Here is a 922,746-nt window from a genome sequence, read left to right as displayed (position 1 = left end):
ATACTCGGTAAAAGTAGTTGAACCAACGCAGCGTAGTTCTCCATTGGCAAGCGCAGGTTTGATTAAGTTTGATACATCCATATTACTGCTCATTGATGACCCTGCACCAATAATCATATGAATCTCATCGATAAACAAGATAGCGTTCGGCTTTTTCTTTAGAGCATCAAGTAAGGACTTCATGCGTTTTTCAAAGTCGCCGCGGTATTTTGTACCAGCGATTAAGGCACCGATATCTAGACTATAGATAACGCAGCCATTGAGTGGTTTTGGTGCTTTGTCATTGATAATAAGCCACGCTAAACCTTCAGCAATAGAGGTTTTACCAACACCTGGTTCGCCAACCAATAACGGATTATTTTTGCGACGGCGACACAATACTTGTGCCGTACGCTCAATCTCAGAGACACGGCCAATCAAAGGATCGGTTTTACCTTCAGCTGCGCGCTGATTAAGGTTACTAGCAAATTCCACTAAGGGATCCTTACCTGTTTTTTCTGAAGCACTACGACGATCTCCGCTGATAGAAGCACGGGGCTCAGATGGCTCATCTTTATCTTGTCCATGAGACAAATATTGAGTCAATTCTAAACGGCTAATACCTTGCTTTTTGAGCAAGTAAACAGCATAAGTATCGTGCTCAGAGAACATAGAAACTAAAATATCTGAACCTTCAACCAAACGACCACCACCGATGGATTGGACATGAAAAATAGCACGCTGCAGAATACGATCAAAACTTTGGGTAGGTTGCGGCGACTGCTCCATATCAGCATCTATCGTTGGGGTATGCTTATCAATATAAGCTTCGAGCTCGGTACGTAAAGCGGCAACATTTGCATTACAGGCCGTTAGAGTATTGGCAGCATGAGTGTTTTCTAGGAGCGCTAATAACAGGTGCTCGACAGTGAGATACTCATGTGACTTTTGGCGCGCAAGCGTCATTGCTAAACGCAAAGAGACTTCAAGATGACGACTTAACATAAGGGATTCCTACGGTTATACAACTCTTTATAATTTAATAGCTTAGTTAGTAAATCAGGGCGGCAAAGGGATTGTTCAAGGTACGATCATGATTAAAAATCACTGGCTACAATACAATTGCTATCATGTTTATAATAGCGCTTATTCATCTCAACACGATAATAGCTTGTAGTCAATCTATTAAAGCATACTAAAATGTATCAAAGCGTATGCTTAATAAGTCTCACATCCTACTAGAATAATCACTGCTCTATTAGGTAAGTTTATTTGCAATTAGGACACTACACCCAGCCTAATACATAGTAGTTAAGACTAAGTGATAATCAGTGAGTAAAGACGACCTAATGACGGTTATATGTATTAAGTTAACACATAAGTTAAACAATCATAAGAGTAGTCAGCAGAAAAGAGGATAATTGCAAAATTAAATTCGGTAGTAAAAGATTAATAGCAATAGTTAGACGTTAGTGGAAAAAACGAGGATTTATATGAATTAATGAATAAGTGTAGAGACTGTGTTAACTATATATAAGGATGTTTTTGAAAAAAAACAAGTATTTAGTTATTTATGATCTTTTGAACAATAATTTGTCATCGCAAAATCATAGAGTTGTAGGTACGATACAATATAATACTATTCACCCTGAATAATACTATTCACCCTGATGAGGCTCAATTTGAGTAAGTAAGGGATAACCTTCGCGGTGCGCTAGACTATTGACCTTTTTAGCTTTAGTCTCAGCAATATCCTTAGGATAAATACCAGCAATACCTTTACTGTTGTTATGGATATTTAGCATAATTTGAACTGCTGCATCAATATTGTGCCGAAACTCTGACTGCAATACATATACCACAAATTCCATAGGCGTATAATTGTCATTGTACATAACAACAGCATACATAGGTGGTTTTGCTACCTCAGGCTCAGCGACTAAAACATCTGTTTGCGGAGCAGACTCTTTATCAGGGTCGTCGTCTTGGGCGCGTTGATCTACAGGCATACTTGGAAAGTGCCAGTCAAAAACAGTAGGTTCAGTGTGTGTTACTAATTGTTTTATAGTCATAATAAAAGTAGTTTCAATTGGTTTTAGTGATAAAAAAGGTTTTATAAGGGAAGAAAAAATAGTTGCAGGCCAGCTACTAATCAGCAGCTGGATAATAAAGACATCGCTAAAACTGTTAACCTAATAGTTTATCTTCCTTGAGTACTTATGTGAGTTACTTATGTCTGAGTAATAGTGTTGTCGGCTTAAATTCTATTTTAGGGAGTAATAGGGCTTTGATCAATCTCTGGCAAGTCTGATAAAGATAACGGCATACTGTCTACTCGATTACCAAGCTGCCAATCGTAAAGTTGCTCTACTTGCTGATCATCTGCTTCTAAACTAAGTTTAACTTGCAGCGGTTTAAAACCACTAGGCATCATAAAGCGTCCACGAATACGGACGATACCTTTAATATTATAGCTTGCAGGATCCAAAGGTACTTCTACAAAATCGTCTTTATTCTGTAGCGTTAACACCGCTTTTAAACGCTTTGTTTCACCATCTTCACTTAGCATGCCTACATCAAAACCATATTCAAAAGCATGCTCTGGTAGAGGTTCGATTTTGCCACCTAGTACTTGCAAAGGCATACCGCCCTGCTCTGCTATCACCTTTGCGTATAGATTATTGAGCTGCGAGGTTTGTCTATTAGTAACCTGCAAAGCTCTTTGATCACGGCGTAGCTCTTCTAGATTCGCTAGGCTAATATCTAGCTCTTGCTTAGCAGTCTCTACTTGGCTGGTCATCACTTTATGGCTGATGCGCAAATCTTTTAACTCATTAGTAGCCTGCTCATTGTTAATTGCTGCTTGTTCCGTTTCGGTTTTAAACGAATAATAACCCCGCTGATAGCCAAGCTTATGCCCGAACACTATAGCCACGATCGCAGTCACCGTTATAGCAACTACGAATAACGCCAATAGCCATGTCGATGCGCCGCGTTGATTACTAGCGATATCTTGACTATATTCTATGTGATCACTCCTATTCATCGACGACTCTACTGTACTCCTAAAGATAGCTGAGTAAGGTACAAGGGCTAGTTTATGACACGCTGGCTGCGAGCACGAATAAAGAGCAGTCTTAACACGCATCTGGGCAGTATCTCTCAATAGGAAATGCGAAACATTATAACGGACTTTGGTAGCAATACCTAGCACAGCGCTGTAAGTGAGATGACTCAATAGTAAAAATACTGTGACAAATGTGTACTAAATCCTACATCAATTTTCGTCGTTAAAGGTAGATAGTATTGAACCTAAGGTACAATAGGGGCTGCATTTAATCCTAGCGTTTCCTCAAGACCGAACATCACATTCATATTCTGTATCGCTTGTCCCGCTGCCCCTTTGACCAGATTATCCTGTACTACAATTACTGTCAGCTCCGCCCGCTGATTATTTTGATAAACTGAAATACGCAGACGATTACTTGCTCTTACGCTACGAGTGTCTGGATACCTGCCTTGTGGCAGTACATCAATAAAAGCTTCTTGCTGATAACTGTTTTCAAACACGCTTTGCCAATCTATAGCCCTGCCCGCTTCTGTCATCTCTAAATGGATGGAGCTGAGCATACCCCGAATCATAGGTACCAAATGCGGTAAAAAGCGCACACGGTGGATAAACTTCTCGTCTGATAACTGCTCTATTCCTTGCTCAATCTCCGGCAAATGACGATGACCGGTAACGCCATAAGCTTTAAGGTTATCTGTCGTTTCAGCATAATTGAGATCAAGCTTAGCTTGCCTGCCCGCTCCTGATACCCCAGATTTAGCATCAATAACAATACGCGGTTCAACAAGACGAACCGCTTGCTCGTTTTGTTTCTCTATAATGGGCTTTAACCCTAAAATAGCAGTAGTCGGATAGCAGCCCGGATTGCCAACCACTAATGCGCCCGCAAGCTTGTCACGGTTTAGCTCCGGCAAACCATATACTGCGCTTTTAAGCAATCCAGGGCAACTATGAGTTTGCTGATACCAGTGCTCAAAATCTGCTAAGGACTGAAGGCGAAAGTCGGCAGCCAAATCAATTACCTTGACTCCTGCTTGAGTCAATGCTTCAGCCTGCTGCATAGCAACCCCATGCGGCGTGGCAAAGAACACCACATCGCATTTTTGTAGAGCCGATAGCGTATCGTCACCCAAATCACTAAAGACAATATCGGAGATACCGCGCAGACTAGGGAATATCTCATCAGCACGCATGCCCGCCTCACTACGTGAGGTCAATAAGTCGATACTTACCTCAGGATGGGCGGAGAGCAGACGAATAAGCTCAATACCGGTATAGCCTGTACCACCGACGATCGCTACTGAAATCATAAGATATTCCTTTGTTGACCTATTACTATTTACTATTGGATTGCTACTCTGCAGGGTTGCAGCTTATCAAACTATCGCTACTAGACTTACTACCATTAGATCTGATAGTCATGTACCGCATCGACAAAAACCTTAGCGTGGTCAGGATTAACCCATTGAGTAATACCATGACCAAGGTTGGCTACATAGCCTGTTTTATCGCCGCCAGCATAAGCGCTATCCAGCATAGCTTTGACTTCTGCGCGGATAGTTTCAGGCGCACCGTATAAAGTAGCCGGATCTAAATTACCTTGGATGGCTTTACTGTTTTGTAGTTTTTTATGCTTTTTGGTCAAATGGCGCTGGCTTTCGGTTAGCACTTGACGCGCGCGATCGAGCGGCATCGTCCAATCAAGCCCTAACGCATCCGCTTCACTATCCGCTTGGATATCAAGCCAAAGACCACCGCCTTTGGTAAATAATATTATAGGTATGTGGGGATGACGTACTTTTAGATCGGTTACGATACGTTTATTATAATTATGTGAAAAAGTCTCAAACTGACGGTGTGCAAGTGCCCCGCCCCAACTGTCAAATATCTGTATTGCCTGTGCCCCAGCAATAATTTGTGCATCCAAATAATCAGTGACCGCCACTGCCAACTTATCGAGCAGCTGATGCAGTAATTCAGGCTTACTATAGAGCATGCCTTTGGTATAGCGATAGTCTTTTGAGCTACCGCCTTCAATCATATAAGTCGCTAGCGTCCATGGGCTACCAGAAAAGCCAAACAAGGGTACTTGTCCATTAAGCTCTTTACGGATACTGGTAACTGCGCGCATGACATAATCTAACGAATCGTTTACCTCCAGCACCGGTAAGCGCTCAATATCTGATTGCTCACGTATAGTATATTTAAACTTTGGTCCCTCACCCGTTTCAAAATACAAGCCTTGTCCCATAGCATCAGGGATAGTTAGAATATCACTAAATAAAATAGCCGCATCCAAGTCCATACGCCGTAGTGGCTGCATAGTTACCTCTGTGGCGCGAGCGGTGTCTTTACATAGACTCATAAAGTCACCAGCCTCAGCACGCGTGGCTTTATATTCTGGTAGATAGCGCCCAGCTTGGCGCATCATCCATACAGGCGTAGTATCTATAGGCTCAAAACGCAGTGCTCGTAGCAATCTATCGTTTTTTAAAGGAGGGAATTTATGCTTAGATATTTCACTATCGATTGAATCAATATCAACAGGATTGGTAGGGGCGCTCATAGATAACTCTCCAAAGTATTGTAGTATTCATTGTTATCGTTATTGATATAAGGATGAACAGGTCAGATGGTTTAAAAAGTCAAAAAAGTATAGTTATAAGTATGCAGGCAATACAATCAAATACAAGTGATGATTACATAGATAGAGCTAAGTTATCACGGTGCACCATAACCACACGCTCCTCTTTATTACCAAGGATTCTATCAAACTGCTCAGTACGCTCACGAGCCACGCGGCGCGCATCCTGCGATGAAAAATTCATCTGTCCAACGGCCAAACGCTCGCCCGTCTCTTGGTGCACGATTTCAACAACATCACCCTCATCAAAATCACCACGCACCTCTACTACGCCTACTGGCAACAAACTTCTATTGTGTTCAGTCAGCGCTTTGGCCGCGCCAGCATCAATAATAAGCGTACCTGCCATACGTAAATGCGCCGCTAACCACTGTTTGCGAGCAATAATCTTGTCCGCCTCATTCGTAGTCAGTAAGGTGCCGACTGCTTCACCTGATACCACACGAGTAATTACATTATCAATAGCACCGCTGACAATAACGGTTGGGCAACCGCCCATCGCAGCAAGACGGCCAGCACGGATCTTAGTCAACATACCACCGCGTCCAAGCTTACCCCCAGCCCCTGCAATGTCAAACAAATAATCCGCCATAGCCCGCTCTTGACGTATCATTTTAGCCTGAGGGTTATCACGAGGGTTGTCTGTAAATACCCCTTCTTGATCCGTTAAGATAATATACAAATCTGCTTTCACCATCGCAGCTGACATTGCCCCTAAAGTGTCATTGTCACCAAATTTAATCTCATCGACAGTGATGGTATCGTTCTCATTAATGACAGGCAATACACGCCAGTCTAATAACTGCGTCAGCGCGCCTGTAGTATTTAAATAACGGCGTCTATTAGATAGATCATCATGAGTTAATAATAGCTGCGCACTTTGTACGCCGTGCTGAATGAGGGCTGACCACCAGGTCTCAATTAATCCCATTTGTCCGATAGAGGCACAGGCTTGCAAAGCAGCTAGTTTCCTAGGACGCTCATCTAAGTTCATACGTACCACACCTTCAGCTACCGCGCCTGATGATACGAGCAGCACCTCCATCCCTTGGTTATGTAGGTTAGCGATTTGTTTAGCCCATTCATAAATAGCCGTTCGATCCAGACCTCGACCATTATTAGTTAGCAGCGATGAACCAATCTTGACAACAACACGCTGAATATCAAAATTGCGACTTTGCTTAATGAACCGTGCTTCTACGGTTGTTTGTTCAGAGGTGCCTTCTTCAGCACTTTTACTACCACTAACCATAAACATTCCTGTATGTATAAAGTCATTCAAAAGATAAATAAGCGATCTACCTTTAATATTATCAAAATAATGTCATTAAAATCGTATCTACTTTATAAAAAGTAGCTGGTAAAGGTAGCCATAAAACACTTACCGACAAGATTATAACGAGTGTTGGAGCGCAGTGCCAATATAAAACTTTAATACAGCAACACGCTAAAAGTTGGCATTAGGGAACATAAACTACTTCGACACCATCGTCATCATCGTTATCATTATCTATTAGTGCAGCTCCTTCACGCTGGGCTTTACGGGCAGCGCGGTAAGCTTCACGCTGAGCTTCGGTATTAAGACGCACCTCAGCCTCTAAACGCTCAAAGCGCTCTTTTTGCGCCTCAGCAAAAATAGGATCCTCCTCTTCGCGCTCGCGTTCACGCTCAATCTCATTCATTAAGTGGTATTTGACCGCATCTACGCCTTCACCGGTTAAGGTTGAGGTGCGAAACACGATACCGGTCCAACCCAGCTCAGCTACGATATGAGTACATAGCTCATTTAAATCCTCATCCGCTACCTGATCTATTTTGTTCAATACCAAAATCTGTGGTAAGTTAGCTAATTCAGGCGAAAAACGCTCCAGCTCATTTAGGATAATATTTGCATTCTCTACAGGATCACTACCATCAATAGGCTGCACATCGACTAGATGTAGCAAACGACGCGTACGGGCGACGTGCTTTAAGAAACGAATACCAAGACCTGCTCCTTCTGAGGCACCTTCGATCAAACCTGGAATATCAGCCATGACAAAGGAGCGATGACGACCAATATCGACCACACCTAGGTTTGGTACTAACGTGGTAAAAGGATAATCAGCCACTTTCGGTTTAGCTGCTGAAACTTGACGAATAAATGTTGATTTACCAGCATTCGGTAGACCAACTAACCCGACATCAGCGACGACTTTAAGCTCGAATTTCAATACTTTCAATTCACCATCAAAGCCTGATGTGGCCTTTCTTGGAGCTTGATTGGTTGAGCTTTTAAAATGGGTATTACCTAAACCGCCGTCACCGCCTTTGGCAATTAATAAGGTTTGACCTTCCTCGATCATATCACCAAGCACCTCATCAGTTTCGGTATCAATGATGGTGGTACCAATAGGAACGGGCAAAAAAATATCATCAGCACCTTTGCCTGAGCAATTTTTGCTCTGTCCATTCTCGCCCCGTCCAGCATCATAGCGACGGGTATAGCGATAATCGACTAAGGTATTGGTGTTATCGTCGGCAATAACATAAACGTCCCCGCCGCTACCACCGTCGCCTCCATCAGGGCCGCCGCGCGGGACATATTTTTCTCGGCGAAAACTGGCGATTCCATTACCACCGTCACCTGCTTTTACCGTTACGACGGCTTCATCAATAAATCGCATGTTGCGTTCCTTAATTTATAATCTAGGTTTATCATTTAATTTAGTATCAACTATATAATAGTCATTATAATCTTTGTGGTTATACTCTTATTATAAAGGTATTCGATCACTTTTATAGCTCTAGCATAGTGTTTATCTTAATAAAATATAGTAACTAAAACACCCGATAATCAAATAGACTATCGGGTGTCGTCTCGTGAGTCATTAAGGCTGGTATACTTACATCAATAGCTATTACTTAGTCAGATTTTTACTTAATTAGTCTTAATAACTAAGTTGGCCTTAATACCAGTAACTCTCAATGAATTATCCACCTTAATCATACACTTGATAAGACTATCATTACGCTGGTATTTGCGTATAGCTAATGCCACCCATTTGCGTGGCTAGGCGTAATACTTGAGTGCTGTAGCCGACCTCATTGTCATACCAAATATAGACAGTCGCATGGTTATCGGTAACAATCGTCGCTTGGGCGTCTACTATACCTACATGTTTGGTACCAATAAAGTCAGTTGACACCGCCTCTGTCGAATCAGTATAAGCGATTTGTGATTGCCAAGTACTACTATTCGCCATCTGACGCATAAAGTCATTTAAAGCTTCTGTACTCTGTGGCGCTTTTTCTAGATTCAGATTTAAAATCGCTAGACTAACGTTAGGAATAGGTACACGAATAGCATTGCCCGTAAGCTTACCACTAAGCTCTGGTAATGCCTTACCTACCGCTTTAGCAGCGCCAGTGCTGGTGATCACCATATTGAGTGTTGCACTACGGCCACGGCGATCAGACTTATGATAATTATCTACCAAATTTTGATCGTTAGTAAACGCATGAATAGTTTCAACGTGACCGCTTTCAATACCGTATTCATCGTTTAATACTTTAAGCGCCGGAGTAATAGCGTTGGTGGTACAGCTGGCGGCACTAACAATAGTATCGTCACCAACCGTATCATTATTGACACCATAAACGACGTTTTTAATATCGCCACTAGCAGGAGCCGTCAATAAAACTTTTTGCACGCCGTTAGACTGTAGATGCTTACCAAGACCCGCTTCATCTTTCCATTTACCTGTATTGTCAATCACAAGGGCATTATCGATACCATAATCGGTATAGTCAATTTCACTAGGATCATTAGCATAGATAACTTGTACAAAACGGCCATTAATAATAATACCATTATTATCTTCATCTACGCTGACATCACCACTAAAGCTGCCATGAATCGAGTCACGCTCAAGTAATGAAGCGCGCTTAGCCAAATCACCCGCCGCTGCAGGGCGTACTACAATAGCTTTTAGATGAAGGCCTTTAGCACTCGATGCTTGTGAAAGTAGCAGACGCGTCAGGATACGGCCAATACGACCAAAACCATATAATACTACGTCTGTGGCCTCATTGACTGTACCGCCACTAGTATCAATCGCTTGCAAAGCCGTTTGGATATCGGTGTCAGTAGCGATCAGCTGTCCTACATCGACACGTGCTGATTGAACATCACCACTCGCAGCTAGCACTCTAACCATAGCTAATGTATCAGCGATAGCGATAGGTTTGCCGCCTTGCTCACGTATGGCAGCTTTTTGATGCATAGCCAATAGTTGACCCACTGAAGTAGTATCCAGTGTTTCACCAAATAAAGTGACTTGCACGTCCTGCTCGTTGTATAGTTTATTTAACAAGCCAATAAGCTCAATAGCTTGTTGTTCTTGATTATTATAATTATTTAAATGATCTTGATGTAGTTGACGCAAAGTATCAGCTTGGCTCACGAGAAACATCCTTATGGTCAGTTAATGTAGTCAATAAAAATTGTTAACGTATAAAAAGAGATAAAACTACATGAATCACTACTCGTATAAAGTAGCGACTCATTAGAGTATCGTAAAACTATCTAAGTGGTAGTCATCGTTACTGTATTCATTGTTACTAAGGTAATTTGTTGCTGTAGATTCTAGCTCAAAACATGCTATTTTGCTAGTGATAACCATTATTGTTAAGGGTTACTAAGGTTTGACAATGATAATTTGTACTATAAATAAAATCATTAACATTTCAGTGATTAAATCCATTGAACCGTATTAAAATTCATATCTAAGGTACTAAGTTAACCGTCTGGTTATTTTGAGGAGTTAGTTTAAACTCTTTTAAGTTATAGCCTTGTTCTTGAGCGATCTTCCGATATTTGGCGTAAGTCTCTTGGCTAATGTCAGGAGAGCGCGCTAATAACCACAGATACTCATGATCAGGCGTTCCTACCAATGCAGTTTGGTAACCTGGATCACGAGCAAGCACCCAATAATCAGCTTGACCTACGGGCAACCAGCGCATCCACGACGGCAAAAAAGAAACTTTAAGCTTGCTACCCGTATCATCAGCAGGTATGGCAAGCCCTTCTGCAGTTATAGAAGTACCATCAGACTCAAGGCACTGATTAAGCACGTTAATGTTAGAGTCGTCCGTCTTTTGAGTGTAAGTGGCAGTCACATTACTAGCACAATTACGCTGAAAGTACATCGGTAACCGTCCTATCTCATACCACTTGCCCGCATACTTTGAGAGATCGACACTATCTACAGTAGTAGGTTGTTTGGCTGATTCATAAATAATAGCTGCAGGGGCCACAGCCATACTTGCTGTCATATTTTTGTTAGTGGTTTTATCTGTCGTAATTGCAGCTTCGTTTTTAACATCAGTGGACGTCTGCGGTACTGGGGCCGCATAAGCAGAAAACGCTGCTAGTGGTATAATTATCGCTAAAGCAATAGCAGTATGTTTGATCAGACCATTCATAAAAGTCCGCTCTAAGACGTCATCTTTTTGTACAATACGTCTTTGACCACTTTGCTCACTCGTCCGCTGATTACGCATCTGCTGGTTACTTGTTTGAGTGGTATCTCTTTTTGTAGTGGCTACTGATGTATCGCCACTAATATTAGCTGACCATTCATCATTAAATTTTTCTTGACTAGAAGCTTTATAATCTATTAAGGCAAACGAAGTTTTTACTTCATAGCTATAGTTTTCACCATTACTAGCATCGTTGTTATCTTTAGCAATTCGCTTAGTATTAGAGCTTGTTGTTTGCATAGAAGGCCATTCGAATGTCGAAGACTTATTGGTTTTCATATCGATACCGTTAGTTATAGTAATTATTTTATTTGTAAGAAATGTCTGCTAAAAAATAATAGTTCAAAACGAAAAAAGACATAAATAACTGAGTTTGCCTTCCTTAACTATTGAATTCCAACGGCTATCAGATCAATACTCCGATAACCGAAGAACTATTATTTAGATTTAACTGTATTCAGTTTTAGCACACATACTAAAGGTTCTTGGACTATAGAAATAGTGTACCAATGTGTGGAAAAGCAACGGTTTGTAAATAATATTATTTTTGTTATAAATATTATGAGTTTATTAATCAGTCACAGCTAGATAATGGTGATATTCAGCCTTTACTGGTATTAAGTTATTATAGCCATTCAAGAATGGTTTTATTAGCAGCAGGTAGCTGATAATGACCTGCTAACAACGCGGATTTATCTACCCAGAATAAAGCCTGTCCCTCTAGACCATAGTCACAATGCTCATGCTGTTCATACTGTTTAGCCGTCATCTCAATTTTATAAACCTGTAAAGTGACTTGCTTGTCTTTATAGTTATGAGTTAAACATCCTAACTTGTTAAAGGTGTTTTTACTAATATCAATTCCTGTTTCTTCAACAACTTCCCGTATAAGGGCCTCTTTTGCTGATTCATCAGCTTCTATTTTTCCGCCTACAAACTCATAACGATCACCTTGATGCTGCATACTGTTACGAAACCCAAGTAAATAGTGTTGATGATAATGTATGACTGCGATAGCGACATTAATGCTGTCTATATCCTTACCTTTAAAACTTGCCTTTACGTTATCACCCATAACAACAGCCTTTTTCACATAAGTTTACATAATATCTAAGTTTTATTTTATCAATCTGCTTGCAAAAACTTTAATTGTAAATGATAATTATTATCGTTAGCGATGTTTAGTTACTCTTCATTTCCTGTAGCACTATTTATCGTTCAAAACCCAGCCACTACACAAGGATTTTTCTATGAGCATGGTTATCTCTCGTTATTTAAATTGTCGCGACAATCGCTTACCTACTCTGCAATCACAGCACCTATTTGCACTAACTAAAGAAGTACGAATTGAGCATGAAGGTGAAGAATACCGTCTGCGTTTAACTCGTAATAACCGTTTGATCTTAACTAAATAAATATAGAATATAGATAAAAACGCCTTATCAAAAGGCGTTTTTTATTGAGCAGAACTCTTATTGAGTGCTGTTGTTGATTAGGTAGAGTAGTATCTACGATCTATTAGAACTGCCAGCTATAAACTACGTCCGCAGCGTTTTCTGCAGCAGAGGTAGCTTCGATATAAATACGGCGCGTCAGCTGATAACGTATCGACAAGCTATTCTCTGCATTAAAAACACCAACTCCATAGCGTATATATAAATCAGGAGTGACATAACCGGTGACGTTCACGTTAGTATCATCACTGTTGCCCGACGCATCTACCGTAAGGCTTTGTAGTCCAAATGCTTCACCTATTTGATTGGTCAGACTACGGGTGCCGCTTAGTCCAAAATTAAGACCTGCCGCCGCTAAATTATTAGTAACTCTTGATTTAAAACTCTGCTCACTAACTTGCGAGGGACTACTATCATTGAGACGACCAGTAACCAAAGCGTTCATGGCTTGCTGCTGGGACAATCCAGCATTATTAAAGACCACAATGTTTGGATCTTCGGTATCGCCTGTGATCCTGACCCCCACCGTTTTGTTATCAATGATTTTGACCGCTTCAATACTCAAATCAGGCTTCAACACATCGCCATTGAAACGTATTTGCCCATAATTTAGATCTAAGCTTTGACCAAAAGCGTCAATATCAGTACGGCGCGCTACTTGAATAACGCCTTTAGCGCGCATTACCCCTTGACCATTTTGAGTGATATTGAGCGCACCAGCTAAAGGAATGACTGCTCCAAAACCGCGGAAGTTAACATCATCACCTAAATCGATACCAATGTCGGCGTTGATCGACCATGGTTGTGATATGGCTAAAACCTCATCAATATTGCCTATCAAGCGACGATCAATGACCACCGCATCTTCGGTCTGGGTAATAATGTCTTCACTAGCCTCAGGAGGACGAATGGTCGCTGATGGCACGCTAATAGCCCCCTCAATATTAACGTAACGATCACTTGGACGTACGATAATGTCAATATCAGGGTTAATAGTAGCGGTGAGCAGCGGCGGCTGAGTCAATATTAGACGCTCACCGATAATACTAAGTTTGGCTTGTAGCTCTTGCTGCCAGTTGATCGTACCAGTAATCTCACCAGTACCGGTACCACTATTAAAGGTGCCATCGATAGTAGCCTGTGTACCGCGAATCTTGGCATCAGCATTGATTCTAGTCAAATTGACCGGTAAATCAAGCATAGCAACGCGCCCATCAGTAAGCTCTACATTGCCATAAAACTGCGGCTTTTCTAAGGTACCACCGAGGCCACCAGCCATAGTGATATTACCCTCAAGCACTCGCATACCCGGGAAAAAAGGTTTGAAAACGGCTAAGTTAAGCTCGTTCAGCACCAAGGCTCCTGATATGGGTTTTGGGTCATTATAGGGATCAACAACTACCTCAGCATAACCTTGTGCACCGCGTCCGGTATTGATATCAGTACGCAGTTTAAGCCCTTCAGGAACAGACATCGCTATAAGTGATATGCGTTTATACGGTAAGCTAACTGGTGCCACATCACCATCTTGTATCAGACCAATTCTGCCATTATCAGAATATAAAGTAGTATTAATAGTAGGCGGTTTGCCACGTTGCCAGCCAACAATAGCCTTACCATTGATCTTAGCTTGCCAATCGATATCATCTGGTAAAAACAGGGAGAACAACGAGGTATCCAGTGCTTGTATGGCCAAATTGACTTGTCCACTAGCAGCTGAAGCCACTAGATTTTCACGCAAACACAACTTACCCGTCTGATCAGCGGCTTGCCAGCAGTGCGCCGCTAGCTGCACTTTGAAGTCGCTAGTGTTACCATCTTGAGTTTGCGGTAAGTCAACCACTAATTGTGCTGGCTGCACTTGGTTTAAGGTGGCGTATTTAGATTTAACGCGGCCTTTACCTATCACTCCCGACCAGTTAAGCTCGTCGCGGTCAAACCCACCTTTGAGTCGAGCGGAGACATTAAGCTGCTCATTGGCAACTTTGACATCAACAATGTGCGCTTGTTCAGTACCTTTAAAAGATGCATTAACGTTTTTAAAGTTTTGTCCAGCAGCCTCTAAACCCTGAGCACTGATAACCAGCTGGCTTGGACTATTGGCCAAATTAACCAGTTTGCCGCGCACGCGACCTTCACGCAGAATAAATCCTGGTAGTGCGATACGCTCACCTACCAAGTCAACATAGATGGTTGGTAGCGCTTGCCCGTCTGGCTGTGATAACGTTATGCCGCCCGTAACTTCGCCTGCTAGCTTATCTGAGAGCTGATCTAAGCTGGTGATGTTAATTTTAGTCTGTAATTGTTTGGCATTGCCATTTGCAGTGAGATAGTTATCGCCCCAACGTAGTACTAAATTATTGGCATTCAAGCTCTCTATGAGAGCATTGACTTGCTGATACTGAGTCTGAGCATCCTGTCCTTGCAAGCGCTCAAAATAGCTAGCTAGATCTTCAGGTAGATTTAATTTAGCAGACAAGCTACCTTTAGCACTTAATGGTTCCCCTTTTAGCGTCCCCCTTAAGTTGATCTGCTTTAGATTAATAACTTGCTGCGTATCAGTCCAGCGGCCGTCGGTTACGATATTACCAGTAATTGAGCTTGGCATATCTTTTAAAAAATACCCCAAGTTAAAGCGATTCATAACCGCACTAATGTCCCATGCAATACCTTGACGGACATCGACCACCCCTTTGGCATCAATACTGCCTGCCGCGCCCACATGACGAAAACGCTGCACACGAATCAGCTGCGCATCGCCACTAGCGTCAATAGTAAGCTTGCCAGCAGGAAGCTGCTCGGCATCAAGTACCCCATCGAAATTGACAGCAAAACGTTGTAGCTTGCCGCTAGCGTTAGGACGGTTCTCAGGGGCCGTTTGCCACTGTCCTTGGGTAGTCAAATCGCCGCTAAGAATCGCTGGGTTATCAGGCAAAAAATAGCCGACATCAAAGCTATCAAAACGACCACTGACATTCCAGCCGATACCACGGCGTAGATCAATAGCGCCTTTAACTTTGGCAGCACCAGCCTCGCCTGCATAGTCAAGTTTACGAATGCTGATCTGTTTTGGAGTACCAGCTACGTTAATAGATAGGCTACCATCAGGCACGTCTTTGGTGTCAACTTGACCCTCAAAGCGCGCGTCAAAAACTGATAACTCACCATCGATCATATCTACTTGCACCCCGCCATCACCCTTGATGGCAATAGCACGATCATCTTGGCTGGCATCTAGCTGCGCTTGTAAGTCGGTGTTGCTGATACTAATAATATGACGCTGACCTGGCGTACGGTTTTTACTAATATCAACCATACGGCCACGCGCGCTAATTTGTCCGGTTAAACGCTCAAGCGGCAAATCGCTACGATATTCTTTAGGCAGTAAACCGTTAGTACGCGCATCAATCTGCCAAGTGAGTGGTCGCTGCTGGGTGGCTAATTGGATTTGGCCATTGCCCGATAGATCGCCTACTACGCCATCATAGTTTAGGCTATTGATATTAATAATCTCATCAACTTTACGCATACTAACATCGTAATTGCCCTTTGGTGCTGCATTTAGCTCGTTGATGAGCGCATTGGCATCGACTGATAAACGCGCACCGCGCACCATAACCTTGGCTTGTCCACGTGGACTGTCAATATTGCCGATATTAGGTACATCGCGGCGCGTCAGGTTTTGCCACTGGGCATCAACATACCAAGGTGCTTCTTGGTTAGATTTTAATGATACTTTGCCAAGCCTAATATTAGCATTAACATGTTCGCCGTCACGTTGGCGCAAATCAGCATCTATTTGCAAGTTACCGGCACTATTTTGTTGCTGATAATGCAGTGATAATCGACCATTAAGCGTCTCTGGAGCATAGGCTTTATAGTCGTCAAAATCTTCAGGAATCGCTTCACGAATATCGAAATTGCTGCCCGTAGCGCGTATTTTGGCATCAAAGCTATCTTGCCAATCTAAAATACCTTGCAGTATCAGATCGCCTGCGGGCACGTTAGCTTCTAGGCGATCGACACGCAGTTGACTGTTGGCAATGATACCGCGTCCTTGATAATGGCCTGAAGGAATATCTTTAGCACTCAGCTCAGCATTAATACGCAAACGTATCTCAGAGATCACCCCTGAGGCAGTAGCTACGCCGTCTTTTAGACGAATATTCTGATCATCAGCGTAAGGAATGAGGATATCGTCCCACTCAAGTTTAGCCTGAAACGGCGCGTCCTTATCCAGACCTTGTACGATAAACTGTCCTTGCACATCGCTATCATTATAACGACTACGTACCTTACCCACTGTACGTTTCAATGTTCCTGTCGCTGTGACATTGAGCGGATCGACATAAGCTTTTTCTAAGGCGCTAACCTCCACTATAGCCGCCACATCTAGCGGATAATCGCCTTGTAGGTCTATCTCGCCTTGTAGAGCATTGACTTTGACGATATCAGCATAGCGCAAATCACCGCGGCCAACTGTAACTAGGGTATCAACCCACGTCAAATCGCGCGCAGCGATATCATGGACTCGCACCGGCTCTTTGGTCACTTGTCTATAAATGACAGTCTCTATCTTTGCCGTATCGAAGCGCAGATTTACGGGTAGCTGTAGGGTTTTGTAATCAAATGGCTCACCCGTTGGCGGCTTTTTATTAATAATCTCGATTCGTTTGATATTGGCATCACGTAGATGCACTTCTTTTGCAAAGAGTGCGCGCCAGCCTATTTTGACATAAGCACTATCTACCAAAATCTCAAGATCTTCGGTCGCCTCAATATCTATATCAGTAACCCAAAGACCGCTGCGCAAATCCCCTTTACCATATTTAAATTCAATACCAGTCTCAGCAGCGATTTTCTCTAAAATAAACTCAGTTCCTGATTCTGTACCTGCCATATAAAAGAATATTGCCAGCATAATCAGCAGCACAATAACTATCAGTACCAATAGTTTGAGCACAAAAGACACAGGATGCCAACGGCGTAGCGCGCGGGCATCTCTTTGAGCTGGATCTTCATCTTGAGGAGACGGGTTATTATTAGGCAACATGACACTCAATTATATAAAAAAGACAAGCATCGAAAAATCGGATGCAGGGTAGCTATTTGTCAGCTATTTATCTAGGTATGTATTTACCTGCTGGTCTATAACGGCGAGCCGATAAAGAAGTGCAGTCTAATAGGAACACTATCTTCTGTCACGCCAGCAGCGACATCAACGCGTACGACACCTACAGGCGATGCCCAGCGAATACCAACACCGACGCCAACTTTGGTTTCGTTGCCGAAGTTTTTGTCATAAGCGTTACCGACATCAGTAAACACTGCCCCGCGAAAACCAGGCCTAAACTCATAGTTATACTCAGCACTACCGACAGCTAATACTTGCCCACCTGTTAAATTACCATTACTATCTTTTGGTGACAAACTCTCATAATCATAACCACGCAGGCTCTGATCACCGCCAGCAAAGAAACGTAAGTTATAGGGGACATCGTAAAAGTCATCGGCCCAGATATAACCACCATTTAAACCGCCAAGCACTTGATGTTTATCATCTGCTCCAAAGCTATACAGGCCACTAATGCCAGCATGAACAATAGCCATATCCGTATCGCTTAGCACCTTATCTGACCCCACTTCGACACCGTAATACTGACGATAGCCGCGCGTTGGTATGAGCGCATTATCAACATTGGTTTTACTAATACCGTAACCGAGCAATAAGGCTCTTTGCTTAGGGTTACCTGAGGTAAAATCTACAGGTAAATCGGTTATTTCATCGTCATCAAGACCGGTTTCCAATTTATCTAAGCGATAGCGAATAAAGGTGCTACTATCCCAACCACTCTCACGGCGAATATTACGAGCAAGCCTTGCTTCCAACGTCGTCGTAGATAGATCGAAATTACCTTCACCTTGGTCTCGATCTTGTTCTTCATAGGTCAAGCGAGCGTCTAGTTTGTCATTAAGCGGATGCTTCCATGGCCGACTACCATAAATAGTAGCATTTTTCTTAATGCTTGATATCTCAACCTCCGATCCTGCTTGATAACCTTGGCGATTGATAAGGTTATAGTCGATACGTCCAGTCGCACGCACCCCAGTATCCGTACCATAACCCAAACCTACTTGGGCGTCGCGCGGCTTCTCAGACGATACAAAGACATATAGCGGTACTTTTTTACTTTCCTGTACTTGCTCTGGCGCTATACGGCCCTCAAGCGTTGGCGGTACAAAGTCTTCATCGAAAACTGTCTCGTCATCGGGGAATATTTTTTCAGCAACGTTACTAATAGAGTCGCTGATTTTGCCCAAGATACTATCAGCTTTTTCTTGTTCTTGTTCATCGAGCACTCTATCATCAGGCAAAAGCGTTAAACGCTCGGCTTTTTGTTTGATAGCAGCTAGTTTCTCGCTCGTTTGTTCATCGACGGTAAATTCAATAGGAGCGATATCTGTCTCGTCGATGACGTTATCACTGTCACTAATATCAGCAGCATTTATCACCTCGTCGTCACTACTGCTGGCATCAATATCAATCCCATCATTAGCAATTTCATTGTCATTGTCACTATCAACAGCTAGGTCACTGTTGCGCTCACCACTAGCAGACACATCTATCTGTTCATCGGTTTGCGCGTTATCGTTAGTATTACCGCTGCCCTCATTAATATCATCATCTAGGATATCAGCAGCGTCAGTATTTGTGGGCATATTATCAAACGCCAATGTGCCACTCGCACTACTCTCATCGGGTGGCAAGATGGTCTCAACGTTCACAGTATTAAAATAGCGGGTGGCAGATAAATCGTTACTAAATTTAGTAATGGCGGGACGATAAAAAGGCTCTCCTGCTTTAAAGCCAATTAACTGCTCAAGTAGATTCTTCTCAACAGGCAGTTGGTCAGGATCACGGGTTAAAGTGTTGGTCGCCTCATCATAAGTGAAAAACACTACCTCATCAAACTCGTAACGCTCACCAGTATCGTATACTAATGACATATCTGCAGTGTTGTCTGGCAAAATAATATCAACCGATTTATTTAACCAGTACTGGTCAAAGTAACCATAAGTATTACTCAAAGCTTCAAGCGCCGCTTTACTGTTTTTATAAACCCGGTGATTAAAAATATCGCCCTCTTTTGGTAATAAGTCTGCTTCGAGAGACTGAAACTCTTCTTGCTCGCTACCTTCACCGCGAATATCTACAACTCGGCTCTCAACGCGTACCGGTTCACCCAAGCTTTCAATGATCACATCGATAGTATCGGCATTGGGCTGACGTAGCCGTAAAGTAACATCGTAGTAGCCCACCGCACGTGCAGCATCTAAAGCATTCTGACGCAGGCGTGGTAAGGCCGCTGTAAAATCAACGACCGACTGTACTGTGGTGTCATCAAGCGCCGCTTTGATATTGTTAATTGGCTGAATATCTTCATCAGCTTTGATTAGTTGTGGTCGCGCATTGATGTCATTATTGGCCGCAGGTTGCTGTAAATAAACCGTTGTTTCAACGTGAGGTAGTGCCGTAACGCCGCCGTTAAATAAACGGTTGTATATACGCTTAATAAAGCTGCTACTGTTACGAGCTTTTGGTTTGGGCTTAGCTGCCTGTAGCAGACTTTCGTCAACCGCCTCTGTGGCCTGATAATCTGGCAAATAATCATCAGGATTTAAACCCTCTGATTCAGCTTGCTGCATTGCTATATCACTCTCAGTAGCATCGTCGATGGGCAGCTGACCAGTACTGGCTTCGATTTGAGTCTCAGTGATCGTATCCTCAGCACCAGTTGCCTGATCTTGCTGCTGAGCTAGCGTTTGTACTGGGTTTTGCTCATCGTTTTCTATACCATTGCTACTGACAGCATCGCTAACATTGATAGGCCGCTCATCAACAGGTATCGATTGATTATCAAGAGTTTCTACCTCTGTATCTACTGTACTAATACTCTCATTGCTGTCCTGCTCTCGATTAAGCGTATCAAGGTTATTAGGAGATGGTAGTACAGTAGCATCTAGACTAGTATCCAAACCAATGGGAGCTTGAGCACTATCTAAAGTCGAGACAGGATTATCAAAATCGGCGTCAATACTATTATTACTATTGTCAATGTCAGCATTAACTCCCTCAATAGCATTAGCATTGACTGCACTGTCAAAGTCAATATCGCTATTACCGTTTTGAGTATTTAATACATCCACTGTAGCAAGTTCACGCTCAATCTCTTCAGGCGTCATTGCTTGGTAACCTTGCTGCTGAATACTCAAAGCTTCTTGTTCTAGATTTTGGTTAGCTACGTCAGATATGTTAGGTTGATTATCGCCAGCAGCATCATTCACTAGCGAATTGCTGCGCTTTTCATTAGAATCCGGAGTAATTAAACTGGGCTCGATTGGGTTTTTATTGCTATAGTTTTGTTGAGTATAAGCTTCTAATACCGATTGATCGATCACGCCTTGTTCGACCGCTTTTCTCAAACGAAGCGCGTCCAGAGCAGTATCAAGCTGCGACTCATCATCATCTTCAACCGTCATCAAATCATTGTATTTGGCTAGACTCGAAGAGGTGGCAACTGGAGGATCAGCTGGTATATCTTCAGCTGCAAGTGCTGAGGAGGCACTACCAAAGCCTACTAAGGTACTTGCAAGAGCGGTAAAAATCGCTGAGCGGGTAAAGGTTGGACGCGGCAATGTTGTTGGCTTACGCCGCTGCGTTGAGGGTGGCTGATATCTCATGATTACTTATTCCCTGTCACCTCACGCGGCATACTACTACTGACGGTAGTTACCGCCTGCATTTACCCGTGAATATACTTAAAAGCGCTTAATCTCTAGCACTTAACTTTTACTATTTTAATCTTTGCTTGGTTTTCATTGCTTGAATCTGATTTTGGTAACGTTAACAGTTCAGATTAATTTCACTGTATACCGTATAATAAATGAAAATTTGGCCAATTATCTTATAATTTTTACCATTAATCTACTTATTATAGCCACTACCAGATTATAGTCATTCTCAGATAAATAAGAAGGCTGACAAGCAGCACACTACCTAAGAGCTACGAGATGTAGCTTAGTGAATGAGCAAATCATAGCATCTAACCTATGTATTTATACAAAAGCCTTGCTATTATACGGTCTAAAAATAATAAAACCTATCTTATATTTCAATACGTTTTTGATAATATCCAAAATAATAGTATTTCAAAACAATAGTATAAAGACAAAAATACCTCTAGCCACTTATTTATGCATTAGCCGCTGGCTACTTGTAGGAGCCCCCATGGCAAATCAGTTTCAATTATTCAAACGTCGCCGCTTCAACGCTATGTTCTTTACCCAGTTTTTGGGTGCATTTAATGACAATATTTTTAAGCAAGCGCTGATTTTGGTATTGACCTATACCGCTGCCAGTCAGATAGGCGTAGAAGTAAGTATCTTAAATAATTTGGCTGCCATGCTATTTATTTTGCCCTATTTTTTATTTTCTGCATTAGCAGGGCAAATTGCTGATAAGTTCGAAAAGTCCAAGCTTACGCGCTTCGTCAAGCTTCTTGAACTGGTTATCATGAGTGTGGCCGCTGTAGGTTTTGTGTTTGAGTGGTATGTGCTGCTGTTTGTAGCACTGTTTTTGATGGGTACGCATTCTACCTTTTTTGGTCCGATTAAATATGCCTACTTGCCCCAAGCGATGCGCGAAGATGAGTTGGTCGGTGCCAATGGTTTGTTTCAAATGGGCACCTCTTTAGCTATTTTGCTGGGGATGATTATCGCAGGCGTCTTAACGCAGTTGTCGCAGTCTTTATATTGGATCAGTGCTACGGTCATTGCGGTGGCACTACTGGGTTATATGGCGGCGCGATTTATTCCTAATATGCCAGCGATGCAGCCCAACTTAACTATCAACTGGAATATCTTTACCACTAGCATGGCAACCGTGCGTTATTTGTACTCCTTGCCCTTTTTATTCTTTGTTATCTTAGGTAATAGCTGGTTTTGGTTTTATGGGGCGACTTTTTTGACACAGACTCCAGAATTTAGCAAAGTCATCTTACAGGGTGACGAGTCAGTGGTTATTTTTCTGTTAACTTTGTTTTCAGTAGGCGTCTCTATAGGCTCTTTACTGTGTAAGAGTCTGACTAAAAATCAAGTTAGCTTGCGACTATTGCCCTTTGGTATTGCAGGTTTGAGTATCTTTGCTATTGATCTATATTTTTCTTTGTCAGGATTAAATCTTGTTAGCACATCTACAACCCTTTTGGGTATCAGTAATTTGTTTGGTATCGCTGGCACTTGGCGAGTCTTTGTAGATCTATTCTTTTTAGGCTTTAGTGGCGGTCTCTATATTGTACCGTTATATGCTTCTATGCAGGCTTATGCTCCTAAAAGCCATCGGGCGCGCATCGTTGGTGCCAACAATATTTTCAATGCCATCTTTATGGTGACTTCAGCCCTCTTTGCCATCGTAGTGTTAAATGCGTTAAATCTATCTTTACCGCAATTGTTTTTAGTCACGGGCATACTCAATATTATCTTTGGTCTATTTCTATATAACAAACTAAATAAACATATTAAACAGGCGGTTATGCAAACTAACGACAGTGCGCTTGATGAGCCGGTTTGATCAAGGCTATGACTATCAAAGAATTTTCATGCCGGTAACCGTTATAGTTTGCTATAGTAATAGCCACTTGTTACTACTCAACTAAATCACTAAATATAATACCTCTTAGGAGCTAATTATGGCACTGCGTTCCTTATCCAAGGTTGACAATATACTACTTAGCGTCGATAAGGCGCTACGAGCAGTCGTTCCACACTCAAACCCTAGCACCCGTCCGCTACCAGTCAGTGATGACACTATTCCTCAGCTCAGTATTACAGAAACTCGGCATGTGGCGGGACTTATGCGCGTTAACCATACTGGTGAAGTATGCGCGCAAGGGCTATATCATGGTCAAGCCTTTGCTGCAAAAGATGATGGCGTACGCCAAGCCATGCGACAGTCGGCTGAAGAAGAAGTTGATCATCTGGTATGGTGCGAGACACGCCTTGATGAATTGGGCAGCCATCCTAGTGTGTTTACCCCATTATGGTATAGTATGTCATTTGGGCTTGGCGCTATAGCTGGCGCCATATCTAACGAGTTTAGTTTGGGGTTTGTCGCTGAGACCGAGGCTCAAGTTAGTGAACATCTACAAGACCATATCGACAGATTACCACCGCAAGATGTGCGCTCAAGAGAGATACTGGCACAGATGGATACCGAGGAGCTCCATCATCGCGAGCTGGCGCTACAAAGCGGCGGAGCCGCGCTGTCACCGTTGGTACGCCATACTATGCGTAGGCTAGCAGATGGCATGAAAGCTACAGCTTATCATCTATAATTTTGCTTATAACACTCAAAATGCGAACCTGTAGGATTTTTAACAATCCTACTGTTGAGCGTGCCGCTGCTAATTTGCTAGGGTATAAAAACTTTGTATGCGCTTAACCGTTGCATTTTTTATCACCGTTTTTACAACTTTATAAGCCTGTATTCGCTACAATAAGCATTAGTTTTTTCAACAACCCTTTTGCTAGTGACTGCTCGTATATTAACTAAGTAGCATTTATTGCCACCTAACCTTTTTTATTAAAAGTAAATTATCAACAACTGAAACTAAGGTAATTATTGCCATGAGCTCATCCATGAATCCCGCTAAACATCATAAAACAATCACGCTAACTGCCTTAGCTGCCGCTTGTACCATGATGTTTTCAATATCTACTGTAGCTGCAACTCCTGATACAGAAGTAACCAATGACGTAGCGCCTACTACTAGTGCCAGCGTTCCTAGTGCTATTGATTCAAGCAGACGTATTATCCGCCGAGCGCAGCCGAACGCTACTTTAAATAATACTCAGCCAAGTAACATTCAGCCGATAAATAACGCCCAGGCAGTTGATAGCGATCAGCCTATTACTCCTATTCAGCCAGCTACCCCTGTGTTGTCATCAGCAGCGCAAGCGCCTGAACAACCTAACACAGCTACTATCCCAACTCCGTATACTCCTCCTAGGCCTGTAACTCCTCAGCCTACAGGCTCAACGCAAATATTTCAACGCGGCCCTATTACAAGCGATGGTATCGATATCGGTCAGTTAAACAATGTTCCGATACCACAAGTACAAATCACCAATATCAGTTTTGTACCTACTAAGCTTATCCCTCAAACAAAAGACGGTATAGATAAGCTGGATGTCAGTCTACTTGACGACTTTATTGAAGACGTTTCACCTAATGCACGTCATTATCCACCCAACTTCCCTAACCGTACCCAGCGTCACAATACTCGTGAGAAAATCAAAGCTTTTTCTGAATGGATCGAGCCTTTTGCTAGCGCCCCTGATGCCTCTTATGAGGTGCTGATTCGCGCTGCTAAGCTGAACGGTATGGGTCGGAATTTGGATTTAGGCTCAGATGTGGCGGTACGTGCCAGCCAGTATGTCGATCGGGCTATCAAAGCTGATCCTAACAGCGGCGAGGCGAATTTTTTGTACGGTATGATGCTCGCTGAGGGCGGCGGCTTTAAAGAAGGTCAAAAATATTTAGACAAAGCGGTGGATCTTGGCTATACCGAAGCGGAGCAAAGCCTAGCCCAGTCTGATTTGTTAAGTGATCGTCGTGACGAAGCTTTAGATCGTCTGCGCCGCTTGCAGCAGCAAATGCCTAACAATGCCATTATCCCGCAGCAGATCAAACTGATTGAAGATGGCAAGTATTATATCTGGGATCTGCCAGCACCTGACATTGATGTAAAACCCGTTAAAGCAACGACTTAAGTCATCCAGACTTACATCGAGAACTAATTAATTAAGACGTTCAGTCTTAAAAGAGGGCGTGTACTTTGTGTTGATATACTCAATGATAAAGTACACGTTTTTTTATACCTATACGTCATGTCTTCGATCTTCTTCAAGCTTTTTTTGTATTACTAATTGATTCGTATCATAGTCTTATAACTATCACTACCCTGTTTATCTCACAGCTGTCCTAACCGTAGCACTGTTTTGTCTGTACAATTAGCTCATTTGAGTTATGATAACTCTACTCCACATTTGTTAATAGAGAATTATTGAGGCGCTTTATGACGTTTAGACGCTTTGTTTCAGCTGGCTTGTTGCAAGCTTATAAGCCTTTGAGGTTGAGCCTAGCATTGATAACTATATCTACAGTAACTATATCTTCGTTGTCAGCTTGTAATACGGTATCGGTCAGTCAGTTGTCACCTGCCAAAGCTATCAGTAATCAACGCGGCAATATCGTCTCAAGTAATGAGTTAAGCAATAATACGGCTTCAAACTTACTGTCAGCTGGGCTTAATGAAAAAGCTTGCATGCAGTATTTTGAACTATGCCTAGAGCAGCTAAGCGATAGTATATTGGATGGTAAATACCGACCAAGACTGGCAGTCTTTGCCGAACTACATTACGCTAAGGCACGCCAGCTTGCCCGTTCACAAGACTGCCTCAACGCGCTTGCCCGTCCGCCTATTGATCCTTACTATGCCAATGCCCCTTTAAGTAATGAGCAGGCCGCTATCCAACAATCAAAGACAACTACCTGCTTAAACCACTATCAAGACCGTCTCTTTGACGCTATAAAGCTTAGTTATAGCTACCTATTTTATGATCAATTAGCGCATGATTTTGCAGGGGCAGATGATAAGCTTGCCCAGTCCACTAGTTATCACCATATTCCAAACGATCTTGACATTCAAACTCAAGATGTCTATAACGCTGCCAGTAACGATATTATTACTCAGTTGTATCAATCTGAAGGTAACGGGCAGCAGCTTATGGGTAATACCAAAGTAGAGTATCTACCTATTATAAGAGCGGTAACCGATACTACCAAATCTGCAAGTATAGCCAATCGTACGCCGCTGCAAGGTAAGTCGACTGATCAGGTTAAAGTTATGGCTATGCAGGTCAACAACTATGATCTTAATGTCTACTTGCCCAATGAAAATAACTATTTACAAAATGCTCAAGAGCAAAAATCTGCTTTGGCAGATTTAACCTCTACTTATGAGATGCGCCTCACAGGACTGAACTCTATTAGTCAGCGTCCCGGTCTTGGTATCAGAATGGTGGCGTCATTAGATGATCGCTATACCACGACTATTCGCCAATTACTCGCTTCTTCATTGTCAGGCAGATTAACCAAGGATGAGAGCAGCCGCAACATAGAAGGTAATCTGGACGATAGTGATCCGATCTCACGCATCTATCCCACCGGACACTTACTGGTTACTGGACTCATAAAGCCTGCTGGTAGTAGTATTTTAGAAGTATTAGACAGTAATCAGCTTGATATCCATTTATACAATCCCTACCAGAGCAAAACCACTACCATCTTAGGCGATGATTATCCACTAGCGGCTAATTTTTCGGCAGGTTATGGCTTATGGTTAGCAGAAAACCAATTAAGCGGCGTGGGTTACTTAAATCTATTGGCTCGCCGACAAGAAACCAGTTTACCTAAGCTGTTTATGCTAGAGCCTTATGATCCTGACAAAAGGGTCATTATTATGATACATGGCCTAGCTTCTAGTCCTGACACTTGGGTCAATTTAACCAATGATATCTTCAATGACGATACGCTACGCGATAACTATCAAGTCTGGCAAATATTTTATCCCACCAACTTACCCATACTAGAAAACCGCTACGAGATTCAAAAACTACTGTCTACCACTTATCAGCAAACAGACCCTAGCGGACAAAACCGTGCTAGCAAAAACAGTGTGATTATCAGTCACAGTATGGGCGCGGTCATCACACGCATGATGCTCTCTGATAACAATCTAGAAGACGATTTAGAAAGGCTCTATGATCAAGATATGCTATCAAACCACGAAAAAGGACAAATCCTTGATGTACTTAAACAATCCTTTGGTGAGGAGAAGCTAAGCAGCCGCTTGGAGCTACAAACCTTACCGCAGGTAGATACCGCTGTATTTTTGTCCGCACCATTTCGCGGTACTGATTATGCTGATCGCTGGTTTACTCGTGCTTTAAGTCGTATTATCTATTTGCCGGTAGGACTGATAAAGACCGTTACTGATAACTTAGCTACTATCGTCACTCAGGGTAATTTGAAACAAAACCCGCTGGGCGCACTATATCTAGAAAACGGTGCCAGTCAGCTTAGTAATAAATCATCGTTTATTCAGCTGACTAAAGACATTCAGATCAACCAGCGTATCACTTACCACTCCATTATCGCCAGCAATGACTCTGATATCACCAGAGGACTGGCACAAATGCAGCCTGGGGGCGGCAAAATCGATTTATCTGAGGCGCCACTGCAAAAAAGTAATTCGATGCTAGATGAAGAAAAACCTTTAGTGGCTGCTGTTAGAGTTGATGGCAGCGTTAGCCAAACCTTAGTTGAAAGCTTGTCCGATGGCATCGTACCTTATACTAGCGCTCATCTGGATAACGCGGCTTCAGAAACCGTGATTAGCGGCGGTCATAGTATTCAAGAAAGCCCGCAGACTATCTTAACACTAAGAAAAATTTTGCATAAGCAATTAACGACAGATGTTGCTGCAGACTAATGCTTGTTCATTTCTGGCTCAGTTTCGCCAGCATAACATAACAAATAGTTGCAAAAACAAACCTTTAAAAACAGAAAATCATAAACAACGTAATACAATAAAGGATTTAGATTACTAAAAAACACTAACAGTATTATTTACAAAAATTACATGTTGTTGCACTAGCTTTTGATCTCTTCGAGAGTAAATTGATGAGCATGTTCAATGAGACTTAATACTATTAATATTTACTACGTTGCAGTTTTATTTAGTTTGAATTTTTGAAAAGTGTTTTTCGGATTTGATGTTGTTATTTTTCAAGGCTCAGTTAGCGACTACTAATGACTATTAGGTAGCTGTCGGTTTTAGCCCTTGTATTGAATCAGTGGTTGAGGTGGCGCATAATATTAGAACACCGTTTATTGATTGCTTTTTAATTATTTTTTTAGTTAAGTTTTTGATCTTACAACTATTTGCTAATTTATATGGATATAAATTACTTACTTTATCTAAACAATCTTTAGCTATGTTACTTACTTTGTTAAATTACCTTTATTTAGATAATCTAACAAAGTTACCGTCTTATCTGCCACTATTAGGCATAGACAACCATCTGCGCGTATTATGGACACTAGCGCCAGTTAGCTAACAGATAAAGGTAACTGTCTATGTTTGCTGCATTTGTTATTAGTCAACTAGATGCGCTGATGCTCGCGCGAATCCAGTTCGCTTTTGTTATTTCCTTTCACATTGTCTTTCCTGCATTCTCCATTGGTCTTGCTAGTTTTTTGACCGTGACTGAATTTCGTTGGCTTAAAACTGGTAAACCTATCTATGCTGAGGTCTATAAGTACTGGGTAAAAATATTTGCCGTAGTATTCGGTCTTGGTGTGGTATCTGGAGTGGTTATGTCCTACCAGTTCGGGACCAACTGGGCCGTTTTCTCTGATAGAGCCGGTAACGTTTTAGGTCCGCTACTTGCCTATGAGGTTTTGACTGCGTTCTTTTTAGAAGCTTCATTCTTAGGCATTATGTTGTTTGGTTGGGGCCGCGTCAGCAAGCGTATGCATTTTGCGGCAACTGCTATTGTCGCTATCGGTACGCTAATCTCAGGCTTTTGGATTTTATCTGCTAATAGCTTTATGCAGACGCCGCAAGGCTTTATGATGGGCGCTGATGGTTTACTCTATCCGACCAATTGGATTGAGATTATCTTTAACCCCTCGTTCCCCTATCGCTTTGCCCACATGATGACCGCTGCTTTTTTAGCGACTGCTTTTGCTGTTGGCGGTGTCGGCGCTTATTATCTACAATCCAAAAAACACGAAGATCATCGTCAGCACGGTCGTATTATGCTCGGTATGGCAATGATTATGGCTATTTTTGTGGCTCCAGTCCAAGCCCTTTTTGGCGATATGCATGGTCTTAATACGATGGAGCATCAGCCCGCTAAAGTGGCGGCGATGGAAGGTTTATGGGAGGATGAGCGCGGCGCAGCATTGGTTCTTTTTGCTATTGTTGATCAAGAAGCTCAAGAAAATCACTATGAGGTCAAGATCCCTTATTTATCCAGTATTATTCTGACTCACTCGCTAGATGGCGAGATCAAAGGTCTTAAAAACTGGGCTCCTGAAAATCAGCCTTATGTCCCTATTGTATTTTGGTCGTTTCGTATTATGGTAGGCATTGGTATTCTCATGATACTTATGGGGGTCTTTAGCGCTTATAAATACTTTAAAAAGCAGCAATTTGATCCCGACAGTAAGTGGTTCCACCGCGCTTGGATAATGATGATGCCGCTCGGTTTTGTGGCGATATTGGCAGGTTGGTTTGTGACTGAAACCGGACGTCAACCTTGGACAGTATACGGCGTGATACGCACAGCAGAGAGCATGTCGCCGGTCGCCGCTCAACAAGTGGCAACCACACTTATCGGCTTTATCGTGCTGTACACCTTTATCTTTGGTGCAGGTACTTTTTATATTGTAAAACTTATTCTTCAAGGGCCGCAGCCATATGAGGATCCTGCTGAAGATACTTATTATGATAATTCAATAACTGAAGCTCAAGGCCGCGCTTTGAGTGGTGATAGCAGTCCGCAGGAAAACACTAAAGAAAATCCATCGAAAGAGGCAGATAAACCTGCAAACGATAAAGATGACGGAGGGCTACGCTAATGTTTAACTACGGTGATGTATTAGATTTACCTCTAATTTGGGGCGGTTTAATTGCTTTTTCAGTCTTTGTTTATGTGTTACTTGATGGCTTTGTTTTAGGCTGCGGTATTCTGTTTCCCTTTACTGGCTCAGATGAAAAACGTGATCTAATAATGCAGTCTGTAGCGCCTTTTTGGGACGGTAACGAGACTTGGCTGGTATTAGGCGGTGGCGGCTTATTCGCCGCTTTTCCAGTAGCCTACGGTGTTATCATGTCGGGTCTTTACCTACCTGTCATTTTTATGCTGTTTGGTCTTATTATGCGCGGCGTCGCTTTTGAATTACGTTTCAAATCGTCCAAGCATCGTTACGTCTGGAACTTCTTTTTCGCGTTTGGCTCTAATGCTGCCGCCTTTTTTCAAGGCATGATGCTAGGCACCTTGATACATGGATTAGAGGCTAGCAATCGTCTTTATACAGGTGGCCCTTTTGATTGGGTATCACCCTTCTCTATTATGTGTGGTTTTGCCTTAATTATCGGTTATGCTCTGCTTGGTTCTACTTGGCTGATCATCAAAACCGAGCACAAGCTGCAAGTATGGGCACGCAAAGTCACTAATTGGATGCTATCGGCATTAATAGCAGCCATGGTAGCGGTGACCGTGTCTATGTATTTCTCTGATATTAAAGCGCTTGAAGGCTGGTTTAGTTTCCCAGGACTGCTGTATCTGGCACCCATGCCTATTATTGTACTGCTGATATTCTTCTTGCTACGTAAAGATCTTAACACTGAGCGTGAGTATCGTCCTTTTATATTGACAGTAGGGTTGTTTTTGATGGGTTATATTGGCGTTTGTCTTGCTATATTCCCATATATCATCCCTTATCAGATGACGATTTACGAAGCAGCGGCGGCAGATACTACGCTATCATTCCTGCTAATTGGCGCAGGCGTGATGATACCTATTATTTTGAGTTATACCGCTTTTGGTTACTATACCTTTAAAGGTAAAACCAGTTCTGAAGATGGATATTAAGTAGTATAAATAGCGAGGTAAAGATGAAAAAGCTTAGTAAAAAACAATCGCAATGGATATGGTTCATTGGCTTGTATTTAGCAGGTTTTTTGACTATTTTTATCATTGCGCAACTTATTAAATTGGCGATGGGCGTCTAGCCTAGACTGACTCTTTTAGATCAAAACTGCAAAATAAAGACGCCGCACTGATATTGTGATCAATGTAGCGTCTTCATTGATTCTATATCACGTAAGTCTTATAGTTATCAAGCTTTAAGCGCCGCGGTGATTATCCTCGACCTCATCTATTTTATGTTTAACAAACTCATTGACCTGCTCTAAACGCTCAGGCGTACCTACATCTATCCAACTATCGGTAATGACTTCTGCGGTCACTTGAAACTTAAGCATCGCTTGCTTGAGTAGTGGTGCAAGCGGTGCAGGCTGCCCTACCGCTAAGCCATCAACCAAGTGCGGCGAGATGACACTAATCCCTGAAAAGGTATATTTATCGGCATCGCCAATCGGCTGCTCACTGGCAAGACCATTATTGATCGCAAAGTCGCCACCGTTGTTATGCTCGGGATTATCAATCAACAATAAATGCGCTTTTTGATCACTACCTAATTTATAGTCTTGTAGTTGACCAAAATCATAAGTCGTCCAAATATCAGAGTTAACCAAAATAAATGGCGCATCTTGTAATTTACCGCTGTGCAAAGCCTGAAAAATACCGCCCGCGGTTTCAAGTGGTTCATCCTCTACTGACCAGTGCAGATTTACCCCGTAATCTGAACCATCACCTAAAGTATCCATGAGCTTATCGGCAAGCCAAGAAGCATTAATCGTAATATCGGTAATACCGGCTGCTTTTAGAGCTTTAATGTGCCAAACAATCAGCGCTTGACTCCCCACTTCAACTAAAGGCTTAGGGGTTTCAAGGGTTAGCGGACGCAGACGTGTACCTTTGCCAGCGGCTAAAATCATGGCTTGGGTAATTGCGGACATAGCCTTTCCTTATTAAAAATATAAAACTAGAATGAAGCTTGGTAGCAAAACTAAAAAGCTACTCAGCAAATTTATGTTGATAAGCTGGTAGCGCTTTGCTTTTTAGCCACTGATTAAAGCTCGTTAGCGCTTGCTGCAAATCTTTATTACCTTGCTCATCACTTTGCTGGCTGTTTTTCTCAAGCCAATCAAGCTCAAACAATAAGTCGCGCATTACCTTAGGGATATCCGCCAGATAACGATCTTTGCCATCGCGCTCAAATAGACGAATGAAGATACCGAGCACCTTTAGATGACGCTGGACGCCCATCACATTGACGTCGTTTTCAAACTGCTCAGCGCTATCGGCGGCCCTCAACCCTACTTGCTGCTGCATCTGCCAAAAATCATAAATCCACTGTGAGACTTCATGCTCAGGCCATTCTACATAAGCGTCACGCACTAAGGAGACTAAATCATAGCTATAAGCGCCAATGAGCGCATCCTGAAAATCAATGATCCCCAAGCGCGACATATCCACTTGATCTTGCATCAGGTTGCGGCTGTGATAATCCCGATGCACAATCACTTGCGGCTGTACCAAAATCGCCTTTATCAATGCTGACTTTAGATTATCCCAAATGCTCTTATCAAGGCTCACGCCAATAAAGGGCACAAACCACTCACTAAATAGATCCATTTCACGATTGAGCGTCTGAGCATCGTAATCTGGCAGCTGATGGCGCTCTTTTGCTGTCTTAAGTGCTACGCTTTGTAGGGCAATAAGGCTTTGCATAGCCCACTGGTAGTAGTCATCGACTTGTTTAGGTGTAGCGTCGGTCAGTAAATGAGCAAACTCCACTGGCCCAAAGTCTTGTAGTACCAAGAACCCCTGGCTTAAATCTTGCGCGATAAGCTTGGGTACATTAATAGCTGGCGCCATGAGCTTAGTCACATTAACAAACTGCTGCATAGCCTCTTTTTCGTCTTGAGAGTCCATGACGATATACTGCGCTGATGGTTTTTGATCGAGGTTACTATTTGGGCTTTGGCTACTATCAAACAGCTGAATACGGTGATAGCGACGAGCACTGGCATCGCCAGGTAAGCTATTAAGGATAAATGTCTGATTTACGAAAGTCTGTTGTAGCCATCTCTCTAATTGCTCTTGACGACTGTATTTTGTACTGAGGCTTTTAGTCTGTAAGCTGGGCTGTGAGATTGTATTGTTACTCATAAAGGGCATCGCAAGTTGGTGATCACTGGGTTTAAATGGTTTAAAAATTTAATTTAACAAAAATAGTTGCAGTCTAAGGTCATAAATATTAGTCTGCAATCATTAAATGAGTGCTAAAAAAACTAAATACTTGTTAAAATGGCAAACTGTCTTTACCTGTTAAATTTGCTGCACGTTCGCTTTTGGCCTAAAGCTATGGTTAGGTTTTGTAGCTAGCTATTAGTAAAAAACATCTTGCTACCTTATAAAATTTGGTTAATAGTGTAGCTGATTTGGTTTTTTTTGACTATGATAAGTCGTCAATAGTTGTAATATGAGCAGATACTGAGATCTATATTACCGTATAGTGGTTAATGGTATGCTTTTTATCAGTTAAGTTTGAGTAGGCGAAGCCTAGATCGGCTCACAAAGTACTTCTCATTTTCAGCCTTATGTAAACGATGTAAGATTAAAACATATAATCAAACTAAATATCGCAGCCCAGTAGGCTTTGCAATCATAGGTGTGCCCTTGTTATATTCTTCGCTTTACCAAAGCATTCGCATGATTTTGTTTGGTACCTTAGGTCTGACGGTGTGTGCTGCCGCTGTAGCTGATACTCATCCGCAGACGCCAGCGCCGTTAGTTGCTGATAGCCCAAGTATAATAGCTAATCATAGTGGTTCTGCACCTATCATTGCCGAACCTGGGGTTACTCAAACAGATCTTATTCCAAGCAATAACTTGGATGTGAATACCGATTTAGAAACAGGCTCAGCTATAACAAATAACGCTCAGCTCAACAGTACTACTAGTATAAAAAGTATTAATAATAGTGCTATTACTGATATCGATGTACCCATAACTGAAATAGATAACACTGAAATAATTAATGTTGACGAAACCACCAAAAGTCTAAACGCTAGTAGTGATCTATCAGCAAACCACCAAAATACAGAAGCTAGTGCCAATATTAGCTCCGGTACCGTGCAGACTGCTCAAGGTGTAGCGGCAGAAGCGCCGTCTAGCCAAAGCTCATCTGACGATGACCGTCTCGATATCAGTGAAGAAAGTATTCAAGACAGCTTGGTGCGCTTAGCTGAGTTTTACGAATTAAAACCTGAACCTGAAGAGGTAACACCAACACCGCCAAAGCTTCAAAGCCCTACTGCCCAAAATGTAGTCAAGAGCGCTCAAGGCAGAGCATCACCTAGCTTACAACCTATTCGTAAACCTGTACGTCAACTGGGCACAGACTTAAACCTGTTACCTAATATGGTAGATAGTCCCCAGCGCTGTGAAGGTCAATGGGTCAGCCCGCAGCGTAATCCCAATTATCAGCGCGCTGTCAACGAAGCGGATGGAAATATCAATCTTAATAATACGCCAAACAATCAAGCGCCTTTGTTTTCAGAGTCAGATTATGGCTACTACGATAACGTGGACTATGCTGAGTTATCAGGTAATGTGATTATTGACCAAGGTCGTCAACATATTGAAGCGGATCGGGTCGCTATTGATCTGACTCGTAATGTAGCAAGCGCACAAGGTCAAGTCATGTTTACCGATCAAACCGTCGATAACAACAGTAACAACGGTCGATCTGCACTAAACACTCGCCGTGATAGTAGAATGACCATTACTGAGAAAGCCTCCCAAGGTGGTCTGATCGGTGTCGCTGATAGCTTGGCTTATAATACCCAAACTGGCCAAGCAACTGCAAAGGATGTGGCGTTTGCAAGCGTACCTTTACAAGCACATGGCTATGCCAAGCAGCTCAATCGTCCTAATGACAGCCAGTATGAGCTTGATGAAGTTATGTTTACCACTTGTCCACCAACCAATCGTAAGTGGCAGCTTGATGCCAAGAGTATCGACTTAGATACTGAGACGGGGCGTGGTAAAGCTTACGACACCACCTTACGTATCGCTGACGTACCTGTGTTTTATTTGCCTTATTTTAACTTTCCTATTGACTCTCGCCGCAGCAGTGGCTTTTTATTGCCAGGGGCTAGTATTGGAAGCGAGAGTGGGCTTGAGATCGACGTGCCCTATTATTTTAACCTAGCGCCCAATTACGATGCGACATTAAACACTCATCTGTATACCAACCGTAATCCTATGCTCTCCGGAGAATTTCGGTATTTGACTGAGCAATACGGTGAAGGTATTTTTAATGGCTCATACCTACCCAATGATAGAGAATATGACGGTGAAGATCGTAGCAGCTTTTTTTACGATCACTACTGGTCATCAACTGCTATTCCGCGCCTAAGCGGTGATGCCAAATACAGTTACGTGTCTGATGAAGATTACATCAACGACTTCGACACTTTAGGACTATCAAATAACACCTTAAACCTACCAAGACGTGCTCGACTTAACTACTATAATGATTACGTCAACGGCGAGCTAAAAGTTGAAACCTTTCAAACGCTCGACGCTTTTACCAATACTGGAGAGCCGCTAGAGGATAAAGACAAGCCTTATTCGCGCTTGCCGCAGTTGTCTCTTAACTACCGCCTGCCATGGATAGAGAGCCTTGATATCACCGGCGTTCATGATTCCGCTTACTTTAAAAAGTCTATCGATGACGGTTCTGAAGACGAAAAAAGTGGCGTGCGCCTGTACAACAAACTAAGCGCGGCCTATCCGCTTGAGGCAGCATGGGGCTACATAAAACCAGAGCTTAGCCTACAGCATCTATATACCTCCTATGACGAAGATAGTCTAGAAGCCAATGAGCTGAGTGAAGAGGACGGTAGTCAGTCGGTCTTTGTCCCGCAAGCTAGTGTCGATGCTGGATTATACTTTTACCGTGCCGGATCACCATTTGGCGCCTTTGATGATACGATGGGCGGTTATCAGCTGTTAAGTCCGCGTCTAAAATACACCTACTCACCGTTTGAAGATCAAAACGATATTCCCAACTTTAACACTCGTATTGCCTCTATCAACTATGAGCAGCTATTTTCAGACAGCTGGTTCTTAGGACATGATCGCTTGCAAGATTTGCATGCTATTACGCCAGGTATCAATTATCGTTACATCGATGCAACGGGCGTGACACGTTTCGATGGTAGCATTGCAGAGCAGTTCTACTACGGTGATGGACGCGTTACCCTCGAAGATCAGCAGCCAGTATTTAACTCCTCATCTTCTGGTATGGTATGGGATGTGAGCACTCAGCCTTATAATAATGTGTGGGTTGATGTTAGCGGCGCGCTAAATAACAGTTATGATCTCAATTACATTACTACTGAGCTACGTTATCAGCCCTCAGCGAATAGCTTGTTTAATGTAGGTTTTGTCAAACGTCAACGTGATGATAATACGAATCAGCTACCTTTATCTGCATTTACAGCTTCTGCAATCTTCCCAGTTAATAATAGCTGGCGTGTATTGGCACAGGGTCAATACGATCATCGTAGCGACAAAGTGCTTGATGCTCTGGTTGGTGTGGATTATGAGGATTGCTGCTTTGGTTTTGCAGTTTATGGTCGCCGCTACTATAATGATTTAAACCTTGGAGAAAAACCCAATCAAGCCATTATGGCAGAGGTTAGATTTAACGGGCTTGGTAGTGGCAGTAGTCGTTTAAGTCGCCTGCTTGCCGATAAAGTTTTGGGCTTTGAGCCGGTACAAACCGCGTGGAAAGACTAATGGATATTTTGTGATCAGTCATTTGATGCCAACACTAAGCTCTAGCTTTAACGACCTGTGAAAAACTTATGCTTGCTAAGGGTTTGGCAAACAAAAATAGCGAGCTGAGAAAGACAGCAAAAACTACATAATAATATCATGTGCCCTAGGTGCAAGATAATTTAGTATATGATTATTTAAAATACCATCGTGTAAAATATAATCGGTATAATTTACCCTATACTATCCGATGCGATGACATTGATGAGGAGCATCATGAGAGATTTTTCTTTACGTCAGATTAGCAGTGCTGTGCTAACTGCTATTAATACAAGTGTGAATAATATGAGTGTAAAGCGTGTGAACATAAAAAGTATAAGCCTAGGTATAGGTACAAGCTTGCTTATGCTTAGCTTTAACGCTCAAGCTGCTGAACCAGTAGCCAATATGCCAGTAGAGACCAGCACTCAAAATAGCGATGCTCAACTGACCTCTGTCAATAGCACTGATGGTATTATCGCCCTAGTCAATGACAACGTGATACTAAAGAGTGATCTAATTAATGCCGTCAATCAAACTCAAGCACGCGCACAAGCAGCGGGCGAGTCTCTGCCCAACTCAGCTCAGCTCCAGTCTGAGATATTAAACGCTTTAATCTTGCGTGAGTTACAACTCTCATTGATTAATCGTGTTGGGCTTAGGCCTGATGAGGCCGCTATCAATCAGCGTCTGGCACAAATTGCCCAGTCAGAAGGACTAGATAGCATCAGTACGCTACAACAACGTTTGGATGCTAATCAAGCCGGTAGCTATGCTGCCTTGCGCGCCCAGTTAATGGAAGATGCAGCTATCCAAGCTTTACAGCAGCGTCAGATTGCTAACCGCGTACGCATTAGCGAGCAAGATATCGATGCGTTTTTGTCCTCGCCTGAAGCCAAACGTTTGAATCAAAGCGAGTATCAAACCATCCATGTTCGTGTGCCCTATGTAGATGATTACAATCGCCTGTCCGAGGCTCAGCGTGCAGCAGCGCTTGAGATCGCCTTACAATTACGTAATAGTTTACAGGTGCCGAATGTCGAGGTTGCAACGGCTGTTGCTGCTGTACAAGGCGACTATCCGATTCCACTACAAGGTGGTGATATGGGCTTCAATAAAGCCTCTGCACTCCCTACTGAGCTATCTAGTGAAATCACCCAACTTGAGGTTGGTGAGGTAAGCGAGCCACTTATCACTCCTGAAGGTATCGATATCATCAAGCTGGCTGATAAAAAGTCCAGTGATACTATGATTATACCGCAGTGGCATACGCGTCATATCTTAGTCAAAACTGATGAGCTACAAACTGATGCGCTCGCTGAGCAAAAAATAAACGACCTATATAACCAGCTGCGTCAAGGCGCTGATTTTGCCAGCCTAGCATCGACTTATTCAGATGATCCAGGTTCAGCAGGACGTGGTGGTGATCTGGGCTGGGTTAGCGATGGTGATATGGTAGGTTCCTTTGAAACCGTCATGAAAAACACACCAATTGGTGATTATTCTGCACCTTTTAAAACTCAATTTGGTTGGCATATTTTAAAGGTTGATGAGCAGCGCCAACAAGACGTTAGTAGTGAGTATCGACGTAACATGGCAAGACAAGTCTTATATCAGCGCCTAGCACCACAAGCGCAAGAGGACTGGCTGCAAGAATTACGCGCTAGCGCTTACATTCAAATTCTTTAATGAGCTAATTGCAATAGTTTAGTTTGCTAGCAGCAAACTAAACTATTCTGCTACTCAGGGCATATACACATGTATATGCCCTTTTTTATTGATTTTTATTATTACTAATAGCAATACTAAGCGTAACAATTAGCTGACGATTGCTAAATATAATGTCGAAATAATCTACTAGATTAAAGAGCTTTTATTAACATCAATCATCATAGGTATCGTTGTAATATGATAACTATAGATAGTAGAGTTTTATAGATGTACAAAAAGTGATAATGATATCTGAACTATATCATGCGCTCCTTTTGGAATTTAACAGTCATAACTGACATTTAAGGTATATAAGTGTGGACAATAAACTAGTTGGTAGCAATTTGACTAAAGCTATGCTGAAACGTGGCGACAAGCAGATATGGTGTGCTGTAGATGACAATAGCGATGAGCAAGCTATTTCTGAGCAGACTCATAATGATTTTAAAGCTTACATCGTCTCTTATGAAGAAGGTAAGTTTTTCTGTACTGCTGGTATGAGTTGGCTGTGTGCTGTACCTATTAAGATAGTTGCTTTAACATCAGAAGAAGTGGGTTTATAGGGACTATAAGCCTGCAGGTACTATAAAATGGACTAGTCTTCGATGTGAAACTGTCCTGTATGTTTCTAAATAACAGTGTTAAAAAAAACCCGAACTTAGGACAATCGGTTCGGGTTTTTGGTACTTTACTCTCAGTACTTTAAGCGCTTTATATTTTTATTATCTCATCCCTGATAATTTGTTCTAAGTCTTTTAAGCTTTGATTTAGAAACTCCATATACTAAATTTCTATATATTAAATTACAGTGGGCTGAGCTGCAATCATAAGAGTATCCTCTCAAAACTATATGCCTTATTGTGTCCATTCAACACTGCATCCCTGCTTATCCTTGTGTTGATGATCCTATTATATGGCAATCATATAGACCCAGCTAGAAGTCAAAAACCCTATTGATTGTAAGCTTTTGCTTACATATATTCATCAAAGTGAATAAATCTACCAATATTACTTATTCTAGCTCTGATGGTTATTAGCTTGTTTTTCTGAATGTCCTTGTTCTGCTTTTTCTTGTGCATGCTCTTTTGAGACCTTATGCCCTTCCTTCTTACCTTCTTGAATCTTGTTTTCAGCCTCTTCGATATCTTTAGCGTCAGTTGTTGGGGCATTTTGCTCTTGCTTGTTTGCCTCTTCTGGCTCATATTGCAGCGTAGTCAATACTGGAAAATGATCGGAGCCAATCGAAGGTAGGCGTTCTATATCTACTACGGTAAAGCAAGCGCTGTGAAAAATATGATCTAATGCCCAGCGTAAAAATGGATAGTCAACATGGAAGGTATTAATAAAATGTCGTCCAATACGTGGATCCAGTAGCCCTGAGATACGCTGGAAACGACGTGTGGTTTTTGACCAAGCGACATCATTGAGATCTCCTGCCAATATGGCGGTTTGATCGTTCTCCTCAATATGACGTCCCACCATCAGCAGCTCAGCGTCACGAGTAGTAGATTTATCGGCCTCTGTGGGACTTGGCGGCATGGGGTGCAAACAGTATAACCAAATAACTCGACCCCCTTGCAAGCGTAGCTGCGTATGAATAGAGGGAATATCATCAATCATAAGATATTTTACCTCAGGATCTATTAGTTCAAGTTTAGAGTACAGATGCATACCATAGAGGTTATCCAAAGGCACTTTTACCGTATAAGGATAATCGGGCTCTATCGTTTCCAGCGCACGCTCCCATTTTTTATCAGACTCAAGGGTGATCAGGATATCTGGCTGCCTCTTTTTAACCAAATTGACCAAGTCTTGAGTACGATTGTTAGGCGTTAGCACGTTTGAGACCATGATTTTGATCTGATGCGCCTTACCCTCTGGTTTATCTTTTGCCTTTTGTACCTCTTTTTTCCATATTCTGGTGTAAGGCAATACCATACGTAGCTGAAACCCTAACGATACGCTAAGCGCGCCAAACAGCGCCCATTGTTTACGCTGCCATGACGACCACGTTACTAGCAGACCAAGCCACGCGGTCAGACCCAAGACCAAAATTTGAATACGTGGAAATTCAACCACACGTACCCACCAATTATCGATGTGCAGCCAGCCCCAAATTGTGACAAAAACAACCAATCCTGCCAATAATTGCACCGCATAGTATATAAAAAGAAAATCCATAGTGTGTATTGACCATCTATTGAATGAATAATGAAGTCGATAATATTATCTATTATGATCTAAAAGATTAAAGTATATACTTTTGTTTAAAAAGTTATAGTTATTTACTTTAGCATCCCATTAGCCTATCGCCTACTAATAATTATCTATTATAGTGAAACTAACAGAAGACTCTCTAGTTCTGCATTATAACTAGCATTTCTTATTAATACTAACGCCAACTAAGTACAGCACAACTTTCCTATTGTCATCAGAATTATATAGTTGATCTACTATAGAACAGCTACAGATGCTTAATAATAATTAACATAGATAAAATTGTGCAAAACGTCTTGCTTTTTATCGTTATTCACGGCATTGTTATCGGTTAACAGTATTACGAATAATAGTAGCAAAAGAGGATTGGTTTTCATGAGTAACTTAACAGTAGGCTTGGTAGGTTGGCGTGGTATGGTAGGTTCGGTGCTAATAGAGCGCATGACAGCAGAAAATGACTTCGCTGGCATTACACCGGTATTTTTCTCCACCAGTAATGCTGGCGGCGATGCGCCTAATTTTGACGGTATTAAACCGAGTCAACTCCAAGACGCTCACGATATTCAGGCACTAGCAGATTGTGATGTTATTATTACCTGTCAAGGTGGTGATTATACTCAAAAAGTGCATCAACCTCTGCGCGATAGTGGTTGGGACGGTTACTGGATTGACGCTGCTAGTACTTTACGCATGGAAAATAATAGTACTATCATACTCGATCCTGTCAATCGTAAGGTTATTGATGCCGCTCTTAGCGAAGGCAAAAAAGACTTTATTGGCGGTAATTGTACCGTATCTTTGATGTTAATGGCGATTGGTGAACTATTTAATAAGGGCTGGGTTGAATGGGTCAGCGCTATGACCTATCAAGCAGCAAGTGGTTCTGGCGCTAACAACATGCGTGAGCTTATCGAAGGGATGGGTTTGCTTTACAATACGGTAAAAGACGAGCTATCTGATCCTGCTAGCGCCATACTTGAAATTGATAAAAAGATTGCACAGGCTCAGCGCGGGGATGATTTCCCCAAACAGTACTTTGGCGTGCCGCTAGCTGGTAGTTTAATTCCTTATATAGATTCGCAGTTAGAAAACAAACAATCACGCGAAGAGTGGAAAGGCGGTGTTGAAACCAACAAGATCCTCGCCAATAGTGCTGATGATAATATTCCCATCGATGGCATGTGTGTACGCGTAGGCTCTATGCGTTGTCATGCACAGGGCTTAACCATCAAGCTCAAAAAAGATATTCCACTAGAAGAGATTGAAGCGGCGCTTAAAAACAGTGGCAACCAGTGGCTTGATGTGGTCGAAGATACCAAGGAAGCAGCTATGAATCGCTTAACACCAGTAGCGGTTACTGGTACTTTAACGGTAGCGCTCGGACGCTTACGTAAGCTAAATATGGGTGGTGAGTACCTAGGAGCTTTTACCGTTGGTGATCAGCTACTGTGGGGTGCAGCAGAACCCCTACGCCGGATGCTTAATATTATTCGTGAGCAAAAATAGCTAGGCTCTAAATACTAGCTAGGTTCTAAATACTAATAGTATAAAGACAGCCAGCGCTGTCTTTTTTATGGCCAACTTTTTAGTAATTATTAAGACTATTGCTGATAAGCAATCATAACCTCATTACGACGCATAAATGGCAAAGTCCATGGTGGATTGTAGCGAGCAAGCTCTGGCTGGCCCGTTACTATTAAATTTTGCGACGCCATCCAGTTTTGTAGCTCCTTTGTTTTATCCGCTACCTTATCGCTGCCAGCTAGACCTGAGAACTTAACTACGCCGTAAGTTTGCACCGGTATCTCAATAATACTAACCTCAGAATTATTTGGTTTTGGCAGGGTTTGTAGCGTATAGCTACTTGGCATCACAAACCGGACACGCCACTTACCATCAGCTTGTTGCATGTTAACAGGCGCGGTCATAGCAATCTTTTGTGACTCGCTGCTATTGCCATTAGCCGCTTGCGCTTGCGTTTTAACTGGTGTGGTCATGCTGATTTCACTGCTACCGCCACTTGGCGTAGTATTATTACCAAAGATATAGTCTGCTAACGTCTTAAACCCTGTCCGGCTGGCTTCGTTTCGATCGCCTGTCACCCAGGTCTCAGCAACAATTTGCGCATCGTAACGGCGTAACTCAAAATCATCTGCTTGCAATAAAATCGTATAGTCAGGCTCTTCAACGGCCATAGCTGCTCCTGATATAAACAGTAAACTACTCAGTGATAAACAAACTGCGGTTTTCATTTTCTGTCTCCACTACTGGAAACCAGCATTTTATTTCATACGGTACGTATTGGTATGACTTATACTTTAACAGTTGACGACGACTTTTGTCTGTGTCGTATAGGTAATAGGCAATATTCAACCTCGACAATATCTGTGTCCCAATAAATGCTCAGCAAGTGGTATAATTAGCGCCATTTTTAGTGACAAGATAGTGATTATTATATGCAATTTACTCTTCATAAAACCTCCAGTGGTGATACACGTGCCCGCCGCGGTACGGTTCATCTCAATCATGGCGACGTGCAAACGCCTGCTTTTATGCCCGTAGGTACGTATGGTACTGTCAAAGGTATGCTACCACGCGATATCGAGGCGATTGGCGCAGATATCATATTAGGTAATACCTTTCATCTATGGTTACGTCCTGGCACAGAAATCATTGACAAGTTCGGTGGCCTGCATAAGTTCATGCATTGGGACAAGCCTATCCTCACGGATTCAGGCGGCTTTCAGGTATTTAGCCTTGGCGCTATGCGTAAAATTACTGAAGAAGGCGTCCATTTTAAATCACCTATCGATGGCGCAAAGGTGTTTTTATCGCCTGAGAAGTCCATGCAGATTCAGTACAGTCTGAATTCCGACATCGTCATGCAATTCGATGAGTGTACGCCCTATCCTGCCACTCATGACGAGGCCAAAAAATCTTTGGAGCTTTCCTTACGCTGGGGTCAGCGCTGTATTGATGAGCATAAGAACTTAGGCAGTACCAATGCGCTATTTGGTATCATTCAAGGTAGTATGTATTCTGATTTACGTCAGCAGTCACTTGATGGTTTGCTAGAGATTGGCTTTGATGGCTATGCTATTGGGGGCCTATCCGTTGGCGAGCCTAAAGAGGAGATGATAGATGTTTTAGATTATCTGCCTAACGACATGCCAGCGGATAAGCCGCGCTACCTGATGGGCGTAGGTAAGCCTGAAGATCTCGTTGAAGGAGTACGCCGCGGGGTAGATATGTTTGACTGCGTAATGCCTACTCGTAATGCGCGTAATGGCCACTATTTTGTTACAGGTGATGCTGATAACGCTGGTGTCGTACGTATCCGTAATAGTCAGTACCGCGAAGATACTAGCGCTCTTGATCCAGAGTGTGACTGCTACACTTGCCAGAACTTTAGCCGCGCCTACCTTTATCATCTTAATAAGTGTAAAGAGATGCTAGGAGCACAGTTAGCGACTATTCATAATTTGCGCTATTATCAGCGTTTGATGGCAGGTATTAGACAAGCAATTGAACAAGATAACTTTGATGAATTTGTCAATGAGTTCTATGCTAAACGCGGACAAAGTGTGCCTGAATTGACTCTACGTTGATTTAAATATACGTTGGTTCAAATATAAGTTGCATTAAGGGCTTAACTTAAAAAGACCAGTCAATAGTGGTTGACTGGTCTTTTTTTGTGTCTTTAAAGCTTTTTACAATCTAAATAGATCAAACCCAAGGAGATTAATAATGATCATCAGGTACTTGACTCATGGGAATGTCAGGATGTTTTCTCAGATGCAAGATAGCGGCAATAAGACCGCCCCATATCAGCACCATCGAGATAATCATAAAAATAATTGCTGAGGTTGTCATAATAAATTCCTGTTGAAGTTCAAGCGTATTTGCCAACGGTATGTGTTTATTTAGCGTCATCAATGACACGGGCTTCATCATCTTCATCGTCATGCAGACCACGCATACGAGTCAGTATAAACGCCCCTAACCCAAAGAACACGACAACACCCCAACCAAATAATAATAGTATGGTGGTAGAGTAACCTTCATAAGGATTTTGTACCAGCTCGATCAACTTTAGACCCAAAGCAACGGTAAGTACGGTTGGGGTGATAACAGTCAACATAAATACCCAAGCGCCACCAAGCTTAACACTAGATATACGATTGATATGCTCAAGTAGGCCTGGGATTTTGTGGCGATTAAACCAAGTTACCCAAACAATAGACAACAAGCCTCCAGCGACAATACCGATATTATTGGCGAAGTGATCTATTACATCTACCAATACCAGTGAGCTACCAGTAGAGAAGGCAACGATGGATATAGTAGCACAGACGCCGCCTATGACTGCCACTGCTTTTTTACGTGACCAAACAAACTTATCTTGAAAGGCAGAGATAGGTACTTCAAGAATACTTACCAAAGAGCTAATACCTGCTACTACTAAAGAGCCGAAAAATAAGAACCCGACGAAATCACCGCTTGAGCCCATAGTTGAGATGATTTTGGGGAATACAAAGAATGCTAACCCTACACCACCACTAGCAACTTCAGAGACGTCTTGGCCTGTTGACATTGCCATAAAACCGATAGCGGCAAAGATACCAATACCAGCAATTAATTCAAACGAGGAGTTGGCAAAACCAACCACTAAACCTGCACCAGTGAGATTGGTATTCTTTTTTAGGTAGGAGGCATAAGTCACCATAATACCAAAACCTACAGATAGTGAGAAAAACACATGACCATAAGCGGCAAGCCAGACACTAGGATCTTGCATTCTCTCCCAGTTAGGCTCGAAGAAAGCATTTAGGCCAATACTAGCCCCTGGTAAGTTGATGGCTTTGAATACCATAATGCCAAACAATACGATAAGTAGTGGAATGCAGATCTTATTAGCAAGCTCAACCCCTTTACGGATGCCGCCTGCCATGATTAGTATGGCAAGCGCCCAAACAATGACTAACCCTATAAACATCTGCGGTACAAATACTGAGGTCAATTCCCCTGTATGTTGTACAAAGTCGCTGACAAAGAAAGTGGTAGTATCCTCGCCCCACCTTTGCCCAAATGAAAAAACCATATAACTGCCTGCCCAGACAATGACAGCAGCGTAGTAGATAGCAATTACAAAAGATACAAGGGTCTGCCACCAACCTACAAATTGTGCTGATCTTACCATCTTCTTATAAGCACGTGGCGGCGCAGAGCGATATTTATGGCCCACAATATAGTCTAAGAATAATAGCGGAATACCTGCTGTCAATAAAGCGATGAGATAAGGCACCATAAACGCCCCGCCACCATTATCATAAGCTACATAAGGAAAGCGCCATATGTTGCCCAGTCCTACTGCGGAGCCGACAGCGGCTATAATAAACCCGGTCCTACTGGACCAATTCTCTCTTGGTTCTGCCATACACTACTCCTAAAATTATAATAGTAAGCTACTCAAATCTAATAAACCAAGAAATGGCCAAATCAATATAGAGGTTACAAATAAGCAGTTCATTAAAATAGGTTACTACAACCTTACTACATATCCTTAGAAAGTTTCTGCTAATCAATACCAAAAGTCAAGTACTCATAAACACAAAAAAGCCATAATATTTAATTATGGCTTAATAAAATGATAGTTATCTTTTAATATATTAATAGAATTTCTAGCGAACAACGCCGCGCTCACTATGCTGTAATGAGTCTATAAGTAGCTGAATCTTTGGTTCTTTTGGTAGCTCTTCTTGCAACACAGCAAGTGCCTGTGCAGTCGTTAAGCCCGACCTAAAAACAGTAACATAAGCTTGACGTAGCTTATCGATCGTTTGCTGTGTCCAACCTTTGCGGCGCATGCCTTCTATATTTAATCCATGGGCGTGCGCAGGGTTTCCTGAAACCATAGTAAACGCTGCTACATCTTTTAAGATTAAGCTGGCACCGCCTACTAGGCTGTAATCATCAACTTTACAAAATTGATGAATGCCTGAATTACCGCCAATGATAGTGTGGTTACCTATACGTACGTGCCCTGCGATACCTACATTGTTAGCCACCACATTATGATCTCCAATTGAGCAATCATGAGCGACGTGAGTATTTACCATTAGCAAATTATGATTACCAATTTTAGTCAAGCTTTTATCTTGTACCGTACCGCGATGCAAGCTACAAGCTTCTCGGATAGTATTATAGTCACCAATCTCAAGCCAAGTACGCTCACCTGCATATTTTAGATCTTGCGGATCCTCACCGATACTTGCGAACTGATAAATCTGATTATGTTGTCCGATTCGAGTCAGCCTTGCTACCACCACATGTCGATGTAGTACAGTATGTGCGCCAATAGTCACCTCATCACCCACAATACAATATGGTCCGATAACCGCGGTTTCATCAATCGTAGCGGATGAAGCGATAAGCGCTGTGGGATGAATCTGACTCATAATGCAGGCCTTTATATCATTTCATGCAAGTAAATGGTAAAACAAAACATACAACTCTTGGCACTACTGTTCTTGTCGAGCAATCATTATTTGTGCACTAGCAGCAAGTTTATCTTCAACATGAACCGTACAATCAAATTTATAAATACCGTGTTTTTGCATGACTGTTTTAGCTCGAATAACCAGCTGATCACCAGGAATCACTCGGCGTTTAAAACGTACCTTATCAACCCCTGCAAATAAATACAGATAACCATCCTCAGCAGTTAATCCAGCACTAATAAAACCCAAAACTCCAGAAACCTGTGCCATGGACTCAACCATCAGCACACCTGGCATAATCGGCTCATCAGGAAAATGACCGTTAAAAAACTCTTCATTGATAGTCACGTTCTTAATACCAGTAATGCATTCGCCGGGTTTGCAGGCTGTGATCTTATCCACTAACATAAAGGGATAACGATGCGGCAAATAATGTTTGAGCGTATGATACGTGAGCGGTAATGTTAGACCTTGCTCAGATAACGTCTTAATGTCTTCATTGGTTAAATTATCGATGTCATTGGTGCTCATAACTAAGCTTCCTTGCAGTTGTTGCATGCTGTTGATTATCAACTTTTAATATAAATTACTAGACAATAAATAATGCTATAAATAACAGTTCAAATATAACTAGGACTAAGGTAAAACAAGGACTTAAAACCTAGTCGCCTAGCTGGCGAAAGCGCACTGCTGCTCGTCGCCATTTAGCAGTGGGCATAGCTGCGGTTCCAGACGAATAAGAACCCGCCGTTTTTATAGATTTAGTCACCATGGTCATACCTGATAAAGTCACATCATCTGTTATTTCAATATGTCCATTAATGCCAACAGCACCACCAATTATGCAGCGCTTACCAATAGTAGTACTACCAGCGATGCCTGTTTTAGCCGCAATAGCAGTACCAGCACCGATACGGACATTATGTGCAACCTGTACTAAATTGTCGATAATGACATGATTACCTATGACAGTATCTCCAATCGCACCGCGATCAACACAGGTATGACTGCCAATACGTACATAATCACCGATAATGACCCGTCCCAACTGAGCAATGCGCTCCCAGCCACTATGGCTAATATCTGACGTTGGCGCAAACCCAAAACCTTCAGCGCCAATACTGACAGCAGCGTGCAAGCGTACGTGATCACCAATAATGCAGTTATGAGCTATCACTACTTGCGACTTAAGTATACAGCCTTCACCAACAATTGCATGGGCTTCAATCACTACGTGACTATCAAGACGGCTGCCTGTACCAATATGTACATGCTCGCCGATCACACAATAAGGCCCAATACTCACGTCAGCACCAATCACCGCGCTCTTAGCAATAATTGCTGTTGGATGAATACGACTATCTGTCTGAGGCACAAAAATCTGGCTACTACTAGCGTAAGCTAAATAAGGATTGGCAACAACCAAAGCTAGGGCGTGTTTTGGCACCTGATCGCGATACTCTTCAGTGACCAGTACGGCGCCTGCCTGAGTACTTTTTAAACTGTCAGTATAACTTGGGTCTGCTAAAAAGCTCAGCTGTGACTCATTAGCAGTCATCAAATTGCCGATGCTACCCAAAGCTAACTGCAACTGCTCAGGGTTAAGCTCATCTTTATTCAACACTGGCTGACGTTGCTCAATTCTGCAGATAAGTTGATCAATCGTTATCATAATTAATAGTAATATGGATAGTAGAAGTAAAACTGGCGTCAAGCTGGAAGATCAGTTTGAGCGCCAATATAAATTATAGAAACATGGTATCAATAAGCCTATTAACGGTTGGTCTAAAACAGCTCCTCAAGCTTAGAAAGTACTACCAATTTGGAACTGGACTTCTTCAGTTTCATCGTTTTCTTTGTCGCCGATGGGTACTGCGTAACTGAGCGAGATTGGTCCGATAGGCGTATACCATGTAATACCAGCACCCGCGCTAAAGCGTAGATCATTGTCCTGAGTTAGTAGCGGCACTCCTGTATCATCACCACTTACCGGATCAACAAAGGTACGATCTTCTTTATCGGTGGTGTCAAATACTTGCCCACCCTCAGCAAACAGTACCGGACGTACTTGATCGGCCCAGTCACCCTTAAACGGCATTGGCAGGATCAGCTCAGTACCAAAAGTAGCTAGCGCATTACCGCCCACCTCTTCATCTCTGATACGGTTAACGCCTCTAATCGCATCATCGTAAGCTTTTGATCTAGGACCAAGCGTTGATGCTTCATAACCCCGCACCGAACCATAACCGCCAGCGTAGAAATTCTCATAAAATGGCAAGTCGTTACCGTAACCAAGTTTGGTATAACCGCGCGCGATCACGTCTTTATAAACAGGATAATATATATTACCGCGATAAATAGCTTTTTGGTAATTAGAATCACCAAAGCCAAAGGTGGCATCGACAGTATGGCTCATACCTTTAGTTGGAAATACGGGACGATCGAGCGTACTGTAATCCCATCCTAAAAGTAGATTGTAGGTATTATAATCGTTTTTAAAGCCAGTGCGACCAACGAATTCATCGTTGCCCTCAAAGTTTGCCACTGATCCATCATCTTCAATAATCTGATCCACGTTGGAGACCCCAAGATAACGGCCACCGCGCACAGAAGTACTATCGAAGTTTATCCCAGCGCTAACTCTCTTAGTTTCATCAACCGGATAACCATATCTTAGCGTTGCCCCATAAGAGTCAGTGACATAGTTACTTACGTTTCTATCATCGTACTTAGTTTCGCGGTAATAAGCACTAACACCTTGTGAGACGCCATTTTCAGTAAAGTAAGGGTCGGTGTAGCCAAGACTATATGAATCACGAGTCTCTGAGCGTGATAACGCGGCATTAACCCGGTTACCGGTACCCATAAAGTTGTTTTGGGTGAGGTCTAACTGAAAGGTAACCCCGCCACTTTGTGAGTAACCAGCGGCAATGGTCGAGCTACCGGAGGGCTGCTCTTCAACTATGTAATTAACATCGATCTGATCGGGCTGATTGGGAACAGGCTTGACATCGACAGTGACGGTTTTGAAAAAACCAGTTCGCATCAAACGCGTCCGTGATAGCTGAATTTTCTCATTAGAGGCCAAGGCGCTTTCTAACTGGCGCATCTCGCGGCGCAGGACTTCATCTTGCGTCTTAATATTGCCACTAAAGTTGATACGGCGCACATAAATAGGACGCACAGGATCAATATAGTAATCAATATCAACGATTTTAGTGTCATCATTAATACGCGGTACTGGACGCACTTCAGCCAAATAATAGCCTGCATTACCGTAGCGGTTTTTTAGCGCCGCTGTGGTCGCATCAAGCTGAGCTTGTGAGTACTGCTCATTGGGCGCAAAGGTGACTAAATCATTAAGCTCACTGGTATCAAATTTTGGCTCGCCTAAGAAGTTAATCTCACCAAACTGGTACTGATCGCCCTCGCTTAAGCTGACTTCAACAAAGACATTGCGTTTGTCCTCGCTGATATTAAGTACTGCATTATCAACGGCGAAGCGCACATAACCATCATTTTGATATAATGCAGTTAGATTCTCTAAACTGGCCGCTAGCTTCTCTTGTGCATAACGATCGGACTTAGATAAAAACCTTGTCCATGAAGATTCTTTTACCGCAAAGACATCTTTGATCTCTTCATCGCTAAAATGGGTATTGCCAATCACATTAATATCAACCACTTTGGCAGGCTTACCTTCGATAAAACGCACGTCTAATCTGACGCGATTTCCATCAAGTAAGGTCTGATCGACCTCGATATTACTATTATAGTAGCCTTGGCTAATGTATTGCTGCTGCAACTCGTTTGCCACGCCTTGTAGCGTTGCCTGCTTTAGGACATCGCCTTCTGCAAGACCTGCATTACTAAGACCTTGCTCAAGTCCTTCTTCAGGGATTAATTTATTGCCCTCAAAGTTGACCTCAGCGATAATCGGACGTTCAATGACATCAAAACGCAGCTGTCCGCCTTCAACACGACTTTGAATATTAGCAAAATTATCCGTGGCATATAGCGCTTTAATACTCGCTGCAAGGCTAGCATCCGTAACCGTATCCCCTACTGTAATCGGCAAAACCGTATAAAGACTATCAGGGGTTAAGCGTTGTAGACCAGTGAAGCCGATATCAGTGACCACAAACTGAGCCGCTTGGGCCGGCATACTTATCATTGCTACAACTAACGGCAACCCAGCCGCACTCATAAATAAAGGCGTACGCATAAACACTATCCGTCAATAAAAAACTTGCTTAAGTTAAGGTAAAAAGCGTGTTTTGTCCAGTCCAATTACGACCAAGCCCTAGACTCAGGTATGGAATGGCACAAGACACTTTATATAAAATGCCGTATAAAATAAACTAAAAATTGCTATCAGTACAGTAGCACTGATGCAATAGCGACACTAACGCTTGCCAGCGACAAAATCTAATATCCTTACAAACGTTAGTATATCGTGCCTTTCTCAATAAGTCGTCCTACTCACTATTAAAACAGGCGGCTGATGTCATTACCAATCGCTAACACCATGAAACCTAACAGTAAGAGTAAACCGATATTTAATCCGACCACTTGCACGCCTTCTGACAATGGTTTACCGCGTATCAGCTCGATAAGATAATACACAATATGGCCGCCATCCAATACCGGAATAGGCAACAGATTTAGTACGGCAAGACTTAGACTAATCAAAGCTGCTGTAGATAATACCATCTCCCAACTAATATCAAAGCTTTGTTTGGCAACTTTAGCAATGGTAATAGGGCCGGATAGATTATCAAGGCCAATCATACCCGAAATCATTTTGCCCATAGAGCTGACCGTCATAACCGCCAATTGCTCAGTTTTTTCAAACGATTTTATTATTGCTTCACCAGGTCCGTAAACTACTGTGGTTTTATAGGTGTCAGGAATGACAATCTCAGATTGTGCCACCATAGCACCTATTTGGCCATAAGTATTACCTAGATTGTCTTTTTTGCCTTGGGGCATGATCTGGAGCTGTACTGGTTTATCATCGCGCAGTACCGCAAAATTAAGTAGCTGCTCAGGGCTATCACGAATAATACGCGTAGCGCTAATCCAATCATCTACTGGCGTGCCATCAATAGCAGTGATACGATCGCCAATCATTAAACCTTGGCGCACTGCTGCTCCATCAGGTGATAACTCGCCTACAATGGGTTCAATCTGCGGCTGCCAAGGCAGCATACCAAAGCTGGTTAATGCATCCTTACCTTGGTCATTGCCTTGCATAAACTGGTTAACAGGGGCTTGATAAGTTTTTGTAGTATTGGATGGCGCATCGGCTTGCAAAGTAATACTAACACTGTCAGTCTCACCCATCCGTCCTGCCAAACGATAGTTAATACCTTCCCAAGTCTGCACCTCATGACCATCAATCGCTACAATTTTGTCGCCGACTGGGAGCTGTGCCATCGCCGCTGGGGTATCTGGTAGCACTTGTCCAATCTTAGTCGTCAACTGCTCAGATGGGGTTATGAATAGCACCCAAAATAGCGCAATAGCAATCAAAAAATTCATAACCGGACCGGCGGCGACAATAGCGATTTTCTTTATGGGATGCTGACGATTAAAGGCTAGATGCTGCTCATCCTTTGCCACCTCTCCTTCACGCTCATCGAGCATTTTGACATAGCCGCCTAGAGGTAGCATAGAAATACGATAATCAATACCGCTTTTTTTACTCGTCCAACCCGTCAGCTTGGGACCAAAACCAATAGAATACGTCAGTACTTTTACACCGCATAAACGCGCCACAATATAATGACCCCATTCATGCAGTGCAATCAGAGGTCCTAACACGAAAATCGCTGCTAATAGCGTCAGTAAAAACGTCATGATGTTTTCTCGTTTGGATGGCTATCTCGTGCCCATTTACTACTGTTAATATTGCCCATTTATCCTCATGTGCCATAAGCTATTTTGGCGACTAGCGTCTCAGTATAGCGTCGTGCTAAGGCATCAATGGCTAAGATATCATCGATATCTGCATGAGCATCTAGCAGGGGTACTTGTATCTCAGACAACGCCTGCTCGTTAATATCAGCGATGTCAGTCAAACGCACTTGCTCCGCTAAAAATGCCGCAACTGCAATCTCGTTAGCCGCGTTTAGAACAATGGTTGCCTGCGTTCCTGCCTGCATAGCTTGGCGGGCCAGACGCAAACAGGCAAATTTTTGCAAGTCAGGTTTGATAAACTCTAAACCACTTAGTGCATATAAATCTAGTGGCTGCGCGCCACTATCGATACGCGCAGGGTAACTCAAAGCGTGAGCGATTGGCGTTTTCATATCTGGACTACCAAGCTGCGCTAAAAAGCTACCATCTCTATATTCTACCATTGAGTGGATGATACTTTGTGGATGAATAACGACATTTATCATCTCTTCGCTCAAATCAAATAAATGACAAGCTTCTATTAGCTCAAGCCCTTTATTCATCATAGTCGCCGAATCAACAGATATCTTTTGTCCCATCGACCAATTGGGATGTTTGACTGCCTTAGCTACGCTGGCTTGCTGCATCTGTGCAAATGACTCATGTAAAAATGGTCCACCAGAGGCGGTCAGCCAAAGCTTACGTACACCATGGCTGGCAGTATGAATTTGTGTATTGTCTTGCTGTATGGCAAGCGGTAAGCACTGAAAAATAGCGTTATGCTCAGAATCTAACGGCAATAAAGTGGCACTATGCCTCTTTACTGTCTCCATCATGACCTCTCCTGCCATTACCAAGGCTTCTTTATTAGCAAGCAAAATACGCTTACCAGCCTTTGCAGCGTCTAGAGTAGATGGCAATCCTGCGGCCCCAACAATAGCGGCTACCACAGTATCCACTTGCGGATCGGTTGCAATCTCTATAAGGCCACGATCGCCGCCTACAACATCAATACGAAGGCCCGCCTCATTTAGGCGTTGAGCAAAGCTATCTACCTCAGATACAGGTACACAGACACGCGCCGGCTGAAACTGCTGACAAAGTGCAAATAGCTTATCTAAGCGCTGGTAACCGGATAAAGCATAAACTTCGTAATCTTGCGAATGCGCCGCTAAAATAGCTAGCGTACTATCGCCAATAGAACCTGTTGCACCAAGTACCGCAATGCGTTGCGTCATAACTATCAATACCTATAATTAACTATCAGAGCTTATAATAATGTTAAAGCGTACAATACCTATAAAAACCAAACGCTCAGCTTAATCTAAACCACTTATAAAGCTAAGTGGTTTAGCGAAAAAGGTATAAATAGAGGTTAGTTTTAAAATTTAGATAACAGATTTTTTAGAGCATAGTTCTATATAACTGTTAGCAATTAAGCAGTCATCAATTCTAAGTACTGTACGAGCCAAAACCCTAGCGCAAATGTTGGAATGGCGGATAGTAAAGAATCAATACGATCTAGTATACCACCATGACCCGGCAGAAAAGTGCCCGAGTCTTTAACGCCAGCGCGGCGCTTCAGCATAGACTCAAACAAATCGCCTAATACCGATGCCAGTATAGTGACTACCGATAAAGCGACAAAAGCTATTAGTGCTATGCCTGTCAATTGCAATTTAAACACGCTAATTACAATGACGACAACTAAACCAGTTGCCACGCCGCCCGCAAGTCCTTCCATACTCTTATTAGGCGAAACATTCGGTGACATTTTGCGGCGTCCAAATTTACGACCCACAAAGTAAGCACCGCTGTCTGCACACCACACCAGTAAAAATACATATAATAGCCACCACGCCGATAGCTGCCACAGATAAAACATAGCAGTAATCGACGCGGTCAGTATGATGACTCCCATGAGTCCAAGCTTACGGCCATACCAGTTAGTGTGAGTGGGAAATTTGCTAACCCAAGATAAGGCCATAAGCCAAATAATAAGTGAGGCTATCCACCAAAACACCCATGTCACTTTTAACCATAATGATAACAGAGTAATGGCTAATACCATGAGTACAAATACGGGAGGATGACGCCATCTGGGCATCAGTTTCGTCCACTCATGGGCCGCGATGGTGACCCCAATGGCTAACAGAGGTATAAATAATATCGGTGTTTTGCTTGTAAACATCGCAATACCGACGATAATAACCAAAATAACCGCCGTTTTAATCCGTTGCCACATACCAATTAAGCCTTATAATAATAAGAAGCATTTGCTAAGTACTGCATTATAACAGTTAGAATGCGTGAATCACTGTGATGCTTGGATCTTGATCTGCTCACTAGTTTTGCCAAACCGGCGTTGCCGCTGATTAAACTCAGTCACCATCTGTGCAAGCTCTTCTGCTACAAAATCTGGCCACAATGTCTGCGTAAAGAATAGCTCAGCATACGCTGATTGCCAAAGTAAAAAGTTGGAAATACGGTATTCGCCGCCTGTTCTCACTAGCATATCCACATCAGGGGCATCCGCTAGTTGCACATATTGAGCGAGCATTTCTTCATTGATACTTTGGGCTGGTAAGTCGCCTGCTTGTACCTGCAGCGCTAGCTGTTTTGCGGCATGAGTGATATCCCACTGACCGCCATAACTAATAGCAATAACCAAGGTCATTGCTTGAAACTGGGCGGTTTTATCCTCCGCATCACTCATGAGTGTTTGCAAGTCATCGTCAAGCTGACTACGATCTCCAATGAACCGTAACCGAATCTGATACTTATACATACGCGGCATTTGCTCATGAATGGTTGAAGCTAGCAGGCGCATGAGCAGTGCCACCTCACTTGGTGGACGTTGCCAGTTTTCACTTGAAAAAGCAAAAACGGTTAATACCTCAACTCCAATATCAAGGCAGTACTCAACGATAGGATCAAGTGCGTCTTTACCTTTGACGTGACCCTCACCGCTACCGAGCGCATGTGCTTTACCATAACGGTTATTGCCATCCATAATGATAGCGATATGACGGGGAATAATAACGGAGCCCAAAGGGGCAGAAATAGACATGGACTATACTGCTTTTGTTATAAAGGTGAATAATAAAGATAAGCTTTCAAAGATACGAATATAAATACTAACGCTCTTATCATAATAGGTATAACTATACTTAAAAAGCCCAGCACCTGATTTTCACAAACTTATCATAAACAAAAATCAGCACAGTTAACTTACCCTACTAAAGTATAAGAAATCATGAAAAACACAGTACTTAGCATTACTAATAGGCTATATTGACAGATTAAATACCATCACATAACAGTATTTTATATGGCAATAGACAGTCAATAGTGACAAGCTATTGACTGTCTATTGGTAGCAGCTGGTGCATACATAAAAGCTAGTACATAAAAGCTAAGCAAGCTTATACTTCCATCAAGTCGCTCTCTTTTTTGCTCAGTCTGCTATCGATAGTCTCAATATACTTGTCAGTCAATTTTTGAATGTCATCGTTAGCACGGCGCTCATCATCTTCTGAGATCTCTTTTTCTTTGGCAAGCTCTTTGATATCATTCATCATATCACGGCGGATGTTACGAATAGAGACCCGGCTGTTCTCAGCCTCACCACGCGCAAGCTTTTGCATATCGCGGCGAGTTTCTTCTGTCAGCGCTGGCATAGGTACCCGGATAACATCCGCGCTCATAGGATTTAGGCCCAAATCCGCTTCACGAATCGCTTTGTCCACTGCTTGCACCATAGTGCGATCAAACGGCTGGACTAGTAGGGTACGTGAGTCTTCTACGTTAACGCTAGCGACTTGATTCAATGGCGTATCTGCGCCGTAATAGTTAACCATAACGCTTGAGAGCATACCAGGATGCGCACGACCCGTACGTACTTTACTAAAGGTACCCTCAAGCGCCTCCAAGGTCTTTTGCATACGCGCTTCGCCGTCTTTTTTAATCTCTTTAATCATAATATATCCTTAGTTATCTATAACGATAAATCATTCATGGTAGTTAACTACTAGTTATCAACTGCTTGTTATTTTACTATTTTTTCAAGAGCCAACGTTTTTAAGAATCATTGCTTTTTTGAAAAACACTGCAAGACTATCATTAATCTACTATTTAATGATAAACACGCGTGCCTTCGTTCTCGCCCATAACGACATTTAGTAGAGCATTAGGTTTAGTCATATCAAATACTTGCAGCGGTACATCATGCTCGCGGCATAGAGCAATAGCGGTTAGATCCATCACACCAAGCTTTTGCTCAAGCACCTCATCAAAGGTCAGCCCATCATATTTAGTAGCATCAGCATGCAAGCTTGGGTCTTTATCATAAACCCCATCTACCTTAGTGGCTTTGAGAATGAGTCCTGCCTCAATCTCAATCCCGCGCAAACAAGCTGCGGTATCAGTAGTGAAGAACGGATTGCCAGTACCTGCGACAAAGATACAAACCTCGCCATTTTTAAGATAGCGAATCGCGTTACGGCTACTGTAGCTTTCAGTGACTTCACCAATAGGCAGTGCGGACATCAAACGCGTTTTGATATTACGGCGCTCAAGCGCGTCACGCATAGCAAGGCCGTTCATAACGGTCGCTAGCATACCCATCTGATCTCCAGTCACGCGGCCAACCAGCCCCTCTTTTTGCAACTGCGCTCCGCGATACAAATTACCCCCACCAACGACGATACCGACTTGTACGCCAAGGCCCGTTAAGTGCGCAATTGACAAGCTCATCTTATCGAGCACTTCGGTATCGATACCCATGTCCTTGCCGCCAGCTAAGGCTTCACCAGAGAGTTTGAGTAAAATACGCGAAAAACGGGGGTTTTTGTCAGACATGAGAGCACCTTATTATCGTTGAATTATAGTTAAACGGCTGGCATTATAAATTGCGCTAATTGTAGCAAAAACTGCCCACGATGGGGCAACTTTCATACGGAATGTCTGATAAGTTCTTAACCTTTACGGAGTACTTAAAGTAAAATGCATCTAAACATCATTGTATTTTTTACAGAGCGTTGACTGTATAACTGGCAAACAAATCATACTCATTAGCCTCGTCAATAGTAACCGTTAGGAATTGCCCTACCTTTACTGTGCCATCAATATTATCAACATAGACGTGACCATCAATCTCAGGAGCATCAGCGTAGCTACGACAAATAGCAATATTCTCCTCACTATCAATCTCGTCGACCAATACTTTTAAGGTTTTACCTACCTTTTCTTGCAGCTTTTGCGCTGATATCTGTTGTTGTAAGGCCATCAGGCGCTCGTAACGCGACTGTTTAACGTCCTCGGGCACCGGATTGGGCAGATCATTGGCTACTGCGCCCTCAACTTCTGAATAAGTAAAAGCGCCCACACGGTCAAGACGCGCCTCGATTAGCCAATCAAGCAGACACTGAAAATCTTCTTCGGTCTCGCCGGGGAAGCCGACCACAAAGGTTGAGCGAATGACAATCTCAGGACAAATCTCACGCCACTTATGAATGCGCGCCAAGGTATTTTCACTATGCGCCGGACGCTTCATGGCTTTGAGGACGCTATGGCTGGCATGCTGAAATGGAATATCAAGATAAGGCAGCAGTTTGTTCTCGCCCATCAGTTCAACCACTTTATCCACATGCGGATACGGATAGACGTAATGCAGGCGCACCCAAATGCCCAAATCATTTAACGCTTGGCACATATCATAAAACTTGGACTTAAGCGGCATACCATTCCAAAAGCTGGTCTTATATTTTAAATCAAGGCCATAAGCTGAGGTATCTTGCGAGATAATAAGCAGCTCTTTTACGCCTGCATTTTTTAGTGCCAGCGCCTCATTCATCACGCTGTCGATAGGACGCGAGACCAAATCGCCGCGCAAGCTTGGGATAATACAAAAGGTACAACGGTGATTACAGCCCTCTGATATTTTCAGATAAGCGTAATGACTTGGCGTTAGTTTAATACCCGCCTCGTCAATCAAATTAATCTTGGGATCAAAATCAGCATCCAAGCTCTGCTGTGGCCTTGGCACATGCTGAGCCACCGCCGTAATCACTTCATCATAAGCGTGCGCGCCCGTTACCGCCAATACTGCAGGATGCATCTGGCGTATCTTGTCCGCCTCTTTACCCAAGCAGCCTGTGACAATGACCTTACCGTTTTTACTAATGGCCTCGCCAATAGCGTCAAGCGACTCTTGTACTGCTGACTCAATAAAGCCGCAAGTATTGACCACGACTAAATCAGCGCCGTCATAATCGCTGGCAACTTGATAGCCGTCTCGGCTTAATTCTGTAATAATACGCTCGCTATCAACCAGTGCTTTAGGGCAACCTAGCGACACAAAACCTATCTTTGGCGCACTAATTGCTGGCGCACTAGCAGTAGCCGTATCAACAGCTGCCGTACCACTTTGGGTAATACTGCGGTTTTGATTGTGGTTGGCTTTATGATGATAAGGCTGCGTGCTATCTGCCACTTGCGACTGAGCAGGATTAAAGAGCGTCGCCGTATTTTTGAGCGTTGGCGTTGTTGAATGATCGATAGTGTCGTCTAAAAAGGTAACATCGGTTGACTGAGTAGAAATCTTGGACATAGCTGACCTTGCTTGAGATAAATGGGCTGTGCGCATTGTACGTTTTTTTTGTGATAATCGCTAGTTTTGCCGCGCTATCCTGTTGATTTATGGTTAAATAATACTTTGAATAGCACTCTTATCTAGGCTTATTTATGACTGATCCTGCGAGTTTTGTTGTTAGGCCAGATCCGGCTTTTATGGCGCAGCATCTATTTACCGCTATTTTATGGGTAGATAACGAGCTGATTATTAAATGGTTAAACCCGCAAGCTGAACAGTTATTAGCTATTAGCCACAAGCGGCTTCTAAATCAATCTATTTTACTACTGTTGTCAGCGGATAAGAGTGATGCAGCATCCTATGACAAAGATAGCACTATAAAATCAAACAATGACGCTCATCGAGCCTGTTCGCTAACAGAGCGTTTCAGACAAGCTCAGCACTATCAGCAGCCCTTTGTCGACCATGATTGTGCCATTAGTTTGGAGTCTACCGCGATTGACAATAGTAAGACCATAGTCATTGATTATAGTGTCACTCCTGTAACTTATGAGCAGCAGCCTTTCTTTATTATTGAGATGTGGGGCAAAAACCGTCAAAGCCGTATTAGTGAGGAGCAGCGACAACAGCGCCAGTATGAAGTGGCGCGGCAGATGCTGCGCTCAGTGGCTCATGAAGTCAAAAACCCATTAGCTGGTATCCGCGGCGCCGCGCAACTATTGCAGCGCCAATTTAACAAAGCATACCAATCTAATAAAGCTTATAACTATCAAAGTGTGCCACTCAAAGATAAGAACGACGATGACTTAGGCGTGCGCACACTCTCTCAAAAGCTGCTGAGCTATACTGATATTATTACCTCGGAAACGGATCGTTTAACTCAGCTTATAGACCAATTTTTAGGGAATAATCAGCTGCCAAACTGGCAGATGCTCAATATTCATGAACCACTTGAGCATGTGCTAACTTTAATGCACAGTCAGTACCCAGAGGTAATACTACAGCGCGATTATGATTTATCTCTGCCTGAGCTAAGTGCGGATAAAGACCAGCTAATTCAAGTGTTTTTAAACTTGCTTAACAATGCTTGTGAGTCTATGACGGAGTACTTACAAGATCAACAATCTGACTATCGGCCCATGCTGCACATCCAGACTCGGATCGCTTTTCGGCACACTATTGGCAGTCAGCAGCATAAACAGGTGTTGCAAATTAGCGTTACTGATAATGGCGGCGGTATTGAGGCGGCGCTTATTGGCCAGATATTCTTTCCGATGGTGACCCACCGCGCTAATGGGACGGGCTTAGGGCTATCGATTGTGCAAGATATTATCAGTCGCCATCATGGTATGATTGAAGTCAGTTCACAACAAGCGCCGTCTGATAATCAAACCTGCTTTACCGTATATCTACCCTTTACTCAGTCAACTTTTGCCGTTTAGATTTATTTTCAAAAGGCTTATCTATGACCGAATCACGTCAAAAACTTAATCGAAGCTATGAACAAAGAGACACCCAGCCGTTAGATAAAGCCAATAGCATTGCGACTTTGTGGCTTATCGATGATGATGCAGCTCTGCGTTTGATATTAGCAGATACCTTTAGCGACGCTCATTTAAACGTTGTAAGCTTTACGCAAGCAAAAGCTGCTTGGACTCAGCTCAACGATACTTTAGAGCAGCGCGAATCAGCAGTTGAGCTGCCTGATGTTATCTTGACCGATATTCGTATGCCGATGATGGATGGCTTATCCTTTAGCGCTTGGGTACGTCAGCATTTTCCGGCACTGCCTATAGTGATTATGACTGCTCATTCCGACCTCACCTCAGCGATCGACAGCTATCAAACCGGTGCGTTTGATTATTTGCCTAAACCTTTTGATTTGGATGAAGCAGTCGCCACCATTTATAAAGCTATTAATTACCATCCCTCTAGACCTGCTGTTGATGCAAAAACTTCTGGTCAACAGACCAAAGCTAACATTAACACTAATACCAAAGCAGAACACAAAACCGATGGAAAAATAAAACTCACTATCAAAAACCAAATTAAAGATAAAAACAACGTCAAAAAAGCGAATGCTGATAGCAATCCTAGCGGTATTATTGGTCAATCGCAGGCCATGCAAACGGTCTTTCGCGCTATTGGACGCTTGGCACAATCGCCCATTAGCGTCTTGATCACTGGTGAATCAGGAACGGGCAAAGAGCTGGTTGCAAGCGCTCTACATCAACATTCGCCGCGTAGCCAACAACCCTTCATCGCTCTAAATATGGCCGCTATTCCCCATGATTTAATTGAGTCTGAGCTATTTGGTCATGAAAAAGGCGCTTTTACCGGCGCGACTACTCAGCGTCAAGGGCGCTTTGAGCAAGCGGATGGCGGGACGTTATTTCTCGATGAAATTGGCGACATGCCATTTAGTACTCAAACAAGACTGTTAAGAGTGCTTGCCAATGGCGAATTTTATCGAGTTGGCGGGCAAGAACCAATAAAGGTCGATGTGCGTATCATCGCCGCCACGCATCAAAATCTAGAGCATTTAGTGCAGCAAGGTCGCTTTCGTGAAGATCTGTTTTATCGTCTCAACGTTATTCGTTTGCCATTGCCGCCCCTACGCGCGCGCCCGGACGATATCCCAGCTTTGACTGGACACTTTATGCAGCGCGCAGCTAAGCAGATGAATACTGAGGCAAAACAAATTCATCCCAGCGCTATGCAACTTATGCAAAGGTTTGACTGGCGCGGTAATGTGCGCCAGCTAGAGAACGTCTGCCTTTGGCTCACGGTCATGGCAACAGGTGACATGGTCATGAGCGCTGATTTGCCGCCGGAGCTGTTGACTAATCCTCTACATTCTACCGCTCAACCTGATTCTACCTATCAGGATCTAGCACCATTTCAATCTCAACCTACTATAGCAACAACACCTGCGACAATTACTTGGCAACAAGCTTTAGCGATGTGGGCTGAGCAATCTCTACAAGCTGGCGACACCGATATTTTGCAAACGGCAACGCCTGAATTTGAACGCGTACTGTTAAAAGCCGCTCTCGATCATAGTGGCGGCAGAAAAATAGCGGCGGCCAATTTACTTGGTTGGGGACGCAATACCTTAACCCGCAAATTCAAACAACTGGACATAGCAAAGGACAATAAACTATCCAGTGAGAAATCGACAATGCAAAACGAAGAACTTATCAAAGGACAAGAGGCTGAGTAAAATTTTAATAATATCAACTGGCTATCTCGCTCAATATAGAAAATTAAAAATTAATTGTAAAAAGGGCTTGCCAAGATTTTTAAATTCTATATAATAGCCAACCACTGAGACGCACTACTGAATCAGTTATTTATCTAGACGGTGTTTGAATTTAGACATTTTTGATGATAGAGTAACGACAATGGGGCTGTGGCGGAATTGGTAGACGCACCAGATTTAGGTTCTGGCGCCGCAAGGTGTGAGAGTTCGAGTCTCTCCAGCCCCACCATTTTTCGATAGTACTTCTTAGACCAAATATGAAACCTGCTTTTTAGCAGGTTTTTTTGTGTTTGAATTTTGGATATATAAATTTTTTACTATCATAAATTTTTCAAATCCTCCCAAACCTCTTCCATATCTATATACCGCCGCTCCATTCGCTTCGTAAGCGCCTTATCAATAATATTTTGATAACGCTGATACTGATTTGGCAAAGTAGGAATAGGCTGCTGACAATGCTGAATCGCCCACTCTTTTAAAGGGTCATCACTTTGTAAGTTTATCTCAAACGCTCGTTTGCCCATTAATATCTCATACATCATAATGCCAAACGCATAAATATCACTTTGCACCGTAGCGCTGTGCCCCTGCCAGCATTCAGGAGCAAGATATGCAGGCGTGCCAGCATTATTGACACCTTTATTTTCATCAAAATTATCTTTAATAGAGCTATTGATACGCTTTGCTAAAGCATAATCCGTTAGTAATAACGTCAATGGTTTATCATCATTGTTAGCAAAACGATCATCACTGATTAGAATATTGCTTGGTTTGATATCGCCATGGATCCAGCCGCTTTGATGCAAATTAACAATAAGCTGCGCGGCTTGCACAATAAGATTATGCTTTTGGCTAACAGTAAGAGGCTGTTTCAGACACTGCGCTAAGCTCCCTTTTGCATAATAAGGCATAACAAACATGGTGAACTGCTGCAGTTGCTCTAATACCGTTATCCTTATAGTTTTATGATCTAATAATAGCGGAGCAATGGTGTTATTGTGTTTTTCTTGCCACTCATTTAAAGCTATCAACACCGTTATTTCGTATTGTAAATCTGCTGTATTTTGCTCAATTTTTAAGTTCAATTGCCACTTAATTATGACCTGTCCAGAGCGCCTATGCTGCGCGCGTGTTAGACCTTGATAATGGTCAATAACTGCACTATTTTGCTGACTAATACGCTGATGTGTTATTTCTTGGTAGGCAAATTTTGCTAGCGCATTGGTGACTAGAGGTAATAGTTGCTCAGCTTGCGTCTGTAACACTTGTATTTGGCTGTAATTACTGGCACTATTTTTCATAGTTTAAGCAAACCTTGTTCAATATCACTAAATCTTTATCCACTATCTTAAATACTTATAAGTAATAAAATAACTATGTCTGATTTATCCAACTATGCTCTGCCTGCTCCTTTATTAAAGCTACTCCAACAGTATTTGCAGCAGCGAGTAACGCCTGCTATCGAGATTGACCCTGAACAATTGGCTTATCGCTGGGTTGGCGGTCGTACGGGCCACCTAGAGCCATTAGCGGTTAATCTGTTTTTGAGTTTGGATGACCTGCAAGGTATCGATACCCAAAAATCCAAGCTGGTACAAAATACCCGTCAGTTTTTAAAAGGCTATCCAGCCAATCATGTGCTGATGACAGGTACACGTGGTGCGGGTAAATCATCTTTAATTCGAGCGTTATTGCAAGCTTATCATAGTGAGGGATTACGGATTATTGAGATTGCGCGTGATGATTTGGTAGTGCTTGATAAGATTCGCGCAGCTATTAATGAGCTACCCACTGATTGCGCTTGTCGTTACATTGTCTACTGCGATGATTTGGCGTTTAATGGTCAAGATGAGAGTTATCGTACGCTCAAAAGCGTCCTTGATGGGGCGCTTGATTCTGAACAAGATAACATTTTGGTGTACGCTACCAGTAATCGCCGTCATCTATTACCACAGATGATGAAAGATAATATCAGCATTTATGATGGACAAACTGATGAGGTTAATCCTTATGAGACCATCGATGAGACGGTCTCTTTGTCCGATCGTTTTGGTCTCTGGCTATCCTTTCATCCGATGAATCAGCAAACTTATTTGCAAATTGTGCAGCATTACTTAAAGATGCAAATGGCGCAAATGCCAAATAATAATGACGATGGAGCCTTTAGTGTTGATGATTTTGCCTCTAATAAAGAGCTACCTGAGACTATTAGAGCCGAAGCGCTACGCTGGGCTTCAGAGCGTGGCGGCCGTTCAGGGCGTATCGCTTATCAGTTTAGTCGTTATTGGAGCGGTAAAAAGCTGCTGGCAGCTGAAGGTGATGATTTTGATGCAGTGAAGTGACTTTCAGCTCAGCTATACAGTTAATCTTAATGAAGTTGATACGCTTTCTGCCACGTACTTTTTTAGCGTGTCTAAGCTTTCGCTAAACCTAAATATTCCACCTGCTCATCAGCCGCACCATTTACTAAATACTGATCAAAGTCGGCAGCCAGCCACAGATTGCCATGGTAAACGCTTTGAGCATCCATCCGAATATGCCCCATGTTTGCGGTATCGCTATCAGGATTATCAAAGCTTTGGTAGCGAGCGCTAAAGTGAGTTAGGATAAGATTTTGCAAACCATACTCTTGTGCAAACCTACCAACTTGGCGCGCGCTGCTGTGCATCGGATCAAAAGCAGCGGCAGAATCTGCACTTTCTCCATGAATTTTGGCTTGGATAGTGGCTAAAACCTCAGAGGTATAAGTGCCTTCATGAACCAATAAATCCGTGTCTTTTAACGCATTTGCCAAGCAATCCGGGGTATCATTATCGCCAGCGACGACTATACGAGTACCTATCTGCTCATTATGCACATAATTCGCTGAACGCAGGAGTTGACGTCCTTCAGTATCAAAGCCAGTGTCAGTATCATCATCAATATAGACATCTTTACCTTGTTGTAGCTTGCCCCATATTGGACCGGCAGCGATGCCATCTGCTTGTAGTTTATCGGTATCAAGCGTACGGCGACTAATGATCTGCGTAAGTCCAAAACCATAAGAAGGCACACGATGGGATAAGGGATGAATATCAATATCCAGCCTGTGCTGCGCACTTAAGGCAATGGTAAATCTTCTATTAGCTGTATCTTTAGTTGTGCTTTTACCATTGTCTTTATTTATGCCTTTATCTTGAACATCTTTTCGGTTCAATAACGCTTCAATCGCTATAAAATGAATAGCAAAAGGAAAGTACAGCTGAGTCGTAAGCTTGATAGCCTCAAGGAATTTTTCGATAGCTTTTGGCGCAATAATCGTCATCGCCTCACGCCGTCCTGACATCGCGGCACTGGCGAGCAAACCTGGTAGACCATAGCAGTGGTCGCCATGTACATGGGTAATACAGATAGCGCTCAGCTGATGCAAGGACAATTTAGTATGTAATAGCTGCTGCTGTGTGCCCTCGCCGCAGTCAATGAGCAGCCATGGTCGGTGTTTCTTGCTATGCTGCTTGGAGCCTGATAGATAAGGATTTAAGCACTCAACGGCCAGCGCAGTAACGTTGCGCTGTTTGGTCGGAACGCCTGCTGAGGTGCCTAAAAAGGTGAGTTGTAACATAGCTTATGACAAATCGCATAATATGGTTTTGTCACCTTCGATGACTTGCCCACCGCTTGCTACACATTGATTGACCATATTGGACTCATGCGACTTCCAGCCCCCATAAAAGCTTGCCACACAAAGCAGTGCAACCAGCAGCTTTTGTGACCAAGCTTTAATCGATACGGGCTGAGGGTCAGTGCGCTCTTGGTCTACCAGCCTTCTGTTTGTCTCGTTTGAGTCTCTCATTGCCTCACCTTGTTAAAATTGTATCTATCACGGCAGCTATAATTTTTATAGATCATCTTTTTTACTTAAAACTGTAGGCGTCCGCCCTTCTCTTCGCTACGTTTAAAAGCTGGACGCTCTTCACAGCGTTTAAGCCAGTTGAGTAAATTAGCGTAATTACCGCTGCTCAAACCTGCGCGCGCCTTAGCAGCCACCACTACAAAATGCATTTGTATATCAGCGGCACTAAAGGCTTCTCCTGCGAACCAATGGTTGTGCTGGAGTTGTTGCTCCATCATATTTAGCATAGTAGTCAAGTTACTCTCAATCATACTATTCTCAACCTGCTTTTGAATCCCCTTACTAACAGGTCTGATCAGCATAGGTGATCGCTCAACCACTTTGGTAAACACCAAACGCATGACTAGTAACGGCATAACGGAAGCTTCGGCAAAATGTAGCCAAAAAGTATAATCTTCCCATGCGCTTTCATTATCCTCGGTGGGTTTGAACTGATGCTCTTTATCGTAATGCTTAAGCAGATATTCGATAATAAAGCCGGATTCAATCAATGGACGTTCATTTACTTCTAAAATAGGCGCATGACCAAGCGGATGAATCTTTTTGAGATTATCGGGTGCCAAATAAGCCTTAGTTCGCTCATAACAAGTTAATTGATACTCGACTTCTAATTCTTCTAATAACCATATGATACGAAACGAGCGCGAGTTTTCTAAGTGGTGAAGGTGTAGCATAGAGTCATCCTAATAATAAAAGAGTAATAAACGATTTTGGTATAAGGCAAGAAGCATTATACCCTTGTCTGTCTTTGATAATAACGCAGTTAAACGTCCTTTCATACTATATAGGAGTAACTGTTTGATTAAAAAAGTACCTGTACAGTCAGAGTAATAGTCCAGGTTTTTGCGTAAACGTATCTGTTTATAATAGGCTCTTATTTAGAATCAAAAAGCTGAGCATTGCGTCTAATTCTATCCATGCGCTTTTGATAACGACGAATTTTGCGGAATCGGTGCGCTCTTAAAATCCCTTTTATACGGCGATTTTTTAGGCGTTGACGCGGCGGGAAACTGCCTACTTGTGGTTCGTTGTAACCATGCAGACGATCGCTGCGGCGACGTGATAAGTAGCCAAGCGCGCTGTCCATAATCATGACCATAAGAGCGGCAAAGATCATACCATACATAAATAAAGAACCACCTTCATCGACACTTTGACTTAGAATAGTCAAGGAGAATATAAACAAAAATATCGGCTCAAGATAGCATAAGGTACCAAACAACGAGACGGGCAATTTACTACTGGCAACCATCGTCAGCGACATCGCAAGGGCACTAAAAGCCCCTAGTAGCGGTAGTAAATACCAAAACTTACTGGCCTCTATCGCAGCACTAAAGCCGCCACTGACCAGCAGCATGATCAATACTACTGGCGTAAGTAACACCAAATCAGAGAGCAAACCAGTAATCGGCGGTACTGCTAACTTACGCCTTAATAAATAATAAGGCGGATAGCCCAAGCATACAAATAATGTCGCCCATGATATGGTTCCGTATTGGATGATATCGTAGCCAATACCTATAGCTGCCAATAATGCCGCTAGCCACTGTAGCGTGCTCATGTGCTCACGGTAAAAAAAGCGTCCAACCAATATCATCACCAGTGGCAATAAAAAATAACCCAAGGTGACGTCTAGCCCTAGACCATTAACTGGTCCCCACATAAACAACCAGATTTGCCCGCCTAATATGGGCGTTGGCAATATAAATAATAGCCACTCTTTGGCGTTTCTTAGGGTTTTTAGGTAATCAAAAATATGTTGCCATTGTCTAGTTGCACTTACCAAAAAAACCAAGCTCAAAAGCATCATTAGCACGCGCCATGAAGCCACCTGCGTACCCGATAAGGGCTGCATAAACAGTCCAAATAAAAACAGCAGCGAGAATAAAAAGTTTGAAACTACCGCTGCTACGGTTCCTTGAAAGGTTTGATTGGTAGTGAGCATAACAACAGCCTTCAAAATTATGACTTTATTAGTATTTATTAAGAGTTAGTATTTATTAAAAATAAACAAAAACCTCCAACGCTAACGTTAGAGGCTCTTCACTAAAATTTTATCGAGATAATTACTGCGTAAACTATCTATACCAGAAGATTATAACAGACGCTTACTCATCATCAGTGCTGTCTTCTACATTGCCTGCTCGATTATCTAAATTGTCTTCTAACTGGTAATCATTTGCGATATCAATGCTCTCATTAATATCGCTAAGTGCATCACTATCAGTCATGGCGTCCACGTTCTTTTGCTCACCAGTTTCAGGCTCAAAGGTGCCGTCTTCTCTCATCGCATCGATTAAAGCATTATCGCTTTCTTCGTGCTCAACTCGTGCCATTGACACCAGTTTTTCATCTTTTGACAAACGAATCAAGGTAACCCCTTGCGTATTACGACCAGCGCTGGCGACATGTTCGACTGGCGTACGTACTAAAGTGCCTTTATCTGAGATTAGGATAATATCATCTTCAGGCTCAACCTTAGTTGCACGTACTAAAGCACCATTACGTTTGCTGGTTTTGATAGCGATAACGCCGCCGCCACCGCGATTTTGGGTGTTAAATTCCTCAATTAAGGTGCGCTTACCATAACCGTTTTCGCAAGCAATCAAGATTTCTCGTACATCATCTTCAATCACTACTAGTGACTTGATAAACTCATCATCAGCGAGACGCATACCGCGCACGCCTTTAGCAGTACGGCCCATAGAGCGAGCGTCATTTTCATCAAAGCGAATCGCTTTACCACTTGAAGCAAACAGCATCACATCTTGACTACCATCAGTAATATGAGCGCTGATTAGTTTGTCATCGTCCTCTAAACCAATAGCAATCAGACCGTTGGAGCGGATACTAGCGAACTGTTCCAGCTCTACCCGCTTTACGGTGCCGTTGGCTGTGGCAAAGAACACAAAGTGATCTTTGATATCAGCGCTCATTTGCGGTATCGGTAAAATCGTTGTTACCGACTCATCACCGTTGAGGCCAATGAGGTTAACTAGCGGTCGACCACGCGCGCCGCGACTGGCGATAGGTACCTCAAAACCACGTAGACTAAAGACTCGGCCAGTATCGGTAAAACACAGTACTGTTGCATGGGTGGAGGTGACTACCAAATGATCAATCACATCATCCTCTTTCATTGCGGTGGCAGACTTACCCTTACCGCCGCGTTTTTGTGCGACATAATCGTTGATAGGCTGGGTTTTTGCGTAACCGGTACGCGAAACTGTCATTACCACTGTTTGCTCAGGAATTAAATCTTCACGGCTAAAATCGTTGCGCGAATCGATAATATCCGTACGGCGCTCATCACCAAAGTTATCACGAATCTCAATCAGCTCGTTTGAGATAATGGTCATAAGCTTACTAAAATCACCCAAGATTGACTCTAAATTTGCAATTTCACGCAGTAGATCCTGATATTCTTCAGTTAACTTATCTTGCTCAAGGCCAGTCAAACGGTGCAACTGCATCTCTAAAATCGCGTTGACCTGATCAAGTGATAAACGATAGCTTTTCTCGCCTGCAATACCGCTTTCAATCAAACCAAACGGCGCTTGAGGATCTTCGCCTTCTATGTAGTCAGGACGTACCGACTGGCTGCCAGCAGCTTCTAGCATCGCCACCACACTACCTGAACCCCAAGTTGTATTAAGCAGGCTTTCACGCGCCTCACCGCGATTGGCAGACTCTTTAATCGCTGCAATAATCTCATCGATATTGGCTAATGCAACCGTCAAACCTTCAAGCAAATGCCCACGTACACGAGCTTTATTAAGCTCAAAGATAGTACGGCGGGTCACTACTTCTTGACGATGGCGTACAAACGCTGCGATCAGCTGACGCAAGGTCAATAATTTGGGCTGACCATTATCAAGTGCCACCATATTGATACTAAAGCTGGTCTCAAGCGGAGTCTGCAAAAATAGATTGTTAACGATCACTTCTGCCGTTTCACCGCGGCGCAAATCAATAGCGATACGCATACCGTCTTTATCAGACTCGTCACGAATCTCAGTGATACCTTCTATTTTTTTGTCGCGTACCAGCTCTGCAATACGCTCAATAAGCTTAGCTTTGTTGGCCTGATAAGGGACTTCGGTAAACACAATACGCTCACGATCTCGGTTGACACCAGTATCGCTCATTGGCTCAATGATGTAGCGACCGCGCACATGCAAGCGTCCTTTACCAGTACGATAAGCGTCTAAAATCCCGGCACGGCCATAAATAATACCGCCAGTTGGAAAATCGGGGCCTGAGATATACGTCATCAGCTCCTCAGCTGATATCTGCGGGTTTTCAGCGTACGCTAGACAAGCATTAATGACCTCAGTTAGGTTGTGCGGCGCCATATTGGTCGCCATACCGACGGCGATACCCGTCGCACCATTAACCAATAAGTTAGGCACGCGCGCAGGCAATACGCTGGGCATACGCTCAGAACCATCGTAGTTATCTTCCCAATCGACAGTATCTTTGTCCAAATCGGCTAACATCTGATGGGTCAGCTTGGTCATGCGCACTTCGGTATAGCGCATCGCTGCTGGTGGATCATCGTCAATTGAACCAAAGTTACCTTGACCATCAACCATGGGATAACGCAAACTAAAATCCTGCGCCATACGCACAATAGCATCATAAACGGCGCTATCACCGTGCGGATGGTATTTACCGATGACGTCGCCAACCACACGTGCCGATTTTTTATAAGGCTTATTATAATCGTTAGATAACACATGCATGGCGTACATCACCCGGCGGTGTACCGGCTTGAAGCCATCACGGACATCAGGCAGCGCGCGCGAGACAATCACGCTCATCGCATAATCCAAATAGGATTGCTTCAACTCATCTACGATGCCAATAGGACTGACCGACTCGCTCATATACACTCCTTCACTCACATCCGCTTTATTGATTGCTTATGATTTATAACTATTTATCCGCGCCTCTAAATACTAAATATGTTTCATTAGTACTTACATTCATAGCTGCGTTGGGTAAAACGGCACTATAATTCATGAAAAATCTTGGGGGAGATGATGATAGTTTTAATGTTAAATAAAAGACGTTATTTTAACACAATTTTGCTGGTTTAGGGGCATCTGTATGCTATTAAGAGTAAGCAAATCAGCTTACTAGACGTAAATACTATGGGTATTCTTTCTATATTTAATAAGCCAGTTTCTGCAATATTTTAATCTTTATTAACCGGCCGTTTACCCTTATACTTTTGTACGATTTATACCCTATCATACATTAAAAAACTGCACTCAAACGAGTACAGTTTTAGATAAAGCTATCTACTTTCATGCCGATAATTGCTCAACACTTTACTTATTCAAGGCTTTACGACTGAGTAAACTCTTGATCAAAGAACTGACGTGTGGCGTTGGTACAAGCGCTACTTACTAATCCACCATGGTAGCGAGCTAGTATAGTAGCGGCTGCAGCTTGTTGCGCCTGTTCGGAGCTTAGACCTGCGTCAAGAGCTTGTGTATAAGCGGCTGTAGAAATTTGCTGATAGGTATTAGCAAATCTGCTTTGTACGTCAGTCACCACGGTATTGGCATCCCACTGGTTCATTGATGCCCCGCCAATCATGGTGAAGGTCATTTGGTCGGGACGACTCGCTGTATTAGTCGCATCAACATCTAACACGGAAATATTGAGCTTAGCTTGTGGGTTTTGCGCACTCAATTGTTGCAGTATGGCAGACATAGAACCTGTATTTAAGTCATAAAACACGGTTGGATCTTGATTGCCGCCGCACAGAAGCGTTGGCATAGTAGGTACATAGCCGCGTAAATCATTATCTTTTAGTGCTTTACGCAAGTTATTTTTGGGATTAGCAGCGGTCAGTCCATTAGTAATCTCTGGTACCAAACCATCAGGATTTTGCAAGCTATCTGCGACATAAGCGGCGCGAAAATCAGTTCTGATAAGATAGTTTTCATCGTCAAAACCTAAAAATGCAAAGGGCAGCTCACTTATAGGTAAGTTATCAATGACAGAGTTATTGGTGGGCTTTGCTTCGAATAACGCATTATCAGGCAATTGATTGGCTTGCACCAGCTCTGCAAAACTTAGCAAACTTGGCAGCTGAGTATTGGCATAATTTGCAGTAAAAATTTCTGTAGTATTGCGATACAGATTACCGTACTTTTCTTGTAGACCTGTGGCTAATAGCGGTGCAAATCGAGTTGCGCCAATATTTACATTGCCCAAGAATATCGCATCACCAAAGGCCGCTAATGCATAAGGTCCTGATAGCGGTGCTATAGCAGTAACTGATCTATTATCTTGCTCCAATTGTCTGGCGGTTGCCATAGCCACATAACCACCTTGTGAATAACCGCTCAAAAACAGCTCACCTGAGTCGCTGATATCAGTATAATTGGTATTATTAGCGCGTTGCTGCTGATCAATGATTGAGCGCGCGTTGTCTAACGCATCAATCATATCGGTGGATTGTTGGTCAGCGACCAGATAAGGGTGATAATCAAGATTTGAGTCATCGTAGCCTGCGTAGTTAGGCGCAACCACGATATAACCTTGTGCTGCAAAGTTGGCTGCTATTGAAGTGGCCTCACCTGCTGCTGGGTTTTGAGGATTAGCGACTTGACTAAAGTCATAGTCTTTATCGGTAGTGGTGCCGTGAGCATATAGCAATATCGGCCGATCGCCTTGGCAATCAGCGCTATCGCCACTTGGCAGCATAAGGGCGGCTGTGGCATTGGTATTTTCGCCTGCCGCGCCTTTGGTTTGATAACTGACCTTTTCTATGGTGATATCGCACTTGGCGGTAGGAGTTGCGGTGTTTGCAAGACCAAATGCGCTGTCTATTTGGATCTTATTAAAAGCGCTAATAGGCTCAACACTGGTTACATACTCGATGACCGTTGTGCTATCGTTGTCATCGCCGCAGCCTACTAGCAACAAACTACTAGCAACGGCTAACGATAGTAAGCCGCGGGTCATAATGGGTTTGTTAGTAGTAACGGTAAGTTTATTGGTGACGAGTCTATTTTGAGAGGTAGGTTCAGATATGGTCATAATTGCTATCCTTAGCAGTATTTACACAAAAAGTGATATAGACTTCTTAATCGGCAAGATCTAACAAATATTGTGTCTTGCACCCTACTGTTTATACCGTAAAAGGTTATAAAAAGCTACTACATACTTTGTGAGCAACCGTCATATCTATTCGTTGCCTACTCAGTATTTCTTAGATAAATAATTATTACACAGGCAATTATATGGATACCTTTCTTGCTATCATCTGGATATTAGCAATGGTGCTGTACAGCTTTTCAAGCGACTATGCGTACCGCTTCCCCACTCATAATTATCGCTCTCTACCTTTTATTCGCTGGGGTTCGCTGCTAGTAGCTATGGGTTTGTCTGCTTATTTGGCGCAGGCTTATCGAGAACAATTGCTAGATACGGGTATTTGGGTATTTATCGGAGTGGTATTTGTGGTGATTACCATATCTAAATTGATCTTTCAGTGGGTCATTAAACGGCAGCGTTAAGTAACTTTTTTAAATTTGCCACTCGTATCAATATACATAAAGACAGTAGATATAAAAGCAATGATAAACGAAAAAGATCAGACACTAGTAGCGGATAAGCGCAGTGATCGCAGCTTTGATGCCATCGCCGATCACTTTGAAAAAAAGGTTTATGGTGGTCTCAAAGGCGAGATCAGGCTAGCGGTACTGCGCCGTGATATCTTTGAATATACTGAGCAGATGAGCGTAAATCTGGGACGTCCGCTACGTATTTTAGATGTGGGCGCGGGGCTGGCACAGATTGCTATAGCGCTTGCTGAGCAGGGTCATAGTTTGGTGATTAACGATATCTCAGAGAACATGCTTACCAAAGCCAAAAAACAAGCAAAGACGGCGGCAGACCGAGTTGGTACTAGCCTTGATATTACTTGGTACGTCTGTCCTTACCAAGAACTCAAGGACAAGCTGGCTACTGATGAATTTGATTTGATACTGTGTCACGCGCTGCTTGAATGGCTGGCAAAACCTGCAGCAATTATGGATTTTTTTGATCAGTATTTAAGCATTAACGGCGTATTGTCATTGTGTTTTTATAATCCAGCCAGCTTTGATTATCGTAATTTAATTATGGGCAATTTTAACTTACTGGATAAAACCGATTACCAAGCAGATAATAAGAAAAGCCTGACCCCTAATCATCCGGTTGCGCGCTTAGAAGTTGAGTCTTGGTTACAACAGCATGATTATAAAATAGTGCTAGAGAGTGGGCTACGGGTCTTTCATGATTATGCGCCATTGAAGCGCGGCGGTCACAACGATCCTGAAGCGGTCATTCGCATGGAGCTGCGCTATTCGCGCCAAGCGCCTTATAAGTGGCTTGGGCGTTATTTACACATTATGGCAACTTGTAGCGGCTAATCTTTTCTTACCATTCGCTCTTTCTTTAACTATAAGACCGTTTTAAGTAAGAGGCGTATTTAATCGAGAGCTACTAAGCGGTTTATCATATTCTGACCACGTGGTAGCGTTGATGTCTTTTTCATCAAATACCACTACGTGCTCCAGCAAAGGCAAAATACCAATATGACTGCCAATTTCATGATTGTGATGGCTGGCTACTAGCGATAAAACCGTTTGACCATCGTCAAGTTGCAAGCGATACAGATAGTTGGCACCGCGAAAGACGCGTCCGATCACTAACGCAGTCTGGGTACTATCATCATCATGAATAATATCATCGGGGCGTACCAAGACCTTGATCGGGGTGCCGTTAGGGTAATCATATTCGCAGTACTGCGGCTGACCTGAGGCATCATAAACCTCCATACGCCGATAAATATCACCAAGCGCGGTCTCAACATGACCTTCTTTAATGATGCCATCTATCATCGCGCCCTCACCCACAAACTCAGCAACAAAAGGGCTGACAGGTTCGTGGTACAGCTCGCTTGGCGTTGCCCACTGTACTAGCTCGCCTTTATGCATAACGCCAACTTTATCGGCTATAGCAAAAGCTTCGTTTTGATCATGAGTAACTAATATAGCCGTCGTATGGGTGCGTTTTAGAATGTCACGCACGCTCATAGCCAGCGACTCACGCAGTACCACATCAAGGTTTGAAAATGGCTCATCGAGCAATAATAGCTTGGGTTTGGGCGCTAAGGCGCGCGCTAGTGCCACGCGCTGCTGCTGACCTCCTGAAAGCTCAGCTGGACGCTTGTTGGCATGTTTGGTTAAACCAACTAGCGTGAGCATCTCCGCCACTCGCGCCTTTTTATCGGTGGCAGGCCAGCTGTTAAGACCGAAAGCGATGTTTTTGGCGACTGTTAAATGACCAAACAATGCATAATCTTGGAACACCATACCCATACCGCGTTTGGCAGGCGCTACGGCAAAAGAAGTACGCTCGTTTTTCTCCGTTAAGCGCTGATTGTTTAGACTAATAGTACCTTGACGCGTGGGTTCCAATCCTGCAATAGCGCGTAGAGCGGTCGTTTTACCACAGCCACTATAGCCCAAAAAGCAACCAATCTCACCCTGTTGCAAAGTGAGCGACAACCCATCGACGATAGTTATATCATCATAACCCACCACTAAATTGCTAACGTTAAAATAAGGGTTTTCGTCGATTGGGTCTGCTATTTGTTTTTTATAGTCGTGACTATGTTTCGATGACTGATGTTTTGATAATCGGTGTTTCGATGATCGGTGTTTTTGACGGGTATGATGATCCACTATTATTGACGCTGGCACAGACGTTGGTATACTACTAGTGGCTTTAGCACTTTTATCGTTTTGGCTCTCATTGAGCCATGCCTTAGTATCTGCCGTGCTTTGGTCTTTACTACTTGCTTTTTCGTCGATCAAGTCAGTATACATAATTATTACCAGTGAGCTATTAATAATTGGAAAAACATAGTGGTTCTACAGCTATGACGTGAATGCTCTTGATTGGTTAACTAGCCATTTTTGTCACTTTGACGCAGCAATATCCATACAGGAAGCAATCCCACGAGTACGATCAGTAGGCTTGGCAATGCCGCGCGTCCCCACATGCCTTCACTGGTCATCTCGAATACTCGCACCGCCAGCGTATCCCAGCCTTGACGCCGGGTCATAAGGGTGATCGGCATCTCTTTCATTACTTCTACAAAGCCCATCAATAAAGCGGTCAACATACCAGGTTTGAGCACCGGTAACACTACTTGGCGCCAGCGCTGTAAAGCACTGTCACTTAACAATTTTGCCGCCGCTTCTTGATTAACCGTTAAGCGCTGCAGCTGACGATCTATAGGCTGAAAGCTGACCGTCATAAAGCGTGTTGAGAGGGCTAATAGCATAACAATCACGCTACCTGACAACACTTGCTGCGAGGTAAGTCCAATAGCGATCATTTGATTGTCAAGCCAAGCGATAGGAATAAATACACCTACAGCTAAGACGGTACCCGGCACCACATAACCTAAATTGGCCAAAGTGGTCATAATCTTGGTCGATTTGTCAGTATATTGACGCTTAATCCATGCCACAATAATCGCTAAAAAGGCAATCAGTAGCGTGGTCATACTGGCAATCATTAAACTGTTGGTCACAAAATCAATGTAACGCGCATCAAAATCTTGGCGAAAATTCATTGCTGTCCAATAGATCAGCTGCAAAAACGGTACTAAAAAAGCAATCAAAAATACGGTGGTACATAGCAGCGTCATGGCAAGCTTGGCAGGCGTGCTAGTCTCCAAGCGGCGTTTGCTGCCTTGCGCTTCTGGATTACCGCGCCTTGCCTGCCAATACTGCTCGAACAATACCACGATAAAGACCACGCCTATCAATAACGCTGCCAGCTGCGCGGCGGTAGTTAGACTAAAAAACCCAAACCAAGCTTTATAAATGGCAGTGGTAAAAGTATCGACGTTAAATACCGATACCGCACCAAAATCTGCCAAAGCCTCCATACTGGCAAGCAACAAGCCGCCAATGATCCAAGGTAGTGCTTGCGGTAAAGCCAAACGAAACAACACTTGGCTGCGGTTAAGCCCTAGCATCTGGCCAGCTTCAATAGCGCGGCGACCTTGCGACAAAAACGCTTGGCGGGCAAGCAAATAGACATAAGGATAAAAAGCTAATGACAATATAAGCCCTGCGCCCCAGACATTGCGTACAGAAGGGATACCCGTACTAATACCCATATCACGCAGCGCCGTCTGCAAAGGGCCGCTGAAATCAACGATACCAACAGTAACAAAAGCCAGCACATAAGCCGGCATAGCCAGCGGTAGCATCAACGCCCACGCAAAAAACCGCTGCCCGGGGAAACGGTACATGCTCGTCACCCAAGCCAGTAAGGTGCCGATACTACCAGCAATAACGGTGACCATTATCAATAAAATAGCGGTATTTTTGAGCACTTGTGGCAGCACATAATCTGTCATGTGCTCCCAAATGTCAGCGACAGGCTGCGTCCATGATAACAGCACAATCAAAATCGGTATCAGCATAAACAACGAAATCAGCCCTAGGACTGATTTCGAGAGGATACGCTTTTGGATGGTATGATCTTTGCTGACCATATAGATGTCACTGGCAGCATTATGTTGATCGACAGTATTGTCCTTAGTAGTAGGCGCTTTTGTCATTACCATAATAGATCATCACCTTTATCAGACACCTTATCTGACTTCTGACTTCCAAAGCTCACTATGTGTGAGCTTTATTGTACCGTCTAAATAGCTTATTTATAACCAGCTTTATCCATCATTTGGATCGCCTCAGTTTGCAGGGCACCAAATTTTTGTACATTTATATCGTCTTGTTTGAACTGACCCCAAGATCTGAGCATATCTGACTCATCAACGCCCTCTTTTACTGGAAACTCTTTGTCAGAGCTGGCATAAATACCTTGCGCTTCGTCGGATGACAACCATTCCATAAGCTTAAGCGCACCATCTGGATTGTCTGAACTTGCTATTACGCCTGCACCCGATACGTTGACATGAGTGCCTGTAGTATCTTGATTGGCCCAAAATATCTCTACTGGGAAATCAGGATTTTCATCAAGAATACGGCCATAGTAATAGCTATTGGCAACACCTACCTCACACTGACCGGCAGCAATAGCCTCGAGCATACTGGTATCATCACTAAAAACATCCGTAGCTAAGTTATCAACCCAGCCGCGTATGATCTCCTCCGTTCTGTCTGCACCCAAATGCTCAATCATACTAGCAACCAGCGATTGATTATACACCTTTTTTGAGGTACGCAGACACAGCTTACCTTTCCATTTTGGATCGGCAAGATCAGCATAAGTGGACAGCTCGGAGGCATCTACTTTGCTCGGATCATAAAATATCGTCCGCGCACGTAGTGATAGCCCTGTCCAATTGCCATCCGGATCACGGTATTTTGCCGGTACATTGCTCTCTAAAACCTCAGAGGCAACAGGCTGCAATAGACCTTGCTGCGCCGCTTGCCACAGATTACCAGCATCAACTGTCAACAACATATCGGCTGGCGTATTCTGACCTTCAGCTTCCAAACGTGCCATTAAAGGGCCGGTACTATCGGTGACAAGCTCAATATTAACGCCTGTCTCTTCGGTATATTTATCTAATAAAGGCTTGATTAATTGTTCGTTACGGGATGAATAAATGGTCACTGTCTGATTATTTTGATCATTATTGGCAGTAGTCGCATCTGTGCCCTCATTTTGCTCAGTAGTTACGGGCGTATCTGTTGTCTCAGTAGTACTTGAGGTATCATTAGCGTTATTACAACCTGCTAGACCTAGCATCATGCTACATACAGCAACAGATAAACCAGCTTTAATAGAGCGATTAGATAAAGGGTGTGCGGTAGCCATATTTAATGACATGATATTCTCCGTAACCGTGATACAAATAGAGGGATTAGAATACAATAACGACTCATTATTGGATTAAATAATGGCAAGTAAACGTAAACGATATACTAATGCAAATGATATTAATTATCAATCATTTATTGAAACTAACCTTCTAAGTTATTTTAGGAGATTGTCACTGATTTTTATCTCACTTGTGCCTTAGCTTTGCTCATCTGTCATGGCCTTAGTTGCAGTTATGTATTACTGTTTTGACTATGCAGTAGCCATTGCCCAAGCATAACATTGACCGCCGCTTCGGTACGCAGTATTCGAGAGCCGATACTAACTGCCTGACAGCCTTGAGCGGCTAATAAATTGATCTCATAATCAATCCAACCGCCCTCGCTACCAATGCAAACCACGCTTGGTAAGATAGTTTTTACAGAGTCAGCTTTTATAGATGCATTAGATTCTGATGATGACTCTAGCTGCTGTAAATATTGGACAAAGGATAGCTCACTATAAGGATGGGCCACTACCGCACTCTTGCTAATAAGACTGGTGCTAATAAGACTGGCAAGATTATCTTCGACAAAAGGTTTAAAGCGTTTTTGTAGGCTAATAGTAGGCGCTACCGTATCGACTCCTTGTTGTAGCCCCTCTAGTATAAATTCATCCATGCGCGCCAGCATTGGGCTTTGCCAGTAGCTTTTTTGCGTGCGATAGCTGTTTATAAGCACAATATCGCGCACGCCTAACGCCGTCATATCCATTATTAGGCGGCGCAAGACTTTAGGACGCGGCAAGGCTAAGATGACTGTAACCTCTAACTTTGGCGGCGGTGCTATATCAAGTTGAACATCACTTAGCTGAATAGTATCGGCAGCAATTTTATCAATTATGGCGGTACCTAAGTTGCCATCCAGCTGACCTATTTTTAAGACATCACCGACTTTTAGACCCAGTACTTTGATTATATGCTCAATTTGTGCCGGGTTATGGATCTGAGCAGCAGTCTGGGTAAAATTAGCTTTTGGTAATACTATACAATTCATAACGTCTCATCGCTTACAGCTTTTTTGCCGCCAGTTTTTTCAATGGTAGTCTCTATCATAGACAACTGGCGCGTCAATACTAACTGCTGCTGAGTGGTTAGATGTTTGCCTGCCTGCCCCGCTTGCTTTGCTACTTGCAAATGACTAAGCCAAAACTGCAACTGCTGATAAATAAGCTCAGCATCCTGTGAGTCGATATCCTTTGAATGCTGCGACTGCTCCTTGTTTGGTACCGCTTGATTCGCTTGTGGCGGTGAATTACCAAAAGTTTCAATAGCCTGATAGAATTCATTATCGGGCTGATATAACGCTCCCACGCTTGCCAGCTTATCGACCACGCTTTGACACGATTGTGTGTATCTACCCATCAGTACTGGAGTGGCTACGCTAGTCGGTTCTACTGGATTGTGGCCACCAATATCGACTAAAGAGCCACCAACTAACGCCACATTGGCCTGAGCATACCAATGCATCAGCTCCCCCATAGTATCTGCCAAATACACTTGCGTTTGCGCTGTGAGTGCATCTTCTTGACTACGCCGCGCCATCTGTAATCCTGATTGCTCAATGAGGCTTGCCACCTCGTCGAAACGCTCAGGATGACGTGGCACAATAATCAATAACGTCTCCTTAAGCTCTGCTACGGCTAATAATTGCTGTTGCCATATAAGCGCAGTCTCCTCCTCGCCGCTGTGCGTACTGGCCGCTATCCATACTGGACGATTTGCTAGCGTGTTTAGCTCATTAGCTGATGCACTTATTACTTGTTCAGTAGGGTTTTGTTCAACAGGCTGTAGCTCAGCAGGGTTTTTATTATTTGTACTATTCATTTGCGGCATGATAGTTTGTGGTGTATTAATGACCCATTTCAAAGACCCGGCAACGCGTATTTGCGCGCTTTGCGCTCCTAGTTGTCGAAACCGTTTCGCTGAGTCCTCGTCTTGCGCGATAATCAGGGTTAGATTCTGCATCATGCTGGTACTTACCGCGCTAATCTTTTGATAGCGCATAAAGGACGCCTCGGACAACCGGCCATTGACCAAAATACTTGCAATGTTTTTTTGCGATAGGATGGCAAGAATATTGGCCCACAGCTCGGTTTCAACAAATAACGCGGCTATGGGCTGCACATGCGCTAGGAAAGTCTCTATCACCGCTGGGCTATCAACAGGAACATAGCTGTGGCTCATGCGCCCTTGTGCGATCTCATCAGCAAAGCGGCTAGCTCCGCGCGCAAACCCAGTCTGAGTGGTATTGGTCAGCCAAATTCGATAGCCTTTTGCTAGCAGAGCATCTAAAAGCGGCGCGGCAGTATTGGTCTCCCCTAAAGAGACGGCATGACACCAAATGACTTTGTTGTTGATAATATTGTTGTCAGTATTATCGGCAACGTTGTCGACAATGCTAGCTGTAGGACGCGGCGGATAATGTTTACCAAAGCGCTGTGCCACCTCTTGATGATAGTTGTCGCGCTTGTGCGAGCGGCGCCATACCTGTATCCGGTACAAAGGTTTTAAAATAGTGATAATAAACCGATAGTACCAAGGTGGCATAAGCGATAAGCGCGGCAGTTGCTCGGAAGAGGACGTGTGAGAAGATGACATGAAAAAGCTCGGATTAATAGTTTAAGAGATAAAGTACGGATAGATTTTATGAATAATTAATCAAACTTTATACAAAGATCAGTAGCAGCAATGCACCTATGACTATAGCAGCAATGAGCAACTGATAGCGTTTAATACTATGCTGCTCTGCTTGTTTGGTCGTGATCAGCAGCTGTGCTTGTTGGAGTGAAGCGATCACTTGCGCCGCCTCGTCATGACCGTTGGCTGCCGCTTGCTCAAGCCAATACTTGCCACTCTCAATATCTTGCGGCACGCCTATTCCTTGGTAATACATTTTACTCAATAAACGCTGAGCGCGGCTATCTTTACTATCAGCTGCATGGTTAGCTGCTTTTTTGACCCAAACAACGCCTGCCTCCATGTCTACCTGTTTGTCCGTTTCGTCGTAAGCTATAGTACTATCTACCATCAGACCCTCGCCTAATAGCTCATACATCGCTAGACGTAACATTGCACCGGTATGACCATCATTTGCCGCCTGCGTAAGCTTCTTTAGTGCTTGCAGGCGTGCTTGTTCATGCTCTTTAGAAAACATCACTTGCGTGCGCGGTTTTTTCTGCTGCGCAATATGGTCCTCAAACTGATCTAACATTTGACAAGCCTGCCGATAATCCTCATTACCTGCGTTTTGCGGTATTTCAATCTTATCTAACTCTACCAACAACTGATTAAAAATGTCCGGCATCGGTTTTAGCGTCTTATCTTGAGGCGTTTTATCTTGATAAATAGCGCTAGGTGCTGTTTCAGATATTGTGTTGGATGCTAAGTGGGTTGCTAAATCTTCATCATTTCCATTTTGAGACGCAGATTGGTTTTCTATAGGCCGCTTCTTCAAATTTGTAGCTACCGTCTGATCTACGTTTGACTCTATCAAAATAGCAGACTGATTGAAGTTTGGCAGACGCATTTTAACCGCTTGATACAAGCCGCTTGCCACTGTTCCACCTTGTACAGACATAAACTTTCTATCTGCGCTACCAAATAAACGCAGCCCTATAGGCTCTAAAGCAAAAAAAAGCTCGTTATCAGCAAGTTCTTTAGAATCACGATACTTCATTGCCATTTGTTGATAAAAGTCGTCAGCAGCCAGCGGTAGCTTAGGATAATAGTTATGGATCTGAAGCTGATCATACCATTGCGGCTCGCTTTGCCACTGCTTGGCCAGCACTCGCCCAGCATAAAACGCTAAAAATAGTAGCAAGCGACGATAACGCTCATCCGCTACTAGCATATCCTCATGCAAAATGTTTTTCTTCATGCGCTCGCGGCGTATGTGAGTGATGAGCATATCCACGCGCTGTAAACTTATCAGCGTCTCATCTAGTTGGCAGTCTCGTAACTGCGCCTCATAAGCTATGCCGCCTGCCATGGGACGCGCCGCTATAAAATCTTGCCAATAGTTTTCAGCCATAGTGCTTAAAGATGTTTTAGTCATGGCAGGAGCAGAGGTAGCGGACATAAAAGTAGGACATCCTTCAAAAGGTGGATCAAAATAATTATTCATTATATTTGCTAAGTAACTATATTTAATTTATAAGTAATTATATTTATTAAGCGAAACTATAATAAGGGACTAAAAAGACGGATAACATTATCAAATAAGTGCTTATAGCTGGGTCGCTGTTGCCACTCTGCCAATTGTAAATAATGACAGTTCTGTAGATAGCTTTCCTGACACTCTGCAACTTGCGCAACCATTTCAGGTGTATAAATGGCTAGGCTCACTTCCATATTTAGATAAAAGCTGCGCATGTCAATGTTTACTGTTCCAAACAGACAGTAATCATCGTCGATAACCACCGTTTTAGTATGTAGCAGTCCGCCTCGAAATAATGCAATCTTTACGCCAGCCTCAAGCAATTCTTGATAATACGCCTGTGAGGCATGCTGCACTAAGAACGAATCCACTTTCTTAGGAATGATAAGGGTGACTTCAACGCCGCGTCTGGCTGCTGTAGTCAGCGCGCCTGACAATGCCTCATCCGGTACAAAGTAAGGCGTGGTTAATTGGATACGGTGATTGGCGCGGTGGATAATGGTCACTAAAGTGTTATAAATAACATGACCTGTCACCTGCGGCGCTGAAGGAATTAGCTGCGCTACGACGTCTTCAACGACTGGCATTTGTGGTATGGCAATTGAGGTCAGTCCTGTAGACGCAGGCAAACTATAAGTCAAATTGTGCTGAGTATATAGGCGATCACTATGACTATCATCTCTTAGTACTTGCACGCGGCTGTTGATATCATTAATAGTTGGATTGGAGATATAGAGCTTACGCGTATAATTGTTTAGGCGCTGATCTAGCGCATTTAAATTGTCATTATTCTCAGCGCTGATATCCGTTACGATCACTTTAGTCATTGCAGTGGCAATGCTTACTGGTTGCTGGCTGACACTGCGTATCATGATATCAATCCATTGACCGACGGCTTTGTCTTGCTTAAAAAACTTAGGATCAATCAAGTTAAAACTACCCGTATAACCGATATAACCATCGATCACGACAATTTTACGATGATTACGTAGGTCTGATCGTTTAAACAAAGTCTTAAACAATCCCACAGGTAGCGATTGATGGACAAACGCGCCAGCTTGTGCCAGCGCTCGATGCTCGGGACTATTAAAAAAGCTAAAGCTCCCTACACTATCCGCTAATATATGGCACTCAACCCCGCGTCTAGCGGCCGCTTGTAGCGCTTTGAGTACGGCTATTACTTGCCCTTTAGGATAAATAATATAAAACTCTAACAAGATGGTGCGTTTGGCATTATCAATATCACTAATGAGACGATCAAAAATAGTTTGCGGCGCTGTTAATAGCTGCATCTTATGATCAGAAAATATACCAAATCCTGTCTTGTATGTACCGATACGACTGACGCCGCGATAATCTTCAGGAATCAGATCTTGGCCTTGATCAAATATCAAGCGCTCACGCGTGGCCATGTTGTTCATAAGCAGACTAGCTTCGTCGATACGCTGACGGTAGCGGCGTCCAATCATGGGCTCGCCTAATAATATATAAGCTATAAGCCCAACTACAGGTAGGGTATAAAGCACCGCTATCCATGCAATCGACACTCCGATGTTGCGCTGTACCGACACAATGCGCAGCGTCATAACGATCATTAAAACAATATGTAATATCAGACCCAGACTTGCAAAGTCGCCCCACGACCACGATGTCAGCTGCTCAGTAGCTAAAGCGTCTATATTGTCCTCCATCAAACCATACAAAAAAGATATAGGTAGTATAGTAGCTTTTAACGCTCAAACAATAAATAAGCCTCTACTAATGATTATTTGCTATTTTTAGCAAATAGTATTTGACACCTCAATGCAAATGTATATAATACACAGCCACAGAACAGGGCTTTATTCAGTTTTGGGCTGTTAGAAAATTCCCTCTAAGGAATTTTCTCTTGCGAACCTAAAATTGCAGTGCAATTTTTTCACGGTTCTCAGGGTGATTAGCTCAGTTGGTAGAGCGTCTGCCTTACACGCAGAATGTCGGCGGTTCGAATCCGTCATCACCCACCACTTATTAGCAAGTGGGTCCTATTGGTAAGGACAAGATGCTAAAACGACCTAAGCAGCGGTAGTTCAGTTGGTTAGAATACCGGCCTGTCACGCCGGGGGTCGCGGGTTCGAGTCCCGTCCGCTGCGCCATATTTTAAAACTTAGTTTACTTATTAGTAAGTACAAGTTTCGCCTCAAACATCGTATTGTTTGGGGTTTTTTTGCGTCTAAATGATTATTTTAACTGTATCAATGTTCACCTCGTCTATTAAACCTTAAACTTTTCACCTTGTTTTTTATTGTCCTTTAAGTGAGTACGTCCGTAAATGATAGAGCTTTTAAGCGATCCTTCGATATGGCTTGGTTTCTTCACCCTAGTGAGCCTTGAGATTATTTTAGGTATCGATAATCTGGTTTTTATTGCCATTCTTGCCAATAAACTACCTCCACACCAACGCAGTAAAGCCCGTAATCTAGGATTGGGGCTTGCGCTTCTTATGCGCCTAGGACTGCTTTTTGTCATGTCATGGCTGATAACCCTAACGGAGCCAGTAATCAGCTACGCCGCTTTTGATTTGTCTATTCGTGACTTAATTTTGATCGTTGGTGGATTCTTTCTACTGTTTAAAGCTACCCTTGAGCTGCATGAACGCTTAGAGGGCAAGCTTGAGACGCCTAATAAAAGTAAGGTTTATGCTGGGTTTACCGCCGTCGTTGCTCAGATCGTTATTCTCGACGCTGTATTCTCCTTTGATGCGGTCATTACTGCTGTCGGTATGGTGGAGCGCTTAGAGGTTATGATGGCGGCTGTTATTGTCGCTATGGCAGTGATGATCTTGGCGGCTAAAGCTCTAACTGACTTTATTGGCAAGCATCCTACCGTCGTTATCCTGTGTTTGAGCTTTTTATTGATGATTGGCTTTAGCTTGATCGTTGAGGGGCTAGGATTTCATATTCCCAAGGGTTATTTGTATGCGGCAATTGGTTTTTCTATTCTTATCGAAGCCTTTAATCAGTTCATGCAGCGTAACCGTACCAAATATGAGAACATGATTCCCCTGCGCGATAGAGCGGCGGATAATATCTTGACCCTTATGGGCGGCAAAAGTGCTGAAAGTGATCATGATAATACGCTGGTAGAACCCCAAGATTCCACGCAAGCCGTACCTTTTGCTGAAGAAGAGCGCTACATGATAAGCGGGGTGCTGGCGCTTAGCGAGCGTGATGTCGAAACTATTATGACACCGCGCTCAGAGATTTCTTGGGTTAATATTGAAGACACAGTAGATGAGATACGCCAGCAAGTACTGGCAACGCCGCACAGCTTATTGCCAATCTGCCAAGGCAAACTAAATAAGATAGTGGGCGTGGTGCGAGCAAAAGATATTTTATCGGTGCTAGATGGGCAACCTGATAATATCTATACTGCTCTAAAACCTTTAATGACCAAGCAACAACCGGTGTACGTATCCGATACTATTGATAATCTACGTCTGATTAATTTACTAAAAAACGCTAAAGGTAACTTGGCGGTCGTGGTTGATGAATATGGACAGGTAGCAGGGCTAGTCACGCCTTTGGATTTATTTGAAGCGATCGCCGGCGAGTTCCCTGACGAAGATGAGACGCTGGAGATCGTCAAGCAAGAGGATCACTGGATCGCTGAGGGCACGATTAGTTTAGATCAGCTACGCCTTGAGCTCAACGAGCCTAATCTTATTGAAGAGGTAGAGCAGTTGACCATCGGCGGCTACATCAATGACAAGCTAAAAGGTATGGTACAAGTCAACGATCAAGTGCGTGCTGATGGTTATGTTTTTACTATCATGGAAACTTTGTCATCAAGAATTCTTTTGGTAAAAATTGAGAATCAATAACCGATTGATAGTTATATAAGTTTGGCCTCAAACATTAGATTGTTTGGGGTTTTTTTATAGATATTCTCTATATGACATGAACTACAACAACCCGCGCTCAGTCAATACTTTACGCGCAATACGAAAGCACTCTACCCCTTGCGGTACTCCGCAGTAGATAGCAATCGCATGAATAGCCGCGCGAATCTCCTCAAGTGAGCAGCCGTTAGTGATTGCACCGTTTAGATGCAGCTCCCACTCGTGCATTTTGCCCAAAGCGGCAATCATGGTGAGGTTCATAAGTGAGCGGGTTTTGGCATCGATAGCCGCGTCGCCCCAGCCAAAGCCCCAACACCACTCGGTCATCGCCTCTTGGAACGGTAGGTTGAAATCATCAGCCGCCTTTAAGTTGTTCTCGACATACTCAGTGCCCAAAGTTGCTTTACGCTGGCTAAGACCTAATTCAAACCGCTGCTTATCCATAACTACTCCTATTGTTGTTCATTAAGACGCAAGCTGATGCGGCAAACCTCTTCAATATGATTTTGACAGACTTGCACCGCCGCTTCACTGTCACCTTTAGCAATCGCGTTGACAATGTCTTGTAAATTGTTAGGGCCTGCAACAGCTCGTCCTTGCGTCGATAAAGTCATAAAACGCAAGCGACCTATACGGCCATTTAACCTATCTGTAAGCTCCCAAGCGACTGTCATGCCAGCGGTTATAAACAGATATTTATAAAACAGACGTGCATGTTCCAAAGCCCTTACTATATCACCAGCAGACAACTCAACTCGAATTTGATCCAAATCATCTTGCAAAGCCTGTACGATCTTAGGATTTACTTGCTCAGCACAATGACGCACCGCTTCATTCTCAAGCATTCCTCGCAGCTGATAAATTTGGCGGATTTCATCATTATCTAATACCGTGACCATAGGGCCATTGATAGAGACAGTTACTAAATGCTCGCTCTCTAAATGCCGGATACATTCACGCACTACTGTACGACTGACATCTAATTGTTCACCAATGCTACGTTCGACTAGCCTCTCGCCTGGTGCCAGCTGTCCTATCATAATCGCCATGCGCAGTTGTTCTAATGCTGATTCTTTTAGTGTTTTTGGCTTTTCTACTTTCTCTAACATGGGATCTCTACTTATCTTAGTTTAATGAGATTATAACGATTACAAAAAAAAAGATAGTATTTTTTTGAATATCATATTATGGTATACCATAATACATAAGTAATAGTTAATTACTACTTTAGTTGGCTATATCATTTATACCGTTACATGCCCTCTTATAAAAGGAACTTATAATGTCGAAGCCTGAGATGCAAAATCTACAAATTAGAAAAATAGTCTCTTTTGAAGAAGAGACTTTAATAGAAGGTCATAAAACTGCCGATACACCGCTACGTTTGTTTGCAGTGGCAGCGGTGATTACCAATCCATGGGCTGGACGTTATGTAGAAGACCTAAAGCCTGAGATCCAAGCTTTCGGTCCTGTCTTAGGCAAGCTGCTGACCAACAAGATAACGACATTGGCAGGCGGTGCGGACAAAATCCAAGCCTATGGTAAAGCCGCCGTCGTGGGCTTAAACGGCGAGATTGAACATGCCTCAGGACTGATTCATACCCTGCGTTTTGGTAATTTTTATCGTGAAGCCTTATCGGCTAGTAGCTATTTATCCTTTACTAATATACGCGGCGGTGCCAACTCCCCCATCATGGTACCGCTAATGGATAAAGACGATGTTGGTCGCCGCTCCCATTATCTGACCATTCAATTTGCTATTCCGGATGCGCCTCGTGATGATGAAGTGGTCATTGTGCTAGGCGGCGCTACTGGCGGGAGGCCGCATCACCGTATTGGCGATCGCTACCAAGATCTAAAAGACCTCGGTCGTGATTTGGATAATCCGGCAGCAGTTTAAGGAGTCCTCATTGATGAAATGGTTACGTAAAACCTCTGGCGGCATGGCCTATCATTATCAGGCCAATGACCTTGTTAATGACATGACTAATAGCAAGGCCACCCCCATCGTTTTCATTCACGGCGTAGGCCTGCGCGCAGAGAGCTGGTATCAGCAGCTGGCAGTATTTAGTGAGCGTTATCGCTGTTATGCACTTGATATGCCCGGGCATGGAGAAAGCGCTTTATTAGCCAACCCTACTTTGTCTTTAGACGATTTCGCTGACGTGCTAAAAACGTTTATTGATGAGGTTATTGGACAGTCAGCAATCATTGTGGGCCATTCTTTAGGAGCGATGACGGCTTTGCAAACCGCGGTATCTTATCCAAAAGTAGTCCGCGGGGTCGCAGCCCTCAATGCGATCTATGATCGCTCCGATAGTGCGGCTCAAAACGTCCAAGTTCGCGCTGGATCCCTATTAGATAACCTTGATCAAAACGTTAGCGACAAGCCCATTAGCCGCTGGTTTAATGACGATGCAAAATATCTTTACGAGGCTGAGTTATGCCGGACATGGCTAGATAACGGTAATCGCTTAGGATATGCCCGAGCTTATCAGATGTTCGCGCATCTGCGTGGTATCAGCGCGACTGACTTACAAGCCATAACGGTGCCAGCCTTATTTTTGACCGGTGAATTGGATGCCAACTCTACTCCTGACATGTCACTAATAATGGCAGATCTGCTAGCTAACGCGCATGCCGTTATCGTCCCAAAAGCTCGGCATATGGCACAAATGACCCATGCTAGGAGCGTTAATGAGGCCTTGGCGACATTCTTTACCCAGTGCGATGCCTACACTACTAACAACGCTTAACCTAAAACAAGAGGTGACTATGAAACTATTTGACGCAAAAGCTTTACGTAATGCTTTTGGCAGTTATATGACCGGGGTTACAGTTATAACGACCATAACTGATGAGGGCACGCCGATAGGATTTACTGCCAATTCGTTTACGTCAGTATCGCTTGAGCCACCGCTTTTGTCCGTATGTCCGGCCAAATCTTTGTCAAGCTTTGAGGTATTTGCCAACTGTAAGCATTTTGCGGTCAATATTTTAAGCGAAGACCAGCAACATATCTCCAATATCTTTGCCGGCTCAAAAGAGGATCGTTTCAGTCAAATTGATTGGCACACAGACGCACAAGGCAATCCGCTAATTGATGGCGCTTTAACGCATTTTTCTTGTAGAACCGAGCGCAATCTTGAGGCCGGTGACCATCATATTTTGATTGGTGCAGTGCTTGATTTCTCAGCTCGTGAAGGTCGCGGCCTAGGCTACGCTGCAGGTGGTTATTTCAGCTTGGGGCTTGAGCGCGAGGCGGCAGAGATTAGCACTCAAGAAAGGCAAGTCAACGTCGGTGTGATTATAGAACATCAAGACAAAGTGCTACTAGCGCAAAGTGAGGGTAAAGCCACTCTACCCATTACAACGACTGATGACAACACCAGTGCCGTCAATACGATCAAGCAGTTTTTAAGAGACAACGATATTGAGGCTCAACTAGGGGCGGTCTTCTCCATTTATGAAAGTACAAAAAACAATAACAGTTATATTTTTTACCGAGCGTTTGTAGAATCATCCGAAACTAAAGAACTGGGCGAATATGTATCCATTGACAGTCTTGCTAAGCAAAATTATGTAACGCCTGCTATCGCTGAGATGATGACCCGCTATGCAACTGAGAGTAAAAATGGCTTTTATGGCGTATACGTCGGTAAAGAAGACAGTGGTCATGTTCACTAAATTTTAATTTAACTCATTTATTAAGACAAACGATAGAGCAAAGGAGCTGCACTATGAGATTTTCATTATTCTTACACATGGAGCGGATTGATGAGTCCCAAAGCTATCGCCAGCTGTATAACGATTTTATTGAGCTGGCAAAAATGGCCGACGCAGGCGGAATGCACGCTATTTGGACCGGCGAGCACCACGGTATGGATTTTACCATTGCCCCCAATCCATTTTTGAACTTGGTAGATTTATCGCATCACACCAAAAACGTGCGCCTCGGTACAGGCACAATAATTGCACCTTTTTGGCATCCGATCAAACTGGCTGGTGAAGCGGCGATGACCGACATTCTCACCAAAGGTAGGTTGGATTTGGGTATCGCTCGTGGCGCTTATAGTTTTGAATACGAGCGCTTGATGCCTGGCATGGACGCTATGGAGGCGGGCGGGCGCATGCGCGAGCTGGTGCCAGCGGTGCAGCAGCTTTGGCAAGGCGACTACGCGCATGATGGCAAATACTCAAAGTTTCCCTTAACAACTTCAGCCCCAAAACCTATTCAAGAAGGCGGCGTGCCCATGTGGATTGCTGCGCGTGATCCTAATAGTCATAACTTTGCAGTTGAGAACGGTTGCAACGTACAAGTCACACCCTTATGGCTAGGCATGGAGGAGATCGAGACCTTGATGCAGCGCTTTAAAGACGCCAAAGCTGAGCATGGGCAGGATAAAGACCCCAAAATCATGTTATTGCAGCATGCTTACGTTGGCAGTGACGCCGATGACGTGCTTAAAGCTGCTAAATGTATCAGTCGTTTTTATTGCTACTTTGGCTCTTGGTTTAGAAACGAGCGCCCCGTTAAACAAGGTCTTATTGAACCGCTCAGCGATGAAGAGATGGCAAAAATGGAGATGTTCGCACCTGAAAAGATGCTGGAGAACATGCCCATAGGTACGCCCGATCAGGTTATCGAAAAACTTAAACGTTATGAAGCTTTAGGCTATGATGAGTTTTCATTTTGGATTGACTCTAGTATGAGTTTTGCGCAAAAACGTGACTCGCTGCGCCGCCTTATTGACGAGGTTATGCCAGCGTTTGCGTAACTTTTTGGACTTCATCATTTAGCAGATATACGTAAACCATCCAACAAACAATTTGGAGAACCGCGATGACTAAACCCCACTACCAGCTCTATATCAACGGGGAATGGTGCGAAGGCAGTAGCCATCAGCAGATGGATAGCTATAATCCGGCAACAGGCGAGGTATGGGCAACCTTCGCCTGTGCGGCCTCAAGCGACGTCGACCGTGCAGTGCGCGGCGCAAAAGCTGCTTTGAATAACTCAGAATGGAGCAAAATGAGTGCATCCCAGCGCGGTAAATTACTCTACCGTCTCGCTGAACTCATTGAACAAAACGCTGAAAGTCTAGGCGAGATTGAAACTACCGACAGCGGCAAACTGGCGCATGAAACGGTTGCGCAGACGCGTTATGTTGGCGACTATTATCGCTACTATGCTGGTCTTGCCGATAAGATCGAAGGCGCAACGCTGCCCATCGATAAGCCCGACATGCATGTCTTTACGCGCCGTGAGCCGATCGGTGTCGTTGCCGCTGTCGTCCCTTGGAACGCACAGATGTTTTTGACCGCAACCAAGCTTGGACCCGCGCTTGCCGCAGGATGCACCATTATCCTAAAAGCATCTGAGATTGCGCCCTGCCCGATGTTTGCTTTTGCAAAACTTATAGAGCAAGCTGGCTTCCCAAAAGGTGTGGTCTCTGTCATCACCGGCGACGTTGAAAACTGCGCCATTCCCTTAACCAGTCATCCTGATGTCGACAAGATCGCCTTTACGGGCGGGCCCGATGCCGCGCGTCATGTGGTCAGAAACTCGGCCAATAGCTTTGCTGTGACTAGCTTGGAGCTTGGCGGTAAATCGCCGATTATTGTCTTTGAGGATGCTGATCTAGAAAGCGCCGCTAATGGCCTTATTGCTGGTAATTTTGGTGCCTCCGGTCAATCTTGTGTCGCAGGATCGCGCGGCTTTGTACAGCGCTCTATCTTGCCTGAGATTATCAAACTTGTGGAAGAAAAGTCTAAAAGTATCGTGATTGGCAATCCGCTAAATCCTGATACGCATGTAGGGCCGCTGTGTACCAAAGCGCAAGTCGAGCGCATTAAAGACACGCTAGAAAAAGCAGTTACCCAAGGCGCAAGCATTCGTTTTGGTGGTCAGCCGCCGACCGAACCTGATTTGGCAGCAGGCAATTACTTCTCTCCTACCTTGGTAGAATGCCCACATACCGATATTGAAACGCAAAAGATTGAGATGTTTGGCCCAGTCATGTCACTGGTCGCCTTTGATACTGAGGAAGAAGCCATTGCGATGGCAAACGACAGTGTTTACGGATTAGGTTCGGGGGTCTTTACTCAGAACCTTGCCCGCGCGCACCGCGTCTCGCAGCAAATTCGCTCGGGTATTTGTTGGGTCAATACCTACCGCGCCATCTCCCCTATCGCGCCATTTGGCGGCTACAATCAGTCGGGATATGGCCGTGAAGCTGGTAGCGAATCGGTACTAGAATACACACGCACCAAAACCACGTGGATTAATATTTCAGCTAAGCCCATGGCAAATCCATTTATTATGCGTTAACCCGTTTAGCATATGCTTAGCACTTCAAAGGAGATCAATTGGCACTGATATTAGCATTGAGATAGGTACTGATATAAGTACTGAAATTGCTACTGAGATTAGGTTAATAAACAAATAGAACCTTTTATATTGTTTTGCACTATTTATTTTATAGCATTACTGGTTATTTAACGTTTTGAGGAAACTGTGGTTGATAGCGGTTGACAGTGATTATTGGTAGTGGTTAATAACACTTTGTCAAAACCGACTAAAAACCATTCATTAAGATTACATTTATTTTAAATAAAGTATAAAAAGGAATCCCCCATTGGAAAATAATAACGCTCAGCAAAATGAAGCGCGCGACTACGCTATTGATGAGTACGTGCCTATGGACGCCAGATATTATGGCGGCAAAGAGATGATGTCGACTTGGATTTGTGCCAACGCCAATCCGACCACATGGTATATGGGTACTATCATGGGCGCTCTTGGCCTAAGTGGCGTGGTTATTGCCTCTTTGATAGGTAATCCAATCGTCTATTTTATTTTAGCGCTAGTCGGATTTATGGGTTACAAGATCGCCTCAACCAATATGGGGCTGTGCCGCGTTCCCTTTGGTATCAAAGGCAGTAAATTACCTTCGATGCTCAATGCCCTACAGTTTGTCGGTTGGTGCGGGGTCAATACTTATATTGCCGCTACCGCATTATCTACTATTATTACTTCTTTTACTGGCGGCGATATCTACTCCGCAGGTAACATTATTTTGTCTGTTCTTTTAATTATGCTGGTCTCTACAGTTACGGCTGTCTACGGGGCAAGATATATATCCAAAGCACAGGTTATCGCCGTGGTTTGTCTGGTGGCGCTCAGTGTTTGGATATCCTACAAAGTCTTTACCCTAGTCTCTTTTGCAGACTTATGGGGCTGGTCACTGGCTGATAATCCTGAGAACACCAGCTGGTCTTTGACTATGGGCGGCGGCTTAGATATCGTCTTGGCTAATGGCTTTGCTTGGGTCATGTGTATTGCCGATTATACGCGCTATACCACCAGCAAAAGAGCGGCGACGGTTTGGCCGATGTTTGGTGCCGCCTTTGGTATGCTTTGGTTTTTGATCGTTGGCGCGGCTGGTGCCATCGCTGTTGCTGTCATGAATGGCGGACTGTTTGACCCTTATTCTGCAGATTTGGCTTATATCACTGGCACGCTAGGCATGGGCATGGTGGCGAACATCTTGATTGTGATCTCAACCATCGCGGTTAATATGATCAACATCTACTCTGGTGGCTTTTCAACCGCCAATATCAGCGAAAAACTGCCTGCCAAGCTCTCCATGATTGCCGTCGGTACCCTAGCCGCTTTGATTGGTTTATCGCCGCTAATTTTAGGCTCATTTCTGGATACGTTCCAAGTCTTCCTTATTTTCTTAGGGGCATTCTTCCCAGCCTGTATCGCCATTATGTTGGTGGATTTTTATCTGCTGCGTAAGCAAGACTATGACATTACCAAATTCAATGTCAAACATGGTCCTTATTGGTATGGCAATGGTATCAATACCATGGCGATTATTTCATGGTTTGTTGGTGCAGGATCGTATTTTGTGGCGCCAAACCTACCTTTTGTCAGCAGCATAATAGGTAGTGTGTTCTTTAGCTTCTTAGTGACCGCTGTGGTCTACTATGTTTTAGGTAAAAGCGCAGCCACTAAATCCTTAGATGATAGCCGTCTAAAAACTACCGCGTAAATATGATACTTAAATGGGGCTAAAACGGCACCGAAGTAGCATTAAAAAGGATAAAAATTATGTGTTTCTCTGTAATAGCAGGACGTCATACCACTATAGCGGGCGCTGTTATTATGGGTGTGAACAATGACTGGCCCGGCAGTCCGGGTCAAGTTCATCATAAACCCCATAAACGCTACGATAAAGCAGATACCTTTTTGACTGTAAAAGGCATCAAGATACCGCAAGTGCCTGAAACCTATGCTTATACGCACACGGTTTGTGATTATGAGACCGGCACCCGCGCCCTGTCATGGGCTGACGGTATGAATGAGAATCAAGTAGCGGTCGGCATGATGGGAGTTTATACCTTCCATAATGCGCAAGGCGACAATGATCTCTTAGAAGCTGACGATATCTCAATTTTAATTTTAGAGCGAGGTAGAACGGCCAGACAAGCTATCCAAATGATTGGTGAGCTGATCGACGAGTACGGTTATAGCGTGTCGTCTATAGAAGGCGGCGAAGGCGCGGTAACCCTAGCAATATCTGACCCCAAAGAAGGCTTTTTTTTAGAGCTGGTACCTGGCGGTTTATGGGTTGCCAAAAGAGTCGCTGATGATGAAATAGAATGCCGGCCCAATTGCTTTGGGACGCAAGAAGTTGATTTTACAGATAGTGAAAACTTCATGTATTCAGCAAATTTGCGCTCCTACGCTATAGAGCACAACTTGTATGACGGCAGCTTAGATGATGAGAGCAAGCCTTTTAATTTCTCTAAAATTTTTGGCCAAGGGCCTAACATCTCCGAAGCTTTTGGCGGTACAGATAGAGCCGTTAATCAGCTAAGACGATACAACTGCGTCAATAGATTATGTGGCCTTGAGCATGACCCAAGCGCCTATATCTACAAAGGCAAACCTAATAACAAGCTTAGCGTAGCAGATATTATGAGTTTATTAGGCGACACCTTTGAGGGTACGCCATACGATTTGTCCATACAGCAACAAGCAGGACACGGCAAAAACCCGCTATGGATGGAGGTCAGTCATAGTATCGGGCAAGGTGGCACCGTATTTTCTATGGTGTTTGAGTTTTTCAATAATGAAAACCTCAAAGACGCTCCTAAGAACCTGCAAGCCTGTATGTGGATCGCGCTTGCTGCTAGTAAGCTAAGCTGCTATATCCCGTTTTATATTGTTGTCAGCGACATCCCTAAACCTTATCAGCTAGCGCTCACTGGCGACTATGATTTGGATTCTGCTTGGTGGGCATTTCAAGAGGTGGGACAGCTTTGCTACCGTAACTACGAGGCTATCGCTAAAGAGCTTGTAATTCCTAAGTTTAATCAGTTGCAGCATAAGTTTTTTGCTCAGCAGCAAAGTCTCAAGCAACAGCTTGCGACTTTGGACAACGATGAGCGCATTGAGCTATTAACTGAATTTACTCATGATAGCGCTATGCAAGCTTATGAAGAGGCGCTCAGACTGGGAAAATACATAAAAGGTAAATATCTAAGCAACACCATTGTCGAGTGGCTATAAATTAGCAGTTAATTGCATTTAGTTTTAAGGAAAAAACTATGCCTATTCGTCCTCCGATAAAAGAGTTAAATATTAAAACCCAAGATGAAGGATTTTATAAGGGTTTTAATCGTTTTGTGACTGTTACCTCAAAAGTCCTAGTAACCCTAGTGGTTATTTGGATTCTAAGCGATATTGAGCGCTCCGGTGTTATCTTGGACGCTTTGAAAAACTGGTCATATGCCAATCTTAATAGCTACTATACCTATTCTGTCGCCTTTTATGTCCTGGTTTGTCTCACTGTCATTTTGTGGCCCTCATTTGGACGTACTAAACTTGGCACTGACCCCAATGGCAAACCGGAGTTTTCAAACTTTTCTTGGTTTGCCATGATTTTTGGCGCCGGTATCGGCATTGGTGTCTTAACTTATAGCGCCGCTGAACCTATTTGGCACTTGGCAAACAACCCCGATACCATTATGGCAAAAGAGCTGATTATCACCGCTTTGAGCGCAAGTGGTACGCCGGTACCAGAGGGCGCTGATGTCTTTGCTTTTTATCAAGATCAAGTCGCCGCGAGCGCACTAGTGCCAATTGAAGGTCTTGTCATTCCTAAGACCGAGAGTGCTTTAGACGCCGCCTATCGCTATTCTTTTTTGCACTGGGGCATTAGCGCTTGGGCAACTTATAGTTTGGTCGGTATCTGTCTAGCCTTTTTCTGTTATGCACGCGGTCTGCCTTTGACTATGCGCTCTGCTCTCACGCCACTGTTTGGCAAGCATTTAGAAGGAGCACTGGGTAACATCATTGATATCTCAGCGGTAATTGCCACTATATTTGGTATCTCGCAAACCATCGGTATTGGCTTGAGCACTTTTGCTTCCGGCCTTTATAGTATTACCGGTATCGCGTGGTTAGTGACCGACCCTGCTAGCCCTGAACCGACTACAGGCGCTTTATTATTATCGCTATTTGTAGTGATGTGTCTGTCCATAGGCTCAGCTTTATCAGGGGTTGGACGCGGGATAAAATGGCTTAGTAATATTAATATGGTGCTCTCATTCTTACTGTTGGCATTTTTCTTGATCTTTGGCGCGACGATGTTCGCTTTAGAGATGCTGGGCAAAGGGATGCTAAGCTACGTGGTCAATCTGCCAGCTATGGTGGTTACTGTTTGGGATCCTAATACGGAGCTAGGCGCTTGGCAAACCAGCTGGTCAATTTTTTACTGGGCGTGGTGGATTGCCTTTGCGCCATTTGTCGGTATATTCTTAGCGCGTATCTCCAAAAACCGTACCATTCGTGAGTTTGGCCTCATTGGTATTGTCGCCCCTAGTTTTACCTTATTTGTTTGGTTCTCCTTTATTGGCGGCACGGGTATTGATTTAGAGTTGAGCGGGGTGGCCGGCGGCAAAATATTTGATTCAGGATTGACCGCGCAGCTGTTTGAGATTATCAATTTGATGCTTGATTCGACGATGGCAAACTTAATGTCTGCCATGGTGGTTATTCTACTACTGACTTATCTAGTCACCTCTGCGGATTCGGCGTTATTGGTCGTAAATACCGTCAATTCTGCCGGTAAAGCTAAAGTTGAAAATGGCTCAAAACACTTAATCGTTTGGGGCGTGGCATTAACCGCAGTCATTGCCGCTCTACTCCTTGCTGGCGGTCTTGACGCTATAACCTCGGCGATGATCATTGCTGCTATACCCTTCTCGTTCATTATTATTCTAATGGCGATTAGTTTGTTAAAGGCGCTGATTTTAGATGGTATGCGCGCAAAAGAACCTTAGCATTTATTAAGAAAACTTAAATAGTTTTAGCCTCAAACATAATTTCGTTTGAGGTTTTTTTATCTCTATAATTTGCTTAATTACTCAGACATCATTTAACCTTAGTTGCTTTTACCGCTTATAGCTTTATGCTATTAATACCCATTAATTCACTCGATTTAACCTAACTCAATATCACTACGGATAAACCATGATCACTAACAACCTAATAAGTATAAGCAACATGCCCAGACAGTCTCTCGGCTTCTTCCCCACCCCATTAGTTGAGCTTGCCAAATTAAGTGATAAGCTTAACGGCCCGAAAATCTTTATGAAAAGAGATGACAATACGGGGCTAGCACTTGGCGGTAACAAAACCCGTAAGCTTGAATTTATTATGGGTGATGCGCTCAAACAAGGCGCAGATACGGTGATTACTGCGGGAGCGGCGCAGTCGAATCATTGTCGTCAGACGGCAGGGGCGGCCGCGAGCTTGGGGCTTGAGTGTCATTTAGTGTTAGGCGGAGAGGAGCCTGATCAGGTGCAAGGTAATTTGCTGCTAGATCAGATTTTTGGCTGTCATATTCACTGGGCAGGCGCTCATCGTAAGGGCGAAGATATACCTAAAATTGTCGAGCAATTAAAAAAAGACGGTAAAAAACCTTACGTCATACCCTACGGCGGCTCAAACGAGCTTGGTGCTATCGCCTTTGTAGAAGCTTTTCGGGAGATGGAGGCGCAGCGCCAGAGTATAAATACCACATTTACCCATATCGTCTTTGCTTCAAGCTCCGGTGCTACCCACGCCGGTCTTATACTGGGCGATAGAATTTTTGCGTCTGATTGTCAAATAGTCGGCATAAATATCGATAAAGGTGAGATGGATCAAGTGCCCTTTGATGAGCATATTGTGGCGCTGGCTAACAGTACGGCAAGGTTGATAGATATCGATTATCAGTTTTCAGATAGCGATCTGATTCTAAATGATGATTATGTTGGTGAAGGGTATGGCGTAATTGGCCATTTAGAAAACGAAGCCATTGCTACCCTAGCACAAACAGAAGGCATATTATTAGACCCTGTCTACACGGGACGCGCGATGGGCGGGCTATTAGATATGATTCGATCGGGACAAATTAAGCAAACGGATCGCGTGCTATTTTGGCATACGGGCGGCGCGCCAGCTTTATTTGCTTATGCGAATGACTTGAACGTTGCTGAAAAGCGCTAGAAAACATTTCTAGTAATGTGGATAATAGTAGCTATTTCGTAGTCTATTTAGTTTGTACTTGTAAAACATTCATGACTTACTGAGGCTGGTAAGTTGATATCGATTATTGGGATAAAGAGAACTTACTATGCGCGTGGCAGCACTTTTGCAAAAAATGCATGATCGTAGTCCTAAATTGGGTAAAGCAGTGTCGCTGGCTACTGCCACTGGTGTTATTGCTGTAAATAGTTTTGGCGGCGCTATCCCGATATGGCTTATGGGCGCAACTAAAATAATAACCGGCGCCTCTATTGCTGATAAAATGGTGATCAAAATTGCCAATCATTGGATTAACAGTAACAATGCGGTCATAGATTATGTGCTACCCAAAAAAGACTGGCGTATTAGTCTACCTGATGACGTAAATACCGAGGGTAAGTATCTACTGATCAGCAACCATCAATCATGGGTCGATACTAGCATCGTCCAATATATTAGTGAGAACCGTCTACCGCTTACGCGTTTTTTTACTAAGTTTGAGCTGATCTATATCCCTATCGTTGGTCAAACTTTTTATTTTTTAGACTTTCCAATGATGCGCCGACATTCTAAAGAAGCCATTGCCAAAAACCCTGCCCTAAAAGGTAAGGACATCGCTGAGGCCAAACGTGCCTGCGCCCTGCTCAAAGACAAGCCTTTTACTCTACTCAATTACCTAGAAGGGACACGTTTTACTAAAGCTAAGCGCGATAAACAAAACTCGCCATACACGCATTTGCTTAAACCACGTGCAGGCGGTTTGGCACTTGCCGTCAATGCCTTGGGTGAAGATATAGACGGCATCTTGGATATGACGATCGTTTATCCTGACGGCGTACCAGCTTATGGCGACTTATGGAAAGGTAATATTAAGCGCTTGGGCGTTGATGTGCGCTATATTGATATGCCAAAGAGCCTGATGACCGACCTTAAAAACGGCGGCTACGAGAACGATGAAGCGGTTAAAGCGCAAATGTTCGACTGGGTCGAGCAGGCATGGCAACAAAAGGATGAGCGTATTGATGATATGCTGGCTGAATTTGCAGATAGCCCTGCTAAAAGTGTTTAATAAAAAATGTCTATATGATGGTTATATTAATTAATCATTCTTATTTTAATTATAGTTATTTTACTTGAATAATGGCCTCTGTTTGTAGATAAAAGTTAGTATAAATCTAACTATAGTAGTACGATAACTATTTATAGTAATACTAATGCAATAATGAAAAATTCTAGTTAAGGAAGTCCATTTGCAGTAAGACAAGATAACGCGATTGAGCAGACGTTCAAACGTTATCCTCACACAAGGAAGAAAATGTAGCTGTTGACCTTGCTTATTTCGGAGTTCAGTCTCAAATTTTTGGTGGCTATCTAAACGAGTGTTATCAGCATACTCGTTGCTATTTTTGCCAGCTTCCCTATCTTGATTGTTATCTTTCATCCGCATTCATCCTTAAATGCTAGGCAATGAATTTGCAGCTGTCTCTTATTTCTCCATTATATCTTTAATTTTTTATCCGCAGAAACACAGAGACCCTCCTTCCCACTAGTGGAAGAAGGGTTACAAATAGTATTATATTCATATCAATGAATTTTACTCAACCTATAAGTACCAGATTGATGCAAATCTGCTTGCCAATTGGGTTTAATAACGATGGTCGTGGTAGGCTCTTCAATAAGCGCCGGCCCCTTAATCACCGCTCCCGCTCCAAACTGCGTACCGTCATAAATAGGCGTATTAACCCACTCATAACTGTGATCATGTATCATCTCGCGCGCGTCTATCTTAGCGTCTTCTACCGTTCCTGATTGTGCGTCCAGCGTTGGCAAGCTGGGCTTTTCAACCTTACCAATCACTGAGACCTCGACATTGACCAGCTCTACGGCGCTGTCTTTTTCATCATAAGTATATAGCTCTTTATGCCGTTTATGAAAGGCTTGCAAGATATTAGCGGCCGCATCGCTATCAATCTCACCATTGGGCACGATGACATTACATTCATGTACTTGACCGACATAGCGCATCTCCATAGCGCGCTCAATGACTATATCGTCGTCACTAAAGCCATCTTCTTTAAGCTTGGCGATGCCTTCATTCTCTAAGCGTGACAGCGTCGCGTTTAATTTATCCAGATTAGCATCAGGAGACATGATCATAATCTGCGTGGCAAGATAAGAGTATTTGACATCAGATATAATTTGACCAAATGCGCATAAACAAGAAGCAATCTTCGGTACCAGTATGGTATTGATACCCATCTCTTCGGCTAAATCAATAATGTGCATACCTGCCGCGCCGCCTGCGCAAATTAAAGCAAAATCGCGCGGATCATAGCCTTTTTCAATGGTGATACGTCTGATGCCGTTAGCCATATTTTGGTTGACGATGGTGCTGATACCAAAGGCGGCATGGGCAAGATCGATATTTAATGGATCAGCGATATGCTCTTTAATAGCCGCTGCAGCTTTATCCTCATCGAGAGTAACGATACCACCCAATACTGCCCCTGAGCGCAGGTAGCCTAGTACTAAGTTGGCATCAGTAACTGTGGGCTGGGTACCACCTTTACCGTAGCAAGCCGGTCCCGGGGTTGCACCAGCACTTTGTGGCCCGACCTCTAGCATGCCAAAGTTATTAATATGACCAATAGAGCCGCCGCCTGCCCCCAAAGTCTCGACATGAATCATAGGCACGCCGATTCGGTTACGCAAAAAGTCAATATCGCGATTAAGACTGGTTTTACCATCTTTGGCTAAAGTGATATCAAAGGAGGTGCCGCCCATATCGACGGTGATGACGTTGTTGATCCCAAAGGGTTCAGCGACATATAATCCCGCTTGCGGCGCAGAAGCAGGTCCGGAATTAATGGCGTTAACTGCTCGCTCCTTCATCACCTCCCCTAGTGCCAATCCGCCATTTGACTGAAAATAACGTACGGGTTGATCGGCGCCCAATTGCTTAAAGTAATCATCAATTTTGTACACATAAGAGGACATGATCGGGCTTAGATAAGCATTGACTAGGGTCGTTGAGGTGCGTGTATATTCTTTAATTTGCGGATAAACTTCACTGCCACAGCACACAAAAACATCCGGCATATGCTGCTCTACCAGCTCTTTGGCGCGCTGCTCATGCTTGGTGTCGCGAATCGACCAGACAAAGGAGATCGCCACACTTTTGACGTCTTGACGTTTGAGCTCTTCAATGGCTGCTAAAATATCATCTTCGTTTAGCTCCTCACGCTCGCTGCCATCGGCAAGGATACGACCACGTATAGGAAAACGCAGATCACGCGGCGCTATTTGCGGTGCTGGTGGATAGCTGGCGTCATAACGATGACCTTCTTCTTTGTGACCTAAGCGAATCTCGATACTATCCTCGTGACCTTCGGTGCAGAGCAGGCCCACTTTAACGCCTTTCATTTGAATCAAGGCGTTTAGAGCCACCGTTGTACCATTGATACATAGATCACAGGCTTGGATAATATCGGTGATAGGGCGATCAAACTTATCTGAGATTTGTCGTAGTCCATTGGCAATAGCTTTAGTGCCATCCTCTGGGGTCGATGGCGCTTTAAACAAATGGATATCTCCAAGTTGTTCAGCTAATACAAAATCAGTAAAAGTACCACCAGCGTCTACGCCCAAACGAAATTCATAACTCATAAGTTGTCCTTAACTTTTTATACTATAGGTTTTGCAGTGTTTTTAACTAACTATCTGCTTTATTGTTGCTGCAAAATTGCTAGTACCAGTAATCTATTACCAGCATCTTGAGCAAAATAAGTACATCTCTGTACTTATTAGGCCACGTCTTTACGCAGTGCTTCAGTTGCTGCTACATCTAGCTGCAGATCGCTACTGATCACCACGCCATACTCTTTGGCCGCCGACGGTATAGACACGATGCCTTCTATAACATCACGTAATACCGCTTCAGGTTCGCGCTCAAACGAGCTACCAAAACCGCCGCCGCCCGGGTTAGTATTGCGTGCGCGCTCGCCAGATTTTATCTCAATGACAGTATTGTGCAGATGCAGATCAGTGGTACCGCCTGCACGAAACACCTCTAATTTGCCAAGTTTAAGATCGGGCGAGATCTGCTCTGCGCCGCCTGCGCCCATGGTTGGAATATGACGGCCTTCACCAAACGCCACCACCGTCATAGTATGATCAAGGGGTTCTACTTCCCAAACCGTACCACAGCCGCCGCGCAAACGCCCCGCGCCGCCGCTATCTTCGGCAAGGCCATACTTATGAATGACGATAGGATACTGATATTCAAGCAGTTCAATATCGCCAGAGCTTAACGCCCCAAAACAGCACAGCGGCCCGCAGGCATGCCAGCCATCCATTTGCTGCGTCGCCCCTGCCCCTGAGATAATGGACGCGAGCACCATGGTCACATATTGTTCACCCGTTTTTGGATCAATACCAGCGATGTTAACCCCTGACGAATGTCCCCACGATGCCGTTACGCGCTCAGGTGCGGCGTCCTCTAACGCTTTACGAACCGCATCTGTCAGCGTCTCCATCGGCGTGGTAGTACAGTTCACATGAGGTGCAGGCTCTTTGGCATTACATAGTGTGCCATGCTCACCCAAATCGACGGTGACGCAGCGATACAGCCCTTCGTTATAAGGAGGGTCTACTTGGGCGAACATCATCAGCCCCAGCAGTACACCCGACATCGAGTTGCCGGCGTAGGAGTTGATAAAATAAGGCACTTGCGGCGGGCTGTCGATCTTGATATGGACGTCGCTGCCTTTGATGGTGATATCCGCTTTGATGGTCAAATCGCCAAGACCATGACCTGAATCCTCTAAGATAGCCTCACCGTGATAATCACCATCTTTTAGCGATTCGATGAGCGAGCGCATATGTCTATCTGCCATATTTTTTAGCTCATTAATGGCAGCGCGCACGGTTTCTACGCCGTATTTGTCCAGTAAGGCAATCATATTACGCTCACCGACCGCGCAAGCGCCGTACTGGGCGTTTAGATCGCCTTCTTGATTACGTCGTGAACGCATATTGCTATGAATAAGGTTAATCACATCATCACGCCGTACGCCTTTTTCCCATATTTTGATGGGCGGAATACGTAGGCCTTCGGCATAAATCTCTTTAGCATCTGGATTGTAGCCCGCTGGCACAGGACCGCCGATATCGGTGACGTGACCTTTACATACCGTCCAAAATACCAGCTCGCCGTTATAAAATACGGGCTTGTACATACAGCAATCTAAGATATGACTACCCATGACGACAGGATCATTATGATAGATAATATCGCCTTCGTGAATGTTATCGCCATAGAATTCGGCGACCGCTTTCATAGCAGGCATGAGTGAACCTAAATGAATAGGAATATCTTGACCTTGCAAAATCATCTCTGGCAGATGATCAAATAGCGCATTGCTGTAATCGTGGGCAAGGTTAAACACACTGGAGCGCGCTGTCTTCTCTAGTGTCAAGGTCATTTCGCGCTGGGCAGTTTCTAATGCGCCGCGCACAACAGATAAAGTGATAGGATCGAGGGATGTAGTCGAAGCTGTAGTTGAAGTATGGTTGTCTTTATTCATGATTCACTCCTTGTAATCATTGTTGCTCATAATCGTTACTAATTTACTTAAGAACCAAAATTTTAAAAATTGGGCTACCTTTAATATAGCAACGCTTGAATTAAATAAATGGACTTAACGCGTACAGTTTTTGACTGTGAGCGCACTTTTTGAGATTTAATTATTCAGACTCAAAAAGACAATAATTAGTTCGATATTAGTTAATAATTGCTTCTGACGATGCTGTCACGATATGCTGCTGAGTTTTGGGCATCAATACCGCGTATAAGACCATAGCCGTAGCAAACGTTAAGGTGGCATACCAATTAAGCCAGTTGCCGCCTAAGTTCATGAGTACGATGCCGACTAGTGATGCCCCTATCCAAGCGATTAGTCCTGATTTATCAAAAGCTGGTAGACGTTCGGGGTTGATGACTGGAACTGCGCCAAAAATATCTTCTCTTTTAGGGTACAAGATATGAGTTAAAGCAATAGCCACCCACGCTACGACAAATACACCTTGATAAGCCAGTGCTTGCAGTAAGTAAGCAAAAACATCAAGCAGCATCAAAACAAAAATAAAGCTTCCAATCAATAGCGCGCCAACGAATTTAGGCATTTGGATATTAATGGTATCTTTCACAAACGCTTGTAAGTTGGTGGTTGCTAACAGGTAATTAGCCGTGTTGATACGGGTTTGGGTGATGACCACAAAGATAAGACCGAATACGCCCATCAGTTTTACCAATGCAAGCGTAATGGACACTTCAGATAGCGCGCCTTCTAAGGGAATAGTGCTGACTAAATAAATCCCAGCAAGGCCGCTTAAAAAGAAAGCCACCAAGTAAAAGGGAATACCAAAATTGAACCATGATAGGTATTTACTGTCTTTTTGTTTGCCATAACGCGCATAATCAAAGGTATACATCATAAGCACCCAGATGCCCATGTAATAGACAGCGACATTCCACCAGCCAAAGGGCGAGGTTTGTTCAGGCCCTACAGCAAGCCAGGCATTGCTATAACCATACTCGTTGGTTGCCATGACGATCGCTGCGATAAGTCCTATGATATAAAACGGCAATAGCACGCCATTGAGCTTATCTAGCCAGTTTTGCACGCTGCCCATAATCATCGGCACACTATAAGCCACCACGATTAAAGCGGCGATCCAATATGGAATAGAGGGATAAGTTTGGCTAAAGGTAACGGCGATGACAGAGCCTTCAAATACGGCGTAGTACATAGCGGTGGCAAAGAATATCAGCGTCGCTAAAGCCGCGCCTTTGTGTCCGAATAACACACGAGAGAATAGCGCCACCGACATGCCGGTACGAATAGCGTAGCGCGTAATGATACCGTTGATAATACCATAAGCGACACAGCTTATCAGCAGACCGATAATGGCGTTTTTAGTGCCGTAATTCTCCGCCATGGCGATACCAATGACCAAATAGAACATGGCACTACAAACGCCCCACCATGCCATCGTTAATGAGCCTCTAGTAGCACGATCATCAATTGGTACCAATTCTTGATTAGGGTCAGAGGAGGTAGTCGCCGTATCCTGCCCTGTGTTTTTTGGTGGGATTACACCTGCCATATCACACTCCTTATGATCGTTGAATAACTTTTACGTCCTGTAAAAGACTTTTATGTTTGCAGCATTTGTCGCTGTAAAGATAAGAGTAGCTATTCAACTATAAAGAATATTTAGATAAGTAAAATGACTGGCAGTGCAGTATTTTTGACTAAGGATGCAGTTTTATAAAGTTTTTTTATAGACTATCTTGGACGTTGCTTAAATAGTGAATATGAAAATAGCAAAAAGGGCTATGATATCGTTATCGCAGCCCTTCAATTATTAAATGACGGTTTAAAAATAAATAACAGACCCTAGCCCCAACCCAATTTAGTTTTAATAAGCGCGGCATCGGAGCTGACTTGACCGTAATACATTTTTAGGCCAGCACAAAGATAGCTCAGTCCCACCTCGCCATCAGAGGTTTTGATAAAGCGATGTTTTGGACAATCGCCCCAGCACAGCGCTAAAAAATCACAGCTTTTGCAGTAATTAGGTAAGGTGCTTTGCTTTAAGTAGCCAAATTGAGCTTGTTTTTTACTAAAAGCCAGATCGCCTTGATGGGTATGATGAATGTTACCAAGCTTATATTCCGGATAAACAAAGTGATCACAGCAATACAGATCGCCATTGTGCTCTAGCGCTAGCGCCTTACCACAAACGGGAGCAGAGGTACACTTTTGCGCCCCTTTATTAAACACCTGCGAGATGGTGTTTTCAAACTGATCTACAAAAACTTTTCCGATATCTAAAGCGATCCATTCCTGCCAAACGCTGGTCAAAAAATTGCCCCAGCCCTCAGGCGTTACTGACCATGCCGTCACTATTTCACTAGCTGCATTTTCATCAGCTTCGTTTGCATCAGACGCTGCTAACTCATCGATTTGCTTTAATGTATCAGGTTGCCAGTGCAACGGAGCGACCTGCTTAAAATCCAGCGGCTCCACCCCAGCCAAAAACTGGATCATACGCGGCGTAACCTCATCGCGTAAAAACCGATACACCGCTAACGGCTCTTTGGCGTTGGCATCATTGATGACGCATAGCGCATTAAAAGGGATATCGTGCGCTTTTAAGCGTTTAATAGCTTTCATGACCAAATCATGGGTCGGTTTATCATTATTGGTGCGGCGATAACGATCATGCAAATGCTTAGGGCCATCGATAGAGATGCCCACCAAAAAGTTATGTGCAGTTAAAAACTCACACCACTTGTCATCGAGTAATAAACCATTAGTTTGGATATCGTTAAGAATAACCATATCATCAGGTGCATATTGCTGTTGCAGCTCAACGACTCTAGCAAAAAAATCCAGCCCCATCAGCGTCGGCTCGCCGCCTTGCCAAGTAAACACTACTTCTTCAGCACCAAACTGCGCCTCAATATACTGCCTGATATGCTGCTCTACTGCCTGATATGCTGCTCTAAAGTTTCTTCAGGCATACGCGGATGCTTGGGCTGATTGAGCAGATCTTGCTTATGCAGATAAAAGCAATAGTCGCAGTTGATGTTGCAAGCAGAACCGCTTGGCTTTAGCATGGTATGAAACCGATAAGCCACCTGCTCGGTGTCAGGTAGCTTAAGTTTAGGGTATATTGAGCTTCTTTGGCTGTTTGGATTGATAGGTACGGTTGGAATGCGCTGCATAAGGTAGACTCTTTAAAACCTAAGATACTTATATAAAGTACTTATATAAGATACTTTTAAAGATTAACTATAACTGATTAGAGCTTGCTATAACATATTGATTTATCATTTATTATGAAAAAAAACACCTTCAACAATTGAAATAATTATCGTAATCACTAAGCTCTTTTATGTAGCACATTAATTAACTTGCGCAAACTTTACTATCAATAATAAAGTCAACTTATTGGGAAATAATACCTATGAAAGATCAAATAAAAAAGCTGGAGAAACAACGCTTTAACCATTTAATCAACAAGGAGTACGAGCAGTTTGCTGCCATGTGTAACCCAGACCTGCGATATGTGCATAGCAGTGGCGCAATCGATAATCTGTCTTCATATATGGAAAAACTTAATTCAGGCTATTATGACTATCAAGAGATGGACTTGGACATAGCCAAAGTCATCGATATGCAAGATTGTGTCTTAGTAATCGGTGATTTTTATGCCAAAGTACTCGTCGACGGGCAACTTGTTACCTTGCAAAACCGAGCCTTGTCTATCTGGAAGAAATATTCCGATCATCTCAAATTTTTGATGTATCAAGGCACGCCTTTTAACGATTAACATTTTATTATAAATTACAGTCATTCTAAGCAGGCGGCAAGCCAGCATAAGCTTTATCTAATAAAATTTTTAGTTCTTTATAGTTATAATCGCGTGGATTGTAGTAAGGACTGTCACAAACGATCCGCGCGACTTTGGCTGGGCCGTCTTTGGGCAAACCAATATCTTTGAGTGCCAGCTTAATACCTAAAGATTCATTGAGACGATAGATTGCTAACCCAACGTCTTCACGGCTACTAACTTGTAAAACCTCTGCTAAGCGCTGCATAGCTTCATTATCAGCATGACGATTATAATGCACTGAGTACGCAAGAGTAATCGCGTGAGCTTGGGCGTGTGGCAGATTAAAGCTGCCGCCCAAGGTATGACAAATCTTGTGATGAATCGCCATACCGACTGAGCCAAGACAAACTCCGGCAAGCCAAGCCCCATAAGTGGCTTGTTGCCGTGCTTCGATATTAGTTAAGTCCTGGGCAATAGCAGGCAGAGCAGCTTTCAAAGACTTGATAGACTCTACCGCCATCAGACTAATAATAGGATTTTTATTCTCAGCGTATAGCGCTTCTACAGCATGTGCCATAGCATTCATACCCGAGCATGCAGATATTTGCGCAGGCAGAGTTAGATTTAGCTCTGGATCATAAATCACCACTTTAGGCAAAACATGAGTGTCTTTGCCGGTAGTTTTTAGATTATTTTCAGTCATACCGTAGATAGGCGTCATCTCACTACCAGCATAGGTCGTTGGTATAGCAACGATTGGCAGATTTGTCTTTAAAGCGATAGCTTTAGCAAGACCAATGGTAGAGCCGCCGCCCAACGCTAAACAGCAATCTATATCATTATTCTTAGCAAATTCTACCGCTTTGTCCGCGACCTCTACCGGAACATGCATGACGGCATGTGGATACACGCCTACTGATATCTTTCCTAGTTTTTTTGATAGTACTTCCCCAGCCTCTTTCTGACCGGGCGTTGTCAATATTAAAACTTGGCGATAGCCGTATTCTAATAAGATGTCTTGTACTTGAGCCGATTTGCCCTTCCCAAAATAAACGTCGATCGGTAAAGCTTTATAATGAAAATCTTGCATAGTACTATCCTTAGTAGCGCGCATAAATAACTATCCTTAGTAAAATTTATTTAACAGATAGAAAAGTAGCTTTGTTCAAAACATACCATAATTTTAGCTTTAATATTATCGATATACTCAATATACGCATCTAAATCGTTTATTCAGCGCAAAAAAAGTCGACATACCATGTCGACTTTTTACATTTTAAGTTTAATAAACATTGTTTTCGGTTAACGCTGATTAAGCTTATTCACACTGGCAATCAAAGCGACCATCACCATACCTACAATGATAAGAATAGCTGACATAGCATGCGCAGCCTCATAATTGAGCGCTTCTACCTGCTCATAAATGGCGATGGAGACAACTTTAGTTTCACCAGTAATACTGCCGCCTATCATTAATACCACCCCAAACTCGCCAATAGTATGGGCAAAACTGACCAAGCTACCTAAGATAATACCAACACGCGCTTGCGGCAGCGCAACATACATAAAACGCCGCCAACGACTAGGCTCGAGCAAGTATGCCATCTCCATAACACTTCTTGGAATACGTAAGAACTGCGCGTAGACCGGCTGCACATAAAACGGTAAGGAGTAAATAATAGAGCCTATTACTAAGCCTTCAAAGGTGAATATCAGGGGGCTAATATGATGCTCACTTAGCCAATGACCAATGCCAAAGTTGGGACTGAAAAGCAGCAGTAGATAAAAGCCAATAACGGTGGGAGGTAATACTAATGGCATAGCGATGATGCCGAGCAACAAAACTTTTAAACGACTAATAAAAGATCGGCGACTAGGTTTAGCCAACCAATAAGCTAGTGGGGTTGCAAATAATAACAAACATAGCGTCGTTGCCCCAGCAAGCTTGAGGCTTACCCAAAATGGGGTGAGCATGTCCGATATTAGAGGCTCAGCTAACATAAGGTCACTGTTTATTGCATTGATAATGGTTGCAGTCTATACGACAGCCGCTTATTTAGCCACTTTGATTATTCATTCGCTCTGAGGGTTTGTCCAAATAAAATATTTGGCTAAGCATAAGCAAATGATTTGATCCTTAACTATTCAACTACCAAATAGCCCGCTTGCAAAAAATACTGCTGCCCTGAACTTGAGCGCAAATAATCACTAAAATCTACCGCTACTGGTAGCGCATTTATTACAATACCGTCTTGTAAGATAGGTGGATAAGACTCAGGAGCCAAAGTTATAAACTGCTCTGAGGTAGCATTAGTGGCTACAATCTGTGACTGGGCAACCAAACCATAATCGACACTCCCGGTATGCGCATATTGAAAAGCTTGACTGATATTTTCAGCTTGAATCAAACGTTTTTGAGCATTTAATGAATCGTACAGGTTTTGAGATTGAAGATAAGCTTTAGCGGATGCGCCATAAGGAGCCAGCTCAGGATTGGCAATTGTTATGGTAGTATTAGCGTTAGTCTTAAACAACTCGTTTAATGAACCCTGATTGCTATTATCTATAGATTGGCTAACGCTGTATAGCGCAAGCTGACCTTGCGCGTAGGTAAAGGGCGCATAAGTTTGCTCACCTTGATCGCTGTTATCCCTAGCAAGTTTGGCTGGAAAGTCTTGATTGGCGGACAAAAACAGATCATAAGGTGCGCCTGCGACTATTTGCGCATACAACTTACCTGAGGACGCATAGGTAACTTCGATATCTTGATTAGGCAGGTTATTATCTTTTTGATAACCCGCAACGATAGCAGGCAGGACATCTGATAAGTTGGCAGCCGCTGCGATACGTAAGGTTTGAGTTTGCGCTGGAGCATCGTTAGCGACGGACGCTGTATCAGTAGCCTCCTTGGTAGTATTCTCTTTGGTACAGGAAGTTAGAGCCAATACCAAACCTGCTGTTACAGCTAAAGTTTTTTTAGTAGCGATGATCTTAGTCATGGCTATAGACTAACCGCTTTATATTAACCATTATTGCTCAACCATTTAGAAGAATTATCTTCGTAATACTCCTGTTTCCAAACCGGAATATCAGCCTTGATAGTATCTAGTATCCAGCGGCAAGCATCAAACGCAGGATAGCGATGCGCTGAGGCAACTCCAACCCAAACCGCCACATCACCAATCTCTAGTGCCCCGATACGGTGAATAGCAGCAGCTCCGATAATATCAAAGCGCTGTTTTGCCTCTTCAATAATAAGCCGGCCTTGATTGATCGCCAAATCCTCATAACCATAATAAGTCAAGCTGTCGACTTGACTGTCGTTATTATGATTACGTACTCTACCTTCAAAGCTTACAAAGGCGCCGCAACTATCATCGTCAAGCATCGCTTTGAGCCTATCCTCATCGATAGCAACATCTAATAGCGCAAAACCATCACGCTCTACCAATGCATAAACTTCATCTACGCTGCGTTTAATAGTCATCGACTGGCTGTGTACGTTGTCTGTCATAGTTAGCCACCAGCCACTGGCGTAATAAACACTACACTATCGCCGTCTTGTATCTTATCAGTCCACTTAGCAAAGTAATCGTTTACCGCTACGCGCAAATCAGACTGCGGACGACTAAAACGATGCTTCTGGCTTAACTGCGCATACAAATCGGTTAATGACGTTGATGGTGCTATCTTAACTTTTTCTTCATGACAATTGGCTTCATCCGCTAAGCTTGCAAAGTACAAAACGTTGACGTTCATTAAAGTGTCCGCATTACTATTTATATCTATAACGCTCATAGAAATCTCCAGATTTTACAAAGTCTCTCATTCTTTTATGCTAAAACTAAAACCTAGCAAACCAAACCTATTATAAAACCTAAGTATGCTTATAATCTGATTTACCGCCTGTTTTTGCAACCAGATGAATATTATCAATGACAATATCGTGCGATATCGCTTTAGTCATATCGTATATTGTGAGGCAAGCTACGCTTACTGCTGTTAGTGCTTCCATCTCAACGCCAGTTTTGTGCGTCACTTTTACGGTCGCATTGACATCAATACTACTTTGCTCATCGTTATAATCAAAAGTTAAGCCAATTTTGTCTAGAGGTAGTGGGTGGCAGAGCGGGATAAGATCATGAGTACGCTTAGCCGCCATAATACCGGCAATGTGGGCGGTCTGAGTAATACTGCCCTTTTTGGTCATACCATCAGTGGCTTTGATTTGCTTGTAGATCTCACTGGGAAAACGTACTTGTCCCGTAGCACTGGCTTGCCGTGTCGTTGCCGTTTTGCCGGTGACATCCACCATAGTGATGTCGCCCTCACTATCTAGGTGTGATAACGTATTTTCTTTGATATTCATGCTCATAGGTACCGTTTTCTCATTTTATAAGTCAGTCAAAGCGTTACAAGCTCGCTTAAAATCATCCGGCGTATTCATATTAGTCAAAGGTTGCCATTGTTTTGCGACAGCCACCGCCTCGGTCATAGGTTTTATAAATCCCATGACTTCGCGCTTGCCACTATCGATATAGGCTTTTAATTGAGGTTCAATACTTAGATTGTACAGCCCTAATAGCGGATATAAATGCGATTCATCGGTGAGACAAATGACCGATTTGTCATTAGCTTCTGCCGCCGTATGAGGTTCTAGCACCTGCCAAAGGTCATAAGCACTGATTAGGCTATCACAGCTGATAACTATCAACCATGAAGAATCAGCATTTTCTGCCTTCTTTGTTTTAGCTAGCGTTTGCAATGCTGATTCAATAGCGACCAGCGGCCCTTCTGTCTTACTATCCGACGCCATAGATAAGGAATTGTAGTCAGCAATATGACAGATAGAAGTCCTTCTAGAGAGTAACGCTGCATCTACTGTAAAATCGCGCTCATTATCAGCAATCATAATAGGAATATCTATACTAGAGACGCCTAAATCAGAGCCGCTAAGCTTTAGCGCTTGGCGCACATGATAATCGAGCAAACGCTCATTATTAGGTAGAGTCAGACCAGCTTTAGGCGTACCCATACGTCTAGAATTACCACCCGCCAAGATGACTATCCCTGCCAAACTCTCTATAGAGTCGACCTTGTCAGACTGATTTAAACTATCCACAGTGGATCTAATCATGACTAGGATTCGCTCGCATGAAATGCGGTACAAAGTTGCACGGACGCGTACGGTTATCAAACTGCTCTTTTAAGATACCCTCCCAACCCGTACGACAAGCGCCTGAAGAACCAGGCAAGCAAAAAATACCCGTACTGTTTGCCATACCTGCAACGGCGCGCGATTGCACCGTTGACATACCAATCTCGTCTTTGGAGATCAAGCGGAACATCTCGCCAAAGCCATCAATTGCTTTATCGAACAATATCCCTGCCGCCTCTGGCATACTATCACGAATATAAAAACCCGTGCCGCCCGTAGTAATCACTGCATGAACCTCAGGATCAGCTATCCAGCGACTAAGTACTGCTCTGATTTGATAAATGTCATCAGGAATCAATTCGCGATCTGCCAAATGGTGTCCTACTGATTGGAGCTGATCAACTAGATATTGTCCTGAGGTATCCTCTGCCAGCGTCCGACTATCAGAAACGGTCAAAATAGCGATGTTGAGCGGCACAAATTCAGCTGCAGGTTTACTCATGAATTATCCTTAATAAATATAGTCTTTAATAAATAAGATGTTTAATAAATAAGAAGCAGATTAGATAAGTTGCAGATCATAAAAACTTAGCCGCCAATCATTGATAGATTAGCCATCATGCCGCTATTAGACTCGTGTAGATGATGATGCTCAGGCTTAATTGGCATAAAGCCATGCAGCTTTGCAACCAGCCCTTCAACATCATCATGACGTAGATGCTCACGAATATCGTAGTTGCCTTGATCAAATAGGCACAGATGTACTTTACCCTGCGAGCTTACGCGCAGACGGTTACAGCTCTCACAAAAGTGCGCAGCATAAGGGGCAATCATACCAATACGGCCTAGATAATCTGGATGGCTATACTCTACAGCCGGCCCATCGCTACTACCGCGCTCGTGCGGCTGCCAACCATGCTCTAATAAATAGTCAATAATAGTATCGGACTGCGCATGCTGAGCAAAGAACAGATCGCTGTTATCACTGGTCTGCATAAATTCGATAAAACGATAAGTAACAGGCCGATCTTTTACATAGTCAATAGCATTGAGCAGATTTTCAAACGCGGTTTCTGCCATCAAAATACTATTTATTTTAAGCTTAATATCAGTAGTTTCTAGCAATGTATCCATATCAGCCATAAGCTGCGGCAACATGTTAAAACCTGTCATCTTATGAAAGGTAGCGGCATCAAAGCTATCCATACTGATATTGATTTGATTCAGACCCGCGGCATTCCAGTTGGCCAGATGTTTGCCAAGCTTGTAGCCATTACTGGTCATGGCAACGGTTTCGATACCTGGTGTCTGTTTAATGGTCTGCATGATATCGACTACATCACGGCGGATAGAGGGTTCGCCGCCCGTAATTCTAACTTTCTTAGTACCTACTTGTGCAAAAGCACGAATTAAAGTGTCAATCTCAGTTACTGTCAGCTCGCCCTCAGGCGGTTTACCTTGATAGCCATTGGGCAGACAATACTCACAGCGAAAATTACAAAAATCAGTAATAGACAGACGCAAATACGTCAGACGCCGTGCAAAACTATCAGTCAGTAGTTGAGAGGAAGGAGTAGATAAATCAGTAGGCGAAGCTACTACAGAAGGTGTTTGACCATCAAAAATAGCAGGTGCAGCGACAGGCGAATACATCTGAGTACTCCCTGCAATGGAGTTGTGATGTGTCATAGGTTGTTACCATTAGTATTGAATAAGTGGTGTGCTTTAGGCGTTGCCTCAGGTTGTGAATAAGGATTTATAATAAATAACTATTTTCATATTACTTTTATATCATTATAACGCTACGGTGAGCAAAGTCTACTCACCATAAAGTCAATCAACTACTACTTTAGTCGTACTTAGACGCCATAAGACAATGTCAGCTAACCTGCCCGTTAGATAACATAATATTGCAAATTATGGTCACTTACTATGGTTGATAAGTAAGCATCATTAATAAATACTATTATCAATAAACAAAATACTAATTACTAAAGTTATGACCAAGGAAAAGGTTGCACTTGTACGCTCTCGCCTGCTGATACGTTGCCGGAGTCTTGCGCTAAAACGATCAAACAATTGGCATAACTGAGCTGCTTGATTCGGTGCGAATCTTGGGTTGAGAAAGTTTTGACCTGAAAATCGCTATGAGCATCTTGCGATAATACGCCGCGTTGAAAATCTTTGCGTCCTACTGATTTTTTAATATCATCTGTAAGGGTCGCCCATACGCTAAGCGTCATGGGCAAATCATCTTCGCTTACGCCTGACAAACGCCATAGCGCAGGGATAACAAATTGCAAAGTACCTACGACAGTAGATAAAGGATTACCCGGTAGGCCAAAGTACAACACAGGCTTGTCAATATTTTTATTTAATTCGCCAAAAACAAACGGTTTACCCGGCTTCATCGCCACTTTGTAGTGATTTATTTGTCCTAATTGCTCAATGACGGTGGTCAAAAAGTCGTAATCGCCAACCGACACGCCTGCGGTAGATATTAGTACATCACACTCTTGCATGGCTGCCGCGACCGCGTTAGCTGTTTTGTCTAAATGATCGGGGATAATGCCATAATCACGCACCTCGACTGGCAAATCAGACAGCAAGCTTTTGAGCGTTGGCGTATTGGAGTTATAAATTTGTGCCAAGCTATCAAGCGGTTCTCCTATGGCGACCAGCTCGTCTCCTGTGGCTAAAACCCCGACCACGAGCGGCCGATAAACCTCGACTTTATCGAAACCTAAATTGGCAATCAGACTGATATCAGCAGGATTTAGACGCTTGCCAGCTTTTAAGACGATTTCACCTGCTGTGACTTCCTCGCCTTGTTTGCGGATGTTGCGATCAGGTGTGGCTTCTTGGCCAAGCGTAATAGCATAAGACTGCGACTTATCGATACTGTCTTTTATGGCCGCAAAGTTGGTGTTTTCTTGCATGACCACCGTATCACAATCTGCTGGCACTACAGCGCCAGTAAAGATACGCACGCCCTGCTCGCTGTTTAGATTACCAGAAAATGGACTACCCGCTTGTGACTCGCCGACAATCTCGATGGCCGTATCTTTAGTAAGCGTACTGCCTTTGGCGATAGCATAGCCATCCATAGCTGAGATGTTTTGTCTGGGGATCGCAAATGGCGATGCTATGTCTTGCGCCAATATATAGTTTTGACTGCTTAACAGATCACGGCTTTGCGTAGCTCTTTTCGCCAAAGCATAATCGTTTTGATTATAACTACTGACGCGCTGGATGATGGCTTGCTGAAGCTGCTCGACACTAATCATTATATTTATACTCACTTATATACTGGGGCTAAAAGTCATACTAAATCATAAAGACACAGTCTAGCGTTAATTTCTAGTAAAGCTGTTATAAGCAACATGAGTATAAACAAAAACTAACGTAGGCTATACCGCTACTATTAATTATCATTACTCAGTGACAGTAGCTAATCCTTCTCTATCTGCTAAGACGAACTGCTCTGCCAGCGCCGTTAACGCCGGATAAAGATCGCTTATCACTCTGATCTTTTGACAACGAGCGTTGAATTGGGGTAGCCAAGTCAGTAGCGCTTCATCCAAAAAGTCTAACTGTTCTTGAGCACTACTTGTCATATCCAGCTGTTGTTCAATACTACTATCAATCCACAAGCTCATGACCCGAAAGTAAACACTAATATGATCATCAGGCTCGCGAAATTCAGTATTTAAGCTGAGCTGCTGGCTGGCCAAAAACTTACGCATCTGCACTGTCGGTTCACCATAAAGATGTTTGTCTTCACTTAAATAGTAAGAAGCATAAGGCGGAGCGCTATCGTCCCCACTGAGCAAAAAAACTTGCGCAAAGTCGGCAGCAAGCTCGAGCGCCTGCTCTTTTTTTGGCAACTTCTCAAGATTTGCTAAAGCTGTTTTGACCCGAATACTATATGGCTCAAGATCTAAACTAACAAAAGCGTTATGAATACTGTCATAAATTCTCTGGTCTTGCCAGTATTCTAAAGTGGTAGGCGTCAGTTCACGAGCAAAGATATCAGCAAACCAACGATAAAGCGCCGAGCGTGCTGTGTTGGCAGCTTGCCATTCCTCAGCGCTATCCGTTTGTTGGGTATTTATAGGGGTATCTATAGTCATGTTATATCTACTTTTAGAAGGTGAATAAAGCGATACCTCTATAAATCATAGCTGTCATTAATAGTAACATTAATAGCAATTACAACTTATAAAGGTATCTTAGCGTTTAATTAAGGATATCTAAAAGCTATCCGCTAAATAAAGACTTACATGCTGCCTCTTCTCTCAGGGCTACCATCCGGATTGACATAAGTGGGTCCACCAAAAGCGGTGACAGCTGGCGCTTTGCCAACGAATTTTTCTATCTCAACGATACAGGTATTAGCACTGGGTGCTTGTGCCAAACTTGAGGTACCGATATCTAAAGATACGGTATTGGGGTCACCATAAGTATCTAGCGCTCCAATCTCAGGCCCCGTTGGCCCGTACCACGCGCCTTCTTGAATACGAATAATACCCGGCGGAAAATTATCTGATATAATCGCGCCGGCAAGTAGCTGACCTCTGTCGTTAAAGACGCGTACCAGGTCACCGTCCTTGATACCGCGAGCTTCGGCATCTTCAGGCCCAATATAGCAAGGTTCGCGCCCTTGTACGGCATAGCTGGCGCGCCGCGATTCAGATTCGCAAGTTTGTGAATGCAAACGCGTATCAGGATGCACAGATTGTAGCCATAGCGGATATTTATCGGAGCCGGGGCCACCGTGTGAGCGCTCAGCCTTCTCCATCCAAATAGGATGGCTCTTACAATCATCATAACCGTAGCTGCCGATCGTACGACTACTAATTTCAATAAAGCCAGATGGCGTACCCAAAGCATTGACCTCAGGGTCTTCACGGAAGTCAGCATGACGCACCCAGTTTTCACCTTCTGGGAAGAGCACATAACCTTTTTCCCAAAATTCAGCGAATGGTGGCATGTAAAAATCTTTTTTCAGATTATCAGCACGGCAATCCTCGTAGATTTGTTCCACCCACTGCATCTCATTCATCTGCCGACTGTACTCCCAATCACGGGTCATGCGCTTAGCAAACTCACGCCAGATATCAAAGTCTGATCTTGAGTGATAAAGGGGCTCAACCAACTTATGCATAGCGATGACGCCGCGGTTACTATATGATCCATAAGCATCAAGGTCATTGCGCTCATAAGGAGTACACGCCGGTAATACAATATCGGCAAAGCGGCAAGTAGCCGTCCAGTTATAATCAACCGCCACTACCGTCTCCACGTTAAAGTAAGCCTCTTTCATACGGTTACGATCTTGATGGCGATGCCATTGGTTACAGCCTGAGAAAATACCCATCTTATAAGGTGGCAACGTGACTTCTTGACCATTAAAGTTAATCTTTTTGCCAGGCTCAAGTAAGCAGTCTACTGCGCGCGCCACAGGAATAACTGAACTGTAGCCGTTGTAATCATTGTTGTCGTACTTGGGCTTACGTCCAGTATCTAAATTCAGCGGGAAAGCACCCGGCATTGAAGCACCAGAGGCCGGCACGCCAACAGAGCTATAATGGTGCGAGTAGCTGATACCGCCGCCAGGCAGACCAATTTGACCAAGCATAGTCGCGAGAATTGCGCCCATCCAGTAGGGCTGCTCGCCGTGCTGCTGACGCTGAATGGCCCAGCCAAAGATAAGCTGAGTACGATTGCTCGCCATCAAACGGGCAAACTCACGAATACGCTCCGGCGCAACCCCGCAGATGGGCGCAGCCCATTCAGGCGTCTTCTCGACCATATCTTCGGTTTTACCCATCAAATACGGGGTAAATTCATCGAGACCTAGCGCATACATATCGATAAATTCTTTATCGTAGAGATTTTCAGTATAAAGCGTATGAGCAATTGCCAGCATAAAGGCTACGTCAGTCATCGGATTGACATACTGCTGCTCACACTCCAAATAATTCTGAGTTTTGCTCTTGACCGGATCGACAGAGATGACACGAATCTCTTTATTTCTAACCTTATCACGCAGTAGTTCTAAGTACTCATAAGCTTCATGAGTCTCGGTGTTCCAGCCGACCTGCAAGTTTTTGACCGGATCAGAGGACCAAAAAATAACTACTTTTGAATTATCAAGAATAACCGGCCATGAGGTACCTTGTGAGTAGACCTCGGTCGAGCCTAGTATGTAAGGCATAATAACTTGCCCAGCTCCGGTGGAGTAGTCCCCTGCCGTGCCCACGCTATTGCCATGCATAGCCATCGCCCGTAGCATATGGTTACCACAGCTATGAATATTACCCACCGAACGCCAACCCACGTTTGCGGTGTGCAATGCCCATGGCCCGTGATTTCTTTGGATACGTTCAAGCTCTTCATAGAGAGTGTCCAGCGCCTCATCCCAACCGACACGTACAAAACGATTATCGCCGCGCTGCGTGGTATCGCTTTTTTCACGGTTTTTATACCAGTCAAGACGAATCATGGGATAACGTACCCTTGATGGGTTATAGATAACCCCTGGCACCCCTTTTAGAATATCAGTCGGATACTGATCAAATTCAAAAGGCGTAATCGCAATGAGTCTATCCGCCTCAACCTTAGCGCGAAAGGCACCCCAGTGTGCGCCGGATACTTTCCAGCCACTGATATTGACTTTGTCATTTGTGCCAGTAGTAACGATACTATTATCAGCCAGTAGCGGCAGTGGCAATAGGGCGGTACCAGATAAGGCGGCTAGGGATTTTAAAAACCCTCTTCTATTCATGTGTTTCATAATCTTTCTCCAACAGCGATAAGGCGCTGACAATGTTTGGCTTATATCTCAACTAGCTTACAACACCTGGTCTAGCATCTTGGATAGTCTCCTCAATTGGAGTATTTTCTGAGCTTTCACCAAAATCTGATGAATTCAGTTGTAGATACTTAAGAACCAGAGCGCCTGTATCACTATCTAAATTGGTGAACCCTACCATGCCGCTCCATAGTCCCGGCCACTGGTTGGCATCGTGTCCACTAGGGTTTGGCTGGCGATGACAAGTACTACAGTTATCCGCGTAGGTTTGGCTGGCGATATCCCACGCAGGCTCAATACTCTCCATCAAACCGCCGTCAGCCACCCAAAGCTTAGTACTTACTTTTTGCCATTCAAGACCAGTTAGCGGATCTTCTCTAGATTCAGTTACCGTCACTAAATTTTCATCACGGGCCAGCTCTTTATTGATAGTTACATCAGGGATATTAAGACCAAAGTAGGTGTACCAAACGCGGCCAAAGCCTTTGTTTTTGCGCCACATATCAAGCTCAATCTGCGTCATATCACCCTCATGAGCCAAAACCTTGACCGGGGTAGCAATCTCTATAACTCCAGCTTCCTCTTTTTTATCTGCCGTTAGATATAGCGCTTGCGGTACGACATTGTAGTAGGTCTCGCCCTCTGTAATTTTGGTGCTGCTAGCCTCTGATAAAAGTGAGTCAAACGCTGGGTTATGCATACCCTCGGTGTTAGGCAACTCATGCGCAATCCCCTTATGACAATCAACGCAGCTGGCATCACGCTCAGCGGCGCTACGCATGATCATCTGCGAGGTGACACGCATTTTGCTGAAATCCATGCTGTCGTAGTCATGACAAGAGCGACATTCTTTTGAATTATTAGCCTTGAAGCGGCCCCACTCGCGCTGCGCCAGTACGATACGATGGTTTACAAACTTCTCTCTAGTACCGATATCGCCGGTTATTTGCGACAATACCTCGCGTGACGCTTGCATCTTACGCGCCATTTTATCTGTAAAGTCATGCGGCACATGACAATCAGAGCAATAAGCTCGGACTCCAGTCCGGTTTTTAAAGTGCACGGTTTTTTTAAGCTCAGGCAACAAGTTATCTTCCATGGTGTGACAAGACACACAAAACTCTTCGGTATTGGTAGCTTGCATGCCGGCGTTGAATCCGGCCCAGAACCAAACACCGCCGGCAAAACCAATGATCAATAACAGACCAAAGCCAATCTTTGCAGAAGGTTGTAATAAAAGACGACGCAGCCAGCTAAAAAGACGTTTAATGGCGTTCATAACGGTTCCTTACCGATTCTCATCATAGTACGGGCAATTTTTTGGTAAATAATTGATACAAATACTCTCTATCTATAAATATTACATTTATAGATATGGTGTCTAAATATAGTGAAAGTAAAACTATTCTATGTAGAATAATGAGCGCGAATTTTATAGATAGCGTGTTCGTTTATATGCAATACGCTACTAAGTGGGTGGTCCCCAATAGAATATTTGAGCGAACCAGATAATAAAACCGTAAGCACAAACAAATAAGAGAGCTATAAATGGTAGCGCAAGAAAAGACATTACAAATGCAGTGAGCCATTCATGCCGAACGGGTGGTTGTGGTAATTGTTTCTTATGTTGCATGGCGCACCTCTTCTTTAGTAATAATTATAGTAGCGATGTCTTGTAGTAAGCGGTATACAACTTTAGGAGTATATAAATAGTGGATGATAACTTAGTAGTAAAAATAAAAACCTTACCTTTACTAAGGATAATATTTTCATACCTTAATTTATATTCATTGAGTAAGAAATTTTATAAACGCTATTGAAAAAATTCCTTAATTATTATTTATTTAGTCAGATTTTCTCAACGTCATTGCTAAATATAATTTAATTCCTTACTTTTATTAAGGATAACATAATAATCTAGAACTTTGAAGAGATGGATAGTCTTGTTTACTAATATTAATAAAGCGTCTGTCAAAGCCTGTAACTAACAAAGCAGATCAGACCTTGAGGTTTTGGACTAAATTATGCAGCTTCTTGTACCGCTAATTTCAGTTTTAAAAAATGTTGATTCAGACTTTTTGAGCTAAAGCTTCTCCCATTTTTGTTGCTGAAAATTGTCTTAGTATCAATAATAACTCCACTTATCCCATCGACTTTAGCGTTGTTTATTGCTACAGTTATTTTTCTTTGCCAGTCAATGGTAATGGTTAATGCCAGCACTTCATGGACTTAAAATTGTTTTAAATTTGACTTACTTTTTCTACTACCGTTTTAGTACTTATTGATTTTCGAGACCTTTATGATGTTAAAAAAGCAGTACGCTACCCTTCTACCTCTGTTATTTATAGCAGGTTGTGTCAGCCAACAGTCTATTCAAAAGCCCGTACAGCAACCTAATAAACCGCAGCCCCAAGGCAATACTCAGGTTACGCAGACCCAAACCATTAAGGTTAAACCTGCACCAGTCGTCGTTGAACAAAAAACAGTCGTAACACCTAAACCAAGCTATCGAAGCTTTGCCGACTGGAAATCAGACTTCTCCATGCGCGCCATCTCTGCTGGTAATAATCCTGCAGATGTTCAGCGTTTACTTGGCTCCGCCTACTTAAATGAACAAGCCATCTCCCTTGATTCAGGTCAGCCTGAGTTTTCTAAGATGCCTTGGGATTATGCAGACTCAGCTGCCTCGAGCGCGCGCATCGCCAATGGTAAGCGTAAGCTCTCAGAGCAACGCTCGTATTTATCGCGTTTGGAGTCACAATATGGCGTTAATGCCGAGATTATTACTGCGATTTGGGGAATGGAGTCATCTTATGGCGCTGTTACTGGCAGTAGCTATTTACCAAGCTCGCTGTCAAGTTTAGCCTATGACGGTCGCCGTCAAGAGTTTGCTGAGACCCAGCTATTATCATTGCTACAACTTTTACAACGCGGAGATATTTACTGGTCACCACTAGAGGGCTCTTGGGCAGGCGGTATGGGCGAGACGCAGTTTATTCCAGCTACTTGGGTAAAACATGGCGTCGACGGGGATGGCGATGGTCATCGCAATCCGTGGTCAACAGCTGATGCTTTAGCTTCAGCTGCTAACTATCTAAGTAATTCAGGCTGGGTGCGTGGTCTACAGCCTTTCTACGAAGTTACCCTGCCTGCCTCTTTTGATTACTCAGTAGTAAATAGCAAGCAGCCAGCGTATAGATGGGCTGAGCTTGGCGTTGATACCATCGATGATGTCAGTTTGGATGCCAATACGCAAATGGAGCTGTGGTTACCTGCTGGCAAAGATGGTCCAGCCTTACTGCTCAGCCCTAACTTTGATGTTATAAAAGTTTATAACAACTCGTCAAATTATGCGCTAGGCGTCAGTTTACTTAGTAAGGCAATCGCAGGACAAAGCGGTCTGCGTAAATCATGGCCGCGCTATGAGCGTCCACTATCAACTTCACAAGTGACTCGCTTGCAACAGCGCTTGACCAGTGCAGGTTATGATACCAAAGGCGCTGATGGTATTATTGGTACCAATACTCGTAAAGCATTCCAGCGCTGGCAGGGTGATAACGGACAGACGCCTGATGGCTTTATTAGTCAAAGTAGCGCGTCGTCACTAACTACTTGGTGAAGTTACCTTTTCTATATTTTATCGATTGTATATATCAGTATCTGACGACTCAAACTAACAGAGAGTAGCGACACTTATTGTTCGCTACTCTCTGTTAGTTTGAGTCGTAATGTTGTGAATGCTGATGTAAGTACTTAGATTTAGAGTATTTCGTCTATCTTGAATCAATCAGCTATCCATCATAAGTTCATGATCGAATTATGCTTGGTTGAATACTCTTGTAGAAGTGAATGGTGACAAAGAATAGGCTTAGTTAGCTTAGAGCGATAATAAATGTGAGTGATTAAGAAGCAAGCTACGAGAGTGTATAAGTCAAATCATAGTTTGCATGTATTAAGGGATTATGGTGCAGCGTAGAATAGCTATCTTTTATTCACTTAACCCTTAACCTTACAATGCGTTAGTGCTTAGTACGTTAATACTTACAGCCCTGCGTCTTCTTGCGTAAGTGGCGCTATTTTAATAGGTACAGCGTACAACCACGTAGCACCCATTGTACAAATAAAATGACCGTCCTTAAAAGAGACAATACGAGCCGTAAAATCGTTGTTTTCATGATCTGTCATAGCCTGATCATCGCTATCATCATCTACTGCGCACCATATGTTTGTATCACCACGCGCAAGCATGGCTCGAGTTAAATCACTACCGGTTAATTTGTTGTTCATTTTGGGTTCCTTGTCCACTTATTGTATTAAATCTTTAAGCTATTGATCATGCAGGCCGTCAACTCTTTAATAAGTTTCTATATACATTTGTTTATATATCATAACTGTATCAATCTATAGCTGCTCCGTACTTATCCAAGCTTTATACTGATCACCTACTGACTGTAATCCATTGTACTTAAAGCATACTTAAGTACAATGCCATGTGTTTATCAGAGATGATTTCTGTATGAATTGTCGTTAATTTAACAAACTAATGTATTCTTTACTACTACTTATCGCTTGGATGTCATGAATGGTATAAATCTTCTCTTGAATGGTAAAAGATATAAGAACAGCATCAATTATTGCCTCAAATGTAACCTATGAAACATAATGAATGGTAGGGTATTGAGAAGGAAAGTATTGACTTATAACGTCTGAAATGTATTATTTTTATCGTCCACAAAACCTAGTAAATTTACTTTAAAAATGTTATAAACTACAAAACTGAATAATTACTGTGAATATATATGACTTATTCGTTAGACTTTCGTAGACAGGTTTTAAAAAGCTTAAATAATGGGATGACCTATGCTCAAGCAGCGGCTTTTTATAACCTTAGTCCTACAACCATTCAGAAGTGGAAAAAGAATATCCACAATAAGGCCACTAGAAAAACTAAGCTACCTAAGTTAACTGATGCCGCTTTACTGCAAGATATTGAAAGTTATCCAAATAGTTATCATTATGAGCGGGCAAAAAGATTGGGTTGTAGCGCATCGGGAGTATGCTTGGCGATGAAACGTCTTGGTATAAAGCAGAAAAAATCTAAAAACCTTTACAAGTAGAACCAGTAAGATATATTTATGTAGCAGGTTTTTATGCTAATGATTACTTTATAGCGATTCGTATAATCTTTTTATTATAAGAACTATAATTATCTATAACTTTTTTATTTTGAAGCTATTAAATAAAGTCATCAAAGTAAGTCTATCTATTTGAGCTACATAATATATAAATTAATATTAATTTTTTAATGAATATACTGTCTATAAATAACTTTTAAGAATACCTCATAATTTGTAATACCTTCTAAAATAAAGACTCCTAAAAACTATAAAGCGTTAGGTAAAATGACACCTATGACAGATTCTGTAATGTCTGCTCCTCGTAAAATTATTCATCTTGATATGGATGCATTTTATGCCAGTGTTGAACAGCGTGATTTTCCACAGTATCGCGGCAAACCTTTAGTTGTTGGCGGTGATCCAAGCGGTCGCGGTGTGGTGGCGGCTGCCAGTTATGAGGTGCGAAAATTTGGTGTACGTTCAGCAATGTCTTGCTACGAGGCGCGCAGACGTTGTCCAGAGGTGATATTTGTGTTGCCTCGGTTTGAGGTATACCGTGCTGTCAGTGCTCAAATACGCAGTATTATGCTTAGTCTGACCGCACAAGTTGAGCCTTTATCGCTTGATGAGGCTTATCTTGATGTCACAGGACTCAAAGTCCATAGAGGTTCAGCGACATTAATGGCCAATTGGTTACGAGCGCAAATACTAGAACAAACTGGATTGACAGCGTCAGCAGGCGTCTCATTTAATAAAATGCTGGCAAAGATCGCCTCCGATCTAAATAAGCCTAATGGCACCGCGATTATTACACCAAACGAGGCAGAGGCGTTTATTAGCACTTTAGCTATAGAGCGTTTCCACGGGATCGGTAAAGCCACCGCCAAACGCTTACACGCCATGGGTATAAAAACCGGCGCTGACCTACGCGCGGTACCTGCAGCACAGCTGGTTAACGAATTTGGTAAGCGTGGTCAGTTTTATCATGACATCGCTCATGGCCGTGATGAACGACCAGTCAAAGCCAAGCGACAACATAAGTCAGTGGGTTCAGAGACTACTTTTAGAGACAACCTAAATAATGATGAAGCGTTACGGCTACAAATTTATGAGCAAAATGCCGATGCTTTTAGGCAAATGCACAATAAAAACTTAGTGGCTTATACGGTTACTCTTAAAATTAAATATGCCGACTTTACACAAATCACGCGCTCACATACGTTAGCTACTGCTTTTGATTGTGCCCAATCTGCCCATTATTGGCTAGATAAGCTATTTACGGATATACCGCGAACTCTTCCTATCAGACTGGTAGGGGTTACCTACTCCTCTTTGGCACCCGCAACTCAGCTGCTACCGCAATTAAACTTATTTGATTAGGGTGCGTTGATCGCTTGTTGAGTGCCTTTAGTCACTATGAATTTGCCATCTTATTAGCAAGTTTCTGCTAAACTGACGCCAAATTTTTACCTACTAAATGGCCTATTATGACTGACTCTAAATTCAATATTCCTAGTGCCGATAGCGATAGCACCAATATTACCAACATTACCAACATTACCAACATTACCAACATTACCAACATTACCAACATGAATAGTAACGATCGTCCGCTTAGCTATCTAAGCGTTGCCGATTACGACTATGAGCTACCGGACGGTTTGATCGCTCGTTACCCTCTAGCTGAGCGCTCCGCTTCTAAACTACTGCATCTAACTTCTACTGGTCAGATCGATGATCATCTGTTTACTACGCTACCCTCGCTACTCAGTGCTGGCGACTTGGTAGTATTCAACGATACCAAGGTGATGAAAGCGCGACTGTTTGGTAATAAAGACACCGGCGGGCGTGTTGAAGTACTCATCGAGCGTCTGATAGATAGCTCAAATAATCCTAGTATTCATACCAGTACTGATACTGACAATTTTGGGCTTGATGCTAATTTGCTGTCTAGCCATCAAAATATAGCGCTTTGTCATGTTAAAGCCAGTAAAGCTCCCAAGCTTGGGCAACAGTTGTGGTTGGCTGAGGGTCAAATGAGTTGTCAGATGATCGGCCGACAAGACAATTTGTTTATTCTAGCTTTTGATGCGCCTATACTTCCTGATCTAGAGCGTTATGGCGAGCTACCGATCCCGCCTTATTTTGAGCGTCATGCAGACGCCACTGACAACATTCGCTATCAAACGGTGTTTCACAATCCTGCCAAACTTGCCAGCGTAGCTGCGCCTACTGCCAGCCTACATTTTGATGAGAACGTATTAACGGCGTTAACTGACCGCAGCATTAATACCGCTTTTGTCACTTTACACGTGGGCGCAGGTACCTTTGCGCCAGTAAAAACTGATAATCTACTCAACCATACTATGCATAGCGAATACGCGCACCTGCCGCAGTCAACGGCAGATCTTATCAATCAAACTCACGCTCAGGGCAATAAAGTCATTGCTGTTGGCACAACTGTTGCACGTGTATTAGAGACAGCCTATCAAAAAACAGCACATGATGGGCCATTGTCCTTAGCCACTTGGTCAGGGGATACCGATATTTTTATCTATCCTGGGTTTGAATTTGGGGTTATTGATCGCCTGATTACTAACTTTCATCTTCCTAAATCCACCCTGCTGATGCTAGTTTCTGCTTTTGCAGGTAAGACCGCTATTGAGCAAGCTTATCAGCACGCCATCGATAGTCGATATCGTTTTTTCAGCTACGGTGATGCAATGCTGTTAGATAAGAAAACATCTTAATAGCAGTGAGTTTTGACTAGCAGCTTTATCAGGTGGCACTTAGATAGGATTACTTGTGGTTATCAACCGTTACTCCCATACGTCACTATAAAAGGGCTGCGCATGTCTTGGCATTTACCTCATCGATTGACCCGTATTCATCAGGCTGTCTCAATCACCCTACTTTGCTCAGTTGGTTCTACGATATTACTACCTGTTGCACAAGCCGCTACTTTGGGTAAAACGGTGATTACCTCAGCTCAGCATGAACCACTAGCTGCGAGTATTAGCGTCTCTAATATCAATGCTGCAGATTTTGTAGCCAATATTGCCAGCCCCGCAATTTATCAGCAAATGGGACTGACGCCAACTGCCTCTATGTCAGTACGCTTCGTAGCGACTTCTGCAACGACAGGGCAAGTACTTATTAGTACCTCACAGCCCGTATCTATGCCGTTTGCAGATGTGGTTTTGGCTGTCAATGACAATGGCCAACGTAATATGGTACCCAAAACCCTACTTATGCCATTAGGTGGTGATACTACCATTAAACAGTCCAATCGCGTTATTGCAGGCGCGCAGCAACCAAACTTACCGCTAGTAACCGATGTTGTTGCTACCCCTTTAGCTGTCAAAAAGGGCGCACCTCCACCATTGATGAACACAGCGCGTATTCAAGCACCACTACAAATGCAAGCTTTGAATACACCTAAGATTGCAGCTGATAACACATTACCAGCGATGATTGTTACTGCCTCACCATCGTTGAAAATGTCGCCAGCTGCAGACATGCCAAACCTGACGGCTAGTACCAAGCAAGCTGACGCTATAGTTACTGGTAATATTACCAATACTAAGCAAGCGAACCTGGCAAAAGATAACGTAGTAGTATCAGACAGTAGCGCTAGAACTAATAAAGCCTTAAATACTAGTACTACAGATAGACAATTAGATATTTTAAATATTCAAGTGACCCGCCAAATTCAGCTCAACAGCACTCCTCAGAATGCGCCTACCAATCAAACGCCAACGATTATGGCTGCTGATAATGAGCTACAAGACAATATTCTTCAAAACAACATTCCTCAAGAGAATGCAAACGTAGCTGCACAGCCGACAACTCAGCCCTCTACTATACCGTCATCTACCGCACAGCCGATGGTAGCATCGAATCATACTAGCAGCTACACCGTGCAGCGTAACGATAACTTATGGATTATCTCTCAGCAGATTGCTAAGCAAAATAACATTGATGTACAGACAGTTATGGCTCAGATTAAAGCTCAAAATCCAGAAGCTTTTATCTCACAAGACGCTGATCTGTTAAAGGCTGACGCTAAGCTTAATCTACCCAGTTACGAGGTAGTACCTTCACAGCAGAACCTGCAAACCGCTATTGCAGCACAAAGACAATATTACGTACAGTCTAATTCGTCCAAACCTCACAAAAATAAGAAAAAACTACCTGCTCCAAAAGATGCAGAAGATGCTCAAACTGTAGCCTCTAAACCACTATCTGCAGCAGCAAAACCCTTAGCCCAGCGTCGTGACAAGCCAACAAGAACCGTTACCAAGACTTTGCCCCAAGCGCAGTTTTCTGTTATTGCTCCAGGTCGTAATGGTAGTGCCGATGGTACCCAAAGCGAAGCTGGCGCAGCTACTGGCAATGGGCTAAACACTGATATCTTAGCCACACTCAATTCAGCGCGGCAACGTACCGCTGATCAGGCCAAACGAGTAACCACAGCAAGTAGTGCTCTTGGTAAATACACCAAAAGATTACAATTACAAAACCAAAAACTTGCGGATCTGCAAGCTCGTTTAAAAAAACTACGCAACCAATAATTAATAACGGCCTCGCTGTTCAGCATTAGCCGCTGCAAACAGTACTTGTAGGCTTAGGAGGATTTATGAGCAATATTTTATATATCATTATCGGTTTAGTGGTCGTCGTCTTAGTCGTCGTACTGGTGTTACGTAACAGTAAAGCGAAAAACGCGCCCGCCCAGCCTGTTAAGCCCGCTCGTACGGCAGCGGTTGCCAATACGGCTACAAAATCGCAAACTGTAAGTGCCGAGCAAAATGCGACTAAGTTTGATCCGCTAACCGTGGCACAGCGCTTTATAGATCAACAACGCTATGATAAAGCAATTGAGACCCTGGAACGTGGTTTAGAAAAGCAGCCTCAAGACGCCACGCTGCTGCTTAAATTGCTAAATATTTATGCCATCACTGATCAGACTGATGATTTTGATAAGATTTATAGTGCTATCAAAAATAATGGCGATGCTGCAACTATCAATGATGCCGATCAGCTTAAAGCTTTATTAGAGCAAGAACAAACCCACAGCCAACCGGTACAATCTGAGACTGCTACCGACTCTAGTTTTGATGGTCTTGATTTTGATTTATCTACTGCCCAAACTGCGACCGAACATAAGCCAACTCAAACTGAAAATGATTTAGACCACAACCTAGTTGATTTAGAATCAAAAAACACCCCTGCACCGTCAGTACCAGAAGCCAACAACGATTTCGTCATCGACATTAGTGCTGATGACGATTTTGATCTGACTTTAGACGATTTAGAATCTACAGATACAGATGGACAAGTTGACACCTCAACTCCAGTAACCACTACTGATAACAATGATAACGAGCTAAGTTTCGAAGATAATAGCGACGACGAAGCTAAGACTCGCAAAAACTTAAATGTAGACGATGACTTTACACTTAGCTTCGATGATCTGTCTCAAGACTTAGAAGTTCAAGAAGTTCAAGAAGTTCAAGAAGTTCAAGAGACTATCGAACCAGAAAACCATGAGGACTTTGCATTATTACTAGAAGAAGACAGTACAGCGCTTGAAAGTAGTACAGCTGACTTTGATTCTACGTTGATTGACGAAAATGAAGACGATGTTCAATCAGAAGACAATACTCAGTTAAGTGATAGTATTTCGCTAGAGAGTAATACAGCAGATAGCTTTGACAACAATTTATTGTCACTTGATGAGCTAAATGTCGACAATGAGTTAACGATTGAAGACGATACTCAATCAACATTAAATGATGAAGCTTCTAACGTAGCATACCTTGATGAAAATGATGGCGAAAATACTGATACTGTTAGGCCTACAATTGACACCACCGCTGACAATACAATAGCTGAGCATGCGCCAGTAGCTGATGAGTTTGAAACGGATACATCGTTCACTGCATCGACTGCTATCACGACTGTAGACGATGCAGATGATTTCAAATTTATCGATGAAGATCGCAGCGGCTCAAACGATCAGAACGCTAATGATCAAAGTTTAGTGGCGACGCCTACTGAAGATTTTGCCGCACAATTTGCCGCAGACTTTGATTTTGTGAATACTTTAGATGCCAATCAAGTAACTTTAGATTTAGCTGGTCAATATTTAGAGTTAGGAGAGTATGACAGCGCTGCACGTCTACTTAGTGAGGTGATCGCCGAAGGCAGCAGCGAACAACAAGACCAAGCTCAAGAAATGCTGGCGCGTACCGCCTAATATAGAGGCTTAGTTGCAAGCTGAACTAACCAAAAACGATAGCTTAATGTTACCCTCGTCACTTTTATTTTCAACTGACTATAACAAGCATCTTATAAAAATAGGATGCTTGTTTTTATTTTACGTTTCCATTTTATGGTTTATCCTTTATATTACCTCTACTTATTTATCCTTATTACGGTAATGTCATGCCTTCATCTACAGCTCCATTGAATTCTTCATCTCATGGTATTCAGCTTGTCTATGCTGGGGGTACTTTTGGGAGTTATGGTCGTCCTCTAGCGCCTTTAGATGCCGACGTATTTTTGCCGATGATAGAGACGCTACTTACTGAGCAAAAAATAACAGCTCTTTTGCCAGCAATCTCGTGGCTGAGTAATACTTTAATCAAGGATAGCAGCCAGCTAACACCAAAAGACTTCGTGCATTTTTACGATCTATTATTAGAGGCGTATAAACAAGGTCACCGGCAATTTATAGTAATTACTGGAACCGATACCTTGAGTTATTTGGGGGCGTTTTTAGCAGAAGCCTTTGCTGGATCTGATATCTGTATCATCGTCACTGGTAGTATGCGGCCCTTATTAGACAGTGACAATCTGCATACCTACACTGTCGATGACAGTAGCGATGCTTGGGACAATCTAAGCGAGTCGCTACGCCTTGCTGCTGCTGGAGAGTCTGGGGTTAAGATAAGTTTTGGTGGTGAATCATGGCCTGCTCAAACAGTGCAAAAGATACATAGCCACGACTTTATGGCCTTTACTGGTCATTCACGTGCAGGCTACCCTAATAATAGCTACGCAAAATCATTATCTGATACTCGCCGCCAGCATTGGATTGATGATCAACTAACTGTCAAAGATAGTATTCAGCAACGTGCCAAACAGACAAATATTCATGCTATATACTGCCTGCCTAATAACCCTGAGGTACTAGCCATACAGTTGAATGCGCTATTAGAGCAACCGCCTTGCGGAGTGATTTTGTTAGGATTTGGTGCCGGTAACGTCCCCTATTCAACAGCGCTCGTCAAAGCTTTGCAGCAAGCTTACGCACAAGGACATATAGTAGTATGTGCCAGTCAGTGTCCATTCGGCGGCGTTAGTAGTAGCTATGCTGCAGGTAGCTGGCAGTATGACTATCATGTTATCGCAGGCGGGCGCTTAACTGTTTCGGCTATTTATGCACGGCTATTGTGGCTGCTGCTACGCTACGATACCCCAGCGCGAAGGCGGCAACGTTGGACGCATAGCGTCAATCAGCTCGGTACTACGTTAAATAAATAACTAAAAATCATCAATATAAACTATCGAACAAAAGCTAACCATTGTTTCCAGTCATTTTGAGCGTTTTATGAAAGTCGAACAACCAAGTTATACGTTGGCCATTGCGATTGAATTCTTAGGAACACATTACCGCGGCTGGCAACGTCAAAAAGAAGTATTAGGGGTACAAGAAGCTTTAGAGAAAGCTATCAGTAAAGTCGCCGATGAGCCTGTAGAAGTAGTCGCGGCTGGTCGTACCGATGCAGGCGTTCATGCTAGTAATATGATCGCCCACTTTGTGACCCAAGCTTATCGTCCGTCCCTTAACTGGCTACGCGGTATCAATAGCCTGTTGCCTGATGATATTGCTCTGCGCTGGGTGCAGCCTATGCCAGCAGAATTCCATGCACGCTTTAGCGCTATTGCGCGCCGTTATCGTTATATTACCCTAAACCAAACGCCCCGCCCTGCCATATTAAATCATCAAGTGACCCATATTCATAAGCCCTTAGATTTATCAAGTATGCAGCGTGCGGCTACTGATATTGTGGGTACTCATGATTTTAGCAGTTATCGCGCTGCAGCTTGTCAATCTAATCAGCCGATACGTACAGTTAGCCGCGCTGATCTCTTTGCTCATGGATCATTTATCGTTTTTGATATTCAAGCGGACGGTTTTTTGCATCATATGGTGCGTAATTTGATGGGTACTTTGTATGCTATCGGTCATCATGAGCTAGAGCCTGAAGACTTTCTAAATATTTTAGCGCAAAAAGATCGTACTATTGCACCTCCTACTGCCTCAGGCGACGGTTTATACTTTATTAATGCCTATTACCCAAAGGCTTACCAGCAGTTACTACCTAATATGCCATTGACCCCTGTTTGGCTAAATTTACCGGACTAATATAGCGAATCGTCATACACAAACGCTTACACGCTGTCAAGTAAAAACTCGGTTTTGTATTGCTTTAATAGCCAAACTTACGTATAATATGGGCTTATTTTTCATTGATTGATATAAATTATGGCTAAAGACGATATTATTGAATTTGAAGGCGAAGTCATTGACACCCTTCCAAATACTTTATTCAAAGTTCGTTTAGAGAACGGACATGAAATCATTGCTCATATCTCAGGTAAGATGCGTAAGCACTATATTCGTATTTTGACAGGTGATAAAGTAAAGGTAGAGATGACCCCTTATGACTTAAGTAAAGGTCGTATTACTTACCGTGGTAAGACTTAATTGCTAACTCGACTTTTAAGCAGTCTACGTGGCTTAACAGTTATGCAAATCTAAACCATTGAGCCTACTTAGTTAAATAAGTTGCAAGACTGACAATCTTTTTAGATACGATCACCTAAAAAGTAGCTTATGCTAGATCATAATAATAAATAAAAAGCTTAATGACTTATTGATATTTATTTTGTATCTACGATTTGAACGTCATAACGTCTCTTATACCATTACCCTTTTTGTCCCCGTCTCTCTGTATCTACAAAAATACCGCTAATTATCAGCGGTATTTTTGTATTTGGATGCTGGTAATATTTATTGTTAAAAGTTGTCCAATCTATATACAACTTATGCTTTACTAGCAGCGCTTTATACATATCTAAATACTACAAAACAGTTATTTAAATTCTACTGTCGCATCATCTTTGATAGTACCCAATAAAGCTAACGCGTCCCAGTTGGTCAATCGTACGCATCCTGAAGAAGCTTGTCTGCTAATGCGCGCTGGATCTGGTGAACCATGGATACCATACGAAGGTTTACTAAGTCCTATCCACACCACGCCTACTGGATTATTAGGTCCCGTTGGTATAATGAGCTGGTTACCATCATCACCTGTGTAGGTATAATTAGGGTTATGGACTTTGACCTCGACCTTATGAGTGCCTGAAGGCGATGGAGTTGCAGTACTACCTACTGTGGTTGGATAACTAGCAACTAAATTGTTTTTATCATCATAGGCATATAAGGTTTCAGTTGCCTTATCAGCGATTACTCGGCTGACCTGTTTAATATTTGGGTTGCCTGGATTATAGACAGTAATAGTCTCTCCAGCTCTAAATTTAGCGTTTGGGTTGAGCGCTTTTAAGTATTTTTCACTTATGTGAAACTTTTCTGCCAATGCTTCAGGAACGCTTTCATAGTACATACCATCAAGCTTAGATTTGGCTTCTGCACTGGCCGGAATGGTCGTAGTTTTTACGTTTACATCAGCGTCAGTGAGTGTATAGTTGACCAGTACTGGCTGCATCATAAGCTTATTATTTTTGGTCAAAGCTTCCCATGTCTTAGTATTGAGTTGATCCGTAACGCTCAAACCCTGCGCTTTTTGGAAAGCTTGCATCGCTTTACGAGTGTTTTTACCCCAGTACCCATCAACTGGCCCGACGCCGTTGTGATGCCAGTTGAGCAGTGCTTGTAGTTTGGTTCCGGTATTACGATCAATATCGCTACCTTGTGACCAATTAGAGTCATTGACTTTTTGAGCCGTTTTAGAGAGATCCTTAGTATTGTACTCGATGGTTGGTAACAGCTTATTAAGTACGTCTGCTGTCTTGACGTCACGAGTAATTTTTTGACTGACGCCGTTAGTGACGGGACTAACATCTGTAGTATTAGCTGTTGTTGTGCTGGCAGTAGTATTGTTACTAGCCGTATTTTTATTGGTAGAGCTGTTATTAATTGTGTTACTACCATTAGCCGTTTCAGCAATACTAGGGTTCATAAGTAGCGTAACGGATACAGCCATTACTGTCATAGCGGTAGTTGTCTTCATTGATAATGACATATGCTTCCTCAATTTTTAATCAATATATTTTAAATAGGGTTACTTTTCTGTATTTCTCGAACCTACTATTATTTTATTTTCGTGTAACTAACACTAAATAATATTTCTATTTAGTATCTATTATACATCAAAATGTCACAAAAATTTCTTCACTGTAACATATTTATATCAACAGATGACTATTCTCATAACTATATAATAGAACATTAGTCAGCTTTGAATTTCTACTGAGTTATGTTATCGAACTTTAGGACAACCACGAAAAAACCCATAAGCTATATAACAGCTTATGGGTTCATTTTAATTACAATCAAATTATTTAGCTTTATAAAAACGACAAATATCGATAAAAGACTATAATGAATTTAGACTAATTTAGCCAATACCGCTTCACCCATCTGTTTGCAGCCTACTTGTGTAAGGTTAGTTTCGCTACCGTCCTCTTTACTCTCTAGGATATCAAGCGTACGTAGTCCGTCATCAAGTACAGCGCTAACCGCTTGTTCAATCGCTTGCGCTGCTTGCTCTTGTTTAAAGGTATAGCGCAGCATCATCGCTATAGAAAGAATAGTCGCTAGTGGGTTGGCTTTATCCTGCCCTGCAATGTCGGGTGCTGAACCATGACAGGGCTCATACATACCCTTGCCATCTTCATCAAGGCTTGCCGAGGGTAACATACCGATAGAGCCTGTTAGCATAGCTGCCTCATCAGATAAGATATCACCAAACATATTACCTGTTACCATGACGTCAAACTGCTTCGGGTCTTTAATCAGCTGCATACAAGCATTATCAGCATACATATGGGACAGCGCCACATCACTATAATCCGCTTGCTGCATCTCTATTATCGTCTGTTTCCAAAGTTCAGTCACTTCTAAGACATTAGCTTTATCTACCGAACAGACTTTAGCAGCATTACCCGACGCTTGAGCACGAGTGCGTGCTAATTCAAAAGCTACTTTACCAATACGCTTGATCTCACTCGTGCTGTACACCATCGTGTTGTAACCCTGCTGCTCACCATTCTCCAGAGTGCGTATACCGCGCGGTTCGCCAAAATAGATACCACCAGTAAGCTCACGAACAATGAGCAAATCTAAACCTGAGATAATCTCAGACTTAATGCTTGAAGCATTGGCCAGTTGCGGATAGAGCTTTGCCACACGCAGGTTGGCGAACAACCCAAGCTCACTACGAATTTTGAGCAGACCGCGTTCAGGTCGTTTACTGCGCTCAATATTGTCCCATTTAGGACCGCCCACTGCTCCTAATAACACAGCATCAGCAGCCCGAGCACGCTTAAGCGTATCTTCTGGTAGTGGCTCGCCAGTTGCATCGATAGCAGCGCCGCCAATTAAACCCGATTCAAGAGTCAAACTTAAGTTAAATTTCTCGTTAACCGCGTTTAAAATGTCAATAGCTTGAGCCATGATTTCAGGACCAATACCATCACCTGCTAATGTCAATATCGTTGCCATACTTGTCCTTGTAAATGAGATAGGAATGAGTTTTCCGGTTTATACACACTATATTGGCTACTTACCTTTCGATATAGTAGCCAATATCTATATTTAATAACTTTAAATTTGGTGGTATTAAAAGTGAAGCTTTTAAACCTTGTATTTAAGTCTCAACAATTAACTTTCAGTGGCATCTAGTTGATCAGCTAGACTGATTTCTACGAATTCGCCTTGACTCTCTGTACTTATCTGTTTACAAAAGCGGCGTTTAATATCAGAGCCTTGAAGCAGATCAATACATAAAGGGTTGGGCGAAGCGGTTTCTAATAAGCTTGCTGGGTCTTGAGTCGATTTTTGGCGATAAGCTCGTAGTTGATAGATACCAGGTTCCATAAACTCGTGGATAATAGCAAAGCGCTCTACGTAACTAACATTGTTTTCAGGATAAAAGTTCACGTGTACTTCACGTTTTGCAGGTTTGACACGAGCGTAGTAATTAATCATATCAGGCATACCAGAAGCTGATAAAGGTACGACTTTCACAGATTGTTTATTCTTTAAAGGCTCAATTGTCCCATCATCTATATCGATGTCGGTATTTGATATGAATGACAACATAGCAGGATCTGCTGGCATGTGATCTGGGTCTATAACTTGAGTTTGATCAATTTGAGCAATTTCACAGTGATAAGTACCTACACAAGTAATATTTACTTCATCAGCAATAGGATTGACTGCGCCTGCCCACGCTTCAGCATTTTTCGCTATGTCTATTTGATTATAGCCCTTTAGCGCTTGACAACCCGACGATAGTAAACTTATAGCTAAAATCGTACTGGTTAATACAACATAACGTTCTTTATTCATAAGGACGGCTACTATTCATGTCAATAACAAACTACCTCTTATTCTAGCTATTTAGTTACGTTAATACAACGTTGTATTAGCAAATGCTTTACTTTATAACTATTATAACACTAATTATCTAAAAGTTAGGTGTCATCAAATACTTAACTGAGATCAAAATTTATGCACGTACCTCATTAAATATCCAAGGCGTCTTTTGCATCATTCTATGTTCGTACTCTTTGATAGCATCACTTTGTTGCAGGGTTAAACCGATATCATCAAGACCATTTAGTAAACAATGCTTGCGAAAGGCGTCAACTTCAAAAGCGTACTCTTCACCCGAAGGCGTAATCACTACCTGACGTTCAAGATCAGCGCTAAGTTCATAGCCTTCATTGTTTAGCGTCGCACTCATTAGTTTATCAACAATCGCTTCGTCTAACACGATAGGAAGCATACCATTTTTGAAGCAATTATTATAAAAAATATCAGCAAAGCTGGGAGCGATTATCGTACGAAAGCCGTATTCTGATAGTGCCCAAGGCGCATGCTCTCGGCTGGAGCCACAACCGAAGTTTTTACGGGCAAGAAGTATGGTAGCTCCTTGATAGCGCGGTTCATTCAAAACAAAATCTGGATTGATAGGCCGTTTGCTATTATCCTGACCAGGATAACCTTCGTCAAGGTAACGCCATTTATCAAATAAATTCACTCCAAAGCCAGTACGCTTAATAGATTTTAAAAACTGTTTAGGAATAATTTGATCGGTATCAACGTTTGAGCGATCAAGCGGACAGACGATACCAGTTTGGGTATTATAAGCTTGCATAAGTTTTCCTTAAAACTATATTTTTTATCAAAAATAAGGTAATAACCGTTACTAATTAATCACTACCTCTATCATTAATCATTAAAAAGTACGGACATCAACAAAATGACCGGCCAATGCAGCAGCAGCAGCCATTGCAGGACTTACTAAATGCGTGCGCCCACCGGTACCTTGACGACCCTCAAAATTACGATTGGACGTTGAGGCACAGTGCTCCTCAGGCTCAAGCTTATCGGCATTCATGGCCAAACACATAGAACAGCCAGGCTCACGCCACTCAAATCCTGCCTCAGTAAACAAAGAATCCAAACCTTCGGCCTCAGCTTGTAGTTTTACCTGTCCGGAGCCTGCCACGACAATAGCCTCTTTAATGTTTGCAGCTACCTTACGGCCTTTAATAACTGCTGCCGCCTCGCGTAGATCTTCGATGCGCGAATTGGTACAGGACCCAATAAACACCCGATCCAGCTGAATATCAGTAATAGGTTGCCCTGCTTTCAACCCCATATAAGTATAAGCTCGCAGCCAGCCCTCTTGCTGAGTCTCATCATTGGCTTGATCAGGCGTTGGTACCGACTGAGTGATATCGACCACCATCTCAGGCGAGGTACCCCAAGACACTTGCGGCGCGATTTGGCTACCATCAATCTCAATTACGGTATCGAATAGCGCATCATCATCTGAATAAAAGGTGCGCCAATACGTTTCTGCCTGCTTCCATTGCTCGTCGGTTGGCGCGTAAGGACGGCCTTTGACATAATCAATGGTTATATCATCAACGGCGACCATACCCACACGTGCGCCTGCTTCAATAGCCATGTTACAGACGGTCATGCGACCCTCCATACTCATCTCTTCAAATACTTGTCCTGCAAATTCAATGGCATGGCCGGTACCGCCAGCAGTGCCGATCTTGGCAATGATAGCAAGCACTACGTCTTTTGGCGTCACACCAGCTCCAAGCTTACCATTGACCCGAATTTGCATGTTTTTCATTTTTTTGGTGATCAAACACTGAGTTGCCAGCACATGCTCAACCTCAGAGGTACCAATACCATGCGCCAGACAACCAAGTGCTCCGTGCGTTGCGGTATGAGAATCACCGCAAACCACAGTCATACCTGGTAGTACTAAACCTTGTTCTGGACCGACCACATGCACGATACCTTGACGGTTATCATTAATAGTAAACTCTGCAATATCAAACTTTCTACAGTTCTCATCTAAAGTTAAAACCTGCAAGCGTGACACTTTATCCTCAATACCAGCAACGCCTTCTACACGCTCTTTGGTCACTGTGGGTACATTGTGATCTGGGGTTGCGATATTGGCAGACAAACGCCAAGGCTCTCTGTTTGCAAGCTCCAAACCCTCAAAAGCTTGTGGACTCGTTACTTCGTGTAGCAAATGACGGTCGATATAGATCAGGCTTGAGCCATCATCGCGCTTGGTAACTTCATGAGCATTCCAAAGTTTGTCGTATAACGTTTGACCAGTCATGGGACTATCCTTTATTTGTGGCTATCTGCTTAAGGTTTAGGTGTCTGCCTAACGAATAAAAGTTATATAAGCAGAACATCTAGATATCGAAGTATAGCTAATAGTTGATAATATTCTGTAGGTGATAGTGTTTTATTATAAAACTGATTTATTTAGGGGTTACAGAGTGAAAAATAGTAATTAGACGTAATAAAAGTGTTTTGATGTCTTGTGATTATAACAGCCTAATTCTATAATAATAATTGATGATTTTTATTGATCCGCAAACTTTTTTTTCTAATTTATTATGACTAGATATGCCAACTTTTATTTATAGCTGAATTTGTAGCTAAGGACACCAGTTTGAACACAACTAACTTGACCACGTTTGTGACCGTTATGCAGACCGGCAGCATCTCAAGCGCAGCAGAAAAACTATTTATTACTCAGCCTGCGGTCAGCAAACGTATTAAAAACTTAGAAGATGAGTTTAAAATAACGTTATTTGATACGGTAGGCCGCGGCATTGTACCGACTCAAGCAGCAAGTGAGATGCTACCTCATGCTAAGCGCTGGCTTGATGATTATGAAAACTTTAAAATAAATTTGCAACATTCTAAGCAGATCGTCTCAGGCAAACTGGTCATTGGTACCAGTCATCATATCGGTCTACATCACCTTGCACCAGTTCTAAAACACTTTATTCAAAGCTATCCTGCTGTACAGCTAGAAGTACACTTTGTGGACTCAGAAGAGGCACATAAAGCGGTGCTTGATGGCGATCTATCACTAGCGTTTTTGACCCTGCCTCCTGTGTATGACAAACGGCTGACTTATCACACTCTATGGTCAGACCCTCTGTATTTCATGACCGGCACTTTATCGCCCTTGGCTAAAAAGACCAACGTAACGCTCGAGCAACTAGCGCGCTACCCTGCTATTTTGCCGTCAGCTAATACTTTTACCAGTCAAATCACGCTGGCAGAATTTGCCAAACATAACCTTAAGCCTTATGCAACTATGAGTACCAACCCCCTTGAATCCATTCGGATGTTAGTATCTGTAGGACTTGGCTGGTCAGTGCTACCGCAAACTTTAATCAGTCAAGATTTAGAGCGTATTGATATGGCCAATAACGTTGAGCTACAGCGTTATTTAGGCGTGGTTATCAATCCAAAAATGACGCGCTCTAGCAGTGTCGAGGCATTGCTAGATCTACTGGCACCCATTGAATAACTACTTAACCCTAGTATAGATAAGAGTTTACACTAACGTTTTTTATAAAACGTATAATAAGCTTAGTTAGCTATTGTTATTTTCATACGTTATAATAAATGAAACGTTGTTCTATAACATAAATTTACCGTAGTTTACCACAAGTTATATACTGAATGGTGCAGGTAGGGTTATGCTAGTTAGTAAGTGCGATGGTTTTAGACGATTGATTTCAACAATAATCAATAAAGGTAGTGGACAAAACAAGTTTTTTATTTATTGTTTTATTAGTTATCTTTAGAAGTGTATTTTCTTAAATATTATCAATCATGTAGAACTAAGAGCAGATACTAATCATAATTGAAAAGCCATTATATATTAATGGCTTTTTTTGTCTGTAAACAACGTCTATAGATATCATCTATTGAAAATTATTTAACTACAATAGCCAACACTGTTGGATAAGGACAATTATTATGAACGGAGTATCTAGTGGCGTATTAGTATCGCTCGCCGCCTATTTTTTGATCATGATCGGTATTGGTGTTTATGCCTATTTTAAGCAAAATAATGATACCGAAGGCTATATGCTAGGAGGTCGTAGCTTAGGCCCTGCGGTAACAGCATTGTCAGCTGGTGCCTCCGATATGTCAGGTTGGTTATTACTTGGTTTGCCAGGTTATATGTATGCCGATGGGGTCGTTAGTATTTGGATTGCTCTGGGCCTGACCTTGGGTGCCTTATTGAATTATATTATCGTAGCGCCGCGTTTACGTGTCTATACTGAGGTCGCTGGTAATGCTATTACTCTGCCCGATTATTTTGCTAACCGTTTTGAAGACAAATCGCATATGCTACGGGTCATCTCAGCAATAGTTATTATCCTATTTTTTACGGTTTATACTGCAGCCAGCTTAGTTGGCGGTGGTAAGCTCTTTGAGAGTTCACTAAATCTTTCTTATAGTACAGGTCTGTGGGTCACTGCTGGTGTGGTTGTCGCCTATACTTTATTCGGTGGGTTTTTAGCCGTGTCTATGACGGACTTTGTGCAAGGCGTTATCATGCTGTTTGCGTTAGTAATCGTTCCTGTCGTTGCTTTTACCGATCTGGGCGGTGTCTCTGACGTGACTACCGCTGTAAGGAACATTGATCCAAACCTGATGAATATCTTTAGTGGCATGACGTTTATTGGTATCGTCTCACTAATGGCATGGGGTCTTGGCTATTTCGGTCAGCCGCATATCATCGTACGTTTTATGGCTATACGTTCAGTTAAAGACGTTCCTACTGCACGTAATATTGGTATGAGCTGGATGGTCGTCAGTCTGATCGGCTCATTGATGACCGGTTTTGCGGGTCGCGCTTATGTACAAAAGACAGCCATGACTTTGGACGATCCTGAAACTATTTTCTTAGTATTTACGCAGTTCTTATTCACGCCGCTAGTTTCAGGGTTTTTATTAGCCGCTATTTTAGCTGCGATTATGAGTACGATCTCATCACAGCTATTAGTAGTATCAAGCTCACTAACCAAAGATATCTATAAATTGTTTTTAGATAAAGAGGCACCTGAATCTCGCCAAGTATTGGTCGGCCGTGCCTCAGTAATATTAGTTGCAGTAGTAGCCATTTTGCTTGCCTCTGATCCAGACAGCTCAGTGTTAACGCTAGTATCTAATGCTTGGGCAGGCTTCGGTGCTGCCTTTGGGCCTTTGGTTATCTTTAGTTTAGTATGGCGCGGTATGAACCGTAACGGCGCTGTTGCTGGCATGGTTATTGGTGCTTTGACGGTGATTCTTTGGATCTATGGTCCGTTTGAGATGAATGGTGTGGCACTTAATAGCTGGTTATATGCCATCGTTCCAGGCTTTATTTTAAGTACCATTGCCATCTTTGTAGTCAGTAAAATGACAGGTGGTCCAAGACCTTCGGTCTCAGCGAAGTTCAAAGAGATGGAGCTTAACTTAAATCCCTAAAATAAATAGTAACTCTTAAGATAAACAGCTTATTAAATCACAGCTAACCTCTCTACTATCATAAGTAGAGGGGTTTTTTGATGTCTATAGCAGACAATTAAAGACATCTAAGCGTATATTAATAAGCTTTTATAGCTTGTTTTTTTAATCTATCTACAACCTTTTTACTGTACATAAAAAAGCGACCCACTATGGATCGCTTCTCTAATTAATACAAGTCAGATAATTAGGATGTTATTTATCCTGATAAGAGAGCTTCACACCAAAAATATAACCATCATTATCTTCGAAATCAGCGACGATTTTACCACTAGGCAAGCGTCCTTGAGCATCGCCGAACCACAGATATTTACCGCCCGCTGATACTGCCCAGTTTTCGGTCACATCGTATTTGGCACCAAGACCCGCGCTATAGTAGCCTTCGATAGGTCCTAATGAAGTGGTTGGATCACCCGCGCCGCTATCCCAGCCGACAGTGCCACTCACCGCCAGTGCTGGCGCTAAACGCTTGGCAAGACCTAATTCTACCTGCCATTGATCATCGTCATAATCAACCAAGTTTAAACCATCAGGACCAAAACTACGTTGACTCACTTCGTTATATAGTGGCGGCGTGATTTTAAAATCGCCCCAAGGTACCCAGCGTACTCTTGCAGTAGCTAGTGTCGTTGGGTTGATTCCCGTCTGGAAATCAAAGTTTACGGATTCAGGAGTGGTAATCTCCATATTACTGCTTCGATTAGCTGCAGCTGGATCTCCAGCCAAAACACCGGCCAACGGATAGTTTTCAGCGATGTTCATATTATGATCGATCTCAGAGCGATAGGTCAAAGCCGCTTTTAAGGCGATCTCAGGCTTACTATAGGCTAAACCTGCAATCCAACCATAGTCAGTATCAGGGCTGTTACGCGAGGTATAGCCGGTAGCAGGACCATAAGCCAGACCGCGTAACTTCACTTCAGACTCAATACGCTGAGCGACTGGACCACCGTAGACTTGGAAGTTTTTGTTGGGACCAAGCTTCATACCTAAAAGAGCGGTCACGCTATTACTACGCACTTCAACATTGGTACGTTCGCCAGCAGTATCAAACTCTGCTTGCGCAATACCGACTGCTGGCGCTAATCTCGCTAACGCGACTTGTTGTTCTGGTGTCAAAGTACCGCCTTCTCTAAGGATACCTTGAAGGGCATTAACTGTACCCTGTGCTTGAACAAAGCTAGTAACGCCAAGTGGTGATCCTGGACCAATAAGACCACCTGAGACAGCCGTAATAGCTTCATCACGATTGTCTCCATCTCGAGCCACAAAATTATTATCACCCGTATATTCAGCAGCCGCACCGAAAGGCTCATCATATAAAATACCAAAACTAAAAGTATCGTTGATATCAGCTTTTACCCCGTAACGGAAAAAGTCATAAGACTCAGCAATGTCGCCAGTGTCATCACCGTCGACATAAGTATTATCAGTTGGAACACGGTTTGCGCTGTCCTTACCACTAACATCAGCATCAATGTAAGTATAGACGGCTTCAGCATATAGCCCATCTTGGAAGAAGGCTGTGACATCCTGACCGGAACGATCAAGACCAGCAGCATTTGATAGACTAGCTATAGAAAGAGTAGCGATGGCTACGGTGAGCGTTTTTAAGTGAAAGGTAGTAGTGCGCATCTAGTTTCTCCAAACATCCTCATTGTTTTGCCGCTGTAATAACTGGTGATAGTAATAATGCCTATCTGCCAACTATTAAACGGCCTCCTAAGTTGAATAGTAATGACTTTTTCACACTAAAACAACAATTAAAATGCCTTATTTCTTAATTGTGACTGTGCAGTTCTTATATACATTTATACAGGTATAAATGATTTTGCAGCATTATTAGTTATTCAGAATCGATTACAATATCCTTATTGATAAAATTTTTGCTAGCCTTTAGTCGTATCCACAAAAAAGCGACCCAATAAGGATCGCTTTTTATAAATTAAACAACATAAAGGTTATTTAGTACTGCTATATCAAAATATATCTATACTACTGAGCCTGATAAGAGACTTTAACGCCTAAGACATAACCATCATTACTCTCAAAGTCGCTGACGATATTTTGAGTCGGTGTTTTGCCTTTAGCATCACCGAACCACAAGTATTTACCGCCTGCTGATACAGCCCAATTTTCAGTAACGTTATACTTGGCACCAAGACCAGCACTATAGTAGCCTTCGATAGGACCTAGCGAAGTTACTGGATTACCTGCCCCGCTATCCCAGCCGATATTGCCACTGACTGCTAGCGCTGGCGCTAGACGTTTGGCAAGTCCTAGCTCAACCATCCATTGATCATCATCGTAGCTGACTAGAGGTAAACCTTCTGGACGGTAGGCAGGATTAATGGTACTGACTTCATTATATAGTGAAGGTACAATGGCAAAATCGCTCCACGGTACCCAGCGAACTTTAGCTGTTGCTAGTGTGGTTGGATTAATACCCGTCTGAAAGTCAAAGTTCACTGATTCAGGAGTGGTAATATTAATGGTGTCTCCTCTATTGCTTGACAATGCTCCTGCAGAAGCAGCAGAGGCAAGAGGATAACTCTCAAAAGCTTTGGCTTCGTGTTCAATCTCGGAGCGATAAGTTAATGCTGCTTTTAGGGCTATCTCAGGCTTGCTATAAGAGATGCCAGCCAGCCAGCCATAATCTTGATCGGCACTGATATTAGTCGTATAACCCGTCGCTGTACTATAAGCTGAGCCTCGTAGTTTGACATCAGCTCGTACCTGCTGAGCAACTGGCCCACCATAGACTTGAAACTCTTTATTAGCGCCAAATTTCGCGCCAAGAATTCCGGTAATACTTTCAGTACGTACCTCAACTTGGGTAGCCTCGCCTGCCCTATTGGCTAGATTTTGTGCCGCTTGCAATCCAATAAGCTGCGTTTGTGCTTGCTGAAGCTGTTCTGGTGAAAGACCGCCTGGGTTTCCTGGGGTAAGTGCTCCTTGTAATCCTTGTATATTTTGATCAACTAAATCTGCAGTAAGATTAGGATTACCAGTGAAATTCTTTACAATAGCGTCAGCATCACTGTTGGTAATAAAGTTATTCTGACCACTATAGTCAGCGGCAGCTCCAAACGGCTCATCGTATAAGATACCAACACTAAAAGTATCGTTGATATCAGCTTTCACTCCATAACGAAAAAAGTCATAAGGCTCTGCAATATCATCGATATCATTACCTGACGCATCCTTGCCAGTGACATCACCGTTAATATAAGTGTAGACAGCTTCGGTATATAAACCATCTTGCAAAAATGCGGTAATGTCCTGACCAGAGCGATCAAGGCCAGCTGCATTAGCGAAGTTAGCTATAGATAAAGCAGCGACGGCTACCGTAAGTGTTTTTAATCGAAAAGCCAGACCCATTATGTATCTCCAAACATCCTCATTGTTATACTACCCTTACTATAATGACTTTAAAGGCAATACATTAGGTAGAAGATGTTAATGACTTTTAAATACTAAAACAACTACAAATATACAATATTTCTATTTATTGACTATTTGGTCACATAATGTTAAATATATTTTTTTATGAATATATGAGTCTCGCATCCTAATCTAGGATATCTCTCCAATTTAGTACCAACCCTATATCATTCATGCAGTTATAGCTCAGTAATGCGGTGGCCTATCCGCTATGACATCAAAAGGTGCAATAGACTCTTCTGGACTTTGATTCTCTACCTGTTTGTAGACAAGCTGTAATTGACGCTGTAACGTTTGAATGTGGGCATCTTGACGAGTAATTACTTGATTAAGCTGCTCTACTGTCATCTCTAAATGCGCCATACTCATTTGTAGCTCAATCATCTGGTCTTGCAGTTCAGATAGTGCTGCTGGTATCTGATCTTGAGACCGCTTTTGCTCTGATATAGATAGGTTCATAATTTTCATTACTCTTACTATAGTCGTGTGAGGGCATGTTATACTGCTGCCTATTTTGCAACAGCCCTTATCTCACTATTATATAAGCTTAAGATACTCTATGGCACTGATACATCTAAAAGATATTCACCTCGCTTTTGGCGTCGCCCCTGTCCTTGATGGCATTGATTTTTCTATTGAAGCTGGCGAGCGCGTTTGTTTAATCGGCCGTAACGGCGAAGGTAAATCTACTTTATTCAAACTGGTTAATGGCTCACTACAACCTGACAGTGGTGAAGTTATCATCAATGGCAGCACAAGCGTGGCTATGCTGGAGCAAGATGTTCCTGAAACCAGTGGTAAAATATTAGACATCGTTATGGGCGGTAGCCGCCGTACCGCTGATCTTTTAATCAGTTACAACCAACAAACCGATCTATGCGCAGATGGCGATATGGCTGCCTGCGAGCGTATGGCCACGCTACAGCATGATATCGATGCAGTACATGGCTGGGATTTGGAGCGTGAGGCTAGGCGTCTTATTACCACTATGGGACTTGATCCTGAGGATGATTTATCCTCATTGTCTGGCGGCCGTAAGCGGCGGGTGTTGCTCGCGCGCGCTTTGGTTACCCAGCCTGATGTACTCCTACTTGATGAGCCTACCAACCATTTGGATGTCGATAGTATCGAGTGGCTTGAGCGTTTCTTATTGGATTGGCAAGGATTGACTTTGTTATTTGTGACCCATGATAGAGCCTTTGTCGATAAGCTGGCGACTCGTATTGTCGAGCTTGATCGCGGTAAGCTCTCAAGTTATGACGTGACTCAAGGCGCTAAAGGCTACGCGCGCTATCAAGAACTAAAAGAGCAGCAGTTGATAGCTGAGGAGAAGAACAACGCTAACTTCGATAAAAAGCTAGCACAAGAGGAAGTTTGGATTCGCCAAGGGATCAAAGCTCGCCGTACCCGTAACGAGGGCCGTGTTCGTGAGCTAAAGGCTTTACGTGAAGAGCGTAGCGCACGCCGCGAACAAGTCGGTAACGTCAACATTACTATGGGCGAAGGTGAGAAAAGCGGCAAACTGGTCTGTAAAGTCAAAAACCTACATCTTGAATATGATGGTAACGTACTGGTCGATAATTTTAGTACTACGATTATGCGCGGTGATAAGATTGGTATTATTGGTCCCAATGGCGCGGGTAAAACCACCCTTATTAAAGCTTTATTTGATATGTCAGATGACGAAGTTATCAAAACTGGCAGCGTAACTTTGGGTACCAATCTACAAGTTGCCTTTTTTGATCAGCTGCGTGATCAGTTGGATCTTGAAGCGACCGTAGCTCAAAATGTCTCTGAGGGCTCAGACTTCATCGAAGTTGGTGGCCGCAAAACACACATTATGAGCTATCTGCAGGACTTTTTATTCGCTCCAGAGCGCGCACGTACACCGGTTAAAGCATTATCAGGTGGGGAACGTAACCGCGTATTACTTGCCAAGCAATTATTAAAACCTGCCAACATCCTTGTCCTCGATGAGCCCACTAACGATTTGGACATGGCAACGCTTGAATTGCTAGAAGAATCAGTCAGTAGTTTCAATGGGACAATACTACTTATCAGCCATGATCGCTCCTTTATGGACAATGTGGTTACCTCGACGTGGGTATTTGATACCGATGAAGACGGCAAAGGGGTCGTTAAGGAATATGTCGGCGGTTATCAAGAGTACCTAGTACAAAAAAATCGATCACAAGCGGCCAAAACTGCTACCAGTGCCACTAGCAAAAAACCTGTTAACAAATCAGCAGCATCAATAAAGACTAATAAAACTACCAAAAAGCTTAATTTTAATGAGCAGCGCGAACTTGATAATTTGCCAAAAGAGATTGAAGCGCTTGAAGCCGAACAGGCTCAATTGCAAAATAAGCTGGCGGATGGTTCCTGGTTTATTGAAGATTTTGATGCGGCGACGATAGCAAGTGAGCGTTTGCTTACCATTGAAAACGAGATGATGGCCAAGCTTGAGCGCTGGGAGGCGCTTGAGAGTGAGTGATCGGCTTACTCTCAATTATTTACCACCCATTTGTGTTGAGGTTTACAAAAGCTCTCAACTTTTAATAACTGTTTAAAAGAATGGTAAATGTTAGCGCAAACTTATGGAAAGTTGATGAACATTGCCTTGATTTCGAGTATCATTCCTTATATTTATAAAACCTTATTGAGTTTGAGGGAATTGTTACCAAATAGTAATGTAATTCTCTATTTATTTACTAGATGTAGGTTATGAGCTCACTATAAATATTTTCATCATATTCAATAGCAGAATACACCCTGCTAAGGTCGTTTTATTTTGCCAGTGCAATTTATTTTATGACTGAAATAGCTTAGAATAGTAACAATTAGCAAAATTAGGCACAGCCAACCTGGCTTACATATTATAATATGAAATCTCTAAGCCATAACCCAGTGTGGGATAATCCCATTTCATTCACCTGGAGGAAGTATTAATGAGCCAAGCCGAAGGCGTTAATGTACAGCGACGTAGAGTTCTAATAGCCTCAACTGCAGCAATTGGTGCAGCTGGGGTAGCGGCTGTAGCGACACCTTTTGTCCGCTCTTGGACACCAAGCGCCAAAGCAGAAGCTGCAGGGGCCGCGGTTACCCAAGATATCGGTTCTATTGAAGAAGGACAAATGATTGTTGTCAAGTATCGTGGTAAACCCATTTTTGTTGTAAAACGTACAGAAAATATGCTTGAGACCTTGGATGAAGTCAGACCACTATTAGCTGACCCCGATTCTAGCGAATCAATTCAACCTGAGTATTGTGTCAATCCAGAGCGCTCTTTGGAACCTGGCTTATTAGTAGTAGAAGGCGTATGCACACACTTAGGCTGTGCACCAAACTATCGTCCAGATGTGGGCGCTGCTGACTTAGGCGGCAACAGCTGGTATGGTGGGTTTTTCTGCCCTTGCCACGGATCTAAATACGATTTATCGGGACGCGTCTATAGTGGCGTTCCTGCACCGAATAACTTACCCATCCCAGAGTACAGTATGGATGGTACTATCTTGACGGTTGGGGAGGCTTAATATGAGTATGGGCAAAAAGATCATGCACTGGGTGGACGCGCGTTTTCCAGCGACTGAAACCTACGAATACCACATGTCCAAATACTATGCACCAAAAAACTTCAATTTTTGGTATTTTTTTGGCGTGTTGTCAATGATAGTGTTGGTGAACCAGCTGGTTACCGGTATTTGGCTTACTATGATGTATAATCCAAGTGCCGAAGGTGCATTTGCTTCTGTTGAATATATCATGCGTGACGTTAAAGGTGGCTGGCTTATCCGTTATATGCACTCCACCGGCGCATCAGCATTTTTCGTAGTGGTATATTTGCATATGTTTAGAGCGCTATTATACGGCTCATACCAAAAACCACGTGAGCTTATCTGGCTCATCGGTATGGGTATTTATTTAGCACTCATGGCAGAAGGCTTCTTTGGGTATCTACTACCTTGGGGTAACATGTCATTTTGGGGTGCACAGGTTATTCTAAACTTACCTGCAGCACTGCCAATTATTGGTGATGGTCTTGCAGAGTGGGTTCGCGGTGATTATATTATCTCAGGCATTACCCTAAACCGCTTCTTTGCGCTACATGTAGTGGCTATTCCGCTAGTATTAGTAGGTTTAGTATTTATGCATTTAGTCGCCCTGCATCACGTGGGTTCAAACAACCCTGATGGTATCGACATCAAAAAGCTCAAAGATAAGAATGGCGTACCACTTGATGGCATTGAATTCCATCCTTACTATACCGTGCACGATTTGGTTGGTATTGTGGTGTTCTTTATTTTATTTGCAGCAGTAATATTCTTTTTCCCAGAAGGCGGCGGTTATTTCCTTGAGCCACCAAACTTTGAAGCTGCTAACTCATTAAAAACGCCTGAGCATATTGCGCCAGTATGGTACTACACACCATTCTATGCCATCTTACGTGCGGTTCCAAACAAGCTTGGCGGGGTTATCGCTATGGGCGGTGCTATCGCAGTGCTGTTCTTAATCCCTTGGCTCGATAGATCTCCGGTACGTTCAATGCGTTATAAAGGCATTCTATCGAAAATCGCTCTAACTGTGTTTGCGATTAGTTTTGTAGTGTTAGGCTACTTAGGAGCAACACCTGCGACGCCAACAGCGACGATAATGGCGCGTATATTCACTATCTTATATTTCTTATTCTTCTTATTGATGCCCATTTACACTGCTATTGAGAAGTGTAAACAGCCACCAGAACGCGTTACCGGAGGTCACTAATGAACACGCTAACAAAATCCCTAACTGGTTTAGGCTTAGGCGCGGCATTAACCTTGACTGCTGGTACTGCAATGGCTTCAAGTAGTGGCTGTGGTACCTTTGTCAATGCTGAAGGTGTAGAAGAGCATCTAGCCTGTAGTGAAGCCCCTATTGATTTTACTAATAAGGGTTCACTACAAAACGGCGCAAAAATGTTTATGAACTACTGCGCGGGTTGTCACTCAGCCAAATATGTTCGTCACTCTCGTATCGCTAAAGATCTAGAGATACCGCCTGAGCTGGTTGAAAAATATTTGATGGTGACTACTGACCAGATCGGTGATCACATTGATGCTGAGATTGACCCTGAGATTCAAGCGTCATGGTTTGGTGCAGCGCCTCCTGACTTATCACTTGAGACTAGGCTACGCGGTGATGACTGGGTTTATACTTATCTTTTATCGTTCTACGAGGATCCTAGTCGACCATGGGGCGCCAATAACTTAGTGCTAGCAAATGCTGCTATGCCGCATGTACTACACAATTTACAAGAAAGCGTCAGCCAAGAAGAGTTTGAAACCGAGGTTGGCGACTTGGTTAACTTTATGGCGTGGATGGGCGAACCTGTACGCCGCGATCGTCAAGTTATCGGTTTCTTTGTCATATTGTTTTTGCTAATCCTACTTATTCCTGTTTACTTACTTAATAAAGAGTTTTGGAAAGATGTTAAGTAATTAGTTGGCTTATAGCTAAGTTGTAAATTGAGCACTACTTCGGTAGTGCTTTTTTATGACAAAAGCGAGCTTATTTCAAGATCAATATTCGTATTCATCATTTGTCATTCATACATAGATTACGCTTACTCTCTTGATAAACGAGGCTACTTTGTTTACGATGACCTTCTTACTCATTGACTTTAGGCTTTCATGATAGATGCAAGTGACATTCCAAGTAGCCAGCTGATTTTGTATGCTGATAACGGCTACGACAGTCATGTGGTACGCTTATTACTTGAAGAAAAAAGGTTGGCTTATTATTTGTCACGCTTGCATTCAGAGCGTCCAGAAGATTTGACCGAGCTTAATCCTTATCACACTTTACCTGTGCTACAGCAGCGCGAGATTGCGCTATATGAAATCAATGTCATTTTTGAGTATTTAGAAGAGCGTTATCATACCAATAAACTACTGCCTGATACGCCACAAGAGCGCGCGCAGTTTCGACAACTGGCATGGCGAATTCAACATGATTGGCTATTGCTCGGTAAACGTTTACTTATGCATCCTGATAGCTTTAACAAAACCGAAGCTGCTCTAGCTAAGAAACAGCTGACCGACTCTTTAATTACCTTGTCGCCGTTATTTGCCCATAAACCTTATTTTATGGCTGATAATTTTGGCTGGTGTGATGTATTACTTGCCCCATTATTATGGCGTTTGGAAGAGATGGATATTGTTTTGCCACGTGCAATCAGTCGTCCATTACTAAACTATCAAACCCGAGTATTTGAGCGTGATAGCTTTCAAAGAAGTGTTAAATAGTCTGCTACAATTTATTTATGGTTGAGTACAGCACTGCTTCCATTTTAGTATAGGAAATTATAAGATGAGTGAAATCCCTTCTATTACACCCACCCGCCCTTATATGGTTCGCGCTATTTATCAATGGATAGAAGACAATGCGCTTACGCCGTATCTTATGGTTGACGCCACGGCTAAGAATGTACAAATCCCGGTTGAGCATGTCCAAGACGGCCGCATCGTACTTAACATTGCTAGTCGTGCTACTGGTAACATGAGCATGGAAAACGATTACATACATTTTAGCGCCCGTTTTGGCGGGGTTTCGCAAGAGATCTGGGTACCACTGCAGGCAGTGCTAGGTATATATGCTAAAGAAAATTCACAAGGGATGTTCTTTGATCCTAATGAATATGATGATTACGAGCCAGAAGAAACTTCTACTAAACAAGACAAGACTAATTCTGAATCAAAACCTAAACGCGATAATAAAGCGGGTTTAAAAGTCTTGAAATAACGAGCTGACTTTTTGATGTCTTAAGCTGTCTTAAAAAGTAACCATAAAAAAGCTGACCGTATTCGATATGGTCAGCTTTTTATTACTCTGTCAGAATTAAACGCTAACTGCTAGGTTCTGGGTAAAGTCACGCCTTGTTGACCCTGATATTTACCACCGCGATCTTTATAACTAGTTTCGCAAACATCGTCAGCGTCGCTTTGAAAGAACAGCATCTGCGCCACCCCTTCTCCAGCATAAATACGCGCGGGCAAATTAGTAGTATTACTAAACTCTAAAGTGACGTGCCCTTCCCACTCAGGCTCCAAAGGAGTGACATTAACGATAATACCGCAGCGTGCATAAGTTGATTTGCCTAAACAAATAGTCAATACATCACGCGGTATACGAAAATACTCCATAGTTCGCGCTAGCGCAAAGGAGTTGGGCGGAATAATACACTCATCTCCCACGATATCAATAAAGCTTTTTTCATCGAAGTTTTTGGGGTCCACGACCACTGAATGTACATTGGTAAATACTTTAAACTCAGGAGCACAGCGTACGTCATAGCCGTAGCTTGAAGTGCCATAACTAATCAGGCGCTCATTATTATCATTGAAGCGTACTTGACCGGCTTCAAATGGCTCAATCATCCCATGTTCTGCAGCCATTTGACGAATCCAGCGGTCAGATTTAATCGACATTATTATTCCTTAAAACAGTAAATAGTGATGATTATACGGTAGTAAAGGCTGTATTTATAGAGGACACCTTCCTCTCATTTTATAAAGTGTTTGTTTTTAAGATTATAAGGTTTTATTAATATCTTAAAAAATTCGCTTATCGTCAGTAGGCTTAGCAAATTTATCGATGTTAGTTTCAATATTCTTAGCGATACTAAGATAGTACGGCGCAAACTCGTCATCAGCTAACACGCTAGGCTCGCCTTTATCCACTTGCGCACGAATACCGCTAGCGAGTGGCAGCTGACCAAGTAGCGGCACTTGATATTGCTCAGCGATTTGCTCACCACCACCTACGCCAAAGATAGCCTCGGTATGACCACAATTACTACAAGTATGCAGCGCCATGTTCTCAACCACGCCTAGTACTGGAATATTGGTTTTATTAAACATCTCAATACCTTTTTGCGCATCCAGCAGAGCAATATGCTGGGGGGTCGTCACAATAACAGCGCCAGTAACAGGGATGCGCTGTGCCAGCGTCAGCTGAATATCACCAGTACCTGGTGGCATATCGATCACCAGATAATCAAGCTGCGGCCAATTGGTTTGGTTGTACAGTTGCATCAATGCACCTGTAGCTTTGGGTCCGCGCCAAGCGACTGGTGTGTTATCTCCATCGAGTAAGCTGCCAATAGATAACATCGCCATACCGTGCGCTTCAATTGGCACAAATTGCTCATTCTCAAGCTCAGGCTTGATCTTGGCAACACCAAGCATGGTCGGCATACTTGGCCCATAAATATCGGCATCGAGTATGCCTACACGGTTGCCAAGCTTTTGTAGCGCTAAAGCGATGTTTACAGTAGTGGTTGACTTGCCTACCCCGCCTTTACCAGACGCCACTACGATAATATGACGAATTCGTGGATGCGCGCTTAGTGAAGCTTGTGTGGGCGCAGCCTTGGCAATTGGTGGTTCAGCATCAGTCTTAGTACCACTCTTAGTACCACTATCAAGCTTCGATGCTGACTGACTCTGAGTGTCCATAGCATTAATCGTCTTTGGCATCTGTTTTGGCAAAGTTGACCCGGTGCCTTTTGCTGGCGCAGGCAGACGCACATTCATATGGATGGTTTTGATACCGTGCGGGTGCAAAAGTTGCCCAAGCTCTTGTTGGATGGTTTCAGGGTTACTATTTACAGGTAAACGTAAATCCAAAGTCAGCTGGTCGCCATCTCGTTCAAGCCCTGTCACCATAGTCACAATACTCACGTCGCCCACATGATAACCGAGCAATACTTGGTCTACAGCGCTATCACGGGCAGCTTGCTGTTTTGGTGTTTCTGGTTTATCAGTAGTTATTTTTTTTATAAAATTAAACATAGCGGCCTTTGTTTTTATATTTTATATAAGTAGGTTCGATAATAAGAAGCGACTTATAATGGGTTCATAGCAATAGTAGGGTTATTAGTGTAGCCCAATCAGGATTATAAAAAAACCATAGTACCAGTAGGCATAACCCTTATAAGTAATGCTATTTATATGCCGTTTTTTACTATAAAAACAATAGCAATACCAACCGCGGGGTTAAAACTATAACTATAGAGTTAATATCGATAAAAACTACTTTAATAAAGATCAAAGCGGCAAAAACCGTGAAGCAATAAACAAGTAAATCAGCACGCCTGAAGCATCACATACAGAAGTGATCAAAGGCGCACTCGCTGCCGCTGGATCAAAGCCCATTTTGCTTAACACAAAAGGTAAGCTCATACCGATAACACAGCCAATCATGACCACCGACATCATACTCAGCGCAAGTACCATTGAGACCACTGCATCACCACGCACATAACCTATAAGGGCGATAGCAGCGGCCATAGTAGCGCCAAGCATCAAGGCTACTAGTGCCTCTCGTCCAAGCAAAGAGAACCAATCACGCATCACCACGTCGCCTGTAGCCAGCGCCCGTACCATCAAAGTTGCTGACTGGGAGCCGGCATTACCACCGCTATCAACGAGTAAGGGTAAGAAAAACACCAACACTAGGTTGGCGGCAATCACATCCTCAAAGTTTGAGATACTAAAACCCGAGAGTAGATTACCAAAGACTAAAAATACCAACCAAAACACGCGCTTACGATACAATACTCTAAGGCTGGCATCTTTGAGTTTACCAATTGATGTTGAGACACCGCCTGACTTGTGAAAATCATCCGTGGCTTCGTCGCTTGCAACGTCCATCGCATCATCGTGAGTAACGATACCAACTAAAGCCCCATTGTCATCAATAATAGGTAGCGCAATCAAGTCGTAGCGCGCCACAGTCTTAGCGATATCTTCTTGATCGTCATTAACATTACTTGCTATCACATTGCTTAGCATGATATCGCCAATAAACTCATCTGGTGCGGCCAAAATCAACACCCTTAATGACACAACGCCCAGTAGACGACGCTCATCATTAATCACATAAGCATGATAAATGGTTTCGGCATCAGGGGCCTCTAAGCGTAAAGCTTCTAGTGCTTCTTTGACCGTCATCTCAGCGCTCAAAGTAGCATAATCTGAGGTCATAAGCGCTCCTGCGGTACGCTCTTCATAAGCAGCAAGTCTGCGAATATCTTCACGCTTTGCCTGTGCAAGCGCCGGCAGTAAAGCGTCACGCTGCACCTGCGAGAGATGCTTATAAAGGTCAGTACGTTCGTCAGCTGGCATCTCGCTTAGCAAAGCGGCCATACGATCCCGCGGCAGCATACGTGCCATGGCTACTTGAATATCCTCCGACAAATAGGCAAATACAGTAGCTCGATTAGGCAGAAGCTCTAATAATAGCGATCCCAACGTTGGCGTTATCAGTGCTAGTGTATCAGCAATATCAATAGGACGTAGATCTTCAACTTGCTGGATTGCCCGCTCAAACTGCCCACTTTCAATAGCATGCGTTAAGCTTATAGCAAGAGCTTGATGATTCATTATTTTACTCCAAGCTGTCAAAACGTAATGGCAAATAGTTATAAAAATGACAGTCATTAAAAAAGAGCCAATAATAATGGCTCTCAATCCACGTCGCATTCTATCATGACCTTGATAAAACATCTTATAAGCTTACGTTGAATCAGCGGCCTATGGTTGAATATCAAACACACCCTATATCTAATTCCTTTCTTATAGCTTATTTTGTCCTACCTTTAATCGATTAACTGTTAAAATAAACCCCTTGATTGCTTAAGATATGCTATCACTAAACTTGTAAGCTCTTAGCTTAGTAATCACTAGTCTAGTTGCGGCGTTGCACGTTTTATAATAGCTTCACAGTCCACTCCACGCGGCAGATTGCCATAGACCAGTCCGCTACTTTGGGACGTGAGCCGTGAAGCACAAAACCCATCAGCAACCGCCGGATTACCAAATCGTACCAGCAAAGAGCCTTGCAGCGCGAGCGCCATTTTTTCAACGATACTGCGCGCGCGGTATTCGATATCGCTGGTATCTACAAGCTCGCGGCTCAATTGCTTGACATACTGATCTAAGCGTTTATCAGCGCCTGACGCTGCTTGCACTTCGCTCATTAATGTCTCAACTGATCCTGAATGGCGACTCATAGCCCGCAGCATATCCAAACACTGTACGTTACCACTGCCCTCCCAAATGGAGTTGACCGGCGACTCCCGAAATAGCCTTGGCATGATGCTATCTTCCATCACGCCGCTACCACCAATACACTCCATCGCCTCATAGGCATGTTCAGGCGCGCGTTTGCAAATCCAGTATTTGCCCACTGCGGTGCCCATACGTACCATTAGCTGTTCACTTTCACTGTTCGCGCTACGATCCATTGCGCCAGCAATACGCATGGTCAGCGCCAGTGCCGCTTCATGCTCAATCACCAAATCGGCCAATACATTTTGCATCAACGGTTGCTGCGATAATAGCTTACCAAAAGCGGATCGGTGCGCGCAGTGATGAGTAATCTGCGCTACCGCTTGGCGCATGCCTGCTGCTGAGCCAATCATACAATCGATACGTGTCATCGATACCATCTTGATAATTGTTGCTACCCCACGTCCCTCCTCGCCTACCATAATGGCATAAGCGCCGCGCAGCTCGGTCTCACAAGAGGCATTAGCAACATTGCCCATCTTATTTTTGAGACGCTGAATTTGCATAGGATTTTTGCTGCCATCAGGTCGCCAGCGCGGCATGAAAAAGCAGGACAGACCGCCCTCAGACTGCGCTAATACCAAAAAAGCATCGCTCATCGGTGCTGAGACAAAGTATTTGTGCCCAACCAGCTCGTACGCCTGACCAGAGCCGCTATTACCAATAGGATAAGCACGCAAAGTATTAGCGCGCACGTCTGAGCCACCCTGTTTTTCGGTCATTGCCATACCAATCGTGATCGCAGGCTTTTGCTCTAAGGGTACATTGCGATAATCATAATCATAGGCAAGTATTTTTGGCCGTAGCTGTTCTGAGAGCTCAGACTGCTCAAGTAATGCCGGAACCGCCGCTGAGGTCATAGTAATGGGACAGCAATGCGCCGCTTCGACCTGACTTTGCATATAAAACTTAGCCGCGCGTGCCACTTGCGCGCCAGCTTTAGGCTCAAGCCAGTGTGAGGCATGGAGCCCATGCTCTAAAGAGAACTGCATGAGCTGATGATAGGCGGGATGAAAGCGGACTTCATCGATTCGGTTGCCGTACTTGTCGTGGGTATACAAGATAGGCTTATTTTCATTGGCCTGAAAACCAAGCTCAATCATCTCACGTGAGCCGGTCAGCTGACCAAATGCTTCAAGCACTTTATTAGCCCAGCCCGCTTGATTTTGCGCGCTAGTTTCGATTAAGGCTTTATCTTGTAGGTAAAGGTTATAATTCTCTAGGGGCGGCGGCTGATTATGAACCGTGTGTGTCTCTGCTAAAAAACGCTCAGAGGTTATTTGCGAGGTCATCAAATCCATGAAAAAGTCTCCTTGAGTCTGCCCACGCTAGCAAAAAGCTGGCGAACAGAGTGACAAAATTTATTAAGCCCACTTAAAGATAACTTACAGCTGACTTATAGTAAGCGCTACTATTGTTTCTGTTATAGCACTGCCTATATACCCTGTCAATGAACGCACAAGGCACATTTTATCTACTCAAGGAAACTTTTTTATACGTAGGAAACTATTAGCTTATTCATAAATTTACAGCAATAGATTGCCGCTTAAAGCTATTAATTGACAACTTTAATTCATAAACCAGCCATGGCTAGCTACGATAGACTGGCCAGTAAACACATTGGTTGGGAATGCAGCTAAAAATAATGCCAACTGCGCAATATCATCAATGGTGGTAAATTCTTTGTCTACCGTGTTTACCAGCATAATGTCGTTGATCACTTCCTCTTCACTAATACCTTTTTCGGCCGCTTGCTCAGGGATTTGCTTTTCAACTAAAGGTGTCTTTACAAACCCTGGACAGATGACATGCGAGCGTACATTATGCTCAGCACCTTCTTTTGCCAATACTCGGCATAGACCTAAAAGACCGTGTTTTGCTGTCACATAAGGCGCTTTGTACTGCGATGCTTCATGCGAATGCACTGAACCCATATAAATAACCGTGCCGCCTTTATCGCCTTTATACATGTGCTGCACAGCAGCTTTGGTCGTTAGAAACGCCCCATCTAAGTGAATAGCAAGCATCTTTTTCCAATCATCAAATGCCATTTTTTCAATCGGATTGATAATTTGAATACCCGCATTAGAGACTAAAATATCAATACCGCCAAAGCTGTCTACTAGCTTTTGTACTCCGGTGTTTACTGCCTCCTCTGAGGTAACATCCATCTCGATAGCTAAAGCTTGTCCGCCTGCCGCTTTGATCTCATCAACGGTTTGCTGCGCGGCCTCAAGGTTAATATCAGCAATACCGACAGCAGCACCTGCTTTGGCGTAAGTTTCAGCAATGTCACGACCAATGCCGCTAGCAGAACCTGTCACTAGCGCCACTTTACCGCTTAAGTCATGTTGTAATTCGGTTGCCATACATTGATCCTTTATTTATTAAGTAAGTTTGCTAAATCCTATTATACGAAGGCACGATTTATTGAATAATACTAACAGGTGTCTTTTCTTGTAGCTCATCAAAGCTTATGCCGTCTGCAAGTTCAACCAGTTTTAGTCCCTTATCAGTGACATCAAGCACAGCAAGCTCAGTAATAATACGATTCACCACCCGTTTGCCTGTTAAAGGCAGTTGGCACTCAGCCAAAATTTTTGGATCACCATGCTTATTCACCTGCTCCATAAGGACGATAACGCGCTGTACGCCTGCGACCAAATCCATAGCCCCGCCCATACCTTTAACCATTTTTTTTGGAATCATCCAGTTGGCGAGATCACCATTCTCTGAGACTTCCATAGCGCCCAATATTGCAAGATTCACATGACCGCCACGAATCATTGCAAAGGATTCTGAGCTACCAAAATAACTGGCTCCTGGCGCTGCGGTAACGGTTTGCTTGCCAGCATTAATCAGATCAGCGTCAACATTATCTTCGGTTGGAAACTCGCCAATACCCAATAAACCGTTTTCTGACTGTAGCCAAACGTCCATACCCTCAGGGATATAGTTAGCTACTAAAGTGGGCAGGCCAATACCTAAATTAACGTAGTAACCATCTTGCAGCTCTTGCGCTGCACGCTGCGCCATCTGTTCTCTGTTCCATGTCATATCGTTATCCTTATCTTTTAAGTTGCTTTATTATTTATGACTAAATACTTTATAGATCACTCGTTTAAGCATTCTCAGTTGCTTTAGTAGTAATCTTTTCGATACGCTTTTCAGGATTGCTATTTAATACAATGCGCTGTACATATATCCCAGGCAGATGAATCTCATTAGGATCAAGCGCGCCAGTTTCTACAATCTCTTCGACCTCAGCAATAGTGATCTTGCCAGCCGTCGCGCAGTCTGGATTAAAGTTGCGTGCGGTTTTGTTAAAGATAAGATTACCCGCTTTATCAGCTTTTTGTGCTTTGATAAGCGAGACATCAGCTGTCAGTGAGTGCTCAAGAATATAGGTGCGTCCCTCAAAATCGCGAGTTTCTTTACCTTCAGCCACTAACGTGCCAACACCAGTCGCGGTATAAAAAGCGGGGATACCTGCGCCGCCGGCTCGTAGTTTTTCAGCCAGTGTTCCTTGCGGAGTTAGCTCCACTTCAAGCTCTCCTGCCAAATATTGGCGCTCAAATTCTTTATTTTCGCCCACATAAGAGGAGATCATTTTTTTAATTTGCCGCGTTTGTAATAATAACCCTAGCCCAAAATCATCAACGCCAGCATTATTACTGATACAAGTTAAGTCTTTGACTCCGCTATCACGTAGCGCCTCGATTAACGCCTCAGGTATGCCGCACAGTCCAAAACCACCGATGGCAAGCGTTTGTCCATCGCTAATAGTCCCTTCTAACGCTTCCTTGGCACTGCTATATACTTTTGATTGACTCATATTGATCTCCTTTCATTATTTTTTATTACTATTTAATCAGCTGCTTATATTATTCATCTATACCGCTATTTACACTATTACATACTTTTAACTCAATAATATTGAATGCTGTACTTAAACCGCCGTCTACTTTATGTTTGATAAGTACTACGCTACAAAATAAAATACACTCATAATAACTACTCCTGATACACCAAGCACTATCAGACAATAGCCCATAATAGCGCGCGCGTCCAGCCCTGCAATACCCAATAATGGCAGTGCCCAAAAGGGTTGAATCATGTTGGTCCAAGCATCGCCCCATGCAACTGCCATCGCTGTCACCGCTGGATTGACTCCAACCTCAAGCCCTGCTGGTATCATTACCGGTCCTTGTACAGCAAATTGACCGCCGCCTGAGGGTACAAACACATTAACCAGTCCAGCACTTAAAAAAGCAAAAATAGGGAAAGTATCAGGTGACGCTGAATTGACGAAAAATTCAGTGACTTGCGTACTAATAGAGATACCGCTTGCATTAGCGCCGGTCATAATCCCCATAATACCGCCATAAAATGGGAACAAAAGTACAATACCAGTAATACCGCCAATGCCTGATTTGACGGCGCGGTAATAACGCTCCAGTGTGCCATGAGAGAGCAAGCCTATGAATAAGAACAGGCCAATAACTATGTTTAGTCCGAGGTTAAAACCATTGCTACCAAACTCACTAATGTAGTACATCAATGCCAAAGCCAATAGAATAATGGCAATAATACGGCTATCGTCTAGTTTTTGTGCGGGGGTATTACGAGGTGGCGGCGCATAGACTTCGGTTTTGATTAAGTCTGGATCAATAGTAGTAGGATTTTTGGGATGCATAAAGCGATTTAGGATAGGTAGGATAACTATTAATAAACCAACAATTAATAAATTATAACCAGCAAACACAGTCTGTGATAAAGGAATAGCTTCGGTAATAGTGTTACCTGATAGCGTAAGCAAAGTCTCGCCGCCGGAGCTTAGCGTTAGGGGTATCGACCCTGAAAAGCCGCCGTGCCAAATAACAAACCCTGAATAAGCCGCGGCCACCAACAAGGGATAATCGACGTTAGCTACTTTTTTTGCTAATGCTTTAGCGAAGATTGCACCGATGATTAAGCCAAACCCCCAGTTTATCCAGCAACCAATTAAACCAACTAAAGTTGATACTACGATAGCCGTTGTAGGTGAGTGAATTTTACTAGCAAGATTATCTAGTAGGCGCTGAATGAACGGCGCGCTAGCAAGCGCGTATCCTGTGACTAATATCAAAGCCATTTGCATAGCAAAACTATGCAGTGACCACAGACCATTACCCCAATGTCCAGCCATAGCGATAACGTTTTGACCTGTAATAGCAAGACCAACGACAAAAGCAATAAGGGTTAAGATGATTGAAAATACGAAGGGGGATGGGAGGTAGCGATTTACTAGCTGGACGCTAGCGTTAGTCATAGCTTTGAACATATCTACATTCCTTGTAAATTTCGATGCTCATTGTTAAGCGATACAAAAACATTCATTAATCTTATGTACTTATACATCAATTATTATAAATATCAGCTAATAAAATGATTTGATTATAGCTATCAGTACCGCTTGTAATGAGCTAGCATACCTGTGTATTATCAGCCTTGCCTTGCTAACTTAACATATTAATCTTGCAACGACTAGATAATAAAATCAAGCCACTGGTAGACCTATTAGCGGCTAAAAGAAAATTATGCTAATAAAGATTTAAAGTAAAAATGATTTTATCAATATTAAGTTGACTAATTTATTCTTATTGATTGTAATAGGCAAGCAATCCATACTTCATGTCTAATATATGCCAAGGAGAGGCGTCCATGTTCAGTACCCTTGCTATTGTTATTACCTTGTTCTTATTGATGTTTTTCGCTTATCGTGGCTATTCTGTGCTGATTCTAGCACCGATTATGGCGACGCTGGCAGTGTTTTTATCAGGAGACTTTTTAAGTAGTATTCCCACCTATACTGACGTCTTTATGGGTGCTTTAAGCGGATTTTTACTCAAGTTTTTTCCTATATTTTTATTAGGCGCGCTCTTTGGGCGTTTGATGGCGGATTCGGGCGCTGCAACAGCGATTGCCGATACGGTAGTCAAAAAACTTGGCGCCAGCAAGGCTATCTTAGCGGTCATTTTGGTCTGCGCAATTTTAACTTATGGCGGCGTGTCTTTGTTCGTTGTGGCCTTTGCCATTTATCCTATTGCCAAAGACTTATTTAGAGCCGCTGATATTCCTAAGCGTTTAATACCAGCTGCTATCGCACTTGGGTCATTCACCTTTACCATGACTGCCCTACCCGGTACACCAGCTATTCAAAACGCGATTCCTATTCCTTATTACAATACTAACGTCTTCGCCGCTCCTATCTTAGGTATTATTGGCGGCTCTATCATGTTCTTTGGTGGCTGGTTATGGCTACAGTCGCGCGCGCGCAAAGCTAACGCTGCAGGCGAAGGCTACGGTCAGCACGATGATGAAGACGTAGGCGTTGGCGGTATTGATGCCAAAAAAGAACCAACAAGCGATGCTCAAGTTAATGTGGCACAAAGCAATTTAGCCAGCCCAGCTCAAGCACGAAATACTCATCAAACCTCGTTTGTAGTCGCTATGATACCGCTAGTTTTGGTTATTGCGCTAAACGCTCTTCTTACCTATGCCATCTTCCCATCGCTGGACTTTACTGATCTGCAAACTCAGTTTCCCGATCTAAATATTGATGGCTCATTGGGCCTGTGGTCTATTATTATCTCGCTGGTTATCGCTATTTTGGTATTGATTGTACTGCGGATAGGACACTGGAATAACTTACAAAAGACTATTAACCGTGGTACTTATGATTCAATGCTGCCAATTTTTAACACAGCATCAGAAGTAGGTTATGGAGCCGTTATCGCCTCTCTAGCAGGCTTCCTTATTATTCGTGATAGTATCTTAAACCTAAACCCTAACAACCCTTTGATCTCAGAGGCGGTCGCAATGACTACCCTTGCTGGTATTACTGGCTCATCCTCTGGTGGTTTGAGTATCGCGCTTGCAACCCTCGGCGAGGATTATTTGCGTATGGCTGTTGAAGCGGGTATCGATCCGGAGCTTATGCACCGAGTGGCGGTCATGGCAGCAGGTGGTCTTGACACCCTACCGCATAGCGGCGCGGTGATTACCTTATTTGCCATTTGTGGTCTTACTCATAGACAGTCTTATCTCAATCTAGCAGTGGTTACTATGGTTATCCCTTTGATCGCTGTGACAGCAGTTATTACCTTAGGCACTTTGTTTGGTTCGTTTTAAAACTTTCTAAATTCAAAACAGTTAAATTTTTGAAGCCCACTTAGTCTAGCGCTGAGTGGGTTTTGTTCTTTATTTATGACAAATGCAATTGAATTACGCTATCATAGTCACCATTTTTAACATTTAATTCTTTAGCTTTACAACAAAGCTTTATATCAAATAAAGGTGATAAAAGTGCGTGAGATTCTAGTAACCAGTGCGCTGCCCTACGCTAATGGCTATATTCATTTAGGGCATATGTTAGAACATGTTCAAACTGACATTTGGGCGCGTGCAATGAAGGCGCAAGGTCATCAAGTCACTTATGTTTGCGCCGATGATGCCCATGGTACTAGCATTATGCTCAAAGCAGAAGAGAATGGCATCACGCCCGAGGAGCAAATCGCTACTGTCAAAGCTTCGCATGAAGCTGATTTTAATAAATTTTTAATCAATTACGACAACTACTATACTACTCATTCGCCAGAGAATAAGTACTTCTCAGAGCTAATTTATCGCCGTCTTAATAGCGCCGGTCATATCTCCACTCATGACGTTGAGCAGCTTTTTGATCCTGAGAAGAAGCTGTTTTTAGCAGATCGTTTTGTGAAAGGCACTTGTCCTGAATGCGGTTCTCCTGACCAATATGGTGACAACTGCGAAGTTTGTGGTACTACTTATGACGCCACTGATTTGATCGAACCGCGCTCTACCTTATCGGATGCGACCCCTGTATTAAAAGTCTCTAAGCACTATTTTTTCGATCTACCAGAGTTTGAGCAATTTTTAAAGGATTGGACGCGCAGTGAAGATCGTTTGCAGCCTTCGGTCGCTAACAAACTACAAGAATGGTTCGATGCTGGTCTTGCCAGCTGGGATATCTCTAGGGATGCGCCCTACTTTGGTTTTCAGATACCAGATACTCCAAGTGATGAACCAGATAAATACTTTTATGTTTGGCTAGATGCGCCTGTCGGTTATATGGCAAGCTTTAAGAACCTGTGTGAGCAGCTTAAAGGTACTGAAAACGAGCTTGATTTTGATCGTTACTGGACCGAGGAGAATGAGCACAAAACTGAGGTTTATCACTTCATCGGTAAAGATATTGTTTATTTTCATGCGCTATTTTGGCCGGCGATGCTGGCTGGTAGCGAGTTTCGTACGCCAACAGGTGTTTTTGCGCACGGCTTTTTGATGGTAAACGGCGAGAAGATGAGTAAATCGCGCGGTACTTTTATTAAAGCTGAGACCTATGCTGAGCATCTACATCCTGAATACCTACGTTACTACTTCGCCAGCAAGCTCTCTGACAAGGTTGAAGATATTAATCTTGATTTAGAAGACTTTATGCAAAAGGTCAACTCCGACTTGGTTGGAAAAGTGGTCAATATTGCCAGTCGTAGCGCTGGGTTTTTGGTCAAAAAGCACGATGGTATGCTAACCGAGGTTTGCGCTGAGCCGCGCCTGTTAGATGACATCACTAAGACTGGTGACGAGATCGTTGCCGCTTATGAGAATCGTGAGTTTTCGCGTGCTATGCGCCTGATTATGCAGTGTGCGGACAAAGCGAATGAGTATATCGATGAGAAGAAACCATGGGCGCTGGCGAAACTTGAAGGCACTGAACAAGAAGTACAAGATGTGTGCTCAGTGGCTATCAATATTTTCCGTCAATTGATGGTTTATCTCGCACCAGTACTGCCAGAGCTGACTGATAACGCCAAAACGTTTTTAAATATTGATGATTTAAGCTTTCATAGCCGCAATCAGTGGTTACTTGGTCATAAAATAAATAAATTTAAACCTTTGATGCAGCGTATAGATAAAAAGGATATTGATGCTATGGTTGAGGCCTCAAAAGCGTCATTAGGTGAGAGCAAAGACGCTGCACAAGATGTCGCTCCTGCTAATCAAAACGCGCAGAAAAAAGAAGTGGCTGTAAATAACGAAGAACAAATCGATTATATCGGTATTGAAGACTTTGCTAAGGTCGATATGAAAGTAGCTCATGTCATCGCTTGTGATTATGTCGAAGGCGCGGATAAGCTCTTGCAGTTTACCTTGGACGTTGGCGAAGATGCGCCGCGTAATGTATTTAGTGGTATTCGTAAGTTTTATGAGCCTGAGCAATTGATGGGCAAAAAAGTTATTTGTGTGACTAATTTGGCTCCACGCACAATGAAATTTGGCGTATCAGAAGGTATGGTCCTATCGACAGGCGATCCGAAAACGGGGCTAACTGTAGTGACTTTGCCTGATGAGTGTATTATCGGTGATCATTTGGCCTAACAAGCTCCCTAGAAAAGGCAATCAACTCTAAAAAAGATGTCCATAGTGGCATCTTTTTTTTGTTATAACGGCTTTATGACGAATACGCTTTATTTTTTTATTGCGATTAGTTACAGGACTGTCATAATATAGCCATTAACTTTAATGACTAATGCTCATATAACAGCTACCAAACAACATTTAATATTTGGTAATACCTAACAACATTTAGTACTACCTAGCGAAATGTTGATTGAAAGTGTTGATAATAAAGTCTTGATAAATTGTCGGTCTGATCTAAATTTTATAACCTAAGAGTTAAACTAATAATGACTATTGCTACTACTCTACGCTTAAGCTTATATGGCGCAGCTATCAGTGCCATCAGTACGTTTGGCTTGATGGGATGCTCGAATTCATCTACGGAACCCACTCCTGCTACCGATAGTGCTATAGCTACTGACAAGCCTGCTAAAAGCTTAGCCATTACTCAAATTGTCGAACATCCTTCACTTGATGAAATTAGGCGCGGTATCGTAGAGGAGCTAGCCGACAACGGTTATGTTGAAGAAGAAAATTTAACCATCAACTTTCAAAGCGCTCAAGGTAATTTGGGTACGGCTGGACAAATTGCCAAGCAGTTCGCAGGTGACGAGCCTGACGCTATTGTTGCCATCTCAACGCCTTCTGCGCAGTCTGTAGTCGCCTCAACCACCAATATTCCAGTGGTTTATACGGCAATATCTGATCCGTTAGCGGCCAAACTGATCGATGAAAACAATGTACCCATGCAAGATAACGTAACGGGATTATCCAGTCAGTTGCCTATTGAGCCGCAGTTAGATCTGATTCAGCAAATTGCTCCTGATGCTAAGACGATCGGTTATGTTTATAGCCCAGGTGAGGCCAATTCGGTGTCAGTGCTAAACCAGCTTAAAGCCGCCGCTCCTGCTCGTGGACTTGAGATATTAGATTTAACTGCTAATCGTCCTACCGATGTTGCTATGGCGACGCGTAGCCTTGATGGCCGCGCGGATGTTATTTATACCTCTCTTGACAATAACGTTGTATCTGCCTTTGAGGCCATGGCCAATGCTGCTAACGAGCTCAAAATCCCAGTAATTGCCTCTGATGAGTTCAGCGTACGCCGCGGTGCTACAGCAGCGCTTGGTGTCAATGACTACGACTTTGGCCGCGTTACTGGCAAGATGGTTTATCGCGTATTAAATGGTGAAGCGATTAATACGATTGAGCCCCAAGTTATGAACGACTTAACTTTATATGTTAGCCCCAAACACGCGGCAGCACAGGGGATAAATTTGCCAGCTGAAGTAATAGCAAATGCCATTAACGTTGATGAAAAAGGCAGTACTGAGACTGCCAACTAACCACTGGCATTAAGATTATTATTTAGCGTCTTTTTTGTAGGGACACACTATCACTTTTAGGAGCAACATCTATGTTATATCAAAACCGTTTTGCTAAAGCTTTATTATGGGGCGGCGTTTGCACTGCTATATTGACTGGCTGTAACCAGTCGCCAACTGATGATCCAAATACCGTAGATGGCGCAGTAGGCGGTGATACGACAGTACCCGCCAAAACTGTAGCGATCACCGCTATCGTTGAGCATCCAGCACTTGATGATGTGCGTAAAGGAGTAATCGATGAGCTAGCAGATCAAGGTTTTAATGAGGGCGAGAATTTAGAGGTTAACTTCCAAAGTGCGCAAGGTAATACCGCGACTGCCGGACAGATTGCCAAGCAATTTGTCGCCGATGAAGCAGACGTTATCGTCGCTATTGGTACCCCATCAGCGCAGTCGGTTGCTGCTGCAACCAGTACTATTCCTCTGGTCTTCTCAGCGGTTACTGATCCTGTCGCAGCAAAACTCGTACCTAGTCTTGATGGTTCTGGTACCAATGTCACTGGCGGCTCCGACGCTCTGCCTTATGAGCCGCAAATTGAGCTGATGCGCCAAATCATTCCGGGCTTAGAGAATGTAGGTTATGTTTATAGCCCAGGTGAAGTCAACTCAACCATTATTTTGCAAAACCTAAAAGAAAAGCTTACCCCACTTGGTATTAATGTAGTTGAAGCGCCAGCGCAGCGTAGTAATGATATTGCCATGGCGGCGCGTAGCCTTGAAGATAGAGTCGATATGATCTATACCTCAACTGATAATAATGTGGTCTCAGCTTATGAATCCTTGTCGCAGGTCGCCAAAGAGAGCAAAATTCCGCTTATAGCATCTGATACTAGCTCCGTTGAACGTGGCGCTATTGCAGCTCTAGGTGTCGATTACTATAGTCTTGGACGCGAAACTGGCAAAATTGTTGCTCGCATTTTAAACGGCGAAAACGCAGGTGACATCCCTGTATACACGCCGCAAATGTTAAACTTATACGTCAGCCCAAAAAATGCTGCTGATCAAGGCATTACCATACCACAAGCGGTTATTGATCAAGCGGCAGAAGTGGTAGAATAGAGATCTGACATTATTGACAAGCCATAAGAACAACCCAGCTGGCAAGTCATAAGCTGGGCTTGTTTTTTGTAGTCAGTAAATAAGTATCTTATTATTAGCAAAACTATTGGTACGACTATTCGCATAAAGATTAGCAAAACGATAATGTTTTGATGGTTTAATTTGCTTCATCCTAACTGCAGATTGCTTCATCTGTTAAATTCACCGCTTGGTTATGACTTACTGATCCCTTATGTCTCTTATCGCTTTTTTCGGTGCGCTTGAAAGTGGTCTTATCTATGGCCTTGTAGCTCTAGGTGTACTTATCTCATTTCGTACCCTTGATTTTCCTGATTTGACTGCCGACGGTAGCTTTCCTTTGGGCGGCGCAGTCGCAGGCGTTGCTATCATCTCTGGTATTAATCCATGGATTGCTTGTTTATTTGGTATGCTAGCCGGCTCCGTCGCTGGTATTGTCACCGCTTGGCTCCATGTTAAGCTGGGTATATTACAGCTACTTGCTAGTATTTTGGTCATGGTGGCGCTCTATTCGGTTAATCTGCGTATCATGGGCGCGCCGAACCTACCGCTACTTGGTGAAACCACTGTATTTAGTACGCTGGTGAACGATGGCAATGGCTTTTGGATGCGCTGCCTAATCATTGGCGTCGTGGTTATAGTAGCTAAGCTGTTTTTAGATTGGTTTTATAGCACTGAATCTGGCCTATCAATGCGTGCGACTGGCTCTAATCTTAGAATGGCACAAGCCCAAGGTATTAATACCTCAAAGATGACCATTATTGGGATGGCCATCTCTAACGGTTTAATCGCTTTGGCCGGAGCATTATTTGTACAAACTCAAGGTGGCGCGGACATCTCTATCGGTATCGGTACGATTGTCATCGGTTTGGCCGCTGTTATCATCGGTGAAACCATTATTCCTGCCAAGCGTATTTGGCTGATCACCTTTGCCGTTATTATAGGTGCGGTACTTTATAAGCTATTTATCCAGGTCGCTTTATCCAGTGATACACTACGAAGCATCGGCTTTGGCCCGCAGGACTTGAATCTAATTACCGCTTTATTAGTCGTGATTGCTTTGGTACTGCCAAAAGCCAAAACTAAGTTTTTGACTCGTAGAGTCAGAACCTAAAGCTACTGCGCTAATAAGTAAGCATAGGAGAGTATAGTTATGATGCAAGCCAAAGATTTACGCCTGACCTTTAACCCCGGCACCCCTATCGAAAACCCGGCTCTACGCGGTATTGATTTAAATATCGCTAATGGTGAGTTTGTCACGGTTATTGGCACCAATGGTGCGGGCAAATCAACGTTTTTAAACGCCGTTAGCGGTACCACGCGCGTAGATAGTGGCTCAATTTTGCTCAATGAGATCGATGTCACCAAAAAAACTGCGCATCAGCGCGCGCACTGGGTCGCACGCGTGTTTCAAGACCCGATGGCTGGTACTTGTGAAGCGCTCACTATTGAGGAGAACATGGCGCTAGCCTATAAGCGTGGCGGCAAAAGAGGCTTAAGCTTTGCCCTTAATCCAAATAACCGTGACTTGTTCCGCGAAAAGTTATCGGTACTCAAGCTTGGACTTGAGAATCGTCTGACCGACCGTATGGGTCTGTTATCTGGCGGTCAACGGCAAGCCGTAAGCTTGCTGATGGCATCCTTGCAGCCCTCTAAAATCTTATTGCTCGATGAGCATACCGCTGCCCTTGATCCCAAGACCGCTACTTTTGTTTTAGAATTAACTGACAAAATCGTGACTGATAACGATCTTACCACTATGATGGTCACCCACTCTATGCAACAAGCGCTGGCGCATGGTACGCGCACTGTCATGCTCCATCAAGGCCAAGTAGTCTTGGATGTGGCAGGTGACGTTCGTAAAGATATGACCGTCCATGATCTACTTGATATGTTTGAGCAAACTCGCGGTGAAAAGGTTGATGATGATAGTTTGATTTTGAGTTAGATTTTTCAAAAACCAAACCATAAGTTAACCCTCAAAAAATTTAGATTTCTTGAGGGTTTTGTTTATATAAAATAAGGATATTTGTAAAGATATTGATATTATTAAGTTTCTGCTAGCTATTTATAGACTGCATTGGTTATGATTATTTATCGCCAATTATTTATATTATTGCTATCTGTGAGGTCTGTCATGCGCAAAATCCCTATTTATGATCATCCTGCTGCCGGTTGGCCAGCACTAGTTGCCTCTACTCGTAAGCTTATGGACTATAAAGCCTTTACGCGTGGCAGTTTAAGTGTTCTAAAGAGCAACCAGCCCAAAAGTGGTTTTGATTGTCCAGGCTGCGCGTGGCCCGACCACAAGTCTTATAAAGCACTTGATGTGTGTGAGACTGGTATAAAAGTCATCGCTAGTGAAGCTATGTCTACTAAGGCCGATGCCAAATTCTTTAAAAAGTATACGGTTACAGAGTTACAAAAATGGAATGGCTATGAGCTTGAGCACAGCGGACGTTTATCAGAGCCTGTGCGTTATGATGCTAAAGAGGACCGTTATGTCCCTATATCTTGGGAAAATGCTTACAAGATTATCGCTGAAGAGCTAAACAAACTTGGCTCGCCGGATGAGGCATTATTTTATACCTCAGGCCGCGTGACTAATGAGCCAGCCTTTATGTATCAGCTATTTGTACGCTGTTTTGGCACCAATAACTTGCCTGATTGCTCCAACATGTGCCATGAGCCAACCTCCGTTATGCTTGGTAAACAATTGGGCGTCGGTAAAGCCACTGTTATGTTAGAAGATTTTGAAAAAGCCAAACTGCTCTTGTCTTTTGGGCACAATCCTGCAACCAATCATCCGCGTATGCTTGAGATGCTAGCACATGCGCATAAAGAAGGCTGTAGAATCATCTCCATTAATCCTATGCGTGAGCAAGGGTTAAGTGCCTTTAGAAATCCGCAGAAACCAACACACATGGCAGCTGCGCAAAGCGACAAGATGACAGATGAAGTCATTCAAATTCAAATCGGCGGCGATACGGCGTTATTAGCAGGTATGGCAAAATGGCTCGTTGAGAATGATAAAATCAACCATGACTTTATTGCCGAGCATACCTCAGGTTTTGAGTCCTTAAAAGAGTGGCTTGATGAGCAAACTTGGACAGATATTGAACGTGGCAGCGGTATTGTGCAAGCTCAGATTGTTAAACTGGCAAAATTAGTTGCCGAAAGTCCAGCGACCATTTGCACGTGGGGCATGGGCATCACTCAGCATGTTCAAGGCGAGGATAATGTGGCGATGATTACTAATTTACTGCTGCTTATGGGCATGATCGGTATTGATGGCGCTGGCGCCTCACCGATTCGCGGCCACTCTAATGTGCAAGGCGATAGAACCATGGGCATTCATGAGCGTCCTAAAAAAGAGCTATTAGACAGCCTTGAGCGTGTTTTTAAGCGTCCTATGCCACGTGAAGACGGTTATGATGTCGTTGCAGGCGCAAAGGCAATGATTGATGGTAAGCTAAAAGCCTTTATGGGCATGGGTGGTAATTTTGCAGTCGCAGCACCAAATACCAGCGCCATTCAACAAGCTTTGAGCGACAACGAACTAAACGTTTTTGTCGGTACTAAGCTTAATGGTACTATGCTATATCCGGGCGCAAACAATATCATTTTGCCTTGCCTTAGCCGAATTGAAAGTCTGGTCACCACCAAAGGCGAGCAGTTTGCGACTATTGAAGACTCTATGTGCCAGATCGTTGCTACTAAAGGCGCTATAAAACCTGTTAGTGATACCATAAAGTCCGAAACCCAAATAATTGCTGATATGGCGACTCATGTACTAGCCAATAAAACAGATATAGATTGGCAAGCACTGAGTGAGGACTACGACCTTATTCGTGATTATGTCGCACAGGCTATTGATGGTTTTGAAAACTTTAATCAGCGTATCCGCGAGAGCGAGCGTGGTTTTCATCTGTATCATCCAGCGCGTCATCGGGTCTGGAATACCGATAGCGGCAAAGCTCAAATCGAAGTACCGCAGTATCCGATTACTTATGTCGCTCAGCAAATGGCAGAGGAGACCTCAACGACTGATGGCAAAGCTGCTGATAAACAGAGCGCTGAGCAAAATGAGCAAAAGGTCTGGCAGTTTACCAGTGTACGTAGTCATGACCAGTTTAATACTATGATTTTTGGCTATAACGATCGTTATCGTCAAACCAATCGCCGTGATGTACTCTTTATGCATCCAGATGAGATCAGCCGCTTGGGCTGGCAAAAGGGCGATAGCGTGGTAGTGACCCGTAAAGACAGTAGTAATCAAGCACGTACCCTTGGGCCGCTGATTTTGACTGAGATGGATATCGCTTCTAACGCAGTTGCCGCCTACTATCCTGAGTGTAATGATTTATTTGATTTGGATACGCATGCGCCAGAATCACACATTCCGGCTTATAAATCATCGACCGTAATTTTGGAGCGCGTAGCTGCCGATAGTCGCGAGCAAAGTAAAGTCAATAATCGAGTGCAAAACAGTAGCGTAGATGGATTGGTAGCTTCTGCTTAACCTGACGGCTTTAAATATGGCGTAGTTGAATCATCATTGACTACGCTATATTTGTTTCGCTGATGTTAATTTATAAGCACCTCAACTATTAATGATTGGTTGGTAGTGAACAGTCTATAGTAGATAATTAACAATAATAATTAAAACGAGGACTGAAACCTAGGTTAAAAGTAAACTCTATGATAACTGAACACACTCGCGTCTTAGTAAATACCCTACCCCAAACCGATACATCATCTGATTCGGTATCTTATACAACATCTTGCAATATGATTGATAAACCTCAATCACCTGTCTTAACTGATACTCTATTGCCTTCTTCTGTAACACCGCTTGCACGCCCCCATTTGACGCAAAAATATTATTATTTATTGGATAATTATGAAGACAAGCAGTTTAATCAGCCATATGTTGAAAGTAAACCGGTAAGTTTGGCAGTAGAAGCAGCGGTTGCTATCGTTATTAATGGCATTCACTATGCAGTGCTGATGGCAAGCCCAAGCCAGCTAGAGTATTTGGCTATTGGCTTTTTATTCAGTGAAGGATTGATTGAGCACAGTCATGAGCTGCTGGATTGGGAGGTCACTCATCTTACTGATATAGCTAGCTTTCAAAGTTTTACCCCCGCTTCAACCGACGACTCGCTACTGTTTGAGTCCTTGTCTGAGCATCTGCTTGACTATGATACTTATGTAGTTGAGCTGGTTTTAAACCAGCGCTGTCACCAGCGTATTCAAGCCCAAAGGCGACAGCTAGCAGGCCGTACTGGCTGCGGTATGTGCGGTATCACCGGCCTAAACCAAGCCTTACCCGATTTAAACCTTTATAGTCAAAAGATGGTAGACACTCAAAGCGCCAAACCTAGTCTTGATTATCTACTCAACATCCGAACACAGATAAATACAACGCAGCATACTCATCAGCTTACTGGTGCTGTCCATGCCGCTGCGACTATGCAAGCAGAGAAGTTATATTTGTTTGAAGATGTAGGGCGTCATAATGCGCTTGATAAACTTATTGGCTGGCAGCTACGCCATAAGAGAAAGGTTGAATGTGTGGTGATGACTTCGCGGTTATCAATTGAGTTGGTACAAAAATCTATCCGTATACGTCTGCCTTGGCTCGTCGGTATGTCCGCGCCTACCAGTACAGCGGTACGAGTTGCCCAGCGTTATGGATTGGGCTTAGCTGGGTTTTTACGGGATGATAGGGTGACTTATTATTCAGGGATTCAAATGGTTTGAGCATTTAAACTCTGTAAAAGATTGGCAAATTCAAAGACTTGTATTGGCTAAAAATTAAAGCAAGATAGCGACTATGTGACTATCTTGCTTCGTAATTATCTTGCTTTTTTATTTATAAAATTATGGTTTAATTAAATTATTACATGGCTTGACTGTATTTGGCGCAGGAAGCAGGTTGCCAATAAATTTCGGTGGCTTGGAACCGATCGCCACGCAGCTTACCTTCATAGCCATTATCAAAGATAACTTTGTAGCGACAGGTCTCGACATTATTATCCATATCATAGAATTTAAGAATGTAATCCCATTCGCGGGCGTTAAATCCTTCTTGAAAATGCGGCGTACCGATCAGCTGCGCAATCTCTTCTTTTGTAAAACCAACTTTGATCTTGGCAACATCGCTTTGTTCAACGATTTTGCCTTCTTTTTGCCATGCTTGGGCTTGATCAGGAAATACTAGCTCATCAGGATTAACAGAGCCGTATTGTGCTCCTGGGCTTACATGCCAAGTACAGCCAGTTACTGCAAATGTAAGAGCTGTGGTTAGAAGCCCATAGCGGTATATAGATAGATTCATTGTTTTTTCCTTAATGTGTCGTGAGTGATTTACGCAAGTCGTTTGATAATGTCTGCCTACTTGAGCACAGACATTATCCTAATGCATTTTGATTGAGTTAAAAATGGAAGCCTGCACCGACAGCACCGCCAGCATTACCTTGAGTATCTGCTGTACCATTTATTTTCATCACCCAGCGACCGTTGTCAGAGACTCTTGATACCCCAATGGCAACTGCACTCTCGCCGTTATATGAAGCAATACCCCCACCTACCATTGATTTACCGGCAAGATAAGCTTGTGGTAGCGAAGACATCGCCATCGCCGCTGAAATACCGGCATTAGCATCGTCTTCTACGTCATCTACTCGGTATCCCAAATCATTGATATCTCTATCAAGATCTGCGATTTGACCATTAACTTGTCTATCAATACTATTAAGTTGACCTAGGTTAACGGCATCGTTGACATTCACCCCATCGGCTACATTAGTAATAACCGTGTTTGCAGCATCAATACCCTCTGTGGTAACACTTGGACCACCAGTGATAGTCAAGCCGTTGTTATTGATCGTTGTGTTTCCAGCGACAACTCTATCCGTTGTAACACTATCTACGTTAATATTGCCGTTCAGGTTAAATCGGATACTGCTACCTTCAGTTGTAGTAGTGATATTATTATCGCCCACAAAGCTAAGAACGCTACCATCTCCTATCGGTTTATTAATATTATTACCATTATCAGCGCCAAAATTAAGACCACCGTCAAGCCTATTGGTATTGTTGGTAATGTTAGTGGTGTTGGTGGCAATGTTGGTAGTATTGTTAGAAACTGCTTCATTAGTATCTGCCGTGCCTTGCTGAATAGATCCGATAGCGCCATCGATAGTATCTTGACCAGTACCGCCGATATTAGTCGTGGTAATGATACCGCCATTGTTCACAGTATTGCCACCAATTACGCTGGCAATAGAATCTGCTGTACTGTTGAGCTGATCGCCAGTTATAGCATCGCTAGAACCTTGAGCAACTGTCCCATTAGCAACATTGGTAATAGTATTGCCACCATTATCTAGACCATTAGCTGAGATCACTACATCGCCAAAGGTTGCACTATCTAAATTAACGTTTTGGTTTAAATCAAAGCTGACATCGTTGCTATCAGCATCTTTAGATACCGTAATATTGCCATCTTGGTTATTAAAATCAACGCTATCGCCCGGTCTTACTGTACTCGAGTTATCGCCTTGAGCACTAACGTTAAAACCTTGGTTAGCGGAAGTAGCGCTGTCTCGCACTTCGTTTAATTGATCAAAGTTGACCGCGTCCGTGCCTTCAGTGGCTCGAGCTACATTGGTAATTCTATTGCCGCCATTATTTAGACCGTTATTGCTAAGTCTAATGGTTTGGTTGCTACCACCTGTTAGCGTTATACCGTCATTATCAACAAGTGTATTACCAGTAGTAACGCTATTTAGCGCTAAATCTCTATTTAGTTGAACCTGTACCCCGTTAGCCGTAGTTACCGAAGTTAGATTATCATCACCAGTCACAGCGATGGTATCGCCTAATGCAAAGTTGTTATTGGTAGTACCGTTGCCAAAATTAATACCTGCCTCAATGCTGTTGGCATTGTTGGTAATGTTGGTGGTATTGTTGCTGATGCCTTCATTTAGAGTGTCGGCAACTGAAAACAGCTGACTGCCATTAATAGCATCTGTACTGGTTGCTGTTACGTTACCTGCAGCAACGTTTTTGATTTGACGTTCTTGTCCACTTGCGCCAACGGATATTTGATCACCAGCTGCAATATTGGTTGATCCAGCAAAGTTGCCATAAGTATTGCCATTAATAGTAGCACTAGTTACGCTATTGGCATTAGTTGCAGTATTAGAACCGCTACCTAGTGCCACGGCTCCTTCAGTGGTAGCTTGCGCACCGCTACCAAACGCGATAGAGTCTCGAGCAGAAGCTGTGGTTTGATCTACTGGTTGATAATTGGCACCTGCTTGACCGAAGCTTGGCGTAGCGTTTTCGATATCTGCAGCGCCAATAGCAATAGCTCGATAACCTGTTGCAGTCGTAGAGTGACCAATAGCTAATGAACCATCACCAGTAGCCGAGGCTACATTACCCATAGCTTGCGAATAATTACCAGTAGCGACAGACTGACGACCTACAGCAATAGCCGTATTGCCACTAGAGAGCGTGCCCGTACCGATCGCTACACCGGAGAGACCACTAGTAGTTGCATATTGACCTACCGCTAGACCCATCTCAATATCAGCTCTAGAACCTGTACCAATAGCTACTGAACCTACAATTTGATTGTTCGGAGTGAAGGTTGTCCCTGTATAGTTTGGATTTTGTCTATCAGCAATTCTAATCTGAGTAGTTTCAGTACTTGTCGAACAGCCTATAGCTATATTGTAGCTAGCTATAGCGTTAGGATCAGTTTCTGAATTAAGTCCAGAATTAGCATTTTGATTACCGTTGATACAGGCAGAGATAGCAGTACCATCTCCAACACCTCCATTGACACCAACTGCAGCGACAGCCGGTACAGATAGACTAAGTGCTAGACTTGTTAAGCCTGCTGCTACCATGGTTGAGCGCAGCTTACTTAAGCGCAAAACAGATGAGCTTTTGGTAGTAACAATAGACATCATATTGTTAGACGAGCTTATAGCGCTTGAGGTGACAGACGATTTTGATGATTTACCGCAGGCTTTAGCGTGCTCAGCAACTGCAGTAAAACATTTTAGGGCGTCGTTCCAAATGACTTTATAATTGTGATTCATAGTATGTATTCCTGAATAAACCTACTGAGTATGAAAACAAACTAAAATTCGTTATTTAGAGCATTTGAATTACAAAATAGGACGATATCTAGTTTTAACGCATAGACCTTGATAAAAATTACACTTTAGAAAATGTAACCCTTATCAAGGTCTAAGTGACTAGAACGTTTTATACTGTAATACGATTGCTGCCATGTATATTCATGTTTCCGAATCTATATATTCATATTAACGAATTTACGTCTATAGTAACAATACCGTTGGTAAGTTATTTACTACCGCTCGTCAGGTTACTCACTAAATAAACTAAAGTTTATTAGATATAAGTTATATCTTGATAAAATATCTAAACTATTTTTAATGTAGCTCTAGCATTAGCTTGCTTTGTAAATATAAAAAAACCTCAAACCTTAGTAATAAAGGTTTGAGGTTTTTCGTTAAAAATTGATAGTCAACACAGGTAGTGTCAAAAATTTTACTTAATATCGAATAAAAGCTATATCAGTTTTACCATTCATCAACTAAAAATCGATCAATTGTTAATTAATAAGAATTTCAGTATTATTAGCAGTTTAGTATATAAAACATATTTACAACATACATTTATCAGAGTTACAGGTAAAGGTAACGCTTATATGAGTACTATTTTACCTTGCTAGATAAGTAGTCATCTCTTCTATGCCATGTAATGTCATAGGATACATCTGATCATCAACTAATTTTTTGATCTCACCTATAGTTTGAGTAAAAGACCAGTAAGCAGGTTCTTCAGGGTTTAACCAAGCCACCTTATCAAAATGATCTATTACTCGCTTCAACCACACCGCGCCTGCTTCATGATTCATATACTCAACACTGCCGCCTACTGAGAATAGTTCATATGGTGACATTGAAGCGTCACCGACGAATATAACACGATATTCTCGGCCATATTTGTTAAGAAGATCAAAGGTTGGCATAGGGGCGCTGTGGCGACGATTGTTATCCTGCCAAACATAGTCATACAGACAGTTGTGAAAATAGAAAAACTCTAGCGTTTTAAATTCATTTTTAGCAGCAGAGAACAGCTTTTCTAAAGCTTCGACGTGCACATCCATACTACCACCAACATCGAATAACATCAGTACTTTAACGCGGTTGCGACGCTCAGCTTGCATCTGAATATCAAGTAAACCTTTTTTAGCAGTGCGTTTAATGGTCTCATGGATATCTAGCTCATCAGCGCTACCGGTGCGCGCAAACTGACGCAAACTGCGTAGTGCCATTTGAATTTGGCGTGTGCCCAGCAGGTTATCATCGTCAAGATTACGGTATTTGCGCTGCTCCCAGACTTTAACCGCACTGCGCTTGCGCGACTCCCCGCCCACTCGTACTCCCTCAGAGTGCTCACCATAAGCACCAAACGGTGAAGTACCACCGGTACCTACCCATTTACTGCCACCTTGATGACGCTCTTTTTGCTCTTGAAGACGCTCCTCTAAAGCTTTCATCAGCTCCTCAAGAGAGCCATATTTTTTGAGCAGTCGTCGCTGCTCGTCCGTTAAGTTTTTTGGATCAAGCTTTAGATCCAGCCATTCTTTGGGAATATCAGTGAGTTTTGCCATCAACTCATCAATGTCTACACTGTCTACGCCCTCAAAATAATCAGCCATCGCGCGATCAAATTTATCAAAGTGACGCTCATCTTTGACCATACACAGGCGAATAAGCTGATACATATCCTCGCGGCTAGCAAAGGTGTATAAATCCTCATCTTCTGTAGATGAAATAGGCTGCATCATAAGCCCCGCTTCAAGCGCTGCGTTTAAGTCAAGCAGCTCACGAGTGCTGACAGGAACACCATAAGTACGCAAGGTATAAAATAGTTTTATGAACATAAGATACATATCACTTATTAGCTAATGTTTTTAATGGGCATAGCACTATATCAATAGCATCTATATAGCCGCTACTAACGACGCATCATATTGGCAAAACGCTGTAACAAGCTCACATCTGCTTCATTCTTAAGTAGTGCGCCATATAACGGCGGGATAGATTTCTCTCCGCGTAAGTTCTCTTCCAGCTCATCTTGCGCCATATCATCTGCCAACAATAACGTTAACCAGTCGACCAGTTCTGACGTTGATGGTGGTTTTTTAAGTCCTTTGATACCACGTAGTTTATAAAAAATATCGAGCGCGTTATTGACAAGCTTTTCTTGAATGTTAGGAAAATGCACATCAATAATCTGACGCATGGTTTGCTCTTCTGGAAAGTCGATATAATGAAAAAAACAGCGACGCAGAAACGCATCAGGCAGCTCTTTTTCATTATTTGAGGTAATAATCACCACAGGACGCTGCTCTGCGGTAATGGTCTCGCCAGTCTCATAAACATAAAAAGACATTTTATCTAGCTCGTGAAGTAAATCATTTGGGAACTCAATATCTGCTTTATCCACCTCATCAATCAGCAATACACTGCGCTCGTTACTGGTAAAAGCTTCCCACAACTTACCAGGTTTAATATAGTTGCCAATCTCATAAACCTTGTCGTCACCTAATTGAGAGTCACGTAGACGCGATACGGCGTCATACTCATACAAGCCTTGCTCAGCTTTAGTTGTTGATTTGATATGCCAAGTAATGAGTGGCATACCTAAGCTTTCTGCCACTTCTTCGGCAAGTAAAGTCTTACCGGTACCAGGTTCCCCTTTGATCAAGAGTGGTTTTTGTAGCGTCATAGCTGCATTAACAGCCAGTTGTAGATCGTCAGTGGCAATATAGCTATCGGTACCGGTAAAGCTTGGTTTGGTATTATTAGCGGTGGTCATAGTCAAATCTCAATAATGGTTATCAATCGGTGTTTTATAATAAGAAAATATTTTATATAAGAAAGTATTTAAGAACGATTAGCATTTTATGATTATTTAGATTAGCACAGCTAACTTTGATAGCAAAACACTCTTGCGTTTATATCTATGCTAGACTGTAACTGATCTATTACTATCAAAAAGCAGTGGTAGTTCGTAAAAAAAGACACTCAGTAGTGTCTTTTGTGACGTCTAGCAAACAGTGAATACAGAATGCTAATTATCATTTATTACTTTTATTCTCGTTGTCTGTTGTTATAGATTTCTCTATGTCATTATCTTCAGCCGACTTCTTGGCTGTTTTAGCTTTTGCAACAATTTTTTGCGCCACGGAGATTTTAGTCGGTTTTTCAGTAAGCAATCCTCTTTTGGGTTGTTGCGCAGCAGTCGTAGACGTTTTTTTGAGAGTAACGGTCTGTTTATCTTGTTTAGCAGTATGACCTGCCAGATAATTACCAGTCGCCAGCTGCATATTGGCTTGAGTGTCCTCAGCGGTGCGCAAGCGTGCTTTATCCAGACTTGAATCAAAAGCACCACGTATAAGCTGCCAGACAAACCCAATAAACAGTCCCACCACTAAAACAACCAAAATAGGCAAAGCATTGGTAACCGCGGCCGCAAAATCTTTCATCATGACGGCATAGACCACACTGATACTCGCCGGCGCAATCACACCGGGGTCACTGAGCGCAGTCCCGGGTGCTAAAAGAACTGCAAATAGTATCATCCAGCTCATACCACCCAATGGACGTGGCATCATACGGGCGACCAATATCCACAAAAGTAGCACTAAAATAGAGCCACCCAAATAAGCATACATCGGTAGGTCAGCAGGAGGAACGTTTCTTACCAGCTGACTCCACCAGATAACGATCTCACCGAGAATGTCACTAATTTTATCCAGTGGTAAGCTTTGTAAAATATTTTTTAACCAATCCATTCGGGTTTAGATACCTGCAGTTAATCGTAAATATTGTTGTTAATCATAGATATTGTTTTGCGCTTCAAGAGCACGTAATTCTGCTTGACGACGCATCACATCTTGTGGTGGCATCTGCACAAAATAACCTTGTGATTTTAGCTTTGAGAGTACTTCTTCTTTATCGACACGAGCAAGCTTTGGCGTTGTTTCCAAATCTAGGTGTATAACAAACTTACTAACCCCTAAGCTGGCGCGAAAGTCTTTAGGTAATACGCTCAGCCAGTCTTTGATTTCGTCAGTATCATCAGGATAGTCGGGGCGAGCAATATAGACATACATATCGTCGTGCTTGGGAAATTTGTAGACATCACAATGCATAAAAATACCTATTATAATTTTAAGACAAACATAGATTGAAATATCCTAGCATAATTTGCTCTATTACCAACAGTGACTTTAGGTAGTATTCTTATCACCAGCTTTACAAGTTGAGGTTTGTTAAAAGCTTAACTTATACGCATTTTATTCAGTAAATCGTATTTTCTATCAGTTTATTGCTTTTAAAGCGTTTGAAGACTTGTAAAAAGGGTGTGAACCTTTCATAATGAAAGCGTTTTTCAGGAGAGTGTTTTGATAAAAGATTGTGTCTATTATACGCAGTCTAGCTTTATTAATAAACCACCGAAGGCGCATCCACCCTGCCAATCGCTCAGGTAAAAGGACTGAAAAACGCATGCTACTGCTTATCACTTATTAGCTTATCAATAGCGCAGCGGCATAACAAATCTGGAGAGTGGTAAGTATAAATAACTTACCCACCGAAGGGGAGAAAACATGACTAGGTTTTAATATAGCTTTATAGTATCTTTTATATAGCATCTTATCTATAAAAGTTACTAAAACTAAATGCTTAGTTCATGTTGAAAATCTCAGGTCACAGGACAGATAGGGCTTTTGCTTAAACAGACGTTTGGTGTCTGTTTGATCTATAGCTTTTTTAGGCTACTGTTTTTGGGCTACCCTTTTTGCAATAGGCCCCTTTGCCTTATTGCCTCTTACCACTGTTAACACGCTAAACTTTACTTATTCAAATTGTATTTGCAAGTACAAAATATTTGAAAGTATAAATAGCGTAAATACAAGGATTTGTCATGACTGCTACTTCTCAGAACTCCACTACTCAAACCCCTAAACGCACGCCTCTCTACCAGTCTCACGTCGATAGTGAGGGCAAACTGGTGGACTTCTCTGGTTGGGAGCTCCCTATTCATTATGGCTCACAAATCGAAGAGCATGACGCAGTGCGTACTGACGCTGGTATGTTTGATGTCTCACATATGGTCATAGTTGATGTCAAAGGTAGCGACGCCAAAGCTTGGCTACAAAAGCTGCTCGCTAATGATGTCGACAAACTCAAAATTGTGGGCAAAGCGCTATATTCTCCTATGCTAAACGAGCAAGGAGGCGTAATCGACGATCTTATTGTTTACCTTATGAATGAAGAGGCAACCGAGTACCGCATCGTCTCTAACGCGGCCACTCGTGATAAAGATATGGCGCAGTTCCATAAAGTTGCTGAAGGTTTCGAGGTAGATCTTAACGAGCGCGAAGAGCTGGCTATGCTTGCCGTGCAAGGCCCAAATGCGGTCAAAAAGCTGGCACAAGTAAAACCAAGCTGGGCTGATACGCTCTCTGAATTAAAACCGTTCGTTGGTGCCGACTTAAGTGATATTGAAGGCCCAGACTGGTTTGTCGCTCGCACAGGTTATACCGGTGAAGATGGTGTTGAGGTCATTATGCATGGCGATGAAGCGCCAGCCTTTTTTGAGCAGCTAAAAGCCTCGGGTATTAAACCTGCCGGTCTTGGCGCGCGTGATACGCTGCGTATGGAAGCAGGTATGAACCTTTACGGTCACGATATGGATGAGAGTGTTAGTCCATATGAATGTAATATGGGCTGGACACTGGCCTTGAAAGACGATCGTGATTTCGTTGGCCGCAAAGCCTTGGTGAGCAAACGTCAGCAAGCTAAAGATGACAATACTGCTATGAAACAAGTGGGCTTGCTACTCACCTCTCGCGGAGTATTACGTGAAGGTATGGAAGTTACCATCAATCAAGGCTCGGATAATGAGCAAACGGGTATCATTACCAGCGGGACCTTTTCTCCTAGCCTCAAAAACTCTATCGCTATTGCTCGCGTTCCTGCCAGCTTATCAGAAGATGATAAGGTTCAAATTGATCTACGCGGTAAAGGTAAATTCGTTGATGTACGCGTACTAAAACTGCCTTTTGTACGTAATGGTAAAGCGCAATTTGATCAGTAGATTGATTTTAGTGAGGGTCTACCTTTAACAAATGGTATTTGATTGCTAGTTGATCATCACCGATAATTGATTTTTGTACCCTTTAGTTATAGCTATCCTTATAGTTATAATCATCCCTGTGTTTTAAATTTATCCAAAGGAGCATTTTATGAGCAATATTCCAGCTGAACTAAAATATATTGCAAGTCACGAGTGGCTGCGTCTAGAAGATGACGGTACGATCACCGTCGGCATTACCGACCATGCCCAAGATCTGCTTGGTGATGTGGTATTTGTTGAGCTACCTGACGTGGGTGATACTATCGCTGTTGATGATGAGATCTCAGTCGTCGAGTCTGTAAAAGCAGCATCTGACGTCTATGCGCCAATCTCAGGCGAGATCGTTGCTATTAATGAGAGTCTTGAAGATGATCCTGAGATTATTAACTCAGACCCTTATGGTGACGGTTGGTTCTTTAGAATGAAACCTGACAATATAGCAGATTATGAAGCGCTTATGAGTGCTGAAGATTACGAAAACGAGCTGTAATTTTTTTGTTAACCGCTATTTTAGTGTATTGATTAGCCTCCATATAAGATCTTATACCTTGCAGATATTAACACGCTTTAATATCTGCCTCCTTATTTGTTGAATTAAGACTCTATCGCCAGTTGTTTAATCAAGCTGGTATAGACCATTTGTATCAAATTTCTCTACTCTTTTAGTTATATCTGCTATGGAACTATAATGAAACCAGCCGATACTGATAAGAACGCTCATAGAACTGTTAGTGCTACTGATAATAGTATTGTCAGTCGCCGTATTGATAGCGCTGCTACACATGACGCTCAAGATAGGCAGATAGAGGTTAGTAATAATGGTAAAGCTACGCCACATCTGCAAGCGTTCCGGCAAGTAGTCGAATCACGTCGTTCGGTACGCCGTTTTACCGACAAACCGATACCTGATGAAGTGCTTGCAGACTGTCTTCGTTTAGCCATGCTTGCGCCAAACTCTAGCAATTTGCAGCCGTGGGAATTTTATGTGCTTGATAGTAGTGATAAGCGCCAACAAGCTATCAAAATTTGTATGAATCAAAATGCGGCAAAAACGTCAGTAAGGCTCATCGCGGTAGTAGCACGCACCGATAACTGGCACGATCACGCTAAGCAAGTACTGCGTGAATACCCAACTACTCCTGTACCAAAGAAGGTAAAGGATTATTACAATAAAGTAGTGACACTAGATTTTTTGCGTGGACCTGCAAATGCTATATCCGTTGCCAAATGGGGCGCTATCCAAGTGGTTAGACGGGTTAAGGGACCTATTAAATCGCCTTATTATACTTTTGACGATGTTAAAAACTGGGCGACTAATAATACCGCCCTTGCTGCTGAAAACTTAATGCTTGCCTTGCGTGCATATGGGTTTGATAGCTGTCCGATGGGCGGTTTTGATGAGCCAGCGATAAAGAAACTACTAGGTCTGGGTGATGATCACCATGTGGTGATGATGATTGGCGCAGGTGAGCGCGCTGATAATGGTATTTATAGTGCCCAGTTTCGTTTTGATCAAACCCAATTTGTACATTATGTTTAATCTCATACGCTAAACATTAGACACTCTTTATTACTTACGTTTAGCAGACTTACTGCTTGTATTACTAAAGCTTACAAGGATTATTATGACTATCTCTCGAAACCCTAATGACCAAAAGTCTAGCGCTAAAGAAAACGATTCGCAAAAACCTAGCTTTGATACTTTCAAAGATTTGTTCAACGAAGCGGAATTCGTTTATCGCCATTTAGGTTCTAACGATGCCAAGCAAGCCGATTTATTAAGTGCTATTGGTTACAATGATATGGCAAACTTTATTGACGAGACAGTGCCTGAGCCTGTACGTTTGCATAAAGAGCTGGACTTGCCACTGGCAATGAGTGAACACGCTGCCCTAGCTCGACTGCGTGCGATGGCGGACAACATCACCGTTAATAAAAGCTACATCGGTCAAGGTTATTCACCGGTACGCATGCCTGCGGTCATTCAGCGTAACGTGCTTGAGAATCCAGGTTGGTACACTGCCTACACCCCTTATCAGGCTGAGATTGCGCAAGGCCGCTTGGAAGCATTACTTAACTTTCAGCAAGTCTGTATTGATCTAACGGGTCTTGAGATGGCTGGTGCTTCATTACTTGACGAGGCGACAGCTGCGGCTGAAGCGATGGCCATGTCCAAGCGCATGAGTAAGAGCAAGTCAGTCCAGTATTTCGTTGATGAGCGTGTTTACCCGCAAACGCTAGACGTCATCCGTACCCGCGCTACATACTTTGGTTGGGATGTGGTAGTTGGCGACTTTGAATTAGCTAAATCTGGTGACTATTTTGGTGCGTTATTTCAGTACGTTGGTGCCGAGGGTGATGTTAAAGACCTAACTGATGTAATCAGTGCAGTCAAAGCCAATAAAACTTATACCGCAGTTGCAAGCGATATAATGAGCTTAGTACTACTCAAATCGCCAGCCGATATGGGCGCTGATATTGCTTTAGGTAGCACACAGCGTTTTGGTATTCCTATGGGCTTTGGTGGTCCGCACGCTGCCTACTTTGCTTTTTCTGAAAAAGCTAAACGTTCAGCGCCTGGTCGTATCATTGGCGTCTCAAAAGACGCACAAGGCAATACCGCTCTGCGTATGGCGCTACAAACCCGTGAGCAGCATATTCGCCGCGAAAAAGCCAACTCTAACATTTGTACTTCGCAAGTACTGCTTGCCAACCTTGCGGGCATGTATGCCGTTTATCATGGTCCAAGCGGCGTTAAACGCATTGCGACGCGTATTCATGCTTTTGCAACTGCCTTTGCAGACGCCATCAAAAATACCGATGACGACAACAAACTAAGCGTCGTGCATGATCAGTTTTTTGATACGGTAGTGGTTGATTGCGGCTCAGAGAAGCTAGCGACACAAATATTTGAAAACGCTGATAATGTGGGCTATAACTTATGGCGTTTCGGTGAGACCAAACTTGCGGTAGCTTTTAGTGAAATCAGCAATCAAGAAGACTTTAGTGTTTTGACTCAACTGTTTGTCAATAAAGGTCATGATTTACCTGAAGCAGCTACGGTTTCTTTGAGCGATACGCATCTGCGTACGGATGACATCTTAACGCATCCGGTCTTTAACTCGCATCATACTGAACATGAGATGCTGCGCTACCTAAAATCTCTAGAAGACAAAGACTTAGCAATGAATCGTAGTATGATCTCGCTTGGTAGCTGTACGATGAAATTGAACGCTTCTAGCGAGATGCTACCGATCACATGGCCTGAGTTTGCCAATGTCCATCCTTTTGCTCCTCTTGATCAGGTATCGGGCTATCTTGAGATGATTGAGAGCTTACAAGAGCAGCTCAAAGCCATTACTGGTTTTGATGCGGTATCTATGCAGCCAAATTCTGGCGCCTCTGGTGAGTATGCAGGCATTCTTGCTATTCGCCGTTATCATGAATCTTTAGGTCAGCCGAACCGTGATGTTTGCCTCATTCCCCAATCGGCGCATGGTACTAACCCTGCTACTGCTATCATGATGGGAATGCAAGTGGTGGTGGTCAAAACCGATGACAATGGTAACGTTGATATCGAGGACTTAACTGCTAAATGTGAAGAGCATAGCGACAATCTTGGCGCGCTGATGATCACTTATCCCTCAACGCACGGCGTGTTTGAAGAAGGCATTCGTAAGATTTGTGATTTGATCCATAAGCACGGCGGTCAAGTATATATGGACGGCGCTAATATGAACGCCCAGGTTGGCATCATGCAGCCTGCGGATGTGGGCGCGGATGTCCTGCACATGAACTTACATAAAACCTTCTGTATTCCGCATGGCGGCGGTGGTCCAGGTATGGGGCCCATTGGTATGCAAGCGCATTTAGCACCATTTATGGCCAACCACACTCAGGTTCCAGTATTCAATGCACAAAAAGACTGCTCAGCCGTATCAGCAGCACCTTATGGTTCGGCCAGTATTTTACCGATTTCGTGGATGTATATTGCGATGATGGGCCGTGATGGTCTGCTCAAAGCAACTAATCTAGCGCTGTTAAACGCCAACTACGTGGCAGATCAGCTCAAAGATGACTACCCTATTCTTTATGCTGGCAAGAACGGTCGTGTGGCGCACGAATGTATCATCGATATCCGTCCGCTCAAAGAAGAGACTGGTATCACAGAGAGCGATATCGCTAAGCGTTTGATGGATTATGGATTCCATGCGCCAACTATGAGTTTCCCTGTCGCGGGTACCTTGATGATTGAGCCGACCGAGTCTGAATCTAAAGAGGAGATTGATCGCTTTATTAGCGCCCTAAAATCTATCAAAGCTGAAGCCATGAAAGCTAAAGCTGGCGATGAGGGCTGGACACTTGAGGATAATCCCTTGAAAAACGCACCGCATACAGCGGCTGTCATTACCAGCGAGGAATGGACGCATCCATACAGCCGTGAAACCGCAGCCTTCCCGCTACCTTACGTGCATGCCAATAAGTTCTGGCCAAGCGTCGGCCGCGTCGATGACGTTTATGGCGACAAGAACCTAATGTGTTCTTGCCCTAGTATCGAAAACTATATGTAGTTTCTAATTATATAGTTTCCAATATAAGCAGCTTTATTAAGCTTTTAAAATTAGGAAACCTCCAAGTCAGTAGCTGATTTGGAGGTTTTTATTTTGTCCATTACAGATAGTTTTTCAACTATTTAAAGCTATAATAACTCTTATTTATCTACTCGACAAAAATTTAGGAATATAGTATGCCCGACAAAAACCGCGTTATTCTTATTCATGGTCTGCATCAAGGTCCGTTTATGATGCGCCCTATGGCAAAATATCTACAAACGCAAGGCTTTGACACTTACCAATACGGCTACCGTAGTATGCGCGATGATATCAAAACCAATAGCGCACGTCTTCATAGTTGGCTTGAGAGCAATCATAATCCTGATCAGCCAATAGACCTAGTAGCGCACAGCTTAGGCGGCTTGATTATTCGTGATTTTGTGACGCATTATCCGCAGTGGCAAGTCAGACGCTGCGTAACTTTGGGGACACCGCACAACGGCAGCGTTTGTGCTGATTATATTTGGCGACTCATGCCAGCAGTGGTCGGTAAGTCGTATGAACAAGCCCTAGATGGTACGGTTGCACCTTTGCCTGACGAGATAGAACTTGGCGTGATTGCAGGTAGTAAAGCAAAAGGGTTAGGACAACCTTTTTTACAATATCATAATCACAAACTGCGTAAATCTGGCATACCGCTATCTGAGGAGCAGCTGGCGCACGATGGTACGGTTTATGTGTCAGAGACCAAGCTTGCTACTGCTACGGATCATCTGGTCATGCCAGTCACCCATACCGGTATGCTAGTTAATGAAGATGTGGCACAGCAAACGGGATATTTTTTGAGAAATGGCGAGTTTTTGCGAGATGAGCAGTTTAAAAAATAGTAATTAAACGCTAACACCCATGCCCTGCTGTAGTTCAGTCTTATGCGCTTCAATAACCGGTATCAAGGTCTGCGTTACCCACTTATAACGCCAGCCTTGTAGACCCTTTGGCAACTCAGAGAGCGCTTTATCATAAGCGATAACTTCATATAATTGTCCCAGCCATTTTTTGCGCATAAGGACATTGGCAGGGACACCAATAAGCTGAGCGTGCTCATCTATCGCTTGCTGTACCGCTTTTGACAGTACTTTATTTTTGGAGCGATACGGAGCAGGTAGCCTAGTAGGATGCTGCAGCGCTGGTAACTGCTTGGCTTGACTGATAACGCTTAGCAGCTCCTCTCCATATAAGCGCAGAATATTGCGGTGTACGGTGGTTTTTTGCGCAAGCTCGCGCATACTTTTAGGACTTTCTGTAATAATTTCGCGCACTGCTTGTTTTTTGATGATAAAGGTACGCGGCTGATTAGTGGCTCGTGCGAGTTGCTCGCGCCAAGTTGCTACCGCTTGTAGTATCGCCATTTGCTGGGAGTTATAACGATAATCTGCCATCGTTAGATACATGGCTTCATCTTCAACATGCTGCGCCTCATGCAGCTCACGTGCATAGAGTTGGCAATCCTCCCAGACATAAGCGTACAACCCTTGTTTTTTGAGTTCATACTCAAGACTTAAATATAGCGCTGGCAAAAAGCGCACATCATCGATCGCGTATTGCTCTTGCTCATCGGATAACGGACGCTGTAGCCAGTCAGATTGACTTTGCTCTTTATCAATGTGCATATCTAGCTGTTTATCAAGCGCCTGCTGATAGCCTATTTGTAGCTTTCCGGTCAAATAAGATAGCGCAATCTGGGTATCAAAGATATTGGTCAAAGGCGGACAGCCTGATAGCAAATAAAAGATCCCTAAATCCTCGCCGCAAGCATGCCAAATGGCCACATCAACCTCACTAAGTGCTTGCCAAACCTCTTGTAGTTGCAGCTTTGGAGCATCCAACAAATAAATATGATCACCGATATTCATTTGCACCAACGCCAAGCGTGGATAGTAAGTATCACGTTTGATAAACTCAGTATCCAGTGCTACTCGGCCGCAAACCTTTAACGCCTCAATAACTTCATCCAACTGCGACTGTTTGCGTACCCAAGTGATAGCCACCTCATCTGCAGTATCCAATAGCGCATCAATATCAGGCTCAGTAGCTGGCGCTGCTAAAGAGACATCACTGGATTTTAGTGAATCGGACTCCACTACAGTTGAGGTTTTTGAGACAGTAATATCAGCAATAGCAGCATGATTTTGGAGGGTTACAGCGGAAGGAGGGTTTGACACGGGCAGATACCTGCTTAAATAAGAAAAGGGACTAGATACTAAAGACTTAAAATTAGTATCTATTAATGAGTGAAAATAGCGAGCAAAAATTTATAGTAGCAGAAACTGCTAAATTAAAGAACTAAGGGTTAAAAAATAACTGTTTATAAAAAAGAGCGGTTTTGTAGCGCTTGTCCAAGGGTCATGCTATCAAGGTATTCAAGCTCACCGCCCATAGGCACGCCTTGCGCCAAACGCGTAACTTTTTTGACATGACGGCTAACCGCTTCGCTAATAAAGTGCGCGGTCGTTTGTCCTTCAACCGTAGTACCCGTCGCTAGTATCAACTCTTCAATCGGTTCTTGTTTGACACGCCACACCAACTGGTCGATATTTAAGTCATCAGCGCTAATACCATCAAGAGGTGACAGATGACCACCCAATACAAAATAGCGGCCACGGTAACCTGCCGTTTGCTCAATAGCCATCACATCAGCGGCGGTCTCAACCACACATAGCAGTCCATCGTCACGCCTTGGATCTTGGCATAGCGGACAGATATTTTCATCACTAAAGCTATGACAACGCTGGCACTCAACGATATCACGCATCGCCTCATCCAAAGCTTGCGCGAGCGCCATGCCCTGTGGACGTTTTTTAGTAAGTAGGTGCAATGCCATACGCTGGGCACTTTTTTGACCCACACCGGGTAGAATACGTAACTGTTTGACCAGCTGATCGAATTTGGCTGTAAGCAAAGTTATTTCCTTTGAGTATGATACAAGTCAATAAACATCGAAATTTAAAATTATAGAAATTTAGAATCGTAGTTATAAAAATGGGGTCGTATCGTGTCGATAACAACCCCACTTTTGACTGCAACATGCCATATCTAGATCGTATTTAGTCTTAAAATAGACCTTGCATACCTGGTGGCAGGCCCATTCCTGAGGTTGCGCCTGCCATTGTTTCTTCATAAAGCTCATCGGCTTGGCGAACCGCATCATTGATAGCCGCGGCGATCAAGTCCTCAATCATATCCGGCTCATCTTCAAGCAAACTTGGATCGATACTTAAACGCTTTACTACATGACGACCAGTCATGGTCACTTTTACTAGACCACTACCCGCTTCTGCTTGTACTTCTTTGTTTGCCAATTCTTTTTTGGCACTCTCAACGTTGGCCTCTACTTTTTTCTGCATAGTTTGTGCTTGTTGCATAAGTGCTTGAATATTCATAACTGCCTCTTAGTCTTTATAGAATAAAAATAAATCTTAACAATAGTAAGCGATGGTTATTGATCGAATTATTGCTAAATAATCATCACTAACTAATTATCGTTAATTAGTTAGTGATGATTATACCGCTATCTTTACAAGCTGTCTAAGCCGCGAGCCAAATCTTTGATAATATCATCGACATCTTCAAGTCCTACAGATAAACGTATAAGACTATCGTTAACGCCCGCTTCGGCGCGCGCTTCGGGGGACAAACGAAAGTGCGTCGTTGTCGCAGGATGGGTAATCGTGGTTTTGGCATCGCCTAAATTATTAGTGATAGAGATCATTTTTGTTGCATCAATCACCTGCCAAGCAGCAGCTTTGCCATCAAGTGCATCTGTAGCTTTGACCTCAAAACCCATAATCGCCCCAAAGCCGTCTTGCATATGATGCTGTCGTTTAGCAAGATCGTGAGCCGGATGGTCAGACAAGCCAGCAAAATGTACCCTGCTTACCTTGGGATGGTTGACCAAGAACTGTGCAATCTCATTAGCATTAGCGCAGTGCGCTTGCATACGTAGTTTGAGCGTTTCAAGACCTTTAGTAAACACCCAAGCATTAAAAGGACTCATACTAATACCGCCTGAGCGTACTACCGTAAACGCCTCTTGCATGAGCTGATCGCTACCGACAAGTGCGCCGCCAAGTACGCGGCCCTGTCCATCTAAGTATTTAGTCGCCGAATGAATCACCACATCAGCGCCTAGATCCAATGGACGTTGAATAGCGGGAGATGCAAAGCAGTTGTCCACTACGAGTAGAATATCATTGGCTTTTGATAACCGACTTAAAAACTCAATATCGCAAATTTGCGCGAGTGGATTGCTCGGGCTTTCACAATAAATAAGCTTGGTATTAGGCTGCACGGCATTTGCCCAAGCATCGTTATCAAAGCAGTCGACGTAGCTAACTTCAACACCGAATTTTTCCATATAGTTATTGAAAAGGCCAATGGAGGAGCCGAACAGCTGATTGGCGGCTAACAGATGGTCGCCAGCTTTTAGATAAGCTAAGCACATAGTCAAAATAGCGCCCATACCAGAGGCCGTCGCTACCGCGCGTTCGCCATTTTCAAGTGCAGCTAGGCGGCGCTCAAAAGTACGTACGCTAGGATTGGTATGACGCGAATAAACATTGCCCGTCTTAGTGCCATCAAAGTGCGCGGCAGCGTCGCTTGCTGAGGCATATACATAAGAGCTGGTAGTAAATATAGGCTCTGAGTGCTCGCCTTCATCCGTGCGGTGCTGCCCTGCTCGCACGGCTATGGTTTGCATGCCATAATCCAAATCTAAATCTAAGGCATCGGAGCGCCAGTTTGCATCCAAACCTATATTCTGTTGTTCATCTTGCACTTGCGACTGACTCATAAAGGTTCCATTACTAATGTTTGCACTAAAATTATCTTATTTAAAAATACATCTAAATCATAAGTTTAAAAGTTATCTCTACAAAGCACTTTTTACTTCATAGAGTCTCTTCTGCTTAAAGTTATTATAATGAGTTATGCAAAACTGCTAAAATACCTTATTTAGCTTAGTTATTATTTAATCTTAAAACGATAAAAACACCAAAGCTAAAAGCATCTATGTCGGGTTTTATCATAGCATGATCACTTATTACAGACACCTGCTAGGCCAATTTTTTCATTAAAGAACAAAAGACAACTAAACAATAAAGCCATGTTATTGCTTAAAATTAGGTACTTAGTAGAGCTGATATTGTTGACATAAAATTACTAATCATATTTTACTTATAAAAGTTATTTGTAAAAGTGACGCATTTTTTAGTAGGCAGATGCTGCTGTACCTGCTAAGCTTGGCAACCCTTTATACTGCGCTTTTGTTTACTATCTCTTATAGCCAATTTTGTGCAGCATGATTCTAAGTAAAGTTAAGGTAATTCATCTATGGCAATGTCAAACGTAAATCCAAACAGGCTAGCATTGAGTCTTACACTTGGACTATCTTTGAGTTTAAGCGCTTGTCAAACTTTGCCCAAGCAGCCTCATTTGCTCGAAAGTAAAGCACTATCTGCACGTGTTGATGCCTTATATCAACAAAATAGTGATCAAAGTACAGAAACTAGCAACAACAATACTGATTTGGTTGCCGCCATTAGTGAACAAAACGATATTCATCCTGATTTATCAGGTTATCATCCTATTGTCACTGGAGCCAATGCTTTTGCTGCACGCAGTATATTAACTGATATGGCCACCCGCAATATCGATGTACAGTATTATATATGGCATGACGACCAAGCTGGACAGCTGCTACTTAAAGATTTATGGGAAGCGGCTGAGCGCGGCGTTATTGTGCGCTTATTGTTGGATGATTTCAACAGTAATGCTCAGTTAGACCAGCAGTTATTGCGTTTTGCAAGTCATCCTAATATTGCGGTGCGCATTATCAATCCTTTGATGCACCGTAAGTTTCAAGCCCTAAACTTTGTAACGGGTCTGCCGCGTATTAACCGGCGCATGCACAATAAAAGCATGATTTTTGACAAACAAATCACTATCATCGGTGGTCGCAATATAGGTAATGAGTATCTTAGTAATGATCAAAATAGCCAATTTGCCGATTTAGATGTCCTGCTTATTGGTAAAGTGGTCGCTGATATTGACAATAGTTTTGCCAGTTATTGGTCATCACCCCTATCTTTTGATATCCAAACTTTAGTGACTCCTGATAAAAGTACGACAAGTGATTTTTTAATAGGTTTAGACCAGTTAGACCGCGATGAAAAACGGGATGCACGTAGTAGTTTAGCTGTTTATAAAGCTGCGGTTGAGGACTCCTCTATCGATGAAGATCTTGTGAATAAACAAGTCCCTTTTCGCTGGACAGACATGCAATTTTTAAGCGATGATGTTGGCAAATTAGATAAGTCTGTGCCTAGTAATACCAACCTAGTCCAGCAGCTGCGTGTATTACTAGGCACTCCCTCAAAACAGCTGACGATTATCTCTTCGTACTTTGTGCCCACTAAAGATGGGGTCAATACCCTTGTACAATTGGCTGAAGCTGGCGTTGATATCAAAATTTTGACCAACTCTTTTGATGCTACCGATGTAACGGCAGTTCATTCTGGCTATAGTCAATGGCGTCCAAAGCTGCTACGCGCAGGAATTAAGATTTATGAGTTAAAATCTACGGCTAGTGAAGAGCAGCGTGAAAACAAGCTTTGGAAGGCGCGTAGTCAATCATCAACTAGCTTACATGCTAAAACCTTTGCTATCGATGATCATCAAGTTTTTATCGGCTCTTATAATGTTGATCCGCGCTCAGCGAACATCAATACTGAAATGGGCGTCATTATCAATGATGATGAGCTGGCAAGACAATTGCACGAAGCTTTGAGCGACGATTTGTTAAGTCAAGCTTACGAAGTTAAGCTTGTAGGTAATAATCAGCTCCAGTGGCATACCATTGAGGAGGGCGAAAAAGTAGTATATGATACCGAGCCACGTGTCGATTTAACTGATCATGTCTGGTTAACTATTATGTCGTGGTTGCCCATCGACTGGCTATTATAGGGTTAGACTCATCCTTCTTACGATTAAACAATACCTGAGCTTCAAACTAAAGTTCAATAGCTTGACTTGAAATCTTTTCTTGATCTCAATCAGTACAAGCTACTTATTTACCTCATTTATTATGGCTTGTCATCTCAATGATGACCGTCTTAACGACCACCTTTATATGTGGATACGCAATTTATCATGTCTTCTTTTTCCCAATATGAATTGATGTCTTCCAAAGACAAAAATATAGTGTTGTTTATCTGTTTTAGCAGTGCCGTCGTTTTTTTTAATTTTTTGATTTATTTATACATTGTAGACATTATAGCAGTAGCATTTTTTCCAGCTCATAGCAATCCTATTGTCACAAGATTACAGGGGTTGGGACTATTTGCTATCGGTTATTTAGCGCGCCCGCTTGGTGGTATTGTTTTTGGTCGTTATGGTGATATTAAGGGTCGTAAACCAATATTACTTATTAGTATGCTTGTCACAGCAAGTAGCTTATTAGCAATGGCCTGTTTACCAACTTACGCTCAATGGGGCATACTGGCGCCCCTTTTGTTTGTTGTACTTCGGTTCATTCAAGGTATGGCATTTGGTCTCTACGTGCCCTTATCTTGGGTGTTTGTCGCTGAGCATTTACCGCGTCAATATTTATCGTTGGGCTGTAGTTTCGTTACTGCCAGTTTTTTTGTAGGGGTATTATTTTCTAACCTGTTTTTCTTATGGCTCAACAGCGCTATGACTCCTGAGCAGCTGATTACTTACGGTTGGCGTTTACCGTTTTTTGTGGCTGCTATATTGAGCTTTTTGCCTTTATTGGCTTGGCGTTTCATTGATGAGACACCATTTTTCATTGAGATGAAAGCGTCAAGATCCCGTGATTATAGCTTCAAACCTTTTACCTTACTTTTTAAACATTGTAGACACTCCATATTTGTTGCGTTGATGCTGACTCTAGTTATCTCAAGTATCACCACTGTAGTCATACTTTTGTTGCCAGATTTGATTGAGCTGCGTTTTGTGCTAGATCAAGATTTGTTTGGGTTCTCGCACAGTCTTGGTATTATATTTATGATCTTTGGCTGTATCTTTTATGGTATTTTGTCCAATCATCAAAACTTCGGTAAGGTTTTACTGATCGGTTCAGTATTATTAGTCGGTCAAATATTTGCTTTTTACTATCATCTGCAAGCTGGAGGCGAATATATTTTAATTATGTATGCCCTGTTAGGTTTTTTTGCAGGTGTTATTGGTATGGTACCAGCCATTTTAGTACAGCTGTTTCCCACCAATGTACGCCTAACAGGACTAGCGTTCTCTTATAATATAACCTACGGTATTGTAGGCGGATTGGTCCCTTTTGGGCTTGGCTATGCAACGATATTTGTAAGCTTCTCACCAGCTCTCTACATTGCATTTATTGGTTTTATTGGCATGATAATGGGACTTTATTTTTATAGCTTACCCGAATTGAAGAAAATCGATACCGTGGTTTAATCAGCGCTGCATTTAACATCATAGTTTTTAACATCGTAGTTCTTTAATTAGAGTGTTGGCGACACGATATAGATCAATTAAACTTTAAAATTATAGGATACGAAAGTAATGGTTGATATGACCAATAAGCGTTTATCTGTGGCGCCAATGATTGATTGGACTACGACAGATTATCGCTACTATGCGCGGCTATTTAACCCTAAAGTATATCTATATACAGAGATGATCAGTACAGGCGCTTTAATACACGGCAATCGGGCGCGGCACCTGCGTTTTTCTAAGCGTGAGCAGCCTATCGTGTTGCAGCTCGGCGGTGCTGATATTGATGAGATGACCCAGTGCGCTCAGTTTGCGCAGCAGCATGGCTACGATGAAGTCAATATCAATGTAGGTTGCCCATCCGACCGTGTACAACATAATAGAATCGGTGCCTGTTTGATGGCAGAGCCTGATACCGTTGCAGGCTTAGTTAAGCATATGCAAGCCGCTGTTGATATACCAGTAACCGTCAAGCATCGTATCGGTATTGATGAATTTGATAGTTATGAGTTTATGCAGCAGTTCGTACAGACCGTTGCAGAGTCGGGTTGTACTCGTTTTATTGTTCATGCGCGTACGGCTTGGCTACAAGGGCTAAGTCCGAAACAAAACCGTGAGATACCGCCACTACGCTATGATGATGTTTATCGTCTTAAGCAAGATTTTCCACAGCTTGATATTGAGATCAATGGCGGTATTGATAGTCTTGCTGATATACAAACGCATCTGCAGCACATTGATGGCGTCATGATAGGGCGTGCTTTTTACCATAACCCCTACCTTTTGGCAGAAGCGAATAGTTTATGGGGCGGCTCTATTCCTAAACGTGCAGAAATCCTAGATCAGTTATATCCTTATCTTGAGGAGCAGATTGCGCAAGGTGAAGCTCTACCAACGATGGCAAGGCATTACTTAGGTCTGTTTCAAGGCTTAAATGGGGCTCGCAAGTGGCGACAGGCGCTAAGCGGTAAACCTAATCTGACTCTTGATGATATTAAACGCGCTGCAGATGAGGTTTTACAACTAAATCCTGCAGCTTAGATTACAGAGTGATTAGAGTATAGAGTAAATGGTTTTAAGTCATGCTATATTTTAGGCACCATACAACAAATACTGCCCCATCGCGATACCGTTGTTAATAATGTGCAGCACGATAGGCAGTAGCAGCGATCCTGACTTCACGCGCGCATAGCAAAATATCAATGCTAAAATCACGATGGTGCTGATCTCATACAGACCGTACTGTAAATGAATAGTTGCAAAGATAAGACTCGTCACTAAGCTTGCTATGATAGCGCCGCTTTTTCCTAGAGCGGATGAGCTAGAGAATTGCTCAGCGATAGCCGACCACAATATACCGCGAAAAACCAGCTCTTCATAAATGGGCGCGACAATGACCATAGCTAAAACCAGTAACCACACTGAGCTGACTGAGTCATAAAGCGGGTCAACGAAGAGTGAGGGCGATTTTGCTAACCAATAAGTCAAGGCTTGACTGCCCACCATAAATAGCAGCAGTAGCCCAAACATACCCACAAAGACTTTCCATGAAAATGGTGCTAATGCCAAATACTCTTTAACCCTACCGCCTTTTAGGTGTACCACTAACAAAATCAGCGCCGTAATTAGAGCGCAGCTGATAATAATGGAGGCACTGACTACCGTGCCATCACTACTCCCCAAAAAAAATAAATTCCCTATCGATAGCTGATTCCCTGCTGGCAACCATAGCCTACCTGCGATATACATGCCTAGCAATTGACTCATGAAAAATACTATAACCATACCTACGACCAGCAAAAATGTGCCCAAGGGTGAGAACAGTGCTGGACGCTGAGGCGGCGCAGATAAATGATTTACAGAAGAAGCATGGTTTGACATAGCATGAAAACTCAAGATAATGACTTTTAAGCGCTGGTAAAAAGTCTCAAATAAATTGCAAAAATTAAGTAGCAAACAATTAAAGATTATGAAGATGATTGCTGGGCAATGATCGTAAGCACTTGTCTTGACACCGATTCTGGATGCTCAAGCGGAAACATATGTCCTCCTTCATGAGTTTGATAGGGTATGCCAAGTCGTGACTTTATTTGCTGCGGAAAGCGGCGCTTGAGAAATACGCTATCTGTACCGATTATGAGCGTTACTGGCGGCTTTGGGCCTTTATTAGGCATCAACCAATACAAAGAAGGATTAGTACGAAATACCGCAACCTCAGTGGCCTTAGGAATAGCCAACGTGACCTTACCATCTGCACGCTCATGCAGACCGTGCTCGATATAACCTTGAAAGCTACGCTCATCAAAATCTTTAAAAAACCCTTTATGATGCAATTTCTCATAAGCCTGCGCGCGACTATCCCAAACGTCACGGCGGTGCTTGGAGATACCAGAAGGTGAGAGCTTATCCATTAAGCGGTGCTGCATAAGGGGCAGTTTATCAGCGCTTTTTGCTAAGTGCCAAAGCAGGCTGACTTTGCCATAAATCCAAGGCGGATCCATAAGCACCGCTTGGTTAAAGTACTTGGGCGCGCGGTATAGTGCTTGCAGAGTACATAAACCGCCTAATGAATGACCGACAGCTACTACTTGCTCGATACCGTGATGCGCGCAAGTTTGCTTTACGCTATCGATAACTTGTTCGGTTAAACGTTGCCAATGATCATCTACGGGATAATCAGGGTTTGTACCGAGCATTGGAATATACTCAACAGTAAAAAACGCTTTAAGTCCGTCAAAAAAGGCTTCATACACCACACTTGGCATTCCATTGGCATGAGCGAAATGAATGACTGGCTTTTGAGTGAGTTTAGATACTGGTAATGATGCGAAGTTTTGGACGCTAATGTTACTCATGGCAAAATCTCTTCTCACAAGTTTATATAAGTGATCAAAAAAGTAAGGCTGAGCGTCATTATAACGCTCAGCCTTACTGACGACCATTAGATTAAAACCTTATTAACGCATCTTTGTATTGCCGTCTTCTTGCGGCAGGACATTGAGATCAATACTAGCACCAACACCTGTGCCTAATTTGACGGCAAAACGATCCATAAATAAGCTAAACGGATCCATCGGCGTATAGTTAACGACATTGTCAAGCTCAAGCTGCTTCTCAAGACTGGCAATGCTACCTGTTTGATCGGCCAGTCCTAAAGCAATCGACTGCTCTCCTGTCCAAAACAATCCTGAAAACAAATTATTCTCTTCTGGGTTTTTGAGACGATCACCACGACCCTCTTTTACTGCATCAATAAAATGCTTGTGCGTATTGTCCAATACATCTTCAACGTGCTGCTCTTCAAAGTCTGTAAGCGGACGCGATAAGCTTAAAATATCTTTATACTCGCCTGCGGTAATAGTACGATCTGTAACGCCTACTTTATCCATCAGCCCTTCAATATTGTAGCTCGGCATGATCACACCGATAGAGCCAACAAGACTTGATGGATTGACGTAAATCTCATCAGCAGCAGAAGCAATATAATAAGCACCAGAAGCGCCGATATCGCCAATAACGGCATAAAGTTTTTTGTCAGGATACTCTTGACGCAAATCCATCATAGTTTGCCATATCTGATCGGACTGGACGGGTGAGCCGCCAGGAGAATTGATCTCTAACGCCACAGCTTTGGAGTTGCTATTTTCAAAGGCGCGAGTCAAAGCTTTACTTATATCATAAGCATTAGCCAAGTCATCATTACTAATAGTGCCTTGTAGCTCGACCACAGCCAAATGCGGCAGGCTGGTGTCCACGCCCTCAAGCCCCGTTGGCGCTTTAGTACTACAACTACGTCCAATGGTCAAAAATAGCAATAAGATATAGCCAAAAGTTAGCAGTTTAAAGAAGATACCCCAACGCCGTGCTCGGCGCTGCTCTACCACGCTTGCCAGTAAAGTATTTTCGATCAGTCGCCACTCTTGTCCACTGGGCTGATTTTGCTGCTGTTGTGTCGGTGCTGGCTGATTTTCTAAATCATCAGGACGTTTATTGGGATCTGGTGGCCAGTTGGGCATATAGCTTCCTAAGTTAAAAACAATCTAAAACAGTAAAAAAACATAGTATTTTACTTTAAAAAAACCTTACTTCAAAAACATTATGGTCAATGATTTACTAAGTATGGTGCTATTTAAGACGCGATTCAATAGTAACTTATACGATGTCAGCTTATTCTTTCTACTATTAATGCATAATTTATACCATTATCAACTAACCCAACTATTTGGATACTATAGCGTCGTACAAGCAGATAAATATCTCTTTAAAAGTAGGAAACATCGCTTCAAAAATCAGTACTAAGAGTCAAAGCTGTTTTTAAAGGCTGATTATCATAGGTCATTATCTCATCTACTCGCTGGCGACTTATGGCATCAGTAGATGATTGCACAGCGTTATACGTAAGCCAAGTAGTGGTATAACCGGCATCAGGATCAATGGCAAACGGCTGAGCTTTACACAGTAGCGACCATAGCTGCCAGCTGCGCTCATGAGTAGCGGCATCTAAAATGATGCGGGATTGAAGAGACTTATTCTGTAGAGACTCACTATGAATAACATTTTGATGAGGTTCGTCTACAACCGCTAAGCTTGTATCAAATCTTTGTGCAGTTAGACGCGGCGACTGTAATGGATCAGCAGTGTTATATTGTACCACTTGTATCGGCTGGCGACTATCAATGGCTATCGCACAGTCCCAAACCCTACTATCCTCGATTTCACTCCAACCCGTTAATACGTGTAGTACTAAACTGCCATTTGCTAGCTGCCACGTTTTACCTTGTATGCAGCCTTGGGCACTGATCTGTGTGCTTGGGTTCGATGAGCTATCTTCTTGGCTTAGATTTTTTATAGTTGCCCAGCGTTCATGACGCCCTGCTTGCCAATAGTAATTAGTAGGAAACGTATGGCTCATCTTCATGACAGTCATGGGTAGCAGGGCCGCATTGTTATCGCCTGTTTTTTGCTTGCTTGGCAGAGTATCCGTCAGCACAGGTACACTAGTTTGTATTACGATACCTTCTAAACGTTTGATTGATAAGGTTCGCAATTGCTGCTCAAGACTAGCTGAGAGCTTATCAGGGCTTAAAGTGCTTGGAATCTTGCGCTTATCATCAGACCTATGATCGGCTAAAAACAACCAGCTTATACTGTCTTTAATCAATAACGGCTGACTATTACTAGATCCCTTGGCAACAGGGTACTGCAATACTGTAGCGCTTAAATACTGATCTCCAGTAGGCAGCACGTATAAAGTTGGTGTCGTAAGTAAGGTCTGCTGATTGGCATATACGCTCATTACCAGTAAAGTCAGTGGCGGTAATACCAGCCAGCGGCTAAGCAACCCGCGCGGCAACAGCCATGGTGATAGAGCTAATAAAACGATCAGTAATATTGCTGTATTTATTGGCGTATATAGCCATGCATCTGTTAGCACAGGCTGCGAGGTCAAGGCTATTATCAGCTCATGTAAAGCATTTACAATGATGCTGACCAGCGCCCAAATGACATCAGCTACGGCAGGCAACACTAGATAACAAAGCCCTGCTAGTAAATTGAGTGGCACAATTACCCAGCCAAATAAACCAATAGCAAAGAGATTAATAATTAATCCCCATAATGACGCTTTGCCAAATAAAAACAGCGTAATGGGTAATAAAGCGATGAATAGCCAAAATTGTAGTTTAACAATGCGCTTAAACAACGACCACAAGCGTAGAAAAATTAAGTTTGTTGACGAGCGATTAACGACATTTGAGCGCTGTTGCCTGGTAGCTTTGGTAGCCGGTTTTTGCACTGTGTCATCATATTTTAGCAATAATGCTACGGCTATAAATGACAGCCAATAGCCTGCTTGCCACAAAACGTATGGATCGATCCAAGCCATCAATACCGCAAGCGCGAGCAAGACACGCATGGTACTGATGGGCAACAAGGTTAAACGTACCAAACCGATCGCTAGTAGCATCCAAGCGGTGCGGGCAGCGGGGACATCAAAACCCGTAAATAGGGCATAAACAAAGGCGGCGCCAATCATCACCCACCAACGTACTTGCCAACGCGCTACTATACGATATAGTGCAGGGACACGGTCTATTAATAAGGTCGCTGCGCCTGCTAGCATAATGGCCAAAAACAAAACGTGCGTGCCAGATATGGCCAAAAGATGAGAGATGCCAGCCAGCTGATACAAGTCTTTGGTATCACGGCTAATAAGACTGCGATCACCCGTAAGCAGGCTTAGCGTTACCGCTTTTGCTTGCTGCTCTGTGACTGTTTGCAACTCCCAGTTTTGATAAAAATGCTGGCGTAATTGCCAGCGCCATCGGTCGATACTAGTACGTAATCGCTGTAGATAAGAGTCAGAGGTAGACGAGTCAGTAGAGTTTGATATTGATGAATTGTTCATAGTGTTGATTGGCGTTCCAATCGCTATGATATTAGCCATCCCATCAATATGACGCCCCCGTAACCAGCGATAACTATCAAAACCTGACGGGTTATTAGTAGCATCCTTTGGTGATGGTAGCGGCGCAAGTGTGGCTGTTAGCAGTAACTGAGCGCCCGGCTGTAAAGTATTTAAACTTTCTAAATTATCATCGGCGGCTTTAGGATAAGCATTGAGTAGAACCTGATATTCTATTGAGGCAGTCTTATCGCTATGTACAGCGTTCAAAACATTTAATTTATCGTTGTAGTCGGTGACTATCTTATCTAAATCTTCACCACTCATCTCAGAGACTAGCGGCGAGACAACTTGCAGCGTCGCTACTTGGCGATAGCCGCTATTCGTTGCCGGATCATAGACACTATCGCTAATACCTTTAATAGTTACCCATGCTTGAACACGCATAGATTCATTAATTTGCGTTGCTTGTGCGCGCTGGTAGCTCGATAAAGCTTGTAAAGCACTACCAATAATCAACATACTCGCCAGCACAGCCACCAATAAGTAGCGAGCTGCTACGCTAAATGAAATAGGTATAAAAGCACGACCATCAAAAAAAGATCTACCGCTTGCAGCGGATGATAGAGCTTTGCGCGGGGTAAACAGACATAAAAAGACCAGCGCTATCAATAGTAAAGGCCAGATCGAAAAGTACGTCATACTTTCTAATAATGGACTGATGGGCAAGGTTACACTTTCAGCGACATCTAGCGTCCCTACCATAACAGTAATTACTAAAATGCCAACTAACCAATACACCTGCATTCCTTGCTTGATCTTAATGTCTGTTGTTGATTTAAATCTATATATAATGAGAATTATCGATGATAGCATTCCTAGCTAGATTACCCTATACTAATTAAACGAAGTATGTTGGACAATCTACTATCCGTCCCTTCTTTCTTATCGATATTCTCTTTACAATTATTATTTTTTTAAGCAATATCTTTGTAAATACTATTCTTTATTGACTACTTTATTCTTTGTAGACTATGACTATATACCAGTTGCGCGCACTATACGGAGTGAGATGCGCACAATGATTTAAGGCAAGCCTGTGCCCCGAAACCGTCTAAAAAACTTCCTACCCACACCTGAGAAAATATTAGGTAATCGCTCTTTAAAGTTATTTGCGCCGCATTTAGCTGATCCGCGCTTGTGGCATTTTAATCGTCACAGTCTAAATAAAGCCGTTTATATTGGTATATTGAGTGCTTTTTTTCCGCTACCAGGACAGATGCTTTTGGCTTTAATCGGCGCGCTTATTTTTCGCGCTAATGTACCAATGGCGCTAGGTCTGACTTGGATCACCAATCCACTTACTACCTTGCCTATTTTTTATGCAGGCTACTATATAGGCGCCAAGATTTTGGACGAGCCGATGATTAGCCTGCGGATTATTGGCAGGATGATTGCTGATTTTAGCTTGTGGGTACTATCTAACGGCGCTAACCCCTTTGTCACTTATCGCGGCACCGTATCGATTGCCGCTTTTTGTGTGGGTACAGCTATACTAGCCATTGTTACTAGCATTATTTGCGGTCTAACCTTCAAGGCTATTTGGCGCTATAAAACCGTTAGCAGTTGGCAAAAACGCTCACAAATAAAAATAATAAGACGCTCACCGCCATTAAGAAAGAAGTCAGCTGAAGAGTCAAATAAACCGCTATAAAAACCAATTGACGTGCTCATTGGTTTATTTATAGATATCTTAATACTGTTCCCAATGACCATTACGTAGTAATAACTGACGGTCTGCAAGCGCTGCCAAATTGCGATCATGAGTTACCATAAGTAACGCCGTTTGCATGGTGCTTTGTAGCTCTGAGAGTAGACCAAATACGCTTTGAGCATTGTCATAATCGAGGTTACCTGTTGGCTCATCTGCCAAGATAAGCGAAGGCCTAGTCACCAAAGCGCGCGCAATGGCTACACGTTGGCGCTCACCACCAGACAATTCACCTGGCCTGTGATCTAATCGGTGACCAAGACCTACATTCTCTAATAGCTCAATGGCTTGGCGGCGCGCTTCAGTCGTTGAGACCTTTGGACGCATAAGCAGCGGCATAGCGACGTTCTCTACAGCGGTAAATTCTGCTAATAGATGATGGAACTGGTAAATGAAGCCTAAATACTGATTACGCATAGCGCCGCGCTGGGTCTCATTCATATGATTTAAGCACTTACCGTGTAGCCAAACCTCACCACTAGTTGGCGTATCAAGACCTCCTAATAAATGCAGCAAAGTACTCTTACCTGAACCACTAGTACCAACAATAGCAATACGCTCGCCAGCAGCAACCGATAAATCTAGCCCCGTCAGTACTTGCGTACGTACCGCGCCTTCATCATATATCTTACTAATATCGCTTGCTTCCAAAATGTTCGCCATACTACATCCTATATTCATATTTATTATCAACTACTCGCATGCAACATAGTATTGATACGCAGCAGTTATAACTATTCTTGGTATCGTTGCCGCACATTTATGCTAGCAGCTACTCGTAACGTAGCGTTTGCGCAGGCTGAATTCTAGCAGCGCGGCGCGCAGGATAAATAGTAGCCAAAAAGCTCAGCACAAACGAAGCACCGGTAATCAGCACCACGTCAGTCAAACGCAGCTGCGAGGGTAGATAATTGATAAAGTAGGCATCGAACAGATTAAGACCAAAGCTTTGGTTGATCCAGCCTAAGATATCGCTGACACTTAATGCAAACACAACGCCAAGAATAGTACCCGCCACCGTTCCGATCACACCGATCACTACGCCTTGTACCATAAACACTTGCGTAATCAAACGCGGAGAGGCTCCAAACGTTTTGAGGATAGCAATATCAGCTTTTTTATCGGTGACCAGCATAACTAAGCTTGAAACAATGTTGAAAGCCGCTACTAGAATAATCAAAAATAATAGCAAGCCCACCATGGCTTTTTCCATTTGAATAGCACCAAATAGATTACCATGCGTCTGGGTCCAGTCGCTTGAATAGAGCTGTACAGGAGAGATGGCAGCCGCTTGCTGGGCTGCTTGCGGCGCTTTGAAAATATCATTGAGCTTCATGCGAATACCTTGCGCGCCTGCTGGCAAACGCAGCAGTTTGGCTGCATCATTCATCGGAATAAACGCCATCAAGCTATCCACCTCTGGACTGATACTAAACACCCCAGTCAAAGTAAAACGCTTGAAGCGTGGTATCACGCCAGCAGGGGATGGCGAAGCTTCTGGAAGTACTAAAGTGACCTTATCGCCGATATTAAGACCTAAGGACTGCACCATGGCTTCACCCAGCACAATACTAAAGTCGCCATTTTTTAGGGTATCAATACTCCCTTCAGTCATATGCTCATTAATAATAGAGACATTTTTTTCGTACTCAGGCTCAACACCGGTAACCATAATTCCTGCCACTTGACCGTTTGAGGTCAGCATTCCTTGTAGTTGAATAAATGGCGCTACGGCTATGACTTCTGGATCTTCTTCAATACGATCAGCCAGCGCTTGCCAGTCGCCAATGACCTCCGGCGAAGTTACTGTTGCTTGCGGTACCATACCCAAAATGCGAGTTTTGAGCTCGCGATCAAAGCCGTTCATTACTGATAAAACCGTAATCAGTACTGCAACGCCAAGAGTTAAACCTACCATCGATATGAGTGATATAAAGGAGATAAAGCGATTACTGCGCTCTGCTCGAGTATACCGCAGGCCGATAAACAACGCTAAAGGACGAAACATATTCAAACTCTTTATCTTATTTAAGAATGTAGCTACTACATAAACCTGTCAATATAAACGATCATCTCACCAAGCCTATAAATTGAACGAATGGTACAAAAAAACTTACACCATCATCCTCTCAATTTATAATATTAGTCTTAAGCTGGTCGACTGGGACGCTCAAAAAGGGGATAGTTTGACACAATTTAGCCAAAATATGCCAGTCATTGGCAAAAACTGCTCGTATTTTTAATAAAGTATTTTGTAGGATTATTATTTTTTTATTAGGGGCTTGCTATTACTAACCTCTATACCTATATATTATATACTAAAGACAATCATCATTAATCCACCATGGTTATCTGCCGACCCTTTGTATGATTGCTGCGCAAACATAGCACAATAATAGCTACACATATAATATATTATTTAGGTATTGGCTTACTGCGTTAGTAACAAAGACAAGTAGCATCAAGCAGGATACAGGGTCCAGATTGCATCGCTGATTTAAATTTGAGTATTTTCATGACTATCAATTATCAATATAAAAATGTACAGTCTCCTACCAAAATCACCTTAACCGACGAACAAACTGCTGGTCACGCTGACCATTGGCGCATTTTGACTGATAATATGAGTCATGATGTACCAGAATGGCTACAGCAGATGATTAAGCAGGCCGCTATCCCTAAAGGGCTAAATAATAATGTCAGTGCCAAGGACAGCTGTTTATTGCTCTCAGAGAATCAGCCCTGCCATATCAATCAGGTACTGGCAATGAAAGATGGCAAGCCTGAATGCTTTATCAATGCCTACCCTTGTGTCAATGGCCCCTACGGTCTTACCTGTACAATTGAGCGTATGATCGTCAATGAAAATACTCATGATGCGGTGTTACGTCTGCGTAGTACTGATGGCAGTATTATTTATGCTTTTGATCAGCTTTATACGGCGAATCGTCATCTGTATCAACAAAACACTTCTTACTTTGTGAATTTTAGTGCTTGGGCGCATGAGATTACGCTCAGTGAACAAAACGAAGTTATTATGGTTGAGGATGAGGAGGCCATTCGCTATCATCGTGCTTTTAACGACATCGTTGCGGCCAACGATGGACAAGTTCCAACTGATATCCAAGAGCAAATCAAAAACTGGCAGCCCGTAACAGAAGCACAAATGGCACCGGTAGAGATCAATCTAGGACACATGTGCGCTTATCTGTTCGGTGATACTTTAGGACAAGAAGATGAGGCTTGGTGTCAAGGACAGGTTATCGGCAAACAAGAAACAGTATTCAATGACAAAACTATTATTTTGTTCGATTTAGTTATACTGCGTGAACAAGACGCTGATCCATTTGTCGTTCGTGTTGGCGCGCCGCGTACTGACGTTACTAACGCTATTCAAGTAAACGATTATGTTCAGGCAAACATCTGGCTGCAAGCGGCGATTTATAAAGAGAATCAGAACTCTCAAAACTCAAAAGTGCAGTTACAGACCCAAGCCAGCTAAGCACAATACAAGCGACTGTTTATCTAGCTTGCCGTATTATTAATTCACTAAATTGTAATACAAAAAGCCCCTAATTGATATTAGGGGCTTTTTTGGATAAATGAGTTTGATTTAGATCTACCCCATCTGATTACCAAACTCTCTTTCTTATTGAGTTATAGAAATTCTAAGCCATAGTAGTCATGGACTTGATACGTTTGAACAGCTCTTTTTGTTCTGTACTTGGCCGCGCTGTTTGCAATGCCATTAACTGCGACATATCGCCTTCAACACGAATCTTACCGCTCATAAAGGCGCCCATAACTTGATTCATATCGAAATCGGTAATAATAGATTGTAGCGTATCACGATCAAGCAATAGCGTAGTACTAGCGTCATCATTCAAACCCTTATGCAACAGGCCATTAGCATAATTAGCTTCAATATCTTGCTCAGTATCAGAGATTTTTAGATTAATGACCATATTGGCTAAAGCAGGGGGTAAATTGAGTTCACCAGCCTCAGCGCCCAAATTGTCTACTTGTTCAAACCATGCATCCGTTAAAAAAACTGCCATATTGTTGTCCTTTATAAAGTAACGATCAATGTTGTACCGCCTCATTATGGCGCGGTTTTAGAATAAGTAAAACCTAAAATGATTACTATTTGCCAAATTGTAACAAATTCTCATGATTCATATTTTTTTTAGGCTAGACTTGTTGGTCCTGTTTTCGCTACCTATTAACCATTGTTTTTCAATATTTATTGGTCTATTATCATTGGTTGCGACAAACCCTTAAAAAAATTGTTGATATGTAGTTGTAAAAGTAACTAGGAGTCTTGCTTATAGAGGCTATAAATAAGTTACTATTTATATTTGCTACAATTTCTAATAAGTATATGGTCAGTTCGAAATAAAATAGATACGCTAGTATCATCTTGCTACTAGCCCAATTATCAGACTTATTCACACGTAGTTTCATTGCTCTTTTCAAGAAAATTAGTCTTAATAGACTGATTAAAAGAGAGTATCATAAACTAAAACATACTATAATCAATGACTTAGTCAACGATTGTTGCTTATGTGGTAATTTATTAGCTTCGCAATTATATGGTGTTTGAGACATTATACCTGTTTTAATAAGTTCACTATTTTTATTAGTTGTGAGTCATAAATTTGAAGTATTTTTTGTGTTTTTTAGCTAATTTTCAAAATCAATAGCTCTTTAATAAAGGTTATCAGCTAAATTATTTACCAAAGAGTTTGTATTTTGGTACACAGTTCTGATGATATTTTACTTAGATTGCGCTACAATACCTTAAACAAATTCGGGAGTTTTAACTAAACATTACGTAGATATGTTTTTTGTCAGCCGCCGCTAGCATACATCTATGATTTGTATACATAATTAGGTGTTTGATGCTCGAGTATGGCATGTTTCCTTATTAACTTTAATGATGTATTAATCGTCCTAATCTCGCTGAATAATGACTGTAACGTTTTTTAGTGTTCGTTTGCTATCATTACTAGACAATCCCTTGTGAGAGTTTAATCCGGCAGTTAATAAACCATTACGGTAATAAGCGAGTCAGACAGCAGCATGTGCCATGATTGTTATGTTTTTATAGCATATATATTGTGAAGAGTTAGTTAATTCTGTTGATAATTCGGGCTGTAAAGGAATCATCCAATGAGTTTACAAAACACAGCAGTCGCCCCAGTTGACCGTGAATATGAAATCACTATCATAAGATTTTTCACGATTATGGCGGTAGTATGGGGCATCATCGGCATGAGTCTTGGGGTGTTTATCGCCTCCCAGTTGGCATGGCCGGAGCTTAACTTTGACATACCATGGCTAACTTTTAGTCGTCTACGACCGCTACATACTAATGCGGTCATTTTTGCGTTTGGCGGTAGTGCCTTGTTTGCAACGTCTTACTATATCGTACAGCGTACTTGTAAAACTAGGCTATTTGCGCCTTACTTGGCTTGGTTTACCTTTTGGGGTTGGCAAGCAGTTATTATCGCAGCAGTCATTACTCTGCCCTTAGGTTTAACCTCCACTAAGGAATACGCAGAGCTTGAGTGGCCAATTGATATCTTGATAGCTTTGGTGTGGATTTCTTATGCCATCGTTTTCTTCGGTACTCTTATCAAACGTACAACTTCTCATATCTATGTAGCGAACTGGTTCTTCGCTGCTTTTATTATTACTATTGCCCTACTACACATTGTAAATAGCATGGCTATTCCGGTAAGTGCATTTAAGTCTTACTCGCTGTTTGGCGGTGCAACTGACGCTATGGTGCAGTGGTGGTATGGGCATAATGCGGTAGGGTTTTATTTAACGGCAGCCTTCCTTGGTATGATGTACTATTTCGTACCGGTACAGATCGGTCGTCCTATTTACTCCTATCGGTTATCTATCGTTCACTTTTGGGCATTGATTGCTTCTTACATGTGGGCTGGCGGTCATCATTTGCATTATTCGGCGTTGCCAGATTGGACGCAGTCGCTAGCTATGGTGTTTTCAATTATCCTATTTGCACCCTCTTGGGGCGGTATGATTAATGGTGTTTTAACCTTATCAGGTAGCTGGGATAAGCTGCGTACCGATCCAATCATTCGCTTTATGATTGTGGCATTGTCCTTTTATGCGATGTCTACTTTTGAAGGCCCAATGATGTCAATTAAGACGGTCAACGCGCTATCGCATAATACGGACTGGACAGTAGGTCATGTACACTCAGGTGCTTTGGGCTGGGTAGGTATGATTACGATTGGTTCACTATACGTATTATTACCACGTATTTATAACAAACCAAAAATGTATTCTATTAGTCTAATTACCACCCACTTTTGGTTAGCAACAGCTGGTACTATTTTTTATATTGTATCCATGTGGATTTCAGGTATTGGACAGGGCATGATGTGGCTGGCTACTAACCCAGACGGTACTTTAGTCTATAGCTTTGTCGATACCGTTGAATTCTCGCATTTCCCCTATATCGGTCGTGCTTTTGGTGGCTTGTTGTATGTGTCAGGTATGTTTGTTATGGCATATAATGTTTATCAAACGCTTAAAATGCCAGAAGGTAAACCTGTGGATATCGCTGATCCTACTGATCATGAACCTAGTGTTGATGAATCACAGACAGCTAAAATATAAGGAGCGATCATGGCTGGTACACCGCATGAAATTATTGAGAAAAATACAGGCTTATTGGTTATCGGTATCGTTATCGCAATTAGTTTTGCGACATTAGTGGAAATCGTACCGCTAATATATGATCAAAAAGCTCCTGAAGAAGGCGGGGTCAATGCTCCCCTACCTTCTATGGAGCCTTGGACCGCTCTTGAGTTTGAAGGACGTGATGTCTATATTCGTGAAGGTTGTCACGTTTGTCATACTCAGATGGTACGTCCTTTGCGTGCTGAAGTTGAGCGTTATGGCCCTTATTCACGCGCTGCAGAGTCAACGTGGGATCATCCTTTTTTATGGGGATCTAAGCGTACTGGACCTGATTTGGCACGCGTTGGTGAACGTTACTCTGATGACTGGCAAAAGCAACATTTGATTGACCCACGGTCGTTGGTTCCTGAATCAGTTATGCCAGGTTTTCCGTGGCTTGCTGTAAATGAAGTCAACGGTGAGAATGTCCAAACTAAAATGCGTTTATTCCGTGATCGTTTCGGAGTGCCGTATACTGAAGAAGATATCGAAGGTGCGCCAGATGAAGTTCTTGGTGCAACTGAGCTTGATGCTTTAGTTGCCTACCTCCAGCAATTGGGTACTGCGATGGAAGGACAGCGCTAATGGGTATTGGTGAATTACAAACAATTGCGACCGTTTCTGCCTTTATTGCCTTTATAGGCGTTGCATGGTGGGCGTATTCGCCAAAAAACAAAAAACGCTTCGAAGAAGATGCAAAACTTGCGCTCGATGATGAGGATAAAGAAGCCTTATCTAAAGAGCAGCGCAATAAGGATAAACGATGACATTTTTTTGGAGTTCTTGGATTACTATCCTAAGCATCGCTTGCTGGGCTGGTATCCTTGCCGTCTTATTAATGGTATTAAAATATAAACCAGAAGTAGAAGAAGACGGTACTACAGGACATGACTACGATGGTATTCGAGAATATGATAAACCTCTGCCCAAGTGGTGGTTAGTAATATTTTTCGGTTCAATCGTTTGGGGTATTGTTTATTGGGTATTTTTCCCAGCTATTTTTCCTTCAAACTGGAATGGCCTTGCTACCGTTAAAGTTGATGGCGAGACTGTACCGTGGACTTCGCATAACGAGTTATATAGCGAGCTTGAGGAAAACGATAAAATATTCACCAATAACTTTGAGCAAAGTATTTTGGTAAAAGCTAATGCTACCGATGCAACAGAGACTTTAACCACTTTAGCCTCTTTGCAAACTACTTTTCGCCGTAGCGATGAGCCGCCAGCTGATTTGAAAGTACAGATTGATGAGAAGGTTGCACAGCTTGCTCCTGCAGTTGAAAAGCTTTCACAGGATCCAAATGCATTAAAAGTAGGTAGCCGTTTATTTTTACAAAACTGTGCGGTTTGTCATGGCTCAAATGCAAAAGGAGCTTTAGGCTATCCTAACTTAACTGATGGTGCTTGGTTATATGGTGGTGATGCTAGTGACATCCTATTTACACTACATAATGGACGTGTCGGTGGTATGCCAGCTTGGCGTGATCAGATTGGTGAAGATGGTGTACGTGCAGCATCGGAATATGTTTTGTCATTAGCGCCAAACAATGGTCATCCGGACAATGGAGAGCTTGACCAAACGTTGGTGAATCAAGGCAGTGCTATCTTCGCACAGCAGTGCGCTTTATGTCATGGTCCAGAAGGTAAAGGTATGACTTCAGTGGGAGCACCAAACTTGACTGATGGCATCTGGTTATATGGCGGTGAGCGCGAAGTAGTACGTGACACTTTGCGTTATGGCCGTGCAGGCGTCATGCCTGAATGGGAAACTAAGTTAGGTAACGAACGTATCATGTTACTCGCCGCTTATGTTTATTCATTATCAGATAGAACGGGGCAAACTGATACTAATACGAGTTCAAATGTAACCGCAGCAGCCAATACCCCAAAAGTTAGCGACGAAACTGAAACCGTTAGTGCTAACTAAGTAGCTACTGTTTGTTAAGTTTAGCAATTTGGGTACTGGAATTTAAATAAAGGAGAACTGTCATTACAGTTCTCTTTTTTGTTAAAGCTAAGTTAACTACAGCTTAGCTTTGTAGTAATGTTTTCTATCAAATCATAATTGTTTTTTGGAATTTTCGCCCCATTTATAGTAGCAGGCAAACCAAACTATTTATAGATTACGCCAGTAGTATTTATCTTTTATTTATACTAGCCGACAGGTTCTTCTCTAAAGAGGCAAGTTTATGTCAGCATCACAGCCTAACAAAATTCCTGTACAACAGATTGATCTTGATGCCACTAAGCATCGGGTCCATCCACGCTTTGTTAAAGGGTTTTATCAGAATATTCGCGTTGTTTCAATGTATGCGCTTCTAGCAGCATTCTTGTTACTACCATGGCTACGCTATAATGGTAGGCAGGCGCTTTGGTTCGATGTGCCATCGCAGCATTACTATATTTTTGGGCTGACTTTTTTGACCCAAGATTTTTATTTTATTGCCGCGTTCGCTATCATTGCCGCCTTTACGCTATTTATGGTAACCGTTTATGCAGGACGGGTTTGGTGCGGTTACGCTTGTCCGCAGACCATATGGACACATATGTTTCAATATGTTGAGAAAATGGTAATTGGTGATCGTAATAAACGTATCAAGTTTGATAAAGCGCCTATGGGGCCCAAAAAAATCGCTAAGCGGTTACTAGTATATTTTATCTGGTTGGTATTTTCGATTATAACGGCGACAACCTTTGTTAGCTATGTTGCAGGAACGGATTATCTTTATCATAGTTGGCAGATGATAGGATTTATTCCATTACCTGATTGGCCTACTTGGGTCTGGGTCTCAGTATTTATCTTTACCTTTGCCACTTATGCTAATGCTGGTTACATGCGTGAGCAGATGTGTGTGCAGATTTGTCCTTATGGCCGCTTTCAGAGTGTCATGTTTGACAAAGATACGCTGATTGTTTCCTATGACTATGATCGTGGTGAGCCTCGTGGGCCGCGTAAAAAAGGTACTAATCCTGATGATTTAGGCGATTGTATTGAATGTCAGATGTGCGTACAAGTCTGCCCTACTGGCATTGATATTCGTGATGGTCTGCAAGTAGCCTGTATCCAGTGCGCAGCTTGTGTGGATGCTTGTAACGAGATTATGGACAAGGTGGGCTATCCACGGGGACTAATCAGGTATACTACTGAAAGACAACTGGCTGAAAAAGAGCCTAGTCGGGTTTTGCGTCCGCGTCTCTTTGCTTATCTAGCGCTGCTTACCGTATTGTGCGGCGGGGTTGTTTATGCACTGACTGATCGCGTACCGCTGGAGATTGACATAAGTCGTGATCGCAATCAGCTATCCTCTATGAATGCTCAAGGTATGATTGAAAATAGTTATATTGTCAAATTGACTAATAAAACTCAGGATGCACATACTTACAATATCTCTTTAGCACCACAAGACGGCTTAAGCTTGCAGTTGCGTTTTAACGATGTACCACTTGCGCCTGGGGAAAGCTTCAATATGCCTGCTAGTGTTTATGGTGATCCTGCGGTGGTTGAGTCTGGCCAAACGCCGATTACCTTGAACGTAGTCAGTGAAGACGGTAAGTATCAAGTTAGCAAGCAAAACGTTTTTACCACGCAAGGTCAATAAGACTTAAGATCAGTAAATATCTGTAGTATCCAGTATAATTTAAGATTAATAGGTGCTTTATGTCTACATCTTCTCCGACGCCCAGTTTTAAACACCAAGATAGCCAGCCTTGGTATAAAAACTATATGGTGATTATCTTTGTTATTGGTTTGCCAGCTTTTGTAGTAGTGGCTTGTATTTTCTTCGTTTATTATTCTTATCAGATTCGTGATAGCGTAGTACGGGACGATTGGTATATGGATGGTAAAACGTTATATCATGATGTATCGCGCGATAAGCTTACCTATGATTTGGATTTGCAGGGAAAAATGCAGTTTACTCCTAGCGGTGAGATTACTTTTTATCTCGATTATCCGCAGCAAAGTTTGCAAACTGGTAAACTGTTAAATGGTGAAACTTTGACTTATCCTGACCAGCTGGAATTATCTATCTCGCATGCAACTGATATCAAAAAAGATCGTGACGTTGTACTACAGCATCAACAAGGCAATAAATATAGTGCAACAGTAGATATTGATCCGCTAAAAGCTAAATACTATCTACAAGTTAGCAATGATGGTAAAGATGACTGGCGTATGCGTGATGTAGCAAGATTGCCACGCTCAGAGGTTAATTTCTCTCCGTTGCCTGTTTTTGCTAAAAGTTAATCATTATATAGTCAGTATGAAATAAAATTGACACGCTAATATTACCAGAGCTATTGGTATAGATTTTATAGTGATTCAACTATAGTATGATTACTTGGTACCTTCTAAGGCTAAAATATAAAAACCAGCTCATAATGAACTGGTTTTTTTAGGTGTTTTGAACATAATAGATTAAAAGATCGGATTAATCGTCGGAATTTTGCGCTTTGAGTGCTTATTATTTTTATCATTAGTTGCTTGGTTGTTATCTACAATTTTTGTTTCAAACTTCTGTTTTTTTGGTACAGTAGGTAAGCCAATATCAGCAAGACTGCTAGCTTGTCCCACTTGGATATTATTACCTTCAAACAAGCGCTCGCTATTGTCATCGTTATTACGATCCAAACTAAGCTTTTCAAAATCAAACAACTCACGATCAGCTAACTGTGATGGTGCCACGTTTTGCATGGCTTTAAAGATAGAAGCCAAACGCTGCGGATGTGCATCGTCCCACTCGCGTAGCATATCATTAATAACCGCACGCTGTAGATTGGTTTGGCTGCCACACAAATTGCAAGGAATGATAGGGAACTGTTTTAGGTGCGCGTACTCGATGATATCTTTTTCTTCCACGTAAGCTAGCGGGCGAATAAGTATGTTTTGTTTATCGTCACTTAAGAGTTTGGGCGGCATGGATTTGAGCGCGCCACCGTGAAACAGATTTAAGAAAAAGGTTGCTAGCATATCATCGCGATGATGACCTAGAGCGATTTTGGTGGCACCAATCTGTTTAGCAAAACCATACAAAGAACCACGGCGTAGACGAGAGCAAGCTGAACAATAGGTTTTACCTTTTGGTACGACGCTTTTGACAATACTATAAGTGTCTTTTTCTAAAATATAGTGAGCAATGCCTTGTTCATTTAAATAGTTTGGTAATATGTCTTCAGGATAGCCAGGTTGTTTTTGATCCAAATTCACAGCGACAATATCGAAATGTATCGGAGCGGCACTTTTTAATAATAATAAGATGTCTAATAGCGTATAACTGTCCTTACCGCCTGAAACACAGACCATAACAACATCACCCTCTTCGATCATATTGAAATCTTGGATGGCTAACGACACTTGCCGGCGTAATTTTTTTTGTAGTTTTTTAAACTGAGCGGCATTTAGAGCTGATTCAGTATCTACTTTATTATCAATCTTATTATTTAGATGTTTGACAATATCATGTTCAGCAGCATTGTCATTATGGTTGTTAGTTTTGTCGAAAGCAGTACCGGACTGAGGCACGTATAAAGTAGCTGCGGTCATAAATTACTCCCTATCTAAAAAATATTGAATTGGAATAACGTAACTTACAGCGTAAATCTAAGCCTATTTACTTATGGCTAAAGAAAAGACAAAGAGTATTGATATCCAATATAGCGGCGACGATTATAACAAAATTTACTAAGTATTTAAAAAATGACTTTAAAACGAAACGACTTTGAAATATAGTGCCAAATTATAAGCTCTTGTAACGCCAATCGTAGCACTAACTGTGCTACAGATTATAATATTGAAAGCTCATCGTTATCCGTTTGGTAAAGCTGATACTTACGACTATCAAGGTTTTGGCAAGACCATAATTTTGTTAAAATAGTCTTTTTTTATACATATAAATTAAAGTCAATAATTAATAGATCAAAGATACTGTTATGATTAATGTAACACCGCCAGTAAGCTCTCCTACCCCAGTGTCTGATGCTGATACCAACCATACCGTTAGTACAAACGATATAGCAGAGCACAAGCATCAGAACGCAGTCGTGCTCCTATCAGGAGGACTTGATTCGGTTACCTGTCTGTATTGGGCAAAGGCTCGCTATGCTACAGTCACCGCCGTCAGTTTTAACTATGGTCAACGCCATAATAGCGAGCTTATCGCAGCAAAAACTATCGCTGAGACCGCAGCTGTCAATCATCGTATCATCGATATTGATATCGCTCAGCTAGGTGGATCCTCTTTAACTGACCATAATATGATCGTACCCGATGGTGACACTGATAAATTCCCTAATAAAAAGTATGCTGAGATCGATAACGACGCTATTCCTAATACCTATGTGCCTGCGCGTAATACTATTTTCTTATCTTATGCCTTAGCGGTTGCAGAGGTCACTAATGCAAATCATATCGTCATTGGTGTCAGCTCAGTTGATTATTCAGGCTACCCTGACTGCCGCCCTGAATATATAGCGGCTTTTGAGCATATGGCAAATCTGGCAACCAAAGCGGGGGTTACCGGTCATCACTTAAGTATCCAAACGCCACTTCAGCAGCTGTCAAAAGCACAAACCATTGAGCTTGGTTTGACGCTTGATGTCGACTACGCTCAAACTATCTCTTGCTATCAAGCAGATGCCAGCGGACTGGCTTGCGGGGTGTGCGATAGCTGCGTCCTACGCCGTCAAGGATTTGAACAGGCTGGCGTTACTGATCCTACGCCTTATCAAGCACACTATAAGGCTCAGTATCAAAGTAGTACTGAACATGATAAGTTATAAGCAAATATAAGCGTAACATTTAATTGCATCAACACAGCAAGCGCGTAGTTTTTTTTAATAACTATAATTGTTATGGTATGAGTCCTTGCTAGTGCTAATGTTACCTATTTAAATTTAATGTCCATTTTTATTTTATCGACGCTGTATATATCTATAAGAGAATATTTATGAAGTTATTAAAAGTACTACCCCTAGCGCTTGTTGCGTTTGTAGCTATACCGCAAGCAAATGCTGTTGATATCAAACAAAGTAATATTGATCAGTGTGTAAGTGGCGCGGTTAAATATAAAGTTGCAGATAAAAGTACGGCTTCTAAGCTGTGTAAATGTACAATTAATGTGCGCAGTCAAATGACCATCGGTCAGATGTGGGAGGTTGAAAGTTACGCACAAGACAAAAAAGATCCTTCTAGCCTGCCTTATGTGAAAAAGATGCAAAAAGACTTACAACAATGTACCGAAGGACTGGATTTAAAGCAGCCGCAAAAACCTGCTTAATAATCTAAGTTAAGCATTATAATAAAAAACGTGTAGAGCAAAAGACTGGCGATCGTCAGTCTTTTTTTTGTGGGCAAGTAAAGTTTGATACTAATAACTTATTTCTGTTAATCTAGCTCTGATTAGTCCACTAATACTTATAAGGAATTTATCATGGTCAAACCGACTGACGAAGTTATTAATCTACCTAACTTTCCAGTGACAATAGTACGCGAGCTGGACGGCAACTTTATTCATGACAATATAAGCTTAAAAGAGCTGGTCGAGCACACTGATAAAGGGCTTATTTTGTACTTTTATCCCAAAGACGATACTCCAGGCTGCACAGTACAAGCGACCGAATTTACTGAACATTTTAACGATTTTGATGAGCTTGGTTACGATATCATTGGCGTATCTCGCGATAGCATTGAGTCACATAAAAAGTTCATTGAAAAGTACGATTTACAGATTCCACTTATCAGTGATTCAGATGAGCAGTTGTGTCAACACTTTGAGGTTATTAAAGAAAAAAACATGTACGGAAAAACAACCTTGGGTTTGGTACGCTCTGCATTTGTCTTTAATAAAGAAGGCAAGCTTACGCACGCCCAGCGTAATCTACGTGCCAAAGGCTATACTGAACGTCTGCTTAATACTTTAACGTCTTAATAAAAAAAACCTGACTACCCTTTACTGTACTGTATTGAAAAAGGGGTCAGGTTTTTTATTTACCTACTATTTATTTTATGCTAAGCGCTTTTAGGTTCTCATAAACCCTAAGTCTTGCTCGTTGAAGTTATAAAGATTGGGCGTTACAAGTCGCATATCACTATTAGATACGCCAAACCATTTAGCTAGAGTAGCTGCATACTGATCAATTGAAGTCGTTGGTAATAGACGGCCCTGACCTGTATCTTCTGCAGTATCCAGACCAATTTCAGGACTATTGCCATAAAAATCTCTACCATTGACCGCGCCGCCCATAATGATATGATGACTACCCCAACCGTGATCTGAGCCATTGCCATTACTACTAAAGGTACGGCCAAAATCTGAGGCGGTAAAGGTAGTCACGCTTTCAGTCATATTCATCTCTTCAGTCGCCTCATAAAAGCTAGCTAGAGCATCATTAACTAAAGCCATCTGATTACTATGTCTACTTAACAAATCAGCGTGAGTATCAAAACCATCAAGGTTGACGAAAAAGATCTGTCTTTTAAGACCAAAATTGTCACGTGTTTTGATCAGTTTTGCCACCGCTTGTAATTGATCGGCTAACGAATTACCCCTTGGAAATTGAGTGACAAACTCGCCTGCACCTTTTAATGCAGATGATATTGATTGTTCAGCTTCTATTGAACGCCTAGTAACTGAATTAAGATAGTTTTCCATAATGTTATGACGATCTGAGGTAATAAGTTCTCTTAACGCTGCGGCCGCTGTTCGTGAGCCGTAAAGATTGGCATTCTCTTTGGCCGGCTGAATCGGCCTAATACCACTGGGATCAATGTTTAGCGGAATGGCTTTTTCACCTGTCAAAAACAACGAGTTATTGGCAGTACTAATGCAAGAAAACATAGTTTGTGAGTTTTGACTTAAAATTAGATCGCCTATGTGTCCGCCCCACCCCTCTGTAAACGCTTTATTAGGAGTGCTTTGCCATGTTTTTTTCTGTGTTGAATGCGAGAATAACGTATCAGGTAGCGGTACTGTTTGTCTTTTAAACTGATCAATAGACGTTGGTTGAATTAAGGTGCCCACATTTTGTAAGACGGCTAGCTTTTTGAGGTGGAACAAACTATTTAAGCGTCCAAGCTCTGGATGAAAACCCCATTTTAGTCCGCCTGATAAGCTCGACGTAGGTATCAGAGGCAAAACCTTCGATCGGTCTAAGGCTATACTCTGTCGTATGTTTTTATAGCTATTGTAATTATCATTATCGACAGGAATAAGGGTATTAGCATGATCATTCCCTCCTTCAAAAAAGACACAGACTAAGGCTTTATAGTCTGTAGCAGTTTGTGCAGCAGCTTCAGCCATCCCCATAAGGTTAATAGTCATAGGGTTAGCAACCCCTGCCGCCGTTAAGTAGCCCAAACGCTGTAGAAAAGCTCTTCTGGATAATTCATTCATAGTAGTAATTCGCTTATTTTGTGTTAGTTTCTTACTTTTGTACTAGGTAGTCAGGGCTAACCATAGCCATAAAAACAGCCAGATGAATACGATCTTGTTTCCAATCACGAGAGGTTCTTTGGGTTATATCTGTCACAGCTGCATGGATCAGACTTTTTGTCTTAGGAGACATCTGGCCTGCACATAGAATAAGATTCAAATGATCTACCAGCTTTTCCGGTTGGTCATAAAATTTCATCTCTTGACTATAATCAGGTTTTATTTCAGTGAGCGTTTCAATAAAGTTTTGAAAAACCCCTTTTTCAATTACCCTTTTTATATGGTTGATATAACCTACGGTAGCCGTCTCATTGTGCAGCTGTAGCTCTGGCGCTAAGATGTCGTTATCAGTAAAGGCTTTAGTAATAGGTGCGTAGTTAACATCAAAATAGTTAAATACTGAAGGAGACCTAAAAGGACTTTGGTTGAGATATGAAGTTCTATTATCAGTCTTACTAATCATCCATTTACCCGTAACACTTTGTCGATTACTGAAAGTGTATACCCATTGGATGAGCCTGATCATGGGCTCACGCACCTTACCAATAGTAGGATTTCTTCTAATTGGAGGGTTGCGTGCTTCATCATTGGTTAAAATAGCGGTTAAGACAGACTGTAAATTACCACGTCTGCCTTTCTCATCACTATTAAAAACAGTAGCCACGCGTCTGATATATTCAGGACTTGGATTACTAGTAACCAAACGCTGAATAAGCTGTTTACAAATAAAGGGAGCCACATTGGGATGATTAAACAAAGTATCTACTACAATCTCCAGCGCCTGCTCACCACTTGAGCCAGCAGGCACTGTAGCACCAAGAAAAGTGGCGCTACGGGTATCATGTCTACTAGCTACATTAATCATAGGAGCACGCGCAAACTCAGTATGAGTATTTGAGCCAATAACATAAGACCTACCATCTACAGTCCAACCAGTCAAGGCCATAGCAATATTACTCACGGTTTCTTGAGTATACGTTTCTATAGTTTTGCCATTTCTCAGCTTGGGCGTGCCATCAAGATTTAACTCTACCAAACCAATGGTAAAGAGCTGCATGACTTCACGAGCATAATTCTCATCAGGTCGGCGTCCTCTACTATCCGCTTTTCTGCTATGTCTTAAATCCAAATAAGCACCCATACCCAGATTTATAGTAATATCTTTCAATAAATCTCTAAAGTTACCAAAGGCATGTTTATTTAGTAAATCCCAATAGGCACCGACTGCAAAAGCCCGATGAGGAAGTCCTAATTCTAAGGTGGACAATACCAGAATTTCAGACAAGGCTAAGGCCATACGCTTACGCAAGGTATCTTTAGCAGACAACAACTGCTGCCACGCCATCCAGTCTACAGGTCTATCGGAGTAACGATATTCTCTAGTGTTGTAACCTTGTTGATATAGCCAGTCATAGCCCCCAATCCCACTTTTTAAGGAAAACTGTCTATTTAACCATTGGTCTATACCAACGCGTTTAAGGTAGTTAATCTCATCTTTAGTAGATGAGAACTGGGCTTGCTGCAAAAACCGAGCAGCATCGATATCACTTAATACTTTATTATCCATAATATTGTCTACATTTGAGTCAGTTGTATTAGAACCGGTATTACCAGAACTTTCGGTATTAGAACCTCCATTATTGGAGCTGCCTGTATTAGCACTTCCTGTGTTAGAACCTCCTGTGTTAGTACTTTGCGTATTAGTGCTTCTTGTATTAATACCTCCTGCATTAGAATTTCCTGAAGCTATGCTGGGAGCTGCTATACTAGAGTCATCTGCTGAAGAACTACCGCCTCCACAACCTATGAGGAATAAAGTCATAGAAGCTACAGCGGGGTGACGCACCTTAACTGGGTAAAACTTTTGCTTATTACTGAAGTGGTTGAAATGCGTATTTTTTATTAAGGTAGAGTGAGAATTGTTATTTATCTTAAACGAAGGCTTTTCCTTGCTCGGATACTTCATGCGTTTGCCCTAAGTTATAGAATTTAATAAACTTTATTTATAACGATAGTGATAATATTGGATTGACCCTATACATCTTTCTCGAATTCTAGTGTTACTTTCACTAACAGTAATATAGACAAAGATTACATTTATATTACTGAATTTAATTTGCAACTACTGAACGGGTGCAACATGCATACCAAAAATCATTTTTTTTGATGCATTCACATGACTTGTTAGTAATGATTGTTAACAACTTAACTTAATAATTTGTGATAGGCGGTATTTTTCGGCGATGAACGGCTTTATTTGAAGTAAGTATTTGCGAAGAGGTATTCGTAAAATCATTTTTAGTCAAAGTTAGGACGTGTCTGGCTTGTGAGTGTTCAACCAATCCTGATTTTTGTATAACGCTCTTTGACACAACGCTATAAAGTCAAAGTCAGAGGGTAATATCAAAGAGTGATTACAAAATTTTATAATGGTTTGTTACGCATAAATAACTGCATAATATTTAGAAAAACTTTACAATGGCAAAATTTACAATAGAAAATTACTAAGAGTCTTTAATTGCTAAACTGGTATCTAACTACCAACCTTGCATCTAAGCGTTAGAATTGATAACCATTCGATATTAATAAATAGTTGAGAGTAATATGAACACAACATCTGATAGCCTTAATAATAGCTTCAATAGTGGAGTCACTCGTAAAGTAGCCGTTGCTGTTATTGGCGCGGGTACCGCCGGACAAAATGCCTTTCGTCAAGCCCTTAAAACCACTAAAGACATTGTTATTATCAACGACGGGTATTGGACTACTACCTGCGTTACCGTAGGATGCATGCCAAGCAAACTTCTTATTGCTGCCGCTGAGCGCGCGCATGCTGCCAAATATTCTGAAGAATTTGGTATTCATAGTAAGGTGACCATAAAGGGCAATCAGGTCATGGCACGTGTGCAGGCAGAGCGCAGTCATTTTGAGAGTTATATTGAAAAACAAGTAGAGAGCTGGCCTGCGGACAAGAAAATATCGGGACGCGCGCATATCAACGAAGAAGGTCTAATTGAAGTCAATGATGAGCTAATTAAAGCAGATAGGATTATCGTCGCCACTGGTAGCACGCCGTTTATCCCTGATGGCTGGTCCGAGAAACTTGGCGATACACTACTGACTTCTGATAGCGTATTTGAGTTATCCGATTTGCCTGATTCTATGGCGGTTGTCGGTGCTGGTGCGGTTGGATTAGAGCTCGCTCACGCGTTTGCCCGTTTAGGTGTCGCCGTGACTTTATTCAATCGTAAAGAGCGCGTCGGAGGACTAATAGACGAGGATGTTAATGCTAAGGCCATCAGCTGTCTAAGTGAGGGTATGAACTTCTATTTAGGTAGTGAGATCAACGAAGTAAGCACTAAAGTTGACGATAGTGGTCGCCGCGTTGCGACTATTGAGTATACAGATAAGGATAACAAAGATGGCAGCTGGCAAGGTGATTACGTGTTGGTTGCAACGGGGCGCCGTAATACTATCGATAGGCTGGGAGTCGAAAATCTAAGTGTTGAGCTTGATGACAAAAATCGCCCGAAAAATGTAGACAAAAAAACCGGACAGGTTGGTGATCTTGAGGTTTATATCGTTGGTGATGCCAATGTGCACCTGCCATTTTTACATGTAGCAAGCGACGAAGGTTTTAGCGCCGGTAGTATGGTATGTGGAAATGATAATGATGCTTATATCCGTCCCCCTGCCACTCCTTTATCCATTCTATTTACCGATCCACAAATTATGACAGTAGGTAAGTCAAAAACTGAGATTGAAGAAAACCCAGAGCTAGAATACGTCATCGGTGAGGTAAGCTTTGATAATCAAGGACGCAGCCGCATTATGGGTGTCAACTGCGGTCTATTGCATGTTTACGGGTGCAAAAAGACGGATAGAGTGCTAGGCGCTAGTATGGTCGGGCCAGATGCTGAATATATCGCTCATATACTGGCAACGGCCATTACTAACGATATTACTGTAAAACAGCTACTTGATGCGCCTTTTTATCATCCTACTATTTTAGAAGGACTGCGCACAGCACTGCGTGAGGTACAGCACAAAATGGCCATTCCTTATCAGTCGTTTGATACCCAAGAAAGCAACTCTTAGGTCTATATTTAGGTCTACGCTCAGCTATGTTCTCAAATAGTCGCTATACTTGGTACAATGTTTGATATTTTATTGTACTTACTATTGTACTTAGCGGCTTAGCATAATTGAGATTCATTTGCATGGACAAAGAGATGACAGTTAATGGCTTTACTGATTTTTTTCAGGAGATCATTCAAGATTTATATACCAGCTTGTATCTTGCTATTGGCGGCTCTGTAGAAGAAGAGTCGCATGATTGGTCAGCTTATGCCGTAGAATTTGCTAGTACTAGTATCAAGATCCTAATATTGCTTGCTATATTAGGGTTTTTTTATTGGCTGACTATTTATCTTATCAAGCATAATAGAGCTCGCATTCGTCTCAATGATCGTCGTACTAATATTGCCCGCTCGATCCTGCGTTATATTTGGATTGTTGCCAGCCTAATCGCTATTATGAGTCAAATGAATTTTGAGCCAGATACGGTAAAAGCTACGGCAAAAGCTAGTATTTGGGCCGGTATCTATTATGTATTATGGACGTCGTCAGGTCACATTATTCATAGAGTACTCAAGCATTACGGTCTTAATGCCTCCATCGAGCAGCTCCTCAAAAATATCTTATCGGTCCTTATTTGGGTATTGGGTCTTGCCAGCGTCATGGCGCAATTTGGCTTCGATATCGTATCACTGGTAGCGGGTTTGGGTATTGTTGGCTTGGCTGTTGGTTTTGCTGCGCAGTCAACGCTCGCCAATTTTATTGCTGGCATTACTATTTTACTTGAGCAGTCTTTTCAAGTTGGAGACTGGATCAATATGAATGATCAAGAAGGCCGCGTAGTACTGATCTCCTTGCGCACAACGCATATCTTGACCCGTGATAATATTACCGTCATTATTCCTAATTCTAATATGGCTTCCTCCGAGGTCACTAATTTAACCTCCAAAAACTTTATACGCTTTGATATTCGTATGCGTATTGCTTTTGAAGATGATATTGAGAAAGCTCGCGACGAGATACTACAAGTTTTAGCTGATAATGAGGCGATACTAACCCGTCCTGAATCTTCAGCAACCGTAGCGGAGATTGGTGAATATGGGGTGTTTTTTATTGTGCGCTTTTGGGTCAAACCGGCTTCAGTTGCGCGCATGCCTAAAATCAAAGAGAATCTACAAGAAAAAATCAAGCTTGCTTTTGATGCCGCGCAGATCTCAACCCCTTACCCGCATATGCGTTTGCTTATGCCAAAGGATGTAGACTATCCCATAGCGACTAAGCCGTTTGCGACTACCACGCAGCTACTATCAGAGGATAATTTATCAGAACACCATTTATCTAACGACTCTTCGTCAAAAGACGATAAATCAAAAGTCTCTTTAACTAAAGAGGATAAGTAGCAACATGTTCTATAGTTGATCCTAAACAAAACTGACACGTTTTTTTATTATATGCTGCTGGTATAAATTTCACTTGCGTACTGTGCCTTCGCAGACAGAGGCTACGCAAAATTAATCCCGGCAGCACTGTACCGTTTTTAAAATGTTTTAACTATAGCCTCTTTTACTTTGGGTGTTTTAAAATAAAGCTAATATTTTAAACGCTAGCGCTTTAAACGCCGACCAGCAAACTATGATAAAATCAGCGCTTAAATAACGCGATCCTACTGTCTATTTACTCTATATTTGTCTAACCATATCCATTTAGCCCGTATCTGTTTAGCGCATATAAAATACAGACGATCCGCATTAAACATAACAGCCCATAGGTAATCGTATGACCGAACCATCCTCGCCCGTCCTTTCATCACTACCGTCATCAGCATTGCCATCAACGCCATCAACCTTGTCGCTGGATCTTATTGTCACTTGCGCTGATGGGCTAGAAGCACCGCTACAAACTGAGCTTACCAGTTTTGGTATTACCAGCGAGATAAAAAGTACTGGGCGTCTGAGTGTCATAGGAACCCTGCGCGATTTATATACGATTTGTCTTTGGTCACGGGTCGCCTCACGTGTACTTATGCTTATTAAACGTAAAAATATTAATACTGAATACGACGTGGCAGAGCAGCTTTATGGTTTAGCAAAATCGGTAAATTGGACTGAGCAATTTAACCTTGAGCAAACCTTTGCTATTCGATTGTCAGTCGATAAACGCGTAGCGGTCAGTCAGCAGTTTGCCATGCTGCGCATTAAAGATGCTATCGCTGATACCTTTAATGAGGCTTTTGATAGTCGCCCCAATGTCGACAGCAAAAATCCTGACTTTGCTATCTTTGCCACCGTTAATGATAAGCAAGCTGAGCTGTATTTAGATCTGTCTGGTACTAGCTTGCATCGCCGTGGTTACCGCGTAGCGATGACCGAGGCGCCACTGAAAGAAAACTTGGCGGCTGCCCTTCTATACAGCGCGGGCTGGCATCAGAGAAATAAAGATAATACACCCGTTTATAATGCCTTGATTGACCCGATGTGCGGTTCAGGTACCTTTATTATCGAAGCGCTGCTTATGCACTGCGATTATGCCGTTGGTATTGACAAAGCGGCGCATCAATTTGGCTTTTATGCGTGGGGGCACCATGATGAAACGCTTTGGCAAGCGATGATTGATGAGGCACAAACGCGTTTTCGAGAAGCACTAGCGATCGCCGTTGAGCAGCCAGATACCCTACCCCTCATCCTAGGCTTTGATGCTGATCACGGCGCAATTATTGCCACAGAGAAGAATCTAATAGCGGCAGGATTGCAAGATTTATTGCCACTCCTAGATATTGAGACCCGCGCGCTTGATAAGCTGAGCCAAACTTTGCAGTCCATGGTTAAAGACGGCAGATTGAGTAATCCTTTAGTTATCACCAACCCACCTTACGGTGAGCGTCTGGGAGATGAAGATTTTATTCGTCCGCTGTATCAAGCAGTAGGACTGGTCTTACAAGACAGCTTCGCTGGTAGTGGCATTAATCCTATGCTCGGCATCCTTGCCGCCAACGTCGAACAAGTCGATATTCTGCCCATCAAGGAGCCACAAACACTGCGTTGCCACAACGGCGCGATTACCGTTTATTTTCGCTACGGCAGGCTCATTGCTGGACAAACGGACAATTTAGTCAGCCGTTTTGAAAAGCGCGAAATCGACTCTGCTGAAGCGCAAGACTTTATTAATCGCTTGCAAAAGAACCTAACCCGCCTTAGAAAACAAGCTAATAAAGAAAGCGTTAGTAATTTGCGTGTGTACGATGCGGATTTACCTGATTTTAAGGTTGCCATCGATTTATATGGCGACTATGTACACGTGCAAGAATACGCGCCGCCCAAAACCATACCCCCTGAGACGGCCAAGAAACGCTTTAATTTAGCGCTAATGGGTATCCGCGAAGTCCTTGATGTCAATCGCGAGCAAGTGTTTATTAAAACCCGCGCACGTCAGTCCGGTAATGAGCAATATAGCAAGCAAGGCGGCAGTGAGAAACGCGGTAAGTTTTATGTGGCGCGTGAAGATGACGCTTACTTTTATGTCAATTTTACCGATTATTTAGATACGGGTCTGTTTATTGACCATCGCAACATGCGCATGCGCATTAAAGCCAATAGCCGTGGTAAATCGGTACTCAACCTGTTCGCTTATACCTGTACCGCTAGTGTCCATACGGCGCTAGCAGGTGCCAAAAAGGTCACTAGCGTGGATCTATCGCAAAACTATCTAGATTGGGGCAAGCAAAATTTTGTGTTAAACGGTCTTGATATTAATCAGCGCAAATACGAGTTTGTCGCCGCTGACATTTTTGAGTGGATTAAAGACAATACCGAACAGTTTGATATTATCTTTATCGATCCGCCAACTTTTTCCAATTCCAAAAAGTTCCAAGGCACCTTTGATGTGCAGCGCGATCATGCTGCTCTAATTAATCGAGCGATGAATCGTTTGACTACGGATGGGGTACTGTATTTTTCTAATAACTTTACCCGCTTTGAGCTTGATGAGCAATTAACTGAGCGCTATAACGTTACAGATATTACTCATCAAACCATAGGTTTTGACTTTAATGTCAAAAAACCCATTCATCAAAGTTTTGAGATTCGGCATTTATAATGCTTTTAGATGCCAAGATTTAAACTATTAGTAAACCAAAGGTATGCTACAAAAATGCCAGTTAAAATGACCCATCAGCTTTGATTGGGTCATTTTTTGTTGTTATGATAGAGCGTTACTAAGTGAATACTTTTACTTAGCTAGATGATTGTAATAGTTAAAAGACTTTAAAAACGGTACAGTGCTGCTGGAATTAATTTTGCGTAGCCTCTGGCTGCAACGACACAGCACGCAAGTAAAACTTATACCAGCAGCATATGATAAAAAAAGTGTCAGTTTTGTTTAGAATCGACTATGTACTTCTACCTATAACCCTTCTAATAATTCTAATTAACTCTAATAAAGGATAATTTCATGGCTTTATCACTTAACAAAGGCGGTAACTTATCGCTAACCAAAACAGATCCCAATTTAAATAAACTCCTCATTGGTCTTGGCTGGGATGAGCGCGCAACCTCAGGCGCCGAATTTGATCTTGATGCCAGTGTTTTTTTGGTCAATACCGCAGGCAAAGTACGCGGCGATCAGGACTTTATCTTTTATAACCAGCTAAAATCAGATAATGGTGCGGTTGAACATACTGGTGATAACCGTACCGGCGAAGGTGATGGCGACGATGAAGTCATCAAAGTCAATCTGACTCAAGTGCCCTCTGATATTGATAAAATTGTAGTCACGGTGACTATTCATGATGCAGCTGCACGTAGTCAAAACTTTGGTCAAGTTGCCAACGCCTTTATCCGTGTTGTCAACGAAGAGACAGGCACAGAAGTGGTTCGTTTCGATCTTGCAGAGGACTACTCGGTTGAAACTGCCATGGTGTTTGGCGAAGTATATCGTCATAACGGCGAGTGGAAATTTCGCGCGGTAGGTCAAGGCTATTCAGGTGGTTTGCAAGCGATGTGTCACCAGTATGGTGTTGATATTTAATAGGGACTAAATTTAGATTCGATGACGCTAGACTCTTAAAAGTTTAGCGTCATTTTATTGTGCTACCTTTTTTACTATAATAAATCGATTATGTGCTTAGCTGTTATAACCTAGGTGTCAAAACGGTAATTAGTTATACGATAATATCTATAACCCAATTAAAAGCAAACGCTTACACTTTATTTTTGATTACGCGCCACAATATAGATTAAATCAAAACACCCTTTATCGAACGTAAAATATAAATAGCTATGAAATAGTCACAATTATCGATAGCTAAATATCTGATAATGGTTTATGTTTCTTTTAAATTTATGCATAAAAGTGGTTAGCAATAGCCGCTTTTTTATGGTCTAGTCTATATTTAGTATAGACCACCTCTAGCATTGTGCAACCAGACAGGATATGTCATGAGACATTTTTATTTAGACTTTATTTTCACCGCTATTGCCTTAATGGTAGCAGCATGGTGGGGATATTCACATAGTGGTATAAGCGGGATGTTGGCTACGCTATCGATTACGGCTATCTTGGCGGTCATGGAGATCTCATTATCGTTTGATAACGCTGTAGTCAACGCCTCAGTCCTTAAAAGATGGGACGCGTTTTGGAAAATGATTTTCTTAACCATAGGTATTTTGATCGCCGTCTTCGGGATGCGTTTGGTCTTTCCTATTGTTATTGTCGCGGTTACTGCTGATCTTGGCATGATGGAAGTAATCAATTTAGCACTCAATAACCCAACAGAGTACTCAGCAAGACTCCTTGAACATCATGCTGAGATATCAGCCTTTGGTGGTATTTTCTTACTGTTAGTATTCTTAAACTTCGTTTTTGATGATAAAGACGTCCATTGGTTTCACTGGCTTGAGAGTCGTTTAGCCAAGCTTGGCAAAGTGGATGCGATGAGCGTATTTGTTGCGCTTATTGTGTTGATGATTGCTGTGTCATTTGCCAACGAAGTCCAAGCTGGAGCGGTATTAATCGCTGGCATCTGGGGTATTTTAATCTATCTTGGCGTGCAAGTGGTGTCTGGCATGCTCGAGGGTGATTTAGAAGAAGAGCTTGACGAACATGGTAACAGTACGGGCGAGGCCACCAGTGCCATTATGCGCGGCGGTATTATCGGCTTCTTATACTTAGAAGTCCTTGATGCTTCCTTCAGTTTTGATGGGGTAATTGGCGCGTTTGCCATCACCAACGACGTTATCGTTATTATGTTAGGCTTAGCAATCGGTGCGATGTTCGTGCGTTCAATGACTATCTTTTTGGTCGATAAAGGCACGCTTGATGAGTTCATCTACCTTGAGCATGGCGCGCATTATGCCATCGGTGCCTTAGCCGTTATCATGCTGTTGTCGGTGAAATTCCACGTGCCCGAGCTGATTACCGGCCTTATTGGTATCGCCTTTATTGGTTTGGCGCTGTGGGCTTCAATAAGGTATCGTAAGCAAGAAGCCATAGCAGACGATCACGATAATCAAGTCGAGCAACAGCGGTTGTAGATATCATTTACTAGTAAACTTGAACAGGTTATATCATTGGGTATAGCCTGTTTTTTTGTCTGTTTTTCTCCCTGCCAACATCTTTTGCAGCTTTGCCAAAATCACACCATACAGCGGCAAAAAGATAAATATGCCCATCACCATTTTAAATAAATAGTCCATAGCGCCAATTTCAACCCAATGCGTGACCATAAAGGCATCTGGACTTTTATAAAAGGCAATGGCAAAAAAGCAAAAACTATCAATCAAATTACCAATAAACGTCGAGGCAAGAGGCGCAATCCACCAGGTTTTAAGCTGACGTAGTCTATTAAAGACTTGAATATCTAGCAGCTGCCCGACGACATAAGCGCTAAAGCTTGCCAAGACAATGCGAAAGACAAACAGATTGAAATCTAGCAGGTGCTCATGACCGACAAACTGACCATTTGCAAACACTACTGAAAAATAATAAGAGATCGCCAAAGCGGGCAACATAGCAAAGAAGATAATTCGTCTTGCTAAGTGCTGACCAAAGATACGTACAGTCAAATCAGTAATCAGGAAAATAAAGGGAAAAGTAACGGCTCCCCACGTGGTAATAAAGCCAAATAGTCCGACAGGTATTTGCACCAGATAATTGCTGATGGCAATAATAAAGATATGCAGGCCCACCAGCCAGAATAAAGCACGGCTGTAGCGAATAGATTGGATTGGGGTTATCGAAATAGTACTGATGCTCATAAAAGAGTCCTTTTTTTAAATCAGGGTTGAGGGAACCTGAGCACGCACTATTATAAAGCAAAATCGAGGTAGTGGCTAAAATGCTCTACCGCAAAGTACAAATCATTTACTTTTTGATAAAGATACAAGTGTTATACATAGGCACAAAATACGACTTGCTTAGTCAGTAATCGCTTAGTATAGTAAAACTTGAAGATATATAAGGCTTAGAGTATAGTCAGTGTTATAATCATAACTCTCAATATTTTGTATATTCAACAGCGCAGAATGCTGGTTTGTATTTTATAATTTTAATTGATTTAATCAAACAATAAACTCATCTTATTATTTAATAAAAGGACAACTATATGGCTATTAGCTTAACAAAAGGCGGTAATGTAAATTTATCAAAAGAGGCTCCAGGTCTTACTAATATTACAGTCGGCTTGGGCTGGGATCCACGTGCCACTGACGGTCAAGATTTTGACTTAGATGCGATTGGCTTTTTGGTCAATGAAAGCGGTAAAGTGCGTAACGATCAAGACTTTATCTTTTTTAACAATTTAAAATCAGACAATGGCGCGGTTGAGCATACTGGTGATAACCGAACTGGCGAGGGTGACGGCGACGATGAGCAGATCAAAGTTAATCTAGCCAGCATTCCAGCCGATGTCAGCAAAGTGGCGTTATGCGCTATCATCTACGAAGGTCAAGGTCGCAACCAAAACTTCGGTCAAGTTGGTGATGCCTATATCCGCATTGTTAATGACAACGGCGATAGCGAGATTGCTCGTTATGATCTATCAGAAGATGGCAGTACCGAGACGGCAATGATCTTTGGTGAGCTATATCGTCACAACAGCGATTGGAAATTCCGCGCTGTAGGCCAAGGTTTTAGCGGCGGTTTAGGTCCATTAGCCTCTTCTTACGGTGTTAACGTGTAAGATTAGCTTTTTAAAACCCATTGTTTTACTGTAGAAAGCCTTAATCAAATCGTTGATTGAGCAAAAAGCTATCAAGTACGAATGATAAACGTATTTGGTAGCTTTTGAATTTAAGCTTGAACATTTTAGACTACCACTAGACTAAGGATTTGTCCTCTATGGCCGCTACTTTTAGCTTGATCGGTACTATTGAACCTTTTTTACATTGTAACCTTAAAAGGGGTGATTCGATATATTGTGAAGCCAATGCGATGGTCATGATGGAGTCGAACCTTGAGTTAAAAGGCAAACTGCAAGGCGGATTTATGCAGTCGCTGATGCGCCGTTTCGCTAATGATGAATCATTATTTCAGCAGCAAATCGAAGCGGTCCATGGTGAAGGGGATTGTCTGCTTGCGCCGACCCTTGATGGTGACATGCAAATCATCGATGTCGGTACTCAGCAATATACCTTGAGCGATGGCGCTTTTGTGGCCGCACAAACAGGAGTCGATATCAGAGCCAAGATTCAACGTAATCTAGGCGGCGCAGTCTTTGGTGATACAGGCGGCTTTATGGTCATGCAAACTCAAGGCAAAGGTCAAGTGGTGGTTTCAGGCTTTGGTTCATTGTTTGAGATTGAAGTGACTCCTGATAAAGACGTTATTATTGATAATGGTCATGTGGTATGCTGGGACTCAAACCTTGACTATAAGTTATCAGTGTCAACCAGCAAGAAAAAAGGCATTATGAGTAATATTATCAATTCTGTCACTAGCGGTGAAGGTATGGTCTTAAACTTCTCCGGTAGCGGCAAAGTCATAATTTGCTCGCGCAACCGTGACAGTTACCAAGGCTGGTTACAGAGCATATTGGGTACCAGCTCTGGCGGACGCGGGGGTAGTAGCGGCTTTTTAGATAATATTTTATAACCATTAACTTTGGCACGCTGATTCATCATTTATCATTAATATAAGGATTATCACATGGCAGTCAGTTTACAAAAGGGACAAAAGATTTCCTTAAGCAAAGAAGCGGGCGGCAACCTGACTAAGGTTAAGCTAGGTTTGGGTTGGGATGTGGCTCAAGGCCCACAAGCACAAAAAGGCGGCTTTTTAGGTAAGTTATTTGGCGGAGGCAGTGGTGGAGACTCTATTGACTTAGATGCTTCTTGTATCATGTTTGATAACAATAAACAGCCGGTCGATGCCATATGGTTTAGTCAGCTGCAATCAAAAGACGGTAGCGTTCTGCACACCGGAGACAACCGTACTGGTGACGGTGAAGGCGATGATGAAGTCATTAACGTCGACTTATCCAAAGTACCTGCAAACGTAGTATCGCTCGTCTTTACGGTCAATAGCTTTACTGGTCAATCGTTTGAGACTGTCGAGAATGCTTTTTGCCGTATCGTTAACGCCAATGATAATTCTGAAGTCGCGCGTTATAACTTATCAGCGCAGGGCAAACATACAGCGATGATTATGGCCAAAGTCTATCGTCACAACGATGAATGGAAAATGCACGCTATTGGCGAAACCGCGTCTGGACGTACTTTTCATGACTTAATGCCAGCTATTACGCCATATGCGTAGTTTTTGATCTCGTATGAGCTTTCATAGTCTCATAGCCTGGCGCTTTTAGCCCAGTATTAGTTATAAGCCCATCTATTAATAGATGGGCTTGTGTTATGTGTTGTACTACTTAACTTATATATTTATATATAACCTCAAAACTCCCTACTTACGACCCTTCTTCCAACTAAAGCCCCAGTTAAAGGCTTTATCCATCTCTTGATGGCCTTTAAAGTATTGGTTGATGCGCTCAACATTGATACTGCCTTGTTGATTGACCAAACGTGCGATGGCGCACATAGGCGAGCTGTTGGAGCCTTCGGTTAAGCGCGTTTCGATCGGTGGCTGCTCGGGTACATGTATCGTCACTACCCCATCGGTTTGCGCCCAATTGGGTGCGCCCTCATAAATAAAGGCAAAGATAAATACCTCTTCAATTTGTGACCACTGCTGACCATTAATGTCCAACCACTCGCCATCGCGTGCCTGTCCGGTTCTATCATCAGCGCGTAGTAGCACGTAAGGCGCAGACTGCAAATTACCAAAGCGATTGCCTAGTGCTTGAATCAAAGTTTTCTCGCCGTTTTTTAGATGAACCATTGCCCCGACATCCAAGTCAATACCGCCCGATCCTGAACCCAGTTGCTTGAACAAATCGTTCAATAAACCTTTTTTAGGCGTATCTTTATTAGTATCAACGTTAGAACGCTGATTCCAATTCAGATTGATAGAGATTTTACCAAAGTCATCGCGTTTTTTTAGATTGATACTGGACTGGTTTTTAGTCAGCGTGACTTTACTAAGATTAATCGAAGGGCTACTAGGAATAGGCGGCGGCGTACTGGCCTGATTTGATGCATGGCTGCTCGCTTTTTGCGTATTTATAGGCTTTTGGGTATTGATGGGTTGCGCCTGATTTTGAGTCTGGTTTTGCGCTTGGTTCTGACTAGACGCTTGCGTAGGTGCATCGTCGCTAATCTCCACCCCAAAGTGCTCGGATAAAGGCTTAAGCCCGCCTGCAAAACCCTGATCGATAAAGCGAAACTTCCAGCTGCCCTGCCGGCGATAACACTCGGCTAAGATGATCGCTTTTTCATTGCGGCCGGTAGCAACCACTTGGCAAGTCAGTAACACTTGGCTGCCTTGCATAACTTGAATATCGACATTGCCAATTTGCGCTAGGGTCTGATTGCTGGAAAATGCTAAGGCAATCTTATCGATATTGGCAGGCTGAGCAGGCAGGTTAATATCAAAGAACCCGTCGCTATCGTGGCCGCGAAAGCTTACGCTACCATCATCGCTACTCTTTTGACCATAAAATATCATGTCGCCATCGCCGCGAACCTTGCCATCGGTGGTCAAGCGATAAGCGGCGCAGTCAATAGCATTTTGACTTAAGATACGCACACTAATATTCTCATTAGGTAGCGGCGCATTGGCACCTGCAATCAGATTTTGACTCATAGATTATCCTTTAGATTATTCATTTTAATAGGTAAGTTATCTAATTTAGTTAAGTTAGATAGCGCTGTTAGCCTATAGTAGCATGGATGGTATTTATTTTTTAATGGGTACTTTTTAATAGCTACCTTCAAATGTCTATTGCAACTTATAGTTGAGACACTTCAAAAACAGTACATGGCAAAAGATGTACCAGCTCTATTTAGGATTGACTATAAATTCTATATGGCGCAGCATTTGCAAAGCCTATTTATATATAATAGCTCAGCATAAACTATTAAAACTAACCTAACTCAATGATGCTAAAAAATTATGGATGAAAGAAATAGTAGTAACCAAGTCAATTCTATGTCTGTTTGGCTGGGAGAGGGTCAATCCAGCCAGCGTGATATGCTCAAAAGCTTGCAAGCGCTTAAAGCCCAATCTCCTACCCCGTTCACTATCATTGCCTCGCATCGGCAAAATCGTCCTGAGATTCTGGAGATTGCCGATAAAGTTTATTATGAACCCTCGCAGAAATCCACGCCCAGTAACAGTAGCAGCGACGAGCAATCTGCGACTGCACAAGCGTTGCCGCGTTGGCAATTTGTGCTGGAGCACGCCAAGCAAAACAACGTCAAAGTGGTGCTGACGGGGCGTAACGGTATAGATTATGAGGCGCAGCGAGAAGCCTTTAATGATGCTGGTATTCGACTGCTAACAGGTGCCACCAGCGTAGCCGCCCTACAAACCATCGACGATAAGTTTGCTTTTATGCAGCAGTGCCAAGCGCATGATATTCCTGTAGCCACCGCGTGGCGCTTTGATAACACCAATGAGCTTGAAGCGCTGCTTGCTAAACACGGCGATCAGCCGCTATGCGTCAAACCAGTCTCTGGTATATTCGCCCAAGGCTTTTGGCGTCTGGATACGGGCAAAGCCGCTACTGAGCAATACGATAGCTTTGAGCATCTGTACTTTACTGATAATAAGAAAATCAGCACCGCTCAATTTATCAATGCTTATACCAACAGCCAAATGGTCAAAGAGCGCCCTATCCCCATGCTGCTTATGCCCTATCTGGCAGGACAAGAGTATTCTATCGATGTAGTCTGCGAAAATGGCGAGGTGCTTGCGGCGATCACTCGCCATAAAAAAGGTAAAGTCCAGCATATCGGCTACGATAGCGCGGTCATGGAAGTAGTGATACCCCTTATCAAAGCCTTTGGCTGCGACGGTATCGTCAGTGTACAAACTAAAGCCGACAGCGACGGTCAGCACCGCGTGCTTGAGATCAACTCTCGCCCTTCTGGCGGTATTGGCTATACCGCTCATAGCGGAGTGGACTTAACGCAAGTAGGCTTTGGTTACTGGTTGGGTCTAACGGACAAACCGAAACTGGCTGATATTGTTAAGCAGATAACACCTTGTCAGATGCGTGCTGTTACGACGAGTGTGAAGATTGAGGCTGAGGAATAAGCCATCAGCCTAATTTTTATTTTTGACCCTAAAAAAACCCTTTTTTTGACTGCTATAAAAAACTATTATTTATCAACAGCTTATAATGGGTAGAAAAATAAGGGTAAATTTAGGGTTTTTTCCAGCTCTTACCACTACGTATTTTTGAGTTTTATAATTCGTAGGAAAATCATAGCTTTTACCTCTAAAACCGTTTTCAACCCAGCTCAGGAAAGCGTTTCATCATAAAAATCATTAATAGCAGCGCTAAAAAAGCGACAGCTGCGCCCACAAAACCCACGCTAGATAATGAGATATAAGTCACCGCATAACCGCCAATCAAGGCACCAGCACCAATACCGAAGTTGATAATGCCAGAGAACATGGCCATCACCATGTCTTGCGCGTTGATATCGATCTCAATGACTTTTGATTGAATAGTAAGCATCAGTAGTATCATAGCGGTACCCCAAACCAATGTAGTTATGCTAAATAGCCATATTGACGTCACCGTCCATAGCATCATCATCATTGCCACTAATATCAATACCGTAGAGACCAACATCATCATGGTACTGGATCTCTCACTCCAGCGGCTAAATATGTAACTACCGATCAGTCCTGCACCGCCAAATAACAGCAGGATAAAGGTCACTTGATTTTCACTGACTGAGCCGACTCGATTCATAAAAGGTTCAATATAAGTATAAGCGGCGTAGTCAGCAGTAAAAACGATGAAGCAAAACAGATATAGGCAGACCAATAGAGGGTTTTTGAGCAGCTCTGGAATCTTTCTAAAAGAGCCATCAAACATACTTGGCAATAGAGGTAGAAGCTTAACTTGTAAAATAAAGACAATAAAAGCAATGACTCCGATTCCAGCAAAAGTAGCACGCCAGCCCAACCACTGCCCTACTATCCGTCCTATAGGCACGCCTAATACCAGTGCTAATGAGGTGCCCGTAGCCAGTATACTAAGCGCCAACGCCCTTTTGCCCTCCGGTGCCACGCGCAAGGTTATCGCGGCGGTAATGGCCCAAAATATCGCATGGGAGAAAGCGATACCTACGCGGCTGATCAACAATACCTGAAAACTCCACGCAAAAACGGACAGCACGTGACTGGCAATAAATACCACAAACAGTGCTAACAGCAAACGCTTCCGCTCAAATCTACTGGTCAGCAGCATTAGTGGCAACGACATAGCGGCTACCACCCAAGCATAAAGGGTCAACATCAACCCTGTTTCAGCCGTAGTAATAGAGAAGTCTTTGGCAATATCACTAAGCAATGCCACAGGAACGAACTCTGTAGTATTTACCACAAAAGCACTGACTCCCATCAAGATCACTCGAAAATATTGCGTTCGGCGGGTGACGGGATCTGTTATCAGGTTTTGTACCATAAGACCTACCAAAAAAAGAGCCACTACAGACATAAAAAAGGTTTTTAGACATAAGTCTAAAAACCTTTTATTTTACTACTTTTATCACCCACTAGGGTAAGTAAAAATCTAGTAATTATTCACCAAATACCAAATTCGTCTTTTGAGGTACGCTTTGAATAGCTACAACCCATAACAAGCTTAATGTAATCACCGAGCCAAAGAAGATAATAATTGATGAATTAATAGCATTAGAATCTGTATTAGATGCCATAGCCATCATGTCACCTGTATGCGTCATCTCCATAGCCGCCATGCCTGTATAGTGCATACCACAAACAGCTATACCCATAATGAACGCACTACCGAAACGTTGTAATCCACCACGTAAATTAAAGGCTAGCCATAGAGCAGCTGTTGCAGCTACGATAGCGATCACAATTGAAGCAATTAAAAGCGTGGTATTGTACGACATAGTTGCTTCCATCTCCATTGAAGCCATACCAGTATAATGCATGGCTGCAACACCGAGGCCAGCGATCACTCCACCCCCTAGTAATTTGACCATACTTGGCGTGCCACGTCCTACAATGACAATACCAGCAGCAACAAACAATACTGCAAGTAACATCGAGACAATAGTCAAACCTATGTCGTAGCTGACTGGCATCTTCATATCCACTGCCATCATACCAATATAATGCATCGACCAAATAGCACCACCAATTGCGATTGCAGATAAAGCTACCCAAAAGTATAAATCTTTACCTGGTTTGGCTGCTGGTACCCGAATAGCAAGGTTCAAACCAACATAAGAGCCAAATACGGCTATCGCGTATGAAACTATTACCAATATTATGTTGTACTCAACTTCAATCATTTTCTAATCCTCTAAATATAATAAAAACTAAAATAAGGTATTGTCAATTTGGCTAAACTAAGGCGCTTGATACATTGATTATTTTTGTTCACAAAAAAGTGTTTATTCATATATGACTAACTTTTTATCTGATGGCAAACTTACAGATATTAGTACTACCAGAACCGCAGCTGGTCTCCTCAATGTTAACTTTGCCTACCGCAGGATTACTTGTTAAAAAACCATCTATATAACCGGTAACAAAGTGACAGCCTGAATGATTGTGGTTTGATGATCTACAAAAGGGGCATTTGATCAAAGTAACAGAATACTCATCAGCTTTGACCTTAGAAAAAACCTTGAGCGCTGGAACAAGTTCACGACTGATGGCAGCAGGTCTCTTTAAAGGACTGCCAAGGGCGTAATCGCGTTGATAGATACCGCTGCCTACTTTGTGACCCAGCTTATGTAGTGCTGTAGCACGCTCATCGCTCGCCAAACTGTCTTCATAGCGTTTGACAATATCAATGATGTCTGGATACTGAGCACCGATCGCCGCTAGGGTGCTTTTTTCATCTAGCGCCTTTTTGGCTGGAGCAACAACTCCATTGTCAGCTTTCGTATCAGCACCTTCATCCTCAATCTCTAAGCTAAAGAGAGTACAACCCTCAATGGCAGATAAATCATCAATCAAGTCAGCTTGTGTTTTTGAGCCTTTACTTTTGCCAACCACATGTATGATATTCCCACCGTTCTCTGAGGGCTCTTGTCTTTGCGATACGAGCTGATAACCTGCTTTAATAAGTGGTGAGATAACATTCACCAAACGAATGCGTTCGGATGATGTTTCTAATGCACAAGAAAATTTCAAAGATCACTCCTTTTTCTTAAAATATAGCTAAATTTTTCTAGTACAGAATGATTTAAATAAAGACTATAAGTAAAATTATATGCACAAATTATGCCAATATTTATTTGACTAGAAGTAATAAATGATTATTTATTCAGATAGACGTCTAATTAAACATTCTAATTTCAGATTCTGACAAATTGATCTCTACTGCCTTTTATTCGTTAGAGAATGCAAGACTGAAATAAAAAGTTAAGTTGAAGATAAAGCTCAAAATTTCGAATATAAACGCAAAAGTATTTTTTAATATTTTCTGTTATTATCTAATTGCAGTTAAACTTACTAAATAGAATAAATTCTGTATTTATTATTACTTTAGTTATACATTATAGCAATGATTAGCACGAAACTATCCGATGAAAGACTAAATTTGACCGACAAACGCTAGAGGTTGATCTGAGCTTTAATAACCATCTAACGAATTAAAATATTATTAAAAAGACAGTTTGGGGAATAAGCATGCCAGCTCAGCTTAACAATATAGCAGTGCTTATCGATGCTGATAATGCCTCGGCAAAAAATATTGGCCCTATTTTAAAAAAGATAAATAAGCTAGGTCATATTACTTGTAAAAAAATTTATGGTGATTGGGGCAATGCGCATATACAAGGCTGGCAAGAAGCTCTGCGAACACACGTTATTGAACCCATGCAACATTTTGCTTATGTCAAAGGCAAAAACGCGACCGATATCGGTATCGTCATCGAAGCCATGGATTTACTGTATAGCAATGATTATGACGGGTTTTGTCTGATATCTAGTGATAGCGACTTTACTTCATTAGCACTACGTATTCGCAAAAATGGCGTTAAGGTGTTTGGCTTCGGTAAGCGTAATACTGTTGAGGCTTTTGCTCAATCATGTGACGAGTTTTATTACGTTGAAGATTTATTACCTACTGAAAAAAGCGCAAGTCCCACTAATACCAAACCTCAAGAGGTTATCAAAGCTACCAATATATCTGATCCAGCTCCAGTAAAAGTATGGGACAAAAACAGATTAAAATGCGACACTAAACTACTCAACAGCTTACGCGCCTCTATCATCGATCACCCTAAAGCAGATGCTCAGCGCTGGCTGAATCTGGGCTTGGTTGGTCTGGGTATCAAAAAGCATTACCCAGAATTTGATCCGAAAAACTACGGTTATGATAAACTGGCTGGCGTTATAAAAAATATCGATATATTCGAGATAAAGGCGGTAGAAACTTCCTTATATGTACGTGAGAAAAATTCTAAACAAGCAGCTAAAGCACTTACGCCTTCTGCTAATAAAGCGCCTGTACGTTTTACCACTGAGCAATTACAAACCCAAACTCAGCTAATCAACGTTTTAAACAAGCTGATCAAAGCAGACCCAAACGCTGATGAAGGATGGTCAAATATCTCCTATCTTGCCAGCCAAATTAAGCAGCACTATGCTAATATACAGCTCACTAAATATGGCTATAAGAAGTTTTCTGACTTAATTGCCGCTATAGATTTATATGATATGCGTCGTCAGAATAAAGTGATAGCTATTAAACTAAAGTCCCAAAAAACCGCGCCTATATTAACAATGAGCTACAAACCTTTTTTAGAACACATGGAGTACAACTAAGCGATGCCTGATATTGGAAATAACGCTACCTTAACTGATAATAATACTGAAAAACGCACCATCACTCTACCTCGCGGCACGCTTGAGCTCACTTATCAAACTAATATCAGTAATGGTAATAACAATTACGAGCTAGAAGATTTGCTCGGCTTTGCCCAGCGAATCAACCCCAAACGCGCGTTTTTATTCGTCTCTAAAATCTTAGGTCGTCATATTCCAGTATCGCCAAGTACCATGCGCCGCGCCTTTACCGATTTGGCAAACTTGATACCTGATTGTCTGCCTGCGCCTATATTAGTCGTTGGCATGGCAGAAACGGCGGTCGGACTATCAGCAGGCGTCCATCAAGCGCTTCAAACCCGCTACCCGAATGCTTTATTACTAAACTCCACTCGTCACGCCCAACATAACGAACAAAATACAGACGCTTTATTAACCACCTTTAGTGAAGACCACAGCCATGCCAGCCAGCATTTAATTTATCGAAGTGGCGATAAAATCACGCAAGCGCAATTACTCGCTAGTAAAACCTTGATCATGGTCGATGACGAAGCCTCTACCGGTAACACTTGTGTCAATGTGGTAACTGCGCTGCGTGACGCTGGACTGGATCAATTAGAACAAGTGCATTTGACGACGCTAGTTGATTGGTCTTTAGGTCGAAATCAAGGACAAGCTGGCGCAGACGATTCAAATAGCATGTCTAAACGTCTGCCAAACATTGACTTTTATCGCCATCATCTGCTATCTGGCGCGTGGCAATGGACGGATGCGCCCAATCCTAAACCGATTGTTATGCCCTCAGTCGATACTACCGAAGCTGGTAGTCAACCATTAGGTGATACCGGTAATTGGGGGCGCTTGCCGATCCTTGATAGTACAGATGGCTTTGTTAACTATTTAACGCATTTTCAACGAGCATTTGCACGTTTCAAAAGACAAACCAGTTTTGATAAAAGTCGATTACCAAAGCGGATTTTGGTCTTGGGCAGTAATGAGTTTGTGTGGTTGCCGTTTTTACTCGCAGAATGGTTAGAGTCTGAAACTAAAGCTGACGACTCTAAGACGAACACAATCGTTAGATTTAGTGCTTTAACTCGCTCGCCGATTGCGCTTGGCGGCGCGATAAATCGGATACTTAGCTTTAGTGACAATTATGGACTGGGCATGACCAATTTCGTCTACAACGTCGAGCCTAAGGATTGGGATTTGATTGTCTTATGTGTGGAGACGGCGACAAATAGTGTTGATAAACTGTGGCAGGATTTGGATAATGTGCTCGTGGTGGGGGTCGATGCCTGAATCCTTGATTTAGCGTAGGGTGCGGTTAGCGCAGCGTAACCCACCATTTAAACTTGATAAAGTTATAAAGCGGTGGGTTACGTATTATCTTGATTCTCTTCGAGAACTTGATAAAACTAACCGCACCCTACAAACCCACACCACTAATCTAATTAAATCCAGACTTATATCACGGATACCTTATGACCACCGCTTTCTTCGAGTCTCATTCAAATGTAGTAAAACCCTACGCCCTAATGGATTTAGACGACACCCTATTTCAAACCCAACGTAAAATTGATGCTTGGGATTTGCCTACCGCCAATACTGAAAATCTAATTTGTGCCACAGTAAATAAACAGGGTGAGCCGCTTAGTTTTATGACTCAGCGTCAAGCTGCCTTTTTTAATTGGTTACTTACTAGCACCGAGCTGATAGTGGTTACCGCGCGTGATCGGGATGAGATTAAGCGTGTCAAACTGCCCTTTAATAGCTGGCAAGTTTTGACCCATGGCGCAATCATTTTGACATCTGACGGCGAACTATTTGATAAATGGCAACAGCATATCTATAACAAGCTTAAGCCCTTGCAAGATAAATTGAGTCGGCTGAGCGAATTATTCGCTAAACATAGCCAAAATGCCAATAGTCATTTGCGCTTTACTCCACATGTAGACATCTTTAATAATGAAAAGTTAACTATTTACCTTGCTATCAAACATGCGCAAAAAGATCATCAAGCGCTAATCAAATTAGCAGCACAGCTACCGACGTTAATACGTGATTTCGAGCAAGATTTTTATGTGCATGTAAACGCCAATAATCTAGCGATTCTACCGCATGCTATTCATAAACGCCACGCCGTACAGTTTCTATTGGATAACCATTTAGATCATGAGCGGCCAAGCTTTGGTTTTGGCGATAGCTTGGCCGATTTACCTTTTTTACAACTATTAGACTGGTACGGTATGCCCAATCATGGTCAGCTGCATGGACAACTTGATACTAAATAATTTATAGAGTAGTTATGACTAATAAAATGACTCAAGCTTTAGAGAAATTTGGCTCAGGAAGCTATCTGCCCTCCGATGTCACCGTGCTCCTTGATATCGTGGATAAAGACGCGGTCGCTGATGTGCCGGTTAGCCAAAAAGAGGTACTGATTCAAAGCGGTCAGCGCCACTACTCCGATATGCTGACGCTGGAACAAGTACCAACAGCGAAGCATGAGCAGCTGTATCAGCAAGCACTTGAGCAAGGAGCGGATAGAACCGCAAGTGATATTGCTAATTTAGCTTATACGCTGCATGATATCTTCAACGAAGCAATTGACGATAAGCAGCCGCTAGTATTGGTTAGCTTAGTACGAGCAGGTTTACCAATTGGTGTATTGTTACAGCGTGCCTTAACAGATACGAATAGCGCTTATCGTTTGCCAAGTGTGCATTATGGCATCAGCATTATTCGCGATCGCGGTTTAGATACTGTCGCTTTGCAAATGATACTTAGTGCTTATCCAAACAGCCCTATCGTATTCGTTGATGGCTGGACCGGTAAAGGGGCAATTTATCAAGAATTAGCACGCAGTCTTGAGCCGTTTAACGATATGAATCACGCTAACTTTGTCAATATTTTTCATCGAGGCGAAAATGTTATACCACTACTTACTCTTGCTGATCCAGCGGGCGTCGCTTGGCTGGCAGCAAGCATCGATGACTGGCTTATTCCCTCAGGACTGCTCAATAGTACCGTATCAGGACTGATATCACGTACGCTATATACCGAGCCGCAATTGGGGCTACATCGCAGTGTATTTTATGATAACTTAGTAAGTATAGATCACAGTTTGGCATTTATCGATCATATCGATGCTGTACGGCAGCGCCTAACCTTACTACCGCAGCGTCTACCGACCTTTAAACAACCACGCTACCAAACCGCGGCTTTAATCGATGAATTGGCAACGTATTATCGAATTGATAATCGCAACCGTATCAAGCCAACTATTGCAGAAGCGACACGGGCGATACTGCGCCGCGATCCTGAACGTATTTTGCTTGCAAGTGCTGACCACCAAGATACAGTACTGCTACGTCATTTATGTAAGGAGCGCGATATTGCTATTAGTGTGTTAGGTGCTAAAATACTGCCCTACCAAGCCATCACCTTGATCAAACAGCGCATGACAGAGAGTTAGTTATCAGCTATCAATATAAGTGTTTGCTGTTCTTAGCTCTGCATGTTTGACCTTTATACTCATTCTAATCCCTATACTCATTACTATTTAGATAGCCGCTATTATGCCAGATAAACCATCCAGTCTTTATAATTATACTCAGTCCTATGAGCATCTCGTTACTGAGCGTCATGCGATGCTAAGGCCACAGACTCATCACCCGTATCAGCTGGGTGCTAGCCTTTATATGCCTGCCACTCGCGAAGATATTTGGCAAGTGATTAAGCGTGATAGATTGCCGACAATCAATAGTATTATTATTTGTTTAGAAGATGCGGTCAGTCATACTGATGTGGAGCTTGCCATGATACGCTTGCAAGAGCTGCTTGCTACTTGGGCGGCGCATGTCGATAGCATCAATGAGCCTTCAGAACCTACAGATGATCAAGCAAAGCAGCCGACGCGTCCTTTAGTATTCGTACGCGCGCGTAATCCTATAATGCTACAAAAGCTCGCGAACTTTAAGCATATTGAGCTGCTCGATGGTTTTGTATTGCCCAAAGTCGATATGTGTAGCTTGTCTGATTGGCGACTGGCTTGTCAAAATTTGAGCCGAGATCAACTATTGATGCCGACACTTGAGACAGCAGCTCTATTTGACCCCAATCATAATCAGGAACTGGCCATTGGTTTTAAAGAAGCTTTTAACCAGCCTGTCTTTGCGCTACGGATTGGTGGCAACGATTTATTTGCCGCGCTGCGCCTGCGTCGTCCCAAAAACAGTATCGTCTATGACACCCCAATTGGTACGCTTGCCTATCAGCTACTCGGCTGCTTTGTACCGCATGGTTTTTATCTAACAGCGCCCGTGTTTGAGTATTTAGATGAGCCTATGCTATTTATGCAAGAGCTTAATCGTGATGTTAGTTTGGGACTGGTGGGTAAAACGGTTATTCACCCCAGTCAAATTGCGCTAGTTCAACAAGCTTACTGCGTGCCAATGAGCATCTTAGATGAAGCACAAGCGATCCTGCATGAGGAAGCCAAAGCCGTATTTAAATACAACAATACTATGCTCGAGCCTGCCACACATCGGGCTTGGGCAACTGAGATCGTTAATCGCGCGCAAGTATTTGGTACGATTAATGATGGCAATATTGATTATAAACCGCTATAGTAATACCAGTAAATAACGTTATTCACAGGGGCGCCGTAAGGCTGAGACGTACCCTTTGAACCTGATCCAGATCATACTGGCGTAGGGAGTGTATAGCAATCATCATCTCTATCATGATTCTATGTATTTTCCTGCCCATCATTTTAACCATGGAGGGGAAATGCAACCGCAATTGATACATTCTTGTTTTACCTCATTTCGTAATACAGTACCTTTAGTACATAACATCACTAATTTTGTCGCTATGAATACCGCTGCTAATGTTTTATTAGCCGCTGGTTGTTCGCCTGCGATGGTGCATGCTTTCGATGAAGCACCAGAATTTGTGCATTTAGCAAATGCTCTCACCATTAATATTGGTACGCTATCTCCTGAATGGCTAGCCAGTATGCTTGCTACCGTCAAAGTCGCTCATGAATCAAATATCCCTTGGGTTTTAGACCCTGTTGCTGTCGGCGCTACCACTTACCGCCGGCAAAGCTGTGAGCAACTATTAGCATTCAAGCCCGACATTATCCGTGGTAACGCCTCAGAGATTTTGGCGTTAGCGGGTATGGGTAGTCAAAGTAAAGGCCCTGACAGCGGTGATACCGTGGAAGCTGCCAAAATAGCGGCTGAACACCTCACTCAATTTGCCAAAGTAGTCATCGTAACGGGCGAGATTGACTGGGTCACTGATGGCTTACAGCAATGGGCGATTCAGCACGGCGCACCTATGATGACCAATGTGACTGCAATTGGCTGTGCGCTAACAGCTCTTATCGGCGCTTTTGCTGGCGCTAATCGTGATCATTTGGCAGCGGCAGCAATCAGCGCTTTATGCTATTACGGGCAAGCGGGCGAGATCGCTGATACCAATGCTAAAGGGCCAGGCAGCTTTTATGTCGAGTTTTTAGATGCGCTTTATATCTTGGATGCAAAGACAGTTTCTAAAAACGCTAGAGTGACTGAACATAAATAAAAATAGGTGGAATATGACTAAACATACTACTCAAACGCTAAGCAAACCCAGCGATGCATTGAGCTTATATTTGGTGACCGATACTGCCATGTGCAGCCAGCGCGGCCTGATCGATACCGTTTGCGCCGCTATTGAAGGCGGAGTCACTATGGTGCAATTGCGCGACAAACACAGTAGCGATGAGGCGTTATATCGGATAGCTTGTCAGCTTAAAGAAGCGATCGCTGGACGCGTGCCGCTGGTACTCAACGATAGAGTGCATATTGCCAAAAAAGCTAAGCTGGATGGCGTACATTTGGGTCAGGGTGATATGTCCATCACTAAGGCGCGCTCATTGTTAGGCGCAGACGTTTGGCTGGGACTGTCTATTAATACGCTAGAGGAATTAAAAGTCGCCCAATCAAATCATCTTACGCAGCTAGATTATTTTGGTGTGGGTCCTGTGTTTGCCACTCAAACCAAGCGCAATCATGCTACTCCTATTGGTATAGAAGGTCTAGCAAAGTTAGTCGCTGCAAGCCAGCTGCCCACTGTCGCCATTGGCGGTATTGATCAAAGTAATGCGGCGCAAGTCTATGGTTCAGGGTGTAATGGTATCGCTGTGGTATCTGCGATTTGTGCGGCGCAAAACCCTCAAGTCGCTGCTAAAAACTTATTAGGAGAGCAAGTATGATCCCTAACATTTTATCTATCGCTGGTACCGACTGCACGGGCGGCGCGGGTATTCAAGCCGATATCAAAGCCATTAGTGCCAATAGCGGCTATGCGATGAGCGTCATTACTGCGGTAGTGGCACAGAACACCCAAGGCGTGCAGCAGATCCAAATGATGTCCACCGAGATGGTACGCGCGCAGCTTGATTCTGTATTTAATGACGTACGTGTCGATGCGGTCAAAATTGGTATGCTTGGCACAGCGGAGATTATCCGCTGCGTCGCTGACGCTCTAAAAGCCTACCAGCCCAAAAAAGTCGTCCTCGATCCAGTAATGGTCGCCAAAAGTGGTGATCGTTTGCTTGATGCCGATGCGTTATCAGCAATGCGTGAGCTATTACCACAAACAGGGCTTATCACCCCAAATTTGCCAGAAGCAGCTGACTTACTTGGGGTAACAGAAGCTAAAAGCCGCGAGGAGATGATCACCCAAGCCCAGCAATTGGCAGTGCCAACGTTTTTAAAAGGTGGTCATCTGCAGCAGGATGAGTCGCCAGATCTCTTGAGCACTGACGGACAACTGCATTGGTTTGAAAGCGCGCGCATTAATACCAAAAACAGTCATGGTACCGGCTGTACCTTATCAGCAGCGATCGCAACCTACTGGGGGCGCGGCGATGCGCTTGAAGTGGCTTGTGAGAAAGCCAAAACCTATCTCACAGGTGCACTGCGAGGCGCAGATAAGCTCGATGTCGGACAAGGACAAGGTCCTGTGCATCATTTTTATGAGTTTTATTAGAGCATGTTAAACCTTCATAAATAGGCACTACTTATGTCAAAAAAAGGATTGCCCTCTCCCTACGTCATGTTGGTATTAGCACCGCTGTTTTGGGCAACCAGTAATGTCACCGGTAAGTTGGGTAAAGGCTGGCTGACGCCTTATGAGATGACGTTCTTTCGCTGGTTTATCGCGACACTCATTTTATCGTTTTTTGCACGTAAGTTTATCCGTCAAGATTGGCCCGTGATCAAACAGCATTGGCTGTGGCTGCTTATTGTTGGTGGTAGTGGTTTTGCTTTATTTAACATCATACTGTATAGCGCGTTCTCGTTGGGCGCAAGCGTGGTCAATGTCTCTATTATTACGGCACTTATTCCCTTTGGCGTGATTTGCTTTAGTGCTTTTATTTATAAAGACCAGCCTCATTTGTTGCAATGGCTTGGCATAGGCATCGCTTTTATGGGTGTCATTTGGATCCTTACTCAAGGGCAACCACTGGCTTTGGCACAGTATAATTTTGCTTTAGGCGACTCTTTGGCTCTGCTCACTACAGGGATTTATATCGCCTATTCGATTGCACTGCGTCATGCGCCCAATATTCATTGGGCCAGTATGATCTGGGCTATGAGTTTGGCAGGTTTAGTCGTAGCTATACCTTTTTATGGTTATGATTTGACTCAAAATGGTCTACACTTCCCCGATTGGCGCGGCTGGCTGATGCTGCTTTATATTGCCGTGTTTATCTCTATCATATCTAAGCTATTTTATATGGAGAGTGTGATTCAAATTGGTGCCAACCGTGCTGCTCTGGCGATGAATTTACTCCCCGTGTTTGGGGCGGTGATGGGCGTGTTGTTCTTTAAAGATGAGGTGATGACAGTCAATCATATCATTGCTTTGGGACTAGTGATTATCGGTATTGTATGTTCAGAGTATGGAGCCATACTCAGGCGTAGATATCCACTTGAGCAAGCTCCACATTCAGCAAAGACCTAAAACTGCTTTATTGGATTAGCTCCAAAAACTTACTAATAACTGTATTTACCTGTTTAGGCTCTTCCACTGTTGCAGTATGACCAGCGCCTTTAATGACCGCAAGCTTGGAGCCTGTAATCGCAAAATGCATACGTTCAGACTTGGCATAAGGCGTAGCGGCATCTTCATCACCAACTATTATCAAAGTAGGCGTGCTAATTTTATCAAGCTGCTCATAAACGCCTGAGCGTTCAATTACACCCATAGTAGCTTTAACCACGCCCACTTTATGATTACTTTGTATTTGCTCAAGCCATTCTTTGCATTCAGCTTTACGTGATTTATCTTTTAAAAAGGTAGTACCAAACATAATCGGCATTACCTTTTTGCTTATCCGCTTCATCCCAAGCCAGCGAATAGCGCTTACTAGCTTACGATACTTTGGGACGTTGTCAGGATCTTCCGGATCAGCTGACGTTTCAAGGAGCATCAGCGATAAGAGACGCTCAGGATGGTTGATGGCGATACGCTGCGCAATAAAACCACCCATCGATAATCCCACAAAGTGACACTGATCAATATTCAAAGCATCGAGTAGCTCCAGAGTATCTTTGGTCAAGGTGTCCATATCGTAGCCAGACTTGGTAATCTGCGATTGTCCCTGCCCGCGAAAATCAAAAGCAATGCAGCGATAGTCGTCTTGAAAATAGGCTACTTGCTTGTCGTACATTCGAGTACTCCATAGCAGACCATGCGCGAATACTATTACAGGCTTTTGCTGGTCATTAGGCGCGCTATCTTCATAATAAATAGTAGCCTTATTGATCTGAATCTGGGGCATAGTCGTCTCCTTATCTAGTGATGGTTTGGGGAAAACAGTTGTTAGATAAACTTTAGTACTTAACTGCTTTAGCATAGGTCAACTGTTATATATTTCATAGCGATATTTCTGACTCACTATTTAACCAGACTTAAATACGCATTGAAAGTAAGGATTTATTACCTACTCGTGTATCTTTAATATTAATATGGCTTATGCGCTCACAAAACTAGCTTTTATAATCATCCTAGACTGATATAGTAACTATTAATTGCTTGTATCAAATTGAACGTTTATGAGAGTTGAGTCTATGTCAAAAAATCTAGTTGAATACCAAACTGATAGCCACATCGCTATTATCACCATGAACAATCCAAAAACCTTGAACGCCTTTAGTACAAAAATGAAAGTGGCGATGATGGAGGCGCTTAATAAAGCGGATGATGATAAGGAAGTACGAGTAATCGTGTTACAAGGCGCTGCCAACAATTTCTCTAGCGGCGGCGATATCGGTGAGATGCTTGACGGTGGTATGGAAACTGACGTGTTAACAAACAAGATTGATTTTATGTTAAAAGAAATCGCTGAAGTGAGCTTAAAACTGCGTGCTATTCATAAGCCCATCATTGCTAAATTAGAAGGCGCGGTCGCGGGAGCGGCAATGAATCTGGCGCTGACTTGTGATTTTCGTATTGCCGCTGACAATGCAAAATTCGTGCAAGCCTTTGTTAATATCGGTTTAATTCCAGACGCTGGAGGCACTTACTTATTGAATCAATTGATTGGTGCGGCTAAAACCACTGAGCTGATTATGCTTGGCGATAAAATAACAGCAGATGATATGGCACGTTTAAATTTGGTCAATAATGTGGTCAGTAGCGACGAGCTAGATGCAACAGTACAGGCGCTTGCCATGCGATTGAGCAATCTGCCCGGAAAAGCACTGGCATCTATGAAACATATGGTGAACGTTCATGCATTTACTGGACTCAATGAAGCGCTCGATATGGAAGTCGATCAGCAAAACATGATGGCGGTCACCGATGACTTTAAAGAAGGTATTAGCGCGTTTATGGAGAAGCGTAAGCCAGTTTATCAGGGTAAGTAAGTCCTAAAAATACCCTTTATTTTGGCAAAAGTTTATTAATAAAGGGTTTTTGGGTTCTTAATAGTTAAACACTATATTTTGATTTTAAATGATATGTTTTGGCTGTATTTTTAATATTATCTAAAATTAAATAATAATCTCAAGCTTACTTTGCTGGCGGACCCCATTGATTGGTTTCACGCTTGGTATCGCCAGCCATAAACACTAACAATATAATACCGCCTATGAGTGGTACAAACGATATCAAAAACCACCATCCTGAACGACTGGTATCATGTAATCTACGAATACCAACCGCGGTACTAGGCAAAAAAAGACCAAGAGCGATGACTACATAGAAAAGTCCTGTTTCTGAACTAAATATTATGGCATCTACTGTCATTGCAAGGATCGTTAAACCTAAGTGTACTAAGAAAAAATACCAAAATTCTTTACGGCGAGCGCGACCAGAGAAGTTAACATAGTTTCTCAAGCCTTTTTTAAACCAATCAATAATCCCGTAGTTTGCTTCTGCAGCATGATTATTATTGAGAGTATTCTGTGGTAAGGGTGGCGGCGTCGCTTTATCAAGCATATTTTAATTTCCATATTGATAATTTTTAGAACAAAGTTGCTCACTAAAAATAAGCGAACGCTTTTGATTATAATTACTCAATAAAAGTTTGCAAACACTTATTAATATTCTTGAACTATTAAAACAATAAAACCCCGCATTATGACGATACGGGGTTTATTTTTATCTTATTAACTAGCTTTAAAGCAAATATTAAGTCAACTGAGCAACGTTAATCTTATCCGCTTCTTCAGTGTACTCTTCCATACGGTCGAAGTTCATGTACTGATACACTTCTTCGCCCATGCTGTTGAGCATGCCAGCGTATTGCTGGTATTCATCGTTAGTTGGCAATTTACCAAGTACCGCTGCCACTGCTGCAAGCTCTGCAGAAGCAAGATATACATCAGCGCCTTGACCTAGACGGTTCGGGAAGTTACGGGTAGAAGTCGATACCGCAGTAGAGTTCGGTGCGATACGTGCTTGGTTACCCATACATAGTGAACAACCAGGCATTTCAGTACGAGCGCCGGCTTGAGCGTAGATGTTGTAATAACCTTCTTCCATTAATTGACGCGCATCCATCTTAGTAGGTGGCGCAATCCATAGACGAGTTTTGAGGCTACCTGCTGGTACGTCTTGTAGCAGTTTACCTGCAGCACGGAAATGACCGATGTTGGTCATACATGAACCAATAAATACTTCATCAATGGTATCGCCGGCGACGTCAGCCAATGTTTTTGCATCGTCTGGATCATTCGGGCAGCAAAGAATCGGCTCTTTAATCGTGCTCATATCAATAGTCATGTCGATGGCATATTCTGCATCTTCGTCAGCACGCATAAGGCTTGGGTTCGCTAGCCACTCTTGCATTTGCTCGATACGACGGCTGATAGTACGTGCATCGCCATAACCTTCTGAGATCATCCACTTAAGAAGGGTGATGTTTGAGTTTAGGTACTCAGTCACTGAATCTTCAGACAATGTGATGGTACAGCCAGCAGCACTACGCTCAGCTGACGCATCAGATAGTTCAAACGCTTGCTCAGCCGTTAGGTCTTCTAAGCCTTCGATTTCAAGGATACGGCCGTTGAACTCGTTGATTTTGCCTTTCTTATCGACAGTCAAGTAACCTTCTTTAATCGCTTGATAAGGAATCGCGTGGACTAAGTCACGTAGCGTGATACCAGGCTGACGTTCGCCAACGAAGCGGACACGGACAGATTCAGGCATATCAAGTGGCATAACACCAGTCGCTGCTGCGAATGCAACCAGACCAGAACCAGCTGGGAACGAGATACCCATTGGGAAACGAGTATGCGAGTCACCACCAGTACCAACGGTATCTGGAAGTAGCATACGGTTCAACCACGAGTGAATGATGCCATCGCCCGGACGTAAGCTGACGCCGCCGCGGTTCATGATGAAGTCAGGTAGAGTGTGCTGAGTCTCAACGTCAACTGGCTTTGGATAAGCAGCCGTATGACAGAATGACTGCATCACTAGGTCTGCTTGGAAGCCCAAACATGCCAAATCTTTTAGCTCATCACGAGTCATCGGACCAGTAGTATCCTGACTTCCTACAGTCGTCATCTTCGGCTCACAGTACATACCCGGACGTACGCCTTGCAGGCCACAAGCTTTACCAACCATTTTTTGTGCAAGGGTAAAGCCTTTACCAGTATCAGCCGGCTCTTCTGGCTTAGCAAATACGTCTGAATGACCAAGACCCATGTACTCACGAGCACGATTAGTCAAACCACGACCAACGATTAATGGAATACGGCCACCAGCACGAACTTCATCAAGCAATGTTGGTGAATTTAGCTTGAACGTTGACAATACTTCATCAGAGTCATGCTTAGTGATTTTGCCTTCGTACGGATAGATGTCAAACACATCACCCATGTTTAGGTTATCAACCGCTACTTTTTCGATTGGTAATGCGCCAGAATCTTCCATAGTATTGAAGAAGATAGGAGCGATGTTGTTACCTAATACTAAACCGCCACCACGTTTGTTTGGCACGTTAGGAATATCTTCACCCATCAGCCACAGTACTGAGTTGGTCGCAGACTTACGGCTAGAACCCGTGCCAACCACGTCACCAACATAAGCGAGTGGATGGCCTTTTTCTTTTAGCGCTTCGATCTGCTTCATTGGACCGACAACGCCCTCTTCGTCAGCAGTGATACCGTCGCGAGAGTTTTTGTGCATGGCTAATGAATGCAATGGGATATCAGGACGGCTCCACGCATCTTGCGCAGGAGACAAATCATCAGTGTTGGTTTCGCCAGTCACTTTAAACGTCGTGTAAGTGGTCTTTTCTGGTACAGCATCACGGTTTAGGAACCATTCAGCGTCAGCCCAAGACTGCACGACTTCTTTTGCAATGTCATTACCAGCTTCGGCTTTTTCAGTGACGTCATTGAATGCGTCAAATACCAGTAGCGTTTTTTTCAACGCTTCAGCAGCGTCTTGTGCAACATCAGCGTCATCTAGTGCAGCAACCAATGGCTGCACGTTGTAACCACCTTGCATTGTGCCTAGGATTTCAACGGCTTTTTGCTTGCTGATAAGTGGTGATGATGCTTCACCCTTAAGGATAGCGGCTAAAAATGCAGCTTTAACGTAAGCAGCTTGGTCAACGCCAGCAGGAATACGGTTTTCTAGCAGGTTCATCAAGAACTCGTCTTCGCCTGCTGGTGGGTTTTTTAATAGTTCAACCAACTCTGCTACTTGTTTCTCATTTAGTGGTAGCGGTACAGTTCCTAGCTCAGCACGTTCTTCGACATGTTTACGATAAGCTTCTAACACAATAGTCGTCCTCGTCAGTTGGGGGATTAGCACATTACGTGGGTAGTCAGTATGACAGCCTGCGTCTATGTACTAGGTGGAATAATTATCCGTGCAATCATAGCTTAAAACGCTCTAAATGTTAATGGTTCAGCCTTTAAAAGGCTCATAATAGGGCCATATTGGACATTTATTATAAAAATAGTACCATCAATAATATGATTGACTACCTTTGTAGAACCCATATTCAGCTTATAACTCTTGTCAAACACATCTTGATTTATGGTTAAACAAATACCGTGCGACTGCTATACTCTTTTGTAAGATATTATTTTATAAAATATCATCTTGCAAATATTGTTTGGAAAAACATCGCTTAGAAAAATAGCGCTTGAAAAAATAGCTTTTATTAGCCATATACTAAATGAGTAAGTATTAGGGATGACGATATGGACAGTAGTGATATGGAAAACCACGACATAGAAAACAGCAACATTAAAAACAATGAGATGAAGAATAACGCTAATTATCAAAACGGTCTCAAGGTTCGTACTGAAGTCATGGGCGAGGCACATGTCAAACGCTCGCTTGATAACGCAACAGGATTTACCCAACCGTTACAAGATTGGATCATTGAAAACGCTTGGGGCAGTACATGGCAAGATGATTCAGTATTACCGCGCAAATACCGCTCCTTAATCACCATCGCCTTTTTGATTGCGCAAAAAAGCCCAACTGAGCTAAAAGGTCATATCCGAGGTGCCATTAATAACGGTGCCAGTGTCGCTGAGATTCGAGAAGTATTAATGCATAGCTTGCCATACTGCGGTGCACCTGCCACCCAAGAAGCGTTTCGTGCTGCTATAGAAATACTGAATGAGTTGGACATTGACATAGATATTTAAAACTATGGTAATCAGACCAATCGTAGTAGTCTTAATAAGGTCAGTTAGACAGTATTCATTGAAAATTAACGCCTAAATTTCTGCTATAATATCTCAACTCATAAAACATTTTAATAATTCCATAAACCCTTATACTACAAAGGGTTAAGAGATAATTTAATTATGACAACTGCTGTACAAACACATGTGCCTGCTGCTAAGGTCAAACCTAAAAAAGCCATTCAGGGCGAAAAGCTACGCGGCTACGATAAAGTTGCGCGTATCCCAATTAAGGTAATCCCGACAGTCGAGGCCAAGAAAAAGCCAGATTGGATTCGGGTTAAGATGTCATCGCCTAGCGAGGTGGCGCGTATCAAAGCCACCTTGCGTGAGCAAAAGCTCTATACCGTCTGTGAAGAAGCCGCTTGCCCTAACCTGCCGCAGTGCTTCGCTGATGGTACGGCGACCTTTATGATTATGGGTGATATCTGTACCCGTCGCTGTCCGTTCTGCGACGTCGGTCATGGTCGTCCGAATGAGTTGGATAAGGATGAGCCGCGTCATACTGCCGAGACTATTCAAGGCTTAGGTCTTAAATATGCGGTCATCACCTCGGTGGATCGTGACGATCTCAAGGATGGCGGTGCGGCACATTTCGTTGAAGTTTTGAATGAGTCGCGTGCCCTTAGTCCGAACTGTTTGATTGAGATATTAGTGCCAGATTTCCGTGGTCGTATGGATATCGCGCTAGATTTATTGACCGAGACGCCGCCTGACGTCTTTAACCATAATATTGAAACGGTTCCGCGTCTGTACAAAGCCTTCCGTCCCGGCTCTGATTATCAGCACTCGCTAGACTTGCTCAAGCTCTATAAAGAGCGTCGCCCTGATATCGCTACTAAGTGTGGTTTTATGGTTGGCCTTGGTGAGACAGAAGAAGAGATTTATGCCCTGCTCGATGATTTAAAAGCGCATAATGTCGATATGATTACGATCGGCCAGTACTTACAACCTAGCAAAAATCATGCGCCAGTTGATCGTTATGTGCATCCAGACGAGTTTCAGCGTTATATGGATTATGGTAAAAAGATAGGCTTCTTTAGTATTTGGGCCGGTCCCATGGTACGCTCAAGCTACTTTGCTGATCGCCAATACTACGGCGAGGATTGCCCTGCACCTATTCGTAGCAAAAAGGCACTTGAGGCAGAAGGTAAGCTTGGTTGTTAAGTATTTGATAGTGATGAACAAAAAGGAGACCTACTAAGGTCTCTTTTTTTATACTTCTACCGTTTTACTGAATTATACTAGTCAGCTAGTGCTATATTTTACATAGAACTTCGCTTTCAACTATTTAAGATTATTTGCGTAGGCTGTGGCTTTAGCCCAGCACTATAACTCTGCGAAAGAAAATTGCTGGGCTAAAGCCACAGCCTACGATGGTTTATACTAAGTTGAGAGTCAGGCGAATATAATAAACCAATACTTCTCTTACTTCTTATTAAAAAGGATTTACCCATGAGCGACAACTTCACCTCGCAAGAAGGCTCTTGCTCCTGTTATAGCAATACCTATACGATCAACCATACCCCTGTTGCTCGTTTTATCTGCCACTGTACAATTTGTCAGGACTATACGGGAAAAGCTTATAATGATGTGACAGTTTTGCTTAAGTCAGATGTCAGCGAACTCAACATAAATAAAACCCATTTTCGGCGCTGGAAACTGCCGCCAAATATTAGTCGCGGCCTTTGTAAATATTGTCACAAACCTAGTATAGAGATGGCAGTGGCTGGCAACCTTTTATTAATACCGACGGACAACTACCCAGATATCGCCGCCCTACCTGAGCCGACCATGCATCTGTTCTATAATCGCCGCGTAGAAGATATAGAGGATGAGCTGCCTAAGTACGAAGGCTTTGTGCAAAGCCAGACGATGGTAGCCAAAGCGCTCGCTCAAGGGTTGTATAAGAGAGTTACATAAGCGTTAATAGCGCGTTATCAGCTAGGCTTATTTAGCAAGCTACTCTATAAATCAGGTTTACTGAGACTATAGAGCCTTATCCCTTTGGCAAAACCACACACGATTTTAACCTGTTGCTTTTGAACGTGTTATTCTCTAAGCATTCAGCGGCGCGGATGCTTTCTTACTCGTTTTTATGTTCCAAACTGCGACAATCAATACGATAATCCCGCCGATCAATCCTGTGGTCAGCTCTGGATAAATGAGTAGCAGCGCGCCAATCGCTAATATAACGCGAGTTAGCGGGTTCATAGCGCCTCTAAAGAAACCCTCTAGTGCTGCCCCTAAGGCGATAACGCCAGTAATAGAGGTGACTACCACGGTAGCGATATCCATTAGTGGTGGCAAAGGGAAGTCTTTGGCCGTAACCGCTAAACCTACCGGATCTATCATGAGCATGGTCGGATTATAGATAAACATAAAGGGCACGATAAATCCGGCTAAAGCCAATTTCAGCGATAAAAACCCAGTCTTCATTGGATCGCCACCGGATATACCGGCCCCTGCAAAAGCCGCTAAACAGACTGGTGGAGTAATATTAGCAAAGATACCGAAGTAAAAAACAAACATATGCGCTGACAAAATAGGAATATCAAACCCTGCCAAAGCTGGAGCTGCCATGGTTGCGGTAATGATATAAGCAGGGATAGACGGCAGTCCCATACCGAGTACCATAGACGCCAGCATGGTTAAGATTAAGGTTAGGAATAATGACCCTGCTCCTAAAGTCACAATCGATGAAGTCATCACGGTACCAAAGCTGGTCAGACTCACCACCCCAATAATCACGCCGACTACCGCACAAGCGGCCATCACCGCCAGCGACTGCTTCGCACCATCTTCTAAAGCGCCTAGAATATCTTTAACGCCCATACGCGTCTCTTTACGCAGCATACTAATCACCACGGTAAAACCAATAGTATAAGCAGCGGCATAACCTACGGGTACGTTTTGGATTAATAAGTAAATTAAAAATACAATCGGCAATAACATATGACCGCGCGCTTTTAACACCTCTTTGACTTGCGGTAAGCTCTCTTTAGCCATACCTTTTAAGTCGCGACGTCCGGCACGAAAATGCACTTGCGCGATAACGCCAAGATAATAAAGTACTGCTGGCAACAAAGCAGCAAAAGCAATCGTACTATAAGGTAACCCTGTAGTCTCTGCCATAATAAAGGCACTAGCGCCCATGATTGGCGGCAATATTTGCCCGCCAACGGACGCACTGGCCTCTACTGCACCCGCAAAATCTTTGTGGTAGCCAACCTTCTTCATCAACGGAATGGTAAAAGCGCCAGTACTAACCACATTTGATAAGGCAGAGCCATTAATACTACCCATAAAGCCGCTGGAGATAACCGCAACCTTAGCAGGCCCGCCTTTTTTATCCCCTGCCAGCGCTAGTGCTAAATCATTGAATAGCTGTCCCATACCCGAGCGTGCTAAAAACGCCCCAAACAAAATAAACAAAAAGATAAACGTTACCGAGGCCCCAATCGCGACAGAATACAGGCCTTCGGTTTTTAAAAACAGTTGACCAAAAATATCACCCATATCATAAGGCCGCGTTAGCAGCCGATCCGGCATAAAGTCTAGATGACTAACAAAAGGGTAAGCTAAAAATATACCTGCCAATATCGGCAGAATCCAGCCCGTAATCCGTCGACTACCCTCAAGCACACAGACTACAGTAATGATAGAAAATATGATATCCATCTGATTTGCCATACCGCCACGTGAGGTCACGATATCTTGATACTCGTATATCAGATAGCTCATACCAGATAACGACAGCACAAACCAAATCCAATCATACCAAGCTATTTTCTGACGACTGCTTTTTTTACTGGCGGGAAAAATCAAAAATATTAATGCAAATCCAACGCCGACATGTACAGAGCGCTGCAGCAGGGCGGGCATAGGATTAAAGGTGATGTATAAATGAAAAAGGGAGTATAAAATACAAAGCCCAGCGATAAAATATCTGACTGGGCCTTGGGTGATTTGACGAGTAATAGACTCGCGGTCGTATTTTTCTAATATAGCTTGGTTATGAGCTTGCACCTCAAGCTCAGTTTGAACCTCGTCTTCGGCATGATTGTCGGCATGTATAGGCGCGTTAGTACTATTAGGCTTGATCACTTGCGAGCTCATGGCAAAAATCCTTGTTAAATCTATCCAGTAAACTATAAGCTTTGGGCACGATAACCACTTCTGAATAGTCTGGTACCCATCTATGAATCAAAATTCGATAGTCGCCATAGTCAATCTCGCCCTTGGTGAGCCTTGATACTACCCAGTTCAGCTGCGGCAATTTCTCGTTAATCTGATAGCCAACATAGCCCGGTTTTTGAACAGGCGCAAGTACTTCGGTTGATGGCGTACCAGCGCCAAAAGCTTCAAAATAAGTAGTGGTGAGAAGTAATTCATCACCTGCGCGCTGGTACTGCTCCTCCCACCACTGTTTTTCTACCGAATGCATCCAGCGCAGCTGAAAGTTGGCTTCAGTAAAATAACAGACTTTATCACCAACTTTATTAGTTTCAGCGCTAGTAGCAGCGAACCTATCGCCACTATTAATACGTACTTCAATGACAGGTTGGCGAGCAAAGAGTACCCATAATGCTAAAAAAACCAGTGCAGCAAACAATACTAAGCTAGGAAGTGCTACACCAAATCGTTGGCGCAACCTTTATTGAACCACTTGTTCGTCATAGTACTTTTGCGCGCCCGGATGGATAGGCGCTACCATGCCCTCACTGGCAGTCTCTACGCTGATATCATTAGCTGCTTGGTGCGCGGTTTTTAAACCATCTAGGTTTTCAAATAAAGCCTTGGTCAGCTTATAACCATCGTCTTCAGATAAATCAGAGCGGACCAATAACGCATTCATAATAGCGGCGGTTGGAACAGCGGCGTCATTGCCATAAGTACCCGCTGGAATCTCAAAGGTCTTAAAATAAGGTTTGCTAGCAATAATCTCATTCAGCTTGTTTTGATCAATGGCGACCAATTGCAAATCTAAGCCCTGCTCTAATTCCATCAGTGATGAATTAGGCAGACCACTACTAAAGAACGCCGCTTCGATCTTACCCGCTTTCATCGCATCAGCAGCCTCAGCAAAACCCAAATAATCGACATCAATATCATCATAAGTGATGCCAAACCCTTCTAATAGCGTGCGAGCATTAACCTCAGTTCCAGATCCTTGATCACCAACCGCAATACGTTTACCGCGCAGATCTTCGATGTTTTTGATACCAGAATCTTGCGTGGTCACCACTTGCACCACATTAGGATACAGTACGGCAATTTGTTGAATATTACTTATAGGCTGATCAAAGTTGTTTTCACCAGCGACAGCATCAGTGACTACATCGCTAAGCGCCAGCACCATATCCACTTTACCTTGGGTTAGCAGATTTACGTTTTCGACAGATGCGCCGGTGGTTTGGGTTTTTGAATTGACGCCAAAGGTATTGGCATAAACCTCAGACAACGCTGTACCGATGATATTGTAGGGACCAGAGGCACCGCCCGTTGCTATGGTTACAAATTTAGTTTCAAGTTGACCGCTAGAGTTTGGAGTCTCTGTATTGCTCATTGCTTCAGGAGCCGTGGTATCCGCATCAGCCGTCTCTGTCTCTGAGCTTGGAGAAGAACAAGCGCCAAGCGCTAAAATAGTACTTAGCAAGGCTGATAATAATAGAAAAGATTTTGACTGATTAAACTTATTGTGCAACATCTGCTTCATCCTTGAATAATATTGATCTAATTTAACTAAATGGTTTTAGTTGCGCTGCTTCATAGTATAGTAATTCTTTTATCAAATAAATAGAGGCGGTTTAATGTTAAATTTTTTACTTTATTCTTAAAAGCTATCAAGGTATGGAACTTTATTATTTTTTATTTAACTTCCAATCATAGTTTGTATAGTCAATATTTATCTTGCCGTCTTTTAGTGCCGTAGTTTGTGCTTTATTTAGACCTAAGGCTTGGTTATAGTGACCCAAAAACCCTGCGACGTCATTACTGCCGCGCCAGCCTGATGTAAAGTCCTCTGTGTACCATTTAAAAATAGGCGATACGGTAAGCGTATTGCCTTTGAGGCGATTGCGACTACGATCTGCCAAAAAGTTAACGGTAGCCCCCTCAAGCTGATGGTCCAAACCCTTGCCCATAAAGGCGTCATCTAGCAGCGCAGGACAGCCGATGCTAGCGCAGTTGACCGCAAAGTGGATGCGCGGATCGTTGTAGCGCTTGGAGCCGCGAATGAGGTTATGTTCGATATCATCAAGCGACCTTGTTTTGCCCAGTAACGGCACAAACTCTTGCTTCCACGGCGAGCCAAACAGACCACCGATGTCTTTAATTGATTTAACATTGGGGTACTTGGTCAACACCAAATCTACGGTACCAGCGTTATAGACATTAATTAAAAATGCCAATTGCTCATTTTTGCTCCAGCTATTAAATTCTGACTGACTGATTTTACCCGCCGCATTCAAATAACCTTTGAGCTTGGCTTGATCGGTCTGCATGCCTGCATAATCCACTACAGAGGCTTTGCCGCCATTGGTCATGGTGACATGTTTATTCAACAAGCTATCCCAGCTACTATGATTAAAGTCAGCGTACGCGGCGCTCGATAGCAATATAGAGGCGGCAAGTGTCAACCTAACTGATGAGAGACTAAGTGAGATATTGGGTAATGACATTAAATGAATTCCGCCTGAATCAATGGTATGTTTATTTTTGCTCATAAAATACAGCTAAGCCATCATACCTTATTTAAGGCTAACTATTATTAATAATAACAAGGCGTTGGACGACTATTTTATATGACGACTATTTCATATTAAGACGCCTCGACAAAGCGTTTATCAATCTGGCGCTTTAGCTCCCACACCCAGCGGCCTTGCAAACTATACCTGCCCCAGCTACCAATGGCGTATTTATCACCACAGGACAGCAAATATAAAGTACGCTTTTTGGGCTGATAGTCTTGCAGTGGCGCATTATTCAAATAGGCTAATAAATTATCCGCCTCCACCCTACCCCCAAACACCGCATGTACGCCTGAGTGTGCAACAACCTTGTCAACGCGCGTTGAGGTATCACCGACGGCAAATACATTAGGATGTGAGACACTCTGCTGCGCGCTATTTACCGCTATAAAACCATCTTCTACGGTTTTAATATCGGTATCTCTAGTCCAAGCTGCGCCTGTAACACCCGTTGCGGCAATGACCGCGTCGGCGTTTAATGATTGCGCTGTAGTTAGCAGTCGACCTTCAGAGTAACCTTTAGCGCGCGCGTAAATGATTTCGATATTATGCCGATCAAGCTGTTTGATAACGCGGCGCTTAAAATTTTTGTCGAAGTCAGCGAGCAGCTCATCTCCACAAACTAGCGATATCTTATGGTTACTATTGATGCTTTGTAGAGCGAATTTGGCCGCCATGACTAGTTCTGTTGCCGCAGCTCCAGCCCCAACAACAGCAAGTCGATAAGCTTCTGGTTGCTGAGCGTCAATGAGAATTTGCTGCCAGCGCTCGACAAAATGATGTAATGGGCGAATCGGCACTACCGTATCGGTATGATCTACATCGCCATTTAACCACTGCATAGCCGTATCCGCGCCTGTATTGAGAGACAACAGATCATAATCAAAGCTTTGTTTATCAGTGGTTACAAGCTTATTGGCATCTGCTATCACCTGCCCTACACAGGCTGGCACGAAGCGGACTTTAGCTTTTTGGCACAGTGCCTTAATATCAATACTAATCTCAGCTAGATCATAATGCCCTGCCATCCATCCAGGCAGCATGCCAGAGTAAATAGAATAAGGCTGCTCACTAATTAAAGTAATATCCGTACCGGTTTGGCGATTAGTAGGCAGACGCCGTAGTAAACCGATGTGGGCATGACCGCCTCCGGCTAACAGTAGTTTTTTTATAGCTGTTTTTTTCATAGATTTCTTATTTTTTTTAAAATGAGTTTACAGTACTCTAAATACCTAAAAATACTCTAAAGATCTAAAAAATAGTACCGTAGTGAATAGCACTTCTATACATGACACTTCTATACATGGCATCTTATGTGACAAATGAATAAATAATACCCGCAACCATCAATCAGATAGTTTGTTACTATAATCCAACTATACTAATTACTTACAAGGATGAGTTGATGACCATTGACACTTTATTAAAGCCTGCGTTACTGAGCTTTGGAATCATGACTATTATAGGCTGTACTACCAATCAAAATGTTAATCAAAGTGCAGCTGACCCACTAGCACAAACGTCGGCATCTCAAGCGAGGGTTTATTACAATGGCGATATCATCACTATGACAGGCAATCAGCCAGAGATGGTTGAAGCATTAGTTACTCAGGCTGGCAAAATTGCTTACGTTGGTAGTTTGGGCGAGGCACGCTCAAAGTATAGCAATGCAGCAGCTGTGGATCTAAAGAATCAAACCTTGCTACCAAGTTTTATCGATCCGCACAGTCATTTCGGCATGGTATCGAACACCATGGGCCAAGTGGACCTCAACCCGCCGCCTGTCGGTAACGTCGATAGTATTAATAAAATGCTACAAACGCTAAAGAGCTATAAAGAGGATAATAACATCGCTGATGGCGAATGGATATTTGGCTGGGGTTATGATGAGAGTCAGCTGAGTGAGGATCGTCATCCAACCAAAGAAGATATTGATAAAGTACTGCCCAACAATTTAGTTTATCTGCAACATGCCAGCGGTCATATGGGTGTTGCCAACTCAAATGCCCTAGCTGAGCTTGGCGTTAATGCTGACAGCAAAGCACCTGAGGGCGGCAATATCGCTCGCGTCAAAGGGTCTGATGAGCCAACAGGCTTGGTGCAAGAGACCGCCATGTATCCCTTTGTACGGCGCATGCTTGAAGTGCTAGAACCCAAGCAAGCGGAGTTTTTTGAGCAAACTCAAGACTACTATGCCAGTAACGGTGTGACTACCGCGCAAGATGGTTCAACCAGCCGTGATGCTATTAAGTTTTTCCAATCCCAAGCAGATGCTGGCAAGCTAAAGATTGATCTGGTGGCGCTGGCAGGAGTTAGTGATCTAGATGAGAATTTGGCGGATAAAGATTTTAGATGGAGAACTTATCAAAACGGCTTTAAAGTCCAAGGCACTAAGATTATCGCTGATGGCTCACCGCAAGGTAAAACCGCTTATTTTACCGAGCCTTATCTGACACCAGTAGCTGACTGCGAAAGCGACTGCCGCGGTATCCCAAGCCTTAGTCAAGAGACGCTTAACGAGATGTTCGTTAAAGCCTACGCGCGCGACAATCAGCTCTTTATTCATAACAACGGCGATGCGTCAACCGACATGATTATTGAAGCGCACGAGTATGCGGTTGAGCAAACCGGACAAGCCGCTGACAAAGATCGCCGCACCGTGCCAGTACATGCCCAGTTTGCGCGCCCTGATCAGCTAGAGGCGTTTAAAAAGTATAAGATGGTGCCATCATTTTTTACCAATCATGCCTACTTTTGGGGTGATGTACACGTCAAAAACTTAGGCGAGGCGCGCGCTAACTTCTTAAGCCCTATCGCCACCGCCGATGATATGGGTATTATTTATACCAACCATTCAGACGATACAGTAACCCCTTTAGATCCTTTATTTACCATGTGGACAGCGGTCAATCGCACTTCGCGCTCGGGCAAAATCATTGGTAAGGACGAGCGCGCGACCCCTTACCAGGCGCTCAAAGCTATCACCTCTAATGCCGCTTATGAGTATTATGAAGAGGACAGCAAAGGCTCGCTTACGCCTGGTAAACTAGCTGATTTAGTTATTCTCGACGCCAATCCCTTAACGGTCGATCCCGATAAAATCCGTGATATCAAAGTTACGACAACGATCAAAGAAGGCAAGACCATTTACGTGCGTTCCAAGTAATAACTTATAGTCAGGTCAATACAAAAAACATACAGCAAGACTGATGCAGATTTTGTGCAGCCTTTAGCTGCAACGACATAGCACGTAAGTAAAATTTGTACCAGTCTGGCATTATAATCTAGTGTATCCATTTAACTTAGTATCAACTATATTATAATGACTACCTGATTTTCAAATGAGCATAAACTATCGTAGGGTGCATTCGATGCACTATTTAAAATGCAAATTGAATAATAAAATTTTCTCAAATAAGATTTTTTTTGCTTGCCTAATGAAGCAGTGCTTAATCTACGGCTTCATACTTAAAAAGCACTCTACGATTTAAATTATTAAAATCTATACAAGGAAGCGTTTATGAGTACCAACGATGAGAATAATAACAAAACTAACACCGAGCAAATTACCTCCTCTGATAATGCGCATTATCTGCACCATACCTTTTTTGAGCCTATCGATAGTGATACCGACATAAAAGCAACCCTACTCATCGTGCATGGTATGAGCGAGCACAGCGGCCGTTATAGCGATTTTGCTCAGTTTTTGGCCAATCATGGTATTGCCGTCGCCACTTATGACCAGCTCGGTCATGGACAAACCATTAAAACGCCTGACGAATTAGGATTTTTTGGCATTGAGCATCCGATGCAATCCTTACTCAAAGACGTCATCATCATGGCAGATAGCTTAAAATCTCGTCATCCTGATGTGCCGCACTTTATCATGGGTCACTCGATGGGATCATTTATCGTCCGTACCGTTCTAAAACACCATGCACAAAACTTCGCTGGCGCTATTATTATGGGCACCTCAGATGCCAATCCGTTGATCAAACTATTCATGCCTATCAATAAAATACTAGCTAAAGCCGCCCCCAAAAAGCCCAATGCAGTTTTTGCCAAAATCATGAATAAAGTACTTAATAGCAAGCTTAACAATCGTATCTCAGATTCAGAATTTGCTTGGCTAAACGAAGACCCTACAGCGGTTGCCGCTTATGAGGCCGACCCCTTGACCGGCTTTGACTTTACTAATAATGGTTTTTTGACCCTATTTGCATTGATGCAGGCCAGCTTACATAAAGGTTGGGCTAAAACCGTTTCCAAGGATTTTCCTATGCTGTTTGTCAGCGGCGAGGAGGACCCTATCGGTAATATGGGGCGCGGTGTGCGCAAAGTAATTAGTCATTTAGAGAAGCAAGGTTTTAAGCAGGTTAATATACGTCTATACCCTAACATGCGCCATGAACCGCTGCATGAACAGGATAACCGTACTGTATACCGAGATATTTTAAACTGGTTACGCCATTTATCAGTTTAGGCCATGTTTCGTGATTCACAAATAGACTTCTGTCGCCGACTTCGTTTGCTAAAATATGCTAAATTGGCGACAATACGGCTAGTAATTTTATTTGGCTTCCATTAATAAAGCCTATTGTTAAACTCCATTCTTAACCTTTTCATTTTCTAGGATATTTTATGTCACTACAACAAACAATCGAACAAGCTTTTGAAAACCGCAATGAGTATAGTCCAGCGACTATGCCGCAAGACGTACGTGATGCGATTGAGCAAGTGCTTGAACAGCTTGATAATGGTAGTCTGCGCGTCGCTGAAAAAAAGGATGGCGAATGGGTAGTCAATCAGTGGGCCAAAAAAGCGGTACTGCTATCGTTTCGCTTAAACGACAACTATGCTATGCCAGCAGGCGAGCATATCCAGTTTTATGACAAGGTTCCAACCAAGTTTGCTAATTGGACTGAAGCTCAGTTCAAAGAAGCAGGCGTTCGCGTCGTACCGCCAGCTATCGCACGTAAAGGCTCATACATTGCAGCGGGCGCAGTACTTATGCCCTCTTACGTCAATATCGGTGCGTACGTCGATCAAGGCGCGATGGTTGATACGTGGGCGACGGTAGGTTCATGCGCACAAATCGGCAAAAACGTACATTTATCAGGCGGCGTCGGCATTGGTGGCGTCCTTGAGCCTTTACAAGCTAATCCAACCATTATTGAGGACAACTGCTTTATCGGTGCACGTTCTGAGATCGTTGAAGGCGTGATCGTTGAGGAAGGCGCAGTGATCTCTATGGGCGTCTACATCGGTCAATCGACGCGTATTTATGATCGCGAGACCGGCGAGATTCATCGTGGACGCGTGCCTGCAGGCTCGGTTGTCGTACCCGGTAGCCTACCTTCAAAAGATGGCACACATAGTTTATACGCCGCTATTATCGTCAAAAAGGTTGATGCACAGACTCGCGCTAAGACTGCAGTAAATGAGCTGTTGCGTTTAGATTAAGCCTACTACTATAACGAAGCATTATTCTTAACCGGAAAGATGTTGAAGGGCAACTTCAGCATCTTTTTTAACTTACTTCATCTTATTTGATAAGCGCTCAACCGCTTTATCAATGTTTAACTATATTTGAACCTATTATGAGTGAGCTATCGCTACGAAACCCCTCTATTCCGGTCACTGACCCCGAAGCGGGTCTACGCATTACTGAGATTTTTTACTCACTACAAGGTGAAGCGTTGACCTCAGGCTTGCCGACAGTATTTGTACGCCTGACGGGTTGTCCGCTGCGCTGCGTTTACTGTGACACCGAATACGCCTTTACTGGCGGTGAGCGTCTCTCTTTGGACGCCATTATAGAGACTATTAAAAGCTACCCTTGCAAACGTATTTGCGTGACAGGCGGCGAGCCTTTAGCTCAGCCCAATACTATTGAGCTTATGAAACGTTTGCTTAGTGACAATTATGAAATCTCTTTGGAAACTGCAGGCGCGCTCACCGTAGCCAATGTTCCAGTAGCCGTCAGTAAGGTTATGGATCTAAAAACGCCCAGCTCAGGGGAAGTAGATAGAAATCTGTGGACCAATCTAGATTATCTGACCCCGCATGATCAGATTAAACTTGTCATTATGAACCGCAGCGATTATGAGTGGGCAAAGTTGAAACTCAAAGAGTACAACCTTGATAAACGTGTGGATACGGTTTGGTTCTCTCCTATGTTTGATGTGCCAGATAAAGCCGATCAAATAAGTGTAAATACAAGTCCTGATGTACCGCTACTGGCACGCGAATTAGCAGAATGGATATTAGAAGACGCCCTACCCGTACGCTTTCAATTGCAGCTACATAAAATTATTTGGGCCGATGCTAAGGGTAAATAGCAGAAAACATAAAAATGAGATAAACAAAAAACAACTAAGCAAATCGTTTGTGGTTGGATGCAGAGATATAGCTGTTAATAGCAGACAAGGACACAGGGATGGTCAAACTAATCTTATTGAGCTTATTGGCCGCAGCTTTTTTTAGCTCGACGTTTATTCTAAATGAGTTTATGAGCGCTGCTGGTGGACATTGGTTTTGGTCAGCCAGTTTTCGCTATATGTTTATGTTGCTCATACTCACCGGTATCATTACCCTCCAACATGGCTTTGGACGCATCAAAGGTTTAACCGCTATTTTTCATCAGCATTGGCGGTTTTGGTGTCTCACTGGCAGTATTGGTTTTGGGGTATTTTATACTGGCATTTGCTACGCTGCTGACCATGTTGCAGGTTGGGTAGTTGCTGCCACTTTTATGTCGATAGTGGTCACAAGCTTGCTGGTACTCCTTGCGTTTGGGCAGCGTTTTGATAAAAAGTTTATTATCTATGCGTTATTGGTGTTTGCTGGGGTAATACTGGTCAATATCAGCGAAGGCCTGCATGCCACTGCTTCAACACAACTAATCGCCACCCCAATGACCACCGTACTTTTCTTTGGCGCCCTACCAGCATTAATTGCCGCTTTTAGCTACCCTATTGGCAATCAGCTGGTTTGGCAAGCGTCTTATAACGCTAAAAAACAGCATCTTGCAAACTTAGAGCTTGTAGCCGATGAAAACGTTATGCAACCACTAATGAATGAAACACTCGCTATAACACCGGCTTATAGTGATGATATTTATAGTGAATACAATGATGATGCTTATAATCTAGTAGCAAGAAATACCATTGCACCCCATTTACAAGTCAGCTCGTCAATTAACTTTCAAAAAACGCTGCAAACTCTCATTGATCGAATCCCGACTATTCAGACTGAATTACTACACAACGCTTTTAATAAAGTATGGCTTATGACGCTGGGTAGTTTGCCATTTTGGCTAATCTTGGGCATCATAGTGCGTCCTGCAGCACCCAGCGTCTCGCAACTGTTTAATACGCTGCTTGTCGCATTACTATCCGGGGTAGCCGCAACTAGTATTTTTTTATATGCTCGTGAACGCGCGCAAACGTCAAGTGAGCTGGCAGGCGTTGATGCGGCTCAAGCTGGCGAGGTTGTATTTGCTTTGATTGGTGGCATAATTTTGTTAAACAGTCCACCACCCTCAGCGATGGGGTTATTTGGTATCGGCTTGATTATGTTAGGAATAGTATTATTTGCCAAAAATGGCTAAAGAAAAGCATAGTCATTATGGAATTAACCAGATGAGTACATGACCATGGTCGATGATTTGATTTTCCCTGATATCTTATTGTACTTATTAGATATGATTGGGGTGATTGCCTGTGCTATTGCCGGTACGCTGCTGGCTCAGCACAAAGGCTTCGATATTGCTGGCTGCATTTTAGTATCCATGGTCAATGCTATCGGCGGTGGTACCTTGCGTGATTTGGCGCTAGATCGTCATCCCCTGTTTTGGATGACTGACTTAAACTACTTAATAGTCATCACTATTACCTCCCTCATTCTACAGATATTTTTCCATCTTTATCATAAGATCGACAACGCGCTCAAATTGTTCGATGCCATCGGTTTAGCAGCTTTTAGTGTAATTGGTTTCAAGGTGGCGTTAAATCAAGGAATGTCACCCGCCATTGCCGTTATGATGGGCGTTTGGACCGCTATTATCGGCGGTTTACTACGCGATATTATCTGTAATGAGATACCTTTATTGTTGCAGCGCGAGATTTATATCTCTGCTAGCATCGTAGGTTCGGTAACTTACTTGTTACTCAATTCCTTAGGGGTGAATCCTGGACTAAATGAATTTATCATGCTTGGGGTTATCTTTGCCGTGCGCATGTTGGCACTGCGCTTTGATTGGCATCTACCCTCTATTCGCTTGGTTGATTAGGGCTTAACGACAGCCAAATCTCTTACCATCAATTGCAGACTTTGCTTACCATTCCACTCATTGATATCGAGCTCAAACAATAGATGCACTTGCTCAGCGCGGTAATCCCAAGCACTGCTATCATAATTAAAATAAATAGCATCGATAGGATACTGCACGCCAGGGTAACGCAGTGATAATTTAAGATGCTTATCTTTTAATACCTTAAAGCTTAATACCTCAAAGATACCATCAAACATTGGCGGCGCAAAACCATGACCCCAGATACTAGCATTAGCCAAATGCTCGGCGAATGCTAAGCTAAAATCCTGCGCTTGCAAAGGCCCATCAGTGAATTTTTGCTCAGCAAACACCTCATTGTCAAGTTTTGCCATGACCTTATCAAATGCGGTCACAAAGTCATCGAAGTGACTGCGCTTCAAGGTAAGACCTGCCGCCATGGCATGACCACCAAAATGGCTAATAAGATTAGGGTGCTGCTCCGCTACTTGTTCAATAGCATCGCGAATATGCACGCCAGCAATTGAGCGCGCCGAGCCTTTAATCAAGTCATCATCATTAACCTTTTGCGTGTCTGCTGGCGCAAACACAATACTTGGACGATAATGGCTCTCTTTTAAGCGTCCAGCGACGATACCAATGACGCCTTGGTGCCAATCGTCTTGATACAAAACGATGCTACGCTCGCTATGCTCAGACGTTTTTACGGTAGAAGGTTTACGAATGATGATGTCATTGTCGTTATCTTCATCACCATCACTACTATAAACCTCAGACTGCATACTGCTATCAGCACTCAAGGACTGGACGATGCTATCCGCTTGCGCGCGCATCTCGCCTTCAACTTGCCGGCGACTGCGATTTAACAGCTCAAGCTTGTGCGCTAGACGCTGCGCTGTGCCCCAATCATCAGTCAATAAACACTCAATACCGATACGCATATTATCCATACGCCCAGCAGCATTAATCCGTGGCCCGAGTACAAAACCAAAGTCTTGCGCTTGCATCTGCTTAGGATCACGTCCGGCTTGCTCAAGAAGTGCTAATATCCCTATACAGCAACGCCCTTGACGAATAGCGCTGAGTCCATGATGTACAAGGATACGGTTGTTTTTATCGAGTACGCCTACATCGGCGATAGTACCAAGCGCTACCAAGTCCAGATATTGACTAACTTGTACCGTAGACTTGTCGGCCTCGCGGCGCAGTTTCGCCAAACGTCCGAGCACATAAAAAGCCACCCCGACGCCGACTAATGCTTTACTAGAAAAGCTGCAGTCGAGCTGATTGGGATTGACCACGGCCTCGGCAGGCGGTACCGGTTTGGTCGTCAAATGATGGTCGGTAATAATTACTATAATGCCATCGGCTTGCGCACGCGCTACGCCATCGGTGCTTGAGATGCCATTATCTACGGTCACGATCATGTCCGGCTGATAAGTCTCAATGCCCAATTCGACAATCTCAGGAGTCAAACCATAGCCGTACTTGAAACGATCTGGCACTAAAAAATCAACCTTTGCGCCCATAGCAGTTAAAGCCCGCACCATCAGTGCTGTGCTGGTAGCGCCATCACAATCAAAGTCGCCGACGATTAAAATACGCCAGCCCTTATCAATAGCATCGTCTAAAAGCTGTACTGCGGTCGTGATGCCATGCAGATTTTCAGCAGACAATAAACCGGACAACCCAGTCTGAAGCTCTTCAGGATGCACGATACCGCGCCCTGCATATAGTCGAGCAAGCGTAAATGACTGGGTAGCAAGGTCTTGCAAGGCGGTAGGCAACTCGTCGATACAAGTCGCAGAAGATCGGGGAGTTAAATTTAGCATGAGGGTATTCTACTGGCTTTGATGACTGCTCACAATATTAATTTGTGACCTGAATTTATGACCTTCATTTATAATATTAGCGGGTACTGCTAACTTATAAAAGTTATATATGATCGATGACTGGCCAACCGCTCATCACCGTTTACGTCCTATCACCGCCGCTATATAATGCTCTTGTATTGAGTGTTACAAAAACTGTGCATAGTTACGATATTTTCCTGCATTTTGCTACAAAGCTATGATTGTATGCAGCTTGTAAAACCATAAAATAGTATCAAGTTTAAAAAACAGAAAGCTAAAAATCAAAAAGTTAAAAACTAGAAATTCCCTTAAAACTTAATATATTTTTCAACTACTGTATTTTTCAATTACTTACGAGGATGATTTTATGAAAACCACTCCAGCGGCAGAAAAGCTTCCAAACACTATCGACCCAAATCTAGATTTAGATCAAGTTAGAAAAGAATGTAAAGAACTGGTTAAAAAACGCGCTAAATACTCAGCAGGTGTGGCAGTTATACCTGTTCCTTTCTTCGATGTCGCCGTCGATGCTGGGATGCTCACACAGCTTATACCTGAGATTAGCGAGCGTTTTGGATTGATTGAAGATCGCAAATCAGCGATCGATCTAGAATCACGCGAAGTTCATTGGAGCGCTATCAGAGACCGTACGGTAGATTTTGCCGGTTTGATGGCGACGCGCGGTATTGTTAAAAAGACTATTCAAGGTTTTGGTGGTCGTATCGCAGCCAAGCAGGTGACAAAATTCATTCCTCTTGGTGGGCAGTTGGTTGCCGCGACAATGGGTTACACTATCTTCAAAAAAATTGGTAATGATCATGTTGATGATTGTTATAAGCTTGCCAAAGACATTCAGCAAAAAGAAAGTAGCAAGAATGTTTAAGCAAGAACATTAGTAAACGTTAACAAGACCAGCTAGGATGACTTAGCTGGTCTTTTTATCACTAGCTGTCGTTACTTTTAAATACACTTGTTGTATCTTACTAAAAATCATTTGAGGATAAATCATGAAAAAACTTTTAGCTTCAACTGTCATGCTTGCTACATTCGCTTTAGCCGGATGTACGGCAACAGGACCAAATACCACTGCAGGCACCAATACAGGTAGTAACTCAGGTAACAATACAGGCAACGTTATTGGTAGCGCTAATGAGATGGGCATGAATATCTTTAAAGCCGCTATTGATAACCAGTGCCGCAGTCAAATTGAAAAGCAAAACACGTGGCGTATTGCTAGTACGGCAATGACTGAGGCGCAAGAAGAGGCAGTAAAAAGCAAAGTATGCGGCTGCGTGAGTGAGCAAGCGCCGCAGCAAGTCACCCTCGTGGAATTAGGTAACGCAGCCATAGATACCGAATATCGGGCGAAGTTAGTAACTAGAGTTGTCGCCAAATCGCTACAAAGCTGCTACGGTAGTATTATTGGTGCCTAAATGTTACAAGCTCTAAAAACCTAAGTCTTTAAAAACCTAAGCCTTTAAAAATTAAACTCTTTAAAGTCTAAATACTCCAAAAAAATAGGGTACGTCTATGAGATGACGTACCCTATTTCTATTTTAAAAAGTACAAACCTAGTATTTATCGGCTTCGGTAATCACAGCGTTTGAATTGTCTGGCAAAGGGGCCGTTGGAGGTAAAACTTTAGTGCTACGAAAGTATTTAGATTGACCATCTATAATCTCATTAACGCTGTCGATTATATCGTCGATAACATCATCATACAAACCGTGATGCAGTTCGGTTTCAAAATCAGTAAAGGGATGTTTACGGGCAGCAGCTCGTACATCAGTAATACCTTGCTTGCTATAGAAGACGTTAACGCTACCATCGCTATTCAAAATGCAAGTTAAATCCCCTTCGTCAACGATCATATCCATACGCTTAGGCGTAAAAATATAATCTTCAACATCAAGCAGTTGTTTCTCTACACTTTTCTGAAATAATGATTTTACATCCATTATAGTAATATCCTTATGGTTTAAATTTATAAAATTAAACAGCTAATATAGCTTTATAAAGTACCAATTAATACTATAGGAATAACTTAAATTTTTTAAGAGAGAAAATGTAAAACCGCGTTTAATATTAGTAAGAACAAGAGGTTACAGTTGTTGGTAGTTGCAAATCTTAAAGGCTCGTATTAAGTCTATCAAACCCAACCTTGCTTGCGAAACGTCTTCAACACTTTAATAAACACTTCCATCTCATCAGGGGTACCGAGCGTTAAGCGACTAAAGCCTTCGATAGGCGGGAACTCGCGGCCCACTATGATGCCATGCTCACGCATTCTATCCATGTAGGTTTTTACACTGCCTGTCACTTCATGAAATATAAAATTGGCTTGTGAAGGCAAGTAGCGTAAGCCTAGCTCATCTAATGCCGCTTCCACCATTTGCTGTGACTGCATAGTAGTCTTTAAACTCAACTCTAAAAAGTCTCTATCGTCCAAGGTAGCTAACACAGCAACCGCGCCTGACAAATTGGTATTGTCTATAGATATAAATGCTTCGATGTCGGCAATGGTTTGCGTATTGGCAATGGCATAACCTATGCGCATACCTGCCAGCGCACATAGTTTTGAGAAAGTGCGTACTACAATTAGGTTGTCAGATAGCGACTGCTTTACCCATTTCACCGCGCTCTCAAAGCTTGGATCGTTAATATATTCTGAATAAGCTTGATCCAGTAAGAAATAATGATTCGTGGGCGCGTTTTTAACCCAGTCTTTGAGTTTATCCGTTGCTGTGATCGTTGCCGTTGGATTATTAGGATTGCACAGATAAAACAGACTAATACCATCAAACTCATCGGCAACCTTTTGCAAATTTGCAAAATCTAAATCATAGTCATTGGGTGTTAACGGTACTTTAACGACGGGTACGTCGATAGAGATAGCATACAATTCTGCATAAGCAAAAGTAGGATCAGGTACTACCAGTTGCATGCGTTTGCCTTCCTTTAACGCTTTGATTTGTAGCATTTGTACTACCGCACCGATATTTTCGCTTGAGCCATTACCTAATGAGACTTGGTCCTCAGTCACTCCGTTTACCTCAGCGATTTTGCTAATAAGCGTGGCACGCTGATCGTCAGGATAACGAAACCCTACATCTAAAGTATTAATAATAGCTTTTTTGGCAGAGTCTGCCATGCCAAGTGAGTTCTCGTTAGAGTTTAACTCTAGTAAGTTATTAGTATGCACGATGGATAATAAGCCTAGTTGGTGAGTGAATGGGCGTCATATTAAGTGCCATTACCTCTTATTACAAGGGATCTTATAAACAAACATAAGATATTTTTTATGAGAGGCAACTTATGCATCTTACACTTTTGAATATCAGTTAATATTTTTAAACCGATGATTGTTTTAGCTTACCAATCATACCCAACCTTTAGCGCGAAATGATTTTAGCACTTTGATAAATATTGCCATCTCATCAGGTGTGCCAAGCGTTAGGCGATTAAAGTCTGTAATTGGTGAAAATCTGCGACCAACTTTGATTCCATTATCTCGCATTCTGTCGATATACGTTTTCAAATCACCCTTTATTTCATGAAAAATAAAGTTAGTCTGTGATGGTAAGTAGCGAAGTCCAAGATCGTCTAAGGCCTTTTCAATCATCTGCCTTGATTGATTAGTGGTTTGCAAGCTTAGCTCTAAAAATTCTGCATCATTTAACGTCGCAATAGCGGCAACCGCGCCTGATAAGTTGGTATTGTCCATAGACATAAACCCTTCAATGGCAGCGATAGCTTGCGGGTTAGAAATTGCATAGCCTACTCGCATACCCGCTAGAGCACATAACTTTGAGAAAGTGTGAATGACAATAAGATTGTTTGATAATCCTTGTTTTACCCACTCAATCCCACTCTCAAAGCTTAGGTCTGTAACGTATTCTAAATAAGCTTGATCCAGTAAGAAGTAGTGGTCATCAGGTGCACGGCTAACCCAAGCTTTAAGCTTGCTCGTTGAGGTAATGGTTCCGGTGGGATTATTAGGATTGCAAAGGTAAAGCAAACTAATTCCGTCAAACTCGTCAGCAGCTTTTTGTAGATTCTGAAGGTCTAAATCATAATTTTCGGCTGTTACTGGTATCTTGATTACGGATGCGCCAATAGAGTTTGCATACATCTCTGCACAGTCAAACGTTGGCACAGGAATTACCATCTGGAAATCTTTGTCTTCTCTAAATGCTTTATTTTGCAGCATTTGTAAGGTAGCTCGTATATTTTCGGTCGAGCCATTGCCCAATGAGACCTGATTTTCTGCTACACCATGAATGGTAGCAATTTTGCTAATAAGGGCAGCACGTGGATGATCTGGATATCGAAAGCCAACACTCAAAGACTCTGTAATGGCTCGTTTGGCAGAGTCTGACATACCTAGCGAGTTTTCATTTGCATTTAACTCTATCATTTTATTGTTTTGCATGATGGACGATACGCCTAAATGTCAGTGGATTATAAGGTTAAATGTAGTAGCTGATCTCATATTAAGTGTGGTTAGGTTGGATTACAAGCGTCCTAACTGGAGAATAGTAAACGTGCTATAAAAAAGCGAGCCAACCAACAGTTAACTCGCTCTACTCTTTACTTACTATCAAAGTCTTTTAGTGCACCAAATGCGCTTTAAGCTCAAGTACTTTATCACGGGTCTTCGCTGCATCCTCAAACTTTAGATCGCGTGAGAACTGCTTCATGAGCTTCTCAAGGCGATTGATCTCTTTGGCGAGCAAGTCAGGGCTGCGCAATATACTAATATCGACATCGGGCAGATTGCTCTTAACTGGAATCGCTTGATTATCATTGGCATCCAAATCTTCACCGGTATCAATTTTGTCCGTGACATTGCGGCGCGCGCCTTTAGGCGTAATACCGTGCTCAAGATTAAAGGCCACTTGCTTCTCGCGGCGACGATCGGTCTCTTCTATCGCCTTTTGCATGCTTGGCGTAATGCGATCAGCATACAGAATCGCCTTACCATTTAAGTGACGAGCGGCGCGGCCAATCGTCTGAATCAAAGAGCGCTCGGAGCGCAAAAAGCCTTCTTTGTCAGCATCAAAGATAGCAACCAGTGATACCTCAGGCATATCCAAACCTTCACGCAATAGGTTAATACCGACAAGCACATCATGAACGCCCGTACGCAGCTCGTGAATAATTTGCATCCGCTCAACGGTATCGATGTCGGAATGCAAATAGGCAACTTTGATATCATACTCTTTAAGATAGCTGGTCAGATCTTCTGCCATACGCTTAGTCAAAGTAGTAATCAGCACACGCTCATCAAGCTCACGGCGTTTGGTGATCTCCGATAGCACATCATCGACCTGTGTGAGTACCGGACGGATCTCAATCTCAGGGTCGATCAAACCAGTCGGACGCACGACTTGCTCTACCACTTGTTCGCTATGCTCAAGCTCATATTGCGCAGGGGTCGCGCTGACATAAATAGTCTTAGGCTTAATGCGCTCCCATTCTTCAAACTTCATCGGGCGGTTATTCATCGCGCTTGGTAGACGAAAGCCATAGTTCACGAGATTCTCTTTGCGCGATCTATCGCCCTTATACATCGCCCCTACTTGCGAGACCGTCACATGCGACTCATCGATAAACAATAGCGCATCTTCGGGAATATAGTCAAACAATGTTGGCGGCGCCTCACCCCATGGACGACCAGATAGATGCTGCGAGTAGTTCTCGATACCATTACAGTAGCCAAGCTGCTGGATCATTTCCAAATCATACTGCGTACGCTCTTTGAGTCGCTGCGCTTCAATCAGTTTATTATTATCACGAAAATACTCAAGGCGCGGCTCAAGCTCCTCGCGAATGGTATGACTAGCAGCCTCCAAACGGTTACGCGGCGTCACATAATGCGACTTAGGGTAAATAGTAATCCGTGGCACGCTGCGCACCGTTTTACCGGTTAAAGGATCGAACCAAGTGATCTTCTCAACTTCATCATCGAACAGATGCACGCGTATCGCTAATTGTTCAGATTCAGCAGGATAAATATCGAGTAACTCCCCGCGCAAGCGATAGGTACCACGACCAAAGTCCAGCTCATTACGCGTATACTGCATCTCAACCAAACGCTTGATGGTTGCGGTACGATCGATCTTGTCACCGACTACAATGTGCAAGAGCATTTTTAGATAACTCTCAGGGTCGCCCAAACCGTAGATACAAGAAACTGATGCAACGATAATCGCATCTCGGCGCTCAAGTAATGCCCGCGTCGCGGATAAGCGCATCTGATCAATATGATCATTAATAGCACTGTCTTTTTCGATAAAGGTGTCACTGGCAGCAACATAAGCCTCAGGCTGATAGTAGTCATAATAGCTGACAAAATACTCTACCGCGTTATTAGGAAAAAATGCCTTAAACTCACCATATAACTGCGCGGCAAGGGTCTTATTATGCGCCATGATAATGGTTGGGCGTTGGCACTCGGATATCACCTTGGCCATGGTATAAGTTTTACCAGAACCGGTCACACCAAGTAATAACTGCTCATCCATGCCAGCATCAATCCCCTTAACGAGCTTTTCAATCGCTTGCGGCTGATCGCCTGCTGGTTCAAAGTCAGTGACCATCTCAAAGGCGCGACTTGATATTTGCGTCCCAGACGCATTGACGCCAACGATCTCAGCTTCGCCTTGTAGCTGAGTGGCTAATTGATTTAACTGACGCGACGAGCGCGGTTCGGGCATTCGCATATTGGTTTTCTTCCTAATTTTTATAACGAGGTAAGGTTTATAACAATGTGGGGGCTTTATGACTGTTTTTAAAGGTGATTTTTGTTCTTGAGATATCACTACTCGTATTAAAAAAGTGATGAAAATATACAGTAAATGTTTGAGATATTCAGGTATAGTCATTGTCTATACCTATGAAGTATTCGATACAATCAATCAAGGAACGAGAGATGAAAGGTCACTGTTTATGCGGTAACGTCGCTATTGAAGTAGAAGATATTGATACAGTTGAGGCTTGTCACTGCAGTATGTGTAGACGCTGGGGAAGCGGTCCGTTGATGGCCGTTCATAGCAAAGCAAAACCCGATATCAAAGGTCAAAATTCTATAACAGTTTATTCATCCTCAGATTGGGCAGAACGTGCCTTTTGTCATAAATGCGGGACTAATCTTTATTATCACCAGCTGGGTTCTGACGAATACGTGTTGTCTGTAGGCTTGTTTCAAGATATTAATAATTTTGATTTTACTAGTCAGATATTTATTGATAAAAAACCTGATTATTACGAGTTTGCCAATGTAACTGTAGAACTGACCGAACAGCAATTATTTGATAAGTTTGCAAAAAAAGGTATGAACCCTTAAAAGTTGATGATCATTAGATTGCTGATAGAGTAATGATAAGTTAACAGAGTGGTCTTAATTAGTTGCAAAATTTACAAAGATTTTCATGTTTAACAAAGTCATTACATGACCGCTCAATAAAACCTAAAGCTTAAGGCTTTATATTTTGATGCAACCTGTTATTATCGATACTGAATTAGTTGACAAGTTAATAGCATTAGCTGCTTTTAATTTGTCTAGATTTCAAGCCATAATAAAATAACTTAAAATAATGGAGTAATTTATGAGAGAACGTTACGCAAGTGGTATAAATGACGACACTGCTAAGAAAATGATTGATCTATTAAATTCTAACTTAGCCAACCTTATTGATTTGAGTATGGATAGCAAACAGTGCCACTGGAATCTGCAAGGTTCTGGGTTTATCGGTGTGCATCAATTACTTGATGAGACTTATGAGCGTTTAACTGAATCTTTTGATACCGTTGCTGAACGTATTGTTATTTTAGGCGGCAAAGCAAATGGTATCTCTAAACGTGTGGTTGAGGACTCTATATTAGAGACTTATCCAACAGATATCACTGAAGTTGAGCAGCATGTTCGTGAATTGACTAATCGCTATAAAACAATTGCAGCATCGTTGCGTGAAGCGATTGATACAGCTGGTGATGCCGGGGATGAAGATACTGCTGATCTATTGACAGAAGTTAGCCGTACTATCGATAAAGACGCTTGGTTTATCGGTGCTAATGCTCCTAAAAAATAACAGGTGTATGACAGTACATCTATGTTGTTTAAACAAATAGGTAAAAATTATAAATTATTAAAGGGCTGCCATACTGGTGGCCCTTTTTGTATTGAGTCATTGATAGTTAGTTATACCCACTTTATAAAAATGGATTTAATAAAGCATCAATTGTTAAGTTATGATATTATAATAGTTATATCTATGTTAGAAAAACTAATATGATTCTATTTAAATACACTAACAAATAGGGAGAATAACATGGGCTTACTCGTTGATGGCAAATGGCAAGATCAATGGTACGATACCGACGCAAGCGGTGGACGTTTCCAGCGTGAAGAGTCGGGCTTTAGAAACTGGGTAACCAAAGATGGTAGCGCTGGTCCTACAGGTACTGGCGGCTTTAAAGCTGAGCCTAATCGTTACCATTTATATGTGTCGTTGGCTTGTCCTTGGGCGCATCGCACCATGATTTATCGTAAATTAAAAGGGCTTGAAGATATGATATCCCTATCTGCCGTTCATCCCTTTATGCGTGAGCATGGTTGGACGTTTGCAAAGGGTGCAGGCGTGATTCCCGACCCTATCTTTAATGCTGATTACATGCATGAGATCTATACGGCGGCCAGAGCTGATTATACCGGACGCGTGACTGTACCAGTGCTATGGGATAAAAAAACCAATACCATCGTCAGTAACGAGTCCTCTGAAATCATTCGTATGTTTAATTCTGCCTTTGATGACGTTGGCGCTCTACCAGTCGACTTTTTACCCTCAGATCGATTAGATGAGATTGATGAGCTAAATGCCTTTATTTATCCTAAAGTGAACAATGGCGTTTATCGCTCAGGCTTTGCAACTACTCAAGAAGCTTATGAAGAAGCGGTAACCGAGCTGTTTGATGGACTAGATATTTTAGAAGAGCGTTTGGCCGATAAACGCTATCTTACCGGCGATACTATAACCGAGGCCGATTGGCGTCTGTTTACGACGCTAGTACGTTTTGATCCGGTCTATGTTGGTCATTTTAAATGCAACATCCGCCGTATTGTTGACTACCCTAACCTTTGGGGCTATCTGCGCGATCTATATCAAGTGCCAGGGATTGAAGAGACGGTCAATATGGATCATATTAAGACTCACTACTACGCTAGCCACGATAATATTAACCCTACAGAGATTGTACCTGTTGGACCGGATATTGATTTTCATGAACCGCACAACCGTGCGCGCTTATCGTAAAGCCAGTCATCATTCAAAAAGACAGGTTGAAAAAGAGCCGCCTCAAATAATATAAAATTTGAGACGGCTCTTTGTATGTAAGGATGTTTTTATGCGCTGATGTAATAGCAGTTTGGTAACTACTGATAATCCAATAATTGCCCTTAATTCTAAACAGCTTGCTCACTTTCTAAGCTTAAAAGCTCAGCATTAGGCACTGATAAAGTCAAAATAGCCTCTTGAAATAGGGGGTTGTCGCGAAACTGATTTTCGATAGCTTCAAACTTATGCGCGATATCTTGTTCACGAGGATTACCTACAATGTCCACCGCTGCCACCATAAATATCTTCTTAGGGCCTACCCACTCCAAATGCAGATACGAGACGCTATCGATATCAGGATGATCAAGTAGCTCGCCTAGCACGTAACGGTGCATGCTATCAGATACTTTATGCCCGACCAAAAAATCACGGTTACGGCTGATCAAAAATATCGCCACAGCGCCCAATAATAGACCGACAATGATAGAACCCAGCGCGTCCCAAAAAGGCTCTCCAGTATAAGCATGCATTCCCATAGCTGCAGCGGCAATGACTAGGCCAATAACAGCGGCCAAATCTTCAAAAAACACCCCACGCAGCGTCGGATTAGAGGTGTCGACAACATAACCAATCGCACTAACGTTCAGCGCCTCGCCATGCTTTTTGCTTTGCAGATAAGCTTGCACTAATGAAAAACCCTCTAAGACAAACGCCACTGCCAAAATGATGAAACCAATCGTATAATTAGTTTGGGTCTCAGCCGCATTCCACTCCGTGATACCCGTATAAATAGAGACGATAGAGCCTGCCATAAACACACCAAAGGCGGCAATCATCGACCACACATAAGACTCTTTGCCGTAGCCTAAAGGATGGCTTCTGTCTGCAGGTTTAACTGCCTTTTTTTCAGCAACTAATAAAAATATACCATTGCCTGTATCCGCCCAAGAGTGCGCAGCTTCCGCTATCATAGAGGCTGAACCAGTAATAAAAGCGGCAACAGACTTTGCAATAGCAATAAGAAAATTTGCCCCAATAGCAATCAAGACAGTAATCACTGAGCTGGACTTTTTGTCTTCATCAGGCGCAGAGTTATTATTAGAATTTTTTGCTCCGCGAGTTCGAGAGCTTGGGGTTTTTGGCACATCGCTAAGATGTAGTTGCGGATTGGCAATAGAAGGCTTTAGACTCATACTGTACTCGACAAAATGGGTAGCTTTGTTTACGGCGCGTTTAGATTAATGGATAATTCATTAATCTAAAAAACCTAGCCTAAAATAAACGCGCTACCCTATCAGTAACTTTTTAGTGAGTCATTGTTGATATATTTGATTTTGCCAATCAGCTACGAAGCTATTGACAGTTAGTCTTTTTGGTCTCTTATTGAGAATTAAGAGTATTCTCAGCGTTTTTAACAGTATCACCTATCATTTCGTTTAAATCACAACTAGGTCGCTGCGAGCTGTCCATACGTAAGTTTTTACGAGCCAAGGCAGCATCGAAACGGCACTGTTGACTCTCGTTCTTAATATTAAGTGGCGGGATAGGTGTAGGTTTACCATTGTCGTCAATAGCTACCATCGTAAAGTAGCAGCTATTAGTGTGGCGAATAGTACGTGCGCGTACGTCTTCGGCTTCTACCCGAATGCCCACCTCCATTGATGTTTTGCCGACATAATTGACGCTAGCAGCGAAAGTGACCAGCTCGCCGACATAAATAGGCTCGCGGAACATTACTTGATCAACGGAGAGGGTTACGACGTAGCTGCCGCTATAACGACTGGCACAAGCGTAAGCGACTTGATCGAGCATTTTTAACAAATCACCACCATGCACGTTGCCAATGAAGTTTGCCATATCAGGCGTCATGAGTATTGACATGTACAACTCATGATTTAAAGGCGCTTTTTTAGCAGTCGAAGTCGTATTGTATTGCGGCATAGGATTCCTTACTATTTATGTATTTCAGGTCTTATTTATACAGCAAGGTATCGGTTTGCACAAACAAAACTGCCATAAAAAAAGCGATTTAAACTGAGTTAAACCGCTTCTATCTACTATAGCTCAAACATTTAAGCTGAGTTAGCTTTATTCAACCAGCCAAAGCGATATGCTAACCAAGCCATGCCTGCACTAACTGAACCGGTTAAGAAGCCGCCCCAAGTAAAGTCTACCAAGGCAGTGTCAAGCGTATAACCTTTAAATAACGCTAGATTGGTAAAATCATAAGTACCATAGGCCATTAAGCCTAATAAAGCGCCCAATAGAAAAATATGACCAATAGATGCCTCTGCTTTTATTTGCGGATATAAAACAATGATACAAAGCGCTAAAATATAGAACATATAAAACACAGCAGCCGCCATCATATTAGGTTCATCCGCTAAAAGATGACCTATACGCTCTTCATAAAATAACCCTTTCATCGTTGACAGCCAAACGAAGTCAACACCTAAAAACATAGCAACGGCAACAAGATAAACGAATGTATAGCCCATAATAATATCCTTTTATAATAACTAAACACGGATTCCAACCACCTTTGTGCCTAGTATGTTTTATTTGCATAGTCTTTCAGTAGCACCTATGATCTAACACCACTTATGGTAAAAATATTTAGAAAAACTACAACGATCGCTATATTTACTAACCTGTTTCAACAGTACTTCAATATGACGTATTTAGGCTTAGTAATCGTTATAACTTTAGGTGATTAAATTGTAAAGCTTTTATGAACGTTTTAACGTTCGGCATGTCATCTCTAGCCAAATGCTACGGCTCGGCTAGGCGTACTACGCTTGTTAATAACATTATTAGTGGACTTACTTGTCGCATTAGCTACAGGCAAATCGGAGAAATGCAGCGTGTCAATATTATCAGGTTTTACAGCAGTGACTTGCACGACCCCAATGGTACGCTCCAAAAACCCGCCTTCACAGTAACAAAAATAAAACTCCCACAAGCGAATAAAGGCTTCATCGTAGCCGAGCGCTTTAATGTCTTCGCGCCTTCTCAGAAAAGCTTGGCGCCAATCCCGTAAGGTATAAGCATAATCAAAGCCATAATCGTGTAATTGCTTGACCACCATATCAGTCTGCTGGGTGAACTGGGTGTTAAGCTCTTGATTGGAGAGTAGACAGCCGCCAGGAAAGATATGGGTCTGAATAAAATCAACGGACTGTAGATAATCCTCGTAGTTTTGGTCATTAAAGGTAATGGCTTGCAAGACCATAAGCCCCGTTGGCTTAAGTAGGTTATTACATTTAGCAAAAAAGGTCGGCAGATACTCATGTCCTACCGCTTCGATCATCTCAATACTGACCAGCTTGTCGTATTGTCCCGTCAGCTCGCGGTAGTCTTGTTTTAATAGCGTAATTTTGTCAGACAACCCTGCTGCTTTGACGCGGCGCTCGGCCTCTTGATACTGGGCATCAGAGATGGTAGTGGTAGTCACATGACAACCATAATGAGTGGCGGCATAAATAGCAAAGCCGCCCCAGCCGGTGCCAATCTCAATCACATGGTCGTCTGAGCTTAATTGCAAACGCTGACAAATAAGCTCAAGCTTGTGCTGCTGCGCCTGCGTAAGCGAGGTATCAGGCGTCAAATATACGGCTGAGGAGTACATCATAGTGTCGTCTAAAAAAAGCTGATACATAGCATTACCTAAATCGTAATGCGCTAAAATATTGGACTTAGAGCCTGCAGCATCATTACTACGCAAGCGATGATTGGTTTTTTCAAACGCTTTACTGATCCCTGCAAATCGGTTCTCAAGTTTGTTGAGCACCGCCAAATTACGAGCCGCCAAACGAATTAGCCCTGTGAGGTCATTGCAGTCCCACTCGCCTTCAATATAGCTGTCTGCCAACGCAATTGAACCGCCAAATAAAAGCCGGCGATAAACCGCTCTATCATAAATCGTCACCGTTATATGCAATGTATGTCGACCAACTGCTGAGCTGCTAAGCGAGCTATTAGACGCATTGCCAAAGTGATATGTTTTGGAAGATTGCTTACCAAAGTCTTCAACTAGAGTCATGCTGCCAAACTTTAGATAGCCAAGTGCACGAAATACTGCCTTTCTTGCTAAGTAATTGATACTACGGTTGACCGGTTTGAGGACCGCGCTACTACTGACGGTTTTATTCATTTGAGCATTGAGTTTTGCTAATCTTGAGGTGGGCTTGCGGTCGGTTGGGCGGGTGGCCATGCTGCTGGTATCCTTTCGTGATAGCTCTAAAGAAACTTGTTGCCCAGTTTCTGGGAGGAATCTACATAATTACACATTGAATTGGCATACTTCTAAGATTGGTTATTCTTAAGCTCTCAAGATTTGTAGGGGTAACTTCATTGTACGATGACTAGTTTTTATAGATAGGTTTATTTATAGTAATATAACTAATAGTTATCTCAACTATAATAAATATAACTACTTTTTGGAACAGCATAACTTTTTGAACGCCTTTTATTCTTCTTGCTGCTGACTATCTGCTAACTTTTCATCATAGTTAATATAAGGTACTTTTTTGATGACATACAGCTTAAACGCGTGCCAATAAATACGACTTAGTGAAGTGATATTCATCATTGGGTTTTTCTGTAGGCTGTTCTTTATGGATCCTGCAGTCATAGGAGTGCCCGACATTTTGACGCCCGTCTTTAACACTTCACCGCGCTCGTCGCTAATATCGATGGCGATGCGAACTTGCAAAGCGTTATTTGACTGATTTTCGTCTTCATGCTTTGCTTCTGCACTGTTTGTTGCTTCTTGTTTTACTGAAACCTGCCAACGATAGCGCTGATCAATAGGATTAAAGGGCGAGACATGAAAGTCTTTATCGTGACAAAATTCGGTCTCCGCACCATTTAATAAAAATCCATAATAATGACGCTTATTCCACGGGGTATTAGAGACCTCAGCTAATAGATGAGTTGGAGTTTGCGCCTCATCAAAACCTAAATAGAAATTTACCGGGCTAAAATAAATACCCATATTGCGGCAGACCAGCATACCAATCACGTCGCCTGTAGGCGCGCTACCGGTATGGTTGATAAAGGCTTGGGTTAGACGCTGCTTAAGAGCTTGAGCGTCATCGATAGGGTTGGTATTAGCAGACTTGTTAACAGGATTTGTATGAGCTTCCCTATTCTCTTGCAAATAATCATTAGCATAAAACTGCTGCAAAGCTTTGTGCTTGGCAGAAAATAACGGCAAAGCTTTTGCTAATCTCTGATTAAAAGGTAACTTTTTTAGTAATTTACTATTGATACCAGCATTGACTTCTGGCAGCTTATGCCCAGCAGCTAAAGCACTGATGTTGACGCCCCAATAGCGATATAGATAAGCAAATTTATGTACACTTGGCAGTAAACGGCTATGCCAAGTCGTCCCATGAAACACTTGATGCGATATCATGGCAGCTGTTTTAGCTTCTGGATCGTTAGACGATTGCTCTTTGTCGGACATAACGCTCTCTTATTTAAATAACCTGTTGGGTCTTGTCCCTCCACACCCAACAATTTAACCTCATTAACTCTTCACTTTACGGTGTCCGAACCAGCCGCCTTTCTTCTTAACCGATGGAATGCTTGCTTGCAAAGTAGCGATATAATCTACCAGCTCTTGATTGGTAGTCGCTGTGACTATTTGACGTTTATTGAGCTTGCGCAAGTTTTTATCAGCTTTGATAGGCAAGTCTTTATGGCGAAAAGGCGTATGGGCGCTACTAGTATCGGGCAGATGGCTAGAGTCAACGTCATCTTTGATATCAATAGTGCTACCGAGCGCCTGACAAACCCGCAAGCCACTACGCACGCCATCTTCGTGAAAGCCATTAAACCAATAGGCACCGCAAAAATGAGTGTGCAGTCCAGTGCCGGAGATTTTTGCCCAGTCGTGTTGTGCCGCAACTATCTGTTTATCGAAGATGGGATGACTGTAATCAATACTTTTGATAATTTGAGCGTCGTCGATACTGTTGTTTGGCGTAGCTGTGTTCAAAGTAGCTGGATTAAGCGTAACCAGATAGTTATGCGCCTTGGTTAAACGCTGCAGAATATTCATATGATAGGTAAGGACGGGTTTTGCGGTTTGATAAGAGTGTTTAGACTCTGTCTGTCCATTTTTTTGAGCTAACTTTTTATCTAATTTATCATTAATGAGATAGTTCCAGCTGGCCCATGCCAATGGTTTCTTGGGTAGGACGCTAGTATCAGTATGCAATATCGCTGTATTTTTGGTGAATTGAAAATGGCTTAATACCTGAGTCTCATCACTACTAGCGTCTTGTAATAAGGAGAGCGCCGTATCAGCGTGACAAGCAAAAATAACTTCGTCAAAGATTAGCTCTTGCAAATTATCATTGGTTTTATTAGCAACGATCAGGGTTACCTGATTGTCTTCTCGGACAACCGACTGCACTGGACGGCTTACTTGTACTGTCCCGCCAGCTTTGACAAAGCGCGTCATCAGCTTATTGACGTATTGCTTTGAACCGCCTTTAATCGTAAACCACTGCGGGCGATTAACCACATCGAGCAGGCCATGATTGTCAAAGAACTGCGCGAAGAATACTAAGGGGAAATCTTGCACGTCATCAAGGCCAGTTGACCAAATAGCGGACACCATGGGCAATAGATAGTTGTCAGTAAACAGCGGATGGTAGTTTTGGCTTATCAAATAGCTACCTAGAGTTTGCTCAGTGAAGACACTGGTGTCTTTACCGCTAGCGCGTGCTTGCTCAAAGTCTTGACGCAGCTGTTTGATATGCTTATTAAATCGCAAGATATCTTTAATAAATTGCCAAAACTTGGGGTTTAACGCGTTTCTACGCTGTGACAATAGAGTGTTTAGCGTATGACCGTTATATTCAAAGTTGCGCGCGGTATTCTTAACCGAAAAGCTCATGTCGGTGGCTTGAAAAGGCACCTGCAGATCATGCAGTAGACGAAAAAAATTAGGATAAGTGCGCTCGTTAAAGACAATAAAACCGGTATCTATTGCACTTTTCTCTAAGTATTTAGTTTTTGCCTTTTTACCGTCTTGTAGTTCTATATCGATGGTATTGACATGGCCGCCGATATAATCGCCAGCTTCAAATACCGTTACCTCATAGCGCTTGGCCAATTGCGGCTGAGATAAATAATGGGCGCAAGTAAGTCCGGATACCCCTGATCCGATGATCGCAATACGCTTTTTTGTCTGGCGCTTGTGCTGACTTTTAGCATCAGTACTGTATTGTTTTTCTATGGCTGATTTTGACCGTTTAGAGACAGACTGGCGACGAAAAAGCGGCATAAAAAATCCTATCGTTTAAAGAGGGTGAGTTATTTTTTATTAAGCTTTTGACCCACTTGTTGCCAAACCAAATCTGGCAGGGTACCCAAAGCTTTTAATGTTAAGGTGAGTTTTTTGGGGAACTCAATCACATCGTGATCATCTGCAATTCCTTTACGAATAGCGCAGCTGGCCTGCTCGGTGGTTTGCAAAAACGGCATCGGAAAATCGTTTTGTTTGGTCATGGGCGTCTCGACAAACCCGGGCACGACCAAACTTACCGATACATCATGCGGCGCAAGGCTGATCTGTAGCGTTTTCATTAGATAATGAATGGCCGCTTTTGAGCTACCATAAGCCTCGGCGCGGGCAAAAGGCACATAAGCGGACGCCGAACCAATACCCACTAACCGGCCTTTTGAAGCCATTAGCTTTGGTAGTACCCCTTCAATAGCGTGCGATAAAGTGCCCATATTAACGGACATCACTTTCATAAATGTTTCGCTATCAAAATTTGGCATATCTAAATACTCACACATGCCAGCGCCACAAATAGCTAAATCAATTTGGCTGATATCAGTGAAAGCGGCAACCACTTTGTCACGATCCATAAGGTCTAAATCAATTGGCGTTGCACCTAAATCCTTTAACTCGCTCAAGGCATTATTGTCGCGTCCAACGGCGTAAACGTAGTGACCATCTGCTAAATAGTCTTTGGCCAACTGCTTACCGATACCCGAGGTTGCGCCCGTAATCACAATATGGAGCTTTTTAGGAGAGTCTGTCATGATAAATATCCTTATTTATTATGGTAGGAGGTATAACCTAGTGAGGTGGAGCTATAAGACATACAAGCTTTTAATAGAGGCAAGCCAAGATTGAATAACCCTAATTTTGCAGTTATCAGTTAGTGACCAGTTGGCTTCGACGTTAGCATTTATGAACGTTAGTATTTATGGTGGTTTTAAACTGATTGTAACCTACTTTAGTGGAAGTCCAAATAAACTTATGTAAAACATCATAGTATAAGCTGCATAAGCCACCATTATAACTTTGCAAACCAGTTAGCAATTAGTCTTTTTAAGGGGCATCTGTAGGCACAGTTATGAGCTTGAGGACAAAATGTAACGATATATTTTCTATAGGCTACCGCTTAAGACAGTGTGATAGGGGCATGCTACAATGCGATGATTTGTAACTAAACACTCTTTGAAGTAACTGCTTTTGAAGCATGTAAAAAATGAGTTTTAGAATACCTAAATCACTTTTTAGGACATTGCATTTTTGTAGCGCACTTTATCAAGGCGCATCTTAACCCTTACTGGATTATATGAAGGATTTTTCATGAGCGAATTACAGTTATCTGATCGAGTTAATAGCATCAAGCCCTCGCCTACCCTTGCCATCACTAACAAAGCCAAAGAGCTCAAAACGGCTGGTAAAGACATTATTGGCTTGGGCGCAGGCGAGCCTGACTTTGACACCCCAGAACATGTCAAAAAAGCCGCTATTGAGGCGATTAATGATGGCTTTACCAAATATACAGCGGTTGATGGTACCCCAGAGCTAAAAAAAGCCATCATTGAGAAGTTCAAACGCGATAATGACATCAGTTATGAGCCAAACGAGATCTTGGTATCAGTAGGCGGTAAACAGTCGTTCTTTAACCTTGCGCAAGCTTTCATCAATAAAGGTGATGAAGTCATTATTCCAGCACCTTACTGGGTCAGCTATCCGGATATGGTGATTATTGCTGAAGGTAAGCCCGTCATCGTTGAATGTCCAGCTGAGCAGGACTTTAAGATTACCGCGCAACAATTAGAAGATGCTATCACTGACAAGACCAAAATGCTGGTACTGAACAGTCCTTCTAACCCAACAGGTATGATCTATACTTTAGACGAGCTAAAGGCGCTTGCAGAAGTGCTCAAAAAGCATCCACATGTTTATGTGGCCTCTGATGATATGTATGAGCATATTCGCTGGACGGGTGATAAATTCTATAATATCTTGAATGCCGCTCCTGAACTCAAAGAGCGTGCAATTATCTTAAACGGCGTCTCCAAAGCTTATGCCATGACTGGCTGGCGTATCGGTTATGCCGGTGGTCCTGCCAAGCTTATTGGCGCGATGAAAAAAGTACAGTCACAGTCAACCTCATGCCCAACTTCAATTAGCCAAGTCGCTGCTGAGGCTGCTATCAGTGGCGATCAAAGCGTCCTTGCGCCTATGGTCGAAGCATTTGAGAAGCGCTGTGATTTGGTCGTTGATGGCTTAAATGCGATTAAAGGTATTACCTGCTTGCGCCCTGATGGTGCTTTTTATGTCTATCCAGAGATAAAACCCTTAATTAAAGCGGCTGGCCTGTCCTCTTGTACCGAATTCTCAGAATGGCTGCTTGAAAAAGTAGGCGTCGCTGTCGTGCCAGGCGATGCGTTTGGCCTTGGCGGCTTTATGCGTATCTCTTATGCTACTGACGAAGCCACCCTTAAAGACGCATTATCACGTATCGAAAAGGCAGTCGCTGATTTAGACGTTGCTGAGTAAGTAGCTGTTGAATAAGTAATAGCTTTTCAGATTAAAAAAGACGTCCAGCATAGGACGTCTTTTTAGTTTTAGCAGACCACTTGACTCATAATCTTCATCAAACGCATAAAAAAAGCTTGACCTATTTTTTATCTTTGCTAGAATACGCTCCACTTAGCAGCAACTTGTAAAAGTATTCGCTAAGTCTAGTGTGAGAAAGCATTATTACTCACCGCCTATTCCCCAATAGCTCAGTTGGTAGAGCGTCGGACTGTTAATCCGTGTGTCCCTGGTTCGAGCCCAGGTTGGGGAGCCATATTTTAGTAGCTAGTTAATTGATACATTGAATTACTATTTAATTCAATTTGGCATTTGCCAAAACCCTTGTCATGTTGATGAGGGTTTTTTTATGATTATAGTGATCCTCCTTTTATTTAGGATTCACTGTACTTTTCATCTTATAAATTCGTGCTTTTATTTGATGCTTTTTGATAGATAAATTTTTACAATTATTGTCCTTGTAAGGTTGACAGACAATCGTGAGTTGGCTAAAATGTGCCCCACATAACGCGAACACTGTCATTAAGTATTATTTACTACAATACTATTTATAAATGAGTTTGCTGTTATCACAGCTTATTCCTCAATAGCTCAGTTGGTAGAGCGTCGGACTGTTAATCCGTGTGTCCCTGGTTCGAGCCCAGGTTGAGGAGCCATATACTAAGAAGCCTTCACCATTAGCGGTGAAGGCTTTTTTCTGTTATTTCGGTTTTTGATTGTAGTGTTCTTAGTACCTACAGTATTTTTTTAAGCAGTGCCATTGTATGGTAATATATACCTTATCAGAACCATATACCTTTTAAGTAGCATACGGTTCAAAAATCAAACATCATTTTCACAAGCTTATCTCTACTCACTAAAAGTAATGGTTTATTATGATACCTGTACATATTAAAAATAGATTCTCTGATCATCCGCAAAAAATCACGCGTCCGGTCAGCATTCGTCTTTCTGAGGAGATGATCAGTCTACTACAAGCGACCTCAACTGAGCTTGGGTTTAAGCGTATTCAGGGGCTGATTCGTCTGTATATCCGCCAAGGTCTTGATCGTGATCACCAAGACTATACCTTAGCTCACGATGAGTTGTTCATTGAGACTCTGCGCAAAAGCGGTGTTAGCCAACATATTATCGATAAAGCTATCGTAGAGACTCACAATAACAGTATTACCCATCCATTAAATGAGTTACAAAACGAAGATTAGATTTTATCTCTTTTGCTACTTATCCATACTTTTAGCCCGTTATAGTTATTTATAACATCGTGGTTCACAAAGTAGTCATCTATAAAGGCTAAGCGTGCTATACCGCGCTTAGCCTTTACTGTTTTTCTCCCCTCGTTTCTGTATTATTTCTACTAAAAAATACCCAAAGATATGCTTATTTTATAAAATTTATCATAATATTTAATGAGTATTAAACACATAAGTCCATCAAACGCGGTATATTAAAGTATGAGGTCATGATTAGAGTGGCTGGTAATACGAGTTTCCAAGGAGGTGGCAGATGATAGGTTCAACTCAGCGTTTGGGTACAACTTTACTGGTTATAGTCTCTTTAGGGATAGCGCCTGTTATTAGCAGCTGTAGCATGCCGCAAAACGATCCTCATAAACAGACTATCCCTACGGACTCAGATCAGTGGCAAAAAAAGCTTGGCGATACTTTTGAGCAGCTGCCTGCAGCTGATAGACAGCTGCTTAGCCGCTATATGCTACGTATGAAGCTTAGCGGCGCTTATGAGTCAGGAGCCATGACGCGTACGACAATTGGTCAAGCATTAGCTCAGCAGCGCCAATATGAGCGTTTGCATCCTGATAATCCTACAGGTGAGAGCAGCCCTATCGTTGCTGGCAAACCGACTGGAGATATTCATACTATAACGTATCCTATTGCTTTATTGCCTGTTAAGACCAGCAGCGTTGATAGTCTCAATCAAGTTAAACTGCAGTTTATGCTCTCCAATCACGGTACTACTCCTATCGACAGCTTTGAGGGGACTTTAACGATGAGAGATGCAAAATTGGCTGAAGGCAAGCGTTTTGAGATACCGTTAACGCAGTTCTCCCCGCCTATTGTTCCTGAGCAGTCCGGTAAAATAGTCATTGAAAGTAATATTGAAGACATCAATGTTATGCGTGCCATCAAAAACAACCAATATGTGACGACGACGGTTAGTGAGGGCACCATCACGCTTGCTGATGGTGAAAAAATAGAATTTAGCAATTAGAATCTATAGAACATTCATAGTATTTATAGACACACAATTTTATAAACACACAATAAAAGAAGCCCCAATCCGTAATAGACTGAGGCTTCTTTTATTATATTTAACTTTAAAACAATATTTGGCGGAGACGGAGAGATTCGAACTCTCGAAGGGCTATGAACCCTTGCCGGTTTTCAAGACCGGTGCATTCAACCGCTCTGCCACGTCTCCATTGGTGCATCATTATAGCGATATGCGATGAGAATGCAAGAGCCTAAACTAAAAAAATTAAATTATTTTGCTATAAATGCAATTTACTTAACAAACTAGGATTTACTTGATGCTTAAGTTGAGCCTCTTTTGAGCTTAAGTGTAAGCACATATCAAGCAAACGATTGGCATAGCCCCATTCGTTATCGTACCAAGCAAAGACTTTGTATTGATTGCCCACTTGCATTAATTGCTGCCCATCAATAATCAGCGACTCGGTTTGATGAATAAAATCACTTGAAACCAAGGGCTCATCAGTATAAGCCATGATGTCAACGAGATGGCCTAAACTAGCGGATTTAAGCACTTCACTTAGCGCACTGACACTGACATTTACAGTGTCAAACACAAAAGTTACATCAATGGCTGCCACATCTATAGTTGGCACGCGGATAGAATGGCCGTTAATTTTGCCTATCATTGCAGGCAACACCCGTTCGGTTGCAGCAATACTACTCGAGGTCGTTGGGATAATATTATAACCCGAAGCCCGTGCGCGTCTCAGATCACGGTGCGCTTGATCGAGTACGGTTTGATCCGCTGTAACGGCATGAATCTCAGTCATCATCGCTGACTTAACCCCAAAGGCTTTATCAAGCGTATCAATCAGCGGTACTAATGCCTGCGTGGTACAAGACACCCCAGAGATGATCGGTAGCGCTCTTGTCAGATCGTCAGAATTCACGCCCATCACAATACAAGCATCAACATCATCAAAAGGGGCTGCGCCAATGATAACTTGCTGCGCGCCTGCTTTAATATGCAAACTTGCCTGCTCGTAGGAGCGAAAATGTCCCGTACACTCCAGTACCACATCAATATCAAGAGTGCTCCATGGTAAGTTTTTGGGATCATCCCTTGATAATAGGCGAATACAATAGGTTAAATTGTTTTTGGTTAGACACAACTGAATGTCACTTTTTGCCGTAGCAGAGGATTTTTGTTGCTTGTCAGTGATACCGTCTTGGACGATCTCGGCGCTGATCCCAAGCTGGCTCAAACGCCCATGAGTACTATCAAACTTCAATAAATGCAGCAAAGTCTCAGCTGGCGCTAAATCATTGATAGCCACGATATGGATTGAGCGTCCCAGTACCTCAAAACGCTCAAGCAGCGCGCGTAATACATTGCGGCCAATACGTCCAAAACCGTTGATAGCCACGCGCAAAGGCTGAGTACTTTCACCTGTGCTAAAAGACGCTGAGCCAACAGCGTCGCTATTTATGGGACGATAAGTGGCACTAGCAAAATCTGACATAACAGGGTATCACTATAAAGGTTAAGGATTAATAAAAATTAGGGCCAAACGAATAGTATTGTAATCGACTTTTTGTTTCAGATAGTCATAAATAGGTTTGATCTTGATGCTGCCATCATCGCTAAAATCATTGGGATCATTAGCCACTTTGATAGCAACATAGGCGTTGCCAACCGCGGTCATCACCTCATCATCAGGGCGCAGATGATCGCAAGCAAGGCTTGCGTCTTGACGCTTAAGCTCACTAATATGGCGCATGATGGTAGACTGAGCAAGTCCGCGCATTTGCGCAATCTCAGCGATAGATAAGCTTTCTTCTAACAGTAGCCGCGTGGCTGCTAAAGTACTCTCTGATTTATCAGCAACTTGATTGCCAAGTTTTTGTTTTTTATCCTGCTGCGCTTGTGCTTGCTCGCGGCGTCTTTTTTGCAAATTATCATAGGCATCAATAACTGACTTACTCAAGGTGCCGCCTGATTTTAGAATGAATTTTTCATGAGCTTGCGTCATGCTCTTGTCATCAAGCATGGCATAGTTGGCATCGGCTTCATCTGATAACACTAAGAATCTTTTATCGGCACCGCGCGCCAGCGGATCAAGTTGAAGGCTCATCTCATTCATACCGAGCAGCTGCAAACCTGCCAATGACTTGAGCCGTGATAGTGCCACATAGCCTTGACCCAGCTCAAAAGTGCGCGATAAATCAATCTCAGCGGCGTCCAAAGTCATGCCTTGCGATTTATGAATGGTAATCGCCCATGCCAGACATAAGGGCACTTGATTATAACTTGCTAGCACCTCTCCGGTTTCGTCTTCAATGATCCACTCTTCAGGCTCAGCGATCACTTCAAGACCTGAATTTAAACGCACAACGGGCATCTTTTGGGCGGCAGGTTTATCCTTTTTGGCTTTGGATTTATCTTTTTTGCTGGCGCTACTGACATTAGTATTATCGTTGTCATCAGTACTGCCCCTTTCTTCCTCACTGTCTTTAAAGGCATCACTTTGCGCTTTTTCTTTGTCATCAACTTTTACTGCCGCAAAGCCAATCAGCTCGCCCATGGTGCCATTAGAGACCCCAAGCTCGGTATTGTTTTTGATGAACATCACTTTAGCGCCGACTTTGAGGATCAGCTCATCTTGCGTGCGCACAGTTTTCTTGAGCGTCTCCACCAATTTATCATCACCAGTCGCCGTTGATTCGAAGCGCATCATCTCGCCATCTAAGGCGGCAAGTTCTTTATCGTTGATTTTATTGACGTTAAGATTATGGGTATAAAGGCGCGTCCGTTTAACATCAACATCTTGATCAAAGGTATTCTCTAAGGCTGCAATCGCCTCAAAGCTAACTTCTTGGCGGCGAATTTGATTGAGAATATCATCCAAATCAAGACCGCCGTTCGCCGCCTCGCTGACTTGCCGATGCTGCTCAGATAGATAGCAGATGTGAAACCCAGCATCGAGCCACGCCTGCGACATAAAGGCAAACTTGTCGCGATTACTCTCGCCTTTGCTACCAATAGGCGGCAGCTGAAAAAAGTCTCCGGCCACTATGATTTGCATACCGCCAAACGCGCTGTCATTTTTGCGTACATGTTTGAGCACTTGATTGACAGCGTTGAGCTGCTTAGCATGCAGCATGGATATCTCATCAATGATAAGTACCGCGGTATCTTTGAGTCTATCCGCCAAAAACTGTTTACGTGATAGGTTGGTTAAATCGCGCTCACTCAATTCGTCTTTGATACCAATACCCGACCAGCTATGAATAGTGGTACCACTCATATGCGTTGCTGCAATACCAGTACTAGCGGTCACTGCCACAGGTACCCGGCGCGCGCGCAAATAATTAATGTATTTATTGAGGGTATAAGTTTTACCTGACCCTGCTGAACCGGTTAAAAAGACATTTTGACCTGTTTTTAAAATATCAAGAGCAGAAGATTGACGCATATATCCAAACCAATTAGTAGACTACAAAAGGACAGTTTCATTCAAAGAACTAGATTGCGCGGGCAACTATTTGGCAACGATTATAGCAGCTGCAATGGCTTTTGTAGTGTATTTACCTACTCATTTAAGATAGAGGTATCTAATAACTCAAAGTTATGTATGAGTTTGTTAACTATAAATAAATAGAGCTATCAGTTAGCGTAAAAGGTAAGTACGATAGGGTAATAAGCCGATAAGGAAAATCAGGCTCGGGCATTGCCTTGTAGCCATTCTACAACCGTCCATAACAAGGAACCGTTTATGTTATACGCCTATCCCAATACCCAAGACAGCCCAGTAAAATTCCGCGAAAAATACGACAACTTTATCAATGGTGAGTGGACCCCGCCTGCCGATGGTGAGTATTTTGACAATACTAGTCCGATTGATGGTAAAACCATTTGCCAAGTAGCGCGCTCCAAAGAAGCCGATATTGAAAAGGCGCTAGACGCCGCTCACGCGGCTAAAGACGCTTGGAGCAAAACCAGCGTTACCGAGCGCGCCAACTTACTACTCAAAATCGCCGATAAGATGGAAGCCAACTTGGAAGCCATTGCTATCGCTGAATGCTACGAGAACGGCAAGCCGGTGCGCGAAACTCTTGCCGCCGACATTCCCCTTGCCATCGATCACTTTCGTTATTTTGCTAGCGCCATTCGCGCCCAAGAAGGCGGCATTAGCCAGATCGATGACGATACCGTTGCCTATCATTTTCATGAACCGCTCGGCGTCGTTGGGCAGATTATCCCCTGGAACTTTCCTATTCTTATGGGCGTCTGGAAAATAGCCCCTGCACTTGCTGCTGGTAACTGTGTCGTTTTAAAACCTGCTGAGCAAACCCCAGCCTCCCTACTGTTTATGCTCGAGACCATTGGTATCGCTGATATCTTACCAAAAGGTGTGCTCAATATCGTCAATGGTTTTGGTGTGGAAGCGGGTAAACCGCTTGCCTCCAACCCGCGTATCAATAAAGTGGCCTTTACTGGCGAGACGACAACGGGTCGCTTGATTATGCAGTACGCTAGCGAAAATATCATTCCGGTGACCTTGGAGCTTGGTGGTAAAAGTCCCAATATTTTCTTTGCCGATGTCATGGATGAAGATGACGACTTCTTAGATAAAGCGGTCGAGGGTCTAGTTATGTTTGCGCTGAATCAAGGCGAGGTTTGTACCTGTCCTTCACGGGCGCTCGTGCATGAAAGTATTTATGACGATTTTATCAAACGCTGCGTTGAGCGTGTTAAAGCCATCAAAATGGGCAACCCGCTCGATACCGATACCATGATTGGCGCGCAGGCCAGCTCCGATCAGCTTGAGAAGATTCTATCCTACCTTGATATCGGTAAAAAAGAAGGCGCTAAAGTGTTAGTAGGTGGCGAGCAAGCTCAGCATGACGGTGATCTTGGCGATGGCTATTATGTACAGCCCACTATCTTTGAGGGCACCAATGACATGCGCGTATTCCAAGAGGAGATCTTTGGTCCGGTACTCGCGGTGACTACTTTCAAAGATGACGACGAGGCGATGAGGATTGCTAATGATACTCTATATGGCCTTGGAGCTGGGGTTTGGACGCGCAGTGTCAATAAAGCATATCGTTTTGGACGCGGTATTCAAGCGGGACGCGTATGGACCAATTGCTATCACATCTACCCTGCACATGCCGCCTTCGGTGGTTATAAGCAGTCTGGTATTGGTCGCGAAAACCACTTGATGATGCTCGAGCATTATCAACAAATCAAGAGCATGCTGGTATCTTATAATACCAAAGCGATGGGCTTCTTCTAAGTCTATCTGTTGGCATTATATATTGGCACTACTGTGTATAAGCCGCTCTATGAAGGCACTGTAGAGCATATCAGAGATGCTAGATGCGCATCCTAATGTAAAGATAGTGGTTATTAGTCAATAACCACTAATCGCAAGGAGTCATACCATGAGTAATAAAATGAAAGCTGCCGTTCTACATGAATTTAACCAACCACTGCAAATCGAAGAGGTCGATATTCCAACCCCAGGTCCCGGTGAGATCGTAGTAAAAATGCAAGCATCAGGCGTCTGCCACACTGACTTGCATGCTGTTGAGGGTGATTGGCCAGTCAAACCAAGTCCGCCTTTTATCCCTGGACACGAAGGCGTCGGTCTGGTAACGGCCGTTGGCGAAGGGGTGGATAATGTAAAAGAAGGGGATCGTGTCGGTGTGCCTTGGCTTTACACGGCCTGCGGGCATTGTACGCACTGCTTGGGCGGCTGGGAAACCTTATGCCTAAAACAAAAAAACTCTGGTTATTCCGTTAACGGTAGTTTTGCAGAATATGTGCTAGCCGATCCCAATTACGTTGGCCATATCCCTGAAGGCGTCGATTCTGTTGAGATTGCTCCCGTTCTATGCGCAGGAGTCACTGTATATAAAGGTCTTAAAATGACCGAAACCAAACCCGGCGATTGGGTTGTGATCTCAGGTATCGGTGGCCTCGGTCATATGGCAGTACAGTATGCGGTTGCTATGGGTCTCAATGTTGCTGCTGTTGATATTGATGATGAGAAGCTTGAATTTGCCAAAAAATTGGGCGCAAAAGTCACTATTAACGCCAAGGAAAATGATCCTGGTAAGTACTTACAAAAAGAGATCGGCGGCGCTCATGGTGTGCTCGTAACTGCGGTATCCGCTAAAGCGTTTGACCAAGCATTAACTATGTTGAGACGCGGTGGTACTTTGGTCTGTAATGGTCTACCAACAGGCGACTTCCCAGTCTCCATCTTTGATACGGTGCTAAACGGTATTACGATACGCGGCTCCATTGTCGGTACTCGTCTTGACTTACAAGAGTCGCTAGAGATGGCAGCAGCTGGTAAGGTAAAAGCAACGGTTGCCGCTGAGCCACTTGAAAATATCAATGATATTCTCGATCGGATGCGCGATGGTAAAATTGAGGGGCGTATTGTGATCGACTACGCTATGTAACTCATGACAATGTAGTAATGTGACATTTCTATATTGATTTCACGATTACTTTTTTTGATTATTAATAATAGGTCGTATCCTTTCAACCATGCGTTACTAGCAATTTGAGTTGAAGAGATACGACCTTTTTATCTTTAGTTATCCATTTATTTGTCAGCACTTAATAGCAAAAGTTAGCAGTACCCTTGGTTTATTTATAACCTTTATTTAGGGGAACAACATGACAGACACGTCTAACCATCAAAACAGTGCCGTCTCCGGTAGCTCTCAAGTTGAAAAAGATTATTTTGCCAAACGCCAACTCAAAGAAGGCGCGGTTGGCTGGGTTTTATTGATAGGTCTTGGCGTGGCTTACGTCATCTCCGGAGACTTTGCAGGTTGGAACTTTGGTCTAGCGCAGGGTGGTTGGGGCGGTTTGTTTGTTGCTCTGTTAGCGGTAGCGTTGATGTATCTATGTATGTGCCTATCGATGTCAGAGATGTCTACTATGCTGCCAACAGCTGGAGGCGGCTATAGCTTCGCCCGTACAGCTTTTGGCCCTCTAGGAGGCTATCTAACGGGTACCGCGATTTTGATTGAATACGCTATTGCGCCTGCAGCTATTGCGGTGTTCATCGGCTCTTATTGCGAATCACTATTCGGTATCGGTGGCTGGATTATTTATTTGACCTGCTATATCGTCTTTATAGGCATTCACTTAAAAGGCGCAGGCGAAGCCTTAAAGATTATGTTCGGCATTACCGCCGTGGCCTGTATCGCCCTAGTGGTTTTTATCGTATCCATGATTCCGCATTTTAATAGTGATAATTTATTCAACATCGCCGTCGGTACCCAAGCAGGTGCTAGCCCGTTTCTACCCTTTGGCTATATCGGTATTTGGGCGGCCGTCCCCTACGCTATTTGGTTCTTTTTAGCGGTTGAAGGCGTACCTCTTGCCGCCGAGGAAGCCAAAGACCCTGCCAAATCACTACCGCGCGGCTTGATTGGTGCCATGTTAATCTTGGCATCATTTGCGCTGCTTATTCTGTTTTTAGGGCCAGGCGCGGCAGGCGCTGATACGCTAAAAGATTCAGGCGCGCCTTTGGTAGATGCCTTAGTGGCAGTCTATGGCAATAACACGTGGCTGGCAGGCTTTGTAAACTTTGTCGGTCTTGCAGGACTTATCGCCAGCTTCTTCTCCATCATTTACGCTTACTCGCGGCAGATTTTCGCCCTATCACGCGCGGGTTATCTGCCTAAAAAACTCTCGCTAACCAACAGTAATAAAGCGCCTTATTTAGCACTTATTGTCCCCGGCATTATTGGATTCTTATTATCGCTCACTGGTGAGGGCGATTTGCTGATTTTAATGGCAGTATTTGGCGCGACTATCTCCTATGTATTAATGATGGCTTCGCACATCAAACTGCGCTTGTCTCGCCCTGATCTGCCGCGTCCTTATAAGACTCCGGGCGGTATTGTGACTTCAAGTATAGCGCTGGTACTGGCATTGCTCGCCGTCATTGCAGGGCTAATGGTAGATCCAAAAGTTTGGTTTATGGCCGCTGGAATTTATATCGTCTTTATTCTGTATTTTGTCATCTTTAGTCGTCACCATTTGGTTAGCGGTACACCAGAAGAAGAGTTTGCAGAGATTCAAGCGGCATCAGAGGATTTGAGTTAATGGTATTTATAGAAGGGAAAAAAAATGACTTATCACCATACCGTAGGACAACACAACTACCAATTTGACAGTCTAAAAACGTTACTTGCCAAAGCTTCACCGCGCCGATCAGGAGACGAGCTGGCCGGTGTTGCTGCCGCTGATGCTACTGAGCGTGTAGCGGCGCAAATGGCCTTGGCTGATTGCTTATTAATCGACTTTTTGGATGACATTACTATCCCTTATAAAGACGATGAAGTAACGCGGCTGATTATGGCGCAGCACGATAGCCAAGCTTTTGCTAAGATATCTAGCTTTACCGTTGGTGATTTAAGAAACTGGCTATTAGGCGAGTCTGCCACCAAAGATAGCATCACACAATTAAAGTACGCCTTTACCCCCGAGATGGTAGCGGCTGTCAGCAAAATTATGCGCGTTCAAGATTTGATACTAGTTGCCAAAAAATGCAATGTCGTCACCAAATTTCGCAATACGATTGGTCTTGAGGGTCGTTTGTCTACACGTTTGCAGCCCAATCACCCGACCGACGACATGTTAGGCATTTCTGCCAGTATTATCGATGGCCTCATGTATGGCAATGGCGATGCGGTCATCGGTATCAATCCTGCGACCGACAATCTGCAAAACCTAACAGAGCTATTAAAGCTACTCGATCATGTGATATCTGAGTACCAAATTCCTACGCAGTCTTGCGTATTGACGCACATCACCTCTGCCATTCAGCTCATTGAAAAAAAAGTCCCCGTCGACTTGGTCTTTCAATCGATCACAGGCAGCGAGAAAGCCAATACCAGCTTTGGGATAAATTTGGCGCTACTGCGCGAGGGTCAGGAAGCGGGCGTCAGTCTTAATCGCGGAACGGTCGGTCAAAACGTCATGTACTTTGAGACCGGACAAGGCAGCGCATTATCGAGCAACGCCCATTTCGACGTCGATCAGCAAACGCTAGAAGCAAGAGCCTACGCCGTAGCCCGCGAGTTTGATCCGCTGCTGGTGAATACTGTAGTAGGGTTTATCGGTCCTGAATATCTATTTGATGGTAAACAAATCATTCGCGCAGGTCTTGAGGATCATTTCTGTGGCAAATTGCTTGGTGTGCCTATGGGCTGCGATATTTGCTATACCAATCACGCCGATGCCGATCAAGACGATATGGATACTTTATTGACCTTACTGGCAACGGCGGGGATTAACTTTATTATGGGCATCCCAGGCTCCGATGATGTGATGCTTAATTATCAGACCACCTCATTTCATGACGCGCTTTATGCCAGACAACTGCTTGGGCTGACCCCTGCTCCTGAGTTTGCGCATTGGCTCAGTGAAAACGGCATTTATACTCAATCGCAAAACCGTATTCAGTGGTCAGATAAGCCATCAAAGCTGCTCTCTAGCATTATATAAAACTATATATTTATATAAGAACGATTAGAAGAGAGAAATAAGGTATAGCACTACTAAATTATAAAGGAGGATCTAATGTCTAATCATGATTGGCAAACCAAGCCATCGGTTATCGAGGATGGCAACTCTAAAACTGGTCAGCGTGGCGAGTTGGTACATTTAGATCCTTGGCAAAAGCTAAAAGAATACACCGACTCTAGAATCGCGCTTGGCCGCGTGGGCTGTAGCCTGCCGACCAAACCTTTATTAAAGTTTCAGCTCGATCATGCCGAGGCCAAAGACGCAGTATTACAAGACTTAGATGTTGAGGCTTTGATTCAAGATTTAGCTGAAGCTTGTCAAGTTACTTTTAAAGATATGGATGACGAGTCTGGTACAGAAGAAGATTTCGAAAAATCAGATCAGCAAGAAGGAGCATCATCTGATGAGGTTTGGGATCTATTTACAGTCACCAGTCAGACCGAAGATAAGTCTGAGTATCTCAAACGTCCCGATTGGGGCAGACTGTTAAGCGAAGATTCTGCTGAAAAGTTAGAGCAGTTTGCAGAGCGTTCAAATTTAGATAAACCTTACGATGTGCTCATCGTGCTCGGCGATGGGCTATCGGCACGGGCAATAGAAGAAAATGGTCCAAAGCTAGTAGCAGAATTATTGCCGTTATTTAAAGAAGAAGGCTGGAGTATCGCGCCTTTAGTGATTGCTACGGGCAGCCGCGTCGCTTTAGGCGATAAGGTAGCAGAACGACTCAAGGCCAAGATGCTGGTCATGCTCATTGGTGAGCGCCCCGGCCTAAGCTCCCCTGATAGCTTAGGTATTTATTATACGTGGAGTGCGCATAGTGAGAGCCATGATGCGATGCGCAACTGCATCTCCAACGTACGCGCCGCAGGATTGCCTATTAAAATGGCCGCCAGTCGTTTGTTGGCCTTGATGAAGAAATCTGCTGAGCTTAAATTATCAGGGGTTGAGCTTAAAGATGAGCAAGAGCTACCCACCATAGATCAAAGCCAGCCGACCATAAAATTGCTGTAAAATATAGGTTAAGACGAATTAAATGTACAAGGAGTTCATTATGAAAGTCATGGCTACAGAGTCCTGCAAAGCACTTATTGAGTTATTAAAATCTAAGCATGGCGAGCTGATGTTTCATCAGTCCGGTGGCTGCTGCGATGGTAGCTCACCGATGTGCTATCCATTAGGAGAGTTTAAAGTAGGCGGACAAGATGTATTGGTTGGTGATTTGGCGGGTTGTCCTTTTTATATGGGTAAAGCTCAGTATAAACTCTGGCAGCATACCGATCTGACTATTGACGTAGTAGACGGGCGCGGCGCCAGTTTTTCACTGGAGATACCAGAGGGCAAACGCTTTATTGTGCGCTCAGAGATATGTGAGGTATAAACCGATTATAGTCAATACACGTCAAAATAGGTCCAGTGTTGCTAGTATAAAATGTGCTAGTTTTATTTAGGGTTGACTATACAAAGTTGATTCGGTAATTTTTACTCTTCTTTTAAGGCGTATTGGTCGATTGATACGCTTTAGTCATTTTTATTTCTCTATTTTGACGAAATAATAGTTATGGTAATAAGTAACCAATATTTGATTGGCAGGGAAGCAACAAGGAACAGTATATGGAAGTCGATAAAAAATTTGACTATGTTATCGTTGGAGGCGGTTCAGCAGGATGCGTGCTTGCCAGCCGTCTTACTGAAAATCCGGACATCAGCGTTTGTCTATTAGAATATGGTGGCGCTGGCAAAGACTTAGCCGTTCGTGTACCTGCTGGACTGATCTTACTTGTACCCGGTAAACCCCTTAAACTCAATAACTGGTGCTTTCATACTACTCCGCAAACCCATCTGAACAATCGTCGTGGTTTTCAACCGCGCGGGCAATGTTTGGGCGGTTCCTCCGCCATCAACGCTATGATTTATACCCGCGGTAGTGCTCTAGATTATGAGCGCTGGGTCGATGCAGGCTGTACAGGCTGGGGCTTCGATGACGTGCTGCCCTACTTTATCAAGGCTGAAAACAATGTACGTGGTAGCAATGAGCATCACGGTGATAGAGGACCATTACATGTCTCTGATCTACTGAGCCCGCGTGAGATCTCCAAGGCTTTTGTAGAGGCCGGCATCGCCAATGGACTAGATCACAATGACGACTTTAATGGCGATAAGCAAGACGGCGTCGGGCTATACCAGGTCACCCATTTTCATGGTGATAAGCAAGGTCAGCGCTGTTCTGCTGCTGCCGCATACTTGCATCCTGTACAAAGCCGTCCCAATTTAAGCGTCATCACTCACGCCCAGGTCAACCGAGTCATTTTTGAAGACAACAAAGCGGTTGGTGTGATTTATGAAAAACAAGACGGCGAGCTGACCATTAGAGCGCACCATGAGGTCATTTTGTCAGGTGGCGCTTTTGGCTCACCCAAAGTCCTTATGCTGTCGGGTATTGGTCCGGCAGAGCATCTACAAAAGCACGATATCGACGTAGTGGTTGATGCACCTGAAGTCGGCGGTAATCTGCAAGATCATCTTGATGTGGTCTTCGATTATGAAGTCAATACCACTGACGTCTTTGGTATCGGTATGGTGGCAGGCAAAAACTTCTTTAAAGCCATGAAACAGTGGAAAAAAGACGGCACCGGTATCCTCTCAACCAATTATGCTGAAGCAGGAGCTTTTTTTAGCGTAGGTGATGATGCACAAAACTGGCCGAATACTCAGTTGCACTTTGTTATATCGCGAGTGATCAACCATGGCCGCGACCTAAAACGCGGCTACGCGATCTCCTGTCATGCCTGTTATCTACGCCCCGAAAGTCGCGGTACGGTCAGGCTAAATTCTGCAATTCCCTCTGACCCTGTGCTAATTGATCCCAATTATCTAGCGCATCCAAAAGATGTTGAATATATGGTGGCGGGCGCAGAACGTACCCGCGCAATTATGGCCGAGGCACCCATTGCTAAATATATCACCGAGGACTACCCTGCGCCCTATATCGAAAAAGACGGCATGCTCGGTTATATAAAAAATAGATCCGATACCATTTATCATCCGGTAGGCACTTGCCGTATGGGCTCAGATGACAAATCGGTAGTTGATTTAGAACTCAAAGTACGCGGTGTCACCGGTCTGCGCGTGATCGACGCTTCAGTTATGCCGACTTTAATCAGCGCTAATACCAATGCTCCCACGATTATGATCGCTGAGAGGCTAGCGGATATGATTAAAACTGAGCACGGTAAAGTTAAGCGTAACGATACTAAGCATAGTGAGGTTAGCAGTAGTGAGGGACAGCATAGCCCTGCTGAGACCGTTTCAGGTTAAAGTATGGCAAGATGAATAATTTGTCCACCCTGAAAAGTGGATAAGAGTATAGACAAAATAGTTAAACGAAAATTTAATCTTGCGTTACAACCGTTTAACATAGTATATTCGTTTCACTGTTTTGTCCGACTATATTCGGTGCAAGCTTCGTTTAAAACTAAAACGGCGTTATTACTCAATTAGGTTGTTTAATAAATAATTCAAAGGGAATTGAAGGATAGCTGATTGTATTTATAGTTTCAATATGAATACAATCAGCTATCCCTTACCATTTACATAGGATGTAACCATGCAGCACTCACTTTTTAAGCTTACCCTATTAGCAGCAGTTACTTTAGGCCTTAGTGCTTGCGGCGGTAATAATCAAACCGCCGATGAGACAACTGCCAGCTCAGATAGCACTGGGTCAAAGACTTTGCTTTATTGCTCAGAGGGCAGCCCCGCCGGCTTTGATCCTGCGCAGTATACTGCCGGTACTGATTTTGATGCCAGTGCCTACCCTATCTATAACGGTATTGTACAATTTAAGCGCGCTGAGACTGAGATTGAACCTGCGTTAGCCGAGAGTTGGGAGATCAGTGAAGATGGCAAAACCTATACCTTTAATTTGCGTAAAGGGGTAAAGTTTGGTACTACTGACTACTTTACTCCAACGCGTGATTTCAATGCCGATGACTTTATTTTTACCTTAAAGCGCATTACTGATCCTGACTTTGAGTTCAATAAAGCCTATCCCGCTGAATTCCCTTATTCAGTAGGTATGGGATTGCCTGACATCATCTCTGATATCGAAAAGGTTGATGATTATACGGTTAAAGTTACGCTAAGCGAGACCAATGCCCCTTTCTTACAAAACCTAGCTATGCCCTTTGCCTATATCAATTCTGCTGAGTATGCCGACCAGTTATTAGCTTCGGACAACGCTGCTGATATCAACACCAAACCAGTTGGTACCGGACCCTTTGTCTTCACCTCCTACCAAAAAGACGCCCAAATTCGCTATACCAAAAATCCAGACTATTGGAACAAAGACGATATTCATATCGATAATTTAGTCTTCGTCATTACTAAAGACTCAGCCGTGCGCGCGCAAAAAGTACAGGCAGGCGAGTGCCATGTATCGGCCTATCCAAAACCTGCTGAGATCGAATCGGTTAAATCCTCAGGTAAAGCCACGGTACTTGATCAGCCCGGCTTTAACTTGGGCTATGTCGGCTACAATGTCGAGAAACCTAAACTTAGTGACCTCAAAGTCCGTCAAGCCTTAGATATGGCGATCAACAAAGACGCTATCATCAATGCGGTTTATCAAAGCGAAGGCGTAAAAGCGACCAATCCGATGCCGCCGACGCAGTGGGGCTATGATGAGTCACTACAAGATGCGCCTTATGATGTAGAAAAGGCCAAAGCGCTTATTCAAGAAGCCGGAGCTGACGACCTTGAAATTGACTTATGGTATATGCCCGTGCAGCGCCCGTACAATCCTAATGCCAAGCTTATGGCAGAGATGCTACAAGCAGATTGGGCAAAGATTGGTGTTGACGCCAATCTGGTTACTTATGAGTGGGGCGAGTACCTAAACCGCGCCTCTAAAGGTGAGCCGGATGTCATCCTATCAGGCTGGACCGGTGATAATGGTGATCCAGATAACTGGCTGGGTACTTTATTATCATGCGACGCGATCGGCGGTAATAATTACGCACGCTGGTGTAATGAGGACTTTGACACTTTAGTTACCAATGCTCGTCAAATCAATAATCAAGATGAACGTGTCAATGAATACGTGCAAGCTCAGCAAATATTCAAAGAGCAGTTGCCTTGGAGCACCATGGCGCATTCGGTAGTTACCGTATTTACCGCTCCGAACGTTAAAGACTATAAGATTAGCCCGCTTGGCTCCATACGTTTTGATGGGGTCAGTGTTGAGTAGTTTTAGCTGACTAAGTCTGATTCAGCCCAGCTTGCAAAGTATCTCATCAATGCTTGGCTGGATCAGACGCCCTGCTCTAGCCTTATTTTTACAAGCTAAGCTATACAACCAAGCGTTTCGTAATGAAGCATTTTATTACTAATACTATAACTATTGAGCAGCCTTATGCTACTTTATATTCTGCGCCGCATTGCTATCTTAATTCCTGTCTATATTGGCTTAACGTTATCGACATTTACTTTGATCCGTTTAGTTCCTGGTGATGCGGTTCAGATTATGATGGGCGAGCGCATGGTAGATCCGGAGCTGCATGCTCGCGCTTTAGAAAGGCTAGGACTTGATAAACCACTCATTGTCCAGTATTGGAATTATCTGACCGATATATTGCAAGGTGATTTTGGTGAGTCTTTCCGCACTCGTACGCCAATACTGCAAGATTTCTTTTCTCATTTCGTACCCACTTTAGAGCTAGCATTATGCGCTATTGTTATTGCTAGCGTGATCGGGGTTAGCTTGGGTATTTTCGCCGCGCTACGCCGTGGGACTTGGATTGATTACACTTTGATGTCAGGGGCGTTGGCAGGTTATTCTATGCCTATCTATCTGCTAGGGCCTATCTTGACTGGTATATTTGCGCACTATCTAGGTCTGTTGCCAGTCGCTGGGGTGATCTCTGTTGCGCAGTTTTTGGATGTCCAGCCTTTGTATGGCTCTTGGTTATTAGGCTCGCTGACCTCAGGAGAACCAGGCGCTTTTTGGGATGTGGTCAAGCATTTCATCTTGCCCTCTATCGCGTTATCGACTATTCCTTTGGCAATGATTGCGCGGATGACCCGCTCAGCTATGCTCGAGGTATTAGACGAGGACTATGTGCGTACGGCAAGGGCTAAAGGGTTGTCCCCGCGCCGCGTCATATTAATACACGTCATGCGTAACGCTTTGATTACCGTCGTTACTGTGGTTGGCTTACAGATGGCGACCTTGCTTGCCGGCGCCATTATTACTGAGACTATTTTTAGCTGGCCAGGTGTTGGTAATTGGCTGCTGGATGGCTTTTTTACTCGGGATTATCCTATTGTACAAAACGGTATTTTATTGGTCGCGACCGCACTGATTTTGGTGAGTTTATTTATCGATATTTTGTATGGTCTTATTAATCCACGTATCCGGCATACTTCCTAACTTGATAATACTCGATACTCATTTATTGCTCTATTTAAAATTGCTCAAATAGTGACGATTGGCGCTTAAAGGGTTGTAGTAAAGCTCTCTACAAATCCAAAAGCGCTGACCACTACAGGAATTGCTCATGAAGCCTTCTGTTCTTCCCTCTGATATCGATCTTATGGCTGCCAATCCGCCCTCGTCTTGGCAGTTGTTTTTGGCAACGTTTTGCCGCAATAAAGGCGCCGTATTAGGCTTTATCGTGCTGACTTTAATGGTAGTGATTGCCATACTTGCGCCAGCCATTGCGCCGCATGACCCTTATGAATTGTTCACAGGACAAGAACAATTGCCGCCAGCATTCTTAAGCGGCGGTGACAGTATGTTTTGGCTCGGTACTGATGATGCAGGCCGAGACACTCTATCAAGGGTCATGTATGGCGCACGCTATTCGTTATTTATTGGTCTGAGCGCCACCACTTTAGCGATGATCGTGGGGATCTCTTTGGGGCTTAGCGCGGCATTTTGGCCTAAAGTTTGGGGTAAAGCGGTCATGCTGGTCAACGATATCTTGATGTCTTATCCTAGCTTATTATTGGCGATTATTATTGCTGCCATTTTAGGCCCTTCTATGACCAATACCATTATTACCATCGCTCTGGTTTGTACGCCACCCTTTATTCGCTTAACTCGTGCCACAGCGATGGTGGAGCTACAACGCGAGTATTTTACCGCTTCGCAGGTCATGGGTGCAGGTGTGATACGTTTGTTGTTCGTCACCATTTTGCCCAATTGTATGGCGCCGCTTATCGTACAGGCGACAATGATTTTCTCCTCGGCTATTTTGGAAGCAGGTGCCATTGGTTTCTTAGGCTTTGGCGTGCAACCACCAGATGCTGAATGGGGTGCAATGCTGGGCACAGCACGGCAATATATTCAAAGTAATGTTTGGCTAGCCATTTGGCCAGGTGTCGCTATCTTTTTAGCTGCTTTGTCAATTAACCTGACCGGCGATGGTCTACGCGATGCTCTAGATCCCAAATTGAAGCAGGTAACGTAATGAATAATTCCTTAAATAATGCTTCTGCAATGAACACAGCATTTTCAACGACCAAAGATGAATCCTTACTGCTGGATATCGAAAATCTATCGGTCACTTTTGGAGAGGGCGCGCGTGCTTTTCGCGCAGTAGACGATGTGTCGTTGACAATCAAGCATAGCGAAGTTATCGCTGTCGTTGGTGAGTCCGGCTCTGGTAAATCCGTCACCATGATGGCGCTAATGGGACTATTGCCGCCTTCTGCCACAGTGCGTGCCAAGCGGGTGATGTTTGATAATAAAGATATGTTGAGCCTATCTGCCAAAGAAAAACGCAGCATCATTGGCAATGATATCTCTATGATTTTCCAAAACGCTATGTCTTGCTTAAACCCTAGTTTCACTGTTGAGATGCAGCTAGGTGAAGTACTGCGTAAACACCTTGGTCTACGCGGCTCGGCGGTACGCACGCGTATCTTAGAGCTACTAGAGTTGGTCGAGATGCCCGATGCCAAAAACCGTCTCAAGGTTTATCCGCATCAGCTCTCAGGGGGCATGAGTCAGCGCGTGATGATTGCGATGGCGATTGCTTGCGAGCCCAAATTACTTATCGCTGATGAACCCACCACCGCCCTTGATGTCACCGTACAAGCACAAATTATGGATTTGCTTAGTCGTCTACAGCGCGAAAAACAGATGGCGATGGTATTGATCACCCATGATTTAGGTCTTGTGGCTCAAAACTCGCGCGATGTGGCGGTAATGTACGCTGGACAAGTGGTTGAGACCAGTACCGTACCTGAGATTTTCCAAAATCCGGCGCATCCTTATACCGAGGCCCTGCTGCAAGCTATCCCAGAGTTGGCTATTGGACAAGATAGATTAAATAGCCTGCCAGGCGTGGTACCTAGTCAATACGATCGCCCCAAAGGTTGCCTGCTGTCGCCGCGCTGTCCCTATAAAGAGCCTGCCTGCGAAGTGCCGCCGCCGATCTTAACCACACCAAATGGCAAAGTACGCTGTATTCACCCCGACCTCGTTGATTTCAAAGCTACTCTGCCCCCATCTATTGAAGCGCTGGAATCCACTCATGAGTAATAAAGTTGTACTAAAAGCCATTGATTTGCATAAACATTATCCGGTGTCGCAAGGTTTGGGTAAAGCCAAAGCTTATGTGAAAGCACTAAACGGAGTGTCTTTTGAGCTAAAAGCCGGCAAGACGCTGGCGGTAGTTGGCGAATCAGGCTGCGGTAAATCTACGCTTGCCCGCCAATTAACACTCATTGAACAGCCCACTAGCGGTGAGCTATTTATCAATGATGAAGCGACCACCGGTTACAGCCGAAAAGCTTTAAAAGAGTTGCGTACCGAGATTCAGATGGTGTTCCAAAACCCTTATGGTAGCCTCAACCCGCGTCATACCGTCGGTTATCAGTTGACTGAACCGCTAGATATTCATACCAAATTATCAAAAGAAGACAAACGCGATAAAATTAATGAGATGATGCGCAATGTTGGTCTACGTCCCGAACACGCAGGGCGTTATCCGCATATGTTTTCAGGCGGTCAGCGCCAGCGCATTGCCCTTGCCCGCGCTATGATGCTTAATCCAAAAATTGTCGTCGCTGATGAACCCACCTCAGCGCTTGATGTGTCGATTCAAGCTCAAGTGTTAAATCTTTTTATGGATTTGCAGGACGAGTATCATACCGCTTACGTCTTTATCTCACATAACTTATCGGTAGTGCGTCATGTCGCTGATGAGGTGATGGTGATGTACTTAGGTCAGGCGGTTGAGCATGGGCCAAAAGAAGCTATTTATAATGCGCCTAAGCATCCTTATACCATCGCTCTATTGGCCGCAGCGCCAACGGTGGCGGGTCAGAAGAATGATTTAACCCTGCACGGCGAGCTACCTAGCCCGCTAAATCCGCCTAGTGGCTGTGCCTTACATAAACGCTGCCCTTTTGCTAAGCTTAAATGTAGCGAGATAGAGCCAAAACTCAGAGAGTGGGAAGGTCGCTTGGTATCTTGTATACGTTTGGAAGAAATTTATGGTTAGAATGATAGTTATTTGATTCACAAATTATCTTACTGATCTTAACCTTCTATAAATGTCTATCAAGAAAGATCAATTGCGACTTCTACAGTCGCCGTATCTTCAGGTATAAAGCATAAGCAAACCTCGCCGACATCATTTCAAAAACAATAAATCTCATTTTTTTATCATATAGTGGCATAGCCTGCTCATCCTTGCCTATGCAAATGTACGCCAAAAATTGAACAAGCATTTGGATGTTAATCTACGATTGTATATGTTTTCTAATTTAATCTTATACCTTAAAAACATAGGTATTTGCTTAAAACTCCAAATGATTCCGTTCGCTCAGTAGATACAGTGACAAAACGATAGTGCTGACTTTAGTCATCAAAAGTTAAACTTTATTTTTTAATGAGAGTTGTCAATAAAAATACTGTAAATAATAAATAGTAGACAAAAATTTATAAAAAATAAAATCAAAAGTTTATTAAATTAATTTTTATTTTGTATTCAATAGATGTTAAGAATTTATAAATAGAAAAGCCTAACAACTAGTGTTAGGCTTTTTTTATTCTCTTGAAGCCGTTATAGTAAATTGGAAAATGCCGTTTAATCTAGCTTATTTGTTTAAATATTTATTCTTCAATTACTCATAACCGAGTACAACTTTAATTTTTGAGATTAGTATTGGTTGACCACTATCCTTTTAATATATAACATCGTATAAAAAGACTCATTAAATTCTTATTTATAATTATTTATAGTCACTCAAAATATTGTGTTCAGTAATATACAAGTTTCTACCACTTTTTAACTACTTTTACTAAAAAATGGAGAAATAAAAAAGAAAGGTTATGTATTACTATAACTAGTAGTAAGCTAGAGTTGTACTGTTTATAGTCGGTTTAAATAACATTGGAAGTTACCTTAATAGCATTTGTTACCTATGCTGTTAATGGACCACATTATTATAAGGATACGCTATGAATATATACTTTTGGGGGCTGTTAATTAGCATTGCGGTCTACCTACTAGTAGGCAACTATGCCGGGCGCAGGGTACAGGGCATAGAAGACTACTATGTAGCAGGACGAAATGCGCCTACCCTACTAATTGTTGGTACCTTAGTAGCCAGTTTTCTCAGTACCACCGCTTTTCTTGGCGAAACGGGTTTTGCCTATGACGGCTATGCCTTTTTGATGCTGGCATTGACGGCCATTAATACCAGTGGTTATGTGTTGGGAGCACTGTTCTTTGGGCGTTTTATACGACGTAGCAAATCATTGACCGTCCCAGAGTTCTTTGCCAAGCGTTTTGATTCGCGCGCCATTCAGGTGCTAGCTGGGTACACCACTGCGATCGGTCTCACCGCTTATTTATTGGCCGTTACCCAAGGCGCTTCAATCTTGATCGCAGATGTGGTAGGCATACCCTACGGCGCCGCCCTTCTTATGGTTTGGGTAGGCTACATGGGATTCACCCTGTATTCAGGATCCAGCGGGGTGGTGCTGACTGACACTATTATGTTCTTATTATTTACCGCAGTCACCGTCATTGCCCTACCTTATATACTGGTTGAAGGCGGCGGTTGGCACGCTTCACTAAACGCGCTTGCCACCTATGAAGCCAAACCGGGTATTATTGCTTGGCATGGTTTAACCGGAGAAAACGCTATATGGTCTTCTGGAGGGGAGGCGCTTGTTTGGGCAGTCATACTGGGAGTCTCTTGGTCAATCGTTTTAGCTGTCAGCCCTTGGCAAACCAGCCGTTATTTGATGGCGCGAAGTGAGCATGTGGTGGTGCGCTCAGCCTGCGTTGCCGGACTGGTACTTGCGTCAATGTACATAATAATGATGTTCAGCGGCGCTGCGATCAACCTTGCTAACCCAAATATCGAACCCTCCGAGCGCGCTATCATTTGGGCAGGCATAAACATGATGCCAGCCTTTGTTGGCACCCTGCTCATATCAGGTATTATGGCGGCGGCCCTGTCTTCATGCTCAACCTTTTTGTCCTTAATTAGCTTTAGCGTTACCAACGATATCATCGATTCAAGGAAGTGGAGCGATAACAAAACCTTGCGTCTAAGCCGCTATATTATGTTCGCCGCGGCGCTAATTAGCTTGATTTTAGCGTTTCTGCAGCCGCCAGCGGTGATGTGGATCACTTATTTTGCAGGTACTTTGTTTGCGTCTTCTTGGGGTCCTGTGGCCTTTATGAGTATTTGGAGTCGCCGCATCAGTGCGCCTGCCGCTTTCGTTGGCATGTTCGTGGGTTTTGTCGTCAATATCGGCGCCAAACTCATGGACACTGCCGGCATGATCTCGTTATCTGTGTATATGGATCCTTTTATTTTAGGTCTGGTTAGCAGTATCGTTTGTATTCTTGTCATTTCTCGTTTTACCAAGCCAACGAGCGCCGCTCTTGCCTACTATGAAGCTATTCGCCAAACACCAGAGGAAGAGTTTGATCCGGTAAGGGTGAAAAAAACACTGATCTGGCCAGTAATTGTCATGGTCTCAGGGCTGGCTATTTCAGGGTTAATGCTTATGTTCTACGCTGTTCCTTATGCTGCAGCCGTAGGACGTGAGTTCAGTATCTTTAGTGGCGAGAGCTTGCTTGCACTAGGTTATGGCTTGGCGGTATTTAGCGTCGGTTTACTAGCTTTTTGGCAAGTAAAACGGGCTTACGGCCATAAAGCTGCTCGCATTGCAGCCGATAAACAATTAATGGAGACACGTTCATGAGTACTCAGCCGCTCTTCCCTACTCTTTTTTCACCGTTCAAAATCGGTCAGCATACCATACCTAATCGTATTGTGCTGACCGGTCACGATACCTGTCTACCAGAAGATAGCGTTGCTAACGATGCGCTTGTTGCCTATATCGAAAAGCGTGCTCGCTACGGTACTGGCCTGATCGTACTGCAAGTCTCTGGAGTACATGAAACGGCACGCTACACCTCACACTTACTGATGGCTAACCAAGATGGCTGCATTCCAGGATATCGACGCTTGGTTGAAGCGTGTCAGCGTCACGGTACGGTGCTCTTTGCCCAGCTGCTACATCCAGGCCGCGAAATTATGGAGTCCGCCGATGGATTAAAGCCAGTCGCCTACTCAGCCTCCAACTCTCCACAAGAGCGCTTCCACGTCATGCCGCGTGCCCTCAATCAAAGCACAATTCATGACATCGTTACCAGTTTTGGTGATGCAGCCATGCGTATGCAGCAGGCGGGAATTCAAGGCATAGAGATTGTTGCCAGTCATGGCTATCTACCGGCGCAGTTTCTTAGCTCAAAGGTAAACCATCGATCTGATAAATACGGCGGTAGCTTCGCTAACCGGATACGTTTTTTGGAAGAGATCATCGATGAGATTCGTCGTCGGGCTGGAGATGAACTAGCTATAGGACTGCGCATCTCTTGTGATGAGCGCGATGAAGACGGTATGGGCGAAGAAGATGCAATCGAGGCGCTAAAGTATTTAGAAAATAAGCTGGACTATGCTAGTGTTGTCGCGGGAACCTCTGCGACGCTAGGAGGAGCGATACATATCGTGCCGCCCATGATGTATGACAATGCTTACCTCAAGGATGAAGCTTTGGCGCTGCGTGCGGGTTTGTCTCTGCCTTTGATCCTCACTGGGCGTATCAACCAACCGCACGAGGCAGAAGAGGTGTTACGTTCAGGAGCGGCGGATCTATGCGGCATGACTCGAGCACTGATCTGCGATCCGGCTATGCCAAGCAAGGCTAAAAACAACGATGCGGATGGCATTCGTGCTTGTATCGGCTGCAATCAGGCTTGCATTGGCCGCTTCCATCGTGGCCTGCCAATCTCGTGTATACAATATCCCGAATCAGGCCGTGAGCTGCAGTACAATGATATCGGTACTGCGGAACATCCTCGCCGTGTCGCAGTAATTGGCGGTGGTCCAGCTGGCATGAAAGCCGCTGTGATAGCAGCAGCCAGAGGTCATAAGGTAACCCTTTTTGAAGCTAATTCACGCCTAGGAGGCCAAGTCAATCTAGCGCAGCTATTACCGCATCGTGCTGAGTTCGGTGGACTTATCACCAACTTACAAGAGGAGCTTAAGCGTAGTCAGGTCGAGGTATTGACCCAGCAAAACGTCACGCCAGAAAAGCTGCTTGAAGAAGGCTACGAGCAAGTGCTAATGGCAACTGGTGCCAAACCCTACAGCCCACCTTTGGAACGTATGGGCAGCCTACCAGTCAGTCAAGCTATCGATTTGTTAGGTGCGACCACCTTGCCCGGCGGTCACGTGGTGGTCTATGATAGCAAGGGCGACTGGATCGGCGTTGGCGTCGCAGAAATGCTAGCCAAGTCAGGCGCAAAGGTAACGCTTGCCGTCAACGGCTTACATGTAGGCGAGTCACTACAAAGTTATGTCCGCGACCATACCGCAGCAAGACTCCACAACCTTGGTATCAAAATAGTAACCTACGCCCGAGCATTTGGGATCGACGATGACACGGTTTATTTTCATCACACTGCAGGCGGCGAGCCCATGATTCTAGATGACGTTGATCATCTAGTATTGTCCTGTGGAGGGATACCCAACGTCTCCCCCGAAGATGAGGATCGTTGGCTTGATCTACCCGTTACTTTGATCGGTGACTGTCTCGCTCCGCGTACTGCCGAAGAAGCCGTGTACGATGGTCTCAAATCTGCGATCAGTATTTGAATGCAGCCTTTTTAACAAAAACTCTTATTACGATTAAATGCGCCATTAATCAAACTGGTCAGATATTACCTATATCTGACTTTTTATAAACCTTAATCTATTTTAAGGCGAGACTCATATTATCAAAAACTTAATTGAGCTTTTGTTTAATCAACATTCATCACCTCGCGACACTGTCTACGACGCCACGGCATTTAGGAAACTGACTACAACCGTAAAATGTATGACCTTGGCGCGTGCCTTTTTTGGCGACACGCTTTACCATCTCGCTCCGACATTTAGGACAAGTAGGATTTTGGATGAAGGCCGCAGGTATTTTAATTGATTCAGTAGAAGCAGTCTCAATCGTTTTAATATCAGAATCTAAAATATCAAACGGAGTGATATAAACAGTATCGCTAATAGTAGATTGAGCTATCTGTAAATCATCCTGTTCGGTTTTCACTTGACCCGACCATTGGTGTACTTCTCTACTTTTAATCACCGCGGGCATTTTTAGTTCGGGTTTTAGATTGGTCTTAAGCTGAGGTTTTACCATAACAGCTGAATCAACAGTTTGTTTTTTATCTGTATTAGCATGCTTGTCTTTTAAATAGGCTTTATGCTGACTGTTCGTTTTCCAAGATTTGCTAAATCTATTATTTTCAATCTCCTCGACGATAGCTTTGACTTCTTCATCGGTTAATATCTTATCTTGCTTTTTCTTCACATAAGACACCATGCCGCTCGTCAGTACGTGTTCTGGCAGCTCATCACGAGTCTTAAGCTCGCACTCACCGATAAAAGCAATCATCGAATGGAAATAACTCATATCCAATTCTAATAAATCAGCTAGCGTTTTGATATGTAGATAATTTTGCCGTAGTGGATTCTGAAACTTATATTTGCGGCCATTTGGAAAGGCCTGCGTCCACTGCCGTTGCTTCTCATTACCAAATATCCAGCCTTTATAATTCTTGGTTTCGATGACGAAAATGCCATACACAGAGACGATGACATGGTCAATTTGGGTGCTACCGCCATTAGACAGCGGCAAAGTGACATTGTTCAGGCGATGATAAACGTCTTTTTCAAGCTTTAGCCACATGGCTACGTTGATGACCGTCTCGCCTAATATACCTTTGAAGCTGGAGATAAGGGACATTAATGGTTTACTCTATTTTTGATTGATGACATTTTATAACTTACGCTCATATCTTTTCTGGTTTAATGATTATTAGATTAAGTAAGTTTGCAAAAAATATGACAACTTTCTCAATTCTGAGTAGGTGTCACCCCTAATAACATACTGACTTAGATTTGGAGAAAGTATCATGAAAACAATTTTGAAACGATTCACCTTTCTTGCCGCTCTTATCTTTTCAGCAAGTGTAGTACAGGCTGAAACCCGTGTGATTATGCTGGGAACGGGAACGCCTGTGCCTAGCGCCGAACGTGCTGGTTCAGGGCTTGCTGTCATTCATGATGGTGAGGCTTATTTATTCGATGCAGGGCATGGTACTGTACAACGCGCGATCCAAGCTTGGAAAACGATGGATGCGCCTGAATTGAGTCCTCATATGATTAAACATGTATTTTTATCGCATCTACATAGCGATCATACTATGGACTATTCGGAACTGGCTGCCACCTATTGGTGGAGACGTGAGGCGCGATTGAATGCTTATGGCCCAAAAGGTTTGCAAGATATGACCGATGGCTACTATGATATGCAAAAAACAGATATCTCTTTGCGCACTGACGGCATTCAACCAATTAAAGATAAAACGATGTACCGGGTAGCAGTAAATGAAATTCCTAAAGACGGTATTATTTTTGATGAGAATGAGGTTACCATAGAAGCCTTTAGCGTTGACCATGGGGATATAGAGCCTGCTTATGGCTACAAAATAACCACTCCTGATAAGTCCATTATCTTTTCTGGTGATACATCTTATAGTGAAAACCTTATTAAAAAATCAAAAGGCACAGATATTCTGATCCATGAAGTTGTCAGCGAGGAAGGATGGAACGCTTTGCCTGCAGATTGGCAAGCTTATCATGGAGCAGCCCATACCTTGACCAGTGAGCTGGCAAAAGTAGCTAATAAAGCAAAGCCTGATTTATTGGTGTTAACTCACGTGCTGCACTTCGGCGCTCCTATTGAAACGGCTTATTCAGAGGTCAAGGAGCTTTACGACGGAGAGGTGGTATTAGCAGAAGATCTTGATGAATATTAGATATTACGAGTGATTTGAAACCAAGTGGTAGAGTACGCTAAGTGTACTCTACTAAAAACTATAGCTGAAAATAATCACCCAACCGGCACTTCCATCACCAATACCTGCGCATTGCTAATCACGTCCATCGTAAACTTATCAGTCTCGGTAATACCCAATCCATCGCGCGGCTGTAAGACTTTACTATCAATGACCACACTGCCTGAAATTACAAATATGTAAACGCCGTTGCTAGCATCATTTAACGTATAGGTTTTAGTCACGCCTGCATCAAACTCACCGACACTAAACCATGCATTTTGATGCAGCCACACGCCAGCGTCATTCGCGTTTGGTGAGAGTACTTGATTAAACTGATTACGATTTAATAGCTCAACTAAGCTAACCTGCTGATAGCGCGGAGTCACATCTTTTTGATTAGGCTCAATCCAGATTTGTAGCAGCTTAACCGGTGTATCTACGCTAGCGTTCAGCTCAGAATGCGAGACTCCTGTGCCCGCCGACATGACCTGAATGTCACCAGCACTTATCGTGCTTTCGTTGCCCATGTTATCTTTATGCACCAGAGCACCTAACAGCGGGATACTGACGATCTCCATGTTCTTATGGGAGTGTGAACTTAAGCCATGACCACCCTCGATATGATCATCATTAATCACTTTAAGTGCACCAAACCCTACCCGATCTGGGGCATAGTAATCGGCAAAACTAAAGGTATGCTTGCTTTTGAGCCAATCATGATACGAGCCGCCGCGTGTATTTGCTGGATGATGGATGGTTTTCATCATGAGTCCTCGTTTGGTTTGAATTACTAAAAAAAACGATATTCAATATTTTGTCTCATAAAAAAGAGTTGCCAGAATACTCTAACAACTCTTTTATGAAGACGACTAATTAAAAAACTTTCTAAAATGACAGTTTAATTCAATCGCTAATTACCACATACCACGGCGATGATTCTTCACCCAGCGGTGCATACCTAGCGTATTCAAGGTTTTCATGTTGCTAAAGTTGGTCCAGCTTTGTACCTCGGGACTAAACTCAATATTGCGATAGAGCTGATCCCAGCTTTGTCCGGCGCGCTCAAGCATCAGCACTTGTCTATGCAAATCAGTCATATAAGCCCGTAGTTTAACTTGTTCAGCTTTGGTCGCTGGTGTGTAATGACCGATATCGATAATATCGACGTCTTGGGCAATTACCCAATCTAAAGTGTCAATCCAGCCATCATAATAGAAGTCCAAAAAGTCATTATAGGGCATGGTTTCGTTTTGGCAGACATCAGTACATTGCAGCGCTTTTTGGCGCGGGAACAGTACCATGGTCATACTATTTGAGTGACTGGGTGCCACATGATGCAGCTCTACTGTCTCGCCACCTAAAGTGATGGTCATTTTCTCATCAAATACTTTATCAGGAATGGCATAAGGCATTTTTTCGCCAATGACTGGCTCAACAGCGTTCTCGTGAGCGACAATAGTAGCGCCTTGTCTTTGGAAGACTTGGCTACCTGCCATATGATCGGCATGAGCATGAGTCAAGACATTGTATTTAACAGGCACACCAAAACGGCTTTGGATTTCTTTACTTAGCCACTCCGTAGCACAGGTAGCGCCGCCATCAACGACTAGAGCACCTTCATCGGTAATCATCACAATGCCGCTATGAACTGCGAGGCCTGATCCATTAGTATGACGATATAAGTTGTCTTTAAGCTTCGTTAACGTTGGCGCTGCATCATCACACATGCCCACCGTAAAATCAGGCAGCGTTGGACGATTTTTGATGTTTGATTTGTCAACTGCGATACCTGTATCAGTTGCAGCGATAGCAGATACTGAAAGCGCAAAACTAGCGATAGTCAGTAAAGATTTTTTTAATAAATTCATAAAATATCTTCCATAATATTAGGCTGGGATATAAGAATAAACTGAAATGATAAAGTTAAAAAAGTACCAAAGAGATATTGAATTAACAGTTACTATGCAGCAATAATATATAATAATTATGAGCTCGTTTGAAGTTTTGTTTAACAGTTGCAGTACACACTTTAAATTTAATTTACATTTTTATTGAAATATATTGATTTTATTATACAATAAACAAGGCGTAAAATTATTTCTTTGAGAGTTTAAATGCAATAATCATAAGGCTTGTGTGGTTTTTACTACCAACTTTTATACCTTTGTTTTTATATAATTTAGTAGTCAAATTCATATTCCAAAATCTAATGATTTAAGGACACAAAATGACATCATCCACTCATGTTTTAGCAAAGAAGAGTATTTCACGACGCAAAATAATAGGAGCTGCTGGTATTGGTTTAAGCACTCTGCCCTTAATGAGTACGCAAGTGTTTGCAGCTGTTAGTGATAACGCCCGCCCTCAAGCACCCTATCGCGCTAGTACGGCTGAACAAAAACTTGATATTATCAGTCTTGATCGTCTTGCTGTAAAAGCACGCGGCGCTATCCCAAAAGAAGGTTATGCGTTTGTATCGGGCGGCGCTGGGGCTGAATGGACACTGCGAGAAAACCGTCGTGCCTTTAATGATTATCGTATCGCCGCCAAACGCTTAGTAGGCTTAAGTAACGGTGATATCGATATTAGAACCTCTTTACTAGGTTTAGATATGCCATCCCCTATTATGGTAGCTCCTATGGGCGCGCACAGAATGGTACACGAAAAAGGTGAAGTAGATACTGCTCGCGGTGCTGGTCTTGCTAATATTTTGTACTGCTCATCTGGAGCATCTAATGCAACGCTTGAAGAGATCGCTCAAGCCACTACAGGGCCAAAATGGTTTCAACTATACTGGAACAATGATGACAGAGTGACGCGCTCACTACTGACCCGCGCTAAAAAAGCGGGCTATTCAGCCATCGTTTTGACTGCCGACGCTCTAGGTCCAGGTCGTCCTGAAGACTTTATAGCTATGGGCAATCCGTTTCGTCCCGATGCTACCTTTGGTAACCACGATCCTGAAAAAGGCGGTTTCGGTGATTTTGGGGATCAAAAAACAGCTTTGACGGTTAAAGACATTCAGTTCACCAAACAGTTTACCGGACTGCCCGTTATCGTCAAAGGCATATTACGTCCTGACGATGCAGATAGATTCATTCGTGCTGGCGCCGATGCCATTCAAGTCTCAAACCATGGTGGTCGTCAGATCGATGGTGTACCTGCAGGCATTACAGCACTGCCGCCTATCGTTGCGGCTGTTAATAACCGTGTGCCAGTTATCTTAGATGGCGGGGTACGTCGTGGTATCGATATCATTCGTGCTGTCGCTATGGGTGCAGATGCGGTTGCTATTGGTCGTCCGTTTATGTATGGTCTAGGCTTGGGCGGGGCGCAGGGCGTACAATCTGTCGCTGAACATATTAACAATGATTTAAAATCAGCTCTACTGCTGTCAGGGGCTTCTAAATTATCTGATCTAAATCCTGACTTTATCGAGATCGTCGGTCAAAATGAGGAATACAGTACCTTTGACGGCTAGGAGGATTTTGAGATTTTAATCTTTTTGTCAAAACACTAAAAGAGCTGCTAGCGTATTCTGGCAGCTCTTTTAGTTTGGAGTTTTATTGATATAAGTTTTAGGTAGTTGTGTACATATTTTTGTTAAATAACAATAAAAAATCCAACTCTAAACGCCCAGTTTTAAAACTTGGTTTTGACGTCTAGAATTGGATTTTTTAGCAACATGTCAATTAAAGGCGGTTTTGTTTAGCTTTAACATAATCTCTGTAAAGGCTCTACAATTCAAAAACCTTTTCATGTACTAAGATAGCTTCTTAAAAGATTTAATACTGCCATTTCTTATTTTGATTTTTATCGATCTTACCCTTTTTCTTATATATTCTTTTTTGAACCTTAGTATGTATCTTATCCCGTCTTTTTTGAGCCTTTTGATTGATCTCGTCTAGCGTTTTCTGTATTTTTTTGTCTATCTTATCTAATTCTTTTTGACGCTTGTTGTCTATCTTATCTAACTCTTTTTGATGCTTTTTGTCCACTTCATCTTGTTCTTTTCGAATCTTCTTATCGATTTTATCTTGCTCTTTTTGACGTTTCTTCTCTATTTTATCTAATTCTTTTTGACGCTCTTTTTCTACCTTATCTTGCTGCTTTTGTTCCTTCTTATCTAATTGAGTATTATCTATCTCATCGTTGTTAAAAGACTTGTTTGACATGATGTATCCTCTTAATTATATGATTGTGTAGAACATCTCGATATTAGATATTAAGTTAGTATTTGTACCTAGTCAACTTGATACTACAAATATAAACCTCACAGAACTTTTTGTTTAGATTCAATCACAAAGGACAACGTTGATTGATATTATAGAGTACTTGATTGACGTATATGTATGCAATACGAAAGAATCGTAGGGACGTTCCACGCACCGATATGATTTAGCTTAGCCACTTTGAGATCAAAGAAAGCTAGACCATAAAAACAAAAAGATTAGCCTCGAGATTTGAATAATTTAAAAGTGAGGAAATATGCGAATTATGGCTCGGTTTTCTTTAAAGGTTTATTCGCACCTTCATTCAAGCATAGCTTTCGTCTTGTCGGCTGTTTCTAGTTTAGAAGTCGATATTGGAACACTAATTGCATTCTATAACCCAGTCAATAATAGAACCATCAGTTTTAATTTAATAGGTTCTGTTGAATATTTTTAGCTAAAAAGCAAAGGTAGAACATGGTACTTTCATGGCGTGGTTATGGATTGTTGACCCTTGTTTTTTGGGCTTTTTCTTTTTTGATACATTTGTCGTTTTTTGGCTGGGACGCTGATATTGGTTTCACCTACGCTTTTCTACTCATACTATCCGCTGGCGTATTATGGATTATTGGTCATAAACTCAACGGTGATTTAGAATATTATGATGCGCCGCACGTCTTTATGCGCGTTCGTTTACAATACTGCGGCTTATTCTATCTGATAGCTGTGCCTTACTATTTTATGGCTTAGTCTGTAGGTTGGGTGGAGCTTGCGACACCCAACGTTCCGCTTAATAAGTCGTTGGGTCTCGTACTTCGACACCAACCTACCCATCGATTCATTTTTAATGATTTAAAACCAAAAACCAACCAAAAAAAGAGCCACTAGAATCATCCAGTAGCTCTGCTCAATAATGTCATCACTCAACTATAAACCATAGCTAAGTGCTGGGATAAAGCCGCAGCCTACAAATCAGACCAAACTATTCACAGCCTCAACCACCGCTTCAGTAGTGATACCGAACTCTTTATACAAGTCACTTGCAGGTGCTGATTCGCCATAAGTAGTCATACCGATGACTTTACCATCCAAGCCAACGAACTTATGCCAGTAGTCCACATGTGCAGCTTCCACCGCGACGCGGGCGCGGATAGTGGCAGGCAATACCGCTTCACGATAGCTGGCGTCTTGCTCCATGAATATCTCGGCACATGGCATAGAGACGACACGCACACCAACGCCATTTTGGCTAATCGTTTTATGCGCTTCCATAGCTAAGCCAACTTCTGAACCCGTCGCAATGATGATGGCTTTTAGCTCGCCCTGCTCTTTCGCTAAGACATAACCACCTTTGGTAATGTTCACCACTTGTTCACTATCACGCACTTGATGCGGCAAGCTTTGACGACTAAAAATCAGTGCTGATGGATTATTTTCAGACTTAATCGCTTCTACCCAAGCCGTAGCAGATTCAGTCGCATCACAAGGACGCCATGTACGTAGGTTTGGCGTAGTACGCAGGTTAGTCAGTTGCTCAACCGGTTGATGCGTTGGACCATCCTCGCCCAGACCAATAGAATCATGGGTATAGACATGGATGATGCGCTGCTTCATAAGCGCGCCCATACGCACAGCGTTACGCGCGTATTCCATGAACATCAGGAAGGTTGCCACATAAGGGATAAAGCCGCCATGGAGCGCGATACCATTAGCAATTGCCGTCATACCAAACTCGCGCACACCGTAGTAGATATAATTACCGTCAGCGTCAGTCTCGATACCTTTTGCGCCATTAAATAAGGTCAAGTTCGAGCCAGCTAGATCGGCAGAGCCGCCCATCAATTCTGGTAATAATGGCTGCAAAGTATTGATAGCGTTTTGACTGGCTTTACGGCTGGCAACATCACCGCCCTGCTCTTGGGTTTGTTGAATGTAGTCCTTTGCTTGCTTGTCAAAGTCGCTTGGTAATTCGCCATTTAAGCGGCGTAATAACTCAGCAGCTAGTTCTGGATAAGCCTTTTTATACGCTTCAAAGTCCGCTTCCCAGTTCTTTTGTAGCGTGTCGCCTTTAGCTTTACCGTCCCATGCTTCATAGATCTCTTCGTCTAAATCAAATGGGCCATGTTTCCAAGATAAGGCATCACGGGTTAGAGCGATTTCGTCATCACCAAGTGGCGCGCCATGGCTTGAAGCCAGGCCTTGTTTGTTTGGACTTCCGACACCGATGATAGTTTTACAGATAATTAGACTCGGTTTGCTGGTTTCATTGATTGCTTGTTCAGTAGCCTCAGTGATCGCATCGGTATCATGACCGTCAACTTTGAGCACTTGCCAGCCATAAGCTTCAAAGCGTCCTGCGGTATCATCGGTGAACCAGCCTTCGACATTACCATCGATAGAGATGCCGTTATCATCATAGAAGAAGACCAATTTGCCAAGTCCTAACGTACCCGCCAGTGAGCACACTTCATGACTGATGCCTTCCATCAAGCAGCCATCGCCCAAGAACGCATAAGTATGGTGATCGACGATGTTATGGCCGTCACGGTTGAACTGTGCAGCAAGCGTTTTCTCAGCAATAGCAAAGCCTACCGCATTTGCAATACCTTGACCTAGCGGCCCTGTAGTAGTTTCAATACCAGGCGTATAACCTAGCTCAGGATGACCTGGGGTTTTAGAATGCAGCTGACGAAAGTTTTTTAGATCGTGGACGCTGACATCATAACCTGTTAAATGCAGTAATGAATAAATCAGCATTGAGCCGTGACCGTTTGATAATACAAAGCGATCACGGTTGTGCCATTGTGGATCAGTAGGGTTGTGCTTTAAGAACTTGCGCCACAACACTTCAGCAATATCAGCCATTCCCATCGGTGCACCGGGGTGCCCTGAGTTGGCTTTTTGCACCGCATCAAATGAGAGTACACGGATGGCATTGGCAAGTTTACGTTCGTTAATTGGAGTGGGCATAGCGTGTCCTAAGATTGAAGGATAAAAGAAGAGTCAAACAAATAAAGGCGCAATAAAAAATCTTAATAAGTAGAGTTTGAAATCAAATAAGATGTGGAATTTAGATGCAATAGTAACATAGTAGACATAATCCTCGCCAAGAAATGGCATGGCTTATACGTTTATATTTAACAATGACTTATATTGACTTTTTCAAACGGTTCATAAAAAACCATTGCTCATAATTATTATAAACAATGGTTACAGGCTATGACGATAAACCATCTATTTAAGCCGAAATCGTCTCAGCACCGCCCATAAATGGACGTAGGACTTCTGGAATCGTGACACTACCATTCGCGTTTTGATGATTCTCCATCACCGCCAGCAAGGTACGCCCTACTGCTAACCCTGAGCCATTGAGGGTATGGGCAAGAGCCGTCTGCTTGCCCTCTTTTACCCGCGTTCCCATACGCCGCGCTTGGAAGTCACCGCAATTTGAGCAGCTAGAGATCTCACGATAAGTCTCTTGGCTCGGTAGCCAAACCTCGATATCATAGGTCTTTTGCGCGGCGAAGCCCATGTCACCAGTACATAGCTTCATCACTCGATATGGTAATTCGAGCTGCTGTAAGATATATTCAGCTTGTGCGGTCATTGCTTCTAACAAATCGCCTGATTGCTCGGAGGTAGCAATATTGACCATCTCGACCTTTTCAAACTGATGCTGACGGATGAGACCACGAGTATCACGACCGTGCGATCCCGCTTCACTACGAAAACAGGGCGTATGCGCGGTGAATTTAAGCGGCAAATTTTTGGCCTCTAAACGCTCGCCGCGTACCAAATTGGTCATTGGCACCTCAGCAGTTGGAATCAAGTAGAAGTCTGTACCGTCGTTATTGGTATGGTTAGTAAGTTTAAACAGATCATCTTCAAACTTTGGCAGCTGACCGGTACCCATCAAGCTTTCGCTATTAACAATATACGGCACGTAAGTCTCGGTATAGCCGTACTTTAGCGTATGAGTGTTGAGCATAAATTGAATAAGCGCTCGGTGTAGCTGAGCAAGCTGGCCTTTGAGCACACTAAAGCGGCTACCAGTAATTTTGGCAGCGGCTTCAAAGTCAAGCATACCCAAGGTCTCACCGATATAGGTATGGTCTTGGATATCAAAATCAAAGCTACGCGGCTCGCCCCATCTGCGTACCTCTTCGTTGTCTTCTTCTGATTCGCCAACGGGTACATCCGCCTCTGGGATATTAGGGATTTGTAGGGCAGCTTGATTGATACGCTCTTGTAAGCCGCGCAACTCTTCCTCAGCGGCTTTAATCTCGCCACTCACGCTTTGCATTTGCGCAAGCAGCTCACTTGCATCCTCGCCTGATTTTTTCAATGCCCCAACTTGTTTGGCACCTGCATTACGCTGCGACTGCAGTTCTTCGGTCTTGACCTGTAAAGATTTACGCTCGTTTTCAATGGTCTGCCAAAATTCTATATCAAGGCTATAACCACGGGTAGCTAATTGCTGCTGTAGATCGGTTAAGTCGCCGCGTAAAAGTTTAGGGTCTATCATAATAGTGGCCTGTAGCGCTAAGAGTGAAAAAGTCAAAACAATCAAAATTAAATGGCTGCTATGATACCAAGACCTAATGGATTTGACTACGTTTTCGGACGCAGATTATGAGACTATTGCCATATCACCCTGCTTATTGTGTTTCTTTTAAAGGTACTTTTCGGTAAGATAAGCGCATGTTATTTTGCTTAGTACCATCTTGCTTAGCGCTGACTTTGTTATTCTTAACAATAACAGCATGACAGCTGCCACCCACCGTTTCTAATTTAAGTATTTGAGAACCCTTTATGGCCTTGTACCCTTACACCCTACAACCTGTCGCTTTAAATCTGACCGAAGCTGAATTCAAACAAGCGCAGTACGAGCTATTTACTAACGCCAGCCCTTCTTTCGGTCTCAAGAGCCTCAAAACCAAAGAGTGGATCATTATGGCAGTGGTTGTCGTATTAGCGATTGTAGGGCTAATTTTTGTTTCAGGCTATTCGACAATTATTTTTTGGGTGATGTTGATTGCAGTAGCTATTTATCTGCTGATCCGTACGCTTGGCTTTAAATGGTATGTCAAAAAGGAGTTTGAGAAACAAGTAGCAGAGCAAGAGATGCCTAATGAGATGCGCCAGATGAAGCTTGGCGTACAAAAACATGGTCTAGTAATGGCCATGCCTGTCAACCAGCCTGACTTCAGTAGTAATCAGATGCGCGGGATGCAAATGCGTGCCGGCCAAACTCAGCAAGCAGTTATTCCATGGAGCGCAGTCAAAAGCTGGGATGAAACCGATGACTATATCTTTATGATGTTTGAATTAAAAGGGCAACAAGGCAGTCAAATTATACCCAAACGTCTACAAACGCAAAAGTTTCCTATCGATACGGTACGCCAGCATTTGCAAGAAGTAGTACCTATTCGTGGCTTGCAAACGACTACTTTACAAGCTCCGGTTAAATAGTGCTTTATCATGTCACACTTGGCAGCGACAGATAGTCCGTAGTTTTATAAAACCTGTTGTATAGGTTAGTTTATTCAATTTAACTTATTGACGCTACTTTGCTATTATATAAAACATCAAGAAGTGAGGTATAGAAGACATTTTATGGCCCTATTTACAGATACTGTTTAGTAAATGGTTGCCTTTAGAATAGCTACTTTTAAATTGTTATTTTACTAGCCTCAAAAGCTTCGTTATATTAACAAGCATGGCTATAAAACCATTGCCCTGCTACACTTCTACCTTCATATAAAAGCTTATATAGAAAAATTCCACATTCACACTTATATTATAAGGACAATATTATGAGTAATACAGACGTAAATAACAATACTAACCAGATCGGTCTAGAAAAAGCAGACATGAGTGCTGTGGTTGCTAAACTTAATGACTTGTTATCAAGCTATCATATGTTTTATATCAACGTCCGTGGTTACCACTGGAACGTTAAGGGTGAGCACTTTTTCTCACTACACGAGCAATTTGAAGAGCTATATACCAATCTACAAGTAGAGATTGATGAGATTGCTGAACGTATTTTGACCTTGGGTAAAACACCGCTACATGCTTATAGCGACTTTGCTCAACATACTAGTATTGAAGAAGATAAAAACGTCCATGATGGCAACCAGTGTGTTAAAGGAGTCGTTAAAGGACTGCAAGCGCTTATCGAAGAGCAACGCATGGTTTCGGCAACAGCAGCAGAAGCAGAAGACCAAGGTACTGCTGACTTGCTTGATGAGTACGTACAACAGCAAGAAAAACTGGTCTGGATGTACAATGCTTTTTTGGGTAAATAGATCTTTGGATAATTAACATCTTAGTTCAATAAAACAGAACGATAAAGCAAAAACTAAGAATCAAAAAAAGCACCTCTATCGGTGCTTTTTTTGTGTGTAGAGTTTTGCAAAAATTATTATTAACAGAGGTAGGGTAGCTAACAAAGAGAGTTACTGCTGAATCCATTGACGCATTTTTTCACGCTCACTTGGCGTTGCTTGTAGCCAAATCTGCATAAAACTATCTAATGTGTTAGCGGTAGGTTGATTGGTATTTGTAGTAGAAGTCGCAGGCGCTGCGGTATAGGTGGTAGCAGAGACATTGCCAGAGCGAACATTATTCTGCGCAGGAGTAGCAATGGTAGATGGCTGATTCAAGGCTGCTATCGCTCGCTGATTTTGTATCTCAGCATTGTCACCACCAAATATACCCCCTATTGCATTACCTAGCCCTGATAAGATACCACCTTTATTGCCTCCTGAGCTTTGCTGACTGGCTACTATAGTATCTCCTTGCTGTATAGCTAAGGTGGGCTGGTCGGCATATTCTTTAGCCGCCTTGTACTCTTCAGGCTGATTGGGCATAGTGAGACGATAAGTTTGATTGTCTGCTAACTGCGCGGTGACGCTAACATTGCCTGAACGCAGATAGTCATGTTCATCGCGGCGTAATTTGTACAAGCGATCGTATTTAGCAGTGATAGCATGCTGGCCTGGCTGTAGAGTGAACTCTCTAATTAGAGGCTGCAAAAGACTTTGTTCGACCTCTTGACCATTGATCGCTGTAACTTTGATATTGTCATCTACCAATAAGGTGACCGCAGCGTGTGAGAGTATAGATACTGAGCTTGCACCTATCAATAAAGTGCTAATAGTTAGCTTTTTGAGCAAAGAGGTAGAGAGTTTCATAAGTTATCCTATGGGTAATGATGAGAGTGAGCAAAAGGTATGGCGTACCCCACCTCTGTATTGTTGTAAAAACTTATAATCATTAGAGATTATTCAACGTAAATTTCGTATTATTTAAAGATTTAGTGGCTGTTAAAATCTAATGACATAGTATGTTGGTCTTGACTGGCCGCTTGATTATCCAATTGCGTCTCTTGACTAATATCAGCAAGCTCAGCGGCAAGCGTCTGCTCATTGATCGTTCGTAGCGCATCACTTATTACTGCTTTAGATATATTACTACGTCCAAGATTGGAGAACATCGGCTGAATGTAATTTAGCACCTCCATCATCGCTCCGATACGATGAGGCCCCTCTGTTAGCAGATGATCAATGATACGCTCATCAAACTGCCAACCGCGGCGGCGTAAAATAGATTGCAATAAAGCTTGACGATCAGCAAAATCGTGACCATTAGGTACTTTAAAAGTAGGTGCCTGCGCAAGACGAGTTAACAGATCGGTTAACTGAAACGGAAGTTCACTAGCAGGTTTATCAGCTGCAAATAGTAGCTGGCGCTGTCCCTCACGGCTACGATTAATCAGATGAAACAAAGCTTCTTGCCACAAGCTACTGCGTTCGAGTACTTCTAAATCATCGATAGCAATAACATCAAAATTTTCAAGGGACGACAATACATCAACATCAGTATCAATCAGCTCGTTGAGCGACAGGCAGATTGCTGTCTTATTCATCTCAATAAACGATTCACAAATAGCGGACAGCAGATGAGACTTACCAGTAGCAGGGCTGCCAAATAGATACAGCTGACCTATCAGTCCAACATGTAATTGCCGTACTGCATCAATAATGGACATCCAACCTGGACCTGAGAAGTCACTGAGACTTGCATCATGCTTGATGTCTAGATTGAGACTTAGCTGTGCTTGCGCCATAGATCGTCAACTTAGTTTGGGTAGTGCGATAAAACCATATTGAAAAACCACATCTCTTAAAAATTGTGTTATAAACACTGCGCCTATATATACCATATTTATAAAATGACTGACAAGTGCTTTACCCGTTTTAAGGTCTGAGGTAGAAATATTCTTTTTCAAAACACGGTCACTCTTTTTTAAATAGATCTAACTGGACGCGACCTTTATAAAAGTCAGTTGAGCGATAATAAGCATACAGATGCCGGAACAATACATTGAGTACTGCTGATACTGGTAGGGCAATGAGCATACCGACGAAGCCCAATATGCTAGCACCTGCTAATACAGCAAATATCACCCACAGCGGCGATAGTCCAATTTTATCACCTAAAAGCAAAGGCTGTAGTACATAACCCTCTGCCGCCTGTCCTACCAAAAATGCAGCCACAATCAGTGATAAATAAAGCCAGTCAAAGCCAAACTGAAATAGCCCAGCTATAATGGCAGCAATAAAACCCAAACCAAAACCTAAATACGGTACGAAACTTGCGATACCAGCCACCATACCGATAGTTAGCCCCAGCTCTAAACCGATTAGTTGCAGCTGTACTGCATAAATAGCGCCTAATAGCACCATAACTAATAGCTGTCCTTTAATAAACTCCATTAAAGCGCGATCACATTCTTGGGCAATAGCAATTACCTTTTTATTGTACCCTGCTGGAATAGCCATCTTCCAAGTATGAATACGTTGATCCCAGTTAAACAAAAAGTAAAAAGTTAAAATAGGTACCAAGACAATCAGTCCAGCATTATTAACAAAGCGCATACCTGAAGAAAAAATTTGGCTCATCCAAGTGCTAGCATCGGAGACATTATAATGAGTTTGCATGTAACTGACCAAGGTTTCAGAAAAACCTTCAATCTGTAAGGCGGGCATTAATATATTAGTATTGTCGACGACCCAGTCCCGAACCGCACCATTGTACCAGCTAAGAATCCTTGGCAGATATTCCCACGCCGCTTGCAACTGATGCCACAGCGTCGGTATCAACCACCACAGCAATAATGCCATTCCTAAAGTAATAGTCGCATAAACCACAATGATAGCAATCCAGCGTCTGACATACTTTGTTAGTTTTTTTACCAAAGGATTAAACAGATAGGCCAGTATAAAAGCTACGAAAAAAGGTATGATGACTGGTAACATCAGCTTTATTAAAAATAAGGCTACAACAATAACAACGACAATAAATAAACGTCGAAAAAAAGGATCTATGGGCTGGGATATCATTGTTAGTAGTCCTAAAGCTGGGCTAAGTGGAATTAAAATAATAGAATGAGGACAAAACCTAAATACTATTCTCGCAGAGTATACTAAAAAAGAGTCATTTTTTGTTTTTTAATTTTATTTGTATTTTGTCTGCATTCTTGGGTAGATATTAATAAGTTGTTTTGCGAGTAGGCACGACTTTTAGGTATAATGCGTGCATCGTAATTTAAGTAACAATACTCTTTGTACAAAACCCTACTACCTCCTCAACTGTGAGATGACTATGAGTAATAAGCCCTCTTTAAGCTACAAAGATGCAGGCGTTGATATTGATGCAGGCGACGCGCTTGTACAGCGGATTAAGTCTGTGGCCAAAGCCACTACGCGACCTGAAGTGGTAGGCGGGCTTGGTGGTTTTGGTGCCCTATGCCGTATTCCAACCGGTTATACCTCACCCTTATTAGTCTCCGGTACTGACGGTGTTGGTACCAAGCTTAAATTAGCACTGCAGCTTAACCGTCATGATACGATTGGTATAGACTTAGTTGCTATGTGTGTCAATGATCTACTGGTTTGCGGCGCCGAGCCCTTGTTCTTTTTAGACTATTACGCGACCGGTAAGCTTGATGTTGATACGGCAGCGACGGTGGTGACTGGTATAGGCGTAGGTTGCAAATTAGCGAACTGTGCTCTTATTGGTGGTGAGACCGCTGAGATGCCAGGCATGTATCAAGATGACGATTATGATTTAGCTGGGTTTTGTGTAGGTGTGGTTGAGGAAAGCGAGGTCATCACGGGCAAAAACGTCAGCGAGGGTGATGTTCTTATTGCGCTTGCCTCTAGTGGTGCTCACTCCAACGGTTATTCTCTAGTACGCAAAGTTATTGATGTTAGCGGTATCGATGTTACTAGCAGCGACAAGCAACTAGATGGTAAGCCTATCGCTGATGCTTTGATGGCACCGACTCGTATCTATGTCAAAGCCATCAAAGCGCTACAAGATACCCTTGGTAGCTCTGCCCTACACGCTATGTCGCATATCACTGGCGGTGGTCTGACTGATAACCTGCCGCGCGTACTGCCGGATAATTTAGCCGCTAGTATTGATACCAGTAGCTGGCAGTTCTCAGAGCTATTTACGTGGTTACAAGCCGAAGGTAATATTGCTCAAAGCGAGATGTATCGCACCTTTAACTGCGGTGTGGGCTTTGTCATCGTAGTGCCTAAAGATAAAGCAGAAACTGCTATCAAAACTTTGAATGATGCTGGCGAAAATGCTTGGCAGTTAGGCGCAATGGTCAAGCGCAGCACTAATGATCAGGCGGATGCAGTGGTGTACCGTTAATGTCAGACAGCAACGAAAAAGATAATCATAAGCCATTACGCATTGCAGTATTGGTATCAGGCAGTGGTAGCAACTTGCAAGTATTAATTGATGCGATGCAAGCAGGTGCGCTACCCATTGAAATAGTAGGCGTCATTAGCAACCGTGAAGACGCCTATGCTATTACCCGTGCTAAAGATGCCACTATTCCAGTAGCAGTGTTGTCACACGTTGCTAGCGGCAAACGTATGGGGATTAAGACCTTTGAAACTCATGCTAGCGCGCAGCTAACTACATGGCAACCTGATCTGATTGTATTGGCTGGTTTTATGCGGGTATTAAGTGCTGAATTCATTGATAACACGCCAGCGCCGATGATTAATCTGCATCCTGCTTTATTGCCTGCTTATAAAGGCCTAGACACTCATCAGCGGGCCATACAGGCAGGTGAACGTCAGCATGGCTGTAGCATTCATATCGTCACCGCTGAGCTTGATGCAGGCGCTGTCCTGACCCAAGCCCTACTAGAAGTGCATCAAAAAGATACTGCTGACAGTTTGCAAACGCGCGTGCAGAAGCTTGAACATCAGCTGTTACCTTGGACAATTATGCTTATCGCAAAAGGTGTATTATCGTTGAACAACGAACAATTATCAAACCAGCGACACAGCTATATGCCGATATTACCTTTGATGCTATATTTAAACAGTTAAAGTAAGGTCAAAAAGCAAAGAAAAATAGTAATCATTTAAGACTATCGACCACAAAAAAGCCCAGTCACTCAATTTATGAATGACTGGGCTTTTCAGTATCTACTGTTTAAAGCATTTTAACTTTAAAATCTGTACGTGTTCTTAGCTGTTATGAACATGGACACCTTTGATGTTTACAAACTCTTTGATGCCAAAACCACCATGCTCGCGACCATGACCTGAGTTTTTCACGCCACCAAAAGGTAGTGCTGGGTTTGCGAGGCCATAACCATTGATATAGACCATACCGGTATCAAACTGCTCATTAGCTAAACGAATAGCTTTGTCTTCATCTTTAGAGAAGATAGCGCCACCTAAACCATAACGGCTGTCATTAGCGATACGTAAGGCATCATCTTGATCTTTAGCACGTATTAGTGACGCTACAGGACCAAATAGCTCATCATCATAAGCGGGCTGACCTTTTTCGACATTTTCCAAAATAGTCGCTGGGTAGAAGCTGCCTTTACCTTCTGGTAACTTACCACCGACAGATATAGTAGCGCCCTTGCTCACACTCTCTTCTACTTGCTCATGCAATTTTTCTTGCAGATCTTTGCGGGCTAATGGACCAAGATCCGAGCTGTCGTCCATTGGATCGCCTGCTTTTTTGCTTTCGAACTCTTCAACGATACGCTTACGGAACTCATCATATAAACTGTCGACAACGATAAAGCGCTTTGCAGCAACACAAGTTTCGCCATTATTTATCAGACGCGCTAGAGTACAAGTTTGTACTGCAAGCTCTAAGTCAGCATCTTCCAAAACGATAAAGGCGTCATTTGAGCCCAACTCTAAGACTGCTTTTTTGATTTCTTTTGCAGCTTGCTGACCAACGATGCTACCTGCACCATCACTACCAGTAAGCGTCACACCGCGTACTCTATCATGGCCGATCAGTACTTCTGACTGATCATGATCAATTAAGATCGTACGGAATAGATCATTTGGTAGGTCAGACTCATGGAATATCTTTTCGATAAGTAAGCCAGAACCAGTGACATTCGCCGCATGCTTAAGCAGAACGCTATTACCTGCCATTAAATTAGCAATAGTATAACGGAACACTTGATAAGCTGGGAAGTTCCAAGGTTGCATGCCGTAGATAACACCGATAGGCTGATAGGTAACGATACCTTTTTTGAGACCTTCAATGTCACGTTCATCATCGGCAAGTGCAGCAACCCCTTTTTCTGCGGTATAATCACAAATTGCTTTGCAAAGATCAACCTCGCTTAAGCTTTGGCTATAGAGTTTACCACGCTCTTCAGTCATAAGACGAGATAGCTCTTCTTTATACTTCATTAGCGTATCGCCAATGGAATTAATAACCTTTGCACGCTCTTCGTGGCTAGTTTTGCGCCATTCTAGAAACGCTTGATGCGATGCTTCAACAATTTTGTTGACCTCATCATTACTCATATAATTGTATTCTTTAATGTTTTCGCCTGTCGCTGGATTTACTGTAGTAATATCTGCCATAACTGTTATTCCTATTTATTTCTAAGTATCTGATTTATATAAAATGAGTTAAGAGTATAAATTCTCTAAAACTATCTATAATAATATTTATAAGTACATTGTTGATATTTACAGTATCGTATATCTTAACAATAATAGTTTTTCTTATCTTTTCTCTTAACAACGAACAGCATAACAGAAAATTTAGTGTTTAGGTTTACAACATATAAAGAAGTGTTTTGAAGATGTTAACAGTGTGACCACTTTATAAGACGAGGCTTGAAGTAATAAGACAATTGACCTTCTATAATGTTAAATATATTAAGTAACATATTGATTCTATCTTATAGAAGATAATTACTAATCGCTTTTTGGTACAGACTATTCACACAAATGATAAAACTATTAAACCTTAAAACAGACTACTAATCGCTGGTATTTCTTGTTCGGTATTGTCCTCATCAGCGACAACCTGGCGTGCTACATGCATAATAAGCTGACGTAACCAGCGATGCGCAGGGTGATGCTGCAGTAGTGGTGACCAAGCCATCGTCAGCTCAAATTCAGGAATAAAAAATGGTGGCTCTTTCATCACGATACTGTCATTGTTGGCCTGCATCCGTGCCACGCGCGTCGGTAAGGTAGCGATTAAATCTTTATTCGCAGCAAGCATCGCAGGCATCTGATAATGACGAGTAAAGACACTGATTTGTCGTTTTTGTCCAAGGCGCTGCAATGCTTGATCAATAGAGCCAAGACCACCTGACTTTTCTGGATTGACCCCAAAACCTACACCCATACCTGTCTTTGATACCCAGACGTGCTGCGCTTTTAGATAGTTTTTTAGATTGAAGCGATTGGCATAAGGGCTTTCAGAAGATAGCAGACAACTAAAGGTATCGCGCCAAACCAACACCTGATGAAAGCTTTGCGGTATCTCATTAAAGCGATTGATGGCCAGATCAACACGACCCTGCTCCATATCACGATAAGAGACATCTGATGGAGTCAAAAAATCTAAAATGACATTAGGCGCCTCTGCGCGCAATGCTTTGACTAGCCTTGGTACTAACGTTGCCTCAGCATAGTCTGAGGTCATAATGCGAAAGACACGTGACGTGCTATATGGGCGAAACTCCGTACGCGGCTCAAGTACCTGAGTCAGATCAGCGAGTATCTCACGAATGCGTGGTTGTAGCTCTAAAGCTCGTTCGGTCGGTGTCATTCCTTCAGATGAACGCACCAATAGCGGATCATTAAACAGTTTGCGTAAGCGGCGTAGTATATTACTCATAGCAGGCTGAGTGATCCCTAATTGCTCAGCGGCACGTGTAACGTTCTTTTCTCGTAACAATACATCTAAATGTACTAATAAATTCAAATCAACGCGCTGCAAATTCATATATATGTCTCTTTACTTTAGAATAAATGCTACCACAAACGTAGTATTTTTGACCTGTCGTTTATTACAACTCATCTACAACAGCATAATATAAAGATATTTTTGTGTTAATTATTTTGGAATATACTTATTATAACTGAACCTACCTACTATAAACCATTGTTTTATATACATTATAACCCAACGAAATACCCAAGATAATAATCATAAACTAGATAAATCAAGGTAACCTAGCTATAGTGGCTAGCAAGCGCTCATTATGCACTATTCAACATTAGACTGTTACTATGTATTTTAATAGATGAGCTAACAAGTGTATTTTATCGCATTTTCGTGCTGAAATACGGACATAAAATTTATTACCCTGTCTTATGAAAACTTAATTTTTATGCTTATTTTTCTAGGCTTGGATAAATATCTTATATGCTTTAGGATGTTAGTTACTTCATTAGCCAAAAAATCCTTATAAAACAGTCAATTAATTACAAAATAACCGTTCAAAAAGGAAACTAAAAAATAAAAGCTGACCAAATAGACAGGTTTTTAATTGCTTTTATCGAAATTTTCTTATAGTTTAGTAGAGATTGCTCACGCAAGAAGCTTATATTTCAAATTTTTACTTCTGCCAGCATCTTTTTATCTAGGCCAAAATCATCTTAATTATTTTAATTTACTCTTTTATTCACCACCAGGAGACTCTAAATGTCAACTAGCTATAAGTCAGCAATCGATTTAGTACGCGAATTAAAGCAAAAGCACGGTAACTGGCAAAATATCAGTGAAACTGATGCTGCACGTATGATGGTACAAAACCGTTTCAAAACTGGTTTAGATATCGCTAAGTATACTGCAAAAATTATGCGTCAAGATATGGAAGACTATGACAATGACACGTCTCAGTACACCCAATCTTTAGGAGCATGGCATGGTTTTATCGCCCAGCAGACTATGTATGCTAAGAAAAAATACTTTGGTACCACAGCAAAGACTTACATCTACTTATCAGGTTGGATGGTAGCCGCTCTGCGCTCTGAATTCGGTCCCCTTCCCGACCAGTCTATGCACGAGAAAACTTCAGTACCTAAACTAATCGAAGAGATCTATACTTTCCTGCGTCAAGCTGATGCTAAAGTATTGAATGACTACTTCCGTGAGCTAAACGCTGCTGAAGAAGCCGGTCAAGACACTAAAGCTATCTTAGATAAAATCGAAAACTTTGATTCACACGTCGTGCCAATTATCGCTGATATTGATGCCGGCTTCGGTAATGAAGAAGCGACTTACTTGTTAACCAAGCAAATGATTGAAGCTGGTGCCTGTGCTATCCAGATCGAAAACCAAGTATCTGATGCTAAGCAATGTGGTCACCAAGCAGGTAAAGTAACCGTACCGCATGAAGACTTTATCTCAAAACTAAACGCTATTCGTTATGCCTTTTTAGAGCTTGGTGTTGAAGACGGTATCATCGTTGCGCGTACAGATTCTGAAGGCGCGTCACTGACGCAAAAGATTCCAGTATCTGAAGAGCCAGGCGACCTTGCTTCTAAGTACATCGACTTTATCGAGATGGAAGAAGTTACTTTAGAGAATGCTAAAGAGAACGACAGCTTGCTTAAGCACAACGGCAAACTAGTACGTCCGGTTCGTTTAGCGAACGGTTTATACCAGTTCCGTGAAGACACCAATATCGACCGCGTGGTACTTGACTGTGTTACTGCTCTTGAGAACGGTGCTGATCTACTGTGGATTGAGACCCCAACGCCAAACGTTGAACACATCAAAATGATGGTTGATCGTATTAAAGAGCAGCAGCCAAAAGCGAAACTGGTATACAACAACAGCCCATCGTTTAACTGGACGCTAAACTTCCGTAAGCAAGTGATCGCTCAGTGGGAAGAAGAAGGTAAAGACATCTCAGCTTATGATAAGAATAATTTGATGAGCAGCGACTACGACGGTACTGAGCTTGATGAAGCGGCTGACATCGCAGCTAAGAACTTCCAAAAAGATGCGTCACGTGAAGCGGGTGTATTCCATCACTTGATCACCTTACCGACTTATCACACCACTGCTCTTAGCGTTCATGAGTTGGCTAAAGGCTACTTTGGTGAAGAAGGTATGCTTGCTTATGCTGCAGGCGTACAGCGTAAAGAGATTCGTGAAGGCATCTCTTGTGTCAAGCACCAAGCTATGGCAGGTTCTGATCTTGGCGATGATCACAAAGAGATCTTCTCAGGTGACAATGCTCTAAAAGCTGGTGGTGGCAAAAACACCATGAATCAATTCTCGTAGTTGAGTCATATCGAGTAATTAATTATAGGTAACTTTTTATACGTAACCTATAACTAATACAAACTCTCACTGTAAAAGCCGTCCTATCTCAATAGGGCGGCTTTTTTTATAGTTAAGTTTTACTTGTTATTGTCTAGCAGCTTTCATAGGATGGTAGTACTGATACAGTACTGATAAAAATGCTAACTATAAAAATCTCACAAAAAGGGGAGCGTTATGCAAGAGATAGAGCTAAAGTTTTTGGTGCCAAAAGCACGTCTAAAAGGTTTGCTGCGACAGGCGAAGGTTAAGTCCTCAGAAGTGACGCAGATGGCAGCGCATTACTACGATACCTCTGATCAAAAGTTAGCGCAAGCTGGCATCGGCCTTCGTATCCGCCGTGAAGGTGATACTTGGGTGCAAACCATCAAAGCAGGCGGCGATGGTATTGTAGCAAGGCTTGAGCACAATGCCCTATTAGATAATGAACAGGTACAGGCAATGCTGAAGTCTCAGAAGCTTATGCCCGATTTAACGATCTACAAAGACACTTCCATTGAACCTTTACTGGCTGATTTTAAACTCAAGAAACTTACCAAAAAACTAAGCCGTCTCTATGTTACGGACATAGAGCGCATCACGCGCCTGGTAACAGAAGATGATAATGGTGCAAAGAGCAGCATTGAGATCGCTTATGACTACGGTGACATTATCCACGGGGAGGATGACAACCACCGCCAGTCTATACAAGAGATAGAGTTTGAACTGGTATCAGGAGATCTGGACTTTTTATTTACGACAGCAAAGACGTGGTGTAAGCGCTACAAATTATATCTATCGACCGTCACAAAGGCTGAACGCGGCGGCTTACTCCTACATAATCAAGACTACAGTCCAGCAATCAAGGCTAATCTCAAGCAATTAGATGTTGAGGCTGACACCAGTATGCCCGCTTTTATACGAGCGGTTGTACATAATTGTTTATTGCAGATTTTGCCTAATAGCAGTGCTATTGTCGCTGGCAGCCAAGATTACGAGCATGTTTCACAGTTGCATAACGGTATACAGCGTTTACATACCAGTCTTAAAACCCTGCAAAATTTCTCCGATCAGCTCAATCCTGAGTGGCTACCGATATTAGAACAAACGGCAAGCCTGCTTGATGACTATGGTAAACTTAGCTACCTGAGCGATTACGTAGAATATAAGCTTAGACAACAGGGCGCTCCTGCAGTTGATTGGAGCACCGATATTGACGATATTAAAATTACTCCTATCGATACCGTGCGTGCTAACGATTTTCAGCTGACCTTACTTGAGATGATAGCCTTTACTATGAGTGATCCAAGCATTGAGCCGCAAGCCGATAAATTGGCTTTCGATAAAGTAGCAAAAAACCTCTCCAAACAATATGATAAATTGCTCAAAGCCTTGCAAAGCTTTGTCGATAGTAGCGAGAATAAAGCAGATAGTACTGATAAAGATAAGCTAGCACAGCTGTACTATCACCTAACGAGCTTACGCTACCTTAGTGAGTTTGCTGCGCCCTTATATCATAAAAAAGAGTCCAAAAAGACCCTCAAACGCTGGTTAAAAAGAGTAAAAAAAGCCCAAAAGACTCTAAATTGTCATCTCAACAAGGTCTACTACCAGCAGCACTATAAACAAAAAGCAAGTACAGATGCTAATGCACTATATGGTGCTGGCTGGTTGGCAGCAAGCCAAAAACAGAGCGGCAAGCGCTGCCAGAAGCGTTTAGATAAAGTTCAAGATAGCGACAGGTTTTGGTAAGTGCTTTTTTACGACACTTTGGCTAAGCTGCAACAATAGAGACGGGCGTACCCTCAATAACTTGTGTAAATAACTCTATGATATCTTGATTGCGCATACGTATACAGCCATGTGAGTAAGGCATGCCCATAGGTTCGCTATCAGGCGTACCATGGATATAGATATAACGCTCATAAGTATCGCAGCCACCCTGGTCATTGCTCCCTTTGTTAATACCTGTCTCTAAACCTCGTAGCCATAAAATACGGCTAAGTATCCAGTCACGATCAGGGTATTTATCAGCCAAACTAGGGTCATAAATCTCACCGGTAGGCACGCGACCGACAAACACACTATTAATAGGCTGATCTACGCCAATCTTTTGTGCGATAGCATGTTTGCCAAGCGGTGTACAGCCACTGTCTTGCTGACTGCCAATCCCATTTTTGGCCGTAGATATCGTATAACAGCGAATCTTAGTTTGCTGTCGATACAGCGTCAAGGTTTGCTGAGCAATATCAATAATTAGCCGTACGTTTGATTGATCGTTACTTATCATAAATTTTCTCTATAGTTTCATACTATTAATACTAAAATTTATAGAATAATAAAAAATTTCTAATGTTAGGGGATTGTGTCAGGATAACTTGCACCGTACTATAGAGGCACACTTTTTGATGCTAGAAAATTATGACAACTATTTCACCGACGCGCGTGTCGATGTATGATTTTTTATATCAAGATACTCAGCCCATGATATCACTCTTAGCCGACACAGCTAAGCTGTCACTACCCCAAGTCCAGCTTGCGCTTGGCAGTAGCCTACAAGCTATTGTGACTGCCTTACTTGCTTATCAAGAGCGCAATCAAGGTTCAGTAGTCAGCAAAAAGCTCTTTAGTCGTAGTGCAGTTAAAGAGCTACGTAAATATAACTCTATGAATTTTGCCACTATCGATGCGACGTTATATTATCGTAATGATGTTATAGAAACTGTCTTTGGTAACAGCGCTCGTATTACAGAAGCGAGCGAGTACATTGCTACGCAAATACAAGCTACGACGTCGCAAGTACAAACTTTGCTTGCTTGTCTGTGCATTATTGTACTACGCGAGCTTGCCATCTTGGTGGACTATAGCAAACTTGACAACGAAGAGGTGGAGAAATGGTTTGATCTACAACCTCAGTTTTTATCAAAACAGCGTTTTGCAGTTTCCTTACCTGATGATTCTACAGCTTTGGTTACAGACTTGGCTACTACGCCTCCAGTATTCGACCCCTATTGGTACAAGCTAATGAATTTTGAACCAAAGCTTGGAACTCAGACTCAAGATATGCAACAAGCCACGCCCAATTATTTAAAAGCTATTGGTCGCGTAGGCGATACCAGTCCAGAGGGTCAACATGATGATATGCTAGTATTTGCTCAAATGCCAGCTATTGCGTTGCCGCATCAACGCTGGTTATTACAGCTGGCGAAAATCTGTGACATTTATCTAAGTCGCAAACGTCTACGTATTACCTCAGAACCTCTAGAAGCACCGACTCGGCCTTTGGTTAGTTTAGGGTTTATGGATACTAATAAAGACAATACCCCTACTACGACCAGTGAGAAGCCTATCGAATATGATAAACCAAGACCGCTTTGGAAAGATCCTGCGCTCGTACTGACGATTTTGGTAATTGCAGTCTTAGGAGCTTTGGCACTGCTAAAGTACCAAATCAAACAATCTAATAGTGTGGTACCTACGACTGAAGCAGTACTAGAACAAAAAGCGAGTGAACAGCGTGTTCAACAAGATGTCGCTATCGTTAAGATAGATGAGGAAAACAGTGCTACCAACGGGCATTAATAAAACAAAGAACGCCAAACATTAAATCGCTAGAACAATCTTGTCAGCTATTATCTTTTTAAAGAGTAAACCTTATAAACAAGGTGTCATAAAAAACAGAGACATCAAGGTCTCTGTTTTTTATTTACTTAACAAGTTTAACATTACTTAGATAGATCACGGCCACGGCTGGCTTCGATAGCCAGACGCAGACCATTTAAGCGGATAAAACCTTCAGCATCTTTTTGGTCATACGCGCCAGCATCATCTTCAAAAGTAGCGATTTTTTCATCAAATAACGAATCGTCTGACTTGCGGCCTACTACGCTTACGCTACCTTTATACAGTTTTACCCGCACTGTGCCATTAACATACTCTTGCGACTTATCAATCAAAGCTTGTAGCATCATACGTTCAGGGCTAAACCAATAACCATTATAGATAATCTTTGCGTAGCGCGGCATAAGCTCATCTTTAAGATGCGCCGCTTCACGATCCAAGGTTAATGATTCAATACCGCGGTGTGCTTTAAGCATAATCGTCCCTGCTGGAGTTTCATAGCAGCCGCGCGACTTCATACCGACGTAGCGGTTTTCGACAATGTCTAAGCGGCCAACACCGTGCTTACCGCCGATGTCATTGAGCTTAGTCATAATCTCATAAGGCTTTAGCGCTTCGCCATCGATTGCAACAATATCACCCTTCTCATATTCCAACTCTAGATATTGCGGCTCATCCGGAGCTTCTTCTGGACTCACTGACCAGCGCCACATATCTTCTTCTGCCTCAGCATAAGGGTTTTCTAAAATACCGCCTTCGTAGGAGATATGCAGCAAATTGGCATCCATTGAATAAGGAGACTTGGTTTTATTTCCCGCATAATCGATAGCAATGTCATGCTCTTTGGCATACTGCATCAAGCTCTCCCGGCTAGAGAGATCCCATTCACGCCAAGGTGCGATCGTTACCACGTCGGGGGACAGCGCAACAGCGCCCAGCTCGAAACGGACTTGGTCGTTGCCTTTGCCTGTTGCACCATGACTAATAGCATCAGCACCATGCTCCTTAGCTATTTCAACCAAACGTTTGGCAATTAGCGGACGAGCGATAGAGGTACCCAACAGATACTCACCTTCATAAATAGCGTTGGCACGAAACATTGGAAACACATAATCGCGAGCAAACTCTTCACGCAGATCTTCAATATGAATATTCTTGATACCCATTGCTTCAGCTTTAGCGCGAGCAGGCTCGACTTCTTCGCCTTGTCCGATATCAGCGGTAAAGGTAATAACCTCGGCATCATAAGTCTCTTGCAACCATTTGGCGATGATTGAAGTATCTAGCCCGCCTGAATAGGCTAAGACAATTTTGTTGATGTTTTTGGGATCAAGCTGAGCCATATATAACTCCTAATAGGAAAGTTTAATAACAAAAATAAATTGGAGGGGCAAATTGTCCACTCAGTGTACATCATATTCATCAGAGGCAAAAGTGCAAGCGCGCAGCGATTCGATGAATTGTACGTTATTGGTTCAAAGAACGCTTTTCTCTCCCAAATAAGCCACTTATATCTGCGTATATATTCAGTCAGACTCTGAAACCTGTTATCATAGTTACAAGCTAGTTATTATAAATGGACTGCTTAATTGCCTAGCTTACATTATCGTTCACCACTCCTTTTCTCTCGTATTTTAAGACATAGAACCCTATGATTCCTGTTACCAATTCGATTAAAGAGCTAACCTTGCTACAGCCAGATGATTGGCACATTCATCTACGTGATGATCAAGCACTAGCAACGACGGTACCGCATGCTGCCAGTAGCTTCAACCGCGTCATCTGTATGCCAAATTTAGTGCCTCCAGTGAAGAACGTCAACGATGCAAGCGCTTATCGCGAGCGCATCCTGCAGCAGCTACAAAGCAGCGCTGTAGATAGTGATCGCAAAGCAGCTTTTGACCCGCGTATGACCTTATACCTGACCGACAACACTACAGCAAAAGATATTGAAATAGCAGCGCAATCTGGCATCGTGCAAGCGGTGAAGCTTTATCCCGCTGGCGCTACGACTAATTCAGCTGATGGCGTGACAGATATCAATGCCTGCGTTGCTGTGTTTGAAGCTATGGAGAAATACAACCTACCTTTATTGCTCCATGGTGAAGTTACTCATGATCATATTGACATCTTTGATCGCGAAAAACGTTTTTTAGAGGACATACTTGGACAAATCATCGCCAAGTTCCCAGCGCTTAAAATCGTGATGGAGCATATCACTACCAGCGATGCCGCTGACTTTATCTTAGCTCAAGGTAATCAAGTTGCTGCTACTATTACCCCGCAGCACCTAATGTTCAACCGTAACCATCTGCTCTTGGGTGGAATCAAACCGCATTTTTATTGTTTGCCCATCTTAAAGCGCGAAAGTCATCAAAAAGTACTGTTAGACGTCGCTACTAGTGGCAGCCCAAAGTTCTTTTTGGGTACAGATTCAGCGCCGCATGCTACCGATCAAAAAGAAGCAGCTTGCGGCTGCGCAGGCTGTTACAGCTCGTCAATAGCACTACCCTTATATGCCACGGCGTTTGATAGCGTGGGTAAGCTTGATAAATTAGAGGGTTTTACTAGTCGTTTTGGTCCCCAGTTTTATGGTCTACCTGTTAATGAAACTACAGTTACGTTGGTTAATCAGCCCATGCAAGTACCTACAAACTACCCTTATTTTGATGGTTCAACGCTAACACCTTTGATGGCTGGTGAGACCTTGCCTTGGTCGCTCAAACTATAAATCGCTTAAACTATAGATCGTTTAGACTATAGATCGCCTGAATAATAAGGTGCTTAAATTATGGGCGACTCAAGTGATAAATTATTGCCGCCTGCAGTACCCTTCTATTAAGACTGATAACAGTGATTTAACTTATATGACCGTCCCGAATGAAACGATGTTACCCAACGATAGCGCAGCTGCCCCTATAAACAGCGACAATATTATCAATGATAGCATCAGCAATAGTACTGATGAAAGTACTTCAGACATAGCGTCACCAAAGAAACTAAAAGAGCGTTTTCGCAAATTTATGCCTGTTGTGGTCGATGTGGAAACAGCAGGTTTTAACGCTCAAACTGATGCCCTCTTGGAGATTGCCTGTATTCCAATTTTGCTCAATGAACAGGGAATATTTTATCCTGGAGAGGCTCTAAACGCTCATATTGACCCTTTTGAGGGAGCAAATTTAGAGCCGCGTTCATTAGCCTTTACTGGTATTGACCCCAATAATCCGATGCGCAAAGCAATTGCAGAAGAGGAAAAAACTGCGCTGCGACGTATTTTTAAAGGGTTAAAAGAAGTACGCCGCGCTGAGGGCTGTCGTCAGTGCGTGTTGGTAGGTCACAACGCTCACTTTGATTTAGCATTTTTAAATGCAGCAGTACTGCGTACCAATAGCAAAAGCCACAATCCTTTTCACCAGTTCTCAGTATTTGACACGGTGACTTTATCTGCCTTAGCATTCGGTCAAACGGTACTAGCACGCGCTTGCAAAGCAGCTGGACTTGATTTTGATGGCAACGATGCTCATTCGGCGCTCTATGATACGCAAAAAACAGCCGAACTATTTTGTCATATCCTCAATCACTATCCTATGCTGCCCAATGCTTTACATACTGAACAAACCAAGGTAGAGTTAAACGATAGTAATGATGAATAATCGAATATTTTGTTGATTATATTTTATTAGTTACAGTTACTATTATTCTAACTTTGCCGTCTTGATTTTGCGATCAATAGGGATATGATTGAAAAGACATTAAAAGGCTTCATCGTTATTCAGCATACGGTTTGTAGCATTACTTTTGTATAACTACCGACCTACTCGCTGACTATTATGAGGCGATAATATCCTTATAAATGGTATAAGTTACTTTTGCATTCTTTGTATTGCATACATAGCTTATTATTTAAGCTGTTTAAGCGCATAAAAAGGACTTTGCCATGGATCCACAAGTTAAGTTATGGGGCACTATTCTTGGCTATATGGTGCTTGCTATTTCCATTAGTATTTGCACATCTTTATGGATTCGTTATCATTTAAAAAAGAAAGACTTGCATCCAAGAAGAGCGCTTAAAAAAAGATATCTGATGTTAAAAAAACGCCGAAAAAAGCTTGACAGTAAACATCGACGCTATTAGAATACGCACAACTTCAGCATAAACGGTGAAAGCGGCTGAAGCGTTACTAGTCCCCATCGTCTAGAGGCCTAGGACACCGCCCTTTCACGGCGGTAACGGGGGTTCGAATCCCCCTGGGGACGCCATATATTATGGGTCGTCCGACCTAAGTGAAAACCCTCAAAATCTTATAGATTTTGAGGGTTTTTTTATTCCTATTTATATTTAAACATAGACTTTTAGTTGTAGATACTGTTTTTAAGAACTGACCGTTAAGAACTAACGTATCTAGCGGTTACAGGATAAGAGTCCTTCCACTAAAAAGCCAGCAAAATGCTGGCTTTTTAATGAATCTCAGTTTGATAAATACTAGTAGGCTTAAGATTAGAATTTGTCTGACAACATAAACCATAACAGCGTAAGTATAATTAGTGCACCTAGTACCGTTTGAATTAAGAAAAAAGCTTGATGCTGGCCAACAACTTTACCCAAAGTCACTCCTAACGCATTATATTTAATTGGTTGTACATCAGCTTGATCTGTTTTTTCTTGTTCTTTATGATAATTTTGCAAAATTTTCAAAAATTGCCTCCATTTATCTGGTGCCCAATGATAAGGCTTGAATGGCAGAAGTGCTTTAGCTCTAGGATCGCTGATCAGCCAGCGCTCAAGTACAATACTGTGTAACGACCATTCAGCGAAGCAGCGCTTGTTGATGGCAGCAAACTCAAGACACTGCAAATCTTTGTGGCGATCATCCATTAATAGTCGATTTTTTAAATTAGTTAATGCCTGTTCCGACCCTTCTAGATATTGAAAAAAATAACCGTTGCCATAACACAGCACACCGGTAATATGATTTTTACGATTGTTCTGTGAAGCAGTTTTTGCAATATCATTTAAAGTACTAGCACTAGACAATCCAGTAGATGTGATTCTACTTATGTATACAAACTGATAGAGATCTTCAACTTTTAAGTGGTGCATAGTCATAGCATATAACAACTAACTGCCCTTTATAGTTAAATATATATTCGCTCCTAAACTTCATTATGTAGAAAAACTAAGAAGTTTAAATATATGTTCTTTCTATTGCTAATCTTTTATTATTTATTGTATTAACTTAGTTACATAATAAGGCAATTCGGTGAGTAAAGCAAATCATTGTAATCAAGATACGATTATTTATTGTAACTAAAAAGTATTTTATTTTTGAATTATATTCTGCAATGTATATATTTAAAGGGTTACAGCGAAAATAGATATGTTCTACTAAAACGTTTATAGATATTCATCTATAAACGTTTTAGTAGAGCCTCATATTTTGAGTGACTATTACTAGGAAACGAAGTAGAAAATACTGATAATGATTGTTGATGGGGACTATCAAGACAAGAAAGGACTTTATCGAGGGGAGATAGTATTGTCAAAGGGTAATAACAGAGTGAAACGACTAAGACTGCGCATCAAGTATGGCTGTCAATAGTGAAGCATCACTTGGATAGGTCAGTTTGATATTTTGACGGCTACCAGTGACTAAGCGTATAGGCATATCTAAATGCTCAAATGCGCTGGCTTCATCCGTAATAGTAAGTCTGTGCTTAGCCACATAAGCTAATACTTGGCGTAGTTGACCGATTCGAAACACTTGTGGGGTTTGCGCTTGCCATACGGTACTACGATCAATAGTACGTTTGATATACGAAGAATTGCTATCTTCAGAGATAGACTCAGCTGTAGATAAATTATAGGACTCTTTTAAAGTATCAACAGCAGGAGCGGCTAAAATAGCACCGTAAGGCTCTAGTATAGCCGCTTCGATGACTTGATCGATATCAGTACTAGGCACAGCGGGACGTGCTGCATCGTGAATGAGTACTAAATCCTCTTCATTAGCACCAGCATCTGCTATTGCTCTTAAACCTGCATATACTGACTGCCAGCGCTCGTTACCACCGATAGCATAAGAGACGGGAAGCTTAAAATTGAGAGTATGAGCAGTGCGATCATCTGCGGCTATGACTAGCAAACAACTATGAATGTAACGACTACAGCCGAGCCTTGCGACACTATGCTGTAACAAGGTTTGACCTTGCAAAGAAAAATACTGTTTGGGCGTATCGGTACCAAAACGGCTGCCGCGACCAGCCGCTACAATCATAGCGTATATACGAGGTTGCATACTTATATCTTTACCTCACAATATAAAGGTAGCTAAGAATATAGACAGGATCATAGATAAAGAGAAAACGGTTTATAGTATGCCATTGTAATTGACGTCTAATTACGGCTATGAGTAGTTGGTGCGGTTGAAACTTGTACAAAAGTTTCATTAGGTTTTATGAGCCCTAAGTCTAAGCGCGCGTGCTCCTCTACGGCTTCAAGACCGTTTTTTAGATCATGAACATCAGCTCGTAGTAAGTTGTTTGCAGCTACTTGACTATCGTTTAAGCGCTGCTGCTCTTCAATTTGAGTTAGTAATTTATTACGCTCAAATCGACCGTTTTCTCCCCACCAATACTGGTATTGCAGCCCTAATAGCACGGCAACGGCTAAAGCTAGTAGCATAAACTGGCTAAAGTATTTCATAATAAAGCGGCGCCAAACAAGAAAGTAAAGTATAAAAATTAGCATAAAACATAGGCTAGGCAACACTTATAACACGTACAAACAGAACGGTGCTATCTGTTTATGTTACCTAGCGATTATCAGAGCCAGCTGGCAAAATTAAACCAAGGGTTCTAGATACTTTGTCTATCAAAGTTTTTTAACCACGTAGCCCAATAAATTCATCTGCGCCACGATAGCTTGCCCGTACTTGCTGTTCGATACGTAGCAGCTGGTTGTACTTCGCTACGCGGTCAGAGCGGCATAGTGAGCCAGTTTTGATTTGTCCTGCTGCCGTACCAACCGCTAAATCAGCAATGGTGCTATCTTCGGTCTCTCCTGAACGATGCGAGATGATCGTTGCGTAGCCATTTTTCTTTGCCAAATAAATAGCGTCCAAAGTTTCTGATAGTGTGCCGATTTGATTAAACTTGATCAAGATGGCATTGGCAATATGCTTATCAATACCTTCTTGTAGAATAGCCGGATTGGTTACAAACAAATCATCACCGACCAATTGTACTTTATCACCAATCTGCTCAGTCAAGTATTTCCAGCCATCCCAATCAGACTCATCAAGACCATCTTCGATAGAGATGATTGGATATTGACGCGTCAAACCAACCAAATAGTCGGAGAACCCTTGGCTATCAAAAGCCTTATTACCCTCGCCTGCCAAGATATACTGACCTTCTTTGTAAAACTCACTGGCCGCGCAGTCAAGCGCTAAGTGAATATCCTTGCCGGCTTTATAACCTACTTGTTCAATGGCCTGCATAATAACCGTAATGGCTTCTTCATTACTACGTAGGTTCGGTGCAAAACCGCCTTCATCGCCCACAGCAGTATTTAGACCTTGTGATTTTAGTACTGACTTTAGGCTATGGAAAATCTCAGTACCTGCTCGTAGCGCTTCTGAAAAGCTGGTAAAACCAACCGGTTCAATCATAAACTCTTGAATATCGACAGTATTATCAGCATGCTCACCACCATTGAGAATATTCATCATCGGTACAGGCATAGTAAGCGAGGTTTGATCGCGCAGGTCAGCAATATACTGATGTAGAGGCAAACTCTTTGCTTGAGCCGCCGCTTTAGCCGCTGCCAGTGACACGGCAAGCATTGCATTAGCACCTAAATTATCTTTGTTATCAGTACCATCAAGAGCGATCATAGCGTCATCAATGCGCTGCTGCTCAGTGACATCAGTATTTAAAAGCGCACTACGAATCTGGCTATTTACATTGGCAACAGCCTTTTTGACACCCTTACCCATATAGCGGTTTTTGTCGCCATCACGCAACTCTAAAGCTTCGCGTGAGCCTGTTGAGGCACCACTTGGTGCAGCAGCACGGCCAATAATACCATCAGCTAAGATGACATCAGCTTCGATCGTTGGATTGCCGCGCGAATCCAAAATCTCACGGGCACGAATGTCTTTAATTTCAGTGGCGTTTTTTATTTCTTCAGCATACATAATGTCTATTAATTCCTTTGGTCATGCCAGGTTTTTGGGATAAAAAAGGGAAACTAAACTAATAATACTCGGCTATAGTGCATGGCATCATAGCATATATTTTACCAAACATCCCTTATCTTACACCAACTTACGACCAGAAAACTAAGTCGCACCCTGTTGTAGGTTATTATTGTTTCATTTAAATGCATATAATGTGAACAAACCTATTATGCTTGCGTTTTTGCTAGATGGTTAGACTTGGTGTTAGAGACAGATACGGTATTGTCAAGCTCGACCTCCGTCTTAAACTGGGTTAAACGTAGCGCATTCATAAGTACTGAAATTGAGCTTAGCGCCATAGCAGCGGCTGCAATCATAGGATTTAAAAAGCCAAAAGCGGCAAGCGGAATACCAAGGGTGTTGTAAAGAAAAGCAAAGAATAAGTTTTGCTTGATGTTGCGCAACGTGGCATTCGCAATTTTTTGTGCGGCATCAATGTGCATAAGCGACTCACCCATCAGGCGAGCCGATGCACTATGCTGCGCTACATCGGTACCTTCAAACATAGCAAAGCTGGCATCTGCTGTAGCCATGGCCGGGGCGTCATTGACACCGTCTCCTGCCATAGCTACTTTGTGACCTGCCGTTTGCAGTTTAGCGATTTGACTGGCTTTGTCGCGGGGACTCATTTTACCGTAAGCCTCTTTGATACCCAGTTGTCCTGCTACATGATCGACTACGGACTGCTTATCGCCACTCATCAAGACCACATTAATACCAGCTTGTTGTAATGCGTCAATAGCCTCTGGCGTATCCGCTTTTAAGTCATCGGCTAAGGCAAAAGCACCCAAAGGCTCATCATTGATACTGACCGCAACGGTACTGGCAATTTGCCATACTTTTGGCATCAGCTTTGGTAGGGTTAAATTGGCAAACTCTGCTGTGCCAACCTTTACTGTGCCCAGACCTTCAATATTCGCTTGAATGCCAGCGCCTTTAACGACACTGACATCAGTAACCGTTAATAAAGACAGTTTACGCGCTTTTGCAGCGTTGATGACAGCAGTGGCTAAAGGATGACTGGCGTGGGCTTCAACACTGGCCGCGATCTGTAAGACCTCATCATCCGCTATTGACTTGTCAACCATGACCCGATCAACGAGAGTAGGCTTACCTATTGTTAAAGTACCCGTTTTATCAAGTACTACCGTATCTATATTACCAGCCGCCTCTAAGCTTTGCGCGTCTTTAAACCAAACTCCATGACGCGCGGCGACCCCCATGCCCGCCATAATAGCGGCAGGTGTCGCAAGACCAAGTGCGCAAGGGCAAGCAATAACTAGTACCGATACGGCGTGCATTAAGGCGGTATCCACCATACCAGTCAGCCACCATGTCAGCCCAAAGGTAATCAGAGCGATAGTAACGACAACAGGGACAAAAATAGCCGTGACTCTATCGGCAAGGCGAGCCAAATTGGCTTTTGAACCTTGGGCATCACTCAGTGCCTGCACCATATCACCAAGCTTGGTATCACTACCTTTAGCGCGTACACGATACAGCAAACTACCATTTTCGACTAGTGCTCCTGCTAATAGCTCATCGCCCTCTTCTTTTTTGAGCGGTACCGACTCGCCTGTTAAATGACTCTCTACACACCAGCCACTACCGCCAATGACTACACCATCGGTAGCGACGCGGCTGCCTTGCTTGGCACGCAAAATATCATCTATTTGCACATCTTGTAGCGCCACGTTGTGAAAGTCGCCATTAGGCTGCTGCTGCTCGACCTCATCAGGAGTTAAAGATAACAATAAATCGATACTGTTGAGACTATGCTTTTTGGTTCGCTCCTCAAGATATTTACCAGTACGGACAAAGGCGATAACCATGACCCCTGCTTCAAAATATACGCCAGGACCGTGGTGAGCTGCGCCTTGTAGCAAACTATCTAAACTACCATCACCGTGCGTTAGCCATAGATAAGTTGAATAGGCCCAAATAGTTACCGTACCGATGACAACGAGCACATCCATATTAGCAAGACCACCTTTAATAGATGCCCAAGCGCTCTTATAAAAAGGTAGCGCTAAACCGAACTGTACGATAGTCGCTAGGACAAACTGTAGCCAAATCGGTGGCATCCAAGCCATACCAAAACCCGTCAGCATACCTGCCATACCCACTAAAAATGGTACTAAACAAACCCACAGTGCCAGCAGACGCCATGGCCATTTGGTAGCTGTATCTTCGTCAGTCTTGGCAAATAAGTCATCGCCTGCTTGCAAATTAGCAACAAACCCAGTCTTATTGACCCATTCTGTCACCTGTTCAGGTGTGGTCTGCGTAGGATCATAATCTACATTAGCCGTCTCACCTGCAAAGCTTACACTCGCCTTGTAAATCGCAGACTTTTTACCGAGAACTTTTTCAATTCTGGACGCGCAAGCCTGACAGGACATGCCATCAATCGCCAATTGCAGGTGCGCGCGCTCAGGCTCAAGCTGAGTCTGCGACTTAATATCAGTCTCAACATCATAGGATTGATTATCAGCGGTATGGACGGATTCATTCATAAATAAAGCTCGTGATGACGATTGTAAAGACGATTGTAAATAGGCATGATTTATAAGCTATCAAAGCATATAAGTAGGGTACCTAAAAAACTTATACAAAACCGTTTAGTCCCTGTAGTAGCAACATTACTAGGATGCATATTTAAATGTTAAATACTTATTTTTCGTTATATGAAAAAATATAATGATAGCTATTAAATGGTCATGGTTACTGCTAATTCAAGGACTTTAACCTAAACAAGATAATCATCTTATTATTACAGTGAGTCTGTTATTTAACCTACATGAATCAGCAGCAGCTATTTTTCGCTAACAAAAAACCAGCTATAAAAGCTGGTTTAGTATTAAGCTAACGAAAAGCTAAATGAATCAAAATTAGGAATTAGCGACCGTAGCATCGAAGCCCGCTTCGTCAATAGCAGCGGCAATTTTCTCAGCGCTAGTTTTGCTGTCGTCAAAAGTAACCGTTGCTTGATTGTCTTCAAGATCGACACTGATAGTATCTACGCCTTCAATATCACCAGCTGCTTTATGGACACTAGTCACACAGCCGCCGCAGGTCATACCATCAATTTTAATAATACGGGTTTGGTTTGCCATGTTAGGCTCCTTATTGTTATTTATATGAGTTAAAAAATTAAAATTATTACAAATCAAATAATCTAATATTTACGTTAAGCTATATCTACTCTAACATCAAGCCAGTTTAGTAAACACTTTATAATTAGCTTAGTAATTATTGAGGTAAAACGTAACTGTATTCTTTATAGTTAACCGTCACTGTCTATGGTTAATCATGATAGCGAGGATTTTGCGGTGCATCGATAGGATACGGCTGGGTAACATAATCTACCATACTGATAGCAGCAGTAAACGCATGGATACTGGTGTCTGTATCATCATATTTTATCAGAGCCGTGCTACTTGCAGGATCCAGCTCAACTGCAGTGACGCCATTGATGTTTTTTAGCGCAGTCATAACGCTCTCTACCCCTTTAGCATCATCAATATTTTCGATGCTTACTTTGGCCATTTTAATCGTCATAAACTTCTCCTTTTAGTATGCCTGCCCCTCATTAGTGAGTATCTAATACCGCAAATCCTTTTACTAGGTCATCGATCTGCTTTAACTGACGTAAAAATGGCTCTAGCTGGCTTGTGCGTAAGGCACAAGGGCCATCGCATTTAGCGCTTTCAGGATTCGGATGGGCTTCTAAAAATAATCCTGCTAGTCCCGTTGCCATACCTGCTCGTGCCAAAGTAGTAATCTGTTCACGGCGCCCGCCTGCACTATCACTACGCGCGCCTGGTTGTTGCAAGCTATGGGTCACATCAAAAAACACAGGCACATCCATCTGCTTCATGGTATCAAAACCTAGCATGTCAACGACTAAGTTGTTGTAACCAAAGCTACTTCCGCGCTCGCACAGAATAAGCTTATCATTGCCAGCCTCTAAGCATTTATTAATGATATGGCTCATCTCATGCGGCGCTAAAAACTGGGCTTTTTTGATATTAATAATAGCACCGGTCTTGGCCATCGCTTCTACTAGATCGGTTTGGCGTGATAAAAAGGCAGGCAATTGGATAATATCGGCAACCTCGGCTACTGGCTGAGCTTGATATGGCTCATGGACATCAGTAATAATCGGTACTTGGTATCTTTCTTTGATTTGCCCCAGCCAATCTACGCCTTTTTCTAGTCCTGGCCCGCGAAACGAGTGCAAACTTGAGCGATTGGCCTTGTCAAAACTGGCTTTAAACACATAACCAATACCTAAGCGCTGACAGATATCAATATATTGCTCAGCGATCTCGAACGCAAGCTCTTTTGATTCCAGCACATTCATGCCGCCAAATAACACAAAAGGTTGATTATTACCAATGTTGATAATGCTATCGTTGCTACTTTTAAGTTCAATATGCGACTGTGCGGCTACTAAATTATCCATAAACGAATTACCCTCTTTATTGTTGTACGTGTTTTTATCATATTGTAACTGATCGCTGAATAAAAAAAACAGCGCAAGCGTAATTGGATGTCACTGCTAAGAATAAGCGCTATAAAAAAAGACCAATCCGTAGATTAGTCTCTTCATTTTTCATAAAATCTCATTGTTTGAAATATAAATGATTTAGGCTATTATTTAGCTTCGCTATAATTTTTTGCCGCTTTGACAAAGCTATTGAACAGCGGATGACCACCTCTGGGCGAGCTGGTAAATTCAGGATGAAACTGTACTGCGATAAACCAAGGGTGAGAGCCAATCTCAACCGACTCCACCAAATGCTGTTTGGCAGAGTAACCTGAGATGCTCATACCAGCTTGTTCAAGCGGTTCAATATAGCGGTTATTCATCTCGTAACGATGGCGATGACGTTCGGTTATATTGTTAGCGCCATAAATTTGAGCAAGCTTGCTACCAGCAACCAGTTCCGCTTGCTGAGCACCCAAACGCATGGTGCCACCAAGATCTGAGTTATCAGTACGAATTTGCAGCTCGCCGCGCTCGTCTAACCACTCCGTAATCAGACCAATAATAGGCTCGCTACTTTTACGATCAAACTCAGAAGAGTTGGCATCGATACCCAATACATTACGCGCGTATTCAATGACCGCAAGCTGCATACCCAAGCAAATACCTAGGTAGGGAACGTTATTCACACGGGCATAAGTAATCGCTTTAATTTTACCTAGCGTTCCGCGCTCACCAAAGCCGCCCGGTACTAAAACACCATCAGCTTGACTAAGCTGATCAAATAAAGCGTCATCACTCTCTAAATGTTCAGCATCAATATAGTTAATATTGACTGCCACCTTATGAGTGATACCGGCATGTAGCAAAGCTTCGTTAATCGATTTATAAGCATCAGGCAGCTCAACATATTTGCCGACCATGGCCACTGTGAGAGTGGACTCAGGATTGAGCTGCGCTTCTACCACCTTATCCCAGTCGCTCAAATCCGCTTCTGGTAAATCAAGACCAAAACGCTCACAAATAAGATCATCAAGATCCTGCTCATAGAGCGTACGCGGTATCTGATAAATGCTTTGAGCATCTTCACACATGATAACCGCGCGCTCCTCCACATTGGTAAATAAGGCAATCTTGCGGCGGTTGTCAGGTGAGATATGGTGATCTGAGCGACAAATTAAAATATCGGGCTGCAGACCAATTGAGCGCAGCTCTTTGACTGAGTGCTGAGTAGGCTTGGTTTTAGTCTCGCCGGCGCTAGCGATGTAAGGCACTAGAGTTAAATGCATAAGCATGGCTTTATTGCGACCCAGCTCAACCTGCATCTGACGCACTGCTTCCATGAAAGGTAGTGACTCGATATCACCAACAGTACCACCAATCTCAATAATGGCGATATCGTAGCCTTCACCGCTGGCTAATATTTTACTCTTAATCTCATCAGTGATATGTGGAATAACTTGTACGGTACCGCCAAGGTACTCACCACGGCGCTCTTTATTTAAGACGTTTTGATAAATACGGCCACTGGTAAAATTGTTGCTTTTACTCATCTTAGAGCGGCGCAAAAAGCGCTCATAATAGCCCAAATCCAAATCTGTCTCCGCTCCATCTTCGGTGACAAACACCTCTCCATGTTGAAACGGACTCATAGTACCTGGATCAACGTTGATGTACGGATCCATTTTCGTCATAGTCACGCTGACACCGCGTGCTTCTAAAATAGCAGCAAGAGAGGCTGCGGTAATACCTTTTCCTAGTGAGGACACTACCCCACCGGTCACAAATATAAACTTGGTCATAGTACTCTATCGGTAGTTGGTAAAGAAGGATTCTACTAAAAATATGCTATAAAATATAGAGCAAAACCTAAACTTACCTAAATTCTTAGGTCTTAGACGCCGTCTATAAGAGCTTTATTACAGTCATTATTGTCTATAAAAAAGCTTACCCTAAAGGTGAACTGACCCCCTAAACTTGGACAGTTTAAGTTTACATCAAGGACTGAGTTCTGTACTTTACAGGACTCAGTCCTTTTAGTTTAAGTTGAATTCTCTCATGATTATAGTAGTGGATATACTCATGAATCTGTTGCTCTAAATCCTCAATGGTATTCGGTTTCTCAATATAAATCGTCTCACATTTGAGCGTACCAAAGAACCCTTCCATCAATGCATTGTCTAAGCAATTACCCTTACGGCTCATACTTTGGTTAATATGATTCGCTCTAAGCGTACTTGCAAACGGTTTCATTTGATAGTGCCAGCCTTGATCTGAATGCAGGGTGAGCTCCTCTTTGCGCTTTGCAGGTATGTTTTTAACGGCACGCTCAAGCATCTGTTTGACTAAGTTATAGACGGGTCGTCTTGAAAGCTCGTAGCTGATGATCTCATTGTTGTAGCCATCGAGTATGGGTGATAGATACAACTTATCACTACCAACCTTAAATTCAGTAATGTCAGTAAACCATCTGCGATTAGGCGCACCTGCTCTGAACTTACGCTTGACCCTGTTCTTAGCTATAACGCCGCACTGTCCTTTGTAGGATCGATACCTTTGTCGTCTGATTCTGGCAGTCAGCTTAAGCTGTCCCATAAGCCTTGCAACCCGCTTATGGTTGACCTTTAGTCCTTCATTCTTAAGTGTCTGAGTGATTCGACGATAACCATATCGACCTTTATGCTGGTGGTAGATATCACGGATGCGCTGTTTCAAGGGAGCGTATTTGTCTTTATCCCAAAGACTCGCTCTATGATAGTAGAAACTACTCCTTGCAAGCTTTGCTATGGTGAGTAAGTCAGATAACACGTGCTGTTGTCTTAGTCCTTCGATGAGCCTTGCTTTTTGTCTGCTTGTTCCTCCGCTCTGAGCAAGGCATCGAGCTTTTTTAAATACGCATTCTCCGCTCGTAGATACTCGTTCTCACGTTTGAGCTCTGCTAGGGTCTTGTCCTCATCAGGTTTGTCTGTGATAGGAGAGGTCATAGGATTACTACCTTTATATTTAGAGGTGAGTCCAGACATACCGTAGTGTCGATAAGCGTTGTGCCAGTGGCTAATAAGCGCAGGTGAGCTGATAGTAAACCTAAGGGCAGTTTCAGACTGACTTAGTCCTTCTGATAACATCACAGCGAGCACTTTATACTTAAAGTCGCTACTGTATTTAGTCCTATCGACCTTAGGCTTGATAGCGTCTATGCCACCATGTTGATATTGCTCGACCCATTTGCTGACAAACCGCGGATTTACAGAAAACTTCTCACTGGTAGCATGTCCGCTATGTCCTTGCTTGTAGTATGCTATGACTTTGATCTTAAAGTCTAGATCGTAACGCATAAAATAACCCCCATAAATTGTGTCCAACTTATGGGGGGCAGTTCAAAGGATAAGCTTTTTTACATCTCTCTAATACCGCAATCCTTGTTTAAAAAAGATATTCTATACCAGCACCAGCAGCGAACACCTTAATATCGGCGACCGAATTGGTAGGATCAGTGGGGCTAGTATAATCTGCTGAGTTTTGACCAATATAAGCGTGACCGATGATATTATCTTTAAAGTTGTACTCGCCGCCAACTACTATCTGGTCAGAATCATTATTGCCGATACCGTTTAGATTCTCAGTATTATTGTATTGCACATAAATAAACGCTGGACGATTAAGGTTGTTCAAGCCAATCTTACCACTTAGTATTAGACCTTTTTCTTTATCAGAACCTGCAAAATCATAGTCCGCTTGCTGATATACCGCTCCTAAAGTTAAAGGGGTGGCTATGTTTATATATTTATCTACATCGACAGTGACTGCGCCGCGAAAAGCGTCGCCGCCATAGTTTATGCGACCTTCAGCATTGTCGTCAGTAATAAAATCTAAAGTTTCAATGCTACCACTAGCCTCGATATCTTTACTATAAGCAATAGCTGCCGTATAGCCCGTCCCTTGATCTAGCTTTAACGCTGCCCCGTAACCTTCTTCGCCATCCTCATTATCAAAACTTTCATCAGCTGCATACTGTAGTACCAACTGTAAATCTTTATATTCAGGAGCAATCCATAAAGCTGAGTTACTTGAGCGCGTATAATCAAGCATGTTTAGGGCAGAAACTCCACCATTATCATTAAGTGTTCTTTTCCCTAAATTATCCCAGTAAGCTCTATTAAGGATAGGATCGTACAAGTAGCTAAAAATAGAAGAGTTACGCCCAACACGCAGCTCACCATAGTTGTCGTTTTTTAAACCTAAATAAGTATCGCGGCTTTGTAAGGTTCCACTATCATCACCGTCAATATCGATACCGTACTCCAATCGATAAATGACATCAGTATCAGTGGTTATCGCTTCCGAACCTCGTAGGCCTATACGCGAAAAATTTGAGTTTATTTGTAATTCGTCTATATCAGAGTCATTAGGACTCTCAATATTACCTCGATCATCATAATCAGCTTCACCATTGACATAATCACTAGTCAAAAAGGCTTTACCGTATATCTCTGGAGCAGCCTCAGCCACTGGTACCAACAGAGTCATTACTGCTGTGGCTAAAAGTAATTTTTTCATAGTGAATCTCTACTTATGGTTTGGTTTTTTTGTAATTTGATTATCAAACAAGCCATTGTTGACAAATACTAATGGCAAATAATAGGATCAAGAGATCAAAAACTGATCTGTAGCTTTTGTAAAAAATTATCCTATGGATAATATTAGGTGTCTTAACTATAACTACATTACGAAAATCAACATCTGACTCTATAACCTATCAAGCTTGAGTATCGGCTACAAGAATATCAACTTTGAAATATTTTGCAATACTTATTTCAAACTGTCATTTACGGTTTTTTATTAATAGATTAAAACCCTGCTAGCAGGGTTTTATAAATATAAAACAGTTCTTATGATTCTGCTGCCAGAAGTTAATGTCTTAAGGTTTAAAATTTATATTCTAAACCGCCGCCTATGGCAATAACCTCTGACTCGCCATTAGCAGCAATTAACATCTCATTACCGTCTGCATCTCTACTAGATCCCAACACTCCTCGGACATTTTTAGCTTTATTGTAGCCTGCATAAGCATGAGCAATAATGTTGTCTTTAAAATAATACTCACCGCCGATAACGTATTGATCAGATTTAGCATCTCTAATACCCGCCAAGTCATTGCCTCGGTTATACTGTGCGTATACAGCGGCTGGACGAGAAAAGTTATCTAACTTTAGCTTGGCACTAACGATAAAGCCATCTTCAGTTATAGGTTGGTCGTCATAATCAGCTTCTTGGTATAGCAGTCCAAGGGTCACCGGCACGTCGGTTATATTAGCCATATCATAAGTGACAGTACCACGCAGGACTTCTCCTTCTATTTCAAGATTCTTATCAAAAGCAACGCTAGCAACAAGACCATCTTGATCATAAGTCACATAACCACCGTAGCCTTCGCTCTCTTCACTATCAGAGCCATCAAAATCTTCATCAGCCTTGTACATGACAAACATCTCAAGCGGTAGGGTTTCAAACTCAGGAGACGTCCAAAAAGCAGCGTTTGAAATACGTGGTATCGTCTCTGTCATATTAAGCGCCCGCACCTCTCTTTCTTGGTCAGATAGCGCATTTCTACCTAAGTTATCCCAGTAGCCTTTGGTGACAACGACGTTGTTAATCAAGTCAATTGGCGTCCAATACCTACCTAGTCTCAGCGTACCTAAATCCTTGTTACTCAAACCTAGATAGTTACTACGATTGGCTAAAGATACCTGCTCATTACCATCAAGACTTATCGCAAACTGGAGCTGATAGACCACATCGGTGTTCTCAGTTATCGCCTCCGAGCCCCGCATACCGATAAATGATTTATAAGTATTGATGCTATTGGCATCACCATCATAACTGCCATACTGTTCTGGATCTGGATTGTCTGCACTATCAGGTGTAAACTCTCCTTCAGCATAGTCAGCTACGACGAATAAGCGTCCAAAGAAGGTAGGATCAGCAGCAAAAGTTGTTGATGTACATGACATAGCTATCAAGGTCGCCAGTAAACTTTTTCTCATAAGACCAAGCTCCAAATTTTAGATCTTCATTTAGTAAATAATTAAACATTAGTAATGAGGTATCCAAAAAATACTTTGCAGATACGAAGAAGATGAATTAACAAATAAAACTAATATTTTGGTAAAAATAACAATATACAATACTATGAATATAAAATAATATATAAACGAATAAGAAATCAAGATTTAATTAAAAAAAATTCAGATTATATTTATATAATGAAGATAATCTAAATATAGATTTTCACATTTTACATATAATTAGATTATGTATTTTAATAACCTAGCTATTATTCTTTTTCTTAAAATACGTTAATTCAACAAAAAATCTCAACAAAAAAAACTCACCCCGAAGGATGAGTTTTTAGCATGATATCTACACTATGCTTTGAACTAGAATAAGTATTCTAAACCACCACCGATAGCCCATACATCAGCATCAGTAGCACCACGATCAGCTGAGTTGATACCAGCATAGGCATGAGCAATCATGTTGTCTTTGTACGAATATGTACCACCTACCACAACTTGGTCTGAGTCTAGATTGTCAATACCGCCAACGTTTTCAGTATTATCGTATTGAATATAAGCAGTAGCTGGACGAGCAAAATTATTTAATGCCATCTCGCCACTAATCACGAAAGCTTTTTCTTTTTCAGCGTCATTAAAGTCATAGTCTGCTTGCTGATACAGTCCAGCCAATACTACTGGATAAGCGGTGTATTTTCCTAGATCAATACTAGCAGTACCACGAATGATGTCGCCACCTGGTCCAAACTCAAGTTGCTCACCATCAGGGCCTTCAATAGGATCACCAGCAGCGTTTAGAGCACCTCTTACATCATTAAGGCTCATGTCTTTATCATAAGCGATACCGGCTGTGATACCCAAACCTTGGTCAAAAAATAACGAAGCGCCAAAACCACTGTCGCCATCATCGAAGCCCTCATCAGCGCCATACATTAAAGCTAGCTCTAATGGTAGATCTTGATATTTAGGTGCAATCCACACTACTGAATTATTGATACGTGTACCATCAGTTAGAGTAAGTGCTTCAGCAAGAGAGTCGCCTCCACCAAGACTGCTAGCCCCGATATTGTCCCAATAACCTTTGTTACGCGATACGTTATTGATATAGTCAACTACCGAATAGTTACGACCGGCACGGAATTCACCATAGTCTTTATTGACTAATCCTAGATAAGTATCACGAGCATTAAGCGTACCACGATCACCATCAACATCGATACTGTACTCTAACTGATAAATGACATCCGTATTACCAGTTAGTGCTTCAGAACCTTTAAGACCGATCTTTGAACCCGTTGAGTTAATCTCTACCGTGTCTTCGCTTCTATCGTCACGTCTAGTACCATCAGAGTTAACAGCATCACTTGGGTAATCTATTTCGGCGTCAACATAGTCAGCATGGACAAACGCTTTACCGTATAGCGTTGGTGCGGCATTGGCTGCAGATACAGATAGAGCAGCGATTGCTGTAGCCAAAAGTAACTTCTTCATGGGGTATCTCCACTTTACAATTTTAGTAATAAGCGCGCTATTATTAGCTGGTGCTCATAAGGGTATCGTCACAAATCTTCAAAGGTATAACGTGTAACTGGCTACCAAGATTAGTCAGAAACAAGTGTGGCGAGGTGCTATTACCGTAAGATGAAAAAAACCATGACTTACACAACTAAGATCAACGTTGTAACTGTTATGTAAACTTAGGTCTTCATCGCTCTAGTATGTAACATGCGTTACCAAACTCATACTTCGGCTTTAAGCATAACAACTTTGAAATAATTTGCAACATGTTTTTTGAGCTTTAATATAAGTTTTTTAAAAAAGTCAATACAAACAAAAGTTTAACAAATGTTACGTATAATTATAAAAAAACACCAGCAACCTTTGTAAAGGCTACTAGTGCTATTGATAAAAGTAATTAGCAGATTATAAAGTAAAGTTAGTAAAACTAATTAACCAATCTTAATTATCATTCATAACTTTATAAAAAATATTATGACGATAATTTTAGTTTAAAAATCAATGACCATTAAGCTTATGACTAACGCTCACTTATACTCACATAGTAATAAACTACTAATTTGTATGAGTTAAACACCTGCTTTTAGATCAAGGCGTGCTTGATGCAGTAGCGGCTCAGTATAACCACTAGGCTGCTCGCGACCTTTAAAGACTAGGTCACAGGCGGCTTTAAAGGCGTAAGAATGTTCAAAGTCGGTGGACATGGGCTGATAGTCAGGATCATCAGCGTTTTGTTCGTCAACCACTTTTGCCATGCGCTTCATTGCCTCCATGACTTGCTCTTCGCTGACCACATTATGATACAACCAGTTGGTAATATGTTGACTTGAGATACGCAAAGTAGCTCGATCTTCCATCAAGCCAACATCATCGATATCGGGTACTTTAGAGCAACCAACGCCTTGGTTAACCCAGCGTACCACATAGCCTAAGATGCCTTGAGCATTGTTTTCAAGCTCTTGCTGCTTCTCTTCTTCCGTCCAGTTGGTATCTTTGGCTAGGGGAATAGTCAAGATATCATCCAAGCTGGCGCGCTGGCGCGATTTTAGCTCATTTTGGACATCAGGCACGCTTACTTGATGATAGTGCATACTATGCAAGGTTGCACCCGTTGGCGATGGTACCCATGCCGTATTAGCACCTGCCTTGGGATGCGCCGCTTTAGTATCCATCATCTCCTTCATCTCGTCAGGTTTTGCCCACATACCTTTACCAATCTGAGCATGACCTTGCAGACCAGTCTCAAGGCCAATATCAACGTTCCACTGCTCATAGGCGGGTAGCCATGCCTGAGATTTCATCTCGCCTTTTGGCACGAACGCTCCAGCATTCATACTGGTATGCATCTCATCCCCTGTGCGATCTAAGAAGCCAGTATTGATAAAGATAACACGCTCTTTAGCTTGACGAATGGCCTCTTTAAGATTGACCGTCATACGGCGCTCTTCATCCATAATACCTATCTTTAGGGTGTTGCGCTCAAGACCTAATAGATCTTCTGAGGCGTTAAATAGATCATTGGCAAATTTTACTTCATCAGGGCCATGCATCTTGGGCTTAACGATGTACATAGAGCCTTTACGAGAATTTGACAACTCGCTTTTGCCCTTGAGATCGTTAAGAGATAATAGCGGTGTAATGAGCGCATCCATAATACCTTCAAAAATCTCTTCCTGCCCTTCACCTACATCCACTAAAATAGCGGGGTTTTGCATCAAATGACCGACGTTACGCATTAGTAGCAGTGAACGGCCAGGCAGTATAAGCTTACCGCCCTCTGGAGTAGTGTACTCACGATCTGGGTTTTGTTTACGCGTACGCGTTTTGCCGCCCTTCTCAAAAGTCTCTTGTAGATCGCCATTCATAAGGCCAAACCAGTTGCGATAAACCTCAACTTTTTCTGCAGCGTCAACGGCTGCAACAGAGTCTTCACCATCTTGAATAGCGGTGACAGCTGATTCAAGTAGGATATCTTTGATACCAGCAGGATCGTCTTTACCTACTGGATGGTTGCTATCAATTTGAATTTCAGCATGCAGATTGTTGTTTTTTAATAAAACGCCAGAAGGACTCTGTGCATCGCCCACGTAACCCACAAACTTCTCTGTATTTTGCAATTGAGTACTGTTATCACCTTGCACAATCTCAAGCTTGCCATCAACCACTTTAAAGCCAGTAGCATCAGTGTATGAACCAGAAGCTAGTGCAAAGTTATCATCTAAGAACTCTTTAGCATAAGCTACGACCGCAGCACCGCGCGTGGGATTATAGCCGCCCGTCGCTTCTTGACCGTTGTCTTCACTAATGACATCGGTACCATATAAAGCGTCATATAAACTGCCCCAGCGCGCGTTGGTGGCATTTAGGGCGTAGCGCGCATTACGTACGGGTACTACCAATTGTGGTCCTGCAATGTGCGCAATCTCATCATCGACGTTTTGCGTAGTTACTTTGAAATCATCGCCTTCTGGGAGCAAGTAACCGATATCTTTTAAGAACTGCTTGTAAGCAGGATAGTCAATCATGCCCTCTTTGGCAGGATGGTCTAAGTGCCACTGGTCAATCTTGGCTTGCATCTCATCGCGAATAGCTAATAATTTCTTATTACGCGGTGTAAAATCTTTAATGACTTTTTCAAAGCCTGACCAGTAACGACCTGAATCAATACCAACCTTTGGTAGGACTTCATTTTCAATAAAATCATACATCTGCTGGTCAATAGCAAGAATGCCTTTTTGGATGCGATTGGCATGAGAAGCTTGACTCATAGTAGTGTCCTTATTCTGTTTTATTTATGAGGGGTATTAGCGTTTGTCAGTTAAGACAGTACAAAGATAATAATTAAGCAAATAATCAGACGTCAATTAACGCCTAGTAAATAACAATCAATACTAAAACAAACTATTATAAAAGCAAAATCTCATCGTACTATCAAATAATGAAATAAACAAGCAAAGGGTATTTAGTAGAAAAATACTGATGTTATATGAAAGCGATACTCTATAAGATATAGGGTTTAGAGGTCATAATATGCTTGCTTAAAAAGATGACTTAAAAGTAAGATTAAACTGTAAGCAATTATTGCAAGTTAGCTACCGCCTATTATATTGCTGCTATTTATTTAGACTATTGAGTAAAAACGAATGGTATAAGCACTGTTATAATAGTCCTATTAAAAACATTCATCTGATGTCTAATACAATCATAAGTTAATAAAGTTTAATAAATTATGAATACAAATCGGCAGTATGAAACCATTAAAAAGACTACTAAATACAACCAAGAAACCTTAATACAGTATGAGTCTGCTAGTGAAAATAGTCTTGATAAAGCAGACAGCAACGATATGATAGAATTACGAGCGCCTACAGTAGTAGATTTAACCCCTATTTATGAGTTTTTGGGTAGTCGTACCACGCAAGCATGGCTTGACGCTGCCATCAGCAATTTACCGCTTATTATCCAAGATCACGCTAACTGCGAAAAAAAGGCCGCTGGTACCGCCATGAACCTTATGTTTCGCTATGAGTTCTCACACGACTTACAGCGTAAGTTAGCGCAACTAATACGCGAAGAGATGCTACATTACGAACAGGTACTGGGTATCATGGAAGAACGCGGTCAGGAATGGCAGCATTTAGGAGCTGGACGCTATGCTAAAGGTATGCTCAAACACAAACGCACTTACGAGCCAGCTGCAATGATCGACGTACTGATTATAGGCGCTTTTATTGAAGCTCGTTCTTGTGAGCGTTTTGCCGCTCTAGCAGCGATTATAGACGATGAGCGTCTAGCAAAGTACTACCGCTATTTGCTCAAATCAGAGAGCCGTCATTTCGAAGATTATCTGACTTTAGCTCAGTCCTTATCAAAGGACAATATTGATGAGCGAGTAGCCTTCTTTAAACAAGTAGAGTCTGATCTCATAACTGAACCCGATAGTGAGCTACGTTTTCATAGCGGCATACCTGCCTGACCCTCAAACCTATATCATCGATTAACTATATAAACGATGATTTTCGACAAGTAAAGCCCAAAAAGCAACAACCATTTGTCAATACCAAAGATAGTGGCCGTTGCTTTTGCATATCAAACGTCTGTTATATTATAAGTATCTATATACTATTGCTAATTACTTTTTATGTTCAGTCACATTGTTGTCGTACTGTTTGACACTTTTTGCAACATCATGAGGATCATGATCTTCAGTTGCTTCTTCAGCTGCTGCCGGATTAACCTTTTGTAAGGCATCATCGGGAACCAAACCATCATTATTGTCCGCATCTTTTAATTTATAGTTCTCATTATCGTCCATGTCCTTAGGCTTACTCATCAGATCTCCTTATTATTAACATGATAATATTATCACTGTGTTTTAATATTATCCTATTGATTTAATCTTCTTCATCTGGCGTCAATGTACGTGTCTGTGCATTGTTGACCGTAGCATAACGATTTCTATCAGTTATCTCGTCACTTTGCTGCTCTTCACTACCCATAGTTTCTTCATTAACGTTTTCATCAAAAGGTGAGCTACCTTCTTGATCACGACGATCAGGCTGGCGAGCTGGGTTGTCACCATCGTAGACATGTTCTGACTCAACAACGTCTTCTTCAAAAGTGTCTGTACCTTTTTGAACCGTTGTATTCTCTTCAATCTCTTCTCGGCTCTCATGAAAATCATCATCGCTAGTTCGTAACATAGCAGCATCTTCTGTGGTTGTATCAGAGACAGAAGCAGATTTTTCATGTTCAGCTAACGGCTTAGTAGTTTCTTTATTGCCGATATCATTCGTAGTTTTTGTATCTACAACGTCTTTGCGACTCTCATCATCACTAATATGAGTTTTTGTAAGGGCGGGATCTTTAGTTTCCATATGTCAACTCTCCATAAAACCATTGAGCTAGTAATAAGCAAGTATTGTCTTTCTATTCTTCTATTGTACGTTCTTTGATAATCTATGTTCTATAGTCTACAAATAACTTAAAAATGTATATGACTAGATATCATTGCGACCTAAATTATCCACATTTAAATCGCCAACGTTCTTACCACCGGGTGGTAAATTTTCTTCTTTACGTGGATCAGCATAAACTTCATCGGTCTCTTGCGAAGCTTGCTCAGGTCCGTCTATCTCTGGGTCGTACTTACGGCCTTCATAGCTGTCCTTTGGATTCTGTGTTTTCACACCTTTTGGATCATCTACTGGCACGGCTTCTTCAGTGTTGTTATCATTTTGCGTTGTCATAGCTTATCCTTTGCAACGTTAGAGAGTTTATGAAAATAATAATAGCGTTTGAAACTTACTAAATCGTGTACTCTAAGATATGTGCTTTTCCGTTTTAGCTACTTATCAGTACGAGCATTTTCATCAATAAAAGGTGCTCTTTGATCTTCTGTAAGCGTTTCAGGCTGCTCTTCTTGCTGGTTATCTTGCGCATTTTGCAAGTTATCTTCAATTTCTTGTACATTAACTTGGTTTGCTGCTTTTTCAACGTCTGAAGTATGGTTATTATCATTACTCATTACAAAGCTCCTTTATCTATATTATTTATGTGTTTCACCCAATTATAGATATCTTATCAGCAGTTGCACTAGTGGACTGCCGTATCATTATGTGAATATATGTGAGGTTAAAAGGCAGTTTGTAACTCTCTTTTATTCATCCTGACTCTCCAACACGATTAATAGTTTTTAGTAGATAGTCTTGAGCAATATGCGCAGTTTCTCCCTCACTAGGCTGGGTTTGATACCAACGTCCTGTACCCTCTAGCACCCAAGCTTTTACGTTATCTTGTAGATAATTTTGTAGACCGTCTTGATATATTTGCTTAAATAGTCTTTTGTCTTCGATAGGAAAAGCCACTTCAACGCGGTGAAATAAATTGCGATCCATCCAGTCTGCACTACCGCAGTACAACCGCTCATCACCGTCGTTATAGCAATAATAAATACGCGTATGCTCCAAAAATCGTCCAAGTATAGAGCGTACCGTAATATTCTCAGACAGCCCCTGCACTTGGGGTCGCAAACAACAAATTGAGCGTAGGATTAGCTCAATTTTGACGCCCGCTTGTGAGGCATCGTAGAGCTTGTCAATCAAGCGCCGCTCAGTAAGGGCGTTGACTTTAACGATAATATGAGCACGCTTACCTGCCTTGGCATGAGCAATCTCATCATCAATGAAGCTCATCAAAGCATCGTGTAGAGTAAAGGGGGCGTGTAACAGCTTTTTTAGATTGGCAGGTTTGCCCATACCGGTGAGCTGCTGGAAGATTTTATGAACATCTTCTGAGATATCAGGGTCGGCGGTGAACAGTCCGTAGTCAGTATAGGCTTTGGCATTACCAGCATGATAATTACCCGTACCCAAATGCACATAGCGACGAATGCGATCCTCTTCGCGGCGCACGATCAGCATCAGTTTGGCGTGAGTCTTGTAACCAACGATACCATAGACGACTACCGCGCCGGCTTCTTGTAGATAGTTGGCCACCGCGATGTTGGAGGCTTCATCAAAACGCGCGCGCAGCTCGATAATGGCAGTCACCTCTTTGCCATTACGAGCAGCAGCAGCTAGCGCCTTGACGACCTCTGAATTGGTACCTGAGCGATACAAGGTTTGCTTAATCGCTAGTACTTTAGGGTCACTGGCGGCTTGCCACAACAGATTGGTGACTGGTGCAAATGAATGAAACGGATGATGCACTAGTACGTCGCCTTTACGCATAGCGGCAAACATACTGGTAGATTTTTCAGGCTTATCCATATCGCGGCGAAAGGCTTTGGGGATGACGTGCGTGAAGGGCTGATAGCGCAGCGCTGGGATATTAAAATCAAATAGTAGCCGAGTAAGATTAACCGGCCCATTGACGCGGTAAAGCTGGTTGTCATGTAGCTCAAACTCATTGAGTAGATAATCGCTGATCTCGGTTGGGCAATCAGTGGTGACCTCAAGACGCACCTTATCACCAAAGCGGCGGTTTTCAAGCTCACCCTCAAGCGCTTTTGCCAGATCATCGACATCGTCTGCCAGATCTAAATCAGCATTACGCGTCAGTCTAAACTGATGACAACCCGTGACATTCATCCCCGGGAACAGCTCACCAATATGTTCGTGAATAACGGCTGAGAGCATGACGTGATGCTCCTTACCATCAGTCAATTCGTCAGGCAGACGTATCACTCGCGGCAGACTGCGCGGCGCAGGAACAATAGCTAAATTAATATCGCGGCCAAAAGCATCTTTGCCCTCTAAGCTTGCAATAAAGTTCAGGCTTTTATTGACCAGTCTTGGAAACGGGTGCGAGGGATCGATACTAATGGGCGTGAGTACCGGCGAGACTTGTTCGGTAAAATAACGCTGCATCCAAGCTGATTGATCGCTATTTAACTCATCGCGTTTTAGATAACGAATATCCGCTTTGGCAAGCTCAGGCAGCAAATCTTCATTTAAAATCCGGTACTGCTCATCAATAGCATTATGAGCAACCGCTGATATTTCATTTAAAATCTCGCTTGGACGCATGCCATGAGGACTATTTGCCACATCGCCCAGTCTAAGCTTTTGCATGATACCCGCTACTCGAATCTCAAAGAACTCGTCCATGTTCGATGAGAAGATAATCAAAAAGAAGAGACGTTCAAGCAGTGGATGCAGTGGGCTGGCAGCTTGAGCCAATACTCGTTTGTTAAACTCTAATAAAGATAAGTCACGATTGATATAGCTGCTCGGCGAATAACTGCCATCATCAAGACGTTGCCAAGCGATCTGTGTTAAATGATTACTCTCTTTAGTTTTGTTAGATTCAGTTTTAAGGGTTTTCGCTTCATTGTGGTTTTTATTATCTATAACCTCAAAGTTTTCATTATTCTTATTATTTGAATATGCCATGTTATAGCTCCTTAACTTTTCTTAAAAGTTACTTCTTGCCGATCATTCTCCATACTACTGTCATTTATATTAACCTAATTAGTATTAGCCTAGTTATAGTATAATTCAGTTAGGTTAAGTCGGTGCAGGCAATGTCGGTGCAGGCAATACGGCATTGTTCATACGTTTTTTGACAATACGCTGCTTGTTACGTAGACGTCTATCGCCTTGGTTATTTTCGTAATACTTAGGATTGGTCAGCATACTAATCAGGAGTGCTGACTCGTCACGATCAAGATCAGCAGCAGATTTGTCAAAATAATGCTGGGCTGCAGCCTCAATGCCATAAATGCCGTTACCAAACTCTGCCACATTAAGATAAGCAGTCAAAATTCGCGTTTTATCCCACAACGTCTCTATCATCAAGGTAATAATGGCCTCTTCGCCTTTACGAATGTAGGAGCGATGCGAGGTCAAAAATAGATTTTTAGCCAATTGCTGGGTAATAGTAGACCCGCCAGCTGAGGCTTTGCCAGAGGCTTCGTTCTTTTTCATCGCCACCTCAATACCTTCAAGATCAAAACCATTATGCTGATTAAATTTCGAGTCTTCACTGACGATGGCCGCTTGTTTGGCAGACTTAGCAATGTCCTCGTACTCTACCCAAGTTTGCGTCACCTCTCCGCCCGTCAAGCGATGGGTAAGCATAAACATACTGTTATTAATGGGCATTATTTTCCACATCAGTAGCAAAGATGCTACCAACACATGAAAAGCGACTACTAGCAGCATGAACGCTAATAGTATTCGTTTGATAAATTTGCCAAAACTGGTCATCCGCAAGATTCCGAGTGGTTAAATAAGAGACTATAAAGGTATAAAGATAAGAAATAGCCTGTCATCTTACCTAATCTCACAATCTCTGTCATTATTGAGACGATTTCTTTATGATATAAAATTGATAGCCTCTAAAATGCAAGAGTACAGCAATGAGTATAAATATAGACCACTACGAACATACAAACACACGGGTAGATTCATCTGTGAACGAGCTACGTGCCCGTATCGCTACAGCCATACCAAATTTAGATAAACCCCGCCTTGCTACACCAAATGCTCAAAACAGCGCTCAAGATTGGTGGCTGCTTGGCACCTCAGGATGTCACTTATGTGAAGTCGCTGAGCAAATACTAAAACACTTGCAAGCGGTGGAGCCCATTACTTATCGATATGTCGACATTGCAGACTTCGATGAAGCGCTAATGATGGCGTTTGCAACCAATATTCCGGTGATCCTTACCAAAGACCAACGCTTAGATTATCCTTTTTCGGTGCTAGATTTGCAGCAATTGTTATAAATCTTTGCCTACTTTCATCTTAAAGCCTTGTTTCTCAAAATCCTGTTATCAATACTTTACTATTGTAAAATTAAAACTTTTGCTATTTTGACTAATGGTCAATACAGTAAATTGACCAGTTAAGGATCGTTATTATTTGAGCTCATAAACCTGCCCCTATGATCAGTCCAATATCGCTTATGGATCTGAGCATTTATCAATAAGGATTGTTGATAATGTATACCCTTCTGGCTCTTTCTCCGATTTTAGTCGTTCTAGTTTTATTGGTCGTACTGCGTTTGCCCGCCAAAATATCTATGAGCATTGCCTATTTGGTGACCGCTTTGCTAGCTTTATTTGTGTGGCAAGCCAGCGGCGCTCAAGTGGCAGCTGCTACTGTAAATGGAATTATCGTTGCCCTTACCCTCTTATTTATTGTATTTGCCGCTATTTTGTTATTGAACACTTTAAAAGAAGGCGGCGCTATTGTCGCTATTCGTAAAGGCTTTATGGACATATCACCCGATAGGCGGGTTCAGGCGATCATTGTGGCTTGGTTATTTTGCTCAATGGTAGAGGGTTCATCAGGATTTGGTACGCCCTCTGCTATTGGAGCACCGCTGCTTTTAGCGTTAGGTTTCCCTGCCATGGCCTCGGTCATGGCTGTGCTGATTATTCAGTCGACACCGGTATCATTTGGCGCTGTCGGCACCCCTATACTCCTTGGAGTTTGGACAGGTATCGACGATAAGCAAGATATAACCCAGGCCATCGCCCCGCTCTCTCCAGAGAACTATCTATTACAAATCACGGGTAATGTTGGCCTTATTCATGCACTAGTCGGCTTTTTAATTCCGCTCATATTAAGTGCATTCTTAACCCGATTCTTTGGTGAAAAACGCTCCTTTGTAGAAGGGCTTAAAGTATGGCCATTTGCCATCTTTGCAGGTCTTAGCTTTACCGTTCCTTACTTCTTAGTAGCTAAATATTTAGGACCTGAATTTCCCTCTTTAGTCGGTGGTTTTATCGGACTGATGATTGTACTACCTGCTGCTAGGCGTGGATTTTTGATGCCTAAAGATACTTTTACTTTTGCGCCGCGCGCTGATTGGGATAAGGACTGGCTGGGCTCGCTAACAGAAGAGACTTACGATGATACTATTGCCCCAAAGTTCTCTTTGGTTCGTGCATTCTCTCCTTATCTCATCGTTATCGCTCTATTGATTATCACTAGAGTCATCGCCCCTCTCAAAGCGTTTTTAACGGGGGATGTGACTACCATCGAATTTGCTAATCTTTTCGGTACGACTATCTCTAGTAAAGTGCAGCTAGCCTATTCTCCAGGCGCTATTTTAATTATTAGCTCTTTGTTATGTATTTTACTATTTAAGATGAATGGACAGGCGGTCAAACGCAGTTGGAGCAGTTCGGCAAAAACTATGGTTGCCGCCGCACCCGCTTTACTATTTTCAGTACCTATGGTGCAGGTATTTATTCATTCTGGTTCAGCTCTCGACGTCGCTAATGCACTACCAGCCATGCCTATATTGTTGGCTGAAAGCGCGGCTGGGGCATTTCAAAATACTTGGCCGCTCGTTTCTCCATGGATTGGTGCGATGGGCGCCTTCATTGCTGGATCAAATACGGTTAGTAATATGATGTTCTCCTATTTTCAGTGGTCAACGGCCAGTCAAATAGGTCTCGACACCAACCTTGCCGCACAAGTCGTTGCTCTACAAGCGGTGGGCGGTGCTGCTGGTAATATGATTGCTGTGCATAACGTGGTCGCTGCTTGCGCTGTAGTCGGCTTGATGGATAAAGAAGGTTATGTTATCCGCAAAACATTACTGGCAATGACTTATTATGTGGTACAAGCCGGACTCATTGGTATGGGCATTATCTTTGGTGAGATGTGGTGGTGGGCTTTAGCCGTTATCTGGCCTCTAACCTTTTTTGGACTGATGTCTTTTAGCCAAAAACCCGCTACTAAGAAAAGCCATTGACTGCAATGTTGCTGGTAAAGTCAATAGTAATACCAATAGCGATACAAGCTATCGCTATTAATTTATTTTTAATAGCATTAGGTTAAAATGACAGCACGATTATAATAACTATCGCAATAACTATTATATAACTGTGATTGACTATGATAAAAAGTAGAAGATAAAGGATAAACGTTATGACAAAAGACCTAAGCAAAGTGACAGAGATCGAAGATTTGCGCCGTGTGGCTGAGCGCAAAGTACCGCGTATGTTTTATGATTATGTCGATTCAGGGTCATGGACCGAAACCACTTATCGTAACAACGAAACTGACTTTGATCGTATTAAGCTGCGTCAACGGGTACTAGTCAATATGGAAGGGCGCACCCTTAGCACACATATGGCAGGGGACGCATCTTCGATGCCTGTTGCCATTGCGCCAACGGGCTTTACTGGCATGATGTGGGCGGATGGCGAGATTCATGCCGCCCGCGCCGCTGAAAAGTTTGGCGTGCCGTTCTCCCTATCGACGATGAGTATCTGCTCTATCGAAGATGTCGCGGAAAACACCAGCGCGCCGTTTTGGTTTCAGCTCTATGTCATGCGCGATCAGGAATTTATGGCCAATCTGATCCGCCGTGCTAAAGCAGCCAACTGCTCAGCGCTTATTTTGACCGCTGATTTGCAAGTGCTCGGTCAGCGCCATAAAGACATCAAAAACGGTCTATCAGCGCCGCCCAAACCGACACTGGCCAATATCTTAAACCTGATGACTAAGCCTGAATGGTGCCTGAACATGCTGGGTACTAAAAGACGCACTTTTGGTAATATCGTCGGTCATGCCAAAAACGTCGCTGATATGTCTTCACTGTCAGCGTGGACCGCCGAGCAGTTCGATCCGCGCTTGAGCTGGGATGATGTCGCTCGTATCAAAGATCAATGGGGCGGCAAGCTCATCATAAAAGGTATTATGGAGCCTGAGGACGCTATAATGGCGGCGCGTAGCGGCGCGGATGCACTGGTAGTCTCCAATCACGGCGGTCGTCAATTGGACGGTGCCCTCTCCTCTATTGCTGCGCTTAGTGATATCGTGCAAGCGGTACGCGCGGAGAACAGTCAGATTGAAATCTGGCTTGATAGCGGTATTCGCTCGGGTCAAGATGTACTCAAAGCGCTGGCGCTTGGTGCTAACGGTACCATGATTGGCCGCGCCTTTCTTTATGGTCTTGGCGCTTATGGTGAGGATGGCGTGCGCCGCGCGCTTGAGCTGATCTATAAAGAGTGTGATATTAGCATGGCTTTTTGTGGACATACCGATATCAAGCAAGTGACCAGTGATATTTTAGTCAAGGGCACGTATGAGCAGCTTAAAACTGCGCAGCCTTATATTGCTCCTTCCTTGAACGAGCACTGGTATAGTCAATCCTAATTGCAACTGACATAGTCTTTATTGTGTCTATTATTTAAACACTGATAATTTTGTTTATAGCATGCATAGCCTTTATACTCTGCTTATACTATCTGATAGACATTGGGCTTTATGACCATTCAACAATTATTAAAAACCGCCCCTGTAACTGCTGTACTTTTAGCTAGCTTTGTTGGGTTATATATTATGCAGTTTTTGACTGGCGTTGATCCTAATAACCCGTCAACAGAAGCGTTGCTACTTTGGGGCGCTAATGCCCTACCCTTTACTATGGGTAATGAGCCATGGCGGCTGGTCAGTAGTGGTTTTTTGCATATCGGCCTTATGCATTTATTATTTAATGGTTTTGCTATGTACTTTTTTGGGCAAGTGGCAGAGCCAATATTTGGTTCGGCTAAGTTTTTGGCGCTATTTTTGCTCGCGGTTATTGGTGGCAATTTGCTCAATAGCTATATCACATGGCAGTCAATTCTGGATGGAACGGGGCAACCCGGATTATCAGCTGGTGCGTCTGGCGGTATCATGGGCATCGGCGCGGCATTGTTAATAGCAGCGTTATTTAAGATATCTGTCAACGGTATGGTGCTTAATCTTAAAAGCTTGATTTTTATCATGGGCATCAATCTCGTTTATGGTTTTGCCGTACCCGGCATTGATAATGCGGGACATATCGGTGGCGCTATCACAGGATTAATTATTGCGCTAGGTTTTGCTATCGCTTATCGCCAGCACTCACAGGATGCTAATAATGCTTATGTCGATGCCTTCTACCCTGAACCAAAAAAAGCTAAAAAACCCACTATTTTCTGGCAATTGCTGCCATGGATAGTCATACTACTCATAGCCGCTGGCTTTGTCTGGTGGTGGCAAGATATTCACAATCAAATATTGCAAGTATTAAGTGCTGTAGAATAAAACTATTAGCTCGAGCTGTAGAATAAATAGTAGCACCTGATTCCTACTGCTAATAATATTGTAAAAAGGTATGTCAAAAGTAATAAGGTAATACTAAAATACGCTCTAGAACTCCTACACAGCTGTTTTTATTCGCCTACTCGCCTAACCGTTCAAGAGAATTAATTATGTATAAATTACCAACGCTGTCGCAAACCTCTACTCGTCTTTTAATGACCATGCTTACCACTACTGCCTTGTTTGGTACGGTAAGTTTGACTCATGCTGCTCCTTTTAAAAACCTGCCTGCTGATCAAGATGCACAGCTAAGCGTTGGGGTCAATGTGTTGTATGCCAATAACGCTTATGATACGGATGAAGACGTACGAGTATTGCCGGGAGTGTTTTACGATAATAATAGAATTTACGCACGCGGTGCCCAAGCAGGCGTTTATCTCATCAATGATGGCACTAATCAGTTATCAGCTTATGCGCAATTGGCAGGTTCAGAGTTTGATCCCGATGATGCCGAGGGAGCACTGCAAGGTTTAGATAAGCGTAAGTCATCAGCAGCGGCCGGTCTAACCTACTTACGTCGTACCCCAATTGGCGGTTTTCGCCTACAAGCCGCTACTGATATCTTAGATCGTAGCGGCGGCAACATTGCGCGCTTAACGTACCTAGCTCGCATTACCAAAGGGAATTTGACAGTCTATCCGAGCATTGGTTTTGAATATCATGACGAGGACTATAATGAATATTATTATGGGGTGAGTGATGAAGAGTCGGCGGATACCGGCGTTGAGGCTTATTCTTCAAATGCCAGCTTGAACCCTTATATTAATGTTAGTGCTAATTATGATTTCAACGAGAACTGGGCAGGATTTTTTAATCAAAGTTTGAGCTACTTACCTAATGAGCAGTACGATAGCCCGATGGTGGATTCGCGTACTGATTCAACGACGACGCTTGGACTGCTATATAAATTTTAAGGGTTTTTAAAAGAGAAATAGATATTAAAGAAGCTGAGCATTTTGCTTGGCTTTTTTATTGTGTTGATTCGTTGTCATGAAACATTAGCCTATAATATAAACTGCAAATTTGATTTTATATATTTATATAAAGGATAGCCCCATTATGATCCATGCTACCCTCTGGATGATTGGAGCGCTTACCTCGTTTTGTTTGATGGCTATTGGTGCTCGTGAGCTCAATAGTCAAATCGGTGTGTTTCAGATTTTATTCTTTAGAAGTATAGTCGGCCTGCTGGTATTATCGCCCATTATACTGTTATTGAAAAAAGAGCATTTTTCATTTCCTACGCGTATTAAACTACACTTAGTAAGAAATTTATTTCATTTCGCAGGTCAATATGGCTGGTTTTTGGGCATAGGATTACTACCTTTAGCCACTGTTTTTGCTATTGAATTTACCGTACCCTTTTGGACGATAATCATCTCCTATCTGTTTTTGAAAGAACCTATCACAGTAAAAAAAGTGATCGCTGTCCTGTTAGGTATTCTAGGAATCATCGTTATCGTACAGCCACGCTTAGGGGTCGCAAGCTATGGGTCATTAATCGTATTGGGCGCGGCTATTTGTTATGCCTGTGCCCATGTCTCTACAAAATCGCTATCTAATACCGATAGCCCAATAACTATCATTTTTATGATGTGTTTGATTCAAGCGCCTTTAGGGCTGCTTTTATTTACACAAGGCTGGACAACGCCGGTAGGGATTCAGTGGCTGTGGCTCATAATCATAGGCGTGACCGCGCTATCGGCGCATTATTGTATGACCAAAGCCATGCAATACGCGGAGGTGACATTCGTAGTGACTATGGATCTATTTAGATTACCGCTTATCTCTATCGTTGGCGTGCTGTTATATTCAGAGCCTTTTAGTGTGGCTTTGCTAGTTGGTATACTGCTGATCGTCGCTGGTAACGCGATTAATATATATTCTAAGAAAACAGCTAAAAACAATGTCATTCAATAACATATCATTACATGTAATGTGGAATAAAATTCTTGAAATTCTATAGCGCATCTTTATATATGTGATAGGTAAGATACACAATAAACAATCAATGATAAGGAGACTGTTATGAGTAAACTAGTTACACGTAATTCAATCTTTGACAACTTCTTTGATGAGATGGCACCTAGTTTTTTGATGCGTCCACTTCACGGGGATGCTCTTCCTAACGCTAGCCAGATCAAGATTGATGTCAGTGAAAAAGACGATGCGTTCCACGTCAACGCTGAAATACCCGGCGTGGCTAAAGAAGATATTGACCTGTCCATTACCGGAGATATCGTCTCTATTAGTGCTGAGATTGCCCAAAAAGATGAGCAAAAAGACGGTAATAAAGTACTTCGTAGTGAGCGTTACTTTGGTTCAGTATCACGTAGTTTCCAGTTGCCATCTAAGGTAAAGGTCGATGCGGCAGAAGCATCATATGAGAATGGCATTCTTAAACTGGCACTACCAAAAGAGACCAGCTCAGAGCGCAAAAAGCTTGAGATTAAATAAAAACTAAAGAAGCTTCAATAAGAAAGCTAGTTAGACTAAAAGGGGCATATGAGTTAATCATGTGCCCTTTTTATTTGGATCATTGTTATGATCTAAGCATAATCGATAGGCTTAATGTCATCTAAAAAATCAAGGTTGTCTGTCTCGGCTAATCGCAGCTCATAAGTGGATTGTAAGTTTAACCAAAACTGGGCGCTACCGCCAAAATACTTAGCTAAGCGCAACGCAGTATCCGCAGTAACGCCACGCTTCTCACGTATAATCTCGTTAATACGCGCAGGGGTGACGCCAAGCTTATTTGCTAGGCTATTCGCACTCATATCAAGCGGCTCCAAAAAATCCTCTCGTAATACTTCGCCCGGATGAATGGGGCGCATGCCATTATTGGTCATAGGTTTCTGTCTTTAAAGTTAGAATTTATAAACCTGAAAAGTGACGTAGGGTGTCGCCTTGCGCACCGATAATATATAGTGGATGAAATAATAAACTCTGCTCTTGCTTACACCGTAGGGTGGGTTAGTTTTGTCAAGCTCTCGCAGAGAGTGAAGGCTAGACGTAACCCACCGATTTATTTGTCAGGTTTATAGGTTACGCTGTCGCTAATCTATCCTAATAGCTAATCATTCGCTATAATTTTTGAAGTAGTTTAACAGTGAATATTAGTTGTTTTAAACAGACATACTATAGTAAGGTTGTGAATTCAAACTTACCAAAAAAGCTAAGAGTAGGTTATGGATAAAACATCGTTAGTCGCTGCTATATTTTCTACTCGCAAGTTGTGACAATTTTGCAGCTTAACTAATTAGTTTTCTTCTAGCGAGATATTAATCTAAAAGTAAGATCGAGGAAATTATGACAGCACCAGTAGAAAAAGATTTGCTAGATGTTTTCAGTGCTTTCGCTACTTTAGTTACTCCATTCTTGCTATTGGGCTTAGGTGGTATTGGTTGGCTTATTCAAAATAAATTCCAATCCATAGAATCAAAAGAGCAAACACAAAGCGCTAGAATTCGTGAATTAGAAGATAAACTGAGAGATGATCGTTTAAAAACATATAACGCTATTCTTGAGCCTTTCTTCCTACTATTTACTAGCGAACAAGCATTTGCTCAAGATCCAAAGTATAAAACAAAAAACAAAAATGATCTTGCCATGGCAAAAATGCTTTCTGTTGAATACAGAGAGACAGGTTTCAGATTATCTTTAGTAGCAAATGATTCTGTAGTCCGCTCTTACAACAAACTTATGCAATATTTCTACCATGCAGAAAAGGATCTTAGACCTACAGAGGAGAAGGTTTGTGAATGGATTGCTCTTATGGGAGATTTATTATTAGAAATTCGTAAAAGCATGGGAAATGAAACTAGTAATTTAGATCGATGGGAAATGATTGAGTGGTTTATGAAAGATACTTTAGCTTTAAAAGAAAAGTATTATTTTGGAATCAATTCTTAGCATGATTAATCCTAAATTGAACGAAATCAATTTAAGATGCAGGATGCACCCAGCGCACCATTAAAATACAAATCCAAGCTCAGATTTATTTGTAATTCAATAATTGCCTTGAGGCGCGGTTTAGCCCTGATTGCAGCGGTATCCTGCTAGTTTGGGTGAGCTGCGGAAGCTAGGTTTTGAAGTGGCTACGCAGAGCAAGAGACACTACAAACCGTAGTTACCGCCTCAGCAAATTAGCAGATACAAGCGCAAAGCAGGATTAGCTCCAAAAATTTATAACCAAAAAAAACCTTGCCACAATACATGGCAAGATCTTTTTCGTTCAAATGGAATCGGCGGGTTACGCTTTCGCTAACCCACCCTACCGATCAAATCACATTAAGAAGGATGCACCATATCTTCAGGAGTGACCCACTCATCAAACTGCGCTTCGGTCATCAGATCTAGCTCAACCGCAACTTGTTTAAGCGTTTTGTTTTCTTTATAAGCGGTCTTGGCAATCTTCGCGGCATTCTCATAACCAACATGACGGTTCAGCGCCGTGACGAGCATCAATGAGTTATGCAAGAAATCATTGATTTTCTCTTTAACGGGTTCAATACCAACGGCACAGTTGTCATTAAAGCTATTGCACGCATCACCTAGTAATTGGATAGATTGCAATAAATTAAACGCAATCACTGGCTTATAAACGTTGAGCTCAAAATTACCAGACGCGCCCGCCATACTGATCGTAGTGTCGTTACCCATCACCTGTGCCACTACCATGGTCATGGCTTCTGACTGGGTTGGGTTGACTTTACCCGGCATAATTGATGAGCCTGGCTCATTCTCTGGAATGGTTAATTCGCCTAATCCGCAACGAGGTCCTGAAGCAAGCCAGCGTACGTCGTTAGCGATTTTATTTAAGCTACCTGCTAGCGTTTTTAGTGCGCCAGAGGCAAAAACTTCAGCATCACGCGCCGCTAGGGCTTCAAATTTATTTGGTGAGGTCACAAAAGGTAGATCGGTCAGTTTTGATAACTGCTCAGCTGCTTTTACCGCGTAATCAGGATGAGCGTTGAGACCTGTACCGACCGCAGTACCACCTAATGGCAACTCATATAGACCTTGTAGGGCGTTATCGATACGAGTCAATGAGTGATCAAGTTGACTGACATAACCGCTAAATTCTTGTCCTAGCGTTAATGGCGTAGCGTCTTGCAAATGGGTACGACCGATTTTAACGATACTATCGAACTCTTTGGCTTTTTTATCTAGCGTATCACGTAACGCTTTTACCGCTGGGATAAGTAGGCTGTTGATTTGACGAGCTGCAGCCACTCGAATAGCGGTTGGGAAGCTGTCGTTGGTAGACTGGGCGTGATTGACATGATCGTTGGGGTGAATGGGCGAATAGCTACCGCGCTCGCTACCTGCGATCTCATTGGCACGGTTGGCAAGCACTTCGTTCATGTTCATGTTTGACTGCGTACCAGAGCCGGTCTGCCACACCACAAGCGGAAACTGATCAGTAAGACCACCGTTGATGACTTCATCTGCCGCTTGAACAATCAAGTCACGCTTATCTTCGTCAATACGGTCAAGACTAGCATTAGTGATAGCAGCGGCTTTTTTTACCAGTGCCATCGCTTCTATCATCGGACGCGGCAACGTCTCACCGCCAATCTTGAAGTTTTCACGGCTACGCTGAGTTTGCGCGCCCCAATAAGCGTCAGCTGGCACTTCTACGTTGCCCATGGTGTCTTTTTCAGTACGAGTTGCCTGATTCTGTGTCGACATAACGATCCTCTTTGTTTATTTATCCATGAAAAGTGCAACATTTGCTGCACATAAGGGAGAATAGGATGTAAAGCGACATTATGATAGCATGACTAAGACGTGTTGAATATTCACATATGGCAAAGATACAATCATCAGACGCGCTCTTGCACTGACTTCTCAACAACTTTTCTTATTAGTCTTTAGGGTTAAAAATGTCTAATAATCAAGCACCAGTATCAATCCCAACCAATCCACCTAGACGCCAGTTTACACGCCAGCGTCGTCAGCTAACCGCTGGGGAACGTAGACAATTCGCGCAAATGGCAAGTTTGCACCTGATTAAATTACAGCAGTGCTTGCCACCACACGCGCGTATCGCCTTATATTACGACGGCTTTGGCGAGCTGCCGACTCAGCCGATACTAGACTGGTGTCAGCGCCTACAATATCGGGCGTATCTGCCTGTGGTTGGTTCGCTAGGAAGCAACGACAAACGACTGCGCTTTGTGCCCATTTATCACTCTAAACTCACTAATGTACCGACGCGTATCCATCGTTTGGGTATGCCGCAAAATCATAGTCGCAAATTACTTTGGGCAAGGGAATTAGACGTCATTATCTGTCCGCTAGTAGCGGTTGATAAACAGGGCAATCGGATGGGCATGGGCGGCGGATTTTATGATACTACCCTTGGTAAAAACTATAAATCTGGTGCAAAGAAGCCGTTAAAAATAGGCTGGTGTTATGACTTTCAAGAAGTTGAACAGCTTGAGCGTCAACCTTGGGATGTACCTTTAGATGGACTGATTACCCCAAGCGGGATAAGTTGGTTTAAACCAAACAACAGTAAAAAGACTAACGACAGCGCTGAGGAAGAAGTATCTAGCGCTGATACGGTTGATACGTATTTACAGACATTAGGAAATGATGACGCTAGGGAGATGCCCTACTACAGTCAAGAACAATCCTTTAGTTCTGATGAGCTATCAAGAGTGATTAACGAGACGCGTTTAAATGAGTTATTGGCGCAAAGCGATGAGTTTTTGGATGGTTTAAGTGGTGAGATTGAGGATTTTGATGAGTAGTTCTTTATGTAACAATCATTCACACCTTCACACACGGTGTTATTGATACAATTCATATTGTGTGTAATAATACACATACTTAATTAGCAAAAGTTCGAGGTAATCATGAAGAGTAGTAAGCTGATTAAGTTACTGCAAGATGATGGTTGGGTGGTTGATAGAATTAAAGGCAGTCATCATATTCTAAGAAAAGAAGGTATAGATAGTATTATCTCCATTAGCCATCCCGAAAAAGATGTGTCTCGACATCAATTGGCTCAAGCAAGACGCATTTCCGGTTTAGAACTTTAGATAGAACAATTTGTACTGCGCCAAGCCGTACTGATAGTTATCTTAACCTCGTTCTTGGTGCACTGGGCGCACTCTACGCAACTTGCATAGCTATATCTAATTGGTGCTTAGAAAGCACCCTACACAATTAAAAAGGGGGTTATATGCTAAATTATCCCATCGCTATATTCAAAGACGAAAGTATGGAAAACTATGCCGCTATCGTACCCGATATCGATGGCTGCTTCCCTTTAGGAGATACCATCGATGATACTATTCAAGAAGCTGAATCGTTAATTTACGATCATATCGAATATATGTTAGATAAAGGTATGAGTTTTGACTTTTACACTAGTGAAATAGAGACATTGAAAACCAATCCAGATTTCAAAGATATTTTGGTTTGGGCTATCGTCAGTATTGATGATACTAAGTTCTCAACTAAACAGGTACGCTTTAACGTCAGTTGGCCAGAATACTTGCTAAAGCGTGTAGACCGTTATGCTGAAGAACATCATGAGACTCGCTCAGGGTTTTTGGCAAAAGCGGTACAAAAAGCATTGGTATAAAAGAGTATTCATATAAACGAATAGTCGTTTAAAAATAGAAAAGCTACCTATATGGTAGCTTTTTTTTCGGACATTTAAATGCGCTTTATAAATAGTAAAGATGAAAAAGCTGGGTTAAAAACCCAGCCTACGCCGAAAAGTTTTGAGCTTATAGCCTACAACACCATCGCCGCAATCCAGCCAAACGCCAATAATGGAATATTATAGTGCAAAAAGGTCGGCACCACGCTATCTTTAATATGATCGTGCTGCCCATCGACGTTAAGACCAGAGGTTGGTCCCAAAGTCGAATCCGAAGCTGGCGAGCCTGCATCACCCAGCGCTCCCGCTGTGCCGATAATTGCGACTGTTGCCAATGGCGAGAACCCTAACGAGATACACAGCGGCACATAAATCGCGGCTATAATCGGAATGGTCGAGAATGACGAGCCAATACCCATGGTGACGACTAAGCCAATTCCGAGCATGACGAATGCAGCAATGGCTTTATTGCCCGCAAATAAATTAGTCGCGCCATCGATAAGCGGGGCGATCTCTCCTGTCGTTTTCATGACCTCGGCAAAACCCTGCGCGGTAATCATAATAAAGCCAATCATCGCCATCAGCTTAATACCATCATTAAAGACCGTATCAGCATCGCGCCACTTCACCACGCCCGTTGCCATAAACACCCCAAAACCAAACATGGAACCGAGCAGTAGTGAGTCGGTATAGAGCTGTACCACAAAAGCGGTAACGATAGCTGCAAGCGCCACCAAAGTTTTAGTCTTGCTTTGCGCCTCGGCGTTAGACGCGGTTTTGCTCAGATCATCTACTGCTTTATCATCGATAACCGCGTCGCGCGCTTCTTTGTCTATCGCTAGTTGTTGATACTGGCGCGGCTTACGATAGCTGATAAATACGGCAGTCAGCAACCCGATAAACATACCGAGCGCTGGAATAGCCATGGCTTTGGTCACTGAGATATCGCTAATATCAATACCCGCCTCGCCGACGTTTTTCAGCATGATTTGATTCAGATAGATATCGCCAAACCCATAGGGGATAAACATATAAGTAGTGACCAAACCAAAAGTCAGCAAACAAGCAATTAACCGTCTATCAATGTGCATACGGTTAAAAGCGAGCAATAATGGCGGCACCAGTAGCGGAATAAAGGCGATATGAATAGGGATCAAGTTTTGACTAAAGCAGCTCATCATCACCAAGCCTGCAAACAGCATATATTTAATCATAGCGCCTGCCCCTATACCTGCGCCGCTTGCATCAATACGTCTAATCACTGCCCCCGCTAGTGACTGCGGTAACCCTGAATGGGCAATAGCAACGGCAAATGCACCCAATAACGCATATGACAAGGCGATTTGAGCGCCGTTACGAATGCCTTCTTGAAAGGCTTCAAGCGTAGCGGTGATGCCTAATCCTGCGATCAGTCCGCCCGCCAGCGCTCCAATTAGCAAACTAAGTACTACGTGGACGCGTGCTAGTGATAGACCTAGCATGATGATGACTGCCAATAGCACCGCGTTGATGGTCATACTTTTGCCCCTTATCTTCTATTCTCTAGCTTGGCTTTATTGGTTTATTAACTTATCAGATTTTTAACAACCGTCTTTTAATTGAGAGCGTATTAAGACGCGCGTCAGTTTACCTGATTTTGGTTATAAAACCTACGCGTAGAACTTAAGAGATAGCGATCAATAAGTAGTAAACACTTGAAAATTAAAAGATTTGCATACTATTTGTTTGCTCTTTATTAGTAAATCCATACTATTTTCTATATAGGTAAATCATAAGCCTTGCAATTTTTGCTACGGTCACCATTTATTTAACATGAAACACTAACTTGACTTTACAAGTCTGGTGAACGAGGAAAAATATATGAGTGATTATAATATTGATAAAGACAACATTGATATTGATGTGTCAGCAGCAACTGAGACTGATGATGCGAGCGTAACTGATGCATCCAGTAACTATTTGCCATTGCTAGCACTACGTGATGTCGTCGTCTATCCACACATGCAGATTGCCCTGTTTGTTGGCCGTGCGCCCTCGGTAAAAGCGGTGGAGCTGGCTCAAGCTGAATATGGCGATAAAGTATTAGTGGTTGCACAAAAAGACTCGCTAACCGAAGATATTGATCATGATAATTTATATCAATATGGTACGGTATGCCGCATCGTAAGCACCATGCCGCACGACAGCGACGAAGATTGCATCAAGGTGCTAATCGAAGGTCAATATCGCGCGCGTGTTGATACGATAGAAGAGCACGGCGAGGTCTTGATGGCAAGCTTTGAGCGTGCCGATCTCGATGTGCAAATGGATAAAAGCCAGCAAAAAAATACTATCAAAGCTTTAACCAGCTTGTTTGAAACTTACGCTGATGCGCGTCTGCGCAATGCTCGTGAGCTGACACGTGTGGCCAAGCGTATTGATGATCTGCTTGAATTAGTCTATTTCATCTCGACTCGCGTCTCGATGGATTTGGATATTAAGCAATCGTTTTTAGAAGACGATGATCTTAAAAACCATATCAACACCTTGACTGAGTATTTGGTTAAGCAAAGCGCTGAGCAGAATATCGAACAAGATATCCAAGATGCAGTGCGTCAGCAGATGGAAGATAATCAGCGCGAATACTTCTTAAATGAGAAGTTAAAAGCCATTAAAAATGAGCTGTCTGACATGAATGAGGGCGCGTTTGATGGTGAAGACGATGTGGGCGAGCTTGAAAAGCGTCTAGAAGAAGCTGATTTGCCAGAAGATGTGCGCAAAAAAGCGGAACAAGAGTTTAAAAAGCTTAAAATGATGCCACCAGCGTCATCTGAGTCCTCAGTCGTCCGTAACTATATTGAGTGGATACTGGACACGCCATGGAACGCTACGACTAAAGTGTCTATCAATTTAGAAAAAGCGCAAACGGTACTGGATGAAGATCATTACGGTCTAAAAGACGTCAAAGATCGCATCTTAGAATATTTAGCGGTACAGTCGCGAGTGAAAAAACTTCGTGGTCCGATTCTATGTCTCGTAGGGCCTCCGGGTGTCGGTAAAACCTCACTTGGTGAATCTATAGCGCGTGCAACGGGCCGTAAATATGTGCGTATGGCTTTAGGCGGCGTGCGTGATGAAGCTGAGATTCGTGGTCATCGCCGTACTTATATCGGTGCGATGCCGGGCAAAATTGTGCAGTCGCTTGCCAAAGTTGAGGTCAAAAACCCGCTATTCTTATTAGACGAAGTCGATAAGATGGCGCAAGACTTCCGCGGCGATCCGGCGTCAGCTTTGCTTGAGGTGTTAGATCCGTCACAGAACGATACTTTTAACGACCATTATTTAGATATGGACTTGGACTTATCACAAGTGATGTTTATCTGTACTGCCAACAGCATGGATATTCCGCCTGCGCTCCTTGACCGGATGGAAGTTATTCGTCTGCCAGGTTATACCGAAGAAGAAAAGGTCAATATCGCCCAGAAATATCTAGTGCCAAAAGCTATTAAGCAAAATGGTCTCAAAGAAGGCGAGATTGAAATTGTAGAGGCGGCGCTGCATAGCATCGTCCGTAACTATACTCGTGAAGCGGGCGTGCGTAACCTTGAGCGTGAAGTCAATAAAATCTGCCGTAAAGTCGTTCGCGGCTCGGTTGAGTCGCATGGCTCGCGTGCTCCGAAGAAAGATGAGCGTGAATTGGTAGTGATTGATGATAGCAATATCGATGATTACTTGGGCGTACATCAGTACGACTATGGTCTTGCAGAAGAAGAGCCTGAGGTTGGCCGCGTTACAGGCCTTGCTTGGACACAAGTTGGCGGTGAGCTCCTAACTATCGAGGCGATAGCTGTGAAAGGTAAAGGTGAGCTTAACTTTACCGGTTCGCTCGGTGATGTTATGAAAGAGTCTATTCGAGCAGCGATGAGTGTAGTTCGTGCACGCGGTGATAGCTTAGGTATCGACTACGAAACGGTCAAAACTACTGATATTCACGTGCATATGCCAGAGGGCGCTACGCCAAAAGACGGTCCTTCAGCGGGTGGTGCGTTAACTACTGCACTAGTATCAGCGATGACGGGTATTGCGATTCGTCCAGACATTGCGATGACTGGCGAGATTACCCTACGTGGTAAAATCCTACGTATCGGCGGCCTTAAAGAGAAATTGCTAGCGGCACATCGCGGTGGTATCAAGCATGTGTTGATCCCCGCTGCTAATGAGCGCGATCTAGCAGATATCCCTGATAACGTAAAATCTGGCCTGACTATTCAGCCCGTAGCGACAATTGATGAGGTATTAAAAGAAGCCTTGGTCTCTATACCAACGCCGCTTAAACCTGCAAAAGTTACAGTCGATAAAACCTCAGGTAAAGCGTTACACAACTAATCTGAGAGTTATCTAAAGCTTTAACTAGTCGGATTAAGATTTAATGAGAGCCGTTCACTATAGTGAGCGGTTTTTTTTATGCGTTATATTTACGTGCGACTCATTTTATAGATCGCATTAATTAAATAGCTATGCTATATTTTAAACAAATGTTTGTTTAGTAAATAGTTATGAGTTTAAATCGTTTAGTAAGTCCATTTTTAATAATCAGTCTACTGTCTTCAATCGTCTTGCTAGGTTGTCAGTCCACTTCTACTGCAAATTCTCAGCAGTCCACTACTGTCAGTATAATATCTACTAAAGAACAATCTAATACTACTGACGAGACGGCTATAAAAAAAGCGTTGCCTTCACTGCCTATCACTAATGAGCTTTTAGAGCAGTATCATTGGCAACTTGTGAGCGCTGTCAGCAATACTTATGACGACAATGGTCGATTAATTAGAGCATCTGTAGGCAATTTTTACCATCCTGACTACCCTATATCAGTGAATTTTGGAAGTTATCCTGATAACAGTCAGTATGCTTCTTTTAGCTCAGACTGTAACGGTTCTGGTGCGCCCTATCTTTTACTAAAAGATCATACTTTAAAGGTTGGTAGCATTGTCAGTACTGATATGGGCTGTAGTGAAACGAGCAATCGCATTGAGAGCGCTTTATTTAATTTAATGGGCGATAGCAGCAGCAAACTAACCTTAAGTTTGCAACCTTCACAGCTAACATCAGAAACACCAGCTGATTTCCCGCGCTATAACTTATTGCAAACCATGGAGACTGGTGAAACTTTAGTTTGGAAGAATGGAAAAAAGGTAAATCGTTAAAACTCAGCTTCCACTTTTCAAACCCATACGTTATTTACATTTATTAACCGATTGTTGCGCATTTGGTGAATATATATGTCAGATCCTTAGCTATACTAGCTGCAAGTTTGACCAAGGTTATTACAGATCTAGTTGAAAATTTTGTGATAGCTATGACTCAGAGCCTTAAAAATGTTTAATAACAACAGCGAAACGAAAATGGAGATAACAATGAAAAAGATATTACTTGCAAGTGCTTTATTATGTGGTTCAGCTTTGGCAGTAACAGGTTGCCAAACGACCGAGGGCCAGCTACAGACAGGTAACCCGTTTGATCAGCCAGTATTGAAGTCAGCGCTTAAGACTACTGACGGAACCAATCGTGAAGTCGGACAAGTGTATCTACGTCCTGTCGATGGCGGCGTCCAAGTCTATGGTAAGCTTATGAACATGCAGCCAGGTAAAACAGTGGCGCTCCATATCCATGAAACGGGCAGTTGTGCTGATATGGGTAAAGCGGCAGGTGGTCACTTTAATCCAGACAACAATCCGCACTCTAACCCAGATGACATGAATGGTCATGCAGGCGATCTACCAAACTTGACAGCTAACGAGAATGGTGTTGCCACTATTAATTATGTTAATAAGCAAATCTCTGCTGATGTCGCCGGTAAATATAGCGTGCATCGCCGCGCCTTTATCGTTCACTCTGGTGCTGATGACTATACCAGTCAACCATCAGGCGACTCAGGCGACCGCGTAGCTTGTGGTATCATTGAGAGAACCTAATACGGTATAAATTAATAACTATTAAGCAAAAGCTTTATTAGACTTATAGTTTTACTAGAAACAAAAAAACCTCTTAGATAATCTAAGAGGTTTTTCTTTGGTCTATATTCTTAGATACAGGCTAAAAAGTAGCTGCAAAAAGCTTGTTGCAGACTACTCCTCTACCCATTCGCCTTTACGCCAGTACACGCCCCAACGCGTGGCTTTACCGTTTTTCTCAGAGCCAATGTACTGCTCTTTTTTCTTACGTGACCAGCGCAGAATAGTTGGGTTACCATCAGGATCTTCATCTGGACCTTCAAATAGATACTGGAATTTATCTTCCATTTTATCCTTAATAGGACGCAGTTCTGCCAGTTTCGGTGCCCGAGTCTCGCGAACCTTTGGAAACTTAGAGGCTGCTAAGAACATACCAGCCGCTCCTTCCCGCAGGATAAAGTGATCATCATGCTTAGTGGATTTTAGATCCGGCATGTCGATGGGGTCCATACGCGGCGGCGCAGGCTCACCAGTTTTGAGCACTTTACGCGTATTATCACAATTTTGACAAGCAAAGTAAGGACCAAAACGTCCGGTTTTAAGCTCCATCTGTCCATCACATTTATCGCAGTCAATGGTAGGGGTATCGGAGCCGGGGACTTCAAACTTACCTTCTTCTAAGATGTAGCCGTCACAATCTGGATTATTACCACAAACATGTAGTTTAAGACCGCCATCAACGATGTAACCGTTCATAGCCGTACCGCATTTTGGACAGCGCTTTTTCTCCATTAAATCTTTGACTTCAGCGACGTCGTCACCCTCTGCATCATCAAGATTGGCAAAAGCTTCAACGGGCATTAAGTTTTTGGTGCCCTTGCAGCGCTCTTTCGGTGGTAAGTTATAACCGGTACAACCTAAGAACACCCCTGTCGAGCCTGTGCGCAGCTGCATCGGACGAGCGCAAATATCGCAATGTATGTCGGGCACATCGGTGGGATCGTTAGGACGCATACCATCTTTATCTTTGGCATGCTCAAGCTTGGTTTTGAAATCACCATAGAAATTATCAAGCACATCTTTCCAGTTTTGATCACCTGCCGCCACATGATCAAGCTTATCTTCAAGTGCAGCAGTAAAGGTATAATCCATCAAATCTGGGAAGCTGTCTGTCAATCTGTCAGTGACGATATCGCCCATTTTTTCGGCAAACAAGCGCTTATTCTCAAGCTTGACATAGCCGCGATCTTGAATGGTTGAAATGATAGAAGCATAAGTCGAGGGACGGCCGATGCCTTTTTTCTCAAGCTCTTTGACGAGACTGGCCTCGGTGTAGCGCGGCGGCGGCTTGGTAAAATGTTGGCTTGGATCGAGCTTATCTAGTATGAGCTTATCGCCCTTTTTGACATCCGGTAGCAAAGTATCGTCGGTTTTAGCGGGCGGCATCACTTTGGTAAACCCGTCAAAGGTCATAGTGCGTCCGCGCGCTTTAAGCTCAACGTTGCCAGCTTCCACAAACAAATTTACTGATAAATATTTAGCAGGCATCATCTGACAGGCGACAAACTGACGCCAAATCAACTCATAAAGACGAATAGCATCACGCTCAACGCCTTTCAATTGAGTCGATTTCATATTGACATTTGAGGGACGAATGGCCTCGTGCGCCTCTTGCGCGTTTTGTTTATTGCCGTAGAAGTTTGGCTTTTCGGGTACATATTTATCGCCATAACTGTCTTCAATAAATCCGCGCGCCGCATTTAGCGCGTCCCCCGACAAGAATGTCGAGTCGGTACGCATATAAGTAATATGCCCCGCTTCATAGAGGCGCTGCGCTAGAATCATGGTTTTTTTAACCGAAAAACCTAAACGCGTACTCGCCGCTTGCTGCAAAGTCGAGGTAATAAAGGGAGCACTAGGACGCGACTGTGTGGGTTTTTCTTCACGCTCTTTAACGATAAAATCAGCAGGTTTTAGGATGGCTAAAACTTTATCCGTTTGCTCTTTATTGACCAGTTTAAGCGTTTTACCTGCTTGCTTGGTCGCCTCTAGGCGAATACCAATCTGATCTGCGCCTTTTTTCTTATCCTCTATATGCGTATCGGCATGAATTTGCCAGTATTCCTCTGGAATGAAGGCGCGAATCTCGTGCTCACGCTCAACAACTAAGCGCATGGCAACCGACTGTACGCGTCCTGCTGACAAACCGCGTGCGACCTTTTGCCACAGCAGCGGCGATACCATAAAACCGACAACTCTATCTAAAAAGCGCCGAGCTTGCTGCGCGTTAACGCGATCAATATCAAGCTTGGAGGGTTGTTTAAAGGCGTTTTGAATAGCGGACTTAGTAATCTCGTTGAAAACCACGCGCTGATACTTGCTATCAGGACCGCCAATGACCTCTTTTAGATGCCAAGCGATCGCCTCCCCTTCACGGTCCATATCCGTTGCCAGATAGATTTTATCCGCGTCTTTAGCCAAAGATTTAAGCTCTTTGATGACCTTGGTTTTGTTAGGCAGTACTTCATAGACTGCCGCCCAGCCATGCTCAGGATCAACACCCATGCGTCGTACCAGTGCTTGCTGAGTTTTCTCTTCTTTGGTTAGACTGTCATCTTTTTTGGTACTGGTCGATTTTTTGGCGCTTTTACTGGCGCCCACAGGTAGATCGCGTACATGGCCAATACTGGAGCGTACGATAAAATCATTACCCAGATATTTATTAATCGTTTTTGCCTTAGCAGGCGACTCGACGATCACTAAAGACTTACCCTTAGCGTTATCGGACGCAGAAGCTGAGCTTTTTTTGGTTGTGGTTTTACTTGTGGTTTTTGCCATATGTGACGACACCATAATAATCTGATTGAAAGTAGCTAATATAAATAGCTAAATAGTTAGTTGCGTAATTTATTCTAATAGTAGCTTCTAATAAAAATAGTTATAAGATATAAAGGAGCGATAAGGCAAAGTATTCTTTAAAGACGTTACACTGCTAATAGTTGAGCTGTCAACTAGAAATAATTGAGCAATAATATAAAACAAGTCTAGCGCTTAATATTATTTGATATCTAAGCTAACTCAAAAAGCTAATTTGCAGCCTTATTTGGCTTTTAGATAAATAGAAACTTCATTGGACGCTTGGTGATAAATACTTGTCATTATTAAGCAGTGGTAGTCTCAAGTACCTGTTCTAGCCATGCTGCTTTTAGACAAGCCATGGCTACTTGCCTGCATTTGTAGCGCCCACTGTTCAAGGTTTTGTTTTAACGCCAACAAATCCGGTTCAATAGCGCCAGTTTTATAATTTGGATTGGTGATCGGACGCACATAATTAATATCTTCCCAATAAACGATAATGCTATTGGCTTTAACGGCGAGTCCTTTTACAAAGGGTTCAATCGCTGTTGGCAATGCAAGCGGCGTTTTATCTAAGCTAAAGTTGGCGTGAATAGGCTGTTCATTATTATCAATACTCGCATAGGGACGCCACTGTCCGTCTATAACCTGATAACGCGATTGCGGTAGCTTAACATTGTCTATTATCAAACAATACTGGCCGATCATGCCGCGGCCATATTCGTTGTCCTTACCTTTAATCCAATCCGGACAAACCACAAGCTTCGGATTAAGCTGCAAGCGCCGTGCGCTCATACGCAGCTTGTCCAAACGCTGGTCGATACCGTTAGGTTTTAGCGCCATCATACTCCCAAGTACAAACAGTATGATAATAATGGTAATCCAAAATCCCATGATAATCTGACCTTCTAGATGAATCTTCAATAAAACGAAAATAGGGAATACCGATGGATATCCGGTAATCTAATAACCTTGCTACTGACTGTACTATTATATTGTCTTACTCTAAGTTGGTTTCAAGAGGTAGCGTGTAGATTAATATCGCAACCTTATAATTAAAAATCAAGCGTGAGCTTAAGCGCTTTATAATTTGACTTCACATAAAGACTGCTATATCAGCAGCTTAGATAAAAATTATTAATAAAGGAGCATCAATATAATGACAATAAGATAGCAAAATCACTGTTATAAAAAGTGCTATGATAAACTATAAATTTAGAGGCGCGCAGGTTTATTATGAGTTACTTTTTTAAACTAAGATCAACTGCCCATGCAAACAGTACCTTTATTAATAAATCTAGCATTAATAAACTCAGCATGGTGGTATCGGTGTTAGGCGTAGCCCTATTAACGCTATCCGGCTGTGCTACAACCAAACCCAATCTTACCCCGCAGCAGTGTCAAACCAGCAATTGGCAACAACTCGGCTACGTTGATGGGCTAAACGGTCGTTCAGGCGACTATTTTGGTTATTATGCTAATCAGTGCGCAAGCGTAAGTGGTGCGACACCCAATCGCGTGCTTTGGGAGCAGGGTCGACAGCAAGGTCTCAAAGGCTATTGTACGGAGCTGAACGCTTATAAACTTGGACGCGAAGGTTATGATTGGCAGCCTGTTTGTCCACTTGAGGGTATAGAAAAGCTGGAGGAAGCTTACGCGCAAGGCCGCTATTACTATATCCGCCAGCGTGATCTGAACTATCTGCGCTCGCCTTATCCCTTTGGCTATGGGCCGTTTGGCTATAGTCCCTTTTATAGACCTTTTGGTTATGGCTGGTAGAGCGTGATACTGGCAAAATAGAACACTTTAATAAATAAAACCTCGCTCAGTTAACCATTAACTAAAAGCGAGGCTGGAGAAAAGATTATTATTTTAATTGTTCTTCTTATTGTAGTGGCTGTCTTTTTACTGATAAGTTTGCTGGTTTATGTGGCAAGCTTGTTTTTTTAATGGTTTGATAGTTAGGCAATGTTTAAGAATTAGGGGTAATAAACATCATTCATTTACAAAAGCAATCTTAGTCAGTCCTGCAGTGCTGGCAGCTGCCAATACTTGCGCAACATTATCATAGCGACTGTCTTTGTCCGCGCGCAGTTGGATAGAAGGTTCATTGCCAGCAGCGCCCTGCCTTTGCAAGCGTGTCTCTAATTCTTCCATACTAATAGACTCATCATCCCAAAACAATCCTGCGTCTTTATCAATACTGATTTGAATGGGATCGACTGGCAGCTCATTGATCTCAGCACTGGTCTTGGGCAGATTGAGCGGTACGGTTGGATTAAGTACCGTCGCTGTCAACAAGAATATGATCATAAGTACCAGCATGACATCGATGAGCGGGATGAGGTTCATCTCATTCATGCTTTGGGTATCGTCGTCACCTAATTGAAAAGCCATAGTTATTCTCTTAATTGAGTGCTTGTAGTTTTGGATCTTAGCGTTTTAGAACATATAGTTTCAGTGCTTATTTATATCTAGGATTATGCTTTTGACTGCGAAGTAACTGAATTCTGATAACTCTTTTTTTCATGACCTTTTTTTTCATGACCCTCTTTTTCTTTAGGCTGTATTATACTAGTATCGCGTTTTATACTGGTTTGCTTGGTAGCTACAGCATCAGATGCCAAGCTTTGGCCTACCGAGAACTGAGCTGATTGCGCCAATAGATCGTGAGCTTTGTCATTAGCATAGTACATCACGCGGCGATTGATACGAATGGCAAGGTTATAAAATACTACCGCTGGAATGGCAACAGCAATACCGAGACCAGTCATAATAAGTGCCTCGCCTACTGGTCCTGCCACTTGCGCTAGCCCCGCTTGCCCTGTAGTACCAATATTATGCAGTGCATGGAAGATCCCCCACACCGTACCAAACAGTCCAATGAAAGGAGCGATAGCTGCCGTCGTCCCCAAGATTGGCAGACCGCGCTCGCTGGCAAAGCGGTAGCGCCCGATATGCTTAAGAAGTGCTTGTTCCACGACTAGGCGGTGGTTGGCAGCATCGGCTGTCTGTAGCTCAGAGCGTTTGTTTTGGATCTGCTGACTTAAATCGTTAGCAACCGTTCCTGCCAATTTGCGACTTTGAATAATACGAATAATACCTGTCACCCAAGAGAGTACCGATAAGGCTAGCAACAAGAAAAATAAAGTTCTTGTCACCATATCGCTGTATTGCCAGTAGCTTGCAAAGTCCATATCAGATTCCTTAATGTTTGGTTATTTAGTATATTAGTGCTATGCGATAATAGGATAGATTAGCGAGGAACTTGATAAGTAATGGGTAGGGTTACATTGCCTACTACAGCAACCCCATCTTTCATAAAGGGTACGAATCTGCCTGTTCTTACCTGCCGCTGCGCCTCTTGGTCTAAAACTCTATTGCCAGAGGACTGTGCCAAGCTCACATTGTCAACGCCGCCTTGCTTGTTAACTCGCAGGGTCAACAGCACAGTAAAACTATCACCAGGTCTAGCACCGCGTTCAGCACGACTAGGAAAGCTGAGACTAGGCGCTGCTGCCCATCTGGCATCACTTTCATTAAATTTTACTGGCTCATTGCTTGCTGCTTGTGCGGCGGCGGCTTGTTGGGCGGCTTGTTCTGCTGCTTCTCTAGCAGCTTTGGCATCGGCCGCAGCTTTCGCTTCTCTAGCCTCTTGAGCTTGCTTTCTAGCTCTATTCTGGGCAGCAGCTTTTTGTTGCTCGGCCTGCATCCGGCGTTGATCATCAGCGGTGGTACTATTAACCCTAGGCTCTGAGGTGGCTGGCGTATAAGTAGTATCATAAGTAGGCTTTGTAGCACTAGACGCCCGATCGGCATTCGTCTGTACAGTAGTACTTATAACAGACTCCGATACTGGGGCTGGTGTTTCTACAATTTTGGGTTCATGGTCTAGCTCCACTATGGGTTCAAGCATCGGCTCTACCACTGGTTCCGGCTCCACTACTGGCTCAGGTTCTGGCTGTACTTCAGGTTCAGGCTCAGCTTCTGACTCCAAGGTCTTCTCTGCTGCTGCCACTGTCTCTGCTTGATTATTCAAAGTTACCATCTCAATTTCCAGCGGCGCAGTAGCCTGAAACGATTCAGTAATAGGTGTAGGAGGTTTAACCATGATCAAACCTATAGCTGTTAGTACATGCAATACCACTACGATACCGATTGCCATTGAAGTCAGCTTGAGCGATGGTTTGCCTATAGTTATTGAAGCCATAACACCCTAATATCTCATCATAATTAAGACTAATTTAAAGAGAGGAAAAAATTGGCTTAATAATAATATAAATGATAAGCATTATCAATATTGATAACAAACTAGTGATAAATAACCGTTAATATTTATACAATTAGCTTTGTAAATACTGCAATAACCACCTTTTAAAGAGCCAATACTGTAGGCAAGCTAAGCTTAGATGATAAATAATTAATATCACAAATGAAAATCATTATCATTGAAAAAATATTTCATTTACTTTATCATTACGGCTAAATTAGCGACTACCCAACGGTTTGAAAGTTGTCACTTTATAACACATTAATGTCTAGAACTTTACTTTTCAATCAACAAGTAGAGTGCTAGTCCCTTTATAGACTAATGGTGAACAAATTCCTTTCTTTTATTTCTGTGACGGTAGCTTATTATCTACTGCGCACAACCTATGATATACCGAGCTTCTTATGCCTAATAACTCTGCTATTATTGCCAAAAAAACCCCTTTACTCAAACGCTCACTACTGAGCGCTATGACCGCAGCACTAGCTATCAGTGTTAGCTTAACGGGCTGCTCCAACTCAGATAACACTGATATGGACGATACCAAAGCCCAAAACAACACTGCAGATGCGGCATCCAACGTCGCAGATAACGATGCTGTTTCAGTGCCTTCCGTTGAAGTTGATACGGTAAAAGGGCCTGTCGACTTTCCTATGAATCCCTCACCAGTTGTGGTGTATGACATGTCTTTGATGCAGGATCTAGCGGCGCTCAATGTCGCAATTGATGGTGCGCCAAATGGCCTACTGCTAGAAAACCTGCTGCCTGCTGCCCTTCCTGACCCTGAAGAGGTCGGTACTTTGTTTGAGCCTGATCTTGAAGCCTTAAATGAGATGCAGCCCCAAGTGATCTTGATTGGTTCGCGAATGGCAGAAAAATACAATGAGCTATCCAATATCGCACCAACCTTGGACATGAGTATCGACACTGCCAATATCTATGAGTCTAGTAAACGGCGTTTGCTCGATCTAGGGGCACTGTTTGGTCAAAGCGATTTAGCGGCTAGATTGCAACAAGATATCGATGGCATGATCGAACAGACTAAAGCGTCAACCAAAGATAAAGGGAATGGCCTAGTCGTGATGGTGACGGGTAACAAACTCTCTGCCTATGGCGATCAGTCGCGTTTTGGTTTTATTCATAGTGTCCTTGACGTACCTATGGCTGATGAACAGATATCAGAGGGAAGTCATGGTCAGCCCATCTCCTTTGAATATATCCAACAAATGAATCCAGACTGGCTTTTTGTCATCGATCGCGGCGCCGCTATTGGTCAAGAAGGCGCTAGTGCCAAAGCAGTATTAGACAATCCTTTAGTCGCGCAAACTACCGCTTGGGATAAAGACCAAGTGGTGTATCTAAGCCCAGACTCCTACCTTGCTTTTGGAGGTTATCATCAGTGGATGCAGGACTTGGAGACGATTAATTCGGCTTTTAGTAAAGCTCAGTAATAGCAAAACAGAGACTAAATAAACTAGACCTGATAAAAGAGCAGGTCAGTTGTATCGTAAGCTGGTATTAACTATGGCACTATTTTCCAAAACAAAAACGAGCAGTAGTGATATTAAGGCGGTAAATCCTGTATCTACGCTACTGGCGCGATCGTCTTGGCGCTCAAGTTACAGCGCTCATACAGGTTTTAGTGTTCATAATAGCAACCAGCGCCGCGCTGCTATAGCGCCTTGGCTTATTAATAGCGCAAGCCTCATTATCATGGGGCTTTTAGTCTTATTAAGCTTATCAATTGGGGTGGCGGACTTTTCTTGGTCGGGTATCGTGCAAAGCCTTGTACATTGGAGCGCTAATTCGGACAGCTCACTGCTGCTAGTCAGCCGCTTGCCACGTACTGTCGCTATTATTTTGACCGGTATCTCAATGGCAGTTGCTGGAATGATTATCCAAGTAGTGCTCAAAAACCGATTTGTCGAGCCCTCAATGGTCGGCGCTACCCAAAGTGCCGCGTTTGGACTATTGGTCGTCAGCCTCCTGTTCCCTGCCAGCGCCTTGATGGTAAAGATGAGCGTGGCGACTATTGCCGCGCTCCTTGGCATGATGTTGTTCATGCTACTAATTCGCCGCATTCCGCCCACTGATTTTTTGATGATTCCGCTAATCGGTATTGTTTTTGGCGGTATTATCGAAGCCATAACGACCTTTATCGCTTATCAAACCGAAACCTTACAGATGCTCAGCGTCTGGCAATTTGGTGATTTCTCTGGTGTATTGGCTGGTCGCTATGAGCTATTGTGGCTGACAGGCGTACTATGTGTCATCGCTTATGTTATCGCCGATAAGCTTACCATCGTTGGGCTAGGCGACAATATCGCGCTAAATTTAGGTATAAGTAAACGCCAAATCACCTGGATTGGCGTTGGCATGGTAGCGATGATGAGCGCGGTCGTCGTAGTGACCGTAGGCATGATTCCTTTTATTGGTCTGGTCGTGCCTAATATTGTTAGTCGCATTATGGGCGATAAACTGCGGCGCAGCTTGCCTGCGGTCGCGCTACTGGGTGCATCGGCAGTGCTGCTTTGCGATATCATCGGACGCTCTATCCGCTATCCTTTTGAGGTGCCCGTCGCGACGATTTTTGGTGTCGTCGGTACGGCGGTCTTTTTATGGTTGTTATTACGCGCTCCTGCTGAATCATAAGATTTAATAAAGCCTTGTTAACAATGACTTATACCCTACTTTCTTTATTAAGATTCGCGTATGTTTAACTCATCCATCTCTCATACTAAAACTACGTCTAACTACGCTGAATCTACGTCAGATAGCCGCCTATCAAACCAGCAGCTGCCGAGTAGCAGGTGGCTAAAAGGCTGGCAAATGATCACTCGCCACCCATGCTTGTTTGCCACTATTATCTTATTGTTATCAGCCATACTATTTTTGACTATAAATGTGAATGGACACTGGGACTTTACGTTGCTGCTACGTGGTAAAAAACTGCTGGCACTCATGGTGGTCGGCTACGCTATCGGCGTCTCTACCCTGCTGTTTCAAACCCTGACCCATAATCCTATCTTGACACCATCGCTACTGGGTTTTGACTCACTATACGTGCTCTTGCAAAGCTTACTAGTCTTTTCTTTGGGGACGATTAGTTATACCAGTATCAATCCAATGGCGAAGTTTGGGCTGGAGATTGTGTTGATGTTTGGGGCGTCCATGCTGCTGTTTCGGCTGCTGTTTTCTAAAACTAGTCAGGACTTAACGCGGCTGATATTGGTAGGGGTTATCTTTGGAGTATTGTTTCGTAGTCTCTCAGCGCTGGTGGCGCGGCTGATTAATCCCGACGACTTTATAGTAGTGCAGTCTGCCAGTTACGCCCAGTTCAATACGATCAACCCGCAATTGCTTGGTATCAGTATTGCTATTTGTATCGTCAGCGCTATCGTCGTTTGGCGCTGGCGTTATCAGTGCGATGTGCTCATGCTCGGTAAAGCGCAAGCTATCAATTTGGGTATCAATTATCAGCGTTTGGCATTTAGCTTATTGACGCTTATCGCCGTATTGGTCGCCACAGCTACCGCCTTGGTCGGTCCGGTAACCTTTTTTGGATTATTGGTTTGCGCCTTAACCAACTGCTTCTCCAGCAACATGGGTCACAGCCAGCGCTTAGTATTGGTCAGTTTGATTGCCATGATTTGCTTGATCCTTGGTCAAGCCATCTTTGAGCAATTACTAGGCATGGCCGGCATACTATCAGTGGTCATTGAGCTGGCTGGTGGCTTGATATTTTTAATACTGATTTATATGACCCAGCGCCGCTAGATTTGTTTTTCTTAAAATATTAAAAAAGAACTCCTATGATTAAAATAAACCAGCTCTCGCATCAGATTGGTAAGCAGCAAATTTTGCACGATATCACTTTATCTTTACCGCCCGCGCAAGTGATTGCCTTGATTGGTCCCAATGGCGCGGGCAAATCGACTTTGTTTTCGGTTATGGCACGTTTGCAGCCCTTGCAAACGGGGTCGATTAGCTTTTACGTAGCTAATGAGAAGCGTGATATTATCAGCTGTGATGCGCGTACCCTATCAACTACGGTGGCGATGCTCAGCCAAGAAAACCACGTACAAGGTCGTCTGCGCGTGCACGAGCTGCTGATGTTTGGTCGCTACCCTTATCATCAAGGTCGACCAAGCCCTAATGATCAACAAAAAGTTGATGAGATTATCGAGCGCTTTGAATTACAAGCGCTTGCCAATCGCTTCTTATCCACCTTATCAGGTGGTCAACGTCAGCGCGTACTGATTGCCATGATTGTTTGCCAAGATACGCCTTATCTGCTCCTCGATGAGCCACTTAATAATCTTGACATGTATCATGCAGGGCGCTTGATGCGCGAGCTGCGCAGCTTAAGCCATACTGAGCAAAAAACCGTGGTCATCGTCCTACATGACATCAATCAAGCGGCGCAGTTTGCCGATACGGTCGTGACTATGCATGATGGGCAAGTAATGGATGTCGGTAGCCCTGCTGAAGTGCTGACGCAAGAAACCATGAAAGCGCTTTATAACGTTGAAGCTACCGTACTGACGCATGCTGGTCGTCCTGTCATTGTTGATACGGCGTAATTAATAATTATAAGCTCGCTTCTGCGTCTTGACGTTTAATCGCTTCGTGCTCACTCTTACCACTAACAATTCTTTAGTATCAAAAATACTCCCAACACTCCAAATAAATTCCTTTTGCATAAAAAAATCATTGCAATAACCTACCTTTTCGCTATATTCTAGAGACAGCTGACCAAATGGTCAGGTTTTTAATTATGATAGTTAGCAGAAATCGTTGATAACCATTCATCCTTTTTTAATTGGCACAGGGATAAGTGCAACTCTTCATCAAAAGGAATTTGTTATGAGTGACATAAATAAACACATTCAAGGAAATCCAGATTTACTATACGGACTGCATGACCGTCCAGCGCCAGGCAAAGCGTTCTTGGGTGCAGTACAGCATGTTCTTGCCGCTTTTGTCGGGGTGATTACGCCTTCTCTTATTATCGGTGGTGCTCTGGGTTTAGGAGAGCATATTCCTTACCTAATCAGTATGGCTTTGATGGTGTCAGGGGTGGCAACCTTTATCCAGACTCGTAAGTTTGGTCCTGTGGGTTCTGGTCTTATGGCGCTGCAAGGTACCAGTTTTGGTTTCTTAGCTGCCGTCCTTGCTGCAGGGTTTGTGGTCAAAAATCGCGGCGGTAGTCCTGAGGAGATCCTCTCGGTAATCTTTGGTGTCACCTTTTTAGGTGCTTTTGTCGAGATCTTCTTAAGTCAGTTTATTACCAAGCTTAAATCTTTGATGAATCCTATTGTCACAGGCTGCGTCATCGTGACCATTGGTTTGTCACTCACTAAAACTGGTCTTACTGATTTAGCAGGCGGCGTTGGCGCTGAGAACTTTGGGAGTATTCCAAACCTAATGCTTGGCGGCGGCGTACTGATCAGTGTGGTACTCATTAGTATTGTTGATAACAAAGTCATTCGCTCCAGCGCCATCTTTATCGGCTTAATGCTAGGCTTAATTGTGGCGACTTTTATGGGCCGCATTGATTTTTCTTTAGTCAGTGAAGCGCCGTTACTAACCGTACCTGTACCCTTCAAATTCGGTTTTAGTTTTGATTGGCAAGCTTTTATTCCGATTGCTTTTATGTATGTTATTACTAGTATTGAGACCTCAGGGGATTTAACGGCAACCTCAATGATCTCAGGCGAACCTATCAAAGGGCCGCTTTATGAGAAACGTATTAAGGGCGGAGTATTAGCTGATGGCGTCAACTCTGCCATCTCTGGTATTTTTAACAGCTTTCCGGTTACTACCTTTAGTCAAAACAACGGAGTTATTCAGATGACGGGTATCGCCAGTCGATACGTGGGCTTTTATGTCGGTGGTATTTTATTTACCATGGGACTGTTTCCAGTTCTGGGTGCCATCTTTACTCAATTACCAAAGCCGGTGGTTGGCGGAGTGACGCTACTGATGTTTGCAACTGTAGCGACTGCTGGTATTCGTATATTAGCAACGGTCAACTTTACGCATCGTAATGTATTGATTATCGCCACATCGTTAGGTCTTGGTTTGGGTGTCGCTTTCGTTCCTGACGTATTTGCCCAGATGCCGCAGATGTTCCGTAATATCTTCGGATCAGCGGTGACCGTATCAGGTATCGTTGCCATCTTACTTGATAGTATCTTACCGAAGAGCTACGGCGCTGAATTTGATACCGCAGATCAGCACGTTAACGATGGTTTGAAGACCGGAAGTCAAGCACCGTAATGATGATGCACTAGTTATATATTCTAGTCACTTATTCAAGTCCGCAGCCTCTTAAAATAAAAGGCACTAAAAAATCAGCGGCTCGCGTCTGATCCTGTTCATCGTAGGCGTCTTTTTGTAGCAAGCCGACGATTTCAGTTTCAAATTCGGCGTACCGCTGCGTGGTTGCCCAAATCAAAATCAAAAGCTGTAGCGGATCAGCTATACTGATTTTGCCTTGCTCATGCCATGTCTGCATAACCTTAGCTTTATCTAGTGCCCACTCTTTCATCGTTGTCGACATAAATTCCTGCAAATGCGGTGCACCGCCAATGACCTCTAGCGCAAAGAGTTTATGACGATTCGGGTTAGTAAAAGCCTGCTGCAGCTTGGTACGAATAAATTTTTCGATAACCGTTTTCGGGTCACTATCGACTGTCATAGTCACCAGCCCTTCGTTCCACTCTTCAATGATCGAGCGTAGCACTGCCTTGTATAGATTCTTTTTATTTTTAAAATAGTAATGAATATTAGCTTTTGGCAGGCCTGCGCGATCAGCAATGCCTTGCATGGTCGCGCCGCGATAGCTTTGCAGTACAAACTCCTCTTCAGCAGCGCTTAGAATAACCGCTTGATTATACGCGCGAATATCTTGTTGGCTACGATGAGCCGGAATCTCGGTTGCTGATGATATTTTCACTTGAGTAGTTTGAGTCATATATTGAGCCATTAAGGATAAGGGTTAATAAATACTTATATTTCGGTAAATTATTAGAATATACCACTTATAATTTTAATAATAAGTATAAAGAGTAAAAATAATTCATAAAACAGTTGACCAAATGGTCAGGTTTTAGCAAAATAGAATATACAAATCAATTATTATCAATTTCATAGCGACTTGTTGGTTCATGACTAAATTACGGTTATATCATGATCAGCCGCTATAAATGTAAATTTTTTATAAAGAAAAGGACGTCACTGTGAGTTTAACCTTAACCCAATTCAACGAGCTCTCAAAAGCAGATGCTGTAGCAAAACTCTTAACCTGTTGTACCAGTACTGTCTGGGCACAAAAGCTTGCCGGCGCGCGTCCCTTTACCGATATCGACACTCTTCTTACCAGTAGCGATGCAGCTTGGCAGCAAGCGCAAACCAATGAGGCCAATTTGCTTGAGGCCTTTGAGGGTCATCCGCAGATTGGCAATGTAGCGACGCTCAAAGAAAAGTACCGCAATACGCAAGGTAGCGCTGCGCATGAACAATCAGGTGTTAACGATGCTGAAGATGAAGTTTTAGTAGCATTGGCTCAGGGCAATCAAGACTATCTCGATAAGTTTGGCTTTATCTTTATCGTCTTTGCTAGCGGTAAAAGCGCGCAGCAAATGCTTGATTTATTACTTGCACGTCTGCCTAATGATCGTGCAACCGAGCTTGCTAATGCGGCAAGCGAGCAAAATGAAATCACCCGTCTGCGTTTAAACAAGTTATTTGATAATGCTTAAATTATTAAATATTCAGTTATTAAAAATCTAGTTGTTAAATTAGCAGCGCTATTTATTCTATCTCTTCTAAAGGACGTATCATGTCAGTCACCCTCTCCTCACATATTTTGGACACTCATCTTGGCAAACCTGCGACTGATATCGCGGTCACCCTACATCGCATCAACGGTAATGATGAGGCTACTTTATTAGCCAACGGCACGACCAATAACGATGGCCGAGTCACACCAGACAGCTGGCAATTTAATGACATGCTTGATAGTAATGAGCATAAGTTAAGCACGGGACGCTATACCCTAACCTTCGATACGCAATCTTACTTTGACGCACAAAAGCTGACGGCGTTTTATCCGCAAGTGATTATCGACTTTATCGTCAGCGATGAGAGCCACTACCACGTGCCGCTACTGCTTAGCGCCCATGGTTATAGTACCTATCGCGGCTCGTAGATTTATCAAGTTACAATATGGAAAAATACGGAAAAACGTTGGACAAAAGGACACTTGCCACATGGGCGCATATCTTTTCGATTGGTTAGCATTATTCTTCCGCTGGTTTCATGTTATCGCTGGGATAGCTTGGATTGGCGCCTCATTTTATTTCGTATGGCTAGATATGAGCCTGCAAAAACCACCAGAATGGAAATCCAAAAAGGGTATCTCAGGCGACCTATGGGCGGTACATGGTGGTGGTTTTTATGAAATCGCTAAGTACAAGCTTGAACCTGAAGAGATGCCAAAGACTCTGCACTGGTTTAAGTGGGAGGCCTATACCACGTGGTTGACTGGTGCTGCCATGATGGCGATCGTCTACTACGCCAATGCCACCGCGTATCTAATTGACCCCAGCAAAGTCGCCTTTGGTAGTAATATTGGCGCTATCTCTACTAGTGTTTTATTCTTACTTGGTAGCTACTTTATCTATGAAGTTATTGTACGTAGCCGTATCGGCAAAAATAAGTTAGTTTTTAGTATCACTATCTTTGTACTGATGGTTATTGCTACTTGGGGCTCTTATCAGTTATTTAGTGATCGTGCCTCTTTTATCCATGTCGGTGCTATTTTAGGTACTATCATGGCGGGTAACGTATTCTTTGGTATTATGCCTGCCCAGCGCGCGCTAGTAGATTGTGTACGCAGAGGGGTGAAACCAGGTAAAGAAGTAGCCGATTTGGCATTGATGGCTAGAAACCGCTCCGTGATGAACAACTACTTTACCCTACCGCTCATCTTTACCATGATTAGTAATCACTATCCGATGATGTACTCGCATGCTCATGGCTGGCTGGTACTAGTATTCGTTGGTGTCATCACCGCCACGGTTCGCCATTACTTTAACCAAAAGCATTTGGGACATAGTCAACCAAAATTCTTATGGATCCCGGCGCTTGCCACGGTATTATTAATTATCTGGATGCGTCCTGCGCCAATTGCGCCATTGCCTGCCGCAGCAGCACCTGTTGCTGAAGCGACGACTGAAACCGATACGACGACGCCTGCGGTAGCGACTGATGGTGCTGTAACTGACGCTGCTACTGTAGAAGCAGCTCCTGTAACGGCCTCTGCAGACGATGCGATCATAGGTATCGTTCATGAGCGCTGTACCACCTGTCACGCCATGCAACCCACCCAGCAGGGGTTTAATGCGCCTCCTGGAGGAATTATATTGCAAACTACAGAAGATATGAAAATTCATAAGGCAAAAATTATCACTGCCGTCCAAACCGGCTACATGCCACTTGGCAATTTGACTCAATTAACCGATGAAGAGCGCGCACAGATCGTCGCCTACACCTCAGGATTATAGTCTTATGTAGCATGTGGTAACGAGCGCATCGTTATCATGTGATTATTCTCATTCGAAGAGCATTTATTTTAACTGTACTGTTCTTAATTTTGCTGGGTTTTTAATAGACACGCCTATATTTATGAGCATAAATTAAAAAGTTTCTTGACCAAATGATTTGGTATCCCTACAGTGAAGGTAGATTTGATGACACTTATCACGGGCTATAAGGAAGACAGGATGTCTATTATAAATGAAGGGACTGTGCTCTCAAAGCAGCAACTCAAAGCGCAAAACAGCGCACTCTATGATTGCAACACCTTTGATCAAGAACGCAAAAACTCCAGACTCTACAATGATGATTTAGCGCCTTTGCAAGCAGAAGAGCGCAACTGGGGCTGGTTTTCGATATTTAATGTCTGGTCCAATGACATCCAAAGCCTGTTTGGTTATACCCTTGCCGCCTCTCTTTTTTTAAGCTACGGTCTTAGTGGTTGGTGGGTGATGGCCGCTATTATTTGTGCCGGCTTTATTGTTATGTTTATGGTGAATTTAACGGGCAAACCTAGTGTCAAATATGGGGTGCCTTTTCCAGTACTGATACGTGCCAGCATGGGTATAAATGGTGCCAATCTACCTGCTGTACTACGAGCCATTATTGGGATTTTTTGGTACGGGGTGCAGACCTACTTTGCCTCAACGGCGGTAGCTATTTTGTTAGCTGTGTTTATGGGCAGCTCAGATAGCACTTTTTTAGGTCTTAATGGTACTGCGTGGTTGGCCTTTGTCATCGTCTGGGTATTTCAGATTATGCTGTTTTGGGCCGGTATCGAACCGATCAAGCACTTTTTAAACTGGGCGGGGCCGCTGGTGTATGTGGTCATGGTGATTTTGATGGGCATGATATGGTATCAATCAGGCTCAGAATTAATACCAGCGATTAACTCTATCTTTACCAGCGGTAGCGACTATGCAGGTACCTCTATCCAAGCCTTTACCGCTATTGTGGGAACGATGGTCGCTTATTTTGCGGCGGTAGTGATTAACTTTGGCGATTTTTCGCGATTCTTATGTAGCGAGCGTGATATGCGTAAGGGTAACTTGCTAGGTCTGCCTGTCAATATGGTGTTCTTCTCTTTTATAGCACTGATTATTACCGCGGGCACTTTAGTGTTATTTGGCGAAGCACTAACCAATCCATCAGATATCGTTGAGCGCGTCGATTCGCTACCCTTAACTATCGTTGCTGCGCTGACATTTTTTGCCGCAACGGTTGGCATTAATATGGTTGCCAACTTTATACCGCCAGCTTACGACTTGGCCAATCTATTTCCAAGACACATTAACTTTCGCCGCGGCGGTTTAATCACAGCAGTCATTGCCTTTTTTGTCGGCGCGCTTTGGTTATCGGTCATTAGTAAAATCGGTATCGTTGGTTTCGTTAACGTCGTCGGTGCGATCATTGCGCCCTTCTTTGGTATTTTGGTTATTGATTATTACATTATCAGACGCCAAAAAATTAATATGAATGACTTGTTCTCAGCGCAGCCAACAGGTGCTTATTATTATACCAAAGGCTGGAATATTCGCGGTTTGATCGCTTTTGCTATCGGTGCCTTATTTTCTGTAGCGACCGTACTAGTCCCAAGTCTAGCGAAGTTTGAAGGTTATGGTTTCTTATTGGGTGCAGCCTTGGGCGGTATCGTTTATTGGCTACTCATGCATAAATACGGTGTTGAGCTTAATAAAACTTTAGTACAAAAATAGTTAGTTTAACTTTAAAACCTAGCAAATTTATTTTTATACACAGAACAGAAATAACCCAAAACTAAAAAGGTATTTATAAAGGAAAATACTATGACCCAAAAAGTAACCAGCGACTTTGATCTATCGACCTATCCTCGTGACCTAAAAGGTTATGCTGATAATCCGCCAAAAGCTAACTGGCCAGGCGGCGCTAGAATCGCTGTCCAGTTCGTCCTGAATATCGAAGAGGGTGCGGAGAACAGTGTGATGCACGGTGATGGCGAATCAGAACGGTTTTTGTCTGATATCCTAGGCACGCCTTCATTTAGCAATCGTCATCAGTCTATCGAATCCGCTTTTGAATATGGTAGCCGCGTTGGCGTTTGGCGAGTATTGGATGTGTTCAAAGAGTATGGTTTACCTATTACCACCTTCACTTGCGCCGCTGCTGCTGAGAAAACGCCGCATATCATTGAGCGCGTACTAGAAGATGGTCATGAAGTGACAAGTCATGGCCTGCGCTGGATTACTTATCAATATATGTACCGCGAAACAGAGCGCGAACACGTTCGCCGTGCCACCGAAATTTTTGAGCGTATGCTGGGCAAACAGCCACTTGGCTGGTACACCGGACGTGATAGCCCCAATACTCGTGAGCTGGTCGTGGAGCAAGGCGGCTATAGTTATGACTCTGACTCCTATGCTGATGAGCTACCCTACTGGCTAAGCGTCAAAGCAGAGGATGGCGATAAAATATCGCGTAGGCCGCATTTGGTTATTCCTTATACTTTAGAGACTAACGATATGCGTTTTTCATCCAGTCCTGGATTCACTAACGCTGAGCCTTTTTATCAGTATCTCAAAGACAGCTTTGATACGCTTTATGAGGAAGGAGCCAAAGACGGCAAAAACGCGCCCAAGATGCTCACTATAGGCTTGCATTGCCGGATTATCGGCCGTGCTGGGCGCATTGGAGCTCTCAAAAAATTCTTACAATATATCACCAGTAAGCCTGACGTTTGGATCTGTCGCCGTGATGAGATCGCCAAACACTGGTACGAAAATCATCCAGCCACTCACGACAATACCGCCAACTGGATGTAACTTTGGCCATGCTCTCAGACCCAAATTCATCGCGGCACAACACCACTAAGGATTATTAACCATGTCAACAAAAAGTACTTATTACGCACCAACTGGCGGCTTACCGCCGCAAACCCAGCTCCTATCTGATCGTGCTATCTTCACCGAAGCTTATGCCATTATTCCCAAACGTGTCCTAACCGACATTGTCATTAGCTACCTGCCGTTTTGGGAAGGCATGCGCATGTGGGTGATCGCCCGTCCTTTAACCGGTTTTGCAGAAACCTTTTCACAATACATAGTCGAAGTCGCTCCAGATGGTGGCTCTGAGAAACCTGAGCTGGACGCAAAAGCCGAAGGCGTGTTATTTGTTGTTGAAGGTGAGATGGATATCACTATCGAAGGGGATGCGCATCATATGGAAGCGGGTGGCTATGCTTTTTTACCACCCGGATGTCAATGGACATTGAAAAACAATAGCGACAAGCACGTTAAATTCCACTGGATCCGTAAAGCTTATCAATTTGTAGACGGAATTGATGTACCCGAAGCCTTTGTCACCAGCGATCATGAGGTCGAAGCTATTGAGATGCCGGACACCAATGGCGTCTGGAAAACCACCCGTTTTACCGAGCAGTCAGATATGCGTCACGATATGCATGTCAATATCGTCACTTTCCAGCCGGGCGGCGTAATTCCATTTGATGAAACTCATGTGATGGAGCATGGCTTGTATGTCCTAGAAGGTAAAGCGGTATACCACTTAAACGCTGAATGGGTCGAAGTTGAGGCGGGGGATTTTATGTGGCTGCGCGCGTTTTGCCCACAATCTTGCTACGCTGGCGGACCTGGCCCTTTTAGATACTTACTATACAAAGACGTGAATAGACATATGCCGTTTATTCGCCCAGAACGATAAGTAAGAGGAATTTATGAGTACTACGATAGTTGCAAAACCTTTAACCAAAGCGGCGTTCGCGCCCTTTGGCGCGGTTATTGAACCATATGATGAACAAGAGCAAACAGCCGATAACAGCTATGTGATTAATAATGGCTATGCCACGCGCCATCACGCCATCGCTGAATGTGAGCTTGATGGCGGCAATGTCGGCATGAGTATCTTTCGTGCCAAAAAGCGCGATGTCCCTATTGCGCTATCGGTCATGGAATACCACCCGTTCGGCTCGCAAGCGTTCTTTTCGATGAATGGTCAGGACTATGTCGTCGTCGTCGCTCCCAAAGGCGAGCCACCGCAGTCTGCTGCTGATCTAGAAGTATTTTATGCCAAGTCGCATCAAGGCGTGCAGTACGATGCCAACGTTTGGCATCATCCGCTACTGGCGCTTGATCGTGACTCTGACTTTTTGGTGATTGACCGTATCCATGGCGAAGGTAATAACTGCCATGAGCTAGATATTAATGATTGGCAGGTTTTTGTTGAGCTTGAGGGTGAGCAAGCTTAAGCTTAGCTAATGTTATTTAAAACTTATTTTTATTCACGCCAGCTGATCGAGATTAGCTGGCTTTTTGGTATTTGTTATTTTAATAAAGTCGTTTTAAGGGGTCATAAAGTTACTAATATGCGTGGCAAAGTCGTTACGTAGTTGTATGATGTTATCTCAATCTCAACTATTATAAGCAACCACCAGCATGACAAATAATATAGACCCAATAAACCACGTCGCATTGACCGCAATGCCTGAATACCATTTCAGTTTGACCGCTTGATTTTGGTTTGCAAAGGCGGCTTGACGCTCTGCTGTGACAGGTAAAATATTATATGGGTTATTTTGACCATCCCACATGAGTCGACGTTGTACCTCAGGATGCAAAGCAGGATTGGCACTGGATTGATAGATATTGCCCTCGGCTAGGTCTAAAAAGCTAACTGTACAGGCTCGTAGCCAATCACCAAGACGAAACTCGTGAGTAGGGTTTTTGTGGTAGTACTCTTTGGAAGCCTGAGCAATGTCGCTACAGGCGAATAAGGATTGGCTCATATCAGTTGGGCACGCTTGCGCAAATTCAGGGTTCAATGGCAGCTCGTCTGCTGGACGTTCCATATAAGTGCGGATAAACGCCCATTGGTCGTAGGGGTTGAGTCGCATGTCATCAAACTTAATTGAATGCAATAGTTCATCTGTTTGCTTGTCAGTAATATGTAAGTTAAGAGATTCAAGATTAGTACCTTCATTACCTCTGACAGAGGCAATAATATCTTTATAATTGATTAGATGAAAGATAGGTGCTTGCTTTTTGTTGTGCTCATAGTAAGCAATTTGTTGCGTTTGTTTTAGTAGTAGAATCTTGTAGTAGCGAGACTTTTTAGTTTTAAATTGTTTAAAGGTTAAAAAAGGGGCGAAGCCAAGTATTGATAGTAATAATAGCTGCATAACTATGCCTATAAAAAATAAAAAATCTATTCCCTTGCTAAACATAATATCAAAGAAAATTACTAAAAAAATAAAGAAACTTTACCCAAATAACCAAGCTGCACCATAAGACGCCAATAAAGATACATTCTGAATAGAATTAATAGAAGGATGAAACAGCAAATAATCTGGATTTACCTCGTGAACTATATTGCTTAACCTATTAATGCTGTATTCTTTCTCTATAAAACTAGCAATTTCACCTTGATAAGGGTGTCCAATAATCTTGCCAATAGGAAGTTGTTGCGGTACTGGTAGTATCATAATAAACTCAACTTAAATATATTTTGTTATCACTGTCTTAATACTTGTTATTATCCATATAAGCAAAATCATATAGTGGATATACAGGATTTTGAGTAGTATCAGCGATATATTTAATAATGACTCTGCCCTTTTTAATATTATCTGCGCTATAGACACCGTCTTTTATATAGATATCTTTGATTGTGACTACAGTATTTTTATCTTTATTTTCTACAATGACTTGACTACGATCAAAGTGATCACCGTTTCCAGTAGACTGTGGTGAGCGATTGGTAGATGACATAGACATATTGAATATATTACTCAATACTTTGCCATCTTTCGTGACTAGCTCAACTGAAATATGCAACTCACTACTATCAATAAACTGCCCCATAACAACTTGGCTATTGAATTTGATACCATGTAGTTGAGCCGCTGCCCCTCCTAGTATGCCATTCGATCTACCTTGGTTTTTACTTAAGACACTTCTGGCAAAAAATCCTGAACAAGCGGTGATAAAGCCGCTAATATCCTCTGCTAAGCTGCTAAAAGCAGGCTTTGACTGGAACGGATTTATGAGAGAGTAGTCTTGTGTTCGCATGGCTTTATGACCGAAGACACTATTGTCTAGCCAATATTCAATAAGTACGTTTTGCTTATCATCATACTTATAGGCTAGGCGCTGAAAGGTGTAGCTTAGAGACAGACCAATCAACATAATGCCTAGTAGTACGCTACCAGGAATAGCTGCTAAGCCACCTGTTGCTGAACTTACCAATCCATAACCATAAATCCATCCCGCTGCGGCTGAAGCTGATATTGATACACCTGCACCGAAAGTCATACCAAAAGAAAGCTTATTCCCATCATTAAACTTACGATAACCATAAATAGCTAAACTACCGACTTCCAATACCGCCCCAACTACCCCGATCCACCCTGCTCCATAGACCAATTTACTGGCAAAGCTGGCCCTACCAAATACGCTCGCTCCCGCTGCTGTGGTATCCATACTGGCTGTGACAAGGGCTAAGCTGGTACTTACTGTGCCAAGCTGGATCTCTGTTAACAACAGCTTATCACCGGCATAGTGTAATTTGCTTAGCATAGGAAAACTGGTGATAACGGACTTCAATTGAAGAAAAGCTATAAAAGCAGAGACGACTCCAGCACCTGCATTCATTTTTTTGCCATGCCACTCTTTAGCTTCAGCTGCCAATTGTTCGGCATTTAGGGCATCAAGATTGATAGACTGTCCATTGTTTAAAGATTCAAGAGCGCTGACACCTGTACCAGTTCGCGCCGCTTCTTCGAGGTAATGAAGCACGTAGCTTCTAGCTTGAGCAGGTGTATCGATATTAGGTGACCGAATAACTGTACTACCTGACGAAATCTCATAAGCGCTTTTGACCCTTGCTTTTAATTTACGGGCTCGAGCGTTGATAGTATCCTGAACGGTTTTCGGTACGGCAATACCCATAGTATAATTGGCGAAGGCCGCCATGGTATCCATGCTAGCGGTCACGCGTTTTGGTACAACGACTAGCCCATGATGACCGTAGATGCTCGCCTCCAAAGTCACGTGCAAATTCCTAAATGCTTTTGGATCAAAAAAACTAAGCTTAAGTAGATTTTGTGTCATGGTATTGATAAGTGCATTTTTATTTGCAAGCGCACTTCGCTCATTCTTAATCGTGATTCGATTCAGCCCAGTTGCACTAATTTTTTCACTAATATAACCAATACCCGAACCTGTTGCTTCCGATGCTCTATCTTTTTTCTGAAAATCATAGAGTATTTCAATGAACTCTTTATCTAGACCACCAAGCGCCTTAAGTAGCCAGTTCTCATTCATTCCGATGCCGCGACTTAGCTGCGGCAAAAGGGATTGTTTAAACTCTTCATCGGCAGCATCATTGCTCTTAGGAGCCGTCTTGTCAAAGGCATCAAGAATACTTTGCGGGACACCAAGATTACTGTCATCAGCGCCGATACCCGCAACACAGCGGGCGATCATAGCTTCATAACTTTTGGCGGTTTCTTCGTCGTGAGTGTCCTCTATGTCAAAATCATTTTTTAGAACAAACTTAAAGCCGTCACTAGTAATGGCTTTGACAAAAGCATGACGAGCGCTAATAATTTGCTTTTTAAGCTCAATGATTTCTTGAGAAGCTTGTAGATAAGAGCGGTAGTTATGGGTATCAATATGCTTGAATATTAGGTCTTGTGGATCAGTGTCTGAAAAGACTTTATTTAAAACCGTACCTAGAACATCATTATCACCCCAGTTGAATAGTTTTTTTGATACTACTGCCCTACTCGCGTAGCCAGCCAAATGAACAAACCACTACCTACAAACCAAAAAACCATAAGAACAAAAGTAAAAAACGAACCCATAAGTAGCTTATTATGTTTTTGGTACATCTTAAGCGCACTCTTGTCATTAATTAAAGGATACCAAGCCAATTGTGGGATTTTAAATGAACCATATTTTTTATATTTTAGATGGTAGTTCATATAAATGCCTGCCATTGCAATGATAAAAAAATGTATGTCATAGCCGTCCATTTTTTTATCATAATATTTTTTGTTCGAATATAAGATATAAGCAATATCTTTCTTATGTCTCCTAAAATAAATAACGCATAATTGATACGTTATCATCCAGCTGATCATGCCGCCTATGACTATACTTATTGCAAGCCATTTAAATATATTTGGTGCATTAATTATATGTAGACTAACTCCCAATTCGCTTCGCCCACCATATAAAAAAACTACTTCCAATTAACCAAAATAAACCAAGACCTAAAGATGTAACATTTAAAACCAGCCACTTATAATGTTTCTTAACTAATAAAAGTGCATTCTTTTCATCTAAGTTAGCATGTATGATACTAGTGCCGCTGCCGCCCTTAAACATTGGTAAGTATCCTTTTCTTTTGTATACAAAGTGATATTGAATAAAGATAGGAGTTGCGATAAAGGTCATAAAAAACGTTTGGTACATGTTTAACTTACCTTCGTAAAAGTATTCATCCCCATAAAGGTAATAACATAACGATTTTAAGTTTTTTTGTGTATAACGAATGACTAGTTGATGTGAAATCATTGTAATTATGATACCTCCAATGAATGTAACAATAGCGAGCCACTCTATAATATTCTTCCAGTCCATTATATTCTCTTATTAATTAAATCAGCTATTTCATCACCAATTTCACCACCTGCAAGGCCACCAACTGTACCGCCTATTACTGCACCAGCGCCTAATACAACAAAACCTAACCCACCTGTAGTTACACCAAAAGCTACTGCGAAAATTGCTGCTCCTGCAACAGATCCATAGTATCCTCCCCCTATATTGCCACCAAATTTTAGAGTCTCAGTAATAGCTGTTTTAGTTATATGATCACTATCCCCGGTCTTACGAGCATCTTCAATATTAATATAAGCTTGAGCCGCACCTACTCCAATAAGGACATTACCGCCAAGATAAGTAAATCTACTAATCTTACCCATATTTTTAAGGTTATCAGTATAGGCTGGTATTCCACCTTTATAGTTCTTAGATCTTGCAAAAACATCTTTGTTGATCTGTCTTCTCAAATTATTAGTTTGAATACCTGTTTCTAATTTAAAGAATTTTTGTGAAAATGCGTGATCATAATTTTTGAACAATTTTGCATACTTTTTTCTAAATAGCTTATAATTCTTAGGGTTTGCTAATTTAGATCCTTTCGATTTTTCATACTCCAATGCTTTGTAAATCTTTGCATAGTTTTTTTGAACTAATTCATTACTATGCTCATAAAAGGTAACAATACCTTGAGATGTACCTGCTGCTACAGCAGCAAGATTGATATTACCTGATGGTTTATCTAGAGTTTTTATAGGATCTTTAGTCAGAGCTACATAATCTGCTTGCATAAGCATACCTTGTAAAACATCTGCATTATAAGCGAATGATTCATCATCAAATTCATAATCTTCTTTGACTTTGTCAAACTCGAGCTTAGCTTCTCTAGCCTCTTTCTTCATTTTAGCTAGTTCTTTGTTATTACTGTTCGATGTATTAGACAGCACAACAACATCACCAGGTTGCAAAGTAAGCACTGGGGTGCCAGTCAAATGCGGATTATTAGATCGAAATATATTTTCCTCTTTGGAAGTTGGCGTATAGATATATATTCTATTTAAAAAACTTTTGATAGATTCTTGCTTTTTGACCAGATACCAAGCCACTTCGGTGGTGTCGAGCAACACTTTTTTAATAGTATTTGGGTCTTTTCTAGTCCCTGCAATTGTTGTTTTCAGTTCATATTTACGAAACACACCTTTGCTTTTGTTGGGCTTGGCAGAGATGTTTTTGACTAACTGACCGTTAACCTTGATATGATAGTTAATTTTTTGAATGTCACCTTTGGGCAATTGACGCTCGATAGTTTTACCTTGATTGTTAAACTTCTGATCAATGTATCGCTTTGTCTTTGTCCCTGTTGTTCTTTGATAAGTCGCTTCTCCAGATTTATACTGAATCACTAAGTCATAGCGGAATTTTTGTATATCTACGGTAGAAGGCACTGCAAAAATAAGCCCTGTATATTTAGCTACCATAATTACTCTGCCTCCTCTGTGCTATCGTCGTCTAAATCAATTTCTTCATGGACAATGACATGCAATTCATAGTCTTTAGACTCATCATCAACAATCAGATTTAACTTGCCTTCAAAATCAGTAGTATGTATCTCGGTTGAACCATCAGGTTTAATTAGCATACATTTGGTAAGGGAAAGTGGATTATCATCTTGGTCATGTACGATATAGCGAAGATAGTAATCTAAGTTCTCAGGCAGTTTTGCCGTCGGCAGATGCACAGCAGGAGACCCTGTACCACCCCCACTACCCCAACTCACCTTACCCGCCTTATACCCGACTTGCTTCGGCGTAATAAACGTCACCTTACCCCCTGCTATCTCAATACCACTCCCTGCGGCTTTTAGGGTCAGCGTGTCAGGGGCGATGATCTCAATACTATCGCGGCTATGAATACGCAATACCTGCTCGCTATCTAGACGCATCTCATCTTGATGCGCTTGTATCGTTACATCGCCATGGGCGGCGGTGTGAGTTTGCGTTTTGTTTGAGTAGTAGTGAATGTCGCCTGCGACTAATTGGTTCATCTGGGTTTGGCTGTGATGATGGGTGTTGTCTGTGGCGTGACTATGCGTGCTTTGGGTACTGGTGTGCTGGCTGTGCTGTCCGGCAAGCAGGGCCAGATGACGCTGGGAGTCGATCAGCACATGAGGCTGTTGCCATTGTCCGGACTCATTTAAGGTGCTGAAAATGATGGGATGGATGTTAGCGCCGCCGATAAAGTCAATGAGGACGTGTTGACCGTGCCGCAGAGGATGGGTGTGTCCCATGTGGTCGGCAGTGCAAATAGAACTTTTTAGGAATTCTTTCGAGTTAAGCGGTTAAAAAGTTATATTTTTACGTTCATTTATTTAAACGTATTACTGCAATTACTTTAAGCAACTCTTTCACTACAGTTGCTATTAGAAAAACACTTAAGGCAGTACAAACAAGACTCATGACAATGTAAGCTAAAAAATCTTGGTCGCTGTCTAATATGACTCTGGCAGAGATTAAATGATTACCACCGAAAAATCCTATTATAAGTACTGGAACTATTAAAATCAAAAGTATATACATAGATATACCACTACCCAAATTCACAGATGATTTTTTTAGATTCGTAATCCAAATATCAAACGAGAAAAAAGCTTTTTCTTCATTAACATCTACAATAGATTTTTCTATTAGTTGTTGATATACACTAGCTTTGTTTCGGAACTGATATAACTCTATACTAAATATAAAAACGTATATAATTATTGGGATTAGTACTAACATTGGTATAGATATTTTAATGCCTATGCCAATAAAAAAAAGCCAGCCAATATAGTAAAACACTAATGAAGTAGATATAACACCGATAAAGGAGCCAATAAAAAAGCGATGCGTATTTTGCATATACCACTTAGTAGGAATAGCAACATATATAAAAAAAACACAATAGAATAGCTAAGATCCATAACTGACTGATACCAACTAAATAATGAGCTAACGCTAAAAAACCTGACAATAATACTATAAAAAATACAGCCCCTTTTCCTTTAAAATGCGTGTAAAGTTTTTCTGGAAATTTTTCAGGATCAGGTAGTTGACACGGTATGTTTTTCAAAATTAATCTTCTACTTGTATAAATGCAACTATTTTAATCAGCTCTTTAACTGCAAATGGCATTAAAGCGATACTTAAAGCAATTAGTCCAATAAAAATCATAAGACTGACTAATATATCTTCATCATTATTTATTAGAATTTTAGCGGACACCAAAGGACTTCCACCAATAAACCCAACTAAAATAACTGGAATAATTAATGTTAAAAATAAATTCGTAGTAAAGCTATTACTTGCATTTGAATAAGATTTATTTAATCTATTAATTCAGCTTCCAATTGAAAAAAAACTCCTTCATTATGAGTCTTTAAAATAGATAGATTTATCATTTTTTTACATTTACTAACTTTGCTAAGTGACTGATATAATTCAATAGAAAATATAATAAAGTAAACGATGATTGCAACTATCATTAACAATATTTTTGATGAATAAATACCTGATTCAAAAAAGAAAATCCAACCAATATAATAAAATAGCAGTGAAATATACAAAGTTCCGATAAAAGAACCTATAAAAAAACGATAGACATTCTGCATATACCACTTAGTTGGAATAATCCCATATATAAGACAAAAGCCTAAGATAGCTAAAGTCCAAAGCTGATCAATACCTGCTAAGTAGTGAGCAAATGCTAAGAACCACGATGCCATAATTATCACCAATGGAATAGCTGCTTTGCCTCTGAAATGCATATAGAGTTTTTCTGGAAACTCTACTGGATCAGGCAGTTGACACGGTATGTTTTTCAATATCAATCTTCTACTTGTATTAATGCAATTATTTTAAGTAGCTCTTTGACTGCAAAAGACATCATCATGATACCTAAGGCAATTGAGCCAATACTCATTACAAGACTTACCAAAGCATCTTGATTATTATTCAATATAATTCTAGCAGATATTAGAGGGTTGCCACCGAAAAATCCAATTAGAATAATTGGTATAGAAAGGTACAAAGTTATTTTCATTGCAAAACCTAAACCTTCGTTAAATGAAGGCTCCTTCAAATGATTAATCCAATTCCCAATTTGAAAAATATATTCATTATCTTTTTTTATAATAGATTTTTTTATTAATACTTTACATATACTAATTTTACTACCTGAATGATATAGCTCTATTAAAAATACAGTTAAGTATACTATTACTGCGCTTATGACTATTACTTTCATAGACGAATAAATACCTGACTCCATAAAAAAAATCCAACCAATATAATAAAAAAGGAGTGAAGTACATAAAATACCAATAAAAGAACCTATAAAAAACTGATAAACGTTTTGCATATACCATTTAGTAGGAATAATCGCGTACATGAAAAAAAACCCTAATATAACAATCGTCCATAACTGACTAATATTTCTTAAGTAATGACCAAATACTAAGAACCAGGACGCCATTACTACAATTATAGGAATACCAAGCTTACCAGCAAAGTGCATGTAAAGCTTTTCTGGAAAATCTACTGGATCAGGCAGTTGACAAGGCATATTTTTCAAAATACTACTCCAAATTTAATAACCAAGTTCATTTACGTAATCTTTGGCTTTATTGGTTATTTGAAACTTTGTGTCTAACCACTCAAGACCGAATGAAACAGTGATGGCAGTAAAAGCACCTACTGCAATAATGGCAATAGCTGGGGCTGCTGCTGCCGTAGCAGCGATCACCATACCTCCAACAACTAATCCTGCTGCGATAGCAACAACCGCTTTAACGGCACTACTGCCGAGCCCCATCCATAAGTCTGACCAGTTCTCAAACGGTTTATCCATGGTCAGCCACTCTGCTATCTCGAAAGCAGCGACTATACCAAAGCCAAGACCGCCTAAACTTTTACCCGCTGTAACTGCCGTCGTTTTAGCAGCTGCACCTATTCCTACTGATGTTGCCGCTGCATATACGCTAGATGCTGAGGCAATCATACCGACCTTCATATTATCAATTCCGTATCGAGTCCCTGTTAAAACGCTTCTTAATCCAGAATATCCTTTGAATATGATCATGTTGGCACCAGTTTTAGACTTCTTAATATAAAACCTTAATATATCTTGCTTATCTTTACCGACTTTTAGCTTTCTAAAAGCATCATAGATAAAACCTCGGTTATTAGCTCTCAACGCATTTTGTGCTTCTCCGACTGTAGGCAATACAACACCATCAAACGCTATTGAACCAAAGATAGTGTTAGCAATCTTCTTTAGGTCATTGGTAGAGCCTTTACTATTTTCATCAAATTCATAGTACCCCTCTGCTAACTTTTCTTTCGTCTGAAAATGCCACATCATTATCTCTGTATTGTCGATATTACTAGCTGAGACTTTCTGTTTTGGCGCGGGAGTAGACTTATTACTTAAACAAAAAACTATCGGTGCATTATCTTTATTTGGATCTAGAGCGGCAAGTGGAAAATTTGCAATAGTTTTACTGCCTTTTTTAAGTAGTAGTTTGCCATTGTACTTCTTAGGAATATAAATAGTATGCGGTGTACCGTCTTTAAAAACTGATTTTTTCGTTTCCGCTAACTTATTGTCAAAGAATTTTTTATTATCTTCTCGAGTTATTGTATAGGTTGCTCCCGCTGTCATATCAATATCAAGTATGATTGTTCTTCGCTGCTTTTGTTCTTGCAGTTGAACTGTAATTTTTTCGCTATAAACCTTCGTAGTGCTTGGAGTTAGTTGAATCTGAAATTCACGATATTTTTTGTCAGAACCTATAGGAATAACACGTTTGGAGTCAGTAAACCTTTCGCCCGTAATAGGTTCAATAAATATTACTTCAACATTAGGTTGACTACTTACAACCAATTCTTCGAATCTTGCTATTGCTGTATTCTCATGGTTTTTAGCCATTGGCATTTTTTGTGAATCATAAATCTTAGTCTTACCTTCTTCATCTAATGTGCCTTTCAATGTGATTTTCTTATTATTGTCACCTTGAAATACTACCTCATAACGCCATGGTTTTTTAAAATTGACCCATTTGTTAGCCATTAGCTTAGCTTGGAAATAACAGTTAGAAACCAGAACAGTAGCGCTTCGTCCTGATTTAGTTGGTGTGTAACCCATTTTCTTTCGAGGGCTTGCAGACTCCCACGTATTCGTAGATAAGTCTTTCAACTCTATATAGATTGGCTCGCCTTTCTTTATAGTAGCTGATTCAGTCTTTCCATCTTCATTAGTTTTACCAGTTCTTAATACTCGTCCTCTTTTATCTACTATTCTATAATGAGCGTCGACAAAGTCATGTCTACCATTTGAGTTCTTGTATTCAAGTTTAAAAGTACCGCTTACAGTTTGTTCACTCACGTTTAATCTCCCGATCTTGTAACTTCAACACCACTCAATAGTTCAGTAGCAAAATGAACAGCTATTTCTTCTGGATTTTCGGTTTGAAATTGCTGAGTTTCTCCACTAGCATTAGTAGTACCTGATATAACTTCTCCGTCTTCTAAAAACGCTACATACTTTATGTTTGGTTGAGGCTTCTTATCTGAGTCTAATAATTTGAACTGTGTAGTGTATAAAGGGATATCTGATATCTCGGCCTGTGTTAGATGAACTTTGCTTATGGAAGCCCCACCCCCCTTCCTCCAACTCACCTTACCCGCCTTATAGCCCACTTGGTTAGGCGTGATAAACGTCACCTTACCCCCTGATATCTCAATACCGCTCCCTGCGGCTTTTAGGGTCAGCGTGTCAGGCGCGATGATCTCAATACTATCGCGGCTATGAATACGCAATACCTGCTCGCTATCTAGACGCATCTCATCTTGATGCGCTTGTATCGTTACATCGCCATGGGCGGCGGTGTGAGTTTGCGTTTTGTTTGAGTAGTAGTGAATGTCGCCTGCCACCAATTGGTTCATCTGCGTTTGGCTGTGATGATGGGTGTTATCTGTTGCATGACTATGCGTACTTGATGTGCTGGTCTGCTGGCTGTGTTGTCCGGTCAGCAGGGCTAGATGTCGCTGAGAGTCGATGAGCACATGAGGCTGTTGCCATTGTCCTGATTCGCTAAGCGTGCTGTCATTGGTGTCTTGGCTAAACTCGGCAAATGGGGTTTGTGCGTCTTTCTGGTTATTTGCTTTGTTGCTTTGCTTATTATTCGTGCTCTCTATACCGACCGGTTGATGCGCTTCCACCAATTGCGCGTAGGCTTGCTGGTGCTGGTCGGCGGTTTGTAGTTTATTGTGGCTGTCGTGGCTCATATGATTGTTTGACGTACCACTAGCATTGTGGCTACTGATATGTAGTCCGGTGCTACCTTGTACGTTGGCGGCGGCCTGAGTTTCAATACTAATGCCTTGTCCCCGTGCCTGACCGCGGGTGTGGTCGCTGTGCTGATATAGATGACCAAGCGTTAAGCTGGACTGATAGCTGGTGCTATAGAGATTGATTTGTGGACTCTCAGGATGAGCGTCAAACATCAGCTGGTTATAGCCGTTGGTGGCGCTGTCTTTGTTAGCCTCTCCGGTGCGGCTGCTGTCAATACTTTGGGTTTTAATACCGTCGATGGGATACGCATGGCTTTGATTCATAAACCAAGCAGGACTGGTGGCATCAATGAAATCTGTGTCACTGGCAATGCGGTTGTGCTGGGCATCCTCATTGCCTTGCCCGTTATGGGTGCTGCCGATGATGATCGGATGGGTGATGTCGCCGCCAATAAAGTCAATGAGGACATGTTGGCCGTGCCGCAAAGGATGGGTGTGTCCCATGTGATCGGCGACTAAGTGACTGGCGATGGGTACCCAGTGGCTGCTGTCGTCGCTTTGGTCAGTGCTTGCTTCTCCACTGCTGTCACTTTGCCAGTGGTAGCGGATGTGGGCGCGGTGATTGCGGCCGGTATCTACCGCGCTACCACTTGTCGTATCAATGACGCTAGCACTCATAAGTCCGGTAAGACTCGGATGCGGTTGTCCTAGGCGGCTAAGCGCTTTTTGATACGGAATATGGTGATGGTGCGGGAATGGCAGGTAGCAGGCGCTGATATGGTGGACATTGTCGTCATCGCTATCAGCATTATCACTACTACGCTTATAGTTGGGATTAGCTAATAAGGTAATCGGATCAAAGGGCGCATTGCCAAGCCAGTTGGCTGGGATATGATTGTTGATCTGATGATGGATGGAGATAAGACTTAATGGCTCGGTGACATAAGGATTGCCATTGATGTAGTGGGCGCTGGGTAGGTTTAGATGACGGATGTTACCCATGAGACTACCTAAATTAGCGTTCTGTTCTTCACCTTTCTGATAGCGGCTAGCAAGTTTATCCAGTCCATGATCGTTGAAATAGGTCTGACTATGCAAAAAGCGCTTGTGCGTGCTAGGGCTATTTGAGTCAATCGTTCGCTCGCTATGGCTACTACCACTGTATAGTCCCACCAAACGATTGTCATAGCGATTGAACTCGCTTTGCTGGGTGTGATTGGCAACGCGCGGATAGATGGCGGTAATACGATCTTGTCTATCGGCAAGGCTAGCGGGGTTTTGGCTTAAGATGCTATGAATATCGCTACTATCTCGTCGCAGTGCTTCACCATCGTGAGGCAATAAAACTAAGGTATGCTTGTCTGTGTCGTGCCGAAAGTAACCGGTAACGCTAAAGAGAGCTAAGTAATGGGTTAAGTAAGCCAGATCGGTTTGGTTATATTGTACGCTGTGCTGAATGTGGTAGTCGCTGTCATCACTTAAACGCTCGTCTATCTCTACATCTATGCCATAAGGGCTAATGATTTGACTAATCAGCTCGCTAAGAGTTAGATTATGATGACGGCGGTTGTGGCTGCTAAGACGCAGCTGATAAAGGGCGGACTCACAGATGACTTGGTAGGCGGCCAGGCCTTGATTGCTGCCCAAGGATGTGACTTCAGTGATGATGCCATGCCTTATTTGGTTAGGTAGTAACGGATCACCAGTATTCCAGTGAATGGCAAGGTTCTGCCCAAGCCACTCCTCAATGTTGAGACCTGCTTGAGAATGTAGCAAAGTAATCTGCATCCGGTAGCCGCAGTACAGCTCTCGCTGGCGCTCTTGGTAGGATAGGTTACGCTGGTCATGATGGTAGGCGGCAGGATAACGGCTAGGGTCTGGCATAAGGTCATGTGTATCCCAAACGCTGTCCGGTAGTGGTAGACCAAGCAGGCTCTCAACCACGTCGGCTTTTTGAATAAGGCTAGTAGCAAGGTCAGGATGGGCGCTGTTCAGTTGCAGATGACGGTTATTTTGTGTCCATGCCATGATAAGCTCCTTCCCTTAGTCAGTGATAAGCCATTAAAAGATTGGATTAAAGTCAGCTTTGACGGTCATACTATAGCGATTTTATCAATAAATAACTAGGCTTATATCGACTTTTATTCTGTTCGTAAGTTTCGATTTGAAATACTAGGACTAACACTGGTAAGCAAAGAAAAGGAGTGTTAGTAAGCTTTGAATTAATTAGAGAGGCTTACTATAGTCTTTAGAGATAAAGAATCAGACATTATGCTTAACTGACTTGTATTGGTAGTCAATTAACGCTTTAATGACAGATAGTAGATAACATAAAAAAGACAGCCCTCAATTGGGTTGTCTTTTCTTATTTTGGTATGGTATGAAGTATTTGGCTATAAAGTTTGAGCAGCTTATCATTTAAAAATACAGCAACATACGAATAAACAAAGAGAACGATATGGCACACACCAATAGCCTAATGTCAGCGCGGCAATCATGGATAGGAACCATGCAGATTATCACAGCGGCGATCTGTTGGGGTACTTTGGGTATATTTTCCACCTACCTTAACCAGATGGGTTTTAGCGGCTGGCAAATTACTATTTTACGCGTTGTTAGCGCCGCTTTACTTATTCTAGTCATGCTCCCTAAGTTGTGGTCGCAGCTTACCAAGCTGTCTTTAAAACAGTGGTTTGGACTGGCAATACAATCATTAATTGGCGTGCTTGGCATGTCGCTATGCTACTTTTTTGCGGTGATCTATGTGGGTGCAGGTCCCGCGGTAGCCTTGCTCTATACAGCGCCCGTTTTTAGTTTGCTATTCTCAGTAGTTTTACTGGATGAATCTCTCACTCGTCAGTCCGCTTTATTAGCATTGATGGCCGTATTGGGCGTCGGTTTAACCATGTTGGGAGATGAGGCAAAGCTCAATTGGGGCATTGCTTTAGGATTATTAGCAGGGGTTTGTTATTCGCTATATGGCGTCCTTGGCAAACGTGCTATGCACTACGCTCATCCAGCACCATTGGTATTTTTTACCTCCATCGTTATCAGTGCCAGCGTGCTGCTATTATTACCTGAAACTTATCATACTTATGGTAAGTTATTGAGATTACCGCTACTGACTTGGGGTTACGCTTTAGGACTGTCCCTCATTGGCACCGTGGTACCTTTTGCGCTGTATATGAAAGCGCTAGAGAAATTGCCAGCCACACGTGCATCAGTATTTACTATCTTTGAGCCCTTGACTGCTATTGCTCTAGCGGTATTGCTTTTGCATCAGTCGTTGGCTTTGATTCAATACCTTGGCGCCGTACTAATCTTAACAGCAGCACTGTTTAACGCTTTATTAAACGGCACTACAACGCGGGTGCCACGTTGGCTACAAAGGAGAAGAAAAGTTTAGTTGTCGTTATGGTTGTTAGGGCGCATTGTAAATAGCTTTTATTCACTAATCCGCTGCAAAAAAGCCTGCGTGCGCGGATGTTTTGATAGTTCAAACATCTGCTCTGCGCTGCCCTCTTCAACCACCTGACCGTCTTCAATCAGGACAATATGATCGGCAACATCACGGGCAAAGTTGATCTCATGAGTGACGACCACCATCGTCCAGCCCTCACCTGCCAGCTGCTTCATAGTCTCAAGCACATCTTGTACCAATTCCGGATCAAGCGCCGAGGTTGGTTCATCAAACAGTAATAATGACGGCTCAATCGCAAGCGCCCGTGCAATGCCAATACGCTGCTGTTGACCACCTGAGAGCTGAAACGGATACAGATCAGCTTTGTCTGATAGCCCTACTTTTTGGAGTAGTGCTAAAGCTTGCTCACGTGCCTGCGCCTTACTTTGCCCTTGTACCACCGTCGGGCCGAGCATTAAGTTTTCAATCGCTGTTTTATGTGGGAACAGATTATACGACTGAAATACCATACCTGATTTACGCTGTAATGCGAGCAAGGTTTTCTTTTTGGGTTTAGTGGCAAAGTCGACGCTTAAGCTGCCATCATCAAAGGCGATGACGCCTTGATCAGGAATCTCAAGCGCGTTCAGACAACGCAGAAACGTGGTCTTGCCTGACCCTGATGGCCCTAATATCACCACTACCTGACCTTTATCGATAGTCAAATCAATACCTTTTAGCACCTGATTGCTACCGAAAGCTTTGTGAATATTAGTGACTTGGATCATAAAGGCTTCCATTTATAAATTAAAAAAGCTTAGGTATAAAAGATAAACTATTTGGCGATATAGCGATCAAGGCGCGTCTCAAGTTTGCCTTGGATAAAGGTTAAAAATAGACAAATACCCCAATAAATAAACGCCGCTTCGGTATATACCAGCATAAATTCATAATTACGCGCAGTGATGATTTGTGCCTGTTTAAATAGCTCGGTGACCAGCACTAGTGATGCCAAAGAGGTGTCTTTGACGAGGCTAATAAAGGTATTGGATAGTGGCGGAACTGATACTCGCAAAGCTTGCGGCAAGATGACATGGCGAAAGGTTTGCAGATAAGTCAGTCCGACTGTCGAACCGGCCTCCCATTGTCCTTTGGGAATGGATAAAATGGACGCTCGTACCGTCTCTGACGCATACGCACCAATATTTAAAGAGAATGCAATAATGGCTGAGGGAAATGGATCAAGCTTGACGCCAACGCTTGGCAAGCCATAAAAGATAATAAACAGCTGCACCAGCATGGGCGTACCGCGAATAGCAGACACATAGATACGCGCCAGCCGATAAATAATCTCATGCAGCCAGCCTGCGCGCGGCACAATACGAATCAGCGCCACTGTAAGCGCGATAATCATGCCAATACTAAAGGAGATCAGCGCCAGCGGTATCGAATAGTAGATACCGCCTTTGAGCATGGGCCAGAAAGAGTTGATGACAATCTGCGCCCGATCTGGACTCATAAAGGGCAATAGTGCTAGCAGGTCAGCAAGCCATGACACTGATATTATAGACTCTAGCATTACTCTTGCTTACTTATGTCTTCGCCAAAGAACTCTTGACTAATCTGAGTGAGCGTACCATCGGCTTGTAGCTCCGCCATCGCTTCATTTAACTTAGCTACGACCTCATCATCGCCTTTGATCAGTACCAAGCCTGAACCACGCAGCTCACTAGCAGGGGCGACAAGCTTCACCTCAAGATTGCTATCAGGAAAGTTCTTTAGATAATCAAGTATCGCTAAATGGTCATTCATGGTGAAATCAGCACGGTCTTGCTTAACCAGCTGCACCGCTTGCGCCATACCATCCACAGGGACGATCTCAGCACCATAACGCTCGGCCAGCTCGCCATAGTTACTAGATAGCGACTGTGCGGTTCGCAGACCCTTTAACGCCTCCCATGAGCTATAACGATTGTCATCAGTGGGTGCCAGTAGCGCCGCCCCTGACCAACTATAAGCATCTGCTTTATCGTACTTAGCTTTGCGCTCAGGGGTGGTTAAGCTGACTTGATTGGCGACCATATCAAAGCGCCCTGAATCAAGACCTGCGAGCATCGCATCCCACTGAGTCTCTTTAAATTCGACATCTACGCCTAATTTGTCAGCGACCGCGCGGGTCACCTCAACATCATAACCGGTAAGCGCGCCGCTTTGATCATGGTAGGTAAACGGTGGATAAGTGCCTTCGGTGCCAACATTGATAGTGCCGCCATTGTTGATGCGCTGTAGCAGATCAGAGCCACCAGTGGCCGCGTTATCAGTAGCCGTAGTTTCAGTATCAGTAGTAGTCGATTGACCGCAAGCTGCCAGCAAAAGAGTACTCATGGCCAGTGCTAAAAAATTACGACGTTTCATAAGACGTCCTTATTTGAGTGAGTGAGGCAAAACGTTTAATACCTTTAGAAGAATACAAACGCTAATCGCAGTAGTAAATATAACATAGGCAAGGTTATATTTGAGTTTAGCTATCTAATTTAAGGATGTTATTTATATTTTCAATACACCATATTCTTATACGGTCATAATTATTGTTTTATTCAAGTGTAGCTTTAAAGCTTCAGTCTTATTATCAGTATTAATCGATGCTATATTATCGTATTTACATGATGATAGCTGCACCAAAAAAGTAGACAGTTGTAGGATTTATAGCTCTCCGGAGAACTGATAACGATCGCCAGCATGCCACATCTTTACAAAAGTTAATACGCGTCCGGCAGAGTACGTTTGTCGGCATAACGTCAGAGTTGGTGATGATTCAGCAACTTGTAGGGCGTTAGCGATATCTTTGGGGGCGGCAAGTGCTTGAATGGTATAACTACCGCGCTCAAGGGGGCTTTTAGCGATCAGATAATCGCTGGTATTGACTATGCTAAAATCCTGTTCAATAAAGTTAGGTACCTTTTGAGCATCCACCCAGCGCTCTTCGAACTGTATAGGCTGACCATCGGCAATATGAATAATTTTAACCTCATATAGTATAGATTGCTTCTCATTAAAGGTAGCCTGCGCATTACCCTCTGCTATCTTCTCAATACCGAATTTACGCCGTAGATTATCATCAAGCATACTAGCTGTAATGATGCGCTTACTTACCACACGCGCCTCATAGTCACGATTGGCTGATTTTAAATCCTGCGCTATATTACGCACCTCCACAAAGGTATGATTAAACTGCTGCTGTGCGACAAACGTCCCTGAACCTTGACGGCGCTCAAGTACTCGCTCCTCACTTAATTCCTTAAGCGCACGATTGACCGTCATCCTTGAGACGCCAAACTCCTCTGCCAAAGCCATCTCTGTAGAGATCGCCTGCCCCGCTTGCCATTTACCGCTATGAATATTATCTAAAATGGCATTTTTGATACGTTGATAGGCCGGAGTTGTTTTTGACACGCCCATTTTTGATTATCTCTCTTTATTTTTATTACGCTAAATTGATGATCAACCATCGTCTTCGACTACAAAAGCGTGGTTATAATATCATGGCTTTTATTGAAACTGCCATCTGTAGAGCTGGTCTGAACCAATAATTTTAAAAATCTTGCAAATCAGTAAAAAAGTTCTTGCATGAAAAAATAATATTTGATAATTTGTATATACAACTTTAAAGACGTTAATAAATGATCTAACGATCCCCTTTATAAAAGGAATGATTATGACTAAGACTAATGGAATGACTCGCCGTGATGACAGCCGTAATATTGCTGCCCCTACTGGTAGCACTTTGCACTGCAAAAGCTGGCTGACCGAAGCGCCTTATCGCATGCTACAAAACAACTTACATCCTGACGTGGCTGAGAATCCAAAAAGCCTAGTCGTGTATGGCGGTATTGGGCGTGCTGCTCGCAACTGGGAGAGCTATGATCAAATATTAGAATCTTTAAAAGAGTTAGAAGACGACGAGACGTTATTAGTGCAATCAGGTAAACCTGTAGGTGTGTTTCAAACTCATGAAAATGCACCGCGCGTACTCATTGCCAACTCTAACCTAGTGCCGCGCTGGGCGACGTGGGAACACTTTAACGAGCTTGATCGTAAAGATCTATTTATGTACGGCCAGATGACTGCTGGCAGCTGGATATATATTGGCACCCAAGGCATAGTGCAGGGCACTTATGAGACTTTTGTGGAAGCTGGTCGTCAGCATTATGATGGCGACTGGAGTGGGCGCTGGATATTGACTGCGGGTCTTGGCGGTATGGGCGGCGCGCAGCCACTAGCGGCAACCTTTGCTGGTGCCTGCTCCTTAAATATCGAATGCCAACAGTCGAGCATTGATTTTCGTTTGCGTACCGGTTATGTCGATAAGCAAGCCGATGATCTTGACCACGCTTATGAGCTGATTAAGGAGCATACCGATTCTGGTGAAGCAGTATCTATCGCGCTGCTGGGCAACGCCGCTGAGATACTGCCTGAGATGGTCAAGCGCGCTAAAGATGGCGAGATAAAACCTGATTTGGTCACCGATCAGACCTCAGCGCACGATTTGATAAATGGTTATCTGCCTATTGGCTGGACAGTTGAGCAGTGGCGGACGGCGCAAGAAGACCCAAGTCAATACGATAAACTCACCAAAGATGCGGCGCGCTCGTGTGCCATTCATGTTGAGGCGATACTTGAGTTTCAAAAGATGGACATACCAGCTACCGATTATGGCAATAATATCCGTCAGGTGGCTTTTGATGAAGGCGTCGAGCATGCCTTTGATTTCCCAGGCTTTGTGCCCGCCTATATTCGTCCGCTGTTCTGCCAAGGCAAAGGCCCGTTTCGCTGGGTCGCGTTATCGGGCGATCCAGAGGACATCTACAAAACCGATCAAAAGATCAAAGAGCTATTCCCTGAGAACACTCATGTGCATCGTTGGCTCGATATGGCAAAAGAGCGCATTCACTTCCAAGGTCTGCCTGCGCGTATCTGCTGGCTTGGTCTTGGCGAGCGCGATAAAGCGGGTCTGGCCTTTAACGAGATGGTCAAAAACGGCGAGCTCAAAGGCCCTATCGTTATCGGCCGTGACCATTTAGACACCGGTTCGGTTGCCAGCCCCAACCGCGAGACCGAAAGCATGAAAGATGGCACTGACGCCGTATCTGATTGGGCGCTGCTAAACGGCATGCTCAATGTCGCAGGTGGCGCGACTTGGGTGTCCTTGCATCATGGCGGCGGCGTAGGTATGGGTTACTCGCAGCATTCTGGCATGGTCATCGTTGCTGATGGTACAGACGCGGCAGCCAAGCGTTTGGCACGGGTACTGGTCAATGACTGCGGTTCAGGGGTCATGCGTCATGCAGATGCAGGCTACGAGCTGGCGATCAAAACCGCTAAAGAGTATGGTCTTAATTTGCCTATGATTAAGGGTTAGCTATAGTCGTGAATTAACTATCGGTGGGTTACGCTATTGCCCACCCTACGCCAGCTATAAATCAATACCATGAATTAGATATCATAGAAAATTAGCGTTATACAAGTGTGTCATTGATTAAGTAATGAAGATTAGGCTAATCTAAGTAAATCAATGACCCACTTCAACACGTTATCAAGGATGATAATATGTCTGAACGAAATATTTTGCCACCCGGTAGCTCTATTCCTAAAACGCCGCTAGATAGCCCTGCGCCTAATACGCCGCCCCCTGAAAAGCTATTGCCCAAACCAATAGCCCTAGTGCAGCTGATTGTGTTTAGTGCCATTGGTCTAGTGATGTTTTTTGTGCCTTTTACTATTAATGAGAAAAGCACTATTTTATTTGACCATGGGGCGACTTATTTGGTCACCCAGCAGCATACCCTTGCCGTATTTTTATTGTTTTTACTCATGATTTATGGGGTGGGTAAGCCTATCTTTGATGGCTCATGGCGCAAAAATATCACTAATATGATATTAACCGCCTTTAAGGTTATCGGGCTGATACTCGCTATCATGTATATCACCGATATAGCGCCCGCTATCATCATGGAAAAGGACATGATGCCGTTTTTGTTTGAAAAGCTGGCATTGCCAGTGGGCATGATTGTCCCTATTGGCGCGTTAATCCTCGCTTTTTTGCTCGGCTTTGGCCTGCTTGAGATGTTTGGAGTACTAATGCAGCCTATTATGAAACCGATTTGGAAAACGCCCGGCTCATCAGCCATTGATGCGGTCGCCTCTTTTGTAGGTAGCTACTCTATTGGGCTACTTATTACCAATCGCGTTTTTTTGCAAAAGCAGTATTCTGTGCGTGAGGCCGTCGTTATTGCCACAGGGTTCTCCACCGTGTCGGCAGCCTTTATGGTCATCGTCGCCAAGACTTTGGGTATAATGGAATTTTGGAACCTGTTTTTCTGGTCGACGCTGGTTATTACCTTCGTTGTCACCGCTATTACCGCGCGCATTCCGCCCATCAAAGGTTTTGATAACAGCACCAACCGCCCTGACTTGGACAAACAGCAAGGCAATCGTTTGGCAGCAGCGTATCATTTAGGGCTTGAGACTTCACGCCGCGCGACCGATCTTAAGCAGATTATGTGGTCAAACTTTCGCGATGGGTTGGTGATGGCGGCCGCGATTGTGCCCTCTATTATTGCGGTGGGCTTGACTGGTTTATTACTAGCCAAGTATACGCCCGTGTTTGATGCGCTAGGATTACTTTTATATCCCTTTACTTGGATAACGGGTATGCCTGAACCCTTAACTGCGGCCAAAGGCATGTCAGCGGGACTGGCCGAGATGTTTTTGCCTGCTCTGCTGCTCACAGAAGCTGAAGTGTTAACCCGTTATGTCGCAGGTGTGGTATCGATCAGTAGCATTTTGTTCTTCTCAGCGATGATTCCTTGTGTACTGGCAACTGAGATTCCATTATCAGTACCGAAAATGGTCATTATCTGGTTTGAGCGCGTGGTGCTTAGTATCTTAATTGCCGCGCCTTTTGGACATTTAGCGATATATTTAGGCTGGATTAGTTAAAAGAGATTGGGCTGGTTAAAAAATTTAGACAATATAGCCTTTAACGATTTATAGATAACAAACAATACCATTAATATGGCTCATAAAATTAGGACTACTTGCATGACTGATATCAAAAAACTTACCCTACACCCGCGTAAGCTTAGCTTTGCAATGCTGCGTGATATCTATAATCAGCCCGTGTCATTAACCCTGCCTAACAGTGCTTACGAAGCGATAGAAGCTTCACATGAAGATGTCCGCACTATCATTGCACGCGACAAAAGTGCTTATGGTATCAATACCGGTTTTGGCTTGCTTGCGACGACTCGTATTAGCGATGATCAGCTTGAATTATTGCAACGCAACTTGATCGTGTCGCACTCAGTGGGCACTGGGGACGCGCTAACCGATGATGTCGTAAGGCTGATTATGGTGATGAAAGTAGCAAGCCTTGCTCAAGGCGTCTCTGGCGTGCGCCGCGTGGTCGTCGATAGCCTCCTTGGCTTAATTAACAATCAGATTACCCCGCATATTCCAGTTAAAGGCTCGGTTGGCGCCTCCGGTGATTTAGCGCCGCTAGCGCATATGACGCTGGCCATGATGGGTGAAGGACATGTTTATGTCGATGGCGAAAGTGTGCCCGCTGCTGAGGCTTTAGCACAGTATGGCCTTGAGCCCATTACTCTTGCTGCCAAAGAAGGTCTGGCGCTGATTAATGGTACCCAAGTATCGACGGCTCTTGCTTTGCGTGGTTATTTCCACGCCCGTGATTTATTAGAATCAGCCACTATAGTGGGTTCCATGTCCATTGACGCTGCCAAAGGCTCCGATGCGCCATTTGATGCGCGTATCCATGAGGTTCGTGGTCATCACGGCCAAATCCAGATCGCCCAAGCGCACAGAAGTTTGATTAAAGGTAGCGCCATTCGGGCCTCGCATGATGGCGAGCAAGACAACAGAGTACAAGACCCTTACTGCCTGCGCTGTCAGCCGCAGGTGATGGGTGCCTGCCTTGATATTATCAATCAAGTAGGTCAAACCTTACTCATCGAGGCCAATGCGGTGACCGATAATCCCCTTATCTTTAACAATGAAGATGGTCCTGTCGCTATATCGGGCGGTAATTTCCACGCCGAACCGGTCGCCTTTGCCGCCGACATTTTAGCCTTGGCGATTGCTGAGATTGGTTCTATGTCTGAGCGCCGCGTGGCACTGCTTATCGATGCGACTTTGTCAGCAGGACTACCGCCGTTTTTGGTAGAAAATGCTGGGGTCAATTCAGGCTTTATGATTGCTCATGTGACCGCAGCAGCACTGGCTTCAGAGAACAAGTCCATTGCCCATCCCGGTAGTGTCGATAGTATCCCAACCTCTGCCAATCAAGAAGACCATGTATCGATGGCGACTTATAGCGCCCGTCGTCTGCATGAGATGATACAAAATACCGCGACTATTATCGGTATTGAGTTATTAGCGGCCGGGCAAGGCATCGATTTTCGTCATGGTCTCGATACCTCAGCGCCACTACAAACCGCGCATCAACGTCTGCGCGAGCAAGTAAGTTTTTATGATAAAGACCGCTACCTTGCCCCTGATATTGAAGCGGCCAAACAGCTGGTGTTAAGCGGGACGCTGACGACGCATTGGCAAGATTTGCGTGAGGACTGGTATTCGTCTAAATAAGGAGTTTAACCATGACAACCGTTAATCACGTACAAGCTGATATGACGTTATGGAATGGCCGTGTTGAGCCGTTTGAAACTGCGCGCGCTTGCTATTGGTATCAAATCGCTCAGCCTTACGCTTTTGATAGTAGCAGTCAGCATAGCAGCCAGCAAAAAGCGCCGCAAAGTGGCCAGCGTATCGGACTGGTAGGTTTCGCTTGTGACCAAGGAGTGCGCCGCAATCAAGGGCGGATTGGCGCACGCGCCGCCCCGCCAATGCTAAAAAGCACGTTTGCCAGCCTGCCTGTCATTGGTGAGCTGCAAGATAGCTATAATGGCGAGTTGCCAATCTTGTTAGGCGACGCTGGTAATATTGAATGCGAGGATAATGATGCGTTTGCCGAAGCGATTTTAGAGGAGGCGCAGCAGCAATATGCTGATGTCGTGACGAGTATTATCAAACAAGGTCATCTAGCTATCGGTCTTGGCGGTGGTCATGCTATGGCGTATGGGAGTTTTTTAGGATTATGGCAAGCGCTACAAGAGCCAGAAAACCATTCTCAAGACGACTCTACAAGCAAGCCTAGCGGCAATAACAATAATACCGCTACTAACGACAGCATGCCTACTATCGGGGTCATCAATTTTGATGCCCACCTCGATATTCGTCAAGCAGATTTGGCGACTTCTGGTACGCCGTTTCGCCAAATAGCCGAGCACTTAACCGAGCATCAGCAGCCGTTTCACTATTGCTGCATTGGCGTCAGTCGCCTATCAAACACCGCCGCTCTCTTTGATCGCGCCAAAGCTTTGGGCGTGCATATTATCAGCGATGAAGACTGCGCCAATAAAAAATGGAAAAAAATTGCAGCGCAAATAGAAACCTTTATGAGTAGCGTCGATATTATTTATTTAACCATTGATATGGACTGTTTACCCGCAAGCGTGGTACCCGGCGTTAGTGCTCCGGCTGCTTATGGTATTGATTTGGCCTTTGTTGAGCGCGCGGTTAAATTCATCATGGCGTCAAACAAGGTAAAAATGGCAGATATCGCCGAGATTAACCCCACTTATGATGTCGATAACCGCAGTTGTAAAGTCGCGGCGCGTTTGTTGTCTACCATCGTTGAGCGGTATTTACTTGCAACATAATCACCCTATTCACAATTTTTTGACTGAAAAACTACAAACGCACTAGCTTTAAACTAAAATAAGCAGGAGCACATTATGACTGACATTACGAACTCTACTACACAGACACTTGACGATACTAGTATGAAGTCATTTGAGCATGTCATTATCAATGCTAATTTGGCAACATTCTCAGAGCAATACGGCTTTGCTATTCATAAAGATAATCAAGACAGTACGCCTTACGGTCAGCTAGAAAACGCCGCTATCGGTATTAAAAACGGCAAGATTGCTTGGATAGGCCAGCAAGAACAAATAGCAGCGTACCTCGCTGATTATCAAAGCGTGCAAGTTACAGATGCTCATGGCAACTGGCTAACGCCGGGACTTATCGACTGTCACACCCATCTGGTCTATGCGGGCAACCGTAGCAATGAGTTTGAAGCACGCCTGCATGGTGCCAGCTATCAAGATATCGCGGAGCAAGGCGGCGGGATTGTCTCCACCGTGAAATCAACCCGCGAGGCTGATGAAAAAGAGCTTTTCGCGCAAAGTGAAAAACGGCTGCTGGCATTAATGAAGGAAGGCGTTACTAGTATTGAGATTAAATCTGGTTATGGTCTTGATCTTGAGACCGAGCGCAAAATGCTACAAGTTGCCCGCAAGCTTGGCGACAAATACGACATCCATGTCAGCACCACTTATCTGGCCGCGCATGCGCTACCGCCAGAATATAAATCTCACATGCAGGACCGCTCGGATGAGTATATCGAGCAAGTTTGCGCATGGCTGCCTACTTTGCATAATGAAGGCTTGATCGATGCTGTCGATGGCTTTTGTGAAAACATCGCCTTTAGTAGTGAGCAAATCAAGCGCGTCTTTGAGGTTGCACGCGACCTTGATTTGCCTGTCAAACTGCACTCTGAACAGCTCTCCAATATAGGTGCTAGTGCTTTGGTTGCTGACTATCAAGGGTTATCAAGCGATCATCTTGAGCATTTATCTGAGGACGATATTAAGAAAATGGCGGCAAGTGGCACGGTTGCGGTGTTATTGCCAGGCGCGTTTTATACGCTACGCGATACCAAACTGCCACCGATTGAAGCGCTACGTAAACACCAAGTTAATATCGCTATCTCCACCGATTGTAATCCAGGCACCTCTCCGCTAACCTCCTTGCTACTGGCGATGAATATGGGCTGTACTTTATTTTATTTAACGCCCGAAGAAGTACTAGCAGGTGCCACTAACCATGCAGCTAAAGCGTTAGGTTTAGACAAAAAAGGCAAAATAGAAGTCGGCGCTGATGCGGATTTAGCATTATGGGATATCGCACGTCCTGCCGATTTGGCCTATCAGATGGGACTTAACCCCATTAAAGGTACCATGTATCAAGGACAATGGCGTTAGTAGAAGCTTATCTTTTATATCAAAAAAAGCCCCAATCAGTTAACGATTGGGGCTTTGGTATTTATGGAAGCTTGAATCATTATAGTTAAAATTCGGTACTTAAAAACTTGTACGTTAAAACCTGTACTTAAAAGTCTATAAGTTTTGTGTCTAACTTAGTTTTTAACTTTGCGCTCAAATTCTCGGCCGGTATCAGCGTTTATTTTCACCTCAATGACTTGATTGTCTCTGAGCATATCTACTTCATAGTAAGTAGGATGGTCATCATAGTCCCGATCATTTTTAAACTCAATTTCTAGAACACGGCTATCGCCTTGTTTTTCAACAGCATCAATAACGGCCATAACGCCTATTTTTGCGCGGCGTTGAATGTCATAATCATCTTTATCCCCACTGTCTAAACTGTCTGTATCAGAATCTACAATCTGACCTGTCATAGCATCGACTTTAATCTCATATTCGCTCGTACCATCACTAAATTCTAGCTCATAAACAGCGCCGCCTTGAGCATCATCGTCAGCATCATCAAATTCTGCACTAATCAAAGTACCAGAAGCCTGTTTGCTAGCAGTATCAATCGCTTGCTTTAAGCTAATTTTAGCCATTTGTGCTGCTCGTATTTCATCAGCCGTATCCGCTGTAGCAGCGGTGCTGACAGCGCCTATAGTCAGTGCCAAACCAAGACAACCAGCTAATGTGGTCAACTGAAAACGCTTAAATACATTACTCATAACTTATCCTTATAAATATTGTGGAATTATTCTCATGATACGGATACCTAAAAATTAATCTGCGACAAAAAAGTAGCTTAATGTAGCAATAATGTAGCAATAATGTACTACATAACCTTGCTTTGTAATTTCTACTTTTACCATAGATATCATACCTTTAGGTAATGCTATTATAGTGAATATAAGGTATAATATTTCTCCGTTTTTCTATGTTGTTATTCTTTTATTCTTATTAGTTAATATAGGACTATATGCTAAATAACTCTTATTCGATAGACTCACTATACCAAGAGGTTTATCACTCTGTAGCTGACTTTGGTTTTGACACTACTGTAGATGCTTATACTGCATCAGCAGTGGCCTTTGGCAACTTACCCCTGATTATTCAAAACCAGTTGTTGCAGAGTAAACGAGTTGTTTTAATAGCCAATAATCCTTCAATAGATATAGCCAGCCTAGAATCTATGCTGCAGCCGACAGACATGTTAGTACTGTTTAATGACTTTATACATGCTGATATTCTCGCTAGTCATCCGCTGCTACAATCCCTACCAAAACTGCTTTTTTTTCGGCAAAACGGTGACAGTAAATTGCATTTTGGTATGCCGCCTCGTAGCAATAATCTAAATGCTATCGTTAAAATGGCAGAGCACGCGCCGTTGGGACTGCTCTTTAGTAATGTAGGCTATCAGTTCCCTACGCCCGCCGATGATCCAAAACCGGAAGACGATCCGATAACCGCCGATAGGATACTGAAGATTCCAGACGCGCTAAACGAGCTTTTGCATAGTGACGCGCATTGCCGCGTGCTCTTGGAGCAGCACAGTGTCGTCGCTGATTATCCTTATTTTGCTGATATTCATTCCTCCGCACCAACCTCAGGGTTTTTGCTATATCGCTTACTATTGACAGCGCGCTTGCATATGCAGCAGCTCCAACCGGATGCAGCGCTCCTAGAGATACTAATGCTTGGCTTTAACGATGAAGATAAGACCGCGCATTTTTGGGAAGGCCACAATTGGGCGTTTGAGCGTCAAGAGCTGGCCGCGCCGCCGCATAATGTCAATGTCATTCGTCGGTATTAGTACTACTGAAAGCCCAGTAGTTGTTTAGACATAGGGTGCATCAGGATAATAGGCGTCTTCGATTTCAGTGTTACTAGGTTGACGTTTAACACTAATTGGTTTTGATTGCTCGGCGTGCCAGTCAATTATACCCATATCAGCAAACTCTGCTAACCAGCCAGCCATCGACCAATGCTGCCATTTGTCAAAAAATCGGTTGGCATTAATAACAATACTATCTAAATGATTAAGTGGCGGCCGGTAGACGCTGTGCTGCTGATGATAAATGACATCGTTGGTCAAATAAAAATCGATATTCAGTTTACGCGCCATAAAAGCAAAGTCGGTGTCTTCTGCGCCATAACCCACATAACTGGTATCAAAGCCACCAATCTGATCAAACTGATCGCGCATGATAGCAAAGCAAAGGCTCCAAAACGCGCCATAATCTTGAGTTTGCTTGATAGTGTTATCAGTTTTAACCTGATCAATTTCTACAAAATTATCGCGATAAGGATTAAACACCGATAGCTCATCTAAATGATCAGACGGTAGTGTCCCTTGCTGCAACCTAATACTTTCATCGTCCTTTAAGGGACGGGTTAAATAACGCGGCTGACCCATTAGCAGCGCGTCAGAATGTCGTTGCAGTTTAGCAGTTAGCTGTTCAATGAAAGTGGGCGCAATGATGCAATCAACATCTAAAAAGATGAGCGCATCGTAGCTGGCTTTGGCCGCCCCAAGATTGCGATTGCGACCGATATCAAATGAAGCGTTATCTGATAATCCATTCTCAGTCGTTGCAATCTTAATAAGATTTAAATCATATTCTGCTAAACGTTCGGGCTCAGCATCATCATTAACGATAATAACTTCGGCAGGTTGCATACTGCCGTTTGCCAAACTAGACAGCAGATTATATAAATGGCGATTACGTCCGTAGCAAGTGGTAATTACGCTGACAGAAAGGATTTTGAGAGTATTGTTTGCTTCATTCACGGTCATTATTCTTATTTTCCATTTTTTTATATTGGTTATTAAAACTCATATAATGTTAAATACTGGCTAAATCTCAACGTTTATCTTTAGCTGCGGCAATAACCAATCTTTAAACCATGTCTTAACAGAGCCATAATTAACCAAGCTATCCATAAATTTTTGCGCAGTTGGGTTAGATTGGTCACTGGGCAGATCTTGCGTATCTGACGACATTGATAAAAACTTATCTTGATAGCTTTTATCTACATGGCTTTCATCAGCCATCTGGTCTATAAATTGCTGCCAGCCTAGCGCGCGCCCTTCTGCGATCAGCGCCTCTGCCATCACTTCTTGTTCACGATGTGGTCGCGCGTCCGGCAATACCACCAATGGCGTTTGCTCTTGATAAACCTGCGCAATAGCATTGAGACCGCTTGCCATTAGCAGCAAATCACTGTGTGCAATAAAGGGTGTAACATCATCTACGTGCGCGGCAATATCGACAAACGGGCGCGTATTATCATCGATAGGTCCAAGCGATATAATCAGCGCATCAGGTAATAGCTCACGTAGTTTAGGCAGCTTTGCATCAATCGCTTGATGACCGCCGTAGCCTTTGATAACAGTTACTATCGAAGGCCAGTATTTATCATCAGCACCTAAGCTCTTTAGTTGCCCTACAAAATCTAGAAAAGTTAAAGGCTCACTAATTTTATCGGGCAAAAAACCAAGATAAAGCGATTTTTGCTGTACCCAGTCCGGTGTCATCAAAGCCTCAAGCGCTCTTGGATAAGGCACCAATAACCCAAGCGCGCCCGCAAAAGCGCCTAGATGCGGCAAGTCATCGCGCTCGCCTGCCAGTCTGACATACAGATAAGGCACACTTGCTGCGCGGCACAGCATCGCCACCTCAACACTGACATCGATAATCATCAAATCAATTTGGCGCTGACGGATTTCATTAAGCAATTGCCAGCTGCGCATTTGAATGTTTTTATTACCTACTGGTGAGTAATGCAGATGGCTTGGTTGCCAATACTGTCCTGCCCGCCCAGCCAACACATCATCTGGCAGCTCATCTTCAGCATTTAAACGGACAACTTGCTTATCCTTTATCGTAGAAAACTGATAAGCATCGTCAGATAAGCTAGTAAATACAGTCATCTGCTGCTGCAAATTAGCAGGCAATAATGCAGCCAACTTATCTGCTTGTCGGCAGTGCCCTGATCCATGATGATGGGCGTAGTAACCAATACGCATAAAGAGTGTCCTAAACGGGTGGTTAAATAATTGGTATATATGACTTTGGGTCAGTGATTTAGCATAAACGTTTTTGAACAACGGTAGTTTAAACAGATAAAGCTTTAGCCTTGTTACCTTTATCTATGTCTGTATTTTCTAATGCCTGCTCATACAATTTTATATAACCATTAACCATAGCCGCCACCGAACAAAACTGCTCAGCGCGCAAGCGACATGCTTTGCGTGAGATGTCTTTAATACCAGAAAAAGCTTGCACAAAAGCCGCTTTATCCATTTTAGGGACGATAATACCTGTGGTTGATGTAATAATCTCTGCGCTAGCACCGGCATCAAAACCGAGCACAGGTGTGCCGCAAGCCAAGCTCTCAGCCAGCGTAAGACCGTAAGGCTCATCCCAGGTACTAGTAAATAACATCGCTGTCGATTGACATAAATAATCGTTGATCTCTTTTTTATTTAAATGACCTACGTAATCAAATAATGGCGCTCTGTCACGGTTCTCACTGTCTTTAGCCTCTTGCGCTAAGAGCGGCGCTACATACTCATCAAAATACTCAACATTGCTTTTGGGCCCAGCAATCACTAAGCGCTTACCTGCCGCTTTACAGTACTCCATTGCCAAATGGGTACCTTTTTCAATACAAATACGCCCGCACCAAAAATAAACTTCATCTGCAACAGTTTGAGTATTGGCTCTAAACGACTCTACATCAATACCGTTATAGACCACATAAGCGGGGACGAATTCAGCAAACAGTTGCTGCTGATGACCACTTATCGCCGTAAACTGCGTGTGCGTGCCTTGTCTTAGCGTCAGTAGTGCCAAGCGCAGCTGCGGAAATATGGGCGTATGAAAAGTAGTAAAGCAGCGTTTGCCAAACGCTTGACCCATAGTCATTGGAATATGATGCAAGCTGTGATTGTGTACTATATCGATCTCGCCGCGTGCGTCTCGAGCAATAATATCGTGCATGGCTTGTTGATAAACCAGATACTGGTATAACTCTTCACGGCTCATCCCTACTGAATCATGCTCATTGGGATAGACCAGTGCATCGAATTCGGCGCGCGTCATAAACGGTATTAAGGTGGCCTTTGTCTGACTGTCTGCATGGCCATACAACAAAACATCGTGCCCACGTGCCACTAATTCATCACAGATCAGCTGGGTGATCATCTCAAGACCGCCAGCATACGGCTCAGCGATAGGATACAAAGAGTGGGCAATAATGGCGATACGTAGTGCAGGAGTTTGCGGCGCATCAAAGTCTTCATAATCAATAAAGCTTGATCTATTAATAGCAGGGCTTGAGGGCATGATAAATCCGATATAAATGAATGAAGTTTAAAGGTTGAGAAAATTAGAAATTAATGGCACAGATTAGCGTAGGCCAGTTATTTATAGCTGGCTATTTTATTATTATTTGCTACTTTGTCGTCTGCTAAGCTCTTGGATTTTTGTAAATTAGTCTGCTGTAGAACAGTCTTTTGTGAACTAAAACTGGGCTCCTTATAGCTATAATTAGTCATTATCACTTTAGCTGCCCATAGTTTTAATAAACAAACGATAATAGCGCATACGAATAATAGCGGCGAATATAAAGGGGACAATGGCGATACTAACATCGCTGTCAATACGCTTAACCCTAATAGTAGTTTAGGCAGGGCCGATATGTTGGCAATACGCACAGAGCGGCGCGTACGAACATCATCTAGTTTGGGCGTACAAATAAATGGTTTATCACGGCCCCATAATACTGGCCACCATGACAAAGCACCCAGCTCCCAAAAGTTTAAATGCAGCGCCCAAGCCTGCAAACGATGGCCTAGATTTGGCTTGCTCTCGTTTTGAACTTGCTGATTGAGCGGCGCATCATCATGCAAATAAGCCCATAAACGCCGAGCCAAAAACAACCCATAACTCATATAGACTATATAAAGTGGGGTAAGCAGCGTTGCTAGATTAACATTAAGACCTGCCAGCAGCACAGCGCCAATAATGAGCAAAGTGGCGACGTGAAGTAGGATAAAGATACCAGTAAAATTGATCCAAGCACTAAGCTGCGAGAGATGAGCACGCATATAAGCTAGACGCTCTTTGATACTTTGACTTTGTACCGCGTAACTTTGCTTATCAGACAAATGAGGATACTCAGTGGGCTTCGAGCGCATAGAGAAGTAAGTGTTAAGCACTTGCATATTGCCATAGATCCAACGCCGACGCTGAGCCATTAAATCAGATAGCGTCGTCGGTAGTAGTCCTGTTGCAATGACCTCAGGAATAAATTGACTACGTAGCCCTTGGCGATGCATCAGTACGCCCATCTGTGCATCTTCAGTAATAGAGGCTCCCGACCAGCCGCCCAAATTTATCAAGGCATCGCGGCGAATAACAGCATAAGTCCCAGTAGATAGCGCGCGACTACGATTAAACGGCCGATATAAATGATAATTAAAATAATGATTCAATTCGCTATGGACATCCACCCGCCCTGCATCACGATAAAACTGCGGAAACTGCAATAGCGTATGCTTAGGATGATGGCGAATAGCACTGACAATAGCATCTCTTGCCTGCGGCAAAGCTTGGTAATCGCTGTCTACTACCACCAGATGAGTGGCATTGGGATTCATAAGCCCTAAAGCTAAATTAAGAGCGCCAGATTTGAAACCTGCTACGGCATCGATATGATAAAAATGCACATTAAGCTTGGCATCTAGACCATTACAAAATTTTGCTAGAGGCTCGTACAGCTCAGTTTTGGTATGGTTATTATCAACAATCAATATCTCATCGTCAAAAGCTTTAATAGCCAGCAATGACTTGATAGTCTCAATTACCATAGCGACAGGTTCAGCACGAGTCATCAATTGAAAGCTTAAGCGTATTGGCTGGTTGGTCTTTGACTCTGCATTATTGTTTTTATTAGCAAAAACGCTTTGATAATTATACTTTTTATTAATTCTTTCTTGTTGTCTATCGAAGCTATCCGGTTTTTGAGAATAGTCATCAGAGCGTTTACGGTAGCTAATTTTTTGAAACTCACTCTGACTTTCAAACCTTTTTAAATTACGATGAGTTGATACCACTTTGTTTGAGCCAAACCCCGCTTGGTTTACAGACGCTGATGGCTCTACAGAGTAATTCCTTTTATTGATAGTCATATTTCATTCCTATGAGTAGCGCTTAGCTAATATGACAATGAAAGCAGAAAAGACATGCCAGCTCTTATTATTGTATTAATTGGTTTGTCACAAAAAAGCTAATTAACGATTCACAATATTTTCTTTATAACGGCGTCCTACTAAATAAACACATACTCTTAATTAATAATAAATTAAACAAAGTTTTTATCAAAAGTTATAGAAGTTATGTAGGAACTCCATAATAATCAAAGGGATTAGAATTTTTTAGATATAAAGTGTACGTAAATCTCCTATAGTGTAACGCTGCGTAATTAGTGTAGAACTTCTACAAAATTAGTCACTTAGCGTCCAGAAAAACTTATTCATCTTACAGAATATAACCATAGGAAGCACATTTTTGTATGAACTTGACTATTCGATATAAGTTTACAACCTCTACCTAGAAACATTTTATGAATAATGCCAGGTTCATAGTTTTGATAAAAAAAATACCGCCTCTATATGAAATAGACGCGGTATCATCAATCTTGAGATGTGGTTTGCTTTTAAGAGTTATTACTTTTGTAGCTTAAACGTCTTAATATAATGAAAAAGGGTTAGCATAAGGCTCTATGACGATGAACATCAAAAAGAATATAATGCGCTCGCACTTATAGTGTAAACACACTTAAGTATAAACACACTTAGTTACCAAAATAAGTAGTATAAAAGCTTATTAGTTTAGAATGCCATAAGCTACTAGGGCATCAGCGACACGTTTAAAACCAACAATATTGGCTCCTGCCATATAGTCGATATAGCCATTATCCGTCTGTCCGTACTCCTCCGAAGCCGCCGCCGCACTGTCATGAATATTTTTCATAATGTTTTTAAGACGCTCATCGATCTGATCAAAGGTTTTATACTGACGCACTGAGTTTTGTGACATCTCAAGTGCAGATACCGCCACCCCGCCGGCATTAGCTGCTTTGCCTGGCGCGTAGTGCACACGGTTTTCACAAACACGGTCGATAGCTTTAGCAGTCAGTGGCATATTAGCACCTTCAACTACATACTTGACTCCATTTTCAACCATTTTTTGGGCATCTTCTTCATCAACTTCGTTTTGCGTTGCTGATGGGATAGCAATATCTGCTTTTATGTGCCAAGGAGTTTGACCTGCAAGCCACTCACCGCCAAAGACTTCGATATAATCTGTCAAAGGCTTGCCTTGATCCTTTTGCTTTTTGAGCCAATCTATCTTTTCTTGATTCAGTCCTTTTTCATCATACAAAGTACCTTTTGAATCAGAGACAGTAATAGCGATACCGCCGAGCATACAGACTTTTTCTGCTGCATGTAATGAGACGTTACCTGCTCCTGAGATCAGCACCTTTTTACCTTTGATATCATCATTTTGTACTTTGAGCATATTCTCTAAAAAATATACCGCGCCGTAACCTGTCGCCTCAGTACGCATCAGACTACCGCCGAAGCCGACGCCCTTACCGGTCAACACACCGCTATATTCGTGCGTTAGATTCTTATACATAGCATACATATAGCTGACTTCGCGGCTACCCACGCCAATATCGCCTGCGGGTACATCCATATCTTTACTAACATAATGATGGAGCTCGCGCATAAAAGCATAGCAAAAACGGCGAATCTCACTATCTGTCTTGCCTTTGGGATCAAAGTCAGAACCGCCTTTACCACCGCCAATCGGCAGACCTGTTAGCGCATTTTTGAAAATCTGCTCAAAACCTAAGAACTTGAGTACTGATTGATTGACTGTCGGGTGAAAACGCAATCCGCCTTTGTAAGGTCCTAAAGCGTTACTAAATTGCACTCGCCAACCCCGGTTGACCTGTACTTCTCCTTTATCGTTCTCCCAGTTTATCCGAAAAGCGATAATACGATCAGGCTCGACCAAGCGCTCAAATATCTTCATTTTTTGAAATTCAGGGTGAGCGTCATACAAAGGTGCGATGGTGAGGGCAACCTCTTTTACGGCTTGCACAAATTCAGGTTGATGGGCGTAACGGGCTTCAACTTTTTCGATGGCTTGGCGGATACTCATATATGTTCCTCAACTATAGAAGGGGTGATCGTATGCAACGATATCTAGGTCATATCGTATTACGGTAGATGACAGTCTTGTTGATACTAAATTGCAGATATCAATACAAGACTGCTGTCATCTCTATGCGTTTGACGCAAAAACGGAGGAGATTAAAAACCAGTAGATTGGTCGCCGACTGGCGTCTTAGGTCTTGGTATTTGCTCTATCTACTAAGTTAGCATGTATTCAATAGTACTGAACTAAATAGTAGATAGTTTAAGGGCAATTGATGCTCATGGTTCATGATACGCAAATTTACGATCAGAGCGATCAATAGCTTGATGCTGGGTATTTAATTTACCTTGCTGATAAAAAAAGTCAATACTGTATAAGAATATAAATGCTATTAATTATATTCTCTCATATGCAGAAGAACTCAAAGGCTATAATAAACAGTGATTTTATAGTCAATCCCAAATAAAACTGACATATTTGGTCACGTGCTGCTGGTATTAATTTTAATTGCACGCTGTGTCGTTGCAACCAAAGGCTGCGCAAAACTTATCCCAGCAGCACTACACAGTAACACTTTTAAAGTACTCCCCTATCTTAATAGCTCATTTACGCCTTCATTGATATCTATAACCATAGCAGTAATACTAGTATCCTGCAAAGTAACAACACTCTACCCCGCTATCAGGCATACTGTTGTTACTATCGTTCAGTCTCTACGTTTGCGACTACGGCGTTTTCTTCTCCTTTTGATCGCGGCACTTTTTGCCGAACTTTGCATTTTTGCTTATTTTTAGGAGCGTCTATGACTGCGCTGACGACTGTGCGCGTGCGTTACCAAACCATCGAGATTGGCAACACCGATATCCATATCTGTACCCTGCGTGACAATCAACAATTTAGCGATCCTGACAATGAAGCGCTGGATTTGGGCATTTGCTCAGCGTCTTGGCCGATGTTTGGGGTGATATGGCCATCAAGCTTGGTACTGGCCAATCACATGCTCAATTATGATATCGCAGGTAAGCGTATCTTAGAGGTAGGCTGCGGCATGGCGTTATCCAGCTTACTGCTCAATCATCGCCACGCCGATATTACCGCCACTGACTATCATCCGACGGTCGAGTATTTCTTAGATAAAAATACTGCGCTTAACAACAATAAAGAGATTAGCTTCGAGCGCTTGGATTGGAGCGAAGATAATAGTCATCTTGGGCGCTTTGATATCATAATCGGTAGCGACCTGCTTTATGAAGATCAACATATTGATATTTTAGCTGAGTTTATCGAGCGTCACGCTAATCCTCAGTGTGAGGTGATCATCGTTGATCCGGGACGCGGGCGCAAAAATAAGCTAACTTCAAAGATGATTGAGTTTGGCTTTAGCAGTCAACATGTTAAGCCTGAAGATACGACTTATTTAGAATTGCCGTTTAAGGGGCATATTTTGACTTTTTCAAGAAAGGGTTAGACATTTACGTTAAATGTATCAGTAGAGATTTCTCGCCACTGCTGCCGAGTTATTCTATATAAAACATGCTCAGCAAGACGATGATTAGGCGCCAGCATGGGATGATAAAAATTCTGTCGCGAATCGCTCATGCCAATACGCTGCATGATGAGCTGCGAGTGTTTATTAATCACGGCGGTAAAGGCAACGACCTCATTAAGCTCTAACGTTTCAAAAGCATAATGTAAAGATGCTCTTGCCGCCTCGGTAGCGTAACCTTGCCCCCAATACTCCTTATGCAGCCGCCACCCAATCTCCACACTAGGTGCAAAAGGCATATCTGCGTGAGTCTCGTTTAGACCTACCATACCGATAAATTTATCGTCGTTTTCTAGATTATCTTTTAGACTTACTGCCCAAAACCCCCAACCGTTATCTTTAATAAGCTGCTGGCATTTATGAGCTATCGCATCGCTTAGCTTTGGTGATAATAGCTTAGGGAAATATTGCATCACTTCAGGATCTGCGTTCATCTGGGCAAACACTGCTAAGTCGTCAGGTTGCCATTGCCGAAGGATGAGGCGCTGGGTTTCTAACTTTGGTTCTATCATGGAAGTTTGCCTGCATCGTTTTAGCGTTTTATTTGATATATAAAGACAATAAAAAAAAGACTCTATAAACAGGGTCTTTTTTGTTATCGCTTTTGTACTGGGGCAGTAACATCCCTTATCACAACGTTAAAATGCCAATCTAGAAACTATAACTAAACACTTGTCAAGATGTAATATTAAGTATGTCTCTTTTTGTTTTTATGTTTAAGCTATTTTTTACAAAAATATAACAATCATGGAATAAATATTGCAACGTAAGAGCACTTACCAAAAGAACAATTTATCTCAACAGTACATGGTTATTGATGAAATATTTATATTTTGTGTGAGTATAAATCTTCTTTTTATAAATTTTAATTAAGTCTTACAAGCTGTGCTGCTGTTAAGTAGTGTTGTGACTATGACAGGATGTTTACTCTATGAATCGTAACTACAAAGTTATCTGGAACCAATCACTAAACTGCTTTATGGCTGTCGCAGAATATGCTAAAAGCCGCGGTAAATCATCAAGTACTACTGTTACCTCAGACTCATCAAGTACATTCAATGACACGGTAACAGGAGGTGCGCAACTATTGCGTCTCAGTGCACTGTGCATAGGGCTGGCTAGTGCTGGATTTAGTATGCAGGCGGTAGCTGTTGTAGGGCCTAACTCAATAGATACTAACGTTTGTGATGCAACTAGTAATCCTAGTACCGCAGCAAACAAGTCTACCGGTGATATCGCCATAGGCTGTAACAGCGATGCTAGCGGTAGAAACAATATAGCAATAGGCGGTACCGCGACCACTAAGGCAAACGCAGGTGCTACCCAGGGCGCGCAAAGTATCGCTATAGGCTATGATGCTCAAACAAAGGGCGATCAATCTATAGGATTTGGCGCTAATGTACGTGCCAATGGTAGCTCTTCTATTGCGATTGGTGGTGACGATTTAGATTCAGCCTCAAAACGTAATACAGATGGTACTAGTAACGCAGCTTTAAACAGTGGCGATGTCAATCAAGCCTTTAGGAAGTTTGCAGGTCGTGATTTAGTCTATACAGATGCCAACGGTGCAAGTAATCCAAATATTCCAGATGTTAATAGAAGACAGTACATCGGTACCGAAACTGCAGGTCCCGCCTCAGTCGCTGTTGGTGTACAAGCACAGTCTGTTGGCGCCTTATCAACAGCCTTTGGTACTCAGGCCACATCCATTGGTGTGGGTTCTGCTGCTTTTGGCGTATCAGCCACCGCTACAAAAGCAGGTTCAGTTGCTCTAGGTGCTGGAGCCGAGACCGATAAAAATGCTACCTCTGAAAAAACCGTCGTGATAGGCGGTAAAACTTATAATTTTGCTGGTAGTGTACTAGACGGTGCAGGCGGTCCAGTTAAAACAGGTGCACAGGTCTCTGTTGGGGCAACGGGGCTTGAACGTCAGATAAAAAATGTGGCTGGCGGTAGAATTGATTCTAGCAGTACTGATGCTATCAACGGTAGTCAATTAGCAGCCACTAATTCAGCGCTTGAAGACACAAATAACAATGTTACTGCAAATACTGGTCGTATTAATACTAATGCTAACAACATTACTGGTAATACAAATAACATCGCCAACCTAACCAATGGCAGAGCCGGTATCGTCCGTCAAGACAACGGCACGGCACCTATCACCGTCGGCAGCAATACTGGTGGCAACAGTGTCAACTTTACTGGCACCAGTGGCAGACGTACCCTAACCGGCCTGGCCAATGGTAACGTCGCGACGGGTTCTACGGACGCCATTACTGGTGACCAGCTTAGTGCTACCAATATCACGGTTGCTAACGTACAAACAGCAGCCGACAACGCCCAAACCACAGCCAATACTGCCAATACCACTGCTAATAGCGCCCTAACCCAAGCCAATCTAGGCTTCGGTATTGCAGCCGATAATGGCACAGCAAATAACGTGCAGTTGGGCGAAGCCGTAACCTTTACTAATACCGATAATAATCTTGTCGCTACCGTGTCAGACAATGCTATCAATTATGGTTTAGCAGACGATATCAGCGTCAATCAACTCACGGTCGGCGATGCCACTAATGATACTGTCTTAACCAGCACGGCCAACGGCCTAGATGTCGGCGGTGATAAAATTACTAACATCGTCGATGGCACCATTGCTGCTGGATCGACAGAAGCGGTGACTGGCAATCAGCTTAATGCGACTAATACTAACGTTAATACTAACGCGAATAATATTGCAACTAATACTAGCAACATTGCAACCAATACGAGCGACATCATCGACAATCGTAATGTCTCACAAGGCAATGTCACCGCCCTTGGGGGTGGTGCTAGCTATAATGCAGCAACCGATACTTATACCGCGCCCACGTATAGTTTAAACAATGACACTGATAGCTTCAACAATGTCGATGACGCGCTAGGTAATCTTGATACTCGTACCACCGCCAACACTGGAGATATCGCCACCAATGCTGGCAATATTAATACTAACGCCAATAATATTACTGGCAACACTGGCAGCATTGCTGATTTAACCAACGGCAGAGCCGGTATCGTGCGTCAAGACGCTGGTACTGGCGCTATTACTGTTGGTGCAACTACCGGTGGCAACAGTATTGACCTTACTGGTAGCAATGGTGCACGCACTCTAACCGGTCTGGCGAATGGTAACGTTGTAGCAGGATCAACAGATGCGATTACTGGTGATCAGCTTAATACCACTAACACCAATGTTGCGACTGCTCAAACCGCAGCAGACAATGCACAAGGGTCAGCAGACAACGCCCAAACCACAGCCAATACTGCCCTCTCCCGAGCTGATCTAGGCTTTGGTATCGCCGCTGACAATGGTACAGCAAACAATATTCAACCGGGTGAAGTGGTTACCTTTACTAATAATGATGGCAATCTTGTCGCTACCGTATCAGATAATGCGATTAATTACGATTTAGCAGACGATATTAGTGTTACTCAACTAACGGTTGGCGATGGCACTAACAATACCGTATTAACCAGCACAGCTAATGGTTTAGATGTCGGCGGTGCTAAAATCACTAATGTAGCTGATGGTACTATTGCTGCTGGATCGACAGAAGCGGTGACTGGCAATCAGCTTAATGCGACTAATGCCAACGTAACTACCAATGCGAATAACATTGCCACGAATACGGGTAATATCACTACCAATACTAGCAATATCGCAACTAACACTAGCAATATCACCGACAACCGCAATGCATCACAAGGCAATGTCACCGCCCTTGGGGGTGGTGCTAGCTATAATGCAGCAACCGATACTTATACCGCGCCCACGTATACCTTAGACGATGGTACCAATGCGGGAGTCACAACTAACGTCAACAATGTCGGCGACGCGCTTGATAATCTTGATACTCGTACCACAACCAATGCTGGCAATATCAATACTAACGCTAATAACATTGCTGGCAACACCGGAAGCATTGCTGATCTGACAAATGGTAGAACCGGTATCGTGCGTCAAGATACAGGTACAGGCGCTATTAGCGTTGGTGCTCAGACTGGCGGCACTAGCATTGATTTTACTGGCACTGATGGCGTACGCATCCTAACCGGACTCGCTAATGGTAATGTCGCGGCGGATTCTACGGATACGATTACTGGTGATCAGCTTAATACGACTAATATCAATGTGACTACGAACGCTAATAGCATTACTGCCAACATTACTGACATCACTGACAACCGCAATGCGTCACAAGGCAATGTCACCGCGCTCGGTGGCGGTGCTGAATACAATGCCGCAACCGATACTTATACCGCGCCTAAATACACGGTGTTTACCAACCCAGGTGATGCCACTGGTACCAGTAGTACCGTCAACAATGTTGGCGATGCCATCAGTGCTATCAACACCGCGGTGCAAACGCCACTTACCTTTGCAGCGGATAGCGGCACGATTGAGCGTCAACTTGGCGACACCTTTAATATCAGTGGTGATAATGGCAATATCACCACAGCTGCCACGGCAACCGGTATTGAGGTGCAAATGAGCGCTACCCCAACCTTTGATACCGTTACCGTGAATAATGCACCCACCGCTGGCACTGATGTGACCAATAAAGATTATGTTGATGGTTCGCGGACATCAGTCACCTCAAGCAATAGCTCTATTAGTGTCATTGAAACTGCTGATGGTAATGCTCGATCGTTTGATCTTGCCGTTAACGCGCAAGCTTTGAGTGATAGTGCCCAGCTACCAGTGGTTTATACGACTACTGATGGTACAAGATTATATAAACAAGCGGACGGTAGTTTCAATACGGTGGCCAATGGCAGCGGTAGTACGGTTGCGGTCGATAATATTCTAGCGTCTGTGCAAGCAGCGGATGGCAGTACAACCACGCCAACGGTCTTGTCCAATATCGCCGATGGTGAACTGAGTACCACCAGTACGGACGCGATCAATGGCAGCCAGCTTAATGCGACCAATACTAATGTCACCACTAATACTGGCAACATCGCTACCAACACAGGCAACATTACTACCAATACTGGCGACATCGCTAACTTAACCAATGGCAGAACTGGCATCGTCCGTCAAGATGCAGGTACAGGAGCTATCACTATTGGTAATAGTACTAGCGGCACCAGCGTAGACCTTAATGGTACTGATGGCGTACGCACTCTAACTGGTCTAGCTAATGGTAATGTAGCGACTGGTTCTAGTGATGCCATCACCGGCGACCAGCTCAACACCACTAACAATAACGTGACTACTAACGCTAATGATATCACCGACAACCGCAATGCGTCGCAAGGTAATGTTACAGCCCTTGGTGGTAATGCTGGCTACGACGCAGCGACCGATACTTATACCCCGCCAGCTTATACCTTAGACGATGGTACTGGTACTGACACGACAGTCAACAATGTCGGCGATGCGCTTGGTAATCTTAATACTCGTACCGCTGCCAATACTGCTGACATTACAACCAATGCTGGCAATATCAATACTAATGCTAATAACATTGCTGGCAATACTGGCAGCATTGCTGATTTGGCAAACGGCAGAACCGGTATCGTGCGTCAAGATGCCGGTACAGGCGCGATTACCGTTGGCGCTCAGACTGGTGGTACCAGCATCGACATTGCTGGCACTGATGGCGTACGCACCCTAACTGGACTTGCCAATGGTAACGTCGCAGCAGGATCGACAGATGCGATTACTGGTGAGCAGTTAAATGCTAGCGCAGAAGCTCTTAGCACCATTGTTGGTGGCAACGCAGTCAATACTGGCGGCGTCATCACGGCGACCAATATTGGTGGTACTGGTGTTGACAACATTGACGAGGCGATTACATCCGTTAATGACACAGCGATCAAAGCCAAGAGCACGGTGAGCGAAGGCGATAACATTGTCATCGCTACTACTACTAATGCTGATGGCTCTACCAACTATCAAGTCGCCACGGCAAATAATCTCGTCCTCGACAGTTTAACCACTGGCAATACCGTAACTAATAATAGCGGCGTGACGATTAATGATGGCGCAAACGTGACCACATTGAGCAGTGCTGGCAATACGGTAACTGATGGCAGCAATACCAGCAATTATAGTGCAAACGGCTTTACAACTAACGACAATGCTGGCAACAGCGTCATGGTTAACCAAACTGGTCTAAGCTTTAATAACAGCGCTGGAGCGACAGGACCTAGCATTAGCGCTACAGGTATTAACGCTGGTAGCATAAAAATTAGTAATCTAGAAGCGGGCACATTAGCAACGGATGCTGTCAATAAAGGTCAACTAGATGCTATCACTGGCAATATAGCCGCAGGCGGCGTTCAGTATGATCGCAATGCTGATGACACGGTAAACTACGATAACGTTAGTTTTGCTGGTACTCCAGCTATCATCGGTACAGATGAGAATGGTAATAACGTAGTTGTCAGTGGTGGCACTACGCTTACTAATGTCGCAAACGGCGTTAACGCAGCAGATGCGGTCAATAAAGGTCAGCTCGATAGTATTATCGCTAACAACATTACTGATGTTGAAGTTACTGACCAAGATGGCAACGTTATTACTACGGTGAATGTCGCCCAGCAAGTCGTTAACTCTCAACCAGATAATGCCAATACGGACTCTTTATTTTTAACCTATGATGTGGCAGGTCAAGAAGTTACCGATCGTTTGAGTATCGGTCAAACCGTACAAAAGATGAATACTGAAGGTGTCAAGTTTGCCCATACCAATGCAGTGAATGCTACAAGTAATTTGGGTAACACTAATGACTCAAGTGCAGGCGCTGATAATTCTACTGCTATCGGGGTTAACGCCATTGTGGCAGCGGATGCAGAAAGCACTATTGCCCTAGGGCACAACACGCTGGCCTCAGATAATGCGACCAACGCGGTAGTCATCGGTAAAGACTCACAAGTTGGCGGTGCCTCCTCTATCGCCATTGGTAACGGCTCTCAAGCCAACGGTAATCAGTCTATAAGTGTCGGTACTCGAAATATTGTTAATGGTAATAACTCAGGAGCCTTTGGTGACCCAACGATCATCAACGGTGATAATAGCTATCTATTCAGTAGGTAATAACAATGCTATTGATAGCAGCGATACCTTTGTACTGGGTAACAATGTCACCCAAAGCGTCGACGGTTCAGTAGTACTCGGTACCGGCTCGGCGGCTACTACCGGTGCTGGCATTACAGGTTATCGAGCAGATACCAGTGATGCTAATGACGCTATTTTGGCTACTACTAGTAGCACAGGTGCCGTAGCGGTAGGCGATGCTGATAATGACATATATAGACAAGTCACTGGTGTTGCCGCAGGTACAGCAGATTCTGATGCCGTTAACGTCGCTCAGCTAAGAGCGGTTGACACGACTTTGAGTAATCTAGTAACCGGTAATATCGGACTGGTACAGCAAGCAGGCAATCAAAACGTGATTACTATAGGCGCGGCGACCGGTGGTACGTCCATCAACGTTGCAGGCACCGACGGCAATCGTCAAATCGCAGGGGTAGCTGCCGGTACAGCAAACACCGATGCACTGAACGTGGGTCAGCTTGGCTCCGTACTGGGCGGTAACACGACAGTCGCTGATAATGGGCAAATCAATGCCAATCTAAATGTGGGCGGCAATCAGTACAATACCGTACAAGACGCGCTAACAGCCGTGAACACGCAAACAGGACAGCTCAATGATGCCGCTGTGCAGTATGATAGAGATGCTAATGGCTCGGTGAATCAAAACCAGATCACTTTGGGCGGCGGTGCAGAGGGTACCCTCATCACCAACGTACAAAACGGCAATGTTGCAACGGGCAGCAGAGATGCTATTAACGGTGGTCAGCTCAATGACACAGCAGACTCTATTGCCGGAGTTATCGGTGGTAATGCGACCAACACTGGCGGCGTTATTACGGCAACCAATATCGGCGGCACCGGCGCAAGCACCATTGACGGTGCGATCTCCTCCATCCAGCAAAACAATGCCAGCACTAACGCTGCGGTCAGTAATAATACCGCTAATATCGCCAGCAACAGCAGTGATATTCAGGACAATACGGGTAGGCTAAATGCGGGGCTAAACTTTAGTGCCGATAGCGGCGCGACTATTAACCAGCCAATAGGTGACAATAGCGCGATAAGCTTTGTGGGTGGCGATAATATTACCACCACCGCTAGCGATAGTGGTATTCAGTTCGATTTAAACGGCAATATCAATGTCGATACCGTGAGCGCTCAGAGCATTACCACTGGCAATACAACCGTTAATAATAGCGGCGTAACTATCCAAAATGGTCCCAGTATGACCACCAATGGTATCAATGCTGGCGGTAGCGTAGTTACTGGGGTCGCAGATGGTATTGATGCCACAGACGCGGTTAACTTCGGTCAATTAAGCGCCCTTGATAGAAGACTCAATAGTAATGTCAGCGAGCTAGGTTATAAGATCAACGAGGTCGAAGATGAGGCTAACGCCGGTATATCAGCCGCTATGGCGATGTCTTCATTACCGCAAGCCTACATTCCAGGTAAGTCAATGGTCGGCGGCGGTATTGCCTCATACAATGGCGAAAGTGCGGTAGCGGTTGGGGTCTCAAAAGTATCTGACAACGGTCGTTGGGTAATCAAGGCCAATGGCACTGCAGATACGCAGGGCAATGCTGGCGGCGCTATCGGTGCAGGCTTTCATTTCTAAATCAACGCTAACTATTTGTAGCAGCGCCTGCATTCGAACACATTATTTTGGACGAATGCAGGCGTTAGCCGCTGACCTAAAAGCATAACAAGGAATAAATAATGAAATTATTTGGATATCGCCGCACAGTAAATTTACTAGCCGCCACTCTTGTCCTTACCGCTACTGGCTGTAGTTGGTATGTCAGCCCCGGCGCTAATCATGGCGCTGTTAATGCTGACAACCTAGTCTTTCCTGAGCAAGCTGGCGCGTGGCAAAAGTCAGGCAAAATAGTAGATAAAAATGACATCGCTAAAATAAAAGTCGGCAGTAGCAAAGATGAGATCTATCAAGCCATTGGCACCCCGCATTTTAAAGAAGGCTTTAATGCTCGTGAGTGGGATTATATGCTCAAGTTTTATGATGCTAACGATAACTTAGAGACTTGCCAATTTAAAATTATCTTTGACAATAATTACGAAGGTCGACTGCACGGCGGCGAGTTTTATGCCACCCAGCTTTATTGGCAGCCGGCGTTTTGCGCTAAGTATGCTAGCTAGCTTAGCTCTATAAATAAGTCAGGCTGTATTTATAACTAAAGAGCAAGGCATTTAATGTCTTGCTTTTTTTATTGATTTTATTAAAGATACTAACTTTTATCAGCTTCCTTTACCACAGGCATACCAGCCTCAGCCCAGCCCTCATAGCCATCCACTAAAGAGACGACATTTTTATAACCAAGGGTTTGTAGCGTCTGCGCCGCCAACGCTGAGCGTCCCCCTACTTGGCAATAAATTACCATGTCGGTGTCAGCGCCTTTATTAGCGGTTAGCTCATTAATTTTAAATTCTAAAATACCACGCGGCACCAATAGCGCCCCTTCGATATGACCTGCCGCGTATTCCTCAGGCTCGCGCACATCAATAATTAAGTCCGCTTTATCACAAGCTGCTTGCGCTTGCGGCTGTGATACTTCAATAATTTGAGCTTTTGCCGCGCTTACTAAGTCGTGATAGGTTTTCATACCTGTCCTTTTTATGATAGTGAATAGATAATATAGTAAAGCTTGAAACCTTTAGTAACGCTTTAGCAACTTTAGTAATAATTTTACCATCAACGCGGCTGTTAAGGATAAAAATTAAAACAAAGCATGGTCACCTGCTAGCTTACAATACTCGCTCAAAAATTTTAATGTATTGACAAATATATAGAAATCATAATTAAGTCAGTTTAATCAGCCCAACAATTGATAATAAAAACCCTGTAGAAACTGTCTTTATTGTATTTATATCTATATTCGGCTAAACTTATGTATATATTACTTTTACCGAATATAAGGAGTTAAATATTATGATAAGCCCTGGTGACAAGTTGTTGTGTACAACTGGTAATACTTTTTATTCGGCAGGAAACACTTACGTAGTAGGTGACATTGTCAATGATAAATATTTTCAACTGTTTACTGGCTATAATGATGAACATTGGTATGCTTCATTAAACCATGAAAAGATATATGTAAGCTTTAATTCTGCCACGACTGTATACAATGATGCTTGGTTTGACAAACTGAACAATAAAAAGAGCGCTTAGCGATTTTTCATCGTTATATTTGTAAATGTTGCCATGTCATGACTAAAACAGCCGCAGCCAATAACCAACCTAGTGCTCCTAATAATAATGCCTTGTATAAACCGAGATGACTGAAACTAAAAAAAACTATTAGCGTATAAATAAGATGCGGTACAACGCCTAACATACTAAATATTAGCGCCACTTTAAAATCAGCAGCACTACGCTGAGTACTTACCAAAAAGTGACTGATCAAAGTAAACGTTGGAAATAAGGGTGCAAGCGCCGCCAAATAGAAGAATCGGCTTTGCGCAAACAACTGAATTATCAATACCATTAACGCCCCAATAAGCATTTTTAGCCAAATCATAATAGGTTATCTCCTACTAGGGCGCATGATATCTTATGCTGTAATTAAACCAGATGAATGAGAGCTGCAAAACCTATATTTTGAAGCGATTATCTCTTTGACATGGTATTTTTTAAAACGCTAAAAGTGATTACAGTTCTGTAAAGACCATCTCTGCGCTTAAGCGTGATTTAGGCAAGTCTATATTATAACCCTCACCACTACTATAGCCAAGACACACGATGCCTACTGCTGTTAGACCTTTACTATGTAGATCAAATTCCTCATCAATGACCGCAAAATCAGCCCCTTCCATTGGCGTAGCGTCAATCTTGAGCATGGCAGCCCCAAGCAGCAAAGCCCCCATAGTGATATAAACCTGCTCAGCCAACCAATACGGCTCATCTTTCGTACTAAACCGGTGGTTGTTTACTGACTTTTTGCGTTTATTGTCCATCTCCTGTTTGCGCTTAGGCTCAGTAAAACGCCCATCAGCGTCTTCTTTTTCTAACAGCTGTTGCAAGTAGTCATCAGCGGCATAAGCGCGACTACAAAACACGATAACGTGTGAGCACTTTTTGATTTTTGCAGAGTTGGCCTCATGATGCTCATCAGTAGCTTTGGCGATTCGAGCTTTGGCCGTATCATCTTCAGCGATTATAAAATGCCAAGGTTGAATATTAGTTGCTGAAGGGCTGAGACGCAGTACATCTTTTAGATTTTGCAACTCCTCTGCTGAGATCTTTTTGCTAGGGTCATAATCTTTGACGCTATAGCGATTTTCCATAACTTCAGTTATATTTTTCATTAGCTACTCCAAAATTAGTATGATCTTTATGACAAATTATAAAGCTTATAAGTTGTACAGATTATAGAAGCTAGAGCGGACACAACTATAAGCGCTTTTATTTCTTGGTACTTACCCTTCCAATTACAATCTGTATATGCTGATATTGTTTTTATCAGATTATTAATTTTGTAAGTTTAAGTAAACACAGTTGTATGCTTACTAAGCTCAACTGAAATAATGCCAGTATCGTGTTATCAATAGCAATCAGTAAATAAAATTAAGGAGCTAACATGAGTAATTCAAAGAAACCATTACGCATAGATATTGTTTCAGACGTCGTTTGTCCTTGGTGCGTCGTTGGCTATAAACAGCTAGCAAAAGCACTTGAACAAACCAATACTGAGTTTGATATCCACTGGCATCCGTTCGAGCTCAATCCCAACATGCCAAGCGAGGGGCAAAATCTGCGCGAGCATATTATGGAGAAGTATGGCTCCAGCACACAAGAGTCTGACGCCAGCCGCGCAAGAATGATAGAAGCTGGCAGAGAGGTTGGCTTTGAGTTTAACTTTAATGATGATACACGCATGCACAATACCTTCAATTTGCACCAGCTACTACACTGGGCGGATCAGCAAGGACAAAGGCACGATTTAAAGCAAGCGTTATTTACCGCGCACTTTACCGATGGCCGCAATATCTCCAATAAAGAAGTCCTTGCTGATATCGCTTCGGAGATTGGCTTAGATCGTAGTGAGGCGCTAGCGGTGCTAGAAGATCAGCGCTTTGCTAAGGACGTACGAGAAGAGGAGCAACACTGGCAACAGCAAGGCATTCAAAGTGTGCCCGCTATTATTTTTAATGAGCGTCATCTGGTTAGCGGCGCGCAAGGAGTTGATAGTTTTAAGCGCATTTTAGAGCAATTGGCAAATATGTAGGGTTAATTGTATAAGAGACTTAATACATTATTGATTCAAATTATTAACTCAAAATCGCTGGGTGTCGCAAGCTCTACGCCAACCTACTAAGACTTAGCAAAGTGAGTAGCGTGGGTTAGTTCTACCAAACTCTTATAGAGAATGACGGTAAGACGTAACCCACCTTTATATCTCTACAAAAGACTAATAAAAAAAGCTACCCCTTTTATAGGAGCAGCTTTTTATGGTTTTGATTTTATCGTTTTAAAACCTTTAAGGTTTAATAATGAATCACTGAACGAATACTCTCGCCCTTATCCATTAATTCAAAGGCTTTATTGATATCTTCTAAAGGCATAGTATGAGTGATAAAGTCATCTAGTGGAAAGTCGCCTTCCATATAGCTCTCAACATAGCCGGGCAGCTCTGAGCGGCCTTTGACTCCGCCAAATGCTGAACCGCGCCAGACGCGACCTGTCACCAACTGAAACGGACGGGTTGAGATCTCCTCGCCTGCACCAGCAACGCCGATAATAGTAGATTCGCCCCAGCCTTTGTGGCAGCACTCAAGCGCTGAGCGCATGACATCAACGTTACCGATACATTCAAAAGAATAATCCACACCGCCATCGGTCAGCTCGACAATGACCTCCTGAATAGGCTTGTCATAATCTTTAGGGTTGATACAGTCGGTTGCGCCAAGCTTTTTAGCCAGCTCGAATTTATCTTCGTTGAGATCGATACCAATAATACGACTGGCTTTTGCCATCGTTGCGCCGATGACCGCAGCAAGACCAATACCGCCCAAACCAAATATCGCTACCGTAGAGCCTTCTTCGACTTGCGCCGTGTTCATAACCGCGCCGATACCAGTGGTCACGCCGCAGCCTAATAAACAAACTTTTTCTAAAGGTGCGTCTTTGTCGATCTTGGCGATGGAGATCTCAGGCAACACTGTGTATTCAGAGAAAGTTGAGCAGCCCATATAATGATAAATCGGCTCTCCGTCTTTATAAAAGCGCGTAGTACCGTCTGGCATCAAGCCTTTACCTTGCGTCTCACGAATTTGCTGACACAGGTTAGTCTTGTTTGATAAACAATATTCACAAATGCCGCACTCAGGGGTATAAAGCGGAATAACATGATCGCCCACTTGCACGCTGGTCACGCCCTCGCCCACTTGCTCGACGATACCGCCGCCTTCGTGACCTAGGATCGCAGGGAAAACGCCTTCTGGGTCTTTACCAGACAAAGTATAAGCGTCAGTGTGGCAAACGCCGCTAGCTAAAATCTTAACCAAGACTTCACCCTTACGCGGCAACATAACATCCACCTCTTCGATAGACAGTGGCTGCTGTGGCCCCCAAGCAATAGCGGCTCTGGATTTTATAAATTTATCCGACATAATGACTCTCTTTTTTGAAGGTTTTTATTTAATGGTTTTTATTTAGCGAATTGAATAGTTTCCAATTAAATGCAAAGTTATGGTTTATTGAGTTTACTTTCAACATACTAGTATCTAGCTTATCCTGCTTCTTTTATATAGGCAAACTTCAATTGTAATAGCAGAAGAGACATTGCAATAGTGCTCATTTATACGCACAATGTTATTGAACGTTATCCTCTGTCTTTACGATCAACAGCTTATAGGTGAATTTATGCTCAAAATAGTTTCTATTGCAGCGCTTGCTTTGCTAGCTACATCTTGTGCCAGCATCGACAACGCGCTAAACGCTCCTGCTCAATCGTCTGCACAGACTATGAGCGCAAGCTACGCACAAAAAGGTTTGATTACTAAACAAAGTAGTCATTCAGCCAAAAACACAGCGGATAAGCTTGAGTCGCTAATCAAAGATAAAGGGTTGACGTTATTTACTAGAGTCGATCATCAGCGCAATGCTGCCAATGCAGATCTAGAATTAACACCAACGGAGGTGATCATCTTTGGCAACCCAAAAGCTGGCACGCCGCTCATGCAGTGCGCGCCAAGCGTAGCTATTGATTTACCGCAAAAAATGCTGATTAGCCAAGATGCCCAAGGCAGAGTTTGGTTGACCTATAACAGCACCGATTACCTAAAAGAGCGCCATAATATCCAAGGCTGCGATCAAGTACTGAGTAAGATATCAGCGCTACTTGATAATTTAGGTACCGCTGCTACTTCAAAATAGATTATTGGCGGAATATTCAAACGAGCAGATAAGGGGAGTAAAAACGTAACTCGCCTTATGGTTGCTTTTCGCTTAAAACAGAGGGATCATTCTGTTGATCACTCTCACTTCTAACGCTATTAGGAATAGGAAATACTTGGTCATAGACCCAGTTAAAAACGAAAGCATAGACCAGATAAAACGTCGCCATAGCGATGTCCATTTTAAAAGCTTGCCAAAAGGTAATATTCAAATACCACGCAAGAGCTGGCAAGAACAGTAGTAGCAGCCCACCTTCGAATAATAGCGCATGCAACACTCTTATAGGTACGGTTTTTTGTACCGCGCCGCGCCACTTGAGCATAGCGTGGTCAAATAAAAGGTTATAGAAATAATTCCAAACCGTAGCGACAATAGAGCCGGCTAACGCTACTACACCCATCAAGTGCAGCTCGTAGCCAAACACCAAGCTTGCCAGCGGCGCGAAAATAAGCAGGCCTATAATCTCAAAGCCCAAGGCATGCCGAATACGGTCTTTAGTGGTACGCATCAAGCTTCCTAACTATCTATCTATCTATACAAAATTATTCAAAAGCAAATTGGTTGCAAGTGAGTTGGTGAAAAAGTAAAGCTTGAAGGGCTATGGTTTGTTACAGATGGGCTATTTGGCTGTCTGACTATTTAGCTCGACTTTTAGTTTCTTGGCGCATTCAATAATTTTTCTTCTATCAGCGGCGATAGCGCCGTTTGCTAGCGCATCTTCACGCATCTTTAGGGTCACATCGTAATGCGGGTAGCTGGCATTGCGATGAAACAGACGCGGATCGACGTCAATCAGCTCCGCAAACTCATGTAGCTCCTGCAAGCTATCTGCCAGCATATGGCACCATTTGTAGCCCTTAAACTCTATACACATAAAATCTACGTATATCGCCATCCTCTTGCCTCTTCCATAACCCATGTTAAGCATTCTTATCTATATGTGCCATTCATCCGCCTATTTCAAGGTTGTCTCTCTAGGCTTTTTTACTTTCTAGATTTTTCTAAAAAAAAGCTTCACTCCTCATCAATTTAATAACTGCAAAAAACTCTATAGCCTGCCATTCATTATGATCTATTGAACAGACCTTAGTCACCAATCCAGTCCTGCGCTTTAGCGTAATTAAGCTGCGCTGGCGTATCAATATCATAGCTTAACTGCTGATTGTTAATCGTCTTAATTTGATCAGGCGGCAAAGCTCTGATTAGATGGCGCAAACCCTTATCGCCACCAAGTGTCGTTTGCCACTGTTTCAGTAGTGCATAATCGATCACTAAAGGCAGCCCAACGATATTGTTTATGGGGCGCTCTTTTAAACCTTTTTCAGACTTGTCATTATCTAAAAGTCGCCAGCTCCCGTACCCGCTAGCCACAACTGTAGAATTACCGTCTAATAATTGGCATAAATGGGCTAGATCTAATAAAACTTGATCAACGCCCATAATTAGCACTCGCTCAATTAAGTCGCTTCTAGAATCATTACTGTTAGCCAACTGAGTTAACGATTCAATGCCTAAATACAGACTGTGTCCCATACCAATCTCTGGATTTGGATTCGTAACTGTCTTAATTTTTGGCTCTTTAGTAACCCATCTTGCAATGACATCAGCTATTAATAAATTGTCTTTAGGAATTACAACGCTGATCACTTTCGGTTTGGTGGTTAACGCCAATTTAAGCATATGGCTAATGAGCGGCTCATCATTTTTATTAAGTAATTGTTTGGGTTGACCTAAACGCTGACTTAAGCCACTCGCTAAGACAATAACGGCATGGTTTGGCGCGCTCATACTTGGCTTACCGCTTTATCTGTAGCGCCTGATCTAATATCTGACTGGGTTGAACGGGCTTTGCCGTACATGACTGCATTGATCTGCGCTATAATTCCCAATGCCAACGCTTCAGGGCCGTCGCCGCCAAGTTTATAGCCAATAGGATAATGCAGCTTTTCAATACCTGTCTCTAAAACGCTAGGATCAGACTTAGTCGCACTAATCTCATTAATCAAGCGCTCAGTGCGATAGCGCGGGCCCAACTGGCCGATATATCTATAACGATCGGCATGCTCTAACAAGGTAGCGAGGCGAGTACGGTCTTGAGTCAAGCTATGTGACATCAGCGCCACGGCGGCGTTGTCGCTTAGCTCAAGCAGCTCATCTGTGGCATCAAGCGGCAGCTGCATCACTATATCTGCCTGCACAAATCGCAAGCGTGTGGCATATCTGGGGCGACTGTCTATAACGCTAACGTGCCAGTCTTGCAATTTTGCCATCGTTACCAGCGGTATTACGTCGTCCCCTGCTCCGCAAATGAGCAAGCGTATCTGCGGCTGCACGCTTTGTATCAGCCACTGTGTTGATTCGCCATCATGTTCTATAAAGACGTATTCGGTATTTTTGTCCTCTAACGGATACTGTGCTAAGGTTTTGACGGTATTAACAAGCATACTTGTCTTATTATCAGGCCAAGCTTGCGCAGTTTCACTACTGTCACCAAGGCTAGTGATTTTTCCGCTATTCACATAAGCATCTAAATCAAGACGCGTAGCAATTGGTAAATAATCAGCGTTTTTGGTATGGCTGTCGCGCGCACTACCGGCTCGAATCAACGTCGCTATCGTTGCAGGCTGCTGAGTTGTACGTACTTGACGAATAAGGTTTAATACCGACATAGCAGTTTTTAGGCGCTCAAATAACACATGTACGCGTCCATTACAGCCAAGCCCAAAATTTAGCTCATCCGTTTCATAACGCAGGTCATCATACCAATCCTCATTCGCCTCATTTTGACTTGCTTTGGCTTCAGATAAAAGATCATCTTCACTAGCAGGTTTAGCCCTACCGTCATCGGTATAGCCAATATCATCACCCGTTTGGTAAACCTGTACGTTTGCGCCGTCACGAGTGAGCCAAAACGCGCGTTTGGTGATGTGCGGCTCAAGACAGCCGCCACTAATCATACCGACCGTACGCCCATCTTCAAGAATGAGCATCATAGCGCCAGCGCGACGATAAGCCGAACCTTCGGTACGTACCACGGTTGCCAGCACTGCATCGCGGTTTTGCTGCTGCGCCTCATCTGCTAGTTTAAGAATATCCGCAATTTGGGTCATAACAATCCTTATAGAGTTATAAAATAAGGTTATAAAGAGATAGTCGTTTTAAAGAAAGAATAACCCGCTTTAGTCCATCTAAAGCGGGTTCTTAAGATAAAAATAATATTTATTAATAAAGTAAACGATCAACACCCTTTACTCAGGCATCTCATAAAGCAGCTTATCAAGCGTGATCGGAAAGTCATAAACTCGTACGCCGACCGCATTATAGATAGCGTTAGCAATAGCAGCCGCTGATCCTGAGATCGAGGTTTCACCGATCCCTTTTATGTGCATCGGATTGGTATAAGGGTCATCCTCTTCTAACAAGATTACCTCCAACTGCGGTACGTCAGCATTGACGGGAACATGATATTCAGCAAGGTCATGGTTACATAAGCGGCCATCATGTTTGTCATGAATGACCTCTTCCATAAGTGCCGAGCCAATACCAAATATCATACCGCCGTAACACTGCGAGGTGGCGAGCTTATGATTCAGAATACGCCCCGCTGCATACACACCAGTCATACGTTTGACGCGAATCTCCCCGGTGACTCTATGTACCGCAACCTCAGCGAAGTTGGCACCGAACGAGGCCTGACGATGGTTCTTACCATTTTTACCTGGTTTGATCTGACCTTTAGCACTGATCTCTTGTTCGTCGTATTCTGCGATAATATCAGCTAGCGCATAAGACTGAGCATCGCTAAAGTCGTACGACTCATCTGATGAATGAATGTCTGGTAGAGGCATACCTGTTTTTTCTGACACTTTGTCTGCCAAGTTTACGGCTTTATCTACCAAACCCGATACTTTATCCGCTAAGTTTTCACTCATTAGGCCTGCCGCTTTTTCTTTGCCAGCCTCAATAGCTGCTTCGGCTTTGCTAGGTTCGTGCTCACCTGATTTTTTGACCTGACCATTATCTATACGAATGGTATCGGCATGCAAACCTACTTTTTTTGCTAGCATGGCGCGTAGCTGCTCACAAGCCAAATAGACACCACTACCGGCGCTAGCGGCACCAAAGCTACCACCAGAACCCGACGCTGGTGGCAAATCACTATCGCCAAGTTTCATCTCGATGTGATCGATAGGCAGCCCTAATAGATCAGCGGCGACCTGGGTAAATACCGTGTAAGAACCGGTACCGATATCGGTCATATCGGTCTCGATAATGGCTTTGACGCCAAGCTCTTTTGACTCATCGACTTGCAAAATTGCCCGAGCTTCAGAGGGCTGCAGCATGTTACCGCGTGAGGTTCCAGACATACCAGTCCCTATCCACCAATCGCCTTCTAATCGGCTAGCAGGTTTGGGGTTATGCTGATCCCAGCCAAACGCTTCAGCGCCTTTTTCCATACAGGCAACGAGCTGACGAGTGGAGAATGGAATCTCTTCGCTGGGGTCTTCTTCTGGCTCATTACGGCGGCGCAGCTCAATAGGGTCAATCTCAAGCTGATTTGCCAGCTCATCCATCGCACATTCAACGGCAATCATACCAACCGCCTCACCTGGAGCACGCATTGAGCCTGACAATAGCCAATTCATGTCGACCATTTCATAATGGACTCGGCGATTCTCACCGCGATATAGATAGTGAGTCGATAAAGCAGTAGGCTCAAAGAAGGCTTCACCTGGTAAATTACTAGTTGTAGTATCATGAATAAAGGTGTTAATAATGCCTTCTTTGTCACAGCCAATAGCAATGCGTTGACGAGTATTTGAGCGTCTTACCGTCGCCTCCATCACTTGTGGACGCGTCATAGCAATCAGCACCGGACGACCGACTTCTTTTGCAGCGATGGCTGCGGCAATAGATTCTGGCGCAATACCCAGCTTACTGCCAAAACCGCCACCGACATAATAAGAAATCAGTTGTACTTGATCTTTATCTAAATCAAGCGCATCCATGATCTGCTGCTTACAAGAGGCTATCATCTGATTTGAGGAGTACAATACCAGTTTATCATCTTCCCAGTAAGCTATGGTAGCATGCGGCTCCATCGCTGCACTATTCTGACTTGGGGTGTGATACATACGATCAAGGGTTACCTCAGAATCTACAAGCCCTTGCTCAGGATGGCCTTGCTCAGCGTTCTTATCTGAGCCTTTTTTCTCATCAACCTCATGCGCGCTTGGTAACTCTTGAGTAAAGTTTAAAGCAGCTTTATCGGTTTCATCATTATAAGTCACTTTAAGGGCTTGAGCGCCCTCTCTTGCAGCCTCAAAAGTCTCAGCGACGACGACAGCGATAGGCTGGCCATGATAAAAGATCTCATGCGCGCCTTGGGTCGGTGCCTCCGTCTCTGTACCCTGCTGCGGATTACGCAAAAAACGCTTGGCGTCGGTAACGACTTTGATAACGCCTGGGATATCTGCAACCGAGTCGCTATCAATGTTTTTGACTTCACCTTTAGCAATAGTTGCGCCAACTAAAACACCATAAACTTTATTATCTACGTCGATCTCAGCTGAATAATGCGCTTGACCACTCACCTTTAATGAGCCTTCAACGCGGTTAAGCGGCTTGCCCACCAAGTTACTAGCCGTTTTGTCAAACAACGTCTCAACTGGCTTATCCATCTTCTCTTTATTGGTAGGCTCTGACGGTAATACTGAATCTAATAATGACATAATTATGCTCCCTCGCCCGCTAGTGCGCGCTGAATGACTTGTTTGAGTAGACGGCGTGTTAGAGGAATTTTAAAGTCGTTTTGACCACTGCCTTTGGCTTCTTTTAATAATAAATCTGCCGCTTGCTTGATCGTATCGTCGTCACCTTGCGTATCCATTAGTAGGGCTTCAACGTCTTCATTGCGCCATGGCTGGGTGCCAATACCGCCGAACGCTAGGCGTACTGTAGATAGCTTACCATCATCATCAGCGTCTATTACAGCCGCACAAGATACCAGTGCAAACGCATAAGAGGCGCGATCACGTACCTTGTCATAAGTGTGCATACCCTTAATAGGCGCAGGTAATACCACATGGGTAATTAGCTCGCCACTTTCCAACACATTTTCAATATGCGGCGTGTCTTTAGGCAGACAATAAAATTCTTTAACCGGAATCCGACGGGTAGTGCCATCGGCCTTAACTGTCTCGATGGTAGCATCAAGCAGGCGCATAGCAACCGCCATGTCGGAGGGATGCTGGGCTATACAAGACTCGCTAGTACCCAAGATAGCTAGAGGGCGGTTTTCACCATTAATAGCTGGACAGCCCGTACCCGGTTCGCGCTTATTACAGGGGCTATCAGTCTGATAAAAGTAGTAGCAGCGCGTACGCTGTAGAAAGTTACCACCTGTGGTCGCCTTATTACGTAATTGACCCGTCGCTCCAGCTAAGATCGCACGAGACAGTACGGGATAATTTTCAATAATTGTCGGATGTGCTGCCAAGTCACTGTTGCTGACGAGCGTACCGATACGCAAACCGCCGTCTTCAGTATCTTCAACCTGCGTCAGCTCAAGCCGAGTCACATCAACCAATTGAGTAGGCGTCTCTACTTCTAGCTTCATCAGATCGAGGAGATTAGTACCACCGCCGATAAAAAAGGTATCTTTGGGACTAGCTGATGTCGCGGCTTGCTCAGGGGTATTGGCACGAATATAGTCAAAGCGTTTCATGAGCGGCCTCCTGCAGTAGATGTATTCTTATTTGCCTGTTTTCCAAGTTGTGTTTGGCTTGGTGGTGGCGACCAGATACCCGTTACCGCTGAGCCGTTACCTTGCATCGTTGAATGACCAGCGCCAGATTGTCCAGACTGATTGACAACTTCATTCTCAAGCACTTGTGAGATGGCATCAATGATATTAGGATACGCCGAGCAACGACAGATATTACCACTCATCCGCTCAGCAATCTCTTGCACGAGCAGTCCATTAGGGTTTTTTAGATCGCTTGTAACGTAGCTTGGCCAATTTTGCTTAACCTCATTAATAAGGGCAGTAGCAGAACAAATCTGTCCTGGGGTGCAATAACCGCACTGAAAAGCATCGTGATCTTTAAAGGCCTGTTGTAGATCCGATAATGATTCAGGCATACCAATACCTTCGATTGTGGTTATCTCATCACCATCATGCATAACTGCTAAAGTCAGACATGAGTTAATGCGCTCACCGTTAATAAGAATAGTACAGGCCCCGCATTGACCGTGATCACAGCCTTTTTTGGGTCCGGTAATGTGCAAGTGTTGACGGCAAAGATCAAGAATGGTCGTCCGAGTATCGAGATTCTCGAAACGATGTTCTTCACCATTAATCGTTAAAGTTAAAGTAGACATAGACATGCTGGCTTCCCGCTGGCAGTTGATTGTAGTTTTTGATAAATTGATTTTAGTTTGATTAAGGTTAAATAGGTTTAAAGGAGACTTACTCAGTAGCACTAATAGTCAAAGAAGCTACTAACCAATTCATTATGACCTATGACTAAGCTTTACTTTGTTTTTACTTTGTAGTGCTTAGTTGGTAGTTTTTTGATTTAATTGATAAATATAATCGTTAGCATTTACCTTGCCCGTCGACGTTTAATAATCCAACCGATAATGATCACTACAGCCAATATCAAAAACACCTTGGAGTATGGCGCTAGCGTACTTTGTACCACCTCGTAATTTTCACCAAGATAAAAACCTGCAATGGTCAATATAGCGGCCCAGATAGAGGAGCCTAGCGCTGTCAATAATAAAAAACTGAGCATAGGCATGTTGTTCATGCCTGCAGGAATAGAGATTAAGGAGCGAATACCGGGCACCATACGTCCAAAAAACACCGCCTTTTTTCCATGCTTATCAAACCACTCATTAGCAGATTTCACCTCATTAGACTTAATAAAAACGTATTTACCATACTTTTCGGTAAATTTTACTAGGCGCTCTTCATCGAACACCCGACCTAAATAGTATAGAGGTAGCGCCCCAAGCACAGCGCCTAACGTGCCTGCTAATATCGCTAAAAACAGACTTAGATCCCCTTTTGATGCAGCAAAACCGGCAGCAGGCATAATCACCTCAGAAGGTATAGGCGGAAAGACATTTTCGGCAAACATCGCAAAGACAATGCCAAAGTAGCCAAACTTTGCCATAATGCCTAATACCCATTCGCTGATCTGGTTCATATTCAAGACCTATTACAGTACGTTTTTTATCTATCTTATTGAAGACTAAGCACTAGCATGTTTAAAGCTTATGGTGGTTTCGTTGCAAACTATTAACGGTTAGCTTTTAATTTATCCTTATGCTCTTAATTGGTATGGCTCAACCAATCTGAACTAATTTTTAAGATAAATTTATAGTTGACACTTTTACCTACTTGGACAAGTACCCGGCAAATTAGGAACATTATGAGCGACACCACTGAGCCATTTGTATCTCGATCCCACAGCACTTGGCTAACTGCTTTGGCTTGTCTGTTTGGCGGCGGCGCTTTAATTGGACTGACGACCAATATTGCCAAGTATGCTGGAGAGATCGGCTTAAATCCTTTGGCTTTTTTGTTTTGGTCAATCATGGGAGCGTCAATATTACTGTTAGTCTTTACAGTGATGCGCGGTGAGATTCCACCTCTAAACACTCGTAGTTTAGAGTATTATCTAATCGCGGCACTAGTAAGCGTTGCCGGCTCCAACTTGATTTTTTTCTCAGCCATTCCGCATGTTGGCGCAGGTTTTGTGGCGCTAATTATTGCGTTGCCGCCACTGCTTACCTATGTTGGTGCCCTAGCACTACGAATGGAGCAATTTAGTATGCTACGTGCTTTTGGGGTGATAGCAGCCCTTAGCGGCGCCGGAATACTGGCGGCTCATAAGTTCTCTGCGCCAGATGCGAGCGTATTTTGGATTATGATCGCGCTTTGTGGTCCTGTCTTGCTAGCGATTGGTAATCTATATCGTACCTTGCGCTGGCCTAGTAACGCCTCTCCTAGCGCGCTGGCTCCAGGAATGCTTATCGCTGCGGTTATTTTGCTAGGACTGTTTAGCTTGTTGCCAAATTACTCACTGACAGTGTCTGTAGAAAAAACGTTGCCCATTAGCATAATAGTCCTACAAGCTTTTATTTTTGCTGGTCAATTTTTACTATTATTTTTACTACAAAAAACAGGCGGTCCAGTTTTATTAAGCTTATTAGGAGCAGTTGGCGCGGTCGTTGGCGTGCCGATCGCAGTATTTTTGCAAGGAGAAGCGCCGCCGGAAGGGCTTGTTTTTGGAGCATCATTGATCGGTCTTGGGGTAGTATTAGTGACTTGGGGTGGTATAAAAATCAGAAAAGGTACTAAGAAAACTGCTATTTGAAGTAGCAGATTAGAAAAGCTAACTAAAAACGGCCCTTTAAAAATCAACATAAAAAACGACAATACGATAACTTTTTAGACTAGCGTATTGTCGTTTGTTTAAAGCGCTATTATTACTCAAGTACTATTCAGGCGGCGTCCCTTCAGCGTTAGAGACCACAGCTTCAATCTGAATTAAAGCGTCCATAGGTATTGCAGCTACACCGATCACCGTTCTTGCTGGTAAGTCGCTATGGAAATAGCGCTTATAGACCTCATTTACTGTGTCAATATCACTGATATCTTTGAGCTGAATAGTGACTTTTACAATGTCATCCATTTCGTGATCAATACTCTCAATGATGGTTTTGATATTCTCCAAGCACTGCTCGGCTTGCTCGGTGATACCGCCTTTAATAATTTCACCAGTTTTTGGATCAATAGGCAATTGCGCTGAGAGATGATTATAATCAGAGTAAGCTACTGTTTGCGTGGATAAAGGGCTCTTGGGCGCATCATCAGTATTATTCGCTTCGATAACAATGTCATAACCTTTCTCATCTACTGCAGGCGCTGTGCCCGCGCTATGAGATACTACCGCATCAATCTGCACTAAGGCATGCTTGGGCAAATCCGATGCTACTACGATGGTTCGTGCAGGAACGTAGCTTCTATGCGCAGACTTTGGGAAAAAAGAGCGATAAACCTCATCAACCGCTTCAATATCTGCTACATCTTGCAGCGAGATGTTGACTTTAACCACCTCTTCTAAGGGTACATCAATCTCCTCCAAGATCGCTTTTATATTCTCCAAACACTGCTTAGTTTGCTCTTTGATACCGCCTGCTACCAACTCTCCGGTTGTACAGTCTATAGGTAGTTGGGCGGAGATATTATTGTAATGAGAAAAAGCAATGATTTGCGGCGACACGGATGTTTTTGGCGCATTATCAGTGCTATTTTTGATCTTAACCATCTCATCGGTCGCTTGCGGATGAGTGCCCTCAGCGTTGGAGATCACCGCATCCATTTGTACTAAAGCCTCCTCCATGGGCAAAGCGGCTACCGCTATAATCGTTCGCGTCGGTAGATAACCTTGGAAAAAGGAAGCATAAACCGTGTCTATCGCCTTGATATCCTCTTCAATATCACTATCGGTATTGTCTTTTAGATAGATATTAATTTTGATCACATCATTCATGACATGACCAATACTTTCTATAATAGATTTGATGTTTTTTAAACACTGCGTTGCTTGTACTTTTAGGCTGTTTGATACCAAAGCATCGGTAGTGGTATTAATAGGCAGCTGGGCTGAGATATAGTTATAATGCGAAAACGCCACAGTTTGAGTTGATAAAGGGTTTTTTGGGGCGTTGTCCGTATTTTTTGATACCTTTTTAATCGTATTAGTCATGTCATTCATATCAAGATACTCCTTGTCTGATGTTGTGTAAACAGACTCTAGATAGACCATAAACGGGTACTAAGCCGCTATTAATTTAGCAATATTTTGTCTTTTGGACTATTCTATCTTTTGGACACAGGTAACTCACCCTATAATTTAAAAACCGCAAGAACGCCATACAGCTTTTATCGCTCTAACGGTTTATTATTGATCCAAAAGCCTAGTAAAGTTAAGCATTGTCGGTAATCTTGCCGGGACGGCGCTCAGGCAACATGCCTTGTTCTAAAATAAAGCTGATAATCTCCTCTACCCCAACACCATCATACAAGTTGGTAAATATAAAAGGCCGCTCGCCGCGCATCTTTTTAGAATCGCGCTCCATCACGTCAAGTGAGGCATGCACGTATTCAGCGATATCGATTTTATTGATAATCAAGAGATCAGATTTGGTGATACCAGGGCCACCTTTACGCGGTATTTTATCCCCTGCGGCCACGTCGATCACGTATAAAGTCAAATCAGAGAGCTCAGGACTAAAAGTCGCCGCCAGATTATCGCCGCCCGACTCTACCAGTACCAGCTCTAGATCAGGATGGCGCTTTTGTAGCTCGTCAATGGCCGCTAAATTCATAGAAGCATCTTCACGAATAGCGGTATGCGGGCAACCACCGGTTTCTACGCCAAGGATACGATCAGCAGGCAGGGCGTCATGCTTAAGCAGGAAATCAGCATCCTCGCGGGTATAGATGTCATTGGTGACTACGGCGATATTGTAGTGGTCTTTTAGGGCGCTACATAATTGGCGTAATAAAGCAGTTTTGCCCGATCCTACTGGACCACCCACCCCAACGCGTAAACAGTGTTTCATAATGAATTATCCTTATATAAAGTCAAAATATAAAATCAAGGCTTAAAAAAACTAATACCTTACAAAAAATACTTTATTGCTGTTAATACTTCTAGCTTCTAATACCTCTAGCTTCTAAATACTTCTAGCTTCTAAATACTTCTAGCTTCGAAATAATCTTGAATATTGAGTTTCGTGTTGCGCGCTACCCAGCGCAAGGCTTGGTAATATCGGTCCTAACTGCGCATCATTAAGCTCAAGCGCCGTATCAACTGCCGTCACCAAGTGCGGACGTAATTGCTCGTTTAGACGCTGCGCTGCAGTATGTCCTAACGGCAACGCCTTACAAGCTACTGCCAGCTGGTTTTCAAGCCACGCCCAAGCAAAGCCAAGCAAAATTTGGCGCAGCGGAATTCGCCGTTGATGCGCAGTCCAAGCAAAAACAGTGACATAGCCTGGCTCGTCCGGTAAGCTGGCATCGCCCTGGTCAGGCTGGGGTTGTAGACCCAAGCTATCAAGCAGCCGTACTAGTGCCAGTCCCAAACGGATGTCTTCATCACTAAGCTCTGCGCTTTCACGATTGGCATGAATCCAATCATTCCAGTAAGCCACACCTTCACTGTCGCTATGCGCCCAGCAATTTTGCAGGCGCGCCAATACTGGTAATTCGCAGCGGGTCAAGCCATCATCAAGGACCCCTATAAGCCACTCGCCAAGCTCATGCTCATTGTTGACCCAGCCAAGCTCAAAGGCGCTCTCTAAACCTTGCGACCATGCAAAAGCTCCTATCGGCAGTGCTGGACTAATCAGCTGCATCAGTCCAAGTAATGCCAGATCATCAATGACATTTGACGACTGACTAGAGTACTCATTGTATCTATCAGTGAGCGTGGTGGTGTCCATCATTGTCGGAGTGTCCCTCAGTAAGGTTATTATGGCTATGTGAGTGGCTATCATGGCTGTGACCATGCGAATGGTGTTCATGGTTATGGTCGTGCGAATGCTCACGACCCGCCTGCGCATAAGCTCCAGATTCAGGATCAAACGGCGCTTCATGATGAATCAAGGTAGCGCCCAACAATTCGGCCAACTCTTCGAGCACATAATCTGGCGGGAAGCGTACCCAGTAGCGACCATCGTCATCGCTGCCTAAAGCCAAAGTGACATGACGATTACCTAAGTGATAGCATAGTCGCCCCAGCGGTAGACCATTTTCGATATAGGCGGTAGTTACAGGCTCATCAGCCGCGCAAACTTGAATAATCTCACCGCTACTGGCTTTTAGTAGGTCGCCATGGCGCATAACTGGACCGCGATCCAAAAACAAACCAACCGCATGCCCTTTATCCGTGGTCGCTTTCAGACGACCACGAATACGTAGCTCATAAGGTAGCGTTAGAGTATCGTGTATCTCGCCCTCCTTTACTTGATAATCGCTATCTATTCTTGTAGTCAGTTCAAGCATTTTACTATCCTTTTAAAACAAGTGATAAAGCTGGGCGAGTGGCAGCTCTGATGAGGGTTCACAAGTTAAAAGTACACCGTCTGCATGCACCTCATAAGTTTGTGGATCGACTTTTAAATCTGGACAAGCGTCATTGAGCTTCATATCGCTTTTACGCATTTGTCGCACGTTTTTGCAAGCGACCAGTCGGCTCTTTAGACCCAGCTTTTCTTCAAGTCCGGTGTCCATTGCCGCTTGACTAACAAAGGTTATACGAGTCGCTGCTGCCGCGCGTCCAAGTGCGCCAAACATGCGGCGGTAGTGCACCGGCTGCGGGGTAGAAATAGCCGCATTTGGGTCACCCATAGCGGCCCCTGCTATCATACCGCCTTTAAGGATGATGGAAGGTTTGACCCCAAAAAACTTAGGCTTCCATAGTACCAAATCAGCAAACTTGCCCACTTCAACGGAGCCAATCTCGTGCGCCAAACCGTGAGTGATAGCTGGATTAATGGTATATTTGGCGATATAGCGCTTCACCCGAAAATTATCTGCACCGCGCTCCTCATCTTCTGGTAACAGGCCACGTTGCAAGCGCATTTTGTGCGCCGTTTGCCAGGTACGGCATACCACTTCACCGATACGCCCCATAGCCTGTGAGTCAGACGACATCATTGAGATTACGCCCATATCTTGTAAGATATCCTCAGCGGCAATGGTTTCGCGGCGAATGCGCGAATCAGCGAAAGCTACATCTTCTGGGATACTAGGATCTAGGTTATGACACTCCATTAGCATATCGAGATGCTCATCTACCGTATTTACGGTATAAGGACGCGTGGGGTTGGTCGATGAGGGCAAAACATTGGGTAGGCTACAGGCAACAATGATATCGGGCGCATGTCCGCCGCCTGCTCCTTCAGAGTGATAGGTATGGATACAGCGACCTTTGAAAGCCGCTAGTGTATCTTCAACAAACCCTGACTCATTTAAGCTATCAGCATGAATAGCAATTTGGATATCATAGCGATCAGCCACATCGAGCGCATTACTAATTGCAGCTGGGGTTGCACCCCAATCTTCATGAATCTTTAGGCTCATAGCGCCCGCTTTTACTTGCTGCTCAAGCGCTTCGGGTGTACTGGCACTGCCTTTACCCAAAAAGCCAATATTGATCGGTAGATCATCGACTGCCTGCATCATTTTTCCCAAATGCCAAGGTCCTGGGGTTTGGGTGGTTGCAATAGAGCCAGTAGCGGGCCCTGTACCGCCGCCAATCATGGTGGTAAGTCCACTCATGAGCGCCTCATCGACTTGCTGCGGACAAATATAATGCACGTGAGTATCGATACCACCAGCCGTTAGAATTTGACCTTCACCAGCGATAATCTCAGTACCCGGACCGATGACGATATCGACATCCGGCTGGGTATCTGGGTTGCCTGCTTTGCCGATAGCAGCAATTCTGCCCTCTTTTAGCCCCACATCAGCTTTTACAATACCCCACCAATCGATAATAACGGCATTGGTAATCACCGTATCCATAACGGCATCATCACAGCGCTGGCTTTGTCCCATACCATCACGAATCACTTTGCCGCCACCAAACATCACCTCTTCACCGTAGTGAGTGTAGTCCTTTTCTATCTCGATCCATAGCTCCGTATCGCCTAAGCGCACCTTGTCGCCTGTGGTAGGACCGTACATATCTGCATAAGCTTGACGAGAAATTTTCATGATGATGCCCCTAATTCTGATTGTTGAAGTCTGATTGTTGATTCTGATCCTTATTCTGGGCGTCATCCGCGTCTAAAGGCCCCATTACTTCACCATGGAAACCATAAATACGGCGCAGTCCTGAAAAGGGAATCAGGGGCACATCACGATTTTGACCGGGCTCAAATCGTATCGCCGTCCCTGCTGCAATGGCTAGGCGATGACCGTATGCTTGTTTACGGTCGAACTCTAAAGCGCCGTTAGTCTCAGCAAAGTGATAATGAGAGCCGACTTGCACAGGTCGATCACCAGTATTTGAGACGTTTATAGTGATAGCCTCACGATCGGTACACAGCTCAATGTCATCATCCTTAAGATCATATTCACCTGGAATCATAGCGAGTCTCCTTAGACAATAGGGTTATGAACGGTCACCAGCTTGGTACCGTCAGGAAAAGTGGCTTCAACTTGTATGCTTTGAATCATCTCAGCTACGCCATCCATGACATCATCTCGCGTCAGAATCTCACGTCCAGCTCCCATCAAATCAGCCACGGTACGGCCTTCACGTGCGCCTTCCATAATCTCGCAACTGATCAGCGCAATTGATTCAGGATAATTTAGTTTTAGACCTTTTTCTTTACGGCGCTCAGCAAGCAAGCCTGCGGTAAACAATAACAATTTATCTTTATCTCTTGGGGTCAATTCCATCGCTAGCTCCTTGTTATTAGTATGGTGTTATTAGTATGATTTTATGAATTATTCTATTCAAAGCTGACGTCTTTATTAGCTTAGTAGTTAAGCGTTGTAATGGTTTAAGTCAACCAAATTCGCGGTATCACTGCCTTTTGACCAGTTAACCGAGGACGCAGCACCTCACGCGCTTGTTGCAGCAGCTCCCAAGCCTCATTACGCTCCATTCCTAGATAACGCAGCAGTAAAACGTTGCGGCGATAAGTCACTGCCCAATGAGGAGTGGCAGGGATATGCTCGCGTAGCGCGGTAATAGCCTCTGCTGGATCCTCTAACCCAACTGCCCATAAAGTAGCGTAGACTGTAGTGCCGCCCTGCCCCCATTTGCCAGTAAATCGTGGATGGTTTGGATCGACACTCTGACGCTCTATCCATAGCGGGCGACCACTACGGTTGATCTGAAAGCGCTGCTCAAGCTTGCCGCTTTCAAAAGGCAAGTTACTAGCAGGGCGACCAAGACCAAGAATCTCCCAGCCCAAACACTTGGCCTGATCTTCTAGATCGATAATAACGGTTTGCTCGCCGCGAGAACCATCAAAGGCTAGCGTTTCTTGAGGCAGCCATTCAAGCATAGCATTATCGGCGACTTTAAGATGAGTGTATTGACTCCACGCCACGCCGTTGCTATCGGCTTTATAGAGTTTATTAGCAGCAGGAGTGGTCAGTAGTGTATGAGCATTGGCCTCAACAGTGACATCAATATTGAGCGCATCGCCGCTCACAACGCCGCCAGGAGGATGCAGCAGATAAACGTGACAGCAGCCATCACGTCCTTCAGGATAAAAAGGTCTTTGAACTCGCAGTGGGCCGTAGTGACGGGACTTATTCATGTAGGTAATACTACTAGTGCCTGCGATACGTGTGCTAAACCCTAATGTTAAAGAAGCCGCCCAGTGTCGACGACTATCAAAAGAGTGTCCAGAATAGGCAACTTCTTTTTGTGCAGTTGATGTTCCCAGTGTGGGCACAATAATTGTCATCTAACCAATCCCTTTCTTATTAACCCAAACTAGATTTATAGTATGATGCAAACTGTCGAAGGGGTGTATGAGGTTTGTAAGTCATTCTCAATAACTAACGGCACTTTTTAGTTATTCTTATAAGCACTTATAAAATATGCTTCATAGCCAGATATCTTAGTTTGTTTCTATGTTTAATATTACTAAAGTTAGTCGCTAAGTAGCTTTACATTGCTAATAAGTTTCTATAATAATTTTATAATGTGAATATTGTATTTACTAGTATCCCCTTATGTTGAAAATATTATCTTCATTTAATTATTATGGACTGTCTAAACTTATAAATCAGAACCATTTCTAAAAAAATTCGTTTAGATAATTTTAATAAAACAATGAACAAGTTAAGATAATATGTTAAATTATAATTCTAAATTATCAACGGATGAGGCTCAGTCATGAAAAACTTTCTTTTGCTTGCCGGTGCGACAAGTATCTTGACAGCTTGCGCAGTACAAAATCCGCCAGCCAGTGTCAGTACGCCTACGACACTCGCCGCCGATATGATCGTGACCAATGCCAAGGTTGCGGTCATGGATGATGATCGTACCGTCGCTGAAGCTATTGCTATCAAAGATGGCAAGGTATTACGTACGGGTTCGGCTGAAGATGTTTTACGTCTACGTAATGGTGATACTAAGGTTATTGATGCCAATGGTCGTACCCTAATTCCAGGGCTTAATGACTCGCATCTACATATCACACGCGGCGGACGTTTCTATAATAGTGAGCTACGCTGGGACGGGGTCAAATCACTAAAAGAAGCGCTGCGTATGCTCAAAGAGCAAGCGGATAGAACTCCTGAGGGCGAGTGGGTGCGCGTCATAGGTGGTTGGTCGCCGTATCAGTTTGAAGAAAAACGTATGCCCACCATCGAAGAGATCAATGAGGCGACCGGAGATACGCCTGCCTTTGTATTGTATCTATATAGCCGCGGCTGGCTCAACCAGGCAGGTCTTGATGCTTTAGGTATCGATGAAAATACGCAGCCGCCAAACGATGACAGCCGCTATGAGCGTGACGCTAATGGCAAACCAACAGGCGTGCTACTGGCAGAACCAAACGCGATGATCTTGTACCAAGTTATCGGTAAGCTGCCGGCATTATCTGAGCAAGAAAAGATCAACTCCACCAAACACTTCTACCGTGAGCTTAACCGCTTTGGTCTCACCAGCGCCATTGACGCAGGCGGCGGCGGTCATACTTATCCAGAGGATTATGAAGCGTCCAAAGCGCTTGCTAAAGACGGCGATTTATCCATGCGCATCTCTTATTATTTGTTTCCGCAAGAAGCGGGCAAAGAGCAGCAAGCGTTTGCCACATGGATGGCGAACAACAAGATATTTCATAACGACGATGAGAGCTTGACGCACGGTTATGAGCTAGAAGGCGGCGGCGAATACATGACGTGGGCGGCAGGCGACTTTGAGAACTTCTTAGCGCCTAAACCGTTCATTAGCAATAACGAAGGCTGGCGCGAGCAGACCAAAGAAGTCATCCAAATGCATGTCGATGAAGGCTGGCCCTTTAGACAGCACTCCACTTATGGCGAAAATACCAAGCTGATCGTCGATTTAGTCGATGAGATTGACCGCGAAAACAACGGTAAAATCCGCAACGAGATGCGCTGGGCGATTGATCACGCCGAAACCGTAGATGATGCTACTTTGCGTGAGATCAAACGTCTCAATGGCGGCGTCGCTATACAGGATCGTATGGCTTATGCTGGTGAATACTTCGTGGACAGATATGGTAAAGAGGCTGCTAGCACCGCACCGCCCTTTAAAAAGATTTATGATATGGGTATCCCGCTAGGCGCAGGTACTGACGGTACGCGAGTGGCCTCTTACAATCCTTGGGTATCGCTATATTGGCTTACCACAGGCAAAACGGTAGGCGGTACGCAGCTCTACGGCGCTGATAATACGCTAGATCGAGATGACGCGCTAGAAGTCTATACTAGTGGCAGTGCATGGTTCTCACAAGAAGAGGACGTTAAAGGAACGCTTGAGCCGGGCATGTATGCTGACTTTGTGCTGCTATCCGATGATTACTTTACGGTGCCTGAAGAGAAAATCAAAGAGATCGAATCGGTATTGACCGTGGTCGATGGTAATCCAGTGTATGGTACGGGCAAATACAGCACGCTTGCCCCTAAGCTTGCCCCAGTTATTCCAAGCTGGTCACCGGTCAAATACTATGGCGGTTATCATAACGACTAATCATGTCTTAACTTTATAATACTTAGTTTTATAATTTAGTCTCATAATAAAGTAAATCGGTCTGTGCGCAGGCCGATTTTTTTGTTTATAGATTTTAGTTTATAAGTTATAGAAGCTATTTTTCCGAAAAATACGTCTTTAACCAAACCCAGTACGAAACAGCGTACCAACGATGACAAAAGCGACTGAAAACGAAGTAACTAAAGTAATATTTACCGAAAAGGCTTTGAGCGTATCAGCGGACAGCTTAGGGATCATGTAGAATCGGGCGTGCAAAGCGACCAAAAAGGTCAATAACAATAATAAAAGCTTAAGACTAATAAGCACACTCAAATCATTATCAAGAGTAAACCAGCTGCCTATATTAGGTAGTAGTTGATACGCCATCCAAAGGCCGGTGATGATCTGAACCCCTAAAGCGGGCATACCTATCTTTTCAAACGGCTCTTCAAACTGCAATAACACCTCAACATTACGCGATGCTAGGGCTTTGGGCAGTATGACCAATGCCAAAATCAGATGACCGCCTGTCCAAATAGTGGCACCCAATAAGTGCGCGATTAGTATATAGTTAAGCATAGCCCTCCAAAACTTCTATAATTTTCATTTACTTTGACTGGAGTATTCAACGATGAAACGCGCCAATCAACTACAGCCCTTATCGCGCCAGCATCATTTGGGTTTAAATCTATCTCGTCATGCAAAAGAATGTGTTGATGAGCCGCAAGAAATTATCAAACACTGGCACAATCTGACCTCTTATATCGATGATATGCAAAACCATTTTCATATTGAAGACCATCTGATCGGAGCCTCGCTACAACCTTATCAAGACCAACCTGAGGTAGCAGCAGCACTCAACACCCTTGATGAGCAGCATAAATCGTTGCATAAAATCATAACAGAAGCTGAAATTTCTGAGCCGTCTGAAAATAAAAGTGTGACCGCCATACAGGTTAGAGAATTAGGTACTCTACTCTACGATCACATTCGCTTTGAGGAGCGCGAGCTATTTCCTATAGCTGAGAAGTATCTGACAGAAGATGAGCTGGACGCTGTTTATGAAGCCAGCTCAGAGCACGTTAAACGCCCGGATGAGGGGCGTTAGACTACTCATAAAAATATGTGAAGATGCACCTAACCACGATAAATGTTTTCTTGATCAAGGGTCATCTCAATACCTTCTATATCGGCCTCATTCGCTAAGGTAAACAGGTAGTCACAAAGGGACTGATGAAAGGCTTTTTGGCTCAGCTTATTGTGTATCGCTGGGCTAACTTGCTCATAAGTCATCTGAATGCCGGGCTGCTTATCTAACACCTCAACGATATGAAATCCGTAGCGGCTCTCAATGGGACTTGGCGCAAGACCTTGATCTAACTTAAATAAAGTGCTCTCAAATTCAGGAACAGTTTGGCCTTTATTGATAGTGCCTAACTCGCCGCCCTGCTCCCTTGATGGGCAAGCTGAATACTGACGAGCTAACTCAATAAACTCAGCGTCAGAGTTTTTATCACTTTTTATCTGCTCAATAAGCTCATAAGCGGTTTTTTTAAGTTTTAAACGCTCGTCACCATCTTCTGGCAGACAAGCCAATAAAATATGACGGACAGACATAATGGGATCGGTCTTGTAATCACTGATATTCTGCTGATAATAACGCTCACAGGTCTCCATATCAGGGGTGGCCGCTTGTACGTTTTTATCAATCAAAGCGGATATGGCTTGTTCCTCATCTTTCTCCCAAGCGGACTCACCGAGGCTAGGATCATTCAATACTGCCAGTTTCAATAATTCACGCACCACCAGCGCTTGCGTCGCCAGAAATAGCGCGTCCTCTTTGTTCTGTGCTGGATGGTATTGTAGCTCTTGAGCGATAGCGGTTCGATCAATCATCACGCCATTAACGGTGACCGAAGGCAGCTCATCACGGCTTGAAGCAATCAGGTTGCTGTGGTTATTGCGCTCATCCGCCATTGCCCTTTCAATAAACTCCTTATCTGAATGCGGTTTTTTGAGATCCGCGCTTGTTGGCATGATACAGATAATATCTTCATCGCGGCCAGCGCCCATAGCAGCAGTAGCGGCGCGAGTATCCGTATCAATGGGTGTGGTTGGAATATAAGTATTGACCGTCATAGTTAGGCTCCGCTACTGGTGATTAATATTTAACAAGATGATTCAAACTAAGTTTAAGAGGCTTGCAAGCTCATTTTTGGACCAAATGGTTCGTAATGAACATTGTCAGTGCCATGTTTAAGCATTACCAAGCCATCAATCATGCTCTCCATAAACGGCATGGAGCCGCAAACATAAATATCGGCAGGCTTAGGTAAGGTTGCAAGATAAGTGTCGTCTAGTATTTGGTTGTCTTCAAAATAAAAAATACGCTTTTGCACCTGCTCAGCTGACTCTAAAAGCTTATCAACTTGGTCTTTAAAAGCATGATGCTTCTCATTTTGGCAAGCATAAACCCAGATAATAGGTCTTTTTGGATTGCTCGTTACCTGCTCCTCTAACATTGCTAAGATAGGTGTTACCCCGACGCCTGCACTGATAAGCACCAGCGGAACATCGTTTTGTTTGACTAAGTCTTTGTTTAAAGCAAAGTCGCCAGCAGGAGCCGATAATAAAATAGTATCGCCAACTTCAACCTCATCATGCAAATGGTTGGACACTAGACCATAATGCCCGTCACGATTATCACGTCTTACCGCAAACTGAATACCTTTATCGGTATCGGTTGAATTTAAAGAATAATGACGCAGGGCTAAATGATCGCTATCTTCAGGATCGGTTTTGACGGTGATATATTGACCAGCAGTAAGGTTAAGCTGGCTCAAATCGATAGTCTGCTTATCTTCCGACTTATCATTAACCGGAGCGACGGTGAAGGCTGCGATATCTTGCGCGGCAGCCTTTTTTTCTACCACTTTAAAAGGTATAAAACCATCCCACATCGCCTGCTCATACATATCATCCTCTAACTGGATAAAGACGTCAGCGATCTCATCATACGCTTGGGTCCAAGCCTGTATAATGTCATCGTTCGCCGCCTCTCCCAGCACCTCTTTTATCGCGCCAAGTAAGTGCTTGCCAACGATAGGATAATGCTCAGGGAGGATTTGCAAAGCGCGGTGCTTATGGCTAATTTGCGTCACTTCTGGCAATAAAATCGCCAAGTTTTCGAGATGTTTTGCTGCCGCCAAAACCGTAGTTGCAAGGGCAGTTTGTTGACGTCCAAGTTTTTGATTGGTCTCGTTAAAGATATCTAACAGCTCAGGGTGCTCAGCGAACATGTTTTGATAAAACACGGTGGTGATTGCAGTGCCATGCTCTTCAAGTACAGGTACCGTTGCTTTGACAATTTCGATAGTTTTTGGTGAAGCCATTATGTTTTCCTTAGTGATAGTAATTGAGTATTGGTTAAATTTTATCATAAGATTCATTTAAAATGAATCTTATGATATCGCTCTTATAAAACCAATGTTGTATCACTATTGTGACTGTTTCTATTACTGCTATTTCTATTGACTGCATTCTTACTACTGTTACCTCTACTGCGACTGCTTTTGTCTAACAATCTGATAACGGCGACCTAAATACCAAACGGGTGCACTGACAATATGAATGAGTCTCGTAAATGGGAAAATCATAATGAGGGTAATGCCTAGCGCCATATGCAGCTGATAAATCAGATCGGCTTGTTCAATACGAGCAGCAGCTTGAATAGGTCTTAACACGGTAATATCTTGCGCCCAGCCGGCATAGTTGAGCATCGTCAGTCCATCTAAATGCTGAGCTGAGGTAAAGATAGTTATCAAGCCCAAATTAAGCTGAACGAACAGTAATACGAGTACTAGCTTGTCTGAGAAGTTTGAAGTGTTGGAAATACGATCATCGGTAAAGCGTCGCCACAAGAGCATAGCCAACCCAATCCAGCAGAACACCCCAGCAATACCGCCAACGACTACGGCTGCAATCTGTTTGTTACCAGCACTGATAAATCGATCATAAAGAACATGCGGGGTTAATAGCCCAAACAGATGACCAAGAAGCACTATAATGATGCCTACATGAAACAGGTTACTTGCCCAGCGCATGTTTTTGGTTCTGAGCATCTGTGAAGATCCAGACTTCCATGAATACTGCGATAAGTCAAAACGCACCCAAGTACCGACGATTGCGATGGCCAAAGCAATATAAGGATAAACGCCAAAAAGGAATATCTGTAGCCAATTTAGGCTGGCTAAAGCCTCTAAGTTAGGACCTGCAATATCCATGTCTTATCTCCTTAACGTTAATTGACCGATGATTTGTGTTTCGGGCTTTGTTTAAAATCTACCCAGTGCACAGGGGCATCAACCATGGGCGCGGCAGGCTTTCTAACGCCAGCTTTGATGCCTGCCTTAGTCGTTAATTTTTGGGCGGCAAGGTTTTGAGTACTCGTCTGTGAAGGGCAACGCTCTTCTTGCTTGGCATCCATAAAGTCAACGACTTCCTCTTCCCACTCTTTATCTATCGCTTCAAAAGTATCATCACGCTTCTCTTTACTGATCTTTTCTTGGTACTCTTCGATCACATCAAGCGGCTTGCCTGCAATCTGCAACAGCGCGTTAAAGCAGCCTTGATAGATACTGCCCCGATCTATAAGTCTGGCAGCAAGTAGGGCGATAATATGACTGACATCAGCAATATCCATGCGGATCTGAATATCATCATTAATTACTGTAGCTTTATAGGCCAAAAACTCTAAATACATAGGCAAGAAATCAGGCAGCTCTTTAATACCAATCTCAAAGCCTGCTTCTTCATACTGATTCATCAAATCGACCATAGCTTGACCGCGATCACGTGACTCTCCATGCACATGCTCAAATAGCCACAGCGATAAAGAACGACCACGCTCAAAAAGTCCGTCGTAGCGAGCCTGCGCCTCAAGAGATCCGGTATCAATTAAATCTTCAATCAGATCAATAATTTGCTTACGCACCTGTGGGCTAATTAATTCAGATGTCGCTACAATCTCGGCACAGTCTGCTAGTGTGTCCCCAGTAAACAGCTCGTTAGTGGGATAATCAATAAGTAAGCTAAGTACCTTTAGTATTTTTAGCTCCGAGTCTGCAATACTAGGCATCATCATTGGCGCATCAACTATATTGGAATTAAACTGAGACTTATTCATGTTAGGCCTCCCACTTTTGTACGGTATCGATAAAATCACGACGGTTAGTTTTGCGTTGTCCGAACATACTATTGTCAGATTGTCCTGAACAGCCCTCACCAAAGCTAAAGCCGCAGCCATTACGCTCAGCAAAAGCATCACTCAATGCCTCTTCACGATGCGCGGTCGGGATCACAAAGCGGTCCTCATAATTTGCAATAGCAAGGTAGCGGTACATCTCTTCCACTTGATGCTTGGTCAGACCGACATCATCCAAGATGCTTTGTACTTCTTGCTTTTCGACCAGCTGCATACGCTTGTAGCTACGCATAGCCAGCAGACGTTTGAGCGCCAAACGTACCGGTGCTTCATCACCTGCGGTGAGCATATTGGCAAGGTAGCGTAGCGGAGTACGCAGGCTATCGACATCCGGGATGAGACCATCCATGCCTACTTTGCCCGCTTCGGCCGCGTTTTGAATCGGTGATAATGGCGGTACATACCAGACCATGGGCAAAGTGCGATACTCCGGATGTAGCGGTAGTGCCAGTTTCCAATCCATCGCCAGCTTATAAACTGGGGATTTTTGTGCCGAGTCAATAACCGACTGCGGAACACCATCTTTTAGTGCTTGGGCGATAACCACAGGATCGTTAGGATCTAAAAATATATCCAACTGTGCTTGATAAAGATCTTGCTCATTAGGGACGCTAGCAGCAGCAGCGATCTTGTCTGCATCATATAAAAGCACGCCTAGATAGCGGATACGGCCAACACAGGTCTCAGAACAAACCGTTGGCATGCCCGCCTCAATCCGTGGATAGCAAAAGATACATTTTTCTGACTTGCCCGACTTCCAGTTGTAGTAAATCTTTTTGTAAGGACAGCCTGAGATACACATGCGCCAGCCGCGACATTTTTCTTGGTCAATGAGGACGATACCATCTTCTTCACGCTTATAAATCGCGCCGCTAGGACACGCCGCCACGCAAGTAGGATTGAGGCAATGCTCGCACAGACGCGGCAAATACATCATAAAGGTGTTTTCGTACTGTCCATAAATATCGGCTTGAATATTGTCAAAGTTCTTGTCTTTGCGGCGCTTTTCAAACTCCGAGCCCAAGATCTCCTCCCAGTTCGGTCCCCATTCAATCTTTTGCATACGCTTGCCGGTGATGACTGAGCGCGGACGGGCGATGGGTGAGTAATTACCGATGGGCGCGGTATGTAGATGCTGATAATCAAAATCAAACGGCTCATAATAATCATCGATCTCAGGCAAGTCAGGGTTGGCAAAGATATTAGCCAGTACCCTAAACTTACCACCGATGCGCGGGTTTATAGTGCCGTTGGCATTACGAATCCAGCCGCCCCTCCATTTATTTTGATTCTCCCACTCTTTGGGATAACCGATACCGGGCTTGGACTCAACATTATTGAACCAAGCATATTCCATCCCCTCGCGAGTGGTCCAAACGTTTTTGCAAGTGACCGAGCAAGTGTGACAACCGATACATTTATCGAGGTTAAGCACCATGCCGACTTGTGAACGAATTTTCATAAGGTGTGCTCCAAGTACTCATATAAGTACTGATATAGAAAGTATTAATATAAAATGTGCTACTAGCTATCAATCAATAGTCGTTGGTAGTGGACGCGGTAGGGCGTCATCCGGTTTTTCTTCCAACCAGTCGATTTTTGACATCTTGCGAATGACCACAAACTCATCACGATTACAGCCCACGGTGCCGTAATAGTTGAAGCCATAAGACTGCTGCGCGTAGCTACCAATCATATGGGTCGGCTTCAAGATAGTACGAGTGACCGAGTTATGAATACCGCCGCGAATACCCGTTTGCTGCGAGCCTGGTACGTTAACCAGCTTTTCTTGCGCGTGATACATCATCACCATGCCTTCTTTGACGCGCTGACTGACAATAGCGCGAGCAGTAATAGCGCCGTTGGCATTGAAAACCTCAATCCAGTCGTTATCGACGATATCCGCTTTTTGGGCATCCACTTCCGACATCCAAACACAAGGACCACCGCGGCTAAGTGTCAGCATCATTAGGTTTTCAGAGTAAGTACTGTGAATACCCCATTTTTGATGCGGTGTTAAAAAGTTCAGCACAATCTCTTTATTACCATTGGGCTTAGCGTTTTTGATAATTTCTGTAGTTTTGGTATCAATAGGTGGACGATACTGCTGCATTTGCTCGCCAAACGCTTGCATCCAAGGATGGTCTTGATAAAACTGCTGGCGGCCAGTAATGGTGCGCCAAGGAATCAGCTCATGAACGTTGGTATAACCGGCGTTATAGCTCACCTCATCCGACTCGATACCTGACCACGTAGGGCTTGAGATGATTTTGCGCGGCTGGGCAACGATGTTTTTGAAGCGTATCTTTTCATGCTCGCTTGATTTGGCCAGATGCGTATGGTCGCGGCCCGTAAATTCCGACAGCGCCGCCCAGCCTTTAACCGCTACATGTCCATTGGTTTCAGGTGCTAGCATCAAAATCATCTCTGAGGCATCAATAGCGGTATTGATGCGCGGACGGCCTTCAGAGATACCCGGCTCAGTGACGCGGTGATTGAGATCACCCAACTGCTTCACCTCCGTTTTCATATCCCAGTTCAGCCCTTTTGAGCCGTTACCTAATTTTTCTAAGGCAGGCCCCATGGAGGTGAACTTCTTATAAGTGTTGGGATAATCACGCTCAACGATCTTAATCATGGGGCAGTTTTTACCAGGAACGGGTTTCTCGCCCGCTGTTTTCCAGTCGGTACCGCCAAAGGGCTGTGCCAGCTCGCCCGGACTATCATGCTGCATAGGCAGGGTAACCACATCGGTCTCAACCCCTAAGTGACCTTTGGTTAATTCAGAGAAGGTTTTAGCAATGCCTTTGTATATCTCCCAATCAGTTTTGGACTCCCATGCAGGATCTGTCGCCGCTGTTAGTGGATGAATAAAGGGATGCATGTCTGAGGTATTCATGTCATCTTTTTCGTACCATGTAGCTGTTGGTAGAACGATGTCAGAATACAAGCAAGTTGAGGACATGCGAAAGTCCAAGGCAACGACCAAATCAAGCTTACCCGTTGGACCTTTTTCGACCCAGTCGACTTCTTTGGGCTGCAAATGGCCGGTAGGGTTTTCATCATTCAAGAGACCATTTCTTGTGCCTAAGAAATAGTGCAGCATGTATTCATGACCCTTACCTGATGAGCCCAAAAGGTTTGAGCGCCAGATGAACATATTACGCGGGAAGTTGGCTGGATTGTCCGGGGACTCACAGGCAAAGCGTAAGCTGCCTTCTTCCAGAGAGTCCACCACATGTTCTTCAACACCTTTACCTTTTGCCTGCGCTTCGGCGGCAATGGTCAATGGGTTACGATTCAGCTGCGGCGCTGAGGGTAACCAGCCTGCCCGCTCCGCTTGAATGTTGTAATCGAGCATGTGTTCTGGGAAGAATTTTTTATTGGCATTAGGGGATAATATCTCATGCGCGGAGATAGTCTCATGACGCCACTGTGAGCTGTGTGCATAAAAGAAGCTAGTGCCGTTCATATGACGCGGTGGACGCTGCCAGTCAAGGGCAAACGCTAGCGGCAACCAACCGGTTTGCGGGCGCAGTTTTTCTTGCCCCACATAATGCGCCCAGCCGCCACCTGATTTACCGACGCAGCCGCAAAGCATGAGCATATTGATCACACCGCGATAGTTCATATCGAGGTGATACCAGTGGTTCATGCCCGCACCGATGATGATCATCGATTTACCATGCGTTTTATGCGCGTTTTCAGCGAACTCACGCGCCACTTGAATAACGCGCTCACGACTAAGACCAGTAATTACCTCTTGCCATGCGGGCGTACCCGGAACGCTCGCGTCGTTATAGTCGTCAGTAACGTGCTCGCCGCCGACACCATTATCAACGCCAAGGTTGGCAACCATTAAGTCAAATACGGTCGCGACTTTGGCAGTAGTGCCATCAGCCAACTCTATGGTTTTACAAGGAACTACTCTGTGTTGTATTGGCTCGCCGGGTACTGAGGTGAAGTGCGGATGATCGACATGACCGAAATAATCAAAGCCAACTTGGCAGGTCTCATTACTGTCTTTTAGGGTAAGCGTTAGGTCAATCTCTTTACCGGTTGCGCCATTTTTTTGCTCAAGATTCCATCTGCCTTTCTCGCCCCAGCGGTAGCCAACCGAGCCTAAAGGTGATACCAGCTCGCCATCATTGTTAAGACCAATGGTTTTCCACTCTGGATTGTTTTCTTGATCCAAATTGGCAACCAAGTCGGAGGCACGTAGATAGCGGCCCGGACGACGTGCGCCCTCCTCTCCTTCTAGCATGACCAATATTGGCAAATCAGTGTAGCGCTTGGCATAATCTAAGAAATAATCACTTGGCTTCTTGAGATAAAACTCTTTGATAATCACGTGACAAAACGCTTGCGCAACGGCCGCATCCGTACCTTGCTTTGGGTTGAGCCACAAGTCAGTAAGCTTAGCCATTTCAGCATAATCAGGCATGATAGAGACGGTTTTGGTGCCTTTATAACGCACTTCGGTAAAGAAATGCGCGTCCGGCGTCCGCGTTTGCGGTACGTTTGAGCCCCAAGCAATAATATAGTCAGAGTTGTACCAATCGGCAGACTCTGGCACGTCGGTTTGCTCGCCCCAAGTCATAGGAGAAGCTGGCGGCAAATCACAGTACCAGTCATAAAAAGACAAACAAGCCCCGCCAATAAGGGATAAGTAGCGCGTGCCCGCCGCGTAGCTGACCATTGACATCGCCGGAATAGGCGAGAAACCAATAATGCGATCAGGGCCATAAGTTTTGGCAGTATAGACATTACTGGCAGCGATGATCTCGTTGACCTCCGCCCATGTTGAGCGAATAAAACCGCCAAGTCCGCGCTTGGATTTGTACTGCTCAGCTTTGATGGGATCTTCTACGATGCTCTCCCATGCATCGACAGGATCTGGGTACCGAGCTTTGGCTTCACGCCATAATTTAAGTAGCGGCTTACGCACTTTAGGATATTTGACGCGGTTGGCGGAGTACATATACCAGCTATAGCTAGCACCGCGAGGACAACCGCGCGGTTCGTGATTAGGCAGATCAGGACGGGTTTCAGGATAATCGGTCTGCTGAGTCTCCCATGTGACTAGACCATTTTTGACGAATATCTTCCATGAGCAAGAGCCGGTGCAGTTGACACCATGCGTCGAGCGCACGACTTTGTCATATTGCCAGCGGCTACGATAGGTGTTCTCCCAAGCACGCGACTCATCACGCGTCTCACCGTGGGCATCGGAGAACTCACCTTTTTTGCGGGTAAAAAAGCGGAATTGATCGAGTAAATGACTCATGTGTCTATCCTTTATTTTGCAATCTAAGTTTATGTGCTATGAGGTTTGGCCTTAGTACTGATTTATGTGTACTGATTTATGTGTGCTGATTTAGCTCTCATATACTAATTAGGTTCACAGAAGCTAAAAGTGATAAAACTGCTGCTATATCATCATTCTAATGAGATGATAGAGGCCCTACTATTAGCTAATATGAGCAGCGCGCTACTCCTTAAGTGGTAGCCCTTATATAAATTTAGCTATAAAAAAGTCGCAAAAAAACAAGGTGAAAACAAAGATTTAGTCACCCTAAAACCAATTTATTTCAAAAACAAAAAAAAGCTACTTACTCTAAGTCAATAGCGTAAGTAGCAAAACGAATAATAATATTAAGTTGAATACTTTAAAAAGCGCTAGCAAGGTATCTCAGCATTACTGCGACTGTAATACCACCACGTCAGCACAATACAAACAAGGTAGTAGATAATCAAAGCGATAAAAGTACCAAACACGCCCAGCCCTGAGCCAAACATCTTGGGTACAAAAAAAGCACCATAAGCGGCAATAGCAGCGGTGAAACCGACGACGGCAGCAGACTCTTTACGGATCTCAATAAACAGCTCTTCTGTGCCCGCTTTACTAGGCTTGAGCCGCTCTAAAAAAGTTCTAAAAATAACCGGAATCATGGTAAATGTAGAGCCATTACCGATACCCGTGGTAATAAATAGAATCATAAAAGAGATGAAATAACCGACAAAACTGCCCGCTTTGGTCTCGCTAGGTAAAAAGTACATCACCCCAAGCACGGCAATGACCATGACAATATAATTCCAAAAAGTGACCTTGGCGCCGCTAGTTTTATCAGACAACCAACCTCCAAATGGACGAAATACTGCGCCTACAAATGGCCCTAAAAAAGCATATTTGAGTGGATTGATATCAGGAAAAGAGTTTTTGATCAGCATCGGGAACGCCGCTGAAAAGCCAATAAACGAGCCAAAGGTTGCCATATAAAGGATACACATGATCCAGTTGTGTTTGCGCTTAAAGATGACGGACTGATCTTTAAAAGAGGCTTTGGCAGAGGAGATATCATTCATCATAAACCAAGCAGCTATCGCTACAAACAAGATAAAAGGCACCCACACAAAGCCTGCATTTTGTAAATACAATGTCCTACCAGCCTCAGTGATTTGCGGCGCGCCACCTAATGCACCAAAAATGCCTAAACCGATAACGATAGGCACGACAAACTGCATGACAGATACGCCCAAGTTACCAAGTCCCGCATTGAGACCAAGCGCTGTACCCTGCTCAGCTTTGGGGTAGAAAAAAGAGATATTGGACATGGATGAGGAGAAGTTGGCGCCGCCCAAGCCGCAAAGCAGCGCAATGATGGCGAACACGCTAAAAGGCGTATTGGGGTTTTGTACCGCAAAGCCCATCCACAATGCGGGAATCAATAAGGAGGCGGTTGAGATAGCCGTCCAGCGCCGACCGCCAAAGATAGGCACCATAAAGGAGTAAAATATACGCAAGGTTGCCCCGGTCAATCCCGGTAGCGCGGCGAGCCAAAACAGCTGCCCGTCGTCAAAAGCGAAGCCAATCTCGGGCAGATTGACAATAACCGCGCTCCAAACCATCCACACGGCAAAGGCCAGCAGCAGCGCTGGGATCGATATCCATAAATTACGCGTGGCAACTTTTTTGCCCCCGCCTCTCCAAAATTCTTCTACCTCAGGACGCCAGTCGGTGATGAGCTTACCGCCTTTTGTATAGTATTTATTGCTCATGCTATGCCTCACTTAGTATCGTCTACGCTTGTTTTATTAGATTAGCGTTATGTCTCACTACTGCTAAAATCAGTGATGACTTACGGTACTAGGCGGGCGCTATCAATAACATTCATACATGGTAGTAGAGAGATAGCTTAAGGGAGTAAAATCGCTATATCATGTTATCTACTGCTTTAGAGGTATATAAAAGGTCAACGGGTTGGTTATAATTTAATATAAGCGTTTATATGCTTTAATATTTAAGTATTAATCTTAAAGATAGACTCCTCAAAATTTGCTTCCATGATAGGTAAAAACTGACACATTATGCATAGGATATTTCGACACTCCTTACCCGTTCAAGCTTTAGCTTCCGTGTTTGCGATCGCTATATTGTGTTTTATATCGGCTTTAGGAAGTGGCATGTTGGCATGGGTATCAGAGGCGGATGCTCAAGCCATCAATACCGCAGGATCGATACGCATGGCCACCTATCGCATCAACTTCCAAATTGCCACCGACTTTACAGCAGATAGCTCTGCTAACTTAAGTATCGCCACTGAGCAAATTGGTTTACAAAACGCTTTGCAAAGTCCAATAAAAGACGCTGCACTTGCCTCTAATCAGTTAAACCATGATCCCTTGAATGACTCTATAAAAATACCTGTATTGGTTAAAGATATGGAGACTAGACTACAGAGTTTACGTGAGTACCAGCGCGCTTATGCTAATGAACATAAAGTCATCAACGAGCAGCTGGAGCGTATAGAGGCGCAGTGGTTTGATCATCTAAAGCCTATTTTACTGTCGTCAAACAAACCACTGTTTTATACCGCCTCCCCTCAGTACATCCAAGACGTCGATAATTTTGTCAATGAATTACAGTATAGAAACGAGCAAAGACAGACTTGGCAGCAGCTCTTACAAATGGCGTCACTACTATTAACCGTCGTTATTATGATGATTGGTATGCACAAACTGCGGCGCAACGTGTTGATACCCGTCCAGCAACTGATCAATGCTAATAGCCAATTTAAGCGTGGTAAACGCGATACTAGACTCTCCATATCTGGCTACACAGAGTTTAAAAAACTCGGAGACTCTTTTAATGAGATGGCAAGCACGATTGAGGTTTATCAGCAGTCCCTTGAAAGTGAGGTGCAACTAAAGACCCAGCATCTAATCAAGGCCAACCAAGCATTATCCTTGTTTTATGATTTTTCCAAACAGCTCACTACAAGTCCGGTAAGCTTACATAAGCTAGATACTTTAATCACTGAGTTTGGCGATATATTCCCGCATTTAGATTTTACACTTTGTATTCAAAGTAACCTCATAAATGATAAAGACAGCATCGCTTTGCACGATAGTAAAATGCGCGAGCTATGCACCAAGCTTACTTGCGACAACTGCGTTATTAAAGAAAATGAATATATACAAACTTATCCCATCACGCATCAAGATACCGAATTTGGCGATTTAAAAGTCAGACCTAAATCTGTTTTACTCACTAATACTGGGGCATCAAAAGAGAGCAATAAACCATCAGCGCCGACTTCTCGTATTCACATGGTAGAGGCGGACGAGGCTTATCTTGATTATAGAAATAGCGAGCTGATCGTAGCACTTACCAATTTAGTAAGTACCGCCTTATCACTGCGCAAACAAAGACAACAAGAGCATCAGCTTATCTTATTGGAGGAGCGCTCAACCATCGCAAGAGAGCTTCACGACTCTTTAGCGCAGTCCTTGTCTTATTTAAAGATTCAAGTCAGCGTACTTGAGAAGCATTTAAAAAAGCGCACTGCTAACGTCCAACAAGGCGCTAAGCAAAACACTCAAAAAGAAGTAGGAACGGCGCCTGACGATGCCAATAACACCATCGTCTGGCAGCATATTGAGCAAATAAAAACTGGTCTTAGCTCCGCCTATCAAGAACTGCGCGACTTGTTGACTACTTTTCGTCTCACTATTGATAGTGCCAACTTCGACGAAGCCCTATATGAGGCGGCTGACGAGTTTGCGGCCAAAGGTCGTTTTGAGGTCAAAGTAAACAATCAAATCATGTCTTTAAACTTAACGGCAACCGAGCAAGTGCATCTGATTCAGATCATAAGAGAAGCGCTATCTAATGTTAGTCGCCATGCTCATGCTAAAAACGTCGTTATTGATCTAGGCTACGATGATGAAAGCAACTATATCGCTATGCAGGTTATCGACGATGGTATTGGTATGTCAGGTACGGTCAATCAGACCCAGCATCATGGACTGATGATTATGAAAGAGCGCGCTTATAAGCTTGGCGGCGATTTAATAATAAAGAGCAACGAGGCCACAGACACTACAGGTACCAGTGTTATCGTCAGGTTTATACCCAGTTTTTTCAACGACTATATGACTGAGCAAGCAAGCAACATGACTGAACAAGCAGATAACTACAATAACTAAGTATATAAAGCTGAGCATCTAAAGCTAGGCATCTAAAGATTTAACTTTTAGTCCCTGTCCGTTTTTAACTTGTGAGTGTTTTATGGCTACTACCGTTTATACCCCGTCCTCTCCTGCTAAGCTGCTATTAGTAGACGATCACCCTATGCTGCGCCGCGGAATAGCTGAGCTGTTGAGTCTTGAGGACGACGTAGTAGTCGTTGGGGAGGTCAGTAACGGTCAAGAAGCGCTAGAGTTTTTGGCGAACCATGAAGTGGACCTTGTGATACTAGATCACAAGATGCCTGTGCTAACAGGCATTGAGACTCTAAAAGAGATTAGAGCTAGAAACATCGAAGTAAAAGCACTGTTATTCACTGTCTCCGATAGCGGCGAGGACGTACAAGAAGCGCTAAAACTAGGAGTAGATGGTTACCTATTAAAAGATATGGAGCCTGAGCTGATTATTACTGATATCAGAAAAGTGCTACGCGGCGAGCTGGTCATCAGTCCCAATCTGGCTGCAATACTGGCGCAGACCTTACGTAAACCCAGTATTGATGATATAGCTGGTAATCTGACTAGTAGAGAGCTGCAAGTCATTCAAATGATCGCTGAAGGTATGAGCAACAAAATGATTGCCAACAATCTCAATATCGCAGAATCTACAGTAAAGGTGCACGTCAAACATATCCTCAATAAAACTGGTCTGCGAACTCGCGTAGAGGTAGCAGTTTGGACAGTCAATCATTTGTCAAAATAGCTTCTTAATTTACATAAAGCCCAGTCATGCATATCATCAAAAAGCCACCTAGCGTTACGGTTAGGTGGCTTTTTTAATAGGCAAATAGTGATATCAGTACTAGGCCTGCTCAGCTGCAATCTGACGATCCACTGATGACATTTGATACTCATCACCAAAGGCACCTTCAGGTTCTTTTAGCCAAAAGAAACACAATACCCAAGCAATAAAGGCACCGATTGCAATAATAAAGAAGAACTGATTTGGCTCTACAAAGGTAAATATAAACAGATAGAATACCGCGCCCACGTTACCATAAGCGCCCGCCATACCTGAGATCTGTCCGGTTAGGCGGCGTTTGATTGAGGGAATAATACCAAAAGTCGCCCCTTCTGCCCCTTGTACAAATACAGAACACAAAATGGTAAAGACAACAGCGATAAATAATGGCCATTCTGCATTTAGTAGTCCCATGAGCCCAAAGCCGATACCAATGCCGAACATATAAATCAACATAACTAAGCGGCGATTACCGACCTTATCAGAGATATAGCCTCCTAGCGGTCGCGCCCACAAGTTAACAAAAGCAAAGGTTGACGCCACAAGTCCTGCTACCGTAGGATCAAGCTGCCAGGTCGCGGCAAAGAACATGGGCAGCATAGACACTACAGCAAGCTCAGCACCAAAGTTAGCAAAATAGGTGACGTTAAGCGCGGCAACCGAGGTGAACGGGTATTTATCGTCCTCAGGGATACCTGCTTTGATAAGCGGTACGTTGACCCTAATTGCTTTGTAAATCTGATAAATCACAGCGACCGCGATAAGAGCATAAAACCCCCTAGCGCCAGTTTCGCTCAAAAACCCCATGTTTTGTGTACGATAAACCAATACGCCCAAGATGCCATATAAAGGGATAATAAATAGACAGTATAATAAAAGATCCTGCCAGTTTGATACCTCGAGCGCGCCTGCCTTACGCGCTTTTTTGTGGGTATCTTCTGTGGGCCCATCGGTGATTAAAAACCAATACGCCACGCCGTATAAAGCCATAATCAGACCCGATAAGGCAATCGCCCAACGCCAGCCATCATCACCGCCAAAAAACTGCAAGGCCACCGTTGGAATGGTAATCGCAGCAGCCGCTGAGCCAAAGTTGCCCCAGCCTGCATAAAAGCCTTCAGCGAAGCCAATATCTTTGGGTTTAAACCACAGCGCCGTCATATGAATACCAACGACGAAACCAGCCCCAACAATAGACATAAATAGCCGCGCTACAAAGAGCTGCATGGCGGAGCTACCAAAGGCAAAGAACCAAGTCGGTATTGCCATTACCACCATCAGTATGGAAAACACGCGCCTAGGACCAAAGCGATCGAGTGCCATACCGACAATCACCCGCCCCGGAATGGTCAAAGCCACGTTGGCAATCAAAAACAATTTAATGTGATCAGGGGTTAAGTAGCTTTCGGTCGCCAGCATAGAGGTTGCCAGCGGTGCCATATTGAACCAGACATAAAAGGTAAGAAAAAAAGCAATCCACGTATAGTGCAGCGCTCTTATTTCACGGCGCTCCATCTCCAGTAGCTCTTTTGCATGCATAATAAACACTCCATCCTAAATTTAGACAGCTCTGATGGAGATAATTTAGCAACAAGAAGTAGGCTTAACTATTGAGCAAAAGCAGTAGGCGCGCCGCGTTTAGTACTACTAATTAGTAATACTAAATAGGGATTAAGAGGTAGTGCTGATCCTGACCAAATCTATTAAGCTAGTTAAATAGTTGATACCGTATAAACACTCTAATCAATTAAGGAGCTACCATGAACCGTGCGATTATCCCCAGTCACTGGAAAATAAAACGCTCAACACACTTTTTTACTAAGGATAAAGTTCCCAAAGCTTTACTTACGCATCACAATACGGCTGAGGGCGTGTTCGGTCAGATTTGCGTCATGCAAGGAGAAGTCACCTTTTATGGCTTTGCCAATGAAGCGGCTACCGAGCCTGAGCAAACTATAGTGATCAAAGCCGGAGAGTTTGCTGTCAGCCCACCGCAGTATTGGCACCGCGTGGAGTTAAGCGATGATGCGCAGTTCAATATTAACTTTTGGACAGAAAGCGATACTGGCAATAAATCCTTATTTAATAGCTCCACCATTCATAGTAAGCCTATCGACAAATTGTTTGATAAGCCGGAGGAGTAAGAATAGTTTGGAAGATTTCAACATAAAAATCCCCAGTCGATAAACTGAGGATTTTTTTGTTGAACTAAATTTGGTAGGTGTAACTGCTTGCTACTCGCCTCGTTTCACGAAATTGTCTCGCCAATAAGACTATTAGTTTGAAGTTACAACGAGATATGCTGAGCTTTGCCTTTTTCAACGGCAAGTCTGGCAGCGGCAGAGGCGACCGCTAAATCTTGCAAGCCTACGCCAGTGCCATCAAAAAGGGTAATCTCATCTTCATTGCGGCGACCCGGATGCATGCCATTGATGACATCGCCAAGGGTAGTAATGTCACTCTCTTTGATAGTGCCCGATTTAATGGCGTGCTGCGCTTCACCAAGGCTAATAGACTGCGCGATCTCATCGGTAAATACCGTGGCCGAGGCTAGCAGATTGGCATCCACTTCCTGCTTACCGACGGTATCAGTACCCATACAAGCGATATGCGTACCCGGCTTGATCCACTCTTTCATCAGCAGCGGCTCAAAGGCCGAGGTGATGGTAATAATCACATCCGCCTCAGAGCATAACTGCTCACGCTCAACTGATTCAAACGGGATACCCATTTCCTCAGCAACCGCCTGTAAGTTCTTTAAACGATATTTATTGCCATTCCAAGCCACAACTTTTTCAAAACTGCATTGTTCAAGGGCGGCGCGTAGCTGAAAGGTAGACTGATGACCCGCGCCAATCATGCCTATCACTTTGCTGTCTTTACGTGCCAAATGCGCAATCGATACGGCAGAAGCGGCAGCGGTACGTACCGCGGTTAAGTAGTTGCCGCCGACGAGCGCGCGTAGTTTACCATTATCAGGATTGAACAAAAATATCGTTGATTGATGATTGGTCAAGCCTTTGGCTTCATTGCCCGGCCAGTAGCCGCCTGATTTTAGACCAAGCGCCTTGCCCGCCCGATCAAAGCCTGATTTAAAACCGTATAGCGCATCAGCGTAGCCAATGGCTTCACGAATAACGGGGAAGTTATAAGCATCCCCTTTTGACATTGACGCAAATACATTTTCCACCGCGCTAAAGGCAGAATCACGATCGATGACTGACTTACAAGCGGCTTCTGAGACGATTATTAAGCCTTCACTATCATTAACACTGTTGGCATCACTCATTATAAATTCCTTTTTATATTTTTAATTTATACTTCTCATATCTTAAATAAAAAGGGGCTATTGTAGGCTAAAGCTACAACAGCCCCTTTGCTTTACAATCTAAGCTAGCTAAACCAGCTGCTCTTAGTACATTTTACCGCGTGCCGATACCGGCCATACGGTCTCAACTTCACCGTTACGCACGCCTACATAAAAATCGTGCACGTTACAAGTCGGATCACAGTGACCGGGAACTAGCTTAAGCTTTTCATTGATCGCAAGCACGCCGTGCGGATCGCTGACCACGCCGTGCTCATCTGAACATTTAACATATTCTACATCGTCGCGGCCATAGACAAAGGGCAGGCCACTATCGACAGATTGTGCCTTTAGACCGGCATCAACGATGGCTTTATCAGGTTTGGCATGGCTCATCACCGAGGTCAGTAAGAATAAGGCGTTTTCCCACTCGCCGGCATCAATACGGTTGCCATCCTCATCTAAAATCCGGCCGTAATCGGCGTCCATAAAGGCATAAGAGCCGCACTGCAATTCGTTATACACGCCTGAATTACTCTCAAAATAATAACTGCCGGTGCCGCCACCTGAGACAAACTCTGGTTTAAGACCGATCGCCTCAAGTGCATCAACCGCTTCTTGAACCTGATCGATAGCCGCTTGGGTTTTAGCCTTACGATCGCTGTAGCTATCCATATGCTGCATCGCCCCTTGATAGGCCTGAATACCGGTAAAGTTTAGATTGTCAGCGGCGTCAATGGCTTTGGCGATCTCTACCACCGCTTCAGTCGTCGTTACTCCGCAGCGTCCCGCGCCACAATCAATCTCAATATAGCAGTTAAGCTCAGTGCCGTTTTCGCTGGCTGCAGCGGATAATTCAGCGACGTTATCGACGTCATCGACACAAACGGTAATCTTGGAGCCCATTTTGGGTAATTTTGCTAAGCGATCAATTTTGGCCGGATCACGGACTTGGTTGGATACCAGTACGTCTTTGATGCCGCCGCGTACAAACACTTCAGCCTCAGAGACCTTTTGACAGCATACACCCACCGCATCGCCAAGCTCTTGTTGCAGTTTTTGTACATCGACAGATTTGTGCATTTTACCGTGGCTACGGTGGCGCATATTATGCGCTTTAGCATAATCGCCCATCTTTTTGATATTGCGCTCAAGGGCGTCTAAATCTAGGATCAAACACGGGGTTTGAATATCCGCTTCATCCATGCCAACGGCTGCCGGAACGTTGTATCCTACTTCTAATTCAGCTGTAACTGCCATGTTAACTCTCCATTTCTTTATGCATTATATGGGGTGAATAGTACGTCTTTGACTACTAGCAGGGGATTACTAATAGCATAGATTGAACTAACTAGTTAAACTAACTAAAGGTGCGTTGAAATTTGCGCATAACAAGCACTGAATGAACGCTTGATGGGTGCTTAGCTTGTCTATCGCTAAGCTTGGTTTGAAGTTTGTTTATTAATATGTCGTTGCTGCTATTTAGCTGCTGCTTTGCCCTTACTTAAGTTTGCCAGCTGATTTTAATTCCAAGGCAATTTGTCAAGATCGACGTTACCGCCGGTGATAATGACCCCAACCTTTTTCCCAGCAAAGACATCTTTATTCTTTAAAATAACCGCCAGCGGAACCGCGCAGCTTGGCTCAATAATGATTTTCATATGCGTCCATGTCAGCTTCATGGCTTCAACGATTTCATCCTCGGTCGCGGTCAAAATATCCGTGACGTAGTTACTGACAAAGTGCCATGTTAGATCTTTTAGTGGAACTTTTAAGCCATCAGCGATGGTGTCCGGCGCATCATCAGCGATGATATGACCGGCATGTAGTGAGCGTGCAGCATCGTCCGCATTGACAGGCTCTGCGGCATAGATTTTGACGTCTGGCGCTAGGTTTGACAGGGTCAAGCAGGTTCCTGAGATCATACCGCCGCCGCCGATGGGGGCGACCACCATATCAGGCTCAACGCCGATCTCTTGCATTTGCTCCAAAAACTCACGCGAACAGGTCGCTTGTCCAGCAATCACGCGGGGGTCGTTGTAGGGATGGACAAAGTCGCCGCCCGTTTGGGCTTGTACTTTGGCAAACACTTCCTCGCGTGAAGTGGTTGACGGCTGGCATTCTGTGATGATACCACCGTAACCTCGTACCGCCGCTTTTTTGGCCTCCGGCGCGCTATAAGGCATGACCACGTTACAGGGCACGCCGCGCTGACCTGCCGCGTAAGATAAAGACAAGGCATGATTGCCTGAGCTGTGCGTGCAGACGCCGTTTTTGGCCTCTTCATCAGAGAGTCCAAACACCGCGTTAGAGGCACCGCGAACTTTAAATGCGCCAGCTTTTTGGAAGTTTTCACATTTAAAAAACAGCTCACAGCCGGCCATCTCATTTAAAACTCTAGAGGTCAGTACTGGGGTGCGATGAATGTAGGGTTTGATACGCTCATGCGCCTCTAACATATCATCAAGGGTTGGAATGGTTAATCCGTCATCGTTTGTTATCATAAAAACAGTCCTTGTAGGTTGTTATTGATGGCGTGTTATTTAGTGTTTACGGTAATACTCTTGCGCCGCCGCCATACCTTGACCTAAAGTGATGGGATAATCTAAATCCGCCATCGCCATCTCAATCGTTGCAATACCTGATAGAACCATAACCTCGGTAAGTGAACCTAAATGCCCTATTCTAAAGGCACGGCCATCCATCTCCCCTAACCCTACGCCAAAGGAGATGCCGTATTTATTAAAGGCGTGCTCCACCAGCTCGTTGCTATCAAAACCCTCAGGAACCAAGATAGCACTCACCGTATCAGAATATAGATCGGGAGACTTGGCACATAGCTCAAAGCCCCAAGCATCAACGGCTCGGCGTACGCCCTCTGCTAGGCGGTGATGACGCGCGTAGACATTCTCAAGCCCTTCTTCAAAGAGCATGTTAAGACTTTCTCGCAAACCATAAATCAGTTGTAGCGGCGGGGTATAAGGAAAGCCGCCTTTGGCATTGGCCTTGCGCATATCACGAAAGTCAAAATAAGTACGCGGCAGTTTGGCTTGCTCCATGGCCGCCAGCGCTTTTTGGCTAACCGCCAATACCGCCATACCCGTTGCCAGCATAAATCCCTTTTGTGACCCAGCAACCGCAATATCTACGCCCCACTCATCCATTTTAAAGGGCACCGAAGCAATTGAGCTGACCCCGTCGACGAATAAAAGCGCGGGGTGATCGGCGTTATCCATAGCCCGGCGCACCGCACCAATATCACTTAACACACCCGTCGCAGTCTCGTTGTGCGTGACTAGTAGCGCTTTTATTTCATGATTGCTATCCGCACTTAAAACTTCTTGAAACTGATCAGCTGGCGCCCCCTCTCCCCAAGGCCGTTCGATAACCTCTACATCGAGTCCGTGACGCTGACACATATCAATCCAGCGATGCGAGAACATACCGTAGCGGGCGATCAATACTTTATCGCCAGGTGACAAGGTGTTAGTAATAGCCGCCTCCCAGCCGCCAGTGCCGCTAGAGGTAAACAAAATAACTTCGCCATCCTCGGTGCCAAATACTTTTTTGGCATCGGCCAGTACCGGCAAAAAGGTATCAGAGAAATTGGGAGCACGGTGATCTAGGGTCGGCACGCTCATCGCATGACGCAATCTTTCGGGAATATTAGTAGGACCGGGGATAAAAACTGGGTTTTGTAGTGACATAAAGTACATCCTTGTAAGTGTATTAAGGTTACACAAAAATGATATAGGCAGGGGATCAGGCAAATTTTATGCAAGAGTCTTCCTGACTCATACAGTTTTGTATTTGGATTTAGCTGAGTTAAAACTTGACCATGTCAAGAGAACGAAGTTGCAGGTGGTTGTCACTCGAATACTTACTGCGTTCTTTTTATGGCGCTTTTGGCGGTAATACTTTGTAGGAATGATCGATGGAGAGATTGGCGCTAAAAAGCGTAATTTCTCAACAATCGACTAATATCTAACATCAACAGGAAGTTGATATTTTTAAAATACTCTCAAATTTGCCTTTTTACAAGTCTATTTTAAATAATTTTTAAAATAAGCTTACTGAGAGATTGATTAGTCTGGTTTAAAGCTTAGTATGACTGTGCTTATAACTTATCCTGCTGATGTATTACTTTAAGCTTATGATATTTTAAAAACAGCCATACCTTGGCTACCATCCATTTTTCCATCAAACTAACAGAAGGTTAAATAATAATAAAAACAAGAGAGTCAGAACGCTGTAACTTGTCTCAAAGCCATATACTAAAGACGAAAAAAAACCTCAGCTTGATAGCCGAAGTTTTCTTTTGGAACTAAATTTGGTAGGCGTAACTAGATTCGAACTAGCGACCTCCACCATGTCAAGGTGGCGCTCTAACCAACTGAGCTATACGCCTATTTAGGTCAAGCATTTTAGCAAGTTCTTGAGACTTTGCAAGTGTTTTTTAGCGAAAGGCTAACTATTATTTGTATTATTGGTAATTAATTTTAAACCTGTTAAATTTAGCAGTGAAACTTCGTCTAAATTTAATACTCTGCACCATTTATAACCTTTCACTCTTACAATAGCCTACTTACATTATTCTTAAGCTCTTGTAGTACTTGCTGATAGTCAGGATCACTGGTCTCAAACTCACTTAAGCGCCCATAACGTAGCTGACGATAGTCTTGTTTGATTTGCTCAATATACTGCCGAGTCAAGGCCAGATCATCTGTCGCTATCGTATTATTATCGGTAGTAAGATTGCCTGCTAGCCGCTCAAGCCATGCTAGCTGCCCTTCATTATCCTTGCGACCTAGCGTTTCATCATGCTTACCCAAACGTTTAGAGAGTTTAACCAATGGCAGATCTGCCGTATGCCAGAGCTTGCGTCTACGTCTCCAAATAATCAGTACCAATATACTAACCACTACTACCGCGCTTGCCGCCAACCACACCACTTGCTGCATAAATGAGCTGATATTAAGCCATTTAAGTAATGAGTCTGCTTGGCTTTCTTGATCGTAGCCCACGACGTCTTTTTGCCAGTAGTAGCTGGCTTGGTCGGAGAAACGCCGCAAAGCTTGGAGCATCTGATACTGCTGATAGCTAATCTGCGCGCCAGCCCCTTGCCCAAATAGCGCCGCGCCGCGCTCTTGAGTTAGATTATTCATGCCTTGCTCAACACGCTCAGGCGCAACAAAAGCCGTTGGATCAACGCGCCGCCAGCCCTGCCCTTCAAGCCAAACCTCCGTCCACGCGTGAGCGTCCATTTGCCGCACCTCCCACACGTTGCCGCCGCGACTCGGCTCCCCGCCTTGATAGCCGGCAATGACTCTTGCTGGAATACCGGCGGCACGCATCATAAAGGCAAAGCTTGAGGAGTAATGCTCACAAAAACCAGCTTTAGTATCAAACAAGAACTCATCAATACGATTGTCATTAAGTCTTGGCGGCGATAAGGTATAGCGAAAGTCGTCTTGATTGATCCAGCGCTCAAGCGTTTGCATATAACGTATAGGGTCTGAACCTGATTCAGCAAATAACTGTTTGGCAAGGGCGCGTGCTTGCAGGTTGCCCTCGTTAGGTAGTGTTAAATTGATGCGGCGAGTATTATCATCGAGTACTGGATCAATACGCATGGGCGCAAATTGGATCGCCTCATAACGTAGCTGCTGGGTAATGGGCTGATTATTTAACAAGGTAAAATTAGAGGTCAGGCTGACATCTGGGCGCTGAGTAAAAGGATAATCAAGACCGTATAACCAGTTTTGCTGAGTCGGTTCTAAGATAATCTCATAGATACTAGGATTGAGCTTGGCTTCATCAGGTGCAGTCGCTAAAGCATTCTCCAGCCACTTAGGCGTTGGCTGGTTGCTGTCCCATTGCCACTGCTGCTCTTGGCTGCGCTGCCAAGTCACTCCATCAAAGTCGCTAAATACTAGACCGCGCCAGTAAAGCTCGCTTTGGGCTGGGCGTTTATCGCCAAATTCAACGCGAAAAGCCAGCGCAGTTGACTGTCCTAAATTAGCAAAATCACCTGGTGACATACTATCAGAGACGCCAGTTGTCGCTTGTTGTCCGGACAGTTGTACTGACCATAAAGGCGGCAAGCGCGGGAAGAACAAAAACAGTACCACTAGTAGTGGCAGCGCTCCAATACCCAAAACCCCTAAAGTACGCAAACGACCATCGCCGCGACTATTGCCGTCATCGTTAAGCGCAATAAAAGCTAGCAAAATAACGATTGCCCCTATAATGACCTCTAAGGTAGTAATTAACCCCTGATCCATTAAGAATAGCGCAGCGAGTACAAATAGCGATAAATTCAATACCACGTAGGCATCGCGAACCTTATACAACTCCCAAAGCTTACTGATCAAGCATAGCACCAAAAATGCCACGCCCATGTCTAGACCAAAAGTGGTGTTGTAGGTTAGCCACAAGCCTACCAGACCTAATAAGAATCCGGTCATTTGCACAGTTTGATATAGGCGTTTGAGATGGCGCACTTGCTTAAATCTTTGTTTAAGCTTGGCTTTGATATAAGGCAGCTGGGCGATAATAGCGAAGAAAGCAAAACCCATCAGCCACAGCGGCAGATGCGCGGCATGAGGAAAAATTACTAAAACTTGCGTGATCAATAGCCAATAATAAGCGGGTAGCGCCAGCAACTTGCTGTACCATTTACGCTTTGAATTAGCGCTATTATCGGCGGTGTTTTTTGATGCCAAGCTGTCTGCTGTTAAGTTGTCTGCTACTAAGTTACCTAAAGCTAAGTTCTCAAAGCTTGCAGGCGACGTTACGGTCGCAAAAGCTGACGAGGGCGGCAAAGGAATGCTGGAGGTCATATTAGTGACGTTTTTAGAGTCAATCATGGCGCTTTTGCCAAGCGTAGCAAACAGGACTGCACAAAGTCCTCTCCTTGTCCAATCACTGATTCTGCAGGACTCTCATTAGGAAGCTGCATAGTAAAAGGTACTCCACTTCGACCTAGCAGGGTTGCCCCATAAGCTAGCTGCGCAAGTTTTTGTTCATGATGTACAGCGGGCATATCAGCATAATTGAGGCTTTGTTCATGGCCAATAGGGTCAGCGAAGTGTTTGGTCAGCATACCCTGCCCTCTTGCCACGTGTGCCCACGATACCCGCGCCAACGACTCCCCTTCAATATAACTATCAAGGCGCTCAAAATCATCTTGACCTTGGCGGTGTTGAGTGTATTGTAGCGCTGTTGGCATATCCTTCAAGTTGGCCGCAACATGGCGCGTCTGCCGATCAAAAGCTAGAGGCTGCGGATAGACCCAAGCTGTCCGCGCAAAATACACATAAGACCACGCCCGCATAATACCAAGCGGATAAACCGTACTGACTTTTAGTCTAGGCAACTCAAGCTGACCACGCTTATAAGCAACGATAGGCAGACGAATAATTTGTTCACCGTGCAAGCGCGCCAGTAGTACTTGTAGTTTGGGGTCATTACTAAGCCGTTTATGCTTACGTTTACGCTTAAACTTACGATCATGGTCAATTGGTTTATCTAGCTGATGTTGCTCAAAGCCAAGTAGCAGCTGTCGTCTTGGCTGACGACTCTCACTACGCACTTGTAGGGTCACCCAAACTGGAGAGCCTACTTCTGTCATGGTCACCTCCAGCAACTGCACTTGTAGCCCAGATATCTGCAAAAAAGTCACATGAAAGCTGATAAGCCAGACACTAATCAGGTAAAAACACAGCCCTAAAACCAAATTATTGCCATAGTTAATGCCAGCGATAAAGGTGATCATCAATAGTACAGCGAACAGTAGCCCTTCGCGGCAAAAAAAAATATAAACGTTACGCAAATTTAAAGTCGCACTATCGCTTTTGGGCGCGCGCTTGGCAAACCAGCGCGACAATACTCCCGATAATTGCTCCGATACTGCGCTCATAGGCTGAGTTAAGAGGCGAGATAATACAGTCATAACGACCCTATCGTTGTCGGGTTAGATAGCTTTAGTTTAGATATGTTCATTTAGATATAGATCGTACTGATTAAAGCATCAACTTAAACAATCACTGGCACCTCATTTATAATACGCTTGGCAATAGATTGCGATAGTTGAGCGTCGCCAAGATGGGAGGGGATAAAGTGCTGACCTAATCTGTGATCTACCACGGCAGCGAACACTGCTTGAATATCCTCTGGCGTCACTTCTTGTTGGCCTGAGACATAAGCATAAGCTTGCGCTGCGCGCTGTAGTGATAGTACGCCGCGTGGTGATAGCCCATGATACTCTTGGCTTATTCGCGTTTTGGCGACCAAACGCTGCAAATAATCAAGCACCACCTCTGCCACAAAAACTTGCTGAACGCTTCGCTGCGCCAGCAATACCGCGTCGGTATTTAACACAGCAGCTAAGCTTGCCAGTAGCTCACGGCGATCTTGACCTTGTAGTAGCGCGCGCTCAGCGGCAGGGGATGGATAGCCAAGCGATAAACACATCAAGAACCGATCCAATTGTGACTCAGGTAAGGGATATACGCCCGCTTGCTGCATGGGGTTTTGGGTAGCAATCACAAAAAATGGCGATGCCAATGGGTAAGTTTGCCCATCTTGCGTTACTTGCCGCTCCTCCATGGCCTCGAGTAGCGCACTTTGAGTCTTAGGGCTTGAACGGTTAATCTCATCAGCGAGTAACAGCTGAGTAAAGATCGGCCCTCGGCGAAACTCAAAATCCTGCTTGATTTGATCGTAGATACTCATACCCAAGATATCTGCTGGCAACATGTCATTGGTGAACTGCACCCGATTAAAGGACAAACCCAATAGCTGCGCCAAACCTTGCGCAAGTGTGGTCTTGCCCATGCCCGGCAGGTCTTGCAATAACAGATGCCCGCCTGCCAGTACGCAGCTAAGAGCAAGCTTTACCACTTGCTGCTTGTCTAGTACCACGCGATTAAGCTGCGTGAGAAGCTGAGCAACTTTATCTTGGTTTGCAGTATACTCGTCGATAGTATGACTCTCTACCTCAACGTCTGTTTCTGATCGAAACAAGGTATTTGAGTTGGCGGATAAATCATAGGCAGAGCTTTGGCGCATAGTAAACTACCGATTTTATTGTGATGAGAACATTTAACTATTTATAAATAGACTCTGTCAAAGCCATGATTATAAATAATAAAGTGCTTTATTATAAAAAGATAAAAATTTATCAACTACTAAACTAACTATAGTAAAGATAAAGCGTGTTTATGTATTGAGTGCTATAAGTTAAAACTTGAGATTAAAAACTGGCCGCTGGTTTGTTTTCTGCGCCAGGTGCGATCTCAACTGCCTCGTTACTCATCTGCGTATGCTCATTAGTCAAGACGGGTTTGCCATCGCTAGCAACGACTGGAGCTGGCGCGCGCAGAGTAGACAAATAAGCGATAACATCAGCACGCTCACTAGCATCTGGCATCGGATCTGCAAGCATCTTAGATGCTGGCATAGCTTCTTCAACATCGGCGATATAAGGGTCCAAAGTTTTAGCGTCCCATACCCAGCCTGAGGTAGCTAGCCCTTCACTATAATCATAATCAGCCAACGCTGCCGCCTGCGCGCCATAAATGTTCATGAGCTGCGGCCCTTTTTTATTACTACCCGGGGTGAGCTGATGACACTGTCCACAGGCGTCCTCATAGATCAGTGCGCCATTATCAGCGTCTCCTACCATATATACTGGTAAAGTAACCGAATCGCGATAATCGGGCGGCGGACGCTTACAGGCGGTGAGTAGCGTAGATAGCATAAGTATAGTAAATAAAAGCGCTGCAATTAACATACCACTCATTGTGATATTGATCTTAATAGACATATTTTTATGTTCTTTAATAGTTTGTATGTTGGCTAATGAAAAGCACGATTATAAGCTTATAAGAATAATAAGAATAATAAGAGATGAATCACGAAAAGCGAGAAATTAAACAAAAACGCTGCTGTAGAATGGAAGTTTATCTTTGACAAATTAAAATTAAATTAGACGATGACACTTATTTAAAAGCCACTATTGGCACTCAAGCTTCTGTTAGTAGAGGCTTTTATTTATACAGATTCTTGCAAGACCAAACCTACTATAAATAGTTTTATTTAATTTCAAAACTAGCTAATAGCGTAGCAAGAATACCTTTAAACCACCGTTATCGTTTTACTCGGCATCTCTAAGTAATAGCCTTGCAGATAACGCGCGCCCACGCTCCATGATACCGACATAGTCGCCGCCTCTTCAATATAAGGCATTAAGACGTCAACTTGAAGCTCAGTGGTGCGCTTGATAAGGGATTTGATGGCTTCTATGTTGTCCGCCTTATTGATATCTTCCACATAGTTGCGTGCAAGTTTTGTCATATCAGGCTGTACAAATTCAATGATCTCAATTGATTTGGCTGAGGTGCCAAAATTATGGATACCCACCTGACAACCTACCTCACTTAGCGCGGTAAACTGTGACTTGGCAACGGTTAAATGATTGGCAACATCCTGCTCATTAAACTGCAGGGTTAAAGCCTCTGATGCGCCGCCCACCGCCTTAATAAGCTGGCTTGCTACATTGGGTAGTTTTTTATCAATCAAGGAGGCACTAGTTAGCTGTATAAGTAAGCGCGCTTCAGGGTGCGTTTTGCGAGCTTCACTCAATTGTTTGCAGGCGTTAATTAATATCCAGCGATCTATCTTTTCACGTAAATTATGGGCTTTGGCGACACTCATAAATTTATCCGGCGTCAGTACGGTATTGTCGGCATCGGCAAGTGGTAGACGCAAATACACTTCAAAGAAATCACTACGATCTTGATTGATATCATAAATCGGCTGAAAGAACAGCTCAAAACGATTTTGGGTAATAGCGTTTATGAGATATTCTGCCAAAGCATTATCATCACTATTAGCATGCTCACTTGGATCATATAGATGATAAGCATCACCGTGATTTTTGGTCTCAATTCTAATACGGTTAATGGCGTCAAGAGCACGCTCAAGCAGCACTTGGGGTTCAGCGGCGCTGGACTCAATTTTGACAATGCCAATACTGACCGTGGTACTGGTCGTACGTTTGTCCACCTCAATAAGCATCGCGCTAATATTCTGACGAATACGTTCAGCTAAATCAGTAAGCACTTGCGCTGACGACTGCTCGACTAAGATGGTAAAAGCGGTATCACTAAAGCGGCTGATATGGCCTTCAGCTACAGTCTGCTCCAATGTACGTGCTACTTGCTGAATGGTGGCATCGACGCCTTGCAAGCCTAAACTACTACTGATTTTACCAATATTATCGAGCTGGATATATAACAGACCTGCACCAGTTTTATCTTGCACGGCCTGCTGGTATAAAGACTCAAAGTGCTCCTCAAAGCCGCGGCGGTTGTTAAGATTAGTCAAGCTATCTTGGCGTTCAGCCGCTGCTAAGCGTTTGGCAATCTCAGCGCTATTATTGTTGTTTTGTTGAATGATGACCTGAGTGACCGGATCGCCATCTAAAGTCGCCGCTGCTAACTGCAATTTGGCCTCAAAGGTACTGCCATCTAAGCGCTTACTTTGAAAATTAAACTCAACTTGCGCGCGGCTACCTTTATCAAACTGACGCAAAAACTCTTTAAAACCTTTAACATTGTCGCCGCCTGCCATAAAATCAATTACTGGCAGACCGATGATCTCATCCATCGATTCAAAGTTGAACAGTTTTAGATAGGGGTCATTGGCAAAGATATGAATGCCTTGATCGATGTAAGCCACCGCACTTTTAGAGTTTTTAATCAAGATATTAGCGCGCTGCTCAGCTTCAGAGAGTACATGGCGCAAAGTATTGAGTTGGCGCAGACTACGTACGTTAGCGTGTTGTAGGCAGATAGCTATCACCACCTGGCTCTCTTTTTCAGCGAGCAAAGCCTTTACCATAATACCGTCGATCACCGCAGGCAAGCCATCTTCGTTGCGCCCTGTGCTTGCCATCTCATCGCTCATAAGCCCAATGATAGGTAGATCAAGGCTTTGTTCTTGTACGATACCGACGACATCAGTGAAGCTCATATCATAGGCACGTCCAAACACCAGCACGTCCCACTGCTGACGTAGCGACTTTAATAGCTCTTCTTTATCATCTAAAAAACCTAAATTGACCTTATCATAATAAGCAGATAACAAACTTACTAAACGCTCGGCATATAATTGATCTGCATCAATGACTAATAGATTTAAGATAGATTCAGTGCGCATAAAAGACCTTTTTTCGTAATCACAATAAAGCAACAAAACGTAGTATATCAGTCCTGAATTATTAAAGCTGCATCACTTTATACTGATTAAATACTCTACTGTTGATTAAACATTCCTGTAAGCGCAGATTTTCTTGTTTATCATCAATACGTAGCATCACTTTGTCATTAGGTTTGAAATGATAAGGTGGGACAATGATAGTAAATGCAGTTTGTAGCGCTTGATCGCCTGCTACCATCAAGGCGGGGACAAAGTGCTGGCTACGCTGATCTCTATTGTCTAAACGCAAGGCACAAGCGGTTAGGACATGTCCGAGCACTTGCCATTCTACCTCAGTATATCTATGTTCAAAGTTGAGCCAGCGTACCATACCCAGTGACCATTTCAGCTCACTATTATGAGCTGATCGGCATAACAAAAACAGACTCATCAGCGGTAGTGGCGGCGGCGCTGTATTGATATTGTTGTCCATAACCAGCTCATCGCCAAGGCCGGCTTTGAGATCACTATCATCGTTGTCAATATTAGCAAGCGTTGCATCGCTAATTTGCGTATCTGCACATGGTGCGCTTGTCTTATTGTCTGTTGTTTTTTGCGCTGAGGCGTCGGAGGTAGGCAATAGATATAGCGCTCGAAAGGGTGACACTGTATCCGTGCTATCAAAGGTCTCTACGCTCAGAGTATCGATCACACGATTTTTGGGCTGTGTATCTTGACGCGGTAGCTGCGCCGCTGCCAGCTCCTTTGCCGCAATCATACTCATCAGGCCGCGCTTGCCTGCCACCTCATAATGAATATTATTAAAGCCGCTTATGATAGTAGCGCGCTGTTTTGGGCTGTACCTTGTAGGTAAGGTGGTTTGCCGGTCGATATAACGATGCTGAATCGTCATGAATACTTTGCTGATCAGTTGGTACTCAACCGCCTCATCGTGACTATTGAGTAAAGCCTGTTGGCGCTGGTATAGATAGGCAGCTAATGGTTTGAGATCGACAAACAAGCAGCGCTGATGCTCTTCATAAGGGTTAATGGTAGATTGCGCCGACAAATACTCAGGCGGGCCTTTGCTTTGTAAATCCACAAAAATACGGGTACTGGTTTGCAGCTCATAAGTGGCGCTGATATGAATGGACCATAGTGGGAGTAGACGCTGCACTAGTAAGATATCAGATCGATGCATCGCACGCACATTCAGTAAGCTGTGCAAGCAAATTTGTACATACAGTTTGTGAATACTAGGCGCCTGTTTAGTCACCACTTGCATACTTAGGTCGTTATGGGCAACGCCTACCTGACAAGCTAGGTAATAAAGACGGTTAAATGCTGACCACAGATGAAGAGACGGCTGGTAAGATAGATCATACTCGTACAGTAGTTTTTGATAGGCTATAAGCGACTGATAAATAGCAGCGGCTAAAGTAAGAGGCGGCGTTTTCGCTAGCGTAAGTAGGCGCTGCCAACCATGTATGCTCTGCTGCTCTTGTTGAGCATTCAGCGCTAAGCTTGCACGTTGTATGATGCCATCGTGGGCTAATATTATCAGATAATACAACGATTTGGCTTGGTTGATATAAAGTAGCTGTTCGTCATTTAGTGCGCCAAGCTCGTGATTGTAGTGTTTGTGCAGCACGGTGATCAGACGATCCGCTGCGCTCATAACCACACTTAGCAGCTGTAAGCGCTTTTTATCTTCTAGCTCTGCAACTGTCAGTTCTGTTAATATCTGCTCTAGCTGCATTACTTGCTGAGTCTGGGTCTGTGCAGATAAGCTTGCAGCCCATCTAAGCAGCTGCTCTTGTTCGCTTGTAGCATCGTCGTTTATATAGATTGGCGCAGACTGCGAATGCTGTAGCTGTGATAAAGGAGCTTTTTTTGATAAATAATTTTGAAAATCTGCCAACGTAATCATAAACCCTCATCAATAAAACGTTAAATGAGCTATCAATCCCATCATAATAGCGTTACAGATCGTTACTAATGTTTGTTAAAATATAATATCACAGCTTGTCATATTATAGAGATTATCTTTTTGAGTAGATGTCAATAGGCACTTTAAAGGGTTTGTTGGGTAGCTCTCGTACTAGCTTGGGTACCAAATAACCAGGAAGCAGAGCCAATAGTGACCAATATAAGTCGATTGCGAAGCGCTCTTCATGATCAAAGTGCGCCGCTCCTGCCACCTTATCTAGTACATGCAGATAATAAGGCAAAACCCCTGCATCAAATAAACGCTGGCTAAGCGCAGTCTGCGCCTCTAGCGTATCGTTGATACCAGCGAGCAGCACCGCTTGATTCAACAGCGTAACGCCCGCCGCTCGCGTGCGCTGCAAATACTGAGCCGTGTGGGTATCAATCTCATTGGCGTGATTGCAATGTATGACCATTACTATACGGCAACGGCTTTGATTAAGACGCTCTAATAGCTCACCATCTAAGCGCTCAGGTATCACCAATGGCAGGCGCGTATGCAGGCGAATGGTGGTTAATTGCGGGAGGGCTTCTAACCTATCTAGCCAAGCAAACAGGCGGCGATTAGAAACGCTAAGCGGATCACCGCCACTTAAAATAACCTCGTTGATCTCAGAATGCTCAGTAATATAAGTAGTGATTGCTGAATGCGCCGCCGCCGTCGGTAGATTGGCGTTATAATCAAAGTGTTGACGAAAGCAGTAACGGCAATGAATGGCGCACGCGCCCGTCACCGTCAATAGCACACGCGACTGGTACTTATGCAGCAGTCCTTTAATAGGGTTCTGTTGGTTTTCAGCCAACGGGTCAGCGATATAACCTGTAACTGCTATTTGCTCTTGTTGGTCTGGCAGTACTTGTTTTAGTAGCGGATCATTGGCGTCACCCACCGCCATTTTTGCTACAAAAGCACGCGGGACGCGCAGCTTAAAATGCGTAGGCGTATAAATCTGCGTCTTTAAGGCTTCAAGGTCAAGGAGACCAAGTAGCTCATCCACTGAACTAATCGCCTCGGATAATTGTGTTTGCCAGTTTTTTTGTGTGATTAAATGGTTTATCATGACACCCTATTACCTGCGCCTAAAAGTCAGCATTATACGCTGTAAGCTGGCGCGCTATCAAAATATACAGCCCCTACCCTTAGATCAAAATACATAATCCATCACCATTTAGGAGTCTCTTGTGGCAAATTTCTCTACCAATGAATTCAAAGCCGGTCTAAAAGTAATGCTCGATGGCAACCCCTATGCTATCGTTGAAAATGAGTTTGTCAAACCAGGTAAAGGTCAAGCCTTTAATCGCGTCAAGATGCGCAACCTACGTAGCGGCAAGATACTTGAGCAAACCTTTAAATCAGGCGATAGCTTGGAGGCCGCTGACGTCATAGATACCGAGATGAACTATCTGTATAACGATGGTGAGTTTTGGCACTTTATGCATCCTGAAAGCTTTGAGCAGCTCCAAGCTGATAAAACTGCTGTCGGCGATAGCGCTCAATGGCTTCAAGAGAACGGTAATGATCTGTGTACCATTACTCTCTTTAATGGCGTACCGCTATCAGTTACGCCGCCTAATTTTGTAGAATTAAAAATCACTGAGACCGACCCTGGCGTACGCGGTGATACCTCTGGCGGCGGCGGTAAACCGGCTACGCTTGAAACCGGTGCAGTAGTTCGCGTACCGTTATTTGTACAGCAAGGGGAGGTGGTACGAGTCGATACGCGCACAGGCGACTACCAAACCCGCGTTAGCTGATATTAAGTTGAGGTAAAAGTACTGCTGAGAGCTCAATTCTTGTAATAAGGATTGAGCTTTTTTATAGGTATAGCTGTAATAACAAAGGTTGAACCATATACTCTTAGTGTTTACACCCTTTCGTAGTTTATATATTTTTTGCGGCATGCTGCTGCATAAGCCAGTATTGCACCAAGGCATTGAGCTGCTCTTTTTTAAAAGGCTTAGTGCAGTAGTCTTGCATACCCACTTGCAAGTACTTTTCACGCTCTCCGTCCATAGCGTTAGCGGTCAGTGCAATGATGGGCGGCAGCGTTTTTGAGTCATGCATCTCACGTAGTTTAAGCGTTGCCTGAATCCCATCCATAATGGGCATATGATGATCCATCAAAATCACGTCATAGCGCTGTGGGTCGGCAGTGAAATGCTCTATGGCTTTTTGGCCATCGGTGACATGGGTGACAGTGTGACCACTATTGCGTAAGGCTTTTTTAGCAATTATCGCGTTTACACTGTCATCTTCAACCAATAAAATATGGCCAGAATACTGAGCAATAGGTTCAATGTTAGTAGGCTCTGAGCGTTGCCACTCATCATATTGCGCCTGCTCAAGGGTAGGCAGCGGCAAGAGGACTTTAAAGGTAGTACCCTCGCCCACCACGCTGTTTGCCCAGATATACCCGCCCATAAGGTTAACTAAAGATTTACTCACTGATAGCCCAAGACCGGTGCCCCCATACAGCCTATGAGTAGATTTATCTGCTTGATTATAGGCATCAAATATCGCCTCTAGAGATTCAGGTTTGATACCAACGCCAGTATCTGTAATATCAATACATACGGTCATACCACGGCAGATTACTTCGTCGGTCTTAGCACCTAAACTTTTGCAACCTCCAGTCTGACAGCTTGGTGCATGCGTGACATGGATACTAACGCGCCCACCTTCACGAGTAAACTTAATAGCATTGTTGACTAAATTTGCTAGTATTTGCTTCAAGCGTACCGGATCACCCTGCACATAAGGGGATAGCGTTTCAGTATAATGATAATCAAGCGTTAAGCCGTGTTGGCGCGCTTTGACCGCAAACAAGTTTACCACCTCATCACACAGAATCGATAAATTCATCGGCACCGCATCAATAGTCATCTTGCCAGATTCAACCTTTGATAGGTCTAATATACCATCGATGATCGCTAGCAAATGCTCGGTTGAAGTCTTTATATTCTCCACATAATCGGTTTGTTCGCCGCTTAGATCGGTCTCATCTAACATCTCAATCATACCAATAATGCCGTTCATAGGCGTACGAATCTCATGGCTCATATTAGCCAAAAACTCAGACTTCATCTTATTGGCATGTTTGGCAAGATGTTGATTCTTTTGTAGTTGTAGCGCGTCTGCTGCCATCTCTGCAAATTGCGTCAACAGCCTTACTTTATCCTTGTCAAAAGTATAGTTGGGCGCGGTATCAAATAAAGATAGGGATCCTAAACGGTAGCTTTTATTATTCTCACGCACAATAATAGGCGCGCCAGCATAAAAACGTAAATGAGGATTTTGGGTTACTAAAGGATTATTTATAAAACGCTCATCTAGGGTTAAATCTGGTACTACAAAAGCCTCGTCAGATAGCATAGTATAATTACAAATGGCTATCTCGCGTTTAGTAGTACACAAATCACCGAGGCCATGAGGCGACTTTAGATATTGGGTGTGCTCATCCATAAAAGTGATCGTGACCATAGGCACATCGAAAAACAGCTTTACCAGCTCAGTTAAGCGCGAGAATGCCGGCTCGTCATAAGTATTAAGGACTTCATATTCATGAAGCTTAGCGATACGCAGGGGTTCATCTGTCGCTAATGGATAATTATGAGAGGACAAAATAGTCTCCGAATAAGTATAAGGTGAAGAGCTTGGTAGGCGCTTACCTAGCTTATCTTCGTTTATTTGGTCATCATCTTTAGCGCCTCGCTGACCATAATCATTGCCGTTACCGAGGTTACGGCAACTGCAGAGCCATAGCCACCACACTGTAACCCGCCTGCCTGACAGCTTTTGTCTACGTGCGGCGGCTGCGTTGAATACACGCATTTTATGCCAAACTTCTCTTTTAAAGCGCTATTGATGCCCTTTTCGTGTCTAAGTTTACTACGCAAACGTGCAAGTAACGGATCTTGGTAACTGTCTTTTAAATCACTAACTGTGATTTGGCGCGGATCTGTCTTGCCACCTGCGCCGCCAGCACAGATTAGCTTTAATTTATTAAAGCGGCAATGCAGGGCAATAGCTAGCTTGGCACTCATATCATCAGTGCAGTCCAAAATAATAATAGGTCTGCGCTCGGCCGCAGCTTCTTTTGCCTCACTACGACTGGGCAATAATAACTCAACGTTGTCAGCAGTCAAAAAATCATCTATCAGCTGTAAGTTAACTTTAGGATTGATCTCGCGTAACCGTGCACCCATTGCCGCTATTTTACTTTGGCCAAAGGTACTATCGAGCGCGGGCAGTTGGCGATTGACATTGGAGGCTACCAACACATCCAAATCGATCAAGGTAATATGACCTACTGCCGTACGCGCTAATGCTTCAGCAGCCCAAGAACCCACACCACCTATCCCAATAACATAAACATGCGCGGCAGCAAAGATATCAAAGGCGTCTGTACCATATAATCTTTGCGTTCCTTGAAAGCGGCGCTCATATTGGTTATTTGTATCTGCTACATTATGTACTATATTAGAAGATGCACTTACTGTGCCATGTTCCAACAAAGGTGCGGAATCAAGGGCGATATTAGGTTGTAAATATTGAGGTTGTGGGTTCATAACAGATTAAAAGCTCTTATACTTATACAATGAATAGGATTTTATAGCTGGCCGTATGCTATTACTGAGAGTATTCTAATTTGAACATAGTGTTTTGAATTTGAAAAGATGGTAGTTTGAGAAGGTATTAGGCTGGATAAGGCCATGAGGTTTGCAAAGCGTCACAGCTGTTTTGCCATAATTGACGCGCAAGCTTGGCAGGCTCTACATCCAGCATCTCACTCAGACTCATCACTACCCAAGGCAGATTGGCTGGGACATTACGGTTGTGACCCTCAGCGCCTTGCCATTCATCATTTGGACTTTGACCTGTCTCATTTAAGGCAGAGGCATCGTTATGCGAGGTTTGACACATAATAGGCGTCATATCGGGACAATCCGTTTCGATGACCAAACATTCAATACCATAACTATCGACAGCCGCTTTGATAGCGCGGCGCAGCTTTTTGGCATTGGGGTTGGTGATTTGTCCAGTAACGCCAAGCTTAAAACCCAATTTAGCAAACGCCTTGGCTTCTTGTTCGCCGCCACTAAAGCTATGAGCAATACCGCCAAGCTTATGGGCATCGTAATTATGAGCTTTTAGCAGGGCCAGTGCTTCGGCATGGGCTTTACGAATGTGCAGCATTACTGGCAGCTGATGCTCTACTGCCATATCCAGCTGCGCCTCAAAAAACCGCTCCTGTTTGGCAAAAGCCTCAGGCTGTTTCATGGCATCGGTATAGGTATCAAAGCCAATCTCACCAATAGCCAGTGGCCGCTGCTCATTGAGCATTTGTGCCATACTCTCTAGGTGCGCCTCAGTATGCTGCTCAATATAAAAGGGATGTAACCCTAGCGCAATATAAGCTGTTGGATACGCATTAGTCTCACCGCTTTTCGCTACGTCCTTTGCAGCTGGCATCTGCTCAAGTGCTTGCTGGGTGTCATACAAGCGCGAAAAATGCTTATGCAGGTAACCGACCAATACCAAATGATGGACACCACTCTCAAAAGCGCGTTTTGCTTGCTGGCGCCGGTCATTATCAAAGACTGGCGCATCAAAGTGAGTATGGGTATCAATAAGAGGATAGTAAGTAGACAGCTGGGAGTGAGCTAAATTCGAAGATGAGTCTATATCAGTCATAATCTACCTTTATAAATGTCCAATGAATATCTATGTTCTAATGATTGCTGACTCATTTTTAAAGGCTTAAGCCTTACTTATTTACCTTTTCGTCTTTAGTATCTATTTGCTGTGCATTATCTGTCTTAGACCAATCTTTAGTATTGGGCGTCGTTTGCTGACTACTACGTCTGGGTATCAATAACAAAGCACTACCAACAATCCCTAAAGTAAGCCACTTTTTTTTGCTCATTTTAACTCCTAGCACGTTATTAATTATTTATCTTAGCCGACTTATGACACCTAACTATAAAGCTTGAGTATAAAAAACGTGCCCGTGCAGACTAGCCCTTTAATAGATAACTAGCGCTGTAATGGATAAGTAGTGACGCCACCTGTGCTAGAAGTAGCGCTGGGGCTATCGACTCGCGTAAAGCCTTTTGGCGCAGACGTAGAGTTAGATTTGGGCGTTTGATCGACTTTTGGGATCAATGGATTGAGCGGCATCAAGTCATAATCAGGATCGATGTCACCATTCCAGCCCTCAGTACCACTTAGCGGTAGTTGTTTAATAGTACCGTTTTTATCGATAATCAACTGTAAAACCCGCATCTGATTGTATTTACGCTCGGTGACACTGGCTACCGCGCCGCCATCACGTAAAATAGTTGGTTGTAAAAAGATGATTAAATTACTTTTTTGCTGGTTATCGGTGTCAGAGCGAAATAGTCGACCAATAATAGGGACGTTACCTAAACCAGGAACTTTTTGTTGGTTGGTAGTGGAGTTATCGCGCATCAGACCACCTAGAGCAATGGTCTGTTGATCATCGGCCAAAATCGTGGTATTTATCAGACTTTTATTAGTAATCAGGCCGCTGGCGTTACCAAGACTACCAGGCACCACTGAAGACACCTCTTGAGAGACCTCTAGGCGCACTGTACCATTTTCGCCAATATGCGGAATAACATTTAGATTAATACCGATATCTTGACGATCGATGGTCTGAAACGGATTGGTAGAAGAGTTGCCATCCGTGGTAAACGAACCGGTCACAAAAGGTACGTTTTGACCTACTAAAATACTGGCCTTTTCATTATCTAGAGTCAAAATTGAGGGCATAGACAACAGATTGGCACTGGTAGAAGAGTCCAGCGCTTGCAAAATAGCTCCGTAGAACTGCGTATTACCACTGCTGTCTGTACTGCTATCGCCGATACCGACCAAAGCGCCAGCAATTGAGCCGGCAGCTGAGCTGATAGCTGCGCCGCCGCCAGTTAAAGCTGCGGCAGCAAGAGACGCTGCACTAGCACCGACGTTGTTGAAGTTGACAACTCCTAAGCCACTGTTAGCATTACCTAAGGCCCACTGCACGCCGAGCTGGGTCGCATCATCACCTGAAACCTCAACGATGGCCGCTTGAATCAGCACCTGCGCGCGGCGGTTATCAAGCTGAGCGACGGCTTCTTCAATCTCAAACATAAGCTCAGGATCGGCATTTACAATAACTGAGTTTTGGGTTTCGTCAGCAATGATGCTAAAAGGTCTACTGGAGTTTGTATCGGAACCGCTACTATTAGTAATTCCTGCTGAGTTATTATCATTGCTTATCGCTCGGTTGGCCCCGCTGTCAATCGCGGTGCTCGCACCGCTTGAATCAGTAAGTGACGCTGACTCCAAGGTTGAGCTGGGACTGGAGCTGTTGATCGACTTATTGGCTAGCAGTCCACGTAGCATAGCAGCAATGTGCTCAGCGCCTGCGTATTTTAGCCGAAAAACGCGCAAACCACTTAATCGGCGCGAGGGAGTAGTATCAAGCTTGTTGACCATTTCTTGTACTCTAGCGATCATCTCAGGATTGCCTTTGACCAGCAATCTATCGCTGGAGGGATCGGCTATCACTTTAAGCTGACTGCTACCTTGCGCTTGCGCGCCGCCCGTACTTAAAACAAGACCGCTGATTAGATCCATCATGCGCTCAGCATCGACGTGACGTAGCGGTATTACTTGCAAACTATCATTATCGTTATTGTCTAAATCACGAATCAAAGAGGTCAATTGGTTTAGACTCTCAGCGCGATCAGACAATACCAAGGCATTAACCCCAGGTACGGCTGCCGCGTGAGCGGATTGCGGCATTAAAGGCCGAATAACCCCTAATATCTCAGCCGCTTGAGTATTGTTCAGATAAATGACCCGAGTCGCCAATGTCTCTCCCACAGTACTACCGCTCAAGTCGACATCGATACCCGTTTGTTTGGCAACATTGTCGGGTACCAGCTTAATAGTCGTACCCGTATCAACAGCAGCAATACCGTTCACTTGCATTACACTTAAGAATAGCTGATAAATCTCATCGCGCGATAAAGCGCGATTAGAGATAACCGTCACGTTGCCATTGATGCGTGGATCAAGTACAAAGTTTTGATCAGTAATGGTCGCCACTTCATTGATAAAAGCTTTGATATCGGCATCTTGCAGATTAACTTTCCAACTTTCTGCACTAGCCAGTCCGCAGGTTGCTGCCCATAGAGGCAGTGCTAAACATAGTGGTCGGCAGACATACAGTAAACGCTGTAATGAATGGTACAAAGGAGTTACTAAGAATTTACGTAAACTTAACATGGTCATAATTACCCACTGTGGTGTTGCTTATGGTTAGCTAGCACTAGCATTCACAAGATTGTTATTAGATTGAAGTGATTGGTTGGTTAATTTAGAACTGCTGGCGAATGGTAATAACTTGCTCACCACGTTTTACCTCAATTTGCGCCTCACCGGCCTCTTTTACTTGTTGCAATAAACCGGCGTCCTGCGTAGGGTCGCTACCGATGTTTTGACCATTTACCGATAGCACTCGATCACCTGGTTCCAGCCCCAACCGATTACGCATGGCAGCGGGCATGGCTGCTGTAACCTGATAGCCCTCCCCTGCTGCCATGACGCCCATGCGGCTCAAATAGCTGGCCGGATTATCCTTTAATTGTGTTACGGCTTCATCAATAGCCGTATTAGAATTGTCGGCACCGCTTGAATCAGCAGCAACGCTGTTATCGGTCTCACTATTAGCGTCACTAGCAGCTTCAGAGCCATTCATAGCACCCATATCGTCTTCGTCAGATAAAGTCATGGGCTGGGGCGGAGTTAACGATGTAGGATCGTCGTTTGGTAAACGCTGATTACTAACCTCTCCTGCTGCCATATCACTTTGGTCTAGCGGCATGGCATCTGCCATACTAATGACTATCTGTTTGCCAGCAGCATCGCTAATAATAACGGCATTCCAATCAACCGCTACTAGAGTGTAGCCGCTATCTTGCAAACTATCGTTAATGCGATAATTTTTGACCTCACCATTAACATCTAATAAAGCTGAAGAAAAATTTTCTGGTAGCGCTAATAACACCCCTTTGAGGGCGACGTTTGGCGGCGGCTGCACGATCTCCGGCTCCGGCTCCGGATCGGCAAAAATAGCAAACACACTACTGTAGTCAGTGTCAGATGCTTCACTTTGTAGCGACTGTATAGGCAATGCAGGAGCAATAGGCGGCGCTAGAATAAGCCATAGCAAACGAGCCACTGTCCAAGCCAACCAAACTAGCGCTAATAAAAACAGTCCTACTGAAAAACGGTTCAAATTGTCCACTACTGGTTTTAAGCGCGCTGAGAGATTAATCATTTAAAGCGCTCCTTCTGGCAGCAATGGCTGACGGACGCTAACTACTGGCGTATCCTGCGGCGCTTGCCCTTCATATTCCGGCATGTTTTCTAATAGCCGCTGCGTTAGGCTTACATCCAGCATACTGTCATTATCGAGATACAGATCACCCAAACGTTTGTCTTGGTTGTCGAGTAAATTTACATGTAGCAGATGGTTATTATTTTTCTGTTCGCTCTGTAGTTCCGCGCGCATGGCAGGCATATTGATGTAAAATACTTTGCCAGCGCTTGGATAACCAACCTCACCGCCCACCCAAGTCAGCTGGCCATCTGCTTGAGTAAAGCCTGAATTGGTACTGTCTGAACCTGATTTGCGCTGCAAGGAGACAGCATTGACCTGAATAGGCGTATTTGGCAACTGCCAATCCACTATAGTAGAGAGCGTCCCAGGAGCGACTTTACCGCTCATATCGTCAATCTGCCAAGCTTGTCGACCTATCTTGACCTGTCCTTCAAGTCGAGTTTGTCCGCTAACAATGTCGACATCTGCGCCCAGCTTACCTAAAAACAAATGCCATGGTTGCCAAGTCCAATCGACGCTACCTGTTAGCGGCGTTGACGATACGGGTAACTGCCAAATCGCTGAGCCTTGCCATACATTACCTGAAACGTGCTGTACATAAGGTGAATTAGGCGCATACTTTTCAAGAACCCAAGCCGCTGGCATTTGTAGTAGCGCAAATAGCGCAAACAAAAACAGTCCAACTAGCCACCAGAGCTTACGAGGACGTTTATAAGATGAAGCAGAGGCTTGAGGCACAGTTAAACTACTCTTATGATAATCTGATATGAAAAGCTGAGTATTGAATATAAATACTAGGATACGGATATCAGGAACGTGAAAATTTCATTATCATAACAAAAAATTACCTGTAAATGACAGAAAAAAAGCCAGTATCTTCAAATGAAGATACTGGCTTTTAAAGTGCTGGTGGTTAGCAGATAGCCAAACTATGTTACGTAATATGTTACCTAAACTACATTATACATAGGTAACCAAAATATAAGTCACTTAGTCATAGATCAATTAGTTAGTAGTATAGCTGATCGTAATATCATACTGCGAAATCTTCAAGGTTCTTGCCCGCTGCTAGTGCATCAACCAACCATGTAGGTTTACGACCACGACCAGTCCAAGTCTCTTCACTATTATCAGTATTGCGGTATTTGATACTACGCTTCTTCTCTAATTTTTCACCCGCTTTTAAAATCTCATCAATAGTACTATCACTCTCTTCTGCAATGCTTTCAAACTGCATATAAGCATCATATAAACGCTGATGTTGTTTTTTGGCAATTAATTGTTGAGCATTCTCAGTAATCGCACGTAGCTCGTCTACATCTAACTTATCTAAATCAATAGTATTATTATTACTCATAACGGCCTCAATTTTAAAATAAAAAGTAAGATCAACAAATCATATGATCTATTAATCAATAAATAAATGGTTCATCTTGCTATTAATATTTAGTCAATAAAACATGCAAGCTTACCTTTAGTAATGTTGATCTATTGTAGTCGGTAAATACTTAACCTGAGCAAGATCTACATTCTGAACGGTCAGCTTTGGCAACTAAAAGAGATTATCATATTTTATATCTTTTATAAGTAATTAAATATAAATATTATGATTTAAATTTTAAAACTATAGAAGACTACTTGTTAATACCTTATTTGTTTATTAAATATCTTTTTTATTATATCCACTAGCTTTCTATGGTTATACAGTAAATCAGTTTGTCTTATTTAATAAATTCTATTAGTTAATATATCTACAATCTTGTTAACTGACAAAATACTCAGCTTAGCATAAAACTCAAACCTAAAAAAAGAGTCTATAAAAAGACTCTTAATTAGCTCAATGACCACTTATTTATTCATCTTAGTCTTTAATTACTAAACTCTTATAAGATTTAAAAAGGAATGTCATCATCTACAGGACCATCTGGCATGGCTGTTGGTTTTGGCTGCGCTGGGGCTTGCGTAGGCTGATTAAACTGATTAGGGGCGCGCTGGTTATTAAAGCCGCCTTGATTGCCGCCACTCGACTGATTATAGTCACCTTGAGGCTGTTGATTAAAGCCGCCTGCCTGTTGCCCGCCTTGGTTACTGTAACTATTATCTTGAGCTTGCGAGCCGCCAGCGCTATCTAGCATTTGCATCTGATCCGCTCGAATTTCAGTAATATAACGGTCTTGTCCATTTTGATCTTGATATTTACGTGTGCGTAAGCTGCCTTCAATATAAACCTTACTACCTTTACGTAAATACTGCGCAGCAATTTCGCCCAAACGATTGAATAAAGAGATACGGTGCCATTCAGTAGCTTCTCTTTTCTCGCCACTTTGTTTATCTGTCCACTGCTCAGAGGTAGCCACTGAGATATTAGTTACGCTCCCGCCATTATTAAATTGACGTGCTTCAGGATCTGCACCAAGATTACCAATAATAATTACCTTATTAATACCGCGCATAACACTTTCCTCTTTTAGTGAATATTTTTACAATATGGAGCTATTGAATATCTAACGACTCCATCTTAGTGATTTTTGATAAACCAATTGATAGTTCATAGAACACTATTCAATAAGATAGTTTTACTTTATACAAGTTTTAGGTAAATATCTAGTAGCTATCAAACAATATACGACAACTCTTGTCGTGTTTCTACTATGCCGCTCTTTTGATTAAACTTAGTAATCATTACCTACTTTATTGTTATTGTTATTAATTTATTAGCTTCCTAAGCTTATTGATTCTCTCGATATAAGCTTTAAAAAATTATTAAGATATTGGCTATATCCTTCGTCAGCAAGACTAACGGACTCATATTGTTTATTATTTAAACTACTATCTGCATTAAAATGGTAGACACATGTTGATTTGTTTATCAAGGTTGACTTTATAAGTTCTAGCCTTGATTAGTAAAATTCGTTTTGTAGAGAATAGATTATTATCGTTATTTTTAAATATCTAACGGACTTTGTGCTAAGCTCGATAACTGCTGCTTTGAGCTATCTGTCAGCTGAGTTTTATCAAGCTTTAGATAAGCGACTTGTTCCTTGGCCATTACTACCAGCTCATCAACGCCATTGATTGCTAGCATTTGCTGCGACCAGTCTTGGATATCGATATCTTTAGGTATCGTCACTGTGGTGCTGGACAAATACGGCGGCTGCGCGATAGGAAGAATGATTAATAATGCTGCAACCATAATCGCCGCAAGTACACCCCAAGCTAACAGGCTAGATTGAGTCAATAGTAATCCGCCCATCGCTCCGCCGACGAACGCGCCAAAAAACTGACTGGAGGAATTGAGTCCCATAGCCGTCGCTTTGTTCGCGACTGGCGCACGCTTTGATATCCATGATGGAATGGTGGCCTCAAGTAAATTAAAGCCCATAAAATACAGCAATAAACCCAATATAATACCAATGCCAACTTGGCTGCCTAATGCCAATAGCGCTAAGGATACCGCCATTAGGGCTATAGCACCCAAGAACACTTGGCGCATTTTGCGTTTCTTTTCAGCGATAATAATAAAAGGAATCGCGACGGCAAAGCCGATAAATAATAAAGGCAAATACACCAGACCTTGTTGGCGTACTGATAGCCCCATCACCTGTGACAGCTGATGCGGTAAAATCACAAATATAGCGGTGAGAGTTAGATGCAGCGCAAAAATACCGATATGTAAGCGATTTAAATCACCGATTTTTATCACCGTTGCCAGCTGCTCGCTAATCGATTTGTTATCCAAATTATGCTTTAAGACCCGTAGCGGCGTCGGTACCACAAACAGCAATAACATAGCTAAAACAGCAAATCCTGCGGTCAACCAAAATAGTCCCGAGATACCGATAGATCCCACCATTAAGGGGCCAAAGGCAAAAGCGAGCATGATTGAGGTAGCAATAGTTAGGCCCATGGTCGCCATCGCTTTGGTACGCATCTCTTCACGGGTCACGTCTGCTAAAAGCGCCATCAACACCGCCGATACCGCGCCACTACCCGCCAGTGCTCGACCAATGATCACTTGATAAATATCAGTCGCATTAGCCGCGATAATACCGCCAAGGGCGAACAATATAAGACCTAGCATAATGATGGGTTTACGAGGAAACTTATCAGCAGCAAGGCTCATCGGTATCTGAAACACCGCTTGACCAAGGCCATAAATACCTACCGCAAGACCAATCAAAAACGGCGTAGCATGCGCATAATTATCTCCATAAACCGAGAATACTGGCACAATCATAAACAAACCAATCATGCGCAGAGCAAAAATACCGCCAACTCCTAAAATTGCTCTTTTTTCTACGCTGTTCATCGCGGCCTCATTAAATTTCCGTTAGACCATTGCTGCTCATCTTTGATATCGCTATCTTATGGTCAGTTACTATAACAACATCAGGATTTATTAAATATTCTGCTATAACCTGTCAAATAAGCCCCACAGTATAAAACATTCATCACTGAGATGCAGAACCTTTTAGTTTGTGGCTGCTATCATTACTATTTAGTTTTATAAAGCCTATAAATATGTTACCAATTACGTTAAAACTGTACTTACGCCTTGAATAACTCGTTCACCATAACAATAATATAAGTCGTCATAAAATACCTTTGCTGCTAGTTGCGGCTAGTTATTATTAAACTTTTGTTAGTGAATGAATTCAGGTAATTTTATTGAAGTTGGTTTATAAAATTGTTTTACAAAAATAGCATTTATCTAAACCCTATATGAATAACAATTAATAATTAACAAGGGTTTTATAAAGATTTTAAATATAAGTTCGCTCTAACTATTAACTTAGAATCTCTTTATTTTTATATCTATTTATTTAATCAATTTTCACTTCTGTTTTTAATTTATAACCGTATGTTTATATTGGTTTTAACCACCCTTTAGCCCATAGGAAACCTATAACTGATGGCAAATGACCATATCGCAATACGCGGCGCGCGTACCCACAATCTAAAAAATATTGATCTTGATATCCCGCGGGATAAGTTCGTCGTCATTACCGGCTTATCCGGTTCTGGTAAGTCTTCCTTGGCTTTTGATACGCTTTATGCTGAAGGGCAACGGCGCTATGTCGAAAGTCTGTCAGCATACGCGCGTCAGTTTTTATCGCAAATGGAAAAACCTGAGGTAGATAGTATCGAGGGTCTGTCTCCTGCCATTGCTATTGAGCAAAAATCAACCAACCACAACCCGCGCTCAACGGTCGGTACTATTACTGAGATTTACGATTATTTGCGTCTGCTCTATGCGCGTATCGGGACGCCTTATTGTCCAGAGCACGGCGAGCCGATGGTGGCGCAGTCAGTCACCGAAATGGTCGACCAAGTCATGGCACTGCCTGATGAGACCAAGCTTATGATCTTAGCGCCGGTGATTCGTGAGCGTAAAGGCGAGCATACGGTTTTGCTTGAGCAACTGATTGGTCAAGGCTTTGTGCGCGTGCGCGTGGATGGTCATGTCTATGATACTGACGAGCTACCGACGCTCGATAAGAAGAAAAAGCATACTATCGAGGTCGTCGTCGATCGTTTTAAAGTGCGTGATGACTTAGGTAACCGTGTCGCTGAAAGCTTAGAGACCGCGCTGCGTTTAGGTCAAGGTTTGGTGACCTTGCACTTCATGGATGGTAATCCCAAAGAAGGCGGCGACACCAACCAAGTGATGTCGGCTAAACACTCTTGCCCAGTGTGCGATCGGGCGGTGTCTGAGCTTGAGCCACGGATGTTTAGTTTTAACAATCCGTATGGCGCTTGTCCGACTTGTGACGGTTTAGGCAAACGTCAATATTTTGCCGCTGAAAAGCTGATTACTCATCATGAAAAATCCTTAAATCAAGGGGCGATTAACGGCTGGGATAAACGCCATTCTTATTATTTTGGTTTGCTAACTACCGTTTGTAAGCATTTCAATATCGATATGGATATGCCATGGCAAGACCTACCTAAAGCGCAGCAAGAGCTTATTATGCAAGGCTCAGGTAAAGAGAAGCTGACCTTTAACTTCACTGATGAGCGCGGCCGTAAGACTAATAAGACCATTCCCTTTGAGGGCGTGCTACCCTATCTTGAGCGCCGCTATGCCAAAACCCAAAGCAACCTTGTGCGTGATGAGCTTGCAAAATATCTCGCCGATACCACTTGTAATGTCTGTGATGGCGCGCGCCTAAATGAGATCTCACGCAACGTCCGCGTTGATGAACAAACCATTGCAGAGATCGTCAAACTCTCTATCGGCGATGCGGCTGACTATTATAAAAGCCTTAAAATCAGCGGTCATAAAGGCGAAGTCGCGGAGAAAATCTTTAAAGAGATTAATGAGCGTCTCAACTTCTTAGTGAGCGTTGGACTCGACTATTTAACCTTAGCACGCTCTGCTGAAACGCTATCAGGCGGTGAGGCGCAGCGTATCAGACTTGCTAGCCAAATCGGTGCCGGTCTCATGGGCGTGATGTATGTGCTCGATGAGCCGTCTATTGGTCTGCATCAACGCGATAATGATCGTCTGCTTAAAACCCTAACGCGCCTACGTGATCTGGGTAATACGGTACTCGTCGTTGAACATGATGAAGATGCGATTCGCCAAGCCGATCACGTGATTGATATCGGTATTGGTGCAGGTGTACATGGTGGTCATATCATCGCTCAAGGCACGGTAGACGACATCATGGCGACTAAAGAATCGCTCACTGGACAATATATGTCAGGTGAGAAGCGTATCGAGATTCCGACGGTACGCCATAAGGCCAAAACCATAGAGGTCGAGGCGAAAGGTAAAGCCAAACCCAAAAAAGTACCCATGACCATCGAGCTAAAAGGCGCGTCTGGTAACAACTTAAAAGATGTGGACTTAAGTTTGCCAATTGGTATCATGACTTGTATCACTGGAGTTTCAGGTTCTGGTAAATCAACCCTGATTAATCGTACTTTAATGCCTATTGCGGCTACCCAGCTCAATAACGCGTCAACCTTAATCGCGGATAAGCATGACAGCATCAGCGGTCTTGAGCATTTAGATAAAATGGTTGATATTGACCAAAGCCCAATTGGTCGTACGCCGCGCTCCAACCCAGCAACCTATACGGGCGTATTTACTCCTGTGCGTGAAATGTTTGCACAAACGCAAGAAGCGCGCGCGCGTGGTTATAAAGCCGGTCGCTTTAGCTTCAACGTTAAAGGTGGTCGCTGTGAGATGTGCCAAGGTGACGGTCTCATCAAGGTTGAGATGCACTTCTTGCCAGATATGTATGTACCCTGTGATACCTGCGAGGGCAAGCGCTATAACCGTGAGACGCTTGAGATTCACTACAAAGGTAAAACTATCGCTGACGTGCTCGATATGACCGTAGAAGATGCCACTGAATTTTTCTCAGCGATTCCCGCGATTTATCGTCGCTTGCAAGCGTTGATGGATGTGGGACTAAGCTACATTCGCCTTGGTCAATCCGCGCCTACTCTATCGGGCGGTGAAGCCCAGCGGGTAAAACTGGCACGTGAGCTTGCCAAGCGTGATACCGGACAAACGCTGTATATCTTAGATGAGCCAACCACAGGTTTGCATTTCCATGATATTGATAAATTGCTTAATATCCTGCATGCGCTACGTGATAAAGGTAATACCATCGTGGTGATTGAGCATAATTTAGATGTTATCAAAACCGCTGATTGGGTCATTGATCTTGGCCCTGAGGGTGGTAAAGGTGGCGGTATGATTATCGCGGAAGGTACGCCGGAAGAAGTGGCAGAAGTTGAAGGCTCGTTTACGGGTGAGTTTTTAAAGCCGGTTTTAGAGCAGGCTATGTCTGAGGCGAGTTAGTAGGTTGATTGTTTGGTTTTGATTTGAAGGTCACTCTTTTGGGGCGGCCTTTTTTGTTATACAAACTCTACTTGTATTAAATAACTCGTTAAAATTATCACCTGTATCAACACACATATGTCTGACGAAATCAAAAGAAAAATATTTTTCTTGTAAATATAATATAGTTTTAAATTTAAAGGTTTTAAGCAGTACTCCTCAAATGAGTATAAGAAATTTTGAGATTATTTTTTTAAGATATATCCTTTTTCCCATGAGAATAATACAACTGGAACCATAATACCTGACCAAATCCATTGCCAGTTTTTTAGATAGAAAGAGACTATCCTTTGCCAATAGCTTATCTCAACTTTGATATTTCTATCAAAAGATATTACTGGTAATGGCGTTTCTCTATTATTTATTTCAATGTACGCTATTAAAGCTAGATGAATGTTATGATTGCCAGGTTGATGCGGTAATAAGCTCCATTTCCAAGTTGTATCATTATTATTACTTACCGCTTGTATGTCAGTTGTGAGCTCTTTGACTTCAAAGCTTTCTGCAATAAGTGTGGCTTTCATTCTATTTGAAACGATAATTGATTCAACTGATTCTCCATACTTATCAAATATTTCTTTAATTTTTTCTTCATCCACCCCATTTGGATTAATATTAAGCATGATGACCTCTTCTTCACCATAAGTCATTATCTTTGGATGATCAAAATACACATCAGCCTTAGAAAGTTCACTAATAATTTGATCTGTAATTTCTGTTGAATTAGAATTCAAGTCTTTGATGTGAACGTCTTCATGTGCTGTTTCCATATTCATATCGCAGCTAGATAAAGTTAAAATAAAAAGTAGTCCTATCAAAACTATCAAGTAATTTGTAATTGAAATAGAAGTTAAAAATAATTTTTGTATATTCATACTTATTTTACTCCCTCGATAATTTTATGAATACTTTCTTAGAACTAATTTATAAGCACTTCTTAATATTACTTTAATTATTATTAATAGGAAACTCTTAATTCACATTAGGCTTTTCGAAATTTACGATAAAGTCGTTCCACGCACCCAATCATCCCATTCCAAAACACAATCAAAAACCCTCGCGATTACAGCCACTTCCCCAATCACAACACTTTCATTACAATCAGCGCCATGACGACCGATAAAATAGAACCCATCCAAAATTCAAATAATAACTGAAAATATAAGGATGACTCATGACGAAGAATATTTTAATTACTGGCAGCACGGATGGCATTGGTAAACTTGCCGCTTTAAATTTAGCAAAAGCGGGGCATCAAGTGTACTTGCATGGCAGAGATGCTGATAAGCTTGATAGCGTTATTATGGAGGTCAAAGCAGTAGCGACAGACGCAGCAGCAGATAAGATTGACGGGTTTGTGGCTGATTTGTCAGATTTAAATGCGGTGCGTAGCATGGCAGCAGAAGTGAATGACAAACTAGCAAAGCTTGATGTCCTCATCAATAACGCTGGGATTTATACCACCGCATCGCCCGTGACCAAAGACGGATTGGACGTACGTTTCGTCGTCAATTATCTAGCGTCTTACGAGTTGACCAACGCCCTATTACCTCTACTTAAAAAGTCTAATCAAGCGCGCATTGTCAATCTAAGCTCAGCGGCGCAAGCGCCAATATCCTATCAAGCGTTTGCAGGAAACGAGCGTCTTGATGACCAAGCAGCCTACGCGCAAAGCAAACTGGCGCTAACGATGTGGAGTATGGATTTAGCGGACGCCGTTGTAGACGATAATATCAACGTGATTGCTGTTAATCCAGGCTCGCTACTCAATACCAAAATGGTCGATGAGGCTTATGGCAAATACTGGTCATCAGCGGATAAAGGCGCGAATATCCTAACAGAGCTTGCCATATCCGATGAGTTCGCTGATGAGACAGGTAAATACTTTGATAATGACATCAAAGACGGCGCGCAGGGCGAGGCCAGAGGCGAGTTCGGACAACCGCATCAAGATGCTTTGAATAAAAAAACCATTGCCAAGCTTAAACGTCAAACGCAAGATCTATTACAATCACTATAATATTCAACCATAGGACATATTTATGAATACCCAAGAAAAACAAGCCATCACCCTCGTTGCTAATATCACCGCCAAACCTGAGCGCGCCGAGCAACTCAAGTCTGAACTGCTCAAGCTCGCCAAAGCATCACAAGCCGAACAAGGGGCCATTCACTATAATATCCATCAAGATAATGCCAATCCGAATCACTTTATCACTTATGAGGTATGGGAAAATAAGGAGCTTATGGATCAGCATGGACAAAGCGAGCACTTTCAAAACTTTATGAAGGTGACAAAGGATATGATCGATGACTCTAATCTTACGCAAATGACTCGTATTGCGTAAGTTTTATCTAAATAAAAAGGCTAAAAAACCGATAAAACTAACCCAATGACATCGCCGATATTCGGTGATGTCAAAGGCGTTACCCCACTGTTATTTTGGTAGCCGGATTTGATCCGCTGCGTGATGAAGGAATGGCTTATGCTGATAAACTCAAAGATGCAGGCATAAAGATTGAGCTGAAAGTCTATGAGACCCTGCCGCATCTGTTTCCTCTTTTTGCCGGAGAGATAGAGGATGCTAAAGTAGCTTTTGATGAGGCGACGCGGGCGCTTCGAGGGTTGTAGGGTGGTATTAAAATACTAGTAGAGTATAATAAAGTTTTGAGCAATACTATGAAAACTATTGAAGAAATATTTGTAAAAACTTGGTTAGACGAAGTAGACGTCGAAGCAATTAAAGAATGGGCTTATATCTTTATTGACAGGAACGATGATATTCCTCAAGAAGTATTTGAACTATTAGAGGCCAAAAAGTATGACTATGAAAACCTTATACTAAATACTGCATCGGTGTTAAACGAGTATTTTTCACCTCAATCATTAAATAATGAAATTTTGGCAGCTAAATATTTAGTTGCAGTAGCTACTGATTATTTAAATGATGAAACTACTCCTATGGATGTTTGTAGGGTCATTACTAATATTGATACTCATTTTATAGATGCGCCAAGAGATTTACCAGACAATATTGCTTACTATCCTATTTGGCTTGGTAATTTATATAACAGCTGTGACTGGTGTGATGAAACTTGGACGGACAATAGTGCTCCGCATCTGAAGCAAGATATAGAGAGTCAATTACCATTGATTAATGAGTGGATTGAAAACCATAGTCCGTAGGTTATTGTGGAGGTTTTGACACCCGACAAATAGATTTTGAAATTTTCGCTTCTATACTCGACTCTTTAAAACCTCAATCGCTTTTAAAATTTGCGGACGGTTTTTAGCTGCTTTAAGCCATTTAGGTAAACGACTGGCTAATGAACTATTTTGCCAAGTCTCAATATTTGGATTACGTTGTCTATGTTTGGCTGATACAAAGTCCTCTAAATATTCTAAATGACGTCTATTGAACGCCCATAGACTCTCTCCAGCACAGTCTGTTTGTAACCATAAATCTACCCCAAAATAACTATCGGCTGGATTTTCCGCACCCCAATAAAACGTTCTTTGTTCAGCTAGTTTCGCTTGATTATAACCACAACTTGGACAACTCAATCTTACTTCGTCATGGTATAAAATCACAAACGCTTTCGATTGACACTTTGGACAATGAACCAGCGTAGGGTCATTATCGGTAGGCGTACTAATAGATATCCTATCTTCATTATTTTCTTGAAACCGCTTTGCAGTCATAATTTAACCTTATATTATTTTGGAGTTAACAATTAATTGTTAAGTTGGACGAAACTTGCGACCCTGAGATCATAGCGTAAAATAAAATAAAAATATCTACTTGATAGAAGATGCAATTGTTATTAACTACTGAAATATTGTCTTAGAGTTAAATTAAATCAAAAAAACCCTATTAGCTTTATATCAGTACTGATATCATTGCCTAATAATGATAAAGGTACATATGAAAGATATTGAGTTTCTAGGCACATCATTAGAGGACGAAGACTTAAATCACTCATACAGGATTTAAAAAATGACTAAATACACCTCTGCGTTTGATGCTCTATGCGATACCCCTACTCAAAGCGCCAATCTAAAATTGCGTGCTGAGCTTATGCATCATATTACAGATATTATTAAACAAACACCGGGCACTCAAAGCGAGATTGCCAAGCTTTGCGGAATTACGCAACCTCGTCTTAATGACTTATTACAAGGCAAAATCAGCAAGTTTAGTTTAGATGCATTAGTGAACATCAATGCTAACTTAGGCGTTGAAATCAGCCTTGATTTTGCTTGATAGGGTTTTGAATGCTAGGATATAAAAACGCCGCCACCTAAATAAACTCCCGCGCAACATTCATCATCCTTGCATCTACCGTCCGCTCTATCTTCTCCTCTATTTGACTGCATTGCGACTCAACCTCACGTTTAGACAGTCCGACGATGACAAACGTCCACTCGCTGGCATCATGCCGATCCCGCTCGCCGCTCTCACATACGGCGACGCTTGGATTATTGCCAAAGCGCGCATGCAAGCCGCCCATACGTTGGCGTTTTTCTTTTAAAGAGCTACAGCCAGGCAGAGCAAAAGTCAGAGTTAAGATAGCAATATGCATGAATCTTCCTTTTTTTCTTATCAATATAAACGTTATTCAAGCTTCATGGTATCATCAAGCAGGCTTTTTTCGTAGGCGACTACAGCTAAGCATTGCCAAGTATCCGATAACTACTCGAACTATTGATATTGATAACCGATATGCGTATTAACCCATGACTTCTATCAGCTACGTACAGCAACAGCGCATTACTCGATTGTGCGTGCGCTGCGGATTACTCCTTATGCAATATGGTGCCGAGTCTGCCGTGGTGGTTGACCTGTCGAAACGCTTGGGATTCGCTTTAGGAATGAGTAGCGTAGAATGTTCGCTGAATTTTAATGCCATCACCTTGACCACCATCTGTAATGAACGCTGTATCACCACTACTCGCGACACCATTAATCAAAGCATCAATGTCAATTTGTTGGTGCAGATTCAGCAAATTGTCAACAAAACCGAAGCTGCTATAGGCAAGGGTAATTTAGTCGACCTTACCACCCTTGCTTTTGATAAGTTGGATAAGGCCGTTTACCCACCGTGGCTAGTAGGGATATTTGTTGGCGCTTCTTGCGCTGCGTTTGCCAATCTTAATGGCGGCAGTTGGTCGATTACCGCAGTGACTTTTATCGCTGGCATGGTAGCTATGCTCACCCGTATTTATCTGTCCAAACATCATTTTAACCCCTTTATAACGGTTATTGTGACCGCTTTTATTGCCTCTTTGATTGGCGCGACGACCTATTATTTTGACATTGGTAATAACGCCGATATTGCCGTTGCCTCAAGCGTACTGCTACTGGTGCCAAGTTTTCCGTTGATCAATTCTTTCTCAGATATTCTAAAAGGCTATGTCAATATTGGGATTGGACGTGCAGTTTTTACTTATATGTTGACCTTGTCCGCTTGCGTTGGCATTGTGATGGCGCTGGTGTTACTGCAAATACAGCACTGGGGGTTTTGAGATGTGGTTTATCGAAACCGTGATGCTGGCCTGTATCATTACCCTTGGTTGGACGCTGATGTTCACCTTGCCCAAACGCTATATCCTGCCTTGTTTGCTGATGACGGCGTTTGGATTCGGCCTAAAAACGGCGCTGGTCTATCAGCATATCCATATTGTTGTGGCCAGCTTTTTTGGCGCGATGCTTGCCAGCTTTTTGGGGGTTTATTTTTCTAAAAAATATACCCTACCACCCAAAGCATTAATCTCACCAAGTGTTATCTGTATGATGCCGGGCATCGCTGCTTATAAAGCGATGGTCAGTATGGTGCAGATCGGTTATTTTGGCTTCTCGGACGAATTATTTAGCCAAATGATGGTTTATTTGTTTGAGGCGTTATTTGTGACCTCAGGATTGGTGCTGGGCTTGTCTATTCCGGGACTGTTGTTTTATAGACGCCGTGCCATTGTTTAAGTAGGTTTAAATGAAATTATTATGTGTTAGGCTATTTTTGCTCAAATATTTTTATGCATTGATACTAGCTGGCACACCTTCATGATAAAAACCTTGTAAGATTTATTATTATACCCATTACTATAAGGTTGAAATTGTACCAAAACTTAATAAAGAGATATCAACAATGACAAAACATTATGATTATATTTCCATTGGCGGTGGTAGCGGCGGTATTGCCTCGCTTAACCGTGCAGCAAGCTATGGTAAAAAATGTGCCATTATCGAAGCTGAGCAATTGGGCGGCACCTGCGTTAATTGGGGCTGCGTACCCAAAAAAGTGATGTGGTACGGCGCGCAAGTAGCCGAAGCCATTGAAAAGTATGCACCAGACTACGGTTTTGACGTGGAACTAAAAAACTTCGACTATCAAAAGTTAGTGCAAAGCCGTCAACAATATATTGAAAATATTCACCGCGCTTATGACAATAACTTGGCTAAAAACGGCGTTGAGGTAATAAAGGGTTTTGCCAAATTTGTCGATACCAATACCGTAGAGGTCAACGGCGAACAAATTACTGCTGATCATATCTTGATTGCTACTGGCGGTCATCCTATTCTTCCTGATATCGAAGGCGCGGAATACGGTATTGATTCTGATGGCTTTTTTAAGTTGAATCACCTGCCAAAGCGTGTGGCTATCGCAGGTGCTGGATATATCGCTGTTGAAATCGCCGGTGTCCTTAATAGCTTAGGTGCTGAGGTGCATCTATATGTCCGTCAACACTCGCCGCTACGCTCCTTTGACCATACCATCGTTGAGACCTTGCTCATAGAGATGGAGCAAGATGGTATTCAATTGCATACCAACACTACGCTTACCGAAGTTAAAAAGAACGAAGATGATAGTCTAGAGTTGTTCACCAAGGACGGTACTCTTGATACTGTAGATTGCCTGATTTGGGCGATTGGCCGCGCGCCTTCCACTGACAATATTAACTTGGAAGTAACTGGCGTTGAGACAACTGATAGCGGTAAAATCAAAGTCGATAAGTTCCAAAATACCAACGTTGATGGCATTTATGCGGTCGGTGATATTATTGAAGGCAGCATTGATCTAACGCCCGTAGCTATTGCAGCAGGTCGTAGGTTATCTGAGCGCTTGTTTAATGACAAAACCAATGAGCACTTGGTTTATGATTTGGTGCCAACGGTTATCTTTACTCATCCCCCTATTGGTACGATTGGTTTGTCTGAGATTGACGCCGTTGAGCAATACGGTAAAGAAAACATCAAATGCTACCAATCGACCTTTACTTCGATGTATAGCGCGGTGACTCAGCATCGTCAAAAATGCGTGATGAAGCTTGTTTGCTTAGGCGATGATGAAAAAGTCATTGGTCTGCATGGTATTGGCTTTGGTGTTGATGAAATGATTCAAGGCTTTGCGGTGGCGATCAAAATGGGCGCAACGAAGGCAGACTTTGATGATACCGTTGCCATTCATCCGACAGGTTCAGAAGAGTTTGTGACTATGCGTTAATAGGCGATAATTTGATAAATTTTCAGTATCATCAAAAGGCTATTCTGGACGGAATGGCCTTTTTTATGCAACGATTTTTGATTCACTGTTCTGTTTTTTATATATCTAATATCAAATATCTAATACCAGTTTTTCTCCCTTTAAGGGCCTAAACCTGATATCTTCTTAGTAGACTTAGAGAAATGCCGCTCATAGTTACCCTCTTATTTACCAAAAATTTATCACCACTTTACAACCATCTCTACTCAATCAAGGTTTATTATGCAAATTTACGATTTTATTGGGATAGGTTTTGGCCCAGCAAATCTTTCTGTGGCCGTGGCGCTGTCAGAAAAAAACATGTTGAATGATAATGCAAAAATAATGTTCGTGGAGAGCAAAGCTGACTTTGTTTGGCACGGCGGTATGCTTATACCCGAAGCTGAGATGCAGATCTCTTTCTTTAAAGATTTAGTGACGCTGCGAAATCCTACCAGTCCTTTTACTTTTATCAATTACTTAGCAGAAAATGATCGATTAGAGAGTTTTGCCAACCTTAAGCATTTTTTTCCAAGGCGAGTGGAGTACAACGACTATCTAAAATGGGCAGCTAAAAAGTTCAAAAATTACGTCAAATATGGCACCAAAGTAATTAAGATCGAGCCTGTGGTGGCAGAAGGTTCAGACGTCGTTGAATACTTAGCGCTACATTTGCAGAATATTAGCACTCAAGAAAAAGAAATCATCTACGCAAAAGATATCTCGCTTGCGACAGGGATAAGCAAAATAATTCCTGAGTACATGAGGGCTAATCCGGATATCAAAATCAGCCATTCTGATGATTTTTTACGCAGCTTAGAAACTGACTTTACTCAACGAAACTCGGACTATAAATTTGTAGTCGTTGGTTCAGGTCAGAGCGCCGCTGAGATTACATTGCATTTAGCAGATGAATATCCAAACGCTAAGGTAGATCTATATTTTAGAAATTATGCCTTAAAGCCTGCTGATGAAACCGAATTTGTTAACGAGATCTTTGATAGTGACACGGTTGAAACTTTTCTAACTTTTGATGATGACTTTCGAGAAGCGGTGCTTGAAAATCATAGAAACACCAATTATTCAGTCGTCGATCCTAAACTAATCAGCATACTGTACGAACGCCTCTATTATCAAAAGCTGATCGGCAGTGAGCAGATACAGCTGCATCGATTTCATGAGCTGCAAGGTATAGATAGTCATTCCAAAAAGGCAATATTTGAAGAGTTAGTAGATAATAAAACCGTAAGCTTTGAGTTCGATGGCCTGTTTTTAGCGACAGGTTACGAGATCATAGCGACCGATATCGTCAAAAATTTTGAAGAATATCTAGTCTACGATGTAGAGGATCGGTTGGTGCTAGATACAAATTATAGGGTAAAAACCGTTAATGACGATTTTAAACCTAAGATATTTATTCAAGGGGCGAGTGAGCATAGTCATGGAATGAGTGAAACCCTGCTATCGTTACTGGCTTATCGTTCGGGGAAGATAGTGGCTCGGCTAATAGATAGTGCTTAGCATATTTAGCTAGTTAGATTGAATTTCATTCATTACCTTTAATTTTTTATTCTTATTTTTAGTTTATTGCTTTTACTTAAAGCGGAACATAAAGCCACTCACAGACAGCCCAATAGTGATGCTGCTATGATACTGCTAATAGCGACTACTGAGAGATGACTGTGTGGCAAATCTACCTTTATATTTTACCAATTGGTTTGGGCATTATGACCTTGGCAGCAAGCCTATTATGCTTGTTTGCTTATCTGATGTCGGATGACAACGCTACGCGTCTGCCCGCTTTTAACTGGTTTAAGCGTTTACTTATCTTGGCGTTCTTACTACTAAGTGCTGGAGTATTTATGACCTTTAGCCACTTTTGGTTTAACTGAGCCTAGTTTAGCTACAACTGGTCGTCAACGACTTTTTCTAATTCCAATAACATCAAATCTTGCCGCTTGGGATCACCATTATTGCCATCATCCGGAAATGGCATTTTGTTGCCATTTAACTGATAACCACGGCGCTCATAATAAGCCAATAATTCAGGGCGATGACTCAAAATAGACATAGTTAGACGACTCGGTTGTTTGCCAGACTGCGCTTCACTGGAGGATAAATGCCGAATGGCGAAAGTCTCTGCCGCTTGTAGGATCACATGACCCACGCCGCATCCTTGCAAGTCTGGATGGACCGCGAACATACCGATATAAGCATGACGCCCGGAACCAGTATCATCTTTCATCTCAACCGCAATGCAGCCTAGTAGCTCGCCAGTCTCTTGTCCTGTGCGAGTACCGGTAGTGGTTTTAGGATAAACAAAGAAATAATGCTTCGGAGCAGCGATAGTTTGGGTCAGCTCGGTTTGCGTCGTACGGATACCACCGACCAAGTCAGCTTCGTTAGTCCAGCCTTTATCTTGACGATAGCAAATATTCAACAGCTGCTCAATAGCGCTAACATCATCCGCTTTAGCCTGCCGTAAAAACACCTCATTTTTATTTATCTCTTTATTCATGACTTTCTCTCCGCTTTATCTTTGTACAAAATAAAAGACTGTCCTAAATGATCAGGCCAGCCTTTATCATAACTATTATGTGTATAAACTTCTATGATAAAGCGTGCGCCTGAGCAATGATGTCGAAGCCGTTATTAATTTGCGCGCGCGTTGGTGCATGTCCACGGCGCAGCAGCTCACTAAAGGCTGCAAGCTCTTTGTCACGACCAAGCGTACTGGCAGCGCTAGCGCGAGTATCCTCACCTTCATCATCAAAATAATATTCGATGTAATCCAAATCGTTCGGTCTACCTAACAAAATATTGTTATCAGGCGTTGCCGCATGGCCGCTGTAGCGTAGGCTATTACCGTACTGGGCAGTCCAAAAGAAAGGAATACGTTCCTCTAATGAATTAACTTCGTCATCACCCAAGATAGCCCCAGCCGTTACGATGCCATGCTGCAAGGCTACGCGCCAATGCTCAATACGCATGCGTCCCATTTGATTGGTCGCTTTGGCAATATCACCCAAAGCATAAACCCCATCACGCAGTTGTAGATTCTCATCGACTTGCACGCCATCAGGGTCATTGACATCATCAAGGACGTCGGTACGCGGTGCCACTCCTGTGCCTAAAATAACGATATCAGCATCAATGGTACTACCATCAGACAAAGTTACGCCGCTGACAGCGTCATTATCAGTGTTAATGGCATCGACGCCGGCACCAAAAGCAAAACGCACGCCGTTGTCTTCATGCATGTTTATTAAAGCATTGCTGACCGCCTCAGAGACAATGTTACTCATCACTCGAGCGCCGCGAGCAACGACAGTGATAGCAGCACTTTCACCCGCTTGTGATAGCGCCGAGGCCGCTTCCATACCAATAAAACCAGTACCCACTATTACCACATTTTTGCCCGTACTTGCCTCTTTGATAGCTTTGGCATCATCCATACTACGCAAAGTATAGACACCTTTAGCATCCGCACCTTTAAATGGCGGTACTTTTGGCTGTGCTCCTGTTGCTACTACTAAAAAATCAGCAGTGTGGGTCTCACTATTACCACTATCATTTTGGATAACAATGCTGCGCTCATTAGGTAATATTTTGCTGACCGTTTTATTCAGATGTAGGTCAATATTGTTTCTCTTAGCCCACTCTGGACCGCCTAAAATAAGTTTGCTTTCATCCATTTTGCCGGCTAAAAACGCTTTGGATAATAACGGACGATTGTAAGGGGCGGTGTCATCAGCACTAATGATAGTAATTTTACCACCATAACCGGTATGGCGTAGCTGGTTAGCGGTCATAAAACCTGAGCCGCCGCCGCCGACAATAAGAGTATGAGTATCAATCAGTTGGTCATTTTCTACGTGTTTGTCCATCTTTGCTGAGGTATCAACGCTTAAAGTATCACCTTCATCGGTCAGCTTATACTGAGTTAAGCCGCGCATAGCGACTGGTTCTAGTAATGTCCCATCACGGCTATTAAAACTGCCATGATGCCAAGGACAAACGACACGGTCACCACAGCGTATACCATCGCCTAAATCTGCGCCAACGTGAGGACACTTGCCATCAAAGGCAAAAAACTCGTCTTCGTCACGGGTGATTAAGATGATACTATCGTCGTTTTGTTTGTATGATTTCATGCCGCCACTAGGAATGTCAGCTTTATTGATGGTCACTAGGTTTTTGGTAGTGATTTTATTATCGATCTGATTGTTATTTGAGCTCATAGGTTATCTTTAACGGTTGCGGTTGCTGCCTGACTTATCAATTGAATCTATTAGCTGAACCTATTAATAGTACCAAGACCACTAAACTACTGATGTTTTATTGTATATCTGCCTCGTTGCAAAACGTAACTTCTACTCTTATTATGAATTCCTAAATCCATACCTACTTAACTCAAACGCTCAATTTAAAAAAGACTTTTTTATGACCTCAAACCTTCATGACCGCTTTGATGCGACAACGATTGACTTTGCCGACACGACTGATACTGCAAAGCTACCGCAGCCGATCACTCCTCCTATAAAACAAGCGACTTATAAATCAAAGGCAGAGGACTTTGTAGTGAACGAAATACTAGATATCGATTTCACAAACGCGGGAGAGCACTTATGGCTGCATATCCAAAAGTCAGGGATAAATACCGCTTATCTCGCCAAATTATTGTCAGAGTGGGCAGGTATTCCACTGCGCGATGTGGGCTACTCGGGACTTAAAGACCGAAAAGCCCTAACGACGCAGTGGTTTAGCCTACGTCTGCCCAAAAAGCAGTTGCCAACTACTGATTTTGCACCGATTGATATTGGCGATAACGAGTCCATTACTATCCTTGCCACCCAGTGGCATAACAAAAAACTGAATCGCGGTACGCATAGGGCCAACCAGTTTATTATTACGCTACGAGACGTCAAATTTGACCATGATAAATCATCTATAGAAGAGCATTTGCAAGCTATAAGTGCAAGTGGCGTCCCTAACTATTTTGGTTCGCAGCGTTTTGGATTCGGTGGTAACAATATTAAAGAGGCGCTACAACTGTTTGCTCGTCCAGTAGCGAACAAACACTCTAAACCTTCTTCACGGAAAAAAAGTAAGGGTAAAAGCACTCCACGAGAGCAAAACAGTATGGAGCTATCTGCAGCGCGTAGCTTGATATTCAACGAGATATTGGCGGCGCGGGTGCGCAGTGGCAGCTGGAATACTGGGCTTGATGGCGAGGTATTTAATCTAAATGGCTCAGGATCGATATTCGCAACTGAAGCGATAGATGACATACTAAGTGCAAGACTTGGCAGTGGTGATATTCATCCGACAGGGGCACTATGGGGAGTAGGTAATGATAAAACAACTGGTAAGGCTGCACAATTAGAACACAATGTTGTAGAGCAAAATACATTGCTAAGTCAATTGGCAACCGGTTTAGAGCAGCGGCAGGTTAAAGAGCAAAGACGCGCGCTAAGATTGCCTATTGAGGACTTAACTTGGGAATGGGTAGATCAACCAACAGGCGAACGAACGCTAATATTGAGCTTTACTTTGATAACGGGCAGCTTTGCCACCAGTGTATTAGCTAATCTAGTACAGCAGCTACATACAGTTGTATCACTATAAAACTGATACAGTACTGCCGGGATGCTTTTTTTAACATGTAGGTTGCGTAGTCTCTATCAGCAAACAAGTTCAAACGCAAACGACATTAGTAGCTATAGAATGGACTATATCGCTGTCTGTATCTGGCATTTGATTAGCACTTACAACTTGATTGCGTCCTTGAGCTTTTGCTTTATATAGAGCCTTATCTGCAATACTTATTAAACGCTGGCAGGTATCAATAGGTAGTTGGGCGCGAACCATATCACAGCTTCTTGTCATTAACTGGCCTTTTTGGCGTGATTTTGTCCTGCGGCGCTTGATCGGAAGTGTCGTAGCATCCTTTGGTGCAGTCGCTAGATACTCCTGTTTAAGAAACGCACGCGCACAGTGTGTCAGCGTATAAAGACCCAAACTTGCTGTCACCTTAAAATTAGGCCCATTGTCAACTTGAACCACGTATCTTGCGATCTCGGAGCGCAGTTGTTCGGCAATGCTCATCGCTGCATCATGTGGCGTATCAGGTAGAATAATCAAGAACTCTTCACCACCATAACGACTAACACAATTCTTCTCGCCAAGAGTATTCGTCAATACACCAGCGACTTCTTTTAGCACCTGATCGCCTACGTCGTGACCATAATTATCGTTAATGTTTTTGAACAAATCTAAATCAAGCAAAATGACACTGTAGTCTTGGGCGCTGTTTAGAGTGGCTAACATCTGCTTCATTCTTTTTAAGCCATAACGGCGATTCTTAAGACCCGTTAATTCATCATGACTAGCGTACTGCAGTATCTCTTTTCTACTTTTATCTAGTATCAATAGTAGCGTACTAAATACATATACCATAAAGATAGCTTTAGGTAGTGCTAGATATATATGGGTTGAACGCCAGAAAAATATCGATGAGCGCCTGATCTCATTAATGCTATCCCAGCTAAGAGTACCGTCTTGGAAAATGGAGGCCGCAATTGCGTTTTCGATAGAAACCATTTCGCTATAACCTTGATCACTGTAAGCACCAAGTGGTACAGCAGTATTGGTCAACTGACGCATATTAGGTAGATTGATACCCAAATAAGGAGAGATGGTTACCAACAAGATAAGGAAAATTTGAAACAAAAAAGCATACCAAATATAGCGCCGCCGCACGAGCATCATCGCCAACATAGTACCACCAACTAGCGATACACCAGACACAAGGCTACTATGCCCCATCACTAAGACTACGATAGCGATATATAAACTATAAATACCAATGAGTACGATTTGCCAGTGGTGTAGTCTTTTATAGTCGTTTTTTATGTGCGATAAATGACCTACCATCCACCAAAAAAATAACCCTATTATCGTTATGATTAGCCACGATGGATACAACAGCACCATGTCTACATAACCATCAAAAGAGTCTCGCCCTATCCATACAAACAAACACCATAACCAATGCATGGTGATTTCCATGACAATAAATAAAGCCAATAATGATGCTCTATCTGCAGCTTGCCACTCAAAAATAATTTGAGAGAGCTTTTTGTAGCCTAGCTGGTATATAGATACAGACATATATGCGTTACCACGTGCCTATTTATCCTATCGCTACTATTAAATAAAAAATTTTACTAATTATTTATAATGATAGGTTGATAGATGGGTTTGAAGCATCAAAAGTATGATACTTTTATTATTATACCGCTTACTTTATTAATACAATAAAAACTATAATACTACATTAAGTACAACTAATATACTAATTTACAGCAATATTATAGAAACAATAAAATATGAGTTAGTATGAAAAATTACAAAATTAACCATCAATAACCTATATGTACTGTTCATTTTTACATAAGCTCTATACAAGAGCAACAATATATTCTATTTAGTGAATATTATTTTTATTTGTATGAAACCGAATCGTACATAAGTACTATAATCTCAATAGCAAAAGAACAGTTTTGATAGCAAACGAGAAGACTAAATAAGAAGTTTGGCAATTTTTAGATGACATAGCAATAAGATTATTATGGAGGGCATTTATAGACGATATATGGTTTATTGCCATTATATTTGATAGCCCTCATGTCGAAAGAGCTGCCAAACTCCCCGTTGGTCGGCAGTTAATGCAGGTACATCACCGATACGTCGCCACGGCATATTACTACCATGAAAATCACTACCGGTTGACGTTGTTAGTTGATGCTCATTGATACTACGATCAACCATTCGTCGCGTACTTAGTGGTTCACTGTTGCTTGGCAGCTCACAAGCATCGCCGCCAAGCTCTGCAAACTCTTTGATGAGCTTACGTACTCGAGTGGCTGACAGCTGGTAGCGAGTTGGATGCGCAAGTACCGCTTTGCCACCGCAAGCGTGGATCAGCTCAATACCGCGCGCCATGCTAAGCGCATCAATAGCGACATAAGCGGGTTTATTGTCGGCAAGATACTTATCAAAAGCTTGCTGCACGGTTTTGACTTCTCCGCGCTCAAACAATACTTGTCCAATATGAGCGCGTCCAACCGCCTGTGGATTGCCATCTGCCTTGGCGCAAACTTGTTGCCAAAGCTCATCATAATCAATAGCTAGCAGTTCACTGAGCTTTTTAGTAATACGTTGACCACGAGTAGCGCGGCTGTCTTGTAGTTGCTGCAGACTTGCATGCATTTTGGCGCGATCAGTGAAATCCAAACCTACTACATGAATAATTTTATTCGTGGATTTGTTCTTGCCATAGCCCCCACTTAGCGTATGCTCGCAGCTGATCTCTACTCCATTGATAAAGGTCATACCACAGTCTGTCGCAGCAGCGCGTGCCTCATCAATACCTGCCAAAGTATCGTGATCGGTCAATGCTAAAACGTCGACTCCAGCGGCATAAGCACGTCTGACCACCTCTGTCGGCGCATAGGTGCCATCAGAGCAAGTACTGTGGCAATGTAAATCAATTTTCATAAAGCTGGCCTCAATCTATAAATTAAAATATTAGATGTAGATAACGATAATTGTAAAACTAATGGTAAAAATATTGTAAGTCAGTTTTTTAGCAAGTAGCTGCTGCTGAGTGTCCATTAAGCCCGCTAATAAGATATCATTGTTATAGTGGCGTTACCGCGTTGATTGCTTTTTTTTAGCGCAGTAGACGTGTAAACTACCCTATACGTTTTTGTTGGACATCCTCTTTATTATGAAAGCTTTACTAGACTTCATTCCCCTAATCGCCTTTTTTATTGCTGCTCGTCAATACGGCATTTTAGCGGCAGCTGGTGCGCTCTTGATTGCTACTGTAGCTGTCTATGCCATTCACTTTATACGCCAAAAGGGCAAGTTTGATAAGCAGCAATGGATTGTCTTGTTATTAACAATTCTATTTTGCGGCGGTACGTTGCTCCTGCGTGATGATATCTATCTACGCTGGAAGTCGCCAATTATCAATGGTGTGTTTGCTTTGACTTTATTGATCAGCGCCGCTATCAATAAACCTTTAATACAACTGGCGATGAAAGATGTCTTTGCGCTTACTATGAGCGGGTGGAAAAGACTAACCGTCGCTTGGGCGCTGTTTTTTGCTCTTATGGGTGTCTTGCATTATATCACGGCATTCACTATGTCTGATGAGGCATGGATCAACTTTAAAACCTATGGTTGGATTCCGATTATGTTGGTGTTCGTTATTGCTCAGTTTGCCGTACTTAAGAACCATCTAAACCCGGCGATAACGGACAAAGCCACTAAATAAAGTTGTTAGTGCCCTTTTGTAGTCTAACGCCGACTATTTATTGTTTAAATTTACCGTTTATCAAGGAGTTGCAATGCCAGCATTTGTTATTATCGGTCATGACGTCGCAGACAGTAGCGCGCAACGTCAGATCTCGCGTACTGAACATATTGAACGTTTACAAATTCTAGAGCGTGAGCAGCGTCTCATTATCGCAGGTCCCACGCCTATTGAACACGGCTTGGATGCCATGTCAGGCAGCCTTATTATCGCTGACTTTGAGTCTTTTGAAGCGGCGCAAGCTTGGGCAAGTGCTGAGCCCTATTTGCGCGATGGGGTCTACAGTCATGTCGATATTAAACCCTTTATTAAAGTATTGCCTCAAGATACTGACAACGTAAAGGTAGCAAAAGCGTGATTCAACTATGGACAGCAGTATTATTAATAAAACCTTTTAGTAAACAAAGTTTGAAACACAGTTTGATAGGTATCATCCTACTCGCCGCTTTAAGTATATCGATTATAGAGGTACAAGCGGCAGCGGTAGTGAACGCTGATGAGACGTTATCAGAGCAAACGTCAGAACCCAATACTGCCTCTACAGTAGATACGGCTACCACGAATAATCAGACTTTGGCCGCCCAGCTTCAACCTTCTGAGAGTGCTCTTTCAAACGCTAATCAAAAGCTGCTTAGTCAAAACGCACAGTTACAACGGCAAGTCAACGACCTACAAACTCAGGTCAACGTTTTGGTATTTGAGAGCAGAGGTCAGTTGTTTTTATATGGTGCTTTTACCGTTATTATCAGCTTATTGGTCGGTATCTTTATCTCGTGGCTAGTATTTGTACGCCGTGATCGCTGGTAATTTTATTCTTATAAAGAATGTCTTTTATATAAGCCCTTTTTATATTTTGTACTGAGCTTGCATGACTTTTATCGATAATCCTGATCCCAGCGCTAACAACAGTGCTGATAATTATCAGAATACCGAACATCCCAATGTCATTATTCCGGCCAAGATCGACTGGCAAATAGATGATACGGGCAATCAAGTGCCGGTATCAGGTGAGTTTGGTGACGTGTATTTTTCACATGCAGATGGATTGGCAGAGTCGCGTCATGTTTTTCTAGATAACAATTGGCTGCCTGAGCGTTTGGTAAACCTACGCTCTTATCAAAGCTTTACAGTTGCCGAATTGGGGTTTGGCACTGGGCTTAATGTGCTAGCACTGTGGCAGTTATGGCGACAACTTCGTGCTGTGTACTCACACCTAACAACGGCTCGACTGCACATCATCACCACTGAAAAGCACCCGATAACGCTTGCAGATTTAACTCAAATACTAGGGCTATGGAGACAACGCGCTCCTGAATTGGCTGAACTGATTGATAAGCTATTAAGCGCCTATCCTACACTTATCGCAGGCTGTCATCGCCTTTGCTTTAATGAAGATGATTTAATACTTGATATCTGGTTAGGTGATGCAGCTATTAGCTTGGCAAAATTAGAAACGCAAGTTATTAGTGAGCAAACCGCGCATGTCGACGCTTGGTTCTTGGATGGTTTTGCACCTTCTTGTAATGAGTCTTTATGGACGACAGCGATATTTGCACAAATTCAGCGTTTGTCACATACAGGCACCACTGCGGCTACCTATAGCTGTGCCGGTGTGGTCAAACGCGGCTTGCAAGCTGGCGGCTTTAGCATCAAAAAAGTAAAAGGCTTCGGGCGTAAGCGGGAGATGTTAACCGCTGTTATGAAAGATAATTTAGAAACTAAAGACTTAACTTCTATTAAAAGCGATCAAAAAACAACTCCCAAACTGGATCATATTATCGTTATCGGAGCGGGTGTATCCGGTTTGATGGCAGCATGGTCGCTTGCCAATCGTGGTATAAAAGTCACTTTGCTAGATAAAATAGCGCCACTAGCCGGGGCATCTGGTAATCCACGCGCCCTCTTAGCACCAAAAATGACGCCTATCCATCACGCTGATGAGCACTTGCATACTATAGGTTATCTTTATAGCAGTCGACTATATCGACAACTTAACAATATGGCCACTATAAATAATACAGCGCCTATTATAGAGATGACAGGAGCACTGGATTTATTAATGAAGGCCAATGTTACTACCGAACAAATTGCTGATTACCCAGACAGTATGGCAACCACATTATCAAATGATCAGGCGCAGCAAAACAGCGGGTTAAAAGTACAAGATTTATCCGAAAATCTTTATCTGCCTCAGTCGGGCTTGGTCAATCCGCAATCTTTAAAGCAGGTAGTCTTGGCGCATGCTTTGATTAGCTTTTGCCAAATCGCTGTTGACGACATAGAAGAGACTCAGACCCAAATTAGTATCAGTGGTAAAGGTAAAGAACAAAACACGCTAGTCATTGCTGCAGATAATGTCGTCATTTGCGCCGCTTTTGAGAGTCACTATTTAGATAAGCGTATTTTCGATTGTCGCAAAATTCGCGGTCAACTGTCTTGGTTTATTGCAACCGAAGCGCAAATAGCCAGTCTGCCTAAAATACCGCTTAAATATGGCGGTTATTGTACGGCGTTTATGGGCCAAAAAGACGATAGTGATTTGAATAACGTTGAGGAGGCGCAGACGCATTTTTTACTGGGCGCAAGCTTTATACGCAATGATACTGCAACTGATATTCGCGCCAGCGAGCACAAGGTTGGCCGTGAAAAATTGGTGACGGTTATTCCGGAATTAGAAGCTATCGTTCCAGTGGATACGGATAAATGGCAAGCTCGCGCTGGTGTACGCACGCAAACGCCTGATTATCATCCGATGGTCGGTCAATTGGGTAACAGTGCTCGGCTATGGACACTTAGTGCGATGGGCGCTAAAGGCTATGCTTTTGCGCCCATTTGTGCTGAGGCGCTTGCCGATATGATGTTAGGAGACTTTGCGCCGTTGTCCGCTTCGATGCTGTCAAAACTATCGCCCAATCGTAGTAGATTACAAACGCCTTTAGACTCATAGCGAAAGGAGCAAACTATGCCCTATCAGCAAACTACTCTTACCCTACCCGCTTATAATCGCGGTATTCACATTATTACGCCACTCATCGAAAAAGCGGTCCGTGAACTGATCTCCACATCAGCAAACGCAGGCTTAGTGCACTTATTTTTGCAGCATACCTCGGCAAGTTTGGCTGTTAATGAAAACGCTGACCCTGATGTGCGGCTTGACACTGAGGACTGGCTGAATAAAATCGCGCCCGCTGATCAGACTGAATATCGTCATACTTTAGAGGGAAGTGATGATTTGCCAGCGCATTTTAAGAGTATGATACTTGGGGTCAGTCTGACAATACCGCTTGTGAACGGTGCACTTGGCCTTGGGACATGGCAAGGTATTTACTTATGTGAGCACAGAGATTATGGCGGACAGCGCAAACTGATTATTACGATTAGTACATAGAATAGGACTTGAGGATAGGTGGCGCTTAAAGAAGGCAACTTTCTAGTTTCAGATTGCGTTAGCCGAAGCCTGTGGATCTACTAAACACCTCGACCAACCAGCTACCGATGCCCCACAGTCCCCATCCAATCAGAATAATAATGATCAAACCGATGATATCGGGAATATGCAAGTACAGCCAAGCGACGATAGGATTGCGCCACAAGCGGCTATTACGCTGCTTATCTTCTAAGCTTTGATGCAAAAACGGTCTATCCATATGGGTGGTGTCACGAATACCGTACTCTTCTTCAATATGCCGATGCACGATGCTTAACGTCTTACGGCTAGGACGGATAAATATGTCTAGTAAGGTGCCAACGGCTGGGATGATACCTACCACCGTATCGATGAGTGCTAAGCGTACCGCTGGCGTCATCTTGCTAACCGGAACGCCAAGCTTGCAACCCAATACAAAAGCATAGCTGGTTAACGCTAAGCCTGCCAAATCACCCGCTAAAGGAATGGTAGATAACGCCGCATCTGCGCCCATACCTTGTTTGGTAAAAGGAATACGCACCACTGAATCCATAGCATTAGCAAACTTGGCTAACTTGCGCTCAGTGGCAATGACCTGCTCGCGGGTTAAGCCCTGCTCAGCAAGATTAAGCTCATATTTTGTTTGTAGATTTTTATTTAATTTAGCCATTAAAAGTGGTCCATAGACAAGAGAGTGCCACTAAGGCAAAAACATAGCGTCCGACCCAAATATTAGCCAAAAATGCTTGAAAGCAAGCAAGCGCTTGTCGACTACCGCAAGCGCTATTTTGCTTAGCAAACATCATCGCGACCAGCGCTAAGCCAAATACAGGTACGATACTCAAACTAGTCGGTGCAAAATAATGCCACAATACTACGCCCATAATGATCAAAAATAGCGTTTGTAGTATTGAGATTATGACCACATCATAGCGGCCAAACAGTATCGCGGTCGACTTGACGCCAATTTTTAAATCATCATCGCGATCTGCCATCGCGTACTGAGTATCATAAGCGACTGTCCAGCACATATAGGCGGCAAATAATAGCCAGCCCCAAATATCAGGCGCACCCTGTACCGCGACATAAGCCATCGGTATCGCCCAGCCAAAAGCGGCTGCTAAAAACACTTGCGGCAAATGGGTAAAGCGCTTCATAAAGGGATAGATAAAGGCTAAAACCACCGCACCAAGTGCCCAATAAAATACTTGAATGGGTAAAAATAGCAGTAAACTGGCACTAAGGGCGACCAGTACTACAAAAGTTATGACAGCCTCTTTACCAGTTAAACGCCCATCAGCCAGCGGACGACCTTTGGTTCGGCTCACATGACCATCCACTTTACGATCGGCAAAATCATTAATGGCACAGCCGGCCGCGCGCATCAAAATCGCGCCCAAAGCGAAAAGCACAAATACTTTAAGACTGGGCAAACCCGCGCTCACGCCCAGCTTTTGCGCTTGTCCCATTGCCGCTAGCATTACGCCCCAAAGCGTCGGCCATAATAATAGCTCAATGCCGACGGGCTTATCAAAGCGCGTTAGCTGCATATAAGCATATAGCTTGTCTTTAAAGCTGAGAGGTTGGCGGTAACTTGTCATAAACCAGTGCTCTTTAAACTTGCTGCCATAATTTGTTGGCTTCGATCAGTGATATCTCAGGATACTGCTTGCGTAAGGCTTTAATCGCCGCGACTTTATTATTTTGATTTAACTGTGCTTGCTTACGTAGATAGATCAACTGCTCTTGAGGATTACTAAGCTCTCTTAACCTCGCCTCAAGCCTCAGAATTCTGGTACGCAATATAATATTTATCAATAGCAAGCCTGCACCAGCGACCCAGACTATTATAGTTAGCATGGCTTACTCCTAGTTATGTGCTCATAGATAGAGTCATTAAACACGTTTATATAAAATAACCATCAAAACGTACCGCAGCATTATGCCAGCTCTCATCAGGCGACTGTTGTGCAAAAAACGGCGCTTGCTGAGGGCGCTTAACAATCACCCGACCTTGCTGCTGAGCATTGCAACTAATAAGGTCTTGAGCGCTTTGTAGTAGCTGCTGCTCTTCTATCAGCGTTGGCGGATGAGCTATTTGATGCAGCGCTTGCATCTGCTTACCCACCTTTGCGCCTCTACCTGTTTTGCTGTCTTGATAGCTATCTTCTGGAAACATCGGGTCTAGATATATCATATCTACGCTTTTGTGATCGATGTTTTTATTTTTAGTATTTTGCTTATTCGTAAAGTAGCGAAGCGCGTCAATATTTATAATATGCAGACGCGACATGAGTTTTTGCCAATTTGGTTGTAGATTCATGCGCCGCTGTTCATTGAGTAATAATAATGTCATGACAGGCTGCTGCTCAAGCATCGTTACTTGGGCGCCGCTACTCGCTAGTATCAAGCTATCATGACCAAAGCCTGCGGTAGCATCAATAACCACACTATCTGCTGTGATTTTCGCTGCCTGTAATAATAGCTCAGATTTACGTCCCGCGCTGACCACACGGCGCTGCATTTTATCCCATTCAGGAGCGACGCTCAGACCTGCACTTAGCAAAGACAGCTGATTTTTGTCATCTAGCAATAAAACAGCTTGACCATAATCAAGACTTAACTGCTGGCGCCGTTTTTGATTTAGTTTATCTTTTATCAGCTCGGCACTAAGACATAGTGACAACTGGTGCTGACTTGCTAGTGTTTGCAAGTGCGCAACTTGAGACTGCTGGGTCTCGCTAACATATAGCAGTTTACAAGGCTGGAGCGCAATCTGTGTTGTTGCTTCTGACACTTTCTACCCTGCCATCTGATAGCCAAAAACCCATGCGGCTACTAATACAATAATACCGGTAATGATACGTAGCCAAGCAAAGATTTTAAAATCACGGCGACTGACCCAAGCTACAAGCCAGCGAATACAGAGGAGCGCCACAATAAAGGATACCATCGTACCTACGCCTAATACCAACCAGTCCTCGCTAGTAGTCAAAACCTCACGGTGTTTGAGCAAATCAAGTAGACCTGCACCAATGATGACCGGAATACCCAAAAAGAAAGAAAATTCCGCTGACGCCTTACGCGAGACGCCAAGCCATAAGGCACTTATAATCGTCGATCCTGAACGTGAAGTTCCCGGTATCAAAGCTAAGCACTGAAACAGACCAATCATCAGTGCCGTTTTTAGGCTTACATCTTCAGCCTCTTGAGCAATAATAGCTTTGGGACGGTTCTCGACATAAAAGATCAGCAGACCACCGATAATGAGCATGATGGCAACCGTAATAGGGTTAAATAAATACCGCTTGATCTCATCAGCAAAAGTAAAGCCGACGATCATAACCGGAATAGTGGCAACAATTAAGCTCAACCCTAACTGCCTTGGATTATTCATGCCTTCAGCTTTGCCAGTGAGTAACCCCATAAGGGCTTGCCATAATCGTCCCCAGTAGTCATAAATGACCGCTAAGATAGCGCCTAGCTGAATCACCACTACGAATAAATCGACTTTCTCTTTTGTCCAAAATCCCATTATGTCGGCAGATAGAATCAAATAGCCGGTACTAGATATCGGTAAAAATTCAGTGATACCCTCGACGATACCCATGATAACGGCTTGAATTAATAAAAGTATATCCACAATCGCATTCCTAACAAAAGATCTAAAAACAGAATCATCAGCTGTCTTGTCTTTGTTTTTAATAGTTTGTGCACCTTTAGTGCTCGGTATTTAATTTTTTTAAAGTCACACCTAAAGTACAACGCTAATGCTATAAAGCAAGTACTAGGTCTTGCCTTGCTCTTTTAAGGTTTTCCATGCTTGGTTACGCAGATATTTTGGTAATGCCTCTGTAGCGCCCGTACCGCCAAACGCTGCAAACTGTATGACACCCAATTGTCCAATGACAGTAGCATCAGGCCAACTGTCTTCATAAAGCTTCTGGTCTTTATGTAAACTTAGCAAGGCTGCACCGTTACCGACAACGGGAATAGTTAGTTTAGTTTGACTATCGTAATCCAGCAGCTGCTCAGTACTTTCATGACCTTCTAAAACTACAGGTTCCATAGCGAGACTAGTAGGATCTTTAGCTAACTCCTCCATTGGCTGAGTTTGCAATTTATAATGACCAAAATAGACTTGCTGCATGCGCGCATCAAGAGCGCTATATACTTCTGTCAAACCATATTGTTGATAAGCTTTTTGGGCGATAGCTTGCAAGCTTGACACACCGACGCAGGGTAGATCGTGAGCGACGGACAAGGCTTGCACCACTGCAGTATTAATGCGAATACCACTAAAAGCGCCAGGGCCGCGATTAAATATCAGCGCTTGTATATCAGCAAGTTTTAGTTGACTCTCAGACAACGCTATATCAATCATGGGTAGAATCTGCTGGGTTTGCTGCCGTTTACCCTTTTCGGTATGATTAGATATGACCTGACCTGAAGCATCTAATATCGCCACCGAACACTGATCAAATACGGTATCCATAGCTAAAAACATCATGACCTCGATTAAATCTACTGATTTGACAAAATAGCGCTATGATAGCATTTATGTATATAACTTTATTGAGTGCTACGTTTTTCATAACATAAAAGCTTTAGAGGCAATAGCGGCAACAGCCTAGCTGTTATAACAATACAATAGTTATAAAAGTACAATAGTTATAAAAGCACAACCGTTATAAAAAATCCCAAAGCTGATAGCAGTTTTGGGATTTTTATTTTTACGATACACTGATTAAAAACGTGTTTTAAACTTTTTTGGTCCCTGATTTTGCATCTCTTGCATCTGCTTTTGCACCTCGTCTTTGCTTGGCAAGTTGTTGGGATCGAGCCCCATTTGCTTAGCCATTTGTTCAGGGTTCACGTCTTTGACACCGCCTTGCTGGCCGCCGCCAAATAAAGGACCACCGCCGCCCCCAGCTGCGCCGCCGCCCATCAAACCTTGCATAGACTTCATCATTTTACTAATACCCTCAGGTTTTGAGATCATTTTCATCATTTTTGCCATTTGCTTATGCTGCTTGAGCAAACGGTTGACGTCTTGAATCTCTCTGCCAGAACCTGCGGCGATACGGCGTTTACGGCTAGGGTTGATCTTGTCTGGATTTTGACGCTCAAAAGGGGTCATGGAGTTGATCAAAGCCTCCATCTCCTTGACCTTCTCTTCAGGTTTGGCCTCTTCGACCGCTTTTTGCATATCAGAGCCGCCCATACCCGGCATTTTATCTAAAAAGCCTGACATACCGCCCATGTTTTTCATCTGCTGAAACTGGGTTAATAGATCCTCAAGGTCGAAATCTCCGCCCTTTTGCATCTTCTTAGCCATTTTTTCAGCTTTATCGCGATCAATCTTTTGCTCGACCTCTTCAACCAAGCTTAGGACATCACCCATACCAAGGATACGCTGAGCAATACGCTCAGGGTGGAACAATTCAAGCGCGTCTAACTTTTCGCCGCGACCTAAGAACTTAATAGGCTTACCGGTAATCGCCCGCACTGATAATGCCGCGCCGCCGCGTGCATCACCATCCGTTTTGGTTAAAATAACACCAGTCAATGGCAACGCATCGTTAAAGGCTTTAGCGGTATTAGCCGCATCTTGCCCCGTCATCGCATCAACGACAAATAAGGTTTCAGAAGGATTAACCGCTGCGGTCAAGGCTTTGATCTCATCCATCATCATATCGTCGATAGCTAAGCGGCCAGCCGTATCAATAATCAAAATGTCCTGATACTGAATTTTGGCCTCTTCAATCGCCCGGCGCGCAATATCGATTGGGTTCTCATCGACGCTTGAGTTGACAAACTTGGCGTTTACTTGCCCCGCTACTTGCTCAAGCTGTTTGATAGCCGCAGGACGATAAACGTCAGCGGAGACCAGCATGACCTTTTTCTTTTGGCGCTCTTGCAAGTATTTGGCTAATTTGCCCGCAGTCGTAGTTTTACCGGCACCTTGCAAACCTGCCAGTAAATAGACCACTGGCGGCTTACCGGTCATCTCAAGCTGCTGATTGGCGCTGCCCATCATCTCGGTCAGCTCATCGTGAACGATTTTGACAAAGGCTTGTCCGGGCGCTAGCTCTTTGAGCACTTCAGCCCCGAGCGCTTGCTCTTTGACGCGCTTGACGAAATCACGGGTTACTGGCAAGGCGACGTCGGCCTCAAGTAGTGCCATACGCACTTCACGCAAAGTGTCTTTAATATTGTCTTCAGTCAGCTGACCGGTACCGACGATATTGCGCAAACTCGACGATAGACGTTCGGTTAAGGTATCAAACATAATAGCTCTCTGTTAATAATGTATTCAGTTAATGGTTTATTTAATAAATATTTTATTAGTGTATAACGTTAGGTTCTATAGAGTCGTCGTTTATAATGGTACATCTACAGGTTCTAGACTTGCGGTTGCTACTATTTACAGTGACCGCTAATTTTTGGTTTTTACTATTTGGTTGCTGTTATAGGCAACACACGCTGTTAAGTACGCTAATCTCATTCAACCATTCTATAGTTACGCTTAAAATATAACTCTCTTAGCCAACAAATATTTTTTAGTCATAGTATCATGATGAGTAGTATCATTATGATAGTAATGAAGATGATTCTCAATTAGTCTGTATTTTATGATAAATTGAACGCTTATTCTAATCATATCATTTTAGCATCAACTTAAGCGCTCTTAGCTGTAACAGCTACACTATAGCGTCATGATATTCAACGAGGCTTGCCTGTGTTACTTGCATTTATGATAGCTAGTGCGGCCTATATCGCGGTTGGCATCTATATCGCGTGGTCACTAACTGCCAATAGAATGATCCGAAAGGACGTTAATTTGGTCTTATTGTTAATAGGGATGCTGGCACATGCAGCACTGCTATACCCCTACATCTTCACCTTATATGGACTAAATTTTAATCTATTTAATGTCCTTAGTCTAATTAGCTTATTTTTCTTGTTCTTTTACGTACTGTTTTCTTTATATCGTCCTATTGTCAGCTTAGGTATTTTGGCGGCACCAACGGCGTTCGTCGGTATGACCATCGGTTATATCGGCCGCGCGCCTTACCAGCCAATGACTGATGTTAGTGTCGGTCTTGAGGCACATATTATACTATCGTTTGCCGCCTATTGTGTGCTCTTGATGGCAACGGTACAAGCGCTATTTTTGCGACTGCAAATTCGTGAACTTAAGCACAAGACTATGCACCGCTTTTGGGTTAATAAACTGCCTCCGTTACAAAGTATGGAGAGCTTGTTATTCGATATGATATTGGTAGGCTTTATATTGCTTAGTATTGCTCTTGGGCTAGGCTTTATTTATGTAGAGGATTTACTGGCGCAGCACATCGCTCACAAAACCGTATTTAGCGTTTTGTCCTGGCTGCTATTTGGATTGTTATTGCTGGGTAATTGGCGTGCCGGCTGGCGTGGCAAACGCGCGGCCAATATGACCATTTACGCTTTCATTCTACTGGCTATTGGTTTTGTGGGCAGTAAGTTTGTTTTAGAGTTGGTGTTGTAGATTACATTTTAATTAAAGACCACCGTTTTATTACCCGTCACAATTACTCTGTTTTGTACATGCCAGTTTACCGCCCGCGCCAGCACGTTACGCTCAATATCGCGTCCAATCGCTCGCAGCTCTACAACGCTTTGCTTATGGGTCACGCGGTGTACATCCTGCTCAATGATGGGCCCCTGATCAAGATCGGCTGTCACATAGTGCGCTGTCGCCCCGATAAGCTTGACGCCTTTATCGTAAGCCTGACGATACGGATCAGCGCCTACAAAGGCTGGCAAAAATGAGTGATGAATATTGATAATCTGCATCGGCCAGCGCGCAACAAAGTCTGCTGACAATATTTGCATGTAGCGCGCTAATACCAATAAATCATTATCCGCTAGGCGCTCATGAATTCGAGCTTCTGCTTCAGCCTTGTTGTCTTTATTAACGGGCACATGATGAAACGGGATGCCGAAGTTCTCGACCGCTTGGCGCAAGTCTTCATGATTGCTAACCACTGATGTAATCTGACAATCTAGCAGTCCGCGCTGATGCCGCCATAGAAGATCTAGTAGGGCGTGATCAAATTTGGAGACCAATATACCAACCTTGGTTTTGATCATATTATCGTGCAAGCGCCAAGTCATATCGTAGCGTTTGGCAACGGTATGGGAAAAGCTTACCTCAAAATTTTCGATAATGGCGCTTAAACCTGCCAGTACAAACTCCACGCGCATAAAGTATTGCCCGCCTTCATGCGCGGTTGAATACTGATCAAGAGAGATGATATTACCGCTATAACGATGGATAAATTCAGATACCGCTTGCACAATACCAGCCTGATCACGGCATTTTATTAATAGCGTAGCGGTATCGATGGCAGTTTCGTCAGATATAAAGCTAGATGGAATATTAGATAAATTAGTAGTGTCTGACATAGTGCGTCCAATTAAGAAATAAAGCCGAAACTATTTGCCACTAATAAGTCGTAAAGTTGGAAACTTATTGACAATATAGTAAATCGGCTATTTTAGTCGCTTTTGAGTTATTTTGCGAACGAGACTGGACACTATTTAGTACGGACATTAGTACGGATAATGACTGATGTAAAAACCCCTGTAAATTGTATTTAACTTACAGGGGTTGGTTTATTATCACAAGGTTTCTTGTAAAACAGTTACCGCTTATGTATTAATCAACTTTAAGCACTCTTGAGAAACTAAAACCATTATTACTAACATCAATTGTAGACCCTATATCAAATGCTTGATCAAAGTCCACAAAGAAGGATTCAGTACTTGTGCTTGGAGGATTACTAGGCACACCGTTAATAGAAACGGCGTAGCCTGGTTGATAAGGGGATAACGATACGGTGGTTTTATTAGTCTGATCATTAACGCTTACGCTCATACTGTTGACACAAGTAGCTCCGCCAGTACCAAATGGACTGCTACCACCTATCCAAGGATTAAACAAGTTCGATCCTTCAACTCTCAGATCGTCTGCTAGATATGGCAAACCATAGTTAATACTTTGTGTGTTTTCACTACCGTTTAAGAATGTAGAAGCATCAAAGCGTACTTTAACCCAGTTCGAGTAGCGAATAGGATAGCGGATCTGGAAGTCAGCGCGACCTTCTTTATCAGTGACAAACGAATAACCATCATCTGATACTTGACCACCAATAATAGCGACTGGATTGATAGTCTCAAGACGGTCGTTATTGTTAATATCATCATCTTTATCTAAGGTGTAATTGTAATCAGGATCCTCTGTAGGCTTCCAGGTAGACTCAAATATAATCGGTACTTGTTCAGTAAAGGTACTGTTTATAAAACCTAAGTCCGTATAAGAAATATTGCTATCTAACAAACATACTCTGCCTTGTGCGTACTCGATAGCATAAGACTTAATTGATACTTCGGTATCGGTGACTGCACGGCCCGAACCATCCATGACAGAGATCGAGCCTTGTACCGTGTAATAGATATCATCAGAAGACAACTTATTACTGAACGCCAAAGTTGTATAAACGGCTTCTTTTGAAACCGTAATCTTTGCCTCTTTGGTACCAATTCCTGCGTTGTCATTTAATAAGCGGGCATTAATTACTACGCCGCCAATAGGTGAGCTGGCGTTTGCTAGATACATCACACGCGCCTCACCTTTACTATCGGTTACTGCAGTAGCTGCAGATAGACGGCCAGCTGATAAGTCAGCACTGCGACTAAAGACGACCGTTTGACCTTCTACAGGAACATCGTTTTTGTCCTTAACAGTAGCAACAACTTCAGTGCTACCGCCTGGTGTAATGACAGATTTTACCGCTTGAAATAGCATTTTTGCAGGCGTTGTCGCTCTAAAACGAGTATCTACTGTCGTTTGGTACTTCAGCCCGCCACTAGCACCATTATTAAGTATATTTAGCACTCTTGCTTGCAACACAGCCGTACCTGCAAATTGCGACTCTAAAGTAACAGGGACTGTAATAATATTGCCGTTTACATTACTAGCTGTAATATTTTTAGTGGTGATAACAGTATTATTAGCAAACCTACCTAATGTTGTTTGTACCTCTACTGCTTCACCAATAAGAGCTGCCGCTTGCGCTGCGGTATCAGTACGGACTTGAATGCTGACCGTCTGAGGCTCATTTACGTCGTAAAATTCTTTGATATCGACAAAACTGATACCTGCACGTGAGATTTTGACGAGGTCGATACTGTTGGCACTACGCTGCGTAATTAACTGACGCTCACCTACTGCCCTAGCAAAAACTCGCAAATTACCATTATTATCAAAGTTTAAAGCAGTTTCTCGAACGTTAAAGCTGGCTTCTCCATTAGCATCAGTAATAGTAGCATTAGTAATAACTTCTCCGTTACTATTTACCAGCTCCATACTAGCATTGCCAATAGGCAAGCCCGCTCCATCTACTAACGTAGTAGTAATGGTTGTATTACCACCATCTGCAAGCTGAGTTGCTGTCGCGGCAAGCGTAATCTCTGTGCCAACTGCTGATAAGCTTAACGACTTCTCTTCACGCACTTGCATACTGACATTGCCATCCTCGTCATATTGCGGCGTAACGATTTTGGCATTAATAACGACGCTATGATTAAGGCGTGCATTGACATTATTGGCTGTTAGTAATACACCAACATTTATCAAACCGCTAGCATCAGTAGTAACTATGCTTGGCGTAGATAGAGCGGCGCCGCTAGCTTCTAAGTTTTCAATACTTAACTGTACAGGCACCCCTACCAAGATGCCACCACTGCTATCGGTTACGCGGAAAGTAGCGCTAGTTTGATCGCCACCAGTGTTTAAAGTAGGTTTATCAGAAGAAGCTAGGATTTGATAGCTATCAATGCTGGTAGAATCTACAGCTACAATGTAGTTTTGCTCCAACTCAACATTTTCAGCAGTCGTTGTCGTAGCAGTTAAGCGAATACCAGCCTCTAAAGTAGCTTGATTGACATTAGCACCATCTGTGAGTGTAAGATCAAAACTAGCGACGCCATCATTGTTAGTCGTGGCTTTGCCATTAGCAATGCTTACGCCAGTCTTAATGGGGTCATCGACGTTCAAGCGTACTTCACGGCCTACGACACCACCCTTCTTATCAGTCACGCGTACAAAGACTTTAAACGTATCCCCTTGAGTGTTAACTACTTTGTTTGCACCAATGCTTAAGCTCTCTGTAGTACCTGTTGGCGTAACGGTATTGACAGTGACGGTTTGCGTAGCGATATTACCACTAGCATCAGCTGCCGATAATGCCACCACAAAACTATTACTAATAGCCGTTTTTTGCTCAGCGGTTAAGTTGTTGGGCACGGCAATGGTAAATGTTGCTTTGCCTGAATTGTCAGTGGTTTGATTGCCGCCAGAGACCAAGGTAACTCCTTGACGCGCAATAGAGGCTGGCAGAGCAAGGAACACTTTTTGTCCCTCTACAATATTGCCTTTACTGTCTTTAGCAATAACCTCAATCTGGCTCTCACCACCATTTAGGTTAAGTGCTTTTTTCGCACTGGCAAGTAAAGAGATAGCCGCGGTTTTAGACTGTACTTTAACCTTCGCTTGCTGCTGTTTTCCCGTTAATGTTTCTGTCAAGGTAGCGGTAAGCACCTGCTTGTTAAGCGCTTCTTTTTGCTCAGCTGTTAGATTATTTGGAACAACAATACTAAAACTTACCAAACCATTATCATCTGTAGTAGCGGTGATATTTGCTGAGCCAATTTGACCGTTGACAGTTAGCAAACTTGCCAGTGATTTATTATCAAAGGTAAATCTGATCGGTTGATTGGCTACTCGATCGCCAGATGACTGGTTATTAAGCTGACCCTGTATTCTAGTATCACTACCAGCATTATTAAGGATATAGCCGGCTTGATTGTCGATATTATTTGTTGCATTTAAAATATTTAAAGACACGGTAGGAGTAATAATATTAACTTTTTGTACGGCAGAATTATAAGTAATATTCTTTTCAACATAGAATAATTGATAGTTGATTCCTACGCTTTTGAGATCAGCGCGCTGCTTGGCAGTTAGGTTGTCTGGTATCTGAACGACGAAAGTTGCATCACCGTTGAAATCTGTGGTCGCCGTCTCTTGAGCAATAGTGACACCATAAGTTTGTGCTTTAGCACCTAATTGGATATCAACTTTTTGATTTGCAACGGCCTGGGCTTTATTGCCTTTAGCTGTCAGCCTAATATTAATGTTACCGCTACCACCAAGCTCGCTAATCGTTGGAGTGGTAATAGAGGCGAACTCAATGTTGGTGTCTGGTTGTTCAACCTTAATGGCCTGAGTAATTTTGGCTTGAGTACCATCTTCATCAGTTAAGACAGCAGTATAACTGATGCCAGACTTTATCAATTGATCACGCTGAGCGGCTGTCAAGCTTTGGTCAATTTTGACCGTGAATGTCGCTACGCCAGCGTCATTAGTGCTTTGCTGATTACCAACAACAGTCACGCCTGCGCCTTTATTAATGATGAGCTTTACTGAGCGAGCATTTGCAGCGCTACCATCTTTACGTTTACCAGTAACCTGTAGCTTAAACTGCTCATCTAAGACGCTAACGATCGCTGGTACGCTTTTGGCTGTCAAGGTAATATCGCTTTGTCCAATGTCTGAGCCAATTTTAATGCTCTCGCTCTGTACACTACTGGATACACCTGATTCTTCTTTAATACTGGCAACCAGTACGAACGCGACTGCTTTTTCTAGTTGTAATTTTTTCGCTTCAGTTAGGTTTTTAGGTACTCGTACGGTATAGCTTACCTCTCCTTTGCTACCTGTTACTTGCTCCGCGCTACCCTCTAAAGTCAATAATCCTGCTTTAGCTAAATCGCTAGGTAAGGCTGCGGTTACTGTCTGTCCAGCTACAACCCCACCACGACTGTCATTTACCCGAAAGCTAATAACAGCGCTGTCACCTGAGCTGGATAGCTGCTTTTTAGTGCTCTCATCAGCATAGATTTTATATTGCGCAGTTGGAACATATACAGTACTTGTCGATGTTTTTGTAGTGACAGAACGGTTAGGCTCACTTAGCGTTATAGTGTAGCTAATACTGTCTTTTGCAAGTTTTGTGCGCGCTTTGGCATCCAAAGTAGGCGCTACTATTAAAGCGACACTCGCTTGTCCTTTGTCATTTAAAACCAGAGTCTCGCGGCTTAAACTTACGCCATCAGGAGCATTATTGATTTTGACTTTTACTTTAGCATCTTTAATTTGAGTAGGTACTTTACTGCTTTTGGGCGCGGCAATAATTATAAGGTTTTGCGTATCACCGTAGGCACTCATCTGCTTTGAATTACCTGTGATATCTAGATTGTAATCAGAGACAGGAACGGCAACCTTTAGACGATCTGTTACTTTTTTGGTGGCTCCGCTTTTTTCTTTAATACTAATAGCGTAAGTGATACCTTTTAATAATTCTGTGCGAGCAGCAGCGGATAGGTTGTTATCTATCTTGAGGTTGAAGCTTACAGCGCCTTTACCATCGGTGATTTGGCTTGCAGGACTGATAGATACACCATCTAAAGGGTCAATGCCCAAACCTACCATTACGTCTGGGACTAGCGCGCCTCTTTCGTCTTTAACTTCAACGCTGAACACGGCTGTATCGCCATAAGGGTTTAAGACGTTGTTGGAGACAGAGCTGGTACTTATGCTTTGCTTGACACTAAGTTTACTAGCTATAACTTGAGTACCCTCACCGCTGCCTTTTTTGCTGACCGAAACTTTTAGCTCTTGCGGAGCAACAGCTTCACCTGTCGCTTTATTAGCAGTCGCCACTAAAGTAAAGCCGTTTTTTATCAGCTCAGCTTCATTATCAACGGCCTGTGGGTTCAGCTTAAGTGTATATACGGCATTGCCATCGCTATCAGTAGTTTGTACGCTCTTGCCTTCAATAGTAACACCATTGTTCTCAGAATCTTTGACTTGCAAACTGACATCTTTATCAACTACTGCTCCACCAGAATTTTTCTCGACCGCCTTTACAGTGGCTTTAAAGGTAACTTCCTGATCGGATAGCTCGATAATATTAGGAGTAACCGTCACTTTTTGTAAAAAGAAATCAGGTTCGGCATCGGGTAATTGGTTGTCGCCATTGTCATTGCCGCCACCTCCAGTACTACCAGTGCCGCCCGTACCCGGCTGCTGGATACCAAGATCAGGTTTTGGAGCGATAGAGTCAACGGTATCGCCATCACCTCCTCCTCCGCAGCCTGCTAGTGCTAGCGCGCAGGTTAAAGAAGTCAGTTGAAAAAACTTAGCAGTAAAGGGCAATGAGCTATACGACATATCTTGAGCCTCAAATTAACAATAATATATCTGTTTAGATAAGCAAGAATCGTTCCTAATATACAAATGTATAGAAAAAATAATTTTTATTGCTAAAAGGCTTTTTTATAACTGAGATAAATAAGTTGCGCGATAACGAACTTATGATACTAATTAGCGCTGGATCGTAAAAATACCTTTGTAGGTTAGTCAACCAATAACATAATGTTGTAAATTAAAGGTATAATAGGCAACTTAGAAGATGACACTTATCACAAAATAGTTTGAGTATTTGCCTAATTTATGGTATAAATGTCGCCTTTAAAATTTTCTGAATTGGTACGCTTGTCATCTGCCTTTAGTGACAGTTATACCAGCTCAACCTTCATATAGTTTTGTTTGGTGCAAGAGTGTTTGCTGTGTCCATGCCGCAAATTTACACAACTTGTCCAGACTAGTATGAGAAACCCTCATACTTCATAGATTAGGAGTTCCTCATGGCTAGAGTTTGCCAAGTAACAGGAAAGCGCCCTATGGTGGGTAACAATGTTTCGCACGCGAACAACAAAACCCGTCGTCGCTTTTTACCAAACCTTCACAACCATCGCTTTTGGGTGGAGTCTGAAAATAAATTTGTACGCCTACGTGTGTCTACCAAAGGTATGCGCGTTATCGATAAATTAGGTATCGATAAAGTGTTAGCAGATCTGCGCGCACAAGGTCAAAAGATTTAAGTTGCAAGGTAGCTCTTTGATGATAATTATTCAAAGAGCATAACCATTATCAATTGAGTTATTTTAAGACTCAGCAATTTATAACCAAAGACCTATTGTTAAAGACGCCCCTTCTACAGGAAAGCTATTATGAGAGATAAAATTAAGTTGGTATCAACTGCTGGTACTGGTTATTATTACACCACTACCAAAAATAAACGTACTATGCCTGGTAAAATGGAGATCAAAAAGTTTGATCCTAAAGTTCGCCAGCACGTTATTTTTAAAGAAGCAAAAATCAAATAGTACACCTTGCTATTTGATATACATAAAAAAAGGGTCTATCTTAACGGATAGACCCTTTTTTATTATATAGGTTAACTGACTACTTCAGTTAACTATAGTGCGTAGGCTCTTTATCGTAGACATGGGCGTGCCACTGGCTCATCTGTTTTTGCATTATAACTTGGATAGCAGCATGAATCATATGCTGGCCGATTGCTTGGGTATCACTTCCTAATAGTTCTTTGAGCTTATCAGAGAAATCTATGGTCATAAGAGGTTCATCATCTTGTTCAGCATCACGCAGTAACAATGTACCATCGTCTGCCTCCACTAATTCAAGAGTGGTCTCTTTGGCGAAACCTGAAAACCTATCTTGGTTATCATTCTCTACTTCTATTTCATTATCAATGTCATATGGCATCTAGGGTTTTCCTTAATTATACTGGCTTACTATTGCATAAAGCTTACTGTTTTTAGCAACTCTATAACAACGCAAGCAAATGTATTATAGTCATACAATGGACGCTTTGAGCCTAGAATTCAAGGCTGTTAGCATAAGTATTATGAATAAGGATGCGCTGATTAAAATTAATTTACTAAGGAGACAACACCTCAACGCCAATAGCGTAACTTCGCTAGAGTAAATAATAAAGCAACAAACATACCAAGATAATAAGCTAGCTTTAACTCAAAGCTTGGGTCACGATACTTAAATGGTAATGCCACGGCAGCAGTAGCTGTTGGAAGAATAAGGAGCATAAGTAGCCAGCTTTCAATAACGTGAAGCCAACCTTGCCAACCATCGGCGCGGCTTAACGATGCCAGTCCTAACAGTATACAAGCAATAATTAAGGCAATAAATAGACCATTGGGTAAATCTTTTGGAAAAATAATATCAGTAATGGTAGTCGATTCTTTTTGCATGCAAAATTCCAGTCATGACAAGAGAGCATGACTTAGTAATGAAAATGAATAGGTTTAGCTATAAGTGCCCATTATCCACAATAAAGAGACGCAAGAGGTCAGCAGGCCCAAGCTAATGGCATTTCTAGTTTCTATATGCATGCCTTTTACTTTATTTAATACTCGTGAACCCAGCCAAAACAATAAAGGAATACCTAATACAAAGACGGGTACCAAAACTGCAGCATGAAGAATCACCTCTGCTGGCTCATGACCTGCTAATAGACGAAAACCATAACCTGCCAGACTTAAAATAAGGGCAAAGATAGCTAATCCGATGGTAATACCTTTTGGTACTAGGCTAGGTGGTTGGTTTTGATGACTTTTCTGATCAAAATCACCCTCAGGTAGCCGAGTGGATGCAGACTCGGAAAATGAATGTTGTGTATCCATAGCTCACCTCGATTGTGCGTGCAATTAAATTGTCTCTCTATCTTAATGGCGTCATATGTTGATAAAACAACCATTTAACAAACAGCGTACCTCGATACAATAGTTTTGAAGATAAGTTGTGAAGATAAGTTGTGAATATAGCCATTATATTATACATTGCTATTTACTAAGGATAATTGATAACGCATCTCATCAATGGCGGCGCTATAGTCCTCTTGGTTAAAAATGGCAGAGCCGGCGACAAACATGTCAGCACCTGCCGCCGCTATAGCGCGTATATTGCTGGCTTTGATCCCACCATCGACCTCAAGTCTAATATCACGGCCGCTAGCATCAATACGCTTTCGCACTTCTCGCACTTTATCTAACGTACTCTCAATAAACGACTGTCCACCAAAACCAGGGTTTACGCTCATCAGTAGTATCTGGTCGACCTTATCCATAACATAGTCTAAATGATGTAGCGGTGTTGCAGGATTAAGTACGAGACCACATTTTGCGCCGCCATCTTTGATAAGTTGCAGCGAGCGGTCGACATGAGCACTGGCCTCTGGATGAAAGGTAATAACACTAGCACCGGCCTCTAAAAACTGCTCAATCATGCCATCAACAGGCGTTACCATCAAATGTACATCAATAGGCACATCAATGCCGTAGTTGCGCAGAGCCTTGCAAATCATGCTACCAAAGGTGAGGTTAGGCACGTAATGATTGTCCATGACATCGAAATGTATCACATCAGCGCCCGCTTTTAAGACGGTATCGACTTCTTCGCCTAAGCGTGCAAAGTCAGCAGATAAAATAGAGGGCGCAATTAAATAAGGTGTAGAAGGACAAAGCATGGTAGAGCTACCTTTTTATAGTGAGTTATAACGAGTTTTATAGTCATCACTGCATCGGTTTTAAAGTGAATCAACTATAAAACTAGCGCGGCTTGTATTGTGTTTTACAATAAGCACGGCCAACTTCAAAAGAGCGTTTGGCCTGATGTTTGGTATCGCGACCCGTCACACGCTTGCGCCACATGCGAAAAGAGGAAGGTTTTAATTCTTGCCGCATCAGCTTGATAACCTCATCTTCGCTCAGCCCATAACTGTGCTCAATAGCTGAAAAAGGGGTTTTATCTTCCCATGCCATCTCTATCACGCGTGAAATGGCTGCCTCATCGAATATAGTTGTGCTTGCCACGTCTACCTTATCATCTTTACTAAGGTTAAATGAATGTGGTTTCACATCTACTCCCTCAGCTTGCTGCTTGGCTTGCAGGGCTTTTTCCATATCCACTTGCATAGTCGCCAATGATGACTCAGCACTACTCTGCTCTGAGCTATCCACTGATTTTTTTTGAGAATCTGTCATAATGTTTTATACCCTAATCATTGCTACATTTGGCTACTATTTTTTCCGACTGCTAATAAATAATATTAGTTGGACAAGTCTGCCGCTTTACAGTGGTGAAAGATATGATCGTTAATTACCGTTTGAATAAAATAATAGCTGTGATCATGACCTGCCTGATAGCGTAGCGTTAATGGTTGTTTGGCTTTTTGACAAGCCTCTTGTAGTTTAGGAGTTTGTAGCTGCCCTTCTGCCAAGAAGTTATCCGCTGCGCCTTGATCAACCAAAATACTGGCATACTGGCGCCCTACCTTCTCAATCATTTGTGCGGCATCCGCTTGCGCCCATAACGACTTATCCTCGCCAAAGTATTCGGTATAAGCGGCCTCTCCCCAAGCTGACTGGCTCGCAGCACAAACAGGTGATAGTGCTGAGACACTGACGAATTTACTGGGGAATTTGAAGCCTAGTAATAGTGCTCCGTGTCCACCCATTGAGTGGCCCATGATACCGATACTGCTAATAGCAAACTCTGAGCGTAGTAAGTCATACAATTCATCAACGATATAGGTTTGCATATTAAAATGCTCTGACCACGGCTCGCGAGTAGCGTCAACATAGTAGCTGGCCCCTTGACCAACGAAATAACGATCGTCATTAGGCACCTCAAGTCCAGCATCTTCGTCGCTACGAGGTGAGGTATCAGGGGCAATAAAGATCATGCCAAGCTCACTACACTTTTTTTGAAAATGCGCTTTATGGGTGACATTGTCTGCATTACAAGTTAGACCTGACAAGTATAAAATCGCCGGACAGCGCTTACCTGCTAGTGCCTCATCTGGCAAGTAGATACTAAAGGTCATCATTGTTTTAGTGGATGTCGACTGATGACTATAATAATGTTGCTCGCCATCAAAGCAGCGATTGGCACTCTCTTGAGTGAGTTGAGTATTGGCAGATAAGTTGTGATTGTAAGTAGTGTTCATAAATAACCTCTTAATTAATCAAAACAAGTCGTAATTTATAAAAATATAAGGTATGTTTTAATAAGCCTCGTACTCACTATCGGATATTATACAAAGAGTAGCAACATCAATTGGTAACAGGGGTATTATTATCAGTAATGCTCATGGTTGTAGAACCATTTTTATCAAATAAAGCTTGCTCAAAAGCAGGCAACGCGGTTTCCATAAGGCTACCGATAGCCATTTGCGGATCAGAGGACTCAAAGCCCATTGAGTCTTCGCGCTGCCTGACGCGCAAACGAGCATCTTTAAAGGCGGCAGCAAAGCTATTATTCTCACGCAGGCTCTCTGCAAAAAACGCCTGACCGAAATAAGTCATCTCGGCTGTGTTGGTACAGCCAAACGACATTTTATCAGCAGCTGAGGCAGTGATAACTACTGTCGTTGGCGAGGATAGCTCATCGATAAACGAGCCTGAATAACACGCAGAAACCACAATAACCCGCCAGCGAATACCTGAAGCATCTAAAGCCTCACGTAACCATGTGGCATCTAAGTTATCCATCATAAGTGGCGGATTGTACAACTGAATAATATCCTCGTTGCCATGTGAGGATAGAGTGAGCAATAATACGTCCTCATCAGCGTTCATCTGCTCACCGATTTTTTTCAGGCCTTCTAAAATACTAGTTTTGGTCGCTATGGGTTCATCAAGCCAGCTATAAGTATTATTAATCAAAGATAAAGAGTTACCGCTGGTACCAAAGCGTACATCAAACAGCTCGCGTACTTTATTGATCTCAGAGCGAAAGACGTCTTGATCAGAAAACCCGGCCACCCCCATAAAATACCAGTCCGTCTCCCCCAATACGCTTGGGTCGATACTGCTTAGCGCTTGCTGCAATAAACGCGGCTGCTCGTACAGCGCAGCCTCCTCAAGCGTAGCCTCTATTGGGATTTGCTTAAAAATAGGCTGATCGGCGACGTTACGTTGCCAAATGGTCAGTAAAGCTACTGCGCCAATTAAAACAATAATGCGCTCCCACCAGGGGGTGCGCTGCCTTCGCGCAAAAATCCATAACAGAGCTAGCGTTTGCCATAAGAACAATACTAAAAACAGAATAGGTAAAAACGAATAGCTCCACCCAGGTAACCAGCCATGATTGCCTAAAAGCTGCACAATACTTTGCAGTAAAGCCGCTAGGGTATCAGCAACTAGCCACAGTACTACGGGTACAAACACCAGCATCTGATTGCCCGAGCGCCGAGCAAGGATAATACCAGCAAGCAAAATAATTACTGGCCATATCAAATAGCTAACCAGCCCTTGTTCATTAAAAACACTACCGCTCGTAGCCACTAACCATGAAAATAGCACATTACTGCCAAGCGCCAGTGTTGCAAACAGAGCAAACTGGAAAAAGGTAGGTTTTACCCAAGAAAAAGCGCGCGTTGACCCTACTAGCATCCATAGAGTGGCTATAATATTGGCAGCAAAATTCAAGGAGAAGCGCTGAAGGGAGATAGTTTTTGGCGACGAAAGTGACAAAGACTTAGACCTCTATCCGGTCGAGAAAAATAGGTATCGTTATAGATTGACGACTTATAATTTATACCGTTTACGTAGCTTAATAGTTTAGCTAGCTAATATATCGCGATTGTAACGGATTGTCAGCTAAGACGATAAGGCTGATTTGTAAAAACTCACTTTATAAAAACTCGTTAGCATTTATCTAGATGTTATTAGTTTGACCTCATTAGTAATGGAATATTGTAACTATGATAAAAAATCAGCTGATAACTACAAAAAAAGAGGCCTTAATTTTTTAAGACCTCTTTTTAATTAAAAACCTATAGTATCAACGCATCAATAGCTCGTTAACGCGCTTAAGATAAGCTGCAGGATCCTCAAGCTGACCACCGTCTGCCAGCAGCGCTTGATCAAAAATCACTTGCGCCAAATCGTTAAACTGCTCATTACCATCCAGCTTTTTAATTAGTGGATGATCAGGGTTGACTTCTAAGATAGGCTGCGTGTCCGGCACTTCTTGGCCCATTTGCTTGAGCATCTGAATCATTTGCGGCGACAGCTCACCCTCTGGCGTCACGAGTATCGCTGGACTATCGACCAGACGGTTAGATACTCGTACATCTTTGGCACGACCACCAAGTGCAGTTTTAAGCTTATCAACCACCGGTTTCATGGCTTCCTCAGCCTTTGAAGCTTCAGCTTTTTCTTCTTCGTCTTGCAAGTCGCCTAAATCTACCGCACCTTTAGCGATATTTTGTAGCGGCGTACCGTCAAACTGGGTTAAGAAGTTCATGGCCCACTCATCGACACGGCTGGTCATTAGTATAACTTCAATACCCTTCTTTTTGAACAGCTCAAGCTGCGGGCTGTTTTTGGCAGCGGCAAGGTTATCAGCCGTTAGATAGTAAATGGCCTTTTGTCCATCCTGCATCCGGCCTTTATAATCTTCGAAGCTGGTTTCAACCTTATCATTAGTGCTGGTGGCATAGCGCAGCAATTTAGCAATGCGCTCTTGGTTGCCCATGTCCTCGCCAAGACCTTCTTTGATGACATCGCCAAACTCACTATAGAACTGGGCAAATTTGTCTTGCTTGTCGCTATCCTCGCTATTAGCAAGGCTTGCCAGCATAGTTAAAGTACGGCGCGCGTTACCTTCACGGATAGATTTGACATCACGCGATTCTTGCAAGAGCTCACGGCTGACGTTCAATGGCAAATCAGCAGAATCAATCACCCCTTTGACGAATCGCAGATACATTGGCAGTAGCTGCTCAGCGTCATCCATGATAAATACGCGTTTGACATAGAGCTTGAGCCCATGTTGCTGCTCACGGGTGTACAGATCCATCGGCGCTTTTTTAGGAATGTACAACAGCTGGGTATACTGTACGCGTCCTTCTACGCGGTTGTGCGTCCAAGTCAGTGGCTCATCGAAGTCATAAGTGATGTTTTTATAAAAATCAACGTACTCCTCATCGTCAATTTCAGAGGCTGAGCGAGTCCAGAGCGCGCTGGCTTTATTGATAGTTTCCCACTCATCGGTTAGCACCATCTCGCCACTTGGCGCTGCACTGTTTTCAGAATCGTCAGAGTTCTCTTCTTCGTCAACGACGTCTTCTTGCCAAACTTCTTTACGCATCTGAATAGGCAAGCTGATATGGTCTGAGTATTTATTGACCAAACGCTTGATTCTAGCGCGGTCTAAATAGTTATCTTCGCCATCCGTATATTCTTCTTTTAGATGCAAAGTAATGCTGGTACCGCGCGTATCTTTATTAATGGTCTCAACCGTGAAGCTACCACTACCATCAGATACCCAGCGTACGCCTTTATCTTTAGGGTCGCCCGCTTTACGTGATTCAACCGCAATCTTATCTGCAACGATGAATCCTGAGTAAAAACCGACCCCGAACTGACCAATCAGCTGACCGTCTTGTTTTTGTGACTCAGATAATTTATCCAAAAATGCTTTAGTACCAGATTTGGCAATCGTACCCAAATTTTCAATCGCATCGGCTTCATTCATGCCGATACCGTTATCGATAAAGGTAATGGTTTTGGCGTCCTCGTCGACAGCAATGCGAATACGCAGCTCGCCGTCATTCTCATACAGGCTATCGTCATTGGTGGCTTCAAAGCGTAATTTATCACAAGCGTCAGAGGCGTTTGAGACCAGCTCACGCACAAAAATATCAGCATTAGAATATAGTGAGTGGGTCACTAAGTGCAGCAATTGTGCGACTTCAGCTTCAAAACTGTGTTTTTTTACCTCTTTATTCGGGTTTTGGTTATCAACACTTTGTTCGTCAACGCTTTGGCTACCGACGTTTTGATTATCGGCTTGACTGTCTTTGCTCATAAAAAACTCCTTTAATTTATATTAAAATTCATGGTTTAGTATATTGGTGTCCGCTTTAATATTGACCTTAGGTTAGTACTGGACTGTCTATACTAATAGGGTCACTAAGGGATTTTTCAAGCATGAGTAAGTTAAAAACCGTGCTTAAACAAAAAAGCACCGCCCAAGTCTCCTTGAGCGGTGCTTTGATTTTATATTGATTATTAACTACAGACCATCATTAACTACAAACAGCTAGGCAAATCACGAGCAGGATCGGTATCGCGAGCGGCCAGCGCATCTTCAACGCTCAATCCTAGCGCTTTAGCAACCCCTGCGCCGTAAGCCGGATCACACCAATGACAGTTACGAATATGACGATACTTGATAAAGTCTAACGCATCACCCATCGCTCTTGCCGTATTATCAAACAGCGCCTGCTTTTGCTCATCATTCATCAGGTTAAAGAGCGCACGAGGCTGACTAAAGTAGTCATTATCATCTTCACGGAAGTCATAGTGATCAGCATAACCGTCGATCTTGAGGGGCGGCTCAGCGTACTGCGGCTGTTCTTGCCACTGCTCAAAGCTATTTGGCGTATAGTGCGGACGGCCGCCGTAGTTGTCATCAACACGTACCTGACCATCACGGTGGTTACTGGTCACAGGACAAGTGGGTTTATTCACCGGAATCTGCTTATGATTCACCCCGACGCGGTAGCGCTGGGCATCAGCATAGCTGAACAGACGTGCTTGTAGCATTTTATCTGGTGAAGCACTGATGCCTGGCACCAAATTATTTGGTGCAAAGGCCGCTTGCTCAACATCTAAGAAATAGTTTTCCGCGTTTCTATTAAGCTCAAACTCGCCGACTTCGATCAGCGGATAGTCGCCTTTTGGCCACACTTTACTCAAGTCAAACGGATGATAGGGTACTTGATCCGCCTCTTCTTCTGGCATAATCTGTACATACATTTTCCACTTGGGAAAGTCGCCATTATCAATGGCATTGAGCAGATCTTCTTGATGGCTTTCACGATTGCTAGCGATGATCTCAGCCGCTTCAGCATCGGTTAAGTTTTTGATACCTTGCTGGGTAACGAAGTGGAATTTGACCCAAAAACGCTCATTGTCATTATTAATAAAGCTATAAGTGTGCGAGCCAAAGCCGTGCATGTGTCTATAAGAGGCTGGAATACCACGCTCGCTCATAGTGATCGTGACCTGATGCAAGGATTCTGGCAATAACGTCCAAAAGTCCCAGTTATTGGTCGCCGAACGCATATTGGTACGCGGGTCACGCTTAACGGCTTTATTCAAATCAGGGAACTTACGCGGATCACGGACGAAGAATACGGGCGTATTATTACCCACTAAGTCCCAAATACCTTGATTGGTATAGAACTTAAGCGCAAAGCCGCGAATATCACGCTCAGCATCGGCAGCTCCGCGCTCGCCTGCTACGGTACTAAAGCGAGCGAACATCTCAGTCTGCTTACCCACTTCGCTAAAGATATCAGCACGCGTGTATTTCGTGATATCGTTAGTTACGGTAAAGGTACCAAACGCGCCCGAGCCTTTGGCGTGCATACGGCGCTCAGGAATAATCTCGCGGTTAAGATCAGCAAGCTTTTCGTTAAGCCACAAGTCTTCTGCTAGTAGCGGGCCACGCTTGCCAGCGGTTTTACTATTCTCGTTATCAACCACAGGGGCACCATTACTCATGGTAAGCGGGGTGTTATCATAAGGACATTTTTTGTCGCTCATCTCGTTTCTCCTTCAAAAGTGAATGGCAAATAAAACCTTTTAAGCCTTTAATTTAGTGCTTCTCAATTCCATCTCAAATAACTAAGTCCATCACTACAACCTAATCAAATATTAATTCCATACTAAGAATAATGATATCTTATTCAGTATAAATCAGGGTTCTATTAAAAGCTACTATAACCATTACACCTTATTCTTTACCATTAGCATAATAAATTAAACACATACTTTTATTTCATTTTTTAAAATCATAAAACCTTTTATATGGCTTTACCTTAGTTTGGCATAGGACGTATCGTAAGGATCTGCTCACTACGACCAAACGGCCCATGAACGTCGTGCAAGATAGCACTGGTCAGGCCAATACCGTCAGTACCGTATTGCTGCACCGCTTCGATACCAAGCCAGTGCCCTTTTGGTGCACGATGCATGTGAATTTGCAGATCGGTATTGGGAAATACCCATCCTAACTCTGAGACATTGAGTCCGAGTCTGGGCACAACGCCATTAGCGGTATCTACCATACCTAATAAACGTACCACATCGGCGGTAGGAGAGTCTGCGACCATCTCCAAATCGTTGGTGAGCCATACTGTTCCGTGTCCTGGACGCCGGTTAGGATCAGCAACTAAATGCAAGCTCTTAATATAGCCACCAGGCCAGCCTTTCATCTCATCCCAAGCGGGCAGATTCTCAGGATTATGCTGGGCTGGGCTGTCCTCTAAACCAGCAATAGCACTAGTATCTTGGGTCATCAATCGCCAAGCACGCGCAATGATACAATCACGGCCCCGGCTGCTCATCACTGACTCTATTAGCTCAATGGTTCTGCCAGGACGAATACAGCGCGTAGTAATGGTAAAATCATCAAGCGGGATCAGACCTAAAATATCAAGACTAACGCGAGCAATACGCATATTATCTTGCGGCAAATATTGCTCTAATTCGGCCGCTAGTATCCCAGTCGCTGGTGCCATGTGTTGCTCATGCGCATTCCAGGCGCCCTGTGCATGCTCAGTTGACTGATAGTGTGCCACACAAACGCCATCTGCTTGCTGGTCACGTTTTATTAGGTGGTAATAAGCTGCCATAATTATCCTTAATATTTATGATTGTTGGTATTTTTTTGTCGAGCACCTTTTATCGTGGTAGCTATTTTCCTACTTGCGTAACCGGAATTCGCAGAGCTTTGGGCAAACTAAAAGTTACATTTTCTTCGATACCTGAGAGCTCGTTAGGTGTCTGACCGCCCCAATCTTGCAGTTGTTGTAGCACTTCTTGAATCAAAATCTCAGGAGCAGAGGCACCAGCGGTGACACCGACATTCTGTACGCCCTCAAACCACATACGTTTCATCTCGCTAGCATTATCGATCAAGTAAGCTTTGCAGCTCATACGCTCAGCCAATTCGCGTAGACGGTTTGAGTTTGAAGAGTTAGGTGAGCCGACAACTAACACCACCTCACAGCGACCAGCCAAGTCTTTCACCGCGTCTTGACGGTTTTGGGTGGCATAGCAGATATCATCTTTGCGCGGCCCCTGAATACTGGGAAATTTATCTTTGAGCGCATCAATGACGCGTGCGGTATCATCCATTGATAGCGTGGTTTGGGTAACGAATGCTAGGCGATCATCATTCTGCACGCTCAATTTATCGACATCAGTTTCATTTTCGACCAGATGAATTTGCCCGCCATGTTTGCGGTTAAAGCGCCCCATCGTACCTTCAACCTCAGGATGACCAGCATGACCGATTAGTACCGCATCCATACCGTCTTGAGCAAACTTTGCCACCTCGATATGCACTTTCGTCACCAGCGGACAGGTAGCATCAAAAACCGTCAGGTCACGACGTTTGGCCTCATCTTCTACCGCCTTTGAGACTCCGTGCGCGGAGAAGATGACGATAGAGCCATCCGGTACTTCGTGCAGCTCTTCGACGAACACCGCACCGCGATTAGCTAAGTCTGAGACGACAAATTTATTGTGCACGACTTCATGACGTACATAAATGGGAGGTTCAAAACGTGTCAATGCTTCATTGACAATCGCAATGGCGCGGTCCACACCGGCACAAAAACCGCGTGGATTGGCAAGATATATTTGCATAAAGCAGCCTATCATTGGATAATTTGAATATAAAACTTAATGTTAACAGCTTAGGGTTAAATAAATGCCCTACTTTAGCATAATTTGCTTTTATTGCCTTTTAAAATACTATAACTGATATCATTTAGCATAAAACAGATAAGTAAGACTGAAAAAACTTGCAGCCTTATTATTATCTTACATGATGTCGCTTTTTGTTTTTACCAGCCCTCCTTTTTTTACTAGGACACCCTCTTATTAGGACGTAATGTATGACTGGTTCCTTATTTATTATTACTGCTGCCTCTGGCACAGGCAAGACCTCCTTGGTTAAGCAGCTACTTGCCACTACCAACGATTTAACCGTAAGTATCTCTCATACTACTCGTCCGCCGCGTTCCGGTGAGATCGATGGTCAGCATTATCACTTCACAACTATTAACACCTTTAAAGAGGCGATCAATGACGGTAAGTTTTTGGAGTACGCTGAGGTATTTGGTAACTATTATGGCACCTCGGAGCAAAGTGTGCGCACACAGCTGCAAGCAGGCATTGATGTGATACTAGAGATTGACTGGCAAGGTGCTTTGCAGGTCAAAAATATTTTCCCCGATGCCATAATGATTTTTATTTTGCCGCCCAGCATCGCCTCTCTACGTCAACGTCTATCAACCCGCGCGCAAGACAGCACCGACGTCATAGAGCAGCGTTTGGCAGGCTCAGTAACTGAGATATCTCAATACGTGCATGCTGATTATGTGGTTATTAATGATAATTTTGAGGTAGCACTAACTGAGCTAAAAGCCATTATTGTTGCTGATAGGCAGACTTTGCAGCGTCAACAACAGCGTTATAATCGTACGATCAAAAATTTGCTCTCAGGAGAGGCAGACCCTCTTTGAATCAGTTAGCAAAAAAGCTTTATTCAAAACATCAAACCCAGAGCGTGTTTGATAACTCATAAATAGACACTGCGCCACAGGCTAAAAAGTGTTATAATAGCGGGTTAATTTATATTATTTTTAAATAATATTTTTTTATTTTAAATACCAGTTTTTTATTTTAATATTCTTTTTATCATCTAGCGAGTAGTCAAAGTAAGTGATAAAAACAACCGAGGTAGCTATCTATGGCACGAGTAACGATTGAAGATTGTTTGGAAAATGTTGATAATCGCTTTGAGCTGGTTTTGGTTGCTAGCAAACGCGCGCGCCAGTTAGCTAAAGGTATCGCTGAGCCTTTAGTAGATGTCGACAACGACAAACCTACGGTATTGGCACTGCGTGAGATTGCGGCAGGTAAAATCACGCGTGATATTCTTAATCAGCCTGAGCATAATTTTGCAACCAGTTCGCTGGATTTAGCGTTATCAGGTGACCATAGTTTTTAATTTCGTACCAGCCGCTCAAGTAACGACTTCACTATAAGGATAAAGCCTTATCAGCGAAGATTACCAATGAAACCACAGTTTTATACTGTGGTTTTGTCGTCTAAGTCTATCAACAATACTCAAACCATTATTATCAAATTCAGGAGCTGCAACTTCATAGGTGCAACTATTTAAAATATTAAACACAATGTTTTTCTATCCTCTACTATGTTAGTTGTTGACATTGGACGCAATTTGCGATTAATTAGAGGGTGGTCTTGCGTTAATCAAAACTGACCATTACTAATACCATTATGAACAATAGGATTTCTCTTCTATGAGCCAGACCTTAACCAAACTTAGTCACCCTTTGGTTGATGAAGCCCAGTATAACTTGCTGCGCTCGGTTGGATATTTGTCTGCCTCTGAACGCAGTGATATTGTTGATGCTTGTGTGTTTGGTGACATTGCTCATATCAAGGATAAGCGCAAATCAGGTGAGCCTTATATTACCCATCCGATCGCAGTTGCTGAAATATTAGCAGGTTTTCGTTTGGATAGAGATACCATTATCGCCGCGATCTTGCACGATACGGTTGAAGATACTGATGTCACTGATGAGCAGCTAGAAGAGCGCTACGGTAAAGTGGTTGCAAGATTGGTCGATGGGGTTACTAAACTAAAGTCTTCCAATCATAATAAGCAGCAAAACAAAGCCGCTACTTTTCACAAAATCTTGACGGCAACCCTTGCTGATCCGCGCGTACTTATTATCAAGCTTGCCGATCGCTTGCACAATATGTCGACACTAGATGCCGTTAGCCCTGAAAAACAGCGTACCACGGCGCAAGAAACCTTGGACTTTTATGTGCCCTTTGCCCGTCTAATGGGTCTCAACGATATTGCTGATTATATTGAAGTACTGTGCTACCGCAACCTTGACTCTGAGATGTACAATCGTTTATCGGATAAGCTTTTGCAACATGGCCTTGGGCGTAATTTCCAAAGGGAGGCTATTCACCGTTATCTAAGTATTGTACTAAATAACCTAGAGCTTAATGGACACGTCAAAGTGCTTGATAATCGCGTGGCTATTTATCGACAATTTTTCCGTAACCGCGGCGAGATTAATGCACTACTACGGCATTATGCTTTTGAGATTGTCCTTGATAGTATTGAAGCCTGTGACAAGCTAGCCTATTATTTAATCAAAAAATACCAGATCGACGACACTCATATTCAAGATAATATTCGTCGGCCACTACCAGGCGGCAATCAGTCACTTACGCTTATTTATGAGCGTGATAACGATGTTATTAAAGTGACCATTTTGACCAAAAAAATGCAGAATGCAGCCAGATTGGGCGTTATTGGCGCTGAGCACGCCTCTGATGTTAGTCAATCCGTCATTCAAGCGTCTTTACGTAATATGAAAGACTTAGTAGATGAAGAAACGATAGATGAGAACAATCCTGACTTTACGGCCGCAGTATCTACTATTAACGAGCTGATGGATTATCTGCACTCTAGTAAGATTATTTGTTACAGTCCGCAAGGCCGTGCTTATGAGCTACCGCAAGGCGCAACGGCGCTCGACTTTGCTTATGCTGTGGGTCCGATGATCGGCAATGTGGCAGTCGGTGCCAATATTGATAACAAAAAAGCCAAATTAGGTACTGTAGTCAAAAACGGACAACTGGTTGAAATTGAAATCAACAATCATTCTCAACCCAAAGCGGAATGGTTGGGTTTTGTAGTGACCAATAAAGCGCGCGAGGAGATTTTGCGCTGGTTCAAAGATTTAACTGCTGCCGATAAACAACACCACGGTCAACAAGCGCTGGATCGAGCTCTCAAAACCCATCAAAAAAACCTTGATGATTTAAGCGCAAGCGACTGGACTAACCTTCTTGAGTGGCGCGGTTTACCAGAAAAAAGTGCGTTATTTGAGCAGATAAGCTCTGGTACTTTGCTACCGCAGCTGGTAGTATCGCGCCTGTTTAGTGATGAGATGGCCTGTTTAAATGCCGAGTGCTATAGCGATGATGATACTGCGCAGCCGCAGCAGCTCATTGCCAATGTTGCCGGTGTTGAGATTGATTTTGCCAATTGCTGTCATCCTATCTATGGTGATCCTATTGTCGGGCATTTATCACGGCATGGCTTAGTCGTCCATCGTCACAAATGCTTCTCTTTGGATGATATTCGTAAAGACAATCCTTATCAAATCATACAGCTGCGTTGGCGTGACGATAAGGCAACCAACCAAAATGAGTCCGGCGAGCATAGCGGCAAAAACAGCGGAAAAGTTCGTTTTCCCGCTTATCTAAAGCTGTCTATAGCGCTAAGCGATGAGCAAATTAGTGAAGTCATCTATCATCTGCGCCAATTAAATATTGGCGTAGAAAAGGTTGATGTACGTAGTAGTGATACTATCGTTCATGTGATCGTGCGTAGTCGCAATCACTTAGCGCAAGGCATCCGCGATCTACGCTCGTTGTTAGGTTTTCCGAATATCATCCGCCTTTATCAACTATAAAACTTAATCATTATTTTTTATTAATTTATTAAGAAACAAGGACATCACATGACCCGTCAAACCATTCAAACTGATAATGCTCCAGCAGCCGTTGGTACTTACTCGCAAGCTATAAAAGTTGGCAATACCGTTTATATCTCAGGTCAGCTCGGTCTTGATCCTGAAACTATGGAGTTGCAAGATGGCTTTGAGGCGCAGGCCAAGCAAGTATTTGCCAATATCAAAGCCATTTGCGAAGCGGCTGGCGGTAGTATTAATGACGTGGTCAAATTCAACGTATCATTGACCGATTTGAACGACTTTGCTGCGCTCAACGACGTATTTGTAGCCAATTTGAGTGAGCCATATCCGGCGCGCGCAGCCGTGCAAGTTGCAGCGCTTCCCAAAGGCGGTGTCGTAGAAATTGAATCTATTTTATATATTGAATAGGACGTGTCTTTGTTTTGCATCATCCATTATAAGCTTAGCATCGTGCTAAGCTTATTGGTTTCTCCCCCTTTATTTTTGATTCCTATTTTAACTCATAGTAAGGTTGCAAGCGTCTTATGTTGGTACAAGTTGCCCTGCCCGTGCCCCTTTACCGGGTATTTGACTATAGCGTGCCAGCAGAGAAGGCCTCATCAAACGCCGCTTTACCTAAAATCGGCAGCCGAGTTGAAGTACCGTTTGGTCGACAAACCTTAATTGGTATTGTAGTGGCTCATATCTCTCCAGCAGATAGCAATGTACCTGCTAGTAAGCTAAAACCAATTTATAAGTGCTTAGATAGCGAGCCTATTTTGGACGCCAGTATGCTCAAGCTTGCCTATTGGTTGGCACGCTATTATCATTATCCACTTGGCGACGTGCTGGCAGTCATGCTGCCAAGCCTTGTGCGCCAAGGCAAACCATTAGATTTGCTTATTACTCATTGGCGCATTCTACCGCATGTCACTGACGATGACTTTCGTGCCAATGCCAAAAAGCAAAAGCAGCAATTTGACATGCTAAAACTGCATGGCAAGCGCGGTGCTAGCGAAGATGTACTATTACTCGAAGGTATGCAGCGCTCTTTTTTAAAAACGCTTGAAGATAAAGGTCTTATTGAGCGTTTTATTGAACCTAAAATAGCGCCTTTAACGGTCAAACTGGCTAAAATGCCATTGGACTTAAACGAAGAGCAAAAGCTAGCCGTTGACGCTATCGTTAGCGCCCAGCAAGCTGAGGAATATACTGGGTTTTTGCTCAATGGTATTACCGGTAGTGGTAAAACTGAAGTGTACTTGCAGGCTATGCAAGCGGTATTAGAAGCAGGCAAACAGGTGTTAATCCTAGTGCCGGAGATTGGGCTGACCCCGCAAACGCGGGCGCGCTTTGCCAGTCGTTTTGCCGCGCAGATTGTGCTTTTACATTCAGGTATGACCAATACTTATCGCTTGCAAGGTTGGCAAGATTGCCGCACAGGGCACGCGCAAATCATTATCGGTACACGCTCAGCGGTGCTCTATCCGTTCGCTAATTTAGGCTTGATTGTCGTTGATGAGGCGCATGATGCTTCTTATAAGCAACAAGACACCCTACGTTATCACGCAAGCGACGTGGCGCTATACCGCGGCCTACAACAAAAAATACCAGTAATACTAGGTACAGCGACTCCTACCCTTGAACATCTAAAATTGGTTGATGACGCTAAACTGGTTGAGTATCAATTACGTACGCGGCCAGGACTAGCAAACCCTGCCACTATGCAGCTGATAGATGCACGTCTGCAAAGCACCCATCAACAAAGCCAAGACGATGGTGCAAGCTTTGATACGGGTCTGACCGATGCCTTAATTACTGCCATTCGGCAAACACTGGAGGCAGGCGATCAGGTTTTAGTGTTTTTGAACCGGCGCGGTTATGCTCCTGTACTGCTCTGCGAGTCTTGCGGTTGGCAGGCGGACTGTCCGCGCTGTGATGCTCATCTGACGGTGCATTACAGTAGCCAAAACCAGCAAAATTCCTATTTGAAATGTCATCACTGCGATTGGCAAGCTTATATACCGGCGGTTTGTCCTGATTGCGCCAGTCAAAACTTAGATGCAAGAGGTCTTGGTACCACGCGGCTTAGCGAGAATTTGCATGCTCTCTTTGCCAATCCGCAGACCAGTAAAACGCTATACCCTATCATTCAAATCGATCGTGATACTACTAGGCGCAAAGACAGCTGGGAAAATATCTACCAGCGTATTAATCAAGGTAAGCCCGCTATACTCGTTGGCACGCAAATGGTTGCCAAGGGTCACCATTTCCCCAATGTCACGCTGGTTTGTCTGCCCAATGCTGATCGTGGGTTTTTATCAGCAGACTTTCGCTCCCCTGAACATACCGCTCAACTTATGATTCAAGTAGCTGGACGTGCCGGACGTGGCGACAAAGCTGGATGCGTTCTGATTCAAACTTTGCAGCCTGATAACGAGCTATTATTGAAACTAGTAAAAGATGGTTATTTATCATTTGCGCGCCAGCTATTGCAAGAGCGCAAAATGATGGGCTTACCGCCTTATAGTTATGCAGCCTTGATTCGCTGCGAAGGTAAAACCCTTGCTGCAACGACCCAAGCATTAACAGACGCTATTGCAGGTCTGCCAGATGCTCATAATTTAGCGGTGCTTGGTCCCATTGATGCACCCATGAGTAAGAAGAACAGCCGCTATCACTCACAGTTGCTGCTGTTAGCCAAAGAGCGTCCTCAGCTACATCATATATTAGAGCACTGGTGGCCATCGGTACTGACGATGTCAAGTGCCAAATACCTTAAGCTCACTTTGGATATCGATCCTATTGGCTGGTAGTAAAAACCAAACAAAATCACGATCTCTGCGGTTTTGCTTTTAATCGCTTTTTACAGCTTAATGACACTAAATATGTTAAGTTCTTTTTTACTATAATTGTTTTTCGGTGTGGTTATGAGTCCAAAGCATCCCAATCTCAAAAAAAACAATAAGACTAAAAGCTATACTTATGGTGATGAGGGCGGTCATGACCATGATGAGCATTTAGAACAAACTGTCGCTCCGCGTGATACCTCGGGCTACCAGCGCACCTTATTGTTTAGCTTTCTTATCATTACAGGCTACATGCTGATCGAAGCTATCGGTGGACTACTGACCGGGAGCTTGGCTCTATTATCAGATGCCGGTCATATGCTTAGTGATGCTGTTGCTTTAGGCGCTACTTTAATGGCGTTTAGAATTGGCGAAAAAGCCGCTAACCATCAAAAGACTTTTGGCTATAAACGCTTTGAGATTTTAGTCGCTGGGATCAATGGTGCAACGCTTATTATCATTGCGCTAATGATATTTTATGAGGCTATTAAGCGTCTCAACTCACCGCCGGAGATCGCCACTCAAGGCATGCTTATCATTGCTACGATCGGTATGCTAGTCAATATTTTGGTGGCGTGGCTTATGCACCGTGGTAGCAGCAATAGTGGCACTCACGGACACAGTCATGGTGCAGATAGTAACAAATCAGCTGAGGATAAAGAGCCGGTTAACCTCAATATGCAAAGCGCTTATTTGCATGTATTAAGTGATCTTATGGGCTCAGTCGCCGCCATTATCGCCGCCCTGCTTATGATGGGTTTTGGTTGGGTATGGGCCGATGCAGCGGCCTCAGTTATTGTTGCTATTCTCATTATTATCAGCGGCTACCGTGTAGTGCGCGATTCAGTACATATCTTGATGGAGGGTACGCCAGTAGGCGTATCATTGATTGAAATAGAACAACGATTGCTAGCACATTCGCAAGTACAAAAAGTGCATGACTTGCATGTTTGGAGCATTACCAGCGGTCTCAATGCCCTATCCTGTCATATCGTGGTCGATGGTGATATGAGTATCTCGGAGGCAAGCCTCCTTATCGCTGAGCTGGAACAACACTTGCAAGAATTGAGCATTCATCACGCCACTATTCAGGTAGAAAGCTTATCGCATCCACAAACTAAAGCTCACAGTGAGGCACTAGTCTGCAACATATCGGAGCGTCCTATAGGCACCTCAGGTGGTCACTTAGGTCACAATCATTAATTGTTAAAAGTCGTACAGTTATTTGCTACCCCCGTTAAATCAATAAATTTAATCAAATACAGACTAGACTAGCCAAACTATCGCCACTATTCAAATAACCAGTCCAATAGTTAGTAGTTGGTAGCATCACTCTAATGCTCATATCTAGACATCGATCATATACGATAGGCGGATAATTATTTTGCCTATTACTTTGATCAACAAGTTCCACTTCATAATAAACCTACTATCTATACTCTACTGTGATGTAATCCGTAGCAAACAAATTGAATCTATAAGGCGTTATATGGTTATAATAACTATCGATTTATCTTTAACAAATAGCTATTGAATACAGTAGTTAAGCTTAAAATCTTGATTTATTAGCTATTTTTCAACTTTTTTATAATGACGTACTATTATGTCCAGACGTTCTGCGCCTTTTGTCGCCCCTGACTACATTGATGATCCGCTCTCAAAAGACGGTAAAAAACATGCTAAAGCGTTGTTATCGACGCTACAAGAAGATATTGCCAGTTTTCGCAACGAGCAATTTCCCCCTGATATTTTACGTCAAATTCGTGATATGCCCATCTTTGAGGGCAATCTAAAAGAAGTGCAAGCTTATCAGCAGCGCTGGCAAAACCTGCTTGATCGAGCGATGGCTTTTTATCCTGCTGCCTATCTACCGCCTGATTACCTACCGCTACCTGCCAGCCTTGAGATCCCGCAGTTCATTTACCATGTCCAGCGCCTGCATCTGACAAAAACTCGTGCTAAAGAGTCTAAAAGCTTTGGTTCAGTGGGTGCGTTAACGGACAAATGCGGTGACTATAATGCTGAGGAGCTGGAGCGTATGGCAGCGGTATTTGATAACGATGATGAGGCAAGACTAGTAGCGCATCGTGAATTTATTGATCTGCGCGCGTATGTGTTTTGCCGCGACCCCAAAGGTAAGCTGTTAGACCCTGAACGTATTCGTTTTTATCGTACTGGACTGATCGTTCATGCCTTACCAGATTTTAAGATTGTCGATAGTCGGCAAACACCGCGCAAGCGCCGTAACGATGCCTATAGCAACCCACTTGCAGATAATGGTGTGTGGAAAATTTATCACAAAAAATAGCTAAAACAGCACTCTTTTGATAAGTAGGCTGCCCATTAGGTTTTATAATTAAGGCATCCCTACTCTAGTTTTATACTGAAGTTTTATATTGATTGCTAAGGATTTTGTATGTTCGCTGCCGCTGCTGGCTCACCAAACCTGATGTTACAGGCCACGATATTTTTGGGTGCAGCACTGCTGTTCGTCCCTCTAGGCAAACGCTTTGGTATTGCCACGGTTCTTGGTTATCTAATTACCGGATTAATCCTTGGCCCTAGTGCGCTAGATGTGGCAGGCGATGCTGAGAGCTTACTACACTTCTCTGAATTTGGCGTGGTGATGCTACTGTTCATTATTGGCCTTGAGCTACAACCGTCACGTTTGTGGGCGCTGCGCCGCTCTATCTTCGTGCTTGGCGGACTGCAAGTGGGGCTCACTGGTGCGCTATTAATGGCAGTTTTACACCAGTTTTTCTCCTTAAAATTAGATACCGCTTTTATCGTCGGTTTCGGTCTCGCCCTCTCATCGACCGCTTTTGTCCTGCAGATACTTACTGAAAAGCAGCAGCTCTCTAGTACTCATGGACGCGAAGCCTTTACTATTTTACTGTTCCAAGATATCGCTGTAATTCCGTTATTAGCGGTTATTCCTTTTTTGTCAGGGGTGCGCGAACAAAGTTATGATTTGATTTATTTTGCCAAGGTTTTTGCCGTTTTTGGCGGCTTAATCCTTGCCAGCCGCTACGTTGTCCGGCCCTTCTTTAAATTTGTAGCCTCCAGCGGCGCATCAGAGCTATTGACTGCAGTCGCCTTATTTATCGTAATGGGCGTATCGATTTTGATGGGACAAATTGGCCTATCTATGGCTTTAGGTGCATTTTTGACAGGTGTTTTGCTGGCTGACTCTGAATACCGACATGAACTAGAAGCGAGTATTGAACCCTTTAAAGGTCTGCTACTTGGCCTGTTCTTTATGTCAGTGGGGATGCTCACCGATGTCAAACTAATTATGGCGCAGCCTATATTTATTATCAGCTGTGCGATTGCTTTGATGGTTATTAAGTTTGCAGTCGTCACCACTATCGCCAAAGTCTCAGGCAACCGCTGGCCGACCAGTATTCGCTTAGGGGTCACGCTAGCGCAGGGCGGTGAATTTGCCTTTGTACTATTTAGTGTAGCTACTGCGCAAAATGTTCTACGACCTGACTTGGCAAATATGCTCAATTTAATTGTCACCATATCGATGGCTTTAACCCCATTTGCTTTCTTGTTACTAGAAAAAGTCGGCGAACCTATTTTCGAGAAAAGCAAACCTAGCCGTGAGCATGATACTATTCCTAATCATGAACATCCGGTTATTATCGCAGGCTTCGGACGAGTGGGGCAAATTATTGGCCGCGTACTACGTATGCACAATATCGAATTTACCGCTATTGAACGCTCAGCAAATCGTGTGGATTTTGTGCGTAAATTTGGTAACCAAGTCTATTATGGCGACCCCAAAAACCCTGAGATACTACGAGCCGCTGGTATAAAAAAAGCGCGTCTGTTTATCATCGCGGTTGACGATTTAGAGCGCTCTATTACTACCGCTGAGTATTTGCATCACAACTATCCTGATCTGGTGATACTAGCACGCGCGCGTGACCGTCAACACTATTATCGTTTGCGTGAAGTCGGCGTCCGTCATATTTGGCGTGAGACTTACTTGTCATCGCTTGATATGTCGCGCGAATCATTACAACTGCTAGGCGTGTCTCCTGAAACAGCGCGCGAGACCATCCAGACTTTCCGCGACTATGATGATGACTTGATTGAACGTCAGCAAGCTATCTACGATGACGAAGCACGTCTGATTGAATCCGCGCAATCCTCTATGGCCGAGCTTGAGAGCTTATTTGATGAAGATATTGGTAAAGCTAAGAAGATGGATTTAACAAAATTTAGTGAAGCACTCAAAAACCAAGCAACACCAACTGACGACCATATTGTAACCGATACTAAGACCTAAATTTTATCACCTAGTCAGTATTGCAGTTTGGCGGTGCCAGCTCTTTATTTAATGAGCTGATACACTGCCAATTGTCACTACTAGGCTGATGATAAAATACCAGCATATGATCGTTGAGATAGCGGATTGGAAAATGAACATTTTGAATAGTAGCTACTACCGCACAATCGGTCTCTGCGCCAGCTGCTTGCGTAGTGATACGAACACGTACTTGCTGCTCATCAAAGTTTAGTGGCAGATCAGTCGGACACGCTCCTGTCTGCTGGTAACGTAGTGCTACTCTGTTTTGCGTAGTTTTAGCAATATCATACGCGTTAAATAGCACTTCATTCTCTTTTGGTTTGGCGTAGATCGGCAAAAACTGGACATTAATAACCAACAGCGCAAAGACGAAAAACCCAAATCCAAGCCCCAAACCAAATAAGCTCACTCCCCCTTCTCGGCGCAGATGTGCCTTTTGCGCCGCCTCATCGCGTGGATAATCATCGATAACATCCGCAATCTCACGTCGCGCCATACGGTAGTAATAAGCATCGGTCCAACGTGCCACCATAAAGGACCAAAACAGCCAAATAATTGCAGCAATGCCGAAACGTAATGGCATCTGATAAGCATTTGGAATATAGGACATCGCTACAAACTCAACTGTCACTAAAGCGATGACAATATTAAGCTGAATAAATGACCAGCCAGCGACGCTGTATACCAAAGCATCCATGTAGCGTTTACGGTACAGCAGCCATGGTAATGTCACAAAAAAGGCGGCCCAGTGCCATTTTGGTGATAGATACCCTTGCTTATCAAACTGCTCAAAGCGCTTAAGATAACGCTCTTGTGTGCGATGACCAATAAACCACTGATCAAGCTGCGTGCGTTTGGCAGGAGTCAGCTTTTCTCGATAAAACGGCGGCGGTGAATCCGTCTCAATAAACAACATAAAGGTAGACTCTATTGATGAGTAGAAGTAGCTTTACTGATGAAGCTCAATAACGATGCAACAAATAGGCATTGGACTATAATAAAGGCAAAACTGACAGCTAGGCTAGTACGACAACATAGCTATATAACAATATAGTCATATAATAACAATATGACCGATATTAGCCACGTTAAAATAGGTTTGTACGTTCACACTCAAGCGGATTTAACTTATAATGCGCTTATATTCGCCATTTAATTAAGATCTTTTGCTCCTATGAATGAACATTCTAATACCGACAGCTCTGTTAGCGATACGGCTAATACTGACCAGTTTGATAGCAAAACCGTAGCGACTGAGCCAACTACCAATAGCAAACATCAGCGTATCGTCAATACGTTTATGAAGCGCCGCACTCATATGAACAAAAACGCCGAGCAAGCATTAACTGATCCAGAATTTGCGCAGTATTTGGTCAATAATAGCTATGGCGATGGCAAGCTTGATGCCATCTGCAACCTACGAGCATTATTCACTGATACTCATAATGGTAGCGCGGCCCCCCTGACTCTTGAGATTGGCTTTGGGCTTGGTGACTCACTAATAGAGATGGCAGTGGCTGATCCTACCCGTAACTTTGTCGGTGTAGAAGTCCATGAGCCTGGCATTGGCAAATGCGCTTATATGGCAGGCACCCAAAATTTGACTAATATCAAGATTATCAATGGGGATGCCATTCAACTGCTCAAGCAGTTACCTGAAAATCATATCGACCGTATTCAGCTTTACTTCCCTGATCCTTGGCAAAAAAAGCGTCATTATAAACGCCGCTTTGTTAGTCCCGAGCGTATGGCTATTGTGACGCGTTGCCTAAAACAAGGCGGCTGGTTTCATACTGCCACTGATTGGGAACATTACGCTTTTTGGATGCTTGAGGTATTAGACGATATTAATGGACTAACCAATCAAGCAGGGCATGGCAACTTCACTCCGCGCCCAGATTTTCGTCCTATGACTAAATTTGAGCGGCGCGGACTAGAGCGTGGTCATGGTGTTTGGGATTTGATATATATTAAAGACTAACCTATAAAATGTTGTCTTTATTCTTATAACTATGTAGAGCGGCTGATAGATACAGCCGCTTTTTTATCGTATGACATAATTAGATACTAGCGTTTAATTATTAAGAATCGTCGTACTGTCCATTTTTTGCCAACGATAAAGTTAGTTAATCTATATTATTTAAAAAGCTACACTTTATAAAATTTAATTATAATGCGTGAAACATGGTTTGCCAAAACCATTTTTCAGTAGAGTCGAGCTGCTAGATAGACCTTATAAAATAGCCTCGCGTCTATTCACAACTTTTGGTGTCAGCGCAAACATCGGTAGCATAAGGGTCTAGTGAGTTTTCCACATAAACTGTGGATAAGTATGTGGATAACTCTCTACTTGACAGGTTTTTTCCTTGGTACGCTAATGGCTTAGGTAAAATTGGTTACTTTTTATACGTTTTTTATTTGTATTAAAATCAAATACTTACATTGATACAAAAGCAAAATTAACTTTTTAATAATTAATTTAAAATATTTTTTACTCTGGCCTATGTTTCACGAGCTTAATTTCAATCGCTGTAATTTGCTGTGGATAACCTGAACTCACACTTGACAAAATCAATTGACAGTGGTTTAGATAAGTGACTTTTAGTTAGGTTTTCATCACTAAATATGAACCAATATTTCTTTATAGCATACGACATCTATTGTCGTATGGCCTCTCTTAAACTCTGCTATAGCACTTATATTTTGTTATAATAAGCTTATCAAATTACCTTCCTTAATAATAAATTTAAATAATTATCTGCTTACTACACTAAACTTTATTTTAGTTCTATAGCTTATGTGTTTTACTGTATAGTAAAGAGAATGTTTTATTTGAGAAGGTATGAGCAAAGATTGTTTATGATAGCGTTATGAGCGTTAAGGTATATAGGTCACGACCAGTGGTTTGTCTACGGCTTGATAACGGCTACAGATTTTCGATTATTTATAAAAGGACTCCATTATGGACGACAATAAAGCTAAAGCACTCAAAGCGGCATTGGGTCAAATTGAGAAGCAGTTCGGTAAGAACACCATTATGCATTTAGGTGATGACTCAGCTGTACTAGATGCAGAAGTAGTTTCCACAGGCTCCTTAGGCCTAGATATCGCACTCGGTATTGGCGGTCTGCCCAAAGGCCGTATCGTTGAGATATATGGTCCAGAGAGCTCAGGTAAAACGACGATGACCCTACAAGCTATTGCAGAGTGTCAAAAGCAAGGCGGTACTTGTGCCTTTATTGACGCTGAGCATGCCCTAGATCCTGTTTATGCGCGCAAACTTGGTGTCAATACCGATGATCTACTGGTATCTCAGCCTGATAACGGCGAGCAAGCCCTTGAGATTACTGATATGTTAGTGCGCTCAGGCGCTGTCGATATGATTGTTATTGACTCTGTTGCTGCTTTGACGCCTCGCGCTGAGATTGAAGGTGAGATGGGCGACTCGCATATGGGTCTACAAGCACGCTTGATGAGCCAAGCCCTGCGTAAGATCACAGGTAATGCTAAACGCTCCAACTGTATGGTAGTGTTTATTAACCAGATTCGTATGAAAATCGGGGTCATGTTTGGTAGCCCAGAAACTACTACTGGTGGTAATGCACTTAAATTCTACGCCTCTGTTCGTATGGATATTCGCCGCATTGGCGCAGTCAAAAATGGTGATGAAATTATCGGTAACCAAACCCGAGTCAAGGTTATCAAAAACAAGATGGCACCGCCATTTCGTCAAGCAGAATTTGAGATTACTTATGGTGAAGGCACCAATCATTTAGCCGAAGTTATTGATTTAGGGGTCGAGATCGGCGCTGTGAGTAAAGCAGGCTCTTGGTATAGCTATGGCGATGAGAAAATTGGTCAAGGTAAAGCCAATTCGGTGCTTTTCTTAAAAGAGAATCCGCAAATTGCTGAAGAGATCGAAGCTAAGATTCGGGCCGAAAAACTAGGCGTAGCAAGTGATCGCCCAGTGGCAGCAGAAGCTGAGACTGAGACTGACGACGAACCTGCGTTAGAGACAGATACCGCTTCTGTGCAGTAACTCTTATTAATAGTATTTAATGATTAACTGTTATGAAGATTAAAACCTTAGCTGAAATACTGGCTGAATCAGACACTGATTCAGCCAGTACTGCTGATTTTAAACCAACAAAACCCTTGTCTAACACACATTCCTCTAAAAAGTCAGTAACTGATACATCATCAAAATACTCTAATAAAAAACAACTTACTAAAAAATTAAACACAGCTTCTGAGTATTCAAGCAAGAGCAGTGACAGTACTCCTTCTTCTGCTCATCTCTCTGAAAAACCATCCAAATCTAACTCATCCAAGTCCAAAAAACGTAAAAAACGCTTCCATCCTGCGGCGAGCTTTGAGCCTGAGTCGAAAGATATACCTACCTACCAAGCTCCTGAAGCCCAAAGTATTCAAGAGATATTGGCTGAAGTTAAACGTGATGTTCATAATCAGGCTACTAATGACGAACAAACGAATAGCTCTGAGCGGCAAACTGAAACCGACAACTTACCATCAGCGCTCAAAGCCTACTTGCGTACACCTGAGCAAAAACAAGCTGAAATCGATGCTATAAAAGCGGAAAGCCGTTTACGCTGGCTGGCATTTTACTATTTGTCACGCCGTGAATATGGCAAAGCTGAGCTTAAACAAAAGCTTATCGATAAAGAGCAAGACCCAGACAAAATCGATGCTCTGCTTGATGAATTTAGCGATAAAGGCTACCAAAGTGATTACCGAACAACCTTGATGCTTATTCGCGAAAATATCCGTAAAGGACGTGGCCGTGAGCGTATTAAGCAAGAGTTTTATAAGAAAAAAATAGCCATGCCAAGTAACATTGATGAACTCATTGATATGGCAAATAACGAGTCTGATGAATTCAGCGAGTTTGTAGCGGGTGATGAGAACAGCTTAGTCGATGGAGTTGACTGGTTGCGACTGGCAGTTGAGGCTCGCACTAAAAAATATGGCGATAGTATTCCAACCGAACCCAAAGAGAAAGCGCGGCAACTGCGATTTTTGCAATATCGTGGTTTTAAGAGTGATATCTGTTTTGCCGCGCTCAACTATACGCTAGATACATTAGATGAGCGCTTTTAATAGCGCTTCTTTGTGCTTTGGACTTTTCTTTATTTCTGTAGTAATAATAAAACTACTAAAGGCTATGCTATATAGTCATCAGATATCAATAGTAACCCAGCAGCTTCCACCAAAGTAGTCCGGCTCCTATCCAAACAACTAAGTTCACCACACTCATTATCGCACCAATACCCCACCACTCTTTTAGAGTAATATAGTTTGAGTTAAAGATAACCGGTGCCGTACCCGTAGCATAATGAGTCAAAGTCATCATAATATTACCTGCTGCGGCTAGAATTAGAGCATATAACATAGGCGGCGCGCCTAGACTCAAACCTACGGCATAAAAAGAAGCAAACAAGGCAGTAATATGCGCTGTAGTACTGGCAAAGAAGTAATGAATGTAGAGATAAACTAAAGTCAGAATAGCTACTGCGCCCATCCAACCGACACCTGTCGTGCCGATCATAGATTCGATGTTACTAGAGAACCAGCTGATAAGACCCAGCTCGTTTAAAAAAGAGGCCATCATAATCAGAACACCAAACCAAACGATGGTATCCCAAGCAGATTTTTCTTTGAGCACATCATCCCAGGTCAATACGCCAGTGAGTATCAAAGCTGAAAGACCGATAAATGCTGTGGTTGTTGCATCAACACCAAACGCTTCACCAAATATAAGCGCCGGTATATTGGCCCACAGTATGAGTAGTAGCGCAAAGACCCCAAGCATGATTTTTTCTTGAGTATTAACTTTCCCCATCTCCTCCAAGTTATCAATTGCAAAGGTCTTGGCATCGGGCGTAGCTTTTAATTCAGGTGGATAGATCAGGTAAATGACTAACGGCATCAATGCTAAGCACAGGATACCGGGTACAAACATAGCTACCGCCCAAGTGGTCCACGACAGCTGAATGTCGCCACCCGTGGCTTTATTGACTAAATCTACTACTAAAGGGTTGGGCGCAGTCGCGGTAATAAACATCCCTGAGGTAATGGGGTTGGCATGGTAGTTCACCATCGCCAAATAACGACCAATCTTATTTTGCGTGCCCTCCTCTGGAGTGGAGTGAAAGCTTTGTGCGATAGAGAGCATAATAGGATGAATAATACCACCGCCACGAGCGGTATTTGAGGGAGTAATGGGTGCAATCATAAGCTCAGCTGCGGTTAGAGAATAAGCCACCCCAATGGTCTTTTTTCCAAAGATAGAGATAAAATAATAAGCAATACGGCGACCTAGACCAGTTTTGATAAGACCGCGTGAGATCATAACGGCAATACCAATCAGCCAAATGAGCGGACTGGAAAAGCTTGATAAGGCATCGCTTATGGCTCCTGAGGGACTATCGTTAGTTACTCCGGTCAGAGCGACTAAGGTTACAGCGATAATAGCGATAGCACCAATAGGTAAAACCTTACCAATGATAGCCACAATAGTGCCTATAAATAGCGCTAGCATATGCCAAGCATCAGGAGTAACGCCTGCAGGTACAGGAATAACAAACCAAATAACTAAACCAACGATGATCGCAATTGCAGCAGGAATAGGTTTAAACGGCATGACTGATACCTCTTTTTATCTTTATATCATCGAATGCAAATAGCTGGCTTGTGTGGTTATCATAATACGATTAGGTCATCGCTGCCTTTATTTTCACTATTCTTAACAAAACCATAAGTACACTAAGGATTAAAATTATTAACCCATCTGCCTTTAAAAATCCTATTGCTACTAAAGCCTATTTTTTGCGTATACAAGTCTATAAGCACAAAAAAAGAGTACGTTATAAAACGTACTCTTTAATTAAATAACTATTTACTTGCTCATTATTTCAATGATCCCAAACGGCTAGATAATTGACTGACAATTTGATCAATCTCTTGATTGGCCTCATTCTCATTATCCAAATTACCATTGGGCGTCAATTGATTCATAACCTCAGGTAATAATTCAGCTAATCCTTGACGAACTTCTGTATCATTGGCACCCGTTTGTGCAGCTACTTGCTGAATCTCATTTTCATCAAACAAGCGGTTGACCTCATTGGGATCAAGGTTGTCATTATCTTCATTGTTACTCAGCCAAGAGCGAGCTTGATTGTCATAGCCCATACCTGTAATTTTCGATAGCGCGCCACTCAAGCCGCCGTTACGCTGAATCCAGCTTAGTACCATAGGTAGCAGTGCCGCTACAAGCATCCCTTTACCACCGCCAAAGCCGCCTCGGCTACGCTGTCCTCCGCCAAGCACACTACCTAGGATGTCCCCAAGGCCACCAGAGCTAGAGGTCATGCCACCGCGCTGACCTCCACCCGTCAAACCGCCTAGAATATCATCTAAGCCAAAATTATTATCAGTCTGACGCTCATAGCGCTGCGGATTATAATCACGGGCTTGATTACTATTGCCGCCAAGCACACTACCCAAAATGTCACCCAATCCGCCAGTACGGCGCGGAGTCATACGCTGATTGACTGGGTTACGCTGAGCGTCTTCTGGATCCATGGCACTGCGCGCGACTTGTGATACCAAATTCCCTAATAAACTCATAATAGCTTCCTTATATTAATTTTATAACTGATAACGTTTAAAAATATAACTCATGTCAACACTCAATATAACAAACCCTTAAGTTGATATGAATCGCTGTTTTGTTATAGCCTGTAGGACTTCTTTACTTTATTACTGGAATAAATATCTATCTTATCGTCATAAATTTAGTAAAGGTTATTTTAAGTTAGTTTATATGAAGCGTTATTCAAATAAGTTTTGGGCCTATTATATTGGCTAAAATGTTTAGCTGCCGCCACTCTTCAAAGTTTACTTGATCGCGATAGATGATGACGGTTAATCGCCGTATAAAAGGCTCAGAAGTAGTGAATTCAAAAGCTAGTAGCCATTGATAGCGCTGTACTTTATCAAGATTAGCTAACCATAGCTCATCGCCGCGACCTGTACGCATAAGCAGCTGCCATTCTTGATCTATTAGTTTACCCAAGGGCGGCTGACTCAAATGCGACAGCTTTGGTCGTGATAATGCGAGATAAGTAGCTACAGCTAAGCTAATAATTAATACTATTAAATATTGCCATAATAGTAATTCAGCAAGCCATGCTAGTACTCCTATTATCCCGGCCAGTCCAATATATAACAACACGCGCAAGTAGCTAATAGGATCAATAGTTGCATCTATACGTAGCGATGCTTGCATTATATTTTCAGCATTATCAAGCATGTAAGAGTGCCAAATGTTTATAGTTTATCTTTTGCATGACGCCACGTTTTAATTTTATTGACCAAAACCCACATGGCTTCATCTTCTGGACGGTTTTGATTGGTAAAATAATCTAATAGATCTGGATCTTCATAAGTAAGCATTTGCGCAAAGGTTTCTTGCTCAGCGGGCGAAGCTGTCAAATACAGCTCCTTGACATAAGGATCAATATAAAAATCCAGCTCCTTTAGTCCGCGCCGTGCTTGATAAATAATACGACGTTGCTCATTGGTTGGTTCGGGTTGAGTGGTCATAGAGGTCATAAGATAACCTTATTAATGAAAATTAAGTTGTTAAAACTATAAAGCGATAAAAAATTAAAACTACTTCAATATTTATGCATGGTTTTTGTTGTGCTCATAAGCTGACAGCTGGCTCCATAATGCTACTGCCTGCTGCATCATAGCCACGTTATGCGTACGAATAATACTCGCGCCTTGTTGCAATGCAAATAGTCCAGCTGCTGCTCCTATAGCGTCACGCTCAAAAGCTTGCGTAGTAGCCACAGTAGCTACATCGCTTTTAGTTAATACCTCAGCTAAAAAGCGTTTACGCGAAATACCAAACATCAATGGTAGCTTCAATGCCTGCAACTTATCAAGCTGTGTTAACAGCGCGCGGTGATGCTCATAGTTTTTGGCAAAACCAAAACCTGGATCAATAATGATTTTATCATGTTTAACACCAAGCTCTACTACTTCCTCAATACGGGCAGTCAGCTCCTTACTAACCTCACCTATCACATCATCGTATTGAGCCAAACTACTCATTGTAGTAGGCTCACCGCGCATATGCATTAGCATGATTGGTATATCAAGCTTAGCGGCCATCACAGCGGCGCCTGTACGTTTAAGGGCGCGAACGTCGTTCCATATGTCAGCTCCAGCTTCAAAAGCCATTTGCATAACCCTAGGACTGCTAGTATCAATAGATAGCCAAATAGCACTGCCACATTTTTCTCGAATAGCTTTGACAATGGGTACTACGCGCCGGATCTCCTCTTCAGTCGCAACGGTATTCGCATTGGGACGAGTAGATTCGCCACCAATATCAATAATCGTTGCTCCTGCTGCTAACATCTGCTGACAATGCGTAACTGCTTTATCGATACTATTAAACTCTCCTCCATCTGAAAAGGAGTCAGGGGTCACATTCAAGATACCCATGATATGTGGCTGTGATAGATCTAATATTTTGCCGCGACTATTAATAGTGTAAGCAGGTAGAGGGTTAAACAGTGACATACCTTTATCCGTTGTAAAGTATATTGAAAAGTAGAACTAAAGAATGCAGCGGTAGAGTCGAGTTCATCGCTTTACTATCAGCCATAATAACAGTAAAGCTATGCCTTTATAGTGCAGTTAAAATAATAAATATACAGCCATAAAAAAAGTCCTTTATCAAAAAGGACTTTTTAATAACGTATAGCTTATGTCTTTCTTACATCGCTGGTAATGGCGGCGGTGTAGGAGCATTTGGTTTAATATTATCTTTCGATAAGTTAACTTCATTAGGCTGATAGACTCTAGGTGGACGAGGCTCTTCTCCAGCTAAAATATCTTGCAATTGATCACGATCAATCGTTTCCCACTTCATTAAAGCATCAACCATGGCATGCATCTTATCTTGGTTGCCTTCGATAAGCTCGCGAGCGATATCATATTGCTCCTCAAGCATACGGCGCACCTCTTCATCTACCTTTTGCTGCGTGGCCTCCGAGATAGTACGGCCGCCACCACCAAAGTAGCCTTGCTGATCATCATCTTCATAGACCATAATACCAAGCGCATCAGACATACCATACTTGGTCACCATAGCACGTGCCATTTTAGTCGCGCGCTCAAAGTCATTGGACGCACCCGTTGACATCTGATTAATAAAGACCTCTTCAGCAATACGGCCACCGAACAAGATAGCGATGTCATTGAGCATTTTAGACTTGTACATGCTAGTTTGATCATGCTCTGGTAGCTGCCAGGTAACACCAAGGGCAAAGCCGCGTGGCATAATAGTCACTTTATGCACCGGATCCGTACCTGGCAGTAGCTCGGCAACTAGCGCATGGCCTGACTCATGATAAGCTGTCGCACGGCGCTCTTCTTCACGAATAACCATAGATTTGCGTTCAGGACCCATATAGAGCTTATCTTTAGCATCTTCAAAGTCGTTCATATCCACACTACGCTTATTACGACGCGCCGCAAACAACGCTGCCTCGTTAACAAGGTTAGCAAGCTGTGCACCACTGAAACCAGGGGTACCACGAGCAAGGGCATTGGCATCCACGCCGATAGTATTAGGCAGTTTTCTCAAATGCACTTTTAAGATTTGCTCACGACCTTTAATATCTGGCAAGCCAACTTGTACCTGACGGTCAAAACGACCTGGACGCAATAGCGCTTTATCAAGAACGTCAGCACGGTTGGTTGCTGCAATGACGATAACCCCTTCATTACCTTCAAAACCATCCATCTCTACTAGTAATTGGTTAAGCGTCTGCTCGCGCTCATCATTACCGCCGCCCATGCCTGAACCGCGATGACGACCGACCGCATCAATCTCATCAATAAAGATGATACAAGGCGCGCTCTTTTTGGCTTGTTCAAACATATCACGAACGCGTGAGGCACCAACACCAACAAACATCTCAACGAAGTCAGAACCTGATATCGAAAAGAAAGGCACTTTAGCTTCACCAGCAATAGCTCTCGCTAATAGCGTTTTACCAGTACCTGGCGGGCCTACCATCAATATACCGCGTGGAATCATCGCCCCAAGCTTAGTAAATTTGTCAGGATCACGCAAGAATTCAACTACTTCTACAACTTCTTCTTTGGCCTCTTCGCAGCCAGCTACATCTTCAAAGTTTACAGTAATTTGATCTTCGGTAAGCATCTTAGCTTTTGACTTACCAAAGCTCATAGGACCACCACCTTTACCACCAGCACCGCCCTGCATATTACGCATAAAGAATAAAAACAGACCAATAATCAGCAAAATTGGGAAGCTGGCAATCAGTAGTTGCATTAATACACTTTGACGTTTAGGAGCTGTGCCCTCAACATCAACTTGGTTTTCACGCAGTAGCGGCAGTAGCTGTTCGTCAGCCACAGCAGGTCTAATGGTCTCAAACGTTGAACCATTCTTTTTCTCGCCGGTAATTTGCTCACCGTCAATTTCGACACTGGCTACCTGATTTTCCGACACTGCAGTCACAAATTCAGAATAGTTAATGCTATCTGGCTCTGATGATTGATCAAAGCCGCTAAACACCAGCACCAAAACGCCGATTACCACCAGCCACAATAAGGTATTTTTTACCATGTCGCTCACAAGTTTTCCCATCCCTTACTTATTGGTGTGTCAATTCGACACGTGACGCCTATAGATATATGATTTGTCCACTATATAAGTGGCCTACTTCTCATGCTTGCGGCTAAAAATAGTAAAGCTAAAAGCAGAAATAACCATCTACCAACAGACGACTTTGCTTGAAATAAAACAAAGCTAATATATTATGATATGTGGTTTTAACCCGTACAATTCAAGCAAAAGCTGAGTTTATTCAGTTAGCAATTGTAGCGGTTTTTACGTTGCCTCAAGCATGATTCAAGATGTTAGCAGCACTATTTATAATAGGGGCAAGCCATTGAAATAACAACTTATTTTATCGCCACCCAAAACATCTCTTTTGAGCGTGGCCGTGACGCTGCAGGCTTTATACTACGAATCTTACTAAAATCAAGCTGCATCTGTTTACGTAATTCTTGTGTGCCCTCACCTTGAAATACCTTCATAATTAGCGCACCGCCTTTAGGCAAAGTGGCTAAAGCAAAGTCCACAGCAAGCTCACATAAGTACATCATTCGCGGCTGATCAACAGCGCTATTACCTGCAGTATTGGGCGCCATATCAGAGAGTACAACATCTACTTGCTGCGTGCCAACCTGAGTCATAATAGTATCAAAAACCTCAGCCTCACGGAAATCACCTTGAATAAAAATTACATCTGCTAAAGCATCCATAGCTAAAATATCGGATGCGATAATGGTACCATTCTCCCCTACTAACTCACTTGCTACTTGCGACCAACTACCAGGCGCACTACCCAAATCAACTACGGTCATACCTTTAGTGATAAGGTTGGTTTTCTCGTTAATCTCAAGCAATTTATAAGCAGCGCGGGCGCGATAACCGTCTTTTTGCGCCTGTTTTACGTAATAATCGTCGATATGTTCTTTCATCCAAGCACGGCTACTTTTTGATAGTTTCTTATTTTCGATACGTGTGGCCAAAGATTCTGCTCCTATCATTCTATAAATCGCAAATAGATCATAATTCGATGTTCTTAACTGCTAAAATGATAACTGATTTAGCAGCTTTGTGTGCCAGTAGCGTTTATAATGTATAAGACATTCAGTTTAACATTTTCACTGTGCAAAATACTGCTGATTTCATGCAAGACGGCTATAGATTATTTATAATAGATATTAACTTCTTTAATACTATCGTCTTAGGTTTTATAGCCAGTTACTTCTATAGCGGTTACTTATGTGGTAGTGACTAGTTAAAGTAGCACCATCTTTTATTTTTTTATTAGTACTTAGGAACTTTATGCAACTCGATAACGCTACAATCAAACGCTTAAAAGGTATTGGTCATGAGCTCAAACCCATCGTTATGATTGGTAATAACGGGGTCACACCTGCGATTACCGAAGAGATCGACCGCGCTTTAACGGATCATGAATTAATCAAAGTAAAGCTGCCCGCTGGTAGCAAACATGATCGCGATTTGGTCAGTACTGAGCTTGCCACTACAGCTAATGCTAACGTGATTCATACTATTGGTCGTATGGTACTACTGTTACGCCAAAACCCAAATGCTAACCCTAAACTATCAAACTTAGTACGTCACGCTGAATAGATATCATCTGTTCTTAATATCAAACATACTATCAAGCTAAATGAATTTACTAAGATCATAAACCAAGTTGGTCATTTATATAAGCCGCCGTATTTACATACCAGCGGCTTGTATATTTTATGGTTTTAATAATTAGTAGTATCAAAAACTTCAACATAAATGATAAATGGTTTACGAGCCGTTGTTTATCAGTCACTTATTATGAATAATCACTATGGGTCAATACTTCAACCTACAGCTGGCTACTAATACTTTAACGCTAGATGCGCAGCAATTAGATGTAGATCCACAGCAGCTAGAGCAAATTTGTATCAAAGTTCATGCAAAATTGATCCAACATCCCAAGCCGCAGTTATGGCTCACCTTTTATATACAACTACCCAATGCTACTCTAGCTGCACAGCTCAACTGGCCCGCTTGGCAGCAGCAGCAAGTTGTTTTCACTGATTATTTGTGGGAACAAACCTGTCTTGAGTGCTTTATATCTGGTCCTACCGTAAAAAATAATCATACCTCTCAAACAGCTTATATCGAGATCAATGCCAGTCCAAGCGGCAGCTATGCGCTGTATCAGTTTAATGACTATCGTAAGCCTTCTTGCTTGCCGCCTATGCCTTTGATACAGGCTAACACAAAAGAGCAAGCTTATATTAATTGGGCCGATGATTTAATAACACCGTTAATTCTATCAACAGCGCAGCTACGCTCTTATCCTACTTTGTCAGCAGACTCTATTGCCAGATTAGCGCTAATGACTTTTGTACCGTGTTATCTTTATAAACGCAGTTTTGGTATCCCTTTAGACCAACTACCGCCTAACTTATTTATTAAAAACAATAGGCCTTTTAATAGCACTGACATCATTATGCTGCATCCTTGTGCTGTTCTACGGTTTAACGATACTCTCTTGTATTTTGCCCCTAATCACGCTATACCTCCTGACTTTCACCAACGCCAGTACTGGACACATTTTGATCGTAATAAAGTAACTCACTACTAAAAGCATTGCATAACGACATAATATCAAAACATTACTTTTAAAAAGTCGTTTTGCTAATACTTTCACTTTAGAACGCAGACACGCTCATAAAAACAAACAGCAAACACAAAAAACTCAATAACGGTAGTTCAACCATTATTGAGTTAGAAGAGTAGATTGGATTTATAAGAAATGCTTGAGCTCACTATTTACACAAGAGCAGTTATTCTGCCATCGCAAGATAGATACCACGATCAGATGCATCATCAACGTACTGCGAATCACGCCAAGTCGTATAGCTATGAACCCCACTATAAGGACTAATACTGTTTTGACGAAAATCTGAAACCCAAATTGATCCATCAAAAATTTGAATATGACCGTGTGGACGACCTGGTGAGCGATCGTAGACCACTACATCACCGATTTGTGGCGGGGTATCATTACTAATTTTAGTAAATCCTGCATTGGCAAGAGTGCCGCGAGAGGCATACTGGTAAGCTGAAGGGTTAGGTGTAAACTCGTAACCCGCTGCTTGTAGCGCTTTACGCACATAGCGAGCGCAGTAACCAGAGCTTCTAGATAAGGCTGCTTGCGTCGCACGTACAGCAGCGATAGCGGGCGCTGAATAGCGATCTGGAACCTTACTAGCTTGCTGTTGGCGTTCATAAGATAGACGGCTAGTAAGCGTTGCTAACTGATATTCTTTTTGTTTGGCATGAGCGCTTAGGTTGTCAATGGCTTGGCTAATTTCATCGTTACTAGAAACGTATGCACCGCTATTGGTACTATAAATGTTTTTAGTAGAACCATAACTACTGTTGTTAATAGTATTGTTGGTGCTATAAGTATTACTGGTAGAGCCGAAGTTTCTAGATACTGAGATATTTGTGATGGTATGACTCAAGGTATTATTTGGCTGAAAGGTCGTTTCGACAGCACCACTCGTTTGTGCTATGCCCATTCCCAGTACTGACAAAATTAATAAAGCCTGTTTCATAAATTTACTACCCGTTGTTAATACAATATCGCTTGCCATCCATGACAATGCATTAAATAATTTAAGAAAAGATGACTACTAATAAATCGTGATAAAATCTCAATAATATTGGTTTTTCTATCACAGCAGCTGACGTTTTTATCACCTAATTGATGAGTAAACACATTGTCAAAAAAACAGCCCAATCGACTTGCCAAACTTATTGATCATCAAGCTTTTGCTGGTAGCGCTCTACCGCAGACTTTGGCTGACAACATGCATCTATATATAAAAACGACCAACGAAGTAAAAGTACTATTAGTAGACTGCTTACCTGAAGAAATATTAGCTACCTGTTGGGTAGTGGGTTTTACTCCTGAACGTTTGGTGCTGAGTGTAACCTCAACTACAGCAGCCAATCACATCCGCTACTTACAAAACGCTTACCTACAAGTACTAAAAAAACAGTCGATTACATTTCAACAACTCAAGGAAATCCATGTCGTGGTGTCGAGCCTTACTACTAAAAATAACTTATCTAATGATCATTCGACACTGCAACATAGCAATTCGAACAGTCCTCAAGCCAATACAGATAAAGCTCTTAGCCAAAACACAAAGCAGACTATAGCACAGGCTGCAGAACATGTCACCACTGATAAAAACCTCAAAAAAGCACTGTTAAGACTCATTGACAGATAAAAAAAGCCTACATTACAATGTAACATTGTGTAATAAGCAATAGAGAAAATGAATTATTGTCGTATTGTTTATTAAATTTATAAATAAAAAAAATCACCTGATTACTAACTCCATATTATGGATTTAATAACTAGATGATTTTATTGTGGCTCAAAACTTTTACATTCTATAGCCTGTAGCGTATCTACTAAAACGAATAAAAGCTGCACTTATCACTATAGTTAATACTAGTAATCTATAATTCTAGACTTTTGTAACCTTACGTAAATGTTGCCAAGCTTTGTGTATAACTCTGTACTTATCCTTCAACTGTTAGGCCTGTTAGAGGTAAATATTCAATAGGACAAGTTACATTGTCATTAAAAGTTACAATTTCAAAATTACTTTCGTCAGACAATATCTCTCGTACCAACATATTATTCAGAGCATGACCAGATTTATAGGCATTAAAACGACCTAATATAGGATATCCAATCAGATATAAATCACCTAAGGCATCTAATATTTTGTGCCGAACAAACTCATCAGCAAAACGCAATCCTTCTGTATTTATTATACGGGCGTCGTCAATAACAATAGCATTATCCATGCTGCCACCTAAGGCCAAGTTATTGCTGCGTAGCGTCTCAATATCTTTTAAAAATCCAAAAGTCCGCGCTTCACTTAGCTGCTCAATAAAGTTTTGCGTCGAGAAACAAAACTGGGCATGCTGAAAATCTTTATCAAAGGCTGGATGATCAAAGTCAATTTCAAAATTTAGCTCAAACCCTTCATAAGGACGCAACTCTGCCCATTTATCATCAACCTTAACTCGTACTGGTCGTATAACTCGTAAAAACTTCTTTGCAGCTTCTTGTTCACAAAAACCTGCTTGCAGTAATAACCCTACAAAAGGTGCAGCGCTACCATCCATAATGGGGATTTCACTTGCTGATACTCGTACTAGTAAATTATCAATACCAAGACCAGCCACCGCACTTAGTAAATGTTCAACAGTACCTACTCGCGTACCGCCAAAAACCAGATTCGATGACATCATAGTATCTTGCACTAGAAAAGCACTGGCTGGAATAGGTTCACTACCCACAATATCTGAGCGCTCAAAGACTATACCAGTATTAATAGGTTGTGGATGAAACTCCAAATCAACAGGCTGGCCACTATGTAGACCGATACCTGTGATAGCTATCATTTTATCTATAGTTCGTTGATTCATGGTCGCTTCTCACATATTTTGTTACAATTAACGTAGTGTACCATTAGCTGACCTTAATACGCTATAGTTGAGAAGCAGTAAATTATCAATGGCTATGATTTATTTATTTTATCATTAATGATTTTTCGATAAAATATACTTCTTATAACAATTTGTGAAATACAAAATACAACCTTACAAACTATATATTAGAATGCGTTCGTACCATTTTCAGTAGATTCAATTCGTAGTTTGTCAAACATACATAAAAAAACCAGCGCTTTAGCACTGGTCCTTTTGTGTGTGTAGTCAATAAATAATATATCAAAAATATACAGTATATTAATATAAGCGTAACTTAAAAAGCTTTAACTATTTGTTTTGTTGACGCTTTAAGTAATCTTGAATACTGTTAGTTTTAGTTTGCGGCTGATCTTGAGGTGACGTAGAACGTGTCATGCTATCTTGATAAGTCTGTTTTTGTGAGTGTTTTTGACTGCTCAAAGCACTAGTATGTAAATTAGGATCTACAGGCTGAGTACTAGTTACTGACGGGACGGGCTGCTTGGCTTTTGCCTCCTCGCCTGCTTTTTCATCTAAGGTCAAACCGGTAGCAATGACGGTAACATGCAGATCGTCTCCCATCTCCTCGTCCACTACTGAGCCATAGAAAATATTGGCTTCATCAGTATCCGTAATACCCTCGACGATCTCACTTATCTGACTAAATTCGTCCAAAGATAAAGTTTCAGAAGAAATAACGTTGACCAATAGACCTTTAGCGTTTTCTAGACATAGATCATCAAGTAACGGTGATTTAATAGCTTTTTCAGTGGCTTGACGCGCTCTATCATCACCGCTAGCACGGCCAACACCCATCATAGCATGACCTTTTGCAGTCATCGCTGTACGAATGTCATTAAAGTCAATGTTGACAAGACCTGAGCGAGCAATAGTTTCAGCAATGCCTTGCACTGCATGCAGTAGTACATCATCGGCTTTTTTGAAAGCATCTTTCATTGAAATATTACCGTATACACTCATGAGTTTATCATTAGGAATAGTAATAATAGAATCAACGAAATTTGTTAACTGCTCAATACCTGCTTTAGCAGATTTATTACGTTTGCCGCCTTCGAACTTAAATGGTGTAGTTACTACAGCAACTGTAAGTACTTCCATCTCTTTAGCGATGCGCGCAATAACAGGCGCAGCTCCGGTACCAGTACCACCGCCCATCCCAGCTGTAATAAACACCATATCAGAGTTTTCGAGCAAAGTACGAATGGCTTCTTCTTCACTCTCAGCGGCTTCACGACCAACCTCTGGATTAGCGCCTGCACCCAAGCCGCGATTACTTTTGGCACCTAATTGCAATTTATGAGGAACAGTTAAACGATCAAGAGCTTGTCTGTCAGTGTTGGCACAGATGAATGTCACACCTTTAATTCCTTGCTGTACCATATGTTCGACCGCATTACCGCCACCGCCGCCCACCCCAAATACAGTAAAGCGAGCTTGTCCGTTACTCTGAGATTGGTTATCGTCTGGCATGGTATATTTTGACATAAAAAGAATTCTCCAGTTGCAGATAGCGTCATAACTTATACGTGATAACGTACTTATATAAAGAACTATCAACTTACTATATATAAATGTGTAAAAATAAAATAAAGCTTAAATTTATCAAATGGATGTTAATCACTACCTAAATAATTTGCGTTATTTATAACACAATTAGATCATAGAATTAAAAGGTATCTATAATAAAAAGCCTCTGTATAAAAATTAACATAACAAGAAGCTCTATTAAAACATTTGCTAATAGCTATTTTAATGTAGCTTTTATTACAGTATCTTTTTGAGTACATTAGTAAAGCGCTGGCCAACGTTTTGAAAAGTGCCTTTTAAACGGCCATGCTTTAGCGCATCAGGTTCACTTTGCTCACTATGACGAAACTGCTCGCTTTGGCTATATAACAAGGTACCAAACGCGGTATGGTAGGCGCGATCGTTAATCTGTAAATTTAGCTGCTTAAACGACTCTTCATTACCAAAGTGATTATAAGCACTAATAGCAGGATGCATGTTAGACAATACAACCGGCATCTTAAGTAGTCTTTTGGCAAAAGGTATCATACCTTTTATACTACTACCACCACCAGTAAGTACAATACCTCGATCGATATAGCCTAATAGATCGGCATCGTGTAGTTGGCGCACAACTTCAGTGAATATCTGTACATAACGTGCTTCTATGATTCTTGCTAAATTATATAAACTAACATTAATCTCATCAGATGAACCTTGTGGTTTGACAATGAAAAATGAGCTTGGATCCATACTATTGACATCAACGGTACCATGAGATTTTTTGAGCTTCTCAGCTTCTATCATCGAGATACCAATGTCTGCTGAGATATCCATAGTGACTTCATGACTGCCACTAGCAATACAATGAGTAAAGATGAGCTTGTTTTCTTTATAAACACAAATACTTGTCGTACTTGCCCCTATATCTACCAGGCACACTCCTTGTTCGCGCTCTTCACTCATTAAACTGTATTCGGCACTAGTCACCGCATCAAAAACGATATGATCAATACCAACATCACAGCCTTGCAGCAATTTTTGAATATTTTGACGGCTAGAGACCGGCATCATCATCATGTGATACATAACGGTGATGTTTTTTGCAATCATCTCAATAGCATCATCGACCATAGCTTCTTGATCATCGACATAAATACCTTGTTGACAACAATGCATTAAGTAATAATCAGAGGGCAGATCTTGTGATTTAGCATTAGACAATGCTTGTACCATGTCTTTAGCACGTACTGTATCTTCTTCTACTGCGACATTACCAATACTGTTTTTACTTGATAACTCAGGCGTTGCCAAAGTCAACCAAACGCTATGGACACGGCAGTTTGCCGTATCCTCAGCATCTTGAATAGCTTGTCTTATCGCCCCTTGCAAACGTTCACGGTGTTTGATTTGACCTTGGTAAAAGTCACTATTTTTAACTTGTCCAATACCAATAATGCGAATGTCTTTTGCAGAGACAACGCTGCCAATCACGACATAAACTGCAGTGGCACTTAAATGGACAACAACTAGGTTTTCAGTATTTTTCATGGTACCAAACAAATTATCGCTAAACCGGAAACTATATGACGTCCCCATTGAATCATCAAATCAACGTTACTTTGAAATAATTTACTATCTCTTATTATTGTATCGTAGGCTGATTTGCCGCTGGTGTTACTGGTGGCTCTTGCGCTTTCCAAGCAACGGTAAAACCGTTTTTATAACGTAAATCTACCGACTGTATCTCATTACGACGCTCGCTTAACTGGTTGTTTAATAACTGACTCAGATTTAATAGCTTTTGCGCGGTATTCTCGTTATCAACGATAACGCGCAAACCATTATCAAAACGTAACAACCAAGTCATACGTGGCGTCAAAATAATATCCTCAACTTGTATATCAAGAGGAGCATACCAATTATTAATTTGCTGCATCTGCTGCATAATAACTGGCGCTTGAGCGATCTCACCTTGTAAAGTGACAAACTGTGACTGAACTAGCTCTTGACTATCAGCTGGCACGAAAACTGCACCTTTGGCATCAACCAAACGCTCGGTACCAAACTTGGCTACAGCTTGTTTAGGTAGAGCGCTAATAACAATGCCGCGCTGCCAATCACGAGTAACACTAACCTGATCTACCCATGCTAAACCCATTGCAATATCGCGCAGTGCTTGCAAATCGCTGGTAAAAAAGCTACTCACTGGCTGCTGGCTCATAGTTTGCTGTAAAGCTTGAAATTGAGCGCTAGATAAAGCTTGTGCATCAATTTGTATTGCCGCAGGAGGCGCTTCACGTAACGCTTTGCCCCCCATCACCAGTATCAGCAATAATAGCCCGACCACCAAAGCCATAAAGAAATACTTCACTGATGGGGGTAATTGTAAACTAGTTTTCGGACGACGGGCCTCATCACTCATCAAGTCAGTGACTTCATTGACAGTTTGAGCCATAACTGCGTTTGCCCCTATACCTTATTATTTATAAATAAATTAAGTTATTGATATTCTACTAAAAATTATAGATTAAATAAAAGCACTCTAGCGCTGCATAACTACTATTTTTAAACTAAATATATATCGTTAAAGTATGTTAACGTATTTTGTTGGTAAACAATAGCCTAACCCGTAATGTAGATAATGATTTTACACAAGTTTACACGAAGCTGTGTTATAGCAGGTCTGGTGATACAAAATCAGGAGACATTATATCTGCTTTATGCAATATAATGCTAAAACTATTGATTATTAATATTTATAAATCATAGTTAATGCTTTTTTCAAGCTTCTACCATTAAATACAATAGGACTAAAATTGTCTTTTACGATATTAGCGCTCTATCATTTATAGCGTCTGTGCCAATATATGCCAGCATAAAGTATCAAAATCCATACCGCGTGCTTTAGCAGCCATAGGCACTAAGCTATGACTGGTCATACCAGGTACTGTATTAATCTCAAGCAACCAAAAGTTTCCATTGTTGTCTTGCATGGCATCAATACGTCCCCACCCTTTTGCATCAACTGCTCGAAAAGCTGCTAAGCTCAATGCTTGCAGGTGTTTTTCATCACTAGCACTTAAGCCACATGGAATGTAGTAACTGGTATCGTTGCGGTTATATTTGGCATCGAAATCATAGAAGTTAGTAATATCGGCAGGCTCTAGGCGAATAACTGGATAAGCTTCATCATCTATAACAACTATAGTAAATTCGCGCCCTGTAATCCAGCGCTCAGCCATTACTGCATCTCCGCACTGCTCAGCTGTAGCATAGGCTGCTGGCAATTCATCTAAATGATTAACCTTAGTCATACCAAGGCTTGAGCCTTCATGTACGGGTTTTACAATGAGCGGTAAGCCTAACATATTGACTACTTGCTGCCAATCAGTGTCAGCTGTTAGTAATGAGAACGGCGCCGTTGATAAACCGCAGCCTTGCCACAGCTGCTTGGTACGTACTTTGTCCATGCCTAGCGCTGATGCTAGAATGCCTGAACCCGTTTGCGGTATATCAAGCCACTGCAGCACGCCTTGTAACAAACCGTCTTCACCGCCGCGGCCATGCAATACATTGAACACACGATCGTAGTCCCGTATTTCACTAATGTCTTGATCTTTGGGATCAAAATGTGTGGCATCAATGCCTTTATTTTGTAGCGCTTGTAATACAGCAGCGCCGCTATCTAATGAGACACTACGCTCATTACTATTACCACCATAGACTACGGCAACTCTGCCAAATACGCTAGGATCAAGCTTGTCAGTTTGTTTATACTCACTTGGCATTTTAGATTCATTTTGCTGCTCCAAATCTGCAGCCTTTAGTGCAGATTCTGGATTAATAATATTGTTACTGTTCATAAAGCGCATTCCTAATGTTCTTTTGTGGCTTATATTTTTTCAACACTTAGTTAAGGTATAAATTATTGCTAGCTAATTCGATAGCGATCTGACCGATATTGCCAGCCCCTTGGGTGATTAGCATGTCGTTAGCCGCTAACAAACGCTGCATAGTAGGAGCTAAGTTGTTTTTATCTACAACCATAGGCTCAACCATTCCGCGCAGACGAATACTACGGGCAAGTGACTTAGTATCAGCGCCTGTAATCGGTGCCTCTCCCGCTGAATAAACCTCTAATAATAACAACTCATCGACCGATGACAATACCTCGACAAAATCGTCATAACAATCGCGAGTACGGCTGTAGCGGTGCGGCTGAAATAGCATGACTAGACGGCGCTCAGGAAAGCTTTGACGTGCAGCTTTAATAGTCGCGTCGACTTCTTTTGGATGATGACCATAATCGTCAATCAATAATATATCACCATCATCTATGCTCACCGATTCGTGCTGCTCAAAGCGGCGCCCAACACCTGCAAACTTTTGTAGCGCACGTTTGATAGCCTCGTCATCTACACCCTCATCTGTCGCCATAGTAATAGCTGCCAAAGCATTGTAAACATTATGAATACCTGGGATATTTAAGGTTAAACGTAGAGGTTCACGGTCGCGGCGCAGTACCGTAAAGTGAGTTTTAGTACCTTCGCTCACCACATCAACAGCTTGTACATCATTAAATGGCTCAAGACCAAAGGTTAATACGGGACGTCCAATATCGTCAATCATCGCGTATAGCTCAGGATCATCACCACAAACGACTGCTAAACCATAAAATGGCATGTTTTGTAAAAACTGAATATAAGCCGCTTTTAATTTGTCAAAGCTATTTCCATAAGTCTCCATATGGTCTTGATCGATATTAGTCACAATCGCAGCCATAGGATGCAAAGATAAAAAGGAGGCATCAGATTCATCAGCCTCAGCAATCAAATAACGACTACTGCCAAGCGCCGCGTTTTTACCAGAGGCGTTTAGCTTGCCACCAATCACATAAGTGGGATCAAGCTTACCCTCAGCCATCATCGTAGTCAGCAAACTGGTCGTCGTGGTTTTACCATGGGCACCTGCAACCGCAATGCCATGACGATAACGCATCAATTCGCCGAGCATATCAGCACGGCGTACAACGGGCAAACGCGCTTTGAGCGCCGCCTCAATCTCAGGGTTGCTACGATCAATGGCCGATGACACTACAATGACATCAGTATTGGCAATATTTTTGGAGTCGTGACCGATATGAATATCTATACCAATATCCTGCAAACGCTTGGTCACTAGGCTCTCGTTAATATCAGAGCCGCTGACTCTATAACCTTGATTGTGCATTACCTCTGCGATACCGCACATCCCAGAGCCGCCAATACCCACAAAATGCAGGTGCTGAATACGGCGCATCTCTGGTATCTCAATTAGACGTTTCGGTAAGGCTTTAGTGGAGGTAGGCATAAGAGGTTCTCTTAATAGGATGAACAAAGAATTTATAAAGTATTGCTTATTTTGTAAGTACAAAAAACGACATACGCTACAATGCTTGCCAAACAATATCTGCAACTTGTTTATTTACGCCTCGATTGGCAAGAGCGTGACCTTTTTCGGCCATAGCTAAGCAAGTACGTCTATTAAGTTGGCTCAGCTCACAACTTAGACGCTCTGATGTTAGCTCATTTTGTGGCAACAAAATAGCGGCTCCATGATCGGTAAGCGTACGCGCATTGGCGGTTTGATGATCATCGACGGCATGCGGCAATGGCACAAAGATTGCCGCAATACCGACATTTTGAATTTCAGTTACTGTCAAAGCGCCCGCTCGGCAGACAATGACGTCTGCCCAGTCGTAAGCGGCTGCCATATCGTCAATAAAAGGCTGTACTGCAAATTGATGAATGCTCAGATCTTCATTAGCGTAAGCCGCTTTTGTTGCCACCTCATTATTGCGCCCGCACTGATGACGCACCTCAAATGAACTCTCCATGAGAGCTAGAGCTTTAGGAACATTGTCATTGAGTACTTGTGCGCCAAGCGAGCCGCCAACGACCAATAATCGTAACGGTGATTTATCATCCACATCATAGCGCGTAGAGGGTACAGCCACGCCGGTGATGGTATTACGTACTGGATTACCAACCGTTGCAAGTTTGTTACCTACCTGTCCATTAGCAAAGGTATTATCAAACGCTTGCAGAACTTTGGTAGATATTTTGGCTAAATAACGATTACTCATGCCAGCGATAGCATTTTGCTCATGGATGATCAACGGTGTACCAGTCATACGCGCCGCTATACCGCCAGGCGCAGTCACATAGCCGCCAAACCCAACCACTATATCAATCTGATTACTGCGTATAATCTTTACGGCGGCCATAGTTGCTGATAATAAAGTTGCTGGCATTTTAAGCAAACGTCCCACCCCTTTACCGCGTAAACCTTGCATCGCAATCGCATGAAAGGTATAACCTGTAGGCGCAACCAAAGCGTTTTCCATACCACTTGGCGTACCAAGCCAATGAATCACTGCGCCTCGCTTGGCAAGCTCTTCACTAACTGCTAGCGCTGGAAACACATGCCCGCCCGTACCTGCTGCCATCATGAGCACATTGGGCGCTGTAGCAGGGGCTTGAGAAACATTAGTGTTAGCAGAGGGATCGAGCATAGAGTGTCTCCAAAAGATTATACAGACCCTAAATTATACGCACAAAACAAGGCTCAATAATAAGCGCAAAATCATAGCATATATTAAACATATAGGCGATGAAATAAGAATACTGAACGTCTATCTTTAGTTAGGTTTAAAAAGTCACACGGCTGCTATTAAAAAGCATTACCGACAATATAAACATCGACATAATAGCGAGTAGCTGCTTCATAAACTAATATTCATAAGCTAAGAATAATTAAACAAAGAAAAGCCAAGTGGCAATTACGAGCAACTTGGCTTTAGCTATAACTTAATGTCGATCGCCCAAAAGTTTTTTTTATATAAAAGACTATAGGCAGTCTTGAGTAAAATATTTAATCTTATTCAATTAGAGCTAACTAAAAACTTTGAGTCTATCTATAGGGCACTATTTCAAAGACGCTTTAGGATATAAGTTTTTCCGAGTAACGACACACCTTTATAACCTCGTAGTTTGAGGGTATCACCTTCTAGCTGCGCCTTTCCAGAAAAGGTTCGACCTGTTTTTGGATCAATACCTTCACCGCTAATATATTGATTAGGGTTATTATCATCCGGTTCTAAATCCCAAATTACGGTCGCGCCTATTAAAGACTTATTTTGGAATTTACCCTTACAAACCTCACAAGATTCTTTGTTGGCCTTAGGATCTAATATGTCAATAATTTCAGCTGATAATTTACCATTGGCTTCAGTAAACTTGAGCACCGCATTAGGCTCGCCTTTTTTGTTATAGTTTGTCCATTTAGTATTATCTAGTTGATCTGTTGCACTAGCACCAAAGCTAAATATCAATCCAGCAGTAAATAAAAGCGGCTTTACCAATTTATTCATAATGACTCCTTATTCTGAGATTTGTTCAAGGCTTGTCTATTAGATTTTAACTACCAAAATACAGGTGATAAGCAACAAGACTCAACTGCAATAAAAACACAGTTAAAGCTACCCAGCTTGAAACAGCGTTGTTTCGCTGTTTTAAGGTACGACAAAGCGCTGACAAACCGTAGGACAATTACTATCTTATTTTGTAAGAATAAGTAGATCAATTATTACTATCTCTTTGCTATTATCTTGAAACAACTAGTTTTTGCTCGATAGCTACTATAAAATCAGTTGCGATATCGGTACCGCATTGATCGTCAATCTCGCGTACGCAAGTTGGACTGGTCACGTTAATCTCCGTAATACGGCCACCGATCAAATCCAGCCCAACAAACATTAGACCTTTTTCTTTAACGATAGGTGCCACTGCTTCCGCCACCCGCCGCTCGGCATCAGTCAAGGGCATCGCAACCCCACTGCCACCCGCCGCTAGATTGCCACGAGTCTCACCTTTGATTGGAATACGTGCCAAGCTATAGTCTACTATCGCCCCATCAACGATCAACACGCGCTTGTCGCCCTCTTTGATCTCCGGCAAATAGCGCTGTGCCATAATAGGTAAGGTCTCAAGCTCGGTTAATATCTCAAGGGTTACGCCAATATTAGGGCTATCAGCAGTCAAGCGAAAAATACCAGTACCGCCCATACCATCGAGTGGTTTGACAATAACGTCTTGTTGCTCAGCGATAAACTTACGAATATGTACCTGCTTACTGGTCACAATAGTGGGGCTCATATGCTCACTAAACCAAGTGGCATATAGCTTTTCATTGCAGTCGCGAATGGCTTGAGGATCATTGACGACCAATACCCCCGCCGCTTTGGCATGATCTAGCATATAAGTTGCGTACACAAAACGCATATCAAATGGGGGATCTTTACGCATCAAGATCACATCAAAGTCGCTTATCGAGCCTGTGCTCTTATCGCCTAAAGTATAAAAGTCATTGGGATCACGTTTTACGCTAACCGGCTGCGCATCTACCATTAGTTGACCACGGTCTAGCCACAAGTCATGGATTTGACAATAGCCCAAGCTATGTCCGCGATCTTGCGCTGACCACATCATCGCAAGCGTGGTATCCTTTTTATAATTAACCCGCTCTATCGGATCCATGATAACTAGTATGTTTAAAGACTGACTATTTAATGGTTTTTCAGTAGCTGATTGACTCATGATAAGACTCACTCATTTTGTATTATTATTCATGTATAAAAGATAACTATAAAGGTCTGGAAAGCGCTAGGTAAAAAATATGTGGACAATATAGCAGTGTTAAACTCCTCAAAGCAGTAGCTTATACACCGTATTGGCTGCGATAATGCTGCATTTTCGCCAACTGGGCAGGGTCTTTATAATCGCTATTGCTATCTGCTAAATAACCAATCAAGTCATCCATATCAATAAGCGCGCGTACTGGCACTTGTAAACTAGTAGCCAATTCTTGAATAGCTGAATGCTCGTTTTGGCCTTTCTCTTTACGGTCAAGAGCGACGATGATACCGGCCACACTTGCGCCTGCTTGTGCTAAAATATCGACAACTTCGCGCATGGCCGTACCAGCGGTAATCACATCATCAAGTATCCAGACCGCTTTGTCACTAACATCAGCACCGACTAAATTACCACCTTCACCATGGCTCTTGGCTTCTTTACGGTTGTAGCCCCACTCTGCATTGATACCGTGATGTAGCCATAAAGCTTGCGCAGTAGCAGCCACAAACGGAATACCTTTGTAGGCAGCACCAAAGATGACCAGCTCTTTATTAACGCTATCAGCAGACATTTGCTCAGCTAACGATGCAGCATAACCGCGCGCTAGCAGGGACAACATCTCACCTGTGGCAAGCAGGCCTGCATTAAAAAAGTAGGGACTAATACGTCCTGACTTAAGTACAAACTCACCAAATTTGAGCACTTGGTTGTCTAGTGCTAATTGAATAAATTCATGGGATGAAAACAGTGTGTTTGCAGTATTTAAGTCATTTTGAGCGTTGTGCATTAGGCATTCCTGTTTAGGCGTTACTGCTTAGGTTTTACTGTCTAAACATCTGTCTCTCTAGGTATTCTCATTGATACCAAAGTAGCAGTAATAAATGAGCAGCAACAAACTATCAATCAAAAAAATTGGTGGTAAAAAAAGCTGGAAATATAGCAAAAATTGTCACTATTGTACGCATTATTTTTATTATATTCATCATGAGCATTTTATTTGGTTTTAAATACTTATAACTTTTTACTATCACATGATGAGCAAAAGACTCTAGCCTGACCAGCCATTAATATAATAATCTTGCAAATTGGCATAACGCGTCAGTAGGCTACAGCGTGATGAGACATTAAAGTAACAATCACAATCACCATGCACATTATCGCGCACTTGAATATCCCAGCCTAAATAAGCAGCAGCGACAATAATATGTCCCGAAAACAGGCGAATTTGACGATACTGATAGCGCTGAGCTGGCAAAAGACTGACCTGACTTAACAGGTAGCTACGTACATGCTGACAAATCTGCTCAGCACTATAACTATTATTAATACTTTGGCGAGTAGCACATTGCTTCAAAGCATGTATGGCCACGCTACAGGCCATAATATCGGTCGCCAAGCTTCCAACGCCAGTATCGAACTGTTCTGGTTGCAAAATAACCTGCCAATCATCAGCATACAAACTGTTGAGCAACTCGTCAGGATTATGACGCTTGAGCAAGGCGCGCATGGTTGCTGGTTGCTTGTCACCAGCTTTTTTATCATAAGCTTGGTGGTTAACCAAGTCCATCTCTTTAGGTATATTGAATCCATAACGGGTCAGTTTTGGATACTGATTTATAACCGCCTGAATATCTGCTATATCGACCAATGTCATCTGTTCAAGAGGTGAAAGCAAAGCCTGCTTGTTTTGACTAGAGCTGGAGTGAGGGCGATAAAAACTCTCAGGTACAGCGATAAGTTTGGCGGCACTGAGTAAACTTAAATGCTCGGCAAAAGACTCAGAAGCTACCAGCTGCCATTTTGATAAAGTGTCTTCTTTGGGCTGATAAAAACGTGATGATTTACCGTATAAGCGGCGCAGTTGACTGTTAGAGCGACGCGCTGGTTCCGGAATATCGTTAAGCGGGCGCGCAGGATCAAGCGGCGTCTGACTGGGATCAAAATTGGGATGGACGATAGCGGGCTGGGCGCTATCAGGTAAGTGAGAGGAACGCTCAGCACTGCCTTCTATTAGTTTAACTGGGCCCGTACGATCTGCACCAGATAAACGATCATCAGAAGCAAAAGGCTGAGTCATGAAATCTCCATAAAAATAATGTCAAAGGTAAGTGAAATACGCTCAAAACTGTCTTTGATAAAGCTCAGTCTTGTTGATACTGCAAGATGTCGCGATAACCAACCTGCCAGTCAGGATAGTTGAGCCATGCTAACGGAATATTGCTATGTAAGCGCTTACCGGTAACCGATGCTTTTTGCTTATCAACGCTAGGCGCTACGGCTCCTATCTGCTGACTAAGCCAAGTTTCTAATTCAAATGTAGTCACTGGTAAATAATCAGTAGCGATATATATAGGCTTAAGAGAATCGCTGTCATCTATAGTTAGCACGTTAGTAATAATAGTGACCAGATCGCGATCCATAATACGGTTGCTCCAGTGCTGCGCAGCAATTGGTTCTTTATTAGTCTTGCGTGCTTTACGCAGGCGCATCAAACGCTCGCGTCCATAGATACCACTGGGACGGATAATGATAGCTTGGTTATCAAAGCCTTTTCGTAAAACTTGCTCAGCTTGCAATATCACCTTTGAAGCATCACGTTTAGGCGTGATGGGAGGCGTATCTTCATCAATCCATTCGCCATTATCCTGACCATAAATACCAGTCGAGGAAATAAAGACAATACGCTCAAGATTGGACAGCTCATCTGCAAACTGTGCCAAATGCTGGCAAATACCTAAATAGCTATCGTTATAACCTTCAGTTGAGTACTCATCGGGCGTGACAATGATAGCGATGCGCGTGAAGTCTTGCAACTGCTCAGCGCTAAGCTTTAAGGCATCCGCTTGCATAAAATCTGCGTTATCATACAAAGCATAATGACTACGCGCGCTACGGGCAAGTCCGGTAACCGCTAAGTCTTTTTGAGCGAGCGTATTGGTGACTGGCAAGCCGATATCACCTTGACCGATGATCAGGTACTTATTCGTCGTCATCATACTTCCTTGATTTTATTATAGGTCATGTTGTTAATTTTATTATTAAGATGGCGCAGTGTTACTTAAAACTAGGCACTTAAAATTAAGTATAGTCAGTTTTATAGTCATTCAACTATACTCAAAACCTTGGTTAAAAATAACGCATGTAAGACAGTTTAATATCCTCATTAGCATCGACTCGATCCTGCCATTCGTAACTGGCATTGATACGCAGAGCTTGCTTTTTATCAATATCATATTGCAAGCCTAACATAGTAATCGGCTGCCAGTAATGACCTTTAATATCATCTTCACTGCTGCTGCCATGATACCAATACGGTAGTTGCAATTCAGCCTGCGCGCGTAACTGATTGTTAATCTGATACAAGCAGCCGGCATTGACCCCAGCGCCAACGCGAAAGCCGTTGTTGATACCGCGTCCGGCCTGCGCTGCCCCTGTGGCAAAGGTATAACATAGCTGCGGCGGCATCTCGCCACTGTTCGCTTTAGGTTCTCCAAAAGCCCATGATTTACCATATTCAAAGGCGGTGCTACCAACTAAATGAGCGCCGCCCTCTTCTTGCGAGCCGTCATTAACCCGCGTAGCTTCAATACTAGCGCCCCAAGTATCACCTTTTTCAGCGGAGTTTACCGGATTAAAAGAGCGTCCACGGACTAAAGTGAAATTCTGTAGCTCCACGCTTGAGGGCTGATTGTTATCGTTGTCATCATCGGTATCATATAAGCGCCATGTAGCCGATACCCCTTCTAAGTCAAAAAATTGGCGAAACCCTGCTGGACGATCAAGGGTGCTGTGATAACCTGCGCGCAGACCTAGCTCGATATAGCTATTATCACCGCTCTGACCGATACCGACATGACCACGCTGCAAAGGATGGCGATCCAGCGGGTTATTATCTGAAGGAGTTATTAAAGGCGGCTCTAATCTTTGCATGTCTTTTGATATACTTGAGGCCAAATTAATGTCTGCAGACTTAATGTTATACGCTTCTTCTTCAGTTAGCGTAGCATAGCCAAGCTCGCTTGCCTCTTCAGCTTTATTTAATTGGGCTTGGCGCACTGTAGCATCGGACGGTGTATAAACCGTACCCGCTAACAGTTGCTCATCAGCTAGTAGGTTAATCACATCGGAGGGAATAACCACATATGGCAGCTGACCTAACAAGTACTGCTCGGGACGAACCACATCGATAAGCCGTAAAATCTCAGAGGCACAGTTGTCAGTGGCAAAATAATACGGAATATACAAATCTTTAGTTTCCCAGACATGCAGCATCATTTGTCGTACCTCGCTTGGTGTCAAATCCAACTGATACGTCCAAGTATCACGTTCATCTTCTTTTAAATACTTGGCCAATTTTTCAGGATAAGGGTCAATCTCAATGATATTATCATAGCTACCAATCATAGATTTGATAGCATAAACTACAAAGGGATCATCAGGATTGCCATCAACGGTGTCATTGAATGCATAAGCATAATGAATTTGACTGGGGTCTGCTACGCTAGCTGGTGAATCAATACGCAATAAAGTATGGGCAAAAGCGGAGATGGGATTATCTAAGTACTCCTCGCCAAACATGATTGAGAGCTGTTCAGGATTAAGCATGCTCATCCATTCATCAAGCTCTGGGCAGTTGGTTTGCAAATCTGATTGATCAATAGCTAAATGCTCGCTTAGCCACTGTACCCGCGCCGGAAAACGACATTGTACAGAATTACTATTATTCGCCTGAGCGCTTGCTGGCTGCATGATCTCATTCGCTAGCGCTGCCAATGTCGCATCCAGCTCTGCCGCTGAATCTTGATAGCCGCTCGTGCTCAAAAAGAAATCACTATCCTCGACTAAGCTTTTAGTTTTTCCTTTATTAAAAAGCCCTTTTTTATCATCAATAAAATATAATAAGCGTCGCCATGTCGTATGCTGGGCTAGATTTTTTGATTTTGCTTGTACGCGCCAATTAGCTAGCAATTGCTCAGCGCCTGCATTTTGCACGTTTTGCGTATTATCGGCCAAAGCCTGTGTATGATTGGTAGATATTGTATCAATGGGCGTAGAGGTTACTACATTTAGGTTTGCCGTGTCCAAAGGTGTAGGTAATAGCGCCTGCGACGGTATACTAAACAATAAGATTGCAACCGTTAGCGGTACACGAGTATAAAGGCTGGTAACCTGCAATGATTTTGTAAACATGGATCAGAGTCTCTTTTTCAATTGGGGTGCAATAAATACGCGCTTAACCTGCTTGGTATCAATCATACTAGTGATAGCCTTTTTTAGGACTGCTATCTATGCTAACACTTTACGATAAAATTTATTTTGACAATAGAGAACCGTATGCTGTCTTCATCAACAAACTCTTTGCAATCCTTATCATCAACGTCAACGCAGTCGATGATGACTATTAGCGAGGGACGTTTATTAGAAGCCGCTTGGCTACCCTCACCCAATTATAATAATCGTCCTACCAGTAGCGCTGCTGCTAATACCATTAATACTATCGTTATTCATAATATTAGCTTGCCGCCTGATGAATTTGGTGCACAGGGTGCCAATGGGCTGCACTATGTCAAAGCCTTGTTCCTTAATCAACTAGACTGGAATGCGCACCCTTATTTTCAAACTATCGAGGGCGCGCAGGTCTCAGCGCATCTGTTCATAGAGCGCGATGGTAACATAACACAATTTGTTAATTTTGCAGACCGTGCTTGGCATGCTGGCAGGTCAAGCTACCTTGGCCGTCCCGAATGTAATGATTATAGCATTGGTATCGAGCTTGAAGGGTCTGATTTTGTGGACTTTGAGGAAGCTCAGTACCAAGTATTGACTCAAGTTATTATCGCCATTTATCACGCTTATCCTAAGACCCGACGGCATCTAACGGGTCACAGCGATATTGCGCCAAATCGTAAAACCGACCCGGGTGATTGTTTTGATTGGGCAAAACTGCGTAGGCTCGTAGCAGGACAGCTTAGCGAATAGTTAATAGCGCTAAATCAATAGCACTTAGCTTTTACACAACCAATTCATTTATCCTGACGCTGATAATGCTATAATCCGTCAGCTTTTGGTATTGGCACATTTTTAGATAAATTAGCATATAGTTGATACACTTTAAAACCGATACAGTGCTGCTGGAATAGATTTTGCGCAGCCTCTGTCAGCGTAAACACAGCACGCAAGTAAAATTTATCCCAGCAGCACGCTCATATTAGCGTATCGATTTTATTTCGAACTGACTATAGACAATCAGCAAATAGGTTCTCATGGCAAAAAGTCGCTTGTTTCGTTCAACGATGGTAGTCAGCAGCATGACTATGCTGTCGCGCATTTTGGGTTTAGTACGCGATATCGTGTTGCTAGGTGTCTTCGGTGCAGGCGGGCTTATGGACGCCTTTTTAGTTGCTTTTAAAATCCCCAACTTCTTGCGGCGGCTGTTCGCTGAAGGCGCTTTTAGTCAAGCATTTGTACCCGTATTATCAGAATACAAAGAAAAATATAGCCTCCAGCAAGTACAAATATTAGTCAGTCGCACCTCAGGCGCGCTGCTGCTAATACTGTCTATGCTGACGGTAGTAGTGATTTTAATGGCGCCTTGGGTAGTGACTTTATTTGCACCAGGCTTCGCTGATCAACCTGATAAGTTTGCTATTACCGCTGAATTATTACGTCTCACTTTTCCCTATTTGTTGTTTATCTCTATGACCGCCTTCGCCAGCGGTATTTTACAAAGCTACGGCCGCTTTGCCGCACCCGCCTTTGCTCCGGTATTATTAAATTTGTGTATGATTGCCGCCGCGCTTATTTTCGCGCCTATGTTTGCGACCCCAATTATGGCTCTTGGCTACGCGGTCGCTATCGCAGGCTTGTTACAGTTTTTGCTACAAGTGCCGCAGCTTTGGCAACAAAAACTTTTGGTGGCGCCAAAAGTTGACTTCAAACATGAAGGCGTTAAACGCATATTGAACTTAATGCTACCCGCTATTTTTGGGGTTTCTGTGACCCAAATCAATTTACTGCTTAATACAGTCTTTGCCTCGCTTATGATTGGCGGCTCTGTCTCTTGGCTCTATGCCGCTGAGCGCATGAGCGAGCTACCACTTGGTTTGATTGGGGTGGCGATCGGTACGGTTATCTTACCAAGCTTATCAAAGAGCGAAGCGCTAAAAGATGACATTACCTTTAAAAAGACTATTGATTGGGCGGCGCGGCTGATTATTTTAGTAGGCATTCCAGCTTCGGCAGCGCTATTTGTACTCGCTGATGTGCTCATGCAAGCGCTGTTTTTGCGCGGGGAATTCTCCTTTAGGGATGCACAAATGAGTGCTTTGGCACTACGCAGTATGGCAGGTGGTATTTTGGGCTTTATGCTGATTAAAATCTTTGCGCCAGCCTTTTTTGCACGCCAAGACACTCGAACACCGGTTAAGATTGGTATTATTTCCGTATTTGCCAATATGATTTTTAGTGTGATTTTTATTGGTATATTTTACTTTTTGGACATGCCACTGCATGGCGGTTTAGCTTTAGCGACCACAGGAGCAGCTTTTGTAAACGCTGGGCTACTATATTACTTTTTACATAAGCGCGGCATCTTCCGTTTTGGCAGCCATTGGAAAAAACTTTTTACCCAGTTTTTGATATCGGTGATTGCCATGGTAGTAGCGTTATATGTAATGCTACCCTATTTCCCAACGGACTCCTCGCAGTGGCAAAGGATCGCAGCACTTTTAATCATGTGCGTTGTAGGCGCTCTAGTTTATGGGATAGTGCTACTGGTCACAGGATTTCGTCCGCGCCAGTTAAGACACGGATAAATTCAAAATAAATAACTAAAATATAGTTGTAACTATTGCTCGTTCGGTAATTTTTTACTAAACAGACACAAGCTTCAATAAATTACTGACTGTAAATGAGATGAATCGTTGCCATAATTGGTCATAAAATAATTGCTCGTAAAATAACTGATTGCTCATGAAATAAATTGTAAGGCTGGCTATGAAAACTAAACTATTGATATCGAAACCGTTATCTACTCTATTTACTACAGCGTTCTTGGGTACAAGCTTGCTAATAGGTGCTTGTAGTGACAATACTACTAATGACAATGCTACTGATCAAAGTACTGCTACTGAAAACCAGAGCGATGCTACTACTGACGGGACTTTAGCGCCTACAACCAGCGAGCCTACAGTGGCTGATACCAATAGCTTGGTGGAGGATAATCAGGCTGCAGATGAAATAGATATTACTGATGACAGTATCAATCCTGTTACCAATAATGAGCAGCCAAGTCTAGTCACTAATGCAACCGAAGCTGGTACACCTGAGCATACGATCAAGCAAGCGCTTGATACTCTGTATTACGGTGAAGCCAAGGATGCTATAGACTATTATAAAGTCGATATGGCCAACTTTGAAGAAGAGCTTGTCAATACTCAAAGCGCTTTTCAGCAAACGGTCGATAATGTCACTTTACTTGACACTGATTACAATGAAGATAAGACCCGCGCTACGATTAGCGGCGAGCTTATGCTAAAAGGTCAAAGTGAACCTGCGCCTTTGAGTTATAAGCTACAAAAGGTAGACGGCAAATGGAAGATATTAGGATAAAGGGTTTGACTGGTTAATATTTAGCACCTATAGAACCTGTAGCACTTTAAGAGGTGGCGCATCCTAGCATCACTACATCAGCGATAAAACCTTGCATGTCGCACACTTGCGGCATGTAACCCCACTGCTCAAAGCCAAGCTTACGAAACAGTCTTAGACTTGGCTCGTTATGAGCAAAGACAAGCGCCACTACATTGTTTATACCAAGTGCACGCGCCTGCGTCATCATCCAGCTCGTCAATAAACTACCCAGTCCTTGACCGTGATAGTCTTTATGCAAGTAGATACTGATCTCGCTACTAATATGATAGGCACTGCGCGCGTACAGATCACTAAAACTGCCCCATGCGACGATTGTTTCTGAACTCTCTGACAGCTGCGTTTCATCAGTACTGTCAATACTAGCCCCACTAGCGATAACTTTTACCACATAAATGGGACGTTTTGGATTGTCCAGATGCTCATGGAACCAAGCAGCACGCTCCTCTACGGTAACCGGCGCTAAATTGGCGGTTGCTTGCTTGCCAGCGATACTTTGGTTATAAATGGCCAAAATAGTAGGCAATTCATCTAAGCTGGCACGTTGTACCATAAATCTATTGTTAAGCTGCGCGGTACTACTATCGAGTATCTTCATCTCTTTATAACGGTCATCAAGCATAACGTTTCTAATTTACTAGGGTGTTATCTATAGTTTGGGGTGTGAGGTGTACTATTTTACTTTATAATGGCAAGTTTTAAACCCCTTTTAGATACCTATATTCTAAACTAAAAGATATTTTAACTCGCCTCAATAGCTGCAAACTACTTATGAATACCTATTTTCTTGAGCAAATAATTAAGCCGCCATACGCCGAATCTGATGATATAGCAGCTATTAATAGTAAAGTTACCGATCTTGCGCCTTGTGTGCTGACTATCGGTAATTTCGATGGTGTACATTTAGGCCATCAAGCCATGCTTGCTCAAATGTTAGATTTGGCAAAAGCGCAGAATTTGAAAGCGGCGGTAATGATCTTTGAACCTCAGCCACGCGAATTTTTTGCGCCCAAATCTGCTCCTGCTCGCCTTACTAATTTGCAAGAAAAACAGGCATTGCTAGCAGAGTATGGCGTCGAGATTTTAATAGTCGCCGATTTTGATAGCGACTTTCGCGCGCTGTCTGCCAAAGCGTTTGCTGACTTATTGGCGCTACGTTTAAATGTGCAAGCCTTGGTGCTCGGTGATGATTTTCGTTTTGGACATGACCGTACTGGCGACAGTCAGTTTTTGCGCGATTACGGTTTGCAAGTGACCGACCTGCATACTATCACTGACGATACCAGTACTGATGAGCGAATTAGCTCAACACGGGTACGAGACTTGTTGTTAGCTGGTGATATCAAAGCGGCCAATCAGCTGCTAGGACGAGACTATACCATTACAGGCACTGTGGTCGGCGGCGATAAAATTGGTCGTACTATGGACTTTCCGACAGCTAATATTGATCTGGCGCGTATCAAACCTGCCCTGCATGGGATTTTCGCTGTAGATGTGGTACGCCTTGACAGTGCAGGACAAGTTATCTCTAATGGTTTAATTGCTTTGGCGGTTGATAGTCAAACCGGCGTATCCGGCCTGCGTTCTGATAGCTTGTTTGGTACTGCTAGCATTGGCACTAGGCCCTCAGTAAATAGGGGCAAAGAGTGGCGTTTGGAAGTACATTTTCCGCAGTTTAAAGGCGACTTATATGGTGAGACCCTACAAGTGCGCTTTTTACATTTCTTACATGGAGAGCGCCACTATGAGGGCTTAGAGGCGCTGAAAAAAGGCATTCATAATGATGTCGCTGACCTACTGGCGTGGCGAGCACAGCAGCTAGACTAACGGATTCAAATCATTGTTTAAGTTCTGCTATAGTCAATTCTAAATAAAAATAAAACCCACAAACATACCTGTCGTGGGTTTTATTTTGCTAATTTGCTAAGCTAACTACAATTACTCGTTATTAAGCATCGGGATGTAGACGAACATTTAGCTCATCAATAACTTCGACCCACGCCGCGTCCTTTCTCCACTCTTCTTGCAAAAACATACGTTGATTGTCACTCCAAATGTTAGAATCAATCAATGCTTCTTCCTTTGCTAATTTGTTGTTTTCAATAAAGTTATCAATGGCTTCATCTGAGCTGTCTAATCCCAACTGCGCAAATAAATCATTCATTGTATAATCTGGTTCACCCAACATGGTTTTTCCTTAATCATATAAAATTAATAGTATAAAGTGATTTTGGTTTATTATCTGATTTTACGCGACTGTTCTTAACGTACTAGTCTTTTTTGCTTGTTTTGGGCTATTGTAGCAAGCTTTATTCTAAAAGCTGTTAATCAAGGTTTATGCAACATTATCAGTTGTGTTAACAGAATCAAGCTTGCTTTAACGATACTACATAAAAAAGCCTTACTATCACTAGTAAGGCTCCTCTTTATTATTAAGCTATAAGTGTTGCTCAATAATACAATCTAAAGCTTACGGAAGTAGATGCGATACCGCGTCACGCTCTTCATTAAGCTCTTGCTCGGTCGCCGCCATCTTTTCTTTGGAGAAATCTGATGATACATCAACGCCTTCAACGATAGACCAATCCCCATTGCTACAAGTGCATGGGAAAGAGTAGATTAAACCCTCAGAGATACCGTATTCACCGTTTGAGTAGACGCCCATTGAGACCCAATCGTTCTCATCACTGCCAAGGGCCCAAGTACGCATATGAGCGATAGCAGCGTTGGCGGCAGAAGCGGCAGATGATGCTCCACGTGCTTTGATGATAGCAGCTCCGCGCTGTTGTACTTCTGGAATATAGGTGTTTTCGTACCAGTCGCGATCGACCAAATCCAACGCAGGCTTACCATTTACTGTACAAGCGGTTAGATCAGGATACTGAGTGGACGAATGGTTGCCCCAGATGATCATTTTTTTCACGTCATTTACCGTACTGTCTGTCTTTTCAGCCAGCTGAGCGATCGCACGGTTATGATCCAAACGAGTCATTGCGGTAAAGTTGCGCGGGTCTAAATCTGGTGCATTACGCTGAGCGATGACCGCATTAGTATTGGCAGGGTTACCAACTACTAGTACTTTGACATCACGGCTAGCTACATCATTTAACGCTTTGCCTTGCGCTGAGAAAATTGCCGCATTGGCTTCTAGCAAATCTTTGCGTTCCATACCAGGACCACGAGGACGCGCGCCAACCAATAAAGCATAGTCTATATCTTTGAAAGCCACGTTGGCATCATCAGTTTGGACAATATCAGTCAACAAAGGAAAAGCACAGTCTTGTAGTTCCATAACCACACCCTTTAGCGCATCAAGTGCTGGGGTGATTTCAAGCAGTTGTAAAATAACGGGCTGATCTTTACCTAGCATCTCACCAGAGGCAATGCGAAATAGCATTGCATAGCTGATGTTACCAGCAGCACCGGTCACGGCAACACGTACAGGCTGTTTCATAAAATACTCCCTTATTAGCTGTAAATATATTGGTTATTCGCTTTACTTGTATTGAGTGGTTACTATCGTAAACGAGGGCTAGTGTAGCACCTCAAACGGCGAATCGTCTAGTTACAATAGCGTACTTACTTCCGCATATATTGTTACATTTTATACTTACGATAATTTGCTTATATACCAAAAAACGATCTTATAGGTAAGCAATAGAGTTGTAAAAATAAAGCTGGGTAGCAGTTTTTAATTAAAATAATTTTAGGGATAACTGACTTATCAGACACCTGAGCCGCTGCCTAACTGCCACCTGAAATTATAAAATTTGTCCCGCAATTATTTACTGTGTTATAACACCTACCAAACTGGCTACCTTCATAACATATATGCATATCGGTGAGCACAGGCTGACGTCGGTAGTTGTCTTTTTGGCAAATAAGATCGATACTAGCGGCGGACATACCTTCATTAAGACGGGTCATCTGATTGATAAAACGTGATCTTGAAACTGTGTAGCTGTTGCCAGTACTCAGCTCGCTAGGTAGCTTCAATGCACCAGAGTAGTTAATAATTTGACGAAAATAACTGCTGGAGCTGAGCGGACTACAAGCTCCATAATGCTGCCAAGCTTGGCTACGCACCGTAGTATCAGGCATAATGCGATTGACCACTTTTAGCTGTAGTGGCGTAAGACGAGGCGTACTTCCCCGTCCGCAGCGCTGTCCATACCCTAAATCCAAACCCGCTACTGTCAGTGAGTAGCCCTCTAAGCACTGACGCATAAGCGTACGCGTTGGCTGCAAACGACATAGTGCTGGCGTCATCTCGATCATTAGTACTCGTTGCCCAGTGGTGAGTGCGCTAGCGGCTTGTGCAGGTAATACAACAAGACCTTGTAGCAATAGCAAACTTGCGATACTTAGCGGCGTACGAACTATACTAAGCCTATGATTACTATAAGCGTTTTTGTGCTCAAGGGTTTGTAACGTGTTTCTTTTGAAGGCTGTTTGTAATAATGATATCTTTGCGATAAATGCCTTTAAATAGAGTGTACTATCCTGAACAGAATCTTGGGATCTGATTGGCATCTGCACAGGCTGATTTGAAACATTATTCATCATAGTAAAAAAGGCATTTGATAATTATTAGTCATAAATAGCAGCTATCAGTCATAGGTAGCAACGCAATGCTTGAGTCATTTGTTTCAAAATGCTGACTCTAGATTTTAAGTTTAAGAAACTAAAAATTAGCGTTTAACTATCATAATTTGTTATCTTACAACAAACGAAATATTAGACGCTAACTAAAATTTTAGTGGCAAAAAATCATAGTAACAAAATCTTTCTTTTAATCTACAGTAAAAACGTAAACTCGCCAAAAATAGATCAACCCAGCCCCTACCAGAATGTACTTTTTAAGCAGAGTTCAAAAACTATTATTTGAGCTAGAGTGCCGCTGGAATAGTACCCATACGCTGGCTGATTGGTTCTGTACGGCCCAGTAAACTACTATAAACCGTAGCGTTTTCCATGACGTGTTTGACGTAATTACGAGTCTCAGGATAAGCGATCGATTCAACATATTGATCGGCGGCAAGTGAGCCATAAACGGGCTGCCAGCGCTTGGCCTTATTTGGTCCAGCATTGTAACCTGCAGTTGCAAGTACCGGCTGATAGTTTAACTTGGCTAAGATATCATTCATGTACCAAGTACCATAGCGAATATTAGTGTCGCCACTATTGGCGCGGCTAGCACTATAAGACTCCCCTAGATTACGCGCGATATATTTTGCCGTATCGGGCATAATTTGCATAAGGCCACTGGCACCAACGTTAGAACGCGCTGAGGTCACAAAACGGCTCTCTTGACGCATGATGCCATAAGCCCAAGCGGGATCAATGCCGGCAGCTTGACTGTAGCGAACGACAGAGGCTTGATGAGGCATCGGATACGATAATGCCAAACTACTAGTCCCAGCAGTATTATCAGCAGCATAAATCGCACGATCAAGCCAGCCCATATCATGGGCCAGGCGTGCAGCAGCAACGATTAAATTGTCATCGCGATTGTCACGTGCTTGTTTAACCGCCCAGTTCCACTCGCGATTGGCATAGCCACGATTGGCATCAGAGTTATAGAGCGCAAAGGCGCGAGCAAAGTGTGGGTTTTGCATAACACGAGCTTTATCAGCACTGCTGACATTTGGTAGATTACTGCCACCTAAACGCGCCGCATCGAAACGTTGTCCGACTTTGTCTTTTGCAAGCAAGCCATAATAGTCATTACTGCTGGCCAGATGTTGATACATCTTTTTGGCAAGAGCGCGCTTGCTGCTATCGCCTGTTTGTTCATACGCACGCGCAAGCCAATACTGCCATTGGTTTGACTTTTGAGTTTGGGCATCCATATGCGAGATCGCTTCGATCACATCACCCCAGCTGCTAAAGCGGATAGCGGCCTTGGCATAATCTTCTGCTTCTTCAAAATTAAAATCATCATCTAAGCTATTACGAAACCAATTAACCGCTTCGATATTAAAACCATCATCGGTAGTATGGTTCATGCGCTGAACGCCGAGGATACGATAAGCATAACGGCGCGTCTCATCATTTAATAAGCGTACGCTACGTTGATTGTCTTGCTTGATATCGTAATCAAGCTGCAGCGCTGCTGATTGATAAGATTTATCAGCTACACGTCCTATAGCGTATAGATATAAATACTGGTTAATCTGACTATTAGGTTGTCTATTAAAGCTGCTAAAAAAAGCATTAGGATTGAGCTGAATCTCGCTCAGGGCTGAATAAGAGATAGGAGTACCAAGGCGTGAGGACAATGCCATGATATCGCCAGTCTTACCCTTACGTAGCATACGCTTTAGACGAGCGGCGCGATCTTGATTACTGATGAGCGGATTATTATTAAGCTCAGTTGCCAGCTGCTCACATAGCGCTGGCTGCTTAAGCGTGGTTAACCAAACATCCGACTTCTCTGCCAGCGCGCGCATCGTATCACCGCCATTGTTAAACCCAAGCGCTACCGCACAGCGCTCACTGCGATCGCCATTGGTAATGAGATTGGCCACTTGGCGTACAGCGGCGTAATCACCAGCTGCCGCTTTGGTTTCAGCAAAGTCAGCGACCAGCTTTTCAGCCATAACTGTATCAGGATACTGACGTACAAACTGCGCTATGGCAGCTGGGCTTTGTTCCTTTAAGTCCAAATTCATACGCCAGTAAGTAGGATACATGGCGAATAAGCCACCGCTCATCAGCTGCTCATAGTTAAATAGCGCGTTGATATCGTCGCGATTCTCGGCTTCTGCCGCCGCTGTAAAGTAATTTATGCTATTGTCTTGTTGGCTGTTATTTGGCTGATAGCTACTATCTGATTGATAGCCCTCGTCGTTGTAACTTAGCTCAGCACAGGCTACTTGTGACAGTCCAATCATTCCTACCGCTGTTGCAAGACTTAAAGCACCTACCTTGAGGGTATTTGCATTGACACGTTTGCGCTCGCCATGAGGGTTATTGAGATTGTTGCTATGGGTGCGTTTAACAGCGATCGGCTTTATCATACTTGCTCTCTTTTGGTCTTAATACTAATAAAATGTCGATAGTGGCGACAGCTTGCGCGCTTATCATACTATATTGTGTTGACTCTCAACCAGCATCCTTACTATTTATCAATAAATAAGATAGCGGCGGGTAACACAGAAATGATAAAGCAGTGACTATTGATGTCAATCTCATTTATAAGTAATAAGCGCTAAATAATTGATAGTGTTATAAATAATTTGGCATTGCTATCGTAGCTAGTATACGCTAACTTTTCACTTTGGTAGATGGTTGTGATAAAATACGCCACGCATTAATGGCTTGTCGCCACTATATATTATATTGTTTGATAATATTATTGTTTTATAATCATGGACCTTAGCTTATGAGTGTTTCTGTATACCATCCTCGCATCGGTAATGATATCGATAACACAGATACTTTACTTACAACTCAGGCACTCAAAGAGCCAAGTTCTATATACTCAGTGCCTGCAAATTCAGTGCCTAATGCTGATTCATTAACCAAGTCAGTACAAACGGCTGCCAAAAAAGTCTTTATCACCACCCAAGGCTGTCAGATGAACGTTTATGACTCTGACAAGATGCTTGATGTCCTAGGTGACTCGCATGGTATGGAAGTGACTCATGATATTGATGAAGCTGATGTCCTACTCATGAATACTTGCTCTATCCGCGAAAAAGCGCAGGAAAAAGTATTTTCAGAGTTAGGACGCTGGCGTAAGCTCAAAGAAAAACGTCCTGATCTAGTGATTGGTGTCGGCGGCTGTGTGGCCTCGCAAGAAGGCGATAATATCCAAAAGCGCGCGCCTTATGTTGATATGATTTTTGGTCCGCAAACCTTGCATCGTCTGCCAGAGCTGTACGATCAATCTCATCAGCAACGTGATATTTTACCCAAAAACCGCATCGGCACTATCGACGTCTCTTTCCCTAGCATTGAAAAGTTTGATTTTTTGCCAGAGCCACGTGTTGAAGGCTACAAAGCCTTTGTCTCTATTATGGAGGGCTGCTCAAAGTATTGTTCATTTTGCGTGGTGCCTTATACGCGCGGTGAAGAGCTATCACGCCCGCTTGATGATGTGCTTGCAGAAATTGACAGTCTTGCCGAACAAGGCGTACGCGAGATTAACTTGCTTGGTCAAAACGTCAACGGCTATCGCGGCGAAAAAGACGATGGCAGTATTTGCCGCTTCGCTGAGCTGCTACACTACGTCTCGCATGTCGATGGTGTTGAACGTATTCGCTATACCACTAGCCACCCGTTAGAATTTACCGATGATATTATCGACGCTTATGCAAAACTGCCAGAGCTGGTGTCGCATTTACATCTGCCGGTACAAAGTGGCTCAAACGCTATACTTGCTGCGATGAAGCGTAACCATACCATTGACGTTTATATCAATCAGATCAATAAACTCAAAGCGGTGCGCCCCGATATTCATCTATCCAGCGACTTTATTATCGGCTTCCCGGGCGAGACTGATGAAGATTTTCAAGCGACACTCAATCTAGCAAAAGAGTTAAACTTTGATCACTCCTATAGCTTTATTTACTCCAAACGTCCGGGCACGCCGGCCTCAGAGCTGCCTGATGATGTCAGCTTCACTACTAAAAAGGCGCGCTTGGCAGAGTTCCAAAAAGTCATCATCGACTCTACCTTGCAAAAGACTCATGAGATGGTTGGTACTACAGCAAGAGTATTGGTTGAGCAAGTAGCCGATCGTCATCCAGAGTATCTGTTGGGTACCGCAGACAATACTCGTACCGTGATGTTCCCTTACGATGAGGAACAAATGAATGAGCTACTTGGCAAAGTCGTCAGCGTGCGCATTACTGACTTTGTCAGTCCGCATATGGTGAAAGGTGAGCTTATTAAGGTGTTAGCTTAAAAGACAAAGTACCAATACACAATTACGAAGCCTTGCGATTACCATAGGTTGATGTGGAGCTTGCAACACCCAACGATTTTGGCATAAAAGAAAAGCCGTTCGCTATTGATAGTGAACGGCTTTTTGCTCATATTCATAGCATTATCTAAAGACGCCTCTGCGGATAGATAACCTCCTAAGCTATGCCCTGTAGTAGTAATAATAGCGTCTTCGCCTAAGTTTTCTTGTGCTTTTACCTGATCTAAGAACGCTTGCATGGTTTCAATTTGATTTTCAGCTTTGCCCTCTAGACCAAGGCCAGCAATATCTGTATATAAGTCAGCGAGTGAAGAAATAACCTTATCTAAATTTTTAATATCAAATTGGGCTTCTGTACCGCGATTAGCTAGGACATAATTACCCGTCGCTTTTTCTTTAAACATAATGCCATCGTAGCCATCTACTTGAAAAATATCTGTCGGATCTATAGAAGATGGAAATTCGATACTGCCATCGTTATCTAAAGAGGAAGCGACAAAGTCAAAGCGGGACTGGATAAAGTCGGCCATTTCTTCGGACATTTTTGATTGACCATCTTCCCTTGTTAGTCCATCCCAAGATGTATCATTGTTTTTCATGTTTGTGTAGACCGCTCGAGCCAATAGTGCATGATAAAAAATATCTTTCATTGACTGTGACATAGTAATCTTCCTTGGTTTTAAATTTAATTAGTCATTTATTCGCGTGTGTGTTAAATAGTGATTTTTCAGGAGTAAGTAACTCTTCTTCAGTTAAATGCTCTTCACTTTGAACTTTTCCATTACCTTTTTTACCATGCCTATTATTGCCCCAGAACCAAGCATAGCCATCAACATCAATGAGACCATGAAAATTGTTTCCGCTAACAAATTCTTCAACATAAATATTATTCATAATTTCTATAGGATCAGTATAGTAATTCATTGAACTACCATTATTCGAACGGGAGGCATATGCTCCCCAAATAAATAGCTGACCATCCTTTGTGTTTGCTGCGTTATCACTAATAGCAACAATTTTACTTAAACCTTGTATTTTTGTTGGCGCTGTAAAATCCTTACTAGTTGTACCTTGTGCAGTTTCACCATTTATACTGTCTCCCCAACTATAGACAGAACCATCCTCTAGTAATACTATTCTGCCATTACCATCTGCTAAACTAACCACTTTATTCGGAAGCACTACTTTATTAGAAGAATAATAATGCTTCCCCATATCGTTTATCTGTGGTTCTGTACTTAGAATACCGGTTTGAGTCGGCCTTAATCCAATTGTGAATACTTGACCATTCTTATCTAGAGCTAATATTGAACCAATAGTTAAATCAACAGATACGATATTTTTTAGTCCAGCAATTTGAGTTGGCTTATCTAAATATTCAGATGTTTTACCATTGATTAAACCAAAGTTATTGCTACCTAAGGCATAGACATCACCATTTGTTAAAACAAATAGAGAGTTATCAGATCCAGCTACGATAGATGCTACATTACTAATGCCTCTGATCTGTCTCAACTCTTCAATAAACGTATTTTTGTCATCAGGGTCTATTTGACGCTCATTATTACTACCCCATCCCCATACCGTACCGTCTTCTCGCAACAACAACATATGACCACCACCACCTGATACAGCCACCGCATCATTGACGCCTTCAACTTGCCTTGGCGTTGGGTCTTGTCCTGTCTTAGTCTCTCGCAGTAGTCCACTCGTACCCCATGTCCACAGCGTGCCGTCGTCTTTTACTCCTGCACTCCATGAGCTGGTCATGGCGAGGCGCTTGGGTTCGATATTGATCTCAAGGGGCGTCTCTAGAGGTTCATCTGGCATGTTTGCTACAGGGTACTTGTCTTCGGTGATGGCTTTTATCTGTTCGATAGGGCTACTGTCACAGGCGGTGAGCACGGTCAAAGACAAGACTAAAACGGCTGTTGGTAATGTAGGTAGATAGTTACGATTAGTCCTATTATGAGTAAACATAGTTCTTCTTGTTGTTAATTGAATGGATGTTCTATATTTGCATAAGCAGCATGAGTTGACAAATTTTCGTGAAAAATCCTTAACCAGTTTAGAATAATAAGTATTATGATGTTTAAGATATTTTTTTACCAAAATAACCAGTGATCTTTTGCGGGATAATATATACTTCTACTTAATATTTAGCCGTTTTCTAACAAATGAAGTCTGCGATAGCTAACGTTTATAGATCAAAAGAAAAGCCGTTTGCTATTGATAGCGAACGGCTTGTTTATGAATATTATCTTTTAAATCCGTATCCATGCTACCGCAAGGTCTTTTAGCCCTGATTGCAGCGGTATCCTGCTGATGACAATGGCGTTGCAGACTGTGGCTGGGGGTGGTCGCTCGAATGATGGAACGCCGCCAGTCACGCTAGTCTGCACGCCATTGGTGAAGCAGATACAAGCGCAAAGCAGGATTAGCTCCAAACTATTTAGCTATAAATGAACGTTACGTATCTTTTGGAACCCAGCTCGAAAGTTAAATTTATACCACTCGTGTGCCGAGACACATAACCGTTTTATATTTATCTGACTACACAAATGTACGAGTAACCTCAGCCAATAAAGCAGCAGCAATTAATATAAAAATAACGCCACAAATACGGTTCAACCACATTAAACGATCACCAACATCAAGCCAGCCTGCCAATTGCTTTCCGCCAACCGTATACACTATCTGCCAAATGGTCTCACTGACAAACAATCCTAACGTTAATAATATATACTGCGGCCATAGCGGCGCATTAAAGTTAATGAATTTTGGGAAAAAGGCGGCGAAGAACAAAATAGCTTTGGGATTAGATAACGATACCCAGACGCCTGTACGAAATAAGATAAAGTCGCTAGGAATGGCTTTGACAGCGGCGCTCGATAACGTGCGCGGTTGAAGATTTTTTTGTTTAACATGAGGCGGGTTAAGCGTAGCGTAATAGTCTTCAGTGATTTCTGCATCCATAGCCCTAGCATCGTCCACTAAACTGGTCTTGCCAGTATCCCGCCATGATACAACCCCTAGATAAATTAAATATAGTGCTCCAATGGCTTTAATAATATCTAATAGCCAAGGTGACTGACGACTAATGGCATCTAGGCCAAGTAGTGTTGATAGTAAGAGAATAAATAACCCAAGACTTAAACCTGCTAGTGTCCATAGGGTACGCTTGACGCCATAGTTGAGACCATACTGAAAAGCCAGCAGCATATTGGGGCCTGGAGTTGCGGATATAAAAAAGGTACTAACAAAAAATACCGTAAATAAATGCCAAGACATCGACAACCCCTACTCTATTATTCAAAACTTTTTTCAAAAACTAGCTATTCAACGGTAAAACACCGCCATGTAGACGGTGTTTTTTATACTACTCAGCTTCAAGAATAACTGACTTACTCGCCAACTGTACAACTATCCAAAAGCTTCCTTAAGAACCCATCACAGCGCGCAATCTCGCTAAGTGCAACAAACTCATCCGCTTTGTGTGCCTGCTCGATGCTACCTGGGCCACAAATGATAGTTGGAATACCGCTATTGGTAAACTGTCCGCCTTCGGTGGCATAAGCAACTTTGTGGCGCTTGCTGTCACCTGTGAGCGCAGCTATTAACTGCTGCAATTCAGCACTATCACTATCGGTCATGGCAGGAACACTTTCTTCTTGAATCAGCTCAATACCAGTCTCCGGCGCGCGTTTCTGCATCTGCTTGGTTAAATCGGTAATTTTAGCTTTGATCGGCGTTATCACCTCTTCTTGATTCATGTGCGGCAAATTACGATAATCAAAAGTGAATTCGCATAGATTGGGTACAATGTTGGTCGCCGTCCCGCCTTGAATCGTACCGACCGATAGGGTGGAGTACGGCACATCAAACAAGTCGTCGTTATCCTCGCGCTGACTTATCTCTTCCGCTAAGTTATCAACATAACCGACCAAGCGACTAGCATAGCTGATGGCATTGACGCCTTGCTTAGTGAGCGATGAATGCGCCGATTTACCATGAACGCGGCAGCGATAAACAGCGATGCCTTTGTGCGCGACCACCATCGTCATATTGGTGGGCTCACCAACGATGCAATAGTCCGGCGTGATACCACGCGCCTTAATATCTGCTAAAATCAGTGGCGCGCCCAAACAGCCCACCTCTTCATCGAATGAAAAAGCAAGATGTAGCGGACGGTTAAGCTTACCTGCCTTAGATAATTGTACGGCTTTTGGCAGCATTGTCAGCGTACAGGCAATAAAACCTTTCATATCACAAGCACCGCGTCCATATAGTTTATCGCCGCGAATTATCGCGCTAAACGGCTCGGACGACCAGTCTTGGCCATCGACAGGTACCACGTCAGTATGACCTGAGAGTACAAGACCGCCATTTACGGCATCGCTGTTTTTTCCGGCTGGTACCGTGACAAACAGATTGGCTTTGTTTTTCGTCTCGTTAAAGGTCAAATCTACGCTCAAACCTAGCTGCTCACAATACCCTTGCACATCTTCAATAAGTGCCAAGTTTGAATGGCGGCTGACCGTATCAAAACCAATCAAACGTGTCAGCCAATCGATACTTTGCGTAGGATAATGGCTATCAGAGGCGAGCATATTTTCATTACTATTATTAGTATCATTATTGCTGATCGTTATTGTCATGAGATATCCTTAGCCTATCGACTTTAGCTGTTTTTGACTGAACGTTGTTGTAGTGCTTTTACTTCTTGGTCTAAACCCTCTACTGGCCCATCAACAGAGACATTTGGTGCCACTTCTTGAATAGATAAAGCATTAATAGAGAGGGGCGACTCTACGCCCATATCCGCCATCCACTCGCCGAGTTGCTTAGCAGAGCTGACATAAACGATGCGTCCAAGGCCAGCCAAACCATGCGCCGCTGAACACATAGCACAGTGCTCACCTGAAGTATAAACGGTAGCCTTTGCTCGCGCCTCCTCACTCATATTTTTAGCCGCCCAGCGCGCAAGGGCGATCTCGGGATGATAAGTCACCGCCACACTATTAATACGATTGCGGTCTTCATGGAGCACTTTGCCGTCACCTGCAACCAGCACACTACCAAACGGCGCATCGCCTGCTTCTAGCGCCTCGCTTGCCAGCTCCACGCAGCGGCGTAAATGTTTCATATCAGTATCAGTTATCATGGTTACCCTCCTTAACTTAGCATTATTCTTTTAGCATTTCTTAATTACTTTATGATGGATTATTCTGGTTCATTACATCAACCACTGGCGGCATAGGTTTGGACAATTTGCCCTCTTCTTGTCGCTCTTTGGTCGTTTTGGCATCAATGGGTAGGCCCGCTATCAAAGCCAGCTCTTTAATAGATTTGCGCGTACGCGTAGCAAAGCTTACTGGCACCATACGCGCAAATTCATAAATATATAGATATGACTCTTCGCCGCCCTCATAATCTTCATCCTCTTCTAGACGAATCGCGCCGATCTTGGCAAGGTCTGTTAACATCTCATTTTCATCGCTACTTAGGCTACAATCAGTAATACCAAAGCCGGTCATAAAACCGTTCGCCCATTGTTTCAATGCTATTACCCGCTCGTATAAATCATGCTCATCATCGGGCACCAGAGGCGTGTAGGCATAAGCATCATCTTTATCTTTAAGCTGAAACACGGTGTCTTCCGCCTCTTCTGTGAGCAACGTTAATGCTTCATCCGGCAGAGGCGCAAAGCTTAACTCCTCAAGTACCGTCGCCCAGCCTGCCTCATCTGGCGCATGGCAAGCGGTCATAAGTCCGGTCATAAAGCCATGCAGCTCACTGATACTTATATCCGTCCAATCGCTAATGGCAGCAGACCACGTATTCCATCCTGAGATATTGTCATTCATAATAGTTATCCTAATAGTAGTGGGTACTTAAATGGGTACTTAAATAGTTATTGATTGGTAGTCACCTGAGAATATAGTGTTGTAATGGTCACTATAATAGTAAATCCTAAGACAAAAAATAAAAAACAAAGGTCAATTCTTGCAATTACTCTGTTGATATAGCTATTATGCGGTCACCTATGGCATTATTAAACATAATGAAAAAATTCATATTCACCTGCAACCTTTAAGGATAAAAATAAATGATGTACGATCAACTTAAAGTCTTAGAAAAAACGATAATCGATATCAAAAAAAAGTATCAACTGGTAAATGATGAGCTCAATAGCCTTAAACAAAAGCCTAATACTGATCCAAAAGAATTAGCAGCGCTCAAAACTCAGCTTAGTAACTATAGAAATGAGCATGATAGTGCTAAAAAACAACTGGGCGACTTGGATAAGCGCTATCAAAATCTAGCTGAAGCGCATCATATGATCGGTGAGGAACAAGACAAGCTACATAAACAACTGGCTGATTTGCAGCGAAAAAATAGTGAACTACAACAGCATAACGACCAGTTAAAGCAGCAAAACCATGATATCAAGCAACAAAACCATGACTTGCAAGAAAAAAACCAGCTGGCTGCTGAACGAACTCAAGTGGTGTTAAAACGCTTAACCCGTATAGATCAGATGGAAGGCTAAGCTTGGCACACACTCTTTGATTAAGCATGCCTTTACAATACTTCTTGACTGTTAACCACACTATTTAATCATTTTCACGACGTTACCTAGTAGGATTTATTATGACCGACAATAACAGCAGCTCCGCTCAAAACGATAAATCATCGTCAGCGCAAAACCCAAATACAAACATGCCTAAAAGTAAAGATAATACGCAATCAACTACGGTACAAACCATAGCGCCTAGTCGTTCAGTTGATGATGCTGTTAATGTCAGTGCTAGCAATACCGGTAAAAAATCTGCGACCGCTTCTAAGCCGCAAATGAAAAAAGTCGATATTGTTATCGCTGGGGTAACTTATCAGATTTATTGTCCTGTAGATGAAGAGGCAGAGCTGCGCTCGGCGGTCTATTATATCAATAACTTTTTGCTCGATATCAAAAAGGACGCACCAGGCTTGAGCCAAGAGAACCTGCTAGTACTTTGCTGTTTAAACTTATACGAAAAAATTCATACTAACGACAAAACCAATGCTACCAATAAGCAGCAGAGTAAACAGGCAGAAGAGTTACTCAGTAAAATTATGCAAGACGCCAAGTCTATACTGTAACTTGTATTAGTAAAACGTATTAATAATAGCAAATAAGGCGCTGTTACTGATACGTTTTACCAGCGTGAAAATCAGCTTGATGTTCATAGTTACAAAAAAACAGCTCATTGTTGGCAGGTTCTTTGTCGGCAGCAGTATCAATAGAGCGGTTTTCAACGACCCCGCGATACTCAGCCAAATGGTTGCCACAAAAGTTGCATTGGCGCAGGGTAGTTACATCGCCCTCTTTTGGCATCATGCTCTTTGGCGCGCGTGGATACATAAACTTATAAAAGCCCCACATGCAGATCCAAATAATGATGATAGTAACAATAACAGCAAACACAGCTATGCTCCTTTGAATAAAGATTGTCTATCTAGATATACAACACGAAGTTTACTGCAAAATTTACTATGGGCACAGGTATTACTGTATTAATTACCTCTTTATCTAGCTAAATGCAGCTATCTAACTGAATTTTATATACTCAGTATACAATCATATGCGCATCAAAAAACTGGCTATCAAGGCCAGTTTTTTAATTATATTTTGAAAAATGAGGCGTGGTGTTGAACAAAGCTTTATAACTGTAGCTCACTAATATCAGCCACCGTCAGAAACAACGCCCGAACTTGCTTAAGCAGCGCCAAGCGATTAGATTGCAGCGCAGCATCCTCGCTATTGACCATCACACTTTCAAAAAACTGGGTGAGCGGCTCATCTAAGCTTGCCAATGTTTGCAAGACTTGAGTGTAATTAGCTTTTTCAAGTAGCGGTGCAATATCTGATTGAGCCTGACGGACAGCATCATATAACGCTTGCTCAGCTGATTCTGACAACAGCGTCTCATCAACTTTATCTGCAACTTGACCTTCTGATTTGGCTAAAATGTTTGCCACACGCTTATTAGATTCTGCCAGCTTTTGGGCTTGCGGCAGCTCACTAAAAGCTTGTACCGCGCGAATGCGCTGATCAAAATCAAGCGGCATATGCGGATTGATAGCTTGTACTGCTTGAATGGTATCGACATCTACACCTTGCTCGGTATACATGGCTCGATAACGTGAGTTCAAAAACGCCATCACTTGCGTAAAGGTATCGCCCATCTTAGCAATTTTACTACCGCTATCATCGCTGTAGTTTTTGATAGCTTGCTCGACTAGCGCAACCAAATTAATAGGCAGCTGCTTTTCGATCAAAATACGCAAAATACCAATCGCTGAACGGCGCAAACTAAACGGGTCTTTGGAACCTGTTGGTGCTTGATCGATAGCGAAAATACCTACTAACGTATCCAACCGATCCGCTAGCGCTAAGCAAATACCGATTGGTGTTTGCGGCAGTACATCACCGCTAAATTTAGGCAAATACTGCTCTTCTAAGCTAGCAGCAACCGCTTCAGGCTCGCCGTTTAGACGCGCGTAGTAAGTCCCAGCGATACCTTGCAATTCAGGATATTCGCCAACCAGTGAGCTTGCCAAGTCCGCTTTAGAAAGCATAGCGGCACGTACGGTCTCATCAATATCAATCTGCTGGCCTTGCTGCTGCATAAGGGTGGCAATAAAAGCGGCAAGCTTAGCGATACGCTCCGATTTCTCCCAGATGGTACCCAGCTGATCTTGAAACACGCGTGTTTTTAAGCTCTCAGTCAGTGCAGATAAGGGCTGCTTTTGATCATGCAAAAAGAAAAACTCAGCGTCAGCCAGACGCGGACGCACTACCTTCTCATTACCTTCAATAATTTGATTGGGGTCTTTGGACTCAATATTGGTAATAAAAATAAAGTACGGTTGCAGCTTGCCATCTTTATCCGTTAAACAAAAATATTTTTGATCCGCTTGCATGGTTGAGATCAGTGCTTCTTGTGGCACTTGCAAGAATCGCGGCTCAAAGCTTGCGCGCAGAGCAATAGGCAGATCAACTAAGGCGGTCACCTCATCTAGCAAGTCTTGTGGCATGATCTCATCAGCATTAACCTCATCTGCTAAGGCTTTGACTTGGTTTTTGATCAGCATTTGACGCTTATCAAAGTCAGCGATAACTTTGATGTCTTTTAAAAGTGACTCATAACTATCAGCGTGATCAATAGTATGATATTCAGGGCTATGGAAGCGATGTCCGCGCGTCTGCTGACCCGTTTGATGACCTTGGATCGTCGCATCAATCACAGTATCGTCTTGCATCAATACCGCCCACTGGACCGGACGCACGAACTCATCGCGGCTCGTACCTGAACGCATACGTTTGGCAATAGGCAGATTATCAAGTGCCGTCTGAAAGATCTCCGGTAGCAGCTCAATTGTCGCCTGACCATGAATGGTTTGCTCAAAGCCAACATAATCACCTTTATCGGTATTAATGGTGATAAGCTCGCTTGGCTCAATACCTAAACCCTTGGCAAAGCCCATGGCAGCGCGGGTCGGATTACCATCAGCATCAAAGGCCGCTTTGATCGCAGGACCACGTTTTTGTTCACTACGATCAGGCTGCTTATCGCTAATACCTTCAATTTGCAGAGCCAAACGGCGCGGCGCAGCATACGCTTTTATGCTATCAAAGTTGATATCAGCCTCGTTTAGCTGGTCAGTAACGCTTGCTTGCAAGGCATCACGTAACGGTTTTAGACTCTTTGGAGGCAGCTCTTCACACCCCAACTCAAATAAAATAGTACTCATGGGATGCTCCTATTTCTCATTGTTGTTTTTAGTTGACTGGTTTTGACCAGCATGCTCAGTTACCGTCTCATCGTCTTTCGGCAGATACTTATCTAGCGCCGCTTGGCGATGCGCCTCTTCTGCAAGAGGGAAACCTAGTTTGGCACGCGCTTCAACATAACCAAACGCTACTTTGCGCGCTAATGTGCGTACGCGCAAAATAAAGCGCTGGCGTTCAGTAACTGAAATGGCTCCACGAGCATCAAGCAAGTTAAAAGCATGTGAGGCTTTGAGCACCATCTCATAAGCGGGCAATGGCAATCCAGCAGCCACAAGCTTATCTGCCTGCTGTTCATAAAAATCAAACAAATCACCCATCATGGGTACATCAGCGTGCTCAAAATTATAAGTCGACTGCTCGACCTCGTTTTGATGAAACACATCGCCATAAGTGACGCGGCCAAATTCGCCATCCGCCCAAACTAGATCGTAAACACTATCGACGCCTTGCACGTACATGGCTAAACGCTCAAGACCATAAGTAATCTCGCCCGTGACCGGAAAACACTCAATACCGCCTACCTGCTGAAAGTAGGTAAACTGCGTCACCTCCATACCATTAAGCCAAATCTCCCAACCCAGCCCCCATGCGCCAAGCGTCGGCGACTCCCAATTATCTTCAACAAAACGCACATCATGAACTAAAGGATCAATACCAATCGCTTTTAATGAGTCGAGATATAACTCTTGGATATTAGGCGGATTAGGCTTGAGTACCACTTGAAACTGATAGTAATGCTGCAAGCGATTAGGGTTATCACCATAACGTCCATCGGTGGGACGGCGTGAAGGTTGTACATAAGCGGCATTCCAGCGCTCAGGACCTAATGAGCGTAAAAAAGTAGCGGTATGAAAAGTACCTGCCCCTACTTCCATGTCATAAGGTTGCAAGACTACGCAGCCTTTTGATGCCCAATAGTTCTGTAGAGTTAGAATTAAATCTTGAAAAGTCATCGGTTGAGAGCTCATAAAAAAATCACTATAGAATTAAAGGTATTGGATTGAACGTAAACGGTGTTCAAGTTAGCGTCTATACGCGCATTTAACGGCCTATCTATTTGTTTGCTCACCTTACTAAAAAAAGGGGGTTTTAGCTATATTTACCGCAACTAAATTTCTTTTTTCAACAAAACATCTTTATAGACATCTCAATGGTAGATAGCTTGACTGTAAACTTAGGTTTAAAATGGAAGTGAGAATCAAAATCTAGACTCTAATTTTACAAAAAAATACCCAGATGGATTAGCATCTGGGCAGGAGGAAAGGTCTATTCTCAGTATCCTGTTTATACAGGCTTTTTGTTTTCTATGTCTTACTGTTTTAGTTATCTGCTCTACTTATTTGTCGTTACTGGTAGGACTCAGCGGTAGCTTTTGGCATAACTAACCATAATATAATGTAAATAAGAATACCGGGTACAGCTACACTTAATGAAGATATAATGAAAAACAGTATGCGCACCCATGTTGGTGACCATCCTACATATTCAGCAATACCACCCATGACGCCTGCTATAATGCGATGATTCTGCGAGCGATGTAGCTTTGCTAATTTAGCCAAATGTTATACCTCTCTTTTATAATATTTCTAATTAATGTTAAGTTAATTTAAGTAAATACCTTTATCAACTTACATTTATAGCTATTAACTTAATTTATGACCAATTATAGCAAATATACCTTTGTTGTCTGTTGACTGTTTGGATGTACTCTGTGAACTTATGCTACCTGAACTTACCAGAACCTATCGGATTTATAGTGTAACTCCCTGATTTTAAATGAATATTTCAAAATGTTTCAGAATTCATTTTGTTGCTCTTATCTTACAGTTACTCTACGCAGACTTTGCTACCTTTTTTAGTAGAACCATTAAAAAATTATTTTTGAGGAAAATTATGTACGATAACGGACTGATGATCGGACATTTCGAGCCGCTGCATTTAGGACAAATGCGTAGTATTTTAGATGCTTCAGGACAAGCAAAGAGTTTACATATCGTCGTCACTAAGCACCCCAATCCGCATGCTGACTTCTATATTACCTTGCAAGATAAAGCACGCTGGCTACAGATGGCTTGCGCTGAGCTGCCCTTTATTCATATTTATACCACTGACGAGATTGATCTGCCGTTACATGAGAGTTTCGATCATGTTGTTATTGATATTGCTGCTAGTAATGCTAAATTGCAGCAAATATCTACTGAATTAAACCTACCTGCAGATGCGGTACTATTTATAGCTGATAATCATCCTCTAACATCGAGTCAAACGCAAGCAAAGCTAAGCATGGATATTGTCACAACCCCATTGCATCCTGAGTTTGATTCTTATGCGATTGCGCACAATCCAGTGGCACATTGGTCAGCCATTCATCCAGAGGCACGCGGCGACTATACTAAGACTGTCGCTATCGTTGGCGGTGAAAGCTCGGGTAAGACAACTTTGGTACACAAACTAGCCAATTATTATGGCGCAACTTTTGCACTGGAGATGGGACGGCTTTATGTCGGAACAGACTTAGGCGGTAGTGAAATAGGTTTACAATATAGTGATTATGCACCGATTGCGCTTGATCATGCTGAGTCAATGCGCATAGCTACTCTTAATGCGACAGCACCTGTGACTATCATTGATACCGACTTTGTGACTACCCAAGCATTCTGTGAAGAATATGAAGGACGCATACATCCCTTTGTCAGTGCCTGTATTGATGAATTTCGCGCCGACTTTACTATTATGCTTGATAACAATACACCATGGGTTGATGATGGTATGCGCTCGTTGGGCGATCCTGAAGCACGGGGACGTTTTGAGCAGCGCCTGCTGGACATCTTTGCCCGTCACGACATTGAGCCGCACCTAATTGATGAGCCGGACTACGATGCACGCTACAGACAAGCTCTCGCTTTTATTAATAAAAATGTCTATAACCAACAGCCAAACCATACCGAAAAATAAAACTATTGTAAGTTTAAAACTTTAAGGAAAACAGCGTTATGCGCATTCAGCTATTGGATAATATTACCGGCAAATGGTCAATGCAATGGATCGTCATTTGGTTTATTTGCGGGGTAGCAGCCCTAAGTGCCGGTTTTTGGCTGACTACAGAACATAAGGGACTTGATATCTTCTATTTAGGAGTGTCTTTTATTGGTCTAATCTGTGTGGTGTCTTTATCGTTTCGTAAAAACATTATGGGAAATGGCTTTGGTATGGCGGCCACCTCCGGAGAGGTTGTTGTGCAAGCTACGGCAGGCTCGGTTGGTCTGATGCTTGCGCCACTGTTTAACTTTTTTACCCATCTTTATGGTATTTTTTATTGGTCAAAACACACCGATCCTGATGGCGATATGGTGCCCAAGTCAGCCAACAAATGGGTTTGGCTGATCACCCTCACTTTTATGGTCATCGGCTTGGCTTTATTCCCAACCGTCAATGCTTTGCTGGCAGACTATGGCTACGCTGTAGTCGAAGATGATAATAGTAAGTTTTTAGGCTTCATCTCTTTTTTTTGGATTAACGTGATCGCTTTCATATTATCCATTACCGCGCAGGCGGCGATGATTTTGCGTTACTCGTTTAACTGGTGGTTATGGATTATCTCCAACTTTGTCTGGTTGACAGTTAACTTAATGTCCGGTAATTATATTTTTGCTATTCAGACTATGGTCTATCAGGTCAACTCTTTTGTGGGTCTGTATGAGTGGTATCGTAGCGAGCGCAATGCTATAGAAATGCCTGCTCAATAAGCTGATAAATGGACAGCTATGAGTAATAACAATTGCTATTGAAACAATAGCTTATGACTGCATAGTTTACTAGAAAGCATAGTAGATCACTGCAAATAATGCTAAAACTAGTAATAATAATAAACTGTTTTAATCTTACTTTTAATTATTTAACGTTATTAGCGTAGAGTGCTTTTTAAGCATCCGTCGAATTAAAAACTAACAAGGAGGTTAGTATGTCTCGCAATTCTCAACCGCGTCTATCTAAACGTACTCTTGAGCAATGGCTGAGTGAATACTCTGTCAGTCATCAAAACTCAATCAATAAAAAAATTCACTGGCTATGCGTTCCTACTATTTTTGTTAGTATCTTAGGGATGGGCATGTCTTTGTCGGTATGGATTACTCTAGTTTTAAGTGCCTTGGTACTCATCTTTTATATGCAGCTCTCAACGCCACTATTTCTTGCAATGGGCATTTTTATCTTGATTTGTCTTGCTGTTATGGCTGCAATGCCTTGGGGGTTTAAAGCTTGGGCCAGTGTATTTGTCATCGCTTGGATTGGACAATTTATCGGTCATAAGATTGAAGGTAAAAAACCATCGTTTTTTGAAGATCTGCAGTTTTTATTAATTGGTCCTGCTTGGGTGGCTAACAATTTCTTGAGTAATAAAGACAAGCAAGCGGTCGCCTAAATAAGATTGAAAAAACTATTAAGGTTAGAAGAACTAGTTTTCGTCCTTTAGCTTCTAGATAATCGTAATCAACGGCATGAAAAAGCGCCAGCCTATGATCTATAGACTAGCGCTTTTTTGTTATGAGTTTTTGAAACCTATCTGATAAATCTTATTTACCAAATACTTTCATACGCTCATCTACTGGTTTGAATTCTTTGTCGCCTGCTGGCTGCTCAATGCTACCGAATACCATTTGCGCGTTTAATTCCCAATGCTCATCAATGTTCCAAGTGCTAGCCACTTCTTTATCGATGATTGGATTATAATGCTGTAAGTTGGCGCCAATGTCGATACTGGCAAGTGCTGTCCAGATTTCGTACTGGTGCATTGCGCTAGTTTGATGCGCCCAGACTGGGAACTTATCAGCATACAGAGGTGCAGCAGCTTGCATGTCTCTAACTACGCTATGATCTTCAAAGAACATGACCGTACCAGCACCTGCTCTAAAGCCATCAAGCTTTTGTTTGGTTGCTGCAAATTGCTCTTCGTCATTAACGATACTACGTAATTTGTCTTCAGTGATGTCCCATAACTTCTTGTGATCATCGCCAAACAATACCACGATACGAGCTGATTGCGAGTTAAACGCTGATGGTACATGCAATACCGCATGCTCAACAAGTTTTACAATTTCGTCGTTCGATACGGGTAAGTTGCTACCTAAAGCATAAATAGAGCGGCGTTTTTCAACAAGTTTTTTTAGCGTTTGTAGATCTGACATAATTCTTCTCCAAATGATTAATGGTTATAAACGGTAAGGTTTGACTTAAAACAATAAGTCGTACTAATTTATTCCAAGCTAAGTCAATCTGCTCTATTATAAAAAATATAGCTCAGACCAACAGCTTTATTTTGTAATAAAATTTAATTCACATTACTAGCTTTACAAAATTTCTAAACAATACTGTCTGTAAAGATAGTCTTTCGAGCTAACCTTTAAACCCTTCAGGCAACTCCGGCGCAGGTAGACGTTTCATATCAGAGTCCACATTACCAAAGCGTTCATGACCATTATTCCAGTCAATGATAGATTGTTCGATCTCTTCTTTATTATCCGCAACAAAGTTCCACCATAGCAGTACTTGATTGTTTAAGGGCTCACCGCCGATAAACATAACGCGCGTGCCTTTTTTGGCAACCAGCTTGATGCTTTCGTTATTTGCCACATCGCTATCATGAAAGCGCAACAACTGATCTTGTGGACAGACTTTACCTTCAGACTCAATCTCACCTTCTGAAACTAAAATACCGTACTCGAACCCTGGCTCCAAGGTCAGTGTAACCTCGCCATCTTCCTTCCAATACACGTCGATACCAACCATCTTTGAGTATTGAATGGTAGGTGCCTCATATTTTTTACCTGAGACTGTGGTGTAACTGCCTGTAGTCAAGATCATCTCGACATTGTCCTCTTCCCAAGTAGGAAGCTCTGGATAATGATGAAAGCCACGTTCGATTTTCTGATCAGTAGGTAGTGCGATCCACAGCTGTACCATGCTCAGTGCGCGCGCAGCATCAGCTGAGCCGCCTGTATCTGGAAACACGCTTTGTTCAGTATGACTAATACCTTGCTCAAGACCCGTGCCAGCAGTCATTACATTGACTTGATTCTTGGTGATGACCTGCTCGTTACCTAAACTGTCTTTATGCAGTACTTCGCCATTGAGCATCCAGCTAAAGGTTTGCAAATTGGTATGCGGATGACGACCAACTTGCATACCTGACTCACCCTCACCAAATTCGGCAGGACCAGCATGATCCAAAAAGCACCAAGCGCCAATAGGCTTTTTGCCAGTATTTGGCAGCAAACGGGCGATAGGAATACCGCCCACATCAGCTAAACGTGGTTCTAAAATTTCGATAGACATAATTGACCTCTTTTCTATATAAGATGAAGTTTATTAAGTAATATTTATAGTTAAGTGACGACTATTAATAAATTATAGACTAATAAGAACCGGATTTGGGTAATTAAAATTAACTACTATTTATTATTTAAGTAACTATTTAAGTAACTTTTATTTTAAGTCTTTTTCTATTTAATAACCCAAACTCTGGCCTCTTTCAACCTAGCCTATAAGAGCCGATAGATCCAAATAATTACTATAATTTCTTCAGCCTACCCGCCTTTATTGAACCGGTACTTCCATAACCAATACTCTAGTGTCCTCTTCTACATCCATCGTAAAGTTTTTGGTATCGACAATACCTAAACCATCACGGGTATCTAGTGTTTTGCCATTGATCGTCACTTTACCGCTAATAACGAAAACATAAACGCCATTATTAGGATCGTTTAGCTGATAAGTTTGAGTGACGCCTTTGTCAAAATCGCCCATATTGAACCAAGCGTTTTGATGAATCCACACTCCAGCATCATCTGGGTTTGGCGATAGTACTTGATTGAACTCGTTGTGCTTCATATCTTCGTCTATACGTATTTGCTGATAGCGCGGAGTGACACCACCTTTATTGGGTATGACCCAAATCTGCAAAAACTTGACAGGCTCATTGTTATCAGCATTCATCTCGCTATGAGTGATACCTGTACCTGCTGACATCACTTGGATCTCGCCGGTCTCAATAATACCGTTATTACCGATATCATCGCCATGACCAAGCTTACCCGATAGTGGAATACTAATGATTTCCATATCACGGTGCGAGTGCTTACCAAAGCCCTGACCGGCGATCACTTGGTCGTCGTTGATGACGCGCAGAGCACCAAAGCCCATACGTTCAGGATTATGATAATTCGCAAAGCTAAAAGTGTGACGGCTTTTAAGCCAGCCGTGGTTGGCATCGCCGCGAGAATCTGCTGCATGATAAATAGTTTGCATAGTATTTCCTTTATTAATTAGGTTGTCTGAAACAATATAGCTATTATAATTGTTAAGTATGGATAGATAAACCTACCTAATAGTAAATAACTATTCTCTTTTCAAGAACAATACATGAAATAAAAACCCGCTAAAATAATTTTAACGGGTTTGAACTTTATTCATTTTAACTATACATCACATCGATGAAAATTTAAACCGCCCAGCAAGAGCAGCCAAAGGCACCAAAGAAGTCTTTGAAGTTAGAGACTGGTGCTTTGGATGTCCAAGCTTTGGCATGGTTATGCCCGTGCAAAGTACAAGCGCTCGCGCAGCCACAAGCCATCGCGGCTTGATTCATTAGCGGCTCTAAGGAATTTTTGCCAGCACCTTCAGGCTCGCCCCAAGCGCCGTAACCGCCGTATTGATTTACCGGCGACCAGTCTGGCATCGCAGGCGGTAGCGGCGTGTCATAATCAGAGAATTCGCCATCGGCATAAACGACTTTACCGCCAACTACGGTCATGTTGGAAGTCAAATAAGGAATCTCATTTTCAGCCACTTTAAAGAAGTCCTTACTTGGCACGATGAAGTCAGCCAAATGCCCGACTTCAATGCGGCCACGCTCACCGACTTGATTAGAGAACCAAGCGACTTTTTCAGTCCACATCCGTAGCGCTGTTTCGCGATCGACTAAGTTGTTCTGATCATAAAGCTTCATACCACCAACGGTTTTACCAGTGATCAGCCAGGCAAGCGATACCCATGGATTATAAGAGGCGACGCGGGTTGCATCGGTACCGGCTGACACATTGACACCGCTATCGAGCATTTGCTTAACCGGCGGCGTATGAGCGGCCGCAGCAGTACCATAACGCTCAGCAAAATACTCGCCCTGATACGCCATGCGATGCTGCACCGCAATTCCGCCGCCAAGCCCAGCAATACGGTCAATGTTGCGCTGTGAGATGGTTTCTGCATGGTCAAAGAACCAGTTAAGGCCATCAATAGGCATATCTCTATTGACCTTTTCAAACACGTTTAGTGAGCGCTCAATAGTCTCATCATAAGTGGCATGCATACGCCAAGGCCACTTATTTTGTACCAAGATACGGATAACCTCTTCGAGATCACCTTCCATCTCAGGCGGCATCTCGGGACGCGGCTGACGAAAATCTTCAAAGTCAGCGGCAGAGAATACTAGCATTTCACCGGCACCATTATGACGGAAATAATCATCGCCCTGCTTATAGTTGGTAGTTTGCGTCCATCTCAAGAAGTCTTCTTTTTCTTCTTTGGGCTTTTGGGTGAATAAATTATAAGCCATGCGCACGGTCAGCTGGTTATCATCGTTCAGCTTTTGCACTACCTCATAATCATCAGGGAAGTTTTGTGAACCGCCGCCGGCATCAATGATACCAGTCACGCCCAAGCGATTAAGCTCACGCATAAAGTGACGAGTTGAATTGACTTGATAATCAAAAGGCAGCTTTGGCCCTTTGGCTAAAGTGGCATAAAGAATAGTGGCATTCGGCTGAGCGATAAGCAGACCCGTTGGATTGCCATTGACATCGCGCTGAATCTCACCGCCTGGCGGCTCTGGAGTGTCCTTGGTATATCCTACAGTGCGCAGAGCCGCAGCGTTTAATAAGGCGCGATCATATAGGTGCAGAATAAAGACTGGCGTATCAGGTGAGATGGCATTGATCTCATCCAAAGTTGGCAAGCGCTTTTCTACAAACTGATTCTCCGTAAAACCACCAACGACACGTACCCACTGCGGTGAAGGGGTTTTATCCACTTGCGCTTTGAGCATAGCCATAGCATCGGCAAGCGAGCGCACTCCATCCCATCGTAGCTCCATATTATAATTCAAACCACCGCGAATAACATGCGTGTAATTATCAAATAATCCCGGTATTACACTGCGACTATTAAGATTAATCAGCTTCGTGTTTTCGCCTGCTAGCGCGCGGACATCTTTATCATTGCCGACAGCGATGAAACGGTCATCTTTGATAGCAACAGCGCTTGCACTCGGTTTGTTAGGATCAAGGGTAGTCATATTGCCGTTATAATAAATAATATCAGGGCTTGTCATTATTTTATCCTTGTAATGGTAAGGGAGTTTATGCCACAAAAGCGCAGTTGGTTTTTATTTATAAGCCTTTAATATTTATAATTAGCTTATTTATAAACATTATTTAACGACAGGGTTAGGACCAATACTGCCACCAAATGCAGCTCGTGCAGGAGCTTTATGTACCATAGTATAGGCATAATCGACACCCATACCATAAGCACCAGAGTGCTCTCTTACGATATCCATAATTGCATCATAAGTGTCTTTACGCGCCCAATCGCGTTGCCATTCGAGCATGACTTGTTGCCAAGTTACCGGAATGACGCCCACTTGGATCATACGCTCCATTGCATATTGATGCGCCTCTACCGAGGTGCCACCAGAGGCATCGGCAACATTTATCATGCGTTTAGTTATAATGACCGTAATCAAAAACACAGGCAGCGCGCCAAGCTTAACCCATAATCCATCACCGCCTTTAACCAGTCCAGCACCAGCCATCACCAAGTTACCAGTGACGTGGTTGGTAAAGAAGCCTAGTAGACCAATAAAACCAATGGTATCAATAGCACCGCCAACCGTAGTCAACATGACTGGTATCTCGTAGCGCTGCCAAAAGGTCAAATGAGACGAAGGGTCGTTGTTTTGAACCTTATCACTCTTATCTTTTTTACCGTCCACAGCAGCCATTAGGCCTCTCCTATAAAGTCAACAAAACCACTGACGAATTTTTGTAAGAATTTCTGAGTGCCCTCAACGACTTTGCCATCATCATCTAAGCTGTCAGCTGCACGGCTTAGATACACCTCAGGGCTTACCATCATCTTAGCCGATAGCATTTGCATACTCTTACGCACATCAAGACCACTAGCACGGCCGCCGTAAGTGCCAGGAGATGCTGTAACTACTGCTACTTTTTTATCCGTCCATACGCCATCACCATGCGGACGTGAGCCAATATCTATCACATTCTTTAAAGCTGCTGGCATAGTCCGATTGTGTTCTGGAGTTACAATAAGTACTGCATCAGCAGCTTTAAGCTGTTTACGCACTCGCGTATAACTGGAGATATCACGCTCATCATAATCTTGATTGTACAGCGGCAGATCGGCAATATTTACCTCTTCTACTTCGATACTATCTGGTAGCTGTGAGACAATATATTCAGCAAACTTACGATTGATAGACTCCACTCGCAGGCTACCAATGATTAGAGCGACGCGCGCAGGGGTACTCATGATAAGCTCCTAATAATTATTATTTAGTTGTCATGGCTGTAAATGTGATTATTGATTCATTTATCAATAATTAGCATTTGATTCTTGATATATCTGATTCTTAATATTTGGTTAGACATAGCTTCATTGTAATCATTGATAATAAGTAGATAAACCGTGATAAAAACAACTGTATGTTCTCATCCATAGAACAATACTTTGTTACTTATTCATAAACCCAATATGTAAAATGGAATCAAGTAAGGTCTATAGAATAATAAATAGATATAGCATTTCAAGGACTGTAAGCGTTACGAAGTTTTAACCAATATTTTGTAAAAATTCTTCATCGCGTGCTAATACAGATAGATAAAGTACTGGCAGTACAAATAGACCTACGGCCCAATAGCTGAGCTTGACGTAAAGAAGTGCACCTAGTAGGGCGCCAACGACAAAGCTTAAGACCAATGCAGTACTATGACCTAGTTTTTTGGCGTTTTTGGAGGTTCGATTGGCTAGATAATCAGATAAATTGATTCCTAGCTGCGTGGTATTACCAGTCATCAACACCGTTGGACTCATATGTTTAATCACTGTTTTGCTAGCAGTATTACGAATAGCCAAAGCGGTTAGACCCAGACCACCAGTGATCGCCACGGTGATACTGCCAGCATCGGTAAAAGGTTGAAAATACAAACCGGCTATCATAAATGCGGTCAAAAAAACCGCTTCAGCCAATAGTAAGTGACTGAGTACCAGCTGCTGCTTATGACTTTTATCGATATAAATCTTGGTAATCACTACCGTCAAAATAAATAGCGGCACAGATGCCAGCTTGATCCATAATCCATCTTCGCCTTTTACCAAACCGCTACCTGCCAGTACTAAGTTGCCCGTAACGTGTGCGGTAAAAAAGCCGAATAAGGTAATAAAGCCAATAGTATCAATCGCTCCGCCAACAACAGTTAATAGCACAGGCGTTTTATAGCGCTGCCAAAAGCTTGCCTGTGCTGCATCAATACTGTCCATACTGTTATTAGCCATTGAATAAAGCGCTCATTACTTACATAGATGTTTTTATAAATTTTCGGTACGCATTATTATCAGTTGCTACCCTAGTAGCCTTACCACTTAGTGCCTTCTATGGCTATGCGTAGGGCCGTCAACTGAATAAGCACCAGGGCCATGAGCAAAGATCAATAAGAAACCACCAGCCATAGCGATGTTTTTCATAAAGGGGTTCATCTGCGACTCATCGTTCCAAAATTGATGGAAGATTAAAGCTGACATAATATTGAAACCAACGAACAATATAGAGATTAGTCGTGCTTTAAAGCCGATAAGGATAGCGATACCCCCAAGCAGCTCAAGAGCAATTACCAGTGGTAATAATATACTGGGTACACCCATTGATTCCATATAACCAGCCGTTGCTGCATAACCTGTAATTTTGCTAAAGCCTGAAAAAATAAAAATCATTGATAAAAGTAGGCGGCCGATAGGGGCGCTTAGTTCTTGTAACTTATCCATCAGTATTCTCCATTCATAATGTGAATGCTTATTTAAGGGATTTTCTCATAATCAAGTAATGGCATTATTGTAGTTGTTGCTCTTAGATAGATAAACTCCAATAATTACAAAAGTGTGTTCTTTATGATAGAACAATAAACTATAGAGATAATATTAAAATAGCGGTACTATTGTTTGAGTACTTGGTTTGAGTATTTGAATGGTGTATGTACTTGAATGAAGGTTAACTAAATAGCCATGTAGCTAAATGAATACATAGTTAGATACCAAACGTATTGTTATATATGGGCTTTAATTACCAAGAATAATATATCTTGCCAAGTTTAAAAGTTTAGTTATAAAAACATTTATAACAGCAAAAATAATACATAAGACAACGGACATATACACTTTTTGATATTATTTATCATCAAACATAGTAATTTTTTGCTAAACTTAGCACTTTGAAACATAAGCTTTACTTAAAAAGTAAACTTTAAATCTACCTATTCAATAAAAGGATTGTCTATTATGGCTTTAAAACTTTTTAAATTAGTAAACCGTACTATGGCTGTTGCAGCTATCAGTGCCCTTGGCATGCTCAGCACTGTAAGTCATGCAGCTACTTATGAGCTTGACCCTCATCATACTGCGGTACGCTTTTTTGTTGATCACTTTGGTACTACAACTAATGCTGGCGGTTTTTATAATTTATCAGGTAATCTTGAATACGCACCTGAAGCGCAAGAAGGCTTTATAGGCCTTACTATACCTATGGGTAGCTTAAGCACAGGGATCAAAGCTTTTGATGGACATCTAAAATCTGATGATTTTTTCAATGTAGAAAAATACCCAACGGCTTATTTTAAATCCACTGATTGGGTATTTGATGGCAATGAGGTCAAAGCAGTTAAAGGTGATTTAACTCTACTTGATCAAACTCATCCAGTAACACTAACAGCTACTAAGTTTAATTGCTATGATAGCCCTTTGTTAGAGGCAGAAGCTTGTGGTGGCGACTTTGAGACCACTATCGATAGAACCAAATGGGGTATTGATACCTACACTGATGGCGGTATGATGAAAGACATCAAACTGGTCGTTCAGGTAGAAGGCAGCAAAAAATCTGACCTTCAGTAAGGTTCTTACTTTTAACAAGCTAAAAAGTTGCATTATTATTTTAAAGGCTTATTTAGAGGCTGGGCTAAGAGTCTGGTCTCTAAAAGTTTTATTGAGTCTAAAGACTAATAATAAGATATAGCGGAACGAGGATAAAGGATAGCTAGTATGGGTCAACTAGAAGATATGGCTATGTTTATACGTGTGGTTGAAGCTGGTAGCATTACTAAAGCTGCTGAACAGCTAAATATCGCTAAATCAGCGGTCAGCCGCCGTTTAAAAGATTTGGAGACGCGTTTAGGTAGCCAGTTGATCAGCCGTACTACCCGTCAATCCAATTTAACAGAAGCAGGTCAGCACTACTATCAGCGTGCATGCAGTATCTTAAACGAGGTTGACGCGCTCAATGAGCAAACTAGCGGTGCACCTACTCGTATAGAGGGTACTCTAAAACTAACTGCACCGTTGTCATTCGGTCTTATGCATCTGAATGATGTGATTGATGAATACGCCAATCAACATCCTAATCTAAGCTTTGATTTGGATTTTTCTGATCGACACGTTGACTTGATTGAAGAAGGTTTTGAATTAGCTATTCGTATTAGAGAGCTGCAAGACTCAAGCTATCAGGCAAAACGTTTGGCGCTGATTCGTTACGCACTTTGTGCCAGCCCTGAGTATTTACAAAAGATGGGAACGCCTGAAACGCTCGAAGACTTAAATGAACATGAGTTCTTGCAGTATGGCCTTAGTAAAACAAGCAACCTACAACTGACTGATGCGCAAGGAAAAAAGCATAACCATACAATAAACGCAAAAATAAAAGCGACTAATGGTGAGTTCTTAGTAGATTTGGCAGTGAAAAATCACGGTGTTATTTTTATACCAACCTTTATCGCTTACCAAAGATTGGCCAAAGGTGAGCTAGTGCCTATTCTTAAACAGTATCAACTACCCACACTCAACGCCTATGCAGTTTACCCAAAAAACCGCTTCCTATCACAGCGTTGCCGCTATTTGATTGATTTTATTGCAGAGCGTTTTGGTGATGAGCCTTATTGGGATCAATTTTGACAAGAACGGCGTAAAGGTCTTACTAAAAGCTCATCGTTACTCATCAGACCATCATATCTATTTTTAGTCGAACTTGAGAGTACACTAAAGTTGCTACCCATCTTAAAAAGCTATTGCTACTATCAAGGAAGACAGTACTATAGCGACAAAGCTTGATGTACAAAATACCATTAATCATAAGGAGATGACTTATGGATCACAGCGATTTACAAAAGCTTGGTATGAAAGCGATAACCGAGTTTGACTATGCCCGCCAAAGCCCTTTACCGCAAGAGCGTTTACAGGCTGCCCGCGTTCAAGCTGAAGCTTTTAGAGAACGCTTCATAGACGAGCCAGAAGTTGACTATTATCAGAGCGTTAATTTAGTTCGGGTCCCCTACCCAACATGGTACGCCTACAGTGGCGTCTATACGCAAAGCACTTATAAATTTCCTTATCTGCATATCCTAAACCGGCTATTCATCATTCAGTATCATGACTTTTTGGGAGAGCTAAAAACTTTGTTGTTCTCTCCGTCTGACATTGATGCCGATCGTGAGACACCGTTTTTTAAGCGCTTAACCAACAAGATGCCGAGCTGGTCGCCACTTGAGAGTGTGGTTGCTCCTATCTTTCGTGATGTGAATGAGGCTTTAGCTGAGATAGGCCTTGCGCCTGAAGATATTGACTATATCAGCTATGACCATCTGCATACCCAAGATGTACGTCAGTGGCTTGGTTCTACAACGGCTACTACCAACCTGCCTGCCTACTTCCCAAATGCCAAGCTTTTAGTGCATGAAAAGGAGTGGCAAAGCGCTCAAGGTCTACTACCTCTGCAAGCTGAATGGTACTGTCCAAACGGCATTGAAGGCATTGATCTTGATAAGGTCATCACTTTTGACGGTAGTATTCAGCTGGGCAAAGGCTTAGCACTGGTACATACTCCGGGTCATACTGAAGGCAATCACTCCTTGGTTGCTCGCGTAGCGGACGGCATCCGAGTGACCTCAGAGAACGGCGTCGGCGCTGATGCTTATGCGCCTATGAATTCCAAAGTCAATGCTATCCGTCGCTATGCTAAAAAGACGGGCATGGAGGTCATCTTAAACGGTAATACTTTAGAGGACAGCACCGATCAGTATATCTCTATGGTCGTTGAGAAAACCATTGCCGGTCCCTCTAACAACCCTGATTTCCCCAACTGTGCTTCAAGTAGTGAAGCCACTCCTTATTGGCTGATTCCCGGTCATAAGGTCAGTCATTTGATTGGGGAGGCAAAGTTTGGCCGTTTGAATAAAAGCAGTCCAAGTAACGTTTCACAGAAGGAAGGCGCTTAATGAGTTACTTCACTAATAAAACCGTTTATATTACTGGTGCTGCCTCCGGTATCGGTTTTGAGACTGCTAAGCAATTGATTAAACAGGGTGCAAACCTAGTATTGTTCGATGTACAGCCGCTTGATGAGACGCTATCTACGCTACAAAGTCTCAATAAAAAAAGCGCCTCAATTAGCACTTATAAGCTTGATGTCACTGATAGCGAGGCAACTACTAAGCAGTTTGCCATAGCGGCAAACGAGCAGTCTCCGGATATTCTAATGCATTTTGTCGGGATTACTAGCCCTTGGACATTTGATGAGATGAGTCAAGAGCAGTTTGAGCGAGTCATTGATATCATCTTGTTTGGCACGCGCAATGTACTAGCAGCGGTGCGTCCTTTCTTGTCACGTGGCGACCAAGTGATGGTTACCGCCTCAATGTCCTCTTTTACAGGTAGCTACGGCTATAGCTCATATAGCGCTTCAAAGTTTGCCATTTGGGGTATGATGCAGTCGCTAAGCTTTGAGTGGAAGCCATTAGGTATTGATATTACTGTCTTTGCACCGCCGCCAATAGATACGCCGCTGACTCAAGCGGAAGTTGGCGTGATGTCACAAGCAGGCGTCGGTATGAAAAAGCTGGCAGGCAAGCTTAAGATCGAGGACGCGGTTAAGTCCATGCTAAAAGGCGTAGAAAACCGCGAATTCTTAGTAGTGCCCGGCGTCATGGCCAACCTAATTAGATTGCAGTTGCGCTTCTTCCCAATGAAATGGGTGAATTGGATTGGTAATACCAGTGTTAAATTATCTATGAGAAAGTAAGTCATTTTAGACTAGCAACACAAAATCAGCTGAGCATTTTGCTTGGCTTTTTTATGGATAACAATACCTTTCACTATTACATCTACATATTTCCCACCGAATAAAGACAGTAACGGATGGTAGATGTTTTTTCAATACTCTACTCTGTTAAATCGCCAAAACAGTCTTGCAAAACCTACTTTCAAAGAACAATGAGCGATACTACCTAAAATAGGATAATAACAGTGACCAATTTAACAATAAAAAATGCCAGACTAATGGGTTATCAGTACCCTGTCGATATTCACATAAAAGATGGACATATTGCTAGTATAGACGTTGTCAAAGACTATATCACTGATAATGAATCGGACAAAAAGTCTAAAACCTGCAAAAACGTTTACGATGCTAAAGGCAACTTTGTGTGCTCAGGGTTTTTTGAGAGTCACATTCATCTTGATAAAGCCTGCATTTTAGATCGCTGTAGCGTCCAAGAAGGCACACTTCAGGAAGCGGTTGAAGAGACAGGTAAAGCTAAAGAAGGATTTACTGAACAAGACGTATTTGAGCGCGCCTCAAAGGTCATTGAGATGGCAATAAAAAAGGGCACAGTGGGTCTACGTACCTTTGTAGAGACTGATGAGAAGACAGAATTACGTAGCTTTGAGGCGATAAAAAGAGCGCAAGATAAGTACGCTTTTGCTATCGATATTGAGATCTGCGCGTTTGCTCAGTCGGGTCTCACAACCAAACCCAAACCCAAGAGTTATTGCAGCAAGCACTGGAGCAAGGCGCTAATCTGCTAGGAGGCTGCCCATACAAGGACGACAATCCAGACCAGCATATTGAGATGATATTTGATTTAGCTGAGAAGTTTGACGTCGATGTTGATTTTCATCTGGATTTTGATTTAGACCCTGAGGACTCAAGCATTCCAAAAGTCCATAAGGAAACCATTAAGCGTGGCTATCAAGGCCGCGTCTCTATCGGTCATGTCACCAAGCTGTCGGCTATGGATAAGATGAAGCGCGGCGAGATGGCAGGACTGCTCAAACAAGCGGGTATCACCTTGATCGTACTGCCAGCCACCGATGTCTATATCAGTGGTAGCGGTTATGAATCCTTGATACCTAGAGGCATGGTCAATGCCAATCAATTCGCTGAGCTTGGCATCAATACGGCAATCTCTAGCAATAATATCTTAAACGCTTTTACCCCCTACGGTGATGCGTCCTTGGTAAGAATGGCCAATATGTATGCCAATATTGCACAGTTATCCACGGACGATGAGCTTACCGATACCTTTGATATGATCACGAAGAATGCTGCTAAATTGTTAGCGGTTGAGAGCGATATCACTGTTGGCGCGCCAGCAACTTTGGTCATATTAGAAGCTAAAGACGCGGTAGAGGCTATTCGTACTAATGCCCAAGCACTGGCAGGCTTTAAAAACGGCAAACAGACTTTCAATAATCAAGCGGCTGAGATTTACTTTGAATAATGGTAAGAGTACATCTGCAAAATATAGAGAAAACAAGTAAAAGGATTACAAATAATTATAGCGTTAGTTGCCGATTTAATACTCTGTATTGTACAATTATTATTAAATAAATCCCTTTAATAGATCTCTATAATTTAGAATAGCTACATATTGTAGAACAGCTAATGATTTTGGATATGTTATGAGCAATTTTACAGCTAAGAATACAGTGTCTCACGACCAATCCTCGTCTCAAACTATAAACAAGCCCTCTAGCTTTAAGACAAACTGGCTTGCCGTCAGTATGGTGGTGACGGCTGGCATTATAGCGGCGCTACAAGTGGGCAAAGTTATCGTTTCCGTCCCGCTACTGCGCGCAGACCTCGGACTTAGCCTTAGCGCCGCAGGATGGGTATTGTCTATCTTTTCGGTGCTTGGCGTGTTAGGTGGTATTCCTACTGGCGCAGCGGTCAGTCGTTTCGGCGATCGACGTATCCTACTCTTAGGACTTGTTGCTATTGTTATTGGTAGTCTAGCGGGCGGTTTTGCCAGCGCTTACTCGATGCTACTAGTGACTCGAGTCGTTGAAGGTTTAGGGTTTTTACTGATTATCATTGCCGCACCTGACTTACTTAGACGTATTGTTGCGCCCCATGAGCAGGATCGCGCTTTTGCGATATTCAGCTGCTTTATGCCAGCAGGTATGGCACTGGCGCTACTGATTGGCCCTGTGTTTACGGGATGGCGTAGCTTGTGGTTTGCTAATGCGGTGCTAGCGGCGCTCATGATCATCGCCGTCATGCGCTATGTTAGTCAAGGTGTGATCATGCAGGATAAATGGTCGTGGTCTGGTCTTACTCACGATACCATGCAAACACTCAAAGCCGACGGGCCATTACTATTGGCGGCGACCTTTGCACTTTATACGCTACTATTTTTTGCTTTATTCAGCTTTTTACCGGTACTGCTCGAAGAACGTATGGGTGTGTCGGCAGCTTTAGCCAGCGTGCTCACTGCCGCCGCTATCGGTGCGAATATTATTGGTAATTTAGCAGCGGGTGTATTGCGAGAGCGCGGCGTGGCTCAATGGAAGATCATCAGCGTTGCCAGTATTGTGATGGGCGTTATGGGTTTAGGTATTTTTCTACCTATACTGCCAAATTTAGCCGTCTTTGGTGCTTGTGTTGCCTTCTCCGCTTTCGGCGGCTTAATTCCAGCAATAGTAATGGGCGGTATCCCGACGCTCACGCCCAGTGACAAGCTTGCCCCCGTATCATTTGGTCTCGTCATGCAAGGCAATAATTTGGGACAGCTGATCGGTCCGGTCGCCATTGGCGGTGTGGTAGGCGCTATGGGCTGGAACGCTGTTGCCGTCTTTATTGCAGGGGGCGGCGTAGTCGTTGTCCTTTTAGCTCTAGCACTGCGCCGATCATTTCAACGTGCAAAAATGGGTTCAACAGCGTCTTAGTGCATAAATCCAGCCTTGTATTTGAGCCAAGATTTAGATAACGGGATAATTTTCTCGGTTAAAGTTTCGATTGAAAATTGTTATTACTTAGACCTTATTCACAAAACCTAACGTGCGCTACTTGGAAAAGCAGGCAGCAGCTTAATATGTTCCGGCTCATGCTGAATGATCAGCGTCGCTGGAATATTCTTGACAATGCCGTAGAGACGATCCATAGAGGCTAAAGACTGCGCGCGATCGGTGTTAAACGGTGGCACGTTATTATTGGTTACCTGCTCATTAAAATGCACAGTATCACCGCTTAATAACACTGCCCCAGTCTCAGGCAATCGTACCAGCAAAGAGTGACTCCCTGGCGTATGACCCGGCGTGTCAATCATCACAACCGATCCATCACCAAAGACATCATGATCTTTAGAAACCGCTTCTACTGAGCCATTGCCCTCAAGCCAAGGCGATAGTGCGGCAGTATTGATATCAGCAGGAGGCGGCGTCTGCTTGAGTACTTGTAGATCATCTTCGCCGATGAGCAGTTTAGCATTAGGAAAGTCGGTAGCTTGACCGGTGTGATCGAAATGATAATGACTAATACCAACGATATCGATGTCCTCTGGTTGGATGTTGATCTGCTGTAGCTGGTCAACCAAGGTTCGATTCAAACGCGGACTCATAGCGTCTTTAGTGATCTTTGCACCCAGTAGCTCCTTAGACAAGCCAGTATCCCAAAGCATAAGCTCATCGTTGTGACGAATTAAATAACAGCTGTCTGTCAGCGTTTTGCTCTGCCCAGTATATTGAAAAGTATCTGAAAACTGGTTTAATTCATTGACCTGAATGGTACCGCAGTCGAGACGCCAAAGCTCTAAATTAGCTTCATTTTTGGCTATCTCTGTAGCTGCTGCGTGAGCTGAAAAAGACAATGATAGCGCTGCACTTGATACTACTGCTAGTAAGATTCTTTTCATTATTTTTCTCAAATCAATAGCGGATTAAAATGCCTAACTGTTTTGTACTAAGATTTCTAAAATCTACTAAACTAATGAGTTAATATCAAATCATTTTATAGATAACTAACAAAAAAGCACGATCTTTTATAAGACCATGCTTTTTTTGACTTAACAAATTCATTTGAAGTGAGCCGTTCAACATTGCTCATCTTATTTAGCAGCTTAGTCATTATTGATCGAGTGTTTGTACGCCGCCACCATTCACAAATAACGTCTGACCACTTACCCAGCTTGAGATAGGGGAAGCAAAATAAAGCATGGCACCAGCGATATCATCCGCTTCACCCAAACGCTTAATTGGTGTGTGGGCGAGCATCTTTTCTTCAAGCTCAGACGTCAGTACAGTTTCTAAAGAGGCTGTACGAGTCGCTCCGGGACCTACAGCATTGATACGCACCTCAGAGCCAAAGTCATGCGCCAAGTTAGCAACCATATGATTGACCGCGGCTTTTGAGGCGGCATAACCGCTCATGTCTGGGCTTTTATTAACGCTCGACATCGAGGTGGTAATGACAATGGACCCATAGCCTGACTTTTTCATATGCGGTACACATAACTGGCACAGACGCCAAGCGCTAAACACGTTTAATTCAAAGTCGCGGCGAAAATCATCAACGGAGATCTCAAACGGGTTCTCTTGACCGCCACCGCCGCCGCCCGCGTTATTGATCAAAATGTTGATACTGCCAAATGTATCTACCGCTTTATCAACCATAGCGACTAAATCATCGTCTTTTAGGATATTACATTCAACGGCCAAAGCTTTAACTCCAAAGCTTTCAATCTCTTTGGCTGCTGCTTTGGCATCATCCATCTTTAGATCGGCAATAACAATGTTTGCGCCCGCTTGTGCTAAGCGTAGAGCAGAGGCTTTACCAATACCGTTGGCACCGCCAGTGACGATGGCTATTTTGCCTGATAGATCAAATAGCTCATTAAACTCTTTATGCTTATAGTCTTGCATGATTACTCCTTTAATTATTTAATTTTCAGTTATTAATTATTTAGTCATTATTACAAAACAACCTGATAATTATGCGCGGTTTGCTTTAATTTAATGTCATAACCTCATAGTCTTTTGTAATATTTATTTGTAATCGGCACAGAATGGTAACCCAGCTGAATTATGACTTGATCGGATGTCTTCATTGCTCTAACTGAAATTTGCTTTAACACTACTAACTTTATAAAAAGATCTGATAAGTTCTAGGCATAAAAAAAGCCCCACCTCTCTTATTGAGAGGTGAGGCTTTTGCGCTTTTTAAGCTATATTTGGAGCGGGAAAAGAGATTCGAACTCTCGACCCCAACCTTGGCAAGGTTATGCTCTACCACTGAGCTATTCCCGCTTAAATCAAGATGTTGATCTATTGGTCATGTTTTAATAATGACTACGTCTTGATATGCTGGCTATTCTATCAATTATTTTGCTGGTGTCAATCTCTTTTTTTATTTTTATAGAGTAATAATCATTTTGCGCCATAATATAGGCGAACCTTTATCATTTACTATATATTTCTCGATTTTTACTTTACTTACTAAAATACTATTCTTTTGTTTACCCCTTACACTTATACTCTCAATCATACTTTGTGTTTTACTTTACAGGGCAACTTTTCTGTTTTGGTTTTAGAGTTAACATTTATAAAAGGAGATTTTTATGAAAAAATTACTTACCACTACGATAATGACGGCATCTTTATCAGCGCTGAGCTTAAGTGGCTGCTCAAGTACTACCAGTACCGGCGCTGTTGGTGTGGATCGTCAGCAGTTGTTATTGGTATCTAGTGAACAAGTTGAGCAGCTGTCCGCTCAAAGTTACAATAAAAGCATTCAAGAGGCACGTAAGCGCGGAGTTCTTGATACCAATCAAGCGCAGCTTAATCGTTTAAAAAATATCTCAAACCGTTTGATTGCACAAGTCTCAGCCTATCGTCCAGACGCGGCGCGCTGGAATTGGGAAGTACACACTATTAAATCAGAGCAGCTCAACGCTTTCGTTATGCCGGGTGGTAAGATTATGTTTTATACTGGTATTATCGATCGTCTAAACTTAACGGATGATGAGATTGCTGCCATTATGGGTCATGAGATGTCGCACGCGCTACGCGAACATTCACGCGAACGCTTGTCACGCGAGTATGCTACTCAAACGGGCATCGGAGTCGCCGCTAGTCTCTTTGGACTGACAGAAGGCCAAGCAGAGCTTGCCAACCTAGCAGGAGACTTTGGACTGAGTCGTCCACACAGCCGCACCCAAGAATCTGAGGCAGATCAAATTGGTCTTGAGCTGATGGCACGTGCAGGTTATAACCCACAAGCTTCTATTAGTCTGTGGCAAAAGATGCAGCGCGCAAGCCAAGGTGAGCCGCCACAATTTTTGAGCACTCACCCCACCAGTAGCAACCGTATTGCTCAGCTACAAGCGTTAATGCCAAAGGTTATGCCGCTATATCAACAAGCGCGACGCTAACAGTTAAATAGTCAATCAACTGTCGCCTGATTATTTTTTATAAGATTAAGCTATCAAAATATTAAGCAGAGTGCAGATCAAAATCGCACTCTGCTTTATTGTTGTTGCCAGCATTTTGCTCAACTTCCCTTGTCGCAGATTGGGTCTGCTATAATAACTAGCATACTACTATTAACCACCACCCTTTATTAACCGATTGAGGATCGCTATGAGCCTACTTAATTCGACCACTACTCCTACTGCTGACGCTATTAAAAAGGCGCTACAAGACCTAAATCCTCAGTACCTTGATTTGATCAATGAATCGATGAGCCATGCTGGCTACTTTGAAGGCAAGGAGAGTCACTTTAAACTAACTATCGTCAGCGATGACTTCATTGGTAAACGTTTGGTGGCGCGTCATCAGCTGGTTTACACTTTAGTAGCTGAGCTGCTGACTTCGCAAGGCGGCAATGTCCATGCCTTAGCGATTCATGCTTACACACCAGAAGAATGGCAATCTCAAGGCGTAAGTCCTGAAAGCCCCAATTGCGCTGGTCAAAATAAGGTATAGTGCGCCGGATAAAATGTAAAATAACTTTACCCCCTCCCTTTAATACTCAATGTTGAGTTTGTAAACGGCAATCGTAGAAGGAATGCTGGTTCATGAAACATCTACATACGCTTTTAGCAGTACTAGTCATTGGACTGTTTTTGTATCAAAGCTTTTTGGTGCTAAGTAGCAACAGGCGCGCGCCGCGTATGGTTAAAATCTCTACCCATATTCTTTATACCCTAATCATACTCTCAGGAGCTTGGATGCTGATGCAACTGATCATTGTCAATGCACCAGTACAATGGGTATTTGCCAAAATTATTTTGCTTATCGCTGCCATTAGCGCTAGTGTTAAGGCATTCAATCCTAATGCTAACCAGACTCAAAGCCGAGTCGGGATCGCTGTTGCTGGCATTGCTTATCTTGGTATCGTAATTTTGGCTTATGCTAAACCTGCAAACTTTTTTTAGTAAGTTAATAAAACATAGGTTAATTAAACACAATGTTTTACAGTACAATAAGCTAAGCATAGCGTCAAAACATCACCTTCGCCCTATGGAGTCACTATGAAAATCCTTACTACAGCTGCGTTACTAACCTCTGTTGGCATTCTTGGTCTCTCAGGCTGCGCCTCTACTGGTAAAGTTACCCCGCAATATGTGCCGCCAAGTACTTATCAGAACTATGATTGCCAAGCGTTAAGTCAAGAATATGCACGCGTTGAGCGCTACGTAAACGAGGCTCAAAAACAACAATCCACTCTATCAACCTCAGGAGTAGGCGTTGGCGTCTCTGCAGGACGCTGGGGTATCTCGCCTAATATCAGCTTTGGGGTAGGCAAAAGCAATAATACGCGTGCGCGCGACGCCAGATTATCGCGTCTGTATGGTGAAGCTGATGCGATTATTCAGTCGGCGCGCGTCAAACGTTGTAGCTTTGCCAATGGTATTAAGGTTTATGGTGAGTAATTGCCTTGTATTCAAATAAGTGTATGAGACTATATATCTATGGATAACATTCATACCTATTACGATGTCTTGATGGTGTCTAGAAACGCTTCTCAAGACGTCATTCGGGCAGCATTCAAATCATTATGTCAAAAATATCATCCTGATAGAAATATGCATCCAGACGCTGAGCGTATTTTTCAGCAGCTGAATGAAGCTTATAGTGTTTTATCAAATCCTGTTGAACGTAGTAAATACGATAAACAGTTACTAAATTATGAAAAAGAATTTAACAGTAATAATTATGAGGAAAACTATAAGCAATTTAAAAATAAAACTAGTTTATACAGTACTGAGTTAAGAAATAAAATTACTGAGTTAACGAATAAAATTAAGACTTTCTTTGAAAAAGCTGTAGAACTTATATTGCGCATAGGTTTTTTAGTTGTTATAGGCCTTTTGCTATTTGGCATAGTGGATGGTTATCAGTCATATTATGCATCAGAAAACTTAACTTACGCGCAAGAAGAGGTAATGGATGCTGCACAAGAATTAGATGAAGCTACACCGGAATTGGACGACTACGAAGACTATCCTTATATATCGGAAACCGCAGAAAACTTATTTGATAATAATAACGAATTACAACAAGTATCAAATATAGATTCTAGAACTCATGCGCCAAACGGCGAACCCTATCCAGATTCTGCAGGCTATGTAACTGGCTATCCACAACTCAATAATGATGGCGCTTCCATACTTACTATTGATAATAGTCAAAATACAGGGGCTATTTTTGGTAAACTATATTATCTAGATGAGTTACAAGACTCAGCGGTTCGATATTTTTATATTCCGAGTGGTGGCGGGCTTAATCTTCGCGATATTAGCCCTGGATACTATGATGTTCGGTATAGAGACCTTGAAAACGGACATATATCTAAATCTGAATCTATTCTCATTGAAGAATACGAAGACTATGATGGTGTAAGATTTAGTGAAATAACTATGACTTTATATAAAGTTTCCAATGGTAACATGCAGACATACTCTATCCCAGAAAGTGAATTTTAAAACTTCGGGATAATCACTAAAAAAGCCAATACTTATCAAGGTGTTGGCTTTTTGATTAGTAAAGGGCTTTATTTTTAGTTTTGCAAAAGCAGAATGCTGGGCTAAAGCCGCAGCCTACAGTAGTCCATACTAAGTTAGAATTTTCGTTAGATATGAAACTTCGATTTCTCTATATTACTATAATTTTAGAAGCTAATATTACGCTTGGAGGCTTTGTACCCACTGCACGATTTGGTTAGCAGGCAACGCACCGGATTGACGAGCGACTTCTTTACCGCTTCGATACGCTACCATCGTCGGCAGACTACGGATATTATATGGCGCTGCTGCTTGCTCATATTTATCGGTCTGTATTTTGGCAAAAACCACTTGCGGCAACTGACCAGCGGCTTCTTTAAACTGCGGCGCCATCATCAGACAAGGCTGACACCAGCTCGCCCAAAAATCTATGATCGTCAACACATCATTTTTTTGAATGGTTTTATTAATAGTTTGCGCGTTTAACTCACGAGGAGTGCCATTTAGTAGTGGCTGACCGCATTTGCCACAATTAAGCTGTGCACTTAGACGTGCTGCTGGCAGACGGTTGGTCGCTTGGCAGTTTGGACAGACGATATGGAAACTTGCTGCACTCATACGATTTTTCCTGTTCTAATCATTGTATTTTAATAATGGCGATCAGTCTGGCTTTATCAAGACAGTTTATCATTACCGTTTTTTATTTAGCTTAACTGCTTTATATGCTGAGCCACTGTACACATAGCTCATAGGTCGCAGGCCCGATAAATACTCCGCGTTTAGCTCCTCAATGATAAAACCACCAGCTTGCATAAGCGCTGGAATGTCACGATTTAGACGACAGCCGCCCGCTATTGGCTTCCAAAAAGGCGTTAGGCGATGCTGCCACCGCTCAACAGAAGGCTCAGGTGCCAAGCCATGTTCACAGAATAACAGCTTACCATTAGGCTTTAAAACTCGCGCCATCTCTTGAAGCGTCGATATCGGATCGTCAATACTGCATAAGGTAAAAGTCATAACGATAGTATCAAAACGGTCTGTTTCGGCATGGATGCCCTGCACGTCAGCCGCTATCATCTCAACGGAGGTATCGATAGCGGCGGCGCGCTTGCGAGCTAGAGTTTGCATTTGAGCGGCGGGATCAACACCAATGATGGCAGATACCTTTTGAGGATCATAAAACTGCAAGTTGAGACCACTACCGATACCAATCTCCAGCACCTCGCCTACCGCTTGTGGCACAACTTTGGCGCGTGCGCTCATCACCTCACCCATGCCGCAAGCCATATCAATCATTTTTGGCAGTACGTAACGTTCATAAGGATTCATTATTTTCGGCACCAAAGCTTATGTATTTGAGGGAATTGTTCTAATGATAACTTAACGCTTGCAAGTGTTCATCCTAAGCACGGCAAAATTAAACCTTTTATGAAAGTGCATTAAGCGGCACTTTTAGATAACGAACACCATTGTCTTCAGGCGCTGGCAAGTGACCGGCATCAATATTGACTTGCACTGAGGGAATAATGAGCCTTGGCATCTCAAGGGTGGCATCACGGCGCTCACGCATCTGTACAAATTCTGCCTCGTTGATACCATCCTTTACATGGATATTACTAAGCTTTTGTGCCGCTACCGTAGTGCTTGGACAGTGCTTGCGCCCTTGACTGGGATAATCATGACACAGATACATCATTGTATCCTCATCAAGCGCCAATAGTTTTTGGATTGAGCGATACAAGGTTTGAGCATCACCGCCTGGAAAATCACAACGCGCCGTACCCACATCAGGGGCAAATATCGTATCACCGGTAAAGACAGCCTGCTTTTCATTATCAGTCGCCACATAAGCCATATCGGCAGGCGTATGACCTGGTACATGCATAACGGTAATGTTAATACTACCAAGTGTCAAAACCGTCTCTTCATCGGTCAGAATATCAAACTGACTGGCATCGGTACGAAAACTGGTATCAAAGTTATAAATTTGTTTGAATGTTTTTTGTACTTCGGTGATGTACTTACCTATAACCAGCTTGCCGCCCAAGGTTTCTTTGACATGAATAGCCGCTGATAAATGATCGGCATGCGCATGAGTTTCTATAATATAGACCAGCTCCCACTCTTGCTCGCGCACAAACTCAATCACTTCATCCACACTGTTTGTGGCTGTGCTGCCAGCCTTAGGGTCAAAATCTAATACCGGATCAATGATTGCACACAGCTTTTGCTTAGCATCCGCTAATACGTGGGTATAAGTTTCTGTATCGTCATGTAAAAAAGAATGAACTTGCATATTTACCTCTTCATTATCTTTTTGCTGTCTTTAATAATTTTTAGTAATTATTTAGTAATTATTTAGTACAAATCAGCGTTTATAATGATTAACAATATAGCAGTGATTATACACTTTATCAATTTATATAATGTAATTAAGAATATTTTGGTATAATTACGCATATCCTTGCTAATTAGCTATAATTCATTCAATAAAAAATGCGATAATTATGTAACATTTTTACTTAAATAAGGAGCTTATTCTGACAACCTCTATTTTAGCTTCCACTTCAACCACACCAGAAGACTCAGTACCTGCAAACGAGATGGAAAATACTACAGAATCAAACCTGACAGATTTTGCACCGATAGATCTTGCCAAACAAATGCAAGAGGCTTCCTTGCAAGCCAGTCAATTACTAAAATCATTATCACATCCCGATCGTTTGTTATTATTGTGTCAGTTGACCCAAGGCGAATACTGTGTTGGGGAGCTTGAGCGCTTAGTCGGTGTGGGGCAGCCCAGTCTCTCTCAGCAGTTAGGTATCCTGCGTAAAGATGAGCTAGTAGCTACGCGCCGCGAAGGTAAGCAGATTTATTATCGTATTGCTAGTGATGATGCTTTGGCCGTCTTGCAGCTGCTATACCAACGTTTCTGTTCTCAAACTGATTCATAATTAGTTGTGCTGTTTATAGTTACGTGGCTATATTTTTGATTACAACACTTTTATGATGATGTTTTTATGCTGACCTATTAATATGCCGTCTATGATTGCTCGTCTGATTCCCACTTGGCTCAGGCAATACCAGCTTGCTACTCTAGCGACTGATATTATTGCCGGATTGGTAGTCGGTGTACTGGTCATTCCGCAAAGTTTAGGTTACGCGGTGTTAGCAGGGCTACCGCCAGTTTATGGTCTTTATGCAGCGATTGTGCCCGTCGTTGTCTATGCCTGGTTTGGCTCTAGCAACGTACAAGCGGTGGGACCCGTTGCTATTACTGCTATTATGACCGCCAGTAGCTTGCAAGCATACGCTGATAAAGGCGCTGAGCAATATGCTTTAATGGCAAGTCTGCTAGCCTTTATGGTAGGAGCGCTACTTTGGATCGCAGGACAGCTCAAACTTGGCTGGATCATGCAATTTATTAGTCGTGGGGTGTCAGCAGGGTTTGTGAGCGGCGCTGCGGTATTGATTTTTGTAAGTCAGCTCAAATATATAACGGCGATTCCTGTAGCAGGAAGTAGCTTGATTGATTATCTAACCACTATGCAGATGTATGCACGTCAGCTACACCCATTAACACTGCTTATCGGCGTGATCGCTTTTATTCTTTTAACCACGAATCGTTATGCAGGGGTTTGGGTATGGCGCTCTTGGTTGTCCGGTACCTACGCTAAATGGGCTGAGCGCTTATTTCCGCTTATTTTATTAGGTATAGCGATTCTGCTTAGCATGGGGTTACACTGGTCAATCAAAGGCGTGGACACGATTGGCAGTATTCCACAAGGACTACCAAGCTTTACGCTACCGTATGTACCAGAATTTAGCGAAGCGCTAAATCTGCTGCCAACAGCAGGACTCATGGCGCTCATTATCTTTGTTTCTAGTAGCTCAGTTGCCAGTACTTATGCACGCCTTCGCAGCGAGACATTCGATGCCGATCGTGAGCTTACGGGGCTAGGTCTTGCCAATCTGGCGGGCGGTTTGTTTCAAAGCTTTGCTGTAGCAGGCGGATTTTCGCGTACTGCTATCAATGCTGACTCAGGCGCTAAAACGCCGCTGGCTAGTCTGGTCACAGTCATAGTGATGATTGCCGCCTTGATCGCCTTTGGCAATGCTCTCGCTCCCCTGCCCTATGCCATTTTGGGTGCCACGATCATGGCCTCTATTATTAGCCTAATCGATGTCACAACTTTAAGAGAAGCTTGGCGACGTGACCGTTTAGACGCTGCCAGTTTTTTAGCGGCATTTATTGGTGTACTAATATTTGGACTCAACACTGGTTTGGTCATTGGACTTATGGTGTCGTTTGCCAGCTTAATTTTGCAATCAAGCCAGCCGCACGTTGCCATCGTTGGTCAGCTGGCAGGTAGTGGTCACTTTCGTAATATTAATCGCCATAATGTAGTCACTTTTAGCCATTTATTAATACTACGTATTGATGAGAGCTTATTCTTTGGCAATAGCGAATCCGTACATCGCCGCATACTACAAGCGACTAAAGAGTATTCAAAGGCGCATGAGATTATCCTGATTATGGCGGCTGTTAATCATATTGATCTGACCGCGCAAGAGATGCTGATCACGCTAAATAAAGAGCTGGTTTCGCAAAATAAGCGCTTGCATTTTAGTTTTGTTAAAGGCCCTGTCATGGACATCATTGAACATACGCCGCTCATTACTGAATTATCGGGGCAAGTTTATTTAAGTACGATGGATGCTGTCAATGATCTAAAAGATGATTAGTAACGCTCTACCGCTAAAATGCTAAACGGTTATTTTAAATTAGCAACAGCTATTGGCGTCTATTACGAAATACCGTTATGATAGTAAGCTCCTTAAGCTAAAAAGGCTTATAGTGAAAACAACAGCAGTAACAGTATTACCCTATCTTTGTATTTTTTATAGGCTTTAATAAAGCCTACAGGCATTTTTTATGACTGACAATCTAACGATTTATAAGCAGATTTACCCTGTTCAATGTGCCAAGCTTGCTGATTTAGGCTACCGTTCGGTGCTAAACATACGTCCTGATGATGAGCACATCACCCAACCTACGAGCGATGCTTTGGCAACGGCTACTGAGCATGCAAATCTAACCTATCATTACCTGCCATTTGATGATGAACGCTTAAACCTAGCAACCGTTGAGCAGTTTGCTAAGTACTACCATGCCATGCCAAAACCTATATTGGTCTTTTGCGGTACTGGTGCGCGCGCCAAATTGCTTTATCAAAGTGCACTGATGCAAGGTCTGTTATAACTGTTTATAATCTCCACTTCTTTAAAAAACCTTCCTTAACCCCAAAGTATTCTTAGAATAAGAATAATAGTAAATAATAACAGTAGCTAAGGAGCTGCCATGAACCATCAAATCAGTATTACTGGACAAATCACTCCAGCCCAAGTACCTATGATCGCTGAAAATGGCTTTAAAACCATCATCAACAATCGTCCCGATGGTGAAGAGCCTAATCAACCTACCAGCGCTGAGATTGCTGCAGCTGCCGAAAAAGAAGGGCTGGCTTATAAAGAGATATCCTTTGCTGGTAATGAGATGAATCAAAGCCACGTTGAGCGCTTCGCTGAATATTTCAATCAGGCTGAGCAGCCTATTTTAATATATTGCCGTACTGGCAATCGCTCAACAGGTCTCTATGAGACAGCGAAGCAGATGGATTTGTTGGATGACTAGCATAACTAGCAACTAAACAAGTGCTACTGAGGAACTAATATAGTCATCACATACGTTTACTAATTGCGCCCGTCCAAAATTTGGATGGGCGTTTTTTATGGCCGTCTTTACGATTTATTCCATTCATCTCATCAAACTAAACCTCAATAATGGCATAATAAAATACCATTCACAAAGCTCAATAGGCGTATTTTATGCAAAAACCCCTACTTAATATAACGTTTATCTTATACAACAATGTAAACTACAATAAGGTTTAAGATTATATAGATACTACTATTAGATAGGCTAAATAGGACAAGGAGCATGAGCCGTCCGAAAAGTCACGACCTGACGACTTTTAACTCTACAAGGAATGTTTCATGAGTGATATTGCATTTGCTTTACTGCCATTGGCGCTGGCCTACATTATGTTTACCTTGGGAGCGGGGTTAAAACCCAGTGATTTTAAGGTTATCGTTAATTATCCCAAGGCCTTTTTTATAGGTCTAGTCAATCAGGTCATTTTGGTACCTTTGGTTGCTTTAGCGGTGGTACTCATCACCACGCCGCCGCCTGCCATTGCTTTTGGTATTATGCTCATCAGCTTTTGTCCTGGCGGCGTTACTAGTAATATGCTTAGCTTTTATGCCAAAGGTAATGTGGCGCTTTCAATTGCGCTTACCGGCGTCGTCAGTTTGCTATCGGTTATTACCTTACCTATCCTGATTACCTTAGCGTTTGACCACTTTATGCAAGACCAAGCAGGCTCTATTAGCGCGGTAAAAATTGGCGTGGTTATGTTTTTATTAACCGCTTTGCCCGTAAGCCTTGGTATGCTAGCGCGCTATAAGTTCAAAAATTTTATGGAGCGCAAAAGCGGTATTCTTAATGGTCTAGCCAGCGTCTTTTTTGTGTTGATTGTTTTGGCGGCTATTGCTTCTAATTGGGAATTACTAAAATCACAAGCGGCATTAATTGGCTTGGAGCTCGTCTCTATCATTGTAATTTTATTTGCTTTGAGTATGCTGATCTCTAGAGTGTTAAAACTGAGCTGGTTCGATACCAAGACCGTTGCGATAGAGACTAGTATTCAAAACAGTACTACAGCGATCACTTTGGCACCGATTATTATGGGAACAGCGGCAGGTCTGCCTGCTATCGCCCTGCCCGCTGCTTTATACGGCGTACTTATGTATATTATTGCCCTGCCTGTTATTGCTGTGATTCGGAATAAAGAGTGATGCTAGTCTCTTGAGACAATAACTATAAAAAAACACAGTTATAAAAAAAGCCACCCTTTTTTAGGTGGCTTTTCAATCAAAACTAGCTTCAAACTTACTGCATAACTAAATATTCAAAAGCACTCAAAGCCGCTTTAGAACCCTCACCCATCGCAATATTGATCTGCTTAAAGGGCACCGTAGTCACGTCACCACAAGCAAAGATACCTTTGCGGTCAGTACGACATTTCTCATCAATCTCAATCTCGCCAAAGCGGTTGACATCTACAAAGCCTTTGACAAATTCAGTATTGGGCACCAGGCCAATCTGTACAAACACGCCCGCTAGATCACGCTCATGGGTCTCGCCCGTTTTGCGATCTTCAAAGATAATAGAGCTGACTTTACCATCGGTCGCTTTGATCTCTTTGGTCGCAGCGGCTGTGATAAATTCAATGTTACTTTTCTCTTTGGCTTTATTGATTAGCACCTGATCGGCTTTGAGCTCATCTGCGAATTCAAGGACGGTTACATGTTTAACGATACCTGCCAAATCAAGCGCCGCCTCAATTCCTGAGTTACCACCGCCTACGACTGATATCTCTTTATCTTTAAAGAAAGGACCGTCACAGTGCGCACAATATGCCACACCTTTACCAATGTTTTCCTCTTCCCCTGGTACGCCAAGCTTACGCCACTGCGCGCCAGTTGCTAGAATAATACTACGAGTCTCAAACGTCTCACCGGTATTGAGGTGAATACTATAATTCTCCTCTTCAGTCTCGCCAATCTCTTTGACCGTCACATGCTGTTTGAGGGTAATATTATATTCCTGCAAATGCTTTTCAAAGTCTGATGACAGATGCGTACCCGTAGTTAATGGTACTGATATCAAATTCTCAATATCTTGCGTGTCTTTGACCTGCCCACCAATACGGTCGGCAACCATAGTCACTTTTAGACCTTTACGCGCCGTATAAATCGCTGCAGCAACACCTGCAGGACCTGCACCGATGATAGTAACATCTTGCTGCTCTAACTGCTCAGCATCATCGCTACCTTCGCTTAACAAGTCAGGGAATTGCTCTTGCAATTTTGCGATAAGTTTGGCGGTATCAATTAAACCATTGGCAAAAGGTTTACCGTTCAAAAATACTGCTGGTACGCCTTGGATGTTATTAGCTTCTACTTGTTCTTGGAACAGCGCGCCGTCGATCATCTCGTTGCTAATGCCTTCATTTAATAATGAAAACTGGTTTAGCGCTTGTACGACCTCAGGGCAGCTGTGACAAGAGAGTGAAACATAAGTTTGAAACTCTAGGGGCTTTTGAATGCGTTTAACTAAACTTTGAATACCTTCATCAAGCTTTAGCGTATGGCCGCCAGCCTGCAAAATCGCTAGAATAAGTGAGGTAAATTCATGCCCGCCTGGTATACCGCTAAATACTACGCCGTTATCAACTAGGTCGCCATCTATATGGCTACGAACAGCGAAGCTGATCGGGCTTGGTAAGCTACTATCAATAAACCCATCATCGTTTACATCAAAGTTAATTTTATCTGTTGTGCCAGCGATTTTGGTTAGAAAATCTATCAGCTCGCTGCGTTTTTCATGCTCACCGCTACCCAGTATAAAACTGATCGAGCGTGTCATATTTTCACTGTAACTTTTTACGGCATCTAGTAAACTTTGGTCTATCATGTTTGTTCCTCATTATTATCAATAACTATCAAATATGTAATGTTAGCGTCTAGACTGCAACTGTAGATCTGTAAAATTATAGCAATTCAATATCAATTACTAGCTTTTACCAGTCTCCAAAAATATAGTTTTAATTGAGCCTATAACTTTCAATAGCCCTATTATCGGTAGTTTCGAGGTTTTGAGCAAGCGTAAAAACCCAAACTATATAATATATAAAATCAATCATAAGTCATATTTTTTATCTTATTACTAATACACCAATCCAATAATAGTCATGGTGCAAAGGTTATTTTTTCGCTACAATCAATAATAGTTATAAGAATAATTGTTGATTTTTACCTTTGATTAAACCCCCTAATTAAAGGAGCTTTTGATACTGAATCTTATAGCGGTAAGGTCTCACCATCATTAACTGTTTCAACCACCATGCGCCGATGATACTTTACATTGATTCGCCGCTCACTTATAAGGATGAACACATGAGAAAGACTGATACTTGGCAAGATAATAGAGATATTATTAGCGAGCTTAAGCAAAAGGATAGCCATTTTGCGATTATTTTTGATGAGCATACTCAGCTCGATCAACAGATTAACCAGCTCGAAAAAGATAGGATCACCCAAGCCAGCTGTGATGAGGAAATTGAGCAGATGAAACGGCGCAAACTACAGCTCAAAGACGAGATTTATAGAATAATTGATAAAAATAAAATTAAATCTTTTTCATAGTCTAGTTTCGCTTCAATAGTTTTGTTTTAACAAACAAAATTTATATAAACTAATAGCTATATACTCTAATAAACAGTACCGCTACGCGCTTTGTTACTACTAACGACGATCTTGTAGTTAGCAAAAAGTAGCGGTACTTTATTTGCTGCATCTACTGCCAAACGCTAGGCTAACCGCCAACGATCTCTCCACCATTGACATGGATGACTTGACCGGTAACATAACTTGCATCGTCACTCGCCAAATATAAATAGGCAGGTGCAACTTCGTTGGGCTGACCAGCACGTCCCATGGGCGAGTTTTTTCCAAATTCTTCGATCTCATCAGGTTTAAAAGATGCCACAATAAGCGGCGTCCAAATAGGTCCGGGCGCGACTCCATTAACTCGAATGCCTTTATCGTTACTCATTAAGTTATTGGACAGAGCGCGAGTAAAAGACAAGATTGCACCTTTTGTCGATGCGTAGTCAATTAAGTGGTCACTGCCTCGATAGGCGGTAATAGAGGTAGTATTAATAATACTGCTTCCCACTTTCATATACGGCAAGGCGTATTTACTCAACCAAAAATGAGGATAAAAGTTAGTATGAATCGTCTTGTCAAGCTGCTCGGTACTGATGTCGGCCAACGTCTGTTGTTCAACCTGCCTGCCCGCATTGTTAACCAAAATATCAATAGCGCCAAATTCAGTAATTGTTTTGTCTATCAGCTGTTGGCAATTGGCTTCTTGAGATAATTCTGAGGCCACTAGTAAACAGCGGCGGTTATAAGACTCGATATGCTTCTTAGTCACTTGAGCGTCCTCATCTTCGCATAGATAGCTGACTACTACATCCGCGCCTTCTTTGGCAAATAAAATAGCGACAGCCTGCCCGATGCCACTGTCAGCGCCCGTCACGATAGCTACCTTGCCAGCAAGTTTGCCATCTGGATACTCGCGTGGTAAAACCTCAGGACTTGGATGCTGAGCTTGTTGTGAGCCGGGTAAAGACTGTTGTTGTTTAGGAAAGTCTTTATCTGAGTTTTGGTTAGCCATGAGTTTGCTCCTTTACAAAACTGTTTAGTGAAGTTTTTTATACCTTTTAGTATTAATATAAGTTTTATTGTTAGTTTAGAGAGTTTTATTATTGTGGGTATTTTTAGTAGTTTGGTATAGATAGATAGCTTCGATAAAAACTGATGGCAAATTATAGGAAAGATATAAGCATAAAAAAACCTCTATCAACCGTAGCTGATAGAGGCCTGATTTATAGCATTATTTACACAATTTGTTATATAAACTTAGAAGTTATAAATAAAACTATTCTTGATTTGCCGATAAAGCTAATGCTTAGATTTTACCAACTAGATCAAGACTTGGCTTAAGAGTAGCTTGACCTTGTTCCCAAGCTGCTGGGCATACTTCACCGTCGTTATCACGGACATATTGTGCCGCTTTAACTTTACGAACCATGTCTTTTGCGCTACGGCCAATACCTAAGTCATGAATCTCAGCAACTTTGATTAGACCATCTGGATCAACGATGAACGTACCGCGAAGCGCTGCGTTATCTTCTTCGATCATGATGTTGAAGCCACGAGTAATTTTACCAGTACCGTCACCTAACATTGGGAATTTTACTTTGCCGATAGCTTCTGAAGCATCATGCCATGCTTTATGCACAAAATGAGTATCTGTTGATACAGAGTAGACTTCTACGCCAAGCTCTTTTAGCTCATCATAATGATTAGCCATGTCTTCAAGCTCAGTTGGGCATACGAACGTAAAGTCATGGGGGTAGAACATAAAGATCGCCCAGTTGCCTTTTACGTCGTCAGAAGTAATAGTTTTGAATTCACCATTTACAAATGCTTCAGTTGAGAATTCTGGGATTTCTTGATTAATAATAGCTGCCATAATTGGCTCCTTCGTTACGAGTTAATTAAATTAAAAGTAAATTGATTTAGTTTATTCCAGACTTATAGCTCTTATTTTTAACACCGCATTTGCAGCTAAGCGCTTTGCCTGTACTGGATTACCTGAACTACTATACTTGAATCCTATAGTTAATCTAGTTAAAAGTTTTTAATGTGATGTTTTGTTTTATCAAACTTGTTAAACTATTCTATCCACTGTTACCCTTTGAATAATGACACGTAAACCATCTATGCCTAAAACCTGATTCACTATAGAATAATTTTAAAAATAGTTTTATCAATTTGTTTAATATCGTTAGATATATAAAAAGAGAGACTTTATGATTACCTTACGTCAACTTGAATTTGCCCTAGCCGTCGCTAAACATCGCCATTTTAAACGTGCGGCTGAAGATTGCAACATTTCGCAGTCGGCACTAAGCTTAGGTATAGCGGAGCTTGAAAAACAGCTGGATACACAAATCTTTGAGCGCAATAATAAGCAAGTATTGATCACCCCTATTGGGCAAGAGATCTTGACGCGCGCGCAGCGGGTATTTTCTGAGGTGCGTGATTTGACGACGCGCGCGCACAGTCATCAGACTGCGCTGGCTTATCCGATGACGGTTGGCATCATTCCCACTATTGCCCCTTATTTGCTGCCCAAAGTACTGCCTGCTCTCAAAAAACACTACCCAGAATTTCGTATGACTATCGTTGAGCAGCAAACTGAGCGCTTACTTGAGCAGGTGCGCTATGGTCATATCGATACCGCTATTATCGCCCTACCCCATGCAGTAGATGGGCTGCATACGTTTGAGTTTTGGAGTGAGGATTTCTTTGCTGTCTTTCCAAAAGATGATGTTCATGCCAAATTAAAAACTATAAACTCTGATGAGCTGGCGACTGCAAATTTAATGCTCTTAGGTGAAGGGCACTGTCTCACTGACCAAACGCTGTCCGTCTGCCATTTTGACCGTGAACAGATAAAATCAAGCTTCTCTGATGCCAGTCTTAACACTTTAATCCAGATGGCACTTGCCAATATGGGTACGACGCTGGTACCGGAGATGGCACTCAATCAGCTGCACTTACAAAACCAAAATGCAGTGGCTGTGCCTTTAGCCGAAAAAGGTCCGCATCGACATATTGCTTTTGTCACGCGCCTAAACTACGCGCGCGTCGATGACGTTAATCTTTTAGGCGATGTATTTAAAGAGGCGCTTGAGGAAGCAGCGCAGTAAATCTAGTACTAACAAACCTAGTAATAAATAGCGAGAAAACTGAATTAACTATGCCCGATATCTTGCACTCCTCCTCCGATTTATCTAAAGCTTTTAGGCTACACCTAAGTGCTATCAATGGCGCTATTAAGCCTGCTGACAGCAAAGTGCTTTGGCAAGATATCGCGGTTCGTTATAGTGAATCAGCGCGTGCTTATCATACTCTACGTCATTTAGAACAGCTCTTTGCGCAGTTTAAAGTGATTGAGAAGTGGCTTTATGAGCCAAATATTATTGCGCTAGCGTTATATTATCATGACGTCATCTACGATCCTACCCGAGCTGACAATGAGCTTAAGAGTGCTGAATATGCCATAGATAAGTTGAAAGATTATTTAACTCAGACTCAATGCCAGCGTATTTATGAGCTAATTATGATGACGGCTAAGCATCAGCTTGATAATAAAACCGATAGCGATGGCGCTTATCTGCTAGATATGGATTTGAGTATTTTGGGGTCACATGAGTCTGATTATCAGCAGTATGCCGCGGCGGTGCGCCAAGAATATGCGCACGTATCAGCAGCGAATTACCGTACTGGACGTACCGCAATTTTACAAGGTTTACTGGCGCATTCTCGGCTATACATAACGGACTATTATTATCAGCGTTTAGAGGCACTAGCAAGACAGAATATTAAGCGCGAAATCATTTTGCTCGCAGCTTAATAAATAACTCGCTCCCTTGGCGCGCAGGATGCGAGTTATAGCTAGTCTGCATAATTTCGATATCAAAGTAGGGCGCAAAACGCTGCTGATATTCCTCTTTAGTGCCACCAAATGGAGGCCCTTCATGCTCGAAAGCAACGTCAAATAGCAATCCTACCAACTTCCCCTTAGGCTTTAGCAGCGTCGCCATTTGCTGGACGTACTCATCACGGCGCGCAGGATTTATGGCACAAAAAAACGTCTGTTCAAGCGCCCAATCAAACTGATACTTATCAGAAGATAAGGCAAAAAAGTCCGCGCAGATTAAATGATCACTTGGAAAGTCCGGATAACGCTTGGCAAAGTCCTCAATAGGCGCTGGCGCAAAATCAACTAGCGTCACGTTAGTAAAGCCTTGATCATGTAGGTAGCCGACTTCATAAGCGTTGCCCGCGCCCGCAACCAAGATCGCCTCACTCTTCGCTGATGCAGGCAATTGATCAATATAAGCTTTTAGTGGCGGCGACACCTCGCCCATGTCCCACTTTATACTATTTTGCTCATAATGCTGCTGCCAAAACTTGGCTTGATTGACATTGTCCATCGGATATCCTTATTTTTTAAAGCTTCATCTTAGCAGATTATTCTCTTATATCACGATTGTTAAAAACTTAGAGCAACTTTAGTCTAAGCGTCCTGACTTACCTGCCAATCTGTCGTGCCACTGCTGATAATCTGGCATCGCCGTTGCCACTGTTTGCCAAAAAGCTCGGCTATGATTAGCGTGATGCAAATGACACAGTTCGTGAACGATCACGTACTCACAGCATTCAATAGGATAGGCAGGCAAGTAAACGGACAACCAAATGCGGCGTGCGCGTGTATTACAACTGCCCCAGCGCGTGTGCATTTTTTTTAGCCGAACCTCACTAGCAGTAGCGCCAACGATAGGTTGCCATTTGTCGAATAAGGCAGGCAGAACATCAGAGAGCTGCTGACGGTAATAAGCTACTTTTTCATCAGGATTTAGGCTAAGCTTTTGCGGTTTACCCCAAAGCCAAATAGGACTATCAGCACTTGCTGATTCAGATTCAAGGCTTTGTTTGCGCTGATACTGCTCAAGCACTTTTGCATGATTATCTAGCGCCCAAGGGACGCGCCTAGCGATAGCTTCCACCATTTGGGTGGTGTTAATCGACATCGGTACTGAAACGGATAAGCAATAAGGTTTTAGGCGGAAGTTAATGTTTTTGACACGTTTTTTGGTGACATAAAGCTCAATACCTGCTATCGCCAAACGCTGCCTGAGACTGTCCAATGAAGTAGCTTTAGGATTTGCTAAGAATTCAGTTTTAGTCATTGAATACTCTTATTAAAGCGCTTGTAAATGGTTATCAAACGACATTTTATGGGTGTAACTGTCTTTGATAATACGCTCAATTTGCTTAGAGTTGTTCATGACATTCGTCTTTTGCGCTAACGGACTATCACTTATTAATGTTGTCAACTGTCCTTGCCCATCGCTAATGACAAACCCTGATTGGTTAGGATTGATATCGTTATCTTTGATATTATTTTTTAATATCGATGCGCCCGCGCAGTCAGGTAAACTTACGCTGTCTATCAGCGCAAGTGTGTCTAAATCATAGATAGCCGCGCAGCCGCCAATTGGGGTCGTGACACAGAGTAGATTATTCTGGCTATCCACAGCTACACTAGCGATGTATTGATGAAAACGTTGCCATTGATTATTGGGCATCTTAAGTGGGGTAAAATTGGCGTCACCGCGCTTATGAGTCAAAACTAGTGGCACATTAATATGCTTATCGCCCTGAAACTGGATCCCTATCATTACCGTGCCATTATCGTGCATAGCGAGGTGACGGATACTCATCTGATTATGCTCAGGCATAACTTGCTGCAATAAAGCTCCGTTATGACGATTGAGATAAACTAAGGAGGGCTGCATGGTATCTAGGTTCAGCTCTTCTCGTGAAGCCTGTTCGGTTTTGATGCCGCCGTTAGCAATGACCAATGTGTCCCCATCAGGATGCATAATTAGCTCATGAGGACCGATACCATGCGAGTCAAATTCTGCTATCTTTTGGTAGTGGTTTTGCGTGTCATAAATACCGATTTTACCGATTAAATTTACGGTATCATTTTCGGTAACATACAGCTTTGAGCCGTCCAGACTGTAGCAAGCATGACCATAAAAGTGGCGCTTGTGAGCTGCTTTAATAGCGTATTGTACTTGTCCAGTAGCCGTATCTAACACCCAAAAGCTCTCACTTGGTCGTCGTCCCATAACCACGACATCGCGGCTTAGGTTATGGTTTATACTATTGCTTGTGTTAGTGCTTATATTGCTAATAGCGCCTTTATCGTCATTATTAGCAATAGGTTGTACGACGATATCATGGACGCGCTCTGGCATGGTCGTCTGCCAAACGAGTTGTCTATCGGCATCAATCCCAACGACGCCAAAGCCACTTTCACAATCATCATCCGTCAAATAGATATTGTGCGGCATGGATGCTACTCCGCTTACCCAGCAAACAGGACGCGCTAGCATAGTAGTGGTGTGCAGCGCCGCTAAATCAGCAGCAATTTTATCTTCGCTGTTATTTTTGTGTTCATTGTTGTTCTGAACATTCACGTTGACTTGCGGATAGTTTAGATAGGCTTGTTGCCCCGATCTTAGCGCTTGCTGATAAGCAAATTGCAAACGTTTTAACGGCAATGATCTTAGTTGGGATTCAAGCCCTCTTCTATAATCTTGCACACTGGCATCAGCATCTTTTAGTTTACGATAACGATGATGAATACCGACTAAAGCTGAGGTTCCAAACGCTGTTCCAAGTACGACTCTTAGCGTTTTTTTTAAAACGGTCGGCTCTAAATTTTTAGCCATTGTCTAATCACCATCTGTGCTATTAAAGCCCACGCGTATACCTAAAGTCGGAATCAGCTGGCGTTTAATGATACGTGTTATATCGGTTAGCTGATTATAAAGTGCTTGTTGGGCGGCTTTGTCAGCGGCGGCTAAATCCTTAGGCATTTGGGCCAGCAAAGTTGTGGTTTCGGCAAGCGCAGTTGATAAGTTATTACCAACGGTGCTCTCGTTATTGCTGCTAAGTATCGCCGTCAATACTGGATCAGTAAGGGCGTTGTTAAGGATAGCTACCTTAGCGTCAATAATGGCTCGACTCTGCTCAGCAGTAGCTGCTGGTAGATGGCCTTTGACCGTACCTGTTATACCTAAAGGCTGATCTATAGCATTTGATTTCATGGTTTCTACCAATGATAATAAGGAGTTAAACCATTTATTAAGGCCTTGATCGTTATCAGCCGTCTCGTTGATGGCCAATAAGTCAGTGGCATTACTCTGCCAATTGTTCTCAATACCTTGCAAGCGCATACTTAAGGCAGAGCTTGCGCTAATCACGTAGTCACATTGTGCTGCATTTAAGCGATCATTGGCATATAGCACTTCTTCTAGGCCGGGTATACCTTGCACAATAGCACTCTCACCCGCTAATTGCTCAGGTGTTAAGTTTGGGTTGGCGCTAATAAGATCAGCGACGCCGTTATGTACCAAACCGCGCTCGTCCGGATAGTAATTGATATATAAATTGCTCATACTAGCGGTTGCCGGACCAAAATTAATCATCTCTGCTACTGCCCAAGCTTGCGCTAAAGTCAGCCATTGATCACGTAGCTCTTGGAGCTTACTACCGCTTACTGGCGCCTGCTGACAGTGGGCTTGTGCCAACTCATGCAAGATAGTGCTCTGTTCGACTGCGTCTGCATAAGCTGGAATGACAATATCATTAGCCACATGAGTTAGATAAGTTTCTGCGGTATCGGCACTGATATCTACCGGAGTGATAGTGGTATTTTCAGCATTGTTAACAGAAGCTGGTTCAGAAACTACAGTGTCATTTGCAGTTGTCGTACTTTCTTGAGTGATAGCTTGACTATCAAGATTATTTGTCTGATCGTCATCAGCTGGTTTAACGCAGCTGATCAATAGCCCAGCGCTAAGAGCTGAGAGCGCCATGGTTAAAGCGTGGGTAGTTTTCATATTTTTCTCGATAGTTGTATTTGTTAATAGACAAAGATCATCCCAATACGGAGACCTTTGTCTATTGACTATTAATTGTTTTGTCAATGAATAATAAATAAAACAAGATTATAAAGATTCTAAAAAAGCACTAAGCTCAGCACGGCCCTGCTTATCAAGCTTTAGTACTTGCTGCTTTTGCTCTTCAGCCTCACCGCCATGCCATAGCACCGCTTCCATAAGCGTGCGTGCGCGCCCATCATGCAAAAATGTCGCTTGCGGGTCGACCGTTTGTGCCAGACCTATCCCCCAAAGTGCTGGCGTACGCCACTCATAAGAGTTGGCTAAGAATTCAACCTGCACCTCTTTTGCCGGTAGCTTGCCTGCTATGGTTCGATCTGCCAGATCATCACCCATATCATGCAGCAACAGATCCGTATAAGGATAAATGACTTGGCCGTGCTGCTCAAGGTGATCATCGTCAGTTTTTGGCAACTGATAGCGCGGCGTATGACAGCTTTGACAGCCCATATCATAAAAACGCTTTTTGCCAGCGAGCACTTCCTCATTATCAGCATTGCGGCGATGCGGGACTGCCAAATTGCGCGTGTAAAACTCTACAAACTTTGCTACCTCGTCGCTGACTTCAACAGCAGGCTGGCTATCTCCTTGCGCGTCCGCGCCAGTAGGCGCATTAAGGCAAGCGCTTTGCGTAGGAGTACAAGGCTCATTGGGGCGAATGTGTGAAGTTAGCCCCATATCTTCATTAAAGGCGCTTTGATTTTGCGTCAAAAGCTTAGTTTGTCCTGCTTTCCAGCCAAAGCGCCCTAATGCTACTTTGCCAGTTTGCGGATCTAGAGCCAGATTAAACCTGCCGCGAATGCCATCGCCATCTTTATCACTACTATCGGCCTGTTTTTTGATATCAGCATCAGGGATCTGCTCAAGCAAACCAAGACCAATCATTGGCAATGCCACACGCGGCGATACCATAAGCTCATCATCAAACTGACCATAGCCAGGTTTGGTTAAATTAAAAGTAGGTGCGCGTAGCGTTTCGACGTGACCATCAGCAAAGGTTATTGGTTTATCGCGCCACTGCACTGCGATACGTGCCTCAGCTGGCACCCCTTGAATACCGCGATCTTGCAATTGACCACCATAAACGGCATGAGGAATTTTCTCTATCATTGAGTCTTGTAGCTGCTGACGCTCTTTATCAGTAGTCGCTGGCATCGCTAGCCGGATTAGCAAACTATCGGCATCATCATCTGCCGTTAATGGCGCATGGCCACGGCCGTCTTTGACATGACAGGATTGACAGGCCGCGACATTAAATAAAGCACCCAGTCCATCACGGCTATCGGTGCTAGCAGGCGCAACGACCCAAGGCTGCTTAAAAAAAGCATTACCAATAAAAAAGGAGCCTTTGCGCGAAGCGGTCAAATTAGATGACGGTTTAGAGTAACTCTCGCTACTGGTAATAGTGATACCCGTATCACTGCCCTGCTTAATCTCTTGCGGATCAAAGGTTGCAAGCGTCTGCATGGGCACGCCTGCTAACGCCTCTATCGTCTGTATACGCTCATCAGATAGCGCCTGCACTTCTTTATCAGAGACACTATCCGTGGGTTGACAAGCACTAATGCTCAGTAAACCTAGCATACTTAGAATAAATTTAGATGGCATAGCGTTCATAGAGATGGCCTTGGCGCTAACCTATAATCAAAATAAGAACATTAAGACTCATTAAGACTATAGGTTCGACATATCGACATAACAAAAAAAGCACGTTGTCAGCTAAAACTGACAACGTGCATATTATACTTGAATGACGCTATTATGAAAACAATTCTCATTATCTCATAGCGACTAGTCAGCCATTTATCACAATGCTTGACTTACTAATGGTTTAAAGGCCAGTCTATAGCCTTTTATCATCTCTAAATTTTCTTAAAACTGTGAACCGGCATCCGCATCTAGGTTATCAATACCGATCGCTTTTGCAGCATTTTCAATACCGTCAGTTAGCTCTTGTAAGCTATTAATACCTGCCTCAATCCAGCCACGGCGCGTACTTTGCTCTTCGGCAGAAACGCCTTGATTGCCAGCTTGGCCTACGGTTGCTATCATTTGATCAACTTTGATACCATCCTTTTCACCTTTTTCAACGATGGTATTAAAAGCGTCTTCTACTTGTTGAAAATCAGCAGCTAACTTGTCTGCAGCTTCTTTATGTCCCTTATCCGTCAAATAATGCTTTACGCCATAGCCACCTACCGTATCGCCATTCACAGTTTTATAACCACCTGCAAAGACGTTTTGGATACCGCGAGCATTGTTAGCATAGCTCAGATGGGTTAAATCACTAAAGCACTCGTGTTCATCTTCTGTTGACCCGGTGACAAAGGCGACTTGCATACGCTCGGATGCCAGCTCACCAAGAGCTAGGCTACCCATCTGATACATAATCTGACGCAGCGCATTATCACCTGCGCGCACTAATAAGTCGCTACGTAGGGTATTTTCGCTCTCAGGCTGCCACTGAGCTTCCATAGCGCTCAAATCGTCCACTAACAACTGTGTAGCGGCTTTTAGGTAATCACCTCGGCGCTCGCAAATACTAGCATCTTCATTGGTTTTATCGCCGCTAGTACACTGCCCATCTTCAGTCATATAATCGCTGACTGGACGATTGCCTGCGCCCGCGCCTACGCCATTAGTATCTTGACCCCACAATAAAAACTCAATAGCATGATAACCAGTGGTCACATTAGCCTCACTGCCACCGATCTCATTCATCTTAGCCAGTAATTCTGGGGTAATGGTACTGGTGTCTTGCTCCAAACTACCTACGCTGATACTTTCACTGTTGATAATATTATCCTGACTGTTGTACTCGCCCTCGTAGCTATCGCTCACATAATCGATAAGTGCCTCATCCAATGGCCAAGCATTAACCTGCCCCTCCCAGCTATCCACACTACCAATATCACGCTCATCATTAGCAGTTACAAAACCTTCATCAAAGCGGAAAATCTCAGTTTGCGAGTACGGTTGACGAGCCGCTTTGTAAGCCGCTTTTGCCGCATCAAGATTGGCTTTAGTAGGCGTCTCTACATAGGTATTCACTGCAGTTTGTAAAGCCTTTGCAGTGTCTAGTGAGTCTTTATAGGCTGCATGCGCCATATCAGCATAACTGAGCATTAGTCTATCAATATGGGCTTGCTCAGCGGCAGACATTTGGGTGTTCGCCGTCTCAGTAGTTTCTACCGTTTGTGCTTCAGTCGCTACTTCGTCGTCAGTCTGTTTTGTGCAGCCTGATAACGTCATAATGCCTGCGAGCGCTGCCGCTAAGGTCATTGGTAAAAGCTTAAAGCGTGGCGCTGTAGTGATATTCATACCTATCCTTGATAAACCAGCCTTAATAAAACTGGCTAAAGATGACTAAAAAAATAAAAGATTGATCATTATATGCTGGGTAAATACGGGCAAATTATAATGTTATTGATAACTATTATCAACTGAAAATTAATTATTAGTCAGATTTTAGACAAAAAAAGAAGCCAGTGTAATACTGGCTTCTTCTAATTTTGTACATCAGATTAGTTGTCTTATAACTTCAACTAGATCCTAGTTTAAGCTCTGTGGAGAGTTGATAGTAAGCTCAACACGGCGGTTTTGCTGACGACCAGAGTCAGTACCGTTGTCAGCAATAGGACGCGACTCACCGTAGGCAACCACATTAACACGATTTGATGCGACACCCTGAGAAGTTAGATAGTTAGCTACTGAATAAGCACGGTCGCGTGATAATCTTTGGTTGTAAGATGCATCGCCTCTACTGTCAGTGTGACCAGCAATAGTAACCGTAGTTTGGTTGTACTGGTTCATCGTTGAAGCCAGCTTGCTAAGCGTTGGTCTAAATGATGGATTAAGGCTAGCATCATCAAAAGCGAAAGTGATGTTACCTGGCATAACCAGATCAATATTACCGGTCTGCTGATTTTGCTCAACAGTAACGCCAGTACCAGCCATTTGCTGCTCAAGCTGACGAGCTTGACGCTCCATATAGTATCCAACGCCTGTACCTAGTGCAGCACCGATAAGCGCGTCACGGCCTGTTTTGTCTCCGCCAGTAGCCTTTGAAATCGTTGCTCCACCAGCTGCTCCTGCCAAGCCGCCTATGGCTGCCTTATTTAGACGTTGTTGTCCGGTATTAGGATCAGTCACACAACCACTAAGGGCTAAACCTGATGCTACTGCTGCGATCATTAATTGGTTACGCATAATATTTCCTCTTAAGTTAAATTTGTTAATTTTACTCTTTTATATTATAAACTGCTTAATTTAAAACTGTGCTTTTAATACCTTTAGTGTCAAATAAAGGGTGGTTGTGCTAATTTAGCTCATCGCCATCTACGCACCTATACTACATGGGCGTAGCAAACACAGCTCTTTATTTGTCACAAGTGTTTATAGTACTTGCTAGAAGCGTTATAAGCAATTATAAACATTACTAATAAATCTTCAACGTTAAATTCTTTAAAAATTAAACATTAAACGACTTATAAGCTGATATCACACTTGTTATTATTATCGCAATCTTAATTTATCTGTGTGTAATATTTTGTCACATCTATGTATGAAAAGCTTATAATAACTCTGAAGCTCCCTTATTGCTAGCTTTATAAGAAAAAATTATTCAAATGTTCTTGGTAGTGCTATTTTTAGTCACATGATTTGAGACCCACCCATATAAAAAAGCCTCAACTTTAGACAGTATTTTTGTGCAGTAATGAAGATGCTATAAGCTTTTGTACTAAGAGCTCTGTTAACACTCGTACACTGTGAATTTTTTCTGCTAAAATCTATTCAAATTAATAACAATTGCAAGAATATAAACAACTAAAAAGGATTTATTATGCGCCTGACTTCTATAATTCAAAAATTACATAAGCGCGCACCTAGATTAGGCAAGGCTGCTTCACTGGTGACAGCCACGGGCGTTATTACCGTCAATAGTATTGGTGCAAGTGTCCCTATATGGTTTATGGGCGCAGCAAAAGCGCTTACTGGCTCAAAAATTGCAGACGATACCGTTATTAAAGTGACCAATTACTGGATCAATAGCAACAACACCTTAATTGATACTATTTTGCCCAATAAGGATTGGCGTATTAGTCTGCCCAGTGACGTGCATCCCGATGGAAAATATCTACTAATCAGCAATCATCAATCTTGGGTCGATACTAGTATCGTACAGTACATTAGTGAAAGTCGTTTACCGCTGACGCGATTTTTCACTAAGTTTGAGCTGATCTATATCCCTGTTATCGGCCAAGCTTTTTATTTTTTAGACTTTCCAATGATGCGCCGGCATTCAAAAGAAGCTATCGCTAAAAACCCAGCGCTGCAAGGTAAAGATATTGAGGAGGCCAAACGCGCCTGCGCTTTACTGAAAAACAAACCCTTTACCCTACTTAATTATTTAGAGGGTACCCGTTTTAATAAAACCAAACACGATAAGCAGCACTCGCCTTATAAGCATCTTCTTAAACCTCGAGCAGGCGGATTAGCATTGGCTATCAACGCTTTGGGGGAAGATATCGATGGTATCTTAGATATGACTATAGTGTATCCTGATGGTATTCCAACTTATGGTGAGTTGTGGCAAGGTGAGATTAATCGCTTAGGGGTTGATGTGCGTTATATCGAGATGCCTAAAGCCTTATTTGCTAGTATCCAACAAGGCGGCTACGAAAAGGATGAGACTATAAAAGCGCAGATGTTCGACTGGGTGGCTGGGATATGGCAACAAAAAGATAACCTTATCGATAAAATGCTAGCTGATTTCGACGCTAATCTGACATCGTAAGCATCTTACTTAGCTGACTACAAGTTCATATTTTTTTCGTATGTTGGCTTTTTCTGTTTTGTAAGCTCTCTTTTACGTAATTATTAAGTACCCGATAAGAGCTGCAACCTAATAAAAGTATTAACTAATGCTTTTTTTGGTTAATATTTACTAATAAATAACTCACTGACTAAACAAGGTATAATGGTGCCCAATCCTACTACCAGCCCTGCTACAGATACAAAAAAACCATTGCCCAATCAGCTCCAGGATTCATCAAAGTCTCAGCGCTCTAGGCCTCCAGCGCCAAACCGCTTAAAGCTGACTTACGATATTGTCATCTTAATGGCCATAAGTATTGATTTGTTTTTTATCAGTATCGATGCGATTTTGATGAGTAATTTTAGCAATAATGTAGCTAATTGGCTGACTATTAGTGAGCAGTTGAGCTGGTATCAAATCACTCTCCATGATCCACTGCGTACAGCTGGCGGGTTTTTTACCATATTTTTAATTACTGAGCTGCTTGTGCGCTGGGCGATTGCCATTAAAGAGCAGGTCTATTACCGCTGGTTTTTCTTTCCTTTTGTACACTGGTATGAAGTACTTGGCTGTTTTCCGCAGCTACGAGCGCTACGCCTATTTCGAGCGGTAGTTATTGGACGTCGTTTATATCAGCTTGGCTATCAAGTACTGCCGCAGCCATGGATCAGACGTATTAGGTTTTATATTGATTTATTATTAGAAGAGCTATCTGACCGCGTTATTTTGACAACTATCAATAACTATAAGCAACAACTAACCGATCCTGAAATGCGTCAGTCGTTGATTGAATCAACGATTGCGCGTAATCGTGAGGATATCGAAGCGGCAATATTATCGCTATTACGTCAAGAGGTAGCGCCGCAACTGCAAAAGCTTGCTGGTAAATCAAATGCTAGTAGTACTATCGCCAGCGCAGTGGGTCATGCTATTCAAGACGGACTGGCCAATACGCCCGAGCTACGTCGTTATCTGCGTCTGATTCCAATTGCTGGTAGTTTAATTGAGTCACAGCTACAACATATTGGTCATAGTATTGGCGAGAATGTAGTGTATTCTCTTAACGCGCGTCTCTTGGACGATGAACGTATAGATGCGCTAATGATTGCCATTGCTCATGGTATTGCCCATATCAATACCAGTAACGCTGCGCTTGAGACGCTACTTTCAAATATAATCGCAGATAGCTTGAATGAGTTTGAAGCGCAAATAAAAGTACAGCAGTGGAAACATCGAGATATGTTAAACCTTTAGCATAGGCTCAGTATTTAGTCTCCGAGTGACGGCGCTACGGCTAACAAAACTTTAGTTACGATGTATTGTTTTTTATTTTATCAAAGACTTGTTAAGCACTAGCTTCCCTTAGTACACTGCTTAATAATGAATAAACCAATACCCTATCGATAGTAATTGTAGTAACAACTGCTTAAGTAACGACTGCGCCGTGATTGTAGCGACATTAGTACCTTTTAAGGATTTGCATTATGACGATTTCGGATACCGACCATCAAGCACCATCCACCCAACCTACGATAGCTTTTTTTGGCAAGATGCTGACTTTTTCGCGCTTACAACTGGACACAAATGATCTGAGCGCTATTGAAAATCATCTTGCAGATATGCTCAGTAACAAAACCAGTCATATACCGATCATTATCGATAGTAGTGTTGAGCAGGATCTACCTGCTTTGGTCGAGCTCTTATGGTCATGGGGACTGCAGCCCATCGGCGTAGTCACTGGTGTACTTGATACTCAAGCAAAAGCACAAAGACTGGCTATATTCCCAGCTGATGGCAAACGTATCGAGCGCATCGTATCGAGCAAAAAATCAACGATTCAGCTCAGTCAGTCTGATGCCAATAAAACAGTAGATACTCAAACAAAGAGCGATAAAGAATCTAATAGCACAGATCATGTTGTCGCAGAATCCAATCTGAATACTGCTGCAGCTTCCGCCGATACTGTGCTAAGTAGCCAGCATATCACTAGTATGATTTATGACCAGCTGCTACGCTCTGGACAAAGTATTAACCATGTTGGTGGCGATTTAATATTAACCAACAGTGTAAATAGTGGCGCTGAGGCTATTACTGACAATAGCTTACATGTCTATGGCCGTGCTCAAGGACGCTTAGTTGCGGGCGCAACGGGTGATAAAGATGCGCGTATTTTTTGTCAAGTTTTCAACCCTTCTTTGGTATCAGTCGCTGGTACTTATTGCCTGCGAGACAATTTACCTGAGAATACTATTGATAAACCGGTACAAGTACGTTTTGTAGAAGGCGAAGGTTTAGTATTTACGGTGATGGAAAATATGTAGCTTGCAGTTAAGCTACCACTTATCTAGTAAGTTATTGCTCTATTAAAAGTCATACTTATGATAGAGATTCTGACTATCATTATGTTATTCATACTTTAGTAAGTTAATTTAACAAAACTGCGCTACTATAAATCTATAAGTCAGCCACTATTTACCACAGTAGTAGATATTCATACAAAACTATATTTATTTTGTCAGGTTATTAGCATTTGCTATAGACCTGCTATAAATTTTTGTTGATTTGTGCTAGGCTTAGCTCGCAGATAGTGGTCGTAGCGTATTCGCTTAAGTTATTTTATGAGCAATTATTATATTTTTATAAATAGTTGTTATATGCAATTGGTAATACTATATACCATGGTTAATGATGGTCTGATTATACATTAGACCCTATTCTAAACATGACACGTTTATTAAACGATTTTATCTATCAGATATCCCATTGATTTATAGGAGTGTGCCACTGTGGCAAAGATTGTTGTAATCACTTCAGGTAAGGGCGGTGTTGGTAAAACCACAACTAGTGCCTCTTTTGCCGCAGGTTTAGCGTTACGTGGCTATAAAACAGTCGTTATCGATTTCGATGTGGGGCTGCGTAATCTTGATTTGATTATGGGTTGTGAAAACCGCATCGTCTATGACTTTGTTGACGTGATTAGCGGTAACGCACGTCTGTCACAAGCTTTGGTTAAAGACAAGCAGCTAGAGAATTTATATATCCTGCCTGCCAGCCAAACTCGTGATAAAGATGCGCTGACAGACGAGGGTGTCAGCGAAGTTATGGCAGAGCTATCCAAGCAGTTTGACTATATTATTTGCGACTCCCCTGCAGGTATTGAGCGCGGCGCGCAGCTGGCTATGTATCACGCTGACGAAGCTATTATTGTCACCAACCCTGAGATCTCGTCAGTACGCGATTCTGATCGTATCATTGGCATTTTACAAAGCCGTACTAAAAAAGTTGAAGAAGATCAGGGCTCTATACGTGAGCACTTGATTATCACTCGCTACAACGCTGAGCGCGCTGCTGCAAACGAGATGATGGACATCGATACTATCTCTAACGATATCTTAAAAGTGCCCTTACTCGGTGTTATTCCTGAAAGTCATTCAGTACTTGAAGCCTCTAACCATGGTGAGCCGGTTATCCATTATACCGATTCAGTCGCTGGTCAATGTTATGACGATATTGTTGCTCGTTTTTTAGGAGAAGAGCGTCCGCTACGTCATCTTGACGTGAAGAAAAAAGGTCTATTACAGCGCTGGTTTGGGGGTTAATGATGAGTAAGAAAAAAGGGTTTTGGAGTAATCTATTTGGTACTGATACCAATAATAATGCTGGCAGTGCCAACATGGCAACTGAACGTTTAAAAGTTATTGTTGCAAGCGAGAATAGACTCAATAATCGATTGACTGCTGATCGCATTGAAAAGATGAAACGTGAGATATTAGAAGTGGTCAATAAGTACGTTAATGGGGTACAAATTGATGATGTAAATATCAACCATCGCTCTGAGGACAGTCTTGATGTTCTTGAGATGAACATCAGCTTGCCTGAACATAAAAAGTAAGCTTAACTAGCTTTGGGTACCAAAGAAATTTGATGTCGTAAGTATATAAAAGAAGCCCTTAGTATTTAATACTAAGGGCTTCTTTATTTTTTATAAATAGCGAAAGTACGATATAAGGCGTTATTTCATACGTGAGATAAGATTATCTTTTCGAATAAACTGATGATACAAAGCTGCGCTAATATGTACTAAAGTAAAAGCTATTATTAAAGGCCAAATAATATCAGTATGCAAGTCATTATAAAAACGTGCTGCACTACGATCTGGGGTAACAAATACGGGAATTTCAAAAAGTCCAAAGATATCTACCGGGCGGCCACCATAGACTGACATCAGCAGCCCCGCCATTGGCATGGCGATCAGTAAAGCATATAACCCGAAGTGAGACAACTGCGATAATATTTGTTGCCATTTCGGCACAGGTACTGGAGGCGGCGCTCTAGTAATAATACGATTGATGACTCGCGCTATCATCCAACATAGCAGACTTATACCAAAAGCTTTATGTAGATCAATGTATAACCTGCTATCAGAATTAGTATATAAAAACATCATGGCCCAAGTGATCAACAATAAAAGTGCACTGATCCAATGAAACAAGCGACTACTGGCTGACCACTTCTGCACATTTGCATGAACATTATTCATAAACTATCCTCTTCTACATTACCCAACAATGCTATTTTATTGATAATATCTTAAGAACTCTAAATAACACGGCTAAGTGTACCATTAACCATAGTATGGATGAGAAGAAGATAGCATTTTATACCAATACTAAACCAACAGGGTTCAAGCAGAAGCTGACTCTTCATAAATTTTAGTGACTAAAGTGTCTAGTTAGCTATCTAAGTCGACCAATTGGTGCGCAATTTTATCTAAGTCAGGTATCAAATAAATAACGTCATCAATACTAACCGTTTGGAACATATAGGATGTAATGACATCTTCTTTAAAACCTTTACCCGTTGTACTCGCTATCGTATTTTTACTATCGGTACTTGTAGGTTGCTTGGCATCGGCTTTATCGCTGTCCATATTGTCAATTACAACGAGGTCTACATAGCGCTCGGGAAGATCAATATCTTTAACATCTGATATGCGTACTTTCATTTGTTGTAATTCACCTATAGTTTGCAGTGCTAGGCGATGCACAGCAGTATTGCCTTCTAGTACAATAACTTTATCCATAGGATGATCACGAGGCGTCAGATGAAATACAGCTACCTCTTGCTGCGCCCACAAATACGTCCATACATGCTGATCATAGTCATCGATACTTAAGATTAGGCTACTTGGAATCAACCAATCAGGCTGATTAATAGCTGGAATAACAGTCACCTCAAGCATACCATTGCTTGTTGTTAAAAGACTGACGGCTTCAAAAGAGTGTTTTATTATTTGATTCATACATCGCTCGCTATAAGTGAAGGTGAAGAAGGGCTTGCTGCTTCACTGATATAATCATTAAGTTTGTGTGCTAGGGCTTCAGGACTACCAATAAAGTGACAATGACCTGAATCAATGATAGCTTTTGGCTGGCTTGGACAAACACTTAAGCTTGGATCCTGCGCCCATAGCTGGCTGTTGTTGTTCTGGATCAAGTCTACATATTGCGTACCATCATTGCCCATACCAGAGAAGATAATACTTACAAGATCGCTGCCGTAGACGTCACTGGTGTTGCGTAGCAGCTGACCAATAGCTGGCTTGTAGCTGCCCACCCATGCTTGCTCGGTTAATATAACGCGCCCCTCAGAATCACATATAATTTGTCGATCAATAGGAGCAATTAAACAGTGGCCGACCTGCAAGCGCTGTGTAGTGTTAATCACCTGACAGTGCCAATCATTGTGACGACTTAGTATTCGTGGCAACGTCTCTATCATGTCTTGATTAAAGTGATGAGCAAGCAAAATGCAGATGGGCAGCGTTGGTGATAGATTGTCCAAGAAGGTCTTGACGGCATTAGGACCACCCATAGATGCTCCCAGAAATACCACATAACGCCAAGGCGGCTGTTGTCTATCAACAGCTGGACTATCAAGTAGCGTAGGTCTATTTAGTAACTTGGCAAATTTACGCTTGAGTTTGCGTTGCCATTTTGTGTAGTGCTGTATTTCATTAAGATAAGGTGCTTGACTAAAACCTACTAGTACCGCTCGGGACTTAGATTCAATAATAGCAGTAGCGATATTGTCGTCATAATCGCTATCAATTAGCCAAATATCTACCTGTACCTTTTGTGATTTAGGCTTATTTTGTAGCTGCTCTCTTGATATACAGTCGACTAAGGTAAAGCCACAACTGTGTACCGTATCACTAAAAGCCAAACGTTGGTGCTGACTCTCTGCGATAACCAGCACCCTAATAGCTTCATTTTCCTTACTATCAAACATAGGTTAGCCTATATCAACCATCATGGCTTAAGATTAGTTTTTTGCCTAACAAGGTTTGTATTTTGCCAAGTAGCTCATTTTCTTGGAACGGTTTACCCATATAGTCGTTTACACCAATCTCAAGTGCTCGTTCACGGTGCTTTTCACCAGTTCGTGAAGTGATCATAATAATCGGTATATGTCGGAGACGTTTGTTGTGTCGTACTTGGGTCGCCACCTCAAAACCATCCATACGTGGCATCTCAATATCCAATAACATCAAATCAGGTACGGTTTCTTGTAAAATCTCAATAGCATCAATACCGTCTTTGGCAATAGCTACATTAATACCTTGGCGCTCAAGCAAGCGCGAGGTGACTTTTCGAACCGTTACTGAATCATCAACTACAAGTATAGTAATTGGCGTCTCATCGTCGCTTCGCTCAAGGTGCACTGATGGTATTGCCTCTTTTATAGGCGCATTACGCATCAAAGCGATGAGATCTAAAATCAGCATGACCGAGCCATCACCCATAATAGTTGCCGCTGATATACCCGCTAGATGTGAGAGCTGACGACCTAATGGTTTTACCACCACCTCAATACGCGAGCCTGCGATCTGATCGACTTGCAGCGCAAGCTTTTGACCTGAACGGTTTTTGATAATAATGAGCGGCAAGCTGGTATTAGTACTGACCATTAACTCGTTGAGCTTACTGCCTGTCAAAATCTCATTGAGGTAACGGATACGATAGTTATCGTCCTCGATAGACAAGGTAGGTGCGCCTGATTGATAATAATCATAAAGCTTTTCTGGATTGATACGTATAACTCGCTCAATCTGTACTAAAGGAATGGCGTAATAACGATCGGCTGCGCGTACTACTAAAGCGTCTGATATGGCAACGGTTAGCGGTACTCGAATCGTGAATCGTGATCCCTGACCTTCTTTAGAGGTAACAGAGACCACACCGCCTAACTGACGAATCTCACTAATTACCACATCCATCCCAACGCCGCGTCCTGAAATTTGAGTGACTTTTTGAGTGGTGCTCAGACCGGCGTTAAAGATATACTGCATAATATCAAGATCCGTCAAACTCTCATCATTTGCCTCAATTAAACCTTGTGCAATAGCTTTTTCTCGTACGGCATTGACATCGATACCACGGCCGTCATCAACAAGATTGATCACGATCTCACTGCCCTCACGCAGTACTTCTAGGGTGATATGACCACTACGATCTTTACCTGCACTTAGGCGGGTTTGCGTATTTTCGATGCCGTGATCAACTGCGTTACGTAGCATATGCTCAAGGGGTGAAGTAATACGCTCTAAAATCGTTCTATCAATCTCATTGTCAGCATTAATGATATTTAGCTCTACTGATTTGTTGAGCTCATTTGCCGTTTGACGCACAATGCGTTCAAGACGTGGGGTTAGATGCGTAAATGGCACCATCCGTGAGTTCATTAGTCCATCTTGCAGCTCAGTTTGAGTGCGTGATAGCTGTAATAATAAGTTTTCGCTATCACGTGTTTTTTCAAGCAAAGTGTCGTTGATATCAATTAAGTCAGAGGCGGACTCGCTCAAAGATTTGGACAGCTGATTCAATGATGAATACTGATCCATCTCTAACGGATCAAAATCCTCGTTATCAATCAATTCAGCATCATCAATTTGCGATAAAATTTGCGCCTCAAGCTCTATTTCCATCCGCCGCAGCTGATCAGCTAGACGCTGTACAGTAGTTCCCATCTCTTCGATACTGTTGGTTAAGCTGCTCATACCCATATCAATACGTGCACGGTTAATCGCTGACTCCCCTGATAGGTTAATCATATGCTCAATCACACCGCCTGAGATACGAATCATCTCATTACTACTAGCGCTTTGTTCTTGCTCAGCAAAGCTACCTGACATTGAAGGCATCTCGTCTAGATTTTCAACCACATGACCTGTTTGCTGCTTTGCCTTGGCGGCAAGAATCATAGTACGCTGATCTTGTAGCGACTCATTAGGGATCTGCTTTAGATTATCAGGACTTTTACTAAACTGCTGTAGAGCCGCGATTAGTGCTACTGGGGTCAGAGGGTTAGCCTGCTCTTTTAGAATGAACACAGCATCAGCCAACCAGTCATGACAAACAGTCAGCAGCTCGGCCACCATTTTAGTTGCCGGACGTCTGCGTATAGCCAGCTCTTCGTAGACAGTTTCCATCTCGTGCGCAAGATCGGCGATACCATTTGCCCCTACCATACGTGCGCCGCCCTTAATGGTATGTAGATCACGCTGTAACGCTTGTAGAGCAGAGATATCACTAACATTACTCAAAAACAGCTGTAAATATTGGTTACTACTCTCAACAATCTCCTCAGCTTCTTCTAAGAATACCTCGAGAATATCGGGGTCGGGTAGACTACCTGACCATGACTGAGCAATAATCTTATCTAAACTAGCAGTATCTGACTCCTGTTTAGGCTTTGCATAGCTATAGTCTTCGTCGTCTGAGTCGTCTTGTTTATAATCTTGTAGCGCTGGCAAAGTAAGAGTAATAGCTTCTGGTAGCTGCTCGCTACGTTCAAACTGCTGCAACTGCTCGATCAGCTCATAAGCAAAAAAGGTTTCTTGATAACGCACAACATAATCAATCTGCAACGACAAGGTATCTTGTACCATTTGCATAATGGTTAGCCACTGGGCAGTTGGTTGCAGGCGCTCTTCGACGAAGGCTTCATAAATGCTTTCGGCCTCATGGGTCAGATCGCCAATACTACGAATACCTGCCATACGTGCACCACCTTTGATAGTGTGCAGATGGCGTTGTAGAACTTTTAGTGTCGATTTATTAGTCGTATCGCGGCGCCACTTACCAAAAGATTGAACGATGTCACTATCAAGCTCTTGGGCTTCTTCCAAGAAGATCTCTAGTAGCTCAATATCGGTATCAATGACTTCAAGGTGTAGCTTATCAGCTTGTTCGCTTTGCACAGTTGTAGTGGGCCGGCTAGCTGCTATTTTTGTCTCGCTATGATTAGCATTGTCGTCATCGCTGTTGTCAGTATCTTCATAATCAGCAAAGGCGTTGTTATCAGTAAGATCATTGGAGTTGCTCTCAGGATTTGATGCAACGATGGTCTGTAAATCATTAAGAACTTGTTGATTAACTTTTAATGACATGCTACCAGCCAGCGCATCGAATAAGCTGATCAACTGCTGATGTCCTGCTAGTAGCGCAGCCTGCAGCTGTGTATCGCGCGCGGCATCAGGATGACGAGCCACATGATGATAAGCTTCACTTAAAGCATTCAGTACTAAAGAGAATTTAGGTGACTCTTTAGTGTTGGCTGCCAGCTGACTGATTTGTTTGATTTGTTGCTGTACATACTCTTGTACCTGTTCATCACTACTACTGTCTAAAGCTGCATTTATCTCAAGCTCTGCATTTAACAAAGTATCAATACCACTCTCTAACAGGTGCGCGATACTTATTTTATTATCTATCAGTCCGCTGGTATCATCAGATGCTTTTAGCATGGCCTGCAATGATGCTAGATTTTGCTGGTCTTGTGTATCTTCAGCCGGTAGACTTTGTTGTTCTTGGTTTTGTTCATAAGCCCTTAAATATTTTTCGATAAGGGTTACTGACTGGGCCAAAGCCTGTAAATGCTGGGCGCTCATTGGGGTATCGTGTTTTTGTAGTTGCTCTAGGCTATGCTCTATCGTCGCACTGACCTCACTAATAGCAGACAGAGTACTTGTACCAGAAGCCGCCCTTAACGTATGAAAAGCACGTACGATCTCGTCAGTGACTTCAGTATGTGTGTTTCCGTGATGAGTACTAACAAAATCGTTGATATCCTGTAGCAATGCCTGCGCCTCTTCTACAAATATATCATAAAAGGCTTGTTCTTCTTCGGTTTGCAAGGTAGTAACTATAGAGGTTTCTGCCATCTTCTCGTTGATAGAATGCATAGTCTCTAGCATACTATCCATCTTGTTTTGATCCGCAGTATGATCACTGCTATTAGATTGAGCAGCTTGTGGCTTATCTTCGCTGAACCAATGCTCGCGCAAGCTACTATAACTAAATTGATCTCCATACTGCTTACTATAAGCTTGAGCACAGGCTACCCACAATGAGATGACCGCTGGATAATTCTGCTCACAGCTCTCATTATTGGCAAAAGTATTAATTAAGTCTGGGTAGGCAGCTAGGACATCAGCAAGAAGCTGAATAATATCTTCGGACACCGTAATACTATGATCTAATATTCGGTTGAGCATATCTTCTATAGACCATGCCAGCTCAGCGGTATGATAAGCCCCAACCATGCGTCCTGAGCCTTTTAACGTATGAAAACCTCGTCTTATCTCTTTTAGTGCGCTCAAATCAGTAGGAAGCGCACGCCACTGCTCATACTTTGGCAGGATATCAGCCAATACCTCTTCTGCCTCTTCAATAAAGATCTCTTTGATATCCGGATCACTATCTTGATCATCTACTGGTAGTTGTGAGGCTTGTAGCATAAAAGGTTCAAGAACTGCTGGGACATTTAAAACCTCTGCAGATGTAGACAACTCGCCACTACTAGCGTTGTCGCTATTATCAGCACTACCACTAGCATTGTCTTGCGTGTTATCAGCAGACGGTGTTTCTATAGAGTCCGTAGAAGAGACGGAGTTTGGTACCTCAGAGGTATTCATACCAAAAGATAAGGGCTGTCCTGTTAGTAGATTATTGCTTTGCAAGATAGTGATAGCAGGATCAATGCTTGGCATTTGTAGCGCTGTGAAATCTGCTACTAATACTGATAAACGTTCTATGGTTTGCGCTACTAGTGCAACCGTCTGTTCGGTCACAGCTACAGTCTTGTCTAATACTCGGTTAAGTAAGTTTTCAATAGCCCATGCCGCCTCGCTAACACTAAAGGCACCCACCATACGACCCGAGCCTTTTAACGTATGAAAACCGCGGCGCATCTCAGCTAATGGTGATAAATTTTGTGCATCTTGTTGCCATAAAGGTAGAGTGTTTGTTAGATCAGCAAGAACCTCTACTGCTTCTTCAATGAAAATCTCACGAATTTCTTCGTCCATCTCAAAATCATCAGGCTTGGTTTGTGCGCGTGCTACTCGCAACTCCTCACTATCTAGTATCATCGCCTTATCTGTACAAACTACCTCTGTCTTATTGCTGTTATCTTCTATTGACGTACTCTCAGGTACGCTATGATCTGCGGCAATCTCGCCATGATCATCATAACGAACTACATTAGAGGCAACTGGCATAGCAGGCGTATCATTAGTTATGGCATCGGGGGTAGCTAGTGACATGGCTACCAACTTATAAGCTTTTTCAACACGTGCATCTGCTCGCTGTAATAGATGCTGATCAAACACTTGCTGCGCTAAGTAATCTAATAACAGTTCAATGGCAGTTATACTCTCTGCTAAGGCTTGTGTAAGCTGCCAATCAATGCGCTCAATATTGTGGGAAGCCAATTCGGCAAACAGCTCACCGAGCTTATCACTGACATGCCGGATTGCAGATAACCCCATATCATCAAAAGCGTCACCAATCTCAACAAAGGTCTCAGCCGTTGGTAATAAGGAGATCTGCTGGTGCTGTACGTAGTTATTAAAATTATATTTTACGTCTTCAAAAGCAATACGTAGTTGACGTAGGTCGTCATCATTAGCAACTGCGTTGGCAGGCGCTGCAAAAGAAGCGGCTTTGCCAATCTTGTCATCAATAGAGTGTTCAGTATCTTGAATAGCAATATAGAGCTCTTGGAGCTGACATTTAATTTGCCCCTGAATTTGAACGAGCTCTGGCTCTGAATTTATACTGCTTTCAAGATCGGTTAGAATTTGCTCTACCTCAGCCTTATAATTAACCCAGCCGCGACGTTCAAGCTCCTTTTTGAGTTGATATAAAGGTTTAACAATCGTCTGCGGCTGCTCAAGGCCAAAAATTATCGACTCAAGCTTCGCTAAGATACGCGGTAAAAAGCGTAAATTTGACTCCGTCATTTGTGAGAAGTCGTCGAGCATATCCTGTGTTTGCTCATTGACAACTGCTAGACTGCTTATTTGAACATAAATCTCGGCTATTAATTCTTCTATGTCTTTATCAGATAGACTACTGTTATTACTCACATACGTGTGCGTAACGGGTTGGTTGCTGACATTGAGGGCATGATGGTAGCTATGGTTTAAAGCATCATCAAGCTGGCCTAGTAGCGCAGCATAAGAAGCAGGTAGCGGCGCTACGTTACTGGCCAAGTTATCCAACCACAGCGCCGTTAAATACCATAAACGCGGCTGAGCATCGTTATAATTGATTGGATAGGTATGGGTAGTTTGCCACAGGTAGTGACTGACTTTCTCCAGCATAGCAAGCGGTGTTGGTTGATTGCTATTAGCAGATAGTAGCTGCTTAACCTGCTGACGCCATACCAATAATAATTGTCGATATTGTGCAGGCTTTAGAGGCCCTAAAGATAAGGTCGTAAGACTTGAGCTATTAGGAATAGCTACCTCAATCGGTCGCGCTTTTTCGGTAATAGGGGCAGCTACAGGTTTTTTAGCAACATCAATGTTTGCTACCTGAGTATGAGACAAGATTTGGTTGAGCTCATGGATAGTTTTATCTACAAGAGCGCAGTGGTAGGTACCAGCCTGAGCATACTGAGTTAATTCATACTGTAGGAGCTGATGCGCGAACTGGCCTATCCGGCGTTGATTACTATTTAACTCTGTATCCACTAGAACGCTGAGCCTAGCGGCTATAGTCGCTATTTGAGGAAGATTGACCATGATCAAGACGTTGCTGATCTCATGGTAACTCTGCTCTACCCGCTCATTGTGGCAATCTGTGTCTGCTTGCCAGCCGTCAGATATCTGTGATAGTTGTTGATCAAACAGTGGCAACAGCCATTCTAACGTTACCATTTCATTGGGCTGGTTTTTCATAGCATTATCCTAACTCGTTTACGCACTAATTTTCTGCCAAGCGTTGATCTTTGTATGGGCAACGCGGCGCATATTTGAAGGACGCCAAGATAGCGCCTCCCCTGGAGCCAATATAATATAGCCGCCCAGCACACATTGTGCAGTCAGCCGTGCCAAAATATCGCGCTGATCAAACTGGCGAAAATATATCAGCACATTTTGGCACAAGATTACCTGCTGCAAATGTGGGGTTGCCAAGCTTTGGGTAAAAATATTGTGCCAGATGAAACTCACTTGCTCATGTAACTTAGGTTTTACTTGCCAATGAGCTTTGGGCTCTGTTGTAAGTGGCTGCATGAAGCGATGATAAGATGGTGGGATAGACGTTTTTTGCCGCTGGTGATACTGTCCTGCGCGGGCGGTTGCTAAAGCTTGCTTACTGACATCTGTACCCAAAATCGTGTAATTTGATAGATTATTAGCTGCAAGTGTCATCGCCACCGACCACACTTCTTGACCGGTTGCACAGCCTACGCTCCATATACGAAAGGGTTCATCAAGACTATGAGCACTTTTGCCTTGAACACGGTTATCAAAATCAGTTTTTGTATTTTTTTTTGATAATTCAGTAGCGTATTGCCTTGCAATCTCTACGATAAACGCTATTGAAGGCTCATGACGAAAAAAGCGGCTTTCAGGTATAAGTACCGTGTCGAGTAGCTGCTGCTGCAACTGATCGTTTACCTGTACCATCTCCCAAAGCTCTGTCAAGGACAGTTTGTACTTTGCGGCGGTTTGTTCAACGGCATTTAACAACCATTTAGACTGCGCGCTTGGCAACACAAAGCCAATCTTGCGTTCAATATAACGTTGCCACTGTTTCACCATAATAGGTTTATTATCTAAACAAAGTGCTGGTGACTCCCTATTTTGCCGTACCTCGTACTCCAGCTCACCAACCGCCACATTATTAGTTTCAAACTTGCTGAATCCTAACGGACTACTATTCTTGTTTATCAATACGTTTGTCATTGTCAGCACAGTCTTTTGATTGATGTTTACGAATACTCTTCGGTAGCATCAAAATGCTCATCGTCATTTGCTACCTTAAAGCCAGTTACTGACTCTTGTAAGGCGGCAGCCATCTCACTTAGCTCACCCACCGAACGTGCTGTTGCCATCGTTCCTGATGAAGTTTGTGAGGTTATATCTTGAATGGTATTCATGGCGCTGGAGATATGGTTGGCTGATTCAGCCTGTTGCTGCGCAGCGTTTGAGATGTTTTGAATCAGATCGGCAAGGTCGTTAGAGACATTTTGTACCTCTTCTAGCGCTTCTCCTGCATCTTTTGCTAAACGCGCGCCTTTTACCACCTCTGATGTGGTTGATTCCATAGACATGACTGCTTCGTTAGTATCAGCCTGAATGGTTTTAACGAGTGTTTCTATCTGTTTGGTGGCGTTGGCTGAGCGCTCAGCCAAGCGCTGAACCTCATCGGCGACGACCGCGAACCCGCGACCGGCATCCCCTGCCATCGAAGCCTGAATAGCAGCATTTAGAGCCAAGACGTTAGTCTGATCAGCAATGTCGTTAATTAAGCTTACAATATCGCCAATCTCTTGCGACGATTCGCCCAATCGTTTGATACGCTTTGAGGTTTCTTGAATCTGATCACGAATAACGTTCATACCTTCGATGGAGCGCTGCACCACGTCAGCACCGTTATAAGCGATAGCAACTGAGCGCTGCGCAACTGCTGCCGACTCGGTAGCATTCGTCGATACCTGATCGATCGATATAGCCATCTCGTTGATGGCAGCAGACACGTTTGCAATCTCTTGGGTCTGGTGCTCAGAAGCTTCAGCGAGCTCAACGGCGTTCATTTGCGTTTGACTGGCAGACTGCGAGACTCGGTCTGCGGTACTATTGATGACTAGTACCAATTGGCGTAACTGGTCAATTGCAAAATTTACTGAGTCAGCGATGGCGCCGGTGAAATCTTCTGATACTGTAGCGTTAACGGTCAAATTCCCTTCAGCCAAATCGCCTAACTCATCAAGTAGACGCAGAATTGCCATCTGGTTACGCTCGTTTTCTTCTTGGATTTGACGCGCGCGATCAGATTCAACTTCAGCCTCTTGCCGACGGCGTAAAGTTTCTTTTTCAATCAATAAGCGCTCACTACCATCGCGCTGTTTATATGATTTTGATAAAGCATATAAAACACCAAGTATACCCAGCACAAAGATAGTGACTGGCAGTATGATTAGTTGATTAGACTCACTGAAATAGTGGCTGATTGATAACAATGAGACAACCATCCAAACTAAGCCTGCCAAACTGACTAAAACAAAAAGTCCTAATAAAACCTTCCATTTATTATCAGGATCCTTAGCAGCTGGTGTTTTTTGGTCGGCACCAATTGCAGGGTTTGTTATAACATTACTCATCGTGCTCATTCCTTCCAAAAAGTCATTTAAGTCTTAGGGTTATTGACTTTATTATTAATCGGTACATCTTTATTACTGCCAGTGCAGGGTCTGTTTGATCTATATCGCGGCATCAATATAGCGTAAATCTTTTGCTAGTAGGCTTGGCATAAAAATAAACCAATCTTGTTTATCTTTAAAAAACTTACCGTGGTTATAAGGTGCAAACGGTGAGTTGCTATCCATGGCCTCAGCACGATATTGACTACGCGTGAACTGCTCAATGCCTAGTACCCGATCTACCAACAAGCCTGAAAAAACGGCGCTATGATCGATGACTATCACCTTGCGCAGGCTTTTTTGCTGATAGCTAGGAACCTGCAAAAACTGCGCCAAGTCCGTCAGTGGCAGTAAGCGCCCTCGGACGTTGGCGATACCTAGCATCCATGGCTGCACCAGTGGCATACTGGTGTATTCTGGCATAACCAGTACCTCAGACACCTCACCTAATGGGGCAACCAAACGCTGTCCACCGATCTCAAATACCACACCCTGCCAGTCGTAGATTTGTCCACCTTGACGACCACTACCGCGTGCACGTGCCAGATCAGCTAATCGTAATAGCTCGATAAATCCTCTAGAAGCCACAAGTTACTCCGTTACTGTACGGATAGTATTTATAAGCTCAGACTCAACGACCGGTTTGGTCATGTACTCTTTGGCGCCTTGACGCTTACCCCAAACTCGATCGGTTTCTTGATTTTTAGTACTGATCATCACTACAGGAATATGAGCAGTTGTCTTACCACGGGTTATTCTACGCGTGGCTTGAAAACCATTCATCTCAGGCATGACGACATCCATCAATATCACATCTGGTAGATGCTCAGCTGCCATCAGACAACCTTGTTCACCATTGTTAGCTTCTAGTATCTTAAAATTGTTTCTCGTGAGTATGTCACGGAATTTCGCCATCTCAGATGGCGAATCGTCGATGATCAACACAGTGGTCATAGTCATATCCTTTATTTATTATCAATATTATCTGTTAAAGCCTATTCTAAAAGCCAATAGACTTAGTTAGTATGAGGGATTACGCACGATATTTATCAATCGTCTCAAACAGCTCATCTTTACTAAACGGCTTAGTTAAATACTCATCGGAGCCCACAATACGTCCACGCGCTTTATCAAACAAACCATCTTTTGAGGACAGCATAATGACAGGTTTGCCGGCGTAGTCAGGATTATTCTTGATGAGTGCACAGGTCTGATAACCATCAAGACGCGGCATCATAATATCGACAAAAATAATATCAGGGTTGTTATCGACAATCTTTGCCAAGGCATCAAAACCATCAATAGCAGTAAAGACTTCACAACCTGCTTTTTGTAGCAAAGTTTCAGCAGTACGACGAATGGTTTTAGAGTCATCGATAACCATGACCTTTAAGCCTTCAAAATTATTTTCCATTATCATTGTCCTCTAAATGACGGTTTACCTTTAATAGGGGGTTGTTTACTGTATTAAGCCTTTGGCTTTATTACCGTATCTTATACGCTCATCTCATTTATATTATTGATAATTATAATGTAGCAATGACTTGTAGCTATCGCACCATCAACTCTTTGTCTATATAATAAAACGACGTTTGTGAAGGTGATTAACAATGAGTAGTATAAGATTTATTAAGTGCTGCAAGAATGGTGCCGTATTATTAAGTATTTTACTTTTAATCGGTTGTCAGCCGTCACCTAGTGACAATCAGCAAGTAAATGAAGGCGGTAAATCGCTAGAATCTCCTGTGACTATTGGCGCTGATAGCGTGACTATGACCTCAGACTATATTCTGGATGTTAAATCATCACGCTATCAACCAAGTCTTGGTCTACAAGGCGTTATTGAACCAACCAAACAGGCTCGTTTCGTTGCAGCACATGATGCTTTGGTACAAAAAGTTCTAGTCAAACCAGGTCAGTGGATAGAGGAAGGTGCACCTTTATTGGTCGTGCAGCGTTTGAATGGTAATACCAAAACTGACACTACTAGCACAACTGATGCGGCTAAGCCAAAAGTAGATAACGCCATACCAGTAACAGATTTGCCTGTGCGCTTATCGCAAAATGAAGAGGAAAATAGTAATAACAATGAGAATACCTCTGAAAATGCCCTTAAAACGTCTGAAACTGATAATGAGACAGTAGTAGATGATGGCCACAATGAAGAGGGCGATCAAGTAAATAGTAGCGAAGATGAAGGACAAAACCTCGCGCTCACTCAGATATCTGCGCGCCCTACCGTTGTCCGTGCTAGTTTTTCGGGGCGCGTAGATGAGTTATATGTACAAGCAGAAGAGCAAATTGATGCTGGTACACCCTTGCTGCACTTAACGGACGACCAAGATTTACGTTTTACCGCTACGCTACCTCTACAAGCTGAATCTCAGCTATCAGTTGGGCAAACCGTAAATTTTACCGCTGACAATATGTCAGAGAAGTTTACCGGTCAAATCAGCAAACTGGTTTTCGGTGATGAGCCTAACCAGCTCTTGGTTCATGTTCATGTCATCAACAATGAAGTTAGTCGTAACATCCTCAAGCCAGGTATGATGGTGACTGGCCGGGTTGATTATGGACAAATAGAAGTTGGCACTATCGTACCTGTACAAGGTATTCATGATGTCGATCTTTCAGTATTAAAAAAACCGCCTTATCAATCATTAACTCCTCTTGTCGCTAATGTTTGGATTATCAAACAAGATCAGCGCCTAACTCGTCAGCCAGTAGAAGTCATTAAATACGATCCCAGCACCGATCAATACTTGGTAGCTGGTATCAGCAATGATAGTCTCATTTGTTTAGCAGATTTACCGCCAGAATCAGCGGGCAAAAAAGTTATTGTTTCATAGCTTAATTTGATAGCTTGGTTTAACAGCTTAGTTTCATACCCTATAAACCCGTACTCTTCTTTTAATTAAACCTCCTATTTTAATAAGTATCCTGCTCTAGAAAACAGAGTGTATCATAATAGGTAATAAACAAAATTTTATGCTTGAGTATCACTAGCCAAATTTAGTTAGATACGAGCTTTAGATAGTAAAGACTAAGTATTGACTACCGAATATCGGAAGTCTGTTACTAGACAGAGTTACATTGTGTAGAAATATTAACAAAGCATGTCTTGTGTGGTAACGCTTAAGTTAGGCAAAATAGTCTCAGCAACATTTGCATCCATAACATTTACCATACTGATTTTTAACATTTTTTAGTAGTCGACCTTACTTACAATTATATTTATAATGAATGAGTGACCAATATCACTACCAAAACAATGTTTAATTTATTTATTACTGCTAAACAATTATCACTATTCAAGGACCCCTTATGAGTAAGCAGATTTTATTGATTGAAGATGATCCAGATTTGGCTGAGTTGATCAGCGATTATCTAACGATGAATTATTATGATGTTCATCATGCTGGACTTGGTCAAGAAGGCCTTGAGATTTTGGATACCAAAGAGCGTGATATCGATCTAGTAGTACTAGATTTAATGCTACCAGATATGGACGGTATGCAGGTCTGCCAAAAAATACGCGGTAATAAGAACAATATAACCAATAAAGTGCCTATCATTATGTTGACGGCGAAAGGCGATACCACTGATCGGGTATTGGGACTAGAGATGGGAGCTGATGATTATATCGCCAAACCTTTTGAGCCTCGTGAATTATTAGCACGTATCCGTGCGGTTATCCGCCGCCACGAGCAGCCAAATCAAGCTGATAGCCAGTCTGATAGCTTAACTTTTGGACGCTTAAGTGTTTTTCCTGATAGTCACGAAGTGACCATTGATGAACAACCTGTACGTTTGACTACTCATCAGTTTCAGCTTTTACACTACTTCGCTACTCATTCCGGTAAAGTGCTTAATCGTGAGCAGCTCTGGCAAGCTATGCCAAACGATGATAGCTCTGATAATATCGACCGAGCAATTGACGTCCATATTTCACGTCTACGCGCACTTATTGAAGACAATCCACGCCAGCCAAAGCGTATCATTACAGTACGCGGAGTGGGTTATCAATTCGCCACTGATCAGGTTTAATGAAGGCTATGGTTCATGATCGATATGAGTGTTTGATAATAGAGATCACTTAATGCAGCATTTAGGTTTTCGTTCCGTATTTGCCAAGCTATTTGCCAGTGTTATGCTGGCACTTATTCTTTTTGCAGTAGCTATGGTGCTATTGACGCAGCTGGTTCACGACAAAGATGCTGGTATTCGCTCGGAGGTGTTGGCGAACCAAATATTAGGGCAAATTGATCCTTTTTTACATGAACTAAATATCGCTATTAGTAATGATAACCGATTACAGGCACGCTTTATGTTGGCGGTTATCAAAAAAAGCTTTGATATTTTTGATCAGTCTTTACAGGCAAAAATGGGCTTGTACGACAATCAAGGTGTGCTACTTATGCAGACCGATAATAGCGATCTACCGCCAGAGCTGCCGCCAACGCCTTCACTATTAACTTCGTTTCTACCCTCATTTTCAGAAAATCCTGTTACCCCGCAAGCACAAGTCTATAGCAGTACAGGTTATACTCTATTTTATGAATCACGCTTGGTGCCCAAGAAGCGTGCCTTATCTGCCGCTTTAAATCTATTTACCGGTACGCTGCTATTATTAATAATTATGGCAGGAGTGCTATGGTGGATTGCTCGTTCAATGACTTGGCGTATCAATCAGATGAGTCAACAGATGAGCCAACTTGGTGATGGCGACTTTACGGTACGTGTCAATAGCCGTGGTAACGATGAGATTGCTTTACTTGCAAACGGATTTAACCAAGCTGCCCAAAAAATTGAACATCTTATCAATGCTAATAATTTGCTATTAGCTCATGCCTCTCACGAGCTGCGTACCCCTATCACTCGTATCCGTTTGCAGATTGAGATGATGGATATGTTAGCAGGCGCTATGCCAGGCGACGTCAAAAGCAAATTTGATAAACGAGCGCAGGCTATTAACCGTGACCTATCAGGACTAAATGACTTGGTTGAAAGCATATTACTAGTAAGTCGCTTAGATGCAGGTCACGCTATGCAGCAAGTCGAGCGCGTCGATCTTTATGATTTGATTAATCAAGAACGCCAGCATTATCCGGATGCGACCTTGATCGGTGAACATATCGTAATCGACGGTCAGCCGCCAATGTTGACGCACCTAATTCGTAATTTATTAAATAACGCTATATTGCATGGTGTGCCGCCAGTCACTATTTTACTCTATGGCGCTCAAACCATTGCAGAGGCCGATAGCGTCCCTGAATACCTGCTACAGTCGTTAGTATATAGCAGCTTTGCTGATTATAACCGTTCAAATGATAGCAAAAACGATCATGTCATAGAGACTCTAAGACATGGAACAATCAGTAATTTTAGCGACACACTAAGTGAGAAGCATACGTCAAGGGATGCCTACGAGCTGCAAGAAACGCTGCTAGAACCTGAATTTGCACCTACCATCTTTCGAAATGGAGAAACCCTTAACGATTATAATAATAGCGGTAATCGTAAAGCGAATAAAAAAGAAGGGAACAGCAGTGCCTCATCTAATGACGAGAAAACTGATTCAGACAATTATGATAAATACGCTGTGTCCGAGAATGGCTTTAATAAAGCAAACAGTGTTGATAACACAGTAGAATATTTAGCTACTAATAAAAACTTGCCTGACAATAATTTATCTAACAGTAGTTCATCTAACAATAGTGATAGTAAACAAACACTACCTGTGCCCGCCCCTATCATTAGTAGTGATGTGCCAATGCTGTACAATCGTTATAACCCTATCAGCTCCGATTTGTCTCATAAGATCAAACGAGTCATTTGGAATGTCGTACCCGATATACAACAACAAAACTCTAAAAAACAACACTCGGTAAATAGCAACCTAACCAAGGTTCTCAAAAATCATACTACAAGCGATGAATCTACTTGCAAACACAAAACCAGCAAAACCAATAAAAGTAGTAAGATCGGTGCAAGTGATGACAATAGCGAGAGCCCCAATGTACCGCGTAAAGAAAGTCTATTCAAAAAACATCTAAAAAAATCTAAGTCTGAGCCGCAGCGTCCACTGCCTAAATATGCGGTCCTTGCAGTCATAGATGAAGGTAGAGGTATTCCTGAGGACAAGCGTGAAGAGATCTTTAGTCCCTTTGTACGCTTACAGCAAAAGAATAAAGGCTCAGGACTAGGCTTGTCCTTGGTATCGCAAATTGTGGCAGCTCACCAAGGTCACATCATAACTGATACTATTAATGGTCATACTAGATTTTTGGTCGTCATACCAGTGAAGCATAACCCCCATCACGATGATAATCGTAACAATGGTAACAACACTAATAATAGCAATAAAATTAATAATCAGCCTGGAAATCAGTAGATGTTCCTCATCAAGCCATCGATCATCTTTGGCTTTTCAAGTTTAATATCACCTAATGATAAAACACAAAAAGCCTGCTTAGGTATAAACCACTAGACTTACAACTATAGTGCTCGCTAATACGACGCTTATTGCTAATGCTCATTAGTCAATCGTAAATGGTCATATCCAACTTCATGCATAATATGCTATATTACTGCCCCTTATCGACACGGGTTATGGATCGTGCTTTATTTTTGTGATCCTTATCTCTTGTGGGTTCTATTATAGTCACAGTATTGGATGGCTATTGGATATCGAACCACCAACCTATTATTAGATTTTGAGCCTACCATGAGTGATATGATCGTCCTAAATGATGTGACCAAAAGCTTTATGAGTGATCGATCAATAAAAGGTGATGACGGCAAACCGCATTGGTTTACAGCAGTTGAACCTACCTCACTGTCTGTAAAGCAAGGTGAGATTTTTGGTTTAATGGGTTACTCAGGTGCTGGCAAGTCTACCCTATTACGTTTGATCAATATGCTTGAACGTCCTGATAGCGGACAAGTCGTTATTGATGGTACCGACCTGACTACGTTATCTGCAAGCGACTTGCGCGTTGCCCGCCATAATATCGGGATGATTTTTCAGCAGTTCAATTTGATGGCCAATCGCACTGTTTTTGACAACGTGGCTTTTAATTTGACAGTGTCAGGTTACAGCCGCGATATTCGTAAACGCGTTATGGATTGTCTGGAGATTGTCGACTTAAGTGATCGTGTAAACCACTATCCTGCCCAGCTATCAGGCGGTCAAAAGCAGCGCGTTGGTATTGCCCGTGCTATTGCCCCTAGTCCAAAAGTACTGCTCGCTGATGAACCTACTAGTGCTTTAGACCCGGCAACGACTCGCAGCTTATTGACCTGTCTGCGTGATATTAATGAGCAGCTCGGCGTAACCATCGTTATTGTTACTCATGAGATGAGCGTCATTCGCCGCTTGTGTCACCGAGCGGCCTTATTGCATCAAGGTCAATTGTTAGAGGTTGCAGATATTCGTGACGGTCTTATTCAAGCCGCTACCCCAATTGGTCAAGGTTTAGTACAAGAAGACTAGCCAGGAGAGATGTAGATGTTAACTGGCGCTGAATTATCCGCCTCGATAGAAAAACTTTTAGCACTGCGTAGCGAGATTTGGCAGGCAACTTTTGATACCTTTATTATGCTTGGCATCTCGACAACAGCTGCGGTGACTATCGGCGGCCTGTTTGGGATATTTTTATTTTTATCTAGCGATCGGCAGTTTTTACAAAATAAAGGGCTTTATGCGGTATTGGGTGGTATTACCAATTTTATGCGTGCCTTCCCATTTGTCATTTTGATGATTGCGATGAGCCCTTTTACCAAAGCTATCGTGGGTACAGGTATCGGTCCTATCGCCGCCTCTTTAGTGCTCGCCATTGCCGGCTCTTTTTATTTTGCACGTCTGGTCGAACAAAACTTGCGCGAAGTGCCACGCGGCATTATCGAGGCCACCGAGTCTATGGGCGCGCGCCCCTTTACTATTATAAAAGTACTGCTCAATGAAGCACGTTCAGGTCTTGTGTTATCAGTGACCATCCTTTGTATTAGCTTGCTGTCTTATTCGGCAGCAGCTGGTATGATTGGTGGCGGCGGTCTAGGTGATTTGGCCATTCGTTATGGTTACTATCGTTATCAAACCGAGGTCATGATTTTTATTGTGATTATGCTATCGGTGATGGTGATATCTATTCAGGCTTTTGGTAATTGGCTGGCAACACGTTTGGATAAGCGCTGAGCTGTATGAGCGCCTAAACATCACATAAAAAACCCAGTTCCAATTATTTTTAACTATTTTATTATCTACTACTGAGGATACTTATGAAATTAACAGATATCAGCCGTCAGCTGGCTACCGCATTTGCCACCGTTGGCGTATCCGGTATGGTTTTGGTAGGCTGCAACAACTCATCAGCACCAGAGGCTACTAAAGAGGCACCGGCCACTATAGAGACAGCCGCTACCGCAACAGGGGATATCGATCCTGATCATACCAAGATCATTATCGGTACCACCGAGGGCGATTTTGCTGATATGGTACGCAATCAAATCAAGGGCTCACTTGAAGCGCAAGGTTATGAAGTAGAGCTGATTGCATTCACAGATTACGTCCGTCCTAATCTGGCGCTGGCCGAAGGCGATTTAGACATTAACATCTTCCAGCATAAACCTTATCTGGATACTTTTAAGACTGAAAATAATTTAGATTTGGTAGAAGTTTTTCAAGTACCGACCGCTCCTTTAGGTATTTATACCGGTAAAAAATCTAGCCTTGATGAAGCCTATAAAGGTATGAGTGTCTCAGCTCCTAACGATCCTAGCAACTTTGCCCGTGCGTTGGTTATGATGGATGATTTGGGCTGGATCACTCTAAAAGATGACGTTGACCCGCTTACCGCTTCAAAAGCAGACATCGCTGACAATAGCAAATACGATATCAATATAGTTGAGCTAGAAGCGGCGCAGCTACCGCGCGCGCGTGATGAAGTGGACTTTGCAGTTATTAATGGCAACTATGCCACTGATTCTGGTATCGAATTAACCGAAGCGTTGTTCCAAGAACCAAGCTTTGCTTATGTGAACTGGTCAGCGGTTAAATCTGGAGATGTGAGCAAAAAATGGGTTAAAGATGTGACTGCCGCCTATAATTCTGATGAGTTTAAAAAGTATGCTCATGATACTTTCCCCGGTTATAAATATCCCAAAATCTGGAATCCACAACAGCACGCCGACAATGTAGAAGTTACCGCGACTGCTGGTACTGCTACTGCAACTGGTACAGTAGAAGCTGCTGCTCAGTAAATTTTAAACGACTTAATAATTTATAAAAAACGCCCACTACTTAAAGTAATGGGCGTCTTTGTGTTTTGAGTTTTATAAACTTTATTTTTACTTATGACTATTTGGTATCTCGAAATACATCCAGCTCAATCTCATAACTGGGTTCTGGCTTTTTGAACAAATACTTACCGTTACGGATAGAGGCTAAGACGTCAGCGCGTTGACGCACAGCTTCAAACGGGGTTTCAGCGTCCAACACTAAAAAGTTCGCGGCACGGCCGACTTCTAAACCATACTCATCTTCGATATTGAGCGTTTTAGCGCCGTTAAAGGTGATGAAGTCAAGGCAGACATCAAGCTGCGGCAACGACATGGTTTGCGCCAAATGGATACCGTTATCTAGGATGTTCATCATATTGCCATTGCCCGCAGGATACCAAGGATCATTGATAGAGTCCTGACCAAAGGAGATGTTGATACCATTTTCCCAAAACTCTTTGACGCGGGTCAGACCACGGCGCTTAGGATAAGTATCTTGGCGACCTTGCAAATAGGCGTTTTCAGTAGGCAGGGCAATAAAGTTCATACCGGACTGCTCGAACAGCCCCATCATCCGAAACGCATAAGCATCATCCGCTGAACCGAACGAACAGGTATGGCTTGCGGTCGAGCGCGCGCCGATACCTTCGATCATCACCAAAGCATTTAACAGTTGCACGTGACGACTCATCGGATCGTCGGTCTCATCACAGTGCACATCGATAAGCTTATCGTATTTAAGGGCCAATTCTACCGTTTTGCGCACAGAGTCTTGACCGAATTCGTACGCCCATTCAAAGTGCGGGATACCGCCGACACAGTCCGCACCCATCTTAAGCGCCTCCTCCATCAGCTCATCAGCGCCTTTATAGGCGTACATGCCTTCTTGCGGGAAAGCAACAATCTGAATAGTGACGTTGTCTTTGAGCTCCTCGCGCAGCTCTAGCATCGCCTTGAGTCCAGTCAAATCCGGGTCACAGACGTCAATATGAGTACGAATATACTGTACGCCTTTTGACACCTCTTCTTGAATGCCTTTTAGCATGCGCTGTTTGGCATCTGCAAAAGATTGATTCTTTTTGACATCATGCCAGCGGGCAATACCTTCAAACAGCGTACCAGAAGCGTTCTTGGCGTCATCGCCACCGCCCGTGTAGACATAATCCAGATGCAAATGCGAGTCGACATAAGGCGGTACGATTAGACGGCCTTTGAGATCGATCTCTTCCTCTGCGGCAGGCAAACCTTTACCGATCTGCTGAATCACGCCGTCTTTGACTAAGATCTCATTGGCATCGTCATTGCGATAGATAGTTGCGTTAGTAAATTTAATCATAATAAACTCCTATTTGTTATTGACATCTTTTATGAATTGTTTTGTATTCACTATATTTATAAAAATTATCTGTTAAAGACCACTTGTTCAGCGCTATTAACCGGCTTATTGGCATCCAAAGTTTTCTTCGACAAAAAAGTGATAATTATCGCGGGGATGAAACAAAGGATAGACAAATAGACAATTCCAAAGACTCCTGTTTCTGGCATATTTACTAAAATCAAGCCAGCCAGCCAAGTGGCAATCATTATCGAGAAGTTAAAAACACTAGATTGCACGGAGGTAGCAATGGCTTTGGCCTGCGTAACTTGATGGCTGACTGCGGTCTGAAACATTGTGACCAGTGGACCAAAAGCCAGTCCCCATAATAAAAAGGCAAGATGTGCAAAACCGCTAGTGCCTTTAAAAAAGACGAATAGCAGCATGGCTATCACGCCGCCGCCTAACATGCTAACGATGAGACCGCGTAGATGAGTATCGATAATTTTGGCGGACAGTATGACTGAGATGACCGAACCAATACCGAAGATAAGCAGTGCTAAGCTGATACCGCCAGTAAAGGCTATAGTTTCTACCAATAACGTAATATAGGTATAAGTACTATAGTGCGCTACTACAGCTAAAAAGGTCAAAGCTAAAACTATCCAAACTCCAGGTATCTTAAGAACAGCAAGTGGTGAGTTGCTTTGCGTAAGCTTCTCACCCTTCACAGCGGGCAAGAACTTCATTGCCAGTAGCGCAATCAGAGCACCCAGTCCACCAAGTACCAAAAAGGACATACGCCAACCCACATGAGTACCGATAAAGGTCATTATTGGTAGTCCAAGGCTGACTCCGAAAGTATTACCAGCCATAATAATAGTGATAGCCTTGCCATGCATATTCTCAGGTACTAATGCCGTGCCGTATGCGGCAATCATGGGCCACATGATACCGGCACAAATACCACCTAAAATACGCATAGCGACGATGAGATAGTAAGATGAGGTAATACCAACGACGATGTTGGATACTGCAAAACCGGTCAATAAAGCCAGTAGTAGGATTTTTCGATTGACCCAAAGCGTCATACTGATCAAAGGAATAGCAAAAATAGCCGAAGCCAATGCATAGATACCTACCAAAAATCCTACTTGGGTCTGCTCGATACCAAGCCCTACTGTCATTTGCGGCAGAATTCCTGAAGGCATCAGCTCCGATAAAATACCGACAAAGGTAACGCTAGCCATAAGACCAAATACGAACCAAGAAATAGGGCTTTGGTTGAGACCACTATTCTTTGAGATGCTCGACATATCCTCTCCTAACCATTTATTTTCAATAAAACTACTTAGTCTTTATCGATAAAATGATCAACTATAAAAAATAAAATCTGCCAGCCTTATTGGTGAATAAGATAGTAGGTAATAAGAAAAATATATTTAAAACAAAAACTTAGCATCACCATAGGTTAAATCCTTACTAATAGCAAGGATAAGTACAAGACTACTAAGTCTTATAACACTCGTACAGCTGGTCAAGCTGCAGACAAGGTGCTAGGACTAGATACTTGTTATAGTCAAATAAAGAAGATGGCTAGCTAAGAAGGAGGTTTATCTAGAAGACGTCTTTGGGTTATAGCAAACTATTCATAACAACAAATAACGATGTTACAGCCTGTTTGTCCTTTGTAGGGATGCGTCAACTGCCCTTTTACTTTATAGTTTTTCTTTTTATAGTAGTTGGTGATTACATGCCTATTCACTAATAATTTTATTAACTAATAATAAGGATAACAACATGAGTACTAAGACTTATAATATTCGTACGGCGGGTCAAGCCAATATCCCTGTACTTGGACTAGGTACTTGGCAGTCTACTGGACAAGACTGCATTGATGTCGTCAGCCAAGCTCTAAAAATGGGTTATGAGCATATCGATACTGCGCAAGCATATGATAATGAAAAGGAAGTCGGACAAGGTATTAAACAATCAGGGGTATCACGCGACAAGTTCTTTTTGACTACTAAAATATTTCCTGATGATATGAAGTTTGAGCCAGAGAAATTACAAGCGGCTGCTAAGCGCTCGCTTGAGAATCTAGATACTGATTACGTTGATCTACTGCTGCTGCACTGGCCAGATGACCGTGTACCTTTATCTGAAACTATACCAGCTTTGTGTGAGCTACAAAAACAAGGTTTAACTCGCCATATCGGCGTGTCTAATTTTAATATTGCCAATATTACAGAAGCAAAAAAGTATGCTGATGTGCCTATCGTAGTCAATCAAGTTGAGTTTCATCCGTTTATCAAACAAAATACGCTACAGACGTTTTTGAACAATCATCATATTTTGTTAGAAGCCTACTCGCCACTTGCGCGCGGTGATGTGTTTGATAATGAGACCATCAAAGAGATTGCTGAAAAACACAATGTTACACCAGCACAAATTTCACTAGCTTGGATTTTGTCGGATAAAAACCGTGTGGCTATTCCAAAAACGTCCAACCCTGATCACTTGCAAGGTAACTTGGATGCTATGAAAGTCGAGCTGAACGCTGATGAGCTTAAGAAAATTAGTAATCTAGCACGAAGTGATGGTCGTAAGATTGAGCATCCTGACTACTCGCCTGAGTGGGACGACTAAGATCATATAAATCAATAATAGATAAATATAACCAAAAAAGCCACCGTTATAATCGGTGGCTTTTTTTATGCTACTTTATTTTAAAATGGTTTTTGAAATGGCTATGCTAATGACAGTAATACTATTGTATCAACGTCTGCGTTTCACGAATAGGCTCAGCAGGATTGTATTGATTAGATGTAGTGACGCTGCTACGACTATTTTCTTTTAGAGAGTTGGCGACTTCTGTAGGCATATAGTTCTCATCATGCTTAGCCAATACTTCACCAGCCACAAACGTTCCGCCTTGCATCTTACCCGTAGCGACCACGCCTGAGTTTTCAGCGAATAAATCCGGCAAGATACCTTGATAAGTCACAGGAACAGTAGCCTGAAAATCAGTAATATCAAACTCTACGCTTAATGGGTCATTGGGTGCACGCTGCACACTACCAGCAACGACCATACCTCCTGCGCGAATACGTTTGTCTTGCGGCGCCTCACCTTGCGAGATAGCAGTAGGATCAAAATAATAATCCGTTTGTTGACCGATAGCGTAAAGTACTAGGACTACCGCTACAGCAGCACCTGCAAACGTAAACATAACCCACATAAGCTTTTTGCGACGAACAGCGTTCATATCACTACCTCATTACGAGTGATTGCTTTGCAAACCAAATAACCCATTATGGTATTCAACAATTTGCAAAACAGGTAAGTGTATTTCAAAGTATGATAATCATTATTTACATATTTTTATGCTAACTATATGATAGCACTTTTATACAAATCAATAAGCTCAGTATTGGTATAAAGAACTGATAAGTATAAAAAATAGATAATTTTTCAGATATAAAGCGATGATTTTATTATATTTTGTAGCTTGGAGAATTTTATAGTGTAGTCGCTTTGTTAGCCTTTAGTCTTGACACTAACTCTGACATCGCGCTGAGCTTGGCGCGCTTGTTGAATGGTGAGCTGCTTAATAATGGCCTGTCTTTGACGGCGACTATACCAAATAAAAACCAGCATCATACCTACAGTAATAGCCCAGCACGACCATACAAAAACCCCATGCTTACCCATGGCAACGAATTCAGATACGCTATAAAAGTATGGCTGCATGGTATTCTCCTACATATTTTTGTCTTTGCTATTACTCATGACTTAGCGTTTTTATAAGCTACTTTTGTTATTGCGTACAAACTCTTTGACCCAAGCTTTGCTTTGATCACGGTACAAAATAAGCGTATTGGTACGATAAATAGCTAACGTCGCTACCAGTAAATAGCTCCCGATAATCATCAGTAGTAGCGGCATCCACATGTCAGCAGACATCTTTGGAGCTTCGGTTAGCGTAAAAGTGGCGCCTTGATGCAAAGTATTCCACCATTCTACCGAATATTTGATAATCGGTAGATTCACCGCGCCCACAACAGACAATATAGCCGCCGCCTTGCCACGATTGGCGGTATGTTCAAAGGCGGCAAATAATGCCATAACCCCAGCATATAAAAAGGCCAAAATGAGCATGGATGTCAGCCGCGCATCCCAAACCCAATAAGTACCCCACGTAGGTTTGGCCCAAATAGAGCCGGTTAAAAGGCTGATCACACATAATAAAAAGCCTATAGGCGCTAAGGCCTGAGCAACAAGGTTGGCGGTTTTAATTTTCCACACCAAAAAAATCACCCCAAGTACTGCTAAGGCAAAATAGATGGAGATAGCAAGGCTAGCTGCTGGTACGTGAATAAATATAATGCGATAGCTATTGCCTTGCAAATAGTCAGGCGGCGCAAAGGCTAAGCCCCAAACACTACCGATCAACAAGAAAATACTTGCCAATAATGCCAGCCACTTAACCCAAGGCGCAAAAAGACGAAAGAACTGCTTGGTGCCTACAGTGGTCAAAAAGCCTTGCCAAATGCGTTGCCATAGGCTGGGAGATGAGACATTATTCAAATTGGGCATGAGATAAACCTATTACACAGCTTGTCAGTTGAGGCAGATATTTCGCATTTTTTATGGTTTTATCTGCCAACCTGCCGGCATTAAATATTAGCTAAGATTTATAAACGAGTTGAGATCAATATGTCTTTAAAATCTGTCTACTGTTCAAACCTCTATTATAGCAAAGTTGCTCATTTTAACCATGTTATTAATATAGAAGGTTTTAACAGTATGGCTTTATTGACAAATCAAAACCCATACTTTTATGTCTAATTTAACCAAGACATTTTTAACGTCATTGAGATGACCCATGGCATCGCCAGCACTGAGACAATACTACCTGCTAGTAATAACGCTAGTATTGGTAAGCCATTGAGTCCGGTGGCGAACAAATCCACCGCGCCCGTGGCAAAGATCAGCACCGGTAGCTGCATGGGTAAGGCGATCAGTGGTACCAGTACGGCACCGTTTTTCAATGATAACGTCAAACTACTGGCGACTGCTGATAGCATTAGTAACATCGGACTGCCGGTCAATATAGAAGCCATTAGTATACTTGCCTCAAACCAACTAAGACCGAATAAAGGCACAGCAAGCAGGCTTAGTAGCGCGACAAAACCGCTACTAAATAGCCAATGAATCGCTAATCGTATCAGTACCCACAGCGGAAGCGACGCTTTGGCAACCACCAATTGAGCCAGCGTACCGTTATCCAGCGCGGGTTTAAACAAACCATCAACGCCCATTACTAATGACAGCAAAGCGGCAATCCACACCGCCGGTACTCCAAGGCGCTGTAGCATCTGTGGTTCACTACCAACGGCTAGTGGAAATAAGGTAATAATCATCAAAAAAAGCACTAAAGGATATAGCCATTGTACAGCGCCTTGCTGCTTAACTTGCCATTCGCGGCGCCACAATTGGGTGAAACTAATACCGGGTGTTAACGCTACTCTGCTGACACTAGTATCTATCACGAGCTGTTGACTGTCTGTCATTCTCTATCCTTTGTCACCCTTAGATGGCACTTTTTCTATGTATCTACTTGTTAGATGTTGGTCTCATATCGTACTTATACCATGTAATTTGATAAATCAAGCACTTGGTTGGCAACGGCGACTGGCTGGTGGCTGGTCATTAGTATCGCCCCGCCGCTATTGGTAAATGCTCGCAGACGTGCCTCCATTCTTGCTACCATGTCGACGTCAAGAGCAGTAAAGGGCTCATCAAGTAACCATAGCGGCGTCACCTCTGGCGTCAATAAATACAGTCTTGCCAAGGTAATTCGGCGCGTTTGTCCAGCAGATAGATGGTTTGAGCTTAAGGTTTCAAACCCTTGTAAGCCGACCCATGCTAGTGCTGCGTCGATATCGGCCTCACTTGGTGAGATACCATATAAATTGAGTAAAAATGTTAGGTTTTGCGCGACAGTTAGACTTGAATTAATACCCAATTGATGCGAGACATATAAAGGCTGCACTGGTAGCCCCTCTACGCCTTGATAAGCAATCTTGCCTGTCAATATCGGTAGCAAACCTGCCAGCTGCATAAGCAAGGTGGTTTTGCCCGTCCCGTTAGCGCCAATCAAATGACAAATACTACCCGTAAGCAGGTTCAGGGTAACGCCTTCACATAAAGGCAGCTCGCCGCGCTGAATAGTCAGCTCATCAAGGGTCAGCATAGGAGTTAACAACGCAGGCATCAAGATCTCTTTTTATTTATTGAAGCAAGGGCTGGCCTCAGCCATCATTTTTATATTCATTAAACAACATTTACCACAAATCAAAGCAGCGTTCATGTCATAATATAACTTATTGCTCAGCCTAACTTTTCCCAAACAGTATAACAAATTGCCGATCACTATGACCTTAAAAAACACTAAGCAACAAACCTCCATATCCTCTGTCAGTGCAATTAATGATAACCATGTAGACGCATCAGCTCCTATCTTATCCATAGACAGCCTAATTGATGCGCAGGTCAGCTTTGTGCAGCAGTGGCTGTACCAGCAAGCTCAGACACTAGCGCTGGACGCTTGGCGCTGGCTTGGTGAGCAGCCGATGAACAAGTATATAAAAAGCGCAGATTTGCAGCGTTTGATAAATGATTGGTTACTAAGTACGCCGATGAGCGAGGTAATGCGCGCTGATATTCGCGATGTTTTGCATAGCATCATTTATCATCCGATCAATGACAATGTCCCTTTATCAGATCTGATCGATGACATGCAAGTTGCAACCCTTGCCACTTATGTAAGTCGACACGAACAACAGCGCAACGTACTCATCCATACCTTGATTGGTAATGAGACCTTTGCTGATTTGTTAACCCAAACGCTATACCATGCGATTAACGACTTTATGGAAACCACTTTAGATAAAGCTGGCGGCGTTGGCAAACTTATGAAGATGGGTCGCAGCTCGTTTGAGAAGGCAACTAATAGAAACCTTGATGATAAACTACAAGCTTATCTGCATCGTAATATCAAAGACTTAACTCGCCGCGCTGAGGCGAATGCTCAAGCGCATCTGTCCAACGAAGAGGTGGCTCGTTTGCTCACTACTGGTTGGGGGCGTATTAAGGAGCAACCGATAAGCTATATACAAACCTACTTAAATGCCGATACAAAGCCTAGCAGTATTGAACATATTGAGGCAAGTTTACAGCAAAGTTACAACCAGCTACGCATATCACCCTACTTGCACAGTTTAGTCGCAGCTAGTGTTGAGACTTGGTATGCCAATCATCAGACGGACACTTTTGCTACTGTAGCGGCAAGTTTATACATCGATGAGCGCGCTATCATGCAGCTGAGCACAGCGTTACTACCGCTGATACATGACGCTATTGAAAGCCTATGGTTTAGTACTTATATTAAACAGATGCTACAAGCATTTTACGCGCAAGCTAATATACAACAGAGCCTTCAGGACGGATTAGTATTGAACGACGCCTCTATTGAGACTTAGGTCTGTTAACCATCAACATCTAAACCCATTACTAGCCAGCATAATATTTATGAGTCAAAATAATAAACTCAGCTTATGGCAAAAATTCAAGCGAATGCTGACAGCCTCAGCACCGCAGCTTGATGCTCATAAGTCGCTCAAAACTGCTGATACAACGGATATTGGTGGAAGAGATGCCGATGTTTATACTGATGCTCATTCTAAAAGTAGCGAAGCTAAGGCAAAACCTACTGAGGAGAAATCTAGTGAAAGGGCATCCACTGAGAAAAAATCTAAAGTATCTTTGGTTAAAAAGAGTAGCAGTAACACTGATAGCACCCCTATTGTTAGTTATCTAAAACAATACTTCGATAACAAGCAGTGGCATTATACCTATTATCGTCCTCGCAGCAGCGATAGCCAACAATCCCATCATCTATCGCTACGTATGCGTAATAAGCAATTGGACTGCGGTTATCTGTTTCGTGTTCAAGAAAGCAATGCTCTACTTGCGGTCTATGGTATTCTGCCCTTTTTGATACCAGAGAGTCATCAGAGTGCAGCGCTGCTACTAATCACCCAAATCAATTATGATATGCTCATCGGCAATCTAGAGATGGATGTCAATGATGGTGAGATACGCTACAAAAATGCGATCGATGTCGAAGCGGTCGGTATCGACGATGATATTATTGAGCATCTCTTGCAAAGCGTCATCGCCATGACTACTGTCGCTTATGAAGTCTTTAGCGATTTAATTAATACTCAAGACCCGAGTGATGATATGCCCACGCTGCTCAATGAGCTGCGCCAGCAAGCTGATGCGCGCACCTTTTTCCTGCCCACTCAGTTCGTTCAATAATCTTTGTATAAGCCGTCTTTATCTAAATCACATACAAGTACTTATTGCGTTTAAAGACTACCGCTAAAAACCCTCTTTTTAAATCATTCAAATTATAGAAAACCAATCCATAGAAAATTAAAAATTATGCTAAAAATCGCTTACTCTGAAGTTTTTCGTTATTCGGTGCCCGAAAAGCACCGTTTTCCCATGCAAAAATACACCATGATTCCTGAACGTCTACTGCGTGAAGGCACAATCAATCCTGATAACTTTTTTGCCCCCAAGCGCCTCAGTGAAGAGGAGATTTTGACCACGCATACTGAGGATTATTGGCACAAGCTCAAGACCCAGACTCTGCCGCGTAAAGAAGCGCGGCCTATCGGTTTTGAGATGACGCCGGCTTTAGTTGATCGTGGCCGGCACATTGCGCATGGTACTTACGAGTGCGCGCTATACGCTCAGCAATACGGCGTCGCGATGAATGTCGCAGGCGGCACCCATCATGCTTTTGCCGATCATGGTGAAGGGTTTTGTGTCTTCAACGATGTTTGTATTGCTAGCAATTTATTGCTTATGCGCGGAGAAGCCAAAAAGATATTGGTCGTTGATCTAGATGTGCATCAAGGTAATGGCAATGCCAGTATCATGAGGAATGAGCCGCGGGTGTTTATCTTTAGTATGCATGGCGCCAAGAACTATCCGTTTCGTAAAGAAGTCTCTGACCTTGATATTGAGCTGGACAACGATACTGGAGACGAGGAATACCTGCGCATTTTAAAAGAGACTTTGCCACTGCTTATCAGCCAAGTGCGCCCTGATATGATCTTTTATCAATCGGCGGTGGATGTCCTAGCTACCGATAAACTGGGTAAACTTGGTCTCACGAAAGCGGGCTGCAAGGCGCGTGATGTATATGTTCTGAGCCAAGCAAAAGCTGCGAATATACCAGTTGCCATCGTGATGGGCGGCGGTTATTCAGAGAATATCGAAGATGTGGTAGAAGCGCACTGTAATACGTTTCGGGCCGCGCAAGAGATATATTTTAATAAAACCGCTAGCGCTATTGGCTAATCTATAATAAGGCAAAAACTATATGGCAAAGCTACTGATCGGTCTTGGGATAGTGCTGGTTATCGTCGGTATTATTTGGCTGCTGTTTCCGAGCGCTTTCTCTTGGATAGGTAATCTACCAGGAGATGTCAAACACACCTCTGGCAATACGAAAGTCTACTTTCCTATTGTCACTATGATAGTGATCAGTGTTATCGCTACTATAGTGCTAAACTTATTTAGTCGTTAACTAGTTGGTAAAAGGCTGAGAACTGCTAGTTTCAATGGTGCTTAAAAAGCACCCTACACAAATTTATAAAATTGAGTCTATAAAAAAGCCATAATCCCCTGCCAGCCCACTCGCAGTCCAAGTACGGCTAAAATCCCTAAAACCAGCTGACGAAAACGGTGTTGCGATAAGTAACGCCGTAGGCGAATACCGACTAACAGCACGACAACTGATAATATGCTTAATAATGCAATCAGTTGCCACTCGCTAGTACTCAACGTCATGATCGGCTCGCGCAAAACAATAATTTGCGCAATCTTGCCTAAAAAATAGCACATATTGCCGACCTTGGCGATGGTGTTTTTATCGTCGCTAGCAGATAGCAGATACATCATCAAAATCGTCGACATGGCGTTGGTGGCCCCGCCAATGATACCTGCACTTAATCCGATCATAATCAATACCGGCTTGGTATCTGGTAGACGGATTTGCTTGCCAAGTAAGCTGCTGATAACAAAATAAGCAATGACTGCCGCTAATACCAGCAGAATATAGGCACTATCTACCCACAAAAGTAACTGCGCCCCTACTATACTACCGAGTAAGCTCGTCAAAGCAAGTAGCCAATAGCGTTTGCCATAATAAGTAAAGTTTTGCCAAAGTGTGCGCCCGCCGCCTGAGAGCCACGTCATTAAATTTAGCAGTAATGAGGGAAAAATAACCAAGACAATAGCATAAGGCAGTGGATATATACTTGCCAAGGCAGTAGTGGTCACTAGCGTTATACCTAAACCGCTAATACCATGCAGCAAGGAAGCAACCACAAACACCGCTAGTATTATCAGGGTCTGGGTGCTGTCGTTATCTATCACTATAAGAACAAGTTAAAGCTAAGTACTTCATAAAATAGCATCCGATATCCCCTTAAATGACTACTGACTCCGGCGCTTTTGTAGCGCCTCACCAATAATAGCAGTTAGCTGCTCGGCAATTTTATCTTTGCTGGCTTTATCTAAAACCATAGAGTCTTGCTGATAATCTTCGGCGAAAAATACCTGCATAGCATTATCATCGCTAGCAAAGCCAATATCAGCGCGCGAGACATCATTGCAAGCGATCATATCTAAATCTTTGGCTACTAATTTACCGCGCGCATAATGCTCAACATCTTGCGTCTCTGCAGCAAAGCCCACGACGAACAAATCCGGATGAGCAAGTGATATCGTTGCTAGGATATCGGGATTTTTCACCAGCTCAAGGGACATCGCCTCTTGGGTTTTTTTGATCTTTTGCGGAGCAGCTTCCTTAGTGCGGTAATCAGCGACGGCAGCGGTGGCGATAAAAAGGTCAGCATCCAACTTTTGCTTTTCGCTATAAGCGGGCAGCGCTTTGTTAACTTCATTATCGTCATGGCTATCACAGTCGCAATTAGTATGGCTATGTGTATGATAATTTTCATGCTGATTGTGCAACATAGGAGTTAGCGCAGCATGGGTGCCAGCAACGCATTCTTGAGCGGCGCTTAGCATATCCTTGGCAGACAGTACGTCAATACGTGTGACCCCAAGCGGCGTTGGCAGAGCTACTTTGCCACCGACGATCAAAGTCACTTTTGCTCCTGCAGCGGTGCAAGCGCGCGCTAAAGCGAAGCCCATCTTGCCGGATGAGTGATTGGATAAATAGCGTACCGGATCTATCGCCTCGATCGTTGGCCCTGCAGTAATAACGACCCTTTTGCCAGCCAGTAGCTGCGGCGTCTTTTGCTGGGCATAAAATAAAAGCACCTCATCAAGTAATTGCTCAGGCTCAGGCAAGCGCCCTGATCCCACATCGCCACAAGCCTGCTCACCGCTGGCAGGCTCAATAATATAATAATGCATATCGCGCAGGGTCTGCACATTAAGTCCTACCGCTGGGTGCGCCCACATTTGCTGGTTCATCGCAGGTGCCACCATAATTGGCGCAGTAGTTGCAAGACATACGGTTGTCAGCAAATCATCAGCCATACCCATAGCCAGTCTTGCTAAAGTATTGGCTGACGCTGGAGCAATGATTATAAGATCCGCCCACTTTGCAAGCTCAATATGACCCATACCCGCTTCAGCTTGTTCATCAAGTAGTGAGGTATGCACCTCATTACCGGTCAAAGCTTGCAAAGTTAATGGGGTAATAAAGGCTTGAGCCCCTGTGGTCATGATGACGCGCACCTCAAACCCGGCTTTGATCAGCAGACGTGCGAAAATAGCAGATTTATAAGCGGCAATACCACCAGTGATAGCGAGCAGAATTTTTGGCATAAGCGTAGTAGTCACAACAAATAAAGATAGAAGAGATAAAAGATAGAAATGATGCCTATAGTAACAATTATGCGCTAAATTGGGTAAGGTTTTGCGTGTTTTTGTAGGCTGCATCTGTTTATATAACTACAAGGAGTTCTAATGGCCATCAAAGACTGGCATGAAGATGATAGACCACGTGAAAAACTACTAAAATTTGGCGCAGCCAAATTGTCTGATGCTGAGATATTAGCGATATTTTTGCGTACAGGAACGCCCGCGCAATCTGCTATTGAGCTGGCGCGCCATCTAATTGAGCAGTTCGGTAGTCTAGCTGAGCTGCTGGCGGCGCCCAAAGAGACGGTATTAGCTTGTCACGGAATCGGTCCTGCTAAATACGCGCAGATACTAGCTTCGCTTGAGATGGGTACACGCTATTTGGACAGTAAGCTTAAAACTGGTCAAGCACTTGGACGCTCACAGGTGGTCAAAGACTATATCAGTACCCAACTTCGCAGTGAGCCGCGTGAGGTTTTTGCCGTACTGTGCCTAGATAATGCACTGAATTTATTGAACTTTGAGATATTATTCACCGGCGGTATCTCTTCTTGCTCCGTCTGTATCAAACATGTCCTGCGTCATGCTTTGAGTCACGCGGCAAGCCAGCTCATCATCGCCCATAATCATCCGCATACTGACGCGCAGCCTTCAACAGCAGATAATGTACTGACATATGAGCTAAAAAAAGCTTGTGATTTATTAGATTTATCATTAATAGATCATATTATTGTCGGCCGCAATAATACTTTATCTTATGCTGAAAACGGCTTGACACCTTTTAGCTAGACAACTAGCTTAGCGTCGCTAATTTTTTGTTTCATTTTGCTTATTATTTTGTCCTAACTAGCTGTATATTAAAAATAGCGAATATAGTAGGATAATTGATACATATCCTCGACATAGCGTAGCATTTTAACTATTGATAGTTGTCAATAACTATTTCATATTAGTAGATAACTTTATGTCAACGAACTGTAGATAACGTTAAGCATTGTTTCAAGTTATTAGCTTATGCCTCCCAACCGATTTACTATTCAGTAGATGAGTCCAAGAGCCCATAAATAAACATTAGCGCCAATAAATATTTTATAATTTATTGATAACTCATTCTTTACAGTTTTTGCAATTTAACAAAACTTTATCAAGGAGAGAATCATGGCGATTGGCTTATTTATATTGGCAGTAATCATACAGTTAGCCGTCGTCTTGGCCATCTTTTTACTGTCCCTATCGCGTGTCACTGGTAGCATCGTAGCTATAATCACTGTAATAGCGACTGCCTTTTTAAGCCCTTGGTCACTGATCTTGGGCATTCCAATAGCGCTGCTATGCTTAGTGCTTTTAATCGCTCCACTGCGTCAAGCGCTGATTACCAAACCCGTTTATAAGACTTTGGGCGGAGCCATGCCTAGTATGAGCGACACTGAGCGCGAAGCGCTTGATGCGGGTACTAGCTGGTGGGAAAAAGAGCTGTTTATGGGCGCGCCTAATTGGAAAACCTTTGCAGACTACCCCTACCCTGAGCTGTCAGTAGAAGAGCAAAGCTTTATCGACAACGAAGTTGAGCACCTATGTGCGATGATTGATGAGTGGGAAGTGCATACTCAATACAAAGATTTGCCGCCTCATGTCTGGCAGTTTGTGAAAGATAGCGGTATTTTGGGACTTATTATTCCTAAAGAGTATGGCGGCCTTGAGTTCTCATCTTACGCGCAAAGCCGAATTATGAGTAAGATTGCCTCACGCTCATCAACAGCAGCAGTTAGTTGTATGGTACCCAACTCGCTAGGACCTGGTGAGCTACTCATGCACTACGGTACGGACGCGCAAAAGCAGCGCTGGCTGCCCGGCCTAGCAGATGGTAGTGAGATTCCTTGCTTCGGTTTGACTGGCCCTGAGGCGGGTTCTGATGCAGGCGCCATTCCTGATACAGGTGTGGTTTGTTACGGTATTCATGACGGCGATCAAGTGCTTGGCCTACGTATGAATTTCTCCAAACGCTGGATTACTCTTGCTCCTATAGCTACGGTGGTAGGACTTGCCTTTACCTTGCATGATCCAGAAGGTTTACTGGGCGACAAGAGCAAGACTGATTATGGTATTACCTGTGCGCTCATCCCTGCTGATCATGAAGGCGTGGTTATAGGTCCACGTCATTATCCGAGCGGTTCGCCCTTTATGAACGGTACGGTTGATGGTAATGATGTCTTTATTCCTCTAGATTATATTATTGGCGGCGTTGAAAACGCAGGCCGTGGTTGGCGCATGCTGATGGAGTGCTTAGGCGTGGGTCGCGGGATCTCCTTACCGGCCCTATCGACCTCAACTAGTGAGATGACTTACTTATCTGTTGGTGCATTCGCGAAAGTGCGTGAGCAGTTTAAAATATCAGTCGGTAAGTTTGAAGGGGTGCAAGATGCCACTAGCCGAATCGCTAGTCAAACTTATATGCTCGAGGCGTTTCGTCATTTAGTAACTTGTGGTTTGAATCAAGGCGGTACGCCATCGGTTATGACCGCAATGGCCAAGTACTATGCTACAGAGACTATGCGCGATGTGGTCAATGATGGTATGGATGTTGTCGGTGGCCGCGCTATTCAGATGGGACCACGTAACTTTTTAGCGCCTCTTTATCAAGCCATTCCCGTCTCTATTACCGTTGAAGGTGCCAACATCTTAACGCGCTCGCTTATGATCTTTGGTCAAGGCGCAATGCGCTGCCATCCTTATCTGTTTGATGAGCTGCAGCTATTACAAAGCGATGATAAAAAGTCTGCTGTTAAAGAATTTGATAATCTATTCTTCAAGCATTTAGGATATACCTTTAATCGTGGTGCCAAAGCCTTTGTCGCAGGCTACGTAGGCGGCAGCAATAGTGCGCCTGTCTTTGCAGACAAGTTTACTCGTCCTTATTACAAGCATATCAATCGCCTAAGTGCTAGCTTTGCGCTGACCGCTGATATGGCACTAGGACTACTTGCAGGTGATCTAAAACGTAAAGAGATGCTCTCTGGACGCTTGGCTGATATTCATAGTCATTTATTTATTGCCACCGCTATTTTGCAATTTTATGAGCATGGCACTAAATCAGAGGCGGAGCGCCTGCATGCCAAAGTTGCTTTACAAGATAGTCTATACACAATTCAAGAAGCCTTTGTGTCTTTCTTTGCCAACTTCCCAAATCGTATTGCCGCTAATGTAGTTAGTTTTGTCACCTTCCCAAGTGGTCGTATCTTTACGCCAACCAGTGATGAGCTAAAACGTCAATTAGGTGATAGCTTTATGGACGACTTTGAGGCCAATCCTTTTCGTGATTATCTCAAAACGATGGTGTATTACAATACCGATCCTGATGATAGCACTGGGCGTATGGAGAATGCTTATCAGACGCTCCTTGAAGTTGAACCTTTATGGCAAAAGTTCAAAAAGGCTGAACATAAAGACGAGTTTGAAGGCCTAACTTTTGAAGATCATGTGGTGTATGCAAGCCAAAATGGCGACATTACTGAAGCTGAGGCTGAGCAGCTTATTAAGTATAATGCCATACGTTTTGATTCTTTATTGACAGATGTATTCGATGAGCATTTACAAGAAGTGCAAAAGCGCTATAATCCTCATACTTTAGAAAATGCAGTTCATCAGCTTACCGATTACGCTCAGCTGAAAAATGACGCGCACGCTGATGATGAAGAGACGGGTGATGCCAATCCAGACCATGGTTACGATCCTGATGGTGATGTCACTATGGTCAGCGAGCAAGAGACTACTCAAGAAGCTCAGGCGCAGACAGATTTTAATGAGGCGCATCCTGAAGCTGAAGCGCTTAATCATCGTACGCGCGATGCTGAATCCATACTTAACGAGCGTATGGCTTATAACCATCGTCACAAAGCTAAAGGGTCGTCTGAATCTATTGAAGATGATAGTACGTCAGTAGAAGGTTCTAAATGGCAAGATGGTCTGCGCCGTGAAGAGGATGATAAGGCTTAAGTTAAAACCAAAACTTTAACAGTTATCTTTGATCTAACTCCTATAATCTCTAAGTCCTTAGCAGCAAGATTGTTATTAACTAACAATCTTGCTTTTTTTTGTTCTCATATCAAGGTGTTTCTCGTCAACATAAATAAGCTTCAATTGTATTCTACAAATAGCTTTGCTTTGTTATTTGCACTGTCCTATCAAGCTAATTGTCTCTATTTAATCTAAGATTACTAATAAAAAAATATTTCTTATTGTATCCAAACAATTTAGAATAAATAACAACTGCTCTTACGCATGAAACTTATTAGCGCATGTTATGCACACAAGGATACAAACTATGTGGAAAAATATGGGACTGACTGGCAAAATTATTGTTGCCATGGTGCTCGGTATCATACTGGGTTTAGTTATAAATTATTCTGGATTAAATGCAGAAGGCAGTTTTGTTGATACTTATATCACCAATGGTTTTCTCGCTATTATTGGTAAATTATTTGTTAACTCGCTTAAAATGCTGGTCGTACCACTAGTACTAATATCACTGATCTGCGGGGTTTGCGGTATTGGTGATATCCGTCTGCTTGGCCGTATCGGTACCAAGACTTTCTTTATTTATATGATGACGACAGCTCTAGCTATTGCCACTGCTATTGGACTCGGTATTTTATTTGGTATTGGTAAAGGCATGGACGTCGAGACCGAAGCGACTTTTGAGGCCGCATCAGCACCGCCGCTGCTTGATGTTTTCTCAAATATTATCCCATCCAACCCCATCAGCGCCATGGCAAACGGTGATATGCTTTCGATCATCTTCTTTGCCATCTTAATTGGTATTAGTATTTTGATGGTTGGTAAGCCTGCCAAAGGCTTAGTCAAAAGCTTAGAGCTGATCAATGAAGTCATCTTAAAGATGGTGACTATTATTATGAATCTTGCGCCTTATGGTGTATTTGCCCTACTCGCCAAAGCTATGGCCGAGCTTGGCTTGGATCTGATCTGGTCACTACTAGGTTATGTCGCTGTACTGGTAGGCTCACTGGCTTTTCACTTCTTTGTCACTATGATGATTGTGCTCAAACTGTTCTCACGCTTATCCATCAAAACCTTTTTGGCAAAAATGCGTGAAGTACAGATTTTTGCTTTTAGTACCTCAAGCTCGAACGCTACCATTCCTATTACCCTACGTACGGTTACTAAGCGCATGGGGGTTAATAACTCAGTAGCTTCATTTACCGTACCCTTTGGCGCGACCATCAATATGGATGGTACGGCCATCATGCAGGGAACGGCAACTATCTTTATTGCCAATGTCTATGGTATTGATTTGGGGGTTGCTGAATATTTAACCGTTATTTTGATGTCTGTGCTAGCCTCTATTGGGACTGCAGGCGTGCCTGGGGTAGGTTTGATTATGCTATCGATGGTGTTCTCACAAGTGGGTTTACCGATCGAAGGTATTGGGCTTATTCTAGGTGTTGATCGTATCCTTGATATGCTACGAACCGCTGTAAACGTTGGCGGCGATGCAGCGGTCACCGCTATTGTTGCAAAATCAGAGAACAAGATGGATATCGCCATCTACAACGATCCTGATGCGGGTACCAAAGACGTCTTTGATGGTCATATCAGTGAAGACAGCGAACGTGAATTCTCTGCCGTCTTCAGCGATGGTTTGATGGGTAGTGAATACGATGATACTAGTCGCCACAAATAATTAACCTTATGATTTTAATCGTCATAAAAAATCCCAGCTTATTTTGAGCTGGGATTTTTTATGAAAAGTTTTGATACTTGTAGTCAAAATATCAACCAAAGACATATTTGGTTATCATGGCCAAGCATACTAGCACAATCATTGGACGAATAAGCTTACTCCCTCCTTTGACCACCATGTGTGAACCAAAGTATGCACCTATAGTCTGTCCTACCATCATGGCAAGTCCAACTTTCCAAAGTACATTACCGCCTAAAATAAAAAATATTAGCGAGCCTATATTAGTAGATAAATTAAGCACCTTGGCAGCTCCTGTAGCCTCAACAATTCTGCGGCCACGCAAAGCTACATTACCAAGGGCAAAAAACATCCCCGTTCCAGGTCCGATATACCCATCATAAAAGCCAATTAGGGGCGCCACGATTTTTTGCCAACTGCCCTCTGAGATACGCGGCTCATCCTCCACTTCTCCTAGTTTAGGGGCAAATAAGGTATAAATACCAATCGCTGCAATCAAAAACGGAATCAGTTTTTCAAGCAAATCAGGCGGCGACAATTGTACAGCAATAGTACCTATGACTGAGCCCATAAACGCGGCGATAATAGCTACTTTGATATCCTGCGGCCTTACCACTCTTTTTCTAATCATCGTAATGGAGGCTGCCAGCGCTCCAGATGCGGCTTGCAATTTATTGGTGCCCAAAGTCAGGACAGGGGGTATATTAGCAAGTAGCATTGCTGGAATAGTTAGCAGTCCGCCGCCACCTGCCATAGCATCAATGAATCCGGCGAGCGCCGCCACTGCAGTCAGCATTAAAATGACTTCTAGAGATAAAGATAAGTCCATGGGCTGACCTTATAATAAAGCTGATTGCTTCAATAAATCTTTAAGCAAAAAGTAAAATGACTCATTATAGAGACAAAACCACAAAAAATCGAAAATATTCAGCTCAGCGTACTATTATTGTTTACGATAAGACTATTTTTAATCATAACGACAGTATCTCTGGTTATAATGACGATAAAGTCAGCCTTGGTAACTTTTTGATTCCTTCAATCGACATTTTTCTGCTTTTGACAAAGCTAAATGGCAAAATTATAGCTATCGTCTGTTACGCATAGCAGCTTGTATTGATAAGATTAGGAGAGACTTAAGCGCTCTTGCGATTTTTGTTATAAGATATTAAGACGACTTTTTAATTTCACAGTAGACACCTAGGACATGAGGATGATATGGCAATACGAAGAATCAAATCGTTTTTTGAATTAGAAGCAGCAGGCGGTATCGTCCTAGCGTTGGCTGCCATTGCTGCAATGATCGTTGCCAATAGCCCTTTTAGTGTTTGGTACAACGCTTTTATTCATGCACCCGTTGTAGTTCAAGTTGGCAATCTTGAGATTGCCAAAGATGCTCATCACTGGATTAATGACGGTTTAATGGCCGTTTTCTTTTTTTTAGTGGGTCTTGAGCTCAAACGCGAGGTGTTAATCGGTGAGCTCTCTAACGTGAAACAGATCATTTTGCCCGCTGGCGCAGCCATAGGCGGTATGATCGTACCTGCTATCATTTATTTGCTAATCAATTATAACGAGCCTGAATTTTGGAGAGGCTGGGCCATTCCCGCAGCGACTGATATTGCCTTTGCATTAGGTATCTTAAGTCTGCTTGGTAGCCGTGTTCCCAACTCCTTAAAAGTCTTTTTGGTATCTATTGCTATTTTTGATGATATCGGTGCCATTATTATTATTGCTTTGTTTTATACCAGTGATTTATCTTTGGCAGCGCTTGGCGTCGCAGGTTTATGCTTGCCTTTTTTGTATCTACTCAACCGCCGCAACGTTACCAGCATCACTCCTTATTTGCTTATAGGTGTGGTCATGTGGGTAGCGGTACTCAAGTCTGGTGTCCACGCTACTTTAGCCGGTGTGGTGTTGGCATTATTTATCCCCTTGTTTGACCGCACCGATCCTGAGCACTCACCGCTCGAAGAGCTTGAGCATGATCTACAGAACACGGTCTCTTACGGTATTTTACCATTGTTTGCCTTTGCCAACGCTGGTATTTCGCTCAAAGGGGCTGGGTTTGCTGAGCTGTTTCATTCGGTGCCACTTGGCATTGCTGCGGGTTTATTTATCGGTAAGCAAATAGGGGTCATGCTGATGTGCTGGCTGATCTTTAAGCTTGGTATTTCAACCATGCCCAAGAGCATGAACTTCAAACAAATCTATGGCGCAGCATTGTTGTGCGGTGTTGGCTTTACGATGAGTTTATTTATCGGTGGTCTTGCATTTGGCGGGGCAACGCCTCTATTTGATGAGCGTTTGGGCATTATTATGGGTTCGATTGTCTCTGGTATTGCAGGCTATATGATGCTGAAAGCTACGCTCAAAGACAGTGTCAGCGGTACTTCTGTAGATTTAACGAATCAGTAATAAAAAGACAGTCATCAGTTATGGCAGTTATTCATTACCAACAGTTATTGGATACTATGAGTCCCAAAATATAAATTGAGGCTCATAATATACCAACAGTTTATAACATTCATTATGATATTCTACTACCATCAGTATTTATTACGATGGTACATTATCTATATGAAACCAAAAAAATTCTCTAAAGACGACGATCATTCCATTCATGATATGCCTATAAGAAATAAAAAATCTATAGCAAACTACGATATCAACTATCAGCGTCACGGACGGACTACCGCGCTCAACGATCATAGTGATCTACAAGTTCTGCGTCGTATCAGACGCCATTTACTTCCCAAAAACTTTACTATCTCACAGGACTTATTGGCTGAAATAGTAGCTGGTTACGACATTGGCGATCCTATTGCCGATCAGCTGGCTGCTGACAAAGTACGTTTTGCTAAACCTTTGAAAAACGCGGTTATTGATGGTCATATAGACAGCGATTTATCTAATAATCCAGCGTTTATGCAGCTGGTTGAGCAGTTCTCTACTCATCCAAACTGGTATGACGCCAAGCTTGCACAGGTTGGCGCGGTTGCCTACCGTCGTTATCCGCTAATGCTTATCTGGCTACTACGTAATGTGGCTTTGATGGCAGGTTATAGTATCCCTGCCCTATCCTTACCTCTTATTCAAACAGGGGCGCTGATGCACGATGCGCTACCGCGTTTGATGCGCACTTATGCCTATATTTTAGCAGTGTCTGAGCATCCAGAGCTTGAAGCTATAGATGGCATGCAACGTGCGCCTGTTGCTAAGGTACTAGAGATTGGTTCGGAGGGTTGGCAGCAATCTATTAAGGTGCGCCAAGTTCATACTTTGGTACGCCAAAATTTACTCAAAGGTAAACTCAACGCGGCAGCAGGCGTTATACCAGATATCGATCAGCATCATAATCCCGACGGCAGCTGGAATACCGCTTATTGGGGTGTGCCGATTAATCAGACCGATATGATTGCGACGCATTTGCAGTTCTCTTTATTGATTATGCGTGGACTCAGGCTGCTTGGTGCTCGTATTAGTGCCGAGGAAGCTGAAGGTATTTTGCATCTGTGGAATCTTGCCAGTTATTGGATGGGCGTTGATTTACAGCGCCTGCCCAAGACTGAGACTGACTGCTGGGAGTGGCTTTATACTTATCTATCTATTCAGCAGCTTGACTTTAAGATGGGACGACCGCTAGCAAAATCCTTGCACGATTTACCGCGTCAGCTAATGGGTGAGGACAATCGGCGCGGACGTTTTGTGGAGATGGTCAATGCTAGTGTGACCCGTACTTTGGTTGGTGATGATATAGGGGATGGTTTACAGCTGCCTAAATCAAAAATACGCTTTGGCGTACTCTCCTCTGTACCGATTTTATTTGCGCTTGATACAGCACGCCAGCACAACGATAAAGTGGCCCATAAACTAGAAAAATTTCGAGCTAAGCGGCAAGACAATATGAACTGGTGGCTTAAAAGGAACGATGACTACTATAAATAATGGTAAAGACTATAAACGATTATAAATAATAGCTATGATATTAAAGTGCTTACTATTGTCTTTTAATGTCACGGTTTTAACGATCTAGCTCCAAGCCAGACTCTTGCAAGCGATAGTACCACTCAAGCTGGCGATCAAATCCGGTCTCCAGCAAGTTGGCAATGACCCGTCCTGTCAGTCCCCAGACTGTTTCACCATCAACTTGCCAACTTGGCGTTAATAAGGTAGCGGTTTGCTCTAAATGATCTTGCATACGATATTCCACCTTGTACTCAACCGTGGGCTGAGTAATGAGCGCCTCAAAATCTGCCCAAAAAATACGTGCAATCTCTCCAGGCTCAGGCATCAATATTAAATTAGGCTCAATTAAAGCAACGATAGGACGTACACTCATGCCGCTTTTGGAGGTTTGTGGCGGCAATTGTCCAAGTAACTGTACTTTGTTAGGTGGCAGCGCCGTCTCTTCACAGGCTTCACGTAAGGCGGTGACTACGTTATTGCCATCAGCGTACTCATATCTGCCGCCAGCACACGATACCTCACCTGCATGGCTAGTCATATGAGAGGCACGGCGGGTCAATAGTAATTTAGGGTGTCTCTCATGAGTGATAGCGACTAAAATTGAAGCATCAGCAATTTGTGTTTGATGAAGCCTCTGTAAAACCAGCTCGCTTTGATCACTGTTATAAGAACGAGTTATGGTTTGGGACTGTTCGTACTCGTACCCTAGAGTCTCTATTTGTACGCGCTTTGCCAACTGTCTAAGCGCAGGTTGACGAATATGCTCAGGTGAGGCCACTGTCAACCTATCAAAACTTACGGAGTTATTTGGTATAGCCATTAAGGTAGTCCTATTGCTTACTGTTGTTCTTAGCAAAATATTAACTATATTATCATGTCGTAGGATAGACGTTGCTAAATTGATAAATCATACAACTAACTATATTTTGCTCAAAAGTATCACTGGTTTTTATACTCTATTATTTATACTCTATTCTCAGATAACAACTCACAGTGATGCTCGTTTTAATAACACTACTGGTCAGTTTGTTGTTGGCATGTGTGCGGTTACTGTTCTCATCATTTAGCCTAGTATAAATTTGTGTTATCTTAAGATAAGCACTCGTCTAAGATAACTATTCAAGAGGATAGCTTAAGTGAATAGTTATAAAAGCCACAGCAAATAGTCACAAAGCTGAAGTATTTACAAGAGCTAAAAACATCGCAGCGCTATTTTTTACGTTAAAACCTACATTAAAATAAGGTAGTCTCTATGGGTTATTGTTTACAGTGTGGTCATAAAGCGGAATACAAAATACCCGCTACTGATAATATGCCGCGTTTGGTGTGTCCAAATTGCGGATATATTCATTATGAGAACCCAAAAATAATCTGCGGCTCGCTTGTCATTTATGAGGATAGAGTACTGCTTTGTCGCCGTGCCATTGAACCTCAATATGGCCTATGGACGATACCGGCAGGCTTTATGGAGAACGGCGAGACTATCGCTGAGGGCGCTGCGCGCGAAAGCTTTGAGGAAGCCGACGCCGTAGTAATCAATCCGCATTTATACTGTATCTACGATATCCCTGATATTGGGCAGATTTATGTAATTTATTTAGCTGACTTAAAAGATGGGACTTACGGTATAGGATCTGAAAGCCTTGATTCAGCACTGTTTAGTGAAGCTGACATCCCGTGGGATAGTATCGCCTTTGAAGCGGTGCGCCGTACCTTGACCAGCTACTTTGCTGATCGTAAACAGTTTAGCAAGCATGCTGATTTTCCCGTTCATCAAGATTATGTCAGCAAAGATCAAAGTATTAAGCGTTATTAAAGCAAAATCTATTTAGCCCTATGGCTTTAAACCCTTTAATACAAAACGATTAGAAAAAAGCCAAGCACGACGCTTGGCTTTTTAGTAAATCATCACCCTTCTAGCTGTTTATTTTACAAACGCTAAAGCCTAAATTTTTAACCTCATTTTCTTTATCATAAGGCGCTAATACCGCTCGGACATGAGGTTGCCCTTGCAAATACTGCTCAGCGACACGCTTTAAGTCGTCGATGGTGACGCTCAGTATGGCAGCACGCATTTTGCGTTGCCAGTCCGCGCCGCGATGATGCAGATCAGCGAAGCAAGCTTTGATCGCCTCGCCTGCTGGAGAGCCGGGTTTATCCATACCAGAGACAATACCTAAGATGGCCTCCTCTAACTGCTCAGCGGTTTGCGGCTCATTAAGTAGCCACTCGATACTGGCCTCAAAATGCGCAAACGTCTCAGCACAGTAAGGGTCGCGGTAACTAAAGAACTTAAAAGCACAAGCATTGGCATCATAACCTGCGCCGCCGCCATATGCTCCGCCGCGCTCACGTATGGCGCTATGCAAATAACCATTACGCAAATAAGGCGCAAGCACCATAAGCGGCGCAGTATCAGGGTGGTCAGCTGCTGGCACACTGTAAACGCTGGCATTATGGTACACATTGGTTGCCACCAGCCACGCTAAATCTTCAACATCCTTTGCAGCATTGCTTTCGAGAGCTTTGATTGCGTCTTTGTCACCATCTAACGCCGGATCTAACTGCAGTTTAGCAAACTCGCTAGGAACATCAGCCTCGGTATCTATTGACTGGGTATCAACTTGCGCGCCAAGGCTATCTTGCCAGCTCTCTACAATTAGGCGGCTTAAGCGCTCAGTTTGCTCTGCTTCACAAACAATCACCGCGTGTTTGGGCAAGCTAATCAGACGTTGATGCAGCGCCATCAGGCTGCTCGCCAACTGATCCCACAGCGTATCATCGTCGCTGGCATGAGCTAAAAAGTCTTTTAGCGCATTCAGTGCGGGCAGACCACTACGCACGTATTCAAGCTGCGCCTGACGACTCATGCCGCGGCTAGCCGTTTGCATGGCATAAGCATGTCCAGCGCTAGCAAGGCGTGATTGCCAACTGGCCTGACGCTGCTGGAGAATCTCTTTGATACGATCGTGTTCAGTAAAGACGCTATGCTCCATGACCTCTTTGAGCAAATCTATAGCTTCTACTTTACGATTTAGTGCGCGCGTGGCGACGACAAAGTAGCTACTAATCGTTAGGCTATCATCAATACTAGTACGCTGGCTAACCCTCGCGGTCACGCCAGAGGAATGCGCCGCTTGCTTGGCCTGCATCTCGTAGGCGTCCATAGAATCCGTGCCCAATTCTGATAGCAAACTTAAGTAAATTGGCAGGAGCGGATGATTGATGACATCGTTCGCTGGTAACTCATCCGCCTTGGCGCTATTGATAGCATCGGTCAACGGCACGATGACTTGATAATAGTACAGCCCATTGGTACCGGCTTCATACTCAAAAAGCGTGCTGTCTTGACCGCTTAGGCGCACCTGCTGTTGCGACCCTTCCTTAAAGTTGATATCAGTGGGCACGTCTTCTAAGCCCACCTTTGGCAGCAAGCTCAAATCATCCGGTGCTGATTGGCGCGCGGCCAGATCTAACGCTTGCTTATGCAATATATCTTTGTCATCAGCCGTCATATCCATGGCGATCGTATCAAGACGCACTTGCTCAGCGGCAGCAAGACGGGCAGATTTTTCACTATCCGGCGCGAGCGTCACCCGTACGCGGTGATTATTATCAAGCAGATGAGTTTTTATTAAATTAGGTAGCCACTGCTCGTCTTTTACTTGCTCACGCAGCCAAGCCAAATGCTCATCGACCTCCCAAACGTCAAGGGGGTTACCATCATGAATCGCGGTGCTAAACCCTTCAAGCATGAGATTTAAACCATAAGGCATACTATCACCGCCGATATGACGCTGATCGATCTCGATCTGATGCAAAATGGTTTCAATAGCCTCTGCATCAATGGGTTTGCTTGCAACATCAGCAAGCAAGTCTATAATGCCTTGCTCTACCGCCTCAGCATGTTCAGGCTCTGAGCCGCGTAGCCCCGTGTAAAACACCATCTCATAATGACTATCATCAAGGCCTAGCAATGGACTTGGCGCTTTGCCCAGTGGATGACTGTCGAGATACGCTCGTAGTGGCGAGCCGGCGTGCTCAACCAATACACCTTCTAATAGGCGCAGAGCCAAACGCTGTTTGGGATCAATGATCGACGGTAGCAGCCAAGCGACCACGTGATGAGTCTGATTGGGACCTTCGGTATCGGCAGTATAAGTGCCTGTCGCACTAATAGGCTCAGGCAAACGCTGCTCTGGACGCGATACGTGCTTTTTACCCATCGCAAACTGTTTGAGCGCATCTTCGTGGATTTTTGCTTGAGTCTCGGCAACTGGAATATTACCAAAGCTCATAATGACGCTATTTGACGGGTGATAATGGCTTTTATGAAACTCAACTAATTCAGGATGAGTTAAGTCTGGAATATCAGCAGGATCACCGCCAGAGTTATAATGATAAGTCGTCGTTGGGAATAAATGATGCACGACCGTATGATACAGCTGGTCGATCTCATCACTCATCGCCCCTTTCATCTCATTAAAGACAATGCCTTTGAAGTGCGGTTTATCTTCGCTATCTAATTCAACGCGAATACCTTCTTGCGCAAAATCTAGCGGATGAATATTAGGGAAAAAAGCAGCATCAAGATAGACATCAAGCAAGTTAAAATAGTCGTTTTTATTTTGAGTGGCGTAAGGATAAGCTGTCCAATCAGCAGCGGTCATTGCATTCATAAAGGTATTAAGTGAGCGCTTGATCATTGAAAAGAAAGGGTCACGTACCGGAAACTTTCTCGAGCCGCATAGGGCGACGTGCTCTAAAATATGCGCCTCGCCCTTAGAATCCATCGGCTGCGTGCGAAATCCCACCAAAAAAGCGTTTTCATCGCTAGGATGCGCTAAATGGTAATGCATCGCTCCAGTCTTGGCATGCCGACTGATCAGCACATCCATGGATAGCGCCTCGATATGACGATGCTCAAGCAGCTCAAACGCTGGATGCAAGGTCAAGTCAACGCTAAACGCTGCGTCAGTTACTGTATCAGGGTTAGTCGCCATAGCAGTTATAGTCATAGTTATCCTTTTTATTTATAAAATAATATTGATGTTAGATGGGGCTAAAGCTGAGATAAGTCAAGGCAGATGACAATAAACTGGCCTTAGTGTTAAGGCTACAATAACCCTAATAATAATGAGGATTTATACCTTAACAATGACATTGATGAGTGCTACTATGAGGTATCTGCTATAAGGAGAACGTTATGAGCTATCAGCATATATTACTGGTCACTGATTTATTATCCGATGCCGATATAGTCGCTCAAAGAGCCAAGCGTGTCATTGCAGGCTCTCCTGATGCCCATTTGTCGGTATTGCATATCGTTGAAGATGATATGGTGCGCTTTGGCTATGAGCTGGTGCCGGCTTCTAGCCTCTCAGGCAAAAAGGATGGCGAAAACTGGCAAGAAGCACGCATAAAATTGGCAAAATTTTTGGAGCGCAATGATCTTGATGCGGCGAATTCGGAGGTCACCGCTGCTATCTCCAATAGCGCTGGCATCATTAACTATTGCCATAAAAATGATGTGGATTTATTGGTCATTGGCCGTCACGAACGCCGTGGTATCGCCGCTTGGCTAGTAGGTGCAACGGCCGATAGCATACTGCCTAATGTACCCTGCGATAGCCTAGTGATTAAACTTGATAAACCAGTACCTGAATAAAAACTACTTATGTAGTTTATTCAAAAATTTTGCTTGAAGGGCTGTTGACAAGCACACTAATCATACAACGTATTCTTTATAGATTATTATGCATAAATGAGCAAAGATGGTAAGCCGCTACTTAACAGCAGCCTGTAGTAATGCTACTATAAAAGCTCTACATTACGAGGAATACCTCATGAGTTACCAACATATTTTATTGGTCACTGACCTGCTATCCGACGCTGATGTCGTTGCACAAAAGGCCAAACAAATTGTCGATAACCGTCCAGGCTCTAAGCTGTCTGTATTACATATTGTTAAAGATACTATGGTAGGCTTTGGTTATGAGCTAGTACCAGCCTCTAGTCTCTATGATGAGATTGACGATGAGCGCTGCCAAGAGGCGCGAATTAAGCTGGCACAGCTGCTTGAGCGTAACCAATTAGATGCGGTAAACTCACAGGTGACGACTGCTATCTCTAACAGTGAAGGTATTGTCAATTATTGCCATAAAAACGACGTTGATCTACTGGTCATCGGTCGTCATGAGCGCCGCGGTATCGCCGCTTGGATTAGCGGGGCGACTGCAGATAATATTTTGCCCAACGTGCCTTGCGACAGCTTAGTTGTCAGGCTTGACAAACCAGTATCGAAATAAAGCTAGCAAACTTTATAGTTTACAAAAAAGAGCGCATTGTGTTTTCACAGTGCGCTTTTTTGATATTACAAATTCAGTATTACGATTATAAGTACTTAAATAGATATTCAAATAGGTATTTAAACTGCACTCATTGTGGTTCAATCTACTGTAATGATATCAATAAAGCTTTGCCAGATTGGGCTTTGATGACGAGCCTTATGCCAAACCAGCCACCATGTACGTGACAAATCTATACCGACTACTTTAACTTGTACTAGCTCATTAGCTACTAGTTCAGTTTGAATCACGTGCTGCGACAAACAACCTAATCCAATATCGGCACTGACCATATGCTTAATCGCTTCTGATTGTTGGATAGCCATAATGACATCAGCATGAGGCAGATGCTGCAATAATTGTTCATCGATAATTTGCCGTGTACCAGAACCAGTTTCTCGCACCAATAATGGCAAACTTGCTAGCTGTGCAACCGTGAGCTCATAGCAGTTATCGTACTCGTTATAAGACTTTATATCAGCTAGCCATTTGCTATCATTTTTGGCAAACACCATCAAAGTATCAGTGCGCCATGCCCGCTGTTCAATAACTTTACTATCATTTGGGCGCGGCATACCCTCAACCAAAGCAATATCAATATTGAGCTGCTCAACCTCATTTACCACCTCTTGAGTATTAGCAATATATACATCAACATTAGCATCAGGCAGCGTCTCATAGAGTTTGGCAAGCAGCGGTGGTAATACATAATTGCCGATAGTGGTGCTGGCACCGATATGAATCTGTCCGGCTTGATGTTTATGATAATGCTCAAGCGTCAATGACTGCTCTAAAATAGCCTGCGCTTGTACATAAACGGGACGCGCATTGGCATGAGGGTTTAGTCTGCGCCCTACCCGCTCAAACAGTGGCATCTGTAGTCTTGATTCTAATTCGCTAAGGGCGCTGCTAACTGCAGACTGCGATAAATGCAGAACCTCACTTGCTTGGCTGGTACTACCAGTTTGATAGATACTGACGAATACCGCCAGCTGTTTTAGAGTAATCTTCGGTAATGTTTGCGCCGTCTTTATCATTCTTCCTCTAATACTATCTATTGAATACCTTATTAACCCAAAATTTAGATAGGTTATATCTTATTAATCTATTTTTATTATAAGACAACTTCTCTTATAATGTCTGTTCATAAGTTTATGCTTATTTGGATTAACGATATCCATCAAAGCAATATCTATCAAAAACAGCGCCTTTCGATAACAAGGTTAGTAATGAACACTTTTATGCAATCTCTTGCCAGCTACTTCCCAGAAAAACGCCACTTAATAGGGCTTATTGTTGTTCTGATCGGTAGTTTATTTTGTATGTGGCTCGATATCAGCTTAGATATTTGGACAGAGGGGCGTATCGTTGGCTTGTCATCATTAACACTAGCTATTTTGATTGGGATAGTATTGGGTAATACCATTTATCCACGCTTTGCAAGGCGTTTAAATGCAGGCGTTGCTTTCGCTAAAGGTCAAATTTTGCGTTTGGCCATCATGTTTTATGGTTTTAAATTGACCTTTACTCAAGTTGCCAGTGTAGGCATGCCGGCTATTATAAGTGATGCCTTAGTGCTGACCTCCACTTTTTTATTGACTTACTGGATAGGCACCAGATGGCTGAAAGTTGATAAAAAAACAACTTTATTGATAGGGTCAGGCGCTAGTATTTGCGGCGCGGCGGCGGTTATTGCCGCAGAGCCTGTGGTTAAGGCTGAAGCGCATAAGGTCACTATTGCTGTGGCTACTGTTGTCGTATTTGGTACCATCTCTATGCTGCTCTACCCGTTTTTGTATCATTTAGGGTGGCTACAGGTATGGCTTAGCCCGCAAGATTATGGTGTTTATATAGGTTCAACCGTTCATGAAGTAGCGCAAGTGGTGGTCGCAGGCAATGCTATTAGCGATGATGTGGGTGATACGGCAGTAGTTACCAAAATGATTCGAGTCATGATGCTCGCGCCATTTTTACTTGTGTTATCCTTTGCTTTGACCTCCAGCAAAGATAGCAATGTAGAGAATGATAGTGAAGACAAGTCCTCGTTTATGACTCGGGTTAAACAAGTCAAAGTGCCTTGGTTTGCCTTTATTTTTATCCTCATCGTGCTACTACATACTTGGCTACCTATGTCTGATGGCTTTGAGCGTAGTATGGTCAGATTGGACAATGTTCTATTGACTATGGCAATGTTTGCTTTAGGTTTGACTACTCATTTAAGCGCGATTAAGCAAGCAGGTATCAAACCTCTTATCCTAGGTGCTGTTATGTTTGGTTGGTTGATCCTTGGCGGCGGGCTTATTAATATTGGTATTAGTTTTATCTAGAAAATTTAGACAAAAAAAAACGAACCCTTAGGTTCGTTTCTTATACATCCGTATCTAGTTATCTATTAATAGATAAATTAGATAGCAACGATGTTATGAGCTTGTGGGCCTTTTTGACCTTGAGTTACTGTGAACTCAACTTCTTGACCTTCAGCTAAAGTTTTGAAGCCTGAGCCTGAGATTTCGCTGTAATGAGCGAAAACGTCTGCGCCGTTTTCTGGAGCGATGAAACCAAAACCTTTAGCTTCGTTGAACCACTTAACGGTACCTTTTTGAGTATCTGACATACTGATAATCCTACTTTTTAAATTATTGGTGGTCATATGACCGGTTACGCTTGCAAATAGCTACTGACGGTAAATATTAAAACGAAGGATTATAACTAATACTACGAGGTAATGATTTGGTGCAGAACTGCTCTTAAGCTTGGACACAGTATAAGCGTTGAATTACACTCACGCAAGCTTTATCTGCTAAATTCACGTATCCGGATACATAACATAAACATTCCGAGCATAAACGGACGTTTCTAAAGGTTTATTCGGCGTTTGGCAACCGAAATAGGTAAATTGCGACACTAATACAGATGGCAGATACGACCCAAGCCACCCATATTATGTCCTCTGGCAATCGATAAAATAAAAAAGCAGTCGATAATGCCATCATAATACTGGCAAGCCACTTAGCATAGCGCGGTACGGCGTGATTTTCTTCCCAATCACGCACATATTTACCAAAGTATTTGTGATTGATAAGCCAAAAATGAAAACGTCTAGAACTACGCGCCCAGCACCAAGCTGCCAATAACACAAAAGGAGCAGTCGGCATCACTGGCAATAACACCCCTACAATACCGAGTACAAAAGACACCCACCCTAGTATGACAAACGTCCAGCGCATAGTCGCACTTTTGGATTGATTGGTCTTGGGCCTGTGATAGAACGCGTTTTTATTTTTAGTCATAGGCCTTATCAGTAGGAAGGTTAACGATCTTTTTTAAGCTAGAACAATAATAATAATGGCAAAAATTAAAAAATAACCAAAAATGGCAGCAATAGCGTATTTAGTATCAACCTCTTCACCTTTTATTTGCAGTTTTCCTAAAGTTGTACCCAGCTTCACCATCGATATGGTAAAAAAGTAAAAGGCAAGTAGTAATAATACAATACTAATAATAAAAATAGCGATAGGGGCTAAAATACCAAAGAAGGTCACCGTTTCAGGGAATAATAGCCTACCTTTCATCACCAGTACTAACAAAATCGCAGCTAGCCCTGAGGCAGAAGCATGGAAAAAAACGATCTCATGCCACGTGGCATCAGCTCGATAAAAACTGGTTTCCACATCAAAGTTATTGTCGCTAGGCTCTCTTGCGACAGCGTCCCTTTTTAGTACTGCTCTATAGCTATTAATCTTACTTACGCTAATAAGCAGGGTAAAAAATGTCAGGGCAATCCATAAAAAAACATATAAGTTTAAGATAATCATTACTCCGAAAACCAATGGAAAAGTGGCTGAATCACAATATCGATATCGTTCACTCTACATACTAACAAAGTTGAATGACTTATTTTTAGCTTGAATGGCCTTAGCCATCATATGCATGAATGCCTATATATCTTACCAGCTCGGTAGCTTTTGTTTGTAAAAAAGTGCTTAGGTAGATGGTTTTATTGTAGTGATGCATATTAAAAAAACATATTCCTTTAAATCATCTAAAACCTTGCATCACCTTTTAGAAGTCGTTTATGATAACGACTCTATTCAACCGATCCATCTTGTCGGGGTGCTTTGATTTTTGACATTGTAGACATTTTTAACGTTTTAAACTTTGACGTTTTAAAGACAGTCAAAATCATCGCTGAGAAATACCCGTGAACCTGAAGCAGTTAGCACTGACGTAGGAAACAAGCGCGATATATCTATATTAAATCTCTAAGCCAAACGCACGCTTGATTGCGCCTCAGTCTTTGAGATTTTGCTTTTCTTGTTTTACCTTGATGCCTCAGTCTGATTGTTTTCTCTATTAAAAGGAAACAACCATGCAGCCCACTACCAAACTTACACTCACCCTTGAGTGGTTTTTAAACCCCGATCACCTGCCTTTTATAGCGGGCATAGCCACGGGGGCTTATAAACAATCCGGGCTTGATATCACTATCATCGAACCTGATGACCACTACGATGGTTTTGCCGAATTACAGCATCAAAGTATTGATCTCCATATTAATGAGCCGATCCATCTGTTTGAGCATTATGCTCCTAATTTGCGGGCGCTAGGCTGCTTTTTTGAGACCGATGGCGGCATATTAATGCGGCAATCAAGTATGGACAAGCTCAAAAATAACCAGCCTATTCGCATTTGTACGCCTGCTGCCGAGGACAAAACCAACCGTATTGGCTTTGAGATTTTGGCTCGTTATGCCAAGAAAAATAACTTTACTATCCGCCGTGAAAATGTCTCTTTTGTGTCAAAAGACTTTTATCATATAAAAAACTTGCAAGAAGACCCAAGCCTTGATGGCGCATGGTTATGCTTTTATAACTTTGAGGGCATTGAGGCGCTGCATGAAGGCTTGGACTTTGTGTTTATTGATCAACATCTTGCGCCCTATCCTAACTTTTCAGCTTTAGAGATTCTCACTACTGATGAGATTTATACTGAGAAAAAAGAGGCGATAGATACCTTTATCAAAGTAAGCAATGATATGGTAATCTTTTGCCAAAATGAGCCCGCCTCTGCCCGCAGCATATACTACGATTATAGTAAAACTGAGGCAGACGCGCTGATGAACTCTATCATTGCTGATACATTGGGCAGGTTTATTGCACCCATCAAACCTAGTGCGAATAAGTGGCAAGCGTTACGTGAAATGCTAGCGGAGATTGATATTGTGACATTAACCGATGAAGAGTATCAGTCGCTTTGGAGGTTGTAGGCATGGTGGTGTTTTAAACGATAAAAAACCACTACCGTGTTTACGGTGGCGGTCTTTTCGCCCTAGGCAAACTTATGGTTTTTATTTATTTCACCACCAACCCTATCTCACGCGCTTCTTTAAGCCAACTAGGAAACTCTTCTAGCATATTCTCATATAAGGCTTCTTCACTGATAGCGTCTAAATCATCCAGCTCAAAAAAGCTGCAGTTATCAAGCAAGCGTCCAGTCATATTATCTAAGTCTTTTAAAATACCGTAGCTACGCCCGCCCAAACCAACGAATTGCCAAAACATCGGTAGTTTCGCAGCGTTAGTCATAATTTTGGTAATACCGCGTGTATCGCGAACGCCACCATCGCTGATAAATAGTACATAAACCGGAACGTTAAGTCCGTCATTCTGATAAAAATCAGTGACTGCTTTCATCACTCCAGCTTCGTTATTGGTACGTGCGCCCAGCTCCCATTTACGCCAACCGCCTTGGACGGTATTGATAAAGTCAGCGTAGTTATTGAGTCCAACCTCACCTAGATAAGAGCAGTGTTCACCGAATGCCCAACAATCTAACGCTTGGTCATCATCAAAGCTGACGGCTAACGGCAACAAGCGGTTGACCACTTCTTGTACGCGTCCTTCTTTATACTGGCGATTCATCGAACCGGTCGCATCCAACACTAAAGCTACTTTAGCAGTTAATTGCTGTAATTGACGCTTTTCTAAGGATACGGTAGCTTTTTTAGCAAGGTTGACTAGCTTTGGCGCTTTCTCTAGCATAACCTTTTCTAAGGGAACTTTTGAGGTATTGACTTTAGAAGGCTGCGAAGCTGATGAAGCCGTAGTTTCACTTGTATCTTCTGCTACATCGCCACCGAAGTGCTGCACTATCGCCGCTAATCCACCGTTAAACCCTTGCGCGACATTGGCTAAGCGCCATACGCCATTTTTGCGATAAAGCTGCATCAGCATACTGGCTTGCTGCTGTGCAAAATCAGCTGCTTGATAATGCGCTTGGGCTTTTTGAACTTGCTGCCAAACGCCTATCTCTAATGATTGAATTTGATTAAGTGGCGTATCGGCTGATAACACAAAGAATAAGCCATCGACGTTTGCATGCAGTTTAGATAAGTTAATTTTAAACTCGGCTTGAATGCCTTTGTCGATAGTGGGCTGCGAGTCATAATGCGTGAGCTTAATTTGCCTACATGGTGATGTTGGCTGATTATAAAACACCATGTAATCATCATTAATTAGTTTGCCTGCACTATTTAAGGCAAAGCAGCTAATGTCTATCTCTATTGGGCTTTGGCGCGTAAACTTAAGGGTTATTGGCGTGGTGTCATCAATATTAAGATTGCTTAACGATGAGCGTTGTCCGATGGTTAGGTTCATGTTGTCTCAACCTTGAGCAAATAGTATTTCAAGAAATAACTCACTAATAATATCAGTATAATTATTTATTAGGTTAAAAGATAAATTTATGCTCTTGATACTTAATAACCTATATCTAATTCTGTAACTTTTCAATCAACTTATTTGGTTTTACATCGGTATAGTCTGGTAATTTGGGTTTAAGCTTATCTAAAAGATAGTTATGTGAAAGCTCGTGTTCGTCCAGAATTGAGAACCAATCGCGTATATACGTTTTTATCTTTTCATCTTTATTAATTAACCCTTTTTCTTGGTGAATTTCAGCAGACTTGAGTTTACTTTTTATTGACGTATCTTCTTTTGATATTTTTCGACCTACCAGAATCAGCTCAAATCTCATTTTTTCACTGCTAAACGAAGGATGCTTACTTATAATTTCTGCATAATCTTCTACTTGCCTTAAATGTTTTTTGTTTAATGAAATACTTGGTCTTTTAATTTCAACTATTAAACATTTATATATCTTATTATTACTTTCATCGTAACTCATATTTTTACTTGCTAAGAAAAAATCTACTTGTCTTTTAGCGCCTGAAATTTCAATACCTTCATCAATTTCACTAACCTCTATGTCGTCAATACCTTTTACCTGACTTCTAAGATTTTTACTTAATCTATTAAAGTCATCTTCTTCTGCTCCAATGAGCGAATACTGCTCGCCAAATAACCAACTGTTCTTTTCAATGATCATTTGTAAGTCAGGGGTTTCTAGAACTTCATGATACTTATGTTCCATAAGATCTCTTATCATCTTAACAGTGCTGAGCCTTTTAGTTATTTCCTCAACTGTACTTATAATATTTTCTAAACTAGAGTCTTTAATAATTTTAGACAATCTATCTAAACTGTCTGTTTCCAAATCTAAAACACCTTCTAAAACGTCTACTAAAGAGTCATTTTCATTAGAAGTCATTATCTTATCTAACAACCTTATCAGAATTTTGGCAGGTTTTTCTTTCAGATTATTAAATAAGGAAGGGTCATTTATATAGAGCTCTTTGACAACTATTCTTATATTATTATTACGCCATGAATCATACTCCCTATCAACACCTTTAGGCTTTAGGAAGAACCCTTTTTCTTCATAACTTTCTATAACTTCATCAGCTTTACTTTGTAAAAATTCCAAATACATATTTTCTTGTTTATCTACTATTTCAGAATTTAATTGGCTCCAATTAAGCAGTCCAGAGTTCATTGTTATTAAGTCTAAATCATTGTCATCGAAAATATCTGACTTTATTATTGTACTTAGATAAAAATTGGGTTTCTTATTAAAACCGCTAAGCTCTCTTGATTTAACATTATTCTTACTAGTAATGTAATAATCATAAGACTTCTCAGAAGATGGCTTTTTATACCAACGATAAAACTGTGTATAGAAGCTTAAGCCATCAATTTTGAAAGTATATGACAATGTATCGGCTTGTGGAATCTCTATATTTGTTCCATTAAAAGTAATCTCTACATTTTCTTTGATAGCTAGATACCAACCAAATTCTATGGATAAGAACCTAAAAATATCGTCTTCTGAAGGAAGATTTTCCTGTCCATCAAAGCCTATAAGTCTTACTACTGTTCCAGAGTTAAGATTCTGAAGCAGTTCCATTTCATTTTCCTCAAGCTCAATAATATCGAAATCTTCAAGTATCGTACTATCAATAGTAGTTTTATATATTCTTTTATTGTTTTTAGTATGCCATTCAGCTTTGTGAGATATTTTATGGAAACTGAACCTCCCTACCCCATCCTTACCGTGAGTATGTATAGAGTTTTTCTTTTCAGAATCATCATATTTGTTGAAACCACAACTTTCGCTATAAAAATCAATACCACTACCATCATCGAAAATTAAAACCTCTTCTATTCCTTCTAATTCATTCCTTTCAATAGTTATCTCAACTTTAGTTGCTCCTGCATCAAATCCATTCCAAATTAATTCATACAGAGATTCGATAGGTTTAGAGTTCTTAAACTTCTTCTTTATAGAGGGAGTGGTTACTTTTACTGAACTTTTGAGTGTTTTAGTGGCCATATTACTTCCTTGAAAGCCTTAATCTCTATCTAAAATAGTTATGAGTGTTTAAAATAATAAAATGGTCAAGAATATAGTTGTGAGTACATGCTTCAACAGGTTAGAACTTATGATAGTTTGTACAGAAGAATATCATAGTATTTTATAAATATTAGCATACAGATATTGAGTCGTAGCGTATGATTGCAAAGAAATTAATGAATAATAAAATACGCCACCAAAAAATGGTGACTTATTGCACAGCGTATATTTTTTCCGTAAGGGATGAGCGCCGATCGAAGCCTCTAAAGGACTCCAGACCATGACCCGAATACTTTCCCCCTTTTAAAGGACTCCAATGCTGAAACCATGCTCTTTTACTTCTTTCTCTGTTTAGGATCTGCTAATTTAGTTTTTCCAGCCCTAGTAATCGCTTTCAAACTTCTAAATCAACCAAGCCACCTATATATTAACCCAACAACTGACTACTTTCTACTTCTTTTCTTAAACCATCAACCACCACATTGATCTTATTCGACAACTCAATCTCTTCCTTACTATAATCACCTTTTTTAAACAAAGCCTTCGACTTTTTTGCAGCCTTAACATAAGCACTATTTTTATACAGTGCTGCGGTTACTTCCCGATTCATACTAGCTAACCGATTGTGATAGGACTCTAACTCTCTATTATCAGTATTAAGTAGAATAATAGTATTCTCTAGCTTTTCTGAGTTATCTAAAATAGCTTTTATTTTTTCTATTAGTGCCTTATCTTGCTGCTCGAATTTCTTAGCGTTGCTACGAGATTTAAAAGTCGAGAATGCGATGATAGGGATGATCATGATGACTAGAACCAGTAAATAACTCATGAGAGTCGTACCGCTACCACCCAAGGCTAGTAGCAAAAACCAGATGACCATTATCGTTAATAGCCCAGCCATAATCCCAGTAAATATCGTAAATGAGGGAAACCATGTTTTCAGCCTAGCGACTTTAGTAAAGCCAAGTCCGTCGATCATATTGACTTGTTTATCTATTTTATCGGTACTTTTGAGCGCTTCTATCATATCTCTTATAAGTGCCGCGTCTGTGACTAAGCGACTGCTAGTTTTTAACTCTTTTATGGTTAAAGCAATATTTTGCTCTAGCTTAGCGATGCCTACGTTTATTTGCTCTTGTAGCTCAGTGACTTTGTTAAAGATATAACTATATTGCTCATAGGTATTGTCATACGAGTTGCGACTTTTTATCGACGCTTCATGATGATCTAAAGTCGCTAGATACAGCAGCGTACTTTTAAAATCGCTCTCATGATACTCTTGTCTATCGTAGGTAATATTAGAATAGGTCTTGAGCTGTTTATATTTTGGCGAGTCTTTTTTCTTACTTTGATATAGGAAATAGCTAATGATAGCCAGTAGCAAAGCTACGATGACGAGCTTGAGATAAATACTATCCATAAGCGTTTTCCGGTTTTGATAAGGGGTTATGAATAGATTTGATTATAATTTAGATAAAATGATATATAGTAAGTGATATTTTTAAGTTTATAAAAGCAAATTGGTGGGTTACGCTTGAGCTAACCCACCCTACGAAAACTTTATCTATAATAAATAAAGTTACAATGCTTTGAGCTCTTCCATCTGCCCCGCCATAGTCTTAAGCTGCCCCTCTAGCTCAGCAAGCTTCACCTTCTCAGCATCCACTACTTCCGCTGGTGCTTTACTGACAAAGCCTTCATTACCCAGCTTACGCGAGATACCTTCTGCTTGCTTTTGTCATAGGATTTACCGAGACGACTTAGCTCAGCGGTTGGATCGATCAGCCCTTTCATCGGTACAAGGACGCGCAGTTGCCCGACCATACTTGATGACGATAATGGTACGTCATCACCTTCTTTGAGTATCTCTAAGCTCTCGACTTTCGCCAGCGCTTTAAACTGGTTTTTGATCCGGTCTAGGCGCTGTTCTTCCTCAGTCGAGATATTTTGCAGTAGGACTGGCAAGCGTACCGCATTACCCAATTTCATCTCGCCTCTGATATTTCGTACGCTAGCGATAAGGTCTTGTAGCCATGCCATATCTGCCTCAATCTGCTCGCTAATTTCGTCGGGATTGACTGTTGGATAGTCAGCGATGACGATACTGTCGGTGTTTTTGCGACCTAGTAGTGGCGCGATAGTTTGCCAAATCTGCTCAGTGAGATACGGCATGATCGGATGGGTAAAGCGCATTGAAGTCTCAAGCACATGCAAGAGCACGTAGCGAATTTGTGCCTTGCGCGCGTCCGTAACCGAGTCGTCATTGAGGCTAGCTTTGGCAAGCTCAACATACCAATCGCAGTACTCATTCCAGATAAACTCATAGATATCTTGGCTGACCATATCGAGACGATACTGAGCGAAATGCTGATGAATGTCTTTGGCACTAGAGTTTAGACGACTCATAATCCAGCGCTCAGGCAACTCCCAAACATCCACGTTGGCGCTCTGATCAATAGGTAGTGCACTCCCCTCTTTATCAACACAGTTCATCAACACAAAGCGGCTGGCGTTCCAGATTTTATTACAAAAGTTGCGATAGCCCTCAACACGTTTGAGATCAAAGTTGATATCGCGTCCGGTGCTCGCCAAGGACGTAAAGGTAAAGCGCAGCGCATCCGTACCGTAGGCAGCAATGCCTTCGGGGAACTCTTTACGGGTTTGCTTCTCAATTTTGGCCGCGTCTTTGGGGTTCATCATGTTGCTGGTGCGTTTTTCCACCAAGCTCTCTAAATCGATACCGTCGATGATATCGATAGGATCTAAGACATTGCCTTTTGACTTGGACATTTTTTGTCCGTTGCTATCGCGCACTAGCCCATGCACATAAACCGTTTTGAACGGTACTTGTGGGCTGCCATCGTCGTTTTTGACAAAATGCATGGTCAGCATAATCATGCGCGCGACCCAAAAGAAGATAATATCAAAGCCAGTAACCAACACGCTGGTCGGGTGGAAAGTTTCCAGTACGCGCGGATCAGCATTAGGATCTGCCCAGCCCAGCGTACTAAAGGTCCACAGCCCCGAGCTGAACCACGTATCGAGCACATCGTCGTCTTGGCGCAGCTTGACATCGCTGCTTAGATTATATTTAGTGCGCACCTCGCTCTCATCACGCGCCACATAGATCTCGCCTGTCGCGTCGTCATACCACGCTGGAATACGGTGCCCCCACCAGAGCTGACGGCTGATACACCAGTCTTGTAGCCCCTTCATCCATGCCATATACATGTTTTTATATTGGGCTGGGACAAATTCAATCCGGCCATCTTCGACTGCCTCAATCGCCGGGCCTGCCAGCTTATCAACGGCCACATACCACTGATCGGTTAAAAACGGCTCAACGATAGTGCCGCCACGCTCAGCACGCGGGGCTTTAAGCGCGTAGTCCTCGATAGTGTCCAGCCAGCCTTCCTCTTGCGCCTGAGCCACTAAGTGTATACGCGCGCTAAAGCGTTCAAGTCCGGCATAGGGGTTACCTAGATGATCGGATGGCGTGCTCTCAAGTTCAGGCCCACGCGTTTGCAAGTCAGGGTAGACTTCCATCTCGGGCAAAATATTGGCATGCTCATCAAAGATATTGATCAGTGGCAGCTCATGACGGCGACCCAGCTCATAGTCATTAAAGTCATGAGCGGGTGTAATCTTGACGCAGCCGCTACCAAAGTCGCGCTCAACATAATCATCGGCAACGATAGGGACTATCCGGCCTGTGATCGGCAAGGTGATGGTTTTGCCGACCAAGTGCGCGTAACGCTCATCTTTTGGATTGACCGCCACCGCGGTATCTCCAAGCAAGGTTTCAGGACGAGTGGTGGCAACGATTAGATAGTCTTTACCCTCTTGGGTTTTGATATCTTTATCAGTAAAATAATAACGAAAATGCCACAGATTACCTTTTTCATCATGGTTTTCGACCTCTAAGTCCGATAGCGCGGTTTGGAAATTGGGGTCCCAATTGACCAAACGCTTACCGCGATAGATGAGATCTTCATCAAAAAGGCGTACAAACACTTCTTTGACCGCATTGGACAAACCGTCATCCATGGTAAAACGCTCACGTGACCAATCAACCGAGCTACCCAATCGGCGAATCTGACGAGTAATGTTATCGCCCGACTCCTCTTTCCACTCCCACACTTTATCGATAAAGTCTTCGCGGCTCAGGTCGCGGCGCTTGATACCGTCAGCTTCCAGACGACGCTCAACCACCATTTGGGTGGCGATACCGGCGTGATCGGTACCCGGCTGCCATAAAGTATTGTCGCCATCCATACGGTGGTATCGGGTCAGCGCATCCATAATGGCATTATTAAAGCCATGTCCCATGTGCAAGGAGCCAGTGACGTTCGGCGGCGGCAGGGCGATTGAAAACGATTCATCTTTATCAAAAGTTGGGGCAAAATAGCCGCTATCTTCCCAGTTTTGATACATGCCAGTCTCGACCTCACTTGGGTTGTAGGCATTCTCAAGTTGAGTTAGCGCAGATTGGATGGACTCGGTTAGGTTGATTTTAGGATTACTCATAATGGATTATCTTTATTAATAATAAATGGGTTTAAAAGGCGTCAAAAAAGATTAGACAAGTAGATGAAATAATAAATACCGTGATTTTAACGCAGATGACAGGATTTTGTTAGATGTGAAGGTCATTTATCGCGTTTGAACAAACTTGTTTGAACAATTAAAAACATCAATCAGTACTACACTCAATATAATATAGACTACCGTTATGCTGTAGTATAAATGTGATTTATCTACAAACGCACTTCTAACCAACAGCGAGTCTGCCGTGTCCCAAAATAATGATGATCAAAAACCTGACAAGCAAAGCACTGACAAACAAAATATTAACGCTACAGACCAATCTCAAATTGGCTCTAAAGATGAGCAACTGGTCGTTGTACCAGGCAAAATAGACAATGTACACGAAGATGATGATGAGCAAGAAAGCGCTGCAACTGAAAATTTAGATGATGAAGACTTAAAAGAGTTTAGTGAAGAGGACAAAGAGAGCATCAAAAAAGTCGCTAATGATGACAATTTAAGTAAAGCTAAAAGTTACGCTAGCATCTTAGTTGAGCAGTTTATTGATGCCAAAGAGACTTTTCAGCGCTCCTTAGGCTCTTTATTTACTAGCGCTTTTACTGCAGGGCTTGAGCTTGGTATTAGCTTCTTTATGATTTTAGCAGCATTTGCCATACTCAACCAGATTTTGCCAGAGCAGTATGCTATGGTTTTATCGTCCTTGCTGTATCCTATAGGCTTTATCATCGTAGTTATTGGACAGTCACTGTTGTTTACCGAACAAACCTCCTTATTAAGCCTACCAGTACTTAACGGCATAGAGCCTTTATGGAAGCTGCTGCGGCTTTGGGGCATTGTTATCGTCGGTAATATTGCCGGCGGTTGTCTATTTGCCGCCTTAATGATCGGTTTAGGTCTTAATATGCAGCTGTTTACCGTAGCCGATATTGACGCTTATGCTCACCATGTTTTAGGATTTGATTGGTGGGTGATCTTTGGTAGCGCTATACTAGCAGGCTGGATGATGGGGGTTGCAGCTTGGCTTGTCACCTCCGCTCGCGATACCATTAGCCGTATCTTATTGGTGACCCTTATTACTGGCAGTATTGGCTTTTTGGGCTTGCACCACAGTATTGTGGGTAACATTGAGGTATTTGCTGCCTTTATGTATGGCAATAGCGTAGATTTAACAAACTACTTAATATTTTTGGCTGTAGTGTTAGCTGGTAATACCGTTGGCGGTGTGGTATTCGTGGCCGTACTCAAAAACCGCACTTTCTTATTTGATATTGAAAAAGCCAAAGAAGATAATGCTCAGGACAAACGCAACAAAATAGCGCGATTGAATAATTACGAAGCTTAATCGAGCAAGTTTATAATAAAGCCCTAACACATTTTTACTTTTGCCTGTCTTAAGTATTGATGTCTTAGGGTTTTTATTTTATTTCACAACCGCTCATTGAAGCCACGGTTAATGCCAAGTCACTCTCTGCTTTCTGAGCCCTCTTGAATTTTGAGCTGAACACTCTAACCGTAACATTCATGGTTAAGAATATGATTAGCGTATAAGTCGCTGCTGCAAAAAATGTTTAGGATGTGTTGAAGCAAGGATATTAAGACCGGTTTTGAGTACTAATAACGGCGGTACCGTAGGCAATGGCCTCTACCATGCTCCCCAGCTGATTGATGTTGGTAACTTCCAGACGCACACCATAGATATGGTTGTAGCCTTTAGTCTGCGCTTGAATACGCATACGCACGACCGCTTCACGGCGTGCACGATCCAGCAAAGTCTCGTAAGTGGTCAAGTTTTTGCCAAATAAGCTCAGTATACGAGCGATGACCATTTTAAAGTAATCTTGCGCGATAACTACACTGCCCAGCACCAACTCGCCTTCGCTATTGCTAGCAATTTTGGGACGATAAAAGCGTTCGGTTGAGACAATGATATGACCCAATTCTTTTTCTGAGATGACTAACCGCGCTAAATGTTGACGCTCATGACGCGCACCGAAGAACCAGCCCACGACAAATAATATGACGAGCGGCGCGTAGTTAATTAACATCTGAGTAAAAGATTGATTCATGACACGTCTCTGAGCATAAAAAAGCTTGTATCCTACTATTGGAGTCTAAAAAGATCAGTGAAGTCTAAAAAGATTAGGTTTAGCCAAAAGGATTGAAACGTGGCAAATCATCAGTTGGCCCTGAATCAACAGGTGCTTGGTCAGAATGGTTATAAGGATTACTTGGCGGCGTAGCAGGCATAGATTGGTTCTGCTGCCGCACCGCCTTGACAGCCGTGCCATAAACGAACAGCTCGGATGCGCCCTGAGCAATACTAGAGGTTGAAAAACGCAGACCCACTACTGCATCTGCGTTCATAGCCTCAGCTTTGAGCACCATACGATCTATCGCCTCTTGGCGCGACTCTTCTAATAGCTCAGTATAAGCTGTCAGCTCACCGCCTACGATATTTTTGAGGCCAGCGAATAGATCTTTGCCAACGTGCTTTGAGCGTACCGTACTACCATAAACCACATCCAAACGCTCAGTGATTTGATAGCCTGGTAGATGTTCAAGGTTGGAGAGTTGCACGGTCATAGTTTTACCTTATCAGTGAGCTATCGCTTGACACGATACTTATTAAAATCATACTCAAAACCGTCTCTATAGACAGTATTAGTCGTTAGTATGAAATAATAAAAACAGCTCGGTTAGATTGCCTTCAATGCTATTGGTCATTTGCATGAGTTTATCTTGGTCGCTACGCATTTGGGTCAGCTCAGGATCTTCTTCATCAATACCGCTTAGTACGATCATAGGTAGCGTTAGCACAGCGACATCATCGCTAGTGTCTTCATCTTCAAACCAGTCACTAGCCTCATCAGCATACATCGCATCAACAAAACCAATCGACCACGCTACAATGTCGGATTCATCTGAAAAATCAACAGCGGCTTCTTCGTTTCCTGCATCTTCACCAAATGGTAATTCAATAGGCGTCTCGTTTTTGAGCTCAGCTAAAATAGCTTCACGCCAGCGCTGCACACCGTCTACTACGTTTTCTGGAACTTCACTCACATGACCTTCAAATAATGCATCTAGCCAATTTGGCAGCGGACGTCCAACGACGGTAGCTGTCAAAAAACCATGGGTCGCCACACTATCGAGTACGAACTGACTGTCTTGATTGTCTAAAAAATCTAACAATTCGTCAAAGCTTAAGGGATTACTCATGAAATACTTATCCTTGGGTCAATATATCGCGTAATGAATAGCACCATACAGGTTATATACGCAGTAAAACGTTATGAATCGATTCAATATCTGGTAAAAACACTAGCAATGTATAATATTAGCAAGATATAGTATTAGCTTAGCACAGTTAAAGCCTGCTAATCTGTAGTCTCATGTCATATCTATAGCTGAGGCTATGACTATTTTAGAGGTCATTGAACCGCTCGACTCATCTTAGATCTAGACATCATCTTCGTCCCAATCATCGTCCCATTCTGCATTGAAGTCATCATCGTCATCGCCTAGATCATCCAATTCGTCCTTTAATTCCTTGGCTAAACGCTTCTCTTCTAGCAAATTATCAATCAGACGGCGCTTCTCAAGACTACTGAGACGGGTACGAGCACTGGTTTCTGCCTCTTCGACCAGCTTTGCATCATCATCGTCAATAAAATCATCGTCAAAATCATCGTCAATATCACTCATGACAAACTCCTATAATTGGTCAATAAAGCCAAAACATATTAATATAACTATGCCTTATAAAGGCTTAATCGTACCTTGTCAATAGTAGTAACCACTATAATCATTTTATTATTATTTAGACCAATAAATTCGTAGATAATGTTCAGTTATGTAAATAATAAAGCGCTTTGTTGGAGTCCTTATAGCGTCTCTTCATGTCCGGTCATAAGCACTGTATTACGGACTGTGGTTAGCCGCTCTATTATGCTATCACTACCTCCGTCAAATACCGCGCATTCACGCTCGTAAACCGTCGTTGGGCGCTTTAGGCTGTGTACTTGGACGTGGCTTGCAATCTGCTGCAAACCGGCACTGGGTAGTAAGATGAGCATCTGCTCTTTTCTACCGACACTGCTAAGCAGCTGCGTCATAGCATCAGCTTGTGCGTTGTCGCTGACCCCCGCTTTTACCGGTAAAGCAAAACGGGACAGCTCTATATGTTTATCGTGGATAATTTTATTGAGCATTAAGTATAGTTTACCTAGCATCACGCCTGCCAAAGCCACTTTTGCATGACTATTATCAGCTTTGAGTACAGCGGACGCTCCTTTTTCATCAAAACGCGGTTCGTTGATAGCACTCACGCCATAGAGCAAGGGTTGTTTAAGCAGCTCATTTAGAGCCTGATTTAGCAGCTGAGTACATAAAGCCAGATAAGGCATACGCATCTCAGGTGCCAAGCGCTCAAGCATATTGTATTCATCATGAAATTTGATCTGTACACTCACACTATCAAAAGCGCGCTTGGTAGATAATTTTGAGGCACTATTTGAAAACTTGTAGGCACTGGCATCATTAAGGTCGCGCGAAGGAGCAGAAACACTAGTATGAGCAGTAGATTCACTAGCATCGTCCTTTCTTGACTCCAATTCTTGAGAATTGGTACTGGCAGTACTGTCAAGGCTAGCTTGGGGGGTTGCAGGATCAGCACCGGTTTGTTGCGCTTTTAGATAAGCATTGAGCTCATCATGAATAACGGCGGTATCGATTTTGGTTGTCTGACGCGGCGCTTTAGCTTTTACGGTTTTCGGATCCTCACCACTAGTATGAACACTCATATCAGCACTCACACCTTCACCAACACTCTCATCGTCCTTATCTACGTAACTGGTCACATAACTATGCGTAGATCCTCGATCATCGTAGCGATTAGATTGAGAGTACTGCTCACGGTGCAAGTCCTCGATATCGCGGCTTAATGCATTGATCTGCTCTTTAGTAGGCCGCGCAATATAGCCATACAATAACCATAAAAACAGATGCAAAATGAGCGAGCCTATGACAAATGGCCACTGCATAGCAATGATCTCGCCCTTACTTATGTCTTTTAAAGTCAGAGCGACGCTACCAATAACTGCATCGTCTTGTGTAGCAATCTGGCGAATAGTATCACCTTGCTGCATAGGAGCATTGCCCACCGGAACCAAGACCTCGTCATTACCATCTTTTATGACTATCCGTGCGACATCTTGCTCACTGGTATAACGATTAGCGATGACACTTAGGCTGACACGGTCCTTGTTTTCTAAGGATAGGCGCGCCTCATCAATAAGCTGAGCGACCATTTGCTCACCTTTTTGCAAGCGACTTTTGGTCAGTTGCTGATCGGTACTAATGACAAGTAGTAGCGTTTGTAAAAAAAAACTGACCAGAATAATAATGGCAAACAACCCTTGCCGCGGCGCTAAATACATCATGATATGTTAAACTTTTTTGAATAAAGGAAGTTGAAAACGAGACCACTGCTCGCTCTTTGAAAGCGTATACTACGGGACGGCCTGATCTAAACGAACTTGAGTGGACTACACAATAAATAAATAGTCTCACAACAAGAAAAATCAGTCGATATTATGCACTATATCACTATAGCGGTCATTATAGGTTTAGCTATTGGCATAAATTTAATTATCTTTGAGATTTGTTTTGTAAGTCATACCTATTATTATGCAACTGTTACACTTGACGTGTCATGTATAGGCTCTGCGCTCCAAAACTGTTATTATTCCTAATCTTTATCGTGCATACAAGGGACAATTAAGTCATGCCAAAAAATACGCCTTACTCGCTACCCAAAGACAGTCAAGCATGGCAACAAGCCGTCGACTCTGTAGCGTCATTACTACCTGCTAATACTAATTTGCTTGACTTTGACGCTCTACAGTCCCTACCTGTATTTGCACTTATTGTCGTCCTACCCGCACACATCCATGCACTAGATATCCATCAATACGTACAAAATTGGGTCGATGAGCAGCCAAACTGGCACCTTGTTACCGTGGCTGAAGATACTGAAGCGAATTTTATTGAGGTGGCTCTATCTGAGTCAGATACTGATGCCAAACAGTCTTTTGTTCCAGCCCAAGTATTTCGCTATTTATTAGTGCCTGTGACCGAGACTTTAATGCATCCTGCCAAAAAAACGGCTGCTGCTCATATTATCGATGATCAGTTGACAACGCGTCTGCGCCAAGATTTAGAAGAAAACTATCTAATAAAGAATGACACGTCAGAGAGTGAGAAAAATACTAACAGTGACCTACAGCGTCTGGATATTAACTCCTCTGATGTTGTTGACTGTCATATTTTATCTATCGGTCATATGCTGCGCACGCATAAGCTGATCTGCTTTGATATGGATTCTACGTTAATTGAGCAAGAGGTTATCGTTGAGCTGGCTAAAACAGCGGGAGTCGGTGAGCAGGTTGCCGCTATCACCGAAGCTGCGATGCGCGGTGAGATTGACTTTGACGAGTCTTTTGCCCAGCGGGTGTCATTATTAAAGGGTACGCCAACCTCGGTACTTGATGACATAAGCGCGCGTCTAACCTTATCGACAGGAGCGCGTACCACGGTGAGTGCATTTAAAGCTTTGGGTTATCATACGGTACTGGTCTCTGGCGGCTTTACTTATTTTGCTCGTTATATCGCTGAAAAGTTAGGTATTGATGAGGTCCATGCCAACAACTTAGATATTGAAGAGGGCGAGGTCACAGGTCATGTCCAGCTGCCTATCGTCAACGGTGACAAAAAAGCTGCTATTGTGGCGCATATTGCCGAACGCTTGGAGCTTGATTCGACTCAAGTCGTCTGCGTTGGTGACGGCGCGAACGATTTACCCATGATGGCCAATGCAGATTTAGGGGTAGCTTATCACGCTAAACCTATTGTCCAAGCTCGTGCTGATGCGGCTGTCAACGTTACCGGACTTGAAGGCGTCCTTTACGCGTTAGGTTATCCGGCGCTAACCCTTGCCAAATAAAGCAACTAATAAAGTAAATAGCAACCACCACAGCTTTTATATCTATATAGTTTTTATAGCCATTAAGCATTAATAAAGGTTAGATTATTAGTACTAATCTAACCTTTATTAATGCTTACTCTTTAGCACTTATTTTAGTGCATCGTTTAAAAAGGAATGTCCATGACGACATCACAAAGACCGGGGGCAAATACCTCGTCGTCAAGTGTAACTACCGATACCGCGCCAGCATCTGACTTATCTCACAAAGATAGTTCCAAACAGTTATTAGGCGTCTATATCAAAGGTATAGCTATGGGCGCAGCCGATATTGTCCCTGGCGTATCAGGGGGCACCATAGCTCTAATCGCCGGGATTTATGAGCGCCTGATTAATGCTATTAGTAGTATTGGGCCGAGTCTATGGGGCGTATTTCGTCAAGAGGGCGGGATCAAAGGGTTACTCGCTGTTTGGCGTCAAGTCGATGCGACATTTTTACTGTGTCTGCTTTTAGGTATCGTGACCAGTTTTGCTACTTTGGCAGGAATTATCAAAGGCTTATTAGATAATGAACCGCTGCTTATTTGGTCGTTTTTCTTTGGTTTAGTAGTAGCTACCATCGTTATCTTATTAAGTGAGATCAAACGCTGGACTATAGCGCGCGTAGGCTTGTTTGCTTTTGGTCTTGTTGCTGCAGTTGCTATTAGCAGTTTGCCGCTCTTAAATACAGCGCCAAGCCTGCCTTATCTGTTCTTCGCCGGAGCAATAGCGATTTGTGCCATGATACTGCCTGGTATTTCTGGCTCTTTTATTTTATTGCTATTAGGCGCTTATAACGCGGTGTTGGAGGCAGTCGATACCATGAATCTAACCGTCATTTTTACGGTTGTCGCTGGCATGGCAACGGGATTATTGTTGTTTACACGCGTGCTTAAATGGCTACTGTCACGCTACTACCATGCAACCTTGGCGCTACTAACTGGCTTTATTGCCGGCTCGCTGGTCAAAGTATGGCCGTGGAAAATCGATGCTTTGGGCGGGCTGGGTGCAGAGGCGGTCAACAACGTAGCACCGTGGCAGTATCCTACTGGCGCGCACTGGTTTACGACATTATCCTTAATGCTGCTTGGCGCCGTGTTGGTCTCAGCGTTATCCTTATGGGGACGGCGTAGCAACCATATTGATCCTTTATAAACGACAACTGTTGTCGTAATACTGCCTCTACCCTCTTTAGCTTAAGCCGTTTTGCTTTCATAATATTGAGATACTATGAATAGCGAGATAACTCATGTTTTTGACTATTTTTTCTATAATCAATGTAGAGCTATGGGATGGAGCGCTGCTTGGTGGCGCAATATTAGCGATCCTTATTATAACCATCGCTTTATCCTCTCAGCGCTGGTTACTAGGTTACGTTTTAGGCGGCGCAGGGTTTTGGTTGGCAGTTGAAGTCCTCCATAATTTGTTGGTAAGCGGGTTTGGGCTATCAGACTGGAATAGCTATGTTGCTGCAATGGCTATCGGTTGGTTACCACTTGCCGGTTGGGTATTATATCGTGCGCTGCGCTATGAAGATGTCAGCCCGACGCTACAAAAAGAGCGCGAACTGGCAGCAGCGCGTTATGTTGAGCATAGTCCTATTTATGATGATAATTATCAGCCACGCTTTTAGTAGGCCGCTGGTTTTTCCATAATGCTGCGTTTATTATTAATACTTATTGATTCTTTACTTAAGCTTTTTTCTGTTAATTGTTATAGGCTTTATTACTTTTGAATGCGTCCAAGTTTGGCGCATTTTTTGTTATTAGGTTGATAAATTATAAATTTGAATGCTGTAATTGCTAGGCCGTAGTATAGTCAATTTACTGTACAGTTACATAATGCCTAATACCCTCTACGCAATTACTAAAGTACTGAGGTTAGGTTATATCTTATAATTTTACATTACAATTGTAGTGAAAATTTCTACAAAATAAGTTTTTTTATATTGAGACCATATTTTTACCTACACTTTTTATATCTATTTTTAGGAGCTTTATTATGTTTACTATCCCTGTGTTAGATGTTAAGTCTGATCCACTAGATGTTTTATTGGCTGTGGTAGGCTACCGCTTATCTATGCTTGCTAAAAGTAATAACGAAGACGTGAGCAAGCTGCTTGAGGATCGCAAAGTTACTATTGAGATTGCTAGCAAAGAGTCTGACGTGGCTCGCTACTTTAGCTTTGATAATGGTCAGTTTAGCCAACACAGCGGTCATGCTGATGATGCAGATCTGACAATTAATTTCCAAGACTCTATGACTGGTGTTCGTCTATTAACTAAAGGTAGTCTGCCAGCCTTTATGACTGCGGTTCAAGAAGGTAATTTAAGTATAGAGGGTGATTATAGTTTGATGATGTGGTTCAATAAGCTCTCTAAACACATCGTGCCCGCTATTCCAGAAGAGTACAAACCTTATATTCAAAAAGTAAAACCTTATACTTATAAAGCTCAGCAATCTTTTAAATACTGGGTCAATGTGGCCAAGCATAAAATCAGTAAAGAGTAAGCTGTAGTAGTGAACCATTGAAGAGCTAATGTTCGCCTATTTTGGATATTTATTCATATAAAAGCTATTTGATACGTTGTATTTTTCTAAAAAGGTTGCGGTATACTAAGGTTACCCCAACCTTTTTTATTGTCAAAGATTTATTTTAAACTACTACTTTAAAAGGATTTAACTTATGGCAGGATTGCTGTCCATCTCAGAACCTACTGCTAATACTGCAACAACTACCAGTACAGAGCATCTGGCTACTGATCTATCACCCAACAAAACGACATCGGCTATTAAACATAGGCGTGAACAGATTGCGCACTTGTTTGATTTACCGTTAATGGATTTACTTTTGCAAGCGCAGAGCATACATCGTCAGCACTTTAATGCTAATGAGGTGCAGATTAGCACTTTGTTATCTATTAAGACCGGTAACTGCCCTGAGGACTGTGGTTATTGCTCACAATCAGGACATCATCGTGATAAGACCAAGTTACAGGCAGAAAAGCGCTTGGATGTCGATAAGGTCATCGCGGCGGCCAAGCGTGCCAAAGCTGCCGGTTCGTCGCGGTTTTGCATGGGCGCGGCATGGAAGCATCCGAGCCGCAAAGACATGCCTTATGTGGTCGAGCTGATTAAGGAAGTAAAAAACTTAGGGCTTGAAACTTGTATGACTTTAGGTATGCTTGACGCTGATCAAGCTACGCAATTGGCGGAGGCTGGGCTTGACTACTATAATCATAACTTAGACACTTCGCGGCGTTACTATGAGCAGGTAGTCAGTACGCGTAGCTACGATGAGCGTTTAGAGACGCTAACCCATGTACGCCAATCAGGGATCAACGTTTGTAGCGGTAATATCGTGGGTATGGGTGAGAGCCGTGATGATCGTATTGACTGGCTGTATGAGCTACTCAAAATGCCAAAAGCGCCTGAGTCTATTCCTGTCAATCTGCTCGTCCCGATCAAAGGTACCCCCATTGGCGATAAAGTACTGGCCGAAGGTCAGCTGCCAGTGCTGGAGTGGATTCGCACCATTGCAGTAACGCGTATTTGCTGTCCAAATAGTTATGTGCGCTTGTCAGCGGGTCGCGAGAGCTTGTCTGATGCTGAACAAGCTCTCGCTTTTATGGCAGGAGCCAATTCGTTTTTTTATGGTGACAAGCTTTTGACTACGGGTAATGCCAGTCAATCCAATGATAACAGGTTGATGCGGGAGCTGGGCTTGAGAGCACAACTCGCTGCCCCGAAATTACCAACACAAATCCGTGTAGTCGACGCTATGAGTGGTCATCAATCGCAAATGACTTCTCATAAAGATGGACAGTAGTGCCCGTGATCAGATGATTTAAATACTTACGCTATCGTTGTTGGGTACTCAGTTATCTGTTGCACTATTTTAACTTAGCTTGCCAGCGCTGCCACTTGGGTTTAGACTTGCCAGCAGCTATTATTTATAAAAGACAGCGTACTAAGAGAGTAAGCTATGGTAGATTATCTCAACTGGATCAAAGCGGCGCATATCATCGCCATGGTATGCTGGTTTGCAGCAATTTTTTACTTACCGCGCTTGTTTGTTTATCATGCTATGAGTGATGATCTTGTAAGCCAAGAGCGTTTTATCGTCATGGAGCGTAAGCTGTACCGCGGTATTATGACGCCCTCTATGATCGCCACTTGGATATTTGGTTTGTGGATGGTGGCTCTAGGCTGGGAGGTGTATAAAACCCAAGGCTGGCTACACGTCAAGCTGTTTTTAGTAGTGCTGCTCTCAGCCTATCATGGTGCTTGTGGTTTTTATCGCAAAAAACTGGTTCGCGATCCGCATTACAAAAGCCATAAGTTTTGGCGCTGGTTTAATGAGGTGCCCGTTTTTGGTTTAGTTATCATCGTTATTTTGGCCGTAGTTAAGCCGTTCTAACGTTGATTAAAAGACTTATAATTTACAACGTGAAAAGCGCTCGTCACTTCAACAAGTATGAGCGCTTTTTTATGGTTATCATCTAAAGCCTATTACAAAAGCATTAAACAATCTAAATAGTAGGCCGCATGATTTGATAAACGTTGCTCAAATCATAAACTCGATAACGTGCTGGCTCGCGGCGGCTTTCACCAGCATAGCTTAGTATCAGCGCTTGCTTGGCGGACTTGTCAACCCAGCCGACAAACAAACCGCTATGCTCGACACCATTATAACCATGATTGATGTAGTAGAGCCAATCGCCGATCTCAATCTCGTCACTACTAGCGTACGGTCCTTGTCTATACGCGCCTTTATGTACCGTATCACGTGTCACTCCTGCTCGTTTGAATACCGCATCCAAATAGTCCCAGCAGCCGCCTTGAATAATAGTACGCTCGTTAAGTGCCATCTTACGCGCAGTACTGATTACTCCGCGCGCCGCTTGCTGGCTTTGCGCTTCAGCAAGGCTCAAGAGTGGTAAATACTCGCGATCTACATTATCGTAGTTGCCAGATAAAAAGGCAGGTAATACTGATGGCGGTTGCTGCCTACTGTCAGGATAAGAATAGGTAGGATAACTATTGGTAGGATAGCGGTAAGTGACATTAACGGCAGGCGCGCTTGTTGGCGGCTGATAATTATATGCGTTGGAGCTAGGCGTAGTATAAATAGGATTGGCACTAGACCCATAGTTCGTACGTGCGCGCTGAATAGTAGAGCGGGTACTTATTTTGGCACGGGGCGCTGTCAGCTGTGATGAAGCTGACTTTTGGGCAATAAGCGCACTCATGCTATCGGCATAAGCGTAGTTGGTAGCACCTAAAAACAACGTTAGTAACGCTGCAATAGAAGTCTTTTTTATATTTGCACCTATTTTAACAGGGGTACTTGTAGTAGAAGTTGCAGAGGGACTAAATAATATCTTGTAACAGGTAACAACCGACAATGATAATGGCGGCATGACCAGCTCCTTTTAAAACAGCAATAATGTTTGCTAAAACTATAAAATGTTCAGCTTCTAGTTATAAACCATTTAGGCAGGAGGCTGCAAGCTTTATTGTTTAGACAATTTTTAAATAACTACAATAAAAGGTAGACATTTAAAGATAAATGGTAAAATAGAAATGAGTATCTCATTGAATTTCAACACATTCAGACAAATAAAAAACCATCAGTAACGATGGTTTTTTATCAATTAATTATCAGTGGTAGACAATGATTAAACTAGCTCAATCACCGTTCATTTTTATATTAGCATGACGTTTATTGAATGCTGTCCTCTCTAATATTGCTTTAGTCGCTTTTGCTTCTTGCACATTATCAAAACCACTAATATGATACTTACGGTTGTCATTGCTATCAACAATCTGTAGCTGCTCACCAAACAACGTAACTTTGTCGCCGTCATTTAATGTAATAGCGGCACGCTTACCTTGATGATCATGTACCAACTCGCCTGCCCGCACCCATAAAACCCCACTGCTTATAATGCCGCTCATGGACTTTTTGCGCTGTTGCCGTTTTCTATTAAAAATAAAACAACCCACGATTAATAACGCTAGAGCACCGATCGATAAACGCTCGGATAACAAACTCATAGCCATAGCTACAGCTATAGCGCCAATTAATAACGCCGTTCCAAACCAAAACAGACCATTGTCACTCGCTGGTGGCTGGTCTTGTAGCGTTATCTTGGCGCCCTCATCGGTTAACTTAAGCATGTATGACTACCTGTGTTGAACAAGCAAAAGGTAATGATAATACTATCATGCTACATACCACAACCTACCAGCCCAGAGCTGTTTTTTGCATAGCAATTAGATCAGCAATACCTGTTTCAGCTAGCGCTAACATATCGTCAGCTTGCGCACGAGTAAAAGGTTTTTCCTCAGCGGTTCCTTGCAGTTCAATAAATTCGCCCTTTTGCGTCATTACAACGTTGAGGTCGGTATCGCAATTGGCATCTTCTTCGTAGTTCAAATCTAGATAAGCCTCGCCATCTTTCATACCTACAGAAACGGCCGCGACCAAACCAATCAAAGGATCGGCTTTAAGCTTTTTGGTTCTTTGTAGGCTCTCAAGCGCGTCCATTAAAGCGACCGCCGCGCCAGTGATACTTGCCGTACGCGTACCGCCATCAGCTTGCAACACATCACAGTCAAGATAAATAGTGTTCTCACCAAGCTTGCTTAAATCGATCATCGCGCGCAAACTACGACCGATTAGACGCTGGATCTCTTGGGTGCGACCTGACTGCTTACCGCGCGCCGCTTCACGTTGATTACGGGTATTGGTCGCGCGTGGCAACATACCATATTCAGCAGTAATCCAGCCTTTACCTTTGCCCTTAAGCCAGCGCGGTACCCCAGCTTCAATACTGGCAGTACATAGTACCTTGGTATCGCCAAAGCTGATGAGCACTGACCCTTCAGCATGTTTGGTATAGTTACGCTCAAAACTAATCGGGCGAAGTTGATCAAGCTTGCGGTTATCAGTACGCATAAAAATCCTTCGGTTTTGGATAAAGCAGATATCCTAACGTGACAGCCATACAATAGCAAGATAAGTCCCTTACTCTAGGCCTTCCATCTTACGTAGCTCTTTACGTAGGATTTTGCCCACGTTTGATTTAGGCAGCTCATCAACGAACTGGATATGACGCGGACGCTTATAGCCTGTCAGATTTTTCTTGCCATAATCAAGCAGCTCTTGTTCGCTTACCTCGCCCTTTTTAACCACAAATAGCTTAGGATCTTCGCCGCGCTCATCACTAGGTATGCCAATGGCTCCGCATTCTTTAACATTAGGATGCTCGCTCATAACCTCTTCAATCTCATTAGGATAAACGTTGAATCCTGAGACAATAATCATATCTTTTTTACGGTCGACGATTTTGATAAAGCCTTTGTCATCCATGATACCGATATCGCCTGTTTTGAGATAACCTTGCTTAGTAAAGGTTTCGGCCGTTTCATCAGGACGATTTTGGTACCCTATCATCACTTGTGGCCCTTTAACGCAAATCTCGCCGCGCTCGCCGATAGCGACCTCGTTTTCCTCTTCATCAATCAAGATGATATCCGTACTAGAGGCTGGTATACCGATCTTACCCGTAAATTGAGCAATAGTCATCGGATTAAAGGCCACTACGGGCGAGGTTTCGGACAAGCCATAACCCTCTACAATAGGTAGACCGGTGATCTGGTGCCACTCTTTAGCGACGCTTGGCAGTACTGACATACCGCCGCCGATAGCTGCTTTTAGGTTGGAAAAATCAAGCTTGGCAAAACTGTCTTTATTTACCAGACCATTAAACAGAGTGTTTACCGCTGGGATAAAGGCGGGTTTATACTTATCCATCTCTTTAATCAGACCATCCAAGTCGCGCGGGTTCGGAATAAGCAGGCCGGTTAGGCCTTGATACATCGCATACATACCGCAGACCATAAACGAGAACACATGATATAACGGCAATGCGGTCAAAATAACATCGTCGCTATCAATGTCGTCTTCAAAAGCGCTATTAATAAGGACACTAATTTGTAGCATGTTGGCCACTAAGTTACCATGGCTCAGCATAGCGCCTTTGGCAACGCCCGTCGTACCGCCCGTGTATTGCAGCAGAGCTACATCACTTAAGCTTAGATCCGGACGCTTGTATTTACTTGCTGATACGGCATCAAGTGCCTGTTTAAAGCTGGTGCTCTCAGGTAGACTGTAAGCAGGAATCATCTTTTTGACGTGCTTGGCAACCAGATTGACAACGACGCCTTTGACGGAGCCTAGCATATCGCCAATCTTACAGACGATCACATGCTCAATCTGAGCTTTATCTTCCACATCTTGATAGGTTTTGGCAAAGTTTTCGACGATAAAGATAGCTTTAGCTTCACTATCATGCAGCTGATGCGATAACTCACGACTGGTATATAGAGGATTGATATTAACCAGTACCATACCCGCTCTGATAATTCCAAGGGCAACAATAGGATACTGCAAAAGGTTGGGCATCATCACGCCAACTTTGTCGCCTTTTACTAGCCCTAAAGACTGTAGATAGCTGGCAATTTGACGGCTATAAATATCTAGCTGTTTGTAGCTGATAGAAGCACCCATGCAGACATAAGCGGTTTTTTGACCATAACGGCGAAAATTACGCTCAAATACCTCGAGTAAAGAGGTTTCATCATCGGGCATGTCGATATCAGCACTGATGCCATAACGCTCATAAGCATCAAGCCACGGTCTATCATGTGGAATCTTTGGCATAGTAGGAAACGCAGTCATATTCGAAGTTGACTGCTCATGGTCACTACTATCATCTTTGGTGACCTTATTATTAGTACTATCTTTAGATGCACTAGTATCATCAGTGCTATTTTTATCGGCGTTGTCAGTCATAACTTTCCCTAAGCGTTACCATTAACGGTGTAAATAATCTAATAATAAAATAGATGCAGTGAATGTTTGTAAATTATAAGAGGTTTTTTTATCAATATATTAAATCTGTATGCGCAGGCACTATAGCATTTTTGCTAAAAATTCTCTATAAATGTCTATGGACAGCTAATAAAAATAAGCCGAGCGCTACTATTATAGTTAAGACATTTTAAAAGCGGTCAGTGCTGCTGGTATTAAACCCTAAAAAACAATCATAAAAAATGATAAGGCAACCGTTTAGCTGCCTTATCATTTTCTGTGCTACTTCTTAACTGGCGCTACCTTAAAAGATATTAGGCTTTGCTATTTTCTTGCTCTTCAAGCGTGCGTAGATCTTTATGTAGAATCTTACCTACGTTTGATTTTGGTAGCTCATCAATGAACTGGACCTGACGCGGACGTTTATAACCTGTCAAATGCTCTTTAGCATAGGCAAGAACGTCGTCCTTGGTTAGGCTAGAATCTTGACATACTACAAAAATCTTTGGCACCTCACCACTGTTGTCATCTTCAACCCCAATAACTCCACACTCTAAGATCTTCGGATGACCTGCCATGACCTCTTCAACTTCATTAGGATAGACGTTAAACCCTGAGACCAAGATCATGTTCTTTTTGCGATCAACAATAGTGACATAACCTTTTTCGTCCATAATACCAATGTCACCAGTACGAAAGAAACCATCAGGCGTCATGACCTCAGCCGTAGCATCTTCGCGTTGCCAGTAGCCTTTCATAACTTGCGGACCACGCACACTAATCTCGCCGCGCTCGCCAAGCTCCACCTCGTTACCCGCTTCATCCAAGATAGCCACATCAGTCGCTGGCATAGGTACGCCGATATTCCCTGAAAAAGTGGCACTGTTGCTTGGGTTGGCGGTAGCAACAGGCGCTGTTTCAGACAGACCATAGCCTTGTGAGATGATGTTACCTGTAACTTGACGCCATTTTTCAGCCGTAGCACTTACCACAGCCATACCACCGCCCATCGACATCTTAAGCTTGCTATGATCTAGACTTTTAAACTCTTCATTATTTGCTAAAGCATTAAACAAAGTGTTTACCGCAGGGAAGAATGAGGGCGGATTTTCTTTATAGGCTTTTATTAGACTATCGAGGTCGCGTGGATTAGGAACTAATAAACCAATACAGCCGCGGTAAAGACCAAACATACCGCACACCGTAAATGAGAAAATATGGTACAGCGGCAGTGCCGTCATGATAACCGGTTGCTCACCACTATGATCAAATTCATCAAAAGCACTGCCTAAGAAGGTGTTACATTGCACCAAATTGGCAACCAAATTTCTATGCGTGAGCATTGCGCCTTTGGCAACCCCAGTGGTGCCGCCGGTATACTGTAATACTGCGATATCATCAAGACCGATATTCGTTGGACGCTGGTATTTATTAACCGAGACTTTTTTGAGCGCTTTTTTAAAATCAATGCTTTTATCGATCTTATAGTCCGGTACCATTTTTTTGACGTGACGGACGACCGTATTGACCATAAAACCTTTCAGCGTTCCCATAAAATCACCCATACTGGTGATCATCACATGGTCGACGACTTTATGACCGATATCTTGATAAGTTTTAGCAAAGTTTTCGACCAAGATTAATACTTTGGCATCTGAGTCAGTGAGTTGGTGTTCAAGCTCACGGCTAGTATATAAAGGATTGACATTGACTAAAGTTAGGCCCGCTCGTAGCACGCCAATAACGGCAACAGGCAACTGTAAGATATTGGGCATCATAACCGCTACTTTGTCGCCTTTAGTCAAACCTAAAGACTGCAAATAAGCGGCAACTTGTTTGCTATATAAATCTACTTCTTCAAAACTAAGCGTTGAGCCCATACAGACAAAAGCCGTTTTGCCTTTATGTTCAGTAAAACTCTGCTCAAAGATATCAATAAGCGAGGTGTCATCGCTTGGCATATCAATATCATAAGTTAGACCAAGCTCTTCATAAGTTCGTAGCCACACTTTGTCATCACGGCGAGTTAAATTGTCTTGGCCCTGATTGTCCATAATCTTCGTGCTCCTGTGAATAATCGACAATAAATACTGCTTTGTTCTTTAACATACACACTTTGTACAAACTACTCAATATAAAATATTACGCTATGGTTTTTATAAAACACTTGACGTCCTATTTTATCAACTGAATCAATAGTATAACCTAGTTTTATACCTGTTTTCTTATATTATTTCTTTAGCATACATTAACTTTTATCAGTTTTTATTGTTACTATATTGTTTCTTTGTTTACAATAATTATAGTATATCGAACTTAGATTCCAAACGAATTTTTGTCTTATTCACGTTTAATAACTCTAACCAGTAGCGAATGGTTCATTAAACTACCATTGTTTTTGGTATGGCGTAATCTGTCTAAGCCTCTACCATCAGTGATACGTCACACCTTGTCGTCTATTATGCTATAAACCTTTTTAATTGCCGCAATATCCTTTACGATAGCGCTATCCTATTTTCTTATCTAACGACTCATATTTATCAGACTTTATAAGCGAAAATACTTCTATGCCCGATACTATTGATAATGTACTACTATCCGATGATGTAATGGACACGCGCTCCGTTGCTGAGTTCACCGAACAAGCCTACCTTAACTACGCCATGTACGTCATCATGGATCGCGCGCTGCCCAATATTGCCGACGGTCTCAAACCGGTGCAGCGCCGTATCGTCTATGCCATGAGCGAGCTTGGACTGAAATCTACCGCCAAGGCCAAAAAGTCAGCGCGTACCGTCGGTGACGTGCTGGGTAAATACCATCCGCATGGTGACAGCGCTTGCTATGAGGCCATGGTGCTGATGGCGCAGCCGTTTAGTTATCGCTATCCGCTCATCACAGGGCAAGGCAATTGGGGTAGTCCTGATGATCCCAAATCTTTTGCCGCTATGCGCTATACCGAAGCCAAGATGTCCGCCTATGCCAATACCTTGCTAAGCGAACTTGGCCAAGGTACCGTTGATTGGCAGGACAACTTCGATGGCACCATGCAAGAGCCGGTCACTTTGCCGGCGCGTCTGCCTAATATTTTACTCAATGGCACCACAGGTATTGCGGTCGGTATGGCAACCGATATTCCGCCGCATAATCTCAATGAAGTGGTACGCGCCGCTATTCGTTTGCTTAAAAACCCGGATTTATCGGTCAAACAGCTTACGCAGTCGATACCTGCGCCTGATCTGCCGACGCCTGCTGAGATCATCACCAGCAAAAAAGATCTGCAAGCCATCTATGAGACTGGCCGTGGCAGCTATAAAATGCGTGCGACCTTTTATGTTGATCCGAAAGAAAAAAATCTCGTCATTATCAATGCGCTGCCTTATCAAGTCTCCGGTAATAAAATCCAAGAGCAAATCGCCAAGCTGATGATGGACAAAAAACTGCCTTGGATCGTTGATATCCATGACGAATCCGATCACGAAAACGCTTGCCGTATTGTCTTGGAGCTCAAATCAACGCGCGTCGACGTCGAGCGCGTGATGAGTCATTTGTTTGCCAGCACCGATCTTGAGAGCAATTATCGTGTCAATATGAATATGATTGGCCTCAACGGTAAGCCGCAAGTCAAGAACCTCAAAGAGATTTTAGAAGAATGGCTAGTCTGCCGGCGCTCAGTAGTCACCCGCCGCGTCCAGTTCCGCCTCAATAAAATTGATAAGCGCTTGCACATCTTGGCAGGGTTACTGATTGCCTATTTGCACATTGACGAGGTCATTCGTATCATCCGCGAAGAAGACGATCCTAAAGCCACTTTGATGCAGAATTATGACCTTACTGAGATTCAAGCCAATGCTATCTTAGATATTCGCTTGCGCCAACTTGCTAAGCTTGAGGAGATTGAGCTTAAAAGCGAGCAAGACGAATTAGCCACAGAGCGTGCCACCTTACAAGAATATCTGGATAATCCAGAGAGTTTGACCAATCTCATCATTGATGAGCTCAGCGCTGATATGAAGGAGCATGGTAACGAGCGTATGTCGCCATTAGCAGAACGCGAAGAAGCGCAAGCCTTAAAGGAGTCCGATCTTGTCCCCAGCGAACCAATCACGGCAATACTCTCAAAAGCGGGCTGGATACGTGCTGCCAAAGGTCACGATGTCGACGCCCCTGGCATGAGCTATCGATCAGGTGATAGCTATCAAGCCTACGTGCGCGGTAAATCGAATGAAAAAATATACGTGCTTGATAGTACCGGACGCAGCTATAGTATCGATGCGCATAATCTCGCCTCTGCGCGTGGTCAAGGCGATCCATTAACTAGCGTGTTAAAACCGCCAGCAGGTGCTAGCTTTGAGCAGCTATTAACAGGTAATAATGATCAGCGTATTATCCTTGCCAGCTCCAATGGTTATGGCTTTATCAATAGACTGGGCAACCTCGACACCAACCAAAAATCAGGCAAGAATATCATCAACCTTAGCGCTGATAGTAAGCTGCTGCCAGTAGCTCGTATCGACGCCAATACAGATGCCAGTAACGAAGATAACGTGGTAAGAAACAATCCTGATCACGTCGCCGTCGTCACCAATGCAGGCTACTTACTGATATTTGCATTGGATGATTTACCTGAACAAGCGCGCGGTAAAGGCAATAAAATGATTACCTTAAAAGACGATGAGGAAGTATTAGCTATCACCCCGCTAAGCTTGCAAGACAGTTTGGTTATTACCGCGGGCAAACGTCATGTGACCTTAAAGCCGATGGATTTGGCGAATTATAAAGGCAGTCGTGGTAATCGTGGTGGACAGTTGCCGAGGGGCTTTCAAAATGTGACTGGGGTTGCGGTTGGGTAGTTTGGGTTTATTTATTTAATTTTTAGAAAGCTGGGTTAAAAGCCCAGCCTGTGCTTGTTAACTACTTATCTTAGGCTAGACTTATGAGTAAAATTGTTGAACTTGATGACTTTGAAATAACCTCAGATATTTCTGGTATCGAGGTAGAGTACTATGCGGTTTTTTTCTTCTATAGTCAGTTCAAAATAAAATTGTTATGATCAGGGCAAATATCATAAAACAATTTAGATAAATCATTTTCCATCCAGCCTTGGCGTAGAAACTTCACTTGAGCCCATTTGTTCTCGATAGGGTTCAGATCAGGGCTGTATGGTGGTAAAAATAAAAGCTTATGACCGTGCCCATTAAGTAGTCTTTGTACTCGTTTATGAAAGCTAGTAAGCGTAGGCTGGGCTTTTAGCCCAGCAAAACTACGCCAAAAAAATAACTCTCAAATCAACAATCAATCATAATCAATTTCAATCACATCAACACCTACCCCACCCCAATCAAGCGGACAAAACCCTTTTTCTACGCACCTTTGAAACGTTGAATATTGCCAATCGGAAGGACGCGCGACATAACCATGTTTGACCGCGTTGTAATGAATATAATCCATATGGCGCTGATAATCTAACTCGTCTCTAATTCTATGTTCCCAAAACCGCCGCTGCCAAATACCGCGTTCACGCTTTTTGCTTCTAGAATGGCTAATGACTTCATTATTTGATCTTTTTATTTGGCGAGAAAAATGCGTTTTTATACTAGAAATTATGACAGCATAGTTATCGCTATTTTCTGCTAAAGTAATGAGCATATGTACATGATCGGGTAGTAATATCATGGCATGAAGCTCAAAATCGTGGTTTTGTTTGGTCAACTGATATGCGTAGCGAAATTCATTGATGTGCTTTGTAAGCAGCTCACTTTTACGATTTGCTAGATTCATGGTCAGAAAGTAAGTGCCTCCTTTAGTCTTATCTCTGATATAAGATCGCATAGATTATGCCTATAAGATATTTATAGCATTTAAATGCTGGGCTAAAAGCCCAGCCTACGGTCTAGCTAATAAAAAGCTAATTTTTTATAGTAAGCATACTTTTGAATTAAGTTACGATATTTCTAATCGAATAAATGATATTATAAACTTAGTTATTGACATGGATCACAGCACAGCTAAGATTATTGACGAGTTTTGTAATTGGCTTAACGATGACAAAACTAGTAAACATAATAAAGAGAAAAAATCCATATTAGCATCTGTACTTAAAAGTAATAATTCTAGTCAGGAGTCTTTACACTTACTGGATGTTATTCAAGATATCAGAAGTTTGAATAAGTCAATTTACTCACAATATGACTTATATCTTGAAGATTTTAAATACGAAAAATTTGTCAAAAAACTTGAAGAAAATAGTGAAAAATTCATAAGCCGAATCAATGATAGTATGTCAAAAGTACTATCTCAGGTTCTAGCTTTACCCATCGCTGCAGCAATACCAGCCATTCTAAAAAGTAATCAAATCGAAGTCGATAATGGTAGTCAAATTATTATTGCACTTGCACTGATTGCTTACGCTACTATTTGTTATTTTGCCTTAACTGTACAAGATGAGGTTCTTAGTAATATTAAGAAACAAGTTGAGCAGTTTGAAGAGGATGGCAAGATCCCATCTAGTCTAAAAGAACAATGGATTAAAGATAAGAAGCAAATTAATAGCTTAATAGAAAAGCAAAAACATCTTTATTATGTAATGATAGCAGTTGTATTTCTAGTAATTTTTTATGGTAGTACAAAACTAATTTCAGCAATTTTTAGTTAATTTTTTTAGTGTAGTGTGTTCCACACACATCGATAACATTAATCTAATGTATCCTCTACCTTTTTCAAATCATAAACCATTAACCACGACCAATAGTCGCAAGCACATAAGCTTGCCGCTAGCCCCGACTGTAGCGGTATCCTGCTGAGCTGGGCGAGTTGTGAGGGCTAGGTTTTGGGGTGGCTCGCAGAGCAGGAGACACCCCAAACCGTAGCCCTCGCCTCGCGTGGGTGAGCAGATACAAGCGTAAGGCGGGAGAAGCTACTAAGGATAATTTTCACCGCCGAAAACCAAACCCTAACTCTGCCGCAGCCCCAAAATAGGAATCACCAAATCCTCTTCATCAGTGAGATGCTGCTGCAGTAAATCGGTCACCGCGACTAGCGTTTTATGTAGCTCTTCGGCCAGTGCTTTGTCCTCGGTGTCACTTCTTGCCAGCTGATCATTCTGTGCCTGTAAGGTATCAAGCAGCTCGTTAAGATACTCGTGGTCATGCCCTAATATCTCAAAAGCAGGCGCGAGCTTGGGGTACATACTGACAAACTCAGGGAAGAACCCGTCGTCCTCTACCCCGTGGTGCTGATGCAGTTTAAGCACGTGCATATTGATGCGTTTAAGGATTTGCGAGCGGTATTCCGCCCAGTCCATATCACCATTATGATAGGCTTCGCTGATTTGGGTAAGGATACGTTGGCGTTTACGAATATTGGTATGTACCTTAAGCCAGCCTGAAGTCTTATAGGCGTAGTCCGCGCCAAACCATTGCTCAGGTGGCAATTTCTCGTATAAAAACAGCCAATCACTCTCGAGGCGGCTATCAGGATGGCGCGGGGCGACGCTAAAAAGATCGTCATCTAGGTCTTGTTGGCTAGGGTTATTTTGAGCAGAATCGGTCATTGAGACGTCCTAGTTTTTATTGTCAATAACTATAATTCGTTAGTCTAATTTATTAATATTACTAATATATAGTTATTATCTATGTAGTTTATATATAGTCATTCGATTAAAAAACAATCTTATGGTTTTTAGTGACATACTCAACCGCCGTACCGTCTAACAAATAACATGTTTTGTATTATAGTATGCCAACGCCCATGTTCAATACCGGACGATTCACCCTTAAGTAAGGGGTTACGCAGGTACCTGAAATTGGTAAAGAGTACGATATTTCGCTAAACTCACTAGAAGACTTTATCCGCCAGATCAGAGTTTTGACCTTGTTTTTGTGCAAAAAGAGCTCAATAATAGAATATAAAAACTAAAGGACAATTATGTTTACCGAATTTAAGGCGAGCGGCGCATTAACCACAAGCGATATCCCAACGCCAAAAATTATCTTTTTTGATATTGACGATACGCTAAGTCGTAAAGGTATTATCGCTAAGCACAATCAAGCGACGCTTGAAGCACTGGCTAAGACGGATATCAAACTTATCATCTCTACAGGACGCTCAAAAGCGATACTGCCGCCCGATATTTTAGCGCTACTTGAAGCTGATGTGCTGGACGCTATCATCTGTATGAATGGTCAATATAGCTTTAATACCAAGGACAGAATCAGCCACTATCCTTTAACAGAACCACAGACAACGAAGATCGTAGAGCTGTGCCAAACTAGCGAGCTTATTCATAAGTTTGACTCAGCTACCCACATTGCTTGGTCGGGCGAAAATGAGCGTCTGCGAGAGTTTAATGCGCGCACGCCAAACTCCATCGTTGACCCTTACTATTATCAAAGCAATCAAGTCTATCAGTGCTCGGTATTTTTCAACAATCAGATTGATAAAATGCAAAACATTGATTTTGCTAGCTATGCTCTTAAACTGGTACATTGGCATAATACAGGCGCGGACATTTTGCCGATTGATGCCTCAAAAGCGCGTGGTATTCTTGATGTTTGTGAGTACTATGGCGTCGATGCCAAGGAATGTATGGCCTTTGGTGATGGTATGAATGATCTTGAGATGTTTGACTTAGTCGGCTATGCCGTCGCTATGGGAGATGGGCAGCCAGCCCTGATTGAGCGCGCAGATTTTGTAACTGGTACGATTGAAGAGTATGGCATTCAAGCGGTGCTAGATCAGTTGCATGTCGCCTTATAAAAAGCTGTTTTTTTCATCTTGACGCAAGCCCAAAATAGGAATGACTAAATCCTCTTCATCGCTTAAATGACTGGCAAGCACATCGCTGGCGGCAAGCAAAGTATGGTGCAAGTGCTCAGCCAGTGTCCTATCTTCTTCTACGCTCATGGCTAGGGTGTTATTGAGCGTTTGCAACTCATTGAGCAATCCATCTAAACGCTTATGGTCGCGCTCTAGTATCTCGAAGCCAGATTTTAGTTGCGGGTAGGCATCGACGAAACTAGGAAAATATCTTCTATCCTCAATACTATGGTGCTGGTGCAATTTGAAAACATGCTCCTCAATACGCGGTAGTATCTGCACGCGATAGTTTGACCAATTCAGCGCGCCCATTTGATACTCGGCGCTCAGCTGCTCTAAAACCTGTTGACGTCTGCGTATACTGCGATGCACCCCAAGCCAGCTAGCGGTTTTATGAGCATAGTCGGTATCGTACCATTGACTAGAAGGCAACTTTTCATACAAAAATAACCACTCTGGCTTAAGCCGACTCTCTGGATGACGGGGTGCTATCTTAACCAAGTTATTTTCTAAAATATCTTCAATCGCTTCACCGCTATCGTCTTTTATCTTAGCATTGTCTTGCTTAAAGATATTCATATGGCTATCCTTTTTTAAACTTTATCCACCTTTAATAGGTTAAAAATCCTAACTTATACAGACTTAATGTTTAATATATATAAAGATTAAATGATCAAAAGCAACCTCTACCATGATTGCTAACATGATTGCTAATTTATATAGCCTTCTGCCTTTTAGTTTGTTAAATAAGTGATTGTCCTATAGCTTAACTATTGTTATATTGGTCTGATACTGATACAAAACGGAATTTGTCTTAGAACTGACCTATAACTTCAATTGCTTGGATAAGTGATTGACTAAACTTGTGGGTTATCTCTACCTCTTAAATGATAAGGAAATCATATATGAAACGCTTTCAGTCCAACCTCTCTTTTAAGCAAAAACACGCGTCTGACTTCAGTAAGTCAGTTTCTAGTAGTATCGGTAAATCTATCTTGACCACTCTAGCTGGCAGTTTGATGCTTATTTATAGCAGTCAAGCTTTGGCACATGGCGGCAGTGTGGATATGGTTCCGCTTAACGATGCCATGATGACAGCAGGTGCAGACGTTGAATATGACAGCTACGTTGATGTGTATACCATCACCAAAAACTCCACTCGCGTACAGATCAAACCCAATAGCCGCACTGCTATGGTCAATGGTCAAGCACTAGCCATTACTAATCCGCTAGTGGTTAAAGACGGTCAAGCGTTAGTACCTGACACCTTGGCCAATGAGCTTTTGCAATCAAACCTTGATCAAACGTTTAAGATAGAACAAAATCCGCATCCCCTTAATGTTTTAAGCAGTGATGAGATTAAACAAACGGTTGCTATTATCAATAAGGCCAAACCTACTGAAACCAACTTACGCTTCTCTGATATTCGCTTAAAGCAGCCTGATAAAGACAAAGTTTGGAAAAGTGTAACTGAAAAAGCGCCTTATACAGGCGACCGCGTAGCTACTTTTACTATTTTAAAAGGCAATACGGTCGTTGAAGGAGAAGCAAACTTAAACAAAAATACGCTGACTAGCTGGAAGGTACTAGAGAACACCTTTGGTATGGTACTGCTAGACGACTTCATAGCCGTGCAAGAGATTATTCAATCTAGTCCAGAGTACGCTGCAGCCCTAAAAAAACGCGGTGTTAACGATGTGTCAAAAGTCGTCGGCACCCCTTTAACAGTTGGCTATTTTGGTGGAAAAGACAATCTAGATCAGCAGCTACGCGTGCTCAAAATAGTGTCTTATTTAGATGTTGGTGATGGTAACTATTGGGCGCATCCTATCGAAAACTTAGTGGCCGTTGTCGATTTAGATGAGCGCAAAATTATCAAAATAGAGGAAGGTAGCATTATTCCTATACCGATGACCCCGCGCCCGATTGATGGCCGCGATCAAGACATAATTACCAGTAAACCGCTAAGAGTCATTGAACCTGAAGGCAAAAACTACACCATTACCGGCCGCGATGTTGAATGGCACGATTGGAAATTCCATATTGGCCTTGATAGCCGCACCGGCTTGCAGCTGAGCACAGTTACTTTTAATGATAAAGGCGTGGATCGCAAGATCATGTATCAAGGTAACTTAGGCGGTATGGTGGTGCCTTATGGTGATCCTGACATGGGTTGGTACTTTAAGTCTTATCTAGATTCTGGTGAGTATGGCATGGGCACCCTAACCTCGCCACTAGAGAAGAATGTTGATGCGCCGGAGAATGCGGTACTTCTTGATGCCGTGCTGCCAGATTATGAAGGCAATCCCTACACTATCCCTAACGCTATTGCCGTATTTGAGCGTTACGCGGGTCCTGAATTTAAACATCAAGAAATGGGACAAAAAAACGTCAGTACTGAGCGCCGTGAGCTGGTGGTACGCTGGATTAGTACCATAGGTAACTATGATTATATCTTTGACTGGGTATTTGAGCCCAATGGCACGATTGGTATTGACGCCGGTGCCACTGGTATCGAGGCGGCCAAAAGCGTGCTTGCCAAAACCATGCATGATCCGACAGCTAAAGAAGATACACGCTTTGGCACCTTGATTGATCATAATATTGTCGGCCCCACGCACCAGCATATCTACAACTTTCGCTTAGATATGGATGTCGATGGCAAGACCAATCATATTAACCGTATAGACTCGGTAATAGAAGAAAACACGCGCGGTGGTCCACGTACCAGTGCTATGGGCACTCGTGAAACTACGGTCTTGACAGAATCAGCGGCTACAGAAAACTTTGACCCGGCCTCTGTACGTCTCATTAGTAATGCCAGCAAAGAGAATAAAATGGGTAATCCGGTGTCTTATCAAATGATTCCCTTTGCAGGTGGTACCCATCCTATTGCCAAAGGCGCTAATTTTGCTGATGATGAATGGCTATTTAATCGTCTTAACTTTATGGATAAGCAAATTTGGGTAACTAATTACGATCCAAATGAGCTGTACCCAGAAGGCACTTATCCCAACCGCTCAGACAAAGATACGGGACTAGGTACGTTTACAGCCGATAATGAAAATATCCATAACAAGGATTTAGTCGTGTGGTTGACCACAGGAACTACCCATATTGCCCGCGCTGAAGAGTGGCCTATCATGCCAACCGAATGGGTAAATGTGCTGCTAAAACCGTGGAACTTCTTTAATGAGACGCCTTCGTTAAATACGAATCAAAGTGACGATGATAAGTAAAAATGAAAAATAGCCGTAAAAGATAAAGATGAGCCAATAAATAGAAGATAATGCGCTGCTGATGCAGCCATTATCTATCCTCTTTTCACAGAGTTTTAACTATAAGAGTGCCTACTATGGAAGAGTTTAACTTAATGATCAACGGCGAAAGCGTTGCCACTACCGATCACTTTGAGGTGATCAATCCTGCCGATAAATCTGTCATCGCGCGTGCGCCAAAGGCCACTACTGAGCAATTAAACGACGCTGTCGCTGCGGCTAAAGCGGCGTTCCCTGCTTGGTCGGCACTAACTTACGCCCAGCGCCGAGACCTGCTCATGCAGCTTGCTGATGCAGTTGAAGCCAACGGTGAGGAGCTGATGACCCTTTTGACCAAGGAGCAAGGCAAGCCAACAAAAGGCTTCGCTGATTTGGGAGCAGGGTTTGAATTTGGCGGGACATTAGCATGGATTCGTGCTACTGCCAGTATGGAGTTAACGCCTGAAACCATTCAAGATAATGAGACGGCACGAATAGAGCTACATCGTAAGCCACTTGGGGTTGTCGGCTCTATCACGCCGTGGAATTACCCTTTATTGATAGGCATTTGGCACATCATTCCTGCTTTGCTAACAGGCAATACGGTGGTCATGAAGCCCTCTGAGATGACGCCATTGACGGTATTACGCTTTGCTGAAATCGCAAAAGATATTTTGCCCGCTGGTGTGCTAAACGTAGTAACTGGTGAAGGCGATATCGGTGCGGCGATGACATCGCATGAAGATATCGATAAAATTGTATTTACTGGCTCCACGCCCACAGGCAAAGCCATTATGAAAAGCGCGGCTGATAATTTAACCCGCTTGACGCTTGAGCTTGGCGGTAATGACGCGGGTATCGTCTTAGCAGATGCTGATATTGAAGCGTGTGCACCAAAGATATTTGCAACCTCTTTTATTAATAATGGCCAAACTTGCGCCGCTCTAAAACGGCTCTATGTCCATGAGTCTGTGCACGATGAGCTTTGTGACGCTTTAGCTAACATGGCTCGCAGTATGAAGACGGGCAACGGTTTTGATGAAGATACTGACTTTGGCCCTCTACAAAACAAACAACAGCTCGATATCGTAAAAACCCTTGCGCAGGATGCCAAAGAGCGCGGAGCAAACTTCTTATGTGGCGGTGAAGCTACCGATGAGACAGGCTACTTTTATCCCATAACGCTTGTCAACAATATCGATGATGGCGCAAGATTGGTCGATGAAGAGCAGTTTGGCCCTATCCTGCCGATTATTAAATTTACTGATGTCGAGGAAGCCATTGCTAGCGCCAATCGATTGCAAGTGGGTCTTGGTGGCTCGGTATGGTCAAAAGATCTAGAAAAAGCGCAAAGCATTGCCGCGCGTTTGGAATGCGGTACGGTTTGGATCAACAATCATGCGATGATTCAACCGGACGCCCCATTTGGCGGCGTAAAAGACTCAGGGTTTGGGGTAGAGTTTGGCGAGACGGGGCTTAAGGAGTTTACCTCTATTCAAACCATGCAGATTTCTAAATCATAGTAGCTCTGTGGCAGACCAGTAACCTTATTGGATAGTTACTGGTACTACAGCGTATGGTGTTTAAGGCTTTACCTTTATTTATCTGTGTTCATGCTTATTATTTTACTTTGATGATTTACTTATAGTTCGATCGCAATCAATGCTTGCCCAAACGTCTTGGAAAATAGCGTTCATATCATCTAACATGGCGCGGCTAAGCGGCGTTGAAAAGTGCCGAACTCCATGAACGATGATACCGTTCCATTCAATCTTAGTATAATAATCCATCATTTTATCAATGCCTTGCATACAAATAGGCAGCTTTTTAGTCGGTAGTGATCGGCTAGTGTCTTTAAAACCTTGCACGTAGCGAATTAGAAATTCATCAAAAGTACGCCAGCCAATACAGACAATATGTCTAGGATTGATTTGCTTAACAGGTAACTGCGTTAACTGCCTGTGTTCAACCTGCATCTCTTTGGGCAACTGCTTGAGCTGCGCTTTGACTACCCGCTCAGTAGGACTGGCAAAGTAGGATAATAAACTAGTTTCAGCGCAGCTCCTAAGCCGGCTTACCTCGCCATCGCAGACTACATCAATGACCCGCCGAGCAAAGCGATTACCCATAGCCGCCGCAGCGATATACTTGCAGGGCTGCTGCTGATAGAGAACTAGATGCGTATTAGCAAGGCGACCCTCAATATTATCCCAATCACGATGCCCCGGATTGATCCCGATAAATAAGATATCAGGATGATCGGTCTGTCCGGTAATAAAATGACCATCAAAATATAGCGGGTTATCAGTAGGCAATAACGTGTTGGCACGGCGCACAAAATCATTAATACGTTGCTGCTTTTGCGTGAATATATCTATTAATTCTGCCATTACTTTTATTCTATAGCGATTTTGTTTGATAATAATTTATTTGAAAACTAATCCATAAAGCCAGCTACCTAGCTTATAGCAAACTACAATAACCAGAACAAATAACAAGACCGCTAGCAGATAAGCTAACCAATCAGGAACGCCAGTTAACCAGCCAATGGTAAATACTGCGCCCAAATAAGCCTCCACTGGCCAATTGATAACGGACGTAGAGGTACCGGCATTTAACCATACGATTAGGGCTATTAGTCCTATTAAAGCGCTAATAATACCAACGCGCTTACGATTATTCATCTAACCTCTCTTATACAGTTGAATCAAAATTTATTTACAAAATACAAGTCATCAAAGTTTGTTACTATCTGCTATAACTTAATTATGGCATAGTCAACCCACCATCAACGGCAATAGACTGCCCTGTGATTGCTGAGCTCAAATCAGACGCCATCAATAAGACTGCATTGGCAAAATCGGCAACTGAGGTCGTTTGACGTAGTGGTGTGGTAGTCGCAATATAGTCGAAAACTTCATCGGTCGTTAAACTACTGGCGTCAGTCGTTTTTAACAATCCACCTGCCAGCAAATTAACTCGGATACCGTATTGACCAAGCTCCGCTGCTAAATTTCTTGTAAGCCCAATCAATGCAGACTTGGCCGTCGTATAATCGTAATAAGTGACTACCGGATTGTAAACAAGGTTGGTTGAGATATTAATAATCTTGCCCATTTTTTGAGTTTTCATCTGCGGTAGTACGGCTTGTACCGTATTGACTGCACCTTTAACGATGCCATTTAGCTGCTGAGAGAAATGTGTCCACTTGACAGTTGCGATACTGGTATAGTCAGCGCTTGGGTCGAATTGGTAGCTTGGCAGTGCATTATTGACTAAAATATCAATACGTCCATAACGTTTGATCACTTCGCTAGCCATTGATTTCACTTGCTCAAACTCCCTAACGTCAGCTTGATAAGCAAATGCTTGTCCACCAGCAGATTCAATATCATTAACCACTTTTTCAGCAGCATCCTTATTGTTAAAATAATTGACACAAACACTTGCGCCTGCTGCTGCCATCTGCTGAGCGATTTGAGCACCAAGACCGCGACTGGCACCGGTGACAATAGCCACTTTATTAGTGAACAATACTGGGATAACTATATCATTTTGTTCCATTAATACTCATCCTTATAAACCTTACTCAAATGCAATAGCGTCTATGAGCTCTCAATCTAGTCTTAAAGCGAATCAATCATAGCATATCTATTAACAATGGTTGTGAAGCGAGAAAATAGACTACAATGCTAGGTAAACTAAGTAAATCTAAGTCGTTACCCTTTAAATGATCATTGAGAATGACCATAATAGTAACCATACCTATATTATTGTGTCTCAGTTTTTATTTTTGATTTATCTAGGAGAGTAATCTTGCCTTTTTTATCATCTCGCTCGTTTGCCCCAAACTCTATTCATATTTTTCCTAAGGCGCTATTATGTGCAGCTATTGGACTTACGCTTGCTAGCTGTAGTAACTCTGAAAATGCAGCAACTGATAGTGACGTGACCCTAAATTTATATAACTGGTCTGAGTATATGCCGCAAGAGATCTTGGCTGGCTTTGAAGATGAGACGGGCATCAATGTCAACTACACCACTTTTGACTCTAATGAAGCGATGTATGCTAAGCTCAAACTGCTAGATGATTCTAGCCAGTATGATCTTGCCGTGCCCTCAACTTATTATGTAGAAAAGATGGCTAACGAAGGATTACTCCAAGAGTTAGATAAATCAAAACTGAGCAATTTTAGTAATTTAGATACTTCATTTACCAATACCAAAGTCGATCCTGATAATAAGTACTCTATTCCCTATATGTGGGGTAGCACCGGCCTTGCTATCAACGGTGATGTCATCGATCCTGCCACAGTCAATAGCTGGAATGACTTATGGCGTCCTGATTTTGAGAACCAAGTCATGCTGATGAACGATATGCGCGAGGTGTTCGGTATGGCGCTATTAACGCTTGGCTATTCAGGCAATAGCAGTAACCCTGATGAGATCAAAGCGGCTTATGATAAGCTCACTACCATCATGCCTAATGTCAAAACCTTTAATTCGGACGCCACGCGTATCCCTTATATGGAAGGCGAGACTAACGTTGGTATGACGTGGAATGGTGAGGCGGTCATGGCTAACGATGAGGGTCTGACAAGCCTAGTCTATAAGTACCCTACCGAGGGCGCGATTCTCTGGATGGACAACTTTGTTATTCCAAAAAATGCTAAGCAAGTGGACGCTGCGCACCAGTTTATCGACTATATTTTGCGTCCTGAAAATGCCAAGATTATCAGCGAAGAGATTGGTTACGCCTCACCCAATATGGCAGCACGCGAATTGATGGATGAAGAGGTCCGTAATAATCCAGTCATTTATCCTCCGCAAGATGTGCTTGCTAATGCTGAGTTCCAAGAAGATGTTGGTGATGAGGCGCTACAAGTGTATCAGCAGTATTGGGATATGCTCAAAACGGGTCGTTAAAACGAAAATTTATTATTAACGAAAAACGCTAGTAAGTAATGACTAGCGTTTTTTTATGCTTATCTATTATATATGGTCGATTCACTTTAAAACCGATACAGTGCTGCTAGTATTGGCGTAACGTTTTTATTTCGAACTAACTATAGAAGTTATAAATGCAAATCTGTCTCACCGCCGTGCTCTTCAATTCGGCGCTGCTCACGGCGCTGGTAACGAAGACCGGAGGCGGCATACCACTGCGGACTGGTTTTTTATAGTAAATCACTCAAACGCTGCAACTGCGTTTGTAGAGTTTGCGTCAACCAAAAGTAACCTTGCCATTCAAACGCCAAGTACTGCACGCTTGGATACTCTGACACCTCAATACGCGTAATCGGTCGAAACATCTCATCGCTTGGACTACGTAGTACTGCGGCTATATGCTGCATCGCTTGCGTCAACTCATGCTGATAATGCATCAGCAGGATATAATTGTCTTCATCAATCTCAATACTTGCTAATCGCGGCGCTGCGCTCAACAACAAATCAATGGTACCAATGATATTACGATGGGTACGCTGAATAGTCTCAATAGTCTCTTTTTTGATACCTGATTCACTTATCGTTGCGGCCATATGCGGGCGTACTGCCAGTAGCCGTTTATTGATCTCTTTTAGCTCTTTAACCAACGCTTTATCGACTGGCACGTCAGTTATTCGAGTGGTGGTGGTATAAATAATATTAGCAGAGTCATCCTTTTCAATAGGCCCAAACGTTTGATGGCTAAGCGTATCAGCGCCGATATGATCTCCTACTCCAGCATATAAGTTACTGCAAGCTTCAAGGTTACTGGCTAATAAAAAGCGCCACATCAGCGTTGATTTTAGGGGCAAAATTAACGTCACAGCCACTGCTACGCCTGCACCAAGCAGAATGTTAAAAGCCCGATAAAGACCGTCTTGACTGATGTTACTTTGATCAGGACTGGAGACGATCATCAGCATAGTGATACCGGTAAGCAGCCCAATATAACCGAGCTGTTTAACGGCCACATAACCGATGACACCGCTGATCAGGGCAATCAGTATATAGTATAGCCACAGCCAAGCGCCTATATCTTGACTGAGCCAAATAAATGCAAGACCCACCACAACCCCAAGCAGCGTTCCCAATATACGCTCTTTGGCTTTGGTATAAATTGCCCCTTGATACTGCAACAATCCCAATATCACAAACACAGTAATAGTCGTCCATTCTCCATGCGGCAGATGGGTAAGCGCATTGATCAATAATGCGGCTAATACAGCCACCCCCAAACGTATGGCATGCAAAATATCAGCATGTAGGTAGCGAGCATACGGTTCTGTAAGCGGAGCGCTAAAGCGCTGCCACAAGGTCGGTTTCACAAAAAACACTCTTTTTAAATAAAAATAACAGCCTTATAGATTTTTAAATACTTGATAATGACTATCATGTAAATAACACTCAAAGCTATTGTGGGGGCGGCTCATCAAAAATAAACGCTCGATAAAAAATTACGCCTTTTACCTGCTAAGATAAAAGACGTTAAGGAGTATAAAATAGTAATCATGATACACATTTTATAGCAAGCTATACCTCTAAAAAGTCTAGGATACCTTCAGCTGCTTCTCGGCCTTCCCAAATAGCGGTCACTACTAAATCGGAACCGCGTACCATGTCGCCGCCGGCAAATATCTTGGGGTTCTTAGTTTGGAATTTATAGGTTTGCTCCTCCAATGCCAATACCCGCCCTGTAGGATCAAGCGCCACTTGCTGCGTTTCAAACCATTCAGCAGGGCTGGGACGAAAACCAAAAGCCAAGATCACCGCATCGCAAGCAATAATCTCTTCAGAATTAGGGATAGGTTCAGGACGACGGCGACCGCGATTATCGGGCGCACCCAAATGAGTAGTGACCACTTTTACCCCATTCACTTTACCATTGAGACCGATGATCTCAGTCGGTTGACGATTAAACAAAAACTCAACGCCCTCTTCACGAGCGTTAACCACTTCACGGCGCGAGCCTGGCATATTCTCCTCATCACGGCGATAAGCGCAAACCACCTGCTCGGCACCTTGACGAATGCTGGTACGGTTACAATCCATCGCTGTATCGCCGCCGCCAAGTACCACGACGCGTTTGCCTTTTAGATCAATATACTCTTCAGGATTTTTCTCCCAATCGTTGCAGCGATTGACGTTGGCAATCAAAAAGTCCAGTGCATCATGTACACCGTCAAGCTCTTCACCAGCGAAGCCGCCGCGCATATAAGTATAAGTGCCCATACCCATAAACACCGCATCATAATCATCCATCAGCTCATCAATGCTAACATCAGTACCTACTTCGGTCTCAAGGCGAAACTCAATCCCCATCCCTTCAAAGATAATGCGGCGGTTACGCATGACGTCTTTTTCCATTTTAAATTCTGGAATACCAAAGGTAAGCAGACCGCCAATCTCAGGGTGTTTATCAAATACTACTGGCTTGACGCCATTTCTGACCAAGATATCTGCGCAGCCAAGACCGGCAGGTCCCGCGCCAATAATAGCAACCTTTTTATCTGTCCAAACTACCTCTGACATATCAGGACGCCAGCCTAGCGCAAAAGCAGTGTCGTTAATGTATTTCTCAACATTGCCGATCGTTACCGCACCAAAACCGTCATTGAGGGTACAAGCACCCTCACAAAGACGATCTTGTGGACAAACGCGCCCGCAAACCTCAGGCAAAGTATTGGTACGATGACACAGCTCAGCGGCTTGAAAGATTTGCCCCTCGGTTGCAAGCTTTAGCCAATTAGGAATGTAATTATGTACCGGACATTTCCACTCGCAGTAGGGATTACCACACTCAAGACAGCGATGCGACTGCTGAGCTACCGGCTCACTCTCAAGCGGCGTATAGATCTCTACAAATTCTGTTGAACGCGTTGCAATATCTTTTTTGAGCGGCTCAAGTCTCGGTACTTCTAAAAACTGAAAGTTATTTTCTAAACGTTTTGCCATGACCATGGTCTCTTCTATGTTAGGCTTTTTTGTAAGTAGCTGGCAGATAGCAAACGACGTTTTAAATATAAAAACTTGTCATCAATGCCCTGCCAGTTACTTATTTAGAGCCTTTATACGGGTTGAAAACTATTAGCCTATTCTTTATTGCGGGTCAGCCATCGTGGTTTTAAGTAAACTGACAATGCTTGCAGCTTTGGGCTTAACCAAGTAGACCTTACGCACATAGTAATCAAAATCATCTAAAATGGTTTTGCCCCATGTACTACCGGTTTTAGCGACATGATGTTCAATTACTTGTTGTAAATAAATACGATGTCCTTCGGTTTGCTCACTTGAGATACGGTTAAGATCAATGAGTTCATGATTGCAGCGATCAAAAAAGTCGCCCTCCATATCGAGCACATAAGCAAAACCGCCAGTCATACCTGCGCCAAAGTTAAGACCTGTACGCCCAAGAACGGTGACGATGCCGCCAGTCATATACTCGCAGCAGTGATCACCTGTTCCCTCAACGACGGCATGGGCGCCTGAGTTACGTACCCCAAAGCGCTCACCTGCGGTACCAGCCGCGTAGAGTTTACCGCCCGTTGCGCCGTATAAACAGGTATTACCGATAATTGCGGTATCTTGCGACACAAAGTTTGAATCTTTGGGTGGATAGATGACGATCTCGCCGCCTGCCATACCTTTGCCAACATAATCATTGGCATCGCCTTCAAGCTCAATATGCAGCCCGCCTGCGTTCCAAACGCCTAGGCTTTGCCCTGCTGTGCCCGTTAAATGCAGCTTAATGGGCATATCGCTCATGCCTAAGTTGCCCCACTGCGCAGCGATCTCACCGGAGATTCGCGCGCCAATAGAGCGATCACAGTTACCGACGTAGTAGCTATAATCACCACCTGATCCTTTACGGATACTGATCAGCATATCGCTAATCATTTGCTCAGCTAGCAGGCCTTTATCAAACGGCTCGTTACGTGCAACTTGACAGGTCTGTGCCTTGCCGCTACTGGCTGGATGACTAAAGAGTAAGGGTGATAAATCCAGATGACGCTGTTTATCGGTATTACCCTCTAATATCTCTAATAAATCAGTGCGCCCAACCAACTCCTCCATACTACGTACGCCAAGAGCGGCGAGCCACTCGCGGGTTTCAGTGGCGACAAATTTGAAGAAGTTAATCAGCATCTCCGCCTCGCCGATGAAATGCTCATCACGCAGTTGGGCTTTTTGCGTGGCAACGCCGGTCGGACAGTTATTGAGGTGACAGATGCGCAAGTATTTGCAGCCAACGGCGATCATCGGCGTGGTACCAAAGCCAAAGCTTTCTGCGCCCAAAATCGCCGCTTTCACCACATCAAGGCCAGTCTTGAGACCACCATCAGTTTGGATTCGCACTTTATCACGCAGACCGTTGACTCGTAGTGATTGGTGGGTTTCAGCGAGGCCAAGCTCCCATGGCGAGCCAGCGTGATGGATAGAAGATAATGGAGACGCTGCCGTGCCACCGTCATAGCCTGAGATAGTAATCAGGTCAGCATAAGCCTTGGCTACTCCTGTGGCGATCGTGCCCACGCCCGGACGGGAGACCAGCTTGACGGAGACTAAAGCGTCAGGGTTGACTTGTTTGAGATCAAAGATCAGCTGCGCTAAATCCTCGATAGAATAAATATCATGATGCGGCGGCGGCGAGATCAAAGTCACCCCCGGTACTGAGTAACGCAGACGCGCAATGAGTGCATTAACCTTACCGCCTGGCAGCTGACCCCCTTCACCTGGCTTTGCTCCCTGCGCGACTTTTATTTGCATGACCTCAGCTGAGCGCAAATAAGCAGGCGTAACCCCGAAGCGCCCTGAAGCTACCTGCTTGATTTTGGAGTTGCGCAGGGTGCCGTAACGCACTGGATCCTCGCCGCCCTCACCAGAGTTTGAGCGCCCGCCTATAGTATTCATCGCCATCGCTATCGATTCATGAGCTTCAGGCGATAAAGCGCCAAGTGACATGCCAGCTGAGTCAAAGCGCGATAGAATCTCAGAGACATCCTCAACCTGATCGACAGCAATAGGTTTATCAGTTTTAAGCTGCAGCAAATCGCGCAGCGTCGCTACCGGACGACTATTAACTAAATTGGCATAGTGCAAATAATTGTCATAGTCCCCCGTACGTACCGCGGTATGTAGACTGTTGATTACATCAGGATTAAAGGCATGATACTCTTTGTTAAACACAAATTTGAGCAGACCACCTTGATCAAGTGGCGCTCGGCGTTTGAAGGCATTGGCCGCTAGCTGTAATTGATCGGCTGCTAGGTCTGCAAAAGTTGCGCCTTTAATACGGCTTTGCACGCCTTTGAAGCACAAATCAACCACTTCCTCAGATAATCCAACTGCCTCAAATAACTGCGCGCCGCGGTAAGAGACGATGGTTGAGATACCCATTTTTGATAAAATTTTGAGCAAGCCTTTATTTAAGCCCTTACGAAAGTTCACGCGTGCTTGAATAGGGTCACCTAATAGCTCACCGGACGCTACCAAGTCATCGATAACATCGTAGGCTAAATATGGATAAACACAGGTCGCTCCAAAGCCGATCAGTACCGCCACTTGATGCGAGTCGCGCGCCAGACCCGTCTCAATAATTAAATTAGCATTGGTACGGATACCCTCGCTAATTAAATAATGGTGCACCGCGCCCGTTACCATAATAGCATTGGCAGGCACTTTATCAGGATGGATGTCTTTATCCGACAATACAATCAGTGTATCGCCAGCACGAATAGCGCTCGCAACTTGCTCACAAATCACTTTGATCGCCTCACAGAGCTGCATACTAATATCATAATTAAGATCAATGCGCGCCATCTTAAATGCTGGATCATCCAAGGTTTCAAGCTGCTGCATTTTGCTGGCAGACAACACCGGCGACGATAAAATAATCCGGTGGGCGTCCTTGGCAGTGGGTGCAAATAGATTGGTTTGCGCGCCAAGACAGGTTTGCAGCGACATGACAATAGATTCACGTAATGGATCTATCGGCGGATTGGTCACCTGCGCGAACTGTTGACGAAAAAAGTCACCGACATGACGAATCTGCTGCGATAATACCGCCATTGGCGTATCATCGCCCATAGAACCGACAGGCTCTTGAGCATTTTCAGCGTTGGGACGAATGATCTCCGTGCGCTCTTCATTAGTGATGTGATACATCTTTTGTAAGGATTTAAGCTTATCGCCGCGGCACGCCTTTGCCGCAAGCTCTTCTTCTAAGCGCTCATCATCACGAATACGAGTGGCCTCTTCGCGTAGCCACTTACGATACGGATGCGCCTTTTTGAGCAAAGTGCTGATCATTTTTGTATCTAAGATCTGTCCGGTCATGGTATCAACGACCAGCATCTGACCTGGGCCTACGCGGCCTTTGGCTAGTACATCCTTTGGCGTATAATCCCACACACCAATCTCTGATGCCACCGTAATATAACCGTTTTTCGTCGTGACCCAGCGCGACGGGCGCAAACCGTTACGATCAAGCATACAAACGGCGTAGCGCCCATCTTGAATGACCAATCCTGCTGGCCCATCCCACGCCTCCATGTGCTGCGAGTAAAACTCATAAAACGCGCGTAGATCCATATCCATACTATCGACGTTTTGCCACGCTGGCGGTACTAAAATCGACATCGAATGAAACAGACTCATACCACCAGACACTAACACCTCAAGCATGTTATCTAGGCTTGAAGAGTCAGAACCGGTACGATTAACTAATGGTGCAAGTTCATTTAAATTGGGCAATTTATCAGATTTGAGTTTCGGGGTGCGTGCCTCCGACCAGTTACGGTTACCGGTGATGGTATTAAGCTCACCGTTGTGCGCAAGGTAGCGAAACGGCTGCGCAAGCGGCCAGCGCGGCAGCGTATTGGTGGAGAAACGCTGATGAAACACAACAATGTGTGAGGCCAAACGCTCATCTTGCAAATCTAAAAAGAATGCTGGCAAGTCCGATGGCATCACCAAACCTTTGTAAATGATGGTCTGACAGTTTAAGGAGCAGACATAAAACAGCTCATCATGGGTCAGGCGCTGCTCAGCTTTTTTGCGCGCAACAAACAGTTTGCGATTAAAATCGTCGCTACCAAGACTCTCATCAGCACTGACAAATATTTGCTTAAAATCAGGTAGCGTCTCACGGCCAATCTCACCGACGATATCTAGATTGACAGGCACCTTACGCCAGCCTGCAACGACTAAACCTTGAGCGCTAATCTCTTCGTTTAATACTTGCTCACTGTATTGCGCTTTGGCAGCATCTACATTAGTGAAAACCATACCAACGGCAAAGTTATCGCTGATAGACAGTTGCTGCTCTTTAGCAGTAGTTTTAAAAAACTCAGTAGGCGTTGCTAGCAATAAGCCGCAGCCATCACCAGTTTTACCATCAGCGGCGACACCGCCACGATGAGTCATACAGCTAAGACTATGAATAGCGGTTTTGACCAAATCATGACTGGCTTGACCCTCAATATGAGCGATTAAACCAAAGCCACAGTTGTCAGAGAAGTCATCTGGCGTCGCCAAATGGGTTTGAGAGGAAATCATTGACATAGCTAGTCCTTTTAAATGAGCGGGCAGTGTATGTATCCAATGCAGATCATAAACTGTAAGCCGCAAGCAGAACGGGCTGATGATAGATATTCGTATATCTTGTTAAATAGCTACTATAATAAATAGGTTTAGCGTCTTAGAGGTAGTGAAATTATCACGACTCCTTTATCTAAAAAGATATAACCACAAGCAGATGATCGGTCGTCAGTAGTAATGAGCTGGGATAATTCTCAATGTAATACCTACTTACGTCCTTAAATCTAGTAACTTGTTAATGACTATTCATAGGCGTTGTCAACTGGTAGTTTTTATAAAAATACTACCGACTCCGATTAATAATTGACTAAATATCTAATGAAATAACGGTCAATGGAATTTGAATATCAGACACTCTGTATTGCAGCCTCCTAGTAGCGCTAAAAATATATAACCGTATAACTGCAAAAATCTTTGAAAATAAGCTTGGCGCTTATACGGCCAATAATTACCTCTTGAATACAATGGCTATAATAAAAGCTCAGTAGACAAGGATTAAAACACTATGAGTAGGATGAACGACTAAAGGAATAAATAACCGTTTACGATAATCATACAGAGCATCGCCCTTATTCATATTAGTTAATGCTTGTAGAAAAATCCACTGTTTTCTGGCAATTCATTGAAGTTTGACCGTAATAGTCATTTCAATATATCCATACTATTGGCATGGTTTATTAAACATTTTGCTGTATGTTATCGACTATAGTCGCTACTAAATAAAATTAGTAGACCGATACTAATCTGCTATTGATACAAATCTTACTAGCTGTAAGCAATTTTAATGCTGTACAACTTATATCCGAAAACGAAGCCTCTCAGCAGCACTGTACTACTGTTAGGACAACAGCGGCAAAAAAGAGCCCAGTCTTTTTAAGTGAACGTTGACCCACAAAAAAGCTCGCCCTACGTTAAATAGAGCGAGCTAGAAAGTGACAAACATCAAGTATACTTTTAATTACCAAGCCTAGGTTAGGAACACTAAGGCGCTTTTTCTTCTATCAACTCTTTAATACTATCATTATTGTCTTTAGCAGCATCCGTATTTGCACCTCTATTACCCGTACTGGTATTGTTTTGGCCATTAGCGCTATTAGTAGGGCTTTTACTAGTATTGTCAGTAAGACTTGGTGGTTTTGGCGGCGTAGGTACAACGGGTAGTTTTCTAGTCTCAGGCTCCGCTTTATCACTTGTACTGGTAGACGCTGTTCCTGCATTTTCGTTGGCAACAATGCGCTCTTCATTAAGAGTCAGTGTATCATCGGTATTTGTCGACTGCCGAATGCTTGGCGTCCCACTATTAAAGCCATCCTCATAATCAGTCGTTATTTCAGGTTCACGTACTGGCACTTCGCGTTCCGTAGGCTGCAATCTAACTGAGCGTGAGCGTTTAGTACTTAAGTCTTTAATAGGATCAGGGCGCTCATAGTTGTCAATAATACCGACATAGCGACTGATCTCCTCTGGTAATACCCGTACATTGGCAGGCAAACCAAAGTCCACCAACTTAGCTGCCCCTACTGCCTCTTGCGGGCTACTCATAAGCCCATACGTAAGCATGTAACGCAGCTGGTTATTTTCATCACGATAGCGAAAATAGGAGAATTTTTGGCGATCTTCACGGCCATCTAGATAGCTTGCAATCACCTGATTTTCAGCGACATTCATAACTTGAACGGTCCACTTGCCCTTATTGGCTAGCAAGAAACGCTTATCTTTGAACTCATCAGGATAATTGCGCAGATCACGGATAGTGTCTTCAAAGTTAATAGGCTGTACATCATTATCAAGCTCATGCAACGCCTCAACTGACAAAGGTTGTTCAAGCTCAGTGCTGAGAGTTTGCGGCGTTGCTATAGGAGCATTTTCAATTTTGGCACCAATCGCTGGAGTCTGACTAAACATCCAAATGAGCGCCGTTACTACGCCCAGCAGCAAGGTCATCATAAGCCAGATAAGCGCCTGACGACGATGAGATATAGTTTTGGAGCGAATCGTTGAGCTCGATGCTGCCATGAATAGTTCCTTGAAAAATACGATTAAACAGCTGATTGTCTGCTATCTACTATAAGCACTATTGAAGAGCGCGGCACCACAATGTAGGATAAGTTATGACAACACCTCGGTCAGTAATGACGCCTCGAAGTCATCTGTCAATACAGCTTGCCCCAACGATTTTAACAAAATTAGCCGGATTTGTCCTTGTTTTACCTTTTTATCATGACCCATCAAATCAAGAGCCGTATCGACTGCAATTGGCGGCGGCTCAGTTGGTAGGTTGGCGAGCTTCAACACATGCTTGATACGCTCTACATCATCAACACTTAGCCAGCCCATCTTCTGTGATAGCTTGGCGGCCTGTACCATGCCAGCAGCCACGGCCTCACCGTGTAGCCAGTTGCCGTAGCCTTCGTGAGTTTCGATGACATGACCAAAGGTATGACCAAAATTGAGCAATGCTCGCAGACCAGCTTCTCTTTCATCCTGCGCGACAACAGTGGCTTTGTACTCACAGCAGCGCTTTACCGCCTCGCCAAGTATGGCTAAATCTAATGCCATCATCGCTGGTAAATTTTGCTCAAGCCACGTCAAAAACTCGCTGTCCATAATAAGAGCGTATTTGATGACCTCGGCCACTCCAGCTGACAACTCACGCGCGGGCAAAGTTTGCAAAGTGCTCATATCAGCAAGCACCATTTGCGGCTGCCAAAAGGCACCAATCATGTTTTTGCCTTGACGATGATTGATACCCGTTTTACCGCCAACGCTTGAATCGACTTGCGACAACAGCGTGGTTGGAATTTGAATAAAATTCACGCCGCGCATAAAGCTTGCCGCCGCAAATCCTGTCATATCACCTATAACGCCGCCGCCAAGCGCAATCAAAGTGACATCACGATTAAAGTGCTGCGCCATTAATGCGTCATAAATCTGATCGATGCTTGCTTGATTTTTGTATTGCTCACCATCGGGCAATATACAAACCGCGACCGTAAAGCGCTTCGCTAATTGTTCTTGCAAAGGTTGTAGATACAAAGGGGCGACGGTATCATTGCTGACAATCAATACTTGTCGTCCACTGATATAAGGGGTTATTTGTTCAGCAATGGTGCTTTTTGCTCGAATGATGATTGGATAGTCATGGCTTTGAGTATGTACGGTTAAACCGTCGCTAAATAGTGGCATTACCATAAGGTCTTCCTATATTTTATATCTACGCTTAGTATGCTTAGGACTTGTAGCTTATTCATTCGCTGAAGGTTTAAGCGTTGAAGCAGTGTTGGTATCGGTCACGGTATTGCTTATTGTCTCTGTTTGAGTATCCATTATCGATCTTGTATGTTCAGACTCAAAAAAACTCTCAAGTTGCTGCAGTAATTTGTTGACCATATGCCGAGGATACGTATGACCTGTTGGCAAAATAATATGCGCTATCTGTTGATACAACGGGTCACGAATATGATATAGATCTTGTAAGATTTGTTTAGGGTTGGGCTTTTGTAGCAGTGGTCGCGATTTATCTTTAGACGTGCGCGCTATTTGCACCTCAACGGGTGCATTAAGGTAGACGACTATACCGCGCTCGTGCAAGAACTTTCGATTATCAGCAGACATAACTGCGCCGCCGCCAGTTGCCAACACAATCTGCCGACGCTTAGTCAACTCGTCAATAGCCCGCGTCTCACGAGCACGAAACCCCGACTCTCCTTCTTTGGCAAATATCCAAGCAATATCGGCACCGGTTTGCGATTCAATATACCAATCACTATCCACAAACTCGCGTCCCAGCTGCTTAGCAAGCAGTCGGCCTATCGTGGTCTTTCCTGCCCCCATCGGCCCAACTAAGAACACTGATGGCAATTCCTCCCGCATAATACACACTCAGATAAATCAACTATCATACAACGTCATTAATATTCTGGCTAGTAACAAGCTATATTTATTGTGTGTACAGCCATTTTCAAAACCTCTGCACACAAAAAAGCAAGCTCTTAGGCCTGCTTTTTCTATTAAAAACTTTATTAGTCTCTTTAAGTTCAGTCTAATTCAAACGACTAGTGCCATCATTGATCAGCTTTGTGGTAATGAAAATGAGCAATTCTTCTTTTTCGTTACCGCGTACATCTCTACGAAATGCACGGCCAATATAAGGCAGATCACCTAAGAAAGGTACCTTATCAACACCATTTCTAGTGGTATTTTTGAAAACACCGCCCAAAACAATGGTTTGACCGTCTTCTACAACGACATTGGTAGAAATAGAGTCCTCAGCAATAGCTACAATGCCATTACCAAATACTGGCGAGCCGTTGGTAATCTCTAGCTGTAAACCAATCTTGCCATCAGGCGTGATATTTGGAGTGGCCTCTAAGCTCAGAGCCGCTTCTTTAAAGCTGGTAGTAGTGGCACCGCTGGCAGAGGCTTCTTGGTAAGGAATCTGCGTTCCTGAAGATATCTTGGCAGTTTGTTTATCAGCAGTCAAAATCTTAGGTGTTGATATGACCTCGCCGCGATTGTCTGCTTGCATAGCCGAGAGCTCAAGATCAAGCATAAAATCTGATAGACCCAGCAGACCAAAAGCGATACTTCCTGCGGGATTATTCACACCCAAATCTACGTTTAAATTTTGCGGACGGCTGATATCGTAGGATGGATAAGAGACCGTTTGCCCATTAACCGTTGTGGTTTCAACATCGAAGTCTTTGAGATCCCATAATGTCTGATCGCTACCACCCACCAGCAGATTGCGGTTATTAGCCGCGCCATCAGATAAAATACCCCAGCGTACGCCAATCTCTTTACTAAAGCTATCAGAGGCACTAACGATCCGCGCCTCAATCATTACTTGCCGTACAGGAATATCGATTTTGCTGATCAGTTTATGAATATTTTCAATGCTGCCTGCCACATCTTTAACAATAAGCGTATTAGTACGCTCGTCAATGGTGACTGTACCTCGATTAGACAGCAGCGTATTATTATCATCAATGTTGCCGGTATCGGTATTAAGAGCGCTGTTATTACCCGTAGGCCCGCTACCTTGTGAGATAAGATTTAGCACATCTGCCGCTTTAGCGTAACTAAGACGGATATACTCAGTGCGCAGCGGAGCATAGGCTTTGACCGCTTGCTGAGCTGCAAGCTCTTGTGCTTCTTGCTCAGCAAGTTCGGTAGACGGAGCGATGAGTATCACGTTGCCATTCTCACGCTTGCCCAAATTCTTACTTTTTAAGATGATATCGAGCGCTTGATCCCAAGGTACGTTGATTAGACGCAGCGTAATGTTACCACTTACTGAGTCGCTAGCAACGATGTTCATATCAGTGAACTGCGCTAAAATATCAAGAACGCTACGAATCTCGACGTCTTGAAACTCCATAGATAGCGCTTCACCGTTATAGACTTTTTCTTCAAGCGTCGGATCCCGTAAGAGCTCAGGCTTATTGATGCTGATGTTGAGCTGATTGCCTGATTGATAAGCCTGATATTCATAATCACCAGTCATATTGATAGTAATGACACCACTTTGACCTTGGTTTTTAGTATCGACACTATCTACTAAGCCACTGTTGATGTTTAAACGGCGCAACAGGTTTTTAGGTACGGTACTGCCTGTCAATCTTACTACCAGCTTATTGCCTTGACGCTGTACATCGACAGGAATCGCTTCATTAGCAAGCATAATACTGATATCACCGCCGCCATTACTACCTGCTGCAAAATTCAGAGCGCTCAGACCATCATAGCTATATTGTTTACTCACCTGTGAGGAGGCAAGTCTTGGATCCAATAGCGGGTTGACACGTACCACCATAGTATTATCAGCAGGCGCTTTTACTTTGATATTATTAGCACCGGTAATAATAGGAGTAACCCCTGCGCTACTGGTTTCAACAATAGGGGTTATGATCGCAGTCGTTGCTGGCGTAGTCACGGTCTGTGCGGCTAATACACGACTGGGATCGGTGAGAGTAAGCAGTAAATCGTTACCATCAATAGCAGTAGTATAATTGCCGCTTTGTTTTAACCCTACAATTAAGCGCGTGGTACTATCGCTGTTTAGAGTAGTAACATCATTGACCATACCAATATTATAGTCGTTAAAGCGGCTTGCAAGTCCATTTTGTACTTGCTCAAAATCCAAAACCAAACGGCTTGGGTTATCGAGCTGATAAGCAGAAGGTAGTACAGGTGCACTGCTAAATCCGAGACGCATTTGCGTAACAGCAGGTGCTGTCTGTACTACAGAGACGTTATTGATGCGCGGTTCAGCGTAAGCGCTGCTGCTAACAGCAACCATACTGATTGCTAATGCAGATATCGCAAAAGTCGAGGACATACGGTTATTCATCGTCATTATCTTGTTACTGCGTACTGTCATTATTTATTCCTCAAAAAATCTGCCAACTTAACTTATAGGAGAAACCAGCGATTGTGGTCTTTCAATAAACCCTGCGCGGCTGTCTGGCACAATTTCAATCAAATTAATCTGGGTTGGAGTGATCTCAACAATACGACCGTCATTCAATCCAAGATAATCACCTACTTTAACGCTAGTAACTGATCCATCTGGGCGCTGTATTAGTCCATACTGCCGACCTTCAGGCGATATCACCATTCCCCGAAAAGTCAGCTGGGCAATTTCATACTGTTCAAGAGGCTGTTTTGTTCGAGTAATATCAGGACGCACGCCATCAGTAGAGACTGCTGAATCTTGTACATTTACAAGACTGGGTGGCAAAAAGGGACTACGTACTAGGCTTGCACTGTATACAAAATCCTCTACCAGCTCAGCTTGCGGCGGTGGCTCAATAGGCTGTGAAGGTGAATTACGGATATCATCCATCGCCTTTCCTGCAATACCAATGCGATCCGTACAACCAGTTAACCATAAAGTGGTGATGCTTAAGGTGATGAGGACTGGCAGTTGTTTTATATTCATATTAGTTGCCCTCAGCCGTAGCTTCAGTTGCTGGCGTCGTTGCTACCTCTTCAGCCGTTAAGTCTTTTGAGCGATAAGTCTTGGTTTGTAGTACTAAGTTCAGCTCTGGCAGGGTATCCAAAGTTGGCTGCGGATTGCTGACTTCAAAGTCGTGCATCGTGACAATTCGCGGCAGAGCTGCAAGGCCACTAATAAAGCTACCAAACTGATGATACTCACCTAGAGCCGCAATACGAATCGGCTGCTCGATGAAAAACTCATTTTCAATCTCAGGCTCTACTGAGATATCTTGAAAACGAATATTACTGCCAACACCAGTCATATTGATACCCTCTACCAACTCTGAAACCCGAGTATCTTTGGGAAGCTGATCAAGTAAAGTCTTAAACTCGCCTTCCATCTGATTAACCTGAGCTTTATAAGCTTCTAAATGACGGGCCCGTGATTCTTTTTCGCGGTAGCTGTCTAGTAAAGTTTGCTGTTCACTCTCAGCCGCTTTAATAGCGTCAATCTTGCTACTGATCGGCATAGCCCAAGATAAGGCAGCAATGAAGCCGATGATGAAGATAAATACAGTTATCTTGACTGGTAGGGGCCAGCTACCATAGTTTTCACTATCTAACGACTCAAAACTACGGCGAAAGTCATTGAAATTAAATTGTTTTTTAGGAGTTACGGCCGGATTTTTAACTTTTTTAGTTTTCAGCAAACTCTTTTTGCGCGCAAGTTTCACAACTCACCTCCAGACTCAGCACTGTCATCAGGATCGATAGTCTCTAACTGCACTTGCGTTGTCACTACAAACTGTACATAGCTGTCTTCAGGGTATATGGGACGTGCCTGCTGGCCGTCAGTTACCATCTCGTTTAGAGCAGGCGCGGCCTGATAGGCAGTAATGTTTTGCTGGATGTTACGCACAGCAGAACCCCCCATCCATTTAGTATTGTCTAAGTTACGGATCAAACTAGACACCACATTGGGGTTATCAGCAAGTCCGGTCAAAGTGAGCAAGTCACCTTCGCGCTTAAAATTGTTAATATAAAGTGCAGGCGGTATGGCTTTAGCGATGTCATCCCATAAATGCACGGGAACTGGACGCCGCCCTTGTAAATCTTGAATCACTTGCATACGCGAGATAATATCTGCTCGGCGTTGCTCCAAACTATCAATCTCAGTGAGCGCCGTATCTAGACGACTGTTTTCTTGCTCGATAAGCGCATTAGCATCGCGCTGTTCTTCAAGCTCATTATTGAAATAGCTCCAAGAGGCAAAGGCTGACAACAACGCTAATAAAATAACAGCTACAACCAAAGTCATGAACTCTTTGTTGCTGCGTTCGCGCGCTTCTGCTCGCCAAGGTAATAGATTAATACGAGCCATTAGTCAAAGCTCCTAAGCGCAAGGCCACAGGCAGCAAGTAAGCTTGGCGCATCAATAGCCAGCTGCTCACTATCTACATAAGGGTCTACTGTCATATTGATAAAAGGATTAGCTGTAGTGACGGGGACGCCAAGTTTCTGCTGCACCAGCTTAGATAAGCCTGAGATAGCACTACTGCCGCCAGCAAGTACCACGTGATCAATACTATTGTATTGGCTAGAGGAGAAGTAAAATTGTAATGAGCGCGTGATCTGCTGAATAGTACTTTCCATAAACGGCGTTAGGATCTCAGAGTAATAATCATCAGGCAGTGCAATCTCGCGTTTATTAACCGAAGCTTCTTCAAATGATAGGCCGTAGCGATTTTGAATAGCTTCTGTTAACTGCGCGCCGCCAAATAGTTGTTCGCGGCTATAAACGAACTCACCATTTTTGGCGATATACAGCGTAGTCTGGTTGTGACCGATATCCACTAGTGCTACCAGCTCTGGCAAGCTTGGTAAACTATCTACCATCAGCGCAAACGAGCGCTCAATAGCATGCGACTCAATGTCCATGATCTTGGTTTTTAAACCACCAAAAGTCAGCGCATCTACGCGCTGATCAACGTTTTCTGATCGTGAGGCTGCCAGTAGTACTTGTACTAAATTTTCATCAACTAATGAGGGACCTAGTACTTCAAAGTCCAAATTAACTTCTTCTAGCGGATATGGGATGTATTGATCAGCATCTAGGCGAATTTGAGCTTCGCGCTCAACGTCGCTTAACCCTGCATCCATATCGATAATTTTAGTAATGACTGCTGAACCTGTAACTGCGGTAGCAGCATCACTACCTGTAGCTTGACAACGTTTGGCTGCACGCGTAATAGCATCACCTACCGCCTCGGTATCAATGATTAGCTTATCGACCACCGTACCCAACGGTAACTTCTCAATACCATAAGCTTTTAGATGAAATATCCCTTGTTGACGCTGTATATCGACTATTTTTACAGAGGTAGTAGATATATCTACTCCAACTAGATGTCGACCTTTAGAAGAAAGTAGCCTCACAAACGCTTTACCTTATATAATTTTACTTTTTGAAATCATTTAGTAATAAATAGATACAATACGTTACTTAATAGACATATTCAAGTATTTAAAAACACTTTGGGAACAAATTACACTTTTAGCATGACCTGAATGTTTGGTTCGCTGTATAATGGAACATTTGCTACTGATTTTAATAAATAAGTTTGATTATGACCCAGAAAAATGCTACTGCTCGTCTCGTTAAATTTTTGGTGGGACTTGTTATTGCCGGTCTAGCTCTAGTGGTTGTTCTTGCATTAACTGTGCCAATTGGCTTCTATGGTATGGCGATGTATTTGTCGCCAACGCTACCTAGTATTCAAGAAATCAAGACGGCTAGCCTTGAGATGCCGCTTCAAATATATAGTAGTGACGACAAGCTTATTGGTCAATACGGCAACCGTATGTCGTTGCCTGTTACCTTTGAAGATATTCCTGATAATCTAATTAATGCTTTTTTAGCAGCAGAAGACTCTTCGTTTTTTCAACATAGCGGTATCAGCATCAAAGGGCTTGGGCGTGCGGTTACCGAAGCCGTTACTGACGATGAGAGTCAGACCGGTGGTTCTACCATTACTATGCAGGTTGCCAAAAATTACTTTTTGAGCCCTGAGCGTACTTTGAACCGAAAATTAACTGAATTGTTTCTAGCGCGCAAAATGGAAGACGAGCTGAGCAAAAACGACATTCTGACTCTATATGTCAATAAGATATATTTGGGCGAAGGCGCCTACGGTATTCGAGCCGCTGCCAAAAAATACTACAGTAAATCTTTAGATAATCTAACCGTAGCTGAGATGGCTATGCTTGCAGGCCTACCAAAAGCACCTTCAAAGTATAATCCTGTTGCTAATCCTGAGCGCGCGCTTACTCGCCGCAACTGGATCGTTGGCCGTATGTATGAGCTTGGGTACATCGATAAGGCCCAGCACGATGAAGCTATTAACGCACCTATTGGCTTAAAGCTGTACCAAGAAAAACTTGATGTCAATATGCCCTATTTGGCAGAGATGACCCGTTATGCACTAGTTAATCGCTACGGTGAACAAGTCGTCAATGGAGGGTGGCGGGTACGCCTCACTGTTGATAGCGAAGCGCAGCAGGCTGCTGAGGCAGCTGTATTAAAAGGATTGATTGCTTATGATCATCGCCATGGTTGGCGCGGTGCTGAGGCCAACGATGAGCCAATTGAGAATTTCCGTCGTTACGGCGGTATGTTGCCTGCCAAAGTAACCAAGGTCAACTCGCGCAGCTTTGAAGCTACCTTGCCGTCTGGTGATGAGGTTACAGTCAACTGGTCAGGTATGAGCTGGGCGCGCAAGTACTTTTCAGCTGACCGAATTGGCTATTATCCTGGCAACGCGTCACAGATTGTCAGTGAGAATGACATTATTCGTCTTATCTCAACAGCCAATGGCAATTGGCAACTGGCACAAATCCCTGAAGTACAAGGCAGTCTAGTTTCCTTAGATCCAGATACGGGAGCTGTTAATGCGTTAGTTGGTGGTTTTGACTTTAATCACAGTAAATTCAACCGTGCGCTACAAGGATGGCGTCAACCAGGGTCAACGATTAAACCGCTCATTTATACTACTGCTTTAGAAAAAGGTTATCGTCCAGACAGTATTGTCTCAGACCGTCCTATACAAGTGGGCGACTGGGAACCTAAAAACTCTGACTCCCGTTTTTTGGGTGACATTACCTTACGCCGCGGTTTATATCTATCACGCAACCTAGTCTCTATACGATTGTTACAAGCTATTGGCATCTCTGATGCTCGCAACTTATTAGATCAGTTTGGTCTTGATAAAGAGAAGCTGCCAACAACATTGTCATTGGCACTAGGAGCAGGACAAGCAACGCCGTTACAAATGGCAACCGCTTACGCTACCTTCGCTAATGGTGGTCACCGCGTTCAACCTTATTTTATTGAGCAAGTGTATAACTACAACAATAAATTATTGTTTCAGGCCAATCCGCAGCAAGCCTGTGCTTTGTGTTTCAATGAACAAGTCGACGACCTTAATAAACAGCTGATTACAGAGTATGAAGCGTCTGTTGAGGACGATACTGCAGACGACGCTACTAGTGATACTGAGGATGAGCAGACCGCTGATCAGAACCAAAATATAAAAAAGAGCGAAAGTGAGGACGGTGACCAAAATAAAGCAGATAGCAATACAGCTATTGATCTAGATATTTATGATGCCAGTCCAGAGGCGGATCGTTTGCATGCCCCTGTAGTACAATATGTCAATGCGACTCAAGCACCGCGCATCTTACAGCCTAGGGTTGCTTATGAGATGGCTGATATATTGCGTGATGTGGTACAGCGCGGTACGGCTGTAAAAGCTAAAAGCTTAGGTCGCAGCGATATCGGTGGTAAAACAGGAACCACCAATGAAGCCAAAGACGCCTGGTTTGCAGGGTTCCATCCCACTAATGCTACGGTCGTTTGGATGGGTTTTGATCAGCCCTCCACACTAGGACGCCGTGAATACGGCGGGGTGGCAGCACTACCGGTATGGATGGATTTTATGAAATCACAGCTCAGAAATCGGCCTCACCAATGGGTATCCGTTAATAACAAAGCAAAGTCAGAAAAGCAGAAACTACGTGTACTAGAGATGACCGATGATGGAGTCATAGAATCCGATGATGATAAAGACACTAGCAGTGCGCTAAAACCAGTTAAGACTCAAACACAGCAGCGCCCAGTGCCTGCCCCTAGTGTTGAAGAAAGCGCTAATACTGATCGTAGTGCTAATACCAATAATCGGCGTCCAGCATCATCAAGACCGACAACGCCTCCTAGTAGTAGCACCCCGCAAAACCCGCTGACAGTGACGCCCGTAGAAACTATGCCACCTATACCAGAGATAACTGATTAACCCTCTAAAACTCTACCATACCGGCGCGTAGCTGCTCAATAAGCTCTAAAAACTGCTGGCGCCATTCACGGATAGTTGATTCATCGGGCAACCACTGGTTGGACAAAGTCACCACATTAACGATCAAATCTTTTGGCTTGTCTTCTATATGATCAGTACTTTCACTAGCGCTCAACTGATCAGGCAATACAGCATACAGACAACGCTGGTAAGCTCGCTCTATATTAGCCAAAACCCCCTGTTGCTGCAGCTGTTGTAAGCGCTGCACCTCTGGTGATACTTGCGTGCGTGCACTTAATGCTTGCTCGATATCTGCCAAAGTGGGTGCTTTCATATCCAAACTATAGAACTGAGCAAGCTCCTGCATAAAGGCCAAAAAAGTTCCATATAAATGAAAGATAGCGGTCTCACAGTGTGCTTGATACAGCTGTTTATTAATACTACTCCCTGCCGCTTGACAAGAAAGACGACAAAAATAAAGTTTTTGGTTGGTTCTATCCGCTTGATATTTAGCAACTCGGCCTTTGTCCGCCATGCGCTTATCCTCATATAATTAGCCATGAAATAACTACGACCCGTAAAGAAGTCGCCAATAGTAGTGTACTACTTTGTACAGAAACACCAATACTAGTTTTTTACTTTTTTAGGCGTGCAAAAAAGCCAGCAACTGAACTGCCCCCCATAAGTTGGACACAATTTATGGGGGTTATTTTATGCGTTACGATCTAGACTTTAAGATCAAAGTCATAGCATACTACAAGCAAGGACATAGCGGACATGCTACCAGTGAGAAGTTTTCTGTAAATCCGCGGTTTGTCAGCAAATGGGTCGAGCAATATCAACATGGTGGCATAGACGCTATCAAGCCTAAGGTCGATAGGACTAAATACAGTAGCGACTTTAAGTATAAAGTGCTCGCTGTGATGTTATCAGAAGGACTAAGTCAGTCTGAAACTGCCCTTAGGTTTACTATCAGCTCACCTGCGCTTATTAGCCACTGGCACAACGCTTATCGACACTACGGTATGTCTGGACTCACCTCTAAATATAAAGGTAGTAATCCTATGACCTCTCCTATCACAGACAAACCTGATGAGGACAAGACCCTAGCAGAGCTCAAACGTGAGAACGAGTATCTACGAGCGGAGAATGCGTATTTAAAAAAGCTCGATGCCTTGCTCAGAGCGGAGGAACAAGCAGACAAAAAGCAAGGCTCATCGAAGGACTAAGACAACAGCACGTGTTATCTGACTTACTCACCATAGCAAAGCTTGCAAGGAGTAGTTTCTACTATCATAGAGCGAGTCTTTGGGATAAAGACAAATACGCTCCCTTGAAACAGCGCATCCGTGATATCTACCACCAGCATAAAGGTCGATATGGCTATCGTCGAATCACTCAGACACTTAAGAATGAAGGACTAAAGGTCAACCATAAGCGGGTTGCAAGGCTTATGGGACAGCTTAAGCTGACTGCCAGAATCAGACGACAAAGGTATCGATCCTACAAAGGACAGTGCGGCGTTATAGCTAAGAACAGGGTCAAGCGTAAGTTCAGAGCAGGTGCGCCTAATCGCAGATGGTTTACTGACATCACTGAATTTAAGGTCGGCGGTGATAAGTTGTATCTATCACCCATACTCGATGGCTACAACAATGAGATCATCAGTTATACGCTCTCAAGACGACCCGTCTATGATTTAGTCAAACAGATGCTTGAGCGTGCCGTTAAAAACATACCTGCAAAGCGCAAAGAGGAGCTCACCCTGCATTCAGATCAAGGCTGGCACTATCAAATGAAACCGTTTGCAAGTACGCTTAGAGCGAATCATATTAACCAAAGTATGAGCCGTAAGGGTAATTGCTTAGACAATGCATTGATGGAAGGGTTCTTTGGTACGCTCAAATGTGAGACGATTTATATTGAGAAACCGAATACCATTGAGGATTTAGAGCAACAGATTCATGAGTATATCCACTACTATAATCATGAGAGAATTCAACTTAAACTAAAAGGACTGAGTCCTGTAAAGTACAGAACTCAGTCCTTGATGTAAACTTAAACTGTCCAAGTTTAGGGGGTCAGTTCAAACACGGCTGGCTTTTTTACATCTAATTTAATTAATGACTTATTTAAATAATAAGACTAGCTATCTTGATTAAGCTCTTGAGCAAAGGCTTCATCAAAGCTTGCAAAGTCTTTACTATCAGTGTCAGCAGTGATATCAAAAGCAGCATTGATATCATTATCTTTCAGTTTTTGCTCAGTTTTCTCTTTACGAGACTTATGATAAGCCAAACCTGTACCAGCTGGGATCAGGCGGCCAACAACCACGTTCTCCTTCAAACCACGTAGCTCATCAACCTTACCAGTAACCGCAGCAGCAGTTAGTACACGAGTAGTCTCTTGGAAAGACGCCGCTGAGATAAAGCTTTCTGTAGCTAGGCTAGCTTTAGTAATACCAAGCAATTGACGCTCAAACTGTACTGGGAATTTATCTTCCTCAATAAGCTTCTCGTTCAATGCTTTAATATCAGCATATTCAGCCTGATCACCTTTGAACTGATTTGAATCTCCGCCGTCAGTGATCTCAACTTTGCGTAGCATCTGACGAATAATAACTTCAATATGCTTATCGTTGATCTTCACCCCTTGCAAACGATAGACGTCTTGTACTTCGTTAACGATATAGTTTGCTAGTGCCGTCTGACCTTTTAGACGCAAAATATCATGCGGGTTTTGCGGACCATCGGCGATAATTTCACCGCGGGCTACTGTCTCGTTTTCAAAGACGTTGATCTGACGCCATTTTGGAATCAGCTCTTCATGCACCTCGCCATCTTCGTTGGTGATGATAAAACGGTTTTTACCTTTAGTCTCTTTACCGAAGCTGACCACACCGGTCATCTCTGCCATAATCGCATGGTCTTTAGGACGACGCGCTTCAAACAAATCAGCTACCCGTGGTAGACCACCCGTAATATCCTTAGTACCTGAGGTTGCTTGCGGTACGCGGCCAAGGATCGAACCTGCGGCTACTTTTTCGCCATCGCTTACGCGAATGATGGTTTCAGCGGGCAAGAAGTAAACCACTTCTTTGCCTTCGTCCGTATTCAAGATAATAGCCGGACGTAAGTCTTTTGCCGTACTTGAACGATCACGAGTCGCCAAAATCTCAAACGAGCTCATACCAGTTGCATCATCAACTTTAACGGTAGCTGTCATACCATCGGTAATATCACTAAAGCGTGCAGTACCCGCAAATTCAGTAATAATGGGATGCGTATGCGGATCCCACTTAGCGATAGTCTGACCACCTTCAACTTGATCACCATCTTTAACTAAGACGCTTGAACCATAAGGCACTTTATAACGCTCACGCTCACGTCCCAATTCATCCGTCAAAGCGATCTCAGCTGAACGCGAGACGATAACTAAGTGACCATCACTATGCTCAACAGTTTTCATATTCTCAAAGTGTGCTTGACCCGCGTTACGAACTGAGATGCTGTTCTCTACTGATGCTGAGCTTGCCGCCCCGCCCACGTGGAAAGTACGCATTGTTAGCTGAGTACCTGGCTCACCGATAGACTGAGCTGCCATGACACCTACTGACTCGCCAATATTGACTTTGTGACCGCGAGCAAGATCTCGGCCATAGCACTGCGAACAGACGCCATGCGCGATATCACAGGTAATGACTGAGCGTACCCAAATGTCATCAATAGCATTTTCGTCTAATACGTTAACCCAATGCTCATCGATCAAAGTACCCGCTGGTACCAAAATCTTTGAATCATCGTCGTTGTAAGTGACATCACGAGCCGTCACACGGCCAAGTACTAAATCACCAAGCTTTTCAATGATCTCGCCACCTTGAATATGCGGCGTCATCAATAAGCCTTGCTCAGTACCACAATCATCACTAGTGATTACCAAATCTTGTGCCACGTCTACCAAACGACGCGTCAAATAACCTGAGTTAGCGGTTTTCAGCGCGGTATCGGCAAGACCTTTACGTGCACCATGCGTTGAGATAAAGTACTGTAGTACCGTCAAGCCTTCACGGAAGTTGGCCTTAATCGGCGTCTCGATAATAGAGCCATCCGGTTTTGCCATCAATCCACGCATACCAGCGAGCTGACGAATCTGCGCTGCACTACCACGCGCACCTGAATCTGACATGATATAGATTGAGTTAAAAGATTTTTGCTCTTCTTCCTCGCCCTGAGCATTGATGACTTTATCAGTAGCTAGGTTATCCATCATCGCTTTGGCGACTTTGTCGTTAGTACGTGACCAGATATCAACCACTTTGTTATAACGCTCACCTGCAGTCACAAAACCTTGCTCGAACTGATCTTCAATCTCACGAACTTCAGCTTCTGCCACTTCGATAATGTCTTTTTTGTTTGGCGGAATGACCATATCATCTAAGCCAATAGATACGCCAGACAATGTCGCTTGAGCAAACCCTAGATACATCAATTGGTCAGCGAACATAACGCTGTCTTTAACGCCCATTTTACGGTAGCAAGAGTTGATCAAGCGCGAGATATTTTTCTTGGTCATCTCTTGGTTACACTCATCAAACGCCATACCTTTAGGCATGATATTCCAAATAAGCAAACGACCGGCAACCGTGTCCTTGAGACTGGTTGCTTGGGTTTGATTGCCATCTTCATCAATACTGGTTTCAGTGACACGCACTTTGATCTTGGCATTAACATGCAGGTCATTTGAGCCAATAGCACGCAGTGCTTCATTGACGGTAGCAAAGATCATGCCCTCGCCCTGGGCATTTACTGATGAGCGGCTGATATAGTACAAACCAAGTACCACATCTTGTGATGGTACGATAATCGGATCACCGTTTGCTGGTGATAAGATATTGTTGGTTGACATCATTAAAGCGCGCGACTCAAGCTGTGCTTCTAGGGTTAACGGCACGTGTACTGCCATTTGGTCACCATCGAAGTCAGCGTTGAAAGCTGTACAAACCAGCGGATGCAACTGAATCGCTTTACCTTCAATCAATACCGGCTCAAATGCTTGCAAACCCAAACGGTGCAAGGTTGGTGCACGGTTAAGCAGCACAGGATGCTCACGAATAACCATCGCTAGCATATCCCACACTTGTGGCTCTTCACGCTCGACCATCTTTTTGGCCGCTTTAATGGTGGTTGCCATACCGTGCGATAACAGTTTTGCATAAGTAAATGGCTTAAATAACTCAAGTGCCATTTTTTTCGGTAAACCGCACTGATGCAAACGTAGCGTTGGACCGACAACGATAACTGAACGTCCAGAATAATCGACACGCTTACCAAGCAGGTTCTGACGGAATCGACCTTGCTTACCTTTAATCATATCTGCTAAAGACTTAAGAGGACGCTTGTTGCTACCAGTAATCGCACGGCCACGGCGACCGTTATCTAGTAGCGCATCGACTGACTCTTGTAGCATACGTTTCTCGTTACGTACGATGATATCAGGAGCGCTTAGCTCAAGCAGACGCTTTAGACGGTTGTTACGGTTAATAACGCGGCGATAGAGATCGTTTAGATCTGAGGTCGCAAAACGGCCACCTTCTAGTGGTACTAGTGGGCGCAAATCAGGTGGTAGTACTGGCAAGATGGTCATCACCATCCACTCAGGCTTATTATTAGAATCACGGAAGGCTTCTAATAATTTGAGACGCTTAGACATCTTTTTAAGCTTAGTCTCAGAACCAGTTTGCGGAATGGCTTCGCGCAGCTCATCAATCTCAATATCAAGATCAATATCTTTTAATAAGTCTTGTACCGCCTCAGCACCCATCTTGGCAACGAATTCATCACCAAACTCTTCAAGCGCTTTATAATAGTCTTCATCGTCAAGCAATTGATACTTCTCAAGACTGGTAAGACCAGGCTCGGTAACGATGTAGCTTTCAAAATATAAAACACGCTCAATATCACGCAAAGTCATGTCAAGAAGTAGACCAATACGGCTTGGTAATGATTTTAAGAACCAAATATGCGCAACAGGACTGGCCAAATCGATATGGCCCATACGGTCACGGCGCACTTTAGCAGTGGTAACTTCAACACCGCATTTTTCACAAATAACGCCTTGGAATTTGCGGCGTTTATACTTACCGCACAGACATTCAAAGTCTTTTACCGGACCAAAGATTTTGGCGCAGAACAGACCGTCACGCTCAGGCTTGAAGGTACGATAGTTGATGGTTTCAGGCTTTTTAACTTCACCGTGCGACCACGACTTGATTACATCAGGTGATGCTAGGGTAATTTGAATACTATCGAATTCACGATTACCGCTAGCGGTAGGGCTTTGCATAATATCGAGTAAATCTTTCAAGTTGCTTCTCCGTTATCTTTATAATCATCTTGCCCTATAGATAAGTCGACAAGACGAATGAAGGCAATGAATAGGGTTGAGATAAATGACTAAAAGCAGCAGCACAATAATGTACTGCAGCGTACTGCCTTTAGTGGTTCATTAAGTTTAATCAGTCATGCTTGTGAGAAATCTACAAGCATGGACTTATATAAACTTAGTGAGTTTCTTTTAGCTCAATATTAAGACCCAATGATTTGATTTCTTTGGTCAGTACGTTAAATGATTCAGGCATACCTGGATCCATGTACTGTTCACCATCAACGATGTTCTTGTACATACGAGTACGGCCTTCAACATCATCTGACTTCACTGTCAACATCTCTTGCAAGGTGTAAGTTGCGCCATATGCTTCTAATGCCCACACTTCCATCTCACCGAATCTCTGACCACCAAACTGCGCTTTACCGCCTAGTGGCTGCTGTGTGACTAATGAATAAGAGCCTGTTGAACGTGCATGCATCTTATCGTCAACTAAGTGGTTGAGTTTGAGCATATACATATAACCAACGGTCACCTTGCGATCAAATTTCTGGCCGGTACGACCATCATATAAAGTTTGCTGACCATCACGGTCTAAACCTGCAAGCTCTAATAGATCTTTAACTTGGTGCTCATGTGCGCCATCAAATACCGCTGTACCCATAGGCACGCCGCCACGTAAGTTGCTTGCCAATGCCATGATATCGTCATCAGATAAGCTATCGAGATCGACTTGCTCACCGCCAACTTTATTATAGATTTGATCTAAGAAATCACGCAGATCCTTCATAGCCGCTTGTGCTTTGAGCATACCATCGATCTTTTCGCCCAAACCTTTCGCCGCCATGCCTAAATGCGTCTCTAACACCTGACCGATATTCATACGTGATGGCACACCCAATGGGTTTAACACGATGTCAACAGTATTACCGTTCTCATCGTAAGGCATGTCTTCGATCGGCATAATGCGTGAAACCACACCTTTATTACCGTGACGACCCGCCATTTTATCACCAGGCTGAATACGGCGCTTAACCGCTAAATAAACTTTAACGATTTTTTGAACGCCATGCTGCAAATCATCGCCAGCAGTCAATTTACGCTTTTTCTCAGCAAACTTGCTATCGATATCTTTTTGCTTGTCCACCAAGTAATCTGCAATTTGCGTTAAACGCTCAGAGATTTCTTCTTCAACAGGCTGGATATCGAGCAGAGTCTCTAAAGTCATATCTTTCATATCATCGGCTTTCATAACCGTACCGGCTTTTAGTCCCGAACCGCCGCTGATCTTTTGACCATCAAGTAGATTGCTGATACGACCACGTGCTGCCTCTTCAAAAATACGTAGCTCTTCTTTTAAATCTTTACGGTAGCTATCAAGCTGAGATTTTTCAATGGCGCGCGCACGAGCGTCTTTTTCAACGCCATCACGGGTATAGACTTGTACGTCAATAACCGTGCCTTTACTTGATGTTGGTACACGCAGTGAGGTGTCCTTAACATCAGCCGCTTTTTCACCAAAGATGGCCCGTAGTAATTTCTCTTCTGGCGTTAGCTGCGTCTCACCTTTTGGCGTCACTTTACCAACTAAGATGTCACCTGCGTCCACTTCGGCACCAATATAGACAATACCTGCCTCATCAAGACTTGACAGTGCAGCTTCACCAACGTTTGGAATATCAGCAGTAATCTCTTCTGTGCCAAGCTTAGTATCACGCGCCACACAAGTTAATTCTTGAATATGAATGGTAGTAAAACGATCTTCTTTCACTACTTTTTCAGACAGTAAAATCGAATCTTCAAAGTTATAACCATTCCATGGCATAAAGGCGATACGGATGTTCTGACCCAAAGCCAGCTCACCAAGATCCGTTGATGGACCATCGGCTAGAATATCACCAAAGGCAATCTCATCGCCTTGGTTAACGATGATGCGCTGGTTGATACAAGTGTTTTGGTTTGAACGCGTATATTTGATCAAGTTATAAATATCGATACCCGCTTCACCTGCTTGCATCTCATCTTCGTTAACACGAACGACGATACGTGACGCATCAACATCTTCGATCACACCGCCACGCTTAGCAATAACGCAAACACCAGAGTCACGCGCTACATGACGCTCCATACCTGTACCTACTAACGGCTTATCAGCGCGTAGAGTTGGTACCGCTTGACGCTGCATGTTCGAGCCCATCAAAGCACGGTTGGCATCGTCATGTTCTAGGAATGGGATCAGACCTGCTGCTACTGATACTACCTGACTTGGTGAGACGTCCATATGCGTCACTTTGTCAGCAGGCATACGTACAAATTCCCCATAGCTACGCACACTGACCATCTCATCAGCAAGCTCACCTTTGTCGTTCATAGGCGAATCAGCCTGCGCAATCACAGTACCCACCTCTTCAATCGCTGATAGATATTCGATATCATCAGTGACTTTACCATTAACCACACGGCGATAAGGCGTTTCTAAGAAACCAAAGCTATTGGTTTTAGCAAAGGTTGCTAAGGAGTTGATCAAGCCAATGTTTGGACCCTCAGGGGTTTCAATCGGACATACGCGGCCATAGTGAGTATCATGAACGTCACGAACCTCAAAACCAGCACGCTCACGGGTCAAACCACCAGGACCAAGCGCTGAAACGCGGCGCTTATGTGTTACCTCAGATAACGGATTATTTTGATCCATAAACTGGGATAATTGACTTGAACCAAAGAACTCTTTGACCGCAGCTGCAACTGGTTTGGAGTTGATCAAATCTTGCGGCGATAAGTTATCAGATTCAGCTGATGATAAGCGCTCTTTAACCGCACGCTCAACACGCACAAGGCCGACACGGAACTGGTTCTCTGCCATCTCGCCCACTGAGCGAATACGGCGGTTACCTAAATGATCGATATCATCAACATCACCGCGACCGTTACGAATCTCAATCAGCTCTTTTAGTACATTTACAATATCGTCATTAGTTAAGACACTACGCTCGCGCTGGACGTCTGGATCATCGCTGTTCTCAAACTCCAAACCCAAACGACGGTTGAACTTCATACGACCAACGTTTGATAAATCATAACGATCAGGATTAAAAAACATACTCTCAAACAGTTTTTCAGCCGTTTCAACGGTAGGCGGCTCGCCTGGACGCATGACTTTATAGATCTCAATTAAGGCTTCTTCGCGGCTTGAGGTACTATCAGCACGTAGCGTATCAGCAATATAAGTACCTTGATCAATATCATTAGTGAATAAAATTGTAAAATCTTTAACAGAATCACTGGCTTCAAATGCACTTAGCTTAACCAATAGCTCATGATCAATTAGTGTATTGGCACGAGCGACAACTTCATCACCCACTACGATATCTTCGGCTAGAATACGCTCATAAAGATACTCATCAGGCACCGCAATGCGAGTCATTCCCGCTTCTTCAATTTGACGAATACGGCGTGCATTGATACGTTTGCCTTGCTCTACTAATACCTCACCTTCAGGGGAAACGATATCGAACTGTGCCATCTCACCGCGCAGGCGATCAGGAATGATATCGATCTCAAACTGCTCTTCACCTTTATAAACGGTAGATTTCTCAAAAAAGGTTTCTAAGATCTCACTTGTAGTAAGGCCTAGAGCACGTAGGATAATAGATGCCAGTAGTTTACGGCGACGGTCAATACGAGCAAATACTAAATCTTTGGCGTCAAATTCAAAGTCAAGCCAAGAACCACGATAAGGAATGATACGGGCGTTATAAAGTACTTTACCACTGGAGTGTGATTTGCCTTTATCATGATCGAAAAATACGCCAGGAGAGCGGTGCAATTGTGAAACAATAACGCGCTCGGTACCATTGATAATAAAGGTACCGTTGTCAGTCATGAGTGGAATCTCACCCATATACACGCTTTGCTCACGGATATCTTTAATTGCCGCTTTGCTATCTTTGTCTTTGCTATCTTTGTCTTTGATAATTAGACGGATTTTAACCCGCATTGGGGCTGCAAAGGTTGAGCCGCGTAGAATACACTCACGCTCATCAAACTCAGGCGTACCTAAATAATATTCGACAAATTGCAGCTCAGCATTGCCAGAGTGACTTTCGATTGGGAAAATAGAGGAAAACGCAGCTTGCAAACCAGTATTCTCACGAGCTTTTGGTTTTTTATGCTCTTGCAAAAAATGCTCATAAGAATCTACCTGAATAGACAGCAAATAGGGAATGTCCATCACAGTGGGCAATTCAGCAAAACTTTTGCGAATACGCTTTTTTTCAGTATAAGAATATGCCATCGAGAGTCCTTACAGTAGACGTGAAAACAAATGAAAAGCGTAGCTAAAATGCATCAATATTAAACTAGATAATACTGTCTAGAAAATACTGCACAAACTTAGCGACGTGAACGGTATAGAATAAACAATGCAATGTATAATATTAAAAGCTAAAATACTAAAAACCAATTTTGACCCAGCTATATGACTGCTTTTGTTCCTAATTTCAATAGCTCTAAAACTTAATAGCAATAATTATAAAATAACTCAGTATAAATATGCTTTTGAGTCTAATAAAATTCTAAGAGCTGTCAAATTTATAAAATTTACTAGTCATAGGCAACCTACCAAATTTACAAACCCGAATGTGAAAACAAGTATAAGAAAAAATACTATCGTCACTTATATCCACTGTCTATAAGTACAAATGCTGACAGCGAAACCGTTATAAATGAGAGACAAAATGATTGAGATAAACCGCAGTTGAATCAATATAAACCACAATGTTGATAGGAAAGTATGCAGACACGAAAAAATGCCAAACATCTATGGACGTTTAGCTTATATCAACTAATTTTAAAAACTGGCTTGTTTGTGTGCATGTATATCGTCTGTCCTTTTGATGAGTATCCACCGCTTGCGATACGACCGTTGGTAGACACAAAAGGTCAAGCCAGTAATTATAATAAAAAAAAGCCAGTAATGCAAGGCATTACTGGCTTTTTTTCGTACTACATCAAACTTATTTTAGTTCAACAGTAGCGCCAGCTTCTTCAAGCTTTTTCTTTAGCTCTTCAGCTTCATCTTTAGACGCGCCTTCTTTGATTGGTGCTGGAGCACTTTCAACCAAATCTTTCGCTTCTTTTAGACCAAGACCAGTCGCTTCACGTACGGCCTTGATAACGCCGACTTTTTTCTCGCCAAAGCTAGCAAGAATAACGTCAAACTCGTCTTTTTCTTCAGCAGCAGCGCCACCTTCAGCAGCAGCAGCAGGTGCAGCAGCAGCTACAGCAGCAGTTACGCCGAATTTTTCTTCCATATCGCTAATCAACTCAACGATGTCCATTACTGACATTTCGCTGATTGCGTTCAACACATCTTCTTTAGATAGTGCCATGAGTACTCTCCGTTATCTGATAAAAATTAATGAGTTTTAATGTCGTAAAACTGCTTGCTACCTATAAAAGCAGGCAATAATTAACAATCTACGACTTCAAAATTAAGTTAAAACAAGCTATTAAGCTGCTTCTTTTGCGTCTTTAACTGCTGCTACAGTGCGAACAAACTTACTAGGAACAGCGTTCATAGTTTGAACAAGCTTGGTCACTGGTGCGTTCATAGTGGCCATCAAGATAGAGATCGCTTCGTCGCGTGTTGGTAGCTTCGATACGCGCTCTAATTCTTCTGGACCATAAACCACACCACCAACTGATACCAATTTGGTTTCTAAAGCTTTGTTATCTTTACTAAAGTCAAAAACGACTCTAGCGGCAGATCCCAAATCTTCCATAGAAAAAGCCAAAAGTAATGGACCAGTCATACGGTCTGACATGCCCTCAAACTTAGTGCCTTCAAAAGCGCGTTTTGCTAGGGTATTTTTTACCACTTTCAAAACGACACCTTTATCCCGAGCTTGTTCGCGCAGCTGAGTAAGCTTTGCAACACCAATACCGTGATATTCGGCAGCTACTGCTGAGTAAGCATTAGCAGCAACTTCAGACACTTCAGCTACAACTTGTTGTTTTTGCTCTAGCGTTAATGCCATAAGTTGACTCCTTTAATCTTATCAATCAGCTCATCGTTTAAACATTTCAAACCGAAGTTTGCAAGCTTTTAAACAACTGGCTTATATTGACTTGATACGACACGTTGTTAATAGCTTTGATATATATAAAAGCTACTAACAACGACTAATTACGGCACCATTATCAGAATGACATCAAGTAATAGGTTACCCTATCGGCTCTTATCAACAACTGGGTGGGTCACCGTCTGCGTAGGACAATGAGGATTTTCATCGGTCATCGATTAACAACAGCAGCTTATCGATAGTATAATAGTGCTTCAAAGATCACTATTCTATAATCTCCAAACTGCTCTCTACCTACGGTCTTAGACAGCGTAGCAAATGCTACACTGACCTAATTTGAAAATTCTTTGAAATGGTTTATATAATAAACCAGTAATCTTATTTAGCCATACGATAAGGAACAGGATCGATAGTGATACCTGGGCCCATCGTACTAGATAAAGTAATTTTCTTGATGAAAATACCTTTAGAGGTTGCAGGCTTAGCACGCTTTAGATCAGCTAGCAAAGCTTGAGCATTTTGCATAACTTGCTCTGCTGTAAAGCCGACTTGTCCAATTGTCGTATGAATGATACCGGCTTTATCCACACGATACTGTGCTTGACCCGCTTTAGTATTAGCTACAGCTTCAGCAACGTTCGGCGTTACTGTACCTACTTTTGGGTTTGGCATCAGGCCACGTGGACCTAAGATAGTACCTAACTGACCAACAACACGCATAGCATCAGGAGCGGCGATAACCACATCAAAGTCCATGTTACCAGCTTTGATCTGATCAGCTAAGTCATCCATACCAACGATGTCAGCACCAGCTTCCTTGGCTGCTTCCGCAGCAGCGCCTTGAGCAAATACGGCAACGCGTTTGGTTTTACCAGTACCTGCAGGAAGATTAGTAGCTCCGCGCACGACTTGATCAGATTTACGTGGGTCAACGCCTAGATTTACCGCGATATCGATAGACTCTTTGAATTTAAGAGGGGGCAGATCATTTAAGATTTGTACCGCTTCTTCAATAGTGTACTGCTTTTCATTATCGATACGACTATTGATCTCTTTTTGGCGCTTAGTTAACTTTGACATTATACACCCTCCACGGTAATACCCATTGAACGTGCAGTACCAGCAATAGTACGGACAGCGGCATCAAGACCTGCAGCAGTTAAGTCTGCGTCTTTGGTTTTTACGATCTCTTCAAGCTGAGCACGATCCACTTTACCTACTTTTGCAGTGTTTGGCGTACCTGAACCTTTCGCAATACCAGCAGCCTTACGTAGCAAATACGCAGCTGGTGGTGATTTCATGATAAAGGTAAAAGATTTATCGCTATATACAGTGATCTCAGTTGGAATCGGTAGTCCCGGCTCTTGATTTGAAGTCGCAGCGTTGAATTCTTTACAAAACGCCATGATATTCACCCCTTTTTGACCCAATGCTGGACCAATTGGTGGTGAAGGATTTGCTTTACCTGCGGGCACTTGTAGTTTGATGTAACCATCAATCTTCTTAGCCATAACTTTCTCCTATATGGGTACTAACGCCAGTTTTTGAGTAGAATATTAATTAATAACCCACTAGAAAACAGAGGCTCCCCGGTTGATAAAATTTAGTCTAGCTTCTCAACTTTACTAAATTCAAGCTCGACCTGAGTAGGTCGGTTAAATACGTTTACGGTCAAATGTAATTTAGATTTTTCGTAATCTACTTTTTCTACTAGACCTTTAAAATCAGTAAAAGGTCCGTCAATAACTAGTAGCTCTTCGCCTGGCTCAAATAGAGTTTTAGGACGCGGTGTAGTTTCAGTTTGATTCAAACGATTTAAAATACGGTCAGCTTCTGCTTGCGTGATCGGTGCAGGCGTCTCAGGTGTACCACCGATAAAACCCATAATACGTGGGCATTCTTTGACAATATGCCAAGTATTGTCGTTCATCTCCATTTGGATCAACACATATCCTGGAAAAAACTTACGCTCACTTTTACGCTTCTTGCCGTCCTTCATTTCAACGACTTCTTCAGTGGGTACTAGAACATCACCGAAGTTTTCAGCAAAGTCGCTGCGGTTAATACGCTCGATTAATGAGCGTTGTACTTGTTTTTCATATCCTGAAAACGCTTGGACAATATACCAACGCATATGACGCTCCTAATCGTTAAAGTTAATCTCAAGTTAAAAGTTGCTAATACGCTGCTTTTAACCGATAAATATGCCTACAAACCAATTGAAAAAATTATCTAATAACCAAATAAAAAACCCAACAATCGCAATCACGACAATGGTTTGCCATGTGTATTGAAAGGTTTCGTCTTTGCCTGGCCAAGTTACTCGGCGCAGCTCAACCGCTGAATCTTTTAATAATGTTTTAAAAGCGCTACCTTGATTGGTTAATGCTAAGCAAACCAAAGCACTAATAATGAGAACAACAATGATACCAATACGTACCCAAACATCATTAGCAGGTTGCCAGTAGCCTGGTAGATACTGATTTACTAAGGTTGCACCAATTAAAAGTATAGCAGCCAGTAGCCACAAGATCATATCTTTTGCTGAGCCAGTTTTAGCAACTTCAACAGCAGTAGTTTTGTTGCTAGCTGATACATGCTGACCTTTAGTTAGCATTCCACCAGCATCTGCCTTGGCATCAGATAACTTAGAATCAAGGTTATCCTGATTATTGCTCATAAAGGACTCGCTCTGGGGATAAAGGCTACAACAAAGATTTGATAAAAAGATGGCAGGCGATGTAGGACTCGAACCTACAACCCTCGGTTTTGGAGACCGATGCTCTACCAATTGAGCCAATCGCCTATAGGTGTTAAGGCTGATAATTATACCTATCTTTATTAAGAATGCAAGTTTTAAGACGTTATTTAATTACAATAATAGAAAAATAATGTCAAAAGTTATGCGTATAGTCAGTCAAAAGTAAAAATGGTATATAGACTTGGACGGGACACAAAAAATAAATAGGCACGCACAAAAAAAGCCGCTCTCAATCGAGAACGGCTTTTAGTCAGTTTATACTATATAAGAGTAGGCTAAAACATAAACCCTAATAGTATAGATCAACTAGTCTTTAGGTATTAGTTACTAACGCTTGCAACCACACCAGCACCTACCGTACGGCCGCCTTCACGAATCGCGAAACGTAGGCCTTTGTCCATAGCGATTGGGTGGATAAGCTCTACGCCCATCTCAACGTTATCACCAGGCATTACCATTTCAGTACCGTCTTGTAATTGGATTGCGCCAGTTACGTCAGTGGTACGGAAGTAGAACTGTGGACGATAGCCGTTTAGGAATGGCGTGTGACGACCACCTTCTTCTTTTGACAGTACATAGACTTCGGCGTCAAACTTGGTGTGCGGAGTGATTGAACCTGGCTTAGCTAGTACTTGGCCACGTTGTACGTCTTCACGCTTAGTACCACGTAGTAGTACGCCACAGTTCTCACCAGCACGACCTTCGTCTAGAAGCTTACGGAACATCTCAACACCGGTACAGGTGGTTTTTTGGGTCGGACGGATACCAACGATTTCGATCTCGTCGCCGACTTTAACAATGCCTGATTCCACACGGCCAGTTACTACGGTACCACGACCTGAGATTGAAAAGACGTCTTCGATGGGCATAAGGAATGCTTTGTCGATGTCACGCTCAGGCTCTGGGATGTAGGTGTCTAGGATGCCGAGTAGTTCGACGACAGCAGGTTCGCCATAAGGACCGTCAGAGCCTTTTAGGGCTTCTGTTGCTGAGCCTTTGACGATTGGGGTGTCGTCGCCTGGGAAGTCGTAGTCGTTAAGGAGTTCACGAACTTCCATTTCAACGAGTTCTAGTAGCTCTTCGTCGTCAACAAGGTCGCACTTGTTCATGAAGACGATGATGTACGGTACGCCAACCTGACGTGATAGCAAGATGTGCTCACGAGTTTGTGGCATAGGACCATCGGTTGCTGAGACGACTAGGATGGCGCCGTCCATTTGTGCGGCACCGGTAATCATGTTTTTAACGTAGTCAGCGTGGCCTGGGCAATCAACGTGTGCGTAGTGACGAGCTTCGGTGTCATACTCTACGTGTGAGGTGTTGATGGTGATGCCACGTGCTTTTTCTTCAGGGGCGCTATCAATTGACGCGTAGTCTTTGGCTTCGCCGCCTGAGGTTTTAGCGGCTACGGTTGCGATAGCAGCAGTTAGTGTGGTTTTGCCGTGGTCAACGTGTCCGATGGTGCCGACGTTGACGTGGGGCTTGTTGCGTTCAAACTTGGCCTTTGCCATGGGGTTCTTCCTCTTTATTTGGGATTAATTACTTAATAAAGACCTCTTATAGACGCTGTTACCATATCTAAAAAGCGCTTTATCAAGTATATATTAATCGCATTGAGATAATTATTAAGGGTTACACATGCAATGTGCAGATATTATAAGAATATTACAGCCAATAACAAGTGTTTTAACCAATTATTAGTAAATCAAAGCTGACAATACAGAGGTATACTCTGCATTGTCTTAATAAGCTGACTGTTAATTATTCGTCGCCATCTTTAGAGTTGTACTTAGAGATGATATCGGCAGCTACTGATTTTGGAATCTCCGCGTACTTTTGAAATTCCATAGAGTAGGTGGCACGGCCTTGAGACATTGAGCGCATTTGCGTGGCATAACCAAACATCTCTGCTAATGGTACTTCGGCACGGATCTGCTTAGTACCACCAGGCAAATCTTCCATACCTTGCACCATACCGCGGCGACGGTTTAGATCACCCATAATATCACCCATGTAGTCTTCGGGTGTTTCTACTTCAACTTTCATGACCGGCTCTAAAAGAGCAGGGTTGGCTGCTAAGAAACCTTTTCTAAAAGCAATAGAACCTGCCATTTTGAATGACAACTCATCTGAGTCAACATCATGGTAAGAACCATCATATAAAGTTGCTTTTACGCCAACGACCGGGTAACCCGCAAGGACGCCATTTTTCATGCGCTCTTGAATACCTTTATCAACAGCACCGTGGAATTCTTTTGGTACCACACCGCCGACAACTTCTTCAGCGAATTCGTATTCAACATCACCCGCTGGATCAAGCGGCTCAAGACGTAACCAAACGTGACCGAACTTACCACGGCCACCAGTCTGACGTACGAATTTGCCTTCTTGTTCAATAGTCTCACGAATGGTTTCGCGGTAAGCTACTTGCGGTGCACCAATGTTTGCCTCAACGCTGAACTCACGCTTCATACGATCAACCAAAATCTCAAGATGCAGCTCACCCATACCACTGATAATAGTCTGACCAGACTCTTCATCAGTATGCACACGGAACGATGGATCTTCTTTAGCCAGACGGCCCAAAGCAATTGACATTTTTTCTTGGTCAGCTTTAGTCTTAGGCTCAACAGCTAGGCTGATAACTGGTTCTGGGAACTCCATACGCTCAAGAGTAATGACGTTGCTCTCATCGCATAAAGTATCACCAGTACCAACGTCTTTCATACCAACTAAAGCGGCGATATCACCGGTACGAATCTCTTCAAGCTCTTCTTGCGAGTTTGCCATCATCTGTACGATGCGGCCTACACGCTCACGCTTCATCTTAACTGGGTTATAAACACTGCTACCCTGTTTGATAACACCTGAATAAACACGAACGAAGGTTAAGTTACCCACGAACTTGTCATTCATGATTTTAAACGCTAGTGCTGAGAAAGGCGCTTCATCAGACGCTTCACGAGTGCCTTCAGACTCATCTTTATCATCAAGAATACCGCGAATCGCTGGTACATCCATTGGAGCTGGCAAATACTGGATAACGGCATCTAGCATCTTTTGTACGCCTTTGTTTTTAAAGGCAGTACCACAAAGTAGCGGAATAATTTCGTTGTCGATAGTTAGTTGACGAAGCGCAGTATGAATTTGCTCTACTGACAATTCACCATTTTCAAGATACTCATTCATGAGCTCTTCGGTGGCTTCAGCCGCTGTTTCTACTAACATTTCACGATATTCTGCTGCTTTATCCTGTAATTCAGCTGGAATTTCACGCTCTTCAAACTCCATACCCTGAGACGCTTCGTCCCAATATAAAGCTTTCATGGTTACTAGATCAACAACGCCTTCAAAGTCATCTTCTTTACCAATTGGGATAACGATTGGAACGGGCTTACCACCTAGACGAGTTTTAATTTGGTCGATAACGCGATAGAAGTCTGCACCAACACGGTCCATTTTATTGACAAATGCTAAACGTGGTACTTTATATTTATTAGCCTGACGCCAGACAGTCTCAGACTGTGGTTGTACACCGCCTACCGCACAGTAAACCATACACGCGCCATCAAGAACACGCATAGAACGTTCAACTTCAATGGTGAAATCAACGTGACCTGGGGTGTCAATAATATTGATGCGATGTTCATCAAACTGCTTAGCCATACCTGACCAAAAACAAGTAGTTGCTGCTGAGGTAATAGTAATACCACGCTCTTGTTCTTGCTCCATCCAATCCATGGTAGCGGCGCCATCATGAACTTCGCCAAGTTTATGACTAACACCAGTATAGAATAAGACACGCTCTGTAGTGGTGGTCTTACCAGCATCAATGTGTGCTGAGATACCGATATTGCGATAGCGTTTTAGGGGAGTTTTACGAGCCATAGTGTTTTCCTAGGGAAATTCGTGTATAAATTAATGTATTGTGTCTCTACCTTACATATCCTTGGTTAATGCAATAAGCTTTAACCTGTTACTAATCAGTGACGCTAATAGGGACAATAAAGAGTAATGACTAAGAATATAGTGGCATCGAATTTGGGACAAAATCATTAGAGTATAGATAGATACCGCCATATCAACTATCGAATCACTTCAATTCTAATAGCTAAAGACATGATGACGGTAATCAATATAAAAAATAGATCAACGCATTTGACTGCTTAACAGAACTTAATCAAATGCGCTTATAAATCAGCTTAGAAGCGATAATGTGAGAACGCTTTGTTGGCATCAGCCATGCGGTGAACTTCGTCACGCTTTTTCATAGCATTACCCTTACCTTCAGAAGCATCACCTAACTCGCCTGCAAGACGCAGAGCCATTGATTTTTCAGAACGCTTTGCAGCAGCTTCAGCTAACCAACGCATAGCCAAAGCAGTACGACGGGAGGGGCGTACTTCCATGGGTACTTGATAGGTGGCACCACCAACACGGCGAGCTTTCACTTCAACCATTGGGCGTACATTCTCTAATACGTCTTCAAAGAAAGATACTGGATCTTCAATATTACGTTTCTGCGCTACTGTATCAAGAGCACCGTAAACGATACGCTCAGCAGTAGATTTTTTACCATCACTCATAACATGATTGATGAATTTAGCAATAGTTTGGCTACCAAACTTAGGATCCGGTAGGATCTCACGGGTAGCAACGACGCGACGTCTTGGCATAATAAATTTCCTTGTCTTCAGGAGTGTCTAACATTCACAATCTCGAACCACTCTTTAAATATGAGATTATATCGAGTTGTCAGTCAGCCTTACTGCATAGTGGTATATCGATAGCGCTGATAATGCTTTCGATACCAAACCCATGCACAGTTGATAGATGATACAAATAAGCTTGGTTAATAGAACCTGATTAATAAAATCAGATTTTAAACCTTAGGCTTTTTCGCACCGTATTTAGAGCGACCTTGTTTACGGTCTTTTACGCCAGCGCAGTCAAGTGCACCGCGAACCGTATGATAACGTACGCCCGGTAGATCTTTTACACGACCACCGCGGATCAATACTACGCTATGCTCTTGTAGGTTATGACCTTCACCGCCGATATAGCTTGATACTTCATAGCCTGAAGTTAGACGTACACGGCAAACCTTGCGCATTGCTGAGTTTGGCTTTTTTGGTGTAGTCGTATAGACACGAGTACATACGCCGCGGCGCTGTGGGCACGCTTGCAGTGCAGGAACTTTTGACTTTTCCGTAATCGTTTTGCGACCCTTACGGATCAATTGGTTAGTTGTTGCCATAAGGCATCCTTCTCCCGTTTGGTATAAAACAAAAAAATGGGTCGATTCGCCTATTCTTTCATATAGTATGAGAGCAGGCAGTACCCATTTTTAGGACAATGTATTATAAAGAGTTGTTACTGGTATTTCAACTACTTATAAGTAGTTTTGCTTTACAACAATGAATAGATGTGCATCATTTGCAGATGGACTTTAAAACAAATCGAAGCTCATTAAATTAACGCTTAGCCAAGAAGATGTTCTGTTGCTTTAACTTTATGGTGTTAATGATTTATTTTTCAAGTTTACAATAACCATTAAAAAGGACTTAAACCTTTATACTTGTAGGTTTAAGTCCTTATCAAAAAACAGTGAGTAAAAACAGCTCTTTACTAAACTAAGTCCTTTATCAATGAAGCATCTACTAACACTCCATAATAAACTGTAATTTAAAAAGCTGCTTTAGTGCTACTTTAGTATCGCTCTACTTTTTGGTAGTACTATCGTTGGTCATACTCTCCTGTGCCTCTTTATAGTTCTCATCTACTGACTCTTCTGTGTCAGGGTTCATTTTGGTTTTTAGGCTACTTGCCGTTTCATCTTTTTGTTCAGTCTTATTTTCACTAAGATCAGCTTTATCCTGCTCTTTTTTACCCGTACCTTTGTTATCTTGAGCATTATCAGTATTTTTGTCTTCTGTACGGTTATCAGTATTATCGTCCTCGTCTTGTACAGACTTTTTATTGACTGGCGCCTCGCTACTACTATCATCAGTGATAGAGTGTTGAGCAAGCTTCGGTTCTGGAGCAAAAGTTGCTTGCGCGACACCGATAACTTCGTCAATCAAACGACTGTTGTAGTTCATACCGATAGCAACAGCTGTTAATGGCAGAAAGCGGCGTATCCAAGTTAAGTTGATTTGATCTAAATCTAGGCCAACTTGGCTGGCAATACTATCCACTTGCTCAGCATAATAATTCACATTTTTATTTTTAAGGCCTAAGTTTTTAAGCTCGCTATGTAAGCCGCGGTCTTGGGCATTGTCGAGTAGCCCTTTGCCCATACCGATACCAGCTAGCAATGCTTGCTTTTCTTGCATCTTACTTAAATCGGCGTGCGCCAGTAGCTCATAGGCCATTTTTACGCCCTGCTTGCCTGTTAATGGCTGATCGTAGACCGCTGCTAGTTGATATACCGTACGCAAAGATACTAATAATAACCATAGAGTATCAGCCAATAATCCTGGCAAGCCTGCAAGTCCAGTAAGCCCGCCTAAAGTTGCCAGAGCGCGATTCTGATTGGCAATATCAGTAGCTAGCGCATAACGCTCTTCATCATCTAAGGTAGATATATCGGCAAAACGGTGCTCATCAGGCAAATCGACTTGGCTCCAATTGGCCGCAAGTTTGGCAACTTGAGAAAAAGCACCGTCGATAGTGGACTGAAATAGACTGTTTGGTACTACTTTTTTGGCATATTTGCCGTAGGTAGCAAAACGTGCCCCTATAAGCTGCTGAGTAGTTTTTAGAGTTTGCTCACGAAACAAATCTTGCTGATAATCATCATCACCTAAGTTCACCGCTTTATACTGACGCGGTTTACCAGTCTTAGCGTTTACATTATCAATCATTGCGCCCATACGCTCAAGATTGTTGCGCGTAAAATGACCAATAGTATTTATACCTTGAGAAAGAGTGCTACGCTTTGACATAGTTATATCCTTTGCATAATAGTTGAGTGTGATGATTAAAGCCAAATTTAAATCGCTTTCAGCTTTATTCTGCTATAGAGATCGACATTTTAGAGTTAATTGCTGCGTAAGGCTTACACGCTATAAAAGTAGTGATTACTATAACTGGAATTATTATAATGTCCTATAATACATTTGTTAAAGGTTTTTGAAAATTTTCACAAGAATACCTGTGAGTGTTAGTAATTTTTACCGTTATTTTGCACTTGAACCGAGATTTTGACCCTCCGATACGCTATCATAGTGACAACTAGAGTATGATTGTACACTGAGCTAATAATTGCTAGTCAGTCAAAACTAAATCAGTTTAATGACTATCATTTATAACAAAGTATTTTTTAGATAAGTTGGACTTTAGACAAGTAAGTATTTAAAAAGCGTACAACACAACATTTTAACATAAGGAATGAAGTATGCGCCGAGTTGTTATCACTGGAGCAGGGATTGTCTCTTGTATCGGACATGATTTAGCCACTGTCACTGCTGCTCTCAAACAAGGACAGTCTGGTATCACCTTTAATGAAAGTTATGCAGAGCATGGGTTTAAGTCGCAGGTAAGCGGTAGTATCGACAAGTCAGAATTGGACACTTCTGGCATCGATCGTAAGCTTAAGCGCTTTTTTAGTGACGCTAGTCTCTACGCTTATGTTAGCGCTTTAGCAGCTATTGAGCAATCTGGACTATCACTTGATACTATCAGTAAAAATCCACGGGTGGGGGTCGTTGCAGGCTCAGGGGGCGCATCAACTGAGAGTGTGGTTGCAGCTACAGATGCTATGCGCGAAAAAGGTCTGCGCGGGGTCGGCGCTATGGCAGTGCCAAAGACTATGAGTAGTTCGGTATCAGCAGCACTAGCAACTGGTCTTAAGATTCATGGTATCTCCTACTCTGTCTCTTCAGCGTGTGCCACCTCAACTCATTGTATCGGGCACGCCGCTGAGCTAATTCAATTAGGCAAAGCTGACGTTATCATTGCTGGTGGTGGTGAAGCTGAGCACTGGACGCAGTCTTGTATGTTTGATGCTATGGGCGCTATGAGTACTCAGTACAATGACAGTCCTAAGCAGTCTTCGCGGGCATATGATAAAGATCGTGACGGTTTTGTTATTGCCGCAGGCGGGGCTATGGTAGTGGTTGAAAGCTTAGAACACGCGCAGGAGCGCGGCGCTAATATTTTAGCTGAGATCATCGGTTACGGTGCTAGCTCTGATGGCGCTGAGATGGTCGCGCCAAGCGGTGAAGGCGCAGTGCGCTGTATGCAGCAAGCACTAGATCAAGCCGGTCTACAAAGCGTTGACTATATCAACAGTCATGGTACTAGCACGCCGTTAGGTGATATTACTGAGCTTAAAGCCATTGCTAAAGTGTTCGCCTCCGACGACGATGCTGCTTCTGACTCTCAAGCGTCTATACCTCCTATTAGCTCAACCAAATCTATGACGGGACACAGTTTAGGCGCGGTCGGTGCTCAAGAGCTGATTTACTGCCTGCTTATGCTCCAAGAAGGCTTTATCGCTCCTAGTATCAATATTGAGCAGCTAGAAGCAGCAGCAGCAGATTTTGATATCGTCACGGAGCGACGAGACGCTGCTCTTAAAACCCTAATGACCAACAGCTTTGGTTTTGGCGGTACTAATGCAACCTTAATTATTAAAAAGTTTGACGCTTAAATTATGCTCGTACCAAAGGCTTTACCAGATGCATCTCAGCGAAATTCCTCCTCTCAAAAGCCAGCTGATCAAATTAGCTGGCTTTTTGGTGGTTTATCGGCAGCTGAACTGTTACCAAAATTGCAGCAGTATTTGCTGGCGCAAGACGCTACCGCTAACTGGCAATTGGTTTGGCTTAACAATGATGGTAGACCTGTAATTGGACTGTTGCCTAAAGTAGGCTGGTCTGTTTATCCTACTAATAACAGGGAGTCTGACAAGCCACTACCCTATTACAAAGTGGTAAAAAATCTTCGTAATAATGGCAATGCGATAATGACTACTAATATGAGCTATATGGAATGGCAAGATGAGCTTATTAATTATAGTCAAGCTTATGAAAATGATCATAGTACTGCAAAACCAACAAATAAAAAAAACGACCACTCAAGTTACCATCATGGCCTAATGGGCTTTATTGGTTATGATATGGTCGCTTGTGAGCTAAGTCCAGCGGCCAATATAAAACTGGCTGCGCAGCCCTGTGCAGTATTGGGACACTATGATATCTATCTAACTGCGATTGATACGGATACTGAACTATCCAGTTGGTCGTTAAATGTCATCAAAACCAAGCAAACTGGCGACAATGAGCCTAACGAGAAAACCTTAAACCTACTGATCTCTTATTTAAATAAGCTAGATGCTCAGCTATCTGGTAAAGACAAGCCTACAGCTACGCTTGCGCCTTTAACTTTAAGAGCACGCTGGCATAAAGAGGACTACCAATGTGCGTTTGAGAAAACTCAACACTATCTACAACAAGGCGACTGCTACCAAATCAATCTAACCCAAGCTTGGCAAAACCAGTTTACTTATAAAAAAGACCATGAAGCGGTAGCCGCACTTATAGATTACCTACCTGCTCTACAGTACAGCACACAAGCGCCTTTTGCCGGCTACATGAACATTCAAGCTCTAGGTGGCAGCTTTGATAAAAATAGTACTTTTAGCAAATACGGTGAACACTCTAGTTTTGAGTTGTTAAGCTGCTCGCCTGAGCTGTTTTTTACTTTTGTAAGAGACAGTGGAACTGGTAAGCATCATATCCGTACTAAGCCGATTAAGGGTACACGTCCCAGAGGTAACAGCACTGAGCAAGATTTAATCTTAGAGCAAGAGCTTGCGACTAGTAATAAAGACCGCGCTGAAAATGTCATGATCGTGGATCTGCTGCGTAACGACTTAGGTAGATATGCCAAAACTGGTAGCGTGAAAGTACCGCACTTATTCAGTATTGAGAGCTTTAGTAATGTCCATCATATGGTCAGCACGATCACCGCTGAGTTGGCAAAAGATGCCCATCCGCTAGCGGTATTATTTGGTAGTCTACCTGCCGGCTCAATTACTGGTACGCCGAAAAAACGAGCAGTTGAGATTATCTCAGAGTTAGAAGTGGCACCGCGCGGCGCGTACTGCGGTACCATGGGTTATATGAACTTTGATGGTAGTGGGCAATGGAATGTGTTGATCAGAACCTTACAAGCCCAGCATCTAGTAGACGAGTCGAGCAAGACTACTAAAGTAAGCTTGTGGGCGGGCGGCGGTATTACTATAGCATCAAAGTGCAGCGACGAGTACCAAGAAAGCCTCGACAAAGTGAGTAATTTACTTACTATATTAGAAACTATATAAGGTTTAAGCTACCAAGTTTATATAACCTTTATTTAAAGGCAGTCTTGAGAAAATCTTTATTCTAATCAACATAGATAGTTTTAACTTACTGCTGCCGTATGTGCTTTGTGGTTGTGCAACACTGCTAACGCATCAATTAAGCGCTGATGCTGATCAGAAGTACCTACCGTGATACGTAGATATTCACTGATGCGAGGTTTGTCAAAATGGCGCACGATAATACCTTGCTTACGTAATGCTTCAGCTACGCTGCTAGCATCGCCATTAGGAGGACGAGCAAACACAAAGTTTGCCTGTGAGGGCAATATTTGATAGTCAAGCGCGGTTAGCTGCGCTGTCAATGCTTCTCGTAAGTCAACGACCTGCTGACAGGTTTGCTCAAAATACTCGGTATCTAAAACGCTAGCGGTAGCGCCAGCTTGTGCAAGCTTATCTAATGGATAGCTATTAAAGCTATTCTTCATCCGTGTTAACGCTTCAATTAAAGACACATTACCAAATGCCATGCCTACCCTGAGACCGGCAAGCGAGCGCGACTTTGAAAAGGTTTGGGTAACTAAGAGGTTATCAAACTCATCGATTAGGTTAATGGCTGAGACCGCTGCTGTATCACTGTCTGAATCGTTTTCATTGACTTTTGCAAAGTCTATATAGGCTTCGTCAATAACGATAACTGAATTGGTGTGCTCAGTAGCAAGCTTACGAATATCGGCAAGCGATAGTAACAATCCTGTTGGCGCGTTAGGATTGGCTATGATAATGCCGCCACAAGGCTGACGATAAGCATCGGGATCTATACTAAAATCTTCTTCAAGCGCAATTTGCACTAACTCTACACCAAAAGTCTGCGCGTAAACAGGATAAAAGCTATAACTGATATCTGGCGCTAACACCGGACGCTCTTTTATAAAAAAGCTGGCAAACACTAAAGCGAGTACTTCATCTGAGCCGTTACCAACAAATACCTGATTGGTATTAAGATTATAAAGTTTAGCCAATGCAGACCGTAGAGCATCAGATTCAGGATCTGGATAAAAGCGTAGCTCATCGCCTTGTTGTCCGACAACTTTAGCAATTGCTTCCGCTACTTTTGGCGAAGGTGGAAAGGGATTTTCATTGGTGTTTAATTTGCATAAGTTTTCGTGTTTGGGCTGCTCACCTGGAACATAGGGAGATAAGTGTCGTGCTCTGGCAGACCAAAGTCTAGTATCAATTTTCGGTTCACTCATAATTCATCCTATTATACCGATAGCTACATTATTTAAGACCACATTACTAAATGTCGCGAGACTGACTTTAATTCGTTAATACTATAATTAGATGTTATATAGTCCCTACTATAATGCCTATTTATTTCTGACAAAGGGTTCTTTATAGCCGTTATGCTGTCGTTATCTCACTTATTTATAAATTTACTGACTACAACCTTAGGATTGAAAGCCTGCTCAATAAAGACTGTCAGTTACCAAAATATTCACCAATTACAGTTATTTACTGATAACGATAGCGTGCTGAACGTGCATGAGCTTCTAAATCCTCACGCTGGGCTAAGAGGTCCGCTGTCCTTGCCAAAGGTCTACTCCCGCTTTCGCTACAATAGATGATCGATGACTTTTTTTGAAAATCATAAACCCCTAGTGGTGATGAAAATCTTGCCGTACCTGAGGTTGGCAAGACATGATTAGGTCCTGCGCAGTAGTCACCAATCGCCTCTGGAGTATGGCGACCCATAAAAATAGCACCAGCATGGCGGATATCATTGAGTAGTGCATCAGGGTCATCAACGGATAGCTCTAAATGCTCAGGTGCAATGCGATTAATAACCCTCATACCCTCAGCTCGGTCTTTAACTAAGATAAGTGCGCCGCGGTTTTGTAGCGAATCGCGAGCGATATCAGCTTTTGGTATTTGGGCCAAAGCTTTTTCGATCTCAGTGGCAACTGCTGTTAGTTGCTCAGGGCTTGTAGTCACAAAAATCGCTTGGGCAACGCGGTCGTGCTCAGCTTGCGACAATAAATCCATGGCCAGCCAATCAGCACGGTCATTACTTTCACCTTCTGCGTAGACTAGCACCTCGGAGGGTCCAGCGATCATATCGATACCTACCTGACCAAATACTGCTCTTTTGGCCGCCGCAACGTACTTATTACCAGGGCCTGTTATCTTATCAACTTGCGGAATGGTTTGGGTGCCATAAGCCAATGCGGCTACCGCTTGGGCGCCGCCAATAGTAAATACTCGGTCAACCTGCGCTAAGTGCGCCGCTGCCAAAACCAGCGGGTTTAATACCCCTTTTGGGGCTGGCACCACCATAATAACTTCTTCGACACCTGCAACTTTGGCAGGAATAGCATTCATAAGTACTGATGAGGGATAAGAGGCCAGACCTCCTGGGACATAGATACCGACTCGATCAAGGGGGGTGACTTTTTGACCTAAGCGGTTGCCCAGCTCGTCGTTATAGTGCCAGCTCTCTTGAACTTGGCGCTCGTGAAAAGTCTGTACGCGAGAAGCAGCTGTCATCAAAGCCGTCTTTACATCATCTTCTAGACCATCAAAAGCCTCAACCAGAGCCTTTTTTGTTAGCTCAAGCTCACCCATATCTTTAGCTGGATGTTGATCAAACTGCTGGGTTAAAGCCAGCACTACACTATCCCCATCTGCGCGTACCTGAGCAATAATGCCATCTACTGTACTGAGTAAGCTGGCATCATTCACCGTTTCAAAGGCCAGCAATGACGTTAATTGCTGTTCAAAATCACAATCTTGGGTACTTAGCTGACGCATGATCTTATCCTATATTTAGCTTGAGAATAGTAGTAAAAAAATAGGCGCTATAACTTTCAATAATCACCTTTTAGTAGTCACTATTTTAAGACGTTATTTGCAATAATAGTTATCTTTTATGATCTTATACAAAAACAACAAAACCAGTTTAGCACGCTCTATACCTACTGTAAGCGCTAAACTGGTTTCAAAATTTACATAGCTATTTTCTATATTACTCATAGCACCATATCTATTAGTCATATATCTATATCAATAGTATTGTGCAAGCATCTGGTAGTTATCGAGCGATAGCGATACTGTCTTTAAAGCTCTCAAAAATTGGCTCAAGCAGAGCAAACTTGCGCTTGTAACTGACTTGATTGACAATCAAGCGCGAGGACACATCACAAATATGATCGAGGGGTTCAAGACCATTGGCACGCAGCGTGTTACCAGTATCGACCACATCTACAATCAAATCACCTAATCCTACTAGCGGCGCAAGCTCCATCGAACCATAAAGTTTGATGACATCTACCTGCTGACCTTGGCTGGCAAAGTAGGCACGAGCCACATTGACGTATTTAGTAGCAATACGCAAGCGGCGCTTGGGCAATGGAGCACCTTTTATGCCTGCAGTCATAAGCTTGCACTGAGCAATTTGTAAATCCAACAGCTCATAAACATGATTGGCACCGTGTTCTAAAAGCACATCTTTACCCGCGACTCCAAAATCAGCCGCTCCATGTTCTACATAGGTTGGTACATCGCTTGCCCGTAAAATCAGGACACGAACATGTGGGTTTGAAGTGGGAAAAATCAGCTTGCGCGACGCTTCAGGATCTTCAAGTAAATCAACGCCAGCTGCCTGCAGTAAAGGGAGTGTCTCTTCTAAAATACGGCCTTTAGATAACGCCAGCGTCAAGCCATTAAATTCAGTATCCAACTCATTTAATAAACTGTCGGTTGGTAAATTCGCAGTTTGCTCATTTTGCTTAGTCATTGGTATTAACCCGCTTAATGTTGACGCCTAAAGCGCGCAGTTTATTTTCAACATTCTCATAACCGCGATCAATATGATAAATACGGTCTATTAGACTCTCTCCTTCAGCCGCCGCCGCCGCCATAACTAGTGACATCGAAGCCCGCAGATCCGTCGCCATCACAGGAGCGGCTGTAAAATGCTCAACCCCTCTCACAACAGCAGTATGACCATCTACTTGAATAGAGGCGCCTAAACGATTGAGCTCGGGGACGTGCATGTAGCGGTTTTCAAAAATGTTTTCGATAATAGTGCTGGTGCCATCAGCAAGGCAACAAACCGCCATCAATTGCGCCTGCATATCGGTAGGAAAGCCTGGATGCGGCTGGGTACGAATATCAACTGGCTTTGGGCGCGTCGTCATTTGCGCCCGAATCCAATCCTCACCTGTGCTAATCGTAGCGCCCATAGCCTCAAACTTTTCAAGTACAGGATATAGCAAACTGGCATTGGTTTTTTTGGTCAATACATCGCCGCGGGTCATTAGTGCGCCCGCTAAGTAAGAACCGGTCTCGATACGGTCAGGAACCACGGCATACGTACAGCCTTGCAAGCGCTCAACGCCTTCAATAGTCATCGTTGCTGTCCCAATACCGCTAATTTTAGCGCCCATAGCCACTAGCATATTTGCCAAATCAACCACTTCTGGTTCCAGCGCGCAGTTACCTAGCACCGTAGTACCTTTTGCCAATACTGCTGCCATAATGACGTTTTCAGTACCGCCCACAGTGATCATATCAAAAGAAAAATTACAGCCAAGCAGTTTGCCGCCTTTAGGAGCATGGGCTTTGACATAGCCATTTTCTACCGTAATTTCAGCGCCCATTGCCTCAAAGGCTTTAAGATGCTGATCCACAGGCCGTGAACCAATAGCACAGCCACCTGGTAGGGAAACCTCCGCTTCACCGAATCGCGCCAGCAAAGGCCCTAACACTAAAATAGAGGCACGCATGGTCTTAACCAAATCATAAGGCGCATAAAAGTTATCGATACTCTTGGTATCACAAGTGACCGTATCGCCCTGTTTTTGGATATCAATACCCATACCCGAAATCAGTTTAATCAAGGTGCGTACATCTTGTAGCGATGGTACATTATGCAAGGTCATGGGCGTCTCAGCCAATATCATAGCTGCCAATAAAGGCAACGCAGCATTTTTGGCGCCAGAGATGGTTACTTCTCCTGCAATACGACTACTACCGGTGATTAAAAACTGGTCCATAGGGGTAACAACCTAATTGTATGTGAATAATAAGGTGAGTAATGATAAAAGAGTCATGTGAAAATCAGAGCTTTTTGACTTTATGATTGGCCTGTTGATTGGGTTTCCCATTCAGCAGGGGTCAATGCTTGGATATTAAGCGCATGAATATCACCACTAGCAATCTTGTCGTTAACTAAGGCGTAGATAGCCTGTTGGCGCTGCACGGAGCGCTTGCCCTCAAAGCTTGCATCGACGACACGGACATCGAACTTATTGCCCTGATTGGCCGCTTGAATAAAAGCGTCTGGAAAATGCTGCTGCAAAAATGCAATTAAATCATCAGCGTTCATACTCATAAAAATACCTGTTTTAAATGTGAAGAGAATAGCAAAAATTTCAAACTAAAATGTCAGACCAGTTGCCAAAATAGAGACATTATAACAAGAGTTTATGAATCTTACAGTACCGTCTTGTGCTGATAACCTGTGCTAACACATAATCTGGCTATTTTTATTATGAATGATAACTTGATAGCAGATTGTCAGATTAGAACCAGCAGCACATGAAAAAAGAGGTGCCAATTTTATCTAAGATTGGCTTCATGTCATAAGCTTTTATTTAAATAGTTTAATACTTGCGCGCGTACATCATTCAACCAACGCAAAGGAGACGACATTGCCGCGATGCTCGTAGCATGACTGGCACCTTTAATCTCACCCGTCTCAACGGTTGCCCCATAGTCTTTCAAAGCCTGCGTCATCTTAATAGTATTACGATCATGAACCACTTTGTCATTTTCAGCTGTCAATAATAAATACGGCGGCTGCTTGCCCTTAATGTGCCTATCGGGCATGACATCATCTGGCGTTGCATCATCAGCGAAGGCCGTACCACCGCTATATTGACGAAAATCATAACTGTACGGGCCAGCAATACCTATCACAGCACTAATATCATTTGGACTAACGTTATAAGGTGCTAGAAAATCTTCATCTGAGACGGCAGCTACTGCATTAAATGCACCCGCTGAATGACCTATGACCGCAAAACGCTTAGGGTCAGCATGCAGATCGCTTGCGTTATTATAACTCCACGCAATGGCTTGGGCAGTATCTTTGACGTAGTCAGGGTAGACATGTTCAGGCGCTTTTCGGTAATTAATAACAGCAGTAATATAGCCTGCTTGCGCAAGACTTTGGCCTACAAAAGCATACTGCTCCTTGTTGCCGCTCTCCCATGAGCCGCCATGAACAAATACAATCATAGGATAGCTGTCATTGATAATCCCCTTATCGATGCTATTTTGTGATTGCATCGCTTGCGCTAATGGTTTGGGGTAATAAATATCTAAATCTTGTAGCGGCTCCTCACCATACAAGATGTCTTTGGTAACGCCCACTCCGCCATTCGGGGAGAAGGTATTGAGTACAGACAACGCTGAGATCGCCTGTGCTTGCTGAGCGGTAAAAGTCATAACCCCTACAGCTGCTATGCTCGCCCCTGCCAGCTTCAACTTATTTGTTTTTTGGGATAAGTGGCTAGTCATCTCGTCATTGGCTAGGTCAGTAGTATAGGTTTTTGGTCGTGCTTTATTTGGATTTGAATCTTTCATAGCCGCTACCCTTTTTTATTATCTTTCGATAAATGCTTAATTTCTACTTTCTGTCACCTATTGGCCTTATGACCGTCCAGCTTGTTCTTAGTACTACTACTGTTCAAGGTTCTTGTGACTGCCTTTATTGATGGTGACTCTCAATCACTATACAAGTCAACATAAGGACTTGATGAGTTTTGATTGTCTTGGTTGGCAGGCACGCTATCTGTAGTCGGCTCTACTGGTGCTGGGTTTGCTTGCGGCACAGTATTAGGTGCAGGCGCTGGGGCGATATCTCTGAGCACGGGCGCTGCTACGAATGGCTGCGCAGAAGAAGGCTGGATCGATGTAGGATCTACGGCGCTGCTTTCAGACATAATATCCTCTTCATCGATTGGCAAACCTCTGTCATTCACCACTGTCGTCAGTAGCACCAGCTCAGTAATACCTACGGTACTATTAGCAATATCGATCAGACGGCTTTGCTGAGTGGGGGTCAGGCGTCCCATAATATAGACCACGCCATCATTGGTAATGGCCTTTACTTGGGAAGCTCTAACACCATCGTTGGCCGCGGCTTTGGCCATTAGTTTTGAGGTTATATAGCCATCGTGTACGGTTGAGCTATAGCCTTTAGCGACACTCACATTAAGCTCATTATAGACGCGGCGAACATCAGGCATGGAGCTGACTACTTTTTCAATTTGAGTTTTGAGCGCCTCTGTAGGCACCTCACCGCTTAGGAGTACTTCACTATAAAAGCTGTCGATACTGATGCGGCTGTTTTGTTGTAGGTTCTCTTGCAGACCATAAATATTGACCTTGGCAGTATGCTCAATGCTACGATCAAGTAGGCGCTGAGGAATAGTACGCTCAGTTACCGGCACTCCATAAGTTCCTTGCGTACTATTGGTCAAATAGTTGGTGGTACAGCCTGTACTGATGGCGCAGGCCATTAGCAGCGTACTTAGCGTGATATAGCTTTTCGTAGCGCGCGGCTTTGCTAAAACAGTGTTAAATGTATGCAACCTTGTCATCCTCTACCTCATAAAGCACGTTCAATAGTTAAATATCAATAAGGAATATCTATTAAAATTATCTTTTAGTGAATAATATCAGTATTCGACAACACTACCAAGCGCTTGCCATAAAAGCGCCTGTCAGCCATTCTGGTTGATAAGGTGATACCGACTCGCCTGCTTTATTGCTGTTGCTATCATTGCCATGCACCTTACTATGATCGCCGTCCACGCCAGTCTCTACAGTATAAGCCAAGCTGCGAGTAGTATTATAGGCGACCACATCAAACCGGCAATCACAATTGGCATACTCAGGATGTTGCTGCAAAAAACATTTGGCGGCTTTAATAATTTTGCGTTGTTTGGCTTTAGTGACACTGAGTGCTGCATCCCCAAAACCTGAGCGTAGGCGCTGACGCACTTCAACAAACACCAGTGTCGACCATGCTTGATTAGTCTCTAACATCACTAAATCCAGCTCACCCATTTTTGGCTGCTGCCAGTTTTGTGCGATTAAAACCAAGCCTTGACTCATTAAGAACTGACAAGCGTGCGCCTCAAAACGACTGCCTTGGCGCTGCTTAGGAGAGTTTAGGGCCAGCGAATGATTATGAGCTTTCTGCTTAGCCATAACGTTAGCCTTTTGTACTAATATAAAGTTGTCTGTACGATACGGTAAATCATGACAGAATGGTCAATTGTGAATTATCATAGCACAACATGCTAAACTAACCCCATCAAAGCATACAAATCCTATGTTTTCCTGTTATTTTTTTAAGTACTCTTATAAATAATAAATTCTAAATTCTATATCAATAGCCACGCCTAAGAGGTTTTCATGTCCAGCCCTACTACGATGCCCGCTTGTTTGTATATCGTTGCTACACCGATTGGTAATTTAAACGATATGACGCCGCGAGCACTTGAGACGCTAAAGCAAGTGGCTATCATCGCTTGTGAAGATACGCGTACCTCAGGCAAACTGCTGGCGCACTTTGGCATCGATACCAAAACTGATAACAAAAATGCTAGTAACAATACTAGTAATGATGACGCAGACAAGATTGAAGAAAACGTTGACAAACCTCGTGGCTATAATAAACTTTGGGCCTATCATGAACACAATAGCGCCATTCAAACCCCTAAGATTATCGAGATGATTCAACAAGGACATTCGGTTGCTCTGATTAGCGATGCCGGCACGCCTTTGGTTAGTGATCCAGGTTTTCAGTTGGTACAGGCCGCGCATGCCGCTGGGGTAACAGTCTCGCCTATTGTTGGAGCTTCAGCCGCTATTGCTGCCCTGTCAGTTGCAGGTCTGCCCTCCGATCGCTTTAGCTTTATAGGGTTTTTACCAGCAAAGACGCATGGTCGCCAAAAACAACTCGAAACCTTGAAATCACGTACTGAAACGCTTATTTTTTATGAGGCACCTCACCGTATTATCGCAAGCCTTGAGGATATGGCTAAAGTATTTGGCACCGAGCGGCAGGTGGCTTTTTGTCGCGAGCTGACCAAAACCTTTGAAACAGTGTACAACACCTCTCTTGGAGCGCTTAGCGAGTTTGTTAAAGCCGATAGCAATCAGCAACGCGGTGAAATAGTTATCGTCGTTGCAGGTGCTAATACAGCGCACGACGACGATGACGTCAGTATCCACGATAAACTTTTGCAGCGCCTACTCGAGGATCTGTCAGTTAAAAAGGCGGCAGCATTGGCAGCTGATATTACGGGCGTCAAAAAAAATGCGTTATATCAGCGTCTGCTTGAGCTGCAAACTTGATTTTTATTTAAAGACAATAACTTGGTAAATACAGCAATTGGAGAGATAAGCGATGTATGATGTGATGGCAGTAGGTAATGCTTTGGTCGATTACGAATTTGTATTGACCGATGCAGCGTTAGAAGAAACTGAGCTTACCAAAGGTAATATGACGCTGGTTAGTTTAGAAGAGCAGCAGCAGGTTTTAGCATTTTTAAAGCTGGCCAACATCAAACTATCAAAAAAAGCAGGCGGCGGTTCAGCAGCTAATACCATGTTTGCCTTTGCAAGCCTCGGCGGTAAACCTTTTTATGCCTGCCGCGTCGGTGACGATGAACAAGGCTTATTTTATTTAAAAGATTTGAACGAGGCCGGCGTTGCGACCTCAAAGCAGTCTATACACGCAGGCGGAGTCACAGGTTCCTGTGTAGTTGCTGTGACCGAAGACGGTGAGCGTACTATGCAAACCTATCTTGGCACATCGAGCGACATTACTAGCGATAATGTTGATTTTGATGCGTTGACCCAAGCTGATTGGTTATATATAGAAGGCTATTTGGCCATGTCGGAAAGCATTCAACCAGCCATGACTCAGCTGCGCCAACAGGCTGGCATCCATAACGCTAAAATCGCCGTCAGCTTTGCTGACCCTGCGGTAGTAAAATTTGCCAAAGAGGGTCTGCTCAATATGCTGGGTAATAAAGTCGAGGTGATATTTTGCAATAGTGAGGAGGCGCGCCTGTTCACTGAGAAAAAACAAATCAAGGCTGCTGCTCGGGCCTTGCTTGACTACTGTCAGATTGCTGTGGTGACAGATAGTGCGAACCCTACAATCATCGCTTATAAATCAGAACAGACTAAAGAAGTTGGTTTTTATGAGGTGACGACGCCGACTGTAGCTCATGTTACTGATACCAATGGTGCTGGTGACAACTACGCTGGGACTTTTTTATACGCTTTATCTCAGCAATATAGTTTGCCTGAATGTGGTCGCCTAGCTGGTGAGGTCTCAGCGCAAGTGATCCAGCAGTTCGGTCCGCGCCTAAGCTCACAAGATTATAAAGATATTGCACACCGTGTATTGACCGTTTAGTAATTTAGTTGCAGCCTACCAGCACAAAAAAGCCCGTACTGATCATACGGGCTTTTGGTTTATTGGACAAAAAAAATAGATATAGACTCTCAACCTAAGCCTGCGCCAATGCTTGTTCTAAATCAGCTTTAATATCATCAATATGTTCAATACCAATTGACAGCCGTACCATATCCTCACTGACGCCCGCTTGTTCAAGCTCTTGCCCATTGAGCTGACGGTGAGTCGTGGTCGCAGGATGACAGGCTAAGGACTTGGCATCGCCAATATTTACTAGGCGTGTGATCAGTTGCAGGGCGTCGATGAAGCGCGCTCCTGCTGCACGCCCGCCTCCTTCTTCGTCCTCTCTACTACTTTTAACGCCAAAGGTCAAAATCGCTGAAGGCGTGCCTTGCATATATTTTTGTGCCAAATCATGCTCAGGATGATCAGACAAACCGGCGTACTTTACCCAAGCTACTTTGTCATGGTCACGCAAGTATTCAGCAACGGCTTGCGCGTTCTCGACATGGCGCTCCATACGCAGACTCAAAGTCTGCATGCCTTGCAAAATACTAAAAGCATTAAGCGGACTTAATGCCGCGCCAGTATTGCGCAGAGGGGCTACGCGAGCACGGGCAATAAAAGCGGCTTCCCCCACATCTTGGACAAAATTCACCCCATGGTAGCTGGCATCTGGCGTATTGAGTAGAGAGAAGCGCTCAGGATAATCGCCCCAAGGAAATCTACCGCTATCGACGATTGCGCCGCCAATTGAAGTACCGGTCCCGCTCATATATTTGGTCAATGAATGCACCACGATATCAGCGCCAAATTCAAACGGCCGACACAGTGCTGGTGTGGCGACTGTATTATCAATCACTACCGGTACGCCATATTCGTGCGCAATATCGCTTAGTGCCTGAATATCAACGATATTGCCTAATGGATTACCGATGCTCTCAGCAAAAACCATCTTAGTTTTATCATCAATCAAATCATGAATAGCCTCAGGGTTTTTATGATCAAAAAAGCGCACCTCAATTCCTTGACGCGGCAAAGTATGGGCAAATAAATTATACGTACCACCGTACAATGTCGATACCGCGACAATGTTGTCACCCATCTCACAAATGGTCTGCACCGTATAAGTAATCGCTGCCATACCGGAGGCTACGGCCAGCCCGCCAACACCGCCCTCGAGTGCGGCAACGCGCTCCTCCAACACCGCATTAGTGGGGTTCATAATACGAGTATAAATGTTGCCTTGAACTTTTAAATCAAATAAATCCGCCCCGTGCTGGGTATCATCAAACGCATAAGAGCTAGTATGATAAATGGGCACGGCAACCGCTTTAGTGGTCGGCTCGACACTGTAGCCGGCGTGAATCGCTAAAGTTTCTAAACGCTGAGAGTCTAAATTGTTATCGTCTGTTTGCTGGTCACTCATAATCTGCTCCTTGATAGAGGGTAAATACAGCTATAAAAAAAGCTGAGTTAATCATAACTCAGCTTTGGTACGAATAAAACAACAGAAGTAAGCTTTTCCAAGCTCCTAACGACCTTTACTTATAATAAGCGTTTTCTGTACGCGTGTGATCAGTCTCGTCAATCACTTGCGTCAGCTCCGGTATTTGCTGCTTTAGCTGCACCTCTACCCCGTGACGCAAAGTCATATCGACCGCTGAGCAGCCTTGGCAACCACCGCCAAACTTAAGCACCGCCGTCAGCCCAATGCCTTCTTCTTCAATAAGCTCTATCAAATCGACCATACCACCATGAGCTGCTAGACCTGGGTTAATCTCTGATTGCAGTACATAGTTGATACGTTCCTCAACACTGGCATCAGCGCCAACTTTAGGCACTTTAGAATTGGGAGCGCGGAAGGTTAATTGACCACCGAAACGATCTTTATTGTAGTCAATTACCGCATCTTCTAGATATGGTACCGATGACGCTTCGATGAAAGCTGAAAACTCGTCATAACTTAACTGTAAATCAGCACTATCTTCTTCGCCAGGCTGATTATATGCCATACAGCACTCAGCACGCGGTGTACCTGGATGTTCAACAAAGATACGAACACCGATGCCATCGGTATCTTGTTTAGACAATAGATCAGCTAAATAACCTTGAGCAGATTCAGTAATAGTAATATTACTTTTGATCTCAGACTGATCAGTATCTAAAGCTGATTCATAGCCATCAGCTACAGTGTTTGTTGGATTGTGTTCACTCATAAGGCTTCCTATTCGTTGTGACATCAGTACCAGTCTGTTTGCCGCTACGGTGTCGTGAATTTGAGAGGTTTGCAATTATTAACTGTTGCCGTTTTGAATACTTTTGCTCTGACTACGATCAACAATACATGTCTATAAATTTATAGGGTTCATTATAGCGCACTTAAGAGGTAATTCCGACTGCGCTACTGTGTTTTAGCAACAGCTGCTATAAATATAGAGTAATACGCTTACTCAGTACCCTATCTATATTAAGACGACTTAATGGATTATCAAGGATTTTTACACGCAGGATTAAAACTATAGAGGCTATACAAAATAGTAAGACGCTACCTTGTAAAACAGTACTTCTGACTGGGTCATCTTTCGATGATATTTGCCAACCCTCATGCCAATAAGTACACTTCAGCAATCAATACAACAAATGAGCATTGTTGCATGCTAACAGAAACCTTAAAAAAGTTAACCACCAAAGATGGCGCGCAAGTTGCCGTTTGGAAAGTGAGTAATTCTACAGATATAAGACTCAACACAAAGGCAAGCTCTCCTACTCAGCAGGTTGCAAAGAGCCAAAATATCTTTTTGACCCACGGTACCTTCTCAGACAAAAGAGCTTGTTTAAGAATAGCCAGTTATTTGGCTCAGCTGGGACACGACTGCTATATTATGGAATGGCGCGGTCATGGCGCTAGTCCGAAATCAACAAAGAAATTCAATTTTGAAACCGTTGCTACTTACGACTTTGCAGCGGTTTTTCGATATTTATTCGATGATTTAAAGCTAGACAACTTACACTGTGTGACTCATAGCGGCGGCGGTGTTTGTTTGACGATGTTTTTAATACAAAATGAGCAATATATCGATAAAGTAAATAGCATGAGTTTATTTGCCTGCCAAGCGTATGGCGCAATATCAGATGTCAAAAGCTATGCCAAAATTTCTGCAGCAAACATTTTTAACCGTATGTTAGGTTATATTCCTGCTAAGCTGCTCAAACTAGGTCCGGTTAACGAGAGCTACTACATGATGGCACAGTGGTACGACTGGAACTTAAACAAAAACTTTAACAGCAGTTTTACTAAAAAAAATAACAGTAAACACTGCAGCCATTTTGATCAAACTAATAGCGATGAGCGCTTCGATTATCGTCAAGCTATGCCAAAAATTACTATCCCTATCTACGCTATCAGTGCTAAAGGCGATACCTTTATCTCGCCCACTCAGGGCTGCAAACTATTCTTCGATAACTTTAGTCATCCAAGCAATGTATTTTATGAGTTCTCGAAAGCTAACGGCAACTTAAGCGATTATACGCACAGTAGGATTTTGATGAGCCGTGATGCTGCCAAAGAGATTTGGCCAACGGTTGCCGCTTGGATTAATAAGCATACAAAATGAGATTACATCTATTCAAATTAACTTCACATAAGATAACCCAATAAACTCTTATGATTAGTTAAACTTTATAACGTTAATAAAAAATGATAGATAAATAAATAATGATAAAGGAGTAGGCTATGAAGTTATATGTGATTCCAGGTACTTGCGCAGTTGTTCCGCACACCGCCCTTGAGTGGACAGGCGCAGACTATGAGCTTGAGCTTCTAGACCATGATTCTGTCAAATCAGAAGAATATCTAAAAATAAACCCACAAGGCGCCGTACCTTCGATAGTCGATGGCGATACCATTATTACGCAAAATATCGCTACCCAAGTCTATATTGATGCTAACTACCCTGAAACAAACATCTTTGGGGGTAATGAAACACCGGCCGAAAAAGGCGAATTTATGCATTGGCTAGCATTCGTAAATGCTGATCTTCATAAAGCCTTTGCGCCTCTCTTTGGCCCTGATGGCTTTATAGAAGACGAAGCAGCGCAGGAACAATTAAAAGCGAAAGCAAAAGAAAAAATTGCGCACCTGCTTAGATTGCCCAATGAGCAACTGAGTAAGCATGATTATCTAACCGGCACTAAGACTACCGCTGATATCTATCTTTACGTTACCCTAACGTGGGCAAAGAAGTTTGAGATTGACTTGTCTAAATACAATAATTTAAACGACTTTGTTAAGCGTATTGAAGAGGATAAAGGCTTAACTGCTGTTCTTGAACAGCAAGGTTTAGAGAAAATTGGATCGTTATAAGTTATTATGATTACAAAGTGTAATTATAAACCGAATAGTTATGTAAGTAACTACACTTAAATCCCTCTAATTAAATTGGAGGGGTTTTTTATTGCCTATATTTGTTGTCTATTATTTTAATTTGCCTAAAATAAGCTAATACTCAATTATGATATGACCTAAAACATCTTTCTACTTGTCAGCTGTCAAGCGCTTGTGTCAGTATTAGCGCCATTAACAATTTTTGAATAAATAGTAAATGAGTACGTGGTAAGGAGTTGACAGTTATGAGCGAGTTATCAAAACAAAATTCTAATGATAAAAATGATAAGCACTATCAATATTTAGTCTTTATTGGCCGCTTTCAGCCTTTCCATTTTGGGCATAAAGCGGTCGTTGATGAGGCGCTTAAGCGCGCAGATAATGTGATTATGCTTATCGGTTCTGCTAATCTGCCGCGAAGCCTGCGAAATCCTTTTTCGGTAAGCGAGCGTACCGCGATGATTAAAAACGCTTACTCAAAAGAAGACGCCGCGCGTATTCACTGCGTTGGCCTTGACGATGCGTTATACAACGATACGCGCTGGCTAAAATATGTGCAAGCGGGCGTACGCTCGGTGACTAATGACTTAAATGCGGATATCGGCTTGATTGGGCATTCAAAAGATAGCTCTTCTTATTATTTATCGTTATTCCCAAACTGGGCATCAGTCTCAGTACCCAACTATCATAATCTATCAGCTACCCCTATTCGCGACAGTTATTTGATGGGTGCAACGCCAACACCTGAGCGTACGCCTGAATCTACGCGTAAAGTGCTAAATGAGTTTAAAGAGACTGATGAGTATAAAAAGCTGCACCTTGAGGCCGGCTTTATCGATAAATATAAAAAACAGTGGGAATCTGCTCCTTATCCGCCGACCTTTATGACCGCTGATGCGCTAGTGGTGCAGTCAGGACATATCTTACTCGTTGAGCGTCGTAGTATGCCAGGCAAAGGGCTTTGGGCACTGCCAGGGGGGTTTTTAAATCCTAAAGAAACCTTGTTTGATGCCTGTATCCGTGAGCTACGCGAAGAGACCCGCTTAAAGGTTCCTGAACCGGTGCTACGTGGCTCGTTTCATAGTCAGCATACCTTTGATGATCCGTATCGCTCAGCGCGCGGACGCACGATTACTCAAGCATTTTATCTACAGCTCAAAAACGACGCCAAAGGCTTACCCAAAGTCAAAGGTGGTGATGATGCAGCTACCGCATTTTGGCTGCCGCTTGCTGAATTAGATGCCCAGATGATGTTTGAAGATCACTATGCGATTATTACTAAAATGGTAGGGTTGTAAATCTTGGCTCATCAACCATCTAACTTTTGTACTGCAAACTTGTAAACAAAAGTCTATTAATTTAATTATTGTAAGCGTATAATAATTAAAAATTTTCACAACCCAAGCCGATAGACGGTAAGGGTCAATCGCCGCAATAATGCGGTACCTAAAAGCAGAGGAGTTCTGTGATGTACACCAGTAATTTTAATAATTTAATCTTAAATTCTGACAGCTATAAAACCTCGCACTGGCTACAATATCCACCCGGTAGCGAGTATATGTCAAGCTACGTTGAGGCTCGCAGTGGCGACTACGATGTGCTGTTTTTCGGTCTACAAGCTTTTATTAAAGAATACCTACATGCACCGATTACCACGGCTCATATTGATGAAGCCGAAGCGGTTATCACCGCGCATGGTCTGCCTTTTAACCGAGCGGGTTGGCAGCGCCTAGTCGCAAAGCACGGTGGCCGATTACCTATACGTATTCAAGCGGTGCCTGAAGGCAGTATTGTGTCGGTATCAAACGTGGTTTGCCAAGTCGTCAATACCGATCCTGAGTTTTATTGGCTGCCAAGCTACCTTGAGACTACTCTACTGCGCGCTATTTGGTATCCCTCAACTGTCGCCAGTTTATCTTATTATTGCAAAAACGTGATCAAAGCCGCGCTAGAAAAGTCCGCTGATAATAGCGACAGCCTACCTTTTAAATTACATGATTTTGGCGCGCGCGGTGCCTCTAGTATGGAAACCGTAGCTTTGGGCAGCCTTGCTAACTTGGTCAATTTTTCCGGCACTGATAGCATGACAGCTTTGGTTGCCGCTAGCCGCTGGTATGGGATGAATAAAGACATGCCAGCATTCTCCATACCTGCCGCTGAGCACAGTACCATGACCGCTTGGGGACGCGAGCGCGAGACTCAGGCTTATGAGAATATGCTGGATCAGTTCGGCGGCGCAGGCCATACCGTAGCCGTGGTATCGGACAGTTATGACTTATGGAATGCCATTGATAACATCTGGGGCGACGCGCTCAAAGATAAAGTAGAAACTATGAGCGGCACATTAGTAATACGTCCTGACAGTGGCGATCCTGCCAAGGTAGTTCGTGAGGCTTTAGAGCGTTTGGCTGTAAAGTTTGGCACGACAACCAATAGCAAGGGCTATAAAGTCCTGCCTGATTACGTGCGCCTCATTCAAGGCGATGGTATCAATCCGCAAAGCTTAGGCAAGATATTAGACGTCGTTATGGCAGCTGGCTTTAGTGCAGAGAATGTCACCTTTGGGATGGGCGGCGGTCTATTGCAGCAAGTTAACCGCGATACTATGAGCTGGGCGATGAAAGCCAGCGCTATTCAAATTGACGGCGAATGGGTAGATATCTTTAAAGATCCGGTGACCAGCCGCTCCAAACGCTCCAAAAAGGGCCGCTTGGCGCTAGTTAAAGGTCGTAACGGTGACCTTAACACTATCAAAGAAGAGACATTAGAACATCTAGCAGATAACTTACTACAAGACGTGTTTGTCGATGGTCAATTACTGGTTGATGATAATCTTACCACGATCAGAGGACGCACAGGATGGTAACCGCCTCTAATACAAAAAACGCGGTAAGAACAGCAGCTGCGGCTAAAGTTGCGATTGTGGCCAAAGACGTGTTACTCGCGCCTATCTACTTATATCAAGGCCGTAAAGTTAAGCGTGACACCATACGCCTCCCTGAACCTAAAGGCGCACGTTGGGGCAGTGTTAAGCTTGAAAAAACCCGTGCTACTAATGCTAAGCCAACACTTAATCTTATGATTGTTGGCGATTCATCAGCAGCAGGCGTAGGCAGCCAGTCGCAGCAGCAAGCGCTAGCTGGGCGACTGATTCCATCTTTAGTGCAGCAGTCAGTAATTAACTCAAATTTTGCTCAGCTTGACTGGTCACTACAGGCTACTACCGGACATACCAGCTTTGATATTTTGCGCAGGCTTTATGTACTTTCTACGCCTTGTGAGCCTATTGATGTCATGATACTAAGCCTTGGGGTGAATGACGCAACCTCTAATGTCGCAACTAAAACATGGCGACGGCAGCTTGAAGATATTATCGAGGTTGCCAAGCGTAAATTTGGCGTAAAGACGATTGTTTTCTCAAGTCTACCTCCAATGGCAAAAATGCCTGCCCTGCCCGCGCCTTTGAACGAGTTTATCGGAGCCAAAGCGACGAAGCTTGATAATATATTGCAGCAAGTTTGTACTCAGCATGATGGCGTGTACTACATGGGCGCTGATTTTACGCGTATGGCTGAGGAGCACCGCAGTAAAGACAATAATAGTAATGGTGAGCCTATAGATGGCACCGTCATGTTCGCCAGCGACGGTTTTCACCCAAGCTCTATAACGTACGGTTATTGGGCGCAGCAATTGAGCGACTTGATAAGCGCTTTACTAGCTAGAGAAAATACGAATTAACAACCATTTAAAATAAAAAAACCGCTGATCATTCAGCGGTTTTTTCTTGGCTCTACTAGAAGTATTTAGCTCTACTAACTTGATAAACTTACTCAGCAGAAGATTTTTTGCTACGGCCACCAAAAGCACCAAAACGCTTGTTAAAGCTAGCAACACGGCCTTCGGTTGAGCTTTTACGCTGCTCACCCGTATAGAACGGATGCGAAGCACTTGAGATATCAAGTGGATAATATGGGTACTCTTTACCTTCGTATTCGCGAGTCGCTTTAGTATTAACCGTAGAACGGGTTAAGAAAAACACGTCAGCATTCGTGTCGTGGAACAGTACTTCTTGATAATCAGGATGAATATCTTTACGCATAATAAACTCTCTAGGTCCGATGTATGCTTAACCAATCAGTCTTCGATATAAGTTAGATTGTGCACACGTAACTGAGGCACTAAGGACATTTTTCAATCTGGCCATCAAGTCACTGGCTTATTCCAGCACCTAATACCATATTGCTGCTCACTTAGCCTTCCACAGCGGGAAAATTAAACCGCGATTTTAACGGTTTTTGTGGTTTGATGCAAGTTAGCTGTATACCAGAGGCTAAATATTTAAAAGTCGTTAAGGTACATTGTGGTTACTGACTTATGACTGCTTTTCTACTTCAGCTTATGTTCTTCACTCTTTCTTCTGCGTTGTAATTGCAGTATCTCCTTATACATAATATAAACAAGTAAAAGATGTGAGTTAAACTTTATTACACTATTGTAGGTATTAATACCTAGTGTTTTACTGTACATTCATCTATACGTATATATATTATGTAATAAGGGTATTAAAAATATGGATAAGGTATCTGTAAAATTTATAACTATAGACAAGGATTGGGATAAAGAGATTTCAAACTATAGTTTTGATATATACCATCTATCTGGTTGGATTAACGCTTCAGCCGTTATAGACGACGGCAAGCCTCAGGGTATAGTCGCCGAATATAATAATAAAAAAATATATTTGCCTTTAATGATAAGAGAGATTGACGCTAAGTACTGGGATGCCACTTCTACTTATGGGTATGGCGGTCCGCTGGTTGACGACACTGTGACCACTGATGAGCTGGATATCATGTTAAAAGGCCTTCAGGATTTTCTTTATGAAGAAGGCTGTGTCTCTTTGTTTATGCGCCTGCATCCCATCATTAACAAAGAACGAGAGCGCCCCCCAGCTGTTGGTAAAATAATAAAGCATGGCTTAACAGTAGCCTCTGATTTGACTAAATCTGAAGAAGAACACTGGCAAGAAACTCAAAATCAGCACCGCCGTGGCATCAAAAAAGCAATGAAAATGGATGTGACTACTAAGGTTGAAGCGTTGGACGAAGAAAACGCTAAAATCTTTTCAAAGATTTATGAAGAGACGATGGCGAATGTTGGTGCCACTGATTATTATTTTTTTGATGACAATTATTACTATAATTTATCTGAAAACCTACAAGGCAGATTGCTGTTGATAACGGCTTATCAAGAGGATAAGCCTATTGCTTCTTCTTTATACACTGCCTGTGAGGAGTCAGGGATTATGCAGTATCATTTAGGAGGAACGCTCGACGATTATAGAAAACTGCAGCCTGCTAAACTGATTACTCATGTGGCAAGAGACTGGGGGCGGGAAAATAACTATAAATTACTTCACCTTGGCGGTGGCCTTGGTGCTAGCCTCGACTCACTATACAAATATAAAAAAGGCTTTAGCTCCAGCTCTGAGGAGTTTGATTTTAAAACCTATAGACTCATTGTCAACCCAGAAAAATATGCCGAATTGGTAGCCAAGATTGGTCTGAGCGAGGAAGATTTGAATTCTGACTTCTTCCCTTTATATAGAAAAAAGGCAGCACTTGCTTCTGAAGATGAGGCGAACAGACCTGCTTAATAAGGTAGTATTAAAAAGTATTATTGCAGACAGTATCACTATAAAAAAACAGCAGCTATAACTAGTTATAGCTGCTGTTTTTTGTCTCTACAATATATTGGGCTTTATTGAGTTGGAACAATATGCCAAACGCCTTTTACATTATCGCCGTTTGCATCTCCAGCTTTAGTGTCTTTTACAAAGAAGTATAACGGCATGTTATTGGCAGCCCACTGATAAGTACCGTCATCACGCTGAAAAGTCGAGAACTGACCGACGCTTTTGGCATTGTTAGGGGCGGTAAGTGCTGGCCAAGCCGCTAAACAATCACCTGTACAGTTCGACTTATTGGCAGTGTCTTTGTCAAAGGTATATAGCGTCATGTAATTAGTAGAATCAACCAGCATATCGTTTCTACTAGTCACTGGTACGGCGCTGCTACTAACCATCTGGTTATCATTCATTCCTGACATATTAGTGCCAAATACTTTATCCATTGTCGAGCAGCCTGTAAGCGCTAAAACACCACTTAGTGCAGATAACATCATAATACGCTTCATAGTAACTTCCTTATTCTTAGAAAATGATTAGTCAGTTTAAATACTTTGTTTGTTTAAATACTCTGTTTTTTGAATACCCTTTTGTTTCCTAGCATTAAGCTTTTTTAATATAGCACATGCTTTAAAAAAGTTAATTCTACTCTTTAGCTAACTTACAAAACGCAAACCGAAACATACATATAGATGACCACTGGCTATTGAGACTCCTATCATTATTTACTTAGTTGCTACGATACTATTAGCCAGCTCTCATACAATAGTCAGACAAATAAAGTTGATATAAAACGAGTAATGCTACTTAAGTTGATCAATTTAAATTGACTAAAACATAAGTCAAATAAAGAAATAGTTTTGACAACTAAAAGTTTGCCATACTGCTAAACCTGAAATATAACGGTAACAGTAGTGAATAAGTATTGAACTCGCTTATTGGTGCACGCATATAAACTCAGCACAGCTAAAAACTATAACCGCTATTTTTATACGGCTGTATTTACAATCTCTACCGTCAGTTCAATGATTCATAGCTTAGATTCATAGCTTATTTGATGCTTATGACATTCGACTTTAAGGATATTATAACGATAATGACTCAATTTTCTAAAAACACTCAGTCCGCCAGCAGCACTAATACAATCTTAAATTATGCTAAAGATAAACCAGTGAAACGCGTAGGGATTTTGGGCGGCGGTACAGCAGGCTCGACGATAGCTATTCGCCTTGCTGCCTTGGGACTTGAGACTTATTTGTTTGAAAAAAAGACCTCATTGATTGATGGTCCACCAATGTGTCATCTGCATGCAGGGGGCAACTTGTATCGAGAGATTCCAGAAGCCGACTGCGTGGCTCTGCTTAAGCAGTGCATAGATATCCTACGTCTTTATCCTTATACCATGGACGTGCGACCTACGGTTTTTGCCGTGCCAACTCGCGATGAGGGTTTACCAGAAGATTTGTTGCCGCGTCTTGATACGTTGACCGATGCTTATCGCGAGATGGTGGCTAAAGACATCCATAATAAAGTTTTGGGTGAACCTGAAAACTACTATCAGCTCTATAGCCATGAGCAGATGGTGGCGTTATCAGAGCGTGAACAGGTTGCTGTGCCTACGTGTATTGATGAGTGGATGATACCGGTTGCCAAGTATCTTGACCTTAATAAGGTTAAATTTCCACTGATTGTCGTGCAAGAATACGGCTGGAATATTTTTCGTCTCGCCGCCTCAGCTCAGCTGGCGCTCAATGAGTATGAACACGCTCACGTCTTTACTAACACTAGCGTGCAGCAAGTGGCGGCCGTTGACTGCGAGAATTGTACCAACGCCGATCATCATGTGGTCAAATGGCGTGTCGACTATCAGCAAAATGTTGGCAATCAGCAAGACAGCCAACCTGAAACTGAGTCTGTCGAGGTCGACTATCTAATCAATGCTTGCGGCTTTCGTACTGGTATTATCGATGATATGGTGGGCGTTGAAGTGACGCGTATGGTTGAGTTTAAATCCTCGTATATCACGCATTGGGGCGAGGCTGGTGGTCAGATTCCAGAGATCATTATTTATGGCGCGCGCGGGACACCTGAAGGTATGGCGCAGCTTACGCCTTATCCAGATGGCTATTTCCAAATCCACGGTATGAGCAAAGCCATTACTTTATTTGACAACGGTTTGGTGGCATCTAACAAAGACAGTGCGCAGCCCAAATTACCTGCACAATATGTACATTATATTGAAGATGGCTGGGATAAAGCGCCGCTACAAGCGCGCAGCCAGCAAGCGATTGAATATGTGGCGGAGTTTGTACCGACTTTTAATAGTGCTCATACTGTGGGTAATGCGCTATATGGCGGTCAACAGATTCCAGGGCAGGACGATACTCTACGCGTGGCTGACGTTAGCTTGTATTCTAATTTGCATTATGCACGTGCTGAGAATGTCAAAGCCTCTTCCACCTTGATTGCCGCTGACGAGATTGTTGATGAGCTGACAAAGCTGAACATATTACAAAAAGATTTGCCAGCCAATCATAAGCGTTTTACCCATCAGTGGTCGTACTTGGCGCATAATAATGAGACGACAGTTGACTGCTTAGCTAAAGTATTGGCCGAAGAACGCGGCTTTCCACTAGCGATGGCTGGTGTCAATCACAGTATTCGCGAAGTAGCACTAGATAGTGTAACGACTGCTAAGGTATGATCAATTGATAAGCTATGCAAAATAATTTACTAGCAGCAACTGTAAAAAAAAGAGCAGATATTAAATTATCTGCTCTTTTTGGTGTCAGTAGTTATTTATTCAGCTTATAAATCGCTTAATCTTTTAATTACCTACCATTTTATTAGTATCGACCTCATCATCGATAGTCACTATAGTTTGTAATAGATCAATAGCCTCATCAATCGTATTACAGACCACCAAACGCTCAAGGTCTTCAACCTTCATAAAACCTTGTTCAGTCGTATATTTTAAGTGTTCAATCATATGATCATAATAGCCATTGATATTGAGGATAATCATGGGCTTTTCATGTTGATACAGCTGACGCCACGTGGCAATCTCCATAATCTCCTCAAGCGTGCCAAGCCCACCTGGCAACGTAATAAAGGCATCAGCATATTCTGCCATTACTGTTTTGCGCGTGTGCATGGTGTCGGTATAGTGCAGCCGCGTTAGCCCCTCATGAGCGATTTCATGTTTGAGCATAAAGGTCGGAATAACGCCAACCGCTTGTGCGCCATTTATAATGACCTCATCTGCTACCGCGCCCATAAGACCGATGCTAGCACCTCCGTAGACCAATCCTAAACCATTCTTAGCTAGAGCACGACCAAGCTTGCGCGCTGCTTGCTCATAAATCTCATTATTGCCTAAACGTGAGCCACAATAAACTGCAACCAGCGGCATAGTCAAAGTTGATTTATCAATTGCTTTTTCAATATGGGTAATGTCTTGACTGGTTAGTACCTCATAAGTATCGTTATTAATTTTCATTTGCATATAATAGTCCCAATGTTGTTTACATTCTTGTTGTTTAATTCATTTAAGCTTAGTACTCGTTGCAAATAACCTCTACACCTTACCTATTTTGCTCGACATTTATTTTACCATAAGCGGTACTACCACAGGATAGCAACCATTTATTACTAAACGCCAGCGACATTTTCTCAAGCTACCCATTAATTAAAGCGCTTACCAATAAATATCAGGGATTGATAACAGGATTAAGCCTACTGAGGTATAACTATGCATGACCTTCATTTATCACCTCTTCTAAATCAAAAGAGTAACACTATTAACCCTACTATTGCTATTGACAGCTACTCACTATCTATAATGACCGAGCGCAATCAAGTACTAGCAGCTACCGTTTATCGTCCTAAAACTTTAGTCAAGAACGCGGTCATGATCGCTCCTGCAACCGGAATCAAACGCCAGTTTTACCATAAGTTTGCCACCTTTTTAGCCAAAAAGGGCTTTGGGGTGATTACCTTTGACAATGAAGGTATTGGGGAATCGCTTAGCACGGATTTGGCTAAGTGTGATGCTTCACTAATAAGCTGGGGGCGCCATGATATGCCAGCAGTACTTGATGCTCTGCAAGATGAGTTTGTAGAGGCCAACTATCATCTACTTGGTCACAGCGCTGGTGGCCAGCTGATCGGCCTTATGCCCAATTATAAAGCCCTCTCATCAGTATTCAATGTGGCTTGCTCATCAGGACGTATCAAAAACATGGCTATGCCTTATAAGATAAAAGCCATGGGTTTTATGGATGTGTTTATTCCCGTAAGTAATCTAGTATTGGGTTATACGCCTGCTGATAAAATCGCTATGGGTGAACCGCTACCGCGCGGTGTGGCTCGGCAATGGCGCGAGTGGTGTAATGGTGCCGGCTACATAAAGACAGCGCTTGGCAAAAGCATTCATACGCACTTTTATGACGAGATAGATATGCCAGCGTTATGGCTGGGCTTTAGCGATGATGAGATTGCCAACAGTCAAAACATGGACGACATGATAAGAGTATTCCCGCAAATGCCGGTAGATAAGCATTTTTTGCATCCTAAAGACTTTGGGTTAAATAGTATCGGGCATATGCGTTATTTTAGTAGCAAAACGCAGGCAAAAGCGCCTGAGCTTTGGCAAATGGCGGTAGACTGGTTTAATAAGAATCAACCTACCCAGTAGACTACAAATCCTGTGCTCGCTCAGCCTCCAAACGTTTATTCAAAGCAGAATATAGCGACGGCTGCATATTGTGAATGTTCCCCAGCATCCATTTGATATAGCTGATAGGCACGTCTTTTATCAGCTTGCCTTTATGCTTACCAAATGGCATTCTGCTAATGGGATGAGCCGTGTTTGCGATGGCATGCGCTGCCGCCAAATCGGTTGGCTCAATCTCAAGGCGCGCGCAGCACGCTTTATAGAGCAAATAACACATGCGCGCATCTCCTAGCGCGTCGTGAGCGGCGATAGTCATTTGACTGGCCTCAGCCTTGCCCAATAGCTGCTCGATACATTTGGACTGGCCATAATAGCGCCATTCTGGAAAAGCTACGCGCGCCAGCCTTACCGTACAAATAAGCTTGGCAGAGGGCCGACCTATTACTCGCCAGTCAAAACGCACGTTGTGGCCGATAAGGTACTCTGGCAACTCAAATTGTTCTAACTCAAAACGCTCGAGTCCAGCAACATCATCGTCAGTAATACCATGTACTTTGATCACAATGGGCGATATCGGACGGCCGCTATTAAAATATTTCATCCATTCAAAACCAGTAGCCACATCGATTGTGGCTACTTGAATAGGCCGTGGATCACGGCCTTGATCGGTTTCAGTATCTATAATAAGCGCGGTGGCAGGGTTGTTCATAAATCAAAACCGTTATAAGCTGAATGAAGAAGTAGACGCTATAATATATATAGTCGACACAAAATAAAATTGATACTTTAATATCAACTATAAAAGGTATAAAACAACAAACCTATAGTACCACTCAATTATACGCCTCAAAACCATTTGAGAAACAGAGAGACCAATGCCCTCTAACAGACAAAACCAGCCCCAAAAACCATCATTTTTCAGTCGTCTGCTTAGTGTGCTATTCAAATCACTAGTAGTGCTAGCCTTGTTGTTTGTACTTGATAAATTACTCCCCAGTATTAGTCAGCAAACTCAGTCTTTTATAGTCGCAAAATGGCAGCAGCTGAGCCTTATGCAGCAAGAATTGCCTACAGAAAATAGCCTACCCAGTCCATTACCCGGCCAGCATTTAACAGATACTTGGGGCGCGGCGCGAAGCCAAGGTCGCAGTCATGAGGGCATCGATATATTTGCGGATCGTGGCACCCCTATTCAAGCCACCACCCAAGGTATCGTCAGAAAAGTGGGTCATAATAACTTAGGCGGCCGCGTCGTCGTCATCGTCGGGCCTGGCGGTGCGGGGCATTATTATGCGCATTTGGAAGATTATGCTGATATTGATCCCAATGACTGGGTTGATGTGGGTGACACGATCGGCTATGTCGGCGATAGTGGTAATGCCAAAGGCACACCGCCGCACGTGCATTATGGTATTTATATTAACGGGCAAGCGGTCAATCCCTATCCATTACTGATAAAACCTGACAGCTAATAGTTGATTCATAACTTGGCGAAGCAAAAATGGAGCGTGTCAGGTATAGCTAAGTCACTTTAAAAGTGTTACAACTTAGTGCTACTGATATTAATTTTGCGCAGCCTCTGGCTGCAATGACACAGCACGCAAGTAAAATTAATATCAGTAGCACGTGGCTAAATATGTCAGTTTTATTTGGGATTGACTATAGATTTACTTTTAGTCACTTCAAATTTAATCGCTTCACTTTAAAACCGATACAGCGCGATCTTTTTTATTTTGAACGGATGATAGCAGGATCTGGCTTAGTATGAGCAGTTGTATTGTTAGGCATAGAGCGAACATGAGCGCTTGGGAATACGGCACTAAATGTCGAACCTACGCCTTCTACCGATTCAATTTGTAAATTTGCGTTATATTGATACAAGACATGTTTTACAATCGCCAGTCCCAACCCTGTCCCTCCGGTAGCACGGCTACGACCACTATCGACGCGATAAAAACGCTCAGTTAAACGGGTAATATGCTGTTGGGCAATGCCAATCCCATCATCTGTGACTGCAAATCGGCAGCCCTCTAGAGTTTTTGTCCAACTGATGACGATATTGCCGCCTTTAGGGGTATATTTGATCGCATTAACAACCAGATTGGATAATGCGCTATTGAGATACATCTCTGAACCAAATAAACCAGCGTCCGTATCTATCTGCAAGCTAATCGTATGCCCATATTCTTGATTATAAACCTGTGCGTCATTATAGACATGGGTGAGCAGGCTGCTCATATCGATATAATGTAACTCATGGGTCTCTTCGATCTCGATGCGAGATAGCAGCAATAAGTCATTCACCACTCTATTCATCCGTGCGGTCTGCTGGGTCATCAGCTCAAAACCGCGCTGCCAATGCGGAGGCATGTCTGGCTGATCTGAGAAGTTTTCAAGGTAACCCATCAGCACCGTTAGAGGCGTGCGCAGCTCATGAGAGACATTGGCCACAAAGTCGCGGCGCATTTGCTCCAGATGCTGCAAACGGGTCACATCATAAATGATCAGCAGCTTTTCATCCCCAAAATGGGTGAGCTCACACTTTAAATAACGCTTTGGATCTCGCCATGAGGCGATATGCACGCCATCGTTAGGCGACGTTACATTCTGATAATACTTTCGGAATTCAGGTGCTGTAATGAAGTCAAAAATGCACTTACCCTGATCGTCTGGTTGCAATAATAATAGATCCTCGGCCGCCTGATTCCACCACTCCAAACCATCATCATCATTGAGCAAAATCACCGCATCACGTAGTGCTCGTAGCGCGCTTCTGATTTTTGTGAGTTGATCCGTTGTGCTTTGTTGAGAATCTTGGTTTTGCGTATCTTGCGAGTCAGTGTCTCTAGGCGTCATCGTGTTTATCCACCGTCTTTATAAGCAGCTCTAATATTAGAATGTTCAACAGACCCTACTCTTGCTCAACTAAATTAGAGAACCGATAGCCAGTACCACGAACCGTTTGGATCAAGGTATCACAGTCATATGGTCGCAACAGTTTACGTAAACGCCGAATATGGACATCAATCGTGCGATCTTCGATGTAAACATTACCGCCCCAGACCTGATCTAGCAACTGTGCTCGCGTATAAGCACGCTCCGGATGACTCATAAAAAACGCCAGCAATCGATACTCTGTCGGACCGATATTTATGAGCGTACCATCAGCGGTGACGCGCTGACTTTTAGGATCTAGGCTCAGCTTACCTACGTCGATCGTCTTCTCAGTACCAAGCGCACTGCTACGGCGCAATACCGCCTTTATCCGTGAAATCAGCTCACGGGTGGAGAAAGGTTTGGTCATATAGTCATCAGCGCCAGCATCAAGACCGTGAACCTTACTATCTTCCTCGCTTTTGGCGGTCAACATAATGACAGGGATCTCAGAGAGTAGCTCATCGCTTTTGAGCATACGGCAAAAATCAATGCCGCTTTTATCACCGGGTAACATCCAATCGAGCAAAATCAGTGCCGGACGATGATCAACGACTTGCTGATGCGCCTCTAAGACATCAGCCGCCTGCAAACTCTCAAATCCAGCCATCTCTAACGTCATCACCACCATCTCGCGAATCGCTGGCTCATCTTCGACAATTAAAATCTGTTCATTTTGCATATGACAGCCTTTCTTAAGATACAAAAAATAGTTGGCGTTCAAAAAGACGATAAGCACTCGCCAATGTTTGCTCATTAAACCGATTAATTATGACAGTTTGATGACATTTACATTTAAATTATTTCTAATAAAAAGTTCAGTGGTCCATCATTGATACTGGTTACTTGCATATCAGCCCCGAACTGACCGCTGGCAATCTTTGGATATTGCGATTTGGCATAGACTATCATATCAGCGAATAACGCTTGGGCGCTATCTGGCGCCATCGCTCCGCCAAAGTCAGGACGGCGACCTTTATCAGTCTTTGCCATTAACGTAAACTGCGGTATTAACAGTAACCCACCGCCAACTTGCTGGACGTTTTGATCCAATTTACCACGCTTCGCAGGGTCGCTATCATTCTCAAAAATACGATAGGTGAGAATTTTATCAATCATCCGCTGCGTACTTTGCAAGTTATCATCATGCCCCAGCCCAACATACGCCAGTATTCCATATTCAATTGAACCCACACAGTTGTTATCAACTTCCACATTAGCAGTGCTTACTCGCTGTATAAGTGCCTTCATTCACTAACCCTTTATTCATGATATTCGTAGCTTTGATCGATTATGATCACACGGGCAGACGTTGTCCATGATAAAATACAACCTCATATTTTTTCCGTCTTCATAGCCTATTTTCATTCTAAAAATATTTCGGTAGCCCACTATGACCTTATTTACCACCATACAACAATTTGTTCCCCAACAAAAACTAAGCAAAATTGCTGGACGCTTAGCCGCCAGTCGTCACCCTGTCGTCAAGCGCGCCTTTATCCGCAGTTTTGCCAAAGCTTATGGTGTCAGCCTAGACGAATATGAACGTCAGAGCTTTAATGCCTATGAGAGCTTTAATGACTTTTTTACCCGTGAGCTCAAAGACGAGGCACGGGCGATAGACCCAACCGCAAACGGCATTGTTAGTCCCGCTGACGGTATCATATCGCAGCTTGGACAAATTGATGACAGTAAGCTACTACAAGCTAAAGGTCGCCACTACGATATAGGACAACTACTTGCTGATAGCAGCGACGGTCATTATTTCGCTGATGGTAGCTTTGCAACCATCTATCTAGCGCCAAGCAATTATCACCGTGTGCATATGCCTTTTGCCGGTACGCTGACAAAGACTCGTTATGTGCCGGGTACGCTGTTTTCAGTCAACAACACTACCGCTGCCAACGTGCCTGATTTGTTTGCTCGCAACGAGCGTTTGGTTTGTCTGTTTGATACTCAGTATGGCAAAGCGGCGGTGGTCATGGTTGGTGCGATGATTGTCGCCGGTATCCAAAGTGTCGCTACTGGCAAAATTGTACGCACCGATGATATTCAAGAAGACGAGCACAATATGAAGCTCGAGAAAGGCGATGAGCTTGGGCGTTTTTATCTGGGTTCAACCGCTATCGTCATCTTGCCAAAAGAGGCAAAGGCAGATTGGTTAAATGGTTTACACGCAAATAGTGTGGTACAAATGGGTCAATTATTAGGCGTGGCTAAGGTCTAATAAAACTCAAGCATCAATCAGCCAGCCTTGCTTGGTCGCATAATCAATTTGGGTGACCAGCCACTGATGCACTGCAGGAAAAGTATCGGCAATAAACTCATGTGCCCCAGCTACTTGTGAACGTGTGATACCCAGCTCTATCCACGTCCTGCCCTCAGTGTTTAGATTCAACAAAAAAGGCAATAGCCGATCCACTACTTTTAGCAGTTGGGTCTCAGTGCTATTGCCAGTCTCTTGCTCCTCCCAGATTTTACTCAAGTTGCCAATCCCGTTACCCTGCTGGGCTTGCAGTCGTGCTATACCGTCACGCTCTTTGATGTGCGCATCACTGCGGGCGCGAGCATACAAAAACGTGTCACCCGCATCAATCTCTCCTAAATCATGCACCAGTGCCATTTTTAGCAATGTCTCATGATTCACGTCCAGCTCAAATAACTCCGCTATTGACCAGCACGCCATCGCTAAGTGCCATGAATGCTCGGCGGAATTCTCTACTCGCAGCGACTCACTACCGTTTTTAGTAATGTGGTTACGGCGATTGACATGCTTTAGGGCATCAAGCGCTAATAGAAACTCGGTCACCTCATGCATATTAATAGTGTTTGAAAGCGTTGATGAGCGAGCTGACGATATCGCAGACGACGAAGCTGATGACAAGGTTGATGACATAAGGTTCTCATTGCATAAATGATTGAAATAAAGCTCCGTCATTATACTAGGGTCTGTTCTCTTCTATTTAAATACCCTCACTATGATCAATCCTAAATAAAAAATACAGTCACTTTTGACATATTTTTATAAATATTTTTTATGTCATCAAACTGTCATATTTGCTTGTCACAATGGGCTCATTAACCACAGGGCATAGTTGCAGCGTTGTCATTGTTATTTATAAATGCCTGATAAAAAAAACTTTTAGGAGAAATAATGCGTCATTCATTAATAACGGTAGCCGTCGTTAGTGCCTTTACCTTAGCTGCTTGCAATCAAACGACTAGTAGCAACGATAATGAAACCATTGATAGCGCAGTATCAGCTAATACGGCAACGGCTGCTTCTGGTGATGCCAATTCGGCTGAAAACATATCCCTGAACATCACCGGAGCTGGCGCTTCTTTTCCACAGCCTGTCTATGCTAAATGGTCAGATGCCTATAACAAGGCAACAGGCGGTCAAGTGAATTATCAGTCAATCGGCTCATCCGGTGGTATCAAGCAAATCATCGCCAAAACGGTAGACTTTGGTGCATCTGACGCCCCTATGACTCCAGATGAGCTGAGTGAGGCAGGACTGATTCAGTTCCCAACCGTCATCGGCGGCGTCGTCCCTGTCGTCAATATCGAAGGTATTGAACCGGGTCAGTTGCAGCTAGATGGGGAGATGTTAGCAGATATCTACCTTGGCAAGATCAGCAACTGGAATGACCCTACCATCGCTGCTATGAATCCTGAGTTAACCCTTCCTGATGCCGCTATTACCACGGTATTTCGCTCAGACGGTTCGGGTACGACTTTTAATTTCACTGATTATCTGGCTAAAGTCTCCAGCGACTGGAAAGACAATGTTGGCGTGGATAAAACGGTGAAATGGCCAACTTCAGCAACGGGTGCGGGCGGCAAAGGCAACGAGGGCGTTTCAAGCTACGTAACACGTATGAATAACGCTATCGGTTATGTTGAATATGCATATGCCAAACAAAACGGTATGTCACACGTCGCCCTCAAAAACGCGGCAGGTAACGTGGTACAGCCCTCTGCTGAGACCTTCGCCGCCGCTGGTGACATCGATTGGTCACAGCAAGAAGGGTTTTATAAAATTATCACCAACTCCGAGACCGAGCAAGCATGGCCAATCGCTGCGGCTACCTTTATCTTAGTGCATAAGCAGCCTGAAGATGCGCAGCAAATCGCTGGTGTATTTAAATTCTTTGACTGGGCTTATGCTCAAGGGGATGACGACGCTATGGCGCTTGATTATGTACCTTTTTCTGATACTGCTGTGGATTTATTTAAAGCCAAATGGAATGAGGTCGTCGATAGCAAAGGGCAGCCTGTTTATAACCCTTCTTAGTCAGATTAACTAAAGCGCAGTTCTATTAAAACCATAACTTACTAGGCTAATTAGAGTATTGAGGCTTTTATGGCAGATCTAAAATCCCAATTGGCAAAGCATCGAATAGCCAAACAAAGACGCATTGATGCCGTTTTTGTCAATGCGACCAAAGCGTTTGCCATATTGGTTCTATTGGCGCTTGGCGGCATCATGCTCTCGTTAGTTGTGGGTGCATGGCCGAGTATCAGCGAATTTGGTCTTGGGTTTTATACCAGCAATAACTGGGATACAGTAGGCAATCAATACGGGGCACTAGCGCCCATTTACGGTACCCTCGTCACCTCAATGATCGCGATCTGCATTGCGGTACCCGTCAGCTTCGGTATTGCCATCTTCTTAACCGAATTATGCCCTGTTTTTTTGAAAAGGCCATTAGGTATTGCCATTGAGCTTTTGGCCGGCATCCCTTCTATCATTTACGGTATGTGGGGGTTATTTGTATTTGCACCGTTCTTTGGCGATCACATTCAACCTTGGTTTATTGAAAATATTGGGCCGCTACCTATCATCGGCAAGCTGTTTACTGGTGCGCCCATGGGGCTGGGTATGTTTACCGCCTCGTTAGTGCTGGCGATTATGATTATTCCCTTTATTGCCGCCACCATGCGCGATGTGTTCTCTGTAGTGCCTGACTTATTAAAAGAATCAGCTTATGGTATGGGCGCCACCACGTGGGAGGTGATGTTCAAAATTGTCCTTCCATATACCAAAGCAGGCGTGGTCGGTGGGGTGATTTTGGGTCTTGGTCGCGCATTGGGTGAGACTATGGCAGTGACCTTTTTGATTGGCAATGCCTTTAATATCAGCCCAAGTCTCTTTACTTCTGGCGTCACCATTACCTCAGCATTGGCCAATGAGTTTGCCGAGGCATCAAGTGAGTTGCACTTAGCGTCATTGCTGCATTTAGGGCTGATTCTGTTTGTGATTACCTTTATCGTGTTGTCTATCTCTAAATTGATGCTCATGCGTATTGACCAAAAAGCTGGCAATTAAAAATTCAGTAAAGCTTCAGTACGAAGCTGCCCTATCCAAACCAAAAAGGACAAGCCTTTTATGACTTTAGCGCCTGTGATTACTAAGCCCTCTTCAAGCTTTGAGGATCGCTACAGCAAAAGCCTCTATAACAAGCGTCGTTTTATAAACAGACTAGGGCTTGGGTTTGCGATGTCGGCCATGATATTTGGTTTGTTTTGGCTGCTTTGGATTTTGGTTACACTTCTCACCGAAGGCTTTCAAGGTTTAGTCGAGATGCCCGTATTTGTGGCTGATACACCGCCGCCTATGAGTGAGGGTGGTCTGCGTAACGCTATCGTCGGCTCAGCAATGCTGGCTTTTTCGGGTCTAGCGATTGGCGCCCCCATCGGCATGATGGCAGGCATTTACTTAGCGGAATTCTCGCATGGCAGCCTATTAGGTAAGGTCACGCGATTTTTAAACGATATTTTGCTGTCTGCTCCTTCAATCGTTATTGGGCTGTTTGTTTATGCACTGATGGTCAAAGGTCAAAGTTTCTCAGGTTGGGCAGGCGCGATCGCGCTGGCATTGATTGTGATTCCCGTTGTGGTGCGTACCACTGAAAACATGCTCAATCTAGTACCCAATACCCTGCGCGAAGCGGCGTATGCCCTAGGTACACCAAAATGGAAGCTGGTAACGACGGTCACCATTAAAGCGGCAAGAGCTGGCTTGACCACAGGGGTGCTATTGGCGTTTGCTCGTATTACTGGTGAGACCGCGCCGCTGTTGTTTACCGCCTTAAACAACCAGTACTTTAGTACCGACATGACGGGGCCGATGGCCAACTTACCAAACACTATTTACCAATTTGCTATGAGCCCTTATGACAACTGGCATGCGCTAGCTTGGGCAGCGGCACTACTCATTACCACGACGGTATTAACTTTGAATATCCTTGCTCGCTTTATCGGCGGTAAAGATCACAGCCGATAGCTCAAAACAGGAAACACTATGACTAATATTACCTTAATTAATAATACCCTGATTTAACGTAACCATATGCTGATTTAACGTAAATTTAAAAGGGCTGGATACCATTATGACTGACGTCCTAGAGAGAAAAAATGTGAAACAGAAAACGCTTATGCCTATCATCAAAAAAAACCGCTTACCACCCACCTTTAATAAAGGTCAGAGCAAGCAACCCGATAGCACGCGCCTTACTCAGCAAACCGTGGCAGATATCCCTGATAATATGCCCACGGCTAAGATAACCATTCGCGATTTGAATTTTTATTATGGTGATTTTCAAGCCTTAAAAAACATCAACATCGATATACCAGAAAAGATGGTAACTGCTTTTATTGGCCCATCAGGCTGCGGTAAATCAACGCTGCTACGCACCCTTAACCGTATGTACGACTTATACCCTAGTATGCGTGCTGAAGGTCAAATCAGCCTTGATGGCAAAAATATTTTGGGCAAAGAGGTGGATGTGAATCTGCTGCGGGCGCGTGTCGGTATGATGTTCCAAAAGCCAACGCCGTTTCCGATGTCGATCTATGACAATGTCGCCTTTGGGGTACGCTTGTATGAAAAAATGAGCAAATCAGAGATGGAGGAGCGGGTCGAATGGGCGCTAAAAAAGGCGGCATTATGGCCTGAGGTGAAAGACAAGTTAAAGGCGTCTGGACTGTCCTTATCTGGTGGTCAACAGCAGCGTCTGTGTATCGCTCGCAGTGTGGCAACCAAACCTGAAGTATTGCTATTAGATGAGCCAACCTCAGCACTTGATCCCATCTCGACAGGCGCTATCGAAGACTTGATTACTGATCTAAAAAACGACTACACCATTGCTATCGTAACCCACAACATGCAACAAGCCGCGCGTGTCTCCGATTACACCGCTTATATGTATTTGGGCGATATGGTAGAGATGGGCGCAACCGATCAGATATTTACTAGCCCCACGCAAAAAGCGACAGAGGACTATATTACGGGGCGTTATGGCTAAATCTGTCTTGTTTTAGAGCAGTTATTCTATTAAGCATCATTTTATTATAGCTAGGTCACTTTAAAGGTGTTACAACTCAGTGCTGCTGGTATTTGTTTTACGCAGCCTCTGTCAGCGTAGACACAGCACGCAAGTAAAATGAATACCAGCAGCACGTGGCTAAATATGTCAGTTTTATTTGAGATTGACTATATGCAAAACTTTATTACGCAAACCAATACAATATAAGGGAACCGCGATGCCGATGTCTGAAAAGCATTTATCCAAAAGTTTTGATCATGACTTGCGTGCAGTTATCGATTTATTTATGCAGATGGGGCACATGGTAGCAGAGCAAGTGACTATTGCCACCCGGGCCTTGATAGAAGCGGATGAACAGGCAGCCACAAAGGTGGTGGCAGATGATCAGCTGATCAATCAGTTAGAGATTAAAATTGATGAACAAATTATGCTACTGGTCGCAAAAAGGCAGCCAGCAGCGAATGATTTGCGCTTAGTTATGGCGCTGAGCAAAGGCGTGGTTGATCTAGAACGTGTGGGCGATGAAGCCAGTAAGATAGCTCGTATGGCAGGTCAATTGATTGAGGTTGGTGCGTCGCCGCGAGGCTATTTGGAGGTGCAGCATTTATCCAATCAGGTGCGCCTAATGCTGCTTGATGCCCTTGATGCATTCACGCGGATGAATCCTCAGCAGGCATTTGCAGTACTACAAAGCGATGATGCGGTCAACGAGGAGTATCAATCGGCCACGCGATCATTGATGACCTATATTATGGAAGATAGCCGCCATGTATCCAAAGTTATCAATATCTTGTGGGTATTACGAGCACTTGAGCGCGTAGGTGATCATGCGCGTAATATTGCTGAGTTGGTTATTTTTTGCACCAGCGGCAAAGATGTCCGTCATACTGATTTTATGCAAGTCGAGCAAATTGTGCATCAAACTAACCATACTAGCTCTAGTCATGGCTCTAATAAACGTTAAAAGCGCTTTTTATAGCCTTTAAAACCGTACTAATTAAAATAGTATTAAGATTCAAAATTAATACTCAACCTAATAGCGAAAATGTTTACGGATAGGATACTTAAATAAAATATTTTCTTCCCGTGTACCCTCGTCAATATTATGAATAATCAATGGCGTACCATCAGCGGCCTTTTTGTTGGAAACAATACCTATATGCGGCTTATTACCGTCCGTTAATCGCCAAGTCACAATATCTCCTGCCTCAAAACTCTCCTTATCAGTAGTCGACAACGATTGTCCATGACGTTCAAAAAACGTTTCTAGATTAGGTACCCGGCGATGATCGATATTTTTGTCCGGGGATTCTAAATCCCACAGCTTTGGATATACGGCCCAGTTCTCTTGCATATCCACATTAACCAATTGCTGCAAATCTATGTTTTGTAATCGATAAGCGCGAATGATCACATCAGCTGCCCTACCTGTGTTTTTAGGCACATCACCACGTGGAAACTCTATTTTACGATAAGCAGGATCGTAGTTGACTGTTACACCAATCTGTTTTTTGGCGTCTGCTGCTAGCTTGTCACCACTTGTACTAGGCGTGGCAGCAGAGGTTAGCGGTATTATTAGCATTGAAAATACCGCTACTAAGAAATATTTTAAACCGGACTGCTTTACCCTATTCATCATATTACCTTCGTTTGTCTGTTTTAATCACTGACATCATCTCATGAGCGGGCTACTTGATCAAATTACTAATGGTCTTAAATGCTGGGTCTTGGCTACTACGGCACAGCTCAAAAAGAACGGTTTCTACAGTAGTAATGACTCCGCCTGCCCTTCGAATACGGCGAATGGCTTGTTTTTTATCGTAAGGAAAACGTGAACCTACCGCGTCGCCAATGATTACTGGCTGCATACCATTATCAAGCAGATCAAGCGCGGTTTGTAGGACGCAGACATGGGCTTCAGCCCCAACCAGTAAGACTATACTACGGTTTTGTTGAGCAAGATAATGCCAAGAATCATTGTTATCACAAGCACTAAAGGTCACCTTTTCAAAACCTTCAGCGTTACTGCCTTCAAGCACCTCTTTGATCTCAGGTAACGTATCACCCAAACCTTTTTTATATTGTTCGTTAAGCATGATGGGAACATTAAGAGCTTGCAAGCCTTTGATAAGAGTAACGATCTTTTTAACAATCTCTTCATGATCTAATATGTGCGGTGTCAAACGTTCTTGCACATCAATGATCATTGCCTGCGTATCTTCGCGAGCTATTCTATAAGTGCGATCAGAAATCATAGTAGGCATAGTACACTCCTTGTACGACTGCGGCGAATACCACAGTGTGTTTAAAATCAATACTGTTATTAAAATAAATACTGCTAAACTTACCCTTATTTAGTCACAGTTTAGTCGATGCGTCAATAACGATAATTTTTAATAACACTTGATAGCAAAGTAAAAATAAAGTAATTATCTTTGCTGTCAAGTTTTGCTACTACGAAACATAAAGCCCTTAACCAAAATGATTAAGGGCTCTATTAAGACTCATATCAAATAAATATCAATTAAAATGGTACAAATCTAATCTAAATAGTGTCAATATAAGCTTAAACCCGCTCGATAACCGTAGAGATACCTTGACCCAAACCAATACACATGGTGGCAAGGCCAATCTCGGTATCCATTTGCTCCATGGCATTTAGCAAAGTGACGGTAATACGCGAGCCTGAGCAGCCGAGTGGATGACCCAAAGCAATCGCGCCACCGTTGATGTTAACGATATCTTGCTTGTCCTCTAGATCCATATTTTTAAGTACCGATAGGCTTTGCGCGGCAAAGGCTTCATTCAGCTCAATGGTTTGCATGTCACCGATGCTCATGCCAGCACGTTTAAGCGCTTTTTTGGTCGCAGGTACCGGGCCATAACCCATAATAGCAGCATCACAGCCAGCAATCGCCATGCTACGAATACGCGCGCGTGGTTTTAGACCTAAATCTTTGGCTTTTTGCGCACTCATCATAAGCATAGCCGAGGCACCATCAGACAACGCTGATGACGTGGCTGCAGTTACTGTTCCTTTTGGATCAAAGGCTGGGCGTAGGCCTTGCATCTGCTCCATTGTAGCGTCAGGACGGATCACCTCATCGACAGTACACAGCTGCAAACGACCTGCTTCATCATGGCCTTCGATACCGACGATTTCATTATCAAAACGACCCTCGGTAGTTGCAGCCCACGCACGGCGATGCGACTCAAGACCAAAAGCGTCTTGCTCCTCGCGGCTAACGTTGTTCATACGACCAAGCATCTCGGCGGTCAAACCCATCATGTAGGAGGCCTTAGCATAATGCTTAGAGGCTGCAGGGTTGATATCTAAACCATGCATCATACCGACGTGACCCATGTGCTCGACGCCGCCGACGATAAAAATATCGCCTTGACCCGTCATAATCTGCGCCGCTGCGGTATGGATAGCCTGCATGGATGAGCCGCACAGACGGTTGACGGTTTGACCACCAACGGTAGTTGGAATATCAGCTAAAAGCGCCGCATTACGACCGATATTATAAGCCTGTTCTAGGGTTTGCTGTACGCAGCCCCAAATCACGTCTTCGACCTCCTTTGGATCAAAATCATTACGGGCGACCAAAGCGCGCATCAAGTCAGCTGACATGTCATCAGCACGCACGTGACGGAACATACCGTTTTTAGATTTTCCCATCGCTGAGCGCACGCCATCTACGATGACCACATCTGTTGGACTTAAAGTTGTCATATTATCTTCCTTTTTAATTTGTTGTCAGTGCCGCTGCTCAAGCTTTATCAGTTCATAATGGATACATATAAAGCAAGCTTACGGCACCTATCCTAATACGGTAACCCTATAGGTTGGACGGGTTAGGTTATGCTGCTGGATAAAAAGTCTCGCCAGCGGCCGCCATGTCGCGAATCTTTTGCGGCGCTTCATAGGCTTTGCCAAGATGCGCATACTTTTCACACAGTGCTAAGTAGTTCTCTAAACCCATCTGATCGATATAACGGCAAGGGCCACCACGGAATGGCGGGAAACCAACGCCCATAATCATCGCCATATCCGCCTCAGCCGGCGTAGAGACGATGTTGTCCTCTAAGCAGCGTACCGTTTCATTACAAAAGGCTAGCATAGTGCGGTCAATAATCGTTTGATCATCAAACTCTTGCTTGTCGCTATCGGTAGTCGTTTTTAGCAGCTCATAGGTAGCATCGTCAGCGACCTTCTTAGTCTTGCCGCGTTTGTCAGTCTCGTACTTATAGAAACCCACGCCGTTTTTCTGACCCAAACGCTCGTTTTCGTACAGATGTTGAATCGCGCCTTTATAGTCAGGCTTCATGCGATCAGGAAATCCTTCTGCCATAACTTCTGCGCCGTGCACACCGGTATCTAAACCGACCACGTCAATCAAATAAGCCGGACCCATAGGCCAGCCGAATTTTTCCATCACTTTATCGACATGCGTAAAATCAGCACCTTGCTTGAGCAGTAAATCAAACGCGCCAAAGTACGGGAACAATACACGGTTGACTAAAAAGCCTGGGCAATCATTAACCACAACCGGCACTTTGCCCATTTTAGAAGCTAGCGCAACAGTAGTAGCAATGGCTTCTTCTGAGGATTTTTCGCCGCGAATCACCTCAACCAGCGGCATACGATGTACTGGGTTAAAGAAATGCATGCCAACGAAGTTCTCAGGACGCTCAAGTACTTCCGCTAAGTGTGTGATAGAAATCGTTGAGGTGTTAGACGCCAAAATCGCATCTTTTTTCACCAAGCCTTCTACTTCTTTGAGTACCGCATGTTTGACTTTTGGATTCTCAACTACTGCTTCGATCACAATATCGGTATCAGCAAAGTCGCCATAGTTTAGCGTTGGACGGATACGGCTTAAAGTCTCCCCCATTTTTGCTGGGGTCATCTTCTCGCGATCGACCATTTTACTTAGTATCTTACTGGCCTCTTTCATACCCAAATCTAATTGCTCAGATTTGATGTCTTTCATGATAATGGGTAAGCCTTTACTGGCGGCTTGATAAGCAATACCGCCGCCCATGATACCGGCGCCAAGTACAGCAGCTTCATTAATATCGTGCGCTTGCTTGCTGTGTTTTTTAGCCAGTTTTTTAACCAACTGATCGTTTAAGAACAGACCCACTAAGCTCTCTGCTTGCGGAGTTTTCGCCGCTTTAGCAAAGCCTGCAGCCTCCACTTTTATAGCTTCATCGCGCATCAAGTTGACATGCTGCTCAATAGCTTCGATAGCAAGCGCGGGCGCAGGGTATTGTTTTGGATTGGCTTTAGAGAAAATCATCCCTTTAGCACTATTGAAGGCCATTGCTTGTTCAAGCTGGTTTAATTTAACCGGATTGATCTTCTCTTCACGTTTGGCCTGCCAATCAAGCTCCCCTGAGATGCACTTTTTGACCAAATCAATAGCGGCTTCTTGCAAATCATCTGCAGCTACAGTGGCATCAACCAAGCCTAGTTTCAGAGCTTCTAGTGGTTTTTTAGGCTTACCCGTCGCGATAAGCTCAAGTGCGTTATCGATACCGATGACGCGGGTACTACGCACCGTACCCCCAAAGCCTGGGAAGATACCCAGCTGAGTCTCTGGCAGACCAATAGTGGCTTTGTCGCTCATGACACGGTATTCACAAACCAGCGCCATCTCACAACCACCGCCTAATGCGGCGCCATTGATAGCGGCAACTTTTGGAAATGGTAGATCTTCAAAACGATTAAAGTCATCGTTGATATTGATCACCCAATCTTTAATCTCATCTTCTGATTGTTTAAAAGAGGCAACGAATTCAGTGATGTCAGCCCCTGCGATAAACACGCCTTTACCTGAGGTGACGATCAAACCTTTGACGTCACTGGCTTTCTCTAAAGCGCTGACCGCTTCGCCAAATTGCTTGTTGGTCTCATTATCAAATTTGTTTACGCTCTCGTTTTCAGCGTTATAGTGCATATTCGCAATGCCATCATCAATCATGCTGACTGTGATGCGGTTTCCTTGGTATATCATTTGGAACTCCTTTTTATACAATGAAAATGACTTAATAAAAGCTAGGTTTTAACCTAGAATAACTAGCTCACTGCTGTGTTTGAAAAATACGGTTATGGTTTATAAAGATAAGATGGCCTAGTAACGAAATAGTATCGAAATAAAGGGCCGCAATAAAGTATCAGTTGGACAACCCATTTATAAGCCTATTATAGTTAGTTGAAAATAAAACTGTTACATGGATTTAACTGTGTTACTGGTATATTCTTTTTAAAGTCCATCAACTATATTTGGCGTGCTAGATCATTTTGACGCAATTAGTGTAGGGGATTATGCCCTTGACTGTCACAAGCAAATACCAGACTCGCAAGTCATTATTAAAAAGTCGCTGTCAAATTCATAGCAACTAGTAGAGCAATGACTCGCTTGCTTAGTATGTCAGTATCTCAGTATCTCAGTATCTCAGTACTGATGTTTATATATGGATTGATAATTAGCATTATTAAAATACATGATCTTATCAAAACATATTCGACCTGTAAGTTAAATCACCAATACGTAACTATAAAACGCAGCTGTAAAAATTAACGAAAAAAAGTACGCTTCAATAGCAGCTAAAGTGTCAGTATAAGCGCCATCTGCTATCATGCTACACTAGCAGTCTATCTATTTTTATTTATTTTATTAACCTCGTGGTTGGTTGAGTTATGTCACTTTCTTCTATGTCCGCTCTTGTCCCTAGCTTTACTCCTTTCACCGATTTTGAACAGCTCAATAATAGTTTACGCACCCAGTTGACGCAGGATATTGAGGCGTTATTTGCCTATGCTGATTTGCCAAATCCGCTTGGTGAGGCTTGCCGCTATGTCATGACCGGACAAGGCAAGTTGGTACGCCCTTTGTTGGTTGCCAGTGCTTTTGCAAGCATCGATAATACTAATAAAAACACTGCCGATGAGGCGATGAAAACTTTAATAGCGGACAAAATTGAAATAGATAATTTAGATGATCTTCTAAGCAGCGAGGTGCATTTCGATATGTGCAGGCGCGCTGCTTTATCAGTAGAGCTACTGCATACTTATTCCTTGGTACACGATGATTTGCCTTGTATGGACGATGATGAGCTGCGCCGCGGGCAACCGACTTGTCATATTGTCTTTGATGAAGCGACAGCGCTGCTGGCAGGTGACGTCTTGCAAACGCTGGCTTTTGAAGTGCTTAGTGCTGAGATACCCACCTTTGCGCCTTTTGATAACGATATTGCCAGTAAACTATTGGCGATATTTGCACCGCGGGCACGGCGTATGGTCGCCGGACAAATGCTTGATTTAAACGCTGAGGCTAGCACGGGTATTACCCAAGCCGATTTGGAAGCTATCCACCGTGACAAAACCGGCGCTTTGATTGAAGCGGCGATGCTGATGGGCGGTATTTGCGCCGGAGCCACCGCGCAAGAACGTATTGCTTTGCAAGACTGCGCGCAGCATATCGGTCTGGCCTTTCAAGTACAGGATGATATTTTGGATGTCACCACCAGTACCGATGCTTTGGGTAAACCTGCTGGCAGTGATGAAAAGCTCGACAAATCAACCTATGTGAAATTGATGGGCGTGGACGCTGCAAAAGAGTACGCTCAATCATTGTTTGATGAAGGTCGCACGGCAATTGCTCGTGAGCTTGGTGGTAGCAAAGACAATAATGCACTGCTGGCATTAATAGAGTGGCTTTGGGCAAGAAAAAAGTAAGCCTTATTTAAGCAACTATAGTAAATAGATAATGGAGCTTAGTACTCTAAATGAACACTCTTCCCTCCTCGCGCATTTACCTTGGCACTGGTGGCTATAGCGATACTGACCTACTCGGTACGCTATACCCAAAGAGTACTAAAAAATCTGACTTTCTGCGTGAGTACGCCAAGCAGTACGGTGCAGTTGAGATCAACAGTACCTTTTATGCCCCTATCGGTCAAAAAGCTTTTGCAGGTATGGTCAATAAAGCTTATGTACAAGCAGATAGTGAGCTTAAATTTGCGGTCAAGCTGCATCAAGACTTTACTCATGCGAGAAAAGGCACAGCGGAGCACGCGCAAGCTTTTCTTAACGCTTTAACACCACTCATCGAAGCTGACTGCTTGGCACCTTTATTGCTCCAATTCCCGCACGGCTTTGATCGTACCCGTCAGCATCGCCTTTATTTGGCCAATTTGGTCAGCTGGTTTGGCGACTATCCCTTAGCAGTCGAGTTTCGTCATAACGGGTGGCACACCCCGCAAGTGGTCGATAGCTTTACTGAGCAAGGTTTGATTTGGTGTAGCGTTGATTATCCTAAAGTCAGCGGCCTACCACCATCACGGCTAATATTTACCCAGCGTACCGGCTACCTGCGTATGCACGGTAACAATCTGAACTGGTGGGATGCTATGAGTGCTAGTGACCGCCACGATTATCTCTACACTGAGACGGAGATGCAAGACTGGGCGCAAGCGATTGCCAATCAGCGCCAGCATTTTGATACCCTCTATATCTTCTTCCAAAATACAGTTAAGGCCCATGCTTATTATAATATTGCGATGCTGAGAGAGGCTTTGGATAAGTTTGGGTTTGAAGTGTTGTAGGGTGTAGATGTTACTTATTTATCAACTGTTTAAGATCAAAAGTATAGGCTGGGTTTTTAACCCAGCTTTAGAATTTTGCAAAGGTAAAATGCTGGGTTAAAAACCCAGCCTACAAATAGTTCGTGTTAATTTAAGATTCTGGCAGATATTACTAACCTTGAGAAACTTCCTCCTTAATCTTCCAAAAGAGCCAACCAAACCCAATGGATTCACTCAGTCAAATCGTTTTAGGCGCTAGCGTCCAAGGCGCTATTCTTGGTAAATATCAAGGGCGCAAAGCCTATCTTTATGGCGCTATGCTGGGTACACTTCCTGATTTAGATGTGGTTGTCAGCTACGGCGATCCCATTAGCAATATGACCTACCATCGCGGTTTTAGTCATTCGCTAATCGTCCTAACTGCGGTGGGCTTGAGTAGTGCTTGGCTCATTAGCCGCTACCATCGCTGGCGGGATATACCACTGCCCTACTCTTTTAGGCGCTTAGCGCTAGCTATGACCTTGACGCTGACGACTCACCCGATTTTGGACAGTTTTACCGTTTATGGCACGCAGCTGTTATGGCCGTTACATGAAGCCATCAATCTCACCCCTATTAGTATCGCCTCCATCTTTATTATCGATCCGCTTTATACCCTACCGCTGCTTATCGCCATGATTGTTGGATTTATAAAAGGTCGCAAACTTGCTATTTTTAACAAAGGCTGGCTAGCCAATTGTCAGCGCTTCGCGGTTTGGATGCTTGTGGTTAGTAGCAGCTATTTACTCCTGTCAATTGCATTGAAATATTATGCTCAATATCAAGCAAAGCAAGCGCTTAGTGCTGCTGGCATAAACGACATCATACGCAGTAAAACCATGCCCGTACTACCTACTATATTAATGTGGCGTACGCTCGCTGAAGATGAGCAAAATAGATTGATCGAAATACGCGGTAGTGTCTTAGATAAGCGCCTACCTGAATATCGTTATTTGAGTCAATACGACAACTCGCCAGCACTACGTGCAACCGTGCCAAACGCTAGCCAGCCTTACGCCAAGCGGCTGGATTGGTTCTCGAACGATTGGACGGGCTATCGGACACAAATGCTTCCCGCTACCAATGACTATTCCCATACGATAACGGAACAACTGGTAGTTGACGATCTACGTATGATGGCAGGCAATACCGCGTTCTTTAGTTTTGTGCTGGCAAATAAAAGTAAACCTGATTTGCCATGGCAAGCGATTGAACCTATAAATGCGCCTAGAGTGACGATAGGAGAGGAGTCTTCGCGCCTTGAATTGGTTAAGCAGGGTTTTGAGAGAGTATTTGATGAATCAGTTGTGGATGAGGATGGTTGGGTTTTGGTTGAGGATTAGGCAATCGATAGGTGTTGTAGGGTATCGCCTCGCACACCAATAATCTTTGAAATATAAACTTATATATAAAGTTGGCGTAGGGTGCGGTTAGTTTTATCAAATTCTCGTAGAGAATGAAGATAAAGCGTAACCCACCGTTTTGAGATTCTATTAATTTTAAATGGTGGGTTACGCTGCCCTAACCATACCCTATAAAAACTTATATTTTTAAGGAACAAAAATGTCAAACTGGCTTTTGAATAGACTATTTGAGGCTGGTGATCAGCCTGAACCAAGGTTCGCATTTCAAGGAACTGTTAATTGGATGCGAGCTTTAGCTGAAGTTGTTAACAGCGGTGTTTGCGATAAAGAAAATCTCAAGCTTCTCTATAAGGAAGTTCAAAGACGAAATATGAATCCGGAGGCTGATAACTGGGTTTTCGAAAACATGCATATGGCATACAATAACTTAGCAGCTTTAAATACTTTGAATAACGATGCCATAGATAAATATGATGTTTGTAGTTCTGCAATCGTATCGTGGTATTACGTAATCTACTTTGCTAGTAGCGCTATGATTGCCGCATCATCAGGTTCAAAGCAAGAAAACCATACAGCTACTGCAAGAGTATGGCAAGCAGATATAGCAGAAAAAAAACTTATACCTTATCCATTTAGTCTTTATCTAAGTAGCTTAGTTGTTAGTAAAGCAGAAACTGAAATTGCAATCTATCGAGGAAGTAATAAATTTAGTTTAAATGATCGATCTGGAGGGTTAGAAGTCGCTCATGGAGGCATTGTTTCTTACTTAAAGGGTACTCATAAATACAAAAGAGAAGAAGCAGAAAGACGTATTCAAAATTCAAAGGAGTTTAAAGCGCTTAAAGTCGATAACTTTAGAAAGAAAATTGCTAGAGAGCTTAGAGATAAAACTTTAGACAGAGGGCAAGTAAACTTCTTAATTCAAGCTTTTAGATATCGAGGTAAGGCTCATTACAGAGACTCTATATTTTTGTCTTATGGTGATAACCATATAGACTCTATTGGACAATTGATTAAGGATTTAAATACAGTCGCACTTGGTTTCGTACGTGCAGCATCATATTATTGTTCAGTTAGAGTAGAGAGAGGGACTTGGGATTTATTTGTTGATGACATCAACAACAATACACGTTTATCTTTGGATGTTGACGCTATGAAAGTTTAAAACAAACCAAAAAAAAGGACACCAAACGGCGTCCTTTTTTTATTTACTAGTCAAGTCTAAAAAGGCTTACTTACCTTCATTACCTGCATCTTGACCTTTGTATTTTGCGTTCGCGTAGTCCCAGTTCACAAGCTTATCAAGAAACGTGTCGACATAATCAGGACGACGGTTGCGATAATCGATGTAGTACGCATGTTCCCACACATCACAAGTCAATACCGCTACTTTGTCATGAGCTAATGGGTTGTCTGCATCGCTAGTTTTCATGATAGACAATTTGCCACCGACTTTATCAGTAACTAGCCAAGCCCAACCTGAACCAAACTGTGAAGTCGCTGCGTTTTTGAACTCTTCACGGAACTTATCATAGCTACCGAAGTCTTCTTCGATTTTGCCTTTTAGATCACCTGTCGGCTCACCACCGCCATTGTCTGGTGTCATGCAGTTCCAATAGAAAGTATGGTTCCAAACCTGTGCAGCTTGGTTGAACATAGTTTGCTTGCTATCATCTTTCGCAGTCGCTTCGATGATCTCTGGCAATGTTTTGTCTTCCAAACCAGAACCTGGTAGTAAATCTTTTAATTTATTCACATAAGCAGCGTGATGCTTATCATGGTGGTATTCTAGTGTTTCAGCACTGATATGGGGCTCAAGCGCGTCTTTGGCATAAGGGAGATCTGGTAGTTTAATATTTGACATAGTTATTTTATCCTTGCTATTTTTAGCCATTCAAACTTCATATTATTAAACTTTGTTTAACTTAAGTTTTACTATAAAGTACAAATAGGGCTAGATTGGCTGAGTTTATTATTAATGACTATTATCTCTCAAAATTATAAATTCAGAAGTTAATTACTTTTGTACACTCAAGTATTATTCACTCATAAATCAATTTTCAACTTGTAAGTATTATTAACTTCTCATTTACAAGCTATAAGTTGTCATTCACTGTAGCTTGCCAAGCAGTATAACAATAGCGGCAACAAATATCCGTTACCGAATGTTATGGAGCGTATACTTGTCATAAATAAGGCTTCTTTTATTAATATGGTTATGTTTTATGAGCAAAGCAATTTTTCAAAGTAACAATCAACAATACCGACAACATCAGCAGCAAACATTGTTTCAAAATAAATGGATACTTGCCAGCAATAACCAAGGCAAACTGGCAGAGTTTAAACGCTTATTTGCAGAAGCCGATTTAAATGTAACCATCATTCCGCAAGGTGAGCTGAATATCGAAGACGCTATAGAGGACGGTCTTAGCTTCGTCGAAAACGCGATTATCAAAGCGCGTCATGCCAGTCGCATTGGTGGTTTACCCGCTATCGCTGATGATTCCGGTTTGTGTGTGCCTATCCTTGGCAACGCGCCAGGCATCCACTCTGCTCGCTACGCTGGCGAACATGGCAATGATAGCAAAAACAACGCTAAGCTTATCGAAGAGTTGCAGCCTCTACGTATGCAGCAACCAGACCAGTCTATAAAAGGTATGTTTGTTTGCGTACTCGCTATGGTGCGCCACGCCAATGATCCGCTACCGATTATCGCGCAAGGTTTATGGCATGGAGAAATATTGGACGCGCCGCAAGGCGATAATGGCTTTGGTTATGATCCGCTATTTTGGTTACCTGAGCTGCAAACTACCGCCGCTAGCATGGATGCCGCTGACAAAAACCGTATCAGTCATCGCGGCCAAGCTATTGGGCAGTTATTGTCGCAATTGTTATCATAGTTTTGATGTTTGGTACTGTTAGAAAGTCTTTGCTGTTAAAAATAAGGCAGATAATTGTCTTTATAGCCACTATTTGATAGCCACTATTTGCTGGCTTAAAACAGATAATTTTTACTTTGATTAACAGATAGATTATACTGTTCTACTTTTGAAATTTTGTTAAAAATCGCTATTTACTCCTCATGTCTATTAAGAAGCATTTTGAGGATTTATTAGCGCGTTGTTTTTGATGTTTAATAAGAGCTTTTAGTATTGGTGATTGCCAAACGTATTATTGATCGCCTATTTAACATCAGTAACCGTACCAACATACCACATTCATTTCAACGGCAATCGGTGCAGCACAGGTGTTGTAAGACACGATTGCCTATTATTTTAATTCTAAAGGTGTAATTAACATGGCTACAGATTTACAAGTCACAACCAACAAGCTGTCTGAAAAAGAAACTCAGCTGACGGTTAAGGTCCCTGTCGAAAAAATTCAAAACAAAGTGGAAGGCCGTATTCGCCAAGTTGCCAAAACCGCCAAGATTGATGGTTTTCGTAAAGGCAAAGTGCCGATGTCGCATATCCGCTCGCAGTATGGCGCTGGTATTCAACAAGAAGTTATCAATGATGTCATTCGCGATACCGTCTTTGAGGCTATCAAATCAGAGGACATCCGCGCGGTAGGCATGCCTAATATTGATGATGTCAAACTAGAAGACGATTTCTTAGTGTATCAAGCCACCGTGGAGATCTTCCCAGAGATTGACGTACAAGGTATGGATGAGATCGAAGTAGAACGTCATACGGCAACCGTTAATGACGAAGATGTCGATACGATGATCGAAAACCTACAAAAGCAGCGTGAAGAGTTCGTTGAGAAAAAAGGCATGGCGGCCAAGGGTAACCAAGTTACTTTTGACTTTGAAGGCTCAATCGATGGCGAAAAATTCGAAGGCGGCTCATCTGAGGACTTTAAACTGGTTATCGGTAGTGGTCAGATGATCCCAGGCTTTGAAGATGGTATTAAAGGCATGAAAGCTGGCGAAGAGAAAACTATCGATGTGACCTTCCCAGAAGACTATCAAGCTGAGAACTTGGCGGGTAAAGAAGCGCAGTTCAAAATCAATGTTAAATTGGTTGAAAAATCTAAGCTTCCTGAGATTGATGATGAATTTTTAGAGCTATTTGGCGTGACCGAAGGCGGCGTTGATAAACTAAAAGAAGACGTACGCAAAAATATGGAGCGCGAGATCAAAAACGCTGCGCGTAGCCAAGTTAAGCAAGCGACTTTTGATGCACTACTAGAAAAGAACGAATTTGATGTACCAAGTGCTATGCTTGAGCAAGAGATCGATCGTCAGCGTAGTATGATGATGCAGCGTTTCGCGCAGCAGTTCGGCTCAAGTGCGGATAGCTTTGATAAAGACATGCTACCTAACGAGCTTTTTGAAGAGCAAGCGCTACGTGCGGCCCGTCTTGGCATTATTGTCGCGCGCGTTATTGACACCCAAGATATTAAAGTCGATCAAGACCGCGTTGAAGCTTTTATCAAAGAAGCCGCTGAAAACTACGAAGATCCAAGTGAGGTCATCGAGTACTATACTAACGATAAGCAGCAGCGTGCCAATATCGAGTCTGTCGTACTAGAAGATCAAGTGGTAGATTATCTGATCAATCAAGGTAAAGTCACTGATAAAGAAGTCAGTTACCAAGACTTACTGGCCGCGCAGCAACAACAAGCCATGTAAATTAGTATTTAGGATGGTTTATTGTAAATATATGATTAATGCCCTGACGACCTGTTAGGGCATTATCGTTAATGCTGTAAGATACTTCTTTGATAAGTTAAACCTTTGCCCTTGATAAGTGCGGTTGCACCCCTTATTAATAGGAAATAATTTATCATTAGTCACGCAAAATGTGACTAATATAAGCTCAAAAAAACTACTTTAATTGTTTTAGGCCTATTTGTTTTAGAACTACTATTCTTAAGCAACGCAGGCTAACTTGTTTGCAAGCAGATTTAAAAGTAGCCACTATTATCAAAATAATTTTATGTTTTTATCTTATACCTTTATAAATAGGACATCTTTATGACAGATTACGATCGCATTACTGCCAACCCACATTTTGATATGCTGATGAGCGCCCATGACCAAGTACAAAGCTCTCCTCAAGGTGCCCAAGGCGCATTAGTCCCTATGGTCGTTGAGCAGTCGGCACGTGGTGAGCGCTCATTTGATATCTTTTCGCGCCTGCTGCGCGAGCGTGTCATCTTTTTGACCGGCCAAGTTGAAGACAATATGGCCAACTTAATCGTCGCGCAGCTTTTATTCTTAGAGTCTGAGAACCCTGACAAAGATATTCATTTGTATATCAACTCGCCAGGAGGCTCTGTTAGTGCAGGTCTAGCTGTGTTTGATACCATGAACTTTATCAAGCCTGAGGTCTCAACCATTTGTATGGGCGGCGCTTATAGCATGGGTTCTTTTTTGCTGGCAGCGGGTGAGCGCGGCAAGCGTTATGCCCTAGCCAATTCGCGCGTGATGATTCATCAGCCTTCAGGCGGCGCGCAAGGTCAAGCCTCTGATATCGAGATTAATGCTCGCGAGATTCTAAAAACTCGTGATCGCTTGAACCGTATTTTGTCTGAACGTACCGGTCAGCCGTTAGAGAAGATTGAAAAAGATGCTGAGCGTGATTTTTGGTTGGACGCTGAAGAAGCTAAAGAATACGGTTTGGTTGATGAAGTACTAGAGCGTCGTCCTGATACGCTATAAGTGCTGAGCATCTTATTCATCCGCCGTCATAAAAACTGATAGCCAACTTAGCAAACAGACTATATAAGAATTAAATTCTAGGAGTGCCTTTATATGGCAAAAGACAACACCCCGCATTGCTCGTTTTGCGGTAAAGCTAAAAGCGAAGTTAAACAGCTGATTGCGTCTGACGATGCCAATATTTGTAACGAATGCATCGAGCTGTGTACTGATCTAATCGCTGACAGCGCTGCGGATGATGATGACACTAATAGCGATCTTGATACCTCATGGGTCAATAAAAAACTACCGACCCCAAAGGAGCTACGCGCCAAACTTGATGAGTACGTCATCGGACAAGACGCGGCCAAAAAAGCTTTGGCAGTCGCCGTTTACAACCATTACAAGCGTTTAAAGGTCAGCCAAACCTTGGCTAATGACAGCAAAAAAGCTCGAATTGGCGCGGATGATGCGATGGTTGAGCTGGCTAAGAGTAATATCTTGCTAATAGGACCCACTGGTTCTGGGAAGACGTTACTGGCGCAAACTTTAGCGCGTCTGCTCGATGTGCCTTTTGCTATGGCTGATGCCACTACTCTAACAGAAGCCGGTTACGTGGGTGAAGACGTTGAAAACATCGTCCAAAAGCTGCTACAAGCTTCTGATTATGATGTGAGCAAAGCTGAACAAGGCATCATTTACATTGATGAGATTGATAAAATCAGTAAAAAAGGCGATAACCCGTCCATCACTCGTGATGTCTCGGGTGAAGGTGTTCAGCAAGCACTACTTAAACTGATCGAAGGTACGGTTGCTGCTATTCCGCCGCATGGTGGCCGCAAGCATCCGCAGCAAGAGCTCATTCAAGTGGATACCAGCAATATCTTAATCATCGTCGGCGGCGCTTTTGCTGGTCTTGATAAAGTGATTCAGCAGCGTACTGAAAAGACAGGTATCGGTTTTAATGCTGATGTCAGCTCAAAAGATGATAGCCGCCGCAGCTCAGAGCTACTCCAAAAGGTGGAACCTGAGGATTTGATCAAGTTTGGCCTTATCCCTGAGCTTATTGGCCGTTTGCCTGTGATTGCAGCACTGCAAGAGCTGGATGAAGAAGCTTTGATTCAGATATTGACCGAGCCTAAAAATGCACTGGTAAAACAGTACAAGTATCTTTTTGATATGGAGGGTGCTGAGATCAGCTTTACCCAAGAAGCGCTTGATGCCATTGCCAAAAAGGCCATGGAGCGTAAAACAGGGGCGCGTGGTCTACGCTCTATCGTGGAGAACGCACTACTTGAAACCATGTACGAGCTGCCTTCAATGAAAAATGCTAAAACCGTTATGGTGGATGAGCATGTCATTAACGAAGGTAAAACGCCAAAAATTGCTTAATGCATTTTAGAGGCTGTTGTTTAAGCTCACTCATTTTAGCTTTATAGTAAGATTATTACCTGACGGCGTCTGGCTTATTTTATAGCAGACGCCGTTTTTGTGTCTGCTTACTTATACATTCTAGGGAGCTGCTAGCAAGCTTTATAAAGTGACAGCCACGTCTACTGATTATAAATAGAGAGACTAACAAATTATGCTAAGGTAGGTTTTCGGATTTATACCGCTTATCAATAATAAGTTAATATAATAAAACAAAGGACTGTTTATCATGCTTAACAATATTACCGCTATGACGGCCGCGCTGCGTCAACATTCTCCTTTTACTAGTACTTCTACTGTAAATACAGACAATCATAATGACCTTACTGCCTACTACCGCGATCATGTCGCCGCTATCACGGGAGCAGGCTCTGGTATGGGACGCGCCCTTGCCATTCATCTTGCCAAAATGGGTTGCCATGTAGCGTTATCCGATATTAACGCAAAAGAGCTGGCGCAGACTCAAGATTTGCTCGCCGATTACGATGTTAAAGTTACTACCACTGTCCTTGATGTCTCAGACAAAGAGGCCGTCGATGCTTGGGCACAAAGCGTAATGAGCGCTCATGACAAGGTTAACTTTATCTTTAATAATGCTGGTGTGGCGCTGTATTCCAGCGTAGAGGGCAGCAGTATTGACGAGCTTGAATGGGTCATGGACATCAACTTTTGGGGCGTGGTCTACGGCACCAAAGCGTTTTTACCACTGATCAAAAACAGTGTGAAGCTAAGCGAAGTCAATAAAGGCGAGATCAATACAAATGATAATAACGGGCGTCAGTTTAGTGAGCACGGTCATATCATCAACATCTCAAGCTTGTTTGGTTTGACCGCGCAGCCCTCACAGTCCGCTTATAATGCCAGCAAGTTTGCGGTACGCGGCTTTACCGAGAGCCTTCGTCAGGAGCTAGATATTCAGCGTAGCGGCGTCTCAGCGACCTGTGTCCATCCGGGTGGTATCAAGACCAATATTGCTAATAGCGCACGCGGCAATGACAGTATCAGTGATATCGGTATGCGTGCAGGTCCCAAAGCCATTGCCAGCTTCAATAAACTGTTAAAGTTTGATGCTAATGATGCCGCTTGGGTCATTTTGCACGCGGCGGCGACCAATCAGCCGCGTTGCCTAATTGGCAATGATGCCAAGATGATGGATGTCGTTCAGCGTCTTTTTCCAGCAAATTATAGCAGCGTTGTAAATCGTGCTAATAGGCTCTCACGTAAGCTAAAAGGTAAGAAAAGTAGAAAACGCCCAACGACTAAACCCGTCTCGACGCTATAAGTAAGTAACTAAGTAACTAAGTAACAATGTTATAAAAACCAGTCAATAAAAAGCTCAGTTTTGAACTGAGCTTTTTGCTAAGTGATAGTAAAACACAGATTAGCTACTACAATGCCTTAGGGCAATTTCATATCACCTGCTACTAGCCAGCCAAATTTGCGCATAATATAAGCTACTATGCCAGCAATGAGCGCTGGTAGTACAAACATGAGTAAAACAATTGCTGTCCATAACTGAGCACTACTCATAATTTCTGTTGAGGCTTCAAGTACCCCAAAGACGCCCACTAACCCCGCCGTCCCCATACCCGCGCCCGTCGCCGTGCAAGCCAGTCCAAAACCTACGGTGGCAATAGGGCCGACAATGGCACTGGCAATCACTGCTGGCAATAAGACCAAAGGCTTTCTAAGCACATTGGGAATCTGCAGCATGCTAGTCCCCAAACCTTGTGAGATGACGCCGCTAAAACCATTATCCTTAAAGCTTGCAACAGCAAAGCCTATCATATGAGCGGCGCAGCCCACTACTGCCGCACCTCCTGCTACGCCGCCAAGACCAATAGCGATACAAATAGCCGCGCTTGATGTGGGTAGCGTCAATAGTATGCCGACTACAACTGCAATGACCACACCCATTAAAAAGGGCTGCAACTCAGTTGCCGCTTGAATACCTTGTCCAATAGCGTTGATAGCTGCAACGACCGGAGGATTGAGCAGCGCGCAAACTACCAATGCCACCGTACATACCAATAAGGGAATTAATAAAATATCAAGCTTAGTCTTGCCTGCAACTAGCGTACCCGCGCGGTAAGCAAACACTGAGGTCAAGTACGCGCCTATTGGATTGCCCGGTAGCGCCAAAAATGTTGCCGGACCAGCTTCTTGGGGAATAAATAGCGTTCCTGCCATCAGTGCCTCAGAATGCGCCCCCAACATGCCTGCGACCAAACAGCTAAGCATGACCAGTGTCGGCGCTTTGAGATAATAAGCAATACCGACGCCGATACCAGCACCCATAAGGATAGAGGCAAGCTTACCCACAGCTACCAAAGCAGGCAGATGCAACCAGCCGCCAATCTGCGAGATAATAAGTCCTGCAATCAAAGTGACAAATAATCCTAAAGCCATACCAGTAAAGGCGTCAATAAAGTACTTTTGGAAAAATGCTTTGATAGGACTGACAGGCGGTATTACTGAATCAGATACGCTCATTATTAAGCTCTTAATTTAGTTTTGGTTAAAGATTTACACTGAAAATGCTCAATATAAGATAAAAGTTACCGAAAAAAAAGTATAAAAAAAGCGTCATTGGGACGCTTTTAATTTGATAAACCTCTCAACATTGAACCATAAACCTAACGGCGCTGTTCAACGATAATAGAGTCGATACCGTTATTCTGGAGACGCTGCTGCGCACTAGCAACGGCTTGACGACTATTCATTGGTCGCGAGATAACTTGATAAATAGGCAGGCCATTACCCGTGGTATTTTTGATGACCCTAGCATCCACGCCAGCCATAAGCACTTGGGCACGGCGACGATCCGCCTCATCTGCATTGCCGAAGCTATTTATTTGCAAAATATAAGTGGTCGCTGGCGCAGCTTGCTGTACGCTTGCCGTTCCTGAACCTAGATTGTTGGTTCTGTTAGCAGTATTGTTGTTTGTAGATGGTGTGCCATCGTAGGTTGCTTCTTCTTCGACAATCACAATATCATCGTTATTGGCAGCGTTGTTATTAACATTGTTACTAACATCGTTACTGCGGCTAGGTTCAATTACCGTACTCTCAGAGATGCCAAAGTTACCTGAATCCTCATCACGGCCTGCACTATTCTCAGGCTGATTAATGACTACATCAGGCTCAAAATCACTTATATCGTCGGTTTGAGAATTATTTATGTCACCAAAATCCTCATCAGGAATGGTTGCCATCTCTTGATTGGGCAAAATATCATAAAACTCATAATCGCTATTATCGGTATCCGTTTCAACTCGCGGTTGTACTTGACGCTCAGGATTAGTTTCAGCGCTACTGCCAGCAGGGCTAAAGTCAAACAATGGGGAGAGGTATAAAAACACCCCAATCATTAGGGTCAATACTGCCCCTACAAACATCCACAGTAGGCCTGATACGCTACTTGATTTGCGTTTTTCGGTGGCACCCTTAGGTTTTTTGGCTAGCATGGATCTTTCTCCAAACTCAATCTACTAATCATTATCGAATTGTTGGTAATTATCATTGTATCGTCATCTACTAGAGGGTTACATACTAGAGGGCGCGGACAATCCTAATAAGCTCAGACCGTTGGCTAATACTTGGCGTACTGCTTTGGACAATCGCAGACGCGCTTGCATCATATCAAGCTCGTTTTGATTGGGCACCGCGCCTGAAGTCAAGCTCATCGGCAAAATGCGATTACTGTCATACCAACCATGAAATAGCGCCGCCAGCTCTTTTAAATAATTGGTCAATACATGCGGCTCATAACCTGTCGCTGCCCGTAGCAAAGTTGCCGGATACGCGCCAAGTAGTTTAATCAGCTCATCTTCGCTTGATGCGGTAAGCAAATTTTGCTGCTGTTTGCCAACGATGTCATTAACAGCAAGGCCACTGGCCTCCAATTTTTCTAACACTCGGCAAACGCGGGCATGGGCATATTGAATATAATAAACCTGATTATCTTTGCTTTGAGATTTCGCCAGCTCCAGATCAAAATCAACGTGTACCTCAGGCTTACGTGCTACGTAATAAAAGCGCGCAGCGTCATTACCGACTTCTTCGCGCAGCTCACGCAGAGTCACAAACTTACCGGAACGCGATGACATCTGAATTTTCTCATCTCCGCGCCATAGGGCGACAAACTGTACCAGTACGACATCCAGACGATCGGCATCAATACCGAGGGCTAGCAATGCCGCTCTGACGCGAGGCACATAACCATGATGATCAGCCCCTAAAACATCAATGACTTTATCAAAACCGCGATCAAACTTGTTTTTATGATACGCAATATCTGAAGCAAAGTAGGTGGTCTGGCCATTCGCTCGGCGCACTACCCGATCTTTTTCATCGCCAAACTCGGTTGACTTGAACCAAATATTACCGTCTTTTTCATACAGATAACCTTTGTCATCCAATATTTGTAGTGCAGGCTCAATCTCGTCACTAATAGATCTTTCGCTAAACCAGCGCTCATAACGGACACCAAAATCATTGAGATCATCTTTGATATCGGCCAAAATACCGCTTAAAGCTGCATTTAAAAACAGCTCGTAGCCTGCGCCCAATAGCTTTTTACTATTAGCAATCAGCCCATCAATGTGTGCTTCTTTATCACCAGATATCAGCTCTTTTTCACCCGCCTCATTAGTTGAAAATTGCGCGTCTTGTGGCACATCCTGCGCTATTTGCTCAAAGCTATGGACGTAGCTATCGCCATGCTGCATTTTTAAGGTCTCAGCGATATCACGGACATAATCGCCTTGATAAGCGTTGACTGGAAACTGTACTTTTTCACCATTGGCTTCCAAATAACGCAGATAAGCACTGGTCGCCAAAATATCCATCTGCCGACCAGCATCGTTGACGTAGTACTCGCGCGTCACTTCGTAGCCCACTGCTTCTAACAAATTAGCTACACTCATGCCAAAAGCGGCGCCGCGTCCATGACCGACATGTAAGCTTGAGGTTGGATTGGCTGATACAAATTCAACTTGCAGTTTTTGACCTCTAAACTGTTTGCTCAAACCAAAGCGCTCTTGCAAATCAAAGATATCATCGAGTACGGCAAACTTGGCTTCGCTATTTAAAAACACGTTGATAAAACCAGGTCCTGCGATCTCTATTTGGCGAATATCTTGATTGTCAGGAAGTGCCTCGACTATTTTTTCAGCGAGCGCGCGTGGATTGCTTTTAGCCGCTTTTGAAGCCGTCAAAGCGATATTGCTCGCAAAATCACCATGGTTGGCGTCCTTGGTGAGCGTAATTTGACTGTTATTTTGCCAATCAGCAGGCAATACGCCTTGTTGTTTTAGATCCTCAACCGCTTGATTGAATAGTGAGGCTAATGTATCTATTTGGGTTTGTGACATAGGGCTATAAACTCAGATTATAAGTAATAAAATAAACAATAAAAATGGTGCAAAATGAACTAGATATAAGCAGCAAGCGCTTATTACAATAGCGATCAGCATTATAGGGGATAAAATAGTACAAAAGCTAAGTAACCTGTAAATATAACAATCTTTGCCTGTGATTGCATCCTTTACATTAAATTTAGCGGCAAACACATTTTATTTATGGATTACGACGTTATTAGTACTCACGCTTGCTAGGGTTTTAGTAAAAAATCTAGCATTGATTGAGCATTAGTTATAGGCAACAGTATTCACAATTACTCAATACCTCAAACAGATGACAACCTGTGACGGTCTAGTCACGTTGATTGTAGGGTTCCTGTTGTTTGCAGGTTGTAAAGCATTCATACCAATGACATTCCGCGTTATAATATGGCCTCATATAGAACCTAAAAACCCTCTTATCTTTATTATTACTTCTCTATAAATATGCTTATTACTTTAATTTGTATCGTTTAACCGCGATAAAAAAGTTGCCTCACTATAAAACAGACCACAAATAGCTGAATCAGAATAATTATAATCGATAAAGCATATTAATATTTTATATAGGATCACACCATGTTTGCTATTGCTGCAAGTACTATCACTAATTGGGGATTATACGTATTATTGCCCATATTCATCGCTTTCTTATTTTTTATCGTATTTGACATCTCCAAAAAATCCGAAGCAGGACGCGCGGGTACTTTTTGGATTTTCTTAGCTTTAGGGGCAGGTTTTATGGGTTTCTTGCTCAAGTTACTGCTAGAAGTCGCTTTTGAAAAGTGGCTGATCTAATCATATTTTACAACTGAATTAAGCTTACGGCTAACCTGATTTTATTAATAAAAAGCTAGGTAGTAGCTGCTTTTTGGTTAATATATAATGAGCGCTGATACCAATAATCACGCCCCAAAATACAGAGCTTAATCCTAAAAATTGCATGCCTGAAGCGGTTGCCAAAAAGGTAATCAAGGCCGAATCTCTTTGCCGATCATCCTTCATAGCAATACTAATATTGGCCGAGATAGCCCCAATAAGTGCCAAACCTGCTAAAGCTGCAATCAATTCAGTAGGCAATAAGCTGAACACTGCTACAATACTGCCAGCAAATAAACCGCCTAATAAATAAAACAAGCTATTGGCAATGCCAGCTATATAACGCTTTTCTTTATTTTCGTGAGCATCTTTCCCGGTACAAAGCGCCGCAGTGATCGCGCCTAAAGTCAGCGTAATGCCTCCTGTACAAGCGACGGCTAAGGAGGCAATGCCAAAAGCGCTGACAATAGGTTTGGCTGGTACCTCGTAGCCGCTCAATCTTAAGATGGCCATACCGGGCAAAAACTGGCCACTTAAGCTTACTAGGATGAGGGGAATGGCAAGGTTAAATACCGAGCGCCACGTCCATTCTGGCAAGATAAGCTTGGGGATCGTTAGCGTCAGATTAATATCAACAGGATTCATTTTACCAAACCAGACACTCAAAACGATACCGCATGCCAATACCCAAATCATGGTATAGCGCGGCGTGTAGCGTTTAGCAAATAGATAGCACGCCAGCATACTAAAGACGATCACAGGCATAGTATCGGTGGCAACAAACAAGTCTAAGCCGAATTGAAATAAAATACCCGCCATCATGCCTGCAGCAATCCCATTAGGAATCAATCGCAAAAATCTGTCGAAGGAGCCAGTAATACCTACCAAAAATATCACGACAGCAGAGACGATATAAGCGGCAACCGCCTCATTGATACTCATCTGCGGGAATAAAGTGACTAGCAGCGCGGTACCTGGGGCCGACCAACCTGCTACTACAGGCGTTTTATATTTGATAGATAAATAGATGCCGGGGATGACCGCCCCAATAGAGATGCCCCAAATCCAAGAAGCCATCATCGCATCTGACACCTGTGCCGCTTGCGCTGCCTGAAAAAATATCACTAAAGGGCCAGCATAAGCGATAAGTACCGCTAAAAAACCAGCTACCGAGGCGGATAGTGACCAGTCTTTTTTTAAAGTTTGGAGCAAACTTGCCATATTGCTTCCTTGCAACTTAGCATTTAAGGCGCTATAAAAACTAGTTTTGACTATTTTTATTTGGTTAGTTTTAGCAGCTTACTTGCTTGATTACCACTATTTTTTAGCACCATCATTTTTTGGCAATAATGGTCGCCCGCTTCGGTGCTGGATAGCCCTCAATCGTCTGACTGTTATCATCAGGGTTTAAAAAATCTGCTAAGGACTGATAGGTCATCCACTCAGTTTTACGCTGCTCATCTGTGGTTGTGACATCAACATCAACGCAGCGCACTTCAGAAAAACCTACCTTCTTGAGCCAACTGACAAGCGCGTCAACTGATGGTAAGAAATATACATTGTTCATTTGCGCATAACGATTGTGTGGCACCAGTACGGTATTGGCATCGCCTTCAATAACTAAAGTCTCCAGTACCAGCTCGCCGCCTTTTGCTAGCTGACCTTTGAGCTGCTGTAAATGCTCAAATGGTGATTGACGATGATAAAGCACGCCCATACTAAACACCGTATCAAACAGCTGACTGTGCTCCGGTAGGGCTTCGAGTGGCACGGGAATATAATGAGTATTATAGTTGTCAGCAGCTCCGACAAAATGCCTAATCGCCATAAATTGATGATAAAAAAGGCACGACGGATCAACGATAATAACCGTATCCGCGCCCGCCCCTGCCATGCGCCAACCGTGATAGCCTGAACCGCCGCCGACATCAAGCACACGTCTATTTCTCAGCGGACTTAAATGCGGCGCTACCCGCTCCCATTTCCAATCGCTGCGCCATTCGGTGTCTATTTTAATAGCTGATTGCTCATCGCCAATTTGGCTTTCAATCTGAGCACCAATCTGAAAAGGCCCCTTACGCCACGGCATCAATTGCTTGAGTAGCGCGGTGATTTGTTTGCGCTCAGAATCATTAAGCTGAGCTTCAATCGTTATAGCCGGGCTATTTAAATCGACGTTATCCACTGTCAATACAGGCAAATGTCCCACCGCCGCTTGATAAGCTGGTGCATGCGCGTAGCGGCTTTTATCTTTGATGTCATTTAGCCATTTTGGCAGTTGCGCCAACCATTCATGCGCCTTTGGCTGCGTTTGCGCTAAGTCAAATAAAGTCAGATACAGCTCACGTTCGGCATTGGCAATGGTTTGATTGGTCATAAAATTTCAGTTTTTATTAATTCATGATGATGTTTGACGGTATTTTAAGGAGTGAGAGTCATAAAAGCAAAAAGATTGGCCTCAGCATCGCTTGCTTTAATGATGAGGAAATATGCGGGGCATAGCTCGGTGTTCTTTAAAGGTTTATGCGCGCCTCGTCCCTCGGCAAGAGCTTTCGTCTTAGGCTCTGGCAGAGCAGTGCTATACTTGATCCTCGCTCACCCTCGATAAAGGTTTTTGTAGGGTGCGCCCAGCGCACCGTTGCAAAGAGATAACTATTTTAAATAATCAGTTTCAACTCTTCGCTTAAAATTTTCTTTAATTGAGTTAGTTTTTTATAGAGTTATTTTCTCTATTAAATATTAAACAGAATACAATACCATTAAATAGCCCTGATAAAGAATATACATCCCGAAACCAAGAACTAAAATGATCATAGATATCAAGAACAGTAAAACTATCTTGCTATTCTTTTTCATTTTTACTACCTATTACATTTCAGACTCAGTTTTCGTAGGGTGGCGTCAGTCTTGTTGAATTCTCGTAGAGAATACAGGCAAGGCGTAACCTATCATTATACATTTAAATTTTATACTCAGTGGGTTACGCTATCGCTAACCTACCCTACGCTAGCTTCTGCCAATTAATTCAAACTATTCTTAGCATTATTAATAGTGAGTCGGTGCGCTGGGTGCATACTAAGAACTATTATTAGCTCGTAATTGGTAGCATTATATCTAAGATATTTTTCGCCTTGTAATGCTCTATAGTTGGAAGAGACCAATTTATAGCGTTTTCATATCTATTAATTAATACACTGTAAGCCGGGCCTATTTTTTCATAAAGCTCTGGTGGATCAAACTTAAGTCTTAACCTTATATAGGTTCCTCCTTCAAATTCGAATTGCTTTAATCCGAAAGCTTCTCCATTATCGCTCTCCAAAACAAGTGAACAAACTCGATAATCCTTAGTTTCATCATAATCTAAGCCATACATTTTTCTACCTATCAAAGAGGGAAACTGAGCTTCAAATATTGGCCAAGCTTTTTTTTGATTCTCAATATCATTTGGTACTTCTAAGTAAAGAAGTTGCATTTTCTTAACAGTAACCTTTTTAATAACACCAAATTCTGTTTTGATTGTCTCATCCATAAAATTATACTCCTTAATACTTATATTTTCCGTAGGGTGTGCCCAGCGCACCAATAAATTAAGCAAACATATACTATAAAACATTGCGTAAGGCAGCACCCTACAAAAAATATAACTCAAACCACGATAAATACAGCTAAAGAAAGTATTATTGTCGTCAGCCCCTAAAATACAAACTACCTAAAAGCTACAATAGACACAAAGTTCAAAAACTGGAACCACGTCAAATGCCGCTTAAACCCTACGTGGTCTAAACGCTGATGATGCTCGTCCAAGGTATCGGTAATCAGTACGTTTTCTAAAGCATTGCGCTTACCGCTAATCTCCATCTCACTATAACCATTGGCGCGTTTAAAATCGTAATAACGCTCGACCAGCCACGCGTCGTATTGCTCATCAAGTGCATGAGTTTTTTCGGTCAATACCAGTATGCCGCCCTTCTCTAGCGCTGCATAAACCTTATCTAAAACGGCAACCCTATCCTCGACAGGTAAGAACTGTAGCGTTAAATTTAGAATAACCATATCACAGGGTTCAAGCTCGATATCACGGATATCAGCGGTAATTACCTTAATGTCGTGCTTAGAATAATTATCTGCTAAGAGTGTTTTAGCTTCAGTTGTCATCGCAGGAGAGATATCAACCGCTTTGATTTGCAAATCATGCGGCTCAAACTCGCCTGCCAGCGCCATACTCGCACCGCCAAGCGAGCAGCCCAAATCATAGATTCGACTAACCCTTTGACCATTGTCGTTTTGCTGGCGATACTTGCAGTGACGCCGCGCAAATAGTGGCAGCATAGCTAATACCTGACCGTAACCGGGTACGCTACGGCGGATCATATCAGGGAAGCAGGCGACCACTTGCTCATCAAAGGAGAAACGCGCGGCTTTATCCAGTGGGGTGGTGAAAGGCTTATCAAACAAAGTGTCAGGTTTAATAGTATTATTAGAAGAGTTATTTTTTGTAGATTGACTCATGGTACCACTCATAAAAATAGCAAAAGCCCATTATAACATTACTGTTTGTTACTTAGCGTTATATGCCTGCCTGCTAAGCTAAACAAGTATGCAAAGTGTAATAAATCATTGAAAAATAAGCACCTTGCAACTAGATAGAATACTCAGAACACATTCATAATAATAGGAAAAATTATGCAAACTATCGTACTAGGCGGTGGCTGTTTTTGGTGCACCGAGTCCGTATTTTTATCAGTAAAAGGCGTAGAGTCTGTGGTGTCAGGGTACATGGGTGGGGACGCAGCTACTGCCAACTATCGTACGGTTTGTGGCGGTAATAGCGGTCATATCGAAGTGGTCAAAGTGGACTATGACGAGTCTGTCGTACCTTTAGAGGTGATTCTTGATATCTTCTTTGCAACCCATGATCCCACTACTCGCGATCGTCAAGGCAACGATGTCGGTAGTCAATACCGTAGCGCCGTCTTCTATACTGACGAAGACCAAAAGCCAACTGTCGATCGCACTATCAATAAATTGCGTGACATGGGTTTGAACATCGTCACCGAAGTACATCCAGCCGTTGAGTTTTATAAGGCTGAAGAGGAGCATCAGGATTTCTTTAATCGTAATCCTAATCAGGCTTACTGCAACTTCTCCATTCCGCCAAAGCTTGCCAAACTGCGTAAAGAATTTAATAAGTATATGGTGGCTTAGATACCGGCATAAATATTATGTGCTATTAGGCCAAGTGTGCATACGCTTGGCTTTTTTAATAAATTCTGATTTGATAAAGCATAAATCGTTGAGGATAAAGGTTACTTATGACTCCTGAATTTTGGCAATCGCGCTGGCGTGAGGGTCGTATTGGCTTTCATAAATCTGAGGTCAATCCATTACTTACCCAGTACTTTACCGCTTTAGAGTTACCAGTAGGTAGCCGAGTTTTGGTGCCTTTGTCTGGTAAATCTATAGATTTGGCTTGGCTTGCGGCTGAGGGCTACGACGTTGTAGGCATCGAGCTTATCGAATCTGCCGTCCAAGACTTTTTTACTGAACGCGGTATCGTGCCAGCAGTAACTGAATACCCAGAGCTTGAGCACGCGGGTCATCTTGAGCACATCGGTCATAATCCCACTATCAAGCGCTATCAAGGTCAACTAAAAGATCAAACAGCAGGACAGCCTGTCACTATTTGGGCGGCTGACATTTTTAGTTTAACGTCTGATAACATTGGCCCTATAGATGCGGTGTATGATAGAGCGGCCTTAATCGCGCTACCTGCTAATGCGCGGGCCCATTACACAGAGCATCTAATGCGTATAGCGCGCAATGCTGATGGTCACTTAGCACCGCAGCTTGTTGTTACCCTTGACTACGATCAAAGCCAAAAAGAGGGGCCCCCATTTGCGGTCACTGCCGAAGAGGTTAAACAGTACTATAGTTATTATCAGCAAATTACTGAACTGACAAAAGAGTCCACCACGATAGGCTCAGCGCCTGACTTGCAAGTGACCGAACACGTTTGGTTACTGCGTTAAATGGATTGCAATCAAGCTATAATGGAGAGAGGTAATGAAAGTTTTAGTGAGCCTAGTGAGTTTTATTGCTTTACTATTGGTGTTGTTGCCAGGACCTCTTTATAGGTTTGGAATAGCCGAGCTCAGTACCGCATTTATGCTATTTAGATTCGGTCTGTATGCTGGTGTTCTTGCGCTTGTACTATTGCTCATTCAGGTTATCTTTAAGCGTAAAACGATTACCCTCACAAGCGCGCTGACAGCAGTTATCTTCTCCGCCATTGCTATTATTGTTCCGCTTAGCATGATGACTACCGCGCAAAAGGTACCGCCCATTCACGACATCTCAACTGACCTGGATAATCCACCTGAGTTTGTCGCCATTGCTCCCCTACGTGCTGATGCGGCTAATCCGGTAGCCTACGCTGGCGCGGAAACCGCTGAGCAACAACGTCAAGCTTTTCCTGAACTGCAAACTTTAAACTATCCGCAGTCACAAAGCGAGCTAATCGCTGCCGCCGAGCAAGCGGCTAATAATCTTAGCTGGGATATAGTTAATGTCGATGGCAATGTGGGCATTATAGAGGCGACGGATACTACCATGTGGTTTGGCTTTAAGGATGATGTAGTGATACGAGTAACTGATGACGGTAGTGAGCGCTTGCTCGATATTCGTAGTAAATCCCGCGTAGGCAAAAGCGATTTGGGTAAAAATGCCGATCGTATTCGTAGCTTTATTGAGGAGTTGGATGGGGTTTTGGGGGAGTAGTTAGATTTAAAGATAATTATAAATTAGTATTAGAATAGAAAATTGACCCCAAATCTTGTTTGGGGTTTTTTATATCGTTTTTAAAAAACCATACTTAAGTTCATAAAAAATGTAAAAAAGTCATTACCATTCTTACAGGCGACTCGTCCTTTATTGTCGACGGCGGCGATATCACTAGCTGCGGCGCTAAGCTCATTGCTATTCAGCAGTCGTTTGCCGAGTCGGACTTTGAAGTGTTTGGCGTTGAGCAGCCTGAGCCAATGTTTGAACAACCTGCACCTTTACAGTTTCCTAAGTCTGATCCTGACGCGGTGTTTGCTAGTCTTATCAATACTGCTAAAGAAGACTCTAGTAATGAGACGAATGCTTGGGCTGATAATGATGGTGAGTCAGCTTTACAAGACAAAAGTCTCTCAACTAGTTTTAAAGAATACTTATTTATGGATGGTACAAATGACTATCAATTGGTTTATGTTGGACACTTCTATGATGTTGACACAAAGATAAAAGTTGACCCTAAGTTTATTAAAACTATTAACTTTACTTGGGAAAAACTCAAAGATAGCGATAAGGGTATATTAATTAGCAAACATTAATACAAAAAATAAAACGCTTTATCCAACCGCATTTGCATTCTTATCAGCCAGTTTAACAGGCTGCAAAAAAAAGTGATTTATGCTACTCCCCAAATTACCGGTCAGGTGATTGAATTGATAAATCAAGAAAATTTAATATCGATCAGTAAGTCACATCCTTTGGCTTAGCTATATGATTGTCAAAATATTAGTAATAACTGTGATTTGATAGAATATGCTAATGATAAAGCTGTAGCTAGTGAAGAAGATGTGCGCAGTTTCATCTGGTTATCAAGAATTCAAGTTGTGCCATTGGTAAGTAGAGGGTAGTTATGAAACCACTATTATTTGGACTATGTTTACTATCTATCTCATCCACTGCTTGTCAAGCAGAGCCTACTACCGAGTATTACCTAACGCCTATTGTTACTGGGCAAGTATTAGATAAAGATACTAGTGAACCTCTAGATGGGGTAACTATTATTTACACCAGTAGAGAGTTTGTTGAAACAAATAAAGATGGTTTTTTTAGATTACCTGCTATTAAATATGATGTATCTTCTTCACCTGATTACTGGGAATTAAATCAAATAAGTGAAAGCAGCATGGCAGTGCATAGAGAGAACTATAGAAGAAAGTCTTACTGGAACTTCGGTTTCCAAGACTTAAAGTAAGCAGGTCTTTTGAAGTACCAGGATACGTTCATATTGGCAAGATATACCTTGAAAGATTGCCTTCTGGTGTGAGCACTAATGATGTCGAAGACGACTTTATTGAAGATATGACTTTTTGTCAGCCAAATGAGTCACAAAAAGACGTGAATTGCATTCCTGTGCCAGAAGGTAAAACCTATGAGCAAGTCAGTCCGAATCAGCCTATTCAATAAATAGTTTTTAACGAGAATTTGATGGATCTAAAAAGCAGCCAACCAAGGATACGCTGATGCTCAATTTAGTCTCGGTATTATGTATGGAATTGGAGTAGGTATTGATCAGGATTATGAAAAAGCCATGCAATTGTATTTATTAGCAGCTGATAATGGATCTTTTAATGCTCAAAACAATATTGGCACGATGTACTATTTTGGTAGAGGCGTAACACAAAGCTATACTAAAGCTTTTGAGTGGTACAAAAAAGCTGCTGAACAAGACGTGGGTCTCGCACAATTTAATCTTGGTGACCTTTATGAACAAGGTCAAGGCGTGCCACAAGATTACGAAAAAGCATTTGAATGGTATAAAAAAGCCGCCGATCAAGGCAATCAAGAGGCCAGCAATAGAATCAGTAGATTGGTAATGGATAATAAAATCGATGATGAAGGCATCATTATATACAGTACCGAAGATACGGGTCTCACATTAGGTGATATTGAGTAATAGTAGATAAGCTTGGTTAAATTGCGTAGAAGTCAACCATATCTAATACTCATAAGAGATCGGATCGCTCCCACCCTTTGTCTTTAAACCATCACCCTAAAAATAATACTGCAAACCACCACCAATCGCGATAAGCTCCGTATCACCACTACTAAATACAACGTTGTCGCTATCAGTATCATCGATAGCGGTGCCAGAAACGCCTTGAATATTATCGGCTTTGTTGATACCCGCATAAGCGTGGGCGATGATGTTGTCTGTAATATCGTACTGACCACCGATGACAAATTGATCAGAATCAGCATCTTTTCTACCATCTAAGTTGGCAGCATTATTGTATTGTACATAAATAGAGGCAGGACGAGAAAAGTTGTTTAATTGCAGACTAGCACTGATCACAAAGCCTTTTTCTTTGTCCGAGCGGTTGTCGTAATCCGCTTGTTGATATAATGCGCCAAGAGTGACAGGCACATCAGTTATATCGCTCATATCATAAGTGACGGTACCGCGAATAAGATCGCCTATAATATCGATGTCTTTATCATAGGCAAGGCTTGCGACAAGGCCGCTTTGCTCATAGGTGAGATAGCTACCATAACCGTTGTCAGTGTCATTCTCATCACCACTGCCATTAGAAAAATCTTCGCTAGCCGCATACATAAATGCAACTTCGATAGGTAGGTTATCAAACTTAGGTGAGACCCAGCTGACTGAATTAGACACACGCGGCGGCGCATCTGCCATATTTAAAGCTTGTACCGCCCTTGTGTCTTCTGACAATGCCGTCGTGCCTAAATTATCCCAAAACCCTTGAGTTACAGCGACATTGTTTATCATATCTATAGGTGAGAAGTATTTACCCACACGCAGCTCACCATAGTTGTCGTTAGCAAGTCCCAAATAGGTACTACGGCTTTCAAAGGTTCTCGACTCGCCATCGACGCCAATGTCATACTCCAATTCATAAATGACATCGGTCTTAGCAGTTATTGGTTCGGAGCCTTCAAGACCTATGCTTGATTTATGCGATTCAATCTCGAAAGTATCACCATCAAAATCTCCATTTCGCCGTATACCGTTATCATCGTTGGCATTGCTATCTTTAAACTCGCCATCGACATAGTTGCCAATTATAAAGATCCGGCCAGAGAGCGTTGGTTCAGCAAAAGCAGCAGACACTGATAAACAGGTAATAGCTAACGTTGACAGGGTCTTTTTCATCGGGTTAAAATCCATACCGTATAATAGGAAGGTATATTTTAATTAGTAAATATATAAAATGCACCTTTTTAATGTAGTTATTAACCGCAATCTTTTTTTTAAGAATCTACTGTAGTTTAGAGAAGTTACAAAAGCCATTCAACGGGCAGCCTTTTAACTACTGCTAAGATAAAGCTGCGCATAACACTAGAGCCCGGCTCAGAAGTCGTTATCAAACCCGTATTGGCATCGATCCAGACCAGCTTGTTACCGCTTAGTTCAACTCGCCAAGTCAGACCGACCATGCCTTCATCAAATACGGTATGCAGCTGTTGCGCCATTTGCTCACTATCGATCAATAAACCCAATTCAGTATTAAGCTTGGTAGAGCGAGGATCGAAGTTAAATGATCCCACAAATATCCGCTGTCCATCCACAGCGAAGGTTTTGGTATGCAGACTAGCTCCTGTCGAGCCTAATAGTCCTAGACGACTGGCAGCGGCACAAGGTGCGACTTTTTCTCGTAGCTCAAAGAGCGTAACGCCACTTTTGAGCATCTTCTTACGATATTTAGCATAACCGGCATGAACAGGTAGCACATCGGTGGCCTCCATTGAGTTGGTCAGCATTCGCACGGTAACACCTCTTGCTTGTAGGTCGGCAAATGTTTTGACACCAGTGGTACCGGGAACAAGATAGGCTGAAATACCATCAAATCGTTCTTGAATTTCGCCTACTGCTTCTTTTAGGCGATGTACCAATAGATCTTCTTTAGGCACGGCTCCCTGTCCTTTTGCTGGATCATCGCTGACCAACAAGGTTGTCGTCCATTCTAAATCCAGCTCCCCTTTGATGAGCGCCGACACCGTGTTCGAGTCCTCTAAAATAGCTTTGTACTTACCCATTTGCGGATCGGCTCTAAAATTAGCTAAACGCTCACCAATCGGGTCAGTGTCTTTATTTACCCCAACGATCGCCTGCGCCGGATAAGACGATAGCGAAGCCCAGTAACGATCAAAATCAGCTACGACCTCGGCGACAATGGCCCCAACGGTAAGCACATCAAGATCAACAAACAGCGGCGTTGAACCCGTCCCAAAATACTCATCGCCAACGTTTCGACCGCCGAGTACAGTAGCTCTGCCATCTACTGTGAACGATTTGTTATGCATTCTGCGGTTCAATCTAAAAAAATCAAATGCGTACGATAATGTTTTCAAAGTTCTAAGATTAAAAGGATTATACAGTCGCACCTCAATGTTTGGATGAGGCACTAAAGCTGCCATGTCAGCATCTAGTCCGGTGGTACCATTGTCGTCTAACAGCAACCGAACCTGCACACCTCGATCGGCTGCACGAACCAGCGCATCGAGTAATAAGGTGCCCGTCAGATCGGCATGCCACATGTAGTACTGAGCATCAATGCTTGATACAGCAGCGTCAGCGAGAAGGATTCGCGCGGCAAAGGCGTCGGCACCGTTTTGTAGCGGCGCGACTCCTGTAAGACCTTCATGCTGGACTTCAAGCTTAATTAACGCCTCAGCTAGTGGCCCGCTCACGGCTTTTGGCAAGGCTGTGGTATCGATCCGCTCTTCTATTTTTGGCAACGCAAAAACCGATCGGGCGATAACAATAGCGCTTCCTGTCAGGGCAATCGCGGAGACGAGCTTTTTTAGGATCATGTTGAAGTTTTCCATTCGGTACTAAGCTAAACAGATTGTTTAATTATTTTTATAACACAGCCGTATTCAAATCTTTTTGAATGACGTGGTTGTTGAGTACGATGCGATTGAGTATCGTTGAGTTGATAGGTTTAGCGTAACATGGAGGCGGGGTTTTGAGAGGTGGTTTTTTGGTTAATGAGCGTAAGATGTATGCTGGACTGAAAGCCTATGTTACGCGTGTTAAAATCATAGTTTTTATAAAAAAGGACTTCGTGCTGTGAATGCCTCTAAAGAAGACATAAAAGATCTCAGTATTATTTATCAGGAGATAATAAACCTGAGAGATATTTTTAATCAATCTCAAGAATTGTATAGAAAAGAATTTGATAGTGATATTGATCTTATGACAGCTGTATTACAATCACCTCAAAATGCTGGAGAAGCAATTCAAAATCAAGTTCAGTTCTTTCTTTCCTCTAAAGCTCAAAGGAAACTACATGAAATCGCTAAAAGACAGTGTCTATCGCTAGATAACTTGACAGTAGACGAGTGCATCTGTGAAATTAGGAATGAAATATATCTACATTTAAAAAATAATGGAAGTTTTAATACGTCTGACTGCATGAAATTAATATCGAGAGTACGTAAAAATATAGATAGAAAAGCGCAAGATATTACATATTTTTTTCCGTTCAATGCACCTAGTTTCGATCTTGAAAAAGAGATACAAATAGGTAGTGCAAAAATAATTCACAAGGATAGTGTTTATGCGAAAGTCAAAGACGATAGTTACTATGATCTTTTCATAAAAAACAGCAACTTCGATAGTTTCAATTGTCTTATTAGTATTACAATACCAAAATGTTCAAATAGAATAAGTGAAAATAGAGCTCAGAATGTCGCGGAATTTATTTATGGTGTTATTAAGGTTTTTACTACTTCTTATGAGCTCAAAGCTAACCAATTAAATTTGATGAACAATCCAACTAAGAGTAATATCAATCATTATATTGCTCTTAGTGGAGATAAGTATTGGGTTGGTGGCTCATATTCGTTTGGCGAAAATTTACAAGATTTTTGGAACTCTTTTGAAGAAGATTTAGAAACAGATTTAGGATTTATTATTAAAAAACTTACACTACAAGCAGCATCACCCAGTAGTAAAGAGTGTTTAGCAGATCGTCTAATAGATGCTTTTTATTGGTTCGGTGATGCTTCTAGAGACAATAATAGTAGCGCTCAAGTTGTTAAAATAGCTACAGCAATAGAAAGACTAGTAACTGTGAAAGATGAAGAAGAAAATAAAAATATAACGGAGAATTTTTGTCGCAGAGCTTCCTGTTTGATTGCTATATATCATGGAGAAATTGACGAATGGTGTAGTAAATCTAAAAAAATATACAAATTAAGATCAGATCTTGTTCATGGCTCACGAAGCATTTACAAGACCTATGAAACAGAATTGGATTTTGATCCATTCCAGCTTGCATGCCCAATCATACTTTCTGCATGTATACTATTTTATAAGCTGGACTTAGGACTTATAAAATACGAAAAAAAGTTAAAAAATATATATTTTGAACTATCTGAAATGTGTAAAGATGAGAAGTATAGAACAAACCTCTAGAATCAGAATATTTGTAGGGTGCGTTCTACGCACCAATATTAGACATTACCTTGCTTATGGTGCGCTGGGCGCACCCTACTGACTAAACAAAAAAAACGGCAAGATAAGAATCTCACCGCTTTGATAATTAACTTAAAACCCTAAATCCCCACTGCAACCTCAGCTCCCTCACGAATGGCGCGTTTGGCATCCAGCTCTGCGGCAAGCTTAGCTCCGCCAATCAAATGATACTGCGCGTTTGGTGCATCGCCAACATTAGGCATCAGCTCCGTAACCGACTCTTGACCGGCGCAGACGACAACGCTATCAACACGCAATAGCTGGCTTTGTCCTTGTGGATTGGTCACCCAAATGCCTTCGTTGGTGATTTTTTCATACTGCACGCCAGCCACTTGAATGACGCCGTGCGATTTAACATGAGCGCGGTGTACCCAGCCCGTCGTTTTGTTCAAGCCTTTACCTAAGCGGCCTTTAGAGCGCTGCATCAAGTAGACTTGGCGAATGGGTGTGATGCCTTCAGGTTTGAGTAGGCCGCCATCACTTTGATAGTTGGTATCTTCGGTGACGCCCCACTCTTCGCGCCACTCCTCGATCGATTGTGGCTCTGGACGGTAGCTTGGGTCTTTTAGGGTTTCAGGCCCTAACTCATGCAAAGGCTGACCATGACGCGCAGTGAGGTATTCGCTGACGTCGAAACCCACGCCGCCTGCACCGATGACGGCCACGGTATCGCCGACGGCTTTTTCGCCTGAGAGCAATTCAGCATAGCTCATGACTTGCGGCAGATCCGCGCCCTCAAGCTCGAGGCTTCTTGGTACCACGCCGGTTGCGACAATGACATGTTGGAATTTACCATCATCCAACATCGCTTTGTCGACTTTGGTATTAAGTTTAATCTCAACGCCTAGATGATTCAGCTCGTTGATGTAGTAGCGAATAGTCTCAAAGAACTCTTCTTTACCGGGAATGACTTTGGCATAGTTGAACTGACCGCCTAGGATGTCTTTGGCTTCAAATAATGTCACATTATGCCCGCGTAGCGCCGCGACATGCGCCGCTGACATGCCAGCGACACCGCCACCGATGACCGCGACTTTTTGCGGATTTTTAGTTTTCTTATAGACCAGCTCGGTCTCATAACAAGCTCTAGGATTAACCAGACAAGTTGAGCGTTTGTTCTCAAAGGTATGATCAAGGCAAGCTTGGTTACAGGCGATACAGGTATTGATACGGTCGGCTTTACCCTCTTTAGCTTTATTGACCCAGTCAGGGTCAGCGAGGAACGGACGCGCCATTTGAATAAGATCAGCTTGACCACTAGCGACAATCGCTTCAGCGGTATACGGCATATTGATACGGTTGGCCGCCATCATTGGGATATTGATATGCTTTTTGATCTCAGCTGAGAAGTCAACGAAAGCGGCGCGCGGCACGCTGGTCACAATCGTTGGCACCCGTGCTTCATGCCAGCCGATACCGGTGTTCATGATAGTCACGCCAGCGGCTTCTAAGGCTTTAGCGACAGTGATAACCTCATCCATGACGTTGCCATCTTTGACCAGATCGATGACCGATAGGCGAAATACGATAATGAAATCTTCACCTACAGCAGCGCGAACCGCTTTGACTACATCAACGGCGAACTTCATGCGTCCATTGATATCACCGCCGTATTCATCGTCACGTTGATTGACATGATTCGATAAAAACTGATTCAGCAAGTAGCCTTCCGAACCCATGATCTCAACGCCATCGTAGCCTGCTTGTTTGGCAAGCTTGGCACAGCGTGCGTAATCTTCAACTGTCTGCTCGATGTTTTTGGTGCTCATCTTGCGCGGTTTGAAGGGCGTGATTGGCGACTTAATCGGGCTTGAGGAGACGATGAACGGATGATAACCGTAGCGACCACTGTGCAAGATTTGCATGATGATTTTGCTATCGTACTTATGCGCGGCGCGGGTAACGCGCTGGTGGTTGATAACGTCCATCTTGGTGTTCATGGTACCACCAGCAGGTAGCAACCAGCCTTCACGATTGGGCGAGATACCACCGGTAATCATCATAGCGACGCCGCCTTTAGCGCGCTCAGCGAAATACGCGGCAAGCTTGCCATAGTTATAAAAACGGTCTTCGAGTCCGGTATGCATCGAGCCCATCACTAGACGATTTTTGAGCGTCGTAAAGCCTAAATCTAGCGGCTCAAACAGGTGCGGATAGTGCTCATTAGCATTAGCTGTGTTAATAGTCTTGTCAGTGCTGGCATTGCTTTTGGCAGGATTGCTGGCGCTCATGTCATTGTCCTTATGAATGAATCAATAAATTGCGGTTGTAAAATAATATGCAGATAAATAGTGGTTCTATCCTAACACAGGCCCTTATCGTCAGCTATGCAGACAAACGACTGATGAGTGAGCGTTATAGCCAGTTGATTTTGTGATAGATTTATTACTTAACTGCCTTAGTTAAACAAACGCCACAATTCAAGCTTACTTTTAGTCCAGCTTTGTCTATAATGAATAGACGATGGTCTATAACCATCCGTTAAAAAGCTTGAATAAAAACACGATAAAGGACTATCTTTATGACTGACTTTCACACAGGTCTTGGCAAAAATGCTGCTAACTATCAACCGCTTACACCTATTGATTTTATTACTCGCAGCGCACAGGTTTATCCCGATAAAACTGCTATTATCTACGATGATCTTGAGCATAATGATCTGACCCAAACTTGGCAACAAACCTATGATCGTTGCCGTCAGTTGTCCGATGCTCTGCGTAAACTAGGTATTGATAAAAACGATACCGTCGCTGTTATGTTGCCAAACACCCCCGTGATGGTAGAGGCCGCCTTTGGCATACCGATGTCGGGCGGCGTCCTTTGTACTTTAAATACGCGCCTCGATATCAATGCGCTAACTTTTTGTGTGCAACACTCTGAGGCCAAAGTGCTTATTATGGATAGCGAGTTTGCTGATCTTGCTGAGATCATTGATGAGACTTTTCCTAATTTAATCGTAATTCATGCGACAGATGCTGCCGTTAAAGTAGAACGCTTTGGTAAGATGACTTATGAAGAGCTGATTGCCAGCTCAGATCGCTTAGATAATTGGGAGAGGCCGGAGGATGAATGGGAAGCCATTGCACTAAATTATACTTCTGGTACTACCGGCACGCCCAAAGGAGTGGTCTATCACCACCGCGGCGCAACGCTGAATGCTCTCTCTAATATCTTAGATTGGGACATGCCCAAACATCCACTGTACCTATGGACGCTGCCCATGTTCCATTGTAACGGCTGGTGTTTTCCGTGGACTATTGCTGAGCGTGCAGGCGTCAATGTTTGCTTACGTAAGATTGATGGTAATTTGATTTTGCAACTAATTGCCAAACATCGAGTAACGCATTACTGCGCCGCTCCTATCGTTCATAATATGATCGCTGGCGGTGATGCTGATTATAAAGCAGCTATCAATCATACTGTTAAAGGCTGGGTAGCAGGCGCGCCGCCATCTGAAACTATGCTTGCGGCAATGGAGGAGATGGGCTTTCACATCTCTCACGTTTATGGACTCACCGAAGTTTATGGGCCCGTAACTGTATGCGCCGAACAAGCTGAGTGGGATGAGCTGGACGTTAGTGGACGCGCGCAAAAGAAATCCCGTCAAGGCGTAAGATCACATTTAATGACTGGGTTTGAGGTATTAAGACAAGACACAACAGAGCCGGTAGAAGCAGATGGAGAGGAGATGGGCGAGCTGGCCCTGCGCGGCAATATGATCATGAAAGGTTATCTTAAAAGCCGTAAAGCCACCGAAGCGGCGTTTAAAGATGGTTGGTTTCGTACTGGAGATTTAGGGGTTAAATATCCAGATGGCTATATAAAAATCATGGATAGACTCAAAGACATTATTATCTCAGGCGGCGAGAACATCTCTAGTATTGAGGTTGAAAATGTCCTATATCAACTGCCTGCCGTCGTAAGCTGCGCAGTAGTTGCCGCTCCTCATGAAAAATGGGGTGAGGTACCAGTGGCTTTTATCGAGATCCATGACGGCCATACTTTGCAGCGCGATACGGTCACCGCCCATTGCAAGCAGCATTTAGCAGGATTTAAAGTCCCCAAATACATCATCTTCACTGAAATACCCAAGACCAGTACCGGTAAAGTACAAAAATTTGAGCTGCGCCAAGCGGCCAAATCACTCGCGCATGAAACACCAAAAGTAACATCAAGCGCGAAATAAGTTCGTAAAGTATAAAAAAAGGTCAGCTTAATTTATTTAGGCTGACCTTTTTAACGCTTCAAACCTACTTCTAACCAAGCCTAGGTTCAAGCCGCTGAAACACCACCATCCCAACAACCATCGCGGTTACAAAGACATAAGCTTGCCACTGGCCAGTGCCTAGTAGCACAATACCCGGTCCGGGACAAATTCCGACCAGACCCCAGCCAATACCAAATAGCATAGCGCCGATAATAAGCGGTTTGGTGATGACTGTTTTGGTTGGCATGTCGATTTCGCTACCAATCCAACTGGTTTTTTGTCGCTTGGCTATTAATTGCACACCGAGCAGCGCAACGACTAAACCGCCGCCCATAACCAGCGCCAAAGAGATATCCCACGCGCCAAACACATCTAAAAATCCTTGTACTTTAACTGGATCAGTCATACCAGATATAAGCAGTCCAAGACCAAATAGTAATCCTGCCAGTAGTCCAATGATATTTTTTAACATTGTTAATTCTCGCTATCGTTGTTTTTATTGTGTTTATATCAGCCTATAGGGTGCTCTCTAAGCATCCGTCAAACTCAAATCTGTTCAAATCAAACCCAAAACATGGCGACCAATATAGACGGTAAAAATACCAAATCCCATAAAAGTTGCGGTAGCTACCATAGAGCGTGGTGATAAGCGCGCATTACCGCAGATGCCGTGACCACT

The 922,746-nt window shown here is 43.0% G+C and carries 758 protein-coding genes, 10 tRNA genes, 10 pseudogenes and 3 riboswitches (2 of these 781 cut by a window edge); of the genes and pseudogenes, 337 read left to right on the top strand and 441 right to left on the bottom strand.

From position 1 onward, the window contains the following. From ACR63N_RS05115 to ACR63N_RS05070, 10 genes are all read right to left on the bottom strand, one after another. On the bottom strand, positions 1-984 hold the start of the coding sequence (locus tag ACR63N_RS05115) for an AAA family ATPase (RefSeq protein WP_472782546.1). The gene continues 1,581 nt to the left of window position 1, outside the view; the window shows 984 of its 2,565 coding nt (coding positions 1-984); it begins with the start codon at positions 982-984; its stop codon lies off the left edge, out of view. Between the two features lie 653 nt (positions 985-1,637). After that, positions 1,638-2,051 carry an ATP-dependent Clp protease adaptor ClpS gene (locus ACR63N_RS05110; protein WP_367103523.1) on the bottom strand — a complete coding sequence of 138 codons (414 nt, stop codon included), beginning with the start codon at positions 2,049-2,051 and terminating at the stop codon, positions 1,638-1,640. 197 nt (positions 2,052-2,248) lie between these two features. Further along, complete coding sequence (locus ACR63N_RS05105; RefSeq protein ID WP_472782545.1) at positions 2,249-3,025, bottom strand: hypothetical protein; 777 nt, start codon at positions 3,023-3,025, stop codon at positions 2,249-2,251. A gap of 266 nt (positions 3,026-3,291) precedes the next feature. Beyond that, positions 3,292-4,359, bottom strand: coding sequence for an N-acetyl-gamma-glutamyl-phosphate reductase (gene argC, locus ACR63N_RS05100; RefSeq protein ID WP_367103525.1), 1,068 nt, complete (start codon positions 4,357-4,359; stop codon positions 3,292-3,294). 95 nt (positions 4,360-4,454) lie between these two features. Beyond that, positions 4,455-5,615, bottom strand: coding sequence for a uroporphyrinogen decarboxylase (hemE, locus tag ACR63N_RS05095; protein ID WP_367103526.1), 1,161 nt, complete (start codon positions 5,613-5,615; stop codon positions 4,455-4,457). A 133-nt stretch (positions 5,616-5,748) separates the two neighbouring features. After that, complete coding sequence (gene proB, locus ACR63N_RS05090) at positions 5,749-6,945, bottom strand: glutamate 5-kinase (protein WP_367103527.1); 1,197 nt, start codon at positions 6,943-6,945, stop codon at positions 5,749-5,751. 208 nt (positions 6,946-7,153) lie between these two features. Further along, on the bottom strand, positions 7,154-8,359 hold the full coding sequence (gene cgtA / locus ACR63N_RS05085; protein WP_367103528.1) for an Obg family GTPase CgtA: 1,206 nt from the start codon (positions 8,357-8,359) through the stop codon (positions 7,154-7,156). A 342-nt stretch (positions 8,360-8,701) separates the two neighbouring features. Then, positions 8,702-10,147 carry a glyceraldehyde-3-phosphate dehydrogenase gene (locus ACR63N_RS05080; RefSeq protein ID WP_367103529.1) on the bottom strand — a complete coding sequence of 482 codons (1,446 nt, stop codon included), beginning with the start codon at positions 10,145-10,147 and terminating at the stop codon, positions 8,702-8,704. 313 nt (positions 10,148-10,460) lie between these two features. Further along, positions 10,461-11,495, bottom strand: a complete 1,035-nt coding sequence (locus ACR63N_RS05075; RefSeq protein WP_367103530.1) for a lipocalin family protein — start codon at positions 11,493-11,495, stop codon at positions 10,461-10,463. Between the two features lie 346 nt (positions 11,496-11,841). Beyond that, positions 11,842-12,291 carry an NUDIX domain-containing protein gene (locus ACR63N_RS05070; protein WP_367106126.1) on the bottom strand — a complete coding sequence of 150 codons (450 nt, stop codon included), beginning with the start codon at positions 12,289-12,291 and terminating at the stop codon, positions 11,842-11,844. 181 nt (positions 12,292-12,472) lie between these two features. On the opposite strand from ACR63N_RS05070, the gene hemP reads away from it, so the two are divergent. Next, the gene (gene hemP / locus ACR63N_RS05065) at positions 12,473-12,631 is read left to right on the top strand and encodes a hemin uptake protein HemP (RefSeq protein WP_407074417.1); all 159 of its coding nucleotides are present in this window, start codon (positions 12,473-12,475) and stop codon (positions 12,629-12,631) included. Positions 12,632-12,734: 103 nt separating this feature from the next. On the opposite strand, the gene ACR63N_RS05060 is transcribed toward hemP, so the two are convergent. Together ACR63N_RS05060 and ACR63N_RS05055 are read right to left on the bottom strand one after the other, a co-directional pair. Continuing rightward, positions 12,735-17,723 carry a translocation/assembly module TamB domain-containing protein gene (locus ACR63N_RS05060; protein ID WP_472782544.1) on the bottom strand — a complete coding sequence of 1,663 codons (4,989 nt, stop codon included), beginning with the start codon at positions 17,721-17,723 and terminating at the stop codon, positions 12,735-12,737. A gap of 95 nt (positions 17,724-17,818) precedes the next feature. Further along, entirely contained in the window at positions 17,819-21,412 is a 3,594-nt protein-coding gene (locus tag ACR63N_RS05055; RefSeq protein WP_472782543.1) for an autotransporter assembly complex protein TamA, read from the bottom strand. Positions 21,413-21,959: 547 nt separating this feature from the next. Here ACR63N_RS05055 and ACR63N_RS05050 point away from each other — a divergent pair. The 6 genes from ACR63N_RS05050 to cydB all read left to right on the top strand — a co-directional run bounded on the left by ACR63N_RS05050 (position 21,960) and on the right by cydB (position 31,456). Next, positions 21,960-23,300 carry an MFS transporter gene (locus ACR63N_RS05050; protein ID WP_472782542.1) on the top strand — a complete coding sequence of 447 codons (1,341 nt, stop codon included), beginning with the start codon at positions 21,960-21,962 and terminating at the stop codon, positions 23,298-23,300. Positions 23,301-23,424: 124 nt separating this feature from the next. Next, on the top strand, positions 23,425-24,063 hold the full coding sequence (coq7, locus tag ACR63N_RS05045; RefSeq protein WP_472782716.1) for a 2-polyprenyl-3-methyl-6-methoxy-1,4-benzoquinone monooxygenase: 639 nt from the start codon (positions 23,425-23,427) through the stop codon (positions 24,061-24,063). A 304-nt stretch (positions 24,064-24,367) separates the two neighbouring features. Further along, the gene (locus tag ACR63N_RS05040) at positions 24,368-25,501 is read left to right on the top strand and encodes a hypothetical protein (RefSeq protein ID WP_367111055.1); all 1,134 of its coding nucleotides are present in this window, start codon (positions 24,368-24,370) and stop codon (positions 25,499-25,501) included. Between the two features lie 305 nt (positions 25,502-25,806). Continuing rightward, a complete protein-coding gene (locus ACR63N_RS05035) occupies positions 25,807-28,284 on the top strand; it encodes an esterase/lipase family protein (RefSeq protein WP_472782541.1) in 2,478 nt (825 codons plus the stop codon). Between the two features lie 647 nt (positions 28,285-28,931). Further along, positions 28,932-30,440: a cytochrome ubiquinol oxidase subunit I gene (locus tag ACR63N_RS05030; RefSeq protein WP_367103537.1), complete on the top strand. Its 1,509-nt coding sequence runs from the start codon at positions 28,932-28,934 to the stop codon at positions 30,438-30,440. After that, positions 30,440-31,456: a cytochrome d ubiquinol oxidase subunit II gene (gene cydB / locus ACR63N_RS05025; RefSeq protein WP_367103538.1), complete on the top strand. Its 1,017-nt coding sequence runs from the start codon at positions 30,440-30,442 to the stop codon at positions 31,454-31,456. Before ACR63N_RS05030 ends, cydB begins: the two co-directional genes overlap by 1 nt. Before the next feature lie 254 nt (positions 31,457-31,710). Here the strand turns inward: cydB and murU are convergent, their stop codons facing one another. Together murU and ACR63N_RS05015 are read right to left on the bottom strand one after the other, a co-directional pair. Beyond that, positions 31,711-32,445 carry an N-acetylmuramate alpha-1-phosphate uridylyltransferase MurU gene (gene murU / locus ACR63N_RS05020; protein WP_367103539.1) on the bottom strand — a complete coding sequence of 245 codons (735 nt, stop codon included), beginning with the start codon at positions 32,443-32,445 and terminating at the stop codon, positions 31,711-31,713. A 58-nt stretch (positions 32,446-32,503) separates the two neighbouring features. Continuing rightward, positions 32,504-33,670, bottom strand: a complete 1,167-nt coding sequence (locus tag ACR63N_RS05015; protein ID WP_472782540.1) for an aminoglycoside phosphotransferase family protein — start codon at positions 33,668-33,670, stop codon at positions 32,504-32,506. A 501-nt stretch (positions 33,671-34,171) separates the two neighbouring features. Between ACR63N_RS05015 and ACR63N_RS05010 the strand changes: the two genes are divergently transcribed. The 3 genes from ACR63N_RS05010 (at position 34,172) to ACR63N_RS05000 (ending at position 39,594) form a co-directional block, all read left to right on the top strand. Continuing rightward, complete coding sequence (locus tag ACR63N_RS05010; protein WP_367109971.1) at positions 34,172-37,303, top strand: LPS-assembly protein LptD; 3,132 nt, start codon at positions 34,172-34,174, stop codon at positions 37,301-37,303. Positions 37,304-37,558: 255 nt separating this feature from the next. Beyond that, positions 37,559-39,010, top strand: a complete 1,452-nt coding sequence (locus ACR63N_RS05005; RefSeq protein WP_367108635.1) for a peptidylprolyl isomerase — start codon at positions 37,559-37,561, stop codon at positions 39,008-39,010. A gap of 338 nt (positions 39,011-39,348) precedes the next feature. Continuing rightward, the gene (locus ACR63N_RS05000; protein WP_367103543.1) at positions 39,349-39,594 is read left to right on the top strand and encodes a hypothetical protein; all 246 of its coding nucleotides are present in this window, start codon (positions 39,349-39,351) and stop codon (positions 39,592-39,594) included. A gap of 454 nt (positions 39,595-40,048) precedes the next feature. Here ACR63N_RS05000 and ACR63N_RS04995 read toward each other — a convergent pair whose 3' ends face one another. Next, on the bottom strand, positions 40,049-41,212 hold the full coding sequence (locus tag ACR63N_RS04995) for an endonuclease/exonuclease/phosphatase family protein (protein ID WP_367103544.1): 1,164 nt from the start codon (positions 41,210-41,212) through the stop codon (positions 40,049-40,051). Positions 41,213-41,623: 411 nt separating this feature from the next. Between ACR63N_RS04995 and asd (ACR63N_RS04990) the strand changes: the two genes are divergently transcribed. Then, entirely contained in the window at positions 41,624-42,754 is a 1,131-nt protein-coding gene (asd, locus tag ACR63N_RS04990) for an aspartate-semialdehyde dehydrogenase (RefSeq protein ID WP_367103545.1), read from the top strand. 95 nt (positions 42,755-42,849) lie between these two features. Here asd (ACR63N_RS04990) and ACR63N_RS04985 read toward each other — a convergent pair whose 3' ends face one another. Further along, on the bottom strand, positions 42,850-43,500 hold the full coding sequence (locus ACR63N_RS04985) for an SOUL family heme-binding protein (protein ID WP_367103546.1): 651 nt from the start codon (positions 43,498-43,500) through the stop codon (positions 42,850-42,852). A gap of 204 nt (positions 43,501-43,704) precedes the next feature. Here ACR63N_RS04985 and tgt point away from each other — a divergent pair, with 204 nt between their 5' ends. Next, entirely contained in the window at positions 43,705-44,856 is a 1,152-nt protein-coding gene (gene tgt / locus ACR63N_RS04980) for a tRNA guanosine(34) transglycosylase Tgt (RefSeq protein ID WP_472782539.1), read from the top strand. A gap of 133 nt (positions 44,857-44,989) precedes the next feature. On the opposite strand, the gene ACR63N_RS04975 is transcribed toward tgt, so the two are convergent. From ACR63N_RS04975 to rimO, 13 genes are all read right to left on the bottom strand, one after another. Continuing rightward, positions 44,990-45,121: a methionine/alanine import family NSS transporter small subunit gene (locus ACR63N_RS04975; RefSeq protein ID WP_367103548.1), complete on the bottom strand. Its 132-nt coding sequence runs from the start codon at positions 45,119-45,121 to the stop codon at positions 44,990-44,992. Between the two features lie 46 nt (positions 45,122-45,167). After that, positions 45,168-46,685, bottom strand: coding sequence for a sodium-dependent transporter (locus tag ACR63N_RS04970; protein ID WP_367103549.1), 1,518 nt, complete (start codon positions 46,683-46,685; stop codon positions 45,168-45,170). Between the two features lie 244 nt (positions 46,686-46,929). Next, positions 46,930-47,706: an acyl-ACP--UDP-N-acetylglucosamine O-acyltransferase gene (gene lpxA, locus ACR63N_RS04965; RefSeq protein ID WP_367106136.1), complete on the bottom strand. Its 777-nt coding sequence runs from the start codon at positions 47,704-47,706 to the stop codon at positions 46,930-46,932. 63 nt (positions 47,707-47,769) lie between these two features. Beyond that, positions 47,770-48,279, bottom strand: a complete 510-nt coding sequence (fabZ, locus tag ACR63N_RS04960; RefSeq protein ID WP_367103551.1) for a 3-hydroxyacyl-ACP dehydratase FabZ — start codon at positions 48,277-48,279, stop codon at positions 47,770-47,772. A 130-nt stretch (positions 48,280-48,409) separates the two neighbouring features. Continuing rightward, positions 48,410-49,420, bottom strand: coding sequence for a UDP-3-O-(3-hydroxymyristoyl)glucosamine N-acyltransferase (gene lpxD / locus ACR63N_RS04955; RefSeq protein ID WP_367103552.1), 1,011 nt, complete (start codon positions 49,418-49,420; stop codon positions 48,410-48,412). Positions 49,421-49,552: 132 nt separating this feature from the next. Then, positions 49,553-51,973: an outer membrane protein assembly factor BamA gene (bamA, locus tag ACR63N_RS04950; RefSeq protein ID WP_367106137.1), complete on the bottom strand. Its 2,421-nt coding sequence runs from the start codon at positions 51,971-51,973 to the stop codon at positions 49,553-49,555. A gap of 263 nt (positions 51,974-52,236) precedes the next feature. Next, a complete protein-coding gene (rseP, locus tag ACR63N_RS04945; protein WP_367106138.1) occupies positions 52,237-53,610 on the bottom strand; it encodes an RIP metalloprotease RseP in 1,374 nt (457 codons plus the stop codon). A gap of 65 nt (positions 53,611-53,675) precedes the next feature. Next, entirely contained in the window at positions 53,676-54,887 is a 1,212-nt protein-coding gene (ispC, locus tag ACR63N_RS04940) for a 1-deoxy-D-xylulose-5-phosphate reductoisomerase (protein WP_367106139.1), read from the bottom strand. A 197-nt stretch (positions 54,888-55,084) separates the two neighbouring features. Beyond that, positions 55,085-55,894, bottom strand: a complete 810-nt coding sequence (locus tag ACR63N_RS04935; protein WP_367106140.1) for a phosphatidate cytidylyltransferase — start codon at positions 55,892-55,894, stop codon at positions 55,085-55,087. Between the two features lie 69 nt (positions 55,895-55,963). Next, entirely contained in the window at positions 55,964-56,719 is a 756-nt protein-coding gene (gene uppS, locus ACR63N_RS04930) for a polyprenyl diphosphate synthase (RefSeq protein WP_367103557.1), read from the bottom strand. 355 nt (positions 56,720-57,074) lie between these two features. After that, the gene (gene frr, locus ACR63N_RS04925; protein ID WP_367103558.1) at positions 57,075-57,629 is read right to left on the bottom strand and encodes a ribosome recycling factor; all 555 of its coding nucleotides are present in this window, start codon (positions 57,627-57,629) and stop codon (positions 57,075-57,077) included. Between the two features lie 154 nt (positions 57,630-57,783). After that, positions 57,784-58,509 (bottom strand): UMP kinase, encoded by a 726-nt coding sequence (gene pyrH, locus ACR63N_RS04920; protein ID WP_367103559.1) that lies wholly within the window; start codon positions 58,507-58,509, stop codon positions 57,784-57,786. Positions 58,510-58,678: 169 nt separating this feature from the next. Continuing rightward, positions 58,679-60,259: a 30S ribosomal protein S12 methylthiotransferase RimO gene (gene rimO, locus ACR63N_RS04915; RefSeq protein WP_367106142.1), complete on the bottom strand. Its 1,581-nt coding sequence runs from the start codon at positions 60,257-60,259 to the stop codon at positions 58,679-58,681. 134 nt (positions 60,260-60,393) lie between these two features. On the opposite strand from rimO, the gene ACR63N_RS04910 reads away from it, so the two are divergent. From ACR63N_RS04910 to ACR63N_RS04900, 3 genes are all read left to right on the top strand, one after another. Beyond that, complete coding sequence (locus ACR63N_RS04910) at positions 60,394-61,683, top strand: two-component system sensor histidine kinase NtrB (RefSeq protein ID WP_367106143.1); 1,290 nt, start codon at positions 60,394-60,396, stop codon at positions 61,681-61,683. A gap of 23 nt (positions 61,684-61,706) precedes the next feature. After that, complete coding sequence (locus ACR63N_RS04905; RefSeq protein WP_367106144.1) at positions 61,707-63,464, top strand: sigma 54-interacting transcriptional regulator; 1,758 nt, start codon at positions 61,707-61,709, stop codon at positions 63,462-63,464. Positions 63,465-63,647: 183 nt separating this feature from the next. Then, positions 63,648-63,732 (top strand) — tRNA-Leu (locus ACR63N_RS04900). A 91-nt stretch (positions 63,733-63,823) separates the two neighbouring features. Here ACR63N_RS04900 and ACR63N_RS04895 read toward each other — a convergent pair. After that, a complete protein-coding gene (locus ACR63N_RS04895; protein WP_472782538.1) occupies positions 63,824-64,804 on the bottom strand; it encodes a serine/threonine-protein kinase in 981 nt (326 codons plus the stop codon). 75 nt (positions 64,805-64,879) lie between these two features. Here ACR63N_RS04895 and ACR63N_RS04890 point away from each other — a divergent pair, with 75 nt between their 5' ends. Next, positions 64,880-65,845: an ATP-binding protein gene (locus ACR63N_RS04890; RefSeq protein WP_367106146.1), complete on the top strand. Its 966-nt coding sequence runs from the start codon at positions 64,880-64,882 to the stop codon at positions 65,843-65,845. Between the two features lie 71 nt (positions 65,846-65,916). Here the strand turns inward: ACR63N_RS04890 and ACR63N_RS04885 are convergent, their stop codons facing one another. From ACR63N_RS04885 to ACR63N_RS04860, 6 genes are all read right to left on the bottom strand, one after another. After that, entirely contained in the window at positions 65,917-67,104 is a 1,188-nt protein-coding gene (locus tag ACR63N_RS04885) for an MBL fold metallo-hydrolase (RefSeq protein ID WP_367106147.1), read from the bottom strand. A gap of 3 nt (positions 67,105-67,107) precedes the next feature. After that, positions 67,108-67,335, bottom strand: coding sequence for a hypothetical protein (locus ACR63N_RS04880; protein WP_367103566.1), 228 nt, complete (start codon positions 67,333-67,335; stop codon positions 67,108-67,110). Between the two features lie 65 nt (positions 67,336-67,400). Then, complete coding sequence (locus ACR63N_RS04875) at positions 67,401-68,069, bottom strand: glutathione S-transferase (RefSeq protein ID WP_367103567.1); 669 nt, start codon at positions 68,067-68,069, stop codon at positions 67,401-67,403. Between the two features lie 200 nt (positions 68,070-68,269). Continuing rightward, on the bottom strand, positions 68,270-69,340 hold the full coding sequence (rarD, locus tag ACR63N_RS04870; RefSeq protein ID WP_367103568.1) for an EamA family transporter RarD: 1,071 nt from the start codon (positions 69,338-69,340) through the stop codon (positions 68,270-68,272). 163 nt (positions 69,341-69,503) lie between these two features. Further along, the gene (gene gyrA, locus ACR63N_RS04865) at positions 69,504-72,284 is read right to left on the bottom strand and encodes a DNA gyrase subunit A (protein ID WP_367103569.1); all 2,781 of its coding nucleotides are present in this window, start codon (positions 72,282-72,284) and stop codon (positions 69,504-69,506) included. Positions 72,285-72,747: 463 nt separating this feature from the next. Then, positions 72,748-74,454, bottom strand: a complete 1,707-nt coding sequence (locus ACR63N_RS04860) for an alpha/beta hydrolase family protein (RefSeq protein ID WP_367106148.1) — start codon at positions 74,452-74,454, stop codon at positions 72,748-72,750. A 203-nt stretch (positions 74,455-74,657) separates the two neighbouring features. Between ACR63N_RS04860 and ACR63N_RS04855 the strand changes: the two genes are divergently transcribed. Next, on the top strand, positions 74,658-74,933 hold the full coding sequence (locus ACR63N_RS04855) for a hypothetical protein (protein ID WP_367106149.1): 276 nt from the start codon (positions 74,658-74,660) through the stop codon (positions 74,931-74,933). 60 nt (positions 74,934-74,993) lie between these two features. Then, entirely contained in the window at positions 74,994-75,830 is an 837-nt protein-coding gene (locus tag ACR63N_RS04850) for a methyltransferase domain-containing protein (protein WP_367106150.1), read from the top strand. 42 nt (positions 75,831-75,872) lie between these two features. On the opposite strand, the gene ACR63N_RS04845 is transcribed toward ACR63N_RS04850, so the two are convergent. The 7 genes from ACR63N_RS04845 to ACR63N_RS04815 all read right to left on the bottom strand — a co-directional run bounded on the left by ACR63N_RS04845 (position 75,873) and on the right by ACR63N_RS04815 (position 86,161). Next, entirely contained in the window at positions 75,873-77,054 is a 1,182-nt protein-coding gene (locus ACR63N_RS04845) for an ABC transporter ATP-binding protein (protein WP_472782715.1), read from the bottom strand. A 317-nt stretch (positions 77,055-77,371) separates the two neighbouring features. Next, positions 77,372-78,979 (bottom strand): ABC transporter permease, encoded by a 1,608-nt coding sequence (locus tag ACR63N_RS04840; RefSeq protein WP_472782714.1) that lies wholly within the window; start codon positions 78,977-78,979, stop codon positions 77,372-77,374. 161 nt (positions 78,980-79,140) lie between these two features. Then, positions 79,141-80,283 carry an extracellular solute-binding protein gene (locus ACR63N_RS04835; RefSeq protein ID WP_367108644.1) on the bottom strand — a complete coding sequence of 381 codons (1,143 nt, stop codon included), beginning with the start codon at positions 80,281-80,283 and terminating at the stop codon, positions 79,141-79,143. A gap of 224 nt (positions 80,284-80,507) precedes the next feature. Next, the gene (locus tag ACR63N_RS04830; protein WP_367103574.1) at positions 80,508-81,308 is read right to left on the bottom strand and encodes a 16S rRNA (uracil(1498)-N(3))-methyltransferase; all 801 of its coding nucleotides are present in this window, start codon (positions 81,306-81,308) and stop codon (positions 80,508-80,510) included. Further along, complete coding sequence (locus ACR63N_RS04825) at positions 81,305-82,912, bottom strand: 3-deoxy-D-manno-octulosonic acid transferase (RefSeq protein ID WP_472782537.1); 1,608 nt, start codon at positions 82,910-82,912, stop codon at positions 81,305-81,307. The genes ACR63N_RS04830 and ACR63N_RS04825 overlap by 4 nt, the downstream gene beginning before the upstream one ends. Before the next feature lie 67 nt (positions 82,913-82,979). Further along, entirely contained in the window at positions 82,980-84,392 is a 1,413-nt protein-coding gene (locus ACR63N_RS04820) for a tetratricopeptide repeat protein (protein WP_472782536.1), read from the bottom strand. 101 nt (positions 84,393-84,493) lie between these two features. Further along, a complete protein-coding gene (locus ACR63N_RS04815) occupies positions 84,494-86,161 on the bottom strand; it encodes a cardiolipin synthase (protein ID WP_472782535.1) in 1,668 nt (555 codons plus the stop codon). A gap of 239 nt (positions 86,162-86,400) precedes the next feature. Here ACR63N_RS04815 and ACR63N_RS04810 point away from each other — a divergent pair. From ACR63N_RS04810 to ACR63N_RS04800, 3 genes are all read left to right on the top strand, one after another. Then, positions 86,401-86,476: transfer RNA gene (locus ACR63N_RS04810), tRNA-Val, on the top strand. A 52-nt stretch (positions 86,477-86,528) separates the two neighbouring features. After that, positions 86,529-86,605 (top strand) — tRNA-Asp (locus tag ACR63N_RS04805). A 176-nt stretch (positions 86,606-86,781) separates the two neighbouring features. Then, positions 86,782-88,332: a TerC family protein gene (locus ACR63N_RS04800; RefSeq protein WP_472782534.1), complete on the top strand. Its 1,551-nt coding sequence runs from the start codon at positions 86,782-86,784 to the stop codon at positions 88,330-88,332. 81 nt (positions 88,333-88,413) lie between these two features. Here the strand turns inward: ACR63N_RS04800 and ACR63N_RS04795 are convergent, their stop codons facing one another. Continuing rightward, positions 88,414-88,794, bottom strand: coding sequence for a carboxymuconolactone decarboxylase family protein (locus ACR63N_RS04795; protein ID WP_472782533.1), 381 nt, complete (start codon positions 88,792-88,794; stop codon positions 88,414-88,416). 8 nt (positions 88,795-88,802) lie between these two features. After that, complete coding sequence (locus tag ACR63N_RS04790) at positions 88,803-89,459, bottom strand: GntR family transcriptional regulator (RefSeq protein WP_472782532.1); 657 nt, start codon at positions 89,457-89,459, stop codon at positions 88,803-88,805. Between the two features lie 173 nt (positions 89,460-89,632). Here ACR63N_RS04790 and ACR63N_RS04785 point away from each other — a divergent pair, with 173 nt between their 5' ends. The 10 genes from ACR63N_RS04785 to ACR63N_RS04740 all read left to right on the top strand — a co-directional run bounded on the left by ACR63N_RS04785 (position 89,633) and on the right by ACR63N_RS04740 (position 102,005). Further along, positions 89,633-90,250: an amino acid synthesis family protein gene (locus ACR63N_RS04785; protein ID WP_472782531.1), complete on the top strand. Its 618-nt coding sequence runs from the start codon at positions 89,633-89,635 to the stop codon at positions 90,248-90,250. Between the two features lie 13 nt (positions 90,251-90,263). Next, positions 90,264-91,106, top strand: coding sequence for an alpha/beta fold hydrolase (locus tag ACR63N_RS04780; protein WP_472782530.1), 843 nt, complete (start codon positions 90,264-90,266; stop codon positions 91,104-91,106). Positions 91,107-91,125: 19 nt separating this feature from the next. Then, positions 91,126-92,037, top strand: coding sequence for a flavin reductase family protein (locus ACR63N_RS04775; protein WP_472782529.1), 912 nt, complete (start codon positions 91,126-91,128; stop codon positions 92,035-92,037). 53 nt (positions 92,038-92,090) lie between these two features. Next, positions 92,091-93,128, top strand: a complete 1,038-nt coding sequence (locus ACR63N_RS04770) for an LLM class flavin-dependent oxidoreductase (protein WP_472782528.1) — start codon at positions 92,091-92,093, stop codon at positions 93,126-93,128. A 65-nt stretch (positions 93,129-93,193) separates the two neighbouring features. After that, positions 93,194-94,681, top strand: coding sequence for an aldehyde dehydrogenase (locus ACR63N_RS04765; protein ID WP_472782527.1), 1,488 nt, complete (start codon positions 93,194-93,196; stop codon positions 94,679-94,681). A gap of 307 nt (positions 94,682-94,988) precedes the next feature. Beyond that, positions 94,989-96,410, top strand: a complete 1,422-nt coding sequence (locus ACR63N_RS04760; RefSeq protein ID WP_367103585.1) for a purine-cytosine permease family protein — start codon at positions 94,989-94,991, stop codon at positions 96,408-96,410. A gap of 59 nt (positions 96,411-96,469) precedes the next feature. After that, positions 96,470-97,933, top strand: a complete 1,464-nt coding sequence (locus ACR63N_RS04755) for a dipeptidase (protein ID WP_472782526.1) — start codon at positions 96,470-96,472, stop codon at positions 97,931-97,933. A gap of 38 nt (positions 97,934-97,971) precedes the next feature. Then, positions 97,972-99,708: a BCCT family transporter gene (locus ACR63N_RS04750; protein WP_367106162.1), complete on the top strand. Its 1,737-nt coding sequence runs from the start codon at positions 97,972-97,974 to the stop codon at positions 99,706-99,708. A 223-nt stretch (positions 99,709-99,931) separates the two neighbouring features. Beyond that, positions 99,932-100,918: a D-cysteine desulfhydrase family protein gene (locus ACR63N_RS04745; protein WP_472782525.1), complete on the top strand. Its 987-nt coding sequence runs from the start codon at positions 99,932-99,934 to the stop codon at positions 100,916-100,918. Positions 100,919-101,045: 127 nt separating this feature from the next. After that, complete coding sequence (locus tag ACR63N_RS04740) at positions 101,046-102,005, top strand: acyltransferase (RefSeq protein ID WP_472782524.1); 960 nt, start codon at positions 101,046-101,048, stop codon at positions 102,003-102,005. Between the two features lie 515 nt (positions 102,006-102,520). On the opposite strand, the gene capA is transcribed toward ACR63N_RS04740, so the two are convergent. The 5 genes from capA to ACR63N_RS04715 all read right to left on the bottom strand — a co-directional run bounded on the left by capA (position 102,521) and on the right by ACR63N_RS04715 (position 109,730). Then, on the bottom strand, positions 102,521-104,602 hold the full coding sequence (gene capA / locus ACR63N_RS04735) for a caprolactamase subunit alpha (RefSeq protein WP_367109949.1): 2,082 nt from the start codon (positions 104,600-104,602) through the stop codon (positions 102,521-102,523). Between the two features lie 137 nt (positions 104,603-104,739). Continuing rightward, positions 104,740-106,521 carry a caprolactamase subunit beta gene (gene capB / locus ACR63N_RS04730; protein WP_472782523.1) on the bottom strand — a complete coding sequence of 594 codons (1,782 nt, stop codon included), beginning with the start codon at positions 106,519-106,521 and terminating at the stop codon, positions 104,740-104,742. A 196-nt stretch (positions 106,522-106,717) separates the two neighbouring features. Beyond that, positions 106,718-108,103 (bottom strand): purine-cytosine permease family protein, encoded by a 1,386-nt coding sequence (locus tag ACR63N_RS04725; RefSeq protein WP_367108675.1) that lies wholly within the window; start codon positions 108,101-108,103, stop codon positions 106,718-106,720. Positions 108,104-108,396: 293 nt separating this feature from the next. Next, entirely contained in the window at positions 108,397-109,467 is a 1,071-nt protein-coding gene (locus ACR63N_RS04720) for an anaerobic sulfatase maturase (RefSeq protein WP_472782713.1), read from the bottom strand. Between the two features lie 20 nt (positions 109,468-109,487). Further along, positions 109,488-109,730: a hypothetical protein gene (locus ACR63N_RS04715; protein ID WP_472782522.1), complete on the bottom strand. Its 243-nt coding sequence runs from the start codon at positions 109,728-109,730 to the stop codon at positions 109,488-109,490. A 242-nt stretch (positions 109,731-109,972) separates the two neighbouring features. Between ACR63N_RS04715 and ACR63N_RS04710 the strand changes: the two genes are divergently transcribed. Further along, complete coding sequence (locus ACR63N_RS04710) at positions 109,973-110,338, top strand: nuclear transport factor 2 family protein (protein ID WP_472782521.1); 366 nt, start codon at positions 109,973-109,975, stop codon at positions 110,336-110,338. A 25-nt stretch (positions 110,339-110,363) separates the two neighbouring features. Here ACR63N_RS04710 and ACR63N_RS04705 read toward each other — a convergent pair whose 3' ends face one another. The 14 genes from ACR63N_RS04705 to ACR63N_RS04640 form a co-directional block, all read right to left on the bottom strand. Beyond that, positions 110,364-111,431, bottom strand: coding sequence for a maleylacetate reductase (locus ACR63N_RS04705; protein ID WP_472782712.1), 1,068 nt, complete (start codon positions 111,429-111,431; stop codon positions 110,364-110,366). Between the two features lie 212 nt (positions 111,432-111,643). Further along, complete coding sequence (gene modB, locus ACR63N_RS04700) at positions 111,644-112,342, bottom strand: molybdate ABC transporter permease subunit (protein WP_367103600.1); 699 nt, start codon at positions 112,340-112,342, stop codon at positions 111,644-111,646. A gap of 140 nt (positions 112,343-112,482) precedes the next feature. Further along, on the bottom strand, positions 112,483-113,340 hold the full coding sequence (modA, locus tag ACR63N_RS04695) for a molybdate ABC transporter substrate-binding protein (protein ID WP_367108677.1): 858 nt from the start codon (positions 113,338-113,340) through the stop codon (positions 112,483-112,485). A 23-nt stretch (positions 113,341-113,363) separates the two neighbouring features. Further along, positions 113,364-113,828 carry a molybdenum cofactor biosynthesis protein MoaE gene (locus tag ACR63N_RS04690; protein ID WP_367103804.1) on the bottom strand — a complete coding sequence of 155 codons (465 nt, stop codon included), beginning with the start codon at positions 113,826-113,828 and terminating at the stop codon, positions 113,364-113,366. Positions 113,829-113,857: 29 nt separating this feature from the next. Then, positions 113,858-114,139 carry a MoaD/ThiS family protein gene (locus ACR63N_RS04685; RefSeq protein ID WP_367103602.1) on the bottom strand — a complete coding sequence of 94 codons (282 nt, stop codon included), beginning with the start codon at positions 114,137-114,139 and terminating at the stop codon, positions 113,858-113,860. 79 nt (positions 114,140-114,218) lie between these two features. Beyond that, entirely contained in the window at positions 114,219-114,710 is a 492-nt protein-coding gene (moaC, locus tag ACR63N_RS04680; protein ID WP_472782711.1) for a cyclic pyranopterin monophosphate synthase MoaC, read from the bottom strand. 24 nt (positions 114,711-114,734) lie between these two features. Continuing rightward, positions 114,735-115,478 (bottom strand): molybdenum cofactor guanylyltransferase, encoded by a 744-nt coding sequence (gene mobA / locus ACR63N_RS04675; protein ID WP_472782520.1) that lies wholly within the window; start codon positions 115,476-115,478, stop codon positions 114,735-114,737. After that, on the bottom strand, positions 115,471-116,001 hold the full coding sequence (gene moaB, locus ACR63N_RS04670) for a molybdenum cofactor biosynthesis protein B (RefSeq protein WP_472782519.1): 531 nt from the start codon (positions 115,999-116,001) through the stop codon (positions 115,471-115,473). The genes mobA and moaB overlap by 8 nt, the downstream gene beginning before the upstream one ends. 86 nt (positions 116,002-116,087) lie before the next feature. Next, a complete protein-coding gene (gene moaA, locus ACR63N_RS04665) occupies positions 116,088-117,188 on the bottom strand; it encodes a GTP 3',8-cyclase MoaA (RefSeq protein ID WP_472782518.1) in 1,101 nt (366 codons plus the stop codon). Positions 117,189-117,496: 308 nt separating this feature from the next. Further along, complete coding sequence (locus ACR63N_RS04660; protein WP_472782710.1) at positions 117,497-118,786, bottom strand: molybdopterin molybdotransferase MoeA; 1,290 nt, start codon at positions 118,784-118,786, stop codon at positions 117,497-117,499. Between the two features lie 147 nt (positions 118,787-118,933). Further along, positions 118,934-119,632: a molecular chaperone TorD gene (gene torD / locus ACR63N_RS04655; protein ID WP_472782517.1), complete on the bottom strand. Its 699-nt coding sequence runs from the start codon at positions 119,630-119,632 to the stop codon at positions 118,934-118,936. Between the two features lie 146 nt (positions 119,633-119,778). Further along, positions 119,779-122,298, bottom strand: coding sequence for a trimethylamine-N-oxide reductase TorA (torA, locus tag ACR63N_RS04650; RefSeq protein ID WP_472782516.1), 2,520 nt, complete (start codon positions 122,296-122,298; stop codon positions 119,779-119,781). Between the two features lie 52 nt (positions 122,299-122,350). Then, positions 122,351-123,595 carry a pentaheme c-type cytochrome TorC gene (gene torC / locus ACR63N_RS04645; RefSeq protein ID WP_367103610.1) on the bottom strand — a complete coding sequence of 415 codons (1,245 nt, stop codon included), beginning with the start codon at positions 123,593-123,595 and terminating at the stop codon, positions 122,351-122,353. A 189-nt stretch (positions 123,596-123,784) separates the two neighbouring features. Continuing rightward, positions 123,785-123,886: a hypothetical protein gene (locus ACR63N_RS04640; protein ID WP_472782709.1), complete on the bottom strand. Its 102-nt coding sequence runs from the start codon at positions 123,884-123,886 to the stop codon at positions 123,785-123,787. A gap of 729 nt (positions 123,887-124,615) precedes the next feature. Between ACR63N_RS04640 and ACR63N_RS04635 the strand changes: the two genes are divergently transcribed. Further along, positions 124,616-125,935, top strand: a complete 1,320-nt coding sequence (locus ACR63N_RS04635; protein WP_367103613.1) for a lytic murein transglycosylase — start codon at positions 124,616-124,618, stop codon at positions 125,933-125,935. A 422-nt stretch (positions 125,936-126,357) separates the two neighbouring features. On the opposite strand, the gene ACR63N_RS04630 is transcribed toward ACR63N_RS04635, so the two are convergent. Beyond that, entirely contained in the window at positions 126,358-126,603 is a 246-nt protein-coding gene (locus tag ACR63N_RS04630; protein WP_367106178.1) for a hypothetical protein, read from the bottom strand. 512 nt (positions 126,604-127,115) lie between these two features. Here ACR63N_RS04630 and ACR63N_RS04625 point away from each other — a divergent pair. The 8 genes from ACR63N_RS04625 (at position 127,116) to infA (ending at position 136,212) form a co-directional block, all read left to right on the top strand. Continuing rightward, positions 127,116-127,433: an IS630 transposase-related protein gene (locus tag ACR63N_RS04625; protein WP_367106179.1), complete on the top strand. Its 318-nt coding sequence runs from the start codon at positions 127,116-127,118 to the stop codon at positions 127,431-127,433. 294 nt (positions 127,434-127,727) lie between these two features. Then, the gene (dinB, locus tag ACR63N_RS04620; RefSeq protein WP_367106180.1) at positions 127,728-128,813 is read left to right on the top strand and encodes a DNA polymerase IV; all 1,086 of its coding nucleotides are present in this window, start codon (positions 127,728-127,730) and stop codon (positions 128,811-128,813) included. 212 nt (positions 128,814-129,025) lie between these two features. Next, complete coding sequence (queA, locus tag ACR63N_RS04615; protein ID WP_367106219.1) at positions 129,026-130,183, top strand: tRNA preQ1(34) S-adenosylmethionine ribosyltransferase-isomerase QueA; 1,158 nt, start codon at positions 129,026-129,028, stop codon at positions 130,181-130,183. Between the two features lie 102 nt (positions 130,184-130,285). Next, complete coding sequence (locus ACR63N_RS04610; protein WP_367106181.1) at positions 130,286-132,007, top strand: type IV pilus assembly protein FimV; 1,722 nt, start codon at positions 130,286-130,288, stop codon at positions 132,005-132,007. A gap of 65 nt (positions 132,008-132,072) precedes the next feature. Continuing rightward, positions 132,073-133,695: a FimV/HubP family polar landmark protein gene (locus tag ACR63N_RS04605; RefSeq protein WP_367106182.1), complete on the top strand. Its 1,623-nt coding sequence runs from the start codon at positions 132,073-132,075 to the stop codon at positions 133,693-133,695. Between the two features lie 188 nt (positions 133,696-133,883). After that, entirely contained in the window at positions 133,884-134,984 is a 1,101-nt protein-coding gene (locus ACR63N_RS04600) for an asparaginase (protein ID WP_472782515.1), read from the top strand. Between the two features lie 67 nt (positions 134,985-135,051). Further along, entirely contained in the window at positions 135,052-135,870 is an 819-nt protein-coding gene (truA, locus tag ACR63N_RS04595; RefSeq protein WP_367106184.1) for a tRNA pseudouridine(38-40) synthase TruA, read from the top strand. Positions 135,871-135,990: 120 nt separating this feature from the next. Further along, the gene (gene infA, locus ACR63N_RS04590; RefSeq protein WP_227674517.1) at positions 135,991-136,212 is read left to right on the top strand and encodes a translation initiation factor IF-1; all 222 of its coding nucleotides are present in this window, start codon (positions 135,991-135,993) and stop codon (positions 136,210-136,212) included. A gap of 388 nt (positions 136,213-136,600) precedes the next feature. On the opposite strand, the gene ACR63N_RS04585 is transcribed toward infA, so the two are convergent. From ACR63N_RS04585 to leuC, 5 genes are all read right to left on the bottom strand, one after another. Continuing rightward, positions 136,601-137,770, bottom strand: a complete 1,170-nt coding sequence (locus tag ACR63N_RS04585) for a L,D-transpeptidase family protein (RefSeq protein WP_367106185.1) — start codon at positions 137,768-137,770, stop codon at positions 136,601-136,603. A 365-nt stretch (positions 137,771-138,135) separates the two neighbouring features. After that, positions 138,136-139,251, bottom strand: a complete 1,116-nt coding sequence (gene leuB / locus ACR63N_RS04580) for a 3-isopropylmalate dehydrogenase (RefSeq protein WP_367106186.1) — start codon at positions 139,249-139,251, stop codon at positions 138,136-138,138. A gap of 159 nt (positions 139,252-139,410) precedes the next feature. Next, on the bottom strand, positions 139,411-140,100 hold the full coding sequence (locus ACR63N_RS04575) for a hypothetical protein (protein ID WP_367103624.1): 690 nt from the start codon (positions 140,098-140,100) through the stop codon (positions 139,411-139,413). Between the two features lie 160 nt (positions 140,101-140,260). Next, positions 140,261-140,911, bottom strand: coding sequence for a 3-isopropylmalate dehydratase small subunit (gene leuD, locus ACR63N_RS04570; RefSeq protein WP_367106187.1), 651 nt, complete (start codon positions 140,909-140,911; stop codon positions 140,261-140,263). A gap of 81 nt (positions 140,912-140,992) precedes the next feature. Next, entirely contained in the window at positions 140,993-142,411 is a 1,419-nt protein-coding gene (gene leuC / locus ACR63N_RS04565; protein WP_367103626.1) for a 3-isopropylmalate dehydratase large subunit, read from the bottom strand. 342 nt (positions 142,412-142,753) lie between these two features. On the opposite strand from leuC, the gene ACR63N_RS04560 reads away from it, so the two are divergent. Next, the gene (locus ACR63N_RS04560; protein WP_367103627.1) at positions 142,754-143,626 is read left to right on the top strand and encodes a LysR family transcriptional regulator; all 873 of its coding nucleotides are present in this window, start codon (positions 142,754-142,756) and stop codon (positions 143,624-143,626) included. 455 nt (positions 143,627-144,081) lie between these two features. Next, positions 144,082-145,581 carry a sodium/proline symporter PutP gene (putP, locus tag ACR63N_RS04555; protein ID WP_367103628.1) on the top strand — a complete coding sequence of 500 codons (1,500 nt, stop codon included), beginning with the start codon at positions 144,082-144,084 and terminating at the stop codon, positions 145,579-145,581. A 234-nt stretch (positions 145,582-145,815) separates the two neighbouring features. Here putP and ACR63N_RS04550 read toward each other — a convergent pair whose 3' ends face one another. From ACR63N_RS04550 to ACR63N_RS04540, 3 genes are all read right to left on the bottom strand, one after another. Then, positions 145,816-147,255 carry an outer membrane protein transport protein gene (locus tag ACR63N_RS04550; protein ID WP_472782514.1) on the bottom strand — a complete coding sequence of 480 codons (1,440 nt, stop codon included), beginning with the start codon at positions 147,253-147,255 and terminating at the stop codon, positions 145,816-145,818. 360 nt (positions 147,256-147,615) lie between these two features. Beyond that, positions 147,616-149,001, bottom strand: coding sequence for an outer membrane protein transport protein (locus tag ACR63N_RS04545; protein ID WP_367103630.1), 1,386 nt, complete (start codon positions 148,999-149,001; stop codon positions 147,616-147,618). A 249-nt stretch (positions 149,002-149,250) separates the two neighbouring features. Then, complete coding sequence (locus ACR63N_RS04540) at positions 149,251-149,523, bottom strand: SlyX family protein (RefSeq protein WP_367103631.1); 273 nt, start codon at positions 149,521-149,523, stop codon at positions 149,251-149,253. 100 nt (positions 149,524-149,623) lie between these two features. On the opposite strand from ACR63N_RS04540, the gene ACR63N_RS04535 reads away from it, so the two are divergent. The 6 genes from ACR63N_RS04535 (at position 149,624) to ACR63N_RS04510 (ending at position 155,841) form a co-directional block, all read left to right on the top strand. Further along, a complete protein-coding gene (locus tag ACR63N_RS04535; RefSeq protein WP_367109927.1) occupies positions 149,624-151,558 on the top strand; it encodes an ATP-binding cassette domain-containing protein in 1,935 nt (644 codons plus the stop codon). Between the two features lie 454 nt (positions 151,559-152,012). Beyond that, positions 152,013-152,597 carry a ubiquinol-cytochrome c reductase iron-sulfur subunit gene (petA, locus tag ACR63N_RS04530; protein WP_367106192.1) on the top strand — a complete coding sequence of 195 codons (585 nt, stop codon included), beginning with the start codon at positions 152,013-152,015 and terminating at the stop codon, positions 152,595-152,597. Between the two features lie 22 nt (positions 152,598-152,619). Next, positions 152,620-153,825 (top strand): cytochrome b, encoded by a 1,206-nt coding sequence (locus ACR63N_RS04525; protein ID WP_367103805.1) that lies wholly within the window; start codon positions 152,620-152,622, stop codon positions 153,823-153,825. Then, complete coding sequence (locus ACR63N_RS04520) at positions 153,825-154,538, top strand: cytochrome c1 (protein ID WP_367103634.1); 714 nt, start codon at positions 153,825-153,827, stop codon at positions 154,536-154,538. The genes ACR63N_RS04525 and ACR63N_RS04520 overlap by 1 nt, the downstream gene beginning before the upstream one ends. Before the next feature lie 192 nt (positions 154,539-154,730). Further along, a complete protein-coding gene (locus tag ACR63N_RS04515) occupies positions 154,731-155,345 on the top strand; it encodes a glutathione S-transferase N-terminal domain-containing protein (protein ID WP_367103635.1) in 615 nt (204 codons plus the stop codon). 64 nt (positions 155,346-155,409) lie between these two features. Then, positions 155,410-155,841 carry a ClpXP protease specificity-enhancing factor gene (locus tag ACR63N_RS04510; RefSeq protein WP_367103636.1) on the top strand — a complete coding sequence of 144 codons (432 nt, stop codon included), beginning with the start codon at positions 155,410-155,412 and terminating at the stop codon, positions 155,839-155,841. A gap of 110 nt (positions 155,842-155,951) precedes the next feature. On the opposite strand, the gene dcd is transcribed toward ACR63N_RS04510, so the two are convergent. The 8 genes from dcd to ACR63N_RS04470 all read right to left on the bottom strand — a co-directional run bounded on the left by dcd (position 155,952) and on the right by ACR63N_RS04470 (position 165,495). Continuing rightward, positions 155,952-156,527, bottom strand: a complete 576-nt coding sequence (gene dcd / locus ACR63N_RS04505; RefSeq protein ID WP_367103637.1) for a dCTP deaminase — start codon at positions 156,525-156,527, stop codon at positions 155,952-155,954. Between the two features lie 123 nt (positions 156,528-156,650). After that, entirely contained in the window at positions 156,651-157,892 is a 1,242-nt protein-coding gene (apbC, locus tag ACR63N_RS04500) for an iron-sulfur cluster carrier protein ApbC (RefSeq protein WP_367107200.1), read from the bottom strand. Between the two features lie 255 nt (positions 157,893-158,147). After that, positions 158,148-159,485, bottom strand: coding sequence for a magnesium transporter (gene mgtE / locus ACR63N_RS04495; protein ID WP_367107199.1), 1,338 nt, complete (start codon positions 159,483-159,485; stop codon positions 158,148-158,150). Positions 159,486-159,784: 299 nt separating this feature from the next. Beyond that, entirely contained in the window at positions 159,785-161,473 is a 1,689-nt protein-coding gene (locus tag ACR63N_RS04490) for an acyl-CoA dehydrogenase family protein (RefSeq protein WP_367107198.1), read from the bottom strand. 267 nt (positions 161,474-161,740) lie between these two features. Beyond that, positions 161,741-162,541 (bottom strand): 3-hydroxybutyrate dehydrogenase, encoded by an 801-nt coding sequence (locus ACR63N_RS04485; RefSeq protein WP_367107197.1) that lies wholly within the window; start codon positions 162,539-162,541, stop codon positions 161,741-161,743. A 58-nt stretch (positions 162,542-162,599) separates the two neighbouring features. Beyond that, the gene (locus tag ACR63N_RS04480) at positions 162,600-163,229 is read right to left on the bottom strand and encodes a CoA transferase subunit B (RefSeq protein WP_367107196.1); all 630 of its coding nucleotides are present in this window, start codon (positions 163,227-163,229) and stop codon (positions 162,600-162,602) included. A gap of 64 nt (positions 163,230-163,293) precedes the next feature. Then, positions 163,294-164,007 (bottom strand): CoA transferase subunit A, encoded by a 714-nt coding sequence (locus tag ACR63N_RS04475; protein ID WP_367107195.1) that lies wholly within the window; start codon positions 164,005-164,007, stop codon positions 163,294-163,296. A gap of 147 nt (positions 164,008-164,154) precedes the next feature. Continuing rightward, on the bottom strand, positions 164,155-165,495 hold the full coding sequence (locus tag ACR63N_RS04470) for a short-chain fatty acid transporter (protein WP_367103644.1): 1,341 nt from the start codon (positions 165,493-165,495) through the stop codon (positions 164,155-164,157). Between the two features lie 380 nt (positions 165,496-165,875). Between ACR63N_RS04470 and ACR63N_RS04465 the strand changes: the two genes are divergently transcribed. The 8 genes from ACR63N_RS04465 (at position 165,876) to fdhD (ending at position 177,864) form a co-directional block, all read left to right on the top strand. Beyond that, entirely contained in the window at positions 165,876-167,345 is a 1,470-nt protein-coding gene (locus tag ACR63N_RS04465) for a GntP family permease (protein WP_367103645.1), read from the top strand. Positions 167,346-167,519: 174 nt separating this feature from the next. Next, a complete protein-coding gene (metG, locus tag ACR63N_RS04460) occupies positions 167,520-169,613 on the top strand; it encodes a methionine--tRNA ligase (RefSeq protein WP_472782513.1) in 2,094 nt (697 codons plus the stop codon). 308 nt (positions 169,614-169,921) lie between these two features. Beyond that, complete coding sequence (locus ACR63N_RS04455) at positions 169,922-170,980, top strand: ABC transporter substrate-binding protein (RefSeq protein ID WP_367103647.1); 1,059 nt, start codon at positions 169,922-169,924, stop codon at positions 170,978-170,980. Between the two features lie 71 nt (positions 170,981-171,051). After that, positions 171,052-172,080 (top strand): ABC transporter substrate-binding protein, encoded by a 1,029-nt coding sequence (locus ACR63N_RS04450; RefSeq protein ID WP_367103648.1) that lies wholly within the window; start codon positions 171,052-171,054, stop codon positions 172,078-172,080. A 232-nt stretch (positions 172,081-172,312) separates the two neighbouring features. Then, complete coding sequence (locus tag ACR63N_RS04445) at positions 172,313-173,212, top strand: ABC transporter permease (RefSeq protein ID WP_367103649.1); 900 nt, start codon at positions 172,313-172,315, stop codon at positions 173,210-173,212. Between the two features lie 39 nt (positions 173,213-173,251). Beyond that, positions 173,252-174,046, top strand: a complete 795-nt coding sequence (locus ACR63N_RS04440; RefSeq protein WP_472782512.1) for an ABC transporter ATP-binding protein — start codon at positions 173,252-173,254, stop codon at positions 174,044-174,046. A 189-nt stretch (positions 174,047-174,235) separates the two neighbouring features. Then, complete coding sequence (locus ACR63N_RS04435; protein ID WP_367111006.1) at positions 174,236-176,620, top strand: FdhF/YdeP family oxidoreductase; 2,385 nt, start codon at positions 174,236-174,238, stop codon at positions 176,618-176,620. Positions 176,621-176,889: 269 nt separating this feature from the next. Further along, positions 176,890-177,864: a formate dehydrogenase accessory sulfurtransferase FdhD gene (fdhD, locus tag ACR63N_RS04430; RefSeq protein WP_472782708.1), complete on the top strand. Its 975-nt coding sequence runs from the start codon at positions 176,890-176,892 to the stop codon at positions 177,862-177,864. 139 nt (positions 177,865-178,003) lie between these two features. On the opposite strand, the gene ACR63N_RS04425 is transcribed toward fdhD, so the two are convergent. The 6 genes from ACR63N_RS04425 to ACR63N_RS04400 all read right to left on the bottom strand — a co-directional run bounded on the left by ACR63N_RS04425 (position 178,004) and on the right by ACR63N_RS04400 (position 185,374). Continuing rightward, positions 178,004-178,441, bottom strand: coding sequence for an outer membrane protein assembly factor BamE (locus ACR63N_RS04425; protein WP_367103653.1), 438 nt, complete (start codon positions 178,439-178,441; stop codon positions 178,004-178,006). Positions 178,442-178,538: 97 nt separating this feature from the next. Beyond that, entirely contained in the window at positions 178,539-181,220 is a 2,682-nt protein-coding gene (locus ACR63N_RS04420) for a YadA-like family protein (RefSeq protein ID WP_472782511.1), read from the bottom strand. A gap of 647 nt (positions 181,221-181,867) precedes the next feature. Next, positions 181,868-183,097, bottom strand: coding sequence for a vWA domain-containing protein (locus ACR63N_RS04415; protein ID WP_367109918.1), 1,230 nt, complete (start codon positions 183,095-183,097; stop codon positions 181,868-181,870). A gap of 74 nt (positions 183,098-183,171) precedes the next feature. Next, on the bottom strand, positions 183,172-184,035 hold the full coding sequence (locus ACR63N_RS04410; protein ID WP_367103656.1) for an AAA family ATPase: 864 nt from the start codon (positions 184,033-184,035) through the stop codon (positions 183,172-183,174). Positions 184,036-184,297: 262 nt separating this feature from the next. Beyond that, entirely contained in the window at positions 184,298-185,014 is a 717-nt protein-coding gene (locus ACR63N_RS04405) for a hypothetical protein (RefSeq protein ID WP_472782510.1), read from the bottom strand. 39 nt (positions 185,015-185,053) lie between these two features. Continuing rightward, positions 185,054-185,374: a YcgL domain-containing protein gene (locus tag ACR63N_RS04400; protein WP_367103658.1), complete on the bottom strand. Its 321-nt coding sequence runs from the start codon at positions 185,372-185,374 to the stop codon at positions 185,054-185,056. Positions 185,375-185,604: 230 nt separating this feature from the next. Beyond that, a riboswitch (glycine riboswitch) is annotated at positions 185,605-185,731 on the top strand. 41 nt (positions 185,732-185,772) lie between these two features. Then, positions 185,773-185,951, top strand: a riboswitch (glycine riboswitch). A 196-nt stretch (positions 185,952-186,147) separates the two neighbouring features. Here ACR63N_RS04400 and gcvT point away from each other — a divergent pair. From gcvT to ACR63N_RS04375, 5 genes are all read left to right on the top strand, one after another. After that, entirely contained in the window at positions 186,148-187,323 is a 1,176-nt protein-coding gene (gene gcvT / locus ACR63N_RS04395; RefSeq protein WP_472782509.1) for a glycine cleavage system aminomethyltransferase GcvT, read from the top strand. A gap of 148 nt (positions 187,324-187,471) precedes the next feature. After that, positions 187,472-187,852 carry a glycine cleavage system protein GcvH gene (gene gcvH / locus ACR63N_RS04390; RefSeq protein ID WP_367103660.1) on the top strand — a complete coding sequence of 127 codons (381 nt, stop codon included), beginning with the start codon at positions 187,472-187,474 and terminating at the stop codon, positions 187,850-187,852. A gap of 198 nt (positions 187,853-188,050) precedes the next feature. Next, positions 188,051-188,902 carry a nitroreductase family protein gene (locus ACR63N_RS04385; protein WP_472782508.1) on the top strand — a complete coding sequence of 284 codons (852 nt, stop codon included), beginning with the start codon at positions 188,051-188,053 and terminating at the stop codon, positions 188,900-188,902. 85 nt (positions 188,903-188,987) lie between these two features. Continuing rightward, positions 188,988-191,933: an aminomethyl-transferring glycine dehydrogenase gene (gcvP, locus tag ACR63N_RS04380; protein WP_367109303.1), complete on the top strand. Its 2,946-nt coding sequence runs from the start codon at positions 188,988-188,990 to the stop codon at positions 191,931-191,933. Between the two features lie 176 nt (positions 191,934-192,109). Next, positions 192,110-192,802 (top strand): esterase/lipase family protein, encoded by a 693-nt coding sequence (locus ACR63N_RS04375; protein ID WP_367107185.1) that lies wholly within the window; start codon positions 192,110-192,112, stop codon positions 192,800-192,802. 3 nt (positions 192,803-192,805) lie between these two features. Here the strand turns inward: ACR63N_RS04375 and ACR63N_RS04370 are convergent, their stop codons facing one another. The 4 genes from ACR63N_RS04370 to ACR63N_RS04355 all read right to left on the bottom strand — a co-directional run bounded on the left by ACR63N_RS04370 (position 192,806) and on the right by ACR63N_RS04355 (position 196,671). Beyond that, positions 192,806-194,137 carry a ribonuclease D gene (locus ACR63N_RS04370; RefSeq protein ID WP_367107184.1) on the bottom strand — a complete coding sequence of 444 codons (1,332 nt, stop codon included), beginning with the start codon at positions 194,135-194,137 and terminating at the stop codon, positions 192,806-192,808. Between the two features lie 143 nt (positions 194,138-194,280). Continuing rightward, complete coding sequence (gene recR / locus ACR63N_RS04365; protein ID WP_367103665.1) at positions 194,281-194,874, bottom strand: recombination mediator RecR; 594 nt, start codon at positions 194,872-194,874, stop codon at positions 194,281-194,283. 151 nt (positions 194,875-195,025) lie between these two features. Then, the gene (locus ACR63N_RS04360; RefSeq protein WP_367103666.1) at positions 195,026-195,355 is read right to left on the bottom strand and encodes a YbaB/EbfC family nucleoid-associated protein; all 330 of its coding nucleotides are present in this window, start codon (positions 195,353-195,355) and stop codon (positions 195,026-195,028) included. A 134-nt stretch (positions 195,356-195,489) separates the two neighbouring features. Next, positions 195,490-196,671 carry an O-succinylhomoserine sulfhydrylase gene (locus ACR63N_RS04355; protein ID WP_472782707.1) on the bottom strand — a complete coding sequence of 394 codons (1,182 nt, stop codon included), beginning with the start codon at positions 196,669-196,671 and terminating at the stop codon, positions 195,490-195,492. A 638-nt stretch (positions 196,672-197,309) separates the two neighbouring features. Between ACR63N_RS04355 and ACR63N_RS04350 the strand changes: the two genes are divergently transcribed. The 3 genes from ACR63N_RS04350 (at position 197,310) to dusA (ending at position 201,503) form a co-directional block, all read left to right on the top strand. After that, a complete protein-coding gene (locus tag ACR63N_RS04350) occupies positions 197,310-198,935 on the top strand; it encodes a phospholipase D-like domain-containing protein (RefSeq protein ID WP_472782706.1) in 1,626 nt (541 codons plus the stop codon). 186 nt (positions 198,936-199,121) lie between these two features. Further along, on the top strand, positions 199,122-200,423 hold the full coding sequence (locus ACR63N_RS04345) for an MFS transporter (protein WP_472782507.1): 1,302 nt from the start codon (positions 199,122-199,124) through the stop codon (positions 200,421-200,423). A gap of 108 nt (positions 200,424-200,531) precedes the next feature. After that, positions 200,532-201,503, top strand: a complete 972-nt coding sequence (gene dusA, locus ACR63N_RS04340) for a tRNA dihydrouridine(20/20a) synthase DusA (RefSeq protein WP_367107181.1) — start codon at positions 200,532-200,534, stop codon at positions 201,501-201,503. 51 nt (positions 201,504-201,554) lie between these two features. On the opposite strand, the gene ACR63N_RS04335 is transcribed toward dusA, so the two are convergent. The 4 genes from ACR63N_RS04335 to ACR63N_RS04320 form a co-directional block, all read right to left on the bottom strand. Continuing rightward, positions 201,555-202,343, bottom strand: a complete 789-nt coding sequence (locus ACR63N_RS04335; RefSeq protein ID WP_367109305.1) for a CPBP family intramembrane glutamic endopeptidase — start codon at positions 202,341-202,343, stop codon at positions 201,555-201,557. 86 nt (positions 202,344-202,429) lie between these two features. Next, complete coding sequence (locus tag ACR63N_RS04330; RefSeq protein WP_367109334.1) at positions 202,430-203,317, bottom strand: alpha/beta fold hydrolase; 888 nt, start codon at positions 203,315-203,317, stop codon at positions 202,430-202,432. A gap of 102 nt (positions 203,318-203,419) precedes the next feature. Further along, positions 203,420-204,478, bottom strand: a complete 1,059-nt coding sequence (gene sppA / locus ACR63N_RS04325) for a signal peptide peptidase SppA (RefSeq protein ID WP_367103672.1) — start codon at positions 204,476-204,478, stop codon at positions 203,420-203,422. 266 nt (positions 204,479-204,744) lie between these two features. Continuing rightward, on the bottom strand, positions 204,745-207,672 hold the full coding sequence (locus ACR63N_RS04320; protein WP_472782506.1) for a ComEC/Rec2 family competence protein: 2,928 nt from the start codon (positions 207,670-207,672) through the stop codon (positions 204,745-204,747). 292 nt (positions 207,673-207,964) lie between these two features. Between ACR63N_RS04320 and ACR63N_RS04315 the strand changes: the two genes are divergently transcribed. After that, on the top strand, positions 207,965-208,579 hold the full coding sequence (locus ACR63N_RS04315) for a DUF2062 domain-containing protein (protein ID WP_367103674.1): 615 nt from the start codon (positions 207,965-207,967) through the stop codon (positions 208,577-208,579). A 39-nt stretch (positions 208,580-208,618) separates the two neighbouring features. Here ACR63N_RS04315 and lolD read toward each other — a convergent pair whose 3' ends face one another. Together lolD and ACR63N_RS04305 are read right to left on the bottom strand one after the other, a co-directional pair. Next, complete coding sequence (gene lolD / locus ACR63N_RS04310) at positions 208,619-209,299, bottom strand: lipoprotein-releasing ABC transporter ATP-binding protein LolD (protein ID WP_367103675.1); 681 nt, start codon at positions 209,297-209,299, stop codon at positions 208,619-208,621. 109 nt (positions 209,300-209,408) lie between these two features. Continuing rightward, positions 209,409-210,644 (bottom strand): lipoprotein-releasing ABC transporter permease subunit, encoded by a 1,236-nt coding sequence (locus ACR63N_RS04305; protein ID WP_367103676.1) that lies wholly within the window; start codon positions 210,642-210,644, stop codon positions 209,409-209,411. Positions 210,645-211,151: 507 nt separating this feature from the next. On the opposite strand from ACR63N_RS04305, the gene ACR63N_RS04300 reads away from it, so the two are divergent. Beyond that, entirely contained in the window at positions 211,152-212,138 is a 987-nt protein-coding gene (locus ACR63N_RS04300) for a hypothetical protein (protein WP_472782505.1), read from the top strand. Between the two features lie 166 nt (positions 212,139-212,304). Here the strand turns inward: ACR63N_RS04300 and ACR63N_RS04295 are convergent, their stop codons facing one another. Then, on the bottom strand, positions 212,305-212,694 hold the full coding sequence (locus ACR63N_RS04295; RefSeq protein WP_367103678.1) for an SCP2 sterol-binding domain-containing protein: 390 nt from the start codon (positions 212,692-212,694) through the stop codon (positions 212,305-212,307). 1,114 nt (positions 212,695-213,808) lie between these two features. Between ACR63N_RS04295 and ccoN the strand changes: the two genes are divergently transcribed. The 6 genes from ccoN to ACR63N_RS04265 all read left to right on the top strand — a co-directional run bounded on the left by ccoN (position 213,809) and on the right by ACR63N_RS04265 (position 219,599). Continuing rightward, on the top strand, positions 213,809-215,290 hold the full coding sequence (gene ccoN, locus ACR63N_RS04290) for a cytochrome-c oxidase, cbb3-type subunit I (RefSeq protein ID WP_367103679.1): 1,482 nt from the start codon (positions 213,809-213,811) through the stop codon (positions 215,288-215,290). Between the two features lie 9 nt (positions 215,291-215,299). After that, the gene (ccoO, locus tag ACR63N_RS04285) at positions 215,300-215,938 is read left to right on the top strand and encodes a cytochrome-c oxidase, cbb3-type subunit II (protein ID WP_367103680.1); all 639 of its coding nucleotides are present in this window, start codon (positions 215,300-215,302) and stop codon (positions 215,936-215,938) included. After that, complete coding sequence (locus ACR63N_RS04280; RefSeq protein ID WP_367103681.1) at positions 215,938-216,120, top strand: cbb3-type cytochrome oxidase subunit 3; 183 nt, start codon at positions 215,938-215,940, stop codon at positions 216,118-216,120. Before ccoO ends, ACR63N_RS04280 begins: the two co-directional genes overlap by 1 nt. Next, a complete protein-coding gene (locus ACR63N_RS04275) occupies positions 216,117-217,280 on the top strand; it encodes a c-type cytochrome (RefSeq protein ID WP_367103682.1) in 1,164 nt (387 codons plus the stop codon). Before ACR63N_RS04280 ends, ACR63N_RS04275 begins: the two co-directional genes overlap by 4 nt. A gap of 262 nt (positions 217,281-217,542) precedes the next feature. Further along, positions 217,543-218,952 (top strand): cytochrome c oxidase accessory protein CcoG, encoded by a 1,410-nt coding sequence (gene ccoG, locus ACR63N_RS04270; RefSeq protein ID WP_367103683.1) that lies wholly within the window; start codon positions 217,543-217,545, stop codon positions 218,950-218,952. A 59-nt stretch (positions 218,953-219,011) separates the two neighbouring features. Further along, a complete protein-coding gene (locus ACR63N_RS04265; protein ID WP_367103684.1) occupies positions 219,012-219,599 on the top strand; it encodes a FixH family protein in 588 nt (195 codons plus the stop codon). 171 nt (positions 219,600-219,770) lie between these two features. On the opposite strand, the gene ttcA is transcribed toward ACR63N_RS04265, so the two are convergent. After that, on the bottom strand, positions 219,771-220,895 hold the full coding sequence (gene ttcA / locus ACR63N_RS04260) for a tRNA 2-thiocytidine(32) synthetase TtcA (protein WP_472782504.1): 1,125 nt from the start codon (positions 220,893-220,895) through the stop codon (positions 219,771-219,773). Positions 220,896-221,281: 386 nt separating this feature from the next. Here ttcA and queC point away from each other — a divergent pair, with 386 nt between their 5' ends. The 3 genes from queC (at position 221,282) to ACR63N_RS04245 (ending at position 223,278) form a co-directional block, all read left to right on the top strand. Beyond that, positions 221,282-222,130, top strand: coding sequence for a 7-cyano-7-deazaguanine synthase QueC (queC, locus tag ACR63N_RS04255; protein ID WP_367103686.1), 849 nt, complete (start codon positions 221,282-221,284; stop codon positions 222,128-222,130). Positions 222,131-222,297: 167 nt separating this feature from the next. Further along, on the top strand, positions 222,298-222,627 hold the full coding sequence (locus ACR63N_RS04250; protein WP_367103687.1) for a hypothetical protein: 330 nt from the start codon (positions 222,298-222,300) through the stop codon (positions 222,625-222,627). A 153-nt stretch (positions 222,628-222,780) separates the two neighbouring features. Then, positions 222,781-223,278 carry a peroxiredoxin gene (locus tag ACR63N_RS04245; RefSeq protein WP_367103688.1) on the top strand — a complete coding sequence of 166 codons (498 nt, stop codon included), beginning with the start codon at positions 222,781-222,783 and terminating at the stop codon, positions 223,276-223,278. A gap of 90 nt (positions 223,279-223,368) precedes the next feature. Here the strand turns inward: ACR63N_RS04245 and ACR63N_RS04240 are convergent, their stop codons facing one another. Next, positions 223,369-224,742: a DUF1501 domain-containing protein gene (locus ACR63N_RS04240; protein ID WP_367103689.1), complete on the bottom strand. Its 1,374-nt coding sequence runs from the start codon at positions 224,740-224,742 to the stop codon at positions 223,369-223,371. Positions 224,743-224,773: 31 nt separating this feature from the next. Next, positions 224,774-226,603, bottom strand: coding sequence for a DUF1800 family protein (locus ACR63N_RS04235; protein ID WP_367103690.1), 1,830 nt, complete (start codon positions 226,601-226,603; stop codon positions 224,774-224,776). A 782-nt stretch (positions 226,604-227,385) separates the two neighbouring features. Between ACR63N_RS04235 and ACR63N_RS04230 the strand changes: the two genes are divergently transcribed. From ACR63N_RS04230 to ACR63N_RS04210, 5 genes are all read left to right on the top strand, one after another. Beyond that, positions 227,386-228,879, top strand: a complete 1,494-nt coding sequence (locus tag ACR63N_RS04230) for a dihydrolipoyl dehydrogenase (RefSeq protein ID WP_367103691.1) — start codon at positions 227,386-227,388, stop codon at positions 228,877-228,879. Between the two features lie 134 nt (positions 228,880-229,013). Further along, positions 229,014-230,258, top strand: a complete 1,245-nt coding sequence (locus ACR63N_RS04225; RefSeq protein WP_472782503.1) for a mechanosensitive ion channel family protein — start codon at positions 229,014-229,016, stop codon at positions 230,256-230,258. 376 nt (positions 230,259-230,634) lie between these two features. Further along, positions 230,635-232,950, top strand: coding sequence for a bifunctional 23S rRNA (guanine(2069)-N(7))-methyltransferase RlmK/23S rRNA (guanine(2445)-N(2))-methyltransferase RlmL (gene rlmKL, locus ACR63N_RS04220; RefSeq protein ID WP_367107174.1), 2,316 nt, complete (start codon positions 230,635-230,637; stop codon positions 232,948-232,950). A 354-nt stretch (positions 232,951-233,304) separates the two neighbouring features. After that, positions 233,305-233,880 carry a TerD family protein gene (locus ACR63N_RS04215; protein ID WP_367103694.1) on the top strand — a complete coding sequence of 192 codons (576 nt, stop codon included), beginning with the start codon at positions 233,305-233,307 and terminating at the stop codon, positions 233,878-233,880. A gap of 410 nt (positions 233,881-234,290) precedes the next feature. Beyond that, positions 234,291-235,385: a DUF475 domain-containing protein gene (locus tag ACR63N_RS04210; RefSeq protein WP_367103695.1), complete on the top strand. Its 1,095-nt coding sequence runs from the start codon at positions 234,291-234,293 to the stop codon at positions 235,383-235,385. A gap of 33 nt (positions 235,386-235,418) precedes the next feature. Here the strand turns inward: ACR63N_RS04210 and ACR63N_RS04205 are convergent, their stop codons facing one another. Then, positions 235,419-236,108: a 7-cyano-7-deazaguanine/7-aminomethyl-7-deazaguanine transporter gene (locus ACR63N_RS04205; protein ID WP_472782502.1), complete on the bottom strand. Its 690-nt coding sequence runs from the start codon at positions 236,106-236,108 to the stop codon at positions 235,419-235,421. A 347-nt stretch (positions 236,109-236,455) separates the two neighbouring features. Between ACR63N_RS04205 and ACR63N_RS04200 the strand changes: the two genes are divergently transcribed. The 3 genes from ACR63N_RS04200 to ACR63N_RS04190 all read left to right on the top strand — a co-directional run bounded on the left by ACR63N_RS04200 (position 236,456) and on the right by ACR63N_RS04190 (position 238,605). Further along, entirely contained in the window at positions 236,456-237,031 is a 576-nt protein-coding gene (locus ACR63N_RS04200; protein ID WP_367103697.1) for a TerD family protein, read from the top strand. Positions 237,032-237,189: 158 nt separating this feature from the next. Beyond that, positions 237,190-237,942 (top strand): TIGR00266 family protein, encoded by a 753-nt coding sequence (locus tag ACR63N_RS04195; protein WP_367103698.1) that lies wholly within the window; start codon positions 237,190-237,192, stop codon positions 237,940-237,942. A gap of 54 nt (positions 237,943-237,996) precedes the next feature. After that, positions 237,997-238,605: a TerD family protein gene (locus tag ACR63N_RS04190; RefSeq protein WP_367103699.1), complete on the top strand. Its 609-nt coding sequence runs from the start codon at positions 237,997-237,999 to the stop codon at positions 238,603-238,605. Between the two features lie 144 nt (positions 238,606-238,749). Here the strand turns inward: ACR63N_RS04190 and ACR63N_RS04185 are convergent, their stop codons facing one another. Beyond that, positions 238,750-240,048, bottom strand: a complete 1,299-nt coding sequence (locus tag ACR63N_RS04185) for a TerD family protein (protein ID WP_367107172.1) — start codon at positions 240,046-240,048, stop codon at positions 238,750-238,752. Positions 240,049-240,357: 309 nt separating this feature from the next. On the opposite strand from ACR63N_RS04185, the gene ACR63N_RS04180 reads away from it, so the two are divergent. Next, entirely contained in the window at positions 240,358-241,503 is a 1,146-nt protein-coding gene (locus ACR63N_RS04180; protein WP_472782501.1) for an ATP-grasp domain-containing protein, read from the top strand. Between the two features lie 196 nt (positions 241,504-241,699). On the opposite strand, the gene ACR63N_RS04175 is transcribed toward ACR63N_RS04180, so the two are convergent. The 3 genes from ACR63N_RS04175 to ACR63N_RS04165 all read right to left on the bottom strand — a co-directional run bounded on the left by ACR63N_RS04175 (position 241,700) and on the right by ACR63N_RS04165 (position 244,596). Further along, on the bottom strand, positions 241,700-242,887 hold the full coding sequence (locus ACR63N_RS04175) for a sugar transporter (protein WP_367103702.1): 1,188 nt from the start codon (positions 242,885-242,887) through the stop codon (positions 241,700-241,702). Between the two features lie 115 nt (positions 242,888-243,002). Continuing rightward, the gene (locus tag ACR63N_RS04170) at positions 243,003-243,746 is read right to left on the bottom strand and encodes an MHYT domain-containing protein (protein WP_367109898.1); all 744 of its coding nucleotides are present in this window, start codon (positions 243,744-243,746) and stop codon (positions 243,003-243,005) included. A gap of 124 nt (positions 243,747-243,870) precedes the next feature. Further along, a complete protein-coding gene (locus tag ACR63N_RS04165; protein WP_367103704.1) occupies positions 243,871-244,596 on the bottom strand; it encodes a hypothetical protein in 726 nt (241 codons plus the stop codon). Positions 244,597-245,094: 498 nt separating this feature from the next. On the opposite strand from ACR63N_RS04165, the gene ACR63N_RS04160 reads away from it, so the two are divergent. The 9 genes from ACR63N_RS04160 to ACR63N_RS04120 all read left to right on the top strand — a co-directional run bounded on the left by ACR63N_RS04160 (position 245,095) and on the right by ACR63N_RS04120 (position 254,259). After that, positions 245,095-246,234 carry an NYN domain-containing protein gene (locus tag ACR63N_RS04160; RefSeq protein WP_367103705.1) on the top strand — a complete coding sequence of 380 codons (1,140 nt, stop codon included), beginning with the start codon at positions 245,095-245,097 and terminating at the stop codon, positions 246,232-246,234. Between the two features lie 3 nt (positions 246,235-246,237). Further along, positions 246,238-247,536, top strand: coding sequence for a phosphoribosyltransferase domain-containing protein (locus tag ACR63N_RS04155; protein ID WP_367107169.1), 1,299 nt, complete (start codon positions 246,238-246,240; stop codon positions 247,534-247,536). A 182-nt stretch (positions 247,537-247,718) separates the two neighbouring features. Then, positions 247,719-248,528: an HAD hydrolase family protein gene (locus ACR63N_RS04150; protein WP_367107168.1), complete on the top strand. Its 810-nt coding sequence runs from the start codon at positions 247,719-247,721 to the stop codon at positions 248,526-248,528. Between the two features lie 14 nt (positions 248,529-248,542). Continuing rightward, positions 248,543-249,712: a cysteine protease StiP domain-containing protein gene (locus ACR63N_RS04145; protein ID WP_367107167.1), complete on the top strand. Its 1,170-nt coding sequence runs from the start codon at positions 248,543-248,545 to the stop codon at positions 249,710-249,712. 103 nt (positions 249,713-249,815) lie between these two features. Further along, on the top strand, positions 249,816-250,868 hold the full coding sequence (locus tag ACR63N_RS04140) for an HpcH/HpaI aldolase/citrate lyase family protein (protein WP_367103709.1): 1,053 nt from the start codon (positions 249,816-249,818) through the stop codon (positions 250,866-250,868). A gap of 16 nt (positions 250,869-250,884) precedes the next feature. Beyond that, positions 250,885-250,973, top strand: a riboswitch (TPP riboswitch). A gap of 55 nt (positions 250,974-251,028) precedes the next feature. Next, positions 251,029-251,829 carry a hydroxyethylthiazole kinase gene (gene thiM, locus ACR63N_RS04135; protein ID WP_367107166.1) on the top strand — a complete coding sequence of 267 codons (801 nt, stop codon included), beginning with the start codon at positions 251,029-251,031 and terminating at the stop codon, positions 251,827-251,829. Positions 251,830-251,842: 13 nt separating this feature from the next. Then, the gene (gene thiE, locus ACR63N_RS04130; protein WP_367107165.1) at positions 251,843-252,502 is read left to right on the top strand and encodes a thiamine phosphate synthase; all 660 of its coding nucleotides are present in this window, start codon (positions 251,843-251,845) and stop codon (positions 252,500-252,502) included. After that, positions 252,499-253,281: a bifunctional hydroxymethylpyrimidine kinase/phosphomethylpyrimidine kinase gene (gene thiD / locus ACR63N_RS04125; RefSeq protein WP_367103712.1), complete on the top strand. Its 783-nt coding sequence runs from the start codon at positions 252,499-252,501 to the stop codon at positions 253,279-253,281. Before thiE ends, thiD begins: the two co-directional genes overlap by 4 nt. Positions 253,282-253,314: 33 nt before the next feature. Continuing rightward, positions 253,315-254,259 carry a DMT family transporter gene (locus ACR63N_RS04120; protein ID WP_367107164.1) on the top strand — a complete coding sequence of 315 codons (945 nt, stop codon included), beginning with the start codon at positions 253,315-253,317 and terminating at the stop codon, positions 254,257-254,259. Positions 254,260-254,266: 7 nt separating this feature from the next. On the opposite strand, the gene ACR63N_RS04115 is transcribed toward ACR63N_RS04120, so the two are convergent. Then, positions 254,267-255,079 carry an alpha/beta fold hydrolase gene (locus ACR63N_RS04115; RefSeq protein ID WP_367103714.1) on the bottom strand — a complete coding sequence of 271 codons (813 nt, stop codon included), beginning with the start codon at positions 255,077-255,079 and terminating at the stop codon, positions 254,267-254,269. Between the two features lie 289 nt (positions 255,080-255,368). Here ACR63N_RS04115 and ACR63N_RS04110 point away from each other — a divergent pair, with 289 nt between their 5' ends. Further along, a complete protein-coding gene (locus ACR63N_RS04110) occupies positions 255,369-256,166 on the top strand; it encodes an enoyl-CoA hydratase/isomerase family protein (protein WP_367107163.1) in 798 nt (265 codons plus the stop codon). 145 nt (positions 256,167-256,311) lie between these two features. Here ACR63N_RS04110 and ACR63N_RS04105 read toward each other — a convergent pair whose 3' ends face one another. Continuing rightward, entirely contained in the window at positions 256,312-256,740 is a 429-nt protein-coding gene (locus ACR63N_RS04105) for a DUF805 domain-containing protein (protein ID WP_367107162.1), read from the bottom strand. Positions 256,741-256,932: 192 nt separating this feature from the next. Continuing rightward, positions 256,933-259,536, bottom strand: coding sequence for a bifunctional aconitate hydratase 2/2-methylisocitrate dehydratase (gene acnB, locus ACR63N_RS04100; RefSeq protein ID WP_367107161.1), 2,604 nt, complete (start codon positions 259,534-259,536; stop codon positions 256,933-256,935). A 488-nt stretch (positions 259,537-260,024) separates the two neighbouring features. Between acnB and ACR63N_RS04095 the strand changes: the two genes are divergently transcribed. The 3 genes from ACR63N_RS04095 (at position 260,025) to ACR63N_RS04085 (ending at position 262,382) form a co-directional block, all read left to right on the top strand. Further along, a complete protein-coding gene (locus ACR63N_RS04095; RefSeq protein ID WP_367107201.1) occupies positions 260,025-260,420 on the top strand; it encodes a carboxymuconolactone decarboxylase family protein in 396 nt (131 codons plus the stop codon). A 162-nt stretch (positions 260,421-260,582) separates the two neighbouring features. Further along, a complete protein-coding gene (lipA, locus tag ACR63N_RS04090; RefSeq protein WP_367103719.1) occupies positions 260,583-261,626 on the top strand; it encodes a lipoyl synthase in 1,044 nt (347 codons plus the stop codon). A 288-nt stretch (positions 261,627-261,914) separates the two neighbouring features. Beyond that, complete coding sequence (locus tag ACR63N_RS04085) at positions 261,915-262,382, top strand: GFA family protein (protein ID WP_367107160.1); 468 nt, start codon at positions 261,915-261,917, stop codon at positions 262,380-262,382. A 135-nt stretch (positions 262,383-262,517) separates the two neighbouring features. Here ACR63N_RS04085 and ACR63N_RS04080 read toward each other — a convergent pair whose 3' ends face one another. From ACR63N_RS04080 to ACR63N_RS04060, 5 genes are all read right to left on the bottom strand, one after another. Further along, on the bottom strand, positions 262,518-264,578 hold the full coding sequence (locus ACR63N_RS04080; protein WP_367103721.1) for a TRAP transporter permease: 2,061 nt from the start codon (positions 264,576-264,578) through the stop codon (positions 262,518-262,520). After that, positions 264,553-265,113: a DUF1850 domain-containing protein gene (locus ACR63N_RS04075; RefSeq protein WP_367107159.1), complete on the bottom strand. Its 561-nt coding sequence runs from the start codon at positions 265,111-265,113 to the stop codon at positions 264,553-264,555. Before ACR63N_RS04075 ends, ACR63N_RS04080 begins: the two co-directional genes overlap by 26 nt. A gap of 3 nt (positions 265,114-265,116) precedes the next feature. Next, positions 265,117-266,169, bottom strand: a complete 1,053-nt coding sequence (locus tag ACR63N_RS04070) for a TAXI family TRAP transporter solute-binding subunit (RefSeq protein WP_367103723.1) — start codon at positions 266,167-266,169, stop codon at positions 265,117-265,119. A gap of 154 nt (positions 266,170-266,323) precedes the next feature. Further along, on the bottom strand, positions 266,324-267,187 hold the full coding sequence (locus ACR63N_RS04065) for a DUF547 domain-containing protein (protein WP_367107158.1): 864 nt from the start codon (positions 267,185-267,187) through the stop codon (positions 266,324-266,326). A 95-nt stretch (positions 267,188-267,282) separates the two neighbouring features. Continuing rightward, on the bottom strand, positions 267,283-268,398 hold the full coding sequence (locus ACR63N_RS04060) for an FAD-dependent oxidoreductase (RefSeq protein WP_472782500.1): 1,116 nt from the start codon (positions 268,396-268,398) through the stop codon (positions 267,283-267,285). A gap of 218 nt (positions 268,399-268,616) precedes the next feature. On the opposite strand from ACR63N_RS04060, the gene ACR63N_RS04055 reads away from it, so the two are divergent. The 6 genes from ACR63N_RS04055 to ACR63N_RS04030 all read left to right on the top strand — a co-directional run bounded on the left by ACR63N_RS04055 (position 268,617) and on the right by ACR63N_RS04030 (position 275,504). Beyond that, a complete protein-coding gene (locus ACR63N_RS04055; RefSeq protein ID WP_472782499.1) occupies positions 268,617-270,377 on the top strand; it encodes an amidohydrolase in 1,761 nt (586 codons plus the stop codon). Between the two features lie 354 nt (positions 270,378-270,731). Further along, on the top strand, positions 270,732-271,694 hold the full coding sequence (locus ACR63N_RS04050; protein WP_367103727.1) for an alpha/beta fold hydrolase: 963 nt from the start codon (positions 270,732-270,734) through the stop codon (positions 271,692-271,694). A gap of 158 nt (positions 271,695-271,852) precedes the next feature. Next, positions 271,853-272,674 (top strand): 2,3,4,5-tetrahydropyridine-2,6-dicarboxylate N-succinyltransferase, encoded by an 822-nt coding sequence (gene dapD / locus ACR63N_RS04045; RefSeq protein ID WP_367103728.1) that lies wholly within the window; start codon positions 271,853-271,855, stop codon positions 272,672-272,674. Between the two features lie 137 nt (positions 272,675-272,811). Continuing rightward, complete coding sequence (queE, locus tag ACR63N_RS04040; RefSeq protein ID WP_367103729.1) at positions 272,812-273,552, top strand: 7-carboxy-7-deazaguanine synthase QueE; 741 nt, start codon at positions 272,812-272,814, stop codon at positions 273,550-273,552. A gap of 98 nt (positions 273,553-273,650) precedes the next feature. Then, positions 273,651-274,823: a multidrug resistance efflux transporter family protein gene (locus ACR63N_RS04035; RefSeq protein ID WP_367103730.1), complete on the top strand. Its 1,173-nt coding sequence runs from the start codon at positions 273,651-273,653 to the stop codon at positions 274,821-274,823. Positions 274,824-274,868: 45 nt separating this feature from the next. Next, on the top strand, positions 274,869-275,504 hold the full coding sequence (locus ACR63N_RS04030; RefSeq protein WP_367103807.1) for a trimeric intracellular cation channel family protein: 636 nt from the start codon (positions 274,869-274,871) through the stop codon (positions 275,502-275,504). On the opposite strand, the gene recJ is transcribed toward ACR63N_RS04030, so the two are convergent. Continuing rightward, a complete protein-coding gene (gene recJ / locus ACR63N_RS04025; RefSeq protein WP_367103731.1) occupies positions 275,501-277,336 on the bottom strand; it encodes a single-stranded-DNA-specific exonuclease RecJ in 1,836 nt (611 codons plus the stop codon). The two genes, ACR63N_RS04030 and recJ, sit on opposite strands and share 4 nt — an antisense overlap. 388 nt (positions 277,337-277,724) lie before the next feature. Here recJ and ACR63N_RS04020 point away from each other — a divergent pair, with 388 nt between their 5' ends. Both ACR63N_RS04020 and ACR63N_RS04015 read left to right on the top strand, forming a co-directional pair. Further along, positions 277,725-278,240: a hypothetical protein gene (locus tag ACR63N_RS04020; protein ID WP_367103732.1), complete on the top strand. Its 516-nt coding sequence runs from the start codon at positions 277,725-277,727 to the stop codon at positions 278,238-278,240. A 124-nt stretch (positions 278,241-278,364) separates the two neighbouring features. Further along, positions 278,365-278,790, top strand: coding sequence for a hypothetical protein (locus ACR63N_RS04015; protein WP_367107155.1), 426 nt, complete (start codon positions 278,365-278,367; stop codon positions 278,788-278,790). Between the two features lie 138 nt (positions 278,791-278,928). Here the strand turns inward: ACR63N_RS04015 and ACR63N_RS04010 are convergent, their stop codons facing one another. From ACR63N_RS04010 to uvrB, 4 genes are all read right to left on the bottom strand, one after another. Continuing rightward, positions 278,929-279,315: a hypothetical protein gene (locus ACR63N_RS04010; protein WP_367103734.1), complete on the bottom strand. Its 387-nt coding sequence runs from the start codon at positions 279,313-279,315 to the stop codon at positions 278,929-278,931. Between the two features lie 191 nt (positions 279,316-279,506). After that, complete coding sequence (locus ACR63N_RS04005) at positions 279,507-280,559, bottom strand: pyridoxal phosphate-dependent aminotransferase (protein ID WP_367107154.1); 1,053 nt, start codon at positions 280,557-280,559, stop codon at positions 279,507-279,509. Between the two features lie 177 nt (positions 280,560-280,736). Further along, positions 280,737-281,789 (bottom strand): pyridoxal phosphate-dependent aminotransferase, encoded by a 1,053-nt coding sequence (locus ACR63N_RS04000; protein ID WP_472782498.1) that lies wholly within the window; start codon positions 281,787-281,789, stop codon positions 280,737-280,739. 178 nt (positions 281,790-281,967) lie between these two features. Beyond that, entirely contained in the window at positions 281,968-284,082 is a 2,115-nt protein-coding gene (uvrB, locus tag ACR63N_RS03995; RefSeq protein ID WP_367107152.1) for an excinuclease ABC subunit UvrB, read from the bottom strand. A 209-nt stretch (positions 284,083-284,291) separates the two neighbouring features. On the opposite strand from uvrB, the gene ACR63N_RS03990 reads away from it, so the two are divergent. The 3 genes from ACR63N_RS03990 (at position 284,292) to ACR63N_RS03980 (ending at position 286,671) form a co-directional block, all read left to right on the top strand. Continuing rightward, positions 284,292-284,705, top strand: a complete 414-nt coding sequence (locus tag ACR63N_RS03990; RefSeq protein WP_367107151.1) for a GFA family protein — start codon at positions 284,292-284,294, stop codon at positions 284,703-284,705. Between the two features lie 262 nt (positions 284,706-284,967). Then, the gene (gene dps / locus ACR63N_RS03985) at positions 284,968-285,450 is read left to right on the top strand and encodes a DNA starvation/stationary phase protection protein Dps (protein ID WP_367103739.1); all 483 of its coding nucleotides are present in this window, start codon (positions 284,968-284,970) and stop codon (positions 285,448-285,450) included. 240 nt (positions 285,451-285,690) lie between these two features. Beyond that, on the top strand, positions 285,691-286,671 hold the full coding sequence (locus tag ACR63N_RS03980) for a glutathione S-transferase family protein (protein WP_367110983.1): 981 nt from the start codon (positions 285,691-285,693) through the stop codon (positions 286,669-286,671). A gap of 149 nt (positions 286,672-286,820) precedes the next feature. Here the strand turns inward: ACR63N_RS03980 and ACR63N_RS03975 are convergent, their stop codons facing one another. The 7 genes from ACR63N_RS03975 to ACR63N_RS03945 all read right to left on the bottom strand — a co-directional run bounded on the left by ACR63N_RS03975 (position 286,821) and on the right by ACR63N_RS03945 (position 294,759). Beyond that, complete coding sequence (locus ACR63N_RS03975) at positions 286,821-287,885, bottom strand: cation diffusion facilitator family transporter (RefSeq protein ID WP_367107149.1); 1,065 nt, start codon at positions 287,883-287,885, stop codon at positions 286,821-286,823. Positions 287,886-288,072: 187 nt separating this feature from the next. Continuing rightward, positions 288,073-288,633, bottom strand: coding sequence for an acyl-CoA thioesterase (locus tag ACR63N_RS03970; protein ID WP_367103742.1), 561 nt, complete (start codon positions 288,631-288,633; stop codon positions 288,073-288,075). Positions 288,634-288,764: 131 nt separating this feature from the next. Then, positions 288,765-289,190 (bottom strand): DUF2177 family protein, encoded by a 426-nt coding sequence (locus ACR63N_RS03965; protein ID WP_472782497.1) that lies wholly within the window; start codon positions 289,188-289,190, stop codon positions 288,765-288,767. A 263-nt stretch (positions 289,191-289,453) separates the two neighbouring features. After that, complete coding sequence (locus tag ACR63N_RS03960; protein WP_367107148.1) at positions 289,454-290,905, bottom strand: class I SAM-dependent methyltransferase; 1,452 nt, start codon at positions 290,903-290,905, stop codon at positions 289,454-289,456. A 255-nt stretch (positions 290,906-291,160) separates the two neighbouring features. Beyond that, positions 291,161-292,162 carry a DUF1365 domain-containing protein gene (locus tag ACR63N_RS03955; RefSeq protein WP_472782496.1) on the bottom strand — a complete coding sequence of 334 codons (1,002 nt, stop codon included), beginning with the start codon at positions 292,160-292,162 and terminating at the stop codon, positions 291,161-291,163. A 63-nt stretch (positions 292,163-292,225) separates the two neighbouring features. Next, entirely contained in the window at positions 292,226-293,992 is a 1,767-nt protein-coding gene (locus ACR63N_RS03950) for an NAD(P)/FAD-dependent oxidoreductase (RefSeq protein ID WP_472782495.1), read from the bottom strand. 29 nt (positions 293,993-294,021) lie between these two features. After that, positions 294,022-294,759 (bottom strand): SDR family NAD(P)-dependent oxidoreductase, encoded by a 738-nt coding sequence (locus ACR63N_RS03945; protein WP_472782494.1) that lies wholly within the window; start codon positions 294,757-294,759, stop codon positions 294,022-294,024. Between the two features lie 556 nt (positions 294,760-295,315). On the opposite strand from ACR63N_RS03945, the gene ACR63N_RS03940 reads away from it, so the two are divergent. From ACR63N_RS03940 to ACR63N_RS03920, 5 genes are all read left to right on the top strand, one after another. Beyond that, positions 295,316-296,518, top strand: coding sequence for a pyridoxal phosphate-dependent aminotransferase (locus ACR63N_RS03940; RefSeq protein ID WP_367109875.1), 1,203 nt, complete (start codon positions 295,316-295,318; stop codon positions 296,516-296,518). Positions 296,519-296,737: 219 nt separating this feature from the next. Then, positions 296,738-296,813 (top strand) — tRNA-Asn (locus ACR63N_RS03935). Between the two features lie 324 nt (positions 296,814-297,137). After that, positions 297,138-297,213: transfer RNA gene (locus tag ACR63N_RS03930), tRNA-Asn, on the top strand. A 219-nt stretch (positions 297,214-297,432) separates the two neighbouring features. Beyond that, on the top strand, positions 297,433-297,762 hold the full coding sequence (locus ACR63N_RS03925) for a CopG family transcriptional regulator (RefSeq protein WP_367103749.1): 330 nt from the start codon (positions 297,433-297,435) through the stop codon (positions 297,760-297,762). 301 nt (positions 297,763-298,063) lie between these two features. Then, complete coding sequence (locus ACR63N_RS03920) at positions 298,064-298,786, top strand: hypothetical protein (RefSeq protein WP_367107144.1); 723 nt, start codon at positions 298,064-298,066, stop codon at positions 298,784-298,786. Positions 298,787-298,905: 119 nt separating this feature from the next. Here the strand turns inward: ACR63N_RS03920 and ACR63N_RS03915 are convergent. From ACR63N_RS03915 to ACR63N_RS03905, 3 genes are all read right to left on the bottom strand, one after another. Next, a tRNA-Ser gene (locus ACR63N_RS03915) sits at positions 298,906-298,996 on the bottom strand. A 70-nt stretch (positions 298,997-299,066) separates the two neighbouring features. Continuing rightward, entirely contained in the window at positions 299,067-300,293 is a 1,227-nt protein-coding gene (locus tag ACR63N_RS03910) for a type I glyceraldehyde-3-phosphate dehydrogenase (RefSeq protein ID WP_367107143.1), read from the bottom strand. Between the two features lie 21 nt (positions 300,294-300,314). Beyond that, a complete protein-coding gene (locus tag ACR63N_RS03905) occupies positions 300,315-302,246 on the bottom strand; it encodes an AAA family ATPase (RefSeq protein WP_367107142.1) in 1,932 nt (643 codons plus the stop codon). A 300-nt stretch (positions 302,247-302,546) separates the two neighbouring features. On the opposite strand from ACR63N_RS03905, the gene exaC reads away from it, so the two are divergent. From exaC to ACR63N_RS03835, 14 genes are all read left to right on the top strand, one after another. Beyond that, positions 302,547-304,073, top strand: a complete 1,527-nt coding sequence (gene exaC / locus ACR63N_RS03900; protein ID WP_367103753.1) for an acetaldehyde dehydrogenase ExaC — start codon at positions 302,547-302,549, stop codon at positions 304,071-304,073. A gap of 148 nt (positions 304,074-304,221) precedes the next feature. Beyond that, positions 304,222-305,250, top strand: a complete 1,029-nt coding sequence (gene adhP, locus ACR63N_RS03895) for an alcohol dehydrogenase AdhP (protein ID WP_367103754.1) — start codon at positions 304,222-304,224, stop codon at positions 305,248-305,250. A 220-nt stretch (positions 305,251-305,470) separates the two neighbouring features. After that, positions 305,471-306,913, top strand: a complete 1,443-nt coding sequence (gene eat / locus ACR63N_RS03890) for an ethanolamine permease (protein ID WP_367103755.1) — start codon at positions 305,471-305,473, stop codon at positions 306,911-306,913. Between the two features lie 24 nt (positions 306,914-306,937). After that, the gene (locus ACR63N_RS03885; RefSeq protein ID WP_367107141.1) at positions 306,938-308,317 is read left to right on the top strand and encodes an ethanolamine ammonia-lyase subunit EutB; all 1,380 of its coding nucleotides are present in this window, start codon (positions 306,938-306,940) and stop codon (positions 308,315-308,317) included. Between the two features lie 75 nt (positions 308,318-308,392). Then, positions 308,393-309,349 carry an ethanolamine ammonia-lyase subunit EutC gene (gene eutC, locus ACR63N_RS03880; protein WP_367103757.1) on the top strand — a complete coding sequence of 319 codons (957 nt, stop codon included), beginning with the start codon at positions 308,393-308,395 and terminating at the stop codon, positions 309,347-309,349. Between the two features lie 40 nt (positions 309,350-309,389). Beyond that, the gene (locus tag ACR63N_RS03875) at positions 309,390-309,716 is read left to right on the top strand and encodes a DUF779 domain-containing protein (protein WP_367103758.1); all 327 of its coding nucleotides are present in this window, start codon (positions 309,390-309,392) and stop codon (positions 309,714-309,716) included. Positions 309,717-309,949: 233 nt separating this feature from the next. Then, complete coding sequence (locus ACR63N_RS03870) at positions 309,950-311,653, top strand: GMC family oxidoreductase (protein ID WP_472782493.1); 1,704 nt, start codon at positions 309,950-309,952, stop codon at positions 311,651-311,653. Between the two features lie 289 nt (positions 311,654-311,942). After that, a complete protein-coding gene (locus ACR63N_RS03865) occupies positions 311,943-313,583 on the top strand; it encodes an ABC transporter substrate-binding protein (RefSeq protein ID WP_367107139.1) in 1,641 nt (546 codons plus the stop codon). A gap of 165 nt (positions 313,584-313,748) precedes the next feature. Next, a complete protein-coding gene (locus ACR63N_RS03860) occupies positions 313,749-314,765 on the top strand; it encodes an ABC transporter permease (RefSeq protein ID WP_367103761.1) in 1,017 nt (338 codons plus the stop codon). Positions 314,766-314,892: 127 nt separating this feature from the next. Beyond that, complete coding sequence (locus ACR63N_RS03855; protein ID WP_367103762.1) at positions 314,893-315,807, top strand: ABC transporter permease; 915 nt, start codon at positions 314,893-314,895, stop codon at positions 315,805-315,807. Continuing rightward, a complete protein-coding gene (locus ACR63N_RS03850; RefSeq protein ID WP_367103763.1) occupies positions 315,807-316,883 on the top strand; it encodes an ABC transporter ATP-binding protein in 1,077 nt (358 codons plus the stop codon). Before ACR63N_RS03855 ends, ACR63N_RS03850 begins: the two co-directional genes overlap by 1 nt. After that, positions 316,876-317,847 carry a peptide ABC transporter ATP-binding protein gene (locus ACR63N_RS03845; protein WP_367107138.1) on the top strand — a complete coding sequence of 324 codons (972 nt, stop codon included), beginning with the start codon at positions 316,876-316,878 and terminating at the stop codon, positions 317,845-317,847. Before ACR63N_RS03850 ends, ACR63N_RS03845 begins: the two co-directional genes overlap by 8 nt. 962 nt (positions 317,848-318,809) lie before the next feature. Next, entirely contained in the window at positions 318,810-320,573 is a 1,764-nt protein-coding gene (locus ACR63N_RS03840) for a sodium:solute symporter family protein (protein WP_472782492.1), read from the top strand. After that, the gene (locus tag ACR63N_RS03835; RefSeq protein WP_472782491.1) at positions 320,570-322,531 is read left to right on the top strand and encodes an oxidoreductase; all 1,962 of its coding nucleotides are present in this window, start codon (positions 320,570-320,572) and stop codon (positions 322,529-322,531) included. The genes ACR63N_RS03840 and ACR63N_RS03835 overlap by 4 nt, the downstream gene beginning before the upstream one ends. Before the next feature lie 160 nt (positions 322,532-322,691). On the opposite strand, the gene ACR63N_RS03830 is transcribed toward ACR63N_RS03835, so the two are convergent. Then, the gene (locus ACR63N_RS03830) at positions 322,692-323,675 is read right to left on the bottom strand and encodes an NERD domain-containing protein (protein WP_472782490.1); all 984 of its coding nucleotides are present in this window, start codon (positions 323,673-323,675) and stop codon (positions 322,692-322,694) included. 169 nt (positions 323,676-323,844) lie between these two features. Here ACR63N_RS03830 and ACR63N_RS03825 point away from each other — a divergent pair, with 169 nt between their 5' ends. Further along, positions 323,845-324,750 (top strand): MBL fold metallo-hydrolase, encoded by a 906-nt coding sequence (locus ACR63N_RS03825; protein WP_472782489.1) that lies wholly within the window; start codon positions 323,845-323,847, stop codon positions 324,748-324,750. A gap of 74 nt (positions 324,751-324,824) precedes the next feature. On the opposite strand, the gene ACR63N_RS03820 is transcribed toward ACR63N_RS03825, so the two are convergent. Together ACR63N_RS03820 and ACR63N_RS03815 are read right to left on the bottom strand one after the other, a co-directional pair. After that, a complete protein-coding gene (locus ACR63N_RS03820) occupies positions 324,825-325,535 on the bottom strand; it encodes a pirin family protein (RefSeq protein ID WP_472782705.1) in 711 nt (236 codons plus the stop codon). 150 nt (positions 325,536-325,685) lie between these two features. Next, positions 325,686-326,639, bottom strand: a complete 954-nt coding sequence (locus ACR63N_RS03815; RefSeq protein WP_472782488.1) for an MBL fold metallo-hydrolase — start codon at positions 326,637-326,639, stop codon at positions 325,686-325,688. 359 nt (positions 326,640-326,998) lie between these two features. Here ACR63N_RS03815 and ACR63N_RS03810 point away from each other — a divergent pair, with 359 nt between their 5' ends. Beyond that, positions 326,999-328,252: an alpha-hydroxy-acid oxidizing protein gene (locus ACR63N_RS03810; protein ID WP_472782487.1), complete on the top strand. Its 1,254-nt coding sequence runs from the start codon at positions 326,999-327,001 to the stop codon at positions 328,250-328,252. A gap of 304 nt (positions 328,253-328,556) precedes the next feature. On the opposite strand, the gene ACR63N_RS03805 is transcribed toward ACR63N_RS03810, so the two are convergent. Continuing rightward, a complete protein-coding gene (locus ACR63N_RS03805; RefSeq protein WP_367109869.1) occupies positions 328,557-328,946 on the bottom strand; it encodes a hypothetical protein in 390 nt (129 codons plus the stop codon). Positions 328,947-329,459: 513 nt separating this feature from the next. On the opposite strand from ACR63N_RS03805, the gene ACR63N_RS03800 reads away from it, so the two are divergent. Next, positions 329,460-329,732 (top strand): hypothetical protein, encoded by a 273-nt coding sequence (locus tag ACR63N_RS03800; RefSeq protein WP_472782486.1) that lies wholly within the window; start codon positions 329,460-329,462, stop codon positions 329,730-329,732. A gap of 222 nt (positions 329,733-329,954) precedes the next feature. Here the strand turns inward: ACR63N_RS03800 and tkt are convergent, their stop codons facing one another. Both tkt and serS read right to left on the bottom strand, forming a co-directional pair. Then, entirely contained in the window at positions 329,955-331,952 is a 1,998-nt protein-coding gene (tkt, locus tag ACR63N_RS03795; protein WP_472782485.1) for a transketolase, read from the bottom strand. 268 nt (positions 331,953-332,220) lie between these two features. Further along, complete coding sequence (gene serS, locus ACR63N_RS03790) at positions 332,221-333,507, bottom strand: serine--tRNA ligase (protein ID WP_367110969.1); 1,287 nt, start codon at positions 333,505-333,507, stop codon at positions 332,221-332,223. 287 nt (positions 333,508-333,794) lie between these two features. On the opposite strand from serS, the gene ACR63N_RS03785 reads away from it, so the two are divergent. Together ACR63N_RS03785 and ACR63N_RS03780 are read left to right on the top strand one after the other, a co-directional pair. Further along, on the top strand, positions 333,795-334,454 hold the full coding sequence (locus ACR63N_RS03785) for a YcxB family protein (RefSeq protein WP_367105865.1): 660 nt from the start codon (positions 333,795-333,797) through the stop codon (positions 334,452-334,454). A gap of 344 nt (positions 334,455-334,798) precedes the next feature. Further along, positions 334,799-335,293: a Dps family protein gene (locus tag ACR63N_RS03780; RefSeq protein WP_367105866.1), complete on the top strand. Its 495-nt coding sequence runs from the start codon at positions 334,799-334,801 to the stop codon at positions 335,291-335,293. Positions 335,294-335,443: 150 nt separating this feature from the next. Here the strand turns inward: ACR63N_RS03780 and ACR63N_RS03775 are convergent, their stop codons facing one another. From ACR63N_RS03775 to ACR63N_RS03765, 3 genes are all read right to left on the bottom strand, one after another. Beyond that, complete coding sequence (locus ACR63N_RS03775; RefSeq protein WP_367107135.1) at positions 335,444-336,181, bottom strand: DUF2057 family protein; 738 nt, start codon at positions 336,179-336,181, stop codon at positions 335,444-335,446. Between the two features lie 122 nt (positions 336,182-336,303). Next, a complete protein-coding gene (hda, locus tag ACR63N_RS03770; RefSeq protein ID WP_367107134.1) occupies positions 336,304-337,116 on the bottom strand; it encodes a DnaA regulatory inactivator Hda in 813 nt (270 codons plus the stop codon). Between the two features lie 169 nt (positions 337,117-337,285). Further along, the gene (locus ACR63N_RS03765; RefSeq protein ID WP_367105869.1) at positions 337,286-338,392 is read right to left on the bottom strand and encodes an AI-2E family transporter; all 1,107 of its coding nucleotides are present in this window, start codon (positions 338,390-338,392) and stop codon (positions 337,286-337,288) included. A gap of 262 nt (positions 338,393-338,654) precedes the next feature. Between ACR63N_RS03765 and purM the strand changes: the two genes are divergently transcribed. Both purM and purN read left to right on the top strand, forming a co-directional pair. Beyond that, on the top strand, positions 338,655-339,716 hold the full coding sequence (gene purM, locus ACR63N_RS03760; RefSeq protein ID WP_367107133.1) for a phosphoribosylformylglycinamidine cyclo-ligase: 1,062 nt from the start codon (positions 338,655-338,657) through the stop codon (positions 339,714-339,716). Further along, positions 339,716-340,408: a phosphoribosylglycinamide formyltransferase gene (gene purN, locus ACR63N_RS03755; RefSeq protein ID WP_367105871.1), complete on the top strand. Its 693-nt coding sequence runs from the start codon at positions 339,716-339,718 to the stop codon at positions 340,406-340,408. The genes purM and purN overlap by 1 nt, the downstream gene beginning before the upstream one ends. A gap of 141 nt (positions 340,409-340,549) precedes the next feature. On the opposite strand, the gene ACR63N_RS03750 is transcribed toward purN, so the two are convergent. Both ACR63N_RS03750 and ACR63N_RS03745 read right to left on the bottom strand, forming a co-directional pair. Further along, positions 340,550-341,929 carry an NAD-dependent succinate-semialdehyde dehydrogenase gene (locus ACR63N_RS03750; protein WP_472782484.1) on the bottom strand — a complete coding sequence of 460 codons (1,380 nt, stop codon included), beginning with the start codon at positions 341,927-341,929 and terminating at the stop codon, positions 340,550-340,552. Between the two features lie 391 nt (positions 341,930-342,320). After that, positions 342,321-343,310, bottom strand: coding sequence for a LysR family transcriptional regulator (locus tag ACR63N_RS03745; protein WP_367105873.1), 990 nt, complete (start codon positions 343,308-343,310; stop codon positions 342,321-342,323). Positions 343,311-344,012: 702 nt separating this feature from the next. On the opposite strand from ACR63N_RS03745, the gene ACR63N_RS03740 reads away from it, so the two are divergent. Beyond that, positions 344,013-345,602 (top strand): isocitrate lyase, encoded by a 1,590-nt coding sequence (locus ACR63N_RS03740; RefSeq protein WP_367105874.1) that lies wholly within the window; start codon positions 344,013-344,015, stop codon positions 345,600-345,602. 216 nt (positions 345,603-345,818) lie between these two features. Continuing rightward, the gene (locus tag ACR63N_RS03735; RefSeq protein ID WP_367107132.1) at positions 345,819-347,372 is read left to right on the top strand and encodes a CYTH and CHAD domain-containing protein; all 1,554 of its coding nucleotides are present in this window, start codon (positions 345,819-345,821) and stop codon (positions 347,370-347,372) included. Between the two features lie 22 nt (positions 347,373-347,394). Here the strand turns inward: ACR63N_RS03735 and ACR63N_RS03730 are convergent, their stop codons facing one another. Next, a complete protein-coding gene (locus ACR63N_RS03730) occupies positions 347,395-347,910 on the bottom strand; it encodes a L,D-transpeptidase family protein (protein WP_472782483.1) in 516 nt (171 codons plus the stop codon). A 131-nt stretch (positions 347,911-348,041) separates the two neighbouring features. Between ACR63N_RS03730 and ACR63N_RS03725 the strand changes: the two genes are divergently transcribed. Beyond that, positions 348,042-349,202, top strand: a complete 1,161-nt coding sequence (locus ACR63N_RS03725; protein ID WP_472782482.1) for a hypothetical protein — start codon at positions 348,042-348,044, stop codon at positions 349,200-349,202. Between the two features lie 143 nt (positions 349,203-349,345). On the opposite strand, the gene ACR63N_RS03720 is transcribed toward ACR63N_RS03725, so the two are convergent. Further along, entirely contained in the window at positions 349,346-350,584 is a 1,239-nt protein-coding gene (locus tag ACR63N_RS03720) for an argininosuccinate synthase (RefSeq protein ID WP_367105878.1), read from the bottom strand. 308 nt (positions 350,585-350,892) lie between these two features. Between ACR63N_RS03720 and pyrC the strand changes: the two genes are divergently transcribed. The 4 genes from pyrC to ACR63N_RS03700 all read left to right on the top strand — a co-directional run bounded on the left by pyrC (position 350,893) and on the right by ACR63N_RS03700 (position 353,501). Further along, the gene (gene pyrC / locus ACR63N_RS03715) at positions 350,893-351,972 is read left to right on the top strand and encodes a dihydroorotase (protein ID WP_367105879.1); all 1,080 of its coding nucleotides are present in this window, start codon (positions 350,893-350,895) and stop codon (positions 351,970-351,972) included. Between the two features lie 136 nt (positions 351,973-352,108). Next, positions 352,109-352,894 (top strand): ribonuclease T, encoded by a 786-nt coding sequence (gene rnt / locus ACR63N_RS03710; protein ID WP_367105880.1) that lies wholly within the window; start codon positions 352,109-352,111, stop codon positions 352,892-352,894. A 284-nt stretch (positions 352,895-353,178) separates the two neighbouring features. After that, positions 353,179-353,376, top strand: a complete 198-nt coding sequence (locus ACR63N_RS03705) for a hypothetical protein (RefSeq protein WP_367105881.1) — start codon at positions 353,179-353,181, stop codon at positions 353,374-353,376. Between the two features lie 49 nt (positions 353,377-353,425). Further along, a tRNA-Glu gene (locus tag ACR63N_RS03700) sits at positions 353,426-353,501 on the top strand. A 238-nt stretch (positions 353,502-353,739) separates the two neighbouring features. Here ACR63N_RS03700 and ACR63N_RS03695 read toward each other — a convergent pair. The 15 genes and pseudogenes from ACR63N_RS03695 to ACR63N_RS03625 form a co-directional block, all read right to left on the bottom strand. After that, on the bottom strand, positions 353,740-354,342 hold the full coding sequence (locus ACR63N_RS03695; protein ID WP_367109478.1) for a BLUF domain-containing protein: 603 nt from the start codon (positions 354,340-354,342) through the stop codon (positions 353,740-353,742). 466 nt (positions 354,343-354,808) lie between these two features. Then, positions 354,809-355,537 (bottom strand): 2-C-methyl-D-erythritol 4-phosphate cytidylyltransferase, encoded by a 729-nt coding sequence (gene ispD, locus ACR63N_RS03690; protein ID WP_367105357.1) that lies wholly within the window; start codon positions 355,535-355,537, stop codon positions 354,809-354,811. 98 nt (positions 355,538-355,635) lie between these two features. Further along, the gene (locus ACR63N_RS03685) at positions 355,636-355,944 is read right to left on the bottom strand and encodes an FtsB family cell division protein (protein WP_367105356.1); all 309 of its coding nucleotides are present in this window, start codon (positions 355,942-355,944) and stop codon (positions 355,636-355,638) included. A 178-nt stretch (positions 355,945-356,122) separates the two neighbouring features. Continuing rightward, positions 356,123-357,439: a phosphopyruvate hydratase gene (gene eno, locus ACR63N_RS03680; protein ID WP_367105355.1), complete on the bottom strand. Its 1,317-nt coding sequence runs from the start codon at positions 357,437-357,439 to the stop codon at positions 356,123-356,125. Between the two features lie 209 nt (positions 357,440-357,648). Further along, positions 357,649-359,997: a heavy metal translocating P-type ATPase gene (locus ACR63N_RS03675; RefSeq protein ID WP_472782481.1), complete on the bottom strand. Its 2,349-nt coding sequence runs from the start codon at positions 359,995-359,997 to the stop codon at positions 357,649-357,651. A 375-nt stretch (positions 359,998-360,372) separates the two neighbouring features. After that, positions 360,373-360,597: a heavy-metal-associated domain-containing protein gene (locus ACR63N_RS03670; RefSeq protein WP_367105353.1), complete on the bottom strand. Its 225-nt coding sequence runs from the start codon at positions 360,595-360,597 to the stop codon at positions 360,373-360,375. A gap of 190 nt (positions 360,598-360,787) precedes the next feature. Further along, positions 360,788-361,042, bottom strand: coding sequence for a heavy-metal-associated domain-containing protein (locus tag ACR63N_RS03665; protein ID WP_472782480.1), 255 nt, complete (start codon positions 361,040-361,042; stop codon positions 360,788-360,790). Positions 361,043-361,073: 31 nt separating this feature from the next. Beyond that, positions 361,074-361,949, bottom strand: a complete 876-nt coding sequence (gene kdsA / locus ACR63N_RS03660) for a 3-deoxy-8-phosphooctulonate synthase (protein ID WP_472782479.1) — start codon at positions 361,947-361,949, stop codon at positions 361,074-361,076. 191 nt (positions 361,950-362,140) lie between these two features. Beyond that, entirely contained in the window at positions 362,141-363,775 is a 1,635-nt protein-coding gene (locus ACR63N_RS03655) for a CTP synthase (protein WP_472782478.1), read from the bottom strand. 190 nt (positions 363,776-363,965) lie between these two features. Then, a pseudogene (locus ACR63N_RS03650) lies at positions 363,966-364,808 on the bottom strand (IS3 family transposase); the annotation flags it as partial. Further along, positions 364,793-365,308: a transposase gene (locus ACR63N_RS03645; RefSeq protein WP_367105913.1), complete on the bottom strand. Its 516-nt coding sequence runs from the start codon at positions 365,306-365,308 to the stop codon at positions 364,793-364,795. The gene ACR63N_RS03645 and the pseudogene ACR63N_RS03650, both read right to left, overlap by 16 nt. Positions 365,309-365,396: 88 nt before the next feature. Beyond that, a complete protein-coding gene (locus ACR63N_RS03640) occupies positions 365,397-366,530 on the bottom strand; it encodes a porin (RefSeq protein ID WP_472782477.1) in 1,134 nt (377 codons plus the stop codon). Between the two features lie 368 nt (positions 366,531-366,898). Continuing rightward, the gene (locus ACR63N_RS03635) at positions 366,899-368,017 is read right to left on the bottom strand and encodes a porin (protein ID WP_472782476.1); all 1,119 of its coding nucleotides are present in this window, start codon (positions 368,015-368,017) and stop codon (positions 366,899-366,901) included. 393 nt (positions 368,018-368,410) lie between these two features. Beyond that, positions 368,411-369,538: a porin gene (locus ACR63N_RS03630; RefSeq protein ID WP_472782475.1), complete on the bottom strand. Its 1,128-nt coding sequence runs from the start codon at positions 369,536-369,538 to the stop codon at positions 368,411-368,413. Between the two features lie 596 nt (positions 369,539-370,134). Further along, positions 370,135-372,333: a malate synthase G gene (locus ACR63N_RS03625; RefSeq protein ID WP_472782474.1), complete on the bottom strand. Its 2,199-nt coding sequence runs from the start codon at positions 372,331-372,333 to the stop codon at positions 370,135-370,137. 578 nt (positions 372,334-372,911) lie between these two features. Between ACR63N_RS03625 and ACR63N_RS03620 the strand changes: the two genes are divergently transcribed. Then, complete coding sequence (locus tag ACR63N_RS03620) at positions 372,912-373,541, top strand: MiaE family protein (RefSeq protein ID WP_367106441.1); 630 nt, start codon at positions 372,912-372,914, stop codon at positions 373,539-373,541. Positions 373,542-373,697: 156 nt separating this feature from the next. Here the strand turns inward: ACR63N_RS03620 and ACR63N_RS03615 are convergent, their stop codons facing one another. The 6 genes from ACR63N_RS03615 to mtgA form a co-directional block, all read right to left on the bottom strand. After that, a complete protein-coding gene (locus tag ACR63N_RS03615; protein ID WP_367106434.1) occupies positions 373,698-373,898 on the bottom strand; it encodes a hypothetical protein in 201 nt (66 codons plus the stop codon). A gap of 61 nt (positions 373,899-373,959) precedes the next feature. Next, positions 373,960-374,442, bottom strand: a complete 483-nt coding sequence (locus tag ACR63N_RS03610) for a hypothetical protein (RefSeq protein ID WP_367106433.1) — start codon at positions 374,440-374,442, stop codon at positions 373,960-373,962. Positions 374,443-374,565: 123 nt separating this feature from the next. After that, positions 374,566-374,814, bottom strand: a complete 249-nt coding sequence (locus tag ACR63N_RS03605; RefSeq protein WP_367105343.1) for a hypothetical protein — start codon at positions 374,812-374,814, stop codon at positions 374,566-374,568. Between the two features lie 98 nt (positions 374,815-374,912). Further along, positions 374,913-375,092: a hypothetical protein gene (locus ACR63N_RS03600; protein WP_367106432.1), complete on the bottom strand. Its 180-nt coding sequence runs from the start codon at positions 375,090-375,092 to the stop codon at positions 374,913-374,915. Between the two features lie 136 nt (positions 375,093-375,228). Further along, positions 375,229-377,460, bottom strand: coding sequence for a polyphosphate kinase 1 (ppk1, locus tag ACR63N_RS03595; RefSeq protein ID WP_367106431.1), 2,232 nt, complete (start codon positions 377,458-377,460; stop codon positions 375,229-375,231). A 114-nt stretch (positions 377,461-377,574) separates the two neighbouring features. After that, a complete protein-coding gene (gene mtgA / locus ACR63N_RS03590) occupies positions 377,575-378,276 on the bottom strand; it encodes a monofunctional biosynthetic peptidoglycan transglycosylase (RefSeq protein ID WP_367106430.1) in 702 nt (233 codons plus the stop codon). 152 nt (positions 378,277-378,428) lie between these two features. Here mtgA and ACR63N_RS03585 point away from each other — a divergent pair, with 152 nt between their 5' ends. From ACR63N_RS03585 to ACR63N_RS03555, 7 genes are all read left to right on the top strand, one after another. After that, positions 378,429-378,797, top strand: a complete 369-nt coding sequence (locus tag ACR63N_RS03585) for a glutaredoxin family protein (protein ID WP_367110960.1) — start codon at positions 378,429-378,431, stop codon at positions 378,795-378,797. Positions 378,798-379,012: 215 nt separating this feature from the next. Next, positions 379,013-380,779, top strand: a complete 1,767-nt coding sequence (locus tag ACR63N_RS03580; RefSeq protein WP_472782473.1) for an L-lactate permease — start codon at positions 379,013-379,015, stop codon at positions 380,777-380,779. A 176-nt stretch (positions 380,780-380,955) separates the two neighbouring features. Then, the gene (locus tag ACR63N_RS03575; RefSeq protein WP_472782472.1) at positions 380,956-382,188 is read left to right on the top strand and encodes an alpha-hydroxy acid oxidase; all 1,233 of its coding nucleotides are present in this window, start codon (positions 380,956-380,958) and stop codon (positions 382,186-382,188) included. 111 nt (positions 382,189-382,299) lie between these two features. Then, entirely contained in the window at positions 382,300-383,103 is an 804-nt protein-coding gene (locus tag ACR63N_RS03570; RefSeq protein ID WP_472782471.1) for a rhomboid family intramembrane serine protease, read from the top strand. A 167-nt stretch (positions 383,104-383,270) separates the two neighbouring features. Continuing rightward, positions 383,271-384,074: a MipA/OmpV family protein gene (locus ACR63N_RS03565; RefSeq protein WP_472782470.1), complete on the top strand. Its 804-nt coding sequence runs from the start codon at positions 383,271-383,273 to the stop codon at positions 384,072-384,074. Between the two features lie 145 nt (positions 384,075-384,219). Next, positions 384,220-385,080, top strand: coding sequence for a DMT family transporter (locus tag ACR63N_RS03560; protein WP_472782469.1), 861 nt, complete (start codon positions 384,220-384,222; stop codon positions 385,078-385,080). A gap of 108 nt (positions 385,081-385,188) precedes the next feature. Next, complete coding sequence (locus ACR63N_RS03555; protein WP_472782468.1) at positions 385,189-385,617, top strand: Hsp20/alpha crystallin family protein; 429 nt, start codon at positions 385,189-385,191, stop codon at positions 385,615-385,617. A gap of 92 nt (positions 385,618-385,709) precedes the next feature. Here the strand turns inward: ACR63N_RS03555 and ACR63N_RS03550 are convergent, their stop codons facing one another. Further along, on the bottom strand, positions 385,710-386,009 hold the full coding sequence (locus ACR63N_RS03550; RefSeq protein WP_472782467.1) for a HigA family addiction module antitoxin: 300 nt from the start codon (positions 386,007-386,009) through the stop codon (positions 385,710-385,712). Positions 386,010-386,469: 460 nt separating this feature from the next. Here ACR63N_RS03550 and ACR63N_RS03545 point away from each other — a divergent pair, with 460 nt between their 5' ends. Continuing rightward, positions 386,470-387,072: a hypothetical protein gene (locus ACR63N_RS03545; RefSeq protein WP_472782466.1), complete on the top strand. Its 603-nt coding sequence runs from the start codon at positions 386,470-386,472 to the stop codon at positions 387,070-387,072. Between the two features lie 378 nt (positions 387,073-387,450). Here ACR63N_RS03545 and fumC read toward each other — a convergent pair whose 3' ends face one another. Further along, a complete protein-coding gene (gene fumC, locus ACR63N_RS03540; protein WP_472782465.1) occupies positions 387,451-388,854 on the bottom strand; it encodes a class II fumarate hydratase in 1,404 nt (467 codons plus the stop codon). 194 nt (positions 388,855-389,048) lie between these two features. On the opposite strand from fumC, the gene ACR63N_RS03535 reads away from it, so the two are divergent. The 3 genes from ACR63N_RS03535 (at position 389,049) to ACR63N_RS03525 (ending at position 390,760) form a co-directional block, all read left to right on the top strand. After that, entirely contained in the window at positions 389,049-389,921 is an 873-nt protein-coding gene (locus tag ACR63N_RS03535; protein ID WP_472782464.1) for a 5-formyltetrahydrofolate cyclo-ligase, read from the top strand. A 105-nt stretch (positions 389,922-390,026) separates the two neighbouring features. Beyond that, positions 390,027-390,212 carry a type II toxin-antitoxin system HicA family toxin gene (locus ACR63N_RS03530; RefSeq protein ID WP_367105329.1) on the top strand — a complete coding sequence of 62 codons (186 nt, stop codon included), beginning with the start codon at positions 390,027-390,029 and terminating at the stop codon, positions 390,210-390,212. Positions 390,213-390,355: 143 nt separating this feature from the next. After that, positions 390,356-390,760, top strand: coding sequence for a type II toxin-antitoxin system HicB family antitoxin (locus ACR63N_RS03525; protein WP_472782463.1), 405 nt, complete (start codon positions 390,356-390,358; stop codon positions 390,758-390,760). Between the two features lie 155 nt (positions 390,761-390,915). On the opposite strand, the gene ACR63N_RS03520 is transcribed toward ACR63N_RS03525, so the two are convergent. Beyond that, positions 390,916-392,298, bottom strand: a complete 1,383-nt coding sequence (locus ACR63N_RS03520; RefSeq protein WP_472782462.1) for a Na+/H+ antiporter family protein — start codon at positions 392,296-392,298, stop codon at positions 390,916-390,918. 343 nt (positions 392,299-392,641) lie between these two features. Between ACR63N_RS03520 and lon the strand changes: the two genes are divergently transcribed. From lon to ACR63N_RS03505, 3 genes are all read left to right on the top strand, one after another. Further along, complete coding sequence (gene lon / locus ACR63N_RS03515; protein ID WP_472782461.1) at positions 392,642-395,146, top strand: endopeptidase La; 2,505 nt, start codon at positions 392,642-392,644, stop codon at positions 395,144-395,146. Between the two features lie 170 nt (positions 395,147-395,316). Further along, the gene (locus tag ACR63N_RS03510; RefSeq protein WP_472782460.1) at positions 395,317-395,967 is read left to right on the top strand and encodes an META domain-containing protein; all 651 of its coding nucleotides are present in this window, start codon (positions 395,317-395,319) and stop codon (positions 395,965-395,967) included. Between the two features lie 210 nt (positions 395,968-396,177). Further along, positions 396,178-396,735, top strand: coding sequence for a superoxide dismutase family protein (locus ACR63N_RS03505; protein ID WP_472782459.1), 558 nt, complete (start codon positions 396,178-396,180; stop codon positions 396,733-396,735). A 153-nt stretch (positions 396,736-396,888) separates the two neighbouring features. Here the strand turns inward: ACR63N_RS03505 and topA are convergent, their stop codons facing one another. Both topA and ACR63N_RS03495 read right to left on the bottom strand, forming a co-directional pair. Then, positions 396,889-399,552 (bottom strand): type I DNA topoisomerase, encoded by a 2,664-nt coding sequence (topA, locus tag ACR63N_RS03500; RefSeq protein WP_367105321.1) that lies wholly within the window; start codon positions 399,550-399,552, stop codon positions 396,889-396,891. Positions 399,553-399,891: 339 nt separating this feature from the next. Continuing rightward, positions 399,892-400,464, bottom strand: coding sequence for a hypothetical protein (locus tag ACR63N_RS03495; protein ID WP_367105320.1), 573 nt, complete (start codon positions 400,462-400,464; stop codon positions 399,892-399,894). Positions 400,465-400,806: 342 nt separating this feature from the next. Here ACR63N_RS03495 and ACR63N_RS03490 point away from each other — a divergent pair, with 342 nt between their 5' ends. Next, positions 400,807-401,349, top strand: coding sequence for a DUF2799 domain-containing protein (locus tag ACR63N_RS03490; RefSeq protein WP_367106414.1), 543 nt, complete (start codon positions 400,807-400,809; stop codon positions 401,347-401,349). 216 nt (positions 401,350-401,565) lie between these two features. Here the strand turns inward: ACR63N_RS03490 and ACR63N_RS03485 are convergent, their stop codons facing one another. From ACR63N_RS03485 to ACR63N_RS03475, 3 genes are all read right to left on the bottom strand, one after another. Further along, positions 401,566-401,967: an ExbD/TolR family protein gene (locus ACR63N_RS03485; protein WP_367105318.1), complete on the bottom strand. Its 402-nt coding sequence runs from the start codon at positions 401,965-401,967 to the stop codon at positions 401,566-401,568. 83 nt (positions 401,968-402,050) lie between these two features. Continuing rightward, positions 402,051-402,767 (bottom strand): MotA/TolQ/ExbB proton channel family protein, encoded by a 717-nt coding sequence (locus ACR63N_RS03480; protein ID WP_367106413.1) that lies wholly within the window; start codon positions 402,765-402,767, stop codon positions 402,051-402,053. A gap of 59 nt (positions 402,768-402,826) precedes the next feature. Beyond that, entirely contained in the window at positions 402,827-403,780 is a 954-nt protein-coding gene (locus ACR63N_RS03475; protein ID WP_367106412.1) for an energy transducer TonB, read from the bottom strand. Positions 403,781-404,244: 464 nt separating this feature from the next. Here ACR63N_RS03475 and ACR63N_RS03470 point away from each other — a divergent pair, with 464 nt between their 5' ends. The 5 genes from ACR63N_RS03470 to ACR63N_RS03450 all read left to right on the top strand — a co-directional run bounded on the left by ACR63N_RS03470 (position 404,245) and on the right by ACR63N_RS03450 (position 410,122). Further along, entirely contained in the window at positions 404,245-405,291 is a 1,047-nt protein-coding gene (locus tag ACR63N_RS03470) for a siderophore ABC transporter substrate-binding protein (protein ID WP_472782458.1), read from the top strand. Positions 405,292-405,364: 73 nt separating this feature from the next. Continuing rightward, entirely contained in the window at positions 405,365-406,492 is a 1,128-nt protein-coding gene (locus ACR63N_RS03465; RefSeq protein ID WP_367106410.1) for an ABC transporter permease, read from the top strand. A gap of 60 nt (positions 406,493-406,552) precedes the next feature. After that, entirely contained in the window at positions 406,553-407,617 is a 1,065-nt protein-coding gene (locus ACR63N_RS03460) for an iron chelate uptake ABC transporter family permease subunit (RefSeq protein ID WP_367105313.1), read from the top strand. Positions 407,618-407,652: 35 nt separating this feature from the next. Further along, on the top strand, positions 407,653-408,423 hold the full coding sequence (locus ACR63N_RS03455; RefSeq protein WP_367105312.1) for an ATP-binding cassette domain-containing protein: 771 nt from the start codon (positions 407,653-407,655) through the stop codon (positions 408,421-408,423). A gap of 283 nt (positions 408,424-408,706) precedes the next feature. After that, positions 408,707-410,122, top strand: a complete 1,416-nt coding sequence (locus ACR63N_RS03450) for a uracil-xanthine permease family protein (protein ID WP_367105311.1) — start codon at positions 408,707-408,709, stop codon at positions 410,120-410,122. Between the two features lie 31 nt (positions 410,123-410,153). Here the strand turns inward: ACR63N_RS03450 and ACR63N_RS03445 are convergent, their stop codons facing one another. Then, positions 410,154-410,819 carry a TetR/AcrR family transcriptional regulator gene (locus ACR63N_RS03445; RefSeq protein WP_367105310.1) on the bottom strand — a complete coding sequence of 222 codons (666 nt, stop codon included), beginning with the start codon at positions 410,817-410,819 and terminating at the stop codon, positions 410,154-410,156. 265 nt (positions 410,820-411,084) lie between these two features. Between ACR63N_RS03445 and uraD the strand changes: the two genes are divergently transcribed. From uraD to ACR63N_RS03410, 7 genes are all read left to right on the top strand, one after another. Continuing rightward, positions 411,085-411,606 (top strand): 2-oxo-4-hydroxy-4-carboxy-5-ureidoimidazoline decarboxylase, encoded by a 522-nt coding sequence (gene uraD, locus ACR63N_RS03440; protein ID WP_367106409.1) that lies wholly within the window; start codon positions 411,085-411,087, stop codon positions 411,604-411,606. 80 nt (positions 411,607-411,686) lie between these two features. Then, a complete protein-coding gene (uraH, locus tag ACR63N_RS03435) occupies positions 411,687-412,055 on the top strand; it encodes a hydroxyisourate hydrolase (RefSeq protein ID WP_367105308.1) in 369 nt (122 codons plus the stop codon). A gap of 61 nt (positions 412,056-412,116) precedes the next feature. Then, the gene (locus ACR63N_RS03430) at positions 412,117-413,412 is read left to right on the top strand and encodes a urate hydroxylase PuuD (protein ID WP_367106408.1); all 1,296 of its coding nucleotides are present in this window, start codon (positions 412,117-412,119) and stop codon (positions 413,410-413,412) included. Positions 413,413-413,631: 219 nt separating this feature from the next. Further along, the gene (locus tag ACR63N_RS03425; RefSeq protein WP_367106407.1) at positions 413,632-415,158 is read left to right on the top strand and encodes an NCS1 family nucleobase:cation symporter-1; all 1,527 of its coding nucleotides are present in this window, start codon (positions 413,632-413,634) and stop codon (positions 415,156-415,158) included. 90 nt (positions 415,159-415,248) lie between these two features. Further along, on the top strand, positions 415,249-416,241 hold the full coding sequence (puuE, locus tag ACR63N_RS03420) for an allantoinase PuuE (RefSeq protein ID WP_472782457.1): 993 nt from the start codon (positions 415,249-415,251) through the stop codon (positions 416,239-416,241). A gap of 61 nt (positions 416,242-416,302) precedes the next feature. Beyond that, entirely contained in the window at positions 416,303-417,139 is an 837-nt protein-coding gene (locus tag ACR63N_RS03415; protein WP_367105304.1) for a bifunctional allantoicase/(S)-ureidoglycine aminohydrolase, read from the top strand. 13 nt (positions 417,140-417,152) lie between these two features. Beyond that, a complete protein-coding gene (locus tag ACR63N_RS03410; protein ID WP_367106405.1) occupies positions 417,153-417,683 on the top strand; it encodes an ureidoglycolate lyase in 531 nt (176 codons plus the stop codon). A gap of 162 nt (positions 417,684-417,845) precedes the next feature. On the opposite strand, the gene ACR63N_RS03405 is transcribed toward ACR63N_RS03410, so the two are convergent. From ACR63N_RS03405 to ACR63N_RS03355, 11 genes are all read right to left on the bottom strand, one after another. Continuing rightward, positions 417,846-418,613: a hypothetical protein gene (locus tag ACR63N_RS03405; protein WP_367106404.1), complete on the bottom strand. Its 768-nt coding sequence runs from the start codon at positions 418,611-418,613 to the stop codon at positions 417,846-417,848. Between the two features lie 81 nt (positions 418,614-418,694). Next, a complete protein-coding gene (locus ACR63N_RS03400; RefSeq protein WP_367106403.1) occupies positions 418,695-418,916 on the bottom strand; it encodes a hypothetical protein in 222 nt (73 codons plus the stop codon). Between the two features lie 37 nt (positions 418,917-418,953). Further along, the gene (locus ACR63N_RS03395) at positions 418,954-421,236 is read right to left on the bottom strand and encodes a hypothetical protein (RefSeq protein ID WP_367106402.1); all 2,283 of its coding nucleotides are present in this window, start codon (positions 421,234-421,236) and stop codon (positions 418,954-418,956) included. Positions 421,237-421,641: 405 nt separating this feature from the next. Further along, positions 421,642-422,079, bottom strand: a complete 438-nt coding sequence (locus ACR63N_RS03390; RefSeq protein ID WP_367106401.1) for a hypothetical protein — start codon at positions 422,077-422,079, stop codon at positions 421,642-421,644. Then, the gene (locus ACR63N_RS03385) at positions 422,079-423,518 is read right to left on the bottom strand and encodes a hypothetical protein (protein ID WP_367106400.1); all 1,440 of its coding nucleotides are present in this window, start codon (positions 423,516-423,518) and stop codon (positions 422,079-422,081) included. The genes ACR63N_RS03390 and ACR63N_RS03385 overlap by 1 nt, the downstream gene beginning before the upstream one ends. Positions 423,519-423,520: 2 nt before the next feature. After that, complete coding sequence (locus ACR63N_RS03380) at positions 423,521-424,327, bottom strand: DUF2345 domain-containing protein (RefSeq protein WP_472782456.1); 807 nt, start codon at positions 424,325-424,327, stop codon at positions 423,521-423,523. 73 nt (positions 424,328-424,400) lie between these two features. Next, positions 424,401-424,937 carry a hypothetical protein gene (locus ACR63N_RS03375; RefSeq protein WP_472782455.1) on the bottom strand — a complete coding sequence of 179 codons (537 nt, stop codon included), beginning with the start codon at positions 424,935-424,937 and terminating at the stop codon, positions 424,401-424,403. A gap of 464 nt (positions 424,938-425,401) precedes the next feature. Then, positions 425,402-425,899: a hypothetical protein gene (locus tag ACR63N_RS03370; RefSeq protein ID WP_472782454.1), complete on the bottom strand. Its 498-nt coding sequence runs from the start codon at positions 425,897-425,899 to the stop codon at positions 425,402-425,404. Between the two features lie 2 nt (positions 425,900-425,901). Next, positions 425,902-426,648 carry a hypothetical protein gene (locus tag ACR63N_RS03365; protein ID WP_472782453.1) on the bottom strand — a complete coding sequence of 249 codons (747 nt, stop codon included), beginning with the start codon at positions 426,646-426,648 and terminating at the stop codon, positions 425,902-425,904. A 15-nt stretch (positions 426,649-426,663) separates the two neighbouring features. Then, entirely contained in the window at positions 426,664-428,460 is a 1,797-nt protein-coding gene (locus ACR63N_RS03360; protein ID WP_472782452.1) for a hypothetical protein, read from the bottom strand. 2 nt (positions 428,461-428,462) lie between these two features. Next, positions 428,463-431,396: a contractile injection system protein, VgrG/Pvc8 family gene (locus ACR63N_RS03355; RefSeq protein ID WP_472782451.1), complete on the bottom strand. Its 2,934-nt coding sequence runs from the start codon at positions 431,394-431,396 to the stop codon at positions 428,463-428,465. Between the two features lie 430 nt (positions 431,397-431,826). Here ACR63N_RS03355 and ACR63N_RS03350 point away from each other — a divergent pair, with 430 nt between their 5' ends. After that, entirely contained in the window at positions 431,827-432,774 is a 948-nt protein-coding gene (locus ACR63N_RS03350) for a DMT family transporter (protein WP_367105293.1), read from the top strand. 38 nt (positions 432,775-432,812) lie between these two features. Here ACR63N_RS03350 and ACR63N_RS03345 read toward each other — a convergent pair whose 3' ends face one another. The 4 genes from ACR63N_RS03345 to ACR63N_RS03330 form a co-directional block, all read right to left on the bottom strand. Then, positions 432,813-433,556, bottom strand: a complete 744-nt coding sequence (locus ACR63N_RS03345) for an amino acid ABC transporter ATP-binding protein (protein ID WP_367105292.1) — start codon at positions 433,554-433,556, stop codon at positions 432,813-432,815. 47 nt (positions 433,557-433,603) lie between these two features. Further along, positions 433,604-434,347, bottom strand: a complete 744-nt coding sequence (locus tag ACR63N_RS03340) for an amino acid ABC transporter permease (protein WP_367105291.1) — start codon at positions 434,345-434,347, stop codon at positions 433,604-433,606. Beyond that, the gene (locus tag ACR63N_RS03335) at positions 434,347-435,183 is read right to left on the bottom strand and encodes an amino acid ABC transporter substrate-binding protein (protein ID WP_367105290.1); all 837 of its coding nucleotides are present in this window, start codon (positions 435,181-435,183) and stop codon (positions 434,347-434,349) included. The genes ACR63N_RS03340 and ACR63N_RS03335 overlap by 1 nt, the downstream gene beginning before the upstream one ends. Positions 435,184-435,471: 288 nt before the next feature. Continuing rightward, a complete protein-coding gene (locus ACR63N_RS03330) occupies positions 435,472-436,227 on the bottom strand; it encodes a UTRA domain-containing protein (protein WP_367105289.1) in 756 nt (251 codons plus the stop codon). Positions 436,228-436,483: 256 nt separating this feature from the next. On the opposite strand from ACR63N_RS03330, the gene hutU reads away from it, so the two are divergent. The 5 genes from hutU (at position 436,484) to hutI (ending at position 443,954) form a co-directional block, all read left to right on the top strand. Beyond that, a complete protein-coding gene (gene hutU / locus ACR63N_RS03325) occupies positions 436,484-438,187 on the top strand; it encodes a urocanate hydratase (protein ID WP_472782450.1) in 1,704 nt (567 codons plus the stop codon). A 188-nt stretch (positions 438,188-438,375) separates the two neighbouring features. Next, positions 438,376-439,767, top strand: a complete 1,392-nt coding sequence (locus tag ACR63N_RS03320; protein WP_472782449.1) for a YjiH family protein — start codon at positions 438,376-438,378, stop codon at positions 439,765-439,767. Positions 439,768-439,869: 102 nt separating this feature from the next. Next, complete coding sequence (gene hutH / locus ACR63N_RS03315) at positions 439,870-441,432, top strand: histidine ammonia-lyase (protein WP_472782448.1); 1,563 nt, start codon at positions 439,870-439,872, stop codon at positions 441,430-441,432. An 11-nt stretch (positions 441,433-441,443) separates the two neighbouring features. After that, positions 441,444-442,565 carry a formimidoylglutamase gene (locus tag ACR63N_RS03310; protein WP_367106392.1) on the top strand — a complete coding sequence of 374 codons (1,122 nt, stop codon included), beginning with the start codon at positions 441,444-441,446 and terminating at the stop codon, positions 442,563-442,565. A gap of 75 nt (positions 442,566-442,640) precedes the next feature. Further along, positions 442,641-443,954: an imidazolonepropionase gene (gene hutI, locus ACR63N_RS03305; RefSeq protein WP_472782447.1), complete on the top strand. Its 1,314-nt coding sequence runs from the start codon at positions 442,641-442,643 to the stop codon at positions 443,952-443,954. A 155-nt stretch (positions 443,955-444,109) separates the two neighbouring features. Here hutI and ACR63N_RS03300 read toward each other — a convergent pair whose 3' ends face one another. Continuing rightward, a complete protein-coding gene (locus tag ACR63N_RS03300; RefSeq protein WP_367109454.1) occupies positions 444,110-444,685 on the bottom strand; it encodes a PepSY domain-containing protein in 576 nt (191 codons plus the stop codon). Positions 444,686-444,936: 251 nt separating this feature from the next. On the opposite strand from ACR63N_RS03300, the gene ACR63N_RS03295 reads away from it, so the two are divergent. Next, positions 444,937-445,770 carry a hypothetical protein gene (locus ACR63N_RS03295; RefSeq protein ID WP_367105282.1) on the top strand — a complete coding sequence of 278 codons (834 nt, stop codon included), beginning with the start codon at positions 444,937-444,939 and terminating at the stop codon, positions 445,768-445,770. A gap of 24 nt (positions 445,771-445,794) precedes the next feature. On the opposite strand, the gene ACR63N_RS03290 is transcribed toward ACR63N_RS03295, so the two are convergent. The 5 genes from ACR63N_RS03290 to gdhA all read right to left on the bottom strand — a co-directional run bounded on the left by ACR63N_RS03290 (position 445,795) and on the right by gdhA (position 453,199). After that, entirely contained in the window at positions 445,795-446,754 is a 960-nt protein-coding gene (locus ACR63N_RS03290) for a glycosyltransferase family 2 protein (RefSeq protein WP_472782446.1), read from the bottom strand. 60 nt (positions 446,755-446,814) lie between these two features. After that, positions 446,815-447,987 (bottom strand): hypothetical protein, encoded by a 1,173-nt coding sequence (locus tag ACR63N_RS03285; RefSeq protein WP_367105280.1) that lies wholly within the window; start codon positions 447,985-447,987, stop codon positions 446,815-446,817. 88 nt (positions 447,988-448,075) lie between these two features. Continuing rightward, on the bottom strand, positions 448,076-449,308 hold the full coding sequence (locus tag ACR63N_RS03280) for a glycosyltransferase (RefSeq protein ID WP_367105279.1): 1,233 nt from the start codon (positions 449,306-449,308) through the stop codon (positions 448,076-448,078). A 77-nt stretch (positions 449,309-449,385) separates the two neighbouring features. After that, on the bottom strand, positions 449,386-451,155 hold the full coding sequence (locus ACR63N_RS03275; RefSeq protein ID WP_367105278.1) for a glycosyltransferase family 2 protein: 1,770 nt from the start codon (positions 451,153-451,155) through the stop codon (positions 449,386-449,388). A gap of 697 nt (positions 451,156-451,852) precedes the next feature. Next, positions 451,853-453,199, bottom strand: coding sequence for an NADP-specific glutamate dehydrogenase (gene gdhA, locus ACR63N_RS03270; protein ID WP_367105277.1), 1,347 nt, complete (start codon positions 453,197-453,199; stop codon positions 451,853-451,855). A 799-nt stretch (positions 453,200-453,998) separates the two neighbouring features. On the opposite strand from gdhA, the gene ACR63N_RS03265 reads away from it, so the two are divergent. After that, the gene (locus ACR63N_RS03265; protein WP_367105276.1) at positions 453,999-454,664 is read left to right on the top strand and encodes a class I SAM-dependent methyltransferase; all 666 of its coding nucleotides are present in this window, start codon (positions 453,999-454,001) and stop codon (positions 454,662-454,664) included. On the opposite strand, the gene ACR63N_RS03260 is transcribed toward ACR63N_RS03265, so the two are convergent. Then, the gene (locus ACR63N_RS03260; RefSeq protein ID WP_367105275.1) at positions 454,661-455,254 is read right to left on the bottom strand and encodes a GNAT family N-acetyltransferase; all 594 of its coding nucleotides are present in this window, start codon (positions 455,252-455,254) and stop codon (positions 454,661-454,663) included. The genes ACR63N_RS03265 and ACR63N_RS03260 overlap by 4 nt on opposite strands. Positions 455,255-455,673: 419 nt before the next feature. Here ACR63N_RS03260 and ACR63N_RS03255 point away from each other — a divergent pair. From ACR63N_RS03255 to ACR63N_RS03240, 4 genes and pseudogenes are all read left to right on the top strand, one after another. Beyond that, positions 455,674-461,040 (top strand): annotated as a pseudogene (locus ACR63N_RS03255) (ESPR-type extended signal peptide-containing protein); the annotation flags it as partial. Positions 461,041-461,244: 204 nt separating this feature from the next. After that, positions 461,245-462,217: pseudogene (locus ACR63N_RS03250) on the top strand (trimeric autotransporter adhesin AtaA); the annotation flags it as partial. An 81-nt stretch (positions 462,218-462,298) separates the two neighbouring features. Next, positions 462,299-463,447 carry a YadA family autotransporter adhesin gene (locus tag ACR63N_RS03245; RefSeq protein ID WP_472782704.1) on the top strand — a complete coding sequence of 383 codons (1,149 nt, stop codon included), beginning with the start codon at positions 462,299-462,301 and terminating at the stop codon, positions 463,445-463,447. A gap of 101 nt (positions 463,448-463,548) precedes the next feature. Then, the gene (locus ACR63N_RS03240) at positions 463,549-463,986 is read left to right on the top strand and encodes an outer membrane protein assembly factor BamE (RefSeq protein WP_367106373.1); all 438 of its coding nucleotides are present in this window, start codon (positions 463,549-463,551) and stop codon (positions 463,984-463,986) included. 89 nt (positions 463,987-464,075) lie between these two features. On the opposite strand, the gene ACR63N_RS03235 is transcribed toward ACR63N_RS03240, so the two are convergent. Beyond that, positions 464,076-464,450, bottom strand: a complete 375-nt coding sequence (locus ACR63N_RS03235; protein WP_367106372.1) for a rhodanese-like domain-containing protein — start codon at positions 464,448-464,450, stop codon at positions 464,076-464,078. A 326-nt stretch (positions 464,451-464,776) separates the two neighbouring features. On the opposite strand from ACR63N_RS03235, the gene ACR63N_RS03230 reads away from it, so the two are divergent. Next, positions 464,777-465,016: a hypothetical protein gene (locus tag ACR63N_RS03230; protein WP_367106371.1), complete on the top strand. Its 240-nt coding sequence runs from the start codon at positions 464,777-464,779 to the stop codon at positions 465,014-465,016. A 13-nt stretch (positions 465,017-465,029) separates the two neighbouring features. Here ACR63N_RS03230 and ACR63N_RS03225 read toward each other — a convergent pair whose 3' ends face one another. Continuing rightward, on the bottom strand, positions 465,030-465,365 hold the full coding sequence (locus ACR63N_RS03225; protein ID WP_472782445.1) for a GlpM family protein: 336 nt from the start codon (positions 465,363-465,365) through the stop codon (positions 465,030-465,032). A 130-nt stretch (positions 465,366-465,495) separates the two neighbouring features. Continuing rightward, the gene (gene nfsB, locus ACR63N_RS03220) at positions 465,496-466,152 is read right to left on the bottom strand and encodes an oxygen-insensitive NAD(P)H nitroreductase (RefSeq protein ID WP_367106370.1); all 657 of its coding nucleotides are present in this window, start codon (positions 466,150-466,152) and stop codon (positions 465,496-465,498) included. Between the two features lie 272 nt (positions 466,153-466,424). Here nfsB and ACR63N_RS03215 point away from each other — a divergent pair, with 272 nt between their 5' ends. Then, positions 466,425-467,072, top strand: a complete 648-nt coding sequence (locus tag ACR63N_RS03215; RefSeq protein ID WP_367106369.1) for a DsbA family oxidoreductase — start codon at positions 466,425-466,427, stop codon at positions 467,070-467,072. Positions 467,073-467,331: 259 nt separating this feature from the next. Here the strand turns inward: ACR63N_RS03215 and ACR63N_RS03210 are convergent, their stop codons facing one another. Continuing rightward, positions 467,332-468,456 carry an S-(hydroxymethyl)glutathione dehydrogenase/class III alcohol dehydrogenase gene (locus ACR63N_RS03210; RefSeq protein ID WP_367105267.1) on the bottom strand — a complete coding sequence of 375 codons (1,125 nt, stop codon included), beginning with the start codon at positions 468,454-468,456 and terminating at the stop codon, positions 467,332-467,334. A gap of 253 nt (positions 468,457-468,709) precedes the next feature. Here ACR63N_RS03210 and ACR63N_RS03205 point away from each other — a divergent pair, with 253 nt between their 5' ends. Further along, positions 468,710-469,222: a DUF302 domain-containing protein gene (locus ACR63N_RS03205; protein ID WP_367108839.1), complete on the top strand. Its 513-nt coding sequence runs from the start codon at positions 468,710-468,712 to the stop codon at positions 469,220-469,222. Between the two features lie 55 nt (positions 469,223-469,277). Here ACR63N_RS03205 and ACR63N_RS03200 read toward each other — a convergent pair whose 3' ends face one another. The 8 genes from ACR63N_RS03200 to ACR63N_RS03165 all read right to left on the bottom strand — a co-directional run bounded on the left by ACR63N_RS03200 (position 469,278) and on the right by ACR63N_RS03165 (position 477,459). After that, on the bottom strand, positions 469,278-469,751 hold the full coding sequence (locus ACR63N_RS03200) for a PACE efflux transporter (RefSeq protein WP_367108840.1): 474 nt from the start codon (positions 469,749-469,751) through the stop codon (positions 469,278-469,280). A 111-nt stretch (positions 469,752-469,862) separates the two neighbouring features. Beyond that, entirely contained in the window at positions 469,863-470,138 is a 276-nt protein-coding gene (locus ACR63N_RS03195) for a DUF4031 domain-containing protein (RefSeq protein WP_367105264.1), read from the bottom strand. A gap of 191 nt (positions 470,139-470,329) precedes the next feature. Beyond that, positions 470,330-471,031, bottom strand: coding sequence for a nucleotidyltransferase family protein (locus ACR63N_RS03190; protein ID WP_367106367.1), 702 nt, complete (start codon positions 471,029-471,031; stop codon positions 470,330-470,332). Continuing rightward, positions 471,028-472,353: an XdhC family protein gene (locus tag ACR63N_RS03185; RefSeq protein WP_367106366.1), complete on the bottom strand. Its 1,326-nt coding sequence runs from the start codon at positions 472,351-472,353 to the stop codon at positions 471,028-471,030. Before ACR63N_RS03185 ends, ACR63N_RS03190 begins: the two co-directional genes overlap by 4 nt. A gap of 138 nt (positions 472,354-472,491) precedes the next feature. Next, entirely contained in the window at positions 472,492-474,975 is a 2,484-nt protein-coding gene (locus ACR63N_RS03180) for a molybdopterin cofactor-binding domain-containing protein (RefSeq protein WP_367106365.1), read from the bottom strand. Positions 474,976-474,977: 2 nt separating this feature from the next. Then, entirely contained in the window at positions 474,978-475,970 is a 993-nt protein-coding gene (locus ACR63N_RS03175) for an FAD binding domain-containing protein (protein ID WP_367105260.1), read from the bottom strand. Further along, the gene (locus tag ACR63N_RS03170) at positions 475,967-476,632 is read right to left on the bottom strand and encodes a 2Fe-2S iron-sulfur cluster-binding protein (RefSeq protein ID WP_367105259.1); all 666 of its coding nucleotides are present in this window, start codon (positions 476,630-476,632) and stop codon (positions 475,967-475,969) included. Before ACR63N_RS03170 ends, ACR63N_RS03175 begins: the two co-directional genes overlap by 4 nt. A 218-nt stretch (positions 476,633-476,850) precedes the next feature. Next, on the bottom strand, positions 476,851-477,459 hold the full coding sequence (locus ACR63N_RS03165) for a DedA family protein (RefSeq protein ID WP_472782444.1): 609 nt from the start codon (positions 477,457-477,459) through the stop codon (positions 476,851-476,853). Between the two features lie 225 nt (positions 477,460-477,684). Here ACR63N_RS03165 and ACR63N_RS03160 point away from each other — a divergent pair, with 225 nt between their 5' ends. Beyond that, on the top strand, positions 477,685-478,632 hold the full coding sequence (locus ACR63N_RS03160) for a DMT family transporter (RefSeq protein ID WP_472782443.1): 948 nt from the start codon (positions 477,685-477,687) through the stop codon (positions 478,630-478,632). A gap of 123 nt (positions 478,633-478,755) precedes the next feature. On the opposite strand, the gene ACR63N_RS03155 is transcribed toward ACR63N_RS03160, so the two are convergent. The 8 genes from ACR63N_RS03155 to ACR63N_RS03120 all read right to left on the bottom strand — a co-directional run bounded on the left by ACR63N_RS03155 (position 478,756) and on the right by ACR63N_RS03120 (position 485,758). Beyond that, complete coding sequence (locus ACR63N_RS03155; RefSeq protein ID WP_472782442.1) at positions 478,756-480,036, bottom strand: RidA family protein; 1,281 nt, start codon at positions 480,034-480,036, stop codon at positions 478,756-478,758. A 211-nt stretch (positions 480,037-480,247) separates the two neighbouring features. Then, positions 480,248-480,886: an urease accessory protein UreG gene (gene ureG, locus ACR63N_RS03150; protein ID WP_367105255.1), complete on the bottom strand. Its 639-nt coding sequence runs from the start codon at positions 480,884-480,886 to the stop codon at positions 480,248-480,250. Between the two features lie 141 nt (positions 480,887-481,027). After that, positions 481,028-481,771, bottom strand: a complete 744-nt coding sequence (locus tag ACR63N_RS03145) for an urease accessory protein UreF (RefSeq protein WP_367106364.1) — start codon at positions 481,769-481,771, stop codon at positions 481,028-481,030. Then, positions 481,746-482,330, bottom strand: a complete 585-nt coding sequence (locus tag ACR63N_RS03140) for an urease accessory protein UreE (RefSeq protein WP_367105253.1) — start codon at positions 482,328-482,330, stop codon at positions 481,746-481,748. Before ACR63N_RS03140 ends, ACR63N_RS03145 begins: the two co-directional genes overlap by 26 nt. 12 nt (positions 482,331-482,342) lie before the next feature. After that, positions 482,343-484,046 carry an urease subunit alpha gene (ureC, locus tag ACR63N_RS03135; protein ID WP_367105252.1) on the bottom strand — a complete coding sequence of 568 codons (1,704 nt, stop codon included), beginning with the start codon at positions 484,044-484,046 and terminating at the stop codon, positions 482,343-482,345. A gap of 10 nt (positions 484,047-484,056) precedes the next feature. Then, positions 484,057-484,422: an urease subunit beta gene (locus ACR63N_RS03130; RefSeq protein WP_367105251.1), complete on the bottom strand. Its 366-nt coding sequence runs from the start codon at positions 484,420-484,422 to the stop codon at positions 484,057-484,059. Between the two features lie 11 nt (positions 484,423-484,433). Further along, positions 484,434-484,736: an urease subunit gamma gene (gene ureA, locus ACR63N_RS03125; RefSeq protein WP_367105250.1), complete on the bottom strand. Its 303-nt coding sequence runs from the start codon at positions 484,734-484,736 to the stop codon at positions 484,434-484,436. Between the two features lie 104 nt (positions 484,737-484,840). After that, positions 484,841-485,758, bottom strand: a complete 918-nt coding sequence (locus ACR63N_RS03120) for an urease accessory protein UreD (protein WP_472782441.1) — start codon at positions 485,756-485,758, stop codon at positions 484,841-484,843. A gap of 434 nt (positions 485,759-486,192) precedes the next feature. On the opposite strand from ACR63N_RS03120, the gene ACR63N_RS03115 reads away from it, so the two are divergent. Next, positions 486,193-488,016, top strand: coding sequence for an amidohydrolase (locus ACR63N_RS03115; RefSeq protein WP_472782440.1), 1,824 nt, complete (start codon positions 486,193-486,195; stop codon positions 488,014-488,016). Positions 488,017-488,154: 138 nt separating this feature from the next. Here ACR63N_RS03115 and ACR63N_RS03110 read toward each other — a convergent pair whose 3' ends face one another. Next, a complete protein-coding gene (locus ACR63N_RS03110; protein WP_367108846.1) occupies positions 488,155-488,595 on the bottom strand; it encodes a CopD family protein in 441 nt (146 codons plus the stop codon). A 52-nt stretch (positions 488,596-488,647) separates the two neighbouring features. Here ACR63N_RS03110 and ACR63N_RS03105 point away from each other — a divergent pair, with 52 nt between their 5' ends. Next, positions 488,648-489,124 (top strand): hemerythrin domain-containing protein, encoded by a 477-nt coding sequence (locus ACR63N_RS03105; RefSeq protein ID WP_367105246.1) that lies wholly within the window; start codon positions 488,648-488,650, stop codon positions 489,122-489,124. Between the two features lie 29 nt (positions 489,125-489,153). Here the strand turns inward: ACR63N_RS03105 and ACR63N_RS03100 are convergent, their stop codons facing one another. The 7 genes from ACR63N_RS03100 to ACR63N_RS03070 all read right to left on the bottom strand — a co-directional run bounded on the left by ACR63N_RS03100 (position 489,154) and on the right by ACR63N_RS03070 (position 500,338). Next, the gene (locus ACR63N_RS03100; protein ID WP_472782439.1) at positions 489,154-490,155 is read right to left on the bottom strand and encodes a peptidylprolyl isomerase; all 1,002 of its coding nucleotides are present in this window, start codon (positions 490,153-490,155) and stop codon (positions 489,154-489,156) included. Between the two features lie 53 nt (positions 490,156-490,208). Further along, positions 490,209-491,408: a globin domain-containing protein gene (locus tag ACR63N_RS03095; protein WP_472782438.1), complete on the bottom strand. Its 1,200-nt coding sequence runs from the start codon at positions 491,406-491,408 to the stop codon at positions 490,209-490,211. A 165-nt stretch (positions 491,409-491,573) separates the two neighbouring features. Next, positions 491,574-492,299 (bottom strand): respiratory nitrate reductase subunit gamma, encoded by a 726-nt coding sequence (gene narI, locus ACR63N_RS03090; RefSeq protein WP_472782437.1) that lies wholly within the window; start codon positions 492,297-492,299, stop codon positions 491,574-491,576. A gap of 17 nt (positions 492,300-492,316) precedes the next feature. Beyond that, complete coding sequence (gene narJ / locus ACR63N_RS03085) at positions 492,317-493,201, bottom strand: nitrate reductase molybdenum cofactor assembly chaperone (protein ID WP_472782436.1); 885 nt, start codon at positions 493,199-493,201, stop codon at positions 492,317-492,319. Position 493,202: 1 nt separating this feature from the next. Further along, positions 493,203-494,741, bottom strand: coding sequence for a nitrate reductase subunit beta (narH, locus tag ACR63N_RS03080; protein WP_367105242.1), 1,539 nt, complete (start codon positions 494,739-494,741; stop codon positions 493,203-493,205). Between the two features lie 69 nt (positions 494,742-494,810). Further along, entirely contained in the window at positions 494,811-498,566 is a 3,756-nt protein-coding gene (locus tag ACR63N_RS03075) for a nitrate reductase subunit alpha (protein WP_367106358.1), read from the bottom strand. 392 nt (positions 498,567-498,958) lie between these two features. Continuing rightward, positions 498,959-500,338 carry a NarK family nitrate/nitrite MFS transporter gene (locus ACR63N_RS03070; RefSeq protein WP_367105240.1) on the bottom strand — a complete coding sequence of 460 codons (1,380 nt, stop codon included), beginning with the start codon at positions 500,336-500,338 and terminating at the stop codon, positions 498,959-498,961. A 309-nt stretch (positions 500,339-500,647) separates the two neighbouring features. Here ACR63N_RS03070 and ACR63N_RS03065 point away from each other — a divergent pair, with 309 nt between their 5' ends. Both ACR63N_RS03065 and narL read left to right on the top strand, forming a co-directional pair. Further along, positions 500,648-502,768: a histidine kinase gene (locus tag ACR63N_RS03065; RefSeq protein ID WP_472782435.1), complete on the top strand. Its 2,121-nt coding sequence runs from the start codon at positions 500,648-500,650 to the stop codon at positions 502,766-502,768. 82 nt (positions 502,769-502,850) lie between these two features. Further along, positions 502,851-503,510 (top strand): two-component system response regulator NarL, encoded by a 660-nt coding sequence (gene narL / locus ACR63N_RS03060; RefSeq protein ID WP_367105238.1) that lies wholly within the window; start codon positions 502,851-502,853, stop codon positions 503,508-503,510. 99 nt (positions 503,511-503,609) lie between these two features. Here the strand turns inward: narL and ACR63N_RS03055 are convergent, their stop codons facing one another. Next, positions 503,610-505,088, bottom strand: coding sequence for an MFS transporter (locus tag ACR63N_RS03055; protein WP_367105237.1), 1,479 nt, complete (start codon positions 505,086-505,088; stop codon positions 503,610-503,612). A 221-nt stretch (positions 505,089-505,309) separates the two neighbouring features. Here ACR63N_RS03055 and ACR63N_RS03050 point away from each other — a divergent pair, with 221 nt between their 5' ends. Beyond that, positions 505,310-505,693 (top strand): TehB family protein, encoded by a 384-nt coding sequence (locus tag ACR63N_RS03050; RefSeq protein WP_367105236.1) that lies wholly within the window; start codon positions 505,310-505,312, stop codon positions 505,691-505,693. Positions 505,694-505,836: 143 nt separating this feature from the next. On the opposite strand, the gene bhcD is transcribed toward ACR63N_RS03050, so the two are convergent. From bhcD to epmB, 12 genes are all read right to left on the bottom strand, one after another. Further along, complete coding sequence (bhcD, locus tag ACR63N_RS03045) at positions 505,837-506,838, bottom strand: iminosuccinate reductase BhcD (RefSeq protein WP_472782434.1); 1,002 nt, start codon at positions 506,836-506,838, stop codon at positions 505,837-505,839. A gap of 123 nt (positions 506,839-506,961) precedes the next feature. After that, positions 506,962-508,116 carry a 3-hydroxy-D-aspartate aldolase BhcC gene (gene bhcC / locus ACR63N_RS03040; RefSeq protein ID WP_472782433.1) on the bottom strand — a complete coding sequence of 385 codons (1,155 nt, stop codon included), beginning with the start codon at positions 508,114-508,116 and terminating at the stop codon, positions 506,962-506,964. Between the two features lie 263 nt (positions 508,117-508,379). Next, a complete protein-coding gene (bhcB, locus tag ACR63N_RS03035; RefSeq protein ID WP_472782432.1) occupies positions 508,380-509,360 on the bottom strand; it encodes a beta-hydroxyaspartate dehydratase BhcB in 981 nt (326 codons plus the stop codon). A 39-nt stretch (positions 509,361-509,399) separates the two neighbouring features. After that, a complete protein-coding gene (gene bhcA, locus ACR63N_RS03030; protein ID WP_472782431.1) occupies positions 509,400-510,563 on the bottom strand; it encodes an L-aspartate--glyoxylate aminotransferase BhcA in 1,164 nt (387 codons plus the stop codon). Positions 510,564-511,187: 624 nt separating this feature from the next. Further along, positions 511,188-511,264, bottom strand: a tRNA-Val gene (locus ACR63N_RS03025). Positions 511,265-511,427: 163 nt separating this feature from the next. Then, the gene (locus ACR63N_RS03020; protein WP_472782430.1) at positions 511,428-513,725 is read right to left on the bottom strand and encodes a transglutaminase TgpA family protein; all 2,298 of its coding nucleotides are present in this window, start codon (positions 513,723-513,725) and stop codon (positions 511,428-511,430) included. Further along, on the bottom strand, positions 513,722-514,810 hold the full coding sequence (locus ACR63N_RS03015) for a hypothetical protein (RefSeq protein ID WP_367106350.1): 1,089 nt from the start codon (positions 514,808-514,810) through the stop codon (positions 513,722-513,724). Before ACR63N_RS03015 ends, ACR63N_RS03020 begins: the two co-directional genes overlap by 4 nt. A gap of 83 nt (positions 514,811-514,893) precedes the next feature. Next, a complete protein-coding gene (locus ACR63N_RS03010) occupies positions 514,894-515,928 on the bottom strand; it encodes an AAA family ATPase (RefSeq protein WP_367105227.1) in 1,035 nt (344 codons plus the stop codon). 184 nt (positions 515,929-516,112) lie between these two features. Then, positions 516,113-516,685 (bottom strand): c-type cytochrome, encoded by a 573-nt coding sequence (locus tag ACR63N_RS03005; RefSeq protein ID WP_367105226.1) that lies wholly within the window; start codon positions 516,683-516,685, stop codon positions 516,113-516,115. Between the two features lie 311 nt (positions 516,686-516,996). Beyond that, entirely contained in the window at positions 516,997-519,081 is a 2,085-nt protein-coding gene (locus ACR63N_RS03000) for an EAL domain-containing protein (RefSeq protein WP_367105225.1), read from the bottom strand. 61 nt (positions 519,082-519,142) lie between these two features. Next, positions 519,143-520,990 carry a hypothetical protein gene (locus ACR63N_RS02995; protein WP_367106349.1) on the bottom strand — a complete coding sequence of 616 codons (1,848 nt, stop codon included), beginning with the start codon at positions 520,988-520,990 and terminating at the stop codon, positions 519,143-519,145. Positions 520,991-521,102: 112 nt separating this feature from the next. Continuing rightward, complete coding sequence (epmB, locus tag ACR63N_RS02990) at positions 521,103-522,110, bottom strand: EF-P beta-lysylation protein EpmB (protein WP_367105223.1); 1,008 nt, start codon at positions 522,108-522,110, stop codon at positions 521,103-521,105. 121 nt (positions 522,111-522,231) lie between these two features. Here epmB and efp point away from each other — a divergent pair, with 121 nt between their 5' ends. Continuing rightward, positions 522,232-522,804: an elongation factor P gene (gene efp, locus ACR63N_RS02985; RefSeq protein ID WP_367105222.1), complete on the top strand. Its 573-nt coding sequence runs from the start codon at positions 522,232-522,234 to the stop codon at positions 522,802-522,804. A 127-nt stretch (positions 522,805-522,931) separates the two neighbouring features. Here efp and ACR63N_RS02980 read toward each other — a convergent pair whose 3' ends face one another. From ACR63N_RS02980 to ACR63N_RS02935, 10 genes are all read right to left on the bottom strand, one after another. Further along, entirely contained in the window at positions 522,932-524,821 is a 1,890-nt protein-coding gene (locus ACR63N_RS02980) for a GAF domain-containing hybrid sensor histidine kinase/response regulator (RefSeq protein WP_472782703.1), read from the bottom strand. Continuing rightward, entirely contained in the window at positions 524,734-525,618 is an 885-nt protein-coding gene (locus ACR63N_RS02975; protein WP_472782429.1) for a tRNA threonylcarbamoyladenosine dehydratase, read from the bottom strand. Before ACR63N_RS02975 ends, ACR63N_RS02980 begins: the two co-directional genes overlap by 88 nt. Before the next feature lie 127 nt (positions 525,619-525,745). Further along, positions 525,746-526,744, bottom strand: coding sequence for a TatD family hydrolase (locus ACR63N_RS02970; protein ID WP_367106347.1), 999 nt, complete (start codon positions 526,742-526,744; stop codon positions 525,746-525,748). A gap of 73 nt (positions 526,745-526,817) precedes the next feature. Next, positions 526,818-526,976, bottom strand: coding sequence for a hypothetical protein (locus ACR63N_RS02965; protein ID WP_367105219.1), 159 nt, complete (start codon positions 526,974-526,976; stop codon positions 526,818-526,820). A 110-nt stretch (positions 526,977-527,086) separates the two neighbouring features. Then, positions 527,087-529,354, bottom strand: a complete 2,268-nt coding sequence (gene gspD / locus ACR63N_RS02960) for a type II secretion system secretin GspD (RefSeq protein ID WP_367105218.1) — start codon at positions 529,352-529,354, stop codon at positions 527,087-527,089. Positions 529,355-529,439: 85 nt separating this feature from the next. Further along, entirely contained in the window at positions 529,440-530,402 is a 963-nt protein-coding gene (locus tag ACR63N_RS02955) for a type II secretion system protein N (RefSeq protein ID WP_367106346.1), read from the bottom strand. Next, positions 530,403-531,203 carry a type II secretion system protein N gene (gene gspN, locus ACR63N_RS02950; RefSeq protein WP_367105216.1) on the bottom strand — a complete coding sequence of 267 codons (801 nt, stop codon included), beginning with the start codon at positions 531,201-531,203 and terminating at the stop codon, positions 530,403-530,405. 295 nt (positions 531,204-531,498) lie between these two features. Continuing rightward, positions 531,499-531,822 (bottom strand): H-NS histone family protein, encoded by a 324-nt coding sequence (locus ACR63N_RS02945; protein WP_367105215.1) that lies wholly within the window; start codon positions 531,820-531,822, stop codon positions 531,499-531,501. A 535-nt stretch (positions 531,823-532,357) separates the two neighbouring features. Next, entirely contained in the window at positions 532,358-532,918 is a 561-nt protein-coding gene (ssb, locus tag ACR63N_RS02940) for a single-stranded DNA-binding protein (protein WP_367105214.1), read from the bottom strand. A gap of 491 nt (positions 532,919-533,409) precedes the next feature. Next, a complete protein-coding gene (locus tag ACR63N_RS02935) occupies positions 533,410-534,774 on the bottom strand; it encodes an MFS transporter (protein WP_367105213.1) in 1,365 nt (454 codons plus the stop codon). 603 nt (positions 534,775-535,377) lie between these two features. On the opposite strand from ACR63N_RS02935, the gene uvrA reads away from it, so the two are divergent. Beyond that, a complete protein-coding gene (gene uvrA / locus ACR63N_RS02930) occupies positions 535,378-538,284 on the top strand; it encodes an excinuclease ABC subunit UvrA (protein ID WP_367106343.1) in 2,907 nt (968 codons plus the stop codon). Between the two features lie 224 nt (positions 538,285-538,508). Here uvrA and ACR63N_RS02925 read toward each other — a convergent pair whose 3' ends face one another. Further along, entirely contained in the window at positions 538,509-539,198 is a 690-nt protein-coding gene (locus tag ACR63N_RS02925; RefSeq protein WP_472782428.1) for a hypothetical protein, read from the bottom strand. 299 nt (positions 539,199-539,497) lie between these two features. Between ACR63N_RS02925 and ACR63N_RS02920 the strand changes: the two genes are divergently transcribed. From ACR63N_RS02920 to ACR63N_RS02905, 4 genes are all read left to right on the top strand, one after another. Continuing rightward, entirely contained in the window at positions 539,498-540,343 is an 846-nt protein-coding gene (locus ACR63N_RS02920; protein WP_472782427.1) for an SDR family NAD(P)-dependent oxidoreductase, read from the top strand. A gap of 22 nt (positions 540,344-540,365) precedes the next feature. After that, positions 540,366-540,671, top strand: a complete 306-nt coding sequence (locus ACR63N_RS02915; RefSeq protein WP_367106340.1) for a putative quinol monooxygenase — start codon at positions 540,366-540,368, stop codon at positions 540,669-540,671. Between the two features lie 95 nt (positions 540,672-540,766). Continuing rightward, positions 540,767-540,955 carry an alpha/beta hydrolase gene (locus tag ACR63N_RS02910; RefSeq protein ID WP_472782426.1) on the top strand — a complete coding sequence of 63 codons (189 nt, stop codon included), beginning with the start codon at positions 540,767-540,769 and terminating at the stop codon, positions 540,953-540,955. Positions 540,956-541,003: 48 nt separating this feature from the next. Further along, complete coding sequence (locus tag ACR63N_RS02905) at positions 541,004-541,510, top strand: hypothetical protein (RefSeq protein ID WP_472782425.1); 507 nt, start codon at positions 541,004-541,006, stop codon at positions 541,508-541,510. Between the two features lie 51 nt (positions 541,511-541,561). Here ACR63N_RS02905 and ACR63N_RS02900 read toward each other — a convergent pair whose 3' ends face one another. Then, positions 541,562-542,026, bottom strand: coding sequence for a hypothetical protein (locus tag ACR63N_RS02900; protein WP_472782424.1), 465 nt, complete (start codon positions 542,024-542,026; stop codon positions 541,562-541,564). A gap of 295 nt (positions 542,027-542,321) precedes the next feature. On the opposite strand from ACR63N_RS02900, the gene ACR63N_RS02895 reads away from it, so the two are divergent. Continuing rightward, positions 542,322-542,588, top strand: a complete 267-nt coding sequence (locus ACR63N_RS02895; protein ID WP_201586244.1) for a helix-turn-helix domain-containing protein — start codon at positions 542,322-542,324, stop codon at positions 542,586-542,588. Between the two features lie 37 nt (positions 542,589-542,625). On the opposite strand, the gene ACR63N_RS02890 is transcribed toward ACR63N_RS02895, so the two are convergent. Further along, on the bottom strand, positions 542,626-542,907 hold the full coding sequence (locus ACR63N_RS02890; protein ID WP_472782423.1) for a DUF503 domain-containing protein: 282 nt from the start codon (positions 542,905-542,907) through the stop codon (positions 542,626-542,628). A gap of 154 nt (positions 542,908-543,061) precedes the next feature. Between ACR63N_RS02890 and ACR63N_RS02885 the strand changes: the two genes are divergently transcribed. The 5 genes from ACR63N_RS02885 (at position 543,062) to ACR63N_RS02865 (ending at position 547,736) form a co-directional block, all read left to right on the top strand. Next, complete coding sequence (locus ACR63N_RS02885) at positions 543,062-543,850, top strand: threonine/serine exporter family protein (RefSeq protein WP_367105201.1); 789 nt, start codon at positions 543,062-543,064, stop codon at positions 543,848-543,850. A 1-nt stretch (position 543,851) separates the two neighbouring features. Next, on the top strand, positions 543,852-544,304 hold the full coding sequence (locus ACR63N_RS02880; protein ID WP_367109779.1) for a threonine/serine exporter family protein: 453 nt from the start codon (positions 543,852-543,854) through the stop codon (positions 544,302-544,304). Positions 544,305-544,470: 166 nt separating this feature from the next. Then, on the top strand, positions 544,471-545,826 hold the full coding sequence (gene gorA / locus ACR63N_RS02875) for a glutathione-disulfide reductase (protein WP_367106336.1): 1,356 nt from the start codon (positions 544,471-544,473) through the stop codon (positions 545,824-545,826). 261 nt (positions 545,827-546,087) lie between these two features. After that, positions 546,088-547,365, top strand: coding sequence for a lysine N(6)-hydroxylase/L-ornithine N(5)-oxygenase family protein (locus tag ACR63N_RS02870; RefSeq protein ID WP_367106335.1), 1,278 nt, complete (start codon positions 546,088-546,090; stop codon positions 547,363-547,365). A 155-nt stretch (positions 547,366-547,520) separates the two neighbouring features. Next, positions 547,521-547,736, top strand: a complete 216-nt coding sequence (locus ACR63N_RS02865) for a hypothetical protein (RefSeq protein WP_367105198.1) — start codon at positions 547,521-547,523, stop codon at positions 547,734-547,736. Between the two features lie 11 nt (positions 547,737-547,747). Here the strand turns inward: ACR63N_RS02865 and ACR63N_RS02860 are convergent, their stop codons facing one another. Continuing rightward, entirely contained in the window at positions 547,748-548,362 is a 615-nt protein-coding gene (locus tag ACR63N_RS02860) for a GNAT family N-acetyltransferase (protein WP_367105197.1), read from the bottom strand. Between the two features lie 91 nt (positions 548,363-548,453). After that, a complete protein-coding gene (locus ACR63N_RS02855; RefSeq protein WP_367106334.1) occupies positions 548,454-550,085 on the bottom strand; it encodes an FAD-dependent oxidoreductase in 1,632 nt (543 codons plus the stop codon). Between the two features lie 202 nt (positions 550,086-550,287). Between ACR63N_RS02855 and truD the strand changes: the two genes are divergently transcribed. Continuing rightward, positions 550,288-551,472: a tRNA pseudouridine(13) synthase TruD gene (truD, locus tag ACR63N_RS02850; RefSeq protein WP_367106333.1), complete on the top strand. Its 1,185-nt coding sequence runs from the start codon at positions 550,288-550,290 to the stop codon at positions 551,470-551,472. A 69-nt stretch (positions 551,473-551,541) separates the two neighbouring features. Here the strand turns inward: truD and ACR63N_RS02845 are convergent, their stop codons facing one another. Further along, positions 551,542-553,017 (bottom strand): GGDEF domain-containing protein, encoded by a 1,476-nt coding sequence (locus ACR63N_RS02845; RefSeq protein ID WP_367106332.1) that lies wholly within the window; start codon positions 553,015-553,017, stop codon positions 551,542-551,544. Positions 553,018-553,515: 498 nt separating this feature from the next. After that, complete coding sequence (locus ACR63N_RS02840) at positions 553,516-554,406, bottom strand: PHP domain-containing protein (RefSeq protein ID WP_367106331.1); 891 nt, start codon at positions 554,404-554,406, stop codon at positions 553,516-553,518. Positions 554,407-554,638: 232 nt separating this feature from the next. Between ACR63N_RS02840 and ispZ the strand changes: the two genes are divergently transcribed. The 5 genes from ispZ (at position 554,639) to ACR63N_RS02815 (ending at position 558,617) form a co-directional block, all read left to right on the top strand. Then, a complete protein-coding gene (gene ispZ, locus ACR63N_RS02835; protein WP_367105672.1) occupies positions 554,639-555,190 on the top strand; it encodes a septation protein IspZ in 552 nt (183 codons plus the stop codon). A gap of 73 nt (positions 555,191-555,263) precedes the next feature. Continuing rightward, a complete protein-coding gene (locus tag ACR63N_RS02830; RefSeq protein WP_367105671.1) occupies positions 555,264-555,587 on the top strand; it encodes a YciI family protein in 324 nt (107 codons plus the stop codon). A 50-nt stretch (positions 555,588-555,637) separates the two neighbouring features. Beyond that, the gene (locus tag ACR63N_RS02825) at positions 555,638-556,036 is read left to right on the top strand and encodes a hypothetical protein (protein ID WP_367105670.1); all 399 of its coding nucleotides are present in this window, start codon (positions 555,638-555,640) and stop codon (positions 556,034-556,036) included. 61 nt (positions 556,037-556,097) lie between these two features. Continuing rightward, positions 556,098-558,176, top strand: coding sequence for an FAD-dependent 5-carboxymethylaminomethyl-2-thiouridine(34) oxidoreductase MnmC1 (gene mnmC1 / locus ACR63N_RS02820; protein WP_367106329.1), 2,079 nt, complete (start codon positions 556,098-556,100; stop codon positions 558,174-558,176). 15 nt (positions 558,177-558,191) lie between these two features. After that, a complete protein-coding gene (locus ACR63N_RS02815) occupies positions 558,192-558,617 on the top strand; it encodes a secondary thiamine-phosphate synthase enzyme YjbQ (RefSeq protein WP_367106328.1) in 426 nt (141 codons plus the stop codon). 58 nt (positions 558,618-558,675) lie between these two features. Here ACR63N_RS02815 and ACR63N_RS02810 read toward each other — a convergent pair whose 3' ends face one another. The 7 genes from ACR63N_RS02810 to ffh form a co-directional block, all read right to left on the bottom strand. Then, positions 558,676-559,305, bottom strand: coding sequence for a DUF4112 domain-containing protein (locus ACR63N_RS02810; protein ID WP_367106327.1), 630 nt, complete (start codon positions 559,303-559,305; stop codon positions 558,676-558,678). Continuing rightward, entirely contained in the window at positions 559,298-560,236 is a 939-nt protein-coding gene (gene ubiA, locus ACR63N_RS02805) for a 4-hydroxybenzoate octaprenyltransferase (RefSeq protein WP_367106326.1), read from the bottom strand. Before ubiA ends, ACR63N_RS02810 begins: the two co-directional genes overlap by 8 nt. Before the next feature lie 13 nt (positions 560,237-560,249). Then, positions 560,250-560,495: a hypothetical protein gene (locus ACR63N_RS02800; protein ID WP_367105665.1), complete on the bottom strand. Its 246-nt coding sequence runs from the start codon at positions 560,493-560,495 to the stop codon at positions 560,250-560,252. 46 nt (positions 560,496-560,541) lie between these two features. Further along, complete coding sequence (locus tag ACR63N_RS02795; protein WP_367105664.1) at positions 560,542-561,432, bottom strand: class I SAM-dependent methyltransferase; 891 nt, start codon at positions 561,430-561,432, stop codon at positions 560,542-560,544. A 3-nt stretch (positions 561,433-561,435) separates the two neighbouring features. Next, the gene (locus ACR63N_RS02790; RefSeq protein ID WP_367105663.1) at positions 561,436-562,278 is read right to left on the bottom strand and encodes an undecaprenyl-diphosphate phosphatase; all 843 of its coding nucleotides are present in this window, start codon (positions 562,276-562,278) and stop codon (positions 561,436-561,438) included. 144 nt (positions 562,279-562,422) lie between these two features. After that, positions 562,423-563,142 carry a tRNA (adenosine(37)-N6)-threonylcarbamoyltransferase complex dimerization subunit type 1 TsaB gene (gene tsaB, locus ACR63N_RS02785; protein WP_367105682.1) on the bottom strand — a complete coding sequence of 240 codons (720 nt, stop codon included), beginning with the start codon at positions 563,140-563,142 and terminating at the stop codon, positions 562,423-562,425. A 240-nt stretch (positions 563,143-563,382) separates the two neighbouring features. Next, on the bottom strand, positions 563,383-564,927 hold the full coding sequence (gene ffh / locus ACR63N_RS02780; protein WP_367105662.1) for a signal recognition particle protein: 1,545 nt from the start codon (positions 564,925-564,927) through the stop codon (positions 563,383-563,385). Positions 564,928-565,377: 450 nt separating this feature from the next. Between ffh and ACR63N_RS02775 the strand changes: the two genes are divergently transcribed. After that, positions 565,378-566,169 (top strand): cytochrome C assembly family protein, encoded by a 792-nt coding sequence (locus ACR63N_RS02775; RefSeq protein WP_367105661.1) that lies wholly within the window; start codon positions 565,378-565,380, stop codon positions 566,167-566,169. 8 nt (positions 566,170-566,177) lie between these two features. Here the strand turns inward: ACR63N_RS02775 and purU are convergent, their stop codons facing one another. After that, positions 566,178-567,089: a formyltetrahydrofolate deformylase gene (gene purU, locus ACR63N_RS02770; RefSeq protein ID WP_367105660.1), complete on the bottom strand. Its 912-nt coding sequence runs from the start codon at positions 567,087-567,089 to the stop codon at positions 566,178-566,180. A 253-nt stretch (positions 567,090-567,342) separates the two neighbouring features. After that, the gene (locus tag ACR63N_RS02765) at positions 567,343-572,979 is read right to left on the bottom strand and encodes a beta strand repeat-containing protein (protein WP_472782422.1); all 5,637 of its coding nucleotides are present in this window, start codon (positions 572,977-572,979) and stop codon (positions 567,343-567,345) included. A 476-nt stretch (positions 572,980-573,455) separates the two neighbouring features. On the opposite strand from ACR63N_RS02765, the gene rpmB reads away from it, so the two are divergent. Beyond that, complete coding sequence (rpmB, locus tag ACR63N_RS02760; RefSeq protein ID WP_367105658.1) at positions 573,456-573,692, top strand: 50S ribosomal protein L28; 237 nt, start codon at positions 573,456-573,458, stop codon at positions 573,690-573,692. A 129-nt stretch (positions 573,693-573,821) separates the two neighbouring features. Then, the gene (rpmG, locus tag ACR63N_RS02755) at positions 573,822-573,977 is read left to right on the top strand and encodes a 50S ribosomal protein L33 (protein ID WP_010201403.1); all 156 of its coding nucleotides are present in this window, start codon (positions 573,822-573,824) and stop codon (positions 573,975-573,977) included. A gap of 88 nt (positions 573,978-574,065) precedes the next feature. Here the strand turns inward: rpmG and ACR63N_RS02750 are convergent, their stop codons facing one another. From ACR63N_RS02750 to ispH, 11 genes are all read right to left on the bottom strand, one after another. Then, positions 574,066-574,377, bottom strand: coding sequence for a hypothetical protein (locus ACR63N_RS02750; RefSeq protein WP_367105657.1), 312 nt, complete (start codon positions 574,375-574,377; stop codon positions 574,066-574,068). 191 nt (positions 574,378-574,568) lie between these two features. Continuing rightward, positions 574,569-574,880 carry a hypothetical protein gene (locus tag ACR63N_RS02745; RefSeq protein ID WP_367105656.1) on the bottom strand — a complete coding sequence of 104 codons (312 nt, stop codon included), beginning with the start codon at positions 574,878-574,880 and terminating at the stop codon, positions 574,569-574,571. Between the two features lie 54 nt (positions 574,881-574,934). Continuing rightward, positions 574,935-575,312, bottom strand: a complete 378-nt coding sequence (locus ACR63N_RS02740) for a hypothetical protein (RefSeq protein WP_367106323.1) — start codon at positions 575,310-575,312, stop codon at positions 574,935-574,937. Positions 575,313-575,461: 149 nt separating this feature from the next. After that, positions 575,462-576,154 carry a ribulose-phosphate 3-epimerase gene (gene rpe, locus ACR63N_RS02735; protein WP_472782421.1) on the bottom strand — a complete coding sequence of 231 codons (693 nt, stop codon included), beginning with the start codon at positions 576,152-576,154 and terminating at the stop codon, positions 575,462-575,464. Positions 576,155-576,236: 82 nt separating this feature from the next. After that, positions 576,237-576,449 carry a TIGR03643 family protein gene (locus tag ACR63N_RS02730; RefSeq protein WP_472782702.1) on the bottom strand — a complete coding sequence of 71 codons (213 nt, stop codon included), beginning with the start codon at positions 576,447-576,449 and terminating at the stop codon, positions 576,237-576,239. A 287-nt stretch (positions 576,450-576,736) separates the two neighbouring features. Next, positions 576,737-577,636, bottom strand: a complete 900-nt coding sequence (fghA, locus tag ACR63N_RS02725) for an S-formylglutathione hydrolase (RefSeq protein ID WP_472782420.1) — start codon at positions 577,634-577,636, stop codon at positions 576,737-576,739. A gap of 106 nt (positions 577,637-577,742) precedes the next feature. Next, complete coding sequence (locus ACR63N_RS02720; RefSeq protein ID WP_367105652.1) at positions 577,743-579,164, bottom strand: C13 family peptidase; 1,422 nt, start codon at positions 579,162-579,164, stop codon at positions 577,743-577,745. Between the two features lie 310 nt (positions 579,165-579,474). After that, positions 579,475-581,505 (bottom strand): molecular chaperone HtpG, encoded by a 2,031-nt coding sequence (gene htpG / locus ACR63N_RS02715; RefSeq protein ID WP_367108882.1) that lies wholly within the window; start codon positions 581,503-581,505, stop codon positions 579,475-579,477. 224 nt (positions 581,506-581,729) lie between these two features. Further along, positions 581,730-583,250, bottom strand: a complete 1,521-nt coding sequence (locus ACR63N_RS02710; RefSeq protein ID WP_472782419.1) for a catalase — start codon at positions 583,248-583,250, stop codon at positions 581,730-581,732. A gap of 275 nt (positions 583,251-583,525) precedes the next feature. Continuing rightward, positions 583,526-584,341: a thioesterase family protein gene (locus tag ACR63N_RS02705; protein ID WP_367105649.1), complete on the bottom strand. Its 816-nt coding sequence runs from the start codon at positions 584,339-584,341 to the stop codon at positions 583,526-583,528. A 61-nt stretch (positions 584,342-584,402) separates the two neighbouring features. Further along, positions 584,403-585,359 carry a 4-hydroxy-3-methylbut-2-enyl diphosphate reductase gene (gene ispH, locus ACR63N_RS02700; RefSeq protein ID WP_367106316.1) on the bottom strand — a complete coding sequence of 319 codons (957 nt, stop codon included), beginning with the start codon at positions 585,357-585,359 and terminating at the stop codon, positions 584,403-584,405. 251 nt (positions 585,360-585,610) lie between these two features. Between ispH and gmk the strand changes: the two genes are divergently transcribed. The 8 genes from gmk to ACR63N_RS02660 all read left to right on the top strand — a co-directional run bounded on the left by gmk (position 585,611) and on the right by ACR63N_RS02660 (position 596,392). Next, positions 585,611-586,240 (top strand): guanylate kinase, encoded by a 630-nt coding sequence (gene gmk / locus ACR63N_RS02695; protein ID WP_367105647.1) that lies wholly within the window; start codon positions 585,611-585,613, stop codon positions 586,238-586,240. A 227-nt stretch (positions 586,241-586,467) separates the two neighbouring features. Continuing rightward, positions 586,468-586,728 (top strand): DNA-directed RNA polymerase subunit omega, encoded by a 261-nt coding sequence (gene rpoZ, locus ACR63N_RS02690; protein ID WP_290187858.1) that lies wholly within the window; start codon positions 586,468-586,470, stop codon positions 586,726-586,728. A 316-nt stretch (positions 586,729-587,044) separates the two neighbouring features. Further along, a complete protein-coding gene (locus tag ACR63N_RS02685) occupies positions 587,045-589,246 on the top strand; it encodes a RelA/SpoT family protein (RefSeq protein WP_472782418.1) in 2,202 nt (733 codons plus the stop codon). A gap of 48 nt (positions 589,247-589,294) precedes the next feature. Beyond that, complete coding sequence (locus ACR63N_RS02680) at positions 589,295-589,675, top strand: Rid family detoxifying hydrolase (RefSeq protein ID WP_367105645.1); 381 nt, start codon at positions 589,295-589,297, stop codon at positions 589,673-589,675. Between the two features lie 116 nt (positions 589,676-589,791). Continuing rightward, positions 589,792-592,062 (top strand): primosomal protein N', encoded by a 2,271-nt coding sequence (locus ACR63N_RS02675; protein ID WP_472782417.1) that lies wholly within the window; start codon positions 589,792-589,794, stop codon positions 592,060-592,062. Positions 592,063-592,176: 114 nt separating this feature from the next. Beyond that, positions 592,177-593,298 (top strand): cation diffusion facilitator family transporter, encoded by a 1,122-nt coding sequence (locus ACR63N_RS02670; protein WP_367105643.1) that lies wholly within the window; start codon positions 592,177-592,179, stop codon positions 593,296-593,298. A 400-nt stretch (positions 593,299-593,698) separates the two neighbouring features. Beyond that, positions 593,699-594,403, top strand: a complete 705-nt coding sequence (locus ACR63N_RS02665; RefSeq protein ID WP_367105642.1) for a hypothetical protein — start codon at positions 593,699-593,701, stop codon at positions 594,401-594,403. Positions 594,404-594,511: 108 nt separating this feature from the next. Continuing rightward, entirely contained in the window at positions 594,512-596,392 is a 1,881-nt protein-coding gene (locus tag ACR63N_RS02660; RefSeq protein WP_367105641.1) for a monovalent cation:proton antiporter-2 (CPA2) family protein, read from the top strand. A 10-nt stretch (positions 596,393-596,402) separates the two neighbouring features. Here the strand turns inward: ACR63N_RS02660 and ACR63N_RS02655 are convergent, their stop codons facing one another. Beyond that, positions 596,403-597,329: a DUF2628 domain-containing protein gene (locus ACR63N_RS02655; protein ID WP_367105640.1), complete on the bottom strand. Its 927-nt coding sequence runs from the start codon at positions 597,327-597,329 to the stop codon at positions 596,403-596,405. 258 nt (positions 597,330-597,587) lie between these two features. On the opposite strand from ACR63N_RS02655, the gene trmB reads away from it, so the two are divergent. From trmB to ACR63N_RS02640, 3 genes are all read left to right on the top strand, one after another. Beyond that, the gene (gene trmB, locus ACR63N_RS02650) at positions 597,588-598,394 is read left to right on the top strand and encodes a tRNA (guanosine(46)-N7)-methyltransferase TrmB (RefSeq protein WP_367105639.1); all 807 of its coding nucleotides are present in this window, start codon (positions 597,588-597,590) and stop codon (positions 598,392-598,394) included. A gap of 981 nt (positions 598,395-599,375) precedes the next feature. Further along, complete coding sequence (gene recA, locus ACR63N_RS02645; RefSeq protein WP_472782416.1) at positions 599,376-600,452, top strand: recombinase RecA; 1,077 nt, start codon at positions 599,376-599,378, stop codon at positions 600,450-600,452. 32 nt (positions 600,453-600,484) lie between these two features. Next, positions 600,485-601,531 (top strand): regulatory protein RecX, encoded by a 1,047-nt coding sequence (locus ACR63N_RS02640; protein ID WP_367108886.1) that lies wholly within the window; start codon positions 600,485-600,487, stop codon positions 601,529-601,531. 85 nt (positions 601,532-601,616) lie between these two features. Here ACR63N_RS02640 and ACR63N_RS02635 read toward each other — a convergent pair whose 3' ends face one another. From ACR63N_RS02635 to ACR63N_RS02605, 7 genes are all read right to left on the bottom strand, one after another. Further along, positions 601,617-603,074 (bottom strand): anion permease, encoded by a 1,458-nt coding sequence (locus ACR63N_RS02635; RefSeq protein WP_367105636.1) that lies wholly within the window; start codon positions 603,072-603,074, stop codon positions 601,617-601,619. A 266-nt stretch (positions 603,075-603,340) separates the two neighbouring features. After that, entirely contained in the window at positions 603,341-604,063 is a 723-nt protein-coding gene (locus tag ACR63N_RS02630; protein ID WP_472782415.1) for a YidB family protein, read from the bottom strand. A 208-nt stretch (positions 604,064-604,271) separates the two neighbouring features. Continuing rightward, the gene (locus tag ACR63N_RS02625; protein WP_367105634.1) at positions 604,272-604,748 is read right to left on the bottom strand and encodes a hypothetical protein; all 477 of its coding nucleotides are present in this window, start codon (positions 604,746-604,748) and stop codon (positions 604,272-604,274) included. Between the two features lie 17 nt (positions 604,749-604,765). Continuing rightward, the gene (locus ACR63N_RS02620; RefSeq protein ID WP_367105680.1) at positions 604,766-605,041 is read right to left on the bottom strand and encodes an FAD assembly factor SdhE; all 276 of its coding nucleotides are present in this window, start codon (positions 605,039-605,041) and stop codon (positions 604,766-604,768) included. An 81-nt stretch (positions 605,042-605,122) separates the two neighbouring features. Continuing rightward, positions 605,123-606,031 (bottom strand): dihydropteroate synthase, encoded by a 909-nt coding sequence (folP, locus tag ACR63N_RS02615; protein WP_367105633.1) that lies wholly within the window; start codon positions 606,029-606,031, stop codon positions 605,123-605,125. Positions 606,032-606,227: 196 nt separating this feature from the next. Further along, entirely contained in the window at positions 606,228-608,120 is a 1,893-nt protein-coding gene (gene ftsH / locus ACR63N_RS02610) for an ATP-dependent zinc metalloprotease FtsH (protein WP_367105632.1), read from the bottom strand. A gap of 329 nt (positions 608,121-608,449) precedes the next feature. Further along, positions 608,450-609,082: an RlmE family RNA methyltransferase gene (locus tag ACR63N_RS02605; protein WP_367105631.1), complete on the bottom strand. Its 633-nt coding sequence runs from the start codon at positions 609,080-609,082 to the stop codon at positions 608,450-608,452. Positions 609,083-609,401: 319 nt separating this feature from the next. On the opposite strand from ACR63N_RS02605, the gene ACR63N_RS02600 reads away from it, so the two are divergent. Both ACR63N_RS02600 and ACR63N_RS02595 read left to right on the top strand, forming a co-directional pair. Further along, positions 609,402-609,713: a YhbY family RNA-binding protein gene (locus tag ACR63N_RS02600; protein ID WP_367105630.1), complete on the top strand. Its 312-nt coding sequence runs from the start codon at positions 609,402-609,404 to the stop codon at positions 609,711-609,713. Between the two features lie 214 nt (positions 609,714-609,927). Then, on the top strand, positions 609,928-610,713 hold the full coding sequence (locus ACR63N_RS02595; protein WP_367105629.1) for a DOMON domain-containing protein: 786 nt from the start codon (positions 609,928-609,930) through the stop codon (positions 610,711-610,713). A 202-nt stretch (positions 610,714-610,915) separates the two neighbouring features. On the opposite strand, the gene ACR63N_RS02590 is transcribed toward ACR63N_RS02595, so the two are convergent. Next, positions 610,916-611,692, bottom strand: a complete 777-nt coding sequence (locus tag ACR63N_RS02590; protein ID WP_367105679.1) for a CHAP domain-containing protein — start codon at positions 611,690-611,692, stop codon at positions 610,916-610,918. Positions 611,693-611,857: 165 nt separating this feature from the next. On the opposite strand from ACR63N_RS02590, the gene ACR63N_RS02585 reads away from it, so the two are divergent. Beyond that, on the top strand, positions 611,858-612,373 hold the full coding sequence (locus ACR63N_RS02585) for a hypothetical protein (protein ID WP_367106308.1): 516 nt from the start codon (positions 611,858-611,860) through the stop codon (positions 612,371-612,373). 298 nt (positions 612,374-612,671) lie between these two features. Here ACR63N_RS02585 and lpxC read toward each other — a convergent pair whose 3' ends face one another. From lpxC to ACR63N_RS02520, 13 genes are all read right to left on the bottom strand, one after another. After that, on the bottom strand, positions 612,672-613,589 hold the full coding sequence (gene lpxC / locus ACR63N_RS02580) for a UDP-3-O-acyl-N-acetylglucosamine deacetylase (RefSeq protein ID WP_367105627.1): 918 nt from the start codon (positions 613,587-613,589) through the stop codon (positions 612,672-612,674). A gap of 351 nt (positions 613,590-613,940) precedes the next feature. Beyond that, positions 613,941-615,137: a cell division protein FtsZ gene (gene ftsZ / locus ACR63N_RS02575; protein ID WP_367105626.1), complete on the bottom strand. Its 1,197-nt coding sequence runs from the start codon at positions 615,135-615,137 to the stop codon at positions 613,941-613,943. Between the two features lie 279 nt (positions 615,138-615,416). Continuing rightward, on the bottom strand, positions 615,417-616,709 hold the full coding sequence (ftsA, locus tag ACR63N_RS02570; RefSeq protein ID WP_367105625.1) for a cell division protein FtsA: 1,293 nt from the start codon (positions 616,707-616,709) through the stop codon (positions 615,417-615,419). 94 nt (positions 616,710-616,803) lie between these two features. Beyond that, positions 616,804-617,616 (bottom strand): cell division protein FtsQ/DivIB, encoded by an 813-nt coding sequence (locus ACR63N_RS02565; RefSeq protein ID WP_367105624.1) that lies wholly within the window; start codon positions 617,614-617,616, stop codon positions 616,804-616,806. Positions 617,617-618,007: 391 nt separating this feature from the next. Continuing rightward, on the bottom strand, positions 618,008-618,949 hold the full coding sequence (locus ACR63N_RS02560) for a D-alanine--D-alanine ligase (RefSeq protein ID WP_367105678.1): 942 nt from the start codon (positions 618,947-618,949) through the stop codon (positions 618,008-618,010). Between the two features lie 121 nt (positions 618,950-619,070). Next, the gene (murC, locus tag ACR63N_RS02555; RefSeq protein ID WP_367105623.1) at positions 619,071-620,510 is read right to left on the bottom strand and encodes a UDP-N-acetylmuramate--L-alanine ligase; all 1,440 of its coding nucleotides are present in this window, start codon (positions 620,508-620,510) and stop codon (positions 619,071-619,073) included. A gap of 76 nt (positions 620,511-620,586) precedes the next feature. Then, positions 620,587-621,714, bottom strand: a complete 1,128-nt coding sequence (gene murG, locus ACR63N_RS02550; RefSeq protein ID WP_367105622.1) for an undecaprenyldiphospho-muramoylpentapeptide beta-N-acetylglucosaminyltransferase — start codon at positions 621,712-621,714, stop codon at positions 620,587-620,589. A 417-nt stretch (positions 621,715-622,131) separates the two neighbouring features. Further along, complete coding sequence (locus tag ACR63N_RS02545) at positions 622,132-622,572, bottom strand: DUF2147 domain-containing protein (RefSeq protein WP_472782414.1); 441 nt, start codon at positions 622,570-622,572, stop codon at positions 622,132-622,134. A 232-nt stretch (positions 622,573-622,804) separates the two neighbouring features. After that, entirely contained in the window at positions 622,805-623,797 is a 993-nt protein-coding gene (gene gshB, locus ACR63N_RS02540; RefSeq protein ID WP_367105620.1) for a glutathione synthase, read from the bottom strand. 121 nt (positions 623,798-623,918) lie between these two features. Then, the gene (gene pyrE / locus ACR63N_RS02535; protein ID WP_472782413.1) at positions 623,919-624,623 is read right to left on the bottom strand and encodes an orotate phosphoribosyltransferase; all 705 of its coding nucleotides are present in this window, start codon (positions 624,621-624,623) and stop codon (positions 623,919-623,921) included. A gap of 261 nt (positions 624,624-624,884) precedes the next feature. Beyond that, on the bottom strand, positions 624,885-625,913 hold the full coding sequence (locus ACR63N_RS02530; RefSeq protein WP_472782412.1) for a hypothetical protein: 1,029 nt from the start codon (positions 625,911-625,913) through the stop codon (positions 624,885-624,887). Between the two features lie 64 nt (positions 625,914-625,977). Next, complete coding sequence (locus tag ACR63N_RS02525) at positions 625,978-626,832, bottom strand: SDR family oxidoreductase (protein WP_472782411.1); 855 nt, start codon at positions 626,830-626,832, stop codon at positions 625,978-625,980. Between the two features lie 130 nt (positions 626,833-626,962). Continuing rightward, positions 626,963-629,026 (bottom strand): Lnb N-terminal periplasmic domain-containing protein, encoded by a 2,064-nt coding sequence (locus tag ACR63N_RS02520; RefSeq protein ID WP_472782410.1) that lies wholly within the window; start codon positions 629,024-629,026, stop codon positions 626,963-626,965. Between the two features lie 144 nt (positions 629,027-629,170). On the opposite strand from ACR63N_RS02520, the gene ampD reads away from it, so the two are divergent. The 3 genes from ampD to ACR63N_RS02505 all read left to right on the top strand — a co-directional run bounded on the left by ampD (position 629,171) and on the right by ACR63N_RS02505 (position 632,446). After that, positions 629,171-629,815 carry a 1,6-anhydro-N-acetylmuramyl-L-alanine amidase AmpD gene (ampD, locus tag ACR63N_RS02515; RefSeq protein WP_367105615.1) on the top strand — a complete coding sequence of 215 codons (645 nt, stop codon included), beginning with the start codon at positions 629,171-629,173 and terminating at the stop codon, positions 629,813-629,815. A 284-nt stretch (positions 629,816-630,099) separates the two neighbouring features. Continuing rightward, positions 630,100-631,650 carry a murein biosynthesis integral membrane protein MurJ gene (gene murJ, locus ACR63N_RS02510; protein WP_367105614.1) on the top strand — a complete coding sequence of 517 codons (1,551 nt, stop codon included), beginning with the start codon at positions 630,100-630,102 and terminating at the stop codon, positions 631,648-631,650. A gap of 181 nt (positions 631,651-631,831) precedes the next feature. After that, on the top strand, positions 631,832-632,446 hold the full coding sequence (locus ACR63N_RS02505) for a hypothetical protein (RefSeq protein WP_367105613.1): 615 nt from the start codon (positions 631,832-631,834) through the stop codon (positions 632,444-632,446). Between the two features lie 46 nt (positions 632,447-632,492). Here the strand turns inward: ACR63N_RS02505 and ACR63N_RS02500 are convergent, their stop codons facing one another. Next, positions 632,493-633,107 carry a GNAT family N-acetyltransferase gene (locus tag ACR63N_RS02500; protein ID WP_367108892.1) on the bottom strand — a complete coding sequence of 205 codons (615 nt, stop codon included), beginning with the start codon at positions 633,105-633,107 and terminating at the stop codon, positions 632,493-632,495. Positions 633,108-633,256: 149 nt separating this feature from the next. Between ACR63N_RS02500 and ribF the strand changes: the two genes are divergently transcribed. Beyond that, positions 633,257-634,312 (top strand): riboflavin biosynthesis protein RibF, encoded by a 1,056-nt coding sequence (ribF, locus tag ACR63N_RS02495; protein ID WP_472782409.1) that lies wholly within the window; start codon positions 633,257-633,259, stop codon positions 634,310-634,312. A gap of 121 nt (positions 634,313-634,433) precedes the next feature. On the opposite strand, the gene ACR63N_RS02490 is transcribed toward ribF, so the two are convergent. From ACR63N_RS02490 to ACR63N_RS02475, 4 genes are all read right to left on the bottom strand, one after another. Next, the gene (locus ACR63N_RS02490; protein WP_367105610.1) at positions 634,434-634,673 is read right to left on the bottom strand and encodes a DUF2789 family protein; all 240 of its coding nucleotides are present in this window, start codon (positions 634,671-634,673) and stop codon (positions 634,434-634,436) included. 282 nt (positions 634,674-634,955) lie between these two features. Continuing rightward, complete coding sequence (locus ACR63N_RS02485; protein WP_367105609.1) at positions 634,956-635,939, bottom strand: malate dehydrogenase; 984 nt, start codon at positions 635,937-635,939, stop codon at positions 634,956-634,958. Between the two features lie 290 nt (positions 635,940-636,229). Further along, the gene (locus tag ACR63N_RS02480; protein WP_367108896.1) at positions 636,230-637,051 is read right to left on the bottom strand and encodes a T2 family ribonuclease; all 822 of its coding nucleotides are present in this window, start codon (positions 637,049-637,051) and stop codon (positions 636,230-636,232) included. A 323-nt stretch (positions 637,052-637,374) separates the two neighbouring features. Then, complete coding sequence (locus ACR63N_RS02475; RefSeq protein WP_472782701.1) at positions 637,375-639,381, bottom strand: lytic transglycosylase domain-containing protein; 2,007 nt, start codon at positions 639,379-639,381, stop codon at positions 637,375-637,377. 491 nt (positions 639,382-639,872) lie between these two features. Here ACR63N_RS02475 and miaB point away from each other — a divergent pair, with 491 nt between their 5' ends. Continuing rightward, positions 639,873-641,399 carry a tRNA (N6-isopentenyl adenosine(37)-C2)-methylthiotransferase MiaB gene (gene miaB, locus ACR63N_RS02470; RefSeq protein WP_472782408.1) on the top strand — a complete coding sequence of 509 codons (1,527 nt, stop codon included), beginning with the start codon at positions 639,873-639,875 and terminating at the stop codon, positions 641,397-641,399. Positions 641,400-641,437: 38 nt separating this feature from the next. Here the strand turns inward: miaB and ACR63N_RS02465 are convergent, their stop codons facing one another. Both ACR63N_RS02465 and ACR63N_RS02460 read right to left on the bottom strand, forming a co-directional pair. After that, positions 641,438-642,079, bottom strand: a complete 642-nt coding sequence (locus tag ACR63N_RS02465) for a TroA family protein (protein WP_367106293.1) — start codon at positions 642,077-642,079, stop codon at positions 641,438-641,440. Between the two features lie 31 nt (positions 642,080-642,110). Beyond that, positions 642,111-643,187, bottom strand: coding sequence for an RCC1 domain-containing protein (locus ACR63N_RS02460; protein ID WP_367106292.1), 1,077 nt, complete (start codon positions 643,185-643,187; stop codon positions 642,111-642,113). Here ACR63N_RS02460 and ACR63N_RS02455 point away from each other — a divergent pair. Continuing rightward, the gene (locus tag ACR63N_RS02455) at positions 643,186-643,368 is read left to right on the top strand and encodes a hypothetical protein (RefSeq protein ID WP_367106291.1); all 183 of its coding nucleotides are present in this window, start codon (positions 643,186-643,188) and stop codon (positions 643,366-643,368) included. The two genes, ACR63N_RS02460 and ACR63N_RS02455, sit on opposite strands and share 2 nt — an antisense overlap. 602 nt (positions 643,369-643,970) lie before the next feature. Here the strand turns inward: ACR63N_RS02455 and ACR63N_RS02450 are convergent. The 4 genes from ACR63N_RS02450 to ACR63N_RS02435 form a co-directional block, all read right to left on the bottom strand. After that, a complete protein-coding gene (locus ACR63N_RS02450; protein WP_367106290.1) occupies positions 643,971-644,708 on the bottom strand; it encodes a LysE family translocator in 738 nt (245 codons plus the stop codon). A gap of 113 nt (positions 644,709-644,821) precedes the next feature. Beyond that, positions 644,822-646,075, bottom strand: a complete 1,254-nt coding sequence (argE, locus tag ACR63N_RS02445) for an acetylornithine deacetylase (protein WP_472782407.1) — start codon at positions 646,073-646,075, stop codon at positions 644,822-644,824. Positions 646,076-646,098: 23 nt separating this feature from the next. Continuing rightward, positions 646,099-646,581, bottom strand: coding sequence for a nucleoside deaminase (locus ACR63N_RS02440; RefSeq protein WP_367108898.1), 483 nt, complete (start codon positions 646,579-646,581; stop codon positions 646,099-646,101). A 49-nt stretch (positions 646,582-646,630) separates the two neighbouring features. Next, positions 646,631-647,284 (bottom strand): UPF0149 family protein, encoded by a 654-nt coding sequence (locus ACR63N_RS02435; protein ID WP_367105602.1) that lies wholly within the window; start codon positions 647,282-647,284, stop codon positions 646,631-646,633. 242 nt (positions 647,285-647,526) lie between these two features. Here ACR63N_RS02435 and ACR63N_RS02430 point away from each other — a divergent pair, with 242 nt between their 5' ends. Then, a complete protein-coding gene (locus ACR63N_RS02430; protein ID WP_367105601.1) occupies positions 647,527-647,970 on the top strand; it encodes a hypothetical protein in 444 nt (147 codons plus the stop codon). A gap of 101 nt (positions 647,971-648,071) precedes the next feature. Beyond that, complete coding sequence (locus ACR63N_RS02425; RefSeq protein ID WP_367105600.1) at positions 648,072-648,560, top strand: cell division protein ZapA; 489 nt, start codon at positions 648,072-648,074, stop codon at positions 648,558-648,560. Positions 648,561-648,603: 43 nt separating this feature from the next. Here the strand turns inward: ACR63N_RS02425 and ACR63N_RS02420 are convergent, their stop codons facing one another. The 4 genes from ACR63N_RS02420 to ACR63N_RS02405 all read right to left on the bottom strand — a co-directional run bounded on the left by ACR63N_RS02420 (position 648,604) and on the right by ACR63N_RS02405 (position 652,814). Next, positions 648,604-648,885, bottom strand: coding sequence for a hypothetical protein (locus ACR63N_RS02420; RefSeq protein ID WP_367105599.1), 282 nt, complete (start codon positions 648,883-648,885; stop codon positions 648,604-648,606). Positions 648,886-649,121: 236 nt separating this feature from the next. After that, positions 649,122-651,215 carry a glycine--tRNA ligase subunit beta gene (glyS, locus tag ACR63N_RS02415; protein ID WP_367105598.1) on the bottom strand — a complete coding sequence of 698 codons (2,094 nt, stop codon included), beginning with the start codon at positions 651,213-651,215 and terminating at the stop codon, positions 649,122-649,124. A 9-nt stretch (positions 651,216-651,224) separates the two neighbouring features. Next, positions 651,225-652,223 carry a glycine--tRNA ligase subunit alpha gene (gene glyQ, locus ACR63N_RS02410; RefSeq protein WP_472782406.1) on the bottom strand — a complete coding sequence of 333 codons (999 nt, stop codon included), beginning with the start codon at positions 652,221-652,223 and terminating at the stop codon, positions 651,225-651,227. Between the two features lie 378 nt (positions 652,224-652,601). Continuing rightward, on the bottom strand, positions 652,602-652,814 hold the full coding sequence (locus ACR63N_RS02405; RefSeq protein ID WP_367106285.1) for a PspC domain-containing protein: 213 nt from the start codon (positions 652,812-652,814) through the stop codon (positions 652,602-652,604). Positions 652,815-653,148: 334 nt separating this feature from the next. Between ACR63N_RS02405 and nadR the strand changes: the two genes are divergently transcribed. The 3 genes from nadR (at position 653,149) to ACR63N_RS02390 (ending at position 655,675) form a co-directional block, all read left to right on the top strand. After that, a complete protein-coding gene (gene nadR / locus ACR63N_RS02400) occupies positions 653,149-654,210 on the top strand; it encodes a multifunctional transcriptional regulator/nicotinamide-nucleotide adenylyltransferase/ribosylnicotinamide kinase NadR (RefSeq protein WP_472782405.1) in 1,062 nt (353 codons plus the stop codon). A gap of 38 nt (positions 654,211-654,248) precedes the next feature. Beyond that, positions 654,249-655,001, top strand: coding sequence for a nicotinamide riboside transporter PnuC (gene pnuC / locus ACR63N_RS02395; protein ID WP_367105595.1), 753 nt, complete (start codon positions 654,249-654,251; stop codon positions 654,999-655,001). Between the two features lie 215 nt (positions 655,002-655,216). Next, positions 655,217-655,675 (top strand): Mpo1 family 2-hydroxy fatty acid dioxygenase, encoded by a 459-nt coding sequence (locus ACR63N_RS02390; protein ID WP_367105594.1) that lies wholly within the window; start codon positions 655,217-655,219, stop codon positions 655,673-655,675. A gap of 151 nt (positions 655,676-655,826) precedes the next feature. Here the strand turns inward: ACR63N_RS02390 and ACR63N_RS02385 are convergent, their stop codons facing one another. From ACR63N_RS02385 to ACR63N_RS02345, 9 genes and pseudogenes are all read right to left on the bottom strand, one after another. Continuing rightward, positions 655,827-656,438, bottom strand: a complete 612-nt coding sequence (locus tag ACR63N_RS02385; RefSeq protein ID WP_367105593.1) for a nitroreductase family protein — start codon at positions 656,436-656,438, stop codon at positions 655,827-655,829. 208 nt (positions 656,439-656,646) lie between these two features. After that, positions 656,647-657,585, bottom strand: a complete 939-nt coding sequence (locus ACR63N_RS02380) for a pirin family protein (protein ID WP_367105592.1) — start codon at positions 657,583-657,585, stop codon at positions 656,647-656,649. Between the two features lie 261 nt (positions 657,586-657,846). Continuing rightward, a complete protein-coding gene (locus tag ACR63N_RS02375) occupies positions 657,847-658,557 on the bottom strand; it encodes a pirin family protein (RefSeq protein WP_367106281.1) in 711 nt (236 codons plus the stop codon). 193 nt (positions 658,558-658,750) lie between these two features. Further along, positions 658,751-660,637, bottom strand: a complete 1,887-nt coding sequence (locus tag ACR63N_RS02370; RefSeq protein ID WP_472782404.1) for an amidohydrolase — start codon at positions 660,635-660,637, stop codon at positions 658,751-658,753. A 99-nt stretch (positions 660,638-660,736) separates the two neighbouring features. After that, a pseudogene (locus tag ACR63N_RS02365) lies at positions 660,737-661,015 on the bottom strand (hydrolase); the annotation flags it as partial. A 54-nt stretch (positions 661,016-661,069) separates the two neighbouring features. Continuing rightward, positions 661,070-661,210, bottom strand: a pseudogene (locus ACR63N_RS02360) (DUF1275 family protein); the annotation flags it as partial. Between the two features lie 98 nt (positions 661,211-661,308). Beyond that, on the bottom strand, positions 661,309-661,857 hold the full coding sequence (locus ACR63N_RS02355) for an NADPH-dependent FMN reductase (protein ID WP_367105589.1): 549 nt from the start codon (positions 661,855-661,857) through the stop codon (positions 661,309-661,311). Between the two features lie 300 nt (positions 661,858-662,157). Next, entirely contained in the window at positions 662,158-662,865 is a 708-nt protein-coding gene (locus tag ACR63N_RS02350; protein WP_367105676.1) for a YoaK family protein, read from the bottom strand. Positions 662,866-662,967: 102 nt separating this feature from the next. Continuing rightward, a complete protein-coding gene (locus ACR63N_RS02345; RefSeq protein ID WP_367105588.1) occupies positions 662,968-663,366 on the bottom strand; it encodes a DoxX family protein in 399 nt (132 codons plus the stop codon). 510 nt (positions 663,367-663,876) lie between these two features. Here ACR63N_RS02345 and ACR63N_RS02340 point away from each other — a divergent pair. The 7 genes from ACR63N_RS02340 (at position 663,877) to ACR63N_RS02310 (ending at position 670,587) form a co-directional block, all read left to right on the top strand. After that, the gene (locus tag ACR63N_RS02340) at positions 663,877-664,485 is read left to right on the top strand and encodes a YceI family protein (protein WP_367105587.1); all 609 of its coding nucleotides are present in this window, start codon (positions 663,877-663,879) and stop codon (positions 664,483-664,485) included. Positions 664,486-664,632: 147 nt separating this feature from the next. Further along, positions 664,633-665,538, top strand: coding sequence for a LysR family transcriptional regulator (locus ACR63N_RS02335; protein WP_367105586.1), 906 nt, complete (start codon positions 664,633-664,635; stop codon positions 665,536-665,538). 191 nt (positions 665,539-665,729) lie between these two features. After that, a complete protein-coding gene (locus ACR63N_RS02330) occupies positions 665,730-666,857 on the top strand; it encodes an MBL fold metallo-hydrolase (RefSeq protein ID WP_367105585.1) in 1,128 nt (375 codons plus the stop codon). Then, positions 666,857-667,660 carry an SDR family NAD(P)-dependent oxidoreductase gene (locus tag ACR63N_RS02325; RefSeq protein ID WP_472782403.1) on the top strand — a complete coding sequence of 268 codons (804 nt, stop codon included), beginning with the start codon at positions 666,857-666,859 and terminating at the stop codon, positions 667,658-667,660. The genes ACR63N_RS02330 and ACR63N_RS02325 overlap by 1 nt, the downstream gene beginning before the upstream one ends. A gap of 224 nt (positions 667,661-667,884) precedes the next feature. Continuing rightward, entirely contained in the window at positions 667,885-668,445 is a 561-nt protein-coding gene (locus ACR63N_RS02320) for an amidohydrolase family protein (RefSeq protein WP_367106277.1), read from the top strand. Then, positions 668,409-669,140 carry an amidohydrolase family protein gene (locus ACR63N_RS02315; protein WP_367106276.1) on the top strand — a complete coding sequence of 244 codons (732 nt, stop codon included), beginning with the start codon at positions 668,409-668,411 and terminating at the stop codon, positions 669,138-669,140. Before ACR63N_RS02320 ends, ACR63N_RS02315 begins: the two co-directional genes overlap by 37 nt. A 181-nt stretch (positions 669,141-669,321) precedes the next feature. After that, positions 669,322-670,587, top strand: a complete 1,266-nt coding sequence (locus tag ACR63N_RS02310) for an MFS transporter (RefSeq protein WP_472782402.1) — start codon at positions 669,322-669,324, stop codon at positions 670,585-670,587. A 107-nt stretch (positions 670,588-670,694) separates the two neighbouring features. On the opposite strand, the gene ACR63N_RS02305 is transcribed toward ACR63N_RS02310, so the two are convergent. The 3 genes from ACR63N_RS02305 to ACR63N_RS02295 form a co-directional block, all read right to left on the bottom strand. Further along, on the bottom strand, positions 670,695-671,552 hold the full coding sequence (locus tag ACR63N_RS02305) for an N-acyl homoserine lactonase family protein (protein WP_367105581.1): 858 nt from the start codon (positions 671,550-671,552) through the stop codon (positions 670,695-670,697). 211 nt (positions 671,553-671,763) lie between these two features. Further along, a complete protein-coding gene (locus ACR63N_RS02300) occupies positions 671,764-672,558 on the bottom strand; it encodes a glucose 1-dehydrogenase (RefSeq protein ID WP_367109764.1) in 795 nt (264 codons plus the stop codon). A 309-nt stretch (positions 672,559-672,867) separates the two neighbouring features. Further along, positions 672,868-672,942: transfer RNA gene (locus ACR63N_RS02295), tRNA-Gly, on the bottom strand. 311 nt (positions 672,943-673,253) lie between these two features. Between ACR63N_RS02295 and ACR63N_RS02290 the strand changes: the two genes are divergently transcribed. The 5 genes from ACR63N_RS02290 to ACR63N_RS02270 all read left to right on the top strand — a co-directional run bounded on the left by ACR63N_RS02290 (position 673,254) and on the right by ACR63N_RS02270 (position 676,622). After that, positions 673,254-674,066, top strand: coding sequence for a M48 family metallopeptidase (locus ACR63N_RS02290; RefSeq protein ID WP_367105579.1), 813 nt, complete (start codon positions 673,254-673,256; stop codon positions 674,064-674,066). A gap of 208 nt (positions 674,067-674,274) precedes the next feature. Continuing rightward, positions 674,275-674,619, top strand: coding sequence for a BolA family protein (locus ACR63N_RS02285; protein ID WP_472782401.1), 345 nt, complete (start codon positions 674,275-674,277; stop codon positions 674,617-674,619). A 92-nt stretch (positions 674,620-674,711) separates the two neighbouring features. After that, positions 674,712-675,071, top strand: coding sequence for a SirB2 family protein (locus tag ACR63N_RS02280; protein WP_472782400.1), 360 nt, complete (start codon positions 674,712-674,714; stop codon positions 675,069-675,071). Between the two features lie 96 nt (positions 675,072-675,167). Then, complete coding sequence (locus tag ACR63N_RS02275) at positions 675,168-675,569, top strand: hypothetical protein (protein ID WP_367109761.1); 402 nt, start codon at positions 675,168-675,170, stop codon at positions 675,567-675,569. 39 nt (positions 675,570-675,608) lie between these two features. Beyond that, the gene (locus ACR63N_RS02270; RefSeq protein ID WP_472782399.1) at positions 675,609-676,622 is read left to right on the top strand and encodes a J domain-containing protein; all 1,014 of its coding nucleotides are present in this window, start codon (positions 675,609-675,611) and stop codon (positions 676,620-676,622) included. A 198-nt stretch (positions 676,623-676,820) separates the two neighbouring features. Here ACR63N_RS02270 and trxC read toward each other — a convergent pair whose 3' ends face one another. The 3 genes from trxC to ACR63N_RS02255 all read right to left on the bottom strand — a co-directional run bounded on the left by trxC (position 676,821) and on the right by ACR63N_RS02255 (position 678,936). Next, positions 676,821-677,258, bottom strand: coding sequence for a thioredoxin TrxC (gene trxC, locus ACR63N_RS02265; protein ID WP_472782398.1), 438 nt, complete (start codon positions 677,256-677,258; stop codon positions 676,821-676,823). Between the two features lie 72 nt (positions 677,259-677,330). Continuing rightward, positions 677,331-677,969 carry a class I SAM-dependent methyltransferase gene (locus tag ACR63N_RS02260; protein ID WP_367105574.1) on the bottom strand — a complete coding sequence of 213 codons (639 nt, stop codon included), beginning with the start codon at positions 677,967-677,969 and terminating at the stop codon, positions 677,331-677,333. 97 nt (positions 677,970-678,066) lie between these two features. Further along, positions 678,067-678,936, bottom strand: coding sequence for an MBL fold metallo-hydrolase (locus tag ACR63N_RS02255; protein WP_367105573.1), 870 nt, complete (start codon positions 678,934-678,936; stop codon positions 678,067-678,069). A 307-nt stretch (positions 678,937-679,243) separates the two neighbouring features. Between ACR63N_RS02255 and ACR63N_RS02250 the strand changes: the two genes are divergently transcribed. The 5 genes from ACR63N_RS02250 (at position 679,244) to ACR63N_RS02230 (ending at position 683,558) form a co-directional block, all read left to right on the top strand. Next, entirely contained in the window at positions 679,244-679,594 is a 351-nt protein-coding gene (locus ACR63N_RS02250) for an ArsR/SmtB family transcription factor (RefSeq protein WP_367105572.1), read from the top strand. A gap of 82 nt (positions 679,595-679,676) precedes the next feature. Continuing rightward, positions 679,677-681,386, top strand: coding sequence for a SulP family inorganic anion transporter (locus ACR63N_RS02245; RefSeq protein ID WP_472782397.1), 1,710 nt, complete (start codon positions 679,677-679,679; stop codon positions 681,384-681,386). 190 nt (positions 681,387-681,576) lie between these two features. After that, positions 681,577-681,903, top strand: a complete 327-nt coding sequence (locus ACR63N_RS02240; RefSeq protein ID WP_472782396.1) for a protein tyrosine phosphatase family protein — start codon at positions 681,577-681,579, stop codon at positions 681,901-681,903. Between the two features lie 99 nt (positions 681,904-682,002). Next, on the top strand, positions 682,003-682,335 hold the full coding sequence (locus ACR63N_RS02235) for a protein tyrosine phosphatase family protein (protein ID WP_367105569.1): 333 nt from the start codon (positions 682,003-682,005) through the stop codon (positions 682,333-682,335). Positions 682,336-682,697: 362 nt separating this feature from the next. Next, positions 682,698-683,558, top strand: a complete 861-nt coding sequence (locus ACR63N_RS02230) for a bile acid:sodium symporter family protein (RefSeq protein ID WP_472782395.1) — start codon at positions 682,698-682,700, stop codon at positions 683,556-683,558. Positions 683,559-683,652: 94 nt separating this feature from the next. Here the strand turns inward: ACR63N_RS02230 and ahpF are convergent, their stop codons facing one another. Then, on the bottom strand, positions 683,653-685,239 hold the full coding sequence (gene ahpF, locus ACR63N_RS02225; protein WP_472782394.1) for an alkyl hydroperoxide reductase subunit F: 1,587 nt from the start codon (positions 685,237-685,239) through the stop codon (positions 683,653-683,655). Between the two features lie 482 nt (positions 685,240-685,721). Between ahpF and ACR63N_RS02220 the strand changes: the two genes are divergently transcribed. After that, entirely contained in the window at positions 685,722-685,970 is a 249-nt protein-coding gene (locus ACR63N_RS02220) for a YdcH family protein (protein WP_367105566.1), read from the top strand. A gap of 169 nt (positions 685,971-686,139) precedes the next feature. Here the strand turns inward: ACR63N_RS02220 and ACR63N_RS02215 are convergent, their stop codons facing one another. Both ACR63N_RS02215 and ahpC read right to left on the bottom strand, forming a co-directional pair. Continuing rightward, the gene (locus ACR63N_RS02215; RefSeq protein WP_367109757.1) at positions 686,140-687,006 is read right to left on the bottom strand and encodes an SDR family oxidoreductase; all 867 of its coding nucleotides are present in this window, start codon (positions 687,004-687,006) and stop codon (positions 686,140-686,142) included. Positions 687,007-687,300: 294 nt separating this feature from the next. Beyond that, complete coding sequence (gene ahpC, locus ACR63N_RS02210; RefSeq protein ID WP_367105564.1) at positions 687,301-687,867, bottom strand: alkyl hydroperoxide reductase subunit C; 567 nt, start codon at positions 687,865-687,867, stop codon at positions 687,301-687,303. Positions 687,868-688,207: 340 nt separating this feature from the next. Between ahpC and ACR63N_RS02205 the strand changes: the two genes are divergently transcribed. Further along, the gene (locus tag ACR63N_RS02205) at positions 688,208-689,110 is read left to right on the top strand and encodes a hydrogen peroxide-inducible genes activator (RefSeq protein WP_367109756.1); all 903 of its coding nucleotides are present in this window, start codon (positions 688,208-688,210) and stop codon (positions 689,108-689,110) included. Positions 689,111-689,160: 50 nt separating this feature from the next. Beyond that, positions 689,161-689,817: an HD domain-containing protein gene (locus tag ACR63N_RS02200; RefSeq protein ID WP_472782393.1), complete on the top strand. Its 657-nt coding sequence runs from the start codon at positions 689,161-689,163 to the stop codon at positions 689,815-689,817. Here ACR63N_RS02200 and ACR63N_RS02195 read toward each other — a convergent pair. The 7 genes from ACR63N_RS02195 to ACR63N_RS02165 all read right to left on the bottom strand — a co-directional run bounded on the left by ACR63N_RS02195 (position 689,798) and on the right by ACR63N_RS02165 (position 698,152). Further along, entirely contained in the window at positions 689,798-690,400 is a 603-nt protein-coding gene (locus ACR63N_RS02195; protein WP_367108918.1) for a methyltransferase domain-containing protein, read from the bottom strand. The genes ACR63N_RS02200 and ACR63N_RS02195 overlap by 20 nt on opposite strands. Before the next feature lie 78 nt (positions 690,401-690,478). Next, complete coding sequence (locus ACR63N_RS02190) at positions 690,479-691,156, bottom strand: M48 family metallopeptidase (protein ID WP_367108919.1); 678 nt, start codon at positions 691,154-691,156, stop codon at positions 690,479-690,481. Positions 691,157-691,168: 12 nt separating this feature from the next. Continuing rightward, on the bottom strand, positions 691,169-692,710 hold the full coding sequence (locus ACR63N_RS02185) for a DUF1513 domain-containing protein (RefSeq protein WP_472782392.1): 1,542 nt from the start codon (positions 692,708-692,710) through the stop codon (positions 691,169-691,171). A gap of 3 nt (positions 692,711-692,713) precedes the next feature. Next, positions 692,714-693,883 (bottom strand): imelysin family protein, encoded by a 1,170-nt coding sequence (locus ACR63N_RS02180; RefSeq protein WP_472782391.1) that lies wholly within the window; start codon positions 693,881-693,883, stop codon positions 692,714-692,716. 108 nt (positions 693,884-693,991) lie between these two features. Further along, positions 693,992-695,560 (bottom strand): di-heme oxidoreductase family protein, encoded by a 1,569-nt coding sequence (locus ACR63N_RS02175; protein ID WP_472782390.1) that lies wholly within the window; start codon positions 695,558-695,560, stop codon positions 693,992-693,994. Positions 695,561-695,815: 255 nt separating this feature from the next. Next, positions 695,816-697,264: an imelysin family protein gene (locus ACR63N_RS02170; protein ID WP_367105556.1), complete on the bottom strand. Its 1,449-nt coding sequence runs from the start codon at positions 697,262-697,264 to the stop codon at positions 695,816-695,818. 231 nt (positions 697,265-697,495) lie between these two features. Beyond that, complete coding sequence (locus tag ACR63N_RS02165) at positions 697,496-698,152, bottom strand: YiaD family glycine zipper/OmpA-like lipoprotein (RefSeq protein WP_367105555.1); 657 nt, start codon at positions 698,150-698,152, stop codon at positions 697,496-697,498. Positions 698,153-698,786: 634 nt separating this feature from the next. Between ACR63N_RS02165 and ACR63N_RS02160 the strand changes: the two genes are divergently transcribed. From ACR63N_RS02160 to minE, 5 genes are all read left to right on the top strand, one after another. Then, positions 698,787-699,740, top strand: coding sequence for an acyltransferase (locus tag ACR63N_RS02160; RefSeq protein WP_367106275.1), 954 nt, complete (start codon positions 698,787-698,789; stop codon positions 699,738-699,740). 183 nt (positions 699,741-699,923) lie between these two features. Further along, positions 699,924-701,015: a hypothetical protein gene (locus ACR63N_RS02155; protein ID WP_472782389.1), complete on the top strand. Its 1,092-nt coding sequence runs from the start codon at positions 699,924-699,926 to the stop codon at positions 701,013-701,015. 230 nt (positions 701,016-701,245) lie between these two features. After that, entirely contained in the window at positions 701,246-702,082 is an 837-nt protein-coding gene (minC, locus tag ACR63N_RS02150) for a septum site-determining protein MinC (RefSeq protein WP_367109748.1), read from the top strand. Between the two features lie 465 nt (positions 702,083-702,547). Then, the gene (gene minD / locus ACR63N_RS02145) at positions 702,548-703,360 is read left to right on the top strand and encodes a septum site-determining protein MinD (protein ID WP_367105551.1); all 813 of its coding nucleotides are present in this window, start codon (positions 702,548-702,550) and stop codon (positions 703,358-703,360) included. Positions 703,361-703,362: 2 nt separating this feature from the next. Then, positions 703,363-703,653 (top strand): cell division topological specificity factor MinE, encoded by a 291-nt coding sequence (gene minE / locus ACR63N_RS02140; protein WP_367105550.1) that lies wholly within the window; start codon positions 703,363-703,365, stop codon positions 703,651-703,653. A 120-nt stretch (positions 703,654-703,773) separates the two neighbouring features. On the opposite strand, the gene ACR63N_RS02135 is transcribed toward minE, so the two are convergent. From ACR63N_RS02135 to pilG, 9 genes and pseudogenes are all read right to left on the bottom strand, one after another. Continuing rightward, positions 703,774-704,301 (bottom strand): cytochrome b, encoded by a 528-nt coding sequence (locus ACR63N_RS02135; RefSeq protein ID WP_367108926.1) that lies wholly within the window; start codon positions 704,299-704,301, stop codon positions 703,774-703,776. A gap of 192 nt (positions 704,302-704,493) precedes the next feature. Next, on the bottom strand, positions 704,494-705,063 hold the full coding sequence (locus tag ACR63N_RS02130; RefSeq protein WP_367105548.1) for a hypothetical protein: 570 nt from the start codon (positions 705,061-705,063) through the stop codon (positions 704,494-704,496). Beyond that, positions 705,060-706,052, bottom strand: coding sequence for a chemotaxis protein CheB (locus tag ACR63N_RS02125; RefSeq protein WP_367105547.1), 993 nt, complete (start codon positions 706,050-706,052; stop codon positions 705,060-705,062). The genes ACR63N_RS02130 and ACR63N_RS02125 overlap by 4 nt, the downstream gene beginning before the upstream one ends. Before the next feature lie 13 nt (positions 706,053-706,065). Beyond that, the gene (locus tag ACR63N_RS02120; protein WP_472782388.1) at positions 706,066-713,010 is read right to left on the bottom strand and encodes an Hpt domain-containing protein; all 6,945 of its coding nucleotides are present in this window, start codon (positions 713,008-713,010) and stop codon (positions 706,066-706,068) included. A gap of 18 nt (positions 713,011-713,028) precedes the next feature. After that, on the bottom strand, positions 713,029-714,021 hold the full coding sequence (locus tag ACR63N_RS02115; protein ID WP_367109746.1) for a CheR family methyltransferase: 993 nt from the start codon (positions 714,019-714,021) through the stop codon (positions 713,029-713,031). Positions 714,022-714,047: 26 nt separating this feature from the next. Next, a pseudogene (locus tag ACR63N_RS02110) lies at positions 714,048-715,097 on the bottom strand (methyl-accepting chemotaxis protein); the annotation flags it as partial. A 441-nt stretch (positions 715,098-715,538) separates the two neighbouring features. Next, complete coding sequence (locus ACR63N_RS02105; RefSeq protein ID WP_367105544.1) at positions 715,539-716,066, bottom strand: chemotaxis protein CheW; 528 nt, start codon at positions 716,064-716,066, stop codon at positions 715,539-715,541. 3 nt (positions 716,067-716,069) lie between these two features. After that, complete coding sequence (locus ACR63N_RS02100; RefSeq protein ID WP_367105543.1) at positions 716,070-716,432, bottom strand: response regulator; 363 nt, start codon at positions 716,430-716,432, stop codon at positions 716,070-716,072. Between the two features lie 79 nt (positions 716,433-716,511). After that, positions 716,512-716,892, bottom strand: a complete 381-nt coding sequence (gene pilG / locus ACR63N_RS02095) for a twitching motility response regulator PilG (protein WP_367105542.1) — start codon at positions 716,890-716,892, stop codon at positions 716,512-716,514. Positions 716,893-717,088: 196 nt separating this feature from the next. Between pilG and ACR63N_RS02090 the strand changes: the two genes are divergently transcribed. The 6 genes from ACR63N_RS02090 to ACR63N_RS02065 all read left to right on the top strand — a co-directional run bounded on the left by ACR63N_RS02090 (position 717,089) and on the right by ACR63N_RS02065 (position 724,739). Next, on the top strand, positions 717,089-718,327 hold the full coding sequence (locus ACR63N_RS02090; protein WP_367106265.1) for an efflux RND transporter periplasmic adaptor subunit: 1,239 nt from the start codon (positions 717,089-717,091) through the stop codon (positions 718,325-718,327). Between the two features lie 475 nt (positions 718,328-718,802). Then, positions 718,803-719,525 carry a response regulator transcription factor gene (locus ACR63N_RS02085; RefSeq protein ID WP_367105540.1) on the top strand — a complete coding sequence of 241 codons (723 nt, stop codon included), beginning with the start codon at positions 718,803-718,805 and terminating at the stop codon, positions 719,523-719,525. A gap of 52 nt (positions 719,526-719,577) precedes the next feature. Then, entirely contained in the window at positions 719,578-721,872 is a 2,295-nt protein-coding gene (locus tag ACR63N_RS02080) for an ATP-binding protein (RefSeq protein ID WP_472782387.1), read from the top strand. 333 nt (positions 721,873-722,205) lie between these two features. Then, positions 722,206-722,973, top strand: coding sequence for a methionine ABC transporter ATP-binding protein (locus tag ACR63N_RS02075; RefSeq protein ID WP_367105538.1), 768 nt, complete (start codon positions 722,206-722,208; stop codon positions 722,971-722,973). Positions 722,974-722,988: 15 nt separating this feature from the next. Beyond that, positions 722,989-723,675 (top strand): methionine ABC transporter permease, encoded by a 687-nt coding sequence (locus ACR63N_RS02070; protein WP_472782386.1) that lies wholly within the window; start codon positions 722,989-722,991, stop codon positions 723,673-723,675. Between the two features lie 83 nt (positions 723,676-723,758). After that, entirely contained in the window at positions 723,759-724,739 is a 981-nt protein-coding gene (locus ACR63N_RS02065; protein ID WP_472782385.1) for a MetQ/NlpA family ABC transporter substrate-binding protein, read from the top strand. 97 nt (positions 724,740-724,836) lie between these two features. On the opposite strand, the gene ACR63N_RS02060 is transcribed toward ACR63N_RS02065, so the two are convergent. Both ACR63N_RS02060 and ACR63N_RS02055 read right to left on the bottom strand, forming a co-directional pair. Continuing rightward, a complete protein-coding gene (locus ACR63N_RS02060) occupies positions 724,837-726,093 on the bottom strand; it encodes an amidohydrolase family protein (protein WP_472782384.1) in 1,257 nt (418 codons plus the stop codon). Positions 726,094-726,158: 65 nt separating this feature from the next. Beyond that, positions 726,159-727,388, bottom strand: coding sequence for an MFS transporter (locus tag ACR63N_RS02055; RefSeq protein ID WP_367105535.1), 1,230 nt, complete (start codon positions 727,386-727,388; stop codon positions 726,159-726,161). Positions 727,389-727,872: 484 nt separating this feature from the next. On the opposite strand from ACR63N_RS02055, the gene ACR63N_RS02050 reads away from it, so the two are divergent. Then, on the top strand, positions 727,873-728,721 hold the full coding sequence (locus tag ACR63N_RS02050) for an aldo/keto reductase (RefSeq protein ID WP_367105534.1): 849 nt from the start codon (positions 727,873-727,875) through the stop codon (positions 728,719-728,721). 121 nt (positions 728,722-728,842) lie between these two features. Here the strand turns inward: ACR63N_RS02050 and ccmE are convergent, their stop codons facing one another. From ccmE to ccmA, 5 genes are all read right to left on the bottom strand, one after another. Then, on the bottom strand, positions 728,843-729,340 hold the full coding sequence (gene ccmE, locus ACR63N_RS02045) for a cytochrome c maturation protein CcmE (RefSeq protein ID WP_367105187.1): 498 nt from the start codon (positions 729,338-729,340) through the stop codon (positions 728,843-728,845). A 272-nt stretch (positions 729,341-729,612) separates the two neighbouring features. Then, positions 729,613-729,825, bottom strand: a complete 213-nt coding sequence (gene ccmD / locus ACR63N_RS02040; RefSeq protein ID WP_367105186.1) for a heme exporter protein CcmD — start codon at positions 729,823-729,825, stop codon at positions 729,613-729,615. A 51-nt stretch (positions 729,826-729,876) separates the two neighbouring features. Beyond that, a complete protein-coding gene (locus ACR63N_RS02035) occupies positions 729,877-730,671 on the bottom strand; it encodes a heme ABC transporter permease (RefSeq protein WP_367105185.1) in 795 nt (264 codons plus the stop codon). A 248-nt stretch (positions 730,672-730,919) separates the two neighbouring features. Next, positions 730,920-731,648, bottom strand: a complete 729-nt coding sequence (locus ACR63N_RS02030) for a heme exporter protein CcmB (RefSeq protein ID WP_367105184.1) — start codon at positions 731,646-731,648, stop codon at positions 730,920-730,922. Positions 731,649-731,722: 74 nt separating this feature from the next. Further along, complete coding sequence (ccmA, locus tag ACR63N_RS02025; protein ID WP_367105183.1) at positions 731,723-732,352, bottom strand: heme ABC exporter ATP-binding protein CcmA; 630 nt, start codon at positions 732,350-732,352, stop codon at positions 731,723-731,725. A gap of 160 nt (positions 732,353-732,512) precedes the next feature. Here ccmA and ACR63N_RS02020 point away from each other — a divergent pair, with 160 nt between their 5' ends. From ACR63N_RS02020 to ACR63N_RS02005, 4 genes are all read left to right on the top strand, one after another. Continuing rightward, positions 732,513-733,619: a hypothetical protein gene (locus tag ACR63N_RS02020; RefSeq protein ID WP_367105182.1), complete on the top strand. Its 1,107-nt coding sequence runs from the start codon at positions 732,513-732,515 to the stop codon at positions 733,617-733,619. Between the two features lie 49 nt (positions 733,620-733,668). Beyond that, positions 733,669-734,460 carry a YbjN domain-containing protein gene (locus ACR63N_RS02015; RefSeq protein ID WP_367105181.1) on the top strand — a complete coding sequence of 264 codons (792 nt, stop codon included), beginning with the start codon at positions 733,669-733,671 and terminating at the stop codon, positions 734,458-734,460. A 126-nt stretch (positions 734,461-734,586) separates the two neighbouring features. Then, positions 734,587-735,513 carry a histone deacetylase family protein gene (locus tag ACR63N_RS02010; RefSeq protein WP_367106256.1) on the top strand — a complete coding sequence of 309 codons (927 nt, stop codon included), beginning with the start codon at positions 734,587-734,589 and terminating at the stop codon, positions 735,511-735,513. Between the two features lie 22 nt (positions 735,514-735,535). Then, entirely contained in the window at positions 735,536-735,742 is a 207-nt protein-coding gene (locus ACR63N_RS02005; protein ID WP_367106255.1) for a DUF2905 domain-containing protein, read from the top strand. Between the two features lie 77 nt (positions 735,743-735,819). Here the strand turns inward: ACR63N_RS02005 and ACR63N_RS02000 are convergent, their stop codons facing one another. Both ACR63N_RS02000 and coaBC read right to left on the bottom strand, forming a co-directional pair. Then, complete coding sequence (locus ACR63N_RS02000; RefSeq protein ID WP_367111959.1) at positions 735,820-736,593, bottom strand: sulfite exporter TauE/SafE family protein; 774 nt, start codon at positions 736,591-736,593, stop codon at positions 735,820-735,822. 60 nt (positions 736,594-736,653) lie between these two features. Further along, complete coding sequence (gene coaBC / locus ACR63N_RS01995; RefSeq protein ID WP_472782383.1) at positions 736,654-738,018, bottom strand: bifunctional phosphopantothenoylcysteine decarboxylase/phosphopantothenate--cysteine ligase CoaBC; 1,365 nt, start codon at positions 738,016-738,018, stop codon at positions 736,654-736,656. A gap of 141 nt (positions 738,019-738,159) precedes the next feature. Here coaBC and radC point away from each other — a divergent pair, with 141 nt between their 5' ends. The 3 genes from radC to ACR63N_RS01980 all read left to right on the top strand — a co-directional run bounded on the left by radC (position 738,160) and on the right by ACR63N_RS01980 (position 743,752). Continuing rightward, entirely contained in the window at positions 738,160-738,843 is a 684-nt protein-coding gene (gene radC, locus ACR63N_RS01990; protein ID WP_367105176.1) for a RadC family protein, read from the top strand. 369 nt (positions 738,844-739,212) lie between these two features. Next, positions 739,213-742,047 carry an acyl-CoA dehydrogenase gene (locus tag ACR63N_RS01985; RefSeq protein ID WP_367105175.1) on the top strand — a complete coding sequence of 945 codons (2,835 nt, stop codon included), beginning with the start codon at positions 739,213-739,215 and terminating at the stop codon, positions 742,045-742,047. A 328-nt stretch (positions 742,048-742,375) separates the two neighbouring features. Next, complete coding sequence (locus tag ACR63N_RS01980; protein WP_367105174.1) at positions 742,376-743,752, top strand: dicarboxylate/amino acid:cation symporter; 1,377 nt, start codon at positions 742,376-742,378, stop codon at positions 743,750-743,752. A 91-nt stretch (positions 743,753-743,843) separates the two neighbouring features. Here ACR63N_RS01980 and ACR63N_RS01975 read toward each other — a convergent pair whose 3' ends face one another. Beyond that, entirely contained in the window at positions 743,844-744,599 is a 756-nt protein-coding gene (locus tag ACR63N_RS01975; protein WP_367105173.1) for a TSUP family transporter, read from the bottom strand. Positions 744,600-744,985: 386 nt separating this feature from the next. Between ACR63N_RS01975 and nhaA the strand changes: the two genes are divergently transcribed. Both nhaA and ACR63N_RS01965 read left to right on the top strand, forming a co-directional pair. After that, positions 744,986-746,185 carry a Na+/H+ antiporter NhaA gene (gene nhaA / locus ACR63N_RS01970; protein ID WP_367105172.1) on the top strand — a complete coding sequence of 400 codons (1,200 nt, stop codon included), beginning with the start codon at positions 744,986-744,988 and terminating at the stop codon, positions 746,183-746,185. Positions 746,186-746,347: 162 nt separating this feature from the next. Further along, on the top strand, positions 746,348-747,715 hold the full coding sequence (locus ACR63N_RS01965; protein WP_367106254.1) for an oxygenase MpaB family protein: 1,368 nt from the start codon (positions 746,348-746,350) through the stop codon (positions 747,713-747,715). A 76-nt stretch (positions 747,716-747,791) separates the two neighbouring features. On the opposite strand, the gene ACR63N_RS01960 is transcribed toward ACR63N_RS01965, so the two are convergent. Then, a complete protein-coding gene (locus ACR63N_RS01960; RefSeq protein WP_367105170.1) occupies positions 747,792-748,556 on the bottom strand; it encodes an NUDIX hydrolase in 765 nt (254 codons plus the stop codon). A gap of 432 nt (positions 748,557-748,988) precedes the next feature. Between ACR63N_RS01960 and ACR63N_RS01955 the strand changes: the two genes are divergently transcribed. Next, entirely contained in the window at positions 748,989-749,552 is a 564-nt protein-coding gene (locus ACR63N_RS01955) for an NUDIX hydrolase (RefSeq protein WP_367105169.1), read from the top strand. 100 nt (positions 749,553-749,652) lie between these two features. Here the strand turns inward: ACR63N_RS01955 and ACR63N_RS01950 are convergent, their stop codons facing one another. Beyond that, entirely contained in the window at positions 749,653-752,739 is a 3,087-nt protein-coding gene (locus ACR63N_RS01950; RefSeq protein WP_472782700.1) for an insulinase family protein, read from the bottom strand. 203 nt (positions 752,740-752,942) lie between these two features. Here ACR63N_RS01950 and ACR63N_RS01945 point away from each other — a divergent pair, with 203 nt between their 5' ends. Further along, positions 752,943-753,404 (top strand): universal stress protein, encoded by a 462-nt coding sequence (locus tag ACR63N_RS01945; protein ID WP_472782382.1) that lies wholly within the window; start codon positions 752,943-752,945, stop codon positions 753,402-753,404. A 178-nt stretch (positions 753,405-753,582) separates the two neighbouring features. Next, positions 753,583-754,044, top strand: coding sequence for a universal stress protein (locus tag ACR63N_RS01940; protein WP_367105167.1), 462 nt, complete (start codon positions 753,583-753,585; stop codon positions 754,042-754,044). Between the two features lie 140 nt (positions 754,045-754,184). On the opposite strand, the gene ACR63N_RS01935 is transcribed toward ACR63N_RS01940, so the two are convergent. Further along, positions 754,185-755,120 (bottom strand): LysR substrate-binding domain-containing protein, encoded by a 936-nt coding sequence (locus tag ACR63N_RS01935; RefSeq protein ID WP_367105166.1) that lies wholly within the window; start codon positions 755,118-755,120, stop codon positions 754,185-754,187. Between the two features lie 192 nt (positions 755,121-755,312). On the opposite strand from ACR63N_RS01935, the gene ACR63N_RS01930 reads away from it, so the two are divergent. Beyond that, entirely contained in the window at positions 755,313-756,410 is a 1,098-nt protein-coding gene (locus tag ACR63N_RS01930; protein ID WP_367109735.1) for a YeiH family protein, read from the top strand. Positions 756,411-756,487: 77 nt separating this feature from the next. Here the strand turns inward: ACR63N_RS01930 and cspE are convergent, their stop codons facing one another. From cspE to ACR63N_RS01915, 3 genes are all read right to left on the bottom strand, one after another. Then, a complete protein-coding gene (gene cspE / locus ACR63N_RS01925) occupies positions 756,488-756,697 on the bottom strand; it encodes a transcription antiterminator/RNA stability regulator CspE (protein WP_075102704.1) in 210 nt (69 codons plus the stop codon). Between the two features lie 250 nt (positions 756,698-756,947). Then, positions 756,948-757,373 (bottom strand): YbaN family protein, encoded by a 426-nt coding sequence (locus ACR63N_RS01920; RefSeq protein ID WP_472782381.1) that lies wholly within the window; start codon positions 757,371-757,373, stop codon positions 756,948-756,950. A gap of 33 nt (positions 757,374-757,406) precedes the next feature. Continuing rightward, positions 757,407-757,898, bottom strand: coding sequence for a hypothetical protein (locus ACR63N_RS01915; RefSeq protein ID WP_367105163.1), 492 nt, complete (start codon positions 757,896-757,898; stop codon positions 757,407-757,409). A gap of 554 nt (positions 757,899-758,452) precedes the next feature. Here ACR63N_RS01915 and ACR63N_RS01910 point away from each other — a divergent pair. Beyond that, the gene (locus tag ACR63N_RS01910) at positions 758,453-759,349 is read left to right on the top strand and encodes an ABC transporter substrate-binding protein (RefSeq protein ID WP_472782380.1); all 897 of its coding nucleotides are present in this window, start codon (positions 758,453-758,455) and stop codon (positions 759,347-759,349) included. An 85-nt stretch (positions 759,350-759,434) separates the two neighbouring features. Here the strand turns inward: ACR63N_RS01910 and ACR63N_RS01905 are convergent, their stop codons facing one another. From ACR63N_RS01905 to ACR63N_RS01890, 4 genes and pseudogenes are all read right to left on the bottom strand, one after another. Beyond that, positions 759,435-760,739 carry a VWA domain-containing protein gene (locus ACR63N_RS01905; protein ID WP_472782379.1) on the bottom strand — a complete coding sequence of 435 codons (1,305 nt, stop codon included), beginning with the start codon at positions 760,737-760,739 and terminating at the stop codon, positions 759,435-759,437. Positions 760,740-760,854: 115 nt separating this feature from the next. Next, positions 760,855-762,813, bottom strand: a complete 1,959-nt coding sequence (locus ACR63N_RS01900; protein WP_472782378.1) for an ATP-binding protein — start codon at positions 762,811-762,813, stop codon at positions 760,855-760,857. Between the two features lie 448 nt (positions 762,814-763,261). Continuing rightward, positions 763,262-764,254, bottom strand: coding sequence for a hypothetical protein (locus ACR63N_RS01895; protein ID WP_472782377.1), 993 nt, complete (start codon positions 764,252-764,254; stop codon positions 763,262-763,264). A gap of 159 nt (positions 764,255-764,413) precedes the next feature. Continuing rightward, positions 764,414-767,361: pseudogene (locus ACR63N_RS01890) on the bottom strand (valine--tRNA ligase). Between the two features lie 265 nt (positions 767,362-767,626). On the opposite strand from ACR63N_RS01890, the gene ACR63N_RS01885 reads away from it, so the two are divergent. After that, entirely contained in the window at positions 767,627-768,724 is a 1,098-nt protein-coding gene (locus ACR63N_RS01885; protein WP_367105156.1) for a formate/nitrite transporter family protein, read from the top strand. Positions 768,725-768,974: 250 nt separating this feature from the next. Here ACR63N_RS01885 and ACR63N_RS01880 read toward each other — a convergent pair whose 3' ends face one another. The 5 genes from ACR63N_RS01880 to ACR63N_RS01860 all read right to left on the bottom strand — a co-directional run bounded on the left by ACR63N_RS01880 (position 768,975) and on the right by ACR63N_RS01860 (position 772,823). Then, complete coding sequence (locus ACR63N_RS01880) at positions 768,975-769,448, bottom strand: YbjQ family protein (protein ID WP_367105155.1); 474 nt, start codon at positions 769,446-769,448, stop codon at positions 768,975-768,977. A 79-nt stretch (positions 769,449-769,527) separates the two neighbouring features. After that, the gene (locus ACR63N_RS01875; RefSeq protein ID WP_367105154.1) at positions 769,528-769,965 is read right to left on the bottom strand and encodes a YbjQ family protein; all 438 of its coding nucleotides are present in this window, start codon (positions 769,963-769,965) and stop codon (positions 769,528-769,530) included. A 78-nt stretch (positions 769,966-770,043) separates the two neighbouring features. Next, the gene (locus ACR63N_RS01870; RefSeq protein WP_367105153.1) at positions 770,044-770,601 is read right to left on the bottom strand and encodes a YecA/YgfB family protein; all 558 of its coding nucleotides are present in this window, start codon (positions 770,599-770,601) and stop codon (positions 770,044-770,046) included. Positions 770,602-770,841: 240 nt separating this feature from the next. Further along, positions 770,842-771,087, bottom strand: a complete 246-nt coding sequence (locus ACR63N_RS01865; protein WP_367105152.1) for a PA3496 family putative envelope integrity protein — start codon at positions 771,085-771,087, stop codon at positions 770,842-770,844. Positions 771,088-771,266: 179 nt separating this feature from the next. Next, positions 771,267-772,823: a hypothetical protein gene (locus ACR63N_RS01860; RefSeq protein ID WP_367106243.1), complete on the bottom strand. Its 1,557-nt coding sequence runs from the start codon at positions 772,821-772,823 to the stop codon at positions 771,267-771,269. Positions 772,824-773,167: 344 nt separating this feature from the next. Here ACR63N_RS01860 and serB point away from each other — a divergent pair, with 344 nt between their 5' ends. The 6 genes from serB to hemJ all read left to right on the top strand — a co-directional run bounded on the left by serB (position 773,168) and on the right by hemJ (position 778,823). Further along, a complete protein-coding gene (gene serB / locus ACR63N_RS01855; protein ID WP_367106242.1) occupies positions 773,168-774,385 on the top strand; it encodes a phosphoserine phosphatase SerB in 1,218 nt (405 codons plus the stop codon). 162 nt (positions 774,386-774,547) lie between these two features. Continuing rightward, on the top strand, positions 774,548-775,558 hold the full coding sequence (locus ACR63N_RS01850) for a DUF368 domain-containing protein (RefSeq protein WP_367106241.1): 1,011 nt from the start codon (positions 774,548-774,550) through the stop codon (positions 775,556-775,558). Between the two features lie 94 nt (positions 775,559-775,652). Continuing rightward, complete coding sequence (gene aciT, locus ACR63N_RS01845; protein WP_367105148.1) at positions 775,653-776,036, top strand: AciT family ciprofloxacin tolerance protein; 384 nt, start codon at positions 775,653-775,655, stop codon at positions 776,034-776,036. Positions 776,037-776,404: 368 nt separating this feature from the next. Further along, the gene (locus ACR63N_RS01840; protein WP_367105147.1) at positions 776,405-776,914 is read left to right on the top strand and encodes an SCP2 sterol-binding domain-containing protein; all 510 of its coding nucleotides are present in this window, start codon (positions 776,405-776,407) and stop codon (positions 776,912-776,914) included. Positions 776,915-777,242: 328 nt separating this feature from the next. Further along, a complete protein-coding gene (gene bioB / locus ACR63N_RS01835; RefSeq protein ID WP_472782699.1) occupies positions 777,243-778,232 on the top strand; it encodes a biotin synthase BioB in 990 nt (329 codons plus the stop codon). A 156-nt stretch (positions 778,233-778,388) separates the two neighbouring features. Next, positions 778,389-778,823, top strand: coding sequence for a protoporphyrinogen oxidase HemJ (gene hemJ, locus ACR63N_RS01830; protein ID WP_367105145.1), 435 nt, complete (start codon positions 778,389-778,391; stop codon positions 778,821-778,823). A gap of 112 nt (positions 778,824-778,935) precedes the next feature. Here the strand turns inward: hemJ and ACR63N_RS01825 are convergent, their stop codons facing one another. The 5 genes from ACR63N_RS01825 to ACR63N_RS01805 form a co-directional block, all read right to left on the bottom strand. After that, positions 778,936-779,826, bottom strand: a complete 891-nt coding sequence (locus tag ACR63N_RS01825; protein WP_472782376.1) for a hypothetical protein — start codon at positions 779,824-779,826, stop codon at positions 778,936-778,938. A 268-nt stretch (positions 779,827-780,094) separates the two neighbouring features. Beyond that, complete coding sequence (locus ACR63N_RS01820) at positions 780,095-780,586, bottom strand: hypothetical protein (RefSeq protein ID WP_472782375.1); 492 nt, start codon at positions 780,584-780,586, stop codon at positions 780,095-780,097. Positions 780,587-780,650: 64 nt separating this feature from the next. Beyond that, a complete protein-coding gene (gene rph / locus ACR63N_RS01815; RefSeq protein ID WP_367105142.1) occupies positions 780,651-781,367 on the bottom strand; it encodes a ribonuclease PH in 717 nt (238 codons plus the stop codon). Positions 781,368-781,436: 69 nt separating this feature from the next. Further along, positions 781,437-783,266, bottom strand: a complete 1,830-nt coding sequence (locus ACR63N_RS01810) for an AMP-binding protein (protein ID WP_367105141.1) — start codon at positions 783,264-783,266, stop codon at positions 781,437-781,439. Between the two features lie 332 nt (positions 783,267-783,598). Further along, positions 783,599-785,338, bottom strand: a complete 1,740-nt coding sequence (locus ACR63N_RS01805) for an AMP-binding protein (RefSeq protein WP_367106237.1) — start codon at positions 785,336-785,338, stop codon at positions 783,599-783,601. A gap of 513 nt (positions 785,339-785,851) precedes the next feature. Between ACR63N_RS01805 and parC the strand changes: the two genes are divergently transcribed. Next, positions 785,852-788,137 carry a DNA topoisomerase IV subunit A gene (parC, locus tag ACR63N_RS01800; RefSeq protein ID WP_367106236.1) on the top strand — a complete coding sequence of 762 codons (2,286 nt, stop codon included), beginning with the start codon at positions 785,852-785,854 and terminating at the stop codon, positions 788,135-788,137. A gap of 175 nt (positions 788,138-788,312) precedes the next feature. Here the strand turns inward: parC and ACR63N_RS01795 are convergent. Both ACR63N_RS01795 and ACR63N_RS01790 read right to left on the bottom strand, forming a co-directional pair. Beyond that, positions 788,313-788,456 (bottom strand): annotated as a pseudogene (locus ACR63N_RS01795) (hypothetical protein); the annotation flags it as partial. A gap of 123 nt (positions 788,457-788,579) precedes the next feature. Beyond that, the gene (locus ACR63N_RS01790; protein ID WP_367106235.1) at positions 788,580-789,116 is read right to left on the bottom strand and encodes an REP-associated tyrosine transposase; all 537 of its coding nucleotides are present in this window, start codon (positions 789,114-789,116) and stop codon (positions 788,580-788,582) included. A 160-nt stretch (positions 789,117-789,276) separates the two neighbouring features. Between ACR63N_RS01790 and ACR63N_RS01785 the strand changes: the two genes are divergently transcribed. Then, positions 789,277-789,939 (top strand): hypothetical protein, encoded by a 663-nt coding sequence (locus ACR63N_RS01785; protein ID WP_367106234.1) that lies wholly within the window; start codon positions 789,277-789,279, stop codon positions 789,937-789,939. A 297-nt stretch (positions 789,940-790,236) separates the two neighbouring features. Here ACR63N_RS01785 and ACR63N_RS01780 read toward each other — a convergent pair whose 3' ends face one another. Beyond that, entirely contained in the window at positions 790,237-790,836 is a 600-nt protein-coding gene (locus ACR63N_RS01780) for a hemerythrin domain-containing protein (protein ID WP_472782374.1), read from the bottom strand. 374 nt (positions 790,837-791,210) lie between these two features. Between ACR63N_RS01780 and ACR63N_RS01775 the strand changes: the two genes are divergently transcribed. After that, positions 791,211-792,041 (top strand): Cof-type HAD-IIB family hydrolase, encoded by an 831-nt coding sequence (locus ACR63N_RS01775; protein WP_367108962.1) that lies wholly within the window; start codon positions 791,211-791,213, stop codon positions 792,039-792,041. On the opposite strand, the gene ACR63N_RS01770 is transcribed toward ACR63N_RS01775, so the two are convergent. Next, a complete protein-coding gene (locus ACR63N_RS01770; RefSeq protein ID WP_472782373.1) occupies positions 792,036-792,680 on the bottom strand; it encodes a hemerythrin domain-containing protein in 645 nt (214 codons plus the stop codon). The two genes, ACR63N_RS01775 and ACR63N_RS01770, sit on opposite strands and share 6 nt — an antisense overlap. 326 nt (positions 792,681-793,006) lie before the next feature. Between ACR63N_RS01770 and tynA the strand changes: the two genes are divergently transcribed. Then, complete coding sequence (gene tynA / locus ACR63N_RS01765) at positions 793,007-795,340, top strand: primary-amine oxidase (protein ID WP_472782372.1); 2,334 nt, start codon at positions 793,007-793,009, stop codon at positions 795,338-795,340. 116 nt (positions 795,341-795,456) lie between these two features. Beyond that, positions 795,457-796,881 carry an aldehyde dehydrogenase family protein gene (locus tag ACR63N_RS01760; RefSeq protein ID WP_367106229.1) on the top strand — a complete coding sequence of 475 codons (1,425 nt, stop codon included), beginning with the start codon at positions 795,457-795,459 and terminating at the stop codon, positions 796,879-796,881. 102 nt (positions 796,882-796,983) lie between these two features. Here ACR63N_RS01760 and ACR63N_RS01755 read toward each other — a convergent pair whose 3' ends face one another. The 3 genes from ACR63N_RS01755 to ACR63N_RS01745 form a co-directional block, all read right to left on the bottom strand. Beyond that, positions 796,984-797,748, bottom strand: coding sequence for a hypothetical protein (locus ACR63N_RS01755; protein WP_367106228.1), 765 nt, complete (start codon positions 797,746-797,748; stop codon positions 796,984-796,986). Positions 797,749-797,784: 36 nt separating this feature from the next. Then, positions 797,785-798,042: a hypothetical protein gene (locus ACR63N_RS01750; protein ID WP_367105130.1), complete on the bottom strand. Its 258-nt coding sequence runs from the start codon at positions 798,040-798,042 to the stop codon at positions 797,785-797,787. Between the two features lie 82 nt (positions 798,043-798,124). Next, positions 798,125-798,922: a 3-oxoacyl-ACP reductase gene (locus ACR63N_RS01745; protein WP_367106227.1), complete on the bottom strand. Its 798-nt coding sequence runs from the start codon at positions 798,920-798,922 to the stop codon at positions 798,125-798,127. A gap of 252 nt (positions 798,923-799,174) precedes the next feature. On the opposite strand from ACR63N_RS01745, the gene ACR63N_RS01740 reads away from it, so the two are divergent. Then, positions 799,175-800,284, top strand: a complete 1,110-nt coding sequence (locus ACR63N_RS01740) for an ABC transporter substrate-binding protein (protein ID WP_472782371.1) — start codon at positions 799,175-799,177, stop codon at positions 800,282-800,284. A gap of 149 nt (positions 800,285-800,433) precedes the next feature. On the opposite strand, the pseudogene ACR63N_RS01735 reads toward ACR63N_RS01740, so the two are convergent. The 11 genes and pseudogenes from ACR63N_RS01735 to ACR63N_RS01685 form a co-directional block, all read right to left on the bottom strand. Next, a pseudogene (locus tag ACR63N_RS01735) lies at positions 800,434-801,669 on the bottom strand (FUSC family protein). Between the two features lie 205 nt (positions 801,670-801,874). After that, a complete protein-coding gene (locus ACR63N_RS01730) occupies positions 801,875-803,296 on the bottom strand; it encodes a glutamate synthase subunit beta (RefSeq protein ID WP_367106225.1) in 1,422 nt (473 codons plus the stop codon). Between the two features lie 144 nt (positions 803,297-803,440). Beyond that, positions 803,441-807,904: a glutamate synthase large subunit gene (gene gltB / locus ACR63N_RS01725; protein ID WP_472782370.1), complete on the bottom strand. Its 4,464-nt coding sequence runs from the start codon at positions 807,902-807,904 to the stop codon at positions 803,441-803,443. A 1,017-nt stretch (positions 807,905-808,921) separates the two neighbouring features. After that, on the bottom strand, positions 808,922-809,956 hold the full coding sequence (locus ACR63N_RS01720; RefSeq protein ID WP_367105124.1) for a hypothetical protein: 1,035 nt from the start codon (positions 809,954-809,956) through the stop codon (positions 808,922-808,924). Positions 809,957-810,049: 93 nt separating this feature from the next. Next, entirely contained in the window at positions 810,050-811,132 is a 1,083-nt protein-coding gene (gene aroB, locus ACR63N_RS01715) for a 3-dehydroquinate synthase (RefSeq protein ID WP_367106223.1), read from the bottom strand. 51 nt (positions 811,133-811,183) lie between these two features. Beyond that, entirely contained in the window at positions 811,184-811,813 is a 630-nt protein-coding gene (gene aroK, locus ACR63N_RS01710) for a shikimate kinase AroK (RefSeq protein ID WP_367105122.1), read from the bottom strand. 169 nt (positions 811,814-811,982) lie between these two features. Beyond that, positions 811,983-814,322 (bottom strand): type IV pilus secretin PilQ, encoded by a 2,340-nt coding sequence (gene pilQ / locus ACR63N_RS01705; RefSeq protein WP_367105121.1) that lies wholly within the window; start codon positions 814,320-814,322, stop codon positions 811,983-811,985. A gap of 27 nt (positions 814,323-814,349) precedes the next feature. After that, the gene (locus ACR63N_RS01700) at positions 814,350-814,883 is read right to left on the bottom strand and encodes a pilus assembly protein PilP (RefSeq protein ID WP_367109705.1); all 534 of its coding nucleotides are present in this window, start codon (positions 814,881-814,883) and stop codon (positions 814,350-814,352) included. Position 814,884: 1 nt separating this feature from the next. Then, positions 814,885-815,616 (bottom strand): type IV pilus inner membrane component PilO, encoded by a 732-nt coding sequence (locus ACR63N_RS01695; RefSeq protein ID WP_367105119.1) that lies wholly within the window; start codon positions 815,614-815,616, stop codon positions 814,885-814,887. Beyond that, entirely contained in the window at positions 815,613-816,263 is a 651-nt protein-coding gene (locus ACR63N_RS01690; protein WP_367105118.1) for a PilN domain-containing protein, read from the bottom strand. The genes ACR63N_RS01695 and ACR63N_RS01690 overlap by 4 nt, the downstream gene beginning before the upstream one ends. Further along, positions 816,263-817,318 carry a pilus assembly protein PilM gene (locus ACR63N_RS01685; protein ID WP_367105117.1) on the bottom strand — a complete coding sequence of 352 codons (1,056 nt, stop codon included), beginning with the start codon at positions 817,316-817,318 and terminating at the stop codon, positions 816,263-816,265. Before ACR63N_RS01685 ends, ACR63N_RS01690 begins: the two co-directional genes overlap by 1 nt. 191 nt (positions 817,319-817,509) lie before the next feature. On the opposite strand from ACR63N_RS01685, the gene ACR63N_RS01680 reads away from it, so the two are divergent. Next, on the top strand, positions 817,510-820,230 hold the full coding sequence (locus ACR63N_RS01680; RefSeq protein ID WP_472782369.1) for a penicillin-binding protein 1A: 2,721 nt from the start codon (positions 817,510-817,512) through the stop codon (positions 820,228-820,230). Positions 820,231-820,234: 4 nt separating this feature from the next. Here the strand turns inward: ACR63N_RS01680 and ACR63N_RS01675 are convergent, their stop codons facing one another. Continuing rightward, positions 820,235-820,765, bottom strand: a complete 531-nt coding sequence (locus ACR63N_RS01675) for a DUF6586 family protein (RefSeq protein ID WP_472782368.1) — start codon at positions 820,763-820,765, stop codon at positions 820,235-820,237. A 178-nt stretch (positions 820,766-820,943) separates the two neighbouring features. Between ACR63N_RS01675 and ACR63N_RS01670 the strand changes: the two genes are divergently transcribed. Both ACR63N_RS01670 and ACR63N_RS01665 read left to right on the top strand, forming a co-directional pair. Continuing rightward, entirely contained in the window at positions 820,944-821,459 is a 516-nt protein-coding gene (locus ACR63N_RS01670; RefSeq protein WP_367105913.1) for a transposase, read from the top strand. Continuing rightward, positions 821,444-822,286, top strand: a pseudogene (locus ACR63N_RS01665) (IS3 family transposase); the annotation flags it as partial. The gene ACR63N_RS01670 and the pseudogene ACR63N_RS01665, both read left to right, overlap by 16 nt. Before the next feature lie 89 nt (positions 822,287-822,375). Here ACR63N_RS01665 and rpoC read toward each other — a convergent pair. From rpoC to ACR63N_RS01595, 14 genes are all read right to left on the bottom strand, one after another. Then, the gene (rpoC, locus tag ACR63N_RS01660; RefSeq protein ID WP_367107549.1) at positions 822,376-826,593 is read right to left on the bottom strand and encodes a DNA-directed RNA polymerase subunit beta'; all 4,218 of its coding nucleotides are present in this window, start codon (positions 826,591-826,593) and stop codon (positions 822,376-822,378) included. A gap of 196 nt (positions 826,594-826,789) precedes the next feature. Beyond that, entirely contained in the window at positions 826,790-830,908 is a 4,119-nt protein-coding gene (gene rpoB, locus ACR63N_RS01655) for a DNA-directed RNA polymerase subunit beta (protein WP_367107550.1), read from the bottom strand. A 721-nt stretch (positions 830,909-831,629) separates the two neighbouring features. Further along, the gene (gene rplL / locus ACR63N_RS01650) at positions 831,630-832,004 is read right to left on the bottom strand and encodes a 50S ribosomal protein L7/L12 (RefSeq protein WP_367105112.1); all 375 of its coding nucleotides are present in this window, start codon (positions 832,002-832,004) and stop codon (positions 831,630-831,632) included. 120 nt (positions 832,005-832,124) lie between these two features. Continuing rightward, complete coding sequence (rplJ, locus tag ACR63N_RS01645; protein ID WP_367107551.1) at positions 832,125-832,652, bottom strand: 50S ribosomal protein L10; 528 nt, start codon at positions 832,650-832,652, stop codon at positions 832,125-832,127. 423 nt (positions 832,653-833,075) lie between these two features. Next, complete coding sequence (rplA, locus tag ACR63N_RS01640) at positions 833,076-833,777, bottom strand: 50S ribosomal protein L1 (protein ID WP_367105110.1); 702 nt, start codon at positions 833,775-833,777, stop codon at positions 833,076-833,078. Beyond that, positions 833,777-834,208, bottom strand: coding sequence for a 50S ribosomal protein L11 (rplK, locus tag ACR63N_RS01635; RefSeq protein ID WP_068405081.1), 432 nt, complete (start codon positions 834,206-834,208; stop codon positions 833,777-833,779). Before rplK ends, rplA begins: the two co-directional genes overlap by 1 nt. Before the next feature lie 92 nt (positions 834,209-834,300). Beyond that, positions 834,301-834,831 (bottom strand): transcription termination/antitermination protein NusG, encoded by a 531-nt coding sequence (nusG, locus tag ACR63N_RS01630; RefSeq protein ID WP_367105109.1) that lies wholly within the window; start codon positions 834,829-834,831, stop codon positions 834,301-834,303. 57 nt (positions 834,832-834,888) lie between these two features. Beyond that, positions 834,889-835,377 (bottom strand): preprotein translocase subunit SecE, encoded by a 489-nt coding sequence (gene secE / locus ACR63N_RS01625; protein ID WP_367105108.1) that lies wholly within the window; start codon positions 835,375-835,377, stop codon positions 834,889-834,891. Positions 835,378-835,427: 50 nt separating this feature from the next. After that, a tRNA-Trp gene (locus ACR63N_RS01620) sits at positions 835,428-835,503 on the bottom strand. 275 nt (positions 835,504-835,778) lie between these two features. Next, the gene (gene tuf, locus ACR63N_RS01615; protein ID WP_367104688.1) at positions 835,779-836,969 is read right to left on the bottom strand and encodes an elongation factor Tu; all 1,191 of its coding nucleotides are present in this window, start codon (positions 836,967-836,969) and stop codon (positions 835,779-835,781) included. A gap of 250 nt (positions 836,970-837,219) precedes the next feature. Next, positions 837,220-839,346 (bottom strand): elongation factor G, encoded by a 2,127-nt coding sequence (gene fusA / locus ACR63N_RS01610; RefSeq protein ID WP_367105107.1) that lies wholly within the window; start codon positions 839,344-839,346, stop codon positions 837,220-837,222. A gap of 314 nt (positions 839,347-839,660) precedes the next feature. Further along, positions 839,661-840,134 (bottom strand): 30S ribosomal protein S7, encoded by a 474-nt coding sequence (rpsG, locus tag ACR63N_RS01605; protein ID WP_367105106.1) that lies wholly within the window; start codon positions 840,132-840,134, stop codon positions 839,661-839,663. 206 nt (positions 840,135-840,340) lie between these two features. Beyond that, positions 840,341-840,715, bottom strand: coding sequence for a 30S ribosomal protein S12 (rpsL, locus tag ACR63N_RS01600; protein WP_367105105.1), 375 nt, complete (start codon positions 840,713-840,715; stop codon positions 840,341-840,343). Between the two features lie 463 nt (positions 840,716-841,178). Then, a complete protein-coding gene (locus ACR63N_RS01595; RefSeq protein ID WP_472782367.1) occupies positions 841,179-842,405 on the bottom strand; it encodes an EcsC family protein in 1,227 nt (408 codons plus the stop codon). 452 nt (positions 842,406-842,857) lie between these two features. Here ACR63N_RS01595 and ACR63N_RS01590 point away from each other — a divergent pair, with 452 nt between their 5' ends. Further along, the gene (locus ACR63N_RS01590) at positions 842,858-844,114 is read left to right on the top strand and encodes a beta-ketoacyl synthase N-terminal-like domain-containing protein (protein ID WP_472782366.1); all 1,257 of its coding nucleotides are present in this window, start codon (positions 842,858-842,860) and stop codon (positions 844,112-844,114) included. A gap of 3 nt (positions 844,115-844,117) precedes the next feature. Continuing rightward, entirely contained in the window at positions 844,118-845,788 is a 1,671-nt protein-coding gene (locus ACR63N_RS01585) for an anthranilate synthase component I family protein (protein ID WP_472782365.1), read from the top strand. Positions 845,789-845,868: 80 nt separating this feature from the next. Here the strand turns inward: ACR63N_RS01585 and hisC are convergent, their stop codons facing one another. The 8 genes from hisC to ACR63N_RS01545 form a co-directional block, all read right to left on the bottom strand. Next, entirely contained in the window at positions 845,869-847,017 is a 1,149-nt protein-coding gene (gene hisC, locus ACR63N_RS01580; RefSeq protein WP_472782364.1) for a histidinol-phosphate transaminase, read from the bottom strand. 262 nt (positions 847,018-847,279) lie between these two features. After that, positions 847,280-848,575, bottom strand: coding sequence for a histidinol dehydrogenase (gene hisD, locus ACR63N_RS01575; protein ID WP_367107341.1), 1,296 nt, complete (start codon positions 848,573-848,575; stop codon positions 847,280-847,282). 280 nt (positions 848,576-848,855) lie between these two features. Then, complete coding sequence (gene hisG, locus ACR63N_RS01570) at positions 848,856-849,560, bottom strand: ATP phosphoribosyltransferase (protein WP_472782363.1); 705 nt, start codon at positions 849,558-849,560, stop codon at positions 848,856-848,858. Then, complete coding sequence (murA, locus tag ACR63N_RS01565) at positions 849,553-850,821, bottom strand: UDP-N-acetylglucosamine 1-carboxyvinyltransferase (RefSeq protein ID WP_367105098.1); 1,269 nt, start codon at positions 850,819-850,821, stop codon at positions 849,553-849,555. Before murA ends, hisG begins: the two co-directional genes overlap by 8 nt. 80 nt (positions 850,822-850,901) lie before the next feature. Then, on the bottom strand, positions 850,902-851,153 hold the full coding sequence (locus tag ACR63N_RS01560) for a BolA family protein (protein ID WP_472782698.1): 252 nt from the start codon (positions 851,151-851,153) through the stop codon (positions 850,902-850,904). A 254-nt stretch (positions 851,154-851,407) separates the two neighbouring features. Then, on the bottom strand, positions 851,408-852,415 hold the full coding sequence (locus ACR63N_RS01555) for an alpha/beta hydrolase (protein WP_472782362.1): 1,008 nt from the start codon (positions 852,413-852,415) through the stop codon (positions 851,408-851,410). A 140-nt stretch (positions 852,416-852,555) separates the two neighbouring features. Then, positions 852,556-853,434 (bottom strand): BON domain-containing protein, encoded by an 879-nt coding sequence (locus ACR63N_RS01550; protein WP_472782361.1) that lies wholly within the window; start codon positions 853,432-853,434, stop codon positions 852,556-852,558. 94 nt (positions 853,435-853,528) lie between these two features. Further along, complete coding sequence (locus tag ACR63N_RS01545) at positions 853,529-854,047, bottom strand: YraN family protein (RefSeq protein ID WP_367105094.1); 519 nt, start codon at positions 854,045-854,047, stop codon at positions 853,529-853,531. Positions 854,048-854,254: 207 nt separating this feature from the next. Between ACR63N_RS01545 and rsmI the strand changes: the two genes are divergently transcribed. Then, on the top strand, positions 854,255-855,199 hold the full coding sequence (gene rsmI, locus ACR63N_RS01540) for a 16S rRNA (cytidine(1402)-2'-O)-methyltransferase (RefSeq protein WP_367105093.1): 945 nt from the start codon (positions 854,255-854,257) through the stop codon (positions 855,197-855,199). A 52-nt stretch (positions 855,200-855,251) separates the two neighbouring features. Then, on the top strand, positions 855,252-856,271 hold the full coding sequence (locus ACR63N_RS01535; RefSeq protein WP_367105092.1) for an adenosine kinase: 1,020 nt from the start codon (positions 855,252-855,254) through the stop codon (positions 856,269-856,271). A 94-nt stretch (positions 856,272-856,365) separates the two neighbouring features. Here ACR63N_RS01535 and ACR63N_RS01530 read toward each other — a convergent pair whose 3' ends face one another. After that, positions 856,366-857,700: an O-acetylhomoserine aminocarboxypropyltransferase/cysteine synthase family protein gene (locus ACR63N_RS01530; RefSeq protein WP_367105091.1), complete on the bottom strand. Its 1,335-nt coding sequence runs from the start codon at positions 857,698-857,700 to the stop codon at positions 856,366-856,368. Between the two features lie 115 nt (positions 857,701-857,815). Next, the gene (gene nfuA / locus ACR63N_RS01525) at positions 857,816-858,490 is read right to left on the bottom strand and encodes a Fe-S biogenesis protein NfuA (protein WP_367105090.1); all 675 of its coding nucleotides are present in this window, start codon (positions 858,488-858,490) and stop codon (positions 857,816-857,818) included. A gap of 438 nt (positions 858,491-858,928) precedes the next feature. Here nfuA and ACR63N_RS01520 point away from each other — a divergent pair, with 438 nt between their 5' ends. The 5 genes from ACR63N_RS01520 (at position 858,929) to ACR63N_RS01500 (ending at position 864,396) form a co-directional block, all read left to right on the top strand. Beyond that, positions 858,929-859,888 (top strand): alpha/beta fold hydrolase, encoded by a 960-nt coding sequence (locus ACR63N_RS01520; protein WP_367105089.1) that lies wholly within the window; start codon positions 858,929-858,931, stop codon positions 859,886-859,888. Between the two features lie 119 nt (positions 859,889-860,007). After that, positions 860,008-860,637, top strand: coding sequence for a glutathione S-transferase family protein (locus ACR63N_RS01515; RefSeq protein ID WP_367105088.1), 630 nt, complete (start codon positions 860,008-860,010; stop codon positions 860,635-860,637). A gap of 266 nt (positions 860,638-860,903) precedes the next feature. Then, positions 860,904-861,956, top strand: a complete 1,053-nt coding sequence (locus ACR63N_RS01510) for a bifunctional nicotinamide-nucleotide adenylyltransferase/Nudix hydroxylase (protein ID WP_367105087.1) — start codon at positions 860,904-860,906, stop codon at positions 861,954-861,956. Between the two features lie 170 nt (positions 861,957-862,126). After that, a complete protein-coding gene (locus ACR63N_RS01505) occupies positions 862,127-863,524 on the top strand; it encodes a nicotinate phosphoribosyltransferase (RefSeq protein WP_472782360.1) in 1,398 nt (465 codons plus the stop codon). Continuing rightward, a complete protein-coding gene (locus tag ACR63N_RS01500; RefSeq protein WP_472782359.1) occupies positions 863,518-864,396 on the top strand; it encodes an SGNH/GDSL hydrolase family protein in 879 nt (292 codons plus the stop codon). Before ACR63N_RS01505 ends, ACR63N_RS01500 begins: the two co-directional genes overlap by 7 nt. A gap of 88 nt (positions 864,397-864,484) precedes the next feature. Here the strand turns inward: ACR63N_RS01500 and ACR63N_RS01495 are convergent, their stop codons facing one another. Continuing rightward, entirely contained in the window at positions 864,485-864,757 is a 273-nt protein-coding gene (locus ACR63N_RS01495) for a type B 50S ribosomal protein L31 (protein ID WP_367105084.1), read from the bottom strand. 471 nt (positions 864,758-865,228) lie between these two features. Here ACR63N_RS01495 and ACR63N_RS01490 point away from each other — a divergent pair, with 471 nt between their 5' ends. Continuing rightward, the gene (locus tag ACR63N_RS01490) at positions 865,229-866,314 is read left to right on the top strand and encodes a GNAT family N-acetyltransferase (protein WP_472782358.1); all 1,086 of its coding nucleotides are present in this window, start codon (positions 865,229-865,231) and stop codon (positions 866,312-866,314) included. A 104-nt stretch (positions 866,315-866,418) separates the two neighbouring features. Here the strand turns inward: ACR63N_RS01490 and ACR63N_RS01485 are convergent, their stop codons facing one another. Continuing rightward, entirely contained in the window at positions 866,419-866,853 is a 435-nt protein-coding gene (locus tag ACR63N_RS01485) for a COG4315 family predicted lipoprotein (RefSeq protein ID WP_472782357.1), read from the bottom strand. Between the two features lie 587 nt (positions 866,854-867,440). Between ACR63N_RS01485 and ACR63N_RS01480 the strand changes: the two genes are divergently transcribed. Further along, positions 867,441-869,048 carry an FAD-dependent oxidoreductase gene (locus ACR63N_RS01480; protein WP_367107346.1) on the top strand — a complete coding sequence of 536 codons (1,608 nt, stop codon included), beginning with the start codon at positions 867,441-867,443 and terminating at the stop codon, positions 869,046-869,048. Positions 869,049-869,171: 123 nt separating this feature from the next. On the opposite strand, the gene ACR63N_RS01475 is transcribed toward ACR63N_RS01480, so the two are convergent. Beyond that, a complete protein-coding gene (locus ACR63N_RS01475) occupies positions 869,172-869,849 on the bottom strand; it encodes an LOG family protein (RefSeq protein WP_367105080.1) in 678 nt (225 codons plus the stop codon). A 246-nt stretch (positions 869,850-870,095) separates the two neighbouring features. On the opposite strand from ACR63N_RS01475, the gene ACR63N_RS01470 reads away from it, so the two are divergent. Continuing rightward, a complete protein-coding gene (locus ACR63N_RS01470) occupies positions 870,096-871,040 on the top strand; it encodes an alpha/beta hydrolase family protein (RefSeq protein WP_367105079.1) in 945 nt (314 codons plus the stop codon). 1 nt (position 871,041) lies between these two features. Here the strand turns inward: ACR63N_RS01470 and ACR63N_RS01465 are convergent, their stop codons facing one another. After that, positions 871,042-871,728 carry a putative quorum-sensing-regulated virulence factor gene (locus ACR63N_RS01465; protein ID WP_367105078.1) on the bottom strand — a complete coding sequence of 229 codons (687 nt, stop codon included), beginning with the start codon at positions 871,726-871,728 and terminating at the stop codon, positions 871,042-871,044. Between the two features lie 166 nt (positions 871,729-871,894). Between ACR63N_RS01465 and ACR63N_RS01460 the strand changes: the two genes are divergently transcribed. After that, the gene (locus tag ACR63N_RS01460; protein WP_367105077.1) at positions 871,895-872,491 is read left to right on the top strand and encodes a M23 family metallopeptidase; all 597 of its coding nucleotides are present in this window, start codon (positions 871,895-871,897) and stop codon (positions 872,489-872,491) included. Positions 872,492-872,747: 256 nt separating this feature from the next. Here the strand turns inward: ACR63N_RS01460 and phoR are convergent, their stop codons facing one another. The 3 genes from phoR to dtd all read right to left on the bottom strand — a co-directional run bounded on the left by phoR (position 872,748) and on the right by dtd (position 875,204). Next, complete coding sequence (gene phoR / locus ACR63N_RS01455) at positions 872,748-873,875, bottom strand: phosphate regulon sensor histidine kinase PhoR (RefSeq protein WP_472782356.1); 1,128 nt, start codon at positions 873,873-873,875, stop codon at positions 872,748-872,750. 55 nt (positions 873,876-873,930) lie between these two features. Further along, entirely contained in the window at positions 873,931-874,635 is a 705-nt protein-coding gene (phoB, locus tag ACR63N_RS01450; protein WP_367107347.1) for a phosphate regulon transcriptional regulator PhoB, read from the bottom strand. Between the two features lie 113 nt (positions 874,636-874,748). After that, a complete protein-coding gene (gene dtd / locus ACR63N_RS01445) occupies positions 874,749-875,204 on the bottom strand; it encodes a D-aminoacyl-tRNA deacylase (RefSeq protein ID WP_367105074.1) in 456 nt (151 codons plus the stop codon). A 142-nt stretch (positions 875,205-875,346) separates the two neighbouring features. On the opposite strand from dtd, the gene asd (ACR63N_RS01440) reads away from it, so the two are divergent. Continuing rightward, positions 875,347-876,180, top strand: coding sequence for an archaetidylserine decarboxylase (gene asd, locus ACR63N_RS01440; protein ID WP_367107348.1), 834 nt, complete (start codon positions 875,347-875,349; stop codon positions 876,178-876,180). A 6-nt stretch (positions 876,181-876,186) separates the two neighbouring features. Here the strand turns inward: asd (ACR63N_RS01440) and ACR63N_RS01435 are convergent, their stop codons facing one another. Next, complete coding sequence (locus ACR63N_RS01435; RefSeq protein WP_367107349.1) at positions 876,187-876,849, bottom strand: HD domain-containing protein; 663 nt, start codon at positions 876,847-876,849, stop codon at positions 876,187-876,189. A gap of 258 nt (positions 876,850-877,107) precedes the next feature. Between ACR63N_RS01435 and pstS the strand changes: the two genes are divergently transcribed. From pstS to phoU, 5 genes are all read left to right on the top strand, one after another. After that, positions 877,108-878,250, top strand: coding sequence for a phosphate ABC transporter substrate-binding protein PstS (gene pstS, locus ACR63N_RS01430; protein ID WP_367107350.1), 1,143 nt, complete (start codon positions 877,108-877,110; stop codon positions 878,248-878,250). A gap of 69 nt (positions 878,251-878,319) precedes the next feature. After that, entirely contained in the window at positions 878,320-879,285 is a 966-nt protein-coding gene (pstC, locus tag ACR63N_RS01425) for a phosphate ABC transporter permease subunit PstC (protein WP_367107351.1), read from the top strand. Positions 879,286-879,345: 60 nt separating this feature from the next. Beyond that, on the top strand, positions 879,346-880,242 hold the full coding sequence (pstA, locus tag ACR63N_RS01420; RefSeq protein WP_367105069.1) for a phosphate ABC transporter permease PstA: 897 nt from the start codon (positions 879,346-879,348) through the stop codon (positions 880,240-880,242). Positions 880,243-880,348: 106 nt separating this feature from the next. Continuing rightward, positions 880,349-881,263 carry a phosphate ABC transporter ATP-binding protein PstB gene (gene pstB, locus ACR63N_RS01415; RefSeq protein ID WP_472782355.1) on the top strand — a complete coding sequence of 305 codons (915 nt, stop codon included), beginning with the start codon at positions 880,349-880,351 and terminating at the stop codon, positions 881,261-881,263. 238 nt (positions 881,264-881,501) lie between these two features. Beyond that, positions 881,502-882,248, top strand: coding sequence for a phosphate signaling complex protein PhoU (phoU, locus tag ACR63N_RS01410; protein WP_367107352.1), 747 nt, complete (start codon positions 881,502-881,504; stop codon positions 882,246-882,248). 69 nt (positions 882,249-882,317) lie between these two features. Here phoU and ACR63N_RS01405 read toward each other — a convergent pair whose 3' ends face one another. The 4 genes from ACR63N_RS01405 to fadB all read right to left on the bottom strand — a co-directional run bounded on the left by ACR63N_RS01405 (position 882,318) and on the right by fadB (position 887,307). Beyond that, a complete protein-coding gene (locus ACR63N_RS01405) occupies positions 882,318-882,923 on the bottom strand; it encodes a DUF1287 domain-containing protein (protein ID WP_367105067.1) in 606 nt (201 codons plus the stop codon). A gap of 49 nt (positions 882,924-882,972) precedes the next feature. After that, complete coding sequence (locus ACR63N_RS01400; RefSeq protein WP_367105066.1) at positions 882,973-883,548, bottom strand: isochorismatase family protein; 576 nt, start codon at positions 883,546-883,548, stop codon at positions 882,973-882,975. A 302-nt stretch (positions 883,549-883,850) separates the two neighbouring features. Next, complete coding sequence (gene fadA / locus ACR63N_RS01395) at positions 883,851-885,020, bottom strand: acetyl-CoA C-acyltransferase FadA (protein WP_367107354.1); 1,170 nt, start codon at positions 885,018-885,020, stop codon at positions 883,851-883,853. 127 nt (positions 885,021-885,147) lie between these two features. Then, positions 885,148-887,307: a fatty acid oxidation complex subunit alpha FadB gene (gene fadB / locus ACR63N_RS01390; RefSeq protein WP_472782354.1), complete on the bottom strand. Its 2,160-nt coding sequence runs from the start codon at positions 887,305-887,307 to the stop codon at positions 885,148-885,150. 686 nt (positions 887,308-887,993) lie between these two features. On the opposite strand from fadB, the gene ACR63N_RS01385 reads away from it, so the two are divergent. The 4 genes from ACR63N_RS01385 to ACR63N_RS01370 all read left to right on the top strand — a co-directional run bounded on the left by ACR63N_RS01385 (position 887,994) and on the right by ACR63N_RS01370 (position 892,447). After that, positions 887,994-889,031, top strand: coding sequence for a polyprenyl synthetase family protein (locus ACR63N_RS01385; RefSeq protein WP_367107356.1), 1,038 nt, complete (start codon positions 887,994-887,996; stop codon positions 889,029-889,031). A 50-nt stretch (positions 889,032-889,081) separates the two neighbouring features. Further along, on the top strand, positions 889,082-889,900 hold the full coding sequence (locus ACR63N_RS01380; RefSeq protein WP_472782353.1) for a DUF72 domain-containing protein: 819 nt from the start codon (positions 889,082-889,084) through the stop codon (positions 889,898-889,900). A 203-nt stretch (positions 889,901-890,103) separates the two neighbouring features. Beyond that, positions 890,104-891,261, top strand: coding sequence for a metal-dependent hydrolase (locus tag ACR63N_RS01375; RefSeq protein ID WP_472782352.1), 1,158 nt, complete (start codon positions 890,104-890,106; stop codon positions 891,259-891,261). A gap of 220 nt (positions 891,262-891,481) precedes the next feature. Continuing rightward, on the top strand, positions 891,482-892,447 hold the full coding sequence (locus tag ACR63N_RS01370) for a hypothetical protein (protein WP_367107359.1): 966 nt from the start codon (positions 891,482-891,484) through the stop codon (positions 892,445-892,447). Positions 892,448-892,513: 66 nt separating this feature from the next. Here ACR63N_RS01370 and ACR63N_RS01365 read toward each other — a convergent pair whose 3' ends face one another. After that, entirely contained in the window at positions 892,514-893,146 is a 633-nt protein-coding gene (locus tag ACR63N_RS01365; RefSeq protein WP_367105059.1) for a superoxide dismutase, read from the bottom strand. A 361-nt stretch (positions 893,147-893,507) separates the two neighbouring features. Here ACR63N_RS01365 and rdgB point away from each other — a divergent pair, with 361 nt between their 5' ends. From rdgB to ACR63N_RS01340, 5 genes are all read left to right on the top strand, one after another. Next, positions 893,508-894,182 carry an RdgB/HAM1 family non-canonical purine NTP pyrophosphatase gene (rdgB, locus tag ACR63N_RS01360; RefSeq protein WP_367107360.1) on the top strand — a complete coding sequence of 225 codons (675 nt, stop codon included), beginning with the start codon at positions 893,508-893,510 and terminating at the stop codon, positions 894,180-894,182. 398 nt (positions 894,183-894,580) lie between these two features. Further along, entirely contained in the window at positions 894,581-895,918 is a 1,338-nt protein-coding gene (gene tig, locus ACR63N_RS01355; protein ID WP_367105057.1) for a trigger factor, read from the top strand. A gap of 393 nt (positions 895,919-896,311) precedes the next feature. Beyond that, positions 896,312-896,950: an ATP-dependent Clp endopeptidase proteolytic subunit ClpP gene (gene clpP / locus ACR63N_RS01350; protein WP_367105192.1), complete on the top strand. Its 639-nt coding sequence runs from the start codon at positions 896,312-896,314 to the stop codon at positions 896,948-896,950. 93 nt (positions 896,951-897,043) lie between these two features. After that, positions 897,044-898,321: an ATP-dependent protease ATP-binding subunit ClpX gene (gene clpX, locus ACR63N_RS01345; RefSeq protein WP_367107362.1), complete on the top strand. Its 1,278-nt coding sequence runs from the start codon at positions 897,044-897,046 to the stop codon at positions 898,319-898,321. Between the two features lie 415 nt (positions 898,322-898,736). Then, positions 898,737-899,642, top strand: coding sequence for an SDR family NAD(P)-dependent oxidoreductase (locus tag ACR63N_RS01340; RefSeq protein ID WP_472782697.1), 906 nt, complete (start codon positions 898,737-898,739; stop codon positions 899,640-899,642). A gap of 116 nt (positions 899,643-899,758) precedes the next feature. Here ACR63N_RS01340 and ACR63N_RS01335 read toward each other — a convergent pair whose 3' ends face one another. From ACR63N_RS01335 to argS, 3 genes are all read right to left on the bottom strand, one after another. Continuing rightward, positions 899,759-900,853 (bottom strand): PTS sugar transporter subunit IIC, encoded by a 1,095-nt coding sequence (locus ACR63N_RS01335; protein WP_472782351.1) that lies wholly within the window; start codon positions 900,851-900,853, stop codon positions 899,759-899,761. Between the two features lie 143 nt (positions 900,854-900,996). After that, positions 900,997-901,827, bottom strand: coding sequence for an SPOR domain-containing protein (locus tag ACR63N_RS01330; RefSeq protein ID WP_367105053.1), 831 nt, complete (start codon positions 901,825-901,827; stop codon positions 900,997-900,999). Positions 901,828-901,905: 78 nt separating this feature from the next. Beyond that, the gene (argS, locus tag ACR63N_RS01325) at positions 901,906-903,735 is read right to left on the bottom strand and encodes an arginine--tRNA ligase (RefSeq protein ID WP_367107364.1); all 1,830 of its coding nucleotides are present in this window, start codon (positions 903,733-903,735) and stop codon (positions 901,906-901,908) included. A gap of 606 nt (positions 903,736-904,341) precedes the next feature. Here argS and ACR63N_RS01320 point away from each other — a divergent pair. After that, positions 904,342-904,560, top strand: a complete 219-nt coding sequence (locus ACR63N_RS01320; RefSeq protein ID WP_367105051.1) for a DUF2788 domain-containing protein — start codon at positions 904,342-904,344, stop codon at positions 904,558-904,560. Between the two features lie 30 nt (positions 904,561-904,590). Here the strand turns inward: ACR63N_RS01320 and benE are convergent, their stop codons facing one another. The 4 genes from benE to cmoA form a co-directional block, all read right to left on the bottom strand. Beyond that, a complete protein-coding gene (benE, locus tag ACR63N_RS01315) occupies positions 904,591-905,802 on the bottom strand; it encodes a benzoate/H(+) symporter BenE (RefSeq protein ID WP_367105050.1) in 1,212 nt (403 codons plus the stop codon). A 112-nt stretch (positions 905,803-905,914) separates the two neighbouring features. Continuing rightward, complete coding sequence (cmoB, locus tag ACR63N_RS01310; RefSeq protein ID WP_367105049.1) at positions 905,915-906,958, bottom strand: tRNA 5-methoxyuridine(34)/uridine 5-oxyacetic acid(34) synthase CmoB; 1,044 nt, start codon at positions 906,956-906,958, stop codon at positions 905,915-905,917. Positions 906,959-907,669: 711 nt separating this feature from the next. Then, positions 907,670-908,110 (bottom strand): hypothetical protein, encoded by a 441-nt coding sequence (locus ACR63N_RS01305; RefSeq protein ID WP_367107367.1) that lies wholly within the window; start codon positions 908,108-908,110, stop codon positions 907,670-907,672. Positions 908,111-908,286: 176 nt separating this feature from the next. Then, positions 908,287-909,102, bottom strand: coding sequence for a carboxy-S-adenosyl-L-methionine synthase CmoA (cmoA, locus tag ACR63N_RS01300; RefSeq protein WP_472782350.1), 816 nt, complete (start codon positions 909,100-909,102; stop codon positions 908,287-908,289). Between the two features lie 162 nt (positions 909,103-909,264). Between cmoA and msrA the strand changes: the two genes are divergently transcribed. The 7 genes from msrA (at position 909,265) to ACR63N_RS01265 (ending at position 913,309) form a co-directional block, all read left to right on the top strand. Then, positions 909,265-909,786 (top strand): peptide-methionine (S)-S-oxide reductase MsrA, encoded by a 522-nt coding sequence (gene msrA / locus ACR63N_RS01295; RefSeq protein WP_367105046.1) that lies wholly within the window; start codon positions 909,265-909,267, stop codon positions 909,784-909,786. A 107-nt stretch (positions 909,787-909,893) separates the two neighbouring features. Continuing rightward, complete coding sequence (locus ACR63N_RS01290) at positions 909,894-910,610, top strand: class I SAM-dependent methyltransferase (RefSeq protein ID WP_367105045.1); 717 nt, start codon at positions 909,894-909,896, stop codon at positions 910,608-910,610. A gap of 34 nt (positions 910,611-910,644) precedes the next feature. Next, on the top strand, positions 910,645-911,358 hold the full coding sequence (locus tag ACR63N_RS01285; protein ID WP_472782349.1) for a DUF1499 domain-containing protein: 714 nt from the start codon (positions 910,645-910,647) through the stop codon (positions 911,356-911,358). A 233-nt stretch (positions 911,359-911,591) separates the two neighbouring features. Beyond that, the gene (locus ACR63N_RS01280; RefSeq protein ID WP_367107370.1) at positions 911,592-911,954 is read left to right on the top strand and encodes a hypothetical protein; all 363 of its coding nucleotides are present in this window, start codon (positions 911,592-911,594) and stop codon (positions 911,952-911,954) included. Between the two features lie 311 nt (positions 911,955-912,265). After that, positions 912,266-912,607, top strand: coding sequence for a peptidase associated/transthyretin-like domain-containing protein (locus ACR63N_RS01275; protein WP_367105042.1), 342 nt, complete (start codon positions 912,266-912,268; stop codon positions 912,605-912,607). A 68-nt stretch (positions 912,608-912,675) separates the two neighbouring features. Continuing rightward, positions 912,676-912,819: a hypothetical protein gene (locus tag ACR63N_RS01270; protein ID WP_367107371.1), complete on the top strand. Its 144-nt coding sequence runs from the start codon at positions 912,676-912,678 to the stop codon at positions 912,817-912,819. A gap of 79 nt (positions 912,820-912,898) precedes the next feature. After that, positions 912,899-913,309, top strand: a complete 411-nt coding sequence (locus ACR63N_RS01265; RefSeq protein ID WP_472782348.1) for a tetratricopeptide repeat protein — start codon at positions 912,899-912,901, stop codon at positions 913,307-913,309. Between the two features lie 96 nt (positions 913,310-913,405). Here the strand turns inward: ACR63N_RS01265 and ACR63N_RS01260 are convergent, their stop codons facing one another. After that, entirely contained in the window at positions 913,406-914,530 is a 1,125-nt protein-coding gene (locus tag ACR63N_RS01260; RefSeq protein ID WP_367107372.1) for a porin, read from the bottom strand. Positions 914,531-914,655: 125 nt separating this feature from the next. Then, positions 914,656-916,191, bottom strand: a complete 1,536-nt coding sequence (locus ACR63N_RS01255; RefSeq protein WP_472782347.1) for a phospholipase D family protein — start codon at positions 916,189-916,191, stop codon at positions 914,656-914,658. A gap of 259 nt (positions 916,192-916,450) precedes the next feature. On the opposite strand from ACR63N_RS01255, the gene ACR63N_RS01250 reads away from it, so the two are divergent. Continuing rightward, a complete protein-coding gene (locus ACR63N_RS01250) occupies positions 916,451-917,800 on the top strand; it encodes a hypothetical protein (protein ID WP_472782346.1) in 1,350 nt (449 codons plus the stop codon). 140 nt (positions 917,801-917,940) lie between these two features. Here the strand turns inward: ACR63N_RS01250 and ACR63N_RS01245 are convergent, their stop codons facing one another. Next, positions 917,941-920,091 (bottom strand): FAD-dependent oxidoreductase, encoded by a 2,151-nt coding sequence (locus tag ACR63N_RS01245; protein ID WP_367105036.1) that lies wholly within the window; start codon positions 920,089-920,091, stop codon positions 917,941-917,943. Between the two features lie 290 nt (positions 920,092-920,381). Between ACR63N_RS01245 and ACR63N_RS01240 the strand changes: the two genes are divergently transcribed. After that, on the top strand, positions 920,382-922,046 hold the full coding sequence (locus ACR63N_RS01240) for an AMP-binding protein (protein ID WP_367105035.1): 1,665 nt from the start codon (positions 920,382-920,384) through the stop codon (positions 922,044-922,046). Between the two features lie 70 nt (positions 922,047-922,116). Here the strand turns inward: ACR63N_RS01240 and ACR63N_RS01235 are convergent, their stop codons facing one another. Together ACR63N_RS01235 and ACR63N_RS01230 are read right to left on the bottom strand one after the other, a co-directional pair. Continuing rightward, positions 922,117-922,539: a DUF6691 family protein gene (locus ACR63N_RS01235; RefSeq protein ID WP_367109666.1), complete on the bottom strand. Its 423-nt coding sequence runs from the start codon at positions 922,537-922,539 to the stop codon at positions 922,117-922,119. Positions 922,540-922,623: 84 nt separating this feature from the next. Continuing rightward, on the bottom strand, positions 922,624-922,746 hold the end of the coding sequence (locus ACR63N_RS01230; RefSeq protein WP_472782345.1) for a YeeE/YedE family protein. It continues 315 nt past the right edge of the window; the window shows 123 of its 438 coding nt (coding positions 316-438); its start codon lies off the right edge, out of view; the stop codon is at positions 922,624-922,626.

Source organism: Psychrobacter sp. M4 (assembly GCF_055699795.1).
The sequence above is the reverse complement of the archived record's forward strand: the minus strand, read 5'-3'. Positions and strand labels throughout refer to the sequence as shown.

Bases quoted from the DNA above. Each gene is read 5' to 3' on its own strand.
- ACR63N_RS03955 (WP_472782496.1), bottom strand. From the start codon at position 292,162: ATGTCCGACAAAGAGCAATCGTCTAACGATCCAGAAGCTAAAACAGCT.
- ACR63N_RS02240 (WP_472782396.1), top strand. From the start codon at position 681,577: ATGACTGACAATCTAACGATTTATAAGCAGATTTACCCTGTTCAATGT.
- minE (WP_367105550.1), top strand. From the start codon at position 703,363: ATGAGTAAGAAAAAAGGGTTTTGGAGTAATCTATTTGGTACTGATACC.
- ACR63N_RS02305 (WP_367105581.1), bottom strand. From the start codon at position 671,552: ATGAAAAGAATCTTACTAGCAGTAGTATCAAGTGCAGCGCTATCATTG.
- dtd (WP_367105074.1), bottom strand. From the start codon at position 875,204: ATGAAGGCACTTATACAGCGAGTAAGCACTGCTAATGTGGAAGTTGAT.
- ACR63N_RS03725 (WP_472782482.1), top strand. From the start codon at position 348,042: ATGACAACTATTTCACCGACGCGCGTGTCGATGTATGATTTTTTATAT.
- queA (WP_367106219.1), top strand. From the start codon at position 129,026: ATGAATAGTAACGATCGTCCGCTTAGCTATCTAAGCGTTGCCGATTAC.
- ACR63N_RS03555 (WP_472782468.1), top strand. From the start codon at position 385,189: ATGAGTAAACTAGTTACACGTAATTCAATCTTTGACAACTTCTTTGAT.
- ACR63N_RS03120 (WP_472782441.1), bottom strand. From the start codon at position 485,758: ATGACAATTATTGTGCCCACACTGGGAACATCAACTGCACAAAAAGAA.
- ACR63N_RS03145 (WP_367106364.1), bottom strand. From the start codon at position 481,771: ATGATGGACACCACCACGCTCACTGATAGATACAATGAGTACTCTAGT.
- ACR63N_RS04750 (WP_367106162.1), top strand. From the start codon at position 97,972: ATGCCTATTCGTCCTCCGATAAAAGAGTTAAATATTAAAACCCAAGAT.
- fadA (WP_367107354.1), bottom strand. From the start codon at position 885,020: ATGACAACTTTAAGTCCAACAGATGTGGTCATCGTAGATGGCGTGCGC.
- bamA (WP_367106137.1), bottom strand. From the start codon at position 51,973: ATGCGTACGCCTTTATTTATGAGTGCGGCTGGGTTGCCGTTAGTTGTA.
- ACR63N_RS01780 (WP_472782374.1), bottom strand. From the start codon at position 790,836: ATGACCGATTCTGCTCAAAATAACCCTAGCCAACAAGACCTAGATGAC.
- ACR63N_RS03705 (WP_367105881.1), top strand. From the start codon at position 353,179: ATGGATCCACAAGTTAAGTTATGGGGCACTATTCTTGGCTATATGGTG.
- ureC (WP_367105252.1), bottom strand. From the start codon at position 484,046: ATGAAAATTTCTCGTCAAGCTTATGCAGATATGTACGGTCCTACCACA.
- ACR63N_RS03950 (WP_472782495.1), bottom strand. From the start codon at position 293,992: ATGCCGCTTTTTCGTCGCCAGTCTGTCTCTAAACGGTCAAAATCAGCC.
- ACR63N_RS02475 (WP_472782701.1), bottom strand. From the start codon at position 639,381: ATGATTGGACTGTCACAAGTAGCCTGTGCTGAGCTAAGTTACAACGAC.
- msrA (WP_367105046.1), top strand. From the start codon at position 909,265: ATGCAAACTATCGTACTAGGCGGTGGCTGTTTTTGGTGCACCGAGTCC.
- ispH (WP_367106316.1), bottom strand. From the start codon at position 585,359: ATGCAAATATATCTTGCCAATCCACGCGGTTTTTGTGCCGGTGTGGAC.
- ACR63N_RS02270 (WP_472782399.1), top strand. From the start codon at position 675,609: ATGGATAACATTCATACCTATTACGATGTCTTGATGGTGTCTAGAAAC.
- rnt (WP_367105880.1), top strand. From the start codon at position 352,109: ATGACCGTCCCGAATGAAACGATGTTACCCAACGATAGCGCAGCTGCC.
- ACR63N_RS04800 (WP_472782534.1), top strand. From the start codon at position 86,782: ATGATAGAGCTTTTAAGCGATCCTTCGATATGGCTTGGTTTCTTCACC.
- parC (WP_367106236.1), top strand. From the start codon at position 785,852: ATGCCCGATACTATTGATAATGTACTACTATCCGATGATGTAATGGAC.
- ACR63N_RS03745 (WP_367105873.1), bottom strand. From the start codon at position 343,310: ATGAATTTGCAGCGCGTTGATTTGAATTTATTAGTACATTTAGATGTA.
- ACR63N_RS02125 (WP_367105547.1), bottom strand. From the start codon at position 706,052: ATGTTTGATAGTAAGGAAAATGAAGCTATTAGGGTGCTGGTTATCGCA.
- ACR63N_RS03910 (WP_367107143.1), bottom strand. From the start codon at position 300,293: ATGTCAGATTTTGCTAGTGCCACTTATCGTCCCATAAATAGCGACGCT.
- ACR63N_RS03160 (WP_472782443.1), top strand. From the start codon at position 477,685: ATGAGCGACACCACTGAGCCATTTGTATCTCGATCCCACAGCACTTGG.
- ACR63N_RS02865 (WP_367105198.1), top strand. From the start codon at position 547,521: ATGACTGTGTGGCAAATCTACCTTTATATTTTACCAATTGGTTTGGGC.
- ACR63N_RS04190 (WP_367103699.1), top strand. From the start codon at position 237,997: ATGGCAGTCAGTTTACAAAAGGGACAAAAGATTTCCTTAAGCAAAGAA.
- nusG (WP_367105109.1), bottom strand. From the start codon at position 834,831: ATGCGTTGGTATATTGTCCAAGCGTTTTCAGGATATGAAAAACAAGTA.
- epmB (WP_367105223.1), bottom strand. From the start codon at position 522,110: ATGATAAACCATTTAATCACACAAAAAAACTGGCAAACACAATTATCC.
- rseP (WP_367106138.1), bottom strand. From the start codon at position 53,610: ATGACGTTTTTACTGACGCTATTAGCAGCGATTTTCGTGTTAGGACCT.
- ACR63N_RS02005 (WP_367106255.1), top strand. From the start codon at position 735,536: ATGGCAAAGCTACTGATCGGTCTTGGGATAGTGCTGGTTATCGTCGGT.
- ACR63N_RS01900 (WP_472782378.1), bottom strand. From the start codon at position 762,813: ATGGCCACTAAAACACTCAAAAGTTCAGTAAAAGTAACCACTCCCTCT.
- pyrH (WP_367103559.1), bottom strand. From the start codon at position 58,509: ATGTCTGACAAAAACCCCCGTTTTTCGCGTATTTTACTCAAACTCTCT.
- ACR63N_RS04235 (WP_367103690.1), bottom strand. From the start codon at position 226,603: ATGACTTTATTCCTCATAGGTTGTGGAGGCGGTAGTTCTTCAGCAGAT.
- ACR63N_RS04035 (WP_367103730.1), top strand. From the start codon at position 273,651: ATGGTCAAACTAATCTTATTGAGCTTATTGGCCGCAGCTTTTTTTAGC.
- ACR63N_RS03510 (WP_472782460.1), top strand. From the start codon at position 395,317: ATGAGTTTAAATCGTTTAGTAAGTCCATTTTTAATAATCAGTCTACTG.
- cmoA (WP_472782350.1), bottom strand. From the start codon at position 909,102: ATGAGTGGTACCATGAGTCAATCTACAAAAAATAACTCTTCTAATAAT.
- ACR63N_RS02995 (WP_367106349.1), bottom strand. From the start codon at position 520,990: ATGATTACGTTGGCAGATTTTCAAAATTATTTATCAAAAAAAGCTCCT.
- ACR63N_RS04585 (WP_367106185.1), bottom strand. From the start codon at position 137,770: ATGTCATTATCAATGAAGACAACTACCGCTATGACAGTAATGGCTGTA.
- ACR63N_RS01870 (WP_367105153.1), bottom strand. From the start codon at position 770,601: ATGAGTAATCCCTTAAGCTTTGACGAATTGTTAGATTTTTTAGACAAT.
- ACR63N_RS01945 (WP_472782382.1), top strand. From the start codon at position 752,943: ATGAGCTATCAGCATATATTACTGGTCACTGATTTATTATCCGATGCC.
- pyrE (WP_472782413.1), bottom strand. From the start codon at position 624,623: ATGCACAACGCTCAAAATGACTTAAATACTGCAAACACACTGTTTTCA.
- ttcA (WP_472782504.1), bottom strand. From the start codon at position 220,895: ATGACCGCAGCTACTTTATACGTGCCTCAGTCCGGTACTGCTTTCGAC.
- serB (WP_367106242.1), top strand. From the start codon at position 773,168: ATGCCAAAAAATACGCCTTACTCGCTACCCAAAGACAGTCAAGCATGG.
- ACR63N_RS02670 (WP_367105643.1), top strand. From the start codon at position 592,177: ATGAGTCCAAAGCATCCCAATCTCAAAAAAAACAATAAGACTAAAAGC.
- ACR63N_RS02480 (WP_367108896.1), bottom strand. From the start codon at position 637,051: ATGATGAATAATGTTTCAAATCAGCCTGTGCAGATGCCAATCAGATCC.
- ACR63N_RS04880 (WP_367103566.1), bottom strand. From the start codon at position 67,335: ATGAGAGACTCAAACGAGACAAACAGAAGGCTGGTAGACCAAGAGCGC.
- ACR63N_RS03225 (WP_472782445.1), bottom strand. From the start codon at position 465,365: ATGATTTGGCTAAAAATGCTTATTGGGGCGTTAATGGTATTGATAATT.
- minC (WP_367109748.1), top strand. From the start codon at position 701,246: ATGACGATTTCGGATACCGACCATCAAGCACCATCCACCCAACCTACG.
- ACR63N_RS02185 (WP_472782392.1), bottom strand. From the start codon at position 692,710: ATGGCTAAAAATTTAGAGCCGACCGTTTTAAAAAAAACGCTAAGAGTC.
- ACR63N_RS03130 (WP_367105251.1), bottom strand. From the start codon at position 484,422: ATGATTCCAGGTGAATATGATCTTAAGGATGATGACATTGAGCTGTGT.
- ACR63N_RS02620 (WP_367105680.1), bottom strand. From the start codon at position 605,041: ATGACCACTCAACCCGAACCAACCAATGAGCAACGTCGTATTATTTAT.
- ACR63N_RS01895 (WP_472782377.1), bottom strand. From the start codon at position 764,254: ATGGATAGTATTTATCTCAAGCTCGTCATCGTAGCTTTGCTACTGGCT.
- ACR63N_RS02060 (WP_472782384.1), bottom strand. From the start codon at position 726,093: ATGATTAAATTTACTAACGCAACTATCTATCGCAATGACGATGCCAAT.
- clpP (WP_367105192.1), top strand. From the start codon at position 896,312: ATGAGCGCCCATGACCAAGTACAAAGCTCTCCTCAAGGTGCCCAAGGC.
- ACR63N_RS02465 (WP_367106293.1), bottom strand. From the start codon at position 642,079: ATGTCACAGTCAATGAAAGATATTTTTTATCATGCACTATTGGCTCGA.
- ACR63N_RS03285 (WP_367105280.1), bottom strand. From the start codon at position 447,987: ATGCGTATTGGTTACTACGCCCATCATCATGGATCAGGGCACTGCCGA.
- ACR63N_RS02920 (WP_472782427.1), top strand. From the start codon at position 539,498: ATGACGAAGAATATTTTAATTACTGGCAGCACGGATGGCATTGGTAAA.
- ACR63N_RS01590 (WP_472782366.1), top strand. From the start codon at position 842,858: ATGCGCCGAGTTGTTATCACTGGAGCAGGGATTGTCTCTTGTATCGGA.
- ACR63N_RS03355 (WP_472782451.1), bottom strand. From the start codon at position 431,396: ATGGCATGGACACAAAATAACCGTCATCTGCAACTGAACAGCGCCCAT.
- ACR63N_RS04910 (WP_367106143.1), top strand. From the start codon at position 60,394: ATGACTGATCCTGCGAGTTTTGTTGTTAGGCCAGATCCGGCTTTTATG.
- gcvT (WP_472782509.1), top strand. From the start codon at position 186,148: ATGACTGCTACTTCTCAGAACTCCACTACTCAAACCCCTAAACGCACG.
- purN (WP_367105871.1), top strand. From the start codon at position 339,716: ATGTCAGACAGCAACGAAAAAGATAATCATAAGCCATTACGCATTGCA.
- ACR63N_RS04685 (WP_367103602.1), bottom strand. From the start codon at position 114,139: ATGAGCGTTATAGATATAAATAGTAATGCGGACACTTTAATGAACGTC.
- ACR63N_RS03460 (WP_367105313.1), top strand. From the start codon at position 406,553: ATGTTTAACTCATCCATCTCTCATACTAAAACTACGTCTAACTACGCT.
- ACR63N_RS02075 (WP_367105538.1), top strand. From the start codon at position 722,206: ATGAGTGATATGATCGTCCTAAATGATGTGACCAAAAGCTTTATGAGT.
- proB (WP_367103527.1), bottom strand. From the start codon at position 6,945: ATGGTTAGTGGTAGTAAAAGTGCTGAAGAAGGCACCTCTGAACAAACA.
- ACR63N_RS04540 (WP_367103631.1), bottom strand. From the start codon at position 149,523: ATGAACCTATCTATATCAGAGCAAAAGCGGTCTCAAGATCAGATACCA.
- ACR63N_RS04345 (WP_472782507.1), top strand. From the start codon at position 199,122: ATGTCTTCTTTTTCCCAATATGAATTGATGTCTTCCAAAGACAAAAAT.
- ACR63N_RS04070 (WP_367103723.1), bottom strand. From the start codon at position 266,169: ATGTTGCACAATAAGTTTAATCAGTCAAAATCTTTTCTATTATTATCA.
- ACR63N_RS02030 (WP_367105184.1), bottom strand. From the start codon at position 731,648: ATGACAGACAGTCAACAGCTCGTGATAGATACTAGTGTCAGCAGAGTA.
- ACR63N_RS01965 (WP_367106254.1), top strand. From the start codon at position 746,348: ATGAAACCAAAAAAATTCTCTAAAGACGACGATCATTCCATTCATGAT.
- ACR63N_RS02840 (WP_367106331.1), bottom strand. From the start codon at position 554,406: ATGAAAATTGATTTACATTGCCACAGTACTTGCTCTGATGGCACCTAT.
- ACR63N_RS01500 (WP_472782359.1), top strand. From the start codon at position 863,518: ATGGTAACCGCCTCTAATACAAAAAACGCGGTAAGAACAGCAGCTGCG.
- ACR63N_RS01700 (WP_367109705.1), bottom strand. From the start codon at position 814,883: ATGAATATAAAACAACTGCCAGTCCTCATCACCTTAAGCATCACCACT.
- ACR63N_RS02460 (WP_367106292.1), bottom strand. From the start codon at position 643,187: ATGACCAGCTCATGGAGTGCAGGAGTAAAAGACGACGGCACGCTGTGG.
- ACR63N_RS02655 (WP_367105640.1), bottom strand. From the start codon at position 597,329: ATGTTGTTTATTGAGACGGATTCACCGCCGCCGTTTTATCGAGAAAAG.
- ACR63N_RS03830 (WP_472782490.1), bottom strand. From the start codon at position 323,675: ATGTCCCTTATCTCCAGCTTCAAAGGTATATTAGGCGAGACGGTCATC.
- ACR63N_RS04330 (WP_367109334.1), bottom strand. From the start codon at position 203,317: ATGAGTAACATTAGCGTCCAAAACTTCGCATCATTACCAGTATCTAAA.
- ACR63N_RS03340 (WP_367105291.1), bottom strand. From the start codon at position 434,347: ATGCTAGAGTCTATAATATCAGTGTCATGGCTTGCTGACCTGCTAGCA.
- ACR63N_RS04030 (WP_367103807.1), top strand. From the start codon at position 274,869: ATGGTCGATGATTTGATTTTCCCTGATATCTTATTGTACTTATTAGAT.
- secE (WP_367105108.1), bottom strand. From the start codon at position 835,377: ATGAGCAATAATCAGGATAACCTTGATTCTAAGTTATCTGATGCCAAG.
- ACR63N_RS03860 (WP_367103761.1), top strand. From the start codon at position 313,749: ATGCTACTTTATATTCTGCGCCGCATTGCTATCTTAATTCCTGTCTAT.
- leuB (WP_367106186.1), bottom strand. From the start codon at position 139,251: ATGGCAACGATATTGACATTAGCAGGTGATGGTATTGGTCCTGAAATC.
- ACR63N_RS04820 (WP_472782536.1), bottom strand. From the start codon at position 84,392: ATGTCCGCTACCTCTGCTCCTGCCATGACTAAAACATCTTTAAGCACT.
- ACR63N_RS03310 (WP_367106392.1), top strand. From the start codon at position 441,444: ATGACAACCGTTAATCACGTACAAGCTGATATGACGTTATGGAATGGC.
- ACR63N_RS03905 (WP_367107142.1), bottom strand. From the start codon at position 302,246: ATGCGTCAATCTTCTGCTCTTGATATTTTAAAAACAGGTCAAAATGTC.
- ACR63N_RS03345 (WP_367105292.1), bottom strand. From the start codon at position 433,556: ATGATCCAAGTCACTAATATTCACAAAGCTTTCGGTAGCAATCAGGTG.
- ACR63N_RS02705 (WP_367105649.1), bottom strand. From the start codon at position 584,341: ATGGCAGCTTATTACCACCTAATAAAACGTGACCAGCAAGCAGATGGC.
- ACR63N_RS04485 (WP_367107197.1), bottom strand. From the start codon at position 162,541: ATGGCAACCGAATTACAACATGACTTAAGCGGTAAAGTGGCGCTAGTG.
- tgt (WP_472782539.1), top strand. From the start codon at position 43,705: ATGCAATTTACTCTTCATAAAACCTCCAGTGGTGATACACGTGCCCGC.
- ACR63N_RS04280 (WP_367103681.1), top strand. From the start codon at position 215,938: ATGGGTATTGGTGAATTACAAACAATTGCGACCGTTTCTGCCTTTATT.
- ACR63N_RS04985 (WP_367103546.1), bottom strand. From the start codon at position 43,500: ATGAAAACCGCAGTTTGTTTATCACTGAGTAGTTTACTGTTTATATCA.
- ACR63N_RS02490 (WP_367105610.1), bottom strand. From the start codon at position 634,673: ATGTTGGGTGAACCAGATTATACAATGAATGATTTATTTGCGCAGTTG.
- ACR63N_RS03235 (WP_367106372.1), bottom strand. From the start codon at position 464,450: ATGAAAACCTATCACGACTTAGTAAGCGCGGCAAAAGCTCAAATTATT.
- ACR63N_RS01370 (WP_367107359.1), top strand. From the start codon at position 891,482: ATGTCAAACTGGCTTTTGAATAGACTATTTGAGGCTGGTGATCAGCCT.
- ACR63N_RS03980 (WP_367110983.1), top strand. From the start codon at position 285,691: ATGGGCTTACTCGTTGATGGCAAATGGCAAGATCAATGGTACGATACC.
- ACR63N_RS01595 (WP_472782367.1), bottom strand. From the start codon at position 842,405: ATGTCAAAGCGTAGCACTCTTTCTCAAGGTATAAATACTATTGGTCAT.
- ACR63N_RS02245 (WP_472782397.1), top strand. From the start codon at position 679,677: ATGCCGTCTATGATTGCTCGTCTGATTCCCACTTGGCTCAGGCAATAC.
- ACR63N_RS03405 (WP_367106404.1), bottom strand. From the start codon at position 418,613: ATGCAGCTATTATTACTATCAATACTTGGCTTCGCCCCTTTTTTAACC.
- ACR63N_RS02625 (WP_367105634.1), bottom strand. From the start codon at position 604,748: ATGCTTGATAATGCTGAAAATATAATGCAAGCATCGCTACGTATAGAT.
- ACR63N_RS03180 (WP_367106365.1), bottom strand. From the start codon at position 474,975: ATGTCATTATTAGATTCAGTATTACCGTCAGAGCCTACCAATAAAGAG.
- ACR63N_RS03565 (WP_472782470.1), top strand. From the start codon at position 383,271: ATGTATAAATTACCAACGCTGTCGCAAACCTCTACTCGTCTTTTAATG.
- ACR63N_RS01730 (WP_367106225.1), bottom strand. From the start codon at position 803,296: ATGGCAAAACGTTTAGAAAATAACTTTCAGTTTTTAGAAGTACCGAGA.
- ACR63N_RS03010 (WP_367105227.1), bottom strand. From the start codon at position 515,928: ATGCGCCAAAGCTCTGCCTATGATTTATCCGCCAACTCAAATACCTTG.
- exaC (WP_367103753.1), top strand. From the start codon at position 302,547: ATGTTATACGCCTATCCCAATACCCAAGACAGCCCAGTAAAATTCCGC.
- ACR63N_RS01560 (WP_472782698.1), bottom strand. From the start codon at position 851,153: ATGAACGCTGATGATTTAATTGCATTTTTGCAGCAGCATTTTCCAGAC.
- ACR63N_RS03265 (WP_367105276.1), top strand. From the start codon at position 453,999: ATGACTGCGCTGACGACTGTGCGCGTGCGTTACCAAACCATCGAGATT.
- ACR63N_RS04525 (WP_367103805.1), top strand. From the start codon at position 152,620: ATGCACTGGGTGGACGCGCGTTTTCCAGCGACTGAAACCTACGAATAC.
- ACR63N_RS02895 (WP_201586244.1), top strand. From the start codon at position 542,322: ATGACTAAATACACCTCTGCGTTTGATGCTCTATGCGATACCCCTACT.
- hisG (WP_472782363.1), bottom strand. From the start codon at position 849,560: ATGACTAAGCAAAATGAGCAAACTGCGAATTTACCAACCGACAGTTTA.
- ACR63N_RS03645 (WP_367105913.1), bottom strand. From the start codon at position 365,308: ATGCGTTACGATCTAGACTTTAAGATCAAAGTCATAGCATACTACAAG.
- ACR63N_RS03205 (WP_367108839.1), top strand. From the start codon at position 468,710: ATGCTCAAAATAGTTTCTATTGCAGCGCTTGCTTTGCTAGCTACATCT.
- ACR63N_RS04705 (WP_472782712.1), bottom strand. From the start codon at position 111,431: ATGCAAGATTTTCATTATAAAGCTTTACCGATCGACGTTTATTTTGGG.
- tuf (WP_367104688.1), bottom strand. From the start codon at position 836,969: ATGGCAAAGGCCAAGTTTGAACGCAACAAGCCCCACGTCAACGTCGGC.
- ACR63N_RS03800 (WP_472782486.1), top strand. From the start codon at position 329,460: ATGGTACTTTCATGGCGTGGTTATGGATTGTTGACCCTTGTTTTTTGG.
- ACR63N_RS01955 (WP_367105169.1), top strand. From the start codon at position 748,989: ATGGGTTATTGTTTACAGTGTGGTCATAAAGCGGAATACAAAATACCC.
- ACR63N_RS03765 (WP_367105869.1), bottom strand. From the start codon at position 338,392: ATGATATCCCAGCCCATAGATCCTTTTTTTCGACGTTTATTTATTGTC.
- ACR63N_RS01290 (WP_367105045.1), top strand. From the start codon at position 909,894: ATGACTCCTGAATTTTGGCAATCGCGCTGGCGTGAGGGTCGTATTGGC.
- ACR63N_RS04625 (WP_367106179.1), top strand. From the start codon at position 127,116: ATGACTTATTCGTTAGACTTTCGTAGACAGGTTTTAAAAAGCTTAAAT.
- ACR63N_RS04470 (WP_367103644.1), bottom strand. From the start codon at position 165,495: ATGTTCAAAGCTATGACTAACGCTAGCGTCCAGCTAGTAAATCGCTAC.
- ACR63N_RS02035 (WP_367105185.1), bottom strand. From the start codon at position 730,671: ATGCCCAATTTGAATAATGTCTCATCTCCCAGCCTATGGCAACGCATT.
- ACR63N_RS03295 (WP_367105282.1), top strand. From the start codon at position 444,937: ATGCTAAATAACTCTTATTCGATAGACTCACTATACCAAGAGGTTTAT.
- ACR63N_RS02665 (WP_367105642.1), top strand. From the start codon at position 593,699: ATGTCCAGACGTTCTGCGCCTTTTGTCGCCCCTGACTACATTGATGAT.
- ACR63N_RS02560 (WP_367105678.1), bottom strand. From the start codon at position 618,949: ATGCCAAGTGAGTATAAACAAACTGACAAGCTTGATCCTAGCGTATTT.
- capB (WP_472782523.1), bottom strand. From the start codon at position 106,521: ATGAATAAAGACAACCATACTTCAACTACAGCTTCGACTACATCCCTC.
- ACR63N_RS04745 (WP_472782525.1), top strand. From the start codon at position 99,932: ATGCCCAGACAGTCTCTCGGCTTCTTCCCCACCCCATTAGTTGAGCTT.
- ACR63N_RS01545 (WP_367105094.1), bottom strand. From the start codon at position 854,047: ATGGCTAAGCAGAAAGCTCATAATCATTCGCTGGCCCTAAACTCTCCT.
- rpoZ (WP_290187858.1), top strand. From the start codon at position 586,468: ATGGCACGAGTAACGATTGAAGATTGTTTGGAAAATGTTGATAATCGC.
- ACR63N_RS03415 (WP_367105304.1), top strand. From the start codon at position 416,303: ATGTCAACAAAAAGTACTTATTACGCACCAACTGGCGGCTTACCGCCG.
- ACR63N_RS04105 (WP_367107162.1), bottom strand. From the start codon at position 256,740: ATGCTTGATAAAGCGACGCCGCCACCCTTACCACAGAATACTCTCAAT.
- ACR63N_RS04170 (WP_367109898.1), bottom strand. From the start codon at position 243,746: ATGATTGAAGTTGAGTACAACATAATATTGGTAATAGTTTCATACGCG.
- pstB (WP_472782355.1), top strand. From the start codon at position 880,349: ATGACTGACGTCCTAGAGAGAAAAAATGTGAAACAGAAAACGCTTATG.
- ACR63N_RS03600 (WP_367106432.1), bottom strand. From the start codon at position 375,092: ATGAGTAATGATAATAACCATACTTCAGACGTTGAAAAAGCAGCAAAC.
- ACR63N_RS03400 (WP_367106403.1), bottom strand. From the start codon at position 418,916: ATGATACTACCAGTACCGCAACAACTTCCTATTGGCAAGATTATTGGA.
- ACR63N_RS03495 (WP_367105320.1), bottom strand. From the start codon at position 400,464: ATGGGATTTTGGATTACCATTATTATCATACTGTTTGTACTTGGGAGT.
- miaB (WP_472782408.1), top strand. From the start codon at position 639,873: ATGAGTGTTTCTGTATACCATCCTCGCATCGGTAATGATATCGATAAC.
- ACR63N_RS04415 (WP_367109918.1), bottom strand. From the start codon at position 183,097: ATGTTCATAAAACTATTTTATACCTTGCGTACTTATGGTGTTCCTGTC.
- bioB (WP_472782699.1), top strand. From the start codon at position 777,243: ATGGATTTACTTTTGCAAGCGCAGAGCATACATCGTCAGCACTTTAAT.
- ACR63N_RS03465 (WP_367106410.1), top strand. From the start codon at position 405,365: ATGGCACTATTTTCCAAAACAAAAACGAGCAGTAGTGATATTAAGGCG.
- dcd (WP_367103637.1), bottom strand. From the start codon at position 156,527: ATGTCGATTAAATCTGACCGCTGGATTCGTCAAATGGCTGCAGAACAT.
- fadB (WP_472782354.1), bottom strand. From the start codon at position 887,307: ATGATATACCAAGGAAACCGCATCACAGTCAGCATGATTGATGATGGC.
- ACR63N_RS02565 (WP_367105624.1), bottom strand. From the start codon at position 617,616: ATGGCTCAAACTGTCAATGAAGTCACTGACTTGATGAGTGATGAGGCC.
- ACR63N_RS04830 (WP_367103574.1), bottom strand. From the start codon at position 81,308: ATGAATTGTATAGTATTACCAAAAGCTAATTTTACCCAGACTGCTGCT.
- ACR63N_RS02290 (WP_367105579.1), top strand. From the start codon at position 673,254: ATGAAAAAATTACTTACCACTACGATAATGACGGCATCTTTATCAGCG.
- truD (WP_367106333.1), top strand. From the start codon at position 550,288: ATGACCTCAAACCTTCATGACCGCTTTGATGCGACAACGATTGACTTT.
- ACR63N_RS04410 (WP_367103656.1), bottom strand. From the start codon at position 184,035: ATGACCACCGCTAATAATACCAAACCAAGCTTTACCGGTACCGATAGC.
- ACR63N_RS03055 (WP_367105237.1), bottom strand. From the start codon at position 505,088: ATGCATGCAAAAGAGCTACTGGAGATGGAGCGCCGTGAAATAAGAGCG.
- radC (WP_367105176.1), top strand. From the start codon at position 738,160: ATGGCCATCAAAGACTGGCATGAAGATGATAGACCACGTGAAAAACTA.
- ACR63N_RS02350 (WP_367105676.1), bottom strand. From the start codon at position 662,865: ATGGACAGTATTGATGCAGCACAGGCAAGCTTTTGGCAGCGCTATAAA.
- ACR63N_RS03975 (WP_367107149.1), bottom strand. From the start codon at position 287,885: ATGAGTCTAAAGCCTTCTATTGCCAATCCGCAACTACATCTTAGCGAT.
- ACR63N_RS01385 (WP_367107356.1), top strand. From the start codon at position 887,994: ATGTCACTTTCTTCTATGTCCGCTCTTGTCCCTAGCTTTACTCCTTTC.
- ACR63N_RS01950 (WP_472782700.1), bottom strand. From the start codon at position 752,739: ATGGCGACTAACCCTGATACAGTAACTGACGCAGCGTTTAGCGTTGAC.
- murU (WP_367103539.1), bottom strand. From the start codon at position 32,445: ATGTCCGCAATTACCCAAGCCATGATTTTAGCCGCTGGCAAAGGTACA.
- ACR63N_RS05030 (WP_367103537.1), top strand. From the start codon at position 28,932: ATGTTTGCTGCATTTGTTATTAGTCAACTAGATGCGCTGATGCTCGCG.
- ACR63N_RS03585 (WP_367110960.1), top strand. From the start codon at position 378,429: ATGAGTATAAATATAGACCACTACGAACATACAAACACACGGGTAGAT.
- ACR63N_RS03425 (WP_367106407.1), top strand. From the start codon at position 413,632: ATGTCTATTATAAATGAAGGGACTGTGCTCTCAAAGCAGCAACTCAAA.
- lpxD (WP_367103552.1), bottom strand. From the start codon at position 49,420: ATGATAACGATTGATCAACTTATCTGCAGAATTGAGCAACGTCAGCCA.
- ACR63N_RS02810 (WP_367106327.1), bottom strand. From the start codon at position 559,305: ATGGCTAAATTAAATAAAAATCTACAAACAAAATATGAGCTTAATCTT.
- ACR63N_RS03480 (WP_367106413.1), bottom strand. From the start codon at position 402,767: ATGGACTTTGCAAGCTACTGGCAATACAGCGATATGGTGACAAGAACT.
- rplK (WP_068405081.1), bottom strand. From the start codon at position 834,208: ATGGCTAAGAAGATTGATGGTTACATCAAACTACAAGTGCCCGCAGGT.
- ACR63N_RS03630 (WP_472782475.1), bottom strand. From the start codon at position 369,538: ATGAAGAAGTTACTTTTGGCTACAGCAATCGCTGCTCTATCTGTATCT.
- phoU (WP_367107352.1), top strand. From the start codon at position 881,502: ATGCCGATGTCTGAAAAGCATTTATCCAAAAGTTTTGATCATGACTTG.
- ACR63N_RS03970 (WP_367103742.1), bottom strand. From the start codon at position 288,633: ATGCCGCAATACAATACGACTTCGACTGCTAAAAAAGCGCCTTTAAAT.
- asd (WP_367107348.1), top strand. From the start codon at position 875,347: ATGACCTTATTTACCACCATACAACAATTTGTTCCCCAACAAAAACTA.
- ACR63N_RS03110 (WP_367108846.1), bottom strand. From the start codon at position 488,595: ATGCTTAACTATATACTAATCGCGCACTTATTGGGTGCCACTATTTGG.
- ACR63N_RS02425 (WP_367105600.1), top strand. From the start codon at position 648,072: ATGACCGACAATAACAGCAGCTCCGCTCAAAACGATAAATCATCGTCA.
- ACR63N_RS05075 (WP_367103530.1), bottom strand. From the start codon at position 11,495: ATGAAAACCAATAAGTCTTCGACATTCGAATGGCCTTCTATGCAAACA.
- ACR63N_RS03605 (WP_367105343.1), bottom strand. From the start codon at position 374,814: ATGACAACGCAAAATGATAACAACACTGAAGAAGCCGTGCCAGTAGAT.
- torC (WP_367103610.1), bottom strand. From the start codon at position 123,595: ATGAACGCCATTAAACGTCTTTTTAGCTGGCTGCGTCGTCTTTTATTA.
- ACR63N_RS05080 (WP_367103529.1), bottom strand. From the start codon at position 10,147: ATGTTTCTCGTGAGCCAAGCTGATACTTTGCGTCAACTACATCAAGAT.
- bhcB (WP_472782432.1), bottom strand. From the start codon at position 509,360: ATGATAACAAACGATGACGGATTAACCATTCCAACCCTTGATGATATG.
- ACR63N_RS02190 (WP_367108919.1), bottom strand. From the start codon at position 691,156: ATGACTAAAACTGAATTCTTAGCAAATCCTAAAGCTACTTCATTGGAC.
- ACR63N_RS03410 (WP_367106405.1), top strand. From the start codon at position 417,153: ATGAGTACTACGATAGTTGCAAAACCTTTAACCAAAGCGGCGTTCGCG.
- ACR63N_RS02220 (WP_367105566.1), top strand. From the start codon at position 685,722: ATGAGAAAGACTGATACTTGGCAAGATAATAGAGATATTATTAGCGAG.
- rpsG (WP_367105106.1), bottom strand. From the start codon at position 840,134: ATGCCAAGACGTCGCGTCGTTGCTACCCGTGAGATCCTACCGGATCCT.
- nfuA (WP_367105090.1), bottom strand. From the start codon at position 858,490: ATGAGTGAACACAATCCAACAAACACTGTAGCTGATGGCTATGAATCA.
- mobA (WP_472782520.1), bottom strand. From the start codon at position 115,478: ATGATTAGATCCACTGTGGATAGTTTAAATCAGTCTGACAAGGTCGAC.
- ACR63N_RS02195 (WP_367108918.1), bottom strand. From the start codon at position 690,400: ATGGACAATGTCAATCAAGCCAAGTTTTGGCAGCAGCATTATGAGCAA.
- ACR63N_RS02545 (WP_472782414.1), bottom strand. From the start codon at position 622,572: ATGAATAAATTGGTAAAGCCGCTTTTATTTACTGCTGGATTGATATTT.
- gspD (WP_367105218.1), bottom strand. From the start codon at position 529,354: ATGACCATGTTAAGTTTACGTAAATTCTTAGTAACTCCTTTGTACCAT.
- dusA (WP_367107181.1), top strand. From the start codon at position 200,532: ATGGTTGATATGACCAATAAGCGTTTATCTGTGGCGCCAATGATTGAT.
- queC (WP_367103686.1), top strand. From the start codon at position 221,282: ATGATTAATGTAACACCGCCAGTAAGCTCTCCTACCCCAGTGTCTGAT.
- ACR63N_RS03870 (WP_472782493.1), top strand. From the start codon at position 309,950: ATGGAAGTCGATAAAAAATTTGACTATGTTATCGTTGGAGGCGGTTCA.
- ACR63N_RS04050 (WP_367103727.1), top strand. From the start codon at position 270,732: ATGAGTACCAACGATGAGAATAATAACAAAACTAACACCGAGCAAATT.
- ACR63N_RS02070 (WP_472782386.1), top strand. From the start codon at position 722,989: ATGTTAACTGGCGCTGAATTATCCGCCTCGATAGAAAAACTTTTAGCA.
- cgtA (WP_367103528.1), bottom strand. From the start codon at position 8,359: ATGCGATTTATTGATGAAGCCGTCGTAACGGTAAAAGCAGGTGACGGT.
- ACR63N_RS03195 (WP_367105264.1), bottom strand. From the start codon at position 470,138: ATGGCGATATACGTAGATTTTATGTGTATAGAGTTTAAGGGCTACAAA.
- argC (WP_367103525.1), bottom strand. From the start codon at position 4,359: ATGATTTCAGTAGCGATCGTCGGTGGTACAGGCTATACCGGTATTGAG.
- ACR63N_RS02135 (WP_367108926.1), bottom strand. From the start codon at position 704,301: ATGAATAATGTTCATGCAAATGTGCAGAAGTGGTCAGCCAGTAGTCGC.
- ACR63N_RS01465 (WP_367105078.1), bottom strand. From the start codon at position 871,728: ATGAACAACCCTGCCACCGCGCTTATTATAGATACTGAAACCGATCAA.
- ACR63N_RS04115 (WP_367103714.1), bottom strand. From the start codon at position 255,079: ATGCCCCAGATTCAGATCAATAAGGCTACTATTTATTATGAAGATAGC.
- petA (WP_367106192.1), top strand. From the start codon at position 152,013: ATGAGCCAAGCCGAAGGCGTTAATGTACAGCGACGTAGAGTTCTAATA.
- ispZ (WP_367105672.1), top strand. From the start codon at position 554,639: ATGAAAGCTTTACTAGACTTCATTCCCCTAATCGCCTTTTTTATTGCT.
- uvrA (WP_367106343.1), top strand. From the start codon at position 535,378: ATGGCAAATGACCATATCGCAATACGCGGCGCGCGTACCCACAATCTA.
- fdhD (WP_472782708.1), top strand. From the start codon at position 176,890: ATGATTGATAAACCTCAATCACCTGTCTTAACTGATACTCTATTGCCT.
- ACR63N_RS04175 (WP_367103702.1), bottom strand. From the start codon at position 242,887: ATGGTACAAAACCTGATAACAGATCCCGTCACCCGCCGAACGCAATAT.
- recJ (WP_367103731.1), bottom strand. From the start codon at position 277,336: ATGCTAAATTTAACTCCCCGATCTTCTGCGACTTGTATCGACGAGTTG.
- kdsA (WP_472782479.1), bottom strand. From the start codon at position 361,949: ATGGATAATTTAGTAGCCGCACAGTCGCATATTGAACTTAAAAGTAGC.
- tsaB (WP_367105682.1), bottom strand. From the start codon at position 563,142: ATGTTTTTAGCTATGGATACCGTATTTGATCAGTGTTCGGTGGCGATA.
- ACR63N_RS03615 (WP_367106434.1), bottom strand. From the start codon at position 373,898: ATGAGTAAGCCTAAGGACATGGACGATAATGAGAACTATAAATTAAAA.
- ACR63N_RS02325 (WP_472782403.1), top strand. From the start codon at position 666,857: ATGAGTTACTTCACTAATAAAACCGTTTATATTACTGGTGCTGCCTCC.
- ssb (WP_367105214.1), bottom strand. From the start codon at position 532,918: ATGCGCGGTATTAATAAGGTAATTATTATTGGTAATCTTGGTGCAGAT.
- ACR63N_RS03875 (WP_367103758.1), top strand. From the start codon at position 309,390: ATGAAAGTCATGGCTACAGAGTCCTGCAAAGCACTTATTGAGTTATTA.
- ACR63N_RS01920 (WP_472782381.1), bottom strand. From the start codon at position 757,373: ATGACTAAAAATAAAAACGCGTTCTATCACAGGCCCAAGACCAATCAA.
- ccoN (WP_367103679.1), top strand. From the start codon at position 213,809: ATGAGTTTACAAAACACAGCAGTCGCCCCAGTTGACCGTGAATATGAA.
- ACR63N_RS04150 (WP_367107168.1), top strand. From the start codon at position 247,719: ATGACCACCGCTTTCTTCGAGTCTCATTCAAATGTAGTAAAACCCTAC.
- rplA (WP_367105110.1), bottom strand. From the start codon at position 833,777: ATGTCAAAGTTAACTAAGCGCCAAAAAGAGATCAATAGTCGTATCGAT.
- ACR63N_RS02750 (WP_367105657.1), bottom strand. From the start codon at position 574,377: ATGCCATATGACATTGATAATGAAATAGAAGTAGAGAATGATAACCAA.
- ACR63N_RS04420 (WP_472782511.1), bottom strand. From the start codon at position 181,220: ATGAATCACAATTATAAAGTCATTTGGAACGACGCCCTAAAATGTTTT.
- ACR63N_RS04200 (WP_367103697.1), top strand. From the start codon at position 236,456: ATGGCTATTAGCTTAACAAAAGGCGGTAATGTAAATTTATCAAAAGAG.
- ACR63N_RS04765 (WP_472782527.1), top strand. From the start codon at position 93,194: ATGACTAAACCCCACTACCAGCTCTATATCAACGGGGAATGGTGCGAA.
- ACR63N_RS04195 (WP_367103698.1), top strand. From the start codon at position 237,190: ATGGCCGCTACTTTTAGCTTGATCGGTACTATTGAACCTTTTTTACAT.
- ACR63N_RS03855 (WP_367103762.1), top strand. From the start codon at position 314,893: ATGAAGCCTTCTGTTCTTCCCTCTGATATCGATCTTATGGCTGCCAAT.
- ACR63N_RS02160 (WP_367106275.1), top strand. From the start codon at position 698,787: ATGCGCCTGACTTCTATAATTCAAAAATTACATAAGCGCGCACCTAGA.
- ACR63N_RS03640 (WP_472782477.1), bottom strand. From the start codon at position 366,530: ATGAAAAAATTACTTTTAGCCACAGCAGTAATGACTCTGTTGGTACCA.
- ACR63N_RS03820 (WP_472782705.1), bottom strand. From the start codon at position 325,535: ATGAAAACCATCCATCATCCAGCAAATACACGCGGCGGCTCGTATCAT.
- ACR63N_RS02485 (WP_367105609.1), bottom strand. From the start codon at position 635,939: ATGAAACAGCCTGTACGTGTTGCCGTGACCGGTGCTGCTGGTAACATC.
- puuE (WP_472782457.1), top strand. From the start codon at position 415,249: ATGACCCAAAAAGTAACCAGCGACTTTGATCTATCGACCTATCCTCGT.
- ACR63N_RS04145 (WP_367107167.1), top strand. From the start codon at position 248,543: ATGACTAATAAAATGACTCAAGCTTTAGAGAAATTTGGCTCAGGAAGC.
- ACR63N_RS04715 (WP_472782522.1), bottom strand. From the start codon at position 109,730: ATGCAGCGCATTCCAACCGTACCTATCAATCCAAACAGCCAAAGAAGC.
- ACR63N_RS02845 (WP_367106332.1), bottom strand. From the start codon at position 553,017: ATGTCTGTATCTATATACCAGCTAGGCTACAAAAAGCTCTCTCAAATT.
- ACR63N_RS03685 (WP_367105356.1), bottom strand. From the start codon at position 355,944: ATGAAATACTTTAGCCAGTTTATGCTACTAGCTTTAGCCGTTGCCGTG.
- ACR63N_RS03140 (WP_367105253.1), bottom strand. From the start codon at position 482,330: ATGCTTGAACTGACTACAAGAATAGATAGCGATTATCAAGTAAAGGAG.
- ACR63N_RS02385 (WP_367105593.1), bottom strand. From the start codon at position 656,438: ATGTCAGATCTACAAACGCTAAAAAAACTTGTTGAAAAACGCCGCTCT.
- ccmA (WP_367105183.1), bottom strand. From the start codon at position 732,352: ATGCCTGCGTTGTTAACTCCTATGCTGACCCTTGATGAGCTGACTATT.
- thiD (WP_367103712.1), top strand. From the start codon at position 252,499: ATGATCCCTAACATTTTATCTATCGCTGGTACCGACTGCACGGGCGGC.
- rph (WP_367105142.1), bottom strand. From the start codon at position 781,367: ATGCGTACTGATAACCGCAAGCTTGATCAACTTCGCCCGATTAGTTTT.
- ACR63N_RS04970 (WP_367103549.1), bottom strand. From the start codon at position 46,685: ATGGCAGAACCAAGAGAGAATTGGTCCAGTAGGACCGGGTTTATTATA.
- trxC (WP_472782398.1), bottom strand. From the start codon at position 677,258: ATGAGTGCAGCAAGTTTCCATATCGTCTGTCCAAACTGCCAAGCGACC.
- ACR63N_RS01865 (WP_367105152.1), bottom strand. From the start codon at position 771,087: ATGAGTGATATTGACGATGATTTTGACGATGATTTTATTGACGATGAT.
- ACR63N_RS02280 (WP_472782400.1), top strand. From the start codon at position 674,712: ATGAAACATCTACATACGCTTTTAGCAGTACTAGTCATTGGACTGTTT.
- ACR63N_RS04140 (WP_367103709.1), top strand. From the start codon at position 249,816: ATGCCAGATAAACCATCCAGTCTTTATAATTATACTCAGTCCTATGAG.
- dapD (WP_367103728.1), top strand. From the start codon at position 271,853: ATGTCACTACAACAAACAATCGAACAAGCTTTTGAAAACCGCAATGAG.
- topA (WP_367105321.1), bottom strand. From the start codon at position 399,552: ATGGCAAAAACCACAAGTAAAACCACAACCAAAAAAAGCTCAGCTTCT.
- ureG (WP_367105255.1), bottom strand. From the start codon at position 480,886: ATGAAACACTGTTTACGCGTTGGGGTGGGTGGTCCAGTAGGATCGGGC.
- ACR63N_RS03695 (WP_367109478.1), bottom strand. From the start codon at position 354,342: ATGCACCACTTAAAAGTTGAAGATCTCTATCAGTTTGTATACATAAGT.
- ACR63N_RS03965 (WP_472782497.1), bottom strand. From the start codon at position 289,190: ATGGGCTATACATTCGTTTATCTTGTTGCCGTTGCTATGTTTTTAGGT.
- ACR63N_RS02205 (WP_367109756.1), top strand. From the start codon at position 688,208: ATGATTACCTTACGTCAACTTGAATTTGCCCTAGCCGTCGCTAAACAT.
- hemP (WP_407074417.1), top strand. From the start codon at position 12,473: ATGGTTATCTCTCGTTATTTAAATTGTCGCGACAATCGCTTACCTACT.
- ACR63N_RS03620 (WP_367106441.1), top strand. From the start codon at position 372,912: ATGATAGAATTACGAGCGCCTACAGTAGTAGATTTAACCCCTATTTAT.
- ACR63N_RS02965 (WP_367105219.1), bottom strand. From the start codon at position 526,976: ATGAGCAAAAAAAAGTGGCTTACTTTAGGGATTGTTGGTAGTGCTTTG.
- ACR63N_RS01850 (WP_367106241.1), top strand. From the start codon at position 774,548: ATGACGACATCACAAAGACCGGGGGCAAATACCTCGTCGTCAAGTGTA.
- phoR (WP_472782356.1), bottom strand. From the start codon at position 873,875: ATGACGCCTAGAGACACTGACTCGCAAGATACGCAAAACCAAGATTCT.
- ACR63N_RS03850 (WP_367103763.1), top strand. From the start codon at position 315,807: ATGAATAATTCCTTAAATAATGCTTCTGCAATGAACACAGCATTTTCA.
- ACR63N_RS01860 (WP_367106243.1), bottom strand. From the start codon at position 772,823: ATGATGTATTTAGCGCCGCGGCAAGGGTTGTTTGCCATTATTATTCTG.
- ACR63N_RS04335 (WP_367109305.1), bottom strand. From the start codon at position 202,343: ATGTCAAACCATGCTTCTTCTGTAAATCATTTATCTGCGCCGCCTCAG.
- glyS (WP_367105598.1), bottom strand. From the start codon at position 651,215: ATGAGTACTATTTTATTTGAGTTGGGGTGTGAAGAGCTGCCTCCAAAG.
- putP (WP_367103628.1), top strand. From the start codon at position 144,082: ATGAACGGAGTATCTAGTGGCGTATTAGTATCGCTCGCCGCCTATTTT.
- ACR63N_RS01505 (WP_472782360.1), top strand. From the start codon at position 862,127: ATGTACACCAGTAATTTTAATAATTTAATCTTAAATTCTGACAGCTAT.
- ACR63N_RS02260 (WP_367105574.1), bottom strand. From the start codon at position 677,969: ATGAATCCTTATGAACGTTACGTACTGCCAAAAATGATTGATATGGCT.
- moaB (WP_472782519.1), bottom strand. From the start codon at position 116,001: ATGAGTAAACCTGCAGCTGAATTTGTGCCGCTCAACATCGCTATTTTG.
- ACR63N_RS02900 (WP_472782424.1), bottom strand. From the start codon at position 542,026: ATGACTGCAAAGCGGTTTCAAGAAAATAATGAAGATAGGATATCTATT.
- ACR63N_RS03445 (WP_367105310.1), bottom strand. From the start codon at position 410,819: ATGACTCAAACTACTCAAGTGAAAATATCATCAGCAACCGAGATTCCG.
- ACR63N_RS02680 (WP_367105645.1), top strand. From the start codon at position 589,295: ATGACCCGTCAAACCATTCAAACTGATAATGCTCCAGCAGCCGTTGGT.
- ACR63N_RS01255 (WP_472782347.1), bottom strand. From the start codon at position 916,191: ATGATCCTAAAAAAGCTCGTCTCCGCGATTGCCCTGACAGGAAGCGCT.
- thiM (WP_367107166.1), top strand. From the start codon at position 251,029: ATGCAACCGCAATTGATACATTCTTGTTTTACCTCATTTCGTAATACA.
- ACR63N_RS02855 (WP_367106334.1), bottom strand. From the start codon at position 550,085: ATGAGCTCAAATAACAATCAGATCGATAATAAAATCACTACCAAAAAC.
- ACR63N_RS03350 (WP_367105293.1), top strand. From the start codon at position 431,827: ATGGCACACACCAATAGCCTAATGTCAGCGCGGCAATCATGGATAGGA.
- ACR63N_RS03380 (WP_472782456.1), bottom strand. From the start codon at position 424,327: ATGGGACACACCCATCCTCTGCGGCACGGTCAACACGTCCTCATTGAC.
- ACR63N_RS04375 (WP_367107185.1), top strand. From the start codon at position 192,110: ATGCCCGACAAAAACCGCGTTATTCTTATTCATGGTCTGCATCAAGGT.
- ACR63N_RS03330 (WP_367105289.1), bottom strand. From the start codon at position 436,227: ATGGGCGTGTCAAAAACAACTCCGGCCTATCAACGTATCAAAAATGCC.
- ACR63N_RS04360 (WP_367103666.1), bottom strand. From the start codon at position 195,355: ATGAATATTCAAGCACTTATGCAACAAGCACAAACTATGCAGAAAAAA.
- ACR63N_RS01555 (WP_472782362.1), bottom strand. From the start codon at position 852,415: ATGAAAGATTCAAATCCAAATAAAGCACGACCAAAAACCTATACTACT.
- ACR63N_RS03490 (WP_367106414.1), top strand. From the start codon at position 400,807: ATGAGTTACTTTTTTAAACTAAGATCAACTGCCCATGCAAACAGTACC.
- ACR63N_RS04320 (WP_472782506.1), bottom strand. From the start codon at position 207,672: ATGCAGGTGTATTGGTTAGTTGGCATTTTAGTAATTACTGTTATGGTA.
- ACR63N_RS03625 (WP_472782474.1), bottom strand. From the start codon at position 372,333: ATGAGTCAAGCTTCTCATGCCAATCGCATCCAAAAAGGCATTCTTGCT.
- ACR63N_RS01745 (WP_367106227.1), bottom strand. From the start codon at position 798,922: ATGGAACAAAATGATATAGTTATCCCAGTATTGTTCACTAATAAAGTG.
- clpX (WP_367107362.1), top strand. From the start codon at position 897,044: ATGGCAAAAGACAACACCCCGCATTGCTCGTTTTGCGGTAAAGCTAAA.
- tig (WP_367105057.1), top strand. From the start codon at position 894,581: ATGGCTACAGATTTACAAGTCACAACCAACAAGCTGTCTGAAAAAGAA.
- ACR63N_RS02870 (WP_367106335.1), top strand. From the start codon at position 546,088: ATGCAAATTTACGATTTTATTGGGATAGGTTTTGGCCCAGCAAATCTT.
- ACR63N_RS03570 (WP_472782471.1), top strand. From the start codon at position 382,300: ATGACCATTCAACAATTATTAAAAACCGCCCCTGTAACTGCTGTACTT.
- ACR63N_RS04640 (WP_472782709.1), bottom strand. From the start codon at position 123,886: ATGTCTTTTCTTGCGCTACCATTTATAGCTCTCTTATTTGTTTGTGCT.
- ACR63N_RS04020 (WP_367103732.1), top strand. From the start codon at position 277,725: ATGAAAACCACTCCAGCGGCAGAAAAGCTTCCAAACACTATCGACCCA.
- ACR63N_RS03050 (WP_367105236.1), top strand. From the start codon at position 505,310: ATGAACCGTGCGATTATCCCCAGTCACTGGAAAATAAAACGCTCAACA.
- ACR63N_RS01810 (WP_367105141.1), bottom strand. From the start codon at position 783,266: ATGACTGACAACGCCGATAAAAATAGCACTGATGATACTAGTGCATCT.
- ACR63N_RS02830 (WP_367105671.1), top strand. From the start codon at position 555,264: ATGCCAGCATTTGTTATTATCGGTCATGACGTCGCAGACAGTAGCGCG.
- ACR63N_RS03290 (WP_472782446.1), bottom strand. From the start codon at position 446,754: ATGACCGTGAATGAAGCAAACAATACTCTCAAAATCCTTTCTGTCAGC.
- ACR63N_RS04445 (WP_367103649.1), top strand. From the start codon at position 172,313: ATGTCTCTTATCGCTTTTTTCGGTGCGCTTGAAAGTGGTCTTATCTAT.
- ACR63N_RS04815 (WP_472782535.1), bottom strand. From the start codon at position 86,161: ATGGAGGACAATATAGACGCTTTAGCTACTGAGCAGCTGACATCGTGG.
- ACR63N_RS02505 (WP_367105613.1), top strand. From the start codon at position 631,832: ATGAAAACTAAACTATTGATATCGAAACCGTTATCTACTCTATTTACT.
- ACR63N_RS03505 (WP_472782459.1), top strand. From the start codon at position 396,178: ATGAAAAAGATATTACTTGCAAGTGCTTTATTATGTGGTTCAGCTTTG.
- fumC (WP_472782465.1), bottom strand. From the start codon at position 388,854: ATGTCGACACAGAATCAGGCAACTCGTACTGAAAAAGACACCATGGGC.
- ACR63N_RS04935 (WP_367106140.1), bottom strand. From the start codon at position 55,894: ATGTGGCAACGGATTAAAACGGCGGTTATTTTGGTTATTATCGTCGGT.
- ACR63N_RS01985 (WP_367105175.1), top strand. From the start codon at position 739,213: ATGGCGATTGGCTTATTTATATTGGCAGTAATCATACAGTTAGCCGTC.
- ffh (WP_367105662.1), bottom strand. From the start codon at position 564,927: ATGTTTGATACCTTAACCGAACGTCTATCGTCGAGTTTGCGCAATATC.
- ACR63N_RS04885 (WP_367106147.1), bottom strand. From the start codon at position 67,104: ATGTTACAACTCACCTTTTTAGGCACCTCAGCAGGCGTTCCGACCAAA.
- ACR63N_RS04400 (WP_367103658.1), bottom strand. From the start codon at position 185,374: ATGCATTGTGATGTCTACAAATTTCCCAAGCACGACGATATGTATGTC.
- nhaA (WP_367105172.1), top strand. From the start codon at position 744,986: ATGGCAATACGAAGAATCAAATCGTTTTTTGAATTAGAAGCAGCAGGC.
- pstC (WP_367107351.1), top strand. From the start codon at position 878,320: ATGGCAGATCTAAAATCCCAATTGGCAAAGCATCGAATAGCCAAACAA.
- ACR63N_RS01820 (WP_472782375.1), bottom strand. From the start codon at position 780,586: ATGCTTAAGTTAACCGATGAGGGCGCCAAGATAACGCTACAAGACCAG.
- ACR63N_RS01380 (WP_472782353.1), top strand. From the start codon at position 889,082: ATGAACACTCTTCCCTCCTCGCGCATTTACCTTGGCACTGGTGGCTAT.
- bhcC (WP_472782433.1), bottom strand. From the start codon at position 508,116: ATGGCAGTTACAGCTGAATTAGAAGTAGGATACAACGTTCCGGCAGCC.
- ACR63N_RS02945 (WP_367105215.1), bottom strand. From the start codon at position 531,822: ATGAGTAATAATAATACTATTGATTTAGATAAGTTAGATGTAGACGAG.
- bhcA (WP_472782431.1), bottom strand. From the start codon at position 510,563: ATGTCACTACAAAACCCAGTTTTTATCCCCGGTCCTACTAATATTCCC.
- ACR63N_RS04490 (WP_367107198.1), bottom strand. From the start codon at position 161,473: ATGGATTTGATGACCTCGCAAATAACCTCTGAGCGTTTTTTAGCAGAG.
- ACR63N_RS04510 (WP_367103636.1), top strand. From the start codon at position 155,410: ATGAGTGAAATCCCTTCTATTACACCCACCCGCCCTTATATGGTTCGC.
- eno (WP_367105355.1), bottom strand. From the start codon at position 357,439: ATGTATGCTGAAGAAATAAAAAACGCCACTGAAATTAAAGACATTCGT.
- ACR63N_RS01905 (WP_472782379.1), bottom strand. From the start codon at position 760,739: ATGAACCTAACCATCGGACAACGCTCATCGTTAAGCAATCTTAATATT.
- ampD (WP_367105615.1), top strand. From the start codon at position 629,171: ATGCTGTCTTCATCAACAAACTCTTTGCAATCCTTATCATCAACGTCA.
- ccmD (WP_367105186.1), bottom strand. From the start codon at position 729,825: ATGCAGCCATACTTTTATAGCGTATCTGAATTCGTTGCCATGGGTAAG.
- ACR63N_RS02250 (WP_367105572.1), top strand. From the start codon at position 679,244: ATGGAAAATACTACAGAATCAAACCTGACAGATTTTGCACCGATAGAT.
- ACR63N_RS02390 (WP_367105594.1), top strand. From the start codon at position 655,217: ATGTCTCGCAATTCTCAACCGCGTCTATCTAAACGTACTCTTGAGCAA.
- ACR63N_RS03320 (WP_472782449.1), top strand. From the start codon at position 438,376: ATGTCTGAACGAAATATTTTGCCACCCGGTAGCTCTATTCCTAAAACG.
- ACR63N_RS03335 (WP_367105290.1), bottom strand. From the start codon at position 435,183: ATGAAACGTCGTAATTTTTTAGCACTGGCCATGAGTACTCTTTTGCTG.
- ACR63N_RS04725 (WP_367108675.1), bottom strand. From the start codon at position 108,103: ATGGCAGGTGTAATCCCACCAAAAAACACAGGGCAGGATACGGCGACT.
- tynA (WP_472782372.1), top strand. From the start codon at position 793,007: ATGAAACGCTTTCAGTCCAACCTCTCTTTTAAGCAAAAACACGCGTCT.
- ACR63N_RS02440 (WP_367108898.1), bottom strand. From the start codon at position 646,581: ATGATAACTGATACTGATATGAAACATTTACGCCGCTGCGTGGAGCTG.
- ACR63N_RS01675 (WP_472782368.1), bottom strand. From the start codon at position 820,765: ATGGCGGACAAAGGCCGAGTTGCTAAATATCAAGCGGATAGAACCAAC.
- ACR63N_RS03475 (WP_367106412.1), bottom strand. From the start codon at position 403,780: ATGGCTTCAATAACTATAGGCAAACCATCGCTCAAGCTGACTTCAATG.
- ACR63N_RS05110 (WP_367103523.1), bottom strand. From the start codon at position 2,051: ATGACTATAAAACAATTAGTAACACACACTGAACCTACTGTTTTTGAC.
- ACR63N_RS03175 (WP_367105260.1), bottom strand. From the start codon at position 475,970: ATGAAACGCTTTGACTATATTCGTGCCAATACCCCTGAGCAAGCCGCG.
- ACR63N_RS02120 (WP_472782388.1), bottom strand. From the start codon at position 713,010: ATGAAAAACCAGCCCAATGAAATGGTAACGTTAGAATGGCTGTTGCCA.
- narJ (WP_472782436.1), bottom strand. From the start codon at position 493,201: ATGAATAAGTCTCAGTTTAATTCCAATATAGTTGATGCGCCAATGATG.
- ACR63N_RS05005 (WP_367108635.1), top strand. From the start codon at position 37,559: ATGAGAGATTTTTCTTTACGTCAGATTAGCAGTGCTGTGCTAACTGCT.
- ACR63N_RS03960 (WP_367107148.1), bottom strand. From the start codon at position 290,905: ATGGCCACCCGCCCAACCGACCGCAAGCCCACCTCAAGATTAGCAAAA.
- narI (WP_472782437.1), bottom strand. From the start codon at position 492,299: ATGGATATTGCAGGTCCTAACTTAGAGGCTTTAGCCAGCCTAAATTGG.
- ACR63N_RS01690 (WP_367105118.1), bottom strand. From the start codon at position 816,263: ATGGCTCGTATTAATCTATTACCTTGGCGAGCAGAAGCGCGCGAACGC.
- gorA (WP_367106336.1), top strand. From the start codon at position 544,471: ATGACAAAACATTATGATTATATTTCCATTGGCGGTGGTAGCGGCGGT.
- ACR63N_RS02430 (WP_367105601.1), top strand. From the start codon at position 647,527: ATGATGTACGATCAACTTAAAGTCTTAGAAAAAACGATAATCGATATC.
- ACR63N_RS03865 (WP_367107139.1), top strand. From the start codon at position 311,943: ATGCAGCACTCACTTTTTAAGCTTACCCTATTAGCAGCAGTTACTTTA.
- ACR63N_RS03810 (WP_472782487.1), top strand. From the start codon at position 326,999: ATGACATCATCCACTCATGTTTTAGCAAAGAAGAGTATTTCACGACGC.
- ACR63N_RS03275 (WP_367105278.1), bottom strand. From the start codon at position 451,155: ATGACTATCAATAAAAGGAATTACTCTGTAGAGCCATCAGCGTCTGTA.
- ureA (WP_367105250.1), bottom strand. From the start codon at position 484,736: ATGGAATTGACCCCAAGAGATAAAGATAAATTGTTATTGTTTACCGCA.
- gdhA (WP_367105277.1), bottom strand. From the start codon at position 453,199: ATGAGTATCCGCCAAGCCATCGAAAAAGTTGAAGCCCGTTACGCCCAT.
- torA (WP_472782516.1), bottom strand. From the start codon at position 122,298: ATGAAACACATGAATAGAAGAGGGTTTTTAAAATCCCTAGCCGCCTTA.
- ACR63N_RS01330 (WP_367105053.1), bottom strand. From the start codon at position 901,827: ATGCTAGCCAAAAAACCTAAGGGTGCCACCGAAAAACGCAAATCAAGT.
- ACR63N_RS03020 (WP_472782430.1), bottom strand. From the start codon at position 513,725: ATGATTGACTCTAAAAACGTCACTAATATGACCTCCAGCATTCCTTTG.
- ACR63N_RS04475 (WP_367107195.1), bottom strand. From the start codon at position 164,007: ATGAGTCAATCAAAAGTATATAGCAGTGCCAAGGAAGCGTTAGAAGGG.
- ACR63N_RS04305 (WP_367103676.1), bottom strand. From the start codon at position 210,644: ATGTTTCGTCCTTTAGCGTTGTTTATCGGCCTGCGGTATACTCGAGCA.
- lpxA (WP_367106136.1), bottom strand. From the start codon at position 47,706: ATGAGTCAGATTCATCCCACAGCGCTTATCGCTTCATCCGCTACGATT.
- cydB (WP_367103538.1), top strand. From the start codon at position 30,440: ATGTTTAACTACGGTGATGTATTAGATTTACCTCTAATTTGGGGCGGT.
- bhcD (WP_472782434.1), bottom strand. From the start codon at position 506,838: ATGAGTGATGCCAACAGTGTTAATGATAGTGAAGGCTTAATAATCGTC.
- benE (WP_367105050.1), bottom strand. From the start codon at position 905,802: ATGGCAAGTTTGCTCCAAACTTTAAAAAAAGACTGGTCACTATCCGCC.
- ACR63N_RS04635 (WP_367103613.1), top strand. From the start codon at position 124,616: ATGATGTTAAAAAAGCAGTACGCTACCCTTCTACCTCTGTTATTTATA.
- argE (WP_472782407.1), bottom strand. From the start codon at position 646,075: ATGACAATAACGATCAGCAATAATGATACTAATAATAGTAATGAAAAT.
- ACR63N_RS04095 (WP_367107201.1), top strand. From the start codon at position 260,025: ATGAAGAATAACGCTAATTATCAAAACGGTCTCAAGGTTCGTACTGAA.
- modB (WP_367103600.1), bottom strand. From the start codon at position 112,342: ATGTTAGCTGAGCCTCTAATATCGGACATGCTCACCCCATTTTGGGTA.
- ACR63N_RS03740 (WP_367105874.1), top strand. From the start codon at position 344,013: ATGTCAACTAGCTATAAGTCAGCAATCGATTTAGTACGCGAATTAAAG.
- ACR63N_RS03260 (WP_367105275.1), bottom strand. From the start codon at position 455,254: ATGATAGAACCAAAGTTAGAAACCCAGCGCCTCATCCTTCGGCAATGG.
- ACR63N_RS03610 (WP_367106433.1), bottom strand. From the start codon at position 374,442: ATGGAAACTAAAGATCCCGCCCTTACAAAAACTCATATTAGTGATGAT.
- glyQ (WP_472782406.1), bottom strand. From the start codon at position 652,223: ATGAGCTCTCAACCGATGACTTTTCAAGATTTAATTCTAACTCTACAG.
- aroK (WP_367105122.1), bottom strand. From the start codon at position 811,813: ATGCGGGAGGAATTGCCATCAGTGTTCTTAGTTGGGCCGATGGGGGCA.
- ACR63N_RS01940 (WP_367105167.1), top strand. From the start codon at position 753,583: ATGAGTTACCAACATATTTTATTGGTCACTGACCTGCTATCCGACGCT.
- ACR63N_RS01785 (WP_367106234.1), top strand. From the start codon at position 789,277: ATGGATCACAGCACAGCTAAGATTATTGACGAGTTTTGTAATTGGCTT.
- ACR63N_RS03390 (WP_367106401.1), bottom strand. From the start codon at position 422,079: ATGGACTGGAAGAATATTATAGAGTGGCTCGCTATTGTTACATTCATT.
- ACR63N_RS04250 (WP_367103687.1), top strand. From the start codon at position 222,298: ATGAAGTTATTAAAAGTACTACCCCTAGCGCTTGTTGCGTTTGTAGCT.
- lon (WP_472782461.1), top strand. From the start codon at position 392,642: ATGAGTGATTATAATATTGATAAAGACAACATTGATATTGATGTGTCA.
- ACR63N_RS04855 (WP_367106149.1), top strand. From the start codon at position 74,658: ATGGATACCTTTCTTGCTATCATCTGGATATTAGCAATGGTGCTGTAC.
- ACR63N_RS01405 (WP_367105067.1), bottom strand. From the start codon at position 882,923: ATGATGAATAGGGTAAAGCAGTCCGGTTTAAAATATTTCTTAGTAGCG.
- ACR63N_RS05070 (WP_367106126.1), bottom strand. From the start codon at position 12,291: ATGGGTGATAACGTAAAGGCAAGTTTTAAAGGTAAGGATATAGACAGC.
- ACR63N_RS04600 (WP_472782515.1), top strand. From the start codon at position 133,884: ATGCCTTCATCTACAGCTCCATTGAATTCTTCATCTCATGGTATTCAG.
- ACR63N_RS01275 (WP_367105042.1), top strand. From the start codon at position 912,266: ATGAAACCACTATTATTTGGACTATGTTTACTATCTATCTCATCCACT.
- ACR63N_RS04210 (WP_367103695.1), top strand. From the start codon at position 234,291: ATGAGACATTTTTATTTAGACTTTATTTTCACCGCTATTGCCTTAATG.
- pilQ (WP_367105121.1), bottom strand. From the start codon at position 814,322: ATGACAGTACGCAGTAACAAGATAATGACGATGAATAACCGTATGTCC.
- ACR63N_RS04120 (WP_367107164.1), top strand. From the start codon at position 253,315: ATGTCAAAAAAAGGATTGCCCTCTCCCTACGTCATGTTGGTATTAGCA.
- ACR63N_RS02815 (WP_367106328.1), top strand. From the start codon at position 558,192: ATGCCCTATCAGCAAACTACTCTTACCCTACCCGCTTATAATCGCGGT.
- ACR63N_RS02925 (WP_472782428.1), bottom strand. From the start codon at position 539,198: ATGAATATACAAAAATTATTTTTAACTTCTATTTCAATTACAAATTAC.
- recA (WP_472782416.1), top strand. From the start codon at position 599,376: ATGGACGACAATAAAGCTAAAGCACTCAAAGCGGCATTGGGTCAAATT.
- cmoB (WP_367105049.1), bottom strand. From the start codon at position 906,958: ATGACCAATCAAACCATTGCCAATGCCGAACGTGAGCTGTATCTGACT.
- ACR63N_RS02215 (WP_367109757.1), bottom strand. From the start codon at position 687,006: ATGGCTAACCAAAACTCAGATAAAGACTTTCCTAAACAACAACAGTCT.
- ACR63N_RS01305 (WP_367107367.1), bottom strand. From the start codon at position 908,110: ATGGATGAGACAATCAAAACAGAATTTGGTGTTATTAAAAAGGTTACT.
- ACR63N_RS04835 (WP_367108644.1), bottom strand. From the start codon at position 80,283: ATGTCATTAAATATGGCTACCGCACACCCTTTATCTAATCGCTCTATT.
- ACR63N_RS04860 (WP_367106148.1), bottom strand. From the start codon at position 74,454: ATGACCATATCTGAACCTACCTCTCAAAATAGACTCGTCACCAATAAA.
- ACR63N_RS02065 (WP_472782385.1), top strand. From the start codon at position 723,759: ATGAAATTAACAGATATCAGCCGTCAGCTGGCTACCGCATTTGCCACC.
- ACR63N_RS03470 (WP_472782458.1), top strand. From the start codon at position 404,245: ATGCCTAATAACTCTGCTATTATTGCCAAAAAAACCCCTTTACTCAAA.
- eutC (WP_367103757.1), top strand. From the start codon at position 308,393: ATGTCTAATCATGATTGGCAAACCAAGCCATCGGTTATCGAGGATGGC.
- ACR63N_RS03550 (WP_472782467.1), bottom strand. From the start codon at position 386,009: ATGACCAATAATGGCATGCGCCCCATTCATCCGGGCGAAGTATTACGA.
- ACR63N_RS04785 (WP_472782531.1), top strand. From the start codon at position 89,633: ATGTCGAAGCCTGAGATGCAAAATCTACAAATTAGAAAAATAGTCTCT.
- ACR63N_RS02275 (WP_367109761.1), top strand. From the start codon at position 675,168: ATGAAAATCCTTACTACAGCTGCGTTACTAACCTCTGTTGGCATTCTT.
- ACR63N_RS04295 (WP_367103678.1), bottom strand. From the start codon at position 212,694: ATGGCAGTTTTTTTAACGGATGCATGGTTTGAACAAGTAGACAATTTG.
- ACR63N_RS02370 (WP_472782404.1), bottom strand. From the start codon at position 660,637: ATGACAAGCCCTGATATTATTTATTATAACGGCAATATGACTACCCTT.
- ACR63N_RS01320 (WP_367105051.1), top strand. From the start codon at position 904,342: ATGTTTGCTATTGCTGCAAGTACTATCACTAATTGGGGATTATACGTA.
- ACR63N_RS02685 (WP_472782418.1), top strand. From the start codon at position 587,045: ATGAGCCAGACCTTAACCAAACTTAGTCACCCTTTGGTTGATGAAGCC.
- rdgB (WP_367107360.1), top strand. From the start codon at position 893,508: ATGAGCAAAGCAATTTTTCAAAGTAACAATCAACAATACCGACAACAT.
- ACR63N_RS01670 (WP_367105913.1), top strand. From the start codon at position 820,944: ATGCGTTACGATCTAGACTTTAAGATCAAAGTCATAGCATACTACAAG.
- ACR63N_RS02340 (WP_367105587.1), top strand. From the start codon at position 663,877: ATGGCTTTAAAACTTTTTAAATTAGTAAACCGTACTATGGCTGTTGCA.
- ACR63N_RS01495 (WP_367105084.1), bottom strand. From the start codon at position 864,757: ATGCGTAAAGATATTCATCCTGATTATCAAGAAGTACTGTTCCACGAC.
- aroB (WP_367106223.1), bottom strand. From the start codon at position 811,132: ATGGTAATGCCACTATTTAGCGACGGTTTAACCGTACATACTCAAAGC.
- pyrC (WP_367105879.1), top strand. From the start codon at position 350,893: ATGATTCCTGTTACCAATTCGATTAAAGAGCTAACCTTGCTACAGCCA.
- gcvP (WP_367109303.1), top strand. From the start codon at position 188,988: ATGACTATCTCTCGAAACCCTAATGACCAAAAGTCTAGCGCTAAAGAA.
- ACR63N_RS02015 (WP_367105181.1), top strand. From the start codon at position 733,669: ATGAGTCAAAATAATAAACTCAGCTTATGGCAAAAATTCAAGCGAATG.
- ACR63N_RS02765 (WP_472782422.1), bottom strand. From the start codon at position 572,979: ATGTCGTATAGCTCATTGCCCTTTACTGCTAAGTTTTTTCAACTGACT.
- ACR63N_RS03940 (WP_367109875.1), top strand. From the start codon at position 295,316: ATGAGCGAATTACAGTTATCTGATCGAGTTAATAGCATCAAGCCCTCG.
- ppk1 (WP_367106431.1), bottom strand. From the start codon at position 377,460: ATGGCATATTCAAATAATAAGAATAATGAAAACTTTGAGGTTATAGAT.
- ACR63N_RS02740 (WP_367106323.1), bottom strand. From the start codon at position 575,312: ATGGATACACAACATTCATTTTCCGAGTCTGCATCCACTCGGCTACCT.
- ACR63N_RS03920 (WP_367107144.1), top strand. From the start codon at position 298,064: ATGATAGGTTCAACTCAGCGTTTGGGTACAACTTTACTGGTTATAGTC.
- ACR63N_RS04265 (WP_367103684.1), top strand. From the start codon at position 219,012: ATGTCTACATCTTCTCCGACGCCCAGTTTTAAACACCAAGATAGCCAG.
- ACR63N_RS02450 (WP_367106290.1), bottom strand. From the start codon at position 644,708: ATGTCTTGGCATTTATTTACGGTATTTTTTGTTAGTACCTTTTTTATA.
- ACR63N_RS02085 (WP_367105540.1), top strand. From the start codon at position 718,803: ATGAGTAAGCAGATTTTATTGATTGAAGATGATCCAGATTTGGCTGAG.
- ACR63N_RS03450 (WP_367105311.1), top strand. From the start codon at position 408,707: ATGAGTGACATAAATAAACACATTCAAGGAAATCCAGATTTACTATAC.
- purU (WP_367105660.1), bottom strand. From the start codon at position 567,089: ATGTCAGACACTACTAATTTATCTAATATTCCATCTAGCTTTATATCT.
- ACR63N_RS03730 (WP_472782483.1), bottom strand. From the start codon at position 347,910: ATGATAAGTAACGATCAATCAAACGTACGGCTAATTATTGATATTGCT.
- ACR63N_RS02710 (WP_472782419.1), bottom strand. From the start codon at position 583,250: ATGAGCGACAAAAAATGTCCTTATGATAACACCCCGCTTACCATGAGT.
- ubiA (WP_367106326.1), bottom strand. From the start codon at position 560,236: ATGACAAGTTACCGCCAACCTCTCAGCTTTAAAGACAAGCTATATGCT.
- ACR63N_RS03845 (WP_367107138.1), top strand. From the start codon at position 316,876: ATGAGTAATAAAGTTGTACTAAAAGCCATTGATTTGCATAAACATTAT.
- nadR (WP_472782405.1), top strand. From the start codon at position 653,149: ATGTACGATAACGGACTGATGATCGGACATTTCGAGCCGCTGCATTTA.
- ACR63N_RS02435 (WP_367105602.1), bottom strand. From the start codon at position 647,284: ATGAATGACAATATCTCAGGATGGAATACGTGGTCTGCTGCCATTAGC.
- ACR63N_RS04840 (WP_472782714.1), bottom strand. From the start codon at position 78,979: ATGGTCAGCAAAGATCATACCATCCAAAAGCGTATCCTCTCGAAATCA.
- ACR63N_RS02115 (WP_367109746.1), bottom strand. From the start codon at position 714,021: ATGACAAACGTATTGATAAACAAGAATAGTAGTCCGTTAGGATTCAGC.
- ACR63N_RS03215 (WP_367106369.1), top strand. From the start codon at position 466,425: ATGAGTAATTCAAAGAAACCATTACGCATAGATATTGTTTCAGACGTC.
- ACR63N_RS04755 (WP_472782526.1), top strand. From the start codon at position 96,470: ATGTGTTTCTCTGTAATAGCAGGACGTCATACCACTATAGCGGGCGCT.
- ACR63N_RS02745 (WP_367105656.1), bottom strand. From the start codon at position 574,880: ATGCAAAAAGAATCGACTACCATTACTGATATTATTTTTCCAAAAGAT.
- fusA (WP_367105107.1), bottom strand. From the start codon at position 839,346: ATGGCTCGTAAAACTCCCCTAAAACGCTATCGCAATATCGGTATCTCA.
- ACR63N_RS04230 (WP_367103691.1), top strand. From the start codon at position 227,386: ATGAACACAACATCTGATAGCCTTAATAATAGCTTCAATAGTGGAGTC.
- lolD (WP_367103675.1), bottom strand. From the start codon at position 209,299: ATGGCGAACATTTTGGAAGCAAGCGATATTAGTAAGATATATGATGAA.
- mgtE (WP_367107199.1), bottom strand. From the start codon at position 159,485: ATGAATCATCAAGCTCTTGCTATAAGCTTAACGCATGCTATTGAAAGT.
- asd (WP_367103545.1), top strand. From the start codon at position 41,624: ATGAGTAACTTAACAGTAGGCTTGGTAGGTTGGCGTGGTATGGTAGGT.
- leuC (WP_367103626.1), bottom strand. From the start codon at position 142,411: ATGACTGGTCAAACGTTATACGACAAACTTTGGAATGCTCATGAAGTT.
- ACR63N_RS01480 (WP_367107346.1), top strand. From the start codon at position 867,441: ATGACTCAATTTTCTAAAAACACTCAGTCCGCCAGCAGCACTAATACA.
- ACR63N_RS04995 (WP_367103544.1), bottom strand. From the start codon at position 41,212: ATGGATTTTCTTTTTATATACTATGCGGTGCAATTATTGGCAGGATTG.
- ACR63N_RS01980 (WP_367105174.1), top strand. From the start codon at position 742,376: ATGTGGAAAAATATGGGACTGACTGGCAAAATTATTGTTGCCATGGTG.
- ispD (WP_367105357.1), bottom strand. From the start codon at position 355,537: ATGCAACCTCGTATATACGCTATGATTGTAGCGGCTGGTCGCGGCAGC.
- ACR63N_RS02590 (WP_367105679.1), bottom strand. From the start codon at position 611,692: ATGAAACAGGCTTTATTAATTTTGTCAGTACTGGGAATGGGCATAGCA.
- ACR63N_RS04405 (WP_472782510.1), bottom strand. From the start codon at position 185,014: ATGGATTGGTTAAAAAATATTTTACAAAGCTTACCACTGGATAAAATT.
- ACR63N_RS03775 (WP_367107135.1), bottom strand. From the start codon at position 336,181: ATGAAACTCTCTACCTCTTTGCTCAAAAAGCTAACTATTAGCACTTTA.
- ACR63N_RS02730 (WP_472782702.1), bottom strand. From the start codon at position 576,449: ATGGCATGGGAAGATAAAACCCCTTTTTCAGCTATTGAGCACAGTTAT.
- ACR63N_RS02170 (WP_367105556.1), bottom strand. From the start codon at position 697,264: ATGAATATCACTACAGCGCCACGCTTTAAGCTTTTACCAATGACCTTA.
- ahpC (WP_367105564.1), bottom strand. From the start codon at position 687,867: ATGGCAGCTATTATTAATCAAGAAATCCCAGAATTCTCAACTGAAGCA.
- rimO (WP_367106142.1), bottom strand. From the start codon at position 60,259: ATGTCCAAGATTTCTACTCAGTCAACCGATGTTACCTTTTTAGACGAC.
- ACR63N_RS04515 (WP_367103635.1), top strand. From the start codon at position 154,731: ATGATAGATGCAAGTGACATTCCAAGTAGCCAGCTGATTTTGTATGCT.
- ACR63N_RS03945 (WP_472782494.1), bottom strand. From the start codon at position 294,759: ATGACAGACTCTCCTAAAAAGCTCCATATTGTGATTACGGGCGCAACC.
- ACR63N_RS01475 (WP_367105080.1), bottom strand. From the start codon at position 869,849: ATGCAAATGAAAATTAATAACGATACTTATGAGGTACTAACCAGTCAA.
- purM (WP_367107133.1), top strand. From the start codon at position 338,655: ATGAGTAATAAGCCCTCTTTAAGCTACAAAGATGCAGGCGTTGATATT.
- ACR63N_RS04850 (WP_367106150.1), top strand. From the start codon at position 74,994: ATGATAAACGAAAAAGATCAGACACTAGTAGCGGATAAGCGCAGTGAT.
- ACR63N_RS04575 (WP_367103624.1), bottom strand. From the start codon at position 140,100: ATGAATAAAGAACGTTATGTTGTATTAACCAGTACGATTTTAGCTATA.
- ACR63N_RS01490 (WP_472782358.1), top strand. From the start codon at position 865,229: ATGGATAAGGTATCTGTAAAATTTATAACTATAGACAAGGATTGGGAT.
- hutU (WP_472782450.1), top strand. From the start codon at position 436,484: ATGACTAAGACTAATGGAATGACTCGCCGTGATGACAGCCGTAATATT.
- ACR63N_RS03575 (WP_472782472.1), top strand. From the start codon at position 380,956: ATGACAAAAGACCTAAGCAAAGTGACAGAGATCGAAGATTTGCGCCGT.
- ACR63N_RS01435 (WP_367107349.1), bottom strand. From the start codon at position 876,849: ATGTCATCAACCTTGTCATCAGCTTCGTCGTCTGCGATATCGTCAGCT.
- ACR63N_RS02155 (WP_472782389.1), top strand. From the start codon at position 699,924: ATGGTGCCCAATCCTACTACCAGCCCTGCTACAGATACAAAAAAACCA.
- rarD (WP_367103568.1), bottom strand. From the start codon at position 69,340: ATGCTCACTACCAATCAAACCTTTCAAGGAACCGTAGCAGCGGTAGTT.
- ACR63N_RS05050 (WP_472782542.1), top strand. From the start codon at position 21,960: ATGGCAAATCAGTTTCAATTATTCAAACGTCGCCGCTTCAACGCTATG.
- ACR63N_RS02130 (WP_367105548.1), bottom strand. From the start codon at position 705,063: ATGAATCAAATAATAAAACACTCTTTTGAAGCCGTCAGTCTTTTAACA.
- ACR63N_RS02335 (WP_367105586.1), top strand. From the start codon at position 664,633: ATGGGTCAACTAGAAGATATGGCTATGTTTATACGTGTGGTTGAAGCT.
- ftsZ (WP_367105626.1), bottom strand. From the start codon at position 615,137: ATGTCAAAATATACCATGCCAGACGATAACCAATCTCAGAGTAACGGA.
- ACR63N_RS02800 (WP_367105665.1), bottom strand. From the start codon at position 560,495: ATGCTAACTATAATAGTCTGGGTCGCTGGTGCAGGCTTGCTATTGATA.
- ACR63N_RS04465 (WP_367103645.1), top strand. From the start codon at position 165,876: ATGTTCAGTACCCTTGCTATTGTTATTACCTTGTTCTTATTGATGTTT.
- ispC (WP_367106139.1), bottom strand. From the start codon at position 54,887: ATGACGCAACGCATTGCGGTACTTGGTGCAACAGGTTCTATTGGCGAT.
- murA (WP_367105098.1), bottom strand. From the start codon at position 850,821: ATGGACCAGTTTTTAATCACCGGTAGTAGTCGTATTGCAGGAGAAGTA.
- ACR63N_RS02235 (WP_367105569.1), top strand. From the start codon at position 682,003: ATGAACCATCAAATCAGTATTACTGGACAAATCACTCCAGCCCAAGTA.
- rpoB (WP_367107550.1), bottom strand. From the start codon at position 830,908: ATGGCATATTCTTATACTGAAAAAAAGCGTATTCGCAAAAGTTTTGCT.
- ACR63N_RS01750 (WP_367105130.1), bottom strand. From the start codon at position 798,042: ATGAATAATCGTAAGCGCGTTGGTATTATTAGCGCTTTAATAGGACTA.
- uppS (WP_367103557.1), bottom strand. From the start codon at position 56,719: ATGTCTATTTCTGCCCCTTTGGGCTCCGTTATTATTCCCCGTCATATC.
- ACR63N_RS04545 (WP_367103630.1), bottom strand. From the start codon at position 149,001: ATGGGTCTGGCTTTTCGATTAAAAACACTTACGGTAGCCGTCGCTGCT.
- folP (WP_367105633.1), bottom strand. From the start codon at position 606,031: ATGTCACTGTTTAACCCTCTACCTGCTTACACTATTAATAGTCGCGGC.
- rpmG (WP_010201403.1), top strand. From the start codon at position 573,822: ATGAGAGATAAAATTAAGTTGGTATCAACTGCTGGTACTGGTTATTAT.
- ACR63N_RS01975 (WP_367105173.1), bottom strand. From the start codon at position 744,599: ATGGACTTATCTTTATCTCTAGAAGTCATTTTAATGCTGACTGCAGTG.
- ACR63N_RS02345 (WP_367105588.1), bottom strand. From the start codon at position 663,366: ATGGATAAGTTACAAGAACTAAGCGCCCCTATCGGCCGCCTACTTTTA.
- ACR63N_RS03165 (WP_472782444.1), bottom strand. From the start codon at position 477,459: ATGAACCAGATCAGCGAATGGGTATTAGGCATTATGGCAAAGTTTGGC.
- ACR63N_RS04215 (WP_367103694.1), top strand. From the start codon at position 233,305: ATGGCTTTATCACTTAACAAAGGCGGTAACTTATCGCTAACCAAAACA.
- infA (WP_227674517.1), top strand. From the start codon at position 135,991: ATGGCTAAAGACGATATTATTGAATTTGAAGGCGAAGTCATTGACACC.
- ACR63N_RS03430 (WP_367106408.1), top strand. From the start codon at position 412,117: ATGGGCGCATATCTTTTCGATTGGTTAGCATTATTCTTCCGCTGGTTT.
- ACR63N_RS04710 (WP_472782521.1), top strand. From the start codon at position 109,973: ATGAAAGATCAAATAAAAAAGCTGGAGAAACAACGCTTTAACCATTTA.
- ACR63N_RS01285 (WP_472782349.1), top strand. From the start codon at position 910,645: ATGAAAGTTTTAGTGAGCCTAGTGAGTTTTATTGCTTTACTATTGGTG.
- ACR63N_RS04630 (WP_367106178.1), bottom strand. From the start codon at position 126,603: ATGAACAACAAATTAACCGGTAGTGATTTAACTCGAGCCATGCTTGCG.
- ACR63N_RS03535 (WP_472782464.1), top strand. From the start codon at position 389,049: ATGTCTAATAATCAAGCACCAGTATCAATCCCAACCAATCCACCTAGA.
- ACR63N_RS02200 (WP_472782393.1), top strand. From the start codon at position 689,161: ATGCCCGATATCTTGCACTCCTCCTCCGATTTATCTAAAGCTTTTAGG.
- phoB (WP_367107347.1), bottom strand. From the start codon at position 874,635: ATGCAAAATGAACAGATTTTAATTGTCGAAGATGAGCCAGCGATTCGC.
- ACR63N_RS03170 (WP_367105259.1), bottom strand. From the start codon at position 476,632: ATGTCTATGTCTACTTTAACTTTAACGATTAATGGTGAAGAACATCGT.
- ACR63N_RS01460 (WP_367105077.1), top strand. From the start codon at position 871,895: ATGCCCTCTAACAGACAAAACCAGCCCCAAAAACCATCATTTTTCAGT.
- ACR63N_RS04015 (WP_367107155.1), top strand. From the start codon at position 278,365: ATGAAAAAACTTTTAGCTTCAACTGTCATGCTTGCTACATTCGCTTTA.
- gyrA (WP_367103569.1), bottom strand. From the start codon at position 72,284: ATGAGCGAGTCGGTCAGTCCTATTGGCATCGTAGATGAGTTGAAGCAA.
- ACR63N_RS02885 (WP_367105201.1), top strand. From the start codon at position 543,062: ATGACTTCTATCAGCTACGTACAGCAACAGCGCATTACTCGATTGTGC.
- ACR63N_RS03780 (WP_367105866.1), top strand. From the start codon at position 334,799: ATGAGTAATACAGACGTAAATAACAATACTAACCAGATCGGTCTAGAA.
- ACR63N_RS01880 (WP_367105155.1), bottom strand. From the start codon at position 769,448: ATGAATCAATCTTTTACTCAGATGTTAATTAACTACGCGCCGCTCGTC.
- ACR63N_RS03835 (WP_472782491.1), top strand. From the start codon at position 320,570: ATGAGTACTCAGCCGCTCTTCCCTACTCTTTTTTCACCGTTCAAAATC.
- ACR63N_RS03805 (WP_367109869.1), bottom strand. From the start codon at position 328,946: ATGTCAAACAAGTCTTTTAACAACGATGAGATAGATAATACTCAATTA.
- ACR63N_RS01260 (WP_367107372.1), bottom strand. From the start codon at position 914,530: ATGAAAAAGACCCTGTCAACGTTAGCTATTACCTGTTTATCAGTGTCT.
- ACR63N_RS05040 (WP_367111055.1), top strand. From the start codon at position 24,368: ATGAATCCCGCTAAACATCATAAAACAATCACGCTAACTGCCTTAGCT.
- ACR63N_RS02660 (WP_367105641.1), top strand. From the start codon at position 594,512: ATGTTCGCTGCCGCTGCTGGCTCACCAAACCTGATGTTACAGGCCACG.
- ACR63N_RS03525 (WP_472782463.1), top strand. From the start codon at position 390,356: ATGCTAAATTATCCCATCGCTATATTCAAAGACGAAAGTATGGAAAAC.
- ACR63N_RS05060 (WP_472782544.1), bottom strand. From the start codon at position 17,723: ATGTTGCCTAATAATAACCCGTCTCCTCAAGATGAAGATCCAGCTCAA.
- ACR63N_RS04480 (WP_367107196.1), bottom strand. From the start codon at position 163,229: ATGACATGGAACAGAGAACAGATGGCGCAGCGTGCAGCGCAAGAGCTG.
- ACR63N_RS04520 (WP_367103634.1), top strand. From the start codon at position 153,825: ATGAACACGCTAACAAAATCCCTAACTGGTTTAGGCTTAGGCGCGGCA.
- ACR63N_RS04450 (WP_367103648.1), top strand. From the start codon at position 171,052: ATGTTATATCAAAACCGTTTTGCTAAAGCTTTATTATGGGGCGGCGTT.
- pstS (WP_367107350.1), top strand. From the start codon at position 877,108: ATGCGTCATTCATTAATAACGGTAGCCGTCGTTAGTGCCTTTACCTTA.
- ACR63N_RS03990 (WP_367107151.1), top strand. From the start codon at position 284,292: ATGAAAGGTCACTGTTTATGCGGTAACGTCGCTATTGAAGTAGAAGAT.
- ACR63N_RS01760 (WP_367106229.1), top strand. From the start codon at position 795,457: ATGGAAGAGTTTAACTTAATGATCAACGGCGAAAGCGTTGCCACTACC.
- ACR63N_RS01770 (WP_472782373.1), bottom strand. From the start codon at position 792,680: ATGAATATCTTTAAGCAAGACAATGCTAAGATAAAAGACGATAGCGGT.
- ACR63N_RS02970 (WP_367106347.1), bottom strand. From the start codon at position 526,744: ATGACTGATATAGACTCATCTTCGAATTTAGCTCACTCCCAGCTGTCT.
- ACR63N_RS03885 (WP_367107141.1), top strand. From the start codon at position 306,938: ATGACTTATCACCATACCGTAGGACAACACAACTACCAATTTGACAGT.
- ACR63N_RS01375 (WP_472782352.1), top strand. From the start codon at position 890,104: ATGGATTCACTCAGTCAAATCGTTTTAGGCGCTAGCGTCCAAGGCGCT.
- ACR63N_RS05105 (WP_472782545.1), bottom strand. From the start codon at position 3,025: ATGAATAGGAGTGATCACATAGAATATAGTCAAGATATCGCTAGTAAT.
- adhP (WP_367103754.1), top strand. From the start codon at position 304,222: ATGAGTAATAAAATGAAAGCTGCCGTTCTACATGAATTTAACCAACCA.
- ACR63N_RS01680 (WP_472782369.1), top strand. From the start codon at position 817,510: ATGACCCAGAAAAATGCTACTGCTCGTCTCGTTAAATTTTTGGTGGGA.
- ACR63N_RS03200 (WP_367108840.1), bottom strand. From the start codon at position 469,751: ATGCGTACCACTAAAGACCGTATTCGGCATGCCTTGGGCTTTGAGATT.
- ACR63N_RS04010 (WP_367103734.1), bottom strand. From the start codon at position 279,315: ATGGATGTAAAATCATTATTTCAGAAAAGTGTAGAGAAACAACTGCTT.
- ACR63N_RS02630 (WP_472782415.1), bottom strand. From the start codon at position 604,063: ATGAGTTTATTAGGGAATTTGGTATCACAAGTCGCGCGCAGTGCCATG.
- dinB (WP_367106180.1), top strand. From the start codon at position 127,728: ATGACAGATTCTGTAATGTCTGCTCCTCGTAAAATTATTCATCTTGAT.
- ACR63N_RS02530 (WP_472782412.1), bottom strand. From the start codon at position 625,913: ATGACTCAGCCTTTTGCTTCTGATGATCGTTTATCTGGTGCAGATCGT.
- pilG (WP_367105542.1), bottom strand. From the start codon at position 716,892: ATGGAAAATAATTTTGAAGGCTTAAAGGTCATGGTTATCGATGACTCT.
- ACR63N_RS03560 (WP_472782469.1), top strand. From the start codon at position 384,220: ATGATCCATGCTACCCTCTGGATGATTGGAGCGCTTACCTCGTTTTGT.
- ACR63N_RS02890 (WP_472782423.1), bottom strand. From the start codon at position 542,907: ATGCATATTGCTATCTTAACTCTGACTTTTGCTCTGCCTGGCTGTAGC.
- ACR63N_RS01550 (WP_472782361.1), bottom strand. From the start codon at position 853,434: ATGACAAGGTTGCATACATTTAACACTGTTTTAGCAAAGCCGCGCGCT.
- ACR63N_RS02905 (WP_472782425.1), top strand. From the start codon at position 541,004: ATGAAAACTATTGAAGAAATATTTGTAAAAACTTGGTTAGACGAAGTA.
- torD (WP_472782517.1), bottom strand. From the start codon at position 119,632: ATGACTATAGATACCCCTATAAATACCCAACAAACGGATAGCGCTGAG.
- ACR63N_RS02595 (WP_367105629.1), top strand. From the start codon at position 609,928: ATGGGTCAATACTTCAACCTACAGCTGGCTACTAATACTTTAACGCTA.
- ACR63N_RS05035 (WP_472782541.1), top strand. From the start codon at position 25,807: ATGACGTTTAGACGCTTTGTTTCAGCTGGCTTGTTGCAAGCTTATAAG.
- lipA (WP_367103719.1), top strand. From the start codon at position 260,583: ATGACAACTGCTGTACAAACACATGTGCCTGCTGCTAAGGTCAAACCT.
- eat (WP_367103755.1), top strand. From the start codon at position 305,471: ATGACAGACACGTCTAACCATCAAAACAGTGCCGTCTCCGGTAGCTCT.
- ftsA (WP_367105625.1), bottom strand. From the start codon at position 616,709: ATGAAAAATACTGAAAACCTAGTTGTTGTCCATTTAAGTGCCACTGCA.
- ACR63N_RS02640 (WP_367108886.1), top strand. From the start codon at position 600,485: ATGAAGATTAAAACCTTAGCTGAAATACTGGCTGAATCAGACACTGAT.
- ACR63N_RS02230 (WP_472782395.1), top strand. From the start codon at position 682,698: ATGAGTGATATTGCATTTGCTTTACTGCCATTGGCGCTGGCCTACATT.
- lpxC (WP_367105627.1), bottom strand. From the start codon at position 613,589: ATGAATCAACGAACTATAGATAAAATGATAGCTATCACAGGTATCGGT.
- ACR63N_RS04905 (WP_367106144.1), top strand. From the start codon at position 61,707: ATGACCGAATCACGTCAAAAACTTAATCGAAGCTATGAACAAAGAGAC.
- ACR63N_RS02520 (WP_472782410.1), bottom strand. From the start codon at position 629,026: ATGTTTACAAAATCATTGCAGGTTACCAGCCTTTATACTCGTGTACCG.
- ACR63N_RS03750 (WP_472782484.1), bottom strand. From the start codon at position 341,929: ATGGCAGATATTACTACAGTAAATCCAGCGACAGGCGAAAACATTAAA.
- ACR63N_RS04055 (WP_472782499.1), top strand. From the start codon at position 268,617: ATGACCATTGACACTTTATTAAAGCCTGCGTTACTGAGCTTTGGAATC.
- argS (WP_367107364.1), bottom strand. From the start codon at position 903,735: ATGTCACAAACCCAAATAGATACATTAGCCTCACTATTCAATCAAGCG.
- rpmB (WP_367105658.1), top strand. From the start codon at position 573,456: ATGGCTAGAGTTTGCCAAGTAACAGGAAAGCGCCCTATGGTGGGTAAC.
- rpsL (WP_367105105.1), bottom strand. From the start codon at position 840,715: ATGGCAACAACTAACCAATTGATCCGTAAGGGTCGCAAAACGATTACG.
- ACR63N_RS01840 (WP_367105147.1), top strand. From the start codon at position 776,405: ATGTTTACTATCCCTGTGTTAGATGTTAAGTCTGATCCACTAGATGTT.
- htpG (WP_367108882.1), bottom strand. From the start codon at position 581,505: ATGAGCAAAGACAGTCAAGCCGATAATCAAAACGTCGGTAGCCAAAGC.
- ACR63N_RS02500 (WP_367108892.1), bottom strand. From the start codon at position 633,107: ATGCTTGATGACCGTTATAAAGAGATGAAGATACTCGATAGTAGTACC.
- ACR63N_RS04355 (WP_472782707.1), bottom strand. From the start codon at position 196,671: ATGCAAACCATAGCCGTGCGAGCAGGGCAGCACCGCACGGATGAAGGC.
- ACR63N_RS04160 (WP_367103705.1), top strand. From the start codon at position 245,095: ATGCCAGCTCAGCTTAACAATATAGCAGTGCTTATCGATGCTGATAAT.
- rplJ (WP_367107551.1), bottom strand. From the start codon at position 832,652: ATGGCATTAACGCTAGAGCAAAAACAACAAGTTGTAGCTGAAGTGTCT.
- ACR63N_RS04455 (WP_367103647.1), top strand. From the start codon at position 169,922: ATGACTATTGCTACTACTCTACGCTTAAGCTTATATGGCGCAGCTATC.
- ACR63N_RS04180 (WP_472782501.1), top strand. From the start codon at position 240,358: ATGGATGAAAGAAATAGTAGTAACCAAGTCAATTCTATGTCTGTTTGG.
- ribF (WP_472782409.1), top strand. From the start codon at position 633,257: ATGAATACCTATTTTCTTGAGCAAATAATTAAGCCGCCATACGCCGAA.
- ACR63N_RS03635 (WP_472782476.1), bottom strand. From the start codon at position 368,017: ATGAGAAAAAGTTTACTGGCGACCTTGATAGCTATGTCATGTACATCA.
- ACR63N_RS02955 (WP_367106346.1), bottom strand. From the start codon at position 530,402: ATGATTAATCTCTCAGCGCGCTTAAAACCAGTAGTGGACAATTTGAAC.
- gltB (WP_472782370.1), bottom strand. From the start codon at position 807,904: ATGTCAATGATTTCCTCTCAAACCCATTTGGCGACGCCAGATGACTTC.
- ACR63N_RS04550 (WP_472782514.1), bottom strand. From the start codon at position 147,255: ATGCGCACTACTACCTTTCACTTAAAAACGCTCACCGTAGCCATCGCT.
- ACR63N_RS03675 (WP_472782481.1), bottom strand. From the start codon at position 359,997: ATGAATGAATCCGTCCATACCGCTGATAATCAATCCTATGATGTTGAG.
- ACR63N_RS02165 (WP_367105555.1), bottom strand. From the start codon at position 698,152: ATGCGTAACCAATTAATGATCGCAGCAGTAGCATCAGGTTTAGCCCTT.
- ACR63N_RS03065 (WP_472782435.1), top strand. From the start codon at position 500,648: ATGCATAGGATATTTCGACACTCCTTACCCGTTCAAGCTTTAGCTTCC.
- ACR63N_RS02090 (WP_367106265.1), top strand. From the start codon at position 717,089: ATGAGTAGTATAAGATTTATTAAGTGCTGCAAGAATGGTGCCGTATTA.
- ACR63N_RS01805 (WP_367106237.1), bottom strand. From the start codon at position 785,338: ATGGACAATCAGGGCCAAGACAATTTAACTCGCCGTGATGACAAAGTG.
- rlmKL (WP_367107174.1), top strand. From the start codon at position 230,635: ATGACCGAACCATCCTCGCCCGTCCTTTCATCACTACCGTCATCAGCA.
- ACR63N_RS03815 (WP_472782488.1), bottom strand. From the start codon at position 326,639: ATGAATTTATTAAAAAAATCTTTACTGACTATCGCTAGTTTTGCGCTT.
- ACR63N_RS01935 (WP_367105166.1), bottom strand. From the start codon at position 755,120: ATGATAAAGACGGCGCAAACATTACCGAAGATTACTCTAAAACAGCTG.
- ccoO (WP_367103680.1), top strand. From the start codon at position 215,300: ATGGCTGGTACACCGCATGAAATTATTGAGAAAAATACAGGCTTATTG.
- thiE (WP_367107165.1), top strand. From the start codon at position 251,843: ATGACTAAACATACTACTCAAACGCTAAGCAAACCCAGCGATGCATTG.
- gshB (WP_367105620.1), bottom strand. From the start codon at position 623,797: ATGAGTCAATCAGCTACTGAAAAACCATTAAATAGTCAGTCTTTAAAC.
- ACR63N_RS03105 (WP_367105246.1), top strand. From the start codon at position 488,648: ATGAAACGCGCCAATCAACTACAGCCCTTATCGCGCCAGCATCATTTG.
- coaBC (WP_472782383.1), bottom strand. From the start codon at position 738,018: ATGCCAAAAATTCTGCTCGCTATCACTGGTGGTATTGCCGCTTATAAA.
- ACR63N_RS02310 (WP_472782402.1), top strand. From the start codon at position 669,322: ATGAGCAATTTTACAGCTAAGAATACAGTGTCTCACGACCAATCCTCG.
- ACR63N_RS02375 (WP_367106281.1), bottom strand. From the start codon at position 658,557: ATGCAAACTATTTATCATGCAGCAGATTCTCGCGGCGATGCCAACCAC.
- ACR63N_RS02285 (WP_472782401.1), top strand. From the start codon at position 674,275: ATGAGCCTACTTAATTCGACCACTACTCCTACTGCTGACGCTATTAAA.
- ACR63N_RS03655 (WP_472782478.1), bottom strand. From the start codon at position 363,775: ATGACCAAGTTTATATTTGTGACCGGTGGGGTAGTGTCCTCACTAGGA.
- ACR63N_RS04440 (WP_472782512.1), top strand. From the start codon at position 173,252: ATGATGCAAGCCAAAGATTTACGCCTGACCTTTAACCCCGGCACCCCT.
- ACR63N_RS02355 (WP_367105589.1), bottom strand. From the start codon at position 661,857: ATGAGTACCCCTGCGCGCGTCGCTCTAATCATTGGTAGCCTGCGAGTG.
- rsmI (WP_367105093.1), top strand. From the start codon at position 854,255: ATGTCCAGCCCTACTACGATGCCCGCTTGTTTGTATATCGTTGCTACA.
- ACR63N_RS02915 (WP_367106340.1), top strand. From the start codon at position 540,366: ATGAATACCCAAGAAAAACAAGCCATCACCCTCGTTGCTAATATCACC.
- ACR63N_RS04085 (WP_367107160.1), top strand. From the start codon at position 261,915: ATGAGCGACAACTTCACCTCGCAAGAAGGCTCTTGCTCCTGTTATAGC.
- ACR63N_RS03785 (WP_367105865.1), top strand. From the start codon at position 333,795: ATGGCCTTGTACCCTTACACCCTACAACCTGTCGCTTTAAATCTGACC.
- ACR63N_RS04775 (WP_472782529.1), top strand. From the start codon at position 91,126: ATGAAACTATTTGACGCAAAAGCTTTACGTAATGCTTTTGGCAGTTAT.
- hutI (WP_472782447.1), top strand. From the start codon at position 442,641: ATGACTGACATTACGAACTCTACTACACAGACACTTGACGATACTAGT.
- fghA (WP_472782420.1), bottom strand. From the start codon at position 577,636: ATGAACACTACTTACAATCACAACTTATCTGCCAATACTCAACTCACT.
- ACR63N_RS01485 (WP_472782357.1), bottom strand. From the start codon at position 866,853: ATGAAGCGTATTATGATGTTATCTGCACTAAGTGGTGTTTTAGCGCTT.
- ACR63N_RS03720 (WP_367105878.1), bottom strand. From the start codon at position 350,584: ATGGCTCAGCTTGATCCCAAAAACATCAACAAAATTGTCTTAGCCTAT.
- pnuC (WP_367105595.1), top strand. From the start codon at position 654,249: ATGCGCATTCAGCTATTGGATAATATTACCGGCAAATGGTCAATGCAA.
- ACR63N_RS01520 (WP_367105089.1), top strand. From the start codon at position 858,929: ATGCTAACAGAAACCTTAAAAAAGTTAACCACCAAAGATGGCGCGCAA.
- queE (WP_367103729.1), top strand. From the start codon at position 272,812: ATGAGTGAGCTATCGCTACGAAACCCCTCTATTCCGGTCACTGACCCC.
- ACR63N_RS03530 (WP_367105329.1), top strand. From the start codon at position 390,027: ATGAAGAGTAGTAAGCTGATTAAGTTACTGCAAGATGATGGTTGGGTG.
- ACR63N_RS02330 (WP_367105585.1), top strand. From the start codon at position 665,730: ATGGATCACAGCGATTTACAAAAGCTTGGTATGAAAGCGATAACCGAG.
- ACR63N_RS04080 (WP_367103721.1), bottom strand. From the start codon at position 264,578: ATGAGCTCGCAAGTGATCAAGCCTAATAGTACTAACGCGCCTATACAT.
- murG (WP_367105622.1), bottom strand. From the start codon at position 621,714: ATGCTCGATCCCTCTGCTAACACTAATGTTTCTCAAGCCCCTGCTACA.
- narH (WP_367105242.1), bottom strand. From the start codon at position 494,741: ATGAAAATTCGTTCACAAGTCGGCATGGTGCTTAACCTCGATAAATGT.
- ACR63N_RS04610 (WP_367106181.1), top strand. From the start codon at position 130,286: ATGTCTTGGCATTTACCTCATCGATTGACCCGTATTCATCAGGCTGTC.
- ahpF (WP_472782394.1), bottom strand. From the start codon at position 685,239: ATGATAGACCAAAGTTTACTAGATGCCGTAAAAAGTTACAGTGAAAAT.
- ACR63N_RS03545 (WP_472782466.1), top strand. From the start codon at position 386,470: ATGACAGCACCAGTAGAAAAAGATTTGCTAGATGTTTTCAGTGCTTTC.
- ACR63N_RS03300 (WP_367109454.1), bottom strand. From the start codon at position 444,685: ATGAGTAATGTATTTAAGCGTTTTCAGTTGACCACATTAGCTGGTTGT.
- ACR63N_RS01470 (WP_367105079.1), top strand. From the start codon at position 870,096: ATGCATGACCTTCATTTATCACCTCTTCTAAATCAAAAGAGTAACACT.
- ACR63N_RS04245 (WP_367103688.1), top strand. From the start codon at position 222,781: ATGGTCAAACCGACTGACGAAGTTATTAATCTACCTAACTTTCCAGTG.
- moaC (WP_472782711.1), bottom strand. From the start codon at position 114,710: ATGAATATCAAAGAAAATACGTTATCACACCTAGATAGTGAGGGCGAC.
- ACR63N_RS04350 (WP_472782706.1), top strand. From the start codon at position 197,310: ATGTCAAACGTAAATCCAAACAGGCTAGCATTGAGTCTTACACTTGGA.
- ACR63N_RS01930 (WP_367109735.1), top strand. From the start codon at position 755,313: ATGAACACTTTTATGCAATCTCTTGCCAGCTACTTCCCAGAAAAACGC.
- dps (WP_367103739.1), top strand. From the start codon at position 284,968: ATGAGAGAACGTTACGCAAGTGGTATAAATGACGACACTGCTAAGAAA.
- ACR63N_RS03670 (WP_367105353.1), bottom strand. From the start codon at position 360,597: ATGGCAAACCAAACCCGTATTATTAAAATTGATGGTATGACCTGCGGC.
- ACR63N_RS03280 (WP_367105279.1), bottom strand. From the start codon at position 449,308: ATGCCCTCAAGCCCTGCTATTAATAGATCAAGCTTTATTGATTATGAA.
- ACR63N_RS03840 (WP_472782492.1), top strand. From the start codon at position 318,810: ATGAATATATACTTTTGGGGGCTGTTAATTAGCATTGCGGTCTACCTA.
- ACR63N_RS02935 (WP_367105213.1), bottom strand. From the start codon at position 534,774: ATGAACAGCGTAGAAAAAAGAGCAATTTTAGGAGTTGGCGGTATTTTT.
- capA (WP_367109949.1), bottom strand. From the start codon at position 104,602: ATGAGTTATGAATTTCGTTTGGGCGTAGACGCTGGTGGTACTTTTACT.
- murC (WP_367105623.1), bottom strand. From the start codon at position 620,510: ATGCCTACCTCCACTAAAGCCTTACCGAAACGTCTAATTGAGATACCA.
- hisC (WP_472782364.1), bottom strand. From the start codon at position 847,017: ATGAGTGAACCGAAAATTGATACTAGACTTTGGTCTGCCAGAGCACGA.
- ACR63N_RS04660 (WP_472782710.1), bottom strand. From the start codon at position 118,786: ATGATTAGTGTCGAGCAGCTTCAGCAAGCCATCATCCAGCGCGTCAGT.
- ACR63N_RS02180 (WP_472782391.1), bottom strand. From the start codon at position 693,883: ATGAAAACTACCCACGCTTTAACCATGGCGCTCTCAGCTCTTAGCGCT.
- ACR63N_RS03375 (WP_472782455.1), bottom strand. From the start codon at position 424,937: ATGCAAAATACGCATCGCTTTTTTATTGGCTCCTTTATCGGTGTTATA.
- rpe (WP_472782421.1), bottom strand. From the start codon at position 576,154: ATGCTTTGTCCTTCTACACCTTATTTAATTGCGCCCTCTATTTTATCT.
- ccmE (WP_367105187.1), bottom strand. From the start codon at position 729,340: ATGAACGCTGTTCGTCGCAAAAAGCTTATGTGGGTTATGTTTACGTTT.
- ACR63N_RS04185 (WP_367107172.1), bottom strand. From the start codon at position 240,048: ATGAGTCAAAATCTGATTGCAGGTGCCAATGCGCCGCTACCTAATGAG.
- rplL (WP_367105112.1), bottom strand. From the start codon at position 832,004: ATGGCACTATCTAAAGAAGATGTGTTGAACGCAATCAGCGAAATGTCA.
- ACR63N_RS04065 (WP_367107158.1), bottom strand. From the start codon at position 267,187: ATGAGCAAAAATAAACATACCATTGATTCAGGCGGAATTCATTTAATG.
- gmk (WP_367105647.1), top strand. From the start codon at position 585,611: ATGACTGGTTCCTTATTTATTATTACTGCTGCCTCTGGCACAGGCAAG.
- ACR63N_RS01775 (WP_367108962.1), top strand. From the start codon at position 791,211: ATGTTTACCGAATTTAAGGCGAGCGGCGCATTAACCACAAGCGATATC.
- ACR63N_RS03485 (WP_367105318.1), bottom strand. From the start codon at position 401,967: ATGGCTTTTCAATTAGGTGACGACGATACCCAAAGCATGAATGAGATG.
- ACR63N_RS02880 (WP_367109779.1), top strand. From the start codon at position 543,852: ATGTGGTTTATCGAAACCGTGATGCTGGCCTGTATCATTACCCTTGGT.
- ACR63N_RS03385 (WP_367106400.1), bottom strand. From the start codon at position 423,518: ATGGTAGCTAAATATACAGGGCTTATTTTTGCAGTGCCTTCTACCGTA.
- ACR63N_RS01825 (WP_472782376.1), bottom strand. From the start codon at position 779,826: ATGCCGCCATTATCATTGTCGGTTGTTACCTGTTACAAGATATTATTT.
- ACR63N_RS02020 (WP_367105182.1), top strand. From the start codon at position 732,513: ATGACCTTAAAAAACACTAAGCAACAAACCTCCATATCCTCTGTCAGT.
- ACR63N_RS01515 (WP_367105088.1), top strand. From the start codon at position 860,008: ATGAAGTTATATGTGATTCCAGGTACTTGCGCAGTTGTTCCGCACACC.
- leuD (WP_367106187.1), bottom strand. From the start codon at position 140,911: ATGCAAGCTTATAATACCCAAACTGGTATCGTCTGTCCGCTTGATCGC.
- hutH (WP_472782448.1), top strand. From the start codon at position 439,870: ATGACTGATATCAAAAAACTTACCCTACACCCGCGTAAGCTTAGCTTT.
- ACR63N_RS01720 (WP_367105124.1), bottom strand. From the start codon at position 809,956: ATGGCAGCATCGAGCTCAACGATTCGCTCCAAAACTATATCTCATCGT.
- ACR63N_RS03580 (WP_472782473.1), top strand. From the start codon at position 379,013: ATGTATACCCTTCTGGCTCTTTCTCCGATTTTAGTCGTTCTAGTTTTA.
- sppA (WP_367103672.1), bottom strand. From the start codon at position 204,478: ATGCCCAACTGGCCACCAGATCCCAATAAACGTCCTGATGATTTAGAA.
- ACR63N_RS04205 (WP_472782502.1), bottom strand. From the start codon at position 236,108: ATGAGCATCAGTACTATTTCGATAACCCCAATCCAATCTATTCGCTAC.
- hemJ (WP_367105145.1), top strand. From the start codon at position 778,389: ATGGTAGATTATCTCAACTGGATCAAAGCGGCGCATATCATCGCCATG.
- ACR63N_RS04300 (WP_472782505.1), top strand. From the start codon at position 211,152: ATGACTATCAATTATCAATATAAAAATGTACAGTCTCCTACCAAAATC.
- ACR63N_RS01365 (WP_367105059.1), bottom strand. From the start codon at position 893,146: ATGTCAAATATTAAACTACCAGATCTCCCTTATGCCAAAGACGCGCTT.
- ACR63N_RS04795 (WP_472782533.1), bottom strand. From the start codon at position 88,794: ATGGATAAGCAGCGGTTTGAATTAGGTCTTAGCCAGCGTAAAGCAACT.
- ACR63N_RS05055 (WP_472782543.1), bottom strand. From the start codon at position 21,412: ATGAGATATCAGCCACCCTCAACGCAGCGGCGTAAGCCAACAACATTG.
- hda (WP_367107134.1), bottom strand. From the start codon at position 337,116: ATGGCGCAAGCACAGCTAAGTCTCAATCTAGACATCAAGCATGATGCA.
- ACR63N_RS04435 (WP_367111006.1), top strand. From the start codon at position 174,236: ATGCGCAAAATCCCTATTTATGATCATCCTGCTGCCGGTTGGCCAGCA.
- ACR63N_RS04875 (WP_367103567.1), bottom strand. From the start codon at position 68,069: ATGCTACACCTTCACCACTTAGAAAACTCGCGCTCGTTTCGTATCATA.
- ACR63N_RS04770 (WP_472782528.1), top strand. From the start codon at position 92,091: ATGAGATTTTCATTATTCTTACACATGGAGCGGATTGATGAGTCCCAA.
- hemE (WP_367103526.1), bottom strand. From the start codon at position 5,615: ATGAGCGCCCCTACCAATCCTGTTGATATTGATTCAATCGATAGTGAA.
- ACR63N_RS04740 (WP_472782524.1), top strand. From the start codon at position 101,046: ATGCGCGTGGCAGCACTTTTGCAAAAAATGCATGATCGTAGTCCTAAA.
- ACR63N_RS02860 (WP_367105197.1), bottom strand. From the start codon at position 548,362: ATGAATAAAGAGATAAATAAAAATGAGGTGTTTTTACGGCAGGCTAAA.
- ACR63N_RS02455 (WP_367106291.1), top strand. From the start codon at position 643,186: ATGGCGAGGCGCTTGGGTTCGATATTGATCTCAAGGGGCGTCTCTAGA.
- narL (WP_367105238.1), top strand. From the start codon at position 502,851: ATGGCTACTACCGTTTATACCCCGTCCTCTCCTGCTAAGCTGCTATTA.
- ACR63N_RS04425 (WP_367103653.1), bottom strand. From the start codon at position 178,441: ATGAATCTATCTATATACCGCTATGGGCTTCTAACCACAGCTCTTACA.
- ACR63N_RS01235 (WP_367109666.1), bottom strand. From the start codon at position 922,539: ATGTTAAAAAATATCATTGGACTACTGGCAGGATTACTATTTGGTCTT.
- ACR63N_RS03070 (WP_367105240.1), bottom strand. From the start codon at position 500,338: ATGAGCAATAAATACTATACAAAAGGCGGTAAGCTCATCACCGACTGG.
- modA (WP_367108677.1), bottom strand. From the start codon at position 113,340: ATGACTAAGATCATCGCTACTAAAAAAACTTTAGCTGTAACAGCAGGT.
- ACR63N_RS04225 (WP_472782503.1), top strand. From the start codon at position 229,014: ATGACAGTTAATGGCTTTACTGATTTTTTTCAGGAGATCATTCAAGAT.
- uvrB (WP_367107152.1), bottom strand. From the start codon at position 284,082: ATGCGAATGCCCGAACCGCGCTCGTCGCGTCAGTTAAATCAATTAGCC.
- ACR63N_RS02010 (WP_367106256.1), top strand. From the start codon at position 734,587: ATGCTAAAAATCGCTTACTCTGAAGTTTTTCGTTATTCGGTGCCCGAA.
- ACR63N_RS03735 (WP_367107132.1), top strand. From the start codon at position 345,819: ATGCAAGAGATAGAGCTAAAGTTTTTGGTGCCAAAAGCACGTCTAAAA.
- ACR63N_RS02600 (WP_367105630.1), top strand. From the start codon at position 609,402: ATGCAACTCGATAACGCTACAATCAAACGCTTAAAAGGTATTGGTCAT.
- ACR63N_RS03000 (WP_367105225.1), bottom strand. From the start codon at position 519,081: ATGCGCACTGAATCTATCTTAAATCTATTAGTCATTGATGCAGATCAA.
- ACR63N_RS04780 (WP_472782530.1), top strand. From the start codon at position 90,264: ATGAAATGGTTACGTAAAACCTCTGGCGGCATGGCCTATCATTATCAG.
- ACR63N_RS03155 (WP_472782442.1), bottom strand. From the start codon at position 480,036: ATGAATGACATGACTAATACGATTAAAAAGGTATCAAAAAATACGGAC.
- ACR63N_RS02380 (WP_367105592.1), bottom strand. From the start codon at position 657,585: ATGTCTATCGAAATTTTAGAACCACGTTTAGCTGATGTGGGCGGTATT.
- ACR63N_RS03665 (WP_472782480.1), bottom strand. From the start codon at position 361,042: ATGACGATTAAAATGGCCAAAGTAAGCATCGAAAATATTGATGATGCT.
- serS (WP_367110969.1), bottom strand. From the start codon at position 333,507: ATGATAGACCCTAAACTTTTACGCGGCGACTTAACCGATCTACAGCAG.
- ACR63N_RS01240 (WP_367105035.1), top strand. From the start codon at position 920,382: ATGACTGACTTTCACACAGGTCTTGGCAAAAATGCTGCTAACTATCAA.
- moaA (WP_472782518.1), bottom strand. From the start codon at position 117,188: ATGACACATCACAACTCCATTGCAGGGAGTACTCAGATGTATTCGCCT.
- ACR63N_RS01535 (WP_367105092.1), top strand. From the start codon at position 855,252: ATGTATGATGTGATGGCAGTAGGTAATGCTTTGGTCGATTACGAATTT.
- ACR63N_RS03455 (WP_367105312.1), top strand. From the start codon at position 407,653: ATGATTAAAATAAACCAGCTCTCGCATCAGATTGGTAAGCAGCAAATT.
- hisD (WP_367107341.1), bottom strand. From the start codon at position 848,575: ATGCGTCAGCTAAGTACCCAAGATTGTGATTTTGAACAGCAATTAACG.
- ACR63N_RS02055 (WP_367105535.1), bottom strand. From the start codon at position 727,388: ATGTCGAGCATCTCAAAGAATAGTGGTCTCAACCAAAGCCCTATTTCT.
- ACR63N_RS01245 (WP_367105036.1), bottom strand. From the start codon at position 920,091: ATGAGCGCCAGCAATCCTGCCAAAAGCAATGCCAGCACTGACAAGACT.
- ACR63N_RS01400 (WP_367105066.1), bottom strand. From the start codon at position 883,548: ATGCCTACTATGATTTCTGATCGCACTTATAGAATAGCTCGCGAAGAT.
- ACR63N_RS03100 (WP_472782439.1), bottom strand. From the start codon at position 490,155: ATGACGGTCAATACTTATATTCCAACCACACCCATTGATACGGATACT.
- ACR63N_RS04690 (WP_367103804.1), bottom strand. From the start codon at position 113,828: ATGACTATTAAACGCAGCGTAGATGAAGTTTATGCATTGGTAGAGCGT.
- ACR63N_RS01530 (WP_367105091.1), bottom strand. From the start codon at position 857,700: ATGAGTGACCAGCAAACAGACGATAACAATTTAGACTCTCAGCGTTTA.
- frr (WP_367103558.1), bottom strand. From the start codon at position 57,629: ATGATTAAAGAGATTAAAAAAGACGGCGAAGCGCGTATGCAAAAGACC.
- ACR63N_RS02300 (WP_367109764.1), bottom strand. From the start codon at position 672,558: ATGCAAGACTATAAGCATAAAGAGTTTAATGAGCTATTTGATCTATCA.
- ACR63N_RS04895 (WP_472782538.1), bottom strand. From the start codon at position 64,804: ATGAAAAATAGTGCCAGTAATTACAGCCAAATACAAGTGTTACAGACG.
- trmB (WP_367105639.1), top strand. From the start codon at position 597,588: ATGAATGAACATTCTAATACCGACAGCTCTGTTAGCGATACGGCTAAT.
- ACR63N_RS02175 (WP_472782390.1), bottom strand. From the start codon at position 695,560: ATGAACGCTATGCCATCTAAATTTATTCTAAGTATGCTAGGTTTACTG.
- murJ (WP_367105614.1), top strand. From the start codon at position 630,100: ATGGCAAAAAGTCGCTTGTTTCGTTCAACGATGGTAGTCAGCAGCATG.
- ACR63N_RS03015 (WP_367106350.1), bottom strand. From the start codon at position 514,810: ATGACTGTATTATCTCGCCTCTTAACTCAGCCTATGAGCGCAGTATCG.
- cspE (WP_075102704.1), bottom strand. From the start codon at position 756,697: ATGTCAGATACTCAAAAAGGTACCGTTAAGTGGTTCAACGAAGCTAAA.
- ACR63N_RS02100 (WP_367105543.1), bottom strand. From the start codon at position 716,432: ATGACCACTGTGTTGATCATCGACGATTCGCCATCTGAGATGGCGAAA.
- mnmC1 (WP_367106329.1), top strand. From the start codon at position 556,098: ATGACTTTTATCGATAATCCTGATCCCAGCGCTAACAACAGTGCTGAT.
- uraH (WP_367105308.1), top strand. From the start codon at position 411,687: ATGTCAGTCACCCTCTCCTCACATATTTTGGACACTCATCTTGGCAAA.
- ACR63N_RS01915 (WP_367105163.1), bottom strand. From the start codon at position 757,898: ATGATTATCTTAAACTTATATGTTTTTTTATGGATTGCCCTGACATTT.
- ACR63N_RS01875 (WP_367105154.1), bottom strand. From the start codon at position 769,965: ATGACCGTGCAACTCTCCAACCTTGAACATCTACCAGGCTATCAAATC.
- ACR63N_RS02675 (WP_472782417.1), top strand. From the start codon at position 589,792: ATGTTGGTACAAGTTGCCCTGCCCGTGCCCCTTTACCGGGTATTTGAC.
- ACR63N_RS01585 (WP_472782365.1), top strand. From the start codon at position 844,118: ATGCTCGTACCAAAGGCTTTACCAGATGCATCTCAGCGAAATTCCTCC.
- ACR63N_RS01510 (WP_367105087.1), top strand. From the start codon at position 860,904: ATGAGCGAGTTATCAAAACAAAATTCTAATGATAAAAATGATAAGCAC.
- ACR63N_RS03190 (WP_367106367.1), bottom strand. From the start codon at position 471,031: ATGAGCGCGCCAAACCATGCCGTTATTGTCTTAGCGAGTGGCTTAAGT.
- ACR63N_RS04385 (WP_472782508.1), top strand. From the start codon at position 188,051: ATGAAACCAGCCGATACTGATAAGAACGCTCATAGAACTGTTAGTGCT.
- ACR63N_RS04605 (WP_367106182.1), top strand. From the start codon at position 132,073: ATGAGCAATATTTTATATATCATTATCGGTTTAGTGGTCGTCGTCTTA.
- ACR63N_RS01755 (WP_367106228.1), bottom strand. From the start codon at position 797,748: ATGGCAGAATTAATAGATATATTCACGCAAAAGCAGCAACGTATTAAT.
- aciT (WP_367105148.1), top strand. From the start codon at position 775,653: ATGTTTTTGACTATTTTTTCTATAATCAATGTAGAGCTATGGGATGGA.
- ACR63N_RS04110 (WP_367107163.1), top strand. From the start codon at position 255,369: ATGTCAAAAAATCTAGTTGAATACCAAACTGATAGCCACATCGCTATT.
- truA (WP_367106184.1), top strand. From the start codon at position 135,052: ATGAAAGTCGAACAACCAAGTTATACGTTGGCCATTGCGATTGAATTC.
- ACR63N_RS03240 (WP_367106373.1), top strand. From the start codon at position 463,549: ATGAAATTATTTGGATATCGCCGCACAGTAAATTTACTAGCCGCCACT.
- ACR63N_RS03925 (WP_367103749.1), top strand. From the start codon at position 297,433: ATGATACCTGTACATATTAAAAATAGATTCTCTGATCATCCGCAAAAA.
- ACR63N_RS03115 (WP_472782440.1), top strand. From the start codon at position 486,193: ATGAAAAACTTTCTTTTGCTTGCCGGTGCGACAAGTATCTTGACAGCT.
- ACR63N_RS03210 (WP_367105267.1), bottom strand. From the start codon at position 468,456: ATGTCGGATAAATTTATAAAATCCAGAGCCGCTATTGCTTGGGGGCCA.
- ACR63N_RS03230 (WP_367106371.1), top strand. From the start codon at position 464,777: ATGATAAGCCCTGGTGACAAGTTGTTGTGTACAACTGGTAATACTTTT.
- ACR63N_RS02050 (WP_367105534.1), top strand. From the start codon at position 727,873: ATGAGTACTAAGACTTATAATATTCGTACGGCGGGTCAAGCCAATATC.
- nfsB (WP_367106370.1), bottom strand. From the start codon at position 466,152: ATGAAAAATATAACTGAAGTTATGGAAAATCGCTATAGCGTCAAAGAT.
- pstA (WP_367105069.1), top strand. From the start codon at position 879,346: ATGACTTTAGCGCCTGTGATTACTAAGCCCTCTTCAAGCTTTGAGGAT.
- apbC (WP_367107200.1), bottom strand. From the start codon at position 157,892: ATGTTTAATTTTATAAAAAAAATAACTACTGATAAACCAGAAACACCA.
- ACR63N_RS02255 (WP_367105573.1), bottom strand. From the start codon at position 678,936: ATGCAAGTTCATTCTTTTTTACATGACGATACAGAAACTTATACCCAC.
- ACR63N_RS01960 (WP_367105170.1), bottom strand. From the start codon at position 748,556: ATGGCTATACCAAATAACTCCGTAAGTTTTGATAGGTTGACAGTGGCC.
- ACR63N_RS04790 (WP_472782532.1), bottom strand. From the start codon at position 89,459: ATGTTAGAGAAAGTAGAAAAGCCAAAAACACTAAAAGAATCAGCATTA.
- ACR63N_RS03005 (WP_367105226.1), bottom strand. From the start codon at position 516,685: ATGTCTATTAAGATCAATATCACAATGAGTGGTATGTTAATTGCAGCG.
- ACR63N_RS02080 (WP_472782387.1), top strand. From the start codon at position 719,578: ATGCAGCATTTAGGTTTTCGTTCCGTATTTGCCAAGCTATTTGCCAGT.
- ACR63N_RS01340 (WP_472782697.1), top strand. From the start codon at position 898,737: ATGGGACGCGCCCTTGCCATTCATCTTGCCAAAATGGGTTGCCATGTA.
- ACR63N_RS01265 (WP_472782348.1), top strand. From the start codon at position 912,899: ATGTATGGAATTGGAGTAGGTATTGATCAGGATTATGAAAAAGCCATG.
- ACR63N_RS04890 (WP_367106146.1), top strand. From the start codon at position 64,880: ATGTCTGATTTATCCAACTATGCTCTGCCTGCTCCTTTATTAAAGCTA.
- gcvH (WP_367103660.1), top strand. From the start codon at position 187,472: ATGAGCAATATTCCAGCTGAACTAAAATATATTGCAAGTCACGAGTGG.
- mtgA (WP_367106430.1), bottom strand. From the start codon at position 378,276: ATGACCAGTTTTGGCAAATTTATCAAACGAATACTATTAGCGTTCATG.
- ACR63N_RS03185 (WP_367106366.1), bottom strand. From the start codon at position 472,353: ATGACCCAAATTGCGGATATTCTTAAACTAGCAGATGAGGCGCAGCAG.
- ACR63N_RS03095 (WP_472782438.1), bottom strand. From the start codon at position 491,408: ATGGCTTCACCAAAAACTATCGAAATTGTCAAAGCAACGGTACCTGTA.
- ACR63N_RS02635 (WP_367105636.1), bottom strand. From the start codon at position 603,074: ATGCCGTTTAAACCTATTCCTGCTGCAATTGCGATCATCGTTGGTTTA.
- ACR63N_RS02975 (WP_472782429.1), bottom strand. From the start codon at position 525,618: ATGAACCCACAACCTCAATATTTACAACCTAATATCGCCCTTGATTCC.
- ccoG (WP_367103683.1), top strand. From the start codon at position 217,543: ATGTCAGCATCACAGCCTAACAAAATTCCTGTACAACAGATTGATCTT.
- ACR63N_RS01910 (WP_472782380.1), top strand. From the start codon at position 758,453: ATGCAGCCCACTACCAAACTTACACTCACCCTTGAGTGGTTTTTAAAC.
- ACR63N_RS04825 (WP_472782537.1), bottom strand. From the start codon at position 82,912: ATGTCATCTTCTCACACGTCCTCTTCCGAGCAACTGCCGCGCTTATCG.
- ACR63N_RS04535 (WP_367109927.1), top strand. From the start codon at position 149,624: ATGGCACTGATACATCTAAAAGATATTCACCTCGCTTTTGGCGTCGCC.
- ACR63N_RS03075 (WP_367106358.1), bottom strand. From the start codon at position 498,566: ATGAGTCATTTACTCGATCAATTCCGCTTTTTTACCCGCAAAAAAGGT.
- ACR63N_RS05015 (WP_472782540.1), bottom strand. From the start codon at position 33,670: ATGCCCTTTATGAGTAACAATACAATCTCACAGCCCAGCTTACAGACT.
- ACR63N_RS01790 (WP_367106235.1), bottom strand. From the start codon at position 789,116: ATGCGATCTTATATCAGAGATAAGACTAAAGGAGGCACTTACTTTCTG.
- fabZ (WP_367103551.1), bottom strand. From the start codon at position 48,279: ATGAGCACCAATGACATCGATAATTTAACCAATGAAGACATTAAGACG.
- ACR63N_RS04155 (WP_367107169.1), top strand. From the start codon at position 246,238: ATGCCTGATATTGGAAATAACGCTACCTTAACTGATAATAATACTGAA.
- ACR63N_RS04975 (WP_367103548.1), bottom strand. From the start codon at position 45,121: ATGACAACCTCAGCAATTATTTTTATGATTATCTCGATGGTGCTGATA.
- ACR63N_RS02525 (WP_472782411.1), bottom strand. From the start codon at position 626,832: ATGATGACGACGAATAAGTACCTGATCATCGGTCAAGGTGATATCGGC.
- ACR63N_RS01335 (WP_472782351.1), bottom strand. From the start codon at position 900,853: ATGAGCGTATCTGATTCAGTAATACCGCCTGTCAGTCCTATCAAAGCA.
- ACR63N_RS04275 (WP_367103682.1), top strand. From the start codon at position 216,117: ATGACATTTTTTTGGAGTTCTTGGATTACTATCCTAAGCATCGCTTGC.
- tkt (WP_472782485.1), bottom strand. From the start codon at position 331,952: ATGCCCACTCCAATTAACGAACGTAAACTTGCCAATGCCATCCGTGTA.
- ACR63N_RS03520 (WP_472782462.1), bottom strand. From the start codon at position 392,298: ATGACCATCAACGCGGTGCTATTGGCAGTCATCATCATGCTAGGTCTA.
- ACR63N_RS04240 (WP_367103689.1), bottom strand. From the start codon at position 224,742: ATGAATGAATTATCCAGAAGAGCTTTTCTACAGCGTTTGGGCTACTTA.
- ACR63N_RS04060 (WP_472782500.1), bottom strand. From the start codon at position 268,398: ATGAAAAAAACAGCTATAAAAAAACTACTGTTAGCCGGAGGCGGTCAT.
- ACR63N_RS03825 (WP_472782489.1), top strand. From the start codon at position 323,845: ATGAAAACAATTTTGAAACGATTCACCTTTCTTGCCGCTCTTATCTTT.
- ACR63N_RS04000 (WP_472782498.1), bottom strand. From the start codon at position 281,789: ATGCAAAACAATAAAATGATAGAGTTAAATGCAAATGAAAACTCGCTA.